General features: G+C 57.4%; 651 protein-coding genes, 7 tRNA genes, 3 rRNA genes and 2 other RNA genes (2 of these 663 cut by a window edge). 386 read left to right on the top strand and 277 right to left on the bottom strand.

The features are described from left to right. A protein-coding gene (locus HUW35_RS09075) for a TolC family protein (RefSeq protein ID WP_181255247.1) crosses the window boundary here: on the bottom strand, positions 1 to 439 show its beginning. The gene continues 1142 nt to the left of window position 1, outside the view; the window shows 439 of its 1581 coding nt (coding positions 1–439); the start codon lies at positions 437 to 439; the stop codon falls past the left edge of the window. A 196-nt stretch (positions 440 to 635) separates the two neighbouring features. On the opposite strand from HUW35_RS09075, the gene HUW35_RS09080 reads away from it, so the two are divergent. The 11 genes from HUW35_RS09080 to HUW35_RS09130 all read left to right on the top strand — a co-directional run bounded on the left by HUW35_RS09080 (position 636) and on the right by HUW35_RS09130 (position 23916). Continuing rightward, entirely contained in the window at positions 636 to 1838 is a 1203-nt protein-coding gene (locus HUW35_RS09080) for an ABC transporter ATP-binding protein (RefSeq protein ID WP_181255249.1), read from the top strand. A 95-nt stretch (positions 1839 to 1933) separates the two neighbouring features. Continuing rightward, positions 1934 to 4150 (top strand): extracellular solute-binding protein, encoded by a 2217-nt coding sequence (locus HUW35_RS09085; RefSeq protein ID WP_181255251.1) that lies wholly within the window; start codon positions 1934 to 1936, stop codon positions 4148 to 4150. Next, positions 4147 to 5103: a sugar ABC transporter permease gene (locus tag HUW35_RS09090; protein ID WP_255463583.1), complete on the top strand. Its 957-nt coding sequence runs from the start codon at positions 4147 to 4149 to the stop codon at positions 5101 to 5103. The genes HUW35_RS09085 and HUW35_RS09090 overlap by 4 nt, the downstream gene beginning before the upstream one ends. 377 nt (positions 5104 to 5480) lie before the next feature. Next, on the top strand, positions 5481 to 8486 hold the full coding sequence (locus HUW35_RS09095) for a TonB-dependent receptor (protein WP_181255252.1): 3006 nt from the start codon (positions 5481 to 5483) through the stop codon (positions 8484 to 8486). 136 nt (positions 8487 to 8622) lie between these two features. After that, a complete protein-coding gene (locus tag HUW35_RS09100; RefSeq protein WP_181255254.1) occupies positions 8623 to 9354 on the top strand; it encodes a SapC family protein in 732 nt (243 codons plus the stop codon). Between the two features lie 8 nt (positions 9355 to 9362). Beyond that, on the top strand, positions 9363 to 10397 hold the full coding sequence (locus tag HUW35_RS09105) for a cupin-like domain-containing protein (RefSeq protein WP_181255255.1): 1035 nt from the start codon (positions 9363 to 9365) through the stop codon (positions 10395 to 10397). Positions 10398 to 10439: 42 nt separating this feature from the next. Next, on the top strand, positions 10440 to 11933 hold the full coding sequence (locus HUW35_RS09110; RefSeq protein WP_255463585.1) for a tryptophan halogenase family protein: 1494 nt from the start codon (positions 10440 to 10442) through the stop codon (positions 11931 to 11933). 297 nt (positions 11934 to 12230) lie between these two features. Then, on the top strand, positions 12231 to 14963 hold the full coding sequence (locus HUW35_RS09115) for a di-heme oxidoredictase family protein (protein ID WP_255463586.1): 2733 nt from the start codon (positions 12231 to 12233) through the stop codon (positions 14961 to 14963). A 141-nt stretch (positions 14964 to 15104) separates the two neighbouring features. Next, entirely contained in the window at positions 15105 to 16643 is a 1539-nt protein-coding gene (locus tag HUW35_RS09120) for a glycoside hydrolase family 16 protein (RefSeq protein ID WP_181255259.1), read from the top strand. 212 nt (positions 16644 to 16855) lie between these two features. Further along, a complete protein-coding gene (locus tag HUW35_RS09125) occupies positions 16856 to 19396 on the top strand; it encodes an exo 1,3/1,4-beta-D-glucan glucohydrolase (RefSeq protein ID WP_181255260.1) in 2541 nt (846 codons plus the stop codon). Between the two features lie 326 nt (positions 19397 to 19722). After that, positions 19723 to 23916 carry a glycosyl hydrolase gene (locus tag HUW35_RS09130; protein WP_181255262.1) on the top strand — a complete coding sequence of 1398 codons (4194 nt, stop codon included), beginning with the start codon at positions 19723 to 19725 and terminating at the stop codon, positions 23914 to 23916. Between the two features lie 78 nt (positions 23917 to 23994). Here the strand turns inward: HUW35_RS09130 and HUW35_RS09135 are convergent, their stop codons facing one another. Beyond that, positions 23995 to 24891, bottom strand: a complete 897-nt coding sequence (locus HUW35_RS09135) for a dienelactone hydrolase family protein (protein WP_181255264.1) — start codon at positions 24889 to 24891, stop codon at positions 23995 to 23997. Between the two features lie 314 nt (positions 24892 to 25205). Here HUW35_RS09135 and HUW35_RS09140 point away from each other — a divergent pair, with 314 nt between their 5' ends. Then, entirely contained in the window at positions 25206 to 26186 is a 981-nt protein-coding gene (locus HUW35_RS09140; RefSeq protein WP_181255265.1) for a lipase secretion chaperone, read from the top strand. A gap of 43 nt (positions 26187 to 26229) precedes the next feature. Here the strand turns inward: HUW35_RS09140 and HUW35_RS09145 are convergent, their stop codons facing one another. Next, positions 26230 to 27384, bottom strand: a complete 1155-nt coding sequence (locus HUW35_RS09145; protein ID WP_181255267.1) for an AraC family transcriptional regulator — start codon at positions 27382 to 27384, stop codon at positions 26230 to 26232. 640 nt (positions 27385 to 28024) lie between these two features. Between HUW35_RS09145 and glk the strand changes: the two genes are divergently transcribed. The 3 genes from glk (at position 28025) to HUW35_RS09160 (ending at position 33616) form a co-directional block, all read left to right on the top strand. Next, entirely contained in the window at positions 28025 to 28987 is a 963-nt protein-coding gene (glk, locus tag HUW35_RS09150) for a glucokinase (RefSeq protein WP_181255269.1), read from the top strand. Between the two features lie 223 nt (positions 28988 to 29210). Then, entirely contained in the window at positions 29211 to 31997 is a 2787-nt protein-coding gene (locus tag HUW35_RS09155) for a TonB-dependent receptor (protein WP_181255271.1), read from the top strand. A gap of 122 nt (positions 31998 to 32119) precedes the next feature. Further along, positions 32120 to 33616, top strand: a complete 1497-nt coding sequence (locus HUW35_RS09160; protein WP_181255272.1) for a tryptophan halogenase family protein — start codon at positions 32120 to 32122, stop codon at positions 33614 to 33616. Between the two features lie 47 nt (positions 33617 to 33663). Here the strand turns inward: HUW35_RS09160 and HUW35_RS09165 are convergent, their stop codons facing one another. Then, entirely contained in the window at positions 33664 to 34500 is an 837-nt protein-coding gene (locus tag HUW35_RS09165; protein WP_181255274.1) for an alpha/beta hydrolase, read from the bottom strand. Between the two features lie 132 nt (positions 34501 to 34632). After that, entirely contained in the window at positions 34633 to 35478 is an 846-nt protein-coding gene (locus HUW35_RS09170; protein WP_181255276.1) for a universal stress protein, read from the bottom strand. A 257-nt stretch (positions 35479 to 35735) separates the two neighbouring features. Between HUW35_RS09170 and HUW35_RS09175 the strand changes: the two genes are divergently transcribed. The 4 genes from HUW35_RS09175 (at position 35736) to HUW35_RS09190 (ending at position 46806) form a co-directional block, all read left to right on the top strand. After that, positions 35736 to 37475 carry an alpha-amylase family glycosyl hydrolase gene (locus HUW35_RS09175; protein WP_181255278.1) on the top strand — a complete coding sequence of 580 codons (1740 nt, stop codon included), beginning with the start codon at positions 35736 to 35738 and terminating at the stop codon, positions 37473 to 37475. Positions 37476 to 37936: 461 nt separating this feature from the next. Beyond that, on the top strand, positions 37937 to 43579 hold the full coding sequence (locus tag HUW35_RS09180) for a PQQ-dependent sugar dehydrogenase (protein WP_181255279.1): 5643 nt from the start codon (positions 37937 to 37939) through the stop codon (positions 43577 to 43579). Between the two features lie 15 nt (positions 43580 to 43594). Then, on the top strand, positions 43595 to 45013 hold the full coding sequence (locus HUW35_RS09185) for a DUF1552 domain-containing protein (protein ID WP_181255281.1): 1419 nt from the start codon (positions 43595 to 43597) through the stop codon (positions 45011 to 45013). A 65-nt stretch (positions 45014 to 45078) separates the two neighbouring features. Further along, complete coding sequence (locus HUW35_RS09190) at positions 45079 to 46806, top strand: alpha-amylase family glycosyl hydrolase (RefSeq protein WP_255463588.1); 1728 nt, start codon at positions 45079 to 45081, stop codon at positions 46804 to 46806. 74 nt (positions 46807 to 46880) lie between these two features. Here HUW35_RS09190 and HUW35_RS09195 read toward each other — a convergent pair whose 3' ends face one another. The 4 genes from HUW35_RS09195 to HUW35_RS09210 all read right to left on the bottom strand — a co-directional run bounded on the left by HUW35_RS09195 (position 46881) and on the right by HUW35_RS09210 (position 54262). After that, positions 46881 to 47720 carry a DUF3014 domain-containing protein gene (locus HUW35_RS09195; protein ID WP_181255282.1) on the bottom strand — a complete coding sequence of 280 codons (840 nt, stop codon included), beginning with the start codon at positions 47718 to 47720 and terminating at the stop codon, positions 46881 to 46883. Positions 47721 to 47920: 200 nt separating this feature from the next. Continuing rightward, the gene (locus tag HUW35_RS09200; RefSeq protein WP_181255284.1) at positions 47921 to 49849 is read right to left on the bottom strand and encodes an alpha-amylase family protein; all 1929 of its coding nucleotides are present in this window, start codon (positions 49847 to 49849) and stop codon (positions 47921 to 47923) included. A 35-nt stretch (positions 49850 to 49884) separates the two neighbouring features. Further along, positions 49885 to 52344 carry a TIM-barrel domain-containing protein gene (locus HUW35_RS09205; protein WP_181255286.1) on the bottom strand — a complete coding sequence of 820 codons (2460 nt, stop codon included), beginning with the start codon at positions 52342 to 52344 and terminating at the stop codon, positions 49885 to 49887. Positions 52345 to 52387: 43 nt separating this feature from the next. Further along, positions 52388 to 54262, bottom strand: coding sequence for a glycoside hydrolase family 13 protein (locus tag HUW35_RS09210; protein WP_181255288.1), 1875 nt, complete (start codon positions 54260 to 54262; stop codon positions 52388 to 52390). A gap of 283 nt (positions 54263 to 54545) precedes the next feature. On the opposite strand from HUW35_RS09210, the gene HUW35_RS09215 reads away from it, so the two are divergent. Next, positions 54546 to 56813, top strand: coding sequence for an alpha-amylase family glycosyl hydrolase (locus HUW35_RS09215; protein ID WP_255463589.1), 2268 nt, complete (start codon positions 54546 to 54548; stop codon positions 56811 to 56813). Between the two features lie 66 nt (positions 56814 to 56879). Here the strand turns inward: HUW35_RS09215 and HUW35_RS09220 are convergent, their stop codons facing one another. Beyond that, positions 56880 to 57893: an AraC family transcriptional regulator gene (locus HUW35_RS09220; RefSeq protein WP_181255291.1), complete on the bottom strand. Its 1014-nt coding sequence runs from the start codon at positions 57891 to 57893 to the stop codon at positions 56880 to 56882. 137 nt (positions 57894 to 58030) lie between these two features. Between HUW35_RS09220 and HUW35_RS09225 the strand changes: the two genes are divergently transcribed. Continuing rightward, on the top strand, positions 58031 to 61849 hold the full coding sequence (locus HUW35_RS09225; RefSeq protein WP_181255293.1) for a molybdopterin-dependent oxidoreductase: 3819 nt from the start codon (positions 58031 to 58033) through the stop codon (positions 61847 to 61849). Between the two features lie 28 nt (positions 61850 to 61877). Further along, on the top strand, positions 61878 to 62972 hold the full coding sequence (locus tag HUW35_RS09230; RefSeq protein ID WP_181255295.1) for a glutathione S-transferase: 1095 nt from the start codon (positions 61878 to 61880) through the stop codon (positions 62970 to 62972). A 74-nt stretch (positions 62973 to 63046) separates the two neighbouring features. On the opposite strand, the gene HUW35_RS09235 is transcribed toward HUW35_RS09230, so the two are convergent. The 4 genes from HUW35_RS09235 to HUW35_RS09250 all read right to left on the bottom strand — a co-directional run bounded on the left by HUW35_RS09235 (position 63047) and on the right by HUW35_RS09250 (position 64487). Continuing rightward, positions 63047 to 63451 carry a hypothetical protein gene (locus HUW35_RS09235; RefSeq protein WP_181255297.1) on the bottom strand — a complete coding sequence of 135 codons (405 nt, stop codon included), beginning with the start codon at positions 63449 to 63451 and terminating at the stop codon, positions 63047 to 63049. Between the two features lie 44 nt (positions 63452 to 63495). Then, positions 63496 to 63774 carry a hypothetical protein gene (locus HUW35_RS09240; protein ID WP_181255299.1) on the bottom strand — a complete coding sequence of 93 codons (279 nt, stop codon included), beginning with the start codon at positions 63772 to 63774 and terminating at the stop codon, positions 63496 to 63498. 39 nt (positions 63775 to 63813) lie between these two features. Beyond that, positions 63814 to 64287, bottom strand: coding sequence for a GNAT family N-acetyltransferase (locus tag HUW35_RS09245; protein WP_181255301.1), 474 nt, complete (start codon positions 64285 to 64287; stop codon positions 63814 to 63816). 62 nt (positions 64288 to 64349) lie between these two features. Then, the gene (locus HUW35_RS09250; protein ID WP_078085050.1) at positions 64350 to 64487 is read right to left on the bottom strand and encodes a DUF2986 domain-containing protein; all 138 of its coding nucleotides are present in this window, start codon (positions 64485 to 64487) and stop codon (positions 64350 to 64352) included. Between the two features lie 156 nt (positions 64488 to 64643). On the opposite strand from HUW35_RS09250, the gene HUW35_RS09255 reads away from it, so the two are divergent. After that, positions 64644 to 65348, top strand: a complete 705-nt coding sequence (locus HUW35_RS09255) for an MnmC family methyltransferase (protein ID WP_181255303.1) — start codon at positions 64644 to 64646, stop codon at positions 65346 to 65348. Between the two features lie 16 nt (positions 65349 to 65364). On the opposite strand, the gene HUW35_RS18950 is transcribed toward HUW35_RS09255, so the two are convergent. The 3 genes from HUW35_RS18950 to HUW35_RS09265 form a co-directional block, all read right to left on the bottom strand. Continuing rightward, complete coding sequence (locus tag HUW35_RS18950) at positions 65365 to 65586, bottom strand: GDCCVxC domain-containing (seleno)protein (protein ID WP_305075978.1); 222 nt, start codon at positions 65584 to 65586, stop codon at positions 65365 to 65367. A 73-nt stretch (positions 65587 to 65659) separates the two neighbouring features. Further along, positions 65660 to 66175 carry a hypothetical protein gene (locus HUW35_RS09260; RefSeq protein WP_181255305.1) on the bottom strand — a complete coding sequence of 172 codons (516 nt, stop codon included), beginning with the start codon at positions 66173 to 66175 and terminating at the stop codon, positions 65660 to 65662. A gap of 143 nt (positions 66176 to 66318) precedes the next feature. Beyond that, positions 66319 to 66702 carry an energy transducer TonB gene (locus tag HUW35_RS09265; RefSeq protein WP_181255306.1) on the bottom strand — a complete coding sequence of 128 codons (384 nt, stop codon included), beginning with the start codon at positions 66700 to 66702 and terminating at the stop codon, positions 66319 to 66321. A gap of 720 nt (positions 66703 to 67422) precedes the next feature. On the opposite strand from HUW35_RS09265, the gene HUW35_RS09270 reads away from it, so the two are divergent. Beyond that, positions 67423 to 68373, top strand: a complete 951-nt coding sequence (locus tag HUW35_RS09270) for an IS110 family transposase (RefSeq protein ID WP_181255308.1) — start codon at positions 67423 to 67425, stop codon at positions 68371 to 68373. 33 nt (positions 68374 to 68406) lie between these two features. Here HUW35_RS09270 and HUW35_RS09275 read toward each other — a convergent pair whose 3' ends face one another. The 6 genes from HUW35_RS09275 to HUW35_RS09300 all read right to left on the bottom strand — a co-directional run bounded on the left by HUW35_RS09275 (position 68407) and on the right by HUW35_RS09300 (position 72339). After that, entirely contained in the window at positions 68407 to 68856 is a 450-nt protein-coding gene (locus HUW35_RS09275) for an acyltransferase (RefSeq protein ID WP_181255310.1), read from the bottom strand. A gap of 48 nt (positions 68857 to 68904) precedes the next feature. Further along, the gene (locus HUW35_RS09280; protein ID WP_181255312.1) at positions 68905 to 69219 is read right to left on the bottom strand and encodes a hypothetical protein; all 315 of its coding nucleotides are present in this window, start codon (positions 69217 to 69219) and stop codon (positions 68905 to 68907) included. Between the two features lie 200 nt (positions 69220 to 69419). Beyond that, on the bottom strand, positions 69420 to 69821 hold the full coding sequence (locus HUW35_RS09285; RefSeq protein WP_181255313.1) for a hypothetical protein: 402 nt from the start codon (positions 69819 to 69821) through the stop codon (positions 69420 to 69422). 94 nt (positions 69822 to 69915) lie between these two features. Then, a complete protein-coding gene (locus tag HUW35_RS09290; RefSeq protein WP_181255315.1) occupies positions 69916 to 70353 on the bottom strand; it encodes a hypothetical protein in 438 nt (145 codons plus the stop codon). A gap of 319 nt (positions 70354 to 70672) precedes the next feature. After that, positions 70673 to 71980, bottom strand: coding sequence for a type II toxin-antitoxin system HipA family toxin (locus HUW35_RS09295; RefSeq protein ID WP_255463590.1), 1308 nt, complete (start codon positions 71978 to 71980; stop codon positions 70673 to 70675). Continuing rightward, the gene (locus tag HUW35_RS09300; protein ID WP_181255319.1) at positions 71980 to 72339 is read right to left on the bottom strand and encodes a helix-turn-helix transcriptional regulator; all 360 of its coding nucleotides are present in this window, start codon (positions 72337 to 72339) and stop codon (positions 71980 to 71982) included. The genes HUW35_RS09295 and HUW35_RS09300 overlap by 1 nt, the downstream gene beginning before the upstream one ends. Positions 72340 to 72678: 339 nt before the next feature. On the opposite strand from HUW35_RS09300, the gene HUW35_RS09305 reads away from it, so the two are divergent. From HUW35_RS09305 to HUW35_RS09345, 9 genes are all read left to right on the top strand, one after another. After that, positions 72679 to 74160, top strand: a complete 1482-nt coding sequence (locus HUW35_RS09305; protein WP_181255321.1) for an MFS transporter — start codon at positions 72679 to 72681, stop codon at positions 74158 to 74160. A gap of 249 nt (positions 74161 to 74409) precedes the next feature. After that, positions 74410 to 75870: a sugar porter family MFS transporter gene (locus tag HUW35_RS09310; protein ID WP_181255323.1), complete on the top strand. Its 1461-nt coding sequence runs from the start codon at positions 74410 to 74412 to the stop codon at positions 75868 to 75870. 114 nt (positions 75871 to 75984) lie between these two features. Beyond that, a complete protein-coding gene (locus HUW35_RS09315) occupies positions 75985 to 76824 on the top strand; it encodes a sugar phosphate isomerase/epimerase (protein ID WP_181255325.1) in 840 nt (279 codons plus the stop codon). A gap of 91 nt (positions 76825 to 76915) precedes the next feature. Then, positions 76916 to 78295 (top strand): sodium:alanine symporter family protein, encoded by a 1380-nt coding sequence (locus HUW35_RS09320; RefSeq protein WP_181255327.1) that lies wholly within the window; start codon positions 76916 to 76918, stop codon positions 78293 to 78295. A gap of 267 nt (positions 78296 to 78562) precedes the next feature. After that, positions 78563 to 79171 carry a polymer-forming cytoskeletal protein gene (locus HUW35_RS09325; protein ID WP_078083998.1) on the top strand — a complete coding sequence of 203 codons (609 nt, stop codon included), beginning with the start codon at positions 78563 to 78565 and terminating at the stop codon, positions 79169 to 79171. Between the two features lie 87 nt (positions 79172 to 79258). Further along, entirely contained in the window at positions 79259 to 80470 is a 1212-nt protein-coding gene (locus HUW35_RS09330; RefSeq protein WP_181255328.1) for a class I SAM-dependent methyltransferase, read from the top strand. Positions 80471 to 80531: 61 nt separating this feature from the next. After that, positions 80532 to 81914: a hypothetical protein gene (locus tag HUW35_RS09335; protein ID WP_181255330.1), complete on the top strand. Its 1383-nt coding sequence runs from the start codon at positions 80532 to 80534 to the stop codon at positions 81912 to 81914. After that, complete coding sequence (locus tag HUW35_RS09340) at positions 81914 to 82657, top strand: OmpA family protein (protein ID WP_181255332.1); 744 nt, start codon at positions 81914 to 81916, stop codon at positions 82655 to 82657. Before HUW35_RS09335 ends, HUW35_RS09340 begins: the two co-directional genes overlap by 1 nt. Further along, positions 82657 to 83778: a hypothetical protein gene (locus HUW35_RS09345; RefSeq protein WP_181255334.1), complete on the top strand. Its 1122-nt coding sequence runs from the start codon at positions 82657 to 82659 to the stop codon at positions 83776 to 83778. The genes HUW35_RS09340 and HUW35_RS09345 overlap by 1 nt, the downstream gene beginning before the upstream one ends. Before the next feature lie 63 nt (positions 83779 to 83841). Here HUW35_RS09345 and HUW35_RS09350 read toward each other — a convergent pair whose 3' ends face one another. The 3 genes from HUW35_RS09350 to malT form a co-directional block, all read right to left on the bottom strand. Next, the gene (locus HUW35_RS09350) at positions 83842 to 84447 is read right to left on the bottom strand and encodes a L,D-transpeptidase family protein (RefSeq protein ID WP_255463591.1); all 606 of its coding nucleotides are present in this window, start codon (positions 84445 to 84447) and stop codon (positions 83842 to 83844) included. A gap of 552 nt (positions 84448 to 84999) precedes the next feature. Then, positions 85000 to 86658, bottom strand: coding sequence for an alpha-amylase family glycosyl hydrolase (locus HUW35_RS09355; protein ID WP_181255336.1), 1659 nt, complete (start codon positions 86656 to 86658; stop codon positions 85000 to 85002). A 163-nt stretch (positions 86659 to 86821) separates the two neighbouring features. Continuing rightward, a complete protein-coding gene (gene malT / locus HUW35_RS09360; RefSeq protein WP_181255338.1) occupies positions 86822 to 89548 on the bottom strand; it encodes an HTH-type transcriptional regulator MalT in 2727 nt (908 codons plus the stop codon). 533 nt (positions 89549 to 90081) lie between these two features. Here malT and HUW35_RS09365 point away from each other — a divergent pair. Further along, on the top strand, positions 90082 to 90651 hold the full coding sequence (locus HUW35_RS09365) for a hypothetical protein (protein ID WP_181255340.1): 570 nt from the start codon (positions 90082 to 90084) through the stop codon (positions 90649 to 90651). Between the two features lie 8 nt (positions 90652 to 90659). On the opposite strand, the gene HUW35_RS09370 is transcribed toward HUW35_RS09365, so the two are convergent. Next, positions 90660 to 92792: a TonB-dependent receptor gene (locus HUW35_RS09370; protein WP_255463593.1), complete on the bottom strand. Its 2133-nt coding sequence runs from the start codon at positions 92790 to 92792 to the stop codon at positions 90660 to 90662. Positions 92793 to 93066: 274 nt separating this feature from the next. Between HUW35_RS09370 and HUW35_RS09375 the strand changes: the two genes are divergently transcribed. The 5 genes from HUW35_RS09375 to HUW35_RS09395 all read left to right on the top strand — a co-directional run bounded on the left by HUW35_RS09375 (position 93067) and on the right by HUW35_RS09395 (position 101668). Then, positions 93067 to 93816 (top strand): hypothetical protein, encoded by a 750-nt coding sequence (locus HUW35_RS09375; protein WP_181255342.1) that lies wholly within the window; start codon positions 93067 to 93069, stop codon positions 93814 to 93816. A 120-nt stretch (positions 93817 to 93936) separates the two neighbouring features. Beyond that, on the top strand, positions 93937 to 96318 hold the full coding sequence (locus HUW35_RS09380) for a PQQ-binding-like beta-propeller repeat protein (RefSeq protein ID WP_181255344.1): 2382 nt from the start codon (positions 93937 to 93939) through the stop codon (positions 96316 to 96318). A 103-nt stretch (positions 96319 to 96421) separates the two neighbouring features. After that, positions 96422 to 97573 (top strand): trans-acting enoyl reductase family protein, encoded by a 1152-nt coding sequence (locus tag HUW35_RS09385; protein WP_181255346.1) that lies wholly within the window; start codon positions 96422 to 96424, stop codon positions 97571 to 97573. Continuing rightward, positions 97570 to 99054 carry an MFS transporter gene (locus HUW35_RS09390; protein ID WP_181255347.1) on the top strand — a complete coding sequence of 495 codons (1485 nt, stop codon included), beginning with the start codon at positions 97570 to 97572 and terminating at the stop codon, positions 99052 to 99054. Before HUW35_RS09385 ends, HUW35_RS09390 begins: the two co-directional genes overlap by 4 nt. Positions 99055 to 99178: 124 nt before the next feature. After that, the gene (locus HUW35_RS09395; RefSeq protein ID WP_181255349.1) at positions 99179 to 101668 is read left to right on the top strand and encodes a TonB-dependent receptor; all 2490 of its coding nucleotides are present in this window, start codon (positions 99179 to 99181) and stop codon (positions 101666 to 101668) included. Positions 101669 to 101817: 149 nt separating this feature from the next. On the opposite strand, the gene HUW35_RS09400 is transcribed toward HUW35_RS09395, so the two are convergent. After that, on the bottom strand, positions 101818 to 103038 hold the full coding sequence (locus tag HUW35_RS09400) for a family 1 glycosylhydrolase (protein WP_181255351.1): 1221 nt from the start codon (positions 103036 to 103038) through the stop codon (positions 101818 to 101820). A gap of 274 nt (positions 103039 to 103312) precedes the next feature. Between HUW35_RS09400 and HUW35_RS09405 the strand changes: the two genes are divergently transcribed. From HUW35_RS09405 to HUW35_RS09415, 3 genes are all read left to right on the top strand, one after another. Beyond that, entirely contained in the window at positions 103313 to 103849 is a 537-nt protein-coding gene (locus HUW35_RS09405) for a 2,4'-dihydroxyacetophenone dioxygenase family protein (RefSeq protein WP_181255352.1), read from the top strand. Between the two features lie 179 nt (positions 103850 to 104028). Continuing rightward, a complete protein-coding gene (locus HUW35_RS09410) occupies positions 104029 to 106704 on the top strand; it encodes a TonB-dependent receptor (protein ID WP_181255354.1) in 2676 nt (891 codons plus the stop codon). Positions 106705 to 106908: 204 nt separating this feature from the next. Further along, positions 106909 to 107598: a TetR/AcrR family transcriptional regulator gene (locus HUW35_RS09415; RefSeq protein ID WP_181252115.1), complete on the top strand. Its 690-nt coding sequence runs from the start codon at positions 106909 to 106911 to the stop codon at positions 107596 to 107598. A gap of 43 nt (positions 107599 to 107641) precedes the next feature. Here the strand turns inward: HUW35_RS09415 and HUW35_RS09420 are convergent, their stop codons facing one another. Both HUW35_RS09420 and HUW35_RS09425 read right to left on the bottom strand, forming a co-directional pair. Then, on the bottom strand, positions 107642 to 109057 hold the full coding sequence (locus tag HUW35_RS09420; RefSeq protein ID WP_181252116.1) for an MFS transporter: 1416 nt from the start codon (positions 109055 to 109057) through the stop codon (positions 107642 to 107644). Positions 109058 to 109155: 98 nt separating this feature from the next. Continuing rightward, on the bottom strand, positions 109156 to 110049 hold the full coding sequence (locus tag HUW35_RS09425; protein ID WP_181252117.1) for a helix-turn-helix domain-containing protein: 894 nt from the start codon (positions 110047 to 110049) through the stop codon (positions 109156 to 109158). Positions 110050 to 110260: 211 nt separating this feature from the next. On the opposite strand from HUW35_RS09425, the gene HUW35_RS09430 reads away from it, so the two are divergent. Next, positions 110261 to 112072, top strand: coding sequence for an acyl-CoA dehydrogenase (locus tag HUW35_RS09430; protein ID WP_181252118.1), 1812 nt, complete (start codon positions 110261 to 110263; stop codon positions 112070 to 112072). A gap of 110 nt (positions 112073 to 112182) precedes the next feature. Here HUW35_RS09430 and HUW35_RS09435 read toward each other — a convergent pair whose 3' ends face one another. Beyond that, positions 112183 to 112860: a TetR/AcrR family transcriptional regulator gene (locus HUW35_RS09435; protein WP_181252119.1), complete on the bottom strand. Its 678-nt coding sequence runs from the start codon at positions 112858 to 112860 to the stop codon at positions 112183 to 112185. Between the two features lie 169 nt (positions 112861 to 113029). On the opposite strand from HUW35_RS09435, the gene HUW35_RS09440 reads away from it, so the two are divergent. Next, entirely contained in the window at positions 113030 to 113854 is an 825-nt protein-coding gene (locus HUW35_RS09440) for an SDR family oxidoreductase (protein ID WP_181252120.1), read from the top strand. Between the two features lie 30 nt (positions 113855 to 113884). Here the strand turns inward: HUW35_RS09440 and HUW35_RS09445 are convergent, their stop codons facing one another. Continuing rightward, complete coding sequence (locus HUW35_RS09445) at positions 113885 to 114709, bottom strand: SDR family oxidoreductase (RefSeq protein WP_181252121.1); 825 nt, start codon at positions 114707 to 114709, stop codon at positions 113885 to 113887. A 219-nt stretch (positions 114710 to 114928) separates the two neighbouring features. Between HUW35_RS09445 and HUW35_RS09450 the strand changes: the two genes are divergently transcribed. Genes HUW35_RS09450 through galK form a run of 5 tightly spaced genes read left to right on the top strand, consistent with a single transcriptional unit; the run spans position 114929 to position 121288 of the window. Beyond that, complete coding sequence (locus tag HUW35_RS09450) at positions 114929 to 116380, top strand: GH1 family beta-glucosidase (protein WP_181252122.1); 1452 nt, start codon at positions 114929 to 114931, stop codon at positions 116378 to 116380. Next, positions 116377 to 117351, top strand: a complete 975-nt coding sequence (locus tag HUW35_RS09455; protein ID WP_181252123.1) for a Coq4 family protein — start codon at positions 116377 to 116379, stop codon at positions 117349 to 117351. The genes HUW35_RS09450 and HUW35_RS09455 overlap by 4 nt, the downstream gene beginning before the upstream one ends. A gap of 41 nt (positions 117352 to 117392) precedes the next feature. Beyond that, positions 117393 to 119126, top strand: a complete 1734-nt coding sequence (locus HUW35_RS09460; protein ID WP_181252124.1) for a class I adenylate-forming enzyme family protein — start codon at positions 117393 to 117395, stop codon at positions 119124 to 119126. Between the two features lie 18 nt (positions 119127 to 119144). After that, positions 119145 to 120014, top strand: coding sequence for a phytanoyl-CoA dioxygenase family protein (locus HUW35_RS09465; protein WP_181252125.1), 870 nt, complete (start codon positions 119145 to 119147; stop codon positions 120012 to 120014). 5 nt (positions 120015 to 120019) lie between these two features. Further along, the gene (gene galK / locus HUW35_RS09470; RefSeq protein WP_181252126.1) at positions 120020 to 121288 is read left to right on the top strand and encodes a galactokinase; all 1269 of its coding nucleotides are present in this window, start codon (positions 120020 to 120022) and stop codon (positions 121286 to 121288) included. An 85-nt stretch (positions 121289 to 121373) separates the two neighbouring features. Here the strand turns inward: galK and HUW35_RS09475 are convergent, their stop codons facing one another. The 8 genes from HUW35_RS09475 to HUW35_RS09510 all read right to left on the bottom strand — a co-directional run bounded on the left by HUW35_RS09475 (position 121374) and on the right by HUW35_RS09510 (position 130251). After that, positions 121374 to 122360, bottom strand: coding sequence for a fatty acid desaturase (locus HUW35_RS09475; protein ID WP_181252127.1), 987 nt, complete (start codon positions 122358 to 122360; stop codon positions 121374 to 121376). 15 nt (positions 122361 to 122375) lie between these two features. Continuing rightward, complete coding sequence (locus HUW35_RS09480; RefSeq protein ID WP_181252128.1) at positions 122376 to 123200, bottom strand: sugar phosphate isomerase/epimerase; 825 nt, start codon at positions 123198 to 123200, stop codon at positions 122376 to 122378. 21 nt (positions 123201 to 123221) lie between these two features. After that, positions 123222 to 124289, bottom strand: a complete 1068-nt coding sequence (locus HUW35_RS09485; RefSeq protein ID WP_181252129.1) for a UDP-glucose--hexose-1-phosphate uridylyltransferase — start codon at positions 124287 to 124289, stop codon at positions 123222 to 123224. Beyond that, positions 124289 to 125470 carry an acetyl-CoA C-acyltransferase gene (locus tag HUW35_RS09490; RefSeq protein ID WP_181252130.1) on the bottom strand — a complete coding sequence of 394 codons (1182 nt, stop codon included), beginning with the start codon at positions 125468 to 125470 and terminating at the stop codon, positions 124289 to 124291. Before HUW35_RS09490 ends, HUW35_RS09485 begins: the two co-directional genes overlap by 1 nt. Positions 125471 to 125514: 44 nt before the next feature. After that, the gene (locus tag HUW35_RS09495) at positions 125515 to 126447 is read right to left on the bottom strand and encodes an SDR family NAD(P)-dependent oxidoreductase (protein WP_181252131.1); all 933 of its coding nucleotides are present in this window, start codon (positions 126445 to 126447) and stop codon (positions 125515 to 125517) included. A gap of 61 nt (positions 126448 to 126508) precedes the next feature. Next, complete coding sequence (locus HUW35_RS09500; protein ID WP_181252132.1) at positions 126509 to 127378, bottom strand: acetoacetate decarboxylase family protein; 870 nt, start codon at positions 127376 to 127378, stop codon at positions 126509 to 126511. A 160-nt stretch (positions 127379 to 127538) separates the two neighbouring features. Next, positions 127539 to 128849, bottom strand: coding sequence for an NAD(P)/FAD-dependent oxidoreductase (locus HUW35_RS09505; protein WP_181252133.1), 1311 nt, complete (start codon positions 128847 to 128849; stop codon positions 127539 to 127541). Between the two features lie 184 nt (positions 128850 to 129033). Beyond that, a complete protein-coding gene (locus HUW35_RS09510; RefSeq protein WP_181252134.1) occupies positions 129034 to 130251 on the bottom strand; it encodes an FAD-dependent oxidoreductase in 1218 nt (405 codons plus the stop codon). Positions 130252 to 130542: 291 nt separating this feature from the next. On the opposite strand from HUW35_RS09510, the gene HUW35_RS09515 reads away from it, so the two are divergent. Further along, positions 130543 to 131157: a hypothetical protein gene (locus HUW35_RS09515; protein WP_181252135.1), complete on the top strand. Its 615-nt coding sequence runs from the start codon at positions 130543 to 130545 to the stop codon at positions 131155 to 131157. A 277-nt stretch (positions 131158 to 131434) separates the two neighbouring features. Here the strand turns inward: HUW35_RS09515 and HUW35_RS09520 are convergent, their stop codons facing one another. From HUW35_RS09520 to HUW35_RS09535, 4 genes are all read right to left on the bottom strand, one after another. Continuing rightward, positions 131435 to 133138 (bottom strand): glycoside hydrolase family 43 protein, encoded by a 1704-nt coding sequence (locus tag HUW35_RS09520; protein WP_181252136.1) that lies wholly within the window; start codon positions 133136 to 133138, stop codon positions 131435 to 131437. 94 nt (positions 133139 to 133232) lie between these two features. Next, positions 133233 to 135080: a glycoside hydrolase family 9 protein gene (locus HUW35_RS09525; RefSeq protein WP_219932517.1), complete on the bottom strand. Its 1848-nt coding sequence runs from the start codon at positions 135078 to 135080 to the stop codon at positions 133233 to 133235. Positions 135081 to 135107: 27 nt separating this feature from the next. Beyond that, on the bottom strand, positions 135108 to 136091 hold the full coding sequence (locus tag HUW35_RS09530; protein ID WP_181252137.1) for an aldo/keto reductase: 984 nt from the start codon (positions 136089 to 136091) through the stop codon (positions 135108 to 135110). A 91-nt stretch (positions 136092 to 136182) separates the two neighbouring features. Further along, complete coding sequence (locus tag HUW35_RS09535) at positions 136183 to 138180, bottom strand: sialate O-acetylesterase (RefSeq protein WP_181252138.1); 1998 nt, start codon at positions 138178 to 138180, stop codon at positions 136183 to 136185. A 196-nt stretch (positions 138181 to 138376) separates the two neighbouring features. On the opposite strand from HUW35_RS09535, the gene HUW35_RS09540 reads away from it, so the two are divergent. Beyond that, a complete protein-coding gene (locus HUW35_RS09540) occupies positions 138377 to 141064 on the top strand; it encodes a glycoside hydrolase family 3 C-terminal domain-containing protein (protein WP_181252139.1) in 2688 nt (895 codons plus the stop codon). A gap of 612 nt (positions 141065 to 141676) precedes the next feature. On the opposite strand, the gene HUW35_RS09545 is transcribed toward HUW35_RS09540, so the two are convergent. Beyond that, on the bottom strand, positions 141677 to 144322 hold the full coding sequence (locus tag HUW35_RS09545; RefSeq protein ID WP_181252140.1) for an endo-1,4-beta-xylanase: 2646 nt from the start codon (positions 144320 to 144322) through the stop codon (positions 141677 to 141679). A gap of 431 nt (positions 144323 to 144753) precedes the next feature. Between HUW35_RS09545 and HUW35_RS09550 the strand changes: the two genes are divergently transcribed. The 3 genes from HUW35_RS09550 (at position 144754) to HUW35_RS18855 (ending at position 150987) form a co-directional block, all read left to right on the top strand. Further along, positions 144754 to 148041 (top strand): TonB-dependent receptor, encoded by a 3288-nt coding sequence (locus HUW35_RS09550; RefSeq protein WP_181252141.1) that lies wholly within the window; start codon positions 144754 to 144756, stop codon positions 148039 to 148041. Between the two features lie 149 nt (positions 148042 to 148190). Continuing rightward, the gene (locus HUW35_RS09555; RefSeq protein WP_181252142.1) at positions 148191 to 149687 is read left to right on the top strand and encodes a tryptophan halogenase family protein; all 1497 of its coding nucleotides are present in this window, start codon (positions 148191 to 148193) and stop codon (positions 149685 to 149687) included. 142 nt (positions 149688 to 149829) lie between these two features. Next, on the top strand, positions 149830 to 150987 hold the full coding sequence (locus HUW35_RS18855; RefSeq protein ID WP_255463211.1) for a lytic polysaccharide monooxygenase: 1158 nt from the start codon (positions 149830 to 149832) through the stop codon (positions 150985 to 150987). A gap of 78 nt (positions 150988 to 151065) precedes the next feature. Here HUW35_RS18855 and manD read toward each other — a convergent pair whose 3' ends face one another. Continuing rightward, positions 151066 to 152277, bottom strand: coding sequence for a D-mannonate dehydratase ManD (manD, locus tag HUW35_RS09565; RefSeq protein ID WP_181252144.1), 1212 nt, complete (start codon positions 152275 to 152277; stop codon positions 151066 to 151068). 178 nt (positions 152278 to 152455) lie between these two features. On the opposite strand from manD, the gene HUW35_RS09570 reads away from it, so the two are divergent. The 12 genes from HUW35_RS09570 to rsgA all read left to right on the top strand — a co-directional run bounded on the left by HUW35_RS09570 (position 152456) and on the right by rsgA (position 167987). After that, positions 152456 to 154657, top strand: a complete 2202-nt coding sequence (locus HUW35_RS09570; protein ID WP_181252145.1) for an alpha-glucuronidase family glycosyl hydrolase — start codon at positions 152456 to 152458, stop codon at positions 154655 to 154657. A 326-nt stretch (positions 154658 to 154983) separates the two neighbouring features. Then, entirely contained in the window at positions 154984 to 157992 is a 3009-nt protein-coding gene (locus tag HUW35_RS09575) for a TonB-dependent receptor (protein WP_181252146.1), read from the top strand. A gap of 187 nt (positions 157993 to 158179) precedes the next feature. After that, the gene (locus HUW35_RS09580) at positions 158180 to 158953 is read left to right on the top strand and encodes a SapC family protein (RefSeq protein ID WP_181252147.1); all 774 of its coding nucleotides are present in this window, start codon (positions 158180 to 158182) and stop codon (positions 158951 to 158953) included. 45 nt (positions 158954 to 158998) lie between these two features. Continuing rightward, complete coding sequence (locus HUW35_RS09585; protein WP_255463212.1) at positions 158999 to 159991, top strand: cupin-like domain-containing protein; 993 nt, start codon at positions 158999 to 159001, stop codon at positions 159989 to 159991. Between the two features lie 22 nt (positions 159992 to 160013). Beyond that, positions 160014 to 161525, top strand: a complete 1512-nt coding sequence (locus tag HUW35_RS09590) for a tryptophan halogenase family protein (RefSeq protein WP_181252149.1) — start codon at positions 160014 to 160016, stop codon at positions 161523 to 161525. Positions 161526 to 161579: 54 nt separating this feature from the next. Next, a complete protein-coding gene (locus tag HUW35_RS09595) occupies positions 161580 to 162629 on the top strand; it encodes a LacI family DNA-binding transcriptional regulator (protein ID WP_181252150.1) in 1050 nt (349 codons plus the stop codon). A gap of 396 nt (positions 162630 to 163025) precedes the next feature. After that, positions 163026 to 163916, top strand: coding sequence for a hypothetical protein (locus HUW35_RS09600; RefSeq protein WP_181252151.1), 891 nt, complete (start codon positions 163026 to 163028; stop codon positions 163914 to 163916). Positions 163917 to 164059: 143 nt separating this feature from the next. Then, complete coding sequence (locus tag HUW35_RS09605) at positions 164060 to 164710, top strand: MBL fold metallo-hydrolase (protein ID WP_181252152.1); 651 nt, start codon at positions 164060 to 164062, stop codon at positions 164708 to 164710. Positions 164711 to 164917: 207 nt separating this feature from the next. Next, positions 164918 to 165499 (top strand): DUF2799 domain-containing protein, encoded by a 582-nt coding sequence (locus HUW35_RS09610; RefSeq protein WP_181252153.1) that lies wholly within the window; start codon positions 164918 to 164920, stop codon positions 165497 to 165499. A gap of 105 nt (positions 165500 to 165604) precedes the next feature. Further along, positions 165605 to 165976 (top strand): hotdog fold thioesterase, encoded by a 372-nt coding sequence (locus HUW35_RS09615; RefSeq protein WP_255463213.1) that lies wholly within the window; start codon positions 165605 to 165607, stop codon positions 165974 to 165976. 29 nt (positions 165977 to 166005) lie between these two features. Further along, on the top strand, positions 166006 to 166710 hold the full coding sequence (locus tag HUW35_RS09620) for a M48 family metallopeptidase (protein WP_181252155.1): 705 nt from the start codon (positions 166006 to 166008) through the stop codon (positions 166708 to 166710). A gap of 146 nt (positions 166711 to 166856) precedes the next feature. Then, complete coding sequence (rsgA, locus tag HUW35_RS09625; protein ID WP_219932519.1) at positions 166857 to 167987, top strand: ribosome small subunit-dependent GTPase A; 1131 nt, start codon at positions 166857 to 166859, stop codon at positions 167985 to 167987. 68 nt (positions 167988 to 168055) lie between these two features. Here rsgA and HUW35_RS09630 read toward each other — a convergent pair whose 3' ends face one another. The 12 genes from HUW35_RS09630 to HUW35_RS09685 all read right to left on the bottom strand — a co-directional run bounded on the left by HUW35_RS09630 (position 168056) and on the right by HUW35_RS09685 (position 180382). After that, on the bottom strand, positions 168056 to 169936 hold the full coding sequence (locus HUW35_RS09630; RefSeq protein ID WP_255463214.1) for a DUF885 family protein: 1881 nt from the start codon (positions 169934 to 169936) through the stop codon (positions 168056 to 168058). Positions 169937 to 170151: 215 nt separating this feature from the next. Next, positions 170152 to 172083 (bottom strand): 1-deoxy-D-xylulose-5-phosphate synthase, encoded by a 1932-nt coding sequence (gene dxs, locus HUW35_RS09635; protein ID WP_181252156.1) that lies wholly within the window; start codon positions 172081 to 172083, stop codon positions 170152 to 170154. A 114-nt stretch (positions 172084 to 172197) separates the two neighbouring features. Continuing rightward, positions 172198 to 173889, bottom strand: coding sequence for a Na(+)/H(+) antiporter subunit D (locus HUW35_RS09640; RefSeq protein ID WP_181252157.1), 1692 nt, complete (start codon positions 173887 to 173889; stop codon positions 172198 to 172200). Beyond that, complete coding sequence (locus HUW35_RS09645) at positions 173882 to 174184, bottom strand: hypothetical protein (protein WP_181252158.1); 303 nt, start codon at positions 174182 to 174184, stop codon at positions 173882 to 173884. The genes HUW35_RS09640 and HUW35_RS09645 overlap by 8 nt, the downstream gene beginning before the upstream one ends. A 1-nt stretch (position 174185) precedes the next feature. Further along, the gene (locus tag HUW35_RS09650; RefSeq protein WP_181252159.1) at positions 174186 to 175673 is read right to left on the bottom strand and encodes a proton-conducting transporter membrane subunit; all 1488 of its coding nucleotides are present in this window, start codon (positions 175671 to 175673) and stop codon (positions 174186 to 174188) included. Next, positions 175670 to 177145, bottom strand: a complete 1476-nt coding sequence (locus HUW35_RS09655) for a monovalent cation/H+ antiporter subunit D family protein (protein WP_181252160.1) — start codon at positions 177143 to 177145, stop codon at positions 175670 to 175672. The genes HUW35_RS09650 and HUW35_RS09655 overlap by 4 nt, the downstream gene beginning before the upstream one ends. A 2-nt stretch (positions 177146 to 177147) precedes the next feature. Further along, a complete protein-coding gene (locus HUW35_RS09660) occupies positions 177148 to 177540 on the bottom strand; it encodes a cation:proton antiporter subunit C (RefSeq protein ID WP_181252161.1) in 393 nt (130 codons plus the stop codon). 1 nt (position 177541) lies between these two features. Then, positions 177542 to 178579 (bottom strand): DUF4040 domain-containing protein, encoded by a 1038-nt coding sequence (locus HUW35_RS09665; protein ID WP_181252162.1) that lies wholly within the window; start codon positions 178577 to 178579, stop codon positions 177542 to 177544. A 64-nt stretch (positions 178580 to 178643) separates the two neighbouring features. Further along, positions 178644 to 179108 carry a monovalent cation/H(+) antiporter subunit G gene (gene mnhG, locus HUW35_RS09670; protein ID WP_255463215.1) on the bottom strand — a complete coding sequence of 155 codons (465 nt, stop codon included), beginning with the start codon at positions 179106 to 179108 and terminating at the stop codon, positions 178644 to 178646. Then, the gene (locus tag HUW35_RS09675) at positions 179038 to 179340 is read right to left on the bottom strand and encodes a monovalent cation/H+ antiporter complex subunit F (RefSeq protein ID WP_181252163.1); all 303 of its coding nucleotides are present in this window, start codon (positions 179338 to 179340) and stop codon (positions 179038 to 179040) included. Before HUW35_RS09675 ends, mnhG begins: the two co-directional genes overlap by 71 nt. After that, positions 179334 to 179867, bottom strand: coding sequence for a Na+/H+ antiporter subunit E (locus HUW35_RS09680; RefSeq protein WP_181252164.1), 534 nt, complete (start codon positions 179865 to 179867; stop codon positions 179334 to 179336). Before HUW35_RS09680 ends, HUW35_RS09675 begins: the two co-directional genes overlap by 7 nt. A 65-nt stretch (positions 179868 to 179932) precedes the next feature. Further along, complete coding sequence (locus tag HUW35_RS09685) at positions 179933 to 180382, bottom strand: Rap1a/Tai family immunity protein (protein WP_181252165.1); 450 nt, start codon at positions 180380 to 180382, stop codon at positions 179933 to 179935. A gap of 282 nt (positions 180383 to 180664) precedes the next feature. Here HUW35_RS09685 and HUW35_RS09690 point away from each other — a divergent pair, with 282 nt between their 5' ends. After that, positions 180665 to 181390 carry a response regulator gene (locus HUW35_RS09690; protein ID WP_181252166.1) on the top strand — a complete coding sequence of 242 codons (726 nt, stop codon included), beginning with the start codon at positions 180665 to 180667 and terminating at the stop codon, positions 181388 to 181390. A gap of 80 nt (positions 181391 to 181470) precedes the next feature. Here the strand turns inward: HUW35_RS09690 and HUW35_RS09695 are convergent, their stop codons facing one another. The 3 genes from HUW35_RS09695 to HUW35_RS09705 form a co-directional block, all read right to left on the bottom strand. Next, positions 181471 to 182382, bottom strand: a complete 912-nt coding sequence (locus HUW35_RS09695) for a polyprenyl synthetase family protein (RefSeq protein WP_181255640.1) — start codon at positions 182380 to 182382, stop codon at positions 181471 to 181473. Positions 182383 to 182406: 24 nt separating this feature from the next. After that, the gene (gene xseB / locus HUW35_RS09700; protein ID WP_078083004.1) at positions 182407 to 182679 is read right to left on the bottom strand and encodes an exodeoxyribonuclease VII small subunit; all 273 of its coding nucleotides are present in this window, start codon (positions 182677 to 182679) and stop codon (positions 182407 to 182409) included. An 83-nt stretch (positions 182680 to 182762) separates the two neighbouring features. Further along, on the bottom strand, positions 182763 to 184319 hold the full coding sequence (locus HUW35_RS09705) for a PQQ-dependent sugar dehydrogenase (RefSeq protein ID WP_255463217.1): 1557 nt from the start codon (positions 184317 to 184319) through the stop codon (positions 182763 to 182765). A gap of 835 nt (positions 184320 to 185154) precedes the next feature. On the opposite strand from HUW35_RS09705, the gene HUW35_RS09710 reads away from it, so the two are divergent. Then, complete coding sequence (locus HUW35_RS09710) at positions 185155 to 185742, top strand: HNH endonuclease (RefSeq protein WP_181252167.1); 588 nt, start codon at positions 185155 to 185157, stop codon at positions 185740 to 185742. 73 nt (positions 185743 to 185815) lie between these two features. Here the strand turns inward: HUW35_RS09710 and HUW35_RS09715 are convergent, their stop codons facing one another. From HUW35_RS09715 to HUW35_RS09735, 5 genes are all read right to left on the bottom strand, one after another. Further along, positions 185816 to 186826, bottom strand: a complete 1011-nt coding sequence (locus HUW35_RS09715; RefSeq protein WP_181252168.1) for a D-alanine--D-alanine ligase — start codon at positions 186824 to 186826, stop codon at positions 185816 to 185818. A gap of 20 nt (positions 186827 to 186846) precedes the next feature. Then, complete coding sequence (gene mepA, locus HUW35_RS09720; RefSeq protein ID WP_181252169.1) at positions 186847 to 187737, bottom strand: penicillin-insensitive murein endopeptidase; 891 nt, start codon at positions 187735 to 187737, stop codon at positions 186847 to 186849. A gap of 249 nt (positions 187738 to 187986) precedes the next feature. After that, complete coding sequence (hisC, locus tag HUW35_RS09725; protein WP_181252170.1) at positions 187987 to 189081, bottom strand: histidinol-phosphate transaminase; 1095 nt, start codon at positions 189079 to 189081, stop codon at positions 187987 to 187989. Between the two features lie 74 nt (positions 189082 to 189155). Continuing rightward, positions 189156 to 190196: an FHA domain-containing protein gene (locus HUW35_RS09730; RefSeq protein WP_181252171.1), complete on the bottom strand. Its 1041-nt coding sequence runs from the start codon at positions 190194 to 190196 to the stop codon at positions 189156 to 189158. Continuing rightward, positions 190187 to 191608, bottom strand: a complete 1422-nt coding sequence (locus tag HUW35_RS09735) for a S1C family serine protease (protein WP_181252172.1) — start codon at positions 191606 to 191608, stop codon at positions 190187 to 190189. Before HUW35_RS09735 ends, HUW35_RS09730 begins: the two co-directional genes overlap by 10 nt. 963 nt (positions 191609 to 192571) lie before the next feature. Between HUW35_RS09735 and HUW35_RS09740 the strand changes: the two genes are divergently transcribed. Next, the gene (locus HUW35_RS09740) at positions 192572 to 193039 is read left to right on the top strand and encodes a hypothetical protein (protein WP_181252173.1); all 468 of its coding nucleotides are present in this window, start codon (positions 192572 to 192574) and stop codon (positions 193037 to 193039) included. Here HUW35_RS09740 and HUW35_RS09745 read toward each other — a convergent pair whose 3' ends face one another. The 4 genes from HUW35_RS09745 to HUW35_RS09760 all read right to left on the bottom strand — a co-directional run bounded on the left by HUW35_RS09745 (position 193040) and on the right by HUW35_RS09760 (position 200503). Further along, entirely contained in the window at positions 193040 to 195640 is a 2601-nt protein-coding gene (locus HUW35_RS09745) for a protein kinase (protein WP_255463218.1), read from the bottom strand. 100 nt (positions 195641 to 195740) lie between these two features. Beyond that, positions 195741 to 198392: a serine/threonine-protein kinase gene (locus HUW35_RS09750; RefSeq protein WP_181252175.1), complete on the bottom strand. Its 2652-nt coding sequence runs from the start codon at positions 198390 to 198392 to the stop codon at positions 195741 to 195743. A 113-nt stretch (positions 198393 to 198505) separates the two neighbouring features. Beyond that, positions 198506 to 199504, bottom strand: coding sequence for an FHA domain-containing protein (locus tag HUW35_RS09755; protein ID WP_181252176.1), 999 nt, complete (start codon positions 199502 to 199504; stop codon positions 198506 to 198508). A gap of 492 nt (positions 199505 to 199996) precedes the next feature. Then, positions 199997 to 200503, bottom strand: coding sequence for a MarR family winged helix-turn-helix transcriptional regulator (locus HUW35_RS09760; protein ID WP_181255642.1), 507 nt, complete (start codon positions 200501 to 200503; stop codon positions 199997 to 199999). Positions 200504 to 200991: 488 nt separating this feature from the next. Between HUW35_RS09760 and ectA the strand changes: the two genes are divergently transcribed. The 6 genes from ectA to HUW35_RS09790 all read left to right on the top strand — a co-directional run bounded on the left by ectA (position 200992) and on the right by HUW35_RS09790 (position 207572). Continuing rightward, positions 200992 to 201597, top strand: a complete 606-nt coding sequence (gene ectA / locus HUW35_RS09765; RefSeq protein WP_255463219.1) for a diaminobutyrate acetyltransferase — start codon at positions 200992 to 200994, stop codon at positions 201595 to 201597. A gap of 84 nt (positions 201598 to 201681) precedes the next feature. Next, the gene (gene ectB / locus HUW35_RS09770; protein ID WP_181252178.1) at positions 201682 to 203010 is read left to right on the top strand and encodes a diaminobutyrate--2-oxoglutarate transaminase; all 1329 of its coding nucleotides are present in this window, start codon (positions 201682 to 201684) and stop codon (positions 203008 to 203010) included. Positions 203011 to 203111: 101 nt separating this feature from the next. Further along, on the top strand, positions 203112 to 203516 hold the full coding sequence (locus HUW35_RS09775; RefSeq protein ID WP_181252179.1) for an ectoine synthase: 405 nt from the start codon (positions 203112 to 203114) through the stop codon (positions 203514 to 203516). 100 nt (positions 203517 to 203616) lie between these two features. Further along, positions 203617 to 205062, top strand: a complete 1446-nt coding sequence (locus tag HUW35_RS09780; RefSeq protein WP_181255643.1) for an aspartate kinase — start codon at positions 203617 to 203619, stop codon at positions 205060 to 205062. Next, complete coding sequence (locus HUW35_RS09785) at positions 205050 to 206075, top strand: tetratricopeptide repeat protein (protein WP_181252180.1); 1026 nt, start codon at positions 205050 to 205052, stop codon at positions 206073 to 206075. Before HUW35_RS09780 ends, HUW35_RS09785 begins: the two co-directional genes overlap by 13 nt. A gap of 78 nt (positions 206076 to 206153) precedes the next feature. Next, positions 206154 to 207572 (top strand): sodium/proline symporter, encoded by a 1419-nt coding sequence (locus HUW35_RS09790; RefSeq protein ID WP_181252181.1) that lies wholly within the window; start codon positions 206154 to 206156, stop codon positions 207570 to 207572. Positions 207573 to 208034: 462 nt separating this feature from the next. Here the strand turns inward: HUW35_RS09790 and HUW35_RS09795 are convergent, their stop codons facing one another. From HUW35_RS09795 to HUW35_RS09815, 5 genes are all read right to left on the bottom strand, one after another. Continuing rightward, the gene (locus tag HUW35_RS09795; protein ID WP_181252182.1) at positions 208035 to 208601 is read right to left on the bottom strand and encodes a YceI family protein; all 567 of its coding nucleotides are present in this window, start codon (positions 208599 to 208601) and stop codon (positions 208035 to 208037) included. Between the two features lie 64 nt (positions 208602 to 208665). Next, positions 208666 to 209220 carry a cytochrome b gene (locus HUW35_RS09800; protein WP_181252183.1) on the bottom strand — a complete coding sequence of 185 codons (555 nt, stop codon included), beginning with the start codon at positions 209218 to 209220 and terminating at the stop codon, positions 208666 to 208668. Between the two features lie 239 nt (positions 209221 to 209459). Continuing rightward, positions 209460 to 210155 carry a hypothetical protein gene (locus tag HUW35_RS09805; RefSeq protein ID WP_181252184.1) on the bottom strand — a complete coding sequence of 232 codons (696 nt, stop codon included), beginning with the start codon at positions 210153 to 210155 and terminating at the stop codon, positions 209460 to 209462. Positions 210156 to 210294: 139 nt separating this feature from the next. Further along, positions 210295 to 211248, bottom strand: coding sequence for a magnesium/cobalt transporter CorA (gene corA, locus HUW35_RS09810; protein WP_181252185.1), 954 nt, complete (start codon positions 211246 to 211248; stop codon positions 210295 to 210297). A gap of 106 nt (positions 211249 to 211354) precedes the next feature. After that, entirely contained in the window at positions 211355 to 211792 is a 438-nt protein-coding gene (locus tag HUW35_RS09815; RefSeq protein ID WP_181252186.1) for a host attachment protein, read from the bottom strand. A gap of 139 nt (positions 211793 to 211931) precedes the next feature. On the opposite strand from HUW35_RS09815, the gene HUW35_RS09820 reads away from it, so the two are divergent. The 6 genes from HUW35_RS09820 to HUW35_RS09845 all read left to right on the top strand — a co-directional run bounded on the left by HUW35_RS09820 (position 211932) and on the right by HUW35_RS09845 (position 219273). After that, entirely contained in the window at positions 211932 to 212348 is a 417-nt protein-coding gene (locus HUW35_RS09820; RefSeq protein ID WP_181252187.1) for a CBS domain-containing protein, read from the top strand. Between the two features lie 207 nt (positions 212349 to 212555). Then, positions 212556 to 213401 carry a hypothetical protein gene (locus HUW35_RS09825; protein ID WP_181252188.1) on the top strand — a complete coding sequence of 282 codons (846 nt, stop codon included), beginning with the start codon at positions 212556 to 212558 and terminating at the stop codon, positions 213399 to 213401. Then, positions 213394 to 214578 carry a hypothetical protein gene (locus tag HUW35_RS09830; RefSeq protein WP_181252189.1) on the top strand — a complete coding sequence of 395 codons (1185 nt, stop codon included), beginning with the start codon at positions 213394 to 213396 and terminating at the stop codon, positions 214576 to 214578. Before HUW35_RS09825 ends, HUW35_RS09830 begins: the two co-directional genes overlap by 8 nt. A gap of 194 nt (positions 214579 to 214772) precedes the next feature. Then, on the top strand, positions 214773 to 217307 hold the full coding sequence (locus HUW35_RS09835; RefSeq protein WP_181252190.1) for a TonB-dependent receptor: 2535 nt from the start codon (positions 214773 to 214775) through the stop codon (positions 217305 to 217307). A 70-nt stretch (positions 217308 to 217377) separates the two neighbouring features. After that, positions 217378 to 218313 (top strand): tyrosine-protein phosphatase, encoded by a 936-nt coding sequence (locus HUW35_RS09840; RefSeq protein ID WP_181252191.1) that lies wholly within the window; start codon positions 217378 to 217380, stop codon positions 218311 to 218313. Positions 218314 to 218547: 234 nt separating this feature from the next. Further along, a complete protein-coding gene (locus tag HUW35_RS09845) occupies positions 218548 to 219273 on the top strand; it encodes a hypothetical protein (protein ID WP_181252192.1) in 726 nt (241 codons plus the stop codon). Between the two features lie 52 nt (positions 219274 to 219325). On the opposite strand, the gene HUW35_RS09850 is transcribed toward HUW35_RS09845, so the two are convergent. Further along, the gene (locus HUW35_RS09850; protein WP_181252193.1) at positions 219326 to 219706 is read right to left on the bottom strand and encodes a hypothetical protein; all 381 of its coding nucleotides are present in this window, start codon (positions 219704 to 219706) and stop codon (positions 219326 to 219328) included. 291 nt (positions 219707 to 219997) lie between these two features. On the opposite strand from HUW35_RS09850, the gene HUW35_RS09855 reads away from it, so the two are divergent. Continuing rightward, entirely contained in the window at positions 219998 to 221125 is a 1128-nt protein-coding gene (locus HUW35_RS09855) for an S-(hydroxymethyl)glutathione dehydrogenase/class III alcohol dehydrogenase (RefSeq protein WP_181252194.1), read from the top strand. 9 nt (positions 221126 to 221134) lie between these two features. Beyond that, positions 221135 to 221977: an S-formylglutathione hydrolase gene (gene fghA / locus HUW35_RS09860; protein ID WP_181252195.1), complete on the top strand. Its 843-nt coding sequence runs from the start codon at positions 221135 to 221137 to the stop codon at positions 221975 to 221977. Positions 221978 to 222001: 24 nt separating this feature from the next. On the opposite strand, the gene HUW35_RS09865 is transcribed toward fghA, so the two are convergent. Together HUW35_RS09865 and HUW35_RS09870 are read right to left on the bottom strand one after the other, a co-directional pair. After that, a complete protein-coding gene (locus HUW35_RS09865; RefSeq protein WP_181252196.1) occupies positions 222002 to 222613 on the bottom strand; it encodes a hypothetical protein in 612 nt (203 codons plus the stop codon). 94 nt (positions 222614 to 222707) lie between these two features. Continuing rightward, the gene (locus tag HUW35_RS09870) at positions 222708 to 223361 is read right to left on the bottom strand and encodes a DsbA family oxidoreductase (RefSeq protein ID WP_181252197.1); all 654 of its coding nucleotides are present in this window, start codon (positions 223359 to 223361) and stop codon (positions 222708 to 222710) included. 760 nt (positions 223362 to 224121) lie between these two features. Here HUW35_RS09870 and HUW35_RS09875 point away from each other — a divergent pair. Then, complete coding sequence (locus HUW35_RS09875; protein ID WP_181252198.1) at positions 224122 to 226335, top strand: S9 family peptidase; 2214 nt, start codon at positions 224122 to 224124, stop codon at positions 226333 to 226335. A gap of 86 nt (positions 226336 to 226421) precedes the next feature. On the opposite strand, the gene HUW35_RS09880 is transcribed toward HUW35_RS09875, so the two are convergent. The 4 genes from HUW35_RS09880 to HUW35_RS09895 all read right to left on the bottom strand — a co-directional run bounded on the left by HUW35_RS09880 (position 226422) and on the right by HUW35_RS09895 (position 231620). Beyond that, positions 226422 to 228902, bottom strand: coding sequence for a DNRLRE domain-containing protein (locus HUW35_RS09880; protein ID WP_255463220.1), 2481 nt, complete (start codon positions 228900 to 228902; stop codon positions 226422 to 226424). An 80-nt stretch (positions 228903 to 228982) separates the two neighbouring features. Then, positions 228983 to 229672: a DUF1566 domain-containing protein gene (locus HUW35_RS09885; protein ID WP_181252199.1), complete on the bottom strand. Its 690-nt coding sequence runs from the start codon at positions 229670 to 229672 to the stop codon at positions 228983 to 228985. Beyond that, the gene (locus HUW35_RS09890; RefSeq protein WP_219932521.1) at positions 229669 to 231216 is read right to left on the bottom strand and encodes an ethylbenzene dehydrogenase-related protein; all 1548 of its coding nucleotides are present in this window, start codon (positions 231214 to 231216) and stop codon (positions 229669 to 229671) included. The genes HUW35_RS09885 and HUW35_RS09890 overlap by 4 nt, the downstream gene beginning before the upstream one ends. A 152-nt stretch (positions 231217 to 231368) precedes the next feature. Next, complete coding sequence (locus HUW35_RS09895; RefSeq protein ID WP_181252200.1) at positions 231369 to 231620, bottom strand: YdcH family protein; 252 nt, start codon at positions 231618 to 231620, stop codon at positions 231369 to 231371. 197 nt (positions 231621 to 231817) lie between these two features. Here HUW35_RS09895 and HUW35_RS09900 point away from each other — a divergent pair, with 197 nt between their 5' ends. From HUW35_RS09900 to pelA, 3 genes are all read left to right on the top strand, one after another. After that, positions 231818 to 233935: a TonB-dependent siderophore receptor gene (locus HUW35_RS09900; RefSeq protein ID WP_181252201.1), complete on the top strand. Its 2118-nt coding sequence runs from the start codon at positions 231818 to 231820 to the stop codon at positions 233933 to 233935. 100 nt (positions 233936 to 234035) lie between these two features. After that, positions 234036 to 235163, top strand: a complete 1128-nt coding sequence (locus tag HUW35_RS09905) for a PepSY domain-containing protein (RefSeq protein ID WP_181252202.1) — start codon at positions 234036 to 234038, stop codon at positions 235161 to 235163. A 164-nt stretch (positions 235164 to 235327) separates the two neighbouring features. Next, on the top strand, positions 235328 to 236521 hold the full coding sequence (gene pelA, locus HUW35_RS09910; RefSeq protein ID WP_181252203.1) for a pectate lyase: 1194 nt from the start codon (positions 235328 to 235330) through the stop codon (positions 236519 to 236521). Positions 236522 to 236610: 89 nt separating this feature from the next. On the opposite strand, the gene HUW35_RS09915 is transcribed toward pelA, so the two are convergent. The 8 genes from HUW35_RS09915 to HUW35_RS09950 form a co-directional block, all read right to left on the bottom strand. Further along, the gene (locus HUW35_RS09915; RefSeq protein WP_181255646.1) at positions 236611 to 237627 is read right to left on the bottom strand and encodes a cytochrome d ubiquinol oxidase subunit II; all 1017 of its coding nucleotides are present in this window, start codon (positions 237625 to 237627) and stop codon (positions 236611 to 236613) included. A 5-nt stretch (positions 237628 to 237632) separates the two neighbouring features. After that, on the bottom strand, positions 237633 to 239012 hold the full coding sequence (locus HUW35_RS09920) for a cytochrome ubiquinol oxidase subunit I (protein ID WP_181252204.1): 1380 nt from the start codon (positions 239010 to 239012) through the stop codon (positions 237633 to 237635). A gap of 86 nt (positions 239013 to 239098) precedes the next feature. Then, positions 239099 to 239653, bottom strand: a complete 555-nt coding sequence (locus HUW35_RS09925) for a GbsR/MarR family transcriptional regulator (protein WP_181252205.1) — start codon at positions 239651 to 239653, stop codon at positions 239099 to 239101. Between the two features lie 79 nt (positions 239654 to 239732). Beyond that, positions 239733 to 240617: a DUF1853 family protein gene (locus tag HUW35_RS09930; RefSeq protein WP_181252206.1), complete on the bottom strand. Its 885-nt coding sequence runs from the start codon at positions 240615 to 240617 to the stop codon at positions 239733 to 239735. 69 nt (positions 240618 to 240686) lie between these two features. Next, the gene (locus tag HUW35_RS09935; protein WP_181252207.1) at positions 240687 to 243020 is read right to left on the bottom strand and encodes an autotransporter outer membrane beta-barrel domain-containing protein; all 2334 of its coding nucleotides are present in this window, start codon (positions 243018 to 243020) and stop codon (positions 240687 to 240689) included. Beyond that, positions 243010 to 243759 (bottom strand): OmpW family protein, encoded by a 750-nt coding sequence (locus HUW35_RS09940; protein WP_181252208.1) that lies wholly within the window; start codon positions 243757 to 243759, stop codon positions 243010 to 243012. The genes HUW35_RS09935 and HUW35_RS09940 overlap by 11 nt, the downstream gene beginning before the upstream one ends. Before the next feature lie 295 nt (positions 243760 to 244054). Further along, a complete protein-coding gene (locus tag HUW35_RS09945) occupies positions 244055 to 245554 on the bottom strand; it encodes a DUF1254 domain-containing protein (RefSeq protein ID WP_219932523.1) in 1500 nt (499 codons plus the stop codon). Positions 245555 to 245796: 242 nt separating this feature from the next. Continuing rightward, complete coding sequence (locus HUW35_RS09950; RefSeq protein ID WP_181252210.1) at positions 245797 to 246564, bottom strand: hypothetical protein; 768 nt, start codon at positions 246562 to 246564, stop codon at positions 245797 to 245799. A gap of 321 nt (positions 246565 to 246885) precedes the next feature. Here HUW35_RS09950 and HUW35_RS09955 point away from each other — a divergent pair, with 321 nt between their 5' ends. From HUW35_RS09955 to HUW35_RS09980, 6 genes are read left to right on the top strand one after another with little or no spacing between them, the layout of a single operon-like run. Continuing rightward, on the top strand, positions 246886 to 248103 hold the full coding sequence (locus HUW35_RS09955; RefSeq protein WP_181252211.1) for a sodium:proton antiporter: 1218 nt from the start codon (positions 246886 to 246888) through the stop codon (positions 248101 to 248103). Between the two features lie 2 nt (positions 248104 to 248105). Continuing rightward, positions 248106 to 250349 carry an FUSC family protein gene (locus tag HUW35_RS09960; RefSeq protein WP_181252212.1) on the top strand — a complete coding sequence of 748 codons (2244 nt, stop codon included), beginning with the start codon at positions 248106 to 248108 and terminating at the stop codon, positions 250347 to 250349. Positions 250350 to 250369: 20 nt separating this feature from the next. Next, positions 250370 to 250579 carry a DUF1656 domain-containing protein gene (locus HUW35_RS18980; RefSeq protein WP_181252213.1) on the top strand — a complete coding sequence of 70 codons (210 nt, stop codon included), beginning with the start codon at positions 250370 to 250372 and terminating at the stop codon, positions 250577 to 250579. A 9-nt stretch (positions 250580 to 250588) separates the two neighbouring features. Then, positions 250589 to 251701 carry an HlyD family secretion protein gene (locus HUW35_RS09970; RefSeq protein ID WP_181252214.1) on the top strand — a complete coding sequence of 371 codons (1113 nt, stop codon included), beginning with the start codon at positions 250589 to 250591 and terminating at the stop codon, positions 251699 to 251701. Positions 251702 to 251717: 16 nt separating this feature from the next. Then, entirely contained in the window at positions 251718 to 253205 is a 1488-nt protein-coding gene (locus HUW35_RS09975; RefSeq protein ID WP_181252215.1) for an efflux transporter outer membrane subunit, read from the top strand. A 36-nt stretch (positions 253206 to 253241) separates the two neighbouring features. Further along, complete coding sequence (locus HUW35_RS09980; protein WP_181252216.1) at positions 253242 to 253673, top strand: potassium channel family protein; 432 nt, start codon at positions 253242 to 253244, stop codon at positions 253671 to 253673. 40 nt (positions 253674 to 253713) lie between these two features. Here the strand turns inward: HUW35_RS09980 and HUW35_RS09985 are convergent, their stop codons facing one another. Next, positions 253714 to 255654 (bottom strand): DUF3604 domain-containing protein, encoded by a 1941-nt coding sequence (locus tag HUW35_RS09985; RefSeq protein ID WP_181252217.1) that lies wholly within the window; start codon positions 255652 to 255654, stop codon positions 253714 to 253716. A 299-nt stretch (positions 255655 to 255953) separates the two neighbouring features. Between HUW35_RS09985 and HUW35_RS09990 the strand changes: the two genes are divergently transcribed. After that, positions 255954 to 256271 carry a multidrug efflux SMR transporter gene (locus HUW35_RS09990; protein WP_078083067.1) on the top strand — a complete coding sequence of 106 codons (318 nt, stop codon included), beginning with the start codon at positions 255954 to 255956 and terminating at the stop codon, positions 256269 to 256271. 86 nt (positions 256272 to 256357) lie between these two features. Continuing rightward, positions 256358 to 257092, top strand: coding sequence for a tRNA-uridine aminocarboxypropyltransferase (locus tag HUW35_RS09995; RefSeq protein ID WP_181252218.1), 735 nt, complete (start codon positions 256358 to 256360; stop codon positions 257090 to 257092). 99 nt (positions 257093 to 257191) lie between these two features. Here the strand turns inward: HUW35_RS09995 and HUW35_RS10000 are convergent, their stop codons facing one another. Next, complete coding sequence (locus HUW35_RS10000; protein ID WP_255463221.1) at positions 257192 to 259708, bottom strand: TonB-dependent receptor; 2517 nt, start codon at positions 259706 to 259708, stop codon at positions 257192 to 257194. A 476-nt stretch (positions 259709 to 260184) separates the two neighbouring features. On the opposite strand from HUW35_RS10000, the gene HUW35_RS10005 reads away from it, so the two are divergent. Beyond that, positions 260185 to 261711 carry a M20 family peptidase gene (locus tag HUW35_RS10005; protein ID WP_181252220.1) on the top strand — a complete coding sequence of 509 codons (1527 nt, stop codon included), beginning with the start codon at positions 260185 to 260187 and terminating at the stop codon, positions 261709 to 261711. 106 nt (positions 261712 to 261817) lie between these two features. On the opposite strand, the gene rnr is transcribed toward HUW35_RS10005, so the two are convergent. Together rnr and HUW35_RS10015 are read right to left on the bottom strand one after the other, a co-directional pair. Further along, positions 261818 to 264091: a ribonuclease R gene (rnr, locus tag HUW35_RS10010; RefSeq protein WP_181252221.1), complete on the bottom strand. Its 2274-nt coding sequence runs from the start codon at positions 264089 to 264091 to the stop codon at positions 261818 to 261820. 265 nt (positions 264092 to 264356) lie between these two features. Next, positions 264357 to 264566 (bottom strand): cold-shock protein, encoded by a 210-nt coding sequence (locus HUW35_RS10015; protein WP_181252222.1) that lies wholly within the window; start codon positions 264564 to 264566, stop codon positions 264357 to 264359. A gap of 388 nt (positions 264567 to 264954) precedes the next feature. Between HUW35_RS10015 and HUW35_RS10020 the strand changes: the two genes are divergently transcribed. The 3 genes from HUW35_RS10020 to HUW35_RS10025 are packed head-to-tail and all read left to right on the top strand — an operon-like array spanning position 264955 to position 266623. Then, entirely contained in the window at positions 264955 to 265539 is a 585-nt protein-coding gene (locus HUW35_RS10020) for a DUF6671 family protein (RefSeq protein ID WP_181252223.1), read from the top strand. Between the two features lie 53 nt (positions 265540 to 265592). Beyond that, on the top strand, positions 265593 to 265841 hold the full coding sequence (locus HUW35_RS18985; RefSeq protein WP_370464583.1) for a DUF6671 family protein: 249 nt from the start codon (positions 265593 to 265595) through the stop codon (positions 265839 to 265841). Continuing rightward, the gene (locus HUW35_RS10025) at positions 265838 to 266623 is read left to right on the top strand and encodes a DUF429 domain-containing protein (RefSeq protein ID WP_181252224.1); all 786 of its coding nucleotides are present in this window, start codon (positions 265838 to 265840) and stop codon (positions 266621 to 266623) included. Before HUW35_RS18985 ends, HUW35_RS10025 begins: the two co-directional genes overlap by 4 nt. 201 nt (positions 266624 to 266824) lie before the next feature. Here HUW35_RS10025 and HUW35_RS10030 read toward each other — a convergent pair whose 3' ends face one another. The 9 genes from HUW35_RS10030 to HUW35_RS10070 form a co-directional block, all read right to left on the bottom strand. Beyond that, the gene (locus HUW35_RS10030; RefSeq protein ID WP_219932527.1) at positions 266825 to 267346 is read right to left on the bottom strand and encodes a hypothetical protein; all 522 of its coding nucleotides are present in this window, start codon (positions 267344 to 267346) and stop codon (positions 266825 to 266827) included. Between the two features lie 69 nt (positions 267347 to 267415). Further along, positions 267416 to 267562 carry a hypothetical protein gene (locus tag HUW35_RS10035; protein ID WP_181252225.1) on the bottom strand — a complete coding sequence of 49 codons (147 nt, stop codon included), beginning with the start codon at positions 267560 to 267562 and terminating at the stop codon, positions 267416 to 267418. A gap of 51 nt (positions 267563 to 267613) precedes the next feature. Beyond that, positions 267614 to 267880, bottom strand: coding sequence for a hypothetical protein (locus tag HUW35_RS10040; protein WP_181252226.1), 267 nt, complete (start codon positions 267878 to 267880; stop codon positions 267614 to 267616). A 62-nt stretch (positions 267881 to 267942) separates the two neighbouring features. Next, on the bottom strand, positions 267943 to 268581 hold the full coding sequence (locus tag HUW35_RS10045; RefSeq protein ID WP_181252227.1) for a hypothetical protein: 639 nt from the start codon (positions 268579 to 268581) through the stop codon (positions 267943 to 267945). A 19-nt stretch (positions 268582 to 268600) separates the two neighbouring features. Continuing rightward, positions 268601 to 268915: a hypothetical protein gene (locus HUW35_RS10050; protein WP_181252228.1), complete on the bottom strand. Its 315-nt coding sequence runs from the start codon at positions 268913 to 268915 to the stop codon at positions 268601 to 268603. A 14-nt stretch (positions 268916 to 268929) separates the two neighbouring features. Then, a complete protein-coding gene (locus HUW35_RS10055) occupies positions 268930 to 269418 on the bottom strand; it encodes a hypothetical protein (RefSeq protein ID WP_181252229.1) in 489 nt (162 codons plus the stop codon). 129 nt (positions 269419 to 269547) lie between these two features. Next, entirely contained in the window at positions 269548 to 271425 is a 1878-nt protein-coding gene (locus tag HUW35_RS10060) for a DUF262 domain-containing protein (RefSeq protein WP_181252230.1), read from the bottom strand. Beyond that, the gene (locus tag HUW35_RS10065; protein WP_181252231.1) at positions 271422 to 272750 is read right to left on the bottom strand and encodes a DUF262 domain-containing protein; all 1329 of its coding nucleotides are present in this window, start codon (positions 272748 to 272750) and stop codon (positions 271422 to 271424) included. Before HUW35_RS10065 ends, HUW35_RS10060 begins: the two co-directional genes overlap by 4 nt. 111 nt (positions 272751 to 272861) lie before the next feature. Beyond that, on the bottom strand, positions 272862 to 273221 hold the full coding sequence (locus HUW35_RS10070; RefSeq protein ID WP_181252232.1) for a hypothetical protein: 360 nt from the start codon (positions 273219 to 273221) through the stop codon (positions 272862 to 272864). 1123 nt (positions 273222 to 274344) lie between these two features. On the opposite strand from HUW35_RS10070, the gene HUW35_RS10075 reads away from it, so the two are divergent. Beyond that, positions 274345 to 276336 (top strand): alkyl/aryl-sulfatase, encoded by a 1992-nt coding sequence (locus HUW35_RS10075; RefSeq protein ID WP_255463222.1) that lies wholly within the window; start codon positions 274345 to 274347, stop codon positions 276334 to 276336. A 1212-nt stretch (positions 276337 to 277548) separates the two neighbouring features. On the opposite strand, the gene HUW35_RS10080 is transcribed toward HUW35_RS10075, so the two are convergent. From HUW35_RS10080 to rlmD, 3 genes are all read right to left on the bottom strand, one after another. Continuing rightward, the gene (locus tag HUW35_RS10080) at positions 277549 to 278838 is read right to left on the bottom strand and encodes an integrase arm-type DNA-binding domain-containing protein (RefSeq protein WP_181252233.1); all 1290 of its coding nucleotides are present in this window, start codon (positions 278836 to 278838) and stop codon (positions 277549 to 277551) included. A gap of 166 nt (positions 278839 to 279004) precedes the next feature. Further along, positions 279005 to 279392, bottom strand: a transfer-messenger RNA (tmRNA) gene (ssrA, locus tag HUW35_RS10085). Between the two features lie 133 nt (positions 279393 to 279525). Continuing rightward, the gene (gene rlmD, locus HUW35_RS10090) at positions 279526 to 280833 is read right to left on the bottom strand and encodes a 23S rRNA (uracil(1939)-C(5))-methyltransferase RlmD (RefSeq protein ID WP_255463223.1); all 1308 of its coding nucleotides are present in this window, start codon (positions 280831 to 280833) and stop codon (positions 279526 to 279528) included. On the opposite strand from rlmD, the gene HUW35_RS18860 reads away from it, so the two are divergent. Further along, the gene (locus HUW35_RS18860; protein ID WP_255463224.1) at positions 280826 to 280966 is read left to right on the top strand and encodes a hypothetical protein; all 141 of its coding nucleotides are present in this window, start codon (positions 280826 to 280828) and stop codon (positions 280964 to 280966) included. The two genes, rlmD and HUW35_RS18860, sit on opposite strands and share 8 nt — an antisense overlap. A gap of 114 nt (positions 280967 to 281080) precedes the next feature. Here the strand turns inward: HUW35_RS18860 and HUW35_RS10095 are convergent, their stop codons facing one another. From HUW35_RS10095 to HUW35_RS10105, 3 genes are all read right to left on the bottom strand, one after another. Then, complete coding sequence (locus tag HUW35_RS10095; protein WP_181252235.1) at positions 281081 to 282427, bottom strand: sodium-dependent transporter; 1347 nt, start codon at positions 282425 to 282427, stop codon at positions 281081 to 281083. Between the two features lie 73 nt (positions 282428 to 282500). After that, positions 282501 to 282980 carry an SsrA-binding protein SmpB gene (gene smpB, locus HUW35_RS10100; protein ID WP_078083882.1) on the bottom strand — a complete coding sequence of 160 codons (480 nt, stop codon included), beginning with the start codon at positions 282978 to 282980 and terminating at the stop codon, positions 282501 to 282503. A 9-nt stretch (positions 282981 to 282989) separates the two neighbouring features. Beyond that, positions 282990 to 284417 carry a sodium-dependent transporter gene (locus tag HUW35_RS10105; protein ID WP_181252236.1) on the bottom strand — a complete coding sequence of 476 codons (1428 nt, stop codon included), beginning with the start codon at positions 284415 to 284417 and terminating at the stop codon, positions 282990 to 282992. A 194-nt stretch (positions 284418 to 284611) separates the two neighbouring features. Here HUW35_RS10105 and HUW35_RS10110 point away from each other — a divergent pair, with 194 nt between their 5' ends. Together HUW35_RS10110 and HUW35_RS10115 are read left to right on the top strand one after the other, a co-directional pair. Then, positions 284612 to 285052 carry a type II toxin-antitoxin system RatA family toxin gene (locus HUW35_RS10110; RefSeq protein ID WP_181252237.1) on the top strand — a complete coding sequence of 147 codons (441 nt, stop codon included), beginning with the start codon at positions 284612 to 284614 and terminating at the stop codon, positions 285050 to 285052. Continuing rightward, positions 285049 to 285378 carry an RnfH family protein gene (locus HUW35_RS10115; RefSeq protein WP_181252238.1) on the top strand — a complete coding sequence of 110 codons (330 nt, stop codon included), beginning with the start codon at positions 285049 to 285051 and terminating at the stop codon, positions 285376 to 285378. Before HUW35_RS10110 ends, HUW35_RS10115 begins: the two co-directional genes overlap by 4 nt. Positions 285379 to 285410: 32 nt before the next feature. On the opposite strand, the gene HUW35_RS10120 is transcribed toward HUW35_RS10115, so the two are convergent. After that, positions 285411 to 285755 carry an outer membrane protein assembly factor BamE gene (locus HUW35_RS10120; RefSeq protein WP_181252239.1) on the bottom strand — a complete coding sequence of 115 codons (345 nt, stop codon included), beginning with the start codon at positions 285753 to 285755 and terminating at the stop codon, positions 285411 to 285413. 353 nt (positions 285756 to 286108) lie between these two features. Here HUW35_RS10120 and fur point away from each other — a divergent pair, with 353 nt between their 5' ends. Then, positions 286109 to 286519 (top strand): ferric iron uptake transcriptional regulator, encoded by a 411-nt coding sequence (fur, locus tag HUW35_RS10125; protein ID WP_181252240.1) that lies wholly within the window; start codon positions 286109 to 286111, stop codon positions 286517 to 286519. 79 nt (positions 286520 to 286598) lie between these two features. On the opposite strand, the gene HUW35_RS10130 is transcribed toward fur, so the two are convergent. Beyond that, entirely contained in the window at positions 286599 to 287192 is a 594-nt protein-coding gene (locus tag HUW35_RS10130; protein WP_181252241.1) for a 1-acyl-sn-glycerol-3-phosphate acyltransferase, read from the bottom strand. A 173-nt stretch (positions 287193 to 287365) separates the two neighbouring features. Beyond that, on the bottom strand, positions 287366 to 289018 hold the full coding sequence (gene recN / locus HUW35_RS10135; RefSeq protein ID WP_181252242.1) for a DNA repair protein RecN: 1653 nt from the start codon (positions 289016 to 289018) through the stop codon (positions 287366 to 287368). A gap of 284 nt (positions 289019 to 289302) precedes the next feature. Between recN and grpE the strand changes: the two genes are divergently transcribed. From grpE to dnaJ, 3 genes are all read left to right on the top strand, one after another. After that, positions 289303 to 289908 (top strand): nucleotide exchange factor GrpE, encoded by a 606-nt coding sequence (gene grpE / locus HUW35_RS10140; RefSeq protein WP_181252243.1) that lies wholly within the window; start codon positions 289303 to 289305, stop codon positions 289906 to 289908. 128 nt (positions 289909 to 290036) lie between these two features. Then, complete coding sequence (gene dnaK / locus HUW35_RS10145) at positions 290037 to 291968, top strand: molecular chaperone DnaK (RefSeq protein ID WP_181252244.1); 1932 nt, start codon at positions 290037 to 290039, stop codon at positions 291966 to 291968. Between the two features lie 173 nt (positions 291969 to 292141). Next, complete coding sequence (dnaJ, locus tag HUW35_RS10150) at positions 292142 to 293266, top strand: molecular chaperone DnaJ (RefSeq protein WP_181252245.1); 1125 nt, start codon at positions 292142 to 292144, stop codon at positions 293264 to 293266. 76 nt (positions 293267 to 293342) lie between these two features. Here the strand turns inward: dnaJ and HUW35_RS10155 are convergent, their stop codons facing one another. Genes HUW35_RS10155 through HUW35_RS10175 form a run of 5 tightly spaced genes read right to left on the bottom strand, consistent with a single transcriptional unit; the run spans position 293343 to position 300489 of the window. Further along, positions 293343 to 294521, bottom strand: a complete 1179-nt coding sequence (locus HUW35_RS10155) for a type III PLP-dependent enzyme (RefSeq protein WP_181252246.1) — start codon at positions 294519 to 294521, stop codon at positions 293343 to 293345. Positions 294522 to 294536: 15 nt separating this feature from the next. After that, entirely contained in the window at positions 294537 to 296405 is a 1869-nt protein-coding gene (locus tag HUW35_RS10160; RefSeq protein ID WP_181252247.1) for an IucA/IucC family siderophore biosynthesis protein, read from the bottom strand. Beyond that, positions 296383 to 297549, bottom strand: a complete 1167-nt coding sequence (locus HUW35_RS10165) for an MFS transporter (protein ID WP_181252248.1) — start codon at positions 297547 to 297549, stop codon at positions 296383 to 296385. Before HUW35_RS10165 ends, HUW35_RS10160 begins: the two co-directional genes overlap by 23 nt. Beyond that, on the bottom strand, positions 297539 to 299293 hold the full coding sequence (locus tag HUW35_RS10170) for an IucA/IucC family protein (RefSeq protein ID WP_181252249.1): 1755 nt from the start codon (positions 299291 to 299293) through the stop codon (positions 297539 to 297541). Before HUW35_RS10170 ends, HUW35_RS10165 begins: the two co-directional genes overlap by 11 nt. Further along, on the bottom strand, positions 299290 to 300489 hold the full coding sequence (locus HUW35_RS10175; protein WP_219932529.1) for an acetyl-CoA carboxylase biotin carboxylase subunit family protein: 1200 nt from the start codon (positions 300487 to 300489) through the stop codon (positions 299290 to 299292). The genes HUW35_RS10170 and HUW35_RS10175 overlap by 4 nt, the downstream gene beginning before the upstream one ends. Before the next feature lie 306 nt (positions 300490 to 300795). On the opposite strand from HUW35_RS10175, the gene HUW35_RS10180 reads away from it, so the two are divergent. Then, complete coding sequence (locus tag HUW35_RS10180) at positions 300796 to 301632, top strand: HpcH/HpaI aldolase/citrate lyase family protein (protein ID WP_219932531.1); 837 nt, start codon at positions 300796 to 300798, stop codon at positions 301630 to 301632. Between the two features lie 61 nt (positions 301633 to 301693). Further along, entirely contained in the window at positions 301694 to 303817 is a 2124-nt protein-coding gene (locus HUW35_RS10185) for a TonB-dependent siderophore receptor (RefSeq protein WP_181252250.1), read from the top strand. A 60-nt stretch (positions 303818 to 303877) separates the two neighbouring features. Here the strand turns inward: HUW35_RS10185 and ispB are convergent, their stop codons facing one another. Next, positions 303878 to 304840 carry an octaprenyl diphosphate synthase gene (ispB, locus tag HUW35_RS10190; protein WP_181252251.1) on the bottom strand — a complete coding sequence of 321 codons (963 nt, stop codon included), beginning with the start codon at positions 304838 to 304840 and terminating at the stop codon, positions 303878 to 303880. Positions 304841 to 305158: 318 nt separating this feature from the next. Here ispB and rplU point away from each other — a divergent pair, with 318 nt between their 5' ends. From rplU to proB, 4 genes are all read left to right on the top strand, one after another. Further along, entirely contained in the window at positions 305159 to 305470 is a 312-nt protein-coding gene (gene rplU / locus HUW35_RS10195) for a 50S ribosomal protein L21 (RefSeq protein WP_078083863.1), read from the top strand. 31 nt (positions 305471 to 305501) lie between these two features. Then, positions 305502 to 305759, top strand: coding sequence for a 50S ribosomal protein L27 (gene rpmA, locus HUW35_RS10200; protein WP_010132157.1), 258 nt, complete (start codon positions 305502 to 305504; stop codon positions 305757 to 305759). A gap of 121 nt (positions 305760 to 305880) precedes the next feature. After that, positions 305881 to 307095, top strand: a complete 1215-nt coding sequence (cgtA, locus tag HUW35_RS10205) for an Obg family GTPase CgtA (protein WP_181252252.1) — start codon at positions 305881 to 305883, stop codon at positions 307093 to 307095. Positions 307096 to 307203: 108 nt separating this feature from the next. Next, a complete protein-coding gene (gene proB, locus HUW35_RS10210; protein ID WP_181252253.1) occupies positions 307204 to 308337 on the top strand; it encodes a glutamate 5-kinase in 1134 nt (377 codons plus the stop codon). A gap of 122 nt (positions 308338 to 308459) precedes the next feature. Here the strand turns inward: proB and rpsT are convergent, their stop codons facing one another. From rpsT to HUW35_RS10235, 5 genes are all read right to left on the bottom strand, one after another. Beyond that, positions 308460 to 308726, bottom strand: a complete 267-nt coding sequence (rpsT, locus tag HUW35_RS10215; protein ID WP_010132154.1) for a 30S ribosomal protein S20 — start codon at positions 308724 to 308726, stop codon at positions 308460 to 308462. A 231-nt stretch (positions 308727 to 308957) separates the two neighbouring features. Then, positions 308958 to 311021, bottom strand: a complete 2064-nt coding sequence (locus tag HUW35_RS10220) for an ATP-binding protein (protein WP_181252254.1) — start codon at positions 311019 to 311021, stop codon at positions 308958 to 308960. Between the two features lie 21 nt (positions 311022 to 311042). Continuing rightward, positions 311043 to 311735, bottom strand: a complete 693-nt coding sequence (pdsR, locus tag HUW35_RS10225; RefSeq protein WP_181252255.1) for a proteobacterial dedicated sortase system response regulator — start codon at positions 311733 to 311735, stop codon at positions 311043 to 311045. Positions 311736 to 312023: 288 nt separating this feature from the next. Beyond that, positions 312024 to 312734: an OmpA family protein gene (locus HUW35_RS10230; protein ID WP_181252256.1), complete on the bottom strand. Its 711-nt coding sequence runs from the start codon at positions 312732 to 312734 to the stop codon at positions 312024 to 312026. A 203-nt stretch (positions 312735 to 312937) separates the two neighbouring features. Further along, a complete protein-coding gene (locus HUW35_RS10235) occupies positions 312938 to 313078 on the bottom strand; it encodes a hypothetical protein (protein ID WP_181252257.1) in 141 nt (46 codons plus the stop codon). A gap of 206 nt (positions 313079 to 313284) precedes the next feature. Between HUW35_RS10235 and murJ the strand changes: the two genes are divergently transcribed. The 6 genes from murJ to ispH all read left to right on the top strand — a co-directional run bounded on the left by murJ (position 313285) and on the right by ispH (position 321132). Continuing rightward, positions 313285 to 314913, top strand: a complete 1629-nt coding sequence (gene murJ, locus HUW35_RS10240) for a murein biosynthesis integral membrane protein MurJ (RefSeq protein ID WP_370464584.1) — start codon at positions 313285 to 313287, stop codon at positions 314911 to 314913. 54 nt (positions 314914 to 314967) lie between these two features. Further along, positions 314968 to 315945 (top strand): bifunctional riboflavin kinase/FAD synthetase, encoded by a 978-nt coding sequence (ribF, locus tag HUW35_RS10245; RefSeq protein WP_181252258.1) that lies wholly within the window; start codon positions 314968 to 314970, stop codon positions 315943 to 315945. Positions 315946 to 316392: 447 nt separating this feature from the next. After that, positions 316393 to 319197 carry an isoleucine--tRNA ligase gene (gene ileS / locus HUW35_RS10250; protein WP_181252259.1) on the top strand — a complete coding sequence of 935 codons (2805 nt, stop codon included), beginning with the start codon at positions 316393 to 316395 and terminating at the stop codon, positions 319195 to 319197. Next, positions 319190 to 319723, top strand: a complete 534-nt coding sequence (lspA, locus tag HUW35_RS10255) for a signal peptidase II (RefSeq protein ID WP_181252260.1) — start codon at positions 319190 to 319192, stop codon at positions 319721 to 319723. The genes ileS and lspA overlap by 8 nt, the downstream gene beginning before the upstream one ends. 17 nt (positions 319724 to 319740) lie before the next feature. Continuing rightward, complete coding sequence (locus tag HUW35_RS10260) at positions 319741 to 320181, top strand: peptidylprolyl isomerase (RefSeq protein ID WP_181252261.1); 441 nt, start codon at positions 319741 to 319743, stop codon at positions 320179 to 320181. Between the two features lie 15 nt (positions 320182 to 320196). Next, a complete protein-coding gene (gene ispH / locus HUW35_RS10265; RefSeq protein ID WP_181252262.1) occupies positions 320197 to 321132 on the top strand; it encodes a 4-hydroxy-3-methylbut-2-enyl diphosphate reductase in 936 nt (311 codons plus the stop codon). A 9-nt stretch (positions 321133 to 321141) separates the two neighbouring features. Here ispH and HUW35_RS10270 read toward each other — a convergent pair whose 3' ends face one another. Beyond that, on the bottom strand, positions 321142 to 321732 hold the full coding sequence (locus HUW35_RS10270; protein WP_181252263.1) for a GspH/FimT family protein: 591 nt from the start codon (positions 321730 to 321732) through the stop codon (positions 321142 to 321144). Positions 321733 to 321994: 262 nt separating this feature from the next. Between HUW35_RS10270 and HUW35_RS10275 the strand changes: the two genes are divergently transcribed. The 6 genes from HUW35_RS10275 to HUW35_RS10300 all read left to right on the top strand — a co-directional run bounded on the left by HUW35_RS10275 (position 321995) and on the right by HUW35_RS10300 (position 328520). Further along, complete coding sequence (locus HUW35_RS10275; protein WP_181252264.1) at positions 321995 to 322531, top strand: GspH/FimT family pseudopilin; 537 nt, start codon at positions 321995 to 321997, stop codon at positions 322529 to 322531. 19 nt (positions 322532 to 322550) lie between these two features. Continuing rightward, positions 322551 to 322976 carry a type IV pilus modification protein PilV gene (gene pilV / locus HUW35_RS10280; protein WP_181252265.1) on the top strand — a complete coding sequence of 142 codons (426 nt, stop codon included), beginning with the start codon at positions 322551 to 322553 and terminating at the stop codon, positions 322974 to 322976. A 7-nt stretch (positions 322977 to 322983) separates the two neighbouring features. After that, positions 322984 to 324042, top strand: a complete 1059-nt coding sequence (locus HUW35_RS10285; RefSeq protein ID WP_181252266.1) for a PilW family protein — start codon at positions 322984 to 322986, stop codon at positions 324040 to 324042. An 86-nt stretch (positions 324043 to 324128) separates the two neighbouring features. Next, positions 324129 to 324620 (top strand): PilX N-terminal domain-containing pilus assembly protein, encoded by a 492-nt coding sequence (locus tag HUW35_RS10290; protein WP_181252267.1) that lies wholly within the window; start codon positions 324129 to 324131, stop codon positions 324618 to 324620. A 21-nt stretch (positions 324621 to 324641) separates the two neighbouring features. After that, the gene (locus tag HUW35_RS10295; protein WP_181252268.1) at positions 324642 to 328088 is read left to right on the top strand and encodes a pilus assembly protein; all 3447 of its coding nucleotides are present in this window, start codon (positions 324642 to 324644) and stop codon (positions 328086 to 328088) included. A gap of 12 nt (positions 328089 to 328100) precedes the next feature. After that, the gene (locus HUW35_RS10300; protein ID WP_181252269.1) at positions 328101 to 328520 is read left to right on the top strand and encodes a type IV pilin protein; all 420 of its coding nucleotides are present in this window, start codon (positions 328101 to 328103) and stop codon (positions 328518 to 328520) included. Positions 328521 to 328571: 51 nt separating this feature from the next. Here the strand turns inward: HUW35_RS10300 and HUW35_RS10305 are convergent, their stop codons facing one another. Next, positions 328572 to 329996 (bottom strand): sigma-54 dependent transcriptional regulator, encoded by a 1425-nt coding sequence (locus tag HUW35_RS10305; protein ID WP_181252270.1) that lies wholly within the window; start codon positions 329994 to 329996, stop codon positions 328572 to 328574. 28 nt (positions 329997 to 330024) lie between these two features. Beyond that, positions 330025 to 331677: a nitrogen regulation protein NR(II) gene (locus HUW35_RS10310; protein ID WP_255463226.1), complete on the bottom strand. Its 1653-nt coding sequence runs from the start codon at positions 331675 to 331677 to the stop codon at positions 330025 to 330027. A gap of 126 nt (positions 331678 to 331803) precedes the next feature. Between HUW35_RS10310 and HUW35_RS10315 the strand changes: the two genes are divergently transcribed. Further along, complete coding sequence (locus HUW35_RS10315) at positions 331804 to 333432, top strand: NAD+ synthase (protein ID WP_181252271.1); 1629 nt, start codon at positions 331804 to 331806, stop codon at positions 333430 to 333432. A 104-nt stretch (positions 333433 to 333536) separates the two neighbouring features. On the opposite strand, the gene HUW35_RS10320 is transcribed toward HUW35_RS10315, so the two are convergent. Next, on the bottom strand, positions 333537 to 334466 hold the full coding sequence (locus HUW35_RS10320; protein ID WP_181252272.1) for an outer membrane protein assembly factor BamD: 930 nt from the start codon (positions 334464 to 334466) through the stop codon (positions 333537 to 333539). Between the two features lie 124 nt (positions 334467 to 334590). On the opposite strand from HUW35_RS10320, the gene rluD reads away from it, so the two are divergent. The 5 genes from rluD to HUW35_RS10345 all read left to right on the top strand — a co-directional run bounded on the left by rluD (position 334591) and on the right by HUW35_RS10345 (position 343722). Further along, complete coding sequence (rluD, locus tag HUW35_RS10325) at positions 334591 to 335556, top strand: 23S rRNA pseudouridine(1911/1915/1917) synthase RluD (RefSeq protein WP_181252273.1); 966 nt, start codon at positions 334591 to 334593, stop codon at positions 335554 to 335556. Positions 335557 to 335588: 32 nt separating this feature from the next. Continuing rightward, entirely contained in the window at positions 335589 to 336350 is a 762-nt protein-coding gene (gene pgeF, locus HUW35_RS10330) for a peptidoglycan editing factor PgeF (protein ID WP_181252274.1), read from the top strand. A 346-nt stretch (positions 336351 to 336696) separates the two neighbouring features. Beyond that, a complete protein-coding gene (clpB, locus tag HUW35_RS10335) occupies positions 336697 to 339303 on the top strand; it encodes an ATP-dependent chaperone ClpB (protein ID WP_181252275.1) in 2607 nt (868 codons plus the stop codon). A gap of 52 nt (positions 339304 to 339355) precedes the next feature. Further along, positions 339356 to 340549, top strand: a complete 1194-nt coding sequence (locus HUW35_RS10340) for an efflux RND transporter periplasmic adaptor subunit (RefSeq protein ID WP_181252276.1) — start codon at positions 339356 to 339358, stop codon at positions 340547 to 340549. Between the two features lie 29 nt (positions 340550 to 340578). After that, entirely contained in the window at positions 340579 to 343722 is a 3144-nt protein-coding gene (locus HUW35_RS10345) for an efflux RND transporter permease subunit (RefSeq protein ID WP_181252277.1), read from the top strand. A 5-nt stretch (positions 343723 to 343727) separates the two neighbouring features. On the opposite strand, the gene HUW35_RS10350 is transcribed toward HUW35_RS10345, so the two are convergent. Further along, a complete protein-coding gene (locus HUW35_RS10350) occupies positions 343728 to 344225 on the bottom strand; it encodes a DUF4124 domain-containing protein (RefSeq protein ID WP_181252278.1) in 498 nt (165 codons plus the stop codon). 528 nt (positions 344226 to 344753) lie between these two features. Between HUW35_RS10350 and HUW35_RS10355 the strand changes: the two genes are divergently transcribed. The 17 genes from HUW35_RS10355 to HUW35_RS10435 all read left to right on the top strand — a co-directional run bounded on the left by HUW35_RS10355 (position 344754) and on the right by HUW35_RS10435 (position 362730). Then, positions 344754 to 346490 carry an acetolactate synthase 3 large subunit gene (locus tag HUW35_RS10355; RefSeq protein ID WP_181252279.1) on the top strand — a complete coding sequence of 579 codons (1737 nt, stop codon included), beginning with the start codon at positions 344754 to 344756 and terminating at the stop codon, positions 346488 to 346490. A gap of 15 nt (positions 346491 to 346505) precedes the next feature. Continuing rightward, positions 346506 to 346997: an acetolactate synthase small subunit gene (ilvN, locus tag HUW35_RS10360; RefSeq protein WP_078084481.1), complete on the top strand. Its 492-nt coding sequence runs from the start codon at positions 346506 to 346508 to the stop codon at positions 346995 to 346997. Between the two features lie 76 nt (positions 346998 to 347073). Next, the gene (ilvC, locus tag HUW35_RS10365) at positions 347074 to 348099 is read left to right on the top strand and encodes a ketol-acid reductoisomerase (RefSeq protein ID WP_181252280.1); all 1026 of its coding nucleotides are present in this window, start codon (positions 347074 to 347076) and stop codon (positions 348097 to 348099) included. Positions 348100 to 348217: 118 nt separating this feature from the next. Beyond that, entirely contained in the window at positions 348218 to 349132 is a 915-nt protein-coding gene (pssA, locus tag HUW35_RS10370; protein ID WP_255463227.1) for a CDP-diacylglycerol--serine O-phosphatidyltransferase, read from the top strand. Positions 349133 to 349427: 295 nt separating this feature from the next. Then, a complete protein-coding gene (locus HUW35_RS10375) occupies positions 349428 to 349661 on the top strand; it encodes a hypothetical protein (RefSeq protein ID WP_181252281.1) in 234 nt (77 codons plus the stop codon). A 192-nt stretch (positions 349662 to 349853) separates the two neighbouring features. After that, positions 349854 to 351389 (top strand): 16S ribosomal RNA (locus HUW35_RS10380). A gap of 124 nt (positions 351390 to 351513) precedes the next feature. After that, positions 351514 to 351589: transfer RNA gene (locus tag HUW35_RS10385), tRNA-OTHER, on the top strand. A 124-nt stretch (positions 351590 to 351713) separates the two neighbouring features. Next, positions 351714 to 351789 (top strand) — tRNA-Ala (locus tag HUW35_RS10390). A gap of 248 nt (positions 351790 to 352037) precedes the next feature. Then, a 23S ribosomal RNA gene (locus tag HUW35_RS10395) occupies positions 352038 to 354920 on the top strand. Between the two features lie 212 nt (positions 354921 to 355132). Beyond that, a 5S ribosomal RNA gene (gene rrf, locus HUW35_RS10400) occupies positions 355133 to 355248 on the top strand. The 16S, 23S and 5S rRNA genes sit together here with 2 tRNA genes alongside, the layout of an rRNA operon. A gap of 479 nt (positions 355249 to 355727) precedes the next feature. Further along, positions 355728 to 356207, top strand: a complete 480-nt coding sequence (locus HUW35_RS10405; protein WP_181252282.1) for a glutathione peroxidase — start codon at positions 355728 to 355730, stop codon at positions 356205 to 356207. After that, positions 356204 to 356698 carry a MarR family winged helix-turn-helix transcriptional regulator gene (locus tag HUW35_RS18870; protein WP_305075923.1) on the top strand — a complete coding sequence of 165 codons (495 nt, stop codon included), beginning with the start codon at positions 356204 to 356206 and terminating at the stop codon, positions 356696 to 356698. The genes HUW35_RS10405 and HUW35_RS18870 overlap by 4 nt, the downstream gene beginning before the upstream one ends. A 491-nt stretch (positions 356699 to 357189) precedes the next feature. Then, positions 357190 to 358725 carry a 2-isopropylmalate synthase gene (locus tag HUW35_RS10415; protein WP_181252283.1) on the top strand — a complete coding sequence of 512 codons (1536 nt, stop codon included), beginning with the start codon at positions 357190 to 357192 and terminating at the stop codon, positions 358723 to 358725. 36 nt (positions 358726 to 358761) lie between these two features. Further along, positions 358762 to 359559: a hypothetical protein gene (locus tag HUW35_RS10420; protein ID WP_181252284.1), complete on the top strand. Its 798-nt coding sequence runs from the start codon at positions 358762 to 358764 to the stop codon at positions 359557 to 359559. Positions 359560 to 359599: 40 nt separating this feature from the next. Continuing rightward, on the top strand, positions 359600 to 360124 hold the full coding sequence (gene rimI, locus HUW35_RS10425; RefSeq protein WP_181252285.1) for a ribosomal protein S18-alanine N-acetyltransferase: 525 nt from the start codon (positions 359600 to 359602) through the stop codon (positions 360122 to 360124). A gap of 81 nt (positions 360125 to 360205) precedes the next feature. Beyond that, positions 360206 to 361579 (top strand): MATE family efflux transporter, encoded by a 1374-nt coding sequence (locus tag HUW35_RS10430; protein ID WP_181252286.1) that lies wholly within the window; start codon positions 360206 to 360208, stop codon positions 361577 to 361579. A 20-nt stretch (positions 361580 to 361599) separates the two neighbouring features. Next, entirely contained in the window at positions 361600 to 362730 is a 1131-nt protein-coding gene (locus HUW35_RS10435; RefSeq protein ID WP_219932533.1) for an alpha/beta fold hydrolase, read from the top strand. A 7-nt stretch (positions 362731 to 362737) separates the two neighbouring features. Here the strand turns inward: HUW35_RS10435 and HUW35_RS10440 are convergent, their stop codons facing one another. Beyond that, positions 362738 to 364507 (bottom strand): aminopeptidase P family protein, encoded by a 1770-nt coding sequence (locus tag HUW35_RS10440; protein WP_181252287.1) that lies wholly within the window; start codon positions 364505 to 364507, stop codon positions 362738 to 362740. Between the two features lie 290 nt (positions 364508 to 364797). On the opposite strand from HUW35_RS10440, the gene prfC reads away from it, so the two are divergent. The 6 genes from prfC (at position 364798) to tpx (ending at position 370352) form a co-directional block, all read left to right on the top strand. Beyond that, on the top strand, positions 364798 to 366381 hold the full coding sequence (prfC, locus tag HUW35_RS10445; RefSeq protein ID WP_181252288.1) for a peptide chain release factor 3: 1584 nt from the start codon (positions 364798 to 364800) through the stop codon (positions 366379 to 366381). Positions 366382 to 366471: 90 nt separating this feature from the next. Then, on the top strand, positions 366472 to 367107 hold the full coding sequence (locus tag HUW35_RS10450; RefSeq protein ID WP_255463228.1) for a 1-acyl-sn-glycerol-3-phosphate acyltransferase: 636 nt from the start codon (positions 366472 to 366474) through the stop codon (positions 367105 to 367107). 17 nt (positions 367108 to 367124) lie between these two features. After that, positions 367125 to 367892 carry a TSUP family transporter gene (locus HUW35_RS10455; protein WP_181252289.1) on the top strand — a complete coding sequence of 256 codons (768 nt, stop codon included), beginning with the start codon at positions 367125 to 367127 and terminating at the stop codon, positions 367890 to 367892. A gap of 3 nt (positions 367893 to 367895) precedes the next feature. Continuing rightward, positions 367896 to 368243, top strand: a complete 348-nt coding sequence (locus HUW35_RS10460; RefSeq protein WP_181252290.1) for a hypothetical protein — start codon at positions 367896 to 367898, stop codon at positions 368241 to 368243. A 51-nt stretch (positions 368244 to 368294) separates the two neighbouring features. Next, a complete protein-coding gene (locus HUW35_RS10465) occupies positions 368295 to 369701 on the top strand; it encodes a M20/M25/M40 family metallo-hydrolase (protein WP_181252291.1) in 1407 nt (468 codons plus the stop codon). 156 nt (positions 369702 to 369857) lie between these two features. Beyond that, on the top strand, positions 369858 to 370352 hold the full coding sequence (gene tpx / locus HUW35_RS10470; RefSeq protein WP_181252292.1) for a thiol peroxidase: 495 nt from the start codon (positions 369858 to 369860) through the stop codon (positions 370350 to 370352). Between the two features lie 91 nt (positions 370353 to 370443). On the opposite strand, the gene HUW35_RS10475 is transcribed toward tpx, so the two are convergent. The 3 genes from HUW35_RS10475 to HUW35_RS10485 form a co-directional block, all read right to left on the bottom strand. Beyond that, positions 370444 to 372330, bottom strand: coding sequence for an MFS transporter (locus HUW35_RS10475; protein WP_181252293.1), 1887 nt, complete (start codon positions 372328 to 372330; stop codon positions 370444 to 370446). Positions 372331 to 372454: 124 nt separating this feature from the next. Further along, a complete protein-coding gene (locus tag HUW35_RS10480) occupies positions 372455 to 374536 on the bottom strand; it encodes a M13 family metallopeptidase (protein ID WP_181252294.1) in 2082 nt (693 codons plus the stop codon). A 184-nt stretch (positions 374537 to 374720) separates the two neighbouring features. Further along, the gene (locus HUW35_RS10485) at positions 374721 to 375923 is read right to left on the bottom strand and encodes a TonB family protein (RefSeq protein ID WP_181252295.1); all 1203 of its coding nucleotides are present in this window, start codon (positions 375921 to 375923) and stop codon (positions 374721 to 374723) included. Positions 375924 to 376388: 465 nt separating this feature from the next. Here HUW35_RS10485 and HUW35_RS10490 point away from each other — a divergent pair, with 465 nt between their 5' ends. The 3 genes from HUW35_RS10490 to HUW35_RS10500 all read left to right on the top strand — a co-directional run bounded on the left by HUW35_RS10490 (position 376389) and on the right by HUW35_RS10500 (position 381718). Next, positions 376389 to 377090 (top strand): cyclic nucleotide-binding domain-containing protein, encoded by a 702-nt coding sequence (locus tag HUW35_RS10490; protein WP_181252296.1) that lies wholly within the window; start codon positions 376389 to 376391, stop codon positions 377088 to 377090. 243 nt (positions 377091 to 377333) lie between these two features. Next, positions 377334 to 378560 (top strand): efflux RND transporter periplasmic adaptor subunit, encoded by a 1227-nt coding sequence (locus HUW35_RS10495; RefSeq protein ID WP_181252297.1) that lies wholly within the window; start codon positions 377334 to 377336, stop codon positions 378558 to 378560. Next, positions 378557 to 381718 (top strand): efflux RND transporter permease subunit, encoded by a 3162-nt coding sequence (locus tag HUW35_RS10500; protein WP_181252298.1) that lies wholly within the window; start codon positions 378557 to 378559, stop codon positions 381716 to 381718. Before HUW35_RS10495 ends, HUW35_RS10500 begins: the two co-directional genes overlap by 4 nt. Before the next feature lie 85 nt (positions 381719 to 381803). Here the strand turns inward: HUW35_RS10500 and HUW35_RS10505 are convergent, their stop codons facing one another. After that, complete coding sequence (locus tag HUW35_RS10505) at positions 381804 to 382661, bottom strand: hypothetical protein (protein ID WP_181252299.1); 858 nt, start codon at positions 382659 to 382661, stop codon at positions 381804 to 381806. 279 nt (positions 382662 to 382940) lie between these two features. On the opposite strand from HUW35_RS10505, the gene HUW35_RS10510 reads away from it, so the two are divergent. Beyond that, a complete protein-coding gene (locus HUW35_RS10510; RefSeq protein ID WP_181252300.1) occupies positions 382941 to 383717 on the top strand; it encodes a hypothetical protein in 777 nt (258 codons plus the stop codon). A 226-nt stretch (positions 383718 to 383943) separates the two neighbouring features. Here the strand turns inward: HUW35_RS10510 and HUW35_RS10515 are convergent, their stop codons facing one another. Continuing rightward, entirely contained in the window at positions 383944 to 384375 is a 432-nt protein-coding gene (locus HUW35_RS10515) for a hypothetical protein (protein WP_181252301.1), read from the bottom strand. Between the two features lie 268 nt (positions 384376 to 384643). Here HUW35_RS10515 and HUW35_RS10520 point away from each other — a divergent pair, with 268 nt between their 5' ends. After that, positions 384644 to 385114 (top strand): methylglyoxal synthase, encoded by a 471-nt coding sequence (locus tag HUW35_RS10520; protein WP_181252302.1) that lies wholly within the window; start codon positions 384644 to 384646, stop codon positions 385112 to 385114. A gap of 167 nt (positions 385115 to 385281) precedes the next feature. After that, complete coding sequence (locus HUW35_RS10525) at positions 385282 to 385710, top strand: biopolymer transporter ExbD (protein ID WP_078085178.1); 429 nt, start codon at positions 385282 to 385284, stop codon at positions 385708 to 385710. 74 nt (positions 385711 to 385784) lie between these two features. On the opposite strand, the gene HUW35_RS10530 is transcribed toward HUW35_RS10525, so the two are convergent. Beyond that, positions 385785 to 386567: a tryptophan 2,3-dioxygenase gene (locus tag HUW35_RS10530; protein ID WP_181252303.1), complete on the bottom strand. Its 783-nt coding sequence runs from the start codon at positions 386565 to 386567 to the stop codon at positions 385785 to 385787. A gap of 331 nt (positions 386568 to 386898) precedes the next feature. Between HUW35_RS10530 and HUW35_RS10535 the strand changes: the two genes are divergently transcribed. Together HUW35_RS10535 and HUW35_RS10540 are read left to right on the top strand one after the other, a co-directional pair. Next, positions 386899 to 387678, top strand: coding sequence for an enoyl-CoA hydratase (locus HUW35_RS10535; RefSeq protein WP_181252304.1), 780 nt, complete (start codon positions 386899 to 386901; stop codon positions 387676 to 387678). A 434-nt stretch (positions 387679 to 388112) separates the two neighbouring features. Beyond that, positions 388113 to 390077, top strand: a complete 1965-nt coding sequence (locus HUW35_RS10540) for a diguanylate cyclase (protein ID WP_181252305.1) — start codon at positions 388113 to 388115, stop codon at positions 390075 to 390077. 22 nt (positions 390078 to 390099) lie between these two features. Here the strand turns inward: HUW35_RS10540 and glpQ are convergent, their stop codons facing one another. From glpQ to HUW35_RS10605, 13 genes are all read right to left on the bottom strand, one after another. Continuing rightward, complete coding sequence (gene glpQ / locus HUW35_RS10545) at positions 390100 to 391212, bottom strand: glycerophosphodiester phosphodiesterase (RefSeq protein ID WP_181252306.1); 1113 nt, start codon at positions 391210 to 391212, stop codon at positions 390100 to 390102. Between the two features lie 209 nt (positions 391213 to 391421). Next, complete coding sequence (locus HUW35_RS10550) at positions 391422 to 392873, bottom strand: M48 family metalloprotease (protein WP_181252307.1); 1452 nt, start codon at positions 392871 to 392873, stop codon at positions 391422 to 391424. 43 nt (positions 392874 to 392916) lie between these two features. After that, positions 392917 to 393591, bottom strand: coding sequence for a hypothetical protein (locus tag HUW35_RS10555; protein WP_255463229.1), 675 nt, complete (start codon positions 393589 to 393591; stop codon positions 392917 to 392919). Between the two features lie 104 nt (positions 393592 to 393695). Beyond that, the gene (locus HUW35_RS10560; RefSeq protein WP_255463230.1) at positions 393696 to 394352 is read right to left on the bottom strand and encodes a hypothetical protein; all 657 of its coding nucleotides are present in this window, start codon (positions 394350 to 394352) and stop codon (positions 393696 to 393698) included. Positions 394353 to 394401: 49 nt separating this feature from the next. After that, complete coding sequence (locus HUW35_RS10565; RefSeq protein ID WP_181252308.1) at positions 394402 to 395403, bottom strand: vWA domain-containing protein; 1002 nt, start codon at positions 395401 to 395403, stop codon at positions 394402 to 394404. Next, positions 395400 to 396482: a vWA domain-containing protein gene (locus tag HUW35_RS10570; protein WP_181252309.1), complete on the bottom strand. Its 1083-nt coding sequence runs from the start codon at positions 396480 to 396482 to the stop codon at positions 395400 to 395402. Before HUW35_RS10570 ends, HUW35_RS10565 begins: the two co-directional genes overlap by 4 nt. After that, entirely contained in the window at positions 396472 to 397776 is a 1305-nt protein-coding gene (locus HUW35_RS10575) for a hypothetical protein (protein ID WP_181252310.1), read from the bottom strand. Before HUW35_RS10575 ends, HUW35_RS10570 begins: the two co-directional genes overlap by 11 nt. A gap of 111 nt (positions 397777 to 397887) precedes the next feature. Then, complete coding sequence (locus HUW35_RS10580; RefSeq protein ID WP_181252311.1) at positions 397888 to 398682, bottom strand: MotA/TolQ/ExbB proton channel family protein; 795 nt, start codon at positions 398680 to 398682, stop codon at positions 397888 to 397890. A gap of 100 nt (positions 398683 to 398782) precedes the next feature. Beyond that, the gene (locus HUW35_RS10585; RefSeq protein ID WP_181252312.1) at positions 398783 to 399115 is read right to left on the bottom strand and encodes a hypothetical protein; all 333 of its coding nucleotides are present in this window, start codon (positions 399113 to 399115) and stop codon (positions 398783 to 398785) included. A gap of 46 nt (positions 399116 to 399161) precedes the next feature. Next, complete coding sequence (locus HUW35_RS10590) at positions 399162 to 401252, bottom strand: PEGA domain-containing protein (protein ID WP_181252313.1); 2091 nt, start codon at positions 401250 to 401252, stop codon at positions 399162 to 399164. Positions 401253 to 401638: 386 nt separating this feature from the next. Next, positions 401639 to 403207 (bottom strand): lipopolysaccharide assembly protein LapB, encoded by a 1569-nt coding sequence (locus HUW35_RS10595; protein ID WP_181252314.1) that lies wholly within the window; start codon positions 403205 to 403207, stop codon positions 401639 to 401641. An 88-nt stretch (positions 403208 to 403295) separates the two neighbouring features. Further along, positions 403296 to 404492 (bottom strand): hypothetical protein, encoded by a 1197-nt coding sequence (locus HUW35_RS10600; RefSeq protein ID WP_181252315.1) that lies wholly within the window; start codon positions 404490 to 404492, stop codon positions 403296 to 403298. 30 nt (positions 404493 to 404522) lie between these two features. Continuing rightward, positions 404523 to 404999, bottom strand: coding sequence for a hypothetical protein (locus HUW35_RS10605; protein WP_181252316.1), 477 nt, complete (start codon positions 404997 to 404999; stop codon positions 404523 to 404525). Positions 405000 to 405153: 154 nt separating this feature from the next. On the opposite strand from HUW35_RS10605, the gene HUW35_RS10610 reads away from it, so the two are divergent. Continuing rightward, positions 405154 to 405573 carry a hypothetical protein gene (locus HUW35_RS10610; RefSeq protein WP_181252317.1) on the top strand — a complete coding sequence of 140 codons (420 nt, stop codon included), beginning with the start codon at positions 405154 to 405156 and terminating at the stop codon, positions 405571 to 405573. Positions 405574 to 406152: 579 nt separating this feature from the next. Here HUW35_RS10610 and HUW35_RS10615 read toward each other — a convergent pair. Next, the gene (locus tag HUW35_RS10615) at positions 406153 to 407448 is read right to left on the bottom strand and encodes a hypothetical protein (protein WP_181252318.1); all 1296 of its coding nucleotides are present in this window, start codon (positions 407446 to 407448) and stop codon (positions 406153 to 406155) included. 825 nt (positions 407449 to 408273) lie between these two features. Here HUW35_RS10615 and HUW35_RS10620 point away from each other — a divergent pair. The 4 genes from HUW35_RS10620 to HUW35_RS10635 all read left to right on the top strand — a co-directional run bounded on the left by HUW35_RS10620 (position 408274) and on the right by HUW35_RS10635 (position 413431). After that, the gene (locus HUW35_RS10620; RefSeq protein WP_181252319.1) at positions 408274 to 409338 is read left to right on the top strand and encodes a branched-chain amino acid aminotransferase; all 1065 of its coding nucleotides are present in this window, start codon (positions 408274 to 408276) and stop codon (positions 409336 to 409338) included. Positions 409339 to 409818: 480 nt separating this feature from the next. Then, positions 409819 to 410421, top strand: coding sequence for a Yip1 family protein (locus tag HUW35_RS10625; RefSeq protein WP_181252320.1), 603 nt, complete (start codon positions 409819 to 409821; stop codon positions 410419 to 410421). 564 nt (positions 410422 to 410985) lie between these two features. Next, on the top strand, positions 410986 to 412305 hold the full coding sequence (locus tag HUW35_RS10630) for a parallel beta-helix domain-containing protein (RefSeq protein WP_181252321.1): 1320 nt from the start codon (positions 410986 to 410988) through the stop codon (positions 412303 to 412305). After that, positions 412298 to 413431: an SO2930 family diheme c-type cytochrome gene (locus HUW35_RS10635; protein WP_181252322.1), complete on the top strand. Its 1134-nt coding sequence runs from the start codon at positions 412298 to 412300 to the stop codon at positions 413429 to 413431. Before HUW35_RS10630 ends, HUW35_RS10635 begins: the two co-directional genes overlap by 8 nt. 55 nt (positions 413432 to 413486) lie before the next feature. Here HUW35_RS10635 and HUW35_RS10640 read toward each other — a convergent pair whose 3' ends face one another. The 9 genes from HUW35_RS10640 to rsxA form a co-directional block, all read right to left on the bottom strand. Continuing rightward, positions 413487 to 415901, bottom strand: a complete 2415-nt coding sequence (locus HUW35_RS10640) for a transporter substrate-binding domain-containing protein (protein ID WP_255463231.1) — start codon at positions 415899 to 415901, stop codon at positions 413487 to 413489. Between the two features lie 64 nt (positions 415902 to 415965). Continuing rightward, the gene (locus HUW35_RS10645) at positions 415966 to 418287 is read right to left on the bottom strand and encodes a transporter substrate-binding domain-containing protein (protein ID WP_181252324.1); all 2322 of its coding nucleotides are present in this window, start codon (positions 418285 to 418287) and stop codon (positions 415966 to 415968) included. A 342-nt stretch (positions 418288 to 418629) separates the two neighbouring features. Beyond that, positions 418630 to 419352, bottom strand: coding sequence for a TetR/AcrR family transcriptional regulator (locus tag HUW35_RS10650; RefSeq protein WP_181252325.1), 723 nt, complete (start codon positions 419350 to 419352; stop codon positions 418630 to 418632). 461 nt (positions 419353 to 419813) lie between these two features. Further along, positions 419814 to 420527 (bottom strand): electron transport complex subunit E, encoded by a 714-nt coding sequence (locus HUW35_RS10655; protein ID WP_181252326.1) that lies wholly within the window; start codon positions 420525 to 420527, stop codon positions 419814 to 419816. Continuing rightward, a complete protein-coding gene (rsxG, locus tag HUW35_RS10660; protein ID WP_181252327.1) occupies positions 420527 to 421207 on the bottom strand; it encodes an electron transport complex subunit RsxG in 681 nt (226 codons plus the stop codon). Before rsxG ends, HUW35_RS10655 begins: the two co-directional genes overlap by 1 nt. Further along, positions 421207 to 422259, bottom strand: a complete 1053-nt coding sequence (rsxD, locus tag HUW35_RS10665) for an electron transport complex subunit RsxD (protein ID WP_181252328.1) — start codon at positions 422257 to 422259, stop codon at positions 421207 to 421209. Before rsxD ends, rsxG begins: the two co-directional genes overlap by 1 nt. Before the next feature lie 38 nt (positions 422260 to 422297). Then, on the bottom strand, positions 422298 to 424508 hold the full coding sequence (gene rsxC / locus HUW35_RS10670; RefSeq protein ID WP_181252329.1) for an electron transport complex subunit RsxC: 2211 nt from the start codon (positions 424506 to 424508) through the stop codon (positions 422298 to 422300). Further along, positions 424505 to 425113, bottom strand: coding sequence for an electron transport complex subunit RsxB (gene rsxB / locus HUW35_RS10675; protein ID WP_181252330.1), 609 nt, complete (start codon positions 425111 to 425113; stop codon positions 424505 to 424507). The genes rsxC and rsxB overlap by 4 nt, the downstream gene beginning before the upstream one ends. Before the next feature lie 12 nt (positions 425114 to 425125). Then, positions 425126 to 425701, bottom strand: coding sequence for an electron transport complex subunit RsxA (gene rsxA / locus HUW35_RS10680; protein WP_010132630.1), 576 nt, complete (start codon positions 425699 to 425701; stop codon positions 425126 to 425128). A 414-nt stretch (positions 425702 to 426115) separates the two neighbouring features. Here rsxA and HUW35_RS10685 point away from each other — a divergent pair, with 414 nt between their 5' ends. Both HUW35_RS10685 and yghU read left to right on the top strand, forming a co-directional pair. Continuing rightward, positions 426116 to 426682, top strand: coding sequence for a transglutaminase family protein (locus HUW35_RS10685; protein WP_181252331.1), 567 nt, complete (start codon positions 426116 to 426118; stop codon positions 426680 to 426682). A gap of 70 nt (positions 426683 to 426752) precedes the next feature. Continuing rightward, positions 426753 to 427628, top strand: coding sequence for a glutathione-dependent disulfide-bond oxidoreductase (gene yghU, locus HUW35_RS10690; protein ID WP_181252332.1), 876 nt, complete (start codon positions 426753 to 426755; stop codon positions 427626 to 427628). A 197-nt stretch (positions 427629 to 427825) separates the two neighbouring features. Here the strand turns inward: yghU and HUW35_RS10695 are convergent, their stop codons facing one another. The 4 genes from HUW35_RS10695 to HUW35_RS10710 form a co-directional block, all read right to left on the bottom strand. Further along, a complete protein-coding gene (locus HUW35_RS10695) occupies positions 427826 to 428713 on the bottom strand; it encodes an NAD-dependent protein deacetylase (RefSeq protein ID WP_181252333.1) in 888 nt (295 codons plus the stop codon). A 130-nt stretch (positions 428714 to 428843) separates the two neighbouring features. After that, positions 428844 to 429293: a cyanase gene (gene cynS, locus HUW35_RS10700; RefSeq protein ID WP_181252334.1), complete on the bottom strand. Its 450-nt coding sequence runs from the start codon at positions 429291 to 429293 to the stop codon at positions 428844 to 428846. Positions 429294 to 429340: 47 nt separating this feature from the next. Further along, positions 429341 to 431080 carry a bifunctional protein-serine/threonine kinase/phosphatase gene (locus HUW35_RS10705; RefSeq protein WP_181252335.1) on the bottom strand — a complete coding sequence of 580 codons (1740 nt, stop codon included), beginning with the start codon at positions 431078 to 431080 and terminating at the stop codon, positions 429341 to 429343. Positions 431081 to 431207: 127 nt separating this feature from the next. Beyond that, positions 431208 to 432056 carry a formate/nitrite transporter family protein gene (locus tag HUW35_RS10710; protein WP_181252336.1) on the bottom strand — a complete coding sequence of 283 codons (849 nt, stop codon included), beginning with the start codon at positions 432054 to 432056 and terminating at the stop codon, positions 431208 to 431210. Positions 432057 to 432555: 499 nt separating this feature from the next. On the opposite strand from HUW35_RS10710, the gene HUW35_RS10715 reads away from it, so the two are divergent. Beyond that, positions 432556 to 433911, top strand: coding sequence for a nitrate- and nitrite sensing domain-containing protein (locus HUW35_RS10715; protein ID WP_181252337.1), 1356 nt, complete (start codon positions 432556 to 432558; stop codon positions 433909 to 433911). Positions 433912 to 433915: 4 nt separating this feature from the next. Here the strand turns inward: HUW35_RS10715 and HUW35_RS10720 are convergent, their stop codons facing one another. The 5 genes from HUW35_RS10720 to metG all read right to left on the bottom strand — a co-directional run bounded on the left by HUW35_RS10720 (position 433916) and on the right by metG (position 438410). Continuing rightward, on the bottom strand, positions 433916 to 434158 hold the full coding sequence (locus tag HUW35_RS10720; RefSeq protein WP_181252338.1) for a hypothetical protein: 243 nt from the start codon (positions 434156 to 434158) through the stop codon (positions 433916 to 433918). Continuing rightward, the gene (locus tag HUW35_RS10725; RefSeq protein ID WP_181252339.1) at positions 434127 to 434702 is read right to left on the bottom strand and encodes a hypothetical protein; all 576 of its coding nucleotides are present in this window, start codon (positions 434700 to 434702) and stop codon (positions 434127 to 434129) included. Before HUW35_RS10725 ends, HUW35_RS10720 begins: the two co-directional genes overlap by 32 nt. Positions 434703 to 434783: 81 nt before the next feature. Beyond that, positions 434784 to 435074, bottom strand: coding sequence for a YqjD family protein (locus HUW35_RS10730; RefSeq protein ID WP_078084456.1), 291 nt, complete (start codon positions 435072 to 435074; stop codon positions 434784 to 434786). A gap of 116 nt (positions 435075 to 435190) precedes the next feature. After that, positions 435191 to 436123: a D-2-hydroxyacid dehydrogenase gene (locus HUW35_RS10735; RefSeq protein WP_181252340.1), complete on the bottom strand. Its 933-nt coding sequence runs from the start codon at positions 436121 to 436123 to the stop codon at positions 435191 to 435193. A 247-nt stretch (positions 436124 to 436370) separates the two neighbouring features. Next, a complete protein-coding gene (gene metG / locus HUW35_RS10740; protein WP_219932535.1) occupies positions 436371 to 438410 on the bottom strand; it encodes a methionine--tRNA ligase in 2040 nt (679 codons plus the stop codon). A 225-nt stretch (positions 438411 to 438635) separates the two neighbouring features. Between metG and apbC the strand changes: the two genes are divergently transcribed. The 3 genes from apbC to HUW35_RS10755 all read left to right on the top strand — a co-directional run bounded on the left by apbC (position 438636) and on the right by HUW35_RS10755 (position 441178). Continuing rightward, positions 438636 to 439805, top strand: a complete 1170-nt coding sequence (apbC, locus tag HUW35_RS10745; RefSeq protein ID WP_305075927.1) for an iron-sulfur cluster carrier protein ApbC — start codon at positions 438636 to 438638, stop codon at positions 439803 to 439805. A gap of 190 nt (positions 439806 to 439995) precedes the next feature. Continuing rightward, a complete protein-coding gene (locus HUW35_RS10750) occupies positions 439996 to 440388 on the top strand; it encodes a hypothetical protein (RefSeq protein WP_181252343.1) in 393 nt (130 codons plus the stop codon). A gap of 406 nt (positions 440389 to 440794) precedes the next feature. Continuing rightward, positions 440795 to 441178 (top strand): hypothetical protein, encoded by a 384-nt coding sequence (locus HUW35_RS10755; RefSeq protein WP_181252344.1) that lies wholly within the window; start codon positions 440795 to 440797, stop codon positions 441176 to 441178. A gap of 53 nt (positions 441179 to 441231) precedes the next feature. Here the strand turns inward: HUW35_RS10755 and HUW35_RS10760 are convergent, their stop codons facing one another. Next, positions 441232 to 442230: a rhodanese-related sulfurtransferase gene (locus tag HUW35_RS10760; RefSeq protein WP_181252345.1), complete on the bottom strand. Its 999-nt coding sequence runs from the start codon at positions 442228 to 442230 to the stop codon at positions 441232 to 441234. 206 nt (positions 442231 to 442436) lie between these two features. Between HUW35_RS10760 and HUW35_RS10765 the strand changes: the two genes are divergently transcribed. Together HUW35_RS10765 and HUW35_RS10770 are read left to right on the top strand one after the other, a co-directional pair. Beyond that, positions 442437 to 442703, top strand: coding sequence for a hypothetical protein (locus tag HUW35_RS10765; RefSeq protein ID WP_181252346.1), 267 nt, complete (start codon positions 442437 to 442439; stop codon positions 442701 to 442703). 303 nt (positions 442704 to 443006) lie between these two features. Beyond that, positions 443007 to 443687 carry a hypothetical protein gene (locus HUW35_RS10770; RefSeq protein ID WP_181252347.1) on the top strand — a complete coding sequence of 227 codons (681 nt, stop codon included), beginning with the start codon at positions 443007 to 443009 and terminating at the stop codon, positions 443685 to 443687. 113 nt (positions 443688 to 443800) lie between these two features. On the opposite strand, the gene HUW35_RS10775 is transcribed toward HUW35_RS10770, so the two are convergent. From HUW35_RS10775 to HUW35_RS10785, 3 genes are all read right to left on the bottom strand, one after another. Next, entirely contained in the window at positions 443801 to 444226 is a 426-nt protein-coding gene (locus tag HUW35_RS10775; RefSeq protein ID WP_181252348.1) for a 3D domain-containing protein, read from the bottom strand. A gap of 646 nt (positions 444227 to 444872) precedes the next feature. Next, positions 444873 to 445592 carry a tetratricopeptide repeat protein gene (locus HUW35_RS10780; protein ID WP_181252349.1) on the bottom strand — a complete coding sequence of 240 codons (720 nt, stop codon included), beginning with the start codon at positions 445590 to 445592 and terminating at the stop codon, positions 444873 to 444875. Positions 445593 to 445645: 53 nt separating this feature from the next. Next, positions 445646 to 448723 (bottom strand): FAD-binding and (Fe-S)-binding domain-containing protein, encoded by a 3078-nt coding sequence (locus HUW35_RS10785; RefSeq protein WP_181252350.1) that lies wholly within the window; start codon positions 448721 to 448723, stop codon positions 445646 to 445648. Positions 448724 to 449211: 488 nt separating this feature from the next. On the opposite strand from HUW35_RS10785, the gene HUW35_RS10790 reads away from it, so the two are divergent. From HUW35_RS10790 to HUW35_RS10815, 6 genes are all read left to right on the top strand, one after another. Continuing rightward, positions 449212 to 450234 carry a DUF523 and DUF1722 domain-containing protein gene (locus HUW35_RS10790; protein ID WP_255463234.1) on the top strand — a complete coding sequence of 341 codons (1023 nt, stop codon included), beginning with the start codon at positions 449212 to 449214 and terminating at the stop codon, positions 450232 to 450234. 11 nt (positions 450235 to 450245) lie between these two features. Then, on the top strand, positions 450246 to 451745 hold the full coding sequence (gene phrB, locus HUW35_RS10795) for a deoxyribodipyrimidine photo-lyase (RefSeq protein ID WP_181252351.1): 1500 nt from the start codon (positions 450246 to 450248) through the stop codon (positions 451743 to 451745). An 84-nt stretch (positions 451746 to 451829) separates the two neighbouring features. Next, positions 451830 to 452345, top strand: coding sequence for a DUF2878 domain-containing protein (locus tag HUW35_RS10800; RefSeq protein ID WP_181252352.1), 516 nt, complete (start codon positions 451830 to 451832; stop codon positions 452343 to 452345). 77 nt (positions 452346 to 452422) lie between these two features. Continuing rightward, positions 452423 to 454612 carry an autotransporter outer membrane beta-barrel domain-containing protein gene (locus tag HUW35_RS10805; protein WP_181252353.1) on the top strand — a complete coding sequence of 730 codons (2190 nt, stop codon included), beginning with the start codon at positions 452423 to 452425 and terminating at the stop codon, positions 454610 to 454612. Positions 454613 to 454766: 154 nt separating this feature from the next. Next, complete coding sequence (locus HUW35_RS10810) at positions 454767 to 455960, top strand: pyridoxal phosphate-dependent aminotransferase (RefSeq protein ID WP_181252354.1); 1194 nt, start codon at positions 454767 to 454769, stop codon at positions 455958 to 455960. Between the two features lie 126 nt (positions 455961 to 456086). Then, a complete protein-coding gene (locus tag HUW35_RS10815; protein WP_078084471.1) occupies positions 456087 to 456563 on the top strand; it encodes an Lrp/AsnC family transcriptional regulator in 477 nt (158 codons plus the stop codon). Positions 456564 to 456604: 41 nt separating this feature from the next. On the opposite strand, the gene HUW35_RS10820 is transcribed toward HUW35_RS10815, so the two are convergent. Then, complete coding sequence (locus HUW35_RS10820) at positions 456605 to 457639, bottom strand: HupE/UreJ family protein (RefSeq protein WP_181252355.1); 1035 nt, start codon at positions 457637 to 457639, stop codon at positions 456605 to 456607. Beyond that, positions 457636 to 458487, bottom strand: a complete 852-nt coding sequence (locus tag HUW35_RS10825) for a peptidyl-prolyl cis-trans isomerase (protein WP_181252356.1) — start codon at positions 458485 to 458487, stop codon at positions 457636 to 457638. Before HUW35_RS10825 ends, HUW35_RS10820 begins: the two co-directional genes overlap by 4 nt. Positions 458488 to 458813: 326 nt before the next feature. On the opposite strand from HUW35_RS10825, the gene HUW35_RS10830 reads away from it, so the two are divergent. Next, positions 458814 to 459131 (top strand): cytochrome c5 family protein, encoded by a 318-nt coding sequence (locus HUW35_RS10830; RefSeq protein ID WP_305075928.1) that lies wholly within the window; start codon positions 458814 to 458816, stop codon positions 459129 to 459131. Positions 459132 to 459464: 333 nt separating this feature from the next. Here HUW35_RS10830 and HUW35_RS10835 read toward each other — a convergent pair whose 3' ends face one another. The 4 genes from HUW35_RS10835 to HUW35_RS10850 all read right to left on the bottom strand — a co-directional run bounded on the left by HUW35_RS10835 (position 459465) and on the right by HUW35_RS10850 (position 463927). After that, a complete protein-coding gene (locus HUW35_RS10835) occupies positions 459465 to 460538 on the bottom strand; it encodes a helix-turn-helix transcriptional regulator (RefSeq protein ID WP_181252357.1) in 1074 nt (357 codons plus the stop codon). Between the two features lie 52 nt (positions 460539 to 460590). Continuing rightward, positions 460591 to 461151 (bottom strand): lytic transglycosylase domain-containing protein, encoded by a 561-nt coding sequence (locus tag HUW35_RS10840; protein WP_181252358.1) that lies wholly within the window; start codon positions 461149 to 461151, stop codon positions 460591 to 460593. A 436-nt stretch (positions 461152 to 461587) separates the two neighbouring features. Continuing rightward, positions 461588 to 463318, bottom strand: coding sequence for a proline--tRNA ligase (locus HUW35_RS10845; RefSeq protein ID WP_181252359.1), 1731 nt, complete (start codon positions 463316 to 463318; stop codon positions 461588 to 461590). Positions 463319 to 463495: 177 nt separating this feature from the next. After that, the gene (locus HUW35_RS10850; RefSeq protein WP_181252360.1) at positions 463496 to 463927 is read right to left on the bottom strand and encodes an HU family DNA-binding protein; all 432 of its coding nucleotides are present in this window, start codon (positions 463925 to 463927) and stop codon (positions 463496 to 463498) included. Positions 463928 to 464237: 310 nt separating this feature from the next. Between HUW35_RS10850 and HUW35_RS10855 the strand changes: the two genes are divergently transcribed. The 18 genes from HUW35_RS10855 (at position 464238) to nadA (ending at position 478108) form a co-directional block, all read left to right on the top strand. Next, positions 464238 to 464495 carry an FmdB family zinc ribbon protein gene (locus tag HUW35_RS10855; RefSeq protein WP_181252361.1) on the top strand — a complete coding sequence of 86 codons (258 nt, stop codon included), beginning with the start codon at positions 464238 to 464240 and terminating at the stop codon, positions 464493 to 464495. 69 nt (positions 464496 to 464564) lie between these two features. After that, a complete protein-coding gene (aspS, locus tag HUW35_RS10860; RefSeq protein ID WP_181252362.1) occupies positions 464565 to 466343 on the top strand; it encodes an aspartate--tRNA ligase in 1779 nt (592 codons plus the stop codon). 75 nt (positions 466344 to 466418) lie between these two features. Next, positions 466419 to 467162 (top strand): YebC/PmpR family DNA-binding transcriptional regulator, encoded by a 744-nt coding sequence (locus HUW35_RS10865; RefSeq protein ID WP_181252363.1) that lies wholly within the window; start codon positions 466419 to 466421, stop codon positions 467160 to 467162. A gap of 162 nt (positions 467163 to 467324) precedes the next feature. Further along, positions 467325 to 467855 carry a crossover junction endodeoxyribonuclease RuvC gene (ruvC, locus tag HUW35_RS10870; RefSeq protein WP_181252364.1) on the top strand — a complete coding sequence of 177 codons (531 nt, stop codon included), beginning with the start codon at positions 467325 to 467327 and terminating at the stop codon, positions 467853 to 467855. Between the two features lie 103 nt (positions 467856 to 467958). After that, positions 467959 to 468570: a Holliday junction branch migration protein RuvA gene (gene ruvA, locus HUW35_RS10875; protein WP_181252365.1), complete on the top strand. Its 612-nt coding sequence runs from the start codon at positions 467959 to 467961 to the stop codon at positions 468568 to 468570. Positions 468571 to 468587: 17 nt separating this feature from the next. Continuing rightward, positions 468588 to 469607 (top strand): Holliday junction branch migration DNA helicase RuvB, encoded by a 1020-nt coding sequence (gene ruvB / locus HUW35_RS10880; protein WP_181252366.1) that lies wholly within the window; start codon positions 468588 to 468590, stop codon positions 469605 to 469607. Between the two features lie 126 nt (positions 469608 to 469733). Next, positions 469734 to 470141, top strand: a complete 408-nt coding sequence (gene ybgC, locus HUW35_RS10885) for a tol-pal system-associated acyl-CoA thioesterase (RefSeq protein ID WP_181252367.1) — start codon at positions 469734 to 469736, stop codon at positions 470139 to 470141. A 1-nt stretch (position 470142) separates the two neighbouring features. Next, positions 470143 to 470835 (top strand): protein TolQ, encoded by a 693-nt coding sequence (gene tolQ, locus HUW35_RS10890; RefSeq protein ID WP_181252368.1) that lies wholly within the window; start codon positions 470143 to 470145, stop codon positions 470833 to 470835. 18 nt (positions 470836 to 470853) lie between these two features. Beyond that, positions 470854 to 471285 carry a protein TolR gene (gene tolR, locus HUW35_RS10895; protein ID WP_181252369.1) on the top strand — a complete coding sequence of 144 codons (432 nt, stop codon included), beginning with the start codon at positions 470854 to 470856 and terminating at the stop codon, positions 471283 to 471285. A 19-nt stretch (positions 471286 to 471304) separates the two neighbouring features. Beyond that, positions 471305 to 472099 carry a cell envelope integrity protein TolA gene (gene tolA, locus HUW35_RS10900; protein ID WP_181252370.1) on the top strand — a complete coding sequence of 265 codons (795 nt, stop codon included), beginning with the start codon at positions 471305 to 471307 and terminating at the stop codon, positions 472097 to 472099. Further along, positions 472099 to 473394 (top strand): Tol-Pal system beta propeller repeat protein TolB, encoded by a 1296-nt coding sequence (gene tolB / locus HUW35_RS10905; protein WP_370464618.1) that lies wholly within the window; start codon positions 472099 to 472101, stop codon positions 473392 to 473394. Before tolA ends, tolB begins: the two co-directional genes overlap by 1 nt. Before the next feature lie 134 nt (positions 473395 to 473528). Continuing rightward, on the top strand, positions 473529 to 474008 hold the full coding sequence (gene pal / locus HUW35_RS10910; RefSeq protein ID WP_078083311.1) for a peptidoglycan-associated lipoprotein Pal: 480 nt from the start codon (positions 473529 to 473531) through the stop codon (positions 474006 to 474008). A 15-nt stretch (positions 474009 to 474023) separates the two neighbouring features. Then, the gene (ybgF, locus tag HUW35_RS10915; protein ID WP_255463236.1) at positions 474024 to 474854 is read left to right on the top strand and encodes a tol-pal system protein YbgF; all 831 of its coding nucleotides are present in this window, start codon (positions 474024 to 474026) and stop codon (positions 474852 to 474854) included. A 183-nt stretch (positions 474855 to 475037) separates the two neighbouring features. After that, positions 475038 to 475724 carry a 7-carboxy-7-deazaguanine synthase QueE gene (queE, locus tag HUW35_RS10920; protein ID WP_181252372.1) on the top strand — a complete coding sequence of 229 codons (687 nt, stop codon included), beginning with the start codon at positions 475038 to 475040 and terminating at the stop codon, positions 475722 to 475724. Positions 475725 to 475781: 57 nt separating this feature from the next. Beyond that, positions 475782 to 476456, top strand: a complete 675-nt coding sequence (gene queC, locus HUW35_RS10925; RefSeq protein ID WP_181252373.1) for a 7-cyano-7-deazaguanine synthase QueC — start codon at positions 475782 to 475784, stop codon at positions 476454 to 476456. A 125-nt stretch (positions 476457 to 476581) separates the two neighbouring features. Beyond that, positions 476582 to 476657, top strand: a tRNA-Lys gene (locus HUW35_RS10930). A 140-nt stretch (positions 476658 to 476797) separates the two neighbouring features. Continuing rightward, positions 476798 to 476873 (top strand) — tRNA-Lys (locus HUW35_RS10935). 158 nt (positions 476874 to 477031) lie between these two features. Continuing rightward, positions 477032 to 478108: a quinolinate synthase NadA gene (nadA, locus tag HUW35_RS10940; RefSeq protein ID WP_181252374.1), complete on the top strand. Its 1077-nt coding sequence runs from the start codon at positions 477032 to 477034 to the stop codon at positions 478106 to 478108. 182 nt (positions 478109 to 478290) lie between these two features. On the opposite strand, the gene HUW35_RS10945 is transcribed toward nadA, so the two are convergent. Beyond that, positions 478291 to 479796, bottom strand: coding sequence for a M48 family metalloprotease (locus tag HUW35_RS10945; RefSeq protein WP_255463237.1), 1506 nt, complete (start codon positions 479794 to 479796; stop codon positions 478291 to 478293). Between the two features lie 166 nt (positions 479797 to 479962). Between HUW35_RS10945 and HUW35_RS10950 the strand changes: the two genes are divergently transcribed. The 3 genes from HUW35_RS10950 (at position 479963) to HUW35_RS10960 (ending at position 482638) form a co-directional block, all read left to right on the top strand. Beyond that, positions 479963 to 480256 (top strand): sulfurtransferase TusA family protein, encoded by a 294-nt coding sequence (locus tag HUW35_RS10950; protein WP_181252375.1) that lies wholly within the window; start codon positions 479963 to 479965, stop codon positions 480254 to 480256. A gap of 63 nt (positions 480257 to 480319) precedes the next feature. After that, positions 480320 to 481429 carry an AI-2E family transporter gene (locus HUW35_RS10955; protein WP_181252376.1) on the top strand — a complete coding sequence of 370 codons (1110 nt, stop codon included), beginning with the start codon at positions 480320 to 480322 and terminating at the stop codon, positions 481427 to 481429. Positions 481430 to 481534: 105 nt separating this feature from the next. Continuing rightward, complete coding sequence (locus HUW35_RS10960; RefSeq protein ID WP_181252377.1) at positions 481535 to 482638, top strand: phosphoribosylaminoimidazolesuccinocarboxamide synthase; 1104 nt, start codon at positions 481535 to 481537, stop codon at positions 482636 to 482638. A 98-nt stretch (positions 482639 to 482736) separates the two neighbouring features. Here the strand turns inward: HUW35_RS10960 and HUW35_RS10965 are convergent, their stop codons facing one another. From HUW35_RS10965 to HUW35_RS10975, 3 genes are all read right to left on the bottom strand, one after another. Then, on the bottom strand, positions 482737 to 484011 hold the full coding sequence (locus tag HUW35_RS10965) for an aminotransferase class I/II-fold pyridoxal phosphate-dependent enzyme (protein WP_181252378.1): 1275 nt from the start codon (positions 484009 to 484011) through the stop codon (positions 482737 to 482739). Positions 484012 to 484183: 172 nt separating this feature from the next. After that, positions 484184 to 485047: a DUF6279 family lipoprotein gene (locus tag HUW35_RS10970; RefSeq protein WP_181252379.1), complete on the bottom strand. Its 864-nt coding sequence runs from the start codon at positions 485045 to 485047 to the stop codon at positions 484184 to 484186. Between the two features lie 44 nt (positions 485048 to 485091). Continuing rightward, positions 485092 to 486402 (bottom strand): substrate-binding domain-containing protein, encoded by a 1311-nt coding sequence (locus HUW35_RS10975; protein ID WP_181252380.1) that lies wholly within the window; start codon positions 486400 to 486402, stop codon positions 485092 to 485094. Positions 486403 to 486893: 491 nt separating this feature from the next. On the opposite strand from HUW35_RS10975, the gene nagK reads away from it, so the two are divergent. The 4 genes from nagK to HUW35_RS10995 all read left to right on the top strand — a co-directional run bounded on the left by nagK (position 486894) and on the right by HUW35_RS10995 (position 491548). After that, positions 486894 to 487844, top strand: coding sequence for an N-acetylglucosamine kinase (nagK, locus tag HUW35_RS10980; protein ID WP_181252381.1), 951 nt, complete (start codon positions 486894 to 486896; stop codon positions 487842 to 487844). A gap of 70 nt (positions 487845 to 487914) precedes the next feature. Continuing rightward, positions 487915 to 488958 carry a glucosamine-6-phosphate deaminase NagB-II gene (nagB-II, locus tag HUW35_RS10985; protein ID WP_255463238.1) on the top strand — a complete coding sequence of 348 codons (1044 nt, stop codon included), beginning with the start codon at positions 487915 to 487917 and terminating at the stop codon, positions 488956 to 488958. Between the two features lie 46 nt (positions 488959 to 489004). Next, on the top strand, positions 489005 to 490129 hold the full coding sequence (gene nagA, locus HUW35_RS10990) for an N-acetylglucosamine-6-phosphate deacetylase (protein WP_181252382.1): 1125 nt from the start codon (positions 489005 to 489007) through the stop codon (positions 490127 to 490129). Positions 490130 to 490213: 84 nt separating this feature from the next. Further along, positions 490214 to 491548, top strand: coding sequence for a sugar MFS transporter (locus HUW35_RS10995; RefSeq protein WP_181252383.1), 1335 nt, complete (start codon positions 490214 to 490216; stop codon positions 491546 to 491548). Positions 491549 to 491719: 171 nt separating this feature from the next. On the opposite strand, the gene HUW35_RS11000 is transcribed toward HUW35_RS10995, so the two are convergent. Next, complete coding sequence (locus tag HUW35_RS11000; RefSeq protein WP_078084513.1) at positions 491720 to 492766, bottom strand: LacI family DNA-binding transcriptional regulator; 1047 nt, start codon at positions 492764 to 492766, stop codon at positions 491720 to 491722. 437 nt (positions 492767 to 493203) lie between these two features. Between HUW35_RS11000 and pgi the strand changes: the two genes are divergently transcribed. The 12 genes from pgi to HUW35_RS11060 all read left to right on the top strand — a co-directional run bounded on the left by pgi (position 493204) and on the right by HUW35_RS11060 (position 509885). After that, a complete protein-coding gene (gene pgi, locus HUW35_RS11005) occupies positions 493204 to 494934 on the top strand; it encodes a glucose-6-phosphate isomerase (protein ID WP_181252384.1) in 1731 nt (576 codons plus the stop codon). Between the two features lie 44 nt (positions 494935 to 494978). Next, complete coding sequence (edd, locus tag HUW35_RS11010; protein ID WP_181252385.1) at positions 494979 to 496811, top strand: phosphogluconate dehydratase; 1833 nt, start codon at positions 494979 to 494981, stop codon at positions 496809 to 496811. Positions 496812 to 496869: 58 nt separating this feature from the next. Beyond that, positions 496870 to 498327: a glucose-6-phosphate dehydrogenase gene (gene zwf, locus HUW35_RS11015; protein ID WP_181252386.1), complete on the top strand. Its 1458-nt coding sequence runs from the start codon at positions 496870 to 496872 to the stop codon at positions 498325 to 498327. 38 nt (positions 498328 to 498365) lie between these two features. Continuing rightward, positions 498366 to 499076, top strand: a complete 711-nt coding sequence (pgl, locus tag HUW35_RS11020; RefSeq protein ID WP_181252387.1) for a 6-phosphogluconolactonase — start codon at positions 498366 to 498368, stop codon at positions 499074 to 499076. A gap of 56 nt (positions 499077 to 499132) precedes the next feature. Beyond that, the gene (locus HUW35_RS11025) at positions 499133 to 499762 is read left to right on the top strand and encodes a bifunctional 4-hydroxy-2-oxoglutarate aldolase/2-dehydro-3-deoxy-phosphogluconate aldolase (protein WP_181252388.1); all 630 of its coding nucleotides are present in this window, start codon (positions 499133 to 499135) and stop codon (positions 499760 to 499762) included. Positions 499763 to 499868: 106 nt separating this feature from the next. After that, positions 499869 to 500882 (top strand): type I glyceraldehyde-3-phosphate dehydrogenase, encoded by a 1014-nt coding sequence (gene gap, locus HUW35_RS11030; RefSeq protein WP_078084519.1) that lies wholly within the window; start codon positions 499869 to 499871, stop codon positions 500880 to 500882. A 164-nt stretch (positions 500883 to 501046) separates the two neighbouring features. Next, positions 501047 to 502483, top strand: coding sequence for a pyruvate kinase (gene pyk / locus HUW35_RS11035; RefSeq protein WP_181252389.1), 1437 nt, complete (start codon positions 501047 to 501049; stop codon positions 502481 to 502483). Between the two features lie 391 nt (positions 502484 to 502874). Next, on the top strand, positions 502875 to 505523 hold the full coding sequence (locus tag HUW35_RS11040) for a TonB-dependent receptor (RefSeq protein WP_181252390.1): 2649 nt from the start codon (positions 502875 to 502877) through the stop codon (positions 505521 to 505523). Between the two features lie 71 nt (positions 505524 to 505594). Then, a complete protein-coding gene (locus HUW35_RS11045; RefSeq protein ID WP_181255663.1) occupies positions 505595 to 507124 on the top strand; it encodes a tryptophan halogenase family protein in 1530 nt (509 codons plus the stop codon). A gap of 77 nt (positions 507125 to 507201) precedes the next feature. Next, positions 507202 to 507882 (top strand): DUF6445 family protein, encoded by a 681-nt coding sequence (locus HUW35_RS11050; RefSeq protein WP_181252391.1) that lies wholly within the window; start codon positions 507202 to 507204, stop codon positions 507880 to 507882. A 157-nt stretch (positions 507883 to 508039) separates the two neighbouring features. Then, positions 508040 to 508756, top strand: coding sequence for a SapC family protein (locus HUW35_RS11055; protein WP_181252392.1), 717 nt, complete (start codon positions 508040 to 508042; stop codon positions 508754 to 508756). An 85-nt stretch (positions 508757 to 508841) separates the two neighbouring features. Next, a complete protein-coding gene (locus HUW35_RS11060) occupies positions 508842 to 509885 on the top strand; it encodes a sulfite exporter TauE/SafE family protein (protein ID WP_181252393.1) in 1044 nt (347 codons plus the stop codon). 113 nt (positions 509886 to 509998) lie between these two features. On the opposite strand, the gene HUW35_RS11065 is transcribed toward HUW35_RS11060, so the two are convergent. From HUW35_RS11065 to HUW35_RS11115, 11 genes are all read right to left on the bottom strand, one after another. Then, a tRNA-Gln gene (locus tag HUW35_RS11065) sits at positions 509999 to 510073 on the bottom strand. 37 nt (positions 510074 to 510110) lie between these two features. Beyond that, positions 510111 to 510187, bottom strand: a tRNA-Met gene (locus HUW35_RS11070). A 116-nt stretch (positions 510188 to 510303) separates the two neighbouring features. Continuing rightward, positions 510304 to 511218: a DMT family transporter gene (locus HUW35_RS11075; protein ID WP_181252394.1), complete on the bottom strand. Its 915-nt coding sequence runs from the start codon at positions 511216 to 511218 to the stop codon at positions 510304 to 510306. A gap of 123 nt (positions 511219 to 511341) precedes the next feature. After that, positions 511342 to 512433, bottom strand: a complete 1092-nt coding sequence (gene ychF / locus HUW35_RS11080) for a redox-regulated ATPase YchF (protein WP_181252395.1) — start codon at positions 512431 to 512433, stop codon at positions 511342 to 511344. Positions 512434 to 512486: 53 nt separating this feature from the next. Continuing rightward, a complete protein-coding gene (gene pth, locus HUW35_RS11085; protein ID WP_181252396.1) occupies positions 512487 to 513086 on the bottom strand; it encodes an aminoacyl-tRNA hydrolase in 600 nt (199 codons plus the stop codon). A 39-nt stretch (positions 513087 to 513125) separates the two neighbouring features. Then, a complete protein-coding gene (locus HUW35_RS11090; RefSeq protein WP_181252397.1) occupies positions 513126 to 513758 on the bottom strand; it encodes a 50S ribosomal protein L25/general stress protein Ctc in 633 nt (210 codons plus the stop codon). A 225-nt stretch (positions 513759 to 513983) separates the two neighbouring features. Further along, positions 513984 to 514916, bottom strand: a complete 933-nt coding sequence (locus HUW35_RS11095; protein ID WP_305075982.1) for a ribose-phosphate pyrophosphokinase — start codon at positions 514914 to 514916, stop codon at positions 513984 to 513986. Positions 514917 to 515221: 305 nt separating this feature from the next. After that, positions 515222 to 515296 (bottom strand) — tRNA-Gln (locus HUW35_RS11100). A 21-nt stretch (positions 515297 to 515317) separates the two neighbouring features. After that, positions 515318 to 516202 carry a 4-(cytidine 5'-diphospho)-2-C-methyl-D-erythritol kinase gene (gene ispE / locus HUW35_RS11105; protein ID WP_181252399.1) on the bottom strand — a complete coding sequence of 295 codons (885 nt, stop codon included), beginning with the start codon at positions 516200 to 516202 and terminating at the stop codon, positions 515318 to 515320. Between the two features lie 64 nt (positions 516203 to 516266). Next, a complete protein-coding gene (lolB, locus tag HUW35_RS11110; RefSeq protein ID WP_255463239.1) occupies positions 516267 to 516920 on the bottom strand; it encodes a lipoprotein insertase outer membrane protein LolB in 654 nt (217 codons plus the stop codon). 10 nt (positions 516921 to 516930) lie between these two features. Continuing rightward, a complete protein-coding gene (locus tag HUW35_RS11115; protein ID WP_255463240.1) occupies positions 516931 to 518922 on the bottom strand; it encodes a tetratricopeptide repeat protein in 1992 nt (663 codons plus the stop codon). 418 nt (positions 518923 to 519340) lie between these two features. Here HUW35_RS11115 and hemA point away from each other — a divergent pair, with 418 nt between their 5' ends. From hemA to HUW35_RS11135, 4 genes are all read left to right on the top strand, one after another. Then, a complete protein-coding gene (gene hemA, locus HUW35_RS11120; protein WP_181252401.1) occupies positions 519341 to 520645 on the top strand; it encodes a glutamyl-tRNA reductase in 1305 nt (434 codons plus the stop codon). Next, positions 520645 to 521730, top strand: a complete 1086-nt coding sequence (prfA, locus tag HUW35_RS11125) for a peptide chain release factor 1 (RefSeq protein WP_181252402.1) — start codon at positions 520645 to 520647, stop codon at positions 521728 to 521730. The genes hemA and prfA overlap by 1 nt, the downstream gene beginning before the upstream one ends. A 5-nt stretch (positions 521731 to 521735) precedes the next feature. Continuing rightward, a complete protein-coding gene (gene prmC, locus HUW35_RS11130) occupies positions 521736 to 522578 on the top strand; it encodes a peptide chain release factor N(5)-glutamine methyltransferase (protein WP_181252403.1) in 843 nt (280 codons plus the stop codon). 89 nt (positions 522579 to 522667) lie between these two features. Continuing rightward, entirely contained in the window at positions 522668 to 523576 is a 909-nt protein-coding gene (locus HUW35_RS11135; RefSeq protein WP_181252404.1) for a cation diffusion facilitator family transporter, read from the top strand. Positions 523577 to 523609: 33 nt separating this feature from the next. Here the strand turns inward: HUW35_RS11135 and HUW35_RS11140 are convergent, their stop codons facing one another. Next, the gene (locus HUW35_RS11140) at positions 523610 to 525172 is read right to left on the bottom strand and encodes a succinylglutamate desuccinylase/aspartoacylase family protein (RefSeq protein ID WP_181252405.1); all 1563 of its coding nucleotides are present in this window, start codon (positions 525170 to 525172) and stop codon (positions 523610 to 523612) included. A gap of 147 nt (positions 525173 to 525319) precedes the next feature. Further along, complete coding sequence (locus HUW35_RS11145) at positions 525320 to 526672, bottom strand: MATE family efflux transporter (RefSeq protein WP_181252406.1); 1353 nt, start codon at positions 526670 to 526672, stop codon at positions 525320 to 525322. 119 nt (positions 526673 to 526791) lie between these two features. Between HUW35_RS11145 and HUW35_RS11150 the strand changes: the two genes are divergently transcribed. After that, positions 526792 to 527418, top strand: coding sequence for a DoxX family protein (locus HUW35_RS11150; RefSeq protein WP_181252407.1), 627 nt, complete (start codon positions 526792 to 526794; stop codon positions 527416 to 527418). A 172-nt stretch (positions 527419 to 527590) separates the two neighbouring features. After that, positions 527591 to 529099, top strand: coding sequence for an ATP-dependent RNA helicase RhlB (gene rhlB, locus HUW35_RS11155; protein WP_181252408.1), 1509 nt, complete (start codon positions 527591 to 527593; stop codon positions 529097 to 529099). A 211-nt stretch (positions 529100 to 529310) separates the two neighbouring features. On the opposite strand, the gene cysZ is transcribed toward rhlB, so the two are convergent. The 6 genes from cysZ to gatC all read right to left on the bottom strand — a co-directional run bounded on the left by cysZ (position 529311) and on the right by gatC (position 535546). Next, a complete protein-coding gene (gene cysZ, locus HUW35_RS11160; RefSeq protein WP_181252409.1) occupies positions 529311 to 530216 on the bottom strand; it encodes a sulfate transporter CysZ in 906 nt (301 codons plus the stop codon). Positions 530217 to 530219: 3 nt separating this feature from the next. Then, the gene (locus HUW35_RS11165) at positions 530220 to 530516 is read right to left on the bottom strand and encodes a PA4642 family protein (RefSeq protein ID WP_181252410.1); all 297 of its coding nucleotides are present in this window, start codon (positions 530514 to 530516) and stop codon (positions 530220 to 530222) included. Positions 530517 to 530531: 15 nt separating this feature from the next. Further along, positions 530532 to 532088 (bottom strand): amidase, encoded by a 1557-nt coding sequence (locus tag HUW35_RS11170; RefSeq protein ID WP_219932537.1) that lies wholly within the window; start codon positions 532086 to 532088, stop codon positions 530532 to 530534. Between the two features lie 180 nt (positions 532089 to 532268). After that, positions 532269 to 533720 (bottom strand): Asp-tRNA(Asn)/Glu-tRNA(Gln) amidotransferase subunit GatB, encoded by a 1452-nt coding sequence (gatB, locus tag HUW35_RS11175; protein ID WP_255463241.1) that lies wholly within the window; start codon positions 533718 to 533720, stop codon positions 532269 to 532271. An 11-nt stretch (positions 533721 to 533731) separates the two neighbouring features. After that, entirely contained in the window at positions 533732 to 535186 is a 1455-nt protein-coding gene (gatA, locus tag HUW35_RS11180) for an Asp-tRNA(Asn)/Glu-tRNA(Gln) amidotransferase subunit GatA (protein ID WP_181252411.1), read from the bottom strand. Positions 535187 to 535258: 72 nt separating this feature from the next. After that, positions 535259 to 535546: an Asp-tRNA(Asn)/Glu-tRNA(Gln) amidotransferase subunit GatC gene (gene gatC / locus HUW35_RS11185; protein ID WP_181252412.1), complete on the bottom strand. Its 288-nt coding sequence runs from the start codon at positions 535544 to 535546 to the stop codon at positions 535259 to 535261. Between the two features lie 372 nt (positions 535547 to 535918). On the opposite strand from gatC, the gene HUW35_RS11190 reads away from it, so the two are divergent. From HUW35_RS11190 to HUW35_RS11220, 7 genes are all read left to right on the top strand, one after another. Beyond that, positions 535919 to 536953: a rod shape-determining protein gene (locus tag HUW35_RS11190; protein WP_043318714.1), complete on the top strand. Its 1035-nt coding sequence runs from the start codon at positions 535919 to 535921 to the stop codon at positions 536951 to 536953. 168 nt (positions 536954 to 537121) lie between these two features. After that, a complete protein-coding gene (mreC, locus tag HUW35_RS11195; protein ID WP_181255667.1) occupies positions 537122 to 537994 on the top strand; it encodes a rod shape-determining protein MreC in 873 nt (290 codons plus the stop codon). A gap of 4 nt (positions 537995 to 537998) precedes the next feature. Further along, entirely contained in the window at positions 537999 to 538478 is a 480-nt protein-coding gene (gene mreD, locus HUW35_RS11200) for a rod shape-determining protein MreD (RefSeq protein WP_181252413.1), read from the top strand. Positions 538479 to 538632: 154 nt separating this feature from the next. Then, a complete protein-coding gene (locus HUW35_RS11205) occupies positions 538633 to 539259 on the top strand; it encodes a nucleoside triphosphate pyrophosphatase (RefSeq protein ID WP_181252414.1) in 627 nt (208 codons plus the stop codon). A 12-nt stretch (positions 539260 to 539271) separates the two neighbouring features. Further along, the gene (gene rng, locus HUW35_RS11210) at positions 539272 to 540759 is read left to right on the top strand and encodes a ribonuclease G (protein WP_181252415.1); all 1488 of its coding nucleotides are present in this window, start codon (positions 539272 to 539274) and stop codon (positions 540757 to 540759) included. Positions 540760 to 540825: 66 nt separating this feature from the next. Continuing rightward, positions 540826 to 545133 carry a YhdP family protein gene (locus HUW35_RS11215; RefSeq protein WP_181252416.1) on the top strand — a complete coding sequence of 1436 codons (4308 nt, stop codon included), beginning with the start codon at positions 540826 to 540828 and terminating at the stop codon, positions 545131 to 545133. A gap of 107 nt (positions 545134 to 545240) precedes the next feature. Further along, positions 545241 to 546080, top strand: a complete 840-nt coding sequence (locus HUW35_RS11220; RefSeq protein WP_181252417.1) for a hypothetical protein — start codon at positions 545241 to 545243, stop codon at positions 546078 to 546080. Positions 546081 to 546312: 232 nt separating this feature from the next. On the opposite strand, the gene HUW35_RS11225 is transcribed toward HUW35_RS11220, so the two are convergent. Continuing rightward, positions 546313 to 546594, bottom strand: a complete 282-nt coding sequence (locus HUW35_RS11225) for a peptidylprolyl isomerase (RefSeq protein ID WP_181252418.1) — start codon at positions 546592 to 546594, stop codon at positions 546313 to 546315. Between the two features lie 162 nt (positions 546595 to 546756). Further along, on the bottom strand, positions 546757 to 547662 hold the full coding sequence (locus HUW35_RS11230) for a neutral zinc metallopeptidase (protein WP_181252419.1): 906 nt from the start codon (positions 547660 to 547662) through the stop codon (positions 546757 to 546759). Positions 547663 to 547844: 182 nt separating this feature from the next. On the opposite strand from HUW35_RS11230, the gene HUW35_RS11235 reads away from it, so the two are divergent. From HUW35_RS11235 to HUW35_RS11325, 19 genes are all read left to right on the top strand, one after another. Continuing rightward, positions 547845 to 548420 carry an LON peptidase substrate-binding domain-containing protein gene (locus HUW35_RS11235; RefSeq protein ID WP_181252420.1) on the top strand — a complete coding sequence of 192 codons (576 nt, stop codon included), beginning with the start codon at positions 547845 to 547847 and terminating at the stop codon, positions 548418 to 548420. 76 nt (positions 548421 to 548496) lie between these two features. Continuing rightward, positions 548497 to 551211 carry a DUF2339 domain-containing protein gene (locus HUW35_RS11240; protein WP_181252421.1) on the top strand — a complete coding sequence of 905 codons (2715 nt, stop codon included), beginning with the start codon at positions 548497 to 548499 and terminating at the stop codon, positions 551209 to 551211. Between the two features lie 97 nt (positions 551212 to 551308). Beyond that, on the top strand, positions 551309 to 552598 hold the full coding sequence (locus tag HUW35_RS11245; protein WP_181252422.1) for a glutamate-5-semialdehyde dehydrogenase: 1290 nt from the start codon (positions 551309 to 551311) through the stop codon (positions 552596 to 552598). Next, entirely contained in the window at positions 552595 to 553239 is a 645-nt protein-coding gene (gene nadD / locus HUW35_RS11250; RefSeq protein ID WP_181252423.1) for a nicotinate-nucleotide adenylyltransferase, read from the top strand. Before HUW35_RS11245 ends, nadD begins: the two co-directional genes overlap by 4 nt. A 26-nt stretch (positions 553240 to 553265) precedes the next feature. After that, entirely contained in the window at positions 553266 to 553628 is a 363-nt protein-coding gene (gene rsfS / locus HUW35_RS11255) for a ribosome silencing factor (RefSeq protein WP_078084347.1), read from the top strand. 41 nt (positions 553629 to 553669) lie between these two features. Next, the gene (gene rlmH / locus HUW35_RS11260; protein ID WP_181252424.1) at positions 553670 to 554146 is read left to right on the top strand and encodes a 23S rRNA (pseudouridine(1915)-N(3))-methyltransferase RlmH; all 477 of its coding nucleotides are present in this window, start codon (positions 553670 to 553672) and stop codon (positions 554144 to 554146) included. A 237-nt stretch (positions 554147 to 554383) separates the two neighbouring features. Beyond that, positions 554384 to 556291, top strand: coding sequence for a penicillin-binding protein 2 (gene mrdA, locus HUW35_RS11265; protein WP_181252425.1), 1908 nt, complete (start codon positions 554384 to 554386; stop codon positions 556289 to 556291). After that, complete coding sequence (gene rodA / locus HUW35_RS11270) at positions 556284 to 557429, top strand: rod shape-determining protein RodA (RefSeq protein WP_255463242.1); 1146 nt, start codon at positions 556284 to 556286, stop codon at positions 557427 to 557429. Before mrdA ends, rodA begins: the two co-directional genes overlap by 8 nt. Positions 557430 to 557590: 161 nt before the next feature. After that, a complete protein-coding gene (gene mltB / locus HUW35_RS11275) occupies positions 557591 to 558580 on the top strand; it encodes a lytic murein transglycosylase B (protein ID WP_255463243.1) in 990 nt (329 codons plus the stop codon). Between the two features lie 133 nt (positions 558581 to 558713). Next, positions 558714 to 559628 carry a septal ring lytic transglycosylase RlpA family protein gene (locus HUW35_RS11280; RefSeq protein WP_181252427.1) on the top strand — a complete coding sequence of 305 codons (915 nt, stop codon included), beginning with the start codon at positions 558714 to 558716 and terminating at the stop codon, positions 559626 to 559628. Positions 559629 to 559706: 78 nt separating this feature from the next. Then, on the top strand, positions 559707 to 560855 hold the full coding sequence (locus HUW35_RS11285) for a D-alanyl-D-alanine carboxypeptidase family protein (RefSeq protein WP_181252428.1): 1149 nt from the start codon (positions 559707 to 559709) through the stop codon (positions 560853 to 560855). A gap of 200 nt (positions 560856 to 561055) precedes the next feature. After that, on the top strand, positions 561056 to 561337 hold the full coding sequence (locus HUW35_RS11290; RefSeq protein ID WP_181252429.1) for a YbeD family protein: 282 nt from the start codon (positions 561056 to 561058) through the stop codon (positions 561335 to 561337). After that, complete coding sequence (lipB, locus tag HUW35_RS11295; protein ID WP_181252430.1) at positions 561337 to 562074, top strand: lipoyl(octanoyl) transferase LipB; 738 nt, start codon at positions 561337 to 561339, stop codon at positions 562072 to 562074. Before HUW35_RS11290 ends, lipB begins: the two co-directional genes overlap by 1 nt. Next, complete coding sequence (gene lipA, locus HUW35_RS11300; RefSeq protein WP_255463244.1) at positions 562067 to 563119, top strand: lipoyl synthase; 1053 nt, start codon at positions 562067 to 562069, stop codon at positions 563117 to 563119. Before lipB ends, lipA begins: the two co-directional genes overlap by 8 nt. A 492-nt stretch (positions 563120 to 563611) precedes the next feature. Continuing rightward, positions 563612 to 564748, top strand: coding sequence for a PD40 domain-containing protein (locus HUW35_RS11305; protein WP_181252431.1), 1137 nt, complete (start codon positions 563612 to 563614; stop codon positions 564746 to 564748). Beyond that, a complete protein-coding gene (locus tag HUW35_RS11310) occupies positions 564745 to 565476 on the top strand; it encodes a hypothetical protein (protein WP_181252432.1) in 732 nt (243 codons plus the stop codon). Before HUW35_RS11305 ends, HUW35_RS11310 begins: the two co-directional genes overlap by 4 nt. Positions 565477 to 565668: 192 nt before the next feature. Continuing rightward, positions 565669 to 567693, top strand: coding sequence for a cellulase family glycosylhydrolase (locus HUW35_RS11315; RefSeq protein ID WP_255463245.1), 2025 nt, complete (start codon positions 565669 to 565671; stop codon positions 567691 to 567693). 91 nt (positions 567694 to 567784) lie between these two features. After that, positions 567785 to 569638 carry a glycoside hydrolase family 6 protein gene (locus HUW35_RS11320; RefSeq protein ID WP_255463246.1) on the top strand — a complete coding sequence of 618 codons (1854 nt, stop codon included), beginning with the start codon at positions 567785 to 567787 and terminating at the stop codon, positions 569636 to 569638. Between the two features lie 360 nt (positions 569639 to 569998). Further along, entirely contained in the window at positions 569999 to 571270 is a 1272-nt protein-coding gene (locus HUW35_RS11325) for a sugar MFS transporter (RefSeq protein WP_181252433.1), read from the top strand. Positions 571271 to 571393: 123 nt separating this feature from the next. On the opposite strand, the gene HUW35_RS11330 is transcribed toward HUW35_RS11325, so the two are convergent. Next, positions 571394 to 571684 carry a DUF1540 domain-containing protein gene (locus HUW35_RS11330; RefSeq protein WP_181252434.1) on the bottom strand — a complete coding sequence of 97 codons (291 nt, stop codon included), beginning with the start codon at positions 571682 to 571684 and terminating at the stop codon, positions 571394 to 571396. A gap of 249 nt (positions 571685 to 571933) precedes the next feature. Here HUW35_RS11330 and HUW35_RS11335 point away from each other — a divergent pair, with 249 nt between their 5' ends. Together HUW35_RS11335 and HUW35_RS11340 are read left to right on the top strand one after the other, a co-directional pair. Further along, entirely contained in the window at positions 571934 to 573376 is a 1443-nt protein-coding gene (locus tag HUW35_RS11335; protein ID WP_181252435.1) for a catalase, read from the top strand. A 190-nt stretch (positions 573377 to 573566) separates the two neighbouring features. Further along, the gene (locus HUW35_RS11340) at positions 573567 to 577112 is read left to right on the top strand and encodes a NahK/ErcS family hybrid sensor histidine kinase/response regulator (protein WP_255463247.1); all 3546 of its coding nucleotides are present in this window, start codon (positions 573567 to 573569) and stop codon (positions 577110 to 577112) included. On the opposite strand, the gene HUW35_RS11345 is transcribed toward HUW35_RS11340, so the two are convergent. Beyond that, positions 577105 to 577827 (bottom strand): response regulator transcription factor, encoded by a 723-nt coding sequence (locus HUW35_RS11345; protein WP_181252436.1) that lies wholly within the window; start codon positions 577825 to 577827, stop codon positions 577105 to 577107. The two genes, HUW35_RS11340 and HUW35_RS11345, sit on opposite strands and share 8 nt — an antisense overlap. A 246-nt stretch (positions 577828 to 578073) precedes the next feature. Continuing rightward, positions 578074 to 580032 carry an acetate--CoA ligase gene (gene acs, locus HUW35_RS11350; protein ID WP_181252437.1) on the bottom strand — a complete coding sequence of 653 codons (1959 nt, stop codon included), beginning with the start codon at positions 580030 to 580032 and terminating at the stop codon, positions 578074 to 578076. Between the two features lie 265 nt (positions 580033 to 580297). Here acs and HUW35_RS11355 point away from each other — a divergent pair, with 265 nt between their 5' ends. From HUW35_RS11355 to HUW35_RS11365, 3 genes are all read left to right on the top strand, one after another. After that, a complete protein-coding gene (locus HUW35_RS11355) occupies positions 580298 to 581620 on the top strand; it encodes a DcaP family trimeric outer membrane transporter (RefSeq protein ID WP_255463248.1) in 1323 nt (440 codons plus the stop codon). A 77-nt stretch (positions 581621 to 581697) separates the two neighbouring features. Then, positions 581698 to 582033 (top strand): DUF4212 domain-containing protein, encoded by a 336-nt coding sequence (locus HUW35_RS11360; RefSeq protein ID WP_181252438.1) that lies wholly within the window; start codon positions 581698 to 581700, stop codon positions 582031 to 582033. A gap of 2 nt (positions 582034 to 582035) precedes the next feature. Beyond that, positions 582036 to 583736, top strand: coding sequence for a sodium:solute symporter family protein (locus HUW35_RS11365; RefSeq protein ID WP_181252439.1), 1701 nt, complete (start codon positions 582036 to 582038; stop codon positions 583734 to 583736). Between the two features lie 132 nt (positions 583737 to 583868). Here the strand turns inward: HUW35_RS11365 and HUW35_RS11370 are convergent, their stop codons facing one another. The 4 genes from HUW35_RS11370 to HUW35_RS11385 form a co-directional block, all read right to left on the bottom strand. Continuing rightward, positions 583869 to 584390, bottom strand: coding sequence for a GNAT family N-acetyltransferase (locus HUW35_RS11370; protein WP_181252440.1), 522 nt, complete (start codon positions 584388 to 584390; stop codon positions 583869 to 583871). A 128-nt stretch (positions 584391 to 584518) separates the two neighbouring features. Next, the gene (locus HUW35_RS11375) at positions 584519 to 586891 is read right to left on the bottom strand and encodes an autotransporter outer membrane beta-barrel domain-containing protein (RefSeq protein WP_181252441.1); all 2373 of its coding nucleotides are present in this window, start codon (positions 586889 to 586891) and stop codon (positions 584519 to 584521) included. Between the two features lie 290 nt (positions 586892 to 587181). Further along, positions 587182 to 589170, bottom strand: a complete 1989-nt coding sequence (locus HUW35_RS11380) for a choline BCCT transporter BetT (protein WP_181252442.1) — start codon at positions 589168 to 589170, stop codon at positions 587182 to 587184. Positions 589171 to 589228: 58 nt separating this feature from the next. Continuing rightward, the gene (locus HUW35_RS11385; RefSeq protein WP_181252443.1) at positions 589229 to 591214 is read right to left on the bottom strand and encodes a choline BCCT transporter BetT; all 1986 of its coding nucleotides are present in this window, start codon (positions 591212 to 591214) and stop codon (positions 589229 to 589231) included. A gap of 145 nt (positions 591215 to 591359) precedes the next feature. On the opposite strand from HUW35_RS11385, the gene arfB reads away from it, so the two are divergent. From arfB to HUW35_RS11410, 5 genes are all read left to right on the top strand, one after another. After that, positions 591360 to 591776 (top strand): alternative ribosome rescue aminoacyl-tRNA hydrolase ArfB, encoded by a 417-nt coding sequence (arfB, locus tag HUW35_RS11390; protein WP_181252444.1) that lies wholly within the window; start codon positions 591360 to 591362, stop codon positions 591774 to 591776. Positions 591777 to 591811: 35 nt separating this feature from the next. After that, positions 591812 to 592864, top strand: a complete 1053-nt coding sequence (locus HUW35_RS11395) for an Ldh family oxidoreductase (RefSeq protein ID WP_181252445.1) — start codon at positions 591812 to 591814, stop codon at positions 592862 to 592864. Between the two features lie 123 nt (positions 592865 to 592987). Beyond that, positions 592988 to 594442, top strand: coding sequence for an amidase (locus tag HUW35_RS11400; RefSeq protein ID WP_219932539.1), 1455 nt, complete (start codon positions 592988 to 592990; stop codon positions 594440 to 594442). Continuing rightward, the gene (locus tag HUW35_RS11405) at positions 594439 to 595638 is read left to right on the top strand and encodes a pyridoxal phosphate-dependent aminotransferase (RefSeq protein ID WP_181252446.1); all 1200 of its coding nucleotides are present in this window, start codon (positions 594439 to 594441) and stop codon (positions 595636 to 595638) included. Before HUW35_RS11400 ends, HUW35_RS11405 begins: the two co-directional genes overlap by 4 nt. Positions 595639 to 595985: 347 nt before the next feature. Beyond that, the gene (locus HUW35_RS11410) at positions 595986 to 598589 is read left to right on the top strand and encodes a TonB-dependent siderophore receptor (protein WP_181252447.1); all 2604 of its coding nucleotides are present in this window, start codon (positions 595986 to 595988) and stop codon (positions 598587 to 598589) included. A 58-nt stretch (positions 598590 to 598647) separates the two neighbouring features. Here the strand turns inward: HUW35_RS11410 and HUW35_RS11415 are convergent, their stop codons facing one another. Genes HUW35_RS11415 through imuA form a run of 3 tightly spaced genes read right to left on the bottom strand, consistent with a single transcriptional unit; the run spans position 598648 to position 604067 of the window. Beyond that, entirely contained in the window at positions 598648 to 601746 is a 3099-nt protein-coding gene (locus HUW35_RS11415) for an error-prone DNA polymerase (RefSeq protein ID WP_181252448.1), read from the bottom strand. A 48-nt stretch (positions 601747 to 601794) separates the two neighbouring features. Further along, positions 601795 to 603315, bottom strand: coding sequence for a DNA polymerase Y family protein (locus HUW35_RS11420; RefSeq protein WP_181252449.1), 1521 nt, complete (start codon positions 603313 to 603315; stop codon positions 601795 to 601797). A 44-nt stretch (positions 603316 to 603359) separates the two neighbouring features. Beyond that, positions 603360 to 604067: a translesion DNA synthesis-associated protein ImuA gene (imuA, locus tag HUW35_RS11425; RefSeq protein WP_181252450.1), complete on the bottom strand. Its 708-nt coding sequence runs from the start codon at positions 604065 to 604067 to the stop codon at positions 603360 to 603362. A 198-nt stretch (positions 604068 to 604265) separates the two neighbouring features. Here imuA and dcd point away from each other — a divergent pair, with 198 nt between their 5' ends. From dcd to HUW35_RS11450, 5 genes are all read left to right on the top strand, one after another. Continuing rightward, positions 604266 to 604835: a dCTP deaminase gene (gene dcd, locus HUW35_RS11430; RefSeq protein ID WP_181252451.1), complete on the top strand. Its 570-nt coding sequence runs from the start codon at positions 604266 to 604268 to the stop codon at positions 604833 to 604835. A gap of 26 nt (positions 604836 to 604861) precedes the next feature. Then, on the top strand, positions 604862 to 606058 hold the full coding sequence (locus HUW35_RS11435) for an NAD(P)/FAD-dependent oxidoreductase (protein WP_181252452.1): 1197 nt from the start codon (positions 604862 to 604864) through the stop codon (positions 606056 to 606058). 389 nt (positions 606059 to 606447) lie between these two features. Further along, positions 606448 to 609228, top strand: coding sequence for a TonB-dependent receptor (locus HUW35_RS11440; protein WP_181252453.1), 2781 nt, complete (start codon positions 606448 to 606450; stop codon positions 609226 to 609228). Positions 609229 to 609326: 98 nt separating this feature from the next. Further along, positions 609327 to 610880 (top strand): tryptophan halogenase family protein, encoded by a 1554-nt coding sequence (locus tag HUW35_RS11445; RefSeq protein WP_181252454.1) that lies wholly within the window; start codon positions 609327 to 609329, stop codon positions 610878 to 610880. A gap of 13 nt (positions 610881 to 610893) precedes the next feature. Beyond that, positions 610894 to 611619 carry a SapC family protein gene (locus HUW35_RS11450; protein WP_181252455.1) on the top strand — a complete coding sequence of 242 codons (726 nt, stop codon included), beginning with the start codon at positions 610894 to 610896 and terminating at the stop codon, positions 611617 to 611619. Between the two features lie 35 nt (positions 611620 to 611654). On the opposite strand, the gene HUW35_RS11455 is transcribed toward HUW35_RS11450, so the two are convergent. Together HUW35_RS11455 and HUW35_RS11460 are read right to left on the bottom strand one after the other, a co-directional pair. Beyond that, positions 611655 to 614051: an alkaline phosphatase D family protein gene (locus HUW35_RS11455; RefSeq protein WP_181252456.1), complete on the bottom strand. Its 2397-nt coding sequence runs from the start codon at positions 614049 to 614051 to the stop codon at positions 611655 to 611657. A gap of 68 nt (positions 614052 to 614119) precedes the next feature. Further along, on the bottom strand, positions 614120 to 615076 hold the full coding sequence (locus tag HUW35_RS11460; protein WP_181252457.1) for a sugar kinase: 957 nt from the start codon (positions 615074 to 615076) through the stop codon (positions 614120 to 614122). Between the two features lie 464 nt (positions 615077 to 615540). Here HUW35_RS11460 and HUW35_RS11465 point away from each other — a divergent pair, with 464 nt between their 5' ends. The 5 genes from HUW35_RS11465 to HUW35_RS11485 all read left to right on the top strand — a co-directional run bounded on the left by HUW35_RS11465 (position 615541) and on the right by HUW35_RS11485 (position 623737). Next, positions 615541 to 619074: a TonB-dependent receptor gene (locus HUW35_RS11465; protein ID WP_181252458.1), complete on the top strand. Its 3534-nt coding sequence runs from the start codon at positions 615541 to 615543 to the stop codon at positions 619072 to 619074. Between the two features lie 67 nt (positions 619075 to 619141). Then, positions 619142 to 620662 carry a tryptophan halogenase family protein gene (locus HUW35_RS11470; RefSeq protein ID WP_181252459.1) on the top strand — a complete coding sequence of 507 codons (1521 nt, stop codon included), beginning with the start codon at positions 619142 to 619144 and terminating at the stop codon, positions 620660 to 620662. 54 nt (positions 620663 to 620716) lie between these two features. Then, positions 620717 to 621238: a gluconate 2-dehydrogenase subunit 3 family protein gene (locus HUW35_RS11475; RefSeq protein WP_181252460.1), complete on the top strand. Its 522-nt coding sequence runs from the start codon at positions 620717 to 620719 to the stop codon at positions 621236 to 621238. Between the two features lie 21 nt (positions 621239 to 621259). Further along, positions 621260 to 622948 (top strand): GMC oxidoreductase, encoded by a 1689-nt coding sequence (locus HUW35_RS11480; protein WP_181252461.1) that lies wholly within the window; start codon positions 621260 to 621262, stop codon positions 622946 to 622948. A gap of 12 nt (positions 622949 to 622960) precedes the next feature. Continuing rightward, a complete protein-coding gene (locus tag HUW35_RS11485) occupies positions 622961 to 623737 on the top strand; it encodes a ThuA domain-containing protein (protein ID WP_255463249.1) in 777 nt (258 codons plus the stop codon). A gap of 117 nt (positions 623738 to 623854) precedes the next feature. On the opposite strand, the gene HUW35_RS11490 is transcribed toward HUW35_RS11485, so the two are convergent. The 4 genes from HUW35_RS11490 to HUW35_RS11505 form a co-directional block, all read right to left on the bottom strand. Beyond that, entirely contained in the window at positions 623855 to 627943 is a 4089-nt protein-coding gene (locus HUW35_RS11490; RefSeq protein WP_181252462.1) for a carbohydrate-binding protein, read from the bottom strand. A 411-nt stretch (positions 627944 to 628354) separates the two neighbouring features. Next, positions 628355 to 630790: an agarase gene (locus tag HUW35_RS11495; RefSeq protein ID WP_181252463.1), complete on the bottom strand. Its 2436-nt coding sequence runs from the start codon at positions 630788 to 630790 to the stop codon at positions 628355 to 628357. 77 nt (positions 630791 to 630867) lie between these two features. Then, positions 630868 to 632286, bottom strand: a complete 1419-nt coding sequence (locus HUW35_RS11500) for a carbohydrate-binding protein (RefSeq protein WP_181252464.1) — start codon at positions 632284 to 632286, stop codon at positions 630868 to 630870. 54 nt (positions 632287 to 632340) lie between these two features. Then, positions 632341 to 634098: a carbohydrate-binding protein gene (locus HUW35_RS11505; protein ID WP_181252465.1), complete on the bottom strand. Its 1758-nt coding sequence runs from the start codon at positions 634096 to 634098 to the stop codon at positions 632341 to 632343. 334 nt (positions 634099 to 634432) lie between these two features. Here HUW35_RS11505 and HUW35_RS11510 point away from each other — a divergent pair, with 334 nt between their 5' ends. Genes HUW35_RS11510 through HUW35_RS11520 form a run of 3 tightly spaced genes read left to right on the top strand, consistent with a single transcriptional unit; the run spans position 634433 to position 639058 of the window. After that, positions 634433 to 635722, top strand: a complete 1290-nt coding sequence (locus HUW35_RS11510; RefSeq protein ID WP_181252466.1) for an MFS transporter — start codon at positions 634433 to 634435, stop codon at positions 635720 to 635722. 44 nt (positions 635723 to 635766) lie between these two features. Continuing rightward, a complete protein-coding gene (locus HUW35_RS11515) occupies positions 635767 to 638067 on the top strand; it encodes a beta-galactosidase (RefSeq protein ID WP_181252467.1) in 2301 nt (766 codons plus the stop codon). Continuing rightward, the gene (locus HUW35_RS11520; RefSeq protein WP_181252468.1) at positions 638057 to 639058 is read left to right on the top strand and encodes an SMP-30/gluconolactonase/LRE family protein; all 1002 of its coding nucleotides are present in this window, start codon (positions 638057 to 638059) and stop codon (positions 639056 to 639058) included. The genes HUW35_RS11515 and HUW35_RS11520 overlap by 11 nt, the downstream gene beginning before the upstream one ends. A 164-nt stretch (positions 639059 to 639222) precedes the next feature. On the opposite strand, the gene HUW35_RS11525 is transcribed toward HUW35_RS11520, so the two are convergent. From HUW35_RS11525 to HUW35_RS11550, 6 genes are all read right to left on the bottom strand, one after another. Continuing rightward, positions 639223 to 639603 (bottom strand): cupin domain-containing protein, encoded by a 381-nt coding sequence (locus HUW35_RS11525; RefSeq protein ID WP_181252469.1) that lies wholly within the window; start codon positions 639601 to 639603, stop codon positions 639223 to 639225. A gap of 67 nt (positions 639604 to 639670) precedes the next feature. Further along, on the bottom strand, positions 639671 to 641116 hold the full coding sequence (locus tag HUW35_RS11530; protein WP_181252470.1) for an aldehyde dehydrogenase family protein: 1446 nt from the start codon (positions 641114 to 641116) through the stop codon (positions 639671 to 639673). Positions 641117 to 641155: 39 nt separating this feature from the next. Next, positions 641156 to 641950, bottom strand: coding sequence for an enoyl-CoA hydratase/isomerase family protein (locus HUW35_RS11535; RefSeq protein ID WP_181252471.1), 795 nt, complete (start codon positions 641948 to 641950; stop codon positions 641156 to 641158). Continuing rightward, positions 641943 to 643103 (bottom strand): CaiB/BaiF CoA-transferase family protein, encoded by a 1161-nt coding sequence (locus HUW35_RS11540; protein WP_181252472.1) that lies wholly within the window; start codon positions 643101 to 643103, stop codon positions 641943 to 641945. Before HUW35_RS11540 ends, HUW35_RS11535 begins: the two co-directional genes overlap by 8 nt. Further along, a complete protein-coding gene (locus HUW35_RS11545) occupies positions 643100 to 644254 on the bottom strand; it encodes a CaiB/BaiF CoA-transferase family protein (RefSeq protein ID WP_181252473.1) in 1155 nt (384 codons plus the stop codon). Before HUW35_RS11545 ends, HUW35_RS11540 begins: the two co-directional genes overlap by 4 nt. Positions 644255 to 644257: 3 nt before the next feature. Beyond that, complete coding sequence (locus tag HUW35_RS11550; protein WP_181252474.1) at positions 644258 to 645439, bottom strand: ABC transporter substrate-binding protein; 1182 nt, start codon at positions 645437 to 645439, stop codon at positions 644258 to 644260. Between the two features lie 249 nt (positions 645440 to 645688). On the opposite strand from HUW35_RS11550, the gene HUW35_RS11555 reads away from it, so the two are divergent. Then, positions 645689 to 646429, top strand: coding sequence for an IclR family transcriptional regulator (locus tag HUW35_RS11555; protein WP_255463250.1), 741 nt, complete (start codon positions 645689 to 645691; stop codon positions 646427 to 646429). A gap of 134 nt (positions 646430 to 646563) precedes the next feature. Here HUW35_RS11555 and HUW35_RS11560 read toward each other — a convergent pair whose 3' ends face one another. Then, positions 646564 to 647217, bottom strand: coding sequence for a 2-dehydro-3-deoxy-6-phosphogalactonate aldolase (locus HUW35_RS11560; protein WP_181252475.1), 654 nt, complete (start codon positions 647215 to 647217; stop codon positions 646564 to 646566). Positions 647218 to 647306: 89 nt separating this feature from the next. On the opposite strand from HUW35_RS11560, the gene HUW35_RS11565 reads away from it, so the two are divergent. The 8 genes from HUW35_RS11565 to aldA all read left to right on the top strand — a co-directional run bounded on the left by HUW35_RS11565 (position 647307) and on the right by aldA (position 658243). Next, positions 647307 to 648971 carry a sugar porter family MFS transporter gene (locus tag HUW35_RS11565; protein ID WP_255463251.1) on the top strand — a complete coding sequence of 555 codons (1665 nt, stop codon included), beginning with the start codon at positions 647307 to 647309 and terminating at the stop codon, positions 648969 to 648971. 30 nt (positions 648972 to 649001) lie between these two features. Next, the gene (locus HUW35_RS11570; protein WP_181252477.1) at positions 649002 to 649775 is read left to right on the top strand and encodes an SDR family oxidoreductase; all 774 of its coding nucleotides are present in this window, start codon (positions 649002 to 649004) and stop codon (positions 649773 to 649775) included. Between the two features lie 12 nt (positions 649776 to 649787). Continuing rightward, entirely contained in the window at positions 649788 to 650942 is a 1155-nt protein-coding gene (locus HUW35_RS11575) for a mandelate racemase/muconate lactonizing enzyme family protein (RefSeq protein ID WP_181252478.1), read from the top strand. 38 nt (positions 650943 to 650980) lie between these two features. After that, complete coding sequence (locus tag HUW35_RS11580; protein WP_181252479.1) at positions 650981 to 653434, top strand: beta-galactosidase; 2454 nt, start codon at positions 650981 to 650983, stop codon at positions 653432 to 653434. A 365-nt stretch (positions 653435 to 653799) separates the two neighbouring features. Beyond that, the gene (locus HUW35_RS11585; RefSeq protein WP_181252480.1) at positions 653800 to 654933 is read left to right on the top strand and encodes a mandelate racemase/muconate lactonizing enzyme family protein; all 1134 of its coding nucleotides are present in this window, start codon (positions 653800 to 653802) and stop codon (positions 654931 to 654933) included. Between the two features lie 12 nt (positions 654934 to 654945). After that, positions 654946 to 655977 (top strand): zinc-binding dehydrogenase, encoded by a 1032-nt coding sequence (locus HUW35_RS11590; protein ID WP_181252481.1) that lies wholly within the window; start codon positions 654946 to 654948, stop codon positions 655975 to 655977. Positions 655978 to 656019: 42 nt separating this feature from the next. Continuing rightward, positions 656020 to 656784, top strand: a complete 765-nt coding sequence (locus tag HUW35_RS11595) for an SDR family NAD(P)-dependent oxidoreductase (RefSeq protein WP_181252482.1) — start codon at positions 656020 to 656022, stop codon at positions 656782 to 656784. A 4-nt stretch (positions 656785 to 656788) separates the two neighbouring features. Then, entirely contained in the window at positions 656789 to 658243 is a 1455-nt protein-coding gene (gene aldA / locus HUW35_RS11600; RefSeq protein WP_219932543.1) for an aldehyde dehydrogenase, read from the top strand. A gap of 151 nt (positions 658244 to 658394) precedes the next feature. Here the strand turns inward: aldA and HUW35_RS11605 are convergent, their stop codons facing one another. Next, entirely contained in the window at positions 658395 to 659003 is a 609-nt protein-coding gene (locus tag HUW35_RS11605) for a GntR family transcriptional regulator (protein ID WP_181252483.1), read from the bottom strand. A gap of 356 nt (positions 659004 to 659359) precedes the next feature. Here HUW35_RS11605 and HUW35_RS11610 point away from each other — a divergent pair, with 356 nt between their 5' ends. Further along, a complete protein-coding gene (locus HUW35_RS11610; RefSeq protein WP_181252484.1) occupies positions 659360 to 660262 on the top strand; it encodes a 2-dehydro-3-deoxygalactonokinase in 903 nt (300 codons plus the stop codon). A 52-nt stretch (positions 660263 to 660314) separates the two neighbouring features. Here the strand turns inward: HUW35_RS11610 and HUW35_RS11615 are convergent, their stop codons facing one another. Continuing rightward, positions 660315 to 661205, bottom strand: coding sequence for an SMP-30/gluconolactonase/LRE family protein (locus HUW35_RS11615; RefSeq protein WP_181252485.1), 891 nt, complete (start codon positions 661203 to 661205; stop codon positions 660315 to 660317). A 157-nt stretch (positions 661206 to 661362) separates the two neighbouring features. On the opposite strand from HUW35_RS11615, the gene HUW35_RS11620 reads away from it, so the two are divergent. Further along, positions 661363 to 662376, top strand: coding sequence for a zinc-binding alcohol dehydrogenase family protein (locus HUW35_RS11620; RefSeq protein WP_181255678.1), 1014 nt, complete (start codon positions 661363 to 661365; stop codon positions 662374 to 662376). Positions 662377 to 662414: 38 nt separating this feature from the next. On the opposite strand, the gene HUW35_RS11625 is transcribed toward HUW35_RS11620, so the two are convergent. Further along, on the bottom strand, positions 662415 to 663404 hold the full coding sequence (locus tag HUW35_RS11625) for a DUF5107 domain-containing protein (protein ID WP_181252486.1): 990 nt from the start codon (positions 663402 to 663404) through the stop codon (positions 662415 to 662417). Between the two features lie 204 nt (positions 663405 to 663608). Then, a complete protein-coding gene (locus tag HUW35_RS11630) occupies positions 663609 to 664058 on the bottom strand; it encodes a MarR family winged helix-turn-helix transcriptional regulator (protein WP_219932545.1) in 450 nt (149 codons plus the stop codon). Between the two features lie 163 nt (positions 664059 to 664221). Here HUW35_RS11630 and HUW35_RS11635 point away from each other — a divergent pair, with 163 nt between their 5' ends. From HUW35_RS11635 to HUW35_RS11645, 3 genes are read left to right on the top strand one after another with little or no spacing between them, the layout of a single operon-like run. Next, positions 664222 to 665289: a catalase family peroxidase gene (locus HUW35_RS11635; protein WP_219932547.1), complete on the top strand. Its 1068-nt coding sequence runs from the start codon at positions 664222 to 664224 to the stop codon at positions 665287 to 665289. Beyond that, positions 665282 to 665839: a cytochrome b gene (locus HUW35_RS11640; protein ID WP_181252489.1), complete on the top strand. Its 558-nt coding sequence runs from the start codon at positions 665282 to 665284 to the stop codon at positions 665837 to 665839. The genes HUW35_RS11635 and HUW35_RS11640 overlap by 8 nt, the downstream gene beginning before the upstream one ends. A 39-nt stretch (positions 665840 to 665878) precedes the next feature. After that, the gene (locus tag HUW35_RS11645; RefSeq protein WP_181252490.1) at positions 665879 to 666064 is read left to right on the top strand and encodes a hypothetical protein; all 186 of its coding nucleotides are present in this window, start codon (positions 665879 to 665881) and stop codon (positions 666062 to 666064) included. Positions 666065 to 666143: 79 nt separating this feature from the next. Here the strand turns inward: HUW35_RS11645 and HUW35_RS11650 are convergent, their stop codons facing one another. The 3 genes from HUW35_RS11650 to HUW35_RS11660 form a co-directional block, all read right to left on the bottom strand. Further along, complete coding sequence (locus HUW35_RS11650; RefSeq protein WP_181252491.1) at positions 666144 to 666341, bottom strand: hypothetical protein; 198 nt, start codon at positions 666339 to 666341, stop codon at positions 666144 to 666146. 269 nt (positions 666342 to 666610) lie between these two features. Then, positions 666611 to 669025 carry a TonB-dependent receptor gene (locus tag HUW35_RS11655; RefSeq protein ID WP_181252492.1) on the bottom strand — a complete coding sequence of 805 codons (2415 nt, stop codon included), beginning with the start codon at positions 669023 to 669025 and terminating at the stop codon, positions 666611 to 666613. 512 nt (positions 669026 to 669537) lie between these two features. Further along, on the bottom strand, positions 669538 to 671802 hold the full coding sequence (locus tag HUW35_RS11660) for a S46 family peptidase (RefSeq protein WP_370464619.1): 2265 nt from the start codon (positions 671800 to 671802) through the stop codon (positions 669538 to 669540). Between the two features lie 228 nt (positions 671803 to 672030). On the opposite strand from HUW35_RS11660, the gene HUW35_RS11665 reads away from it, so the two are divergent. Continuing rightward, positions 672031 to 672345, top strand: a complete 315-nt coding sequence (locus tag HUW35_RS11665) for a DUF3820 family protein (protein ID WP_370464588.1) — start codon at positions 672031 to 672033, stop codon at positions 672343 to 672345. Between the two features lie 51 nt (positions 672346 to 672396). On the opposite strand, the gene HUW35_RS11670 is transcribed toward HUW35_RS11665, so the two are convergent. Then, positions 672397 to 672663 (bottom strand): YMGG-like glycine zipper-containing protein, encoded by a 267-nt coding sequence (locus HUW35_RS11670; RefSeq protein ID WP_181252493.1) that lies wholly within the window; start codon positions 672661 to 672663, stop codon positions 672397 to 672399. 277 nt (positions 672664 to 672940) lie between these two features. Between HUW35_RS11670 and HUW35_RS11675 the strand changes: the two genes are divergently transcribed. Together HUW35_RS11675 and HUW35_RS11680 are read left to right on the top strand one after the other, a co-directional pair. Next, positions 672941 to 673576 carry a TetR/AcrR family transcriptional regulator gene (locus HUW35_RS11675; protein ID WP_181252494.1) on the top strand — a complete coding sequence of 212 codons (636 nt, stop codon included), beginning with the start codon at positions 672941 to 672943 and terminating at the stop codon, positions 673574 to 673576. 238 nt (positions 673577 to 673814) lie between these two features. Then, positions 673815 to 674642, top strand: coding sequence for an alpha/beta fold hydrolase (locus HUW35_RS11680; RefSeq protein ID WP_181252495.1), 828 nt, complete (start codon positions 673815 to 673817; stop codon positions 674640 to 674642). Positions 674643 to 675144: 502 nt separating this feature from the next. On the opposite strand, the gene HUW35_RS11685 is transcribed toward HUW35_RS11680, so the two are convergent. From HUW35_RS11685 to HUW35_RS11695, 3 genes are read right to left on the bottom strand one after another with little or no spacing between them, the layout of a single operon-like run. Continuing rightward, positions 675145 to 675816, bottom strand: coding sequence for an LUD domain-containing protein (locus tag HUW35_RS11685; RefSeq protein ID WP_181252496.1), 672 nt, complete (start codon positions 675814 to 675816; stop codon positions 675145 to 675147). Next, the gene (locus HUW35_RS11690; protein ID WP_181252497.1) at positions 675792 to 677255 is read right to left on the bottom strand and encodes a LutB/LldF family L-lactate oxidation iron-sulfur protein; all 1464 of its coding nucleotides are present in this window, start codon (positions 677253 to 677255) and stop codon (positions 675792 to 675794) included. The genes HUW35_RS11685 and HUW35_RS11690 overlap by 25 nt, the downstream gene beginning before the upstream one ends. Further along, entirely contained in the window at positions 677252 to 678058 is an 807-nt protein-coding gene (locus HUW35_RS11695) for a (Fe-S)-binding protein (protein WP_181252498.1), read from the bottom strand. Before HUW35_RS11695 ends, HUW35_RS11690 begins: the two co-directional genes overlap by 4 nt. 168 nt (positions 678059 to 678226) lie before the next feature. Between HUW35_RS11695 and HUW35_RS11700 the strand changes: the two genes are divergently transcribed. The 6 genes from HUW35_RS11700 (at position 678227) to HUW35_RS11725 (ending at position 688957) form a co-directional block, all read left to right on the top strand. Next, positions 678227 to 679144: a LysR family transcriptional regulator gene (locus HUW35_RS11700; protein WP_181252499.1), complete on the top strand. Its 918-nt coding sequence runs from the start codon at positions 678227 to 678229 to the stop codon at positions 679142 to 679144. 375 nt (positions 679145 to 679519) lie between these two features. Continuing rightward, complete coding sequence (locus HUW35_RS11705; protein ID WP_181255680.1) at positions 679520 to 680827, top strand: sugar MFS transporter; 1308 nt, start codon at positions 679520 to 679522, stop codon at positions 680825 to 680827. A gap of 66 nt (positions 680828 to 680893) precedes the next feature. Continuing rightward, positions 680894 to 681868, top strand: coding sequence for a carbohydrate kinase (locus HUW35_RS11710; protein ID WP_181252500.1), 975 nt, complete (start codon positions 680894 to 680896; stop codon positions 681866 to 681868). A 17-nt stretch (positions 681869 to 681885) separates the two neighbouring features. Beyond that, complete coding sequence (locus tag HUW35_RS11715; protein WP_181252501.1) at positions 681886 to 683082, top strand: AGE family epimerase/isomerase; 1197 nt, start codon at positions 681886 to 681888, stop codon at positions 683080 to 683082. A 58-nt stretch (positions 683083 to 683140) separates the two neighbouring features. Next, on the top strand, positions 683141 to 685429 hold the full coding sequence (locus tag HUW35_RS11720; protein WP_255463253.1) for a GH92 family glycosyl hydrolase: 2289 nt from the start codon (positions 683141 to 683143) through the stop codon (positions 685427 to 685429). A 153-nt stretch (positions 685430 to 685582) separates the two neighbouring features. Continuing rightward, positions 685583 to 688957 (top strand): glycoside hydrolase family 38 C-terminal domain-containing protein, encoded by a 3375-nt coding sequence (locus HUW35_RS11725; protein WP_181252502.1) that lies wholly within the window; start codon positions 685583 to 685585, stop codon positions 688955 to 688957. Between the two features lie 88 nt (positions 688958 to 689045). On the opposite strand, the gene HUW35_RS11730 is transcribed toward HUW35_RS11725, so the two are convergent. After that, positions 689046 to 690023, bottom strand: coding sequence for an aldose epimerase family protein (locus tag HUW35_RS11730; protein WP_181252503.1), 978 nt, complete (start codon positions 690021 to 690023; stop codon positions 689046 to 689048). A gap of 246 nt (positions 690024 to 690269) precedes the next feature. On the opposite strand from HUW35_RS11730, the gene HUW35_RS11735 reads away from it, so the two are divergent. Further along, entirely contained in the window at positions 690270 to 692516 is a 2247-nt protein-coding gene (locus tag HUW35_RS11735; protein WP_181252504.1) for a fatty acid desaturase, read from the top strand. A 195-nt stretch (positions 692517 to 692711) separates the two neighbouring features. On the opposite strand, the gene HUW35_RS11740 is transcribed toward HUW35_RS11735, so the two are convergent. Beyond that, positions 692712 to 693677, bottom strand: a complete 966-nt coding sequence (locus tag HUW35_RS11740) for an alpha/beta hydrolase-fold protein (RefSeq protein WP_255463254.1) — start codon at positions 693675 to 693677, stop codon at positions 692712 to 692714. Between the two features lie 72 nt (positions 693678 to 693749). Then, complete coding sequence (locus HUW35_RS11745) at positions 693750 to 695213, bottom strand: FGGY-family carbohydrate kinase (RefSeq protein WP_181252505.1); 1464 nt, start codon at positions 695211 to 695213, stop codon at positions 693750 to 693752. A 428-nt stretch (positions 695214 to 695641) separates the two neighbouring features. Here HUW35_RS11745 and HUW35_RS11750 point away from each other — a divergent pair, with 428 nt between their 5' ends. The 3 genes from HUW35_RS11750 (at position 695642) to HUW35_RS11760 (ending at position 700119) form a co-directional block, all read left to right on the top strand. After that, positions 695642 to 697744, top strand: coding sequence for a bifunctional rhamnulose-1-phosphate aldolase/short-chain dehydrogenase (locus HUW35_RS11750; protein WP_181252506.1), 2103 nt, complete (start codon positions 695642 to 695644; stop codon positions 697742 to 697744). A gap of 51 nt (positions 697745 to 697795) precedes the next feature. Continuing rightward, positions 697796 to 699088, top strand: a complete 1293-nt coding sequence (rhaI, locus tag HUW35_RS11755; protein WP_181252507.1) for an L-rhamnose catabolism isomerase — start codon at positions 697796 to 697798, stop codon at positions 699086 to 699088. A gap of 230 nt (positions 699089 to 699318) precedes the next feature. Next, a complete protein-coding gene (locus HUW35_RS11760) occupies positions 699319 to 700119 on the top strand; it encodes a DeoR/GlpR family DNA-binding transcription regulator (RefSeq protein ID WP_181252508.1) in 801 nt (266 codons plus the stop codon). A 171-nt stretch (positions 700120 to 700290) separates the two neighbouring features. On the opposite strand, the gene HUW35_RS11765 is transcribed toward HUW35_RS11760, so the two are convergent. Beyond that, positions 700291 to 701193, bottom strand: a complete 903-nt coding sequence (locus tag HUW35_RS11765) for a phytanoyl-CoA dioxygenase family protein (RefSeq protein ID WP_181252509.1) — start codon at positions 701191 to 701193, stop codon at positions 700291 to 700293. A gap of 121 nt (positions 701194 to 701314) precedes the next feature. Between HUW35_RS11765 and HUW35_RS11770 the strand changes: the two genes are divergently transcribed. The 15 genes from HUW35_RS11770 to HUW35_RS11840 all read left to right on the top strand — a co-directional run bounded on the left by HUW35_RS11770 (position 701315) and on the right by HUW35_RS11840 (position 730228). Further along, positions 701315 to 702157 carry an AraC family transcriptional regulator gene (locus HUW35_RS11770; RefSeq protein WP_181252510.1) on the top strand — a complete coding sequence of 281 codons (843 nt, stop codon included), beginning with the start codon at positions 701315 to 701317 and terminating at the stop codon, positions 702155 to 702157. Between the two features lie 204 nt (positions 702158 to 702361). After that, positions 702362 to 706105, top strand: a complete 3744-nt coding sequence (locus tag HUW35_RS11775) for an Ig-like domain-containing protein (RefSeq protein ID WP_181252511.1) — start codon at positions 702362 to 702364, stop codon at positions 706103 to 706105. Between the two features lie 362 nt (positions 706106 to 706467). After that, positions 706468 to 708195 carry a hypothetical protein gene (locus tag HUW35_RS11780; RefSeq protein ID WP_181252512.1) on the top strand — a complete coding sequence of 576 codons (1728 nt, stop codon included), beginning with the start codon at positions 706468 to 706470 and terminating at the stop codon, positions 708193 to 708195. Between the two features lie 63 nt (positions 708196 to 708258). Then, positions 708259 to 709764, top strand: a complete 1506-nt coding sequence (locus HUW35_RS11785; protein ID WP_181252513.1) for an MFS transporter — start codon at positions 708259 to 708261, stop codon at positions 709762 to 709764. Between the two features lie 141 nt (positions 709765 to 709905). After that, complete coding sequence (locus HUW35_RS11790; protein ID WP_181252514.1) at positions 709906 to 711471, top strand: hypothetical protein; 1566 nt, start codon at positions 709906 to 709908, stop codon at positions 711469 to 711471. A 370-nt stretch (positions 711472 to 711841) separates the two neighbouring features. Next, the gene (locus HUW35_RS11795) at positions 711842 to 714910 is read left to right on the top strand and encodes a TonB-dependent receptor (protein WP_181252515.1); all 3069 of its coding nucleotides are present in this window, start codon (positions 711842 to 711844) and stop codon (positions 714908 to 714910) included. 82 nt (positions 714911 to 714992) lie between these two features. Next, the gene (locus HUW35_RS11800) at positions 714993 to 717524 is read left to right on the top strand and encodes a hypothetical protein (protein WP_255463255.1); all 2532 of its coding nucleotides are present in this window, start codon (positions 714993 to 714995) and stop codon (positions 717522 to 717524) included. 38 nt (positions 717525 to 717562) lie between these two features. Then, entirely contained in the window at positions 717563 to 718366 is an 804-nt protein-coding gene (locus HUW35_RS11805; protein WP_255463256.1) for a sugar phosphate isomerase/epimerase, read from the top strand. 319 nt (positions 718367 to 718685) lie between these two features. Continuing rightward, a complete protein-coding gene (locus HUW35_RS11810; RefSeq protein ID WP_181252517.1) occupies positions 718686 to 719453 on the top strand; it encodes a SapC family protein in 768 nt (255 codons plus the stop codon). Further along, positions 719453 to 720493: a cupin-like domain-containing protein gene (locus HUW35_RS11815; protein WP_255463257.1), complete on the top strand. Its 1041-nt coding sequence runs from the start codon at positions 719453 to 719455 to the stop codon at positions 720491 to 720493. The genes HUW35_RS11810 and HUW35_RS11815 overlap by 1 nt, the downstream gene beginning before the upstream one ends. Before the next feature lie 33 nt (positions 720494 to 720526). After that, positions 720527 to 724255 (top strand): FG-GAP-like repeat-containing protein, encoded by a 3729-nt coding sequence (locus HUW35_RS18875; protein ID WP_255463258.1) that lies wholly within the window; start codon positions 720527 to 720529, stop codon positions 724253 to 724255. Next, complete coding sequence (locus HUW35_RS11825; RefSeq protein WP_181252519.1) at positions 724245 to 725984, top strand: CRTAC1 family protein; 1740 nt, start codon at positions 724245 to 724247, stop codon at positions 725982 to 725984. Before HUW35_RS18875 ends, HUW35_RS11825 begins: the two co-directional genes overlap by 11 nt. A gap of 14 nt (positions 725985 to 725998) precedes the next feature. Next, a complete protein-coding gene (locus HUW35_RS11830) occupies positions 725999 to 726952 on the top strand; it encodes a nucleoside hydrolase (RefSeq protein ID WP_181252520.1) in 954 nt (317 codons plus the stop codon). Between the two features lie 75 nt (positions 726953 to 727027). Then, positions 727028 to 728437 (top strand): sulfatase, encoded by a 1410-nt coding sequence (locus HUW35_RS11835; RefSeq protein WP_181252521.1) that lies wholly within the window; start codon positions 727028 to 727030, stop codon positions 728435 to 728437. A gap of 102 nt (positions 728438 to 728539) precedes the next feature. Beyond that, a complete protein-coding gene (locus HUW35_RS11840) occupies positions 728540 to 730228 on the top strand; it encodes a sulfatase (protein ID WP_181252522.1) in 1689 nt (562 codons plus the stop codon). A 108-nt stretch (positions 730229 to 730336) separates the two neighbouring features. On the opposite strand, the gene HUW35_RS11845 is transcribed toward HUW35_RS11840, so the two are convergent. After that, a complete protein-coding gene (locus tag HUW35_RS11845; RefSeq protein WP_181252523.1) occupies positions 730337 to 731509 on the bottom strand; it encodes an AGE family epimerase/isomerase in 1173 nt (390 codons plus the stop codon). A 175-nt stretch (positions 731510 to 731684) separates the two neighbouring features. Here HUW35_RS11845 and HUW35_RS11850 point away from each other — a divergent pair, with 175 nt between their 5' ends. The 3 genes from HUW35_RS11850 to HUW35_RS11860 all read left to right on the top strand — a co-directional run bounded on the left by HUW35_RS11850 (position 731685) and on the right by HUW35_RS11860 (position 735330). Beyond that, positions 731685 to 732764, top strand: coding sequence for an ROK family protein (locus HUW35_RS11850; protein WP_219932549.1), 1080 nt, complete (start codon positions 731685 to 731687; stop codon positions 732762 to 732764). 56 nt (positions 732765 to 732820) lie between these two features. Beyond that, a complete protein-coding gene (locus tag HUW35_RS11855) occupies positions 732821 to 734242 on the top strand; it encodes a sugar MFS transporter (RefSeq protein ID WP_181252524.1) in 1422 nt (473 codons plus the stop codon). Between the two features lie 152 nt (positions 734243 to 734394). Continuing rightward, on the top strand, positions 734395 to 735330 hold the full coding sequence (locus HUW35_RS11860; RefSeq protein ID WP_181252525.1) for an alpha/beta fold hydrolase: 936 nt from the start codon (positions 734395 to 734397) through the stop codon (positions 735328 to 735330). A gap of 47 nt (positions 735331 to 735377) precedes the next feature. Here the strand turns inward: HUW35_RS11860 and HUW35_RS11865 are convergent, their stop codons facing one another. From HUW35_RS11865 to HUW35_RS11880, 4 genes are all read right to left on the bottom strand, one after another. Continuing rightward, positions 735378 to 736361, bottom strand: a complete 984-nt coding sequence (locus HUW35_RS11865; RefSeq protein ID WP_181252526.1) for a glycoside hydrolase family 43 protein — start codon at positions 736359 to 736361, stop codon at positions 735378 to 735380. Positions 736362 to 736364: 3 nt separating this feature from the next. Next, on the bottom strand, positions 736365 to 737789 hold the full coding sequence (locus HUW35_RS11870) for a glycoside hydrolase family 125 protein (RefSeq protein ID WP_255463259.1): 1425 nt from the start codon (positions 737787 to 737789) through the stop codon (positions 736365 to 736367). A 114-nt stretch (positions 737790 to 737903) separates the two neighbouring features. Continuing rightward, positions 737904 to 742832, bottom strand: coding sequence for a fibronectin type III domain-containing protein (locus tag HUW35_RS11875; protein WP_255463260.1), 4929 nt, complete (start codon positions 742830 to 742832; stop codon positions 737904 to 737906). 299 nt (positions 742833 to 743131) lie between these two features. Continuing rightward, entirely contained in the window at positions 743132 to 744403 is a 1272-nt protein-coding gene (locus HUW35_RS11880) for an AraC family transcriptional regulator (protein ID WP_255463261.1), read from the bottom strand. A 680-nt stretch (positions 744404 to 745083) separates the two neighbouring features. On the opposite strand from HUW35_RS11880, the gene HUW35_RS18880 reads away from it, so the two are divergent. The 3 genes from HUW35_RS18880 (at position 745084) to HUW35_RS11895 (ending at position 750565) form a co-directional block, all read left to right on the top strand. Beyond that, entirely contained in the window at positions 745084 to 745218 is a 135-nt protein-coding gene (locus tag HUW35_RS18880) for a hypothetical protein (RefSeq protein ID WP_255463631.1), read from the top strand. A gap of 799 nt (positions 745219 to 746017) precedes the next feature. After that, positions 746018 to 748882 carry a glycosyl hydrolase family 18 protein gene (locus HUW35_RS11890; RefSeq protein WP_181252528.1) on the top strand — a complete coding sequence of 955 codons (2865 nt, stop codon included), beginning with the start codon at positions 746018 to 746020 and terminating at the stop codon, positions 748880 to 748882. Positions 748883 to 748972: 90 nt separating this feature from the next. Beyond that, positions 748973 to 750565, top strand: a complete 1593-nt coding sequence (locus HUW35_RS11895; protein ID WP_181252529.1) for a glycosyl hydrolase family 18 protein — start codon at positions 748973 to 748975, stop codon at positions 750563 to 750565. 104 nt (positions 750566 to 750669) lie between these two features. Here the strand turns inward: HUW35_RS11895 and HUW35_RS11900 are convergent, their stop codons facing one another. From HUW35_RS11900 to gltA, 5 genes are all read right to left on the bottom strand, one after another. Continuing rightward, positions 750670 to 751137: a DUF3365 domain-containing protein gene (locus HUW35_RS11900; RefSeq protein ID WP_255463262.1), complete on the bottom strand. Its 468-nt coding sequence runs from the start codon at positions 751135 to 751137 to the stop codon at positions 750670 to 750672. Positions 751138 to 751238: 101 nt separating this feature from the next. After that, entirely contained in the window at positions 751239 to 752582 is a 1344-nt protein-coding gene (locus tag HUW35_RS11905; protein ID WP_181252531.1) for a cytochrome c3 family protein, read from the bottom strand. Continuing rightward, on the bottom strand, positions 752583 to 754595 hold the full coding sequence (locus HUW35_RS11910; protein WP_181252532.1) for an FAD-dependent oxidoreductase: 2013 nt from the start codon (positions 754593 to 754595) through the stop codon (positions 752583 to 752585). A gap of 184 nt (positions 754596 to 754779) precedes the next feature. Next, the gene (locus tag HUW35_RS11915; RefSeq protein WP_181252533.1) at positions 754780 to 755289 is read right to left on the bottom strand and encodes a hemerythrin domain-containing protein; all 510 of its coding nucleotides are present in this window, start codon (positions 755287 to 755289) and stop codon (positions 754780 to 754782) included. 630 nt (positions 755290 to 755919) lie between these two features. Continuing rightward, entirely contained in the window at positions 755920 to 757209 is a 1290-nt protein-coding gene (gene gltA / locus HUW35_RS11920; RefSeq protein ID WP_078086040.1) for a citrate synthase, read from the bottom strand. Between the two features lie 647 nt (positions 757210 to 757856). Between gltA and sdhC the strand changes: the two genes are divergently transcribed. The 9 genes from sdhC (at position 757857) to sucD (ending at position 769167) form a co-directional block, all read left to right on the top strand. Beyond that, complete coding sequence (gene sdhC, locus HUW35_RS11925) at positions 757857 to 758231, top strand: succinate dehydrogenase, cytochrome b556 subunit (protein WP_181252534.1); 375 nt, start codon at positions 757857 to 757859, stop codon at positions 758229 to 758231. Then, complete coding sequence (gene sdhD / locus HUW35_RS11930) at positions 758225 to 758593, top strand: succinate dehydrogenase, hydrophobic membrane anchor protein (RefSeq protein ID WP_078086038.1); 369 nt, start codon at positions 758225 to 758227, stop codon at positions 758591 to 758593. The genes sdhC and sdhD overlap by 7 nt, the downstream gene beginning before the upstream one ends. A gap of 3 nt (positions 758594 to 758596) precedes the next feature. Next, positions 758597 to 760369, top strand: coding sequence for a succinate dehydrogenase flavoprotein subunit (gene sdhA, locus HUW35_RS11935; RefSeq protein WP_181252535.1), 1773 nt, complete (start codon positions 758597 to 758599; stop codon positions 760367 to 760369). A gap of 18 nt (positions 760370 to 760387) precedes the next feature. Then, positions 760388 to 761092, top strand: coding sequence for a succinate dehydrogenase iron-sulfur subunit (locus HUW35_RS11940; protein ID WP_181252536.1), 705 nt, complete (start codon positions 760388 to 760390; stop codon positions 761090 to 761092). A gap of 190 nt (positions 761093 to 761282) precedes the next feature. Continuing rightward, positions 761283 to 764108 carry a 2-oxoglutarate dehydrogenase E1 component gene (locus HUW35_RS11945; RefSeq protein WP_181252537.1) on the top strand — a complete coding sequence of 942 codons (2826 nt, stop codon included), beginning with the start codon at positions 761283 to 761285 and terminating at the stop codon, positions 764106 to 764108. Between the two features lie 41 nt (positions 764109 to 764149). After that, positions 764150 to 765349 carry a 2-oxoglutarate dehydrogenase complex dihydrolipoyllysine-residue succinyltransferase gene (odhB, locus tag HUW35_RS11950; protein ID WP_181252538.1) on the top strand — a complete coding sequence of 400 codons (1200 nt, stop codon included), beginning with the start codon at positions 764150 to 764152 and terminating at the stop codon, positions 765347 to 765349. Positions 765350 to 765528: 179 nt separating this feature from the next. Continuing rightward, positions 765529 to 766974, top strand: a complete 1446-nt coding sequence (gene lpdA / locus HUW35_RS11955; protein ID WP_181252539.1) for a dihydrolipoyl dehydrogenase — start codon at positions 765529 to 765531, stop codon at positions 766972 to 766974. Between the two features lie 151 nt (positions 766975 to 767125). Next, a complete protein-coding gene (gene sucC, locus HUW35_RS11960) occupies positions 767126 to 768292 on the top strand; it encodes an ADP-forming succinate--CoA ligase subunit beta (RefSeq protein ID WP_078086033.1) in 1167 nt (388 codons plus the stop codon). Between the two features lie 2 nt (positions 768293 to 768294). After that, the gene (sucD, locus tag HUW35_RS11965) at positions 768295 to 769167 is read left to right on the top strand and encodes a succinate--CoA ligase subunit alpha (protein WP_078086032.1); all 873 of its coding nucleotides are present in this window, start codon (positions 768295 to 768297) and stop codon (positions 769165 to 769167) included. 125 nt (positions 769168 to 769292) lie between these two features. On the opposite strand, the gene HUW35_RS11970 is transcribed toward sucD, so the two are convergent. After that, positions 769293 to 770234 (bottom strand): integron integrase, encoded by a 942-nt coding sequence (locus tag HUW35_RS11970; RefSeq protein WP_219932551.1) that lies wholly within the window; start codon positions 770232 to 770234, stop codon positions 769293 to 769295. Between the two features lie 376 nt (positions 770235 to 770610). Between HUW35_RS11970 and HUW35_RS11975 the strand changes: the two genes are divergently transcribed. The 10 genes from HUW35_RS11975 to HUW35_RS12020 all read left to right on the top strand — a co-directional run bounded on the left by HUW35_RS11975 (position 770611) and on the right by HUW35_RS12020 (position 777153). Then, entirely contained in the window at positions 770611 to 771072 is a 462-nt protein-coding gene (locus HUW35_RS11975; RefSeq protein WP_181252541.1) for a hypothetical protein, read from the top strand. 130 nt (positions 771073 to 771202) lie between these two features. After that, positions 771203 to 771514, top strand: a complete 312-nt coding sequence (locus tag HUW35_RS11980) for a YceK/YidQ family lipoprotein (RefSeq protein WP_181252542.1) — start codon at positions 771203 to 771205, stop codon at positions 771512 to 771514. A 171-nt stretch (positions 771515 to 771685) separates the two neighbouring features. Continuing rightward, positions 771686 to 772036 (top strand): hypothetical protein, encoded by a 351-nt coding sequence (locus tag HUW35_RS11985; RefSeq protein WP_181252543.1) that lies wholly within the window; start codon positions 771686 to 771688, stop codon positions 772034 to 772036. A 140-nt stretch (positions 772037 to 772176) separates the two neighbouring features. Beyond that, positions 772177 to 772611 (top strand): hypothetical protein, encoded by a 435-nt coding sequence (locus HUW35_RS11990; protein WP_181252544.1) that lies wholly within the window; start codon positions 772177 to 772179, stop codon positions 772609 to 772611. A gap of 132 nt (positions 772612 to 772743) precedes the next feature. Beyond that, on the top strand, positions 772744 to 773202 hold the full coding sequence (locus HUW35_RS11995; protein WP_181252545.1) for an ABC transporter permease: 459 nt from the start codon (positions 772744 to 772746) through the stop codon (positions 773200 to 773202). Between the two features lie 131 nt (positions 773203 to 773333). Then, positions 773334 to 773759 carry a hypothetical protein gene (locus HUW35_RS12000; protein WP_181252546.1) on the top strand — a complete coding sequence of 142 codons (426 nt, stop codon included), beginning with the start codon at positions 773334 to 773336 and terminating at the stop codon, positions 773757 to 773759. Positions 773760 to 773922: 163 nt separating this feature from the next. Continuing rightward, on the top strand, positions 773923 to 774336 hold the full coding sequence (locus tag HUW35_RS12005) for a hypothetical protein (RefSeq protein ID WP_181252547.1): 414 nt from the start codon (positions 773923 to 773925) through the stop codon (positions 774334 to 774336). Between the two features lie 1183 nt (positions 774337 to 775519). Next, positions 775520 to 775978 carry an ABC transporter permease gene (locus tag HUW35_RS12010; RefSeq protein ID WP_181252548.1) on the top strand — a complete coding sequence of 153 codons (459 nt, stop codon included), beginning with the start codon at positions 775520 to 775522 and terminating at the stop codon, positions 775976 to 775978. A 134-nt stretch (positions 775979 to 776112) separates the two neighbouring features. Then, the gene (locus tag HUW35_RS12015; RefSeq protein ID WP_181252549.1) at positions 776113 to 776526 is read left to right on the top strand and encodes a hypothetical protein; all 414 of its coding nucleotides are present in this window, start codon (positions 776113 to 776115) and stop codon (positions 776524 to 776526) included. Positions 776527 to 776688: 162 nt separating this feature from the next. Further along, positions 776689 to 777153, top strand: a complete 465-nt coding sequence (locus HUW35_RS12020; protein ID WP_181252550.1) for a hypothetical protein — start codon at positions 776689 to 776691, stop codon at positions 777151 to 777153. Positions 777154 to 777191: 38 nt separating this feature from the next. Here the strand turns inward: HUW35_RS12020 and HUW35_RS18885 are convergent, their stop codons facing one another. Then, on the bottom strand, positions 777192 to 777548 hold the full coding sequence (locus HUW35_RS18885; protein ID WP_370464589.1) for a transposase: 357 nt from the start codon (positions 777546 to 777548) through the stop codon (positions 777192 to 777194). Further along, positions 777545 to 778138, bottom strand: a complete 594-nt coding sequence (locus HUW35_RS18890; protein ID WP_255463263.1) for a transposase — start codon at positions 778136 to 778138, stop codon at positions 777545 to 777547. Before HUW35_RS18890 ends, HUW35_RS18885 begins: the two co-directional genes overlap by 4 nt. A gap of 309 nt (positions 778139 to 778447) precedes the next feature. On the opposite strand from HUW35_RS18890, the gene HUW35_RS12030 reads away from it, so the two are divergent. From HUW35_RS12030 to HUW35_RS12065, 8 genes are all read left to right on the top strand, one after another. Beyond that, positions 778448 to 778768: a hypothetical protein gene (locus tag HUW35_RS12030; protein WP_181252551.1), complete on the top strand. Its 321-nt coding sequence runs from the start codon at positions 778448 to 778450 to the stop codon at positions 778766 to 778768. Between the two features lie 159 nt (positions 778769 to 778927). After that, positions 778928 to 779224: a hypothetical protein gene (locus tag HUW35_RS12035; RefSeq protein ID WP_181252552.1), complete on the top strand. Its 297-nt coding sequence runs from the start codon at positions 778928 to 778930 to the stop codon at positions 779222 to 779224. A gap of 126 nt (positions 779225 to 779350) precedes the next feature. Beyond that, positions 779351 to 779815 carry a DUF6714 family protein gene (locus tag HUW35_RS12040; protein ID WP_181252553.1) on the top strand — a complete coding sequence of 155 codons (465 nt, stop codon included), beginning with the start codon at positions 779351 to 779353 and terminating at the stop codon, positions 779813 to 779815. A gap of 154 nt (positions 779816 to 779969) precedes the next feature. Beyond that, the gene (locus HUW35_RS12045; protein ID WP_181252554.1) at positions 779970 to 780287 is read left to right on the top strand and encodes a hypothetical protein; all 318 of its coding nucleotides are present in this window, start codon (positions 779970 to 779972) and stop codon (positions 780285 to 780287) included. A 153-nt stretch (positions 780288 to 780440) separates the two neighbouring features. Next, positions 780441 to 780815: a hypothetical protein gene (locus HUW35_RS12050; RefSeq protein WP_181252555.1), complete on the top strand. Its 375-nt coding sequence runs from the start codon at positions 780441 to 780443 to the stop codon at positions 780813 to 780815. 520 nt (positions 780816 to 781335) lie between these two features. Beyond that, positions 781336 to 781794, top strand: coding sequence for a DUF3592 domain-containing protein (locus HUW35_RS12055; protein WP_181252556.1), 459 nt, complete (start codon positions 781336 to 781338; stop codon positions 781792 to 781794). A gap of 51 nt (positions 781795 to 781845) precedes the next feature. Further along, positions 781846 to 782178 (top strand): hypothetical protein, encoded by a 333-nt coding sequence (locus HUW35_RS12060; protein ID WP_181252557.1) that lies wholly within the window; start codon positions 781846 to 781848, stop codon positions 782176 to 782178. Between the two features lie 12 nt (positions 782179 to 782190). After that, positions 782191 to 782514, top strand: a complete 324-nt coding sequence (locus HUW35_RS12065; RefSeq protein WP_219932553.1) for a hypothetical protein — start codon at positions 782191 to 782193, stop codon at positions 782512 to 782514. 68 nt (positions 782515 to 782582) lie between these two features. Here HUW35_RS12065 and HUW35_RS12070 read toward each other — a convergent pair whose 3' ends face one another. The 3 genes from HUW35_RS12070 to HUW35_RS18740 form a co-directional block, all read right to left on the bottom strand. After that, on the bottom strand, positions 782583 to 782996 hold the full coding sequence (locus tag HUW35_RS12070; protein WP_181252558.1) for a hypothetical protein: 414 nt from the start codon (positions 782994 to 782996) through the stop codon (positions 782583 to 782585). A gap of 116 nt (positions 782997 to 783112) precedes the next feature. Continuing rightward, the gene (locus tag HUW35_RS18735) at positions 783113 to 783502 is read right to left on the bottom strand and encodes a helix-turn-helix transcriptional regulator (RefSeq protein WP_219932555.1); all 390 of its coding nucleotides are present in this window, start codon (positions 783500 to 783502) and stop codon (positions 783113 to 783115) included. A 54-nt stretch (positions 783503 to 783556) separates the two neighbouring features. Then, complete coding sequence (locus HUW35_RS18740; RefSeq protein WP_219932557.1) at positions 783557 to 784129, bottom strand: AraC family transcriptional regulator; 573 nt, start codon at positions 784127 to 784129, stop codon at positions 783557 to 783559. A 189-nt stretch (positions 784130 to 784318) separates the two neighbouring features. On the opposite strand from HUW35_RS18740, the gene HUW35_RS12080 reads away from it, so the two are divergent. Both HUW35_RS12080 and HUW35_RS12085 read left to right on the top strand, forming a co-directional pair. Beyond that, positions 784319 to 785806, top strand: a complete 1488-nt coding sequence (locus tag HUW35_RS12080; RefSeq protein WP_255463611.1) for an NAD(P)/FAD-dependent oxidoreductase — start codon at positions 784319 to 784321, stop codon at positions 785804 to 785806. Between the two features lie 41 nt (positions 785807 to 785847). Next, a complete protein-coding gene (locus HUW35_RS12085; protein WP_181252560.1) occupies positions 785848 to 786642 on the top strand; it encodes an alpha/beta hydrolase in 795 nt (264 codons plus the stop codon). Between the two features lie 40 nt (positions 786643 to 786682). On the opposite strand, the gene phnE is transcribed toward HUW35_RS12085, so the two are convergent. The 6 genes from phnE to selD all read right to left on the bottom strand — a co-directional run bounded on the left by phnE (position 786683) and on the right by selD (position 792328). Further along, a complete protein-coding gene (phnE, locus tag HUW35_RS12090) occupies positions 786683 to 787480 on the bottom strand; it encodes a phosphonate ABC transporter, permease protein PhnE (protein ID WP_181252561.1) in 798 nt (265 codons plus the stop codon). After that, the gene (locus tag HUW35_RS12095; protein WP_181252562.1) at positions 787477 to 788322 is read right to left on the bottom strand and encodes an ABC transporter permease; all 846 of its coding nucleotides are present in this window, start codon (positions 788320 to 788322) and stop codon (positions 787477 to 787479) included. Before HUW35_RS12095 ends, phnE begins: the two co-directional genes overlap by 4 nt. 31 nt (positions 788323 to 788353) lie before the next feature. Then, a complete protein-coding gene (locus HUW35_RS12100) occupies positions 788354 to 789202 on the bottom strand; it encodes a phosphonate ABC transporter ATP-binding protein (RefSeq protein WP_181252563.1) in 849 nt (282 codons plus the stop codon). After that, positions 789199 to 790086, bottom strand: a complete 888-nt coding sequence (locus HUW35_RS12105; protein WP_181252564.1) for a putative selenate ABC transporter substrate-binding protein — start codon at positions 790084 to 790086, stop codon at positions 789199 to 789201. Before HUW35_RS12105 ends, HUW35_RS12100 begins: the two co-directional genes overlap by 4 nt. A 65-nt stretch (positions 790087 to 790151) precedes the next feature. Beyond that, on the bottom strand, positions 790152 to 791264 hold the full coding sequence (gene mnmH / locus HUW35_RS12110; RefSeq protein WP_181252565.1) for a tRNA 2-selenouridine(34) synthase MnmH: 1113 nt from the start codon (positions 791262 to 791264) through the stop codon (positions 790152 to 790154). Continuing rightward, complete coding sequence (selD, locus tag HUW35_RS12115) at positions 791261 to 792328, bottom strand: selenide, water dikinase SelD (RefSeq protein ID WP_181252566.1); 1068 nt, start codon at positions 792326 to 792328, stop codon at positions 791261 to 791263. The genes mnmH and selD overlap by 4 nt, the downstream gene beginning before the upstream one ends. A gap of 193 nt (positions 792329 to 792521) precedes the next feature. Here selD and HUW35_RS12120 point away from each other — a divergent pair, with 193 nt between their 5' ends. From HUW35_RS12120 to HUW35_RS12130, 3 genes are all read left to right on the top strand, one after another. Beyond that, positions 792522 to 794591 carry a protein-disulfide reductase DsbD gene (locus HUW35_RS12120; protein ID WP_255463264.1) on the top strand — a complete coding sequence of 690 codons (2070 nt, stop codon included), beginning with the start codon at positions 792522 to 792524 and terminating at the stop codon, positions 794589 to 794591. Positions 794592 to 794618: 27 nt separating this feature from the next. Beyond that, positions 794619 to 795251 carry a thioredoxin family protein gene (locus tag HUW35_RS12125; RefSeq protein ID WP_255463265.1) on the top strand — a complete coding sequence of 211 codons (633 nt, stop codon included), beginning with the start codon at positions 794619 to 794621 and terminating at the stop codon, positions 795249 to 795251. A 194-nt stretch (positions 795252 to 795445) separates the two neighbouring features. Next, a complete protein-coding gene (locus HUW35_RS12130) occupies positions 795446 to 797143 on the top strand; it encodes a glycoside hydrolase 43 family protein (RefSeq protein WP_181252567.1) in 1698 nt (565 codons plus the stop codon). 71 nt (positions 797144 to 797214) lie between these two features. On the opposite strand, the gene HUW35_RS12135 is transcribed toward HUW35_RS12130, so the two are convergent. The 6 genes from HUW35_RS12135 to HUW35_RS12160 form a co-directional block, all read right to left on the bottom strand. After that, a complete protein-coding gene (locus HUW35_RS12135; protein ID WP_181252568.1) occupies positions 797215 to 799896 on the bottom strand; it encodes a cellulose binding domain-containing protein in 2682 nt (893 codons plus the stop codon). A gap of 254 nt (positions 799897 to 800150) precedes the next feature. Then, complete coding sequence (locus HUW35_RS12140; RefSeq protein WP_181252569.1) at positions 800151 to 802052, bottom strand: cellulase family glycosylhydrolase; 1902 nt, start codon at positions 802050 to 802052, stop codon at positions 800151 to 800153. An 88-nt stretch (positions 802053 to 802140) separates the two neighbouring features. Beyond that, positions 802141 to 804966, bottom strand: a complete 2826-nt coding sequence (locus HUW35_RS12145; RefSeq protein WP_181252570.1) for a glycoside hydrolase family 9 protein — start codon at positions 804964 to 804966, stop codon at positions 802141 to 802143. A gap of 146 nt (positions 804967 to 805112) precedes the next feature. Continuing rightward, complete coding sequence (gene bioA, locus HUW35_RS12150) at positions 805113 to 806384, bottom strand: adenosylmethionine--8-amino-7-oxononanoate transaminase (RefSeq protein WP_181252571.1); 1272 nt, start codon at positions 806382 to 806384, stop codon at positions 805113 to 805115. A gap of 208 nt (positions 806385 to 806592) precedes the next feature. Then, positions 806593 to 809046 (bottom strand): ABC transporter permease, encoded by a 2454-nt coding sequence (locus tag HUW35_RS12155; protein WP_181252572.1) that lies wholly within the window; start codon positions 809044 to 809046, stop codon positions 806593 to 806595. Next, positions 809046 to 809798: an ABC transporter ATP-binding protein gene (locus tag HUW35_RS12160; RefSeq protein WP_181255689.1), complete on the bottom strand. Its 753-nt coding sequence runs from the start codon at positions 809796 to 809798 to the stop codon at positions 809046 to 809048. The genes HUW35_RS12155 and HUW35_RS12160 overlap by 1 nt, the downstream gene beginning before the upstream one ends. 71 nt (positions 809799 to 809869) lie before the next feature. On the opposite strand from HUW35_RS12160, the gene HUW35_RS12165 reads away from it, so the two are divergent. The 8 genes from HUW35_RS12165 (at position 809870) to HUW35_RS12200 (ending at position 821982) form a co-directional block, all read left to right on the top strand. After that, the gene (locus tag HUW35_RS12165) at positions 809870 to 810616 is read left to right on the top strand and encodes an arylesterase (protein ID WP_181252573.1); all 747 of its coding nucleotides are present in this window, start codon (positions 809870 to 809872) and stop codon (positions 810614 to 810616) included. Positions 810617 to 810872: 256 nt separating this feature from the next. Next, positions 810873 to 811805 (top strand): tRNA 2-thiocytidine(32) synthetase TtcA, encoded by a 933-nt coding sequence (ttcA, locus tag HUW35_RS12170; RefSeq protein WP_181252574.1) that lies wholly within the window; start codon positions 810873 to 810875, stop codon positions 811803 to 811805. A gap of 811 nt (positions 811806 to 812616) precedes the next feature. Beyond that, entirely contained in the window at positions 812617 to 814092 is a 1476-nt protein-coding gene (gene putP, locus HUW35_RS12175; RefSeq protein ID WP_181252575.1) for a sodium/proline symporter PutP, read from the top strand. 65 nt (positions 814093 to 814157) lie between these two features. Next, positions 814158 to 814670 carry a macro domain-containing protein gene (locus HUW35_RS12180; RefSeq protein WP_078082961.1) on the top strand — a complete coding sequence of 171 codons (513 nt, stop codon included), beginning with the start codon at positions 814158 to 814160 and terminating at the stop codon, positions 814668 to 814670. Positions 814671 to 814936: 266 nt separating this feature from the next. Beyond that, positions 814937 to 815596 carry a HyaD/HybD family hydrogenase maturation endopeptidase gene (locus HUW35_RS12185; protein ID WP_181252576.1) on the top strand — a complete coding sequence of 220 codons (660 nt, stop codon included), beginning with the start codon at positions 814937 to 814939 and terminating at the stop codon, positions 815594 to 815596. Between the two features lie 277 nt (positions 815597 to 815873). Continuing rightward, positions 815874 to 820670, top strand: coding sequence for an RHS repeat-associated core domain-containing protein (locus HUW35_RS12190; RefSeq protein ID WP_181252577.1), 4797 nt, complete (start codon positions 815874 to 815876; stop codon positions 820668 to 820670). A gap of 2 nt (positions 820671 to 820672) precedes the next feature. Then, complete coding sequence (locus HUW35_RS12195) at positions 820673 to 821068, top strand: hypothetical protein (RefSeq protein WP_181255798.1); 396 nt, start codon at positions 820673 to 820675, stop codon at positions 821066 to 821068. A 449-nt stretch (positions 821069 to 821517) separates the two neighbouring features. Further along, positions 821518 to 821982 carry a DUF962 domain-containing protein gene (locus HUW35_RS12200; RefSeq protein ID WP_181252578.1) on the top strand — a complete coding sequence of 155 codons (465 nt, stop codon included), beginning with the start codon at positions 821518 to 821520 and terminating at the stop codon, positions 821980 to 821982. An 81-nt stretch (positions 821983 to 822063) separates the two neighbouring features. Here the strand turns inward: HUW35_RS12200 and HUW35_RS12205 are convergent, their stop codons facing one another. From HUW35_RS12205 to HUW35_RS12215, 3 genes are all read right to left on the bottom strand, one after another. Next, on the bottom strand, positions 822064 to 825240 hold the full coding sequence (locus HUW35_RS12205; protein ID WP_181252579.1) for an efflux RND transporter permease subunit: 3177 nt from the start codon (positions 825238 to 825240) through the stop codon (positions 822064 to 822066). 16 nt (positions 825241 to 825256) lie between these two features. Further along, entirely contained in the window at positions 825257 to 826570 is a 1314-nt protein-coding gene (locus HUW35_RS12210) for an efflux RND transporter periplasmic adaptor subunit (RefSeq protein WP_181252580.1), read from the bottom strand. A gap of 121 nt (positions 826571 to 826691) precedes the next feature. Beyond that, positions 826692 to 827177, bottom strand: coding sequence for an Lrp/AsnC ligand binding domain-containing protein (locus tag HUW35_RS12215; RefSeq protein WP_181252581.1), 486 nt, complete (start codon positions 827175 to 827177; stop codon positions 826692 to 826694). A 285-nt stretch (positions 827178 to 827462) separates the two neighbouring features. Here HUW35_RS12215 and ald point away from each other — a divergent pair, with 285 nt between their 5' ends. Then, positions 827463 to 828608 (top strand): alanine dehydrogenase, encoded by a 1146-nt coding sequence (ald, locus tag HUW35_RS12220; protein WP_181252582.1) that lies wholly within the window; start codon positions 827463 to 827465, stop codon positions 828606 to 828608. Positions 828609 to 828793: 185 nt separating this feature from the next. Here ald and HUW35_RS12225 read toward each other — a convergent pair whose 3' ends face one another. After that, on the bottom strand, positions 828794 to 829537 hold the full coding sequence (locus HUW35_RS12225) for a 16S rRNA (uracil(1498)-N(3))-methyltransferase (protein ID WP_181252583.1): 744 nt from the start codon (positions 829535 to 829537) through the stop codon (positions 828794 to 828796). Between the two features lie 6 nt (positions 829538 to 829543). Further along, complete coding sequence (locus tag HUW35_RS12230) at positions 829544 to 830386, bottom strand: 6-carboxytetrahydropterin synthase (protein ID WP_181252584.1); 843 nt, start codon at positions 830384 to 830386, stop codon at positions 829544 to 829546. A gap of 292 nt (positions 830387 to 830678) precedes the next feature. On the opposite strand from HUW35_RS12230, the gene ffs reads away from it, so the two are divergent. From ffs to HUW35_RS12255, 5 genes are all read left to right on the top strand, one after another. Then, an RNA gene (gene ffs / locus HUW35_RS12235) (signal recognition particle sRNA small type) lies at positions 830679 to 830775 on the top strand. Between the two features lie 511 nt (positions 830776 to 831286). Further along, entirely contained in the window at positions 831287 to 833047 is a 1761-nt protein-coding gene (locus tag HUW35_RS12240; RefSeq protein ID WP_181255690.1) for a M2 family metallopeptidase, read from the top strand. A gap of 273 nt (positions 833048 to 833320) precedes the next feature. Continuing rightward, complete coding sequence (locus HUW35_RS12245; RefSeq protein WP_078084916.1) at positions 833321 to 833791, top strand: Dps family protein; 471 nt, start codon at positions 833321 to 833323, stop codon at positions 833789 to 833791. Positions 833792 to 834022: 231 nt separating this feature from the next. Further along, complete coding sequence (locus HUW35_RS12250; RefSeq protein ID WP_181252585.1) at positions 834023 to 834361, top strand: PadR family transcriptional regulator; 339 nt, start codon at positions 834023 to 834025, stop codon at positions 834359 to 834361. 56 nt (positions 834362 to 834417) lie between these two features. Next, a complete protein-coding gene (locus HUW35_RS12255; RefSeq protein WP_181252586.1) occupies positions 834418 to 835362 on the top strand; it encodes a hypothetical protein in 945 nt (314 codons plus the stop codon). A 12-nt stretch (positions 835363 to 835374) separates the two neighbouring features. Here HUW35_RS12255 and HUW35_RS12260 read toward each other — a convergent pair whose 3' ends face one another. Then, a complete protein-coding gene (locus HUW35_RS12260) occupies positions 835375 to 836271 on the bottom strand; it encodes a LysR family transcriptional regulator (RefSeq protein ID WP_181252587.1) in 897 nt (298 codons plus the stop codon). Between the two features lie 269 nt (positions 836272 to 836540). Here HUW35_RS12260 and HUW35_RS12265 point away from each other — a divergent pair, with 269 nt between their 5' ends. Next, positions 836541 to 838514 carry an acetoacetate--CoA ligase gene (locus tag HUW35_RS12265; protein WP_181252588.1) on the top strand — a complete coding sequence of 658 codons (1974 nt, stop codon included), beginning with the start codon at positions 836541 to 836543 and terminating at the stop codon, positions 838512 to 838514. A gap of 128 nt (positions 838515 to 838642) precedes the next feature. Here HUW35_RS12265 and HUW35_RS12270 read toward each other — a convergent pair whose 3' ends face one another. Next, the gene (locus tag HUW35_RS12270; protein ID WP_181252589.1) at positions 838643 to 838816 is read right to left on the bottom strand and encodes a DUF3149 domain-containing protein; all 174 of its coding nucleotides are present in this window, start codon (positions 838814 to 838816) and stop codon (positions 838643 to 838645) included. A gap of 318 nt (positions 838817 to 839134) precedes the next feature. Between HUW35_RS12270 and HUW35_RS12275 the strand changes: the two genes are divergently transcribed. From HUW35_RS12275 to HUW35_RS12290, 4 genes are all read left to right on the top strand, one after another. Beyond that, entirely contained in the window at positions 839135 to 839521 is a 387-nt protein-coding gene (locus HUW35_RS12275) for a hypothetical protein (protein ID WP_181252590.1), read from the top strand. A 127-nt stretch (positions 839522 to 839648) separates the two neighbouring features. Then, a complete protein-coding gene (locus HUW35_RS12280) occupies positions 839649 to 841496 on the top strand; it encodes an autotransporter assembly complex family protein (protein ID WP_181252591.1) in 1848 nt (615 codons plus the stop codon). A 3-nt stretch (positions 841497 to 841499) separates the two neighbouring features. Next, a complete protein-coding gene (locus HUW35_RS12285; RefSeq protein ID WP_181252592.1) occupies positions 841500 to 845498 on the top strand; it encodes a translocation/assembly module TamB domain-containing protein in 3999 nt (1332 codons plus the stop codon). A 47-nt stretch (positions 845499 to 845545) separates the two neighbouring features. Next, positions 845546 to 846211: an NTP transferase domain-containing protein gene (locus HUW35_RS12290; RefSeq protein WP_181252593.1), complete on the top strand. Its 666-nt coding sequence runs from the start codon at positions 845546 to 845548 to the stop codon at positions 846209 to 846211. On the opposite strand, the gene HUW35_RS12295 is transcribed toward HUW35_RS12290, so the two are convergent. Beyond that, positions 846102 to 846986, bottom strand: coding sequence for a zinc-dependent peptidase (locus HUW35_RS12295; protein WP_255463266.1), 885 nt, complete (start codon positions 846984 to 846986; stop codon positions 846102 to 846104). The two genes, HUW35_RS12290 and HUW35_RS12295, sit on opposite strands and share 110 nt — an antisense overlap. A gap of 143 nt (positions 846987 to 847129) precedes the next feature. Between HUW35_RS12295 and HUW35_RS12300 the strand changes: the two genes are divergently transcribed. The 13 genes from HUW35_RS12300 to HUW35_RS12360 form a co-directional block, all read left to right on the top strand. Next, positions 847130 to 848746, top strand: a complete 1617-nt coding sequence (locus HUW35_RS12300; protein WP_181252595.1) for a hypothetical protein — start codon at positions 847130 to 847132, stop codon at positions 848744 to 848746. A gap of 28 nt (positions 848747 to 848774) precedes the next feature. Then, positions 848775 to 850145, top strand: coding sequence for an SLC13 family permease (locus tag HUW35_RS12305; protein WP_181252596.1), 1371 nt, complete (start codon positions 848775 to 848777; stop codon positions 850143 to 850145). A 181-nt stretch (positions 850146 to 850326) separates the two neighbouring features. After that, complete coding sequence (locus tag HUW35_RS12310) at positions 850327 to 852498, top strand: prolyl oligopeptidase family protein (protein ID WP_181252597.1); 2172 nt, start codon at positions 850327 to 850329, stop codon at positions 852496 to 852498. A 182-nt stretch (positions 852499 to 852680) separates the two neighbouring features. After that, on the top strand, positions 852681 to 853568 hold the full coding sequence (locus tag HUW35_RS12315) for a MaoC/PaaZ C-terminal domain-containing protein (RefSeq protein ID WP_181252598.1): 888 nt from the start codon (positions 852681 to 852683) through the stop codon (positions 853566 to 853568). A gap of 83 nt (positions 853569 to 853651) precedes the next feature. Continuing rightward, positions 853652 to 854164 carry a CinA family protein gene (locus HUW35_RS12320; protein ID WP_181252599.1) on the top strand — a complete coding sequence of 171 codons (513 nt, stop codon included), beginning with the start codon at positions 853652 to 853654 and terminating at the stop codon, positions 854162 to 854164. A 137-nt stretch (positions 854165 to 854301) separates the two neighbouring features. After that, the gene (gene recA / locus HUW35_RS12325) at positions 854302 to 855333 is read left to right on the top strand and encodes a recombinase RecA (protein WP_181252600.1); all 1032 of its coding nucleotides are present in this window, start codon (positions 854302 to 854304) and stop codon (positions 855331 to 855333) included. 2 nt (positions 855334 to 855335) lie between these two features. After that, entirely contained in the window at positions 855336 to 855899 is a 564-nt protein-coding gene (locus tag HUW35_RS12330) for a regulatory protein RecX (RefSeq protein ID WP_255463267.1), read from the top strand. Positions 855900 to 856013: 114 nt separating this feature from the next. Next, entirely contained in the window at positions 856014 to 857501 is a 1488-nt protein-coding gene (glpK, locus tag HUW35_RS12335) for a glycerol kinase GlpK (RefSeq protein ID WP_181252601.1), read from the top strand. 138 nt (positions 857502 to 857639) lie between these two features. After that, positions 857640 to 858509, top strand: coding sequence for an alpha/beta hydrolase (locus HUW35_RS12340; protein WP_181252602.1), 870 nt, complete (start codon positions 857640 to 857642; stop codon positions 858507 to 858509). Positions 858510 to 858646: 137 nt separating this feature from the next. Then, positions 858647 to 858835, top strand: a complete 189-nt coding sequence (locus HUW35_RS12345) for a Trm112 family protein (RefSeq protein WP_078084933.1) — start codon at positions 858647 to 858649, stop codon at positions 858833 to 858835. A gap of 45 nt (positions 858836 to 858880) precedes the next feature. Further along, entirely contained in the window at positions 858881 to 859243 is a 363-nt protein-coding gene (locus tag HUW35_RS12350; protein WP_181252603.1) for a histidine triad nucleotide-binding protein, read from the top strand. Positions 859244 to 859303: 60 nt separating this feature from the next. Beyond that, complete coding sequence (gene alaS, locus HUW35_RS12355; RefSeq protein WP_181252604.1) at positions 859304 to 861916, top strand: alanine--tRNA ligase; 2613 nt, start codon at positions 859304 to 859306, stop codon at positions 861914 to 861916. Positions 861917 to 862072: 156 nt separating this feature from the next. Next, positions 862073 to 862329: the 5' portion of an aspartate kinase gene (locus HUW35_RS12360; protein ID WP_181252605.1), read on the top strand. Its footprint extends 982 nt past the window's final position; only the first 257 of its 1239 coding nucleotides appear in the window; the start codon lies at positions 862073 to 862075; the stop codon falls past the right edge of the window.

The following is an 862329-nucleotide window of genomic DNA, read 5'->3' on the forward strand; positions in this document are numbered from 1 at the left end:
AGTCGAGCACATTCCAAGAAAGCTCGAGCCCGGCCGTGCTGTAGGTTTTATCCAGGGACGTGGACTGGGCCAGGGATTGGTTACCGTTCACATCCTCGCTGCTGGCGAAGTGCTGCTTGTTGCGGTGGTTGTAGCCGGCGCTGGCGGCGATTTCTGGCAGCATATCCCAGCGTGACAGGCTCAGATTGCGATTGGCAACCACCGCTTCCATCAATTTCAGGCGGTTGTCCATGTTGTAGGCGATGGCGCGGGCAATCGCCTCGTTGAGGTCGATAGGACCCGTCACCGGTTGCTGGTTGCCGAAAGCGGTTTGCCAGTCACTACTGGCGCGTTGATCCACGGTGGCGTCGTCGATCGCCGTGGGTTTGATGGAACAAGCCGACAGAGTCGCCAGAGTCAGGCCGAAGGCCGTCACCGTGGCAAGGGGAGCCAAGCGCATATCTCTTTGTCCTTAGCGTACTTATTGACTTCTGAGTGCACGGTACCGCTGCGCCTTCACAATTTAGTACAGCCTATGAACAACGCCGGTCGATTGGCGTGTGGCTCCCCCTGATATACCGGTTCCCAATTCAACGCGGGTCGTCTATTGTGATTTGACACGCCAGTGGCTTGCTCCGGCATGACAGGGCGCGCCGATGACAAAAGTGGCGCACCGCTGGCGGCGAATATCAGGAAGCGACAATAATAAGCAGGTCACAAAGACCGGTAACCCGACGAAGAGAGAGGCCCGCCCCGTGGCCAATATTGAATTCAAAGGTGTCAGCAAGCGCTATGCAGACGGTCCCGCCACGGTGCCGGGCCTCGATCTGGAAATTCGCGATGGCGAATTTATGGTGGTGGTGGGCCCATCCGGCTGCGGCAAGTCCACCATCCTGCGCATGATTGCGGGGCTCGAGTCCATTTCCGCCGGCGACCTGTTGATCGGTGGCCACCGGGTTAACGACCTGCCACCGAAAGACCGGGACATCGCCATGGTGTTCCAGAACTACGCGCTCTATCCGCATATGACCGTGTTCGACAACATGGCCTTTGGTCTGCGGGTGCGCAACTTCCCCAAGCTGGGGATTGAACGGCGGGTACGCGAGGCGGCGGAAACCCTCGGCCTTGCCGACCTGCTGCAGCGCAAACCGGGCCAGCTGTCCGGCGGCCAGAGCCAGCGGGTGGCACTGGGGCGCGCCATGGTGCGCGATCCCCAGGTGTTTCTGTTCGACGAGCCACTCTCCAACCTGGATGCGGAACTGCGTGTACAGATGCGCAGTGTGATCAGCCGCCTGCATCGCCAGCTGGGTACGACCTCGGTGTATGTCACCCACGACCAGGTGGAAGCCATGACCCTCGGTACCCGCATCGCGATTCTCAACCAGGGAACCCTGATGCAGGTTGGCACGCCGCTGGCGCTGTACAACGATCCAGACAACACCTTTGTGGCGGGCTTTATGGGCTCGCCGCCCATGAATCTGGTGCCGGTGACCAACGACGGTACCCAGCTGACCTGCGATTTGCTGAGTCTGCCCCGCGCGCATTTACAGGGGCAGAAAGCACTGCTGCTGCTCGGGCTGCGCCCGGAAAAACTGGTCTATGCCGCCAGCGCCCCCGCCAACTGGCCGCGGCTCAGGGGGGAAATTGAGCTGGTGGAAAGCCTGGGCGCGGAGATGCTGGTGCACCTGCGCACGGGCAATGCTCAGCTAGTGGCGCGCTTGCCCGGCTTGCGCGAGTTCACCCTTGGCGACACGCTGGAGCTCGCCTTCGATCCCGCGGCGGTGTACCTGTTTGATGCGGAAAGCCGGCAGCGCATTCGCGGCGATGTAGATGTTGCCCGAGCCGGAGTCCGGGCGTGATCCCTGCCTCGACCCGCGGGAACAGGCCTGCTGGCGAAAATGCGGTCGGGCAGACGCTGTGGGGGAAGTGTGCAGGCAGGCTCCTGCAAGTATTTTTGTTGCTGGTTGTGTTTGCCAGCCAGGCCAGCGCCACCGAAACGCTCACGCTTTGGCACGGCTACCGCGGCGCCGAGCGCGCCGCCTTCGAGGAGTTGATCCAGCAGTACAACCGCAGCCAGAGCGCCGTGCTGGTGAAGCCACTGGCGGTGCCTTTTGGCGGCTATGCGGACAAGCTCTCCGCCGCCCTGCCGCGCGGCCAGGGGCCTGACCTGTTTGTGTTCGCGCACGACCGCCTGGGGGGATGGGCCAGTGCCGGACGCACAGTGGCACCCATTGATCGCCACGTCAGTGAACGTTTACTGCGGCGCTTCCCCCCGAACCTGATCGATGCCATGACCTTCGGCGGTGACCTGTACGGGTTGCCGTTTGCCTTCAAGAGCCCGGCGCTGATATTGAATACCGACCTGGTTCGAGCGGCGCCCGCCACCACCGACGAGCTGGTGGTGGAGGCCCTGCGCCACACCGACCGCAGTAGCGGCCGCTTTGGCCTGGCTTACAGCTATACCGAGCCGTTTTTTCACGGTGCGCTGATGAACAGCTTTGGTCGCGGTCCCTTCGATCGCGGCGGCAACCTGGATCTCGACAGCGACGCCAATATCCAGTCGATGGAAATGCTCGCGCGCTGGGTGCGTGACGACCGGATACTCCCGGAAGAGCCCACCAGCACACTGGTTACCAGCCTGTTCAATCAGGGGCGCGCGGCCATGGTGATCAGCGGTCCCTGGATGCTGGGGGAGATTGCCCCGGGGGTGAACTATCGCGTGGTGTCGCTGCCGGTGAACAGCGAGAACGGCCGCCCGCTGGCGCCCTGGGTGGCGGTGGAGGGACTGTTCCTTTCCCCCTGGACCAGCAACCCGGCCGCGGCGGTGGCGGTGATGGAATTTCTCACCCGTCGCGACTCTGCAGAAAAGATGGGTATCGAGGGCGGACAGCTGCCGGCCAATGTCAGCGCCTTCGAGCATCCGCAACTCGCTACCGACGATAGCGCCATGGCATTTCGCCGCCAGCTGGAAGTCGCGGTACCCATTCCCAACCTGCCGGCCATGACCCTGGTGTGGGTGCCGCTGGAAAACACCCTGAAAAAAGTAGTCAAGGGCGCGGCGCAGCCGGAAGCGGAGATGCGCCAGCTGCAGCGACAGTTGAGCATCGATCTGGCGCGGCTGGAGCGTTCCCGGGCGCGGGGGGAATCGCCGGCCGAGATGCCGGTTTGGCTCTGGATGATTCCCCTCGCTCTCGCACTTTTGGCGCTGTGGTCCTGGCGCCGCTACCGTCACCAGCTGGCCGCGGGCTGGCGATCCAACCGCACTGCGTATCTGTTCCTGATGCCCGCCATGCTGGGGATGCTGGTGCTGGTGTTTTTCCCGCTTTTGTACGGATTGCTGCTGTCGTTTACCGATACCACGGTATTCAATGAGCATGCACCTTTATGGTCGCGGTTTATCGGGTTCGACAACTACGCGGCAATTCTCGGTGATTTCCACCTCTGGCGAGGGCGGGGGGGCGAGCGCAGTCTCGACTTCGACAATTTCTACTGGACCCTGCTGATCACCATTTTGTGGACTGCCTGTAACGTCACTGTGGCGGTGGGCTTGGGGCTGGCGCTCGCGCTGGCGCTGTACCGCCCCATCTTTGGCCGCGCCTGGTTCCGCCTGATCCTGATCTTGCCCTGGGCCATTCCCAACTACATTACCGCGCTGGTGTGGAAAGGTATGTTTCACCCGCAGTTCGGTGCCATCAATCAGGGATTGCAGGTGCTGGGACTGGCACCGGTAGCCTGGTTCGATACCATCGGTGCCAGCTTTTTCACCGGCGTGGTGACCAACGTGTGGTTGAGCATCCCGTTTATGATGGTGGTCATCCTCGGCGGCCTGCAGTCGATCCCCCGGGAGCTGTATGAAGTGGCGCGGGTGGAAGGTGCCGGGCGCTGGTTCCAGTTCCGCTCGATCACCCTGCCGCTGCTAAAGCCCGTGCTGATACCTGCGGTGATCCTGTCGGTGGTGTGGACCTTCAATATGTTCAATGTGATCTACCTGGTGAGCGACGGCGCACCGGCGGGGGCCAACGATATCCTGATCACCAAGGCATTCCGTATCGGCTTCGAGAAGTACCAGTACGCCTACGCGGCCGCCTATTCCATGGTGATCCTGTTGCTGCTGTTCTGCTATGCCATGTGGCAGATGCGAATGAGCCGAACGCTGGAGATGGCCCGATGAACACTCCGTCTCCCCGCAGGAGCCTGCCTGCAGGCGAACGAATTTGGCAACGGGTCTGGTTCGCCTGCAGGCAGGCTCCTGCAAGGATTGCCCGGGACGTCTTCAGCTGGCGCTTCGCCTTGCTGATGTTTGCCTCGCTGGTAGTGATCTACCCGCTGTTGTGGGTTGTGAGTCTCGCCTTTTCCGGCCAGCAGTCCCTGACCCTTGTGCGCTTGCCGGAAGATGCCGGTGTCGGGCAGCAATTGCTCGCCCTGCTACCGCTACCGCAGCAGTGGACCCTGGACAACTTCCGCGCGGTGCTCACCGAGCAGCCGTTCCTGCGCTGGCTGGGTAACAGCCTGATCGTCGCTTTCGCCACCACCCTGGTGGGCTTGTCCCTCAGCTGTACTGCGGCTTACGCGTTTTCCCGTTTCCGCTTCGCCGGCCGTGCGCGCGGTATGATGCTGTTCCTGATCTCGCAGATGTTCCCGGCGGTACTGATGCTGATCCCGCTGTATGTGATCGTGGTGCAGTGGCTGGGGCTGGGGAATTCCTGGCTGGGACTGATCCTGGTCTACTCGATCACCGCGCTGCCGTTCTGTGTGTGGATGCTGAAGGGCTACTTCGACACGCTGCCCTACGAAATCGAGGAGTCCGCCCTGCTGGAGGGCGCAAGCCGCTGGACAATCTTCACCCGCATTGTTCTGCCCCTGGCGCGCCCGGCCATCGCCGTGACCGGTCTGTTCGCATTTATGACCGCCTGGAACGAGTTCATCCTCGCCTCCATCTTTATGGATGAGGAATCCCGCTACACCGTGCCGGTGGGGCTGCGTTTCTTTGTCAGTGATTACGCGTCTGAATGGGGCTACTTTGCCGCGGGGTCGATCCTGGTGTCGCTGCCGGTGGTGCTGCTGTTTCTCGCCCTGCAGCGCGCCCTCGTGTCCGGGCTCTCTGCCGGAGCGGTCAAGGGGTAGTCCCGCGCAGGTCACTCGACGATACTGCGACCTCGGAGTCAATCTCTGGCCGTTTGGTCACTCGCACGGTGACGCTCCTGTTTTCCCGTCTCGGAGGCGTGCCGCCCCAACCTGGATCGCCGTCTGCTCGCACTTGGTGCAGATCTGCGCCAAAATTATAACTAATTGATTTTAAAGGATTTTTTTATTCCCGGTTTGCCGGGACCAAGGTGGGATAGTCCATTTCTCGCGTTTTTACCAAGGTGGGACGACTCAAATTGTGGCGTGGCGGGAGTATAGCGTGGCGCCAGATCGGGTTATCCTAGTGCGGTCTTCGAGGTACCCGAATCCGGCGAAACCTATAACGAAAATGACGTGACGATGGGGGAGACAACTCCATGAACAGAATGACCGGATTCAAGAAGAATTCCATTGCGGTAGCCATCGCGACCACCATGGTCGGCATCACCGGCGTAAGTGGCTCCGCCTTTGCCCAAACCGAACAGGACGCAGCACTAGAAGAAGTGGTGGTGCTGGGTATCCGCGGCAGTCTCGAAAAATCCATGGACGTGAAGCGCGATGCGAAGGGCATCGTGGACGCGATTTCCGCAGAAGATATCGGCAAGTTCCCCGATACCAACCTGGCGGAATCCATGCAGCGTATCTCCGGTGTGTCTATCGATCGTGTGAACGGTGAAGGTAGTAAAGTCACCGTGCGCGGCCTGGGCCCGGATTTCAACCTGGTAACCCTGAATGGTCGTCAGGTTGCGCGCACCACCGGCGGTCGCTCCTTTGACTTCCAGAATATCGCCTCGGACATGGTTACCGGCGTAGAGGTCTCCAAGACCAGCAACGCCACTCTCCCCTCCGGCGGTATGGGCGCCACCATCAACCTGCTGACTGCCCGTCCGTTCGACACCCCCGAGCGCACCATGCGCTTTGGCGTCAAGGGCGTGATGGACGAGTCCTCCGATGACGCGAGCATGACGCCGGAGTACAGCGGCTTCTATTCCGACACCTTTGCCGATGGCAAATTCGGCGTGGCCATTTCCGGCTCTGTACAGGAGCGCGAGAGCGGTAGCCAGCAGGCACTGGTACCCGGTGGCTGGATCAGTGTCGAAGGCCAGATGGACAACAACTGGGACGGCGTGAATGATGCCTGGGGCGCAGTGCCGCTGGAAAACCAGGTCAACCGTCCGGGTGAAGGCGATATCTACTCCGTCGCGCAGAACGCCGCCTTCAAATTTGAAGAGCAGCAGCGCAAGCGCACCAATGGCCAGCTGGTTCTGCAGTGGGCGCCGACCGACGACGTTACCGCGACTCTGGATTACAACTACTACCAGAACAAGATCGCCAAGCAGTTCAACGATATCTCCGTATATCACGCCTGGCAGGGTGACCAGCGCGGCGTGTGGAGTGACGGCCCCATCTCCACCCCGATCATCTACTCCGAGTTCTACGGCGCACCCAGCGATGTGGCCATGGGCGGCGGCAGCACCGCGGAAATTCACGAAGGCGATATGCTGGGCGTGAACCTCGAGTGGCAGGTGAGCGACAAGCTGAACCTGTTCTTCGATGGCCAGCACTCCGAAGCCGAGCGCACCCCGGACAGCCCCTGGGGCACCAGCAACGTGCTGACCGTTGCCGCCATGGTGCGCGAAGCCAGCAGTGTGGACTTCACCGGCGATATCCCGGCCATCTATGTGGACTCCGCCAACGGCGTGAACGCCTCCGATATCATCGTTACCGGTTCCGTGTTCACCAACTCCAAGGATTACTCCGAGGTTGACCAGTTCCGCTTTGGCGGTAACTTCGAGATCAACGAATCCAGCGATATCGATTTCGGCATCGCCCGCCAGGAAGTGTCCAACCGTTCACAGTCTGTATTTGTACAGCGCAATAACTGGGGTGGCGCCGGCCCGGCTTCCGACCTGCCGGACGAGCTGTTCACCGCCAAAAGCATTTCCGACAAGTTCGACGAATCCTGGGGAGACTTCTCCGAGGTCGGCGGGCTGGAGCCGCTGGACATCTACTACGCGTGGAACTTCGACGCGGTGCGCGCCGTGGCTGAAAACCTGTATGCAAACAACGCGACAGACCTGGGCACTGCCAACCGTGTAGGTGATTGTGGCACCGCCTTCTGTGCGTCTACCGACTACGCGTCTGACACCGACCGCGCCACCACCGAGACCTCCACCTCGGCGTATGCCCAGTACAACTTCAGTTCTGAAGTGCGCGGCATGCCCTATGAAGTGAATACCGGCCTGCGCTACGAACAGACAGATGTGGATTCCGTGTCCGTGGTTCCGGAATACGACCGAGCGGAGTGGAACTCCAACAACGAAGTCGCCATTCTCGGCACCGGCGAGCAGGTATACCTGAGCGAAGAGGGTAACTACGACTACTGGCTGCCCAGCATCGCGTTCAAAATGGATGTCACCGAAGACGTAGTAACCCGCGCTGCAGTCAGCAAGGCGATCACCCGTCCGGATTACAACTCCATCAAGGGCGGCACCACCATCGGCACTATTGCCAATGGCGGCATCGGCGGCGGTTCTACCGGTAACCCGAGCCTGCTCCCCTACGAATCGATCAACTACGATCTTTCCGTGGAGTGGTACTACGGTGAGACCAGTTACGCCTCTGTGGGCCTGTTCCGCAAGGACGTATCCAACTTCATCAGCAACGCGAAAACTGAAAAGTCACTGTTCAATATCGCCAACCCGGCGGACGGTGCCCTGGTGGATGAAGCGCGGGCAAACGGTGCCAACGATGCAGAATCCATTCGTCAGTACATCGCTGCGAACTATGCCGATAGCGATTATGTTGATGTGACCTACCAGGAAGATGGCGTCACCGTCGACAAGATCTTCATCAAGGGTAACCCTGCCACCGACAACGACATGGTCTTCCTTGTCGATACCCCGGTGAACAGCGATGTGGACAACACCATCGACGGCGTTGAGCTGGCGGTGCAGCACATGTTTGGTGAGACTGGTTTTGGTCTGCAGGCCAACTACACCATCGTGGATTCCGAACTCAGCTACGATCCGTTCATCCTGGTTGACCAGGAAGCCATGGTCGGCCTGAGTGACTCCGCGAACCTGGTGGGCTTCTACGACAAGAACGGATTCCAGGCGCGTATCGCTTACAACTGGCGCGACGAGTTCCTGAGCTCCCGCGGCCAGAATACCGGCGCCAACCCGCAGTATGTTGAAGCTTACAGCCAGATCGACCTGAACGTGAGCTACGAGCTGCCGCAGCTGGAAGGCTTGCAGGTGTTCCTGGAAGGCATCAACGTTACCGACGAAGCACAGCGTGTTCACGGCCGTGACAAGCGTCAGCTACTGGGTTACTACCAGGGTGGTGCTCGCTGGCAGCTGGGTGCCCGCTACGCCTTCTAAACCATTTCACAGGATGGTTTGAATAGGCACGGAAAGCCGCTGGTCGTCAGGTCAGCGGCTTTTTTTATACCGCAATTGAACTCAGCCAAAATAGGCTGCCGTGAAAACAATAACAATGAGTGAAGAGAGAAGTAGGATGACGAATGCAGTACTGCTGAACAATGTAGAGCATCGCGATCTGCGGGTGCAGACAGGGCGCTCGGCGGCGTTTGGTGACGACAACTGGTATGCGCTGACCTTCCCGCTGGAGTTTCGCGCACTGCAGGGCCAGTACCCGATTTTTTTCCAGAAAGATGCCAACACCGGCGCTTTCTTTCCGCTTGCACTACTCGGGCTGGAACCCGGGGAAAACCTTTACCTGCGCGACGATCAATGGGCGGCTTCCTACCTCCCGCTGACCATTCGCCGTGAACCGTTTCTGATCGGGCGCCAGAATTTTGTGGAAGACGGTGTGCAGAAAACCCGTCGCGTGATTCATATTGACCTGGATAGCCCGCGGGTGAATCGCGAGCAGGGTGAAGCCCTGTTTCTTGAGTACGGCGGCAACTCTCCCTTCCTGGATGGCGTGGCGGACATGCTGGAAGCGATCCACCACGGTATCGAGCAGAGCGAAAAATTTATTCGCGCACTGCAGATTCACGGTCTGCTGGAATCCTTCACCATGGATATCACACTGGATAACGGCGAGGCCAACCAGCTGAAGGGTTTCTACACCATCGACGAGGAGCGCCTGCGCGCGCTGAACGCTGAGGATCTGAATGAACTGCACCAGGCGGGATTCCTGGAGGCCATATACATGGTGCTGGCTTCCCAGTCCCAGGTGCGTCGCCTGATCGATGAAAAGAACCGTCGCAACGCCGCTCAGTGAGGTGTGAAATGACACAGCCGTTTATTGAAACCGCAGGCCTGCCGGCCACCCGTGAAGCCCGTGACATTACACCGGACAATGCACTGGACGCGCTTGCGGGTATCACCGAGCCGCTGGTGCTGCGGGGATACTGCGCGGATTATCCCGCGGTCGCCGCCGCAAGGGAATCTCCGCAAAAAATGGCAGAGTACCTGCTGGATCAATACAGCGGTCATCCGGTCAATGGTTGCTACGGCGGGGCGGAAACCGGTGGGCGGGTGTTTTACAACGAAGACCTGAGCGGATTCAATTTCGAAACCCGCCGGGTGGCACTGGGCGAATTGCTGGACGACATTCTTAGCGGTGCCGGTGCACAGCAGGCAGCCATGCGCTATATGCCCTCCAGTGAGGTTTCTTACTGGTTTCCCCGGTTTTCCGCGGCCAACGATGCCGGGGTCGCCAGTGTTTCCCCCATCGGCTCACTGTGGCTCGGCAACAAGGTGCGTATCGCCGCGCACTACGATTTTCCGAATAATCTCGCCTGCAATATTGCCGGTAAACGCCGCTTTACCCTGTTGCCGCCGGAGCAGATTGGCAATCTCTATCCCGGCCCACTGGAGTTCGCGCCGGGCGGGCAGGAGATCAGCCTGGTGGATTTCTACAATCCCGATTTTGAGCGCTTCCCGCGCTTTCGCGAGGCCCTGGCCAGCGCACAGGTGGCGGAGCTGGAAGCGGGTGATGCGCTGTATATTCCCGGCATGTGGTGGCACCACGTAGAGAGCCTGGATACGTTGAACGTGCTGTACACCCACTGGTGGCGGGATTCGGCCCCGTACCTGGGGCGGCCGACCAATGCGTTGCTGCACGCCATGCTCGGATTGCGCGATCTGCCGCAACACCAGCGAAAGGCGTGGCGGGCACTATTTGATTACTATGTATTTGAGGCGGGCGCCGAATCTGCCGAGCACATTGAGCCCGCGGCACGCGGTATTCAGGAACAGCCACTGTCGCTGGAAAAAGCGATGCAACTGCGCGCAAAACTACAAAATGACCTGAAACGGTAACTGCCGGGAAAACGCAGGCAATAACGAGTTGAGAGAACGAGCGTGAACACACAAAACAATATTCGCAAAGTGATCATTGCCGGTGGCGGTACAGCGGGCTGGATGGCAGCGGCTGCGCTGGCGAAACTGCTGGGAAAAAATCTCGATATAACACTGGTTGAATCCGAGGCAATCGGCACCGTCGGTGTCGGCGAGGCAACCATCCCCACCCTGCACCTGTTCCACCAGTTACTCGGTATCGACGAGCGTGAGATGATGGCGGCAACCAACGCGACCTTCAAACTGGGGATCGCGTTCGAAAACTGGAAAGATGTCGGGCAGGACTACATCCACTCGTTTGGTGCCGCGGGCAAAGATTGCTGGGCGTGTAACTTCAGCCATTTCTGGGTGAAGGGACGACAGCTGGGCATCGAGCACGATATCGGCGATTACACCAAAGAACATCTCGGTGCGCGCATGGGGCGCTATGCGGTTTCCCCGCGCAGCGAGCGCACCCATGCCTATCATTTTGATGCCAGCCTCTACGCAAAATATCTGCGCACCCTCGCGGAAAAACACGGTGCGCTGCGGGTCGAAGGAAAAATCGAGAATGTACAGCTCGACCACCACAGCGGTCATATCAAGGCACTGCAACTGGAAAATGGCGAGCTGCTGGAAGGCGACCTGTTTATCGACTGCACCGGCTTCCGTGGCCTGCTGATCGATCAGGCATTGCACACCGGGTTTGACGACTGGGGGCACTGGCTGCCCTGTGATCGCGCGGTGGCGGTGCAGACAGGAAAATCCGCAAATCCAGTACCTTACACCCGTTCCATCGCGCGCGAGTCCGGCTGGCAGTGGCGTATTCCGCTGCAATCCCGCACCGGCAATGGCCTGGTTTTCTGCAGCCATTACATGGATGAAGGCGCGGCCACCAGGCAGCTGCTGGAAAATGTCGAGGGTGAACCACTCAACGATCCGCGGGTGATCCCCTTCCGCACCGGCACCCGCCGCCAGCACTGGAATAAAAACTGTGTGGCGATCGGCTTGTCCAGTGGGTTTATCGAACCGCTGGAGTCCACCAGCATCCACCTGATCCAGCGCAGTATCGTACGGCTGCTGACCCTGTTCCCCTCCACCGGTATCGTGCAGACGGATGTGGATGAATATAACCAGCTGATCCGTGAAGAGACGGAAAATGTTCGCGATTTCGTGATCCTGCACTACAAGCTGACCGATCGTCAGGATTCGGAATTCTGGCGTCACTGCCGCGGTATGGATATTCCGGAATCTCTCGCGCGCCGTATGGAAGTGTTCGAGCAGAGTGGTCGCGTTTACCAGAATGGTACGGAACTGTTTGGCGAGAGTTCGTGGCTACAAGTATTACTCGGCCAGGGATTAATGCCGAAAAGCTACCACCCCATCGTAGATATGATGAGTGACGAAGAGTTGAGCCGTTTCCTCTCGGGTATTCGCAGTCAGGTGCGCGGTGTAGTGGATGGATGGCCGGACCATATGGAGTTCATCAACCATTACTGCAAAGCCCGGATGGAATAAGCTGCACTGAAATTTTTCAGGCCGCGAGTCCATCGAGAGGTTGCCGATAACTGTTGAAGGGTTCACAAAAAATATTTTGCAAATGGTACCTCTGTGCCTGTTTGGCGCAGGGAGCCGCGCCATTTAAATGCGATTTACAAAGTGGGACGATTTTTAGTCCCGGAAAAGTCTAGTTTCACCGACGCAAAACATAAGAGTGCAATGGAAAGTGCATTAGCGCTCGCGAACTCGAATAACCAATAATCAATGCGAGGTTCATTCATGCGTCGAATCCCTGAGCAAACGGGAGCCTTTCGGGTGCCCGTATTTTCCCTTCTTGCCAGTGCGACCCTTTTCTTCGCCAGTGCCGTATCCCATGCGCAACAAGTCAACCTGGCAACCGGCGCGCCGGTTACTGCCAGTACTGCAGATCTCCCCGCGAGCAATGCCGTCGATGGCAACACCGGAACCCGCTGGGCATCTGCTGCGCAGACGGACCCATCCTGGATCGCGGTGGATCTGGGGCAGCCCTACGATCTGGATCAGGTAGAAATTTTCTGGGAGGCAGCGAATCCGGATACCTATGAAATCTGGGGATCAAACAACGGTATCGACTGGACCACGCTGTCGACGCAGACCGGCGGCGTATTCGGGCACCGCACGGACACGGTGACCGTGGACGGTATTTACCAGCAGGTGCGTATCCAGGGGATAAGCCGCAGTGCCGGCAACCAGTGGGGATACTCTATCTGGGAGCTGGGTGTATATGGCACCCTCGCTAACTGCGACAGCGGTTGCCTGGTGGAGCTGGATGCCTCGACCGCGCAGGCGCGTATGAGTGGTGGCGATATTGTGGATGTGCACTATACGGTAAACGGCGGCGGCCAGATGAATGTGCGCATGACACAGAATGGCAGTAACTGGACGCATAATATTCCGAACCTGTCAGTCGGCGACGTGGTGACCTACTACTTCACCAAAATTACCGCCGGGGTTGGTGAAACGACTAGCCCGGCACAGTTTACCTTCGCTGGTCAGGGTGGTTCTTCTTCGTCATCATCATCATCTTCTTCGTCCTCTTCCGGCGGAGGGTCCGGTGGCAGTAGCTCTGGCAGCGGTAGTTCGAGCAGCAGCTCTTCTTCCGGTGGCAATCCGGGGTTGGGAAATATCGTTCCGCTCTTCAACAGCGGCACGCCACTGGAGCCGGCCATCAGCTTCGAAACACCCACCGCACTGGTAACCCGCTTTTCAGATCGCGCGCGCGATCGCCACGCCAAGGAAGATCACTTCCAGGCCTACGATCACTACCTGAGTTTTTACTGGGAAGACCGCACCGCCGCCATTGAAATCATCGACGAGGTGGCCAAGGGCGGGGCTACGGTGCGGATGAATGTACGCACCCAGTTCAGACTGAGTGATACCGAAGCCGAAAACCGCTGGTTTTATCGCGGGGTAGGTACCGTAGCCGAATACTGCGACAACGGTGTGATGAACGTGGTGGATAACTACAACTATTACAAGGAGCGCAGTTTCAACTGCCGTGAAAATCGCGCGATACAGGTCGGCGACAAACTGGAATTTGAAATCAGCCAGTTCCTCGATCCCAGTGTGCCTAATGGCCGTGCAAACTATTACGGTACCACCTTTCTGTATATCGTCGGCGAGGGACTGGTCCCGTGGGATGTGGGCGGAACCACGCCGTTTGGTGGAGTGAAGGATTCCTACAAGATTGCAGAAAAGGCCTGGCTAGGCGGCGACACCACGATTCACGCGCTGACGTCCGGGGAAACCGACAACCACTTTATGCAGATGGCGACAAACATGGGCTACGACAATGCCCAGCCGTTTATGCTGGGGCGTCGCGTGCTGCACAGCTCTGCCATCGATGGCGTCCACGATGAAAAACCCTTGGAAAACCCACCGTTTGCGCCCATGGTGGGGCTCGCCGGGCCGCACTACATCAATACCAGCTGTGGCAGTTGCCACGAGCGTAATGGTCGTGCGGCGCCGGCGGCGGTTGGTGAGCCACTGGAAAAGTGGACCTTCAAAGTCGCGGATGCGAATGGCAATCCGGATCCCTACCTCGGTTCGGTATTGCAGCCGAAGGCGCGTGATGGTGCGGCCAGCGAAGGCTCGGTTTCCATCGCCAGCTGGAGTGAGCAGAACGGCTTGCGCTCACCCAATTACGCATTTACCGGTGTGACACCGCAACGCTTTTCTGCGCGAATCGCACCGAATCTTGTGGGGATGGGATTGCTCGAAGCGGTCAGTGAAGCTGCGATTACCGCCGCGGCTGACCCTGCAGATGCCAACGGCGATGGTATTTCCGGCCGAGCCAACCGCGTTATCGATCCGGAAACCGGCGATACCCGTCTGGGGCGTTTCGGCTGGAAAGCCGGTGCCGCAAGTATTCGCCACCAGCTGGCGCGCGCTTTCAATTCCGACATGGGGGTCATGACATCAGTATTCCCCAGCCCGGATTGTGGCAGCAGCCAGGCGGACTGCGGTGCGGCAGGTGCCGAACTTGCGGACAATCACCTGCAGGATCTCACCAAATATATTGCGCTTCTGGGTGTGCGCCCTCAGCGGAATTACGACGATCCTTCCGTGGTAAACGGCGGCCAGTTGTTCTCCTCTGTGGGCTGTGCGGATTGCCACACGCCGACCCTACAGACCAGCGCATACCATCCGTTTGCCGAACTGCGTAATCAGACGATCCACCCATACACTGATCTGTTATTGCACGACATGGGGCCGGGCCTGGCTGATAACCTCGGAGAGGGAGAGGCCAGTGGTGCGGAGTGGCGCACACCACCCCTGTGGGGACTCGGGCTTTCCGCGTGCGTGACCGGCGGTGTGGAAAACCCGATCGGTGGACAGGGCAACGAAGTGTGTACCCCCGAGCACAGTTACCTGCACGATGGACGCGCGCGCAGTATCGACGAAGCGATTCGCTGGCATGGTGGTGAAGGTGAAGTATCTAAAAACGCCTACCAGGCACTGCCTGCTTCGCAGCGACAGGACCTGCTGAATTTCCTTAACTCCCTGTAACACCGTTAAACCCGCTCGCCCCACCTTGGAATCATCATCAAGGTGGGGCGACCTGTGTGCGTTTTCCGGGTTACAAAAAAAAAGGGCTGACAACCCGAGCACTCCACAAGAAAAAAATAAACTCGCGATGAGGAGACAGCGATGTCCAAATTGTTATTCCGCACGTCCGTTCTGGGCATGGGGCTGGCAGCGGCGGCCTGCGGTGGCGGCAGCGGTTCCGGAAATGAAGAAGATCCCGGCGTGCCCACTGATCCGGTGGCAGAGCGGCCGGAGCAATGTCTGGAGGACCCTCTCAATTCCGGCTACTGCCTGGTATGGGCGGACGAATTCTCCGGCGAATCGATCGATAGCAAAAAATGGTCGCACGAGAAAAACTGCACCGGTGGTGGCAACAACGAGGCCCAGTGTTATACGGATGCAGCGGAAAATTCCTGGGTTGCCGATGACATGTTGCACATCAAGGCAATCCGCGAAGACGCCACCGGGCCCAATCGCGTGGACGATGACCCCGATTACGATCCCGAAGACACCTCCGGCAGCGGCACCTACACCTCCGCGCGACTGCGTACCAAGGGGCTCGGAGACTGGAAATACGGTCGTTTTGAAATGCGCGCGAAACTGCCTTTCGGGCAGGGCTCCTGGCCGGCATTCTGGATGCTGCCCAGCGAATGGGCGTATGGCGGGTGGCCGCTCTCCGGTGAGATCGACATCCTCGAGGCGGTAAACCTGAAAGTCGGCGGCGAAGACCGCGTTCACGGCACCCTGCACTACGGGGATTCCTGGCCGGCCAACAAGTACACCGGCGAGGCCTACCAGATTCCCGGGGGCCTGAACCCCGCCGACGATTTCCACACCTACGCTGTGGAATGGGAAGAGGGCGAGATCCGCTGGTACGTGGACGGCGACCACTACGCCACCCAGACCAGTGATGGCTGGTACACCACCGCGGCCCTGGACAATCCACTGGCGCCGTTTGACCAGACATTCCACCTGATCCTGAACCTTGCGGTGGGCGGCGACTGGCCGTCCAACGTCAACGACACCGGCATCGATGAGAGTGCCTTTCCGCAGGAGTATGTGATCGATTACGTGCGGGTGTATCAATGCTCGGAAGATTTTGAAACCGGCAAAGGTTGCGCCAGCAGCGACGGCGAGTTTGTACTCAACCCCGGGATCACACCGCCGCAAGCGCCGGATGGCGATGGCGAAGAACTGACCATTTTCGATGGTGCCGTGCAGGCGCCCTATCAGTGGCTGACCTGGACTGCCAGCGGCAGCGTTGATCTGGAAGTGGTGGATGCCGGCGGCGAATACGGGGAGGTTGGTCAGTTTTCCTTCAACACGAATCAGGGGATCGGCTATTTCCAGTCGGAAGCCGCCTTCGATCTCAGCGCCTACACCTATGTAAAGTTCGACCTGCGCGTGCTGGCGGAGCCCGCGGATGCGGGGGCCGCTTCGCTCACGTTCCGCGCGGACTGCGGTCACCCCTGTTCCTCCGGTGATATTCCCCTGGATATGCCGCCGGTGAACCAGTGGACCCAATTCCAGGTTCCAGTCATGGATCTGGTGGACGGTGGGCTGAATGCGCAGAGCGTGAATACCCCGTTTGTGATTTCTCCCGGGTGGGACAATCAGATGGGAGCGGTATTGCAGGTGGATAATGTGGTCTGGAGCCGCTGATCCGTGTCCCATTTTCCCGATTTGCACAGGGTGGCAAGGTGGTTTGCACCATTTTGTGACGGAAAGGGGAAGTGGGACGACCCTTTTCGGCGCAGCCCGTACAAAGGAAGCTGGAAAAGCCGGGCGAACTGGAGCGAGCAAGCGAGTAGTCGCCGCAGGCAAGTCACTAGACAAATAAGAACCAATGCATATCCAAGGGGAGTAGCGCGGTGATGAAAAAGCGAATTTTGCTGGGGGTCATCTCCGGACTGATAGCCGGTGGCCTCGCCGGTTGCGGTGAACAGAAAATGGCCGCTGAGCCGCAGGCAACGGATGCCACTGCTGCACAGGTAAATGACGCCTGGCCAGAACTGGCCAGTCCGATTGCCCAGGATCCGGCGATGGAAGCGCGCATCACCGGACTGCTGGACAAGATGTCGATCGAGGAAAAGGTCGGTCAGCTGGTGCAGGTGGAAATTCGCTCCGCGACCCCGGAAGAGGTCAAGCAGTACCACATCGGTTCCATTCTCAATGGTGGCGGTGCCTTCCCAGGCGACGACAAGCACGCGAGTATTGCCGACTGGGTAGCCCTGGCTGACAGCTATTACGAAGCCACCATGGACACCAGCGACGGCGGTGTTGCCATCCCCGTAATCTGGGGTACCGACGCGGTACACGGACACAACAACGTCATCGGCGCGACCCTGTTCCCGCACAATATCGCCCTCGGTGCCACACACAATCCCGAACTGATGCGTCAGGTCGGCGCTGCCACCGCGGCGGAAGTTGCCGCTACCGGTATCGACTGGATCTTCGCCCCCACTCTGGCGGTGGTGCGCGATGACCGCTGGGGCCGTACCTACGAATCCTATTCCGAAGACCCGGCCGTGGTGCGCGACTACGCGGGCAAACTGGTTGCGGGCCTGCAGGGCGCACCGGACAGTGATGAACTGTTCAATGGCAAGCATCTGGTTGCCACTGCCAAGCACTTCCTCGCCGATGGCGGTACCGAAAACGGCATCGACCGCGGCGACGCGATCATGAGCGAAGAAGAGCTGATCGAAATCCACGCCCAGGGTTACTTCACTGCCATCGAGGCCGGGGTACAGACCGTGATGGCCTCTTTCAGCAGCTGGAACGGCAAGAAGATGCACGGTCACAAATACCTGATGACCGATGTACTGAAAGAGCGCCTCGGGTTTGACGGTTTTATTGTCGGCGACTGGGCAGGTCACCAGTTTGTGAGCGGCTGCAGTAACGTGAGCTGTCCGCAGGCGATCAATGCCGGTCTCGACATGTTCATGGCTCCGGACCCGAGCTGGAAAGAACTCTACAAAAACACCCTGGCGCAGGCCAAAAGCGGCGAGATCTCTGCGGAGCGTCTGAACGACGCCGTACGCCGTATCCTGCGCGTCAAGCTGCGCGCGGGCCTGTTTGAAGCCGGTGCGCCTTCCGAGCGCGCGTTTGCCGGTGACGAATCCCTGATCGGCGCCCCGGAGCACCGCGCCATCGCCCGTCAGGCCGTGCGCGAGTCCCTGGTGCTGCTGAAAAACAACGACAACCTGCTGCCGCTGGCGCGCAACCAGCGGATCCTGGTCGCGGGTGATGGTGCCGACAATATCGGCAAACAGTCCGGTGGCTGGAGTATTACCTGGCAGGGTACCGGTAACCAGAACAGCGATTTCCCGGGTGCTACCTCTATTTACGGTGGTATTGCCAAGGCGGTGGAAAGTGCTGGCGGTACCGCGGAACTGTCGGTAGACGGACAGTTTGAGCAGAAGCCGGATGTCGCCATTGTGGTATTCGGTGAAGATCCCTACGCAGAAATGCAGGGTGATGTTTCCAACCTGGATTACCCGGGAGAGAGCGATCTCGAACTATTGAAGCGCCTGCGTGCGCAGGGTATCCCGGTGGTCTCCCTGTTTATCACCGGTCGCCCGCTGTGGGTGAATCCCGAACTGAATGCCTCCGATGCGTTCGTGGCGATCTGGCAGCCGGGCACCGAGGGCGAAGGCGTTGCCGACGTGATCCTGCGCGATGCCGAGGGACAGGTGAATCACGATTTCACCGGCAAGCTGACGTTCTCCTGGCCGAACGACGCGCAGCCTACCGTGCGTAACCCTGGTGAAAATGAAGCGCTGGCGCAATTCAACTACGGCTACGGCCTGAGTTACTCCGACTCGGTACAACTGGCGACGCTGTCTGAGGAGAGCGGCCTGTCCGAGGCGAATACCAAGGAAGCGCTGGCGGTATTCAATGGTCGCGCGCTGGACCCGTGGAGCTTCCAGGTCACGGATGTTGGCAATAACCACTCGGTAATTTCCAGCAGTGTCGCAAAGCTGCAGGGTATCAGCGTGCAGTCCGTGGATCGCAATGTGCAGGAAGACAGCCGTCGCCTGCAGTGGAGCGGTGAGGGCAATGCCATTGCCGGTTTCTTTGCCAACAGCCGTACGGATCTCTCCGGTTACCTGGCCAATCAGGGCGCGCTGGTGTTCGATGTCAAAGTGGACGCAGCGCCCAGCGACGCGGTAAATCTCGGGATTAACTGCGGTATGGAGTGCGGTGCAGAGCAATCCATTACCGACCTGCTCAAGGGCGCTGCGCCCGGTGAGTGGAAAACCGTGGCGGTAGATTTGCAGTGTCTCGCCAAGGGCGGCGCAAAAATGGATATGGTGCTGTCACCTTTCTATGTGCGCACTGCCGGCGCCCTGGATGTCACGATTCACGATATCCACATCGCTGCGAATGCGGAGACTGATATCAGCTGCGGATAATCTATTTCCTCAGATTTAAAGCATTAACCCGGCTGCCACCCTTCCACCTCCCCGGCAGCCGGGTTCCGCGAATCACCCACAAGGTGACGGCCGGACCAGACAACAAAAATAACGCTGTATTAGCCGGGTAACCGGTTTCCAAGAAGTACCCCTGACAATCAAGCAGTACCCCTCCTGAAAAATCACAGGAGTTTTGGGCGCCATTGTTATTCCACGTGTTTCAGGGAAGGACCTGCTGCGCCCCGATAAAGCCCCGGTCGGGTATGAGCCGAAATTTACATCCCAGTCCGGTACTCAACAAATAGCGATGCATGATGGGAAAAATAATGAAAAGCAAAAGAGCGACGGTTAAAAACCGCTTGCTGCTGACGGCCGCGTGTCTGTTGGCACAACCCGCCATTTTTACCGCGGCCGAGGCGCAGACCCAGCCTCTGTGGTCCGATGAGTTTGACGGTGAGCGGATCAACCGCGATATATGGACCTTCACCACCGGTGGCGACGGTAATGGCAACGGTGAGCTGCAGTATTACACCGCGTCGGAAAAGAATGCCTACCTGGAAGATGGCAACCTGGTGATCGAAGCCCGGCGCGAACCCTTCGAGGGCAAGGAGTTTACCTCGGCGCGCCTGCACACTAACGGCCGTATGGGGTTCAAGTACGGCACCCTGGAAGCGCGGATCAAACTGCCCAAACTGGACAACGGCCTGTGGCCGGCGTTCTGGATGCTGGGTAACAACTTTGGTGTGGATGGCTGGCCCAAGTCCGGGGAAATCGACATCCTCGAGGCGGGGTTCAAGGCGGCCATCGACGACGGCACGGTGAACAATGCAGTTTCCGGTGCACTGCACTGGTGGCATGAATCCGGTGACTGGAGTGATTGGCTGCAGGCGGATCACGCCGAGGATGTGGTGCTCGAATCCAACCTGTACGAGCAGTACCACACCTATCGCCTGGACTGGACCCCCACGGACGTGACCATCTCCGTGGACGACACCCAGATTCTGACCATGGATATCACCGATCCCAACCTGTCAGAGTTTCGCGATAACCCCAACCATATCCTGCTGAACCTCGCTGTGGGCGGTTGGAATTTTGTCGAGATCGAAGATCCGGCACTGATTACCGCGGACTTTCCGGCGAAAATGTACGTGGACTACGTACGACTTTATGCCAATGAACACACCGAGCTGGAAGTTGCCAGCGACGATTACTATCGCGGTGACTTTGGCATCATGACCGAAACCCACCCGGTACTGGATGAATTCAACTGGGGTGACAAGTCCAACCTGTACATCTGGAATAACATGACCACTGTCGCCACCGCGCCGGCGGAGGGCAGCGCAGTGCTGTCTTACGAGGTGGCCGCGGGCGACTGGTGGGGCATGGGTTTGCTGCATAAAGACTACAACATGCGCAATTACGCCCACGGTTACCTGCACTTCGATGCCAAGGTCAATTCCAGTGTGAATATCGAAGTGAACATGGCCAGTACGTCCGGCAGCGATGCCAGCGTATTGCTGACCGCGGGCGGCGAGGAATACGGGCTCGAGCGCGATGGCGAGTGGCACCATGTGGCGATTCCCCTGGCAAAATTTGGTGGTCTGGATATGCAGACGATCAAAACGTTTTTCAGTGTTTCCGGTCCCGCAGCGGCGGAAGACTTCCAGATCGCTTTTGACAATATCTACCTGAGTGAAAGTATCGCCCTGGAGGCGCCGGAGTTCGGCAGCTACGGGATTTACACCGAAACGGCTTCCCATATGGACGCCGGTAACTTCGCCTTTGGAGTCAACGGCGACCTGTTTATATGGGATGAAACCCTGCAATTATCCGCAGGGGAAACCCGCGAGGGGAATTCCGCGCTGAACCTCACCTCTACCGGAAAAGGCTGGTTTGGACTGGGGTTGACCGCGCGCGAAGGGTTCAACCTCACCGCGTTTGACAACGACAGCGCAGCGCTGCATTTCTCGATGAAAACCAGTGACCAGACCGAATTCCGCATCGGCCTCAAGGGTGGCAATGTGGACAACATTGGCCAGGCCTGGATTACCTTCAAGCCCGGTGCCGATCCCTATGGGTTTGTTCGCGATGGCCAGTGGCACGACATCGTTATTCCCATGAGCGAACTCGCGGGCGACCTGGATCTCGCGGATATGCGCCAGGTATTCCAGGTGCTGGGTTTTGGCGAAGTGGCCGAGCTGTCCATTGATGATGTCTACCTGTCCGGCGGTGAAGAGGCACGGTTACCCGGCACCGATGGCGAGCCGGTAAACCGCGCGCCCACTGCGGCGATCAAACCGTCGGTAATGGGTGGCCCTGCGGGCACCGCTGTCACCTTTGACGGTAGTCAGTCCAGCGACGTCAATGGCGACGCGCTTACTTACAGTTGGGACTTCGGCGACGGTACCACCGCAAGCGGTGTCAACCCAACGCATACCTATGCGACGGATGGCAGCTACCGCGCCGTATTGACTGTCAGTGACGGCGAAGCGACGGCAACCGCAGTCACCCATATCTTTATCGACGACGCCTATGGCAGTAGTAAGAGTGCCAAGCGCGGTCTCGGTTATGGCCATCACTCCCAGGAAGATTTCGAGGTGATGTCCCGGGGGATCTCCTGGTGGTACAACTGGAGCCACGCGCCGGATGTGCAGATCGCAGATATCTACCAGAACTACGGGGTTGAATTTGTCCCCATGGCCTGGAATGGCGGCTTCGATGAGCAGGGTATGCGCGCCTATATCGCGGCGCACCCGGAAGTGAAGTATATCCTTGCGTTCAACGAGCCCAATTTCCTCGAGCAGGCCAACATGACCCCGTCCCAGGCCGCTGCAGAGTGGCCACGCCTGGAGGCTATTGCCGACGAATTTGGCTTGCAGATCGTGAGCGTGGCGATGAACTTCTGTGGTGTCTGTGTTACCGAAAACGGCACTACCTATTACGATCCCATCGAGTACTTCGATGATTTCTTTGCCGCCTGTCCGGACTGCCGTGTGGATGCCATGTCCATTCACGCCTACATGCCGGAAGTTGGCGCTATCGAGTGGTACGTGGATCTGTTCAAGAAGTACAACCGCCCGATCTGGCTCACGGAGTTTTCCGCCTGGGAAGACACCACCACGGAAGCGGATCAGCAGAAGTTCCTGATCCAGACCGTGGACTACCTGGAAAATGATCCGGACGTTGCCCGCTACGCCTGGTTTACCGGTCGTCGCAATGGACACCCGTATAACGGCCTGTTTGATTACCGCCAGTCCGGTGTGCTCACAGAGCTCGGCAATATCTATGTGAATATGCCAGTGCACGGTGCGGCCAGCCAGCACGCGCTGCCGAAAAAAGTTCAGGCGGAAGCCTACGGCAGCATGAACGCGGTACGGGTGGATAAAACCACCGATAGCAGCGGCTTCCTGGATATTACCGAAACCGCTGCCGATAGCTGGGTGGAGTACAACCTGGTAGGTGCAGCGGGCAGCGCAGAGCTGGCTCTGCGGGTCGCCGCGGAAACGGCCACTACCATTGAGGTATTCGTAGATGGTGTCAGCCAGGGTACGGTCGCAGTACCGGCTACGGCCGGCGGTTGGGATACGGTGACTACGACTGCCAACCTGAAAGACGGCGCACAAAAACTACGTCTGGTTTTTGCCGGCGCGGCGCAGTTGAACTGGCTGGATATCGATGCCGGTGGCAGCAGCAATCCCGACCCGGCACCCACCAGCAACCTGGCCCTGAACAAGACCGTTGAAGTATCCTCGATGGAAAACGGTGACCTGAGTGGCGCCGCGGCAGTGGACGGCGATATGGGCACCCGCTGGTCCAGTGCGTGGAGCGATCCGCAGTGGATTTCGGTAGATCTCTCTGCAGTTTCCACGATTGATCGTGTGGTATTGAAGTGGGAGGCCGCTTACGGCCGCGCCTACGATATCCAGGTTTCCGATGACGGCCAGACCTGGAATACCGTGGCGAGCGTAACCGACAGTGATGGTGGCGAAGATATTATCAATGGCCTCGCTGCCAGCGGCCAGTACCTGCGGGTATTTATCAACGAGCGTGCAACCGGTTGGGGTGCCTCGCTGTGGGAGCTGGAAGTCTACGGCAGCGGTGGTGACAGTAGTGAACCGCCCTGTTGCGATCCGCAACCCGGCGGAGACTTGGCGCTGAACAAGCCGGCTTCCGCTTCCTCCGCAGAGGGCAATTACTGGTTCGCGGAATACGCGGTGGATGGCGATGCCGGCACCCGCTGGGCTTCGGACTTCAGTGATAACCAGTGGCTTCAGGTAGATCTCGGCAGTGTCTACAGCCTGAGCCAGGTCGTACTCAATTGGGAAGGTGCTTATGGCAAGGCTTATGAAATCCAGGTGTCTGATGATGGCGGCAACTGGACTACCGCAGCTACCGTGAGTAATGGCGACGGCGGCGTGGACCAGATTTCAATTAACGCCAGCGGACGCTATGTGCGCATGCAGGGTGTCGAGCGAGGCACCGGCTATGGCTATTCCCTGTGGAGTTTTGAGGTTTACTGAACTCCATAGAAATAAAAAAAGGGCACCTTCACGGTGCCCAAAACGCCTATCAAAAAGTTGGGAAAATCAGTTCATCAATCAGGGGATATTGGCCTTCTCGAATTCGCCTACGAAGTACGGCGGACGATCCAGGAATTGTGCCCAACGGGTATCACCATCGAGGTAAGTCTTCTGGAAAGCCAGGGCCAGCTCGCCCACAAAACGGTTAGCTTCTTCCGGTCCGCCCCATGCAAAGTGTCCGACATTGGATGCCTCATAAAACAACTTGGGCACACCCCACGGAATACTGCGGTAAACCCCATCGCTTTGTCCAAGACCTCCGAGGTAAGTGAGATCCTCGGAGCCGTTGAAAAGAATGGTCGGGATACGGGTATTGCGACCACTGGAATCGGTGTCTATCGCAGTCAGGTTGTGGCCCGCAAACGACATCGCGGTTTTCAGGCCAGCGTATTCCGCGGAGGTAATCCAGGTCGCGCCGCCACCCATTGACCAGCCGGTAGCACCAAAGCGACTGGTATCCAGCTTACCGCGCAGTGGACTGCCATAGCGCGTGTTTTCACCTTTCATCGCATCCAGTACTTCCTGCTGCTGTTCGGCCCGGGAGTCCACGCTGTCGTAGATGGTGCGGCTGTCCATGGTTACCATGACGATACCGTGTGAGGCAAAGAACGGACCCCAGTCGCGATACCAGATTTGGGTTCCGGTGTAAGGCGGGGTGAATACCAGCAGTGAGTAGGGGGGCTGGGCGTTGCGCGGGTAGTACACGGTGGCGCCACCGGGTGTGGAGAAGTACGGCATGGTATAGCTGTCATAGCCATAGGGTCCGTTGCCGCTGTAATTTCCCGGCGTATCTTCATAGCGGCAGATGGCATCGGCAGGACAGCTCTGCGCCTGTACTGCAGCGCTGGTAAAAATGCCTCCCAGAATCAAACCCAGTGTGGGTAGCAGGGTTTTGGTCAGGTTTCTCTTCATCATTATCTTATTAGCCTCGTTATCGGTTAGATTTTATTGTCGGCCGAAAACTGCCTGGCCTCTTGCTCTTGGAAATTTTTATTGTGTGATTTCGAATGCCGCGAGCTGTTGGAAAGGTTAGGCTGAGAGCAAGTTTTGCAGAAAGTACATTAAGCACCAAAAATCCATTTCTATGTCTTCTGCTGTCATTGTGGCGTTTATTTCGTTTACTTGTTTTTATCCTGGTTACACTTTTTTCTTGCAGCCCGGTATTAAATGAGGGAATTTAAAAAGCCTTATAAAAGCTGTGTTTCCGGAATTATCCAAAAGGTCATGCCGTGAAAATTTTCATTACCTGTGCGGTTATTGCATTACTTGTTTCTGCTGTGATTACGAGGTTCTGGTTCAGCGCGGAGCTTCATGGTGAGACTGCAACGTCGCTGACGATTGAGGAACCCGCGGCCTCTCCAGCGCCGGATGTTGTAGGTCTGGATGAACCTGAGAACGGAATCGGCAACACAGAAGAGGACCATCTGAATTCCACTCAAGTGTTGTCGGAAAGTGAATCTCTTGCAGTGGAGGAAGTCGGGCGCGATGCGCTGAACACGGTGGAACTGTACGATACGCTCCTGATCCTGAACTTCGACAGCGAGGGCAATTTACTGTTCGACCGTAATACCCGCGCCGTGCTGCAGCAGCTCCACGGCCGGCTTGAAGAAGATGGCGATCGGCAGGGGTCTCGGGGGCAAAGTCGGCTGGAAAGCTTGCAGACGCTGCTGAGCGATGCCCTGCCAGAGGCTGTGGCCATGCAGCTGCTGGATCTGTTGCAGGATTATTCTGCCTATCACCAGGCGGTGGAGGATGTACAGCGCAACCGGGTGACGGATGCGTCGGCGGTATCAAACCCGCTGGAGCATTACGAGCAGATCAAAGCCCTGCGTCGCAGCTATCTCGGGGAAGAGCAGGCTAGTGGTATGTACGCAGAGGAGGAGGCCCAGCTGCCATATATGGTGGAGTCCATGGCCGTTGCGCGCGACCCGAATCTATCGGAGGAAGAGCGCGCGGAGAGGCTGGCGGCAATGCAGGCAGAGTTCAACGAAACCGCGAGCCGGATGGACTCACCATTGGCGCGCAAGGTGCTGGAGGCAAAGGTGGCTCGGATGCGCGCTGATGGTGCCAGCGACGCCGAGGTGTTTGCAGCGCGCAACGCGATACTCGGCAGTGCGGAGGCCGCGCGACTGGCGGACGAGGATCAAGGTCTAGGGAATCAGGGGCTAGGCGATCAGGGTATACAGGCGGGAAGCGAGGCCGGTCCCTGAGTGAGACCGGCCTCTATAAAATATCGCGATCAACCCGTGAGCATCAGGATGCTGTGTCCGCAGCCAGTGCCCGCTTGCGGAACTCCGTGGGAGACATACCCACAAGCCGGCTGAAAAAGCGATGGAATGCGGACTTGCTGTTAAAACCGGATTCCAGCAGCACATCCAGCACCGTCATGTCCGCCTTTTCCGGATCGGAGAGCAACGCCTTGGCGGCCTCCACCCGGTAGCTGTTCACGAACTCAAAGAAGTTGGTGCCGAAGTGCTTGTTGATTACCGCGGAGACCTCTTTTGCCGGCAAGTCGATGCGCTCGGAAAATTGTTCCAGGTTCAGGTTTTTCTTAAGGTAAATCTTGTCTTCTTCCATCGCATTGCGCACTTTGGCGATGGCAGGCTCGGAGGGCTCTTCCTCGCTGCTGGTCTCGCGGGTTTCCTCTTCCGGCTTGGTGACCAGCAGCTGGTGGGCGTAGGTCAGGCTATAGGCAAAGAACGCATTGATCAGGATAAACGCCAGGTAGTTGTCGGCGATGCCCATGTAGTCCGCCACCACATCACTGGAAAACTTGGCCACCACGTGCACCACCATGGTCCAGGTCCAGGCCACAAATACCCCCCAGGTGAGCGCCGACAGCCAGTGCAGTTCGGTCTCGGAGTAGTGCGAGTATTCATCCTTGAGGGCGTGGCGGTAGCGTCGGATTCTCAACAGTGCCGCAGCGGCGTAGACAAAGGGCACTAGCGAGGCGATATCCCAGATAAACTCGATGGCTGTGGACGGCAGGCCCTGCCCGGAATCGGCGATATGCCGCAGGTCATTGCTGGAAATATCGAAAATGGCGATACAAACCAGTGCCACCAGAGCGGGCAGCAGGTGCAGGCCGTGTTGCCGGGTGAGACTCAGTTTGCGCTGGGTCAGGGAGCAAACGTACAGGTAGATCGCCGGGCCCTTGAGCAGCAGTGAGGCAAATAGAAGGTAGGGCAGCAGTGTCTGCTCGAACCAGGGCGCCACCGAGAACTGGTCGTTCCACAGCAGCAGGGTGCAGCCAGAGGCCACGGCAATAATCAGCAGGAAGGCGGTCAGCAGACGCCCGTCGTGCCGAGCACGTGTGGGCAGGATCGACTGGAAGACGGCCAGCAGCAGGCACTCTGCCGCGGTCATCAACAGCACCACGTCGTGAATATTGAATATGTATTGTTTCATCGGGCCATCGCGGATAGATTTTTGCTTGTTATGGTTTTTATCGCTCTTATAGGGGGGAGTATAAGAGAATTCCCCCCGGGGGAGGAGCGTTGCCCACATCCACAGGCCTCTGCAGCCCATCCCGCTTGCGAAAAACCTGAAAGTGACACCGCCCAGTTTGCGGATTTTTCCAAAGTGGGGCGACGCTAATCCGGCGAAATCGCACACTGGCGACATCGGGTATTGCCTAGGCCGGTACTGGGGAGAGAATTTGGTTGCTTCTCCCCGGTATACCCCGCTGGCAAAGGTAGCCCGACATCATCTCTCTTCTCCTGCTAGTGGGTCTTTCTCGTCGACCTTATCGTGCTAGTTGGGCCGGCAGGTTTTCCCTGCCGGTATTTTTACCTTCCCAGTTCCTGCCCCGCATGTCCCGGGACGGCCTCGCCATGTGCTGAAATTGGCATCACAAGCCCTGGTTCCCTTATATGATGCTCTTGGCGTCTCATCCCCCCATATTTGTGACCCTGAAGGGGGAGAGGGACTGGAGTTTTCGTCGGCAAATCATTACCTTATACCGCCATTTTTTCAGGGCACCTGTCCACTGGGCCCGGGCGGTCGCAGCGGCGGCACCCGCGGTAGTAGAACGTGTAAGGAAAGCGTTATGACAAGAATCGTCGCGGACATCGGCGGCACCAACGCCCGTTTCGCCATCGCCCACCCGCATCAGGGCGGCTACCGACTGGAATCGATCCAGGTGGTGAACTGCGCCAAGTTCGGGGATTTCTATACCGCGCTCGGCCAGTGGCTCCAGGAACTGGACCAGCCACAGCCGACAGAGGCCTGTATTGCTGTGGCCGGGCCGGTGGAAAAGACCCCGCAGGGCGGTCGGGTGACCATGACCAACCTCGGGTGGGATATTCGCGCCGAAGAGCTGTGTGCCCGTTTCTCTCTCGAGCGCGCGCTGGTGGTCAATGACTTCGCCGCCCTGGCCCTGTCTCTCCCCCGGTTGCCGGAAGAGGACAAGTGGGCGCTGCGGGATGTGCCCGCACAGAACCAAGCGCCGATGGTCGTGCTGGGGCCGGGTACCGGTCTCGGGGTAGCAGCGCTGGTCCACGAAGGCGGTAGCTACCGGGTAGTGCCCGGGGAGGGGGGCCACGCCAACCTGTCTGCGGGCAGTGAGCGCGAGCTGGAGCTTCTGAGGATTCTCGCCCGCGAACAGATGCCGGTATACAACGAGTATGTGTTGAGTGGTGGCGGTCTGGTCAATCTGTACCGGGCAGTGTGCGCCCTGCACGGTCGTCCGGCGGAAGCGCTGACGCCGCCGGATGTCAGCAGCCGCGGCCTCGATGGCTCCGACCCCATGTGCCGCGAAACCCTGCTGGACTTCCTCAACTTTCTTGGCAGCGCTGCAGGCGATGCAGCCCTCTACTACGTGGCCCGCGGCGGTGTATTCCTCGGTGGCGGGGTGTTGCCGCGTATCGAATCGCTGCTCCCGGAGAGCGAATTCGAGCAGCGTTTCACCCACAAAGGCCGCCTGGGTGATTGGCTGCAGGGCGTGCGGGTAGAGGTGCTGAAAGCCGGCTACCCGGCCTTGATCGGCGCCGCCGCCTGGCTGGAGAGCTGATCCCACAACGTATTCGGCAATTTCCCACAAAGTCGTTCATCAAACCGCTGAACAAATTTTGTTCAGCGGTTATAATCCCGCCCCATGGTGAACAGGCGCCGGCTCCTCCTCTGTCGGCCGCACATTCTCCCCTCTCCTCCCCCCCTGGGGGTGGAGGATAAGGACTTCGGGTATGCCTAGGATGGCACTACTCACCATAACGATAAGTCCAAGGGAGAAGATGATGAGTCTGACCAACAAACGTTTTCGGCCGGCACTGCTGTCAGCAGCGATTGCCGCGTCTGTAACGTCCATCGGCGCTTTTGCCCAAGAGGAAGGCAGCAGTGCACTGGAAGAAATTACCGTTACCGGCTTTCGTAAGAGTCTGCAGGACTCTATCGATACCAAGCGCGATGCCAAAGGCGTAGTTGAGGCTATCTCTGCCGAAGACATCGGTAAGCTGCCGGATTCCTCTATCGCAGAATCTCTGTCCCGTCTGCCCGGCCTGGCCGCGCAGCGTCTAGACGGTCGTGCCAGTAAGGTTTCCATCCGTGGTTTTGGTGAAAACGAAAGTGCGACCACCTTCAATGGCCGTGAGCAGGTTTCCATCGGCGACAACCGCGGTGTTGAATTCGATCTCTACCCCTCTGAGATCATGAGCGGCGTGACCGTTTACAAAACCCCGCAGGCGAATATCGAAGCTGAAGGCATTGCCGGCGTTATCGATATGCAGACCGTCAAGCCGCTGTCTCGTGGTGAGCGCACCATCCAGGTGAACGCCCAGATGGAGCAGACCAGCTTTGGCAAGCTGAACCCGGACGGCGAAGACCAGGGCCAGCGTGCCACCTTCTCCTATATCGACCAGCTGGCCGACGATACCGTTGGTGTGGCATTTGCCTATAACACCATGAGCTCCCCGAGCCAGGAAGAGCGCTGGAACTCCTGGGGCTACCCGGAATTTGAAGTGGATGGTCAGAATTACTCCATCCTCGGTGGTGCCAAGCCGTTCGTCCGCTCCTCCGAACTGAAGCGCGACAGCGCCATGCTGGTAGTAGAGCTGCAGCCGAACGAAAAGCTGCACACCACTTTCGACGCGCTGTACGTGGACTTCTCTGACGAGAAAATCCTGCGTGGTATCGAGATCCCGTTCGCCTGGGGCCAGGGTAGCCTGTCTGCCGATCTTGCTGATGCAGATCCCGACACCGGCTTCCTGACCAGCGCCTCCACCGACGGTCAGCGCGTAGTAGTGCGCAACGACCTTGAAACCCGTGCTGCTGAAATGACTTCATTTGGTGTTAATACCAAATACGATTTCACCGACACCTTCCAGCTGGAGTTCGACGCCAGCCACTCTTCCGTAGAGCGTGAAATCTGGAGCTTCGAAAGCTATTCCGGCACTGGCCGCGGGGACGCCGAGGGCGTAGCGGACAACCTCGGATACACCTTCAAGCCCGGCAACACTGGTGCCCAGTTCTCCCACGAGCTGGATTACAGCGACTACGACCTGATCCAGCTCGGCGGACCGCTGACCTGGGGCTGGAGCGCGGCGCTGAACGACAAGTACAACCTGGCCGGCACTCCCTACGAGAATGCTGCGCAGGACGGCTTCCTGAATGCTCCGGAAATTGACGACGAGCTGACCCAGCTGAAGCTGGCCGCCACCCAGATTGTGGAAGCGGGTATCGTCAACGAAATCTCCTACGGTATTTCCTACCGTGACCGTGAAAAAGAGAAGCGCTCCCAGGGCTACTACATGACCCTGGCGAACTTTGACGGCACTGCTGAAAACAGCACCATGATCGTGCCGGAAGAGTACCGTCTTGGTAGCGTCTCCCTGGACTTCATCGGCATGGGCGACATGATTGCCTATGACGCCGCTGCAATGCTGCGCAATGGTTTCTACGAGCTGACCGACGAAGCACTGACCGGCATCCAGCACCTGACCAAGTCCTACACTGTTAGCGAAACCGTAACTGCCGCATTCGCTCAGGCGAACTTCGAAACCGAAGTTGCCGGACTGACGTTGACTGGTAACGCGGGTGCCCGTTACGTTTACACCGAACAGCAATCCCAGGGCTTCGGTGGCCAGGTGATTGATGGTCTCGTGGTTGCTGAAGCAACCGACCTTGGCCACGACTACGGCCACTTCCTGCCCAGCCTGAACATGGCGCTGGAGTTGGATGACCAGCAAACCCTGCGTTTCGGGGCGGCGAAAACCATCTCCCGTGCGCGCATGGACCAGATGAACGCCTCCGTGGAAATGTCTTATAACCAGACCCCCGATGCCAATGGCAACAACTGGAGCATCAGTGGTGGTAACCCGCTGCTGGAGCCGAAGGAAGCACTGGGTGTAGACCTCTCCTACGAAAACTACTTTAGCGAAGAAGGTTACTTCTCCGTGGCGCTGTTCTGGAAAGACCTGAAGCAGTGGCACTTCGATGGTAACTACGAAGTAGACCTAACAGGCGTTGCCGATCCTGCCACTGGTGAAGTGCCGGATAACTCATCCGCCACTGCATACGGCAAGATCAATGGCGGCGGCGGTACCCTGAATGGCTACGAGCTGGCGGTAACCCTGCCGTTCAACATGTTCCACGAAAGCCTGGACGGATTCGGTCTCCTTGCGAGCCACACTGGTGTTTCCTCTGATATCGAAGATCCGAACGGCAATGAGTTTGAACTGGCCGGCCTGTCCGACCGCATTCAGACTCTGACCACCTACTACGACAACCACGGCCTGTCCGCTCGCGTAAGCATGCGCAAGCGCTCCGACTTCAAGGGCGACGTCTACGGTCTTGGTTTCGATACCGTACAGGTAGACGTACTGGGTGAAACCATTGTCGATGCACAGATCGGCTATGACTTCTCCGAGTCTGGTATCAGTGGTCTCGAGGGCCTGTCGGTATTCCTGCAGGGCCAGAACCTGACCGATGAGCCTTTCACCACTCTGAGCGGCGACAACGCGCTGCAGGTTCGCGATTACCAGAGCTATGGTAAGACCTACCTGCTGGGCTTCAGCTACGAGCTGTAAGCACCACTGAGTTGTCATCAGGGCCCCTGTGATTCCGGTTGCAGGGGCCTTTTTTGTTTTCAGGAAGTAATTGCAGGGAAAGCGAGAAATTATTTGAGAGAAGCCCTCTGCGGGGAAGATTTGTGAACAATAAAAAAATAAAGAAGTTAGTCATTCTTGGTGGTGGCACGGCGGGTTGGATGGCAGCAGCCCTGATGGCTCGCAGTATGCGCGGGACGCTCGACATTACCCTGGTGGAGTCGGACCAGATTGGCACCGTGGGCGTTGGTGAAGCCACTATCCCGCCAATCCAGAATTTCAATCGCGCCCTGGGCATTGATGAGCTGGATTTTCTCAAGGCGACCCGGGGCACCATCAAGCTCGGAATCCAGTTTGAGAACTGGTCGCGGCCGGGCAGTAGTTACATGCATGCGTTCGGTAATATCGGCAAGAATTTTCCGTTCTGCGATTTCCACCACTACTGGCTGCGTGCCCGCGCGAGTGGCGATAAGTCCAGCCTGTGGGACTACTCACTCAATTATCAGGCTGCAAAAAGTAACCGCTTTGCACCGCTGGCCAATATCCCCAATACCAACCTTCCCGGCATCGCCTATGCCTATCATTTTGATGCTGGGCTGTACGCGCAATACCTGCGGAAGTTCAGTGAGCAGCGCGGTGTACAGCGCATCGAAGGTAAGGTCTGCGATGTGCGCCAAAACGGAAACACCGGGCATGTCGAAAGCCTGTTACTGGAAAACGGTCAGCCGGTAGAGGGAGACCTGTTTGTAGACTGCTCCGGGTTTGTGGGGCTGTTGATCGATAAGGTGGTGGGTAGTGAGTACGAGCACTGGGACAAGTGGCTCCCCTGTGACCGTGCGATGGCGGTCCCCAGCCAATCCGCCGAGCAACTGGTTCCCTATACGCGGTCAATTGCCCACAGCGCCGGCTGGCAGTGGCAGATTCCCCTGCAGCACCGCACCGGTAACGGTATGGTGTATTCGAGTGCGCACTGGAGTGACGAGCAGGCCCGCGACATGCTGTTTGCCAACCTGCCCGGTGAGGCGCTGGCGGAAGCCCGCATCATCCCGTTCAAAACCGGCCATCGCCGCGAGCAGTGGAAACACAATGTGGTCAGCCTGGGGCTGGCAAGCGGATTTCTGGAGCCGCTGGAGAGCACGTCGATCCACCTGGTGCAGTCTGCGGCCACCCGCCTGATCAAGTGCTTTCCCCATCATGGTATTCGCGAGGTGGAAGTGGCGGAGTTCAACCGCCAGTCGCGGGTGGAGATGGAGCGTATTCGCGACTTCATCATTCTCCACTACAAGGCGAACCAGCGTCGCGACAGTGATTTCTGGCGAGCTTGTGAGGACATGGCGGTGCCTGACAGCCTGAATGAAAAAATCGAGCTGTTCCGCGCTACGGGCAAGGTATTCCGTGATTACGAGGACCTGTTTACTGAGGTGGCCTGGCAACAGGTATTGATCGGACAGGGTGTGCTGCCTGAGGATCATCATGTCATCGCCGATGGGCTGAGTGACGCTCAGCTAAACGATCTGATACAGAGCCTGAAAACCCTGATTCAGGGCACCGTTGCCCAATTACCTGCGCACGAGGAGTTTTTTGCGGGGCGCGTACGATAAGAAAAGCGGAGCGTCATATTCCACGATAGGACGCTCCGAACGTTGCATCATACTTCCTTGTTGCATTGTCCCTCGAAAAGCCAGGTTATCGCCTGCGGGAATATGCGATTCCAGAACGCCTCGTTGTGCTCTCCGTCCGGGTCCAGCTGCGCGCGCCACTGATCAGGGCCCGCGTGTTGTTTAAGAATGCCAAACATCTGATTAAACCCCTCGGTCATGGATGCGCCTTCCTTGCCGCCCGTCGACAGGTAAATCCGAGTATTTTTTAATGCCGCGTTGGCTTCGGTTACCGCGAGTATTTGCGGGGCTATCCAGTAAGAGGGTGAAAATATCCCGGCGAGACCGAAGGTATGTGGATGCCGATTGATCGCATGGTTGGAAATGAGCCCTCCCATGGAGCTCCCCATTACGGCGGTATGTTCCCTATCTGACAGCGTGCGGTATTCGCGGTCGATCTTTGGTTTCAGTTCCGTCACCAGAAAATCCACATAGGCATCACCCTCGCCCTTGCCAAACCGCTCGCTGTCATAGGGGTTCAGTTCGGCCATACGCAGCTCGTCGCCGTGATCGACACCCACTACGATCACCTCCAGACCGCAGTTCTTTGCCAGATGATTGAGTATTTCATCCACGCCCCACTCACCGACGTAGGAGGTTGCATCATCGAACAGGTTCTGTCCGTCATGCATGTACAGCACGGGATAGCGTTTGCCGGAGTCTTCGTAACTCTCGGGTAGATAAACCCGGTAGGTACGCTTCCGTTGCAGGGGGGCCATGTCGATGGCGGGCATCACGTGAACATTCGGTTGTGCGGTGGAGGGTGATGCAATGACGGGCTGGGTGGCGAGTAGTAATGCTACGGCCAGGGTGAGCTTCTTGTGCATTGTTATTTCTCTCGGAGCTGGGGGCAGGGTGCCAGTATCCAGCGTCCGGAGGACGGGTGCTTCAGCCCGGGTTGGGGAGGAGAGGGGGAACCGGTGGCCCCGCGTAAGCGGGGCCACCGGTAACGGAGGGAATCAGTGCGAAGTCGTGGTAAACGCGTTACACACCATCACATCGGTATCCACCGAACCGATCACCCGCTCGGCAGTATTGCCGCGCAGCAGTGAGCCGGTTTCCCCGTACTGGTTCAGGGTGCCCATCACCACCACGTCTGCATCGATTTCCTTGGCAATCTCGGCCACTACCTCGTTGGTGTAGCCTTGCTTCACGTGGATGCGGTCGGTGGGGACGCCGGTTTTGTCTGCCAGCTTGGCCAGGGCGCCGCGGTCCGGGTAGCGCATGGAGTCGAGGAAGGCGTTAACCAGGTGCAGCTCGGCGCCGTATACGTTCGCAATGTAGTTGGCGCGCTCAGTGATCTGGCGGTTCAGCTGGCGCTGCTGGTTGGTCTGGGCCTGGTAGTTGACGGTTGCCAGTACCACTTTGCGGCGATCCTTGGCGCCGGGGCGAATCAGTACCACCGGGCATTTGGCCTGCTTCAGCACCTGCCACTTGGACTCGGCAAAGGTAAAGCGGCGGCTGCTGGTTCTGGCGTGTACCGGCAGGTAGATCATTTCCGCGTTGCAGCGCTTGGCTTCCTGGATGATGGCTCCCTGCCAGTCGCTGGACCAGCACACGGAGATCTCGAATTCGACGCCGGCCTCTTCGATCGGGGTGCGGATCTGGTCGCGGAACCAGAACTCGTCGCGGAACAGGTGGTCGTTGACGGCCCGGGTATCCACCGCTTCCCCATCCACGGCAACGAATACGGCAAGCTTGGGCTGGGGGTTGCGCTCGCGGGCGGTGGTCAGTGCGCGTTCGAGGGCTACATGGCGGTCATCATTGGGGTCGACGACAACGAATACGACGGGTTTATCCTGCATGGTCACTCCTTTTTAATTGGGAAACGGTTCCCTGAATTCTCTCTGGTATCACCGCGCGACAGGTTGATCTGGCGCAGTTCCCGCCTCTGTAATTGGTGCCAAAAATGGCTTTGGGGCGGCCCTAAGACTAGGAGGTCAAGCCTATCACCGGCCGCTGCCTTTTTCATCTACGCCCCGGGGCGGGATGATGAAAATGTGGCTGTGGTGCGTACAGTAGGTTGCAGTGATTACCGTTCGATAACGGCGGAGAGAAGATAATGAGAAAAACATCCGGCCTGAGTGCCTTTATCGCAGCTGCCAGCTTGGCCCTGGCCGCCTGTAGCGATGGATCCGCTACGGATCCGGCAGCGCCAGTCACCGCAACTGAGTCCCCGGTCCAGGCCGAGGCTGACGAGAAGGTCGCGGCACCGACCGGGGCAGACCCATTCTGGAACAATGCCACCGTTTATTTCATGCTCCCCGACCGCTTTGCCAACGGTGACCCGGACAACGACCTCGCCTACGGGCGCGAGGCCGATACGGGCCATCTGCGCGGTTTTCACGGCGGCGACCTGCAAGGCGTTATCAACAAGCTGAATGAGGGTTACTTCGACGCGCTGGGTGTTGACGCCCTGTGGATGTCCCCGGTCTACGAGCAGATTCACGGTGCCACGGATGAGGGCACCGGGCGCACTTACGCCTATCACGGCTACTGGCCCAGAGATTGGACCACCGTTGACCACAACTTTGGCAATGAGGCGCTACTGGCGGAACTGATTGATACGGCGCACAGCCGCGGCATCCGCGTACTGCTGGATGTGGTTGCGAACCATACTGGTCCGGTGACCGGCAAGGATCCGCTGTGGCCAGCGGAGTGGAACCGCGACGATTCTGTGTGCGACTGGTCTGGCTTTGCCGGTACCGTCAGCTGCATGCTGGTTGATAACCTGCCGGACATCCGCACCGAAAGCGAAGCGCCGGTTGATCTGCCGCCGCAGCTGGTGAGCAAGTGGGCGGAGGAGGGACGCCTGCAACAGGAGCAGGCCGAGCTGGACGCATTCTTTGAGCGCACCGGTTACCCGCGCGCGCCCAAATATTACATGGTGAAATGGCTGACCGACTGGGTGCGTGAGTACGGTGTTGACGGCTTTCGCGTGGATACGGTCAAGCATGTGGAGCCGGAAGTCTGGGCAGTGCTCAAGAAGGAGGCAAGCCTTGCCCTCGCAGATTGGAAACAACGCAACCCGGATAGAAAGCTCGACAATCGCGACTTCTATATGGTCGGAGAGGTCTATGGCTATGGGATTACCAGCGGACGTGATTTCGATTTCGGCGACCGCCAGGTGGACTTCTTTGACTACGGCTTCGACAGCCTGATCAATTTCGATATCGCTGCGCGCGCCGATCGCGAAGATATGGAGTCGATCTTTTCCCGCTACTCACAAATGTTGAACGGCGGGGCAATGGAGGGTGTGGGTGTGCTCAATTACCTGACCTCTCACGACGATATGAATTCCTTCGACCGCGAGCGCCAGCGTCCCCGCGAAGCGGCATTCAAGTTGATGCTGGCGCCCGGCGCAGCACAGATCTACTACGGCGATGAGCTGGCCCGGCCGCTGACGGCGCCCGGTGCACAGGGCGATGCCCAGCTGCGTAGCCCTATGAACTGGGGGGATCTGGAAAAAAACGAAACCCGCGAGATACTCGCTCTCTGGCAGAAACTGGGTCAGTTTCGACAGTCTCATCTGGCGGTCGGCGCCGGTGTGCACAAGCGTCTCAGTGAAGCGCCCTATGTATTCAGCCGCACCCTGGAAGACGATCGGGTAATGGTGGCACTGGATATGCCAAAAGGGGAGAAGTCCCTGTCTGCTGCCGGCGTCTTCGCCGAGGGCACCCTGGTGAAAGATTATTACTCTGGTATTGAAGCCCGGGTAGAAAATGGCACTCTGAAATTTGATACAGAGTTCGATACTCTGCTTTTGGGTAGCCCCGCCACCCAGGCATTGAGCGCCCGGTAACTGACCGGGCCGCTAATTTTATCATCACTCCGCAGCGGTAAGTTCCAGAGCGTTTGCTACCGGGTCTTGCCTCGTGCAGTGGGATGACTTGAAATTGACGGCTGTATTGACGTCTTTGTTTGTCGGGCCAATTTTGGCCGCGTGTGACCCCATCTCTTTCTCGTCGAAAGATTTACCGGTATCCGCTGACGCGTGATACCGGTTTTTTTTGCCTGTCATTTTTGTGCTGCATTTCACCTTTTACGAAATCCCTTTGGCGTGTTTGCACACTCCTCCCCCGGGGAGGATGAGGCAATCCTTTGCAATCAGAGTAATTTGAATATGCGCCTGACTCGGCGCTGCGCTTATGCGGTTCCTGCGCACAACACAGCTGCGATGTATTCAGTTGAAGAATAAAAAAAGACTGAATGTTGAACTGACATAACAGTCGTCCGGATAAAAATAACGACCGGAGCATAGCGATGATATCTGCCCCCCAAGTGGTCGGAGACAAGGTCTCCGCTACCTACGTATGCCTGCGCGCTTTTCTGCTGCTGTTACTCTGCCTGCCAGTTACGGCAATCGCGCAAAACTGGTCGGAAGCCTGGTTTCGCGGTACCCCAAATGATTGGGGTACAACGGCGATGACCTACGATGCGCAGGCCGGTGTCTGGGTCACTGAACAGACGTTCGACGACGCCAACCCGCGCTTCAAGATCAGCCACTTCCAGGATTGGAATGAAGCCTACCCGGCGAATGACTTCCTGATGCAAAACGGGCGCTACCGGATTGTTTTCGACGATGTCAGCAAAGACATTTCGGTGACGGAAATTGTCGATCCTCCGGCCGAGTCGAGTAACCAGATCTGTTTCGACAATACGCAGAATTATGCCGATCCACATATCTATTTCTGGGGCCCGCAGCCGGCTGCCGGCTTTAACGATCTACCCGGGTGGCCCGGGCGGCCAATGACCCAGAGCGGCGGCTTTCACTGCTACGACTTTACCGGGCATCTTGATGGGGCCATGCCGGATGCGCTGAATGTCATTTTCAATGATAACGGTGCAGCCCAGACCCCCGACCTGTATTTCAGCGGCGACCCCTGCTATCTCGATGGCCAGTGGCAACCTGCTCAGGGTTGCGGGCTCGACGCAAACCCGGATCAGCCTCCCAGCGAGCGCCCGCTGTTGGCCCAGCCTCTGAAATTTCCGGTCTCCGGTAATGTGTCCGGTGGCAATTACCGGTTTGAGATCGCCTACCCCCACCTGCAGGGCCTGTTTATGTCGCCGGTAATGGTGGTGCCGGATGGGCTGAATGACCTGCTGTATGTAGTGGACAAAACCGGTTCTATTTTTACTTTCCCGAATCGGGAAAATGTTGCTCCGGGCGAGGTGCAGACCCTGCTCGACATCAATACCGAAGTCCGGAACTATCATGAGCAGGGCCTGCTCAGCATGGCCTTTGACCCGGGCTTTGCCAGCAATGGCTTTATCTATATTTATTACATTCACGGTACCGATGACAACGAACGCGCACCGGACGGCAGTTACGGTGATGCCATCCTCGAGCGCTGGACCGTGGATGACCCGAACAATCCGGTACAGGTAATTGCCGGCTCCAGAGCGGAGCTGCTGCGCATTCCCCAGCGCGGCCCGGACCACAAGGGCGGCATGATGCAGTTTCACCCGGAAGACAATTACCTGTACCTGAGTATCGGTGACGGTGCCTACGGGCACAGCGCGACCATGCCGTATCCGGAAGATCCGCGCACCAATAATGGCGCGCAGGAACCCGATAACCTGCTGGGGACTTTTATCCGTATCCAGCCACTGGCGCAGCCGGTTGATGGAAAATATTACGCGATCCCCGTAGATAACCCCTTTGTGGGCGTGCCCGGTTTCCGCGAGGAAATCTGGTCCTACGGCCACCGCAACCCCTGGCGCTGGAGCTTCGATAGCGAAGCGCCCTATACCCTGTGGGAAACCGAAGTCGGTCAGGCCGGGTTTGAAGAGGTCAACCTGATCGAAAAGGGAAAAAATTACGGCTGGCCGGTGTGTGAAGGCACCACCAATCGCGGGGATCTGGGGGGAGACCCGGCGAAGAACTGCAGCACGGATTTTGAACCCCCGCGCGATGGTTACGCGCATCCGACTGGTTTCTCGATTATTGGCGGCGTGGTCTATCGGGGCGGTTCGCTTCCGGGACTTACCGGCAACTTCATCTTTGGCGATTACGTCACCAAGCGTATCTGGTCGATTGTGGATGGCGAAGCCAAAACCCTGATCAGTGATACCTTCCCGGAAAACATCGCCTCTTTCGGCACCGATCTCAGTGGAGAAACCCTGCTGGTCTCCACCTACGGCGTGGAGTACGGTGGCCAATCCACAATTTACAAGGTGGTGGATGACGACGCGGAAACCGCGGTAATTCCTGCAAAATTATCTGAAACCGGTCTGTTTGCCGATCTTGAAAACCTGGTGCCGGCCTCGGGCGTGTTGGAATACAGCCTGAATACCAAAGGCTGGTTTGATGGCGCCAGTGTGCGTCACTTCATTTCTCTACCCAACGACAGCCAGATCAATTTTACCGATATTGATAACTGGGATTTGCCAGTGGGGACGGTGCTGGTGAAACACCAGAGCATCGCCACAACGGAAAACCCCCAGCAACCGTTTACCACGTCCGTGCTGTTCCGCCAGGATACCGGCAAGTGGCAAGCGGCGAATTATTACTGGAACAGCGCCGGTACCGACGCTGACCTGGTTAATGAAACACTCACAGTGATGGATGGCGGCATTGAAAGCCGTCAGCGGGCCGTGCAGTCAGCTGCCGACTGCGGATCCTGCCATATAGGAAGTGGCAGTCGCGAGCCCCTGGCGGTACATACGCGACAGCTCAACCGGACTTTCCAGTACGGGGAGTCTCTGGAAAGTGTTGCCAACCAGTTGGACGTATTCAATACGATCGGCCTGTTTAGCGAAGATATTAGCAGTGCGCAAAATCACGCACAGTTTGTCGCGGCGGATGATACTTCCGCTGATTTGAACGAGCGCGCACGCACCTACCTGGATACCAATTGTTCTCACTGTCATGCCAGTGGTTTTATGGACCTGCGCTATGACACACCGCTGGCAGATACGCGCCTGCTCGAAGTGGAGGCCACCGGCAGCACCGCCCGCTTGCGGCCATTCGATCACGCCAGCAGTCTGATTTATATCTATCAGACCACCGATAACAACCGCATGCCCAAGGGGACCCGTTACACCAACCCGGTGGCAGAGGCCCTGTTCAGAAACTGGATTGATGCGACGGCGGCACAGCAAACCGGAATCGCTCTGCTGGCGGGCAGCGATCGCCTTAACAGCGGTGATCTTCTTACTGTCACCGTGCAGGCGGAGTTTGATAACGGCTTCACCGCGGCGGTCGCCGGTACCCCGAGTGTGGCTTCCAGCAATAGTGCGGTGATATCCATCGAGTCCGTTGAAAGCGGTGCGTTTACCCTGCGTGCGGGCGACACCGGCAGCGCCACGGTAACGGTACAGCAAAACGGGTTTAGCAAGTCGCTGACAATTTCGGTGACCACGGTAGATACCGGGATAACAGATATCGCTATTGCGCCGCAGGGATTGCCCCTGGATAGCACCCGTCAGTTAGCGGCCTACGGTGTGCGTGCCGATGGTACGCGCCAGAATCTGTTCGGACGGGTTACCTGGTCCGTGGAGAGCGGTCCGGCCACTGTCGACCAGAGTGGCCTGGTGACGCGCACCGGCGGCGGTGATGTCACTGTGCGCGCGGAAGCCGGCGAGTTTTCTGCAACGGTCGCGCTCACCGAGGCGAGCAGCGGAATATCGGTGCGCTATGACAACCCGGACGATTGGGCTCAGGTATTTGTCCACCTGTGGGTGACCGTCGATGGTCAGGATCAGGCGATTACCCAGTGGCCCGGGCTGCTGATGTCGGGGCCGGATGCCGAAGGTTGGTGGAGTCATACGATTGCGGAGGAAGACCTTCACAACGGTCAGATCAACCTTGTATTCAACAACGGTAACGGCCAGCAGACCGGCGACCAGCGCAATATTGCCGAATCCTCGAGTCTGTCAGGCGGCACGTGGGAACCCTGGGAGTTGCCGGGGCCGGTGGGCGGCGATACTTCGCGCCTGTCGGTGATCGGCGGTACCACCGCCGATGGTGGCCGTGACTACGCGATTGGCAGCATTATTACCGTCACTGCCGATACCCCGCCACTGGGCACCGAGTTCGCCAGCTGGAGCGGCGACGCAGCGCCCTATATCGTCGGCGACCCGTCGCAACCGCAGGTGCAATTGCTGATTCCCCAGCACGACCTGTCCCTGGTTGCCCTGTTCCCCAGTAGTAACAATACCTACGAAGCCGGGCAGAATTTTTACGCAGCGCACTGTGCCAGTTGCCACGGCGACCAGGGGCAGGGCGGTGTGGCGCAGGCGCTTGCAGGGTCCGGTAGCAACTGGCAATTGGCACAGCTCACACAATATATCGAAGACTTTATGCCGATGGATGCGGCGGCCAGCTGCGTCGGCGATCAGCCCGGGGCCTGTGCCTATGAAACGGCGCGCCTGATCGTGGATGAAGCCTGGGATAACGGCTCCTGTGGTGACAGCAGTTGCGACGGCAGCAGCCTGGACCAGCGCAATCTGCGCCTGCTGACACGGGACGAGTATCTCAACAGCGTGCGGGATATTTTTGCCATCGACTTCGATGCCTCGCTGATGGGCCCGGTCCCGGCGGATGGTCGATTCCGCAATTTCGATACGGCCTCTTTCCTCACCGCGGGCAACGATCGCACCCTCGGTTACGAGCTGGTGGCAGAGCAGGTTGCGGACCTCGCCATTGGCCAGACGGGTTTCCTGAATCTCGCCAGTGGCTGTGGCGATGTAAATTGCGTGGTGGACACACTTGGCTTCCGCCTGTTCCGTCGGCCGCTGACCACGACCGAGATTGCCAATTACACACCGCTCTATAGCAGTGAAGATGACGGCCGGTTACTGCTGCAGGCCATGCTGATGTCTCCGCATTTCATGTATCGCTCCGAGCTGGGGCAGCTGGATGCGGAAACCGGGCTTTATCGTCTGGACAACTACGAAGTGGCTACCCTGCTGTCCTACACCTTCTGGGGAACCACACCGGACGATACGCTGCTGCTGGCGGCCACCGAAGAAAACTTCGATGTGGCTGCGCAGGTGGATCGACTGCTGGCGGACCCCAGGTCTGAACGGGGCCTGCGCCGGTTTATCAGCGGATGGCTGATCAACAACCAGTATCCGTTCCCCGCCATCAGCAGTCCCGAGTTGATCGCTGCCTTCAAGGAAGAAACCGTCGGTTTCGTGCTGGAAAATATTCGCAACGATGCAGCCTACAGCACGCTCCTCAGCGGCAATGCCACCTGGGCAGACGAAGTGCTGGCGGCACATTACGGCCTCGATAACAGTGCGGGCAGCGGCTGGATGATGCGCAATTTTCCCGTGGGGGATCCGCGCACCGGTACCGGCCTGCTCGGGCACGGCAGCTTCCTCGCGTCACGCACCAGTACCGTCAACCCGGCGCCGATCAAGCGCGGTGTCTACGTGCGCGAAGTGCTCATGTGCCAGGAGTTTCCGCCCCCCGCGGCAGCCGACTTCAACGTGGTATTTGAAGAGAGCGACAGCAACCGGGAGGCGACCGCACGTCACACCTCCGATCCTGCCTGCGCCGCCTGTCACCAGTTTATCGATGGAGTCGGCTTTGGCTTCGAAGGTTTTGGCAGCGATGCGCTCTACCGGACCATCGAAACCATCGGCACCGGTGAAGAGCAGGCGATTGATGACAGCGGCAGTATCAAGAGCCTGTACACCCCGGCCACGGTACTTGACCCCACCAGCCCCAGTTACGACTTCTACTCGGTGGCGGAACTGGCCAGCCTGATTGCCGGCAGTGATCAGGGGGAGGCCTGCTTCGCCCGCCAGTTCTACCGCTACGTGGTAGGGCGAGAGGAGAGTGCCAGTGATGACCTGATCATTCACACGGTGAGTGAAGACCTGCGCAATGGCGGCGGCATGCAGGCCATGCTGCGCAGCCTGGTGTTGTCCGACGCATTCACCCTGCGTCGCTGAAACAGGAGAATAAAAATGAAACTGTTCAATCAATTCCGTCTCCCCACCGTCAAGGAATCCACCAGCCAGTCGCGCAGGAAATTTCTCCAGCGTATGGCGCAGGCGGGCGTGCTGTTGCCACTGGCCAGCAGCATGTTGGGGCAAAAAGTACTGGCACAGGGCGGCAGTGCTCAGCGGGTACTCTTTCTCTATTACCCCAACGGCGTGGTGCCCTACAACTGGCTGCCGCAACAGGGCGCGGGTGCCATCAGCGGCAGCCAGGAGCTGAGCTTCGGCCTCGGGCCACTCGCGCCCTGGCACAACCGCATGATCGTTCTGCAGAACCTGACCCTGGACATCGGTGCCGGGGCCGGGGCCCACTACAACGATATGCGCGGCATCCTCACCGGCAACAACCAGATCAGCCGCGAGAGCGCCAGTATCGATCATCTGATTGCAGAACAGCTGGGCAGTGAGGGTGTGCTGAGTCTCGGTGTGCGTACCGGCAGCCGCTCGGACATCATGATTTCCAAACCGCGCGGCTACGACAGTGAAACGCGGCCGATTCCCAACAACGACCCCGCGGATGCGGCGCAGAAGCTGGCGGTGGGTATTCAGGGCGGGGGTAGTGACAGTAACGGGGAAAAGCAGGCGTATTACGAAGCCGTACTGAACGACTTCGACAGCCTTGCCAACGCCACCCTGGATGCCGCGCGCAGGGACAAGCTGACCCTGCACGAAAATGCCCTCAAGCGCCTGCGGGACCTCGCCAGCAATCAGGTGGGCCAGTGCACCTTCAATACCAATGTGATGAGCGATCCCTATTACGCATCCAGCAGTCAGCTCACACCCACCGAATGGCAGATGTTCCCGCACCTGGCGCGGGCCCAGGTGGACAATATTGTCGGCGCCTTTTCCTGTGGCCTGCACCGGGTCGCCACCCTGCAACTTTCCAAGGGCGACGAGAACGGCAACCTGGTGAATTACTCCTACGACGAGTGCTGGCAGATGGCCCAGGACGCGATCAACCAGGGTATCCAGAGCACCAGCGAAAGTGGCCCGCTGGGTGCTACCACCCGCTGGTACAACGAGTTTGCCAGCCACAGTGCTTCGCATCGCCCGGGCGATGTGCCGCACACCGCCCAGGTGCGCTGGTATCACTCGTTGCTCGCCTACACCCTGCAGCAACTCGAGAATAAAGGCCTGCTGGATGACACCCTGGTGGTGATGTTCAGTGAGGTCGGGGATGGCTCCAAGCACGGTGGTGCCGCCGGCGCTGTCACCCTCGCCGGTGGCGCCGGCGGCGCGCTGCAGATGGGGCGGATCATCAACTGTGGGGATGGCATCAACAATGGCCAGCGTATTTTTGGTACCCATCAACTGTTCGGTGATGTTGCCCGCTATCTGGGGGTGAACAGCCTGCCGGAAAGCCACTGGAGTGGCGGGGTGGTTTGACCCGGCGAAAGCACAATTCGAGAAAAAATCATCAAGAAATTCACACGGAGAAGAGCGGGGGAAGTATGACGGTAAAGCGGTATGCGTTGACCGGGTTGTTGACGTTGGTGGCTGTTACGGGATGCGGAGGCGGTGGAGGTGGTGCAACGCCTGCACCGACGCCAACACCGCAGCCGACACCACAACCAGCTCCCGAACCAGAACCCCTGCCGGAAATTTCCATTGATCCCTATTGGGCCAATGCGAGTATCTACTTCCTGCTCACGGACCGGTTTAACAACGGCGACAGCAGCAACGACCTGGCCTATGGTCGCCAGGCCGACGGTGCGCCCCTGCGCGGTTTCCTCGGCGGAGACCTGCGCGGGGTCATTGATAAGCTGAACGAAGGTTATTTTTCCGATCTTGGCATCGACGCTATCTGGATGTCACCGATTATGGAAAATGTGCACGGTTATCTGGAAAGCTCCGGTCGCACCTATGCCTATCACGGCTACTGGCCAAAGGACTGGACCGCGGTAGATGCCAACCTGGGCAGTGAGGCTGATTTGAAGGAGTTGATCGATACCGCGCACGCGCAGGGCATCCGGGTATTGCTCGATGTGATCGCCAATCACACCGGCCCGGAAACCGCGCAGGACCCACTGTGGCCGAGCACATGGGTGCGTACTTCACCGGTGTGCGACTGGTCCGGTTTCGCCGGCAATGTCACCTGCACACTCACCGATCACCTGCCGGACATCCGCACGGAAAGTAACGCGTCGGTGGAAATTCCCGAATTCCTGCTGGAAAAATGGCAGTCCGAGGGACGCCAGGCGCAGGAGCTGGCAGAACTGGATGCGTTCTTCGAACGCACCGGCTACCCGCGCGCGCCGCGCTATTTCCTGCTGAAATGGCTCACCGACTGGGTGCGGGAATACGGCGTGGACGGTTTTCGCGTGGACACCGCCAAGCATGTGGAGCCAGAATTCTGGGGGCAGCTGAAGCGGGAAGCCGAAGACGCACTGGCGGACTGGAAAGCGCAAAATCCACTGCAGAAAATCGACGACCAACCCTTCTTCATGCTGGGAGAAGTTTACGGCTTCGGCGTCGATGATTTCTCTAACAGTGATGGTCGCCAGTATGACTTTGGTGATCAGCAGGTGGACTTTTACCAGTATGGTTTCGACAGCCTGATCAATATGGGATTTGTGCACCACGCGGAACAGTCGCCGGCAGAGCTATTTGCACAATATGCACAGGACCTTAATACCGGTGACCTCAAGGGCGCCGGTGTGCTCAGTTACATCAGCTCCCACGACGATATGGACAGCTTTGACCGGGACCGCAGTCGAGCGTTTGAATCTGCCACAAAGTTGTTGCTGGCACCCGGCGCAGTACAGGTATATTACGGTGATGAGCTGGGGCGGCCGCTAACGGACGCGCAGGCGCTGTACGATGCCGAGTTGCGCAGTTTCATGAACTGGCAGGATATGGCGGATACCGATACTCAGCTGCTGCTGACGCACTGGCAAAAACTTTTGAAATTCCGCCAGCGGTTTTTGGCGCTCGGTGCAGGTGAACATCAGGTGATCCAGCAGGCGCCGCTGGTGTTTTCCAGGAGCCTGGAAAATTTTGCCCCGGTGGTGGTCGCATTGGATCAACCTGCCAGCGACAAGAAAATACCGGTCGCTGGGGTATTTGAGGAGGGGCAGTCGTTGCTGGATTTCTACTCCGGGGCCAGTGCCCAGGTGGTCAATGGCGAAGTTGCACTGAGCACACCGCACTCCGTGGTCTTGCTGGGTGTGCCGCAATAAACCCGTTTCCGTATTTAATCTGTCCCAATAAAAAGCCCCGGATCTACCGGGGCTTTTTATTGGTTGGGTGTGGCTTACTGCTCGCTGGGCAGGTTCTGCAATGCGGCTTTAAGTTCGCGCAACTTTTCCTTTACCCGCGCTGCATTATCCGGGCCGATGCGAATCATCAACTTGTGCAGCCCGGGCAGTTTCTCCAGTTTTTCATCCTCAAACTTGTAGTATACCGTGGGGCGGACCAGCTTGATGGGGCCTTCAACTTCCGGGGCGGCCAGTGCCTGATCGATCGCGGCGAGCACCGCCGCGTGGAAGTTCTTGTTCTTCAGCCCCAGTTCGCCGTAAGCCTGTTTCAGGCGCGGGTACCAGAACTGGTAGAGGTTGACCGCGGTATCGGTATCGACCATGGCGAACAGGCGCACGGGTTGCTCGTAGCGCTGGTAGTTCTCCTGAGAGAGCACGTAGATCTTCTGGCCGTCATCGCGGGTTTCCAGATCCTTGACCACCAGACTGTCCTTCAGGTTGTTGAAGGGACGGTTCTTGTGCATCAGGTCGCCTTTGGTCGCGGTGTTCACCGCCGCCACCCATTTGCGCACGACCTCATCCGGCACTATCCAGTTTGCCAGCGCACCGTCGGAGGAGAGGCTGATGATATCCTTGCGCGCCTCGGCATCACTGTCGTTCAGGGCGGGCAGCTGGCGCGGTGGATCTTCCGGCTCGGCGGGTTCCGGAGCGGGGGGGATGACTGGCTCGTCCTCTGGCTTGTCGAGGTCGACGCTCGGTGTTTCCGGCGCGGGCTCGGTGACGGGGGCGGGGGCTTCGGGCGCCGGGGTATCCCGCAACGCGAACCAGTAAATGCCGAAAACTACCGCTGCTACTACCAGCAGCGCGATCAGCCAATCTTTGATACTGCCACCCATCTGCAAATCCTCCCGTTGATTCCCGCGCTCAGCGTCTGGCGCCTTATAAGACAGTGTAAACCACTGACTGTGAAGTCTAAGACAGTATCAGGTCGCGAAGGTTTCGCCTATAGAGGAGGGAAACGGGGGCAGAAAGAGGCGCAGGCAGATGAGAGGCTGAGGGAAGCCAGGGGCGCGGTGCGCCCCTGTGGAGGGTAATGTCAGTGAGCAACCTTCAGGATTTGCCCCGACAGCGGGCCCAGGTTTACTGATACCGTTGTCGTCTGATCTTTGGCGATGATCATCTCCACCGTCGCTGCATTCAGCTGGTCAGTTAGGGTATACACACCTTCCTCCAGCTGCCACGCATCGGTCAGTGCATCCGGCAGCTGCAGGGTAACCTGCTGCGCATTGTCGGCGAAGTTGGCGACAACCAGCAGCTGGTCTTCACCGGCCCAGCGGGCGAAGCTGTACTGTTGCTCGCTGTAGCTTTCGCTGCGGTCGCGGTTGAATTGGTGCAGGTCCATAAACTCGCCGGTGAGCGCGGGGCTCTGGCGAGTGAAGTTGAGCAGTCGCAGGTAGGTTTCGCGCAGGGATTTTTCGCTGTCGCTGAGTTTTTCGCTATTGTACTGGCCGCCGTTATTCCAGCGTCTGATCGTCGGCACCGACCAGTAATCGAAAATGGTGGTGCGGCTGGCCTTGCCAAAGCCCGCATCATTGGCGGCGGGCTCACCCAGCTCCTGGCCGAAGTACACCAGGGTAGGTGCGCCACTGATGGTTGCGGAGACAACCATGGCTGGTATTCCCGCTCGGGCGCTGCCGGCAAATTCCGGGCTGGCGATACGCTGTTCGTCGTGGTTTTCCATAAAGCGCAGCATATTGTCTTCAATACCTTGCAGACTTTCCTGAATGTCCACCAGCGGGTCGGTACCGGCCTTGCCTTCCATCACCGCGCGTATCGCATCGTAGGTGCCGACCTTGTCGTAGAGGTAGTCCATTTTGCCCAGGTGCACATAATCCCGGTACAGGTCGGGTTGGTAGATTTCCGCCAGCAGCAGTGCATCTGGTTTCTGCATCTTGATGCCGGAATTCAGGTAGCTCCAGAACTCCACCGGTACCATGCCCGCCATATCATAGCGGAAGCCGTCGACGCCAAAGTCGAGCCAGTAGTCGGTGATCTGGCGGAATTTTTCCCAGCTGCTGGGGACGTCCTTATCCGCCCAGAAGGCCGCATGCGCGCGGTAATCTTTCTGGGCGTAGTCCTGTGGCAGCTCTGCAAAATCGTGAGAGCCATCCGGACGCACACCGAAGTTGATCTTCACCGTTTCGTACCAGTCGTCCTGTTTTGGCTGCGGCGCGCGGCTGCCGTTGCCGGTCCACTTTGCCGGTACTTCATCGAACTTGCCGTCCACCAATGGATGGGCTTCACCATTCAGGGGCTGGTAACCGCCTTCAGACTCCGGTACCAGGAAAGGTTCGCCGGGCACATAGTAAAAATTGTTGTCGCGGGCGTAGGCCACGCTGGTGTCATCGTCCGCGCCGAAGTCGCGCACGCCCTCTGGCTTGGCCAGCGACTCATAGTTGCGCGCAACATGGTTGGGCACGATGTCGATGATGACCTTGAGGCCGGCCTCATGGGAGCGCTCGATCAGCGCCTTGAATTCCTGCAGGCGATTGTCCGGATCTTCGGCCAGGTCCGGGTTTACCGAGTAGTAATCCTTGACGGCATAGGGAGAACCGGCGCGGCCCTTGATCACATCCGGGTCGTCGTTGGCGATACCAAACTCGGTGTAGTCACGCACTAGCGCATGATGCAATGCGCCGGTATACCAGATGTAGTTGGCACCGAGTTCGCGGATTTCCTGCAGCGCATTCGGCGTGAAGTCGCTGAATTTACCGACCCCGTTTTCCTCGATGGTACCCCAGGGCTTGTTGGTGGTATTGGTATTGCCAAACAGGCGTGGCAGTACCTGGTAGATCACCGGCTTGTCGAAAGTTTCTACCGGGGAGGGAAGTGCGGCTGCGGCCTGGACAACCTCCTGTGGGTTTTCCTGAACCTGGCTGGCTTGTGTATCTTCAGCTTTATCGCAGCCGCTCAGCAGTGCAGCGGCGATGGAAGAAGCCAGTAGCAGTCGGGTAAGTTTTTTCATAACAGCCAATAATTCCGTTCGTTATTTCTATTCTCTTACAGGGATACAGCGAGTTTCAGGTCTTGTTTACCCCAGGCGAAATTCACCTGCAGGGTGTTGCTGCGCTTGTCGTAGTAAGCAGTGTTTGCGGTGAGCTGGTTTTCCTTGCGCACCAGCCGGATAGGTTCACCGCCGAGGGTGATCGACGCGGGCGCCTGCTGCCAGTTGTGCAGCACCAGCTCGATGGCGCGGGTTTCCGGCGCTCCGGTATAGCCATTGCCGCTGCGGCTGAAGGCGAAGTTCAGGGCGTTGCCTCCGCGCGCGCTGGTAAAGGCGAGCTGCTCGTACTGGCCCTTGGCGAAGGCATCGGCAGTCACGCCGTCGTCTTCGTACACAGATCCGCTGGACGTGTGGACTGAGTCATCGGCGTAGTAGTCCAGGCGCAGGTGCTCGCTGGAGTATTCACGGGTGTTGCGCACATCCTTGATGGTCGGGATAAACGCACCGGCGCGCACCAGGACTGGAATGGTGTCGAGTTCCACTTCCACTTCCGCGCTGTCTCCGCGGTAGGCTTCATCGGTCCAGTAATCGAACCAGACGCCGCCGGGGAGCTGAACTTCCACCTCGTCGATGTTTTCCTCGGTCACCGGTGCCACCAGGAAGTCGTTGCCCCACAGATAGGCGTCCTTGTTGTCCATCAGCGCCAGGTCGGATTCGTTTTCAAAAAACAGCGGGCGCATCAGCGGCATGCCGGTCTGGCTGTTTTCGAAGGCGAGGGTGTAGTTGTAGGGCAGCAGGCGGTAACGCAGCTTCACGTATTCGCGCAGAATATTGCGGGTCTTGCGGTCGTGGAATACCGGCTCCGGGGCAATGTGATCCTGCGCGTGTGGGCGGTACACCGGCTGGAACACACCGTATTGCAGCCAGCGGATATACAGCTCGCGGTTAAACTTCTCGCCGCCGGCAAAACCGCCGAGGTCGGAGTGGGTGTAGCCAAAGCCCAGCAGGCTCATCTGCAGTGACAGTTCCACCTGTGGCTTGAGGCCACCCCAGCTGCGATCCACATCGCCGGTCCAGGGGATCATGCCAAAGCGCTGGGAGCCGGGGAAACCGGCGCGCATCATGATGAACGGACGTTCTTCCGGGCTCGCTGCCTTTTCATTGTCGAACAACATTTGTGCCCAGCGGTGGCCGTAGGCATTGTGGATTTCGTCCGCCATGCCAACCGCGTGTACGGTATCGGAGGGGTGGACTTCCGGCTCACCCAGGTCGCCCCACCAGCCGGCTACACCCTGTTCCTTCAGGTCCTTGTAGATATTCCAGAACCAGTCGCGGCCGTCTTCGGAGAACACATCGATGAGACCGGTATTGCCGAAATAGAACTCGAATTGCTTGGGCGCACCAGCAACATTTTTCGCCAGTGCATTGCCTGCCACCGCGCTGTCCCAGCGCTCGGAAGTGGAGAGGACAAAAGGCTCGGTGACGAGGATGGTGTTGATGCCCTGTTCATCCAGGTCCGCCATCATCTCCACCGGCGTGGGGAAGGTGTTCTTGTCCCATGCCAGGTTGCCCATATGTCCTTTGATGTCCGGGCCGAACCAGAACAGATCCAGTACCACCGCGTCCAGTGGGAAATCTTCCTCGCGGAATTTTTCCACCACGTCGCGCACTTCCTGCTCCGAGCGGTAACCGAAGCGGGAGGCGAAATTACCCAGCGCCCAGCGCGGCGGCATGGGCTGGCGGCCGGTCACATTCACATAGTTCTCGATCAGCTTCGGATAGCTTTCCCCCGCCACCACAATGTAACTGGTGCGGCCGGCGACGGCCTCGAACTGCAGGACGTTTTCTTCGCTCGCGCCCAGGTCCATAAAGCCCGAGGCGCTGTTGTCGAACAGCAGCACATATTTATTGCTGCTCATCACCGCCGGCAGGCCGAAATACATCTGCTGGGATTCGGTGGTGTAGCCATAGTGGGCCTTGTTGTACAGCGGCAGGCGGTGGCCGCGACGGTCCATGCCCAGCACACGCTGGCCGCCACCGATCAGCTTCTCGTCATCGTTGAGATTGAAGCGGAAGCCGCGCATGGTCTGGTTGGCGAAGAAACCGTGCTCTTCCGCCAACAGCGGCTCGTCGTTGCGCAGGTACTTGATGGCAAACGGCGACTTGTGGATAACCGCGGTGAGGTCACCGAGTGCATAGCGCAGGGTCTCTTGGGAAACGCTCAGCTGCGCCTGCACATCGGCCTCGAGTTGCGCGCGGGCGAAGGAAGGTAACTGCTTGAGGCCGTCGCGCTGGTAGTGCACTTCCAGGGAAGCCTGGTTCAGTGGCGTCAGGGTAACCTGGCTGTCGCTGGTCTCGATCACCAGCTTGTCGTCGAGCAGCTGGTGGCTTTTATAGCTGCGTGCGGTCTCGGCAAAGGCCGGTTGCAGGGCGGTGGCCAGCAGCGTGGGCAGCAGGGTAGCCAGCCCGAGCTTTTTGAGCAGCCTTGTGGGCTGGTTGGTCTTGGTATCTTTCATCGTCGCTTACTTCTGTTTTTAGAATACTTTTAAAAAGGCTTTTTTAAAAAACTTCGGCAACCAGCACATCGCCGGCAGCGATGACCAGTTCATTGAGCTTTCTGGATTGGCCGCTGGTGATGTCGGTCGCAGAGGATTTGTCACCCAGCATTTCCGCCATATGTGCCAGAGGCAGTTCGCGCGGTCGGTCGCTTTTGTTGATGGCCACCATTACCGTGTCGTTTTCGTCATAGCGGAAATACACATACAGGCCATCGATCGGCGCGAAGTGTTTGAGGTTACCGCTGTGGATAACCTCTTTGTCCTTGCGCCAGTTGAACAGGGTGCGCACAAACTGCTGCGCCTGTTGTTGCTTCTGGCTCAGCCCTTTGCCGGTAAAGGCGTTCACCTGGTCGCCGGCCCAGCCGCCGGGGAAATCGCTGCGCACTACACCGTCGTCCCGTTGCTTGGGGCTTTTCGCCAGGATCTCGTCGCCGTAATAGAACTGCGGGATACCGCGCATGGTAGCGAGGTAGGCAACGGCCATGCGGTATTTGCCCAGGTCTTCATCCAGCTGGCTGTAGAGGCGGCTGGTGTCGTGGTTGCCGCCGAAGATCACCAGGTTGTTCGGGTCCGGGTAGAGGGCATCGTTGGCCAGGGATTCGTACAGGGTGACCAGGCCAGTGCTCCAGCTTTCCGGTTTTTCCAGCCCTTCGCGCAGGCCGTAGTGCAGCGGGAAGTCCATCATGCTTGGCACGTGGGAGACGTAGCCGTTGCGGTTCTTGTTGCCCGCCTGCCAGTAGGCCACCAGCGCCGCCTGCCGGGTCCACTCTTCGCCGACGATGTTGAAGTTGGGGTATTCCTGCATCAGGCGCCCGGACCAGCGGGTAAGGAAGTCCGCATCCGAGTAGGCATAGGTGTCCACGCGAATACCGGAGAGATCAGCATATTCCACCCACCAGATGGCATTCTGGATCAGGTAATTCGCCACGCGCGGGTTGCGCTGGTTGGGGTCCGGCATGGAGTCCACGAACCAGCCGTCGGTGAACAGCTGGTGATCCTTGTGGCTGGCGTAGGGGTCCATGTGCACGGTGCGGGCGTGGTTGGTGTACTCGTACTCGCCTTTTGCTGTCCCCTGGCCATTCAGCCAGTTGTCCGCAGGCAGGTCGTCCAGCCACCAGTGTCCGTCGCCGATATGGTTGGGCACCATGTCCTGGATCACGCCGATGCCTTTTTCTTTCGCTGCGGCCACGAATGCGCGGAAGCTTTCGTTACTGCCGTAGCGCGGGTCGATGCGGTAGTAATCGGTGGCGGAATAGCCGTGGTAGGAGTAGGCCGGCTGGTTGTTCTCCAGCAACGGGTTGGGCCAGATCTGGGTGAAACCCATGTCGGCGATGTAATCCAGATGGTTCTGGATGCCGGCGATATCACCGCCGTGGCGGCCGCCGGCGTTGTCGCGATCCGGGCCCTCCAGCATGTCCGCGCTGCGGTCGTTGGCGGGGTCGCCGTTGGCGAAGCGGTCCGGGGTGATCAGGTAAATGACGTCGCTGCTGTCGAAGCCCTGGCGACGGGCTGAGCCATCACGGCGTTTCTTTAGGTCGTAGCGGAGCACCTGCTGCCAGTCGCCCTTGCGCAGCTGGATCTGTAGTTCGCCGGGCTCGGTGCCCTTGGCGACCGCCAGATTGATAAACAGGTAATTGGGGTTCGCTTCCCGCTCGGTGCCGGTAACGGTCACACCGGGATAATCTAGCTGTACTTCCGCCTCTGCGAGATCCTCCCCGTGCAGCATCAGTTGCAGCCGGGATTCCGCCATGTCGGTCCACCAGAAGGGCGGTTCCACACGCTCGACGCGCGCATCGGCCTTATTGGCGGCCACAGAAAGGGGGAGGAGCAGCGTAAACAGCAAGCTGGCAACCAAGCAGTTTGGGGACTTTGTCATCGCGGGCACCTGTGTTGGCTCAGCCTGTTGGGCGATTGTTGTGCGGCTAGTGTCTGGCTAGACCCGTACTTTTTTTCACCATTGTGCCGTCTTGTTCGCAATCTGTTATCCCCCTCCCGGCAGGGGGAGTTCTCGCCCGGGCCCGCGAAACGGCCTGGCGCAATATTCCTCCACGCCCCGGCCGGGGAGGAGGTCAACCATCCCCGTATTTCCGACCATGCGATCAGAGCCTTCTAGCAGGCTCGCCAACTCACAGAAAAATAATCCACAAGAGATGATGAAAATGTTGAGAGAAACACTAGCCCTCGCGGGCCTGTTGCTCTGTGCGAGCGCGACCGCTCAGGCGGAGTGGTTCCTGCGCGGGACCCACAACAACTGGCAGGCGGACCAGATGCAGAATCTGGGCAGCAACACCATGTTGGCGGACGACGTGGTCTTCACCAGCGCCGGCGAGATCAAGTTTGACCGCTGGGGGGACTGGAGCGAAAACTACGGCGCGAACGGCCAGCAAAACGGCAACAATATTGCCGTCCCCGCCGGTACCTGGGATATCAAGTTCTACACCGATACCAAGGACTACCACATCCTGCCCGCGGAAGACCCGGAAACCCCGGACGCGACCCTGCATCTGCGCGGCACCCACAACGGCTGGGCTGCCGGGGACCTGCTGGCCCGCATTGGCGAGACCGATGAATACGATGCCTGCCGCAACTTCGCCAGCGGCGACGGCAACGGCGGCCCGCGCTTCAAAATCGACCCCAGTGGCAGCTGGGCGGGCAGTCAGTTCCCGGCCCAGGATGTGGCCGCCAGTGGCTGGACCTACATCGTGGCCAATGGCGCCAACAACAGCCTGGTGAGCGTCACTACTGACCTGGGCGAAAACTGTGGCGTCGCGGCCGCGGACAGCGATGGCGACGGCGTGCCGGACAGCCAGGACAACTGCCCCAACACACCGGCCGGTACTGCGGTGGATGCCAACGGTTGCGCAACCACCCAGCCCGGGTTGGCCGACTTCCGCAATCGCAGCATGTACTTCGTGTTTGTGGACCGTTTTGCCAATGGCGATCCCAGCAACGACAACGGCAACAACGCCGCGGCCACCTCCACCAGCAAATCCGCCGGCGGCCTGTCCGAGTGGAAAAAATACTGGGGTGGCGATATCCAGGGCCTGATCGACAAACTCGACTACCTGGAAGCCCTCGGCGTAACCGCCATCTGGGTTACCCCGCTGAACGACAATATCGACAACTCCGGATCAGATGGTGCCTACCACGGTTACTGGGGGCGCGACTTCTACGAAGTGGATGAGCACCTGGGGGACTGGGCGCTGGTGGATCAGCTGGATGCAGAGATGGAAGCGCGCGGCATGAAGCTGGTGCTGGATATCGCCCTGAACCACTCCAACCAGGACGATCAATATGAGTTCGGTTCCCTCTACAAAGAAGGCACCTTCATCACCGACTTCCTGCAGGACAACGGTACCTGGTACCACCGCAACGGCGCCATCGCCGACTGTGGCGACAGTGACCCTAACACCCAGTGTTTCGGCGAGTGGGACGACCCCTGGTCCTTTACCAACAAGACGCTGTTCAACCTGACCGACTTCAACCACGGTATTAACAGCAACAGCGTCGCAGACCAGTACCTGATCGACGCGGCACTGAAGTGGATGAGCCACGGCGTGGACGCCTTCCGCATCGATGCCATCAAGCATATCGAGCCGAACTTTATCAACCGCTTCAGCAGCGCGGTGCGCGCCGTGAACCCGGATGTGTATATTTTCGGTGAATGGTATGGCGCCGGTGCCGGCGAGAGCCTGTCCATGCAGTTCCTGAACGAGGGCCGCGGCTCCGAGCTGCTGGACTTCCAGCTGCGCAACCATATCGAGCAGGCCATCGCCGGCGACATCACCATGACCCAGCTGAACACCCACATCGAATCCCGCCCCGGGGCGATGAACAATCGCGACAGCTGGCAGCCGATCTTCCTGGATAACCACGATGCGACGCGCACCAGCGTATTCCTGCAGACCACCGGTCCGGTGGACAACGGTCGCACCGGCAAAGGCTTCTCCAAGTCTCTCGCCGACGCGCGCCAGAACCTGGGGATGGCGCTGGTCATGACCCTGCCGGGTATTCCCACCATCTACTACGGCAGCGAGCAGAACAGTACCTGGTTTACTGCTAATGGCGATGGCCAGGTAGGGCACGACCCGTACAACCGCGAAGGCATGCCATCTTTCAGTGAAACCACGGAAGCCTTCCAGATGATCAGTGCGCTGGCCGAACTGCGCGCACAGAGCCCGGCACTGGCGTCCGGCAGCTACACCCAGCGCTGGGTCAACGGGGATATTCTGGTGTTCGAGCGCACCGCCGGCAGCGATGTGGTGATGGTAGCGGTCAACCGCGGCGGCAGCACCTCGATCAATGTGAGCAACCTGGACCTGGCCGACGGGCAGTACAACAGCCTGGTGGGCAGTGATTCAGTGAACGTCAGCGGCGGCTCCGCGGTACTGAATCTGGACGCCAATGAAGTGATCGTGCTGCATTGATGTAACTGTTGATAAAACGCAAAAGCCCCGGGTTATCTGCCCGGGGCTTTTTTTATTGCTATGGGTTTATTCCGCCTGAAGGCCTTTCTGCCTGCGATACTCGCCGGGCGTAATCCCCATCCAGTCCCTGAATGCCCGGGTAAATGCACTCTGCTCGGAGTAACCCAGCAACATCGCCACGTCGGCATAAGATAGCTGTGCATCCTGCAGATATTTCTTCGCCAGTCGCTGTCGCAGCCCGGCCACGATGCTGCGGTAACTGTAGCCCTCGGTGGCCAGCAAACGGTAGAAGCTGCGCAGGGAGTATCCCATCTGCCGGGACACGGTTCTGGCGGAAGTGTCGCCGTCCTTCATCGCCATCAGAATCTGTTGCTGTAGCGCCTCGAAGAAATCTTCGAAGTTCTGTGAGCGGTTTTCCCCGTCGGACTTAAGCAGCGCCTGCGCCTGGCGGTCGAAGATCTTGCGCATGTACGGGTCCGAGCTGCTGATGGTCATCCACAGCAGCTTTGCCGGCAGGTCCACCATCAGGCAATCGGTGTTGAATTTTACCGGGCACTGCAGCAGTTGCTCGTACAGTGCGGGGTTTTCCGGCGGCGCAAAGGGCAGTCCCACCTGGACCGGCGGCAGCGGCTTGCCGATCAGGCTCTGGTAGAGGGCGATAAAAATCGACACACCAAATTCACAGGAAATAGGCGTTTCCACATCCTGCAGGTGCCAGCGGTAGCGTATTACATCGTTGCCCACCTCCACCCGGGTGCTCAGGTTGGAAAGCACCAGCGTCTGGTAGTGCCCATAGCGGGTCAGCGCCTGCCCGAGGGTGCTGCACGCGGTGAGCAGATAACCCACAAGACCGAAGTCCCTGGGCTCGACGGTTCTTCCGATCTTTATGCCGAATGCCGGTTCCGGATCCAGCGTATTCAGCTCGTGCAACAGGGCGTCGAATTCCCGGTTTTCCATGGTCTTGCGCGACTGTAGCTGCGCCAGCTTTTGCGCAAACCCGGGCGCCACCATGCCGCGGGATTCGACATGGCGCTGCAACACGGCAAGAAAACTGGTGGGGATGATGGCGGCTTCAGGCATGGGGTGAGTGTTCGATCTTTGGCACAAAATGTCAACGGGTGCCAAATCGTCAATACAAGATCCCAGCCCTTACCTAATATCCCCGGGACAAGTATCAGAATAATCGCACCATCGATGAGAGTGAGGGAGCCCGCCCCATGACCTATGTCGTCACCGAAGCCTGTATCAACCATAAACACACCAATTGTGTGGATGTGTGCCCGGTGGATGCCTTCCGCGAGGGGGAAGCGATGCTGTATATCGACCCCGCAACCTGTATCGATTGCAACGCGTGTTTAACCGAATGCCCGGAGCGCGCCATTCATCCGCAATCCGCGGTGCCCGAAGCACAGCAGCACATGATCGCGCTGAATGCCGAGCAGGCGAGGGTACTGCCGCCCATCCGCGAAAGTGTATTCCAGGCGGCGGCGACCCACGCGCAGTCGGCCCTGAGTGCCCGCTTTGCCGTAGTGGGCGCCGGCCCCTCCGGTTTCTATACCGCCGAGGCGATTCTGAAAAACATGCCCTCAGCGCAGGTGGATATTTTCGAGCGGCTGCCAACGCCCTTTGGCCTGGTGCGTTACGGCGTCGCGCCGGACCACCCGCGGATAAAATCCATCAGCGCCAGCTTTGAGCGGATCGCAGAGCATCCGCAGGTGCGTTTTTTCGGCAATGTGGCCATTGGTCGCGATATCTCCATCGCGGAATTGAATGCGCTGTATCACGGGGTGGTGGTCGCCACCGGCGGATCGCAAAGCCGCAAGCTATCCATTCCCGGCGCGGATGCCGCGAATATCTTCGGCGCTTCCGAATTCGTCAGCTGGTACAACGGCCACCCGGACAACCAGTCCCTGCAACCGGATCTGGCAGGTCGGCGTGCGGCGGTGATCGGTATCGGCAACGTGGCCCTCGATATCGCGCGCATCCTGGTATTGCCCCACGAGACACTGGCCAAAACCGATATCGCCGATCCGGCCCTGCTGGCACTGCGCGACAGCAATATCCAGGAGGTCTGCCTGCTGGCCCGCCGGGGTGTGCTGCAGGCGGCGTTTACCCCCAAAGAACTGGAACAGCTGATCGCCCTCGAGGGGCTGGACCTGATCATTGACCCCCAGGACCTGGTACTGGACGCGGCATCGGAAGCGGAACTGGCGAAGCCTGCAAACGGTGAAGCGCGGCAGAACCTGGCGCTGTTGCGCAAGGTGGCCGAGCGGCCGCCGAGTGGAAAACCCGGTACCAAGCGCATCCGCTTTCTGTTTCTGAGCAGCCCCGAATCCATCGAGGAAGAGGGGGCGAGTAAACGGCTGCATATCCTTCGCAACCGCTTGCAGCGCGATGAGGAGGGGCGAGTGCGCGCTGTTCCTACCGAAGAAACGTCGACGCTGGAAGTGGGGCTGATCATCAACGCCACCGGTTATCAGGGCACTCCCATCGAGGGGCTGCCATTCGATGCGCGCGGCGGTGTTATCCGCAATGACGCGTCCCGCGTTGGGGGTGAGGAAAGCCACACCTACGTGGCGGGCTGGATCAAGCGCGGTGCGAGTGGTGTGATCGGCAGTAACAAACAGTGTGCGACGGAAACCGTTACCCGGTTGCTGGCCAACCTGCCGCAAACACTGGAAACGCCCGCTGGCGATATCGAGCAGGTGTTCGCACAGAAGCAGGTGGAAGCCGTCAGCTTTGCCGACTGGCAGTTGCTGGACCAGCACGAGCAGGCCCAGGGTGCCCGGCAGGGCCGGCCGCGCTGCAAGGAAACTTCCATTGAGGGAATGCTAAAAGTCATCCGCGAGGCCCGCGCCGCCGCGATTGCGGAGTCCGAAGCCCGGGCCAAACTGCCGGTCAAAACCCACTACCGCAGCTGCACCCTGTGTGAGGCCATGTGCGGCGTAGAAATCCAGTATCGCGGCCGCGAGATCATCGCGATTTCCGGCGATAAGAAAGACCCCCATAGTTGGGGTCATATCTGCCCGAAAGGCTATTCGTTGCAGGATTTACACAATGATCCCGACCGCTTGAAAAAGCCCCTGCGCAAAGTGGATGGCCAGTGGCTGGAAGTGGAGTGGGACGAAGCACTGGACTACGCCGCCCGCGGCCTGGCCACCGTGCAGGAGAAGTACGGCGAGGATGCCTTAGCGGCTTACTGGGGCAACCCCACTTCCCACAATCTCGGGCTGCTGCTGGCCACCAACAAACTGAAGAAAGCGCTGAATACCCGCAATATCTTTACCGCAGCCTCCCTCGACCAGATGCCCCATCAGCTCTGTTCCTACCTGATGTTTGGCCACGGTCAGGTGTTCACCATTCCGGATCTCGACCATACCGATTACATGTTGATGCTCGGCGCCAACCCGGCGGCGTCCAACGGCAGTCTGATGTCCGCCGGGGATGTATTGAAGCGGCTCGAAGGGATTCACCAGCGAGGCGGAAAACTGGTGCTGATCGATCCGCGCAAAAATGAAACCGCGCGCTACGCCCAGGAGCACCACTTTATTCGCCCGGCCACCGACGCCATTTTTCTGGTCGGCCTGATCCAGCACGTGATCCGCAAGGAACTGTACAAGCCCGGAAGGTTGCAGGGCATGCTCGATCACTGGGATGCATTACTGGACAACTTCAACCTCTTTTCCATGGCCGAAATCGCCCAACTGTGCGGCATTGAACAGGCAGAAATTGAACGTATCGCCGAGGAGTTTGCCACGGCCGAGCGGGCCATCTGCTACGGCCGTATGGGGGTGTCGGCGCAGGCCTTCGGTGCCCTCAACCACTACCTGATCAATATCCTGAATATACTGACCGGCAACCTCGACCGCAGCGGCGGCATGATGTTTACCAGGCCCGCAGTGGACGCCGCGGTGAAGCCGCGCCAGGCCGGCAGCTTCAATACCTACCAGAGTCGCGTGCGCGGTTTGCCGGAATTCAATCGCGAACTGCCCGCCTCCGCTATGGCCGAGGAGATGACCACCCCCGGGGAAGGGCAGGTGCGCGGCTTTATCTGCATTGCCGGTAACCCGGGGCTCTCTTCGCCAAACAGTCGCCTGCTGGAACAAGGCATGTCCGAACTGGACTTTATGGTTTCGCTGGATTTCTACCTGAACGAAACTTCTCGCCACGCCGACGTCATCCTGCCGCCCACAGGCCCGCTGGAGCATGAACAATACGACCTGGTGTTTAACCTGCTTTCGGTACACAACACCGCAAAATTTGCCGAGCCACTGTTTCCTCACGAAGAAGGCGCAAAGTCCGATTGGGAGATCATGAACGGCCTGATCGAGCGGCTGGAGGCAATCAAGCACGGCAGCAGCAAGCCGCAGACCATGACCCCGAATCAGATACTCGACTTCGCGCTGCAAAATGGCCCCTACGGAAAGTGCTTTGATGAATATCGCGGTAACGAGATCATTCACCACGAGGAGGGTCTCAGCCTGGAAAAATTGAAGGCATTTCCCCATGGTCTCGATCTGGGTCCACTGCAACCCAGCTTCCCCGACTATCTGTTTACCGAAGACCGGAAAATTCACACCATGCCCGGTGAATTCATCAAAGACCTGGAGCGCCTGAAGCAATTCGCCAGTGAACTGCAGCAGCAAAGCCCGCTCAAGCTGATCGGCCGCCGGGATTTGCGCACTAACAATTCCTGGATGCACAACAGCAAGCGTCTGGTCAAAGGCAAGGACCGCTGCGGCCTGTTTATGCACCCGCTGGATGCGGAAAAATACAAGCTACAGCACGGCAGCAGAGCCCGTATCGCATCCCGGGTTGGGCAGCTGAGTGTGGTAATCGAAGTCACTGACACCGTCATGCCCGGCGTCGTTTGCCTGCCCCACGGCTGGGGCCACAATCTGGAAGGCGTGGAACTGCGGGTGGCAAAAACCAATCCGGGAATCAATTCCAACGACCTGACCGATGACCGTATGGTGGACGCGCTATCGGGCAATGCCGTACTGAATGGCATCCCGGTGGAAGTTTCGCCCCTTTGAGCGGGTTTGTAATTAAGACGGGTTAAGCATGGCTTCACATCAGTTGATCGGTGCCGAGGTTTCTCTTTATACAGGGAAACTCCGCTGCTATCTGAAATACAAACACATTCCATTTGAAGAGGTTATCGCCTCACGGGAAGTGTTTCAGGATGTCATTATTCCACGTACCGGTGTGCGCTATATCCCGGTATTGATTACCGCTGAAGGTGAGGCACTGCAGGATACAACGGTAATCATCGACGCCCTGGAAAAGCGTTATCCCGAATCACCGGTGTATCCGGCTACGCCAAAACAGAATCTCATCTCTTTATTACTCGAAACCTACGGTGACGAGTGGCTGGTAATTCCCGCAATGCACTACCGCTGGAATATCGACGAAAACCGGAGTTTCGCCATCGGCGAGTTCGGTCGTACCTCGGCACCGCACGCGAGTAAAGAGGAACAGATGGCAATCGGGCAGCAGACCGCCAAGCCCTTCGCCGGCGCGCTGTCGATGTTGGGGGTAGCAGACGACATCGTACCCGCCATCGAAAAAAGTTACCTGAGCCTGCTGACAGATCTGGATCGCCACTTTGCTCTTTACCCCTATTTGCTGGGCAGCCGCCCCTGTATGGGAGATTTCGGCCTGATTGGCCCCCTGTATGCGCACCTGTATCGCGATCCGTATTCCGGACGGTTGATGGAAGCACAGGCGCCCAATGTGGTTGGCTGGGTCAAGCGTATGATCGAGCCCGCTCCGCGATCCGGCGAGTTTCTGGCATACGACCAAGTGCCGGAAACCCTGTACCCGGTTTTACAGCGCATGCTGGAGGAGCAGGGTCCGGTTATTCGGCAGACAATGGAACAGGTCGGCAACTGGCAGGGAGGTGATCAGATTGAGCGCGCTATCGGCGAGGTCGGGTTTACCATTGAGGGCGTCAGCGGAACGCGCCTGACGTTTCCCTATATGCAATGGATGTGGCAGCGCTGCCATGATTTTTACGCCAGCCTGGAAGGGGAAGATAAGCGCAGGGTGAGCGGTTTGCTGGATGCAATAAACGGACTGGATGAATTGCTCGAGCAGCCTTTGCCGCGACGTGTTCACCGCGTTGAAAATAAAATGCGTGTGGATAAAGCGCAATAGCTCGTGCCCCGGAGTACGGGGCACCGTTTAATTACCGATGCAGCATCAGCGGTTGGTGGCTGCTGCGAATCGGGTCATTCAACCTTTTGCCATACCTCGTATTCAACCCGCTTGCCATTTTCCCAGCGAGTGTTGTACCAGTATTCCCCTTCTACCCTGGCATCAAACGCGAATATCGCGCCCGGTTTCTCGCCAAAGGAATTGAGCTGAAGCTTCTCAACGTACTTCCCGTCCTCGAATTCATAAGACCCTGTGCCAGAAGCCCAGAAAGTGTCGCCCTTCATGGAGGTGAAACTGAAGTGGGTATCGGAAATGATTTTCAGGGACTGCATATTGAGTGACTGATAACTAATCAAATCACCTTCACCATTGATGTACTCGCCGGATTTCAGCTTCCATACCCCCTTAAGGTCCAGCGATGATGCCAGGGCCATGGGAGATACCAGAAACAGGGCAGTGAGAACAGCGGTTAATTTCATCGGATAATCCATTATGTCGTTATTACGGCGTGCTTCAGGTGGAATCAAGCAGGATCCTGCTTTCCAGTCAGTATCCGCTCGGTCCTCTGTCTGAATCCCTCTTCAAATGCCACCAGAGCGGCGAGCAGGGCAGACAGTATAAAGCCCGATATGGGAATACCAATAAACCAGATGAAATAGAGAATAGGGAATCCAATGAACGGGCTGAATATCGTGCCCAGCAGAATCACGATAAAAGCCAGCATCGAGAAGAAACACAGGATTCTGGCAAACGAGAGCACTATGGACAGGTGCTTGCTTTGTATATTTCTGAATGGGTCCATTCAACTCCTCCTTGAGTTTTAGTTTTCTTGACGCTTCTGCTATTCACCTGTTTCCGATAGCGCTAACAGCATAATGTCTACTTGCTGTCCCTTATAGGACTGCCTTCTCAATAATGTCCAGCCAAGCGCCTCGTAATAATCGCGACTGCTGGGTGTGAACAGATAAAGCTGGTCCAGGGAATTGCGGCGAGCGAAGGCGATCAAATGCTGGACCAGCTGTTTGCCAGCGCCCTGCTGCCGGTAATCCGGGTGTACATATAGATTGGCCAGCCACGGAGTCCACGGCTCGTCGATATCCATATCATGCGGTAACAGGCTGATTGAGCCAACCACGTTGCCGTCTACTTGCGCGACAAATGTGGAGGGTACTGTCCCCTGCGCCGTCGACGCCACCAACTCTGTCTGGAAATCTTCCAGAGTCTCCTCGGGGTAAAGGGTGTGCCATTCGTCGAAGTGCCATCGGGCCAGAGTCCCGATGACCTCCGGAGCATGTGCCAGGTTGATAATCTGCATAGGTGTTCGCTGAATTCTTATGGTACTGGTGTCACGACTCTAAAGAGGATCCGTGGCCCTGGTTACTCCCCGGCTTGTTGTTCCTGCTTTGCACGCTCGGCCTTGGATATGTAGCGGGGCTTGCTCTTGGGATTGAGCTTGTCGTTGGCCTTCTTGGCCTTCTTCTTCAGGATCTGGTTGACTTTCTTCCTGCGGTTCATGGGATTCTCGGTGGGGTTGCGGGCATATGTGGATACCATAACTGGTCTGGCGAATGTGTGCATATTAACGTCCCCGGCATGGCGAACCAACGTGTGCTACATTGCGCGCGCAGTCCGCATTCTCCAATTACCCCCAGACGTGAGTGAGCTCTCCCCATGAAGCCCTGGATCCAACTCGGTACCGCCCAGATTCCCAACGACGGCGGGGTGCTCACACTGCGCCAGCGCGACCAGGAATTCTCCATTTCTCTGTCCGGTCCCCGTGGCGAACTCATGAACAGTCGCCGGTTCAACAGCGAGCAGCAGCTCTCGGTGTTGGGTTGTGCTCATCTGAAGAACCGGGAGCATGCCCGCGTACTGGTAGGTGGTATGGGGATGGGCTACACACTGGCGGCGGCCCTTGAGGCAGTGCCATCCAGCGCCGAGGTAATGGTCGCCGACCTGATTCCCGAGGTCGTGGAGTGGAACCGAGGACCACTGGGAAACTGTGCCGGACGGCCTCTGGATGATGCCCGGGTAAGCGTACATATCGGCGACGTGGCAGAGCTACTGACGAAGGGTGACGCTCGCTATGACGCCGTGCTCCTGGATGTGGACAATGGTCCGGAGGGGCTGACACACAGTGACAACAACTGGCTGTACTCTGTAGAGGGGACCAGCAGTATTTTCAGTAGTCTGGCATCGGGCGGTGTTCTGGCGGTGTGGTCGGCGGGGCCCGACTCCATGTACGTCGGCCGTCTAAAGAAGGCAGGCTTTCAGGTAAAGGTAGAGACAGTGCGAGAGCGCCCCGGTAAGGGGGCGCGCCACACTATTTTTGTGGCAAGGAAAATGGCCGCACGGCGTGTGAAAAAATCCCGTTGAGGGCATGCTTGCTGGGTTAGGTGATCTTTCCGCAACAGTGCTGCCCCTGCTGGATCGGCGGACATTTGACTGTGCCAAACGAACAGAAAACACAGCAATCACCAGGCTTTGGCTTTAGCAGGGTTTGGCAGCTCTCGCACTCATAAAAGAAGATACAACAATCTGTCGGCATGATTTCCATCTTCTGGTGATGGCATTCAGGACAAGTGATCGTTGACTCGAGAATCATGTCTGCCATATTCCTGCCACTATTTTCAAATTCATAGATGTGAGGCCCGTTACAAAGAGACGTGGCCCGGAATGATACTTTTTTATTGTGCAAATGCCTGTTCAGAACTCACTGAGCAGGTTTCTGTTGGTTGGGTTTCATTTGAGCGGTTTACAATCCAGCAATCGCCATAAATTGAGCAGTAACAAATTTCGATTTGTATTTTTTTATCTAAAGTCAGGACGTCGCTAATTAGTTCTCCCTTGTACTTTACAGGGTTGATGGTTTGTCCTGATGATAATATGACGTTACTGAAGTGCGATTGAGAAATATTTTTGAACTCCGGTAATTCGGCCCACTTTTTTAAAAAGTGGTTCCCTGAACTTACCTTTGCATACTCTATAATCGCAGGGCCGGTACCTCTATTTGAAACGCCGTAGCTGAAACCGTTATTATTGTAGCTTCTGAAAATTTCCACTCTTGGCCAAACCGAGGCTTTAGCATAGGCGCGGTCAATATAGGCGGAATAAATGGAAATAGCTGCGGTGATCAAGCCAATAAATAGCGCTGTTAGTGCAACGAGCATTTCTGGGTTTTTATACCATTTTTCTTTTTGCATTCACTTACTCCCTTAAAACGAGTGATGCTTAAATTGGCTAGCGCTGCAGTCAGGCCGACTTGCTTTGTGCGCGTTTTGCACGAAATGTGGAGCGCAGCGGCCGATCAAAACGTGCACAAAGCAAGACGCCGGCTGATTTTCTATCAGCCAAATTTAAATTTAATCGTTTGAATGACATACACTGGAGTTCGCTTAGTGTTGTCTTTTGACGGAACATACTTTTGTTTCGTACTTGCAACTAGTGCACTTTGATCCCAGGCTCCCTCTGGATACGACTCTATGATCTCTGGGTTATATACATCACCTTTTGAATCAATAAGAAAACGTACCTTTACAACCCCTTGTGTACCAGGCGCTGGTACTACGCGAGGCGAAATGCTAAATCTAATAGATTTACTTTCATTAACCCAGTAGCGATCCAGTTTATCAATCCCTATCTCTACTGGCTCTGAGGTCAAGTATTGCTCAGATGTTGAAGCGCATGAAGCAATCGCAATTGACATGATGATGATCAATATAATTTTCATAGTATGTCCGTTATTGTTAGATATCGAATACATGGCAGCCCGCTGCAGGAGTGGCTTTCTTTGGACGTGCTTTGCGCAAAAAGGGAAGCGAAGCGACCTGTACAAAATGCACACAAAGTAAGACGTCCCACGGAGGTATGAATTAATATGCCTGCGTCTTTATATGGGAGCTAACTACCCACTTGCTTTGGTGCTAAGAGGGTTAGTACTGCCAAGTAAAGCCAACCACCGACCCAGCTAAAACCTAAAACTAGAGCAACCGCTGAGCAGGCTACGGCTGAACGTCCTTGCTTCTTCGCAACCCAAAATGCCAGTAATGCCGGAATAATGGAAGTGAATATCAGTATGTAGGGGGTGAGCCCAATATTTATATTCATAAAATACTCAAAATCTACTTTTCTTAGAAAACGAATGGATCCATATAGTATCGCGCATAACCGCGGAAAATTTGAGGCTCTTTATACGCAAAAATAGGAGCGCAGCGACCGCAAATAAAGTGCACAAATTTGGCCGTCGGCCTGTACTGTCTTGTATGGTCTACTTCCCCCGAATCCGGTAAGTTGAAGCCCGTAACATCTCTCACCATGTTACCGGCCGCCCAGCCCGATGCTCGCCAGATCTTCAAAGATCGTTAACAAGCCTGGGCGGGTGGCCGACCCGATTTACAAACTCGAACAGTCGAATGGGCTTCAAGCCCGAATTTAGCAAGGACGAGTCATCATGACAAATCGTAAAAGTGCTGAGGCGGGAGTTAACGTGGGCGTGGATATTGGAAAGGATTTCCTGGATTTCTATATTCACGAGAGAGACGTTCATTGGAGGTCCGATAATACCCCTGATGGCATCAAATACTCCCTCAACCGGTTAGCTCGCTATAAGGTTGCCAGGCTGGTGATGGAGGCCACAGGCCGCTACGAATTGCCATTGGCGGAAGCCGGATTTGAGCGCGATATGCCAGTCATTATCGCCAACCCCCGTGCAATTCGTCGCTACGCCGGTGCTGTGGAACAGCTCGCCAAAACGGATAAGCTCGATGCCGCACTGATTGCCGAATTCGCCGCGAGGATCCAGCCAACACCAAGTAGATCACAAGGGAAAAATCTAAGAAAAATCAAAGACCTACTGGCTCGACGTCGCCAACTCATGAATATGAGAACACGCGAGCTAAACAGGCAGTCAATCATGGGGGATGGCGTACTGGCCAGCACTTATCGGAGGCTGATCAAGCAGCTGGATAAGGAAGTTGAATGGGTGGACGAGCAACTGAGTTCAGCGATTGAAAAAGAAGCCGCTTGGGAGGAAAAGAAAGCTCTATTGAAAAGCGTTCCTGGCGTTGGCGATGTTTTGGTACACACGCTACTCGGAGATCTCCCCGAGCTCGGCACACTGAATAACAAGCAAATAGCCGCTCTTACTGGCGTCGCGCCAATGAATCGGGACAGCGGAAAGCTCCGTGGCAAGAGAAGAATCAGAGGTGGCAGATCAACTGTACGCGTGGTTCTGTATATGGCGACAGTAAGTGCCACCCAGTGCAACCCAGTAATCAAAGCGCATTACCGAAAACTGGTCGCTCAGGGCAAGCATAAAAAAGTAGCTTTGACAGCTTGTATGCGGAAAATGGTCACGATCTTGAACGCTATGGTTCGAGATGGAGAGGTTTGGGCTGCATAGCTTTATGAGCGGGGTTGCAACCACAGTCGCTTGTTAGGCATATTTGCCCTCTACGAAGTATGTTGCCAAAAGTGTACTACTGATAAAAAGTATATTTACTGATGCACGAAAAAGCCACGGATATGAGCGATAAGAAATAGAAAAATACTTTGAAAGAATAACTGCAATACCCATAAGGCCAAACCATGGAGTGAAAAATATAATCATTTTCCATTTAACGAGAGATACCGCTAAATCATGGATCGCACCACTAACAAGAAACGTAAAAATGATCGCTAGCCAGTTCGGCAGAAATAAACCGAGCGGCTTCATGATGTTGCGAGACAAATAGTAGCCCCATATCGGGTTCCAATAATGCCAAAAGACCGGGAATGAGCCCGCACCCAGAGAGCGATACAGCATATTTCTCATGGAGCGGTTTGCACCCAGCGCAACACCGTTTCGCTTCCTAACGTACTGCGATAATGAAACCTTATCTTGCATGATATTTGCGAATGTCTAACGCCCTCGGAGGCCCGGAGGGCCGTAGTTTCACTGCTCCTGATTGTTATTATTGGGCTCGTTGTCCGCGTCACCTACATGAGAGATGGTCCCACCAGTTACCGTTCTTCCCTCGGCCTTGGCTCTTAGAAACCTCTTCTTAATTTCCGTAGGTTTTTCGAAACCAATGGTAGTAAATTTGGGAATATTGCTGGTTGATTTCCAAATCATTCGGGGTTCAGCGATATTTGCAACCTCTAAGCGAAGGCGCTCAATCCTCCAATCTGACTCCGACAAGCGCAAAAGCTCGTCATATAGCTCGGGAGAAATTTCGTAATTTCCACAGTTCGAGCATTCGACGAACATTCGGCCTCCACTCCACTCTTGGGGGCGAGTGACGACATTGTTTCTACAAACCGGGCAGCTATCCATGCTCTTGGCTCTCTGACACTGGTCTTACCCACAAAAAGTAGACACTATAACTAAGCGCATTTTGCGCGAAAATTGGGTGCGAAGCGAACTGCGCATAAAGTGCACAAAGTTAGCCGTCGGCCTGCAGCGTGTTGTTAGGCACGCCGAGCGAGCCAATACCAGAATGCGACCGCCAAACCACCAGCGGAACCAATTAAAGACCACTTCAATAGCCCCATTGGCATTACGATAAATATCAATGCGGCTTCGTTCAATGGACCACTCGTAAGTACCCAACTGGCGGTTTTGACTGTCATAAACAGTGCGAAACCAATGCCACCTATAAAAGAACCGTAAAAGATTAATGAACCTTCAACTGCCTTTTTCCGTAACGTAAATGCTGCAAATAATGAAATTACTGGAACCCAGCTACACCAAAAGAGCATGCCAGCCACGCTCCTCAAATACTTCTCCATCCCCACACATGAAATTGCGACGGATACAACAAGCATAAGTAACAAAAATAATGAAAAACCATCTCTTATTCGATTTAGCATTCTAATTGCCTAACGCCGCCATAACCGGCAGCCGGAGCGCAGCGTAGGCTGTCCGGCGCCGAAAGGCGCGAAGTTAATGGCCTTGTTAGGAGCGTTAGGCTCGGTATTTACGGATAAAATCATCTTCAATATCGATATCGCTACGCTCAAGAGGTTCGTTCAAAATTTCGCCATAGACAAATTTACATCCAGGGAAAACACTCACAACATCAGCTTCTGAGCGCGCCCATACCTCTCGATATATATAGCCCATCTGAGACTCGATTTTTATTGGGTAACCAGTTTTTCCTTCTTGCTGCCTTTTGCTTATAAATAGAATGACCTCTAAAAGCCCTGCTGGCTTTGCAAACTCATAAATAGGATCGCTTTTTTTTATTGCGTATTTGTAATATGGATGGCTTTCGACATTTTCAGAAATCACCTTCCATGACTTTCCAAGAGAGCTCTTTAATTCTTCGACATTGTCACAGCGGACTAACATAGCTGCACCGCCATGTTGATAGTCATGAAGAGCTACGACTGTCTTTTTCATCATGGCTCCTAACAGTTTATTCAAAGGCCAGTGGCTTTATATCTCTCTGGCTACTATTTACTTCTCGCGAATTGATCGTTAACTCGAAACATCATTAGAATCAATAGGTTATATTCATGCGCTTAGATTTTAATCGGAAATAACGAGATTTTCCTTCCGAGTGCTGCAATATCAACTGGCTACTATTTATTTTCCACAGCTATAAATATCAATGACTTACGGCGTTTGTTCAAGAAATAGAAGAATTGCTACTATTATTTCCGCTGGCTAGCCACCGGTATGCAGGTCGTATAGCTGCTGTCTGAGCTGAATCGGACAGCTATATATGCAGCCGCAAGTTCCCCTCAATCTCCTCAACTAGTGAGTGCGGCACCTCGTGCTCAAGCGCTAGCCTTCGCCATTGTGATACCTGCTCCACCACGTTATCCACAATGCTGTCGATCTTCCTTCTGCTAAACAGTGGGCTGATTTTTTCCAGGCTGTGGATATCTTCCCGGGTAAAGTTTTCCCGCTTGCCGTTCAGGCTCATCCAGTGGTTGTTGACCCATCGGCTGCCCGGTTTGTAGCTGTAGGCGAGGTCGTAGGCGGGGGCCAGTTGCCAGGTTTTTTCTGTTAACTGGAAGGCGAAGTTCTTGGCGTGGTCGTCGTGGTTGCGGGCGACGATGTTGAACACCATACGCAGCAGTAGCTGTTCGGCTTCCCTCGCGGTGAGTTTCAGTTGTCTCGCGATGCCGAAGAGTTCGGCGTAGGAAAAAGAGCCGGGGGCTTTGTAGTCCACATGGGCCAGACCGTTCAGGGTCTGGATGTGGATCTTGTCGTTGCCGCGGCGGTCGAAGCGCTCGGTGACAAAGTGCCGCCGGTTGCCCTCGTGTAGCAGGTGGCAGGGCATCATGTCGATGCCGCAGTTGGTGGCCATCTCGTGGTAGACGTATTCCATGGCGCCGAAGCCCATGGGGTCGCCGAAGGTTTCCCGGTCTTTGTTGTGCTCGCTCACGCCGTCGAATTTCATCAGGTAGTGGGTAAAGCCTTCGGGGACCTCGGTTTGTCCGGAGCGCACGTGGCTGAAGTCTTTATTGAAAGCCAGTACCGCTTTGGGGCGGGCGCCGCCGGCACTCATGCCTACGGAGAGCAGGGCGACCATGGCTTCCCGGTTTTCTCCATCTTTATCCAGCTCTACGCGGAAGCCGGCGCGGCTGTCGAGTACTTCCTGGGCGATGCTCACCAGTTCGTCGATGGCGATATCCTGGGAGGCGTTGAGCTTCTTGATGCGGGTGGCGGGGGCGTATTCCAGGGCGCCCATTCCGCGTTTACCGGTGTACTGCAGCCTTTGCAGTGGCGTGATGTCTTGCGGGTGTTTGCCCTGGGCGGCCATCCAGGCGTTGAGTACCGCATTGCCGAAGTCGTCGGGGAGGGAGTCGGCAATCAGGCCGGGCAGGCCGCGGAAGGTTTCATAGCGCAGTTCCGGGAAACTGTAGATTCGTCGTGCCAGGGGCATTTTTAGGGGGGAAAGTTCGATGCCGGTGTCGATAAAGGCGGGGTCATATTCAAATGCACCGATACCGGTATCGGTGTCGAAGCTGACGGCACCGGCGGCTTGCCCCTGGTAATCGACGCTGATGACTTCCATTACCATTCCGGTTCCTCCTGTGTGTCTTTGTCTTCTCCTTCCTCATGCCCGTCGCCCTTGCCGCGCTGGCCGGAGGCCCGCTGACGCTGCTTACCCTGGAGTTTGGCCAGCTGGATCGGCGAGGGCGGCTGCGGCGGCAGGAAACTGTCCAGCTGGGCAGTGAGGTCGAGGGCCTGGAGTATGGCGACCAGAACCTCCAGCTGCGCCTTGCCTTTTTCCGCATTGAGCACCGCCTTGCGGCTGACGCCGGCGCGCTCCGCTACCTCTATTTGGGTGAGGTCTCGGTTCAGGCGTGCCTGCTTCAGGCGCTGGCCCAGCGCTTCGGCGATGGCGGCGGGGGATTTCTGGCTTTGGTCCATAAGGTGCTTTATAGGGGATATAAGCTTTGATTCCCTCGATTATGTTCCTTTATGGGGATATTACAATGCCTGTTTTTAATATTCCGTATTTGGAACTTAGTGGGCTCTAATGTTCTTTAGGTGCTAAAAATCGCACTTTATGCGGGTTTGCTGTTTGATTGATCTGTTTTGACCGGAAGTGCAGCGCCGTTCACGGCGCTACCAGCTGTGCTCTCCGCCCCCGCCGGGGAGGATGGCCCGCACTGCCCCTGCTGACACAATGCCGCCATAACCAGAGCCCCGCACCGCACTATTTCCGGTGTATTCGGCCGATTCAACAATAATCAGGCGGTTAATGCGATGAAACAACAGCCCAAGCTTCCCTTCTGGCAGGTGTGGAATGTCAGCCTCGGTTTCCTCGGGGTGCAGTTTGGATTTGCCCTGCAGAATGCCAATGCGAGCCGGATTCTTTCCGATCTGGGTGCAGATCTGCACTCCCTGTCCCTGTTCTGGATTGTTGCGCCCTTGATGGGGCTGATTGTGCAGCCGATCGTGGGGTCTGCCTCTGACCGTACCTGGAGCCGCTTCGGCCGTCGCAACCCTTATATCCTGTTCGGTGCCATCGCCGCGGCACTGGGCATGGCGTTTATGCCCAATGCCGGTATCGCGGTGGCCTTTGTTGCGCCGATCCTGTTCGGGGGCGTGATGCTGGCGCTGATGGATGCGGCGTTCAACGTCACCATGCAGCCGTTCCGTGCGCTGGTCTCGGATATGGTGCCCTCGGAGCAGCGCACAGTGGGTTACGCGGTGCAGTCCCTGCTGATCAATATCGGCGCGGTGATGGGGTCCATGCTGCCGTTTATCCTCACCAATGTGATCGGCCTGGAGAACACCTCGCAGGCGGGTGAAGTGGCGCCGTCGGTAATCTGGGCTTTCTATATCGGTGCTTCGGTACTGCTGGGTTCGGTACTGTGGACAGTGTTCCGCACCAAGGAGTATGCGCCGAAGGAATACAACGCTTACAAGGGGATCGACGAAGAGACCCTGGCGAAGGAGCTGGCGGAGCGCAAATCCCTGCCGCAGCGTTTGGGCGGTTTCTTCAAGCTGCTGGTGAGCATGCCCAAGACCATGCGTCAGCTGGCAGTAGTGCAGTTCTTCTCCTGGTTCTCCCTGTTCATCATGTGGGTGTACACCACTCCGGCCATTACCCAGCACGTGTGGGGTGTGGAGGCCAAGTGGTTTGATTCCCACTACCTGGAATCTGTGGGTGAGATCCCCGCGCATATCGCCGCCGCCAAGGGCGCTGCCGGTGACTGGGTGGGGATTATCTTCGCCGCTTATTCCCTGTTCGCCGCGCTCTTCTCCATCGTGCTGGCCCGCGTAGCCAGCAAGCTTGGCCGCAAGCCCACATACGCATTGTCGCTGCTGTTGGGTGGCCTGGGTTACATGAGCTTTGTGCTGTTCCAGGGCGGTGAAGCCACCCAGGTAAATCTGCTGATTACCGAGGTGACCGTTCCCAGTGGTGCGCTCGGCCTGCTGATTCCGATGATCGGTGTGGGTATTGCCTGGGCCGCGATTCTGGCCATGCCTTACTCAATCCTTTCTGACTCGCTGCCGGCGAGCAAAACCGGCGTGTACATGGGCATCTTCAACTTCACCATCGCCGCACCACAGATCCTGTCTGCACTGGTGGCGGGGCCGATCCTGGCCGGCGTGTTCGACAACCAGGCCATCTATATCCTGATGCTGGCCGGCGTGTTTATGGTGTGTGGCGCCATCTCGGTGTTCTTTGTACAAGAGGAAGCGGCACTTCCCGCAACGTCGGATCCGGTTGCCGCCTGATACGTATCGTTTCTTCCCAAAGCCCCTCACCGCAGGGGCTTTTTTGTGGGCGTGAGGTTGAGCTGCGGTTGCTCCGAGTCCATTTCCCCTGGATTTCTGTAATCGTTTACATAATCGTGTAATTAATTGTATAAATGTGCCATTGGCCACTCGCCCTGATTTCACGTAGCTTGAGGGAAGCGGCGCAAGCTGGCCGATCAAAGAATAAATTGGAGTCGCACAGCGGCCCGTAGTGAGTGAGAGAAAATAATGAATACCACCGTCAGCAGTGGTGCGGCAGTTGATGCTGCGCCTGGAATTGCACCTTCCGCAGGTTCCGCAGAAACCAATCACGGCCTGGTCATCGCCATCAGCGGTGTCGCCACCATCGGCGGCTTCCTGTTCGGGTTCGACAGTGGTGTTATCAACGGGACCGTGGATGGCCTGCAAGCTGCATTCAATTCCGACAGCGCCGGCACTGGTTTCAATGTGGCCTCGATGCTGCTCGGTTGTGCCATCGGCGCATTCTTCGCCGGCACCCTGGCGGACAAGTATGGCCGTAAGGCACTGCTGATTGTCTCCGCTATCATGTTCATCGTTTCTGCCTGGGGCTCCGGTATTGCCACCGGCTCCCTGGAGTTTGTCTTCTACCGCATTCTCGGTGGCCTTGCGGTCGGTGCGGCCAGTGTGATGACCCCCGCTTATATCAGTGAGGTGGCGCCCGCTGCCTACCGCGGGCGGCTGGCCACGGTACAGCAGGTGGCGATCATCAGTGGCCTTACCGCGGCATTCCTCAGTAACTATGCCATCGCCAAATTCGCCGGCGCTTCCACTACCGAGTTCTGGATGGGCTTTGAGGCCTGGCGCTGGATGTTCTGGATAGAACTGCTCCCCGCGGCTATTTTCCTGATCGGCCTGTATTTCATTCCCGAAAGCCCGCGCTTCCTGGTGGCCAGCGGTCGCGGTGATACCGCTCGCTCGGTGCTGACCCGCCTGTTCGGCGAGCGCGCGGCCGGCGACAAGGAGCGGGATATCCGCGCTTCCCTGGCCGACGACCACCGCCCCAGCCTGTCTGATCTCAAGGACGCAAAAACCGGCAAGCTGCGCAGCATTGTGTGGGTTGGTATCGGTCTCGCGGTCTTCCAGCAGTTGGTGGGAATCAATGTGGTGTTCTATTACGGCGCGGTGTTGTGGCAGTCGGTGGGCTTCACCGAGAGCGATGCGCTGTTGATCAATGTGGTATCCGGTGCGGTCAGTATTGCCGCAGTGATTACCGCGCTGATCCTGGTAGACAAAATCGGCCGCAAACCACTGTTGTGGGTGGGTTCCATCGGCATGGCGGTGACCCTGGCGATCATGGCAGTGTCGTTTTCCCGGGCGACGCTCGGTGAAGACGGCGGACTCAGCCTGTCGGATTCTGTCGGCACTATTGCACTGATTGCCGCCAATGCTTACGTGGTCTTCTTCAATGCGTCCTGGGGCCCGGTGATGTGGGTGATGCTCGGCGAGATGTTCCCGAACCAGATCCGCGGTTCCGGTCTCGCCGTAGCCGGCCTCGCCCAGTGGCTGGCCAACTTCGGCATTACCCTGTCGTTCCCGGTACTGCTGGTCAGTATCCAACTCTCAGGCAGCTATGGTATTTATGCACTCTGTGCGTTCATCTCGATCTTCTTCGTCAGCAAATATGTGCGCGAGACCAAGGGGCGCGAGCTGGAGCAGATGCAGGGCTGATTTTCCAGGAAGGTCCGCATTACCAGTGTTGAGTGGGTATTCGCCCCACGCGGGCCGTCGCCCAGAATGATTTCTGGGGTCGTACTTACGAGAGCGCTGACAATGAAAAACAAAATGAACCGTAGAGACTTCCTCAACCTTTCAGTAGCAGCGATTACATCCAGTATGTTGCCCTCAGCGCTGGCGGGGAGCGGAACTGCTAATCGCTCTCTGGTCCCGGTGAGTGGTGTGCAGCTATATACAGTCCGTACATTGATGGAAAAGGATGTTGCTGAAACCCTGAAGGCGCTAGCCGCCATCGGCTACAAACAGGTCGAGTTTGCGGGTTACTATGGCGTCAAACCCGGTGAGATTCGGCGAGTGCTCAATGGGGAGGGGCTTGAGGCTCCATCCGCGCATCTGCAGCTCTCGCAATTGCGGGAAAACTTTGCCGAAAGCCTGGAAACTGTAGCGGAAATCGGTCACCGCTATGCTGTGTTGCCCTGGCTTGCAGAGGAAGAACGCACTCCGGACAATTACCGCCGGCTGGCGGATGAGCTCAACCTCTGGGCAGAGCAATTCCGCACGGTGGGAATTCAGCTTGCCTATCACAATCACGATTTTGAATTCCACGTAACGGACGGCTTCCTCCCGTATCATCATCTGCTGGAAGCCACCGACCCTCAGCTCGTCAGTTTCGAAATGGACCTGTTCTGGGTGCACAAGGCCGGGCGAGATCCCTTGGAGTATTTCAGTAATTATCCCGGTCGCTTCCCTCTTTGGCATATCAAGGATATGGACAGTGCAGGGAATATGGTGAGTGTCGGCGCGGGGCTGATCGATTTCCCCGAGATTTTCAAGGCAGCGAAAGCCGCTGGTTACCAGTTTGGCTATGTTGAGCACGATAACCCGGAGAATCCATTGCAGTCGGTATCCGCCAGCCTGGCGGCAGTGCGGAACTGGAACGGCCTCTGACTCGTCCTTAGTCGCAGAAGGTTTGAGATTTTCCCTCCAGTGCGCGAGCATATCCCGTTTGTCGTACTGAACCCCGCTGGGAAAACCTCTCATGTCATTTATCGAATCCCTGGATTCCGCGCTCAATACCTTCGTCGCCTACGCCTGGGGCACGCCGCTACTGGTGTTGCTGGTGGGTGGCGGCCTGTTTCTGCTGATCAGCTCCCGCGGCCGTCCCTATCGCCACCTGGGCCACAGCATCGACCTGTTGCGGGGCAAGTACGACGATCCCGATGATCCCGGCCAGGTTCCCCACCGCCAGGCACTGTCCACCGCATTATCCGGTACCCTCGGTCTGGGCAATATTGCCGGGGTGGCGATTGCCATCAGTACCGGTGGCCCCGGGGCGATCCTGTGGATGTGGGTGACCGCACTGGTCGGGGTGGCGACCAAGTTCTACACCGCAACCCTGGCGGTGATGTATCGCGGCCGCGACAGCAACGGCGAAATCCAGGGCGGCCCCATGTATGTGATCCGCGAAGGGCTGGGCAAGCGCTGGCAGCCGCTGGCTTATCTGTTCGCCATTGCCGGCCTGTGCGGCCTGCTGCCTTCCTTCCAGTCCAACCAGACGGTGCAGTTGCTGCGGGTTTCATTTGCCGAGCCACTGGGCTGGGTCTCTGCGGATAGTGCGTTTGCGTTCGAACTCGGCCTGGGTGTGGCCCTGGCGCTGGCCGCGCTGGTGGTGATTTCCGGGCGTATTCAGCGTATCGGTCGCTTCGCGGTGCGCATCGTGCCGGCGATGGTGGTGTTCTACCTGTTACTGACCCTGGGCGTGATCGGTTATTTCTGGCAGGAAATTCCCGCGGCATTCGCACTGATTATTTCCGATGCGTTTACCGGTAAAGCGGTGGCTGGCGGCGCGCTGGGCGCGGTGATCACCACCGGTATCAGCCGCGGCGCCTTCTCCAATGAGGCGGGCATCGGCACTGAGTCCCTGGCCCACGGCGCGGCCAAGACGACCGAGCCGGTGCGCGAGGGCGTGGTGGCGATGGTGGGCCCCATTGTGGATACCCTGATCATCTGTACCTGTACCGCGCTGGTGATTCTGCTTACCGGTGTGTGGCAGCACGGCGAGGGCATCGAAGGCGTATCGCTCACTGCAAATGCCTTTAGCAGCGTGTTTGGTGGCTGGGGGCCCGTACTGCTGCTGGTGATGGTGGTACCGCTGGCCTTCAGTACTATTGTCACTTTCTGGTATTACGGCATGAAGTGTTTCGTATTCCTGTTTGGCAACCGCTTTCAGGTGATCTACACCATCCTTTACCTTTTGCTGATCGTATTTGGTGCGGTGGCTTCACTGAATATCGTCAATAACCTGATTATCGGTATGTATGCGGTGATGGCGATTCCCACCATGGTGTCCACCCTGCGCCTGTCTGGTCGGGTAAATCGGGCTGCGCACGATTATTTTGTGAAAACTACGGGTGCGTAAGGTGCGTGTTTTTTCGCTGATTTAATCAGTATTTCATCAGTGCCGAGTTTTATTGCCTGTGTTATTTTTGGGCAGGCTTGAATGGTTTTCAGGCGCCCCACAAAAATAGTTCCGTAAACCGGAGTGATTTTGTGTGAGGGCGCTCACAAACTTGGCGCACGCTTTGATTTTTGTCTCACCAGCTATGGGAACCAGTGGAAAAAAGCGCTAAAAACGCTGCTTACCTAAAAACATAAACTTTCTCTACGGTTACAGTTAGGTGGCACAATGGCGAACCCTCTCGATCCCAAACCAGACGCAAATCTGGATTCCAATTCTTTTCTTTCCGGTATGAACGAAAATGGTGCGAGCGAGCGTCCGTTTGCGGACAAACTCGAATCCACCATGGCGAAGGATCGCTCTGTGATCGGTAAAAACATCAAGTTCCGCGGCGAACTGATCGGCACCGAAGACCTGCACATTGAAGGCACCATCGAAGGTACCGTGATTATGGAAGGCCACGACCTGTCCATCGGTCGCGAAGGTGAAATCAACGCGAACATCCACGCGCAGAATATCGTGATCAACGGTACCCTCACCGGTGATGCACTGGCAGATGAGCTGATCGAGATCCGCAACACCGCGGTAGTCAAAGGCAACCTGATTGCCCCGCGTATCCAGCTGGACGACGGCGGTAAGTTCCGCGGCTCCATGGATATGGTCGATACCGATGACGAGATGAAAGCGCGTCACAGCGAATTCAAAGAGAAGCTGGTTCACCCGAACCTGCCGCCCAAAGATGAAGCACCGGCGCGTGCCGCTGCTGCGAAAAAGTCTTTTGCCCCCAAAGACAGCGCCAAGGATGCGGCCAAGGAAGTCGAGTCAGCGGATAGCTGATTGCAGATGACTCGACAGCGGCGCTGTTCCCTCTGACGGCGCCGCTTTTCAATTCCAGGCTCACGCCCCAAACCTTTGCGATAACCGATGCAACACCGTTCTTTTGGCCTCGCTGCGTTAACGACCGAGATGGTCAAAAGCGGGGACAGAATCCTCGATCTTGGACCGCTCTCATCCGGGACCACCCAGGCTTTTCTCGGCCTAAATTGCCAGTGTCATATCGAAGACCTGGTGGAATACCTGACGGAAAACCAATCCTGCAGTGATCCGCTGGCGGCACTGGAAGCGCACCTTCTGCCCAAGCCCGCCAACCTGAAATTCGATGTCATTCTGTGCTGGGATCTGCTCAACTTCCTCGATCTGGAAGTCATCGAACACCTTATCCAGTTACTCAAGCCGCACCTCAAGCAGGGCACGATTCTGCACACCATGCGCTATACCGGCCGCAACCAGCCGGAAAAGCCGCGACGTTTTCGCTTGCTGGAGGATTTCTGTTTCGAGTACGTGGATGACCCCGAGTACCCGGAAGTCCCGTCCAAGGGGCATTCCACGGTAACCCTGCTCAAGTGCATGGACCGGTTCAGCCTGTTCAATTCACTGATGAAGCGGGAGGGTATGGACCAGAACGTGACCGAGCACTTCCTGGAGTACGACAGCGTCACCTCACGCAATCAGGTACGCAGTGGTGGAGCCTCCGATGTCAGTGCTTACTTCAACACCGTGAAGGACGATGAGCGTCTCGAATTTGCCGGTATTGAAAAAGCACTGGCCGCATTGCCTGCGGCCAGTACCGTGCTCGATTGTGGGCGTAAAAACGGCCGCAATATCGATGCACTGAAAAAGAAAGTGGGCGCTCTGTATGTCGAGGACCTGCACGCATCCCTGGCGTGGCGAAGAAAGACCCACGGTGAGGGCACCGGCTTTAGCGAGTCCATGTTCAGTTTTGACAAGGGTGCGCGGCTGGATGGAGCCTTCCTGTGGGATCTGCTGAATTACTGTTCCCTGGAACAGGTTCAGGCGCTGGGAGACCTGCTGGCGGAGCGTATGAATACCGGCGCGACGCTACATTTCCTGGTGTACAAGTCTGCACAGCAGCCGGAGCGGCCGTCGATGTTCGAAGTGCTGGAGGATGGTCGCGTGGCAGTTACCGGTGTTTCCAGTAAACGTTGTGCGCGCAATCTGGGCAGTACCGCGGACCTGATGCGGCTGTTGCCGAATTACCGCCTGTACAGTCACCACCTTGGCCGCTTGCCGACCGGGGAATCCTTTCAGGAATTTGTGCTGCAACTGAAGGGCTGAATACACGCTGTTTGAGCACGCTTTTTGAGTACCTATTTGAAAAAGTCTCGAGAAAAACAACATGTCTGAATTATTACGTTCTGTATTTCTTGCTCTCAGCCCGGATGCGGTGACCGAGGGATTCCTTTACCTGATGCTGTCACTGTTCGCCCTGGCGGTGGTGTGCCGGTTTGTCCGTCGCGGCGGCGAGTTTGTGGAACAGGCACCGGGACTGCTGACCTCTCTCGGTATTCTCGGCACCTTTACCGGGGTGATTATCGGGCTATTTGAATTCAGCCTGGTGGATATCGATCAGAGTATCGCGACCCTGCTGGATGGTCTGAAGACCGCGTTTATCACCAGCGTGTGCGGTATCGGCCTCTCCATAATCTTGCGCGCGCTGACCCGCTTTATTCCGATTCCCGGTGACAGTGCCGGGCCGGAGACTGACCTGGCGGACATACAGCAGTCGCTGCAACAGATGCAGGCCGCCCTGGTGGAAGGGCAGGAGCGTCAGCTGAAGCAGAGTGAAAACCAGCTGACGGAATTTTCCGAACAGATTTCCCGCGCCCTGGTTTCCGAAATGGAACAGGTGGTGCAGCGCTTCAACGAGCGCGTGGAAGCGCAGTTCGGTGAGAACATGACCCGTTTCGGTGAGAACTTCGCCCAGTTCGATGCCATGGTGGCCACGCTGAGCAAGGAATACAAGGCGCACGAAGAGCGTGTCGAGTACTGGTCCGAACACTGCGACACCGCGGTTATCGGTATGGTGCAGGTGGCGCGGGATCTGCAGCAGGTACATCAGCAGCTGGCGGAAGTGCCGCAATTCTTTGAAGGTATGCAAGGATTTGGCAAGGACGTGCGCGAGCAGATGCAGGCGCTCAATGTACAGCTGGAGCGTTACGGACAGGTCAGTGCTCAGGTTCAGGAAGTCATGCCGCAGCTGGGTGACCGCATCGCCCAGTTTGTGGAAGGTATCGATGTGGTGCAGCAGGTCATGACCAGCGACATGAAGCAGTCCCTGGTCAGCATTGCCCAGCAGAGCGAATTGCTCGGCGCCCAGATCCAGGCGGTTTCCGGGGCATTCGAAAAGATGTCGAGCCTGGATGCGGACTTTATCCAGTCCCTGGTGCAGGAATCGGTGACCACCCATCGCAATGGCATGCAGGAGCTGGCGCTGCAGCAGGCGCGCACCCACAAGGAAATGGTGGATGCCCTCAGCCACGTTATTCGCAAGAGCATTGGCGACTCCGAAAACACCATCGGCAAGCAGTACCAGCTGGTAGAGCGCCGTATGGAAGAGGAAATCGAGGGCGTGATCAGTGCCATGGGGCAGGCCCTGGCCGCGATCAGTGGCCAGTTCACCCGGGATTACCGTCAGCTGATCGGGCAGATGCAGCGTCTTTCGGAATCCGCCGGGCGCGCCCAGCAGCAGGCGCACAGCCCCCGTGAGGAAATGGCCTAATGGCCCAGTGGCCGGGAGCTCAGGGAAGAAGCCGGGTATACGCTAAGGGGACCGGTGGCGAGAGAGGCGAGGGGGATGCCTCTTGGATCAGTGTGTCGGACCTGATGGCCGGCCTGATGATGGTTTTCCTGTGTATCGCGGTGGCGATGATGCGCTCGGTGATGATCGAGCGCGAGAAAATACGCACCATCGCCATGTCGTACAAGGAAAACCAGCTGGCGATTTACGAATCCCTGCAGCGGGAATTTGCCCCGGACCTGCGCCGCTGGGGGGCGACCATCAACCGAGACACCCTGACCATCGCCTTCAATAATTCCGATGCCATGTTTGAGACCGGCGAGGCGCAGCTCAATGCAAGCTACCAGGTGGTGTTCGAGGAGTTCTTCCCGCGCTACATGAACGTACTGGCACCGTTCCGGGCGTCCATCGAAGCGGTGCGCATCGAGGGGCACACCAGCTCCGGCTGGGGGCAGTCCAGCGACCGCCACGCCATGTACTTCAACAACCTGCGACTGTCGCAGGATCGCGCGCGCTCGGTGTTGCGCTTTGTCTACACCCTGGATGCGGTCACGTCCTACAACCGATGGATGATGCAGAATGTGGCGGCGGTCGGATATTCATCGTCGCGGCCCATATACAATGCGGATGGCAGTGAGAATATCGACCAATCCAAGCGGGTGGCCTTTCGCGTGATTACCAATTCTGAAACCAAGATCCACAGTATCCTCGAGGAATCCTTCTGATGGGACGCTGGAGCCGGCATCTGGAAGCGCTCACCCAGGCCATTAGTGGCATGGGGGCTTCTGCGTCTGCCGCGGCGGACGCCGACGGCGATACCGCACTGCAGGAAGTGCCCGAGGCGCAAGCCGTAGAGTCTCCAGAACCTGAGGAGGCGATCGAGCCCCGGGACAGCTCTATCGAGCAGGCCCTGATCAAGGGTATGGAAGTGACCCTGGGTGATCTGGACCAGACCGAGCACGGCTGGATGTATCGCGGACACCCGGTAATGGTTTACGCGGTAGATGTGGCCGCGGTGGAGGATCAACAGGTGCGGCGGGAGTTTTTCCAGCGCGTGCACCTGGCGAGCTGCTGCGGTGCCCTGGAAGATCCCGCGCAGGCGGTGTGGATTGGCACCGCGCGCGAGGCGCTGGCTGCGCCGGGGCTGGATACCACCCACGCCTGCGAATACTGCCTGGCCAAGGTCAACCACCGCGGCTTCCGCAGCCTGGGGCCGCGGGACCGTACGCGCGTTGCCGCCGGCTTCAGCTTCCACTGGCACGTGAGCCAGTATGCGCAGGAATTTTTCCCCGGTGATGAAGCCAACTTCTGGGCGCCGGGTAAAGTGGTGCAGGCACTTTCCGCGATCGAGCCGGGTTCTGCCGACAGCGGTACCTGTGGCTTCTGCGAGTGGCAGGTGCCTGCCGGGCACGACTGGTTTGTACCGGTAGAGCGCGGTACCCAACTGGGCTTGTCCATCGATGCCTGTGTGCTCTGTGCGCAACAGCAGGCGATGGGCGTACTCACATTGCCGGATGCCAGCGCCCTGGAGGCCAGCCGCGTGCGGTTCAGCGCGCAGCGGGAAAATACGGATGTTACCGCTCAGGACGCGGCGCCAGAGAGTGACCGCGACTGGTCCAGGGTGCGCCGACAGTTACCCTTGTCCTGGCATCCTCTGTGTGAGCAGCTGGAGCGTAAACTCTCAGCGCCGGTATTGTTCCATCGTTTTACTGGCTATGAAGGCGTGGCGGTATTGGCATGGCCGGAACATCGCCGGGGCATAGTGGCCGCAGAGGAAGATCGCGCGCTGCTGCCGGAGGGTTGGGATTTCTGGACCCTGCGCAATGTGCTGGGTAGTCTCGGTTAACGCCACAAGGCAGAAAAACAAAAAAGGGCAGCGTTCGCTGCCCTTTCTCGTTTCTGGCTCCGGTTACTGACGAACCGTCACCTTGGTGCCCATGGGTGCGTTCTCATAAAAGATCTTCGCCATATGCCAGGGCAGACGAATACAGCCGTGGGACTCCGGACGCCCGGTTACCTTGCCCGCGTGCATGCCCACTGCGCCGTTAATGCGCATAAAGAAGTCCATGGACGCGCCGCGGAATACAGTACCGGGCGGGCGCTTGTCTTTGCGTACATCCACGCTCGACTTGCGCACATAACCCGCGCGATCCACATAGTGCCCAAACAGATTGGATCTATGGTCTATGTTTTTTTCCGATACCCGGAAGCTGCCCGTGGGCGTGCGATAGCCGGCGATACCTGTGGCTACCGGAGAGATACCAGCCAGGCGGCCACCTTTGTAAAAGTAGGCACGCTGTTCACTGATGTCGATGATGATATGTGGCGTTCCCCCGACCACATCCCGGCGCCACCAGGCGCTGCCATCGGTCATGGATCTGTGCTGCTGGTAGGGATACGGATAATCCCCGGCCTGGGCAACCGGCGCAAATACCGCGGATGCCGCCAGTACCAGACTGCTGCCAAGCATGAATTTCTTGAAGGTGCTTTTCAGAAAAGTGGAAGGGCGTTGCATGCGTACCTCATCTGCTCTTGCGAGCCAATTGCAGGCCGGTTTTTCCGGGACGAACGAGCCCCTGCAGCGAGTGCATAACCTGAGCCTGTGAATTTCCCCAAAGCGGCGCGTCGGTGTATCCCGATTTGGCCGCGGGATGAGCCTGCACCCGGTTCCGGTGGACGGCACCAGGGCAAGTGAGAGGCATGGTAGGGTGCGGATTTGGCGCTTTTTACATTCAATCAGAATGACAGGGGCGCCGCTTATAGAAGTTTCTGCAGGTACGCTTGTGGGACTTTTTTCCTATAAGGCGTCGGCCGGAGAAGTGCGCGAGATAGCGGGCAAAAAAAAGCCGGCTAATTAGCCGGCTTCAAACTTTCCAGAAGGTCTGGAATCGTGCTTTGACGAGAGAGCAACAAATGTTGACGATCTTATTGAGAGGTAACCTTTTGAGCCCGCAGGCGGTCCAAGGTTCGGCGCAGGCAGTTAACCTCGCGCCAATTTCTTACCTATTTCCACAATAAGCGCCGAATTCCTCACGGGCGTTTTGTGTGTTTTTCTTTCCGTTTAAATTTATGACGTTTTACGACGCAAAACCCGAGCGCCGGCAACCGGCAGCTCGATTGCCGAGCCGGCGACACTGCCACCGAACTCTGCCGGGGTAATGTCTTCGCAACCGGCAAACTCTTCCGGCAGCGCCAGGGGTGCGGCTTCGCTGCCGAGGTTCAGGGCGATGAAATAGCATTCGTCCTGAGTACGGCGTTCGAATACCAGCAGATCATTTTCGGTATCAAAAATCTGCTGTTCCGCGGTGGCCACTGCCTGGGGCAGTTCTGCGTGCCATTTCAGCAGCGCGCGGAAGCGGTTCAGCATTGAGTGCTGGTCGTCTTCCTGCAGGGACACCGCCAGGTGGTAGTGTTCCTCCGCGACCGGCAGCCAGGGTTTTACCTTGGAGAAGCCGGCATTGATCTCGCCGCCATTGAACCACGGCATGGGCGTACGGCAACCATCGCGGCCCTTGAATTCTGGCCACAGGTTAATGCCGTAGGGGTCCTGCAGATCCTCGAACGCCACGTCTGCTTCCGGCAGGCCCAGTTCCTCGCCCTGGTACAGGCACACACTGCCGCGCAGCATCAGTTGCATCAGCAGGAACAGGGGAGCGCGGGCCAATGCGGTTTCCGTATCAAACCCTTTGTTCCAGCGGCTGAAGGAGCGCGGCACATCGTGGTTGGAAATGGACCAGCAGGGCCAGCCTTCCTCGGTCACACGGCGGTTCTTCTCCAGGGTCTCGCGCAGGAACTGCGCACTGCAGTCTTCCGACAGCAGGTCGAAGGAGTACGCCATATGTAGGCGTTCTTCGGTGGTGTAATCGGCCATGATCTTGTGGGTGTTGTCGTCACCCACTTCACCCACGGTGGTGGAGCCCGGGTACTGGTCCATCAGCTGGCGCACCCGATGCAGGAACTCGAGGTTCTCCGGCTGGGATTTGTCGTGGATGTGCCACTGGTATTCGTAGCTGTTCACCGGGGGCAGGCCGTTCTTGTCGAGCTTCACCGGACGCGGCGGATTGTCCTGCAGCGAACGGTTGTGGAACGCGTGGTTGATGGCGTCCAGGCGGAAGCCATCGACGCCGCGGTCGAGCCAGAATTTCAGGTCTGCCAGCAGCTGTTCCTGGACTTCCGGGTTGTGCAGGTTCAGGTCCGGCTGTTCCTTGAGGAAGTTGGTCAGGTAGTACTGGCGGCGACGGGTGCACCAGCGCCAGGCGCTGCCACCGAAGTTGGACATCCAGTTGTTCGGAGCGCTGCCATCTTCCTTTGCGTCTGCCCACACGTACCAGTCGGCCTTGGGGTTGTCGCGGTTCTGGCGGCTCTCTTCGAACCAGGGGTGCAGATCCGAGGTGTGGCTCAGGATCTGGTCGATGATGACCTTCAGGCCCAGTGCATGGGCTTTCTCGATCACCTGGTCAAAGTCGCTGAGGGTGCCGAAAATCGGGTCAACGTCCCGGTAGTCGGAAACGTCGTAGCCGAAGTCAACCATCGGGGACTTGAAGAACGGAGAAATCCAGATGGCATCCACACCAATGGATTTCACATAGTCGAGCTTGCGGCAGATCCCCTGAAGGTCGCCGATGCCGTCGCCGTTGGCGTCGCAAAAGCTGCGGGGGTAAATCTGGTAAATAACGCTGTTGCGCCACCATTCCCCGGTGTTGTTGCTGTTGGGATTACCGCTCATGCCTATAGTCCGTTTTGTGATACTTATTAGGTTAGGGTCAGTATGGCGGTGCCGGTGGTCGCTTACCTCCTCCCTTGCAGGGGAGGAGGGGGGAGAGAAACTCACCGGTGAAGGGCACTTTACGGGGTGGACACTCCTCGCATATGGCCACTTTGGAGGCTGCTCAGGGCTTATCCTGTACTGAGCGCAGCAACTGCTCCGCCAGTGCGATCGCCTGTTGGCGATCCTTCACATCCAGCTTCTGGTACAGGCTGCGGATATGGGTCTTGATGGTGCTCGGCGCGACCTTGAAGTGCCGCGCGATGCGCTCGTTGGAGAGCCCCGAGTGAATGGCATTCAGTACCTGCCACTCCCGCGGCGTCAGCGGTGAATGCCTGAGGAAATCGGGCACCGCGTCGCTGGCGAGGATTTCGCGCACGATGGTTTCGTCCAGTTCGATGCGAATGCCGCCGCCAAGCTCCGGTTGCTGCTGGGCGAGCTTGATGAGTTGCTGGGCCTTTTCCGTCTGTGCGTCGCTGAGGGCCAGTTCGCCACTTTCTTCAAGGGCGGCTTTCAGCAGCACGATCATGGGCTTGCCGATTTGCAGGAAGCTCGCGGTCAGGTCACTTTCCAGCATGATGGTCAGTGCGGCACCGAGATGTTGCAGTGCGGCCTCGCGGCGCTCGCGCAGCCAGGACAGGTGGGCGGCGAGTACGCGGTTGCGCAGTTGGTCGGTGATCAGGCCGCACTCTTCCGCGACCTGCTGCAGGCGGCCGAGGAGGCGGTTGGCATCGGACCAGCGGTGCAGGGAGATGAGCGCGCGTACGTGGTTGCGCCCATAGCACTGTTCAAAGTGGTTGCTGGGGCGGTCTGCCACCGGGTCCGCCTGCTCCTGCCAGGTGGCGATGGCATCGGTATTTTCCAGAGCCTGCCACACGCGCATACGCGCGGCATCGGCATTGGCTACCCAGTCCCGGTGATATTGCTCGCCGGTCAGCAGGTGTTCCACCCGCTCCATCCATTCCAGGCACTCGTCCTTGTCGCCCCGCGCCAGTGCCACCTTTAACAGCAGGGTGTATTCCGGCAGCAGCCAGCGCTCGCCGACCTTGCGGTTGATCTGCATTCCGCGTCGGGCGGATTCCGCAGCGCCGTCGAGATCGCCGGCTTCCCACTGCAGCTGGCCTTTCAGGCGATAGATGAATTCGGAGATGGGCAGGCCCACCAGGTGATGCTCTTCCACCAGGCGCTGGGCGCGGGCCTGCAGGGCGGCGGCTTTTTTCAGCAGGCCGTTGGCGAAAGCGATTTCGGTCTGCTGGCACAGTGCCCAGGCGGCGTTAGGGATATCCTGGCGGGCGAGGGTGGCTTTCTCCACCGCTTCCATATGATGCATGGCCTGATCCAGCTCGCCGAGGCAGAAACTGGTTTCGCCGATCACCAGTTGTGCGGCAATGCGCTCGCTGACCTGATCCTCGGGCAGTAGCTCCAGGGCTTCCTGAGCATACTCCTTGGCTTTCAGGATCTGGCCGCGGGAAATGGACACCTGGGCGCGCATGGCGGCAAAGGCGCCCTCGAAATCCTGCCACTGGCCGGGGTCTTCCCGTTGCAGCCAGCTCTCGGCGGCTGCCAACAGTTTGTTGCAGCGCTCGTAGTCAAAGCTGTCGCGGGCGAGGCGGGCGGCCAGCAGGGTAAAAGAGGCGTGGCGTTTGATCTGGTCTTCGCCCAGCCAGTTGAGGCTGTCGTTCAGCACGCGGAACTGTCCCTCGCGCAGGAACTGCTCGCCCTGTTCGGCGATCAGCCGGTGAACCCGTTCTCGGTCTTCTGCCTTGAGGGCGTGGCGCAGCGCTTCCAGGGGCTGCTTGAGCTCCTGCCAGGTGTCGCTGGCGGTCTGATGCAGCTGGGTCAGCTCATTGCTGTCGGACAGTTGCCGCTGCAGGAAGCGGGCAAATACCGGGTGGAAGCGGAACCACTGGCGGCTGGAGTCCTGCGCCTGCAGGAACAGGCCGCGACTGGCCGCGGTCTCCAGTTGCTGCTGACCGCCGCCCTGGCCGCTCAGTCGCTCGGCCAGCAGACCATTGACGCGGGTCAGGATGGAGGTGCGCGCCAGTAGCTGGCGCAGTTCCGGCTCAAGCCGTTCGAGTACTTCTTCGGCCAGATAGTCGAGGATATGTCCATGGCCCTGTTCCAGTTCGCCCAGGTAGCGGTCCACTTCTTCCTGGTCGCGCACGGAGAGGGCGAACATCTGTATTGCCGGCGGCCAGCCCTCGGAAAGCTGGTGTAGCTGCGCCACGCGGTCACTGCCAAGGGCAAAAGGCAGGCGGCGGGCGAGTAGCTGGGTGGTTTCATCGATGGTGAGTGCCAGGTCTTCCGGGCCCAGCTCCAGTAGTCGGCCCTGCAGGCGCAGGGCGCCGAGACCCAGCGGGGGCTGGCTGCGGCTGGTAATCACCACGCCGATACCGGCAGGGGCGTGGCGTAACAGGAAGCGGGTGGCATCGTGCACCACCGGGTTGTCGATCTGGTGGTAGTCGTCAAGGACGATGCGCAGCTCGCTCGGCAACTGGCGCAGCTCTGCCAGCATCTGGCTGATCACCAGGGAGGGGTCGAGATTGTGCTGGGCGGCGAGGATCTTGCTGGTTTCCGGCACGCCGTTGCCGGTGGCGCGGTGCACGCTCTCCACCAGGTAGCGGCAGAACTGACCGGGCTCGTTGTCGCCCCCGTCCAGGGAATACCAGGCCACCGGGTTGTCCTGCTCGCTGGCCCAGGAGGTGACCAGGGTGGTTTTGCCGTAGCCGGCAGGGGCGGTCACCAGCAATAGCTGGTCACTCTGGCTCTGCTCCAGAAGAGACAGCAGCCGGGGGCGCTGTAGCGTGTGTTCCGGGCAGTCGGGGAGGCTGTACTTGGAGGCTAGTAGCATGGCATTGACCGGTCGTCAGGGCTTGGGCGGGGGATGCACACACCAATACCCCCGCAGGCGCAATTGTACAACTTTAGTGTGCCAGCCCCCCGTTTGGACCGCGTCCTCCCCCGAGGGGGTGTAGGCCGGGACACCGGCCATAAAAAAGCCGGCGCAAGGCCGGCTTAAAGCAGAGATACGATGAGAGAGTTCGATCACCAGTCGCTGACACGGCGAACGTGATCAGGGGAACTGTACTGTTTGACGAGGTGCTGGCGCTGGAGTTCCTCGCGGCTCGAAAAAATCTGAAAGTTTTTGTGAAAAATCCCGTCTGCGCGGTTCGCGTGGCGCGAAAAGGCTCTTTTCTGGCGCGTTTCTTCCCATTGTGACCATCCAGTGTTACTTTCCCAAGATTGTGGTATCTGTGTCACGGTTAATTACAGATCTATCCCACAGATTGCACAATTGACCGATGCGCGGGCAAACCCCGGCGTGGTATTCGCATCCAACAATAAAACCAACAACACCAAGAGCACACTTGCGGGGAGCGAACAATGGCCGACCTGGTAATCCTCGCGGCACCGGGCATGGGCGCCGTGAACGAAGATTTTGCCGAACCCCTGTTTCGGGCACTCAAGTCCGCCCTGGGAGACGACTGGTCGCGCATTCACACCGATACCATCCTCTGTCAGGGCCATCTGCAGCCCAACCTGGAGCGTGTATTCGACGCCATGCAGAAGCGGGATATGGATTACCTGCGGGCGCGTAAGTTCATGCTGTACGGCCTCGCCGAAGCCTCCACCCAGCTCGCCGACATCCACCAGCGCGGCGGCAACTACGAAAAGGCCCAGCAGGCTATCTACCAGACCTTCGAGCGGGCCGCCAAGGCCACCAGTGACAATGCCCCGGTCATCCTGTTGAGCCACTCCATCGGCTGCTGCATCCTCTCTAACTATCTTTGGGACGCCCAGCGCCCTACCATCAGCCACGGTATCTGGCGCGATGGCGGCCCCCGCTGCGCGATCAGCTGGCCACTGGAATGGAAGCTGCGTTGGGAGGCCATCTGGAAAGCCCCGGGCATCAATCAGGGCGGACCGGTGGTGGTCCGTCCCGATCGTTTCTGAGGTGGGTGTTAGAAACGGAAACGCAGGTCCGCGTAGACGCTGCGGGGTTCGCCAATAAAATAGCGGTCCCCGCCGCCGAGGCTGCTGTAATCGGCGCGCTCGGCGTAATCCACATCCGCGAGGTTTTCTACCCGCAGCCCAAGCGTGGTGTTGGCGCCGAGTGCCTGCTGTGCCCGCAGGTGAATCAGGTCGTGACCCTCGTACCGGTGTTCATTTTCAATATCGGTGTAGTAGTCACCGATGTACTGCCATTGCAGCGCAACCTGTGTGGACTCGCTCGCCTGCCACGAGAGATTGACGTTGTGCATCGCCCGGGGCGCGGTGTCGATATCGTTGCCGTCACTCATGATCAGGCCGGAGCCGGGCGCGCTGACATTGTTGGTGTACTGGTGCCGGGCAAAGGTACCGGCGGCGCCCAGCTGCCAGTTGTCCGCCAGCATCCACTGCCACTCGTACTCAAGCCCGAAGTGCCGGCTTTCGCCGTCGCTCAGGTTCAGGCGCTCAGACGACTGGAACACCACATCGGATTTCTCCATGTAGAAGGCGGTCAGGCTGTAGCGGAATGATTCCGAAGTCTGGCGCAGGCTCGCCTCCAGGCTGTCGATGGATTCGGAATCCAGTTCCGCCACCGTCTGCCCGTTTTGCAGCCGGTACAGCTCGGTGGCCTGGGGGGCGCGGAAGCCGTGGGCCAGGCGCAGGCTGCCGCTCATGTCATCGGTAAAGGCGTGGATCAGGCTGGCATTGATCGAAAGATTGGCGAAGTCATCGCTGCGGTCATCCGGACGCGAATATCGGCAACCGATGGCACCGGTAAAACCGCTGACACAGATGTCGCCATTGTCTTTGGTGTCGCCACCGATCATATGGTTGTCGTACTCGTACCTCAGGTACTCGCCGCGGGCACCGAGTTTGCCGGTGGTGGCCTGGCTGAACTGCAATTCGGCCTGGGTAAAGGCCGCGACAACGGCGGCATCGACGGAGTAGTCGTAATGCTTGCCCGCCGGGAATACCGAAAAGCCGCCATCCTGGCTTTGCTTGAGCCAGCCCGCGGTATATTCCAGGTCAATCCCGCTGATAAATTGCAGCGACTCGTCGCCGTGGCGCAGCGCCGTCTGCACGCCGACACCTTTCTGTCCATTTTGTTCCAGCGGCGTACCTGGCAGAAAGTGCATCAGGAACTCCATATCCGTGTAGCGAACATAGGGCGTAACTTGCAGCTGGTTGCCATTTTCCAGGGTGCGCGTCAGTTGTATCTGGGCGCGGGCAGATTGGCTATCGCGGAAGGCTTCGGGGTTTGGGTTTTCCCGTTTGCGATCTTTATCTTTGTAGGCGTCTTTTCCGATAACGTAGCCCGCGGTCTCCTGATTCAGGTTGTTCAGGTTCACCAGGGTGCGGACCGACCAATCTGCCCAGCTGCCGTCGAGGCGCATCTGCATTTTTTGCTGGTCAAACCCGGAGTCGTCTTTGTAGCCGCCATCCCGTGCGCCGCTAAAACCAATGCGCATTCCGCCTTCTGAGTCTCCACTGCTGTGGTCCAGCTTGATACGCTGGTAGTCATTCGCCCCGGCCTCAATGACCGCGCTGGATTCCCGTCCATCCACCGGGGCCGCACTCAACACATTGATCACCCCGTGCTGGGCATCGGATCCGTACAGTACCGTGCCGGGTCCGCGTAATACCTCGATGCGTCCGGCCTGCTCGAAGCTGGTATCGAACAGCTGGTTGACGTTGCAGAAGCCGGTGCCGCGCACGGGAATTCCGTCCTGGGTGATGGCAAAGGCACCGCAGCTACCGGCACCGGTGAGTACCGGCGAGCGGAGCGCGATCAGGCTCTCCTGGCCATTGCCGCGATTGATAAACGCCCCCGGCACGGTGGCCAGGGCCTGGCTGGGATGGATGGCGCTGATGGTTTGTAGTGCCTCATACCCGACTACCGAGAGAGATTCCGCTTGCTCGCTACTGGGGCGCAGTTCGCGGGTGCCGGTGACGGTCAGCTGTTCCAATGTGTCCCGCTGGTCTTTACCGGAAAGCGTGTCTGCAGCAGCACTACCGCCTGTGGCGAGCATTAGCCCGCTGGCAATCAGGGTTTTGTGGAAAGAGCTCATCGCGGTCGGATTCCTGTTATCGAAATTATCGGTCATTGTCTTTTCCCGGGCGGAAACGCTCGCACAGGGCTGTCATCATCGCAGAAAAACGATAACGATTTTCACCGCAAAGAGTAAAGGTAGAGGTGCCGTTTGCCGACGAAATGTTATCCCAGTGTGACCGGATGAGCAGTTCCCCGACAAAATGGGGGAACCGGACACAGGATGTCATGGAATCGCGGGGGTAACCTTGTCAGGTTGATTGCGCTCAGAGGCTGATAGGCCGGAGTAGTGAGCCAAACAATAACGCACAATGGCTAGGAATATAGCGATGAACTTGTTAACCATGAAAAAACTGGCAATCCTCGGGATTGTGTTGTTGCTCGGCGCATGTCGTGGCGAAAGTATTATGATCGTGCGGGACATTCCCGCGGAACAGCACGCAGAATATGCAACTTTAATACCGGACCTGCCCGGCATGTCTGTTCCCACCCGTCCCCAAATGAGTGTGGTCGGCTCCATGGCTGGTGGTGATTATTATCTGGAGGGTGTAGTCCAGATCCGTATCAACTATGACGGCAAAGACTACTGGTGGCCCATTTACCAGCCGCTGAACAACCAGATCGGGTATGACACCGGCATTCCTCTCGGTTACCCGAAAGTAGTGCAACCCATGTGTCATACCGACGACGGTAGCTACTACACCTTCAGTTTTGGCTCTTGCGAAGCGCCGGAACTGAAAATCCAGCATTACACCACCAATCGCATCGTAACCACCTACGGCGAAGCGCCCGAAAATGATGACGGTACGCACGGCTTCATGAGCTTGAGCGAAGACGGCTGTCTGCTGAGCAGTGGCCAGACCTATGCCAATCCCACCGATGAGCTGATCCTGCGTGAAGGCTTCGTTTACCTGGAAAATTTCCTGCCGCAGCCTTGGGCTGACCTGATGCCCAGTGGTTTCTACGGCGGTACCCTGGCCGGTGGAACCGTGGTGCCGCTGGAGGAAGGGCAGACCGACCCCAACAGCGATATCGACAATCCGTTCTACCCGATTTACGAGGTCGCTTGCGGCTTTTAAAGTCAGTTGGCGGGTTTATATATTTGTACCTCATCAACTTGCGCGGGGGCGATTGCGCTGCCTGCGCAAGTTGCCTCAAAAAATAATAATGGCAAGCGCTTTGAGCGCTAAGTGAGCGATATGAAAATCAATTCAAAAGTCCGGCTGCTACTGGGCGCAACACTGTTCAGTGCGTTTGTCGCCGGCTGTGGTAGTAATGAGCCCGTAGCGGTCACCGGCCCGGTAAACAGCTGCCCTGGTGGGCTGAATGCAAACTCCGGGATTATGTGGAGTGGCCACGGCGCCGGTCAGAGCGGTCCGCTGTCCGCAAACCATTACCAGCCAAACACCACCATAACCAAAGGCAATGTCAGCAACCTTGAGCTGGCCTGGACCTACAGCCATCCCTGGCTACTCGGCGGGCGCAGCTCTCTGGGTGTCACCGGCGAAGCGGTAATCGTGGGTGATACTGGCGGTAACGTCACGGTGCTTAACAAAGAAACTGGCTGCATCGTTTGGCAGAAAACCGAAGCGGCGGAAGTGGCCAGCGGATTTACCTTCGGCCCTAAAAACATCGACGGTAGCGGCCGCGCGGTGTATTACACCAATGCCAATGCAGAAATCGTCAAACGTGATTATGTCACTGGCAATCTGATCTGGCGCCGCAAGCATGACAACCATCCATTTGTGTCTTCGCGTTCCTCGGTAGCGCTGCATAACGGCACGGTTTATCTCGGGTTGTCCAACAACGAAATCAACGAAGCCTACAACACCAACTATGCCTGCTGTGATTCCCGTGGCATCGTGCTGGCGCTGGATGCCTGGACCGGCGATCTGAAATGGAAGCGCTACACCATTGACCAGGTGCCCGGCTATGAATACGCAGGTGACCCGGCAAAAGGCCCCTCCGGTGCCAACCCCTGGGGTGTGCCCTTCGTGGATGCCGAGCGCAACTCCCTGTATGTGGGCACCGGCCAGCAGTACACCGGGCCACAGACCAATGGCGGTAACGCGGTAATTGCTCTGGATCTGGATACCGGTGCCAAAAAGTGGACCTTCCAGGGGATCCCCAACGATATCCTCAATCTCGGTTGTACCGACTGGGTGTTGTTCGGTGGCCAGCAGCCCCCCAATTGTGACCCGGACCATATTAACATCGACAACGCGCTCGACTTTGACCTTAACGCCACGCCGACGCTTGCCAAGCGCCTGGACGGCAGCGATGTACTGATTGCAGCATCGAAATCTGGCGACGTTTTCGGTATCAATCCCGACAATGGCCAACTGCTGTGGAATACCCGCATCGGTGTCGGCGGTACCTACGGTGGTGTGCACTGGGGCTTTGCCATCGACGATAGCCGCGACCTGGTATACGTACCGGTGAGTGACAAGACCGGGCCCAAGGCGGAGCGGGTATTCGATTTCCTCGCCGGGACCGGTTCTGGTGAATTGCAGAATTCTCAGGGTGCCACGCCGGGTATGTACGCGCTGGATATCAACACCGGCAATATCGTGTGGGAAAACAGCACCGAATTCTGGAGTGCGCGCGATGGCAAAAACTACAAACCAGTAATCTCCGGTAATCCGGTGGTGATCGATGGCGTGGTCTTTGCCGGCACCCTGTCTGGCTACCTGATGGCCTTCGATGCCGACAACGGCAGCGTGCTGTGGCTGCAAGATACGGTGTTCGATCGCATGGGCACCAATGGCGTGCAGGGCAATGGCGGAGCCATCGATGCTAACTGGCCGATCGTGGCCGGCAATATGCTGTTTACCGACAGCGGCTACCGCGCCGGTGCGGGCGGGCAGGGCAACATGCTGCAGGCTTATCGCCTGAGCGGCGCACCTTCCGAACCGGACACCTATACAGTAACGACTGGTACCTCTGGCTCCGGTTCCGTGACCGGTGGTGGCACCTACACCGCAGGCAGCAACATCAACCTGAGCGCTACCGCCGCGAGCGGCTGGAGCTTCTCAAACTGGACCGGCGATATCAGCAGTACCAGCAACCCGTTGCCCATCACGGTCAACAGCAACCTGTCGGTGACTGCCGTATTTGCCCAGGATAGCACCGGAGGTTCTTCCAGTAGCTCCTCCGGCGGCTCTTCCAGTGGTGGCGGTAGCGGCACCAACCTGGCCTTGAATGCGGCCGTTACGGTCAGCTCCCAGGAGCCCTGCTGTGCGCCCTCCAATATTACCGATGGTGATACCGGAACCCGCTGGCTGTCCTGGTTTATCGATAACCAGTGGGCAGTAATCGACCTCGGCAGTGTGCAGACCTTCAGCCAGGTCAATCTGTTGTGGGAAGGTGGCAACGGCAACGGCGGTTACGCGGCCAACTACAACATCCAGGTGTCCAACGACAACAGCAACTGGAATACCGTGGCCAGTGTGCCTAACGGGGACGGTGGCGCGGATGTGGTGAATTTCGCCAGTACGTCGGCCCGGTATATCCGCCTGCAACTGGTGCAGCGTGGCACCATTGTGGGCTTCTCGCTGCTCGAAGCCGAAGTTTACAACTGATTTTTTTGATTGTGCGACGGAAAGTGCCGGTACAGTTATGTGCCGGCATTTTCTGATTTGATCATTGTATTGGAATCCTTACTCGCATCGATCTGGAAGAATAATGAAAAATACAACCGAACCCCGGATTTTGATTTATGGGGCTACTGGTTATACCGGTCGCCTGGTCAGCAAACTCGCCGCTGAACAGTCTTTACAAGTAATAATTTCCGGCCGCAGCGAAGAAAAGCTGTCAGCCCTTGGCAGTGAGTTAGGTCTCCCGTACGAAGTGGTATCACTCGCCGATAGTGCAGCGCTGGACAGGTTGGTGCAGAAGTGCGACGTGATGCTGAACCTGGCGGGACCCTACCGCGAGACCGCGGCGCCCATCCGCGAAGCCTGTATCCGTGGGCGCGTGCATTATGTGGATATCACCGGCGAGCTGGATGTGTATGAGGATCACGCCGGCTTTCACGAGCGGGCGCGCATGGCGGGGATCACTCTGCTGAGCGGTGCCGGGTTCGACGTGGTGCCGTCCGACTGTTTAGCGGCTTATGCTAAAAGCCGGCTGGAGGATACGGAATCACTGGAGATGTTCTTCTCCGGTGGTGCGGGTATGTCCCAGGGGACCATGCGCTCTGGTCTGGGAATGATTGGTGGGGGTGTGCCGCTGCGGGAGAACGGCAAGCTGATCCGCAAGCTGGTGCCGGCGACCCGTACCCGTGACTGCGGTGATGGCGCGCAGTTGTTTGCCAGTGCCGCCTGGGGGGATCTGATCACGGCCTGGTATTCCACCGGTATTCAGAATATTCAGGTGTTTTTCCCCGCTAAGAAAAAGCCCTCCAACAAGCTGTGGTTGTTTATTAAGGCGTTTTTGCTCAATCGCGCACTAGTTCAGTGGTTTTTGAGTGGTGTCATTCGCCTGTTGCCCGATGGACCGGAAGACAGTGCTCGCGATAAGGCCATGCAATACCTGATGGCAGAGGCCCAAAATTTTAGAGGCGAAACTTTTCGCGCACGTCTGACTACACCGGAGGCCTACACGCTCACGGCGCACACCGCGTTGCGCAGCGCGCGCGAGGTCGCCGGCAAGGATATTCCAAGGGGGTACCAGACCCCGGCCACGGCATTTGGCGCCGACTTTATTCTGCAATTTGATGGCGTCCGTCGAGAAGATGTGCCTGTTGAAAATCAGCAGCCGCCGGGAAGAGACGGCGCCGCACAAACAGCAGACGCCATGCGAAAAGCCAGCCCCAAAGAGAGCACTGTCAGTTGAGCGCGGCAGAGATGGGGCAGGGCGAGGCCTCGATTGAATTGGAGCAGCGCCCGGCGGCAGCAAGACTGTCGGTGAGGGTCAAGCTCTTTCAGGCACTGGGCGCACTGCCGGATACATTCAAGACCTTTGCGTTCAATACCTTTCTGTTACTGTTCTATTCTCAGGTCTTAAACCTGCCTGCGTCCCTGGCCAGCGCCGCGCTGATGATCTCGGTGGTGCTGGATGCGATAACCGATCCACTGGTTGGCTCCTTTTCCGACCGGTTGCGTACACCGCTGGGGCGCCGGCATCCACTGATGTATGCGGCAGTGCTGCCGCTCGGCGGCACTCTGATTTTACTGTTTTCACCGCCCGCCGATCTTTCCCAGTGGGCGCTGTTCGGCTGGCTGCTGTTTTTCTCCAGTGCCTCCCGAGTCGCCATGACGTTTTTTCTGGTGCCCTGGAGTGCGCTCTTCGCAGAATTGTCTGACGACTATTATGAACGCAGCTCAATTATTACCTACCGCTACGTGGTGGGTGCGCTGGGTGGCGTGGCGTTTGTGTGGTGTTGCTGGAGTTTTATTTTCCCTGCCAGTGAGCTGTACGAAAAAGGTCAGTTGAACCCGGATGCCTATTCCAGTTTTGCCCTGGTGCTGGCACTGGCGGTGTCTCTTACTGCCTTGATCGCCACCCAGCTTACGGTTTCACAAATCCCGCGCTTGCGCCAATCCACCGCCACCCGACCGTTCAGCTTTCTGGTGGCACTGCAGGATATTCGCCTGGCGATGCAAAACCGGGATTTTCTGGTTTTGTTCGTAGGGCTGTTGCTGGCCTCGGTGCTCACCGGCATTATCGCCGCGTTTGAAATCTATTTTCACACCTACTTCTGGGGCTTTTCCGCGGAGGATCTGCGCTGGCTTGCCATAGGGGGCATCGGTGCCCTGATCGGTGCGGCGCTTGTGGGGCCAATGCAGAAATGGCTGGACAAAAAAGATTTGCTGTTAGGCTCGATGATTTTCTCTCTGGCCGATGGGCTGACCATTATTAGTTTACGCTTGCTGGATATTCTGCCGGCCAACGGTGACCCGCTGCTGTTGCAGATTCTGGTCGCCAATGAAGTCTTCCGTATGGCATCACTGAGCGTGACCATTATTATGTTTGTGTCCATGGTGGCAGACACCCTGGACGCCCAGGAGCTGGAAACCGGATTGCGGCAGGAAGGTGTCTTCTCCTCGGCGATCGCTTTTTCCAGCAAGGCGGTCTCCGGTGTGGGGGTGTTGGTGGTGGGGCTACTACTTGAGCATGTTGTTATGCTGCCCACCGGTGCCGTGCCGGACGCTGTTGCGCCGGATGTCGTTTTCCGTCTCGGCGTTTTCGGGGGGCTGCTGATCCCCGCGCTGTATTTGATCCCTTTTTATCTCGCTACAAAGTACCGCATCACCCGCAAACGGCACGCAGAAATCCAGGCCGCATTGCGCGCCCGTTCACCAATATCGTCCTGAGCCCATTCGTCCTATCGGACATCCCATGTCGTGGGCGCTTATCTTGAAGTCGGGATAGCCTGACACTCGCGCACTCCCGGTGCGTGAGTGATGTATACCGATAAATAAAATAAGCAGGGATACGATGATGGGCATCCACCACAAGCCATTTAATGGACGCGGCAATGGACGCGGCCGCGCAGCCGTAAAGCTGACCACGCTACTGGCCACTTTTGCACTTTCTCCATTGGCTGCCGCGGTAGCCAACAGTGAGGCACAAGCGGCCACACTCGAAGAAGTGACGGTCACCGCGCAAAAACGTGAGCAGCGGATTATCGATGTGCCGGTATCGGTCAACCTGATTGATGACGCGCTTTTGGATGGCGAGCACATCACCACCATGAGTAATCTTGCCAATGTGGCGCCGTCACTCAACTTCAATAACGATAATATCGGCATTCGCGGTATGGGCAGCGTGGGCTTTTCCGTACAGGTGGAGCCCACCGTTGCATTCGCGGTAGACGGTGTAGTGATGACCCGCTCTGCCCAGGCATTTTTCGATCTGGCGGATGTGGAGCGGGTAGAAGTATTGCGAGGTCCCCAGGGTACCCTGTTTGGCAAAAACGCCTCTGCGGGCCTGATCAACCTGGTCACCAAGGCCCCGGAAGATAATTTCGGTGCTTCCTCCGAAGTGCAGTTCACCGAGGGTGGCGACACCTTATCCAAAGCCAGTGTCACCGGCCCCCTGTCAGACAAGGTACAGGCGCGGTTTTCTGTGACCCAGCGCGACAGCGACGGCTTTATCGAGAACGGGATTAGCGGCGAGCGCGTCAATGGCCAGTCCTCCACTTCCGCCCGCGCCAAAATCACCGCACAACTGAGTGACTCGGTCGACCTGAATGTCTCCGCCTATTCGCTGGAGCGCGATGTGGATGGTTTCGAACTGCAGTGGCGCGAAGTGAATGATCCGGGATTGGCCGCTGTGCTCGGCGCTTATGGCGTATCCCCCGGTGAGCGCAACCGCGAATCATCGGCGGGTGGCTTTGATCGGGAGTTGCGCGAAGAGCAGGGCGGCCAGGTAACGCTGAACTGGTCCATGGCATCCGGCCATACGCTGACATCGGTTACTGCCGGCAGCCAGTGGCAACTGGATAAGACCGACGATGTGGACGAGCAGCCCATCGCCCTGCGCGAGCCCCTGTACCTGAGCCCCTTCCCCAGCGCGACGGGTGCACTGGGACCCATGAATTTCCATCAGACCGTGGATCAGCAGATCGATCAGGTTTCCCAGGAAATCCGCCTGACCTCTCCGGCGGGCGACGACCTCAATTACATCGTCGGCCTCTATGCCAGCGAGTATGAGCTGAAGGACCGGGTGCGCCGGGATTTTGACTTCTGTACCTATCCGGCTGTGCTCGGTTTTCCGATTGCGCCAAGCCTTTCTCCGGTGGATTTCGGCAGCCCCTGTTTTGATCCCACCGGCACCATCGTTTCTCTTTCTACCGCCAGTGCTTTGATGGGGATGCCGGATGTGGAGGGTGTACCTGCGCTCACCGTATCCGGGCTGAGTCGAGAAGTGCGCGGAGAAAACTATGCGGTGTTTGGTCAGGGGGAGATCGCCCTGACTGAAACCGTGCAGCTGTTGGCAGGCCTGCGTTATCAGTACGACCGCACCCAGCTCGATTTCGCCGTGGACATTCCCAACCCGCTGCCCGGCCTCGGTTTTGGTGCAGCGCCAGTCGCACCGGATGTGGATGCAGTGAGTGGCAGTGCGCTGTCCGGCAAGCTCAGCCTGCAAAAGCGGCTGGGTGATGACGCCATGGCGTACGTTTCCTATGCCCGCGGTTACAAAGGCCCCACCGGTGAGATCCGCGCGAGTGCGCTCGCCGGCGGCATGGCAACCGGTGACGTGCTGGAAGAAATCGCCGCGGAAACCTCGGACAACTTCGAGCTGGGTATCAAAGGCAGTTTTGCCGAGGGGCTCGGTTTCTGGGCGGCCACCGCTTTCCACAGTGACTATGCGGATTATCAGGCGGAGCAGTTCAGCGGTGCGGACCAGACATTTGTGCTGGCCAACGTGGGCGAGGTTCGCACTCAGGGCCTGGAGCTGGATGCCCAGTGGCAGCCGGATACGCACTGGTCTTTCAACGGTGCGCTGACCTATTTAAACGCGGAAATCCAGGAGTACGAGGGTGCGCGTTGTTTCGCACCGGAAGTGGAAGATCCGGATTGCACGGCGTCCGCCCCGTATAGCAAAAACCTTTCCGGTGGCGACCTGCCGGTAGCGCCGGATCTCAAAGCGTACCTGAACGGTCGCTACCAGCGCGTGCTCACCGGCACCAACCTGATGACCTTTGCCCAGCTGAGCTACAGCTGGCAGGACGATGTGCAGTTCAGCCTCGACCAGAACCCGCGCACGGTGCAGGAAGCGTACGGCCTGTGGAATGCGAGCCTCGGCTTCGGCACCGAAGACGGCCGCTATCTGGTGTCGCTGTTTGCGAAAAACCTGACCGGGGAAAACTACGTGACGTCCATGTTCCAGGACTTCATTACCGGTTCGTCCGCGAACATCGTGCAGTACCGACCCCAGGAAGCAGATCGTTTGCTGGGAGTGTCACTGCGCGCGCAGTTTTAAACCGCGCAGTTTTAAAAAGGATTGGAAATTAACGTTTGAGAAACTCACAGGATCTCATTGCTGATGTAAATGGCCTCCCAGGTATTGGGTACTGGGTATTGGGCGTGGGGAGCCGCATTGCGGCCCCCTTTTTTTGATGTGCTACCCGCTTAATCCACCAGGGCGGCTTCGGCGGATGCGGTAGATGTGGTGGCCGCGACTGGTGTGCCGGCCTTGACCAGTTCGGTAAAGCGCGCACACACCGGGCGTGGCTCGCGCTTGTCGCTATACAGGCCTACTTCGGTGACCTGGCCGCTGGGCTCCTGCATCAGGGTGCCCCAGTCGTACTGGTCGCCACGGCTGTACCAACAGAATCCGTTCAGGGGTAAGCCGTCGGCGCGCATTCTGGCAATCGTCGCGGTGAATTTCTCCAGCCACTCGGATTGGTCGCCCACATCGAGGCCAAAGTTGGAGGTTTCGGAAATCCAGAAGGGCACCTGGTAGCGGTTGTACCAGCGCCGGGCATCCGCCTCGTACAGGGCCAGCCGCTCATCGATGGACAGGGTGTCTTCTGAACCGTCCAGTAACTGGACGCCGTTGGGATAAAAGTCGTGACCGGCAAGCAGGTGGTCTTTGCGCGCGAGCTGGCGAATGCGCGCGATGACTTCGGGCTCCACGCACTGGGACAGCGCTTCGGCAATTTCCGGCGCCGGGTTTATGCCCAGGTGCAGGTCCCAGACCAGCCAGCCATACAGACGGCGGCGTTCGGCCTCGGCCTGCAGTTCCGGGGTGGATCCAACCTGGACATTGAAGGTTTCAGCGCTCACCCACAGGGCCTCTCGGTCCTCGTGAATCAGCGCCAGGGCTTCCAGGTTGGCGAGGGTGAGGTAGGCAAGCTGGCGCAGGAAATCGGGCTCGCTGGCTTGTTGGTCGTTCCACACGCCGAGATAGCCGGAGCCGAGGGCGGTGAAGCAGGGTTCGTTGACCGGTGTGAAGTACTGCGGCTCGGGATAGCGGCGCAGAAACGCAGACACATAGCGTTTGAAGTGGCTGATCCACTCGCGGTTGCCAAAGCCGTCGCAGTAGTCCGGCAGGCCAAAGTGCAGCAGGTCAATGATCGGGGTGAGACCGGCGCGCTCGCAGGCGGCAAAGGCCTGGTCCCACAGGGTCCAGTCGAATACCCCGGGGGAGCGCTCGCTCAGGCGCCAGGGCATGCCGTAGCGCACATAGCGCACGCCGGTGGCGGCGATGGCGGCGAGGTCCTGGTCCTGGTGCTCCAGGTGCTGACTGTAGGTGAACTGGTCCATGCGGTACTGGCTATTGCCCCGGGATACCCAGGGGTCCGAGCCCTCTTCGCCGACAGACCAGAGGAAGTCCGGTAGTGATGGCATGCTTTTATTCTCCATTATCGCTGTGCCCGTACTGCTGGCTAGCGGGTGCTAGGGGCGCTGCCAAGACTATCACTAGTTAAGATCGCTATTAAGTGTTTGCTCAAAAAAAGATGTAAATAGCATTGCTTTTGATGGGTGTATTCATTAAATTCTTTAAGCATATGCTTAAAAGCGTGATGAGGTGTTGCTGTTCAGGGGGCTTTCACAGGTATCCGGGGCGGCAACGGCCATGACCAAGATCAACAATAAAGTCAAAGCAGAAGGAGGACTCAGCATGTCTGAATCCGCAACCACCGAGGCACCGCTGGACGTCGAACAGATCTCTGCGGCCCTGCCGAAAATTCCCGACTGGCACGCAGAGACCCTGCATATCGCTGAAAACGACCTGGATTTCGTCACCATCGCCGAAGGCGTCGAGGTGAAGGTGGTGCAGGTAGATGTGAAGCAGGGCCTATGGGTGGTGTTCAACCGCTTTCAGCCGGGCGCCAAGATTTCTCCCCACTACCATTCCGGCCAGGTTTTTGCGGTGACCCTGCAAGGCCGCTGGTTCTACAAAGAGTCTCCGGAGGCGGTCAACGCACCCGGCAGCTATCTGTTCGAGCCCGCCGGTAGCCGCCACACCCTGATGATTCCAGAAGATCAGGACGGCCCGACCATCGTCTGGTTTGCAATCTATGGCTGTAACGTACAGCTCGATGAGCAGGGCGAGCTGGACATGATTGTGGACGCCCAGACCATGCTGAACGGCTATCGCATGCTGTGCGATATGCAGGGTTCTTCCAGTGCGAAAACGATTGTGATCGGCGAGTGAGTGCCCTGAATTTAATTTCTTATTCAGAAAAATACCGAGCTCGATGTAACGCAGTAAAGAGCTGAATAAACACCATGATTAATGGTTAAATTCGGTGAGGTTTACCGAACTCCGGGGATGCATGACCTCCATACAAGGCATGCGCCCTCCCAATAATAAAGACCAGAGGGAGTTTGATGATGAAGCAGATCAACCAGAACTTTCAGCGCACATTGCTGGCGACCGCGGTGCTGATGGCGGCCTCGCCGGCATTTGCCTCGGAGCTGGAAGAAGTGACCGTAGTGGCGCAGAAAAAAGAAGAGCGGTTGCAGGATGTGCCCATTGCAGCCACCGCCTTTGACGCCGGCGCACTGGAAGCTAAGCAGATTGCCACCGTTGCGGACATGCGCTTTTCCGCGCCCAACGTTTCCTTCACCCAGGACAACTTTGTCGGCAGTAACTTCAAGATTCGCGGTGTGGGCCAGGACGTGACTTCTGCGGCCTCCGATGCCGGTGTCGGTATTCACGTGAACGAAGTGCCGCTGCTGGCACCGCGCATGTATCAGACCGAATACTACGATGTCGAGCAGGTGGCCATTTTGCGCGGCCCGCAGGGCACCCTGTTCGGCCGTAACTCCACCGGCGGTGCGGTGAATATGATCACCCGCCGCGCAAACACCGACGGGGTGGAAGCCAACCTGGAAGGCCAGTACGGCAACTACGACCACAAGAAAGTCAAAGGTGCGGTCAACGTACCACTGTCTGACACTGTTGCCGTGCGACTGGCCGGCATTGCGCTGGAGCGCGACGGCTACACCGAGAACCTGTTCACCGGTAACGACATCGACGGCCGCGATCAGTGGTCCGCGCGTCTGTCCCTGCAGTGGAACCCGGGCGACGACACCAGCCTGAATCTGATGGTGTCCCAGTTCGAAGAAGACAGCACCCGCACTCGTAGCCCCAAACAGCTGTGTAGCGCCGATGCGACCGGTCTGCTGGGCTGCTCCCCGGACAAGCTCGGTTTTGACAATGTGAATCCGCTGGCGCAGATCACCGGTACCCTGCCGTTGTTACTGCAGCAACTTGCTCCGGTGGCGGGCGCTGGCTCCATTGCCGAAAACCCGGCAGACCTGCGCAAGGTGAATGCGGATATTGATCCGGAATTTGAAGTGGACGAGACCCTGGCCATCCTGCGTTTCGACCACGACTTCGGCGACTACTCTCTGGCAATGACCGGCAGCTACCAGGAAACGTCCATGCGCTCGATGCAGGACTTCAATATGAACGCCAGCACCATCGAGTGGATGCCGTCGCCACTCCTGCAGTTGGTCGCGCCTATTGCGTATGAAACCTATTTTGCCGATGGCACCCTGCCGATTTCCGCACCGTCGGAAAACAATACCGGTATTGTTGGTGGCAACATCGCCTATGCCAACAACTCCATGGACGTCTACGACCAGTCCAACAACGATGTGCGCCAGCACACCTTCGAAGCCCACCTGGCGTCCAATTTTGATGGCCCGGTGAACTTCCTTGCCGGTGCCTTCTATATGGATGCGTCCGTGAGCGACGATTACTGGGTGCATGGTACCGGTCTGGATTATTTCTCTGTGGTGTTCCCTGCGACGCTTGGTTTTGATGGTTTCGGTTGGGTCAGCCCCAGCTTCCGCCAGCAGACCAACGAGTACGCACTCACCTCCACCGCCGCCTTCGGTGAGCTCTATTACGATATCAACGACGAGCTGCGTTTGACCGTGGGTGCACGGATCACCAACGATGAGAAGTCCATCGACGACCGCCCCAACCTGTTCAACAACGGCCCCGATGGTAATCCAATTTTCTTGCCTTACGGCACTGATGTGGACTGGAGTGCGGCCAGCCCGGGGCGCGTGGCGGAAGACAGCTGGACCGAAGGCACCGGCCGTATCGTACTGGACTGGGCACCGGACCTGAAAGCCACCGACGAGTCCCTGTTCTATGCCTCCTTCAGTCGTGGTTACAAGGGCGGTGGTTTCAATGCACCTTTCGACCCGGTGGCTTACCCGGACTTCAACACCCTGTACGATCCGGAGTACGTGAACGCCTACGAACTGGGTAGCAAAAACAAGCTGCTGTCCCGCAGCCTGCAGGCCAACTTCAGCCTGTTCTACTACGACTACGAAGATCTGCAGGTATCCAAGATTATCGACCGCACCTCCTTTACGGAAAACACCGCGGCGGAAATCTACGGCTTGGAAACCGAACTGCTGTGGGCGCCCACCGACAATTGGCTGTTGAATGCCAACGTCAACTACCTGCACACCGAGGTGAAGGACTTCGCATCCATCGACCCGCGTGATCCCACCAATGGCGCCGAAGGAGTGTCGCTACTGAAGGATCTTTCAACCGCGTCCAACTGTGTGCTGATGCACAATGGCGCACCGAATCCCGGCGTTGGGCAGGTGCTCAGCTGTGCCTCTGCAGCAGCGGCCGGGTTCCCTGACCCCTACACCATTGTTCCGGGCATCGAGCAGGACCTGGACGGCAACGCCATGGCCAACTCGCCCGAGTTGACCGCAAGCCTGGGTGCCGAGTACACCTGGTACCTGGACGCCGCCGACCTGGCGTTCCGTCTGGACTACTACTGGCAGGACGATATGTACGGTCGCGTCTATAACGACGATATCGACAAGATCGACGCCTGGGATATCTGGAACGCGCAGGCCACCCTGACCGACAAGAGTGGCACCTGGCAGGTACGCGCCTTCGCCCGCAACCTGGCGGACGAGGATCATATCGTCGGCATGTACGTAGCGGACTCCTCTGCGGGTCTGTTTACCAACGTGTTCACGGTAGAGCCGCGTACTTTCGGGCTGGCGCTTAACTACAATTTCTAACTAGAAGTTCTAGCTAGAAGTTCTAAGCGCCATTGGCCGGCCGCCCGGGTGACCTGGCGGTCGGCACAGTCCTTTTTTACCTCTTACATTACCTCTCGATTACCTCGCAATAGAAGATTGCAGTAGAATCTTCCTTCCACCGCAGGCCCGGTAAGGGTCGTGCGGTTTTTTTTCCCATCGTTTTGACTGAGAGCTGGATATCCCGTGGCAGAGAACTCGACCGCAACCAAACCCACACGCGAAGCCGCCAGCAAGGGCAAGGCCCGCGAATTGCGTATGGTGGAGGCAGCGATTGAGGAATTTGCCGAGCGCGGCTTCGAGGGGGCGACCTGGCGCAGCATCGCCGAACGTGCCGGTGTCAGTCAGGGGTTGATCAAGTTCTATTTCAACGACAAGGAAGGGCTGTGGCAGGCGGCGCTGATGCGCGCCCACGATTTGCTGTCAGAGGATCTGCCACCCCCGCCGTTCACCGAGGGCGAAACCCTGTCTCTGGAAAAGACGGCGGACTGGATTCGCGCCTACGTGCATCACGCCGCGCGCCATCCACAGTACATCAAGATGACCATGCGCGAGGCCTCGGCGCCCAACCCGCGCCTGGCGTGGGCGGTGCAGAACCTGATCCGCGAGTCCAACAAGCAGTTTCAGGATGGGATTGAGGAGTTACAAAAGCGCGGCTTTTTCCCCAATCTGAATCCGGTACTGGTGGAATACGCGTTTCTCGGTGCCATCCACCACCCGTTTCTCGCCAGCGAAGAAATCCGCGCGGTCTACGGCATGGATATTCTGAGTAACAAGATGATCGACGCCCACTGTGACACTATTATCGGCCTGTTTCTCGGGAACCCGCTTAATCCAGCTGCTGACGACGGCGCAGAGAAAGGGCGTAAGCGCTGATTTCTGCTTTGCGTCCCTGACCCGTGCCTCTAGCTAGTCTCCGTCAGCGGGTCTCCGCTGCCCCGGAGAAGTCATCTATTGCCGCATTCCGATCCGTGTCTCGCTCCTGTTCAACGCTGCCCTGCCGTTCGGCAATCATGTTCTGCATCGCCTGTACCTGCTGACGGGTCAGTGGGAAGCGCCAGAACAGCGGTACCGCCAGGGCAAAAAACAGCGCACCCAACCAGGCGTAAGTCGCCTTGACCGAAAAGAGCGCGTCGGCGGAATTTTCGCGGTTGGTGGCATCGAAACCAAACAGGCCGGGAATCGCCAGTGCCAGCGATACGCCCACCGTGATCGCCAGTTTGATGGTGATACCCCCAAAAGCCATATAGATCCCGGTGCGCTGCTGGCCGGTTTTCAGCCGGTCCATATCGATCACATCGGCGACGATGGCAAATGGCAGCATCAGGATGCCGCCGAGGGCAAAACTGCGCACCGCACTCGCCGCCATGGTTGCCCAGACGCCGTGCTCGACGATAAACGGAATAAACAGACTTACCCCCGCCGACCAAGCCAAGGCTAGCGCCAGCGCGCGGTGTTTGGATGTGCGCACCGACAGCCAGATCCAGAAGGGCAGGCCGAGGAAGCTGAAGGTGAAGTCCAGCAGAATCGAAGGGGCGTACCACTCACTGCGCTGCAACAGGTGATCAAACAGGAACCAACCGGTGGCGCCCGCGGGGGCAAGCCCGAGATAGATCAGAAAAACACCACCGGCAAACAGGCGAAATACCGGGTTACCCAGCGCCACGCGGATGCCCTGCCAGAAAGAGAGCTGCTCGCCGTTGTCGGACTGAATGACGGAGGCCGGTTCCGCCGGCACCTTGTGCAGTGCTATCGCTACCAGTAGTGGTGCACCCAGGGTAAGCACCCAGGCCATTGCCTCTAATGTGCTGCCCAGGGATACGATGCCGAAGGCCCCCAGTACCAGCGCGGTGACCAGCGCGCCGGCACTGCCCAGGGCGCCGACGCGCTCGCGAATACCGGTGATCCGGGTACGGATGTCGTAATCCTGATACAGCTCCGCGCCCCAGGCGATATACGGCAGTTGCATCATGGTGAGGCCGAGGAACAGCACCGAGATGGCACTGAAGTAATACAGGGCGCTGGCACCTTCCGGTGGCAGAAACAGTATCCAGGCACCGGCGATCAGTATCGGCAGCCCCGCCACCAGCCAAGGCTTGCGGCGGCCGTGGGTGGAGCGCGTGCGGTCGCTGAGGTTGCCAATCAAGGGGTCTGTCACCACATCGAGACCGCGGGAGGCGAGCATCATGGCGCTCACTGTCAGCATGGGCAGGCCTACCTCCGAGGCGTAAAACGCCGGCACGAAGTTGACGATCGCCAGGGTCACATAGGCGATGGCGAACTGTGGCAGGGCATAGAGCCAGAAGCGGCCACTGGCCGTGGGTATGGGCGACATAAACAGCTTCCGTAGATGTGCAGGTATTTATTGTTATTCCCGGTCCGCGCCGCGGTGCGCGCGATTGGCCATGTCAACTGCAACGGCCATGTTAACCGCTAATAGGCGAGCAGTGGATGATCCACCTCGCGCTCGGCGAGGCCTTCGAGATCGAAGTCATCGTTTTCCGGGTACAGAGTGTGAATGGAATAATTGGGCTCGGAGTTGTACTCCGATGGTCCCAGCGCACCAACGGTACTCATAACACTGAAAAAGCGTTCCAGTTTTCCGTCAATGGTGATTTGCAGCCGGAAACTGGTCATGGGCTCCATGGCCGCCGCGCGGCGTTTCCAGTCTCCGGGCAGGTAGGGGTGCTTTTCCAGCCGCCGCATTACCTCCAGATCCTCTTCCTTGTTGGTGAACAGCGCGTGCTGGGTGATCGTCATCAGAATCACCGACAGCGCGTTCTCCCAGTTGCTCACGTGGCCGCCGACGCCGTCGCGATGGAACAGGAATTCGTAGTAGTTGCCCACCTGGTCCAGGCGCGCGCGGGGCACCGCGTTGAGGAAAAAACGCACCCAGCTGTGGTTGACCATCGCCAGGTTGCCGGCGCTGTCGAGCAGCGCGGTGGGGTAGGGTTCCAGGGCGCGCAGGTTCATGGCCATGGCCTTGCGCAACCAGCGGTATTCCGGTGCGTGAAAGTCGAGGAATTCCTCTTCCGGTGCAAATCCCGCAGCCACCATCAGGTGGTTGGAATCCCGCCGCCCAAGTACCAGGGCGCTGCAGATCTGGCGCACCATGGTCTCGCTGGGGCGGCTGCTGCCATTTTCCAGGCGGCTCACATGCCTCGGGGAACAGTCCAACCGCTCCGCCAGGTCCTCCTGGCTGAGATTGAACACGCCACGCCAGAATCGCAAAAAGCGGCCAAACGCCGGGTGGCCTGTCTCTACGGGCTGGGGCGCCGGGGTGATCGGGCGTACTGCACTGCAATTATTATGTTGTAGCTGGTGCATAGTGATTCCTGAATTTTCCGTTGGAAAAGAAATCTTTTCAAAAATAATAACAGGTTTTCATTTGCTTGTGCGAGCACTAAATTGCGCCAAATTTCCGGCGTGGGAATTTGCGTCAGGCGGTGGGTACTTCCCGACACTGGATGTCATGGTTTTGCCGCCAGCGGCGCTGCACACTGCCCTCCATCTGCACACCAGCTAAGGAATTTGAGTGATGTCGGCTGCCATTTTGAAAGAGCGCGAGCTCAGCTTTTTGCTGTACGAAATGTTTGAGACGGAATCCCTGTGCGACCGGGACCGTTATCGTGAACACAGTCGTGAAACCATTGAGGCGGCACTGGATACCGCCCGCGTCGTGGCCGAGCGCCACCTGCTGCCGATTCGCCACACGGTGGATACCACCGATCCCGTGTTTACCGGTCACAGTGTCAGTGTGCAGGATGAGGTCAAACAGGCGGTCGCCGCGATTATTGATTCCGGGCTCGCCAGTGCCTGTGCGGATTTCGAGATGGGCGGCATGCAGTTGCCGGAGCTGGTCAACACCGTGATCTACACCTGGCTGACCGCGGCCGGCAGTGCCGCGTCCGGTTACACCGCGCTCACCAATGGCAACGCCAACCTGCTGCAGCGCTACGGCACCCCGGAGCAGATCGAGCAGTGGGTGCGGCCCATGCGCGAGGGGCGTTTCGCCGGCACCATGGCGCTGACCGAGCCCGGCGCTGGCTCCGGGCTTGCGGATCTGTGCACCAGCGCGGAGAAAGCGGAAGACGGCACCTACCGTATCAGCGGGCAGAAAATTTTTATCTCCGGCGGCGACCACGATCTCAATGAAAACATCGTGCATCTGGTGCTGGCGCGGGTGAAAGGCGCCCCGGCGGGTACGCGCGGTATCTCCCTGTTTATCGTGCCGAAATTCCTGGTGGACCCGAAAACCGGCGAGCTGGGCGCGCGCAATGAGGTGCATCTCTCCGGCCTGTTCCACAAGATGGGTGGGCGCGGGCAGACATCCACTGCGCTCAACTTTGGTGACCAGGGGGGCGCCGTCGGTTATCTGGTGGGCGAGGAGAACCGCGGCCTGGAATATATGTTCCAGATGATGAATGAGGCCCGCATCATGGTGGGTACCGGCGCGGCAGCACTGGCACTAGCCGGCTACGAATACTCCCTGGCCTACGCCAACGAGCGCCCCCAGGGGCGACTGCTGTCCAATCGCGATCCCAGCTCGAAGCCGGTCAATATCATTCACCACCCGGATGTGCGCCGTATGCTGCTGGGGCAGAAAGCACTGTCCGAGGGCGCCATGGCGCTGTGCCTGTTAGGCGCAAGACTGTCTGATGATATCCACACCAGCGACAGCGAAAGTGCTCGTGAAGAGGCCGGCATACTGCTGGATTTCCTGACCCCGATCATCAAGACCTGGTCGTCGGAGGCGGGGCTCGCGGCCAACGATATGGCCATTCAGGTACTTGGTGGCCACGGTTATATCAATGAGCACCCGGTGGAAATGTTTTACCGGGACAACCGTATCAATCCTATTCACGAAGGCACGACCGGTATCCAGTCTCTGGACCTGCTCGCGCGCAAGGTGCCGATGAATCAGATGCAGGGTTTCCGCCTGCTGATTCAGAAGATCGAGGCCACGTTGTTTGAGGCCGGTGAATTCAGTGAATTGACGGAATTTGTCGAGGCGCTGCGCCAGGCAGTGGAAAACTGGGAGTCTACTACCCGGGAAATTTTTGAAAGTATTGGTGAGGCATCGCCGGAATTGGTCTTTGCCAATTCCGTAAGCTACCTGCGTGGCGCGGGGCATATCGTGGCCGCCTGGCTGTGGATCCGTCAGGGGCTGATTGCCTGCCGCCAGCTGGCGGATGAGAAGCTACACCAGCAGGAGAAGGATTTTTATCTCGGCAAGCGCCAGGCCATGGTGTTTTTCTTCCGCCAGGAGCTGGGGAAGATTTACCACTGGTTCGGGCTTGCACGCACACTGGAATCCAGTTTCCACGATATGCAGCCAGAGTGGTTTTAAGCCTTGTTGATGGTTAGACCCTTTTTGAACCCGTCACTGTACGGGGCAAGAACACCCTTGTCGAAATGAGGTGTCGCGATTGGCGGAGCCCCCCAGTGGCTCCGCCCTTTTTATTTTGGGCCGGTGGCGTCGAGGCCCGCGAGGATGATTCGGTACATCTCCTTGACCTCGTCAGCGAGTGACTCGGGGTTGGGGCGCGGTGACTGGCTCAGCCAGTTCAGAATCAGCTCGTTACAGGCGCCGACAATCGCCAGCGGCAGTTTGCCGTTCATGATCTGGCTGGGATCCCGGGACTGGTTGGCAAGCTCCTTGTGGATCAGTGCCGAGAAGCGCTGGTGGGCTTCGTGGCGAAGTTTTTCCAGCGCATCGGACACGCCGATGATCTCGATGTAGGAGAGGCGCGCGTAACGGTGGTCGTTGGTATAGGCGTGTACCCAGGCATCCACCGCGGTGTCGACGCGCGCGCTGCTGCTCAGCCCTTCGGCATTTTCCAGGGCGATGGCGATGCAGGTTTCCACGTGCTCGAACACGCGCACGTACACCCGCGCCAGCAGGGACTCGCGGGTTTTGATCAGTTTGTAAAAATCCCGGGTGGACACATTCGCCTGGGTGCACAGGGCTTCGATGGTGGTGTTCTGGTAGCCGTGCTCGGTAAACAGTTCGAAGGCCGCCAGTGTCATGCGCTCGATGCGCTGCAGGTCGCGCTGCTCTTTGGTGAGCTTCTGGCCGACACCGCGGGAAAGATCGCCCACGGGCAGCAGGTCGGTGAGTGGTGAAGTCTTGTTCATACCGGGATTCCATTGGATTCATCGCCCGAACACGGAAGTTCGGGACGCAGGTCCGCGTTCGGCGCGGGCGCTGCGATTCAGAATTTGCGGTACATTTCCGCAAATCGGGCGGGCAAAGGTCGGGATGGCCCTGTCAGCCGGTTGCTAGTCTACAGGAAGGTCGCAGGCCATGAAAAAAATCCAGAATGTATTGATCACAGGTTGTTCCACCGGTATCGGGCGCGCCCTGGCCCAGGAGCTGGCGCGCCGCGGCTGTCGGGTCTACGCGACGGCGCGCAGGCCGGAAGTGCTCGAGGACATCGCATCGGAAAATCTGATTCCGCTGCGTCTCGATGTGCTCGACCGGCGCAGTGTGGAGGATGCACTGAACACCGTGGTCAGCGAGGCGGGCTCCATCGACATGCTGATCAATAACGCGGGGGTCAGCAGCACCGCACCGGCGGTGGAAGCAGATTTTGAACAGCTGAAAGGTCTGGTGGACACCAACCTGACCGCCTGTATCGGTATTACCCAGGCAGTGTTCCCGCATATGGCCGCTCAGGGCTATGGCCGCATCGTCAATGTGGGCAGCGTGGTGGGCGAATTGCCGGCGCCGTTCACGGCAACCTACTGTGCAACCAAGGCGGCGATCCACATGTTCTCGGATGTGCTGCGCATGGAGTTGTTGCCGTTCAATATCGAGGTGACCACGGTGCAGCCGGCGGCGGTGAGCACGGAAATCGAAACCCGCTCCGCCACCGGGGTGGAAATGTTCGGCAGTGCCGATTCCCGCTACCAGAAATACTACGCGGGTATTCGCAAGCGTTTCGAGGGCGGCGAGAAAGTCGCCATGAGCGCCGAAGACTTTGCCGCGCAGGTCGCACCCAAGCTGCTGTTGTCGCGCGCGCCGCGTATCGTGAGCGGCGGTGGCAATAACCGTTTGTTGCGCACCCTGGCAAAACTGCCGGTATCCCTGCGCGACTGGTTGCTGCGCAAGGAATACCAGCTGTCTTGATGGTTTGCGGAAAGCAGTGATTGCGACGGTCTACTGACCGTCGCTACCGCCACTGCCACCGCTGCCACCAAAGGCGGCGGAATTGAAATTCTTCACACCCTTTTCCCGGGCTTTCTTCGCCACCTTGAGGAACAGCTCGGGGAACGCCGTGCACAGTCGGCCGGTCCAGTGATCGGAGCTTGGCAGGTAGGTTTCCAGCGGTTTCTTCTCCAGCACCTCGCCGATGATCATCTGCGCCACTTCCTGGGGTGTCAGCGCGCGCTTGCCCTCGAAAGAAAGCGCGGCGCGGTGGTCGCCCCGTTGTTGGTCGAGCATCTCGGTCTGCACCGCCGTGGGCGCAACCAGGCTTACGTTTACGCCGTGGGGGCGCAAATCCCCTGCGGCGGCAATGGTGAATCCGCGCACCGCGTGTTTACTCGCCGCGTACACCGCGTTGCCGGGCGTGGCAAACAGGCCTGCGGTGGACCCCACATTGATGATGTGGCCGCTGCCACGGCCGATCATTTTCTCCGCCAGTGCGTTGGTGCCGTAGATCACGCCCAGGGTGTTGACCTTGAATTGCAGGTCGATGTCGCTCGCGCGCATTTCGCCGGTTTCCGCCGGGCGCAGAATGCCCGCCACGTTCACCAGCACATCCACCGGTGCGCTTTGCCAGCGCGCTTCGGCCACCGCGCTCCACTGTTGCGCATCGGTCACATCGAGCCTGGCGATACTGACGTTTTCCGCGTCCTGCCAGCGGGCTTCCAGCGCGTCGCTGTCGATATCACACGCGGTTACCTGGTGGCCCGCAGCCTGTGCGGCCTCACAGATGGCGGCGCCGATCCCGCGCGCGGCGCCTGTCACTAGAAAATGCATCGTTATTCTTCTCCCGAAATTGGCGCACATTGGCGTTTATTTTTCCGTGCCGACCAGCGATGTCCTGTTCCACACAGAGTGAATAAGATATATTGAAAATAAATCTTTTCAACTGCAAATGTTGGTTGTCATTGTCAGCTGCCGGGGATGCTGCGGCGCAACGGGTAAAGGATTGCAACTGGGTCTCATTGAAGAATGATGCCCGCAGGAGAGAATGAGATGCACAACAATAAAAGACCTACCGGATTCGATGCTGCCGCCCGCGCAGACGGCGCAGTGACCCGCCGGCGTTTTCCCGAGGGGTTTCTGTGGGGCAGCGCCACCGCCGCCTTCCAGATCGAGGGCGCCACTGCCGAGGGCGGCCGCGGCCCATCCATCTGGGATACGTTTTGTGCCAAACCCGGGCGGATTGCGGATGGCAGCAATGCGGATGTGGCCTGCGACCACTACCACCGATGGCAGCAGGATATCGCCATGATGGCGGAACTGGGCCTGCAGGCTTACCGGTTCAGCCTGGCCTGGCCGCGTATTTTCCCCGCCGGACGCGGTGCGGCGAACCAGGAGGGTATCGACTTCTATCAGCGCCTGATCGACGGGCTGTTGGCGGCAGATATCGAGCCTATGGTGACCCTGTTTCACTGGGATCTGCCGCAGGCGCTGCAGGACCGCGGCGGTTTTCAGAACCGCGAGATCTGTGACCACTTCGCCGACTACGCCGAAACCGCCGCGCGGACTTTTGGCGACCGGGTGAAAACCTGGTTCACCCACAACGAACCCAATGTCTTTGCCTTTAATGGGCACTTGCACGGAAGCCACGCACCGGGCCTGCAGGACGTGAACGGCTACTTCCGTGTGGCGCACCACCTGAACCTGTCCCACGGCATGGCGGTGGCGCGGGTGCGCGAGAATGCGCCCAATTGCCGCATCGGCCCGGTTATCCACCAGGCCCTGTTCGATTCCACGGACGGCTCCGAAGCGGGCCGCCAGGCGGTGGAACAATCGGATACCAGTTTCAATCGCCTGTTCACCGACGCCATGCTGAAAGGCGAGTACCCGGCGAGCCTTGTTCCCATCCTCGAGGCGCAATCGGGCCTGGTTCAGGACGGCGATCTCGCTGCCATGTCCGCGCCCAGCGATTTTCTCGGTATCAATCACTACACCCGCTACTGGGTAAAACCCGATGGCCAGTCGCCCACCGGCGTCGCCAGTGATGACCACCGGGTGCCCGGCGCCAATTACACCGCGCTCGACTGGGAAGTGTTTCCCCAGGGTATGTATCAGGTGCTCACCGACGCCAATGAGCGCTACGGCCTGCCGGTCATGATTACCGAAAACGGCTGCGCCATGGACGACACCTTGGTGGAGATCGACGGGGTCAAGTCGGTCGCCGATGACAGTCGCATCGAATTTCTTTCTCTGTATCTGGATGCGGTGCACCGCGCGATTGACGACGGCGTAGAGGTGCTGGGTTTTCTGCAGTGGTCGCTGATGGATAACTTCGAGTGGGCAGAGGGCCTGGAGCCGCGCTTCGGACTGGTGTGGGTGGATTACGACACTGGCGAGCGCACGGTAAAAGACAGCGGGCTCTGGTACCGGGATGTGATTGCCCGCAACGGATTGCCGTCTGCCGTCGAATCCCGAAAACAGAGTGCAATGCAGGAGGCTTTATGATTCGTCTCGATCGGCGCTACTACTTACGCGGCTTGTACGCGGCGTTTCGCTGGATGATGAACCCGGTCAGTGAGGGCGGTGCGAAGCAGGTGCCGCGTGCGCGCATTTATTTGACCGGCCCGCAGATTCTCAAGGACGTTGAAGAAATGCGTCGGCATCCGGTGGGTGCGCGTCTACTGCGGGAAAAACCGGATTTTGGCGAGGCCTGCCAGCTGAAGAACCTGGAAAACATGCCCGAGGGTTCTTTCGGTCACGCCTATTACAAGATGATGAGTGCACCGGGTATTGCCCCCGCCTATCTGCTCGCGGGCCTCGCCTACCGGGATGGATTTTTCGATTCCATCGATATGGACGAGGACACCCGCTGGTTGCTGGAGCGCGGTCTGTTTGAGCACGACCCCTCGCATATTCTCTCCGGCTATGGCACGGACCTGAGTGGCGAGATGCTGAATATCCTTTATGCCCAGGGGTTGAGCGGTGTTCCGCGCTGGCTGGCATTTGCCGGTCCTTTTGGCATTCTCAGCAGCATCATTATTCCCAAGGTCGGCTGGAAGGAATGGCGGCGCCTGCTCAAGGAAGCCTATCGCCGCGGCGCCCAGGCGCGCGCGCATTTTCCACCGCAGGCCTACCCCTATGAAGAGTTGTTCCCGCGCCCGCTGAGTGAAGTACGCGAGTATCTCGGCATCGAACCCTTACCCGAGGGGTTCTCCACTGCGGGCTGGCTGAACGGTTCCTTTCTCGGGCGAAAATTTGCCACCGGTTTTGCTCCCAAAAAAAATAAAGCGAAAAACAAATCACAAAAGGAAGCCGAGTCAAAACCGGATATTTCCGCCCTCAGTCAGCTGGTGATCGACCGCGGTGTGCACTGGCGGGACTTTATGCGTGCGGGTAAAGAATGTCAGGAGCGTTTGCGGGAGCTGGCGGCCAGTGGCGCCTCCAGCGAGCGTCTGCAAGCGGAATTATCCAACTAGGTCGGCACTGTAGCCCGACCAGCCATTGATGAGTGGAAGCTATGCAAAATAACAACAAAACTCCGGTGTCCCTGCAGCAGCAGGTTGAAAAATACCAGCAAGCGGTTGCGCACCTGACCCAGAGCGGACAGCCATTCGAAATTGCCGAAACCCGGCGCGACAGCCACTCGGTGCGCTACTACAAATCGGCGCCGGCCAATCTCGCCCAGCTGTACCAGATGATGCTCGCCCACGGCGATAAAGAGTTTCTGGTTTCTGGCGAGCAGCGTTTGTCGTTTCGCGAGGTTTATCAGCAGGCGTGCGCGTTTGCTCTGGGACTGCAACAGCAGCTCGGTGTGAAGAAAGGGGACAAAGTGGCGATCGCCATGCGCAATAACCCCCAGTGGTGCATCGCGTTTCTTGCGATTACCGCCATGGGAGCGGTGGTGGTGCCGCTGAACAGCTGGTGGACCGGGGAAGAACTGATTTACGCCCTCAAGGATGCCGGTGCCGATATTGCGGTGGTGGATGGCGAGCGCGCGCAGCGCATCCTAGGACAGGATCAGGGGCAGAATATTCACCTGATCCATGTGGCTGAACCCGGGGGCGGCGAACCGGGCTCGCATACCTGTGTGGACTACGCATCACTGCTGCAGGAACCCGCGGACAGTTTCCCGTCGACTGACATAGACCCCGAGGATGAGGCATCCATTTTTTATACCTCGGGCAGCACCGGTAACCCCAAGGGCGCGCTCTCCACTCATCGCGGGATTGTCTCCGCGTTGATGAGCTGGGCGTTGATGAGTGTGGCCAACCATGCCGCCGGTCTCGGCGAGGACCTCACCGACCCCAACAAAAAACTTGCCGCGCTGGTCACGGTGCCGTTTTTCCATGTGACCGGATCCCACGCCATTTTTCTGTTGTCCATTGCCAGCGGCCGCAAGCTGGTACTGATGCACAAGTGGGATCCAAAGGTGGCGCTGGAGTTGATCGAGCGCGAGCGCATTACCTATTTCAATGGTGTGCCCACCATGTCTCAGGACCTGCTCAACCATCCGGAATTCGCACAGTTTGATACCAGCTCCCTGGAAGAAGTGTTTGCCGGCGGCGCCGCGCGGCCGGCGGCCCACGCACTACGTATTCACGATGAGTTTGGTCTCAATGCCGGCGGTGCCTACGGCCTTACCGAAACCAATGGGCTGGGTTGCGTCATCTCCGGCGCCATGTATCAGGCGCGCCCCAGTTCCGTGGGCATGGTGACCCCGAATGTGACCGAACTGAAAATTGCCGACGAAAACGGTGCGGAGTTGCCGGCAGGGGAAACCGGAGAGATCTGTTTCCGCGGCCCGGCAAATATTGTCGGCTACTGGAAAAACACCGAGGCCACAGCCAAGTCTTTCGACAACGGCTGGTTTAAAACCGGCGATGTCGGCTACCGCGACGAGCTGGGCTTCCTGTACATCGTCGATCGCATCAAGGACATCATCATTCGCGGCGGCGAGAACATCAGCTGCCTGGAGGTGGAATCCGCCCTGTACCAGTGCCCGGATGTACTGGAAGTGGGCGTGGTGGGGATTGCCGATGAGCGCCTCGGCGAGGCCGTAGGTGCCGTGGTGTACACCGATGACGGCCAGCAGGACGCCGATGCCATTCGCGACTTCCTCAAGGGCCACCTGGCGCAGTTCAAGATTCCCCAGGAAATCCTGTTTAGCGACGAGCCATTGCCGCGTACCGCTTCCGGAAAAATTCACAAGCCCGCTCTGCGCGAAATTTTCGCTCAGGCGATTTCCGCCTAATGTTTTTGGAAAAGTAGTATGGAAACTCCTGTTCAGAAGAAACCCCTTTCCGAATCCTATCCCTGGCAGAGCCAGAGTTACGACCTGCCGGAATCCGCTGCGAAATGTTTCGCCCGCGATGGCCACATCACCCTGCGGGGTGTGGCCAGTGCCAGTGAGGTTGCCGAGCAGCGCCAGGTGGTTGCCGATGCCATTGCCCGCACCGAGCACACCACACTGCCCATGGCGCAGCGGGATACCTACCAGAAAGCGTTTCTCAAGCATATGAACCTGTGGTCCCGGGATCTGGAAGTGCGTAAGTACATCTGCGCCCAGCGCTACGGTGAAATTGCCGCGCGCTTGATGGGGGTTGATGGGGTGCGTATCTATCACGATCAGGCGCTGTACAAAGAGCCCGGCGGCGGCCATACCCCCTGGCACCAGGACCAGCACTACTGGCCGGTGGACACCGACAACACCATCACCATGTGGATGCCAATGGTAGACCTGGACCCGAGCATGGGGATTCTGCAGTTTGCCTCCGGTTCCCACCGCGATGGCTACCTGGGGGATATGCCCATCTCCGATGATTCCGAAGCAGCCTTCTCCAATTACGTGGAAGATCGCGGCTACCGCGTCAGCTGCGACACCGCCTTGAGTGCGGGGGACGCGACCTTTCACGCGGGTTGGACCCTGCACTCAGCAGGCCCCAACTCCAGTGAGCGCATGCGCGAGGTGATGACGGTGATCTGGGTGGCCGACGGCTGCAGGGTTTCCGAGCCGCAGAATTTCAATCAGCACCGCGATCTGCAGCGCTGGATGCCGGGGTTGGTGCCCGGTGACAAGGTAGCGAGTACGCTGAACCCGCTGGTGTATCACCGCGACCGTCGCCTGATGGCAGGGCGGTGAAGGCTATGGCGAACGATCGTAAAGTGGATCCGAAAGAGGGTCGCAAAACGCACAGTTCCAACGAAGGCGCCGCTGATCGCGCGCGCGTCGAAAAAGTCGCCGACGCCTTTCGCAATCGCTACGGGCGCGAGCCCGAGTGCTGGGTGCGCGCCCCCGGGCGCGTGGATGCCATGGGCAGCCACACCGACTACAACGGTGGCTTTGTACTCACGGTGCCCATTGATCGCGATACCTGGCTGGTGGCGGCGCGCCGCGAGGATCACCAGGTGCACTTGTCTTCCCTCAATATCGAAGGCGATGGTCAGTTTGATTGCCGCGATGTGCTTGCGGAGCGACTTTCCGGCTGGCAGATCTATGTGCAGGCGGTGGCGCAATTGCTGGTAGAGGACGGGTATCCGTTGACCGGTTGTGATGTGATGGTGCACGGTACCCTGCCCATTGGCAGCGGCCTCAGTTCCTCGGCATCTCTGGAGGCGGCGGTGACGGTATTGTTTTCGCAACTGGGCGGTTTCCAGCTGGACCCGGTGGACATGGCACTACTTTGCCAGCGCGCGGAAAACAAAATCGTCGGCGTCAATTGCGGGGTACTGGATCAGTACAGCGTGATACTCGGTGAGGCGGACTCCCTGCTGTTGCTCGACTGCCGCGACCTGAAACACTCCTATGCGGCGCTGCCGGCGGACATTCTGCCAGTGATCTGCAATACCTGCACGCCGCGCAGCCTGTCCAATTCTGCGTATGGTGAACGCCGGGAAAGCTGTATGACCGGTGTGCGCCAGATTCAGGCCCAGGGCCGGGACATTGAGACACTGCGGGACCTGTCAGTGGCGGACTTCGCCGAGGTCAGCGCCCAGTTGGACCCGGTGGTTGCGCGGCGCTGCCAGTTTGTGGTCGAAGAAAACCAGCGGGTGTTTGATCTTGCGCAGGCGTTTGAAAATGATGACCGGGCGGCAATTGGCCAGTTGTGCCGCGATTCGTTTATGGGCGCCAGGGATTTGTACGAGATTACCGTGCCCAATATGGAAGCGATGTTTGCGGCTGCGTCGGAATCTCCCGGCGTCATTGGTGTGCGCCAGGCGGGTGCCGGATTTGGCGGCTGCCTGGTGGCATTTGTGGAACGCGACAAAGTGGCGGCGTTCGAGCGTGAATGCGCGCGGCGCTATCAGCAACGTAGTAGCATTGCTCCGGAGATCTACGCAGTGGCTGCAGCACCAGGAGCCGGTCGGTTGGTTGCTGCACGGCAATCTGCAGAGAAGGCCTTTGCTACGGCATAACGGTTGAATCGGCTCATCCGATCCCAACAAAAAAGCGCTGCCAAGGCAGCGCTTTTTTGTTGGGCGTAATTAATTCGACTGCGTTTTACGACTGTTCGGGAAGCTGCACGCGGATAAAATCCTGCGGTGCTTTGCGGACACGTTGTGCGGCAGGAAGAATCTCTTTTAGAGTATTCACAAAACCGTCGGAGGGTTCCGGATAGTCGTGTTTCACCAGTAAATGCAACTTCGGCAAGGCGTGGAAGGGCACCGCCGCGTACATGTGATGCTCGGTGTGGTAATTCATATTCCAGTAGAAGAACTGCAGCAGCGGATTCATGTAGGTGGTGCGGGTGCTGGTGCGGTGGTCAGGATTATTGACCGCCAGCGCGGTGTGCTGCGTGGTCTGCACCAGGGTGGCGAGGAAGCCGCCGTAGTAGGGCGCGAAAATGGTATAGACCAGCGGCAGCCAGGACTGGGCCAGAATCGACCAGCTCACCAGGGCGACGACACCCAGCACGAACAGCCGGGAGGACCAGACGATGTCCTGCCACTGTTTGTCGTTAATGCGTTCGTCGATATATGCGGGCCGTTTGCCGGTGGCGTGAACAAACGGAATGATCAGCTCGCGCGGGTAGTACACCGCCATCGCCAGTGGCAGCAACCAGGGCGACACCGGTGGGCGCGCGGTGAAAAATTCCGGGTCCTGTTCTTCGTACAGGGTGTAGGCGTGGTGCTGCAGGTGACGCCAGCGATCGTAGCGCGCCTCCTTGTGCAGCATAAAGCCGGAAATCCAGTTGACGGTTTCGTTTAGCCACGGGGTTTTGAAGGCGGTGCGATGGTGGGTTTCGTGCATCGCCGCCATGCCCGATAGCACATAAATGCTGCCGTAGATAAAAAAGAACAGGTAACTCCACCAGGTGCCGAGGGTGGCGTAAGCGAGATAGCCGAAGTTGATCAGCAGGGCCAGGGTCACGCCCACTATAAACAGTCCCGGCCCGTCCTTTTTCTCCAGCAGCGCGCGAAATGCCTGCTTGTCCACCGGGGTTTTGTACCAGCGGATGGGCCCCGCTTCGTTGGTTGTTGTGGTCATCACAGTCTCCCGTATTTATTTTCCGCTGAGGGTGCCACTCAGCCGGTCTTGCAACAGTGCTTTCATGTGCAAATTGATATCCCACTGGTTCACCAGCGGCGCGTTGGTCTGCGGGTGCACCGGCATATAGGTGGGCGGGCCGAATTCCGGAGTGATGGCGAATTCGGTGCAATCCACCTGGCTGTCGAGAATTTTTTGCCACCAGCGGATATGCGCCTCGACTTCGGCCTGCCAGTGGGGTGAGCGGGGATCGATGATCTGCGGCCCGTTGGAATGGCCCACGCGGGCATGAATGTAGCCACAGCGCGGAGCTATACGCTCGATCAGTTCCGGGTGGTGCTCCAGCAGGGATTCGCTCACCACACACCAGTGGGAAAAATCGGCGGTAAGGCGCAGCTCCGGCAGGGCTTCGAGGTATTCCTCGATGGTCCAGGGGTTGAAGCTGAAACGGCCGCGGTGGGTCTCGTGCACAATCGGCACGCCGTGGGCGTCGGCAATGGCCTGGGCCGCGCCGATCAGCTCGATATTCTGCTCGCGGGTAAAATAGTCGCGCCCGGTATGGCAGTTGATCATGCGTGGATTCAGTTCCGCCAGGGCGGTCACTTCATCCAGATACTGTGCGCGGTAATTCTCGAAGTTCGGGTCCTTGCACAGCACCACCTGAGCGATCAGTTCGACACCGGTGGCGGACATGAGTGCCGCGATCTGCTCCTGTCGGCTGCGTGCGTCGGGGATCGGGGTTTCGATACCGCGATAGCCGGCCTCCAGTACCTGCTCCACAAATTGTGGCAGCGGGATATGGTGGGAGCCCCAGTAAGTGCAAAAAAAATCCAGGCGCATAACGATCTCGCAAGCTGTCGATTATTCGGAAGAGGTGGAAAAATGTTGTTCGCTGCAGTCCCGCAGCATCTGCGCGGCCAGCTCCGGGGTGAGGTCGCGCTGCCCCTCGGCGAGCATCTCGAAGCCCACCATAAATTTGCGCACACTGTGGGAGCGCAACAACGGCGGGTAAAAATGCCCGTGGAATTGCCAGTGACCGGCGTCGCCCGCGTCTGGCCCGTAGGGCGCACCGTGCCAGCCCATGGTGTAGGGGAAGCGGGTCTGGAATAAATTGTCGTAGCGGGTCAGCAGGCGCTTGAGCAGGTCCGCCAGTTGCAGGCGCTGCTCCGCGGTGGTCTGCTCCAGCCGCTGCAGGGAAAACTTTGGCAGCACCAGGGTTTCAAATGGCCAGGCGGCCCAGTGGGGCACCACGGCGATCCAGCCGGGATTTTCCACCACGGTGCGCGCGCCCTTTTCGCTCTCGAGCTGCGCGTACTCCAGCAGTAGGGAGTGCCCGTGTTTTTGCAGGTATTCCCGCTGGTGGCGATCTTCCTTGGCGGCCTCGGTGGGCAGGGTGTCCAGCGCCCAGATCTGCCCGTGGGGATGGGGGCTGGAGCAGCCCATCATCGCGCCCTTGTTCTCGAAGATTTGCACCCAGGGAAACTGCTGCCCCAGTTCCCGGTACTGGTTTGCCCAGGTATCCACCACGCCGGCGATGTCTTGCACGGGCAGTTCCGCAAGGCTTAGATGGTGCTGAGGTGAATAGCAGATGACGCGGCACTGGCCGCGCACCGGTGTCTGTGCCAGCAGTGGGTGCTCACTGCTGGCCGCAGGAGCATCGGCGGTGTCCAGCAGGGCAGGGAAGTCGTTGTCAAAAACAAAGGTGCCCCGGTAGTCGGGGTTGTACTCGCCACCACTGCGGCCGTTGCCCGGGCACAGGTAGCAGTCTTCCACATAGGCCCGGGTTTCCCCGGGCGGTGGTGCGTCCACCTGCCCCTGCCATGGACGCTGGTTGCGGTGGGGGGAGACCAGAATGTACTCCCCCGTGAGCGGGTTGTAGCGCCGGTGCGGCGCACTGTGGCGATCGCTGTTGTAATAGGAGGGGGTCATCACAGCACTTCAAACAAACCGGCCGCACCCATACCGCCGCCGACACACATGGTGACCACAACGTAGCGCACACCGCGGCGTTTACCCTCGATCAGCGCGTGCATCACCATGCGCGCACCGCTCATGCCGTAGGGGTGACCAATGGAGATGGCACCGCCGTTGACGTTCAGGCGCTCGTCGGGAATACCCAGTTTGTCGCGGCAGTAAATTACCTGTACCGCGAAGGCTTCGTTCAGTTCCCACAGGCCGATGTCGTCCATGGTGAGGCCGTGGTTTTTCAGCAGTTTGGGAATGGCGTACACCGGGCCAATACCCATTTCGTCCGGTTCGCAGCCGGCCACCGCCATGCCCACGTAGGCGCCCAGGGGCTCGAGGCCGCGGCGCTCGGCTTCGGCAGCCTCCATCAGGATCATCGCTGCGGCGCCATCCGAAAGTTGCGAGGCGTTGCCGGCGGTAATACAACCACCGTCGCGCACCGGTTTCAGTCCCTGCAGATTTTCCAGGGCGGTTTCCGGGCGGTTGCACTCATCTTTCTCGAGAGTGACTTTCTGTTCGCTGATCTCGCCGGTGTTGCGGTCCTGTACCAGCTTGGTGGCGCTGACCTTGACCAGCTCGCGGTCGAAGCGGCCGGCGGCCTGGGCGTCGGCGGTGCGCTGCTGGGATTTCAGTGCGTAGGCATCCTGCACCTCGCGGTCGATGCTGTAGCGGTTGGCCACCACTTCGGCGGTATCCAGCATCGGCATGTGGATGTTGGGCACGTTGGCAATGGCCTGGGGGTCGACAACGCGATCCAGGTTCAGTTTGTCGGTCTGCACCAGGGAGATGGACTCGCAGCCCCCGGCGAGCACGATGGGCATATCGTCGTGGATGATCTGTTTGGCAGCGGTGGCCACCGCCATCAGGCCGGAGGCGCACTGGCGATCCAGCGACATGCCCGCAACCGTCACCGGCAGGCCCGCAGACATGGCTACTTGCCGGGCCAGGTTGGCACCCTGGGTGCCCTGTTGCAGGGCCGCGCCCCACACACAGTCTTCGATATCGGCCGGGTCCAGATTTGCGCGGGTAATGGCAGACTGCACCGCAAACGAGGACAGCGAAGGTGCTTCCAGGTTGTTGAAGGCACCGCGGTAGGCTTTGCCAATCGGTGTACGCGCGGCGGATACGATCAATGCTTGTTTCATGTTGTACTCACAAATTGAATTCTGGTAAATGCAGGCCTTAGCAATCAGGCTTCGGCCTTGGCGGCGCCGTGTTGCAGCGCGGTCAGCGCCTTGCGGATAAAGCGCTCGGTCTGGCCTGCGGCGTTGTCGAGATTGTGCTGGGTTGTGGTGTCGGCAATTTGTTGCCACTGCCCGGCCACATGCTCTGCGTTCTGGCTTTCCGGGCGGACGAACACACCCTCGGTTTCAAAAATGGTGGTGCGCGAATAACAGCCGCCGCCCGCACACAGAATTTCCCCGCTGGGTGCTTCCTCGGTACACATGGCCAGGGCGCCCGCGGTTACGGATTCGGTAGAGAGCAGGTTGGCGAAGTCCGGCGGCAGCAGGTCTTCGGTCATACGGGTGGCCGCCGTGGGCGCCAGGGCGTTGACGTGGATATTGTTTTTCGCCCCTTCGAGGCGCAGGGTGTTCATCAGACCGACCACCGCCATTTTCGCGGCACCGTAGTTCGACTGGCCGAAATTACCGTACAGGCCGGAGGCGGAGGTGGTCATCAAAATACGGCCGTAATTCTGTGCGCGCATGGGTTCCCACACCGCTTTACAGCAATTCACCGTGCCCATAAGGTGCACTTCCAGCACCGAGCGGAAATCCGCCAGATCCATTTTTGCGAAGGACTTATCCCGTAGGATGCCCGCGTTATTGATCAGGATGTCCACACGGCCCCAGGCATCCAGCGCCTTCTGCACCATGGCTTCGGCGTCGGCAAAACGGGTGATATCCCCACCATCCACCAGCGCGGTACCGCCGGCGGCCTGGATTTCCTCGACGACCTGTTGCGCGGCGGTGGCGGAGGCACCCTGGCCCGCGCGGTCGCCGCCCAGATCGTTCACTACCACCTTGGCGCCGAGGCGCGCCAGCGCCAGTGCGTGGGATTTTCCGAGTCCATTGCCGGCACCGGTAACGATGGCGACTTTATCTTGAAAGAGTTTGCTCATAACGATGACTTACCTTGAAATCCGTGAGTGATCGGTGCAGTTGCTAGATTTGCAGGATGAATTAATACAGAACCTTGGTGAGATCGCCGCGTAATACATTGCGCGCATCCAGCAGCAGTGCCTTACCGGCGCCTCTCACCGGCAGGGCGGCCAGCTGGCTGATGATGTGTACCTGGGTGGGCAGCTTCCAGGGCTGGGGGGCAAACCACTGCACCTCGGCACGGGCGATGCGCACCGAGCGGCACTCGAATTCCTGCGGAAACAGCGTGGCGTGGGAGAGGTCGGCGCCGCCCTGGTTGCCGAGGCTCGGGATGTGCCGCCAGCCCATCCAGTCCATTTCGGTAAATTCTTCTTTTACCGCGGCTTCGGTTTGCGGATCCGCATCGGCGATATCGGTGAAGTGCAGTTCGCAGAAGGTGTGGCCGCTGAGGTGTGCCCAGGTGCGCATCTCGTTGCCGTCGAAACGGAAATCCTCAATATGGCCGGGAATTTTGGGGATACCTGCGGATTCACGGCCGGGCAGGATGGGGATCGGATTGTTTTCCCAGGTGACCAGGTTGTACCAACCCTCCAGATTGTCCCGCTCGCCTTCGAAGCGTACCGGCACATTGACGGCGAGAATGTTATAGGGCTCGCCGCCCATCCACTCCACGCCGCGATTCATCATCGAGGCCACCATGATCTCGTTGCGCAGCAAGGTGAAATTTTTCGGCAACAGGCGCGCCAGTTGTTCGCCGTCGGTCTCGTACATGGTGGCAGCGGTAAGTGTGTCGCGATACACCAGTGGCGCGAGGCCGCCTTCCACGCCGCCGAAGTGGGCGGGCATCTGGAACACGGTACCGGCATGGTTGTAGCTTCCCGAGTTGGGCACCGTTCTGGGTCTCTGTAGTTCGGTGGCTGATTTTTTCTCGAGGAGTTCTTCGGTTTCCATGCTGCGCCCGCTTTTTGTGTTTGCGAAATTCGTCACACCCTTTTACAGGGTGTTGGTGAATTTTCGGCAGCGGGGAAGAGCCGCGCCATGACACGGGATGTCATGGCGCGGGCGTCAGGCAGGCGGGGCGGTGGTTACGAGGATGGATGCCCTGACGGGCTCAGTGCATTTTCAGGCGCGGTTTCACAAACCGGTTTGCCTGACCGATCACATACAACAGCATCGCCTTGGGCCAGCCGTGCAGCGCCGCCAGGTGCATGCGGTAGAGCGAGCGATAGGCGAGGCCCGCGAGACGTCCCTCGATGGTAAGGCTGCCTTTCACCAGCCCACCCATGAGGTTGCCCACCGCGTCGAACTTGGACAGGGAAACCAGTGAGCCGCGATCCTTGTAGGTAAATGGCTGCAGCTCCGCGTCCGGATCTTCCACCAGGCGAATCAGGTTATCGCTGGCGGTCTTTGCCATCTGCTGGGCAGACTGGGCGCGTGGGGGCACTTTCTGGCCATTGCTGTCTTCGCAGCCGGCGCAGTCACCCAAGGCGAAAATCGCCGGGTCGTCCTTGCTGCGCAGGGTGGCTTCCACTTCAATCTGATTCTGGCGATTGAGGGTGAGCCCATCCATTGATTTCAGAAAATCCGGTGCCTTGACCCCGGCCGCCCACACACGGATCGCCGCGGGGATTTCCTCGCCGTCTTTGGTGACAAATCCGGTGGCGGTGGCCTCGGCCACCTGGGTGCTGGTGAGCACGCGCACACCGATTTTGCTGAGCTCTTTCTGCGAACTGTTGCCGAGCCGCGGGGGCAGCGCCGGTAGCAGATGTGGACCGGCCTCGATCAACGTGACCTTAAGATCGCCGTTCTTGATGCGACCGTAGTGGCCCATCTCGTGTACCGCGTCCACCAGTTCCGCGGCCAGTTCCACACCGGTGGCGCCGCCGCCGACGATGGCGATATGTACGGACTCCGCCACGCGACTTTCCAGCTGCAGGAACTGATCCAGCAGGCGGTTGTGGAATTTCTGCGCCTGTTCCGCACTGTCGAGAAACTGGCAGTTGGCACGCACGCCGGGGGTATTGAAATCGTTACTCTGGCTGCCGAGCGCAAACACCAGATAGTCGTATTCCAGTTTGCGCGCGGGCACCAGGGGCGTGCCGTCTTCACTGCAGACTTCCGCGAGTTCGACAGTCTGGTTTTCACGGTCAAGCCCCTGCAGGCTGCCCAGTTCAAACTGGAAGCCATTGGCGCGGGCGTGTACCTGGTAGTTCAACGCATCGAGACTGGAGTCCAGTGCACCGGTGGCAACCTGGTGCAGCAGGGGTTTCCAGATGTGGGTGCGGTTTTTGTCCACCAGGGTGACTTGGGCGGCAGGGGATTTATTGGCGCGGCCGAAGCGGCGGAATGCGAAGTGGCGCCCGAGACTGGTGGCGAGCTGCAGGCCGCCGGCACCACCGCCAATAATGACGATTTTTTTCATAACAGAGTTTCCTGTAGAGCTTTAAATAGATTTGGCTCTTCGCGGTACTCTGTGAGACGAGTTTGTTCTTGTCCGGGGCCTCCCCGGATTTTATGGCGACAGTATTGCCATCCGCGCTGCGTTTGGCAATCGAAGAATAGTTACACAAGAAAGGGTCGCCGGCGGCCCGAGCGGTTTGCGCAATTCAGTCCACCGCCGAGGGGATTTTTTCACCGTGTTGGTCGGGGGCACTGGCGGTGGCGAATTCGCTCTCCGTCACCCTGGATGTGGGCACCGGCAACTGATGGAACTGGTTGATGTAACGCCGGTCGAGATAATCCTTCAGGCGCCACAGGGCCGGACCCACGGCGGCAATACCGCCCCAGGCTGCGATAGCGTGTGTTCCGCCGCAGGAAAGCAGGCGCTGCCATTGGCGGCGCGGCCGGTAGGGTTGGAGCCTTTGCGTCTGTAAGGTCGCGCACAGATTTTCAAACAGGGTGGCCCCCTGGTTGCGCGATTCCGTGGCGGATTTTGGCCGGTCCCCAGGGGCGCTCGCCACATCGCCCACAGCGAAAATATGCGGGTGGCTGCAGGACCGCAGGTAGTCATCCACTTGCACGAAACCCGCCTCATCCACCGCAAGCCCGGACTGGGAAAGCCAAGGTGGTGCCGAGGACTCGGTGCACAGCAGCGCCCTGTCGAGGGCAAGAAACTGTCCCTCGTCGCTATACACCCCGCGCGCGGTGATTTCTGCCACCCGCCAGTGGGGGTGGTGTTTCACATTGAGGCGGGCCATTTCCCGCGCCGCCAGCCGGCGAGCCAGCAGTGGATAGTCTGCCGGCGTTTTTTTGCCGGACTGCAACAGGTGAATCTCCACCCGCCCACTGTACACCGGTTCTTCCAGCGCCGAGGACAGCGCCATGGCCAACTCGCAGCCACCGGCGCCACCGCCGATGATGCCGAGCTTCAGCGGCTGGTGCTTGCGATAGACCTGTTCCCTGAGCTGTTCCCAGTAACGGTAGAACTGGCCGATGGGCTTGATCGGGATCGCGAGCTCGGAGCCGGGAATCCGGTAACAGGGGGAAGCGCCGACCGCCAGCGACAAATAATCAAACGACAGGTCCGGTTGCCCAAGCAGTGAAACCCGTTTTGCCTGCGGGTCGATGTGGTGGGCGCAGGCCTGCACAAAGCGCGCACCGGCGGCGCGGCACAAACGGGGCAGGTCGATATGGATGTCAGCGTGGGCGTAATGACCGGCAATCATGCCCGGTACCATAGGCGAGTAGCCGCTCTGTGCCTGTGGTGACACCAGGGTCAGGCGCGCGCCGCGCACGGGTTGTCTGGCCCATCGGCGCAGCAGCTCTAGGTGGCCGTGGCCGCCGCCGATCAATACCACATCCTGACTGTGGGTCTGTTTCTGCATGGTCAGCCTTGTGCCAGATTGGTTGAAATATAAACAGTGTAATGGCGACTGGTGGAATAGCACGTTTTGTGCGGCGCGGTACGAGGCTTTAGCTGCCGGAATTTTCGCGTCAGCGCAGTCCGTTGGTTTTCATGCTGACCGTTGGCGAAAGAAAACCCTTCGCGGTAGCAATTGGCGACATCTGACACGGCTGCTCTGGTCTTTACTGTAGAGAGCCCGCAACTCCCCCAAACGGTCACGTGATCACGAGGGAACCAGAGCTGCGTGAAATAATTTGTACGCCGAGTCTCGATGTTCAGCACACCACCAGAGTCACCACCGAATTCTGCCGCACACAAGGCGCAGCGCAGGGGCATGCACCGCGTGCTGTGGTTGCTGGTGGCGTTCTTGCTGGCGATTCTTACCCTGAACCTGTTGCTGACGATTTACCTGCCGGAAAAAGTGCAGCAGTGGCTGCATGAGCGCGGCCTGGAAGCCCAGGTGCGTCATATCGATATTTCCCTGCCACGGCTGCACGCCCATTTACGTGGGGTGGAAGTGCGCAACCAGTCGGATCGCGGCTTCCGTGTCGGCGAGGCGACGTTAGGACTCAGCTGGTGGCACCTGCTGCGCGGCGATATACACGTCAAGCTGGTGGAGCTGAATGACGTCTACATGGATCTCGAATCCGAGCCTGGCAAGCGTGGCAGGGTCTGGGAGATCGGTGGATGGCAGCTTGCAGAAGGGGAGAAGACACCAAAGGACTGGCGGGTGGATCTGTCCGCGGGCACCCTGCGCAACGCGGTGGTGTGTTACCAGCACAAGCCCCAGTGGGACAGCCCCAGCTGCGTGCGTTTTGGCAAACTGCGAGTGGAGGATTTTTATGTCAGCGGGTTTCGCGCTGCCGCCGCGGACAAACTGAAATGAGCAGCAGCGCGGTAAAGAGGGCGGTGATGGTAAGAAATGGTTGTTTCATAACGGGTTCCATCGCAGGTAAACGAGGTGTGACCATAACATTTTTCTGGGTCACACTCCCTTCGGGATTTCAACTTTAGTGTAGATGTTCCCGGAAACAACAGGGCGCATGCGTCAGGCGCCGCTGGCGCCCACAGACACCGGCAAGGGCCACACACATCACAAACCGCGTGATGAGTGCCTATTCCGGTGCGGCCCTGTTGTGCGATTTTCCCCGATGGGTTGTTGCTCAGCGGTCATCGCGGTAGGCGTAGGGGCCGATAAGCGCACCCACAAATCCCCCCGCATGGCGAGTGCTCACTATCTTGCCGTCCGCCGACAGCAGGATGGGCTGCCAGTTTTTTCCACCGTCGAGGCTGTAGTGAAAGTCGTATTCTGCCCCCCGTGCATCCACTCTGAGCTGGATGTCCGCGGGTTTGTCGGCAGGGGTTTCCAGCGCCAGGCGGGTAATGGTTTTTCCGTGGCGTGCGGCGTCGCCATCCCGCCGGCTGACAATCAGATCCGCACCGCCGTCGGCGTTTCCGACGATGCCAAAGAAGTAGAAGTACTCCCGGTTTTGAAAGACCGCGAGCCCCGCCCGGTCGGATTCCCCCTGCGGCTGGAAACGCATTCGGGTGGTAGCGCTGCCTTGTAAATGCTGCTGGCGCCGCCCCAGAAACGCGGGGTTACCGGCATCGCCCAGAGCGGTGGCGGTAGGAGTGAGTTGCAGGCTGCCGGGAGCGCGGGTGAGGCTGAACCACGGTGTGGAGGACGGGTTGCGCAATTGCAGCCAGTGCATGGGCAGTTGCGGAGTGTCGAACTCGTCGCGCTGGGTAAAGTTGCCGGTCAGCGGCAGCGGCCCGGGCTGCTGTGGCGACAGCGCCGGGCGTTTTGCAACGCTGGGAATACGCTGATCGCCGCGAGTAATCACCGGCCAGCCATCTTCCCAGCTCACCGGCATCAGGAAGGTCTCGCGGCCGGTGTTGTAGAAATCGCCCTCATAGGGGCGGATGCCGAGAAACACCGCCCACCAGTTATCTTCCGCATCCTGCACGAAATCGGCGTGGCCGACGGAGGTGACGGGATTGGGGCGATCCGGGTCGAGATGACGCTGGGTGAGGATGGGATTGTTATCCCAGGGGGTAAACGGGCCGAAGGGCGATTCCCCTTTGAGCACTACCTGCGAGTGGTTCACGCTGGTGCCGCCCTCGGCCGCGATCAGGTACAGCTGGCCATTTTTGCGAAACAGATGTGGGCCTTCGATCCACACCGGCTTTTCCGCCAGGTTCACGCCGCCGTTGATGACCAGCTTGCGCGGGCCAACCGTCTCCAGTTTTTTCGCGTCGAACTCCTGTACCCAGAGGGCCCGGTGGCCGTCATACAGCGGTTCGCCGATGGGGGCATCGTTATTGATGATGTAGGCCTTGCCGTCGTCGTCAAAAAACAGGGACGGGTCTATCCCGCCCACTTCCGGCAGCCATACCGGATCCGACCAGGGGCCGGCGGGATCCTCTGCGGTAACCACAAAGTTGCCACCGCAATCCACACAGGTGGTTACCAGATAAAAGGTGCCTTCGTTATAGCTGATGGCGGGAGCAAAAATTCCGCGGGAAATGCCCAGGTCGGCAAAATCCAGTTGGTCGGGGCGATCGATCACATGCCCGAGCTGGGTCCAGTTCACCAGGTCGCGACTGTGGAACACGGGGATGCCGGGATAGTGGGCAAAGCTGGAATTCACCAGGTAGTAGTCGTCTTCCACCTGCACGATGCTGGGGTCGGGGTAGTAGCCGGCAAGGATCGGGTTGCGGTATTCGTCTTTCGCAACGGGCTGCTCGAAGATGCGGTCCTGGCCGCGGTATTCAAACCAGTCGAAGGTCGCGGTGTGTTCGGTGCTCGCACTCGCGGTAAAAGACAGCGCCAGCGCTGCCAGCAAACTCGATTTTATTTTTTTCATAGGGTTAAGACCTTAACTTTGATCCAGGCGCCTGTAGCCGGCGCCTGCAGAGTGGAATCTTTCAGGTTGTTGGTAGCGTTACAGCGTTAGCAACTCAGTCGTGATGGGTGCACCCTTTGCCATGTCGACGTTCGATCGCATGCAGACCGTTAATCAGGTAGGCGAACGGAGCATTCCAGTTGATGGCAATTTCATTGCTCGCGTAGCTGCACACATGGTCGGTGTAGGACTCGTCCGCCACTGTGCTGGTGTAGTCGCAGCCGTCCTGCTGTGACGGGTTGGGGCCGCCCACCAGAAAGCCGGGCAGGGGCGGCATGTCTGGGTTTGCCGCGGCCAGGCGGTGGTGGGGGTGCTGGGGCGTTTTGCGGCCAAAGCCGGTGACGTAGGAAAAACCGGTGGCATTGCGCCCCAGCAAATAATCGCGCGTGGCTTCGGCACTGCGCAGGAAACCGCTGTCGCCGGTGATGCGGAAGGCCTCCAGAAACAGAATGCCCTGATTGGCCGCCACCGCGTTGCTGCCCCACACAAACAGCCCGGGATCGCTCACCATGGGCACGCGGTAAGCACTCTGTTCGCCGTCGCGGCGCAACTGGCGCGCGGCGAGGATGAGTTGCTTTTCGATGGCGCTGCGCCAGGTGCCACTGTCGGGTGGCAGCTTGTCTTTGTGCGCGAGCAGGCTGTAGTAGCCGAGCCAGCGCACATCCGCCCAGTTGGGCAGGCTGTACGCCGGTGTTGCCGCTGCGATCACCGACCAGAAATCCCTGTCACCGGTTGCCAGATAGAGCTCCGCCGCCGCCCACAGGCGTTCGTCATCCAGCTGTTCGTCGCCGTAGGCCCCGGTGGTCACATCGGGATCGAACGTCTCATTGAGTGCGTCCTGCCGGTAAGTCACGGCCGGATGTTGCTCCGCCCACTGCCAGGCGGCCAGGGCGGCCTCGCGGTGTTTATTGCTTTCTTCTTCGGAGTAGGGCGCATACACCCGCGCGGCTTGGGCCATCACGGCAGCAAAGTCCAGCGCGGCGGCGGTGGTCTTCTGCACCATATAGCGCGGCTGTGTGGCCTTGTGTGCGGCCACCATTCCTTCAAAGCCGGCGGTGGTGAGCTTGTGATAGACACCGCCGTCGGCGGGATCCTGCATGGCGGCCAGCCACTCGAGGTTGTAGCGCACCTCGTCGAGAATGTCCGGCAGTGCGTTATCCGATTCCGGAATATTCAGGGATTGCGCCGCAAAGTATTCCGGGAAGCGCTCGTACGCGCTCATCAGGGTGCCCATGGTGATACCACTGTTGACCACGTACTTGTTGTAGTCGCCGGCGTCGTACCAGCCTTTGGGCGCGGACACCACGGTATTTTCCGGGCGCGAATCGCTGGCTGCGGAGGGGTGAATCAGTACCTTGTCGTCCGGGTGGCCGGCGGCGCGGTGCCAGGGACCCGCGTGGACTTCTTTCAGTTCCATGGACGCGCGCTGGTAGTAGAAAGCTTTGAGGCTGGCGGCGGCGAGGTCCTGGTAAATGGTGTCGTCTACCTGGAAGGACGCGGAGCGCAGAGGTTCTGATTCACCATTGCCGGAAATTTCCAGCTGGTAGGTTCCCGGTGTTTTCACGCGGGAGAAGTCCGCCACCAGTGCACTCTGTCCGCCCCAGGTCTTTTCACTGGATGCTTGCAGCTTTCCGCTCAGCACCTCCTCGCCGGTGTCCGCCGCGCGCACCACGAATTCCGGATTTTTTTGTCGGGATTCCTGTGTAATAAGCACAGCAATCTTTTCCGACAGTGGGGAAAAGCCCAGCTGGTTGAGACGAATGTCCTCGCTCACTGGTGACTTGGCCTGCACCTGCTGGAAACCGCTGAACACCACGGCCAGTGTCACCATACAGCCAGCGGCAAACGTACTGTGTTTTGATACCACCTTGTGGTTCTCCTGTTTATGGTGTTCTTGCGGCATGGTTTCCCGCGCAAGCGCGATGCTTGTTCAGATGGCTCCGCGAATATGTGGGCGCACCTGCTGCTGGTAGTACTCTGCCAGTGCCCGGTGGGTTGATACGGGCAGCGGCGCAAGATCAGACGCCGATGCATTGCTGGCTACCTGCTGCGGGCCGGAGGCGCCGGCAATAATGGTGGACACGGCGGGATGATCCAGAATCCAGCGCAGGGCCTGGGTAGCCTGGTTACTGTTGGCACTGTCCGGTAACAGGGTTCTCACCCCTTGTGCCAGTTCCACACCCTTTTCAAACGGAATGCCACCGAAGGTTTCTCCCACGGAAAAGGCAGCGCCGTCGCGGTTGTAGTTGCGGTGGTCACTTTCGGCAAAATGGCTGTCCTGGGTGAACTTGCCGGTGAGCAGGCCGGAGGCGAGAGGCAGGCGCACGATGATGCCGACATTTTTTTCCTGCGCCGCGTCCAGCAGCGCTTCCGCCGCATCCTGGCGGAACAGGTTGAAAATGATCTGCAGCGTGGCGAGGCCCGGGTTTTCAAGACAGGTGAACGCTTCCTCAATGGTTTCGACGCTGGCGCCGTAGTGACGGATCAGCCCCTCGTTTTGCAGCTGCGCCATCCAGTGGAAGATGTCGCCCTGTTGCAATACTTCCGGAGGAACGCAGTGCAGCTGCGCCAGGTCAATGGTGTCCACGCCAAGGCGATGGGCCGACTCCCGCAGGCTGTCGCGCACCGCGGACAGGCTGTAGCCGTCCGGGTACAGACCCTGTCCGCGGCCCACCTTGGTGGCCACCAGCAGGTTCTCCGGTTTTTGCGCGAAAGCGCCGATGCGCCGCTCGCTCTCACCACCGCCGTACACATCGGCGGTATCCCAGAAGTTGATACCGCAATCGGCGGCGGCCTGCAGAATGTCACTGGCGGTGTCGCCGGCAAGGGGGCCGAAATCGCCCCCCAGCTGCCAGCAGCCGAGGCCGATTTCACTCACTCTGTACCCGGTCTTGCCCAGTTGGCGGTAATGCATCATCTGCTCCAGTGTTTACTTCTTTTATGGCTGTTCTTGCTATTTGTATGGCGGGCTTCCAATGGGACGTTTCAGAAGCCGCTTCTTGATCTTATTGGTCGACCTGAAAGGGCGCAGCGGGCAGGCCGGCGCCGTTGTACAGGTTGGCCTCGGCGGGATTGTCCGCCCAGGCGTAGCGCACGGACCGGGGTTGTCGAACCTGCTCGCTCCACACTTCCACCCGCTCGCCGACAATCCGCGCATTGGCCCAGTGGTAGCGGCCATCGCTGCCGGCGATGGCGAACTCGTGCAGCTTTGAATTCCCTTCACTGTGCGTGCACTGGCTCGCGCAGGGGGCGGCGACCAGGCCTTTGTGTGTATGGGTAAATTCCAGCACCGCTTTTTCGTCATCGAATTTGGCCGATGCCAGTTGCGGACCGGAGGCCACCACATCCGCGTGGCCGTAAACCCGGTTTGCTGCTGCCAATGCCAGGCGCTGGCCCACGATCTTCTTGTCCAACGGATGGATGTCATTCCATTCACCGGCGTCGATGGTTACCGCCATTGCAGTGTCATCCAGTGAAAGCGCGCTGGCCTGAGCCGCGCGCAGTTCCGCCCAGGCGCTGTCGCCGGGATCGGCTTTTGGCTCGAGGTAATTGGCCAGCTGAACAAACAGGAAGGGCAGTGCATCCTGGCCAGCGTTCTGCTGCCAGTCGGCGCGCCATTCGCGGATCATTGCCGGGAAGAGTTTGCGGTATTCCTGTGCGCGCCCCACATTGGATTCACCCTGGTACCAGAGTGCACCCTTGATGCGGTAGTTCTGCAGCGGGTGCAGCATGGCGTTGTACAGCCCGGCGGGTTTCCAGCGTACAAAGGTCTGGCTTTCAAGCTCCGGCATCTGTGCGGACTGGCGGAATTGCCACTGGCCTTTCAGGTCGAACTGTTCGCCACCCACCGTCAGCTGGTAGGGCTTGTCTTCGACAAAGCCGCCGCGGGCACCGCCGCTATTGGTCACGCGAATCGCAATAACATTTTCTCCCGCCTGCAGTACGCCTGCCGGAACCTGATAGCGGCGGCGGGGATAGAGGTAGGTGGTGTTGCCGACCTTGTGGCCATTGATCCAGGTTTCGTCCGCATCTACGATGCGTCCCAGTTCCAGCAGCGCGGGCTCGCCTGCCTGCGCCTCGGGAAGCGCAATGGTTTTGCGCAGCCAGAAAACCCCTTTCTCCATGATGCCGGCTTGCTCCGCCCAGTAACCGGGAACGGAAAAGGTCTGCCAGCCTTCAGTGTCCAGTGCGGGTGCGTACCAGGGTGTTTTTCCCGATTGCAGGCCGCGGTCTTTTTGTGCCGCAGTGGCGTACCACTGGTCGCTGCGGGCGCGGTCCTGGCGCTGGATGGATTCGATGAGTTGCGCATCCTCAAATTTTTTCTTTTCCGCAAGGTGTGCGGGGAATTGCTGCAGGGTTTCCTCGCTTACCCAGGCCTCCGCCGGCGACCCGCCCAGACTGCTGTTGATAATGCCGATGGGAACCTGCTCGCGCTGCTGGGTGTTGTCGGCAAAGAAATAGGCCACCGCAGAAAAATTCTGGATATGCTGCTGCGTTGCCGGCAGCCACTCCCCGCCGGACAGATCTGCTTGCGGTACGTTGAAGTCGTAGGTCTGCGGTACCTGGAATTGGCGGATGCGCGGGTTGTTCACTGCCGCAATCTCATCGGCAAAAGCGTGGGCGATGCGATTGATCGGGTATTCCATATTGGATTGCCCGGAGGCCAGCCATACATCCCCCAGCAGGATATTCTGCAGCTGTATTTCGTTTTCCCCGCGCACTCGCATGGTGTGGGGGCCGCCCGCGGGGGTGGGCTTCAGGATGATGGACCAGTCACCGCCGTCGCCGGCCTCGGTCCGGTACTGCTCGCCAAGAAAGTCCACCCGTACGACTTCCCCGGCATCTGCCCAGCCCCAGATTTTTACCGGCGCCTCCCGCTGCAGCACCATGCCATCGCTCACGAGCTTGGGCAGGGTGACATCCGCGGTTGCCGGAGTGGTCAATGAAAGGGGGGTGAGCAGCCCGAAGGTCAGGCACACACGGGGAAACAAGCGAGCTTGCATGGTGGTTTCCTCATCGCAGTGGTGCAGGTGGTTGTTATTCTGGCGCTGTCTTCTTTTGTCAACAGTCGACGATGACCTTGGGTGGTCACGCAAGTGTTCTGCACATCCGGGTAACGCTATCAATTAATGTAAACGTTTACAATATGTGGGGGCGCTGGTTACACTCCTTCGCAGCGAATGCCTGAGGAAAATAACAATGTATAAAATCCTGTCCTTGCCGCTGTGCGCTCTGCTCATCGCGGCCTGCAGCGAGCGATCTGCAGATTCCACGGACCACGCCGGTTCCGTTGTTGCGCCTTTTGAAGCCGGCAGCCTGCCCTATCTCGATACCGCACTTCCCATACCGCAGCGGGTTGATGACCTGGTGGAGCGGATGACGCTGTCGGAAAAAGTTGCCCAGCTGTACAACGATGCGCCGGCGATTGAGCGCTTAGGTGTGCCGAAGTACGACTGGTGGAACGAGGCTCTGCACGGTGTGGCCCGCGCGGGCAAGGCCACGGTTTTTCCGCAGGCGATCGGTCTGGCGGCGACGTTTGATGATCAAATGCTGGGCGAAGTGGCCACCGCAATTTCTGACGAGGCCAGGGCCAAACACCATTACTTCGCCGATAACGGTATGGCGTTCCGCTATACCGGGCTGACATTCTGGTCGCCCAATATCAATATTTTCCGCGATCCACGCTGGGGCCGCGGGCAGGAGACCTACGGTGAAGACCCGTATCTCACCGGGCAGATGGCGGTGTCGTTTATCAGCGGACTCCAGGGGGACCATCCTCGCTACCTGAAAACCGCGGCGATGGCCAAGCATTTTGCGGTGCACAGTGGCCCGGAAAAATCCCGCCATTCGGATGACTATTGGGCGAGCCGGAAAGATCTCGCCGAGACTTATTTCCCGGCGTTCAAGACCGCGGTAGTGGACGCGGACGTAGAGGCGGTCATGTGCGCCTACAACCGGGTCAATGGCGAACCGGCCTGTGGCAGCGATATGCTGCTGAAAGAAACCCTGCGGGACCAGTGGCACTTTGACGGGCACGTGGTCTCCGACTGCGGTGCCATCGCCGATTTTTATGAGCCCGACGCGCACAATCTGGTCCAGGCCCCGGCGGAGGCCGCCGCCTGGGCGCTCAAAGCCGGCACGGATGTGAATTGCGGGACCGGTCGCCTCAGCACTTTCGCCAACCTGGGCTTCGCGCTGCAGCGTGAAATGATCGACGAGCGTGACATCGATACTGCGGTCAAGCGCCTGTTTACCACGCGTTTCAAACTCGGCATGTTTGACCCGGCCGAATCCGTACCTTACACGCAGATTCCCATGTCGGTGGTCGGCTCCGAGGAACATCTTGCGTTGGCGGAAACCGCCGCAGAAAAATCCATGGTGCTGCTGAAAAACGACGGCGTACTCCCACTTGCAGAGGGTACCCGGGTGGCGGTTATCGGCCCCAATGCCACCAACTTTTCCGTACTGGTGGGGAATTATCACGGCTCCCCGATCAAACCGGTCACTCCGCTGGAGGGCATCCGGTCGCGGGCCGGTGCAGACAAGGTGGTGTACGCACCGGGCTCTTCACTGATCGCCGACCAGTATGGCCATTATGAAATCGTCAACGCGGAAAACCTGTTTCACCGCGACGCGAACGGGAAGCTGCAGGCGGGCCTGAATGCGGAGTACTTCCCCGTCGATCTCACCCGCGGGGAAAAGGCGCGCGATTTCCGTTATATCCCTGCAACCACCCTGGCGGAGTCGCCGGCGTTTACCCGCATCGATCCTGAAGTGGATTTCTACTGGGCCCGCTCTCCGGTGGACGACACGGTGAACGGGGATTTCGGTGTTGTGTGGAAAGGCGTGCTGGTACCGCGGGAATCCGGAAACTACCTGTTTAAAACCGGTGGCGATCTGTCGATCAACGGCCAGCCCGTGGAGGGCGCGGTAGCGCTCGAGGCAGGGCAGGAGTACACCCTGAGCCTTTCGGACGTGTTCTTGCGCACAGTAACCGGTGCACCATTGGAGCCGGAAGTGCGGCTGATGTGGGTGAATACTTCCAGGGACTACGCGGCCGAGGCCCTTGAGGTCGCGCGCGGGGCCGAGGTCATCATCTATACCGGTGGCATCTCAGCGGAGCTCGAGGGCGAAGAAATGCCGGTGGTGCTGGCAGGGTTTGATGGTGGAGACCGTACTGATCTCAAATTGCCTGCGGTGCAGCGAGACCTGCTGCGGAAACTGAAAGCGCTGGGTAAACCGATCGTCATGGTGAACTTCAGCGGCAGCGCCATGGCCCTGAACTGGGAAGATAAAAACCTTAATGCCATCGTGCAGGCGTTTTATCCTGGCGAAGCCACCGGCACCGCGCTGGCGCGCCTGCTGTGGGGCGACGCGAATCCCTCGGGCCGGCTGCCGGTGACCTTTTATCGCAGTGTTGATGATCTGCCTGGCTTCAAGGACTACTCGTTTGCCAGCCGCACTTATCGCTACTTCACCGGCGAAGTGCTCTATCCGTTTGGTCACGGCCTGAGCTACACAGAGTTCGCCTATAGTGACCTGAAGGTTCCCGAGGCCATTGCGGTGGGGGAAGACCTTGCGATTGAAGTCACCCTCAGCAACCTTGGTGAGCGCGCCGGAGGAGAAATCAGCCAGGTCTATCTGAGCCTGCCGGACGCGCCGGTAGAGGTCCCGCTCCGGGAACTGAAGGCCTTCACGCACACGCAATTGGACGCCGGCGATTCTGCAGAGCTCTCGTTTGTGATTGACAGTGAGGACCTTGCCTACGTAGACAATGAGGGCATCTTCCAGCCCTATCACGGTAGGTTAAAACTCACGGTCGGATCCGGGCAGGGAGAATATCTGCAGGCGCCGCAAGTTGCGCAAGCGAGCGTCATGATTCAGTAGAAGGGAAGTTACATCGTCGCGATACCCGCCAGATCTCTGGTGGGTATTTTTTTGCGAGCGTGGCCGGAAAGTCTGCGACCCGTGTATCCGTTTTAATAAAGGGTTTTGGGATTTCTTAACCGGCCCATCGGCCTGCCAGTACCACGGCGAAATACCAATCAGCTCACTGACGGCATAAATCCCGTACGCCATCCCGCTCAATACCCGCCTGCAATCTGAATCACCAGCTGGATACCCGTACCGCCTTACTTTTGCACCGATACTGCGCCGACACCTTGCGGTCCATAAGAGGGAAATCTTCGGATGAAGGGAGCTTTGAAATTGCGGTGGGGTGCCTCGTGCGAGGGATTGGGAGGTAAAAAAAACAGCGGGGAGAACAGCGACTGCCCAATTTTAAAAACCATTCTTGGGCGTTTTTATCTCGTTTTATAACGCAGCCACCGATGGCTACAAAGTGGAGCCTCACAAAGCGAAGGCAGATCGCCGGGCGAAGGTTTTCAGGAGCGTCGCAAACAGGACGTTTGCGACGCAGCTTACATGGATGTATTCACAGCGGTCCTGAAAACCTTCGCCCGGCGCTCTGCCGCCACTACATTGCGCTACGAAGCTTTCTTATTGCGGAGTCACCGAAAACTCATCAATATAAAGAGTTTCCACTGCCAGCGGTGTGCCTTCAAAATACAGGCGCAGTTCCGTCACGCTACAGTCCGCCGGCACCGTAAAGCTGCCAGTCAGATCGTGCCACTCACCGGCCGCCAGACTGAGCGGGTTGCCTTCCGCATCCGAACCGGCAACACCTACATACGCATCATCCGCACCGTCACAGGCCAGCTTTTGGGTCAACTGCACCGGTGCCGCGTCCGGCCCGGAATGCCGTACTGAAAGGGCAACATCATAGGTCGTACCCGCTTCCACCTTCGACGTCAGGTCATAAGAAGGATTGGAGTTTTCCGTACGCGTAGACACCTTCAGGCTCTGGCTGCCTGCCTGGGACTGCTCGTCGGAAATCGCCAGAGTGGTGCCGCTGGTGTACCAGGCACTCCAGCTCGAAGACAGCGCCGCACCTTCAAAGCCTCCATCGGTAATCAGGTTATTGCTCGCAGGTTCCTCACCGCCACCAGGCACGACCACCTCCACCGCATCTAGATAGACATCGGTACCCTCGGGGGTATTCTCGAAGTACAGCAGCGCCTCATTGATCTGGCAGTCCGCGGCAATTTCCAGAATGCCGCTCATCTGTACCCAGGTGCCCGAGGGCGCAGCATCCTGATTATTGAGCCAGATATACTGATCGCCCTGGCCCTCACAGGCGAGCTTGGTGACCATAGTGATCTGAACCGGGTCGGCACCGGTGTGCAGTGCCCAGGCAGTGATCGGGTAATTGGTGCCGGGTTCCAGAGACGTCGTCAGGTCGTAGGTCGCATAGGCGCCGCTGCCGAAGCCGGAAGCCAACAGACTGCGGTTGCCGGACTGTGCGTAATCCGTAGAGGTGCTCAGCGCACCGCCAGCCCAGCCTGCGCCCCAGCCGTCTGCGCCCTGCTCGAAATCGCCATTGCTTACCAGGTTGTTCACCGGTGTGGCGCCGGCAACGCCGAAGCGCAGCCAGTCAATATTGCCGACACCCGCCACGTCATTGAACCGCACATACACATCATGGGTACCGGCGATTGGCGACCAGTCTGCGGTGATGGTCTGGAAGTCACCCCAGCCATTGGTAGCGGGCAGTTGCACCGTCGCAGCGTCGTCGGCATCCAGGCTTCCCAGTCGGATCGAAATGCTACCGGCCTCACCCGCGCCTTTGGCGTAGTTGACGCTGAAGCTGTCCCACGCATCCTTGAATTCCACCGCCTGGAAGCGAATCCAGTCACCGAGATCGGTTTGCGCGATGAAATCACCGGCCGCCTGCACCCCGCGGCCCTCGTCGAAGAGTTCCGCCTCCAGGGTGAGGAGTTCATCGCTGCCGCTCCAGCCCGCGGGGATGTATTCCGGAACCAGTACATCGCAGCCTGTATTGTCAGCCAGGTAGCAGTTCAGCCACTGCAGACCGGCGCGCTCGGTGCCGTCACTAGCCAGCAGCCAGGCTTCGCTGCGCCACATATGGCCCTGGCGGTAACCCCAGTGAGTGACGCCGGCCACCGCCGGGTGCTCCCAGAACACGGTAAACAGTTCGCGCAGTTTGTTGGCATGGCGCGCATCATCGGCGAAGTTGATATCCAGCTCGGAGACATAGATGGGTAGTCCTGTGCTGGCCAACGTATCCAGGTTGGCTGCCACATCCACCGCGAGAGACTGTTCGAGGAAGTGCGCCTGTACACCGACGCCATCGATCAGGTCGCGGCTTTTCAGCAGCTCCACCAGTGCCAGGTAATCTTCCGTGGCATCCTCGAGGTTGAGGATGTTGTAGTCATTGAGCAGCAGCTTGGACTCGGGGAAATGCTCGCGTGCCAGCTCGAAAGCGGTAATCAGCCAGTCCCAGCCAGTCTCGCCGTCGCCACCCAGGGCTTCTTTATAAGCGGGGGGCGCGTGCAGCGGCTCGTTGACCACATCGATCATATCCAGATTCGGGTAGCGCGCGGCCACATCGGTGAGCCACTCATCGATCTCTGCGCGCTGCTCTTCCACACTGAGGCCGTCCAGCCAGCCCGGCTGCTGCTGACCCCAGAACAGGGTGTGGAACTTGAACTGCAGGTCGTTGTTGCCGGCAAAGGTGTGGGCGGTATCCAGGTCGGTCCACACCGGCATATCCCGCTCGGATTCCACACTGCCCCACTTGCCCGAGTTGCCGGGGGTGATCTGGTCGAAATAGGTGGTGAGCTGGTTGTAGTCGTCCGGGTGTTCGATGGCGGTACCGAAGAACTTGTCGTACACGGGGAGCACCGTGACTGTCACTGCGTCTGCCGGGCTGGACGCACCGCCGTCATCGCTGACACGTAGCTCAAAGACCAGCTGGGAGGATGCCTCAACCGCTGGAGCGGTAAAAGAGACGGTGCCGGCGTCACCGGCTGTCAGCGTCACGGAAGGACCGGAAACCTGGCTCCAGTTGTAGGTGGCTATGCTGCCATCCATGTCCGAGCCGGAGCCGGAGAGTGTCACGCTGGCACCTTCACTTACGGTGCGGTCCGCCCCTGCATTGGCGGTGGGGGCGATATTGTTATCGGTTACCTGCGCCTGCTCGGGCTGTTCGATGTCTTTATTGGTACAGCCGGCCGAGGCTATGGCAACAGCCAGTACGGCAATTGGAAACAGAGTGCTTTTCATGGTCGATACCCTTCCCGTTGGCCCGGTCTTCCGGGCTTTTTTGTTGTAAATACGGTTTGTCAGGGCGGCTTTTATCGGCCGTCCCAGGCTACTGACGCAGGGAGGCCACACAGAATGCGGGTGTGTCATCGCTGGAGTCATCGCTATTTTTATTCGCAGTCTGATGTCGGGCTCTGCGGCCCAACTTAGCGGTAACGCTACCACCCGATGTAAACGTTTACAACGCGTGACGCGATATTCATCTGTTTGCCGGGGCTGACGGCAGATTATGTCGGGGAAAAGTCCTTGACAGCGGGGGTATCAGTGAATAATTCTAGAAATTGTTAGCGGTAACAAAATAAATCCTACACTCACAATAACAAGCCGCCGCAGCCGCTCCGGAGCGTGATGAACTCCGTTGCGTCGGCAAATAGCGAGATGGGGACGCGCCCATGTTTAATACGAAGAAGATCAATAAAAAGCAGATTCAGGAAAACCGGTTCAAGAAAAATCGTCTATCGGAAGTGATTTTCGCCCTGGCGACTACCACAGTCGTGGCGGGTCCGAGCCTGGCGTTTGCCCAGGACGGTGCAGCGGAGGTCGCGCAGGACAAGCCTGTTCAGCAGCAATCCGCCAGTGACAGTACCGAAGACAGCAGCCCGGCATATGAGGGCACCCTGGAAGAGGTTACGGTCAGTGGTGTGCGTTACAACCTGCAGAACGCGCAGGATATCAAACGCAATGCCGATACCTTTGTCGATTCCATCTCTTCCGAGGACATGGGCTCACTGCCAGACCGCAGTGTGCTGGAAGCGATGCAGCGTATGCCCGGGGTGTCGATCGAGCGTTTTGCTGGCGCTGACGACCCGGACCACTTCGGTGTCGAGGGCTCCGGGGCCGTTATCCGCGGTATGACCGCGACCCGTTCCGAATTCAATGGCCGCGACTCCTTCACCGCCAACTCCGGCCGCGGTCTGTCTTTTCAGGATGTACCGCCGGAGCTGATGGGCGGGGTGGATGTCTACAAGAACCAGTCCGCGGATATGATCGAAGGGGGTATCGGTGGCACTGTGAGCCTGCGCACCCGCAAACCGTTCGACAGCCCGGAGCAAACTTTTTCGGTCTCCGCGGATTATTCCCAAGGCGACCTGGATGAAAATGGTACCCCCAGCCTGTCAGCGCTCTACAGCGACCGCTGGATGACCGAGGCTGGTGAATTCGGTGTGCTATTCAATGTGGCCCACTCCGAACTGCAGGGCACATCCCACGGTATTCAGTCCGATACCTATCTCAACTTCGATGCCGAGGGCATTGCCGGAGCGGAAAACTTCGACTCTGTCTGGTTGCCCAACGCGTCCAACTTTTTCCAGAAAAGAGACGACCGCACCCGCAAGGGCTATGCCGGTGCTTTCCAGTGGGCCAATACTGACGAGACGATCCTCGCTACCGCGCAGTTTATGCGCTCGGATTCACGCCTGTCCTGGACAGAAAATGCGGTGAAATACCAGGGCGACTCCTACGATGCCGCACGCACCGTGGGGCCGCTGGCGGGCACCGAGTTTTCCTTCGACGACGATGGCGTATTCGAGCAGGGCGCCATGGTGACCGAAGCCGGCTGGCGCGGTGGTTATGCTCCCGGTGACGGGCAGTACGGCTCCAAGTTCCAGACCGACACCCGGGTCAAGGATACCCACACCGTGGTGGACGATGTAGCCTTCAATCTTCAGCTCACACCCAACGAAAACTGGGAGTACAGTTTCGACCTGCAGTATATCCAGGCGGAAACCCAGGACGACGACCTGCAGATTGCCATGGGGCAGTGGATGTCTCAGACCTATGACGCCAGTGGTGATACACCCACACTGGTGGTGGGGGATCCCAACCAGCCCTATGACGGCAGCAGCGATCCCAACTGGTTCAGAGATCCGCAGAATTACTGGTGGCGCTCGGCCATGGATCACTTCGAGCGGTCTGAGGGCGAGTCTGTCGCAGGCCGTTTTGACGGTACTTACTACTTCAGCGAAGAGCCGCTGGGCCTGCTGCGCGCAGCCAAATTTGGTGCGCGCTTGGCGCAACGGGATCAGACGGTGCGGATTACCTCCTATAACTGGGGCCCAATCGGCGCCGAGTGGAATACCCCGTATTATCTCAATGACCCGGAAGTGGCCGACCAGCCCTACGAGTACGTCAACTTCAGTGACTTCCACCGCGGCGGCGTTGTCAGTGTGCCCGGCGGCGGCTTCCTGTTCCCGGATGCGGACTATGTGAAAGGGGTGCTGAAGGGTAACCGCGACCTGTTCATTTCTCCCGATGGTGACCCATGGGAACCCTACCGGACCCGTGAAGACATTATCGCCAAGGGCATATTCCAGGCCCCGGAAGTGTTTGACACCACGGAGACCAATCGCGCCGCCTATGTGCGCCTCGACTTTGGTTCCGATGAAACCGCATTGCGCTTCTCCGGTAATGTGGGTTTGCGTTACGTAGAACTGGAGCGTGAGGCGCTGGGCTCGGTGCAATACCCGGACTTCGTCGGCGTACCCTATCCGGACGGTGCCCCGGTGGTGCTGAATGACTACGATGCCGTCGAGGAATGGGCCACCCAGGCGGTGGTAGATGGACGCTTCGCCACCGCCAGGGAAGCCATGGCGTATGCCCGCGACCCCAGTAACTGGCTTACGCCGGAAGAAAAAGCCTTCGGTAACGACGCCTTTAGTGCTGAAGAGGCGTGGAGCAAATACAGCAGCGTACTGCCGAGCTTCAACCTGAAACTGGAGTTGCGCGAAGACCTGCTTGCCCGCTTTGCGGTTTCCAAAGCAATCGCCCTGCCGGACATGTCGGAAGTGAAAAACCAGGCCGTGATCGGTGCGCGCCAGCTGGGCGTGGTGCGTGAAGACGGCCCGGTTGAGCCGCCGGCGGATGGTGAGGAAACGGAAGACAATGGTACCAATATCGTGTCGGTTGCACCGGTGGACTGGACCGGTTCCGGCGGCAACCCCTACCTGTGGCCGATGGAATCCATTCAGTACGATGCTTCTGTGGAATGGTATTTTGCCGATGTAGGTTCCTTCACCACCTCGGCTTTCTACAAAGACCTGAGCGATACCTTTATCAAGGGCGCCTTCCCGCGGGATTTTGCCAACCCGCTTACCGGTCAGGTGCAGACCGTGGACTTTGAATCCACGATTAATGGCGGTGACGGATTCATGCAGGGTGTGGAACTTGCCTACCAGCAGTTCTATGACTTCCTGCCGGCCCCGTTTGACGGGGTGGGCCTGCAGCTGAACTATACCTGGATTGATTCCGGTCTTAGCAACAGCGGTGTTGAGGGTGCTGCGGAGCCTACGACCGGAGAGGAACAGGCCTTTGACCGCTATCCGCTGCCGGATATCTCACTGTTGCCGCTGCGCGGTGTTTCCGAACACACGTTCAATGTGGTGGGCATGTATGAGAAGGGGCCCTGGTCGGCGCGTCTGGCGTACAACTGGCGTTCCAAATACCTGCTCACCACCCGTGACACCATCAGTAAATATCCGATCTTCAATGATGATGCCGGATATATGGATGGTTCCATATTCTATAACTTTGACAATGGTGTAACCGTAGGGCTGCAGGCGTCCAACCTGCTGGATACCCAGACGGAAACCATCATGCAGCTGGACAATCAGGGTACCGAAGCCAGACGTTCCTGGTTTATTCAGGACCGGCGTTATGCGCTGATTGTGCGGGCGAATTTCTAAAAGAAATATATTTATAGACGACTACATTCACAGGATCTTGTTGTGCTTTCTCGTCGGCGCACTGTTCGCAGTGTGCCTTTTTTTTGTTTGATGTTTTTTCCGGCGAACGGTAAGTTTGAGCCGAAGCGCGAAGTTACAACGGACGGCTAATGCAGAATAATAATATTCGTAAAATCGTGATCGTCGGCGGTGGTACCGCTGGCTGGATGGCCGCGGCGGCGCTGTCCAAAGTGCTGAAAGACAGCGCGCAGATAACACTGGTGGAGTCGGAAATGATCGGCACCGTCGGCGTCGGCGAAGCGACGATCCCGCAAATCCAGCTGTTCAACAAGATGCTCGGCCTCGACGAGGACGAGTTCCTGCGCAAGACCTCTGGCACTTTCAAGCTTGGAATTCAGTTTGTGGACTGGGGTAAACAAGGTGACTCCTACATCCATGCGTTTGGCGAAGTGGGCAAGGACATGGAGGGCATTGCGTTTTACCACTACTGGCTGAAGGAGCACCTCGCAGGCGGCAGTAAAGACATCGGCGAATATACTCTCACCGCACTGGCGGCACTGCAGGGGCGCTTTATGCGCTCGATCGACGCCGGTAATTCACCGCTTTCCAATATCACTTATGCTTTTCATTTCGACGCAGGATTGTACGCACAGTTTCTGCGCGACTATGCCGAGCAGCGTGGGGTGATCCGCACCGAAGGGGTGGTGGTACAGGCCGCGCTGCAAAAGGACAGTGGCTTTATCGAGTCCGTAAGGCTGCAAGATGGAAGAACGATTGATGGCGACCTGTTTATCGACTGTTCGGGTTTTCGCGCGCTGCTGATTGGTGAAACCCTTGGGGTGGGCTATGAAGACTGGCGCCACTGGCTGCCTTGCGACCGCGCCTGGGCGGTGCCCTGTGAGGGCGATGATGAGCCGCTGCCCTACACCCGCTCCACCGCTCGTCCGGCGGGCTGGCAATGGCGAATTCCGCTGCAACACCGTATTGGCAACGGTCACGTTTTCAGCAGTCGCTTTATGGACGAGGATGCAGCGCGGGAATCACTGCTGAGCAATCTCGACGGTGAACCACTGGCCGAGCCAAAACTGTTGCGCTTTACCACCGGCAAACGCAATGCCTTCTGGCACAAGAACTGTGTCGCCCTCGGTCTCGCCAGCGGTTTTATGGAGCCGCTGGAGTCCACCAGTATTCATCTGGTGCAGTCGGCCATTGCGCGACTACTCAGCCTCTTTCCCAACCGCAATTTTGATTCCGTCGATATCGACGAGTACAACCGCCAGACCCATTTCGAGATGGACCGCATCCGCGACTTCCTGATTCTTCACTACTGCGCCACCGAGCGGGACGACAGCGAGTTCTGGAACTACTGTCGCACCATGGAGATTCCCGACACCCTGCAACAGAAAATCGATCACTTCCGCAGCAACGGTCGCATCGTGCGTGCCAACAATGAGCTGTTCAATGAATTGAGCTGGATGGAGGTGATGCTGGGGCAGGGCATAATCCCGCGTGGTTACCACCCCTTGGTGGATGCCATGCCCGAGCAGATGTTTACCGGCAGGATGCGCGAAATCAGATCGGTAGTGGAGCGCTCGGCCGCCGCAATGCCCTCGCACCGGGAGTTTATCGCGCAACACTGCGCCTGATTCACCCGGTTAGCTTGATCTTATCCACACAGTTATAACCTGGCACCAATCGGAGGGTGCCAAGTAATCACACGGCCCGTCACTTCCTCAGTAGTAAACCCATAACAGGTAGAAAAAGAGGACAGCGAGGATGAGAAGCAGTGTGAGAAATAAACGGTTGTTGAAACTGGGGCTGGGTGTAGTGGGGCTCACTCTGGCAGCGGGCGTGGCCTTTGGTCACGGCCTGATTGTCGAGCCGCCGGCGCGCAATGCCCACTGTGGCCTGAATGAAAAACCAGACCAGGCCACCACGCCGGCGTGCGTCGAAGCCGCGCAGAAAGATTTCAGCGGCATGTACCAGTTCATGAGTGTGCTAACCCATGCCCAGGGGCACGCACAGGCCGACAGTAACAACGTGTGTGGCTTTGACAGCGAGACCTGGGACGGTGGCCCCACGCCCTGGGACTACCAGCTGGACTGGCCCACCAGCCCGATGAGCGGCGGTACCCAGACGTTCACCTGGAATATCAGCTGGGGACCGCACTGGGACGACACCGAAGAATTCCGCTACTGGATCACCAAGCCGGATTTTGAGTACCAGGTGGGTGGCACCCTGACCTGGGATGACTTCGAAGGGGAAGCTTTTTGCGTCCTGAATTACGACGATACCAATCCCACGGCCAACCCCAACATTGTGGCAGAGAAGGCCAGTGGCCTGTTCCATACCACTTGTGAGGTGCCGGAGCGGGCGGGGCGGCACATCATCTACGGTGAGTGGGGCCGCAATTACTATACCTGGGAGCGTTTCCACGGTTGTGTGGATGTGGCGTTTGACGGTAGCGGTTCCGGCGGAGGTTCTTCCTCTTCGTCCAGCAGTTCTTCCTCATCCAGCAGTTCGTCTTCGAGTAGTTCTTCCTCCGGTGGTTCGTCTTCCAGCAGCAGCTCGTCCAGCTCATCCGGTGGCAGTTCGTCCAGTAGTGGGGGTTCCAGTTCCAGCTCTGGTGGCAGTGCGGGTACCGGTGTCAGCTGTGAATATGTGGTGTCCAACGAGTGGAACAGCGGCTTCACCGCGGAAGTGCGCCTGACCAACACTGGCAGTGAGCCGGTAAGCGGCTGGGAAGTGGAGTGGGGTTACACCGACGATACCTCACTGGTGAACACCTGGAGTGCCGTGGTCAATGGCATGGGGCCGTTCACTGCTACCAGCATGGGCTGGAACGACACCATCGGTGCCGGTCAGACCGTCAGCTTTGGTATGCAGGGCAACAAGGGTGGCAGCAGTGCCGAGGTGCCGGAGGTTACCGGGAATGTGTGTGAGTAACCGTCCGCATTAAGCGAAGGGTAGTCACAGAAAAGCCAGCGGATTTCCGCTGGCTTTTTTATTGGTGGGCATACCAGGTTACCAGTCGTGCATGCTGCCGTCTTGCAGCCGGTTGACCGGCAGGTAGGCCCGCTGGTACGGAAATTCTTTTGCCATGTCCTCATTGAGTTCCACACCCAGTCCCGGCTTGTCTCCGGGGTGCAGATACCCGTCGCTGAAGGTGTATTCATGGGGGAAGACGGCGTTGGTCTCTTCCGTGTGATGCATATATTCCTGGATACCGAAATTCGGAATCGACAGCCCGAAATGCAGCGCCGCAGCCATGGTGACCGGTGACAGGTCCGTGGCGCCATGGCAACCGGTGCGCACATTGTAGAGCGCGGCGAGATTGGCGATGCGGCGCAGGTGGGTGATGCCGCCGGCGTGGACCACGGTTGCACGGATATAGTCGATCAGCTGCTCCTCGATCAGCTGCTTGCAGTCCCAGATACTGTTGAACACTTCACCGACCGCCAGCGGGGTCGTGCTGTGCTGGCGAATCAGGCGAAAGTTCGCCTGGTTTTCCGCCGGTACCGCATCCTCCAGCCAGAACAGGCGATAGGGTTCCAGGTCCTTGGCCAGGCGCGCGGCTTCAATGGGGGTCATGCGGTGGTGGGCATCGTGCAGCAGGTGAATGTCCCAGCCCAGCGCTTCCCGCGCCGCGGCGAAGAGTTCCGGTACCACACGCAGGTATTTCTCGGTAGACCATTCATTTTCCGTGGGCAGGTCCGCATCCGCGGGCTCGTAGCGCTGCTTGTCCTTGCTCACCCCGTAGGTGGAGTTCAGCCCCGGTACGCCGCACTGCAGGCGCACAGCGCGATAGCCCAGGTCGACATACTTTTTCGCCTCGGCGATGGTTTCTTCGATACTTTCGCCGTTGGCGTGGGCATATACCATATTGCCCTTGCGGCAGGCGCCGCCCAGTAACTGATACAGCGGCAGGCCGGCGACCTTGGCCTTGATATCCCACAGCGCCATGTCCACCGCGGCGATTGCCGACATGGTCACGGGACCGCGGCGCCAGTAAGCGCCCTTGTAGAGGTATTGCCAGATGTCCTCAATCTGATGCGCATCGCGCCCGATCAGGCAGGGGATAATGTGGTCTTCCAGGTAACTCGCAACCGCCAGTTCGCGACCGTTGAGGGTGGCATCGCCCAGCCCGCGGGTGCCGTCTTCCGTCTCGATCTGCAGGGTGATGAAGTTGCGCCCCGGACAGGTGGTGATGACCCGGGCGGATTTTATTCTCAACATGCCGTCTTTCCCTATTTAACCGCGATAGAGCAGGGGTGGCTGGAAGTTGTTCCAACCAGCCGCTCAAGGTGAAAAGTTGTGTTATCGTAGTTATGATAGCGCTACCATTCTAGCTCTTTGCCGCTGGTATTAGGAATAGATGGCAGGCGCGAAATAATAAAAAGACCGAGAGAAAACCATGAAAAGCGATGTGATCGGTAAATCACTAACCCCTTTGCCGGCCTTTCTGCTGGCCCTGCTGCTGGTGGTCGCCAGCGTAATGTCACCGCCGGCAAACGCCGACGATGGCTACGATCTTTGGCTCCGCTACCAGCCACTGGCAGCGGACGCCCGCGATCAATACCGGCCGCAACTCCGGCAACTGATCATACCTGGCAGTGAGCGCTCCCCAACGCTGCAGGCGATAGAGCGCGAAATGGTGGATGGTGTCCGTGGCTTGCTGGCGCAAGTACCGGTCGTTGACGATCGCATTCAGGGGGATGGCTTTGTGCTCGTGGTCACCTCGCAGACCGCTCAGGCAGTGCGCGGAGCCGGGCTTTCCGCACGTGATCTGAACGACCTTGGGGGCGAGGGCTACCTGATCCGCGCCATTACTCTGCGCGGCCAAAAGGGCACAGTGATTGCCGCCAACAACGAGCAGGGTCTGCTCTACGGCAGCTTCCACCTGTTGCGCCTGCTGCAGACCGGCACAAAGCTCGCCAATGTGGACATCAGCAGCCGCCCGCGCATCGGCCTGCGCCTGCTCAATCACTGGGACAATCTCGACCGCTCGGTGGAGCGCGGCTACGCGGGCCAGTCCATCTGGGACTGGTGGAACCTGCCGGACGTACTCGACCCCCGCTATATCGATTACGCCCGCGCCAACGCTGCGCTCGGTATCAACGGCACGGTGTTGAACAACGTCAACGCCAGCGCCGATAGCCTCACCGGGCGCTATCTGGCCAAGGCTGCCGCGCTGGCGGATGTGTTCCGCCCCTACGGTATTCGTGTGTATCTGTCCGCGCGCTTCAGCGCGCCGGTGGAAATCGGCGGGCTCGATACCGCGGATCCGAAAGATCCCGCGGTGCAGCGTTGGTGGAACGACAAGGCGGATGAGATCTATCGCCGGATCCCGGATTTTGGCGGCTTCCTGGTGAAGGCAAATTCCGAGGGGCAGCCCGGCCCGCACGATTACGGTCGCTCTCACGCCGAGGGCGCCAACCTGCTGGCGCGGGCGCTGAAGCCCCACGGCGGTGTGGTGATGTGGCGCGCCTTCGTATACCAGCAGGACAATCCGGAGGACCGCGCCAAGCAGGCCTACAGCGATTTTGTGCCCCTGGACGGCCAGTTCGATGACAACGTCATCGTGCAGGTCAAAAACGGCCCGATTGATTTCCAGCCGCGCGAACCTTTCCATCCCATGTTCGGTGCCATGCCGAAAACACCGCTGATGATGGAGTTCCAGGTCACCAAGGAGTACCTGGGGTTCGCCTCGCACCTGGCTTATCTCGGCCCCATGTATGAAGAGGTACTGGAGGCCGATACCCACGCCGCGGGGCCGGGCTCCACCGTGGCCAAGGTCGTCGACGGTAGCCTGCACAATCACAAGCTCACCGGTATCGCCGGCGTGGCCAATATCGGCAGCGCCCGCGACTGGACCGGCTCGATCTTCAATCAGGCCAACTGGTATGTGTTCGGACGCATGGCGTGGAATCCCGACCTGGAGGCGGAGGCCATCGCGCGGGAGTGGCTGAAGGTCACCTTCGGCCAGGACCCGCAGGTCCTCGATACCGGGCTGGACATGATGATGGCCTCGCGCCAGGCGGTGGTGGACTACATGACGCCCCTGGGGCTCGCGCACCTGATGGCCACGGGGCACCACTATGGCCCGGGCCCCTGGGTATCCGATCTGGCGCGGCCCGAGTGGAACCCCGTCTATTACCACCGCGCGGACCATAACGGTATCGGCTTCGACCGTACCAGTGAGGGCAGCGACGCCGTCTCACAGTACGCCCCGGCGATCGCTAAACAATTCGCCAGCCGCAGCGCCGTGGGTGACGACCTGTTGCTGTGGTTTCACCATTTGCCCTGGGACTATCCCATGTCCTCCGGGCGCGATCTCTGGGAAGAACTGGTGCACCGCTACGACCGGGGTGTGGCGGCCGTCGGCAAGATGCGGGCGCAGTGGCAGACTCTCGAGCCGCTGATCGACGCCGAGCGCTTCGACAAGACCGCGCGCCTGCTCCAGGTGCAGGAGCGTGAGGCGCAGTGGTGGCGGGATGCATCCATTGCCTATTTCCAGTCTGTCTCCGGTCGGCAACTGCCCAAAGGGGTTGCACCACCGGCCCGCTCTCTCGAGTACTACAAGGCCGTGGATTACCCCTGGGCGCCGGGACACTGAGCCGGGCTGCGACTGCCTGTTGATAATGATGTGCGCGGCTTCCCGGTTGTTCTCACCTCAGGGCGGCCGGTGTGCACGCTCTGGCACCGGGTTCCAGCGCGATTTTTTGTTTGGCGGGGGGACTATCCCCCCCAGTCAATCGTCTTCCGAATATAGCTAGGAGAAAAACCCCTTGACTCAATAAGTCAGGAGGCGTATCAATATTTTGGTAGCGGTACCATAAAGATTAAAAATTCGACAATAACCAATAAAAGCCGCCAGGGCTTCCCGGAGTGGTGCAGTCGGGCGAGTGTCGACCGCGGCTAAATGCGAAGAGGGAAATACAAATGTTCAAACGCAAAAAGCTATCGGGTGCTGTGGTTGCAGCCATTGCCTCGATGACCTGTGCTTCTTCTGTGCTGGCCCAGGACGCCGCTCTGGAAGAAGTTACGGTTACCGGTATCCGAGCCTCCATGGAGCGGGCCATGGATGTCAAGCGCGACTCCTCCGGGGTCGTTGACGCCATCTCCTCCGAGGATATCGGTAAGTTCCCCGATACCAACCTGGCAGAATCCCTGCAGCGTATCTCCGGTGTGTCTATCAACCGGGTAAACGGCGAGGGTTCTGAAATTACCGTGCGCGGTTTTACCGGCAGTAACAACATGGTGACCCTGAATGGTCGCACCATGCCTGGCGGTATTGCCTTCGGTGGTGGTAGCGGTGCTGGTGTCTCTCCCGGTGGTGGTACCCGTGCATTCGATTTTGCCAACCTGGCTTCCGAGAGTGTTAGCGGTGTGCAGGTATATAAAACCGGTCGAGCGGATGTGAGCAGTGGTGGTATCGGTGCTACGGTCAATATCGACACGGCGAAGCCGCTGCAGAACCCGGGTTTCAGTGCAACCATCGGTGCCAAGACTGTGCATGACACCACGAATCTGGTGGGCGATGATTTCACACCAGAAGTGTCAGGCCTGTTCAGCTGGACGGATGACAGCGAAAAATTCGGCGTTGCGCTGAGTGGCTCTTTTCAGGAGCGGGACTCAGGCGCTGCCAACTCTCAGGTGAACGACTGGAATATCGGTACCTGGGGTGAAGATAATCTGTACTCTTTTACCGATGATGCGCGAATCGAAAATGCGCCCGCGGACGGTCAACTGTACGCGCGCCCCAACGACCTGCGTTATGCCTGGTCCGATCGCCACCGCGAGCGCACCAACGGCCAGCTGACCCTGCAATTCCGTCCGGTAGACAATCTTACCCTCACCGGCGACTACACCTATGCGGAGAACTACCTTCAGGAGCACCGCAGCGAGCAGACCTTCTGGTTCGCAAATGGTGACAGTGCCAATCATGTTGTTTTCGATAGCGGTTCGGTGGCAGCCCCGACCCTTTATTCTGAAGTCTTGAGCAACAAGGATGGTGGTTTCGAGCAGCAGTGGCGGGAGCAGACCAACACGCTGAAATCTGTCGGCTTTAACGCAGACTGGGAAGTGAGAGATGGCTTCTCCCTCGCCCTCGATGTGCACGATTCCACTATGGATTCACTGCCGAGCGGCCCCGGTAACTCCGGCTCTATCGACGTGAGTATCGCGGCGCCGGTTCTGGGGTCCCAGGTAGTACGATTTAACAATGGACTTCCTGTGGCCGATGTCACTATCGACGATGCCGACCGGGGTAACAACAACGGCGTGCTGGATGCCGGAGACTTCGGTACCCAGGTGGCGCGTATCTGGTATGCAGGCCAGACCACTGATATTTCCCAGATCAAACTTGACGGTGAGCTTGAGTTTGATAATGGCCGTTTTGACTTCGGTGTGGAAAGCTCTGCCGTGGATATGCGTCAGCAGAATTCCGACCGGTATATGGGGCTCGGTGACTGGGGTATTGCCAACCCGGGCGAAATACCAGCAGGCCTGTTGGAAGAGTTCAGCCTGAGCGGTCAGTTTGACGACTACAATACCAGCAGCGCATTCTCCTCAGGCTTCCGCGGCGACCCCGTCGACCTGTGTAACTGGGCGATGACTAAGTACGCTACCGCCGACAACGACTACCAGTGTGCCTATAACCCGAACTTCACCACGAACAACCGGGTTGAAGAAGATACCGCTGCGGTTTACTTCCAGGGTTCTCTGGAGGGTGAACTGGCAGGTATGACCACGAACATCCAGGCCGGCCTGCGTTACGAAACTACAGATGTGAAGTCGTCGTCGCTGCAGCGTATTCCGCTGTACCTGCTGTGGATGGACAACAACGATTTCAGCACCAGTTACGCGGCCAGTGATTCCGAGCTGATTAGTGCGGAGACCACCTACGACAATCTGCTGCCGAGTTTCGATTTCTCGCTGAATATCCGCGAGGACCTCACCGGTCGCTTCTCCTACAGCAAGACCATTGCCCGTGCTGGCTACGGTAGTCTGTCCCCGTCGGTTGGCACTTTCGGTACAGTGGGTTCCACCTATAACGGTACGACACCTACCGCCGCGGCAAACAACCCGGGATTGTTGCCACTGGAATCCGATAACCTGGATCTCTCGCTGGAGTGGTATTACAGCGACAGCAGCTATGCGTCGGTTGGCTTCTTCGAGAAGCGTGTGGACAACTTCATCGGTACCGCTCAGGTTGAGGAAAACCACTTCGGCATGCGTGACGTGACCAATGGTCCGCGCGCAGAGGCGGCGGCTCAGGCGCTGGCAGATGGTGGCTTCGCCCTGAACGATACCTCGCTGTTCGTGATGATGGCGGTGCTGGATAACCCTGGTGCCTTCCCCGGCGGTGCCGCGGACTACACCGATGACGCGCAGTTCGCTGTGGATGTTGCCACCGCGTACGACCTGGCGCCGAATGCGAATGATCCTTTGATGATGTTCCGCACATCCAAGCCGGACAACAACAAAGAGGCGAAGATTTACGGTGCAGAATTCGCGGTGCAGCATTTCTTTGGCGATACCGGCTTTGGTCTGCAAGCTAACTACACCATCGTACGTGGTGACGTTGGCTTCGATGTGAACTCGGATCCCGGCGTCTCCCAGTTTGCCCTGGTTGGCCTCAGCGATACCGCCAACCTGGTTGCCATCTATGACAATTACGGGTTCCAGGCGCGTCTCGCCTATAACTGGCGCGATACCTACCTGAACGAAGTCAACAGGGGTAACTCGCGTAACCCGGTATTCGTGGAAGACTATAACCAGATCGATCTGAGTGTCAGCTACGAGGTGAACGACAACCTGGACGTGTTCTTCGAGGGGCTCAACCTCACCGAAGAAAACGTGCGTCAGTACGGTCGCTCTACCAACCAGCTGTGGTATCTGGAAGATCAGGGTGCCCGCTACCAGTTGGGTGCACGCTACGCCTTCTAAGCGATCCTTTCAGGTTTGGAGAAATAACCTGAAAGTTTGTTAACCTATTGGGGCCACTAATTCAGTGGCCCCTTTTCTTTCTGGGTAATGAATCTAATTTTTGGCTTGCGTGAAGCGCCCAATCGCGCAAAACTGAAATCCCCTCAGCGGGTGGTATAACGATAATAAAAAATTGATGAGAGGTTGCATGACTAACCATGTGTTGCTGAATAATATCGATCACGCGAACCTGAAAATTAAAACCGGTCACGCTAGCCTGTACGGCAGTCGTGTCGGTCTCGCGCCAGTTTTTCCCACTGAGTTCAGTGAAGTACAGCGTGAATACCCCATTCTTTTACGCCGCGACAAAGAGCAAAGCGGTTACCAGGCGGTAGCTTTACTGGGGTTTGCTGAGAATGAAAACCTTTTCCTGGATGAGCCTTCACATTCGCCGGACCATGCAGTCTGGCGTGCGGATTATATTCCCTGCATTTTGGAGCGCGGGCCTTTTCTGATCGGTTTCCGTGAACAGGAGTCCGGCGGTGTGCAGCGCCGGGAGCCAGTTATCCATGTGGATATGGATAGCCCGCGAATCGGTGGCGAATCCGGCGAGCCGGTTTTTCTGCCACACGGAGGTAATTCGCCCTACCTCGAAAGAATCGCATCCATCCTGAAAAGTATCCACGAGGGTATGGCGATTAGCGATGAAATGTTCAAACTGTTTTCCGAATTCAACCTGATCGAGCCGGTTAACCTCGATATCGAAATTCATCGCGATGAAAAATTAAAGCTTGCCGGCTATTTCACAGTCAATGAAGAAGCACTGGCCGAGCTCGATGGCGCAGCGCTGAAAAGGCTTAATGACGCAGGCTTTCTCGCCTATGCCTATTTCATAGCCGCTTCCCTTGGGAATATTCGCAGACTGATTCAACGCAAGCGGCTGCGGATTATGAATGCCTCCAAGGCGTCAGCCGAGCAGTAGGGGAGTACAGTGATGTCTTTGCCATCGGTGAGAGTCTTGCGCGGAGTGACGCCTGATTCTATCCCCTTTGCTGAATTGATGGAGGCGGGCGAGCCGGTCTTGCTTAAAGGCGTAGCTCGAGACTGGCCATTGGTGAAAAAGGGATTGCAATCACCCGCCGCAGCGATCGACTATCTCGGCCATTTCCACAATGGGCTGTCGGTGGCGGCGTATTTCGGTGGCAAGGAAATGCGCGGGCGCTATTTTTACAATCCGGACCTGACCGGCCTGAATTTCACCAGCCGCAGATTGCCGCTGGACGAGGTGCTGGCGATGTTGGCGGAGCAGCTCGATGAGCGTGAGCCGTGGCCAATTTATGTTGGTTCCACCACGGTCGATGCCTGCCTGCCGGGATTGCGTGAGAAAAATGATTTCGAGTTTTCGCACCCGATGTTTTCCGGCAATGCGCCGCTGGCAAGTATCTGGATCGGTAACCATTCCATTGCGTCAGCGCATTACGATGCACCGCACAATTTGGCCTGCTGTGCCGTAGGTCGCCGACGCTTCACCCTGTTTCCTCCGGATCAGATTGAGAACCTTTACCCTGGTCCTCTGTCACCCACGCCCGGTGGTCAGGCCGTAAGCATGGTGGACTTCGCTGCACCCGACTTCGACAAATATCCCCGTTTTAAGGAAGCCCTGGCGACTGCTCAGGTTGCAGAGATGGAGCCTGGCGACGCCGTGTTCTATCCCAGCCTCTGGTGGCACCAGGTAGAGGCGCTCGACCGTTTCAATGTGCTGCTGAATTACTGGTGGCAGACGTCGGCCAGGTTTATGGATACGCCGATGAATACCGTGTTGCACGCACTGCTCAGCCTGCGGGATCGCCCTCCAGTCGAGCGCGATGCCTGGAAGGCAATATTCGACTTTTATATTTTTTCTGACCCGGAAAAAGCGCGTGCGCATTTGCCTGAACATGTCTGGGGCGCGCTGGGACCACTGGATGAAGCTGCTGCTCGGAAACTCCGGGCAATGCTGATTAACAAGCTGAATCGCTAGCGAGGTGAGTATGGAAAGTACCATGAACAAGCCGACGCTCGACGAGAAGAAAATATCTCGGGTGGTAATTGCCGGTGGCGGAACTGCGGGCTGGATTGCCGCCGCGGCACTGTCAAAAAAGCTCGGTGAACTACTCGACATCACATTGGTGGAGTCTGCAGAAATCGGCACCATCGGTGTGGGTGAAGCGACTATTCCCCCAATGCGGGTGTTTCATCGCTTGCTCGGCATTGATGAGCGCGAATTCATGCGCGCAACCAGAGCCACATTCAAGCTCGGTATCCAATTTGAAAACTGGGGCCAGCAGGGCGATCGCTACATTCACGCGTTCGGTAAAAACGGTCGTGAGAGCTGGTTGGCGGAATTCCATCATTTCTGGCTCGAGGGACGCGTGCGCGGTATAGATTCAGAGATTGGTGACTACTGTTTAGAACTGCAGGCGGCGAGGCAGGGCAAGTTTGCTACTAGTACACAATCCAGTATCAATTACGCTTACCACCTGGATGCGGGACTTTACGCGCAGTTTTTGCGGAAATTCAGTGAGCAGTATGGCGCGCGTCGTATTGAAGGGAATATCTCGGGCGTCGAGCAGTGTGTAGAGTCCGGCAATATCACCGGCCTGCGGTTGGCGGACGGGCGGCTCGTGGAGGGAGATCTGTTTGTCGACTGCACCGGGTTTCGCGGGTTGCTGATCGAACAGACATTGCACACCGGTTACGAGGACTGGTCCCACTGGCTTCCCTGCGATAGTGCCGTTGCATTGCAGACCGAGGGCGATAACGCGTTTCTACCCTATACACGCTCCATCGCTGGCGAATCTGGCTGGCAATGGCGAATTCCTCTGCAGCACCGCACTGGTAATGGTCATGTGTTCTGCAGTCAGCATTTATCTGACGACGAGGCGTGCAGCCAGTTGCTCGGGGGGCTTGATGGAAAGCCACTGACCGACCCGAGAGTAATCCGCTTCCGAACCGGGCGGCGTCGCAAGGTGTGGAATAAGAACTGTATCGCTCTGGGCCTGGCCAGTGGCTTTGTCGAACCGCTGGAGTCGACCAGTATTCACTTGGTCATTGCCGGTATCACCCGGTTGATGCAATGTTTTCCCTACGACGGTATCTCCCCGTCGACAGCACACCGATTCAATCGTGAATCCCGCGAAGAGTTGGAGAAAATACGCGATTTTATTGTGCTCCATTACCATCTTACCCGTCGTAACGACACCTCTTTCTGGCGTTATTGCGCCAGCATGGAAGTGCCGGAAACATTGCGGGAGCGTATGGAGCTATTCCGAGACTCGGCATATGCCCACCAGGCAGAGGGTGAACTGTTCCGCGTCGATTCCTGGGTTCAGGTGATGGTCGGGCAAGGCCTTGTTCCCCGGGCACATCACCCGCTACCAAAACTGATGTCGACGGACGAGTTGAGTCGTTTCCTGGCAGGATTGAGGGAGAATATTCAGCGGGCGGTTTCGCCACTACCTTCCCATGACGCGTTTGTGCGTGGTTATTGTCAGGCTGAAGGTTGCCTTGATTAGGTCTTTGGTTAGATGATGGGTCTCTTGATGAGACCTATTAGACCGGATATTACATTGAAACCTAAGCAGAGCCGCCGCCAGGGTAGCGGCCCCACTATCGCCGATGTGGCCCGCGAGGCCGGCGTCTCGCCAATGACCGTTTCCCGGGTAATCAACGGTGAGGACAATGTGCGCTCGCGCACCCGGGAAATCGTCAATGCGGCGATCAAGTCCCTTGGGTATACCCCCAACAGTGCAGCGCGCAGCCTGGCCGGGGGGGCGCAGATCAAAATCGGCCTGATGCACAGTAACCTCAGTGCCTCCTATCTCAGCGCCTTTCTGATCGGCGCACTGGAGCAGACCAGCCGCTATAACATCCAGCTGGTCGTGGAGCATTGTGATGTTGAGCTGAACGCGGACTCGGTGGCCGCGCATATGCTGAACGGCGGGGTAGAGGCGATGCTGTTGCCGCCGCCCCTGTCGGACCTCCCCGCGGTACTGGAAGTGCTTGAGAGCAGTGAGACACCCGCGGTACTGATTGCCTCGGAGCTGCCTCGCAACAACATTTCCGTGGTCAAGATCGACGACTATCAGGCCGCTTACGAAATGACGCGGCACATTGCCTCTCTTGGCCATCGGCGCATTGGCTTTATCACTGGTGACCGCGGTCAGCAGGTGAGCCTGCGGCGCCTGGAAGGCTATCGCCAGGCCCTCAAGGACTCGGGGCTGGCACCGTCGGCGGAACTGGAAGTGGAGGGCTTTTTTACCTACCGTTCCGGATTGCTCGGCGCCGAGCAGCTGCTCGACCTGGAGCTCCCGCCCACCGCGATTTTTGCCTGTAACGACGAAATGGCCGCGGCGACCATCTCCGTGGCCCAGCGCCGCGGACTGGATATCCCCAAGGACCTCACTGTGTGCGGCTTCGACGACACAGCCCTCGCCACCACCATCTGGCCGGAACTGACCACCATTCACCAGCCGGTTGTGGATATGTCGCGGGCGGCGGTGGACCTGCTGGTGAAGAAAGTCCGCGCAGTGCGCGCCGGAGAAGCCGAGCAGGGCCAGCAGGTACAGCTGGACTTCACCCTCATCCGCCGCCGCTCGGACGCCCCGCCCAAAATCTGATCGCTTTCTGCAGGCATAAAAAAAGCCGGCACAAGGCCGGCTTTAAGCAGAGATACGATGAGAGTTCGATTACCAAGCGTTCACACGATACGATTTGGGGGAACTGTAACCTTTGACGGGCCCATGGCACTGTAGTTCCCCACCGGCATGAAAAAATCCCGTTTTTTTGCAAAATCCGCCATACCGGGGTGATCTTGTCGCCTAACTCCTCTTTTGTGGCGCCATTCTTCCCATTGCCAACGTGCGGTGGTAGCTTCTAGCGTTTGTGGAGTACTGCTCGTGGTTCGTTTATTGAAGAGCAGCACAAATTCATACATCCAGAGAAAATAACAAGATGCGCGGGAAACCCCCGGCGAGGTAATCGCATCCAATAAAAAAATACTACGGGGAGCGACAATGGCTGATCTGGTCATCCTGGCCGCGCCGGGCATGGGCGCGGTGAACGAAGACTTTGCCGAGCCGCTGTTTCAGGCGCTCAAGAGCGGACTGGGGAAAGACTGGTCCCGCATTCACACCGACACCATCCTCTGTCAGGGCCACCTGCAGCCTAACCTGGAGCGGGTGTTCGAAGCCATGCAGAAGCGCGACATGGACTACCTGCGCGCGCGCAAATTCATGCTCTACGGGCTCGCCGAAGCCTCCGCGCAACAGTCGGATATCCACCAGCGAGGCGGCAACTACGACAAGACCCAGCAGGCCATTTACCAGACCTTCGAGCGGGCCGCCAAAGCCACCGCCGACACCGCCCCGGTGATACTGCTCAGCCACTCCATCGGCTGCAGCATCCTATCCAACTACCTGTGGGACGCCCAGCGCCCCACCATCAGTCACGGCGTATGGCGCGACGGTGGCCCGAAGGGCGTACACAAAGGCTCCGCCAAGGATCTCTTCCTGCGCGGCAAAACCCTGGCCCACTGGTACACCCTCGGTGCCAGCAATCCCCTGTGGACCGCCGGCATGGCACGCGACCAGATCCAGGCGGTCACGTCGGATACCCGCGGCTACAACTTCCGCTGGAAAAACTTCTACCACCCGGACGACCTCTTCGGCTGGCCACTCAAGCCCTTGAGCCCCTCCTATAACCAGGCAGTCTACCGGGACTACGAGACCCGCCCGCTGGCGGACTGGAGCGCTGCCAGCTGGGGCCCCCAGCTGGTTGCCCACGATGGGTACTGGCAGAGCGAGATGGTGCAGAAGAGCCTGATCGAGGATGTGCAGGAGTTGTTGAAAAAGTCCTCGGCACGCCGCCCCAGCCCCATGCAGCGGGCGACGGCAGCGGCGATATAGCACTCAACGTCCTCACGGGCGGAACCGGAATTGAAGGTGGCAACCCGGTAGCACCATCGCCACCGGGGTGCAGGCGGAGCTCCCGTTTAGGTCGCACGCTTAGCGAGGTTATAATCCCGGGCGAAGACTAAACAGGTATTCCCATGGCTCTACAATTTCACTCGGTTCCCGTAACTCCGTTCCAGCAAAACTGCACCCTGTTGTGGTGCGATGACAGCAAGCGGGCTGCGGTTGTGGATCCCGGTGGGGATGTGGACCGTATCCTCGCTGCGGTAAAAGAACGCGATCTCAAGCTGGAAAAAATCCTCCTCACCCACGGCCACCTCGACCACGTCGGCGGCACCGCGCCCCTGTCCCGGGACCTCGGATTGCCCGTGGAAGGCCCGCAGAAGGCGGACCAGTTCTGGATCGAGAAAATCGTGGTGCAGGCGCAGATGTACGGATTCCCACCGGTGGAAACCTTCACCCCGGATCGCTGGCTGGAAGACGGTGACACCGTCACCGTCGGCGACGAAGTGCTCGAAGTCGTGCACTGCCCCGGTCATACCCCCGGCCACGTCATCTTTTTCCATCGCCCCAGCAACCTGGCACTGGTGGGAGACGTCCTGTTCGCCGGCTCCATCGGCCGTACCGACTTCCCTATGAGCAACCACCAGGACCTGCTCGACTCCATCACCAAAAAGCTCTGGCCCCTGGGCGACGAAGTCAAATTCATCCCCGGCCACGGCCCCATGTCCACCTTTGGACAGGAGCGGCAAACCAACCCCTTCGTGGCCGACAAACGCTTTGGTTGATTCAGCATCGATTCACGCTGGGGCAGGCTAAATAGTGGCACTGAACACTGACAGTAGCGGCAAATTGCCGGGTACAGGTTTTCAGGACCGCTGTGAACCCATCCCTGGGCGCTGCGGCGCAAACATCCTGTTTGCGACGCTCCTGAAAACCTGTACCCGGCACTTTGCCTTCACGTCTACCTCGTTACTTCGCATCACAGGCCGGATATGAAACTCTGGAAATTACTCACACTACTCGCCCTCCCCACAGCCCTGGCCCTCTCCAGCGGCTGCGCGGTAATTTCCGAAAACGAATGCCAGGCCGGGCTCTGGTACGAGCGCGGTATAGAAGACGGTGCCCGCGGTCGCAGTCAGGCTACCGTGTACAAGATCGCGCAGAAATGCCAAGAGTACGGTATCCGCACCGATACCGCAGCCTGGATGCAGGGGCATGAACAGGGCGTCGAGCAGTACTGCACCCCGGAAAATGGCTTTGTGGTTGGCCGTCGCGGGAGCAATTACGAAGGTGTCTGCACCGGCCCTACCGCAGACCTGTTTCTGGCCAACTACGAGCGCGGCCTCGCCGTGTACCAGGCCGAGCAGCAGTACGCGGCACTGGCGAAGCAATACGAGCAGGCGGAGCGCGAGGTGTACCGGATAGAGGACGCGCTGGATGAGGCGGAATCCAAGGAGGAGCGGCGCGCCCTGCGCAGCGAGCGCCGCAGCCTGCTGCGGGAAATGCGTCACCTGGAAGCTGAGATGATGCACTTTGGCGGCTTTGGCACTTTCAATCCGCAGCTGTTCTACTGATATTGTCTGGCCGTTTTTGCTGCGAATAGGTAAAGGTGATTTATGGCTGTCTGGCACACTGCTAACCCGACTCTGGATGAGGTAAATCGGAGCATGGGCGATTGCATGCCCAAATACCTGGGGATGCACATTACCGAAATTGGTGATGACTATCTGGTGGGCACCATGCCGGTAGAGGATCGCACCCGTCAGCCATTTGGCATTCTGCATGGCGGTGCCAGTGTGGCGCTGGCGGAGACGCTGGGCTCCATGGCGGCGAATATGGTGGTGGATAACAGCAAGTTCTATTGCGTGGGGCAGGAGGTCAATGCGAATCACCTGCGCCCGGTCCCCGACGGTGCGGTAACCGGCAAAGCGACCGCGGTACATCTCGGTCGCACCAGCCAGGTCTGGGAGATTCGTATTCACGACCAGAACGGCAAGCTGAACTGTATTTCCCGGATCACCATGGCGGTGGTGCCGGTGCCCTCCGAATAATCTCTGTTAATTCCGGTACTGCGTTTGTTGTGAGTGGGGATCTGTTTACCTTCGAGGATGTTGCCTACCGTCTGTCGCGTTCCCCGCGCCGCAAGCGTCTGGGGCTGGTGGTGACGGAGAAGGGCGCGGAGGTGCGGATTCCCCAGCGCTGCGCCGAGCGCCACGGTCATCAGTTCCTGCGCGACAATATCCAGTGGGTGCGCGCGCAGCTGCGCGGGGTGGCGGTGCGCCAGGCCCAGGTGCCGGAGCATCATTTCGCGTTTGGCGCACATTTCCCGTGGCTGGGTACTGCCCTTGAGCTGGATCGCGCGGCCCGCGCCGCGGATGCCGGAATCCGCGATGGATTTATCCAGCTCTACTGCCGCACGCGGGAGCCGGATGAGACGCAAATCCAGTCGGCACTGCACAAGCTGTATCAGCGGGAAGCCCTGGCATTGCTGACGGAGAAGTCGGCCTATTTTGCCAGACAGCTGGGGCTTTCCTTTTCCTCGGTCAAGGTACGGCGGACCCGCAGCAAATGGGGGCATTGCACCACTCGTGGAGAGTTGCAGTACAACTGGCTGGTATGCCTGGCTCCCGAGGCCGTGGTGGATTACCTGGTGATCCACGAGGTGTGTCATTTGCAGCACCACAACCACAGTGCAGCGTTCTGGGCGCTGGTGGAGAGCCTGTGTCCGGACTACCGCAGGCTGCGGCGCTGGTTGAAGGACAACGGCCACCGGCTGAAACTGTAAGCGTTCTCTCCAGGCAGGTTTCTTTTGCCGGATCTCCTCATTTATCCCCTCTAATTCTGATTGCCCGAACTATGCTCAGAGGCATAAAGTGCGTGTGCCCGCCTCTTTTTTGATTCACTGCGGGCGACTTTTGAGGATCTGCAAAATTGAGTAAATCCCTGATTTCCCGCCGCCCGACTTTCCGGCGCGGTGTGTCTGCGGGCGAACAGAAAACCACACCGGCCAACGGCCCCCCCCTGACCCGTCTGGGGTGGAAGCCGTTTTTCCAGCAGCAACTGTCCCTGGATGAGCTGGAAACGTGTGAACCGGTGCGGGTAATGGCGGTGCACCGCAGCCAGATCGAGGTGTCCGGTGAGCGGGGAGACGAGCCCGTACTGGTGAGTGGCCCGCTGTTTGACGATGCTGTGGATAAACCCACGGTGGGCGACTGGCTGCTGCTGGAGCGCGAATCCCGCAAACCGCTGCGGCGCCTTGAGCGCAGCAGCTTATTCCGCCGGATGGCCCCCGGGGCCAAGCAGGCCCAGCTGATCGCGGCGAACATCGATAACGTGTTGATCGTTTCCTCGTGTAACCACGACTTCAACCTGTCCCGGGTGGAGCGCTATCTCGCCCTGGTCAAAGAGGCTGGCTGTCGCGCCTGCCTGGTGTTGACCAAGGCCGATCTCAGTGACGACCACGAGCAATACCGCGAGGCGCTGAAGGGCCACCGGGATCTTCCTGTGGTACTGGTCAATGCCCTCGACAGCACCAGCGTGGAATCCCTGCGCGACTACTGTCGCAGAGGAGAAACCCTGGCGTTACTCGGCTCATCCGGGGTGGGCAAATCCACGTTGTTGAACAGCCTTGCCGGCAGTGAACTGGCGGCGACCTCAGGCATCCGCGAGGATGACAGCAAGGGACGCCACACCACCCGGCACCGGGCGCTCTACGCCATCCCCGATGGCGGGCTGCTGCTGGACAGCCCGGGTATGCGCGAACTCGGGCTGGCCGATGTCAGCGAAGGCCTCGCGGCCACATTTGCCGACATCGGTGAACTTGCCGAACAGTGCCGTTTCGCCGATTGCGCCCATGAATCCGAACCGGGCTGTGCGGTACAGGCGGCGATTGCGTCTGGGGAACTGGACGAACGCCGGTTGCACAACTGGCGCAAACTGGGGCGAGAGATCCAGAGAAATACCCGGACCCTGGCGGAATCCCGGGCGCAGGAGCGCGCGTTCAGTCAGTTTGTGCGCACGGTGCAGGGGCACTCCCGCGCGCGCAAGAGTGGAGAGGAGTAGACAGAAGGGGAGTTGTTAAAAGGCGTCCCGTGGCTGATTGCCACGGGACCTGTGCCAATTCCTGAAGCCTAGTTCAGCGCCGCCTGGCCACCGGCATCACTCACCGGTTGTGCCTTACTGATCTCTCCGCCCTGGGATTCAATCCAGGTGTTCATGCGGCTCTCCAGTACATTCAATGGCAGCGCACCGGCGCCGAGCAGCGCATCGTGGAACGCGCGGATATTGAAGTTATCCCCAAGGGCTTCTTCCGCGCGCGCGCGGATTTCCTTGATCTTCAGCTGCCCTACCTTGTACGCCAGCGCCTGACCTGGCCACACCAGGTAGCGGTCGATCTCCACCACGATATCGTGTTCCGGCTTGGCGCTGTTGTTCTTGAAGTACTCAATCGCCTCGTCCCGGCTCCAGCCCAGCTGGTGCATACCGGTGTCTACCACCAGGCGTACCGCACGCCACATATCGTAAGTCAGCGCACCAAACTCGTTATACGGATCGGTGTACAGGCCCAGGTCGTAACCGAGGCTTTCCGAGTAGAGTCCCCAGCCCTCGACAAAACCGGTGTAGAACTTGTTGCGGCGCAGGGGATGGATGTCGCTCTGCTCCTGGGCCAATGCAATCTGCAGGTGGTGGCCGGGCATGGCCTCGTGCACCGTTAGCGCTTCCATCTCCCAGGTCGGGCGGCTCTTCAGATCGTAAGTGTTGGCAAAGAATACCCCCGCACGGCCGGCTTCATTGGAGCCCGGCTGGTAGTAGGCGGTGGTCTGGGATTTTTCCGAGTAACTCGGAATCGGTTTTACTCCGTAGGGCAGTCGCGGCAGGGTGCCGAACAGCGCGGGCAGTTCGCCGTCGATACGCTTGGCAATATCCCGGTAATTTTTCAGCAGGTCTTCTTTATTGTCGTAGTAGAACTGCGGATCGTTGCGCAGGAAATCGGTAAACGCCTTGAAGTCACCTTCAAAACCGGTCTTCTTGATGATCGCGTCCATTTCGCCGCGAATCCGGCGAACTTCCTCGAGACCAATCCGGTGGATTTCCTCGGGGCTCATTTCCGTGGTGGTTTCTTCGCGTACTTTGTAGGCGTACCAGCGGATGCCGTCATCGTTTTTGGTAAACGCGGTTTCCGTATTGGCGTTGGGGATGTAATCGCGCTCGACATATTCTGCCAGTTGCTGCCACTCTGGAATCAGGGTTTTCTGGTAGATGCTCTGGGCGCGGTTGCGCAGTCGCGTCTGCTGGGCGGCGGGGATGCTCGCTGGCATTTCGTAAAATGCCTTGAGCAGCGGGCTCTGCTTGGGATCGGTGGGAATCAGGGCGCGGATCTGTCCCGGTATGTCGCGCAGGGTGATCTGCGGTGGGGTCAATTTTTGCTTCAGGCCCTTTTCCATCAGGATCTGGGTCTGGTCAATCAGCTGGGGAAGTTTTTCCAGGCGCGCGAGTATATCTTCGTAGTCGGCCGCGGTGCGTTTGGGCATGGCGCTCAGTACGGCTGGCACATTGCGTTGAATGCCGCTCATGTGATTGACGGGCAGCAGGTGTTCGGGAAACTGGAAGCCTTTTACTTGCAGCAGCAGGTCCTGGTAGAGCAGCTGGTAGTCGAGCTGTTCATTTTCGGGGAGCTTGTCTTCGTTGATATGGCGGCTGGCGGCGAGCAGTTTGCGGGTCTGCCCCTTGCGCCGTTCAATGCCTTTGATGGATTGATCGGTCCAGTCTTTTTCCCCTCCGGGGTAGCCGCGGTAGGTGGCGTTTTCCGGGTAGCTTTCCATAATCCAGCGATAGCGGATGTCCTGCAGGGCCTTGAGCTTTTCGCTGGCCCCTTTTTGGGGGATCTCATCCATGGCCTTTTCAAAGGCCTTTTGATCCATCGCCTGCACATTCAGGCTCGCGGCCATAATGGCTGCGGATAAGCTGATCAGCTTAGAGTTCAGGATTTTTCGGAGTGGTGAAAAGGACATAGTACTTCCTGTCTCTGTTTTATATTTAGTGTGTTCGAACTTTTGGCGACAAGGTGAGGATGCCAAAATTTAAGGCGGGACGCTGGGCAAAGCTTTTCGGAAGCGTCGGCGACAGGGACGTCGCCGACGCAGCGTAAATGGACGTATCTACAGCGGTTCCGAAAACCCGTACCCGGGACCCGGCCTTCGATTTTTAGTTATGTACTTTGTCAGCCCTAGATAGCCGTAGCTTGCCCTTTTGACTGGGCCTGGTGCATTTGCGAATGGCGTTCGCGGATTTGTTCTTCTATGCCTTTGGCGTCCAGACCAATCTCTGCCAGTAACTTTGGATGCTTGCCGTGTTCGATAATTTTGTCGGGCAAGCCGAGCTGTAGCAGTGGTACCGGAATCACTCGCTGGTTCAGGTATTCCGAAACCGCACTGCCCGCACCGCCGGCAACCGTGTTTTCTTCCAGGGTCACAAGCAGGTCGTGGCTGTCGGCCATCTGGTCGATCAGGGCCTCGTCCAGGGGTTTTACCCAGCGCATATCCACCAGCGTCGCACCGAGTTTGTCCGCCGCTTCTTTAGCGGATGCAAGCAGGGTGCCGAAGCTCAGGATGGCAATATCCTTGCCCTCCTGGACGACCCTGCCCATGCCGATAGGCAGTGTGTCCAGGGTTTTCTCAATGGTTACACCGGGACCGGTGCCGCGCGGATAGCGCACCGCCGATGGGCCATTGTGCTCGTAGGCTGTGTGCAGCAACTGGCGGCACTCGTTCTCATCGCTGGGGGCCGCGATGATCAGGTTCGGTAGACAGCGCATAAAGGTCAGGTCGAAGCTGCCCGCGTGGGTGGGGCCATCCTCGCCCACGAGGCCGGCGCGGTCGATAGCGAAGGTGACGTCCAGGTTCTGGATCGCCACATCGTGGACCATCTGATCGTAGCCGCGCTGCAGGAAGGTGGAGTAAATGGCCACCACCGGCTTCTGTCCCTCGCAGGCGAGGCCTGCAGCCAGGGTCACAGCGTGCTGCTCGGCGATGGCTACATCGTGGAAGCGCTCCGGGAAGCATTCCGCAAACTCCACCATGCCAGAGCCTTCGCACATGGCCGGGGTAATGCCGATCAGCTTGTCGTCCTGCTCCGCAGCGTCGCACAACCACTGGCCGAAAATATCCTGGTATTTCGGGCCTTTTTTCTTGGCTTCGCCATTTTTATCCACAGCCGGTGCTACCTGAACCTTGGGCTCCGGTTCGAGCTTGTTCAGCGCGTGGTAACCCACCGGATCTTCTTCTGCCGGGCCGAAGCCCTTGCCCTTGGTGGTGACGATATGCAGAAGCTGCGGGCCGCGCTGATTGCGCAGGTTGCGCAGGGTGTGGACCAGATCCTGCATATTGTGGCCGTCCAGCGGGCCCACGTAGTTGAAGCCAAGCTCCTCGAACAGGGTGCCCGGGGTGATCATGCCTTTGACGTGCTCTTCCGCGCGGCGCGCCAGCTGCCAGGCCTTGGGAATGACGGACAGTACCTTGCGGCTGCCTTCGCGCATGTTCAGGTAGGTCTTGCTGGCGAGGATGCGGGCAAAGTAGGTGGCGAGGCCACCCACGTTCTTGGATATCGACATGCGGTTGTCGTTCAACACCACCAGCATGTCTTTACCGGTATGCGCGGCGTGGTTCAGGGCCTCGAAGGCCATACCCGCGGTCATGGCGCCATCGCCAATCACCGCCACCACCTTGCGCTCATCCGGCGAGCCGAGGGCCATGCCGAGTGCGGCGCTGATGGAAGTGCTGGAATGACCGACGCCAAAGGTGTCGTAAGGGCTCTCGGAACGCTTGGGGAATCCGGAGAGGCCACCCTGCTGGCGCATGGTGAGCATCTGCTCCCGGCGACCGGTGAGGATTTTGTGGGGGTAGGTCTGGTGGCCCACATCCCATACCAGACGGTCTTCCGGGGTGTTGTAGATGTAGTGCAGGGCGATGGTGAGGTCGACGACACCGAGGCCGGCACCAAAGTGACCGCCGGTCTGGCCTACGCAGTACAGCAGGTATTCACGCAGCTGGGTTGCCAGCTCGGGCAGTTGTTTTTCCGCCAGCGCGCGCAGCTGGGCCGGTGAGTCGATCTGGTCGAGCAGCGGCGTAGACGGGCGTGTGCGGGGTATCTCGTCGAACATCAAGGGTCCTGATTCGGGCACTAGAGCCGGGCGGTGGCTCACAGTATCAATTGCAACTGATATAAGAAGCGAATTGTATGCCCACGGAGACGATATTGCATCCTGCTCGCGGCGTCACAGGCTACCTAGGATCAGATAGATCGCCAGCAGCAATACCACGCCGGCGACCATACTGCCGGTCAGCCAGTTGCGCGCCAGGATCCCGTCTGCACGGTGGTGGTCAGCCAGGCCGGTAATGAGGCGCTCGACACCCCGTGTGGCCGTGGCCCGCAGGCGTTTGTCGAGGGCAAACAGACCGCCAAACAGCCCTCTGGCGGCATCTGGCAACAGGCGCCGGTAAAGCCATTCGGCGTCCAGGTTGACCGAAGGTAGCTCCGGTGGGTAGAGATGGCGCAAATTTAGCCACACAAAGGCCAGAGCGGAGAAGAACAGAAGCTGCAGCTGTGTCAGGACGTGGGTGAGGTCATACGGGGTGTAGGACATCTCGTGCGGCAGCAAGCTGTACAGGGCCTGTGGGTAAATCCCCACGGTGAGGCACAGGGCTGCGGCGATGCTCATCGCTACCAGCATATTTGCCGGAGGTTCGCGGGCGGGCAGCTTCGCATCGTGGGCGAAGAAGGCAAAGTAGGGGATCTTGATGCCGGCGTGGTGGAAGACCCCGGCGGAGGCGAATAGCAAGATCAGCCAGACGCCCTCGTAACCGTTCTTGATCGCCGCACTCATCACCATCGATTTACTGACAAACCCGCTGAACAGGGGGAAGGCGGAAATCGAGGCCGCGCCAATGATGCACAGCACTGTGGTCTTGGGCATTTTCTTGTACAGGCCGCCGAGTTCGGAGCCGTTGATACGGCCGGTCACGTGCAGCACCGCCCCCATGGACATAAACAGCAGCCCCTTGAAGATCACATCATTGAACGCGTGGGCCACGGCGCCGTTGATTGCCAGCGAGGTGCCGATGCCGATGCCCACCACCATAAAACCCAGCTGGTTGATGAGGCTGTAGGCCAGTACCCGGCGCAGGTCGTTCTCGATCACCGCGTAGAAGATCGGGAAGCAGGCCATGGTCGCGCCGATATACACCAGCAGCTCGGTGCCCGGGTAGGCCCGTGCCAGGCAGTACACCGCCACCTTGGTGGTAAAGGCACTCAGAAACACGGTACCGGTGGGGGTGGATTCCGGGTAGGCATCGGTGAGCCAGTTATGGAAGAAAGGGAAGGCGCACTTGATACCGAACGCGAGGAAGATCAACCAGCTGTAGGCGCTGTCACTCAGGCCGATCTGGCCGAAAGTCAGGGTTTCGTGGGCCTGGCCGTAGAAAACGATACCGCCGAGCAGCAACAATCCGGACAGGATATGCAGAGTGAAATAGCGCAGGCCGGATACGTAGGCGCGGCCGGTGCGGCGGGCCCACACCAGAAACACCGAAGTCAGTGCCAGCAGTTCCCAGAAAATGAACAGGGTGAGCAGATCGCCGGCAAATACCGCGCCCAGCGCACTGCCGGCGTACAGCAGGCTCGCTACCTGTTGCAGGGTATCGCGTACGTGCAGGGCATAAATGACCGCAATCAGTGCGGCGATATGGAACAGGTAGCCGAACAGCAGGCTGAGTTTGTCGGCCCTGAATAGCAGCAGGTCAAAATCGAGAATACCGTAGTGACCAAAGCTGCCGCTGCCGAGCAGCCACAAATTGGCGAGCCCCAGAACCGGTACGGCGAGGGTAATCAGAGCGCGCGCCCGGCCGCGCAATACGCCGGCAAGCAAGGCGGCGACAAAGAACGGAATGAAGGGGGCAACTTCAAACATCGGTGCGGCCTCCTGTTACGGAATCGGCGCTGTCGCTGCCCAGCTCTCGCTTGTCGTAATAGTCTTCAGGCCGCATCAGGAAAGTGCGCATCCATTTTGCGGCAAACACCAGAATCACACAGCCTACAAACCCGTACAGGGGGTAAAACCCGGGCAGGCCTTCCCAGCGGAATTCGATATGGCGGTGTACTACAAAGTCTGCGGCAAACAGCAATGCGCAGATACCGTAGAACACCCGCAACAGTTTGCGGATATTGTCGGGGTTGTCGAAGAACGCCTGTTTATTACCACGCATATCAGATTCCGGCCTTGATCAGCTGATAGAAAGCATCGGGGTAGAGCAGCAAATAAATACAGCCCGCGGCGGTGATGCCGAGGGCAATCAGTGACGGCAGCGGCGCTTCCTGAATCGTGACAATACCGTTGTTCACCGCTACTGTTTCGGCGCCGCCATCGGCCTGTGTGTCCCGGGAAAAAAATGCGTGCAGGGGAATTGGCAGCAGGTAGGCAATGCTCAGCAGTGAGCTGACCATCAACAGCGCCATCAGTATCCACTGCTCGGCTTCAAAGGTGCCCAGCATCAGATACCACTTGCTCCAGGTGCCGCCGGTGGGTGGAATGCCGATAATGCACAGGCTGGCGATCAGGAACGCCGTCATGGTGATGGGCATCTGCCGGCCGAGTCCGCGCATGTCGCCGATCTCTGTCTTGTGCGCGGCTACCAGGATGGCGCCCGCACAGAAGAACAGGGTGATCTTGCCGAACGCGTGCATGACGATATGCAGTGCACTGCCGGTCATGCCCGCAGAGGTCGCCAGCAGGGCACCGAGACTGATATAGCCAAGCTGGCTCACGGTGGAGTAAGCGAGGCGCTTTTTCAGGTTCTGCTGGCGCAGGGCAACGATAGACGCCAGTAAAATCGAGGCGCCCGCCAGATACAGCAGCCACTTGGTGGCGGGAATGCTCTGCAATGTTTCAAACCCGAAAATCAGCAGGCAGATTTTCAACAGGACAAATACCCCGGCCTTGACCACGGCGACTGCGTGCAGCAGGGCACTCACCGGCGTCGGCGCCACCATGGCCGCAGGCAGCCAGCCGTGAAACGGCATGATTGCCGCCTTGCCGACACCGAATACGAACAGCACCAGCAAAACAGACAGTAGCGCCGCAGAGGTATCCGCGGAGAAAATCCCTCCCGGCTTGAAGGTTAACGTGCCTGCCAGTAGCCAGGTGGCGACGATGGCGAGGAGGAAGAAACCCACCGAGGTACCCAGCAGGATGCTCAGGTAAACGCGGCCACCGTGACGGGCCTTGTCAGTCCCTGCATGGGTCACCAGCGGATAGGTGCACAAGGTCAGAATTTCGTAGAACACGAACAGGGTGAACAGGTTTTCTGCAAACGCGATCCCCATCACCGCGCCGATGGAAACCGCAAACAGGCTGAAAAATCGGGTCTGGTTTTTCTCGCCGTGGCCGCGCATGTAGCCGATGGCGTAAAGCGTGGTAACGATCCACAGAAAGCTCGCTACCAGTGCGAACAACAGCCCCAGGGGCTCCACGCGAAAGGCCAGGCTCAACCCGGGCAGTATTTCCAGCCAGTGGGCGCTAATGGCCGTGCCTGCGAGCAGGGGTTGGTAGAGTTCTGTCGTCACTGCGAACAGCGCGCTGGCACTCACCAGGGATACCGCCTCCCGTATATTTTCCCAGCGTGCGGTCAGCTGAATTCCAATCAATGCCAGCAGAGGAATCAACAGGGCCAGCTGCAACAGGTTGGACTCACTCATGGTGCGGCACCTCCGATCAGGAATTGAGCGGCTGCAGCCGTTACCTCAACCGGCAGGCGAGTGTCGATACCGAAATAGATATTCGCGGCGATCAGTAACCAGGCGGGTAACAGTATCCCCAGGGGCGCTTCGGTAACCGCATCTGAATTCGCGGGCTGGAAATAGGCGGCCTCTACCAGGCGCCAGATATAAACCACTGCCAGCAGGGAGCCGAGCACGACCAATACGGCTACCCACCACAGCTGCTGCTCGATGGCCGCGGCAATCAGGTACCACTTGCTGACAAAACCGACGGTGAGCGGCATACCGATCAGGCTGATACCGCCAATGACGATTGCCGCCATGGTCCACGGCATGGCGCGGCCAAGACCGTTGAAGTGTTCGATACGACAGCCGCCGAGGCGATAGACCAGACCGGCCAGGGCCAGAAACAGGCCGCCCTTCATCAATGCATGGTTGAACAGGTGCAGCAGTGTCGCCTGCAGTGCAGTGGCCGTGCCGATTCCAATACCGACCACCATGTAACCCACCTGGGCCACACTGGAAAAGGCCAGCATGCGTTTGATGTTGGCTTGATAAATGGCGACGCCAGATGCGGCAAAAACACCCACCAGCCCCAGGCCAACGAGCAGTGTATCCATCGGCAGGTGGGACAGTGAAAACTGGATGCCGAAGACGGTAAAAGTGAATCGCAGTAACAGGTAGAGCGCCACTTTGGTGGCGGTGGCCGCAAGAAACGCGGTGACGATCGACGGCGCACAGCTGTACGCGTTGGGTAGCCACATATGCAGTGGAAACAGTGCGAGCTTGAGACAGATACCGACGAAGATAAAGGCGAAGGCGGCGAGCACCGTGGTGGATTGATCCATGGCGGGAATCAGGGTTGCCAGGTCCGCCATATTCAGGGTGCCGGTCATCATGTACAGGAAGCCGATCCCGATCAGGAGAAAGGTGGCCCCGATAGTGCCCATGATCAGGTACTGGAACGCAGCCCACAGCGCGCGCCTGTCGCGCCCGAGGGCAATCAATGCGTAGGTCGAGAGTGACGAGATTTCCAGGAATACAAAAACGTTGAACACATCGCCGGTGGCAACGATACCCAGAAGCCCGGCAAAACACAGTAGATAAAGCGCGTAGAAAACGGTCTGGCGGCTGGCCTCCAGCTCCTGCGCAACACTGGTCCGCGCCGCGGCAAGCACCACACTGCTCAGGCCCGAAACGATCAGCAGCACCCACGCATTCAGCAGGTCGATCCGGTACTCGATACCCCAGGGCGCCTCCCACCCGCCGAGGCGGTAGCTGATGGCACCTTCCGCATATACCTGCTGTAGCAACAACACACTGACAACCAGCGCGGCAAAACTCACCAGCAGGGTAAACAGCCAGACCAGTGTGGACTTGCGGATGATCAGGCAGGATGGAGCCGCTACCAGTGGCAGTATCACCTGCAGTATGGGGAGGTGGGCAAACATGGTTATTCCGCTCCCTCGACCGTTGACTGGCGCAATAGCTGTTCCTGTTTTTCTTCTGCGCTCTGTATATCCCGCTCTTCAATGGAGCCGTAAGCGCGTTTGATGCGAATCACCAGTGCCAGCGCCAGTGCGGTGGTGGCTATGCCCACAACAATTGCCGTGAGAATCAGTACATGCGGTAGCGGATTGGAATAAAGCACTTCCCCCTCACTGAGAATGGGGGCGCTGCCGCCTTCAACTTTTCCCACACTGATATAGAAAATAAAAACGGATGTCTGGAAAATATTCAGGCCGATAACTTTTTTCACCAGGTTGCCCTGGGCAATGACCATATACAGCCCGATCATCATCAGCGCGATGACGATCCAGTAGTTGTAGTGCGATGCCAGTAACATTTCAGCTGGCCTCCTGTCCCGGTATTTCCGGCGCAGCGTCGGAGGCGGGGTCTGTCCCGCGCAGGCGCAGTTGCTCCGAAAACAGGTAGAAAATCATGATCATCACCGAGGCCACGGTTATGCCCACGCCGAGCTCGATGGCAATGATGCCGATGTGCTGGCCGCTTACCGGATCCCCGGCGAGTGCGCTGTAATCGAGAAAGCTTTTGCCATTGGCCAGGCTGAGTAACCCGACACTGCCATAAACCAGTACGCCCATGGCAGATAGCAGCTGCACCACATCGTGGCTCGCCACGCGGCGTACCGCGTCCAGACCAAACACCAGCCCGTAGAGAATAAAACCCACCGCGAAAATCACGCCCGCCTGAAAGCCGCCGCCGGGCCCGTATTCGCCGTGGAACTGCACGTAGAGGGCATACAGCATGATCGGCGCGATCAAAACCTTGGCCACCACCTTGAGCACGATATCCTGAGACAGCGGCTGATTGTTTACTTGCGGGGGAAGCTGGAGTTCTACGGTTGAGGTAGCCCGCAATAGAGAAAGTACACCGAGACCCGCGGTAAAAATGACCACGACCTCCCCGAGCGTATCGTAGCCCCGGTAGCTGGCGAGCACCGATGTGACAATATTGGGGATCCCGATCTCGCGCATGGATTCCTGAATATAGTGCGGGGCCACATGTAATTGCGCTGGCGCATCGGCTGCGCCGAATGCCGGCATATCGTGGGTTGCGATGATCAGCAGCGCACCCAGTGGGATAACTAGGGCCAGTGCCAGTCGCGCGCGATTGCGGTCCGCGCGCTGGTGTCTGCCACACAGTGCCAGTGTCAGCAGGATTAGCAGGGGAGAAATTCCGGCGCCCACAGCTGCTTCAGTGAATGCGACATCGACGGCGCCCATGGTCATGAAAAAACCGGCGGACAGCAGGCCGTAAATGCCCGCCAGCATGGTTGCGGCGAACAGGTCCTTGATCCACGCGATCGATACTGCGGTGACCAGCAGCATTGCCAGCAGGGCGATATCCAGCAATAACTCCATTAATCGCGCTCCAGTATTTTGCATTCCCCTGACATCATGGTTTTACTCCCGATATTTTCTATTGCTAGCGGGAAACGCCTGCTGCTTCCACGGCGGTATCCGGCTCACTACCTTTGGTAGAAATTTTTTTCTGCGGCCGCCCATTACTGGCGCTGCCTTCCCACAGCGATTGCAATTTGAGTTCCGAATGCTGGGCGGATCGGGCCAGCGCGTGGCTGGCGGTAGGGCTGGTAAAAAATATGAATAGCAGGATCAGCCCGAGCTTGAACAGCGCCAGCGACCATCCCGCAATCAGCATAAGGCCGGTGATTACCAGGAAGGTCGCCAGCGTGTCGGTAATCCCCGCGGCGTGCATGCGGGTATAAAAATCGGGAAAGCGTAAAATGCCGATGGCGCCGCTCAGCATGAAAAAACAGCCCATTGCCAATAAAAAACCGCTGACTAGCGTTAAAATGGAGTCAATCACCGCGTGTCTCCTCCACAGCGGCAGCGCTTTTAAAAGCGCCGCCCGCACCGCTTCTAAACTCAAAATACCGCAATACTCCAATCACGCTGACAAAGTTGATCAGTGCGTAAACCAGCGCAATATCGAGATATTCCGGCTTTCCCAGGGTGAAACAGATTACCGCGATCAATAAAACGGTTTTGGTGCCGAACAGGTTCACCGCCAGAATGCGATCGTGAATTGTCGGGCCGAGCAGGGCGCGTATCAGTGCCAGTGCCATCACCACCAGCAGTGCGATCAGGGTTGCAGTCAGCATTGGGCCTCCGGCTGTGTAGCAGTGTCGTGATCTGGTGATGCGTCGCCTTCTGCCAGCTTGTGGATGCGTTGTTCCATCTCCCCTCGTTCGAGTTCCTGTAATCCATCCTGGGTCAGCGCGTGTACCAGAATGGAATCATTTCCGACATCGATGGAGACGGTGCCGGGAGTGAGGGTAATGGAATTGGCGTAGAGCACTTTGCCGAGATCAGTGCGCAGCACCGTGGGAATATATTTGCTCACCGGTGCGATGGGTTTGCGGCCCGGTAACAGACTTCCCCAGATACAGCCGACCACTTCGAGATTACTGGTGATGATTTTTCGCAGCAGCCACAGGTAGTAACCGGGGAGGGATGACCAAAGATTCAGAGGCAGGGATTCACCGTCGACTACTTTCATGCGTCGCGCAATCAGGATCACGAACAAGACTGACAACAGCCCGAAAAAGAGTATCAGTGGCGAGTAGAGGCCGGAATTGGCGAGCCAGATAAATGCAAGTACAGCGAAAAGACTAAAGGTGTAACGCATGAATGAATGACTGCTTTATCGTTTTGGTTACCGCGACAACAGAGATCAGGGGATGAGCCCCACACTTATTCCCCGGCCGCGTCGTCACAGCGGAAGTGGGCATTCAGTACCCCTATCAGTAGGGATTCCGCCGTCGCTTCTTCTGCAACAGGTTGCGAAATCCCTGCCACCTTGGCAGCCAGGGTGTCGATAGCGGTAGATCCGGGGAGGCAGTAACGGCTATTCAGGCGCTGTTCCGCGTCTTCCGACAGGCGGCTGGCGCGAGTGCGGATAGCGCGGGCTACGAATGGGGAGGGCTGGTCTTCGCTTGCAACAACGTCAGTGCTGGCAGACAGATACCCCTGGATAAAGGCGCGGCAGCTAGTGGCTTCGGGACTCTGCCGGTTCTCCTCGTGGGCTTTGCAGGCAGTGATCAGGCCCGGCGCGGTGAGGCCTTCAAGCGCGGATACCGACTGGCTGAGCGCGAGCGCCGCCGCGGTTGCCGCTGCGAATCCAGAACATGTAAATCCTTTCATACTCGCCACCTCTCTGTCTTTTTTATTGTTGGTTTTTTTGTTCGTAATTACTTTGGCACTTAAGGTGTGCGGAAGATTGCTAAATTTGTTAAAAAGTGTGCGGGCCTGTGTGAAATTTCTTTTTGGCGCGCTGTTTGGTTATTTGCGTTGAAACTGGCGCTAATTGGGCGTTTTTTAAATCTTTGTTACCGTGTGTGCAGAGGGAGAGCTTTATCGACGGGGGCTATTCAGAGTCCCACACGAATTTGTACATTTGGTCATAAATAACGATAAAGGTGCCAGATGGATGCTACCGGTGCGCCGAAAGCCCGACTTGTGGTGGTCGATGGCGACGAAGAGGCCTGCGGGCTATTGAGCTCCCTGCTCGAAGCGGAGGGGTACAGTGTGGAAATTCTGGGGAGCGGCGAGTTGCTGCTTGCCCATCTGGCCTCCCACACAGCGGATCTGATCCTGCTGGAAACCGTGCTTCCCGGTACCGATGGATTTGAGTTGTGTCGCCTGCTGTGTGGTGACGAGGCGATGCCGCCGGTGATGTTCGTTTCCAGTAAAAACAGTGAAGTGGACCGAGTGGTGGGGCTGGAGATGGGGGCCGACGATTACATTGTCAAACCCTTCAGTGACCGCGAGCTGGTGGCGCGGGTGAAAGCGATTTTACGTCGCGCCAACCGTCGCGCGCCCAGTGGCAAGCTCGGCCTCTACCGTTTTTGTAACTGGACCTTTTTCCCCGCGCAGATGGAACTCAAGGATGGAGACGGCAACACCATCGCCCTCTCCTCCAGTGAGACAGAGCTGCTGCTGGCTTTTGTACAGCATCCCCAGGAACCCCTCTCCAGAGACCGGTTGCTCGACCTCACCAAAGGCCGTGAGAGCTTTCCGTTTGATCGCAGTATCGATTCCCATGTCAGCCGCCTGCGGCGCAAGCTGGGGGATGATGCCAAGCATCCGGATATCATCAAGACCGCCTGGGGCACTGGCTACATATTTACCTACTCGGTAGAGCCAGGTTAAGCCGGGTTGGCCGAGAGACTGGGTGAGGGGGATAGAGAATAAAGTGGGGCGCAGGAACAGGGCAGCCAGGGGCCGCCCGTTCAGTGGGTCCGCTCGACGATATAGTCTGCGAGCAACTGTAGAATCTGGATGCCTGATGCACTGGTCGCATCTGGGCTGGCGGAAAGCGTCGTCAGAGCGCGGCTCGCTTCGCCGTGTAGTTCCGCCGCCTTGCTGCGGGCACCGTCAAGACCCAGCAGGGATACATAGGTGGGCTTGTTGCGCGCGGCATCGGCGCCCTGGGTTTTGCCCAGGGTCTCGGTATCCGCGGTTACGTCCAGGATATCGTCCTGCACCTGGAAGGCCAGGCCGATGGCCTCGGCATAGCGGGTGATGGCAGCCAGCTGATCGTCGCTGGCGCCGCCGATCATCGCCCCCATACGGGCACTCGCGGAGATCAGGGCGCCGGTTTTCAGGCGGTGCATCTCTTCCAGTTGCTCGAGGGCAAGGGCGTGATCCACCGCCGCCAGGTCGATGGCCTGGCCGGCAACCATACCGCGGGCGCCCGAAGCGTGGGCCAGTTCTGCGATCAGGCGGATCTTGAGCTCGGCGGGCAGGGCCGCGGCGGCGAGGAGCTCGAAGGCCTGGGTCTGCAGGGCATCGCCGGCGAGAATCGCGGTGGCTTCGTCGAACTGGATATGACAGGTGGCGCGGCCGCGGCGCAGGGCGTCATCGTCCATGGCCGGGAGGTCATCGTGCACCAGGGAGTAAGCGTGTACACACTCCAGGGCGGCCGCCGCCTCGTGGCTCTGGCCGGCTGCGCTGTTGCCCGCTAGAGCCTGGGCAGCGGCGTACACCAGTGCCGGGCGCAGGCGTTTGCCTGGGCCCAGGGCCGCGTAGTTCATGGCGGCGAACAGGGCTTCAGCGGAAGAGTGGTCTGCGAGTGCAGTGGTGAGGGTCTGTTCGACCTGCTGGCCGGCGGTCTGCAGGAACATCTTCAGTTTGGCAGGCATGGCTGCCGCGGTGCTACTGCTCACTTACTCCGCAGCTCCGGGGCCATTGTCTCCTGCAAAGTCGTCCTCGGTGTCGAAGGGCAGTTCCTGTACCTTGCCGTTCTCCTCCATCAGAACCTTTACCTTCTGCTCGGCACTGGCCAGCTTCTGCTGGCATTCGCGGGTGAGCTTTACCCCGCGCTCGAAGTCGGTCAGCGCTTCGTCCAGGGGCAGGTCGCCGCTTTCCAGGCGTTCCACCAGCTGTTCCAGTTCTTCCAGTGCGCTCTCGAAGGTTGCGGCTTTCTTTTTGGCTGCCATGAAGGGTATCTCTGATAGGGCTGCAGTTGCGGGCAACCTTAGCGGCTCGCAATAGGACGGTCAATTGGCGTGCGCGACTTCCCTCAGGGCAGGAAGTGCTCCAGCTGTGGCCCGCTGCCGTCCGACTGCACCTCCCGCTCCATCAGGAAATGCGCCAGCGCCCGTTTCTGGCTGCTGCTGAAACCGTAATTGGGCATCGGCGGCGTGGGCGTGTCGAAATAGTCTGCCAGTTGCTTGAGCGAGTATTTGCGGCTCAGGTCCCGCAGCGGCGCCTGCTGGTGGCAACGCACACAATTGCGCCGTTCGTAGATCTGGGCCCCCTGGCGGGCGGCGCTGCTGTCGATGGCGAGAGGCTTTTTCGGCGCGCTGATGGGCGGGCGATTTTCGGCGGGAATGGCGCTGCTGGCGGAATCCGCATCTCCGGGCTGTGCCCGGTAAACCGCACCGGCGTAGTCATCGGAGATATAAATATTGCCGCGGGCATCCTCTGCGATATCCACCGGGCGACCGTACACCGTGGTTTTGTCCTCGCCCAGGAAGCCCCACATAAAGTCCTGCGCGCGGATACTGCCGTCCTCCTGCCAGTGCAGAGCCACCACCTTGTAGCCATCCTTTACGTCCCGGTTCCAGGAACCGTGTAGTGCCACCAGTGCCGAGTCGCGGAATGTATCCGGCTGTTCCGGGCTGCGCAGGAAACGGATACCCAGCGGTGCATTGTGCGCGCGGAACTCGAATACCGGGGGAATCGAGGTGCGGATAAGTTGCTGTATTTCACCCGCATTTTCCCCAGCGCCCTCGCCGAAATCCGGGTCCGGTACGCGGTTGCCATTGGCGTAGGGCCAACCGTAGAAGCCCCCCTGCTGCACGCGGTTCAGCTCGCACGGGGGGAAGTCGTTCCCCAGCCAGTCGCGGCCATTATCTGTGGCGTAGAGCGCGGCATCTTTCGGCGACCAGTCAAAGCCCACACTGTTGCGTAGTCCGGTGGCGTAAATCTGGAAATCGCTGCCATCCGGACGAAAACGCATAATGGTTGCCCGGTGCGGGTCTTCCTCTATACATACATTGCAGGTGGAGCCGCTGGAAAGGTACAACCAGCCATCCGGCCCCATGCCGATGGTCTTCGTCCAGTGGTTGCCGGTATCGGCGAGGCCGCTGACAATTTTCTGGTAACGGCCGGCGATGCGACCATCGGAGTGATCGAAGGGCACCCGGCCCACGCCGTTGCTTTCCGCGATATACAGCCAGTCCTCAAACAGCGCCAGCCCGTGCGGCCGCTGCAGGCCGTCGATCAGTACCCGTTGGCCATCGGTCTTGCCGTCTTCGTTGCGGTCACTGAGCAGCAGGCTCACCTGGCCCAGCTTGGGTTGCGAGACCAGCAGATCGCCACTGCGGGTGACTGCCATAAAACGCGCGTTGGGCACCTGTTCACTGAACAGTTGCAGTCGATAACCCGGCGCCAGCATTAATTGACGCTCAACGGTTTTTTCATCGGTACTGGCGCCAATCAGTTGTCCCCAGGGGACATTGATACCAGGCACCCAACCGGCGACGATTGCCGCCACCAGCAGCAAAAAAAGAACAATGGCGCCGAATATTACCCGGCGGGTAAAAGTTAGCGCGTTTTTCGACGGAGCTTTCACGATCGTCTTGATCTCGTAACAAAAGTAACTATAGTAAGCCGCTAAATGTCGCACAGCCGTACCAGTTGCGATACGCGCCAAACCATCCCCCTCCGCTCTCCCGAGTGAAATGTGACGACGGTCACGTGCTTGTAAGACATCTCTTACAACAAGTTCAGCACTTTCCCACTACCTTATTTTTCCCCAGCGACCATAATGTATTTGCAAGGACGGAGAACGGATTGCAACGGCGGCAAGGATAGGTCCCCAAGGAATGGAGACCGCGCTGCCAGCCCGAAAGGATTTGGGCACCATCCTGTGAGACGCACCGCTTGGGCCGGATTGCCCAGGCGGTGTTTTACGTTTGGGGCTGTGAAAAACCTGTCCTGATCTTTTGCCGACATTGTCACGGCTTCCCTTTCCCAATTCAAATCATCCTGTCTATACAAGTCCCGGCGGTTTTCGTTGCCGCGCAACAGGCTTCTGCAAAAAAGTTTTTCTGCGTTTGCCCGGGCTAGATCGTTACGGACATCTCACAAAAGTAAAAAAACAGCAGCAGTTTTGTCCGCCAGTCTGGAAATCGTAACAAACCTCCGCTTTAATCAGGTAAAGCCGGTCCAAATAAAGTGACCGCGGAGGATGACGCATTCAGTAATGTATTGCCGTACCCGTTCGTAACGCAACCACCTTTCCATCATTGGTGGTCAAGCCTTCATCGCCCCCAAATTTCGCGCCATTCCTCCAGCGCCTCCAGATTCCCCAGTTTTCACAACCAATTTCCAGACTTCCAGAGCCCTGCCGGCCATCCCGCGGGGCTCTACTGTTTTCGTGGCTCGCAAAAACGGGAGGTGAACTCGTGCAAGCGCAAATCCTGAGGTTGAATCTCGCGGGGCAACCCCTCGAATGGCTGAGTTGGGAAGAGGCGGCCTGTCTGTACGTGCGGGAGCTGGTGACCTGGACCATGGGCGGGGTGGTGCAGACGGTACACGGCGGTATCAACCGCCTGGGAGAACGCTCCACCCTCGATCTCGCCGCGATCATTGCCTGTGGCGGCGATCGCATGGCGCGTCCGCGCAAACGCCCGCCGCTAAACAACCGCGCACTGTTTGCCCGGGACCAGCACACCTGTCTTTACTGCGGTAGCTGGTTTCCGATCCGCGAGTTAACCCGCGACCATGTGCACCCGGTTTCCAAGGGCGGCCGGGATATCTGGGAAAACGTGGTCACCGCCTGCCGTCGCTGCAACCAGCACAAGGGCAACCGCTTGCTGCAGGATCTTGAAATCGACTTGCTGGCGCTGCCGTTTGTGCCCAATGCGGCGGAATATCTGGCGCTTACCAACAGCGCGCGGATTCGCGGGGATCAGATGGAATTTCTGCGCGGGCAGTTTTCCCGCAAGCGGCAGGAAAGCTGGCTGTCAGAAGTGGTTCAGCAGGCGGGTTGATCTGAAATATGTGGTGCGGAAGCGCTTGCGGTGAAGGCGGCAATATCGGTTGCGCCACCTCCACCAAAGCCGGCTAAACGGCGTCGCGAATCAGCGCACCCAGGTAAGTGCTGAAATCGTGTCCCTGATTCTGCAGCATTTTCGGGAACATGGAGATCGGGGTCATGCCCGGGAAGGTGTTCACCTCATTGAGATAAATTTCCCCGTCGTCGGTGAGGAAGAAATCAATCCGCGACAGGTCCTTCAATTGCAGACCGATAAACGCCCGTTTTGACGCTTCGTGAATCCACCCCAACTGTGCATCGGAAAGCCCCTCTGCCACCACATGGGTCTGCGCGCGGCTCGCCTCCGCGTACTTTTCCTCGTAACTGTAAAACGTATCTTCCGGCGCACACACTTCCCCGGGCGGGGTAATCACCAGCTCACCCTGGTAGGTGTAAGCGGCAACTTCCAGCTCGCGGACCTTCAGGCACTTTTCCACCAGCACATAGGGCGACAGGCTGAATGCTTCGTGCAGGGCCTTCTCCAGTGCGTCTTCATCGCTCACCTTGTAACAGCCCACCGACGAGCCCTGGTTGGACGCCTTTACGAATACCGAACCCCACAGGGTCAGCGCATCCCGCGCGCGGGCGATCTCTTCCGAAGTATTCGCGCACAGGAATTTGTACGGGGTATTGTCGATCCCCAGCGCCGTCAGCCACAGTTTGGTGGTGATCTTGTTGAAACAGATCTTGCTCGCCTCCGAGCCGCAGCCGTAATAGGGCAGGCCGAGGATTTCCAGCTGGGATTGCAGGTCGCCGGTCTCGCCGGGATAGCCGTGAATCGCGGGAATCACGTAATCCACCAGTTGGGCGCTGCCGGTAGCGCTGTACAGCAGCTTGTCCGAGCGCAGCTCCTGCACCTGGCCGTTGGCATCCACAAAGCGACCGTCCGCTTCCATGGTGACTCGGGAGAGCTGGATATCGTTCAGTTTGCCCAGCTCGCGCTGGATGAAGTCCGCAGTGCGCAGGGAGACATCGTGCTCGCTGCTGCCACCGCCGCAGATCAGCAGTACGTGAATGGTCTGTTGGGCCTTGTCGCTCATTGGGCTCTCATCGTTCTTTCTTAATTGGATACCGCCGCGGGGGCGGCAAGCACCTGCGCACACTGCGCGGGCATCTCCGGTCTTTTCGGCGGCTTCTTCGGTACGGGTTTGGTCGGCGCCGGGCGGTTAAGGATGGCGTAAAATTCATCGCTAAACCACCAGTCGAGACCGCCGTTACAGGGTCTGCCGCGCACCTTTTTCTGGGGTTTGCAGTTTTTGTCTCCCGGTGGGCAGTTCAGGCGCACGTGAAAATGATAGTTGTGTCCCCACCAGGGGCGCACTTTGCGCAGCCATTCGTTATCGCTCCCTGCAATATCGCACATTTTCCGCTTGATGGTGGGATGCACGAATATCCGGGCGACACGAGGATCTTCCGAGGCGATACGCAGAATCCCGGGAATGCGTGCATCCCAGTTTTTTTCCAGCAGGATGTGCTTGCGGGTATCGGCCATGGGGATGGCGGAGATGTTGTCCCGCTCCCAGGCGCTCAGCGGGCGCTCGGCGGCGCGCTTGTCCTGGGAGAACCAGATATCTGCATCCAGCCCCATCTGGTGGCTTCTGTGTCCACTGCTGAACGGCCCGCCGCGGGCCATGGACATGTCGCCAATCTGCAGCCGGCCGAGATTGTTTTCTTCGACGGCGTTGGAGAAGTCCTTGAGGAATTCCACCAGGTACGGGTTGCCATAGTGCCGGTCGCGCCCGGTACGCACCAACTGGAATCCTTCTCCACGCAGTGGCATCTGTTCGGCACCACTCAGGCAGCCATTGCTGTAGCCACCGATACTGGCCGGTAGTTGATTCGAGGGCTTTTTAACGGCTTCCCACGGGTTTTGGGCGTGGGCGGGGAGGGCAATACACAACGTCAGTGTGGTGAGCAGGGCAAACAGGGATACGGGCATGTACGTCGACATAATTTACTGCGGTGGTGTCGGTTTAGGTTTTAGTGCCCGAGGAATTATAGAGGTTCCGCTGTGGACTTCTGTGGAATGGTCCGCTTGGGAGTTGTTGATTGGGATCGTGGCGGTACCTTGTAGATATTGCTGGGGCGGTCCAGGTACCGGTAAACCTTAGCTCGTGTCTCGCAAGAGAGCCCCATTTAGCCGAGCCGCCACAAGACGTTCGGGTAGGGGCCACTGAACTATCCGGTACGCAGCCCTGGCTTACAAAATCTCACGACAGGCCTGAACCAAAGCCTCCATCTCCTCATCAGTACCGATACTAATACGCAAGTACTCACTAATCCGCGGCTTGTTGAAATAGCGGACGATGATGTTGCGTTCGCGCAAAGCCACAAATAACGCTTCCGCTGAAATTTTCGGTGGCTTGGCGAAAATGAAATTGGCTTTGGACGGCACGATATCGAATCCCATCTCGGTCAGTGCCGCACAGGTACGCTCGCGAGTAGCGATGACCTTGGCGCAGTTGTCCGCCAGCCACGCGCGATCCGCGATTGCCGCTGTCGCCACCTTCTGCGCAATCCCATCAATCGGGTAAGAATTGAAGGAATTCTTTGCCCGGTTCAAACCCTCGATCAAATGCGCCTGTCCCATTGCATAGCCCAGGCGCAGGCCCGCCAGCGCGTGGGATTTGGACAGGGTGTGGATAACCAGCAGGTTCGGGTAGCGATCAATCAGGGTTGCGGCGCTCTCGCCGCCGAAATCGATATACGCCTCGTCGATCACTACCACCCGCTGCGGGTGCAGTTGCAGCAGTTGCTCGATCTCTGCCAGGGGCAGATAGCGGCCGGTGGGCGCGTTGGGGTTGGGCAGGATCACGCCGCCGGCATTTTCCACCGCGTAATCCTCCACCGCGATGGAAAAGTCGTCCCTCAGCGGCAGCTTGCGCGCCTCGATCTCGAAGAACTGGCAGTACACCGGGTAGAAGCTGTAAGTGATATCCGGGAACAGCAGGGGCTCGGGGCGTTTGAAGAAACTGTAGAACGCGTGCGCCAGCACCTCGTCGGAGCCGTTGCCGACAAATACCTGATCCGGCTGCAGGCCGAATTCCGCGGCAATGGTCGCGCATAGCTCGGTGGATTCCGGGTCCGGGTAAAGGCGCAGATGGGCAGCCAGGCCCTCTTGCGTCAGCACTGCCTGCGCCTTCGGGGAAGGCGGGTAGGGGCTCTCGTTGGTGTTGAGCTTGATCAGGCGGGCGGTGGTCTTGGGTTGCTCGCCGGGCACGTAGGGCTGGAGCTGCGCTACCGCGGGGCTCCAGAACGGGTTGTCTTGGGGCTGATCACTCATTTGATCGCTCATGCTGTCACTCCTTGGCCGGGCAAACAGGCCCGGCGGGCGGAGATTTTACGGGGTCAGCGCGCAGACTTCGACGCCTATTCGCCCTGAATACCCTGATCCTCCCCGGATTTTTTGCGCTTGGACTTGCTGCCGCCTTCGGCCTTGCTCTTTTCGATGGAAATATCAAACAGCGCCGGGGTGCTGGCGAGGAAATCGTCCAGCGGCACCGGGTCGCGCCACAGGAAATCCTTCGACTTAAGCTCCTTGGAGACCTCCGGAGAACCGCTGAACTCATCCATTCTGCCGATCTCCACCGCCGCGGCGAATCCCAGGAACGCCCACGGCAGCAGGATAGAGGCCACCAGTCGCCAGTGCGGGGCAACATTCAGGGCCAGGTAGGCCGCGCACCACAGCATCACCGGAATCAGAATCGCCAGTGCCAGGATATTCAGCAGCGGCATGATCTGGTGCAGGGAGAAATTGAAATTGAGCAGGGTGCCGAACCACTGCCAGGCGGCGTAAACCAGCGCCGCGGTTGCGGCGATGGACAGGTGGGCGAGGAAGTGCGCCTCGTGTTTTACCACCTTGCCGATAAAGGACCAGGCCGCGGCATAGATCAACAGGGCGAGGACCGCGTTGGTCAGTACTTCCACCGCGCCAGTCCACTGGAACTCGCCGGTATTACCCAGATAGGCCATCCACAGGCTGAAAGCCCCCACCAGCGCGCACAGGATCACCGCCACCAGCGGCGTTGCCAGGCGGTCGAAGATGGTCTCTGCAGAGTGCAGGGGGATGGCGGGGGGGACGCTGGTCTCGGTATCGATAAAGCGCAGGCGGCTCTTGCCGAGCTGGATCTCGTCGCCGCTCTGGATCAGGTGCTCGCGGATGTTCTTCGGTCTCACCGACTTGTCGAGAAAGTTGCGCATCAGGCGCACGCCGTTGAGGCTGTCCAGATCCCGCAGCACGTAACAGCCGTCTTCGTCGCGCACCACTTCCGCGTGCACCGGGTCCACGTGGGGGTCTTCCACCATCACCGGGTTTTCATAACAGCGCCCGAGAGTGGCGCGTTCACCTTCCATGCGGTAGCGGGTGCCCACCCGGTGGGCACGATTGATTTCCTCGATAATCAGTGCCATTGGATTTCACTCGCAAACTTCTGGGTAAAGGCCGTGGCAGATTCCTGGGTGAAGCCGGACAGGGTGAAATGGCTTACCAGGGCGCGATTGTTCTGGTCCACGGTGAGGCTGACGTAAAACACATCGTACAGATCCGGGAAGTCCTTGTAGCGGCGCACACAGTAGGAGGTGCGCGCGATCACCGGATCGCGCTTGCCGCTGGCTTTGGGCGGGGTGGCTTGCGCGGGCTCGTCTTCTGCCTGGCCCTGCTGTTGGGCTTCTTTATCGTTCCCCGCCGCTGTGTCCGTCTTATCGCTGGTGTTGGCGCCGATCTTATGTCCATTGCGCGGATGGCTGGTGAACTGCTGCTTGCAGTTGAAATCGGTCACATCGTCCTCGCCGGCACTGTTGCCGGGGAAGAAGCCACTCATGTTCTCTTCATAGGCACTGTAAAAGCGCGAGGAGCGCAGGTCGTCTGCCTCCAGCCAGAAGAACTCGTATTCCACACGCCCGGTATCGAAGTCCTCCGACAGGAACACCACATCCTGCCCGGTACAGCCCTTGGCCACCTGGGTAACGGGCTCGTCCTCATCGTCGGTGGAACTACCCCAGCACTGGATCGACGGCACGATTTCTCCCACCACCATGGCTTCCCCCAGCGGGCGCAGCTGCCAGTCTGCGGCCAGTACCTGGTCGATAATGCGCTGCTGGTTCTTGTGCAACTGGCGGCTGATCACCGGCTGCAGTTCCAGGGCGCCGTTGCCGGCGGTGGCTTCCTTTTTGTAATCCAGCAGCAGCGCAACCAGTTTATCCACAGGCACCAGGAAGCTGATCTGGTTGCCCGCGGTGGCCACATTGATACCCACCACCTGGCCATTGCGATTGATCACCGGGCCGCCGCTCATACCGGGGTTGATGGAACCGGAAAAATGAATGCGATCGTAAAAACTGCCGCCGGCAATCCCGTTGTAGGTGCCGGGGACAATGGTCATGCCCAGGTCGAGGGGATTGCCCATGGAGACAATGGTCTCGCCCTTGCTCGGGGACTTGGATGCCAGGCGCAGGAAATCACTGCCCGGTTCGCCCTTCTGGCGCAGGATGGCCAGGTCGTTGATGACATCCACGTCCAGCAGTTCCAGTTCCCCCTCCTTGCCGTCCACCGAGAGGTACTTGAGCGCGTACTTGTCCGGATCGTGCACCGCCTCGGACACCACATGGTAATTGGTGGCCACCAGGCCATCGGTGGAAATCTGGAACCCGGAGCCCAGCCCGGCTTTGGAATTGGACGACAGCTCGATCAGACGGATCTGGTACAGGCTGCCGCGGTAATCGCTGTACAGCTGCTCGTAGCTCTGCGCCAGTACCCCACCGGCGGCGCACAACAGCAGCAGAGCCAGCAGGGGAGAAAACAGACGCTTGTAAAAGTTGGACATATTGTGTGGTGCTTATGGCTAGCAAAAATTCAGGTGTCGCATGGCGCGCCGCAAATGTGAACGGGTGCGGGCAAAAATAGCGACGCAACAGCCTGGCGAAATTCTGGCCGAAAGGTCGGCCGATATTACGGGATCGGTCACAGCCCAACAAGCGAGCCGGGTAGCCGCTACCCGCGGAGAAATTCCGTCAACGACTGTTGAGTGTAGTGAACGCCGTAGTGATGCGTGTAATTCCGGGCCGGATTAAGTGCAATGTGAGTAATCACTTTGCCTGGCGCCTTTTACTGCCAGTAAATTGCGATTTGTGTAATGGCGTGTAATGGCTTGTGATCGACCTGTAATGGGTCCATCCGTAAAGTGCGTATCAAGGTTGAGGGGCGCGAAGCCCGGTCGTCACAGGAGCCGTGGCGAGGTGGATTGCAGACACCCTGTTAGCAGAGACCGTTACGGAAGACGGACTGTATTACAAGGAGCTGGGGAGAGCGACGGAATTGCTCTCCACTCAGTGAACAGTAACGCGCACTCAGCCATTGCCAAAGGATTGGTAACCGAACGATCCCGCAGGACTCCCAGTAGTTCCTGCAGGAAAGTTTGGTAAGTCAGGAAGAATTCCGGCGCAAGCCGGAAAGTCAGGCCAGCCCGGTAACCACAGAGCCTAGGAAGCCGGGATTCTAGGAAGGGCCTGTCAGAGGCACGGATGCCTCATTTTCGCTCTTGATAGTGTTGTTGTAACCGTAGATGGCTGGGACCATCTGATTCATACCGGCAGTAAGTTTGCTTACTGCCGGTTTTTTTTTGGCAAAATTCTGCCGAACTATGTGTAGAAAAATGCCAAGCGGTTGCAGTAAGCTGTGTGACGCAGTTCTCGTTCTGAGTCTGTGTTTGTTTGCCTAAATGTTTCAAGACCAACGATCACCCTGGGCGGTTTGCAGGGAGGATAGTCATAATTTACAGGATAGAAAGATGACCGAAGCAACCGAAGCGGTAGAAGCCTGCATTGAAGTGCCGGCGGAAGGAAAGACCACCTTTAACTTTACGCTTGAGCCCACTGGTGCAGATCAGGTGTGGACGCTGAAAGATGAAGATGGAGATGTTTGGGAAACCATCTGTGTCAAATTTGAGGGAGTATTGGCAGGGGGGCCAGAGAAGTCAGGCACAGCCACGTTGATCGTTACCATGGTCAATACCGATTTGGTATTCAAGAAGTTGCCCGGCAATATCGATGGTATCGAAACATATGATGAAATCGATGATGGTCTTGGCGCGATCAAGAAGTGCAAAGTTAAAAATCAGCAGCCGCAGGTTTTGGAGATAGACCTGAAAGCGAATAAGCAGACTGCGAATGGTTTTTCATTCAAGTGGGTCGGGCAGGATCAGAGCGGAGAGACTGTTTATTCGGCTGACCCCAAAGCGCGGATCGAGCCGGAATAATCAGTCGCAGATAGCGTTCGCGACCGTTTGCGAGACTTCGGGCTGGGTGCAGAGCTGCTGGAAGGCCGGCAGGTTAAACCACTCTGCGCCCATGCCTTGCTGTAACAAAGCTTCTAAATGGTAATTCGCCGATCGCCATTCTCTGGCTAGTGCATACACTTGGGCTGCGGCATATCTAACGTATGTGTCATCGCTTGCCTCGCGAATCATATTATTAACCAACACAATTGCTCTGGTCGAATTTCCTAGATTGGCTTCGGCGATGGCTTTAAATTGCTGTGCTTCAAGCCCGTTTTCTTCTTTAGACACTTCCAGCAATTTTCTAAAAGCCCGCTGAGCATCTTGCTTTTTTTCGAGCATTAGATACGTTTCAGCTATTTGCCCCAGAGTGGCGGGGTCGTCGGGCACTTCATTAATGACAGATAAGAAAATTTGTAAAGCGTGTTCGTAACTTTTTTGTAGGAAAAGTACGACCCCAAGATTGGACTTGGTACGCCAGCCGCGTAGATTCTCGGGAATGGAGGTAATGGCACTTTCTGCGGCTCTTAGATTGCCGCTTTCCAGCTCTATAACGCCGAGTAGCGCGTATGAAGACCAGTGTTCTGGGAAATGTTTGGTGATTCTGCTCAGGGTGATGCGAGCGTTTTCGTAATCTCCACTGGCCGTCTGGTTTATTGCTATAAGGTAAAGATTGTCGGCGGATGGGTTTAGCTGGGCTGCTTCCTGGGCATAATGTAGCCCCGCCTCGTAATCCCCCTGTACATAAAGGAATCGTCCATATTTCGCAAGTAGCGCTGCGGAAGGGGCTTCCTGCGATTCAAATTTTTTCAAGAGTTTTTCGAAAGAAGCTTTATCGTCGCTATATGTGCGCAGCCATAGTTCCTGCACCAGTAACTGTTGCCGGTCCAGTTTATGGGTGTGCGCTCTTTCAAGCATTGCAAGGCCGCGTTCGATAAATGCCCCTTGATCTGTTTGCACAAACAGTTTTGCGGAAACGCTGGTGTAGGCGTGGTAAAGATTGGTATTTAGTGGGTATTGGTTGATCATTACTTCCAGTACGCTGAGGTCCTCTGGGCTGAGATCTTTTTGATCCAGCCTGCTGAGTATTTCCAGATACTTACGATAGTCCTCGTCGGACATCGAAACTTGCGCTCTAGTCTTATTTGTATGACTGGCTGGAAATAACGCCGTAGCACTGTTGGTAATGCGGTATTCCCCTTCCTGCTGCTTATCTGCGAGAAAGGTAAAGCTTTTTTGTTGTTTGATCTGGCTATTTACAGGCTCTATTCGTTGTATATCAATTTCGCAGCGCACTTGCGCGCACTCTAGCCTTGCAAAAAGCGCATCGGTAACCCCCTTATCCTTCAGCTTTTGCAACTGCGCCTCAAAATCCTGCCCCTCCTTCGGGGTAAAGCTCACCAGCGCACTCGCCTTCAACTGCGAAACCGAATTCATCAACGCCTGCCGCACCATGGTCCTGGTCAGCGCCTTGGCATTCTCCTCGCCGCGAATTTCACCGTTAATTTCCACCGGCATTACCGCAATATATTGCGGCTCCAGCCGGGTGAATTCCTTCCAGCCCCAGTAACCGCTCGCACCCACAACCAGTGCGACGGCTATGCCCGCCACAACCCGCTGCCAGCGGCGGCGGCTTTTGATTTTGTGGTGAGTGAACAGGTCGGTCATGGTTGCGGTGAAATCTTCGCTCTCACTCTCCAACCCCTGTTTGTGTAACAGTGCAAAACCTTGGTACACGACCAAGGCGTTTTGCGGGCGCTGTGCCGGATCTTTGGCCAGCAACTTGTCCAGCAGTATCGCCAGTGGCTCCGGGATATCCGGCCACGCTTCCTGCGGCGGGGTGTGGGCCTCGTTGGTAATGCGGTTGGCCATGGCCAGGGCGCCGGCCTCGTGTTTTTCAAACGGGCGGCTGCCGCACAGCAGTTCAAACGCGATGGTACCGAGGCTGAACAGGTCGCTGCGGGCATCCAGGGGTTTGCCGAGGATCTGCTCTGGCGACATGGCGGTGATGGTGCCGGCCAGCTGGTTTTCTTCCGTGAGGGTTTTCTCATCCAGCTGCTGGGATTTGGCGATGCCGAAGTCGGTGATCTTGGCCACCGGTTCGCCCTTGGCGTTTTCGGTGATGAGGATATTGTCGGACTTCAGGTCGCGGTGAATGATGCCGAGGTTGTGGGCCTCGCTCAGGCCCAGGCAGATCTGCATCAGCAGGCTGAGTTTCTGCTGCAGGTTGGGGCTGCGCTCGCGCATCCAGGGGCGCAGGGTGGTGCCCTCGATATATTCCATCACCAGGGCGATATCCCCCTGGTCTTCCAGCACATCGTGCAGGGCGACGATATTGGGGTGGTTGAGCTGGGCTAACAGGCGCGCTTCCTGCTGGATGCGGTCGCGGGCGTTCTGGCTGGCGGCGTTGTCTTTGAGTTTCTTGATCGCCACCTGGCGGTGCAGTTTGAGATCTTCCGCCAGGTACACAATGCCCATGCCTCCGGCACCGAGAGTGCTCTGGATGCGGTAGCGGTCGCTACCCACAAAGACAGGGGAATCGGTACGCGGCTGTTGTTCAACCTCGGGATCTGCAATATCCATCTGCGTGTGTTCTTTTTGTTAGAGCCTATTGGGTGCCCGTGCCGAAACCCCTGGCGCGGGCCAGTGCGAGCCGTGGGAATCGGTACAGGGTGCTGGCCCGTTACAGATTCACACTGGTCTCGCCGCTGCGGGCGATCTGGGATTCGTCCGCTTGCTGGTGGTGTTCCTTGCCCGCGCAGAGCCCCGGATATTGCTGCCGGAGATCGTCGAACGAGGGCATGTTGCAGATTTTGACAAACCGCGCGGTGCAATACCAGATGGGCGAGATGCCCTGTTCCAGGGTCTTGCGGATATGCGCCTTGGCGGAGAGCAGGTCGCCGGTGCTGATGTACACCTGGGCCCGGGCGTAATTCACGTAGAGGTCGTCCGGGGCAATGCGGCGGATACTGATCAGGTTTTCCACCGCCTTTTCCGCCTCACCCAGCTCGGCGTAGGCGCGGGCCTGCATCAACAGGCCTTCCCAGTCGCGGCGCTCGCGGGTGAGCTCAAAGGCCTGCTGTGCAAGTTCCTCGGCTTTTTCCGGCTGTTGCTGCTCACGGGCAATTTCCGCGCGGTACAGCAGCGGGTCGGCGTCCTTGGGGGCGAGGCTCGAGACCTTGGTAAAGCACTGCTGGGATTGGTTGTACTCTTTCTGAATGTAGTAGGCCAGGCACAGGTTGTAGGTGTCCATGGGGCCGATGCGGTCGAGCCCGGCCTCGGACAGCAGCCGTATGGTTTCATCGGGCTTGCCGGTGTCGAGCATGTTGGCGGCGAGCATGGAGATGGCGGGGATGGCCTTGCCGTTTACCGCGATAGTCTGCTGCAGCACCTCGTTCGCCGCCGGCATGTCTCCCAGCAGGCTCAGGTTCAGAGCCTTCATCACCAGATAGTTGTAACTGGTGCGCAGCTTCAGGGCACTGTTGATCTCCCGCAGGGATAGCTCGTAATCCCCACGGGACTGGTGGTACGCCGCCTTCAGGTGGTGGTAGACGGTCTTGTCCGGGAGGGTCAGCTTGAGCTGCGCCAGCAGGGATTCTGCGGGGCCATCCTGACCGTTGATGATGGCCAGATACAGCTTGGTAATCAGCAGTTCCGGGGTGTCTTCGAGCCTGGCGGGCACCTTCTGCAACAGCTTTCTCAGGCGTTCGACGGAGTCCGCTGCGCGGGAGTTGAACTCGTGGTCGATGGTCATTTCCGCGTACAGCTCGTACAGCGGTGGGAAGCCCGGTTCGCGCGCCTGCAGCTCGTCCAAACGGTCCAGTAACTCTCCCCGGTGAAGGGCGTCGTGGCGGCGCTCGTAGATCTCCAGATAGGTGAGGTAGTCCTCGGCACTGATCTGGGTGAGCGGGGCTGTGGCGCGCGCGGGATACTCCGGCAGCAACTCATCCACCTGGTGCAGGGTGCGGGCCCGGCTTTCCAGGCTCTCATCGATTTCCAGCCGGGTGCTGTTGCTGTGGACCACCGCCAGGGTATCGCTGTCGAGCAGCTCCAGCGAGAGTTCGCAGCTGCGCGTTGCGCAATCCAGCGTGGGGATCAGCAGCAGGTCGGCATTGAGCGACTTTGCCTGTACCGCCAGCGGCTGGTCCTGCAGGTCGCGGGTTTCTGTGTGGGGAACCAGGAAGAGCCCTTCGCGGCCGGCCAGTGCCTGCTTGAGCGCGCTGCGCACGTTGCCGGCCAGCAGCTTGCGGTTCTGCTCACTGGGCGTGTCGTCTTCGCCGCCCGGCATTTCCGCCTGCAGGATGGCAATGTACTGGCCGGAAGTGGGCGCATCGGAAAAGGTGCTTATGCCGAGTGCCGCCAGGGCGCCGAGGGCGCACACCGCGAGTGTGGCGACGATACCGCGCACCGGCCAGCGGCGCCGCTGGTCTGCCTGCTGATAGAAGTTTTCCGCAGTGACCGTGGCGGTAATGCTGTGGGTGCGGGTGAAACTGGTGGAGCCGCCCTGGATCTGGTGGATAACGGCCTCCAACTCTGCGGCCACCTCGGCGGCGTTGAGCGGGCGCTGCTCCGGCTTCTTGGCGAGCAGTTTGTCGAGCAACAGGCACAGGGCTGCGGGCAGTTCCGGGGCCACGCGGGCGGCGGGCGGATGCGGGCTTTTGACGATGCGATCCACGGTCACGTAGGGACTGCTGTTGTCCCCGAACGGGTTCTGTCCGCACAGCAGGCGATAGGCCAGCACACCGAAGGCAAACAGGTCGCTGCGGTTGTCCAGCGGTTGGCCCTGGGCCTGCTCCGGGGACATGGCGCCCCAGCTGCCGGCCACGTGCTGCTCGCGGGTGAGGTCGCTGTCTTCCTGCAGGTCCTTGGCGATACCAAAGTCGGTGATCTTGATGGTGCCTTCGCTGTCCACCAGGATGTTTTCCGCCTTCAGGTCCCGGTGGATGATGCCGGCGCTGTGGGCGCGGGACAGGCCAGCGCAGATCTGCTTGAGAATCTGCAGCTTGCGCGGCAGGTCTGGCGAACGTTCCCGTTGCCAGCGGTGCAGGTTGCTGCCGTCTACATACTCCATCACCAGGGCGATGCCGTTCTCGCTCTCGACCACGTCGTAGAGTTGCACGATGTTGCTGTGGTTGAGCTGGGCGAGCAGCAGGGCCTCGCGGCGAATACGTTCGCCGGCGGTGCCACTGTTGGGATTGCGGAGCAGCTTCTTGATGGCCACACGGCGGTTAAGGCGCTCGTCGGTTGCCAGGTACACCACACCCATACCCCCGGAGCCGAGTCTGGCGGTGGCGCGGTAATGACCGATGTAGAAGGGTAACTGCTCTGTTTGCATGGTGTTGACTGCGGTTGTAACTCTTTGTGTTAGACCGCCGTCCGTGGATGGTCAGAGCCCGCCGTGGGCGGGCGTGTTGTTGTTTTGTCGAGTCCCTGCGTTGGCTTGTTTCTTCAGGCCGGTTCCGGGACCACCGGGTGTTCGCCGGTGGAGGCCTCCACTTCTTCTTTCTGCGATCCCTTGAAAATATCCAGCAGGAAGCAGCCGAGGCGCATCTCGTAGGCCCGGCGTTCTACCAGTCGTCCGGTATCGATGGCGTCTGGCAGGCTGTCTGCAATCTGCTTGCGCGCACGGAATATCTGCGTGTTCAGGTGATTGACGGTGATGCCCAGCTCGCGGGTGGCGAGATCGATGGCGACCCAGCCCTGGTCGGGGCCGTCCACATTGCGCTGGATGTCGCGGATACGGGCGCGCGCCAGGTACAGCAACAGGTAGTTGTGGGTGCGCGCAGCCAGGTCAACACGGGTGTCGTCTTTGGACAGCTGCAGCTGGATGTGTTCTTCGTGGTGGCTGACGATGAACTGCAGGCGGAAATCCGATACGCACAGGCTTTTGAACGAGAGCTCGGTCGTGGTGCTCTGGCTGTTGGCCAGGAACAGCTCCCAGCTGTTGCGGGCGCAGTCGACGCGGCTGCCGTGATTGACCACCTTGGCGTATTCGCTGTGCTCGGGACTTTCGAGCAGCTCGTAAATCCACACCCCGTTGATGGGGTTGAAGTGCAGGCTGGCGATGGGATCGTGTTCGTCCGGCAGCAGGTGGTAGGACTCCAGCACCTGCGCTTCCCCGGATTGGATATCGATCAGCAGGTTCTCCGGCGGATCGAGGTTCTCCACTTTCCAGACCGGATTGTTGGCGCGGCCGAAGGCGAGCCTGTCGCCGAGCTGTAGCTGGTGATTCTTGGCCGGCACCAGCTGCTGGTCGTTGACCCAGGTGCCGTTGCGGCTGAGATCGCGCACCACCCAGTGGCTACCGGTCCACTGAATAGCGGCGTGAATACCGGAAATCTCTGGCAGCGTGATGCGGGTATCCGCGACTCCCTGGCGGCGGCCAATCGTGTGGTGCGCCATCAGGTACACGGGTTGATCCCGATCAGGATGTTGCAAGCAGGCCATGTTCAGTCCCTTCCCCAAAAGACTGCGACGCGCTACCCGAATGGTGTGAAACCGGTGCTCGGCGGCGTGCAGAAGTTATCGAGACAGGGCGGCCGGAATGCTTCTCACCGGGCACCACCGTGTGCCCGACGTCGTGCCGGATGCTACCTGCGGGGCAGGGCATCGCACGGGCCGATTGTTTTTGCCGGGGGCGCTGTCACGAAGCTCGAGTGGTACACCATTTGCCATGCTCGGCAGCGTGATCCACTTCTCATTTTCGCCTCTGCAACTGCGCTTTTCGCCGCTGTCTTGAGTCAGTGGACGCTAACCGACTGGGCGAATGTCCACTTTAGTGTTGCCGGTCCATTTATACCGGACTGCGTCCCGAATGCAACGGCTGGATGCCAATTGTTTCCAAATGAGGGGCTTGTTAGAACGTTGACTCTGGTGTCGCCTAATTCAACGTTCATTGGTTGCGCGATTTGCGGAACTGGAGGTGTGGAAATTCAGGGGCTATTTGTCTTCGTGATTGGGCAGGTTGCGGCTGTCCTTGCGGTCCAGATCGCCCACATCCAGCACCGGTGAAGCGTCGATATGTTCGGCGTCCATCATCAGTGCCACGCGCTGCAGCGCGGAGATGATCATGGACTGTTCCCACTCGCGTAGGTCACGGAACTGTTTGACGAAGTGCTCCTGCAGCGGGGTGGGGGCATCGCGGATGATGTCTGCCCCCTTGTCTGTCAGGTAGGCGTGAACCTTGCGCTTGTCTTCGGAGGAGCGTTCCCGGTACACCAGGCCGCGCTTTTCCAGGCGGTCGAGGATGGTGGTTACGGTGGCCTGGCTGAGACTGATTTCCTTCGCCAGGGCGCCGATGGTCACCTGGCCCTGCTCGCGGATCGCCTGCAGCAGCAACAGCTGCGGCGCGGTCAGCCCCGCCGTTTTGACCAGCTGCTTGGAATGCAGGTCTGTGGCGCGGATCAGACGGCGCAGGGTGATCAAAACTTCTTCAATTTTATCCATCAGCAGCAGGCTCTTGAAATCGGGGTGGCAGGCATGGCGGCTTACATGCCCGCCGCCGATTTTGGATTCTGCGCCGTTTTTGTCAATTGCCTCGTTGCGGTAAATGCTTTCCTGGCCACTTTTTGAACCATTAGTCGGTTTCCGGGTGGTCTTTGGCGACACCTTTTCCTGCCCTTGCCCAGGTGGCTTCGCGCGCCCGTCAATGGTGCGCGAGCCCCGTAGTTGCGCGGGCTCCGCGCCATCTTGGGGCTCTTCGCTGGCGTCGTAATTGGTCGCGTTCTGATCAAATTGCATGAGGCTTGGCCTTGCGCCCTCGATAATGTTTAGAGTACTATGGATTTAAATGTTTAGAGCAGTAAATAACTTTTTGCGAAAAAGGTCAAATTTCAAGCGGAATCCGGTTTTAGCGACAGGGTTCCGTTTTCATTACAGAAGTTTGATATTGCTCTAACAATTTGATGACTAAAGATCGAAAGAAAGGTATTGGTTTGAGCGCGACAAGCGAATTGAAAGAAGACGACTCGATTGACGACAAGGTCAAGCTGGCGCAACAGAAGGAAGCTCGTGAGGCCACCCAGGCCCCATCCAAGAGTACCCAGGTTCTGTTGCGCCGCCCGATCAGTGAAGACGGCGCCAATGTGCACCGCCTGATCGGGAATTGCCCGCCCCTGGATACCAATTCCCTCTACTGCAACCTGCTGCAGGCCAGTCACTTCTCTGCCACCAGCGTGGCCGCGGAGCTGAACGGCGAGCTGGTTGGCTTTATCTCCGGCTACATCATCCCCGAACGCGCCGACACCCTGTTCATCTGGCAGGTAGCGGTTGCCGAGCAGGGCCGTGGAATGGGACTCGCTGGTCGCATGCTGCGGGAAATCCTCGCGCGCCCCGCGTGCACCGAGGTGCAGTTCCTCGAAACCACCATTACTCCGGATAACGACGCCTCCTGGGCGCTGTTCCGCAGCCTTGCGCGCAAGCTTGAGGCGGAGTGCGCGGACTCGGTGATGTTTGACCGCGACCGCCATTTCGACGGCCAGCACGACAGCGAAATGTTGCTGCGGATCGGTCCGTTTACCGCCGCGGGTGATGCCCGTTGAGCGCATGCGCCGCTCTACGAGATTGTTCCGAATTTCCGTTTTCCATTTATGTATTTAATCAACCATTAGAAAAGGGTTGCCACGATGAAAGTATTTGACGAAATTGAATCAGAAGTAATGAGCTACGCCCGCGCTTTCCCGCGGGTTTTCAACAAGGCCCAGGGCGAGTACCTGTACGACGAGGAAGGCAACCAGTACCTGGACTTCCTGGCCGGCGCGGGCACCCTGAACTACGGCCACAACAACCCGATCTTCAAGGAAGCGCTGCTGGAGTACATCCAGCAGGACGGCATCACCCACGGTCTGGACCTGCACACCAAGGCCAAGCGTGAGTTCCTGGAAGCGTTCTACGAGAACATCCTGAAGCCGCGTGACCTGTCTTATGTCATGCAGTTCACCGGCCCCACCGGCACCAACGCTGTGGAAGCCGCGCTGAAAATCGCGCGTAAGTACAAAGGCCGCGAGAACATCATCTCCTTCACCAACGGTTTCCACGGTTGCAGCCTGGGTGCCCTGGCCGCTACCGGTAACTCCCACCACCGCGGTGCCTCCGGTGTGAGCATGAGCAGTGTTGCGCGCATGCCGTACGACGGCTACCTGGGTGACGAGTTCGACACCACCGCGTACCTGGACAAGGTGCTGAGCGATTCTTCCAGCGGTGTCGATCACCCGGCAGCGGTACTGGTGGAAACCGTGCAGGGCGAGGGCGGTATCAATGCGGCAAGCGTTGAATGGCTGCGCAACCTGCAGGACGTTTGTAAAAAGCACGACGTGCTGCTGATTGTCGATGACATTCAGGCGGGCTGTGGCCGTACCGGTAGCTACTTCAGCTTTGAAGAAGCGGGCATCGTGCCGGACATCGTAACCCTGTCCAAATCCCTGAGTGGCTACGGTCTGCCGTTCGCTGTGGTTCTGATGAAGCCGGAGCTGGACCAGTGGAAGCCGGGTGAGCACAACGGCACCTTCCGCGGCAACAACCTTGCCTTCGTTACCGCCACTGCAGCGATCAAACACTTCTGGAGCGACGATAAGTTCGCCAAGGAAGTGCTGCGCAAGGGTGAGTACATCGAGAAACGCCTGCAGACCATCGTCGACAAATACGGCGACGGCAACATGACCACCCGCGGTCGCGGCATGTTCCGTGGTCTGAACTGCGTAAGCGGTGAGCTGGCCGACAAGATCACCACCGAAGCTTTCCGCAACGGCCTGGTGATCGAGACCAGTGGTGCCGACGACCACGTGGTTAAAACCCTGTGTCCGCTGACTATCAGCGACGAGAACCTGACCAAGGCGCTGGATATTGTTGAAGCTGCAGTAGCCAAAGTACTGAAGGGCGAAGACGTGCCGGTAGAGCACGACTTCTTTGCCGATGACAGCGAGCAGGAAGAGAGCACCCTCGCGGGCGCAGCCTGATCCCCGGCAGCCTGGCGGAAATGCGGCCTGTATTTGGCCGCATTTTTTCGCCCCTGATTTGAAGACCGATTTTTAAGACCTGATTTTAGAAAGAGCTAGAAATGATCGTAAGAAAACTGCAAGAAGCCGAAAAAACTGACCGTCGTATTGTTTCCGAGGGCTGGGAGAGTACTCGTCTGCTACTGAAAAACGACAACATGGGCTTCTCTTTTCACATCACCACTATTTATGAAGGTGCCGACCTGCACCTGCACTATCAGAACCACCTGGAGTCTGTGTACTGCATTTCCGGTGAAGGTTCTGTAATGGCTGAAGATGACGGCGTGGTTCACGAAATCACCCCGGGCACCATCTACATCCTGGACAAGAACGACAAACACGTACTGAAAGCCAAGTCCGAAATGAAAATGGCCTGCGTATTCAACCCGCCTCTGCACGGTAAAGAAGTGCACAACGCTGAAGGCGCGTACGAGCTGGATGCCGAAGAGGTAAAGGACGAAAAATAAACCGGTTGTGAACAACATTGCAGCGGAGTTCTGGGGCACCACCCGCAAATACTTTGGTGTCCCCCCGGAAAACCCCGAAATCGGTAAGCGTAAGGATCCCATGAAAACACATACGGTTGAAAAAATTGGCGGAACGTCCATGAGTGACTACTCCGCAGTACGTGACAACATCATTCTGAAGAACGGCAAAGCGAAAACGGAAGGGTTGTACCAGCGTGTTTTCGTGGTTTCTGCTTACGGTGGCATCACCGATATGCTGTTGGAACACAAAAAATCCGGTCGTCCGGGCGTATTTGCCCTGTTCGCCGGTGCGGACGACGAGCGCGAATGGTCCGATGCGGTCGCTGGGCTGCGCACGCGCATGGAAGAAATCAACGCGACCCTGTTCAAAGATGATGTAACCCTGGCCAAGGCCAATGCATTTATTGGTGAGCGACTGGACGATGCCGCCAACTGCCTGGCGGACCTGGAACGCGTCTGCCAGCACGGCCACTTTGCCCTGGAAGGACACCTGGACGTGGTCAGCGAAATGCTCGCCAGCCTGGGTGAAGCCCACAGCGCCTGGAATACCGTGCAGCTGCTGAAGCAGGAAGGGATCAACGCCCGTTTCATCGACCTGACCGGTTGGCGCGACGGCGAACACATGACCCTGGACGAGCGCATCGACCGCGCCTTTGCCGATGTCGACTTCGACAAAGAGCTGCCGATTGCCACCGGTTACGCGCACACCGCCGATGGTCTGATGAAGACCTTCGCCCGCGGTTACAGCGAAATGACCTTCAGCCGCATTGCGGTGAAAACCGGTGCCAAGGAAGCGATCATCCACAAGGAATACCACCTGAGCAGTGCCGACCCGCGTCTCGTAGGCGAGGAACAGGCCGTGCCCATCGGTCGTACCAACTACGACGTGGCAGATCAGCTGGCCAACCTGGGTATGGAAGCCATCCACCCACGCGCTGCCAAGGGTCTGCGTCAGCAGGAGATTCCGCTGCGGGTGATGAACACCTTTGAGCCCGAGCACCGCGGTACTCTGGTCACAGGTGATTATGTAAGTGACACACCGCGTGTGGAAATCATCGCGGGGCGTAAAAGCATCTATGCTGTTGAATGTTTTGATCAGGACATGATGGGCAGCATGACCAGTTACGACCGGGCGATTAACGAGATCATCGCGCGCTTCAAGGGCAGCGTGGTGACCAAGGATATCAACGCCAACACCATTACCAATTACCTGGGTAACAACCTGAAAACCGTCAAGCGGATCAAGAAAGCCATTGGCGAGTTGTTCCCCGATTGTGATATCCAGGTGCGTAAGGTGGCGGTGGTTTCCGCTATTGGTAGTGACATGAAAACCTCGGGCATGCTGTCTCGTGCGGTCAGTGCGCTGGCCAATTCCGCCATCAGCATCCTCGCGGTACACCAGTCCATGCGTCAGGTAGACATGCAGTTTGTGATCGACGAGAGCGATTACGAGAAGTCGGTCAAAAGCCTGCACGCCGCACTGGTCGAAGTTCACGAGCACGGCGACGCGATATGCGCAGCCTGATCGCGGCTCTGACTTCCCGACTGCCGTCAGCTTTGCTGGCGGCAGTGTTCGTTGTGGCCTGTGTATTTTCAACGGTCGTCGCACCGCTGCATGCGCAGGATGCAGAGGCGCCGCCGGTACCCGAGGTAACCGCTGAAGAAAAGGCGGCCAACCAGAAAAAGCTCGAGGAACTGGACCGGGTTTCCGAAGCCGCGAACGACCTCGACAAGCCCCTCTACTCTCCGTTTATCGAGCGCTATGTGCTGGATGAACTGAAGCAGTTGCGGGTGGATATGGCGGCGCAGAAGGTCTCCCTGACCGAGAACATTGTCGATCGCCAGTTGAGTGCTGCCGACAAGGCCATCACCTACGCCACGGATACCATCACCTACTTCTTCTACCTGATAGCCGGTTTCAGTTCCCTGTTGGTGATTATGGGCTGGACTTCCATTCGCGATGTGAAGGAAAAGGTCCACACCCTCGCCAACCAGGAGATTTCCAGCCTGGTGGAGCAGTACGAAGAGCGCCTGCGCAGTATCGAGGAGCAGCTGTCGGAGAAAACCCAGCATATCGAGCACAACCGCGATGAGATCGAGCTGACCCAAGAGGTTCACTCCCTGTGGTTGCGCGCCGGCCGCGAGCAAACCCCCACCGGTAAGATCGCGGTATACGACCAGATCCTGAATCTGCGCAAGGACGACGGCGAAGCGCTCACCTACAAGGCGGACGCGGTACTGGAGCTGGATGAGCCGCAGTGGGCCATCAACCTGTGCCTGCAGGCGCTGCAGATCGATGGCGAAAACGGCAATGCCTACTACCAGCTCGCCTGCGCTTATGCGTATCTGGAGCAGTGGGAAGAGTCCATCAGCTACCTGCAGAAAGCGCTGGATATTTCGCCCGCGTATCGCGACGAGGCGATGGAAGACTCGGCATTCAACGGACTTTATGATTCCGAAGAGTTCGCAACGCTGATGGGTATCCAGCAGGACCACAGTAGCGGCAGTACAACGAAAGGCTCGGATGGGGCGAACTGATTGCGCCCCTGATGCAACGCCAAAAATAACCGCTGTATAAATTTAATAATTATTGAAAACTGTTTTGGGGGAATGGACGTGCTGATCAGTTTCTTGTTTTTTCTTGCATTGTTCGCCGCGGTGGGAATCAGTTCCTACCGCAAGAGTCGCGGTACCAAAAAGGATTACTACCTCGCGAGCCAGGATGTCTCGCCGATGCTGGTCGGTCTCTCCGCGGTGGCGACCAATAACAGCGGCTATATGTTTATCGGTGTCATCGGCTACACCTATGCCACGGGTCTCGCTTCAATCTGGTTGATGCTGGGCTGGATTCTCGGCGACTTTCTCGGCTCCCTGTGGATGCACAAAAACCTGCGCGAAGCGGCAAAGCGCAGTGGTGAATCCAGCTATGCCGGGGTGCTTGCCTGCTGGCAGGGCACCCGCTTCGGCGCCTGGCAGAAGCTTGCCGGTATCCTCTCTCTCCTGTTCCTCCTCGCCTATGCCAGTGCACAGCTGGTGGCCGGCAGTAAGGCGCTGTTTGTGGTACTGGATATGCCAATCTGGAGCGGCGCGGTTATCGGCGGTGTGATCGTTGCCGCCTACTGCCTGGCGGGCGGTATCCGCGCGTCCATCTGGACCGATGCAGCGCAGTCTCTGGTGATGGTATTCGCCATGGGGCTGTTGCTGTATGTGGCAACGCAATCCGTTGGCGGTCTCGGTGCAGCCTGGCAGGAAATGGGCAAGGTAGAGGGCTTCCTCAACTGGTATCCGCAAGACCTGCTGCTGCCGGGTGTGGCCGGTGGTGTGCTGTTTGCACTGAGCTGGCTGTTTGCGGGTATTTCCGTGGTGGGCCAGCCCCATGTAATGGTGCGCTTTATGGCACTGGACGATGCGGGACGCATGGTGCAGGCGCGCTGCTGGTATTACCTGTGGTTTACGATTTTCTACTTTATGGCCACCGGTGTGGGTATGCTGTCGCGGATTCTGCTGAGCGACCCGGGTACGTTTGATGCGGAACTGGCGCTGCCGATGATGGCGATGGAGTTACTGTCACCGGTGTTTGTTGGGCTGATCCTTGCGGGCATCTTCGCCGCGACCATGTCTACTGCGGATTCTCTGGTACTGAGCTGCTCTGCTGCGCTGACCCACGACATCCTGCCGCAGCGCACGGAAAATACCCGTCTGTTGAAGGTGGCTACCCTGGGGATTACTGCGGCGGCAGTTGCCTGGGCGCTGTTGAATAAACAGAGTGTTTTCAGCCTTGTGGTAATGAGCTGGTCGGCCCTGGCTTCTGCCTTTGCACCGCTGTTGATGGTGCTGGCGGCTGGTGCGCGTCCTTCGCAGAAACTGGCGGTGGTGATGAGTGTACTCGGCCTGGCGACGGCGCTGATCTGGCGCTGGCTGGGTTGGCATGCGCATATTTATGAAGGTATGCCGGGGATTCTGATGGGGCTTGTGGTGTTTGTTATCGGACGTTTTTTGGTAAAGGAGCCTGTGGCTAGGCCTGTCAGTGCCTGATCGGGTTGTGGTCCGTTTTATTTGAAGTCTGTGGCGGCGGATCGACAGGGATCTGTTTTTGAAACCGCCATGCATACATCCCTGTAGGCTGCGTCGGAAACGTCCCTGTTTCCGACGCTTCCAAAAACAGATCCCTGCCGCTCCGCCTTCGCCCATAGTTCTTTGCGTCGTTAGCTATTAAGTAGTCCCGATTTCAGTGCTTACGACGTCCGATTGGTTAAATTGAAGGCAAAGTGCCGGGTATTCCTTTTCAGGAGCGTCGGCGACAGGGACGTCGCCGACGCAGCGTACAGGGATGTATTCACAGCGGTCCTGAAAAGGAATACCCGGTGCTTTGCCGCCAGTAAAAGTAAAAACAGAGCTCATGCTCCCACCCCGGTACCACGCAGCCCAAAAACAAGAAACCCGGCACAAAGGCCGGGCTCTCGCGTTTCCATCCTGTGAGATGAAATCAGACGATGATTACTGGCGGATACCTTCCACGTCCAGAATCATTTCAACGGTCTGGGACGCAGGGCCCAGGTCGTAGTCGATGCCGAAGTCCTTCAGCTTGAACTCAGTAGTGCCGGTGAAGCCCTGACGGTAGCCGCCCCAGGGATCCTTACCGCCACCGATCTCTTCAACGTCGATAGTGATCGGCTTGGTGACACCGTGCAGGGTAAGGTCGCCCTTCAGGACAGCTTTGCCGTCGCCCTTCGGTTCAAATGCGGTGCTCTTGAAGGTGGCGGTGGGGTACTTGGCCACATTCAGGAAGTCTTCGCCGCGCAGGTGCTTGTCGCGCTCCGCGTGGTTGCTGTTCAGGCTGGTAGTGTCCACGGTGACTTCCACGGAAGACGCTTCAGGCTTGGCTTCATCGTAAACAAAGTTACCGTCGAACTTGTCGAAGCGGCCGTACAGCCAGCTGTAGCCCAGGTGCTTGATGCGGAACTGGACAAACGCGTGCGCGCCCTTGGTGTCGAACTTGTATTCGGCCGCCTGGGCAGAGGCGCCGATGAGGGTAGCAAACAGCAGAACTGCAAGTTTCTTCATGGGTCAGTTTCCTGTTGGTTATTAAACAGAGTGTGAAAATCGTGAAACAGGTTTGAAGCGATCGTTATCTGCGCGGCGCTACGCCCAGCATTTTCTTCAGGGTGCCATCTTTATTGACGAAGTGATGCTTGAATGCCGCAAGGCCATGTAACAGCACCAACCCCATCAGTCCCCAGGCCAGCCACTCGTGGATAACCCCCGCGATATCCTCCTGGTTCTCCAGCCCCTGCAGGGTCGCCGGTACGCTGAACCAGTTGAATACCTCGATGGCGCGGCCGTCCGCAGTACTGATCAGGTAGCCGGAAACGAAAATGGCCAGCAGCAGCCCATAAATCAGCCAGTGCGCGGCACCAGCGGCAAACTGTTGCCAGCGGGGGGCGGGCTCCGGGCTTGGGGTTTCATTGGCCCAGCGCCACGCCAGTCGTGCAACCAGCAGAATCAACAGCAGTATGCCCACCGACTTGTGGATATCCGGCCCCTGGCGGTACCAGGGGTCGTAATAGGACAGATCCACCATCCACCAGCCGAGGGCGAACATGCCGATGATGGCCGGTGCCATCAGCCAGTGGAATAGTACGGCTACCCAGCCGTAGTGGGTTGTGCTGTTGCGGGTCTGCACAAAGGACTCCGTCAGTGAATTCAGGTTGCGCGCATTATAAAAATTCTGTGGCGCGGGAATAGCGCAAAAAGCCGGAAGTATTTTTCGAAAAAATCGCAAAGGATCAAACGCTGGGCCCGCAGCCTGCGTTCGACGGATGGTTTGGGGCGGTCAGCTGAGGGTGTGAGGCGGGGGATGAAATAAGGAGTACGCAGCCGCGCCTTGAATTGGTGCGCGACCCGGGAGAGCCCGGAGGCAGGTCAGTAGTGGGTGGCGTGCTGGCGCTCGGCGGCATTCAGGACCTTGCCCAGCAGGTTCGGGTCCAGTTTGGTGCGATCGCTGAGCTCATGGGTGAGCCATTCCAGGTCGTGTGGTTGCTCGGTTTGGTCCTGGCCGTTTGCCATGGCCAACTGTTCCAGCTGCCAGATCACATCCAGCAACAAATCGGGCGCCAGCGCCTGGTCGTCGTCCTCGCTGAACAGGTGGCTTTCCAGCCGATCCAGGTCCCGGCGTTTTACCACCAGCTCGCCGTAGTTGGGATACCAGCGGCCGCTGAAGGGTTCCGGGCGGCGGCTGAAGTCGAAGGTGATCTGCAGACGATTACCCTTGTCATCCTGCATGGTCGGGGTGTCATTTTCTTCTGCGGGCAGGGCGGGGCGATGGCGCAGAACGCCGACGATGGCGCGCCAATCGCTGCTGTGCTCGGGGCACAGGCGCAGGGGCTCGGTGAGTTCGGTTCTGGGTTTGCCGGGGCGGTCGATATAGCTGAGCTGCTGGCCCGGGCGATACCAGTAGAGGTCGAGGGTGTGGTTTTCCGCCAGGCGCGCGAGGTCATCGCTGGTGAGGGGGTCTTCCGAGAGGGCGCTAAGATGATCGACGGCCTGCTGAACGCTGAGCCAGCGCCGCATATGGAAAGGTTTGCTGGATTTGGAACCCTGACTACCCGCCGTCGCCATTATTGCCCTGCTTCCCTGAAGTGTTTTCGAACCATTTAAGGTTAGCAGCTGGGGGGTGGATTTGCGGGTTCGTAGCGACTAGGGGGTGGGCGAAGAAGCCCCCGGTGCCACCTTCGCCACTGAAAAAGAACGTGGTGTGCTACAACCACCCCTTCTTCTTGAAGTACAGATAAGGCGCCATGCCCGCCAGCAGCATCAACAGCAACGCCCAAGGATACCCCAACAGCCACTCCAGCTCCGGCATGTGCTCAAAGTTCATGCCGTAGATACTGGCGACCATGGTGGGGGGCAGGAAAACCACCGCAGCAATGGAGAAGATCTTGATGATCTTGTTCTGTTCGATGCTGATAAATCCCTGGGTGGAATCCATCAGGAAGTTGATCTTTTCGAACAGGAAGGTGGTGTGTGACATCAGGGTATCGATGTCGCGCAGAATCGCCCAGCAGCTCTCGCGCAGTTCCGGGTCGTCCTTCAGGTGACGCTGCAGGAAGGCGATGGAGCGCTGGGTATCCATCAGGCACAGACGGATCTTGCCGTTGGAGTCTTCCAGCTTGGCCAGGTGATCAATGGCTTCTTCCAGATCGGCATCTTCGTCCTCCAGCACCAGGTGGCTGACTTCGCCGAGCTTCAGGTAGTTGTCCTCCAGGGCATCGGCGAGGTTTTCCACTTTCTGGTCGAACAGCTGGATCAGCAGCTCCTGGGCATTGTGGGCTTCCACCTGGTTGCGGCGCGCGCGCATGCGCAGCAGGCGAAAGTCAGCCAGCTCGGTATCGCGCACGGTAATCAGGCGCTGGGGCTGCAGGATGAAGGCCGCGGTGGCAGTTTCGTGGCGCCCTTCGCTCTGGGTTAGGTACAGGGAGTGGACGTGAATGCCAGCGGAATCGACGAAGTAGCGCGCGGAGGATTCGATCTCCTCTACGTCTTCGGATTCCGGAAGCTCGGTGCGCAGCAGCTGCTCGAGCAGGTCCCGCTCGTTTTCCTCCGGGTCCTGCAGGTCGATCCAGGCCGCGTCAGACAGGGGCTGACTGTGGTAGTCGCTGCCCGCATAGGTTTCTTTGATCTTGCCGCGCTGGATTTGAAACAGTCTCAGCATTAACGCTTCCTTGGTCGATAGAGGTGCTTGCGGGAATGGTGTCAGGCTGTCGGCAACAAATCAAATGCCGCCACCGGGGGCAGTGGCGGCTTTGGGGATACCTGGACTAGAGCCACATGGGCAGCTGTGCGCGGATCTGCTCGCTGTCGCAGGTGGTGAGGTTTTTACGGGATTCGCCGGCGATGGTGGCGAGGCAGGGGGAACTCATCGACATCCGCAGGCTGCCCGCCATGGATGGCTCGGCAACAATATAAAGGCGGTCGAAGCGGCCTTCCTGGCGCCCCTTTTCCAGGGTGTGGGCGATATCGCGGGCGAACTTCTGCGCGCCCTGCTTGCGCAGGCTGGTGGGTTCCGCCATCGCGTGGCGGCCCTGACCGTAGCTGTCAAACGAGCGCCCGGGGGCATCGGCGAGCAGTTCCTGTCCTTTCATCCGCCCCTCCGGGTAAACCAGAGATTCTATTTCGTTGAGCTTGCCCGCACGTTTTTCCGCCTCAAACACGCGAGCGTGAGTATGGTTGGCTACCAGAACCCAGGCTTTAGACATGACAGTGCACCTCTGTTTTTGCTGTGCTTTGTTACTGAATGGTAGCTCGCAGCCGGTCGGGTTCGTAGTCGTTACTGGCGGCGGGGTCGCTATCATTGAGGCAAATGCTGAATCGATGATGATGTGCGGGAGGTATAAAGTGAAAGTCGAACAAGCCATGCACCGGGGTGTGACCTGGTGCTCCCCGGATACGCCGCTGACGGAGGTTGCGCAGCTCCTGCGGGACCACGATGTAGGCGCTATCCCGGTGGGAGAAAATGACCGTCTGATCGGTATGGTGACAGATCGCGATATTGTCAGCCGCGGCCTCGCCGAGGGCTGGGATCTGCGCGATCGCTGCGCGCGGGATGTGATGACCGAAAACATCGAGTACTGCTACGCGGATGAAAATATGGAAGAAGCCATCGATCATATGGAGCGTATGCAGATTCGCCGCCTGGCGGTGATCGATGGTGCGCGACGTATGGTCGGCATGCTGAGCATGGGAGATATTACCCACGGCATGGACGACCACAGTAGCCACCGCTATACCGCGGCGGTTTCTGCGCACCATTGATCTTAGTGGCTTGTCGCAATGAGTGATCTGAATGGTTGATAGGTAGTTTTGCGTGCCTCGGTTTTATACGAGCGGAAGTGTCATCACCGGACGAGATCTACTGGACCATCCGGGCTCTCGAAGGAGACGCGCCAGTTCATAGGTTTGTCATAAAAAGTACATAGACTGCGGGCTAAATTTACCGAACTGTACTTTCTAAACTTTCCTATGCTTCCGCTGTTTCTGACCAGCCACAAGGCCTACTTCGGCGTGCTGGCGGCATTATTCGCCGCGGGTTTTTCGCTGTGCCTGTGGTTCTCGAAACAGCAGGCGTCACTGCCATTGCTCGGGGATTATCACGTCTACCACTGCGACACCGGCGGCAGCGGCAAGGGAAGCTTTAACCTGCTTACCGTCTCTTCCATTTTTGCCCGGGAAATTGCCGATAACCTGTGCCGCGCACCGCTCATGGCGGGACACTACAAATCGGTAAGCATCTCGTGGAAACCTCGCCAGCAACTCACTGCGGAAGAGGTCCTGAATGAAGATTATGATCTGATCTGGAGTCGCGAACACAGTTTGCGCGGGCTGGTGCCGGAATATTCCAGCTACTACGAATCCCTGCTGCGCTACGACCAGTACAAGGTGTTCTGGTTCAGCCGCAACGACCAGCCGCAGCTCACCCGGGAATATTTTCGGGACAAAAAAATCGGTCTGTTGAACGACAGGCTCAGCCATACCTTTCATCTTCTGCCACTGGCTTCGCTGAAGCAGCTGGGGGTGGATATCTCCCTCCAGTCCCTGATTTATTTCGACGATGCCAGCAGTCTTTACCGGGCGTTTGCCCAGGGTGACTTGGATCTCGTCAGTGGGGGCCTGTTTCTGGAGCAGGATCTGGATATACCGCTGCAGCGCATGTTGATCGCGGACAACGTCGTCGCTGCCACATTGTTTGTACGCAAGGCGCGCCCGGCGGAAATCGACTGCGCGATTGCCACGGCCTTTGATGATGCCACTGCAGGCTATTTCAGTGCACACCGGGATTTCCCGGGGGCGGCGCACTGTGGTGGTTAGCACCAGACGCTGGCTGCCGCTGGCCTGGTGCGTGTTGACCGCGCTTTTGTCCGGCTCGGCCTACTGGTATGCGCGGGCCTCGTTTGCCGAGGATCTTTCCCGGCAACTCCAGCAACAGTTGCCGCAGCGTCTGGCACTTGCGTTACAAAACCGCTTGGCGAATAACGGGCCCCAGCCATGGGTGATCGAACAGCTGGAGCGGGACCTGGCATCACTCCCTGCAGCGGGCCATTTGCCGCTGCTGCAGCATTGTCGCGCACGGGTAGAGCAGCTGATCAGTGAGTCGGCGGTGCCGCCTTCATCCCGTGGCGAGGATCTTGTCGTGGACTGGCATATCGGTGATGGCGACCTGCAGGAGCGCACGCGGTTTTCCCTGGATTGCAATACCAACTGGCCGCTTTTGTTGGTAAGCCAGGGCGCACTTGCGTTGCTGTTGATCGGCTGTGTCTGGCTGTGGCCCGCGCCCCTGTCATCTGCGCGCAGGTTACAGATACGTGCGCTGTTAGGGGAGGGGGTTGAACCAAGGCTGGCGCGGCGACTGTCCGCCAGACTCGAGCAGTTCAATGCATTGCAACGGGAGCTGTTCGCCAAGCTGCGCGGGCTACCTGGCCTGACACTGGAACCGCTGTTTGACTGGCTGGCAAAACCCGAAGTGGCGACGATGGATCCGCAGCAGATGCCGTGGCTCTACCTGGCTCTGCGTAATGGAATCGAAGGACCGCAGGATCTGGATCGGGCGCTGGCGATTGCACTGGCTCCCGCCCACCTGCAGTTCGACTGCAGGCAGCTGCAGGTGATCGTGCACGGCGTCCCGATCGCCCTGGCCAAAACTCCTTTCTTTTATTTTCTCTGGTATGCGCGCCGGCGCCTCGCTGGTGATGGCTGGTATCTCAATCCGCCCACCAGCCGCCCGGACCGGGATGGCGCCGGCCCCCTGATTGCATCGATGGAGGAACTGGGTGGGCACAACAAGTCCATCAACGATCTTCGTGCGCACGGCCTGCGCGCAAAAACCCTCGATCAGAACCGCAACAAAATTCGCGATGAGCTGGTGTCCGCTCTGGGTGAGGCACTGGCGGAACCCTACCTGTTCGAATCTCGCCGGGATATGAAAAGTGGTCGCTACAGCTATCGCATCGCTCTGGATGCGGGTCGGGTACAGGTTTTCTCACCATAGCTTGCTCGCGATAACCCGCTGATAATCAAAGATTTTTATTTTTAGAGATATCTCATTTCACGCCCGGGTTGTCTTTTTAACCTGGCTGTCACACCCCCTGCCGAATATGCCTCCCAGGCGGCCAGCTGGCCCGCTTTCAAGACCAAGCAAGACCAAATTCTATTCATTCGAAGAAACAGCTTCGGAGACTAACGATGAACAATTTTTCTCGCAGCAGACTATATCTGCTGATTGCACTGGCTGCGGCAGGTGTTACCCAGGGGGCAATGGCACAGCAGGCTGTGGATGCTGCAAAGATTGACGGCGCAGCGGTAGAAGAGATCGTGGTGATGGCTTCGCCCATTCGCGATAGCCAGAAGGCGGCCATCGACGCCAAGCGCGATGCGGACAACAATGTCGACATTATATCCGCCGATACCATCGGCCGGTTCCCGGACCAGAACTTGGCGGACTCCCTCGGCCGTGTGCCGGGCCTCGCCATCGAGCGCGACCAGGGCCAGGCCCGCTATATCAATTTCCGCGGTGCACCGTTCCGCTACACGGCTTTGGCCATCGATGGCCTGAGTATCCCCGGTGCCGAGAACGGCCGTGTGCCGCGCTTTGACAGTTTCCCGTCTGTGATCACCAGCCGCATCGACGCCAACAAGGCGATCATGCCGAATATGCCCGGTGAGGCGGTGTCCGGCTACATCAATATCTCCACCTTCGACCCGTTTGCGAAGGAAGGCTGGGCCTTCTCCGGTGACGTGGGTATGGGCAACCAGCAGCTCGGGGACGGCGATATCGAAAAGCTGGGCCTGCGCACCTCCTGGTCCAATGACATTTTCGGCTTCTCCCTGTTTACCTCCGAGAACAGCCGCGAACAGACCACCGACAACCGCGAGTACGATATCGAGCGCGAGACTAGCGGTGAGCTGCTGGTCAATGAGCTGGATTTCCGCAGCTACAAGGTGACCCGCGAAGACCGCGCCTACGGCGGCCGCTTTGAGTTCCGCGGTGACGGCGCGCTGGAGCGCGTCTTTGTCAGCACCCTGTACAACGAATTCCAGGATTTCGAAGAGCGCAACCAGTTTGTATTCGATTTTGCCGGTGGTGCCGAAGCGGTGGGTGCGCCACAGGCAACCGGTGCCGTGGGGGAAAATCAGTTCGCCCTGGTAGGGCGCGCGCTGGAGTACGGACTCTACGAAAACTCGACCTTTACCAACACCCTGGGCGCGGACCTGGCTCTCGGCGAGTGGCGTCTGGAATCCCGCGTCAATTTCACCGAAACCGAAAACAATATGTTCCTGCCGATGCCGCGCAGCATGGGCGGGTTCGTGATGGCGAGTTTCGACGTGAGCGACCTGTACGACCCTGCGGTAGACAACCTGATCGATCCTCGCGCCCAGGCGCCGATCGGCATGAACGATATCAACTACGCGGTGGACCTGGGCATGCTGATCGGTACCAAGATGGATATTGATGCCACCAAGTTCAAGCTGGACGCCGAGCGCGACCTGATGCTGTTTGGCCAGCAGTCCGTGCTGAAAACCGGTGTGGAGCTGGACGCCCGCGAAGCGGAAGGGTACGGCACCGTGTTCGCCATGGGCGGCATCCCGGCGGATGTGGATATTTCTTCCTTCGCTACCAGTGAAACCTGGGAAAGCCAGTTCAGTAACGGCATTGGCGCGACCTATTACGACAACAAGGCGCTGCGCAAAGCCTGGGATACGGCCGCCGGAGGCCTGACGCTGACCCCGAACGCGTCACAGGCGATTCGTATCGAAGAGGACGTCACCGCGGGCTACGCCATGGTGAATACTGACTACAGCTGGGGCAACCTGGTACTGGGTGCGCGGGTGGAAAATACCGATTACCTGAGCGAAGGCCCCTCGGGCAATTTCGAAGACAGCTTCACCAACGTGCTGCCCAGTGCCCACCTGAATATGGATCTCACCGACGAGGTGAAACTGCGCCTGTCGACCTCCACCGGAGTCAGCCGTCCGACCTATTCCGAATGGCGCGGTGCCGACATGGTGGACATGCTGCAGGGCAGTGTAATGGCGGGCAACCCGCAGCTCGAAGCCGAGGAATCCTGGGGGGTGGATGCGGCGATCGAATGGTATGCGGGCAGCGCCAGCCTGCTGAGTGCCGGGCTCTTCTCGCGCAGTATCGACAATGTGATCTACGCGGAAAGCGGCGTGATTGCCGGTGATGAATACCTGCCGGAAGTCGGCCGCGACAGCTGGACCTACACCCAGTATGTCAACGGCAGTAATGGCGAAATGCGCGGTGCTGAGTTCAATGCCATTGCACAGGCGGCGGACTTCCTGCCGGTTCTGGACGGCTTCGGTATCAGCGCCAACCTGACCCTGCTGGACAGCGAATTCGAAACCCTTGATGGCCGCCGTCACAGCCTGCCGGGCACCTCCGAGACTATCGTAAACGCCTCGGTGTTCTACGAAATGGAAGGCATCTCCGTTCGCCTTAACCACCAGTTCCGTGACGACTGGCTCTCCACCACCGAAAACGTCGGCATGAATGATTACTGGGCGGCGCAGAAGCGCGTCGACCTCGCCATCAGCTATGACTTGCCGACACCGGTATTCGGCGCCGATGTCACCGTCTACGCCAACGCCAACAACCTCACCGATGAGCAGGATGTGCGTTACACCGGCGACGAGCGCACCCCGAACCAGGTGGAAAGCTACGGCCGCCGCTATCTGGCCGGCTTCCGCGTCAATTTTTAACACATCCCCGATTAATGACATCGCCGGGGTGTGATCCCCGGTATCGAATTCAAAAATATTGAGGCAGACAATGAAAAACAGATTTGCTTACGGCGTTATCGCCGCTGCTATGACCCTGGCACTGGGCGGCTGTGCGGCCACCGATACCCTGAACAGCAATGCACTCACCGCCGCCAGTGCACAGCAAGGCACACCGGCCAATATCGCATCAACGGTCGAGCGCACCCGCGTATTGCCCTTGGAAGGTGGGCGCAACTTCCGAGATCTCGGCGGTTACCAGACCAAAGATGGCAAAACGGTTAAGTGGGGCAAGCTATACCGCTCCGGTGTGCTGACTCACCTGACGTCTGACGACTATGACTACCTGCGCGACCGAGAGATCTCCACGATTGTCGATTTCCGTTCCACCGATGAACGCACCAATGAGCCCACCAACTGGCAGGCGGGCAGTGTCATGGAACTGACCTGGGATTACGACATGGGCAACTGGGAACAGGAGTTCGCCAAGGTCATGTCCAAGCCAGATTTTGCCAAGGAAGACCTGGTTGGGCTGATGGACCAGGGCTACGTTGGCCTGGTGAAACAGCAGACTCCCCACTACCGCGCCATGTTCCAGAAACTGATCGAGAGCGATGAGCCCCTGTTGTTCCATTGCTCCGCGGGCAAAGACCGCACCGGTATCGGTGCAGCGCTGATTCTCACGGCCCTGGGGGTCGATCGCGAGACGGTGAAACAGGACTATATGCTGTCCAACCAGACCCTCAAGGGCGAGAAATTGATGCAGTTACCGGAAGACGCCAGCGAAAAGGAAAAGCGTATGTTCGCGTTCTTTTCCCAGTTGCCGCCAGAAGTCCGCGGGGTACTCGCCGGGGTAGAAGTCTCCTGGCTGGAAACCGCATTTGCTGAAATGGAGCGCGAGAGCGGCTCTGTGGAGGCGTATATCGAACAGGAGCTGGACGTAGATTCGGCCGAACTGGCCCTGTTGCGCGCGCGCCTGCTGCACTAAGGTTCTCCTGCAGAACTTGCCCGGTTAGGGTTGCTTACGCGATCACCGGGCAAAAACCTGCAAAAAACACGCGAAAATGTATGAAAAGAGCATTGTAATAGCTTCCTTCCCGGTTTTTCCTTATATCTGGCCCGTTGGTTGCAAGGGCTAAGGGAATAAATGGTTAGTGCGCCAACTGGTCCGCGTCACCGCGCGGTCATTCTGGCCATACCAGAAACCAAGGGAGCTAAAACTATGTTCCGAAACAGTCAGAACCTTTCCTCTTTTCGCAATTCGGCCCGTCGTCTGACATTTTCCGTCCTGTATGCGTTGCTGATGTTCTCACCCGTAGCGGCCGCCAAAGCCCCCGAGGGCTGGATGGGCATGGGCAGCGAGGATCCGGTGATCCGTCTGGCGGTAACTCCGGTCGAGATCAAGATCGAGGCGCCTACCCCGCTCACCGGCAACAACCTGCAGTTACTGCTCGCGCTATCCGGTAGCAACGGTGGCCTCGGCGAGATTCGTAAAAAGGCCAGTCAGGAGTTCAGCCAGTATCTGGACCAGCAGGTACAAATGCAGTTTGGTGAATTTTTCGAGGATGAACGGGTGCACCTGGTGGACAACCGCGCACCACTGACCCTGCATACGGATTTCAATGTCGTCATTCGCCAGAAAATCCTGGATATCTTCAGCAGCAAGGATTACGACCTGGAAAAGGGCAGTATGACCGCCTATGGCGAGTTCCACTATCGCCTGCAGGGTGCCATCGGCGCGCATGTGTTGCGGGAGGGGACTGTGAATATCTCCAAGCTGAAACTGGAAGCCCGCTACCGCACCAAAGCGCCGAAAGATGGCGGTGTGGTGGAAGATACTACCCGTGAGGCCACCGAGCGGCTGCTGGCTGAGATCGCGGAGGAGGTGCTGGATCAGGTGGAAGATGACCTGGAGGCGGATGCCCTGCTGAGGCTGGCCCGACGCTAGCTGGTTGCAAAACAGCCCGCCCGGACTGTAAGGGAAAGCCCCCAAAGCCGGTTCAGTTTAGAACCGGCTGGCCGCGATACATTTTACGTGGCTGGCTGGATACGCCACGGCCATCGTGCAGCGCCAGCTCATCCCCGTAAATCATTTCGTAAATATCCTTTTTATCCTGTTCCTTCAGCACTCGCTGGCCGCGGTAGAGGCGCTCGGGCGGCTCATTGCCTGTCAGGAAGGGACTGCCCTTCAGGGATTCCAGTTGCGCGATCAGCTTCAGGGATTCGTCGTCGTGGCTGCGGTGCTTGAGTTCCGCCAGCTGTGGTTCAAAGTCGAAATCGGAAAAGCGCAGACTGATATCGAATTCAGCCTGAATGCGTTTGCGTAGTTTGCGCAGAATATTGAGGGCCTGGGAGGTCATCAGCCACTGGTGGTCCGTCATCGTTGTGAGCCTCTGTAGTGTTTTACTGTTAGTGGAGCAAGGATCGGGCCAATTTCCCTGGTACGGTTTTTATCTTCCTTTCCCTTTCTTGATTGAGCCTGCCTGTTGCGCTGCGCCCGCGCTACGTCGGGTGCAGCAAATGTCGCCACGGAATCCGCGGGGCACCAGTGGAGTGCAATCTTGCGTCACCTGCCCCCGGAGTGTGCGATTGGGCGGCGTTGCGCGCGGCGGATCTGTTAAGCTTTGGCTCAGGTTCGGCGCTCGCCGATGAGTATCAGGAGAGGAGTGTTTATGTCTGCAGAGACCATCAAATGTAAAGCGGCGGTTGCCTGGAAGGCGGGTGCGCCTCTGTCTATCGAGGACGTGGAGGTCGCGCCACCCAAGGCCGGCGAAGTGCGTATCAAATTGATGGCTACCGGCGTCTGTCACACGGATGCCTTTACCCTTTCCGGCGATGATCCGGAGGGAGTTTTTCCGGCCATCCTTGGCCACGAAGGTGGCGGCATCGTGGAATCCGTGGGTGAGGGCGTAACCAGCGTTGCGGTGGGCGACCATGTGATCCCGCTGTATACCCCTGAATGCGGTGAGTGCAAGTTCTGTAAATCCGGCAAGACCAACCTGTGCCAGAAGATCCGCACCACCCAGGGCCAGGGCCTGATGCCCGATGGCACCACGCGCTTTTCCGTCAACGGCGAGCCCATCTATCACTACATGGGCACTTCCACCTTTTCCGAGTACACGGTACTGCCCGAAATTTCCGTGGCCAAGGTAAACAAGGATGCACCACTGGAAGAGATCTGCCTGCTGGGGTGCGGCGTCACCACCGGCATGGGTGCGGTGGCAAATACCGCCAGGGTCGAAGAGGGTGCCACGGTGGCGGTGTTCGGTCTCGGTGGCATCGGTCTCGCGACGATCATCGGGGCACGCCTTGCCAAGGCCTCGCGGATCATTGCCATTGATATCAACGAAGGGAAATTCGAGCTGGCGAAAAAGCTCGGCGCCACCGACTGCATCAATCCGAAGAAATACGACAAGCCCATCCAGGAAGTGATCGTTGAACTCACCGATGGTGGTGTGGATTATTCCTTCGAGTGTATCGGCAACGTCAACGTGATGCGCTCGGCGCTGGAGTGCTGTCACAAAGGCTGGGGGGAATCGGTGATTATCGGCGTGGCCGGTGCCGGACAGGAAATTTCCACACGTCCATTCCAGCTGGTTACGGGAAGGGTCTGGCGCGGCACCGCCTTTGGCGGCGTCAAGGGGCGCTCCCAGTTACCGGATTACGTGGAGCGTTACATGGCCGGTGAATTCCAGTTGGATGACTTTATCACCCACACCATGCCGCTGGAAAAAATCAATGAAGCCTTCGATCTGATGCACGAGGGTAAAAGTATTCGCAGTGTGATTCACTACAAGTAAGGCAGGCCGATGACCGTAGAACTTGTCAGCAAAACCCATAGCTTCGATGGCACCCAGTGCCAGTACACCCATCGCTCCGAAGTGCTCGACTGCGATATGCGCTTTTCCATTTTCCTGCCTTCCCAGGCAGAAAAGGATGAGCGTTTTCCGGTGCTCTACTGGCTCTCGGGATTGACCTGTACCGACGAGAACTTTTCCCAGAAGGCCGGCGCCCAGCGCATGGCCGCAGAGCTGGGTATCGCGCTGGTGATTCCGGATACCAGCCCGCGCGGTGATGAAGTGGCGGACAGTGAAAGTTACGACCTGGGCAAGGGTGCGGGCTTTTATGTCAACGCTACCCAGTCACCCTGGAAGCCGCATTACCAGATGTACGATTACGTGGTGGAAGAACTGCCCCAACTGGTCGAAGCCAATTTCCCGGTGAGCCAGCGGCGGGCGATTTCCGGGCATTCCATGGGCGGGCACGGGGCCCTCACTATCGCCCTGAAAAACCCGGGCCGCTATGCCTCGGTATCGGCGTTCAGCCCCATCTGTAACCCGATCGCATGTCCCTGGGGCGAAAAGGCCTTTTCTGCGTACCTGGGAGCCGACACAACCCTGTGGGAGGAGCACGACGCGACCTCTCTGCTCAGCCGGGCCCAGGAGCGGCTGCCCATGTTGATCTCCCAGGGAGAGGACGACCAATTCCTGGAGGAGCAGCTAAAGCCCAATGCGCTCAAGGCGGCGGCCGACGCGGCAGGTTACCCGTTAAAGCTGGAATTCCACGCCGGCTACGACCACAGCTACTACTTCATCGCCACGTTTATCGAGCAGCACCTGCGTTTCCACGCGGACTACCTGCTGGCACATTGATGAGTGTCATCGCCACCCCGGGGCTCAGTGGCCCCAGGGTGCTGGTGGCGTCTCGACGGGCTTGGTCAGATCGAACTGGACGCGGAATTCACGCCCATTTGGTCTGGTCAGCTCGTAAATGAATGCCTTGCCCGGGTGAATCTCCATCGCCCAGGTGTTTTCCAGTGAGGCATTCAATCCCTCGCGTTTGAAGGTCTCGATAGATTCCTGGTCCACCGGAAATTCCTGCCGGTTTTCCGTTCCCTCACTACTGGTATCCCCTCCGTACATGGTGACGGCATCCTCACTGCCGTCTTCGTGACGGTGGTCGTGCTTTAGGCGGATTCCATCCTCAGTGCGTGTCAGTATCCAGGTGCGGGAGCGGTCTTCTCCCACGTGGAAGGGAATACGAATTTCCTGTTCGGGGGCATCGCAGCCGCGCACATGCATTATCAGTGTCTTCCCTTCGAATGCATCGGGTTCGTTGGTGCGTGGTTCATTGGCGACAATCTCTCCCGCGAAGGCCTGTCCGCAGTAGTTGGCTATGTTCTCGAGGAATTGATCCTGTGGCTGGCGCGCGGCTTTATCAGCATCGCAACCGCCAATCAGTAAAAGCCCTGAGATAAGTCCGGCAATGGTGCTGGTCCGACTTTTCATAGATATTTCCGTGGTGTTTTCTTTCCTGAAGGGGGCCCATAGTGAAAAAGACCCGCAGTGGCGGCCTACTGGATGAACCTTTACGAGCGCGGGATCAGCTAGCGGATTCTGTCAGTTGTTGTAATAGCGCCTCGAATGCACTGACTTCCTGGGCTCCATTGATCGCATGCTCGTGATTGAACATAAACAGCGGCACGCCGCGGATACCCTGTAACAGCAATTGCTCTTCACGGGCCAGGGTCTGTCGGGTGATCGCTTTATCCTGAAGCGCTTGCGATGCTTCTGTCCGGTTCAGGCCGACGGCCTCTACGGCATCCAACAGTACTTCCTCGTGGTTGAGGTTTTTGCCGTGGGTAAAGTAGTCCTCGAACAGGCGTATCTGCAGATCAGTCTGGTGCCCGGTGGGCTCGGCCCAGTGGAGCAGGCGATGAGCCTGATTGGTATTGTAGATACGCATCTCGTCGGTAAAATTGAATGTGAAGCCGAGCTCCCGACCGATCTCCGTAAGCCGTTCTCTGTTTTCTGCACTTTCCTGGTCGGAGATGCGGTACTTGTCGGTGATATGTTCGCGCAGGTTTTCGCCGGAGTGCGGCATTTGCGGGTTCAGTTCAAATGGGTGCCAGACGATATTGAGGTCAAACTGTCCGGGGAATTTGGCGAGGGCCTGTTGCAGACGTTTGAAGCCGATGACACACCAGGGGCAGACGACATCTGAGACGATATCAATTCTAAGGTAGTGCTTTTCCATCGCGGCCTGCCTTTTTTCTTCGTTGTATTTCTGTATCCCTACATAATGGCCGGGGATTCTTGGCGTGTAAATATCCTTTGGCGCCGCGTTCTCACTGATATGTCCCGGCACACGCACCGAAATGCAGGGTATGTAAGCACTTGCAAATGACCCGAATGAGTACGGTTGCGGCCCTTACAGTGTGTGTCAATCCACAGGAAATGCTGGGATTGACTGAGCTTTAAGGGAGAAAATGTGCGTTAGTAGGCACTTTTTTGTGGGAACCTGCTGTGTCTGGCAGTTCCAGTGCTGCTGACAACACGGTATCCGTCCAGACTTTCTCCCCCCCCCACCACCCGATTTTCCCGCTCGCCTGAAAGTATCTAACGTTAAATTAACTTCTTATCGAAAATGATTCCCACGGTAATGGCCGGACTTTGTGCCTGTGAACTACTGGGGCAGATCTGGTCGCGGTTTAATTGGCGGGGGAGGGCTCGCATCGTTACTCGTCGGATGATCGATAACCTCAATCACGGTAATGGTCACATACAATGATTTTTGGGGTAACCCGGTTATTTCGTCGGTGTCGGTGGTGTTTCTGGTCGGTGGTTAGTGTGCTCTCGCCGCGGGCGAGGGTGAAGCCCGTACCAGTGCCGGCGCTTGACGCCAAATAACCTCGAATCACCGCAAATTCTGGCGCTTAAATGGCGGGCCGCCTATTATCTCCGGTTCTATCAAGCCCCAATAAATAGCCCAGAAAACCCAGATCGCGAGTGGTTGTATGAAACGGAAACTCTTTTTCCTGCTTGGCTGCGCTTTTGCCAGTTATTCCTCTGCCGAGCAGCTGACTATCGACAGAATATTCTCGGATCCCGCCCTGAGCGGTACCAGCCCGCGTGCCTTGCAGTATTCGCCTGATGGCAGCCGGGTCACTTTTCTGAAAGGGCGCGAGGAAGATTACAACCGCTACGACCTGTGGGAGTACCGCTTGCGCGATGGCGAGACTCGCATGCTGGTGAACTCCGACAAGCTCCACCAAGGTGAGGAAAAGCTTTCGGACGAAGAGAAGGCCCGCCGTGAGCGCCAGCGCATCTTTGGCAGCGGCATCATGGAGTACAGCTGGTCGAAGGATGGCAAGTCCCTGCTGTTTCCTCTCGCCGGTGATGTCTTCTATTACGCGCTGGAAGACGGCAAGTCCAAGCGCCTGACCGAAACAGAAGCTTTCGAAACCGATGTGCGCGTTTCCCCGCATGGGCGCTTTGTCTCGTTTATCCGCGACCAGAATATTTTTGTAGTGGATCTGGAAACCGGCAAGGAGCGTCAGCTCACCAGCGATGGTAAAGGCCCGATCAAAAATGGTATGGCGGAATTTGTGGCCCAGGAAGAAATGGACCGCATGACCGGTTACTGGTGGTCACCGGATGAAAAACGTATCGCCTACCTGCAGGTAGACGAAAGCCCGGTGGACGAAGTTACCCGCAGCGAAATCTACGCAGACCGGATCGACATGATCCAACAGCGCTACCCGGCGGCGGGTCGTCCCAATGTAAAAATCAAACTGGGCGTACTGGATCTGGCCAGTGGCAAAACCCAGTGGCTGGACCTGGGCAGCAACGAAGACATCTATATTCCGCGGGTAAAATGGGCCCGTGACAACCTGCTTTCCTATCAGTGGCAAAACCGCAGCCAGAACCGACTGGAACTGCGCTTTGTGGATATCCCCAGCGGCAAGACCCGCACCGCCCTGACGGAAACCAGTGATACCTGGGTGAACCTGTTCCATGGCCTGCGCTTCCTGAAAGACAGTGAGCGGTTTATCTGGGCGTCTGAAGAAGACGGCTACAAGCATCTCTACCTGTACGATTTTTCCGGCAAGCAACTGGCACAGCTGACCAGCGGTGAGTGGGCGATTGATGCGCTGGAAGCGCTGGATGAAAAGAATGGCAAGGTGTATTTCTCCGGGCGTAAAGATACCCCGTTGGAGCGCCACCTGTACGTGACCGATCTCGTTGGCAACGGCAAGATTGAAAAAATCTCGTCCCGCGAGGGCATGCACAGTATCGAGTTTGCCGACGATGCTTCCGGGTATATCGATACTTACTCCAATCCGTCCACTCCCGCCCAGGTCAGCCTGCACGGTGTCGATGGCAAGCGGATTACCTGGCTGCAGGAAAACAAGGTGGAAAAAGGCCACCCGCTGTACCCGTACATGAGTGACTGGATCGAGCCCGAGTTCGGCACCATCAAGGCACCGGAAGGCCACACCCTGTATTACCGCATGTACAAACCGGCGGGCTTTGATCCGAAGAAAACCTATCCGACGATGGTATTCCTGTACGGCGGCCCGCACGCACAGCTGGTGACCAACAGCTGGGACAGACCGTTTAACCAGTACATGGCGCAGCAGGGTTATGTGGTATTTACCCTGGACAACCGCGGCTCCGCCCATCGCGGCAAGAAATTTGAAGATCCGATCTTCAAAAAAATGGGCAGCGTGGAAGTGGATGATCAGGTTACCGGGGTGAAATTCCTGCGCTCTCTGCCATTCGTGGATCACGCGCGCATCGGTGTTTACGGCCACAGCTACGGCGGCTATATGGCGCTGATGACCATGTTCAAGGCCGGCGATTATTTCAAAGCGGGGATTTCCGGTGCGCCGGTAACCGACTGGGGGCTGTACGACACCCATTACACCGAGCGCTATATGGGTAACCCCAATGAAGTCCCGGAGGCTTACGAGGCGTCCTCTGTATTCCCGTACGCCAAGGACCTGAAAGGCTCGCTGCTGATTTACCACGGCATGGCAGACGACAATGTCCTGTTTACCAATACCACCAAGCTGATCAAGCAGCTGCAGGATAACGGGCAGCAGTTTGAACTGATGACCTACCCGGGTAAAAAGCACAGCCTGCGCGGCAAGGAAACCCGCAAGCACTGGTATACGATGATGAAAGACTTTTTTGACCGTCACCTGAAAGGCGCCGAAGAAAAGTAATCACTATTCGACAACCGGAAAACCAAAAGGGCTTTGCACTGCAAAGCCCTTTTTTGTGAGCCGCGTTTGTGAAGCGGCCTGCTAAATCAGTTGCTCGGACACAGCCCCTGCAGTCGCAACAGCGGACCCTGTCCAGTTTCCTTGGAAGTCATGTCGACCCCATTACTCCCTGACTGGGAGGCGATGACCAGTCCGGTGTTGTTGCCGAGCCAGGTTTCCACAATGCCGGAAGCGAGCAGGTCAATCTGGTGACTGCCAGTGGAGGAGGGCACGAAGCTGGCCAGTTGTGATCCGAGAATCACACTGCCACCGACGCTGTTCCAGGTTGCGGACTCTTCCTGCCAGCCTGCGGTGGCTCGGTAAATACCGTAGGTATTTCCGGAGCGATCGGTTACGTTCAGTTCCAGTTGGGCCTGGGTAAAGCTGGAGCAGTTCTCTATGCCTGTCAGATCAAATTTGACCAGGGTGTAGAGCTCCCCGTACTGGCGATCACTGCCATCGGCCAGTAGTCCATCGCTGCTGCCATCAAAGTTGCTCGCGCCCTGTGCCGAGCCGACGAATACGTCGTCCGATGCAGCCTGCACAAATTGCTGGCTGGTGCCGGAACCGGAAGAGCTGCCCGAGGAGCTACTGGAGGAGCTACTCGACGAACTGCCGCCGCAATCGGCGTCGACGGTCAGTACCGGCGCGGTACCGGTTTCCTTGGAGGTCATATCCACACCGTCACTACCACCCAGTGAGGCGATTACCAGTCCGTGGTTGCCACCGCCCAGCCAGCTCTCAATGACATTGCCCGCGAGCGCAACCTGACGCAGTCCGGTGGTGGATGGGGTAAAGCTGGCGACCTGGCTGCCGAGCATGCCGCTGCCACCAATATTGCCCCAGGTTGCGGACTCTTCCTGCCAGTCACTGGCCGCCAGGTAAACGCCGAAGCTGCTGTTGGAGTAGTTGGTGATATTCAATTCCAGGGTGACATTGCTGAAGCTGCTACAGCTCGCGATATCGTCCAGGTCAAATTTCACCAGGGTCATCATCTGGCCATAGGCGGAATCGCTGGCATCGGCCAGCAGGCCTTCATTGCTGCCGTCGTAGTTGGTCGATGTGAAGTTGGCGGTGACAAATACATCGTCGCTGGCGGTCAGTGCTGTGGCTTGCCCACCGGAGCCGCTACCGGAAGAACCGCCGGATGAACTGCTCGAGCTACTGCCTGGGTTGGTCCCGATCACGCTGCGGTTACTGGCGTTGCGAGTCAGGCTCATCGCTTCGCCCACGTGGTTTGCACTCCACCAGTTGATGTTGCCGGGCAGTACCAGCGAATCGGCAGCGCGCTCGGCGCGGCTCAGGGTGCTGGCGGAGGTGTTGAACTGCGCGGTGCGCACAACTACTTCTTCACCGCTCACCTGAATCACCTTGAACTGCTGGATGCTGGCGAGATCAATGGTCCAGGATTTGGGATCGTTGGCGGAGCGCGCCGGCGCTCCCCAGCTACCTTCGCCCACGTACACGGTGCCGCCGTTGCCGGTCGCTGCAAAGCCGTTGCCATCCGGGATCAATGCTTCGGTGAGTTTGGTCATGTGGGTGTCCGACTCCACCACCAGATTGATCGCGTTGTCGTAAAAGTCCTGCGCCCACCAGCTGTGCAGAATGGTGTTTTCCGATTTACCGGAATAGTGCGGGAACATGGGCTTGTGATATTGGGCAAAACGCCACTGGGCGCTGCTGCCATAGGCCGCGAGGTCGCTCTGCAGCCAGCTGTTCATGGCGCTGGCATAGGAAGACCAGCCGCTGTTTTTGAACTGGCTGTTGAGGGTGTAAACACGCAGCAGCGGGGACACCTGCACGGCACCGTAGGTGTCATCCGGATTGCAGTTGCCGTCGCCGTCGAAATCCACACCGAACACCTGACACAGGGTGAAGTAGTTGTTGTCTTCGTGATTGCCGTGGGTGGGAATCAGCGGGTAAATACGCTGGTAGTTGTAGCCGTCGATCTGGTCGCTGGAGTAGGTCAGCTCCCAGTCATCGAGGAATGCGCGCATCTGCGATGCGCTATTGGCATCGGTAAAGTCACCACCATGCATCACCGCCAGCGGGCGGATTTTTGCCAGCAACTGGTTGCCCTGGCGGCGGGTGGTGTGGCCGGTGCGGGTATCCCCGCCGGCGACGACCACAAACGGGTCGTTGTTTTGCGGCGCGGTGCGAAACCAGAAGCGATCGCCACAGCCATCCTGGTCACACACGCGATAGAAAATTTCCGCGTCCGCTGTGAGATTTTGCAGACGCACGAAATGGCTGACCACACTGCTGTCAAAAGTACGGGTGGCATCGACACCGGCTGTGGACCAGCCGCTCTCATCAGTGGTGTAGCCGTAACTTACGTAAGGATTGTTACTGCTGCCGTCCGGAGAAAAGCCGATGACGGCGCTGTCGCGACCATCGCTATCCCATACCAGCCGGTGATGTTTGGTGGCCGCATTGGCGTCTGTGAAAGTTAGACCTGCGAACATCGCAGCACAGATGGTACTGCGTGCGATTCCGGCCCATAGATTACTACCCAGAAAGTTGTTCATGGGGAAACTGTCCTGATTAAGGATTATTGTGGGGCGAATTGGTTTGGAAAAAGGTACTGCGAGGAAGAGTGTGCGAGCGCTTAGTGACAGCTTTTTGAATTTCTAGCCACCAGGCGCACAAATGCCGCATTGCGGTGTGGAAGTGTGACCTGTTGCCCTTCCACAAAACTGACCGCTTCGGCGCCGCTTCCCAGATGCTGGTAAATGCCCTGCAGTGGTTTTCCGGAATCCGCGGTCCAGTAATCCCCGCGCTTGGTCTTCGGGAAGAACGCGGTATTGATGGCCGGCTGGCCCGCTTTGCTGTCGGCATATACCAGGGTGCGCAGTTCGGTTGCGCTTGGCAGTCGCCAGTTATTTTCTGCACATAGCTGTTGCTCGCGGGTGCGACGGATCAGGTCCGCGGTATCGCAGCGGTCCGGTTCAAAGTAGCAGTCGCCAAGGTTCTGGGAGCCTGCCGCCGGTAGCGGCATTGCGTCCTGTATTGCGGCAGCGGTCGTGAATCCTGTTTCCGCTTTCCGGTACCAGGAGTAGGTCCAGAGACCATCGTGAATACTTTCATCGTCGGTTTTGACTTCCCACAACAGGCCGGTGTTTGTGTCACAAACACAGGACCAGGGGCCGGACCAGGGAGCAAGCGCGTCGCCGCGGTTATTTATTTTTACCAGGTGATACGGCTGGGGTTCCGGGTTGGCCGGTTGCTTGAGGAATGCAGCCAGGCATAAAACCAGCGGCAGGCCAGTAACGACGAAGGTGCGTTGCCAGCGGTTCATTGGGCGAACGCCAGGCGAATGGCACGGGTGTGCCGGGTGTGGGCAATCTGCGCGCGGTCAAAGGCGGAAACCCACAGGCAGATACCGTCGCCGATAGGGACATCCAGCGATGAGCCGGTTACCAGACTGCGCGCCATTTCCAGTGTCCAGTATCCCTCATGCCAGCGCGCCCGCGCGCGCACGTCGGCGCGGTCGCCTTCGAACCGGTTGGAGTTGTACAGCACCGAGGGCATCACGCTGCCCGTGGGAATCCCGGCATCGGCCGCTTCGGTATACGGGTGATAATCGAACCAGGGAATAACCCGCAGGTTGTGCCCGGCATTGGACAGCGCAGCCAACTGCTCCGGGCTCTGCGGCAGCCGCTTGGGGGTAATACTGTCGCGCCGGTACCACTGCCAGTTCATCACATAGGCGCCGGACTCCTTGCCATCCTGCTGGTAACCAGCGGTATAGCGGCGCTCGCCGGCGCGGGGGCGGTCTGCCGGGCCGATAAAATTGTCGTCGGCCAGATACATATCGTTGGAGCGCACGGCTTTCCAGTGCCACAGGTCGTGCAGCTGGCCATCGCTGCTGTAGTGGTAGCCCTTGCCGTGCCAGTTGGCCGGTTTATCCGGCAATGGCTTGCGGCCCAGATGTGCGGTGCCCGCGGCGCCAAACGCGCAGTTGGGAGAGAGCAGTACCGCGAACTTGTCCTCGTAATGGCGCACTTCATTGAACTCATGGAATCCATCCTGCTGCACCTGCCAGCCGGTATCGGTTTTTAGCAGGGGCAGGTGCGCCAGGCTTTTATCCCTGTCGCGCCAGCGGGCCAGCAGGAAAAACTCCGTACCATTGCTCAGTGCACGCAGGGTCACGTTGGTAGCGCCGTTATCGAAGTTGGCACCGCCATCGGTGTTCACCGTAATAGAGCGGGCGGCTTGCCAATGGGGCTCATCGGCATTGCCGTCGATATGGATATGATCACTCAGGGCGATACTCTTTACTTCGAGCGGGTAATGACTTTGCTGGCTGGTCAGCTGCCACATGATTGCGAACAACGGGAGCGCAGCAAGTGCGCTGATGCCCAGGCGCACCCGCGCGGGAAGCACAATGTGGAAAAGCGCCGAACGCCCCCAGCGAATCAGGTAGAGTCCCCCGTGTCCCAACAGGTACAGGCCCATACCGAGGGCGCAGAAAAAGTGGATATCGCGGGTGGTGCTGCCAGCGGTAAAAAACATCAGCCAGCCGCTGGCAAGCGAGCCTGCCAATACCGGGTAACCGGCACGAATAATGGCTCTGTGCCATCCGCACCAGAGTGGACGCTTCTTTTGACTGGTATTTTTGATGCGGAAAATCAGATACAGCAGGGCGCAGAGAGAAATGGTGAGGGCGCTAAAAAAATGCAGCTGGTGTACTGCGCCCTGTGGCAGCAGTTCTTCGAACTCGGCGACCAGCGGACGCTGCAGGGTGGCGATACGCAGTCCAGTGAACAGGCTGCACAGCACTGCGAACATCGCAGCGCTGTGCAGCAGTATCCAGTTCAGGCTCTTGCGCTCGGGAGTCACTTTGCCGCCTCAAATAAGGAACAGCTTAGACGTATCCCGTGGCAGATTTATGAATTGCGCGCCCGCTAGAACCTTGCGCGTAGAACCTTGCGCGAGGTTACCCAGTACGCGTTAGGGATCGACGCGCATTGTCCTGGGCGCAGTCGGCTTGTTCAGGCCGAGCCGTTCTCGCGGACGATCTGTTGGTACAGGCGGTCTTTCATGTGCGCCCGGCGTATCTTCAGCTGGTTGAAGTGATTGTCATCGGTGGCTACCCCTCGTTCTTCGAGTCCTCGTATTTCCTTATCCAGCTTGTGGTAACTGTCGCTGGTGGAACGGAACTCGAGGTCGTCCTCGCGCAGGTGCCGAATGGTCTGGGCGTATTTGGGGAAATCGGCTTCCAGTGCGTGGGAGGGTATTGCCATTGATGTATCTCCAGTAGGTTGGTGAAAATTTAATCGTTACAGATAAAAGTCTAGCTGTTGATTCCGATGTCAGCCCCGCTGACGGCAGGCTCATGAACGCTCAACTAAAGCTAAATGATAATAAGTTGCATTTGCGAAAGTGCTTCTCTAGAATCCCGTTCCAAATTCATGGGGTCATCTTCTGGGGATATACAAAGATGCAATCAGAACAGCACATTTTTGCGCGTACTCTGCTGGCAACTGCTCTTATCGCGGCGGGCAGCGCTAACGCCGACGACAAATCTAATGTAGTGGAAAATGTAGAAGTCGTGGGGGAACAGGCGGAGTCCTACCTGATTGACGGGGCAGACACCGCCACCGGCCTGGGCCTGTCGATCATGGATACGCCACAGTCCGTGTCCGCCATCGGCAGCACCCAGCTGGATGACTTCAATATGTACAACCTGAACGACGCGCTGCTGGCAGTGCCGGGCATTCAGGTTGAGAGCGTCGAAACCGACCGTACCTACTATTCCTCGCGCGGCTTCGATGTCACCAACTTCCAGGTTGACGGTGTGGGCCTGCCGGCTACCTACGGCAACCGCAACGGCCAGACCGATACTTCCATCTACGAGAGCATCCAGGTAGTGCGCGGGGCCAATGGCCTGATGAGTGGCGCCGGTAACCCGTCTGCCACCGTGAATATGGTGCGCAAGCGTCCCACCGACGATCTGCAGATGTCGTTCAGTGCCATTGCCGGCTCCTGGGGCAGCCTGCGTCTGGAGAGCGATGTATCCGGCACCCTGACCGACGGCCTGCGCGGCCGTCTGGTAATGACCAAGGAAGACGCTGATTCCTACCTGGACTACTACGCCACCGACAAATCTGTAGCCTACGGCGCGCTGGAAAAAGACCTGGGTGAGTCCACCCTGCTGACACTCGGCGCCAGCTACCAGAGCAGCCTCGCCGACAGTCCCATGTGGGGCGCGTTGCCGCTGGTGTACTCCGACGGTACTGCCACCGACTACGATGTGTCCGCGAGCACCTCGGCCAAGTGGGCCTATTGGGACAACATCGAGAAAGAAATTTTCGCCGAGCTCAAGCACGAACTAGCTAACGGCTGGGAAGTGAAGGGTTACTACAGCACCGCGGATATCGAAGGCGACAGCGACCTGCTGTACATGTACAGCCTGCCGGATCGCGAAACCAATGAAGGCCTGATCGGCTACGCCAGCAAGTACACCCTGGACGAGGATCGGCAAGTATTCGACCTGCGCACTTCCGGTACCTACAGCCTGCTCGGCCGCGATCACGACCTGCTGTTCGGCTACAACTGGTCGGAAGGTTCCACTACCGAAGTTTCCCTGTACGACTACACCAACGGTTTCCCGTGGATCGGTGACTTCACCGAGTGGAACGGCGAGACCCCGGTGCGCCCGGTGTATACCGACGGCCTCACCGGTAGCGACTTCGACTACGAGCAGAGCGCCATATTTGCCGCGACCCGCTTCCGCGTTACCGACAACCTGAGTCTGGTGGGGGGCGCACGCGTGGTGAACTGGGAAGCCGAGGGCGTGGGTTACGGCACCAGCAAGCTGACCGAGGTGGATGGCAAAGTGCTGCCCTACGCCGGCGTGGTGTACCGGATTGACGACAGCTACTCCCTGTACGCGAGCCACACCGAGACGTTCCGCGCCCAGGACGATATCGCGGAAGACCTGACCTTTATCGATCCCACCGAAGGTGTGAACGACGAAGTGGGTGTGAAGGGACAGTTCCTGGATGGCAAGGTGATTGCGACCCTGGCCTATTACCAGACCCAGCAAAACAATGTGGCGGAATACGCCGGACAGATCCCGGATCCGGTCAACGATCAGGTCATGATCGACTTTTACGAAGGGCGTGATTACGACAGCGACGGTTTCGACCTGACCTTGAGCGGTGAGCTGATTGACGGTCTGAACATGGAGTTCAGCTACGCCAAAGTGAACATCGACAACAAGGCGGGCAACGGCCTGAACCGCGACTTTATCCCGGCCCAGACCGTGCGCCTGTACGCCAGCTACCGTCCGCCGATGCTGGATCGGCTGAAAGTCGGTGGTGGTATCAACTGGCAGGACGATATTTCCCGGATACACGCTGCCGGCCACACCATCAAGCAGGATGCCTACGCCACCCTGCAACTGTTCGCCAACTACAAAGTGACCGAGCAGCTGAGCTTCTCCCTCAATGGGGAAAACCTCACCGACGAAAAGTACATCAGCAGCCTCTACTGGGATCAGGGCTTCTATGCCGCGCCGCGTAATTTCAGTGCGTCGGTCAACTGGCGTTACTGATTCGGTAACGTATTGATGTGATTCCCTGGGGCGGCGGGCCTGAAGACCGTCGCCCCGTTTGTGTATTTAGAAATTGTGTTTTTACAGACCGCCAAAAATCATGAATAAGACCCTGTTCAAACTGCACAGCTGGATGGCCCTGATCGCCTTTGTACCGCTGCTTCTCATCTGCGTGACTGGCAGCATTCTGGTGTTCAAGCACGAAATCGATTCCCTGCTCCTGGCGGACAAGGTGCGGGTAGAGTCCGGCGGGCGCGAGCGTCTCAGCCTGGATACCCTGGAGGCATCCCTGCAGAGTCATTTTCCGGACTACGAAGTGGTGGGCTGGGCGCTGTTCCAGGACAAGGAGCGCGCGGACCTGGTGTATACCATGCAGCGCGGCACCGACGAGTGGACCTATGCCCTGATCGACCAGTACAGCGGCGAGCCCCTGCGCGCGCCCATGGGGCTGACCCATCACCTCACCGACTGGCTGCTGGACTTCCACTACACCCTGTTGATGGGGGACTGGGGCATGTTGGTAACCAGCGTGTTTTCGATTCTGTTGTGCCTGCTTGGCATCACCGGTTTTATTCTATACCGCAAATTCTGGAAGAACTTTTTCACCCTGCGCTGGAACGCGCGCATGATCGTGTACTTCTCCGATCTGCATAAAATGACCGGCATCATCGGTGCGCCGGTGCTGCTGATTCTCGGGTTTACCGGCGCCTGGTGGAACATCACCCACTTCGCCCATGAAATGGAAGAGCACGCCGAAGGCCACGAGCACTACACAATGGAACGGCGGCTGTACAGCGATGACCTCTCCCTGCAGGCGCTGATGGATGACACCGGCAACCAGCTGCAGAATTTTGAGACCACCTATATCTCCTTCCCGTGGGAGCCCGGCAGAAACCTCACTTTCTGGGGCGATGTGCATACCGGCAACCCGCTGCTCAGTCAGTACGCCAGTAACATTACCTACAACGCGCAGAGTGGCGAGCACATGCTCAGCTACGATATCCGCGACGCCTCACTGGGTGCCAAGATCCTCGACAGCTACCGCCGCCTGCACTTTGGCAACTTTGCCGGCCTGGTGAGCAAGATCCTGTGGTGTGTAATTGGTCTGTCACCGCTGCTGCTGTCCTTCACCGGTATCTATATCTGGAACCAGCGCCGCGGCAAACGCAGGGCGGCGCGCGAGAAGCGCCGGGTCAAGGCCGCGCAACTGGCCGGGGCCTCTGCCTGAGGGTAGGCTCACGGGCCCGAATGCATCCTTCCAGCCGGGCTTGTCCCGGCTTTTTTGTGTCCGGTTTCTTGGACAGTTTCATCACAACACGGCTTTTGCTACCATCGTTTGGCCTTACCAAATAATTAAATTCTGCCTGACAGAATCCCGTAGCGAGCCCTAGTATGAAATTTGCCCAACTGTCGGTCCGCTCCCTGCTGCTCTCGGCCCTGGTGTTCAGCGTTTCCGGTTGCAACGCAGAGGCCGACCCGCTGGATCAATTACAGCCTGCCAAGACCATGGCCGAATACCGGGCCATGTCGGAACAGCTCTACAAGCTGGACCAGGCCGCAGTTAAGGCGGAAGCCAAGGCCGCGGGCCTGGACAAGCCTCCCAAGCCGAAAAAAGCCAAGCGCTTTGGTTTTGATGCGCAAAAGGCGGCCACCGATAGCGACTTTTTCACCACGCCGGAAGGGCGCCAGATCGCTGAAAACCTGCTGACTTTCCAGACGCCATCCGGCGGCTGGTCCAAGCGCACGGATATGGGGGTGCCGCGGCCGCAGGGCTACCAGTACGGCACCGAGAAAAGCTACGTGCCCACCTTCGACAATCTCGCCACCAGTACCCAGTTCTGGGTCATGGCCAATGCGTGTAACAGCCTCGGGGAAGCGCGCTACTGCGACTCCGCAACCCGCGCGCTCAAGTACATCCTGATTGCCCAGTACCCCAACGGCGGCTGGCCGCAGACCTTCCCCCTGCGGGGCAAGTATCACGACTACATCACCTACAACGACACCGCGATCACCAGCCTGCTGGCCATTGTCGCCGCCGCGGCCAATGACGATGCGCGCCTGAAGTTCGTGCCGCAGGCACTGCGCGAACAGGCGCAAGACAGCCTGCAGCGGGCACTGGAAATGGTGGCCGCCACCCAGGTTGAGGTGCAAGGCAAACCCGCTATCTGGGGCGCCCAGCACGATGCGGAAACCTTTGCCCCCAGTGCAGCGCGCGCTTTCGAACCGGTGGCACTGGCGACCAGTGAAAGTGCCGACCTGGTGCTGTTCCTGATGTCACTGGAGCAACCGCCGGCACATATCCAGAAGTCTATCGACGATGCCAAAGACTGGTTTGAGAAGCACCGCATCGACGGCCTGCGTTACCGTCGCGACGGCAAGCTGCCGTCACTGGTGCCGGAGGAAGATGCCGACCCGCTGTGGGCGCGCTTTTACGATATCGATAGCGATCGCCCGATTTTTGGCGACCGCGATGGCAAGGTGTATTTCGATGTGGATGAGGTATCGGAAGAGCGTCGCCGCGGTTACGCCTGGTACACGGAGCAGCCGTACAAGGTGATCAAGCAATACCGCAAGTGGCAGGAGTAAGCCGTTTATTTCCAACGGCGCCCTTGCATAAAAAAAGCCCCCGGTTAGTCCCGGGGGCTTTTTATTTACGGGCCAATTAATGAAAGTGATTAGTGATAGTGCAGGTCGGTGGCCTTGCCCCGGAACACCCGGTAGGAGAACGCCGTGTACATCAGGATCATGGGCACCACCACCACGGCGCCGACCAGAATAAACTGTAGCGATTCCCGCGCACTGGCGGCCTCCCAGATGGACAGTTGACCGGGCACGATATCCGGGAAAAAGCTGAAGCCGAGCCCGCTGAAGCACAGGGTGAAAATTCCGACCACGATGGCGAATGGCACACCGCAGTGACGATCCGCTTCCTTGGGCAAACGTCGCAGCAGAATGTCGTTGGCCACAAAGCCGAGAAAACACAGGGTAGGAATCAGCAGCACGAACATCACCAGCGGGAAGGTAAACCAGCGGTCGAATACTCCCGGGTTGACCAGCGGGTTGATCAGGCATACCGCCACCACGCCGACCAGGGAAGCGCGTCCGGCTGTTTTGGTCCAGCCCACCGCCCGCGCCTGCAGCGAGGATTCGGTTTTCAGCACCAGCCAGGCGGCACCGATATAGCTGTAGGCCGCGGTGACCCCGAGGGCGCTGATGCCACAGAACAGCAGGGCAGGCAGACTCTGGTCAAACCCCATCACGTACTGGCCGAGTATATAGCCCTGGGTGAGGGTGGTTACCAGCGAGCCGACCTTGAAGGTGCGGTCCCACGCGAGCTTGTGATCCACCGCCGCCTTGGCGCGAAAGTCGAACGCGACCCCGCGCATGATCAGACCAATCAACATGATCGCCACTGGAATATACAGGTGCATCAGGATCAGGCTGTGCGCCGCGGGAAAGGCAATCAGTAACAGTCCGACTGCCAGTACCAGCCAGGTTTCATTGGCATCCCAGAAGGGGCCGATGGACGCGATCATGGTATCGCGCTGCCACTCATCCTGCTCGCCCATGGGCAACAGGATGCCCACACCCAGGTCGTAGCCATCGAGAATCGCGTAGGCGAGTACCGCCAGCCCCATCAGCCCGATAAACACCACCGGCAGCCAGTCGCCACTAGTGGAAATTGCGCTCATGCTGTTCATCGGGTACCTCCGGCGATTTTGGATTCGGGCAGATTGGTGAGGCTGCCATCTGGCGCGGGCTCGTTGGTTTCAAACTCCTCCACATACACCGATTTGAGTGCCATGCGTTTCAGGGTGTGGATATACGCCCACATCAGGATTACGTAGACAATCAGGTAGAGGGTGAGGGAAAGCCCCACATTGGCCGGCGCAACCGGAGTAACCGCATCCGCGGTAGTGAGAATCCCGGTTACCAGCCACGGTTGGCGGCCGACCTCAGTTACGTACCAGCCCGCCAGGGTGGCCACCCAGCCGGAAAAAGTCATTGCCACAAGGATCTTGAGAAAAGTGCGCGGAATCTGCGGCCTGCGCAGCAGATAGCAGCCGGCCCAGGCAACCGCCAGCATCAGCAAGCCCATACCCACCATAATGCGGAAGCCGAAAAACAGCGGCTTGACCGGCGGGTGGTCGCCCTCGAATGTATTCAGGCCGCGAATCTCGCCATCGCTGTGGTGAGTGAGGATCAGGCTCGCCAGCTTGGGAATGCCCACGGCCAGATGATTACTGCGGGTTTCCTCATCGGGAATGGCAAACAGCAGCAGCGGCGCGCCCCGTTCGGTTTCCCATACCCCTTCCATGGCGGCGATTTTTTGCGGCTGGTGCTCGAAGGTATTGAGCCCGTGCAGATCCCCCACAAATGCCTGCAGGGGTGCCAGTACCGCGGCCAGAATTAGTCCGGTTTTCAGCGCCAGTCGCGGCGCCTGTTTTTCATCCCCTTTCAAAATCCGGTATGCGGAGAGGCCGGCAACAAAAAACGCAGCCGTCAGCCCGGATGCCAGGAGCATATGCACCAGGCGATAGGGGAAGGAGGGATTGAAAATGACCTGCAGCCAGTCCGTTGCGTGCACCACACCATCGCGGATCTCATAGCCCGCCGGAGTCTGCATCCATGAGTTGAGCGCGAGAATCCAGAACGCGGAGAGGGTTGTGCCGATGGCTACTACCAGTGCGGAGAAAGTGTGTACCTTGCTCGGCACGCGCTTGATACCAAACAGCATAATACCGAGGAAAGTCGCCTCCAGGAAAAACGCCGTGAGTACTTCGTAACCCAGCAGAGGCCCGGCAATATTGCCCACCTTTTCCATATAGCCCGGCCAGTTGGTGCCGAACTGGAAAGACATGGTGATACCGCTCACCACGCCCAGCGCGAACGTCAATGCAAAAATCTTTACCCAGAACCGGTAAGCGCGCATCCACACCGGGTTACCGGTGAGGTCGAAGCGCAGTTTGAAAAAAAACAGGATCCAGCAGAGGGCAATGGTGATGGTGGGGAACAGAATATGAAAGCTGATATTGGTGGCGAACTGTATTCGCGACAGCATCAGAGTATCCAGCATAGGTACCTCGGTGGCAGGCGGCCGTGGGCCGCGGGTGGGTTACAGCGGGTGCCGGGAACTTTTAAGTGGTGCGCTTCTCCGTTGATTTAGCTATTGGATTTTTTCGACTTGGCGCCGGCCTTGAGGTCCAGCAGCTTGTTCAGTCCTGAGCCCAGTTTCATAAGCCGAATCAGGTCCTTGTGCTCCAGCTTGCTCAGGGTATTGGCGAACTGGTCGAGCATTTCCAGCAGGCTGTAGACCTCCTGGATACGCTCCTGCGCCTGGGCTTCCTGTGGGTCCCTGGGATCGGTCAACAGCAGCTGGCGCAGCAGGGTGAGGGTCGGATCCAGCTCGCGCTTGCGGCGTTCTTCAAACACCGTGCGGGCGAGATCCCAGATGGAGCCGGCCGCGGTGAAATAGTCTTTCCTGTCTCCGGGCTGGTGATGTAATTCGATCAGGCGCCAGGCCTGCAATTCCTTGAGCCCCATACTCACATTGCCGCGACTGATCTTCAGCGCCTCCGCCAGCTGGTCGGCATTCACCGGTTCGGAGTGGATCGTCAACAGGGCAAACATTTGCCCGACGGTGCGATTGAAGCCCCAGCGGCTACCCATTTCACCAAAATGCAGTACAAAGGCCTGCGCCTGACTGGAGAGTTTCATTATCTTCTTAACTTTCAGAAATTTCTGAAAATTGTAAACAAGGATTGACCGGTGTCAAGTTCGGCGGTCATTTCTTTTGTTAGGGAGTGGCGAGCTGCGCCCGGGAAGCCCAGTCATTCGGCACGATAAATCCGCGGGTGACTTCGCGGTATTTATCCACAGCGGCGATACACAGGGGCCCTCGGGCATTTAGCTTTTCGGTGATTGCGCCGGTGGCATCGGTCAATGTGAGCGGCGGGGTATCGTGGATGGGGGCGCAGGGAGCGAGCCAGCATTGCTTGGGCAGTTGCAGCCAGTGCCAGGGTTTGTCGGCAAAGGTGCGCAGGAAGCCAGGCCAGTCTGCCCACCAGTAATCCTCACCGGTTGCGGCATTGCCTAGCGGGTGGAAGCGGCGCCCTGGCATCAGTGTCCACTGTCGTTGTATCTCAATGCTCTGGCCGCGCAGGAGTGGCTTGACTTCCGGCTGGTGAATTATCGGAAGCTGGTGATCGCGGGTGCGTGCGAGTTTGATATCCAGCCGGTCCTTCAGGCCGGGGCCGACCCAGGCCTCTGCAATCTGCAAGTAGAATTTGACCGCCACTTCCCAGTGTTCGGTGACATCGTGGGGAAGATACCGCACCACGAAATCCAGCTCACCGAGCGTCTTACCGGCAACCCGGAGCGGGAGATTGCGCGCGATCAGCTGGTACTGGGGGTGATACCTGAAGGCAAATGTCCAGAGGTTTTCGAAATAGACTCCCAGGCGCCGGCTGCTGGTCGACTCTACAAACGTGCGTAAAATATTTTCCAGGGAAGCCCGCATCGCCGGCGCGGCAAAAAAATCCCCTAATTCTGCGCGCCGTTCGCTCGGCAGCCAGGGCAGGGAAGATGTCTCACTGATATCGTCAGTGGTGAGCGCCCACAACAGGTTGTCCCAATGGTCGGGATAGGTTGAAGGGAGAGTTGGGGTGTCCGGATCAGTCATGCGCCGATTATAAGTAAAAGCGTGGCGCGGGCTGAACTCTGCCTGTCTGCGGGCGGTCGGTAATTCCGGTTACCACTTGAAGCGGAACCCGAATGTAAGGCTCGTCTCATAGCTGTCCCCGAAGTTGTCCATGCTGGTCGCGTAGTCCACTTCGCCGTAGACCGAGCAGCGGTCGCCGCACTGATCGTAGGTAAAGCCCAGGCCGAGCTGTCCCCACCAATCATCGCGCGCCTGGTACAGTGCGCTGCCGGAAACATCCACTTCCGTCTTGTCGTCAAAGTAATAGAACGCATTGGCGATGGCGTAGAGGCCAATACGCTCCAGCAGCAGATTGCCGTACATATTGCGATTGACCCGCTGGCTGACGCGCTGCTCGAACGCCACGCCCAGTCGCGCGAACGCGCCCCGGTTATCCGTGTCGGCCAGGTAAGCGCCGTAGGGATCGAAATTGTCATCGATATCTTCGGCGGTATAGGCCAGCTGGAGCTGGGGTGTGATGGAATAGAAGTCACACAACCTGAAGCTGTGCCCGCCCTCTACGGAAAAATTAAACCCGATGGCATCATTGCCGGTGCCGAGATACCAGAGTTCGTGGGAATAGAGGTCGGAATCGAACCAGTTGAATTGCGCCTGGATATCCGCGTAACTCCCCTGGCTGCCATACCAGGTGAAGGTGCTGCCGATGCCCCAGTTATCGGTACGGATGTCGCCGTGGCCAAAGTAACTATCGAGCTCGGTACTGCCGTAGCCGTACTGGGCAAAAACGCCGAGTACCAGGCGCCCCCGGTAAACCGCTGGATCAAAGGAAAAATCTGCACCCAGCTGAATTTGGCCAAAATCCTGTTGCCACTGTGAATAAGATGTCGACCGTTCGGGATCATTTTCGCTATAGGCGGAATTCCCCCTAATCCACAAGCCGCCGCCATCGATTGCACGTTCAATGGCATTGCCGTAACAGCAGACGCCGCGATCGCGGTGGCTGGTGCCGGCCCAGAATCGGTTACCCACACGCTTGCGCAGTGTGGTTGGCGCGTTCATGCGACGGATCGCCTGGGCATAGGTTTCATACAGTACAGCGCCGGGTTGCCAGCGTGGAATCAGCTGGCCGCTATCGGTAAAGGGGTCAACGATGGTAGATCGCAGGTACCAGGTGCCATTGTCGGGATTGTTGATAGCGCCGCGGTGCAGGCTATAACCATAAGCGCCGCCGACGGTAGCCGGGCGCCTGTCGTAGCCCCGGTAATCGCCATCGAGGATAAATGCCCTGGGCGGGTTATTTCCTCCTACCCGGATAATGGGAATGCCATTACCAGTAGTGATTGCGCCGTCGCCACCTGCATTGTAGATACGCACAAAGGTGCGGCCGCTTGCGTTGCCCTCAATACTCAGGAAGTCCGTCGGGGCGTCGTCCCCGGCGAGTGTGGTATCCATCCACAGGCGCGCGTCGCGCCCGCGCCCGTCGTAGTTACCGAAGCGTCCATTTGCGTGGCTACTGATGTCGAGGCGGTTGAATTCGCCATTTGCGAGTAACAGCGTGCCCGCGTTGTTCACATCGCCAAAAATAGTGAACTGGGATTCAGTGGGTTCAACAATGGCACCAAAACGGATATCCAGTCCCAGAGGCTGCTCACCATCGCGGCCACCGCCAACAGATAGATCATTGAACAGTCGCAAACGCGTACTGCCGTTGACGATAATCCGTTCCCAGTTGAGCAGGTCGCCACCGTCGAGCAGGTGGTCTAGTTTGAAACGCAGGGTATCGATGTAGCCGTCATCTGCGTAGAGATCATCGCCGCCATCGAGAATGGCATCTCCTTCGTAGGCGTAGGCATCAATCTCTATGTAGTCGGATCCATTTCCACCATCAACGTGATAGACCAGGCCCTCATCCAGATAGAGAGTGTCGTCCCCGTCCCCCAGCGACAGCTTCTCATAGATAAAACCACCATCCAGTAAAACGTAATCGTCACCGGCGCCCATCTCTGCAACAAAAATAAGGCCATCGTAGAGTTCCAGCCGATCATTTCCCGCGCCGGTATTCAGGCCACCGCCGAAATAGTTACCGATTTCCGAATCGCGAACGTCGATGATGACGGTATCGTTGCCATTTCCGGTAAGCAGGTCGGTTTCAATCACCGCGCCGTTCAGGTTGACGAGGTCATCACCATCGCCGGCATCCACATTGCCGATAGTGCCGCCGTTCAGATCCAGAGTATCGTTTCCCCCGAAACTGTTTACATCGGCTCCTTCTGCATCGTTATCTTCGTCACACAATATCTGGTCGGGCCCGGCAGTACCGGTATTGCCCGGGCTGCAGTCGGCTATGGCACCCAGTGGAAACGCAGTAAGACCCAGAGCGAGCCAAATGCCCGCGTGCCAACGTGATGCTGAATCAGAACTCATAGGTGATACCCAGATTCAGGGTCCAGGGGTTGGTTTCAAATTCTGAATACAGGCGCTCGTAGCCGAGTGTGGTGGGGTAAGTAACTTCGGTATCGAGATTCGAGTCGGTGTAGATCACGGCTGCATTGATCAGCCAGGAGCGCATAAATCCGCGGCCCAGGCGCCAGTCTATGCCGAGTTGTGCACTGGCGCCCCAGGAGTGGGTCATACCGAAATGCCCGGGTCCCGTCGCCATGCCACTGGCCTGAAGGTAGTTCTGGAATTCCGGGTAAAGGTCGTCGTCGTAATAGTCGGAATAATTCAGTCCAACGCCAATGTATGGTTGACCGAGACATTCCAGATCCGTCATATACCAGTTGACGAACAGGTTGGCCGAGGAGGCACTGAATCGCCCGAAATGAATATTGTCGCGCCCGGGACGTGCGCGGAAATTTTGCAGCAACAGCGAGTGATCCGAGTCGCCAATATACAACATCTCGATACCGAGATAGGGCAGCGGTCGCCATACACCGGAAACATTCCAGGTGGTGTCGTCCTCGATTTCCCAGCGGGTCCTGTAGAGCTCCCAGTCCTGCAGCAGGTAGTATTTGAGTGAGGTGTTGTTGTCATCGGGATAGACAAAGCTGGCCCCTACACGTACGTAGAACCGGGTAAGGTCTACATCGGAAACAGGGATCTGCGCTTGCGCAATAAAAGGGAACAGGAATGCCAGGCAAACGGCCAGCTTGAGTTTTTTCATTGTTAACTCCGTTTAACACCGGTTGACGCTGACGACCTGATTATCATTGGCTGGTCGCGCATCGTATCTTGAGTTACTGGCGCCCCATTTATGATTGGATGGCGCTGCAGATGCCGAATAAATTATCGGAAAATCTCAGAGGCACCTGTAAAAGTAGCATGAGGTAGCGAGGTTGCAGGAGAAAGGGTGACCATTGAGTGACGGCTGGTAATTCAGCATGGGGCCCGCGTGAGAACGGCGGGCCCGCGCTGCCAAATCTTCAATTTTTCGGATGGGTTTCAATGCTTGAATTCAATCACTTCACCAGCTCCACTTCACTTGGGCGCCACTGCTTCATGAAAAAGGGTTCCAGTGGGCTATAGAGCCGCAGAACCGGGAAGAAGCTTTTGCCCGGAATGGTCTGGATCCAGTTGCCCCGGGCCACGCCGTCCGGTTGTTCCGGAGAGAAATATACGGTGATGGATCCATCACTTGCGGCTTCGGCGGCGGGTGATGGGTAGCTCTGACTGCCGGCCCGTGGATAGCGCTGTGGCGTATCGAGCATCGATCGGGTCATGGTGTCGTATAACGTCCAGGACCAGAACTTCTCCGCTGGCACATTCTTTGGCAGCGTAACCTTGTAGGTTTTGGCTCCATCGAAGTAGTTGTTGTCTGAATCCACCATGGTCCACAGGTAGGTGGAGCCGATCCCGGGCAGGCGCATGGCCATGGCCGGGGTGATACCGGTAACGCCGTAAAAGAACGCCTGGCGCGCATCCAGCTGGCGGTAGCCGGTGGTCGGGAAAGGTTTGACGCCCTGTTTGGTGATCAGCGGGATGGGCGTCTCGAACTCGTAACCGGTGACAAACAGCATGTTCTGCCAGTTAGAATCGTCGTAATAGAACCAGCTGCGATCCCGCGAATTCATTAACAAGGTGCGCGACGTGGCATTGCCGATCTTCAGCGCTTCCTCAAGAATTCTTTTCATGCGCGCGTCCGGCGCAAACGGCTTGCCCTTGACGATGCCGATGGCGGCGACTGGCCCCATCAGTTCCGGGTCGAGCGAAGTCGCCGGTTCTTCCTGTACCACCTGGTTCAGCATCTCGTAATACGACATGTCGTTTGGCGGAATGGTATTCATCACCTTGCCGCTGCCCTCATGAAATACTGTTTCGGCGGGCTTGGAGGGTTTGCCGAGCTTGGCTTTACCAGCGAGGAATTCAGCGACGGAGGTGCCGACGCCGCCGGGGTTGTACGGGTAGACCTTGGTGAACTTGCGGATGCGCTCGGCCACCGGTTTCGGATCGTTATTGTTTTCCAGGAAGGCGCGGGCAAACCATACACCGTGGATGGTTTTGGAGTGCGCAATGTAGAAGCCACCCTCGGGCAGGGGGCCATCATAGCCCGGAGGCACAATCAGGTATTTGCCGCCTTCACCGCGATCCGGCCCCGGCATGCCGATATCGATCACCCAGCGAAACCAGGCATCCTGAATCGTGCCGAGTACCTGCGGCGGTACTTCCAGCACCAGGGGGCCTTTGCTGAGATCGAAGCCGCCCATCAGATACACAGTGTCCGCGTTGGCGGTGAGGAACAGCGACTTGGCATCCATCAACTCGGAAAAAACGATGACCTCGTTATCCTTCACGCCAATGTCGCTCAGGCCCTTGCGCAGCGCGTAGATACTCACCCCGCGCATGGTGTCGGAAAAGGCGCGTACCGCGTGGGCCAGATCCAGTTGCTCATAAACCTTCTTGCTGGTCTCCTCGCTTGGCATGCCGTCGTCAAATTCGAGTGTGCCTATGCGCGATTCCACCTTGTCCGGCGTTGTAATGGAGGTCGGGACGGAAGCATTTGATTGTGCAGAAGTGGATTGTGCGGCGCTAAATAGAATAGAGGCTGCAGCTAGGCCTATGAGCTTGAGTAGACTGGGCATTGGGGGAACCAAGATAGAGTGGGGTTTTCTGAAAAAAATTCTAGCACCGCGAAAGAAAGGGCCCGGAAAATGGCAGTACATTTCATCGTATATCACGGAAATGTCATAAAGTAATCGCGCCGCTAAAACGAAAATTTGATACCGGCGAACAGGCCACTCAGATCCAGATCGTCAAAATAACGCGAATTATCGAAATTCCATTTCAGGTAGCGATAGCCACCGACAATATCGTAGCGGTAGCAGCGATAATTGATGGCACCGAACCCTTGCCAGGTCGAATCGCTTTCCCCGCCGCCGACATCCGCGTAATAGGTGAGATACCAGCGATCATCGAGATCGGTCTTGCCGCGCAGGCCAATCACGCCATCCCATACACTGCCGGAGTCCGAAACTCTGAAGCGACGGAATCGGTCGATGCCTCCGGTGACATCCACATCGAGCCCCAAATAACGCGCGCCGAATGTCACGTTGAGTCGCGTGATATCGGACTGATAGAAACGATAGGCGCCGCCCAGAGTGGAAACAAATCCCTCAAGGTCAATATCGGCACCGACGCGGAACAGGTCGCCGCGAAAGCGAACGGTCTGCCGGATATCGTCGGATACATCCAGATAGATCATGTCGGCAAATAGCGTCCATTCGTTCCGGCTGGCGGCGAGGGTGCCCATGAAGCCCATTTCAAGATCTTTGATCAGTTCATCGAAGCCGATATCAATATTGTCGCCACTTCTGTTTTCGCCACCGATACTGGCGCCCCACAGGTAGAGTTCGGCCCCCAGCATCCAGCGATCCGGAGGGCCTCCACCGAACGTCTCGGCCCGACCGTAACTTTGTGCCTGCGCCAGACAAAAGGGAAAGCTCAAAAGAAATAGTATCAGGATGCGTTTCATTGCGAGTCGTCCTGTGGTCCTGTCATTATTCATATGCCTCTGGGCCGGGTGCTACTCCGGGCAAACTAAGCCGTGAGCGTCCAGCTGCGCGCCGTCCTTTTCCCCACGATTTATTGAAAGCACGGTTTTTGAATCTCTAGATCTTGGATTAGATTGACGGCGCCAAGGTGGCTTTAACTGACGATTTGTCGCGATGGCCATAAAAAGGAGATCTATCGGCGCCACTTTAACAATCGGACTAAGCTCCAGACTGTCCATGACTGTCGTCGATACGCATTCCTTGTTTCCCCGGCAGTGGATAAAGAGGACAAGGAGAGTCCTATGGATTACGCCGATCTCACCATTCTGGCGCTGTTTGTTTTTGCTTACTGCGCTATCAGCGGCCGTGCGGATCGCACGCCCATCAATGGCGCGCTGGTGTATACGCTGTTTGGATTGGCGTTTGGCGCCTGGGGACTTGGGCTGTTGAGTTTTGAAATGGACTCGGAGAGCCTGCGCACCATCGCGGAATTGACCTTGGCGCTGGTACTCTTTTCTGATGCAGCGAATTCCAACCTGCACGTCTTGCGCAAAACGATTGTCGTGCCCCAGCGCCTTCTCTTGATCGGTCTGCCGTTGACCATCGGGCTGGGTATTCTGGCCGGGCTGTTCCTGTTTCCCGAGCTGCCAGTATTCGAAGTGGCCGTGCTCGCCACCATGCTGGCGCCAACCGATGCAGCGCTCGGCAAGGCTGTGGTCTCTAACCCGGCGGTCCCCGGCTTTATTCGCCAGGGGCTGAATGCGGAAAGCGGCCTTAACGATGGTATCTGTGTTCCCATTCTGTTTGTGTTTCTCGCGCTCGCCACCGGGGAGGTATCGGCTGGAGCGCCGGGCGGGTTGGCGCTGAAACTGGTGATGGAAGAGCTGGGTATCGGCTTGTTGGTGGGCCTCGGACTGACAGCGATACTCACCCTACTATTGCGCAGCGCCAGCCGGCGCGGCTGGATCATGGACACCTGGCAACAATTGCCTGTTATCACCATGGCGCTCGGATGTTTTGGTGCGGCCCAGTGGTTGGGTGGCAGTGGTTTTATTGCGGCGTTCAGTGGCGGACTGCTGTTCGGCTGGCTGGCGCATGCGGAAAAACGCGAATTATTGAAGGCGGCGGAAGGTGCCGGGGATGTGCTCGCGCTGCTGACCTGGGTGGCATTCGGGGCCGGCGTGGTGGCCAAGGCGCTCGCACATATGACCTGGGAAGTCGTACTGTATGCGGTGCTTAGCCTGACCGTGGTGCGCATGCTGCCGGTGTATCTGTGCCTGATCGGGACCGGGCCCGATTTGCGCGAGAAACTGTTTATGGGGTGGTTCGGGCCACGGGGCCTCGCGAGCATTGTGTTTGCTGTTATCGTGCTCGATCACCAGCTTCCCGGGAACGACACACTTCTCCTGACAGTCTCCATCACCATTTTACTCAGTGTTATCGCCCACGGCTTAACCGCCAACGCCTTCGCGGCGCGTATTGGGCGCGACGAAGCCGGGCCGGGTGGAGCATCAAGCTAGCCATGGACAGCACAGTGATATCCACAGCGCTGCGCTCCAGAGCGACACGGGAGGCGATCAAGACGGCACTGGCGCTGGTGCTGACTTACTGGATCGCGCTGCAGGCAAACTGGGACAAGCCCATGTGGGCCGGTCTGGCCGTGGCGCTGGTGAGCCTGGATTCGCTCGGCTTATCCCTGAACAAAGGGATGATGCGGATGCTGGGCACACTGGTGGCGGCGATGGTTGCGCTGATACTGGTAGGTTTTTTTGCCCAGGACCGCTGGTTGTTCATGATCGCGCTTTCGCTGTGGGTAGGCGGCTGTACCTATATGGTGCTGGGTTCGCAGCGCGCCTACTTCTGGCAGGTTTGCGGATTTGTCAGTGTGATTATCTGTGTCGGTGCCGCAACCTCCCAGGGGGGCGCGTTTGAAACCGCGGTATTGCGTACCCAACAGACCGGGCTGGGGGTACTGGTTTACAGCCTGGTTGCCATGCTGCTTTGGCCCAGCCACAGCGGTGACAGGTTCCTCGATGCCCTCGCAGATCTGCATCAGAAACAACGCGCGCTGTATCAGGCGGTAATTACTGCCGGACATGGCTCCGTGGATATCCAGCAGGCAACCAAGCAGTTGGGGGAACTGGCGACGGCACACCGCACTCTGGCGAGTCTGCTCGACGCCGCGATTGCAGACAGCTACGACATCTGGGAGGCGCGCAGTGACTGGCAGCGGTATGTGGACCGCTGTAAAGCGCTCACCGAATGCCTGGAGCAACTGGCAATGTTCGCGCCGAGTGATGCTCTGCAGCAGCTTGGCACACTGATCCCTTCGCTCGACACATTCGACGCTGCCATACAGCAGCGTTTCCTGTGGCTCACTGCCCCGGCGGACGGGCTTGTGGATAAATCGCAGAAAGCCGCGCACGTATTGGACGTTGAGAAGAGCCGGCTGACATCTTTGTCACTGTACGATGCGGGAAACCTCTCCGTGGTTCGGCGCCAGCTCCGCAATCTCGACACCATGACCAGGGAGCTGGTGTCATTCAGGGCGCGTATCGAGGGTGGCGCCGTTGCGGCGCAGGCCGCGGGGCAAGTCAGCGAGCCTCTGGTTATTGGCGACACTCAGGCCGAGCCCCGCAGAAACACCGCACACGTCGCCAACGTTAGCCGCACACTGGACCGGGATCGCCTGATCGCGACCTTGCGCGTCATGTTGACTCTTTGGGCCGCATACCTCATTTACATTTACGTTGAGGCAGTGCCGGGTGGGCCTGCGCTGGTGACGCTGACCGGGTCGCTGGCCATGGCGTTGGCGGTAGTGCCACAGGTCTCTCCACTGCGGCTGGTAATCCCTGTGTTGCTGGTTACGTCGCTCGCGGCGGCGATCTATCTTCTGGTCATGCCCCGGCTGTACACCTTCTGGCAGCTGGGGCTGCTGCTGTTTTGTTTGAGCCTGCTGATTTGTCGGCTTTTCGCTGCCCCTGCCATGCAGGCGGTCAAGGCGATGACATTTTCCCTATTCATCTCTATCTCCAATATCCAGAGCACACAGTCCTACAGTTTTATCGCCGTTGCCGATATCGCCATGGCATTTGTTATCGTGCTGGCCTTGCTGTCACTGGCGTCCTACATTCCCGCGTCGCCGCGACCAGAGCAGGTTTTTCGGCGGCTTCTCAAGCGCTTCTTCTTGTGTGCCGGTCGGCTATTTCTGAAAGGCGGTGGTATGCAGGAGAGGGGAAGTGCCAGGGGGTTGCGGAAAAACGGGCGTAGCAGTTCGCTGATTGCGACGCTGGCTACACTTCCCGGGAAGATTTCAAACAGCGCGGCCCGCGTCCCTGTCCGGCTTTTGCCCGATGCGTCGCGCGATGCCCTCGACTCTCTGGTGACGCGAGTGGGTGCGCTAGCCTTCTATAGTCAAACTCTGGCGCAGCATCGCCCCGACAATTGGGAAGAGCCGGCCGCATTGCGGCAATGGCGTGAATCGGTGGCAGGCGCACTGTTCGCCATGGCTGAAGGCCTGGGTGCAAAGGGTAATGAGACCATCGACTACCGCGCGCTTGCGGCACGCCTGCAGCTATTACTTAGCGAAATCGAATCCGATGTGCGATCACACGTCGCGCAGCTGGAGACCGCAGACGCGAGTGAAGTCGAGCAGTGGCTGTGCCGCGCCGGGCTGCTCCGCGGTATCGGCCAGTCGCTGGTGGATGTGTGCCGTAGCGTGGATGAATTCAACTGGAGACAGTGGGATGACCAGCGTTTCTTTTGACAAACAAGCGACACGCGCAAATGCCTGTACCCCATGAACTCTCGATTGCGGGAATTTATCTCTCCCCCATGTTGGCCGCAGCGTTTATCGGTGTGCTGATTGCGCTTGGCGTGGCGCGATTACTGGACAGGTTTCGCTTGTCGCGATACTTCGCTCATCCCGCACTCGTGCTGACCAGTATGAGTGTGATCTTTACCTTGCTGGTAGGAACGTTAATGATCGGAATCTGAAACTTGCGCGTGTCCAAAAAAATTGTATTTACCTCTCTGGTGGTGCTGTGCGCGGTACTTTTTGTACTGCTCAAGAACTGGTACGACCTGCGTAATCCCTGGACGCGGGACGGGCATGTGCGCGCGGCGGTCATACAGGTCACGCCGAACGTGTCCGGCCAGGTGGTAGAGATGGGCGTGCGGGACAATGAGTTTGTCGAGCAGGGCGTGTTGCTATTTCAGATAGACCCGCGCCCGTTTGACGCGCAACTGGCGCAGGCCCGTGCCGAGTACGACCGCACCGGCGACAATTATCTGGCGCAGGAACAAAATGTCGCCTCGGTGGCGGCGCAACTCGAAGTGGCGCGTGCAGCGGTAGTGCAGGCGGAGAGTGCGATTCGTGAGATCGATGCGGTGATTGAGAAAAACGCCGCGGAACTGCAGCGCCAGCAGCGGCTGTTGCCCCAGCGGGCAACATCGCAGAAGCAGGTGGAGAGCGCCATGGCGCAGCACGCGGTATCACTGGAGCGGCGCAAGGGAACCGAAGCGGCGCTGGTTCAAGCGCGCGCCAGATATAACAGCGCAGCCGCCCAGCTGGATGAGGCCCGTGCGACCCTCGGTGAACTGGGCGATGCCAACCCTAATATCCGCGCAGCGCGCGCGGCCCTGCAGGAAGCGCAACTGAATGTGGAGTTTGCCCGTGTGACCGCGCCGGTTGCCGGTTACGTCACCAATTTGAATCTGCGGGTCGGCAGCCATGCGGTCGCCAATCAACCGTCGCTGGCATTGATCGATGCCGATAGCTTCTGGATCGAGGGATTCTTCCGCGAAACAACGGTAGCGAGAATCCGGCCCGGCGACCGCGCGCTGGTGACATTGATGAGTTATCCCGACCGCCCGATTGAAGGGCAGGTGGAAAGTATCGGTTGGGGCATCGCCCAGCAGGACGGGGCTACCGGGCGCGACCTGTTGCCGCAAGTACGCCCCACCTTCGAGTGGATACGACTGGCACAGCGGATACCCGTGAAAATTGCCCTGGGCGAATTGCCAGAGGGCGTATTGCTGCGGGTGGGCACCAGCTGTTCGGTAAAGGTGCTCGGTGGAACCGCGATACCGGATGAAGAAGCGCGTGGGTATAAGTAGCACGCAAAGCAGGTCATTGAAGACCGCGAGGAAGGCGCCGTTCGCGACCATCCTCGCCGCCAGTGTGAGCATCACCAGCTGTACCCTGGGCCCGGTTTACCATCCCCCCGCAGTACCCGTGGCCGACCACTGGATCGAGCGCGGTGAGTCGGAGATCAGTAGCAGTGCACCGGTGGCTCCGTTGTGGTGGGAGCAGGCATTTTCCGATCCACGGCTGGATGAGCTGGTTGCCATCGCCCTGGAGCAAAATCTCAGTCTGCGTTCGGCAACCTTGCGCGTGATGCAGTCACAGCAACAGCTGGCCATTGCGGTGGGCAATCAGTTTCCACAGCTTCAGCAGCTCACCGGTTCTGCCGCGCGCTTCAAACAGAGCAACCTGATCCTCGAAGAGTATGACGTTGGCTTCAATCTCTCGTGGGAACTGGATATGTGGGGGCGCTTTCGCGGCCAGGTGCGCTCCGCCGCCGCATCGATGGAAGCCAGTGTGGCGGCTTACGACGGTGTGCTGGTGTCGGTGGTGGCCCAGGTCGCGCAGATTTATATCCAGATCCGTACCACCCAGAGTCGCTTGGAAGTAGCGCGCCGGAATATCGTACTGCAATCACAGAGCCTGCATATTGCGCGCGCCAAGGCCGATGCCGGCGAAGTGAGCGACCTGGATGCCGAGCAGGCCGAGTCGCTGTTGTACAACACCAAAGCCATTGTGCCGGGGTTGGAAAGTACCCTGCAGCAACTCAAGAACTCCCTTGCGGTATTGCTGGGGCGCACCCCGGGGACGCTGGGTGATCTGCTGGGCAGTCCCGGCAGCATTCCTGTTGTGCCCCCGCAGATCGCGGTGGGCATGCCGCAGGACTTATTACGTCAGCGTCCGGATATTCGCGGCGCAGAGCGCTCGCTGGCGGCACAGGGTGCGCAGATTGGTGTGGCGCGCGCAGATTTGTATCCGGCGTTTTCCATCGCCGGTGCGATTGGCTCGCAGGCCATGGACATCGGCCAGCTGTTTGAAGGGGAAACGGAAACCTGGAGCATCGGCGGCGGCTTCGCCTGGAACCTGTTCAACTACGGCCGGCTGCGCAGCAATGTGCGCCTGCAGGATGCGCGTTTCCAGCAGCTGCTGGAGGACTACAGGCAGACCGTACTCGAGGCCCAGGCCGATGCCGAGAATGCCATCGTCGCCTATCTGAAATCACACCAGCAGCTGGCGATGATCGAGCGCGCCGCGGCCGCTTCCCAGCGTTCGGTGGCGCTGTCCACCGCGCAGTACACCAATGGTCTGGTGGGCTTTAACACCGTGATCAGCACGCTCACCGCAGACGCGAACCAGCAGGATCAGCTAGCGCAGGCACGCGGTGCAGTAGCGGCCAGCCTGGTGCAGGTATACCGCGCGCTGGGCGGCGGTTGGCAGGTGCGCGGCGACCTCTCACCGGTTGAACTGGTACCGCCGGAAACCCGCGAGGAAATGGAACAGCGCACCGGTAGCTGGCGCAAGGTGTTCATGGAATGAAACGTGTTCAGGGAATGAATGGGCCCAGGTGAGATAATGCTGCTCAAAGTCCTGCTGATTGCATCAGCATTGCTGGTGGTCAACACAATGATTCACGCGGTGGCGATGACCCTCGCTCTCCGCTGGAGCCGGCACATTGCGGGATTGCACCCGGCACATCCATTCCTGCCTACCGGCAGGCCGGTGGTGGTATCCGCGGTGGTATTACTGATGTTCTTTGCCTCGGTGGCTGAGGTAATGACCTGGGCGCTGGTCTACCGCTGGCTGGGTGCGTTCAGTGATGCAGAGCCTGCGCTCTACTTCTCCATGGTGACTTACACCACACTGGGGTACGGGGATATCGTGCTCGAAGGCAGCCTGCGTTTGTTGTCTTCGTTTCAGGCGGCCATCGGTATCATCATGTTTGGCTGGACCACCGCCGTGGTGTTGGCGGTGGTTCAGCGGCTGTACCAAAAACCGCAGCACTAGTCTCTCAATCCACTCGAAAGACCAGTGCGCTGCCCGCCGTTTACTGTTGGGGTGTGTACCAGATCGGCGATGTCCACGCGCGTTCCTGAATACTCACCGGCAGGTCCTGCGGCCGTTTGAGGCCCGTGCGCGCGGCATCGTAGGTAGACCAGCGTGGGGTAGGAATCTGTAATACACGGGCGTAGTAGAAGGCGTACTGCGCGGGATCAAAATCGGGATCTGTCCAGGTGGCCATTAACTGGTTGTCGCCGATGGTGTTTTTATAGGTCGCGTCCTTTTCGTTTACGGTATTACCCACCGGAGGAATCTTGCCGTCGGGGCCGGGCTTGCGGTCACCGGACAGGGCGATGTCATAAATCTTGGACTGCTGTTCCCCGGATTCATCCACCCAGCCTTTCACGATCTGGATACGGTCGAGATTGGCCCCGTCCGCTTCCTTGAGTGCCTGCACGATAAAGGTCGGCGCCGTGTCGCTTGCTGCGGGTAAATCGCCGCCCATGGGCACACCCTTCGCATAGGCCTGCTTTACGCCATCCTCGCTGCCAAGGGAAACACCTGCCATGTCGAAGCCGCCAAAGAAACGTACCTTGAGGCGCGGCCCGGAGGTGGCGAAGGTTTCCTTGCGTTGGATCGCTTCAAAAATACCGTCACGAGTGTTGGCTTCCGCCCACACCGCCGCCACACCACCAGAGCTGAAACTCCGCACCTGTTTCGCGCCAGCCGCATCTACCCCGGGCGGGCCTTCCAGTCTGTGCTTGGGATCGATTTCAAAACCGAACTTGCCGGTGTAGTTGTCTTCTTCGATCGCTGACGCCCCATTGTGGGTGTCCGAGTCGCCGATAAACCCGAATTTGAACGGGTTGCCGTTGCCCTCGCTTTCAAGCTTGAGCCCGCGGATCAGGGCTTCCCGCGCGTAGCCGCCTTTCTTGTGCTCGGGCGGGGTTGCGGTGGGTGCCAGCGTGTAGTCCCAGAGCTCGAAACTGCCGAATTCATCATTGGGAAACAGTGCCGGGTGGGTCTCAGAGGTGCCCTTGATCTGGGTGATTTCATACACTGGCTCGTTGCGCATACGCGCCTCGGCGTATTCCTTATTCAACGTGCTGCCGCCGTACGACTTATCCACGGGGAACATGAGTCCGTCGCTGGCATTGCCGTTGTGTGCAATGGCGAGAAGGTCGTTACCGGCTTTGCGCTGCCCGTCCATCCAGCGCCAAAGGTCCTCGGGCGTGCTGGAGTCGAGGGCGGAGAAAGGGGCATCCGGCACTTTGGCGCTGTCGCGGAAAAAGACGACTCGATGCAGGTTTCTCCAGTCGGGGTTTGAAGTCCACTCATATCCCGGCATGGTGGTGAATTTCCCTGGCTCATAATGTGCGTCGGCAATTTTTACCACCTCCGACCAGAGTGACCTTGACTGTTTTTTGTCGCCGAGAGTCGGATCCACCTTCATATTGGAGATGCCATCGAGGATCTGGCCGTAGGCATCGAAGGATTTTTTCGGGTCGTCGCCGGTGATATCGGCAGCCAGTGGATGCTTGCTGATCGGGCTGTCCGGGTCTTCCATCAGCGGTAGCACGCCCAGGTACTCCGCGTGGTCAGAGACGATATACCAGTCCAGGGGGACGCCTATTTTCAGGGGCTTGCCGGTCTCACCCGGGGGAATCTTCTCGCCCTTGGCCCAACGGTAGGCCGCATCGGGATCCACCCAGGCCTCATTGATATAAGCGTCGAAAGACCAGCGAGTGTGTACGTGCAGATTACCGAAGTAGACATCGCGGTTCGGGTTGCGCGGTATTTCGGTGACCGTGGTATTAGTGTCAGCCGTTTGTGCCTCTGTTGTGTCTGCCGTCTCTGCCGCGCTGCTGCTCTCAGGCATGGTTGAATCCGGCCTGTCGGTGGTATCTGGCGACGCCTTGTTATCGGTCTCACTGCTACAGGCAGGAAGCAGGGCCGCAAGTAACAGAACAGAGTAGGGGAATCGCATGGGACACTCACTATTCAATAAAATCAAAATGGAAATCCGGGTAGCTTAGTAATAGTTGAGTGGGGGAGCGCCGGGGAGAGTTGAGTGCCAAATACAAGCGACAGGTGGCTTAAGGCGTGTAGCCCTGTCCCTACGCTTTTGCGAATAGCGGAGACTTGTTGGTCGGTCACCCTGGGGGGGATCAGTTGCCCAAAATTCATCCCTGGGGTATTGTCCGACCTGTTGTAGGAGGACGACCTCCCCCAATATGGGAACATGATGCCGAGGACGACCTGGCCCTGTTGTAAAAGGAGCAGTCCATGTCCTGGATCTACCTTCTCGTTGCCGGTGCCCTTGAAGTTGTTTGGGCCTTCTCCATGAAGCAATCCCAAGGCTTCACCCGGCTTACGCCTTCCCTGATTACGCTAGTCACCATGGTCGGCAGCTTCTGGCTGTTGGCCGTCGCCCTGAGGACCATCCCGCTCGGCACGGCATATACCATCTGGACAGGTATCGGTGCTATCGGCGCTTTTCTGGTGGGCATTATGTTTTTGGCGGAGCCGGTGAATACGATGCGAATTGTTGCGGCGATTCTGATTGTGTCGGGGTTGGTGCTGATGAAACTTTCCGCGAGCTGATAGCCCTCGTCTTTGTATTAAATACCCGGGAGGAACCGTGCGCTTTCGAATGCGCGGGCCCTCCTAATAGCTTTCAAACTATTACCATGTATTCCACCACATTCACCCGACTTCGCGAGCAGGAGCTCGCCAAGTCCACCAAGCCCTTTCAGGCCAAAGGTAAAAGTGTAAAACGCTGCCCCGACTGCCAGATGGGGGACTTTGCGTGTATGTGCGCGTGGCGGCCGCAAAGCGAGAGTCCGGTAGATTTCGCGCTGCTGGTACACCGCAAGGAACTGTTCAAGCCAACCAATACCGGCCGCCTGATCGTCGACGTCTTTCCCCGGACGAATGTATTCCTGTGGAACCGGCTTGAAGCGCCGGAGGGGCTGGAGCGCCTGCTGAATGATCCGCAGCGGCAGTGCTTTGTGGTATTCCCGGCAGACGGTACCGAAAACTGTTCGCGGGAGGTGACCCGTACGTTGCCGCCTGCGAGTGGCAAAAAAACAACACTGATCCTGCTCGACGGCACCTGGAAACAGTGCAGTCGTATGATCGGCCTCAGCCGCTGGCTGGATCGCGTGCCCTGCCTGAGCCTGCCCGAGACCCTGGTGCGATCCTATTCCGTGCGGGATTCCGGCAGGAGTCACCGTTTCTCAACCGCGGAAGCGGCCATCAGCTGTCTGTTGCTGGCTGGCGAAGAGGATTCGGCCGGGGTTCTTCAGCACTACTTTTCGTTGTTTAACCAGCATTATCTGGCGACCCGGGGCTGTTACTTGCCCGAGCGGGGAGAGAGTCATGCGGTGCTGGAAGCGTATACCAGCCAATTAAAGGCGGGATAAGAACCGGGATGAAAACCGAGGGAGTATCTGGGGTCTCCCCCGGCTTCCAGTGCTTGTGATCCGGCACTGATGACCAGTGCCGGTTTTCAGTAGGTCAGATTAAAAGTTATAGGTCACCTTGCCGTAGATAAAGCGACCGCGCGGATCGTGCTGGCTGGAAACATAGCCGTAAAGGTCCGAGTCGCCATCACCAATGGCAAACGGCGGTTCTTCGTCGAACGCGTTGTCTGCCCCCAGGCTCAGAATCATATTCTCGAAACCGGTATAGCGAGCCTGCAGGTTCACGGTCATGAATGAATCCACAATGCGGGATTTATTCGTGTCGTAATCCAGGGTGCCATTGAAATCGATATCGGGGGTGTCTTCAAACTCGCCGATATAGTTCAGGCCAACGGTGAGGGCAAAGCTGTCCCGCGTCCAGTCGGCGGATGTCGCCCAGCGGTGTTCGGGGTACTCATATTCTCCGGCGAGATCACGGCTCAGGAAAGCATCTCCCGCAGAGTTCAGCTCGACCCGCTCAAACTCCGACAGGTAGGAGTAATCCAGGCGCAGGCCGAGATCACCACCGGCTACCGTCAGCGCGGAGTACACCACACTCAGGTCGATACCGGAGACGGTCTGCTCACCGATATTGATAAAGCCACTGTTAATCGATTGCAGGGAGCCGAGGGACTCACCGGGCAGGGGCGCCGAGCGCACACACACGGTGCTGTTCTGGTCGTTACAGAACTGGCTGTACAGATAGCCGAATGGGACCTCGTCAATTTTGCCTTCCTGGGTGATACGCCAGAAATCCAGTGACAGCTGCATGCCATCGACCGGTTTCACCACTGCACCCAGGTTAACCGACTCGGACTCCTCCGCTTCCAGATCCGGGTTGCCGGAGAACACGATGTTGTAGTCGGTGCTGGCACAGTAGGCATCATTGATGGCACAGCCATAGGAATCGATAAAGAACTGCGATTCCTGCGAGGGGCCGAGGCCGATCTGCGCCAGCGACGGTGCGCGGAACCCGGTACCCCAGGAGGCGCGCAGAGACAGCTGCTCGCTCGCGGTCCACAGCAGGTTGGCCATGGGGTTGGTGGTGCTGCCGAAATCGCTGTAATCGTCATAGCGGCCGGCCAGGGTCAGGTCCAGGTTGGCGGGCAGCGGAATGGCGACTTCCACAAACGCCGAATTGATATCCCGGCTGGCAGCGGCAGAGACGGACTCGGTACCAAAGATCAGGCCGCGCTGGAACTGGTCGTCGGGAATATCCGAAGCGCTTTCCTCGCGGCGCTCGAGACCGGCGGCCAGTGCAATGGCGCCATTGCTGGTATCCAACAGCTCACCACTGATGGTGAAATCCATGCTGCGCAACTCGGATTTACCCTGGCGCACCAGGCTGGTGGTAAAGGCATCGATAACGGACTGGGGGTTCTGCACACCGCCGAACGGATTGTAGCGACCCGCGTCAATTTCCTGCTGCAGGAGATCGGTGCGTACCCAGCCCTGGGTGCGGTCGCCGGTCTGGGTGGACTCACTGCGTGAGCGCTGTACCGAGGCCTCCCAGTCCCAGTCGGAGATGGTGCCGCGCAGCCCGAATACCCCACGCAGGTTATCGGTCTCAATATCCCACTGCCGCGCGCCGGCATCCACGGTACGGTAACGGCCGACATCGACACTGCTGGCGCCGGCAAACGGATTGTTGGGGTGATCCAGGGGTACGGTAAGACCGGCATCCTCGTCCAGCGGTGTCGGCGCACCCTGGGCGATGGAGGTATTGTGCTGCACCGCGATCTCGCTGAAGAATTCGATGCTGTCCGTCAGCTGTGCGTGGCCGAGCATAAGTACACCGGTGCGTTCCGCCTCCGGGGTCAGCAGGGTCCAGGGGCCGTAGTCGTAGACACAGGTCTGGCCGAATGCGTCGCCTTCCGGGCAATTCGGGTCGATGGTGGTCTCACCGTCAACAATGAAGCGTCCCGGATACCCGCGCGATGAACGGAAATCCATACCGCCGCGGAAGGACTGGTCCGCGGTGTCCAGCCCCTTGCGCTCGACGCTGGCCAGGGTCGAATTCGTCCGGTGATCAAAGATCAGCGTGAGGTTTGAATCTTCGCCGTTAACCCCCCACACCGCCGAGACCGACTGCTCGTCATAGCCATCGGCACCACCGTAATCCACGGATACCTCAGCGCCTTCGAAATCTTTGCGCAGCACAAGGTTCACCACACCGGCAACCGCGTCGGAACCGTAAATGGCCGAGGCCCCATCCTTGAGTACTTCCACGCGCTCAACCGCGGCGATGGGAATGCTATTGATATCGACAAAGTTGGTGGTAATGCTCTCGGCAAAAGCGCTGATGGCCACGCGCTTGCCATTGACCAGCACAAGTGTTGCGTCGGCACCCATACCGCGCAGACTCACCGCGGCTGCACCATTGGCGGTGGAGTCCTGGTTATTACCCCGTGTTGAGAAGGTGCCGTTACCCGCAGCCGGGTTTTTCTCGAACATTTGCTGAAGGTTGGTGAAGCCGGATTTTTCGATGGCTTCCCGGTCCATTACCTGAATCGGCGTTGCCGTTTCGAATTCCGCATTGCGTTGGATGCGGGAACCGACAACGGCAACTTCTTCCATCGCACTTTCTTCGGCCGCGTAGAGAACTTGCGATGCGGATGCGGCTGCCGCAGACAGGATGGCGCAGGTTAAAACATTTTGGCGTGGTAAATATTTTTTCATTGAGTGTGCTCGTCCATTTGTCGTAGTTATTATTGAATGACCGAAACAGCATGGCCGTTCAGTTACCCGGAAACACTATCAACGGCGTAGAGACGAGGCAATTAATATGAGGCGAACGGTTGAGAAGTAGAGATTTGTTGAATGCTTTTATCAAAATTAGTGTGAAATTGTTTTCACGAGCGGGATGAATTTATCTACGTTATTTTTTAACTGGTACGAAAACTCCAGTTTGAAGTGGGTTACCTGGAACGGTTGTTCCTGTTTGGCGATGAGTTCCCATTGTTAACCCTGTAGTAAATTTCGGCATCAACATGCACTGCGATCAAGGTATTTCCACTAGATTCAATGGGTCTAGAAAGTAAGGAATGGAAACAATGAAAGCCCTGCCAGGGATCGTATCGCAATATCTCTCCGTCGCATTTTTTATTCTCGCCCTTTCAGCTACAAGCTATGCAGATCAGGGGCTCACCTCCATGCAGATGCAAGGTGTTGAACCCGTTGAGGTAGAGGTTGATGTGGAGGCGGCTGCCAAACGGTTATCCAAGGCGGTCCAGTTTCCCACGATTTCAAACCAGGACCGGGCTGACTTTGATGTAAAGGCGTTTGAGGGATACCACAAATTTCTTGAGGAAGCCTATCCAAACGTCCACAAGACCCTGAAGCGGGAAAAGCTCGGCAAGCCCCGTCCCTACAGTCTGCTGTATACCTGGGAAGGCAAGGATCCATCGCTGCCACCAGCGGTATTTATGGCGCACCAGGATGTGGTCCCGATTGCCGAGGAGTCGCGAGACCAGTGGAAACAGGAGCCATTTTCCGGCGCCATCGCAGATGGTTATATCTGGGGACGCGGTGTGCTGGACGACAAAAACCAGATTCATGCGATCCTGGAAGCGGCGGAAATGAAGATCAAGGAGGGCTTTCAGCCTGCTCGCACCATCTACTTCGTCTTTGGCCATGATGAGGAGGTTGGCGGCCCGGAAGGCGCCAAGCATGTGGTCGATGTACTGGAAGAGCGCGGGTTGAAGGAAATTGCCTTTGTCATAGACGAGTCCGCACCTCTGATACCGGGAGTGTTCCCTGGTATCGAGGAGAACTCGGCATTGATTGGTATCGCCCAGAAGGGCTACATGAGCCTGGAGCTGACGGTGAATGGTGAGGGCGGCCATTCTTCCCAGCCTCCAAGGCACTCGAATATCGGTATTCTCGCCGAGGCCATCACCAAGCTGGAAAAGGCCCAGTTCCCTTACAAGATCAATAAAGCGGTGCGCTACCAGTATCGCTTTATGGGGCCTGAACTGGCGAAAGAAAAACAGCCCATGTACGAAGCTGTCGCATTCGGTGATGACGCCAAGACGACGGCACTGGAGCAGAAGTTTATCGAGGAAATGGCTGAAGACCAGGTCACACGCGCCATGCTGCATACCACTATCGCGGTCACCATGTTCAATGCCGGAATCAAGGACAACGTATTGCCCCCTTCGGCAAGCGCCGTGGTCAATTTCAGGATCGCCCCGGAAGACAGCAAGGAAAGTGTCATCGCCCATGTCAAAAAAGCGATTGACGATGATCGTATTGAAATTAAGGATATATCAGCATCCACCCCGCCCACCAATATCGCGGACCCGCATGGCGCGGGCTATAAAATGCTGGAGAAAACCATCCGCCAGACCTGGGGCAATGACCTGATTGTCTCCCCGTTCTTTGTGATTGGTGGCTCGGATTCAAAGCATTTTCAGGCGCGGCCGTTTGCACCGAATGTTTATACCATCACCGGCATTCAGCTGGAGTCGACAAAGGAGTTCGCAGGATTCCATGGTGTGAATGAACGGATTCTGGTAGATGAATATGGCAAGTCCATCGCCTTCTTTTACCAGTTGATGGATAACCTGGACGACCTCTGACTGTCACGCGCACTTTTAAAATGTCCAAACGAAGAAGCCCGCTATCTTTCGATAGCGGGCTTTCTGGGTTTTTCAGAACAAGGAAGAGTAATGTCTTTCTCTGATCTCAGCTGGCGAGCGCAAACTCTATTTTTCGACGCTCCATATCCACAGCGACAACACGGGCTTTGATCGTGTCGCCGATGGCAAAGCTTTTGCGGCGTTGTTCGCCGATCAGGCACTGCCGGTCGGCATCAAAGTGATAGTAGTCGTTTTTCAGTGCCGATATATGGATCAGTCCCTCGACCTGAATACCGTCAATCTCGATAAACAGACCGAAGTGGGTAACGCTAGCCACCACACCCTGGAATACATCGCCGACGAAATCCTGCATATATTCGCATTTCAGCCAGGCCTCCACGTCCCAGCTGGCCTTGTCGGCGCGGCGTGAGGCGTTGGAGCAGTGCATGGCCAGAGACTGCATGGCGGTTTTGCCATAGGGGTAGCTTTTGCCCGGGGCGAGGAGAGGCGCGCTGTCGAAGCGTTGTACCGAATCTTTGCCCTTGCCGATGATGAACTTCAGCGCCCGGCCAAGTGTAGAGCGCTGCTTGGACTGGCGAATCACCGAACGGATTGCCCGGTGCACCATGAGATCCGGATAGCGGCGAATGGGCGAAGTGAAATGTGCATAGGCGGAATAGGCGAGACCAAAGTGGCCGCGGTTGTCCATGCTGTACTCCGCCTGGCTGAGGGACCTCAGCAGCATGGTGCGAATGGTCTGCGCATCGCTGCGTTCACCAATCTGGCTCATGAGCTGGTCATAGTGCTCCGGGCGTGGCTTATTGCCGCCGGCGAGCTTGAGCCCCTTGGTGGTCAGGAATGCGCGCAGGGCGGTCAGCTTTTTGTCTTGTGGACCGTCGTGTACACGGTACAGTGCGGGCATCTTCTGGCGCTTGAGAAAGTCTGCGGTCGCCACGTTGGCGCTCAGCATGAACTCCTCAATCATCTTGTGCGCGTCGTTGCGGATTACCGGAATGATCCGATCGATCTTGCGGTCTTCGGTAAACACGAATTGCACTTCGGACTTTTCAAAATCCAGCGCGCCGCGTTGGGTGCGCGCCTGCTTCAGTACCGAATACAGATCGTGCAGCGCGTGAATGTGCGGTGCGGTTCCCTTGAGCTTGCGAGCAGTCTGCCGGCCCAGGCCGGAGTCGGGTGCAGTGATGAAAGCATTCACCTGGTTGTAGGTCAGCCGCGCATGGGAATGGATCACACCCTCAGAAAAGGTGTAGTCGGTCATTTTCCCGGTTTTGCTGATGGTCATTTCACACACCATCACCAACCGATCGACATGGGGGTTGAGCGAGCACAATCCGTTAGACAGGGATTCCGGAAGCATCGGGACCACACGGCCCGGGAAGTAAACGGAAGTTGCGCGTTTCTGCGCTTCCAGGTCGAGCGCGCTCTCGGGCGCCACATAGTGGGACACATCCGCAATCGCGACGAACAGGCGCCAGCCACCGGATGGTGTTTGTTCGCAGTACACGGCGTCGTCGAAGTCCTTGGCGTCCTCACCATCAATGGTCACAAACGGCAGCTCGCGCAAATCGGCGCGATGCTGTTTGTCCGCCTCGGGTACGCTGTCGCCCAGTTTTTTTGCCGCGCGCAGGGCATCCTGCGGCCACTGGTGTGGAATATCGTGGCTGCGGATGGCAACGTCGATTTCCATACCCGGGCCCATGGCATCACCGAGCAGCTCGGTCACACGGCCGAAGGCATTGTAGCGGCGGTTGGGAAAGTCGATGATCTCGACGGAAATATACTGTCCGGGCTTAGCGCCCATCAGCTGGTCGCGATCGAGGTCGATCTCGTGGGATAGTCGGCTGTTCTCGGGCTTGAGGAAGTAGTCGCCTTCCTCGAACTGCAAGCGGCCCACCAGGTGGGTGGTCTTGCGTTCCAGCACATTGACGATCACACCGGTTTTACGCCCGCGCCGATCCACGCCACTAACGCGCGCCTCGACGATGTCTCCGTCGAACACAGTCAGCATTTCGTTATCCGACAGGAACAGGTCTTCAGCAGACTCATCGCTGTTCAGGAATCCGAAACCATCCGGATGACCGATGACACGTCCAGTGATCAGGTCTTCAGGTTTGATGAGGCTGTAGCCTGCATCGCGATCGAATGCGATTTGGCCGTCGCGCTCCATGGCACGTAACCGGCGACGCAAAGCTTCTTTCTGCTCTTCGCTGGAAAGATCCAGCACTTTTGCCAGCTTTTTGCGGTCGAGTACTTCTTTGTTGTCTTCGAGCAAGCTCATAATGAACTCGCGCGCGGGAATAGGGTTGCTGTATTTTTTGGCGTCCAGCGGATTAAACGCAGCTATTGGGGATTCGCTCATAGTTTCCTCTCGGAAAGACCGCCAATAAGATTGCGCTTGGTAAAAACTTGAGTGATGTGTAAGGACAGATCAGGTGTTACTCGGCAAGGTATGCAGGCGGAGATTGCTCAACAGAGTTGAGTGGGGGTATTGCAGTCGGTGATTCAAACTGATTCCAGCCTGAATCGCCGAATTCTTGGTTGAGCTACCTTGCAGTAGCTCAACCGAAGAGGCCTAAACAGCCTCTTAGAGCAGACCGCTACACGGCCTGCTTTAGCTCAATGGCTCAGATACAAACAATATTTTCAGCTTGCGGGCCTTTAGGGCCCTGAGTCACAGAGAACTCAACGGTCTGGCCTTCGGCCAGGGTCTTGAAGCCCGAGCTTGCAATCGCGCTGAAGTGCGCAAATACGTCAGGGCCAGCCTGTTGCTCAATAAAGCCAAAGCCTTTGGATTCGTTAAACCACTTAACAGTGCCGGTTGTTGTCTTGGACATGATAATTTCCTGTAAACAAGTAGGGATACGCCTTCACGAGGCATGAATAGCAAAGAAAAGACTGGAATTTAGATGCTACAGGACGAAGAAAACGACGAAACTGAGGATTTAAACAAGAGACTTACTTTTAACTAGAGTCACTGTAGGCCTCCCTGTGAGCTAAGTCAAAGCTTTTCTCAACCCGCCATCCTGCGGGGGCTGGAGCAGAGGGGATACCGGTAAGTCGCCAGATACGTGGAGTTCTGGAGCGTCATGACTCCCCTGAACCTGTCAGTCAGTGTTCGCCTGGTCACCGGGTCGAAACCCCCGAGAACGCAGCAATACGTGAATCGAGTAAATTTAAACGGCTATGGAAACCCTTGAAGTTCAATCCTGGAGTGCATAAAGGATGACACCTTCCAGTCACAAAACTCGTTACCAGAACCGCTCCGTGGCGCTGTTGACGAAGCACGATAAAGCTACCGTGATCAGCCCGGCAATGGCAGAGCTCGGTCTCCACGTCGTGACCACCGATGCATTCGATACTGACAGGCTGGGCACCTTTAGCGGAGAAATACCGCGGGAACTGTCGCCGCGGGAATGTGCCGCGCACAAGGCGCGGCTGGCGTGCGAGCTGACCGGGTTGGATCTCGGGCTCGGCAGCGAGGGCAGTTTTGGCGGCGGCCCTATGCCCGGGCTGGTGAACTGGGATGATGAGATTCTGGTGTTCTATGACGCAAAGCAGGACCTTGAGATCACCGCCTACGCCTCGGGTTCACTGCAGGCGTTACGCGACTGGGTGGACCGTTTTCCGCCTGAGCAGGCATGGATACTGCGGCTGCCCGAGCGGCTGTACAAAGGTCTTACCGGCAAGGAATCACTGCGGGAAATACTTGCCGGGAAGGGCTTGCTGTCCAACGGGGAGATTGCCGGGGAAGTGCGCCTGGAACCGGATCTGCGCGCTATGCACTGCCCGAAACGGCGTTCTATATAGGGCAGGCGGCAGAGCAACTCTGCCAGCGATTGCAGTCGCTGTGCCCGACCTGTGTGGAGCCCGACTATTGGCAAACCGCCGTAGAGCGCGGACTGCCCTGCGCCTGGTGCAGTGAGCCAACGGAGCTGGTAAAAATACTGATAAAGAAGTGCCGGCAATGCGGCTTTACCGAGCGGCAGCCGGTGCACAAGCCCATGCAGACCCGGGCCAGTGCCAGCGGTGTAATCCGTAGCACGGTCACCGCTGCTGCGATTGGAGCGGGTGCGTACCACAAATATTTGCAGAGACTGAACTTTTTATGAGTGTCGACACGCTCTTTGTGGGCTGGGATGTGGGGGGCTGGAACTGCGACAGCAATGCCAATAGTCGCGATGCGTTAGTAGTACTGGACCAGGCGCGGAACCTGCTTGGCCGGCCCTGGCGGGGCAACCTGCGTGTGGCAATCAATGAGGCCGGCAACACGCGGGAGTGGGTGCAGACGCTGTTGCGTTACTGCGAGGTCGATCTTCACGACGATTGCCCACCCGTCGTCATGGCCATTGATACCCCCCTTGCTTTCTCACAGCCATTCCTTGAACTCATTAGCGGCCGCGGCGCTGCGGGTGATATTGGCAACTCCGCGGCTAATCCTTACCTGTTCCGCTACACCGAACACTTTCTGTTTCGGCATGGCCTGAAACCCCTGTCTGCAGTCAAAGACATGATCGGCAGTCAGGCCACCAAGGGGATGCACGTACTTGCGCGCTTCGCCCCGGAAGTCGCTGCTACCGGTGTCTGGTGCAACGGTTCCGCGCTTACCGCCTTTGAAGCCTATCCCTCCGCCTGCAAGTCATCGACAAGGGTGCGTGAGCTGTTGCAAAAATATCGCACGGAATCGGCACTCACTCAGGGCGAGGCGTGGGACATTGCGGGATTTGGTTTTGGTATTGATCACGAGGACAAGCGCGATGCGCTGCTGTGTGCGCTGGTTGCGTGGTCGTTTCACTCTCAACCGGATGGGCTTTGTTTTCCCGGTTCAGGGGTGCCAAGGGGGGAGGGATGGATATTTGTGCCGGAGGATGCGCTGGGGGGGCGCGGGGAGTAAATCGTTTGGTGTTTGGTTTGGTGATGGCCGGAGTCAATTACCGAGCATAACTTATTGATATATCAGAACTCTATCAACCGAAAGATATCCTGGTGTTCCTTTTATTCAACTCCACTACAATAGCTTAAGGAGTTGCACAAAAAAGCGACACACAGCTAACGCCCGTTGAACGGACGTTAGCTGCTTTACCTACATGTGTCTTTATTTACAGGCCCCCTTCACGCGACAAGCACATTCAGATTGTACATGGCAAGCATGCGTATCTGAGTCACAGCGGGCGGGGTGAGCTGCGCCGGCTGGGTAAGGACCAAAATGACGCTCGTACAGTTCGATCGTCTGATCAAAACTGTCCTGCAGAGCCTGCTGGTCATCCTCACCGTAAATCCCAAAATAAGGGTAGTGGTCGATAAAGCGACCAAACACGGTATTGCAGTCCTGACGGTACGCGCGGGTATCGAGGATGTGGGCATGCCATACCTGGTCAACCAGCTTGCTGGGCACTAGGGACACGCCAGGGTACATCTGCTTCAGGGTGAGGAAGCGGCGGTACTCTTCCTCTCCCTTATCCCAGGCCTCCTCGGTCATTTCGGCTTCTGCTGTTTGCGTAACTTTATGCTTCAAACGGGCGAAGTCCAGAGACGCTACGGCTGGGCTCAGTAAAGCCACTGTATTCAGAAGGGCAGGGTGAAACTGTTTGGTTTCAGAGTTGCTGGCAAGATTCATAATTTTATTCCTTTAACGAATGACTAAGTTCAGTTGAGTGGCGCGGGCTTAACGCCCGCGCTCGTGTTCTTATTGCTTTGGTTTTTTATGATGTGCGGCTGCGCGCTCAGCGCGAGCGGCAAAACTTTTGGAGGGCACGCTGCCCCCGCTCTGCTTTGCGGTAGCGCTGGTGATGCGTGAAGCTGCTTTCTGAGTCATTGGTGTTTTCTTGGACATGCTTGCGTTCCTTTTTGAACATTAAGTGAGTATGTGGATGCGGTATGTGCATCACCTTCGCTTAATGGTTGTGTCGAAACACTGGCGCGCAATCAGGCAGTAAGGGACCAGATGCGGACCGTGCTCGCGGTAGAGGAGGCGCCAGCCACGGCCGATCTTGAAGCGGATGATGTGGGGGCTTTGCTTGATACGCTTGCCGCCGAGGCGGTTGAATGAGGCACCTTCAGTGAGCTGCTGGTGCAACTCCATTGCCCGTTGGATATGGCAATCAGGGACCTGGTGTGGGCATTTAGACAGGACTTGTTGTAGAGAGATCATTGTTTGGCTCCGTTTTTCGAGTTCGGAGCCAGTGTGTTCTCGTGCAATGCACTAAAAAGCGTTTATTGCAGAAAATCTAATAAATCGTCAAATTCCTTGGCTGCACGGTATTCCCGCTCTATCAAGTCACGGTATTGGAGCAGTCTTGGGTCAGTTGTGCTCATTTGTTGAGCGGAATCCCAGGCGGCTTCAAGATTACCCTCAAGATAATGCACCATCATGGCATCTCCGCTAGAGAGGCTGCTGTTCTGGGCCAATATCGCCTGCAGCAAGTCCAGCGGGCCGTCCAACACCAGCTGTGGGAGCGTCTCGAAAGGGTTGGCGAGCCTCTCTTCACGCAAATTTGTGGTGCCGGAGAGAACCCCAAGAAACCTCGCGACCTCAGGTTTAAGCAGGGAGATATCGACAATCGAACGCCGCCCAAGCAGGAGCGCGCTAAACAGCTTCGCCATATTCTGCCGGAACGCCTGATCCTCAAAGACCTTCTTCACCTTCTTGGGGTCAGGTAACAGCGCCTGAATAATGACCGCATTGTGCAGTGTCGTCAGTTGATCTCGAGGAATTGCTCTTGAATTGCGCTCGACAATCAGTTGGTCGTTATAAACGATCAGGCCATTGCGCATGAAAGAGCCGACCTTGTTCCTGAGGCCTTCGCGCTTTGATAGCTTTATGCCAAAGAGTTGTTCAATGGCCAGTGCCACCGACATCCCCTGGTTCGAACTAGCCGTCACAGGCTTCATCCAGTAACTGCTCTCTGCTGTGCAGATATTGTTCCGGGTCTTGCTTGGCAATATACAAAGCTTGCTGATACCACGGACTATCACAGCTATAGCCCTTATGCTTGACGTGCTCTTCCAGGATGCCACGGCAAATACCAGCGCGCATCGCTTCAGCGGGGGAGGTTGAAACGCTTGCCATCAAGTTTTTTTCGCCCCGGCGATCATAGATGGCCACATACTCCTGACAGCTGAGGATCAGTGTTTCGCCGTCGATATCTGCGGCGGAGCTATTCATGGCCATAAAGGCGGTAAACACAAGGAGGTATCTAATCACTGCGCGAGCCCCTCTGTGCTTGAACTCTCAGTTACTGTTTGTTTGGCTGGGAGCTTGGGTGCTGCCCAATAAAAGCAGAGCTGAAGCACAATCAGATCCAGCCACTGCATTCGATTACTATTCTTAGCCATGAATTGATTGAGCTCATCAATCTCTGCGCCTTTCAGAAGGAAAAAGATAGCCAGGCATAAGAGTGCCAGATTTACCCAGCCAATATTCCTTAACGGGCGATAGATAACACTGGTCCACTTCAATTGCGCTGCCTTGGACGCCGTGAGATGACGGCTAATGAGTGAAAGCAGCAGCAGACTAAACACGATCTCCAGAAGCGACAGCTCAGAGAAAGTAAAGTTGCCTTCGAAAAAATCCACAAAGGTATAAACCAGGGAGGCTAGGCCTATGCACAGCAGCAGGCTTTGGCCGAGAAAGAGTAGGGTGGCTTTCGCCCAATGTTTAACGCCCTTGGGCTGATTGCTCTCTGTCACTTACGTACTTCCAAATCATTGAGTCAAAAGAATTAGTCAACAGGCCAGTAGATCCGCACGAGCGGTATCAGCGCCCGGCCTTCAAGGTCGAAACTCTCATAGTGGCTGCCGATTAAATCCGCCTGCTTCTTACCTTAAAACCTCAATCATCATGCGCTCATGCGCGGCGATAACTTCAGGCTGCTCCGGCCCCCAATGTTTGTAGCTCATCATAAACACCTGCTTGAGGCTTTCTACCGCGGTGGCCTTGTCGTAGTGCTCTTTCTTAGCTGTGGGGAGATAGTTGCTCAGCTTGGAGTTATTGCTGTGGCTTATTAAGCAAAGGTTGCCAAAACTGTCGACTCCGTTGGGGAGAGTTTCTGATGCTTTTAGCACGCTACCACCTAGTGGGTTCTGCGGATAATAGTGCTCGACCGAGGTGCGGAAGCTAAAGCGAAAGGTCTGATGGCGCCCTCTTACGTAGGACATATCCACGCCGGGAAACGATGTGCCGTCCCTCAGTTGTAGCCAAAGCCGGTAATCGAGGCGGTTAAAGATGAAATTTTGTACACCTGTGCCCTGGTCGAGATAGGATCGGTCGAACTCGCGGGGCAGGTTGGGCTCGCTATAAGTGAGGTGAAAATAGTCCAGGGGCTCACCTTTGCCGAAGCGGCCATAGAAAAACTTGTCACTCAGTGACTCTAGGAATATCAAATAAGAAGAGCCATCGATCGTTAGGTCGTGGTGCGTATTCTTGTAGAGGAAGTGCAGCGCGGCGTTGAGCCAATGCTTATACACAAGGGTAGGAAAGGAGACGTGGAACATCGACAACAGCATGATCAGGCGCAGGTTTTGCTCCGGACTCTCAAAGCTGTTCACATAGCCCATGGAGTTGGCTTGGTTTTTCCGGTCGTACAGCCTTAAGCCCTTTAGGCTCCAGTCCTCTTCATTCTCCCGTTTGATGATGTACTTGTCGAATAACATCCGGCACTTGAGTAGATCCATAATGAACTGACGTGGATCGGGGTGGTGCTCGGCAAAAGTGTCCAGCAACCGCTTGTCATCCAGGGGCAAATCTTCTTTGCTTGTGACCCGCAGTACGTGCAGGAGAAAGTTGGAGAAGTTGATGACCGCGCCAAAGGCGCCATCGTTATCTGATGTGCTGTCAGGGTTAACTGCAGCGAATTTTGGGTTTTCAATGATGTCCGCTAGGGTGCGTGTGTCGCTCGCTGAACCCTCTTTTTGCTGTTGGCAGAGCTCAGTAAAGTCCGTCGGGCAGGTATTCCAGTCGGCGCCAAAGATGCCAGCCCGAACGTCTGAGTCAATACCCATCTGTACATAGCGGTTCATATCTGAACAGGCATCCCAAACGCGAGCAAAGCTGCTGCGCTCAAGATCGTCACCCAGCTGACTCATCAAGCTGGCTTTCAACACCTCGTGCTTCTCCAGCTGCTCCCCGCGGTTATTCATAACCTCAAAATAATGATTGAGGTCTGTATCGTCAGGCACGACCACCCTCAGGATGGTTACTTGGTGGAGCAGATACTCGACGAATCTATCTAGATTGGCCTTGTCTCGAGTGAAATAGCGCTTGGCGATGTCATAGGCGCCGCAGATGCCAGACTCTAACGGCTGGCCGTCATGTTGGCTGCTGCCCGCAAATAGCCTGCGTAGGGTGGTCTGGGATTTCGGGCGGCTATCAAAGCTGAGGTTAATGCGCTCAACACCTTCCAACGCCTGTCCAAATTCGTTTTTCAATACAGCGAGAACAATGCTCAGGGTGGTGTGCCGCTGCTGACCATCGATAGTTTCAAAGTGACCATCCGGGCGGCGGTAGGCGACCAGGCTGCCAAGATAATATGCGCCGTTAGACTCGTCGCGTAGCGCCATGTCCATCACGTCTTGTAGCAGCTGTTCTACTTCAGGCTCGCCCCAGGCGTAGTTACGCTGGTAGATAGGGATAACATACTGGCCGTCTCTGAATAGCTGCGCAACCGACAGCTCATTGATATCTTGGTCAGTATTCATTGCAGGTATCCCTTTCTTTTAAATTCTTCGATCAATCCATTCACGTTGGTGCCTTTCACCTCCCGCTCGGCTAGCGGCTCGACGCTGAAGGCCAGTACTTCATGCGGGTGGAGCGCGCGCTTTATCGCAATTAGTAGCCCCTGGTTGCTCATGGCGGGGTTGTCGATCGATTTCACTTCAACCCGGTTTTGAGCCAGGCGAATACGATAGCTCCAGAAAAAACACAGCTCTGCGGCTTTTTTGAGCTCTGCATCGCCAAACTTGTCGTAGTAGTAGAGGACCGAACAGTAGAACAGATTGCGCACGTAGTGATCACCGGTGCGGTTGCGGCCCTTGTAGTTATTGATAACGCTCAGTAACGCAGACAATTCCGGTTTGGGCTGTACAAACAGTTGCTCAAAATTGCGGATATAGTGCCGTATGTATTCGAAGAAGCGCTTACCGTTGGGCATTAGCTGGTCGACTTGGAACGGATAGACCATCTGCTGTCTGTCCCAGTAACGCGTTTTATCGGCATTATAGTGGTCGACCATATAATCCAGAGCGCGCAAAGAATCGGTATATCGATAAGGGCTTTCCCGGAGGCTGGCACCCTTAAAAACGTCAATTTCATTGCGTGTGAAGCGCACGCCAGACTGGCCTGAAGTCCAGCGGCGCAGGCGAAAGAGATAATCTCCCATAATGGTGTGCAAGCTAGGCGTATTGCCATCAGGGCTTACCTCGTCTTCCCAGGTGGCTACACAGGCGAGGCGTTCCTGCTCCGTGTTATCAGCCATCTCGCGCAGGTGGAACGCCTTGAGCAGATCGTGAGGTGCCAGCTCCTTGCCGCGGGCGTTTTGCGAGTCAAAGAACTGAAAGGCCTCGCTGAGATTATCCAGTACCACACAGATAAGCTGGCACTTGTGCAGGAGGAAATCGGTTAACTCTTCCCTGTCGGTTTCACTCAGCTGGTTCACCCGGCTTCCCAGTATGGCCATGTTGTGCTGCAAGTTGCGGATGGTCACGGGAGCGCTAAATCCCTGCTCGAGTAGACATGGGCTGCATTGGCGCCGGCCTTCGTCCAGTATGGAGCACAAGAGCGTCAGGGTTAGAAGTCGTTGCTGGCCATCTACGATGGCTTGTTCGGGGGTGTCGCTATCCGGGTCGCGGTGAAGGACCACGGTTCCCAGACGATAGCTACTTTTGTGACGGTGGCGTAGCAGGTCGTCAAACAACTGGTTGACGTGAGTGGGTTGCCATTTGTAGGGCCGTTGGTAATCCGGAATTGTCAGCGGTTTTTCGAGCAGTGTCTTAACTGCCTCAACCGTCTTGCTAATGATACTCATGAGAACAACTCCGTATTCGGCCGTTGGCCGCTTTCCCTTGGTTGATGCGATGTAGCACCTAGGTGCGCTAGGTTCGATGCCGTTGGCAAAGATGTCGCACGGCCGATGACATTAATCAGCACCTGCTGCGGTCGTGCTTCCGGCTTTGTCAGCCCAGTCGCGCTTGAGCAGCCGCTCATAGGTGACGCTGATATCCAGGGCGAGATGTCTTCCCGGGACCTCTTCTTTGTATCTTCCTGCGTGAATCTTATTGCGGGCATGGCGGACCTCGTGAATTTGCTCCGCCTCATGCTCATCGATTAGCTCGTTTTTTAAGGCACGCTTGACAAGCCATTCGAAACTATCCAGCTTGTATTCATTCCACAGCAGACCCTCCAGTACCCCACCTACCATCAGAACATAGGAGAGCCAGGATTGGCTGGCAAAGGCGTTGTCGGCTTCCTCCGCGAACTGGCCGAGACGCTGCTGCAAAGCCTCGTTGTCGATATGGGGAACAGCAGGCGATGATCTTTAATACCATTGTGGTAAACGGTCAGCCAGCCGCTGGGATCTCCAAGCATGGGTACACACCTGGATGACAGCACGAGTGTATCGGTTGTGAGGTGATACATCGACTGCTCTAGGGCAGCTTCTGAAGTCAGATTGTTGTCGAGTGCCAGCTGGCTATGGTGCATGGCGTAGGCGGGCAGTTGGGGTAGGCGAAATACGGCACTCGACTGCTGGAATACCGGATCGCCTACGGGGACATAGTCTGGGTCCTGGAGCCTGAATGTACTGACCTGCACGTTAGTTCAATGCCTCATTCACTAACGAATCAGTTAGCTGTAGTTGAGTATTTTGGGCTTCAATTGGGTGAACTTTTAGCTGGTCGCAGAGCAAAAAGTCTTCAGTGCTCACTTGAGTGATGATGTCCATTTCTGTGAGTTACTTTTTACCATTGGCGGCCGGGCCTACATTCGGGGCATCTGAGCCCTTAGTTATTGGTCTTGATGAATGTGTGATGGCGTTCAAATTTACCACATGATGGGAGTTGTGGGTATGTTGGGCGCGGGTTCGACTCCCGCCATCTCCACCAAATTAAAAAGGCCCACTACCTTGCGGTAGAGTTTGGGAATGCGGTTGTGGTGGAGCGGCTGCTGGCGCTTCGTCAGAAGGTATTGTTGGGCGCTGAGGGCCCTGATGGCGGGAGTGATTCGTCGCTGCGCTCCTCACCCCTACGGGGCAGCCTGCGGCTGTCTTAACGCGCTTTGCGCGTTGATCGAACCCTCGCTTTGCGTTCCACTCGCGTCAGCTCGCCAAATTAAAAAGGCCCGTTACCTTGCGGTAACGGGCCTTTTTAATTTGGTGGAGATGGCGGGAGTCGAACCCGCATCCGCAGGCCTTATTTCATGGGGCTTTCAGCGCCTTTGGCTTGGCTGGTGTTACATCTGGTGTTACATAAACTTGGCCTTGGCCAAGGTACTAGCGGCGCTCCATTAGTCTGATTCTTAACGGGTCCATCACTTATCTGCACGTGCCCCATCGTCCGTAAGATCGACTGAATGCCGGTAAGCTACACTTTTCGCACCTTGAGCAGACATGGAAGGGTTTGGACGTGCATAAAGGATTAGTTAGATCACTGGCGCTGGCTGCCGCTATGGCGCTCAGTGCCGCACTGGCAGGGGGAGTTCTGGCGCAGGAGTCAAAGCCCGCCACTGCTGCAACCAAGAAGGCGAACGCAGCGGTTAAAGGCGAACTGCCATTTAATGACCGGAAAGACTTTGAGGATGTGAAGCGGGGATTTATTGCACCATTGCCTGACAATGGCGTCATCAAGGATGACAAGGGTAATCCTGTATGGGATCTCAGCGCCTATGCCTTTGCGAAAGGCAAGGAGGCGCCGGACACTGTAAACCCTAGTCTATGGCGGCAGCTACAGCTTCTGTCTGAGGGAGGGCTGTACGAGGTTACGCCGGAAATCTATCAGGTGCGTGGCGCAGACCTTTCGAACATTACCTTTATCGAGGGCGATAGAGGGGTTCTGGTGATGGACCCGTTGATTTCGAAGGAAACTGCCGCCGCCGCTCTGGAGCTTTATCGCAAGCATCGTGGCAACAAACCTGTCCTCGGGGTCATTTACACCCACAGCCACATCGACCACTACGGGGGCGTGCGTGGCGTGGTGGATGAGGCCGATGTCAAATCGGGAAAGGTCAAAATCATCGCCCCAGAGGGCTTTGTCGAGGAGGCCGTAAGCGAGAACGTCTTCGCGGGCAACCACATGGGGCGCCGTGCGAGTTTCATGTACGGAAACCTGATTCCCAAGAACGCGGCAGGTGGCCTTGGAACTGGGCTGGGACTGGGCACCTCAACGGGCGAGGCTACGCTGATTGAGCCCACCGACACCATCACCAAGAACGGTCAGACGGTCGAGGTCGATGGGCTCACTTACGAGTTTATGTTGGCCCCCGGATCGGAAGCCCCAGCTGAAATGCATTTTTACATCCCGCAGCTCAAGGCTGTTTCAGCGGCAGAGAACGCCAACCATACCTTGCACAACCTATATACGCTACGTGGCGCCAAAGTCAGGAATGCACGCGCATGGTCCAGCTATCTGAATGACACAGTAAGCCGCTGGGGGGGGAAGGCAGAGACCTTGTTTGGGCCTCATCACTGGCCGACCTGGGGTAAAGACAATGTCGTCGATCACCTGAAAAAACAGCGTGATCTGTACAAGTACTTGAATGACCAAACTCTCCGCATGGCCAATCAGGGCTACAACATGGTTGAAGCGGCCGAGATGATGGAGTTGCCTCCAGAGCTAGCGAACTACTGGGGTAACCGCGGTTACTACGGCAGTGTCAATCACAACACTCGGGCAGTATGGAATTACTATCTCGGCTTCTTCGATGGCAATCCCGCCAGACTGTACCCGCTGCCTCCCACTGAAGCAGGCAAAAAATTTGTCGAGTATATGGGCGGGTCAGACAGAGTACTGGAACGCGCGAGAAAGGACTTTGACGCTGGGAATTACCGCTGGGTGGCACAGGTTCTTGATCAATTAGTTTCTGCTGAGCCGAATAACAAGGCGGCCCGCGATTTACTTGCCGATGCGCTCGAACAAATGGGATATCAGGCAGAGAGCGGACCTTGGCGCAACTTCTTTCTCAGTGGCGCAAAGGAATTACGCACGGGCGTTCAGGAGCTGCCGGTTCCAGTTACCGCCAGTCCTGACACCATTCGTAGTATGCCCATCGAGGATTTCTTCGACTACCTGGCCATTCGGCTGAATGGCCCCAAGGCCGCGGGTAAGAATCTCGCTATTAACGTCTCTCTGCCCGATGTAAAGGGCAACTACTCGCTTGTGCTGGAGAACGGTGTGTTGAACTACGGGCCCCCAGTGGATAAGCCAAGGTCGACAGTGACAATCAACCGCGCTGACCTGAACGATATTATTCTTGGCAAGGCTAAGATGACCGACAAGATGAAAGAGGGATCAGCGAAGATTACAGGCGATCAAGCGGAGTTTGAAACGCTCCTTTCCCTGCTCGACAGTTTTGAATTCTGGTGGAATCTAGTTACCCCGAATCCGCCGCCAAAAAAATAAACTTTTTAGCGCATGGGTGGGCGTCGAACCCCGCCCTACGCTATCACGCTGCTGGTTATTTTTGACCCCCTAGTCATAATTTGCGGGTGAGCACATCCGGCTACCGACGCGGTGTACTTAAAAAGCCGTAGAGATCTCCCTCCCCCTCCCCAAAGGCTTATAGCGCTGGCGTCACAGCCTCGTCAAAAGGCATTGGCTTCGCATTTTCGAGGTTCGTTTTCCTCGCGGCTAGAAACTGCCGGAGCATAACCAGCGCCAGCTAAACCTCAAGGCAGGTAGTGATGTAGCAAAAACTCGCTATCGATATGGAGGGGTTTGTATTCATATTGCAGCGGCGCAGGCCCAATAGCGTGCAGTTGCCAGCAACGGATTAACACTGCACGGTCACAGAAAAATTAGACACGAGTAGAGGCGTAAGTTAGGCTCAGGCTTTCGCTTGCCGCGCCCCGTCAGGGGCCGGGGCGGCAGATAGCGAAGCATCCCAGAGCCTACTTCCTCTACTCCTTTCTTTCTGCGCATACCTCTTCTAGCTTTATTTAAATTTAAAAGCTCATGGTGATTCTTTTGTCTCCGCTTCATGCAGGACTTCGGGCAAAAAAAAGGCCCTTGGTAAGGGCCTTTGCGGTAAAAGTGTAAGGGGCGTTCCAGATGAGTCTTTAACGCGCCTCCATGTGCAGGCTCTCCTGCAGTTCTCGCACATAGCCAGCCTTCCATACAGAAGTTCTTGGGCCTATCTTTTTCGGGCGTTCGACCCTGCCCTTTTGAACCCATGCCCACCACGTGCTCAGGCCGATACTTAGAAAATTGGCACATTCTGCCGCTCTCACAAATGCATCTGGATCGACAGGAAAAGTATGGTTCGTCTGTTTCGTCATTAGTAAAAACCTCAGTTTTGTTAAGGCCGGCATGGGCCTGAGCAGCAACAATAAGAACGAAATAGGGCAGGGGAAAGTGGTCGGTGACAGGTGCTTCCTAGCGAGACACTGCGATATGGGTGTACAAGCTGCTATGCGCTGCGATGGAGAGATATCTCGTGGAAAATAAATATTGAAAGAAAAGTATTTTATTCTGCTTTGAGGTTTAAAAACGGGTGGAACTTTTAGGAAATAGTTGCCGTTTTAAGAAGCAAAAGCCCTGCGATCCGAGATTTTTTGTGCAGGGTCTTTAGGGGCACTGAAGACGAAATAGCTAAATCGGGGTGTGAATGGGCTATCAAGTGCCTCCAAATTTTCCGGAGATCACGTTTTCTGGTGTGGGCGGTGCTAGGTCAGCAGCAGTAAGAGTGCCATTGAAAGCCCGTTCAAGTAGCTCGCTCCACCAAGCCATAACTTCGCGGCGTTGTTCTAGATAGTCTCCTCGGTCGTATGCGCGAACTACTTTGTTTTTCTCCGTGTGGGCAAGTGCGCGCTCCAGAGCCTCAAAAGTAAATATCCCTTTCTCCCCTGCTCCTGTCCTAAAAATTTTTCGAAAGCCTGATGCTACTAACTTCCCCTTAAAGCCGTGGCGCTTAAGAGCGGTGTTGACGCTTTGCCGGTTGGCGTTGATCTGGGGGTTTCTGTCGCCTGGGAAAATAAACTCTCGGCTCCCGCTAATTGGGCGCATGGCTGCCAACACTGCAAGTGTTGAAGGGGTTAGAGGTACCCGGTGCCGCTCCCTCATTTTCATGGTCTTGGAGGGGACCAGCCATGTATTGTTTACCTCGTCTATCTCGCTCCAACGCGCTTGCGCCGCTTCTCCGGGTCTCACTACAGTATGCAACTGCCACAGAGCCAGCTGCCGCGTGGTGTGCTTAATCGACGCGCTGGCTAGGGTTTGCATCAGTTGCGGTAGCTGTTCTGGTCGAATAGAGGGTAAATGCCGGACGTCGGGGGCCGCAAACGCATCTGTGATCCCTGCTAGAGGGTTTGCGGTGACCAGTCCAACATTAGTGGCCCAGCGCATAACCTCGTTGATGCGCTGGCAGAGGCGCTTTACTGTCTCTTTGCTCCCTTTCTCATAAACCGGGCGCAATACGGCAATAGTGCCCTGTGCGGTTAGCTTATGTAGAGGCGTTGCCCCCAGCTTGGGGAATATGTGAAGCTCAAAAGAACGCTTTATGTCCTGCACGGTTTTGCTGGATAATTTCCGTCCTCCCTTTATTTGCTCGCTTTTAACGAGCAGCCACTTTCCCGTCACGACTTGAAGAGTCGCCTCGTGCCGCTCCGCTTCCATATGCTCCAGCTCGTTCCTGTGCTCCTTGGGGTCTATTCCCTGCTCGACGAGCTCACGGGCTTCTCTACCTCTATTTCGGGCAGCCACGAGCGAAACCTCAGGGAATGAGCCCAAGCCGAGGGTGCTGCGCTTCTTCGTGTGGGGGTGTTGATAGGTAAAAATCCAGAACCTGGCCCCGCTGGGTTTTATCCGGCACTGAAGCCCATTGCCGTCGGAGAGGTTGTACTCCCTCTCCCGAGGTTTTGCGTTAACAAGCTGCGTGTGGCTCAGCGGGGTGACTTTCTTGGGCATCTATGTAACACCGATGTTGGCTTTAATGGGGAGTGTTACAACGAGTGTTACAAAGGTTGCTGGTCGAGGCAAGATTTCGGAAGGGTGGTGAAGGGCAACAAAAAAGCCGCAACCCCTTGCGTGGTGCGGCTTTCAAGTCTTTCTGGGGTTGTCCCAGACAAGTGTTTGGTGGAGATGGCGGGAGTCGAACCCGCGTCCGTCAGCACTCTGCCAAGAGCTCTACATGCTTAGATCCGCCTATTGATTTAGCTCTCTACAGCCCAGCGGGCAGGACGTAAAGAGCGAGCCTGAATAAGTTTTAGTCCATCCGCGTCAGGCACGCTTCAGGACGATCCAGTTCTGTATGACAGCCAGCAGCGCGGTACTGGAACCTTGCTGAGGGCCGCTAAGGGCGAACCCTTAGTAGTGCTTTACGGGCTGCTTACGCAGCCAGTTGGGCACCGTAGTTGTCGTCGTTGGCAACTAATAAAATGCAGCTTTGGATTTACGTGATTCGCTACCCTCACGGCATGCACCCATGGTTTCGCAACCAACGTCGAATCCAAGTCATCCCCGGAATCTACGCAGTGAACAGGCTTTGTTCGCCGGTCAGTACGAAACGCATTTGCGTAACGCACAGTATACCTGAAGGTCACTTTCCACCATAGGGCGGGGATAGAATTTTGTGACTATCCGGTACCTTTTCGGTTACTTGCGTTCAAACAGGGCAATGGACTCCACATGGGTAGTGTGGGGGAACATGTCCATTACGCCCGCCTGACTTAGACGGTAGCCCCGTTGCAGAAGTTCCGCGGTATCCCGTGCCAGGGTGGCGGGGTTGCAGGAGACGTAGACGATGCGTTTGGCCCCGAAATGCGCGATGTTGCGCACCACTTCCAGTGCGCCGGTGCGCGGTGGGTCCAGCAGGATTTTGTCGAAACCGCCTCTTGCCCAGGGGCTTGTGGAAAAGTCCTCGGTGAGGTCGGCGGCCTGGAATTGCACATTGTCTAGCTGGTTGCGCTCGGCATTTTCACGGCCGCGGCGGGTGAGGTCGAGGGCGCCTTCAACGCCCACCACTTCCGCGGCGCGTTTGGCCAGCGGCAGGGTGAAGTTACCCAGGCCACAGAACAGGTCGAGTACGCGCTCGTCTGGTTGTGGATCCAGCAGTTCGACCGCGCGGTGCACCATCTGGCGGTTGATGGCGAAGTTCACCTGCACAAAGTCCTGGGGATGGAAGTGCATCGTCAGGTCGAATTCGGGCAGGGCGTAGCTCAGCCTTTCTTCGCCGTCTTCGGGCCAGATTTTGTGGGGTGTGTCCTCGGCCTGCAGGTACAGGTGCCAGTCCTGCTGCTGCTGCACGAAGTCGAGCCAGAGCTGCACATCGGTTTCCGGTAATGGTTTGAGGTGGCGGACTACCAGCGCGGTGGCGTCTTCGCCGGCGGCGACTTCAATATGGGAGATGTGTCGGCCTTCCCGGCACTGGTCGACCAGCGCGCGCAGTTGCGGCAGCTGGCTGGAAAAGGAGTCCGGCATCACCAGGCATTCGCGAATATCGGTGAGGTTGTTGGAGCGCTTCTCGCGGAACCCTAGCACCAGCTGTGGTTTGCCGCTCGCTCCTTTCTTGTGTGCTTCTTTCACATAGCGAACCCCCAGACGCGCCTTGCGGCGGTAGCCGGCGATGTCGGCAGTGAGTGGCGGCAATACCTGGTCGGGGCTGATGCGGGCAAAGCGTTGCAGCTGGTCGAGCAGGATTTTCTGCTTGGCGGCGATCTGCGCATCGGGCTGCATGTGCTGTAGCGCGCAGCCACCGCACTGGGCAAAGTGGGGGCAGGGCGGGTCCTGTCGCTCCGGCGCAGCTTCGAGTACTTCAGTCGCGACGGCTTCGTCGAACTTGGCCCGGTTGGCCAGGTAGCGCACCTTGACGGTTTCCCCGGGCAGGGCGTTATCCACAAACAGGGTTTTGCCTTCCAGCCGCGCGATACCGCGCACTTCGTGGCTGAGTGCCTCTATGGTCACCGTCGGTGTGGCGTTCGAGGGTTTTGTGCTGGACGGTTTGCTGCTGCGCTTGGGGGGCGCGGCTTTGCGCGACCTGTTTGTCGGAAAGGGAGGGCGTCTGGAGGGCATCGTGGTTGCTGCTTCTGGTCGGTGATGTCGAGAAAGCGGCAATGATAATGCGCTGCAAGCAGAATTGCGCGCTTGGCTGAGAGGGAGATTGGCGGGCGGGGAGGGGAGCCGGCCGCGGGGATCCGCGGCCGGTCAAAAGTTAGATGATGGTCTGTACAAACGCGGCCAGGATCAGCAGCGGGCAGACGATGCGCACATACCAGGGCCAGACTTTCCAGAACAGGGTGTTCTCAATGCCCTCGTGGCCTTCCTGCAGCTCTTTCAGCAACTGGTCGCGCCGCCAGATCCAGCCGGCAAAAATACACAGCGCCACGCCCAGCAGCGGCTGCCCGTATTCGGTACTGGCGGAGATCACCAGGCCGAACAGGGTATCGAAATTAAAGATAATCAGGGTGCTGATACCGAAAATGACGGCGCCGGTAAGCAGCGTGGCGGGCTTGCGATTCAGCCCCAGGCTTTCGATGCAGAAGGCCACCGGCACTTCCAGCATGGAGATGGAGGAGGTCAGGGAGGCGATCACCATCAGCGCAAAAAAGGCGATGGCCACAAACAGGCCGCTGGTGCCCATGGTGTCGAACAGGGCCGGCAATACCTGCAGGATCAAGCCGGGCCCGGCGATCAGCTCGCCAGCTTCCGAGTAGATCTGGGTGCCGGCTTCCTGGGCCACATACATGGCGGGCAGGATCAGCAGGCCGGCGGTGAAGGCAATGCCCACATCGATCAGGGTCACCAAGGCGCCGAGGCGCGGCAGGCTCTCCTGTTTGCTGAGATAAGAACCATAGATCAGCATGGTGCCGACCCCCAGAGACAGGGAGAAGAACGCCTGGCCCATGGCGGAGAGCAGCAATTGCGGGGACAGCTTGCCGAAGTCCGGGATCAGGTAAGCTTCCAGACCGTTCATGGCTCCGGGCTGGGTGAGCACGTAGACGATCAGCATCAACAGCAGGATGATCAACGCGGGCATCAGCAGGGTGGACCAGCGCTCGATACCCTTCTCTACACCGCTGGCAATGATCAGCATGGTGAGGCCGCTGAAAATGGCGGTAAAAGTGAAGTTACGCGTGGTGCTGTCGCCGGTGAGCCAGGTAGCGGTTTCCGATGCGCCGGCCAGGGTGGCGAAGGGATCGGCGAGGTGCGCGACCATCCAGCCGGCAACAATCGCGTAGAAGCTGAGGATCAGCGAGGCGACCAGAATACCGCCGAAGCCTGCAAGCGTGCCCACGCCGCGGGATACCGGGCCGGTGGAGATACCGCGCAGCGCCTGCACCATATTGCGACGGGCGTAACGGCCGATTGAGAGCTCGGCCATCAATACCGGGTAGGCGAGCAGGAAGGCAAGTATCAGGTAGACCACGACAAAGGCGGCACCGCCGTTGGCGGCCACATTGGTGGGAAAGCCCCAGATATTGCCAAGGCCGACGGCGGAGCCGGCGGCCGCCATCAGAAAGCCGAAGTTGGAGCTGAACTGTCCTCGCGGTGCACTCATGGTAAATCCTGTAATTATTGTTTTGCCGAGTTGAGTTTCTTATTCGGTGTATCGCTGCCCCGGGGGTCGCCTGTCAGCGGTTGTCGGTCCGCATGATGCGCTGCTTCTGGCGGTTCCAGTCGCGCTCTTTCAGGGTCTCGCGCTTGTCGTGCGACGCCTTGCCCTTGGCCAGTGCGATTTCACATTTGATCAGGTGCTTTTTCCAGTAGATCGCGGTGCACACGCATGCGTAGCCCTTCTGGTTGACCGCGGCCACCAGTTTGGCGATCTCGCGCTTGTTCAGCAGCAGGCGGCGGGTGCGGTCCGGTTCGGTCACGAAGTGGGTCGAGGCGCTGGGCAGAGGCTGGATGCGCGCACCCAGCAGCCAGGCCTGGCCGTCTTTGAACAGCACGTAGCTGTCGGTGAGCTGGGCCTTGCCTTCGCGGCAGGACTTGACTTCCCAGCCCTGCAATTCCATCCCCGCCTCGAACTTCTCTTCGATGAAGTAATCGTGTTTTGCCTTCTTGTTGAGGGCAATGGTGTTCGAGGAAGGGGCCTTTTTCTTCTTTGCCATGAATACAACTTAAATGAGATTGAACAGGCTCGTATTGAAGAACTTCAGCAGTACTGTGTTGATGAATACGAGCAACAGGATCGCGGGAATAAAGGTACCAAGGGAGAAGTTGACGTACTTCTGTGACAGGGAGCCAGCAAAACTGCTGTCGCCTTCCTGCAGTTCCTTGTCCAGGTTGGCCCGCTTCCACTTGTAGATCACGAAGATACACACCAGCAGGCCGTTCAGGGGCAATATGGTGTCGTAAAACAGGATTTCTACCAAGTCGAAAAACGATTTGTCGCTGCCGGCCAGGGTGACGAACTGGGTCAGCCAGTCCGCCATGCCAAATGACATGGCGCAGCAGACGGCGAGTATGAACTGTACCGCCGCTACCGTATAGATTGCCTTCTTGCGGGTCATGCCGCGCTCATCGCGCAGGGTGGCGATGGGGACTTCAATGATGGAGACCAGCGAAGTGAGTGCAGCCACAAATACCAGGAAAAAGAAGGCTGCGGCGAACACGCTCGCGCCAAAATAGCCGATGCTGTCCTGCAGCGAGAGGAAGATCTTCGGCAGGAACAGGAAGATCATACCGGCGGAGGAGTCGCTCAGCGAGGCGGTATCGATCTGCGGATTGAAGTGGAAAATGCTCGGCAGGATCAGCAGGCCCGCGGTAAAGGCCACCATGGTGTCGGTCAGGGCGACCGCCTTGGCAGAGCCGGGCACGGAGTCCCGCTTCTTCATATATGAGCCGTAGGTGATCATGATGCCCATACCCAGCGACAGGGAGAAGAACGCCTGGGCCATGGCCTTGCTCACGACTTCCGCGCTGATCTTGGAGAAGTCGGGGATCAGGTAGTACTGCACACCAATCATGGCGTTTTCCCGGGTCAGCACAAACATGACCAGGATCAGCAGCATGACAAACAGCATCGGCATCAGGGTCTTGGCCGCGCGCTCGATACCGTCTTTAACGCCCATGGATAGTACCCCGTTGATGATCAGCATCAGAGCAATGAGGTACAGGAATACGGTCTTGGAATTGATAAACTCGCCGAAATACGCCTCGGTGGTGAGTGAAGTCAGGTTGCCCTTGAAGATTTCCACCAGGTAGCCGAGCACCCAGACCGTTACCACCATATAGAAGACGGCGATCATGAATGGTGTGATCAGTGCCAGCCAGCCGGGAATGCGCCACAGGTGCGAGCCGCCGGAGAGCTGGCGGTAGGCGCCCACGGGGTCCTTGTCGGTTTTTCGGCCCAGTGCCAGCTCGGCCATCATCACCGGCAGGCAGATGAGAAATACGAACAGTGCATACACCAAGAGGAACGCGCCACCGCCACTTTTGGTTGCCGCTACGGGAAAAGAAACCAGGTTGCCAATACCAACGGCGGAGCCGGCGGCGGCCAGGATGAACCCGAGTCGGGAGCCAAAATGTTCTCTTGTTGCGGACATAATCTTCTCGCTTGCCTGTTATTCTTGTCGCCAGAACGATTGTTACGGCCGTGGCACCAGAATGGTTGCTCGCGGCCGTTAAAGGTGCCGATTGTTGCAGGAAATACCCGCCTTGAGTAGCGCCAGTGGCCAAAATCGCCCGGCTACCCACAAGATAGGCAAGATAACCGCGGTTGGCGGGCAAGGTTTGAACAATGACAAAAATTGAACGCAGTGCGCTGGTGATGTACAGCGCAGGGCAGATGTTTGACCTGGTCAATGACGTGGCCAGTTATCCACAGTTCCTGCCCGGTTGCCGCGGGGCAGAGATCCTGCACCGGGATGAAGATACCCTGGAGGCGCGCCTGGACCTGTCCCGGGCGGGGATCAGCCAGAGTTTCGTTACCCGCAACCGCCTGCATCGCCCGGACAAAATGGAGCTGGTGCTGGTGGATGGCCCGTTTAGCGAATTCAACGGGTGCTGGACCTTTACCCCACTGGCGGAGAACGCGTGCAAGGTGATGTTTACCCTCGAGTTCCGCGCCAAGAATCGCCTGCTGGGGGCGGCCGCGGGCAAATTGTTCAGTGGCATCGCCAACCAGATGGTGGATGCCATGTGTGAGCGTGCCGGCCAGATTTATGGAGAAAACGGATGAGCAGTAAGAAAACCATCGCGGTGGAAGTGGTGTATGCGCTGCCCCACGAGCAGCGCCTGATGAGCATGCTGGTGGAGCCGGGCACCACCGCGCTGCAGGCGCTGGAGCAGTCGGGGATACCGAAGGAGTACCCTGAAGTGGATCCGGCGACGGCGAAACTGGGTATTTTCGGTCAGGCCCTTGGAACCAAGGGATTGGCGGTTGCCGCGGAGTATGTATTGCAGCCCGGAGACCGGGTGGAAGTGTACCGGCCGTTGATTGCCGATCCGAAGGAGGCGCGCAAGCAGCGCGCGGAAAAGGCCAAGCGGCAAGCGCAGGGCGGATGAGCCCTGCCTCTTAATCCTCTGGCGGGCTGAAATCAGGGCCAGCCGGCCGGCTGCCAGTCGCCGCTGGTGGCGATCAGCAGGTCGCCGTTGAAGTACACGGAGAAACGCTTCTGGGTTTCTTCACCCTGGGGGCTGCGCACACGGTTGATGTAGTCCCAGCGGTTGGGATTGAAGGTGTCTTCCAGCAGCGGGGTCCCCAGGACGAAGCGCACCTGGCGGCGGGTCAGGCCGGGCTTGAGCTGGTCCACCATCTCCTGGGTAATGATATTGCCCTGCTGGACCTGAATGCGGTGTACGCCGGGAAATTTGAACAGGCTGCAGGCGGTTGCCAGGCTGCAAAGGCCGACGATCAGTAGAATTCGTACAACTGATGGCATTGAATGCTCCATCTGAATTTTTATTGGGTTCCCTAATTTGGGTGCTATTGCCGTGCAAGTGGGCGCAGCAGGTCGCTCGACGCGGGTAGGTTCGCCGCTGTTGACAGCATAGCGGACCTGGCGGCCGTCTACTAAGTTGCCGGCGCCCCAGTCTGTGGGTGAGTGGTTACTCGCCCCTGGCGCAGCAGTGACGTGCCGGTTGCCCGGTTTGAGACCCGATTCCCCGCTTGGGGTTCCGCTGCCTTCACTGGGCGTGGATAATACCCGAACTGTACGCCTGCCGACAGGCGCACAACATTTATTGAGAATGACGCTAAAGCGATCACGAGCACACATCCGGAACTTTAATACTCATGTCGAACGAAAATCAGGAACTGCGCAAGGCGGGTCTCAAGGTCACTCTGCCGCGAGTGAAAATTCTGCAACTGCTGGAGAATGCCAGCGAACAGCATCTGAGCGCCGAGGATGTGTACAAAATGCTGCTGGAAGCCGGGGAAGACGTGGGCCTGGCCACCGTCTACCGCGTGCTGACCCAATTCGAGTCCGCCGGACTGGTGATTCGCCACAACTTCGACGGCGGCCACTCCGTGTTCGAGCTGGACCGCGGTGACCACCATGACCATATGGTATGCACCGATACCGGCCAGGTGATCGAATTTCACAATGAGCAGATTGAAGAGCTGCAGCACCAGATCGCAGAGGAGCACGGCTACGAGCTTACCGGCCACAGCCTGGTGTTGTATGTGAAGAAGCGGGAAGGCTGATAACGCGCCTTCACACGCAAAAAGGGGAGCTTCTGCTCCCCTTTTTTATTGGCGCCAGTTCAGGTGACGGGCGCGGTGCTCACACGGGAGCGGTGTAGTCGTCGGGATATTTGCCGACCTTGCTCGCGTAGAAATTGCCAAATCTGGCCAGTTCCTTGGCCAGGTTTTCACCCATTTCCATCACCGGTCCGAGTCCGGCCTCCTTTTTCGCAAAGTCGATGAAGCCGCAAACCACCGGTACAGCCGCGCCGCGTGCGATGTGGTAAAAGCCGGTTTTCCAGCGCTCAGCCTTGCCGCGTGTGCCCTCTGGCGGCACCGCAATGACCAGTTCTTCGCGCTCGTTGTACTGGTTTACCGTGGCTTCCACCAGGTTATTGGCCTTGCTGCGGTTTACGGCGATGCCGCCAAACCAGCGCATGGTGCTGCCGAGGGGGAACTGGAACAGCTTGTCCTTGCCCATCCACTGCGGATTTACCTTCAGCTTGAGCGCCGCCAGGATGAAGAAGTAGCCATCCCAGTTGGAGGTGTGGGGGGCGGCGAGCAGCACGTATTTTTTCAGCTTCAAGGCGCGCTCGTCGGCCACGACTTTCCAGCCGTGCAACTTGAGCAGCAGGCGAGCCAGCAGGCGCAGGCAGGGAGTGAGAATGGGAGTGTTGAATATGGTTGTCTGCATGGTATGACCGAGTTCTTTGCCCGTCAGTGTAGTCGGATCCCCTGTTCAGGGCATGAGTGAGGGCGCGGGAGTATAAAGTGAATCTCTTTTCACTTTCGGTCAATTTGGGCCCCGGCACCGGGAATATTTGAGACCGGCCGGTTCAATTTCTGGTGTGCCTGCGCGGCCGGGCATCAGGCCCGGCTCAGCATCTCCTGTGCGTGGGCGATGGACTGGGTGGTGGCCTCGCCGCCCAGCATCCGCGCGATCTCACTGCTGCGTTCCGCATCTTTCAGCTCGCGCAGCGCCACAAATGCGGCTTCGCCATCGCTGTGCTTTTCCACCAGGTACTGGCGGTGGGCGCGGGCGGCAACCTGGGCCAGGTGGGTAACGCAGATAACCTGGCCGCGCTCCCCCAGCTGGCGCAGCAGCTTGCCCACGACATCGCCGGTGGCGCCGCCGATACCCACATCCACTTCGTCGAACACCAGGGTGGGGGTGCGGGAGGTCTGCGCGGTAATTACCTGGATGGCCAGGCTGACCCGCGACAGTTCACCGCCGGAAGCGATCTTGCCCAGAGGCCTGGGCGGCTGGCCCGGGTTGGTGGAAATCAGGATCTCTACCTCTTCGAGGCCGGTAGCACAGGGCTTGTCCAGCTCGGTAAGCGCCAGCTCCACACGGGCGTGGGGCATGGCCAGATCGGCCAGCTGCCCGTTGACGGCCTCGGCGAGTTTTTTCGCCGCGGCTGCCCGCAGCTTGCTGAGTTTCGCTGCGCTTTTGCGGAATGCCTGTTCCAGCTTTTCGCACTCCTCGGCCAGCTTGTCGAGGGTGTCCGGGGTGCCAATTTCTTCCAGTTCCTGTTGCCACTGCTGTTGCAGGTCGGCCAGCTGGTCCGGCTGCACCCGGTGCTTGCGGGCGATCGAGTAGATCGCGGAGAGGCGCTCCTCCACTTCCGCCAGACGTTCCGGGTCCATCTCGAAGCGATCGATGTGACGCGACAGGGTGCTGGCAGCCTCGTCGATCTGGATACGGGCGCTTTCGAGCATCTGCGCCACTTCTGCCAGCGCCGGGCTCTGTTCCGGCATGGCGCCGACCAGTTGCAGTCCGCGGTGCAACTGCTCGGCGATATCTCCTTCGCCGCCGTTCAGCAGGGCCGCCAGCTGGTAGCTGCCACTCAGGATATCGCCAGCGTTGGCCAGCTGGCGCTGCTCGCTCTCCAGTTCTTCCAGTTCACCGGGCTTGAGGTCGAGCTGTTCGAGCTCTTGCAGCTGGTATTCCAGCAGGTCGCGACGGGCCTGGGTCTCGCCGGCGCTGTCTGCCAGCTTGCGGTAGCGCCGGTGCTGGTCCTGCCAGGTCTTGAAGTGAATACGCACTTCGGCGCTGTGGCTTTCCGCGTGGGCGTACTCGTCCAGCAGGCGACGGTGGGTGTCTTTCTTCAGCAGTGACTGGTGTTCGTGCTGGCTGTGGATGTCGATCAGTTGCTCGCCGAGGGTGCGCAACTGCATCAGGGTCACCGGCTGGCCATTGATGTAGGCCCGCGAGCGGCCGTCGGCGCTGATGGTGCGGCGCAGGATCACTTCGCGTCCGGCGTCCATTTCCTGCGCTTCCAGCCATTCCTGGGCCTCAGCGTGGTTGCTGATATCAAATGTCGCATGGATATCCGCGCGTTTCGCGCCGGCGCGCACCAGTTCACCGTTGCCGCGGTCGCCGAGGGCGAGGCCGAGGGCGTCCAGGGTGATGGACTTGCCCGCACCGGTCTCGCCGGTGAGGGTGCTGGTGCCGGGGCCGAACTCCAGCTCCAGCTGGTCGACCAGGGTGAACTGACTGATAGACAGGTGCAGCAACATGGGGATCGATTTCACGCTGATTAAAGTAGTGGTTGTTTATACAGTATTTGGCGGCGGGGTTTCAATCACCCCGGGGCCTGAATGTGCTGCATTCCCTTTTCGTGGCTGGCCTGCCGCGACGCTAACCTAGGCCGGGCTGTCCGATTCCCGCGCCCCGCGGCATTCCTCAAGAGCTCCCTCCCTTGAAGTGGGGCGGGCAGGCCCCATATAGCTCTGCATTGCCGGCTTCAGCCGGCGTTACGACCTAACTGGCAGTATGCCGACGGACACATACGGAGACAGCAGTGGCCAAAGAGCGCAGCGAAGAAGAACAGACCGAGACCGGCGAGCAGGCGGCAGAGCAGGCCGCAGAAGTGGAAACCCCCAGCGCGGAAGAGCAGCGTGCGGCGGAGGAAGCCCTCGCTGAAGAGCTGGCTGGAGAAAGTGCGCAGGACATCGAGATCGCTGCGCTGCAGCAGCAGCTGGCGGAACACAAAGACATGGTGCTGCGCGCCCAGGCAGACGTGCAGAACGCCCGTCGCCGCGCCCAGCAGGATGTAGAAAAAGCGCACAAGTTCGGGGCGGAAAAGCTGCTCAAGGACCTGCTGCCGGTTGTGGATAACCTGGAGCGTGCCATCGCCACTGTCGACAGTGAGCACGAGGCGCACAAGGCCGTGGTGGAAGGGATCGAGCTGACTCACAAGTCTTTCATCGACACCCTGACCAAAAACGGTGTTGAGGTGATCAATCCGGCAGGTGAGCCCTTCGATCCCGAGTTGCACCAGGCCATGACCCAGGTGCCGAACGGCGATGTGGAGCCGAATACGGTACTGGACGTGTTCCAGAAAGGCTTCCGCCTGAACGGCCGCCTGGTGCGCCCGGCCATGGTGGTTGTCAGCAAGGCACCGTAACGCAATTGTAAAACCCTGCTCCGCCGCCCTTGAAAACGAAACGGCGGCACCAATATAAGCAGCAACCGAATACAAACGTGTGCAGCCAGGACCGAATCCGGCGCGCAGTAAAGTGAGGAATCAGACCAATGGGAAAAATCATCGGTATCGACCTGGGTACTACCAACAGCTGTGTGGCAGTACTGGACGGCGACAAGGCTCGTGTCATCGAGAACGCTGAAGGCGATCGCACTACGCCTTCCATCGTTGCCTTCACCGACGACAACGAAGTACTGGTAGGCCAGTCCGCCAAGCGTCAGGCAGTGACCAACCCCACCAATACCCTGTTTGCGGTTAAGCGCCTGATCGGTCGCAAGTTCAAAGACGACGTTGTGCAGAAAGACATCAAAATGGTGCCTTACTCCATCGTTGAAGCCGAAAACGGCGATGCCTGGGTAGAAGTAAAGGGCGACAAGAAAGCACCGCCGCAGATCTCTGCCGAAGTCCTGAAAAAGATGAAGAAGACCGCGGAAGATTTCCTCGGTGAGAAGGTAGACGCTGCGGTAATCACCGTACCAGCCTACTTCAACGACTCCCAGCGCCAGGCGACCAAAGACGCCGGCCGTATCGCCGGTCTGGACGTGAAGCGCATCATCAACGAGCCGACTGCTGCGGCCCTGGCCTACGGCATGGACAAGGCCGGTGGTGACCGCACCATCGCGGTATACGACCTGGGTGGTGGTACCTTCGATATCTCCATCATCGAGATTGCCGATGTTGACGGTGAGAAGCAGTTTGAAGTGCTGTCCACCAACGGTGACACCTTCCTCGGCGGTGAAGACTTCGACCTGCGCCTGATCGACTACCTGGCCGAGCAGTTCAAGAAAGAACAGGGCATCGACCTGAAAGGCGATCCCCTGGCCATGCAGCGCCTGAAAGAAGCCGGCGAGAAAGCCAAGATCGAGCTGTCCTCCAGCCAGCAGACCGAAGTGAACCTGCCGTACATCACTGCAGACGCTACCGGTCCGAAGCACCTGGTGGTCAAACTGACCCGCGCCAAGCTGGAAAGCCTGGTGGAAGAACTGGTAACCCGCTCCCTGGAGCCGGTTAAGACTGCGCTGGCCGACGCCGACATGTCTGCGTCCAGCATCGACGAAGTGATCCTGGTGGGCGGTCAGACCCGTATGCCGCTGGTGCAGCAGAAGGTAACCGAGTTCTTCGGCAAAGAGCCGCGCAAAGACGTAAACCCGGATGAAGCGGTAGCCGTGGGCGCTGCCATCCAGGGCGCGGTTCTGGGCGGTGACGTGAAAGACGTACTGCTGCTGGACGTAACCCCGCTGACCCTGGGCATCGAGACCATGGGTGGCGTGGCCACTCCGCTGATCGAGAAGAACACCACCATCCCGACCAAGAAGTCCCAGGTGTTCTCCACCGCAGACGATAACCAGACCGCGGTAACCATTCACGTAGTTCAGGGTGAGCGCAAGCAGGCGGCACAGAACAAGTCCCTGGGTCGTTTCGACCTGGCCGATATCCCGCCGGCGCCGCGCGGCATGCCGCAGATCGAAGTGACCTTCGATATCGATGCCAACGGCATCCTGCATGTGCACGCCAAAGACAAGGCGACTGGTAAAGAACAGTCCATCGTGATCAAGGCCTCTTCCGGTCTGTCCGATGACGAGATCGAAAAAATGGTACAGGACGCCGAGGCCAACGCCGAAGCGGACAAGCAGTTCGAGGAGCTGGTGACTACCCGCAACACGCTCGACGGCCTGATCTCTGCCACCAAGAAGACTCTGGAAGAAGCCGGTGACAAGGCAACTGCGGACGAGAAAGCGGCTATCGACGCGGCGCTCTCCGAAGCGGAAGAAGCGGTGAAAGGCAACGACAAAGCTGCCATGGAAGCCGCAACCACCAAGCTGACCGAAGCCTCTGGCCCGGTGGCCCAGAAGATGTACGCGGAGCAGGCGCAAGCCGGTGAAGCGGCTGCCGAGCAGGCCGAACAGGCCCAATCCGGTGGTGACGACGCAGTGGACGCTGAGTTCGAAGAAGTCAAAGAAGACAAAAAAGAAGACAAGTAAGTAACTACTTGCCTATGCCCTGACTTGTAGGAGCCAGCCTTGCTGGCGAAACGCCGCTGGCGGGATTCAATCCATTCGCCTGCAAGGCAGGCTCCTACAGGGCAATACAAAAAGGCGCGGAGGCTCTGTAGAGCTTTCGCGCCTTATGCAGTTTAAGAAGAACACACAGAGCTATGTCCAAACGCGATTATTACGAAGTCCTCGGTGTCAGCAAAGGCGCGGACGAAAAGGAACTGAAAAAGGCTTACCGTCGGGTAGCCATGAAGTTCCACCCCGACCGCAACCCCGATGACAAAGAGGCGGAGAACAAATTCAAGGAGGCCAATGAGGCCTACGAAGTCCTGTCTGATCCGCAGAAAAAAGCGGCCTATGACCAGTTCGGCCACGCCGGTGTGGACGGTCAGGCTGGCGGCGCGGGTGCCGGTGGCTTCGGTGGATTCTCCGATATTTTCGGCGACGTGTTCGGCGATATCTTTGGCGGCGGCGCCGGTGGCGGCCGTCGCGGACCGCAGCGCGGCTCCGACCTGCGCTACGACCTGGACCTGGACCTGGAAGACGCGGTGCGCGGCACCACCGTCAAGATCAAGGTGCCGACCCTGGCCAACTGTGGCACCTGTCACGGCTCTGGTGCTAAGGCCGGTTCCCAGCCCCAGACCTGTGGCACCTGTGGTGGCGCCGGTCAGGTACGCATGCAGCAGGGCTTTTTCTCTGTTCAGCAGACCTGCCCCAACTGTCGCGGTCGCGGAACCGTAATCACCGACCCCTGTGGCAGCTGCCACGGCCGCGGTCGCGTGGAAGAAACCAAAACCCTGTCGGTCAAGGTACCGCCGGGTGTGGATACCGGTGACCGTATCCGTCTTGCGGGTGAAGGCGAGGCCGGACCCGACGGCGGACCGGCCGGCGACCTGTACGTACAGGTTATGGTGCGCGAGCACGAGCTGTTCCAGCGCGATGGCAAAAACCTCTACTGCGAAGTGCCGATCAGCTTCGCCACCGCCGCACTGGGTGGTGAGATGGAAGTGCCGACCCTGGACGGCAAGGTCAAGCTGAAGATCCCCGCAGAGAGCCAGACCGGCAAACTGTTCCGCCTGCGCGGCAAGGGTGTAACGCCAGTCCGCGGCGGTGCACCGGGCGATCTGTTGTGCCGCGTGGTGGTGGAAACACCGGTAAATCTCACCGCCAAGCAGAAAGAGCTGCTGGAAGAGTTCGCCGACACGCTCAGCGAAAAGAAGAACTCCCCGCGTCAGACCGGCTGGTTTGAAGGGGTGAAGAACTTCTTTGGTGACATGAAGCTGTAACTCAGCAGCGCAGGAAAAACCCGGCAAATTAGCCGGGTTTTTTTATGGGGCAAGAGTTGGCTGCAACACATCTCCGCTAGTCCAGGTAGCATACCTGTGGCGGCGCGTGCATCAGGAAATTCTGATGTGAAATATTCCACGCATATGCGCCGGCCAGAGGAAATACCAGATAGTCCCCGATAGCCAGTTCGTTGACCGGTTGCCGTGCTGCCAGCACGTCCTTCGGTGTACAAAGCTGCCCGACGAGTGTAACGGACTCGCGGCTAATGGCCTTGCCCCGTTTGCGGCCTTCCAGCACAAAAAATGGATGGTTATGGGATTGCGCCGCCGGCGTACGAAAATGGTGAGTACCACCGTGCCCGATTGCGAAGTACTCGCCGTGGTTGCGTTTGATATCTAATACTTCCATCACGTAATAACCACAGGTTGCGGTGATGAAGCGGCCGCACTCAAAGCGTACCTTGGTATCCCACAGGTTTGTCTGTTCCATCAATACTGCCAGCCCCCGGCAGAATCTCTCCCAGTCGAAATGATTTGCCTGTTCGCCATAGTCTATTCCCATGCCGCCGCCGACATTCAGAATTGGCAAGTGCAGGCCATATCCTTCACACCACCGTCGGAACGTGGAGAAGTAAAGCTCAATCAACTGGAGATGGGTATCTGCACACAATTGATGTGACATCATGTGGAAGTGAAACCCATGCAATGACAGTCCCGGATTATCGCGGATCAGGGCGAGTGCGCTGTCCAGATCCAGCGGATCGAGTCCGAAAGGACTGGGCTTGCCGCCCATGGCGAGCTTGGTAAGGGCGATCCCTTCCAGTGAAATGTTCATTCGTAACAGAATGGGGACCTGCTGGTCTCTTTGCGTGATGAGCTGAGCGAGCCGGTACAACTCGGTGAGGCTTTCAACATGAAAGTATTCGACTTGCTTGTCCAGAGCACTGGCAAGTTCGCTTTCCAGTTTCCCCGGCCCCCCGAAAATCAGTGACATCTCCGGGTGGGTTTCATAAAGCCAATCGAGCTCGCCGCCGGACGCCGCTTCAAAACCTTCCACCCAGGGGGCAAGCGCTGCGAGGATTCTGCTGTCTGGGTTGGCTTTTGCGGCATAGTACAGCTGCGTATTTTCCGGCATTGCTGAACGCATGGCTGCAACGTGCCGCTGGAGTTCTGCCAGGTCGTATATATATGCGCAGACAGGCTGCGATGCAGAAGAGGCCAAGGATTCAATGGCCTGTTTTAATCGGTGTTTCACATTAATTACCTGTTTCTATCTGGTGCGCAATGTGTGTTCTGAGCTTTGATGGTTCTGGCTTACGGGCGATAGCACCAGCGGGTTTTTCAGGTTGGTGTAGCCCGCCTGGAAATCCGCTTGCTTTAACAACCGTGTCGTAAAGTTGTTTTTGGATGGTATCGTCTCCCCGAGCAGTAATTGGCCCAGCTCAGGCTGAGCACCATTTTCATACTGCCACTGCTCAACGGCCGTTCTCAGAAGTTGCCAAAGCTCGCACTCTAGCCTTATGTTTTCCTGGCAGTTATCTTCCTCATGCCCCGCCGCAAGGTGGAAGATGGCCTCACTGAAATTATTTACCAGCAGGCAGTAAGCGATGCGCTTCCATCCCTTTTCCCGCTCGTAATAGACCGACCGCCGCGCCCGCGCTTGTAATTCGGAGAGCCGTGTAGCAGGCCAGAACTCGGGTAACAGCTTGGTGCCCTCGAGATCGCGAATCCAGATTTTATGGGGAAGACCATTGTGAAACCCGATTACCGTGTTCTGCAGGTGAGGCTCAAATACGACCCCCTGCTTGAAAAAGTAATAAAAAATACCGCGCAGGCTTATTTCTATGTATCGCTGGAACCAGTCCAGTGCCATTTCTCGATAGCTAATACCTGACTGGCGGCAGTGGTACGCTAGTTGAATTGCGATGATGCTGTTTCCGCGAGCGTCACAAGTGAACTGGCTGGCGGCCAGTTGCGGTCGCAGGTTTTTATTATTGCGGGCGCTCAGGTTTTCCCGGAAAAGGATACCGAATGATTCCATGCAATCTCTTGCAGAAGGTTCATTCATGCCGAGCTCCCTGGCCAGGGCACCCAGGTCTAGTGTGCTTGCCAGTGGTTCGTACATCACCTGAAAGTCCGGACAGTATTCACGGGCTTCAGTAGCAAGCGGTCGTAGTAAGCCTGTCAGCGATACCGCGCTGTGCAGCTCATACCAGGCATTTTTTCGAATGCAGTTGGTCAGTCTGACATGAATGGAAAATTTCATCTGCAGATCAAGGTCTTCCCGATAAACCGTTCGCACCGATGACGTTGGCTGTACGGGATTGCCCAGCTCGCCTCGAGGCTTGAGTAGTCCCTGTTTGATTGCCGCCAGTATCAGTGGCTGCTTCAACAGGTATTCCGCCTCCCAGGGATGACAGGGATAGAGATATCCATTTTGGCCGTGTAAATTTCGCAATACATTCTCTGCCTTTTCGGTCTGATTTCCCAAAATTCGGATTAGTTCCGGTGAGACTTCAAACCAGAAAAGCGGAAAGCTTGCAGAGATTTCAGGCGAACACTGCAGGAGGGTTTCGAGAGGCACACCGTGCCGGCTTTTCGGGCTGGGGTGCAGTGCATGCCCCCAAAGCAGGCTTTGCTCGGCACGGATAAAGCTATTTCCAGTTTGATCTGGATTGACTTTGCTGCTGCCGAGAAATGCCTGGGTAATGTCTCGGCTATTTTGTACCTGCTCGAGCAACTCTTCATTGAACTCTGCGGGCAATATCAATGAAAGGTGGTTCAGAAGGAAGGTGCATAGCTCCAGGGTTTCCATTGCGAGCCAGGGAGAGCCTTCCTTTTTCACGAAGGGCTTTCCCAGGAAACGACAGCGGCCGATGTTACTGACCTGTTCTGCAACGGCGAGCAAACGGGCGCCGGACTGTGGAAAATTGAGCAAGACCCATTGGCCATTGGATTGCGCTTTGAGTGATCGCAGCGAAAGTGGGCAATCGGCAAGTTCGTGATGAAACGACACTTCATTGGCGTTCATTGCGCACTCGCGGATATAGCAGTTCAGCAGGCAGGTGGTGGCATTTTTGTCAGAGAGCTCTGCATTGATCTGGGTCTGAATTGATTCAATAAACTTCCGTATTTCCATGGATTTTCATACTCCCGGTTTTGAATGCAAGCAGGGTAATAGCTATCCCGCAACTTACTGCGGATAGGAGGAAAGGCGTGGCACTGTGCTGGATTGAAGTCGTGGTGGCGGCACCAAGCCCTGCCAAGACGCCGCCCCACTTGCCGGCAGAATCGATAAAGCCAAAAGTGCGTCCGGCCTGAGCTTTGTCGACTTGAGTGCTCAACAGGCGATTGAGTCCGGTATACGCAAACACTACGCCGATACCGAACAGGAGCCTCAGCGGCCACAGCTGTTCGAGTGATACCGCCAGGTATTGCCCTGAACAGGACAATCCCAGGCACAACAAGCCAAGTAACGCCTGGCCCTGCGCAGGCAGCCGTATTTTTCCAGCGGGTACAATCAGTAGGATGTACACGACGTGTGGCAGGCTATATAGGAGGCCAACCAGTCCCTCTGTTGTCACACCCAGCGTACCGGCATAGGGCAAAAAGTAGGGGTAGGTAGCGACCATAGCGAAGCAGAATAGGAACTGGAGAATGAAAAGCAGGTGTAGTGCCCGGGGCAGAGGAATGGCCCCCGCTCTCCTGTTGGAGCTGATATGTGGCGTGTCCGCCGGTAGGTTCAGCGTAATGAGTACTGCGATAAATGGCAGCAGAGCGAGATAGCGATAGACCTCTAAAGGCGCTATCCATTGCAACGTGACCCCGAGCAGTATCGGCGCAATTATGAGAGCCATTCGTGCGGAAACCTGTGTGAGGTTCAGACTCTTTGCGAGCGTCTCGCCTTTCTGTTGGGTAGATAAAAATGCATTGGACGCGGCTATGGTCCCGCCACATGCGCCCTGCACAAGAAGCCCGATGGCGAACGTGGAGATGGATTCTGCAAAACCGCACAAGAGGAAGCCAATGATCAGCCCCAGTTGCGCGCGAAGCAGCGACGTACGCTTGCCAAAGCGATCCGCAAAGCGGCCCCAGAGGGGCGCGCTCAGGGCGGTACACACACTTGGCAGGGTAAACAGCAGGCCAACCCAGTAGCCCGGAAGGTTGGCATCCAGGTTTTGCAATATTCGCGGAATAAACAGCGTGATTCCCAGCACGCTGAAGGCTGAGAGGAAGTGACATAACAGGACGCTGCCCACGAAGGCATTCAAGTTACTGCGCATTGGTCATCCTCAGGAAATTTGGTGCAGATTGACCGTAATGCTTGTTGATGTCAGCGGCGCCTGAACGACTTTTACTGAGCAGGCTTCCGGCGCTGAGCAGGTACTTTATGGGGAGGTATTCCTGTTGCAGCAAGGATTGAGTCGCGAAAGTGGTATCCACTCCGTCACCTTGCAAGGAATCGAGCTCTACCTGTAAAAATTTTCTTAATTTTTCATACAGGGGGCGCCGTCTGGCCAGACCGCGCTGGCAAAGCGCCTCGATAATGACCGCAATATTCAACTGTAACGTGATGGTGCAAAACATTTGTGCCAGTGACAGTTCTTCGTCAACCCGAATGCGTGCATCACGCAGATCTTCGATGGCTGATTGCAACTCGGGTGCCGCGGAAATACAGCGAGCAGGCAAGATGCGGGCCGAGTCATTGTCTTTCATGATCAGGCCGAGGGGCCTGCCCTCACAAAAGTTCAGTACAGCGTTTTGCTGGTTGGCCTCAAGCGCGATGCCGTAAACAAGCCACAGGCGCAAGTGCACCTTGAGCATCAGGGATAGATATGCATCGAGCCAGGCGTGCAGGTCTCCTCGGTAAAATTGGTCGACCAGATGTTCGAGATACAGCCTCCCATCAGGCATCGAGCTCGCCAGCGCTGCTACCGGTACCAGCGTCGATTCCTGCAGTTGCTCAGCGGGGTAGCGGCGCAGGATGAATGCAAGCTCGCGAGATTCTCCGCAATGTCCGCCGGCCTGTTCGTCGCAGTGCAGATAGCTGCCGCGCAATACCGGGTCGCGCTTTGCTATCTCCGTCAGTAGGCGGGAAAAAGCATGGCCGTCATACAGGGTTGAGGGCTTGATCGAACGGATATTTTTGGCCCCCAGCGTACTCATGCTGAGGGGTATTTTGATATGCAGATCCGGCTGGTCTACAAACATGACCGTTCGAACCGAGAGGGTAGGCAGGACTTCCCGTGCGCTATTGGGGGCCCGGATGATCCCTGCGTGTGGAAGCGTCAGATGCTCCCAGGTCAACGGGTGTACCGGTAACAGATAGTGGCTGTGTGAAAAGTCTTCCGGTAAACCGACCTCGCTAAATGATGGCCAAACGGATGGCAGCGGCGCGGTCAGGGTAAGTAGGGGTTTTTCTACCGCCAGCCACCGCAGTGCAAAGCTCGACATAAATTCCGGGGCGTAGCGGCGCAGGTCCTCGTCGTCCAGGCCATGCTTGGCCCTGGCAGTCGGGTAAAAGGGGTGGTCGAGGTACGAGGCCACCTGCTCGCTGTATAGCAGTCGCTGCCACCAGTGTGGTCGTGCGGATAGAGGCAGGCTTAACACCGCCTCTTGGTTTCGGTACGCCTCGAGACATAAATCGCGATGACGTACCGCGGTCTCCGATTCTTGGCAGTACGCGGAAAAAAGTGCCTGGGTTTCCTCATCCTGTGCATATGCAAGTAGGGACAACCAGTGACGATAGCCTCGCTGCTGCAGCCATTGGTTCTTGCTTTTCACCAGCCACTGGTCGCCAGTAGCGCGCCAGCTTTGCATAAATTCATGTTGTTCAACGGGCAGATAAACCGTGCCCTTGCCGGTGGTAAATATCAGCCAGTAGTCGCTGTGTAGCGCTACTGTAGATCGCACTGCCGATGTTGGACATTCGCGCGTGACGGTGGCGTGGGCAAGGTCACCAATTTGTTCGCGAACGCAGGCGTTGATGATACGTTGCGTAATGTAGCTTTCGGCCGATTCGCTCATGCTTGGATTCTCCACTCGAGAGTGCTGCAGAATTCCTCGACGGCGCTGTGGAGGTCGATAGAGGCGCTGGCGATAGCGGTTACCACGCCAATGTAGTCTTTGTTGGAGCGCGATAAGCGGATGGTTTCCCCTTGTTTACGGAGTGGCTGGTAGCTGAATTTCACACCGTTTTCCTGCCGTTGAATTTCTCCTGTCTGCTCGACCACTTCACCTTCTTGCTCTGCTATCAGGTAGTGAATGATTGCCTGGTCCTTTGGCGCGCTAAATGCGGGGAGCGGTTCACCTTGGTGGAGTTGCAGGATGGGTATGAACCATCCTCCCGGCAGCAGTTCATCGAGTAGAAATTCACGGCCATCGCCGATGCTCCGGTAATTGATTTCTACCAGTTTCGGCCCGGATTCGGTCGCGATGAATTCGCTGTGGCAGACGCCGAAGTGCATACCGAATTCCCGCAGTTGTGCCAGTGCCTGCTCGCGGTACCGCATACTGTTTTTTCCATTCCATACCGCGCTGTGCTCAATGAAATCCGGTGGCTCGGAAAGTGTCACATCAAAACCACCAACCGCAATCAAGTCATGCCCGTCACCCAGGGTTTCCAGTGTGAACAGGTCTCCCTGCATATATTCCTCCAGCAGAACGGGAGTGATCGGATTGGCGCGACGGAATACTTTCAGGTATTCGGTGAGCTCTTCCGCGTTCTGACACATGCGCACATGCATGCTTGCCACGCCCTCGCGGGGTTTTGCGACGACCGGATAGCTGAGTTGTGTGGGAAGACTCTGGGTTGGCAGCAGTAATTCAGAGCGGGGTGTCGGGAGTCCGAGCTTTTCCAGGCGATTGCGCATAGACGCCTTGTTTTTCGCGGAATAGCAGCGGCGCCAGTTTTTTCCCGGTAAAGAGAAATACTCGGCCACCAGGGCGGTGACCGTCTGCAAGTGGTCACTATTGCTGAACACCATATCCGGTGAGAGGTCGTGACTGCTCAGGAGGTCAATCACGGCAAGGGGGTTGAATACATCACATTCGAGAATGGTGGTGGGTAGCTCTACTGACTGTTCGACAAAGTGCTGTTTGTGCGCCAGGCCGCAATCGGTCACAAGTGTGACTTCATAGCCCAGTTCCAGGCTCGCGGGGAGGAAGCCGCGCACGATAGCGGGATGGAGGATGTGCGTAATCAATACCATTTGACGGGGCATTGCGATCTCCTTTGCTGATTGTGGAAACCGGGGAGCAAATTGCCCCCCCAAAGCTCGGCAGCCGCACCGTCGGATTACGCCGTCATCAGATGAATTTAATTCCCCATTTTTTCAGGGGTTTTCAAACTGATGACAAAATTATTTCCTCTGCGCCAATCCGTCGGTACAGGTAACGGTGACGGAGCATACATAGGGAACCCCTTCTTGTATATCTAAATGAAAATGTTTATCATTTGAATTAACTGGTTCGGGACGTGTGTCCCAATTGCTGTTGTCGGGCGGCTTGCTGGATCAAACCTCAGGCAGGTGGCGGCAGGTTATTTGCGAAATGTAATACGGGAAAAGGAAGTCGAAGCCGTGCTTCAAAAAAATTCGGCCAAGGAAAAAATGCTTCGCCGGCAAGAAGTGTTTGGCATTCTGAATTCTGTGCCCTCGCCGCTAGTTTGCGAAATGATCGGCGCTGCAGGCTATGACTTTATTATTCTCGATACCGAGCATCTGCTGGTGAATCCTGCGGAGCTGCAGCACTGTATTCGTGCTGCGGAGTCTTTCAATATAACGCCCCTGGTGCGTGTGCCGAGTAGTGACAACGCCCTTATTGCACGCGCATTGGATGCTGGTGCCCAGGGCATAGTGATTCCGCGTGTTAGCAGTGTGGCTCAGGCGCGTACAGCAATTGATGTGGTGCGATTTCCTCCCCGTGGGCGACGCGGAATTACCGGAGGGCGTAATACGGGCTTTGGAGCCCTGAATCTCGATGAGTATATGGCGCGGGCCGACCGCGAAGTTTTACTGGTGTTGATGATCGAGGATCCTGAAGGCGTTAGCGCGCTGCCAGAGATTCTCACGCTCGATGGCATCGACATGATTCTCGAAGGGGCGCTGGATCTCAGTATTGCAATGGGCCATGGCAGCCAGGTACAGCATGCATCCGTACAAGCGGCACTCCAGGCCATGGCGGGCGCTTGCTTTGAAGCCGGCATTCCATTCTGTGCCATTCCCCGGCAGCCAGCCCAGCTCGATGCGTGGCGGGAAAAGGGTGTGCATACCTTCGTTACCGGCGAGGATCGTGGAATTCTGTTTCGCCAGTTGAAGGCACACCTCAATGATTTCAAATTACCAGGCTCCGCGCGGTCCCCTTAATCCCTGCTAATCCCAACTAATCCCAATGTTTGATTTCCTGATATAGGCCAAGGACATTCCTATGCAAAATACGTCGAAATTCTTTCCGCGCTCAATGCTGAGCTGCGCTATCTTGGCTTCCGCTATCGGCGCTGTCGGAGCGCAAGCTGCAGATCGTGAGACTGAGCCCGCAAAAGCCAAGCTGGAAGAGGTTCAGGTTACCGGCAATGTGTTGGGCAACTCGCTGCCGGAAGAAGTGCTCACTTATCCCGGTAATCGCAGTCTGTTGACCGCCGAGCAACTGCAGAAAATGGCCACTCTGTCCATTGATGATGGCCTGCAGCGGGTGCCGGGCGTCAAGATTCAGGATGAAAGCGGCACCGGTGTTTTACCCAATGTCGCCGTGCGCGGCCTCAACGCCAGTCGCTCGGGTTATACCCAATTTCTGGTTGATGGGATTCCACTGACACTGGCCCCCTATGGCCACACCGGTCAATCACTGTTTCCCGCTGCCCTGAAAAGCCTCGATCGTATTGATATTGTGCGCGGTGGTGCGGCGGTGCAATACGGTCCCAATAACGTCGGTGGTGTAATCAACCTGGTTACCAAGCCGATTCCGCAGCGGTGGGAAACCAGCTTGCAGGAGAAGCTCACCAGTTTCTCTGGTGGCAATATGCTCACCGATACCTACGCCCGTACCGGTGGAGCACTAAACGACCAGTTTTCCATTCAGCTCGAAGGTAACCTGATTAGCGGTGATTCCTTTCGGGATCATTCGGATACCAGTGTCAAAAACTGGCTGGTAAAAAGTCGCTGGAATATCGATGCTGGCAAGCAATTGGATCTGACGCTGCAGCGCTACGATGCCGATACCGAAATGCCGGGTGCATTGACTGCGGACGCTTATGCCAAAAATCGGGAACAGTCGCTGCGGCCCAATGATGAATTCCAGGGGGATACCACCCGTTTCAGTGCGCACTACAAGCAGCAGCTGGGTGAGCTGGGCTTCGCTGATGCGGGCACCTTTGAGTGGATGACGTTTGCGCACAGCTCAACGCGTAATTTTCAGTGGGACTTCAGTACTGATCCCAGTGCCAATCACTGGGCGGACCCGGCTGCGCCGGCCACGCTGCTGCGCAGTTCACCGCGTGAGTTTGATGTTTGGGGGACCGAGCCGCGGGTGAGCCTGCAGTTCGCAGGCGATGTTTCGCATACCCTGACTTTTGGTTCGCGTCTGGTAAAGGAAGCAGTGGATTACAAGCTGGTTCAGACGGTGATCGATACCGGGGCTACCGCGACTCCGCGGGACTGGTTGCTGGAAACCAGTGCGATTGCCGCCTTTGTCAGTGACGAGATTCGCCTGCTGGATAAACGCCTGAGCGTTACACCGGGGCTGCGCTACGAAAGCGTCGACATGGATTTCACGGACGTGGGTAATGACTCTGCTGCGGATAATCGCATCACGGAGCTGCTGCCGGGTATCAGTGTGGGCTTTGAGGCCAGCGACAAGCTCTTCCTCTACGCCAATACCCAGCGCTCTTTGCGCGCGCCACAAATCGCCGTCATCCGCGGCACTGGCGACGAGGGGGCGGAGCTGGCGTGGAATTATGAGGCGGGGATACGATTCGAGCCGGCGGAAAGTGCGAGTGTGAGTGCCTCACTCTACCGTATCGATTTTACCGATCAGCTGCTTTACAACAGCAGCGAGCAGAGCTTCGACAATGTGGGCGAGACCCGTCACCAGGGCTTGGAGCTTGAAGGTGTGATCTCCCCCAGCAGCCTGCCGGCACTGCAGTTGCACATGGCCTACAACTATCTCGATAGTGAGCAGCGCGAGGGCGCCAATATCGGCAAGGAATTGCCCTACGCTTCCGAGCACCAGTTGAGCTGGGATGCGAGTTATGCACTGGCGGATGTCGATATCACACTGTCCGGCTTCTATTTCAGCAGTGCGTACAGTGATCAGGCCAACACGGAAGAAGAGCTGGCATCCGGTACCACCGGGAAGCTGCCGGCCTACACTGTGTGGAATCTGCAGGTGAGCAAGGTGTTTACCCGGGCGAATGGCTCAGAGTTGTACACCGGTCTCTCGGCGAACAACCTGCTGAACGACGAGTATTACTTCCGCGGCATCGATGTGAGCCCTTCCGGCCGCTATCCGGCACCGCCGCGTTCGATCAGCGCGGAACTGAAGTACACCTTTTAAGTAAGGGGGAGGGGGAGGTTCAGTGGAAACGAGCCGGGCGGCCGCCCGGCTCGTTTCAGATCAGGTGGTTCTTTCAATTGCAAAACTGGCCAGCTGCTTGAGCGCGGTTTTGTGTTCGCCTTCTTCCAGGAACTCCAGTTTTTCCATCGCCAGGTCTACTTCGGCGCGGGCGCGCTCCAGGGTGTAGTCCAGGGCGCCGCAGGCCTCGATGGCGGCGACAATCGGCTCGAGCTGATCCGCACTCTTCTGTCCGATGGCCTGTCTCACCAGGGCCGCCTGCTCGGCGGTACCGTTCGCCATGGTGTAGATCAGTGGCAGGGTGGGTTTGCCCTCTGCCAGGTCGTCACCCACATTCTTGCCCAGCTCTTCCGAGTTACCCCGGTAGTCCAGCGCGTCGTCTACCAGCTGGAACGCGGAGCCCAGGTGGCGGCCATACAGCTTGAGGGATTCGCGCTCTTCCGCGCTGCAACCGGCGAGTACCGCGGCGGTCTCGCAGGCGGCCTCAAACAGGGCGCCGGTCTTCTTGTGGATAACATTGAGATAGTTGGCTTCAGTGACCGCTGGATCCCCAGCGTTCACCAGCTGCTGCACCTCGCCCTCGGCGATGGTGTTGGTGGTGTCGGAGAGGATGGACATGATGTCCATATCCTTCAGTGCCACCATCATCTGGAAGGCGCGGGAGTAAAGGAAATCGCCCACCAGCACCGCCGGCGCATTGCCCCACTGGGCGTTGGCGGTCAGGCGGCCGCGGCGCATGTCGGACGTGTCCACCACGTCGTCGTGCAGCAGGGTGGCGGTATGAATGAATTCGATAATGGTGGCGAGGCCGATGTGGGCATTGCCCTTGTAGCCCGCAGCGCGGCTGCACAGCAGCACCAGGAGAGGGCGCAGGCGCTTGCCGCCGGCTTCCACCAGATAGTGGCCGATGTTTTCCACGAGGGGGACGTCTGAGTGCAGCTGGTCGAGAATATGCTGGTTGACGGCGGCAAAGTCGTCCGCGGCTACCTGATGAAAGGGCAACATGCAGGGTTCCTTATACTTCTGTGATATCTGGCTTCGGGATTCTGGTGTGTGGTCTGCTTACGGCGGCACAAGCCTAGCGGTTTTGGCCCCGGGCGGAAAGGCGACCTGATGGAAAAGTGCGCTATTGTATCAATCGGGCGAATTGATTAGAATCTGCGCCCCGCTCGAACTGGGCCTTTCCTCTGTGGATAGCCGTTAGGCGGAAAATGTAGTTTTAAACAACAACGGCGCAAGCTCCCAAAATGCTGGCTGGTTGGTCACCACCTTATTCTGTGACCCCGTCGCTGCTTCGTGTCGTCCATTTTGGAGCATAGAAATATGTACGCTGTTATCGAAAGCGGTGGCAAACAACACCGTGTTGAAGAAGGCGAAGTTCTGCGCCTGGAAAAAATTGAAGTGGCTACCGGCGAATCTGTCGATTTCGACAAGGTTCTGATGGTAGTTGACGGCGATGCCATCAACATTGGTGCGCCGGTAGTGGAAGGTGCCAAGGTGACTGCAGAAGTGCTGAGCCACGGCCGCGGCGAGAAAGTGAAAATCATCAAGTTCCGTCGTCGTAAGCACTCCATGAAGCGTCAGGGCCACCGTCAGTGGTACACCGAAGTTAAAATCACTGGCATCAAAGGCTAATCACCGGGTAATAGAAGAGGAGTAACTACTCATGGCACATAAGAAAGCTGGCGGTAGTACGCGCAATGGTCGCGATTCCGAAAGTAAACGCCTGGGCGTAAAGCGCTTTGGCGGTCAGGCTGTCTCTGCAGGCAGCATCATCGTTCGTCAGCGCGGCACCAAGTTCCACGCTGGTGTTAACGTTGGTATGGGCAAAGACCACACTCTGTTCGCTACCGCTGATGGCGTAGTGAAGTTTGAGGTCAAAGGCGCCAACAACCGCAAGTTTGTTTCCATCGAAACAGCCTAAGCGGTCGTAACGCCCGATAAAAAGCCCCGCAATCGCGGGGCTTTTTTGTATCTATAGCCCGTTTTTTGTTATTTCTGTGGGCAAATTACACTGAAGACCGGGTAATCCGGTAAGTAGAGTCATGAAATTTGTAGATGAGGCGCCGATTTCGGTGCAGGCCGGCAACGGCGGTAAAGGGTGTCTGAGCTTTCGGCGCGAGAAATTCGTCGCCAAGGGTGGTCCCGACGGCGGTGACGGCGGCGACGGCGGCTCGGTGTATTTGCTGGCTGATGAGTCACTGAACACCCTGGTGGACTACCGCTACCAGCCCAACTACCAGGCCCAGAACGGCGAGGCCGGGCGCGGTCGCAACTGTACCGGCGCCAAAGGTGAAGATCTGGTGCTCAAGGTGCCGGTGGGCACTACCGCCATCGATGTGGATACCGGGGAGACTCTGGGAGACCTGCTCGAGCCTGGCGAGAAGCTGATGGTGGCGCAGGGTGGCTGGCACGGCCTGGGCAATACCCGGTTCAAGTCCAGTACCAACCGCGCGCCGCGCCAGACGACTCCCGGCAGTGAGGGCGAGCGTCGCAACCTCAAGCTGGAGCTGAAGGTGCTGGCAGATGTCGGCATGCTGGGGCTGCCGAATGCGGGCAAGTCGACCTTTATCCGCGCGGTGTCTGCGGCCAAGCCGAAGGTGGCGAACTACCCGTTCACCACGCTGGTGCCCAACCTGGGTGTGGTGAAGGTGCAGAAGTATCGCAGTTTCGTGATTGCGGATATTCCCGGCCTGATCGAGGGGGCTGCAGAGGGCGCCGGCCTGGGCGTGCGTTTCCTGAAGCACCTGACCCGTTGCCGCGTGCTGCTGCACCTGGTGGATCTGGCGCCGTTCGACGGCTCCGATCCGGCGCAGAATGCGCTGGCGATCGAGCATGAGCTGGAGAGCTTCAGTCCTACCCTGGCCGGCCGCGAGCGCTGGCTGGTGCTGAACAAGACCGACCTGGTGCCGGCGGATGAGCTGGAAGAGCGCTGTCAGTCTGTGGTCAATGCCCTGGGTTGGCAGGGGCCGGTATTCCGTGTGGCGGCCATTCGTGGTGAGGGTACCGATGTGCTGAGCGGGCAGCTGATGGATTACCTCGAAGAGCGCAAGGAGATGGAAGAGCTGGACGGCAACCTGTTCGAGGCCGAGCAGGAAGCGCAGCGCCAGATGCAGCGCGAGGCGCGCGAGCGTATTGAAGAGCTGCGCGAAACCCAGCGAGCCAAGCGCAAAGCGGCAAAAGAGTCCGGTGAAGTTGACGAAGATGATGAAGATTGGGACGACGATGACTACGACGTCGATGTAGAATATCGTCCCTGAGAAAATCGCCCCTTCAGAGCTTTATCCTGATCCTGGCCGGCACTGGCCGAGGTTCATCTGAAGCCCGCCTGAGTGACCTGAAGGGGCGCGTCCTGATATGAGGAAGAAATGGACTCCATCTCGTCGCGCCAACAGCTTTCTACCAGCAAGCGCTGGGTCATCAAAATAGGCAGTGCGCTGCTGACCGACAATGGTCGCGGCGTAAATCGTGCGGCCATCCATAACTGGGCTGGCCAGATAAGCGCTCTGCGTCGACAGGGAATCGAGGTGCTGCTGGTCTCTTCCGGTGCGGTAGCGGCTGGCATGGACCGCCTGGGCTGGCGCAAGCGCCCGGAGTCCATCCATCAGTTGCAGGCCGCCGCCGCGGTGGGTCAAAGCCACCTGGTGCAGGTGTACGAGCATGCATTCGGCCAGTACGACTGTCGCACCGCGCAAATCCTGCTGGACCACGACGACCTCTCCAATCGCACCCGCTACCTCAATGCGCGCAGTACCCTGAAGACCCTGCTGTCTCTCGGTGCCGTGCCGATCATCAATGAAAACGACACCGTCGTTACCGATGAAATCCGCTTTGGCGACAACGATACCCTGGGGGCGCTGGTGGCGAACCTGGTGGAGGCGGATGTGCTGCTGATTCTCACCGATGCCGAGGGGTTGTTCACCGAAGATCCTCGGGATAACCCGCACGCTGAGCTGGTGCGTGAGGCCACGGCATCGGATCCGCGTCTGGTCGCTATGGCGGGAGATTCGCGCAGTGGGCTTGGGCGCGGTGGAATGGCCACCAAGGTGCGCGCGGCCCAGCTGGCAGCGCGCTCCGGCGCGCGCACGGTGATTGTCGGCGGTGCCAACGATTCGGTGATTGAGCGAGTGGTGGCGGGAGAAGACCTGGGAACCCTGCTGTTGCCTGAGGCAGATCCTCTGACCGCGCGCAAGCGCTGGCTGGCGGGGCAGCTGCAGGTGCGGGGTCGTCTGCTGCTGGACGGCGGTGCCGGGCGCGCGCTGCGCAGCCAGGGGAAGAGCCTGCTGCCTGTTGGGGTGACCGCTATCGAGGGGCGTTTTCACCGCGGAGACCTGGTCAGCTGTATCAGTGAGGCGGGGGAGGAGATTGCCCGCGGGCTGGTGAACTACGATAGTGCCGAGGCCCAGAAGATCTGTGGCCAGCCTTCAGACCGGATTATCGATCTGCTGGGATACCGCGACGATGACGAGCTGATCCACCGGGATAATCTGATCCTGCTGTAGGTCAACCCTGCCGCTGGCTCGGTTGTAGTGGTCTTAAACGGGATCGCTACTTTATTCCAGGCAATAAAAAACCCCGCAATAGCGGGGTTTTTTGTGCTCAGAAGAGCGGGCTTCCTGATAGATCAGGCAGCCAGCTTTTTGATCTGGGCATTCAGGCGGCTCTTATGACGAGCAGCCTTGTTCTTGTGGATGATGCCCTTGTCGGCCATGCGGTCGATAACCGGCACGGCTTCCGCGTACGCGGTCTTGGCTTTTTCCGCATCACCTGCATCGATGGCTGCAACTACCTTTTTGATGTAGGTGCGCACCATGGAGCGCAGGCTGGCGTTGTGATTGCGGCGCTTTTCGTTTTGGCGCGCGCGTTTCTTCGCTTGAGGTGAGTTGGCCACCGGTTGCTCCTGTCTGGAATCTGTAAAACTCGAACTTCGGGCCGGGGGCCCGTTTGGGACGCGACATTATCCCCAGCGCCGGTCGTTTGTCAACCACCGCCAGGGGCTGTTTGTGACCGGCCGTGCCTGCACAGGATCGGTAACGGATCACCGGGGGATGCAAGGGGCGCCGGGACGGTAGAAGGCGCCCAAAATGGCTGTGTCTACATCCTCTCCAGAGGGATAAATCCACTAGCGGGGCAGGCTCAGGGTAAAGATCACCCCGCGGTTGTCATCGCGGTTGGCGGCGCTCAGTTCCCCCTGGTGGAAGTCGGCAATCAGGCGCGCGATATGCAGCCCCAGTCCCAGGTGACCGGCCTTGCCGCCGTCGTCGCGCACCGAAACCAGGGAGTCGAACAGTTTCTGGCCAAAGCCTGCCGGCAGCGGCGGGCCGTCATTGCTGACACTCAGCCGGTACTGCTGGCGCTCTGCTTCCAGTGTCAGGCGGATTTCGCTGCCCACGGGGGCGAAGCTCACTGCATTGTCCACCAGCTTGTCGAGCAGCTGTGCCAGTAGCTCTGGCGCGCCGTGATAGGACTGGGGGCCATCTGGACAATCCAGCGCAAAGCGGTGTTCCGGGCGCGCATCTGCGTAACTCTGGGTCAGGAGCTGCAGCAGGTCGGCGAGATCAAAGGTCTCTTTGTCCGCCTGGCTGATACTGGCCTCCAGGTGGTTGGCGGCGGACAGTGCATTGAGAATCGACGACAGGCGCGCGCCGCCATCGGCAGCGCGCTCGGCATAGCGGCGACTGTCGGCGTCCAGATCGCCTGCCGCGAGGTTGTCCAGGGAAGAGCGCACAACCGCCAGCGGGGTGCGCAGTTCGTGGGAGAGTTTGCTCGCCAGACTGCGCAGGTACTGGTGGTAGTGGTCCAGCTCTGCGAGCAGGCTGGCAAAGGCGCGATTGAGCGCGCCGAGCTCGTCATTTAGATACGGGCGTGGAAAGTCGCCGCGCAGCCGGCCGCTGGCATCCACCGCATTGCGCGCTGCGCGGTGCAGGCGCCGAATGCGCCATGAGAGCCAGCTCGCATAGCCCAGCAACAGCAGCAAAACCAGACCGGCTGCGGCGGCGGTGGTGAGCCACAGTCGGCGCGCAGCAGATTCGGTCAGCGATTGCAGGGCACCCGCGGACTGGGCGGCGATCACCCGTCCCAGGAGCGGGCGTTCGATAATGTCGTCGGCGCGGGTGACCACAGGCACGCTGACCGCGCCGATACGCTCATCGCCCGGTGCGCTGAGGGCGTCCTCGGGGGCGCCGAACCACTGCGACGCGGTTTCGCGGTTTTCGGTCAGGGCCGCGGGGTATTCCCCCTGTGGCAGAGGCGGCAACTGGTCGGTTTCCAGCAGCTGGCGGTAAAACCAGTCGCGCAACCAGCGGCGCTCGTGAGAAGCGCGATTGGCTGCGCGATCCCCATTGGTGGGAGTGCCCCCGGATTGCGCCAGCACAAATCCTTCCTGATCCACTACGGTCAATTGCAGCTCCGGCCGCGCAAAATGCTCCAGCTCCTGCTGCAATGCGGGCAGGGGTTCTATCAGGTTGCCCGGGCGCCCGTCGGCGGGCAGGGTGCTGGCGAGCCGCGCCGGATCTTTGCCGTCGCTGTGGGAGCGATCGAGCACGCGGAAGGCCAGTTCACCGCCAGTGAGCGCAAACGGCAGCGCTAGCTCGAGCTGGTAGCCCTGGGGTGAAGCAGTCCAGCGACCGCGCAGGCGCAGTTCGCGCTCGTAGCTGCCGCGCCGGGGATTGTAGTGCAGGGCGCGCACCGGTCCCTGGCTGGCCACCGGCAGGGTGTATTGCTGTCGCGCGGTGTAAATTTCTACGGTGTCGCCACTGGAGATACCGGTACTGCGGGGGTCGTGGTAGCTGGGGGTGCGATCTTTTACCGTCAGTAACAGGTACACCTGGCTACCGTACTTGCCCAGGGTAACCCGGGCCAATGGCTGGCCAGTCTGGTCGCGCAGTTTGCGCGGGCGCAAGTTGAGGGCGCGCCACTCTTCACCGTAGCCGTCGAGTACCGGCGCCTGCGCCAGTGGATTGAGATACAGCTGGGCGCCGGGCGGCCGTCCGGTGCGCCTGGGGTCGGGGGCGATCAGCTCCGGGGCACTGGCAAGGCGTGCGGCGATGGCATTACCGGTGGCCTCTAGGGTCTGGATCTGTCCCTGGCTCAGCGCCTTGTCCACCTGGCGCAGGTACTGGCAGCCGGCCCAGGGCAGGGCCAGGGTGCAGAGGCTGAGCAGGACCAGTTGACGGCGAAGATTCAAGGCGGCACCCATAAGTCGATGTCAGACCTGCCAGCGGTAACCCATACCGTAGGCAGTGCTGATGGCGTCGAAGCTGCTGTCGATCGTCTGGAACTTGCGCCGGATACGCTTCACGTGGGAGGTGATGGTGTTGTCGTCCAGCACCACCCTGGCGGCCTCCATCAGCTGGCTGCGGGATTTCACGTGTCCGGGGCGCTTGGCCAGGGCGTGCACAATCCAGAATTCTGTGACGGTGAGGTCAACCGGCTCGCCTTTCCAGTGGCAGTGCAGGCGGGACACGTCCAGGGTCAGGTCTCCCTGGGTGAGGATTTCGCTGTCGTCGCTCTGGGACTGCATCACGCTAACCCGGCGCAACAGGGCGCTGATGCGCGCCTGCATGTGGGGGAGGGAGATGTCTTTGGTGAGGTAGTCGTCGGCGCCGAGGCGCAATCCGGAGATGATATCGAGCTCGGAGTCCCGCGCGGTGAGGAACAGGATCGGCAGGGTGGGGGCCATGGCCCGCAGTTCCCGGCACAGGTCGAAGCCGCCTTCGATTTCCGCGCCCAGGCCCACGTCAATCACTGCCAGGTCCGGCAGTCGCTGTTGAAATGCGGCGAGGGCCTCCGGGCGCGTGTGATAAAGGTTCACCTGATAACCGGTGCGGCGCAGGGCATCGCGGTAGTTCTCGGCAATGGCGATTTCGTCTTCGACGATGGCAATGGTTGGGCTGCTCATGATGGATTCCGGCACCGGCTCACTTATTTGGGGGTCGGGTATAGCGTGGTTATCAGCGTCTTTATTCGTATTGGAACACTGTGTCTGGCGGAAAATCATGCCCGAACAGGGGGGCAGCTGGCAAAACTTACTGGAAGTGCGGGTGGCACGCGTAAAAAAGCGCGCAGCGTTGCGGGCCGCGCGCAAGGTTACCGCTTACAGGGTTGAGGAGAGTCACATGTCTGTGAGGTTGGCAGCCTGCCGGTCGCCGCTTGTGTGGAGCGGTAACCGGCGGGCCCGGTACAGCAATCAGAAGGTGCCGGCCATGGACTCCGGCATGCCGAAGTGGATGTCTACGCGGCGCTCAAAAGCGTAGGCGTCTACATCGCCCTTGGTTGCCTTGGACTGGCTGGCGCCCAGCGCGCGGCGTTCGATGCGCTCCGGAGCGACACCGTAGGCTTCGAGGGCGCGCTGGACACTGAGGGCTCGCTGGTCGGACAGGACATTGTTGTAGCCGTCGCTGCCGCGGGGGTCGGAGTGCCCCTCAAGGTAAACCTGCAGCTGCGGGTGGCGGTTGAGGAAGTCAGCCATGGCGGCGACCTGGCGCTCCTGCGCATCCTGCAGCTGGTCGTCACCGGTGGTGAACAGCATCTGGAACTCCAGGCTGTCCATCGCCAGCTCGCGGGCGTCGTTGGCGGACAGTCGCGCCGCATCCAGTTGTTGTGCGAGGTTGCCCAGTTCGGAGCGGCTTTCGGTCAGTTGAGTTGCGAGCATGTCTGCCTCTTCTGCTTGCTTGATCTGTTCGCCCAGCCAGGCTCCACCGAGGGCGCCTGCGATAAAGCCGACCGGGCCACCTACGGCGGCGCCCGCAACTGCGGCGCCGGTGAATACTGTGGCCTGTTTGGCCGGCGTCAGGGCGTTGCCCTGTACTGCGTTCTCGGTGTCAGTGGCGGCCTCAGCGGTTGCAACATTGTTCAGGGCCAGGGTGCTCAGGGTTACTGCCATCAACATCTTTTTCATGATCGTGTTCCTTGCGATATAGGATTGAAATGACTGCTCTTGGTTCCGACCGGGTTACTGTTCCCGCTTCGGTTGAGTGTCATTTAACCCTCGCAAGGAGGCACTGACGTGGCGCCAGTGGGGCAAATTCCGCAGCAATTATGGCGAAATGTGGCAGCCCGGCCTGTGACTCAGTTCAGCCTCCAGCAAAGCTGATGCAGAACTTAGCTGCTGTGGCGCCGGTAGCGGCGATCCCGAGGCTGCTCTATCCGCACGCGAACCCGCTGGGGGCGGGGCCCCAAGGCGACGGCGGCATACAGCAGAACCGCCAGGATCAGGGCAATAATCAGCGCATTGATGGTCATTCCGTCTCTCCTCTGTTGCCGCCACTCCCTGCGGCTCGCCAACTGCTTAAACTGAGTATAGTTCCCCCTCGCGCCAACCGTAGGATGACGTGGGGGCGTAATGCTATCGAGCGAGCAGAAAGCGTCCGCCGGCGGGTGGCCGCGCAAGTGGATTGCGGTAGACTTGCCGGCCATCACTCAGGCATCGCTAACCAGGAATCAGGGACGTGGCAGTATCTCCGCCCGAACAGGAATCAACCGAGCACCCCCCGCAGGTAAGCAAAGATAGTCCGCAAAGAGGACTGCTGCGCGGAACCTCCGTGGTAGGTGGTGCCACTTTGTTATCGCGGATCATGGGGTTGGCGCGCGACGTGGTGTTCGCCCGACTCACCGGTGCCAGCGACGCGGCCGATGCCTTCTTTGTGGCGTTCAAGATTCCCAATTTTTTCCGGCGGCTGTTCGCCGAGGGCGCGTTTTCCCAGGCGTTTGTGCCGGTACTGGCCGAGTATCGCCAGAACGGTGGTCTGGCGGCCGTCAGGGAGCTAAATGACCGGGTGGCCGGGGCCCTCGGCGGAACCCTGTTGCTGGTTTCCCTGTTCGGCGTGCTGTGCGCGCCGCTGGTTACCGGGCTTTTTGCCTTTGGCTGGTGGTGGGGCGGCAACGAGCCGCAGAAGTTCGCCATGGCCACGGAGATGCTGCGCATCACCTTCCCGTACCTGGCGTTGATCTCTCTTACCGGATTTGCCGGGGCCATACTCAACAGCTTTGACCGGTTCGCCATTCCCGCCCTGACCCCGGTTTTGCTCAATCTGGTGTTGATTGCTGCCGCTACTGTGGCCGCTGGCTGGTTTGAGCCCCAGGTAATGGCGCTCGCCTGGGGCGTACTGGCCGCCGGCGTGGTGCAGCTGTTGTTCCAGCTGCCTTTCCTGGTGCGCGAGGGATTGTTACCGCGACCCAAATGGGACTGGCAGTATCCTGGGGTGCGCAAGATCCTGCGCCTGATGGCGCCCGCCATCTTTGGAGTGTCCGTCACCCAGATCAGCCTGGTGCTGGATACGGTACTGGCGTCCTTCCTGCCCACCGGGTCTGTGACCTGGCTGTATTTCTCCGACCGACTCACCGAGCTGCCCCTGGGGGTGTTCGGTATCGCCGTGGCCACGGTCATCCTGCCGAACCTGTCCCGCCAACATGCCGGCGGCGATCCAAAGCGCTTCCGTCACACCATCGACTGGGCCCTGCGCTGCGTCACGCTTATCGCGCTGCCGGCTGCGGTGGCGCTGTTCGTGCTGGCCGAGCCGCTGCTCACGGTGCTGTTCCAGTACGGCAATATGACCCCGCGGGATATGACCATGGCCGCCTGGTCGCTGCGCGCCTATACCTTCGGCCTGCTGTCGTTCATGCTGATTAAGGTGCTGGCACCCGGCTATTTTGCCCGCCAGGATACTGCGACACCGGTGAAATTTGGCTTGATCGCCATTGCCTCGAAAATGGTCCTCAGCCTGCTGTTTGTGGTTCCCCTGCACCTCTATTTCCAGCTGGGACACATGGGGCTGGCCATGGCCACCGCGGGCCAGGCGGCAATCAATGCCTGGTTGCTGTACCGCGGGCTGCGCCAGGGTGGTGTCTACGCGCCGGAGGCGGGCTGGAAGGCTTTCCTGCTGCGCTTGCTGCTGGCCAATCTGGCGATGGCGGCGGTATTGCTGGTAGTTCTCCATTACTGGTCCGGCTGGCACGATTGGGCCTGGTGGCAGCGCGCCTGGCGCATGGGCGCCCTGGTGGGGGCCGGTGGCGGCACCTATGGCCTGGTTCTCCTGGCCAGCGGGCTGCGCCCGCGACATTTCCGGGCCACATCGTGAGGGTAAAATCCGTTATACTGCGCCGCTTGATTTTGCAAGGGTGAGTGAAGCACTGTGACCGAGCAACGGGAGCTGATTCGCGGGTTGCACAACCTGCGGCCGCGCCACCGGGAGTGTGTGGCGACCATCGGTTCATTCGATGGCGTACATCTGGGGCACCAGGCCATTATCACCCAGCTGCGCGCGCGGGCGGCGGAGCGACAGCTGCCGTCGGTGGCGATCATCTTCGAGCCCCAGCCCCACGAGTACTTCTCTGGTGAAAAAGCACCAGCACGGCTGATGCGTTTCAAGGAGAAGGTGTTGGCCCTGTTTGCCGCCGGGGTGGATCGGGTACTGTGCCTGCAGTTCAACGAGCGTCTGCGCAACCTGAGTGCGCAGGCATTTATCCAGCAGGTACTGGTGGACGGTCTCGGCGTGCGCCACCTGGTGGTGGGAGACGATTTTCGTTTCGGCTGCGATCGCAGTGGTGACTACGCTCTGTTACAGGAGGCGGGCACGCAGGCGGGCTTTACCGTCGAAGACACCGCAACCCTGGAGATCGCCGGTGAGCGGGTAAGCAGCACCCGTATCCGTGAAGCGCTGCAGAGCGCCGACTTTGCGCTGGCAGAGCAGCTGCTGGGCAAGCCGTATCGCATCACCGGACTGGTGGCCCGCGGACGCGCTTTGGGGCGCCAGTTGGGCGCGCCCACGGCGAATGTGCGCTTGCACCGCTACCGTTCGCCTCTGGTGGGTGTGTATACGGTCACTGCGAAGCGCACCGATGGCAGCCCGATGGCTGGCAGCTGTATGGAAGTAGCTGGCGTGGCCAATGTGGGTTTCCGCCCGACGGTGGAAGGTGAAGGTGCAAAGCCGTTGCTGGAAGTGCACCTGTTTGATTTCAGCGGCGATCTGTACGGTCGTGAAATTGCAGTGACCTTCTACCACAAGCTGCGTGACGAAGAAAAGTTTGAGTCGCTGGATATCCTCAAGCAGAAGATCGCCGAAGACATTGAAAATGCAAAAGCCTGGTTTGTAAGCTGCAAACCGAATTGAAATAAACGAATTTACCCCTTCGCATCTGACAGAGTGCAATTCACAGATGCGAAGGCAGAGCACCGGATGCGGACTTTCAGGAGCGTCGGCGACAGGACGTCGCCGCCGCAGCGCCCAGGGATGGGTTCACAGCGGTCCTGCAAGTCCGCATCCGGTGCTCTGCCGTCACTAAACATGATTTAGTGGTGCCCCGGAGCCTGAACAAGGCGTTCTGATTTGGTCCGGGGGGCGCGGAAGCAATGGGGATCAGGTTTCAAAATCGCTGCGAGTACATCCATGTACGCTCCGTCGGTGACATCCCTGTCACCGACGGTTTTGAAACCTGACCCCCATCGCTTCCGCTTCAATTTACAGCCTTGTACTTCGTAAGCGTGAGAGCGCAGCTGGAAGTTTGAGGTTGCACTGAAAGATGAATAGTTTTCTTGCTACAACCGAAGTAGATAGCCAATGACCGATTACAAAGCGACCCTGAATCTGCCCCAGACCGACTTTCCCATGCGCGGCAACCTGCCCAATCGGGAGCCGGAGATTCTGAAGAAATGGCAAGAAGGCAAGCTCTACGAAAAAATTCGTGAAGCCCGCGCTGGTCGGGAGCAGTTTATCCTGCACGATGGGCCTCCCTACGCCAATGGCGATATTCATATCGGTCACTCGGTCAACAAGATCCTCAAGGACATCATCGTCAAGTCGAAAACCCTCAGTGGCTTCGACGCCCCCTACGTGCCCGGCTGGGACTGTCACGGCCTGCCTATCGAACACAAGGTAGAGCAGAAAGTCGGCAAGGCCGGCGTCAAAGTGGATCATAAAACCTTCCGCCAGAAATGCCGCGAATACGCCGCAAAACAGGTGGAAGGCCAGAAGAGAGATTTTATCCGCCTGGGCGTCTTCGGTGAGTGGGACAATCCCTACCGCACCATGGACTTCCAGTTCGAGGCCGACATCATTCGCGCCCTCGGCGGCGTTGTGAAAAATGGCCACCTGTCCCGCGGCTTCAAACCGGTCTACTGGAGCGTCGTCGGCGGTTCCGCGCTGGCGGAAGCGGAAGTGGAGTACCAGGATAAAACCTCCTTCTCCATCGATGTCTGCTACCCGGTCACCGAAGAAACCGCGCTCGCCATCGCCGATGCGGCGGGCGGCCACGCCGGTGATGGCCAGCTCTCCGTAGTGATCTGGACCACCACCCCCTGGACCCTGCCGTCCTCCCAGGCGGTATCCGTCAATGGCGAGCTGGAATACGTGGTTGTCCAGGTTGGCGACAAGCGCTTGTTAGTGGCGGAAGAGCTGAAAGACGCGGTACTTGCGCGCGCAGGGCTCGAGGGCGATGTGGTTGGCCACATTCGTGGCGCAGCGCTTGAGCACCTGAAAATCAAGCACCCGTTCTACGACAAAGAACTGCCGATCATCCTCGGCGACCACGTCACCACCGACGCCGGTACCGGCTGCGTACACACCGCGCCCGATCACGGCCCGGACGACTTCAACGTTGGCAAGCGCTACGGCATCGATACCCTGAATTACGTCGATGACAATGGACTGTTCCGCGACAGCGTGCCGCTGTTTGCCGGCGAGCATGTGTACAAAGTGGACGGCAAGATTGTCGAGCTGCTGGAAGAAAAGGGCGTGCTGCTGCACCAGGACAAACTGGTACACAGCTACCCGCACTGCTGGCGCACCAAAACCCCGCTGATCTACCGCGCCACGCCGCAGTGGTTTATCAGCATGCAGCAGAATGACCTGTTGGATCACGCGCAGAAGGCGGCAGATGAGGTGCAGTGGATCCCCGGTTGGGGCAAGGCGCGCATCGATTCCATGCTGGATGCCAGCCCGGACTGGTGTATCTCCCGTCAGCGTACCTGGGGTGTGCCCATCGCGCTGTTTGTGCACAAGGAAACCCACGAAATTCATCCCGACACCCCGGCGCTGATGGAAAAAGTGGCGCAGAAGGTTGAGCAGGGTGGTATGGACGTCTGGTTTGACCTGGACGCCAGTGAGCTTCTCGGTGACGACGCGGACGACTACCAGAAAGTCACCGATACCCTGGACGTATGGTTCGACTCCGGTGTGACCCATCACGCGGTACTGAAGCGTCGCGATGCCCTGCGTTTCCCGGCGGACCTGTACCTGGAAGGCTCTGACCAGCATCGCGGTTGGTTCCAGTCGTCCCTCAAAACCTCTATCGCGATCAACGACTGCGCGCCCTATAAGCAGGTGCTCACCCACGGCTTCACCGTGGATGCCCAGGGCCGCAAGATGTCCAAGTCCATTGGTAACACCGTTGCCCCGCAGGACGTGATCAACAAAATGGGCGCGGACGTGCTGCGCCTGTGGGTATCCGCCACCGATTTCAGTGGCGAGATGGCGGTTTCCGATGAAATCCTCAAACGCACCGCGGATTCCTATCGCCGTCTGCGCAATACCGCCCGCTTCTTCCTGTCCAATCTGGCGGGTTTCGATCCGCAAAAAGATCTGCTGCCGGTAGAGGAGCTGCTGGCGCTGGATCGCTGGGCGCTGGAGCAGGCTGCGAAACTGCAGGAAGAAATTATCGCAGCCTACGATCGTTACCAGTTCCACCAGATCTACCAGAAGCTGCACAACTTCTGTGTAGTGGAAATGGGTGGCTTCTATCTGGATATCATCAAGGACCGTCAGTACACCACTCAGGCAGACAGCGTCGCGCGCCGCTCTGCGCAGACGGCCCTGTATCACATCATGCAGGCGTTCGTGCGCTGGGTTGCGCCGATCCTGAGCTTCACCGCGGAAGAGCTGTGGCAGTTTGTGCCCGGCAACACTGAAGACAGTGTGATGCTGGCGGAGTGGCACCAGTTCCCCGAACTGCCCAAGGATGCGCAGATGGATGCGGAATTCTGGGAGGCGATCGCAGATGTGAAGACCGCGGTAAACAAGGTGCTCGAGGAGCAGCGCGGCGCCGGCAATATCGGCGGCTCGCTGCAGGCATCCGTTACCCTGTACGCCGACCCGGCTCTGCAGCAGAAGCTGGACGCGCTGAAAAACGAACTGCGCTTTGTGCTGATCTGCTCCTCAACGTCCGTACAGCCTCTCTCCGACGCCGCGGGCGCGGAAGAGACCGAGTTGGCCGGATTGCGCGTGACCGTACACAAAGTGGATGCGCCCAAGTGTGGCCGCTGCTGGCACTACCGCGAAGACGTAGGCAGTAACAGCGAGCACCCGGAACTCTGCGGTCGCTGCGTTGAAAACGTCAGCGGTGCCGGTGAGGAACGTCACTATGCCTAACCTTGCTGGGGCTCGACTTTCCGGCAGCCCGCTGCGCTGGTACCTGCTGGCGCTGGTAGTGATCCTGCTCGATATCGCCACCAAGGTGTGGGCCGTGGAGCAGTTTATGTACGGGCCCGCACTGCAGATTATTCCGGGCCTGCTGCAGTTCACCTATGCGGAGAACTACGGTGCTGCATTCAGTTTCCTCGCCGATGCCGGTGGCTGGCAGCGCTGGTTCTTCGGTGCCGTTGCGCTGATTTTCAGTGCGGTGGTGATTGTCTGGCTGAAGCGGTTGCCGGCGGCCAAGCGCTGGGAACCCATCGCGCTGGCGCTGATTCTTGGTGGTGCCCTGGGCAATCTGTGGGACCGCGTGGTGCTGGGCTATGTGCGGGATTTTATCTCCGTGTACTACGGCAGCTGGCATTTCCCGGTATTCAATGTCGCTGATATGGCCATCTCAGTGGGGGCCGCCATGCTGGTAATCGAGCTGCTTTTTTTCAAAGACAACAGTGAGCAGTCCGACAAGAACAGCGCAGAAGTGTAAATATTCAGAGCAGTTTTATGAGCAATAACGTCATTGGTGAACACAGCCGCGTTACCCTGCATTTCAGCCTGAAGCTGGATGATGGTTCCGAGGTGGACTCCAACTTCGAAAGTGACCCCGCCACGTTTATCGTCGGCGACGGCAATCTGTTGCCGGGCTTCGAGCAGGCGCTGTTCGGCCTCAAGGCAGGTGACGAGGCGGAGATCGAAATTCCCCCCGAGGCGGGTTTTGGCCAGCGCAATCCGGCCAACATCCAGAAAGTGCGCCGGGATCACTTTTCTCCGGACATGGAGCTGGAGGAAGGTCTCGTGGTTTCATTTGATAACGGCACGGGAGAACTGCCCGGTGTTATTCGCGAAATCACTGATGATGAAGTGGAAGTCGACTTCAATCACCCGCTTTCCGGGCAGACCGTATTCTTTCACGTGAAAATTCTCGAAGTGGCCTCGGTCAACTAGGTCAAGGACAGAAAAATGCAGATTCGCCTCGCCAATCCCCGCGGTTTCTGTGCCGGTGTCGATCGTGCAATTGATATCGTCAATCGCGCGCTGGACGTGTTCGGTGCACCCATTTACGTGCGTCACGAAGTCGTGCACAACAAGTTTGTGGTGGATACCCTGCGCGAACGCGGTGCAGTCTTTGTGGATGAGCTGGATGAAGTTCCGGACGATGTGATTGTCATCTTCAGTGCCCACGGCGTGTCCAAGGCGGTCCAGCAGGAAGCTGCCAATCGCGGACTGAAGGTCTTCGATGCCACCTGTCCACTGGTGACCAAGGTGCATATGGAGGTGAGTAAGTTCAGCAGCGATGGCAGTGAGTGCATCCTGATCGGCCATGAGGGCCATCCCGAAGTAGAAGGCACCATGGGACAGTACGACACCGGTAACGGTGGCTCCATCTATCTGGTGGAGGATGAGCAGGATGTGAGCGGGCTCGAAGTTCGCGACCCGGATAACCTGACTTTCGTCACCCAGACTACGCTGTCGGTGGATGACACTTCCAAAGTGATCGACGCACTGCGGGCCAAGTTCCCGAATATCCGCGGTCCGCGCAAAGATGATATCTGCTATGCCACCCAGAACCGCCAGGATGCGGTCAAGCAGCTGGCTCTGGAATGTGATCTGGTACTGGTTGTGGGAAGCCCCAACAGCTCCAACTCCAATCGTTTGCGTGAGCTGGCCGAGCGCTGCGGTGCCGAGGCGTACCTGATTGATGGCTCCGAGTGTATCGATGCCGGCTGGCTGGAAGGCAGGAAGACCGTCGGTATTACCGCTGGCGCTTCCGCGCCTGAAGTGCTGGTGGAGCGCGTGATCCAGAAGTTGCGCGAACTGGGTGCGGAAGCACCGGATGAAGTTGCCGGCATTCCGGAAAATATCAGCTTTAGCTTGCCTAAAGAATTGCGGTCTTGAAGTATTTGCTCAGGTGCCAGCTGCTTGCTGGCAATCCTGCGCAGTCGCCCGGTTCTGTCGTACTCTACCGCTGCGGGCCAGCACCAGCTGAAAACCTTCCCCGCCGTTTGCCGGACATATGGTAAACGTGCCTGCCTGAAAGCCGCCACCGGATGCTGTTCCGGCAAACCGGCTCTCTCCCGTGCCAATATACGAGACATAATTGGTGAGGGGGAGGTTAGCGTAAATGGTGGCGCCGCTCAGTGCACCGTTTGTAAACAGTAGTTCCTCGCCTGCGTCCCGTACTCCGTCAAAATCCCGATCAAAAAATACTTCCCAGCCGGTATTCCAGTTACCGAGGTGCCGCATCGTTGCGCGCTGATTTAAGGTGACGGCTTTTGTCCGGGTCAGTTGTATCGCCTGGTACAGTAGATCTGCGGCGGTGCGGGTCCGGTTGGATTCAATTTGGGCGGTAAAACTGGGTATACCGATTGCGGCGAGAATCGCCAGTATGCTGAGCGTAATCAAAAGCTCGAGCAGCGTAAGGCCTCGAGAACTCACGTTTCTTCCCTGAATGATGTGTATGTATTTTGAGCGATGGCCCTCCTGGCAACCGTTCACTCCGCTGATTATGCCGTTAGTCGACTATTGGTCTTGGTCGAACGGAAGGCATGCTAGAGTCCGAAAAAATTATCATCAGGCCAGCTGTGTATCCAGCGGGTTCGTGGGGTAAGACGGACTAAAGAGGAAGGTCGTGCCAGTATTTGGTGTCCTTTCGTACCAAATTGTGTGCAAAGTGGGCGCCTGGAAAGTGGTACTTTTGCGCAGCATTTTCTCGTGAAAAATATAAGAATTGTCTGCTTTAGTGACAGGGGAATTTTCAATGGGGTTCAAACAGCGGGGGCTCACCCTGATCGAGTTGATGGTTACGCTAGCCGTACTGGCGATTATCGTATCCATCGCAATACCTGGCTTTAATACCATGATTGCCAATAACCGCACCTTGTCTCTGGGTGAGGACATGGCGACAGCGCTCAATTTCGCCCGTACTGAGGCCGTCAAACGCGGGGCCCGTGTATCTCTCTGTGGCAGTACAGACGGAGCGGCCTGCGATGGCTCTTTCGCAGATAGCTGGCTGGTTGTTGTAGACAGTGCGGCATCCGATGATGCTGCCGCAGTTACGGTGGATACAGTATTGCGCCAGTGGCAGGCACCGGGTAACAACGCAACCGTCGCTGCCACTCAGGGTGGGAATGCAGTTACCTTCATCCGTTTTACCCGCAAGGGCATGTTGGGGCGCTCCACCAATGGAGCCGTAGCGATTAATGCAAATGCCAGCGGGTGTTCGACTGCCAGGGATGTCACGGTGGGGGTTTCGGGCCTGTTGAATCTGGCCAAAAGCACCACAGGCTGCGAGTAAAGAGTGAGGGAATAGAAGAGTGAACAAACAACAGGGTGCAGGATTGATTGAGGTGCTGGTTACCGTACTGATTCTCGGGACCTCGTTACTGGCGCTGGCGGCGCTGCAGAGCAAATCCCTGCAGTATAACCACAGTGCTTATTTGCGATCTCAAGCCAATATTCTTGCCTACGACATCCTCGATCGAGTGCGTATCAATCGCGCCAATATGTCTGCCTATTCTCTGGCGATGGCTGCGGACAAGCCGAGCGGTGGAACCACAGCGCAGACCGATATGTCGGAATGGCTGACAAATATTGAAACGATGCTTCCTGGTGCTGACGGTTCGGTGACATGTGTGGAGGCCAGTGGTTTGTGCACCGTGACCGTACAGTGGTCTGAGCAGAACAGTTCCGGCGAAGCGAGTGAAGATCAGGGCTCCTTCGTTTACACCACCCGAATTTGAGGTCGCGATGAGTATGCGTAACCAACGAGGTATTTCTCTGGTCGAATTGATGATATCCATCACAATCGGCCTGATTCTGATGACGGGTGTGGTGCAGTTGTTTTTATCCAGCCGTGCCACCTTTACTACCCAGCAGGCTCTTTCTCGCGTTCAGGAAACCGGGCGTTTGGGAATGGAGTTTCTTGCCGATGATATCCGTATGGCAGGCTATATGGGGTGTATGAGCCGGAACCTGAATTTTCACAATACGCTGAATAACGCCAACAGCCTGCAATACGATTTCGGCATCGCGATTGAGGGGCTGGATGATGTTGGCGCCACCCCAGACCCTGAATACCCCGCAGATATTTTAGAGGGCACCGATGCGCTTGTGGTCCGCAGTGCGGGTGGTAATAGTGTGGGGGTGACCAAAAATAATGACAGCGCGCAGCTGTTTGCGGAGAACACCGGTGTAACTGCGACCTGTGATACAGGAGAAGACAGTTATAGTGGATTGTGTGAAAACGATATTCTGGTGGTTTCCGACTGTTCAAAAGCACGAGTGTTCCAGGTGACCAACCTGCAGACTACGGGCGGGTCGGTTGAGGTGAACGTTGTGCATTCGGGCGCGGATGCAGAGCCGGGTAATGCCGAAACCTCTTGGGGAGGGAATAGTAATCCGGAAGAAACGTTTAGTGATGATTCTGAAATCATCAAAATGAATACTTCGATTTACTATGTCGCGAACGGAACTTCCAACATGCCCAGCCTGTGGCAGAAAATCAATGGCGGCACACCGCAAGAATTGCTGGAAGGCGTGCAGGATATGCAGCTGCTATATGGCCGTGATACTTCTGGGGACAATGTGCCGGATACCTATCAGGAGGCGGATGTGATCACCGCTGCAAACGCCTGGGGGAATGTGTCCGCTGTAAGGGTTCAGCTACTGGTACAGAGCACTGATGACAACGTGCTGGAGGATGCGCAGCCTTATACCTTTAACGGCACTACCAACAACGCGCCTGGCGATCGCCGGTTACGACAGGTGTTTATTAACACTGTCGGTATCCGCAGCCGGTTGCCCTGATAATTACGAAAAGATCGCTGGAAAGAACAATGAGAGCCAATTCGAATTTCAAATCAATTAACCGATCGCTCGGACAGCAAAGGGGGATGACCCTGATTGTCGGACTGATTATGGTGCTCCTGATGACCCTGGTCGGTATGGCGGCGATCCGTGGCAGCAGCATGCAAGAATTGATGGCCGGTAATATGCGCGATCGTAACCTCGCGTTTCAGGCGGCTGAGGCCGGACTCCGGCAGGGTGAAAATCAATTGACCAATGCCACTCTTCCTGTATTTGATGGCTCTACTGTGGGTTTGTACGAAGCCATTGATGGCTCCAGTAGTACCGGCTTTTGGGACACCTATGGATGGGCCGCCGCCTCCGCCATGACCAACATGGGCCTGGAGTATGTGATAACGCAGCCGCGCTATGTAATTGAGGAGGTTACCAGCTCCTCAACCCTGAGTATGGATGGTGGTGCGATCGATTTTGCCAGCACATTGAAAACCGAAGATACGACTTTTTACCGCGTAACCAGCCGCGGAGAGGGGGGCACCGATGGTGCCGTCGTTATTCTGCAGTCCACATACAAACGCTGAGTTGGGCAGAGGAAAGAATTCATGGCCAAGAATGTGATAATCAAAAAAATCAGCAGTGCGTTAGTGGCGACCCTTTTGTGCTTGGGGATCTCTCACAGTGCTGTCTCCCTGGATTTAGCTCAGAGCCCTTTGTTCCTAAGTAATGGCGCGCCGCCAAACGTGATGTTTGTCATCGATGATTCGGGCTCCATGCATTTTGAAATTACACCGGAAGAGTACCGACGTGATACTGCTTATATATTCCCGCGTGCGGATGGTGTGTATGGGAATAACGGATACAACCAGACCGAAAACGGCGATTATCAGGTTCCCACTGTAGATAGTAATAATGCTTACAATGCGCTGACCCGCTCCCCTCAGTACAACAAAAGTTATTACGATCCGTCGGTCACCTATACTCCCTGGGTAAAGTACGACGGAAGCCTTTACCCGAATGCCACACCTAGCTGCGCATTGCATAATCCGGAGAATACCGGGGATTGTCCCAGCGGTACTGCCTCGGTCAATGAGATTGCCCGGGATCTCACGGTTACCAACGGAAACTATAACAGCAACGGTTGGCGCAGTTGCAGCCAGGGTTTTTGGGGGAACATAACTTGCAGCTCTACTGATGAAGAGAAGACTTACTGGCCCGCTACGTATTTTTGGCATAATGGAACTGGTAGTGCGTGGGACTGGAATAGCTATTCAAAGGTTGAAATCAAGTCTGATACGGCAACTTACACCGGTCATGACCGTACAGCGCGTACGGATTGTATTGCCGGGGTTTGTACCTATGAACAGGAAATTCAGAATTTTGCCAACTGGTATACCTACTATCGCTCGCGCACCCTAGCGGCGCGAGCGGGAATCGGACGCGCGTTTTCAGAGCAAGGCGAAGACATGCGCGTTGGTTTTGGGGCTATCAATAAGGGCAATGGTGATGTCGATGGTGTGAATACGGGTACCATTGTCAATGGCGTGCGAACCTTTTCCGGTACCAATCGGCAGAACTTTTTCGAAGAGCTGTATACCCGCGATGTGCCTACTTCTGGTACACCATTGCGGCAGGCCCTGGATGATGCCGGGCAGTACTTTTCGCGTACGGATAACAAAGGGCCTTGGGGAGCAGATCCTGGTGTGGATGACAGTACCGCGCACCTAGCGTGTCGGGCCAGCTATACAATCTTGATGACTGATGGCTACTGGAATGGTAACCAGGCTGGTACCGTGGATGCTCGGGCAAATATCGATGGTACTGCGGGTAGCGAAATAACGGGCCCAGATGGTCAATCCTATACATATAGTGCTGTATCCCCTTTCTCAGATAGCAACAGTAATACGCTTGCGGATGTTGCTATGTACTACTGGAATCGGGATCTGCGCACTGACTTGAGCAACGACGTGCCGGTAAAGGATAGTAGTGTTGATCCTGCATTCTGGCAGCACATGGTAACTTTTGGAGTTGGCTTGGGGGTGGAAGGCTCCATCAATAGCGACGACGCCTTCGCGGCGATAGATTCGGGTGACACTATCACCTGGCCTGACCCCAGCTCGGGTAATTCCGACAAGATTGACGACTTGTTGCATGCCTCGTTAAATGGTCGCGGTGGCTTCTTTAGTGCGGCAGACCCGCAAGCGTTTGCAAGTGACCTGTCCGAGGTTTTGGAAAATATCGTGGGTCGAACTGACGGCTCTGCGTCGTCGGTAGCGACCAACTCCACCCGCCTTGGTACCGACACCGTGATTTATCAGGCGCTGTTTAACAGCACCAACTGGAGCGGTGAACTGAGGGCCTTGAATCTTAATAGTGACGGTACCGTGGGTTCCACCAAGTGGAAGACGGACGATTCCAAATTCACCAGCTATGCCATGCGCAACATCGTCACTTACAACGGTGGCGGTGTGGACTTTGCCTGGGCCAACCTATCTACTGCACAGCAGGACGCATTGAAAGACGGTGGTACCGATGCTGAGGGGCAGGCACGGCTGAACTGGGTGCGTGGGCTGGGCGTGACCGGGTTGCGGGATCGCGAATCAATTCTTGGTGATATCGTCAATTCAAGTCCAGTATTTGCCGGCGACAAAAAATACAACTTCCATCTGCTTTCCGAGGAGCTCGGAGGGTTGGCCTATGAGACGTATTACACTGGGCAGAAGGCGAATCGCCGCGAGGTGATTTACGTGGGCGCAAATGACGGTATGTTGCACGCCTTCGATGCGTCGACGGGGTCCGAATTGTTTGCCTATATCCCTTCCGGCGTGTACGAACAGTTGGCAGACATGAGTGCAGCGGATTACGGAACTAGCACCAACCCGCATGCGTACAGTATGGACGGCAAACTGTTTGTGGGTGATGCGTATGTCAATGGCGCCTGGAAAAATATTCTGGTCGGTTCTCTGGGTGCAGGCGGTCGGGGTATCTTTGCTCTCGACGTCACCAATCCGGATGGGTTTGACGAAAGTGATGTTTTGTTCGAGTTCACCGAAGCAGATTTTCCCGGCATCGGTAACATCACCGGTGAGCCGATCATTGCCCCCACCAATGACGGCTGGAAGCTAATCTTTGGCAATGGCTATAACTCGGAAAACACTCGAGCCCGTCTTTTCGCGATCGATTTGAATGATCCGCTCAACGAGACCCAAGTGATAGAGGTAAGTGATACCGGTAATAATGGCTTGGCTGGTCCGGCCCTCTTGAGCAATGGTGATGGCGAAGTGGTGGCAGCATACGCTGGCGATTTGTTAGGAAATATGTGGAAGTTTGATCTGAGCGCGAACAATGCCAGTAACTGGGATGTTGCGTTTGGTAATGGTGGAGCTAAAGATCCATTTTTTACTGCTGTCGATCCAAATGGCAAAGTACAGCCGATAACCGCTACCCCGACGCTTGGCCTGAATAATCAGATGGATGGTGCCATCATGGTGTACTTCGGCACTGGCAGTTATATTTCCAGTACGGATAATGCGGTAGGCGACGTGATCAACAGCTTCTATGCTTTGGCGGACCAAGATGCCGAAATTAGTGGTCGCTCGGCATTGATGGAGAAAAGTATTGCTACACAAGAAAATGGAAAACGGGTTGTACAGGATAACGAAGCCACTTCATGGTGGGGCAACAAGAAAGGTTGGTACCTGGACCTGAGTTTTGGTGGTAGTGTCACCGGCGAGCGGATCACCAGTAAGCCGTTGCTAATTTATGATCGGCTGCTTTTCCCAACACTGATCACCTCGTCGGATCCCTGTTCATTTGGCGGCAGCGGCTGGTTGATGGAGCTGGTGGCTGTCGGTGATCGCTATGATGGTCACAGCATTTTCGGTGAGGACGGGGTAGAAGTAGATTACGCGGTAATCAGTTACTCTGACATTATCCGTGGAGGCGAGAAAGCATATTTGCCGACCAGTAACATCAAAGGTGAATTGGATGTGGAAGAAGGTGACTTCCCGATTGATGCTGTGGGTCGTATGTCTTGGCGACAGCTGCGATAAAGAGAGAGAAAGATGAGTAGATTAGAACGTGGGTTTACCCTGATCGAATTAATGATTGTCGTGGCGATCATTGGCATTATTTCCGCGATCGCATATCCATCCTATATGGAGTCGGTGCGAAAGAGTAATCGTGCGGATGCGAAGGCTGCTCTGAATGATGTGTCGCATCGTCTGCAGCGCTGCTTTACCGCATATAGTGACTACACCCATGCAAGCTGTGCCGTAGGTCAGACGCTGGATGATGGTCGCTCAGTCAGTTCTGGTGAAGGAATGTACACAGTCACCGGAAACTTGACCGCGACGACGTTCGCTCTGACAGCAGCCCCGGTTGCGGGTACTACTCAGGCTGGTGACTCAAAGTGTGGCAGCTTTACGTTGACTCAGGCTGGTGTCAAGGGGGCCTCGGGCTCGCTAGGTACTGACTGCTGGTAAAACTTCGCGAATATAATACGTGTTTTTTAAATGACCCGGCCTTGCGCCGGGTCATTCGTTTTCCAACCCCAGCTTTTTCAAACGGTAGCGCAGGGAACGGAAACTGATCCCCAGTTTTTCTGCTGCTGCCGTCCTGTTCCAGTCGGTTTCATTGAGGGTCGTTTCGATAGCTTCCCGCTCGATGGTTTGCAGAAAGTCATCCAGGCTTGAGTAATCTGAAGTTGCGAACTGGCCGGGGTAGGTGGATTGCTTTGACTCCGGAAGTGACGTCATCACTGGCTGTTCGAGTTCGTTGTTATTTGAATAAGCTGACGGCTCTCCAGTTTCGGGAGGCCTGGTCGGCTGCATAGCTGGAATCAGCAGGTCTGCGGCATGCAGTGTGTTGCGCTCACTCAAGGTCACGGCGCGCTCGAGTATGTTCTCAAGCTCGCGCAGGTTTCCAGGGAGGGGGTAGGCCTGTAGGGCGCTGATGGCATCTGGTGCGGCCTTCGGAGCAGCGCCTTTTTTTGCGGTGGAAATCCTGCGTAGCATATCGCGAACCAGAAGCGGAATATCCTCAAGCCTTTTTCGAAGGGGTGGAGCGTGTAGTTCAATAACGTTGATACAGTAGTAAAGATCGCTGCGAAATCGTCCCTCTCGCACTGCTTTAGCCAGGGGCTGTTTGCTGGCGCTGAGGATGCGAATATCCAGGTCGGTGCGTGCTGCATCTATTTCTGAAAAATAACGTTTCTCCTGAATGGCTCGAAGGAGTTTGACCTGAATATCCGGGGGAAGGCTGGCAACTTCATCGAGAAACAGAGTGCCGCCATGTGCACGCTGGATTAAACCCGGTTCCGATTCGCTGCCAAATAGCGTCTCTTCGAGCCGCTCTGCGGCCAGGCTGGCACAGTAAACGGGTACAAATGGTTGCTGCGCGCGCGGGCCGTGTTGGTGGATACAGCGTGCAGTCAGTTCTTTACCACTGCCCGCCTCGCCGAAGATAAGCGCCGGAGCATCGCTGCGCGCAACTTTTTCAATTTGCTTGCGCAGTTCCTGTATTGCTGGAGATTGCCCCTGTAGCAGTGTCGGGAATTCCTGCTGCTCCACGTAGCGGGCTTCGTTCAAGCGCAACGCCAGCTGCACCAGGTTGCGCAGACGCTCTAGATTCACCGGCTTGCTGACAAAATCAAATGCACCGAGTTTAAGCGCGGCAATGGCGGTATCCATATTGCCGTGCGCGGTTATGACGGCAACCGGAAGTAAACGGTCTGCCGGTAGATCCTGAATATGTTCAACAACCTGCAGCCCAGTACCATCCGGTAACTTCATGTCGGTCAGGCAGAAGTCGTAGCGCTTTTTTTCCAATTGTCGACGGGCTTCGGCGACTGACATGGCGATATCTGAGCGCACGTTCATGCGGTGTAGGGTCATGGATATCAAGTTACAGATATCCGGTTCGTCGTCGATTATTAGTGCTATGGGTTGACGATCGGCCATTTAATTAAAAATTATTGTGTTAATGGGGTCAAAAAATCTGGTCAGCGTTGGCAAATTCTACTCTGAAGCAGCTGCGTCTGTCTCGGCTTCGGCAGTAATAGAGGTTGGCTCTGTTCGATTCACACAGTTCGCGGGCGATATATAAACCGAGTCCCGCCCCGGCGGACTCGGTAGTAAAAAATGGTTCAAAGATTTTGTCTGTATTTTCCTCGGCAACCCCGTATCCATCGTCGAGTATATCAAGCTGCGCGCACTGACGTTGGGGCAGGTAACTGATTACGAGTTCCGCAGTCGGTACGCCGGTGGCGGCTCGTGAGTGTCGCACCGCGTTATTGCATAAATTTGTGAGAACCTGAGCCATCTGGTTCGGGTCGAAACGTGCGTACACCGGCACTGCCGGGTAACTGCAACGGATCTCTATGTCCCGGGGCATTTCCATGCGGTAATCCCTGAGGAAGTCGCCTATCCACTGACACAGGTCGAATAGTTGCGTCATTGGAGGCTGGCGACGGGACAGCTGCATCACATTCTCGACAATCTGGTTTACCCGCTGGCTGTGGCGTCCGATGATTTCCGTGAGTTCGCGATTTTCTGCGGTCAGCGAGCTGGACTCCGCGAGAAGTTCCGCGGCATGACTGATTGCGCTCAGCGGATTGCGCACTTCGTGGGCGATAGAGCCGGTGAGGCGGCCCAGTGAGGCGAGTTTCAATTGTTGTGCCTGTTGCGCGAGCTTGCGATTGTCTTCGAGAAATATCAGCGAGCTGCCCCGAGCATCGTGGGGCAGTGTGGTGATACTCGCACGCAACTCGGAGTGTCCCGCTCCCTGGATGATCCGGCTACGGGTCTCACCGCGGCGAAGGTCATCCAGTGTCTGACGAAAATCCGCGCTCAGCTTGCCGTCTTTGATACGTTGGATACCGAGTAACTGTTGTGCGGCGCGATTGACCAGTGCCGGCCGGTCTTCTCCGTCGACCACCAGCACCCCGGTACGCATCTGCGCGACGATCTGCTGGGTGAGCCTCTGCAGGTGCGCGGTATGCCTGCGTTCCTGTTCTACTTTCTGATTGGCGATATGGATATGTGCAGAGAGGTATTGCAGGACGCTGACGCAGGTAAACATCAGGATGCCGAGACTGCCGGCGGAGACGATGTCCTGGGTGTCGGCCTGCCCGGTGAGCAGGCCAAACAGTTGCTGTGCAATCACCGCGATACTGGCTATCGCTGCGAGAAACGCGCCCATGCGGCGATCCAGAATCAGGGAGCCCACCGCACAGGTAGTCAGCATCAGGTAGCCGACCCCGGAGTTCAGCCCGCCACTGGCCTGGATCAACAGTAGAAATGCGAGGATATCGCACCCGAGAAGGGAGCCGATACGCAGAGGGGTGGTCTGAAAACTACTGGGATATAGGTAGAGCAGCCAGGCAATGTTGAGGACTGCATAGGTGATCGCCGTATCCAGGTAGAGCACTGGGTGCAGTGTACCCACAGTATTGCTACTGATTCCGGACGCGAACAGTCCCAACAGTATCAGTGCAATGATGACCCGGTACCACGCATAGAGCTTGAGTAGCTCCCGCTGTCGCAAGCGCAGTCGATATGGCTGGACACCGGTTGAACGGGAGCCCTTGCGATTTACGGATTCCGGTGAAGTTGCGGGGTCGTTGGCCGTCTGGCTGCTCACATTTTGTTCTCGTTTTATTCACATTGTTATGGCGAGTGGCAAACTGTCGGGAGATGGCCCGGGGCAGATGTTGTACACCCGGTCGGCGTGGCTACAATAGCCGCCTCAGATTAACGGGGTATAACGATGTCTACTTTGCAGCTAGTGCTGGCGCAAATCAATCTGCTGGTGGGGGATATTCACGGCAATACTGACCAGGTAGTCGAGGTCGCGCGACGGGCCCACCGGGAGCACGGTGCCGATCTGGTGCTGTTCCCGGAATTGACCCTGTGCGGGTATCCGCCGGAAGACCTGTTGCTGCGTCCCAGTATGCAGAAGCGGATTGACGCGGCCCTGAGCAAGCTCAAGCAGGCTGAACTTCCCTGTGCGGTGCTTATCGGCTATCCACGGGTGATCGCGGGTACCGTACTGAACATGGCCGGGCTGATCCAGGATGGGGAGCTGGTTGCGGAATACGCCAAACAGAAGCTGCCCAATTATCAGGTGTTTGACGAGTTGCGCTACTTTGTGCCCGGCGAGCAGCCCTGTGTGGTGGATATCAAGGGTATCCCTACCGCCATTACCATCTGTGAGGATATCTGGCACCCGGAGCCGGTGGTACAGGCGGAGCGTGCCGGTGCCAAGTTGATGCTGAACATCAATGCGTCTCCGTTCCATCGTGGCAAGGCGGAAGAGCGCCTCGCGCTGTTGGGGCGCCAGGCGCAGGCGGGCAAGATGCCTATCGTTTATGTGAACTCGGTGGGTGGCCAGGACGAGCTGGTGTTCGATGGCGGGTCATTTGCTGTGGACAGCAATGGCGAGTTGCGTGGGCGCGCGCCGGAATTTGTCGAGAGCCTGTTGCCGGTGACGGTGCAGGCGGACGGGGATCAGGTGTCTCTGGCTCAGGGCAGCGATGCCAAACCGTTGGATGGCCTGGCCTCCGTGTACCAGGCGCTGGTACTCGGGGTGCGGGACTATGTAAACAAGAACGGCTTCAAGGGCGTGGTGCTTGGCCTGTCCGGGGGCATCGACTCCGCACTGACCCTGGCGGTGGCGGTAGATGCCCTGGGGCCGGAGCGGGTAGAGGCGGTAATGATGCCGTTCCGCTATACCTCGGACCTGTCCAAAAATGACGCCGCGGATCAGGCGGAGCGCCTGGGAATCAATTACCGGGTGATCGGTATCGAAGGCATTTTCGATGCCGCGATGAAGGCACTCAAGGGTGAGTTCGCCGGTAGCGAGCGTGATACCACCGAGGAGAACCTGCAGGCCCGTGCCCGCGGTATGCTGCTGATGGCTATCTCCAACAAAAAAGGCTTTATGGTGCTGACTACCGGCAACAAGAGCGAGATGGCAGTTGGCTACGCCACTCTCTATGGGGATATGGTGGGTGGTTACAATGCGCTCAAGGATGTGCCCAAGATTCTGGTGTACGAGCTTTCCCGCTACCGCAATAGCGTGTCTGAAGTCATCCCGGAAACCGTGATTACCCGCGAGCCCAGCGCAGAACTGGCGCCGGATCAGGTGGATTCGGACAGTTTGCCGCCCTATGAGGTACTGGACGAAATCCTGCGGCTGTATATCGATCTGGATCACAGTGCTGCGGACATCATTTCCCGCGGATTTGATGAGGCGACCGTCATGCGCGTGGTGCGACTGGTGGATCGCAACGAGTACAAGCGCCGCCAGGCTGCAGTCGGGGTGCGGATCTCTGAGCGCGGTTTCGGGCGCGACCGCCGTTACCCGATCACTAATGGCTGGAAGGCTGGGGAGTAAGCGCTCGCTCCGCTGGGTGGGCTGGCAATCACATCAGCCGCCGTCTACAAAAAAGGCCCCGCTGGCGACAGCGGGGCCTTTTTTGTTTGCGCTAGATGTCGTCCTTAGAGTTCGGGCGGCAGCGGCGCGTCCTCGGTGCGGTATTCGGCGTTGTACAGCTCGCGACTGTCGAAGCCGCGCGGATCCGACTTCTCGAACAGGCCAAGGGTAATGCGGTGGATAAAGCTGCGGCCACTGGCGCCAGCGTAGTATTTGTAGTTGAAAGTGCCGTCATCACGGAATGCAGGGTGGTGCGGGTAGTTGGTCTGCAACACCGCCAGCGAAGTTGACTCCAGCTGCGGCATTTCAAGCAGGTGGTAGGACTGCACCATCACCGCCAGAGCATCGGGCACCGCCGGGGTCTGCTGGAAGTTCTCTACCACATAGCGACCGCGGTTGGCTGCTGCCAGATACGCGTTGCGCTTAAAGTAGTAGTTGGCCACGTGAATCTCGTAGCGCGCCAGCAGGTTGCGCAGGTGGATCATGCGCTTCTGCGCATCCGGGGCGTAGCGGCTGTCCGGATAGCGCGCCATCAACTGGGCGAAATATGCGAAAGACTCGCGCGCGGATCCCGGATCCCGGCGGGTCATATCGGTGGGCAAAAAGCGCTCAAACAGGCCGCTACCTTCGGTAAATGACGCCAGGCCCTTCATGTAATAGGCATAATCCACGTTGCGATGCTGCGGATGCAGACGGATAAAACGATCTGCCGCAGAGATGGCGGCATCGTTCTGGTAGTCGCGGTAATAGGCGTAGATCAGCTCAAGTTGCGCCTGTTCGGCGTAGTTACCGAAAGGAAAGTTGTCTTCCAGCGCGCGCAGGTTCTTGATCGCCAGCTCCCACTGGCTGGATTTCAGCTGCCTCTGGGCAGCTTCGTAGAAGGCCTGCTCGGTGCGGTTACCGGAGGGCAGTCCCTCTTCTTCTTCGTCCGTGCTGGCGCACGAGGCCACCAAAACGGCCAGCAGTGCCAGCCACAGCGTTTTCCAGGCCTGCATAGCCCCTCGCTCTATCATTATTTGTCTCAACCTTATTAAACTAGCCGCCCAAAATTCACCGGGGGCAGAAGGGCAGCTATTTAACCACAGCGCCCCGCCAGCCCAAAGTATTAGACCCACTCGGATGAGCAATCAAATACATATCGATATTGAAGTGCCGGCGGAGTACGCCGGCCAGAGGTTTGACCAGATCGCAGCGGATTTGATCCCCGATTATTCCCGCGCGCGACTGCAAGCCTGGATAAAAGGCGGCCAACTCACCATTGACGGCCGGTCTGGCAAGCCCAAGGCCAAGCTGTTTGGCGGTGAAATGCTGCAATTGCGCGCAGAGCTGGAGCCCCAGGGCGAGTGGCAGCCGCAGCCGATGGACCTGGATATCGTCTACGAAGACGACAGTCTGCTGGTGGTCAACAAGCCCGCGGGCCTGGTAGTGCACCCGGCGGCGGGCAATCCGGATGGCACCCTGCTGAACGGGCTGCTGGCACATTGCGCCGGGCAGAGAAATATCCCTCGCGCCGGCATTGTGCACCGCCTGGACAAGGACACCAGCGGCTTGATGGTGGTGGCGAAGACCCTGCAGGCGCAGGCCGACCTGGTCGATCAGCTCAAGGCGCGCACCGTCAGCCGGCAGTACGATGCCATCGTGCTGGGCGTGCTCAGCGGCGGCGGTACCGTCGATGCCCCCATGGGGCGGCATCGACAGCATCGCCTCAAGATGGCGGTACTCGGTAAATCCGGCGATGGCGGCGGCAAGGAAGCGATCACCCACTATCGCTTGCAGGAGCGCTTTCGCGGCCACACCCTGGTGCGCTGCCAGCTGGAAACCGGCCGCACCCACCAGATTCGTGTGCACATGGCGCATATCCGTCACCCGCTGGTGGGCGACCCGCTATACGGCGGGCGCAATAAACTGCCTACTGGCGCAGATCCCGATCTGGTTGCCGCCCTGCAGCAGTTTCCCCGTCAGGCGCTGCACGCCGCGGAGCTGGCGCTGATCCATCCACAGACCGGAGAGCCAATGCACTGGTCGGCCCCCATGCCGGAGGATATGCTGCAACTGCTCGCGCTACTGCGGGCGGATAACCACTAACGCGCGTGAAACAGGAATTACCAGGAATCAACATGGCAGCTGATCACTATCTGACCCCGGGCTGGCCCGCCCCGGCCAATGTACGGGCCTGTTTTACACTGCGCCGCGACGGCCACAGTGAGGGACCCTACAGCGCGTTTAATCTCGCCGATCATGTGGGCGATAACCCCGAGGCGGTTGCCGCTAACCGCGCGCAATTGCAGCGGGAGCAGAACCTGCCCCGCGGTCCGCAGTGGCTGGAGCAGATTCATAGCGACAGGGCGGTGCAAGCGCAAAGCGATGACAAGGTGCGCACGGCGGATGCCAGTTATACCCGCGAGAAGGGCGTGGTGTGTGCGGTGCTGACCGCGGACTGTCTGCCGCTGCTGGTAACCAATCGCGATGGCACCGAAGTCGCTGCGATTCACGCGGGGTGGAGAGGGCTGACCGGGGGCGTTATCCGCGAGACCATTCGCGCACTGACGAGTGCACCGGAGGAGCTTATGGTCTGGCTCGGCCCGGCCATTGGTCCGCAGGCATTTGAATGCGGTGTGGATGTGCTCGAAGCGGCGTTTGAATCGGCCATGAGCGAATCCCACGCCGAGGCCATTTCCAACAGCTTTGTTCCCCATGCGGACAAGCCGCTGCATTTTCTGGCGGATATCTACGCCCTGGGACGTGCAGAGCTGGCGGAACTGGGAATCTCTCAGGTATTTGGCGGCGACCGCTGCACCGTTACGGAAGAATCTGAATTCTTTTCCTATCGCCGGGATGGGGATACCGGTCGAATGGCGACTTTGATTTGGTTTGAATAAATATTTGAGTTGTGAGGTTTCCGCACTGAAGCTAGTCCTGTGGCGGCCAATCACCGGAGATGGGGCTTCAGGACCGCTGTGAATACATCCCTGTACGCTTCGTCGGCAACATCCCTGTTGCCGACGATCCTGAATCCCCATCTCCGGCGCTCGGCCTTCTCCCCGGCCTTACAGTGCTCCGCTGCTTACCGCATTTAAATAAGCATTCCCCAGCTGCGCAGAGCTTGAAAACCCGCCACCAGCCCGCAAATTACTGATCAGCACTAGACTGTATTCGTCATTGCGTTTCCATGCGCCGCCTTATCCTTTGTCCGGCGCGTCAATGATCAGGAGAGGGAAAAGCACAATGCGCATCGACAGAATGACCAACCCGTTGCAGGCCGCCATTGCTGACGCACAATCCATCGCGGTTGGCCGCGACCACAATCAGATTTATCCCGAACACCTGTTGCAGGCGCTGCTGGATCAATCCAATGGCAGCGTTACCGCATTCCTCAATCAGGCCGGATTCAATATCAACGGCCTGCGCAATGATCTCGCCAAGCGCCTCGACAGCCTGCCCACCGTGGGTTCCCCCACCGGTGACGTCGGTATGTCGCAGGAATTGATGCGCCTGTTCAATCTGGCGGATAAAAAAGCGCAGAAAAATGGCGACAGTTTTATTGCCAGTGAAACGGTTTTACTGGCGGCGTTTGATTCTGCCGCGGGTGAAGTTTCCAAGATCTTGAATGCGCATGGTGACCTCAAACATCTGCAGGATGCCATCACCAAGGTGCGCGGCGATGAAAAGGTCAACGACCCGCAGGCGGAAGAAGCCCGACAGGCGCTGGACAAGTACACCATGGATCTGACCGCCCGCGCGGAAGCCGGCAAACTGGATCCGGTGATCGGTCGCGACGATGAAATTCGTCGCACCATCCAGGTACTGCAGCGCCGTACCAAGAACAACCCGGTGCTTATTGGTGAGCCCGGTGTGGGTAAAACCGCAATTGTCGAAGGTCTCGCCCAGCGCATCGTCAATGGTGAAGTGCCCGAGGGCCTGAAAGACAAGCGCCTTTTGTCACTGGATCTTGGCTCTCTGCTCGCCGGGGCGAAATTCCGTGGCGAATTCGAGGAGCGCCTGAAGGCGGTCCTGAACGAATTATCCAAACAGGAAGGCCGTGTCATTCTGTTTATCGACGAGTTGCACACCATGGTCGGTGCTGGCAAGGCGGAAGGCGCCATGGATGCCGGCAATATGCTGAAGCCGGCACTGGCCCGCGGTGAGCTGCATTGTGTCGGTGCCACTACCCTCAACGAGTATCGCCAGTACATCGAAAAAGATGCGGCGTTGGAACGCCGCTTCCAGAAAGTACTGGTGGATGAGCCCAGTGAGGAAGACACCATCGCAATCCTGCGCGGGCTCAAAGAACGCTATGAAGTACACCACGGGGTAGATATCACCGACTCCGCGATTATCGCCGCCACCAAACTTTCCCAGCGCTACATCACCGATCGCCAGCTGCCGGATAAGGCGATCGACCTGATCGACGAAGCGGCAAGCCGCATTCGCATGGAGATCGATTCCAAGCCGGAGGAAATGGACAAACTGGAGCGCCGCCTGATCCAGCTCAAGATCGAGCGCGAGGCGGTGAAAAAAGACAAGGACGATGAAGCAGCGAAAAAACGCCTGCAGAAGCTCGAGGAAGATATCCACAGTATCGAGAAAGAATACGCCGATCTCGAAGAAATCTGGAAGGCGGAGAAAGCCAAGCTCGCCGGCAGCGCGGACATCAAGAACAAGCTGGAGCAGGCCAAGCTGGATATGGATGCCGCACGTCGCGCGGGTGATCTCACGCGCATGTCTGAAATCCAGTACGGCGTGATTCCGCAACTGGAGCAGCAGCTGAAACTGGCGTCTGATGCCAGCGATACCAGCGACAATCAACTGCTGCGCAATCGCGTCACCGATGAAGAAGTGGCGGAAGTGGTTTCCCGCTGGACCGGCATCCCCGTGTCCAAAATGCTTGAGGGCGAGCGCGAGAAGCTGCTGAAAATGGAAGGCGCACTGCACGATCGTGTTATTGGCCAGGACGAGGCGGTGGAAGCGGTATCCAATGCCGTGCGGCGCTCGCGCGCCGGGCTTGCAGACCCCAACCGCCCCAACGGCTCTTTCCTGTTTCTCGGCCCCACCGGTGTGGGCAAGACCGAACTGTGTAAAGCGTTGGCGGAATTCCTGTTCGACACCGAAGACGCCATGGTGCGTATCGACATGTCGGAGTTTATGGAGAAGCACTCGGTTGCGCGCCTGATCGGTGCACCCCCCGGGTACGTGGGATATGAGGAGGGCGGCTATCTCACCGAGGCCGTGCGCCGCAAGCCTTATTCTGTGCTATTGCTGGATGAGGTGGAAAAAGCGCACCCGGATGTCTTCAACATCCTGCTGCAGGTGTTGGAGGATGGTCGTCTGACCGATGGCCAGGGGCGCACCGTCGATTTCCGCAACACGGTGGTGGTTATGACGTCTAACCTGGGTTCTGACCTGATTCAGAAATACGCCAGCGCCAAAAATGACGACGAGGTGGACAGCGAAATCCACTACCGGCAAATGAAGGCGGCGGTCATGGAGGTTGTAGGAACCCATTTCCGTCCGGAGTTTATCAATCGCATCGACGAGGTCGTGGTATTCCATCCCCTGGATCGCGCCGAGGTGCGCTCCATTGCCGAAATCCAGTTGCAGAACCTACGCAATCGACTGGCGGAACGGGATCTCAAAATGGAGATTTCCGAAGAGCTTCTCAACAAGCTTGCGGATGTGGGCTTCGATCCGGTTTACGGCGCGCGTCCCCTGAAGCGCGCGATCCAGATGTGGCTGGAAAATCCACTGGCCCAGGATGTGCTCTCCGGAAAATTTGCTCCTGGAGATACCATTCACGCAGCGCTGGAAGGAGACAAGGCGGTATTCACCAAGTAACGCCCTGACTAACCGACGCCCAGGGACGGGCAGTATTCAATGGACCTGATGTATGTCGTTGGCAAAGCAGCTGTTTAACCGGCGCATGTTCTGGATGTTGCTGGGGTGCCTGTTGGTGTTCGGCGGTATTTTCGGTTTCAAGTTGTTTGGCAAGTACATGATGAACCAGTTTATGGACAACATGTCGTTGCCGCCTGCCACCGTCAGCACCGCCAGGGTGGCCCAGCAGCGCTGGCAGACGACTCTCGCCGCAGTGGGCAGTGTGCGTGCCATCAACGGTGTCGACGTCACCACCCAGGCCCAGGGTGAAGTCAAAGCCATTTATTTCGAGTCCGGCCAGCAGGTGGAAAAAGGGACCCTGCTGGCGGAGCTCACTGCCAACCCGGAGACCGCACAGATAGACGTGCTGGAGGCTGAGCGCCGGCTCGCGGACCGGGACTACAAACGGATATCCGAACTCTACAAAAAGGGCGTGGCCACACTGCGTGAGCTGGATCAGGCCAAAGCCGCCCGCGATCAGGTGCTTGCGAATCTTTCAGTGCAGCGTGCCACCATAGCTGAGCGCACGATCACCGCCCCGTTCTCCGGGCAACTGGGAATTCGCCAGGTCGACCTCGGCCAGAATGTTGCGCCCGGCGATGCGGTAGTTTCCCTGCAGCAATTGCAGCCCATCTATGTTGATTTTTCCCTCGCTGAGCAGGACTTCAGTCGTGTCGAACTGGGTCAACAGATCACCCTCAATGCCGCTGCAGTGCCCGATGAGGAATTTAATGGGCGTATTACTGCGATCGATCCCGCCATAGACCCGCGCAATCGAACCTTTCTGCTCCAGGCCACTCTGGAAAATAATCAGCGCCGGCTGCGACCGGGTATGTTCGCGGATGTTTCGGTAGAAGTGGAAAAGTTTCGCACCGTGCTGGTGGTACCGCGCACCGCCATTAGTTATGCACCCTACGGCAACGCAGTATTCGTGATCCGCAAACCGCAGAAAAAACCGGCGGATTCTGCGGCGCAGGGGCGCGCGCCCAAGAAGGATACTGCGCAACAGCCGCAGTGGGTCGCAGTAAAGCGGTTCGTGAAAACCGGGGAAGAGCGGGGGGACCTGATTGAAATTACCCAGGGGCTGGAAGCCGGTGAGCAGGTCGCTACCAGCGGGTTGCTGAAGCTGCGCAATGAGGGCAGCGTGATCATCAATAACGAAAACCCGCCCCCGGACCAGTTATCACCGCAACCGGATAACAGTTAGCTGTCGCCGCCAGCAGGCAAGGATGCCGTGTGAATTTTACTGATATCTTTATTCGCAAGCCGGTGCTCGCCTGCGTGGTGAGCCTGTTTATCTTCCTGCTCGGCCTGCGCTCCGCTTCCGAGCTGAATGTGCGCCAGTATCCGGAGCTGGAAAACGCGGTGATAACCGTCAGTACCGTGTATGTCGGTGCGGATGCCGATCTGGTTCAGGGATTTATTACCACGCCTCTGGAGCAGGAAATCGCCAGTGCCGACGGCCTCGATTACATCGTTTCCACCAGTATCCAGGGTATTTCCGTCATTCAGGCGTACGTGCGCCTGGACTACGATCCCAACGAAGTCCTTACTCAGGTGGTCGCCAAGGTAAACAAGCTGCGCAATGAACTGCCGGAGGAATCCGAGGATTCCACCGTAGATCTGGCGGTGGGGGAAACCATCGCCGCCATGTACCTGTCGTTCTCTTCAGAAATTCTCAACAACAACCAGATCACCGATTACATCACCCGAGTCGTACAGCCGAAGCTCTCCACCGTGGCCGGGGTCCAGCGCGCGGCATTACTGGGCAACCGCACCTTCGCCATGCGTATCTGGCTGAAACCGGCGGAGATGGCAGCCCAGGGCGTTACCCCCGGGGATATCAGCAGCGCGCTGCGTCAGAACAATGTGCTGGCAGCGGTGGGTAGCACCAAGGGCACACGGGTGGCGATGGACATCCGCGCGGCGACGGATATCGCTACTGAAGCCGAGTTTCGCAAGCTGGTGGTGCGCGCGGATGGCGATCGCCTGGTACGGCTGGAAGATGTGGCGGAGGTGGAGCTGGGGTCCGAATCTTACGATACCTCGGTGACCTTCAATGGCCGTTCCGCTACCTTCGTCGCGGTGGAGGTAGCGCCGGATGCCAATGCGCTGGATGTCATCGCGGATGTGCGCGACAAACTGAACAATGAAATTTTTCCCCAACTGCCGGAGGGTATGCTCGGGGAAATTCCCTACGACAGCACCGAATACATTCAGGACTCGATCAATGAAGTGGTGAAGACCATTGCCGAGGCGGTGCTGATAGTAATTCTGGTGATCTACCTGTTCCTCGGCTCCCTGCGTAGCGTGATCATTCCCGCGGTGGCAGTTCCCTTATCTATGGTTGGGGCGCTGTTTTTGATGTTGCTGATGGGCTTTTCCATCAATCTGCTGACCCTGCTGGCAATGGTGCTGGCCATCGGCATCGTGGTGGACGACGCAATTATCGTGTTGGAAAACGTGCACCGGCATATCGAGGAGGGGCTCTCGCCGGAAAAGGCGGCTATCAAGGGGGCACGCGAACTGGCCTGGCCCATTGTGGCGATGACCACGACATTGATCGCGGTGTATCTGCCTATCGGCTTTCTTGGCGGGCTGACCGGCACCCTGTTTATTGAGTTTGCGTTTTCCCTGGCCGGGGCGGTACTGCTGTCGGGGGTGGTTGCGCTGACCCTGTCGCCGATGATGGCCGCCAGGGTGCTGCGCCCGGAAAGTGGTGAACGCAGCAATCGTCTGGAAGCCTGGCTGGAGCGCCGACTCGGTGGGCTGGAGTCCGGGTACCGGCGGCGCTTGCACGGTGCACTGGACAGTCGCGCGGTCATCCTGGTGTTCGGCCTGATCGTGCTGTGCAGTTGCTACTTCCTGTTTGTTACATCACCCAGTGAGCTGGAGCCGAAAGAAGATCGGGGTTTTGTACTGGGGATTGCCCGTGGGGACTCTTTCGCCACGCTGGATTATATGGAGCAGTACACCAGCCAGATTAATGGCGTGAAGGAGCGACACCCGGAAGTGGAAAACCTGTTTCTGCTCAACGGTGTCGGCGGCGCCGGAAACAGTACCAATAGCGCGATCGCAGGGTTCGTGCTCTCCTCCTGGAACAAGCGGGATAAGAACACCCAGGAAATGCAGGAACTGATCAACGGCGAAGTTTCCCAGATTGCCGGGCTGAAAGTTGCCACTTTTGTTCCCCCCAGCCTGCCCACTGCCGGTGGCACCCTGCCGGTAGAGTTTGTGATTGGCACCACCGAGCCCATCGCCAGTCTCGCCAGCTTTGCCGACGACATCATGGGGCGCGCGTTGGCGAGCAAGAAATTTATCTTTCTCGATGCGGACCTCAAGCTGGACAAACCCCGGCTTTCGGTCGTCATCGATCGTGACAAGGCGGCGTCCATCGGGGTCAACATGGCCGACCTGGCGCGGGAGCTGGGGGCGATGATGTCTGGTGCCTACACCAACCGCTTTTCCCTGGAGAACCGCAGTTACAAGGTTATCCCGCAGGTGGTGCGCAGCGACCGTCTTACCGGTGAGCAGTTGCAGCAGTATTACATTCGCGCCGGCGATGACACCCTGGTCCCGCTGTCCACCTTGGTAAGAATCGAAGAAAGCGTCGAGCCCCAGCAACTGAAACGCTTTCAGCAATTGAATGCGGTCACCATTTCCGGTGTGCCCCGGCCAGGGGTTCCACTGGGTGAGGCGCTGGGCATTCTCGAGTCCGCGGCTGCGGAGGTGTTGCCGCGGGAGTACTCCACCGATTACTCCGGGCAGTCCCGCCAGTTTAAAAACGAGGGCTCGGATCTGTTGCTCACCTTTTTCTTCGCGCTGATCGTGATTTACCTGGTGCTGGCTGCGCAGTTTGAATCCTGGCGGGACCCTCTGATCATGCTGGTCACGGTGCCCATGAGCGTGTGCGGTGCAATGATCTTCGTCAGCCTGGGGCTGACCACGCTCAACATCTATACCCAGGTGGGGCTGGTGACCCTGATCGGGGTCATCTCCAAGCACGGCATCTTGATCGTGGAGTTTGCCAATCAATTACAGCTGCAGGGGCGAAGCAAGCGCGAGGCGATCGAGGAGGCTTCCAGCATCCGCTTGCGTCCGATCCTGATGACCACGGCCTCTCTGGTACTGGCAATGGTGCCGCTGCTGATTGCTGCCGGTCCCGGTGGGGGAGCGCGTTTTGCCATGGGGCTGGTCGTGGCTTCCGGGATGACCATCGGCACCCTGTTCACCCTGTTTGTGGTGCCGGCGATGTATATGTACCTGGGGCGCGATTACGGAGCGGGGCAAAAGGAGGAAAGGCAGAGCGGGGATGGACCAGGTGGCGAATTGCCGGATAGAGCGCATCCGGCGGACGGTGAGATGCCCGCCGGACACTGAGAGACTCAGCAATTATTTTGCAGGATCTGGCGGGTCTGCTGGATCCGCTGCTGCCGCTCTTCTTCCGGCAGCACCCGGTAGCCGCCACTGGCATCCACTTCGCGCACGCGCGCGTGGCTCTCCAGTTCCTGCAGGCGCTGTTGTGCGCTGCGGCAGCGCTGGGCGCGGGCCGCCATCTCGGCTTTTTCGGTAGCCACATTCTCGGCTTTTTTCTCGGCATCATCACGGCTGGACTGCTGTGGTGCGACGGAGGAGGCTTCTTCGTTGGGCTTGCCGGCGGTGCTCATCTTGCGCTGTGCGACTAGGGCCTGTTGTTCCTCCTGCCATTTCTTGTAGCGCTCAGAGCGGGGTGCCTTGACCACTTCTACCTGTTTCTTCTGCGGCGGCTGGGATGTGAAGTGCACCACGCCGTCTTCATCCACCCACTTGTAGATGCCATCGGCCTGAGCTGTCGCGGCCATCAGGCCCAGCGACAGGAAGAGGGTTGCAATAACAGTGCGCATGGGGAAACCGCCTCGGTGTATGAGTATTGTTGTTGTGCCGGCCTGTTCGGGAGTCCGTCAGATGCCTGCCCCGATGCCCGCATTGTACCGGGGAGGTGCGGGTATCTCGCAACCCAGTTAACAGTTTGTGCTAGGGAAAGTGGCCGCATGGTCTATTGGCTGGCCTCATCTGTTGACACTGGGGGCGCAAACTGCACAATTTGGCCTTCGCTCGGCGAAGTAGATGTCACCACAACACCCCGTGGACCGCACTCTTTCCGGTGAGTTAAGCGCTCACCCCCTCCTGCCGAGGAGGCCCTCCCCATCTGGAGGCCTTGGTGTTCGCGACCCGGTTCCGCTACCGGCCGGATACCGCGCAATTTAGCGTTTCCGTTAAGCTATCCTAAAAAATGGGCTAAATCTGCGTTTAAGGCTGATATTTATCACGCTTTTCCTTTAGAATCGCCGTCTGGCTTTCGCGCCGTCCGGTTTTTCTGTGGTTATTGGATGATGCGGATCCTAATTTAGCGAAATATTGAGGGGGCTCAAGTGGAATTACTCTCCGGCGGCGATATGTTGGTTCGCGCGCTGCAGGATGAAGGGGTAGACCTGATTTTCGGTTACCCCGGCGGTTCGGCGCTTCATATATACGATGCCATCTTCCGTCAGAAGGGCATCAAGCATCTACTGGTGCGTCACGAGCAGGGGGCAACCCACTCTGCCGATGGTTATGCCCGCGCGACGGGCAAGACTGGCGTCGTCCTGGTCACATCTGGTCCCGGTGCTACCAATGCCATTACCGGTATTGCGACCGCCTACATGGACTCGATTCCGATGGTGGTGATTTCCGGGCAGGTGCCTTCCGACAAGATCGGTGAAGACGCCTTCCAGGAAACCGATATGGTGGGCTGCTCGCGCCCGATCGTGAAGCACAGCTTCCTGGTCAAGAAGGCGGAAGATATTCCCGAGGTAGTCAAGAAGGCGTTTTATATTGCTTCCACTGGCCGTCCAGGCCCGGTGGTGATCGATATCCCCAAAGACGTCACCAATCCGGTGGATCGCTATCCCTACAAGTTCCCGGAAAAGCTGCGTATGCGCTCCTATACCCCCGCGGGTAAGGGACACACCGGCCAGATCCGCAAAGCGGTGGCGTTGTTGTTGTCCGCCAAGCGCCCGGTCATCTACGCCGGTGGTGGTGTGGTTCAGGGGGACGGCTCCGAATTGCTCACCGAGCTGGCCCAGCACCTCAACTACCCGGTGACCAATACCCTGATGGGGCTGGGTGCATACCCGGGCACCGACAAGCGCTTCCTCGGCATGCTCGGCATGCACGGTACCTTCGAGGCCAACACGGCCATGCACCACGCGGATGTGATTCTCGCGGTGGGTGCGCGCTTTGATGATCGGGTAACCAATACGCCGAATAAATTCTGTCCCGGTGCCAAGGTTATCCACATCGATGTGGATCCCGCGTCCATTTCCAAGACCATTACTGCGGATGTGCCCATCGTGGGTACGGTGCAGTCGGTGCTGAAGGAAATGCTCGAGATGCTCAAGGCCTCCACGGACATGCCGGACCAGTCTGCGATCGTCGACTGGTGGCGTCAGATTGACGACTGGCGCGAGCGCCACGGTCTTTACACTGCGCCACGTTATCGCACCAATGGCGACATGATCATGCCGCAAGAGGTGATCAGTGCAGTGCATGAGATCACCAGGGGCGATGCCTACGTGACTTCGGATGTCGGCCAGCACCAGATGTTTGCAGCCCAGTACTACCGCTTCGACAAACCTCGGCGCTGGATCAACTCCGGTGGCCTCGGCACCATGGGCTTCGGCCTGCCGGCTGCCCTGGGGGTGAAAGCCGCTTTCCCGGATGCGGAAGTCGTTTGTGTAACCGGTGAAGGCAGCATCCAGATGTGTATCCAGGAGCTGTCCACAGCGACCCAGTACAAGCTGCCGGTAAAAATCCTGTGTCTGAATAACCAGGCCCTGGGCATGGTGAAGCAGTGGCAGGAAATGCAGTACGAAGGGCGCCTGTCCAACAGTGTTTATGAGGAGTCCCTGCCGGACTTCATCAAGCTGGCGGAAGCCTACGGGCACCTGGGCATGAAGATCGAGCACCGCGATGAGCTGCACGGCAAACTCGCGGAGGCGTTTGCGATCAAGGATCGCACCGTGTTTATCGATGTTTACGTCGATCCGACTGAGCACGTTTATCCCATGCAGGTGATGCCGAACGGCTCCATGCGGGATATGTGGCTCAGCAAAACGGAACGGACGTAAAGGGAGGTAAACACAATGCGCAGAATCATTTCAGTTCTGATGGAGAACGAACCCGGTGCGCTGTCGCGGGTGGTTGGCCTGTTTTCCCAGCGAGGTTACAACATCGAGAGCCTCACGGTGGCCCCTACCGAAGACGCGACCCTGTCGCGGCTGACGCTGACTACCATCGGGGACGACCACAAGATCGAACAGATCACCAAGAATCTGAACAAGCTGATCGATGTGGTAAAACTGGTGGACCTGACTGAAGGTTCACATATCGAGCGCGAACTGCTGCTGGTGAAAGTGCGTGCGACCGGGGCACAGCGGGACGAAGTCAAACGCAGTGTGGACATCTTCCGCGGCCAGATCGTCGACGTCACCAGCAATATGTACACGGTACAGGTATCGGGTACCAGTGAAAAACTGGACGCTTTCTTACAGGCACTGGGCGAGCACACCATTATGGAAGTGGTCCGCTCCGGTGTTTCGGGGATCGCCCGCGGCGAAAAAATCCTCAGTGTTTGAGCGCTGTCTGAATGAATCAATGCTGAGTAATCAGCGGGTAAATGACTTTTAAAGTACGAAAAGCAGGAAGTAAGTTATGCAAGTTTATTACGATAAAGATTGTGACCTCTCTCTGATCAAGTCCAAGACTGTTGCAATCATAGGTTACGGCTCCCAGGGCCACGCGCACGCCAACAACCTGAAAGACTCCGGTGTGAGCAATGTTGTTGTCGGTCTGCGCAAGGGTTCTGCTTCCTGGGCAAAAGCCGAGAAAGCCGGTCTGCGTGTAGCGGAAGTCGCCGACGCGGTTAAAGATGCCGACGTTGTCATGATCCTGACTCCGGACGAGTACCAGGCAGCGGTGTACCGCGAGCAGGTAGCGCCGAACCTGAAATCCGGTGCCGCGCTGGCATTTGCCCACGGCTTCAATGTCCACTTCGAGCTGATCGAGCCGCCGAAAGATGTCGACGTCATCATGATCGCGCCGAAAGGCCCGGGCCACACTGTGCGCTCTACCTACCTGGAAGGGGGCGGTGTTCCGACCTTGATCGCGATCTACCAGAACGCATCCGGCACCGCGAAAGAGCTGGCGCTGTCCTACGCATCCGCCAACGGTGGCGGCCGCTCAGGAATCATCGAAACCAACTTCCGCGAAGAAACCGAGACCGATCTGTTCGGTGAGCAGGCCGTTCTGTGTGGCGGTGTATCCGCACTGGTACAGGCTGGCTTCGAAACTCTGACCGAAGCGGGTTATGCGCCGGAAATGGCCTACTTCGAATGTCTGCACGAGCTGAAGCTGATCGTTGACCTGATGTATCAGGGCGGCATCGCGGACATGCGCTACTCTATCTCCAACACTGCAGAGTACGGCGACTACGTTACCGGTCCGCGCATCGTCACCGAAGAGACCAAAGCGGAAATGAAGCGGGTTCTGAAAGATATTCAGACCGGCAAATTCGCCAAGGACTTCATGCTGGAATCCCTGGCCGGTCAGCCGCGCCTGAAAGCCGAGCGTCGTATCGGCGGTGAGCACCAGATCGAAGAGGTCGGTGCCAAACTGCGTTCGATGATGCCCTGGATCAAGGCCAACAAGATCATCGACAAGACCGAAGGCAACAGCTAAATAGCGGCTTTCGATCAAAAAGCGGCGGGACTTGGCGGTCCCGCCGCTTTTTTTTTGCCTGTTCGCCACTGTACACTCCACGTTGTGTCACCAAGTCGTGGTTTTTAAGGAAGCTTGTATGAGCGAGAAACAGGACGATCGGGCAGAGAGCCTGCGGTCCGAAGAGGAAATCCGCTTACCAGTGGATGAACATGTGGAAGAAGAGGTTTCCGCGAGCGGTAAAAAGGTGCGGGCAAAAGGGGTATACCTGCTGCCAAACCTGATTACCACGGGCGCTCTGTTCAGTGGCTTCTACGCCATCATTGCGGGTATGGGGGGCAACTTCGAGGCTGCTGCCATCGCAATCTTTGCCGCCATGATCCTCGATGGCCTGGATGGTCGGGTCGCGAGACTGACCGATACCCAGAGCGCATTCGGGGTCCAGTACGACTCACTCTCCGATATGGTGTCGTTTGGTCTGGCGCCGGCGCTGGTGGTGTTCAGCTGGGGGCTCGGGCCGCTCGGCAAACTGGGATGGGCGGCCGCATTCCTCTATGTGGCCTGTGCCGCGTTGCGACTGGCCCGCTTCAATACCCAGGTTGATACCGTCGATAAGGGGGTGTTTATCGGTCTCGCCAGTCCGACTGCAGCCGCTATCGTGGCCAGCATGGTCTGGGCCGGTCACGACGCCGATGTGGGGAGCGGTCTCGCCTTTGTCGCCGCACTGGTGACCGCTGCAGCGGGTCTGCTGATGGTGTCTAACTTCCATTACAGCAGCTTCAAAAAGCTCGATTTCAAGGGGCGAGTCCCGTTTGTCATGATGCTGGCGATCATCCTGGTGTTCAGCCTTGTCACTATCGACCCGCCCCGTGTGCTGTTGGTGATTGCTGTGATCTACACTTTTTCAGGGCCGGCGGCCTGGGTGTGGAAGATGCTGCGCGACCGCCGTGCAGCTTCTGTAGCAGCTGGTGAGGGCACTGCCGAAGTTGAGGGTAAAGAGGGACGTGGTAGTGAGACTGAGGAGTCTGCTGGCAAGTCCTCGAACAAGCAGTAACTGCTGCTGTATCCCATCTTTTGATGTCGGCCGGTCCCTGTCGTGGATTGGCCGACAATTCTACCCGCCATTTTTGGCATTCCCCTCCCGTGACACTATTCTGAAAAGATCCCCCGAGAGAAACCGAAGGGCTACGCCTGTGGCTCCGGGTCTTCGTCGGTCGGATTTCCTCCCCCGGGAGGGTTTTTAAACTTTTTCGAAAAAGTGCTTGCGAAGGCCATTATGGGCTCGTATAGTTCGCGCCCTCGCTGCTTGAGCGGCAACGCAAAACGCGGCGAGACGGCAAGATAAGCCTTTGAAATTTAGCGAGTTTCACTCCAAAAAAGAATTTCAAAAAGCCCTTGCCAAACGAGATCGGCGCCATATAATGCGCGTCCTTCTCGGGGTCACCGAAGCGGTGATCGAGGTGGTTGGAAGCGTTGATTTATCGCGGTTTCAGCGCTTCAAAGAAGTCTGCAAAAAGCGCTTGCTTAAGCAGATCGGATGTGTAGAATACGCGTCCCACAGTGAGGGCCTGGCGCCACGCTGAGTTGTTTAAAAATTCGATCAAGCAATATGTGTGGGTGCTTGCGGAGCGACGGATCGACATCTGGTCTCGACCAGAAATAGATTTATCGGAAGCAAGTAACTCATGTCAATGAATTACGTTTTAATTCCGAGCAAGACTTAAGTCCTGACTGGCCATTGAAGTTTAATGGCGTGAGCAGTCGGGCGACTCTTTAAACTGAAGAGTTTGATCATGGCTCAGATTGAACGCTGGCGGCAGGCCTAACACATGCAAGTCGAGCGCGAACGGTCCTTCGGGACTTATTAGAGCGGCGGACGGGTGAGTAATGCATAGGGATCTGCCCAGTAGTGGGGGATAGCCCGGGGAAACCCGGATTAATACCGCATACGTCCTACGGGAGAAAGCAGGGGATCTTCGGACCTTGCGCTATTGGATGAACCTATGTCGGATTAGCTAGTTGGTGAGGTAAGGGCTCACCAAGGCGACGATCCCTAGCTGGTCTGAGAGGATGATCAGCCACACTGGAACTGAGACACGGTCCAGACTCCTACGGGAGGCAGCAGTGGGGAATATTGCACAATGGGCGCAAGCCTGATGCAGCCATGCCGCGTGTGTGAAGAAGGCCTTCGGGTTGTAAAGCACTTTCAGTCGTGAGGAAGGTTTATGCGTTAATAGCGTATAGATTTGACGTTAGCGACAGAAGAAGCACCGGCTAACTCCGTGCCAGCAGCCGCGGTAATACGGAGGGTGCGAGCGTTAATCGGAATTACTGGGCGTAAAGCGCATGCAGGTGGTTTGTTAAGTCAGATGTGAAAGCCCGGGGCTCAACCTCGGAATAGCATTTGAAACTGGCAGACTAGAGTACTGTAGAGGGGGGTAGAATTTCAGGTGTAGCGGTGAAATGCGTAGAGATCTGAAGGAATACCGGTGGCGAAGGCGGCCCCCTGGACAGATACTGACACTCAGATGCGAAAGCGTGGGGAGCAAACAGGATTAGATACCCTGGTAGTCCACGCCGTAAACGATGTCTACTTGGAGGTTGTGGCCTTGAGCCGTGGCTTTCGGAGCTAACGCGTTAAGTAGACCGCCTGGGGAGTACGGTCGCAAGATTAAAACTCAAATGAATTGACGGGGGCCCGCACAAGCGGTGGAGCATGTGGTTTAATTCGATGCAACGCGAAGAACCTTACCTACTCTTGACATCCAGAGAACTTTCCAGAGATGGATTGGTGCCTTCGGGAACTCTGAGACAGGTGCTGCATGGCTGTCGTCAGCTCGTGTTGTGAAATGTTGGGTTAAGTCCCGCAACGAGCGCAACCCTTATCCTTGTTTGCCAGCGAGTAATGTCGGGAACTCCAGGGAGACTGCCGGTGATAAACCGGAGGAAGGTGGGGACGACGTCAAGTCATCATGGCCCTTACGAGTAGGGCTACACACGTGCTACAATGGTTGGTACAGACGGTCGCTAAGCCGCGAGGTGGAGCTAATCCGAAAAAACCAATCGTAGTCCGGATTGGAGTCTGCAACTCGACTCCATGAAGTCGGAATCGCTAGTAATCGTGGATCAGAATGCCACGGTGAATACGTTCCCGGGCCTTGTACACACCGCCCGTCACACCATGGGAGTGGGCTGCAAAAGAAGTAGGTAGTTTAACCTTCGGGGGGACGCTTACCACTTTGTGGTTCATGACTGGGGTGAAGTCGTAACAAGGTAGCGCTAGGGGAACCTGGCGCTGGATCACCTCCTTAATCGAAGTCGACCTAACTTCGTAAGTGCTCACACATATTGCTTGATCGGAACTGATGATGTTGTGTCAGTGATGCCCGTTGGGCGGGTCTAGTGCCCTGTGGTTTACCCAGGGTACAAAGTTTTAGGCCTGTAGCTCAGCTGGTTAGAGCGCACCCTGATAAGGGTGAGGTCGGCAGTTCAAGTCTGCCCAGGCCTACCAAAATTCCACGACTCGGCGCTTTCAGAATTCTTGCATAGCAGGCTATGCGGCGAATTCAGAAAACACCAATTCGTGAAATTTACATTCTTCAAAGTGAAAGGTTTTGAAGGGTGCTTATTGAGATGGGGCTATAGCTCAGCTGGGAGAGCGCCTGCCTTGCACGCAGGAGGTCAGCAGTTCGATCCTGCTTAGCTCCACCATTTTCCGACACAACATTAGAACTCAGAAATCTGATTTTTTATCGAAAGATAAGAGTTCAGCTTTCTGATTTTTACATCAGATGCTCTTTAACAAGGTGAAACATTTTGTAGTAATACACTGCAAGGCGAGGTTGAGTACTAACAATACTCAACTCAATAGAAATGTGTGTCTCTCAAGCACACAATCCGGTGTTCAAACGTTTATCGGCGTTTGGATACAAAGTCGTTAGTAGTCGTTTGTGTTGTATGGTCAAGCGACTAAGCGTATACGGTGGATGCCTTGGCAGCTGGAGGCGATGAAGGACGTAGGAGCCTGCGAAAAGTCTAGGGGAGCTGGCACACAAGCTTTGATCCTGGAATGTCCGAATGGGGAAACCCACCTGTTTTACAGGTATCCCTAACTGAATACATAGGTTAGGGAGGCGAACCCGGGGAACTGAAACATCTAAGTACCCGGAGGAAAAGAAATCAACCGAGATTCCCTGAGTAGCGGCGAGCGAAAGGGGATTAGCCCTTAAGCTATTTATGTCTTAGTGGAAGGATCTGGAAAGTTCCGCGATACAGGGTGATAGCCCCGTACACGAAAAGGCACATTTAGTGAAATCGAGTAGGTCGGGACACGTGTTATCTTGACTGAACATGGGGGGACCATCCTCCAAGGCTAAATACTCCCAGCTGACCGATAGTGAACCAGTACCGTGAGGGAAAGGCGAAAAGAACCCCGGAGAGGGGAGTGAAATAGAACCTGAAACCGTATACGTACAAGCAGTAGGAGCCCTTCGGGGTGACTGCGTACCTTTTGTATAATGGGTCAGCGACTTATTGTCTGTAGCAAGGTTAACCGCATAGGGGAGCCGTAGAGAAATCGAGTCTTAATAGGGCGTTTAGTTGCAGGCAATAGACCCGAAACCCGGCGATCTATCCATGGGCAGGTTGAAGATTGAGTAACATCAATTGGAGGACCGAACCCACTAATGTTGAAAAATTAGGGGATGACCTGTGGATCGGAGTGAAAGGCTAATCAAGCCGGGAGATAGCTGGTTCTCCTCGAAAGCTATTTAGGTAGCGCCTCGCGTCTCACCCACGGGGGTAGAGCACTGTTTGGGCTAGGGGGTCATCCCGACTTACCAACCCCATGCAAACTCCGAATACCGTGGAGTGCAATCGCGGGAGACACACGGCGGGTGCTAACGTCCGTCGTGAAAAGGGAAACAACCCAGACCGCCAGCTAAGGTCCCAAATATCAGTTAAGTGGGAAACGATGTGGGAAGGCCCAGACAGCTAGGAAGTTGGCTTAGAAGCAGCCATCTTTTAAAGAAAGCGTAATAGCTCACTAGTCGAGTCGGCCCGCGCGGAAGATATACCGGGGCTCAAACTGATAACCGAAGCTGCGGATGCTCTTATGAGCATGGTAGAGGAGCGTTGTGTAAGCCGCTGAAGGTGAACTGTGAGGTTTGCTGGAGGTATCACAAGTGCGAATGCTGACATGAGTAACGACAAGGGGGGTGAAAAACCTCCCCGCCGGAAGACCAAGGGTTCCTGTCCAACGCTAATCGGGACAGGGTTAGTCGGCCCCTAAGGCGAGGGCGAAAGCCGTAGTCGATGGGAAACAGGTTAATATTCCTGTACTTGCAATTGCTGCGATGGAGTGACGGAGAAGGCTAGGCCAGCACGGCGATTGGTTGTCCGTGTTTAAGGTAGTAGGCTGGGGACTTAGGCAAATCCGGGTCCCTAAGGCCGAGAGCTGATGACGAAGCTTACTTCGGTAAGTGAAGTGGTTGATGCCATGCTTCCAGGAAAAACTTCTAAGCTTCAGGCAATTGCGAACCGTACTCTAAACCGACACAGGTGGTCAGGTAGAGAATACCAAGGCGCTTGAGAGAACTCTGGTGAAGGAACTAGGCAAAATGGTACCGTAACTTCGGGAGAAGGTACGCCGGTTTTGGTGATGGGACTTGCTCCCTAAGCTGAGGCCGGTCGAAGTGACCAGGTGGCTGCGACTGTTTATTAAAAACATAGCACTCTGCAAACACGTAAGTGGACGTATAGGGTGTGACGCCTGCCCGGTGCCGGAAGGTTAATTGATGGGGTTAGCTTCGGCGAAGCTCTTGATCGAAGCCCCGGTAAACGGCGGCCGTAACTATAACGGTCCTAAGGTAGCGAAATTCCTTGTCGGGTAAGTTCCGACCTGCACGAATGGCGTAACGATGGCCACGCTGTCTCCACCAGAGACTCAGTGAAATTGAAATCGCTGTTAAGATGCAGTGTACCCGCGGCTAGACGGAAAGACCCCGTGAACCTTTACTACAGCTTTGCACTGAACTTTGAGCCTACTTGTGTAGGATAGGTGGGAGGCTTTGAAGCAGTGACGCTAGTCATTGTGGAGCCATCCTTGAAATACCACCCTGGTATGTTTGAGGTTCTAACTCTGGTCCGTTATCCGGATCGAGGACAGTGTATGGTGGGTAGTTTGACTGGGGCGGTCTCCTCCCAAAGAGTAACGGAGGAGTACGAAGGTGCACTCAGCATGGTCGGAAATCATGCAATGAGCATAATGGTATAAGTGCGCTTGACTGCGAGTCAGACATGACGAGCAGGTACGAAAGTAGGTCATAGTGATCCGGTGGTTCTGTATGGAAGGGCCATCGCTCAACGGATAAAAGGTACTCCGGGGATAACAGGCTGATACCGCCCAAGAGTTCACATCGACGGCGGTGTTTGGCACCTCGATGTCGGCTCATCACATCCTGGGGCTGAAGCCGGTCCCAAGGGTATGGCTGTTCGCCATTTAAAGTGGTACGCGAGCTGGGTTTAGAACGTCGTGAGACAGTTCGGTCCCTATCTGCCGTGGGCGTTGGAAATTTGAGAAGAGTTGCTCCTAGTACGAGAGGACCGGAGTGAACGAACCTCTGGTGTTCGGGTTGTCACGCCAGTGGCATTGCCCGGTAGCTATGTTCGGACGGGATAACCGCTGAAAGCATCTAAGCGGGAAGCCTCCTTCAAGATTAGATTTCCCTGACTCCTTGAGAGTCCTAAAGGGCCGTGGAAGACTACCACGTTGATAGGCTGGGTGTGGAAGCGTTGTGAGGCGTTGAGCTAACCAGTACTAATTGCCCGTGCGGCTTGACCATACAACAGAGATGGTTACTAACGATTACTGATCAGATGATCGATCAGTGGATTGTGCGCGAGACGAGACATACAGTTCTTGCGGTGTATTACTACAGAATGTTTTACCGACTTATTTGGGTTGACTGTTAACTGCGAGAGCAGTGGCAAACGGACAGTCAAGTGGCAGCGCAGAGCACAAGCTCATAAGACCAAGCCAACCCAAGCCAGTTTGCCTGACGACCATAGAACTGTGGAACCACCTGATCCCTTGCCGAACTCAGAAGTGAAACGCAGTATCGCCGATGGTAGTGTGGTGTTTCGCCATGTGAGAGTAGGTCATCGTCAGGCTTCTAAATAAAAGAAAGGGCCACCCATTTGGGTGGCCCTTTTTTTATTTTGGATACGGTGAATTACTGTCACTACCACGCAGCACCCCACACCACCAGACCGAACATAAAAAAGGCCCCGATCGCTAACGCGACCAGGGCCTTTTTTTATATCCACACACCCCTACAAAACCAAACCCGCCCAAAAAAGCACCGTCGCTTTTTTAAACGTTTTCCGCAACCCAACAACCACGCCACTCACATCCAATATCCCACACTTACCCACAGCTCTGTCCAGAGTTTCTGTGAGTAACGCGTCTGTGCATAACTGAAAAAACGTTATTAAATTCAATCCACAAGCTTGTAAGAAAAATCTGGTTACAAAGTCCTGCTCTGGACGGGCACCAAACTATCTCCAGGCTTTGCAATATGAATTTAGATTGTGCACAATCTAATTGTGTAGGAGATTATTGAAATCACGAACAAATCAGGGGAGCGCCCATGTCCGATATCTATTCCATTCCGGTTCAGTCCAGTGATGGTAAGCCCACCACTCTGGAAGAGTACAAAGGCAAAGTACTGTTGATTGTGAATACCGCGAGCAAGTGCGGATTCACACCCCAGTACAAGGGATTGGAAGAGCTGTACCGCAAGTACAAAGACAAGGGACTGGTAATACTCGGATTTCCATGCAATCAATTTGGCCAGCAGGAGCCCGGCAGCGATAGCGAAATCCAGGAGTTCTGTACCCTGAACTATGGGGTGAGCTTTCCGGTGTACGCAAAGCTAGATGTGAATGGGAGCAATGCGCATCCGTTGTTTTCCACGCTGAAGAAAAGTGCTCCGGGCATCCTGGGTACCGAGGGGATCAAGTGGAATTTCACCAAGTTCCTGGTAAACCGGGACGGGGAGGTGGTGAACCGTTATGCGCCCAAAGACAAGCCTGCAGACCTGGCCGCGGACATTGAGAGCCTGCTTTGAGTCGAACTGAACCCAAACCTGATCGCGAGGGAACGGATTCCCTGCGCCTGGATCGTCAGTTGTGCTTTGCCCTTTATGCCAGCTCTAGGGCGATGACCCGTGCCTACCAGCCAATGCTGCGCGAGTTCGGAATTACTTATCCACAATACCTGGTGCTACTGGTTCTGTGGCAGTGGGATGAGGAGCGGCGCGCTGCGGACCTTTGGACAGTCAGCGCTTTGGGGAGCGAGCTTATGCTCGATTCCGGTACCCTGACGCCACTGTTGAAGCGGATGGAGGGCCTGGCGCTGTTGCGCCGCCGGCGTAGTGCTCAGGATGAGCGGGTTACGCTGATCGAAATCACGGATACGGCGCGGGCGCTGAGGCGCGAGGTGAAGGCCTGGCGTGACAGTGCGCTGGGCGAACTGGCTGTGCCCAAGAGCAGGCTGGAAGCGCTGCACCGGGAGCTCTGGAAGTTATTAAATGCGCTGCAGGCTGACAGTTCAAAATAGGATGAATACTTCAATTTTTGTTGATTAGGTGTTTTCTCTTTGCATTGATTCTGGTTTTTTCTGTAAAAATTAGGATGACTGTTGATGTGCAGGGGATCGAGACTTATAGTTCATTCCTGAGCTGCCCGGACATTCGTCTCGGCGGAGCCGGTCGGGATGGTTCGATGTCCGTCCCGAGAATCTATATTCCCAGAAAGTTGAAGCAGCCATGTATCCCGCAGCCCCTGTCGACCAACCTGTGTCGGTCGTGAGGCCACAGGCCTCCAGATCTTTTTTCGTGCGCGTGTTGCGCCGAGACTCCGTATCGGCGAATGCCATTACCCAGATCCCTGCTGCCCTCCTACGACTAGCAAGCCTGCTACGACTGCCGCGCCGCGGCATATAATTTTATCCCCATACCTCTCTACAGAATTCCGTACTTAATTTGAGCAGTGCATAGACAGCGGCGTCACCGCTGTTTAGCCTCGGGCAAGACTAGGAGACGAGCCCTGATGAACACTAATAAAGATAAATTAGTCATTTTTGATACAACCCTGCGCGACGGTGAGCAGAGCCCCGGCGCGTCCATGACCAAAGACGAAAAAGTCCGCATCGCCAGTATGCTCGAGCGTATGCGTGTGGATGTGATTGAAGCCGGCTTTGCCATCGCCAGTCAGGGCGATTTCGAAGCCGTGCAGGCCGTGGCAGAAACCGTAAAAGACTCTACTGTGTGCAGTCTGGCCCGGTCGGTAAAAGGCGATATCATTCGCGCCGCCGAATCCCTGAAAAAGGCCAACTCTTCCCGAATCCATACGTTTATCGCGACATCCCCCATCCATATGAAGTACAAGCTCCAGATGGACCCCGAGGATGTGCTGCGTCAGGCTGTGGAGGCGGTCAAGCTTGCCCGCAATTACACCAACGATGTGGAATTCTCCCTGGAAGATGGCAGCCGTTCCGAGCCGGAGTTCATGTACCGGATCATTGAAGAGGTGATCAAGGCCGGCGCCGGGACCATCAATATTCCCGATACGGTGGGATATGGCGAACCCGGGGAATACGGCGCGATGTTCAAGCGCGTTATTGAAAATGTACCGAACTCTGACAAGGCGATATTTTCCACCCACTGTCACAATGACCTTGGCCTTGCTGTCGCCAACTCCCTGTCGGCGGTGATGAACGGTGTCCGCCAGGTGGAGTGCACCATCAATGGTCTGGGTGAGCGCGCCGGTAACGCATCTCTCGAAGAGATCGTGATGGCAGTACGGACCCGTCAGGATCTTTACCCCGTAGAAACGGGTATCGACACGACCCATATTGTGCCGACGTCGCGCCTTGTCTCGTCGATTACTGGTTTCCCGGTTCAGCCCAACAAAGCGATTGTTGGCGCCAATGCCTTTGCCCATGAATCCGGTATCCACCAGGACGGCGTGCTCAAGCACCGCGAAACGTATGAAATCATGCGTGCCGAAGACGTGGGCTGGGGCCAGAACCGTCTGGTTCTCGGTAAGCACTCCGGCCGTGCCGCGGTCAAAGCGCGCTACGAGGAGCTCGGCATCACTTTCGCTGACCCGGCAGAGTTCAATGTGCTGTTCCAGCGCTTCAAGGATCTCGCCGACAAGAAGCACGAAATCTTCGACGAGGATCTGCAGTCACTGATTTCCGGTGCCGCAGATCCGGTGGAGCACTATCAGCTCGCAGATCTCGAGGTTCGCAGCAAAAGCGGCAGCAACCCGCAGGCGCATCTGCAGGTGGTCATTGATGGCGAAAGCCACTCCTGCAGTGCCGAAGGCAGCGGGCCGGTTGATGCTACGTTCAAGGCAATCGAATCGGTGGTGGGCAGCAATGCAGACCTGAAACTGTATTCGGTCAATGCCGTTACCCAGGGCACCGACTCCCAGGGCAGCGTCACCGTTCGTCTCGAGCGTGATGGTAAACTGGTCAATGGTGTGGGTGCGGATACCGATATTCTGGTGGCATCCGCAAAAGCGTATCTGGATGCATTAAACTTGCTGGCCAGTAAAAGTAACAAGCCGCAGGGCGTTTGATCGCCTGGGCGGTGTGGCCGGTAAACGGGGACTGATGTGAACGAATTACAGCGGACGGAATATCTGACGGCACTGGGAGTTACCAGTTATATGCCGCGCTTCCGCTTGCCGTTGGCCGCGGAGCCGATCCAGGCGCCGCTGCCTCCGCCCGCTGAAGAGGCTCCTGAGGCCCCGCCCCGCGCCGCCCTGATGGCTGAAGTAGCTGCGCCTGAACAGCCCGCTGGTGACAGTGCGGATGAAGTGCGCAGCGAGCTCGCCGCACGAACTGGCTCCGTCGATCCGGCTCCGGAGCTGGGGCGGGTAATCGGCAGTATTACCAGCGAAACGCGGGTTACCGCGACAGCCAAGGCGGCGCCCGTGGCACCGCCACAGCAACAGGTGGCCCCATTTGTGCTGAGTTGCTGGTGGTTGGGCGAAGAAGTGCTCGCAGTCGACAGTCGCGAGCCCGGAACCGCACTGCCGGTGGAGTCTCTGTTTGGCAATATTGCCCGGGCTCTGGGCTGGCACCAGCTGCCGACCGGGCGCGACAAGTTGCGCTGGCCGCTGACGGAAAACCCGTTCGCTGCAGCCGCCGGGGCCGATGATGCCCGGGATACCTGTTCGAGCTGGCTGGAAGCGGCGTGCGCGCGCAAGCCGGTCAAGTCCATCTGGTTGATGGGCGAGCAGGCTCAAAGTTACTGCGCACCAGTGACTTTGGATGGTCCCGTAAACGACTGGCAGGGCGTATCGTTAGTGTCCATGCCCAGCCTGACCGAGCTGCTGACACAGCCGGCCCGCAAGCGCGAAGTGTGGAATCTACTGCGCAAGCTATACCCCGAACAGACTCGCCGCTAAACTGCCGTACCCGGCAACGGCCGACCATGGAAGTCGCCTTTTGAAATCTCACTCCCGTGATGCTCGCCCCGCGCCCGACGTCGATGCGGTGACCACCTTGATCCTGCAACAAGCGCAGCTGTCAGATGCCGACGCCCTGGCAACCCTGGCACGCAGTGCCCACAGCCACCCGTGGAGCGCAAAACAATATCGCGATAGCCTCGAGTCGGGCCATATCTGCTGGGTATTCCACGCGCCGGCTAATGCGACGCCGGGCGCAATCGATGAGCGGGAGATTGCCGCCTGCTGTGTCGTCAGCCGCGTGTTTGATGAAATAGAAATTCTCGACGTGGCAGTGGCTCCGCGCTGGCGACGCTTGGGTGTCGCGGAGCGGTTACTGCAGGACATTTTTTCCTGTCTGCCCGAGGACGTGGCGCGGGTCCTGCTTGAAGTGCGGGTATCCAATCGCGCGGCGCGTGGGCTCTACCACAAGCTCGGTTTTACCGAAGACGGTCGCAGGAAAAACTACTATCCGAAGTCCGATGGCAGCCGCGAAGACGCATTGCTGATGAGTCTGGTATTGTAGGCGCCTGCTAGCGGGCAGCCGCTCCGGCCGCGCCAATATTCCTCGCCGCGTTTACCGGGACTGCCATTGACCGGAATACACATGCCATCGAATCGTAATCAACCGTCCCTGCTTGAAGGCCCGGTCGCGGGCCACCTGCGTCGCCTCGCCTTGCCGATGGTGTGGGGCATCCTCGCCACCATGTCGTTCAATGTGGTGGATACCTATTTTGTTGCGCAACTGGGCAGCGCACCGCTCGCCGCCATGAGCTTCACTTTTCCTGTGGTGATGGTCATCAACGCCCTTGCCATCGGGCTGGGTGCGGGGACTTCCTCCGCCGTTGCACGCGCCTACGGCGCAGGCGACATGCAGCGGGTGCGGCAACTGGTCAGCGACGCCACCTTCCTGGCTCTGCTTATCGCGCTGGTGGTCAGCGCCGCAGGCCTGCTCACCATTGAGCCATTGTTCCGCCTGCTCGGTGCACAGGAGCGACTGTTACCGCTGATCGCCGACTATATGGTGCCCTGGTATTTCGGTGCGGTTTTCGCCGTGGTGCCGATGGTATCGCTGTCGGCATTGCGGGCTATCGGTAATAGCGCGATTACCGGGCGAATTCTGATGGCGGTGGCTTTCTTCAACCTGATACTGGATCCGCTGCTGATTTTTGGACTGTTCGGGTTTCCGCGCCTGGAATTGCAGGGAGCGGCGTTGGCGACGGTGATTGCACGCGGTCTGAGCTTTGCCATCGCGCTTTATGTGCTGGTACGGCGAGAACATATTCTGGGGACACCCAGCTGGCAGTGGCCTGCGCTGCGGGAGTCGTGGCGCACCCTGTTGGCAGTGGGGCTGCCAGCGATCGCTACCAATGTGATCATCCCCATGTCCGGTGGCGTGGTAGTTGCGCTGGTTGCCAAGCATGGCGCCGATGCGGTGGCGGGCCTCGGTGTTGCCCTGCGTATCGAGCCGGTGGCATTAATCGTGTTTTACGCTCTGTCTTCGGTGGTGGGGCCATTTATGGGACAGAACGCGGGTGCCGGAAGGTACGATCGGCTACTGCAAACGGTTGCGGTGCTGGCGAGGTTCTGTATCGCTTTTGGGCTGGGGCTGGCCGTAACCCTGTGGCTTGTGGGGGAAACGCTGGTTTCCCTGTTTAGTGAATCCCCGGAGGTTATCGCAGTCGCTATCGCTTACCTCAGCCTGGTGCCATTCAGTTATGCCGGTTACGGTTTTGTGATGTCTGCTAATGCCGCTTTTAACGGCCTCGGCCACCCGCTACCGGGCACGCTGATTTCCTTCCTGCGGGTGCTGGGTTTGTACCTGCCGCTGGCCTGGTTGGGCAATCACTACTGGGGAATCACCGGGCTGTTCGTGGCGACGTTGATTTCCAACCTGGTATTGGGCGGCGCTGCCTGGTGGTGGTTGCGCCGCTATCTGGGTGGACATCAGTCCGAGCTCAGCAGTGTGGCGGTTAAGTAAAATAAACAGGAATGTGTCGGATGATCTGTGCTGAACGTTTTTCTGCAATAGCGCTACACAAGGGATTTTCCTGTGTCTTATTGCTGCTGTTTGCCGTGCTTTCAGCGAGTCCTGTCTCTGCCAAAGAGAGCCCGTTTGATCGTTACCCGATTCACTTTACTACTGTGAATGACACCGCCATTGCCTATCAGGATATGGGGCCAAATGACGGCGAACCGGTTCTGCTGATCATGGGCCTCGGGGCTCAGATGCTGCACTGGGGGGATACGCTGGTACAGGGACTGCTGGATCGCGGCTACCGCGTTGTGTTGTTGGATAACCGCGATGCGGGACTGTCGCAGAAATTCTACGGTTTATCCGCGCCGCCAGTTTGGTGGACGGTGGTGCGCACCAAGGTCGGGTTCTATCCCACCCCCGCCTATACCCTCGAGGACATGGCGGCCGATGCGGTGGGTGTACTGGACGCGCTGGAAATATCGCGCGCACATGTGGTGGGCGCCTCCATGGGAGGAATGATTTCCCAGGTTTTGACTGCCAACTATCCACAGCGGGTTGCCAGTCTCACTTCCATCATGTCCAGCTCCGGCGCACCGGACCTGCCGGAGTCCAGCCGCGAAGCCATTATGGCGTTAGCAGAAGGGGCCAAGTCAGGGCTTGCCCGGGACGAGGAGCTGGAGAATAGGGTGATGATCGCACGCGCGATTGGATCGCCAGAGTTTTTCGATGAGGAATACGCGCGGCAGCTGGCAACCCGGGTATTGAATCGCGGCAGTTATCCACCGGGAACCATTCGACAGCTCCAGGCCATTCTCGCCAGCGGTGATCGCTCTCCCATGCTGGCAACCATCGATGTGCCGACCCTGGTGATTCACGGCGACCGAGACCCGCTACTGCCACCGGACCACGGGCGGGATACTGCGGAAAAGATCCCCGGCGCCCAGCTGGTGATGATAGCGGGGATGGGACATTCACTGGAGCCAGAGGTCAGTGAGCGTGTACTCAATGTGCTGCCCCCGTTTTGGGAGTCGGAGCATAGCGGGGATATCAAGAAGTCCGCTGACCGGCCCGAAAAATCGGTCGAGCCGGAAACTGTTGTCCTGAGTATTGAAGAACCCGAGGCACCCGCCAAGCCTTCGGGTGCTGCTCACTGAGTGCTATTTAATAGATGGGCTGAGTAACCGCATCCAGCCACACTTGAGTTTTTTCATCCACCAGTGGCATCAGGGTTTCGCGTACTTTCCGGTGATAGTCATTTAGCCACTGCAATTCCTTTTCCGTCATCAGGGTCGGCTCGATCAGCTGGCGTTCGATTGGTGCAAGCGTCAGTTCCTCGAATTCCAGAAAGCCTGCATGCTCAGGGCTCTCCCTGACGAAGATCAGGTTTTCGATGCGGATACCGTATTCGTCCGTCAGGTAAAAACCCGGTTCGTTGGAAACGATCATGCCCGCTTCCAAAGGTATATTGGTATTCGCCTTGCCGATACGCTGCGGACCCTCGTGCACGCTCAGAAAACTGCCGACGCCGTGTCCGGTCCCGTGGGCGTAATCCAGTCCGGCATCCCACAGGGATTTGCGGGCGAAGGCATCGATCTGCTCGCCACAGGTGCCGACGGGGAAGCGCAGGCTCGCGATGGCGATATGCCCCTTGAGCACCCGGGTGAAATGATCTTTTGCCTGCGCGGGGAATTTGCCCAACGCGACGGTGCGGGTGACGTCGGTGGTGCCATCCGGGTACTGGCCGCCGGAGTCGATCAAATAAATGCCCTGGGCTTCCATCCGCAGGCTGGATTCCGGGGTTACGCGGTAGTGCACAATTGCGCCGTTACCCCGATAGCCGGAGATGGAATCAAAGCTGTCGTCGGTGAATCCCTCCCGCTGTTCGCGTTTTTCCCGCAGCAGTTTTACCGCTTCCAGTTCACCAAAATTTTCTCCCTTTACCGCGTCGGGCAGCTCTGCGAGAAACTCGCACAGGGCGGCGCCGTCGCGGATATGGGCCGCGCGGCTGCCTTCCAGTTCCACAGAGTTCTTGATGGCCTTGGCGCCGGTGATTGGGTCTCGCTCGAGCAGTACCTGTATTTCGCGGTTTCTGAGTTCGTGCAGGGTCCAGCAGTTGGTGAGTGCGGGGTCTGCCCACACCCGCTGCACATGCTGGCGCTCGGCGGCGGCAAACAGTGCAGATTTTTCGGTCACCAGTTCGACCTGATGGCCGAGGTGCTGGCGCAGGGCGTCGCCGATGGCGTTTTCCGCCAGGTACAGGGTGGCGCTGCCGTCCCTGTACAGGAAGCCCATAGAGAGGGCGACGGGCAAATGTGGGATATCACTACCGCGGATGTTGAACAGCCAGGCACACACTTCGGGGTTGGCGAGCCACAGGGCTTCCTGGTTTTTGTCGGCGAGCAACTGGGCGATACGCTGGCGCTTGCTGTCGGAATCTTCGCCGGTAAAGGTCTGGGGATGGGGGCGCGCGGGGCCGGAGGGCGCCGCAGGACGGTCCTGCCAGATACTGTCGATGGGGTTGGTGTCCAGGGCGCGCAGCTGGATACCGCACTCGTCCAGACGTTTCTTGAGGGGGGCGAGGCCGGGTTCGGTGTGTAGCCGCGGATCGTAGCCGAGGACGTCGCCTTCACGGAGGGCGCTGCACAGCCAGTTGGCGATGTCTGCGGGGGCGAGGTTGTGCTGCTCGATGGGCTGGGTGCCGATCTGCTGTTTGGCCTGGATGGTGTAGCGGCCATCGACGAACAGGGCGGCGCGCTCGGTGGTGACGGCGGCGAGACCGGCGGAGCCGTCAAAGGTGGTAAGCCAGGCGAGACGCTCGTCAGCAGCGGGAACATATTCGTTCTGGTACTCGTCGCACCGGGGCACCAGGAAGCCCTGTACCTGCTGTGTGGATAGCGCCTGCTGTAGTGCCTCCAATCGTTCCTGACTCATTATTCACCTCTGTCTATTGAGTGCCGTGGCGGATCCAATAACCGGGGACAACTTGCGGGACACGCCGTGAACCCATCCCTGGGGGCTCGGCTGCGGCCATCCAGGCCGCAGACGGTCCCGCAAGTTGCCCCCGGTCATTGGATCCTTCATATCGCATATTGTTGTCACTGGAAGCAGAGCCAGCCAAATTTAGCCGCAGTCTAGGTTCCTCGAATCGCCATTTCCAGCGATTCCCGCGCGCCAGACGTGTATAATGCGCGCCTGTTTTTTATCCAGTCTCAAGTTGCATTATGGGTCAGTCTTCAAACTTGGCGGGCATCAATGGCCGCCGTACCTTTGCCATCATCTCCCACCCGGACGCCGGTAAAACCACGGTGACCGAGAAGCTGCTGTTGTTCGGAAATGCGATCCAGCTGGCGGGGTCGGTCAAGGGCAAGAAGGGCCCCCACGCGCGTTCTGACTGGATGACCATGGAGCAGGAGCGGGGTATTTCCGTGACCTCCTCCGTGATGCAGTTCCCCTATAAGGAGCGGGTGGTGAACCTGCTGGATACCCCGGGGCACGAGGACTTCTCCGAGGATACCTACCGGGTACTGACCGCGGTGGACTCCGCATTGATGGTGATCGATGGCGCCAAGGGTGTCGAGGATCGCACCATCAAGCTGATGAACGTGTGCCGCCTGCGTACCACGCCGATTCTGTCGTTTATCAACAAGCTGGACCGGGATATCCGCGATCCCATCGAGGTGATGGACGAGATCGAGGAGGTCCTGAATATCCAGGCGGCGCCGATCAACTGGCCGCTGGGCTCCGGTAAGCTGTTCAAGGGTGTGTACAACCTCTATACCGACACCATCCACGTGTTCAAGCAGGGGCAGGGGCACACGATTCCCGAGGATATCCAGATCAAGGGACTGGATTCCGATGAGGCGACAGCGTTGCTGGGCGAAGACGCGGAGGAAATTCGCGAGGAAATCGATCTGGTGCGCGGCGCGACCCACGAGTTTGACCTGGAAGCTTACCGTGCGGGCGAGCTGACGCCGGTGTTCTTTGGTACGGCGCTGGGCAACTTTGGTGTGCGCGAGATGCTCGACGGTTTTGTGGAGTGGGCGCCAGGTCCTCAGTCCCGCGCTACCAATGATCGCGTAGTACAGCCCAGTGAGGACAAGTTTTCCGGCTTTGTTTTCAAGATCCAGGCAAATATGGATCCCAAACACCGCGACCGGATTGCCTTTATGCGTGTGTGCTCCGGCACCTATAACCGCGGTATGAAAATGAAGCATGTACGTATCGGCAAGGATGTAAAAATTGCCGATGCAGTGACCTTCATGGCCGGCGACCGCACCCATGTGGAAGAGGCTATTGCGGGCGATATTATCGGCTTGCACAACCATGGCACCATTCAGATTGGCGATACCTTTACCGAGGGCGAGAACCTGAAATTTACCGGTATCCCCAACTTTGCGCCGGAGCTCTTCCGTCGTATTCGTCTGAAAGACCCGCTGAAACTGAAACAGTTGCAGAAAGGGCTACAGCAGCTGTCCGAAGAAGGATCTACCCAGGTTTTCTTCCCGCTGGATAACAATGACATCATTGTCGGTGCGGTGGGGGTGCTGCAGTTTGAGGTGGTCGCCTATCGTCTGAAGGACGAATACAAGGTGGAAGCCATTTACGAAAATGTAAATGTGAACACCGCACGCTGGGTCGACAGTGAAAGTGCCAAAGAGCTGGAAAACTTCAAGCGCAAGGCCAGCACTAACCTGGCTCTGGATGGATCGGGACACCTGACCTATCTGGCACCTACGCGGGTGAACCTGCAGCTGGCGGAAGAGCGTTATCCAGATGTGCGTTTCTACGCGACGCGGGAACACTGATTCCCGGTATTATTGGCTGCCCTGGATTTTTGATTCCTCGGCATGATTGTGTGTCTATAGCAGTACTTACGCAGTAACCATTGAGAAGAGATGATGACCGTGACTGTTGCCAAGAAAACCACCATCCCCGCGCATTTGCCTGAAGAAATGCCACGTAACGGCAACTGGTTTACCCGTGGCACCGGTCTGTTGATCGTGAAAGCACTGGGCTGGCGTATCCATGGCGAGTTTCCGCAAGAAAAGAAGGTGATGGTGGCGTTGGCCCCGCACACTTCCAACTGGGACTTTGTGGTGGCGATGCCATTTATCCTTGCGCTGGGCCTCAAGGCGTCCTGGCTGATGAAGAAGGAAGCGTTTTTCTTCCCGTTTAAAAACTTGTTCAAATGGCTCGGCGGAATCCCCACCGATCGCTCTGCTGCGGGTGGAATGGCCAAGCAGGTAGCGAGTCAGTTTCGAAAGAATGAAAAAATGTGGGTCGCCATTACCCCGGAAGGTACCCGCAAGAAGACCGCTAAATGGAAGAACGGGTTTCTGCGTATTGCCTATGCGGCGGATGTGCCAGTGGTTCTGATAGCGTGGGATTTTCCCAGCAAGCAGATCTGTGTGGACTCTGTTTACCGGCCCACCGGTAATCTGGAAAACGATATGCGTGAAATCCAGAGACGTTTCCATAAATACCAAGGTCGCAACCCGGAATACCAGACGGATTTTGACGAAGCGGCCTGAACCAGACCGGAGAATGAGTGATTCAACTTGCCGGTGACCTGACACCCGCTGTCTATCTGATTCTTACCATAGTCGCCTTTGCCGCTGGCTTTATCAGCTCTATTGCCGGCGCCGGCGGCATGATCACCTTGCCGGCACTGCTGTGGGCCGGCATACCACCGCTGGATGCGCTGGGAACCAATAAATTCCAGAGCGTTTTCGGCACCCTGTCTTCGACCCTGAATTTCTTCCAGAAAGGGCACCTGGATTTTCGTCCCCTGTGGCCGGGCTTGCTGGCGGCCATTGGTGGTTCCTGTCTGGGCACCTGGTCGGTAACCCGGCTCGGGGGAGAGCAGCTGCAGACCCTGCTGCCGATACTGTTGATCGTCATTTCCCTGTACTTTGCATTTTCCCCGCGCATTGCCGATATCGATGCAAAGCCGCGAATGGGCAACGGCTGGTTCAACCTGTTGATCGGTGGGGGGATCGGCTTTTACGGTGGATTTTTCGGGCCCGGTATGGGTTCCTTCTACGCGCTCGCATTTGCCGCGCTGCTGGGGTACAACATGCGCAAGGCTACGGCACATACCAAACCGCTGGTACTGGCTACCAATACCACATCCATGTGTATATTCATGGCCGCCGGGCACCTGTTGTGGTCCCTGGCCCTGTGCATGTCTGCGGCCCAGTTTGTCGGCGCCAGGCTGGGGTCGAATCTGGTGATCGCGCGTGGCGCGGCACTGGTGAAGCCCGTAATCATCGTGGCCACCCTTGTCCTGGCGGTCAAACTTTTACTGGAGGCGTGATCCGTGACAATCGTCATAACCCTGTGCCTCTCTTTTGCGATTTTTGCCCTGATTATCTGGGGCTTGATGCATATGCGGACGCCGCGTTTCCGGATGGAGAGGGCAGACTTCCAGCGCGGCCTGGAAGATGTGATTGCCGGGCAGGCAGATGAAAATGAATGGCGGATCCTGACGGGCTACCCCATGCGCCATGACCCGGCCCTGGAAAAATTGCGGCTCGAGTGCCTGCAAATTGAAGAAGACGAATACACCGGTAAACTGCCTTATCTGTTTACCGAAGCGGGCCTGCGCAAGCTGCGCGACCTGCGGGAGCGCTTGCTGGCACTGCCATTGCAGGAAGAATCCGAATAACGCCTGATATCGAAACCCTATAAAAACCCCAATGCTGTAACTGGAGAAATCATGTTGAACCCCCTGAAGAGTATTGCCGGCGGATTGGCCGCCGCACTGGTGGCGGTGGCTGCCCAGGCTACGCCCCTGAAGCAGGAAGACCTGTCTGTAGCAGAAGTGCTGCGCGATCGCGCGCTGGAATCCTCTGATGCCTACAGTATCGTCGAGTCCCTGACCGTTGAAGTGGGTCCGCGTCGTGCCGGTACCAAGGGGGATGAACGCGCAGTGGCCTGGGCGCAGGAAAAGATGAAAGCGCTGGGGTTTGACCGGGTCTACACCGAACAGATCGATGTGAAGCGCTGGGCCCGTGGCCATGCGCACGCGGAAGTAACGGCACCTTTCCCGCAGCCGCTGGTAGTGACCTCCCTGGGCTACGGGGCCTCCACCCCGGAAGGCGGGCTGACCGCTGAAATCGTGGAATTTGCCGATGTGGAAGCGTTGATGAAAGCACCGGCGCGCAAGGTAAAAGGCAAGATCGCATTCATCAACAAGCGCATGGAGCGCGCCCGTACCGGTGAAGGCTATGGTCCCGCGGTACAGGGACGCAGCAAGGGGATGCGTGCCGCAGCCGAGAAAGGCGCCGCAGCGATGCTGCTGCGCTCCGTGGGTACCGACTCCGATCGTTTCCCCCACACCGGCATGATGTCTATCGATGGTGTCGAGAACCCGGTTCCCGCGCTGGCCCTGTCCGCACCGGATGCCAACCTGCTGGAGGCCATGCTGGAGCGCGGCAAGCCGGTGGAGGTGAAGCTGAACGTGCACAATGAAGCGCTGGCGGACGGCCCTTCTTTCAATGTGATTGGCGAAGTGGTTGGTCGCGAGAAGCCGGAAGAAGTGGTTCTGATCGGTGCACACCTGGACAGCTGGGACGAAGGTACGGGCGCTCTGGATGACGGTGCTGGCGTTGCCGTGGTGATGGAGACCGCGCGCCTGATCGCAGAATTGCCACAACGCCCCCGTCGCACCCTGCGCGTAGTGCTGTTCGGCGCCGAGGAAATTGGCCTCGTCGGTGCCAAGCAGTACGTGGAAGCCCATCAGAACGACCTGGAAAAAATCATTATGGTGTCCGAGTCGGATTTCGGCGCCGGCAAGATCTGGCGCTTTGACACCCGTATTCCCGAGAGCAAGTTCGCCATCGCCGACCAGATGATGCAGCTGCTGGCGCCGCTGGGCATTGAGCGCGGCAATAACAAGTCCTCCGGCGGTCCGGACAGCAGTGTGTTTGTAGCTCAGGGCGTGCCGGCTATGGGACTGTATCAGGACGGTACCGACTACTTCGATTACCACCACACGCCCAACGATACGCTGGACAAAGTGGATCCGGATAACCTCAAGCAGAATGTGGCTGCGTGGGTGGTGATGTCTTTCCTGGCGAGCGAAATGGAAGGGGACTTTGGTCGGGTGCCGACCGAACACTGATCAGCCTGTCGCTTGTTTTTACGCCAAAAGCCCCGCAATTTGTGGGGCTTTTTCGTTTCCAGCCATTGCCTGTGTATTACCCGCCAGTTGATTGACAAGGCCATATCCCCTCGGCATGCTGCCTCCACTTTCATCAGTCAAGTCAAGGAATACGCAATGGCCAATATCACCCTGAAAGGAAACCCGGTTACCACTGTTGGTGAACTGCCTGCCGTGGGCAGCCAGGCGCCGGCCTTTACCCTCGTGCAAGGGGACCTTTCCGAGATTACCCTGGAGGACTTCGCGGGCAAGCGTGTGGTGCTGAATATTTTCCCGTCTGTGGATACCCCGACCTGTGCCACCTCGGTGCGCACTTTCAATGAAAAGGTCTCTTCCCTGGATAATACTGTCGTGGTGTGTGTGTCCGCGGACCTGCCGTTTGCCATGAGCCGCTTCTGTGGTGCCGAGGGGATCGAGAATGTGAAGCTGGGTTCGGCGTTCCGCGCGAGCTTCGGTGACGATTACGGCGTGGCGTTTGAGACCGGTCCATTGAAAGGGCTGCTGTCCCGCTCGGTGGTTGTGATCGATGAAAACGGCAAAGTGGTTTACACCGAACAGGTGGCAGAAACCGCGGATGAGCCGAGCTACGAGGGTGCCATCAGCGCACTCTGATCTCCGGCCAAGACCGCCTCTAAACAAAAACGCCGCGACTACTGTCGCGGCGTTTTTGTTTAAGCGGAGTTAAAGGTAATGTCCTTTCTCGTTAGCGATGCTGTCCGCGCAAATCCAGCACGGTTTCCTGCAGCGCTTCCGCCTTGACTTCCGTCGCTGCCAGCGGGTTTCCCGCTACCACACAGACGCGTGACCAGAAACGGCGGGGCAGGGTACTGAACGCCGAGCCGTCCTTGTGGCTGAAAAAACTGCCCCACAGGCCGCGCAACGCCATGGGGATTACCGGCACCGGGGTCCGCTGCAGAATCTTCTCAATCCCGGCCTTGAAAGGTTGTAGTTCGCCATCTTTGGTCAGCTGGCCTTCGGGGAAAATACACAGCAGATCGCCGTCTTTCAGCCCCTGTTCAATCTCCGCAAATGCCTGTGCATAACCTTCCGGGTCCTGTTGCTTGGAGCAGATGGGTATGGCGCGGCTGGTTTTGAAAATAAAATGCAAAACCGGGATTTCGTAGATGGGCTTGTACATGATAAAGCGGATAGGGCGGCGCACCGCCCCTGCCAGCAGCAGCGCATCCACGTAGCTCACATGGTTGCAGGCAATGATCGCCGCACCTTCCGCAGGGATCTTGTCCAGGCCGTGGTGTTTTACCCGGTACATGGTGTGCGACAGCAGCCAGATCAGCAGGCGCATGGCGAATTCCGGCACCCGGTTGAATACGAAAATCGCAACCGCTGCATTCATCAGCGCGATGATCAGGAAAAACTGCGGGATGGTCGCTGCGAGCACGTTGAGGAACACAATTCCCAGCACCGCGGCGACCACCATAAACAGCGCATTCAGAACATTGTTTACCGCAATAATGCGTGCGCGAATGGTTGGATCTGAGCGTTCCTGCATCATGGAGTACAGCGGCACGATAAAGAAACCGCCGAAGATCCCGATCAGGGTCAGGTTGATCAGAATACCCAGTGCGCCATCGTTGGCCCAGAAAGCGGCGACGGTGGACTCCACCGGGGGTTGGTAGTTGCCTGTGGTGGAGGCCAGCAGAATCCCGACGACGGTCAGCCCTGCCGCACCGATGGGCACCAGCCCCAGCTCAACGCGCCCGCCGGAAAGCCGTCCGCACAACAGCGAGCCAACTGCCACGCCGATGGTAAAGCAGCACAGCAGCAGGGTAACCAGGGATTCACTGCCGCCCAGGACATTGCGCGTAAGGCTGGGGATCTGGGTAAGGTAGGCCGCGCCCAGCAGCCAGAACCAGGAAATACCGATAATCGCGTAAAACACCGAGGGTGTTTTCGCTGCCTCTTTCAGAATCCGGCCGGTCTGGGTGACGGGGTTGTAATTGATTTTCAGGTCCGGCGCCGGTGCCTCGGCCCGCGGGATATTGCGCGCGGCGAGATAGCCCAGGGACGCGGTGATCATGATGATGGCAGATATCCACCACAGCCCGGATTCTCCCTCGCCGGTGCGGCCCGCCAGCAGGCCACCGACAATGGTGCCGAGCAGAATGGAAACGAAGGTGCCCATTTCCACCAGTGCATTGCCGCTTACCAGCTCGGTCTTTCTCAGGTGCTGGGGGAGGATGGCGTATTTTACCGGACCGAAAAAAGCCGATTGCACACCGAGCAGAAACAGGACGGTGAGGCACAGATAGTTATTACCACTGAACAGCGCCCCGACACCGAACGCTCCGATGCCAATTTCCGCGAGCTTGATCCGCCGGATCAGCACACTCTTGTCGGTCTTGTCCGCCACCTGGCCGGCCGTGGCGGAGAACAGGAAAAACGGCAGGATAAACAGGCCCGCGGCGAGGTTGATCAGAAAGTTGGCTTCAGTGGCGGCGAGGCGGAAGGCGATCATCACGATCAATGCGTTCTTGAACACATTGTCGTTGAAGGCACCGAGAAACTGGGTACAGAAGAAGGGTAAGAAGCGTCGGCTGCCAAGCAGCTGAAACTGGTTATCGTGGGCCATATTGGTCTCCCCAAAGTCCTTTACAAACTATGGTAAGCGATTCCGGAGAGCGGGGCACAAGCATCTTAAATAAAAAAGCCCCGCAGAGCGGGGCTTTTGGTTACCGAAATAAGAGCTGGGTGGGTTACCAGATAACCACACGCTCCTCTTCTGGCAGGTACATACCGTCGCCTTCCTTCACGTCAAACGCCGAGTAGAAAGCCTCGATATTCGGCAGCACGCCCTGTACCCGGTATTCCGCCGGGGAGTGCGGATCGGTCTTCAGGCGCTCGCTCAGGGCCTCGTCGCGCATCTTGCTGCGCCAAACCTGCGCCCAGCCGAGGAATACGCGCTGATCGCCATTGAAGCCGTCGATGACCGGTGCCTCTTTACCGTCCAGAGACATCTTGTAAGCCTTGTAAGCGATACCCAGGCCAGACAGGTCACCGATATTTTCACCCAGAGTCAGTTCACCGTTAACATACTCTCCCTCCAGCGGCTCGAAGGCGCTGTACTGGGAAACCAGCTTGCCGGTCAGGTGCTCGAAGTTTTCCAGGTCGGAGTCGGTCCACCAGTTGTTCAGGTAGCCCTTACCATCGAACTTGCTGCCCTTGTCGTCGAAGCCGTGGCCGATTTCGTGGCCAATCACACCACCAATACCGCCGTAATTCACCGCATCGTCCGCATTCATGTTGAAAAACGGCGGCTGCAGGATGGCTGCCGGGAACACGATTTCGTTACGCGCCGGGCTGTAGTAGGCATTCACAGTCTGCGGAGACATGCCCCACTCGGTGCGATCCAGCGGCTTGCCCAGCTTGCTGCGGTCGTGTGCAGAATCGAACAGGTTGGATGCCAGTACGTTGCCGGTGAGGTCGTCGGCGCTGACTTCCAGCGCACTGTAATCACGCCACTTGTCCGGATAACCGATCTTGGTGGTGAAGTTGGCCAGCTTGGTCAGGGCTTCCTGCTTGGTGGTATCGCTCATCCAGGTGAGTTCCTCGATGGAGCTCTTGTAGGCGGCCTTGAGGTTGTCGACCAGCTCCACCATGCGCGCCTTGGCTTCCGGCGGGAAGTACTTTTCTACATAGCGCTTGCCCACCAGTTCGCCAACGGAACCGTTTACGAACTGCACACCGCGTTTCCAGCGGGGTTCCATTTCTTTGGTGCCGCGCAGGGTGGTGCCGTAAAAATCAAAGCGGGTCTGCGCCAGTTCGCCGTGCATGTAGGGTGCCATGGCCGTCAGAACCTTGATTTTCAGGTAGCGCTTCCAGGTTGCGATGTCGGTATCGGCGATAATCTGGTTGGCGGCTTCCAGGTATTCCGGCTGGCCCACGGAGAAGTGGCTCTCCCCGTCCAGCATGGCATCTGCCAGGTAGATTCCCCAGTTGATTGCAGGCATCAGTTTGGCCATGTCGCTGGCCGCGGTCTTGTTGTAGTACTTGTCAGGATCGCGGTTCTCTACACGGGTGCGGTGGTGTTCCGCGAGGCTCTTCTCCAGCTGGTAAAGGGCTTCCGCGCTGGCTTCGGCGTTATCCAGGCCGGCGATATCCTGTACTTTTACCAGGTATTCTTTGTAGGCCTGCTGCAGCTTCTGGCCCTTCTCCGAATCGTCGAAGTAATAGTCGCGGTCGGGCAGACCGAGGCCCGCCTGCCAGAAGAAGACCATGTAGGATTCGACGTTTTTCAGGTCCTGGTAAACAGTGGCTCCGAACGGCACGTCATAGCCTGCCATATCGGCGTAGGCGAAGAACCGGGTCAGGTCGTCCATTGATTGGATTGCATCGATCTTGTCCAGCTCACCGGAAACGGCAGACAGACCTTTCTTCTCGATCAGTTCCTCGTTCATGAAGCTGTTGTAAAGATCGCCGATCTGCTTGGCATCGGCGCTTTCGGCGTGCTCGCCGGCTTCCATAATCAGGCCTTTGACTTCTTCGGTGGCTTTATCCCGCAGGATGCTGAAACCACCCCATCGGGACTTGTCCGCAGGAATCTCGGTGTTCTTCATCCAGTTACCATTGACGTAGCTGTAGAAGTCGTCCTGAGGGCGGACACTGGTGTCCATGGCACTGAGATCGATCCCGGAGCCCAGGGGTGCGACCTGGGAGGCGCTGGCCTCGGAGGTATTCTGGGTGTTATCCACAGACGGGCTTTCGGACTTTGAGCAGCCGGTAAGGGTGGTGCCGGCAATAGCGCTGGCAATTGCCAGGGGAAGAAGCAGTTTTTTCATAGTTGGCCTTTTGGGCTTGTTATATATGGTCGTTGATTGGACCGGGTGAAGATCGGGTCAATCCCATAGTATGCATTGGGATTGCCGTCGGGCAAGCGGACATGCGGCCAATTGCAGGGGATGAGCGATGGATTTCGGGCAATAAAAAACCCCGCGGAGCGGGGTTTTCGGGGCCGGTCCGGGATCAGTCCGGAAGGCGGAAGGTGATGGGGACGGTGAAGTTATACTCATCGATCTTCAGCTGTGCAGGCGTCGCCGGGTAGGGGCCTGCACGCTCAACAGCTTCCACCGCTTCGCGGTTGAGGCTGGAATAGCGGGATTCCTGCAGCGTGCTGACTGTTTTCACATTGCCTTTGTTGTCGATGGTCACATTCAGGCGCACGCTGCCTTCCTGGCCGCGCTCCTGGGCGCGCTTCGGATAATTGATGTGCTTGAAGGTGTGACGCAGCAGCATGGAATGGTAAATCTGGCGAGCCAGGATCATATCCGCTGTCAGAGGCGCTTCCTCTTCTTCCTCATCCAGCTCCTCATCCATCGGGGTGGCCGGGCGCGTGGTGGTGGGCTTCAGAGGTTTAGGCTGAGAAACCGGTGCGCTAGCTGCAGGCTTGGCAGGGGCTGAAGCCGGCTTCTCGATAGCCGGTGCACCGATGGCGGCGAGTGAGGGCGGCGGGATATCGGCGGAGAGGTCCGGCTTCGGCTTGGGTGCGGCAACCACCTGGGCGGGCTTGGGCTCCGCCTTCTGCGGAGCCGGCTCGGCAGCGGCCTCCTCTTTGGCTTCCTGCGCGTCGACCATGGCGGTAATCTGGGCGACGCGGTCCGCACCTGGCTGCAGGGCTTCATACTTTTCCAGCAAGCCGGAATTTACCTGGCCAGAGCCCATCAGGTCGTCACGGAAATCCGTGGAGGGCGGCACCGGGCCAATCCAAGCGCGCAGCAGGGTGTTGAAAAACTCGCGGTCCTCGATCATGCCGAGCATGATGTCATTGAGGGATACAGAGGTGGTGCCGGTGTCCGCAGCATAGTCGATACGCAGCTGGTCTCCGGCCATCAGGCGACCTTTGAACATGTTGGCGAAGGTCACCATGTTCTCGGCTTGGCCGGTAAGCACGTTACCGGGGTTATTGATCGCGATGCCCTCCATCCACTGGTTGCGGAAGCGGCGAGCTGACAGACGATCAGCGATAATACGCACCTGCAGGCTGCGAGGCTGATTGTTGTCGAGTAGTGCGTTTGCATCGCCAGAGAGACGCTCGGAATAAACGGCGGCAATATAGCGATCTTTATTGAATTGTTGTTCCAGAGCCAGACCGTTCAGCAGCGGAGCCGCATTTGCAGTCAGGGCCGTAGCGAACAACAGCAGGGCAATGACGAAGTTGGTCGATTTCATTTTTGCTTTGGTATCTATTTAAAGCCGGATGGGCAGAAACCGGCAGATAAAGTGCTGAAATATCAATCAAAATACCCCAGAGAAATTTTCAGCGACTTCATATAGCACCCTCCCCCCGAAAGGTGCGGGCTTCAGCTAAACGCCGCACCTAACCGGTGGTTAAAAAATCTCCGGTAATTGGCAGGGTATAATCGAAGCTCTGCTCAACTCTACTGTAACTGCAATGGAGTTCAACCCTGAAGTGGGTAAAATGTCTCGTTTTTTCAAATCCGGGAATGGACAGGGCAGACAGCCGTCACTTTCCGCCTAGAATGTGGCATCGGATGGTGCAGGGGTCGACAGACAGGGCTTTTCAGTGCACCGTTCGGGCATTGGCAGAGCCTAGCTGCCGAATTGTCCTCCCGGCCAGTGTGAAAACTGGCCGCGCCATCACAAAAAGCACGAATCGATTAAGCCAAGAGTTTCATGAATTACAAGCCGCTTAGTGACTACCCACGAGATGCAGTGGATCGTCTCCTGAATGTCATTCATTTATTTCGTGATATTCGCGCCACCAGCGATTGGCAATACGACGTTTTGCTGAAACGTTCCCGCCTGTCTACATTGGCGCCGGGAGAGGCGTTGCTGCACGCGGGAGACGTGGATCAGTGGGTGTATTTTCTGCTGCGCGGAGAACTGCACGTGCATGTAGACGATGCCGCGGCGGCAGCGGAAGAGCGGCCACTGGCGGTGATTCGTCCGGGGGAGGTATTCGGGGATCTCTCCATGCTGCTGGCAGAGCCGCGCAGCGCCACCATTGTCGCGGCCCCGTCAGGGCAGGAAAATCAGGTGCTGGCGGTCGACTGCACCCTGTTTGGTGACCTGGAGGATTTCTCCCTGTTGCACCTGCCCACCAAGCTGGTGTTTTACCGCAATATGGTGCACTCCCTGCGCTGGAAACTGGAGGTGTACCGCTCCAAGTACCCGACGCACGATCTCGCCAACAGCCATCGCCGGCTCAAGCTGTACACCGGGCCCAAAAACAGCAAGGAAGAACTGGCAGCCCTGGCGGGACAGGCGCGCGACCTGGCGCGGATCCTGCTGGACTGGAACGCGGAATTCGGCAGTGGCCAGCTCGCTGCAGAAGAGTCCGATATGACGGACTTCCTCGAGTCTATCCTTTCCTGACTAGACCCCTGCCTGTAAAAAGCGTGGCCAGCTGGTCACGCTTCCTGTTCTCTGCCTCGAGTATCTCCTGAACCGACCTCACCACCAAACCTCGCTTTTATTCGCGCCGTTTGCGGGCTTATCTGCTGTGAATTTCGTAATTCGGCAGCATTAGCCCCTATGCAGTCATCGCTTTGCACATAAAATACGTATCCTTCCGATTGTTCGGATACATAACTTCAGATACTCGCGGGACTTACCGGTATGAATTTTCTGTTAAACCTCTGGCGGCAGCGCAACTACCGTTTTGCAGCCATCGTCGCCTTGTTGTCTGTGCTGTGGCTGCTGAGTGGCCTTGTGACAGGTGATGGGGATTCAGAAATGGCCGCCAGGGAGAGCGGGGAGAAAAGCACGCGGCCTGCCGAGGCCATGCGCGTCAAGGCGCGGCAGCTACAGGCGCAACCCTATATGACGCGGGTGGTAGTCAACAGTCGCACCGAGGCCAATCGCAGTGTGCGCCTGCGGGCGGAACTCGACGGAGTCATCGCAGGCTTGCCAGTGGCAGAGGGACAGCGGGTAACCCGGGGCGACGTAATCTGTGAAATTGCTGCGGAGGATCGACCTGAGCAATTGGCGCGCGCGCGCGCGACCCTGCGCAAGGCGGAACTCGACTTTGCCGGTGCCAAAAAACTACAGGGCCGCGGGCTGCAGTCGGAGGCCGCCATGGCCCAGCAGGAGGTGGCATTGGCCAATGCACGGGCGGAGCTGAAACGCGCTCAGGTAGATGTGCAAAATCTTAAAATCCGTGCGCCATTTGACGGTCTGGTAAACAGTCGTGCGGTGGAGCTGGGGGATTTCATCCGTCGCGGAGAAGAGTGCGCGACCATTCTCGACCTGAACCCGATGCTGGTAGTCGGCGAGGTCTCCGAGTCGCAGGTCGCAAGCTTGAAGCCGGGATCCGAGGCCAGTGCCCAGTTGCAAATGGGTCAGGTCGTTAAGGGGAGATTGCGCTATGTGAGCCAGGAGGCGCACCCGGTTACCCGCGCTTACCGGGTAGAGGTCGCCGTTGCCAATCCCGATGGTGCGCTGCGCAGTGGCATCAGTGCGCGAATGGCCCTGCCTACTGGCGAGGTACAGGCACACAGAATCAACGCCTCATTATTGACCCTCGATGATCAGGGGGATCTGGGGGTGCGGACCCTGGATGAGGAGCAGCGTGTGCGATTCGCGAATGTGCACCTGATCAGCGATGAAAACGAGGGCGTGTGGATCGCCGGGCTGCCATCCAATGCCACCCTGATTACCGTGGGGCAGGAATATGTGAGCGAAGGTGAGAAGGTCGAGGTGGAGCTGGAAGAGTCCGCCGGTGACCTGCCCGCACCGATTGCCGGTGCAAAGGAGGCAACGGATGTGGACGATGCCTCAGTAGAGCCCGTAATTGAATCTGCGACGGATATGGCCGCAGAGCGTGTCCAGGAGCCCCGTCCATGAAGTTGCTGGAAAATGCGGTTGATCGATTCCGCAGTACCATCAGCCTGATGCTGTTGGTCGTGATCGTGGGGATCGTTGCCCGCGGCGCGATGACGGTGGAATCGAGCCCGGAAGTGAACCCCCCGATTGTGATTGTGCAGGTGATGCATGAGGGAATTTCACCAGAGGACGGGGTTCGCCTGCTGATTCGCCCGATGGAGCAGGAAATCCGGGCGATCGAGGGGGTTGAGGAAGTCATGGCCACTGCCCGCGAAGGGCTGGTGTACCTGGTGATCGAATTTGATTCAGCCCTGGATGTCGACCTGGCGGTAGATGAAGTGCGTAACGCTGTCGACCGTGCCAAGGCGGAATTACCGCGGGATGCGGAAGAGCCGATCGTCGAGGAGGCATCTGCGCAGCCTTTCCCGACGATCGTCGTGACCCTGGCAGGGGACGGCATCAGCGAACGCGAATTGCTGCGCAGTGCGCAGTTGCTCAAGCGCAAGATCGAAAATATCAGTGAAGTGCTGAGTGCGGATATCACCGGAAACCGGGAAGAAGTGGTGGAGGCCATCATCGACCCGGTGCGTCTGGAGCACTACCAGGTGACCAGCGGCGAACTGATCAACGCTGTGTTGGGTAATAACCTGCTGATTCCCGCAGGTGAAATGGATGTGAGCAAGGGGCGGTTTTCGGTCAAGGTACCGGGACTGATCGAATCTGCGGACGACGTGTACCAGATTCCGCTTAAACAGTCCGAGCACGGTGTGGTCACCTTGGGGCAGGTGACGGATATCCGTCGCACCTTCAAAGACGCCACTACCTTTACCAGCGTGAACGGTCGCCCCGGAATCGCCATCAATGTGGAAAAGCGTACCGGGGCGAGCTCCGTAGACCTTGCGGATACCGTGCGCGCGGTCGTGAATGCTGAGCGCGACTATCTGCCACGTGGGGCCAAGGTCGACTTTGTCTTTGATCAGTCGCAAGTCGCCCGGGATATGGTCAGTGAGATGGAGGGCAATATTCTCACCGCCATGTTGCTGGTGATGATCATCGTGGTTGCCGCACTCGGTTTCCGTTCCGGCCTGCTGGTGGGCTTTGGCATTCCCTTTTCACTGCTGTTCGGCTCGATCATCACCTGGTATCTGGGGTACTCGTTCAATTTTATGGTGATGTTCGGCATGCTGCTGGCGCTGGGCATGTTGATTGACGGCTGTATCGTGATTACCGAGTTCGCGGACCGCAAGATGGCCGAGGGGCTGTCTGCGCGGGTCGCCTACGCCATAGCGGTGCGGCGGATGTTCTGGCCGGTGGTGGCCTCTACTGGCACGACGCTGGCTGCATTCCTGCCGATTATTTTCTGGCCCGGGGTGGTCGGCGAGTTTATGCGCTATCTGCCGGTTACCGTATTTTCGGTACTGGCGGGATCCCTGATCTACGCGCTCTTCTTCGCGCCGGTGCTGGGGTCCGTGTTCGGCAAAAGCACTATGGACATCAACATCCAGCAAGAGCTCAAGCAGCTGGAAAACGGCAACCCCACTGAAATGCGTGGAATTACCGGGCTCTATGCGCGCATGCTTGATCCGGTGGTGCGTCATCCATTTGCTTCTTTCGGTGCAACCGTCCTGGTACTGATCGGTATCTTTATTGCTTTCCGTACATTCAACCCCGGTGTGGAGTTCTTTACAGAGACCGAAGAGCAGTATGGCAATGTCGAGGTGCGGGCCCAGGGGAACCTCTCGCTGGAGGAAAAGAAAGTACTGGTGGCGCAGGTCGAATCTGCGGTAATGCAGGTGCCGGAGGTGCGTGTGGTGTATTCGTCCATCGGCTCCGGGGGAATTTCCGGGAATACCGAAAAATCCCCGGACCAGATCGCCAATCTGCTCGTGGAGCTGCAGCCGTCGATGGAGCGGGAGCGCAAAAGCCGGGAAATTTTTGCTGATATCCGTCAGCGCACTGCGAACTTTGCCGGGATCAAAACCAGTGCCAACCCGTTTGAAGGTGGGCCGCCGGTGGGCAAGGATATCGTGCTCGAATTGCGCAGCCGTGACTACGACCGCTTGCTGGCTGAAACCTGGCGTTTGCATCGGGCGATGGCTTCCGAGTTCGGTGGCCTCAGGGATATCGTCAACACCGCCCCCCTGCCGGGAATCGAGTGGGAGGTCCGCGTGGACCGGGCCAAGGCCGCTTTGTACGGTGCGGACCTGACGGGTGTTGGCCGGGCGGTGCAGCTGGTAACCAACGGCGTATTGATGGCGGAGTACCGCCCGGATGATTCCGATGAAGAAGTGGATATCCGTATCCGCTACCCGGATTACGCGCGGGGCATCACCGCGCTGGATGAACTCAAGGTAAATACCCCCGGCGGTGCGGTTCCGGTCAGTAGCTTTGTGCGTACCGAGGCCGGGCCCAAGGTGGACAAGATCGAGCGTATCGACGGTATCACCCGCATGCAGCTCAAAGCAGACGTGGAAGATGGTGTACTGGCGGACGACAAGGTGCGGGAAATCCGCGAGTGGCTCACGCAACACCCGGTTGATGACCAGGTCGAACTGCTGTTCCGTGGTGCAGATGAAGATCAGAACGAGTCGCTGGTGTTTCTGCTGGGCGCCTTCCTGCTCTCTCTATTCCTGATGTTTATTCTGCTGGTGACCCAGTTCAACAGCTTTTATCAGTCCGCATTGATTCTGTCATCGGTAATCATGTCGACTGCTGGCGTGATGCTGGGGCTGACCCTGACCCAGAGTACTTTCAGTGTGATCATGACCGGTGTGGGGATAGTTGCGCTGGCGGGAATCGTGGTCAACAACAACATCGTGCTGATCGATACCTACAACTATGTGCGAAAGGCTGAGCCGGAACTGGGGCATGGCGCCGCGGCGGTGAAGGCGGCTGCACAGCGACTGCGGCCAGTATTTCTCACCACGGCAACGACCATTCTCGGCCTGCTTCCCCTGGCGCTGGGGGTGAGCGTGGATATGGTAGGGCGCACGGTGGTGGTCAACGGGGTGATTGCGTCATTCTGGGTAAAGCTCGCCAGTGCGATTGTTTACGGGCTGTCTTTCTCTACCTTGCTGACTCTCATTGTTACTCCGGTGATGTTGGCACTGCCGCCGGCACTGGCTGATATAGTTCGAAAGGTCCTATCCTTGCGGTTACGCGAGAAGTCTCAGGCCTGAGGAAGACATTGAATCTACTGGGATTCACAATGAAAAAACCCCGGCGAGCCGGGGTTTTTTCGTTCTATCTGCCAGTAATGACAGTTTAGGCTTTGGCTTTCGGCGGACGACCGCGACGAGCCGGTGCTTTCTTGGCAGCGGCAGACTTGGGCGGACGACCCGGCTTTTTCTTCGCTGCAGCGGACTTGGCCGGACGACCAGGCTTCTTAGCGGCAGTTTTGGTAGCGGCTTTCTTGGCCGGACGACCTGGCTTTTTCTTAGCTGCAGTCTTGGCTTTAGCCTTGGTCTTGGCAGCGGCCTTCTTGGCTTTTTCAGCTGCCTTCTTTTTGGCAGCGGCAGCTTTTTGCTTCTCAGCAGCAGCCTTCTTCTTGGCGGCGGCAGCAGCCTTCTTCTTGGCAGCGGCGGCTTTCTTCTTAGCAGCGGCGGCTGCTTTCTTGGCGGCAGCAGCGGCTTTCTTCTTGTCTGCAGCGGCCTTCTTCTTGGCAGCAGCAGCAGCTTTCTTGGCGGCGGCGGCGGCTTTCTTCTTCTCAGCTGCGGCCAGCTTCTTGGAGATGGCGGCCTCTTCCTTAGCTACAGCCTTGGCAATTTTGGTGGCCAGCTTGTTGTCAGCGCTGATGGTGGCCAGCTTGGACTTGGCTTCGGTAGCGGCGGACTTGGCTGCGGTGGCGGCTTTTTTAGCAGCAGAAGCGGCAGTCTGGGCGGCTTTCAATTGCTTTTGCTGAGCGGCGGATTTCTTCTTCGCGCGCGCTGCTTTTACCTTGGCGGCAGCTGCGAGTGCTTTCTTTGCTGCTGTCTCAGCTTCTTTGGAGGCCTTATCAGCTTCTTTTTTAGCGGCGGCTTCTTGTGTGCTGCGCGCCTTTTCCAGCTGAGCTTTCAAAGAGGCGAGTTCCGCTTCCAACTTCGCAACGGCATTCACTTTCTTGGCAGATTTACGTGCGGCCATAAAATATCCCTGTATCTAAATTTAGTATTTAGGTGTTATTTTGGATGAGTGGAATTCATCGCGCTAATTGCAGCTTATTTATATGCTTGAATGCAAGTGTTTTAAGGGCGTTTTTACTCTCTAATGAATAAATTTAAGGTTTTTTTTACATTTATCGCGTTTTTCTGCTTGCTGCTCTGTGGAATCGGGGCCATTTATGCGATTGCCAAGGGGGACACTAGTGCTTCTCTATCGGCGTGGTTCGGGCTGCTAATTAATGCCTGGGCTCTGCCATTATGGATGGCACTGCGTTATCTGAAAGCGGAAACATTTGCGGGCGATTTGCGTGAACCGGGTGCTTTTTCCGGTGTGCTATTCGGCCTGGCAATTGTTTTATTGACGGATACCGACCGCGGATTGCCGATTTATCTGTCCCTGTGCAATCTATTTATACTGCTGGTTTATCTGTATCACCTGAGTGCGGTGGGCCATCCGCGAACACCGGCGGTAGATACGCAGTTCCCAGCCATTGCGCTTGTGGGTGACAAAAAATGGCAGGCTGAGAACTTTTGTCGCGAGCGACAGTTACGTGGGGTGCTGGCGGTGTTCTTGCGCGGTAGTTATTGCGCGGGGAGTCGAGACCAACTGCACCAGATGCGGGCGCTGCTGCCGGACCTGGCACAACGAGATATCGGTTTGATCCTGTTTGGCACGCAACCGGAACATAAATGGCCAGCCCAGTTGATTGCAGCTATTTACCCGGGCAGCGGGCAGGATACTGGGGCGGATAGCAATGTCGAGAGTGGAGTGGGAGGCGGCGTTCGGAGCGACGTCGGGCGCAGTAAGAAACTGGTTGCGCTGCAGCAGCTGGACGTTAATGGCGAAAATACATCAGCATTTGTGGCCCGCTCCGCGGCCCCGCTTATTCTGCGCCCGTGGGTGCGGGATGCTGCACGTCCCAGTGCCTGGCTGATTGATAATGAAGGTTTTGTCCTCTGGCGGGAACTATCGGCGAATTACCGGGTTCCGGCGAGCGCGGGGACGCTGCGCGCTCAGCTGTTTCGCATCGATGATTGAGAGAGGCGATTGAGAGAGGCGATTGAGAGAGGCGATTGAGAGAGATCGTTGCGAACGAATTCCATCTGAATCTGCTTCTTCCGAGAGACCGCAGCAGCGAATAAAAAAGGCGTAGTGGATATTCCACTACGCCTTTTTTATTAAGCAGTATCAATTGCGGTGATATCGCAACCTTCCCAAACAATAGCTCGTAAGAGCCAGTGCACGTTGCGCAGGTTGGTGTGAACTACAGTGGTCCGTAAGGCAGGTAGCGATTGTCGGAATGCTGGCGAATCCACAGTAACTGCTCCCGCTGCAGCGGTGCTTTGCGCTGGCGGAGGGATTTGGCCAGGGGAATGACCGGTGACTCGGCTCCGCCCTGCCAGTCCTGTAGCTGCATTTCTGCCAATGTGAAGAAGCGGATCAGTGCCCACACCTGGGCGCTGTCCCAGTGGGATGCCTCTTCCAACCACTGGGTGGCGGGCAGGCCTGCGAGCCAGTTTGCAGACAGCAGCTCCTGCCCGAAAGACTTGAGCTCCGGTGCGGGGTTCCCGTCCGTGTTCGCGCCATCTGCTTCATTGATTGCATCGATGATGCGTTTTATCAGCGCGCGGTCGATCTCTGTGCGCGGCTGATCGTTGGAAGCTTGGTTGTCTGGTTCCCAGGCACCGACACTCATAATCACTCCTTTATAGGTAGGCATGGCCAGAACGGGCTATGCATTCACAATGGGGCGGATTATACGCACCACGACGGGATGCTCTACCCGGCATTGCCCGGTATCGAGTCGTGATATCCCCGCACCCTGAAATGCCGCACTCGGCCAGGTGGATAGAGACATTGGGTGCTCGCGATGGATGCTGGGCGCGGAATTTAGCATAATCATCCGGTGCTCCCGGCATATCGCGAGTGCATAACCGAATAGAGCAGATTCCATTGGGGGCTATGTGGATTATATTGATCAGCCGATTGCCGCGCAGAAGCGCATTGCACTGGTAGCGCATGACAATCGCAAGGCCGCATTGATCGAGTGGTGTCGTCAGCATCGCGGCATACTCGAGCAGCACCACCTGCTGGGTACCGGGACCACTGGCAGCAAGATCGAGGCCGCCACCGGTATGCCGGTGGAGCAGTTGTTCAGCGGCCCTATGGGGGGCGACCAGCAGCTCGGAGCCAGAATTTGCCAGGGCGAGGTGGATATCCTGGTATTTTTCTGGGATCCCTTCGAGCCGATGCCCCATGACCCGGACGTCAAGGCGTTGCTGCGGATTGCCGCGGTATGGAATATTCCGGTGGCCTGTAATGCCAGCAGTGCCGATATGATGATCCATTCCGAGCTGATGACCCGGAGTTTCCCCCGGCAAGTACCTGACTATCAGGGCTATCTGGCGGCGCGAAAGGACGAATTGGCTGTGTGATTTTTGAGCTTTTTGTCGATTAGTGTGATATAACTCATTGATTTTAAAGGGGTATAACCAAGACGCACAGGTTGCACTTGCATTGATGGCCATTTCCCGGCAATCTTCCCCACCTGATTAGACCGGTGTAACCGGCGAATTCGAATTAAAAAACAGTACGGTGTTTTATGAGTAGACGACGCGGTAAGGCCGTAGAAGAAGAAAAGGCCGATATTGACCTGACGCCCATGCTGGACGTTGTGTTTATCATGCTGATCTTCTTTATCGTGACGGCATCCTTCGTAAAAGAGAAGGCGCTGGACGTGAACGTGCCGGATCCTGATCAGACTGAACAGACTCCGCCCGATCCCGATAAGCAGAATATCCTGATTACAGTGAACTCTGCCGACGAGATCTGGATGGGCCAGAACCGCATTGACAGCCGTGCTGTACGTGCCCGTATCGCACAGATGTTTGCGGAAAACCCGCAGGCCATCGTGATTGTACGTGCGCACAACAAATCCAGCGCGGACACTTATGTGACCATCGCCGATGCGGCGAAAGAGGTGAACCCGAACATTCAGGTTTCACTGGTACCGTTCGACGACAAGAGATAATTCTCTGACGGTATCGCCCTCACAGGATGAAAAAGCCAGCAAATGCTGGCTTTTTTTGTGTCTGCGGTTTGCCCTCAGAATTCGGAGCGGATGGCCCACAGGTCCGGGAATACGGGCTTGAACAGGGTGCTCTGCAGGTAGCCCACGCCACTGGAGCCGCCGGTGCCCATTTTGCTGCCGATGGTGCGCTCCACCATCTTTACGTGCCGGTAACGCCACTGTTGCAGGGATGTGTCGATATCCACCAGTGCCTCGCAGATGTCGCTTACCAGCGGGTCATTCCGGTACACGTCAATCAGTACCTTCTGTACGGCGCTGGACGTTGCTGCGACCTGGCTGAAGTCACGCTCCAGTACCGCTGTCGGTATTTCGTGCCCCTCGTGTGCGAGGAAGCGCAGGAAAGCGTCCCACAGGGTCGGTGCCTGCAAGCGTTTCTGCAAGCGCTGGTAGTGCTCTGAGCCCGGCTCGTAATTCTCCAGCTTCTTCGCATCTTTCGCGCCGTACAGGAACTCCAGCTCGCGGAACTGGTAGGACTGGAAGCCACTGGCGGTGGAGAGGCGGTCGCGAAATGACATGAACTCCAGCGGAGTCAGTGTCTCGAGGATATCCACCTGCTGGATCAGTGTGCGGTAGATGGCATCTACCCGTTTCAGTGTGTGCAGGGCGCGATTGCGCTCTCCGGCATTGAAAAGACGCACCAGGAAGTCCAGCTCGTGTAACAGCTGTTTGAACCAGAGCTCATAGCTCTGGTGAATCACGATAAACAGCAGTTCGTCGTGCTCCGGGCCTTCAGACAGGGGCTGCTGGCATTTGAGTAGGTCGTCTACCTTGAGGTAGGAGCTGTAAGTCACGGTCATTTTGAGAGCTTCCCTCATCTTCTCCTGCTTTCGAAATGGTTATACCGGTTTCTGCAGGCTTGTGAATCTGAAATTGCGTAAATCGCGCAAAGTTTGGTCGCATTATAAGGTCTATGCGGGTCAGATTGGAAAAGTCTGATTGTCGAGTTTGTTTCAGAATCCGTAACCCAAACTGGTCGAATTGGACCTCGTGTGAGAAGGGGGAGTGGCTAAACTAGTGTCTTTCCGGTTGTGACCATAATCTGTATTTGAGGTCATGCCGCCTGCCAGCTGGCGCCTGCCAGTCGGCGCTATATAACCTGTGATAAACAGCAAGATTGCGGAGTCCGCTATGCAGAGTACATGTGCAGAAATTCAGGCCCAGGTATCCGACCGGGTACTGGAAATCACCATAAACCGGCCAGAGCGCAAAAATGCGCTGACCATGGCCATGTACTCAGCCATGGCGGAGCTGCTTAATAGTGCCGCCAATGACCCCGGTATCCGGGTTGTTATCCTGACCGGTACTGGCGGAGCTTTCACCAGCGGTAACGACCTGGCGGATTTCCTTGGCGGTTCTGCGACCGGAGAGGAGTCACCGGTATTCCAGTTCATGATGGCCCTGTACAACTTCCCCAAACCGGTTGTGGCTTCGGTCAGTGGCCCGGCAGTGGGTATCGGCACTACCATGCTGTTGCACTGCGACCTGTCCATCGCCGATGACGACGCGGTGTTCCAGATGCCGTTCGTAAACCTGGGGCTGTGTCCGGAGTACTGCTCCAGCTTCCTGCTGCCGCGGATCATGGGGCAGGCGAAGGCCTCTGAGCTGTTGTTGCTGGGCAAGAAGTTCGACGCGCATACGGCAGCGGATGTAAATATCCTCAATGAAGTTGTGTACTCCGGCGAAGCGCTCAGCCGCGCGCGGGAATACGCTCGCGAGCTCGCGCAAAAAGCACCGGAAGCGGTGCGCCTGAGTAAAAAGCTGCTGAGGCAGGGAACCATGGAGAACGGGCTTGCGGTTATTCGGGAAGAGGCCGGGCATTTCCAGAAGCGATTGCAGTCGGATGAGTTCCGCGAAGCAGCCACAGCGTTTATGGAAAAGCGTCCCGCAGACTTCTCAAAATTTGACTGATTTTTCTATTTTTAATTTAACTTTTAGCGCTCGGTGTTTAAGGGTTAAATATTGAGAGAAAAAAATTCTAAAGGCTGCTCTTTTGCAGCCTTTTTGTTGGCGATTTCCGTGTCGAAAGTGTGATGTATTTCTCTTTGTGCTCGCCTGAATAGCCCTTTGGGGCTAATCGTGAGGGCTTTTTTATGCTCCTGCGCGCACTGGTGCGAGGTACTTTTTCGAAAAAATGTGAATCTCCTTAAGCCCCCGGTTCTGCAGGGGAAAAGGGGCATGATAAAAATTTTACGAATCGGTACACTCCCCTCATATTTTCCCGGTCGGGTAGGCCCCGCTTGTAGCCCCGGTAATGAGGGCTTCAAGGATAACAGTCAATAACGAGCCGGGATTCTTCATGCGCGCAGTCGTATTGCTGTGGCAACCTGGCTTTCAGGATAATGATGACGACATCTCTAATTTCCCCGGCTGTTTCTGCGGTATTGCGGGTCACTATCCTGTTGATTTCCCTGCTGCTGCCTGTAGCCGCCCATACTGAAGCGTCTGCGGTAACCCCGGTGTCGCCCATTGCGATCGGTACGGTTGAGAGCGGTGATCAACGGACTGGGCAGCAGGCCATCTGGCACGACGTCAGCGGTACGGCGGATCTGGCTGATGCACGGCAGGCACTGGCAGAGGGGGGCTTTCAACCACTGCCGGGTGCGGGTTCGACAGGTCTGCAGAAGGGCAGTTACTGGTCTTACTTCGCGCTGGTAAATCCCACAGAAAAATCTGTGCCCCTGAACCTGGAATATGTGGACCATCAGGTGATCCGCTTGCAGGCGTTTGCGCGTCGCCCGGCCTCAGGTCCAGGGGGCGAGGCCGGCTTTGAACCCATCGTCGAGCTGGTAATGGGGGAAGCATTTTCCAAACGCCCGGTATTCCACAATCGTTTTGTGGTACCGGTAACTCTGGCGCCAGGGGAAACCGTGGAATTCCTGGTGCGCTTTGACTCGGAAGAGGCTGGTTTCGTCTTTCCTTCCATGCGTATCTGGAGCCCGCAGAAGCTGAGCCAGTCCCACACCGGGGAAACGGCGATAGTGGCATTTCTGTTTGGAGGAATCGCCCTGATCTCCCTCTTTTCACTGATCGTGGGCATGACTACGGGAGAGTCGAGCTTCTTTGCGTACTTCGTCTATGGCCTGTCAAAGATCGTGGCATGGGGAACCATCCTGGGTTTCACCCACCAGTATCTGTTGCGCGACAGTTTTCACTGGAGCTATATGTCCGCCACTGGTGCGGTGAGCATTCTGTGCGGAGTCATATTTGACCGGCTTTTCCTGCAAACCCGCAAGTACACGCCCAGGCTGGATTACATTCTCATCCTGATGATGGTCAACGCCACCGTGTTGTTGGTCAGTGCTCTGCTGCAGGTGAAGGCCGTAGCGCTGATCAGTATCACCCTGGCGCTTCTGCTGTATCCCGCTTCCACGGTCATCGCACTGGTGCGCTGGCGGCAGGGGTCCAGTGAAGCGGCGGTATTTGCGGTTGGCTGGACACTGCTGTTGATGGGCCTGTTTTACCAGGCGCTGCGTGACCTCGGGTTGGTCGAGCACAACCTGGTCAATTACTACCTGCCGCCGCTGAGTTCATTTATCGAGATGGTCACGATCATGGCGGCGATGGGCCTGAAGTTACGGCGGGTGCGTTTGCAGGGGCTGGAATCGGAGCGTCAGTACCGCCGCCATCTGGAAGAGTCCAAGGTCAAACTCGAAGGCCAGGTACGCGCGCGTACCGAGGAACTGGAAAAAGCCAAGCTTCAGGCGGAAATGGAAGCGCGTACCGATCCGCTTACCGGGGTTCGCAATCGCCGCAGCTTTCTCGCCGAGGCCGAGTTATGTATCAAGCGGGCGGAGCGCAAAGGGGAACCCATCAGCCTGCTGATGTTCGATATCGATCATTTCAAGTCTATCAATGACAATCACGGGCACGGTGTCGGCGACGAGGCGTTGCGCCTGTTCAGCCAGACGATCCAGACAAAAATTCGCGAAACCGATGTGTTTGGTCGCCTTGGCGGTGAAGAGTTTGCCCTTTTGCTGACTGAGACCAAGCCCGATTCCCTGTATACCGCCGAGCGGCTTCGGGACAATATCGCAAGCGTGCGCCTGTCGTGCCTGGATGGTTTTATCCAGTTTACTTCCAGCATCGGTGTTGCCCACGGTGTGCCCGGTGACCCGGTAGAAAAGCTTCTGCGTCAGGCCGACCGCGCCCTTTACTGTGCCAAGGAGCGAGGACGCAACATCGTGGTTGAATATCATCCGGAACAGGAGCCACATGGCGCGGCCATGTCAGCGCAGCCGCGCATGGAGATAGCGGATGAACCTGAAACGGAATCCAACCTGACAGCGCCCAGTCCCGAGCCAGCGTGAGTGGAAGCCTTCCCGGCGCGGTCTACGGTGTTGCCGCTGGCGCGTCGAGCCCATCAACAAACCTGCGCACCTTGTCCGGATGATCGGTAAATACCCCGTCTACACCGACATCGTTTAGATACAGCGACAGCAGATCGTCGAAGCTCTCCAGGTTGTCGGGCAGCTGCTGCGGGTCAGCGCGAAATGTATAGGGATGAACCTTGAGACCGTGCTTGTGGGCGGTTGAGGCCAGACCGTTAGGTACGTAGGGTTCGTCGCCATCCGCTTCAACCACCAGCATGGGAAGCCAGGGACCAATCCCATCGGCGTAGCCCGCTATCGTTTTCAGCCCCTCTGGGGTGCGCATCCAGTCGTAGTCGTAATTGACCCACGTTCCATCCCGCTGTACACGCTTTTCTTCCCATTCCGTCTCTGCGATCAGCTGTATCAATGGGAGGTCCATCTCCAGCTCCGGCATCAGTGTGTTGTGGATATGCTGTAACTCTTCTGCATCGAAGCTCTGCAGGAATACTTTCTGTTTGCGGCTGGTATAGCCGTAACGTTTAAGGGTCTCCAGTACCGCGCGGGAAATATCCCGTCCCTCTGCGCGATGGAAGTAGGGCTTTTTGATTTCCGGATAGATGCCGGTGTCGTATTGCAGCGAGACATTCAGCCCCTGGATCAACTCCAGCTCCTGCTCAAAGGTCACCAGTTCAAAGTGCGACTTCCACAGGGGGAAGCGCCCTGCATATTGCGGGAAGTTGCGGCTTACTGCGGATACAAAAGGGCCGGAAACCTGCAGGCGCTTCAGTTCCGCGAGTGTGAAGTCGATTGTGTAGAAGTGTCCGTCTGCACGGGCGCGCCCGGGGAATTTCTCCGCGACATCCGTCACGTTATCCAGGTAGATGTCGTGCATGACGATCAGGTGATTGTCTTTGCTCAGCACCAGGTCCTGCTCGATGTAGTCTGCGCGCATGGCATAGGCCAGTGTCTTTGCCGCCAGTGTGTGCTCGGGCAGATATCCTGAAGCGCCTCGATGAGCGATCACTATGGGAGTATTATCCGGCTGACTCGATGCATCCAGTGGCAGAAAACTGGTAAGGAATACTGCAATAAGGCAGTAACCGAGCGTAGACCTGATTGGTTTGAAGGGCATGGGCAGTCCAGCAATTTATCTGTATTGCGCAAACATACCGTTACTCGGGAAGGGATAAAACCTCGGGCCGGTGAATCGGGAGATTTGTCATGGAATTGAAATATTGATGCGCTGTAAAGCGCTGCGTCAGAATAGTTACGGGCAGGTCAGCGGGAATGCGCTCTTCTCGCTGCGGGCCCGGGAATTGCCTGGGCCCGCGAGAAATGAGATTACTGCACAATCTTGATCCATTCGCCGGGCTTGGGTTCGCCCCGCGGATAATAACCGTTTAACAGCCGCAGTTGCTCCTCCGCATATTCGCCAATTTCCATATGTCGGGCGAGGGAGGAGAATGTGGTTTTATCATTGGCCTGCACGTACTTCACCCGCTTGATATCGGGTTTCACCACATCGGTTTTGCGCAGCGGGCGGAAGCTGCGGATACTGGTCAGGAACAGGTTGTCGTATTCGCTGCTCTCTTCGCTATCCTGCTTTTTGTTATTGATGCGGCCCTCCAGGATGTATTGGCGACTGCCATAAAACAGCACTGCGACCCGGTCCGGTATATTCTCGCCGGCCACGGGCAGTTTGCCAGTGTGTCCCTCCAAGCGGTACTGGTTCAGTGCCTCGTCCTGCTCCAGGCTGCGCACATCGTATACACCGCGCAAAGCCATATCTGCGGGCTGGTTGCCATCCCGTTTGTCTACCCTGATCGTCAGGGTCGCAGACTTGTCCGGTGCTGTACCCACGATGGCGGTACGCTGGTTTTCCACCGTCCAGCCCTCCGGGAACAATAGCGAAAAGCCCAGGCTCTTGTGGTTGAAGCGGTTTTTCTCGCTCTCCTGGGCGTTCTGCCCGTACACAATGCCCTCGGTCTTTTCCCGGTAATACTCGACCTTGGTTATTTTTTTGTCTTCAGGCAGCGCGCCGGCTGCTTCTACTACCTCGCGCAGGCGAACGTCATTGCGGGGGTGTGATGAGAAGACACCGTGATACGTCTGCTGCTTCTTACCCTCCACACGGGCGCGTCGGCGGGCGAAGGTCTCCTGGTCTTTGAGCAGGGCAATCACATTGATCATTGACTGTGGGTCGTAGCCGGCGTTGTACATGTACTGTGCGCCGAATTTGTCCGCCTCCAGTTCCATGTCACGACCATAGCCTTTTACCGCAGCAGTGCTCCACAAGTTGGTCACGTCGCCGACAACGCCGCTGCCGGTGACGAGAACCGAGAGCACCGAAGCCACTCCGGCACCTGTGGCGGCGGTTTTCTGACGCACCGCGTGACGGGCGGTGATATGGCCCACCTCATGGGCGAGTACAGCGGCCATCTCGGCTTCCGACTGCAGATAGGTGAGCAGGCCGCGGTTGATATACACATAGCCGCCGGGCAGGGCGAAGGCGTTGATATCCTGGCTGTCGATCACGGTAAAGTGGTAGGTGAGATCGGGGCGGTCACTGGCCTTGGCGACCTTTTGCCCCACGTGCTCAACGTAGGCGTTGAGAATCGGGTCATTGTAGATGGGCGTGCTGGCAATCAGCTTTTCATGCATTTCCCGCCCGATCTTGATTTCCTTTTCTTCCGACATCAGCACCAGGTCCGGCCGGTTGGTGGCCGGATTGAAGGCACAGCCGGTTGCAGTGGCCAGCAGGATTGCTGCCAGTAGTTTGTTGATCGTGTGCATCTGGGTCTCCTGTCGTTATTGTTTCCAGTCGAGTGTTACCCGCTCAGCGGCTGGCGGACTGCGGCGGCAGCAGGAATTCCTGCAGCTGTGCAGCCATGCCTTTGCAGGCGTTGTTCTGAACGCGAGCGATCAGAGGGATCGGTACCACAATGGCCGGCATGTAGGATGTACCCTGGGCATCTGCGCTGATCTTCCCAGACAGCTCCTGATCGCGGAAATCCCACACGGCGGCTTCGTAATCGGATTCTTTGTCCCAGGTGCCGAAGCCGAAGCAGCCGGCACCGGCAGTGCCGATGGAACAGCCGATGGAACCCGCACTGGAGGTGGTTTCGGTGGAGCCATCAATCCACACGATGTATTTCACCCCGTACTTTTCCATACGATCCCGCACATCGGGAATATCCATCAGCCTACCGAGGGACTTTATATGCATGGGCGCGGTACGCGGTTCGAACCAGGGATAGAGCGCATCCACAAACTGGCGCTCGGGAATCACATTCACCCCGGCTTTGGGGTTGTGCAGCGTCTTGCCTACACAGTCGATCAGATCCGGTTCGGTTTCGTAGTCGCTGGAGTGGCGTCGCCCTAGGATCACTACCGAGTCACCCAGGGCCAGCTCGCCGGTACTGCGGCGATACTCATCGATCACCACGGTAGTACAGCCACTGGAAAGTAATGCCAGCACAGAAACCGAAAAAAATGCGCTCAGGAATTTCACCGGTACATCCTCCTTGTGATTCTCGCGAGGGTTTCAGCTGTGAAATACCCGCGAATGGAATCTCCTGATTCCTGGTTACCTGGTTTCCTCGCATGCGAAGGAAACTATTCGTTGTCACCCGTCTGCTTCATGCTCAGGGCGCGCCGCTTGTTGTCAATGAACGCTTGCAGTTCCGGCACGCGTTCAAAACCGGTATACAGAGTTGCGCCCGCATCGCGCAGCGCCACGTTGATGGCCTGGGCGAGCGCGGCTTCCTGTGACTTCAGGAATGCGGTAGGGGTTTTGCCATAGGCGGTAATGACCCACTCGGCCACAGCATCTCCCTGCTGGTTATAGGCGTGCATGTCGTACTTGATCCACACCTCGAAGATATTCACCCGGGTTTCCCGCGGCATGGTGAACTGGAGTTCACGTACCTCCGGCACAATTACCAGATCGAGCCCCTGGGGCAGATTGGTCGGGTACTGTGCCAGGTTGATCGTCTCCTTGAACATGGAGCCGAGTACTGTCTCAAACAGGTTTTTCTGTGCGCGCCCGGTGTTGATGTTCCACTCATCGCGGTCGTCGCGATTCTCGCTATAAGTAAAATCACTGAAGTCCTCGCTCAGGTAGACACCTACCGTCAGGGGGTGCGGATTTCCCACCGGCGCCGGGAACTCTCCATCCACCGAGACGGTGTGGGCGCAGGCCGTCAACAGGCCGACCACGGCGAACAGCGACAATTTCCTGAGCGCGCTGATTCCATTAAACATCCGATTCATGTGCTGCTCCCGGGTTTTTCTCAACCCTCTGCATATCCCTTACTGTGTGTCAGCGGAAATCGTTCAGGCCGACAAAAGTACCGCCATTTCTGTAAGTGAGTTCGCGCATCAGTGCCGCAAAGCGCAGGCCGGTGGTCTGCAGGTGCAGCGGACGAGAGAACTGGATCGGGAAACCGATGGCATGGATCCGCACCATGCGCTGGTCTTCTCCACGCTGGGCATTTACCCGGTCTACCGCCATCATCACGTTGCGAATGGACTTGCCGGTAAATTCATCCCCGAGTACATAGATACTGATTTTCTTGTTCGGGTCGTAAAAAGTGCGTACCGCTTTCTGGATACCCTCTACCGGGCTCGAGTTACTGAACGGGTTCCACGAGCGCAGGCGATCGAGCACTGCCTTGCGACGTCCCGGGGTGTCCGGAATCCAGCGGTTGCGATAATTGGAGAACATGTAGTCCCCCATATCGTTCATCACCTGTATCCCTTTCACATTGGGATACAGGTTCAGGGTGTTGACCATCTCGTCGATCATCCGATCCCAGCCGTAATTGAACATACTGCCGGAGGTGTCGATGATGAACAGGATGTATTCGCTGTCTACGGGAATACCGCCAATGACGTTATTCTTGCGCTGGTAGTTTTCTCCCAGCAGTCGCTTCATCTCATCGGTCATACTTTGCAGGGCAATGGTCAGTTCGCCCTTGAGCTTGCCTTCCTCGGACTCGCCTTCGGTTTTCCTCGCGTACTGGGCGTGTAGTGTTTCCAGCTCACCCTTGAGCTTGGCAATACGCTTGGTTTCGATATCCAGCTGCTCTTTCTTGGCATTGAGGTCGCGATTCAATACCGAGGTCTCGCCGCGGATTTCCGCCAGCTGCTCCTGTAGCTCCTGCACTTGTCCGTCCAGATCCAGTTCGGCTTCTTCGAGGACAATCGGTTCTACGGTCTTGGCGATCATTAGCAACAGCACGATGGCGCCAAAGCCGCAACAGATCACGTCGAGAAACGAGATGCTGAACTCTTCCTGTTGTCGTTTGTTACGTCTGCTCATGGCCAGTCCTTGGAGGGTGCGAGGAAAGACCCCTGGGTTTCCATGGCCAGCTTCCAGAATTCACTGGCGGCGAAGGGATCGCCTTCCATGGGGGCCAGGACCACATTGACCGGGATGCTCTTGGGCAGGGCATCCACTGCCTTGCGGAACAGCTTCAGGCGTTCCTTGCCGGAAATGGTGTTACCCCGCGGCGACTTCATCCCCTGGGTGGGTAGACCGTCGGTGATCAGGATAATGTTGTCCGGCAGAGGCGACATGTTGTTTACCGCGTTGAAAATACGCTCCAGGCTGGTGCCGTTTTGCGGCACTATGGCATCCAGCTCCTTCATCGCGTTGTCCATCTGGTCCCGGTCATCTACATTCAGCCAGCGGTCTTCAGTGCCCACAATGGCAGCGCGGAAGCCGGTGTTGAAAGTGTAGATCTGGTACTGGCTGTCCTGGGGGAATTGCGACACCAACCAGGACACCGTCTGTTTAGCGCGGCGCCATTTTTCCGTGTCGCGTTTGACCGAGTCGGACATATTGCGGGTACGGATCACCTTGATCAGTTCGTCGCCCAGCATACTCGCGGAAGAGTCCAGCAGAATGAGGATGCGATCACCGCCAAGGCGCAGCCCGGTGAGATATTGCCGATCGCCGTCGCCGACAAACTTGCGCACGTTGTTGCCCAGTTTCTTGTTTTCTTCTTCCAGTTGCTTCTTGGCCTGCTCGAGTTTCTTTAGTTTTTCCTGCAGGCGGGCGATATCCATTTCATCGGTACTGCTGTCGACCTCCGCAATGTTGCCCTTTACCTCCTCAATCTGATCCATGATGCGTCGGGCGAGCCCCTGGGCCTTGGCCAACTCATCACTGGTGGTGTCCAGGGTGTTGCGCGCCAGCACCAGGTGCTCGCGCCCGAACTGGACCTCTTCCTGCAGCAGGTTCACTTCCGCTGACAGGTCCTCGTTTTCAGCCTGAATGTCGTTGTCGGAGCCGTGTTTTATGATCAGGAAGATCAATGCGACGGCCCCAAAACCGCAGGACATGATGTCCAGAAACGACAGGCTGAACGCTGTAAACCGCCGTTTTTTACGCGCCATAATGCTCCACGCTGATCGCAGTGATTACATCATCAAAGTTGGCCGCACCGATCCGGTCGCCGGCAGTGAGGTTGACCGGCGCGGAGATTTCCTCGCCGTTCAACATCAGTTGCGCACCTGCATCCACACGCAGGGCCAGGCGACCGGCGTGGTTGGTGATGGTGGCTGCCGGATGGCTGGGCGGGGTGGGTGTGACATTGAGCTTGCCTTCCTGCCAGCTGACAAACAGCGGATGCTGTGCAGCCAGCGCGCGATGTCCATAGAGCAGGTGGGTGGCGCCTGCCTCCGCGGCAGCGTTGACCTGTACCGCCACCTCGGTGGTCGGCGCTGCGCTCATACTGGTAATCAGGCGCAGGTTGCCGCTGTCGCTGTGAATTTCCTGCCAGCGCTTCTCTGCCGATTGCGCCACGGCGTTGTGCGGCAGTAGATGAATGCGCTCAGCGAGCTGGGCGCCGCCGGGAATCTCAGCCCAGCGGTGGGAAACGAATACAACACTGTTGGGTTCACCGAGGTTTTCGATCATCGCACGCACCCGTGACAGGATCGGGGTACTGGCATCCTGCAGCTGTCGCAGGCTGACTTTGGCAGTGCGGTCATCCAGCTCTGCCATCACCTCACCCTGGCGCATGGCCTTGGCGATCCACTGGGGGAGCATGTCGTAGAGTTGTTGCTCTGCTTCAGCGGAATGCAGTGGGTCGAACCGACACTGCATGATGAAAGCATCGGTAAAAATACGTGCCCACGCTTCCTGGAAGTGCTGCAGTCCTGCGTCGGTGACGGTTTCCGCAATGTCCAGTTCCGCCTGTTCGTGTACTACCACGCGGCTCACCAGGGTCTGATGGCGGTGCAGGTCAATATGCAGGTGTACACCGCGCGGTGCGCAGCTGCTGATACAGGCAGCGGCAGAATCGATCAGTGCCACGGCGTTGAAAGGACTTTCCTTGATGACTCCCAGCAACAGCGCGAGCTGTTCGCGGGTGAAATTTCCCGGGACGGCCAGCGCGACTTCGTCCGGGAGGTCACACAGCTCTGCAATATGCTGAAGGTGACAGAATGCGAGGTCCGCATGGTGGCGACATCCGGGATTGTCAGACTTTACCGACTCGAGGCTGAGCCGACGCCAGAACTGCTGGTTGACTTGGGTAGGGTGGCTGCGCGCACGCATCAGCGCGCCGGTACCGGTGAGGATCTCGCGCGTATTGATGATAGCGACACCGGGGCTTTCCAGTACCTCGTTATTGCCATCGAAAACGCGCAGGCCACAGTCGTTGATTTCCAGTACACCTTTGCTCATGGGAGCTCCTGTTTTCCCTTATCGGATAGTCGTTTCCCTGGCTACCCGCTGTTTATTCCGTTTGCTGTTGTCTTTAGATGGCGGTTCCGGCTGGTCGTGAGCCAGGTGGGCTCAGCTGACTTTCAGGAAGCGCAATAATTTGTTGTCACAATAATTCTGTGTATCCAGTACCAATCGCTCCTGCATCAGCTGCAGCTGGTGGGTGAAGAACATGATTACGATACTGATGACCAGCGCGATAAAAGTGGAGTTGAAGGCCACACCCAGGCTTACCGTAACCCCGGCAATATCACCTTCCACAGCGCGGTGTGCCTGGGCCAGGGCTTCACCGATGCCGCGTACCGTGCCGATAAACCCGATCGAGGGAATCGCCCAGGTGATGTAGCGCACCATGGCCAGTTCAGAGTCCAGTCGATCGCCCTCGGTGTCACACACCTCCTTTACCGAGTTGGATACGGCCGCCACGTTGCGGGTGGAGCCGAAGCGTTGTAGTGCGGTGAGCAGGGCGCGGGGCAGAAGGAAGTTGCGCTCTTCCTCTGGTAGCGCCTGTATCGGTCGCGATAAATCCCGCGCATCCTCCGGCAGGATTGGGGTGCCCTCGCTTACGTTGAGCAGCGCCTGGTCCAGCAGTTTGCGCTCGCGCATGCTGCGTCGCGCCTTCAGGCCCATAATGGCCATTGCCCACAACATCAGCACGAAGCAGGCCTCCTGCTCGTAGTCGCGCATCACGATGTAAATGGATCGCTGCTGGATATAGGTTTCGCCGGCTTCTTCGCGAGCCATCTGTTCTTCGATCAGGGCGTCGGCATTGGGCCGGATGATGGCCACGTAAATTGCGTGGACCAGGATGATTGCCCCGAGTAGGGCAAACAACTGGAATACAAAATCTGAAGACTTGAATTTCATGGGTTTTCCCGCTTTTTGTGGGGCCATTCCTTTGGCAAAAGGCCCGGGTATTGCTCTGATTATGTCCGTTCAATCCGGTATTGCGTGTTGCGGTGGTCCGTTAGATATCCACCGGGTAGGAGACCGAAAGGTCCTCTGAAATTTCTTCCGTTGCCTCGTAGTTATCTGCGCTTTGTGCGCTCTGCGCCTTTATCTTTGTCGGCTTGGCCGGTGCCGTTTTTTCACTGACCGAGGCGTTACTTTTTTCTGCTGCCTGCGGTTCAGCCTGTTGCGACTTCGCCGTTTCTCCAGTGGTTTCCGTTTCTGTGGTTTGCGTGGTCTGGGCAAAACCGGGTATGGCGATAGTCGTGAGCACGACGAACGCAATTACTCCTGCACGGCTTCTCGGTGTGATCGGGTTTGTCACCATGTCACAGTTATTTTTGGGTTTCATAACACTGCCTCGCTTGTTATTGCACTAGCCATTTGTTCGCAGCAATTCAGTTCACCCAGCGCGCCACACGAAAGCCAATATCGTCACGGGCTTCAGCACCATAGTCGCGGTAGGAGAGACGCAGTTCGGTAAGCCCTGCATGTTTCCAGCTGGAACCGCGAACCACGTGGTAATCCCCTTCCTGGGGACCCACGGGGTTCTCTTCCCGCTTCAGGGAGAGGCCAGTGCCAATGGTGTAGAGGTCGTGAATCCACTCAGATACATTGCCGCCCATGTCAAACACACCCATATGATTGGCGCCGAAGCTACCGACGGGTGCAGTGGCGGCATAGCGGTCGTTGTAGGTGCGCAGTACTGCGGGGACAATCTGGCCGGCACTGCTGTCGGCGTAGTTGCCGGAATTTTTGCCCACGGGCAGGGAGTCGCCCCAGGGGAATTTGCGCATTGCGCCGCGTTCGTAACGGGCGGTCCAGGCCCACTCCGCTTCGGTGGGCATGCGATAGCCATTGGCGCTTGCGTCGAACCCGACCACCCGGCCGCGCTCGCTGCGATAGACCTCCTTGAGGCCGTCGCGTGCACTGAGCCAGTTGCAGAAAAGTGCCGCGTCATTCCAGCTGACATTCACTACCGGCAGACTGTCGTTATCGAGACTGATACCGTTGGCGTGGCTGGAGCTATGCATGCGTTTGTAGCGGCGATATTCGCGGTTGGTCACCTCGGTGGCACCGATATAAAACGGGCGGGTGAGGGCTATTTTTCGCAGCACCTCGTTGGCGCGCCGGCCCTGTTCTCGACGGGAGGAACCCATGGTGAACTGCGTATTCGGACGCATCAGCAGCATCTTGCCACCGGCGCCGTGGGTAATCTCTGCGGCAACATTGCTCCAGCGTGCCTGCTCACCGGTCAGTAATACTGCACGCACCGACTGCTTGAGTTTGCTGGAGGGCACGATGGTGGTCTGGTAGTCCTCGTAGCCGGACTTGCGAACGGTAATGGTGTGGCTGCGGGTCGGTAGGGTGAAGGTCTGCCCGGCTCTACCCGCGAGCTTGCCATCGATAAATACCTGGGCATCCTCGGGGCTGCTGGAGATGGAGACCTTGCCGAATACGGCAGTGAGCTGCACGTTCATATCCTGCAGGTCGCCCGCGCGTACATCCACGCTGCGTTCCACGGTACTGTAACCATCGAGGAAAAAACGCAATTCGTGGCGACTGTTGGATGCGAGATCGAGATCCATGGGGGTCTGGCCGCGATACTCACCATTGACGGTAACACTGGCCCCTGGTGGGTTGGTCACAACGCGCAGAGTGCCATCGGCGGCATTGAGGTCGACGGTCTCCAGTGTCTGGTCGACCCCCGCAGTGACCGGCACCGGGACCTGTACGGTCTTGTATTGGGGCAGCGAAATATCTACCAGCCGATCTCCCTGTACAAGTTCTGCAGTGAGCGGTGTGGTACCGAGGATTTTTCCTTCGACACTCACGGTTGCTCCGGCCGGGTTGCTGGTGATGTGTACGTTGGCCCAGGCGGGGCGCAATTTGGCTGTGAGTGTCTGGGTGTTATCCAGACCTTCGATTTCGATTTCCTTGCTGAATGGCAAGTAGCGATCGGTGAGGATCGTGATGCGCTTGCGGCCTGCGGGAATGGACTCGGCTAGACCATCGCTGCTGGTAACTTCGGTGCCATTCACTAGCACCCGTACCGGTACCTGAGGATCAGTCACAACCTGCAAGTGTCCCGGCAGGCGTTCCAGATTGACCGCATGGCGGCTGTTACTGTCGCTGCTGACTTCCACTTCGCCACTCTGCGGGATATAGCCTGTCGCACTGATGGTGTAGCTGTAATGTCCGGGCAGCACCAGGTGGCCGTCGCCCAGGGGCAGGGCCAGGCCGCTGACGGATACATCCGCATCCGCGGGTTGCGTTTCGAAAATCAGGGAGCGCGCCACCAGTAGATAAACCAGCATCAATGCGCCCAGTAACAGGCAGCCGGCGACAGTGATGGCCTTGGGTGACAGCAGCAGTTTTTTGCCGCCGGAGGAAACCGGGGCCGGGGTGAATCCGATCGGTTGGATGACCGAAAGATCTTCATTTTCCGGTTCGTTATCACGAACGGGTACCGCTTCCTTGGCTGTCATTTATGATTTCCTGTTACTGCGTAGTTATTGATTTTAACGACGCTGCTTTATTGCCTTCCGGATCACGGGTTTGGCGCCGATCTCCTGTCGGCCCCGGGCTTGCTACCAGAGACAAAGCCGCGCATTTCAGCTTAGTCCGCTCTGAGGGTTGCAGGCTGTGGACCGGTGTTTTTGGCGTGGGATTTTCTGTTTTACCGACACCGGGACGACAATTTCGTCCACACCTGCAGCACTCGCTTGAGGCGGCTTTTGGGCGTCGTAGGTGGTTTCAGAAAATGGGCGGGCAGTCAGAAAATCTGAGGGGGCCCGCGGGCAGTTACGTCAAAACCTGGGTGACTTCAATGTCATACAGCTTTGATCTGCCCGCGGAAAAAGGGTTTCAGGTTTCAGGATTTATTGGCGCTGTTAATTTTCTCTGCACACTCGATGGTGACTACCGGTGATTCGGAAGATGGGTCGACCACAAATTCCTGGCGCACATCGCGGTACCCGTGACGGGTACCCACGGCGGTGTAGCGGCCGGGCTTGAGGGCAATCTCACGCTCGGAAAAATTTCCCAGCTTGCCAACGTGATAAATGGTGACATTTGTGCTGGCATCTGACTGTAACAATACGGTGATCGGAATCAGGGATTTGGTCAGTGCAGTTTCCAGCTGTTCGATCTGGCCCTGTAACCGCGGGGTGCTGACGTCTAATGCGCGCGCTTCCGCGAGCACCTTGCGGGCATACTGATTGCGCTTGCTTTGTCCGAGGAGTAACGGATCACCGAGTAACTCCTGCAGCTGATCATCCAGTTTGGCTCGGGCTTGCGAGCGCGCCTTGCCGGTGATGGCCTCTACCAGGCTGCTGTCTTCAGCGATCAGCTTTCCGTACTTTTCTGCGGCCTTGTGCCACTGCTCCTGCTGCTCGCTAGCCGCGGCGCTGTCAAAAAGACGATCGATACGAGCCTGGGCGATTCCGTTATTTGCCTGTGCAATACCCACACCGGGATCGGAGGCGTTGGGTTTCAGCTTTCGCGCTTTTAAGAAAAACGACTTGGCCTTGTCATAGTCACTTTTGGCGATGGCTGCGTACCCCGCGGACATCGCCTCGCTGTAGTCCCGTTCCAGGATTGCCGCATTCACCTCAGGCAGCAGCGCCTTGGCGGGTGCTGTGTCGCCATCCAGTTCGAGGGCCTTTTCCAGTTCCGCCTTCGCCGTATCCAGGGTGTTTTCCGCGAAGGCTTCCTTACCGGCGGTAAAGTGTGGCCACACCTCGGGTAAGAGCTCGGCGCGCTCCTTTCCCTTTACGCCGCGGGGGTGCTTTTCGGATATGGTGAGCACCAGGTCAAAAGCCTTGCTGGCCGCTTCGGCGTCTCCGCTGTCGAGTGCGCTGTTTCCTTCCGCCAGATGTTGTTCAATACGCTGGGGAATACTGTCTCGCAGCTGCTGCATGCCGGCAAGGGCCTGGCGGTACTGTTCCAGTGCCTGCATAAATTTACGCTGGCGATAGATGCCGTCCGCTTCTTCGGCCAGGGTACGTGCGGCAAAGTATTCTTCCGCAGCCCAGGTTTCCACCTTTCGCTCCAGGAGTTCCTCCTGCAATTGCAGTATCTCCTGCAGGACCTGCTGTACCTCTCTGCGCTGTGCGGTAATTTCCGCGTCGGTATACGGGGATTCCTTGATTTTTTTAACCGGAGTGGCTGGTGCGCTGCCATCTTGAACCGGGCTGGCAACCCTGGTTACAGTCGGCTTTTCAACCACCTGCGGCAATACCCAGAATACGCCCACCAGAGCAGCGAGCATACCGCTGCCCAGCAGGACCGGGACTAGTTTTCCGCTGCCGGACTTTTTGTCTGCGGTACCCGGCTGTGGGCCGGGTTTGACGTCTTCGCCGGTCGAGGAATCGCCACCGAATGAAAAGTCGGCGGGCTGAATGAAAGGCTGATCTTCCGATGATGGATCGCGGTGTTGCATGGTATTCCCGCTATGTTCGCTGTTATTTTCGCTCGCCGGCCCGCGGTGCGCAGGGCCGGTCGGACTCGGTTACTGGCTGGCCGGCGACTCAGATGTCACTCATACCACCGGTTTCTACCTCATAGATTTCCTTGAGCAGCTCGCGCCACTGGCGGTACTGGTTTTCCACAGAGCCGGACAGGGTCACGGTACGGTCTTCCAGTTCCACGATTCGGGGCTCAACTTCCGCCTCCATGGAATCTCCCAGTTCCTGCAGTGCCTCGATATGCATCTTGGCTTCAGAGCGGCGATCAAAACCGCTTTTCACCAGATAGCCGCCGCCGGCCACTGCCACGTTACCCGCCTGACGGGCGGCACCACCGCCAGCGCCAGCCGCGGCAATGCCGCCGACAATGGCAGCGACGCCCATGATGGTGTTGTTGCGCGCTTTGCGTTTCAGTTCGCGCATCTGCTTCACTTCTTCATAGCTCATGGCACGCCACTCCTGATAGGGCGTCTCCATGGTTTTGACGAAGGTGTCGTAGTAGCCCTGTAGGGTATCTACGAACAGGTAATCGCGTTCGCGAATCTGGCGTACCCGCATCAGCATCGGGTCATTGTCGGCGGGCAGGGCGGTGAGCTGGTAAAGTCCCTGATCGTCCTGCACCAGGTAACGATCGAAGGCACCGGGAGAAAAGCTGCGGGCAAATTTAATTTCGGAAATGGTGCGCAGCTCGGCAATATATTCACTCGACAGTCCCTGGCGATAGGTGAGCAAGTCGTTGGAAATACGGTTGTAGATTCCCTGGAAGGCATCCCCTTCGGTGGGGTGTTTACGGTCGTAGGCGTAGTGGGAGGCCTGCTCGGTGTACTCCCTGGTAAACCATACCTGGCCGCGAGAATCGGTGGCGGTGACCTCTACGGTCAGGGTTTCGCCATCGGACTGAACGATGGTTCCGGTGACGGTTACATCGATATTGGTGCGCTCACTGGGAATTACCCGCACGGCGCCCCAGCCCTGACTGGATTGCAACGCGTCCGCGAGAGTTACCGCGATATAGCGGGATTCGGCGCGGCGTAATTCCGGAAATACCAGCTCGTCCTCTTCCGGTTCCTCTTCCTGCTCCAGGCCCGCATTGAATTGCACAATGCCCACATCCAGCAGGCGATTTTCGGCGATTGCCGCATCCTCTACCGTCAGCGGGGTGTAGGCGGTGGTGCGGACCTCGGTTGTGGTGCAGCCGGCAAGCACCAGTAAACTCAGTGCCAGGCTGCACAGGGTTGTGCGTGTGTGCGAGAAAAACATATCACTACTCTCCCTGATGAATACTCATCTTCATTTCTGTGATTTTTTATATTTCCGGTACTCTTCCCAGAGTCGCTCTTGTAATTCAGGATCGGATTCGCGCATGGCAGCTTCGCGAATCTGACGGGCGACCACATCGTCATCATCACCGCTGGGTATATCCGCGGGTACCACGGCGGTTGATCCGGTGTGGTTATACTCGCCCTGGCGCCCTTTGGTGGGCAGCCCGGGTCCGGTGGCCTGGCCGCTGGAGTTGTTCTGCTCTGGACCACCGCCCTCTTCACCGCTAGCGGCGGGTGGCGCGCCACCGAATTCCTCTTCGGCGGTTTTGATCAGATCTTCCAGAGATTCACCCGGGGGAACTTCGTCTTCAGCCGCAGCTTCTTCTTCCGGCGAGGCAGGACGGTTGCGGACGTAATCCCGCTCGCGCAGGATCATGCCGTCGTAACTGGCCATGGTGGATTCGAACTGACCTTCCAACTCCGCAACCCGTTCGGCAGAGCTCACTGGCGCCTCGTTGGGTGCCTGGTTGCTTCCGCCAGGCTGGCCACCACCGGCAGCGCTGGCTTGCGCGGTACTTTGCTGACCACCGCTCTGGCCTCCGCCACTCTGCCCCCCACCACTCTGCCCCCCACCACTCTGCGCTCCTGCGGGGGAGCTGTTGGATGGCGAACTGCTGGATGCGCTGCTTGGTGCACTGCTCGAAGCGCTGGCTGAAGCGCTACTTGTAGAACTGGCGCTGCTGCTGGAGGAGGAACTACTGGACGACGAGCTGCTGGACGACGAACTGCTGGACGAAGAGGCACTCGCGGTTTTTTCCTCCTCGGAAAAATCGATTTCATCCGGCGGCTCGCCCTGGCTGTTGGATGACGGATCCGGCGGCATACGGGAATCTTCCGGGCGCTGGTCGGAATCGCTGTACACCGGTGTCGACGGGTTGCCGCTGGCGCTTGGGTCCTGTGCGCTGCTGCTGGACGAGCGCGAGCGCCGCTCGGATTCCGAACCGCTGTTGGACGCGGTGGAAGCCTGTTGGCTGGAGCGGTCGCCAGACTCGATACTCGGCATGGAGGTGTTCGGCTGAGCAGGACTGCTCGATGTCGATATGCTCGGACTACTCCGGCTGCTGCTGGGCGAGCTGGGTGACGGCATGCTGCTAGCCGTAGAGGGGCTCGATTTGGATTGGCTCGACGATGAGCTGGATGACTGCGACTGAGACTGGGATTGCGACGAGCTGGAAGGGCTCGACGGAGATTTCTGTTGTGGTTGTGCTGGCGGCTGCTGTTGCGTCTGCTGGTTTTTACAGCCGCTGATCACGGCTGCCAACACCACCACAGAGGCGAGGGCTTGCCAGCGCAGGCCTGAAAAGTCAGATGCCGGTTTATGCGCCGAGCTGCGATTAAAATAGTGTGCAATCTTCCGTAATGCCATGAGCTTTCTCCTGATGCGTTCACGGGTCGCAGCGAAATCGCGGCGACCCGTTTTGCTCCTTGTCTGTTCGACAGTTTTTGTCCCTTGGGGTTTGCAGGCCTGAATATTTCTGGTGCCAGTTTTTACGCTGCGTAACATGGCTACCTGAATCTTTACCTGTGTCCCGGCGGACGCAAACCAAACCTCGCTACATCAGTCGAACACGATGATTCCTCTTTTCTTCACATTCTCTTCAGTCGAATACAAATCTCTGCACGATACCGGTAGTTTCCACCGGTTCTCCATTCTCAAATCGCGGCCGGAACTTCGCTTTTTTGAGAACGTTGCGCACCCGTGAACGAATACTTACCTTGCTTTCCGGTTTCGCGCTGAGGATCTGGATATTGCGCGCCTTGCCGAATGCGGTGACGTCATAGGAAACGGTCACATAGCTGTTTGCCAGTGCTTCACGATCTTCGTCCAGCAGCGGCAGGGTGGGCAGCGCCGCAGGACGACCGAAAATCTCGTCGATCTCCTGATTGGTAGCACCGTTGTCCCATAGGGCCTGGTAGGCCTCACCGTAGGTTTCGCGCGCGGAGTGCCACTTGTTGAACATCATGTACCAGTCACCCAGTTCCACTTTCGCTTTCGCAGAAGCGGCCGGTGGTGAGCTCGGGTTTTTCTGGTAAACATCCATGATTTTGGTGATCGCGGTTTTACCTGAACTGAAACTGTTGATGCGGTAGTGGTCGAGTTGCGCGCGGCGCTGCTGGTCCATATTGCCGCCGCCGAAACTGGTGTTTACCACAATGGCTTCCTGGGGCTCGCCGGAATAGGTGGCGAGGTAGTAATTGGTAGCCTTGAGGCCGCGCAGAGCTTCCACCAATCGCAGGTCGTTGGCACCGAAGTTCTGAGAAATGATATCTACCGCCAGCGCATAGAGGTTGGTGGCATTGATCAGGTGCTCGAAAAGGGTGGCTCCTTTTTCGTCGATATAGGCCTGCAGGTGCCAGTTGCTCAATTGATTGATGATCGGCAGCATGCGCGGATCTTTTTCTCCGTAATTTTTTGCGTGCAGCCAGAAAAGGTATTCGTGGTTGTCGTTGGCCTCTTCCCACTGGTTGAGCGCTATCTGGCTTTCAATCATGCGCTCGATCATCGGTACCTGGTTGAGGGAGTAAAGCCCCTCGTTTACGCGATTGATCAGCATCGCGCGACGGAATTCTGAAATCGCCAGCTCATGTGCTCCGCTGCGTTGCAGTGCGGAGCCGAGCCCCATCAACTGCTCATCCAGCCCGGCGCCGTAGGCTCCGTACTCTGCTTCCATTTCCTCGATGCGCTGGCGGTATTCATCTGCGGCTTTTGATGGGCGAAGTTGTCGTTTGGGTTTTTCCAGTGGTTTTGAGGCCGCTTCTATATAAGCCGCTGGAGGAGCCTTGGCATTGTCGAGTGCGGAGATTTCCTCCGCCGCAACAGAGCCACACAGCAGAGCTGAGGCTGTAAACATCAAGCCGATAGCAATAGTGTTGCTGGTATCTGTCTGTGTCACGGTAGAACCACTTCCATTCCATGTTGTGCCTGACTCACCGACGCCTGTTGAGGAGGCGCCGCCGAGCTCGAAACCCGCGATCAAACGGTGGTGATTGGCAGACGCATTTGCGGCCACCGCAACCCCGATTACACGGGACTTCTCTCCCTGACGTGTGGTTCGTCTACTTTCCTGCCGGTTGCCCGGTGTGCTGTCGGTATCGACGCTGGACTCTGGTGATGAGGGAACTTCTCAAGCCGAAAAAAGGCATTGGTTTCCCTTGCATTTGGTGTTCACCGTCCATGTATTTTGAGTATAGCTAACGAATTTTCGTCCTTTGCTTCCCCGGGTGGGGTGGCGCGCCAGCGGCGATTTGTACTGTCTTTTCGGCGCTGTTTGCTGATACGTCAAAAGATTTTCACCGGTGACGACGTTATGTACCCAGTGGAGTAGATAGGCACAGAGACGACCTGTTCAGGGGTTTGTTGAGTCTGGCAGCAGGGGCTGAGGTGGGGGGCGATTTTCACAAAAGCGGATGCCAAAAATTTCGCCGCGAGAAAAATTCTGTCGGCTGCTGGCTCCTGTGCCGCTGGCGGAAGGCTAGCTTGTCGGTTGAGGCTTCCTTTTCTTCCGTCGTCGGTACGGATTCCTTCTGGTGGGGTGCCCGGGCCGGTTTCACGGGTCAAAAAAAACGGTAGAGAGATTTTTGTCCTAAGAGTAGTGGTAGATCGGCTTATTTATTGCGCAATCTTCCGGCATATTGGTTTCGACATTTGGAAAGTTCGGCGGATAGAGCCATAATCCGCTGGATTGACCGTAACTGTGCAATTTCAGTGGGAGCGCTTTGTGAGCATAACAATACAACCTGAAGCCATCGCCAGCCTGCGGGGATTTGAAATGCCGGAGCGCCTCGGCTTTGGCACCGTCATGGCCCCGGTGATGTTCCGAGCCCGCTATCAGGATGGGCGCTGGAGCGACGGCGAGCTGGTCCCCTATGGTCCTCTGGCTCTGGACCCCGCGGCCAAGGTGCTGCACTACGCCCAGTCCTGCTTCGAGGGGCTCAAGGCGTACCGCTGTGGCAGTGGTGTCGGTCTGTTTCGCCCGGAGCGCAACGCCCAGCGCATGGCGCACTCTGCGCGTCGTCTGTGCATGCCTCCGGTCCCTGAAGCGCTGTTTATGGACGCGGTTCGTACTGTGGCGGCGCACTGCGCAACCCTGATTCCGGGCAATAGCGGTGAGTCCCTTTATATCCGTCCCTTCCTGATGGGAACCCAGCCGGACCTCTCGGTTACCGCCAGCAGGGATTACGACTTCTACGTGATTGCCAGCCCCTCCGAGGCCTACCACGCGGGCAGTATGCGCCTGTGGGTAGAGCGTGAAGACAGCCGCGCTGCCGTGGGCGGCACCGGCGATGCCAAAGTGGGTGGTAACTATGCCGCGTCATTGCTCAGTATTGCCCGTCTCAAGGAGCGGGGATACGACCAGTCCCTGTGGCTCAATCCCGGAAACCGTCACTCCATTGATGAGCTATCCGGGATGAATTTCTTTGCGGTGATGGATGGCAGCCTGCATACCCCGGCGTTGAATGGCTCTATCCTCGAAGGGGTTACCCGGGACTCCATGCTGACCCTGGCGCGGGACATGGGGCTTGAGGTGCATGAGCGGGAAATGGACATCGATGACCTGTTGGCTCTTGTGGCATCCGGAACCTGCAGCGAGGCTTTCGCCTGTGGTACTGCGGCCATTGTCAGCCCGATTAGCGAGCTGGGGGACGGCGAGCAGCGTTACCGCCTGAGCAAGTCCCCGGGGCCGGTCGCAGAGCAGCTGCGCCGTGCGCTACTGGATATTCAGGAGGGCAGGGCAGAAGATCGCTTTGGCTGGATGCAAATGGTGCAGGTGGCGGCTTACTGACGCGAGCTTCTTCCGGAGGGAAAAAAGCCCGGCGGGATATCTTTTGTCACAGAGTCTGGATGCGTCAATTCAAGACGTTCGAGTGCATAAGTAGCACTCATATAAATGCGGCTGTTTCCTGTGGAAACGGCCGCATTTTTTTTGCGTAAATTACTACGGTTGCGTTGACTTGAATGACGGTGGTGTTACAACGTAATCGTGCCCTGAAAAACCTGCTAGCGCTGCGATGCATGCGGCACAGTAGTTTTCTCGGCTGGAGTTCGCGCCCTGCGCGAGCAATGCGCTGGCGGTTTGTTACCGGCAGTGTCAACAATAAGAAACTGGAACTTTTGGGAAAAGCCTTTGGCGGTATCCCTCACTTTGACAAGTAGTATCCAGATCAATTTGAGACACAGGAGTCGGGTTACGTCTGTGACTCCTTAAAAGGCTCTCCCTCACGGCCACAAGCCGTGCGGTTCCTCGCGAGTGAGGAGAATGGGAATGCTGAATCATCTCTACGGCCTGATGGTACAACCGCGCAGGCAGTGGCATGAAATTGCCGGTTTGTCTGAAAAAGGATTTAACCGTCAGATCCCTTACGTCGTTGTCCTGGCTCTGGTGCCGGCGCTCTGCTGGTACTTCGGGACGACAGAAATCGGCTGGAATATTGGCAGCGGTGGCCAGGTGCGCACCCTGACCAGTAACAGCGCCCTTTCACTGGTAGCCGTGTTTTACGTCACCATGATTCTGGCGGTGGTTGCCGTCGGCTACTTTATTCACTGGATGGCAAAAACCTACGGCGCCAAGACGCACCCGATGAAGGGGATTGTGATTGCGAGCTTTACCGCCACGCCGATTTTTGTCGCCGGTGCTGCCGGTCTTTATCCGATTCTCTGGCTGGATATTCTGCTTGCCACTCTGGCAGTCGCCTACGCGGTGTATCTGCTGTATGTCGGGATTCCCATAGTGCTGGATGTGAATGAAGAGCGCGGCTTCCTGTTTGCCAGTGCTGTGGTTACCGTTTGCCTGGTGATGGCCGTGGTGGTGATGGTGGCAACGGTACTTTTCTGGAGCTACGTAGCCGCCCCGGTATTCCAGCATTGATCAACGGCGCGGCTGAATAACGACTAGTCAGCGCCTGTGGATTCCTCGCCTGTTGCCCGCTGTGGATAAAGTCCGCCGGGTGACAGGCAGGGCTCCGATACCACTCTGCCTCGCAAATTTTTCGCCCCTTTTCCTGTCGGCAAGCCCTCACCGCGCTTCGCGCAATCATCCCCTTTTTGTCCTTGTGCTTCTCATTGCGTATTCACTACGGCGAACCGCGGCAAGTCAGAGGGACCCTGAACCCCGGTCCAGAATCAGACTGTCAGGTCACTCATTAACTGGTTAATACGAGACACAATACCGTTTTTTCCGTTGTTCCCTCGCGGGGCTTTGGATACTATCCAGCCAAAGCCAGTCGACGTAATCTGCGCTTTCTAGTTGGTACAAGCGTACCAATTAAAAACGGTTTTGGATTCTTGGTCACTTTTCCTCTGATTCCAATACCGTTCTTCGGCCCCGATCTGACAGTGCTGGCCGTGGCACGGGTTGCTGCGATACGGGATTGGGCCGAGGTTGAATAACTAAAAACAGCGATAAAAACGACTAAGGAAATCGGGAGATTCCATGAAAACACCAGCCAAACTGGGTGTATTTTTACTTGCAGCGATGGCAGCCGCCTGTTCCCAGGACAATGCCTCAAACAATAGCAACGCCAGTGCCAGCGCGGAAACCGCAGCGGCTACCGCAGATTTTCAAAAGCAACTCCTAAAACAGCTGATTCAGGCGCAGTCCGGTGATGTCATTGAAATTCCGGAAGGGCGCTACGAGCTGAATCGCAGCCTTTCCCTGAATGTCGACGGGGTTACTATCCGCGGCGCGGGTATGGACAAGACCATCCTGTCTTTCAAAAACCAGATTCAGGGCGCAGAAGGCCTGCTGGTCAATGCCAGTGATTTCACTATTGAAGGTCTCGCTATTGAAGACACCATCGGCGACGCGCTGAAGGTCAACGAAGGCAAGAACATTATCATCCGCGACATTCGTGTGGAGTGGACCAATGGTCCCGCCACAGAAAACGGCGCCTACGGAATTTATCCGGTACAGACGGAAAATACTCTGGTGGAAGGTACCGTTGCCATCGGCGCATCTGACGCCGGCATCTATGTCGGGCAATCTCGCAATGTGATCGTGCGCAACAACCGTGCTGAATTTAACGTGGCGGGCATTGAGATTGAAAACACCATCGGTGCCGACGTCTACGACAACGTGGCGACCAACAATACCGGCGGTATCCTGGTATTCAACATGCCGAACCTGCCGCAACCGGGTCACAGCACCCGTGTGTATAACAACAAGGTGTACCAGAACAACACCGAGAACTTTGGTCACGAAGGCACTCCGGTGGCAGCGGTACCTGCGGGCTCCGGTGTGGTCATCAACTCCAATGATTTCGTGGAGATTTTCAACAACGAAATCTCAGACAACGATACTGCCAATGTGATCGTCAGCAGCTATTTTGCAGCCGGTTATTACAGCGACAAGTCCACCCAGGAAAACTTCGACCCCTATCCGGAAGGCATTTACATCTACGATAACACCTTCACTGGTGGCGGCTCCTCACCGGATCATCTGGAGCTGAAAGCGCTGAAAGTGGCCAAGTTCGGATTGACCGGCAGCTTGCCTGATGTTCTGTGGGACGGTGCTGTGGACAGCAAGAAAATGGTGGATGGCGCATTACCTGAAGCGCTCAAGCTGTGTATCGAGAACGAAGGGGTTGGCATCATCAACATCGATGTCCAGAACGACTTCAAGAATATCTCGACGGATATTGCTGCACACAATTGCAGCCTGAAAAAACTGCCGCAGATCGTACTGGATTTCGACGGCGAACAGGAAAAACCTCAGGAAGAGCAACACGCAATCAATGAGGTAGTCGATGCGTAAGCTGTTGTTGTCCAAGTGGTTGGGGGCCGCTGCGGTGGCCCTGACCCTTGCGGGCTGTGGTACATCCCGCGAACCGGTTACCCTGCACGAAAGAAATTCGGTACCGGATAGCCTGAGTCAGTGGCATGTGGTCGAGGCCCTAAACGGCGAGCTCTCGCTGAATGAAGGTGTTGTCCCCTATGACCTGAATACCGCGCTGTTTACGGATTACGCCCATAAGCTGCGTACCGTTTGGATGCCGGAAGGCACCAGTGCAGATTACGGCGATGAAGACTTCAATTACCCAGTGGGTACTGTAATCAGCAAGACGTTTTACTATCCGCTCGGCGAAGATGGCTCGGTACTGCGCACAGATGACTACTCTCAGGACTTTGCCGGCAGCGGCCTAAACCTGAGCAAGGTAAAGCTGATCGAGACACGCTTGCTGGTCAAGCGCGCGGACGGTTGGCAGGCGCTGCCTTATGTCTGGAACGACGCTCAGACCGATGCAGTACTGGAAATCGCGGGTGAGGCAAAACGCCTGCAGCTGGTCAGCGATGATGGCTCTGGCGAAGCATTCACCTACGTGGTGCCGGATTCAAACCAGTGTGCCGGTTGCCATGCGGACAACCACACACAAAAGGCGGTACGCCCCATTGGCCCGCGGGCCCGTCACCTGAACAAGTCTTACGCTTATGAAAGTGGCAGTGAGAACCAGCTGGCCTACTGGCAGCAGGTCGGCTACCTGAGTGGTCTGCCGGAGTTGGCCGAAGTGCCGCGCAATGTCAGCTATAGCGATGCCAGCGCGTCGCTGGAAGATCGCGCGCGCTCCTATCTGGATATCAATTGCGGCCATTGCCACAATCCCAGCGGCGCAGCCGATACCTCGGGGCTGATGTTGCACGGCAGTGAGCGTGACTTGCGCAGGCTCGGAGTGTGTAAACCGCCGGTGGCCGCAGGTACTGGCTCAGGTGATCGCCTGTTTGCCATTGTGCCGGGAAGCCCGGAAGAGTCGATTTTGAATTTCCGGGTCGAGTCGACGGATCCCGGTGCCATGATGCCGGAACTCGGACGCAGCCTCACCCATGAGGAAGGTACCGAGCTGCTGAAAGCCTGGATTGCTTCCATGCCGGGTAATTGCAGCTGATCGATAAGCGGATGGTGGTTCTGGCCACCATCCGCTGTCTGACTCATGCCTCTGTTCAGGTGTTGCCCGGAAACGGTATATCCGTAGCCCGGTGTGCGGCTTTCAGGAATTCCGGGTAAAGGTAATCCAGCAGGTATCCGGTTTCGATGTCGCTCCTGCGCTTGTAGTCTTCCAGTAGCGCGACATAGGTGCGGTAGCGCGCTTGAATCTTGCGCACATAATCGTAGGGCTCCTGACCCCGAGCGTAACCGTAGCGGGCCTTCTCGTAATATTTCTTTTCCGACAGCAATAGCATCGCTTTCTCGACGTTGTCGAACCAGACCCTGCGATCCCAGCCTTTCTCTTCCGCCAGATCCTGTGCATCGTATACATGTCCCAGTCCGGCATTGTAGGAGGCGAGGGTAAACCACATCATGTTCTCCGGGCTGATGTCCTTGTCCTCGAACTTGCGATGCAGCCACTCCAGGTACTTGAGTCCGGCGCGCACGCTGGTCTCCGGGTCGAACAGGTTTTTCTCACCCACCTGCTTCCCTGTGTCTGGCATCACCTGCATAAGGCCCCGAGCGCCGACCCAGGATTTGGCTTTGGGATTGAAGGTGCTCTCCTGGAACATCTGTGCGACCACCAGCCGCCAGTCAAAATCGTATTCGTCCGCGTATTTCTTCACGAACTTGTCGAAAGGAGAGATGGTGCCATCTGCGTTCAGTTCATTGATCTCGGGGCGGGTTCTTTTGGGTGCATCAAAGTACTTGGTGTAGAGTACTGCCATTTTTTTCTGAGTGCTCTTTTTGTCGAAGAACTTGTTCACGGCCTTGAGCAACTCCGGGTTGTTCTCCCGCACCATCCACCCGTAGACATTGTCGTCCACGTGCAGGTCAATCAATTCATCTATGTTTTTTCGCCAGCTATGCTCGAGTTTTACCGAGACATCATCTGCGATGGCCAGGTCGTATTCCTTGTCTGCTACCTTGTCCAGAACCTGCTGGATATTTAGCTCCTCTGGCGCCAGTTCTATCTTGACATCGGGTACCTTTTTTTTGAGCTCCATCGCGATATCGTAGTGATTGGCGGACTTGCGTACATAGATAGTTCGTCCGGCCAATTCCTCCAGGCTGTCGATCTTGTCGTCATCGCGACCGACGACCACTACCTTCTCCCTCATGTAGGCGCGGCCGAAGTCCATGCCACTGTTGTCCCTGCGTTCAGTGGCGGAAAGCAGACTCGCTGCGATATCAGCTTTGCCATCTCGAATCATGGTGAGCAGGTCCTGATGGGTCGGTGCAACAATGATTTCCAGTCGCAGTTTCTGCTCTTTGGCAAACGCCTGGGCAAGCTCGTATTCATAACCCATGATTCGGCCTTTCCACATATAGTAGGTGCCGGGGTGATTGCGCGTCAGTACCCGTATGTAACCGCGTTCGCGGATCTCTTCCAGGTCTCCCACCGAGCGATCGATAGTGCGGGTCAGCTTGCTGTGACGAACGAAGTCGTTTACCGCTTCCAGAAGCTCGGGTGAGTTTTTACGTATCGCCCAGGCCATCTGGCGCTCATCGGGAAATATATGATTCTGGATGAGATTGTCCTTGAACTGGGACACCAAGTTATACACCTGATTTTCGACAATAGTGAAATCAAGATGCCCCTCGGAGACATTGATTACCAGTTCAACATAATTTGTTTCGGACACCTTGAGCTTGAGGCCGGGATGTTTTTTGACAAACTCCCGTGCTAATGCTTCGTACGCGGTACCTTTGGTTACCTCTAGAGTTTTGCCTTTATAGTCTGTCGATTCGGTCACCGGCTTGACGTTGTTGCGGGAAACCAGCACCAGTTCGGTGTTCGCAGTGGGGATGGAAAAGTCAACTTCCTGCTTACGCGCATCGGTGACCACCATATTGTTGGCGATGATGTCTCCCTTGCCCGCCTCAAGCAGGGGAACCAGTTGATCAAAGTTGTGCGCATATAGTACGACCGGTTCCAGCCCGATGTGTTCGGCCATGCGTTTGGCTTCACTTAACTCTATGTCCTGCTGGGTTGCCTCGCGATGGAGAGAGTCGGTATTGGAGATGTCCACGAGGATTCTCAGCTTTCCGTGTTTTCTAATCTGCGAGAGGTCGCCACTTTCCGTGTAGTTGCGGTAGGCATTTATGGGGTATTCGCCACTGGTTTCCGGCGGCCAGTTAGCTTCCGGGCGAAGATCGCCCTTGGTCGCCGGGCGCATAGCGGGCTCTTCTTCGCTGGTGTCGATGGCCTGATCCGCTGCCTCTATGTCAGCCTTGCTGTCAGACTGACGTGATTCACCTTCTGAGACGGGTTGCCTGCCTGTGCTGTCTTGATTGGCTGCTTTTTCGGTGTCTGCAGGTGTCGGCGAACCGCTAGCGGCATCCCGCTGGCAGCCGGAGACTGAGATCACCAGGAGCACCAGCAGAATCAGGCAGCAGTGAAGGCGGCGTGTAGAGACCAAATCCATGGTACTTCTGTAAAACATCCAATGTATTCATAGGAAGTCTAGTCTTGCGGCTTCAGGGGCGCTGTCAATCGCCGGGTTTCCGGGAAAGTAGGCGCAAAATTTTCCTGCGCGCCGCATTTTCCTGAAAGCGCCAGGGTCGGGCCGGAGGCGTCAGCGGGCGCGGAATGATACCGATGAACAGCAAGGTGAGTACGGATGCCAGTGTGACATCGTTGCCCTGTTTCCGCTGATGGGCATCAAGCAGGGCGACATAGGTACGATAGCGTGACTCGATCTTGCGCACGTAATCATAGGGCTCCTTGCCCCGCGCATAGCCATAGCGCGCCTTGCGATAGTACTTTTTCTCTGATAGCAGCAGCATGGCATTTTCGACATTGCCGAACCAAACATTTCGGTCCCAGCCTTTATCTTCCGCTAGATCCTGCGCATCGTAAACGTGGCCCAGTCCCGCGTTGTAGGATGCCAGGGTAAACCACATCATGTTTTCCGGACTGATACCTTTGTCCTCGAACTTGCGGTATAGCCACTCAAGATATTTGATCCCCGCGCGCACGCTGTTTTCCGGATTGAACAGGTTTTTCTCTCCCACCTGTTTTCCAGTATCGGGCATCACCTGCATCAACCCTCTGGCGCCCACCCAGGATTTTGCTTTCGGGTTGAAGCTACTCTCCTGGAACATCTGAGCGACGATAAGCCGCCAGTCGAACGCATACTCTTGGGAATATTTCTGTACCAGGCCATCAAAAGGAGATATCTCGCCCTTTGCTGTCAGTTTTGTAATTTCCGGTCGCGTGGGTTTGGGGGAATTGAAATATCTTGTGTAGAGCTGCTTGCGCCGTTTTACGGTTTTGCTGCTGGCCATAAATGTATTGATCGCTTTGAGCAGTTCCGGGTTATCTTTTCGGACCATCCACGAGTGATCGTGATCATCGTCCAGGTCAAGGTCAAAGCGAATGTCATCGCGCCACCCGCGTTCCATATTTACGGTGATATCATCTGAGAATGTGTGATTGTAATTCTTCTCTGCAATTTGATCGAAGATCTCCTGGATATCCATGGTTTCCGGGGCCTGTTCCAGTTTAACGCCGGGAACACGTTTCTGAATTCTCTGGAACAGATCAAAATGGCTGCTCCCTTTGCGCAGGTGTATGGTGCGCCCAGAAAGGTCCTGCAGGTTCTTGATGTCGTCTTCTTTACGGGATACCACACCGACCTTGACCGAATGCGTCGCGTCACTGAAAGCCATCCCCTGGTCTTTGCGTCTCTGGGTAGGTGCGAGCAGGTTTGCCGCGATATCTGCCTTGCCGTCCTGCAACATCTGGATAAAGGATGCATGGTCGGGCGTAACGATAACTTCAAGGCGAAGCTTTTGTGACTTGGCAAAGTCTTCGAGAAGTTCGAATTCGTAACCGAGAACCCGGCCTTTCCACATGAAGTAACTGCCGGGGTTATTGCGTGTCACCGCACGCAGGATACCGCGTTTCTTTATCTCCTCTAGATCGCCTGTCGAGCGCTGGGTGGTTCGGGTGAGTTTTATGTGACGTATCTTTTCGTTGATGGCCTGCATGAACAGGGGAGAGTTCTTACGTATTGCCCACGCAATCTGACGCTCCTCGGGGAAAATAACGTTCTTCTTCAGATCACTGAGAAATTGCATGACCTGGCTGAGAGGCGCATCGTCAAGGATGGTGAAGTCGAAATCTTTTTGCGAGACCTCTACCGCCAGGTCCACGTAGTTAGTGTCCACAACCTTGACCTCAAGGCCCGGGTGCTGTTTGGCAAAACTGTGCGCGCGGGCCTCGTAAACAGTGCCGCGGGTTACCGCAAGCACCTTGCCTTTCAGATCGGTATTTTTATCGATGTCTGGTGCGTCCTTATGGGAAACCAGAACCAGATGTGTATTTGCCACCGGAATCGAGAAGTCGATTATCTTTTTGCGCTCGTCAGTGATTACCAGGTCATTGGCAATGATGTCTCCCTTGCCTTCATTCAGGTAATCGATCAGCTGAGCAAAGTTATTAACGTAGAGGACCACCGGCTCGAGACCGAGACGTTCTGCCAGTCTCCTCGCCTGGTCAATTTCAAGATCCTGACGGGTCGCGGCGCGGTGCAACGAGGCGATGGTGCCGATATCTACCAGAATACGCAGTTTGCCGTGTCTCTGAATTGCATCCAGGTCGCCAGTTTCCGTGTAGTTCTCGATTTTATCGATAGGGAATTCACCAGCCAGCTCCGGGGTCAGGGAAGAACTGCCCGGATCTGTCAGCAGTGTTATGTTGATGTCCTGCGTTTCGAAATCCCGATTCTGTGCGTCGCCTGTTTCTTTGGGCGGGTTATCTGCCTGGCCTTTTTTGGGGTTGGTCTGACCAGATGCTGGTTGCTGCACAGTTTGCTGTCTAGCCTGTTCCGGGTCATCGGTATTCCGGCTCTGGTGTCTATCGCAGCTGCTGATCAGCAGGAGTAATGCGGTGAACAGTATTCTGATTACTCCGAATACGAAATCTGTTCTGCGAGCATAGGGTTGCATGTTGTCTGCGAGTCCGTTGAGGTCGGATTAAATTGCAATTGTGGCTATGCGGTTAAGTCTAGCTATTACTGGGTGATAGGCGACGTTTCGGGTAATGAAGCGGAATAGATCGGAAGGTAAGCGGGCGGCTGGTAAGGGTAAAGAAATGATCAATCCGGCGCAGATGCGGGGTGCACGCTGCGCCGAAAATACCTGAGGTGATCAGGTGTCCTGTGGCTGGAGCAGAGGGCTCGTGGCGGGTGCGTCTGCAGTGGCGGGAATCAGTCCCTTGACCATCAGGGTGACCGCACGCTCCAGTAAAGGAGAGTCGATGGCGACGGCGCCGCTCAGCACCTGGAATTCCAGGTTGAGAATGGTGCCGTGACAGATCTGTGCCGCTGCGACCGGGTCTGTGAGTTTCAGTAGCTCAAAGAATTCCACGATCATGTTTTCCGTGGCCTGGTTGGCCATACGAACGGCGCGGGTGAGTTGCTCGTTGCGCAGCGCTTCGTTCTTGAATGCAAGCTCGATCACCCGGTGGTCACGGTTGCTGGCCTGGGAGCGGATATGCATCAACACGAAACGAGTGAGCTGTTGAATCAGCTGGCGGCGACCGGCGGGGGCGGCGAGTTGCTCTGGTGTCAGCTGGCGGGCGACCTCGAAGCTCTCTTCCCGAAGTGCTCGAGTCTCATCGATGTTTTGTTCTATGAAATAGGTAAAGGCGTCGCTGATCAGGTCGTTCAGATCTTTGAAGTAATAAGTGGTTGCTGCCAGTGGTACGGCGGCTTCTTTTGCCACGGCACGGTGACGGATACCACGGATACCTTCTTTGACGATCAGACGCAGGGTCGCTTCGAGAATGGCTTTGCGGCGTTGACGGCTGTCGGCGCGCTGGGCTTTACGCCCATGGTAGACCAGTTCAGACTTTCCATTGTCTAAAGTCATTTTGACGAGAATTCCTGTGCGGTAGTAAGCGAAAGCTATCGAGAATCAGGTACTACAAAATCCGGATGAAAATAGCGTGATAATTGGAACGCGGACTTCATTGTCCACGCCTGGTTTCAGTTCTCGGAAGGTCCCGTTTTTTATCGTTGTGCAATTAGTTTAACGAATGTCACAGACTTATTGCTACGAATAGTTTTGACCGGTCGGCCATTCCGGAACGACGGCGCTATTTTAGCGATGTGGTGTGCCTTGGCCACGTAAGAATTGAGGTTTGTGAAGTAAATCCCATTACACTTGCTTACACGGGATTTTATTTGAAGGATGCTTCGGGAAAGGGAGCTGCTTTATTTTGCGAGCGACAATAAATTGGTCGAAAAGCATCGATTGGTCGCAAAAGACTTGAGGGAAATGTTGCGGCTATGCGGAAAGCCCTGTTCGCTTCCCGCATGACTTTATAAACCTTACTGGATTTTCCCGGTGGTACGCACCCGTTTGCTTCCCTTGACGATATTGACTTCGGCCTGACGGCGACGTTCGATGCCTGCATCGATAGCATTTTTTGCTGCGATCAACAGGCCGGCGACCAGGAAGGCACCGGGAGGAAGTACCGCGACCAGAAAACCGGAGTAATCCTGTCCCAGCACCGGTAGGGTCCAGTTTGCGGCGATGGGCCCGAGCAGCAGATCCATATCGCTGAATAAGGTGCCGCGGCCGATAATTTCCCGCACAGCACCAATGACAATCAGTACCGCGCTGAAACCGGCCCCCATCATCAGGCCATCCAGCAGGGATGGCAGTACCGGGTTTTTACTGGCGAAGGCATCGGCCCGGCCGAGGATCGCACAGTTGGTTACGATCAACGGAATAAAAATACCCAAGACCAGATACAACTCGTAGGTAAATGCCTTCATCAGCAATTCGGCACAGGTAACGAAAGTGGCGATGATCATCACCGATGCGGGCAGGCGTACGGTTTCCGGCATCTGATGGCGCACCAGTGATACAGCTAGGTTGGAGCAGGCGAGTACCGCGGTCGTGGCGAGGCCGAGGCCGATGGCATTCACCACCGAGCCGGTGACCGCCAGCAGCGGGCAGAGCCCCAGCAGCTGCACGAGTGCCGGATTGTTTTTCCACAGGCCGTTGTGGGTGATTTCACTGTAGCTCGGGGTTGCCATCAGTCGTTCTCCTGCTCGGACTGCGCCGGGTCAATTTCAACCGCGCGCTTCGACACCGGTGCGCTGAAAATCTCCTGTTGATGCTCGGCGACGAAATCCAGCACCTTGCGCACTTGGTTGACCACAGCCCGCGGGGTGATGGTGGCACCGGTGAACTGGTCAAAAGCGCCGCCGTCTTTTTCTACTTTCCACATAGCGCGGCCGGGATCTTCCAGGGACTTGCCGTTGAAGGACAGAATCCAGTCGCTCTTTTTAACTTCTACTTTGTCACCGAGACCGGGTGTCTCCGCGTGGTTGGTGACCCGGACACCGGCGATGGTGCCGTCTCGGTTGACCCCTACCAGCATACGGATGGGGCCGGAGTAACCGTCCGGAGCCACGGTGGGGATGATTACCGCATCGATGGTGTCATTGCCCTCGCGCGCCAGATTGATATTCCCGCCCTGTTTCAGTCCCAGTAGGGCCCAGTACTGCTTTGGAATCGGGTAGGTGTCCACCAGCAGGTCGTTGCTATGGCGTTCGATGGGAATGATCTCCAGTAGCGCCTTGGCAGCCGCTTCGCGGATAGCGCGTTCGATGGGCTCGCGGGTGGTGATCTGGGTGACAGCGAGGGTGCCGGCGGTAACCAGTGCAAACAGCGCCAGAATGGCCGCGTTGCTACCGATGGAGCGTTTCAGCATTACTGTTCCTCCAGGTCGGTCGCCTTGCGCGCAGCCTTGTGACCGTAAGTGCGCGGCAGGGTGTAATTATCGATAAAGGGGGCGGCAAAGTTCATCAGCAGCACCGCAAAAGCCACGGCGTCGGGGTAGGCACCCCAGGCGCGGATAACGAATACCAGCAGGCCTACACCGGCACCGAACACCAGTCGTCCCCGGTTGCTGGTGCAGCCGCTCACCGGGTCGGTGACGATAAAGAAAGCGCCCAGCATGGTGGCGCCGGAGAACAGGTGCAGCAGGGGTGAGCCTTCACTCAGGGAGCTGCCGCCGTCGTAGAACACTACCGACAGCAACGCCAGTGTGGCGAGCATCGCCACCGGAGCATGCCAGGTAATCAGGCGACGGAACAGCAGGAACAGGCCACCGAGCAGGAAGCCGAAGTTGGCCATCTCCCAGCCCGCCCCGGCAATTTCCCCGTTGCTGAACATGGGCTCCATTTCATACAACTGGGCGAGGATGGTGGACTGGTTGTGACGCACGATTTCCAGCGGTGTGGCGCGGGTAAAGCCATCCACGCTCATGTTGCCGAAAATCAGGGAAAAGGTTTCACCAAGTCCCGGTGTGCCGTTGATCAGTTCCGCGGGTGCGACCCAGCGGGTCATTTCCACGGGAAAACTGATCAGCAGTACCACATAGCCCACCATTGCCGGGTTGAACGGGTTGTACCCCATGCCGCCGTAAAGCTGCTTGGCCAGCAGAATCGCGCTGATACTGCCGATCACGGGAATCCACCAGGGACAGTAGGGGGGCAGGGCGATGCCCAGCAGCAGTGCGGTGACCAGTGCACTGTAATCCTTCAGGTAAAAGCCTACCGGGCGCCCGCGCAGTTTCATCACCGCCGCTTCGGTGAGCAGTGCCGTGGCGGTACACAGGGCGATATTGAACAGCACGCCGGGACCGAAGAAGACCACCAGCGCCAGCACGCCGGGAATCGTCGCCGCCGCCACCTGCAGCATTACCTTGGCAGTGCTCTGGCCGGAGTGGGCGTGAGGGGATGTAACTCGCATCAGGGACATGGGGTTTCTCTATTCGCTCCCGGGGTACTTTTCCGAGGTTATTTACCTGAGCCCTGCTGGGCGGCCAGTTTTTCCTGCAGCTTGCCCTGCATTTTCTCCAGTGCGGTTTCGAAGGCGTCGGTATTCGGATCGTCTTCACTGCGCGCCTTGGCGAGGCGGGCTTCGGCTTTCTCCACCCGTTTTTTCAGCGCCTCGATCTCGTTCGCCAGTTTTTCTTCCGGCGTCATGCTGGCGCGGGCGGCGGCCGCGGCCTTGGCCTTTTCGATGGCCGCACCGGCTGCGCTGGAGGAGGCGCCGGCTACGGTGAGCTTGTCCGCGGTGACCGAAGGCTGTGCGGGACTCTCTTGCGCGCTTTCCGGGTTCTCCTTGCCGGCTTGCGTGGGTGCCTCCGCGACCTGCTTTTCCGCTTCGGCCAGCTTGTCGCGGGCCTCCTTCAGCTTCAGTTCGGCCGTTTTCAGCTGGGCTTCCAGGGGGGCCTTCTGCGCCTCTTCGGCCTCTGCCAGCTTCTTCTGCATGCGTTCCACACGGTGCTCGGCACTGGTGAGGGAGCGCTGGGCGCGCGCCAGCACCTGCTCGGGGGCTGCCTGTTTGGCTTTTACCCGTGCTAGCGCTGCAGCCACCACATCCGACTCCTGTTTGGCGGCTGTGGCTTCCGGGCTGTTGGCTTCCTGCTCGCGTTTTTTGCGCGCCTCTTCCGCGGCCTTCTTGCGCGCCAGTCGCTTGGCCTCTTTTTCCTGTTCCGCTTTTTCCAGACGCAGCTTGCGGTACTCGAAGCGCTCGCGGGCGCGATCCGCCTTCTCCTTCTCGGCGCGGGCCTCGCGGATATCGCCCTTGGCTGCGCGGTAGTACTGCACCAGGGGAATGCTCGACGGACACACGTAGGAGCAGGCACCGCATTCGATACAGTCGAACAGGTTGTACGCCTGCAACTTTTCGCGGTCTTCCGCCCGTGCATACCAGTAGAGCTGCTGTGGCAGCAGGCTGGCCGGACAGACCTCCGCACACAGACCGCAGCGGATACAGGCCTGGGCCGGTGGTGGCGCTGGCAGCTCCTGTTTACTGGGGGCGAGGATACAGTTGGTGGTTTTGACTACCGGCGCGCTGTCGTCCTCGATGGTGTAACCCATCATCGGGCCGCCGATCACGATACGCTGGAGCTGCTTGCGGTTCAGGCCGTGCTGCTCGAGCACATGGCGGATGGGGGTGCCCAGCGGAACTTCGATGTTGCGCTGACGATCGAGGGATTCACCCACCACAGTGGTGACCCGGCTGATCAGCGGTTCACCCAGAGCAATCGCACGGAATACCGCGCGCGCGGTGCCGACGTTCTGGCACACGACGCCCACATGGGCAGGCAGCCCCTCGTTGGGCACCTCGCGCCCGGTGAGAATCTGGATCAGCTGCTTCTCGCCCCCGGACGGATACTTGGTGGGAAAGACCACCACATGGAAGCGGGTACCGGCGGCAGCCTGCTTCATTGCCGCGATGGCTTCCGGCTTGTTGTCCTCAATGCCGATCAGCACCCGTTCCGGCTGGTCCAGCAGGTGAGCGAGTATTTCCACACCGCCGATGATCTCGCTGGCGCGCTCGCGCATCAGCATATCGTCGGCAGTGATATAGGGCTCGCACTCGGTGCCATTGATGATCAGGGTATCGATGGTGGCGCCGCCGCGGGGGTTCAGTTTGACCGCAGTGGGAAAGCCTGCGCCGCCCATGCCGGCGATACCGCAGTCGCGGATTTTTTCCAGCACGTCATCGATATCCCGACTGGCGTAGTCTTCCATCGGAGTAAGCGCACACCATTCGTCGCGGCCATCGGTGTGGATCTGGATACAGTCCGCCACCATACCGGATGGGTGGGGCACCGCCATGGGTTCGATGGCCACCACTTTGCCCGACGAGGGCGCGTGTACCGGGCAGCTCACCAGGCCGTCGGCCTCGGCGATCTTCTGTCCCTTCAGCACCAGGTCACCGAGCTTCACCAGGGGAATGGCGGTCCCGCCAATATGCTGGTTAAGCGGGACTACAAGATCTTCCGCCAGGGGAATACTGCCGATGGGCTCGCCGGTGGACTGGTGTTTGTTTTCCGGCGGATGGATGCCGCCGTGGAAATCATTGACCTTGAGTTCACGGGACAGGTCGCGCGCCTTTTCGCTGGCAATCAGGTGGGCCTCGCGGGCGGCGCGGCGCTCATCGGCAGAAAGGTGGCTGCTGGGTTCGCGCTGGTTGCGGTCGTTTAACTGGCTCATGCTGCACTCCGGTCATCGGTGTGCAGGTCGGGGCGGTCGCTGGCGATCAAGTCGATTCCGTCACTGGGTTTATTCGGGTGCCACTCCTGCAGGGAGGTTTCCACCGGCACCATGTCGATACAGTCCACCGGGCAGGGTTCCACGCACAGGTCGCAGCCGGTGCACTCGTCCACGATGACCGTGTGCATCTGCTTGGCCGCGCCGACAATGGCGTCTACCGGGCAGGCCTGGATGCACTTGGTACAGCCGATGCACTCCGCCTCGCGGATAAACGCCACTTTCTTGACGTCTTCCTCGCCGTGCTCTGCATCCAGCGGCACCGCTTCTACGTCCAGCAGATTGGCCAGTTCGTTGATGGTGGCCTGGCCACCGGGTGGACATTTGTTGATCGCCTCGCCATTGGCAATGGCCTCGGCGTAGGGCCGGCAGCCGGGGTGGCCGCACTGGCCGCACTGGGTCTGTGGCAGGATGGCGTCGATCTGGTCGACGATCGGGTCTCCTTCGACCCGGAAACGCACCGCGGCAAAGCCCAGCAGCGCACCAAATACCAGTGCCATGCCGCCGAGAATAAGCAGAGGCGTGGATACTTCAGACAACCAATCCATCGTCGCTCCTCCTTATACCAGTCCGCTGAAGCCCATAAAGGCCAGCGACATTAGTCCCGCGGTCATCATGCCGATGGCCGCCCCCTTGAATGGCTTGGGCACGTCCGCCACCGCGAGGCGTTCGCGCATCGCGGAAAACAGGATCAGAACCAGGGAAAAGCCCACCGCGGCACCGAACCCGTACAGGGTGGACTGTACGAAATTGTTGGCTTTCAGGGTGTTCTGCAGCGCCACACCCAGTACCGCGCAGTTGGTGGTGATCAGGGGAAGAAAGACCCCCAGCACCCGGTGCAGCAGCGGGCTGGTCTTTTCGATGAACATGCGCGCGAACTGCACCACCACAGCGATGACCAGAATGAAGGAGATGGTGCGCAGGTACTCCATGCCGAAAGGTTCGAGCAGGTAGGTGTTCACCAGATAGGAGCAGATCGCGGCCAGGGTGAGCACGAAGGTCGTCGCACCGGCCATGCCGATGGCCGTTTCCAGCTTGTTGGAGACCCCCATAAACGGGCACAGTCCCAGAAACTGTACCAGCACATAGTTGTTCACCAGGATGGTGGAGAGCAGAATGACGGTAAATTCGGTCATAGAGATTCCATTCGGCCCGCAGTACCCCGCCCGCAGGGCTTGATCGCGCAGCATAATCGCGGCAATAGTTGGCGGGCGGTACCGCGTCTGTACAAAATTTGGACATCAGGCCGGCAGCCGAGCGGCGAAGTGCGGCTCAATTTACCGCCTTGCGCGCATTTCCGCTGCGGTGGCGCGAAGATTGCAAATTTGCAAACTGTTGTTGCCAGAGTAGGGGGCGGTATTATGGGCGAGAGGAAATAGGCGTTCAACTTGCCATACCCCATGTCTGTGGATGGATCCCGGCTCCGATGGGCTGTGCCAATCGAATTTCGCAACTTTTGCCGATCCTATGTGAAGACCTCAATCGTCTGTTCATGACACTTTTGCTGTAGGCGACTCTTGCTTTTTAAGACCGACCATTAAAGACCGACCATGAAAGAATTCCTGGAATCCTCCGCCATCATCGACTGGGAGCACCCAGACATACTGGATATCGCCAGCGAGCTCACCTGTCTGTCTGGCGCCCGCTTCGGTACCGCCAGAAACTGCTTCAATTTCGTGCGTGATGAAATCCGCCACAGCGGGGACTTCGAGCTGAACCCGGTAACCTGCCGCGCCTCTGACGTATTGCGTGAGGGCACTGGCTTCTGTTTTGCCAAAAGCCATCTGCTGGCGGCGTTACTGCGCGCCAACGGCATTCCCGCCGGGCTCTGCTACCAGCGGCTTCTGCTGGATGAAGCACAGGGAAAGTATGGCCTGCACGGGCTGAACGCGATCTATCTCGAAGCTTACGGCTGGTTCCGGGTGGATGCGCGCGGCAACAAGCGCGGCGTGACCGCAGAATTCATCCCGCCCCAGGAGAGTCTCGCCTATACCCCATCCGCCGAGGGTGAGCGCGATCTGCTGGACATCTACAGCGAGCCCCTGCCCCAGGTGCTGGCAGTGTTACAGGAGCAGCAGACTTATTGCGGGGTGATCGAGCACCTGCCGGACGTTTGATATCCCGGCCCGGGGCGTTACTCTTGTCGACCAAATTGTCGATCCAATTTTCATTGAGACAGGAGTCAGTATGTCGGACGTGTATACCCCGCCCAAAGTGTGGCAATGGGATTCCGAAAGCGGCGGGCAATTCGCAAACATCAACCGCCCCATCGCCGGTGCCACCCACGACAAGGCCTTGCCCGTGGGCAAGCACCCGATGCAGCTCTACTCCCTGGCCACGCCCAACGGCGTCAAAGCCGCCATCATGCTTGAAGAGCTACTGGCGCTGGGACACGAAGGAGCCGAGTACGACGCTCACCTGATTCGTATCACCGAAGGCGACCAGTTCAGCAGTGGATTTGTCGACATCAATCCCAACTCCAAAATCCCCGCCCTGGTCGATCACAGCACCACACCACCGATCCGGGTATTTGAATCCGGTTCCATCCTGCTGTACCTGGCAGAAAAATTCGGCGCCTTCCTGCCCCACACACCAGAGCAGCGCACGGAAACCCTCAACTGGCTGTTCTGGCAGATGGGTGCCGCGCCATTTCTCGGCGGCGGCTTCGGCCATTTTTACGCCTATGCCCCGGAAAAATACGAATACCCGATCAACCGTTACACCATGGAAGTGAAGCGACAGCTGGATGTACTTGACCGCCAGCTGGCGGAGCATCCGTTTATCGCAGGCAAGGAATATACCATCGCGGATATGGCCATCTGGCCCTGGTACGGAGCAGTAATCAACAACGAAGCCTACGACGCCGCGGAGTTTCTCCAGGCGCACACCTACAAAAACGTCAACCGCTGGGTAAAAGAAATCGGCGAACGGCCCGCCGTGCAGCGCGGAAAAATGGTCAATCGCACCTGGGGTGAGCCATCTGAGCAATTGCATGAGCGGCACAATGCCAGTGATTTTGAAAATCGTACGCAGGATAAACTCGAAGATTCAGGTGAGAAATAATCCGAGTGCAGTGAAGGCTACATTGGTCTGAACTGAAGAAAAAGCTGTGGGTGAAAGGTTTCAAAACTGTCGGAAACAGGGATGTTTCCGACAGAGCGTACAGGGACGTATTTACAGCGGTTTTGAAACCTTTCACCCGCGGCTTTTTCGCTCCGCGGCTAGCTGCGAAGTGAAGGTGGAAAAGCCGATGACTCTGACTACAGGTGATCCAAAGTCGCGGCTAAAGTTTTTCCAATCCCCGCACTCAATTTCAAATCGAGTAAATCATCCGCCCGGGTGCGTCCCAGGTTCAGAGCTGCGATAGGCTTGCCCCATTCCTTCGCGTAGCGACAGAAACGAAAGCCGGAATACACCATCAGGGAAGAGCCCACTACCAGCAACGCATCACTGTTCTGTAGGGCATCCAGTGCCTGCTGCACCCGCAGCTTCGGTACATTGTCCCCGAAAAAAACCACATCCGGCTTGAGAATGCCGCGACAGTCCGGGCAGTCTGCCACCTGAAAACTGCTGAAGTCCACCTCCAGATCCGCGTCTCCATCCGGGGCGGAGTCCGCCGTATAGTGCCTGAATGCCGGGTTCAGATCGTAGCTGCGCTCGTGCACCGCCTGCCGGTTCTCGCGAAATGTACAATCCATACAGCGGATTTCATCCGCGCGGCCATGCAGGTCCACCACATTGCGACTGCCCGCCCGCTGGTGCAGACGATCCACATTCTGCGTTACCAGTAACTCGATATGCCCGCGTCGCTCCAGCTCTGCCAGGTGGTAGTGCGCCGGATTCGGCTGTGAATTGCGGATCAACGGCCAGCCGATCAGCGCGCGTCCCCAGTAGCGCTGGCGGGTGGCCTCACAGGCCATAAAATCCCGGTGATCCACCGGCGGCTTGCGCTTCCATTCCCCTTTACTATCGCGGTAATCCGGAATACCGGAATCGGTACTCACGCCCGCACCGGTGAGCACCATCAGTCGCGGGTAGCGCTGGATAAACGCCGCCAGTTGCGCGGCTGCAGCGTCAACAGAACTAGCTTCACCGACATCTTGACGGAGCGCATCGTTGATAGGGGAAGAAAGGGGACGCAAACTCATATACACGGGCCTCAGGTCTGGACCACTATTGTAATCGAGTCTGACACAAACAGGTTGCAGGGGCGTGACGCTGACGCGCGGGGCGCCAGCGTCTGTTTGTCGCCGCCGGGGTGAAGGAAGAGCGTGCGAGTCAGTAGGTCTTGTACGGCAGGAACTTGCCCGACATCACCATATTCACCCGGTCTCCCTTGGGGTCTTCCTCACGCTGGATATCCATGGAGAAATCGATGGCGCTCATGATCCCATCACCGAATTCTTCGTGAATCAGCTCCTTGATGGTAGTGCCATATACGTTGACCAGCTCGTACAGGCGGTAAATCAGCGGATCCGTGGGAACCGCTGTGGGCAGCGAGCCCTTGTAAGGGGCAATCTGCAACCAGGCGATGGCCTCATCACTGAGGTCAAACAGTTCGCCCACAATGGCAGCCTGCTGTTTGGTGAGCGTCATCTGCCCGAGGCAGGCGGCCGTGGTCCACTCTTTGGACTGTCCCACGGCGTCTGCCACCTGTCCCCATTTCAGGTCCTTGCGCACCTTGGCGGAGAGAATCATGGCGGTAACTTGCTCGCGATTGCTGATCATGGAATGGCTCCTGTGTGTTTTCGAGGTTGTCGGTGAAATTTACTGGCTCAGGTAGTGCTGGAAATCAGGCTCAGCAAGTAAAAAATTATCAGTAGCAGAACACCGCTTACCGACTGCCAGAAGCGCACCGGATAGCGCTCGATCAACGGCGGGCGGGTAGTGTTCAGATATTCCGGGTTGGGGTGGCGGAGTTCGTAGGCAAATTCCGACAGCGCCTCGTGCCGGCGCAACGGGTTCGGCTGCAGTGCTTTTCTCAGCGTGGCATCGATCCATGTGGGAATCTCACGGGTTTCACTCAGCACGCTGCGATAGCGCAGGCGGTGCTGTGCAGCCACCGTGGTGCACCGGGCCACCTGCGTTCCGTAGGGAAATTCCGCGGAGAGCAGGTGATAGGTGAGTACCGCCAGGGAAAAAAGATCCGAGCGCGGGCTGCCCATATCGCCGAGAAAATATTCCGGGGCACTGTACAGCGCGGTACCGAGAATCAACTGGCCATTTTCGGCGGCGCCGTCTGCATAGCTTTCCGCAATCCCCGCTACCCTGGCAGAGCCCAGGTCGATCAGCGTGACGGTACCCGCACTGCTGATCATGATGTTTTCCGGGCGCAGGTCCTGGTGCAGGATTTCCGCCCGGTGCAGGGCCTGCAGTCCGCGCGCGATCTGCTCGACAATATTGCGTACCGTTTCCAGATTCGGGCTGGGGTTGTCTGTCATCCACTGTCGCAGGGTCTGGCCCTGCACCAGTTCCATTGCGGTGTAAACGAAGTTGCGCTGGCGGCGGTTACTTGCGGCGCGCACCACATGGGCACTGTTGACCCGCCGCGCGATCCACTCCTCCATCAACAGCCGTTGCAGGTAGGCCGGATCATCGGAAAGATCGATGGACGGGGTCTTCAGGATCACCGGTGTGCCGCTGTTCTGGTCGCTGGCCAGGTAGACATGACTGCGACTGCTGGCGTGGATCTCGCGCTCGATGATGTAGCCGTCAAACTGGTCGCCGGCTTTCAGTAGCGGAGGCAGTGGCAGCGCGCCCGCCTGATCCATCAGCTCCGGCCTTGGTTCCGGGAGTGTGTCCACGCGCACCAGCTGCACGGTGAGATTATCGTCACTGCCATTCGCCAGTGCGGCAGCCACCAGGGTTTTCGCGGCGCTGTCGAGGCAGCTGTCCTGTTGTTCCAGATATTCGATCAGGTCCTTGTGGGAGAGCGCTTCGTGCACGCCATCGGTGGTGAACAGGAACAGGTCACCGGTTTCCAGTGGCAGGCGCCGGTAGTCCACATCCACCTGCTGCTCCGCACCCAGGGCGCGGCTCAGGTAACTGGTTTGTTCGCCAACCCACTGGCGATGGTCGTGGGTAAGCTGTTCGAGAGAACCCCGGCGAAAGCGGTAGATCCGCGAGTCGCCAAGGTGGAAAAGATGCGCTTCAGCGCCTTTGAAGATGGCAGCACTGAAGGTGCACACGTAGCCCTTGTCCCTGTCGTAGCGGAAAGGACTCTGGCGGGTTTGTTGGTACAACCACGCATTGGTGGCCATGAGTACCTGTTGCGCGGCGATCTGCACGCTCCAGCCGTCGGAAGTACAGTAGTAGTCGTCGAGAAAGCTCTTGACCGCGGTCTCGCTGGCAACGCCACTGACGCTGCTGCTACTGATTCCATCGGCGATGGCGAATGCCGCACCCTTGAGGCCCAGGTGTGGCTCCGATGGTAGTCGCGCACCACAGCGGTCCTGGTTTTCGGCTTTTACGCCGGCACTGGAGTGTTGACCGACCGCAAGGGAAATTGTGTTCATAGATTTATTCGAGATCCGCAGTGATCGCTACCTGGAAGGACTAGTGCTGAGTACGCTTCCGGGAGTCGGTCCCCTCGCGCACCACGCGGGGTTTTCGCGCGAGGGGGCAGCGATACGGAAGCCGATATCAGGCCATGGCTTCTTTGCCAGGCTTTGCGGTTGCGGTGGTCAGCTGACGCTTGGGCGCAGTTTTGTAGTGGGTGCTGTAAAGGGTCAGGCCAGTGAACGCGAGGCCACCCACCAGGTTGCCCAGCGCGGTGGGGATCTCGTTCCAGATAAAGTAATCCAGTACGGAAAAATCACCGCCCATCAACATCGCGGTGGGGAACAGGAACATGTTCACCACGGAATGCTCGAAGGCCATAAAGAAGAACAGCATGATGGGCATCCACATGGCCAGAACTTTACCGCTCACGTGGGTGGAAATCATGGCTCCCACTACGCCCATGGATACCATCCAGTTACACAGCATGCCGCGCAGGAAAATGGTGAACCAGCCAGCGGCACCGTATTCCGCGTAACCCAGGGTACGCGCTTCACCAATGGAGGAAAGCTTGGCGCCAACGGCCCCCGGCTCGGTGTTGAAGCCCATGGTAAACACAAACGCCATGATGACAGCCACGGTCAACGCGCCGGCAAAGTTGCCCAGGAAAACCAGGCCCCAGTTGCGCAGAATCCCCTGAATGGTCACCCCCGGACGCCGGTCGAGCCAGGCGAGTGGTGTAAGAACAAACACACCCGTAAGCAGGTCAAAGCCCATCAGGTAAAGCATGCAGAAACCGACAGGGAACAGTATTGCCCCGATTAAGAAGACACCGGTTTGCACGGCGACGGTAACTGCGAACACTGCCGCCAGGGCGAGAATGGCACCGGCCATGTAAGCGCGCACCAGGGTGTCGCGGGTGGACATGTAGATTTTGGATTCCCCCGCATCGACCATTTTGGTCACAAATTCATTGGGAACGAGATAAGCCATAGTTATCACCTTGTTGAAGTTTGAGGACCGGTTGTCCATCTGTGCTGAACGTAGGTGCGTGTACAGGGTGAATGTGTTCGCACCGAAAATTCTGGGCACAAAAAAAAAGGCGCCCACACAGACCTGCCGAAGCCGGAAAGTGATGGACGCCTTTATCCAGTGTGTTCTGTTTGTCGCGGGCGCGATGCCCAGCGGGATCGTGCTTACCCCCTGCACAAGATCCCCGCACCAGAGATAAAAGCAATCTCGGTGCCAACTTTTTCCTGCCCTATGAATTCGCGGGAAATTGCGGATATGGCACTAATTCCTAATTTATTGGCGCAAGAAAATGCTTGTCTAGCGCGTCTTTGCCCATTTTTGGTGCGCGATTCCCGTCGGTGGGCACAGTGAGTATTGGGGCTCGGGAATTGGAATGAAATTTTTCGGAGCATGCCCCCGGCACTGGAATATTTATTGCTGCACTAGTGATATCCATCATTCTTCGCCGGAATATGCCGTCATGCCCAATCACAGTGAAGATGCAGAGAAATTCCTGCTGGCCGCCAAGCGTTCAGAGATTCAGGCGCTGGAGCGGCTGACGGGCAGTTGCGAACTGGTGACTACGGTTTCCGACCTGGTACACCAGCTGCAGCGCGAGCGGGGTATCAGCAATATCTACCTGGTTTCCGCGGGCTTTCGTTTCTCTTCCCTGCGTGCTGAGCAGATGCAAGCCTGCAGCGCCAGTGCCGACACCTTTCGGCAGTTGCTGCACGACCAGTACCTGCAGGAAGGCAAATGCAATAATCCCCGGGATATGCGTCTGCTGAACAGCATCGCCTATTCCCTGCATGGGCTTGACGAGCTGGCGGAGCTGCGCAGGCATATTGATGCGTTTGAGGTCAGTGCGCTGGAATCCACTGATGCATTTTGCCGGTTGATTGCCGGGTTATTGTCGGTGGTATTTGAGGCGGCGGACGTGGCGGATGACCCGGAAGTAACGCGTCTGTTAGTGGCGCTGTTCAACTTTATGCAGGCCAAGGAATTTTCTGGTCAGGAGCGCGCCTGGGGTGCCATCGGTTTTGCCAGTAGCCACTTCGATGAACGTTTGCACGAGCGTTTGGTGCACTTGCAGGACTGCCAGCGGCGCAGCCTGGAAATCTTTCTGGAATTTGCCGGCGACACCGAACGGGCCCGCTGGCAGGCCATTGAAGACAGTGACGAGACCCGCGACCTGAACCGGTTGCGCAGGGTGATTGCTGGCTTGAAAAATGGTGAGCCGATTGCCTCGGAGGTGAGCGAAGTCTGGTACCAGCTCGCCACCGCGCGGATTGATTCCATGCACCGGCTGGAAGATACCATGGCCGCGCGCCTGTTGAAGGTCAGTCGAAAACGGGTGGCGGACGCGCAATCGGAGCTGGGACACCACTATGCCCAGCTGCAAAAATTGAAATCCACCGACTGGAGCCGGCTGCCGGCTCTCGCGGTATTGTTTGATCCCGAAGTTCCGGGGCTCTATGGGCGGGCGTCTACCGCTGGAGTGCCGCCCCTGCATGGCCAGCACCTGGCCCACTCCCTTTACGACCTGATTCGGTCCCAAGTCGCGCATATCCATCGGGTCAGCGAGGAGCTTGAAGAAACCCGCCGCGCACTCACCGAGCGCAAGCTGGTTGAACGCGCCAAAGGCGTCTTGATGCGCAGTCTGCGACTCAACGAAGACGAAGCCTATCGCACCATGCAGCAACGGGCGATGGAAATGAATCTGAAGCTCGCAGAGGTTGCGGCGAAGATCATCGAGATTGGTAACCGGCGCGGGTCACTGGACTACAGGGGAAAAAATCCGCGGCCTGAAGGAGCCACACGCGGTGGCCCCGGCTAACACATCAAAATGCCCGCAGGGTGAGATACCAGTTGAAGAGGGTGTGGGGTGCAGGCGTATTGAAGAAGCGCTGCAGGATGAATCCGCTGGCGAAGGCTACGCCCATTGCCACCGGCAGGGGAATTCGTCTTGTCTGTACCAGCGCCTGGGCCCGCTGCTGTTGCAGCAGGCTGAGCGCACTGCGTCGCTGCAATGCCATATCCTGGCGACAGGTTTCAATCTGCCTGTTTAAAGAGCGCAGTGACATCGTCGAGTGCCTCCTTTGCCTGTTTCTTGCTTTCTTCAAATCCGAGCAATTTGCGCAAGCTGTTGATCGACAGTAGCAGCCCGGCAACAATCAGAATTTGCGACAGCACAAAAACCCCAAAGCCGATATAGACCGACTCGAAGAGATAGTAACCGAGTAATCCCAGTCCCGCGCACAGGCTTACGAGCAGGGCAATGGCGAGGAAAAACAGCACCAGTAGAAACAGCACAATACGCTTGCCGGCACTGAGTGTGCGCTGAAATTCAAGCTGTACCAGGCGGGTAAAATTTTCCGACCAGGCTGCGGCTACCGTCATGGTGGCTTCGGCGCGCTGTATCAACTGGTCGATCTCCGAGCCGCTGTGGGCGGTGGAGGGTTCATCGTTAGGTAAATGATCCCGGCTGCGAGATTCCGCAGCCGGTGGGGATTCTTCCTGGAATTGGTTTTCTGTATCGTCACTATTCGCGTGACTATCCAAGTCACTGTTCAGGTCACTGTTCTCGTGACCATGCGCGCGCTTTCCGGGTTTGTCAGAACCGGCCATTCAGTAATCCCCTCGGGTCGAAAATAATTATCCACAATCCGCGGTACTTGTTCGCGGATTTACAGACGCTTACCGGAAAGGTCACTTGAGTATTTTGGCAATCAGCCAGCCCGCGGCAAATGCACAGCCCACACTGACCAGAGGATGTGCCTTGATGGAGCTCTCCGCCCGCTCTGCCACATCGTGTGCGCGCTGCTTGCCTTTCTCTACGGATTCCTGGGTACGTGCCTTCACGTTGTCCGCGGTCGCCCGCGCTCTGGCTTTGACATGATCTGCGGTGTCGTGCGCCGCTTCGCCGGCCAGGTGGTAGGCCTGATTCAGCTTCTCGCGCGTGGAATGGGTCCCGCTGTTTGGGGATTTTGCAGTTGCCATGACGCTCTCCTCCGATAGTAAAGGTGAGCGCCAAGGTTAGGATCGGGCGGGGTGCAGTCGCAGGGGAATTTCGCGAAAAGTTATTATTGGTCTGAGCGGCGTTTTCTTTATAGCTTTCAGGTATTGCGCCACTCGCGGATATTATTGACCACACCGTCTAACAAGCGCTGTCGGCTCTCGCGGCTGATCCACGCATTGTGCGGGGTGATGATCAGGTTGGGAATGTCATCCGCCAGCAGCGGGTGATCGGCGGGAGGCGGTTCCACACTCAGCACATCCAGCGCTGCGCCCCCGATATCGCCATTTTTCAGCGCTGCCACCAGTGCATCTTCATCCACCAGGCCGCCGCGCGCAGTATTGACCAGGAAAGCGGAATTTTTCATCGCCCCGAGAAACTGCTCGTCGACCAGAGTATCGGTTTCATCGGTGAGCGGGCAGTGCAGGCTGATTACGTCGGCCTCACTCAGCAGCCGCTCTAAAGGTACCCGCCCGGCTTTTTTCTCACCGGTAAAAGAGTCCGCGATCAGGATATGCATTCCCAGCGCCTCGCCCAAGCGGGCCACCTTCTGCCCGAGGTCTCCGTAACCGATAATGCCCAGGTTTTTGCCCGCCAGTTCCATCACGGGATAATCCAGCCGGCAGAAAATGGGCGACTGTGTCCAGCGTCCTTTGCCCACATCGTCGCTGTACTGGTGCCAGCGGGTGGCCAGGGCAAGTATCAATGCGACGGTGTGTTGCGCGAGGGAACTGCCCGTATATCCGGCCACATTCATGACCGGAATGTTTTTCTGCGATGCGGCATCCAGATCAATATTGTTGGTGCCGGTGGCGCAGACACAGATCAGTTTCAGGTTGGGGGCACCGTCGATCAGTGCGCGGTCGAGAACGACTTTATTGGTGATAACCACATCCGCATCCTTGATGCGTTCCGCCGTTTCTTCGGGTGCTGTGGTTTCAAAATAATCCCAATGATCCAGAATACCTTCCAACGCCGAAGTATCCAGCTCTTCAAGCTTCATGGTCAGCGTATCGAGAAAAACACCACGCATCAGATTAACCCTTTCTTACCGCAAGCAAACTCTCCGCTAAGGCACACAGGGGCGGTACCCTGCGGAATATTTAGCGGTGAAATTGTGGAGTATCAAGCTCTCCGCTAAGGCCCTCAGGGGCTGTTTTCTGCGGAATATTTGCCGATGAGGTTGTGGAGCAGAAAACTGCCTCTGAGGGCCGCCCCACCGTTACTAAACAACGCAAAAGCGGGCTCAAAAGCCCGCTTCCATCCCGTCACAATTCGGATCACATTACCCGCATGCCAGGCTGCGCACCCGCGTGCGGTTCCAGGATCCACAGATCCTTGCCGCCCGGCCCCGCCGCCAGCACCATGCCCTCACTCACGCCAAAGCGCATCTTGCGCGGCGCCAGGTTGGCCACCATCACCGTGTGCTTGCCGATCAGGTCTTCCGGGCTGTAAGCGCTCTTGATACCGGCAAATACATTGCGTGTCTCACCGCCCAGATCCAGGGTCAATCGCAGCAGCTTGCCTGCGCCTTCCACATGTTCGGCATTGGCAATCAGGGCAATACGCAGATCCACCTTGGCGAAATCGTCGAACTGGATCTGATCCGCAATGGGATCGTCCGCCAGTGGTCCGGTGGCCGCTTTGGCCTCAGCCTGCAGCTGCGCCAGGGACTCCTTCGCCGCCTCCTGCATGGCTTCTACCTGCGTCTTTTCAATACGCTGCATCAGCGGCTTGAACTTGTTGATGGTGTGGCCGGCCAGCGGTGTGGTAGCAGTATGCCAGTCCAGTGCGGTACCCAGGAATGCCTCCGCCTTTTGGGCGGTCTCTGGCAGTACCGGCGCCAACCAGGTCATCAGCGCGCGGAACATGTTCACGCCCTGAGAGCAGATCGCCAGCACCTCGTCTTCCTTGCCTTCCTCCTTGGCCAGTGACCAGGGGGCCTTATCCGCAATCCACGCATTGGCCGCATCCGCCAGCGCCATAATCTCGCGGGTAGCGCGGCTGTATTCGCGGGCCTCGAAGAACTCGGTAATGCGCGGATGGGCTTCCACAAACTGGTTCCACAGCGCCTCGTCTGCCAATTGATCGGCCAGAGCGCCGCCCGATTTGCTGACGAACTTGGCAGTGCGCGAGGCGATATTCACCACCTTGCCCACCAGGTCCGAGTTCACCTTGGCGATAAAGTCTTCCAGGTTGAGGTCGAGATCATCCACACCGGCGGTGAGCTTGGCGGCAAAGTAATAGCGCAGGTATTCCGGGTCCAGGTGATCCAGGTAATTGCGCGCATTAATGAAAGTGCCGCGGGACTTGGACATTTTCTTGCCATTGACGGTCAGGAAACCGTGTACACACACCTTGTTGGGGGTGCGGAAATCGGCCGAGTCCAGCATCGCCGGCCAGAACAGCGCGTGGAAGTTGACGATGTCCTTGCCGATAAAGTGGTACACCTCGGCGGCGCTGTCTTTTTTCCAGTACTCCTGCCAGTCCAGGCCTTTGCCATCGCAGTAGTTTTTCAGGCTCGCCATATAGCCGATCGGTGCGTCCAGCCAGACGTAAAAGTACTTGCCCGGGGCATCGGGGATTTCAAAACCGAAATAGGGCGCATCGCGGGAGATGTCCCATTCCTGCAGCCCCTCGTCCAGCCACTCGGACAGCTTGTTGGCGACTTCATCCTGCAGGGTGCCGGAACGGGTCCACTGCTTGAGGAAATCGGTGAATGCCGGCAGGGTGAAGAAGAAGTGTTCGGACTCCTTTTCCACTGGAGTGGCACCGGAGACGGCCGATACCGGATTGATCAACTCGGTGGGGCTGTAGGTGGCGCCGCAGGCTTCACAGTTATCGCCGTACTGATCTTCGGTCTTGCACTTGGGACAGGTGCCCTTGATGTAGCGATCCGCCAGAAACAGTTCTTTTTCCGGATCGAAGGCCTGGGTAATGGTGCGCGAGGCAATATGGCCATTTTCCCGCAGGCGCTTGTAAATCATCGCAGACAGTTCGCGGTTTTCCTCGGAATGGGTGGAGTGGTAGTTGTCCACACCGATGAGGAAGTCGTTGAAGTCACGCTGGTGCTCCGCCTGCATGTTGGCGATGTGCTGCTCCGGGGTCAGACCCAGTTGCTCGGCCTTCAACATGATCGCGGTGCCGTGGGCGTCGTCCGCGCACATGTACAGGCACTGGTTGCCCTGGGCGCGCTGGAAGCGGGCCCAGATATCGGTCTGGATGTACTCGAGAATATGACCCAGGTGCAGGGAGCCGTTTGCATACGGCAGTGCACTGGTGACGAGAATGTTTCTGGGTTGATTGTCGGTCTGAGACATCATGGCTTCCAAAGGCTGCGAGACTTGACGGTTTCAATTGAGTTTGCGGCGGCCCGGGGCCCGGCAAGGCGCTCGGTGCGGCCGGAAAAGAGCGCGGAATATAGCAGAAATGGGGCCTGCAAGGCACCCGCTGCCGTTTGTGCTGTGGGGCAACCTACCCTTGTGCTGGCGGCAGGGGTTCCGCCAAAATGCCGCCACTCATCGCCAGTCAGTAAGGAAAACACTGTGACCGATCACAATCACGACCACGATCATGACCACGAAGACATTCCCGCCGATGTCCAGGCCCAGCTGGAGCGGGTCGCAGAGGTGATCGGCGCGCTGGAAGACCCGGCGACGGGCCAGCCGCTGGACCAGCTGGAGGCGGATATCGAAGTCGGGTTTGACGAGGGCACCGTTTACACCGGCGTGACGCTCGGCTACCCCTGCGCCAGCCAGCAGGAGGCGTGGGCACAGCGGGTGCGCACCGCCTGTGCGCCACTGCTCGCGGAGGGCCCCCTCGCCGGGGCCGAAATCCAGAGTGATCTGTATTTCCATATCGCACGTACAGACAGTGGTGAGGTGCCGGAATCTCTGCGCGCAGTGAAAAACATCATTGCCGTGGCCTCGGGCAAGGGCGGTGTCGGCAAGTCCACCACCGCGGTGAACCTGGCCCTGGCACTGGCCGCTGAGGGTGCCAGCGTTGGGCTGCTGGATGCCGATATCTACGGCCCCAGCTTGCCCACCATGCTGGGGACCGAGGGGCTGCGACCGGAGGTGAAGGGTGGCAAGTTCTTTGTGCCCATCCCGGCACAGGGAATCCAGACAATGTCTCTGGGCTACCTGCTCACCGAAGACACCCCGGCGGTGTGGCGCGGCCCCATGGCCAGTGGCGCCCTGAACCAGATGCTGACCCAGACCCTGTGGGGCGAGGGGACAGAGGATGGCGAGCTGGATTACCTGGTGGTCGATATGCCACCGGGCACGGGCGACATTCAGCTGACCTTGTCGCAGAAGGCCGCACTGGCCGGCGCGGTAATCGTGACCACTCCCCAGGATCTGGCGCTGGTGGATGCGATCAAGGGGGTGGAAATGTTCCACAAGGTGTCGGTACCGGTGCTGGGTATTGTCGAGAATATGGCGCTGCACACCTGCTCGAATTGCGGTCATCAGGAGCCGATATTCGGCAGTGGCGGCGGCGATCGCATAGCCGAGGAATACGATACCCGCTTGCTGGGCCAGTTGCCGCTGGCGATGGCGATCCGCGAGCAGACCGATAGTGGCAAGCCGACGGTGGCCGCACAGCCAGATGGCGAAGTGGCTGCGCTGTATCGGGAGATCGCACGCAAGGCCGCCGCACAGGTGTGGCTGGATGCGGATAGTGAAGGTGGGCTGCCAGAGATTGATCAGGGCTAACGGTATTTGTGTTCAGAATGCCGCCTAGTACGATCGTGCAAATTGCGGTTCTTTAGGCGGGTCATTTACGTCGGTGAGTTGGACCTGTATCCCCATCTATGTGGTGTGACTGGGCCGACTGTATGTGCCGTTACAAATTTTCTGGGCATACGGTTACTTAGTAGTAGGAAGTCCTGAGGAGGAGAAGAAATTGGGCTTTCAGATTCGATTCAATTCTGCAGTGCGCACTGTCAGCGCGATCTTTTTCGATCGTGTGGAATTGGCAGACAAAATCGCTTCCGCCCGTCAGGTGGCGGAGAAATACGGTCATTTGAATCCGCTATCCATTCTGGTGGATGTGCGCAATGCGGATATTGACATGACCATTGAAGAGCGCCGACAGTTCGGCGCTTTCGCGGCGCACCTGCCCGGACTCAGCCATGCGCGGATTGCCGTGCTGCACGCGGCTGATCGCAACGCCAATGTGGTGATCAACAGTACGGCGCAGTCTGAAGGGATGCATATTGTGGAGTTTGTTTCCGAGCAGGCTGCGTTGAACTGGCTGAGATCCGCCGACACGAGCGATGTGCCAGCAGGGCACTAGATGGGTGCGGCTGGTACCAGTTGAAGTACGTTCCAGGAGCTGTATTTGCTCCACTCCTGCTCTCTTGTCATCTGTCTTCTTTCCCTGTTTCCCGCCCCCTCCTTGGGCAAAGGAGCGGGGCGATATTGGTACGCTTTAACCAGAATTGGCGTGATAAATGCTTGGTTCTTTCGCCTGACCAGTAGCGCTTCCGGGTAGGCCGCGAATATAAAATTAAGCTTTCTGATGTTTTTTGGTCTGAATGGATTTCTTTCGCATCTTTTTTGCGGCCTTATTTCTAATTTTTGTGGTTTTTGTGGGCTTGTACGCCATAGGCATGATTCCGGTTGGTATATTTTGCCACACCCTGGCTGCCTCCCGAGGCGCTGAGCTGTTTAGGGAAGTACGGATTGGAGTAGTTGCAGTAATGAGTTTTCAGATCCGGTATGACAGTCAGAACCGCGTTGTCAGGATGCTGTTGTATGGAGAGGCCACTTACGCAAACCGAGTGGAAGCGGTACGCCAGCTGGTAGCGAAATACGGTCACCTGCAGCCGTTGCGGGTCTTTGCCGATGTGCGCAGGGTTTCCAAAATGTCCATGACGCTGGAGGAGCAGCAGCGCTACGGCGTCTATCTGGGGCAAATTCCCGCGCTGTATGGCGCCCGCGTGGCGATTCTCAATCGGGCAGAACTCAACACGACCGCAGTGATGCGCAATAAAGCGCGCGACGGCGGGCTGGTGTTGCATTCATTTCTTACGGAAAGGGCGGCCATGAAGTGGCTGACCAGCGCCGCCGAGGTGCCCAGTTGAGTGGGCACACCAGCGGCGCGGAGAAGATTGGATTAGTACAGGAAGACTGAAAATCAGGAACGCTGCGCCTGTTCCGCCTGCTGGCGGCGCAGTTCCTGTTTCTGTTTGCGGCGGGCGAGGGTGGTGGCTTTCGCGTCCTGTCCCAGGTGGTCCTCGCCGCGCGCTTTGGCCAGCTGAATCTGCTTTTCGCGCTCGCGGAAACGCGCCTTGTCCGCCTCCGGCACCGAGTCGTAGCAGTGCGGGCAGCTGACTCCCTGCTCAAACTGCTCTGACTGCATTTCTTCATCGGTTACTGGCATACGGCAGGCATTGCACTGCTCGTAGCTGCCGCGCTCCAGGTCGTGATTGACGGTTACCCGGTCGTCAAACACAAAGCACTCGCCTTTCCAAAGCGTTTCTTCCTTGGGGACATCTTCCAGATATTTCAGGATGCCACCCTGCAGGTGATACACCTCGTCAAAGCCCTGTTCTTTCAGGTAGGCGGTAGATTTTTCACAGCGGATGCCGCCGGTGCAGAACATTGCCACTTTCTTGTGTTTCTGCGGATCCAGGTGTTCTTTGACGTACTGGGGGAACTCGCGGAAGGTGGTGGTGTTTGGGTTGACCGCGTGTTCGAAGGTGCCCACCTGAAATTCGTAGTCGTTGCGGGTATCGATCAGCAGGACTTCGGGATCGGAAATCAGGGCATTCCAGTCCTGGGGTTTGACATAGGTGCCGACGGTACGGCGCGGGTCTATCCCCTCCACACCCATGGTGACGATTTCCCGCTTGAGTTTGACTTTGCTGCGCAGGAACGGCATCTCGGCGGTGTAGGATTCCTTGTAATCCAGGGTCGCCAGACGCGGGTCAGACTTGAGGAAGGCGAGCAGGGCGTCGATGCCGGCACGGCTGCCAGCCACGGTGCCGTTGATGCCCTCGCGAGCCAGCAGCAGGGTGCCGCGCACTTCATTGTCGAGCAGGGTTTTGAGCAGGGGTTCACGCAGGGATTCGAAGTTGTCGAGGCTGACAAACTTGTACAGCGCACACACCACAACATTGGTGGAACTGGTCATAGGAATGTCCTTTTGCAGGCCGGATCGCAAATCCGGGGCATTGGGTAAAAATCGCCGCGCATTTTAACGGAAAAATCCGGCAGGTGTCGTACACTTTTTCGACAGCGGATGTCTGTGCCTGACCGGCTGTTCATCTATAGTCGGAGAGTGCGCGTTCCGCCGCCGTCCATCCAGCTCCAGCCCTGAATGCCAGCGAGGTTTTCCCCATGGCCGATGACATTACTCCCCAGGAATCTCCCCTGTGCCGCGCTTACAGCGATGGCAACCACACCGTCAATATCGATATCTACAGCGATGGCGAGGGTGGCTGGTTGCTGGAGATTGTTGATGAGAACAACAACACCACGGTGTGGGAAGACGCCTTTGACACCGATGAGGAAGCGTTGCAGGAAGCGCTGGACGCACTGAAGGAAGAAGGTGTGGGGGCATTTATCGGGCCCGCCGAGGCGAGCGGCAGCTGGGAGGCCCCCTAGCTGGGAGGCATCCCAGGTGGGAGGCACCCTAGATGGGAGGCACCCTAGTGGTTGCGGCCCAGTGATGGGCCTAGTGTCCGTGACCAGAATCCACCAGAGCGATTGCAAATAAAGCGCGCCACACAAAGCAGGTCTGTTCTGGCCTGCTATGGTTATACATAGAAGGGAATCGCGACAGTGTAACAGCACTACCCAATCGCGGCGCCGCCAACGGGCAGCAAGGAATGTTGCCCTGGCGGTGCCAACTGCTCGCGGTCACCGGGCCGCCACTGTTTGCAGATGTATTAAATGTGGTTGCTCTGCATGAAAAATTTCCTTCCCCTTCTCGCTATTCCCCTGTTGTGTTTTTCCGCCGCGATGCCGGCGCAGTCGGGTATTGAGCTCAGGCTCTCCGATGACCGAATGATCGAAGTGGATCTCGCGGAAGCCAAGCTGATTTCCGAGCTGAAAGGCTACGCGATTATCGCCGGGCGCACCTGTATCGACTGCGATGAAAATACAGCAATCTTCCTGGAAAAAATTGATGACCGTGACGGGGAGCCCGTGCGTGTGCCGCCGGACTCGGATGAGCCTCCGGAGCCGGAGGAGTTTGCCCGTCTCGAGAGTAATGATGCCGGTGAAACCGAAGCGGCAAAACGCGATCGGGCCCAGGCGGAAATGGATGGCGATGTGGACGGCGTGACGGACATTGACCTGTCTGGCGAACGCTTTACCTATCCGGGAAAATATCGCGATTATCTCAGCAAGAAACTGGTGGAAAAGACGCGCATGTTTTACGGCAAATGCCACGAGGATTCACCGGCGCTGTTGTGGCTGAGCGAGTACCGCACGGAAAAAGGCTGGGCTAAAGAGGAATACCTGCTGGTGTTTCGCGACGAGGGTATCGAGCACCGCTATAACCAGGCACGCCAGCCGAGTATCTATTACATCGAGAATGATGACTGCCGTGAATTACCAGGGGTGGATACCACCACGGAGCCCTGATTCGAACGATGTTTTTATCGCGCAGCAAAACAGCAAAACCCCGCAGATGCGGGGTTTTGTGTGAAAGCTGTGGTGGCTAAGCCCTGTAAACTTTCATAGGCCGTCTTGGCGAATTATTTTTTGTCGTTGTGGTGCCAGATGATCTTGAGCTTCTTCTTGCCCCACTTGCGCGCTTTCTTGATGTCCTTTTCCATCCACACGTCGATACGGTTGGTGTAGCGCTTGTTCATGCGGTCGCGCACGGTGTAAGTGCCGGGCAGACCTTCAATTTTCACCTTGGCGCCGTTGGTCAGGCCGTGTTTCTCCAGGTCGCGGGAAACAGCAATGATCTTGTCGCCGGGGCGCAGGCGGTTATTCCAGGCCGCGGTCCAGGGATCGTCGTCGGTCTGGCCTTTAACGGAGTTGTAGGCCGTCGCGGTGACGGTCATCGACTTCTTTTCCTTGTCGGTCCCCTTGATTGCGGCAAAGGCGTCTCCACCGGCCAGTGCCGAGAGTGATGCTGCAAGTACAATCACATACTTTTTAAGACTCTGTCGCATAAAGTTCAGTACCTCCGAAAGCCCTTCAGTCACAGACTTGAATTGTCTGCTCGGCCTCCAAGTTGATTTCGTCATAAGTGATCAATCTTTGATCAGGACGGGCCATATTAAAGATCCGCGGACCGGAATCAATCTTTCCGGTGATACCGGCGAATTCCCCAACAGAGTATTCGTTTAGATTTCAGCCTGAGTCTCATATGGCCGATAAGGGCTCGGTATTGGAACTGAATACCTGTGTATGACGGGAATATGACAGCGTGAGGTGGGTCAAATCGATTTCTATTGGTACCCGGTTGCCAGTCGGGTTTTCCCTATGACAGCGATGCCATCTTGAGTTGGTGGAAATTTATACGATTTCAGGGTGTCGACTTCGCGTTCGCTGGAACAAAATTTTTTTCAGTTTATTTGTGACTAGCTGTTCAAATCGGGGTGGAGCGTATCGATGACAGCGTTGTAACCGGGATCAGTTTCATGAATGTTCGCTATTTGCGAAAGGGTTTAACTATTGGGGCGATAGGAATCGCCCTGGAAGAGGGGGGTTATCCCGGTTCGGGAGTATGTACAGATTAAGAAATTATCCCGCTGAGGAGCGTGGTCAGCGGGGGCAGGGGAATTTTAGTCCTGATTCGTGGCGTGCAGTGGCGACTCAGATGGCGGTATTGCCCACCGGACGCTCGGGATTGACCAGGTCCCGCAGTGCGGTCAGATAAGCCAGGTCTTCCTCCAGATCCGGGAAACCGTGGCGTTTATCCAGCGCCACGGCCTGCTCAAGCCACTGGATGGCCTCTTCCAGGTTGCCCTGCCATTCGCACACCTGGCCGATATTAAACGAAGTGATGGCCAGGTTTTGCCAGTCCTCTTCCCGCCGCAGTTCATCCATGGCACTGGTGTAGAGCTGATAGGCGTTGCGCAGCATTGCGGCGCGCTTGTTGGGGTTGGTTTGCAGGGCCGAGTGCTGGTGGTAGGTGTGGGCGATGGCGGAGCGCACCCGTGCGGCGGAATGTTCAAAGGGCAGACCCGGGGAGGACTCGATATAGGCCAGTACCGCTTCGAACTGGCCGCGGGCCAGCGGATACAGGTCCGGGCGCTGCCCGCCGAGGGCATTGAGGATGATGCCGTAGCGGTAGCGCAGCTGGTTCTGGCGGTGGGGTTCCGCTGACAGGCCGGCGATGGCCCGTTCATACAGGGGCAGTGCGGCGTCGTAGTTACCTTCCAGTGCGTACTCTTCCGCCTCCATGATCAGCGGCGCCACGTCACCGGCGGACGCGGGCTCTGCCTGGGCCATGGCGGCGAAAGCGAGCAGTGCGGAAAGTGTCACCGCGGTGGCGGAAATCCAGGAAAACGGCGGTTTGCGCGGGGCCAGCATAGTCAGTCCATCTCGGAACTCCACCGGCACCCATGAAGGGGCCGGTGGACAAGTTAGTGATTACTGACAGTAAACCCCGAATCTTCGATTTGTGCCAGTAGCGCTTGCAGCGGATGGCGCAATTCTGTTTGTGCAAATCGTTTGCTCTGACACCGGCAGGAGTAACCAGTGGCGAGAATGGCACGGGTATCGCCGTTCAGCTTGGGCGCCCAGGATTGCTGGAAGATGACCCGCGAGGTCTCCTTGTTGGCCATTTCGTGGCCGTAGGTTCCGGCCATGCCGCAACAGCCTGCAGCCTGGGTTTCCAGCTCCATTCCCAGCGCCGCGAACACCTGCTGCCACTGGCGCGTGGAGCCGGCGGCGTTGGATTGCTCGGTGCAGTGGGGGAGCAGGGTAAAGCGCGCGTCCTTGAGACGGTTGCGATTTCCCGCCAGGTGATCCGTGTGCTGCGCCAACCACTCCTGTAGCAACAGTACCTGGGGGGCTTTATCTCCCAGTAGTTTCTGGTATTCGGAGCGGTAGGTCATGGTCATGGAGGGGTCGATGCCCACCAGCGGCACACCGCTCTCGGCCAGGCTGTTCAGCATGGCACTGTTGCTGGCGGCGGCCTGTGCAAACTGGCGCAGGAAACCGTGTACATGCAGGGGCTTGCCGTTGGCGCGATAGGGGGCAACCAGCGGATTGAAATCCAGCAGTTTGAGCAGGCGCAGGGTGTCTGCCACCACATCGGCATCGAAGTAGCTGGTGAAAGCATCCTGCACGATCACTACTGATTTGGCGCGCTGGGCAGGGCCCATTGCGCGCAGGCTTTCGCGGCTGGCGTAGGGCACGCCCAGTTCGCGCATGACTTTGTCGAGACGTGTTGCCGACAGCGAGGGGGAATCCGTCAGTCCCAGTCCGCGCTCCATCAGCCAGCGTACCGGCTTCAGCCTGAGCGGCCAGTTATACAGCTGCGGCACCTGTGCCAGATGTGGCATGACAAATTCCAGTCCACCGACAAAGTAGTCCTTCAGCGGGCGCAGATAGCGGCTGTAATAGAGTTCGAGAAACTTGGCGCGGAAGGTGGGTACATCCACCTTGATCGGACACTGGCCAGCGCAGGACTTGCACGCCAGGCAGGCCTGCATCGACTCGTTTACCTCGTGGCTGAAGTCGTATTCGCCGCGCGCCCTGGCGAGGGAGTTCTTGATGCGACCGGGCAGGCCGATCAGGAAGGATTGCTCGCGGCTTTTGCGCGCCACGGCTTCCGGGTCCACGGAGCGGTCCGCCAACAGGCGCAGCCATTCGCGGATCAGCGAGGCGCGGCCCTTGGGTGAGTGGATACGGTTGCGGGTACCTTTATAGGACGGACACATGGCGTCGTCCGGGTTCCAGTTAAAGCAGGCGCCGTTACCGTTGCAGTAAACCCCCTCGGAATAGCCCTCCCACACCTGTGCCGGGATCGTCCGGTCGCGCTCGCCGCGAGTGGGTACCTCGTCAATTTTTAGCAGGCTTGAGGCGACGCTGGGGGTGGCGATTTTACCCGGGTTGAGCTGGTTGCGAGGATCGAAGGCGGCCTTGATCTTCTGCAGCTCCGGATACAGCTCACCGAAGAATGCCGGCGCAAATTCCGAACGCACTCCCTTGCCGTGTTCACCCCACAGCAGGCCATTGTATTTCTGCGCCAGCTCTACCACCTGTTCGGTGATGAGGCGGACCTGTTTGGCCTGCTCCGGGTCTTTCATATCGATGGCCGGGCGCACGTGCAGTACGCCGGCATCGACGTGGCCAAACATGCCGTAGGCAAAGCCCGCCTGATCCAGTGCTGCGCGGAACTCGGCGATAAAGTCGGCGAGATTCTCCGGCGGTACCGCGCAGTCCTCGACAAACGGGATGGGGCGCTGCTCACCCTTGGCGTTACCCAGCAGGCCCACCGCACGCTTGCGCATGGCCCAGATTTTGTTCACCTGAGTGTGACCGCGGGCGATGGTATAGGCAAAACTCTTGCCCGGCTGGCCGATCGCGCTGTCCACATGGGCGGTAAACTTCGCCAGCGCTTCATTCAGTGCCTCTTCAGATTCCGCGGTGTATTCCACCAGGTTGATGCCGTTCACCGGGCGTTCGTCCTGGGGGAAGAATTCGCTCACGCTGTCCCACACCATATCCCCCATGGCCAGCTGCAGTACTTTGCTGTCCACGGTCTCGATAGAGGTAGGGCCGGCCTTCATCAGGTCGGTCGCGTCTTTCAGCGCATCCTGGAAGTGGTCGTAATTCAGGTTGACCAGCGCCGCGCACTTGGGAATCTTGAGCACGTTGAGCTTGGCCTCGGCGATAAAGCCCAGGGTGCCCTCGGATCCGCACAGGATATTGTTGAGGTTGAAGCGGCCGTCTTTGCCGTTATCCCGGTCCCGGATGTGTGCCAGATCGTAGCCGGTCAGGCAGCGGTTCAACTTGGGGAACTTGGCGTCGATCAGCGCGCGTTTGTCCTGCTCGATCGCATCCACCAGCTGGTGGATTCTACCGGAGCGGCTGTCGTTGCTGGCAATCTCTGCCAGTCGCTCGTCTTCCAGCGCGTGGGAGTGCCAGAGTTCACCGCCCATCAGCACGGTTTTCAGCTCCAGCACGTGGTCGCGGGTCTTGCCGTACAGGCAGGAACCCTGCCCGGAGGCATCGGTATTGATCATGCCGCCGATGGTGGCGCGGTTACTGGTGGAAAGCTCCGGGGCAAAAAACAGCCCATGGGCCTTGAGTGCGGCGTTCAACTGGTCCTTCACAACCCCGGTCTGAACCCGTACCCATCCTTCCTCCGCATTAATCTCGAGGATGCGGTTCATATGCCGGGAAATATCCACCACGATACCGTCGGTCAGTGACTGGCCATTGGTTCCGGTGCCGCCACCGCGAGGGGAGAGCACGACTTTGTGGAATTCCTCGCGGTCCGCCAGCGTCATCAGTAACTGCAGGTCGTGGGTATCCCGCGGGTAAACCACCGCCTGGGGCAGTACCTGATAGATGGAGTTGTCGGTGGACAGCACGGTGCGGCTGGCATAGCTCGGGCTGCTGTCGCCGTGGAAGCCGCCCTGCTTGAGAGCGTTGAGGAACTGCAGGTAGAGCGCCTGTACTTCATTGATTTCGCGCAGTGCTGGAATCATTCCGGGCCCCGGGTCTGGTTAATCGGTACATGTTATACAAGGGAATGGCATTTTAGCGACGGTGGCGGCCCGCGCAACAATTACCGGGAATTCCCCGGCCTGGATGGCCTACCTTTCGGGAAATACGCAGGATATGCGTGGAAATTGCGCTCCAGCCGAACACTGGGGAGAATAATGAGTCAGTTTCACTGGCTATCTGCCTGTGGGGTGCAATTATGCCCCGCAGGCTGATCCGAACCCCGCTACCCGGTTAATACCCTGTCATCTGTTTAGTGTTTGGTGTCGTAGATATAGGAAGGTTAAGTGCCCGCGAAACCTTTAACGCGGATCATCGCGAGGCACGCTTTAGAGGTATGCCACCGAAGGCAATTGAACTTACGGATTTGTGCCGCTACTTTTTAAGAAAATGAAGCACCTTCGCGCGTTTTTGACCGTCTTTGTTCCGCCGGCCAGATCCAGACCTGAAGGGCTTCAATTGCATGAGGCTAATGCCAGCAAATATGAACTTTACCCGGAAAATTCCAATCGGGATCAGCCAGTGCGCCATGGGTGACCCGGTGCGCTACAACGGCGGGCACAAGCACAGTAAGGTATGTACCCAGCTGCTGAGCCAGTGTTTTGAATATGTCCCTCTGTGTCCGGAAGTCGCGATCGGTATGGGCGTGCCGCGCAAACCGATCCATTTGCTGGTGGACAAGGCCGGCGCCCCGTTAGATGCGGTGCGGGTAGTCGGGGTGGACAATGCCGAAGTGGATGTGACCGCGCCGCTGCGCGAATACGCCGACTCGGTGGTTCCCGAATTGGCGGGGGTGCGCGGCTATATCTTTATGCAGAACTCCCCGAGCTGTGGCTTGCGCGGCGTGCGCCGCTATCTGGCCAATGGTCACGGCATCGACAGTGAGGGCATCGGTGTGTTTGCACGACGCCTGCAGCAGCAGTTTCCCCATCTGCCCATGGAGGAAGTGGGTCGGTTGAACAACAGTGAGCTGCGGGAGAACTTCCTGACCCGTGTGTTTGCCTACGATGCGTGGTTCCGCTTTGTCGAGGCGGAGGCCGAAGCCGAGTCGCCGGAGCCCGGGGAGAAGTCGCAATCGCGCATCTCGCGGGTCATCGAGTTTTATACCGCGTACAAATATCTGCTGTTGGCACATCATCAGGAAAAGACCCGCGCCCTGGGTCGCTTTCTGGCAGACTCCAAAGCCCTGCCCATTGACGAGCTGGCCTTTCAGGTGCGCGGGCGCATTATGGAAATCCTGTCGTTGCCCGCCTCCCGCAAAGACAGAACCAATGCGCTGATGCACAGTGCCGGTCACCTGAGCGAGTACCTCGATAAACGCGAGAAGGCAGAGCTCAAGGATCTGATAGAAGAATACCGGCTAGGGCATAAGCCTCTTTCCGCGGTGCTCACCCTGCTTCGCCACTATTTACCACGCAGTCCCCACAGCTTTATCCACAACCAGGTCTTGCTGGCGGCAGAGCCGGCGGAATTGGGATTGTGTGATTTCCATTGAATAAATGATGTATGCCTGAAAAAGCCTATCAAAGAGGGCTGGTGTGGTTGCGCAATGACTTGCGACTGGCCGATAACACTGCCCTGTATCGCGCCGCCAGAGGCTGTCAGGCGCTGGCGGCCATTTACATTGCGACACCGCAGACCTGGAGCAGTCATGGTGATGGCGACAATGTCGTAGCCATGCGTCTGCGCAGTCTGGCAGTACTGCAGCGCGCGCTGGCAGAAAAGCAGATTCCACTGTATTTCCTCGAACTGAACACGTTTGCGGAGGTGCCACAAGCGCTGGTGCAAATTGCTGACAAGCTGAAAGTGGATGCGCTGTTCGCCAATGCGGAGTACCCGCTCAACGAACTGCGCAGGGACACTGCGGTGAGGGCAGCGTTAAAAGAGGTGGGGGTGCCGGTCGAGTACTGTACCGATCGCACACTGATCCCCCCGGGCAGCCTGACAACCAACAGCGGTGATGGCTTCAAGGTATTCACGCCATTCAAGCGCGCATTTATCTCCCGCCATGGAAATAGTGGCGAAGGATTTGCCCCCCTGCCTGCCCCGCGCGCGCTGGGTGCGGAACACGAGTCCGAGTGGCCCGAGTGGATCGCGCTGACGGGAGAGAACAACCTGGTGCGGACTATTCCCGAAACTGTGGGCAAATACGGCGTGGCTGCAGGGGGCAGCGACAAGGTACTGGAATGGGATGTGGGCGAAAAAGCCGCACTCAAGCGCCTGAAGGCATTCGCCAATATCGTGGCCGATTACGAAGAATGGCGGGATTTTCCCGCAAGAGAAAATACCTCGCGACTATCGCCCTACCTGAATTGCGGTGCCATTTCTGTTCGCCAGTGCGCGAAGATGGCACTGGATGCCAATGCAGGGCAGTGGATGGGTGGTAAAGGCAGCCTGAGCGAAGGCGCCAGTAGCTGGCTGAATGAACTGCTGTGGCGGGAGTTTTATCAGCACCTGGTGGTGAACTTCCCACGGGTGTGCCGCAATTTGCCATTCAAGCCGGAAACCGAGGGCGTGCCGTGGTCCCAGCGGAGCGAAGACTTCGCGCGCTGGTGTGAGGGACAGACTGGAGTGCCGATCGTCGATGCCGCCATGCGCCAGCTTAATGAAACCGGCTGGATGCACAATCGCCTGCGCATGGTTGTGGCATCATTCCTTACCAAGAATTTGCTCACCGACTGGCGCAAAGGGGAAGGTTACTTTATGCAGCAGCTGGTGGATGCGGATTTTGCCGCTAATAATGGCGGCTGGCAGTGGGCGGCATCCACCGGTACCGATTCGGCGCCTTACTTCCGAGTGTTCAATCCCTACAGCCAGTCCAGGCGATTTGATCCGGATGGGACCTTTATTCGCCGCTTTGTGCCAGAGCTGGCATCGCTTTCCGACAAGGATATTCACTGTCCGAAGCAGGATTTGTTCGGGCAGGATGGCTATCCCCAGCCTATCTGCGATGTGACGGAATCGCGCAAAAAAGCGATAGAGGCGTTCGCAAACTTGAAGTCTTAGGAAACCTCTGATTTATTCAATATCCCGGGATTGTCCGGTGTGACGCGCTCGCGGTACAGATGCCTTCTGATAAATGAGTCGCCAATGAATTATAAAAAGCTGGCCAACTTCATCCTGTTTATCGCCGGTTGGTGGATGGCTCTGTTGTATGGCAATGCGATGGCACTGATTGCATTGTTTGTTGTGTTGATGCTGCACTTTATCCTCTGGCGGGATGTGCGGGATATCTTCGTGATTCTCGGTTTTATTTTCTGTGGCTTTGCTGTGGAGTGGGCCTTTATGGCCAGTGGTGTGCAGGACTATCGCTCCAACCTGCCGCCCGCCTGGGCCATCTGTATCTGGGCCATGCTGGCGACCACCATGCGCTACTCCCTGTCATGGCTGATCAACAAGCCGCTGTGGGCCGCACTGGTAGGATTGCTGGTGGCGCCCGCGTTCTACATCAACAGCGTACAGTTCGGCCCCGCGGGCTGGGGGCGCCCCATGTGGGAGTGCCTGCTGGCCATCGCCCTGGTATGGAGCCTGCTGGCCGCATTCCTCAGCGGTGTGTTGGTGCCGCTGGTTGAGCAGATGGAGCCCGCGGACGGCGGTGTTTCCTGAGCCGCAGTATCCCCCCGCTGAAGCGTCACTGCTGACCTATACTTGCCACGAATTTCCGCCGTGGCAAGGAGGCCGCAGTGTTCTTTTTTGGAACTCCCAATAAACAAGTCTCATATCTTCCCGGCGCACTATCCCTCGCCATCTGTACGGCCCTGGGGGTATCCCCGGTTTACGCCGAGGAACCGCTCTACCGATCGTTGATCGTGTTCGGGGACAGCCTCTCCGATAATGGCAATGCGGGTATTTTTACCAGTGACGACCCGCTGGGTATCTACCCGCGCCAGCCGGCCCCGTCGTTTCTCGCAGATCGTCTCGGGCTTGCCAAGGAAAACTCCTGCTATGGTCTGGGTCCGCGTTTTGGCGGTGCAATTCCCTGTGCCCCGGCACCCGGTGGCCTGGATCAGCAGTTGCAGCAGATTAGTAATTCCGTCCTCACCAATGGTCCCAACTGGGGCGTGGGCGGCAACCGCACCGCCGATGTGTTACTCGATGTGGTGGGCCCGCAGCGCTTCCGTCAGCTATTCCCGGATACCACTGTCGCCGACCACAATACACTGACCACCATATTGCCGGATTCGAGCCGTTGCGGAGAAGATGGCATTTGCGATCCGCTTGCCGGGGAGAGTCCCTACCTGAGTCCGGCAGAGGTACTGGCCGCTACCGCCGCGTTCAATGACCCAATGGCCCTGCAGGCCCTGGTGGACGACCCGAACAACAATATCACCCTGACCGGGGTGCCCTTTGCCACCGGCCAGGGGTATCTGCCCCAGAATACGCCGGTCAGCAGTGATCTCTATTTTCTCAATGCCGGGGGGAACAATATCCTCGACGGCGTGCGCAATGGCACCTTGAGCCTTATGTCGATGGAGCGGGCTGCGACCTTTCTGTCCACCGCCGGTAGTGAGCTCAAGGCGGCGGGGGCCAAATATGTTGTGATGACCAATGCCCCGGCCATTGGTAATACCCCTGCGGTGTACTCCCAAGGTGCGGCGGCGATCAATTACGCCAACAGTGGCACCGAAATGTTTAACGACAGGCTGCGTCGGCAGGTTAACGACGTGGGTAATATTCTGCTGCTGGACCTGGAGGGTGTGCTCGAACTGGTGCTGGATAACCCGGCGGCATTCGGCTTTGCGGATATCAACCAGAGCGATACCTGTTACGTCAATTGCGCCAACCCCCATCCGGTCTACGGCGCCAACGGTACCGATCCCAACGCTGATATGCTGGTGTTTTACGACGCTATTCACCCGACGCTGGCGGGGCAGCGATTGCTCGGTGACTACTACTACGAAACCCTTACTGCCGCGGTGGGGTTTGGATTACTGCCGGATCTCGGTTACCAGAACTCGCGTCAGCATCGGGTCAATATTGATCACCACCTGATCTCACAACGCTATCGGGATCCATTTACCACAGTATTTTTTGGCGCAAGCCTGGGCCATGCGGAGCTGGGTGCGGGACCGGCCCTCAACGACGATTACCCGGCCTGGGATGGATTCTTTGGCATGAGCTTCGCCGGGTTCGAGAACCTCGAATGGGGCGTCGGGATGTCCTACGGTCGCAGCGTATACGAGCCCCGGAACCTGCGGTTGAAATCGCGAAATTTTAACTACAGTGCGTTTGCGCGCTGGGACAATGATTTCTGGTTTGTCGACGGCGCCGTTGGCTTCTCGGATATCAAGTACCGCGATATCAATCGCACTATTTATCTGGGAGACACATTCCGTCACCGCTTTAACGCCAGTACCAAGGGTGACGGCTACAGTGCCTCCCTGCGCGCCGGCTATGATGCCAGCCGCAATCTCGACAGTCATATGGGGCCCTTTGTGTCTGCAGAGTGGAACCGTATAGACGTCAATGGATTCAATGAAAAGACATCCATCAATCTCACTTACGCCGGTGCCTACGGTGAGCGCAGGGATCCCCTGGGGCTGTGGGTGCGCGGCCAGGACCGGGATTTTCGCCGCTGCAAAGCCGGCTTCTTCTACAACAGTCCCAAGTCCGCAGAGCACCAGTGGTTTGGTGAGTTCTGGCTGGAACATACCGCCGGTGACGATTATGCCGACCTGGGAATCGGGGTGAATTCCATCTTCAATAACTGGGCGCGCCTGCCTTCCTACCGCAGTAAAAACACGGGATTTTTCCAGAATGGTGTGGGCGCCATGGTGGGGGTGAGCGTCAATGACAAGTTCCGCGTTGCCGCGGACCTGCTGGTGCGGCCGGAGGACACCGTGGGCGGATTGAGCATTAACTATCGATTCTGAGGGCTGGCCGTGGTACCGCTGCCGAATTTTCTGCGGTAAACCCGGAAAAATAACCGGGCTGCTGCGAAAACCTGCGCCGTGAAGCGATATCGATTACCTCGCTGGTTGCTACCTTAGAGTGATCGATAACAACGCCAGAAGATGGAATAGCACGATGTACACTCCCCGGTTCAGCAAACAGAGTCAGGCCCTCCACTCCGCCGATGCCGATGTCTGGGCAGTCAGCGACCGCGCCCACGCGCTGGCGGACAAGGGAGAGGATGTCATCTTCCTGTGTGTGGGAGATCCCAACTTCGATACGCCCGAGCCAATCCTCGACTTCGCCCGCGCCCGTCTCGGCGTGGGTCGCACCCATTACTCGCCGGCGGCCGGCGAGGCCATGCTGCGGCGTGCCATTGCCGATATCGAAAGCAAGGTCAGCCCGCATCCCTGTGATCCCGATGATGTGGTGGTTTTCCCCGGCGGCACCAACGCCATTTATGCGGTGCTGTCCTGTTTGCTGAATCCCGGGGAACAGATTGTTATTCCCGAGCCCATGTATATCGGCTACGTGCCGATCACTGATGCGCTGCAGCTGGATGTGCGCAAGGTTGCCTGTCCTCCGGATCAGGGCTTCGCGTTCGATATTGAAACCATCAAGCAGGCGATCAGTGAAGAAACCCGCGCGGTGATGATCAACACCCCGGTCAACCCCACCGGTGCCATGGCCACGCCGGAGCAACTGCGTGAACTCGCATCATACTGCCGCGAGCGCAATATCTGGCTCATCTCCGATGAGATGTACTCCATGATCACCTTCGCCCGCCGTCACACTTCCCTGCGCACGGCTGCCGATCACCTGGACAACGTGGTGGTGATCGACGGCCTGTCCAAGTCCCACGCCATGAGCGGCTGGAGACTGGGTTGGGCGGTGGCGCAGGGTGAACTGGTGGAGCGCCTGATCGAATACGCCGGGGCCACCATATTCGGCGTACCCCAGTTTATTCAGGAAGCCGCGGCGTTCGCGCTGGAGTTTGATACTTACTTCGTCAAGCAGATGCGAGATGCCTACGAGAAGCGCCGCGACCTGATTGTCGAGCGTATCGGCAAGATTCCGGGGCTCAGCTGCTATTCACCGGAAGCCGGTATGTTTGTCATGGTGGATGTCTCTGCGGTAGCCGAAGACGGCGAGGCTTTTGCCGGGGCACTGCTGGATGCAGAACTGGTATCAGTATTGCCTGGAAAACCGTTCGGACCGAGTGCGGTAAACCATGTGCGTTTGACACTGGCTGCCGATGAGGGCGAATTGATGCGCGCACTGGATCGTATTGAACGCTTTGTCGTGGGCGGTTGTCTCAAGGCGGGCTGAGAAACATCCCGGGGCGTTTGGGGGAATACTTCCTGTGGAGTATTCCCCCCGCAGAATTACCGTTATCCTTGAGCAGTTGGCCCCGGACACCTGGGCCTTGCTGAAAATTACATAAAGAAAATTACCGTGAAAGTAGATCGTCACAATCTCAAGATTCTCGAAGTCCTGCAGACCAATGCGCGTATCAGCAACCTCAATCTGGCAGACCAGATCGGGCTTTCGGAGAGCGCCTGTCTCGCGCGGGTGAAGAAGCTGACTACTGAAAAATTTATCCGCGAGTTTCAGGCGGAGGTCAACCTGGACAAGGTGCGACATGCGGAGTTTTACGTGAATGTGGCGTTGAAGCGGCAGGATGCCCGCACCAGCGAAAGTTTCCGTCGCGCCATCAACAAGATCGAGCAGATTGTATCCTGCGTAAAAATGTCTGGTGAATTCGATTACATGCTGCGCTTTGTATGTCCGGACGCGGGGGACTTCAACCGTGTTTCCGAACAGTTACTGGCAGATGAAGATGCGGCGATCACCCGGATGACCTCCCACCTGGTTATCGAAAAAACCAAGCCGTTTACCGGGTACCCGCTGGAGTTGCTGTTTCAGGATTGAATGCAGTTCTGAGAGTGTTGTAGTGGCAAAGGTGTTGCGGATCACACCACCAGCGAAATGGTGCGATCAATCAACCACCAGGCGGAAAGCCCTCCCACAATATAAGCGACCGGCAGGGCCGATGCTGTGGTAGCGCTGGTGCCGGTCCTGATCTCCCACAACTGCACCGGTTTTACCCGGCGCAGTAAAAACATCAGGCCACAAACGCCGGCGATAAACGCCAGCTGACCGGCCTCGACCCCGACGTTGAACAGCCCCAGAGACAGGGGGATCGCGTGTTCCGGCACCCCGATCTCGGAAAGCGCCCCCGCAAATCCCAGCCCGTGCAATAAACCAAAGGCGAATGCCACTACCCAGGGCATGCGAATGGCCAGTGTCTTGCGTCCCTCGAGCTTGTGCAGGATTTCCGTGGCGAGGAACACGATACTCAGGGCAATGACGGCCTCCACAGGTGCCTGGGGGACGGAAACCACACCCAGTACCGCCAGCGCCAGGGTAATGCTGTGGGCCACGGTGAAGGCGGTGATGGTGGCTATCAGCTGGCGTCCGCCGCTGACCAGCACCACCAGCGCCAGCACAAACAACAGGTGATCTATCCCCAGCAGAATGTGCTCGACGCCGAGTACAAAGTAGGTGCCTGCAATTTCTGCCATGCCCGCTCTTTCTTCCACTTGCAGCCTGGTTCGATCCGGTAGCAGGCGGCCGACCTGTTCCCGTCCGTCCAGCCAGCTGATACGTACCAGCGCATCGGTCATGGTGTTCGCCAGGCCATCAATGGCGATGGTACTGCCGATCAGTTGGTCCGGATGGGAGATTTGCCAGCGCTCCACATAATAGCCGCCTGCCATCTGTGCAGTGGGCAGGCTGCGCTCTTGGGTCTGCTCATCGAACTGGACATACAGGGAAAGCCGCATATCACCTCGCGCGGGCACCCGCCAGGTCACGTCAAACTGCTCTGGCGCTGTCTGATTTACGCTCAGTGAAGCCGGGCGAAGTTCGTGTGCAAGAGAAGCGGACGAGAGCAGTAGTGTTGCCACCAGGGTTAAGAGTGATACCAGAAGCGTGAGCAGTCTCATTGTTTTATCGCCTCCCCGTTGGCCATCGGCTCGGCGATGCTGATCCGGTAGTTTTCACGCAGGGTTTGATACTGGATCTGCAGGATGTTCTGTTGCTCTTCTACCTGCCAGTCCCTCAGCACATCCGCTTTCACCGCGGAAAACTCCGCTTGTTGCTGTGGGGTGGCGTCGGAAATCCGTACCAGGTGCTCACCATAGGAAGATGTCAGGGGGCCAATCCACTGGCCGGTTTCGAGGTCCGGGAACTGTAGTGAGAAGTCGCTGCCGAACAGGCGATCAATCCGTTCCGCACTCACATTCTCGAAGCGGTACTGCAGCATATTGGGATCGCCGAGCTTGCGCGGATCACTGCCCGCGGTCAGCTTGGTCAGCAGGATTCTGGCGTCTTCGGATACCTCTTTGCGTTTGTCGCTGTTGAGGAAAACCTGTTCAAAGGTATAGCGGGCGGGGAGGGTGTATTTGTCGATATTGTCGTTGTAGTAGCGCTGCAGGACCTCCTCGCTGGGTTCGATGGCGTCTACCAGGTCCTTGGCCAGAAACTCCATTTTCATCCGCAATCTGCGGCGGATCACGGTATCGTTTTCATCCAGCCCCATTTTGACCGCTTCGCGATACAGCACTTCCTCGCGCACAAAGTCATCAATCAGCCCGCGCAGTTCGTCTGGTCCCGGAGGGCGTTGCCAGCCGCGTTCGAAAATGGCGGATAAATGTTCAATTCGGTTCTGGGTGATGACTATTTCCTGTTCATCCCCGGGATCACTACCCTGGAAAAAGCCATTGGCGGCAAACAGCAGGGCGCCGATTGCGGCAAACTGAATACTGGGATCCTTGATCCAGATCAGATTCATTCACGAACTCCGACTTATGCTTTTATGGCGATGGCTCGCTGGGAAAGAATTTCTCTGCCAATCAGGATAGTTCAAGAATGAAAATTTACTGTCCCAATTTGCCGAAAGCACAGTGATTGGCTGGGCGATAAGCTGATGGTATTGCGGGGTCAAATTCAGCCGGCGGGCTTGGATAGCATCGCAACCCTGTATACAGTTGTACGATGCGCGGGGAGGTTTTGCCGCCGAGTGGCGCAGTTTTCCTTGTGGTTGATGGTTACTGGTTGAAATCAATTGTCTGTGTAGCGTCATGACGCTGCGCAGTCGCTGAATGGATGGATTCGCGGATGAAATTATCGATACGTACCACGGTTTGTTCCGTAGCAATGGCCTTGGCCGCCGGTTTTTCCGCTATCGCGGTGTCTGAAACCGTTGAGGAAAAATACCAGAGAGCGTGCATGGTGTGTCATGCCGCTGGGGTGGCCAACGCACCGAAGATTCACGATACGGAAGCCTGGAAGCCGCGTCTGGACAAAGGGATGGATGCCCTGGTGAGTTCGATAAAGAATGGATTGAACGCCATGCCCCCCGGTGGCATGTGCTCCGATTGCAGCGACGATGACTACAAGGCGCTGATCAAATACATGTCCTCCCCGAAAGAATAACCCTTCTTATTTGCCGCGGGGCGTTCAGGCCTCGTGGCACCCTCCATACCCATCGGATTCATGCATGCGGTGTCTTTCTCTGCTGCTGCAGAGGGGGATGGGTGAGCCAGTGGATAGATGGGAAAGCGCGATGAGGGAGCTTGCAGGAACCTGTCCGCAGACGAGGTGGTGACTGGGCTAGTGCCTGCAGAGCAGGTCCTGCAAGATTTAGTGTGGCTCAGGGGGCGGGTTTTAGCTTGCGGAAAACGAAAAAAATCTGACGGATTTTTTAACTCACCCTATCGCTTACCAATTTGATTTCCACCCGTTTTTTTCCTAGGTAGACAACCGGTATCAGCCGGGCAATCGCGCACGCCTGAATTCTGTCGGTGTCTGTTCATGTCGCCGCTTGAACGCTGCATTGAATGGGCTGAGTGAGCGGTAGCCGATATCCAGCGCGATGGTAAGCACCGGCAAATGAGCCTCATCCGGGTCGGCAAGGCGACGGCTGGCCTCGTCGATACGAAACTGATTCAGGTACTCGTTGAAATTGCGGAAACCCAGGTGCTTGTTGATCAGGGCACGCAGAATATGTTCGCGGCTCCCCAGCTGCTCCGCCAGCTCGCGGATGGTAAGCCCGGTATGGCGGTAGCCACCGTTTTGCATATGGCGCTGCAGGTTATCGAGCAGCTGACGCTGGCTCTGATCGAGTGCCGGGAGTTTTGCTGTGCTATCAGAAGCCTGGTGTGTCTTGACCGTATGTGACCCTTCCACATGTCCGGGGGATGGCTCTGGCAGTGACGACAGGGATTCCTCCAGCGCCCTTGGCGACAGCGCCAGCAGCCACAGGCAGGCGGCGAAGGCGAGGGCGCTGGCCATGACGGCGTGCAATGTGGGAATACCGGCGGGTATCGGGAAGTAGGAAAACAGAAACTCCGCGCACACCACGATCACCATATAGCTGCCGATGGCGATCAGCAGGGCGATGCGTAACTGCCGGCGCTCTGCAACGAGATCCGATTGCAGCTGTTGCAGCAGGGTCACCAGGCCGGCACCGATCAATCCCAGCTTGAAGGGCTGCGCCAGCGGATAGAAATAGGAATGGAGATGGAGCTGGCTGGCCAGGTCGATGGTCAGTTCGAGAAGGATCAATGCCCAGCCCCAGCGCGGAAACGGATCTTTTTCCCTGCAAAGTTGGTGGGTGAATATCCAGAATGCGCCGGGGATCAACAGGGTGGGAAGGTCGATCAGCAGGTTGATGAGGGAGTCCTGATCATTCAGCAGGGGGCGCAACAGATACACAAATGCACCAAAAATCAGTATCAGCAGCCAGGGATTCCGGGTGCGCTGCTGGTGACCAATCCCGATTCTTGCCGCGGCCAGTAGAAGCAGACTACAGGCGGCGCCGGTAAAAAAGCTGTAACTCATCGGGTACCTCGGGTTTATCGTTTTTATACCGGATTGCGTTGCCCTTTATGTGCTATCTCCAGCGATCAGCCCAGGCATCCAGCACTTTGCGGCTGTAGGTATGGCGGCCGTAACTGCCGTTGTAGTAGGCCAGCGCATTGGGCATGTTGCCTTTGGCCTTCTTTATGTAGTGCTTGAGGATGGTGCAGCCGTAGCGCAGGTTGGTTTCCATATTGATCAGGTTGTCTTCCGGACGACCGATCTCATTTTTCCAGAACGGCATTACCTGCATCATGCCCTGGGCTCCGACCCGGGATACGGCGTAGGGATCGAAGGCGCTTTCAATCTGGATGACGGCGAGGACGATTTCCGGTTGCAGCTCCGCGCGGGTGGCTTCGCGGTGGATGGCCTTCAGCACCCGCATGCGTTCCTCTGGGTCCTTGATATAGCGGGCGAGGGGCTGGGATTTGGCCATCAGCCAGACTTCCGCATCAAAGCGGTCGGCGAAGCTGTCGGCTTCGGTGACGGCGCTTTTCAGGGCCAGCAGGAGCTTGGGGTCTACCTCTTTTACCTGGGCAGACACCGTGGTGCTCAGCAGGCACAGCAGCAGTGTGGAGAAGGCTTTTCTTATCATGGGGTGGGATTTTACGGGAAGCGTTGAGCTTTCGGTACCGGGAAAGGGATCTGTGCAAGGGTCTTCGGGAGCATCGTTTTAGGCATTGCAGCGGCCCTGCTAGCGGGTACCCCTTTGCGAGACACGCCGTAAACCCATCCATGGGGGCTCGGATGCGGCCATCCAGGCCGCATACGGTCCCGCAAAGGGGTACCCGCTAGCAGGGCCTTCACATCCAAGTTCAGTAATTCCGGCGAATTGGGCAGAGCTCAATGTGTAATGCGAAGGTCAAGTGCTGGGTGGAGGGTTTCAGGATCGTCGCAAACAGGGACGTTTGCGACGAAGCTTACAGGGATGTATTCACAGCGGTCCTGAAACCCTCCACCCAGTGCTTGGCCGCCACCGAGCTAACTTACGAAGCACGACAAAGGGCTTCGTAAGTGGATGGGGGAGAGGTTTAGTGCGGGATCATTTCCAGCAAGGTGTCGATGATCTGATCTGCGGAGAACTCCTGGTTCTCACTGTCGCGGCGGCCCTTGTATTCGATATTGCCTTTTTCCAGACCGCGGTCACCCACCACAATACGGCGGGGAATACCCATCAGTTCCGTATCCGCGAGCATCCCGCCCAGGCGGGCCTTGGGCTCGTCCATCAGCAGCACATCGATACCCTTGGCGGTCAGCGCCTCGTAAATGTGCTCACATTTCTGCTGCACCGCCTCACTCTTGTGCATATTGATCGGCACAATCGCCAGCTGGAACGGCGCAATGGCCTCCGGCCAGATGATGCCCGCATCGTCGTGGTTCTGCTCGATCGCCGCAGCCACCACCCGTGAAACACCGATGCCATAGCAACCCATGGTCATCACCTGTTCCTTGCCGTTCTCATCCAGTACCGACGCGTTCATTGCCTCACTGTACTTGGTGCCCAACTGGAAAATATGGCCGACTTCGATACCGCGCTTGATTTCCAGAGTGCCCTGGCCATCCGGGCTGGCATCGCCGGGAACCACATTGCGCAGGTCTTCAACCCGCTTCAGCGCCACATCGCGCTCCCAGTTAACACCGGTCAGGTGGTAGTCATCTTTATTCGCGCCGCACACGAAATCTGCCAGGTGCGCCGCAGCGCGATCCACCAGTACTTCAATCTCGAGACCAACAGGACCGAGGGAGCCAATACCGCAGCCCAGTTCTTTGGCGATGCGCTCTTCCGGCGCAAACGTCAGCGGGCTGGCAACGCCGGGCAGCTTCTCGGCTTTCAGCTCGTTCAGGTCGTGATCTCCGCGCAGTACCAGCGCGACCAGCGGCGCGATTGCGTCCTCTTCCTCGGTTTCTCCGAGCACGATCAGGGTTTTGACCGATGTATTTGCCGGGATGCCGAAGGCCTCTTCCAGAGCCGCGATGGTCTTTTGTCCCGGGGTGTGTAACTCCTCCATGGCCTTGCTCGCCGCCGGGCGCTCGCCGGCCGGCGCCACGGCTTCCGCCAGCTCCACGTTGGCTGCGTAGCGGCTTTCGGAAGAGAAGGCGATATCGTCCTCACCACTCTGGGCCAGGACGTGGAACTCATGGGAGTGGGAGCCGCCGATGGAGCCGGTATCCGCGAGCACCGGACGGTAATCCAGGCCGATGCGGTCGAAGATGCGGCAGTAGGCATCGTGCATTACATCGTAGGTTTCCTGCAGGGAGTCCGCGTTCAGGTGGAAGGAGTAGGCATCCTTCATGGTGAACTCGCGCGCGCGCATCACGCCGAAACGCGGGCGGATCTCGTCGCGGAACTTGGTCTGTATCTGGTAGAAGTTTGCCGGTAGCTGCTTGTAGCTGTTTACCTCGGTGCGGATCAGGTCCGTGATCACTTCTTCGTGGGTTGGGCCCAGGCAGAAGGAGTTGTCGTGACGATCCTGGATGCGCAGCAGTTCCGGGCCGTACTGTTGCCAGCGACCGGATTCTTCCCACAGCTCCGAGGGCTGAACCACAGGCATCAGTACTTCCAGTGCGCCCGCATTGTTCATTTCCTCACGCACGATTTTTTCCACCTTGCGCAACACCCGCAGGCCGGTGGGCAACCAGGTGTAAAGGCCAGAGGACAGGCGGCGGATCATGCCGGCGCGCAGCATCAGCTGGTGGCTGATGACCACGGCGTCATTAGGGGTTTCTTTCTGGGTGGCGATCAGATAGCGGGATGCGCGCATAGTGCTTTCTTTTAGTGTCGATGAAATTTAAAGGGCGGCCATTTTACGCCGGTGGGCGGGGGTTTTGGTAGGGGCGGACGCGCCTCGCGATTATCCGCGGCGTGGCTTATCCCCCCGGGGCCCCAAAAGCAGAAAACCCCGCAGAAGCGGGGTTTTCCTGACTGAAAGCGGCGAGACTCAGGACTCGGCCATCTCTTTCAGCTTCTTCAGCGGGCGAATCTTGACCTGGATGCTCGCAGGCTTGGCCTTGAATACGGTCTCTTCGCCAGTGAAGGGGTTGATACCCTTGCGTGCCTTCTTGGCAGGCTTCTTCACAGTGGTGATTTTCATCAGGCCCGGCAGAGCGAATTCGCCTACTGCGCGCTTCTTGACATGACCTTCGATCAGATCGGTCAGCTCGTCCAGAACAGACTGAACCTGCTTGCGGGACAGCTCGGTGTTCTCGGCAATCTGGTTCAGAATCTGGGTTTTGGTGTACTTCTCTTTGATTGCAGTCACTTTCTTGGCCTTGGGTGCGGCCTTGGCTGCTGCTTTCTTGGCTGGAGCCTTCTTGGCTGCAGTCTTCTTGGCGGGTGCTTTCTTAGCTGCTGCTTTCTTCTTCGCGGCCATAGTTAGCTTCCTTCTATATAGGTGTTTTTTCCAGTGAAAGTGTATGTACATCAAGGTTCGCCAGGCTGTTAAGCAAGGGCTTACCCAAGTACTGAGCTGAAGTATATCCAGTTTTTGTCCGCACGCACGGGGTAAAAACAGAAAAAAAGTGCTTTTTTACAGGGGTTTGCTCGAAAAATGGCCCTTAAATACCGCTGCTGACCGTCTCTGGAAGCACAGCGTGTCTGTGGAGAACTGCCTTCTTCTTCCCTTGCGGGTGCTCATGTATAATCTGCGCCCCTTTATATTCAGTGAGATCTGGGTACAAGCGATGCCTATCTACGAATACCAGTGCCAGGCCTGTGGCCATCAGATGGAAGCCCTGCAGCGTATGAGCGATGCTCCGCTGACAGACTGCCCTGCATGCAACAAACCGGAGCTGAGCAAACAGATCAGCGCCGCCGGGTTCCGCCTCAAGGGGGGCGGCTGGTACGAGACCGACTTTAAGACCGGCAGCAAGAAAAACCTTGCCGGTGATGCCGCCAAGCCCGCCGGTAGTGGCGGCGGCACAGAATCCAAGGCCAGCTGAGCGACCCGGAGCCCACGGCTGGGACAGACAACAAGCAGAATTGAAACATTACTAAGGGAATAAGACTCCATGCGCACCGACTACTGTGGCGCCCTGCGATCCGCCGATATTGACCGCGAAGTAACCCTGTGTGGCTGGGTAGACCGCCGCCGCGATCACGGCGGGGTTATCTTTATCGATCTGCGCGACCGCGAAGGTATCGCGCAGGTGGTGTTTGACCCGGATGCCGCAGAGCACTTCGAACTTGCCGACCGCGTGCGCAGCGAGTACGTGCTGAAGGTGACCGGTCGTGTGCGCGCGCGCGCGCCGGAAGCGGTAAACCCGAACATGGCCACTGGCGAAATCGAGGTTTACGGTCTGCAGCTGGAGATTCTCAACAGCGCAGAAACGCCGCCCTTCCAGCTGGATGAGCACACTGCGGTGGGTGAGGATGTGCGGTTGAAGTACCGTTACCTCGACCTGCGTCGCACCGAAATGCAGCGCAACCTGCGTTTCCGCTCCCAGATCACCAACGCCATCCGCAACTACCTGGACGGCGAGGGTTTCCTGGATATCGAGACCCCGATCCTCACCCGCGCCACCCCGGAAGGTGCCCGTGACTATCTGGTGCCAAGCCGTACCCACGGTGGCAAATTCTTCGCCCTGCCGCAGTCCCCGCAGCTGTTCAAGCAGCTGCTGATGGTTTCCGGTTTCGACCGCTACTACCAGATTGCCAAGTGTTTCCGCGACGAAGACCTGCGCGCAGATCGCCAGCCGGAATTTACCCAAATCGATATCGAGACCGCGTTTCTCGATGAAAACGCGATTATGTCCATCACTGAGGGCATGATCCGCAAGCTGTTCAAAGAGCTGAAAGGCGTAGAGCTGGGCGAATTCCCGCGTATGCCGTTCTCCGAGGCGATGGAAAAATTCGGCTCCGACAAGCCGGACCTGCGTATCCCGCTGGAGCTGGTGGACATCAAGGATCTGATGACCGAAGTGGAATTCAAGGTGTTCTCCGGCCCGGCCAACGACCCCAAAGGCCGCGTTACCGCACTGAAAGTTCCCGGTGGCAACGACAAGTTGACCCGCAAGCAGATCGACGACTACACCAAGTATGTCTCCATCTACGGTGCCAAGGGTTTGGCCTATATTAAGGTCAACGACAAGTCCGACCTGGAAAACGGCCTGCAGTCGCCGATCGTCAAGTTCCTGCCGAACGAAGTGCGCGGGGCAATTCTGGACCGCGTACAGGCGGAAAATGGCGATCTGATCTTCTTCGGTTCCGACAAGGGCAAGGTGGTTTCCGAGGCCCTGGGCGCCCTGCGTTGCAAGCTGGGTGAGGACCTGAACCTGTACGTGTCCGAGTGGGCACCGCTGTGGGTTGTGGACTTCCCGATGTTTGAAGAGAACGACGATGGCAGTGTTACCGCGCTGCACCACCCGTTCACTGCGCCGTCCTGCTCCGCGGAAGAGTTGGAGAAGAACCCGCTGGAAGCGCTGTCCCGTGCTTACGACATGGTGCTGAACGGCACCGAGCTGGGTGGCGGTTCCATCCGTATCCACAATCAGGATATGCAGCAGGTGGTGTTCCGTGCGCTGGGGATCAGTGCCGAGGAGCAGCGTGAGAAGTTCGGCTTCCTGCTGGACGCGCTCAAATACGGTGCGCCTCCCCACGGCGGCCTCGCCTTTGGTCTCGACCGCCTGGTGATGCTGATGACCGACAGCGACTCTATCCGCGACGTCATCGCCTTCCCGAAAACTCAGAGTGCGGCCTGTGTGATGACCGACGCCCCGGGAGCGGTGGACGCCAAGCAGCTGCGCGAACTCAGCATTCGCCTGCGCGCCAAAGAAGAGCAGGTGGGTTAAGCGAAACTGCGAAAGCGCCTGTGCGGCAGGCGCATCCATAAAAGTCACAAACGGAGCAATACCGGAGAGATTTAGATGGCGGGACACAGTAAATGGGCCAACATCAAGCACCGCAAAGCAGCCCAGGACGCCAAACGGGGCAAAATTTTCACCAAGATCATTCGCGAGCTGACCGTTGCCGCGAAGTCTGGCCCTAACCCGGAAGACAACCCGACCCTGCGCGCCACCATCGACAAGGCCCTTGGGGCCAACATGAAGCGCGACACCATCGACAAGGCCATCGCCCGCGGCGCAGGCAATGCGGACGGTGACAACTACGAAGCGGTTACCTATGAAGGGTACGGTGTTGGCGGTGTGGCGGTGCTGGTGGAGTGCCTGACCGACAATCGCAATCGCACCGTGGCAGAAGTGCGCCACGCCTTTACCAAGCGCGGCGGCAACCTGGGTACCGACGGCTCCGTCGCCTACCTCTTCTCCCGCAAGGGCCAGATGTACTACGAGCCGGGTGCGGATGAAGATGCGCTGATGGAAGTAGTGCTGGAGGCTGGTGCCGAGGATGTCGAAACCAACGATGATGGCAGCATTGAGGTCACCACCGAATTTACCGACTACATGTCGGTAAAGGATGCGCTGACCGAGGCGGGCTTCAAGCCAGACAATGCTGAAATCGCGATGATTCCGTCGACCACGATTCCGCTGGATAAAGATGGCGCCGAGAAGGTGCTGGCGCTGGTGGATATGCTGGAAGATCTCGATGATGTGCAGAATGTGTACACCAACGCGGATATCCCGGAAGAGGTGATGGCCGAGCTCGGCTGACGGTTTTCACCCTCGATCTGAAAATGCCCCGCTTGTCGGGGCATTTTTGTTTCTGCCCGCGGCTCACTTTCGCTGCGTAACTTGCGGTCACCCTTGACGCCCCGTCGCGGCCTTGGGACACTTCCCGCAACAATTGTATAAATGTACAGGGGGCTGGCTGCCGTGACCCGAATTCTGGGGATTGATCCCGGCTCGCGCAAGACTGGTTACGGCGTGATTGATATCGAGCGCTCCAGTGCGCGTTACGTGGCCAGCGGGGTAATCAAGTTGCCCGATGGCCCTTTGCCGGAGCGCCTGAAGCTGATTTTCGATGCGGTGAGCCAGATCGCCCAGCAGTACCAGCCACACCAGATGGCCATCGAAAATGTGTTCATGGCGAAGAGTGCAGGCTCCGCGCTCAAGCTCGGGCAGGCGCGTGGCGCGGCGATTGTTGCTGGCACCCACGCGGACTTGCCGGTAGCGGAGTACGAGGCGCGCAAGGTCAAGCAGGCGGTGGTGGGTAACGGCGCTGCGGACAAGCTGCAGGTGCAGCATATGGTCAAAACCCTGCTGAAATTGCCCGCTTCACCCCAGGAAGATGCTGCGGATGCGCTGGCTGTGGCCCTTTGCCATATGCACACCATGCAGACCCTGATTCAGTCCTCGGCAGGAAGCCGCGCCCGATTCCGGCGTGGGCGCTTGAGTGTGACCTGATCATTTCCGGGCGCAAGTGCAGTGACCGTATCGCTACGGTAATTGAATGGCAGTAACACAGGGCTTTGGATAAAGCCCTAAATAAACAACAACTGGAACAAGAATGATAGGAAGACTGACAGGCACCCTGGCTGCTATCCAGCCGCCGCAGTTGCTGGTGGACGTGCAGGGTGTGGGCTACGAAGTCCTGGCCCCCATGACCACTATCTTTGAGCTGCCCCAGTTGGGTGGCAGCGTGCAGCTGCATACCCATTTGGCGGTATCGGAAACCTCCCAGCAGCTGTTTGGCTTTATCCGGGAATCCGACCGTCAGCTGTTTCGGACCCTGATCAAGGTGAACGGCGTTGGCCCGAAAATGGCGCTGGCGATCCTGTCCGGCCTCGATGGCGCCGCGCTGGCTCGTTGTGTTGCCGATGACAACGTGGGCGCACTGGTGAAAGTGCCCGGCGTTGGCAAGAAAACCGCCGAGCGCCTGATCATTGAATTGCGCGGCAAGCTCACCCCGCAAACCGGTGATCTTGGCGACATCCCGCTGATGTCCACCAATGCCGAGCCGGTAATCGACCACGCCGGTGAGGCGGAAAGCGCGCTTGCCGCGCTGGGTTACAAGCCCACGGATGCCACCAAAATGGTCGCACGGGCTGCCAAAGAGCAGCCGGAAGCCGACAGCGCCACCCTGATTCGCCTCGCCCTCAAAAGCATGGCGCCCGCATAAAGAATTGAGATTCTCCAGTGATTGAAGCTGACCGCCTAATCGCCCCCGAACCCATCGGCCCCTCCGGGCAGGAAGAGCAGTACGACCGCGCCGTGCGCCCGAAAACCCTGTCCGACTATGTCGGCCAGCCGGTGGTGCGGGAGCAGATGGAAATCTTTATCCAGGCGGCGAAGCTGCGCAAAGAAGCGCTGGACCACACCCTGGTGTTCGGCCCGCCGGGCCTGGGCAAGACCACGCTGGCCAATATTATTGCCGCGGAAATGGGCGTGGCGATCAAGACCACCTCCGGCCCGGTGCTGGAAAAAGCCGGCGATCTCGCCGCCATCATGACCAATCTTGAGCCCGGGGATGTGCTATTTATCGACGAAATCCACCGCCTTAGCCCCCATGTGGAAGAGGTGCTGTACCCGGCGATGGAGGATTACCAGCTCGATATCATGATCGGTGAAGGGCCGGCAGCGCGCTCCATCAAGCTCGATCTGCCGCCGTTCACCCTGGTGGGTGCGACCACGCGCGCCGGTCTTCTCACTTCGCCCCTGCGCGATCGCTTCGGCATTGTGCAGCGTCTGGAGTTTTACAATGTCGAGGACCTGACCAGCATTGTCGCCCGCTCCGCCCGGTTGATGGGCGTGGAAATGGACCAGGGCGGGGCCCACGAGGTCGCACGCCGCGCCCGCGGTACACCGCGTATTGCCAACCGCCTGCTGCGCCGGGTGCGGGACTATGCGGAAGTGAAGGGCAATGGTCACGTCTGTACGCAGACCGCCGACAGTGCGCTCAACATGCTGAATGTGGATGCCAGCGGCTTCGACCAGCTCGATCGCCGTGTGCTGCTGACCATGATCGAGAAATTCGATGGCGGTCCGGTCGGCGTCGACAGCCTGGCCGCCGCGGTAAGTGAGGAGCGGGATACCATTGAGGACGTGCTGGAGCCCTACCTGATCCAGCAGGGCTATCTTGCACGCACTCCGCGCGGGCGGGTAGTGACCGCGCTGGCCTACGCGCATTTCGGTATTCCCAAGCCGGACCGCACCTGACGAAGCGTTCACGATCCTGTAGCATATCCCGTCGTCGCCGGTCCGCGGTCTCGAAATCGCGCCGGCGCGCCCCAAACCGCTTTTACAACAAAAACGCGTTCGCGGTCGGCAATTTAAGGACGGTGTGTGTCAGAACCTTTCTCCATTCCCATTCGCGTCTATATCGAGGATACGGACGCTGGCGGAATCGTCTATTACGTCAATTATTTAAAGTATATGGAGCGGGCGCGCACAGAATTGGTCCGTTCTCTCGGCTATGATAAGCCCGCCATACCGCAGCAGGGGTTGTTGCTGGTGGTGCATTCAGCTGAGGTTCAGTATCGGCGGTCTGCAATACTGGACGATCAGCTGCAAGCTTCCGCCGCCATTGGCAAGCTTGGGCGAGCCGCGGTTACTTTCGAGCAGAAAATCTGGCGCGGCAATGAAATTATTTGTGAGGGTGTGGTCAAAGTCGCCTGCGTGGACGATGCCAGCCGCAAACCCTGCGCATTACCTGAAACCATTTATCAAGCATTGAAGGCAGTGAGTCGATAACATGAATGCCGGTGAACAACTTTCCCTGTGGGGCCTGATTTCCAGCGCCAGTCTGTTGGTGCAGTTGGTGATGCTGATGCTCCTGCTGGCCTCGGTGATTTCCTGGGTAATGATCATCCAGCGCGGCACCTACCTGTCGCGGGCGCGCAGGTCCCTGATCAACTTCGAGCGCAAATTCTGGTCTGGCGCAGACCTGAACCAGCTGTTCCGCGACGGCAACGCCGCAGCAGAGAAGGGCAAGATCGACGGGGTGGAATCCCTGTTCCGCGCCGGCTTTACCGAATTCACCCGTCTTCGCCAGCAGGGCAAAAGCAGCCCGGCGGCGGTGATGGAGGGCACTGAGCGCGCCATGCGTGTGGCCATGTCCCGGGAGCAGGAGAAGGTAGAGATGAATCTGCCGTTTCTCGCCACCGTCGGCTCCGTGAGCCCCTATATCGGGCTGTTTGGTACCGTGTGGGGGATCATGAACTCCTTCCGCGGCCTCGCAACCATGCATCAGGCGACCATTGCTACTGTAGCCCCGGGCATCTCCGAGGCCCTGGTGGCCACGGCCATGGGCCTGTTTGCCGCCATCCCCGCGGTAATGGCTTACAACCGCTATTCCGCCAGGGCCGAGTGGCTGCTGTCCAGCTACGAGACCTTCGCCGAGGAGTTCTCCTCCATTCTCCACCGCAAAGTGCACGCCGCCAGCTAAGGCGCCGAGAGCGAAGCCATGAGTAACTTTCGCAAAGCGACCAAGCGCAAACTGGTCTCCGAGATCAACGTGGTGCCCTACATCGACGTGATGCTGGTGCTGCTGATTGTATTTATGGTGACCGCGCCGCTGTTGATGCAAGGGGTGAAGGTGGATCTGCCCGATGCGCCTTCGGCTCCCATTGACGATACCGACGATGAACCGCTGATCATCTCCGTGCGCGCGGATGGCACCTATTACCTGAACCTTGGTGACGATGAAAAGGCTGCCAAGCCCCTCAAGGAAATCAAGGAAACCGTGGCCAAGGTGCTGCGCCAGAAGCCGAAAACGCCGGTGCTGGTGTGGGGGGATACCGATGCCAAGTACGGCCTGATCGTCGGCGCCATGACCCACCTGCAGCAGGCCGGTGCGCCCAGTGTTGGGCTGGTCACCGAGCCGCCGTCAGAGTGATCCGGGGCAAGAGGCAACTATGAAAGGCTCCTACGGCCCGGCTATCGTTATCAGTGTGGCATTACACGCGGCTTTGATCGCGGTGCTGACCTTTGGCTGGGAGGCCGAACACAAGCGTGAGCTCAAGCCCATGCCGAAGTTTGTACAGGCCAAACTGGTGCAGTTGGAGTCCAAATCCGACAAGCCCAAAGCACCGCCCAAGGTAGATCTGCGAGAGAAGCGCCGCCAGCAGGAGCTGGAGCGCCAGCGCCGCGAGGCCGCAGAGGCGAAGAAGCGCAAGGCTGCGGCCGAGCGCAAAAAGAAAGAAGACGCCGCCAAGAAGCGCAAGGCCGAAGAGGCCAGGAAGAAGCGCGAGGCGGAAGAAAAAGCCCGCAAGGAAAAAGAGCGCAAGGAGAAAGAGCGCAAGGAGAAAGAGCGCAAGGAGCAGCTTGAGCAGGAGCGCCAGAGTGCTTTCGAGGAGGCGCTGGAAGATGAAGAGGAGCTGCAGGAAGCCAGCGACGATTCCGCCGCGGTCATGTCTGTTGCTCAGGCGATTCGCCAGCGCATAGTGCAGGTCTGGAGCCGGCCGCCAAGCGCGCGCAATGGCATGGTGGTGGAGGTGCAGATCAATTTCGTGCCCACTGGCCGTGTTGTGGCCTCCACTATCACCAAGGGTAGTGGCAACGCTGCTGTGGATCGATCCGTGTTAACCGCGGTCAAGAAGGTAGAGGTATTCCCCGAAGTGGCCGATGTTGCCCGTGAGGAGCCATCCCTGTTCGAACGCCAGATTAGAACCACCAAACTGATATTCAGAGTCGAAGGCCTGCGCCAATGATGAAAAAAACAGTCTCACTTCTCTTTGCCACACTGCTTGGCTGTGTGCTGGCGGTTTCCGCTCAGGCACAGTTAGTAGTTGAAATTGACGACGGTACCGACAACCCTACGCCGGTAGCGGTAGTGCCATTTGACTGGTCCGGCAGCGGAGTGCTCCCGGAAGATGTGGCCGAAATTGTATCTGCCGATCTGCGTCGCAGCGGCCTGATCGCGCCGATCCCCCGTGCTGACATGCTCTCGTTCCCTAAAACCCCGGAAGAGGTGAGCTTTCGGGATTGGCGGATACTGGGTGCCGAATATGTGGTGACCGGTCGGATGCAGCCGCAGGCGAGTGGTTATCTGCTGAGCTTTGACCTGGTGAACATCTTCGGTCAGCGCAAGGTGTTTACCAAGCAGGTCACCGGGGGCGCGCAGCAGCTGCGGGATATCGCACACCGGGCGGCAGATGAAATTTTTGAGGCCATCACCGGTATCCGCGGCGCTTTCGGCACCCAGATGGTGTACGTACAGGAAACCCAGCGCGGCGGTCAGCCCAGCTATGCGCTGATGCTGTCGGATATCGACGGCGCTCGCGCCCGCCAGATCCGTCGTTTCAGTGCGCCGGTGATGTCCCCGAGCTGGTCGCCGAATGGTCAGGAAGTGGCCTATGTGTCATTTGAGACAGGTCGTCCGGCGATCTTTCGCGAGAACCTGCGCACCGGTGCGCGCCAGCAGCTGACCAACTTCAAGGGGCTGAACAGCTCGCCTACCTGGTCTCCGGATGGTTCCAAGCTCGCCATGGTGCTGTCTAAAGATGGCAATCCTGAGATCTATGTCCTTGACTTGGCTACCGGCAGGTTCACCCGGATGACCCGCCACTTCTCCATCGATACCGAGCCGAACTGGATGCCGGATGGCAAATCACTGGTTTTCACTTCCGATAGGGGAGGTAAGCCACAAATTTACCAATTGACTCTTGCCACGGGTCAAGTCGACCGCTTAACCTTCGATGGCGACTACAACGCGCGTCCGCGGGTTTCCCCCGATGGCAAAACGCTGGTAATGGTGCATCGTAGCAGGGGGGTGTTTACCATCGCTACGATGGATATCGTTTCCGGCAGAATGCGTGTTCTTACGGAGACGCGCCTGGACGAATCCCCAAGCATTGCGCCCAACGGCGCGATGCTGATGTACGCCACCAAGCGGGGGAGCAAGGGTATTCTAGCTGCGGTGTCGCTGGATGCCGGGGTGAAATACAGCCTGCCTTCTCAGCAGGGAGATGTCCGCGAGCCGGCGTGGTCGCCTTACTTTGATTGATGCAGTACCTCGCGCAATCACATTTAATTGCGCGATGTGTGAGATCAAACAAATAAGAAAAAGTCGAACCCTGATTTAATACTGGGTTTGGAAGTCTTACAGGATTTTTCGATAACACTAAAGCGGAGTTGTTTATGTTCAAATCAGTAAAAACCGGCCTTGGCCTGGCTTGCGTACTGGCAGTAATGGCTGGTTGTTCCAGCACCGATACCGAAGACACTGGCAATGCCATGGTCGACACCACTCCTCCCCCGGTAGTTGAAGAAACTCCGGTACAGGAAGTTGCAGTTCCTCTGGACAACGTCGTTTACTTCGACTTCGACCAGAGCCTGCTGAAGCCTTCTACCCGTGAGCTGCTGATCAAGCACGCGGATCGTATGCGCGCCGCTACCACCGGCACCGTACGTCTGGAAGGTCACGCTGACGAACTGGGCACCCGTGAATACAACCTGGCTCTGGGTGAGCGTCGTGCCAACGCCGTTCGCGATTTCCTGGTACTGCAAGGCGTGAACGCTGCAAACCTGGAAGTGATCAGCTACGGTGAAGAGCGTCCTGCTCAGGAAGGCTCCAGCGAGAGCGCCCGTGCAATGAACCGTCGCGTGGTAATCAACTAATCTGGAAGTAGACAATTGTCTTTTTTGATTAGAAGTATCGCGGTAGCCGCAGCCTTTATGGCTGCGGCTTCGCCCGTTTTAGCGCAGGCCCCGGTTGTCGACCTGTCCGGTAGTGGCAGTGTTAACCAGGGGAGTGCAACCCCGCCCCCGCCCAGTTATCCACAGTTGGCCAGCCGGACCGAAGCCTCGGCCGGGCGCCTGCAGGCGAATCCGCAGGCCGAAGCCTACTACCAGATGCAGGTATTGCAGCAGGAAGTACAGGAACTGCGTGGAGCGGTGGAAGAGTTGAAGCACGAGGTCAAGCGGTTGCGGCAGCAGCGCACCGAAGATTACATGGACCTCGATCGCCGTATTTCCAAGCTGACTGGCGACACCCCAGCGAGCGACGCACCAGACAGCGGTGATGCCGGTAGTATTGCTCCGGGTACCCGGCAGCCGGCTGCCAATGGCAGCGACAGCGCGCCGGTCGCCAGTGAGAGCGAGCGGGATCGCTATCAGGCGAGCTTCGGTCTCGCCCGCAGCGGTGATTACGCCGGAGCCAGCAAGGCGTTCAAGAGCCTGCTGGACGATTACCCCAATGGCCAGTACGCCCCCAATGCCAACTACTGGCTTGGTGAGATTGCGCTGGTTCAGGGTAATGTGGAAGAAGCCCGCACCTGGTTTGTGGCATTGCTGGATGGTTACCCCAACTCCAGCAAGGTCTGGGATGGTCGCTACAAGCTCGGTACCGTTTATCATCAGCTGGGTGACGATGCCAAGGCCAAAGAGTTGCTAGAGCAGGTCGCTGCAAGCGATGCGCGCGCCTCCGGACTGGCAAAACAGTACCTGCAGGAGAACTTCCAGTAAGGAATTGGCTGGGTTTCTCTGCGCGTGCAGCCTGAGGGCTGCGTTGCCGGGGTGCTGGTTTTGTGACCAAAAAAACTCTATGATCCCGCGCCCGGGTGGCATTGGCCTCCCGGGCGTTTTTATTTGTGGCGCGGGGCTCTGGCACTGCGCCGTAGCGGCCGAGAGCATCAGCAACAGCGAATTATGGGCGAGATACACACACAGCCACCGGCAGTCGACTTGACTGAAGAGTCCCTCCGGATCAGTGAACTTTTCTATTCCCTGCAGGGAGAGGCGCGGGATTCCGGGCTGCCTACGGTGTTTGTGCGCCTGACGGGCTGCCCGCTGCGCTGTACCTATTGCGATTCAGAGTACGCTTTTTATGGTGGCGAGCGCATGACGCTGGCGGAGATTTTGCAGAAGGTGCAGAGTTATCCGGCGCGCCATGTGTGTGTGACCGGTGGCGAGCCGCTTGCGCAGCCCAATTGCCTGCCGCTGTTGCAGGCGCTGTGTGACGCCGGTTACCGGGTATCTCTGGAAACCAGTGGCGCCATGCCGGTAGACGCGGTGGATACGCGGGTATCGCGGGTCGTCGACCTGAAGACCCCGGCCTCTGGTGAACAGGCGCGCAACCGTATGGAGAATATTCCGTTGCTGGGCGCCAACGACCAGATCAAGTTTGTTATCTGTGACCGTGCGGATTACGAGTGGGCCAGGTTTACCCTGGACCAGTACCAGCTTGTCGATCGGGTGGGCGAAGTGCTTTTCTCTCCCAGTTACGAACAGCTGCCGGCGCGGCAGCTGGCGGAGTGGATTCTGGAAGACGGCCTGCCGGTGCGTATGCAGATGCAGCTGCACAAACTGCTGTGGGGGGACATTCCCGGCGTTTGATGGATACCGGTCAGTCCATGTGCGGCAAGCGAATTCGAATTGAGAGCGGGGTGAAAAATGGTTGATAAAAAAGCGGTAGTTTTACTGTCCGGTGGTCTCGATTCGGCCACCGTTCTGGCGATGGCGCGCAATGAGGGCTACCAGTGCTATGCCCTCGGGTTCGACTACGGTCAGCGCAGCAGTGCAGAGCTGATGGCTGCGCAGCGGGTGGCAGCCGATCTGGACGCCCGCGAGCACAAGGTGGTCAAACTGGACCTGCGGGTCATCGGTGGCTCGGCGCTGACCGATGACAGTATCGATGTGCCGGAAGAGGAGACTTCCGGCATTCCGGTCACTTATGTGCCAGCGCGCAACACTGTTTTCCTGTCCATCGCCCTGGGTTGGGCCGAAGTACTCGGCGCGCAGGATATTTTTGTGGGTGTGAATGCGGTTGACTACTCTGGTTACCCGGATTGTCGCCCGGAATATATCGAGGCATTCGAGAAGATGGCCAACCTGGCCACCCGCGCCGGGGTCGAGGGCAACAAGCTCTCCATCCACGCACCGCTGATGAAAATGAGCAAGGCCGATATCGTAAAGCGCGGTACCGAGCTGGGTGTGGATTACAGCCTGACGGTCAGCTGCTACCAAGCCCAGACCAATGGCGCCGCATGCGGCCGTTGCGACAGCTGCCGCCTGCGCGCAGCCGGCTTTGCCGAGGCGGGACTGGCGGATCCGACCGTGTACGCCTGAGGTTTTTCAAGGTCTCAGGTGGGGGCTCCTAACCCCTTATATTTGTTGGAAATTTTTTTGTAATCGGGTCTTGTGTTTTCGGATTAGATCCGTAAGATACGCAGCTCCTCAGGTTGAGGGGTCAAGGGTCGTTAGCTCAGTTGGTAGAGCAGTTGGCTTTTAACCAATTGGTCGCTGGTTCGAATCCAGCACGACCCACCATCTTCCCTCCTGTTGCCGGCTTTCCGATTGTTCCAATCGAGCCGGGAACCACTAAAAAAACTCGCCGCAAGTCGGGTTATACAAGTAGTTAGCCAGGACCAAATGATGTTTGATCGTCATAAAGTCCCAGGCAATCTTAAGGGTCGTTAGCTCAGTTGGTAGAGCAGTTGGCTTTTAACCAATTGGTCGCTGGTTCGAATCCAGCACGACCCACCATTTCCTCAAGATTCCCCTAGAACTATTTCTTCCGGCTTTTCGGCCCGGGCGCTTTGCGACGTTAATATTCCTTTTGTGACCCACCCATGGGCCTGAAAATCGGCGAATTTGTCCCGAATCGGTATAATGCCGCCTTTTTCCGGCAGTATCAGAGACTCATGACAGACAGCAGCGAAAAAATTGCCACCAGCCCGGCGCCCAACGCCATCGATGCGCGCGACTTTATCCAGGATCATCTGGCGCATCCCGCTATGCACCAGTACAGCGAAGAGGAGCTGAACCTCTGGCGCGAGCGCATCAAGCGCCTGTTGAAAGAGCAGAATGCGGTGCTGGTAGCCCATTACTACACCGACCCGCTGATTCAGCAGCTGGCGGAAGAAACCGGTGGTTGCGTGTCCGATTCCCTGGAAATGGCCCGCTTCGGCGCCCAGCATCAGGCGGATACCCTGATTGTCGCCGGTGTGAAGTTCATGGGGGAAACCGCCAAGATCCTCACGCCCAACAAGCGTGTGCTGATGCCGACGCTCGAGGCGACCTGCTCCCTGGATCTGGGCTGTCCCATCGAAGAATTTTCTGCGTTCTGTGACCAGCACTCCGATCGCACGGTGGTGGTGTATGCCAATACCTCGGCGGCGGTAAAAGCCCGTGCGGACTGGGTGGTGACTTCCAGTATCGCGCTGGATGTGGTGGATTACCTGGATTCCCAGGGAGAGAAAATCCTGTGGGCGCCGGACAAGCACCTGGGCAGCTACGTACAGAAGCAGACCGGGGCGGATGTACTGCTTTGGGACGGTGCCTGTATCGTGCACGAGGAGTTCAAGGCCAAAGGTGTGGCGGATCTGAAGGCGCTGTATCCGGACGCGCTGGTGCTGGTACACCCTGAATCGCCGGCGGCGGTTGTGGAGCTGGCGGATGTGGTGGGTTCCACCTCCCAGATCATCAATGCGGCCAAAACCCGCCCCAACAAGCAGTTTATCGTGGCAACAGACCAGGGCATCTTCTACAAGATGCAGCAGCAGTGCCCGGACAAAGAGCTGATCGTTGCTCCGACCGCCGGTTCCGGCGCTACCTGTCGCAGCTGCGCCAACTGTCCGTGGATGGCGATGAACTCGCTGGAGAACCTGTGCGGGGTCCTGGAGCGGGGCGACAATGAGATCTTGGTAGATCCGGAGCTCGGCAAGCGCGCCATGATGCCCCTGCAGCGGATGCTGGATTTCCGCAAGCCGTTGGATTGATGGCTTTCGCAGTAAGTGCGATGAATTGAAGGTGAAGTGACGGGAATTCGTTTTCGAAAGCGTCGGCGACAGGGACGTCGCCGACGCAGCGTACAGGGATGTATCTACAGCGGTTTCGAAAACAAATTCCCGGCGGTTTACCGCCACCGGGCAGGATTAAAACCACTTTCTGAATAGCTTGCTTAAAGCTCCTTCGCTTTCTCCTGCATCTTGATCACATCCTTCATGCGCTGCTCCAGAATGGCGTGGGTCTGGTAGTCATTCTTGGCCAGACGCACCCCGTGGCGCAGGTGCTGGAGTGCCTTGTCAAATACTCCGTTCAGGATGTAGTACTCCGCGCGCGCCTCGTGCACACCGACAATGTCCCCGGCCAGGCCGTGGGTTTCCGCGAGCAGGTACCACACTGCAGGATCCTTGCGGCGTACCCGGCTGTGCTTCTTCAGGATGCGCTCGGCGGCCAGGTAATTGCCCGCCTTGAAGTGCGCATTGGCCAGACCCATGATCAGCGCGTGGTTTTTCGGGCTCTTGTCCACCGCCCGTTGCAGCCGCTTGGTCGCGCTGTTGTAATCCTGGCGCACCAGATCGATATCCGCGCGCGCGAGGATAAATGCATCCTTGTCCGGGTCCTTGTCCAGAAGCGGCTGCAGGGTATCCAGCGCCGTGTCCGGTTTGCCGGCGGAGGTCTGGGCCAGGGCCAGGCCGTAGCGCGCCGCATCCTCGTTGTCATTGATGCCGCGCAGCTCCGCCTGGAAACGCTTCACCGCCTGTTGTGGCGTGGCCTCCGCATTTACCCGGATACGCGCGCGCATCAGGTGGTATTCGCGGCTGTCGCGCAGGGGGATCTTCTCCATGCGATTGGCGCGCAGCTTGGCATCCGCTATCCGCTTTTCGGTCACCGGGTGGGTAAGCAGGAACTCCGGTGGGCGGCGGTAGTAGCGGGTGGCCTTGAGCATCTGCTCAAACATCTCACCGGCGGCCTGTGGGTTCATGCCGGCCTTGGCCAGGGTCTCGATGCCCACCCGGTCTGCTTCCTGCTCATTCTGGCGGGAGAAGCGCAGCTGGTTGTCGAGGGCGGCGGCCTGGGTGGCAGTCATCGCTGCAATACCCGCATCGCCACCGGCGGTGGCGGCGAGTACCAGCGCGCCGAGCATGCCGGCCAGGGTCGGGATGGTGCTGTTGCGCTGGGCTTCCAGGGAGCGGGCGTAGTGACGCTGGCTCAAGTGGGCGAGTTCGTGGGCGAGGACCGAGGAAAATTGATCCTCGTTCTCGGCAAACAGGAACAGGCCCGTGTGCACACCGACCACGCCGCCGGGCACCGCAAAGGCGTTCATGGTGTCATTGTTGACCACCACAACATCGAGGTTCTTGTCTTCCAGGGGGCTGTATTCGGCGAGGGACTTGAGGGAGTTTTCCACATACTGCTGCAGCAGTGCATCGCTGGAAGTGCGCACCTGACTGCGGAACATGCGCAGCCACATTTCGCCCAGCTCATTTTCCCGCGCGCGGGATACCAGCCCGCTGCTGGTGTCCCCCAGCTGCGGCAGCTGGATATGATGGTCGTCCTGGGCCGTGGCCGCGATAGGACTGGCGCCAAGCAGCAGTCCGGCGGCTACGCCGGTGGCACCCCGGCAAAGTCGCTGCCAGCAGCGGTTCCAGGGTCGGCTGAATGTTGTAAGGATCTCGGTCATATTCTCTACTGCGCCTGCCGGTTTGCCTACCGCTAACACTATACGTGTCCCTGTGAGACTGTCGAGGTTTTGATCAGCTTCGCGGGAAAAGGTTCTATTGATATGACCCATTGACCGGAGTGCGCCGTTATAATTCGCGGCATTAACGGTTCTTTACCGCAGTTTTATGACCGATACGCCAAACAAAGCCACAGATTCCCCCGAATTAGATTGGGAGGCTGCCTATAGGGTAGATGCCCGGGGCCTGCCCTGCCCACAGCCCCTGCTGGCAATGCGTCGAGCCCTGAAGCAGCTGGCGCCAGGTGCACTGCTCCATCTGGTGGCCACCGATCCGTCATCCCAGCGGGATGTTCGCAGCTTTTGTACGCTCAGTGGTGTACCTTTGCTGCGGGCAGAGACCCGGGAAGGGGAGTTCCACTACTGGCTGCAATGTGTAGCCGGTGGGATAAGAAAACCATAAACACACCGTCAAGACGACCGGCAGAGCCGTCGGCAAAGCAAAAGTCTCGAGAGATCAGTATTTATGCTTGCGATTATTAGGGGTTGGATAAATCGCTATTTCAGCCAGGAAGAAGTGGTACTGCTGGTACTGCTATTGCTGGCCGCCATGATTGTGCTGGCGACACTGGGAGGCGTACTCGCCCCCGTGCTGGCGGCGCTGGTGATCGCCTTCCTGATGCAGGGGATGGTGCAGAGGTTGCAGTCGTGGAAAGTGCCGCACTGGCTGGCGGTATCCATTGCCTGCCTGGTGCTGGTGGGAACCATTGTCGGCTTGCTGTTCGTGGTGATGCCGGTCATTTCGCGCCAGACCGTGCGTCTGTTCTCCGAGCTGCCGAACATGATCGACCGTGGCCAGGATCTGTTGCTGTTGCTGCCGGAGCAGTACCCGCGGCTGGTGACCGCCCAGCAGATCGACGAAATCTTTACTACCCTCGGCAGCGAGCTGGGAACACTGGGGCAGACGGTGCTCACGTTTTCCCTGGCCAACTTGCCGGTGCTCGCCGCGGTACTGATCTATCTGGTGGTGGTACCCATTCTGGTGTTCTTTTTCCTCAAAGACTCCAACAAGCTGCTGGCCTGGTGCGCGTCGTTTCTCCCCAATCAGCGCCCCATGCTGCGCCAGATCTGGTACGAGATGAATGACCAGGTAGCCAACTACGTGCGCGGCAAGGTGATCGAGATCGCTATCGTGGCTTTGGTCAGCTACGTTGCATTCCTGCTGCTTGGGGTCAACTACGCACTGCTGTTGGCCGTTGCGGTGGGGCTGTCGGTGCTGATTCCCTATATCGGGGCCGCAGTGGTAACCATTCCGGTGGCCGCCATTGGTCTTTTCCAGTGGGGCTGGAGCGGCGAGTTTTTCTGGCTGATGTTTGCCTACGGCATGATCCAGTTGCTGGATGGCAATGTGCTGGTGCCGGTTCTGTTTTCGGAGGCGGTCAACCTGCACCCGGTGGCGATTATTATGGCGGTGCTGGTGTTTGGCGGCATCTGGGGGTTCTGGGGGGTGTTTTTCGCGATCCCGCTGGCAACCCTGGCCAAGGCAATTCTGAACGCCTGGCCCACCAGTGAGCACCAGGCCGAGTGGCAGGCCAGGCAGGCCGCGGAACAGCTGCCTTCGGAGCCCAGCGAGTAGCCCTTTTGCCGGCGATTGCGGGCTCTGTCTCGCAGCGCCGGTATTTGCTAGAGTTCGCCGCCTGATCCCGGGGGCCGCCCCTTGGTTAACCAATTAGGAAAGTCCATGAGCCTTGCCGATAAAGTATTGGCCGTTAACAACGACCTGCCGATCCGCACAGACAAGCCTGTGCACAGTGGAAAAGTCCGCTCCGTCTACTGGCTGACCGAAGCCGACAGCCGTCGCCTTATCGAAGAGAAGGGTTACCCGGTTGCCGCCGATGCGCCACTGGCGGTAATGGTGATCTCCGACCGCATCTCCGCGTTCGACTGTATCTGGAAAGGTGAAGGCAATTTGCGCGGCGTTCCCGGCAAGGGCGCGGCACTCAATGCCATTGCCAACCACTGGTTCCGCCTGTTCAAGGAGCAGGGGCTGGCAGACAGCCATATCCTGGATATCCCGCACCCCGCCGTTTGGATTGTACAGAAGGCGCGTCCGGTAATGATCGAGGCCATCGCCCGTCAGTACATCACCGGCTCCATGTGGCGCGCCTACAGCAAGGGCGAGCGCGAGTTTTGCGGAATCCAGATTCCCGATGGTCTGAACAAGGATCAGAAACTGCCGGAGTTGCTGATTACCCCGTCTACCAAGGGGATTCTCAAAGGCATTCCCGGTGTGCCGGAAGCGGATGACGTGAATATCACCCGCAAGAATATCGAGGAAAACTTCGCGGTATTCAATTTCCGCAGTGCCGACGACATCGCCCGCTATGAGCAATTGCTGAAAGAGGGCTTCGACGTTATTTCCGCAGAGCTGGAAAAACTGGATCAGGTGTTTGTCGATACCAAGTTCGAATTCGGTTATGTCACCGATGCGCAAGGTGTGGACAAACTGATCTACATGGACGAAGTGGGCACCCCGGATTCCTCCCGTATCTGGGATGGTGAGCAGTACCGCAATGGCAAAGTGGTGGAAAACTCCAAAGAGGGATTCCGCCAGGCGTTGCTGAACCATTTCCCGGATCCGGATATCCTGCTGAACAAGGACCGTATGGACGAGCGCGAAGCACTGGCTCGCGACAACGAACTGCCGGAATCCATGTTGATGGATGTGTCTGCCACCTACGTGGGAATTGCAGAAAAGATCATCGGTGAGAAACTGGAAATCCCGGACAACCCGAAAGCGGAAATCATTCAGGTACTGCGCGACGGATATGGTCTGATCGACTGAGGTACCCGTCTCGGTTTCCGCTCAGGTGGAAAGCGCAAACTGCACACACAAAAAAACCCGGCAATCTGCCGGGCTTTTTGTGTCTCGAAAAAGACCAATCAGGCTGCCTGCAGTGCCTTGCGCACGCTCGCCAGCTTCACACACAGCACAAATACCGACATCGCAGTATCCAGCTCTTCCAGCGGAGGGAAGCTGGGGGCGATGCGGATATTGGTGTTTTCCGGATCCTTGCCGTAAGGGAAGGTGGCACCGGCAGGGGTCAGCTTGACACCGGCCTCTGCCGACAGTCTAACCACTTCAGAGGCGACGTCCGGACGGGTGTTGAAGGAAACGAAATACCCCCCCTTGGGGGTTTCCCATTCACCCAGGTCGCTGTCGGCAAAATTCTTGTCCAGGTGTTCCAGTACACAGGCGAATTTGGGACGCAGGATTTCCGCGTGCTTTTGCATATGTTCCTTCAGCTGGGTCAGTTCCGGGAACAGGCGCACATGACGCAGCTGATTCACCTTGTCCGGGCCGATGGTCATGGCGGACATCTGCTGTTTCAGGGAAGCCAGGTTGGCGGGGCTGGCGCTGACGAACGCCACACCGGCGCCGGCGTGGGTCACCTTGGAAGTGGAGGCAAACTGCAGCACGGAGTCCGCGGTGTCGTTGCCCAGCGCAGCTTCGCGAATGTTCGGCAGTTTTACCTGGTGGTCCAGGTCGTGGATGGCATAGGCGTTATCCCAGAAAATACGGAAGCCCGGGTTGGCGATTTTGCCCAGCTGCGCCAGGCGATCCACGGTGTCTTCATCGTAGGTCACGCCGGTGGGGTTGGAGAACTTGGGTACGCACCACAGGCCGATGATCTGATCGTCTTCGCGAATTTTCTGTTCCAGCACGTCCATGTCCGGACCGGTGGCGGTCATCGGCACGGTTTCCATGGCAATGCCAAGTTGCTCGCAGATGGAGAAGTGACGGTCGTAGCCGGGGACCGGGCACAGGAACTTGGGCGCACGCATTTCTTTCCACGGCTGGTTGCCGGCAAAGCCGAACAGGTAGCCAGTGAGTACCGCGTGATACATCATCGTCAGGGAGCTGTTGCCCCCGGCGAGCACTTCTTCAAATGGCACCTGCAGGATATCGGCGCCCAGTTCGCGAGCGGCGGCGATACCTTCGAGGCCGCCGTAGTTGCGCGTATCGGTACCATCGGGTGCGCGGTAGTCACCATTGAGAATGCCGTCGAGTCCGTCGGACAGGCTCAGCTGATCGGCCGCCGGTTTACCGCGGGTAATATCCAGGCTCAGGTTGTGCTGGCAAATGCGCTGGTACTGTTGCTCCAGCTCTTGTTCCCACTGTTGCAGCTGTTCGCGTTGGGCGGTATCGATACGCACGGAAAATCCTCATTATGGCGGTTGAACTTGCGGTGTGGAGCTTATCAGTCACGGGCGGATTACGTCATGTTTTCTGACGCTTTTTTAACGCAATTCCCGGTAAAAATAGTGGTTGCCGGCAGATAATTTGTTTCGCATGAAACCGACTGGCGTTTTTACGCGACGACTTAAGTCAGTGCTCTTGCGCGGCGAGAATACGGAAGTCCGAGGCGTACTCGAGGAGGGTAGTTTTTAGGTGGGCTCGCTGTTGCGGTGTGGCGCTTTTCAGTATTTCGGCGCCGAGATTCCGGGCCTGGGCGCGCAGTTGTTCCTGCATCTGACGGTATTCTTCCGACCACAGTGACTGCGGGTCGATAAGCATTTCCCTGAGTTGTTTCTCGTAACCCTGGGGTTTACTGCGCAACGTGCTGATAAACGCGTTGGCCCATTTCTCGCGCTGGGCGTCGCGGCGTTTCGGGTCGAAGCGGGTGGTGTCCAGCTGGTGGTCGATCATGGCGTCCTGCTCGCTGGTCAGGTCGCCGAGCCAGCGCTTCGCTTCCTTGCGGAACTGCTTTTCCCGTTTGTGCTTGGATTTTTCCCACTTTTTCAGGGACTCCTCCCGTTCTTCGCGAACGTTTTCCGCCAGCTGGTCGATTTGCTTGTCATTCATCTGTATCACCAGTGGCAATAGCAGATCACTCAGCATCACTACCGAACTGTGCCAGAAGGTATCTACCTGCTTTTCGATTTCGATCAGCTTTGCGGGTGTGGTGGCGGCCGGATCATCGACATTGCCGGCGAGCGTTTCCAGATAGTCCGCGTAGCGCGGCAGCTGTGTCTGGCGGTGCCAGCGGTGAAACTCGTCCACACGCTGGGAGAGAAGGTCTTCCTGGGTGCCATCGAGATCCAGGTACTTGTTGATGTTGCGGTCCATCCACCAGTCCAGGTGCCCGTAGACCAGACGCACGCTGGAGCAGCCGCCAACCAGCAATAAGGCGACAAGCAGCAGGGCGCTGATGGTGCGGGTGAGGGCGGTGTGGCGATGGTGGAGATTCATGGCGATAAATATAGCCGCTGGCCGTGAACCTCGCTGTCTGCCGGTCAGTTAATCCAGACTTCCACCCGGCTGTTTTTCACGGGGGCCTGCTCGCTGTTGGGCGTCAGCGGTGCAAAGGCACCCACGGCCATGATCTGGCTGTCTCCCATCTCATGGTCTCTCAGCAGCGCTCCCTGTACCTTGAGTGCGCGAAAGCGGGAGATCAGATCGGATATGTTGCTGTTGGATTTGCGATCGGAGAAGCCCACCAGAGTTAGCGAGAGTGCCCGGTTCTGCTCTTCTGCCATAAAATCCTGCAGGCGGTGCAGATCGCGCAGGGCGCGGTTATCCAGTTCGGTACTGCCATCTGCGAAGCGGAAAGAGATGCTCAGGCGTGAGCCCTTTTCCATCAGCGCACGATAGTTCTGCGGGGCATTGGCGTAGGGTGCCATCTTCAGTGCCACCGGTGTGAGGTTGATAAAGCCGATCCGGGCGACGATCTGCTGTCCGGCGCGAGACTCCACGTGATGGATGAATCCCTCCACATGTGGATTGAAACGCGCGGGGTTGCGGTAGAGATACAGGCGTCGGGTGAGTGGAAAATCCTCCGTGGCAATGATGCCCCGGTCGGGAACCACTGCGGCCAGATCGCCGGACTTGATCGCCACCTTGTGCAGGCCATCCGCATCGGCGTAGGGCAAATAGCCGATAGCGCCGCGATCCCGCTGCACCAGTGCGCGGGTTTCGTGGTTGCCGGCAACTTCATGGATAAAGGAGGGGGTGGCACGGCTACCGCCAAATACTTCGCCGTCAAAGGTGGCGCGGGTGCCGGACTCCATGTCCCGGTGCAGGGGGCGGATCGGCAGGTCGGGGCCGCCGAGTTGAGCCCAGTTGCGAATTTCGCCGCGGTAGATCTTTGCCAGCTGCGTCATGTCCAGCTGACTGATCGGGTTGTCCCGGTGAATGGTGACAACCAGCGCATCCAGGCCGATGACATGCTCTGCCTGGGGACTGGTGAGATTGCCGAAACGGGACAGCATGGCGACTTCCTCGGGTTTGATCTTGCGCGAGGCCATAGCAATATCCGCGGTGCCTTCATCCAGAGCCTTGAAGCCGGTGCTGGAGCCGAGGGCAATAATTGGCACCACCACTGGCTGGCCATTGAGGTTTGCGTGAATCCAGTGTTTTTCCCCCGCGCTGCGCTGGGTGATGTCAGTGGCACCCTGGGATTGCAGGTAACTTTTTACCTGTGCCGGTGCCAGGTCTGCGCCAATGGTGTTCGAGCCCGTCAGCCTGAACAGCACTTTCGCCCCGTGATCATTGGCTACGGCGGTGTTAGATGTCAGCAGCCACAGCGCCACACTCCCTATTGTCATTAATATACGCTTGACGGTTTGGCAGCGTCCCATCGCTTCCCCCTATACTTCCTGATACTGGCCGGTTTGCGGTTGCTTGCTCCGCTGTTGTGTATTTCCGTTTGCGCGGGCGCGCGCTTTATCGCAGAAAAGTGTGACGAAGGTATTGCAATCAGTTTGAACTGGGTCGGTGGGTGATTGGTGTCGGCGGCCGGGACAGACAGCTATCCGGGCTGTTTGTTTTTTGTTCCCGGTTACCGTAGGCTGCGGGCTGCAGCGCACCAGTTGGCGAATTTTTCGCCGTTGAGCGCAAAGTCGACGGGCAAACCGCCGGATATTGGGGATTTTTTTTGAAAAAGGGCATGACAACGCTGTCATTTGTCTTGTAGTATTTCTCCTATATTGCACAGGCGCCATTCGAGGCGCCGGGCCGGACCTCCCTGGGGCGCAGAAATGCGGTGGGGATTCCGGTAAGGACACATAACAATAGAAAATCTTAGGGGCCGGATCAGATGGTTGCTTTGAGAGACAGCAGGGACATTCTCTATGTTGGCGTTGATGGCGGTGGCAGTAAGTGCCGCGCGTCGATTTTCGATGCCGACAATCGCCTGCTGGGTACCGGAGTCTCCGGGCCCGCAAACCCCCTTCATGGATATGCTCAGACCATAGACTCCATTGTGCGCTCTGCCGCGCTGGCAGTGTCCGATGCAGGTATGCCCGCAGAAACACTGGGCGAGCTGGTGGCCGGTGTCGGCCTGGCTGGCGTCAATATGCCCCGTCTCTATAACGAGATGAACGCCTGGGCACACCCCTTCAAGCAGATGTTCCTCACGACCGACCAGCACTCCGCCTGTCTCGGCGCACACCGCGGTGGCGACGGCGCGGTTATTATCGCTGGCACCGGTTCCGTGGGGTATTCCTGGGTCAACGGTCACAGCGAGATTGTCGGTGGTCACGGCTTCCCTCACGGCGATAAGGGCAGTGGTGCCTGGCTGGGTATGGAAGCGGTGAAGTACGTATTGATGGCCATGGAAGGGCTTGCCGCTGAATCCATGCTGCAGCGCGAGGTGCAGAAAGCCCTGGGTACGGAAGATCCCTACGATGTGATCGAGCTGATGGCGGGTAAACCGTCCAGTCAGTACGCCAGGCTGGCGGTACCGGTGGTGGAATGTGCCGAGGCAGATTGCCCGGTTGCGGTGTCCATCATGCGCGATGGCGCCGCATACATCAGTGATCTTGCCGAGAAGCTGATGGAGAGCAAGCCGCCGCGTCTGGCCATGATTGGTGGCCTGGCGCCGCGTCTCAAGCCCTGGCTGAAGCCGCAGGTGGCGGAGCGGGTTTCCGATCCGCTGGATCCGCCGGAACTGGGCTGTGTCTATTTCGCCCAGCACTCCCTGGCGGCACTGGGTGACAGCGAAGTGCGGGCAGCAGAAGAAGCGGATGCGAAAGCGCTCTTTGGATAAGCGCGCGCATTAGCTAGAACACACAGGTTGATAGACCACAAAAGTCATACGGATTTTACGGACAGATTTTATGAGCGCAGTGACTCCCGCTGAGGCCAACAAGGTGGATGCTTCTATGGCGATGACAGTAATGGAAACCGAGGCCCGTGAGGCCCCGAGCCGGATTGCCGAGCAATTGAAGAACAATGCCCCGATCATGGAAGCGCTGGGCGAACGCCTGCGCAACAAGCCGCCGCGCTTTGTGATGATCGTCGGCCGCGGCTCATCGGATCACGCCGGTGTATTTGCCAAGTACCTGATTGAAATTGAAACCGGTACGCCCACTTTTGCGGCCGCGCCGTCCGTATCCAGTGTGTACGGCAAGAAATTGAAACTCGAGGACGCGCTGGTCATCGTGATTTCCCAGTCCGGCCGCAGCCCGGACATCCTCGCCCAGGCGCAGATGGCAAAAGATGCCGGTGCCTACACCGTGGCGCTGGTGAACGATGAAACCGCGCCAATCAAAGATATTGCCGACCAGGTTGTGCCCCTGAAGGCGGGGCCGGAACTGGCTGTTGCAGCCACCAAAAGCTACCTGTGCACGCTGTCCGCAGTATTGCAGCTGGTCGCCAACTGGACCCAGGACGCAGAGCTGAAGGCCGGTGTCGAGATGCTGCCCCAGACTCTGACCGACGCCATTGAGTCCGACGTGCAGCTGCGCCCGGAAGACCTGGCGGCGGTGAAAAACCTGGTGGTACTGGGGCGTGGCCCCGGCTACGGCATTACCCGCGAGCTGGCGCTGAAGCTGAAAGAAGTTTGCAGCGTACACGCAGAATCCTTCTCCAGTGCGGAATTCCTGCACGGCCCGGTAACCCTGGTGGAGCAGAAACTGACCGTGGTCAATGTGCCCATCGAGGATGAGTCTTATAAGGCGCACAGTGAGCAGATCGCCGACATCATCCGTCGCGGCGGCACCCTGATCAATCTGCATGTGCCGAGCAAAGGGGTGCACCCGCGCGTTGCGCCGCTGGCGCTGTTGCAGCGTTTCTACCTCGATGTGGCCCACGTTGCGGTTAGCCGGGGCATCAACCCCGATGAGCCGGCCGGCCTGAAAAAAGTCACCCAGACCGTTTGAGTCTGGTTGATTGAATTCAGTGGCAAACGGCGGGAGCAGCGGGCAAGTGACACAGGCATTCATCGCACAACAGTTATTCGACGGCGAGCAACTGCGCAGTGACGTTGCGCTGACCATTGAGGGCGGCAAGGTCGTTGCACTCGGTGGCGAAGCGGCAGCGGACGCAGTTTATCTCAAGGGACTGCTCGCGCCGGGGCTGATCGATGTGCAGGTCAATGGTGGCGGTGGAGCGCTGTTCAACAACGACACCACCGTCAATGCACTGGGCAAGATGTCCGCGGCTCACGCGCGTTTTGGAACCACTGGATTCATGCCCACCCTGATCACCGATCAGGTGGATGTAATGCAGCGTGCTGCGGATGCAGTGAGTGCCGCATTGAAAGAGGGCGTGCCCGGCGTGCTGGGGGTGCATTTTGAAGGTCCGCACCTGAGTACCCCGAAAAAAGGCACCCACGAAGAAAAGTTTATTCGTCCGCTCAGCGACGAGGAGCTGGCGATATACGCCCGCGAGGACCTCGGCCTGAAAATGGTCACCCTGGCGCCGGAAAATGTATCGCCAGCGGATATCCAGAAACTGGTCGATCTCGGTGTGAAGGTATGCCTGGGGCACTCCAACGCCGATGGCAAGACCGCGGCAGCGGCAGTTGCCGCCGGGGCAACCGGGTTTACCCACCTGTACAACGCCATGTCGCCGCTGCATTCGCGGGATCCGGGTATGGTGGGCACCGCACTGATCAGCGATGGTTGCTGGTGCGGACTGATTGCGGATGGACACCATGTTAGCGCCGAGGCCATGACCCTCGCGCTCAAGGCCAAGCCCCGCGGCAAGATTATGCTGGTGACCGATGCCATGTCCCTGGTGGGCAGCGATGAAATGAGCTTCCCGCTCTTTGATCGTATCGTCACCCGCGATGGTGACAAGCTGACCTCCACCACCGGTGAGCTGGCAGGGTCCCATCTGGATATGATCGGTGCGGTGCGCAATATCCGCGACTGGTGCGGTGTCGAGCTGACCGAAGCCCTGCGTATGGCGGGGCTCTATCCCGCGCAATTTCTGGGGAGCGCAGGCGGGCGTATTCAGCAGGGTGCGCCAGCGGACTTGATTTTGATCGATGACGAACTTCAGGTTCAAAAGACCTGGATTAACGGACAGGAAGTTTTCACGGCTTAACTCCGTGCAAGGGCCTGCTCGAATTGATAACCGGGGAAGCACCCCGCAAGCCAGTAAGGCAAAACCATAATAAAAGGTGAGTCTATGAATACCGCAGTGATTAGTCAGAGTGAAACGCGCAGTAGCGTTTTACCCATGGTCATTATCGGCCTGCTGTTTTTTATCTTCGGTTTTGTTACCTGGCTGAACGGTGCCCTGATTCCTTTTCTGCAAACCATCTGTGACCTGACCGGTTTCCAGGCCATGCTGGTGGCTTCTGCGTTCTATATCGCTTATACCGTGATGGCGTTGCCTATGGCCGCGATCATTGAGCGTACCGGCTACAAAACCGGTATGGCGCTGGGCCTGGCATTGGTCGCAGTGGGCGCCCTGATATTCATTCCTGCTGCCTATAGCCGGATGTTCGGTATTTTCTTGCTGGCGCAGTTTGTGGTGGGCTCGGGCCTGACCATCCTGCAAACCGCTTCCAACCCCTACGTGGTGAAAGTCGGCTCCCCGGAAACTGCCGCGGTGCGGATCTGCATCATGGGCCTTTTGAACAAGGGCGCAGGCATTGTTGCTCCGCTGGTATTCGCGGCGCTGGTCATGTCCGGCATCAGCGGTATTTCCGAAGCCGAGCTGTCCGCGCTGACTGCAGCAGCGAAAGACGCCAAGCTGGATGAGCTCGCAGGCCAGCTGGTGTCACCGTATATCGGTATGGCGGTACTCGGCTTTGTGTTGGCGGTGGCCATGATGTTTGCCCCGCTGCCAGATATCGAAGACGAAGTGATCGAGGGGCAGGAAGATGCCGCGATTACCCTTACCGGACTGAAGAAATTCCCGCAGCTGATCCTCGGTTCCATTGCCCTGTTTTTCTATGTCGGTGTGGAAGTCATCGCCGGCGACGCCATCGGTCTGCTGGGTAAGCAGGCGGGCCTGGATACCTCCGTGGCCTCCGTGCTGACGTCTTACACCATGGTGTTCATGGTGCTGGGTTATCTCTGGGGCACCTTCGCTATTCCGCGCTTTATCAGTCAGCAAAACGCGCTGCTGATCTCTGCGGTGCTGGGTATCGCATTCACGTTTGCCGTCATGAGCGGTTCGCTCGACAGCACCGCCATGTCCTCAGCAACCCTGGCCCACTTTGGCCTGCCGGAAATTCCCAACGCGGTTTATTTTGTCGCACTGCTGGGCTTTGCCAATGCCATGTGCTGGCCGGCAATCTGGCCGCTGGCGCTGGAAGGTCTGGGTAAATTTACCTCCAAGGGTGCGGCGCTGCTGATTATGGGTATTTCCGGTGGCGCGGTGCTGCCGCCCCTGTACGGCCACTTTGCCGATACCGGAGACGGTCAGGCCGCCTACATCATTGCGATCCCGGCGTACCTGTTCATCCTGTTTTACGCTTTGAAAGGGCACAAGATGCGCAGCTGGACCAAATAACCTGGGTTTTCAGGTCGGTCCGCCGTCGCATCTCAATCAGTCAGTTTTTTCGAAAGTGTTTTAGGAAGAGGTATTAAAAGGATTTTGTTTTTTTGAACTTCTCTTAGAAGTTTCTCTCTTTGGTTCTCGTCATCTTTGCCCTCCATGTGAGGGCTTTTTTTTGCCTGTTTTTCAGCGGGGAGAATCGCCGCTGGAATCTCGCACCAGCAGTTCCGGAACGAACTTTTTCACGATGCCCGCGTCCTTGTTCGCGGCTGCACTTTCCGAGGCGCTTTTGCTGCGCGCCTTGTTCAGTACCAGTGCTGCGGCGCACTTGGCGATCTCGTTGTTCGGCTGGTGTGCGGTCGTCAGTTTGGGCCAGGTCTGGCGGGAGAAGGGACTGTCCTCAAACCCGACAATCGACAGTTGCTCGGGGATCTCGATATGCATCAGTCGCGCGGCGAACAGCGCGCCGGCAGCCATCTCATCGTTGCTGGCAAAAATGGCGGTGGGCGGGTTGTCGGTATTCAGCAGTAATTTTGCCCCTTCGACACCGGAGTCAAACGCGTATTCGCCGGGGATGATCAGGCTCGGATCGATTGCGATACCGGCCTGTTGCAGGGCCTGCTTGTATCCTTCCAGGCGTCCGTGGGTTGAGATGTGTTCCTCGCCACCGCACAGGAACCCGATGCGCTTGTGGCCGTGTTCGATCAGGTGCTTGGTGATGTCGTAAGCCGCGGCGGTGTCATCCACCTGAACGCAGTTGTCCTCGTCGCCTTCCGCAGCGCCGCTGGACACGATACGTACGTAGTCCAGGCCGAGCCGTTTTACTTCATCAATAACCGACTGGGTTTCCGAGAATGGCGGGGTAAGCACTACGCCGGCCACCTTCGAGTGTTCCACCAGCGCGCGCAGTTCATCGTGCACGGTTTCCGATTTGGAGTTGCTCGGGTGAATCAGCAGCTCGTAGCCCCGCGCCTTGCAGGCCTCCAGGATACCGTTCTGCATATCGATCACGTAATAGGCATTGGGGTTATCGTAGATCAGCGCAATGGTATAGCTGCGGGTACCGGCCAGGTTGCGCGCGGCCAGGTTCGGCTGATAGTGGAGTTCTTCCACCGCATCCATCACCTTCTTGCGCGTGGCAGGTCTCACCGACGGTTCATTGTTGATAACCCGCGATACGGTCTTGATCGACACCCCGGCCCTTGCGGCCACATCGTTGATGGTGCTCTTCATGATCGGCTGTTTTCCCTTATCGGAATTGGTCCTTGTACATACCCAGCCGGGCAGTTTACCCGGTTAGCGCGTGCACGACGATGGATTTATAGTCATTTCTGCGCGAAGGCCTGGTTTTGCAACCGAAAGCTGATTTTCCCCGCGGTTTCCCGCCAAGTTTAGGAGTTTTCCTCCGTGCTTGCTGTATCTGTGTCGCACAGGGCTGGTCCTCTCTTGAGTTGGTCCGCTATTGCTCTGACACCGCCGAATCCGTGAAAGAAAACTACAAACCCGATTGACAGGGCGGGGGCGCTGTGTGAATCTTTCGCCAAATTGACAGCGTTGTCATTTTGTTTTGACGCCCTTGGGGTTTTGGGGCGGAAGCGCTGTCTTTCGGGTAAACAAAAATAACCGGTGCCCGCCACCTCCCGGTGGGGGCCACTTTCAGGGGGCATACCATGCAAGATGCACACTCTCACTCCGCCATTTCCCAATCCGTCATCTGGCAGGCGCTACAGGCGCAGGCTGTGCAGATGAAGCAGCGCAAGCTGGCGGATCTGTTCAGTGAAGACCCACAGCGTGCCGCGGAGTTCACCGTCGAGCTGCCGCAGTTTCTGCTGGATTTCTCTAAAAACCACCTCGACCAGTCAGTATTTGTAAATTTGCTACGGCTGGCGGAAGAGGCCGGATTGGCGCAGTGGCGGAGCGACTTCTTCGCCGGAAAACCGATCAATGCCACCGAGGGGCGGCCGGTTCTACATCCCGCGCTGCGCGGGGGGCTGGGCGCTGAAGTGGAGGTCGGCGGGGCATCCGTCGCGGGATTGGCGGAGGCTGAGCTGCAGCGCTTGAAAGAGTTTGTAGTTTTACTACATAATGGCGACCTGACGGGCTGCAGCGGTAAACGGATCACCGATGTGGTCAATCTCGGCGTCGGCGGCTCCCATCTGGGGCCCCAGACCGTCATAGAGTCACTGCGTGCCTACCGGAAGGGCGATGTCGCGGTGCACTTTGTATCCAATGTGGATGGAGCCCAGCTCACGGATGTGCTGGCCGGCCTGGATGCCGAATCAACGCTTTTTATCGTCTCGTCCAAGACGTTCACTACCAGCGAGACGATGACCAATGCGCGCAGCGCCCTCAAGTGGCTGCAGTGCGCAGCGCCCGATGTATCTGTGGAAGGGCTGTTGCAGCGCCACTTTGTCGGCGTGACCTCTAGCCCGGACAAGGCACAGCAGTTCGGGATCCTGCCAGAGCGGACCTATCGCTTCTGGGATTGGGTCGGCGGACGCTATTCGCTGTGGTCGGCGATCGGACTGCCAATCGCCATTGCCTGCGGTTACGAAAACTTCCGCGCTCTGCTGAATGGTGCCGCGGAAATGGATCGCCACTTCCGCGAGGCGCCGTTTGAAAAGAACGCGCCGGTGATCATGGGGCTGCTGAGTGTCTGGTACTGCACCTTTATGGGGTACCCGGCGCACGCAGTGTTGCCCTACGAACAGGCGCTGCACATGTTGCCAGCCTATTTGCAGCAGGCGGATATGGAGAGCAACGGCAAATCTACCACCCGTGCAGGGGTGGAGGTGGACTACGCCACCGGCCCCCTAATATGGGGGCAGACGGGTATTAACGGGCAGCATGCTTTTTACCAGTATCTGCACCAGAGCCCGGAAGTGGTGCCGGCGGATTTCATCGGCAGTGTGACCCCGGGGCACGATCTCGAAGGCCACCACGAAATACTGCTGGCGAATATGTTCGCACAGAGCCAGGCGCTGATGAACGGTGTGGATGCCGAGTCGGTCGCCCGCGAGCTGGCAGCCAAGGGGCTGTCGCAGGAAGAGATAAAAAGGCTGACCCCGTTCAAGGTGCACAGGGGTGGAAAGCCCAGCACCACAATACTCTTGAATGAGTTGACCCCCCGCGCGCTGGGAGGGTTGATTGCACTCTACGAACACAAGATTTTTGTTCAGGGTGTGATCCTGGAAATATATTCCTTTGATCAGTGGGGTGTGGAACTTGGTAAGGGTCTTGCCAGCAAGCTGGAGCCAAAACTGGCTGCAGGTGATCTGGCTGGAGAAGACGGTTCTACAGCGCAACTGATCCAATACTACCGCCGGATAAAAAACGGCGCGGTTACGACCACGGAGCTGCCTGAAGTCGAGGTGGCAGAGCCTGCAGGAGAACAGGCTTAGTAGCAAACTGTGGCGAGCTGATAAAAAACGAAGAGTTAAGCAAAATGGCAAACACTACAGTGGTAAACAGTCGGATACAGGCGGTGACCGACAGGATCATCCGCCGCAGCGAAGAGACCCGTGCCAGCTATCTGGCGCAGGTAGAGCGCGCTCAAGGCAAAGGTCGTGCGCGCCACAAGCTGTCCTGCGGAAACCTGGCGCACGCCATGGCGGCGTCCAGTGATCAGGATAAAAACCTGATCGCTTCCGGGCAGGGTCCCAACCTGGCAATCATCAATGCCTACAACGATATGTTGTCGGCCCACCAGCCCTACGGCACCTATCCCGAAATGCTGAAGGCCGAAGCGCTGCGCAACGGCGCTACCGCACAGGTTGCCGGTGGCGTCCCCGCAATGTGTGACGGCGTCACCCAGGGGCAGCCGGGTATGGAACTGTCACTGTTTTCCCGCGATGTTATTGCCATGGCCACTGCCATTTCCCTGTCGCACGACATGTTCGATGGCGGTATGTACCTGGGCATCTGCGACAAAATCGTACCCGGTCTGGTGATCGGCGCGCTGTCATTTGGCCACCTGCCGGCGGTGTTCATCCCGGCAGGGCCGATGCCTACCGGTCTCGCAAACGCGGAAAAAGTACGTGTTCGCCAGTTGTATGCCGAAGGCAAAGTCGGCCGCAAAGAATTGCTTGAAGCGGAAAGTGCGTCCTACCACAGTGCAGGTACCTGCACATTCTACGGTACTGCCAACAGCAACCAGATGCTGGTGGAGATCATGGGGCTGCAGCTGCCCGGTAGCTCTTTTGTGAATCCGGGCACCGAGCTGCGCGATGCACTGAACCATGAAGCGGTAAAACAGCTGGTACAGATTACCGAGCCCAGCAATTACACGCCGATCGCGAAAATCCTCAGCGAAAAATCTTTTGTAAATGGCATTGTTGGTCTGCATGCCACCGGTGGCTCGACGAACCACACCATGCACCTGATTGCCATGGCGCGCGCCGCCGGTATCCAGATTACCTGGCAGGACATGGCCGAGCTTTCCGAGATAGTGCCGCTGTTGTGTCACGTGTATCCGAATGGCACCGCAGATATCAACCACTTCGCCGCTGCCGGCGGTATGCAGTTCCTGATTCGCGAATTGCTGGGTGCAGGCCTGCTGCACAACGATGTCAGCACCGTGCTGGGTGATTCCGGTATGGAGCCCTACACCTACGATCCGTTCCTGAATGAAGACCGGGACGGCCTGGTATGGCGCCCCACTGCGGAAGAGTCCGGCAACCCGGACATTATCCGCCCCGCGAGTGATCCTTTCTCCGGCCACGGTGGCCTGCAGCTGCTGCAGGGCAACCTCGGCAACAGTGTGATCAAGGTGTCCGCCCTGAAAACACCGCAACTGAAAGTGAAAGCGCCGGCGGTGGTATTCGACAGTCAGGACGCATTGCTGGATGCCTTCAAGGCTGGCGAACTCGAGAAGGATTTTGTTGCGGTGGTGCGCTTCCAGGGGCCCCAGGCCAACGGCATGCCGGAGCTGCACAAACTGACACCTTCGCTCGGTGTATTGCAGGACCGCGGTTACAAGGTGGCGCTGGTCACCGACGGCCGTATGTCCGGCGCGTCCGGCAAGGTGCCGGCGGCCATCCACCTTTCTCCGGAAGCGCTGGAAGGTGGCGTTGTGGCGAAAATCCAGGATGGTGATGTTATTGAGCTGGATGCGGAAGCCGGCGTTCTCAAAGTACATGTAAGTGATGAAGAGCTGGCTGCACGCGCGCCAGCGGAGTGCGATCTGTCCGCCAATGCCACCGGTATGGGGCGCGACCTGTTCACCAATATGCGCAAGCTCGCTAGCGGCGCAGAAACCGGTGGAAGCATTCTTTTTTAACTGAATTCAGCGCGCTTACCGGCAGCGGTGAGCGCGCAACTGCTTGAGAGCAAAGACAATGGCTAACGCATTCGACATGGTACTTTTTGGTGGTGGCGGAGATCTGTCACTGCGCAAACTGATTCCGGCCCTGTACCGGGCCTATATTGAAGGCGGTCTGAACAAGGATTCCCGTATCCTGCCGGTATGCCGTCGTCAGGAAGACGCTGACGTCTACCTGAAAACCGCGCAGCAGGCGCTGAAAACCCACCTGCGCGATGGCGAATACAGCGATAAAAACTGGAAAGGATTCAGCGCGCAGCTGCGCGCCGTCGCATTGGATATCTCCAAGCCCGACGAGCAGTGGGATGGCCTGGTGGACATCCTCGGCAAGGACACCGAGCGCACGCGCCTGTTCTACCTCGCGATTCCGCCGGCGGTATTCGGACCCTGTTGTGAAAACCTGTCGGTCAAGGGGCTGATTCACGAAAATTCTCGTGTCGTGGTGGAAAAGCCGCTCGGCTACAACGCCAAGACTTCCGACCAGATCAACAGCAAGATTGCCGAGTACTTCCCCGAAGAAAGTATTTTCCGCATCGACCACTACCTGGGTAAGGAAACGGTACAGAACCTGCTGGCGTTGCGCTTTAGCAACGTACTGTTCGAGCATCTCTGGGATGCAAAAACCATCGACCATATCCAGATCAGCATTTCCGAAACTGTGGGTCTTGAAGGTCGCGCGGGTTTCTACGATGACACCGGCGCGATGCGCGATATGGTGCAGAACCATTTATTGCAGTTGCTGTGCCTGATCGCCATGGAATCGCCCAACAGCATGTCGGCGCGCAATATCCGCTCGGAAAAAATCAAAGTGCTCGAGGCACTGCGCCCGCTGACTGACCAGGACGTGGACCAGAATATCGTGCGCGGCCAGTACGTCGCCGGTGGCCTGGGCAAAGAGCTGGTACCGGGCTATCTGGAAGAGCTCAAGGCGCCTAACAGCACCACCGAAACCTTTGTTGCGATTCGCGCGCATATCGACAACTGGCGCTGGACCGGTGTGCCTTTCTACCTGCGCACTGGCAAGCGTATGGAAAAGCGCTGTGCGGAAATCGTGATTCAGTACAAGAACGTGTCCCACAGTGTGTACCAGCCCGAAGCCGGCAAGGTATTGCCGAACCGCCTGGTAATCCGCCTGCAGCCGGAAGAGAGCATCAAGCTGGTTCTGATGGCGAAGAAAATGGACAGTCTCACCATGGAGCTGCAGCCGGTGGAGCTGAACCTCACACTGTCCGATACCTACGACAGTTTTAAAAGTGACGCCTACAAGCGCCTGATGCTGGATGCAGCAGCCAACAACTCCGCGCTGTTTATTCATCGCGAAGAGGTTGCTGCCGCCTGGGCCTGGGTCGACCCGATCATCGACCACTGGCGTGAGACTGCCAACCAGCCACAGCTTTACCGCGCAGGCACCTGGGGCCCCCAGGCCTCCAATCAGCTGTTGGCCGAGAATGGCCACCACTGGTTCAACCCCTGAGAAATCGGGCGGAAAAACGAAAACAGGGTCTTAGAGACATGGTTGAAGAAAAGTTTTTTGCAGACCGGGAACGCCTGACACTGGCGCTGGCCAACGAATGTGCCGCCGCGCTGCATGCTGGTATCAAGGCGCATGGGCAGGCCACCTTTCTGGTCAGCGGCGGCAGCTCTCCGGAGCCGGTATACCGCGAGCTTTCCCGACGCCCGTTGCCTTGGCAAAACGTGAATGTTGCGCTGGTCGACGAGCGCTGGGTGGAGAAAGACGAGGCTGGTAGCAATCTGGCATTCATCTCCAACAGCCTGCTGCAGAACGAAGCCAGCAAGGCGCCGTGTCTGGGAATGAAAAATGCCGCAGCCACGCCCGCAGAAGGCGAGGGCGATTGCGAGCGCGCTTATCAGGAATTGCCGCGTCCGTTTGACGTGTGTGTGCTTGGGATGGGCAACGACGGGCATACCGCTTCGTTCTTTCCCCATGCGGAAGGTCTGGCAGATGCGCTTGACCCCAAATCGGACAAGCTGTGCAAAGCCATCACCGCCAAGCAAAGCGCGGTGACAGGTGTTCACACCGAGCGTATGACGCTGACTCTGGCGGCCATTCTGCAGGCAAAAGAAATCAAGTTGCTGATTACCGGCGAGGAAAAGCTCAAGGTCTACCGGCAGGCGCTGCTGGGTGATGATGAGCTGGAAATGCCGGTGCGCAGTATTCTCAAGCAGGGGCTGAAACCGGTCACTGTGTATTGGGCACCGTGAGCCCGATCGGGTTCGTGTTTAAAAAGAAAAGAATTGAGACCTATAGGAAGTAGATGATGCAAGAGTCACTTGTACCCGTACTGGAGCAGGCCGGTGTCGTTCCGGTTCTGGTTATCGATAACGTCAGCGAAGCCCTGCCGCTGGCTCAGGCACTGGTTGAAGGCGGCCTGAACGTACTGGAGGTGACTCTGCGCACCGAAGCGGCCCTGGCCGCGGTAGAGGAAATTGCCAAACACCTGCCGGACGCACACGTCGGTACTGGCACCGTGTTGAATGCGGCGGACGTGCGCCGCTCCGTGGATGCCGGTGCAACCTTCATGGTAAGCCCGGGTGCTACCGAAGCGCTGCTGGATGCGGCGGACGATGTTTCTGTTCCCATGCTGCCCGGCGCGGCGAACCCTTCTGAAGTCATGCGCCTGCTGGAGCGTGGCTACCGCTACCAGAAATTTTTCCCTGCGGAAGCCGCGGGCGGTGTACCGATGCTGAAATCCATTGGTGGCCCGCTGGCGCAAGTAAAGTTCTGCCCCACCGGCGGTGTGGGCCCGAAGAATGCCAAAGACTATCTGGGCCTGGCCAACGTGGTCTGCGTTGGTGGCTCCTGGATGGCGGCACCGAAGCTGGTAGCCGAGAAAAACTGGGCGGAAATCACTCGCTTGGCTAAAGAGGCCACTCTGCTGAAGGGCTAATTTCCCGGCAGAATCGTTTTCACAGAGTAAGCACGTGCTGGGGGGGACACGCCCGGCACCCCGTATAAAAATTCATAAATTTTCAAGACACAGAGGGTGTAGCGATATGAAACTCAGAATTGCTATCAATGGCTATGGCCGCATCGGCCGCAATGTAACGCGCGCGATCTATGAATCCGGTTACAACGATCGCATTCAGCTGGTTGCCATCAACGATCTGGCACCGGTAGAAGCCAACGCTCACCTGACCCGGTTCGATACCGTACACGGCCGCTTCAATACCGATGTTGCTGTAGAAGGTGAGAACCTGGTTATCGGCGGTGACACCGTCAAGGTATGCCAGGAACGCAACCCCGCCGCGCTGCCCTGGGGCGAGCTGGAAGTGGATCTGGTGCTGGAATGTACCGGCCTGTTTACCGGCAAAGAAGCGGCCTCCCAGCACATGCAGGCTGGCGCCAAAGCGGTGCTGATTTCTGCGCCGTCCGGCGACGCGGACCTGACCGTGGTTTACGGTGTTAACGACGACAAGCTCACCGCAGAGCACAAGGTGGTTTCCAACGCTTCCTGTACCACCAACTGCCTGGCCCCTGTAGCCAAGGTTCTGAACGAAGCGATCGGTATCGAGCGCGGCTTCATGACCACCGTGCACGCCTACACCAATGACCAGAACACCCAGGATGCTGTGCACAAGGACATCTACCGTGCCCGTGCCGCAGCTGACAACATGATCCCGACCAAAACCGGCGCTGCCGCGGCGGTGGGCCTGGTTCTGCCTGAGCTGAAAGGCAAGCTGGATGGCATGGCCGTACGTGTACCGGTGAACAACGTTTCCCTGGTGGATTGCCAGTTTATCGCCAGCCGCGAAACCACCGTTGATGAAATCAACGCGATCATGCGCGATGCCGCAGGCACCATAAAAGGTGGTGTGCTGTCTTTCTGCGAGCAGCCGCTGGTTTCCGTAGACTTCAACCACACCTCCGCTTCCAGCCACTTCGATGCCAACCACACCCGTGTAAATGGCAATCTGGTGAAAGTCATGGCGTGGTATGACAACGAGTGGGGCTTCTCTCACCGTATGCTGGATACCAGTCTGGCGATGGCCAAAGCGCTCGAGCTGTAAAGCCAGCGTTTAAAATAAGGCTGTAATAGCAGCCTGATAACGTGAATGTTATCGCACCGGTGCGGGTGCAATACCCGCTCCGGCTTTGCTTTTCTGCAGTCAGCGCCGACTGTCATAAAAACAATATTCGCCTCTCATCTAATCGAAAAACGAATACCACCAATATGATTCGCCATACCAAAATTGTTGCAACACTCGGTCCGGGTACTGACAAGCCGCGTGTTATTGACGAGATTATCCGCGCAGGCGTCAACGTTGTACGCCTCAACTTTTCTCACGGTAGTGCCGATGACCACCGCAAGCGTGTGGAAGAAGTGCGTCGTGCCGCGGCCGAGCAGAACAAGCTGGTGGCTGTACTTGGCGACCTTCAGGGCCCGAAAATCCGTATTGCCCGTTTCGCCGAAGGCAGCATTTTTCTCGAAAACAACGCCGAGTTCACCCTCGATGCGGATTGCCCGAAAGAGGGCGGTAACCAGCAGCGTGTAGGTGTGGACTACCCGTCCCTGATTGCTGACTGCAAGCCCGGTAATATCCTGCTGCTGGACGATGGCAAGATCCGCCTCGAAGTCACGGGCGGTACCAGTAGCAAGTTGTTCTGCCGTGTGTTGCAGGGCGGCAAGCTGTCCAATAACAAGGGGATCAACCTGTTGGGCGGTGGTCTTTCCGCTCCGGCACTGACGGAGAAAGATTACGAAGACATCAAGCTCGCCGCCGAGCTGGATGTGGATTTCCTCGCGGTGAGCTTCCCGCGCAGTGGCGAAGATTTGGAAATCGCACGCAAGGCCATGCGCGAAGCGGGTAGCAACGCTGCCATCGTCGCCAAGGTGGAGCGCGCGGAAGCAGTAAATGATGACGAGCAGATGGACGGTATTATTCTCGCCTCTGATGTCATCATGGTTGCCCGCGGCGACCTGGGTGTAGAGATCGGTGATGCCGCACTGGTGGGTGTTCAGAAAAAGCTGATCAACCGCGCCAATGCCCTGAATCGCGGTGTGATCACCGCGACCCAGATGATGGAATCCATGATTACCAACCCGACACCGACACGCGCCGAAGTAATGGATGTCGCGAATGCGGTGCTCGACGGCACCGATGCGGTGATGCTGTCTGCGGAAACCGCTGCTGGTGATTTCCCGGTTGCCGCGGTGGAGTCTATGGCGGAAGTCGTCGTGGGGGCTGAGCAGTACCTCGGTACCACCACCCGTCCTGCAGCAGACAGGTCGTCATCCGAAACCATTGATACCGTCATTGCCCAGGCGGCGATCGAGGCTGCAGTCCGGGTTGAAAACCTGAGTGCGGTAGCGGCGCTCACCGAATCCGGTCGCACCCCTCGCATCATGTCCCGCGCGACGTCGCAGCTGCCGATCTACGCGCTGACTCGCCACCCGCGTGTTGCACGCCAGCTGGTATTGCTGCGCGGTGTCGAGCCCATCGAGTTTGATCCGGCCTCTGTTCCCCTGGGGCACCTCACCGATGCCATCATCGAGGTGCTGGGCTCCCGGGTAACCCTGGAGAAGGGCGAACGCATCCTGATCACCCAGGGCGAGCGCCTGAATATGGGCGGCGGCACCAGTTCGATGCGTATCAAGGAAATCGAATAACCGCGGGGCTTTCCGTTAGCGGTTCAATTCTTTAGATAGTGAAACTCCCGGCTCCGTCGGGAGTTTTGCTTCCGGCCCGCAGCTTTCTCTTCTGACATATGGGGCCTATCCAGTCATTTGTCCTGTGCATTTTTGTCCTGGTTTGCACCCGGGCTTCGAGCAGCCCTATGCCAATTGTCATAACTGACAGGTTGCTGTTGCAAAATGCGACAAAAAAGCCGGATATTTCCCTTCTCGGCAGGTAGCTTTTTTATTTCATTCTGTGTATTGTCAATCGTGAGAATGACAGCGCTATCATAAAAATGAATGACAGCGCTATCATTTCGAGGTACAAGGTGAATAAAAGTTTCTAACCAAACCTTTATATCTATAAAAAAGGAAGGGGAAATCGATGCTTAAGCGCAACAAACTCGCTCTCTCGATCAGCGCAGCTGTACTGAGTGGTGGCCTGATGGCTCCGCTGGCAGTTGCCCAGGATGCTCTGGAAGAAATTACCGTTACCGGTATTCGCGGAGCTTTGCAAGATGCCGTAAACATTAAGCGTGACTCGACCGATCTGGTCGACGCTGTGTCTGCGGAAGATGTTGGTAAGTTCCCGGACTCCGACGTAGGTGAAGCACTGGGTCGTATCCCGGGTATCACTGTTGGTCGCGCATTTGGTCAGGGTGCCTCTGTGTCCATTCGTGGTGCAGCTCCCTCCATGACTCTGACCCAGCTGAATGGTCAGAACGTTGCCTCCACAGGCTGGTTTGACCAGGTCCCTGTAGACCGCAGCTTCAACTACTCCCTGCTCCCTGCCGAGCTGATCGGTGGCATCGAAGTATATAAATCCTCCCGTGCAGACCTGAACGAAGGTGGTATCGGCGGTACCGTGATCGTCAACACCCGCAAGCCGCTGGATATGGAAGCCAACACCGCATGGGTTGGTACCACCGCTCGTGTCGGAACCATCAGCGATGAACTCTCTCCGGAAGTTTCCGGCTTGTACAGCTGGAAGAACGATTCCGAGACTTTCGGTGTCCTGGTTGCTGCAGCTAAAGAAGACCGCGAATACGTTCGTCGCGGAACCGAGTCTGACTACCGTTGGTCTGGCGACGTTGCGCCGACCACCTTCCTGCAGGATCAAGAGCGCACTGCGCTGGACGTAACCCTGCAGTACGCGCCGACTGAAGAGCTGGCTTTCACTCTGCACGCCATGTCCCTGGATATGGAAGCAAACAACACCAACACCAGCCTCTACCTGTTCACTCTGGCGGGTGACAATGTGACCTGTCACACCACCAACGCTGCAGGCCTGTGTACTTCCAGCACCACCACCAACTCTCAGTTTGGTGATCTGGAGCCGGGTTGGGCTGCCGGTGCGCCGGGTAACGAAACTTTCAACCAGACCTGGGGACGCCTGTCCTCCATGAGCTCTGACACTTTCGATTTCGGTACTGAATACGAAGGTGACGGTTTCCGCGTAAGCGGTAACATTGGTTCCACCAAGGCAGAAGGCGGCACCGACTTCACCACCAACTTCTCCCACTTCCCGAGCGTACGTGCTGGTGACACCATGTCTCTGTGGGAAGGCTCTATCGATGCGACTGGCAAAGAGATTGTCATCAATCCGACCATGGATCCGAGTCTGACACTGGATGACTACGGTTCTACCCTGTCTCCGGAAGGTTGGGCAGTAGGCAGCGGTCCTGCGAAAGATGAGGAGTCCTACGCGCAGGTGGACGTTGAGTTTGATCTGAATGTTGGCATCCTGACTTCATTTAAAACCGGTGCGCGCTGGACCGACCATGATGTCAATCGTCGCTCCTTTGCTGGTCAGCTCACTCCGGTAGAAGTCGCTGCGAGCGAGATCTACAACGGTACTTTCCAGGTGGGTCAGCAGGGCTTTACCGCTCCCAAGCCGAACCTGGGCGCAATGGTCGCCGCGACTCGCGACAGCCTGGACAGCTGGGTTGAGGAGCGTGCGGGTTATTCTGACCTGAATGAAGAAAACACCGCTCTTTACGGTATGTTCACTTTTGAGACTGGTGCTCTGACCGGTAACTTCGGTCTGCGTTACATCTCTAGCGACGTGAGCCGCACTCAGTACGACCTCGACGGTTCTGCGCTTCAGGAAGGCGATATTGCCGGCAACAACGGTTACAGCTACTCCCTGTCCACTTACGGCGCTGACTACAGCGACGTTCTGCCCAGCGCGACCGTACGTTACGAGCTTTCTGAAGACGTAGTGCTGCGCGCGTCTGCTGCCCAGACTATTTCTCGTCCGACCTACGACGACATGCTGGTCAGCTACAACGGCTATGACGATAGCAATGCCCTCAACCAGTCTGTGACTCAGGGTAGCGAAGGTCTTCTGCCGATGAAGGCGACCAGTGCAGATATCGCTCTGGAATACTACTACGGCGATGGCAACCTGGTTTCTGCCACTTACTTCGTCAAGTCCATTGACGACTTCGTAACCTCCAGTGTCGTTCTGGATCAGTCTATCGGCCTCGTAGATCCGGATGGTGGCGATAGCTGGAATATCGAGACACTCCAAAACTCCGGTGGTGCCGATATCCAGGGTCTGGAGCTGCAGATCCAGCACGCGTTTGACAACGGTTTCGGTGTAGCAGCTAACTACACCTATACCGATGGTGAAGTGCCGACTGATGCGTATATGGATCAGCTGGCGCTGTTCACTGAAGCTTCAGAGCACGCGTACAACCTGGTAGGTTACTGGGAGAACGACAACTTCTCTGCGCGTGCAGCATACAATTTCCGCTCCGAATACCTGATCCGTGAGGGTGGTTTCTGGTACGGTAACCGTATGCACGATGACTTCGGTTCTCTGGACCTGAGCTTCTACTGGTATGCTACCGACAATCTGGATGTGACCTTCGAAGCGATCAATGTCCTCGAAGAAGACGACATCCAGTACGGTGCTGCCGATGCGTCCAGTACCGAGACCGGTATGAAGGGCCCACTTCTGGAAGGCTTCCCGGCCTGGTCTTTTGAAGGCGAAGCCGTGTACCAGTTGGGTGCAAGCTACAAGTTCTAAGAGCTTGATCGTTAGCTAGTAAAAAGGCCCGGCTTTTAGCTGGGCCTTTTTTTTGTCTGAAAGTGATTGGTATGAAGATAAAAAAGATTGCGATTGTTGGCGGCGGCACTGCTGGTTGGATGGCAGCCAACCACCTGGGTGTTGAGCTATCTGGTGACTCGCAAATTGAGATCACCCTGATCGAATCTCCGGATGTGCCGGTGATAGGTGTGGGCGAGGGCACCGTGCCCAGAATACGCGAGACGCTGCACAAATTCGGTATTTCCGAGCTGGATTTGTTGGTGAGCTGCGACACCACGTTCAAAACGGGGATCAAGTTTTCCAACTGGATGACAAAGTCTCCAGAGCCCGGTGGCAACTATTACTACCATCCTTTCAGTTCGCCTTACCCCGAAGGCTACGATATTACGGACTACTGGCTGGAGGGTAAGGGGAAAGAGGGATTTTCCCGTCTCGCCGATGCGTATTTTATCGCGGAACAGAATCGCTCCCCCAAACTCATGTCTTCGCCGCCGTATAGCGGTGTGGTTGATTATGCCTATCACTTTAACGCCGGAAAATTTTCCGAACTGATCGCCAGTAATGCTCAAAAACGCTTTGGTGTTAAATATAAATCTGAGACGGTCAGGGGTGCCCGGACCGGAGAGGATGGAAACCTGCGCTCGTTGATCTATGCCAGTGGAGAGGAAGAGCAGTTTGACTTCTATATAGATTGTAGCGGTTTTGCATCCATTCTCATGGGGCAAGAGTTGCAGGTGCCGTTTGTGGATAAGTCCGCTCAAATCCTTACCGATACTGCGCTGGTTCTTCAGGAGCCCACGGCAGAAAATGATCCCATTCAGCCCTATACCTCCGCTACTGCTCACAAGGCGGGTTGGATCTGGGATATTCCTCTAACCAACCGCAGGGGATTGGGGTGCGTGTATTCCAGTGCCCACCTGACCGAGTCTGATGCGCTAGGTGAGTTTTCCAGCTATGTGGGGAGAGCTTTGGATATCGCCGATGTGCGAAAAATACCGATGAAGATCGGCTATCGCGGAGAGTTTTGGAAGAAAAACTGTGTAGCCCTGGGGCTGGCTCAGGGGTTCGTGGAGCCGCTGGAAGCTACCTCCATTCTGGTGACTGATCTGTCTGCCAACCTGCTAGCAAAAAGTTTCCCCCGTTCGCTGGAAGATATTCCGTCACTATCGGGTTACTACAACAAGGCGGTGAAATACGCTTGGGAAAGAGTAATCGATTTTGTACAGATGCATTACTGCATTTCCGATCGGAGAGATACTGAATTCTGGGTCGACTGTACGGAAAATTCCAAAAACTCTGACGAGCTGGCGGAGCGGTTGTCGCGATGGTTGGTGTCTACACCGAAGCGCTCTGACTTTTTCAGTACTTTTGATCTTTTTGGGGTGGAAAACTATCTGTTCGTACTTTATGGAATGGAATATCCGACGAAAGCCATCACTCTGGGGGAAAAAGAGCGTCGTGGCGCCGCGGATATCTATCGCGAGGCCTTGTTGCGTTTCGAGTCCCTCGCTGGTGATTTAATGTCGCACCGGGACTGGCTGACAGAGTTGCAGTGCCATCTGAATAGAAGTCGCACTTGATTCTGTTTTGAGGTTGAGCTGGTTGCAGTTTAGATTCAGAAATATTCGCATTGTGAGTGATCGTTGGTTTGTTTGATATGCAATTGATTGAAGTTGGGGAAGAGAAGAATACCGTCATAGTGATTGATGATTTTCTCGAAAACCCTGAAGAGCTGGTGGATTTCGCCAAGCGCGCCAGCTTTGCGCCGTGGCCGATGGCTGCTGAGGGGAAAGGCTATCCCGGTGTCCGTGCGGCGGCCCCCGAAAGTCATGCGTCACGGTTGATGGAGCGACTGGATGCGGTTGTGCGTGAGAAATTTAACATAGCAGCGGGAGCCGAGTTGAAGATTCAGCAAGAGACGCTGAATCTCATTACGGTTGCGGAGGATGAGCTGGGGCCTCTACAGCGCGCTCCTCATTTCGATACCAGTGACCCCAGGCTTTACGCGATTTTGCTGTATCTGTGTGACGAGACCCATGGGGGAACCGGGTTTTACCGGCATAAAAGCACTGGCTATGAAGCCATACGCCCCGACCGGGTCGAGCACTACCTGGATTGTTGCTACGTTGAGTTCAACAAGTTTCGCCGTCCGCGGAAGTACTGTGGAGACTCTGACGATCTTTTCACCAGGGTAGGATTTGTGCCGGCAAAATATAACCGGGCGGTGATCTACAAGGGAAATCTGCTGCACAGTGCGAATATACTGAGTGACAAAAGCATCAGCTTCTGTCCCGAGAAGGGGCGTTTGACCGCCAACCTGTTTGTCAGCTACGAATAGATGGGACTGAGCGGGAGTGGATATGGGAGGTGTAATCAATGCAGGAAGGGCTGGTAACTTCCTCCCCGCTGGTGTAACTTTTTGCTTCCCTTTTTGAGTATAAAAAATATACTGTCTGGGTTTTATAGAATAACTTCAAATTTCATTAAGGTGTTGTATGGCCACTGTAGAAGCCCCAAAAATCGTTCCTCTGCGCAGTGACGCTCACGGTAAGCTGAAAGTTCGTGAGTTGGGGACCTTCGAGCACGTTGCAAAAGCACACATGGTGCCGGTAACTGCTCATGAATTCGCCCGTCTCGGTGCTGAATACCCTATCGTTTTCGTCAAGAACTCCGATACCGACCAGTTCCAGTCTGTTGCACTGCTGAGCCTGAAAGTAGGCGAGAACTTGTTCGTCGACGGTGATAAGTGGAAAGGCGTTTTCGTTCCGGGCGCAGTCCGCAACCATCCTTTCGTTCTGGCCCCGGCTGGTGAGAACAAAGAACAGCTCATGGTAGGCCTGATTGAAAACAGCCCGGTTGTCGGTGAGGAAGAGGGCAATGCCCTGTTCACCGAGTCTGGTGAAGAAAGCGAATACCTGAAGGCCAAGAAAGAGTCTCTGGTGGGCTACCTCGAGAGCGACCAGATGACCAAGGCGTTCATTACCATTCTGGCCGAGAAAGACCTGCTGACCACTCAGAACGTTGCAGTCAACGCTGGTGGTGAGAAGATCAACCTGACCGGTATCTACATGGTTGATGAGAAGAAGCTGGGCGAGCTTAGCGAAGAAGACTTCGCTGATTTCCGCAAGCGTGGTTTCCTGCCGCCGCTGTTCGCGCAGCTTGGCTCCATGCATCAGTTCTCCCGTTTGGCGAAGATGCAGGCAGAAGCCTGATATCTGCTTTCAGGGGGCGCTCTGCTCCCTGATTTTCCGGTCTCGAGTAGTCGAGGCCGGGACATATTCCCCGGTTAATCCCGCCATGCTCGTATCCCGCTATTCCGCCTGGTTTTTATTCCTGTCAGCTTTTTACTGTCTCTGGGCACTGTTTGTATCCAGCCAGAACCTCTGGGGCGTGGTCACTGAACACTGGCCCATGGCGCTTTCCATGGCGATCGGTTCCTACGCGGCGGGTTCTACCCCCATGGGCGGCGGCACAGTCGGGTTTCCCGTGCTGGTGTTGCTGTTCGATATGCCGGCCAGTCTCGGTCGGGATTTCAGTTTTGCGGTGCAGTCCATTGGTATGGTCAGTGCCAGTATCTTTATTTTCTGTCGACGCCAGTTGCTGGCCTGGTCTATGTTGCGCGGCGCGTTGCTGGGCAGCCTGTTGGCGACGCCGCTGGGTATTCTCTATTTTGCGCCCCTTGTTCCCGAGCTGTGGGTAAAGCTGTCGTTTGCGGTGATCTGGGGCAGCTTCGGGATTTTGCACCTGTATCGCCTGCGGGAGATTACCGGTCACGATCACGCCGGGGACCCGCGCTGTCCCAAGGACTTTCGTGTGGGGCTGATGCTGGGGGCTGTATCCGGCTTTGCCGCGGTGTCGGTTACCGGGGTCGGTATCGATATGGTGATATACGCGGCGCTGGTATTGCTCAGCCGCGTGGATCTCAAGGTGGCCATTCCGACATCCGTGGTGATCATGGCGTTCTCATCCGTGGTGGGCGTTGTGGTTAAGAGTGTTGCCGGCGACTGGCAGCCGGGGGTGCTGGGTAACTGGCTAGCGGCGGCGCCGGTGGTGGCTCTGGGAGCGCCTCTTGGGGTATTCGTGGTCGGTTTGATTGGTCGCAAGCCCACGCTTCTCGCAGTGGCACTATTGTGTATTGTGCAGCTTGTATGGACCTGTATTTCTGAAAGGGCGACCCTGGGGCTTGTCGGAACGGCGATCGCGCTGGTTGCGGTAGTGGTGTGCCTCGCGGGCTTTGAGGCGCTGCGCCTGCTGGGGTTGCGTCGCGAGCGCAATCGCACGGGATTGGCTGACGCCGTTGATGCGGATATTTCGTTGAGCCAGCTGGCGCCCGGATCCTAGATGTTTTCAGCTATCCAATAGCTATGCAGTAGCTCCGGTCTTCGCACTTGTGTGTTTGCGTCCGGGGCGGATAATAAAAAGGCGATCTCTTGCGAGATCGCCTTTTTTAAATATGGCTGGGGTGGAAGGATTCGAACCTTCGCATGACGGGATCAAAACCCGCTGCCTTACCGCTTGGCTACACCCCAGTAAAGGTGCTGTGAGGCTGGTACTCACAGAGAAAAATGGTAGCAAGGGGGAGACTTGAACTCCCGACCTCAGCATTATGAGTGCTGCGCTCTAACCAGCTGAGCTACCTTGCCACAACCAATCTCGTCTAACCGAGGGCGCGCATTATCGGGCTACCTTGGGGGTCTGTCAACACTTTTTTAGTAAATTAATCAGTAGCTTAGCGTGTAATCCGCTTTTCGCCCGGGGTTCAGCGTCCGCGGCCGATGGCGGCGAGCAGGGATCCCAGTACAACGGTTATTGCGCCAACCCAGCTGATCCAGTTCAGCGGCTCCACTTCGATGTATTGTGGCCACAGGCTGCCGATGATGGCGCTGAGCCCCAGGGTCATCAGCGGCACCAGGGCGAGGGTGGCGCTGACCCGGGATGCTTCCCAGGCGCCCATGGCCTTGGCGAAGGCGCCGTAGGCGATCAGTGTGTTGGCGGTCAGGAAAATCAGCAGGCCCCAGCCGAGTGCGTCCAGCTGGAGGGCGCTGGATGGCTGTGAGACCGGCAGGAAGCACAGGGTGCCGGAAATATAGATCAGTATCAGCAGGTTCTGTGGGCGCGACTGGGCGACGATCTTCTTCTGGAACAGGCCGTAGATGGCCCATGTCACTGCCGCGATCACCACCAGGCCGACACCGACCAGATACTCGCGATCTTCCCCTTCCACCAGCTCCTGAATACGAAGGTTGAAGAACAGCGGCAACCCGATACATACGAGGCCCACGCCCATCCACTGGCTTGCAGAGAAGCGCTCGCCGAGGAAGATCACACTGAAAATAAGGAGCAGCAGCGGTGCCAGCTGGATCAGCACCTGCAGGGCGCCGGGAGTGATGTAGTTGAGGCCGGTGGCGTAGGAAATATAGTTGCCCAGCAGTCCGCCAACGGCAAGCACGGTGTACGGCAGCAGTTTGCCGCGCAGCAGGGCGCCGAGCTGAAGGTCGCGGCGGGACGCATACCACGCACCGGCAAACAGGGCTGCGCCAAAGAAGCGAAACCAGGTCACGGTAGTGGAATCCATGTCGCTGATCAGGCCTTTCATGGCGATGGGCAGCAGGGCCCACAGGAAAGCGGTGGTCAGGGCCAGCGGCAGGCCGACTCTCCAGTTGGATTGGTACATGGCAACCTACGGTGATGGTGCGAGGTCAGGTGCGGGGTTGCACCCGAGAGGTGTACTGCGGAGCCTTTGTGGGGCCCCGCAGTCCGGGACTGCTTCAGTCGCTATCGGGAAGGGGCGGGTGTTTTAGACGTTAAAGCGGAAGTGGATAACATCGCCGTCTGCGACAACGTAATCCTTGCCTTCCAGGCGCCATTTACCCGCTTCCTTGGCGCCGGCTTCACCCTTGTTATCCACAAAGTCGGTATAGCCCACCACTTCAGCGCGGATAAAGCCTTTCTCGAAATCGGTGTGGATCTTGCCCGCAGCCTGCGGCGCAGTCGCTTGCAGGGGGATGGTCCAGGCGCGTACTTCTTTCACGCCGGCAGTGAAGTAGGTGTGCAGGTTCAGCAGGTTGTAGCCTGCGCGGATCACGCGGTTCAGGCCCGGTTCTTCCATGCCCAGCTCTTCCAGGAACTCCTGCTTTTCATCGTCATCGAGTTCGGCAATTTCCGCTTCCAGCTTGTTGCAGATGGGAACCAGAACGGCATTCTCTTCTGCGGCGATGGCAGAGACTGCATCCAGGTGCGGGTTGTTTTCGAAGCCGTCTTCATCGACGTTGGCGATGTACATGGTGGGCTTGACGGTGAGCAGGCTCAGTTCGCGCAGGTCCGCGAGCTCGTCATCATTCAGGCCGAATGAGCGCAGCGGCTTGGCTTCGTCCAGGTGCGGCTGGATCTTTTCCAGCAGCGCCTTCATCTTGATGGCGTGCTTGTCCTGACCCTTGGCGGCGCGGGTGTAGCGCTGCAATGCTTTTTCTACGGTATCCAGGTCGGCAAGCGCCAGTTCGGTGTTGATGACCTCGATGTCGGCGACCGGGTGCACCTTATTCGCCACGTGAATCACGTTGTCGTCTTCGAAGCAGCGAACCACATGGGCGATGGCATCGGTCTCGCGGATATTGGCGAGGAACTTGTTGCCCAGGCCTTCACCCTTGGAGGCGCCGGCGACCAGGCCCGCGATATCGGTGAACTCCATGGTGGTGGGGATCACTTTCTGCGGCTTGACGATTTCCGCCAGCTTGTCGAGGCGGGGATCCGGTACGGGCACCACGCCGGCGTTGGGCTCAATGGTGCAGAAAGGGAAGTTCTCCGCGTCGATGCCCGCCTTGGTGAGGGCATTGAACAGAGTAGATTTGCCCACGTTGGGCAGGCCGACGATGCCGCAAGTAAAACCCATGGTCTGAATCCTGTAGGTGTTCGGTGAATAGAGCGCGCGCAGGCGGCTCTTACCTATTTTGCTTTGGTGTGCAGTGTTTTCATGGCCCCGCTCCAGTCGCCCGAGGCGGCGGTGGGGAGTACATCCACGGCGCGGTCGATAGCTTCCGCCAGCTGGTCCTGCTCGACCCGCGGGGCGCGCTGCAGAACGTAGTTGACGACATCGCGGGCATTACCCGGGTGGCCAACGCCGAGGCGAAGACGCATAAAATCGCGATTGTTTCCCAGTGCCGAGATGATGTCGCGCAGACCGTTGTGACCTCCGTGACCGCCACCGCCTTTCAGGCGTGCGGTGCCGCTGGGCAGGTCCAGCTCATCGTGGGCGACCAGAATGGCCTCGACGGGAATCTTGAAGAAGTTCGCCAGTGGGCCTACTGCCTGGCCACTGCGATTCATATAGGTGGTGGGAATCAGCAGGCGGATATCCTGCCCGCCGATCCGCACACGGCCGGTGAGGCCGTGATATTTGCTGTCTGGCGCGAGCTGGGCGCCGTGGATACGGGCCAGCTCGGAGACAAAGTCGGCTCCCGCGTTGTGACGCGTCCGGTCGTACTCGGGGCCTGGGTTACCCAGGCCGACGATCAACTGAATGGGCGTGTCGGGAGCCTTGCTCAAGGTGCTTTACCTTATCGGGAGACCTGAACGTCTGCCGGCTTATGCTTCGCCGGACTCTTCGCCTTCACCTTCTTCGGCGTCAGCTTCGATGGCGCCACGCGGCTTGTGCACGGAGGCAACAACCAGGTCGTGGTCTTCACCGTGGGCCAGGTCCACAGACTCAACGCCTTCCGGCAGTTTGATGTCGGAGATGTGAACGGTGGCGTCCAGTTCCAGGTCAGCCAGGTCTACTTCGATGAACTCAGGCAGCTTGGAAGCCGGTGCGTTGATGTCCAGCTCGGTCAGGGTGTGAGACACGATACCGCCAGCTTTAACGCCTTTGCAGGACTCTTCGTTCAGGAAGTGCAGGGGTACTTTAACGTGTACTTTGGTGTTCGCAGATACGCGCTGGAAGTCAGCGTGCAGCAGGATCGCCTTGGCCGGGTGACGCTGCAGGTCGCGCAGGATCACGGTCTCTTCCTTGCCGTCGACGTTCAGGGTCAGAACGGAGGAGTAAACGGCTTCGCTTTCCAGAGCCTTGAACATATCTTTCTGCAGCAGGGCAATGGATTGCGGCTCGGCTTCGCCACCGTAGATGATGGCTGGAACTTTCGCTTCCAGGCGACGCAGGCGGCGGCTCGCACCTTTCCCTTCGTCGCTACGGACGCTGGCATTCAGTTTGAAATCAGACATGGGGTAAACCTCAGGTTGTCTGTCCAGAAGGACCTGCGACCGGAACCTTCTGGCGTTGCTATAAAATGGGCGAAATCTATTGAAACACCCAATAGTAAACGCCCGGCGGTACCGGGCGGGCGCGTATTCTAAGGGCAAGCGCAGGGGATTGCCAGTGTAATCGTGGTTTGCTTACGACTACCTGGCGGGTGCTTTTCCGTTGCTGGATAGGGCTGTGAAGCGGCCTTATGAACGGAACATTGCCGAAAGTGATTCTTCGTTGCTGATGCGGCGCATGGACTCGGCCAGCATCGCAGACAGGGTGAGCTGACGGATTTTCGATGACTGCGCCATCTTGTCGCCCAGCGGGATGGAGTCGGTGACTACCAGTTCATCCAGAACCGAATTGTTCAGGTTCTCGATCGCCTTGCCGGAGAGTACCGGGTGGGTACAGTAGGCAACGACTTTCTTGGCGCCATGTTCTTTCAGGGCGTTGGCCGCGTTGCACAGGGTGCCCGCGGTATCCACCATATCGTCTACCAGCAGGCAGGTGCGGCCGTTGATCTCACCGATGATGTTCATCACTTCGGCAACATTGGCTGCGGGGCGGCGTTTGTCGATGATGGCCAGGTCGCAGTCGAGGCTCTTGGCAACGGCGCGGGCGCGCACAACGCCGCCGATATCCGGGGACACGACAACCAGGTCTTCATATTTCTGACGTTCGATATCGTCCAGCAGCACGGAAGAACCGTAAACGTTGTCTACCGGCACGTCGAAGAAGCCCTGGATCTGCTCGGCGTGCAGGTCTACGGTCAGTACGCGGTCGATGCCCACGCTCACCATCATGTCTGCCACGACCTTGGCGGAAATCGGCACCCGCTGTGAACGCACCCGGCGATCCTGACGCGCATAGCCGAAGTAGGGGACTACCGCGGTAATGCGGCCGGCTGATGCGCGACGCAGGGCGTCAACCAGCAGGATCAGCTCCATGATGTTGCGGTTGGTGGGCTGGCAGGTGGACTGCACCACAAATACATCGCGGCCGCGCACGTTGTCGGTGATCTCAACCGCGATCTCCCCATCGGAGAAGCGCTTGACCACCGCCTCTCCCAGCGGTATCGCCATATGCTCAACAACCTTTTGTGCCAGTTCCGGGTTTGCGTTGCCGGTGAAGACCATTAAGTCAGCCACTGCGAGTACCTTTTTCGTTGGGAGTAGATGATAGTAGTGAAATTCAGGGGGTTTTCGGAGCGCGAACTGCTTGCAGGTTAGTGTGATGCCGTGTCATTGGGCGACCATTGGTGCAAGTGTAGAGGGTGGCCCTGATTGGCCGCTTGTCGGGGTTGGGCCCGAAGCTCCAAAGCGAGCCATGGATGGCTCGCCCGCAAACCAGTTCAACTGGTTTGGCGGGAGCTAAGTGCGGACATGCGCCGCGCTTAGCGTTTTTCAGGAATTCATGGATGAATTCCTGAAAACTAAGAAAGTGGCTGGGGTGGAAGGATTCGAACCTTCGCATGACGGGATCAAAACCCGCTGCCTTACCGCTTGGCTACACCCCAGCAATGTTGCAGCTAATCAATTTAGACCGTTGCTGCAAGTTTCGCGAGCTGCCTGTGGGTCGGAGAATCATCGACGCCTTTGGCAACAAAACCCTGCCACCTTTCAGGCCGTTCAGCGAACACTTTTTGCGCCGCTTGTTCTGACGCGAATCCGGCAAAAACACATGCGCCGGTTCCTGTCAGGTAGGCCTGTCCGTAGTGCGCAAGCCATGATCGGGCTGCATGCACCTCGGGGTAGAGGCTCTCAACCAGCGGCTGGAAATCGTTACCGGCATATTGGTTCAGCCAGTGTGTGTTCAGCCGCCTGTCGCGAAGGGCCGCTAATGTAATTGCGGCAGAATCTCTTGTCAAACGCGGATCGGAAAAAAGCGCTGCAGTGCTGACATGGCAGGCAGGTGTCAGCACCAGGTACCACTGGGGAGCAATGGATACCGGGGTCAGGCGTTCGCCCACTCCTTCGGCAAATGCGGAATGACCGCGTACAAATACCGGCACATCGGCGCCGAGTTGAGCGCCCAGTTCCGCGAGCTTGTCCAGATCCAGGCCGCACTGCCACAGATGATTCAGGCCCAGTAGCGCGGTGGCGGCATCGCTGCTGCCGCCACCAATTCCGCCTCCGGCGGGAAGAATCTTGTCCACCTTAATCCTTGCGCCCTGTTCTCTGTCGCCACAGTGTTGCCGGAGCAATTGGGCCGCGCGATAAATCAGGTTCTGTTGTGGCGGCACGTCAACACCGGGGCACTGCAGCTGGATATGTCCGTCGGTGGTGGCTTCAAAAGTCAGGGTGTCGCCAAAATCCAGTAGCTGAAAAACCGTCTGCAGTTCATGGTAGCCATCCGCTCGGCGACCGAGAATCCGCAGCATGAGGTTCAGTTTGGCAGGGGCTGGGAGGGAAAATGCATTCATGGAATGGGGTGGTTACAAAGTCTGGCGGCCAGTTTAGCAGTCGCCAGACTTTTGCTGTAGCAGCTTATTTGGGCTGCCAGTCCTTGATCACCACAGTGACACTCACTGGCCCGGCCGCCTGGTTGGTGGCCGCTTTGATGCGGGTGGGGAGCTGGTAGGGGCCGACATTCTGGTACCCCCCAAAACTCAATTGCCAGCCAGCTTGCTGCAGGCTTTGCAGCAGGCCCTGGGAGTTTTTCTGCTGAGCGGCAACCGCACCCGGTGCAGGCAGTCCGCGCACCCAGTAAAACATCTCCGACACAGGCAGGGGCCAGCCCATGATCTGCTCGGTAAGCTGTGCGGGACTGGAGGCAAACACGGCGGGTTCGCTGCCGCTCTGTAAGCTGACGCCGGCAGGAGAGCCACTGATCACTGTAGCGCCAGCGCCCAACGGGCCGCTGAGATGGATGCGGTAGTTACCGCTGGCCTGTTGCCAGGTAAGGTTGGCGCTGCCGTTTTCCTTGGGGGATCGTACCCCCAGTTTTCCGGTGGCTTCCCAGCGTTGCAGTGCGGCGGCAGATTGCGGTTGTGCAGTTTGCGCTGGTGGCTGGGACGGTTGTGGTTTCTGCGAGCTGCACGCGGCGACTGCGACAAGTAGCACCGCGGTAATCAGCTGCCGGGTGCGGGCAGCGAGGCGCCCGCACAGGTTTTTATCGATCGGGAGTGAAAGTCGGGACACAGAGAGAACTTCAGCTTTCCGTAACATGCTGTTCCAGTCTTTGTTGATCCTGTAGCCGCTGCATGGCCTCGGGGATAAGTTTACTTTCCGGGTTGTTCTGCAATCCCTGCTCCCAAACCTGCATGGCCTGTTGGCGCTGTCCCAGTGCCCACAGCGCCTCACCCAGATGCGCGGCAATTTCGTGATCCTTGAGCAGCTCGTGGGCCTTTTGCAGGTATTTCACTGCCTCGGCGTGATTACCCAAGCGGTGATGTGCCCATCCCATGCTGTCGATAATGGCGGGGTCATCCGGGCTCAGCTCCAGAGCCTTGCTGATCAGCACCAGTGCCTCGTTGAGGCGGTCGTCATAGGAAAGCAGTTTGTAACCCAATGTGTTCAGCAGGTTCGCATTATCCGGATCGCGGGACAACAATTTGCGCAAACTCAGTTCAAAGTTTTCCATATCACCCAGCTGTTCACTGGTCATGGCATAGGCATAAATCAGGCGTTTGCTGTCATTGTTGGCCTTTAGTGCGCCGGAAAGAAGCGTCTGCGCTTCTTTGAGATGCCCGTACTTGGTGAGGAGTTCCGTTTGCAGTAAATAGAACTGTTCTTCCTGTCCCGGGTGCCGCGCGCGCAATTCTTCAAACCAATCCTGCGCTTCGCTGGTGTTGCCGTTGGCAGCGAGCAGGTTAGTGCCGCGGGTAATCGCCTGAACGTAGTCACTGCCCGGGCGCACCATGCGATAGTGGGTAACGGCTTCCTTTACCCTGTCTTCTTTCTCGGCAATCCCGGCGAGATAGAAGTGTGCCGCGGATTCGTGTTCCTCGAGTTGCAGCAGTTTTTCCAGTAGTGGCTTGGCGTTTTCGAGCTGCCCGGTTTCGTACTGGATCAGTGCCAGGGAAAGGATCAGGTTGGCATCGTTGGGGCGCTGTTTTACCAGCTCCACAAACTGATGTTGCGCCAGTTCAATATCTTCACGGATCAGCAGCCGCGCGTACTGCAGGCGCAGGCGGCTCTCTTTGGGGTAGAGGGATACCAGGTTTTCCAGCAGCTGGCGCGCCTCTTTATTGCGTCCCATATCAATCAGGATGTGGGATTGCAGCAGCGGTGCATCGAGTAGCGCCGGGTCTCGCTCCTGCACCTGGAGGGTCAGGTTCAGGGCTTCCTGGGGATTGTTGTTGGCTCGCAGCAGCATGGCGAGCGCCAGGGCGGCCTCGTTGTTAGTTGGGTATTTCTGCGACAGTCTACGGAATTCCGGAAGTATCTTCTTCGCCAGCTCTTCATTGTCTACTGCGGTGGCGGCCACGGATTGCAGTGGCGCATCGCCGCCCAGGCTGAGTGCCAGTTCTGCGTGATGCATGGCGGCGTCCAGTTCTCCGGCGAGCGTCAGCTCGGCGGTCGCAGCCAGCTGCGCCTCGGGGCTTTCCGGCTCCAGTTCAACCCACAGCTGGGCAGAGCGCAGTGCCGCACGGCGCGCGTTCAGATACCGTGCGATCCGGGTAGCGCGGGCAGCGATTCCGGCATCTTTGGTGCGCTCGGCCTGAAAGTAATAGTTCGCCAGTGCCAGGTCGTACTGCTGGCGATTGCCCGCAACTTCCGCCACGAGCAGTGTGTAAAAGGTTTCAATGGGAAAGGGTTTGGTTTTGTCGCTTTTTTCCTTTTTGTTCGCCGGTATCCCTCGTTTCGCCAGCGTCGCGTCGTCGTTCTCGGCCACTTTTTCTGCGCCCTCTGCGCCCTCTGCGCCGCCGGCAATGGGTTGCGCGGCCGTGGATACCTCAGGAGCCGCAGTGGCAGTAGCTGCCATCGGTGCATTGGCGGGGTTGGTCTGATGGGCTTGTTGGCTGCAGGCGCACAGGATCGCCACCGATATCGCGGTTGCGAGTACACGTGTCGGATGTCGTCGGGTGCCACCCTGCGGCGCGCGACCATCGGGCACCTGTACGGAGGAGGCGATGGCCTTCCGGCTCAACAGGGGCGGGGCGAAAAAGGTGGCAAGGATCGGGGATGAAAAAAGCTGCATAAAAACGTGTCCGTACGTTCGCGCCGGTCACCGGCCAGCCGTGGTCCTGGGCTGAGCCGTGGCACCTCCTATGCATTTGCGTGCAGTGAGGTGGGGCCGATCTGTGTGGTGGGGCGTCTGTTGGCGTATTTTTCCGGGTTATCGCCGTATAATTCTAGTTCTGAATTCCACGTGCTGTGGTCGCGGTCGGGGTTTCGGCGCGAAGTCAGCATCTATTTAAACCGGGGTATGCAAGCCGCGGCCGGCGGCCATACTGCTTGTGACTGGTTGGACACATACTGCACACTATCACACAGATAGCCTGATAGCGCTTGCACGGTGCGCGGCGGCCCCGGACAATGTGCGGCCTTTTTACCGACCCTAGTACCATTATTCGGGACGGGCACACTGAGGTGCCCGAACGAGACGACGAGAACCTATGCCGATCCTTGCCCTGGGAATCAACCACGATAGTGCGCCCGTTGCTGTACGCGAGCGAGTGGCATTCGCCCCCGAGGTAATGCCCAGTGCGCTGGCAGAGGCCCGCGCGGCCCTGGATTGTCGGGAGCTGGCGATTCTTTCCACCTGCAATCGCACCGAAATCTACGGCGAGGTAGCGCCGGAGGCGGTCCTGGCGTGGATCTCCAAGTACCACAGTGTTCCCCTGGAACAGCTGACTGGCTGTCACTACCAGTTCACCGATGAAACTGCGGTGCGCCATATGATGCGCGTGGCCTGCGGGCTGGATTCGCTGGTGCTTGGGGAGCCGCAGATCCTTGGCCAGATGAAATCCGCTTATGCGGTGGCGCGGGAGTCCGGCAGCGTGGGTTCTACGCTGCACAATGTGTTCCAGCAGGTGTTTTCGGTTGCCAAGCGCGTGCGCACCGAAACCGCCATTGGCGAAAATCCGGTCTCTGTGGCCTTTGCCGCAGTGTCTCTGGGATCGCGTATCTTCACCGATCTCGCTGAGCAGACCGCGTTGTTGATCGGCGCGGGGGAAACCATCGAGCTGGTGGCCCGGCATTTGCTGGACAAAGGGGTGAAGAAGCTGATCGTTGCCAACCGCACGCTGCACCGGGCGCAATTGCTGGCACAGGATTTCGGCGCCGAGGCGATCCTGCTGGCAGATATCCCCGAGCACTTGCCGCGCGCCGACATCGTGATCAGTTCCACCGCCAGCCAGCTGCCGATTCTGGGCAAGGGCGCGGTTGAGACCGCGCTCAAGCAGCGCCGTCATCGCCCGATGTTTATGGTGGATATCGCGGTGCCGCGGGATATTGAGCCGCAAGTAGGCAATCTGGATGACGTCTATCTGTATACCGTGGACGACCTGCGCGGGGTGATTGATGAGGGCAAACGGTTGCGCGAGAAGGCGGCTGAGGCCGCCGACCTGATTGTCGATTCCGCGGCCCAGGACTTTATGCGCGAGCACCGCAGCCTGCGCGCGGTGGACTCCATCCGCAGTTACCGCCAGCAGGCCCAGGGAATCAGCAAGGATGAACTGGAAAAGACACTGGTCCAGTTGCGTACCGGCGCAGACCCGGAGCAGTTGCTGGAGCAGCTGGCCCGCTCGCTCACCAATAAACTGATCCATGCGCCCACGGTTGCACTGCGCAAGGCGACCGCCGACGGTGATATGGAACGGCTGCGCATTGCGCGGGAAATAATAGGCCTGGCACCGGAAGACTGCGACCAGGAATCAGATGTATCGGCCACTGCGCCTGAGAAAAAGAAACTCAAGTAATGAAAGCTTCTGTACAACAGAAACTCGACAACCTGGTGGAGCGCCACGAGGAAGTGTCCGCGCTGCTGGGTGACGCAGAAATCATCAGCGACCAGGACAAGTTCCGCGACCTCTCGCGAGAGTTTTCCGAACTGGAAGACGTGGTCAAATGCTACAGCCGCTACAAGACCCTGCAGGACGATATGGCCACCGCGCGCGAAATGCTCGATGAGAGCGACGATGAAATGCGGGAAATGGCCCAGGAAGAGCTGCGCGAAGCGGAAGCCGAGCTCGAGCCGCTGGAAAAAGAACTGCAGACCCTGCTGTTGCCGCGCGACCCCAACGACCGCAAAAACGTTTACCTCGAGATCCGTGCCGGAACCGGCGGGGACGAGGCTGCGATCTTCTCCGGTGACCTGTTCCGCATGTACTCCCGCTACGCTGAAAAGCAGGGCTGGCGCATCGAAGTGATCAGCGAAAATCCGGGTGAGCACGGTGGCTACAAAGAGATCATCACCCGTGTTGCCGGTGAAGATGTCTATGCGCGGCTGAAGTTCGAGTCGGGCGCACACCGGGTGCAGCGGGTGCCGGAGACCGAGTCCCAGGGGCGTATCCATACCTCCGCCTGTACCGTGGCGGTGATGCCGGAGCCGGACGAGCGCGATGCCATCGAGATCAACAAGGCGGACCTGCGCGTCGATACCTACCGCGCTTCCGGCGCCGGTGGTCAGCACGTCAACAAAACCGATTCCGCGGTGCGCCTCACCCATATTCCCACGGGAATTGTGGTGGAGTGTCAGGACGAACGTTCCCAGCACAAGAACCGCGCCAAGGCGATGGCGTTGTTGCAGGCCAAACTGAACAGCGCGCAGGAATCTGCTGCCGCCCAGGAAATTTCCGACGCGCGCAGAAACCTTGTCGGCAGTGGCGATCGCTCCGAGCGGATCCGCACCTATAACTTTCCACAGGGGCGGGTTACCGATCACCGTATCGGACTGACCCTGTACAAGCTGGACGAGGTCATGCAGGGCGCAGTGGACGAGGTTATCGGCCCGTTGCGCACCGAATACCAAGCGGATCAACTCGCCGCCCTGGGACAGCACTGATCCCCATGGCCACGGTGAAGGAAAACCTGCAGCGCGCGGTAGAACTCAAGCACAGTGACAGCCCGCGGCTGGACCTGGAGGTGCTGCTCTGCCACCTGCTGGGGAGGTCCCGCGCCTGGCTTTACACCTGGCCCGAACACCCGCTGGACGATGAGCAGCAGTTACAGTTCGAGCGGCTGCTGGAGCGCCGTATTGCCGGCGAGCCGGTGGCGCACCTCACTGGTAGCCGGGAATTCTGGTCCCTTCCCCTAAAGGTCAACCGCACCACCCTGATCCCGCGTCCGGATACCGAAGTACTGGTGGAAACGGTGCTAGAGCTGTGCCCGCAAGAGCGGCTCTCGGTTCTGGACCTGGGTACCGGCACCGGTGCGATCGCCCTGGCGCTGGCGAGTGAGCGCCCCCGCTGGCAGGTGACGGCTGTGGACAGAATGCCGGCGGCGGTCGCGCTGGCGGAAGAAAACCGACAGCGACTGGGCTTCGACAACGTTGCGGTACTGCAGAGCGACTGGTTTGCCGCGGTGCCGCAACAGCGCTTTGATCTGATTGTCAGCAATCCGCCCTATATTGATACCCAGGACCCGCACCTGCGCGAAGGCGATGTGCGCTTCGAGCCGCTATCGGCGCTGGTGGCGGAAGAGCATGGGCTGGCGGATATCCGCCGCATTGGTGAGGACGCGCTGGATTTCCTTAGCGATGGCGCATTGCTTGCGGTCGAGCACGGCTGGGAGCAGGGCAAGGCGGTACGCAGGATTTTTACCGAAGCGGGTTACGCCGAGGTGGAAACCCGGCTTGACTATGCCGGGCGGGAACGTATCACGCTGGGTCGCAACAAAAGCACTCCCCCGTAGGGGCCTCCTGCGCAGGCGAACAGACCACACCTGGGACAACTCGCCGCGAGCCAGGCTCCTGCAAAAACGCAACCGGCAGGAAGGAGTCTATGCACGAGCACGCCCATCACCACAGTCACGGCAACCATCTGAAACCCCTGGTCTGGGGGCTGATCATCACGCTCGCGTTTGCCGTGGTGGAAGCCATCGGCGGCTGGGTTTCCGGCTCCCTCGCACTGCTCGGCGACGCCGGGCACATGATCACCGATTCCTTTTCCCTGGCACTTGGCGCGGTAGCGGCAATGCTCGCGCGCAAGCCGGCGAGCCGCGAGATGTCGTTTGGCTGGGGGCGCGCGGAAGTGCTGGCGGCCATCGTCAATGCCGTACTGATGTTGTTGATTGTGGTGGGTATCACCATCGCCGCGTTTGATCGCCTGCGCGCGCCACAGCCGGTGCAGGGCGGTATGGTGATGTTGATTGCGAGTATCGGACTGCTGGTGAATATTGCGGTGGCGTGGGTGCTGCACCGGGGTGAGCAGACACTCAATATTCGCGGTGCGCTGCTACATGTGATCGGGGATCTGCTCGGCTCGGTGGCGGCACTGGTGGCGGGCGCGGTGATTTATTTCACCGGCTGGACACCGATCGACCCGTTGCTGTCGGTTCTGATCTGCGTGCTGATCCTGTTTTCCAGCCTGAAGTTGCTGCGCGATGCGGTGGATGTGCTGATGGAGCGGGTGCCGAGAGAGTTGAGCCTGCCGCTGGTGGGGGAAACCATGGCTGCGGTGGAGGGCGTGCGCTCGGTACATGACCTGCATATCTGGCGACTGGACAGCAGCATGATTTCCCTGTCCGCGCATATCGTGGTGGACGATCTGGCCTCCTGGCCGAAAGTGCTGGCGATACTGCGCGAGACACTGATCGAGCGCTTTGCCATCAGTCATATCACGCTGCAGCCGGAGCCGCTGCATGTGGATAAAACCCCGATCATTGATCGGGTGAGCGGGCCGCAACCTTAAAAAGGTTATTGGCCCGTCTGTCTGGTTACGCGCTCAATCTTCCTCACTCTGCTCATCGTGATCCACGGTGGGCGCGTCTTCGTCCGGGGTGTCTGAAGCCGGCTCCGGTGATGTCACCGGTGTTTCTTCCTGTTGCCCGGCGGACTCCGTTTGCGTGCTCTGCTCGGTGGCGGCGGGCGCTTCTTCGGCTGTTACGTCTTCCGGTGCCGGGATCTGTTCTTCCGGCGCCTGAATACCAATGTGGTAGGCAGCAAAGCCCGGTTGTACCACCTGATTCATGGCCATTCCGAGGATGCGACCGTTGTGCTGCGAGCGGATCTCCTTGCGCACATTGGTGATCGGGTTGGTCACGGTGCCCAGCAGGTCGCCCTTGCTGACAAACTCGCCCAGCTGAACCTTGCTGAAAATGATCCCGCCGGTGGTGGCGCGCTGCCAGGTGGAGTTGTAGTAGACCGGTTCGGGGTCTCCCCACAGGCGGAATTTGTTCACCATGCCGAGCTGGTTGAGCAGGGTGCGGATACCTTTCACGCTGTGGCTCACCGAGGTTTCGTCCAGCACCATGGGGGCGCCGGCTTCCAGGGTGACCGTTGGGATGCCTGCCTCCACGGCGGCGCGGCGCAGGGTGCCCTTGGCGCCGTCACTGTGCAGCACCACGGTGGAGCCGAAGCCCTTGGTGAGTTTCACCACCTTGGGGTTTTTCAGGTCGCCGCGCAGCTGGGGCAGGTTGGTGCGATAAAAAGATCCGGTGTGCAGGTCAACAATGGCGTTGCAGTGCGCCACCACCTCGTCAAAAAACGAGCGCGCAATACGCGAGGCGGAGGAGCCATTTTTGTCGCCGGGGAAATGGCGGTTGAGGTCGCGCCGGTCGGTCAGGTAGCGGGATCCGCGATGGAATCCCTGCAGGTTGACGATGGGCACACCGATCACCGCGCCTTTCAGGGTTTGCGGGTTCAGGTTGTACATCACCCGGCGCACGGTTTCGATGCCGTTCAGCTCGTCGCCGTGCAGGGCGGCGGTCAGACACAGGGTGGGGCCGGTCTCCGCGCCGTTGACCACCAGTACCGGGGTGGCGCTGTAGACGCCTTCAAAGTGCTGGCTGGGGGACCAGGCCAGGCGGGTGGACGTGGCCGGTGGGACTTCTGAACCCAGCAGCTGCAGTGGCTTGCCGACAGGGGCTTCCGGCTCGGCCTGCGGCGCGGGGGCTGCGGGCTCCGCCGCCGCGTCGGCTGCCTGCTGCTCGGAAGCTTCCGCCTGTGGCGGGGCTACCAGCTCCTTTTCGCTTACCGGTTTATCGAGTTCGATACTCTTTGCCTTCGGCATCGGCTTTTCGGGCTGGTCAGATGCATCGGCATTGCTGCCGGTAGCGGCGCGCTCGTTGCTCTGAGGCTCCTGTGGGGGTTGTTCCGTTGCCTCGCCGGCAGAGGATTCTGCGGCTGGGGATTCCGGGTCCTGTTGCTCTGCCGCGTCCGTTTGCGTGTTCACGACAGAGGTAGTTTCTACCGGTTCGCCATTTTCATCGGACTCCTCCGCTGGCAGGTAGGCGGCGTAGCAGACGAGGGCAATGATGACGGGAAGGCTCAAACGGCGGCGGGGCATGAAAAACTCCATTACGGAAACTGCGCAGGGAAATACAAAGTTGAAAACAGACAATTGAAAACGGGGAATCGGGTGTCAGCTTGCTGAGAGCGCGAGTATAGCCAATCGGTTCCCGACAATTTGCGCGGTAATTGGCGAATCCGGCGATCAGTGTGCGATCAGCGCCTTGCCGCTGGTATGTCGCAACCGCACAAGCAGCAGGACGGCGGCGGTGCCAAGGCCGACACAGATACCCACCCAGTAGCCGTAAACGCCCCAGTAGTGTTCGCCGAGCCAGTAGGCTGCCGCCAGCCCCACCAGCCAGTAGGAAAACAGCTGCATGTACATGGGAACCCGGGTGTCCTTGTAGCCGCGCAGGGCGCCCCAGGCCATGGCCTGGGCAACATCCACCAGCTGAAAGGCCGCCGCGAGCAGCAGCAGATTGCTGGCAATGGCAATGATGTCGGGATTGCCGGTGTAAGCGAGCACCAGCACATTGCGCAAACCGATCAGCACCACACCGGTCAGCAGCGCATACACCAGCCCGCTACCGACCCCCACGATGCTGATAAAGCGTGCCCGTTTGGGGCGCCCCTGTCCCAGCACCTGCGCGGTGCGGATGCTGACTGCCTGGGCCAGTGCCAGCGCCACCAGGTAGAAGGTGGAACCGATACTGAGACCGATCTGGTGGGCGGCAACAATGGTGGCACCGTAGGATGCGAGCAGCAGTGTCAGGCTGGCAAAAAATGTCACTTCACTGGCTGCGCCGATACAGATCGGCATGCCCACTGCCAGCAGGTGCTTCAGGGTGGGCCAGTGGGGGCGCGGCGGCAGGAGTTTCAGGCGCAGCGCGCGATACGCGGGATCCTGCCCCGCGTGCCAGTACAGGGCAATGGCGATACTCCAGCACACCAGGCTGGTGGCCCAGCCACAGCCGGCGCCGCCCATGGCGGGAATCGGGCCCCAGCCGAACACGAACAGGATATCCAGGGGGATATTCAGTGCCGCGGCGGCGAGGTAGATACGCATAACCGGGCGAACCTGTGCCATGCCCTCGCAGTAGCCGCGCAGGGCACTGCCAAACGCGAATGGCAGGGTGCCGGTGGCCAGGGCCAGCAGGTACAGCACCATGACCTTGCGCACCGGTTCCTCTGTCTGGATCCACTGGCTCCACAGGGGCGAAGCCAGCAGCGCCAGCGCCACCAGCAGGCCGCCCACCAGCGCGATCCACACCGATTGGCTCATCTGTCGCGCGCAGCCCTCTTCGTCGCGTCCACCGCGCAGGCTGGCGACCACCGGTGATACCGCAGCCAGCATGCCCATCAGCACAACCGCACACACGGCCCAGATACTGGAGCCCAGCGCCAGTCCGGCGAGATTCACTTCACCGGACTGGCCGGCAACGATGGTATCGGTAACCCCCATGCTGACGACCGCCAGGTTGCTGACAACCAGCGGGCCGCCAAGGTTGGCGAGATTGCGCAGCTCGGTGGCGGTGGCGCGTTTGTAGAGTCTTGGCATGGAGTGGGTACAGGATGGCTAAACTGTTCGGAGCCCGGGCAGGTGCGGGCGCAGTGTAAGAATCTTGCGCCCCGTCCGACCAGTTCAATATGGCATTCACGGTAAATCGGGAGCGAATTATGGATGGCGCCAGCAACGGGTTCAATCGGATTTACGCCTGTTTCCTGAACATACTGCGGCCCCTGGATGGATTGGGGCCGCTGCTGCTGCGCCTGTTCCTCGGGCCCATCTTTATCCTGGCGGGCTGGAACAAGCTCACCGGAATCGATGATGTCGCCGCCTGGTTTGGCAATCCGGACTGGGGCCTGGGCCTGCCTGCGCCGGTGCTGATGGCCTGGCTGGCTGCACTGACCGAGTTTTGCGGGGGCATAGCCCTGGTACTGGGGGTGGGGGTGCGCATCGCAGTAATTCCGCTGATGTTCACCATGGCGGTGGCGGCAGTGACCGCTCACTGGCAATACGGCTGGCATGCGCTGCCGGAGCAAACACTCACCATGCCCTGGGAGTGGCGCGAGGACCTCATCGAGGAGGCGGTGGTGCGCAAGGAAAAGGCGGTAGCGCTGCTGAAGGCTCACGGTAACTACAGCTGGCTGACCGAGGCGGGCAGTTTCACCGTGCTCAAGAACGGTATCGAGTTCGCTGCGACCTATTTTGTGATGCTGCTGGCGCTTCTGTTTAGTGGGGGTGGACGGTATGTGAGTATTGACTACTGGATCGCGCGTTACCGCGGTTTCCCGGTGCCCTGAGGCGCCCCCGGACGTGTGTCCGGGCAGTAACTCGCGCGCGCGGGATAAATGATATACTCGCCGATTATTTAACCCATCGCCGCCTGTGGCGGGCCCTCTGTCAGCAGTGGGGCGTCCGCGGCGCGCAGGCACCGGTCCTGGCCGGCCTGTGAACAATTGAGCGAGCAATCCTTTGATAGGTAAGTTTTTCCGTCGGTCGTCAGACAAGTCCCAGAGTGCCCCCGAAGGGCAGAAAGCTTCCGGATCCCAGCCAGAAAAGAGCGCTTCTTCCGCGCCGCAATCGGAGCGCAAGTCCGAGGGTGGCCGCCAGCGCAACCGGCGTCGCGGTGGTGGCGGTGGCAAGGGCGGTGACAAGGCTCGCAAGCAACCACCGCAGAAGCCTTGGAGCCTGGACGAGTTCCCGGTGCCGGAAGCAGAGGGCAAGGTGCGCTTCCACGATCTGGACCTGCCGCTGCCGCTGATGCACGCCATCGCCGACCTGGGCTTCCAGTACGCCTCTCCTATCCAGGGGCAATCCCTGCCGCATACCCTGAACGGACACGACCTGGTGGGCAAGGCCCAGACCGGTACCGGCAAGACCGCGGCCTTCCTGATCACCGTGATCGACGACCTGCTCAAGAACCCCTTTGAAGGCCAGCGCTACGCTGGTGAGGCGCGCGCGCTGATCATAGCGCCGACCCGCGAACTGGTGATGCAGATTGCCGACGACGCCAAGGGTCTGTGCAAGTACACCGACCTGGAAATCCACACCCTGGTGGGCGGCATGGATTACCAGAAGCAGCAGAAGGCGCTGAACGAGCGTTTGGTAGATATTCTGGTAGCCACCCCGGGTCGCCTGCTGGACTTCGTCAGCAAACGGGATTGCTTTCTCGACCAGACGGAAATCCTGGTGATCGATGAAGCGGACCGTATGCTGGATATGGGTTTTATCCCGGATGTGCGTCGCATTGTCCGTCAGACCCCGCGCAAGACCCACCGCCAGACCATGTTCTTCTCCGCCACCTTCACGCCGGAAGTGGACGATCTGGTAGAGCAGTGGACTTCTGAGCCGGTAATTGTCGAAATCCAGCCCGAGCGTGTGGCGACCGACACGGTTACCCAGCACGTGTACCTGGTTTCCGGAGATGAAAAGTATCCGCTGCTGTTCAATATCGTGCAGCAGGACGATGTGGAAAGCCTGATCGTGTTTGCCAACCGTCGCGACCAGTGCCGCCGCCTGCACGAGAACCTGCTGGCTCACGGCATCAATGCGGGTCTACTGTCCGGTGAAGTGGCGCAGAACAAGCGCGTGCGCACGCTGGAAGATTTCAAGACCGGTAAATCCAAGGTGCTGGTGGCTACCGATGTTGCCGGCCGTGGTATCCACATCGACGGTATCAGCCATGTGGTGAATTACACCCTGCCGGAAGAGCCGGAGGACTACGTTCACCGCATCGGCCGTACCGGGCGCGCGGGCAAGAGCGGCACTTCCATCAGCTTTGCCTGTGAAGATGACGCGATGCGTCTGGAGCCGATTGAGGCGCTGCTGGGCAGCAAGCTCAAGTGTGAAGTACCGCCGGAAGAGCTGCTGGTTGCGCCGCCCAAGGTACACGTGAAGCGCAGCAGTGGTGGCGACCGCAATGATCGCGGTGGCAATCGCGGTGGTGGACGTCGCGGTGGCGGTGGCCGTCCACGCCGTTAACTCTGGAGGTCTCGGAGGGACTCCCGTGGCGGCCAAGCACCGGGTGTCGACTTTCAGAACCGCTGTGAATACTTCCCTGTACGCTGCGTCGGCGACGTCCTTGTCGCCGACGCTTCTGAAAACCGACACCCGGCTCTTGGCCTTCACAGCCAGTTTTGCACTTCGTTAGACATAAAAAACGCGGGCCGATGCCCGCGTTTTTTATGTCTGTCTATTTCTTGCCTTTCGGGCCTTCAATGCCCTTTGGCCACGTTTTACTTTTCGTAATCGGTGGCTGTTCAACAGGGAACCCCTTGCCGTTTGGGCCTTTTCCCGGATCGCCTTCCGTCCAGATTCTTTCCACCCACAATGCGGTGCCGCCGGCGACTGCTGCGGGCATCACGAAGATATTCAGAATCGGTACCATCTTCGCCAGCATCACCGAACCGCCAAATCCGAGGGTGGTGAATTTCTTGCGCATCAGTACGCTTTTCAGCTCGCTGAAGGAGCGCTGGTGGTTATCCAGCGGATAGTCCACATACTGAATCGCCATGCACCAGGCGCCCCACAGGGCGGTGAGAATGGCGGGGATGAAGACGGTCCAGCTGGTGAGCAAAGCGATAATAAAAATCACGATACCCCAGCCGATAAAGTACATGAGCTTGCGCAGTTCGCGACCGAGGGTGCGGAAAATCATGCTGCTGATGGACTCCGGGGGCGGCGGATGGCCGGTGAGGAGCTCTTCGACTTTTTCTGCCAGCAGGCCGTTAAAGGGGGCGGCAATGATGTTGGTGATGATCCCGAACAGGTAGCCGTATACGAGAAAGAACAGCAGTACCACGGCGATGGCAATCAGCCAGGCTAGCCACTGGAAGACACTCGCGGCCCAGTCTGCGCCCTTGGCGAGAATTGCTCGCCACCAGGACATGTTGGAGGTGTCTACCGGGGTGTCGGACAGCAGGCTGCCGATATAGCGGCCGAGGTCGTCGAACTGGCTGACCATCATTGCACCCAGCGCGATGAACAGCACCAGGTTGATGAGCAGGGGAATGATGATAAACGGGCGCAACTCTTTACGGGTAAGCAGTTGCGCCCCCCGGATCAGTGCGTTGACGCCATGTGCCGGGTTGGAGGTCATGACTTATTTTGCTCCGGCTGCACGCAGGATTTCTGCGTAATCGTCACCCTGAGCGTGTTCGCTGATACGTGCCAGCAGCGTCTGGCCCTCGGGGCTCTGGCTGTCCAGATCCAGCCCCTGTTCCTTGAACATGCGCACGAAAGTTTCAAAGTTCTCCGCTTTCATGCCGCGGTAGGCACGCTCCAGCAGGTAGAAATCCCGATTGAATCCTTCCGGGGCTTCGCCCACCAGAAAGCCGGCGATGCGCTCATCATCGAATACTTCGCCGAGGATTTTTTGCTTGTCTTTTTTCAGGCTCATTGTTACTTCCTTCTGTCAATTGGTGCCGGAAATGTAAGGGGCGGGGTCGCCATTCAGAAACCGCGGGGCGCGACGTTGCTTGCTGGCCTGCTCGTAATTGTAAGCGGCGGCGATCAGCCTGTCTTCCTGATTGGCGCTGGCAAAAAACGAAAGTCCCACGGGCAGGTGTTGTACAAACCCCATGGGTACGGTGATGTGTGGATAACCGGCGACGGCTGCCGGGGTGGTGGCAGAACCGGTAAAGTGGTCACCGTTAATATGGTCGATTTTCCACGCCGGGCTGACCGTGGGAGCAATCAGTATATCGACGTTGTGCTTTGCCATGGTGGCATCAATGCCCTGTGCGCGGGCGAGCTGGCGGAGCTCTTCGATTTTGTGTGCAAAGCTCTCTTCTTTACGCCCCCGGGAGCCCTGCGCCATCTCAAAGATTTCCTGGCCAAAGAACGGCATTTCCGTTTCCCGCGCATTTTGGTTCGCGGCGATCAGGGCTTCGAGAGATTTGTACTGGGAAGGTGAGTTTGCGAGGTATTCATTCAGGGCGTCCTTGAACTCCCACGCCAGCAGTTCGAATTCCAGGCCGTGGATTTTCTCAAGGGTTTCGATGTTTGCGTTGTCGACGATTGTCGCGCCCTGTTCCTGCAATACGGTCAGTGCCAGCTCAAAGACAGCGTCGGTCTGCGGGCTGTATCCCATCAGGTTGCGCACGACACCGATACGTTTTCCTTTTAATCCCTCCGGATTTAGGGCATCGGCGTATTGTCCGCTCGGTGCCAGGCTGTCGCTGTCCCCGGAGTCCTGCCCAACCATCGCGTCCAGCATCAGGGTGGCGCCGGTGACCGTGGCGGCCATGGGGCCGGCAGTGTCCTGGTAGGCGGAAATGGGAATGATACCCGAGCGGCTGATCAGACCCAGTGTTGGCTTGATGCCCACAATGCCACTGACCGCAGCGGGGCAGGTAATGGAACCGTCGGTCTCTGTGCCCACCGCCAGAGGGATCATGCCGGCGGAAACCGCAATGGCGGAGCCGGCGCTGGAACCGCAGGGACTGCGGGAGAGGTCGAAAGGGTTGCGCGCCTGGCCGCCGGTACCACTCCAGCCGCTGGAGGAATTGGTAGAGCGAAAGTTGGCCCATTCACTGAGATTGGCCTTGCCGAGTATGATGGCGCCGCGCTTTTTCAGCTGTTGAACCAGAAAGGCATCGTCTGCGGGAATGTTGTCACTGAGCAGTATCGAGCCAGCGGTATTTGCCAGGCCGTCGCCCGTATCAATATTGTCCTTTACCAGCACCGGGATACCGTGCAACGGGCCCAGAATCTGGCCCTCTCTTCTCAATCTGTCGAGGCGTCGCGCCTCTTCCATAGCCAAGGGGCTTAGCTGTGTGACGGCATGCAGTTTGTCGTTGAGCTGGTTGATCTGTTTGAGATAACGACTGACGAGGAGTTCTGAAGTGATGGTGCCACTATCCAGGGCGGCGCGGATTTCTGAGGTGGTGGCGAAGTTACCCTGAGCCTGCGCAATACAGGCCACGGTGAAAATGACGAGTCCGCACAGCAGTTTGTTTATTATTTTCATTGCCTGTTCACTCCCGATTGATTTCTGGACGTTACCTTATGATGCGTGATTTCCCCTGCGCTTGTCCGCTTCCCGGAAGGGTATCCTGCCGGGGATGCGTGGGAGAAATTGACGCAGGGAGCCTGCAAGGGCTGGGCCAACACCCCTGTCCCTTGCAGGCACGTCCTGAAGGACTGCGGGTTACAGCAACGCGTCCAGCTTGTCTTTCAGAATTTTGTTGATCATCTGCGGGTTCGCCTGCCCCTTGGACGCTTTCATAATCTGGCCAACAAAGTAGCCCATCATTTTCGGGCGTTTGTCCGGGTCGGCGTTGCGGTAGTTTTCCACCTGGGCGCCACTTGCGGCGATTACATCGTCCACCATTTTTTCGATGGCGCCGGTGTCGGACACCTGCTTCAGGCCCTTGGCCTCAATCACCGCGTCCGCATCCCCGTCACCATTGGCCATCGCTTCGAATACCTGCTTGGCGATTTTTGAAGAAATGGTGTTGTCCTTGATTCGCGCGATCAGCCCGGCGAGGTGCTCGGCGGATACCGGGGAATCGGCGATGGATTTTTCCTCGCGATTCAACAGTGCGGCCAGTTCACCCATTACCCAGTTCGCTGCCAGTTTCGGTTCACCGGACTTGGCTGCAACCTGTTCAAAGTAATCCGCAGTTGCGCGTTCCTGGGTCAGCTGATCCGCGTCGTAAGCGGAAAGACCATAGTCTTTCTCAAAACGCGCGCACTTCGCATCCGGCAGTTCCGGCAGTTCACCGCGGATAATCTCCACGTATTCGTCGGTCAGCACTACCGGCAACAGGTCCGGGCAGGGGAAGTAGCGGTAATCGTTGGCCACTTCCTTGCTGCGCATGGAGCGGGTTTCGTTCTTGTCGGAATCGTACAGGCGGGTTTCCTGCACCACCTTGCCGCCGTCCTCGATCAGGTCGATCTGGCGCTGTGCTTCCACTTTGATCGCTTTCTCGATAAAACGGAAAGAGTTCAGGTTCTTGATTTCCGCACGGGTGCCCAGCTCTTCCTCGCCTTTGAGACGCACGGAAACGTTCGCGTCACAGCGCAGGGAACCCTGGGACATGTCGCCGTCGGAAATGCCCAGATAGGTCACAATGCTGTGAATTTTCTTCAGGTAGGCCACGGCCTCGGCGGCACTGCGCATATCCGGCTCGGATACGATTTCGATCAGTGGAGTGCCGGCGCGGTTGAGGTCGATCCCGGACATACCGTGGAAATCTTCATGTAACGATTTACCCGCGTCCTCTTCCAGGTGCGCATGGTGCAGGCGCACGGTCTTGCTGCTGCCGTCTTCCAGGTGAATTTCGACCTGACCCGCGCCCACGATCGGCTTTTCCAGCTGGGTAGTCTGGTAGCCCTTGGGCAGGTCGGGATAGAAATAGTTCTTACGTTCGAACACAGAGCGCTTGCCGATTTCCGCGTTCATCGCCAGGCCAAACATCACCGCGTAGCGGAAGGCCTCTTCATTGGGTACCGGTAAAGTGCCCGGCATGGCCAGGTCAATCGCGCAGGCCTGGGTGTTCGGCTCGGCACCAAATGCGGTGCTGGCGCCAGAGAAAATTTTTGATTGGGTGGAGAGTTGAACGTGTACTTCCAACCCGATGACGACTTCCCATTCCACGTCGCGTCTCCTTATTCTGCTACTGGGGCGGCTTTGGTGTGCCAGTCACTGGCCTGCTGGAACTGGTGCGCCACATTGAGCATGCGCGCTTCGTCCAGATAATTGCCGGTGATCTGCAGCCCTACGGGCAGGTTGTGGGCAAATCCGCAGGGAAGGGACATGCCCGGCAGGCCAGCCAGGTTGGTGGCGATGGTGTAGATGTCTTCCAGGTACATGGCCACCGGATCGGCGTTTTTCTCGCCGAGCTTGAATGCGGGGTTCGGTGCGGTGGGGCCCATGATGACATCCACTTTCTGGAAAGCGTCGACAAAGTCCTGCTTGATCAGGCGGCGCACCTGCTGTGCCTTGTTGTAGTAAGCGTCGTAGTAGCCAGCGGAGAGGGCGTAGCTGCCTACCAGAATCCGGCGTTTCACTTCCTCACCGAAGCCTTCGCCGCGGGAGCGCATGTACAGGTCGCGCAGGTCCGCGGGGTTTTCGCAGCGGTAGCCGTAGCGCACGCCGTCGAAGCGGGACAGGTTGGCAGAAGCCTCTGCCGGGGCGATCACGTAGTAGGCGGGCACCGCAAGCTCGCTGTGGGGCAGGCTGATTTCTACCAGCTCCGCACCGAGTTTCTCATAAGCTTGCAGGGCTTCCTGGATACGCGCGCCGATTTCGCTGTCGAGGCCCTCGCCGAAATACTCCTTGGGGACACCGATTTTCAGTCCCTGAATACTGTCGTTCAGGTTGGCGGTGTAATCCTGCGGCGGGCGATCCAGGCAGGTGGAGTCTTTTTTGTCTGAGCTCGCCATCACCGACAGCATCAGCGCGGCATCTTCGGCGGTGCGCGCAATGGGCCCGCCCTGGTCGAGGCTGGAAGCGAACGCAATCATGCCCCAGCGGGAAACGCGCCCGTAGGTGGGCTTGAGGCCGGTGGTACCGGTGAGTGCTGCCGGCTGGCGGATGGAGCCACCGGTGTCGCTGGCGGTAGTCCCCGGTACCAGTTGCGCCGCCACTGCTGCGGCGGAGCCGCCGGAGGAACCGCCCGGTACGCGCTCCAGGTCCCAGGGGTTTTTCACCGCGCCGTAGAAGCTGGACTCGTTGGACGAACCCATGGCGAATTCGTCCATATTGGTTTTACCCAGGCTCACGGCGCCAGCCTGCAGGAAGTTATCCACAACCGTGGCATCGTAGGGGGGCACGAAGTTGTCGAGCATTTTTGAGCCGCAACTGGTGCGTACGCCGTTGGTGCAGAAGATGTCCTTGTGTGCGATGGGGACACCACAGAGTGCCGGGGCATTGCCTTCTGCCAGGCGGGCGTCGGCGGCGGCGGCTTCGCACAGGGCCTGCTCGCCGGTGACGGTGATAAAACTGTTGTACTGGCCATCCAGCTGCTGGATGCGTTCCAGCAGGTGACTGGTGATCTCGACACTGGAGAACTGCTTCTCCCGCAGGCCGCGGATGATCTCGGCGATGGTCAACTGATGCATGGGAAATCCGGTTTCTTGTCTATTCTCTGTCTGTTAAGCAGGTGCGCTCGGCTGGTCAGTCGATGAGCAGGTTTAATCGATGACTTTGGGCACCAGGTAGAGGCCCGCTTCGGTCTGGGGGGCCAGGGCGAGGAACTCTTCGCGGCGGTTTGGCTCGGTGACCTCGTCCTTGCGCAGCACCTGCACTGCGTCCAGGGGGTGCGCCATGGGCTCTACGCCGTCGGTATTGACGGCCTGCAGCTGGTCCACCAGTTGCAGAACGTCGCCCAGGCGGTTGCTGACTTCGTCTATGGTTTCTTCGGAAATGGCGATTCGGGCCAATTCGGCCAGTTTTTCAACAGTTTGCGCGTCGACGGCCATGGGGATAGAGACTCCAGCTTCTCATTGGCTAAATTGCGGCCAGGCCCGGTTTGCGGGGGCCGGCGGGAACAGAAGGAGCGCAAATTTACCATAAGTGTGGGGGAATCTCTTTATGGTTATTATTCAGCCTTGCCCTCAACCCCCGCCGTTGTTAGAGTTTGCCGATTCTGGCCAGGGCGCCCAAGCTACTGGCTTATTTGACGAAGACCGGGTGAAAACGCCGCCCGGAACACAGAATTATTTGCGCGGACTAACTACTCTGTAACGCTTTCCCCGCCGGGGGGCGCTATCGGGTCTGTGATCGGCGCTCTGCGGCACCTGGCCTGATTCTGCCTTCAGGTGTTGTATTTCAGATTAAGGTAACCGAATTCCATGTTTAAACGTTTGCGGGGCATGTTCTCCAGTGATCTCTCCATCGACCTGGGTACTGCCAACACGCTGATCTACGTGCGCGATCGCGGCGTAGTCCTCGATGAACCCTCAGTTGTCGCCATCCGTCATTACAACGGTACCAAGATCGTGGAAGCGGTAGGCGTAGAGGCCAAGCGCATGCTGGGTCGCACTCCCGGCAACATCACGGCCATCCGCCCGCTGAAAGACGGCGTCATTGCCGACTTCCAGGTAACCGAGAAAATGCTGCAGCACTTTATAAAGAAAGTGCACGAGAACAGCTGGATGCGCCCGAGCCCGCGGGTGCTGGTATGTGTGCCCTGTCAGTCCACCGAGGTGGAGCGTCGCGCGATTCGTGAATCCGCCCTCGGCGCCGGTGCCCGTGAGGTGTGGCTGATCGAGGAACCCATGGCTGCGGCCATTGGTGCCGGCCTGAAGGTGGAAGAAGCGAGCGGTTCCATGGTGGTGGACATCGGTGGTGGTACCACCGAGATCGCGATCATCTCCCTGAACGGCGTGGTTTACTCGGATTCCGTGCGCATCGGTGGCGACCGTTTCGATGAAGCCATCGTCAACTATGTGCGTCGCAACTACGGCAGTGTGATTGGCGATGCCACTGCGGAGCGCATCAAGGAAGAGATCGGCTGCGCCTACGCGGGCAGCGAAGTGCGCGAAATCGACGTGCGCGGTCGCAACCTGGCAGAAGGGGTGCCGCGCAGCTTTACCCTGAACAGCGACGAGATCCTGGAGGCGCTGCAGGAACCGCTGACCGGTATCGTGCAGGCGGTAAAGAGTGCGCTGGAGCAGTCTCCTCCCGAACTGGCTTCCGATATCGCCGAGCGCGGTATGGTACTCACCGGTGGTGGCGCCCTGCTGCGTGACCTGGATCGCCTGTTGATGGAAGAGTCCGGCCTGCCGGTCATCGTTGCCGACGATCCGCTGACCTGTGTTGCCCGCGGTGGCGGCCAGGCACTGGATATGATGGACAAGAGCCGCCTGTATCTGGTTTCCAACTGAGCGGATTCCCGCTCAGTCAGTGGCGGTACTCAGGGACTGTTCTGTTCGATCTGTGAATAGATTAAGCAGATTAAACAGATTTAAAGAGTACCGCCGATTCACCTGCGTATGGATGCGCACCGAAGCCAATAACAACATCATTGCCGAACTGGTCAATGGGGGCCGCCCATTAAACCGCTATTTACCCGAGGCCCGTCGCCAGAATCCCGCATTGTCGTGCTGGGGCTGGTGGCAACTGCGCTGATCCTGATCAATCTCTACACCGATTGGCTGGACCCCGCGCGCGAGCGCCTCTCCAGCCTCGCCGCACCTTTCTACTGGATTACCGACACTCCCTCGCGCGTGGGCGGTTGGGCCGGCGAGCAGCTGCGCACCCGCGAAGAGCTGCTGGAAGAAAACAGCCGACTGCAGCATCAGGTGATGCTGCTGGAGCAACAGGCCCAGCTGCTCGCTGCGGTACGCGCGGAAAATACCCAGCTCAAGGAATTGATGAACTCCGCCGAGAGCGTGGACCAGCGCGTGCTGGTCGCTCAGGTCATCGGGGTATCTCCGGATCCGCTCGAACACGTGTTGATTATCGATAAGGGCCGTAGCGATGGGGTGCAACAGGGCGCGGCGATCATGGACGCCAGCGGCCTGCTGGGACAGGTGATCGAAGCGGGTGACATCTCCAGCCGCGTAGTGCTGATTACAGACGCCAACCACGCGCTGCCGGTACAGGTTCTGCGCAACAGTGTGCGCGCGGTGGCGGAAGGCACCGGCGACCTGTACCGACTCAAACTGCGCCACCTGGCCAACACCAGTGATATTCGCGAGGGTGACCTGCTGCTGAGCTCCGGCCTCGGTGGCCGATTCCCGGCGGGCTATCCGGTGGGCGAGGTCACCTCGGTCAGCCGCGATCCCGGTCGCGCCTTTGCCGATGTGGAGGTACAGCCGCGCGGACGCATGAATCGCAGCCGTTTTGTGCTGGCGGTGATCGACGTGGAGCCGCCGGTGGAGAATGGCCTCGAGGGCAGTGCCGATCCCGCGGCTCAGGATTGAGGCCATGGAAACGCACAACCGCTGGTTTATCCTGTTTACGATATTTATCGCCCTGTTGCTGGCGGTCATGCCCCTGCCTACACACTGGCTGTGGTTCCGTCCCGCGTTCTGCGCGCTGCTGGTGATCTTCTGGACAACCCGTATGCCACAGGAACTGGGCGTCGGCTTCGCCTGGATGGTGGGGTTGGTGGAGGACCTGGTGACCGGTTCAACCCTCGGTGCTCACGCACTGGCGCTGGCGGTACTGGCATACTTCAGCTTGCTGACGTACCGACGCACCCGGGCATTCAACCCGGGGCAGCAACTGATGTGGGTGTTCGTGCTGGTGGGTATCAATCAGTTGCTGGGCAACTGGGTACACAGCCTGGCGGGCAAGCCGGTACCCGGATTGACCTTCTTGTGGCCGGCGTTAACCACCGCACTGCTGTGGCCACTGGTGACGCCCTGGCTGCACCGTATGGCCTCCCGCCTGCAGATTCGCTAGGCGGCAGGTTCCTTGTGGCGGCGGCATCCCGCGGCCGGGCAACGCAAATTAGTGTTAAGTCACGCGCAGATTGCGGTTATTTTTCGAGCGCTGGCGCTATAATCAGGCGTTCAGTCGATCACCTGACCACCAAAGATATAACGATAACTGAACCGTGCCACACTCCACTCCAGAACAGCGTTTGATTCTCGCCTCCGCCTCCCCGCGCAGGGCGGAACTGCTGATGCAGATCGGCGTGCAGTTTTCCTCTGCGGCGACATCCGTCGAAGAGCGCCGCCACCCCGAAGAGTCGCCGCACGCGTATGTGCTGCGACTGGCCGAGGAAAAGTCCCGCGCCGGTCTGGCGTTGCAGGACAGGGACAACGTCTGGTCCCTCGGCGCTGACACGCTTGGCGTGATCGACGGTGAGATTCTCGAAAAACCCCGCGATTTCACCGATTTTGCCCGCATGATGCGGCTGATGTCCGGCCGCGAGCACTCGGTGCTCACCGCTATCTGCCTCTCCGGCAGCGAGTCGGCATTCAGTGAGGTTGTGGAAACCAGGGTGCGCTTCCGCGCCCTGGACCGTCGCCTGATCGAGGGTTACTGGAACACCGGAGAGCCTGCTGACAAAGCGGGTGGCTACGGTATTCAGGGAATGGGCGCGCTGCTGGTGGAGTCCATCCATGGCAGTTACAGCAATGTCGTGGGGCTGCCCCTGGAGACCCTGGGAGGGTTTCTGGAACAGGCGGGTATTCCCTACTGGCAGTTCGACAAGCGCGCCGGCGCAGGGATGATCTAGGAGTTACGTCCAGTGAGCGAAGAGTTACTCATCAATGTGGCACCAATGGAAACCCGCGTAGCGCTGGTGGAAAACGGTGTGCTGCAGGAAGTCTATCTGGAGCGCAGTGCCAGTCGCGGCATTGTCGGCAATATCTACAAGGGCAAGGTGGTGCGCGTGCTGCCGGGCATGCAGGCGGCGTTTGTGGATATCGGCCTGGAGCGGGCGGGGTTTATCCACGCCTCGGATATTGCGCCACTGGATGAAGACGGGATGGAGTCCCGCGAGGGTGAGGTGGCGGATATCCGCGCACTGGTGCGGGAGGGGCAGTCCCTGGTGGTGCAGGTGGTGAAAGACCCCATCTCCAGCAAGGGCGCGCGCCTGACTACCCATCTGTCGGTGTCTGCCCGCTACCTGGTGTATATGCCGCAGACCCGTCATATCGGCATCTCCAACCGTATCGAGGACGAATCCGAGCGCGACCGCCTGCGCGATCTGGTGGATCTGGCATCCGCCAAGCTGGCCGAGGAAGGTCACAGTGGTGACGGCGGCTTTATTCTGCGCACCGTGGCCGAAGGGGTGAGCGAAGAGGAGCTGCTGCGGGATATCCCGTTCCTGTACAAGTTGTGGATCGAGCTGGAGCAGCGCATCAAGACTGCGAAAGAGCCGGCGATCATCTACGAAGACTTGCCGTTGTTCATGCGCGCACTGCGCGACCTGGCGCGCCCCCATACCGAGAAAATCCGGATCGACTCCCGCGAGGCCCACGGCCGCGCCGCCAAGTTCACCAGCAAGTACGCCCCGGAAATCGCGCCCCGGATAGAGCACTATCCGGGCGAAAGACCGCTGTTCGACCTGTACGGCGTCGAGGAGGAGATCCGCAAGGCGCTGCAGAACAAGGTAACGCTGAAATCCGGTGGCTACCTAATAGTCGAGCAGACCGAGGCCATGAGCACCATCGATGTGAACACCGGTGCGTTTGTCGGCCATCGCAACCTCGAGGAAACCATCTTCAAGACCAACCTGGAGGCGGCCACTGCGATTGCGCGCCAGCTGCGCCTGCGCAACCTGGGTGGCATCATCATCATCGATTTTATCGATATGCAGGACACGGAACACCAGCGTCAGGTGTTGCGTACCCTGGAGAAGGCGCTGGAGCGGGATCACGCCAAGAGCAGTATCACTGGGGTGTCCGAGCTGGGGCTTGTGGAAATGACGCGCAAGCGTACCCGCGAATCCCTCGGCCAGATGCTGTGCGAGCCCTGTTCGGTATGCGCCGGTCGCGGCACCCTGAAAACCGCAGAGACGGTGTGCTATGAAATCTTCAGGGAGATTATCCGCGAGGCCCGCGCCTACGACAGCGAGAAGATCATGGTACTGGCCAGCCAGGTGGTGATCGACCTGCTGTTGGACGAGGAGTCCGCCAATGTGGCGGACCTCGAAGAATTTATCGCGCGCCCGATCCAGTTCCAGGTCGAGCCCATCTACAACCAGGAGCAGTACGACATTGTACTGGTGTGAGTTCACCACAGTTGCCGCGAGCGGCGACCATAGCCTGTGCTGTCACGGCCCCGGGAGGTTCTCCTGATGCTGTGGTTGCGCTGGTTTGCCCGCAAGTTCTGGCTGCTGGTTGTGGTGCTGGTGATCTCTCTGGCCATCGTGGTCCAGACCGGACGTATCCTGTCTCCCCAGGTGGGCAAATACAGCCCGGAAATCGGCGCCTGGCTCTCCGAGCGCCTGGGCGCACCGGTGCGTCTGGAACATATCTCTTTGCGCTGGCAGGCGCTGGAAGTGGCACTGCAGATCGACGGCCTGAAAATCGGCGGCGAAGGGCAGGTACGCCTGCAGCGTGGCCTGTTTCACCTGGATCTGCTGTCGAGTATCTGGAATCGCGAGCTGATCTGGAAAAACCTGGAAGTCGACGGTTTTTCCGCGCAACTGGAGCAGCGCGCAGAGGGGGGCTGGCAGGTACAGGGCTTCCCGCTGGTGTCCGGGGCGGTGGAGAAACACCCGCAGACCGGTGAGGTGGGGCCGCGCCTGGGCGATCCCGCCCGCATTTTCCAACTGGGTCCGAAGGTGCTGGTGCGTGATGCCAGTATCGGCCTGACCCTGACCGACGGGCAGTCTGCCAACGTCGACCTGCGCGAGATCCAGCTGGAGAACAGCGGTGACTTCCATCGCCTGGTTGCCCGCGCCTTTGTCACCGGTGCCATGGAGAGCCTGCACAGCGGTGAGGAGAGCCTGCACCTGGTGCTTGAGGGCCGCGGCAACCCTCGCGACAGTGAAGAATTCACCCTCAAGGGCTACGTGCAGCTGAACGAGCTGCTGGTCGATGCGGACCTCGTTGGCCTGTTGTACCAGTTGTCGCCGCTGCCGGAAAAACTCTACTGGCCGGGGCGCAAGCTTGCCGGTGGGCGACTGTGGCTGAGCTCGGATGCGCAGACCGGCTACAGCCTGCGCGGCGACCTGAGTCTTGCGCAGATGACGGCGACCGAGCTGGAGCAGGAGCCGCAGGCGCCGAAAAAAGGTGCCCTGGAAACCCTCAATGCCCTGTCCAGCAATATTTCCGGGCGCTGGCGCCCCGGGGACTCCTGGGAGCTGGTGCTGCAGGAGTTGGGGCTCAACTGGCAGCAACTCGAGGTGCCCGATGTCAATCTGCAGGCCAGTGGCGACCAGCACGGCGACCTGCAGCTCGCGGTAGACCAGATAGAACTGCAGGCCTGGCACCGCGTGCTGCGGGTGCTGGAGCTGATGCCGGATAAAGCCGACGAGTGGCTCAGGGCGCTGGAGCCAACCGGTGAGTTGCAGAACGTGCGCCTGGCGCGTATCGATGGCGAGGTGTCCGTTGCCGCCAACCTGCACAATGTGGATGCAGGTGCACACCGCGGTGCGCCGGCAGTTACCGGGGTGAATGGCTACCTGTCGCTGAATGGTCGCGGCGGACGAGTTGAGCTCGCCAGCGATGCCGGTTTCAGCGCGCATTTCCCGCTGCTCTACGATGCACCGTTTTCCTTCGGTGCCGCGCGCGGCACCGTCGCCTGGGATATTGATCGCGATCACAACACGGTTTCCATCTATTCGGGGCCGCTGCTACTGGACGCAGTAGCGGAATCCGCAAGCAAAGCCATTCCCGCGGCCGGCGACTTCCGCGGCCAGTTCCTGTTACAGATTCCGCTCTCACCACACACGCGTGCAGCAGATTTCACGCTCGCGCTGGGATTGCGCAATGTGGCAGTGGAGGAGCAGCGCAATCTGGTGCCGACGGTGGTGGGCGACGACCTGCGCGACTGGTTGAACCAGAGTGTCGGCAAGCGCAATAACGGCAAGATTCCCACCGCTGGCTTTATTTACCGCGGATACAGCTATCGCGAGGGTGATGACGCGGCCCTGTTGGCGCTGGGGCAGCACGACAACCGCCAAACGGTGCAGTTACAGGCGGATATCCGCGATGGCAGCCTCAAATACGCACCGGACTGGCCGGCGGCCGAGCATGTCGATGGGCACCTCAGTGTCAACGATCGCGATGTGCTGGTGATGGCCCCCAAGGCAAGGCTGTGGAATGTGGATGGGGCAAATGTGTCGGTGCACCTATCTCCCGAGACTACCGGTTCCCGCCTGGATGTGCGCGCCCAGCTCGCGGGCCCGGCAGCGGATGGCCTGAAAATCCTGCGTGAATCCCCGCTGCGCGACCGCCTCGGCAATGCCTTTGACAGCTGGGCATTGGACGGAGCCATGCAGGGCAAGCTGCAACTGAGTCAGCCCCTGGGCGGCGCGGATTTTGAACCCAGCCAGCAGATCGACCTGGCCCTCTCTGGTGCCAGCCTGTCGCTGCAGAACCTAAAACTGGATATCGAACAGCTCAATGGCAATGTGCGCTACCACAGTCGCGATGGCCTCAAAGGCTCCAGATTCCGTGGACAGCTGTGGGGCAAACCCTTACGGGCGTCCATCCAGCATCTGGGTGAAGGAGATGCGCGGGATACCCAGGTAGTGATTCACGGCGAGGCGGTGACCGAGAGTATCGGCGAGTGGAGTGGACGCCCGGAATTGCAGTGGCTGGACGGCAGTCTGGACTACACCGCCCGGGTCACCATTCCCGCACCATCCAAGGAAAAGCCCTATGCGGCGGTGCTGGAGTTGTCTTCGGACCTGCAGCAGGTGGCCGTAAACCTGCCGGCGCCACTGGCGAAGCCCGCGGGCGAGAAATCCCGTTTCGTGTTGCGGGTCCCTATCGGCGAACAGGGCAATCTGTACCACCTCAGCTACGGGGAGCATCTGCAGGGCCAATTATGGCAGGTCGATGGCCAGCTGGAACGCGCCTCGATTGCCCTGAATGCCGGGGCCAGACTGCCGGATGCACCGGGAATCTCCGTGATCGGCGACCTGTCTCGGGTGGAACTGCAGCCGTGGAAAGATGCGCTGGCAATCTATACCGGGGACACCTCCGCACAGGGGCAGGTGGCGCAGGATGTTGTCGACAGCGCGCGGGAAGAGGCATCGCCGCTGCCGATTACCCTGGATCTCAGTACCGATCTGTTACAGGTATCCGAAGCCACCAGCATCGAGAATATTCACGTGCGCGGACGCGGCCTGGGGGCCGACTGGCAGCTGGATTTCGACAGCGAGACCGCGGCGGGCGAACTCGCCGGCACGCTCAACGCGGCGACACCGCTGCAGCTGAAACTTGCCCACCTGCGCCTGCCTGCGCTGAAGGGGAAAGACCAGGGGGGACAGGAAGAAGCTGCCGGTGAAGAGGCTGGTGAGGGTGCGGATACACTGACCGCCGAACTTCAGGATCGCTGGAAGGGATTTGATTTTGCCAGCTTGCCGAGTGTGGATTTCAGCACCGAAGCGCTGTGGCTGGGGGAAGAGCGCATGGGGCCCTGGTCCTTCCAGTTGCGCCCCTCGGAGCAGCGCCTGGTAGTGAGTGAAATCAAGGGAACACTGCGCGGAATCCAGATCGATAGCCGCGGGGAAGGGGAGAATCGTCTCGGCGCACAATTGATGTGGATGCGCGACAGCGACGGTCGGGAGTCCTCCCAGTTTATCGGTCGCCTGCGCGGCGATAACCTCGGCAAGGTGCTGCAGGCCTGGGGGCAGGAAGCCGCCATCGAAAGCAGCAGTGCGGTGTTTGATACTGCTCTGCGCTGGCAGGGGTCTCCCGCCATGGTCAGCCCCAACAGCCTCAACGGCGAGATTCGCATCGATATCCGTAACGGCCGCTTTATGCGTGCCAGCGACAACGCGGGCACCTCCCTGCTGCGTTTGCTGTCCCTGTTCAACTTCGACACCTGGGCACGCCGTCTGCGTCTGGATTTCTCCGATCTGGTGCAAAGTGGCCTGACCTTCGACCGGGTGCACGGGGAAGTGTATTTCGAGGGGGATGGGGAGTTGCTGATTGCCGTGCCGATTCAGGTGGAAGGCCCAACCAGTGAGCTGCAGATGGCCGGCCGGGTGAATCTCCAGCGCGAAGACCTCAATCTCACCCTGGTGGCTACCTTGCCTGTGGGCAACAACCTGGCATTTGTAGCGGCTCTGGCCGGTGGCCTGCCCGCTGCTGCCGGGGTGTACCTGATCAGTAAGGTGTTCAAGAAGCAGGTGGATCGGGTGGCGAGCGTCAGTTATCGCATCGATGGCGAGTGGACGGATCCGAAAGTGCGCTTCGACAAGCTGTTTGACGACGGCGCTGCCGGTCGCGAGGGGCAGAGTGCGGTGGCGCAGAGAGAGCAGGAAAAGGCGGCAGAGGCGGTACGTCAGGCGGCGCAGGCAGGAGAACTGTCGGAATCCAACGGCGCTGAGATGCCGCCAGAGGGGGATTCCCAGCTTTCCGACGAGCTTCCCGCGGCACAATCCCGTTCCACCACGCCGGTTCCCCTGCCGCTGGGTACCGGCTGATTCGTGTTCAAGGTTGCAAAAACCGAATAATTATTCGATATTGGCGTATCTCACGTTTGATAATAGCAGCAACCGAAAAATAATCACGCTAACTGGGGGCGTCGCCAATGTCTGAGGTGGTTTCTTTGGCCGGAATACCGTTTAACCGATATACGCTGTTCAAGATCTTCAAGTACACCGTCTACTGCCTGCTCACATACAACGTCTACGCGTTTTTCATGGAAAACCAGGCGGCGGCGGGCACGGTGTTCGCCGATGGCGTCAGCTTCGGCAAAATCATCGAAGCCTACAACGACTCCATCGATACCCTGGCCTGGGTGCTGTTACTGCTGGTGTTCGAGCTGGAAACCTGGGTGCTGTCCGATGAAAAGATCAAGGGCAGTACCAAATGGGTGCTGAACGCGGTATCCGCTTTCTGTTACGTCTTTATCGTCTACTCGTTTTACGGCTACGTCTCGGAGATGGTCTCTCTGACCCATCTGTTGCCGGTAGCCGGTTCTGCCTGTGACCTCGCCAACAGCGGTGGCTGGTCGATGGTGCTGGAGCAGGACGACTATGTGGCACTGACCGCGGCGAACTGCGGCTCACTGGCGGATACCCATTTGCTGCGCCTGGCCGATGCCCAGGTACTCGGTGATGCGGCGGTGTGGCGTGAAATTCAGTGGCTGGCGTGGGTGGATGTGATCAATGCTGGTGCCTGGCTGCTGGTGGTCGCGATCCTGGCATTCGATGTATGGCTGCAGCTGCGCCATCAGCTGTCCGATTCCATCATGCGTTATTCCCAGGTCATCAAGGGCCTGCTGTACTTCACCCTGCTACTGTGCGCCGTTTACTGGGGTATCAATGGCAGCTTCCTGGATTTCTGGGACGCTTTCCTGTGGCTCGTTGCCTTCTTCTTTATCGAGCTGAACCTGTTCGAGTGGCAGGCTGAGACCAGCGCAGAGTGAACTAAAGTAGTGGCTCCCTGATCCAGGTCTGGGAGCCCTGTCTGGGAGCCCTGTAAGGTACCTCGGTGGCGCCAAGGTGCTGGTGCAAGTATTTCGAATCGTTGTGCATACATCCCTGTACGCTCCGGCGCCGCCATCCATGGCGACGACGGTTCGAAATACTTGCCCTAGCACCTTGTATTAGCTTCTACCTACCTCACCTTATTCGACGGGAATTTGTGGGGCAGCTTCATCAATCCTTCCGGCTGGTCACTTCCAGCAGGTGATAACCAAACTGGGTTTTTACCGGGCCGTGTACCTTGTTCAACTCATCGTTGAATACCACTTTATCGAATTCCGGCACCATCTGACCCTGGCTGAACTCACCCAGATCGCCGCCGTTGCGGCCGGAGGGGCACTTGGAATATTGCTGGGCAATCTTTCCGAAATCTGCGCCGTCTTCAATCTGCTTTTTCAGATCCTGACACTGGGCTTCGCTTTCTACGAGAATGTGGCGGGCTGTTGCTTTTGGCACGGGAGTCTCCCTGAACTTTTGTTGAGTAAGTTTGTGAGCGGCAAGCTTAGTGGGTTCTGATCCGGCGAGCCAGTTCACGATGGTGTTTAAGTCACATTGCCTAATGCGAAGACCCCGGTAGCGGTGTCGCCACGGTAACTGTTTCAGAGCAATCACTAGAGGCTATTGTCCGGACAGTGCTGCAAACGTATTGCACTTGTTGACATCGCCGCTGGTGAAACCTTGCTTGAACCAGTAGGCGCGCTGTTCGGCGCTGCCGTGGGTGAAAGCATCCGGGGATACTGCGCGGCCGGCGCGGCGTTGCAGATGGTCGTCGCCGACCGCTGCGGCAGCGCGCAGCCCTTCCTCGATATCACCGGGCTCCAGCATGTTGCGGTCGCGGTGCGCGTAAAAAGCCCACACGCCCGCGTAACAGTCCGCCTGTAATTCCAGCATCACCGAGAGCCGGTTTGACGTCACCTTGTCCGCGCGCATCCGCGCCTGCTGCACTTTTTCCGATGTTCCCATCAGGTTCTGCACATGGTGCCCGACCTCATGGGCGATCACATAGGCAAATGCAAAGTCGCCGGGCGCGCCGAGCTTTTTCAGCTCATTCATAAAGCTCAGGTCCAGATACACCTTCTGGTCTCCGGGACAGTAGAAGGGGCCTACCGCCGCCGAGCTCAGGCCACAGGCCGAGCGCACCGCATCGGTATACAGCACCAGCTTCGGTGTCAGGTACTGGGAGCCAGCCTGTTGGAAAAGGTTTCCCCAGGTGTCCTCCGTATCTGCCAGAACCACGGAAACGAATTGCGCCACCTCATCGTCCGGGGCTACCCCTGGCGCCGTCTGGGCATCCGGGCCCAGGCTGGGGGACTCGGTGCTCTGCATACCGCTGAACAGGTTGCCGCCAAAATAGTAAAGCGCCCCCAGTGCCAGCAGAATCAGCCAGCCTTTTTTGCTGCGCAACAGCAGGGGAGCCAGGGCCAGCAGATTGCCCAATCCCCCCATACCGCCGCCGCCGCCGGGAGATCTTTCCCCACGACGATCTTCCACATTCGAACTTCTGCGACCCTGACGCCAGCGCATGGGAGTACCTCTCGATTCGCATTCGCGTATTGCTTTGAGCATAGAACAGCTGGCGCAATTTTTTGTTTTATGTGCGGGAGATTATCCTTGTGGCAGGAATACCAGTGGTATCTTTGTTTCCTTCCGCTGGGTGGCGCCCCGCGCCGCCCAGAATCCTCTAGAGCAGCAAGCGAGCCAAAATTTTGTCGTTGATTCCCCTGTTCCCGCTCAATATGGCCCTGTTTCCCGGGGTGACGTTGCCGCTGCGTATCTTCGAGCAGCGCTACCTGCGGCTGGTGACCGAATCCCTGAAGACCGATACCGGTTTCGGCGTCGTGTTGATCCGCAACGGCCGCGAGGTGGGTCCGGCGGAAGTGTGGCCGCTGGGGTTGTATGTGCGCATTGTCGACTGGAGCCAGGGGGAAGAGGGGCTGCTGCATATCGATGTGGCCGGGGAGTCGCGCTTCCGGGTACTGGAGACCTTTGCCGAGGAGGACGGACTGCTGATGGCCGATGTGGAGTGGCTGCCGGACGAGGAGTCCCACCCGGTGCCGGAAAGCTGTGACGGCCTGCTGGCGGTGCTGAACGAATTGAAACAGCACGCCGCCACCCTGGCGCTCAAATTCGCACCGGTGGAAAGCGCCGAGGCGTTGTCCTGGCAGCTGGCGCAGCTGTTGCCGCTGGACGATGCCGCGCGGGTGGAGCTGCTGGCCAGCCACGATCCGCTGGAACGGCTGGCCAGTATTGCCGCCAACCTGGATCGCTGGGCAAAACAATAACCGGGCGGCGCGGAATAGGCGTCCCCTGGTAAACAAGAATAAACAGCAAAAACAATAAATCGCTTTCTGGAGAGTTATGGATAACTTTGTGTTGCTCGGTGTGCTGTTGATCCTCACCGTGGTGGTCGGCGCATTCATGGGGATATTTGCATTCGCCGAGGTCAAAAGCCTGCGCGGGGAAGTGCGTCGTCTGCGCGCGATGTTGGAAGAATTGCGCGATGCGCCTCGCACCACCATTGCGCGAGAGCCTGCCAGCAAGACGCCTCCTGCCGGCATCCCCGATGTGCCCGCTTCACCCACCGATAACGCCAGTGACGTTCCGGGGCCGGGTTCCTCTGCAGACAGCCAGGCTGCGGAACAGCGCACTCCCCCGGTAGCCGCCAGGTACGCGTCCCGTCCCGTGCAGCAGGCTCGCGTCGCGCATTCGCCAACGCCGAGCCCCCGGGGTGGCAGCCCGGAAGTGGCCGCGGCGCGGGCACAGTTGTGGAGCCGCATACAGCAAAACTGGATGGTGTGGCTGGGCGGAACCTGTGTCGCCCTGTCGGGTATTTTTCTCGCCCGCTACGGGATCGAGCAGGGGTTGCTCGGGCCGCGGGTGCGCGTGGCCATGGGACTGATTACCGCCGGCGCACTGTACATTGCTTCCGAAGTGCTGCGGCGCAGGACCGGTGGCAGTCACCCGGTGTTCGCTGCACTTGCCGGAGGCGGCGCCATTACCGCATTCGCCGCGGTACTGTCCGCTCTGCACCTCTACCACTTTATGGAGCCGGGGCTGGCATTTGGGCTACTCGCGGTGGTGGCGATGATCACCATGTGGCTGGCCCGTCTGCACGGGCCGGTGCTGGCGGCGATCGGCATGCTCGGCGCCTACTCGGTGCCAGCGCTGGTATCCACTGGCGGTGGCAATGTTCTGGGCGCCATGATTTACGCCCTGATTATTTCGGTGTCGGTACTGTTCCTGCTCCGCTATGTGTTCCGCAGCTGGCTGTGGCTGGGCATGCTGGCCGGCGCCCTGGCCTGGTGGCTGCTTTCCCTGCTCGGACATCAGGCCGACCACTGGCGCGGTGTCTATCTGGCGTTGCTGGCCTACGCGCTGCTGGCGGTGGTCCCCGGAAACTGGTTGCTGTGGAAAACCCCGGCAGAGACAGAGCAGGAGACTGGAGAGAAGGCTGGAGAGAAGCCCGTGGCAAGAATCTCTGCCCTGATCCTGCCCAGCCTGCTGGTGCTGGCCGCCGCCCAGTGTCTGTCGATCCTGCGTGAAGGATTCCACCCCGGGGCGATCTGGGCGTGGAGTCCGCTGGCACTGGTGGTACTGGTTGCCGCCCGCCAGCGCGCCAGTCTCGCGCTGGTGCCCTGGGCTCTGATGCTCGGGCAACTGGTGGCCTGGCTGGGCGCGCGACTTGACCAGTGGGGTGGGTCACCCGTTGCCCTGTCGCCACTGCCGGCGGAGCAGCAGGGCGGCTTCCTGCTCTACTTGCTGGCGACGGCGGCGCTGTTCGGCGGTCTTGCGCTATATAACTATCGCCAGGGACTGGCCCGCTACTGGTGGGCGTCGCTGTCAGTGATGGCGCCGCTGCTGTCCCTGCTTACCGGCTATGTGCTCGCCGGTGATTATCTGCCGGTGTACTGGTGGTGCCTGTACGCGGCAGTGTTTGGTGCCGCGTTCATGTATCTGGGGAGCCGCGGGGCCCTGCATCAGTGGCACAGGGGGATGGTGGTGTGGCTGTTTATCGCCGCGCACTTTGCCTACAGCCTCGCCGTGTGCCTGTGGCTGGAGCAGGCGAGCCTTACCCTGGCGCTGGCGCTGCAGGCCGTCTCCCTGGCGTGGGTGATCCGGCGCTTTGAGGTGCCGGCGCTCGGCTGGTTGTTGAAAGCGGTGTTGCTGCTGGTGGTTGCGCGTCTCACCCTGAATCCCTGGCTGCTCACCTATGGCGACGATACCCACTGGTCCCTGTGGACCTATGGCGGCTCCGCCCTGTGTGCTTGGCTGGCCACACTGATCCTGAGGCGGAACCAGCAGTCCCTCGCCGCCTGGGCGGAGGCCGCAGCGCTGCACCTGCTGGTACTCGCGCTCTGGGCCGAGTGCCGCTACTGGCTCTACGGCGGTAATGCGTTTGCCGCGGAATTCAGCTTTACCGAGGCGGTGGTCAATATGTGGCTGTTTACCGGGCTGGGCCTGATCTACTACCGCAAGGCACGGGTGGCGGGCAGCTTCGCGCGCTGGTACGACGGTTATGGGCGCCTGCTGGTGCTGGCGGGTCTGGTCAACTACCTGGCAATCCTGTTTTCCGTGGCCACGAGCGAGCCCTGGGTATGGCACGCCATCGGCGGGCGGCCGCTGTGGAATATGCTGCTGCCTGCTTTCGCCGGCGCCGCGCTGCTCGCCCTGCTGGTGGGTCGGTTCTATCTGCCGGGTGTGCGTCGCCTTGCGACCCTGGTGGCCGCGGTGGCCGGATTTGTGTGGGTGTCACTGGAAGTGCGTCATCTGTGGCAGGGCACCATCCGCCTGGATGTACCAACGCCTACCGGAGAGTTGTACACCTACTCTGCGGTGTGGCTGTTGCTGGCGGTAGCCGGGATCCTGTTTGGCAGCTGGCGCGGATCGCGCAGCTGCTATCAGGGCGGAATGGCCGTGCTGGCGCTGGTGATCGTGAAGCTGTTCCTGGTGGATATGTCCGGGCTTGAAGGGCTGCTGCGTGTGGCGTCGTTTATGGGCATGGGTCTGGCGCTGCTGGGAATCGCCTATCTTCATCAGAAGCTGGGTGGGAAACAGGGGGTTGCCAGGGAATAACCGGTACTGTCGGCTTTTCCGGGCCCGGTTGCGGTATACTGCGCGGCCATTTTGAGGGGGTGCCCCGGATTTTGCGTGAAATGCATGGAGGATTGCAGTGAATAGTGTCAGTGCCACCGAGGTCGAACAGGACTCTACCGAAGCGAAAATGCAGGCCATGGGCCGCGCCGCGCGCGCTGCTGCCCGCCTGATGGCGCGAGCAGACACCGGCACCAAAAACGACGCTCTCAAGGCCATTGCCGCCGAGCTGGACGCCCAGCGACCGCAGCTGGCGGCGGCCAACGCAATCGACATGCAGAACGGCCGTGACAACGGTCTCGACGCCGCGCTACTGGACCGCCTGGAGCTGACCGAAGCGCGTATCGACGGCATGATCGAGGGCCTGAACCAGATTGCAGAATTGCCGGACCCGGTGGGTGAAATCTCGGACCTCAAGTACCGCCCGAGTGGAATCCAGGTGGGCAAAATGCGCGTGCCCCTGGGCGTGGTGGGGATCATTTACGAATCCCGCCCCAATGTGACCATCGACGCCGCCAGCCTGTGCCTGAAATCCGGCAACGCCACCATTCTGCGCGGCGGCAGTGAAGCGCTGCACTCCAACGGCGCCATTGCCGCCTGCATTTCCGCGGGCCTGAAAAAGGCAGGTCTGCCGGAAACGGCGGTGCAGGTGGTGGGTACCACCGACCGCGCGGCGGTAGGTGCACTGATCTCCATGCCGGAATATGTGGACGTGATCGTGCCCCGCGGCGGCAAGGGGCTGATCGAACGCATCAGCCGCGAAGCGCGGGTGCCGGTGATCAAGCATCTGGACGGTATCTGCCATGTTTACCTGGACGACCGCGCAGATCCTGAAAAGGCATTCAATATTGCGCTCAACGCGAAAACCCACCGCTACGGTGTGTGCAACGCCATGGAAACCCTGCTGGTGGCGGAAGCCGTGGCTGCGGAATTCCTGCCCCGGCTGGCAGAAGCCTATGCTGAGAAGGGCGTAGAACTGCGCGGTTGCGACAGGACCTGCGAGATTCTGCCTGCGGCTCTGCCCGCCACAGACGAAGACTGGGCTACCGAATACCTGGCGCCGGTGCTGGCGATTCGCGTGGTCGCGGATATGGATGCGGCCATGGATCACATTGCCCGCTACAGCTCGGGGCATACCGAGTCCATCGTCACCGAGAATTACACCCGCGCGCGGCGCTTTATGGCCGAAGTGGATTCCAGCTCGGTAATGGTCAATGCCTCCACCCGTTTTGCAGACGGATTCGAGTACGGTCTGGGCGCGGAAATCGGTATCAGCACCGACAAAATCCACGCGCGCGGCCCGGTAGGGCTCGAGGGATTGACCTCGCAGAAGTGGATTGTGTTCGGGGACGGACATATTCGCGGATGAAAACCATCGCCCTGTTCGGCGGCACCTTTAACCCGGTGCATTTTGGCCACCTGCGCATGGCGCTGGAGCTGAAGGAAGTACTGGGCTTTGAGGAAATGCGCCTGCTGCCGTCGCATCAGCCGGTGCACCGGGCGGCGCCCGGAGTTACCGCAGAAGCCCGGCGCGACATGCTGGCGCTCGCGTTGGCAGATTGCCCGGCATTGCAGCTCGACCAGCGCGAACTGTTGCGCGCCGGGCCCACCTATACCGTGGATACCCTCGAAGAGCTCCGTGCGGAGCTGGGCGAGGGGGTTTCCATCAGCTTTTGCATGGGACTGGATTCCCTGCTGGGGCTTCCCGGCTGGCACCGTTGGGAGCGCCTGATTGAACTGGCGCACCTTGTGGTGGTTGCCCGCCCGGGCTGGCAGTTTCCCGCGCAGGGGGAGGTGGCTGAGCTGCTGGCGAACCATCGTGGCGATATCGGTGACCTGCAACAACGGGCCGCCGGTCGCATACTGGTAAGGGAACAGACTCTGCTGCCGATATCCGCTACGGGTATTCGCAGCCTGATCGAAAGTGGCCGTTCGCCGCAGTATTTACTGCCGCAGCGGGTGCTGGAATATATTCAAACTCATCAGCTCTACAAGAGCGGAAATCAATAGGAGCCAAGGCTCCAGATACAGGTGTTATGACTGATATCAAATCAATTGCCGTAAACGCACTGGAAGACCTCAAGGGTAAGGACATCGTCTCGCTGGATGTGTCAGAACTCAGCGACGTGATGGATACCCTGATCATCTGCACGGGTACCTCCAGCCGCCAGGTTAAATCTCTTGCCGAAAATGTGGTGGATGACGGTAAAAAAGCCGGTATTCGCCCCATCGGCGTCGAAGGTACGGAGCAGGGCGAGTGGGTGCTGGTGGACTATGGCGATGTCGTGGTGCACGTGATGCAGGCGGAGACCCGCGGTTTCTATGACCTCGAAAAGCTCTGGTCGATGACCCCCAACACCCGCGACAACGCCGACGGCAGTGATCCCCACGAAAGCTGAGGGCGAACTGTGCGTAGGCTCCGGTTAGTGACGTCCCGTTCATGAAGATCCGAATCATCGCCGCAGGCGGAAAGATGCCCGCGTGGGTACAGGACGGCTACAACGAGTATGCCAAGCGCCTGCCGCGGGAACTGACGCTGGAAATGGTCGAGGTGCCCCTGGGTAATCGCGGCCAGAAGAATTCCGCGGCTCTGGTGGAAAAGGCCCGTCAGAAAGAGGGCGAGGCGATGCTCGCTGCCATCAATCCGCGGGAACACGTGGTTGCACTGGAGGTGAAGGGCAAGTCCTGGAGTACCGAGCAGCTGTCGCGGGAACTGGCGGACTGGCAGATGTCTGGCGACAACGTCTGCCTGCTGATCGGCGGTCCCGATGGCCTGTCCCCGGATTGCGTGGCGCGGGCCAACCAGAAATGGTCCCTGTCGGCGCTGACCCTGCCGCACCCGCTCGTGCGGGTTTTGTTGGCTGAGCAGCTGTACCGGGCGTGGACCCTGTTGGCGGGACACCCATACCACAAATAGCGCCGGGTCATCCGGGGCGGCCTCCCAACGGGGGTATTGATCACCTGCCATCCCGACTGAACTTGCCCGCCAATTCCCTGTCTGAGGGGGATTGGCGTTCAATTCTTTTTGATTGCAGCCGGCCTGTTGTTCGGCGGGCCCGGGTGCTATCCGGGTATCGAAAGCTCCGCAGGGGCGGCAAACTTGTGTACACTTCGTGGTCATTTTCGCGCCACCGAATAATCCGTTTCGACCACCATGTCTGAAAACCTGCGTTTCAAAGACCACCACACCGAACAGCGGCTGTTTCGCAACCGTATGCTGGTGGCGATCTGTGGCGTTGTGGTTCTGCTGGGGGTGCTGGTGGCGCGCTTCTACAACCTGCAGGTGGTCAACTTTGAGGACTACCGCACCCAGTCTGACCAGAACCGGATCCAGGTCCGCCCCGTCCCCCCTACCCGCGGATTGATCTACGATCGCAACGGCGAAATGCTGGCGGACAACCGTCCCAGTTATACCCTTTCTATCGTGCGTGAGCGGGTCAAGGATCTGGATGCCACCCTGGAGCTGCTCGGCCACCTGGTGGAACTGGACGATAGCGACGTTGAGAAATTCAATCGCCGCCTGCAGCGCCGCCGACCGTTTGAGCCTGTCCCCCTGCGTTACCGCCTGAGCGAGGATGAAATCGCCCGTATCAGCGTCAATGAATTCCACCTGCCGGGGGTATCCGTGGAGGCGGAACTGGTCCGCTATTACCCGCAGAGCAAGCTGTTTGCCCACAGCGTCGGTTACGTGGGGCGGATCAACGACCGCGAGCTTTCCGGCTTTACCGAGGAAGATGTGCGCCGTTACCGGGGTACCCAGAGTATCGGCAAGGTGGGGCTGGAGCGTTCCTACGAAGATTTGCTGCTGGGTGAGGTCGGATATGAAAACGTGGAGACCAATGCCCGCGGCCGTGTGTTACGGGTGCTGGAGCGCCATGACCCCAAGCCCGGTTCCGAGTTGACCCTGCATCTGGACACCCGCCTGCAACAGGTGGCTACCGAAGCACTGGGTGACAACCGCGGCGCGGTGGTGGCCATCGATGTCAAAACCGGCGGGGTACTGGCGTTTGTCAGCCAGCCTTCGTTTGATCCGAACCTGTTTGTTACCGGCATCAGCTTCAAGGATTACAGTGCGCTGCGGGACTCCCTGGATGTGCCACTGTTCAACCGTGTGGTGCAGGGGCAGTACCCGCCAGGATCGACCCTGAAGCCGATGATGGGCCTCGGTGGCCTCGCCGCGGGCATCATTACTGCTGAAACCGAAGTGGCAGATCCCGGCTACTACAAGCTGCCCAATGACAAGCGCATCTACCGCGACTGGAAGCGCTGGGGGCACGGCAAGCATGTCGACCTGATCCAGGGGCTCGCCCAGAGCTGTGACGTTTACTTCTGGGATATGGCTGCGCGCTGGGACATCGACAGCATGCACGATGTTGCCACGCGTTTTGGACTGGGCGAGAAAACCGGTATCGACCTGCCGCGGGAGTACCCGGGGCTGTTCCCTTCGCGCGCCTGGAAACGCGGCGCCCGCGGTGTGCCCTGGTTCCCCGGTGACAGCCTGAATGCGGTGCTAGGGCAGGGTTTTGTACTGGCGACACCGCTGCAGCTGGCGGTGATGACTGCAACCATCGCCAATCGCGGTACCCATTATCGCCCGCAGATGGTGATGGCCGTCGACGGCGTGGAGCAGCCGCCGGAGATACTGCATCACGTGGATGCGCGGCCGGAGCACTGGGATCTGGTATTCGAAGGTATGGAAGCTGTGGTTTACAGCCTCCACGGTACCGGTAAAAGAGCCGGCGCCGGGTTGGATTTCAAGGTCGCGGGTAAATCCGGCACCGCACAGGTGGTGGGGATCGCCCAGGGCGAAAGGTACGATTCCGAGGCGCTCAAGGAGCGACACCGGGACCACGCTCTGTTTGTGGCATTTGCGCCGGTGGACGATCCGCAGATTGCGGTGTCGGTGCTGGTAGAAAACGGTGAGGGCGGTGGACTCGTGGCGGCGCCGGTAGCGCGGGAAGTGTTCTTCGACTGGATGTCCCGCCCGCTGGAGGACACGGCCAGTCTGCAGTCCTGGCGCCCGCCGATGATGATTACTCAGGAGGCGCACATCCGTGGCTAGTCGCGATTATATGCACCGCCTGCCGGATGCCGGCAGCAGCCTGCGGCGGCCGGAAAGCTTCTCCCGCCGTTGGCATATTGATGTTCCCCTGTTGCTGTTGCTGATGGTGCTGGCTGGCGTTGGCCTGGTGGTGCTGTACAGCGCGTCCGGGGAAGAGATCCATTACGTCAAGCGACAGGCGGTTTTCATGGGGCTCGCGTTTGTGGGCATGGCGATCGCCGCGCAGATCCCGCTGGAATTCTACCGGCGCTGGTCCCCCTGGTTTTATCTTGCCGGCTGTTGCCTGTTGGTGGCGGTGCTGTTTTTCGGTGTGGGCGCAAAAGGGGCCCAGCGCTGGTTGCAGATTGGCGGGTTTCGCTTCCAGCCCTCGGAAGCGTTGAAGCTCGCGGTACCTATTGCGGTAGCGGCCTACTTGCACAAGCGCAGCTTGCCGCCTTCGTTCCTCACGGTCGCCGGGACCCTCATTATCATCGGTATTCCGGCGGCGCTGATCGTGCGGCAGCCGGATCTGGGAACCTCGATCCTGATCGCAGCATCGGGCATTTTTGCGCTCTACCTGGCTGGCTTGAGCTGGAGAATGATCGGCGGTGCCGCGGTCATGGGCGCGATGGCCGCCTGGCCCATGTGGATGTGGGGCCTGCGGGAATACCAGAAACAGCGCATTCTGACCCTGTTCAACCCGGATGCGGACCGCCTGGGTGCCGGCTGGAACATCTTCCAGTCGAAGGCCGCCATTGGTTCCGGTGGATGGGCTGGCAAGGGGTACATGCAGGGCACCCAGTCGCAGCTGGATTTCCTGCCGGAAAGCCACACGGATTTCATTATCGCGGTACTGGCCGAGGAGTGGGGAATGCGCGGAGCGCTTATCCTGCTCACCCTGTATCTGTTGATCATTGCCCGGGGCATCTATATTAGTTTTATGGCCCAGCATGTATTCGGACGTCTGTTGGCGGGTAGTATCACGCTGACATTTTTCGTTTATGTGTTTGTGAACATCGGTATGGTGACGGGCCTGTTGCCGGTGGTGGGGGTGCCCCTGCCGCTGGTAAGTCACGGCGGCACCTCGGTGATTACCCTGATGGCCGGTTTCGGCATTCTGATGGCGATCAGTACGGAAAGACGCAGAGTACTTTTTTAATGGCTTGATACTTGGTGGCTCAATGTGAGCCCGTTCAGCCAAACTTCACTTTTTCCCGTGTATCGTGCCACTTTTTGGCGCGTTTGCAGTCACAACAGCGTATCGATGTTAATAACTGAAAAAGTAGTTGGAAGTACTCTATGAACACAGGAGCGGTTGTTTTGAAGTGGACCACAGGATTGTTGGCGGGTTTGGGACTGGTTCTCAGCGCCTGTGCGCAAGAGCAGGGGCACGAGGAAAATGCCCAGGCCCAGGCCTTTGTGGATTACATGGTGGCCGAGCACAACTTCAACCGCGATGAACTGCAGCTGCTGATGAAAGATGCCAAGCGCAAGGACTCGATCCTCAAGGCGATCAAGCGTCCGGCGGAAAAAGCCAAGCCCTGGCACGAGTACCGCAAAATCTTCATCACCAATACGCGTATTGCCGGCGGAGTGGAATTCTGGGACAAGAATGCGGATGCGCTGAAGGCTGCGGAGGAAAAGTACGGTGTGCCGCCGGAAATGATCGTGGCGATCATCGGCGTGGAAACCCGTTACGGTGGCAATATGGGCAGCTACCGGGTCCTGGATGCGCTCTCCACCCTGGCGTTCAACTATCCCCGCCGTTCCAAGTTCTTTACCAAGGAACTGGAAAACTACCTGCTGCTCACCCGCGATGAAAAAATCGATCCGACCACGTTGAAAGGTTCCTACGCCGGCGCCATGGGCTTCGGTCAATTTATGCCCTCGAGCTACCGTCACTACGCGGTGGATTTCAACGGCGATGGCCGCGTGGATATCTGGACCGATACCGAAGATGCCATCGGCAGCGTGGCCAACTATTTTGTCGAGCACGGTTGGAAAGCCGGTGAACCGATCACCGTCATTACCCAGCCGCTGCCTAATGCGGATATGACCATCGTCAATGACGACCTGAAGCCCAAATGGACAGTGGGTGAACTTGAAGCCAAGGGTTTCCCCACCACGGCGCAGGTTACCAAGGATATGCCTGCCAACGTATTCTCCCTGGATGCGGAAAATGGGGAACAGTTCTGGATTGGTCTGAACAATTTCTACACCATCACCCGCTATAACCACAGCCGTTTGTACGCCATGGCGGTATACGAGCTTGGCCAGGAAATTATCAAAGCGCGGGGTGGTCGCTCCTGAGGTTTCGGGGGTCGCTAAACCAATAAGCAGATTTTCTGTGCCGGATATCAGCGGTATATCCGGCCTTTTTACGCATAGCAATTACGATAAATCGCGGTAGCGGGCGCTGTTTGACCTGCTCCGGGGGGAAGGCATGAAAATCAGAAAAATTGCGGCTAAAGCCGCGGGCTTTGCCCGTTTCGGGGCTGGTCTCACGCTGGCGTTACTCGGCGCCTGCAGCACTGTACCTCTACAGGATTCGGGTAAGGCCAAAGTGGAACCGAAAGATGTGCCCTTCGATCAGGTCCGCGATAGCGGCCCGGATGTCCCGGTCGATATGCTCGCCACACCGGAAGTTACCCCGGTGCGGGAACCAATCGGAGTTGCCGGCAACAAATCTCCCTATGTGGTTAATGGCGTTAAATACCGGGTATTGAAAGGTGTAAAGGGCTATAGCGAGCGCGGGCATGCCTCCTGGTACGGCACCAAATTCCACGGGCGTAAAACGGCCAATGGCGAGGTCTACAATATGTACGCCCTGTCCGCGGCACACAAAACGTTGCCACTGCCCAGTTACGCTAAAGTCACCAACCTGGACAACGGTCGCAGTATCATCGTCCGCGTCAACGATCGCGGCCCCTTTGTGCCGGGGCGCATTATTGATCTCAGCTATACCGCGGCGCAGAAACTCGGGTATATCGACAAAGGCGTTGCGCGGGTAGAAGTGGTGGCTCTGGACCCCGAATCCCTGCCCAGTGCGACAGAAAGCCTGGCAGTGGAAAAAGACGCCGCAGCGCGTAAAGGTCTGCCGCAAGACGCCAGTTTCAAACTGCCGGAAAATACGTTTTTGCAGGTGGGCGCTTACAGTTCATCGTCCCAGGCAGAAGAGATTCGTGGACAACTGGCCGCTGCATTCGGCTATCCTGTATCCGTCAGCCCGATAAACCGTGACGGAAAAATGCTTTACCGGGTGCGTATCGGACCCATTGCCCAGCAGCGGGCACTGGCCGCATTGCGGGAATCTGTAGAGCAGGAGAATTTCGGCCAACCCCAGGTGGTGGTTGACTGATTGGCTGCCCGGCAGCGTATTCCCCGGCCGGCGCCGGGTTTTTGACACTTTTCGAACGCAAGGAATAAAGAGATACCCATGTTCAAACGCTTATTTGCCTGTCTGCTCCTGTTAGTCAGCACCAGTGTGGCCCAGGCCGATAAACCGCTGATACCAGCGCCGCCGCAGCTTGCAGCCTCCGCCTATTTACTGATTGACGCCCATACCGGCCAGGTACTGGTTGAGCACGATGCGGACAAGCAGATTCCGCCGGCCAGCCTGACCAAGATGATGACCAGCTACATCGTCTCCGAAGAGCTGGATAAAGGCGCCATCAAAGAGCAGGACATGGTGAATATTTCGGAGAAGGCCTGGCGCAAGGGCGGCTCCAAGATGTTCGTTAAGGTCGGCGACAAGGTGCCGGTGATCGACCTGCTGCGTGGCGTTATCGTGCAGTCCGGCAACGATGCCAGTATTGCCCTGGCAGAGTATGTTTCCGGCAGTGAAGAAGTCTTTGCCGAGGTAATGAACCAGCAGGCACAACTGCTGGGTATGCAGGATACCCATTTCGTCAACGCCACTGGCTGGCCGGCGGAAGGGCATGTCACCACCGCGCGCGATCTGGGTAAGCTGGCGCGCGCACTGATCCAGGATCACCCGGATCACTATGCCCTGTATTCAGAGAAGTACTTTCGCTTTAATGGCATCAATCAGCCCAACCGCAACCGCCTGCTGTGGCGCGACCCGGCGGTAGATGGCATCAAGACAGGTCACACCGAAGAGGCGGGTTACTGCCTGGTGGCTTCCGCAGTGAAGCGCGGCATGCGCCTGATTTCCGTGGTGGTCGGTACCGACAGCGATGAAAAACGTGCGGCGGAAACCCAAAAGCTCCTGGCCTACGGTTTCCGCTACTACCAGACTCACAAAGTGTACGGCAGCAACGATGTGCTGCAGACCGAGCGAGTGTGGGCGGGCAAAACGGATACCGTGGGTATCGCGGTGAAAAACGACGTATTTGTCACTATCCCCCGCGGCGGCGAAGAGAGCATCAAGGCCGACCTGATTATCGACGGAGAGCTCAAGGCACCCCTGGCCAAGGGGCAACAGGTGGGCAAGGTTGTTGTGACCCTGGATGGAGAAACCGTCGCTGACGTGCCTGCGGTGGTGGCGGAAGACGTGGAGGAAGCCGGCTTCTTCAAGCGTATCTGGGACGCGGTCAAGCGCTTTGTCATGGGCTTTTTCGAGTAATTCGAGCCGAAAATACCCCAATCAGCCCGGTGGCGTGGTCCACCGGGCTATGATTCTCTCTCCCTAAAGCAGTTTCTTCTGCAATCTTTCCTCGCTGTCCACTCCACTGTCGGCACTGTATAATCGCCGCCCGGCCGCAACTCCCGCTGGGATTGGTCCCTGCGCCTCCATTATCTGTCCTGCGGCCCAGTGAGTGTGGTATGACCCAGGATACAGAGCAGCAGCCTCCAAAAATTGAGTTTCCCTGTGAAGACTACATGGTCAAAGTGGTGCGAGACACCGATGATCAGGTCCACGAATTCGTCATGGAGGTGATGCGCCGCCATGCACCGGAGTTGGATGAAGAGCGCTTGCGGCACAAGCCGAGCCGCAATGGCAAGTTCACCTCGGTGACCTTCTTCATTCTGGCCACCGGCGAGCCCCAGTTGAAGGCACTGTTCGAAGAACTCAAAGCCCATCCGGGCGTGTACATGGTGCTGTGATGGCCGCCCCAAAACCGGTCATCTATAACCTTGGCCGGCGCGACTACGAAACCGTATGGCGTGCCATGGCCCACTACACTGACAACCGCGGCAACGACGCCGGGGATCAGATCTGGTGTGTTGAACATCCCCCCGTATTTACCCAGGGCCAGGCCGGCAAGGCGGAACATCTGCTCAATACCGGGGATATCCCCGTGGTACAGGTGGATCGCGGCGGCCAGGTGACCTATCACGGTCCCGGTCAGCTGGTGGTCTATCCACTGCTGGACCTGCGCCGCAGCAAAATCGGCGTGCGCGATCTGGTTACTGCGCTGGAAGAGGCCACCGTTGCCATGCTGGCGGAATTCGGAATCCCCGCCGCGCCGCGTCCCGATGCACCCGGGGTATATCTGACTGAAGGGCCGCGTGCCGGCAACAAGATCGCTTCCATTGGCCTGCGGGTGCGTCGAGGCTGTAGCTTTCACGGTATTGCCATCAATATCGATATGGATCTCGGTCCTTTCCTGCGTATCAACCCCTGTGGCTACGCGGGCATGCAGATGGTGCAGATGGCGGAGATTGTCCAGCCCACCCCCGCGTGGGAAGCAGTGGCAAAAAGCTTTGTCGCGGCCCTGCAGCAAAAGCTGCAATTGCCGGAGGCCAGTTGGCAGCCGGTGGACGAACAGTTATTTGACGAAAAGTTATTTGCGGTACCCGGCACAGCGCAGGGTACCGAACCAGGAACGAGCAATGTCTGAACGATTTGACGCCGACCAGTCCGAAATCAAAGCGACCACCGTCGAGCCGGGTGAGGCTGCCAAGCCGGAAATCACCCCGGTAAAGCGCACTCGTCGTCTGCAACAGGGCGAAAAACTGCGCGATGGCGACAAGGTAGAGCGTATCCCGGTGAAGGTGATCGCGAGTGACCAGACGCTGCGCAAGCCGGACTGGATTCGGGTGAAAGTACCGTCGGTGAAGGCATCCAAGGAAGTGGAGCGGATCAAGAGCATCCTGCGTTCGCAGAAGCTCGCTACCGTGTGTGAAGAAGCCAGTTGCCCGAACCTGGGGGAATGCTTCAGTGGTGGTACCGCCACCTTCATGATCATGGGTGAGATCTGTACCCGTCGCTGCCCCTTCTGCGATGTGGGCCACGGCAAGCCCAATCCGCTGGATCCGAATGAGCCTCAGCAACTGGCCGAAGCCATTGCGGCAATGAGTCTGCGCTACGTGGTCATCACCTCTGTGGACCGCGATGACCTGCGTGACGGCGGTGCCCAGCACTTCGCCGAGTGCATCAAGCAATCTCGTGAACTGTCGCCCAATCTGCAGGTGGAAATCCTGACCCCGGACTTCCGCGGCCGTATGGACATCGCTCTGGATATTCTCGAGGCCGAAGCCCCGGATGTGTTCAACCACAACCTGGAAACCGTGCCGCGTCTGTACCGCGAATCCCGTCCTGGTGCCAACTACAAGTGGTCCCTGAAACTGCTGCAGGAATACAAAAAACGCCGTCCGGATGTGCTGACGAAGTCCGGCCTGATGGTGGGCCTCGGTGAGACCAAGGAAGAAATTTTCGAGGTGCTGGACGATATGCGTGCGCACGATATCGACATGCTCACCATCGGTCAGTACCTGCAGCCGAGCAAGGAGCACCTGCCGGTGCAGCGCTATGTACACCCGGATGAGTTTGAAGAGTACCGCCGCTACGCCGAGCAGATCGGCTTTACCCACGCGGCCTGTGGGCCGATGGTGCGCTCGTCTTACCACGCCGACAAGCAGGCGCACGGCGAAAAGGTCAGCTGATAATCTGGTTTGACTTTGCGGCTCGGTAAACTTCGGCCGGGCCGCTTTCTCCCTCCCCGCTTTACGTCCCCTATCATTTACTTCCCGATTGGCCCTATTCCCGGGTATCAGTGCCCTTGGTGTGATTCCTCACCGACTTTCCTCTGGCTGTTTTCTTCAATTCTGCAGCCGTATAACAGCAAAACTCCCTTTGCAGTGTGCATATTTCTCATGTGACGAGTGCGTCTCATTTTTTGCATCTGAATTCACATCTTTTTTTCTTTCTGCATTTCCAACGCCGCAATTTTGAAAATTTGGCTCGAAAGTCATCTTTTTGTGGGTCTGTTTTGAATTTCAGGCACGTTGCAACTACACCGGTGTCGCGCGTGGCGCTACCCAAAGTCATCATATTTTCTGATTGTCATGGAGATGGGGTTGGAATATTTCATCAGTTTTCATCGTCAGTGCCGGTATTATTTTTACCGAATGATTGTGTGCGCTGTATTTTTTTCTATGACTCTTTCCGCGTTCGCACAGGAAGTTGTATTCAGTGCGAAGGTGATGGGGCCGGTATCGAATATTTATTCATATTCTGCCGATGCGATTGGTGGTAGTGGCGCAAATATAAAACTGAAAAAAATTACCGAGAATATTCGTTGGCGGGATATCGATGCCGATATTTCGTCGCAGGGCTTGGTGGTATTTTCCTCCAATCGTGATGGTGATGAAAATATCGATATTTCCAAAAACGATGAAGCGTTTGACCTCTATTTATATAGGGGGAACCAGGGTTCTTTGACGCCGCTCACCAGAACACCTGAAAACGAAATCTCCCCCAAATTTAGTCCGGACGGACATCGCGTGGCATTTATACGCGCGCGCAAAAATCTGGTGGTGCTGGCACTTGGGTCGGGGGAAACGCGTGTGCAGCTAGAAGTTGAGGAGATTCTGGATTTTGACTGGTCTCCGGATGGGAAGAGTCTCGCCATCGCAGCGCGCGATTCCAGCGGCGGAAAGATTCTGCTTGCGGAATGTGCCCTAGATTGTGTGCAACAGACTGCATCCATCAGTGAGTTGGCAAGTTTTCTGCGGCAGTCGAGTGCGCACGACGCATCTAATGGGCACCGTCGTTGTAAAGCCTGCGGTAGCGTGGTGGCGCTGGCATGGTCGCCCACGGGTGATCGCTTGGCCTTTGTGTTTCATCCGGATACGCCGGCAGCCCGCAGTCTCTGGGTAATGGAAATGACGGAAGAACCGGCATTGGGTAGCGCAACGGATCCGTTGCAATTATCTGCGCAAGCACATCAGGTACAGGGTGCGCCCAGCTGGTCCCGGGATGGACAATCCTTGTTGTATTCGGCACTGATGGATTACCGGTTTCACTACGACGAATCCCGGCATCGCAAAGTCTACGAAGGCAACCTGCAGATATTTATGGCGCGTCTCGATGGGCAGCGCACGGAATTGACCGATAAGCAGGTAGCCGCGCACGCACCGGTTTTTCTGGATGGCGACCGCTTTGCTTACCTGCAGGCGGAAAACTTGAGTGCGCGCGAATATGCCCTGGTAGTGCGTGACCTTGCGGGTGCTGGCGAACAGCGGGTATTCGATGGCGTTGCCCGTAATTCGGGATTGGCGGTGCGTCCGTGAAAATTCAGAGTTTTCCCCCCGATCATTTTTTCCGGCGTATTGCTGCAGTGGACTGGGTCACATTCGTGTCTCTGCTGGTTCTCTGCGGCGCGATGGTGATTCTGGTGGATGCGTGGACGTTCGGTGATTCGTCTGACAGCACGCTTTCCTCACAATTTTCCAGTGAACCGGATAACGCCATGGTTTCTGCGCGGCAAGCTACGCCGGCCGTAGCCGCGGACAGTATTACGCAGCGGGAAACTGCGGATCATCGACGAGAGGTTGCCGATACAGATACGTACGCGATCACAGCGGTGGACTTGCTCGGTGTCTCCGTCCAGTTGCGCGAACTGCGTGAAGGGGACGATCAAGCCGGAGAGGGAAGTCTTCGCAATATCGAATTCTTTATCCGCGATGGCATTGTTCCGCGCAGATTGTTTTCCGATGGGGCGCAGGTCATTACCCGTTACTGGCCGCTCTATCACAACAACGTGGGATACGGAGCGACCACTGTAAGAATACTTTTTCAATATGTTGCGAGTGACAGTAATGTCGATGGAAAGTTGGATCGCGAGGACCGCCAGAGTCTCGCCATGAGTCTTCCGGATGGCAGTCACTTCCGTGTGCTCGATCGCGATGCCGGAGAGATTGTGGATATGACCTATTTCTCTGATCGCAGCGAACTGCAGGTGCATTTTTTTACGCAAGGAACCGAGGAGCAGCGGATGTACTCGCTGGCTACGGATTAGAGTCAGTTACTCACACAGGATGGAATTTGTGGTGCAGCAGTGCGGTCAGGCGGTGTCCGTTGCACAGGAATGAGGTAGGGCAGGAAGCCGGGTAAGAGCCGGGCCCGTATTGCGCCGTCACTGCTTTGCAGTAACGGTCCGGATTCTTACCAGACAAAAACCGAAATACTCGATAGCGATTGGAGAGAAGAGATGGAAGTAAAAAAAATACAAAGGCGGGCCATGTACAAGGCTTTCGCCAAAGCCGGCCTGGTGATGTGGCTGGGGACCTCGTCCGCTGCACTGCTGGCGGCACAGGCGGAAATGAACATCGTCAACGATTGGGGCGACGGCTTTCAGGGGGAAATCGTAGTCATCAATGATGGCAGCGAGCCGCTAACCGACTGGTCCGTATCTTTCAATATGGATGTGGATATTAACAACCTGTGGAACGGGATCATCGAGTCCCAAAGCGCCAGCCAGTATGTGGTGGCTGCTGCGGATTACAATGGCACCATTGCCCCGGGCGCGCAGGTGAGCGTCGGATTTGTCGCCTATCCTGGCGGGCTGGCGCCGGCGGCAGTCACTGTGATCGGTGACGACGGTGGTTCCTCTTCCGGCGGCGGTTCATCCAGTTCTTCTAGCTCCTCCAGTTCTTCCAGCTCGTCTAGCTCCTCGAGCTCGTCCAGTTCTTCCGGCGGTAGTTCGTCGAGCTCTTCCAGCTCATCCGGCGGTTCCTCAAGTTCTTCCAGTTCATCCGGCGGTTCCTCAAGCTCTTCCAGTTCCTCTGGTAGTTCTTCCGGTTCTTCCGGCGGCAGCTCTTCCGGTTCTGGCCGATTCCGTGTAGACGATTCGGGCAATATCACCAAAAACGGTGAAGTCATCCCGATGAACTGCGGTTCCTGGTTTGGTCTCGAGGGGCGTCATGAGCCCTCCAGCGATGCGACCAACCCGAGTGGTGCGCCGATGGAGCTCTATGTGGGCAATACCTTCTGGGCGAATGGCGGTTCCGGTACCGGCCGTACCCTCCAGCAGACCATGAGCGAGATTACTGCCATGGGCGTGAATGTCGTGCGTTTCCCGATAGCACCGCAAACGCTGGATCCGAATGATCCGCAGGGTAGCGGCAGCGTGTTGAAAAACCACGAGTCGGTACTGGTACCCAGCGCCCGCCAGGCAATGGAAGAGTTCATCATTGCTGCGGATGCCAACAACATCGAAGTGATGCTGGATGTCCACTCCTGTTCCAACTATGTCGGCTGGCGTGCCGGCCGTCTGGATGCGCGCCCGCCCTATGTGGATCGCGATCGCGAGATGTATGACTACCCGCGCGAGGACACTTCCTGTGCGGCGACCGGCAACCCGGATTCTGTTACCCGCGTGCAGGAATACAACCGCGATATCTGGCTCGACAACCTGCGCGAGCTGGCCGGGCTGGAGGAAGCGCTGGGTGTGGACAATATCATCGGTATCGATATCTACAATGAGCCCTGGGACTACACCTGGGAGGAGTGGAAGAGCCTCACCGAGGATGCGTTCGCCGCAATTGATGAAGTGAACCCGAATACCCTGCTGTTCGTGCAGGGCATTTCATCCACTGCCGGTAATCAGGACGGTACCCCGGACACTATTACCCAGGTGCCCCACGGCGATGAGCAGACAAACCCGAACTGGGGTGAAAACCTGTTCGAAGCCGGTAGCAACCCGCCGAATATTCCCAAAGACCGCCTGGTATGGTCTCCACACACTTACGGTCCTTCCGTGTTTGTACAGAAAGGGTTTATGGATGTGGAATCGCAGCCGGAGTGTGAAGGCCTGGAAGGTGATGCTGCGGGCGATGCCGATTGTAATATCGTGATCGATCCGGTGTCCCTGCGTCAGGGCTGGGACGAGCACTTTGGTTACCTGCGAGAAATGGGCTATGCGGTAGTTGTTGGTGAGTTCGGCGGCAATATGGATTGGCCTGCCAAAGCTACGCTGCGCGACCAGGCCCGCTGGGATCATATCCAGCCGGGTGTCGTGGATATCCAGTGGCAGGAGGAATTTGTCGATTATATGGTCGAGAAAAATATCCAGGGCTGCTACTGGTCTATCAACCCGGAATCCGGGGATACCGGTGGCTGGTACGGTCATGCCTACGACCCGCAGAGCAATACCGCGGGCTGGGGTGAATGGCTCGAATTCGACCAGCGCAAGACCAACCTGCTAAATCGCCTGTGGAGCAACTCACCCGAGTAACCTGGCGGACTTAAAAAGCCGGTGCCGCGATGGCACCGGCTTTTCTTCCCACCACAAACCTTTAATGGCAAAAAATAATTGGATAGCGATCATGAAACAGATACCGAACAGGTTGCTGTTGGTGTGCTCCTGTGCGCTCGCATTAATGCTGAGTGCTGTGCAGGCGTTCGCGGCGCAGGCAACCATGAAAATAACCAACGACTGGGGTGATGGTTTCCAGGGGGAAATCACTGTAGTCAATGACGGCACTACGCCCCTGACAAACTGGACGCTCAGTTTTGATATGCCAGTGGAGATTGGCAATATCTGGAACGGCGTCGTCGCTTCCCGGGAGGGCGCCAGCTATGTTGTTGCCTCCGCGGGATATAACGACAGTATTCCCGCTGGAGGCCAGGTGAGCCTGGGCTTTATTGCCTTCCCCGGCGGTCTCGCGCCGGTGGCGGTAACGGTGGATGGTGACGGCGGCGGCAGTGGCTCCTCCGGTGGCAGCTCATCCAGCAGCTCCAGCTCTTCCTCCAGTTCCTCGTCAAGTTCCTCTTCGAGTTCATCGTCCAGCTCCTCTTCCTCGTCCTCTTCGTCGAGCTCTTCTTCCAGTTCGTCCTCGTCGAGTTCGTCATCCAGTGGTAGCTCCAGCAGTTCCGGTTCCTCCGGTGGCAGTACTTCCAGCAGCTCTGGCAGTTCTGGTAGCAGCAGTGGTTCCGGTGTGCGTCACGACAATCCGTTCGCCGCTTCCAGCAACTGGTATGTGAACCCGGATTGGGCGGAAAATGCTCTTAATGAGCCCGGCGGTGCCGCCATTGCCGATTTCAGCTCTGCGGTATGGATGGATCGCATCGGCGCGCTCACTGAGGGCCGCGGCCTCAAAGGCCATCTGGACGCAGCGCTGGCCCAGGGCGCTGACCTGTTTATGGTGGTGGTGTATAACCTGCCGAACCGGGACTGCGCGGCTCTCGCCTCCAATGGTGAGCTGCTGATCGCCGAAAACGGTTTCGAGCGCTACCAGACCGAGTACATCGACCCATTGGTGGCGATCCTGGCAGACCCGGCCTATGCGGACCTGAACATCGTCACCATCATCGAGGTGGATTCCCTGCCGAACCTGATCTCCAATCTCAGCGTGCCGGACTGCCAGGAAGCCAATGGCCCCGGCGGTTACCGCGACGGTATCCGCTACGCCCTGAACAAACTGGCGCAGCTGGACAATGTCTACTCCTACGTGGATATCGCCCACTCCGGGTGGCTGGGCTGGAGCAGCAACTTCGGCCCCGCAGTGACCCTGATCGGTGAGGTGGTGGAAAGTACCGACGCGGGCTGGGGCAGTATCGCCGGATTCGTCACCAACACCTCCAACTACACCCCGGTGGAGGAGCCCTACCTGCCGGATCCCACCCTGACCGTGGGTGGGCAGCCGGTGCGCTCTGCGGACTTCTACGAGTGGAATGACTACCTGGAAGAGCTCTCTTTTGCCCAGGACTGGCGCGATGCCATGATCAGCCGCGGCGCGCCGCAGACCCTCGGTATGCTGATCGATACCGGTCGCAATGGCTGGGGCGGTCCGGACAGGCCCAGCGGGCCGTCCACCAGTACGGACCTCAACACCTATGTGAATGAGAGCCGTATCGACCGCCGGGAAAACCGCGGCAACTGGTGTAACCAGCCCGGTGGTGTGGGCTTCCGTCCACAGGCGACTCCGGCGCCGGGTATCGACGCCTATGTCTGGGTGAAACCCCAGGGGGAGTCCGATGGTGTGAGTGACCCCAATTTCACCCCGGACCCCAATGACCCGGCCAAGCAGCACGACCCCATGTGTGACCCCAATGCCCCGAACCGTTACGACAGTTCCGTCGGTACCGGTGCCATGGACAACGCGCCGCACGCGGGCCGCTGGTTCCCGGAAGCCTTCCAGGTTCTGGTAGAAAACGCCTATCCGCCCCTGGAAGAGTGATTACACGCTAACCCTGCCGCCGCTATTTCCGGCGGCGGATCGAACGGCTGCCGGGATCACTGGTGGCCGTTTTTTGTTCGTGCCCTCCCACTTCCCACCGCCTGTAAAAGTGGGACTCGCCTGCACAAAGTGGCAACAGTCGGGGCCCTGGCGCCGTGATACTGTTTGCCGCTGTGCTGAAAATTCCCAAGGCCCAAGCAGCGGCGTGAGTCGTGTAAGGCGGGGAGTGGTTAATGCTGTCTGGCGCGTCTTAGTAACTGGAACATGGGACATGCCCCGAATGGTGCGTCCGGGTGCTCCGGTGACCAGGCATTCAGACAATGGTGATGCAGGGACAATAACTATCATAAGAGGTGAACTATGGCCGGGATCCAGGCTCCAGTGACCAATATAAATACCGATGCGGGTTCTTCCGATAACGCTGTCGGTGGCAATTTCCGCTTTGCGCTGACCGCACTGACCGTGCTGTTTTTCATGTGGGGCTTTCTTACCTGCCTCAACGATATTCTGATTCCCCATCTGAAAGCGGTTTTCAACCTGAGCTATACCCAGGCCATGTTGATCCAGTTCTGCTTTTTTGGCGCCTACGCCACGGTGTCATTACCGGCGGGTGCGCTGGTAAAACGCATCGGCTACCAGAAGGGCATAGTGGGTGGCCTGTCTGTAGCGGCGCTGGGGTGCGTGCTGTTCTATCCGGCGGCAGAAAGCCACTCCTACCCCTTATTCCTGGGGGCGCTTTTTGTACTGGCCTCTGGGATTACGCTGCTACAGGTCTCTGCCAATCCTTACGTGACGGCCCTGGGTGATCCGGCCACGGCATCCAGCCGCCTGACCCTTACCCAGGCATTCAATTCCCTCGGCACTACCATTGCGCCTTTCTTTGGTGGTGTCCTGATCCTTTCTGCGGCCACGGTGGGCGCGGATGCCCTGAGCGCCGACGCAGAGGCGGATGCAGTGAAGGTTCCCTACCTGATGCTGGCCGGTGTACTGGCGGCACTGGCTGTGGTGTTCAGCCGCTTGAAACTGCCACAGATCGAAATGCATGAGCACAGTGCGGTGGCCGCTGAGGGAGAGTCCGTATGGTCTCACCGCCACCTGGTACTGGGCGCGGTCGGTATCTTTGTATATGTGGGCGCAGAGGTGTCCATCGGCAGCTTCCTGGTGAACTTCCTCGGCCTCGACAGTGTGGCGGCGATGGAAGAGGCCAAGGCGGCGCACTACATCGCTTATTACTGGGGCGGTGCCATGGTGGGGCGGTTTATCGGTGCTGCGGTCATGCGCACAATTTCTCCGGGGCTGGTACTGGCCTTCAATGCCGTGGCAGCCATTCTGCTGGTGTTTGCGGCGATTCTCGGTGCCGGTGCCCTGGCCATGTGGGCCATTCTGCTGGTGGGATTGTTCAACTCGATCATGTTCCCGACCATCTTCAGCCTCGCGCTGCAGGGACTGGGTAAGCAGGCGGGGCAGGCATCCGGAGTGCTGTGTCTGGCCATTGTCGGCGGCGCCATTGTGCCGTTGATTCAGGGCGTTGTCGCGGATACTGCGGGCCTGCAGATCTCTTTCCTGGTGCCGGTGGTATGTTATGTGTACATCGCCTACTACGGTCTCAAGGGATCAAAAGTGGCCGACTGAGCACAGCGTGCAGTTAAAAGCTGAAGTGAGACGCTGAAGCTAGAAAGTGAAGCTAGTAGAAATGCAAAAAGGGAGGGAAGCTTCGGCTTCCCTCCCTTTTTTTATTTGCGAACGCAGTCTGGTTTAGTGGGCGTAGGTCAGGCAGTTGACCGAGTCGCCACTGTAGCCAAGCTCGATCTGGTCGGCGCTGCATTCGAAATCCTGATTGTGATTACAGCCGGTGACCTTGCAGGCCCCGACCCCGGCAACACGCTCACGTTTGGTGTGCTCGTGGTTGCTGAAAAAGGTATCGCAATCCGGATCCTCGCCATCGCCAATGGTGATCGCGCGGGCGTGACAGGCGGAATCGGTATTGTAGGCGCACTCGGTGGCGGCACAGCGGCTCACTTCTGGCATGTCAGTAGCTATGATCATGGCGCAATTCTCTTTTGATTATCATCGAAGGATCAAACTCCCGCATTGAGCCTAGTAGAGGGGCCTGTTGTGTCAAATAAGTGGCGTCTAGATAGTCATATGTCAATGAAGCCGGTTTGGCGGAATAATCATCACTCTTGATCTGGATCAATCGTCACTTTCTGCGGGGGAGAAGAATCGCGGCTCGCTCTGACTCGCTGCCAAGTTTTGTTACTGATACTGGCGGGTCTATGGAAAGAGGTATCCGCCATGAGCAGCACCAAACTGACCACTTCCGCCGGCGCGCCGATTGCCGACGACAACAACAGTATTTCTGCTGGTGAGAGGGGGCCGCTGACATTCGATAATTTCCGGATGTTTGAGAAACTGGCGCACTTCAACCGCGAGCGGATTCCCGAACGTGTGGTGCACGCGCGTGGTACCGGTGCCTACGGCACCTTCCGCCTGAGTAAAGACCTCAGCAACTGGACCATTGCCGACTTCCTGCAGCAAGCGGGGACGGACACCGAAGTTTTCGTGCGCTTTTCTACGGTGGGTGGTGGTCAGGACTCCAGCGACTATGCGCGGGATCCCCGCGGCTTCGCCATCAAGTTCTATACCAGGGAGGGTAACTTCGATCTGGTGGGCAATAACACACCCGTGTTCTTCCTGAATGATCCATCCAAGTTCCCGGATTTTATTCACTCGCAGAAGAAGAACCCGCGCACCAATGTGCCGGACCCGGTGGCGAGCTTTGAATACTGGGCGAATCATCCGCAATCACTGCACCAGATGACCATCCTGATGTCCGACCGCGGGATTCCCCTCAGTTATCGGCATATGCATGGGTTTGGTTCGCACACATTCAGTTTCTGGAACAAAGAGGGTGAGCGCTTCTGGGTGAAGTGGCACCTGAAAACCCAGCAGGGGATCAAAAATGTGCGCAGCGAGGATGCGGTACATTACCCGGCCTTCGGTGCCCAGCAGGATCTGGTGGAATCCATCGATGCTGGTGATTATCCAAAATGGAAAGTGCAACTGCAGTTACTCTCCGAGGAGCAGGCAAGAAACCTGTCGGTAAACCCGTTCGACCTCACCAAGGTGTGGCCGCACGATGAAGCGCCGCTGGTGGATATCGGGATGCTGGAGTTGAGCCGCAATGTGGAAAACTATTTTGCCGAGACGGAGCAGGCCGCGTTTGCCCCCAGCAATCTGGTGCCGGGTATCGGCGGATCTCCGGATAAGATGCTGCAGGCGAGACTGTTTGCCTATCAGGATGCACACCGCTATCGCGTGGGTGCCAACGTGAACAGTATTCTGGTAAACGCGCCCAAGTGTCCGGTGAACCACTACCAGCGCGACGGTGCCTTTGCCGTCAATCAGGGCAGTGAGGTGCCCTTTTTCCCCAACGACCGTGTCAATCAGGGCGCACCGGTACCCGTGCCGTCCGTAGCCGAGCCACCCATGCCCCTTGAACGGGATGCCTGGGTGAAACCTCACAGCCAGGACAAACAGGATTATTACTCCCAGGCCGGAGCCCTGTTCCGTCTGATGCGTGACGACCAGAAGCAACAGCTTGTGGATAACATTGCCGTCGGTTTGTGTCAGGCCAGCGCGTCGATCCAGCAACGCATGCTGGTGCAGTTTGGCAAGGCGGATGCCCGGTACGCGGAGATGGTAAAAGCGGCTCTGGATTCTGCACTGGAATCTTGAGCCTGGGGACAACCTTGCATTGCCTGATTGATTTCTGGCTCTCAGCGAGAGCGGCAAGGTAACCCGTCGCTCATTTTCGTTTCTGCATCCATTCACCAACAATCGCTCGACTATTCGCTAATTGCCCTACGGCTTCTCCTTCAGGTATACAGGGAATTGAATTGTCCCGTCCTGCTGCTGCGAGAAGACCATGATCGGCAAGCCACTGTTGCTATTTTTTGCCCTGTTATACGTGGCACTGCTGTTTGTGGTGGCGTGGCGGGCAGACCAGCGTAAGCAGTGGATCCAACGTTTCCGCCCGATCATTTATGGGCTCACCCTGGCCGTATATTGCAGCTCGTGGACATTCTTTGGTGCCGTTGGGCAGGCGGTCAGTGACACCTGGAGTTACCTGCCTATATACCTTGGCCCCATCCTGTTATTCGTGTTTGCGGGCGGTTTCCTGCGCAAGCTGATGCAGGTCGGGGAGCGTCAGAAAGTTACCTCTATCGCTGACTTTATCGGGTCGCGCTATGGCAAGAGCCGCGGGCTGTCGGCGCTGGTGACACTGCTGGCTATTGTCGGCAGCCTGCCCTATATCGCCCTGCAGTTGCGTGCGGTGACCATGGGCTGGCAGGCCATCGGCGGCAGCGGCGAGGGCGATACCTTCGTCAACCTGGATACCGCGCTGGCCACCGCGCTGCTGATGGGGCTGTTTGCGATCCTGTTTGGCACGCGACACCTGGAAGGGCGCGAGCGCAACCTGGGGGTAGTGGTGGCGATTGCGATGGAATCCCTGGTGAAACTACTGGCGTTCGCCGCGGTGGCGGTGTTCGCGCTTTGGCTGCTGGTATCCGGTGGCAGCGGTATGGAGTTACCCCGTAGCGAGTGGACCCTGGATTTCCAGGGACTGGTTCCGGACGTCAATTTTGTCACCCAGACCCTGCTGGCGATGGCGGCGATCATCTGCCTGCCGCGGCAATTCCATATGGCCGTGGTGGAATACCGCAACCCGGACGACCTGCATACCGCGCGCTGGCTGTTACCCGCTTACCTCATACTGTTCTCTGTCCTGATTCTGCCGATTGCACTGGTCGGGCAACCGCTGGTGGCGGCCGGGCTCAGTGATCCCGACACCCTGGTATTGACCCTGCCGCTGCAGGGCGGCGAGAACGCACTGACCATGCTGGCTTATATCGGTGGTTTTTCCGCCGCGACCGGGATGGTGATCGTCGCCGCGGTAACCCTGGCGGTGATGGTTTCCAATGAGCTGGTGGCACCGGTATGGCTCTACCTGAGCCGGTATACCCGGTTGACCGCAGTCTCGCTGGGCAGGCACCTGCGGCTGATCCGCCGCGTGAGTATCCTGCTGTTGATGCTGTTGAGCTGGGGGATGCACCGGGCCATAACCGGGATGGAGGCACTTGCGTCCATTGGCCTGTTGTCGTTTGCTGCGGCGGCGCAACTGGCGCCGGCTTTAATTGCTGCGCTCTACTGGCCCAGGGCCCACAGGCGCGGTATCTGGGCGGGGCTGATTGCGGGGTACGGGCTGTGGTTGTACAGCCTGGTGTTACCGGCAACTTTCCCCGATGCACTTTTGTTGCAGCAGGGAGCCTTCGGGCTGGACTGGTTGCGACCGCAGCAGCTGTTCGGGCTTTCCGGCCTGGACTCCCTCAGCCACGGGGTTTTCTGGAGCCTGCTGTTCAATGTGGTTTTGCTGATCGGGGTATCGTTTTTCTGCCGCCAGAGCGCGGGGGATATTCGCCAGGCCATAGCTTTCGTCATCCCGGAGCACAGTGACGAACCGGTGCCGGATATGGTGCCCACCAGTATCCGTATGGGACAGCTGCACAGCCTGCTGCAGCCGTTTGTGGGGCGCGACCGGCTGGAGGAAATCTGGAACGGGTTCGAGCAGCGCAGCCAGCAGCGCCTGTTGCCCGACGACGCTGCACCGCGTTTTGTGATTGGCGAGGCGGAACGCACCCTGGCGGGGATCGTCGGTTCCGCGGCGGCGCACCAGGTGATGGGACTGCTGCACAGTAACCGGCCGCTGAAGCTTGAGGATATTGCGCGGTTGGTGGACAGCACCTCGGAGCGCTTGCGTTTCAGTCAGGAACTGCTGCAGACCACCGTGGAAACCATCAGCCAGGGTATCAGCGTGGTGGATGCCGAGCTGCGCCTGGTGGCCTGGAACCGCCAGTACCTGGAGCTGTTCAATTATCCCGAGCGACTGCTGTACATCGGTTGTCCGGTGGCGAATCTCTACCGGCACAATGCCGAGCGCGGCCTGTACGGAGACAGTGACGATCCGCAGGTTCTGGAAGCGCACGTGCAGCGGCGACTGGATCTGTTGCGCCACGGCAGCGCGCACCGGTTCGAGCGACGGCTACCCTCCGGCGCGATCGTTGAGGTGCGCGGTACACCCATGCCCGGCGGTGGCTTTGTCACCACGTTTACCGATATCAGCGAGTACCGCGCGGCGGTGGACGCACTGGAGGAAAACCGGCGCAGCCTGGAAGACCGTGTGCAGCAGCGCACTGCGGAATTATCAGATAGCAACCGGGCGCTTCAGCAGGAAAACCGTCGTCGCGCCGAGGCGGAAGTGAAAATCCGCGAACTGCACGCGGCCAAGACCCGGTTTCTCGCCCACACCAGCCACGATCTGCTGCAACCAATTAATGCCGCGCGCTTGTTTATCGCCTCCCTGCAGCAAAAAGCCGCGGCCGGCAGCTGGCGCGAGATGGGGGACGACATTCACTATATCGACAGTGCGCTCACTTCCGCCGAACAATTAATTGGCGCTCTGCGGGAAATCAGTCGACTGGACGCGGGCAGCCTGACCCCCAAACGCGCCAGCTTTCCTTTGCGTGAGTTGCTGGACGGACTCAACGCGGAATTCTCAGCGCTGGCCAGCGAGCGCGGACTCTCCCTGCGCTATGTACCCACCGATGCCTGGGTCTATTCAGACCGCCACCTGTTGCGGCGGATTTTGCAAAACTTTCTCAGCAATGCGCTGCACTACACCGCCCGTGGACGGGTGTTGCTGGGAGTGCGTCGGCGCACTGACACCACGATTGAAGGGGAAGCCTGCAAGGTGCTGGAAATCCAGGTATGGGACACCGGGCCGGGCATCGCTGCTGACGCTCGCGAGCAGATTTTCGATGAGTTTGTGCGTCTCGGCAGCAGTGAGCGCAGTGCCGATAAAGGATTGGGGCTCGGTCTGGCGATTGCGCGTCGCAGCGCGGACCTGCTGGGGCACCGTCTGGGCCTGGAATCTATCCCCGGGCGCGGTTCCATGTTCAGTATCCGTGTGCCCGTGGGTGAGGTACAGGCTGCGCGAATTGAGAAACCCAGTGCTGGCGGTACCGCGAGCCTGGCGTCGGCGGCGGTGTTGTGTATCGACAACGAGCGACAGATTCTGCGCGGTATGGAAAGCCTGCTGACGGGCTGGGGGTGTCGTGTGGTCACCGCGGTGTCGCTGGATGAGGCGCTGGCGCGCTGGCAGTTTTCCACACCGCCGGAAGTTGTGATTGTTGACTATCACCTGGACCACAAGGCGACCGGGATCGATGCGCTGGAGGCGCTGTGTGCGCACTGGCAGTTGGCACTGCCGGGCATACTGATCAGCGCGGATACCTCGGAAGCGGTGCGCAACAGTGCTTCAGAGCGGGGCTATTTTTACCTGGCCAAACCGGTGAAACCGGCAGCGCTGCGCAACCTGATACGGCGACTGGTGCGCAGCGGACAGGTCAATTGACCGGTTTGGATTCCGGCCGCTGCGGCGGCGCAAACTGTCCTGGAGGCTCCACATCCAGACTGCCGAGGGCCAACACTGCCTGGGTGCGGGAATTGACGTTCAGCTTGCGAAACAGGGCGGTGAGGTGCGCCTTGACGGTCGCCTCGGTGACCTGCATTTCGTAGGCGATCTGTTTGTTCAGCAAGCCTTCCGCGAGCATGGTAGCCACGCGGAACTGCTGTGGGGTGAGGGTGGCGATAACATCTACCACTTCCGCATCATCGCCGCTGGTATGGCCGGCCTCATAGCGCTCTGCCACTGTCGGTGGCAGCCAGATTTCGCCCTCGAGACTCTGCTGCAGTGCATCGGCGATCTGTTCTACCGGGGCCGATTTGGGCAGGAAACCACAGGCGCCGTAGTCGATAGCACGGCACATGATTTCCGGCTTTTCATTGGCGGATACCACCATCACCGGCAGCTGTGGATACTGGCCATTGAGGAAAATCAGCCCGCTGAAACCGTGGGCACCGGGCATGTGCAGGTCGAGCAATAACAGGTCGCAGTCCGGGTGTTCGGCCACACACTGCTGCAGGCTCTGCATGTCGCAGGCCTCGAAGATGGTGGCGCCGGGAAAGTGCTGCTGGATGGACTGCCGCAGGGCGCCGCGGAACAGCGGATGATCGTCGGCAATGATGAACTGCCGTGCAGCCTGTCCGCTACTGGTGTGAGAATTCATCGCTATACATCCCTTCTTTCGTGGGACCTTTCCCGGTTACCTGGATCCAGTCTAATCGAATCAGTTTACTGGGAAAGTCGCCGCGCTTCCTGTCGAGATTTTTTATTGATACCGGGGTACATCCTGTTTCGCCGGTTGGGATTATTATTTTTATGGGTTGCTCTGTGCTGGATGCGCTGGAAAAGACGTGCTGAAAGGTTCTGCGGGTCGGGAACGTTTGCACGTTGCCCAACCCGCGCTTGGCTATCAGGCCAGTGTCGCCGCCGCGCGATTGGCTACCAGGTCTTCCACCACACCCGGGTCGGCCAGGGTGGAAGTGTCTCCCAGCTGGTCACACTCATCGGCGGCCACCTTGCGCAGGATTCGACGCATGATCTTGCCGGAGCGGGTCTTCGGCAGGCCCGGCGCCCACTGGATGACATCCGGTGTGGCGATGGGGCCAATCTCGCTGCGCAGCCAGTTGCGCAGTGTGGTATGCATGGCTTCGCTGGGCTCGATACCGCTGTTGAGGGTGACGTAGACGTAGATTCCCTGGCCCTTGATGTCGTGTGGATAACCCACCACCGCGGCTTCGGCGACGGCCTCGTGGGCCACCAGCGCGCTCTCCAGCTCAGCGGTGCCCATGCGGTGACCGGATACGTTGAGTACATCGTCAACCCGCCCGGTGATCCAGTAGTAGCCGTCTTCGTCGCGACGTGCACCGTCGCCGGTGAAGTACATGTTGTCGAAGGTGCTGAAGTAGGTGTCGACAAAGCGCTGGTGATCGCCGAACACGGTGCGCATCTGTCCCGGCCAGCTGCCCAGTAACACCAGGTTGCCCTCGGTGGCGCCTTCGAGAATATTGCCCTCATTGTCCACCAGCGCCGGTTGAACGCCGAAGAAGGGGCGGGTGGCGGAGCCGGGTTTCAGTGCCGTGGCACCGGGCAGCGGCGTGAGCATGGCGGCCCCGGTTTCCGTTTGCCACCAGGTATCCACAATCGGGCACTGGCCGCGCCCGAAGGTACGGTGATACCACTTCCACGCCTCGGGGTTGATCGGCTCCCCCACGGTGCCCAGCAGACGCAGGCTTTTCAGGTCGGCACCTGCCACCGGCTTGTCGCCCTCGGCCATCAATGCGCGGATCGCAGTCGGGGCGATATACAGAATATTGATCTGGTGATCGTCGATGATCTGCGATACCCGGGTGACGTCGGGGTAGTGGGGCACGCCCTCGTACATCACGGTGGTAGCGCCGTTGGCCAGTGGGCCGTAAATGATATAGCTGTGGCCGGTGATCCAGCCAATGTCCGCTGCACACCAGTAACGTTCGCCGCGGCGATAATCGAATACGTACTCGTGGGTGATGGAGGCATAGGTGATATAGCCACCGTTGGTGTGCAGGACGCCCTTGGGCTTACCGGTAGAGCCGGAGGTATAGAGGATAAACAGCGGATCTTCCGCATCCATCACTTCTGCGGGGCAGTCGTCACTCTGTGCCTCCACCAGTTCGGCGTAGTCGCGATCAACCGCAGGGTTCCAGTCGGACGCATCGTCGGTGTAATTGACCACCACCACGTTTTCCACAGTGGTTTCTTCACACAGGGCCACTGCCCGGTCCACATTCTGTTTCAGCGGTACCGAGCGGCCGCCGCGACGGCCCGCGTTGGCGGTAATCAGGGTGCGGGATTTACCGTCGTCCATACGCCCGGCCAGGGCCTCCGGAGAAAACCCGGCGAATACCACCGAGTGCACGGCGCCGATCCGTGCGCAGGCGAGCATCGCCACCGCGGCCTCGGGGATCATCGGCATGTAGATGGTCACCACATCGCCTTTCTGTACCCCGAGCCTTTTCAGGCCGTTGGCAAAACGGCATACATCCCGGTGCAGTTCGCGGTAGCTGATCTCGCGGGAAGTGCCAGGTTCATCTCCCACCCACAGGATGGCGGTAGTGTCGCCGTGCTCCGCCAGATGGCGGTCGAGACAGTTGGCGGCCACGTTCAGTTTGCCATTGGCAAACCAGCGGATGTGCAGGTCGTCTTTGGCGAAAGACACATCTTTTACCTGACTGAAAGGCTTGATCCAGTCGATGCGCTGTGCCTGCTCGCGCCAGAAACCGTCGTTATCTTCAATGGAGCGATTGTAAAGCTCGAAATAGCGCGTTTCGTCCAACAGGGTATTGGCGGCGTAGGCGTTGGGTACGGGGTAGGTTTCACTTGTACTGGTCACGGACCGGCCCTCTTCATCGATGCTGTATTTATTGGTGTTTCGATTGTTGGGGGTATTTTGTCACCGCGCTTACAACAGCACGTATTAGACAAAAGTCGAAAGGCAGTGGCTGTGCGCGCCGGGTAATATTCCCGGGCATAGACATTGGTCTAAATAAACCCCGAATTTAGACCAATGGTTAATACCCCGAATATCCATGACGTTGTTTGCTAGGACCTGTGTTATCCCCAAATGGCAAACAACGGCAAGGACAATAGTGATGACGGTGAAAATAATAAAAAACCGCAAACTGGCCGGTGCGGTGGCACTGGCAGCGATGGTGAATACCCTGCCCACCCTGGCAGCGGAAACCGAAGCAGTGACCGCAGCCCAGTTGCAGCAGCGGATCGCAGAATTGCAGGCACAGGTGGATGCGCTCGCCGCGCGCCCGGTTGAAATTGAAAACCCGGAACCGGGCAAGTCCCCCACATTCGGCAACACCAATATCCAGATAGGCGGCTACGTCAAACTGGACAGTATCTTCAGTGATTATTCCGATGGCAGTGGTGCCACTGCGGCCATTGGTGAAGACTTTCTGGTGCCGTCCACCATCCCTGTTGGTGGTCTGGAAAGGGGCGAGAGCGGTGATGTGCACTACAACGCTCATGCGAAATCCACCCGGCTGTTTTTCAAGTCGTCCACCGAAATGGGCGCGGGCAGGGTGACTACCCATATCGAGATCGATGCCATGGCCGGTGCCCAGGGCGATGAGCGTATCAGTAACTCCTACGCCCAACGGCTGCGCCACGCCTATGTAGACTGGAAAATCGATGGCGACCGTTCACTACTTGCCGGGCAGTCGTGGTCGACATTTTTCAATGTGGGCGCCCTGCCAGAGGGATTGGACTTTGTTGGCCCGGTAGGTACCATTTTTGAACGCCAGCCACAGATTCGCTATACCCAGGGCATTGGCAGTGGCAGCTTGCAGTTCGCTGCAGAGAATCCGGCTACCACCCTGTACAACGGGGCGGAAAACCCCTATGACGACAACAGCCGCCCGGACCTGATCCTGCGTTACAACAACAGTATCGGCGACCTCAATTACTCCGTTGCCTCCATGAGTCGCGAGCTGGCCTATGAGGGTGCAGATGTCTCTGAATCGGAACAGGGTTACGCTATCAGCCTCTCCGGAAAATGGCAGCTGGGGCGCGACGACCTGCGTTTTATGTACAGTTACGGTAATGCCCTCGGCCGCTACCTGGGGCTGAACAGTTACCGCGCCGGTATCATCGATCCCGTCGACGGGGACATCGAGCTGATCGATCAGCACGGTGGTTTTGTCGCTCTGCGTCACTTCTGGAGCGAACAGTGGCGCAGCAACCTGGTGCTCTCCGCCACCGAGGCGGATAACCCGGGGCTGGTTTCCGACACTACGCCGTCTTCCTATCAGAGCCTGCAATTGAATTTGATGTATTCACCGGTACCCAAGATGACCCTGGGTGGTGAGTATATTTTTGCCAGAAAGGAGGTTGAGAACGCCAGCGGGCTGCTGGTTGACGACGAGGGGGACATGCAGCGCATGCAACTGTCCGTGAAATATGTATTCTGAACTGGGATGTACTCCAGCGGTGCACCACAGATTCAACGTCAATCCGATAATTCCAGAATAATTGAGGAGAGAAAACGATGAGTTTCAAGAATAAGCAGCTCGCCAGTGATTACTGGCGAGAAAACCTGAAGTTGATGTTCACCCTGCTGGTGATCTGGTTTGTGGTGTCTTTCGGCTGCGGGATCTTGTTTGTCGAGGAGTTGAACCAGATCCGCATGGGCGGTTTCAAACTCGGCTTCTGGTTTGCCCAGCAGGGCGCCATTTATGTGTTCCTGGCCCTGATTTTTGTCTACGTCTACAAAATGAATCAGCTGGATCACAAGTATGACGTTTACGAAGACGATGACGTGGCCGAGACTGCGGGTAAATCCGACGTTGCCGGCGAAGCGCAGCAGCTGCAGGGAGGTCACTGATCATGGATGTGCAAACACTTACTTTTCTGATCGTCGGTGCGACTTTTCTGCTGTATATCGGCATCGCCATCTGGGCACGCGCCGGTTCCACCAATGACTTCTACGTGGCCGGTGGCGGTGTACACCCGGTGGCCAATGGTATGGCCACTGCGGCCGACTGGATGTCCGCAGCCTCGTTTATTTCCATGGCCGGCCTGATTTCCTTTATGGGTTACGACGGTACCGTGTATCTGCTGGGCTGGACTGGCGGTTATGTGCTGCTGGCCCTGTGCCTCGCGCCTTACCTGCGCAAGTTTGGCAAGTTCACCGTGCCGGACTTTATCGGTGACCGCTACTATTCCCAGGCGGCGCGTACCGTTGCAGTGATCTGTGCGATCTTCGTGTGCTTCACCTATGTGGCAGGGCAGATGCGCGGTGTGGGTGTGGTGTTCTCCCGCTTCCTGGAAGTGGATATCGTCACCGGCGTGGTCATCGGTATGGGCGTGGTGTTTTTCTACGCGGTGCTCGGTGGTATGAAAGGCATTACTTATACCCAGGTGGCTCAGTACTGCGTGCTGATTTTTGCCTACATGGTACCGGCGATATTTATCTCCATCATGATGACCGGCCATGTGCTGCCGCAAACCGGTTTTGGTGGCATGCTGTCTGATGGTACCTACCTGCTGGATAAACTCGATGGGCTGTCGACCGAACTCGGGTTTGCGGAATATACCTCGGGCACAAAAAGTACCATCGATGTATTTTTTATTACCGCTGCGCTGATGGTGGGTACCGCGGGTCTGCCGCATGTGATCGTGCGCTTCTTCACCGTACCGAAAGTGCGCGACGCGCGTAAATCTGCGGGTTGGGCGCTGCTGTTTATTGCGCTGCTGTACACCACCGCACCGGCCATCGCCACTTTTGCGCGGGTGAACATGATCGACACCATCAACGGCCCGGATGGCCAGGGTACCGCCCATGCGGAAGCCCCCAGCTGGATCAGCAACTGGGAAGAAACCGGCCTGATTTCCTGGGAAGACAAAAATGCCGACGGCAAGATGTTCTACTCCGGTGACGAGCGCAATGAAATGTCCGTGGACCGCGACATCATGGTGCTGGCCAACCCGGAAATTGCCAACCTGCCTGCGTGGGTAATTGCGCTGGTGGCTGCCGGCGGTGTGGCTGCGGCACTGTCCACTTCGGCGGGCCTGCTGCTGGTGATTTCCACCTCGATATCCCACGATCTGTTGAAGCGCAACCTGATGCCACGTATTACCGAGAAGCAGGAGCTGTTGTATGCGCGATCTGCAGCGGCCGTGGCGATCTGTATTGCCGGTTATCTCGGGATCAATCCACCGGGCTTTGTGGCGCAGGTGGTCGCCTTTGCCTTCGGGCTCGCGGCGTCGTCCTTCTTCCCGGCGATCATCATGGGGATCTTCTCCAAGCGCATGAACAAGGAAGGGGCGATTGCAGGGATGCTGTCGGGTATCCTGTTTACCGCGGCTTATATCGTGTACTTCAAGTTCATCAACCCGGCGGCCAATACCGCGGATAACTGGTTGTTTGGTATTTCGCCGGAAGGTATCGGTACCCTGGGTATGATCATCAACTTCGCAGTCGCCATCGCCGTGGCGAAAGTCACTCGCGAAGCGCCCAGTGAAGTGCAGGAAATGGTGGAGAGCATCCGCTTCCCGCAGGGCGCCGGCCAGGCCAGCGCACACTGAAGGGACCTGTGTAAATAAAAAAGGCCGCAGCCGGGTGACCGGTTGCGGCCTTTTTTATGTCCAGCAACTTTCTTACTCGGTAGCTGTTGTTAACAGCAACATGGCTTTTAACGGCAGCGGTTGCTTTAGAGATCAATCCTCTTGCGCTTGCCAGCCCATCAGTAAAATAGGTTTATCATCGCCGGGTAGCGTGATGTCTCTCTCGTAGCGCAGGCCAAGCTTTTCCAGCAGGCGAATGGAGTCCTGGTTTTCCGGCGATACGATGGCGACGATACGTTCCAGACAGAGGATTTGTTTTCCCCAGTCCATCACCGCCGAAGCGGCCTCGAACGCGTAGCCGCAGCCGCGATAGGTGGGCAGGAAAGCGAAACCGATATCCACGTCGTCCAGCCCATCGCGCCGGATCAATCCACACTGTCCTACCGGCGTACCGTCCTGCAGTTCTACCCGGTACATACCGAAGCCGTGGGTGCGGTACATGGCCCGGGGCCCTTGCTCGATATAGCTGCGGGCATTTTCCAGCGTGCGCACACCGCGGTCGCCGATGAACTGGTGAAAGCTCGGGTCGTTTACCAGTGCAAGGGTAAACGCTGCATCAGAGTCACTATCGGTCAGTTCGCGCAGTCTCAGGCGCGGTGTCTGGATCAGGTACATGAATTGCGTATTGGTTGAAACGAATGTGCCGAGTGTACACCGTCAGCAGCGTCTCGGTGGCTGGAAACAAAAACGCCCACCGAAGTGGGCGTGCAGTAGGGGTTGTCGCTAGCAGATTGCGGTGGCAATCAGAAGCGATAGGTCACGTTGAGTGAGCCGTGTTCGGAGCTCGGTCGTGAGGTGAGGTTGGCGCTTACCGCAATGGCATTCGCCGCCTGCCAGCGCAGACCCACCAGCGCACCGGCGCCGTCTTCGAACAGGCCCATGTCCTTGCTGGCGTAGCTCGGCATGGCGTTCATGTTACCGGTCATGGATTTGACGCCCACTTCCAGGGAATCGTTTTCGGTTCCGGTAGTATCTTCATACCACAACTGTGCGTAGGCACTCACATTACCCCAGGCTTTGTCGGCAAAGGCACCGAGTCGCATGGTGGTGTAGCGGCGCTCCTGGCTGCCAAAGTTCATCCCGAACGGGTCCATCTGGCTGCCGTCGGCGCCGGTATAAGTAAATCCGTCCAATGCATCTTCGCTGTAGCCATCCACGTCCGCAGTGACCCTGGTCACGCCCGCAAAGGGCCCGTAGCGGGATTCGCCACCGGAGATATTGATACCTCCCGTCAGGTCCAGGGTGGTGTTTTCACCGCTGGTCTGGCCTTCCAGGGTATCGCTGAACTGGTCTCCGAGCTGTAACTGTCGGCCAATACGATCGTATTCCACGTCGGTCACCGTCGCACTGGCGTCGACAAAGAACTCGTTGTAGTGGAAGCGGGTATAGATGCTGTAGTTGGTGGAGGTGGAATCCACATTGCTCTGGCTATTGTCGAGGGAAAGGTCTGATCGGCTTACCGCGAAACCCAGCTGCCAGTTATCGCGCAGTGCATATCCAGCACCGAGAAGGCTTCCAGTTGCATCGCCACTCGCTGCCTGGGCAAAACTGTTGTCGTAATCGCTGTTGCCGAAGACACCGCTGACAAATACCCCGGTTTCCGCGGTGCGGTAGCGAGTGCCGACAAATCCTTCCTCCAGGGCGGTTACATGGCTGCGGGATGCCTGCACGCCCATATCGGGGAGCTGGCCGGCAATCTGCGCGGCACTAACCACCGCCGTATAGTAATCGCCCAGCAACCGCTGTGCGGCCTGGGTGGGGTGTACCGCATCATTGAAAATCAACTGGTCGGCATCGGGCGCGGTGCCATTTTTTCCGTATACCGGGTGCTCGATACAGCTGCCGCCTTCGTAACACAGGGTGCTCTGGTCAAACTCGCTGGAAAAGCCCAGCGCCGCGGCATTGTCGAGGGAGACCTTGAGAATGCCTTGCATATCCACCATCAGCACTCCGTCGATGTTTCCGGCATCGGACAGCAGGGTGTTGTTGAACAGGGTTACGGCACCGCTGGCCTGAGCGAGGGTGGTGTCTATCGCGGCTGCCAGCTGGGCGTCGGCCTCGTCCTGGGTCATGAGACCGGCGGCCACGGCGTTGGCGAGCTGCGCGGCTTCCGGGCTCGCGGCAACGGCCTGGCTGACGGCGGCGAACATGCCCGGGGTTTGACTGATATCCGGCACGTTGGCGACCAGGATGTAGTTGGCGCCGGCATCGGACAGCGCCTGCGCGCCATCGGCGAGCATATTGGCGGCGAGACCGGACTGGGCGGCAAACTCTTGCGCAGTGATACCGCCGCTCAGGGTTGCGGTAAACCCGGCGAGCAGATCATTGCCGCCGCCGTTCACCCAGTAAAGCGCCTTGCCGTCAGCGCGGCCGCTGCTGGCTTCCAGGTAGCCGAGCCCCAGCGGATGGGGATTGCCGGTGATTCCGGAGTCGGCAACGATCATTGCGGGAGCGGCATCAATTTGTGCCTGCAGACCATCGGCCTGCGCATTGAGCTGTGCTGCGGTGGTGGGGTCACCGGCAGCTTCCGCCTGCGCGGCGGCGGCACGGAGTTCAGCCACTGCGGCGGGCCCTTGCAGTAACAGGCCCAGCAGGTTCAGATCGGCGTAAAGCCCGGTACTGGTGGTGCGGGTGGGGTCTGGTAACAGGGCGCTGGCAAAGTTGTGCGCGTTGGTGTCCAGGGTGAGCCCCTGTTCGTTCAGGTAATTCATATAGCCGCGGGTGCCGAGAATATTCAGCAGGACGTCCGCAGCGCGGTGGCCACCTACCGCCCAGCCTCCGCCCACGTTGGGAAGTGCCGCGCGCACTTGTGCCTGTGCCGAGGCGAGCATCTGGTCTTCCGGGAGTGAGGGATCGACATCTGGCAGGCACAGGTACATGCCCGCGCAGGAAGGGGCTACCTGGCCGAGGCCCAGGTTCTGTGACATCAGGCTGATGGCCGCCTGCTTGTCTTCACCGCTGGTGAATACGCCGGCATTGCCCACGTCGGTGAGGCTGTCGCCGAAGGCGATCACTTGAGAAAAAGGGGAGTCTTCCGCTGCCGCGGTGGCGTTTAGTCCGCATGTCAGGGAGGCGAGGGCAATGGCTGCCGCCAGGCTGCGCTTGGCGTTGGGCATGTTTTTCTCCTTTCATCGCTGCGCACTGTGCTTTTGGCGGCCGTTAGCCACTTGTTATCGATGCTTATCTGGTGCGCGCGTCGTTATTGTTATGTCGCTAAAAGTCCCGGAATAACCGGGATCTGTCCGATATTAACTGACGCAAATTGGAGAGTGAACGGAAAGTCGAAACTAATTGTGCCTAGCTGGTCACATTTTTTTAGGCGGGTATTTTTGAAACATTTACCCGGGAAATGGCGTCAATCTCCTCCAGAAAAGAAGGAGATTGTGCGGTGGTTGCGCCACTTGGCTTAGCGCAGGGAGTGCAGGAACTGCAGGTGCCGTTCGTACTGGGAGAGTATGTCAGTAAGCAGCTGATCGCTGGTCCAACCCATGACATCGTAATCCTGTCCGCCCTCACTGAGGTGCACTTCTGCACGGAAGTAGATGTCGGGGGAGCCGTCATCGCAGGTATCGTCCAGGACCGTATCCGGGTTGGATGCATTGGGCTTCAGATGGGCCTTGGGGTAGATGCTGTACAGGAAGTCCACCTCCTCACCCTGGTAGACGGTGAGGTGGACCACCGCATTTTCCTCTCCGCTGACTTTCGCCACAAAACCGTTTTTCTGCATCTGCTCCGCAAACTTGCCCATGGCGGGCTCTGCGGTTTCGCGAATATATTCGTGCACTTCCTGTAGTGAGGGCAGTTGGACCAGGTTGCGCAGACGACGCTCCCATGACACCGGGTTGCGCGCGCTGATCGGCGCAACCGGGGCGGACTGCGCATCGCGTTTGGCGGAGTCCATGCGCAGGGCCTTGATCAATCCGTAAATGGCCACCAGCAGAATGATGGAAAAGGGCAGGGCACTGGCGATGGCGGCGGTTTGCAGTGAAGCGAGACCGCCCGCCAGCAGCAGGGCAATCGCCACCACGCCGATAATGGCCGACCAGAAAATGCGTTGCCATATCGGGGTATCGTCGCGACCGTGGGACGATAGCATGTTCATTACCATCGCGCCGGAATCCGCAGATGTGATAAAGAATATCACCACCAATATGATGGCGAGCCCGGAAAGTACCTGGGAAAACGGGAATTGCTCGAGAAACTGGAACAGGGCCAGGGACTGGTCTTTCTGAATGATATCCGCGAGGGATTGCAGGCCTTCATCCCTGATGAACCTGATCGCGGAGTTGCCGAATACGGTCAGCCAGACGATGGTAATCAGCGTGGGCATCAGCAGAGTGCCCACCGCAAACTCCCGAATCGTGCGCCCGCGGGAAATCCGCGCGATAAACAGCCCCACAAAAGGCGACCAGCTGAGACACCAGCCCCAGTAGAAAATCGTCCAGCCGCCGATCCAGTCGGTGGGCGCGTAGGCGTACAGGTTGAAGGTGCGATTGACCAGTACCGAGAGATAGCTTCCCACGTTTTGTACAAACGCCTGAAACAGAAATACGGTACTGCCCAGCACCAGAATAGTCAGGCAGAGTAGGGCCGCCAGGCCCATATTCAGTTGCGACAGCCGCTTGATGCCCGCATCCAACCCGACCACAACTGAAATGGTGGCCAGAGAGGTGGTCACCACAATCAGGATAACCTGGGTGATCTCCCCCACCGGGATGCCGAACAGGTGATTCAAACCGGCGTTCATTTGCAGCACGCCGAACCCGAGCGTGGTGGCAACACCGCACACGGTACTGACGATCGCAAATACATCCACCGCATGGCCGATAGGACCGTGTATACGCTCACCGATCATGGGATAAAGCGCGGAGCGCAGCGTCAGTGGCAGGTTATGCCGATAACTGAAATAGCCGAGGATAAGCGCCACGCCGGCAAAAATGGCCCACACGTGGAAACCCCAGTGAAATATACTCAGGATCATTGCCTCGCGCGCGGCTTCCACTGTGCCCGGATCGGCGTCCGGCGGGTTCAGGTAGTGCATCACCGGTTCTGCAACGCCGAAAAACAGCAGGCCGATACCGATGCCGGCAGAGAACAGCATTGCCAGCCAGGACCAGAAACCGTATTCGGGCTTTTCGTGCTCAGGTCCGAGCTTGATGTCGCCCAGCCGCGACATGCTGATCAGCACCACCGTAACCAGCAGGATGGCCACAATCAGTACGTAGTACCAGCCCATATAGGTGACGATGGTGTTCTGCATACTCTGGAAACGCGCGGTGGCATCTTCCGGAAACAGAACCGCGTAGGCCACCAGCAGCAGTAATACGCCGGTAGAGGTGTAGAACACCGGCGGATCAAATCTCGCTTTGCCGTCGTTGGTTGTGCGCAGTTTCATTGGGCTGGCCAGATCTGTGAATTTGGGTTTTTGTTGCTACGCCGTAAACATCTCAACCCTAGCGCAAGGTGTGCAGGAACTGCAGGTGTCGTTCATACTGCGACACCATGTCGGTCAGCAACTGCTCTGCAGTCCAGCCCATGACATCGTAATCCTGGCCACCTTCGAAGAGGTGCACATCGGCGCGGAAGTATTTATCGGGTGAACCGTCATCGAAGGTATCGTCCAGTTCCTGCTCCGGATTGCTGGCATCGGGTTTGATGGTGGCCTTCGGGTGGAGACCGTAGACAAAGCTGACCTCATCGCCCTGGAATACTTCAATCTGCACGAACTGGTTTTCGTGCTCCGTCACCTTGGCCTCATAACCATTCTTGCGCATTTCTGCGGCAAACTCTTCCAGTGCGGGTTTGCCGGTATTGCTAATGTACTCGCGCACCTCCTCTAGTGAGGGCAGTTGCAGGGCGTTTTTCAGGCGTCGTTGCCACACCACCGGGTTGCGCGCGCTGATCGGGGCAACGATGGCCGACTGGGTAATCCGCTTGACCGTTTCCGTGCGCAAAGCGGCTATCAGCCCGTACATGGCAACGAGCAGAATCGCAGAGAACGGCAGTGCACTGGTGATCACTGCGGTTTGCAGGGAGCCGAGGCCGCCGGCCAGCAGCAGGGCGATTGCGACCACACCGATCAGGAAACACCAGAAAATCCTCTGCCACAGGGGGGTGTCATCGCGCCCGTGGGAAGACAGCATATTGACCACCAGTGCGCCGGAATCTGCAGAGGTGACAAAAAACACCACAACCATGATCACCGCGACAAAAGAGAATAGCGCGGAGAACGGAAACTGCTCGAGGAACTGGAACAGGGCCACCGACTGATCCTGGGCGACTATCTCTCCCAGCTGCGTGAGTCCTTCATTCAGGATCATATGAATGGCAGAGTTGCCGAAGAAAGTCATCCACAGCATGGTGACCAGTGCCGGTACCATCATGGCACCGACCACGAATTCGCGGATGGTGCGCCCGCGGGAAATCCGCGCGATAAACAGCCCAACGAACGGTGACCATGACATCCACCAGCCCCAGTACAGGATGGTCCAGCCACCCAGCCAGTCGGTGGGCTTGTAGGCAAACAGGTTGAAGGTCTTGTTCACGATTTCTGACATGTAACTGCCAAAATTCTGCACGAATGCCTGCAGCAGATAAACGGTACTGCCGAGCAGCAGCACCATGATCAGCAGGATCGCTGCGAGCGTCATGTTGATTTGCGAAAGTCGTTTGATCCCCGCGTCCAGGCCGAGTACTACCGAGATGGTGGCCAGAATGGTGGTGACAATAATGAGTACGACCTGAACACCCGGCCCTACGGGTAGACCGAACAGGTGATTCAGGCCGGAGTTGATTTGCAACACACCATATCCCAGGGTGGTTGCGACACCGCAGACGGTACCGACGATCGCAAATACGTCGACGGCGTGACCGATAGGGCCGTAGATGCGCTCGCCGATCATCGGATAGAGCGCCGAGCGCAGGGTCAACGGCAGTTTGTGGCGGTAACTGAAATAGGCAAGAATCAGGGCTACGATGGCGTAAATCGCCCAGGCGTGGAAACCCCAGTGGAAAAAAGTGAGCACCATGGCTTCACGGGCCGCCTCGACGGTGCCAGTTTCCCCCACCGGCGGTTGCAGATAGTGCATGACCGGTTCCGCGACACCGAAAAACAGCAGGCCGATACCCATGCCCGCAGAAAACAGCATTGCGAACCACGACAGGTAATCGTAATCGGGCTCCGCGTGCTCCGGTCCCATCTTGATTTCGCCGAACTTGGAAAAGGCGATCATGATTGTGCCGATCAGGATGATCGCTACTACAAGAACGTAATACCAGCTCATGTGCACCACAACCCAGGATTGCAGCGCCTTGAAGGTGCTGGTTGCGTGGTCCGGCGCCAGCACCGCGTAGGCAACCATCAGCAACAGGGCGGCAGTCGCGGCGTAAAATACCGGTGGATTGAAGTGGGCCTGGTCTAGATTTTTGGATTTTTCCATCCGCAGAGTTTCCCGGAGTTGCTAATCGTTCAGTCTATTTGCACAGTGTTCAGGCAAGGTGCGTCTGGGCGAATTTCACGCCGGACAATTTGAGCATAGCCGATGGATCGGGTTAGGCTTTGTACGAATAACCAGAGAGCTTTTCATGTTGATTATTTCTAACCAGATCCAGTTGCCAGAGTCTGAGATTGAGCTCAGTGCCGTGCGTGCGCAGGGTGCGGGTGGCCAGAACGTCAATAAAGTATCCAGTGCGATCCACCTGCGCTTTGATATTGCGGCTTCCAGTCTGCCGCAAGAAATAAAGCAGCGTGTGCTAGCTTTGCGGGACCAGCGTATCACCGCTGACGGCGTTGTGGTGATCAAGGCCCAGCGCTTCCGCACCCAGGAAAAAAACCGGGACGATGCGCTGGCGCGGCTGCAGGCGTTGATCTCCAGTGTGCTTAAAACCCCGAAAAAACGTGTACCTACAAAACCCACACGCGGCTCCAAAGAGCGCCGGCTGAAGCATAAGACCCGTCGCGGGCAGATCAAATCCATGCGGGGCAAGGTTTCCGACCACTGAGCCCGCGAACCGAAAATTAAGATAGGGGAATTTCCATGTCCACCCGATACCCGGCACAAGCGCTGAAACAGTTTGCCAGTGATATCTTCGTCAACGCCGGCCTCGCCCGCGAACGTGCAGACGTGATGGCGGAAACCTTTCTGCAAGCCGACCTGATGGGCTTTACCACCCATGGCCTCAACCGTGTAGCCAGCAATCTCAGCTGGTTGCGAAATGGCGCCTCGAGAATAAGTGGAGAGCCGCACCTACTTGCAGATCGCGGAAACATTTTTAATTGGGATGCAGAATTTCTTCCCGGTCCCTGGGTAATTAGTAGAGCAATTGACGAGGCGCTGTCACGTGTTGAAGAACACGGCGTGGTTACCGCAACCGTCAGGCGAAGCCAGCACATCGCCTGTCTTGCAGCCTATCTGCCAAAAATCATCGAAAAAAATTGTGTGGCAATCCTTACCTGTTCCACACCTGCGGAACACACTGTGTCGCCGCAGGGTAGCAAGACGCCGCTATTCTCTGCCAATCCCATAGCGTTCTGCGCTCCGGCGACGGACTATCCGCTGCTGTTTGATATCAGTATGTCGGTTACCGCCGGTGGCTACGTAGCGCGCGCGGCGCGTGAAGGAAAAAAACTTTCGCAACCGTATTTGAAAGACTCCGATGGACATTTATCCGATGATCCTGCGGCATTTGCACAGGGTGGCAGTATTCTGCCGGTGGGTGGTGCCGATCATGGCTACAAGGGCGCAGCATTGTCGGCAATGTTTGAAATTCTATCTATGGGACTATCTGGATACGGTCGTGCAGATGAAGTTGACGAGGACGATGAAGCCAACTCGGTTTTTCTGCAGGTTATCGATCCGAGAGCATTTGGCGCGGAAAATGCATTTTTAAGGCAGACAGCAGCGTTACTGCAGTTGTGGGAGTCCTGCGAAAGCGACGGCAATGAGCCGGTGCGTGTTCCTGGCAAGCGCGCTTGGGGATTGCGGCAGTCACAACTGGCGGAGGGCGTACAGCTGTACCCCTCCATTGTAGAGGACCTGCACAAGCTCGCCGATGAGACCGGTATCGCCATGCCAGAGCCGATTGCCTGATGTCTTGATAATCGGGGCGTACTGTTCAACCCGTATTTTATGGGAAAAGCGCGATAAGGCGCGAAATAGGTCTAGGATAGGGGGAAAGCACAGCTATCTAAAAAAATAGGGAGAAAAGCGATCGTGAATGACTTCGTTCGTATGACTGCGCTAGAGCTTTTACAAGGTTATCGGGACAAGGAGTTTTCTCCTGTCGAAGCGACGCAGAGTATGCTGGAGCAGATTCAACGCTGTAACCCGGCTGTCAACGCGTATAACCTGGTCGACGAAGAAACCACGCTCGCATATGCGCGGGAATCCGAGCAACGTTACCAGTCTGGAGAAATCCGCGGGGCGCTGGACGGAGTTCCCGTTGCCATCAAGGATGTATTCCTCACTCCCCAGTGGCCCACCATCAAAGGGTCAAGGACCATCGATCCTAAAACCACCCTCGGCAAGGAAGCGCCGAGCGTGGCGGCGCTCAATCGCAACGGCGCAGTGCCCCTGGGTAAAACCACGACACCGGAGTTTGGCTGGAAGGGGGTTACCGACAACCCTGTCGATGGTGTTACCCGCAATCCCTGGGATCCCTCCAAAACCGCCGGTGGCTCCAGTGGTGGCAGCGCCGCCGCAGTGCCTCTCGGGATGGGGCCGCTCGCGCTCGGTACCGATGCCGGTGGCTCAATCCGTATTCCCGCCGGGTTCAGCGGACTGGTGGGCCTGAAGCCCAGTTTTGGCGAAGTGCCACACTGGCCCGCGAGCCCATTCGGTACCCTGGCCCATGCCGGCCCAATGACCTGGACCGTGGCCGACTGTGCATTGCTGATGAATGTACTCACAGAGCCGGATTGCCGCGATACCAATGCCATTCCACGCCGCAATATCGATTACCTCGCAGAAATCCAGGGCGAGCCGGAGCAGTTGCTCAAGGGCGTAAAGATCGCTTTCAGCGCAACTCTGGGCTATGTGCAGGTAGATCGCGAAGTGGAAGAAACCGTGCGCAAGGCGGCACAGCTGATGCAGTCCCTCGGCGCCGAGGTGACGGAGGTTGCACCGGGCTTCGACGACCCGCTCGCTGCATTTGGCCATCTTTTCTATGGTGGCGCCGCCAATGCCTTGCGCAATATCGGCAAAAAGCAGCGCATGCTGATGGACTCCCAACTGGTGGCGGTGTCGGAGAAGGCCGCGCGTCTTTCCATGCTGGATTATCTGGAGGCAGTCAACGAGCGTATGGCCCTGTGTGAGCGGATGGCCATGTTCCATAAAAAATATGATCTGCTACTGACGCCCACCTTGCCGATTACTGCGTTCGAGGCCGGGCGCGAGGTACCCCAGGACTGGCCGAGTACCCGCTGGCCTTCCTGGACGCCGTACACTTATCCGTTCAACCTTACCGGTCAGCCGGGTATTTCTGTTCCCTGTGGTTTTTCTTCCGGGGGCTTGCCCATTGGCCTGCAACTGGTCGCGGCGCGCTACAACGATGTGGCGGTGCTGCGTGCAGCCCAGGCCTACCAGCTCGCTGCCCCCCTGACCGACAAACGCCCGCAGCTGTTCTATGCGAATTCGCCAGAGAATGCCGCGGAGGACAGCGAAGCATGAGCAGACTGGATTTTGACTTTTACGAATCGGAAGATCCGGTCTGGAATCCGGCGCTGTTGACCATTCCGGTGCCGGGGATTCGCAAGATGGTGAACCTCGCGGCGACCATGAACGATGTGATTCATCTTTCCATTGGCCAGCCCGACGCGCCGACACCGCCACACGTGGTGAATGCGGCGGTGGATGCCCTGCACGCGGGGCAGACCGGCTACACCATGGATGCGGGGCTGCCGGAATTACTCGATGCGCTGGCGGAGTATTACAGTGAGCGCTCCAGCCGCTATATCTCACCGGAAAATATCCTGATTACCACCGGGGCCACCGAGGCTATTTATCTGGCACTTACCGCAGTGTCCGCCCCCGGGCGGGAATTTATCGTGCCGGATCCCTCGTTCATGTTGTACGCACCGCTGATCCGCATGAATGGCGGTGAGGTGAAATATATCCCCACCCGGGCGGAGAACAATCACCAGCTGGATCCCCAGGAGGTGATCGACGCGATCGATAGCAATACCCACGCGATCATTCTCAATTCTCCCAGTAATCCCACCGGTACGGTGTATCCGCGGGAAACGGTGGAGACGATCGTCCAGGAGGCCGCGTACCGGGGTATCTATGTGATCAGCGACGAGGTGTACGATCACCTGATTTACGATGACCGGGACTACGCCAGTGTGTTGTCGTGTTGCTCCGATCTCGACCATGTAATGGTGATGAGCAGTTTCTCGAAAACCTTCAGTATGGCGGGTATGCGTATTGGCTGGTTGATTGCCAGTCAGGGCGCCATTCGCAAACTGCGGCGCTACCACATGTTCACCACCACCGTGGCCAACACTCCCTGCCAGTGGGCGGGCGTTGCCGCGTTAAAGGGCGATCGCAGCTTTGTTACCGACGTGGTCGCTACCTACAAGAAGCGACGCAACCGTTTGGTAGAGCTGGTAGACCAGACACCATTTCTGGAAGGGTATGTGCCCGACGGGGCCTTCTACATGTTTCCCGCCCTGCCAGAGGGCGTCAACGGCAATAACGTGGCCCTGCGCCTGTTGCGGGAAACCGGTGTCTGTACCATCGCCGGGGATACCTTCGGTGAAAGCAGTCGCAACGCATTGCGCTTCAGCTATGCCACGTCCATTGAGAACATCGAACGCGCCTTTGAGCGGATTATTCCCTGGATGGAAAAGCAGGACTTCGGCTGAGGAGACTGCGCTCAGGCGTTGAAGTTTCACATCGGTTATTCGCCAAACCCCTGAGCCGGTGGGCGTGACCTCGCCCCACCGCTCTATCTTGGGATGGTTGTCTAGAATCCCCCCATTTCCCCAAATGCTTATCCCCTGATTAGAGGGTAGGTAAGGCGTGTTTTTGTTTTCTTTTGGCGCTCAATTCATTCTGTGCACCATTTATTGATGCGTACCATAATTTGCCCTACTCTGGTGCGGCTTAGAGTATGAAAACAATAATGAAAATTGGGTCACGATAGTTTGCGTGACGCGACCAAAATCGATCTATCGGTCCCGATTTCATAAAAATAATAGGACGGATAACTATGCGAGAATTCAGAATCAAGGCGCTGACCCTGGCGGTAGCGGCAGCTACCGCATTGCCGGCATCACTGGCGTTTTCCCAGCAGCAAGCCGAACCGGCACCTGCGGCGGATCAGGGCGTGATGGAAGAAGTCATCACCACCGGTACCCGTAAGGAGGGCGTCGCGCCTACCGAGACCCTGTCGCCGGTGGATGTGCTCGGCGGCGACAAGTTTTCCGATCAGGGCAGTTTTGATCTCACTGAATCCCTGGCCAAGGTAGCGCCCTCGTTTAATACCCAGCGTTTCCCCATCGCTGACGGCACCGCATTTATCCGTCCCGTGACCCTGCGCAACCTGTCGCCGGACCAGACCCTGGTACTCGTCAATGGCACCCGTCGCCACCGCTCCGCTCTGGTCAACCTGCAGCTGGCGCCTTTGGGCACTACTAACCAGGGCGCCCAGGCGGTAGATTTTGCCGCGCTGCCGTCCATGGCCATCGAGCGGGTTGAAGTGCTGCGCGACGGAGCCTCGGCCCAGTATGGCTCTGATGCCATTGCCGGTGTGGTTAACGTGATCCTGAAAGATGATGCGGAAGGCTTCGCCCTGTCTGCGCAGACCGGTGAGTACTTCGATGGCGACGGCGCCCGCACATCACTGGCTGCCAACGGCGGTTTTGCACTGGGCGATCAGGGTTTCCTGAATGCCACCATTGAACACTCGTCAGCGGATAAAACCTGGCGCGGTGGTGCGCGCCCGGACGCAGAGTTTGTCGGTAGTATTGTGGGTGAAGACAAGGTGCCACTGGATGGACTTGGCCAGCGCTGGGGCGACCCGGAAGTGGAGGCGCTCAAGCTCTTCGTGAACACCGGGTATGAACTGAACGACACCACCGAGCTGTACGGCAACCTGGGTTACTCCAAGAACGAAACCATTTCCGATTTCTTCTATCGCGGTCCGGTGCTGAATCCCTCTGAGAAGTTTACTGCCCGTGACACCCTGCAGGCAGATGCGGATGGAGACTTTATTCCGGACGACGCGCCCCAGTCCCTGGTGGACGATATTATCGCCCAGGGGCTGAACCCCGCCGATTATCTGGTAGCAGATAGTGGCAGCGACAGTGGCTTCGTACTGCGAAACCCGATCTATACGCAATTCCCCGGTGGTTATAACCCGGCGTTCGGTGCGGACATCACCGATTTCTCGGCGGTGGTCGGCGCTCGCGGTGAGTGGGCCAATGGCATTAGCTGGGACCTGCGCGCGCGCAGTGCCGAGAACGAAGTTTCCTACGTGCTGGAAAACTCCATCAACCCGAGCCTGGGGATCAACTCACCGCTGACGTTCAAGCCGGGCACGCTTACCCAGTCCGAAACCAGTGTCAATGCGGATTTTGTTAAGCCGATCGATGTTGCGGCTTTCGCTACACCGCTCAACCTGGCGTTCGGTATGGAATGGCGGGATGAAACCTACAAAATCGGTGCCGGTGATGAAGCCTCCATCGCTGTGGGACCGACCGCTTCTGAATTCGGCGTCGGTTCCGATGGTTTCCAGGGGTTCCCGGTGGAAGCGGCTGGTGAGTACAGCAGTGTAAGCTCGGCAGCCTACGTAGACCTGGAGGCAGACGTTACCGACAAGCTGCTGCTGGGCGCGGCATTGCGCTTTGAAAACTTCGAAGAGTTTGGTTCCACTTTCGACTGGAAGCTTTCCGCGCGCTACGACTTCACCGAGAACTTTGCCCTGCGCGGTACCGCCAATACCGGCTTCCGTGCGCCGACACCGGGGCAGGTGAATACCCTCAACGTAACTACCACTTCGGACTCCGATGGCAACCTGATTCCCAACGGGACCTATCCGGTAAATCATCCGGTGGCCTTGGCACTGGGTGCCAAGGAACTGACCCCGGAAGAGTCCACCAGCTTTACCCTGGGTGCGGTGTGGAGTCCGCTGGATAACACCAGCGTGACCATCGATTACTACAACATCGAAATCGAGGACCGTCTTGCACTGCGCAACAACACCATCGGTGCTGCGCAAGTTGCATTACTGGAAAATGCCGGAGTGACCAATGCCGCATTGCTGGAAAACAGCAACGCCAACTACTTCGTCAACGCGTTTGATTCCGATGTGTCGGGTATCGATCTGGCGGTGACCAGCGACTTTGATCTCGCCGGTGGCTTGCTGGTGGTTGACCTGCGCCACAATCACAACAAGCAGGATGTGACCAAAGTTGCGCCTGATACCATCAACGCATCGCGTGTATTTGACCTGGAAAACCAGGTGCCCAGTGATCGCACGACCCTGACTTTCGACTACGACTCCGGTGACCTGTTCAACGGCTACCTGCGTTTCAACCGCTACAGCGGCTGGGAAAGCACCTTCGGCCTGTTTGGCCCGGGCGATGCTTCCGACGCATCCTCTTATGGCGGTGATATTCTGGTCGACATCGAAACCACGATCACTCTCAAGGAGAACTACAAGCTCTCCCTCGGTGGTGAAAATATTTTCGATGTTCGTCCGGATGACGAAGCAGACCCGACGTTGCAGTTCCTCGGTGTGCGCCAGTCTCTGACGTCACCGTTTGGTTTCAATGGTGGCTTCTGGTACCTGAGAGCCAGCGCCGAATTCTGATTCGCGCTGTTTGCAAAAAAGGCCCCCTCTGTGGGGCCTTTTTTATTGCCCGCTTGCCTCAGTGGAAACTTCGCACATGCTGAATTTCCTTGTTGGTGAGACTGTCGAGTTTTTTCCCAATCAGATGGATAACCGCATATTTCTGTTGCTGCGCGTCCCGGCTGATCTGCAGGTTGCCCTCGATCAATAGAATTTTCCCACGCAGAATCTCTGCGCGATAGCGCTCCTGAACCTGTTTCCACAGCACCACATTGATCACCCCGGTTTCATCCTCCAGTGTCAAAAACAATACACCGGCGGCACTGCCTGGACGCTGGCGACAGGTAACCAGGCCGAGCACCTTGATTCTGTCGCCATCTCTCAGTCCTTCAAGGTCGCAGGCGCGGGTGAGGTTGGTAAAGCGACGCTGCTTGCGCAGCAGCATGATCGGGTGCTCCCGCAGGGTCAGACCGGTACTTTGATAGTCGCTGTAAATATTGTCTTCCTGGCTGGTTTCTGGCTGATGCTGTGCCGGTGTGGCGTGTTCCAGCTGACTGTTCAATGCCTGCCAGGTGCTTTGAAAACGGTTTTCCACAATGCTGTAAAAACAATTGGCGTGGGCCAGGATCGCACTCTGCTGGGAGGGAATATCAACCCGCTGGGCGAACTCCTCCAGGGATTGAAAGTTGCCCTGTACCCTTTCCGTTTCTATCGCGTCCACGGATTCCTCGGCGAGTCCTTTTATCAGACGCATTCCCAGGCGGATCGCGGGGCTAGCCGCAGGATGGGATTGCCCGTTGCCATCTTTATTCGCTGCTAGAGCCAGGCTGTGGTGCCAGCCGCTGTGGTTCACATCCAGTGGCAATATTTTCACGTTATGGCGCTGGGCGTCGTACACCAGCTGCGCCGGTGCATAAAACCCCATGGGCTGGCTGTTCAGCAGACCGCAGTAAAAAGCGGCCGGATGGTGGTACTTGATCCAGGCAGAAAAATACGCGAGCAGGGCAAAGCTGGCAGAGTGGGACTCCGGAAAACCGTAGGAGCCGAAACCCTTCATCTGTTCGAACAGCTGCTCTGCCAGATTGTGCGGGTAACCGTTTTGCAGCATGCCGTTAACCAGTTTTTCCTTAAACTGCAGCAGGTTGCCGTTTTTTCCCCAACTGGCCATGGCGCGGCGCAGGGCGTCGGCCTGGCCGCCGCTGAATCCTGCCGCCACCATGGAGAGTTTGATCACCTGTTCCTGGAATATGGGCACGCCCAGTGTGCGCTCCAGTACCGGACGCAGGTTTTCATGGGGGTAGCTCACCGGTTCCTGTTTCTGCTTTCTGCGCAGGTAGGGGTGCACCATGCCTCCCTGGATCGGACCGGGGCGGACGATGGCGATTTCGATCACCAGTTCATAAAAGGTGCTCGGCTGCAGTCGCGGCAGCATGCTCATCTGCGCCCGGGACTCGATCTGGAAGACACCAACGGTGTCTGCCTTGCACATCATTCCATAGACGCGCGGGTCCTCCGTGGGGATGTCGCGCAATTGCATCCGCTGTCCGTACAGGGCCATGTAGGTCAGGGATTTACGCAGCGCGGTGAGCATGCCGAGGGCGAGAATGTCGACCTTCATCAGTTTCAGGTCTTCGATATCTTCCTTGTCCCACTGCACGATGGTGCGCTCATCCATCGCCGCATTCTCGATGGGCACCAGTTGGCTCAGGGGTTGCTCGGTAATCACGAAGCCGCCTACATGCTGTGACAGGTGCCGTGGGAAGCCGTAGATCTGTTCGAGCAGGGTGGGAAGCATTCTGCCCGCGGTGCCATCCGCAGGAATACCGGCCCTTTGCATCTGCTGCGGGAAGTCCTCCAGGGTATCCCACCAGGCGCGCCCGCCCTGGAGGCGTTCGATGGTTGCCGCCCCCAGGCCAAGCGCCTTGCCGATATCCCGCAAGGCACTCTTGAACCGGTAGGTGATTTTTGTTGCCGCGAGCCCGGCCCGTTCCCGGCCGTATTTCCGGTAAATGTATTGAATGATTTCCTCGCGTCGCTCGTGTTCAAAATCGACATCGATATCCGGCGGCTCGTTGCGTTCGCGGGAGATAAACCGCTCGAACAGCAGGCCGATTTTGTGCGGGTCGATCTCGGTAATAAACAGGCAATAACACACCACGGAGTTGGCCGCCGAGCCGCGTCCCTGATAGAGGATATGCTGGTCGCGAGCGTGCTGCACGATATCGTAAATCGTCAGGAAATAGTGCTCGTATTTGAGTTCGGCAATCAACGCCAGTTCGGTTTCGATCTGCTGGCGGATGTGTGCCTGCGGCCCTTCGGGCCAGCGTTTTGCGCTGCCGGTTTCGACCAGCTCGCGTAGATATTCACTGGCGCCCTTGCCCGCGGCGAGGACCTCTGAGGGATACTGGTATTGCAGTTCCCTGAGACTGAAAGTGCATTCGCTACTGATCTTCAGTGTGTTTTGTATGGCCTCCTGTGGATAGAGCGCGGCAATTTCTGGCAGGGTGCGCAGATAGCGCTCCGCATTCTGTTGCAGGCGATAGCCGAGCTGTTCCAGCGTGCAGTTATGGAAGTTGGCATTGAGCACATCCTGGAGCGGTTTGCGGCTCCGGTTGTGCATCAGCACCGCATTGGTGGCCACGATGGGTAATTGCTGGGACTCGGCAAATGCGAGCAAGCGCTGTAGTTGCCGGTTTTCCCCGGGTAACAGCTGGTGGTTGAGGGCGATGTACAGGCGCTTGCCGAAATGCTGTTTCAGCGCGGCGGGTATTTCCAGCGTGGCATCTCCCGGAAGCCACAGGCAGAGAGCGTGCCTGCAGAAGCGGACAATATCCTGAAGGAAGGTCTGGTACTGGCCTTTTTCGGCGCGCAGGCGCGAGGTGGAAATCAGCTGGCAGATTTCACTGTAGGCCGTTTTGTCGGGGGCGAGTAAAACCAGCTCCTGTCGATCCTGCGGCAGGCGGAACAAACTGCCGCAGATCAGCTGCAGGCGGCTGCCCGTGGCCCTGAGTTTTTCCAGCTCTGCATAGGCGCGCACCACGCCGGCCATGGAGCACTCGTCGGTGATGGCGATGGCACTGTAGCCGAGTTGATCAGCGGTACTGACCAGTTCCTGCGGGTGGGAAGCGCCCTGGAGAAACGAGAAATTACTCTGGCAGAAAAGTTCTGCGTACTGCATGCAAAGTGTTGTGGCTGTGGGGTATTGGTACGGTATTTATCGGGGCGATCAGGAGTACACGCCGTGCAGGAACCAGTCCTCCGAAGTCAGGTCCTGATAGACCCAGTACAGGCTGCCCTGATCGCTGCGGGCGATGTAGTAGTCGCGGGCGTGACGGCGGTGTTGCCACCAGTAACCGTCGATGCGTTCGGGCCCCTGTAGCAATTGCAGCTCGCCGTCGTAAAACAGTTTGTGATTGCGCTGTTGCACCCTGTCTGGCCGGGGGAGCAGCCAGCTGGGGCGGGGGGCATTGATCGGGTTCAGCTGATGGCCTCGGGGTCTGCTCTGCAGGCTGAGGCTGTCCGCGCTGCTCCAGGCCTGCTCCGGCAGGTAGCTTTCCTGCAGGGTCACCCCGGACAGCGCCTGGTGCCCGAGCCGGGCCTTGAGCTTGTCGATCAGTTGATAGCTGTCGTGTGGGTTGCTGCCTTCGTCAAAGAAATCTTCGCGCAGGCTCTGGGCCTCCAGTGAGCGCAGCTGCTGGCATTTGAGTGCCAGGGCCTGAACCGGCTCCCGCAGCTCCACGCGCTCCAGTTGCAGCTTGGTGAGGGCGATCAGCCGCTGTGGATCGAGTTGCGGGCGTGAGATTTCCACATTGACCTCCTGGCTGCCCCGGCTGCCGTAATCGAGAACCCAGCGCAGTTGCTGGCTGTAGAGCTGGCGGCGCTGGAGTTGCCGGCAGAGTTCCCGTACCAGGCGCCCGGCGGGGAACAGCAGTTGCTCGCTGTTATCCAGCGGGCTGGAAAAAAAGAGTTCGCTGTGAAATTCCGGCGGTGGCTGGTAGCTGGGTACCGGGTCCGGACGGGTGCCATTGAGTCGGGCGAGGTAATCGATAAAGCCACGGCCGAAGCGATTGCCCACCTCCGACAGCGGGATAGCGAGCAGCTGACTGACGCGCTTGATGCCACTGGCATAGAGCTTGGCAATGGCCTTGTTGTTGCAATCGAGCAGTTTGCTGGGGGCAAAACTTATCCACTGACGCCATTGCTGCGGTGTGGCGGCGGCCCGGGCCTCTGCCAGCCACTGGCGGTGTTCCGGCAGCTGGCTGAGCAGGTGCGCGGCGCTGGGGCTGTGGCCCAGTCCCATGACATGCTGGATCCGCATCTTGTGCAGTTCCTTGCGCAATTGTTGCAACAGGGGCGCCAGGCCTCCGCTGGCCTTGAGGCTGCCACTCAACTCCAGAAACAGGCAGGCGGTATCGTCGCCCGGTGTTGCCTGCGCATGGCCGTTTTTGTCGGAAACACCGCCGCGGGGGGAAACCACCGGGGTAAAGCTGTAGCCCCACTGGGCCAGCTGCTGCAACAGCTGGGATTCCCGCTCCCGGTCGCGCTCCAGTAACTCCAGGGCCGGGCAGTAGGCGCAGGCGGTGGGAATGGTGAGGCCCGCGCAGACATTGTGGGTGCGGGCGGCAGCATTGGCAGCCTGGATCAGGTTGCCCTGGGAAACGGCAACCGGGGTCTGGTCTCCGGCCCGGTGGGCACGGGTTAGCGCTTCCAGGGGGAGCTGTGGGAACTGGATGCAGAGCCAGAGCATGGGAAAACCTCCTCTCCGTTACAGAAACCGGATGGGTGTCTGAATCAGTGCAGTGGCTGGTCGCGGCGGACCAGATCCGGGCTGCGGGCCAGGTGCAGCCGCTGGCCGGATTTACCGTTGAGCTGCTTCAGCAGGTGCAGCACCAGCTGTTCCCCGTCGCTCTGCAGTTTCAGCCTGAGAGTGGCGGGTGAGGGGGTGTCGGCACTGGAGCCGGGGCGGAAGTGGAAGTGCAGGCAGTCGCCATCGCGGGCGGCAACCTGCAGGCGGCGCAGGTCCTTGTCTGCCGGGGATTCCTTGCCCTGCCAGTTCACCAGGACACCGCAGGCACCAGATTGCAGCGACTGTTCCGCCGCCCACAATTGATCGCGCTGACCTCTGGGGTGGAGGATAAGCAGTTTCTCCAGCTGGATACCGGCCTGCACCAGTGCCGGTGCGTAGGGAACATGCGGCGGGTTGATCAATATCACCATCCGCCCCTGCTGGGTCAGTTGTGCGAGAGTGGGGAGTATCAGCGACATCTCACCGATACCGGCTTTATCCACCAGCAGCTCGGTGGTGGCGGCACGGGGCCAGCCGTGGTTGGCGAGCAGGGCATCCAGGCCGCGGTAGCCACTGGCAATACCCGTACGGGGCTGTCGCTGGCGATTGGCCAGCTGCCATATATCCGGGCGTGTCAGCAGCTGTCGCAGGGGCTGATTGTCGGCCTGGTCACTTAACTGCTTGTTTTGCATGAAGTTTTCGGCGCTGTTCACGATTGGCTTGCTCCACTCGGGCTGTCTGGCTGTGTTTGACTGGTTATCTATACAGTATCTACTGGCAATTTATACAGTAGTTGTTTGGGGGCAGCAAGAGGGACAGCAGTGTTACTGGCACTTTTTTGAACAGGGCAAACCGGCTATGATTCGGCCTCTTTTTTATGACCAGTCATTTACAGCAATCGAGGGGGCAGGGTGAGCATCAAATCCGATAAGTGGATTCGCCGTATGGCAGAGAACGAGGGCATGATCGAGCCCTTCGAGCCGGGCCAGGTCCGTCACGGTACCTCCGGTGATCGCCTGATCTCCTACGGTACTTCCAGCTACGGTTACGACGTGCGCTGTGCCAACGAATTCAAGATCTTCACCAATGTGCACTCCGCCACCGTGGACCCCAAGGCGTTTGACGAAGACAGCTTTGTGGATGTGCAGGGCGACTACTGCGTAATCCCGCCCAACTCTTTTGCCCTGGCGCGCACTGTTGAGTACTTCCGCATCCCGCGTTCGGTACTGACCATCTGTCTGGGCAAGTCCACCTATGCCCGCTGTGGCATCATCGTCAACGTGACGCCGCTGGAGCCGGAATGGGAAGGCCACGTAACCCTGGAATTCTCCAATACCACCAACCTGCCAGCCAAGATCTACGCTAATGAAGGTGTGGCGCAGATGCTGTTCTTCGAGTCTGATGAGATCTGCGACGTGTCCTACAAGGATCGCGGCGGCAAATACCAGGGCCAGCGCGGCGTGACACTGCCCAAGACCTGATCGTTCTATTCTGAAATTTTTTTGCCATGACTGATTTTCCCGCCCAGACCGATGTGCTGATCATCGGTGCCGGTGCCGCCGGCCTGATGTGTGCGGCGGTGGCGGGCAAGCGTGGCCGCAGCGTGCTGGTGCTGGACCACGCCAACAAGGTCGGCAAAAAAATCCTGATGTCCGGCGGCGGCCGCTGCAATTTCACCAACCTGTACACGGCGCCGGACAACTTCTACGGCGAAAACCCGCACTTCTGTAAGTCCGCCCTGGCCCGCTACACCCAGTGGGACTTCATTGCGTTGGTGGAAAAGCACGGAATTCCCTACCACGAGAAAACCCTCGGCCAGCTGTTCTGCGATAACAAGTCCCGCGACATTGTCGACCTGCTGCTGGCAGAGTGTCGCGAAGCCAGAGCGCAGATTCGTACCCGCTGTGAAATCCAGCGTATCGAACCGCTCGAGCCAAAAGGTTTTGAGGTACATACCTCGCTTGGAAAAGTGATGTGTGAATCCCTGGTGATCGCGACCGGCGGCCTGTCGATTCCCACCATGGGGGCGACCGGGTTTGGCTATGAGGTTGCCCGTCAGTTTGGTCACAACATCATTCCCACCCGCGCGGCGCTGGTTCCCTTTACCCTGAACAAGCGCGCACTGGCGCGCCAGCAGGAGTTGCCGGGGACCTCTCTGGCCGTCAATGTCAGCTGCGATCAGGGACATTTTCACGAGCACATGCTGTTTACCCACAAGGGACTGAGTGGCCCTGCGGTATTGCAGATTTCCAGCCACTGGCGCGAGGGGAAAGCGGTAGAGTTCGATCTGGCCCCGGGACTGGATCTGGCCCAATGGCTGGGGGAGCAGCGCGGTAAAAAACCGGAAAGCTATCTGCACACGGTACTGGCAGAGCTCTGGAGTAAAAAACTGGTGCAGTTTTTCCTGCAGCAGAATGATATCCCGAGCAAGCCATTCAAGCAGTATAGCGAGAGTGAAATTAGCGCGCTCGGCGAGCAGCTGCAGGCATGGCGACTGATTCCAGAGGGCACTGAAGGTTACCGCACCGCGGAGGTGACCCTGGGTGGAGTGGATACCAACGAGGTTTCCTCCCGCACTATGGAGAGCCAGAAACAGGCAGGACTGTACTTTATTGGTGAAGTACTGGATGTGACCGGCTGGCTCGGCGGCTTCAACTTTCAGTGGGCCTGGGCATCAGCTCATGCTGCTGGTGGTGAGGCTTAACGTCCCCCCCCTCCCAAGAAATATCTTCCTCATACCCTCCGCCAAGTGCTTTTTCTCGGACGCAAATTCCCTCGGTACGCTTTGTATAAAAAATGCCCGCCTGTAAATCGACGTTCGCAGACCATGCCAATGCATAAAAGCCTGTACTACTAAATGTGCCTGGTGCGCCCACTAGCCGATCGGCATTATTGTTAACAATTTACTGTTGACACTGAAGGCGCGGAGTTGCAGGATGGCTCCAGTAGCCATGTGACTGTGCCTATAGCATTTACATGACTGCGTGGACGGTTCAAGTCAATAACGAATAAAGGCTCGGAACTCGGTCGCCTATCATCGATGGGTAGGCGTGTGGTTCGAGCGTCGAGCCTCCAGATGGAGAGAGAGCATCCATGCCTATTAATAGCAAGCGCTTTACCCTGAGCGCCTTGTCCGCCGCTGTGATTTCCGCAGCTTCTGTTGGCGTTTATGCCCAGGAAGCAGGTAGCAGCACGCTGGAAGAAATCACGGTGACCGGCATCCGCCAGTCGCTGACAAATGCAATGGACATCAAGCGCGATTCCGCCGGTGTTGTGGACGCGATTTCTGCCGAAGATATCGGCAAGTTTCCCGATACCAATTTGGCGGAATCCCTGCAGCGCATTACCGGTGTATCCATTGACCGCAGCAATAACGAAGGTAATAAGGTTACCGTGCGCGGCTTTGGCCCCAACTTTAACCTGGTGACCTTGAATGGTCGCCAGATGCCAAACTCCTCCGCGCTGCAGTCCGAGGGTATTACCCGTAGCTTCAAGTTCGCTGAAATTTCCGCGGAAAGTGTAAGCGGTGTTGAGGTGTACAAAACCGGTAAAGCCGATGTGTATTCCGGGGGTATTGGTTCCACCATCAACATCAAGACTGCACGTCCATTCGATCACGACGGCTTTGTTGCCAGCGCGAGTGTGAAGGGCGTGATGGATACCAGCGTTGAGAAGGGCGATACCGTAACCCCAGAAATCGCCAGTATGGTGAGCAGCACTTTCTTCGATGGTAAATTCGGTGTACTGGTCGCGGTGTCTCACGCAGAGCGTGACAGCCGCAGCGAGTCAGTAAACACCCAAGCCTGGGTTCCGAACTACGGTGTAGCGGATACCTCAGCCATCGATCGCTCAAAAAACCCGGAAGGTACCTACTGGGCGCCTTGGACTTTTGACGTGGACGCTTCTGACCATCAGCGCGAGCGCCAGAATGGACAGCTGGTATTGCAATTCGCGCCTGTGGATAACGTGACTGCAACGCTGGACTATACCGCTTCCCGCTATGATGAGCAGGTCTCCATGAACCGCACCAGCGTGTGGTTTGACACCTCTGCTGGTGTTACTGACAGCAACGGTACTGTCATCAATCCCAGCGTACAAAATGATGAGCTGAATTTTTGGGCCTGGAATTACCAGTTTGTTACTGAAAACGATTCCGTGGGCCTGAATGTAGAGTGGGCTGCAACCGACTCTCTGAGCTTCGGCTTGGATGTACACGACTCGACTTCCCACTCTCAGCCAGGTGGTATTCCCGCAGAAACCATTGCCAATACCAGGAACCCGGGCAAGTTGGTGAATGTTGAAGCGGACTTTTCTAGCGGCAGTGGCCTGCCCGGAATCAGCTTTGACGATTCCGCTCTCGCAGGTGGTGCTTTTGCTCCGGAAAATATTGTTTCCGATCTATTCCAGGAGCGTGGTCTCGAAATCGAGAACAGCATCCAGCAAATTCAGCTTGATGGAACCTGGGAAAACCTGGATGACGGTGCACTTAAAACCATCAAGTTCGGTATCGCCAGTACCGATTATCGGGTAGATGCCTATGACAGTCAGTCTTTCGCATTCGTAGATCTGGGCGATCTGGCATCTTTGGGAATCGACTTCGAACAGCGAGGCGATTTCGGCGATCAGATGGGAAGTAACAGTGGCTTGTTCCCGCTACTGGCTGATTACGAAGCGTCCGACTTTATCGATGCAGTGAAGGCGAGTGGTCAGTACTTCCAGGCTACCCCGACCTTTGACAAGGTTACTGAAGAGACGCTGGCTGCCTTCGTCACTGCGGACTTTGAAACCGAGTTCAATGGCTATCCAGTTCGGCTGAACGCGGGCGTGCGTTTTGAGGATACCGAAGTGACCGGTACTTCCATTCAAAACGGCATCCTCGGATTGAGCTTCTGGCACGACGAGGAGCTGCGTGAAATCAATGACGATACGCCCAGTGCCGATACACTTGACGGGGATTACACGCGCTTCCTACCGAACCTGGATGCGAGCATCAGTCTGACCGAAGAACTGGTGGCGCGTGCATCTTTCAGTCGTACCCTGAGTCGCGCCGATATCTCTGCGATGTTCCCGTCTACTTCTCTGGATGTGTCCCGTCCGGGTGGTCCGTTCAACGCCTCCCAGGGTAATCCGGGTTTGTTGCCGATTACCTCTGATAACTTTGACCTGTCGGTGGAGTACTACTACGCAGAGGGCAGCTACGCATCTGTAGGTTACTTCAAGAAATACGTTGAGAACTTCATCGGTGCGACCACCGAAGAGCGTGTGATCTACGACGTAAATGGCAACCCGATCACCGACCCGAGTATCAACCCGCGTCCGGGATGCCCGGATTCTACCGGTAGTAACCCGGCGTGTTTCGGTAATGCCAATGACCCGGTTATAACCTGGAATGTGGGTACTCCCGGTAACCAGGAGAATGCGGAAGTCTACGGTTGGGAATTTGCCGTTCAGCACATGTTTGGGGAGACCGGGTTTGGTGCAATCTTCAATGCGACGTTGGTAGATGGCGACGTAGAATACGATGTCTACAGCAGTGACAATGTCTTTGCGCTGACGGGTATGAGTGACTCTGCGAACCTGATTGGCTTCTATGAGAAAGATGCCTTCCAAGCTCGCCTCGCCTACAACTGGCGTGATGACTTTCTGCTGGCAACCCGCCAATCGCAGATTGGTGGACAGCCGGTGTTCAATGAGGCCTATGGTCAGTGGGACTTGAACGCGAGTTATGATGTGACCGAGGATGTGTCAGTATTTGTTGAAGGCCTTAACCTCACCGAAGAAACCATCCGTCGCCACGGGCGCTTCTCCAACCAGTTGGTAAGCGCACAGCAGTACGGTGCACGTTATAACATTGGTGTTCGCGCTCGCTTCTAATGCGGGGCAGAGTTGCCTAGTAGTGCCAGGGAAGGCTGCCACATTTGTGGCAGCCTTCTTTGTTTGCGTAACCTTAAAAATATAAGAGAAGGTCCGATATGTCTGATCCAATAAGATCTGTCGTGATTCTTGGTGGCGGCACTGCGGGGTGGATTACCGCCGGTACCCTGGCTGCACGCTTCAAAAAAGACCACGCGCAACCGGTCTCTGTGACACTGGTCGAATCTCCCAGTGTCCCCACCATCGGCGTTGGTGAAGGCACTTGGCCTACCATGCGGAGTACCCTGAAGAAGATGGGAGTCAGGGAAACTGACTTTATCCGGGAGTGTAATGTCGGCTTTAAACAGGGTGCCAAGTTTGCGCGCTGGACCACGGGTGCTGAAGACGATTTTTACTACCATCCACTGGTGCTGCCAGAGGGGTTCCAGTCTCATAATCTCGCCCCATATTGGCTTGCTGGTGGCAGGCAGAGCTCCTTTTCCAGCGCCGTATGTCCTCAGGAATCTTTGTGCGAGCATAACCTTGCTCCCAAGCTGATAGGTACGCCGGAATATTCTGCGGTAGCCAACTATGCCTACCATCTGGATGCAGGTAAGTTTTCCGGTTTCCTGCAAAGGCACTGTACCGAATACCTGGGAGTGCACCATATTCTCGCGGATGTTACCGGTATCGTTGAGTCAGAAAATGGAGATATCGCCAAGCTGCAAACCGATACCGCGGGCGATATCACTGGCGACCTGTTTATCGATTGCAGTGGCTTCCGATCGCGTATCTTGGGCGATCATTATCAGATACCTTTCCGATCCTGTAAGGACGTCCTTTTTATAGACTCAGCACTGGCAGTACAGGTGCCATATGCCAGTGAAGATAGCCCCATTGCCACACATACCATATCTACCGCACAGACGGCTGGTTGGGTGTGGGATATTGGCTTGCAGAACCGTCGTGGGGTAGGGCACGTATTTTCTTCTGCGCACACCGATGAAAGTGGCGCTTTCCGTGAACTTGCTGCTTACCTGAAGCTGAGCGAGTCCGAACTCGATAAGCTCGGGGTACGCAAGATCCCTATTGAGCCAGGACATCGAGAAAAGTTCTGGCACCGTAACTGCGTGGCTATTGGCTTGTCCGCAGGTTTTCTTGAACCACTAGAAGCCTCTGCGCTGGTACTCGTGGAAATCTCCGCGAACATGATTGCGGAGCAGTTTCCCGCAAGTCGTGCGGCGATGGATGTGATAGCGCGTCGTTTCAACGAGACTTTTCGCTACCGTTGGGATCGAATTATCGACTTCCTCAAGCTGCATTATGTTCTGACCAAACGTACCGATAGCGAGTTCTGGATCGATAACTGTGACCCCGCTACCGTTCCCGAAAGTCTTAAGGAACTACTGACATTGTGGCGATACCAGCCTCCATGGCACGAGGACTTTGATCGAGCGGTGGAAGTTTTCCCTGCGGCAAGTTATCAATATGTCCTGTACGGTATGGGGTTTGATACAAGCGCAAGTGCATTCGGTTTGTCCTCGTCGCATCATGAACAGGCTCAGCAGCTGTTGCGGCAAAAGCAGAATGCCACACAACAGATGCTGGCGGGCCTCGAGAAACACCGGAATTTGATCAACAAGATTTGCCAGTACGGTCTACAGAGAGTTTGAGTGAGAGAAATGTATGAGTAACACCGTCGCTTTGAATAACGAAAGTCACCGCAATTTAAAAGTCATTACCCGGCGCGGTGCGGAATATGGTGAAGGCACTCACCTCGTGCCCGTGGTGGCCAATGAGCTGCGCAACCTGATGCTCGAATATCCTGTATGTATTACCAAAGATCCGAACACAGGACAGTTTTCCTTGTGTGCCTTGCTGGGGTTCGAGCCCGGAGAGAACCTTTATCTACAAGGTGACAGCTGGGATGCCCAGTATATTCCCATGCATATTCGCCGACAGCCCTTCATGGTCGGATACCGCAACCCGGAGGCTGCTGTCGGCGAAGAACGGGGCGCGGTCATCACTCTGGATCTGGATAGCAAGCGTGTGACTGAAGAGGGTGCTGACGGTGAGCGCCTGTTCGACGATCAGGGCAACAATACACCGTTTATGCAGCAAGTCAGTGATCTGCTGGGCCAGTTAATGGTTGGTATGGAGTCCACTACCGCATTCCTCTCCGCTCTGGCGGATAACGACCTGATTGAGCCCGCACATATCAACGTACAGTTTGCCAGTGGTGAGCATAAACGTTATGAAGGGCTGTATACCGTGAATGAGGATAAACTGCAGAAGCTCGATGCGGACAAGCTGGTGTATATGCATCAACATGGGTATTTGCAGGCTGCCTACTGGCTGGGGGCATCCATGGGGCAGATACGAAAGCTGATTCAGAAGAAAAATCAGAAGTAATAAAAAGCGCGGCTATGGCCGCGCTTTTTATTGGATCAACTTTGTTGCAGTGATTCGATGGGGTGCACCTGAGGCCAGCCCGTAAATTGCCGATCGCGCTGCGGGTCGGCGTCCCAGGGCCAGCATTCTAAACGGTAGTGCCCCGCTGCGTGATCCACTACAGCGATTCCGTATCCCTCGCTTTTAAGTTCGCGGTCGGAGACAAACTTGCCCCAGCTGGTATTGTCATCACTGAAGTCTGCATGGGTGATTTTGGGGTTGGCCGTGGCCAGAACCCGCATATTGTTGCCAAAGGGGTCGGTGAAATTGCCGGTATTGGGGTCGTCCCCATATTGGTTTTCCAGCTTCCCAAAACCCTCAAACCAACGTTGCCAGAAGGCGGCAGAGGCCGGTCCCGAGAAAAACAGTGCTCCGCTGGCTTGCTCCTGATCCACCGGGAAGTCACCGCTGTACTGGCGCGCCACAAGGCCCAGGTGCTGGTCGCCTGCGAGTACCAGTGCTTTGGCATCCTCTACCAATTTCACTGCTCGGGTACGACCGTCAGGCGGATAACAATTGGCGTCGTAGTCGATCAGGCCATTACCTTCCTCGTCGGTTTGCGGCGAGCCCCAGATGGAGGCGGTAAGGCAAATCTTCGGTAACCCCGGGTCCATCTCTGCCCAGTCCCGCAGGAACTGCTCCTGCCGGCGCCCCAGCAGTTCTCCTTTCACCGTCAACCGGTTTGCCTCGTAATCTGGTGCTGACTTGAATTTGCGGTCCTCTACCATCGCAAAGCTGGTGCCGCCGTATACGAAATGCGCATAGGTGACGGGTATACCGTGTTGGATGGGCGTGGGGTCGTATGCATCGGGGGTATGGCTACTCTGGATGCGGTACACCATTTTCACCAGGTCGATGTCGTGCTTGAATCCTCCGTCTTCTTCGCGGGGACCTCCGGTTGCATCACCTTTATTCCCCCAAAGGTTGCCCTGGAGAACATCGTGGTCATCCACGAGCACGATGGCTGGACGGTTGCGTACAGAGTCACGAAAAGTCCAGTACCACAGGTACCAGCGATACAGGGTATCCAGCTTGGCTTGTGGGGTATCCCGCCCATAACGTGTAGGAAAGGTTTCGTAGTACTGGTCGCCGGCAAATACGTACAGATCCGGCTGATGGCTGTCACAGTGCGTGACCAGTTTCGTGTGCGGGAAGAAAATATTGTCTTCGGTATAGCGGCCGAGAACGCGCTCTTCCGGGATGTGATTTTTGAACTCCGTTTCATCCAGGCTTTTCGCGGTGGGAATGATGCAGGAGTAGAGGGCGATCTTTAGTGGCGACTGATTGCCCGGGTCTCGGTGGATAGTCCCTTCATATAGCGATTGCCCGGTTCCCGGGTCTACGATCCGGTACTGGTGATCCCTCTGCGCATCCCAGCCGACGATGCGAAACGCCGCTACATAACCATCTCCAATGGGAGCATCTGCACCGGTTACCCAGGTTTTGTTGTTTTCATTGCGATACTCCAGGCGTGCGGCAGGAAGCGCTGTGGTGTCGATCGGCATAAACTGGGCCGATAGCTTCAGGACGGGCTCTTCGGGTGCGCAGTTCAGGCTGTGCATGCAGCCCATCACCTGTCCCAGTCCGTGTTCCGGATGAATGTCGATTTTCTCCCCGCCACTTTCCACCGCAGAGAACCACCAGCGCGCGCCATCTTCATCGCTATTTGGTGACGAAACCAGCGAGATACCACCTCGCAGTATCTCGGCCGGTACGTCGTTATAGACCGCAAAGCCAAACTCCTTTCCGCTGTTTATGTCACTGGCGATCAGGCGTACATCAAAGCGCCCTTTGTCGATCGGGTCGATATGGCAGTCCAGTTGTATTTCTCTGTCACCAATCTGGTCAATACCTACGCTGCCTTCACGCTCGATCTTGGTGAAAGCGAGTGTATTCTCTGGGCTGGAAAAGTCCCTGAAGCTCAGCTCGCCCTCGGTGTTCAGTAGTGCCATAAACCCGCCATTTTGGCCACTGGAGCGCTGTGCGAGTGCGGCGCCGCGGTACTCGAGCTTTCCTGCGCCGACACCCAGCAGGAATCCACAGAAACCTGTGCTACCGGGAGTGAGGAGCCCCACGCGTGCCCGGATACGCGCTGGTTTATGCGCGTTATTGAGTGTCCGTGTGAGCAGCGCTGCGGTACGCACTTCAAAACTCTTACCACCCTGTAAGCACTCAAGACGTCCTTGGTTGCTCTGCCAGTCCTGGAGCCGGTTACCCCAGAAGGCGGGACCCAGCCAGTGCTGTGGCTTGCCCTTAGAAATTGCCTCAACCGGTGCGGTATCCACGAGCTTGGGGCGAGCGGCGGCCATCGCCGATGCGAGGGAGGGGCTGAGTGCCCCACCCAGTAGTCCTGCTGCGCCCGTACCGGCTTTCAGAAAGTTGCGTCTTTTCATTATTTTTACCTGCTGTATTGCAAATTCATCATCGACTGTATTGGGAGCCCGACATTGGCGAGGCAGTATTACTCCTCCAGTAGGGCGGCAAATCGCCCTCTCTCTACCAGAGCCCCCCGGTGTTGGATGACCACGCCCGCCACTTTCGCGGCTCTGGCGATTGCCTCGCGGGGCCGTAGGCCCCGGCTGCGGAATGCGAGATAGCTACCATTGAACGAATCACCGGCGGCAGTCGTGTCGACTACCCGCTCGATTGGTGAGACGGGCTCGAGAAATCGTTCCTCTGGGCCGCGGTAATAGACGCCGTTGGGACCATCTTTGATGACAAGCTCTTCAATATTGAACTGCGCCAGTAGGTCGCAGGCCGCGGTAAAGTCCTTGACGCCGTAAAGTGCTGTCAGGTCCTCAATGCCAGGTAGAGCCAGGTCTGCACTCGTAAACGCTCGCGCATATTCGGCGCGGGTGTGGTCTGGGGTGGGCCATAGTTTGGGACGATAGTTGGGGTCAAATATTATCCGTGTGCCTTGGTCGCGCAGGTTGGAGACAAGCTCCCAGAATGCCGGTCGCGTTTCCGGCGCCAGCACGGCCAGTGAAATGCCACTAAAAAAAAACATATCCGGGCGAGGGGCCAGGCCACAGGGCGAATAGGCTCCATCGCAGGCCGATTGCGTGCCCTCTCGAAACAGCAGCATGACTTCCCGGGCGGCGGACTCGGATCGCCAGTAACTGAAGCTGCGCTCGCCGTTCTTGTCAGTTGTTACCGAATACAGACCCAGTTGCCGGGAGGGATGACGAAACACAAGGGATGTATCGATCCGCTCCTCTTCGAGAGCCTTTATAAGCCCCTCGCTGGCGCTATCGTGCCCCACCGCTGTCATCAGCCTGACTCTGTCAGCTTGACTGGCTAGTCTCTTGAAGTACACGGCCACACTGTGGACGTCTCCTGCGAATGACTGGCGAAACAGTCCCGGTTCCTGCTGGCTCAGCTCAACCATGCTTTCGCCGAGAATCACCAGATCTGTCATGTCGGTCACCTTTCCATATTGCCCATTGTGGGGGATATGCGAGAATGCTGTCACAAAAATCAGCTAAGACAGTTAGTGCTGCTTTGTCTTAGGTGCTCCACGGGAAGATAAAGTCCCGCCTTTACTACCCGTTGGTGACCTTGTAAATTGTCAACAACCGGTCGTGAGACATTCTGCGGCCCACGTAGAAATTCATTAAAAAACAATAGATTGCGAGATCGCGGCTAAGACATCTACTGGTCGTGCGGCCGCTGCCCCATTCAGGTTCATTAAACAACGGATTCATTTTGTTAACAATAAACAGTTGACATAATTTCCCGGGTTGAAGGATCATTGGCCTATCGATGGAAGAACCCCCAATAAATCAACAATCGGGATTCCTTCGAGTCTAGGGGCGGCGCCACTAGCGGTATCAGTGAATGCCGAATTGATAATAAAAATGCGATCCGATGGAGAGAGTGAGCATGTCTACGTCCACTGTACGTAATCGCTTCCGTATGTCTGCACTGTCAGTTGCCGTGCTGTCCGTTTGTAGCGGCCACGCAATGGCACAGGAAGAAGAAAAACCAGACGAGAGCCAATACCAGGCGCTTGAAGAAATTCAGGTAACCGGTATTCGCGCCAGTATTGAAAAGTCCATTGATGACAAACGCTACGGCGGCAACATCAAGGACACCATCAATGCCGAAGACATCGGCAAGACCACTGACCAGAACATCGCTGAGGCCCTGTCCCGCGTGACCGGTGTTTCCATGCAAACTGCTGATGGTGAAGGCTCCACCATCACCGTGCGTGGCGCCAACGCACAGCAGAACAACATCAGCCTGAATGGTGTGCAGCTGGGTTCTACCGGATTCAGCCAGGCGGTAGATTTGTCTGCTTACTCGGCAGATATTCTTTCCAAGATCGAGGTAGTGAAAACCCCAAGTGCGGATCACGATGAGGGTTCGCTGGGTGCGAACATCAATCTGGTATCTGCCAAGCCGTTAGAAGTCACCGAAGGACTGAATATCAATGGGCAAGGGCGCTACAACGACCTCTCTGACAAAGAAGATTACAAGGCTTCTGCAACCTATACCGGTAAATTCTTCGACGATACTTTCGGTGTCATCGTTACCGCATTTGATGAGACCAACTCTGTTCGTAAAGATCAGTTCTCTCAGGATCAATGGGTGTCGCGCACATCTTCGCGGGCTACAGATCAAAACGGTAACGTTGTTAATGATGTTTCCGGTCTGGTTCCGTATAACACTCGTATGCAACTGCATGAGAATGATCGCGATCGCCGGGGCGTCAACTTGGGCCTTCAGTGGCAAGCTACGGACGATACAGAAGTCAATGCAAACCTGAGCTGGAACAAACAGGATGTTGACTCCACTATGCACGAAGCTAAGGCACGTGCGGGCGACCTGTATACCTACCAAAATATGGTCGAGGGTGAAGACTATCTCTGGCTCGGGCAGCCGGCAACGTGGACCGACCCACAGGAAGAGTGGCATACCTACAATTCAGATACCCGTACGTTTACCAAGTATCTGAACCGTAACTCCGGCGGCGACCTTACTCAGCAGACCAACAAGTTCTCGAATGAAAACAAGATTGCATCTTTGGATGTGAGCCACGCATTTACCGATACGGTGACCGTCAATGCCGGGCTGAATTACTCTAAAGCCGAACAGATTCCAGAACAGTCACTTTATGTGAACCTGCAGAACTATCGCCGCGTGAATGCTTGGCTTGTTCGACAGGCTACACCGGAAGAGATCGAGCCCGTAGGCTACGATTGCAGCTCCGGCAAATGTAATATCGTAGCGGGTACAGGTCTGGTTGACTACGGCACGATACTGCATCCGGAACAGGGTGCGCTGTGGGATAACCTGGGTACCACCATGTTTAACCCGGATGACCTGAGTGCCCAGCACCTCGCCTTCTTGGCCCGTACTGTTCGCGCAGTCGAAGACACTCAGCAGGCCGCATACTTTGATGTGGATTGGGATGTGGATTTTGCCGGTGTGCATACCCTCGAATTTGGTGCCAAAGCCACGCGTCGTGAAAAGTATGTGGATAATCAGTCCGGAACCTTCAATTCCATTGGAGAAGGGGTGACGGTTGTTGATCCGGAAACCGGGCAGCCGTTTACCATTGTTGAAGGGATTACCGATATTGATGGATCCTTTATCGCGGACGGCAGTTTCCCTGTCGATGATTTCATGCAATCACTCGGCTATGCCGACAGTAATGTGACCGATGGCTGGACTACTGTCTCCGCAGAAAAGGCATTCGAAGTCGCACTGAATAATCCAAATGCCGAATTCGTTCCGGACGATACTGAAACGCGTTCCGCTGATTTGGACACCCAGGCGATCTACGTCAAGGCAGATTTTTCGTTCTTGGATGAGAAACTGTCCGGTGATGTAGGTTTACGCTACGTAAACACCACCGTTGATACCACAGGCTATTCCGGTGTGAATTTCCACAGCAGCACCGGTAACCTGGGCAAGGTACTGGATGTGTTTACGCTGCAAGAGCTGCGCAATTCCTCCAACCCTGCATGTGCCCCGATCCTGGATTACGATCCACTGTTGGTTCCAGATGATCCCGCAACTCCCGACTTCAATGAAAGTAACTACGGCGACCCAGACAGCCAAAATGAGCTGCGTTGGTCTCGTGTGGACGGTTTGGGCTGGGATACCAAGGGCACGCTGGATAAGTCGGACGACACCCCGATTGCCAGCCAGGGCGCTTGCTACGATATGGCGGCAACGCAAGGAAACATGAATGAGTGGCTCCTGTGGCGCTATGCCGACGTGTCGACCGAATCCAACTATATCTACGGCGAGCGAGATGCAAATGGCAACCCTGTAACAGTCGAAGACCGCAGTCGCCGTTCGTTTGCTGTAGAAGGCGATCATGAATACAACGTTCTGCTCCCGAGTCTGAACCTTAACTACCTGTTCAATGATGAAATGATCGGTCGACTGGCGGTTTCCAAGACCATGTCCCGTCCGCAGATCGATTCACTGCGTCCGGGCTTCAAAGTGCGTGAGACGGTATGGACTGACGAAAACGGCACTGGTAACGCGATCACCTTGTTCAACACCAAACTGGATCCTTTGGAGTCCAAAAACCTGGATCTCGCATTTGAGTGGTATTTCTCTGCAAACGCCATGGTTGCAGCAGGTTTGTTCTACAAGGACATGACCAACTTCGAAGAGTCTCAGACCATTGTTACCTATATGGATGACCTTCGCGGGTTGGGGCTGGACGAGGGCGAGGGGCCCTACAACACTGAGGATCTGATTAAACGTGCAGATAGCCTGGAAGGCTGTATGCCACGACGCATCGAAGGTACCCAGGAGTACACAGAAGAGTGGCTGTTTTCTGACGACCTGGCAGACCTGTGTGCCAAGTTTCAGACCACCACCATTACCAACGGTAAGGGTGCAAGTATCAAGGGTGCCGAATTCCAGTACACCCAGTCCTATGACATGCTACCCGGTGTCTTTGCCGGCCTGGGCACATCGTTGAACTACACCTACCAGGATAGTGCTTATGATCAGGAAGTTTCCGCGGTTGATCCAAGCGTTGTATTACCTGAGCTGCCAGTTGCCTTTACGCCGGAGCATAGCTACAACGCAACGGTATTCTGGGAAATGAATGGCCATCAATTGCGTTTGGCGTATCAGGGTACTTCTGATCAGCTGGCGCGACGCGTGTGGGATAACGGTTCATTGTGGCAGGAAGGGCGCGGTACACTGGACTTCTCCGCGGCTTACCAGCTGACAGACAATATATCTTTGTCCTTTAATGCGGTGAACCTGACCGATGAGAAGGTGCGTAACTACTACACTAGCCGATTCATTCAGTTACCGGATGCAAATGGCAACCTCGTTGCCTTTGATGAAGGTAATCCGCTGGATGGTGGCTACAAAGGACGTACAGCTTCAGAATACAAAACGGGTACCTTCTACCGCTTTGGTATTCAGGCGCGCTTCTAATCTCTCTCGACGTTGTTAATTTGTCATCATGATTTGCCGCGCCTGGAAACAGGCGCGGCTTTTTTCTATGAAAAAAAAGAAACTTATTATCGTAGGCGGTGGTACCGCAGGGTGGATGGCCGCACTCATGCTGCAAAAATCTGTCGCCGATTTCTGGGATATTGAACTGATCGAATCCAGCAAGCGTGGAATTATTGGAGTAGGGGAAGGTTCCACACCGGCTCTGAAGAACTTCTTTGATGAAGTTGACATCCCGGAAGAGTCGTGGATGCCGAGCTGTCGTGCCACGTATAAGACGGGTATCACGTTTGATCAGTGGTCGGCAAAGGCCGGATTCGAAAGTTACTTTCACCCCTTCTACACGTATTTTGATCGGGATCATGCCAAAGCATTAGTGCATCACTCACTTTTACGTCGTGCGGGAAAGGATGCACATGCGCATCCGGATATGTTTTCATATAACCACTATCTCGCCAGGAAAAGACTGTCCCCGGTCCCTCCCTACCATTTCCCTTTTGATATTCAGTATGGCTATCACTTTGATGCAGGTCTGCTGGCGCAGTTTTTGAAGAAAACTGCCGTAGAGCGTGGCGTGAACCACACCGATACACTGATTACCGATGTTCAGCTGGGCGCCGATGGTCAAATCGCAGCGGTGATCGATGAACGTGGGGAGCGCTACTGCGCGGACTGGTTTATAGACTGCTCCGGGTTTGCGGCGCTCTTGATTGATGATGCGCTGGGTATTCCCTTTAAAAGCTATGCAGATTCCTTGTGGAACGATAGTGCAGTAACACTTGCTATGCCCGCCGAGGATGAACCTGCCTGTGAGACTGTTTCGACAGCACTAAAGCACGGCTGGGCGTGGCGTATCCCCCTGCAAAGTCGGGTGGGATATGGCTATGTATATAGCAGTCGGTATACCTCAAAGGAAGATGCAGAGGCCGAACTGCGAGAACATGCGGCTGCTGGTGCCGATGCTGAGGTCCGCCACCTTTCGATGAATGTTGGTCGACGTGAGTCTCACTGGGTGAAAAACTGTGTGGCAGTTGGCCTCTCTCAGGGCTTTATAGAGCCGTTGGAAGCTACATCGCTGGCGTTGACACAGCAGACCATAAGCCGATTTATCCATGCGTTCAAAGACGGCAATACGGGTCAGGGTTTTGTGGATATTTTCAATCGTGCGGTAAACAGGAGCTATGACGACGTCCGAGATTACATTTCCGTACATTTTCTAACGAATAGTCGCACCGATTCGACCTACTGGATTGATAATCGTGAGAACCCCGGGCCGGTGAGCAAAGAGTTGAGGGCGGTCTTCAATTGCTGGTTCGACAGTGGTGATCTTCCGGGGTTACTAAAGCACCTGAAAATTGACGGTGCGTATAGTAATCACTCCTGGCATTACATTCTCTGTGGTATGGGTGTATTTCCTGATGCAGTGGGCCTCAATCCTCTGGTAGAAGAAGATAGAGGAAATGTTGACCTTGAGCGAATATCTGATTTCTTCAATCGATGTGCCATCAATCATGAAAGCCATAAGGAAGCACTGGAAAAGCTAGCGATTGGATCTGCTGTCAGTAATTAGTCGTTTGCCTTTCTGTATTTCGAACTGACGAGAATGCAAATAGTGGAGGGGTTTGTGGATAGAAGAAAATTTCTTTCTGAAATGGCTGTCTTTATGGGTTGTAGTGTTCTGTCACTGGATCTGAAGGCGGTTGATGCTGCGCTGTCTTTTAGTGGTCCGGCTAGCTCCGAGTCGGGGTTTCATATGGGGCTGGTGTCTCGGGTAGCGGATATTATTATTCCTGAGACAGACACCCCATCTGCCAGTCAGGCGGGAGTTCCGGGCTATATCAACTTCTACTTGAGTGATTTTCTATCCAAGCATAAAGCGAGCGAATTCATTAGCGGGTTGTCGGCGACTTTCGCACAGGGTGAATTTCTGTCATTTGAAGCGGCGCAACAAGTGAGGGTCGTTCAGGCACTCGATGATGCACTAAATACGGAAGCTGAAAACCCGACATATAAGAAACTCAAAGAGCTCATCGTTATCGGCTACTACACTTCCCGAGTAGGGGCGACACAGGCTCTGCGCTATGACCCAATTCCAGGCCCCTACAAAGAAATGAAACTTGCGGAAGTCGGTCGCACCTGGCTGTAAGAAATTGGATGCGGAATCAACATGAATAATAACGAATTTGATGTGATTATTGTGGGCTCCGGTATGAGTGGCGGCTATGCCGCGAAGGAGTTCTGTGAGAAGGGCTATAACACGCTGGTGCTGGATAGGGGGGAGATGGTCAGGCACGGTCAATACAAGACCGAGGGCAAGGCTCCGTGGCAGATGCCGTTCCGGGGCGATGTGCCTGAAGAATTCAAAGCCGAACAACATATTCAGAAAGAGGTGTATATCTATAACGATTACACTCGGCACCACCTTATTAACGATAAAGATCATCCCTACGAGCAGAAGAAGCCCTTTATCTGGTATCGCAGTGCCACCGTCGGTGGCAAATCGCTGATCTGGGGTAGGCAAAGCTATCGCTGGAGTAAGCTGGATTTTCAGTCCAACAAGCTGGATGGTAACGGAATCGACTGGCCGGTGCGGTATGAGGATATCGCCCCCTGGTACGACCGGGTGGAGCCGTTTGTCGGCATTTCCGGCAGTTATGAAGGGCTGGATGTACTTCCGGATGGCAAGTTTCTTCCAGCTCTGCCACTCAATGTGGTAGAGCGGGATATGAAAAAGAAAATCGAGCAGACCTTTCCTGATCGTCACTTTATACCCGCGCGGGTAGCGCATCTTACGCAGCCACAAAAACAACATCTGGAGTTGGGGAGAGTACAGTGCCAGGCGCGCAGTGAGTGCCCACGGGGCTGTTCGTTCGGTGCCTACTATTCATCCAACTCCGCTGCACTGCCGGCGGCAGAGCGCACCGGCAATCTGACGCTGGTGGCAGATGGCCAGGTGCAGGAGGTGCTCTACGACAAGGCCAGCGGCCGGGCCACCGGGGTAGCCTATGTGGATATGCGCAGTGGCGAACGAAAACAAGTCTTTGCAAGAACAGTTTTCATGTGCGCTTCTACACTCGCCTCGGTACAGATTCTGCTTAACTCTAAGTCAGAAACCTTTCCAGAAGGTATCGGTAACCGTTTTGATGTACTCGGTCGCTATATCATGGATCACTGCGGTGGTGGTGGTGCTTCCGGGATGGTGCCGGGGTATCTTGAGGATTACTACAAGGGGCGTCGTCCAGGTGGAGTGTATATTCCTCGGTTCCGTAATATCGGTAAAAAACACGGTAAGTTTGAGCGCGGCTATGGCTTCCAGTGTGGCGCAAGCCGTGCGGGATGGCACTGGGCCAAGTCGGGGAAGGGCATTGGCAAAGCGTTCAAGGAGAAGGTGAGCCAGCCGGGCAACTGGTACTTCACCATGTGGGGTTTCGGCGAGAGCCTTCCCAGGTACGAAAATCGTGTGTACCTGCACCCGACAAAGAAAGACAAATGGGGCATGCCATTGCTGGTGACCGATGTTACCTATGGCGAAAATGAAAGTGCAATGGTCAAGGATATGAGTGAGACCGCTGCAGAAATGTTACAAGCGGCAGGGCTCAAGAACATCCGTCCGTTTGAGGGCGAAGCGCCACCTGGAGGGGCGATTCATGAAATGGGCGGAGCTTGTATGGGACTTGAGGTAGAGACTTCGTACCTGAACAAGTGGAATCAGTGTCACGATGTGAAGAACCTGTTTGTCACGGATGGTGCGGCTTTTGCTTCCGTATCCTGCGTGAACCCATCGATCACTTTTATGGCGTTTACGGCACGCGCTGTCGACTATGCGGACCAGCAGATGAAGCGGGGGCTTATCTAAGGAGACTGCAAGATGCGTAAATTGGGTATCATGAAATCGACGTTCTCACTGCTCGCGTTAATGACCCTGGCTGGGCCGATATCCGCCAGTCAGTTTAAGGCGCTTGTCTTTACCAAAACTGAGGGCTGGCAGCACGACAGTATTCCGGCGGGCGTGTCGGCCGTAAACGCGCTGTCTAAACTACATAACTTTGAGGTGGTGCATTCGAATACGGCAGATGTCTTCGAAGAGTCCAACCTGAGCCAATTCGATGTGGTCGTTTTTCTGTTGACCACCGGTGATGTGCTGAATGAACAGCAGCAGGATGCGTTCCAGAAATTCATCCGGCAAGGTAAAGGCTATGTGGGGGTTCACTCTGCTGCCGATACTGAACACGATTGGTCTTGGTATCGCGGGCTGGTTGGCAGGACGTTTTTAATCCATCCCGAGATTCAGTCTGCGAAGGTGGATTTGCTCGAGAAAGGGTTCCCCGGCACCGAAACTATGCCGTCACGATTTTTATGGACGGAAGAGTATTACGGATACAGCGCTGAGCACTGTGATCGCCTGAACTATATCCTATCGGTGGATGAAACAACCTATAACGCGGAAGCGGATTGGGGCGAAGTAAAGTCTAGTGGCATGGGGGAATTTCATCCGCTGGCCTGGTATCAGCATTACGATGGTGGGCGAGCCTTTTATACGGGGCTTGGCCATATTGCGGCCTCTTATAGTGATGATATGTTTAAGTCACATCTATACGGAGGTATATACTGGGCCGCTACCGGTAAGGGCGTGGATACCGAGTAACCTATACTGGAATGCTCGGCTCACTGGGCTAGTCCTCTGAAATATTCTCTCATTGAAAAACCCCACCCTGTTCTCAGGGCGGGGTTTTTCTTTTGGTGATTTAAAAGGCCAGGCTACTTAATTGCGTACCGGTGTGCTGCTGTAGTCCTTGATCACCAGATTGGCGACGGTCAACTCGCCATTGTGGCGGAAATCGACAGATATGGTGTTGTTGGTTTGTAGCTTGTCCACTGGTACTGGAATCTCCAGCGTAGTGAATACTCGCTCTGCACTGTTCTTCCTACGCCCCCGCCAGTCAATCGGCGTTGGTACCGCTTCGCCATTGACGGTAAGACTGTCTATGGAAAGGTTTCCTGCTGGTACATCGTCCTCTCCCGGGAATAGAGAGACCGTAAGGCGCAACTGCGCTTCCGCGTAACCAGCCGGTACATTCACATTATTGATATGCAAAGTTCTTGGCCCCCCGGTAATCGAGACCCGGTGCGGCAGGCTACCGCCACTGACACTTTCCCCAAAGAACTTGCGTTCGTTCATCAATTGGTTGACCGCAATATTGTTGGTCATTGAGTACCGCAACACCACCGTGGCATTCGCCTCCAGGGTAAGGGAACTGGGCATAACCTTCTTATGCTGCCGGTCTAGCTCAACTTCTGTGTCGTGCGGATAGTGCAACTTCCGCATTTCCACATTCTGTAGCTGGGCATTGTTCATACCTGCCACATTCAGGTTAATGGTTGTATCGATGGTCTCCAGATTATTGATCACCACGAACAGGTCGGTGCCATCTACGTAGGATTGAACCTGTACATCAGGGTCGCTGGATACGGTATCTACGCGAGTGCCATCCACATCCGCCCACAGCTCGAAGAATCGGATATAGGAAGACCACTGCCAGTTACCCTGATTGAGCTGAGGCTCAATCAGCATTGCGTAGTGGTAGCGGGTGGTACAGTCGCGGACCTCTTTATAGCCACAGCCACCTGGCAGATAACCCCACAGTGGCTTCGCGGGAGTAAACGGCATTGACTTGATGACGTAGTCTGGTCTGTCCAGTATCTGGAGCAACAGGCCATTAAACGACTTCAGGTTTTCGATATCGTAACGTTCCTGATGTGGCTGGTTGGTCCAGGCGCCCTGAACAGAGCCATACTCCGATAACACGATGGGTTTGCGATTGGCAAAGCCATTCTTGTGGACGTCATACCACTCCATCATGTCGAGCATCGCCGGCAGGTGTCCATTGCGGCGCAACGTAGCTTTGGTGTCGTCGGTCGCTCCCGGCCAGTCATAGGCGTGGACGGCATAGAAGTCCATGTTGTGGCCTGCTGCGTCCATGAAACCGCGCCACATTACATCCCATTGGTACCAGTTTTCATTGCGTGTATCGTCGACGGTTGTGGTCAGTGCATTCTGGAAGAAGGCTTCCGCTTCCGCCTCGACAACTGGGTCTTCGGAGCTGATCCACTGGTCGTAGTGATTGTCAGAAACTCGCGATAGTCCGTCGCGTTTGTAGAAGTCATGCAGACCCCAGGTCATGCCGCCAATCATCGGGGCTTCGTTGCCGAGTTTTGAGCGGATCTCCTGTGCCACCAGATTATGGTATTCCCAGAGTGTTTCTTGGTTGGTAACCATAAAGGCCCCGGTTTTCATCAACATGTCTGGCTCGTTGATCACTTCCCAGTACTTCGGCATTGGCTCGCCCACGTGTCCATTGCTGGTGTTGGCAAAGTAGTGCTGCATGTACTGGCCAACCCAGGTTGCCGATGTCTGAATATCCATGGGCTGCCAGTTGTGCCAGGTCTGCCCGTTAGGGTTCCAGCTTAGCGTTGGATAGGTCGGGTGAGGGTTGGTACCCGCAATCATTTCCATTTTGTCTGCAGGGAAACGTTGGTAGAAAGCATTGCTCTCGTGTGCCTCGCGGAGTTCCTGCCCGCGTGTCACCATGTAGTCCAGGTCTGGCCAGTTGGCCTTATTGGGGTCTTCCTTGGTGTCCTGGAACTTCCAGGTAGCGCTGCCATTGTCTCGGCCGCCAATCACATCCAGTGTATTCACGAGATAATTCAGTTTGTCGGCATGGCCGTTCCAGTCGTTCTCGTAAATGGTGGTGTGCGCGGTCATATGCCGTTTGCGGCCAAAGTCAGACACGCCGTTGACACTGTGTTTTATATTGGCGTTTACAGTGACGCTCGCGCTATGGGTGTTACCCACCTGTGACGCGGAACAGCCGGCTTCGTTTGCGAACTCGCTGGCAGGTGTGGAAGGACAGTTATCTGCACTGTTTGCAACACCATCGCTGTCGCTATCGGCGAAGCCTGTGCAGCCTGACGGGTCAACATTTTGTCCGAACGGTGTGTTTGCGCACTGGTCGACGCTGTTCAGCACTCCGTCAAAGTCATCGTCGTCGCCACCAGGGCTGGCACAGCCCACTGCATTCACGAATTCTCCGGGATTGGTCGCTGCGCACTGATCCAGGTTGTCGGTGATCCCGTCGTTATCGCTGTCCAGTTGGGATGGAGCACAACCGACGCTGTTCGCTGTTTCTGCTGGGTCGGTACTGGGGCACTGATCGTTGACATCCGGAACGCCATCGCCGTCGCCATCCAGGCTCAGGTCCGCATCGCCAATGCGCTCGAAGGTCGCGTAGTCGATATTGAACTGGAAGTCCTGCGTGCCGGCCCCGTAGATGCGGATGGTGAGATCACCGGCGAACAGGTTGATATCGCTCGAAGCGTTGAGCAGATAGAAGGTATCCCAGTCCCCCTGACTCTGTACGTCGGTGGTGTTCTTGATGACTAGCTCATCTTCGTGGTCAGTGGCCATCAGGCCCACCTGAACGCCGGAGGGATTGCCGGTGCCGACGAAGAACTTCGGCCGGTACAGACCGGACGTATCCAGTGAGAGGTTGTACTCCAGATAGTCGCCACTATTGAAATAATTGACCGCAGTACTGCCATTGACAACGTAGGTGTCGATCTCGCCACCGATGGTGTGCGCGCTCTCTGCCTGCAGGGTGAACGTGCCCGATACCGGGGCACCATTTCCGGGTGAGCTACCACCGGAGCTTGAGCTGCCCGAACTTGATGACGAACCACTACTGGAGCTGGAGGAGCTGGAGCTTGACGAGCCCCCCGAGCTGGAGGAGCTGCTTGAGCTGGAAGATGAGCTAGAGGAGGAGCTAGAGGAGGAGCTGGAACTCGAAGAACTGGATGAAGTTCCTCCCGAGCTCGAAGAGGCGCCCGTGTAACTAAACTCCATGCGATCCAGGTTCCACTGCCAGTCGTTGGTGCCGCCGCCGTAGACGCGGATCTGTTGCGTCCCCGAGGGCAGGTAAACACTGCCGCCGGCCAGCGGCTGAAAGTTGTCCCAACCAATATTCGGTACACTGGTTTGCGTCAACGTCTGCCAGCTACCGCCAATGTTGTGCTGAAAGTCGATGCGGCCACCGTTGATGGCAGTACCCGCAAAATAGGTCAGATCGTAATTACCCGCCTGCGGTACAGAAACACTGTACTGCGCGTAGTCTCCCTTGTTGACGTAGTTAATCGCCGTGGCGCCGTTGACAGTGTACACACTGATTTTCTGCGGCTGTCCGTCAGCATAGGTGCCGCCCACCTGGGTAAAGCTCTCTGCTTCTACTGTGAACTCGGTACTGCCACCGCCGCTCGAACTGCTACCGCCACTACTTGAGCTACTACCGCCGCTAGTGATCTTGGTGAGCTCCAGCGCGTCGAGGTTCCACTGCCAGTCATTGCTACCGGAACCGACTACGCGAAGGTTGATGGTCCCCGCGGGAAGCGATACATCGCCGGCATTGAGGGGCTGGAAATTGTCCCAGTGCCCCATCGGAACACTTTTCTTGACCAGCGACGTCCAGCTGGAACCACTGCCGATCTGGAAGTCGATTTCCGCACCCGAAGTCATACTGGTGCCGATCAGATATTGCAGGTTATAGGTACCTGCTTCGGCAACCTGCAGGGTGTACTCAGCGTAGTCGCCACGGTTCACGTAGTTAATTGCAGTAACGCCATTGACGTTATACACACTGATTTTTTGAGGCTGACCATCGGCGTAGGTACCGCCGACGGTGGTGAAGTTTTCAGCTTCAATTCGATAGTCCGCAGCGGTTGCTGCAGTACTGAAGGCGATACCAGCGGCCAGCACAGACTGTGCCAGCACCAGTGGGCGCCTGGGGTAGGGGAGTTTCATCGCTTGCTCCGAGATTGAGACACGGTACAGCTGGTGTCGTTATTATTTTTTGAACCGCTCTGGCATTTCGCTGATACGTCTGATTGGCGAAGGTTCTTGGGCGGCCCCAGATCGACGGCAGTGGCCGCTGGGTGCAGCATGGTTGTGCTGATTTGGGTGTGCGGCACTATTAGCGTTATGTCTGCCGTCAATCAGATTTAATAACATATTGTTAACAGTTGACAATGGTGCTTCGGTGCGTTGGCGCGTTTTTGTTCAGAACATTTTCTGCGATGAGAACTGGCGCCACTTATTTATGGGGAACGCAAGAGGAGAGAAGTGGGAAATGCGCCGGCGGAAAATTCCGCCGGCATTGTGAAGATAATCCAGTGAATTTATATCGCGTGGTTCGTAACCAGCGCGACAGTCAAGCTACTCGCGCGCACCGCGTGACAGTGGCGCCGTGGTGTTGAATACCTGCATGGTTGCAGTGCTCAGGAAACCGCCATCATCATCAAATACGATCTCGATCGCATTGTCCTGGCGCAGGTAGGCGATATCCACTGGAATCTCAATGACACCAAAGTATTGGGGGCGCCCCTTACCGTTATAGTACTGGTCGTAGCCCTGATAGTCCTCTGGTGCGCTGACGGCATTTCCATTGATGGTCACCGTCGGTGTCAGGGATTTACCATGGTCGCGGCCTATCCCCAGGCGCAGCACTGCTTCACCGTTTTCGCCGACAGTCACATCGTTGATTGCAAACTGCAGCTTTGAGCCGGCGGTGATGGGCTGCATGTACTTATCCGCGTAGTACTTGGTTTCCATACTGTCGCTGGCGATCGCAATACTGTCCGCGAATGTCAGCTTCAATACCGCGGTAGCTTGCGACTTCAGGGCAAACTCCTGTGGCATTTCGGCGGACTCGGTTTCATCCAGTACCGGTTTGCCGTCATTGCCGTAGTGCAACTCCTTGATATTCACGCTCTGCAGAGTGTTGCCCGCTACCCCTAGGACAGAGAGATCCAGCGTGGACGCCTCTTCCTCCAAATTGTTCAGGATCAGGTATGCGGTATTGCCGTCTACATACGCATTGGTTTGCACGTCGAGGTCGCTGGCCCAGCTGTCTACGCGGGTGCCTTTGACTTCAGACCAGAGCTGGTAGAACTTTACGAACTCGGTATACACCCACTCGTCTCCAGTCTCGCCACTGGCCTCCTTCTTCTGGCGCATCAGTCGGTTAGAGTAGGGTACAGTTTCCGATTGGCGGCCCCACTCGGCCTTGATGGTCACAAACGGAATGGATTTGAGGATCTGATCCGGCCGCTCCAGCATGTTCATGGTCAGACCGTTGAGCGCGCGCAGTTTGTAGCCGTCGCGCTCGGGAGACCAGGGATCATTCATCATGCTGTGCACGGTGGCTCCGATCTCGGAGACCAGAAAAGGCATGCGCGCGCCGGTGGCCATGAGGCTGTACTGCTCAAGCATATCGAATGTGGCCTCCACATTGCTGCCGCGACGCAACTGTCGTGTTCCGCTAATTGCGGGAAAGTCGTAAAAATGTATCGACAGGAAATCCATATTTTCGCCGGCGATGTCGATAAACAGTTTGTCGCGCTCTTGCCAGCGATTGAAATTGTCCTTGTCAAAGTCCGGGAAGGCCACGGTGTAACCGCCGATCAATACATCGTCGTGGGAAGGCTGATCCCAGGCGTCGCGATAGGCTCTTACCTCATTGGCTACGGCATTGTGAAATTTGAAGACATCTTCCGGCGTGGTACCTTCGTCTTTCGTTTTCGGGTAGTCCACCAGATCATAGAGTGGTTCGTTCATTACCTCGAGAAATAAGGGTTTCGGCTGACCGTAGGCATCGCCTTCACCCCGATTGAAATACTCGTAGAGGAAGTTCGCCATATAATGGCCAACTGCTGTGCCGAAGGGCTCTTCCTCGGTATCGGTGGTCGAGAAGGACCAGCCCATGCCGGTATCGTCGCCGTTGGGCCAGTAGGGGTGCTGCTGACCGCCGACAATCATATCCGTCGCCCGGTGTTCGTGCTGTCGCGCAAGCTGTGCACTATCGGAAGTACCTTCGGTGTAATTCCAGCGCATACCACCACCTTGACTGGCCGCGGCTGCTTCGTCGATAAAGCCAGGGCGCGCGCCGTCCTCGGGTAGCTGGCTCAGTTGCCATTTCATGCCACCGGTATCCCGTCCCAAATAGACATCATAGCCATCCAGGAAGTTGGTCATCAGGTCGGGATCTTCATTGGGTGCCCCGGCACTCTGCGCATTACCGCCGATCCAGTCATTCTCCGTATTCGACGCGTGCACGGTTATGAACTTGCGACGGTCGAACTCGCATTCCCCGCCCACGGTATGGCGCATATTCAGGTTGAAATCGACCCTAACAGAATCGCTTGTCGGCGGCTCTGGCTCCGGTAGGAGCTCTGCTTTGGTTGTTACGGTGAAGTCGGCGCTTATCCCACCAATGGTAAGAGACGCAGTAACCGCTGTGCCGTATTGGGATCCGGTGCTAATGCGGACCACCACACTATCTCCATCTTCAACCGTTGCCGTACTATCGCTAAAGGCGCCGTTATTTACCGAGTACTCACCACCGCTGATGCTGATATTGGCCGCGGCATTGATCCCGGAAACGGTAATGGCGGAAGAAGTGTACTCGGTGTTCAATTCTGCATCGTTCACCGCGGTAAAGGAGAATGTATCCGGGCGAGTATCTTCTTGAATAGATCCATTGTCTGGTGGTTGGTTCTCGTTGTCACTACCGCTACCTCCTCCGCCGCAGGCACTTAGGGTGCCAGCCAGAATCAGTATCGCGAGCCGCTCAGAAAAAATCAGGCGCGTCATAAAAAATATTCTCCAAACTACATTTCGTTATCTATTTTTTTGGGGTTTCCAGCCTTTTCTCTTTGAGCGTAGATTTTTTAGTCCGGCCGTTGGCAACGATCTACATCACCATTTCTCGGCTTTTCACTTTCGGTATTGCGATGTAGAGACTGCCCTTTGTTGCGGGAGAACCGAACCTCATCACCATTCCACTGCCAAGCCGCGCCGCCGGAGCTTTGTACCCGCAGTGTGTGAGTGCCGGTATTGGCAATATAGATCGGGTTTTCCAGCTCAAAATCCCGATACTTCTCCCATCCGCCGGTGTTAGTAACGGTGATAGTGCCCTCATAGGTGCCATCCAGCTGTACGTCTGCGGCAGTCCCCGATGGGGTAGGCGTGGCGGCGGCCAGTGTTACCCAGTAGTAGCCTGCGCGCGGAAATTCCACCTGATATTCCGCCCAGTCTCCCAGGGTGTTGTAGTTAATATTTTCGCCATTCGCGTTGAATCCGTGTACCGCGTCCCAGGCAACCGGTGCGCCATCCTTGCCCGTTGAGGTGAATTCGGACATTTCGATCGTAACTTCAATACCGCTATTTCCGGGAGCAGTATCATCGGGCCCGCAGTTGCTGGCTTCGGGAACCGGTTTGTAAAAGCGTACCCATTCAACCTGGAATTTATTGCGCGCAGGATCAGCCAACTCTTCGTCAGACGGCGGTAGTGTTCCCTGCGTATCACGCCAGCCCTGGTGTTCTGCATCAAAAATGGCCTGCATCGGCTTGTTTAGGCCAGTGCCATTGGTAAATCCGTAAGGGTCGATTACATCAGCACCAGAGGAGACACGTACCAGTTCACCGTTAACGTAATACTCCAGCGTCCACGGGTCTTTCCAGTAGGTACCTACGCGCACATAGTCTTCTCGCCAGCTGCCGCCGTCGGGTTTCGCATACCAGGTACTAGGATCCTTCGGCTGATAGTCCTGGAAAGGATCGCGGATAAAGACGTGGTGGCTCAGATGGATACGCTGGTCGAACCAGACTTCCGATGGACGGTCACTGCCGTAGGTTTCGAGGATATCGATTTCCTGGGTGGAGTCGGCGCTCAAAAGCCAGAAGGCATTGGCCAGAGTGAGGTTGGTGATTTTCACGCTGGCTTCCATGTACAGCGGATAAATCAGGCTCTCTTTTGAGTGAATCGCGCCAGTATGGATTTTTTCCGTGCCCGGCTTGCGGCTCGCCTTGATAATCAGATTGCCATTTTCGACCGACGAGTTTGGTCCGTAAAATTCGGTCAGGTCGGGGCCCAGCCACGGGTTGATAAAGCCTTCACTCCAGCGTTCAAAGAAAGCTTCACTCTTACCAAAAGCGGCTGCGTCGTAGTTGAAATCATCCGACAGTGATTGGAGTTCCCAGGTATTACCTTCTCCGGGGTCGGCGGGTACAGGGATTCCGTCCCAATCTGCGGCAAGTACAGTTGATGACAGGGCGATGGCGGTCATTGCGATAGCAGTGGTTTTCATGGCGTTGTTCCTTTTGCCCCCATGCCGGGGGCGACGGTTATTTTTGTGGGCTCATTAATTGGCTGTGAGGACTAATCTGTCCAGATTCCATTGCCAATCGTTTGTGCCTCCGCCGTACAGGCGTAGCTGATGGGTACCCGCGCTCAGGTAAACCGAACCGCCCGCGAGAGGCTGAAAGTTGTCCCAGCCCACATTTGGAACGGCCTTTTGTGTTTTGTTGACCCAGCTTCCACCCTCGAATAACAGGAAATCGACTTGGCCACCGGCTACGCCGGTGCCGATGTAATAGGTAATGTCGTAAGTGCCCGCTTGGGCAACGGAGATGGAATAGTCTGCGAAGTCGCCTTTGTTGACGTAGTTGATCGCCGTAGCGCCATTTATGCTGTAGACACTGATAGCTTGTGGCTGGCCATCGGCGAAGGTACCGCCCACGGCGTCGAAGCTTTCCGCTTCTACGGTGATACTCGATCCAGAGCCTGGAGGCGGTGAGCCGCCATCCTCAACCTTGGTAAAACGGATTTCGTCACCGTTCCACTGCCAGGCACTACCTCCTGAGCTTTGGACCCGGATGGTGTGATCACCTGGCGTGGCGATGTAGATGGGGTTAGCGAGAGAAAAGCTGCTGTATTGCTCCCAGCCGCCAGTACTGCTGATCGAAACGGTGCCTACATAGCTGCTGTCGACGCTAATGTCAGCGCCAAGCCCACTGGACTCCGGTGATGCTGCGACCAATTCAACCTGGTAGTTTCCAGATTCGGGAAAGTTGACAGTGTAATCACCCCAATCCCCGAGGGTGTTGTAATTGATGTTGTCTCCGTTTGGATTGAAGCCGATTACGCTATCGCCGCCGACTGCAGTACCGTCTTTACCGGTTGTGGAAAAACTGGCCATCTCTTTGACAATGGCATTACCCGAACCATTGCCCGTATCCGGAACAGGTTTGTAAAAGCGCACCCAGTCGACCAGGAATTTGTTGCGCGTCGGATCTGCCAGTTCAGCATCTGTCGGTGGCTCTGTGCCCTGCGTATCGCGCCAGCCTTGATGTTCCGCATCAAAAATAGCCTGCATGGGTTTGTTAAGGCCGGCACCTCCGGTGTAGCCGTTGGGGTCGATCATCGCGACGCCGGAAGTTACTCGGGCGAGTTTTCCATTGACGTAGTATTCCAGTGTCCAGGGATCTTTCCAGTAGGTGCCTACACGAACAAAGTCATCGCGCCAGCTGCTGCCATCTTCTGTGGCATACCAGGTGCCAGCATCTTTGGGCTGGTAATCCTGAAACGGATCGCGGATGAATACGTGGTGGCTGAGGTGGATGCGCTGGTCAAACCAGGCCTCGCTGGGACGGTCGCTGCCGTATGTCTCAAGCGTGTCGATTTCCTGTGTGGAATCAGCACTCAGCAACCAGAAAGCATTGGCAAGCGTCAGGTTAGTAATTTTTACCCGTGCTTCCATGTATAGCGGGTAGGTCAGGCTCTCTTTGGAGTGGATCGCACCGGTATAGATTTTGTTGGTGCCCGGCTTGCGGCTCGCCTTGATCACCAGGTTGCCGCCTTCGACGGACGAGTTTGGTGCGTAAAACTCGGTCAGGTCCGGTCCAAGCCAGGGATTGATGAACCCCTCGCTCCAACGTTCAAAAAAAGTACTGCTCTTGCCCACCGCCGGGGCGCTGTAATTGAAGTCGTCAGAAAGCGACTGTAATTCCCAGGTGTTGCCCGCTCCGGGGTCGGCGGGTACCGGAATCCCGTCCCAGTCGGCGGCGTGAAGGTTTGAGGCACAGACAAGCGCTGCTAACGCACAGAAGGAAAGTTTCATCACTAGGCTCCATTGCCTCCGGCTTGCGGAGGGTATTATTTTTATTTGGCTGTCGGAGCCTAATGTTAATTGTTGACAATGGCAACCGAGGAGCGGGCGAAGATACGTTTTTGTGATGAATATGCCTCTGACACCATGCTTGATTCTTTGTTTTGGCGCCAATTCCCACTGGTTGTAGACCAGAGTTCAGGCTTCACGGTATGTGTTTGAGGCTGGTTACTTCGGAATCGAATAGTGGTTGCAGGATCATTGTCGATTGTTAACAATGTAGGTACTTATTTAGTGCGATCTTGGAATCGAGATGTAAATTTGGGGCACGCGAGAGAATAATCCTATGCCGACCAACGGGCGTTTCAGTGTATTGGCGCTGATCTTTATCAGTGTGGTGATCAATTATATGGACCGCACCAATATTTCGGTCGCGGCCAATGCAATTTCACAGGACTTGAGCCTTACCCCGGTACAGATGGGAATTATCTTTTCCGCGTTCGCCTGGACCTATTCCATCATGCAGATTCCAGGTGGAATGATCGTGGATGTGGTGAAGGTGCGGATTCTCTATCCGTTTATCCTAGTCGCCTGGTCGCTGGCGACAATCCTGCAGGGGCTTGTCAGTTCCCTGGCGGCGTTGGTCGGTTGCCGAATGGCCATAGGCCTGTTTGAAGCGCCGTCCTATCCTGCGAACAACAAGATTGTTACCCAATGGTTCAATGCGCAGGATCGGGCGGGGGCTATTGCTGTTTATACGTCCGGACAATTTATTGGGCTGGCTTTTCTAATGCCAGTCCTCGCGGTTATTCAGGAGTGGTTAGGCTGGCGCGGTTTGTTTGTGGTTTCCGGGGTAATTGGCATTGTTTGGGCGGCCGTCTGGTATTGTCTGTATCGTGAGCCTTCGAACGAGGTGAGGGCGGTTGCTCCAGTTGAGGATAGTGAATCCTCGACAAACGGGGGTTCTACGACCTCAGTGACCTGGCAAAATATTCGCTTGGCCTTTTGCAGCCGTAAACTGTGGGGCATCTATATCGGCCAATTTTGCCTCGGTAGCACACTAATCTTCTTTCTTACCTGGTTTCCAACCTATTTGGCCGAGTATCGCGGACTGGGCGAGCTAAAAACCGGCTTCATTGCCTCGATACCTTTTCTGGCAGCATTCTGCGGTGTATTACTTTCAGGCTTTCTGTCCGACTGGATGGTGAGACGCGGCTTATCCAACGAAGTTGCCAGAAAGGTACCCGTTATAGCCGGACTATTGTTGTCCGGCTCTGTAATAGGCGCCAACTTTGTTGACCACCCCGCCTGGGTAACCTTTTTCCTTTCACTATCGTTTTTTGGCAACGGTTTGGCATCGATTAGCTGGGTGTTCGTATCCCTGCTTGCACCTAAGCGCATGGTCGGTCTTGTCGGAGGTTGCTTTAACTTCATAGGTGGTCTTTCTGCGGTTGTAATACCGGTAGCGATAGGTTTTCTGGTGCAGGAAGGAGACTTTCGGCCCGCGCTATTTTTGATCGGCGTAATCGCATTGATCGGCATGAGTTCGTATCTGTTTCTTGTTGGCAAGATTGAACAGGTTGAATTACCGATCAACGATGTAGCCAATACCAAAAATCCAGTCATGAATTACTGATTGCTGAACATTAACGGAGTATTTGAATAGTGATAAATAAAAATATGCTAGCGTCCTTATCTCTGGCATCAGTTACGGTATTGCTGGGTGCTTGTGGAAACCAGGGCGATGCACAGAAAGAAAGCGAAACCCTTCTGTGGAACTTTGAAAGCGGCCAGATACCTGCAGCGTTTCAGCTTGAGAATGCCAAGGCTGAATTGGTGAACTTGGGCGACGGATCGGCGCTAAAGTTCATCCTGAATTCAAAGACACACAAAGATGCCGGATTTACGATTGCCCCGGAGACTCCCTGGAACTGGAGTGAGCTAGGTAACTTTGCATTCGCGCTGGACATTGCAAACCCGCAATCATCATCCGTCCATCTGTATGTCACTGCCACGGACGCGTCTGGCAAGACACACAACCGGAATGTCCAGATTGCCGAACACTCTACCGGTACCTATTTCATGGAACTCAAGGGTCCTGACCTGACGGTAGAGACCGGCATGCGGGGAAATCCTCCCAGTTGGAATACGGAGTATCAGGACATCATCTGGCGCTGGGGCGATAAACAGCTGGATCTCAGTGCGGTGGAAAGCGTCAAGTTTTCCGTTGCTGGCGTGCTGGAGGACAAGACGCTGGTGATCGATAACGTTCGCCTAATCCAGCCCAAATCTCTGGACGAGAACTACCTGAAAGGCCTTGTGGATAAATATGGCCAGAACGCGAAGCGAGACTTCGTCAATAAAGTCGGTAGTGTCGATCAGCTACGTGAAATCGCATCCGAAGAGCAGTCGCAGCTACGGGATACTCCATTGCCCGGACGTTCGCAATTTGGCGGTTGGGCGGATGGTCCTCAACTGGAGGGGACTGGATACTTCCGCACAGAAAAAGTCGGTGGGAAATGGGCCCTGGTGGATCCGGAAGGGTATCTGTTCTTTTCCTCCGGTATTGCCAATGTCCGATTGGCCAATACTTCCACCATTACCGGCTACGATGTTGACGCGAATGTGGTTCCACAACGTAAAGAACATGACCTGACCCCGGAAGATTCAGCTGGCTTGAACCGGGTACCACTGTCTGCCGTTGCCACGCGGTATGTGAGCTCTCCCTTGCGTGCGGAGATGTTTAACTGGCTGCCGTCCTACGAAGGACCGCTGGGAGACAACTTCGGCTATCGCCGTGAAGTCCATACCGGGGCTGTCGAGCGTGGAGAAACATTCAGTTTTTATCGCGCCAACCTACAGCGTAAGTACGGCCTTGATGACAACACGGAACTGATGGCCGCATGGCGCGAGACGACTGTGGACCGCATGCTTACCTGGGGCTTCACCTCATTTGGTAACTGGGTTGATCCCGGTTACTACCATATGGATCGCATTCCCTATTTCGCCAATGGCTGGATCATTGGTGACTTTAAAACCGTCAGTAGTGGGAATGACTACTGGAGTCCGCTGCCCGATCCGTTTGATCCGGAGTTTGTAAAGCGGGCGGATATTACCGCGCAGCAAATCGCCGATGAGGTACAGGGTAATCCTTGGTGCGCCGGTGTATTTGTCGATAACGAAAAGAGCTGGGGGCAAGAAGGCTCCATTGCGTCCCAATATGGAGTCGTGATCAATACATTGACCCGACCCGCCGAGGAAAGCCCCAGCAAAGCCCAGTTTGTAGATTTGATGCGGAAGAAGTATGGCGAAATCGCTAAACTCAATCTCAGCTGGGGAACTGAAATCGCCTCGTGGGATGCGCTCGCAGAAGGTGTGGAACTGACAGAATTTAGCGATGCGATGGTGGCTGATTTCTCTATAATGCTCGAACACTATGTCGATCGCTACTTTAAGGTCGTGCGCGATGCCGTTAAGCACTATATGCCCAATCATCTCTACATGGGGGCGCGTTTCGCGAGCTGGGGGATGACACCGGAAGTACGTCGCGCTGCCGCAAAGTATGCGGATGTGGTGAGTTACAACTACTACAAGGAAGGCGTGAGCGAAAAGTCCTGGCAGTTCCTCGCGGAGCTCGATCGCCCCAGTATCATTGGCGAGTTCCATAACGGCGCGCTGGACTCCGGGTTAGTGAATCCCGGCTTGATTCTTGCCAGCTCCCAGGCGGATCGCGGCAAGAAATACGCGGAGTATATGAACAGTGTTATCGACAACCCCTACCTCGTGGGTGCGCACTGGTTCCAATATATTGATTCGCCTCTAACCGGACGTGCCTACGATGGGGAGAACTACAATATTGGTTTTGTCAGTGTGACGGATATCCCGTACCAGCCTCTGGTAGATGCCGCTGCTGAAGTAAATAGCAAACTCTACCAGCGTCGTTTTGGCGAGATGCTGGAGGCCTCGGCGGATGCTCAGTAATCGAGCTTATTCCATGCAGGGCGTAATTTTCGCCCTGCTGGGAATATCGATGAATGCCTTGTCGGCAAATACTCATCAAGTGGAAATCTTCGACACGCGGGCACTGGATGTACTTGCCCAGAATGCCGAAGTCGAATTACTCGCGGAGGGTTTCGAATGGACAGAAGGGCCGGTGTGGGTGGAAGCCAACCCGGCAGCAGGGGGATTTGATAAGGGAAGCTTGCTGTTTTCGGATATTCCCACCCATCGTGTTCTGCGTTATGTGCCGGGGGAGGGGGTTTCGGTCTATCTCGAGGACAGCGGCTTCTCCAACGGTCTTGTTCTGTCGCAGGGAAAGCAACTGCTATTGATGCAATCCCGCTCGCGACAGGTGGCACGAATGGATGCGCCCTTGGCTCTGCCGCAGCGACAGTTCAAGGTACTTGCCAGCAAGTACGAGCATGGACGCTTGAATAGTCCGAATGACGGTGTGCTGCATAACAGCGGTATTCTCTTTTTTACTGACCCGCCCTACGGCCTGCCAAAGCAATTGGAAGATCCGGAGAAAGATCTGGACTTCCAGGGAATCTATGCGCTTCACCCCGATGGGCACTTGCTGCTTATCGATCGGGAGGTTCGCTACCCAAATGGCATTGCGCTTTCACCAGAACAGCATACCTTGTATGTGGCCGCATCGGATCCGGAAGCCCCCGCCTGGTATGCCTATGATGTAGATGAAGAGGGAAGGGTTGGACAGCGCCGTGTCTTTTATAGAATCGATGTGGATCGTAAATTAGAGCACGGACTCCCGGATGGCTTAAAGGCGCACAGTTCAGGCATGCTTTTTGCGACTGGCCCTGGTGGTGTCTGGCTGTTTGATCCATCCGGCAAGGTACTTGCGAAAGTCCACACGCCCAGTATTGCCGCCAATCTTGCATTCAATAGTGACGAATCTGCTGTATATTTCACCGCGCATAAGACACTGCTTCGCCTGAATCTACGCAAGCAGTAGGTTGGGCTTAGAGAATGATAAGCACGATTTACCCTTTTGAGGGAACTGGCGGGGTAATGCGAGACGGCGGCAGTTGCACAATTTTCCCACCGAGATGTATAGCCCAGCGAGACGCGAGCATTTGAAGTGAAGCCGCGCCGCACAGAGTGCGGCGCCAAAAATGGTTACACTGAGTGCGATACTTTTGCTAACAGGATTAAGCTTTTATCGTCACCGTTCACCCATCCGTGCGGGGTATTGGGCTTGAACGTGATGAAGTCTCCGGCCCCGTAAGTAATACCTTCGGTCCGGTTTTCTCCCGCATCGCCCGCATACAGGGTGCCATGACCACTGACCACATAGGCCAACCACGCCTCGTCAGAGGTGTGAATCGGATACTCCACCGCGCCAGGATCAATTTCAAACTGGAACATGAAGATCCCCGCGTCTTCGACCGCGCGAGCCTTCCAGCCCGACATGTTTTCGTGACTTGTGAAATCTGGTGCATCAACGGTTTCGATGGTGCTGGCGCTTTCATGCTCGAACATGATGTGATGTTTAGACATTGCATTCCCTCTTGTTATTGTTTTTAAAAGAAGAAACGGAGGCATTTGCCTCCGTTTTTTACGTTGCTTAATTGCAGTTCAGGTACACCGCACGTTTTTGCAGATAACCTTCGATACCATAGATGCCATCTTCGCCACCGATGCCGCTGCGCTTGTGGCCTGAATGGTAACCCTGGATGTAACCCACAATCTGTTTGTTCACAAACACGGTGCCAACTTCCAAACGTGCAATGGCATCCATAATGGTGCGGTAGTTATTGGTCCACAGGTAGCAGCTCAGGCCGTCATTGCGGCGATTGGTGATCTCCACTGCTTCCTCGTAGGAGGAAATAGTGACGATTGGCAGTACCGGGCCGAAAATTTCTTCCTGTGCCGCTGGCATATCGGCGCTCACACCAGACAATACGGTAGGCTGGTACCAGTTGCCCTTGGCAAATTCTTCACCTTCCGGGCGCTGTCCGCCACACTCCAGTGTTGCGCCGGCGTTGATAGTTTCCTGCACGATGGAGTCCACCCGGTCCAATCCCTGAGCAGTCACAGATGGCCCCATGTTGGGGTTTTCCATCGGGTTGCCCACGGTCAGCTGTTTGACCTTCTCCACCACCTTGCGGGTGAATTCTTCCGCCAGACTTTCATGGACCAGAACCAGCTCGGCACAAATACAGACCTGTCCGCAGTTCGCATAGCGGGAAATAACGACAGCATCCACGGCCTTATCGATGTCTGCATCATCCAATACGATGAAGGAAGCTTTGCCGCCGAGTTCCAGGGAGACGGCAGTGACGTTTTCCGCCACAGAGCGGCAGATGGCCTGGCCTGCGCGGATACTGCCGGTGAGGCTCACCAGCTGCGTGATGGGGCTTTTCACCAGATGTTCGCCCACGGTAATACCTGATCCGCTAATGACGTTGATGACCCCCTTTGGAATACCGGCTTCTTCTACGACCTTGGCAAATTCCATCGCGGTGACTGGGGTGGCCTCGTGGGGCTTGATAATCATGGTGTTGCCGGTAACCAGTGCAGGACCCACCTTGCGGCCGATAAGGGCCAGCGGGTAGTTGAACGCACACAGACCGATGGTTACACCGAACGGCACTTTCTGGATCCACAGCTGTTCATTCGGGCTGTCAGACGGAAAGATGTTGCCTTCGAGGCGGCGTGCTGCCTCGGCAGAGTAGGTGAGGTAGTTCAGTGTGTCGTCGAATTCGCCGTAGGCCTCATTCAGGGTTTTACCCTGTTCCTGCACCAGTAGGCGGGCGAAGTGCTCGCGCTTTGGTTTGAGTGCTTCAACCAGACGGAGAAGGTGGCGGCCGCGCTCAATGGCCGGCAGCAACTTCCAGCTCTGCAGGGCCTGCTGTGAGGACGCCAGGGCCGCATCTGCCTGCTCCAGGGTACAGTCGGGGACGCTGGCGAATACCGCACCCGTTGCAGGGTTTTCTACAGAAAGTTTTGTGGCGCTATCTATCCATTCGCCATCGATATAGCACTGATAATGTTGTTGGGTCTCGCTCATCATCTACTCCCTTGGGCGTTATCTTTTCTTGTGTATTACTTACTGGTTGAACTTTGGTACGCGCTTCTCAAGGAATGCGCTTAGGCCTTCTTTCGCGTCTTCTGTGCGGTAGAGCGAATCCGCGAGCTCGGCCTCCAGGCGCAGGGCATTATCCAGTGGCATGGAGCTTCCCTCGCGCACCGCACGTTTGGTGGCGGCAATGGCGAAGCCAGGGCCGCTGGCTAACTCTCTCGCAAAGTTGAGAGTGCCTACTTCGAGTGCTTCATCTGTGTAGAGACCATCCAGCAACCCAAGTTCCTGAGCGTGTGGTACGCCGAAGGTGTCGCCGGTTAGCAGGATTTCCATGGCCGCGCGTCGGCCGATTCGGCGCACCAGTCGTTGGGTTCCGCCATTACCGGGGATCAGTCCTAACTTGATCTCTGGCAATCCAAACCGGTAATTGCCTTCTGCGGCAAAGATAAAATCGCAGGCCATAGCAATTTCCAGGCCACCGCCAAGGCAGTGGCCGGAAACTTGCGCGATATAAATTGCGCTGCTGTTTTCAATGGCATTTGCATTGGCGCGAGCCTGCTCCACCAATGCGAGGTTTTGCTCCACCGTATTGTTGGCAAAAACCTTGATGTCGGCGCCGGCGCAGAAGAACCGCGCCAGGTGACTATCGATGATGACAACACGGATGGACGGGTTCTGCTCTGCCACTTTAATTGCAGCACCTATATCGCTCAGAAAGGACTCGTGGTATGCGTTTGCCGGTGCAAGGTTCAGGCTGATACGCGCGATACCGTCCTCCTCTACATTGAGAATGACATTGTCGGACTGATGCTCTTCACTCATTACCGCCTCCGTTATTTTTTATTTCTTGCAGGATGGCACTCCGGTGTTGCCCCAGCTTTGGTGCCGGTTTGCTGCCCCACAAAATAGCGTCGTCAATACGGATGGGGCAGCGGCTGGTGGTCAATGTACCGCCGCCATCCAGTGGAATTTGTTGCAGCATGTCCACACTGTTGAAGCCGTCATGGTTCATCAGTTGGTCCCAATCGAGCACCTCGGCGCACCAGATATCCGCAGGCTCCAGCAGGGAGAGCCAGTGGGCGGTGGTTTGTGTCGGCATGTGGTCGGCGAGGATTTGCTTGATCGAGTCGCGTTCGCTGAAGGCGCAGGCCGGATCGCTGTATGGCAACAATGCAGCGCAATCCAGCAGTTGTGCCAGGTCGGCGACACGTCCCATGGACAGCGCGATATATCCGTCGGCGGTGCGGTAAAACCCGTAGGCACCCGCGACCAGGGTATGTGCGCCGTTGACACTTGCGCGTTCGATTTTTTGCACCGGGTCATGCAGGAGAATGGTCAGCGGCTCGAACTGAAAGTCGATCATGGCCTCGAGCATACTGATTTCCACATGGGCACCTTCTCCGCTCACAGCCCGCCCGTACACGGCGGCGAGAATACCCTGCACCAGTTGTGCGCCGGTAAAAATGTCGGCGACGGGTACACCCATGGCGACGGGACCATCTTTGCTGCTGCCGGAAAGCCAGGTGAGTCCAGACAGGGCCTGTAGCAACAGGTCCTGGCCCGGACGACTCTTCCACGGCCCCTCACTGCCATAGCCGGTGATTTCACCGTAGATCAGCTGTGGGTTGATGGCCTTTACGGATGGGTAGTCGAGCCCCAGCCGCGCCATAACACCGGGGCGGAAATTGGCGATAAGGATGTCCGCTTGGCGAATCAGAGCATCAATTTCCGCGCGGTGCTCGGGGTTCTTGAGGTCCGCACTGAAGCTTTCCTTGTCGCGATTGATGGCGTGGAACAATGTCGATTCGTCTTCCAGTACACAGTCGGAAAGATAGAGGTTGCGGCAGTCATCGCCACCTTGCGGACGCTCGATTTTAATCACGCGGGCCCCCAGGTCTGCCAGACGCAATGCGGCAGAAGGGCCCGAGAGAAACTGAGAGAAGTCCAAAACCAGTAAACCGTCCAGCGGTTTCATCGCAGAGCCTCCAGGATTCTGGCAGTGTCGGCGCCCAGGGATGGGGCCGCTTTGTTGCTGGTTGCCGCTTGGCCATTGATACGTATCGGACAGCGGGTGGTTGTCACCTTTACCGGGCCGCCATTTCCGTTATTGGCCTTACGGGTAACCTGTAAGGACATGGAAACCGCGTTAAACGCCGGGTGTGAGAGCAACTGGTCATAATCGAGCAGCTCTGAGGCCCACAGGTCGTGCGCTTGCATCCGTGCCAACCAGTATTCAGTGGTGTTGGTTTGCAACTGTTCGGCCAGCGCTTCCTTTAACGCATCGCGTTGTTTAAAGGCTTCGCTATTCGGTACATCGAGAGCTGGGCATTCCAGTGCCTGAGCCAGCTGGGGCAGCGAACCCATCGAGATGGCAATCCAGTCGTTCTGTGTTTGGTATATACCGTAGGGTGCACCGAGGAACGCGTGGGCGTTCGCAATCTCACTGCGGGTTGGCATCTGGCGGCCGTTATTCAAATAGGTGGTAAGGCCCTCGAACTGGAAGTCGATCATTGATTCCAGCAGGCTAGCCTGTACCTTGGCACCGGTAGCCTGTTTCTGGCGGCGTACCAATACCGCAAGAATGCCCTGAGCAAGGTGAGTGCCGCAGAGCATGTCGGCAATTGCCAGCCCCAGTGGAATCGGGTCCTGATCTTTGTTGCCGCTCAGCCAGCCAAGTCCCGATACTGCCTGGGCCAGCAAGTCCTGCCCGGGCTTATGTGCCCAAGGGCCGGTGTTTCCGTAACCACTGACTTCGCCATAAATCATCTGAGGATTAATGGCCTGTACTTGTTCGTAATCCAGGCCAATCTTTTCCATTACCCCGGGCCGGAAGTTGTGGGTCATCACATCGGCGGCGGCGATGAGCTTCTTCACGGTGGCGAGATCGTCCGGGTTTTTAAGATCCGCGCAGAAGGACTCTTTATTCCGGTTAATCGTGTGAAACAGCAGGCTGTCACCATCGACCGTGAGGTCTTTGGTGGCCAGCTGCCGACAGGCGTCACCGCTGCCGGGGCGTTCAATCTTGATCACCCGCGCGCCGAGATCTGCCAGACGCAGGCCCGCGTAGGGGCCTGCCAGGTACTGGCTGAACTCAAGGACGGTGACACCTTTCAGGGGTTGCAACATAAATCAATCCTGACGGGATTTAACGTAGAGTTGGTTGAGGTGCGCGAGTAATGCCTCAGCATCACCGCCGTTCATCAGATATTCACGGATGGGTGCACCGGAGTTGTCCTGGAAGAACATATGTCCGTGGTAGCGAGGGCGCAGGAACGCGCGGTCAAGCGTGGGTAGGGTGTTGACGAAGTAGTTGTTCGTCAGATTGTTGGCCGCGGTACTGGTCCACGCATTACGATGTCCAGGTTGACCACCATATTGTATGTAGAAGGAGGCTTGCAGCGCAGGGTCTCCTGCGAACTGGACGAATTGCGCGGCGATTTCGGGGTGTTTGCTGCGGCTGGAAATTGCCAGGCCGGTGCCACCGAGGGTGGTTTTAAGGTGTTCGCCTTTGGGGCCGGCGGTCACGGTATCGCGGAATTCCAGCAGTTTGCGTGCATAACCCGGTTGTGCGTAATTTGCATAGCCGTAAGCAAATGGGCAGTAAGCGAAATCATCGCTCAGGGTCATTGCCTCGTACACCTTGATGGGGTTCCAGTCGAAGCAGCGGCGATCGAGATTGTCAGAGAGGGCCTTCAACATACCCAGCGCTTCGATCCCGACCTCTTTGCTGACGACCTCGTCGTCGCGAACACACGGATCTTCGCCCATTGCGGAGCAGAGCATGTAGAAGTTCATCAGGGTGTCTTGCGGGATGCTGGGGACCGCTACCAGGCCTTTGCGGGCCAGCTCCATCAAGTCTTCCCAGGCCTGGGGTTCTTCCAGTCCTCTCTCGCGCAACAAATCCGGGCGGATTGACGCAACCGGGGTCGCCGCGTCCAGCGCCAGTGCCCACTGTTGGCCATCGTAATGATAGGAGTTGTGTGATTCACCTACCGCGTGGTCAGCCTGATCTTTCAGAAATTCGGCAGGAAGCCATTCATCCAGTGGCAGGATCACCTTTTCCCGCGCGGCGAACCCGGTCCAGGGGTGATCGATGACCAGCAGGTCGTAGCGGCTTGCCAGGTCGTCAATGGGGTGGTCGGCAAAGGCCTGCAGGGAGCGCTTGTCCCATTCGATGGTGACATGCGGATTCAGTTCTTCGAAACGCTGGGCGGCGGCCACCATGGGAGTGAAACCACGGGTGTGGTTCCAGGTCATGCCGCGCAGGGTAATAGGTTCCGGTTTAGCCACCGGAGCGTGGGAGCTGCTCATGGTTTTCTCTCTAGTGCAATTGCTGCCCCGTGGACGGAGGCATGCGGTTGGTGGCTCATCAGGATGTTTTTTATATATGAAATTATTGTTCAAGTATAAAAACTGGTTTTGAAGAGTGTCAACCTGTGCTTAAATCTCTGCGCAACCTGAGAAGTTGCAGAAACAACAAAGATTGGCTGGTCATGAGGCGAGCCGAGGATGAATTTGGGGTGCCGGGGGGGAACGATGGCAGTAGCGGTGGCAGAAAGAGTGAGTAAGTACGCGGTGCCCGCGCTGGATAAGGCGCTGGAAATACTGGAATTTTTGGCGGCGGAATCCCTTCCGCTGTCGCAGTCGGATATAGCGCTGGGGATCGGTCGCACCAATAGTGAGATTTATCGCGTTTTGGTCGGCCTGGAGTCGCGGGGTTACATACTGCGCGATGAAGTGTCCGGCAAATACCGGATGTCGCTCAAGCTACTGGAGCTGACTCGTACGCTCTCACCGGTGTCGCAGCTGCGATTTGCTGCTCAGCCGGAGATGGAGGCGCTGGCTGCCCGGCTGGGGCAGTCCTGTCACTTGAGTGTGATTCACCAGGGGCAGTTGATGGTGGTTTTGCAGGTGGCGAGCCCGGGGCCGGTTTCCCTGTCTTTCAATGAAGGTACCTTGTTCCCGCTGCTGCAGACCGTATCCGGGCGCTTGCTGCTGGCGAACTGTGAGAGTGGCCGCCGGCAGCGCGTGCTCGATGATTTGGCAGAGGCCACTGACAGGCCCGCGTTGGAGCAAAACTTGAACCGTATCCGTGAAATCGGTTTTGAGGTTCGCCCCAGCGAATTGACCGATGGGGTGACCGATTGTGCGGCACTGGTCGGCAAGCCGGATGGTGCAACAATTGCCGCACTCGCGGTCTCCAGTTTGACTTCGGTCGTGGGTAAAAAACTGGAGCAAAGTGAGCTGGTAAGCGAAGTGCGTACGTCCGCAGCCAAAATTAGCGCGGCCCTGGGACTTTGATTCGCCGCAGCATTGCTGTTTGTGAATAAAAAAACGCCCCGGTGAACGGGGCGTTGAAGCGTGAGAGAAGATGCCCGAATGGCAATACGGGCAAATGGTCACGAAGAGTCAATCGAAACTTGTATGGCGTCCAGTCAGCCTAATGTGCGGGCGTGGTTCGCCGCGGCCACCATTACTCTGGCCTTGTCGGCAATCTGGCTGGCGTTGTCGCCGGCCGAGTAAATATTGGATCCCAGACCAAAACCGCGAGCGCCAGCTCTCCAGTAGGTTTCCATGTTGTCGGCGGTGATGCCGCCCACGGCCAGGGTAAGTATCTCTTTCGGGATCACCGCGCCGAGCGACTTCAGGTATTGAGCCGGGAAGTCGGCCACAGGGAACATCTTCAGTGCCCGGGCGCCGGCTTTCAGTGCGCTGAACGCTTCCGTAGGGGTAAGGCATCCGGGCGCGGAAACCAGGTCTTTCTCCAGCGTTGCAGAGATCACTTCGGGATCACAGTTTGGTGAAATAATGATCTTTCCGCCGGCATTTTGTACACTGTCGACTTGCTCCACAGTGAGTACCGTGCCCGCGCCACAGATGGTGGTTTCACCATAGTCATCCATGATGCGGGCGAGCCGCTCGATGCTCTTGAGTGGCTCTACCGGAGAGTTCAGCGGAACCTCAATGGCTCTAACGCCGGCCTCCAGCAGAGTGTGGGCAACCATATCGATTTCGTCCGGGGTTACGCCGCGGACGATGGCAATCAGGGGGCAGGTTTCCAGTGCGGCGTGGAACTGCTGGCTGGACATGGCTCAATTCCGTGGGTCAGGTGTGTTTTTAGTGTCGGGCCAGTATACGGGGCTGGCGAAGTATTTGTACATAGTTAATTGTTAACAAAATGGATGTGGGGTTGTATGATGCACGGACATTAAGTGGTGTCCGCTCGTGCAATCAAGCCGTGGTCGGAGCGCCAATAACAATAAAGAGAGGTGATCCGATGAGAGGATTCCAGCTGACCGCATTCAAGTTCGCCGCAATCGTGGCGTTTGGCGGTTTCATTTTTGGACTGGATGCCGCACTGATTTCTGGCACGGTCCGTTTCATTACTGCCGAGTTCACGCTGTCGGACCTGCAGGTGGGCACCGTGGTGAGTGCCCCCGGTTTCGGGGTGATTTTTGCTCTGATGGTGACAGGGCGTATCTGTGATGCCTATGGCCGCAAGGCGGCCCTCGTGATAATCGCTTTTCTTTATCTGCTTTCCGCGATTGGGTCCGTGTTGGCGCCTAACTTTGAATGGTTGGTTGCCGCTCGATTCCTGGGTGGCCTTGCGTTTACTTCGCTTTCACTGGCTTCCATGTATATCGGTGAAATTGCACCGCCGGATATGCGCGGCAAGCTGGTATCCATGAACCAGATCACGACAGTGGTCGGTTTGTCTGCCGCGTACTTTGCCAACTACCTGATTCTGCGGGCATCCAGCGCGGATGCCGCCTGGGTTGTGGCACTGGGTATTGATCAGTACACCTGGCGCTGGATGCTGGGGGTGGAAGTCATACCCGCGCTCGTCTGGCTGATGATGCTGCTGTTAATTCCGGAAAGTCCGCGCTGGCTGGTGATGAAGGGCCGGTTGGACGATGCTCGTAAGGTCATGAGTCGTTTGCTGCCACAGGCGCAAATCGAGCCGCAAATTCAAGAGATCCAGGAGAGTGCTGCCGCATCTCCCACCGGCAGTTTCCGCCAGCAGGTGGCCGAAATCTTCAAGCCGCGCCTGCGCACCGCGTTTTGGGTTGGATTGGTGATCGCCATCGCGCAGCCGATTACCGGCATCAACGCCATCATGTTCTATGCACCTACGGTGTTTGAGCAGGTGGGCATTGGTACCGATGCCGCGTTCCTGCAGGCCGTGGTTGTGGGCGTGGTGAGTGTAATGTTTACCATTCTGGCGCTGCTGTTGATCGATCGCCTTGGTCGCCGGCCGCTGGTGCTGTTTGGCCTTGCGTGGGGTGGCCTGAGTCTGTTTCTGTGCAGCTGGGCGTTTTCCCATGCGGTGTATGAATTGACCCCGGCATCCCTGCAAGCCCTGGCCAATGTGAACCTCGATGTAGCCAACCTTCAGGCGCTGGTGGGAACCGCTTTCGCTGATGATGTTGCCTTTAAGCAGGCGATGTATCAGGCGCTGGGTGAAGCAACGGCCCGCGCGAATGAGGCCGTACTGATTCAGGAGGCGATACAGATCGATGCGACTCTGGTACTGCTCGGTATCATGTGTTTTATCGCCTCATTCAATCTCTCCATTGGCCCCGTCATGTGGGTGCTGTTTTCGGAGATTTTCCCCACCCACGTGCGCGGTATTGCGATTCCCTTCTTTGCACTGATTGTGAGTACGGTCAGCTACTTCGTGCAGCAGTTTTTTCCGTGGCAGCTCAACAATATGGGCGCGACGGAAATCTTCCTGTTCTATGCCGCATGTATTAGTGGCTGTCTGGTGCTGCTGTACTTTTTACTGCCGGAGACCAAGAACAAATCCATTGAGGAAATTGAAGCCGCGCTGGTGCGCGCCTGAAAAGACCGTTCAATTAAGTGAGAAGTTTTCATGTCTAAAACCTTGCTGGAACAGAAGGTGGTTGTTGTCACCGGTGCCGCTGCGGGAATTGGTTGGGGCATCGCCCAGGTGTGTGCCGAGGCGGGTGCAACGGTGGTGCTGGCAGATATCAATGATGCGAGCAATCGCGTAGAGACCCTCAAGGATCGTGGTTTTGATAGCGCGTACATGCCACTAAACGTGGGCGACGCGGCTGCCATCGAGCCGTTTATAGCGGCCGTGGTCACACGCTTCGGCCGTATCGACGGTCTGGTAAATAACGCTGGGGTCACGATTGAAGGCGATTTTCTCGATTTTGAACTGGACAAAATCGAGTGTCTGTGGGAAGTCAATCAGCGCTCGGTATTTCTGCTGTGCCAGGCGGCGGCGAGACGCATGCAGGCGGGGGCCGCTATTGTGAATATCGCCTCTAACCACGCCGGTGCCAGTGTTGCGGGTTACGAGATGTATGCTGCCACCAAGGGAGCCATCGTTGCGATGACCCGCGCCATGGCTTGGAGTCTGGGCCGAAAAGGTATTCGCGTGAACAGCCTTTGTCCCGGGCTGACTAAAACGGAAGCGGTTGCCAAGGTGGAGGAAGATAACCCTTCTCTGGCGATGTCATTTGGCAAAATGCATGCGGATGGTCAATACAACACCGTGGATGAAATCGGGCACATAGCCGCATTTCTTCTCTCACCTCATGCCGGCGCGTTGACGGGCTCCAACCTCACCGCTGATCACGGCATGAGCGCGGCGCTGTGTCCCACTGACGATCTCAAGTAAAAGGTCTATTTGATGAAAATTACCGATATCAAGGTATACCCGGCCTGGGTGGGGCACCGCAATCTGTGTCTGGTGAAAGTGGAGACCGATGAGGGAATCTACGGTTGGGGTGAGTCCGGCTTGTCTAGTCGGGAACTGGCGGTAGCCGGTGCCGTGAAGCACTTCCGTGAATTTCTGATTGGACGTGATGCGCGTAATATCGGCGCGCTCTGGCAGGAAATGTATCGCAGCCAGTATTTTGAAGGCGGCCGAGTACTGACTGCAGCCATTTCTGCTATCGATATCGCATTGTGGGATATTGCCGGTAAAGCCCTCAATGTGCCGACTTATCAGTTGCTGGGTGGCAAGCAGCGTAACGAAATTCCGCTGTTTGTAACTTCGACCAAGCCGATGGGGCAGGCGCTGATGGACGACTTCCGTGCGCTGCGGGAGCAAGGCTGGGAAGTAATTCGTGCGACCACTGGCGAGCAGGGCTCGCCGATCGAGCCCACAACCTTTGATGTACGCAAATCGATTGCGGCTGCAGCGGGCAGCCTTAAGGAAATTCGCCAGGAGCTGGGTGAGGAATTGGTCCTGGGTATCGATTATCACCACCGCCTGTCGGTCGCGGAAGCCGCCAGTTTCTGTCAGAAGCTGGGTGAGGGTGTGCTCGATTTTCTTGAAGAACCGATTCGCGATCAGTCGCTCGGTGCTTATCACGGGCTGCGCAAAATGACGAATATCCCCTTTGCCATTGGTGAGGAGTTCGCCTGCAAATGGGATTTTATGCCGTATATCGAACAGGACCTTACCAATTTTGCGCGCATTGATGTGTGTAATGTCGGCGGCCTAACCGAGGCCATGAAAGTTGCGGCAATGGCGGAGAGCCACTATATCGACATTATGCCGCACGATCCGCTCGGCCCCGTTTGTACCGCGGCTACGATCCAGATGTGTGCAGCCGTGCCAAATCTCTCCTGGTGTGAGATCGCGCCCTACGACAGTAATAAATCCGACCACGATAAATACTTCATCAACCGCCCAATAGAGAGCAATCGCGTCTACCCGGTGGGTGATGCGCCTGGTCTGGGAATCGATGTGCATGAGGAAATGCTGGCGGAGCAGTCTTTCAAGTTTTGGGAAGCGCCCCGGTTGTACAAACCGGACGGTAGTTACACCAACTGGTAACCACAGATACAAATTGAAAAATAAGATCGGGAACAATAATGAATTCAGAGCGATTGGAGTTTAATACAGGCAAGCGTATTGCTCGCTCCCTGCTGGGCTTGACGATTGCGGCAGCGGCTACCGGTGGGCTGGTTGCCTGCGGCGGTTCCGAGCTAGCAACTGAAAGCAAGCAAGCTTCCGCGGAGCAATCGGCTGGAAGCCAGTCGCGTTCAAGTTTGCTCGCGGAAGAGCTTGTTCTGGAGGGGTTTGATGGTGGAGGGATTCCGAACTCTGTACAGGTGTATAACGGAAGCGCAGCGCTGGTAGGCGGTGAGGACGGTAATCAGGCGCTTCAGGTCAAGCTCAAGCTTCGTGACAATAACAGTGCCGGTTTGGTAATAGAGCCCTCAGTCCCCTGGGACTGGAGTGAGTTTTCTGACTTCAACTTTGCTTTTGATGCTGTTAATCACGGAACAGAGTCGTTGCAGATTGATGTCACCATGACCGATAAAAATGGTGACAGCTACACTCGAGGGATGGTGGTCGCAGCGGATGGAAAATCGAGCACCTTCTATGCAAAGCTGGACGGGCATGATCAACAGGACCCTGACAGTGCGGCAAAAAATGAATTCAATTTTTCATCAGGGCTGCGCTCCAATCCGGTCACCTGGCATTCGGATGACCAGCAGTTACATTCTTTTTGGGGCAAAAAGCAGCTCGACCTTAGTGGTATCACCAAGATTGTATTTGGCTCCGACGGTAGTTTGAGTGACAGGCAATACACAATTGATAACCTGCGTCTGCGCGCAAACCCCGCAATGGACAAGAATTTTCTGAGCGGACTACTGGATAAATACGGCCAGAATGCCAAGGTGGACTACGAAGGCAAGATTCATTCCGACGAGGAGCTGGCTGGCGTTGTTGAGAAAGAGCTGTCTGGCTTGTCCGGAAAGCCGAACTCTGACCGTTCCAGATTCAGCGGCTGGAAGAATGGTCCAAAATTCGAGGCAACCGGTTTTTTCCGCACGCAGAAAGTAGGTGGTAAATGGTCGCTGATCGATCCGGAGGGATACCTGTATTTTTCAACCGGTATCGATATCATTCGCCTCTCCAATTCTTCGACGATTACAGGATACGACTACGATCACGCTCTGATTCCCAAGCGTGACGCCGATGAGCTGGTGGCGGAAGATGATCAGCCGCTCAACCGGGTTGACCGCAAGGCCTGGGAAACCCGCACTCTGGTTTCCGACACGCGCGCCAACATGTTCAATTGGCTACCGGATTACGATGATGACCTCGGCAATCACTATGGCTATCGCCGCGAGACCCAGTCTGGTCCCGTGAAGCAGGGCGAAACGTTCAGTTTCTACAGTGCAAATCTTGAGCGCCGATACGGTGAGACTTATCCAGAGTCGTATCTGGACACGTGGCAGAAGGTTACTGTGGACCGGATGCTGGACTGGGGTTTCACTTCCTTGGGGAACTGGGCTGCCGAGCCCTATTACAAGCAGAAGCAGATTCCGTTTGTTGCCTTTGCCGATATCATCGGGGAGTTCAGTACGCTTTCCAGTGGTTTCGATTTCTGGCACCCAGTACCGGATCCCTATGATCCGCGCTTCTATCAGCGGTCATTGGTCGCTGCCCAATCTGTTTCCGAGCAGATTGAAAACAGCCCATGGTGTATGGGGGTTTTCTTTGATAACGAGCAGAGTTTTGGTCGTCTGGAAAGCGACGAACTGCACTACGGTATCGTGATCAATGCACTGTCGCGGAGCGGCGAGGACACGCCAGCAAAAGTTGCCTTTACCAAAATCCTGAAGGAAAAGTATCAAACCATCGACGCCCTGAACAAGGCATGGGGAAAGCAGGTCGCGTCCTGGGAAGCCTTTGAAAAGGGCATGGACTCCAGTATTACCAGCGATTCGCAACGGCAGGATTACGCATCCTTGCTTCTCGACTACGGAAATCAGTACTTTGGTACGATAAACCGGGCCATGAAGTCGGTAATGCCCAACCACCTGTATCTGGGGTCTCGACTTCCCAGCTGGGGGATGCCGGAAGAGATCGTGAAGGCTGCCGCGAATCATGTGGATATCATTTCCTACAACCTGTACGAAGAGGGACTGGTGCCTTCAAAGTGGGAGTTCCTATCCGAAATTGACAAGCCGAGCCTTATTGGTGAATTCAGTTTTGGTGCTGATGATCAGGGGCACTTTCACCCAGGCATCGTGATTGCTGCCGACCAAAAGGATCGGGGGCTAAAGTTCAAGAACTATGTAAATTCCGTGGTCGATAACCCCTATTTTGTCGGCGTGCATATGTTCCAGTATATGGATTCCCCTATTACCGGGCGCGCATTCGATGGGGAAAATTATGCGAATGGGTTTGTCTCCGTCGCAGATGTTCCCTACGTAGAAATGGTGAAAGCCGCCAAGGATGTACATAAATCACTTTACGAGCGCCGTTACGGTGATCTCACAGGTGCTGTAGCGAGCAAAAATAGTTACTAAATAGCCTGAACAAACCATAGGAGCTGCCCCGACAGCTCGGCGATAAAGCGCAATGTCATAGTCTGGCATTGCGCTTTTTTTGTGCGGGAAGTTCACAGCACAGCAATACGATGAACTGAAACGTTTACATCGTCATTGAATAAATGTAGATTGTTAACAAAGCGGGGCTGGGAAATCGTTGCCCGGGTATCTTTCCCGGCCTGATTCCACATTAGAACAGTAACTCTGTACTGAATGTAAGCCCTTGAATGACCCAATGCCGTTAGGTTGCGGTAGGGCAAAAAACTCATTGAAAAAAATTGTTAACAATCCACAATGAGCCAAAACGATAACGAGCGAACAGATATTGGGGTTCCTCCATGTTGATGGAAGTGCAAGATCAGATGTCGCGCCAGCTGGCGCCCGCGACTATCTCGACAACCAAGGTTGAGTATTACCAGGTTCCTCTGGCCGAGGTTCTGTCGGACGCCAAGCATGGGGACCATACCCACTTCGAATTGCTGGTATTCCGGGTACGCTGTGTCGACGGCCTGGAAGGTGTTGGTTACACCTACACCGGAGGGCGCGGCGGGCGGGCGATCTATTCCCTGTTGCAGGACGATATCCAGCCGTTGCTGGAGGGGCGTGACGCCTCTGAGATATTTGCCATCTGGGAAGAGATTCAGAGCCACCTGCATTACGTGGGGCGCGGCGGCCTGTTGAGCTTTGCCGTATCTGCGGTCGATATTGCGCTGTGGGATCTTCGCTGCAAGCGACTGAGTTTGCCTCTTTGGAAAGTGGCCGGCGGTGCTTCCAATACCACCAAGTGTTATGCCGGCGGTATCGACCTGAACTTTTCAGAAAGCAAGTTGCTGGACAACATTTCCGGGTATCTGGCGCGTGGTTTTAGCGCGGTGAAGATCAAGGTCGGTAAAGAAGACTGCCGCGAAGATGTTGCCCGTGTTGAGGCAGTGCGTAACCTTATAGGTGCTGATGCCACCTTTATGGTGGATGCCAATTACTCGATGACCGTTGAAAAAGCAGTGCGTTTTGGCCGCGCGATTGATCACTGCGATATCACCTGGTTCGAAGAACCCACCATTCCCGATGATTACCTCGGCTACGGCCGTATTGCCGATGCGATCAATATTCCATTGGCGATGGGGGAGAACCTGCATACGGTGCATGAGTTCACCTACGCCATTGATTTGGCCAAGCTCGGTTTTCTGCAGCCCGATGCCTCGAATATAGGCGGTATTACCGGCTGGCTGAAAGTGGCTGAACTGGCATATGCCCACAACCTCCCGGTTTGCAGTCATGGTATGCACGAGCTGCATGTGGGGCTGATGGCGAGTCAGCCACATGCGGGCTACCTGGAAGTCCACTCGTTCCCCATTGACGAATACACAACCCGGCCCATCGTGCTGGAAAACGGTCGCGCCGTCGCCTCAGACGAAGCGGGCACCGGTGTGACCTTTGATGAAACTCTGCTGAAGCCGCATCTGGTCAAGCATTCTTAATAGGTATTTTCCATGCAAGTTCAAGCAGCCCAGTACGTTGGTAACAAATCTTTCGAAGTGGTCGAGGGTCGCTGTGAGGCGCCGGCTGCTGATGAGGTGCGCCTTAAAGTTGGTTATGTTGGAATCTGCGGAACCGACATGCACATCTACCATGGTGTGATGGATCAGCGTGTAAATCCGCCGCAAGTGGTGGGGCATGAGATGTCTGGTGTCATCGATGCAGTGGGCGCGAATGTAAAAGGCTATGACATTGGTGACCGGGTTGTTGTGCGCCCGCTGGACTACTGTGGCAGCTGCCCCGCTTGTGATGAGGGCCACAGCCATATTTGTCACAACCTGAAGTTTATGGGCATTGACTCCATTGGTGCCTTCCAGAGCTACTGGAATGTCAAAGCCCGCACCCTGCACAGGCTGCCGGAAAACGTGTCCCTGAAGCAGGGCGCTTTAATCGAACCGCTCGCTGTGGCTTGCCACGATATTTCCCGGGCCCGCCTGAAAGCCGGGGAAAAAGCGGTAATTCTTGGCGGTGGTCCTATTGGTCAGCTGGTAGCCCAAGTTGCTCTTGGGATTGGCGCCGAAGTAATGATTTCCGAGCCGAGCCCCGAGCGACGCGCTTTTGCGGAAAAAACCGGTGCGCTGGCAGTAAATCCGATTGAGCAGGACCTGAAAGCGGCGGTGGAAGACTGGACTCGCGGAAAAGGCGCGGATGTGGTCTTCGAGGTTTCTGGCGTGCAGCCCGCGGTAGATGCCATGACCGAGATTGCCGCCGTGCGCGGTCGAATCTGCATGGTTGCCATTCACTCGCAGAAACCGCAGCTGGATCTGTTCAAGTTCTTCTGGCGAGAACTGGAACTGGTGGGTGCGCGCGTATACGAAGCTCAGGATTTTGAGCAGGCGATCGAAATGGTCGCCAAGGGCAAGATCGACCTGGTGCCATTCATCAGCAAAATCGCGTACTTGAATGATATCGGCAGCGCATTCGCCTCTATGGACGGCAACCCGTCTGGTATGAAAGCCCTAGTGGCATGTGGAGCAGAGGACTGAGTTGTCCATTGCGTACCGAAAAAGAACTTAGAGAGTAATACGATGTTGCAAAAATTCAGTCTCGCCGGAAAAAAAGCCCTGGTAACCGGATGTAACCGCGGTATCGGCAAAGCCATGGCCGTTGCCCTGGCGGAAGCGGGTGCGGATGTGATCGGCGTTTCCGCCAATCTCGATCTGAATGATTCCGAGGTGGGTCGTGAAGTGGCCGCCGCAGGCCAGCAGTTCTTTCCTTACCAGTGCGACTTTTCCGACCGCAGTTCACTTTACGGATTTATCGACAAGGTAAAAAGCGAACACGCCCAGATCGATATCTTGGTTAACAATGCCGGCACCATTCTGCGCGCGCCAGCCGCAGAGCACGGGGATGATCTGTGGGACAAGGTGATCGAAGTTAACCTGAATGCCCAGTTTATCCTCAGCCGCGAAATCGGTAAGGAAATGGTTGCCCAGGGTTCTGGCAAGATCATCTTCACCGCATCGCTGCTGACCTTCCAGGGCGGTATTACCGTACCCGGCTACGCGGCCAGTAAAGGAGCCATCGGCCAGATTACCATGGCGCTGTCTAATGAGTGGGCTTCCAAAGGTGTGAACGTCAATGCCATTGCCCCGGGTTATATCGCGACCGATAACACCCAGGCGTTGCGCGAAGACAGTGAGCGCGCGGCAAGTATTCTTGCTCGTATCCCCCAGGGTCGCTGGGGTGAGCCGGAAGACTTTAAGGGCCCTGTGGTATTTCTCGCCTCTGAAGCCTCCAATTACATGAATGGCAGCGTCCTCCTGGTGGACGGTGGCTGGATGGGAAGGTAAACCCATGGCGATCGAAATCAAGAACAACGTGAATTTTGTCAATGGCGCATATGTTGCTTCCGCGGCAGGCGACGTTATTGAGGTGCTGAACCCGAGCACGGGTGAGTTACTGGGTACTATTCCCAAAGGTTGCGCAGAAGATGCAGAAGCGGCACTGGTCAATGCCAAGCAGGCCCAGAAAGCCTGGGCAAAGCGTACTGCGCGTGATCGTGCAACCTTGTTGCGCAAATTCGCCGCGGCCATTCGCGCAGAGACCGAAGGCCTGGCGGAGCTGTTGGTAAAAGAGCAGGGCAAGCTGATCAGTGTAGCCCGCGATGAAGTCAACGCCACCGCGACCTTTATAGAATACGCCTGTGACAACGCGCTGACTCTGGAAGGCGATATTCTGCCTTCCGATAACGAAGGCGAAAAAATTTATATCCACAAAGTGCCGCGCGGCGTTGTGGTAGCAATTACTGCCTGGAACTTCCCGCTGGCACTTGCCGGCCGCAAGGTTGGTCCGGCACTGATCACCGGCAACAGTATTGTGATCAAGCCAACCCAGGAAACACCACTGGCGACCATGGAGTTGGGGCGCATCGCCAACCAGGCGGGTATCCCCGCAGGCGTTCTGAATATTGTGAATGGTGAGGGTTCAATCGTCGGTCAAGCGCTGTGCGAAAGCCCGCTCACCGCGATGATCACCATGACTGGCAGTACCCGTGCCGGCCAGATCATTCACCAGGCCAGCGGCAAGCACATGATTCCAGTGATGCTGGAGCTGGGCGGCAAGGCGCCGTTTATCGTGATGGAAGATGCGGATCTGGATAAAGCCGCGGAAGCCGCACTGTGGACCCGTTTTGCCAACTGCGGACAGGTGTGTACCTGTGCCGAGCGCTTGTATGTGCACGAAAGCGTATACGATGCCTTTATGGACAAGTTTCTACCCAAGGTGAAGTCGCTGAAAGTGGGCAACCCCCTGGATGCATCTTCGCAGATGGGGCCGAAGGTGAGTGCCCGTGAGATTGAGCATATCCACGAGTTGGTGCAAAAAAGTATCGCCCAGGGCGCCGAGCTGGTTACCGGCGGTAAGCCCGCAGAGGTTGCAGGCTTCGAAGGCGGCAATTGGTACGAGCCTACCGTGCTCGCCAACGTGCAGCAGGATAATATCTTGGTGCACGAAGAAACGTTTGGTCCGATTTTACCGGTCGTGAAGATCTCCAGTATTGATCAGGCGATCCAGTACACCAACGACAGCGAATACGGCCTCTCAGCCTATCTGTTTACCGAGAACATGCGTTACATCCATCGGTCCATTGCGGAAATGGAGGTAGGTGAGGTTTATGTCAATCGCGGTATCGGTGAGCAGCATCAGGGCTTCCACAACGGCTGGAAACTATCTGGTATCGGCGGTGAAGACGGTCGCTACGGACTTGAGCAGTACGTGGACAAGAAAACAGTTTATCTTTCCGAAGCCTGATCGGCTTGGGGCTCTTCCTTTCATCTCATCAGGATGATCACTTGACGCGGGGTTTATCCCCGCTTTTTTTTGTCTGTCTGAAAAGTTGCTTATATAAAAAAGCCCGACGCGATGGCCGGGCTATTCTACGTGAGCTTGATAGGAGGTTGGCCTATTTAATGTTGGCCTTCAGTGCAGTGACCGCAACATTAATCTTGTTGGCCTTTAGAGCCTCCAGAATTGCCTTGTGCTCATCTACACAATCCTTCGGCTGGGAAATACGTTTGTAGTTCATGCGCATGCGGAGGACGATTGGATGCCAGAGATTTACCAGCTCATCACCTCCAGCGGCATTTACCAGATAACGATGGAAGTCGATGTCTGCTTTGGTGACTTCATTAAACTCTTTCGCATCGAATGCATCCTGCAGTCGCTCGAGAATGTCTTCCAGCTCGGCAAAGTCCATTTCTGTCAGCTTGCCTTTCAGGCCCTGGATTGCGAAGACTTCAATTTTGCGACGGATATCAACCATCAGTTCCTGCATGCTCGGATCCAGCACGCTATTGACGGAAACCCCGCAGTTGTTTTTTGCGACTAATAAGCCTTCTTTGGTCAGTTGCAGTAAAACGTCACGTACCGGGCCACGAGAAACTCCGAACCGACTGGCGAGCTGCTGTTCGTTGAGCTTGGTGGTCGGAGCAAGCTCTCCGGAGATGATGTCAGAGCGCAATTGTTCCGCGATCTGCTCGCGCACGGGAATAATTTTTGTAGCTTCACGCATATTTGATTTCGCAACCAGTTTATTGTTCCTTCAGGGGAGGTTGCCTCGCTCAACACGGCTGACACCTTCTCCCCTGTATACCCTAGGACTTGTAAAAGACTGACCTGACGAGTAAGAGCCTATTGCTACGGACCGCCAAGTGGGTTCAGTCCAGTATTCCATAGCTAATTTACTGTAAATAGTACCTCAGACCATAGGGGTTAGCCTATCTAAAATGTTAACAATCGACAATTGAATCGATTAAGATTGGTTAATTGTAAGCAGAACAGTCTTGCGCATCACGCGATGCAGGCAGGCTACGTGTTCTGGTTAACAATCAACCAATAACAGAGTTTGTGGCCGTAGGAGTCAATGTGGTGGGTGATATTTTGGCGTGTGACTGGGGTACTTCCAGCTTCCGGCTGATGCGACTGGATAAGCAGGGGAATATTCTTACCGCAAAGGAAACAAAAGGCGGGATAAAGTCCCTAAAGCATGTGGAAATTGAGCGGTATCTTGTCGATCACTGCTGTGAAATCGCAGGCAGAGAGGCTTTGCCTGTGGTTATGTGTGGCATGGTCGGTTCTGGTATCGGCTGGCATGAGGTGCCTTACGTGGATTGTCCGGCCTCTGAGGCGACGTTAGCTGCGGGCATGCGGCAAGTTCCCTGTGACGTTCTCGACGCCTATTGCGTGCCGGGAGTGAAGTTGCAGTCGTTGGTGGGGGCTGCGGATGTTATGCGAGGCGAAGAGACGCAGGTGGTGGGTTGGTTGTCCCAAGCGAGTGAGGGGGAGCGCGCCCACAGTATTTTGTGTATGCCCGGGACCCACAGCAAGTGGGTCACTATTACCGATGGCGGCATTAGCGCCTTTTCAACCGCGTTTACCGGCGAGCTCTATGCCCTACTGACAGATCACAGTGTATTGGTGCAGGGGGAGCAGCGAGATAGCGCCGAGGCGTTTTCCGCGGGGCTGCGGGACAGCTCAGACAGTGCCAGTCTAATTCATCAATTGTTCAACGCCCGCAGTCGGGCTGTGCTCGGCTTGCAGGAGCCTGCCCATAGCGCAGCCTACCTCTCCGGGTTGCTGTTGGGCAGTGAAGTGGGTGCTATGGCTGGTGCAATTGGTAGTGATCCGGTACACCTGATATGTGGAGATTACTTGGCGGGGCCATACCGTCAGGCGTTCGAGCACTATGGTGTGGACTGCAAACACTACTCCGGGGGTACCTTCTCGGCCAAAGGCCTGTGGACCATTGCTCGGGTTGCGAAGCTGGTGTGAATCTCCACGGCGCCGGCCGCTGTGACCGGCGAGGGCATCTCCGGAGCCGGGATCAGCCCGCGTAACCAGTCTCTGGAATGCCGTGGGTATCAGTTTGGTAAACAAACAGGTGCCCGGCCTTGGGTTGTTCTCTCAGTGCCGCGGCGTCCAGGCCAAACTTGGCGGTGTTTACAAACAGCAAATCGAGATTTTCACCGCCGAAGGCGACGCAGGTTGCCTGTTTGACGGGAAGCTGGATTTCGCCGGCAGCGCTACCATCCGGAGCATAGCGCACAACTTTGCCGTTGCCCCACTGCGCATTCCAGATAAAACCCTCGCAGTCGACAGTGGACCCGTCCGGGTGAATACCCTGCTCGGTAGTCGCGATTACCCTGCGGTTACTTAGTATCCCCGCTTCTGGTTCGTAGTCGAATGCGTAAATCTCATAGCGGGGTGAATCGGCGAAATACATGGTGCGGTTGTCTGGGGACCAGCCCAGGCCGTTACTGATGCGGATATCTTCTAAGTGTTCCGAGATGTTTCCCTCCCGGTCCAGGCGATAGAGTTTGCCGCGCTGGGTCGGGTCTTCGGTCCACAACTCTGCATTATCAATGAGCGAGCCGACCCAAAAACGCCCCTGGCGATCCATGCGTCCATCATTAAGGCGGACCTTGAGATCCTTGGGGAGGCGGAAAATCCAATCCAGTTGTTGTGTTTCAGGTTGAAAACGCGCGATACCGCTCTGGAATGCGCATAGTAGCCAATCACTGTTTTCGATGAACGCAAATGAACAGAGGTTTTCTGCGGTGGGAAATACCTCAGTTCTGCGCTCCTCTGGAAAATAGCGCCACAGCTGGTTATTGGGCATGTCCGTCCAGTAAATCGCACGGTGCTCAGAATGCCACAGTGTACTCTCGCCCAGGCCGCATGCCGTGGGGATCACGTCGATCAGCGTTGTATTCACGGGAACCTCAGTCTTGTTTTGTAGATAGTCTACAATTGTGGGACCTCTGGCGGTAGTAGCTGAGAGCTGGGAAGTTTGCTGGCCACCGCATGAAGCTATCGTTAGTGAGGGTTCAAGCTAACCGCTGAAGGTGTGAAATTGGAGTGTTCAAATAATGATGAAAGCAATTGGTTATAGGGCTCCTGGTCCTATTGGCCGGGAAGACGCATTGATAGACTTCGAAAAAGAGAAGCCCCTGCCGGAGGGAATGGACTTACTTGTGAACGTCGAGGCGGTCTCGGTAAACCCTGTCGACTACAAAATCCGACAGGGAGTTGCTCCGGAGGGAAATGAGCCAAAAATTTTGGGCTGGGATGCCGTTGGAATCGTTGCTGAAGTCGGCGACAAAGTAACAGGCTTCAAGTCTGGTGACAAAGTTTGGTATGCCGGGGCGGTTAATCGCGACGGCACCAACGCCGAATATCATCTGGTGGATGAGCGCATCGTTGCACTTGCACCAACTTCTGTACCATCCGACGCGGCAGCGGCACTGCCGTTAACCGCGCTTACGGCTTATGAAATGTTATTTGATCGTTTAAAGGTGAGTGATCCCGTGCCCGGAGCGGCGAATACCATCCTCATCATTGGCGGTGCCGGAGGTGTGGGCTCCATCGCGATTCAGCTACTCCGGGCTCTCACAGATATCACTGTCATTGCGACCGCGTCACGGTCGGAAACTGAAGCCTGGGTGAAGGAACTTGGCGCGCACTACGTAGTTGACCATCGTAAACCGTTGCCTCCGCAAATAGAGGCGCTGGGGGTCGGTGCGCCGGCATTTGTTTTTTCTACCAATCATTCCGACGCTTATATCCCGCAAGTTGCAGAACTGATAGCACCTCAAGGGCATTTTGGATTGATCGACGATCCAGAAGTGGTCGATGTAGTGCCTCTGAAAACTAAGGCCGTATCGACACACTGGGAGTTGATGTTCACGCGCTCTCTTTTTGCGACCGAGGATATGGCGCGGCAAGGCGAGATCTTACAGCATGTGGCAAAGCTACTGGATGAAGGAAAGCTCAAATCCACCGCCTCAGTGACGCTGGGTCTAATTAATGCAGCCAATCTAAAGCGGGCACATGCGATACTGGAAAGTGGAAAAGCGAAAGGGAAGTTGGTACTGGAGGGCTTTTGAGCGTTCGGAAGTGCAGCGTAATGTTGCACCCCGCCGGTTCATTGCACATCTAGCTGCAGTGACCAGGATCTAGTGCTATTGGGCGGGACCTTGGGCGCAGTTTTCCTGGAGAGTAACGCCGAAAGACTGTCGGCGTTACCAATCGCGGGCTCCATTACCAGATTGAAATAGGGAGTAATGCCATCCGGCGCCCATCCACCACAATTAAGCCATAGCGCGATATGCGGTATTTCTTCAGGTAAGAAGGAAAATAACAGTCGCTCTGCTGTCGCCGGGTTTTCAATTCCGATCATCGCTGGCTCACTTGCGTCACGTATATCATTTAAGTTGGTGGAGCTCAGCAGCTTAGCGGCGAAACCGGCACCGGGGGCCGTTTCGGGAATGCTGGTAAGGTTTATTCCACTGGTAGCTATCGGCCAGTTAAAAGTTTCTCCAGTGTATACGGGTGCTCCTGGAGTGGCATAAGAACAGTGAACCTGATGTCCATCGGGTACCAGGATGCGCATCCCGGGCGTCACCTGCAGGGCCGGGTGCATGCACCAGCTGAATGGAACTGGCATCACCCCATTGTTCACTAATCGGTAGTTTATCGTAAGCGGCGCATCTCCTTGTGGCAGAATCAATGTGCGCTCAAAGGTTACAGGTATTGTTTGGCAGTCGTGCTGAAGTTTCAGTATAGCGCGGCCATCTTCTTCTACTGTTGCGACAGAACGACTCCAAGGGCGGCCAAATAACTCACCGTGATCTGGCAGGCTGATTCCTGCAAAGTAGCCTGCTGATTCTGGGAGCACACACGCATCTACACTGGGGAAGCATTCGTCGATACCTCCTGTATCATGTAATTCCGTATAGCTTTGAGACTCTAGTGCGGTTCGGTACTCAAGGTTCAGGTTACGCCACAGCCATTCTTTGCCACTCGCTGCGGACGTTAGGCTGATTATTTTTCCACCTAGGTTGGGAATGATGTCCAGAGAAAGGCGATCGTTCTTAAGTCGAATTGCGGGGTATCCATTAAACTGGCGGGTCATTGAGGCTCGTTTTTGCTTCTTCTCATGTCCATCAAAGATACTAGCTTCCCACCTGTTGGGGCTAGGTACATGGTAAAAACCTTGTGGGGGCGCACACTGTCATTGATTGCCTACTGATCAACTGGAAGGGGTTAGTGTGCAATCTTTATTGTTCCAAATTGGTTAGTGTGCGAACTTTATTGTTCGGAGACAAACCCCATGGCCTCAGTGGCCGGACGAAGTGCGGGCCAGGAAACCGCGCAGTAGTCTGATCAGCTGCGCTTTCTCCCGTTCGTTCAATACGCTTAACAAGCTGTCCTGAGTGGCCACGTGGTGTGCCATCACCTTCTCGATAACCGCGCGCCCTTTTCGTGTCAGGGCGACCTGTCGGCCCCGCCTATCGTCCTCACTCACCTCACGCCGGATGAGCCCTTGTTTCTCCAGGGAGTTCAGGCGGCTGGTCATGGATCCGGATGTCACCAGCATTTGCTCGAGTAACTGTGTCGGGGTCAGTGTATGTGGCGGTCCGCTGCGCAGCAGTGTGGCCAGTACATCGAACCCTGCGTCGGTCAGGCCGTGACGGCGAAAGGTCTGCGACATCGCCTGGGTCATATGCTTGTGCACCAGCTGCAGCCGGCCGATCAGTGCCATTGAGCGGGTGTCCAGTTCAGGCATCTGCTTGGCCCAGAGAGATTGTATGTGATCCAGGTTGTCCATATCTGCGTACAGGTGAGAAATCTTGAGTTCAAGATACCAATGAATTATCTTGAATTAAAGATAGTTTCTGGGTGAAGAGCCGGGATAAAGAGGTTAGTGCAATGAGGTCAATGCAATGAGGGTGGATGATCTAGTCTACTTTACCAAGCGCTACTTACCGCTGGTGGCAGTGGTCGGCGGTCTGGCCGGGGCCTTTGTTTACGCGGCGGGCGGATTTGGCAGCGGGCGTGTCACTGCGCAGCAATTTGTCGATTTGCAGCAGGGCAACAAGGTCCACGAGGGATTTCGCCGCGCCCATGCCAAAGGATTCTGTGTTGCGGGCGAGTTTGTTTCCGACGGTACATTGCAGCCATATACTACGGCGCTTGTGTTTTCCAAACGCACAACGCCGTTCACTGGGCGTTTCTCCATTGCCGGTAATGACCCGACAGCCCCAGATCTGAAAGCGCCGGTACGCAGCCTGGCGCTGAGTATCGCCGTTGATCCTCAGAATGTCTGGCGCACCGCCATGAACACGCCGCCCGTAATGGCGGTGCGTAATCCCGAGGATTTTTACCAGCAACTGACCGCACTGGCGCCAGATAAAGAGACCGGCAAGCGGGATCCGAAAAAAATACAGCAGTTCTTTGCCGCGCATCCGGAAAGCAGGGCGTTTACCCGCTGGGCATCTGAGTACCGGGCAAGCGACAGCCTGGCAACCGAAACCTATCACAGCATCAATGCGTTCTACCTGGAGGATAGTGCGGGCCACCGGCGTGCAGTGCGCTGGGAAGCGCGGCCGGGTAAAACCGAGGAGGAAGACCATGGCGTGACTACCGGGGAGGGGAGCAACGCACTACAAGATGAGTTTTTCCGCCGTCTTGCATTCGGTCCGGTAACCTTTGACCTGGTGTTTACCCTGGCGGAAGAAGAGGACGATGAGAGCGACCCCACACAGCCCTGGCCCGCTGCGCGGCAGCAGCTGGTTGCCGGCAAAGTCGTCATTACGGATGCGACTCCACAGGTAAACGGCAGTTGTAACGCGATCAATTTCGACCCCCTCGTCCTGCCCCCGGGAGTGGCTGCCACAGATGATCGCATCCTGCGGGCACGTTCTGCAGCCTATGCGGAGTCGTATCGCCGTCGCGCCTTCGAGCACTGGAAAATGGAAACACTTAACTCCAATGGCGAGGAGAGCGCTGATGAGTAACTCTGGGAACCGCGTCATCCGATACAGTCTGAGCGTCCGAATCCTGCACTGGGGAATGGCGGCATTAGTATTTTCCATGCTGTTTGCCGGCTTGCTGATGGTACGCAGCCTTGAACCCTGGCAGCCGACCCTTCTCTCGATGCACAAGTCGTTCGGGATCATTGCCTTTGTCGCGGTAGTTTTCAGGGTTGTGGTGCGCCTGATGAGTGCCGCGCCGTCCCTCCCGGCTGGCCTGTCAGGTTTACAACGCCTCATTGCAAGGGGCAGCCATCTGCTGCTGTATGTGGCAATGATTGTGCTACCTGTCAGCGGTTATCTGATGCAGAATGCCGCCGGTAGACCTCTTACATTTTTCGGGCAATTTGCCATGCCACCGGTTTTACCGACTAGCCTCGATACCTACGGCTTGCTGCGGGAAGTGCACGGACTGATGGCACTCGGGTTGATGGGACTGGTGCTGTTGCATATTGCCGGGGCGCTTTATCATGGTTGGGTCAGAAAGGATGGCGTGCTGCAAACGATGTTGTCTTACCGCAGGGATCAGCATTGACGTTAGCCTAACCGCCGAGCAAACAGACTGGAGACCCTTATGGGGGACGTACTGCCATTCAAGCGAAAAACCGCGTGGGAAAAACACAAAGGCAGTAGCCTGTGTCGCGATGGATTCCACAAGTGGAAAGTAGTGACCGAGCGGAAATTTGATGTGAAAAGAGGGAAGCTGGTTACCGAATCCCGCTGCCAGCGGTGCGGCAAAGTAAAAACGGAATTGCTGTAATCTTATCGAATTCTCATATCAGGCCAGCTGGCCCGGGCTCGAGTAAAACGAGTCCGAGCCAGCTCCGCCCACTTGCTGGTTAGCAGTCCTGGTCCTCTGCGCCGGCTTTTTCTTTCACATCTTCACAGGCGTCTTCCACGGCATTGCCCATGTCAGTCACCGTCTCATCGATGGTTTCGCCTACTTCCTCCGCGCCGGACTCCTTTTCACAGGCAGTGATACCCGTTACCAGTAGCGCGGCAAATCCGATGACGCTCAATTTTTTCAAAATATCCATAAGGTTGCTCCTTTCAGCTCGGGTGGATTCTGTGCTGCGTGCAATAGCATGCAGTATGCGCTGCTGTGTATGACATGCGTGCGCACATTTTGATTTCAAGGGATGAAAGCGCGGCGAGCTCGACGAAAGGTGTGGAACGTTAAACGAATCACAAAAGTAGGGGCTAGCAGTCGTGGTGATCTCCGTTTTTGTGGGTGGGCATAAAAAAAGCGGCCCCGGAGGGCCGCTAATCCCAATAGAACACCGTGGTGGTGTTCGGCCGCAAGGAATCAGAAGTTGTATGACACGGTGGCGCCAAAGGTGCGCGGTGCACTCCAATTGGAGTAATTGCTGAAAACACCGTCGTCGTTGGTGCTGGTGCGATAGTGACGATCGGTCAGGTTCCTGCCCCAGAGTGCCAGGTTCCAGTCACCGGCTTCCTGGAACAACTCGGCGCGGGCATTGACCAGTGTGCCTCCTTCTTCTTTGGAGTAGGGTTCGTTGGTGATACTCAGGTAGTAGTCATCGGTCCAGTTAACACCCAGCTGCAGCGCCGCGCCGAGCTCGTCGGTCACGCCAAACTCGTAGCGTGCCAGGGAGCTCACGCTCAGGCCGGGGGCGTTGTTGAGCTGGTTGCCCACTACATCCACTTCCTGACCGAGGATATCGTAGATACGGCCGGTACCACTCGGGCCCTTCACGATTTCAGTATCCATGTAACCCAGGCCCATGCGCAGGTCCAGCCCAACGATTGGCAACCAGCGCAGGTCCAATTCGGCTCCGCGGGTTTCGACGTCACCCATGTTGGTCAGGCCCGCGAAGGTGGCTGTCTCGGTCTGGATTTCCAGCGGCGACTGGAAACCCTTGTAGTCGTAATGGAAGATGGCGCCGTTCAGCTGCACTGTGTTGTCAACCAGGGTGGACTTGAAGCCCAGCTCTACCGCTGTGTTGGTTTCCGGCTTGTAGGATTCCACCGCCTCGGCATTGAAGAAGAAGCCACCGAAGAAGCCGCCAGACTTGAAAGTGTGTCCCACGCTTGAGTACAGCAGGGTGTTGTCGGTGGGTTTCCAGTCCAGGGTTACTTTCCAGGACGGATCTTTTTCGTCGTAGGTTGCCGGGGTTCCGGAAGACAGTTGAATCGGTTGGTCTTCATAGCCCTCAAGGCAGGTCTGATAATCTGCAAAGCCCCAGGCGTAACAGGCCCAGGCACCGTCGTTGACCAGTACGCCGCCGACATAGTCCTTCTGCTCGCGGGTGTAGCGCAGGTCGGTAGTCAGGGTAAAAGCTTCGTTGAAGTCGTATACCAGCTGGCCGTATGCGGAACTGACCCGGGTTTCCTGCTCATAGGTCATGGTGCCGCAGCCGGGGAAGGCGAACCAGTCGGCGAACAGGTTGGCGCCGAAGGAGCAGGTCCGGTTTTCGTCAAGCTGGTCCTGCGCGTAGCTGACGCCCGCCATCCAGTTAAGAGCCCCGTCGTTGTTCGACAGCAGGCGCAGCTCCTGGGACAGTGAGCTGATATCCGAGTTGTAGTTGGTGACGTAGTTACTGTCGAAGTTGATATCGCGACCGACCAGCTCGGCATAGGCCTCCCACTCGGCCTGATTGGCCGCACCGGTGCCGACCCCTCCAGGGCTGTTGGTGTGGAAGAAATCCAGGGTGGTGAAGTTGCTTACTGACACCAGGGTCACAGCGTCCATTTCCCACTCAACGTTGAGCGAGGTGGAATGGAAGGTATCGTCAAAGTGGCGCACGACTGAATCTTCACCGCGATAGATACCGTCGGGAGTCTTGCCATCCATGGTTACGCAGCTGGAATCGGGGATACCTTTATTGATGACTGAGTCACAGTAGTCACCGGGAATGGGGCCCTGAATGTCGGGGGTGGCATTACCCAGGCCGTCTTCCAGTCCGGTGGGGCCGAAGCTGTTGTTGGGGTTCAGGTAACCTTCGGGTTCGGGAATGCCCACTTCGGACTTGTCGCGGCCGAAGGTCTGGCGCAGGTCCAGGCGCAGGGTGTCGGTGGGTTCGTAGGACAGGGTGACCCGTGCCTGGGTCTTGTCTCGGCCACCCTGTTTGCGGTTAAGGTAAGTGTTTTCGTACCAACCTTCGCTCAGCTCGTTTTGCAGGGCCACGCGCGCCGCCAGTTTGTCGGTGAGAGACAGGTCGGCACCCGCGCGCACGTTGAAGGTGCCATAGTTACCGACGTCCACGGCGGCGTTGGCCTGGTTCTGGCCCAATTCCGGGCGGCGTGAAACGATATTTATGGCGCCGCCGGTGGAGTTGCGTCCGTACAGACCGCCCTGGGGTCCTTTCAGTATCTCCATACGCTCGGTGTCGAACATGGCGAATGCGCCATAGACCCCGAAGGGTTGATAGACATCGTCCACGACCATTGCCGTGGTCGGGGTGTTATTGGGGTTAAAGTCCTGCAGTCCTACCCCGCGAATCACGAAAATGGGGATGCCTGAGTCGGGCGACATGCCCAGCTCCATGTTGGGCACAAATTCGGTGATTTGCGAGGCCTCCATTACGCCGAGGTTTTCCAGCTCTTCGCTGCCCATGGCGGCGATGCTGATGGCCACATCCTGCGCACTCTGAGCACGCTTTTGCGCTGTAACCGTTACCTCTTCCAGGGTCTGGGCAAAGGCTTGTGGAACCATCGTCACACTGGTGGCGATTGCTAGGTAAAGTAAGTTGCGTCTCATCACGTCTGTCCTCTGGGTTTTATTGTTTAGCGAGGTCACTCCGTCGGGGGATCTCCCTCCACAACTGCGTGAGCGCTAACTGAATAGCGTCCTGAGAGGGGGCTGCTGCCGTGTCGCCATCCCGCCGGGTGGCGGCGGGGAGGTGGCATCGACAACAATTTGCATCCGAGCCTGTGTAAGCGGCTGGCAGTTGCTCCATTGAGTAGCCTTATAAGTTACAGCTACTGTAAGTTCCCAAGTAAGAAATTACAGCTGCTGTAATTATGCGTCAAGGGGCGGAACTGCATGCCGTCATCTGGTCGTTTTTTGACCTCGAGGAACTCTTTGGCTGCCCCGTTGGTGGCGGGAATGGAAGGTGACGCTGGGCCGGTTGAGAGGAGCTAGTGATCGGACCCGATAGCCGTGACATCCAGATGCGGATCCCGTCACGGGAGGTTTGGGGCTGGGAGGGAGGGGCGCAGAAACAAAAAAACCGGCGCAAGCGCCGGTTTTTTCTTCGTGCGGCAGGGCCGTCAGTCCGCAGGTTGCGCTTCGACTGATCCGGCTGCCACGCCCATCTCCTCCAGCAGGTTATGGGCGCCGTCCACCTTTTCCATTACCCACAGCATGTATTCCACATCGACGTGGATAGCGCGGGTGTTGTCGTTGAAGTCCCAGTCGGCGTTGATGCTGTCATAGGTACCGTCAAAAACCAGACCGATCAGCTCACCCTTGGCGTTCATGGTGGCGGAGCCGGAGTTGCCGCCGGTGATATCCACCGTTGTCAGGAAGTTGACCGGAACGGAATCCAGCTTCTCATCGTAGAAGCGACCGTAGTCCTTGTTTTTGATCGCATCCAGCAGTGCCTGGGGGGCATCGAACGGATCTTCACCGGTGTACTTGGCTTCAATGCCGCGCAGGGTGGTGAAGGGCACAAAGCTGTCTTCTCCGTCGTTACCATCGGCCGGACCCGTGATGGTACCCGCAGGTGGTGTGTAGCCTTTTACCAGGCCGTAGGTCAGGCGCAGGGAGCTGTTGGCATCCGGGTATACCGGTTTGCCCTGTTCGTTGTAGTAGGCGATCAGCAGGTCCATATACTGCGGACGGAGCTCGGCAAATTTGCCCGACATCATTTTGTCGTGTTGCTCCAGTGCGTAGCGGTCATCATAGGTGGCTACCGCCAGCTGGATGAACGGATCTTCGCTATTGCGGAAATCTTCCGGGGATTTATCCATCCACTCGAGTCGGGTTTCGGTGTCGGTGAGGCCGGTTGCCTCGTACATGGCTCCGAGCTTCTGCTGCAGCGCGTCGCCACTCAGTTCCCCGTCAAAGAATTTGTCGAAGCTCTCCAGATGCTGGTTTTTCGGCAGCGCGTTGTAGCGCTCGATAAAGTAGGTCCAGATAGCCTGGTCTACCGAAGGCTCGAAGTTGCGTTCGATACGCTTCATGCTTTCGGTAAAGCGGGTCATATCGCGTTCCTGGTAGCCCGGCTCGCGTTCCATATTCGGTTTCTGCTTTTCCAAACTCAGGCGGTACAGGCGCTGTGCGGAACTCAGCATGGATGAGCGGCTCATGTAGCCCAGCAGCATGTCGCGTTCCTGGGTGGACTGTTGTTCCGCAATCAGTTTTTGCAGGTCTTTGATCACCGAGGCGTATTTTTTCTTGGACTCCGGGTTGGCTTCGATCCACGCCTGCAGGTCCTTTTCCAGACGCTGTTTGCGCTGCAGCAGGTCGCTGCGGTTGTAGCCTTCCATCATGCCGGTGAAGTTTTTCGAATAGTTGTTCAGGCCGGCAACCAGGCTTGCGTATTTGAGCGCCGCGTCCTTGTTGTCTGCGGTGGTTTTGCCGATGACTTCAGACCACTCTGCCAGCACCTTCTGCATGGTGGGGTAATACCAGTTGAAGTTGTTGTTTACTTCAACCGCGGTGCGGTAACGGTTGGTGCGTCCGGGGTAACCGGCAACCATTACGAAATCGCCTTCCTGCGGTCCTTCGGTAGAAACCTTCAGGTGATGCTTGGGCTTGTAGGGTACGTTGTCTTTGGAGAAGTCCGCGGGCTTGCCGTCCGGGCCAACGTAGGCGCGCAGGAAGGAGTAATCACCGGTATGGCGCGGCCACATCCAGTTGTCGATATCGCCACCGAACTTGCCGATGGAAGATGCGGGGGCGTGCACCAGGCGCACATCGCGAATGGCCAGCTGTTTGATCAGGTAGTAGCTGGCACCGCCGTAGTAGCTGTAGACCTCACAGCGGTGGCCCGGATCGGATTCACAATCCGCGACCAGCGCTTTTTCCGCGTCTTCAATGGCCTTGAAGCGGGTGGCACCATCCATGTCGTCGCTGAGTTTACTTTTCACCTTGTCGGTGACTTCCTGCATGTCCACGGTGACATAGATGCGCGAGCCCGGGGCTGCGGGCACTTCCTCATCGAGAGTTTTGGCGAGGAAGCCGTTGGCCAGCAGGTCGTTGTCTTCGGTGGAGTTATAGGAGATGGAGCCGTAGGCGCAGTGGTGGTTGGTGGCCACCAGGCCCTCGGGGGAGACGAAAGACGCGGAGCAGCCGCCGAGGCTGACCACCGCGTTCATCGGGAACTGGGTCAGGTCGGTCATGGTTTTGGGGTCCAGCTGCAACCCGAGGTCTTTCAGTTTTTCGCCAATTTCCGGCAGCTGGCGGGGCATCCACATGCCTTCGGTGGATACGGCATCGGAAGCGCCTGCGGCTGCCGTGCTGTTGTTCGCGCCGGGCGCTGCGGTCTCGGTTGCCGCGTCTTGCGCGGGCTTGCTACAGGCGGAGAGCAGGGCAATAGCGAGGGAGAGCCCGAGAGGCAGACCCAGGCGCTGGGGAAGCTTTTTATCGTTCACTTTAATTCCTTATGCATGCGCGTCGGAGTATGTGCGACGGTTGAAAAATGAACGGCCGCAAAGGCGGCCATGTAACCAGATGCTGCCACAGAACCGCTGGCGTCAGAATTACTTCTGCGGCCAGTGGTGCTTTCGCTGGGATAAGTTACTCACAGTGTAGAATGTGTGCCGGTAACCGATGAGATGTCGATGCGGGTGCTGCAGTACCCCAAGGTTCAGGGGATAAATCACTGGCGGATCCGCAAACGTAGTACAGGAATCATGATGTTGGAAAAGCAGGACCTGATAGATATTGCCCGTACCGAGATGCCTTTCGGCAAGTATGCGGGGCGGCCTTTGATCGACTTGCCGGAGGAGTACCTGCTCTGGTTTGCCAAAAAGGAGTTTCCCAAAGGGCGCTTGGGTCACCTGATGGCGATTACGCTGGAGATAAAAATCGAAGGCCTGGAAGGACTGGTCAAACCCCTGAAAAAACAATGAGCCCCGGCGGGGGCTCAAATGGTTGTACTTAAACGGTGCAATAAGCTGTGTTCAGCGATAGACCCGGCGACCGTAGCGGTCGTAGTAGTAGCGCCGTTTTTTCTCGCGGTCATACAGGTAGCCACCAGCACCGCCCAGGACTGCGCCAACCGCAGCGCCGCCAGGTCTGCCCGTAACCAACGCGCCGGTTACCGCGCCAATACCAATACCGGTACCCACACGGCGATCGGTATCACTCATGTTGGCACAACCCTGGCCCGCAAGGCCTGCAACCATTACTGCGGCCAGCCCCAAACTTTTCATCGACTTAATCTGCATAGGTACACCTTTCTCCACTCGTTCGAGTACAGCGAGATCGAATAACCAGTTGAATCAGCTCCCGTGTCACTAGTGAAACTCGGGAAACAGTCGGAGGGAGTGTATGGTCGCGTCTTCCTGACCACAAAAAATCTGCGGTGGACCGGATTGCGTGTATGTCCTCAGACGGCGATGGGGTAAGCTTTCGCCTGCGAGTTCGAGCTGTCATCAGCATGACGCAATGACGCAATGACGCAAGGTAACAGTCGAGAAGCAGCCAGGGACTGATGGAATAACAATGTCGCAACCCGATCTCACATTGGTTCAGGTGCCGGAGCCAAGCCAGATCCGCAGCCGCCAGGCCCTTGAGCGCCTGCTGGCGGCTGGGGAGGAACTGCTGGCCAACAATCAGTTTGAGGAAGCGAGCGTGGCCGATATTGCCAGCCAGGCTGATTCTTCCGTAGGGACTTTTTATCGACTGTTGGGGGATAAAGAGACCCTGTCTCTCCTCTTGTTGCAGCGCTTTATGCAGCGCCTGGTCGAAGCGACAGCCTCCCTGCGGGATGCCGGTGCAGGCTGCCAGAACCTCGCGGAGGGGGTGCGCCTGCTCACGGATACCTACATCGATGTGTATACCGGCAGACGAGGTGTGCTCCGGGCCGTCATTCTCAGGGCTTCCCGCAGTACGGCTTTCCGGGATCGGGTACACCAGCTGAATACCCATATCTCCGAGACCGCCTGTGACTGCCTGGCGCCCTATATGGACCAGGTGCTGCACGACAACCCCCGCCAGGCGGTAGCATCCGGAGTGCAAATGGTGCTCGGTGCGCTTAACCAGCACACGGTAACCGGCACTCTCGGTGGCTTGCCAGCGAACGCCCTGCGAAACGAGATTGCCCGCTTATTGTTGGGGTACCTGCGCGGTCCCCGATAAGCGATTCCTCCTGTCGTCATCGCCGATTTCACACCACTTCCACGGTTCCCCGTGGCCTGCCCGGCCATTTGCTGGCGCCTAAATTTATTTCTGCCGAATTAACGCCTTGCGGAGAGCTGGCGGGAGGAGTAATCTTCAGTTATCGGAATCCGTATTCCGATTCCATTTCTGGCGGTAGTCCTGTAGGAAGTGGGTTAACCCACGCAGAAAAATAACAATAGCGAAATGAGAAGATTCCATGCCGTACCTGAGCCGCAATGGCCACAATCTCTACTTCACTGACAGCGCCGGACATGGCGAGCCCCTGTTATTGCTCCATGGGCTCGGGTCCCAGGGCGCGGACTGGCAGCCTCAGGTTGACAGTCTGGCGGACGAGTTCCGCGTGCTCACACTCGACTTTCCCGGCCACGGCCGCAGCGACGCCCCCGGGGGGACCATATCCATGCATTCCCTGGCCGAAGATGCCGTGGCACTGCTGGATCATCTGGCGATAGACCGTGCGCATATCGCCGGCCTCTCCCTGGGTGGGATGGTGACCTTTCAGCTGCTCGCCAGCAACCCAGAGCGGTTGCGTTCGGTCACGGTCATCAATTCCGGGCCGGGGATGCTGGCTGGACGCTGGCGTCTGAACATGGTGGTCGCGCTGCGCAGTTTGATGGTGCGAAGCTTCGGTCTGCCGGCCCTGGCAAAACGCATTGCTCCCAAGCTCTTTCCCCGTGCCGATCAGCAATTGCTGCGCGAGCAGTTCCTGCACAGCATTGCCGCGGTGGATAAGGAAACCTACTTGAAAATCCTGCGTACAATTGGCCGTTTCAATGTCTGGCCCGAAATTGCGGGCAGTCCCGTGCCGGCACTGATCATGACGGCAGACAGGGATTACACCCCGGTTACCTACAAAGCGGAGTACGCCGCAACCATGGGAAATGCCGAGCTTTTTGTTATTGAGAACTCCGGCCACGCTTCACCCATGGAGGTGCCGGAAGTTTGTAACGCGAGAATCCGCGCGTTTCTGCGCACACATTCCAAGAACACGACGCGGTTGCCGAGTGCGGAAATCGCCGACTGAAATGAACAGAAAAATGATTTCACAATAAAACGAAAGCGAGAGAGGAATTGAATATGCCTAAACCGACGGGATCTCAAGGTGGCGGTTAGTACGCCGTTTGCGCAAAACCTGTATGCCAGTCGGGCCCAGAGGTCCTTTGAGCGCGATGGCTTTGGGGAAAACAGCCTCACCGGCGCTGAAGTTTCCAAAAAGCAGCTCTACGCCGGGCGCGCGGCGCTCGAGTGGAGGCCGAGCGATCAGTTGTCTCTCAATCTCTCACACGATGCAGTCTATGATCGATCTGCGGTACCTGGTGCCCAGCGTATGGTGGTGAACGGCATTGAATCCTTGGTAACTATCCAAACAGAGATAGTTATCTATTATTAGCGGCTCGTGTCAGAGTAACTTGTAGTTTATTGGTCAAAAAGAGTTGACCACACACTAGCGTATTTCGAGTCCGCCTCGATCGGAGCCCGATTTTTGAGCAGAAGCAAAGAGTCCTCATTCAGACCTTTCCGCTCTATTACAAAACAAGAAAAACAACTAGTCGAGACGGCCCATGTGCCCCAAACGCGAGCGTCTGTTGAATGTCCGCGGTTTTTGATGGCCCTGACACCAGCACGATGTTGGTGGGCATGGATGATCCCCAGGGGCTGAGCGCCATATAACTCTCGAGATCTGGATGCAGGTCTTTCTCGCGGATGATTACCAGATGCGTTGGGGGAATCAGTGAGAGTGAGCGGGGCTCTGTGGCACTCGGGATCAGGACCAGGCTACCGGTCTCCGCGATGCCCGCAGCTGCGGTGGTAATTGCGACCGGTGTCAGGGAAAACAAAGTTTCTTTTTTCTCTGCGTCATTGCACTCCGTTGGCCACTGTTGCCATTGGAGGGACATCTCCCCTAGCTCGCCAAGCAGGGACCGCACCTCTTCACCGCCCATTAAACGAGTGATACCTAGGTCTCGCATACAGGTAATAACCAATTCGGCGAGCCCCAAGTCATTGGTCTCCATTACCTGGGCATGGTTTGCGCGGAGTAGTTCAATAAACTGCTGGCGCATCTGATCGGTTGTTATGGCTTTGTTGCCTGCATGCGATACCAGGTCGCCAGCACCGTGCGCCGCATTGCGATGCACTACCGGATGCGGTGCGGAACCATTGCGCAAACGGCTTAGTATATTTTCTCTTGCGGGCATGGGCTCGCGCTCCTGCGTTGTCTGTTTTTCAAAGCGGTGTGCAAGGTAATTTTCGCCGGCTGTGGCATGGTACGTTGTGTTTTCCAGCGGCTGGGTAGGAATTTGAATAGCTTGCGACCGTGGGCGGCCAGCGAGGCACCCCGGTGGTAAATCGCGGGGTGTCGACAGGCCCAGGACCAAATTCTCCACACCAGAGCCTCTAGTGGTTTGCGCCCGCTGCCCGCACCTTTCACTTTTTCCTCTGCTGTACCCGCGTGACTGCTCTCGACTCGCAGCCGTTGCAACAATTTGGGAATGGGAATGCGCACCGGGCAGACTTCCTCGCAGGCGCCGCACAGGGAGGATGCCGTGGGCAGGTCCTTGGTGGCATCCAGCCCCAGCAGATGCGGACTCACGATTTTGCCGATCGGTCCCGGGTAGGTGGTGCCATAGGCATGGCCACCGATACGGGTATACACCGGGCAGTGATTCATGCAGGCGCCGCAGCGAATACACTGCAGGGTTTTACGCAGTTCTTCATCGGCAAACGCCTGGCTGCGGCCATTGTCCAGCAGCACAAGATGCACTTCTTCTGGCCCATCTTGCTCGCCTGGCTTGCGTGGGCTGGAGATCATATTGAAGTAGGTGGTGATCTTCTGACCGGTGGCGGAGCGGGTGAGCAGTGAAAGCAGCGGCGGAACATCGCTCAGCTGTGCGACCACTTTTTCAATCCCGGTTACCGCGATATGCAGCGGTGGAATCGTGGTGCACATGCGCCCGTTGCCTTCATTTTCCACCAAGCAGAGGGTGCCGGTCTCGGCAACGGCGAAGTTGACCCCGGTGATCCCCACATCGGCATGTTGAAACCGCTCACGCAGCTGTTGTCGGCCGATCCCAATCAGCCGGTCGACATCCTCGGTATAAGGCGTATCTTCAAGGGTTTTTTCGAACAAACTGGCGATCTGCCCGGCGTCCTTGTGGATGGCGGGCATGATGATGTGGGAGGGTGTTTCTCCCGCCAGTTGCACGATGAATTCGCCCATATCCGACTCGATGCATCTCACTCCGCGATCATCCAGGTAATCATTGAGGCCAATTTCCTCGGTGACCATGGATTTGCCTTTGACGGCGTGCTTGCCGCTGCGAGCGCGGATCAGGGATTCGATAATCTGGTTGGCTTGCGCCGGGGTTTCTGCCCAGTGCACCTGGATACCGTTACGGGTGCAATTTTGCTCCAGCTGTTCGAGAAGCGCCGGCAGTTGCTGCAGGCAGCGCTGTTTGATGGCCTCGCCGCGTCGGGACAGCGCGTCGAAGTCACCGCCCTCAGCATCATCAACGGCAAACGCCGTACGGCGCTTGCTGCGCAGGAAATCCATGGCCCCACGAAAGTTACTGCGTAGCACTGGGTCGGCGAGAGCCGCGGTGCTGTTAGGATGAAATGCTTCCGGCTGCTGTTTCATCCTGCAGCCTCCGCCAGTACCTGTGTTGCACCCGGCTGTCGGTCCGCTTCCGAGACGCCGATTCGCTCTGCTAGAAAGCTGATCAGGTGGCGTCCGCGCAGGGGCTGCTGAGCATATTCCAGCGTGGTATTCAGGTTCAGCATGCAGCCCCAGTCGGTGCTGACGAACTCATCAACGCCGGCGCCCAGCAAGTTACGTGTTTTGTCTTCCGCCATGGCGGCGGAAATATTGGCATGCTTGACCGAGAAGGTGCCGCCGAAGCCGCAACATTCTTCCTGATAATCGTGAGGGACCAGATGCACCTGCTGAAGCTGGCCAAGGAGCGCCAGGCCGTGCTCATGGATGCCGAGTTCGCGCCGGCCCGCACAGGAGGTGTGTAGTGTGACCCTGGTCGGGTCACCCTGATCGGTGAGTGTGGGCTGAACCACGTGGCGCAGGAACTCGGTGAATTCAAACACCCGCTCGGTAAAGGCCACCACTTCCGATGCTTGATCAAACAGCGCGGGATAGTGCTTGCGCATCATGCCGCCACAGGAGCCAGATAGAATCACGATGGGCCAGGGTTCGGGAAACAAGTCCATCTGGCTGCGCGCCACGGCGCGTGCCTCGCGGTCGTACCCGGAATTGTACGCGGGCTGGCCACAGCAGGTTTGTGCGTGTGGGAAGGCAGCTTCAATACCGAGATACTTCAGCAGTGCGATGGCATCGAGTCCGGTCTGCGGTGAAAAGCTGTCGACCAGACAGGTACCAAACAGGTACACCCTGTCCGGCTTCGGCGGGTAGATGCGGATGGCCTCGGCCATAAGCTGCTTCCTTTATAGCTTTTGTTTGTTTATTGGAAGACAAGGCTAAAGCATTGAGATTGCTGAAACTATCGTTAACGAGTAAATTGATTATTTCCAATTGTTAACGAATATTCTGATCGATTACGTGCAATCCCGCTTTCGAATCAGGCACCCGAGGTTCACTCATTGATTGAAGCATCAGATCTCGCACTGTTCGCGCTGCTGGCGGAAGCGGGAAGCTTTCGCAAGGCGGCGGAGCAGGCCCGAATGTCCACGCCGGGGCTGAGTAAGCGGATCAGTCGCCTGGAAAGTGCTCTCGCTACCCAGTTGGTGTTTCGCAATACCCGCAACATGACACTGACGGAGGCTGGTCGGCGCCTGCTTACCCACGCGAGTGCGGTTAAACAGCATCAGGAAGCCGCGCTGGCCGAGGTTTCCAATCTGAGCAACACTCTGCGCGGCCAGCTGGTGGTCAGTGCGCCCACCATCTCCGGTGACATCCTGCTGTCGGATCTGGTGGCGGACTTCTGCGCGCGCTACCCGGAAGTACGAGTCGATTTGCGTCTAGACAATCGCTATGTGGACCTGGTGCGCGATGGGGTCGATATTGCCGTGCGCACCGGTACCTTGCGGGACTCGTCTCTGCGCGCGCGCTGGTTGATCGACTCAGACTGGGTCGTATGCGCAACGCCCAATTACTTGAACCAGCATGGATCCATAGAAGAACCCGAGCAGCTACAACAGCACAACTGTCTGATCTATGCGCTACAAGATGGTGGGCCGCGTAACTGGCTGTTTGGTGGGGAAGAGAGGACTTACACCGTGACCGTGGATGGCAGCCTAGAAGCAAACAACGCGCTGGTGCTGAAAAAAGCAGCGCTCCGGGGCCTCGGCGTAATCTACGTTCCCCGCTGCCTGGTGCATCGGGAGCTGGATGGAGGCGAGTTACTGCCACTGTTAACCCCGCACACCGCGAAGTCGCAAGGCGTCTACGCGATCACGCCCTTCGCTCGCCACGCGACACCTGCGGTGCGCTGCCTGATCGACGAAATAGCCAGCGCCTATCGGGCGCGTGAGCACTGGTTTTGCGCCACGCAGAAATAATCATGCGTCCTGGCCGCACGTTTGTTAGTCGAAAACAGGGGCGAGGACGTTGCTCTGAGTGGCTATTTTCTTTGGAAATCTCATCGCAATCTCCCTTTTGAGTGGTTTTTAAGCATCTTCTTCCGGGAAGTGATCAAGCAATGATTGATTTCTAACTGTCTGTTTTATAAGGTTTTTTTTATTGGTATTTGAGAATCCGAAGTTTTTTTTGAGCTAATTTGAAAAATATTTACTTCTGATTTCTGAATGCGAAGTGGCAAGTGCAAGCCCGTGGGTATAGTGAGTCGTTAAGGTGTCTGGGCGGGAGGAAACTCGACCCGGCGCCTGAACGATAACGACAAACAATAACCACAAAAGTACTTTGCCATGCCAGCGATGATGAATGACTCCGGGCGCGCCGCATCCCGAGGCACCGACGGCGCCAAGACGGCCTACCTGTTTCCCCTGTTGGTAATGACCAGCCTGTTTTTTATCTGGGGCTTTATTACCGCTCTGAACGATATCCTGATTCCGCACCTCAAGAGTGCCTTCTCTCTAAGTTACGTACAGGCGATGCTGATTCAGTTCGCTTTCTTTGGAGCCTACTTCCTGGTCTCGATTCCCGCCGGCGCCATGATCAAGCGCTTGGGTTACCAAAACGGTGTTTCGGTGGGGCTGCTGGTGGCGGCAGCCGGGTGTCTGCTGTTCTACCCGGCTGCGGAAGTGCGGGTGTATGGACTCTTCCTGGCCGGGCTGTTCGTGCTGGCAAGCGGTATAACCATTCTCCAGGTCTCAGCCAACCCGTACGTCGCCGTACTGGGCTCACCGGAGACCTCGTCAAGCCGGCTGAATTTCTCCCAAGCCATCAATTCCGTGGGGCACACCGTGGCACCGCTGTTCGGGGCGTTGCTGATTATGGGCGCCGTGCACTCCGGCGGCGAGAGTGGAGAGGGTATGGCCGATCCCCGCGCGGTGCAGGTGCCTTATCTGATCATTGCCGGATTCCTGATTGTTGCGGCGATTGTATTCAAGCTGCTGAAACTGCCAGCGATTGAAGGGGAAGCCGAGGCGGCCAACCTAGCGGGCCCTAGCTCCAGTATTTGGGCGCATAAACACTTGGTGCTGGGTGCCGTGGCGATCTTTCTCTACGTGGGCGCGGAAGTGGCGATTGGCAGTGTGCTGATTAATTACATCGCGCTGCCGGAAATTGCCGGCTTTAGCGAGCAAACTGCCGCCCAGTACCTCACCTTCTATTGGGGCGGTGCCATGGTCGGGCGATTTATCGGCTCGGCGATCCTACAATTTGTGGCACCCACCCGTGTGCTCGCCTTTAACGCCGTGGCCTGTATTGCTCTGCTGGCAGTGGTGTTGACCGGTAGTGGGCATGTGGCCATGTGGGCGGCGTTGGGTGTTGGCCTGTTCAATTCCATTATGTTCCCAACCATTTTCTCCCTGGGTATCCGCAAGCTCGGACCCATGACTTCTCAGGGCTCCGGCATTCTGTGCCTTGCTATTGTGGGTGGCGCGGTGGTGCCCATGGCACAGGGGCTGGTCGCCGACCTGAGCGGCCTGACTATGAGCTTCCTGGTGCCGCTGCTGTGTTACGTCTTTATCGGCTGGTACGCGCTGAAAGGGGCTAATGCCGGCATGCTGAAATCCGCAACTGCTGATTCCCAGAGGGAGGCAACCCAGCCGGCTGGCTAACGGCCTTGTCTGGTTCCGTTGACCTTTAAAGCCTCAGTGCATCTGGAGAATGTGGAGAGTAGTAGGATGGCCAATCGAAAACTGGTGTGTTTTGGCGAAGCGCTGATCGACTTGCTGAACACGGGCAGCGATCACAGCGGCGACACAGCGCTCAACCAATTTACCCAATACCCCGGTGGTGCGCCGGCCAATGTGGCCGTCGCAGCCGCCAAGCTTGGTGTGCCGACGCGATTTCTGGGGCAGGTCGGAAACGACACCTTTGGGGACTTTTTACTGCGCTGTCTCAAGCAGTACGGCGTAGACACTTCCCTGACTCTGCGGCACCCGACGGCCAAGACCTCGCTGGCATTCGTATTTCTGGACGATACCGGCGACCGCTCGTTCGAGTTTTACCGCGATGACACCGCAGACACCTTGATGCAGGCAGATCAGCTTGAGAGCGCCCACTTCGATGACTGTGGCCTACTGCATTTTTGTAGCAATACCCTCACCTCCAAGTCACTTCAGCTGACCACTGCGGCAGCGATCGAACTCGCACGCGCACAACAGGCGCTGGTGAGCTTTGATGTGAATCTTCGTCACAACCTGTGGCGCGCAGGTGCGGCGGATGGCGATGTGGTGAACGCGTTCGTACGCAGTGCTGACATCCTAAAATTTTCCCGCGACGAGCTGGAATTCCTGTGTAAGGACAGTCCCTTTGTTGGGGACGTCGATGGCTATGTCCAGGCGATACTCGCGGGAACTCCGCAATTGATCCTTGTCACTGATGGTGGCGAAGCGGTTCAGTGCTACACCCGCGACACCCGCTTTGCCGTTGCAATTCCACCCATAAAAGTGGTGGACACCACCGCCGGCGGTGACGGGTTTACCGGTGGCTTGTTGCGTAAAGTGCTCGAACATGGACTGGTGGATCTGCTGGGGGATAAATGGCTACTCGAAGACAGTGTCCGCTTCGCGACCCTGAGTGGCGCCATCGCCGTTTCGCGCCCCGGCGCCTTTCCTGCCCTGCCGACATTGGCCGATATCGAAAATTTTAAGTGAGCCTGCGAGACATCACTATGAATACATCTTTAACGCCCGATTTCCGCAGTGCGGATTTTCTTACCGGGCATATCCAGTCGATTCTCGATTTCTACTCCCCTAATTTCCTCGATGAAAGTGGTGGTTTTTTCCATAACTATCGCGACGACGGTAGCCTGTTCAATCCGGGCCTGCGTCACCTGGTCAGCTCGACGCGTATGGTGTTCAACTACTGCACCGCTTTCCGCCTGTTCGAAAAGCCCGAGTACCGTGATGCCGCTGTGCACGGCCTCGCCTATGTAGACGAAGCGCACTGGGACCCAGAGCGCGAGGGCTATCACTGGTTACTGCAAGACCATGAGCCGGTGGATCAGACTAATCATTGTTACGGTCTGGCCTTTGTAATGCTTGCTTATTCAAGTGCCGTAGGTATCGGTATTGAGCGTGCCCGAGACGGTATCTACCGAGTGTGGTCACTGCTGGAAAAACACTTCTGGCTGCCGGAGAGGGGAATCTATGCGGATGAAGCCACTGCTGATTGGAGTCATATCTCCAGCTACCGGGGGCAAAACGCTAACATGCACTGCTGCGAGGCGTTGATCGCTGCCTTTGAGGCGACGGGCGATGATCAGTTTTTCCAGCGCGCCCGCGACCTGGCGGAAACCGTTGCGGTCAAGCTGGCGGAAAAAGGCGGGGGCTTGGTGTGGGAGCACTATACCGAAAACCTGGACGTAGACTGGGATTACAACCGCGACGATCCCAAAAATCTGTACCGCCCCTGGGGATTCCAGCCCGGGCACCAGACCGAGTGGAGCAAACTGCTCCTGACGATGCATCGACACAAGCCCGAAGAATGGATGCTGCATCGCGCCCGTGCGCTGTTTGATGAATCCTTTGACCGTTGCTGGGACAGCGAACGCGGTGGCATTTTTTACGGCCACAGTCCCGAAGGCGACATCTGCGATGACGATAAATATTTCTGGGTGCAGGCGGAATCCTTTGCGGCCGCGGCGATGCTGGCGGAAGCGACCGGAGATGAACACTACTGGAAGATTTACCAGAAAATCTGGGACTACTGCTGGGCCCACATGGTGGACCACAAGCACGGTGCATGGTACCGCCTGTTGAATGCGGATAACCAGCGCTACAGTGACGAGAAAAGTGCTGCCGGTGCTAAATGTGATTACCACACCATCGGTGCCTGTGCGCAGACACTGCAGTTAATTATCGAATGAACGTAAAAAGATGGTGGAGAACAAAATAATGAGAGTGAAACAATCAATCGGGTGCTCTATGCGTACCCTCAGTCTGGGGGTGGGCATGCTCGCTTCCAGCTTCGTGCTGTTAGGCTGTAACGCCGAGCAGAAGGCCGCCAGCGATGCGCCCGCGGCGGTCGCTGAGGCCAAAGCCACTTCGGTCACCCAGTGGGTAGATCCGTTTATAGGGACCGCCAATGAGGGCAATACCTATCCCGGCGCAGTTCTGCCCTGGGGTATGGCCTCCGTGGTGCCGCAGAGTATTGATTTCAGCAAAAACAAAAATTCTGCCGCTTATCACTTTGGCGCCGAGCATATTTACGGTTTCGGCCACATGCAGCTGTCTGGTGTGGGCTGTCCAAGCAGCGGCGCCTTCCCGGTAAAAGTGATCACCGGCGAGCTGGCACTGACCCCGGAAGAAACTCGCAGCCGCTATTCCAAGGAACAGGCAGAGCCGGGTTACTACAAGGTATTCCTGGATACCTTCAACGTCTGGGCCGAGATGACCGCGACCACCCGTTCCGGTATCTCCAAGTACCAGTTCCCCGCAGGAAAAGCCCACTTGGTTTTCGACCTGGCGGTGAACCAGGGCGAAATGCGCGGTGGACGCTTCACCGAGCTGAGCGCCAACCGCATAGAAGGTTACCAGGTCGAAGGTAATTTCTGTGATGCGGGTCAGGAGCGCAAGATTTATTTCTCCGCAGAACTCAGCCAGCCCGCCGCAGTACATGGCCAGTTCGATTCCCCGGCGTTTTTGGCTACCCAGAAAAAATCCCCCAATGCCGACTACGTAGGTGCAAGCTTCAGCTATGAATTTTCTGAACCCGCCGAGCTGGAACTGCGAGTCGGTATTTCTTTTGTTTCCGTGGAAAACGCCCGGAAAAACCTGACGGTAGAGCAGGGCGGGAAATCCTTTGCTGAACTGCGTAAAGCCGCCAGTGCAGCCTGGGAAAAAGAGCTTTCGGTAGTGGAAGTCACCGGTGGCGACGCGGAAGATAAAACCAAGTTTTACACCGCCCTGTATCACTCGCTGATAATGCCGCACGTCAGCAGCGACGTGAATGGTGAGTATCTGAGTGTTGACGGTGAAACTGTGAAAAAAGCGGAGGGGTTCACCCGTTACTCCACGTTCAGCCTTTGGGATACCTACCGCACCGTACACCCGCTGATTACGCTGACGCATCCTGAGCAGCAGCTGGACATGGTGAGATCCATGGTCGATACCGCCGAAGACAGCGGCTGGCTGCCCAAGTGGGAGCTGATAGGCATGGAAGCGGCCACCATGGTCGGCGACCCCGCCGTGCCGGTGATTGTCGATACCTACCGCAAAGGCCTGAAAGATTTCGACGTGGAAACGGCCTATCAGGCAATGGTAAAAGCGGGTACCCAGTACGAAACGTTTAACCTGCTGCGCCCGGGCATCAAACACTACCTGGACCTCGGATATATCCCCATGGACGACCGTGGCGGCGACCCGATGGAATTTGGCTGGTTCAACGGCATTGTGTGGGGGCCAGTATCCACCACCCTTGAATACAACCTGGCAGACTGGAATATCAGCAAGCTGGCAGGAGAGCTGGGTTATGAAGAAGATGCCAAGCGTTTTTACGAGCAGGCCCAGAGCTACCGCAAACTCTATGACGAGGAAACCGGATTCCTGCGCCCGCGTAATAAAGACGGCTCTTGGATGACCCCGTTTGATCCGCTGGATCGGCACTGGGATATTCGCTGGAAAATGAGCGGCGGCCAGGGTTATGTGGAAGGTACCGCATGGCAATACCTGTTCTTCGTACCCCACGACATTCCGGGCCTGATTGACCTGATGGGTGAAGAGCAGTTTGTTGATCGCCTGAGCAACAGTTTTGAAAACTATTACTTCGATATGACCAACGAACCGGACATCCAGTATCCGTTCCTGTTTAATTATGTCGAAGGGCAGGAACACCGCACTCAAGATATCGTTACCTTCGCAGTGGATAAGTATTTCAATACCACCCCTTGGGGCATTCCAGGCAATGATGATGCCGGCACCCTTTCTGCGTGGCTGGTATTTGCCATGATGGGCTTCTACCCGGACCTGGTCGGCGAGCCTCAGTATCAGCTGGCAACGCCGTCATTCGAGTCGATCACTATTAAGCTCGACAAGGACTTCTATCCGGGGGAGGAATTCCGCATCGAAGTGGAGAACTTCGCCGAAGAAAACCGCTACATCGCAAGCAAGTCCCTGAACGGCAAGCCGTTTAATCCATTCCAGCTCCAGCATGAGGATATGGTGAAAGGTGGTGTACTGAAGGTGACCGCCAGTGAGCGTGCCGCACTGAATTAATTCCGTGCGCACTCATAACAATAAATAAGAGAACGGCCGGTGCTACACGGCACCGGTCGCTTTTCCCCAACCCTTCTTTTCAATGTCTGCGTGTGATTCGCGGGATCGTTTGTGCCACTCCCATGGAAACCAGCGCAGCACTGGGAGTAACGCATGCAAACTTCAAAGTGCAACCTCTTGCGACAATCGATTATCACGTTAGGCAGCGGCATCGGCGCACTGTTGATTTCACACACCGCTACCGGTGATCCCGTTCTGGAATCCACAAAATACAAGCCGGTACCCGCATCAACCCTCGATTACATCAAACGTGCGGCTGATGGCGACCACCTTGCCTTGGAGGGCGGGCACCTGGCGCTGGACGGGCACGTTATGCCGTATCCTTATTTCCAGGCCCATGAAATCCTGTTTTTGGAGCGCCTCGGCAAATTGCGTCACACGATGCTGTGGAAGGTCGATCGGGTAAAGCGTGTTGACGACTGGGACCCGTCGTATCCTGAACAGGATGTGACCGAATCTGAGATTCAGCAGAACCCCAGCAGCCTTGTAGGTGGACGGCACAGCAAACATACCTACTGGTTCGACATCCCTCCACTGCCGTCCTCCGATAGTGGTGCCGAGCGCTTTTTCACTGTCAAGCCCATGGATATGTCCGTTCCCGGTTGGCCGGAAACTACCATCTTTGTCAACGGCGAACCCAAGGCCGCATTACAGCGCAAGCACTTCTACTGGTCCACTGATTCGATGATGGATCTGTCTCAACCCAATCGCATTACCCTGAAAAGTTTTGGTGTATTCGATCAGCCCCGGGGGTATAGGGAAATTGGCATCGTGGAGCGTAATCCGAATGCCGATGAAGTCTACTGGCGTATGCGGGTATTGATCGAAGCGGCTTCCATCCTCGCCGAGGATTCTTCGGAATACCGCGCGGTTCGTGAACTCGCTGACAAGGTACTCACTTCGGTTAACCTGGAAGTCGCGGGTTCCGAATTACTGGATCTACAGCTGGCGGCGGCAGTTGAAGTATTGGAGCAGGGGTATGAAGACCTTGCACAAATGGCCACGCCCAGCGAGACCCTCATGGTCCTGATGCACGGTCACCTCGACAGTGCCTGGCGTTGGACTTTTGATCACACCGACGACAAGATCCAGCGGCTGGCGTTGAACAATCTCTATCTGATGGATCGGTTCCCCGAGTATCAGTATGTGTTCACCACGCCCTACCATTACGAGCGCATGCAGGCTCTGTATCCGGATCTGTTTGGCCGCGTGAGGGCCAAAATCGCCGATGGGCAGTGGATCGCCAATGGTTCCACTTATGTCGAAAACGACATGAACCTGCCCGGTGGTGAGAGTGTGGTCCGACAGTTCCTGTATGGACTCGATTACTACGAGAAGCAACTGGGTGTAACGGACAACACGCTGTTTCTGCCCGACACCTTTGGGCATCCACCGTTTATTCCGCAGGTGGCACGGAGCTTTGGGCTGGATCACTTGATCGGAATGCGCACCAACACCCCGGAAATCGACAGTAGTATCTACCGCTGGCGAGGGCTGGACGGCTCGGAAATCCTGGTGAATTCGCTCACCACTCCAGCCTGGGAATATCCGTTCAACGATCCCATCCACGATTACCGTTTTGAGGATGGCAGCCTGATTACCACCTACAACGCCCCGGATGCCGCTCCGCGGCGACTGGCAGGTACCTGGAACCAGTTTAAAAACAAAGACGCCACAGATAACCAGCTGTTACTGGTGGGTTGGGGGGACGGTGGAGCCGGCGGCTCCGAGGATCAGATCGAGGTGATTCAACGGGTTAAAGCGTTGCCTGGCTTCCCGGCGGTGGAGTGGACCACGTTGCACGATTATGTCCAAGGGCAGCAGGTAAACTGGGATAAATTTCCGCTCTACAATGGCCGCATATTGCCTGAGGCCTGGATGGAGCGGACGTTCATGATGGCTAACGGAATCAAGGCGGCAAACCGCGCGGTGGAACAGCGCTTGGCTGAGGCCGAAGCCGTGTCTGCGCTGGCGTCGCTGGAAGGGCTCGACTACCCGGCAGAAGACTTGAAGAAAATCTGGAAAGCCTTGTTGGTAAACCACTTCCACGATGTGATTACCGGGATGGCCGTACCCGAGGTACTGGAAGCGGCCAATATGCATTTGCGCAGCCTGGAGCAACAGGCCACAGAATTGCGCGACCGTGCGATGCTTCATCTGCAGGAAAAGATGGCGCTGCAGGGCGAAGGACTTCTGTTGTTCAACGGTGCACCGGTAACCCAGCAGGGGCTGATCAGTCTCGGCGTTCGTGAAGCGAAAGCCAGCACACTGGTTACTGCAGACGGACTAACGGTGCCGGTAGTGCGCAAGGATAGTGGGGAATTATTTGCCGAACTGCCCCCATTGCCGGCAGGACAGTTTCAGGCACTTTACTGGGACGATGCATCGAGCCTCGATGTCTCTTCCATGATTGCCGAGAAACGTGTGCTGGAAAATTCGGTAGTCAAGGTCACCTTTAACAAGCACGGACAGATTACATCCTTTTGGGACAAAGAGGAGCAGCGTGAACTGGTACCGGAGGGCAAATTGTGGAACGCCATGATGAAGGTGTCACACGAAGACCAGTCCGTAACACCGATTTCCGCAAGCGCGCGCTTCAGTGACTATTTCACCAACGCCCTGCAAGCGGGTGTCACCATTCGCTATCAGATTGGCGATTCGGATTTCACCCAGCAGGTTTGGTTGGGTAAAGGTGAAAAACAGCTCAATTTCGACAATCACATCCGCTGGGTCGATTCCGATCGGCTTGAAGTAGATTTCCCCCTGAACGTGAACAGCCACGAGGCCCATCACGGAATTCAGTTCGGTTATATCGATATGGAGCGGGGCAATTATGGAAAGTACGATCATCTGGTGTCACCGACTGCGGCGTTCGAGTGGGCGGATGTATCGGAGAGTGGTTATGGTGTGGCGCTGTTTGACCGCACCCGGTACGGCTATGACCTGAAGTCAGGCGGTATCCGGCTCAATCTCAGTTACGGCCAGCGCAAGCATTCCTACCCGGAGCTGGCCCAAGTGGGTTGGGGGTTGGCGGAGTCTGGTGATGCGGGTGGAGAGCGCTTTGGCTATGCCATCTATCCTCATCAGGGTGCCTTGCATCAGGCCAAGGTCATTCAGCGGGCGAAGGCGTTTAATCACCCGCTGGTGGTTACCGAAGTGTCTGCCAATGCAGAAGGCGAATTACCTGTACAAATGGGCTTGCTGCGCTCCACCTTGCCAGACAACGTCCTGATTAGTTCGGTGAAGCTGGCTGAGGATGGCAGCGGTTATATCGTGCGCCTGTACGACACAGAAAATAAGCGCAGCGTATTTGAGCTGGCTTTTGATCCACGTGTGTCGTCTGTTTGGCAGCTCAATATGAAAGAAGAGCAGGCTGGTGCCCAGGCATTAACTCTGGAGGCGGGGAGGACGGCTTTGGCACTGGCCCCCTTCGAAATCAAGACCCTGAAGCTTGCTGTTCGAAATTGATTCGGACCTTTGGAGTTATTCCCTGAATCAAACGGCACCACTGTGGTGCCGTTTTCGTGAGCAGGGTTAGGAGAAAATTAAGTGGACGTTATGAGAGGCTATGGAAAACCAATCGCATACTCCGCTCGTAGGTTTCCCCGGGGTGAAGTACCGGAGAGGGAAAGCCTGGCTGGTTGATTGCGTTGGGGAAATTATGCGGCTCCAGGCAGACACCTGCATAGGGACGAAAGGTACCTCCGAGGCCAAAACCGTCATACAGCTGCACACCGGGCTGGTCGGTGAACAGCTGCATTTGTACGCCACTATTGGGAGCCCATAGGCTCGCCTGGGGCATTAAGGGTGTGCGGTGGAAGGGAAAGTAGTGATCGAAGCCTGCATGCTGTTTTAGATCGGCCTTAGTCCAGCGCTCCTCGTGCTCCGCCAGTGAGCGTCGCTGGTCGAGCGTCGTCTCCGGACGCAGCTCGACGATCTCCCCACTCGGCACATTTGCGCGGGTTTTTGGCAAAAAGTGTCGGCTGCTAATGCTCAGTTCCAGCTCGCGGGTATCCGTTTCTCCCAGCGTGAAATAACCGTGGCTAGTGAGGTCGACGGGGGTAGGCGCATCGGTTTCGGCACTGAAGTGGATATCCAGAACGCCGTCTTCGTGCAGCTGGTAATGCACTTCGGTATGTAAATTTCCCGGGAAACCCTGATCGCCGTCTTCAGAGTGGAGTTGCAACCGCACACTTTCCCCGTCGGCGGCGACCTTCCGCCAGTGCTGGTTGGCAAAATTGCGCTGGCCACCGTGCAGGCAGTGGGGGGGATCATTGACTGAGAGCTTATATTCGCGGCCATCAAGGCTGAATTGCGCGTTCTCGATGCGGTTGGCGACGCGGCCACATACGGCACCGCAAGCAAACGGATCTTTGGCGAGGTCCTCGACGCGCGGATAAGTCAGGAGCATTTCGCGGCCGCGGAAACGGATAGAGGCGAGTCGCGCGCCGTACTCAACAATGGTTACTTCGAGGTCGCTGCCCTGTCCCAGCACACTCACGGCACCGACCTCTTCGGAAAGGTTCTTTTGCATAGTTGGCCTAATCTCTTCTACCCCGGCTAAACGGGTGTTTTAAAGCCGCAAAACAACGGAAAAAGTGGTTGATTTGGGCTCGCTCGCTATTTAATATGATCGCTAATGACTAAAAATGATCGCTACTGATGGTTTGATTGTCGGGCCGAGCGCCGGATAAATCAAGCACAAACGAGCCTCTGATTAAGGCTGCTCGTCACGAGATCGTTCGATAACAATAAGAATTGGCCCTGGAGGGCTTTTGCGGTGAGAGACTACCGGTTAACCGGCGCTGGTGCGCGCGCTGCGCAGGCCAATGGGCTTGCCGATGCGCAGTGGTATCAGAGCCCGGTTCCCAAAGCGCAGATGCGTGACTTGCTACAGCGCAAGAACGGCCCCGCTGTGCGCGATACGCTGCTCTGGTTCTCCCTGCTAGCGCTCTCCGCCTATGCCATGGTGCTGGCGTGGGGTACAGGTTGGTTCTTTCTTCCATTTATGATCTATGCGGTACTCTACGCATCTGTTTCCGATTCCCGTTGGCATGAGTCCAGTCATGGAACTGCCTTCCGTTCCGACTGGATGAACACCGCGCTCTACGAGATCGCCTCCTTTTTGGTGTTCCGCGAATCCACCACCTGGCGCTGGAGCCACGTCCGTCACCATACGGATACGATTATCGTCGGTCGTGACCCGGAGATTGCCAGCCCGCGGCCGGTCAATCGATTTCAGACGTTGCTCGGCATTCTGAAGCTCAACATGATGTGGGCGGAAGGACGTCGCATGGTGTTGCATGCGCTGGGCAAGCGAACCGAGGATGCGAACGCGTTTGTACCCGAGCAGGAGTGGCCAAAAATCCATTGGAAGGCGCGTTTATATGTGGCGATCTATCTTGCCGTTATCGCGGCCGCTGTTGTGTTTCAGTCTTGGTTGCCACTGTTTTTTATCGGGCTGCCAACCGTATTTGGCTCTTGGCTGATCGCAATTTACGGTTACACGCAGCATGCGGGGCTTGCGGAAAACGTTCTGGACCACCGCCTGAATAGCCGCACGGTTTATATGAACTGGGTGAACCGCTATCTCTACTGGAACATGAATTATCATGTAGAGCACCACATGTTTCCGCTGGTGCCCTACCATGCATTGCCACGCCTGCATGCATTGATCAAAGACGATTGCCCTCCCGCATATTCGGGATTGTGGGCGGCGTGGAAGGAAATTATCCCTGCCCTTTGGAGGCAATCCAGGGATCCGGATTATTTCGTCGAGCGAGAGTTACCTGCTGGCAGTGTAAGTACTTGCGAGGACGCTGTGATTCGGCCTGACGGTGATGTCGATGCTGAAGGGTGGGTAAGGGTCGGCACCGCGGATGTGTTGAGGGTGGAAGACGTTGTTCGCGTGGATTTTTGCGGCCATACCTACGCGCTGTACCGGACTGCCGAAGGGCGGCTCTTCGCGACCGAGGGAATCTGCACACACGGAAATACGCATCTGGCGGAAGGCTTTGTGAAGGGCACAATTGTCGAGTGTCCAAAACACAATGGACGCTTTGACATTCGTAATGGCGCCGCGGTGCGAGGGCCTGCATGCAGTGCACTTGAGACGTTCGCGGTGAGAGAGCGTGACGGCCACTTGGAGTTGTGTACCCGCCCTAAAGTTGATGAAAAAAATCAGGATCCGACGCGCCGACGCTGGCAATTCCGAGTTGTTGGGAAGCGCAATATCGCGAGTTTCATCTGTGAGCTGGAGCTCGAACCACTGGCGATAGCACCCGCATTCCGCTATCAGCCCGGCGACTATATTCAGCTTTTAATACCGGCATACGAGCGTCGCCACCTGCAGTTTGAGCAGGTTGATACACCATTCCAGGATGTCTGGCAGAGCCTTGGAATTTTTGATATTCCGGTAGAAAACGGGCTTGCCTGTAAGCGGAACTATTCCATCGCGACGAATCCCGCGCGGGATAAAACGATTAAGTTGAATGTGCGCCTGGCTCTGGGGCAAGTGGCTGGAAAGCCTGCGCTGGGTGTTGGCTCCAGTTATGTTTTCGGATTAACACCGGGCGATGTGATTGAGGCGCAGGGACCTGCTGGGGATTTCCGTATCAATCCCTCGGATGCAGAGATGGTTTATCTCGGAGGAGGGGCTGGTATGGCCCCACTGCGATCACACATTTCCCACTTGCTGGAAACGGAAAGCAGTGAGCGCAAAATCAGCTTCTGGTATGGGGCGCGCAGCGAGCAGGAGTTGATCTACGCCGACTATTTCAAGGCACTAATGGATCGCCATGAAAACTTCAGCTTCCATGTGGCCTTATCGGAGTCGGCAGATGACACCGGCGAGTTACCCAATGGCTTTATTCACGAGTACCTCTATGAGAACTATCTGCAGTCTCACGAGGCGCCGCAGAAAGTGGAATTCTACCTGTGTGGTCCGCCCCCGATGATGGCGGCTACTCGGCAGATGCTGGGGGAGCTAAAGGTTCCCGAGTCCCAGATCGCATTCGATGAATTTTGATCGGGTAGTACTAGTCTGTATTTCGGTTGGTGTGTTGAAGGCCAGTTTAAGCCGGCGCTCAACACACGCTTGTCTCTTCGGGCACTACATGACTCAGTCATGGCATTGTTTGGAGCTCTTCGTCAGGAGACCTTCGCAAGAAGATCAAGTCTCCCTTCTCGTCGCCCCCGCAAGGGGGCTTTTTTTGCTTGAGTTTCAGATTTGGGGGGACTCGAGTTCATGGGAGAGTAACCACTGGTAAAGGTCCTCACCGGCGTACACCCGTCGCCATACATCGTGGCCCATATCTTCATGGACCGTAAATTGTACGGTGGGGTGGCCAAGGCGTTTGAGGTGGTTCAGGCCCGGGTAGAAGTACTCGGCTGGAATCACCGTATCCAAGCCCCCGGCGAAAGCCCAAATTGGGGTGCGGCTTTCCGCCAGCGGGGTGACTAAATCAGGGTGGCCCCAGCCGGCGATAGGGGCGATGGCGGCGAATTTTTTCGGGTGCTTACTGGCCAGGTACCAGGTGCCAAAGCCGCCATAACTGAGCCCGCTAAGATACGTTTTCCTGCGGTCGGTACGGAACTTACTTTCAACACTGGTGAGCATCGCAAGCAAATCCTGTTCGATACGATCCCACCCTTCCGGAAGCACGCTACTTTTTTCGGCGATATCTCTTGCCGGCGGAACACCCTGCATAGATTCTGCGGGCAGGCTTGCCGGTAGTCTGGGCGGGACGCCGTCCGCAATTCGTCTTGGAATGCTTTCCGCTTTGCGTTCCTGTAAGTATGCCGGTCCATGCTCGCGAAACGAGAACATCGGAAGTTGCGGGGCAATAATAATAAAAGGCAAGTCACGCTTGTAAACCCAAGCCTCCATGAGCGGGCCGTGCATCATGACAAAATCCAGCTCTTCACGACCATCCCCCCGTTCACCATTGCCGTGCAGGAACATCAGCACTGGCCAATCGCGTTCCGTATCACTGTGGTATGCGCTGGGAAGGTAGAGAAAATAGTTCCGTTCACGGCCATCGACTTCGCTGATGAAGGGCACCTGCAATAATTCAGGTGGCGAAATCGGTGAATCGCTGGTGCATCCTCCGAGGGTGAGGGTCAAGCTTGCGGCGAAGACTGACTTAATGAATTTCCGGCGAGACTGCCTGGAGCTGAATTTGTACATGGTGTTTAAAGATTGAGGAGGTTTGCGGCGACGCCACGGATTTCGCTGGCGTCGCAAGCTGCAGGGGTGGAATTATGCTTCCGACATGGTCGGTACCGGGGGGCGTGCTTGTTCGTGCTCTCGTATCGCAAGGCGCCATTCGTCACGATAATCGAAAAGGCCATTAAGCGAGGTCGGAGTGCAAGTGCGCAGAGTGGAACTCGCGTCGGCTTCGGAACCCAGCGTCAGCATCGCGCAGCCGGTAACCGTGCCGGTATCATCCTCGGACAAGTAAATCTGCTGTGGCGCACGTAACTGAGCGAGTAGGCCGCAAATAATGGGGTTCTTCAGAAAGGCACCCTCAATAATGATGTGGCCGCGACTGCCGATGGCAGAGAGTTGGAAATCCAGCATTAACGCGCAATAAAGTGATGCGATAAGTGCGCCGGTGCCGGTGATTACTTCACCGCGAATCGTTCCCTGCAGGTCGGCGAAAGGTCCCCCACCGCGGCTAAATGTCGGCAGCGCCATAACCTGTTGGTGGATATAAGCCTGTAATTGCTCCAGAGGTTCATCCCCGGCTGCTGCTTGGTCGAGGGGCGAGTCCGTCATGCTGCACAGCGCTTCGTACTCGCGTCCACCCATAAAACGTGCGCAGGCAATTGGGTCGCCGGCGGCGTCCACGTTGGCGAGCATATCGCGGGATTCCTGCAGGCTGGATAGCTCTGCGCCGTTGGCCATGACGATCGACCATGTCCCGGTGGAGATAACCGTAAATGGCCTCCCATCACTTGTTGCCCGGTGCCGCCAGTAGCTCGCGTTGCTGTCGTGCACACCGGCATAGATAGCGCAATTTTCTGCCAGGCCCGTCGCTTTGCAGACCTCAGGAAGGGGAGACGCTATCTTTTGGGTGGCGCTGACTAAAGTGGGGAACAGTGCTCGCCAACCCAGGGTATCCACCAGTGAGGAATAATCTTTCTGTCCGGGCGCCCACAGGTCTGTGTGGCAGCCGAGTGATGTGACCTCGTTGCACCGTTCCCCGGTGAGTCGCCACAGCCAGTACTGCGGGTACATGACGATGGCGCCCACACGGGAAAAGGCATCGGGAAACTGCCGGGATTGCCAATGTAGCTGGCGTCCCAGGTTCAGGCCGGCGGGCAGGGCAGGTGAGTAGCTCTCACAAAATTCGGGACGTACGGACGCGTAGTGGGCCGCGGTGTCCTGGCACTCGCGGAAATCCTCATATTCGTAATCCAGCACGGGTAACGCGAGGCCGTCGCTCTCAAGGTCGGAAGCGTCGGCGTCGTCTCGCAAGCAGGCTGCAGTGGCGCCGTGAGTGGTAATGTTGAGCCGTGTAATCTCAAATTGTTCGGTAAGCGTGCGAACGTTGTTGCTAAACCACTGCCAGATATAGTCGACATCTGCCTGCGGATAGTAAATGGAAGACATCAGCACACGATTTTTGGCTTCTCGGGTGGCCACACTTTTCAGGTGCACATCGAGCACCGAAAGCTTTATATGGGTTTTGCCGATATCAAAAATAAGCGTGTATTGCATGGGGTATTTCTCACCGCTTCGTGCAAGACACGAGCGAGGCAGAGCGCCTCGTTATGGGTGTCTTTTCATTGTTCTTAGCGGCCCTGGGCGCCGCAATTTCTACGGTTAAAGTAACACCAAGTGACCCTCTTAACAATCATTTGCAATCAATACCGTGCGCCCGTGACGAATTCTTGGTTCTGAGTCGTCTAGTGGGGTGTCAGCGTGCGCTTTACGTCAAAAGATTGGCAATATTAGATGTCTTGTAGGTCGTGCCAGTCGTGCTAGGTGATGCCCGCATGACGTTAAAAAAGCCGGTTTCCGATCAAAAATGATCTGCTCGATCACAATAAATCATTTGCGATCATAATCCTTCAGTGCCATAATTCGCCCAATCACAAGATGTGAGCGATACAAAAACCAATAAATAAGATTTTCAGGGTCGAGCTATGATGAGTAAGCCTCTCCAGAGCCTGTGGGACGATTCCCTGGCGAATTCCATGTCTGAGCCCGAGTTGCTCAAATACCGGTCCAATCTGCTGGGCTCCGACCTGCGCATTACCAATTACGGTGGCGGTAACACTTCAGCCAAAGTCCAGATGAGCGATCCGCTTACCGGCGATGATGTCACCGTGCTGTGGGTAAAGGGCTCCGGTGGTGACCTCGGGTCCATCGAGCTGGGTGGTTTCTCAACCCTGTATATGGATCGCCTGGAGCAGCTAAAGCAGAAATATCGTGGCCTGGAGTACGAAGATGAGATGGTCGCACTGCTGTCTCACTGCACTTTCAACCTGAATCCCCGCGCGGCCAGTATTGATACGCCGTTGCACGCCTACATTCCCCACACCCATGTAGATCACATGCACCCGGATGCGGCGATTGCCATTGCCTGCACCAAAGACAGTCGTGCACTGACCGAAACGATTTTCGAAGGTGAAATGGGCTGGTTGCCCTGGCAGCGTCCTGGTTACGACCTGGGTTTGAAGCTTGAGGCCATGGCCAAGTCGGAACCGCACTTAAAAGGTATCGTGCTGGAAGGGCACGGCATCTTCACCTGGGGTGACACGTCGAAAGACTGCTACCTGAATACTCTGACCATTATTCAGCGCGCAGCGGACTGGCTGGCCAAGAACAACACTTCCGCACCTTTCGGGGGCGAGAAGCTCGCACAAACGCTGTCTGCAGACGAGCGCCGCTCCGTGGCGGCACGATTGATGCCACTGGTGCGCGGCAAGGTCTCCAGCGGTGAGCGCAAGATCGGCCATTTTGACGATTCCGCAGAGGTACTCCAATTCGTAAACTCCGAGCAATTGGGTCCACTGGCCGCACTCGGGACCTCTTGCCCCGACCACTTCCTCAGGACCAAGATTCGCCCTCTGGTCATCGATTTCGATCCGCTGGCTGCCGATCTGGAATCTGAGCTTGCCCGCTGTGAATCCCAGTTGGATGGGCAACTGGCGAGCTATCGTGAGGGTTACGCGGCGTATTACGAGCGCTGCAAGCGCGATACCAGCCCAGCAATGCGCGATGGCAACGCGGTGATCTACCTGATCCCCGGCGTTGGCATGCTGAGTTTTGCCAAAGATAAAGCCACGGCGCGTATCGCCAGTGAGTTTTATATCAACGCCATCAATGTGATGCGCGAAGCGAGCGGCGTTAGCGAGTATGTAGGCCTGGACGAGCAGGAAGCATTCGACATCGAGTATTGGCTGCTCGAAGAGGCCAAACTGCAGCGCATGCCCAAGCCGAAGAGCCTGGCTGGCAAGGTGGCGTTTATCACCGGCGGCGCCGGCGGTATCGGCTTTGCTACCGCCAGTCGTCTGCTTCAGGAGGGCGCCTGTGTGGTACTGGCGGATATCGACGAAGCGTCACTGGCTGAGCGAGGTGCGCAACTTTCCGAGCAGTTCAGTGCGGATGTGGTGCGCACCGTGCGCTGCGACGTGACGGATGAGGTGTCTGTCGGCCAAGCCCTCGCCGTGGCGGCGGTGGAGTTCGGCGGCGTCGATATCCTGGTGTCTAACGCAGGTATCGCGAGTGCTGCACCCATCGAGGAAACCAGCATCGAACTGTGGGATCGCAACCTCGACATTCTCGCCAAGGGTTACTTCCTGGTCAGCCGCGAAGGTTTCAAGGTAATGAAGCGTCAAAGTCTAGGCGGCTCGGTGATTTTCATTGCCAGTAAAAATGGCTTGGTTGCTTCCCAGAATGCGTCGGCCTACTGTACCGCCAAAGCGGCGGAGGTCCAGCTGGCACGCTGCGTCGCTCTGGAAGGGGCGCCCATCGGTGTGCGCTGTAATGTGGTGAACCCGGATGCGGTGCTGCGTGGCTCGCGGATCTGGAGCGGCAAGTGGAAGAAAGAGCGCGCTGACGCCTACAACATGAGCGAAGAGCAGCTTGAAGAGCATTACCGCCAGCGCAGTCTGCTGAAGTTGAACGTGTTCCCGGAAGATATCGCTGAAGCAGCTTATTTCCTCGCTTCAGACGTGTCATCGAAATCAACCGGTAATATCATCAACGTTGATGCGGGCCACGCGCCTTCCTTCACTCGTTAATCCCGGGTGAAGAACAACACTGAAAACACAATAAAAACAGGATTTCAGGCGATGAACGAACGAATTTCCTCCGCGCTCGTCGACAAGTGCAACGACGAGCAGCATCAGGCACTGCAACAGGATTACGACGCCCTCGGCAATCAACTGGCCCGTCGCGATATTGATATTGAAGCGGTCACCGCTCAGGCAGCGTCTTTTGAAGTGGCCGTTCCGTCCTGGGGCACCGGTACCGGCGGTACCCGTTTTGCCCGATTCCCGGGACTGGCAGAGCCGCGTAATATCTTCGAGAAGCTGGAGGATTGTGCGGTGATCAACCAGCTGACCCGGTGCACCTCGGAGGTTTCCCCACACTTTCCCTGGGACAAGGTGGATGACTTCAATGAGCTGCGCGAGTTTGCCGACCAGTACGGCCTCGGCTTTACCTGCGTCAACTCCAATACCTTCCAGGACCAGCCTGACCAGAAGCACACCTATAAATACGGCTCTTTGACCAGCACCAGCGCGGAAACTCGTGCACAGGCCGTGGCGCACAATATCGAATGTATCGAGTGGGGCAAGGCACTTGGCGCGAAAGAGCTGACCGTATGGATTGGCGACGGTTCTAACCATCCGGGTCAGCAGCACTTCCAGCGTGGACTCGAGCGCTATCTGGACAGCATGCGCGAGATTTACGCGGCCTTACCGGACGACTGGCAGGTCTTTATCGAACACAAGATGTTCGAGCCCGCGTTCTATTCCACTGTCATTCAGGACTGGGGTACCAACGTTCTGTGCGCAATGGAGCTGGGTGAGAAGGCTAAGTCTCTGGTAGACCTCGGCCACCATGCGCCCAACGTGAATATCGAAATGATCGTTTCGCGTCTGATCCAGTTCAAGAAGCTGGCAGGTTTCCACTTTAATGACAGTAAGTACGGTGACGACGACCTGGATAGCGGCTCTCTGCACCCTTATCAGCAGTTCCTGATTTTCAACGAGCTGGTGGACGCCGAGTACCGCAAGCAGGAAGGGTTCGCGCCCTGCTATATGCTGGACCAGTCCCACAATGTGACCGATCCCATCGAGAGCCTGATGAATTCGGCGGAAGAAGTGCAGCGCTCTTATGTAAAAGCACTGCTTGTAGATCGACCGGCACTGGAAGGCTTCCAGCAGGATAACGATGCGCTGATGGCTTCCAACACCCTGAAGCAAGCCTTCAATACCGATGTGAGCCCGATACTCGCCATGGCGCGATTCCGCCATGGTGGGGCCATCGCGCCACTGGCGACATACCGCGCTGCGCAGTATAAGCAGAACCTGGTTGCCGACCGCCCGGCCACGGGTGGTAGCGGTTCCGGGATTGTATAACCGCTGTTCTGTTCGGCGCACGGGTATGCTGCAGTTTCAATCACGCATGATTGAAAGGATTGAAAGTGCGCCTGGATTGAATGATAATGAGTAATTCTGAGTGAATTGACGCGCCAGATGAGTGGGCTGCGGACAAGCGTGAAAGCCTGTACGCAGCATCCTCTGGACCGAAAGGAAGCGGCGTCACCACTTGGAGTCACACGCTCAAGATCAGACACGGAATCGCCACTATGTTAGAAAAGCAGCGCCACCAACTGTTGCTGGAAATTCTTGAAGAGCAGCAGTTTGCCAGCGTCGCAGACCTGACTGCGCAGCTGAACTCCTCTGAGGCGACGATTCGTCGCGACCTGATCAAGCTCAGTAAAGAGGGCCGCCTGGAAAAAATCCGCGGCGGTGCCCAGCGAATTGGCAACCGTCCAGCCGGTGCGCCCAAGACTCATCTCGCGGGTTCGGCCTTCCTCGTCAATAAAGACAAAATGACTACGGCCAAGCAGGCGATTGCTGCGAAAGCCGTTTCCCTGTGTGAAGAGGGCGAGTTGGTGATCGTCAATGGCGGCTCCTCAACTTTCATGATGGGCGAGTACCTGACCCAACGGGATGTGAGTGTCCTAACCAACTCTTATTATCTTGCGCAGTACCTGTGTGAGAACGGCCAGAACCAGGTTACGGTCCCCAGTGGCGAAATTTACCGCAAGCAGGGCATCATTCTGAGTCCGTTTGAAAACGACTCCATCCAGAATTACCGCTGCCGCTTGATGTTTACCGGTACCGCCGGTATCGGCGAGTTTGGGGTAATGGAAACTGACTCTCTGATTGTGCGCGCTGAGCAGAAGTTGCGCCGCCAGTCGGAAAAGCTGGTGGTGCTGGCAGATGGTTCAAAGTTGGGGCAGAAGAGTAACTTCGTCATTTACCCGCTCACTGAAGTAGATATTCTGATTACCGACGATACCGCAGACCCTCGTGTCATCGAGCAAATTGAGGCAGCCGGTGTTGAGGTGATTACTGTGGAGCTCGAAGCCCTCGCCGCTTGAGTGTGTACGGTTGACCAGCTGATAAAAAGGAGGCTATTTCAGCCTCCTTTTTTTACGTCGATTTTTCTCATACCGTGCTTTTTGCTTCCCTTTAATGGGTGTGTGGATTCCACGATAGCGTACTTCGGGTATTCGTTTTGCCGCAATCGCGGTAACTGCAGACAGAAAAATTTAGTGTTCCGTGGGCCGATACAGCAGTGGAAAAAACTGTCCATCCATCGTCTCGCCAGTCGGCACCACGGGAACTCCCTTCAACAGGGCATCGGATGTACCGGACCGTGTGCCATCGGCAAACACATTTAACACAAACGCGCGCCGAGCTCGGTCCGAGTTATTTGCGTAAGAGCCGTGCACCATCAGTGGATGGTGAAAGCTGCCGTAGCCCCGCGGCATCTTCACCGCCACAGGGTTCTCCAATTGGCGACGCTGCTCCGGGTTAAGAAAGGCTTCTATTCCCTGCATGTCACCGGCCAGTTCGGGCTTTTCCAGCAGCCCCCAGTGGTGGCTCCCGGGAATGTAATGCAGGCAGCCATTATCGGTATTGGCATCATCCAGCCCTACCCAGCAGGTCAGGTGTTGCATGGGGACTGTGCGGGTCCAGTAGCTGTAATCCTGGTGCCAGGCGACCACGCCCCCGTGCTGCGCGGGTTTGCAAAATAGCTGGTCGTGCCAGAAGCGCACCGCACGGTTGCCCAAGAGCTGAGAGGCTGGTACCAGAAAGCGCGGGTTCCACAGCAAATCGTGAAAGTGCGGCGCGATGCGCCAGTGCCCCAGGGAGTGAAACAGCACCTGGTTAGCGTTGCTGGATTCATTGCTGTGAAACTCGTGGAAGAGGGCGTTCTGAGGGTGCGCGGGATCCACGATCTCATCCAGCTCTGCGCGCAATGCGCCGATGTAATCATCGTCCAGCACGGGGATGCCGCTGACGAAACCGAATTCCTGAAAGTGCGTGAGCTGGTCTGTGTCGAGTTTGTAAGCATCCCAGTCACAGGCCTGCCAGTGCCGACGCATGCGCTCGGTCAGTGGTTCATGTACCAGTGACAGGTCTGCCGGCTGGGTACTGCTTGTTGCCATCCTGTCGCCCTCAAATAAATAGCCGTTGGTTGCTGTATTTCTAGCGCTGGCAGGTTTGTATGTATACTATTTTTCAGTTGCTCATCGGAAATTTATTTAAATTATAAAAAATAGGTAAATTTTGCGCGCACACCTGGAACGTATCACGCCGCAAGTGGGCAGTTCTGTTCATGGCCTCTGTGTCTCGGAGCCACAGTTTCCAGCGCCCTGGCATTTTCACGCGCAGTTCGAGCTGACGTATATCCGACGCGGCTCCGGCGTCCGCCATGTGGGCAGCAGTATGGAGCCTTTTGCGCCGGGAGACCTGGTGCTGATCGGGCCGAACCTGCCACACCGCTGGGAAAGCAGTGGCGGCGAAGCGTCCGTGGTCGCCGATGCGGCACAAGCACTGGTGCTGCAGTGGCCGCAGGAATTGATACCGCCTGGGCCGGAGCTGGTTGCCATCCATGAGTTATTGCAGCAGGCCGCGCACGGGGTTGTGTTTGAAAATGGCCGTAACAGGAATTTTGCGAACGCGCTGCATTCCGTCATCGAGGGCAGCGGGCTCGACCGGTTGCTGCGGCTATTGCGGTTGCTGGAAGAGCTTTCGCAGAGTCGTTTGCGGGTGTTGTCGGCGGATGATTTTCAATACGACCGCCAGGAAAACAGCGATAGCCGCCTGAACAGCGTGCTGGATTTTGTGCGGCATAATTACCAGCGCAAAGTTACCCTGGCGGAGGCAGCGGCAACCTGTGACTTGAGTAGCCAGGCATTCGCGCGTTTTTTTCAGCGGGTAATGAACCGCACCTTCTTCGAATATCTTACCGAGTACCGGATCCACCTGGCCTGCCAGCAGTTGCGGCAGGGCAGCGACCCGGTGGCGGTCATTGCTGACCGCTGTGGTATTCCTTCACTTCCCCTGTTCCACCGCCAGTTCAAAAAGTACCGCGGAACCACTCCGCTGGGTTATCGCAAATCCGGCTGAGTTGAGTCTGGCGGGGCTGTCGGCCAGGTTATGCGTGCGCAGACCGGGTTCGCAGTTCCGGTTACTCGCCGCTGAAACGCTTGACTTTCTGTATTCTAATGGTTCATTTTCGTTCGTTATCGATCATACTCGGTCATTTGTGGTCGTAAATAGTGCGAATTCACGCAGTTTTGCATAAAAAATAATCAATAAGAAGCCAAAGCGATGAACATACTCAAACTCAGAAAACGGGTGACGCTGATTCTGGCGTCATTTTTGACACTGCTGTTAACGGCGTTGCCACTGGGAGCAAGTGCCCAGTGGACGTCCATAAACCCGGGTGCCGGTGGTCAGGTGCAGGATGTGGTGGCCGACCCGAATATCAATCAGCGGCTGATCCTGGCCTCTGATATGGAAGGTATTTACGAATCACTCGACAACGGTGAGTCCTGGCATGCCAAGGGCGAACTGCATCAGAACCGGGTGTACGCGGTGGCCATTCCCGAGCAGTCGGGTAACCAGAAAATGTACGTGGGTACCTTGTTCGGACTGGAAGTGTCCAACGATGGCGGTGACAGTTTCACCCTCGTAGAAAACACCAAGAAGAAATCCATCGGAGCCATTACCATCCACCCGACCAACAAAAATATCGTATTGGCCGCGGTGGGTTGGAAAGACGACTACGACGATGCCGGCGGCGGCAACCGCTTTTATAGCCTGTTTGGTATGTCAAAAGGTGGCAAGGTCATCGTCTTCAAGTCAATCGATGGCGGTGCCTCCTGGAGTCAGAAATCCACCGCCAACAGTTTTGGTGACCGCAACGTTTTCGCGATGACGTTCAATCCGGCCAATGGCAACGAGGTTTTTCTGGCCTCGGATGCCGGGGTGTTCAGATCGAGCAATGCTGGTGATTCCTGGAACCAGGTGAGTGCGCCTGCCGGCACCAACGGCCAGGCGAAAGGGCTGGATGTAAGCCCGGACGGCAAAGTGGTTTACGCGGTGTATCAAACCAATGCGGCGGCCAACAGCGGGCTCGACCAGGGCGAAAACCTGGAGACTGCCATTTTTGCTTCACGCACATCCAGTATCGCCTGGCAGAATGTCACCGGAAGCCTGCCGAACTACAGCTTTTGGCAGCCTGAAGTCGACCCTCGCTCTACTGGCAGCGCCCATAAAATGATTGTGTCCATGGACCAGGAGCGCAAGGGCGTCTACGAGGCAAGTATTAACTGGAACAGCAGCTACAGCAGTGCTTCCCCCAGCAGTGTTTCCTGGAACCAGGTCTGGACCGAAAGCGATGTGCTGGACGGTTGGGACGTTGGCAAGCCCAATGCGCGTTTCGCCCATTACACACCCAACTCCGCCAGCTGGGCGCGGGCCATCTGGTCGACGCAAAACCAGACGATATACCGCGGAGACTGGAACGGTTCCAGCTACAACTGGGTCAATCGCTACAGTTACACCACCAATCAGTATTTTGCCGATTACTACGGAATCCCCATTGCAACTTACGGTAGCCGCGGCACCGAAAGTACCTACACCTGGGATATCGATGCACACGGTAACTACGTCATCCAGGGGATGGGTGATAACGGACCTGTAGAGAGCTGGGATGGTGGCGCCACCTGGAGCAATGTCTGGATGCGCCAGAACGGTTTTCTGTCGGATGTGCAGGCGGTGGAAATTGCCGATGCCTGGGGTAAAAAAGTGGTACTTGCGCAAATGGCCGCCGGTTTCGGCGGGCATGCCGGCACGGGCAATCTGTATATCAAGCATCTCGACCAGTTTTCGCCGGCGGACGAGTGGGAATTCTACGTCGGTGGCAGTGAGTGGCGTGGTGGCGTGCCCAACGGCCTCATCAGTGATATTGCCGAGTCACCGGCTAAACCCGGGAAGGTATTTATTTTCTCCCGTGGCTATGGCCTCTACATGCAAAGTGATGTGGGTTGGGGCTACAACGAGCATGAGCAGGGCAACCAGCCGTGGTTCAGTAAAATCTCCAACGGTGTAGCCGACCAGATTGCATCGGTCAAAAAAATTGCCCCGCACCCAACCAATGAAAACATTGTCTACCTGAGCTCGGTGAGTGGTGATACCGGCGTTTTTAAAGGTGAGTTCGTCAACGACAGCTGGTCCTGGTCGAAGATATACAACGGCGGCGGCTGGGATGCAGAAGTCTATGCATGGGAAAACAATGGGCAGGTGATTCTGTTCTATTCGGGCAAGAGCTATCAGGACGGAGACGGTGATCACTTTGTCGGCGTCATCTCTCTGGATGAGGGCGCCACCTGGAAAACCGTGCTGAAGAGTGCGGATACCCGCGCGCTGACCAGCCACAGCTGGTACAACACCGTGACCGGCGGCAGTAACAGCTACAGCTTCAAGTTCAGCAACAAAGGCGGGCTGACCGGCTACGACAACAAGGTGGTCATGGCGCATTACGACCATACCCTGCAGAAAACCTATGCCGTGATGGAGGGGACCATTACCGGCACCTCCACCCAGAATGCGAGTGTTTCCTGGGCAGATATTACCGGTGACCTTCACTTTGGCGGCCTGACAACGGCACGGGTGGTTGAGAACGGCGGTGATCGTTTCCTGTATGTCTCCACCGCAGGTGCCGGTGCCTGGCGCAAGCAGCTGGGCGGGTCGTCCGAGGTGATTCCCACCGGCGTGACCATTAGCGGCTGTCCCGGTGCGGATCTCTCCGTGGATCAGACAGTCTCCCTGTCTTCAGACGTATCGCCCTCGAACGCAACCAACAAGTCGGTCACCTGGAGTTCATCCAATCCGGCGGTTGCCACCGTGAATTCCAGCGGATTGGTTTCGGCTGAGGCCGCGGGCTCCGCCACCATTACAGTGACGACGGTGAGTGGTAACCGCAGTGCTACCTGTCCGGTGTCGGTCGCGGCTGACAGCAGCGATACGCTGGTGACGGTACGCGCACGGATGGCCCTGGGCAGTAGCGATACGCTGCAGTTGCGGGTGGATGATGTCACGGTACATTCCTGGACTATTTCCGGCAGCAGTTATGCGGATTACTCCGTGGTCAAGCCGGTCGATGGCAACGTCAAACTGTACTTCCCGGATAACGGCACCGATATTGAGGTGGATTATCTGCGGATTGATGGCACCACCTATCAGGCGGAAGATCAGGCCATCAACACCTCCGCGTGGATGAATGGTTCCTGTGGTGGCGGTGGCTACGCCCAGATCATGCACTGCCCTGGATACATCGACTTCGGCAACATCAGCGCGGGTGGGGCTGGCCCTGGTGGTATCCCGGTGACCGGGGTCGCGGTGAACAACTGCTCCAACCCTGCACTCAGTGTTGGCGAAACCTTTGACTTCAATGCCACGGTTTCGCCGGCTGATGCCACGGATTCATCGGTTACCTGGAGCTCCAGTAATACCGGTGTCGCCAGTGTGGATGGCGCAGGTGTTGTTACCGCGTTGTCGGCGGGCAGTGCCAGCATTACCATCACCACCAACGATGGCGGCTTCGCCAGTGGCTGCTCAGTGAGCGTGACCAGCGGAGGCGGGCAGCCCACCGCGTACCGTTACCTGATGCTCTACGGCTACGGAACCGTGCAGCTGGATGTGACGATGCAGCAGATCCACTGGATGGTGGGTGGCCAGTCTTACCCGGATCCGAAACTGACCTGGAGCACCAAGTCCCAGGTAACTTCCAGCACCAATGGCAGCAACGACTATGCCGCATTCGACAACACCAATGTGGGTTGGAATATCGGGAATAATTTCCCGGCGTGGATCAAGATCGACCTGGGTGCAGGCAACGAGATTGCGCCCGATGCCATCAAGCTGAAACCCAATGCCGATAATCGGGGTTTCTCGTCCTTTGAGGTCTTTGGCTCCAATAACAACAGTGACTGGACCTCGATCTACTATAAAAGTGGGCTGACAAGCTCGGACTATTCCGGCCTGACAACCTTCTCATTTTCCAACTGATCGCTGGATTGTCAGCGAGTTAAATGAAACGGGGGAGCCTTTGCAGGCTCCCCTTTTTTGTTCGCTAAGCTGGCTTGGCAGTAGTAGGGTCGCATGAACGAAAGGGTGAGGGAGGGAGGATGCGAAGGCGCCTGACTAGGAGTATTCTGGCGCCATGGTTGAAGGCGTTGTCGCTGCTTGAGCGCATACCAATCGTTGACACCGCGATCCCTGCGTGATCAAATTCAATCGAAATAAATCATAATAAATCATTGCGATCGCTGCATCTCATCCCGTCCGTTCACAGCGGTAAATCCGAGGGATACCTGAGTTAGCGATGGCTACGCATCTGTCGCAGTACAGAGCAGATAGTGGAGATGAGTATGCGTATCGAGACCCGCCAGGTGCTGTTCAACCCGCAGAGAATTCTGGGTGACGAGCAGCTCGCCAGTAGCTTTCATTTGCGTGGAGAATGGGGGGATCGTTGCGGCCTCTCCATATTCCGTACCGTGGCGCAGCCACCGTATTCGGAGGACTACCTGCTCGGCCAGATCGTCAACGACGACGGCCGCTGGACCAATTTTCCCTGTTGCCATGGCGATGTGGCCGGACGCTGGATCTGGGCCCACGCTCTGGCGACCTCCAATGAACCCGGCAATCCGCCGGAGTACCTGAAATCACTCGTCGACAACGCCATTGCTTTACAGCAGGCGGATGGGCATTACGGCAATGCGACCATCAAGCCGGGTGTCGAGACAATGCTGGGGGCCTACGGCAATGGCTGGATGCTTCAGGGGATTGCGAGTTATGCACGAGTGCATGGTGGCGAGGCAGTGCTTGCGGCTTTGCGCGCGCATGTTGATTGGTACATTGAGCAGTACGAGTACTGGGAAGATGTATCGCGCAAAATCTCCGAACGCGGTACAGAGTTTTACGCAGTAACCCCAAGCGGATATTTTCATGGGCTCAACGGATTGATTGAAGCCCACAAAGTTCTGCAGGATGAGCAGCTCCTTGAGCTCGCCAAAAAGATTATTGATCTGGCGCCTCCGTTGGAGGAGGCGGACCACTCCCACTCTTACCTGACCATTCGTCGCGGCTGTCTGGCGTATGCTGAGCAAGTAGGGGATGAGGCGTTACTCAAGCGAGTGATGGGGGAGCTGGAGCAGGTCTGGCAGGAATTTGTATTGGAAGCGGGCGGTATTCCCGAGCGCTTTCGACATTTCGAGGATGACGCCCACATTGATGACGAGGGTTGCTCCCACTCCGACTGGATTCTGCTTTGCCTCAAGTTGCACAAGCTGACAGCGGAAAAGCGCTGGCTGGACCGCGCCATCCTGTGCATCGAAAACCAGTTCTTCTACAACCAGACCATTAATGGTGGGTTTGGCGCGCGCCTGATTCTGAAAAACAGTTATCTGCAGATGGGTAAAGAAGGTTACTGGTGCTGCTCACTGTACGGGCCGGCGGCCATGTTGGAAGCGGCCAGCTACCTGACGCGCATCGAAGGGAACACTCTCAACCTTTTGTATCCACTGGAAGGTGAGCTGTCACTCGGGGACAACCGGGTGCGCCTCAAATGGAGAGACGATCTGCAAGAGTACTCGGTCGATCTGTCCGACGCACCGGATATTGATAATGTGCGGTTGTATCAGCCCCACTGGATGCGGGCCAGCCAGACTGCTGAAGCGGGATGCCACCGTTTTCAGGTTCAATGGCAATTCTGGAACGGCCTCCCCGAGCGTGCACCCGAGCCGGTATCTCCCGAAGAGGGTGGGCGTTACACACAATTTCTCGGCCCGTGGATGATGGTGTCCCGCCCCAATAAAGCCAGCGCATACCCACAAGTTCCCATGGCACAGCTGCGCGAGACTGGCCAAGCCCCAGGGCTGGAAGTGCGCTCAATGCGCAAGCTGCCACAGTCGGACAAAAGCCTCAGCGTGGTCATGGCTTCCGATGTGGAAGTCAGCATGTATGACGTATTTTCCTGGGCCTCTGACAAGCCAGATACGCTGCGGCTATATCCCCTGAAAGATAAGGAAAGCCCGGATAGCGCACGATCCTGGTTCTCGGCAGCTCCATACGGTGACAAGTGCTGCGACAAAGAATAAAGCGGTGATTGATTAAAATTAATCGGTTACTAGACTGCAGTCGGTAAAAACGGAATAACCATAATGAATACTACTACCGCAACCGATACCAATACCAATACACACCCCGGAGCTGGCCAAGCGTCCGGTGGTGACCTGGCCACGGGGCCTGCGCGCTCGCGCAAACGCGATGTCTGGTTTTATGCCCTTGGCGATGGCGGCTCGGCGATCCCGCTTCTGACCATCGGGAACTTCGCCATGATTTTTTATACCCAGGCGCTGGGGCTTCCGGCGGCACTGGCGGCGCTGGCTCTGGGTATTACCACCCTGTGGGACGCGGTGACGGATCCGGTGATGGGGTTTGTCAGTGATAACACCCGCAGTCGCTATGGGCGGCGCCACCTCTATATGCTGGTTGGCGGATTGGCGACCAGTGTCTCTTTATATTCGTTATGGTCCGTACCCGAATTCTTTATGGCCAGCAACGCGCTGCTGTTTACCTACCTGCTCGTTGCAAACCTCATTTTGCGCACAGCGGTCACCGTATTCGTGGTGCCGTTTACTGCGCTCGGGTTCGAAATCTGCAAGACCTACGAATCCCGTGCCAGCCTGCAGTCGGTGCGCATGGTGGTGAATATGGCGATCAACTTCACCTTTGGTGCCATGGCCTGGAGTCTGTTTTTCCAGGATGGTACCAATGCCGATGGCTCCCGCCTGGATGGCACCAAGATTCTTGAAAATTACGAGACCATGGGGCTGGTCATCAGCCTGGGCACGGCCGCGCTGGTGTTGCTCTGTTGTTACCTGACAAGGAAATTTATTGTTGATTCCCGCAACATGGAAATGCACGGGAATGGCCTGAAGGATTTCTTCGCGACCGTATGGGGCATCCTCAAAGACCCACATGCCAACAAGATTTTTATGTTCTACGCGGTCGCCCAGGTCGGCGTCGGGTTAACGGCCCAGATGCAGATCTACACCTATATCGACTACATGGGGCTGAATGCTTTCCAGAAATCGTTTGTGCACGGCTCCACCATGGTAGGTTTTACTCTCGGCTCATTGGCGATTATCCCGCTGGTCAAGCGCATCGAGAAGCGTACCCTGTGCAAGCTCGCGGTATTGATCAGCGCGGTGTCTGGCGTAGCCATGTACTTCCTGTTCGGCCAAACCGGATCTCTCGAAGCCATCGCCAAAGGTGGTGAGTGGGCAGTGTCCATTAGCTTTGGTGTGTTCCAGGGGCTCTATTGGCTGGGCTGCGGCATCATCATTCCGCTGGCGGTATCCATGATCGCCGACGTGTCGGAAATGAACTTCCGCAAAACCGGGGTGCTGCGGGACGGTTCCTACTCCGCCATGTTCAGCTTCATCCTGAAAGCTGCGACCTCCGTTGGCCTGTTGGTGAGTGGTTTTGCACTTACCTTGATGGGGTATGTGGAAGGGGTGACCAAGCAGGAGCTGGAGGTGGCGCAGTCCATTGCGAACTTTACCTTTCTGGGAGGGCCGGCAATTATGGCGCTGTCCCTGCTGTTCCTTGCGCGCTATCGCGTTGACCGCAGTGAAGTGACAAACCTTCAGGAAGCGAATTAAAGACTCTCTCGAGATTAACTTGTAACTGACGTTCATTTGAAAACGCCACGCTCTGCCGTGGCGTTTTTGTTACGGCGCTACTGAACGGTTTCGTACCGGATGTTCCGGCTATCAGCCGTGCGCGAGTATTGGAGGAAAATAATGAAATTCTGGGGTCTTTCCCTATCTGCGATCACTCTGAGTCTCTCCTTATCCACTCAGGCGGCGACTGTAACCGCCGAGCTGGGCGAAGGTGTTCCGGTTAATCCACGGCTGTTCGGCGTGAACGGGGTACATGAAACCAGTGAAGACCTGGCAGGAGACCCGGCCTACCGTGCGATGCTGCGCGCACTCAATGCGCAGGGGATTCGCTATCCGTCTGGTAGTCCCGCCTCTTTCTGGGACTGGGAGCGTGGCCATTTCATTCCCGAAGAAGAAATTACCAAGATCTGGCATCCTGGTGCGTTCAACTGGATGCTGGAGCTGGTGGAAGATACCCGTGACATGCCGGACGGTGCCCTCGGACCGGAGCGTTTTTATGAATTCGGCCAATCCGTCGATACGGAAATTCAGTGGATGCTGAATCTTACTACCCGTGAGAATGATCAAATCGCGGCTTTGAAAAGGCTGAAAGCGCTTGGCGCGGATATCCAGTATGTCGAGATGGATAATGAGACTTATTTTTGGGGTAACGAGTTTGGCGATGCCGAGCGAGGCCTCAACTATGCACAAAGGGTCGCAAAGCTAAGCCCGCAGATCCGCAAGCTCTATCCCAACGCGCGTATCGGTATGGTGACCCGTGAAGACGATCTGTTCGAGTCGCATCATCAGGATGATTCTGCGGCGATGGTCAACTGGAACCAGCAGATCATGCAACCGGAGTTTCGCCCCCATTTCGATGCGCTGATCCTGCATCACTATGTAATGAAGCGACAGAAGCTCGACCCCTATACCAACGATACCGACCGAGCCAAGGCCTTTCTTGCATACCCAACGGCGACCCTCGACCGTGCAGCACGCCTGATCAAGAAGCGCTTCGGTGACTATCCCATGTGGATTACCGAGTACAACGTGATCGCCTATTACAAGCAATTCCATGGCACCGGAGAATCCGCAGAGTGGATGTTATCCACCCGGGATACTGGCTGGAACTCACTGTACCAGGCAAGCTTTATTCTCAATGGTATGAACAACCCCAATGCGATCGAAATCTTGAACCACCACAGCATCGGCAATCTGGACCATGGCTGGGGGTTGGGTCATCCCATTGATGAGCAGTCGGGGACCATCACCAAGATGGGGCAGTTGTATGCGCACCTAACGAGCCTGGCTCAGCAATATGAGGAGATGCACCCGCTTCAATTTACAAATAACCCGCTCCTGGGAGTGGAGATAGAAGGGGATGCTGGGCAGTTGGCCCTGTATGGCGCGGCACTCTCCGGCGCTAAAGGGCAATCACTGTGGATCATCAATCGGAGCGATCAGTCGATCAATTTAGAATTGGCAAAGCAGGGGGCTCCTATCGAGCAATGGGTCTACCCCGCCATCGAGCAAGCGCCCGCTACCGTGACAGCACGGTATCAAGGGGAGGTCCCATTGTGGCAACAAGGGCCGGTCGAGCTTGACGCACGAGGGTACCGAGCAGAGGGCCTAGTGGAGATTCCTCCCTATAGCCTGTCAATTTTTGAGCTTCCGGTCAGCAAAGTAGTCGCTCAGAAATCCCCCTGAGCCTGATTATGAGGACTGTAAAAAAATCATTGATGATTGGTTTTGATTTTATTCTAAAGGGTTGAGCAGATGGGTTGGCGCTCAAAACTTCAATTTGTTAAAAAAGAGGTTTGATGTTTGGGTGCCGCTGGCAGAGGGATCGGCCCGCATTCAGTGCGCTTGCGGTGCTAAACCTGCCTGTCTAACTGGGCACAACAGACTTTACTGAGCGATAAATGCTCCATGCTCGGAAAAAAACAAAAATGATTGCAAATGACTCCAAATGATTCATAATCGTCTCATGTTGCTTTTTGCGTGATTGGTTTTGATGATGATGTTCTAAGTGCAAAGGCAGCTGCACACTTTCAATACAATAAAAATGGTGAGAGATATGCTGAAGAACAACGCGTTCAATCGCACCCTCCTATCTACTGCCGTCGCGGCAGCAATGACTGGCATGACGAGCTATGCGTTCGCGCAAGAAGCTGGCGTTGGTGATGCAACCCTGGAAGAAGTAGAAGTTGTTGGTATCCGCAGCAGCTTGATGAAATCCGCCGATGTGAAGCGTGATTCCATGGGCGTGACCGATGCGATTACTGCAGAAGACATGGGTAAATTCCCTGACTCAAACCTCGCAGAATCCCTGCAGCGGATCGCGGGCGTTTCCATCGAACGTGAAAACGGCGAAGGTAAAGGTGTAACGGTTCGTGGCCTTGGGCCGCGTTTCAACCTGGTGCAGATTAATGGTCGCCAGACCGCAGCGGCAAGTGGTAGCCGTAGTTTTGACTTTTCCACCATTTCCCCCGATATGATTCGCGCAGTAGAGGTGTATAAAACCTCTGCAGCGGATCGAGAAACCGGTGGTATGGGTGCGACAATCAACGTGGAAACCATGCGTCCCCTCAACGAGCCGGGTGAGCGCTTCATTTTTAGTGGTAAAGGTATTTACGATGAGTCCGCGCGCGACGCAGAAGTAAAGCCGGAGCTCTCGGGTATCTACTCCAACACTTTTGATGACAACAAATTCGGTGTTGCACTGGCAGTCAACTATCAGGAACGTGTGAATGGCCGGGATGAGGCGCGAGATCTCGCTATCCTGACCAACGAGTGGGGGCAGCCTTCGCGCGACTGGCAAAACAGCCAGGGTGCGGTAGATAACGAAAATCAGGTGAATAAGCCGGTAGACGGCGACCTGTTTGCTCTATCTCGCATGAATTTCTATGAGATCGTTAATCAGGAGCATGAGCGCGCGAATGCACAGGCAGTATTCCAATGGCGCCCCACAGAAAGTATCACCGCAACTGCGGACTATAACTTCTTCCGCAAAGATATTGATACCGTCACTAATAAGGCCTCCCTCTGGTATGAGTGGGATCAGGCCTCATCTACCGCAGTATGGAGTGATGATCCGATTAAGGCCCCGTTGGTGTATGCGGAGGTTACAAGAGGTGCGAATCCGGGCGAGACTACATTTGCTGTTGAAGAGCAGCATGTTCGCAACGAATTGCAATCTTATGGCATCAATGTTGAGTGGGATGTTTCCGACACACTGTCTCTCGAGTTTGATGCAAACGGCTCGTCCAATTCGGTAACCCCGAACGGTGGTCGTCTGGGCTCAAAGGCTGATGTTGAAATGGCGTCACTGACGCGACGTGCCTTGGCGGCAGACTTTACCGGTGATATCCCCTCTCTTTTCGTTAATAACCCCAATGTCGTACCTGCAGATGTGGTGCCCCTCACGCACCGTATTACTAGTCAGTTTGATGAGGCAGAGGTTGATCAGTTCAAGTTCTCGGGCCATTGGGATTTTACGGAAGAGCAATCCCTGGACTTCGGTGTGCAGGCTACCAATGTATTCTGGTCCACAGGTAATGTCCGTGTAGAGCGGGGTCGTGGATACTACGAGCAATACAAGGGTGATTTCGTCAATTTCGAAGGCTTTGACTCATTTAACTTTATGAGTGGCTTCGATGCCAGTTATGGCGATTTCGAGACGATTGCCGCGCAGCTGCCAAATGGCACTTTCCTGATGCACCCTTGGACTGGTGAAAACTATACCTTTACAGCGGATAATCTGTATCAGGAAACGCTGACCTTTGATCTTAATGAGATGATGGACTATCTCGAGCAGAACTATGGTGCCTATGATCAGAAAGATTCACCGCTGACCACTTTGGGTAACTGTGGGTCTGTATTCTGCGCCTCCAATAAATACGAATTTGCTGATTACCAAGAAGTGGGTGAGGATACCCGCGTCGCGTTCATGCAGTACAATCTGAATTCCGAACTTGCAGGTATGCCTTTCGACGTCCATGTCGGGTATCGTTACGAGGAAACCGAAGTTACTGCGAGTTCAGCACTGAACGACTATCAGGGTGTTGTCTGGGTTAAAGATAACCAGTTTAGTTTCCGCCCTGAGGTTGATGAGAATGGCAACCAAGTGCAAACTCTGGCAAGCCGTGAAGCTTCTTACGACTACCACTTGCCGAGCCTTAATCTCAACGTCAACGTTACCGACGATATTGTAGCTCGTGTCGCGTACGGTAAGTCACTGGCTCGTGCCAATCTGCCTGCGCTTCGCGGTGGTAGGGTTCTTCAAACGGAGACCACAAACATTGTTAATCCGCCGGTGAGAACCGGTAACCCCGCGCTGAAGCCGCTAGAGTCAGAGAATTTCGATCTGTCCGTGGAGTGGTATTACGATGAAGGTAGCTACGTCTCTGCCGCGTGGTTTAAAAAGAATATTGATGGTTTCCCGAAAACCGTCAACACTCTGATCAATATCGACGGCCTGTATAGCCCGGCCTTCGGACAGTTCGCGCAGGAAGCTCAAGCGGCTGGCGCACAAAGCATCAAGGATGTGTTTGAGTGGATTCTTGCAAATAAAGCTGATGAGCCTGGTGTTACTTCCAATGGTTCGGGTACTGGCCAAATCGAGGGCGATGCGAGTCGCGATCCTCTGGTTGATTTCCAGATTGGATTTACAGAGAACGGTGAAGACAAAAACGGTGTAGATGGTATCGAACTCTCCGTGCAGCATATGTTCGGTGAGAGTGGGTTTGGCGTCATGGCAAACTACACCAAGGTTAACTCCGACGTTGGCTACAGCCCATATACTCTCGAAGGGTCAACAGCGCTGCTAGGGGTTAGTGATTCCGCAAACGTGGTAGGCTTCTACGATAAAAATGGTTTGCAGGCTCGTGTCGCGTATAACTGGCGTGACAAGTACCTCAAGGCTCATACGCAGGAGCTGAGCCTGATTGAACCGATTTTCGTAAATGACTTCCAGACTGTGGATCTCAACGTGAGCTACGCCTTGACCGATAACGCAGAAATTTTTCTGCAGGGTATCAACGTTCTTGATGAGAACAACAGTGAGCATGGTCGCGGTGAAAACCTGATGATCAGTCACGAAGAAACTGGCGCGCGCTGGATGTTGGGCGGACGCTATACCTTCTAAGTGATGTTGGATGTTTGAAGACCAGGTAACCCCCGCTTGCGGGGGTTATTTGTTTCTGGCGTATGCAGAGTGAGATAGGCAAATGAAGTCAATATTCTGGCTAATGTCGGCAGTAGTATCGGTGCTTGTATTGGGCTGTGCGGAGCGTGACCAAATCAAAGCGCCCGCGCTGAAATGGGAATACTGGGCCCCGGGTGGTGGCGGCGAAATTCAGAGTATTTATCTGGAGCCCAATGTCAAAGATCGCCTCTATGTCATGAGTGATATGGAGGGCTTGTATCGTTCAGATGATGGGGGGGAGTCCTACCGACTACTCGCAGCGGAGCTGCCACAGCTCAACGTATTTGGGCTTGCCAGCGATCCGCAGAATCCCGATAAGCTATTTCTTGGCACCCACCGTATGGCACTGGTGAGTGAGGATGCCGGTGAGTCCTGGCAGGCGCTAGAAGATACTCTGACGTATCCGATACAGCTCATCCAGGTCAACCCGCAAGATAGCAACCATGTGGTAATGGCACTGAGTTCCCCGGACATCGTAGACCTGAACGATATGCCGAAGCGTGTACCTGAGTACGCGCATGGGGACACGCATCCCGGGCTGGTGTTCGTATCTCGCGACGGTGGGCAAAGCTTTACCCAGTACTTTTACGACCCTGAGCATGAGAAGGCTCAAAATGCGTGGCAACTGGAGTTTGATAGCGAAAATCAACGGGTATACATCGCCACCGAGCGTGGTCTGTTTACTTCCCGCGATGGAGGCGAAAGCTGGGCACCGGTAACTGCCCCAAGTGGTTTCGTCGCAGCTCTGGGTTTTGAAGTGTCACCAGACGGAAAAACGGCGTTTGCAATCTTTGCTAAGGACAAACAAGTGTCCTCAGTGTTTGCCGCTGATGCAAAAGCACTGGCCACAGGCGCGCCTCAGTGGAGCAGGGTCGATCATTTTTATCCCGGCCCGCAAGGTGATGTGGAGCTCGCGGAGCAACGTTTGGCGCAACCCGGCGAAACGCGTACAGAATATGACGGTGAGACTTACACAAACCCGGGGCAACGCTATGCGCGACTGAAGATTGACCCTCGCAGCGGAAAGGTGGAGTTTGGCCTGGAAGGCAGGGTTCGCTTGCTGATGGGTAAAACCATGAAGCACCACAATAGCTCACTATTTTATTCGGAATTTGATGTGGCTGACGGTGTGCCACAGCGCGGAAACTGGCAGCGGATCTATTACGAAGGCGGCCATAAGGGTTGGGAAACTTCGCAAGGTTCCGACAACTATATTCAGGTAGATAGCTTTGATTTCGTGCCTGTCAGTTGGGGGCGCGACAATTCCATCATTCTGGAAAACGGTCATGGGGTCAGTCTGCTGGATATGCAGGCCGAGGGCTTCCCAAAAACCGGTGGTGAAACGGTGTTGTATCAGACGGCCGTGCGTGAAGGGAACGGTGCCCAGGGGCACGTTACCTGGCGCAATCGCGGCTTTGTGAACACCTACAATGGTGACTTCGCTACCAGCGAGAACTACTTTGTCGCGGCGTTGAGTGATCAGGGACTGCACGAGAGTTGGGATTATGGCCGCAGCTGGATTCGCGATTTGCGGCCTTCGCCCAAGATAACCGCATCAAAGTCGGTGGAGATCCTGAAAACAGAGCCTCCGGTGGTGGTGCTAGGCACCGGTTATGGCTACGGAGCTGGTGACATTCCCATGGGTTTATGGGCGAAATCGCTTGCGCATCATTCTCCCGAGGATAAGTGGCAACACCTCGCTGGCGGGATTGCCGAGTGGACTGGACCTGATTCAGAAAATGCGAATGGGCTGCCATCGGTTCCTAATCATGCGCGCGTGCCTATGAATGAAGAAGCCTGGGATTATCGTATCTGGGCGATGGCCGCCGACAGCCAGGTTCCCGAGCGCTTGTTCGTCGGATTTAAAGGGCAGGGCATCTACGTGAGTGATGACGTTCCCGCAATGCTCGATGGAGAAGGGGATGGCTTCCGCAGACTTGATCTTGGGCCAGTTGAATTGCCAAAAACCAGCCTCGTCGCCCACCCGCAGAAAGCAAACGCAATCTACTATCCAACAGGAAGCAGCCTGTTTCTCTACAGTGACGGCGAGAAGCGAGAGGTTAAGCGATTCCCGGGGTTGGTAGAGGACGTGTATGCCTGGCTCGATGGTGAGTCGCTGCGCCTGGCGGTAGCTGCAGTCAACCCGGATGATGCCAGCCACAATGTATATGTAAGCTCGGATGGTGGTGAGCGCTGGCATACCGTGTTGGATCGCAGGCGTTTACGGGAGGCTGGTGTTCCGAGCTTCTTCGAAACCCCGGCATACCCGCGGGAGGACCCGTTGATGCCGTTTATGGGCGGTCTTGCGGGCTTCAATGAATGGCTTATCGTCCCCGTGGGTTCCATACGGAATAACCTGGGTATCTTCGCCATCCACTTGGGGGAGGGGGCTGATCGCCCTGCGGTGTTTAATATTACCGGAGAGGGAGCCGATCGACACGGATATACGCGCGTGAACGAGGGCGAAGTCCGTTGGGTGAAAGGCGAACCCTGGCTGGTGCACAGTACTCGGGGTGCGGGCGTTGTAGCGGCCAGCCTGGTAGTGCTGCAATGAGGGTCGCTTACCTTTGCCCTTTATGGGGGTCGGAAGATATGCCCTTCGAGGCCTTTCTTGCAAAGGTCCGTTCGGCAGGCTTTGACGGCGTCGAGGTGGCGTTTCCGGAAGATCGGGGACGCTGCCGCGAGATGGTGTCCGCATTGGAGGAGAGTGGTTTGGTGTATGTAGCCCAACACTGGGATACCTTTACCACGGATTTTGCGGCACACCAGAAACAGTATTACAGACGCCTTGAACAGCTAGCGGACACCCGTCCGCTGTGTATTAACTCCCACAGCGGCCGAGATCATTTCTCACTGGAAGAAAACCTGATCCTTCTGGAAGGGGCGGATCGCCTCTCTGAAGAACTGGGGTTGCCCATCTATCACGAGACGCACCGCGGCCGCTTCAATTTCGCCTGCCATATCACCGCCGCCTATATCGATGCAAAGCCAGACCTGAAGCTCACCGCGGATTTCAGTCATTGGTGCTGTGTCGCAGAGTCTCTGCTGCAGGATCAGGAGGTTGGCCTCAAAAAGGCCATTCAGCGCAGCTTTCACGTGCACTGCCGTGTCGGGCATATACAGGGCTCGCAGGTGATTGACCCATCCTTGCCGGAGTACGCACAGACGCTTGAGCGACACCTGCAGTGGTGGGGTGATATTGCCGAGGCTGCGCGGGCACGTGGGCAGGAATTGCTGACCTTTACCGCTGAGTTTGGGCCGGCCCCCTATATGTTGCCCCACCCCGAGCGAGCGGGGCCCATCGCCAATCAGTGGGAACAGAATGTCTGGATAGTGGATCAGTTGCGCCGGAAGCTTGCGCAAACCGAAACCAATCACTCTCTCCCCACCGTATAACGGCACCACTCTGCTCACGGCAAAACCGATGGTTTGCAGCTTGATTCCATCGGTTTTGCCGCTCAAGATGAGCCGCATGGCGCCAAATTCCTTTCTGGCAGACTGCGTCAATCATTTCCATTCAGTTGTTGACTGCTTGTGATTGGAAATGCTAATTTTTGCTACACAATAACGATGAATATAGCGATGACCCAGCCCTCGATGGCTCCTCGGATTCTTTGATTTTTGTAACCGGATTGACCGCAGTTGTTGAACATATGTGCGGGTAAATTCCTTACTGGATCGTTGTCGGGTCTCGCGCTTACAAGCGGTGAGAATAATGACGAACACGGTACTCCTGAATAACGTCGACCATGCCAAGCTGAAAGTAGTTGAGCAGTACGGGGAGGCTTTTGGTCACAAAGTCGGACGCACGGTTGTATTTCCCTCCGAGCTTGAGCAGCTCCAGTGTGAGTACCCTTTGCTGATAGCGCGAGGGGGGGAACCTGGCCAGTACCAATGTGTTGCTCTGTTCGGCCTCTCCGCAGATGAAAACCTTTTTCTCGATGCAGACGCGCCAAGTGGTTGGGATGCCAGTGTGCTTCCTCTGGTGTTCGCCAAAGGGCCTTTCCTGATTGGTCGTCAGGAAGAATTCACACCATCGGGCCCCGTGCAAAAAGCGGTGGTGCACGTTGACCTGGATGACCCCCGGGTAAACACCACCGGTGGTCATCCGCTGTTTATGGACTTTGGTGGCAGCTCCCCTTATCTCGAAAAGGTGCAGAAGCGACTACAGGCGCTGGATGAGGGCATCGGTATGACCAATGCTTTTACGCAAGTACTGTCGGAACTGGAGCTACTTGAGGCGGTGGCGCTAGATATTGGTCTTTGCGATGGTAGCAACTATAAGCTCGAAGGCTATTTCACCGTAGGCCGTGAGCGCCTTATGGCGCTGCCGGATGAGACCCTGGGTCAGCTGCACCGCGGCGGTTACCTCTCAGCCATTTATGCATTGCTCGCCTCCCTCGGGAATGTGCAAAAACTGGTGCGGCGCAAAGAAGCGCAGTTGGCCGCGTCTATACGCGAAATAGAGGTCGCAAGCGCGTGATGGGTAGTGCCGCTGCTGCGAGGCAGTGCTCCGCGCTACCGGTCGAGGAAATCGACTGTCGTGACGCCAGGGGTCAAGTCAGTGCAGCGATTACTGCTGGCAGTGAGCCCGTTGTGCTGCGTAATTTGGTGTCGCACTGGAAACTCGTAGCGTGCGGGGCCGAGGGGAAGCAAGCATTTGCCGATTACCTCCTGTCCGCCTACAACGATCGTTCGGTGATGACCTACAGTGCTCCAGCGCAAGAGCGCGGCCGCTATTTTTATCGGGACGATTTCCAGAGTTTTAATTTCACCAAGCGGGGGGATACGCTCGCTGGCTTTTTCTCGCGCTTGCATGCTGCAACCAGCAGTCCCGAGGCGGACTCCATTTTCATTCCGTCGATGCACCTGCCGAGCTTTGTGCCGGCGGTTATGTCGGAAAATGTATTGCAGATCGACGGTGTGGAAAACCCTTTGGTGCAAGCCTGGCTGGGCAGCCCCTCACTGATTGCGTGCCATTTTGATGCGATGCACAACATCGCCTGCTGCGTTGCGGGTAAGCGTCGTTTCACGTTGTTTCCCCCCGACCAGGCTGAAAATCTGTATATCGGTCCACTGGATAACACCCCCGCAGGACAGCCTGTCAGTGTTGTCGACATCGACAATCCCGACTTTGAGCGCTTTCCGCGCTTCGCGGTTGCGCAGGCGCACAAGCGGGTAATTGAGCTTAAGCCGGGCGATGCACTGTTTCTTCCGAGCATGTGGTGGCATCAGGTTGAGGGGCTCGCGCCGTTCAACGGCATGGTCAACTACTGGTGGCGCAGCGCCCCGGCGTATTGCGGTGAGCCGATGGATGCACTGACTCACGCGATGCTGAGTATCCGCCAACTGCCGGAGGCAGAGCGGGCCGCGTGGAGATCGCTGTTTGAGCATTATGTTTTCACCTCGCAGGACGGTCGTTATGACCATATTCCCGAGCCGGCCTTAGGTCGGCTCGGGCCTTTTTCCGAGCGAGAAGCAAGACGCCTTCGGGCAATCCTACAAAATCAATTAAGCGCCTGACCCGCGAAGAAGTACCACTTTAGGGGCAAAAAAATGAGAAGAGATCCCACAGTGAAAATTAAAAGAAAAAAAATCAACGGAAAGAACGAGCTTGGAGCATCTGTAATCGCTGTCGCACTGCTCAGTAGTGTTTTAGCCGGGTGTGGTGGAGGCTCGGGCAATGCTGGAGAGCAGGAAGCAACAGTAACTCCCCCTCCTGTAACGAGTCCCCCGGATGATGCGCCAGCTGCTTGGTCTTTCCAGAACATAAGCGCCTCTGCGGGACTGCGCCACCGTTGGGGGATCAATGGCCAGGAAGGTAGAGGCACTGAAGCGGAGTTCTTTGCTGGCGGTGTCGCAGTGGGGGATTTCGACAATGATGGACTTATTGATATTTTCGTTGATTCAGGGAATTTAGAACCGAGCAAACTTTACAGAAACCTGGGTAACAATCGTTTCGAAGATGTTGCGGGAGCTGCGGGTGTAAAGCTCGAGAACCACCGCGGGAGTGGGCCTACTTTTGCTGACGTCAATGGCGATGGTTGGTTAGATCTTTTCGTTGGCGGGATAGAGGGTGATGGAAACAAACTCTTTATCAATAATGGTGACGGGACGTTTGTAGATGCAACGCGTGAATCCGGGCTCATTATGGAAGCTCCGAACACTGTGTCTGCAAGTTTTGGCGACATCAATGGTGACGGATTCCTTGACCTGGCGGTGTCACACTGGGGAAATGATGTAAAGCCGAATACCGAGACTATTTGGCTTGGAAACGGAGATGGTTACTTCGTTGACGCGAGTGAAACCAGTGGTATCGCAAGCCAGTTGCATTCGCCCGGTGCAGGTGGAATTGCGGGAGTCAAAGATTATTCCTTCACCCCGACGTTTGCTGACTTTGATAATGATGGCTGGCCTGATCTCGCCATGGTTGGGGATTACGGAACCAGTAAATATTTTTTGAATGATGGGTCTGGTCGATTTATCGACGCGACAGGTTCGCAACTCGGTGACGAATTCGGGATGGGGAGCGCCATCGCCGACTACGACAACGACGGATACCTGGATTGGTTTATTACTTCAATCTACGAAACGAATGCATTTGGCACCGTTAAGCAAGGTAATCGTTTAAATCGAAACGGTGGCGGCTACTTCGATGATGTAACGTACTCGGCGCGTGTCGAAGATGGTGGCTGGGGTTGGGCTGCTTGCTTTGCGGACTTCAATAACGATGGCCACCTGGACCTGTTCCACACAAATGGTTGGGATGAAGACTCTTTGTATGCGAGTGAAACAGTAGATTATAAAAACGATGTCAATAGGCTGTTCATCAATAATGGTGCTGGAGTTTTCTCAGACGAAGCGACAGAGCGTGCTGTGGATGATTCCAGGCAGGGGCGGGGTGTGTCGTGCTTTGACGCGGATAACGACGGTGATATCGATATTTTGGTGGTGGAAAATAATATCGATGGAAATGCGCTTGTTCTGTATGAAAATGTCGGAGGTAACGAAGCCGGCAATCAGCTGAGCGTCTCCCTGCAAGCCTTGGGCGGTAATACCGCAGCCGTAGGATCCCGGGTGTTTGTTACCGCTGGGGGCGTAACGCAAATGCGTGAACTCCAAATTGGCAGTAACTTTACGAGTCAGAACCCGCAAATACTCTATTTCGGCCTCGGCGACTCCGAAACAGTTGACATACTGCGTGTCCGCTGGCCTGACGGCACAGAAGAACAAATCGGCAACTTCCCGGCCAATCAGTGCCTGCGCATTTCGCCAGCCGGAGACGAGGTGCCGTTGGCAGGTGATCACTGCATGGTGCCTGCAGAGGAATGGCAGCCCGTGGAAGGGGAAGACCCCTCGCCTGACGATTCTCCCGCAGAGCCGCCGCTGGCAACGCCGGGTGTCGGCGTTGATGCAAAAGACGTGGCGCCATCAGTGGCCCGTCAGTGGAGCGAGGTTCTGCTGGAGGGCGTGCGCAACGACTTCGCCCGCCCCACCGTGCATGCGCGCAACCTGTTCCACATTTCTGCGGCCATGTACGATGCATGGGCAGAACTCAGTGACGCCGGCGCGCAGCACTATCTTCTCGGCCAAACCCTTAACCAGTTTAGCTGTGCGCTTGATGCCCACAATATTCCTCGCTCCTTGCCTGCGCAGCAAACCGCTGTGTCCTATGCTGCGTACCGGATAATTGAGCATCGCTTCTTCCGTTCACCGGGTAAAGCGCACACCATGGCGCTGGCGGATGAGCTGATGGAGTCATTGGGATTGGACCCGCAGTTTGTTGCCAAAGACTACCGCACCTACGGTGCCGCGGCGCTTGGTAATCATGTGGCCGACTGTTACATACAGTACGGTCTCCAGGATGGCGCAAACGAGCAGGGCAGCTATGCCAACCTGTTTTATGATCACATCAACGGCATTATCGAGCCGGAAAAACCCGGTAACCCCAATGCCATTGCCAACAGCGACTGGAACAGTTGGCAGCCCATCTCCCTGAGTGAATCGATCGACCAGTCTGGCAACCTGGTGAGCGATACACCGCCTTTCTTGAGCCCGGAGTGGGGCAATGTATTGCCGTTCTCGCTGACGGATGGTGATGCGTCCATTCAGACCCGTGCCGGTGATACCTATAAAGTGTATTTCGATCCGGGCAAGCCGCCGCTGCTGGGCACCTCGACATCCGATTTCTACCAGTGGAACTTCGCCCTGGTTGCGGCCTGGTCAGCGCATCTGGATCCCGCCGATGATGTATTGATTGATATTTCCCCTCGCAGTATCGGTAATAACCCGGCGTTCCCGGCTGCGGCAACGGTTGCGGAATACGAGCAGTTCTATCAGTTCGAAAATGGCGGTGATGCCAGCCGGGGTTACGATGTGAACCCCGTTACCGGCGAGCCCTACGCACCTCAAATGGTGAAACGCGCGGATTACGCGCGGGTACTTGCGGAATTCTGGGCAGACGGTCCGGACTCCGAGACGCCGCCGGGGCACTGGTTTGTGCTGATGAATGACATCTTCGATCACCCGGAATTTGAGCGCCGTTTCCAGGGAGAGGGCGAGCTGATCGGCCCGCTGGAGTGGGATGTGAAGGCCTACTTCGCGCTGGGCGGCACAATGCACGACGCTGCCATTTCCGCGTGGAGTATTAAAGGTTACTACGACTATCTGCGACCGGTGTCGGCGATCCGGATTATGGCGGACCTGGGGCAGAGCAGTGACGACACTCTGAGTAACTACCATCCCGATGGTATCCCGCTGCGCCCCGGTTTCTCCGAAATCGTTGAGGCGGGCGACCCGCTGGCCGGGACCAGTGGTGAGCACCTGGGCAAAATAAAACTCAAGGCCTGGCGCGGCCCGGACTATATCTCGGATCCCGCAACCGACATGGCGGGAGTGGACTGGATTCTGGCGGAGAACTGGTGGCCCTATCAGCGCCCGACCTTCGTAAGTCCCCCATTTGCCGGTTACATCTCCGGTCATTCCACCTACTCCCGCGCGGCGGCGGAGATGCTGACCCTGTTGACCGGCAGCCCGTATTTCCCCGGCGGAATGAGCGACTACCGCGCACCGGCGAACGAATTCCTCGTGTTCGAGGAAGGGCCGGAAAGCGACGTTGTACTGCAGTGGGCCACATACCGTGATGCCTCGGATCAGTGCAGTCTGTCCCGAATCTGGGGGGGTATCCATCCGCCGGTGGATGATATTCCCGGGCGTATCATCGGTGAGCAAATCGGTAAGCGCGCATTCGAAAAAGCCGCAGGCTATTTCGGCAATGTCCAGTAAGCAGAGTAACAAAATGCTGCCGAGTGCCGCCGCGTTCTGCGCACTCGGCATTGCGCTACTTCTGAACACCGGGTGTGGCGGCGGCAGTTCCAATGAAGAGGCGCGGGAACCAAACGTAGCCCCAGCGCCTCCGGCCCCGCCACCGGATCCAGATCCGGAACCCGAGGACGATGACGAAGATGGGGGCTGGAAGTTCGTGCGCCTGGGCTCGGAGACCGGGCTGGTACATCAATGGGGAATAGCCGGTGCAATCGACAATACGGGCGTGACTCAGGCGGAATTCTTCGGTGGAGGAATTGCCGTCGGTGACTTCGATGGCGACGGTTGGATTGACCTCTATATCGACTCCGGAAATCAAGAGGCCTCCAAGCTGTTTCGCAACATTGGGAACAATCGCTTTGAAGAGGTCGCCGCCGAGGCTGGTGTGCAACTGCGCGACCACCGCGGCAGTGGCCCTACGTTTGCGGATGTGAACGGGGATGGTCGGCTGGATTTGTTTGTGGGCGGTCTCGAAGGGGACGAAAACTACCTGTTCATTAACCGTGGCGATGGCACTTTTTCAGATCAATCGGCAGTCTCCGGCCTGCGCACAAAGGCACTGAATACGGTATCCGCCGCATTCGGCGATTACAACCGCGATGGCCATCTGGATGTCGCGCTGAGTCACTGGGGCAATCCTTTCTCCAGCCAGACAGAAACGCTGTTTCGCGGTCATGGCGACGGCACCTTCACCGATGTCAGCCGGGAAAGTGGAATTGCGGATCAAATACTCACTGAAGGCGTCTCCGGTATAGAAGGCGAGCGGGACTATAGCTTCACGCCTACTTTTGCTGATTTAAATAATGACGGGTGGCCGGATCTTTCCATGGTTGGTGACTTTGGTACCTCAAAGTATTTCCTGAATGATGGCGAAGGCCGCTTCAGTGATGCCACCAACGGCCAATTGACCGATGAATTCGGTATGGGCAGTGCAATCGGTGACCTGGATAACGACGGTGATCTCGATTGGTTTGTCACCAGCGTATATGAGTTTAACGATTATGCGGTCACCAATATCGGTAACCGTCTGTACCTGAATGACAACGGTAATTTCAGTGACGGCACCTTCTATGCTCGCGTGGAAAACGGCGGCTGGGGCTGGGGCGCCTGTGCTGCGGACCTGAACAATGATGGATTTCTGGATATCTTCCACACCAGTGGCTGGTACGAAGACAGCGGACAGCAGGATCCCACGGAGGAAGTGCCGGTTGACGAGACCTCATCCGCGAATCGCGCATTTATTGCAACCGGTGATGGACGCTATTCAGAGCGCGCAGTAGAGCTCGGCTTGACGGGCGTGCAGCAAGGGCGGGCCGTGGTGTGTTTTGACGCGGACAGGGACGGGGATACGGATTTGCTAGTGGTCAGCAATATCATGGAATCGCGCGCAATCACGCTCTACAGAAACGATGGCGCCGCCGCAGAGGGAAATTATCTGCAGGTGGAGCTACAGGGCGGCAACGGTAATTCGCAAGCCGCCGGTGCGAGGGTGTATGTGACAGCCAGCGGAGTGACACAAATGCGTGAGCTGCACATAGGTTCCAGCTTTACCAGCCAGAATCCATCGGTTTTGCATTTTGGCCTCGATAGCGCTACCGCAATTACCGCGCTGACCGTGCGCTGGCCGAACGGAAGCGAGCAGTCCATTGATGTCCACGAAGTCAATCAGCGGCTGGTTATTCGAGAATAAAGAGGCTTGATATCGTGCATATTGTAAAGGAATTTCGGCGCAAGGCGATTCACTGTATTGCGTCCTTATTGGCAGCCTGGGTATTACTGCCAATCACCGCCAGTGCTGCACCATCGCGCGTGATTGTGGATGCGGACACCGCCAATGAAGTAGATGATTTATTCGCCGTCACACGAGCAGCGGTGGCTGAGGAATGGGAATTGCTCGCCGTAACCGCTGCCCAGTGGCAGGCAAGCCACTGGACGATTCCAGAGTCCATGGAGGAGAGTCATCGGTTGAATCAGATGATCCTTGCGCACTTGCAGTCTGATATTCCGACATTTCGCGGTGGAAAAAATCGGTTGTATGACTGGGGAGATCAGGCCCAGCATTCTGCGGCGGCCTATCAGATTATCCGTCAGGCCAATGCCCTGCCCACAGGTGAGAAGCTAAAGGTGTTGGCTCTGGGGTCTTTGACTAATGTCGCCTCAGCTTTGTTGATCGAGCCCGCCGTCGCGGACCGTATTGCCGTCTACTGGCTTGGCTCGCAGTTCGATGCGACGATTGGCAAGCACCGAATTGACGATTTCAATTGCATGATGGATATCCAGGCGGTCTTCAAGGTGTTCGAGAGTCCGGTTGAGCTGCATGTGATGCCGCTGAATGTGGCGTCGGCCCTGACAATGGAATTTGCGTCTGTGGAAGCAGCAATGACAGGCCGTCATCCCTTGGCAGACTTCCTGGTTGATCGTTGGCAAACGCATATTGATCCATTGAAGGAGCGCAGAGTTATCTGGGATCTTGCCCTGGTGACGGCGGTATTGAAACCGGATCTGGCGCGCGCGCAGAAAGTCGTGACTCCCCAACTACTGGGTGAGCGCGAGGTGTGGTTTTACAGCGAGATTAATGCGGCAGCAATGAGGGCTGACTTCTTTGGCATGGTGGCGAAGTTGTGGCCCTTGGATGATGCGGCGCTTACACAGAATTGACCGAACGATTGGTGTATGAAAGCACCTAATTAGGTTCGGTAACAGATAGCGGAATTAACGGAAGGTAAAGCAAAAATGAAAGCATTCGCGAAATTTGCTGTTTTAGTGGGGCTGCTGGGCGGTACAGTGGGATCGCTTGCCACCGAGGTAACGGAGTCTGGCAGTGAGGCAGCCCAGGCCGACAAGCCAAATATTATCTTTATCCTGACCGACGACCAGCGTTGGGACGCGGTGGGCTACGCCGGCAACGATATCATTCAAACCCCCAATATTGACGCGCTCGCTGAGCAGGGCACGCGTTTTAGTAATGCCTTCGTCACGACGTCTATTTGTGCTGCGAGCCGTGCATCGATTATGACCGGTCTCTACGAACGCAAGCACGGCTTCACTTTTAATGAGCCACCGCTGGCGAAGGAGTTTGTCAATAACAGCTATCCAAAATTGCTTAAAGATGCAGGCTATCGCATCGGTTTTGTGGGTAAGTTTGGCATGCAGTTTGAGGGAGACCTCGACAAATCATTGTTCGACTTCTACCAGCGCCCCGGAGAAGAGACCGAGGCCGGCCGTTACTACGAGCTCAACCTGAAAACTCATCGCCATGAACACACCACTGCCCGTATTGGGGACTTGAGTGCGCAGTTTGTTCGGGAAAGCGCGAAATCCGGCCAGCCGTTTAACCTTTCTGTGAGTTTCCACGCGCCACATGCGGACGATCACGATCCGAATCAATTTGTCTATCCGCGAGATTTGGCCTTCCTCTACGAGGACGTCACCATTCCCGAGCCCCCGCTGGCAGACGATCGTTATTTCGATGCACAGCCCGAGTGGGTCAGAAACAGCATTAGTAAGGATCGCTGGTACTGGCGCTTTGATACACCACAAAAATATCAGGAAATGGTGAAGGGCTACTACCGCATGATCAGCGGCCTGGATCGAGAAGTGGGCAAGATTGTGCGCGAACTGGAGAAAGCCGGTGTCGCCGACAACACCATCATTATGTTCATGGGCGACAACGGCTACTTCCTCGGTGAGCGTCAGCTGGCCGGTAAATGGTTGCTGTACGAAAACAGTATTCGCGTGCCGTTCTTTGTTTACGACCCACGCCGCGATGGTGTGGAAGTCGACAAGATGGTGCTGAATATCGATGTGGCGCCGACCATTCTCGAATTGGCCGGTATCGATGTTCCTGAATTGATGCAGGGAGAGAGCGTGCGCCCACTGATGGACGGCAAGCTGTCCGGGTGGCGTACCGAGTTCCTAGGCGAGCACCTTATGAACACCGACTGGATACCGAAGACCGAAGGGGTGCGCACCGAGCAATACAAGTACCTTCGCTATCCGCAACACCCGGGTTATCAAGAACTTTACGACCTAAAAGCGGATCCCCTGGAGGCCAACAACCTGGCGAACCAGGCCCAGCACCGTGAAACCCTGACCATGTTGAGTGCGCTCACGGATCAATTGATCGAGCAGGCTGCGAACTAAGCGCCTGTTGGTAGATAAAAATTTAATTGGCTTCTCTCGTTGGGCCACTCAACGCATGGTGTTGAGTCGGCCTTTTTTTAGGAGCGGGAAGGATTGCTTGCAATGCTTGATTTCAAAAAAATGTTGGGGACTTCGCTCAACGTAGTTGGCGTAGTGCTGTTGGGTTGGAATACGGCTATTGCCGCCGCCGTTGATGATCATGGGAGTGAAAAGCCCAATATCATTTTCATCATGTCAGACGACCACGCCTATCAGGCGGTGAGCGCGTACGGCTCTGAACTGATCGAAACACCGCATATTGATCGCCTGGCGAAGGAGGGCGTGCGTTTCGATAATGCCAGCGTCACCAATTCCATCTGCGCACCCTCAAGAGCAACAATTCTTACGGGAAAACATAGCCATCTCAACGGAAAAATCGACAACAGTGCGCCCTTCGATGACGCCCAGACGACTTTTCCGCAGCTATTGAAAAAGGCTGGTTACGCCACCGCCATGTTCGGCAAATTGCATTTCGGCAATGATCCGAAGGGCGTCGATGAATTTATGATCCTGCCAGGGCAGGGCGATTACATCAATCCGGATTTTATTACCCAGAACGGGACGGTGCGCAAGCACGGGTATGTTACCGATATCATTACCGATGAAACTCTGAAGTGGCTGGATAAGCGGGATCAGGACAAGCCGTTCTTTCTCGCGTACCTGCACAAGGCGCCGCACCGACCCTGGTGGCCCCGGGCCGACAAGTTTGCGGAATTTTATCAGAAAGAATTTCCCTACCCGGAAACATTGCTGAGCGATAACAGTGGGCGTGGCACGGCAGCACAGACGGCGGAGATGTCACTGTTGCGCGATATGCGTTACTCCCACGACTCCAAGATATTTCCCGAAACCTACGCAGCCATGGAATCGGTAGAGCCTCCGATCCCTCCATCGAGCTGGGGCTTTGAGGAGCCCTTCAATCGGCGCGTCACCCCCGAACAGCGTGCCGCCTACATGCCAACGCTCAGAAAGATCAATGCCGACTTCCGCCAAAATTGGCCGACGATGACCGATGAGCAGAAGATTCGCTGGAAGTACCAGCGGTACATACAGGACTACCTGGGCACCATCTCCTCGTTGGATGATAATGTGGGGCGCCTGTTGGATTACCTGGATGAGTCCGGTCTCAGCGACAACACCCTGGTAATTTACACCTCGGACAATGGCTTCTACCTTGGCGAAAACGGCTGGTTCGACAAGCGATTTGCCTACCGGGAATCCTTTCATGTGCCCCTGCTTGTACGCTGGCCCGCAAAAGTACCCTCAGGGCAAGTGTCTGATGAGCTAGTACAAAATCTGGACTTTGCACCCACCATCCTGAATGCGGCCGGTGCCGAAGTGCCCCGCGATATGCAGGGGCTGAGCCTGCTGGAGATTCTACAGAACCCCGAGTCTAAACTAGGGCGCGATGCAGTCTACTACCACTACTACGAATATCCCGCGGTACATATGGTCAAACGCCACTACGCGATGGCCACCAAAGACTACAAGCTGATTCATTTCTATCACGATGTGGATGAGTGGGAGCTTTACGACCTGCAGAAGGACCCGGCGGAACAGCAAAACGTCATTGAAAGATCGGAATATGCGGGGGTGCTGAAAAAACTACGCGACCGGCTTGAAAGTCTCAGGGAAGAAGTGGGGGACTCTACAGAGCTGGACCAACATTTTATCAACTTGACCGGCGACGCGGATGCGCCGGATTGGTTCCGCAAGGTTGATGATAGTGTCGAGTCAAAAAGGAAGCGCTGAATACGACGGCTTAGAGATCAGATCTGTAGTTCGAACCTATGTCGTTCAAACGTACTTCATTCAATCTCCACTCATGAGCGTAAACAGCCACCGTTCAATTTCGGTTAGTTAGTTGGCACTAGTCGAGACCTGAAGGTGCCGATGTAGCTCGATCGCCGCCATCACAATATGATACAGCGTGGTGGCGGGTGCCATAGGGTTATGGATGCTATTGTCTGCATCCCTGTGCTCGATATGCGCGCCTGGGGTTGGGGCACAAAGGTAGTAGTCAAATAGATTGTCTACTGCCTGTACTGCAATGCTCTCAGCCTCCGGGTGCCCATAACGCGCCCGAATGACACTCGCCTTGATTAGCTCCGTAACCACCCAGCAGCGTTTTTTGCCATCCAGCACTGCTCCCTCCGAGGAGACGGCGTCGAACAACAGCCCATTCGCATCCCGACCTAGTGCCAACCCTTGAGCGTAGAGCGGCGCAGTCCACTGGTGCATCGTTCGGCCTGTGCGCTGCCCGTACCAGTCGAGCAGCCATACCCATTCCATCATATGTCCGGGCTCGACGATCATTCCCAAATCGTCATTGCGCGATGCCCAGTCGTGTTGAAAGTACTCAAAGAGCACGTTTTTTTCGGCGTCGTAGAAACGCGCCTGGAATAATGCTACCAGCTCGCCGGCCCGCGCCAGCCACGGTGCGCCCGCACCGGCATCGTAGAGTGCAAGGCAGGCTTCCAGCATATGCATATGTGGGTTCTGTCGGCGGTAATCGGTCTCGTAGTCCCCCTCAATCCAGCCTCCGTGCACCGATCCGAAGCGGCGATCCAAGTATTGAGAGAGTGCTTCCGCGCGTTCCAGTGCGGCGCTATCCCGGGAGACACGGAAGTACCAGGCGTTTGCTAGCAGGATAAACGCGTGATCGTAGAGGTCCTGGGAGGCATCCACGACGCGAAAGTGGCGGTCGAACTTGCGCACATACCCACCGCCAGCGGCTTTATTCAGGCCCTCGGCTTCCAGAAACGCCAAAATACCTCTCGCGACCGCCTCTCCCTCCGGGTACCAGCCAAGCTTGGCCGCAGCGGCGAACACAAAAGCCTGGCGTGCCTGCACCCGCACGCGAATATCGCTGGCGAGGTCGACGGTCCCGTCCGGCAGGAGGCGTTCATAGTGTGCACCGTTGCCAGGATTGATACCGCGGGAGGCCCAGAGGGGTAGGGCGCAGTCGGTGAGCCACGCGGTGAGGCGTTCAGTTTGTGAGTGCAGGGTGGTGCGGGTGGTAACGGCGTTCACAGGGGCCTTCTAATGATTGATTATAGGTGTTCAAAGTTGAGCGCTTACAATCATAATAGATCAAGGGTAAGCTTAAGTAATCATTTGATGTGGACTGGTGTTGCGGGCTGGCACTCGAAGCAATACACGGGCGCGAGTTGCTTACGGAGCGGTACTGGAGTGATGGGGGCGATGATTGAGCACTGACAAGGCACAGGGGCGGGTGGCACAGGCGACGCAGACCTTCTACCTCGGGGTAGATATCGGGGGGACCAAGTGTGCCCTGGTGCTGGGAGACGCCGAGCTCAATGTGCTCGACCGCATCGCTTTCCCGACCGAGGTCCGCCGCGGTCCTGGCGAAATTGTGCAAACGCTCCTGGATGCCGCAGAGGCGCTTTTGCAAAAGCACGGGCTGCGGCCAAGCCATACGGACGGGATTCAGGCCATCGGTATCAGTTGCGGTGGCCCGCTTGATAGTACTCGAGGCCTGATTCAGTCCCCACCCAATCTGCCCGGCTGGGATGAGGTGCCTATTACCCGTTATTTCGCGGAGCGCTTCGGTGTAACTACGGCTTTGCAGAATGACGCCAATGCCGGTGCCCTTGCGGAGTGGATGTTGGGCGCAGGGCAGGGGGTGCGCAATTTGGTGTTTCTAACGTTTGGCACCGGATTGGGAGCCGGCCTGATATTGGATGGCCGCCTGTACGCGGGAACCAATGATCTCGCCGGCGAATTGGGGCACTGGCGACTTGCCGAGGACGGTCCTGAGGCATTCGGTAAGCGCGGCTCCTTCGAAGGCTTTTGCAGCGGTGCCGGTATCGCACAGTTAGCGCGGTGGCAGGCGCGTGAGGTGTTACTAAGGGGCGGCGAAGTAAGCTTTGCCAAAGATGTGGACTCACTCGATACCCTCACCACCAAAGACGTGGCCATTGCCGCGCACAATGGCGACCCGCTGGCCCGGGAAGTCTTCGCGGAGTCTGGCCGCAAGCTTGGGGCGGGATTGTCGCTGTTGATCGATCTGCTCAATCCGCAAAAGGTCGTGATCGGTAGCGTGTTTGCCCGTTGCCAGGATTTGCTCTATCCCCATGCGCTAAAAGTGATGGAGGCGGAGGCACTCGCGCCGGCATTGCAGCGCTGCCAGGTGGTCCCGGCTGCGCTGGGAGAGGCGATTGGCGATGTGGCGAGTTTATGCGTCGCGCACTATGCGGCAACGAATGGTGTGCGTAAGCAGAAAGCACAAGCTCCGTTGCCAGAGGACCTTGACACAGTGACTTAGGCACGCGGTTACGCACCGTTTGATAACAATCACGATAACAATAAACAGGAAAGAAAATGGCGATTTCGACTTCTCAAGATGCGGCGATGGTGTCTTCCGATAGTAGTACCAACTATCTGGTGCCACTGGCATTTCTTACCATCCTCTTTTTCATGTGGGGCTTCATCACGGCGTTAAACGATGTACTGATTCCCCATCTGCAGAATGTCTTCAATTTAACCAACCTGCAGGCACTGCTGGTGCAGTTTGCGTTCTTCATTGCTTACTTTATCGTCTCATTTGTCTACTTTGTCTATGCACTGAAGGCCGGAGATTTACTGGTTCGGTTTGGATACCAGAACGGTTTGAGTGTGGGGCTTGCCATTATGTCGGTAGGCTGCGCCCTGTTCTGGCCTGCGGCGGTGTTGAAGAGCTATGGATTCTTCCTCGTCGCCCTGTTTGTGCTGGCGGGTGGTATGGCGGTATTGCAAATTGCGGCCAATCCCTATGTCTCTATCCTTGGTAAGCCCGAGGGCGCGCCGGCCCGCCTGAATCTCTCGCAAGCGCTTAACTCACTCGGTACTACCCTGGCACCGGTGATCGGCGCTGCGCTGATTTTCAGTCATGTATCCGCAGACGCGGATGTGAATACGGTGGTACCACCTTATCTGTTTATGGCCGCAACCCTGCTCGCAATGGCCGTGTTTTTCAAGGTCGTAAAGCTGCCGAACCTACATACGGAAGTCGCCCCTACGGAAAATCGCTATGGCGTCTTCCAGCATACACATTTGTTGCTTGGTGCCCTGAGTATCTTTATGTACGTTGGCGCAGAAGTGGCGTTGGGTAGCGTGCTTATCAAGTATCTCGGTTTACCAGAGATTGCCGGGCTAAACGAAATGCAGGCGAGCGTGTATCTGGCGCTCTACTGGGCGGGCCTGATGGTGGGCAGATTCCTAGGGGCTGCGGCATTCTCCGCCTGGGCGGAGCGGCGCAGTATCTATGCTTATTTTGCGGCAGTGACGGTCATTGCATTCGCCTGTGTTGGCCTACTGGTCAGCTGGCAGGCCGCGCAAATATGGTGCTTGCTGATTGTCGTCAATATCGCACTGATGGTGGTGTGCCGGTTCAAGCCCAATCGCACCCTGGCAGGCTTCGCCGTGGCCTGCGTCGCACTGTTGCTGATTGCACTGTATCAGAAAGGGTACTGGGCGCTCTGGTGCGTCGTGGCGGTTGGCTTGTTCAATTCCATTATGTGGTCAAACATTTTCACCCTCGCCATCCGCGACCTTGGTAGCTACACGAGCCAGGGTTCCTCATTGTTGATTATGGCGATCCTCGGCGCGGCGCTGGTACCGCCGCTGATGGGATGGGTGGCCGATGCTTACGACCTCAATATCTCCTTGCTGGTGCCAGCGGTGTGTTATTTGTACATCGTATTTTATGGTGTGAAAGGCTATCGTGCAGAGCGGAACTCCTGGTTTACTAAGCGGGATACTTAAAGCGCACATTGTCTGTGCTTGCTATTTCCCTGCTACCGTAATTTGACCGCTCTCGCGCTTAGCGGGGGCGGAGCCTGCGAGGACACCCTGTGCGCTGTCTCATAATCTCATTTATTCTGCTAAGCCTGTCGTCTCATGGCCTCAGAGCTGAAGTGCCAGAACTGGAACTGGCGACGCTGCCCACTTTCACGCTTGAAAATGGTGAAGTCTTGCGAAATGCCAAAATAGGCTACCGCGTGGCCGGATCGCTGAATGCGCAGCGTTCCAACGCAATTTTGTATCCAACTTGGTTCATGGGTACATCTGAGGATCTGTTCAATTACGGTGCGACTGATCCGATCGATACCGAGAAATACTTCGTAATTGTGATGGATGCGTTGGGTAATGGCGTTTCCTCATCGCCATCGAACTATCCAGAATTTCCGAGCATTACGATTGGCGATATGGTGACAGCGCAGCACAAGCTACTGATGGAGATATTGAAGGTTGAGCACCTTCATGCCGTCATTGGTACCTCAATGGGGGGTATGCAGACTTACGAATGGCTGACACGTTTCCCAAACTTTATGGATCGTGCCATTCCACTTGTGGGATCGCCACAGCTTGGATCTTACGATAGGTTGTTGTGGAAAACCCAGTTGGAGGCCATCGCTCTAGCGCGACAGGGTGGTAACGGGGCAGATGCAAAACCGCTGGTGGGGATGATTGATGCACTGGCACTGCATACGCCAGAGTACCACGCTCGCAGAACACCTCGCAGTCAAGCTGCTGCTTTCATTACTGCCGCCCAAGCCAGCGGAGCCAACGACATAAATAACAAAGCCGCGCAGCTGAATGCAATGCTTGCCCATGATGTCAGCCGAAATTTCGACGGCTCCATGGAGCATGCCGCTGCCGCAGTAAAAGCACGAGTGTTAAGTATCGTTGATCTGCAAGATCATATGGTTACGCCCGATCCGGCAATTCGTTTTGCAGCCCTGATCGGTGCTGAGTCAATTGAGTTGGATACATACTGCGGTCATATGACGACCTTCTGCGAAAAGAAAATCATTGAAGAGGCTGTTGTTGAGTTTTTGGAGCAGCCATAGAACCGGGGCGACGAGACCCCGATTGCGTATTTCCAATAGGGGCTAATTCAGGGGCGAATTTCATACCGCTGAGTAGTGAACGAAGGTCCATTCACATAAACTCTTTCCTTCCCGATCACGATCGGATCAATCCGCGGATACCGCGCGGTGTAGTCCGTATCCCAGCCGTGGTAGGCAATCCAGTCGTTGCCGCCTTCATCCTTGAACAGAAAGTGGTGCCCGGGGCCTTTGACCACCTCGTTCGACTGCAGCACTATATTTTCTCCCTCTTTGTATGGACCCAGAGGCGAAGGGGCAGTGGCGTAGCGCACTTTGTAGGTGTCGTCGGTCCACGCTCCCTCACTGAAGGTCATCACGTAGGTGCCATCGATGTTCTGGACGATGGGCCCTTCCTGCCAGCCGTACTGATCAAATATTTTTACCGGATTGCCGTCGACGCTGGTGGGCGAGGTCATCTTTTCCATGTAGATGTTGCCGGCGGTAAGTCCTTTGCCGTTGTACTGCTCGATGGTGTAGTACATATACATCTGCCCATCGCGGTCGCGGAAAGGGTGTCCGTCGATGGAGCCATGGGGGATCACGACACCTAGGTCTGTATAAGGGCCTTCGATATCGTTGGCAACGGCGACTCCCACGCGGTTGCCGCGGTTGTTGGGTGAATCTTCTGGAGATGCGGTGTAGTAGAGATAAAACTTGTCGTCGATCTCGATCACTTCCGGCGCCCAGAAGTGTTTCCAGTTCCAGTTTTTTGGTCCGCCCGGTTTTACCGCCCCGCGAACGAAGGTCCACTCCTGCAGGTCAGGGGATTTGTAGATCTGTATTCCTCGCCCATCGGGTGCTTTTCCGGTGGCCATCATGTAATAGAAGCCGTTGTGGAAGTACACGCAGGGGTCGGCGAGATACTTGTCGATGATGGGGTTTTTCCAGGTGAGGGTGCGCGTGTCTGCGTGCAGGTCTCCCGCCCAGAAGACTAGCGCGCAGGTGGTGAGGCAGAGGGCCAGCAGCGAGTTAAACCGTGTGAGTTTCCGCATAGGTTAAATATTTCCCATCGCCAATATTTTGGGTTTCTCGCGGTGCAAATTCACCAGCAATTCGCCGAACAGTGTATTCGCCCATGCAAACCAGGCGCGGTTGAAATCGCTCGGATCGTCCTTGTGGAAGGCCTCATGCATAAACCCGGTGCCTGCATGGGTGTTTTTTAGCATCCTGAGACAGTGGGCAATTTCCTTTTCATCGCGGGCGGTCATGGCGCGCAGGATTATCCCCATGGGCCAGATCTTTTCCTTGCCGGTGTGCGGGCTGCCCTGGCCCTCGGCGGCGGTACCGCGCAGGAAGTAGGGGTTGCTGTCGGAGAGCAGGAAATGACGGGTATTCTGGTAGATGGGGTCGTCGGCAAATGTGGGATCCAGGTAGGCCAGGGACATGAGTGATGGCACGTTGGCGTCGTCCATAAACAGCTTGTTGCCGAAACCGTCGACTTCATACGCATAAATTTTACCGAAGCCCTGATGCTCCGCGATACAGTGGGTCTGAATGGCTTCATCCAGTTCGTCGGCAAAGTCCAGGCAGGTCTGAGCCTCTTGTGGCTGATCGAGAATGTCTGAATAAATACTCGCTAGCTGGCGCAGAGACAGCATGGCGAAGATATTGGACGGTACCAGAAACGGGAATACGGTGGCGTCATCGGAGGGGCGGAAGGCGGAGGCGATCAGGCCTACGGGATTGACCGGGCGGCCGGTGCCTTCGAATACCGGAGCGTCGATCATGCGCCCGGATACCCGCACAAAGCGGTAGGGGCTTTCTCCCTGCTTGCGCTGTTCGGTGCGGAATACCTTTAGCACTTCGCGCATCGCTTGCTGCCAGTTCGTATCAAAGATGCTGCTGTCGCCGGTGGCTTTGTAGTAGCCATCGGACAGGCGAATCACGTAGCACAGGGAGTCGATTTCCCACTTGCGTTCGTGGACGCCATCGATGGGAGTGGGCTCATCGCTGGCCCACTGGGATTTTTTGCTGAGGTCTTTATAGAAGGCGTTGGCATGGGGATCGCGCAAAATGCACTTTACCTGGCGGTTGACTAGCCCGGCGATCAGGTTGCGGATCTTTTCATCTTGTTTGATCAGGCTCATGTAGGGCCAGACCTGGGCGGTGCTGTCGCGCAGCCACATGGCGTCGATGTCGCCAGTGATGATGAAGGTGTCGGGCTTGCCGTCGATCCACTCGAAATCCACCGTGGTATCGAGGGTGTTGGGATAGCAGTTTTCAAATAGCCAGCGTAGCTCCGGGTCTGTGATGGCGTTGCTGACCTGTTCGATGGTGCTTTCGACCGCGCTGCTGGTAAATGTTCTTTCACCCGCGGCAGGGCGGTTTGAAATTAGCGCGGCATCTTTATCGGTGGCCGGTTTTTGCTGCATGGCATTTGCACCAACGGCACTTGCCAGGGGTGCGAGGGAGAGGCCCATCAGGCCCGCTCCGGTTTTTAACAGTGTACGTCTAGGGAAATGGGTTGGCACTTTCATGGTAATGCAGAATGCTCTTTGTTTTCGGTTAAGGGCGCTTTGGAAGAAGGGCCGTTATTACTGGAGTACCACGCTGCCCTGGTTCCATTCGGGCTGGTCGCCATTGCCGCGTTTCCACTGGCAGGTCACCACGGGTTTCTGGCCGTAAATGCCGTCGACTTGATGGGTGGTCATGCCATGGTTGCAGCTGACGATACGCACACCGTTGTCCAGCACACTGTTGTCGAGCTTGTGGCCGGCGTATTCGGCTTTCAGCCAGGCTTTGTGGCTGCTGCCGTTGCGGTAGGAAAGCTGGTCGAGCGTCAGGCTGAGCGCAAAGTTCTCACCGGTAGGCGCGCCGGTGCTGTCCACTGGGGCAATAGCGCCGCGCAGGGTTTTGCCGTCTTCATTGATCCCCTTGAAGTAAGGGGAGGCATCGCCACCGGATGCGGTCAGGGCCAGGGTAAAGGGCACGATTTCCGCATTGTCGCCGGGTGCGGATTTCCACTGGCATTGCACACCGTTGATTGCGTCAGCGCCGTCAAAACCTTTCAGGCCCGGGCCGTCGATACCGGGACAGGTGACCTTGCCACTGGCAAGCTGCGGTGTGATCTGCAGTTTGTAGTCTTCGGGCTTGATGTAGGCCTTGTGGCCGCTACCGGCACCGTAGCTCGCCTGGTCGAGGCTCACCGAAAGATTGTGCAGTGTGCCGCCCAGGGAAATGCCTTCCACAAGGAAGGCATGTGAAGAGAAGGTGAGGGAAACAGCAGCCCTTGCGGGCTGCTCTCCTTCGTTGTTGGTGGTGGGCTGCTCGGTGACCTGGGCCTGGCCGCCATCCACCACAATGGTGGTGGAGGTGGTCCAGGAGGTCGCGGAGCCACTGGCGTTGCGGGACTTGACGCGGAAGGTGTAGGTTTCTCCAGCGGTCAGTCCGTCCAGTACCACACTGGTGCCGGTGATGTCGTACTCACCTTTGCGCCAGATGTCGCCTTGCAGTTGTTTCTGCGCGTCGTAAGTGACGGCATCCACCACCGGGTTCCAGCTGAGTCGCACGGAAGTACTGGAAAGCACTTCCACCACCAGACCGGTGGGTGGCCCGAACTCACCACTAGCTTCCGCCTGGGTGGTTGCGGAGGCGACCGCAGACCAGTCCGACTGTACGCTGCCGTTAATGGCGCGCACCTGATACTCGTAGGTGGTTTCTGCTGAGAGACCGGAGTCGGTTGCCGCTGTACCGGCCGGGGTCGCGATGGTTGCCCAGCTGCCACCTGCGGTACGACGTTGCACCTCGTAGCTTTCCCCATTGATCACGGCCTCCCAAACCAGCGCGATCGAACTGGAAGATTGCGCGGAGGCACTCAGGTTTTGTGGTGCTTCCAGCGTGATGGCGTCACTCAGGGTGTACTGTCCGGAGGTGGTCCAGGTGGTTGCCTGGCCCGCTGCGTTGCGGGATTTCACGCGGAAGCTGTAAGTACCGCCTTCTTCCAGACCGCTCAATACAACAGAGGTATCGGCAACATCGTACTCGGCTTTGCGCCATACGGTATCGCCAGCGATCTGCTGCTGTACATCATACGTCACGGCGTCGGTAACGGCGCTCCAACTGATGCGTGCAGAGGTCGCGGAGAGCACGTCGACGGTAACGGTTGCGGGCGGGCCCCAGCTACCGCTGCCACCACCACTACTGCTGGAGGTACTGCCGCCGCTGCTGCTCGAGCTGCTGGATGAGCCACCGCCACTGCTGCTTGAACTACTGGAGCTGCTGCTCGAACTACTGCTGGAACTGGAACTGGAACTGGAGCTGCTGCTGGAACTGCCGCCGCTGCTGCTGCCGCTTCCGGGTTCATCGCAGTACTGTTGCAGGCTGACCTCGTCGACCCATACATCCGCGTTGTCACCACCGAGGAATATACCCAAGTTGAGGTTGCCGAAGTCCACATCCGGCTCGTAGAACAGGGTAAAGGTTTGCGGACTGGTGGTGAGCTGCAAAACGTCTGCATTTTTGATGTTCCACCAGGGGCTGCTGGCCTGGTGGATTTTCACCTCAATGCTGCGCGCAGCGGCCGATTTGGCGGTGAACATCAGCGCGTACTTCTTGCCCGGCTCCAGTTTTCCGAAGCCGCGTTGCAGCTGCACATCGTTGGTGTTGCTGGCCTGACTGATCGTCACGTGCAGTGAATCGCCTTCGCCAAACCCGGATTCCACGCCCGTTGCGCCAGAGGCTACCGCACCGGCACCGGTGTTGACGTACAGGTTCCAGCCGCCCATGCCGCCGCTAAAGTGGCCGTCCGGAGTCAGGTTCACCGGCTCACAGGGTACCGGCGGAATAACCGGTTCACCGGAGGTGGTGGTGCTGCTGTTGGAATAGCCGGACTCGCCCGCATCGTTGAATGCATACACCCGGTAGGTGTAATCCGTATAACCGGCGAGGTCGAAGTCGGTATAGGAGGTAGTGTTGGGGCCTACCTGGCCAACGGTCACAAAGCTGCCACCGCTGGTACTGCGCTCGATACGGAAGCCCTGTTCGTTGTTGGCGGAGTCGCTCCAGCTCAGGTTAATGGTGTTGGTTGGTGCATCGAGACTACCTCCCAGTGCGGACGGTGCGGAAGGAGCACTGAACGGCTTCGCCGGCAGCGGTAGCGTGGGCATGTCGGTGCGCCACAGACCGGCACCGGGCGTCGCGGAATAGATCCGCATCATGCCGTCGGTTTCGGTAAAGCGCGAACCGGTCATGCCGGAGAAGTGCATATCGCCGGTGATGTCTTCCCAGGTTACCGAGCCATTGCTCTGTATGGTGCCGAGGAACACCCCGTAACCGACCTGGAGCGAGTGGTCGTAGTAACTCACCAGCATCTTGTCGGCATAGGCCGCGGAGCCGCCTTTACCACCGAAGCCGAAGCGATCACCGACCGCGTCCCACCACACCAGATTAGAGGTGGGGCGAATGTTCATGGCATCGGCCGGGGTAAATGCTTTGCTCCAGGATTCACCCTCGTCGGTGGACAGCAGCACTTGCCAGTTGTTGCCATCGGTCAGGCCGGGGCCACCACCTTTGGCAAAGTTCATCAGGTAAACGGTACCGTTGTGCTCCCAGGCGTGTACTTCGTGATCCCAGCCGGAAGTCTCAACTTTTTGTTCAAACGCCCAGGTTCCATCGACCTGTTTTTCACCGCGCCACACGCCTTGGGTACCACCGGTGGAGCTGAAGAACACGACGTCTTCATTGGTGGGGTGGGGGGCAATGGTGCGGGCGCTGCGCGCGTCGGCGTTGCTCAGGCCTTCATAAATCAGTGTGACCGGGAGCTCTTCACCGCGGGCGTGATAGTCCAGCGCGCGGCCAATGTCGTCCACCATATACAGGCCGTAGTTGGAGGAGAACATAAACACCTTGGCCGGGTTCACCGGGGAAACCGCAACATCCCGCAATACACCCTTGGGCAGACCGGCTTTTTCAGATGGGCCACCGGCAAGTTCCACCCACTGATCCGTGGGGTCGTGATTGACGAGCTTTTTCGCCCACAAGCGACCGTTCTGCGCGCCGCCGCCGTAACCGGAGGTGGCTTGGGCAACCACCGTGGGGGTGCCCCACGCATCGGCAATATCGACCGCCTGCACATCGGATAGGTTCAGTCCTCCGGGGCGACGGTGCTGCATATTGCTCCAGGAGATACCGCCATCCCAGCTCTCTACCAGCCCGTTGTCTGCCTGACCCTGAATCACGTAGTGATCGTGCACGGCCACGTCGTAGGTATAAGTACTTTCGGTACCCTTGCCGGCATAGGTCGGCCAGGCGGTGTCGTACCACCACACCTGAATATTGTTATTCGGGGTGGAGTACTTGTTGAACCAGGTGTAGCTGTTGTCACCCGCATTATGACTGGCATAGAACATGGTCTGGTTGGTGGTGGACCAGACGCCCCGTTCCCAGCCGCCGGTGGCCGGCGTGTAGTGGGCAAAGCGGGCATTGGGCGGGTTGGCGTAGTCCCAGCCCATGTCGTAGCTGCCGTCGTAGTTATTCCAGATTTTTTCCCAGTAGAAGCTGTCCAGGTTGCCGGACGCGCCCCAGTTGAAGGTACCTTCGTACAGGCCAAAGCGGTCTTTTACCGCGCCGAGCAGTACCTTGTGGCTGTTGCCCGTAGAGCGCGGGTCCACTTCCGGGTACCAGTAACGGCGGTTGCCTTCGAGCCCACCGGTAACCTGTTGCCAACTGACGCTATCAGTGCGTGTGGCATATAGCAGCCAGTTGCTGTTGTAGCGCAGGTCCGCCACATCGGTGGAGTAGCTCGCGTACAGCACCTTGCCGTCGGGGCTCACCGCAACACCGCGGTTGCGCGGGCGGTCGCTGGCCGGGTCCGGCAGGCGGGTCCAGTTGAAGCCCGCATCGATACTCTTGAACACGCCCTTGTTGGAACCGAGGTAAACGATCTGCGGGTTGCTGTGATCGAAACTGACGGTGTAGATATTGCGGTCACGGGCCGTGTCACTGCTGAAAGTGATCTCCTGCCAGCTGGCCCCGCCGTTTTGCGACAGGAAGATGGTGCCGGGGCCGGTATTGGATTCACCGAACTTGCCGATGAACTCGTCATCGTCGCGCCAGCCAGGTGCGGCGATGACGTGGTTGGGGTTGTCCGGCTTGAACGATACGGCGCCGATGGAGTGGTTTTCGGTTTCCGGCACCAGTCGGTAGCTGCTGCCAGCGTCGCTGGAGGTGTGCAGACCATACAGGGTGCCCACGAAGACCTCGTTGGAATTACCCGGTTTTACGGTTACCGAAAACACCCGGTTGTTCACCAGGTGGCCGGTGATGTGCCAGTGGTCGCCGTTGTCGGTGCTTTTGTATACACCTTCCATGTCCGAGGCCATGTACACCACATTGGCCTGGTTCGGGTCGGCTACAACGTCCTGGACTTGACCGCCCGCACCGGGATTCAACGGCTCCCAGTGCTGTTGGGCGAAACTCGGCTGCAGGCATAGCATGGCTATGCTGCCCAATAGAAGTTTTCTCATGATCGCCTACTTATTATTTTTGTGAGTGTGCGGGCCGGCGTTCGGCCCCCGAGTGGTCATCCACTTCTGGCACGAGCTACCGAAACGGCAGGCAGCTGGCGGTGGCGGAGTGACCGATACCGCGGCAATCAGTATATTTCAAAAGCAATCACAATCAACTCATATTGAGTCAATAGCGCGCATTGAGAGTGTCAATGTGCGCCATTTGGCAATTCGGGTGGCCGGTGAGCCGAAAGAGAGGATTGGCAGAGGCGGGGGCACTGTGTTCAGTAGCAACGGCTTACGGCCCCTTTCCGTTGTCAGCCTTTTGACGGGGTGTGCTGCAGCTTGTAGGCGCGGGGTGTGCAACCAGTGAATTTCTTGAAATTGGTATAGAACACCGACTCCGACTTGAAACCGGAGTCCAGGGAAATCGCGAACATGGTGCGGTTGGCGGTGTCTTTTGAGGTAAGCAGCCGCTGCGCCTCGGCCACCCGGCGTTCGTTAATGTACTCGTTGAAGCGCTTGCCCAGGTGCTGGTTAAGGACTTTCGACAGATAGTAAGAGGGTACCCCAAGCGCTTCTGCGAGATCTTTCTCCGACAGTTCCGCATTCAGGAACATGCGCTTTTCATCCAGCAGCCGGTTGAGCTTATCGATACAGGCTTGTGCCTGTGCATCGGGAATTTGGGTGCGGGGTGCGGTGGCTGCTTCCGCCGTTGGTGCTGACTGGGGGAGGTATTGCGGGGTGGCGTCAGAGCCAGTCTGTTTCTTTTCTGCTTGCGCGGTCCCTGGTGCCGGCTGCGATTCCGCGGCATCGCCGTCAGGCTTGTCGCTCGGCTCCGCCGTTGATTCGCTGTGCTCAAACCAGTCCCGGTTGAGTACCTCTGGATAGCGCACAAAGAAAATTTGCGCTCCAGTGATAATCACCAGGTTAGTGCCGATAAATACCGTGTCCTTGGCGGTGCGGACCATATCCATGATCTCGGTGCCCAAAATGGAGTGAAATCCGAATACAAAGACGTTGAATACGCTCTTCAGCAGCAGTGCGCCAATCAGGAAATCCAGCAGTGTAATCAGGCGAAACTCATGGTTGCCCCTTCCGCTCTTGCGCCGGCGAATCGAGAACAGGCACAGCGACAGGTAGATCAGATTCGAGAGCATGATGGTGCAGAGTACGGCCACATGTTGCGGCTGATCGATGTAGTTCTCGTACTGGAAGGGACCGGCGACCCCTAACTCGTATAGGAAAAAGTAGGCCAGGAATAGGGCTGCTGGAACAAAATGCAGCAAGTCACGTGAGCAGAAATCTTCGCGCAGTAAATAGCGATAGTAGAGGTAAAGCACCGGGCCGTAACAAAGACCAATTACATCCGAGACGAACACATATTCCGGATGTGTCAGCCGAAAGTCAGTAAAAACCAGCAGAAATTGAAACGCCGCGTTGATGCCGGTGAGTAGGAAAAACATCGCCAGGAAGACATTCGCCGCACAGCGATTCACCACCAGAATCAGCTGGCTCATGATCACGGACTGGACGCTGGCCCAAAGGTAGAGTGGGGTGAACAGTAAAAACAAGGTCGGATCAATCATGCCTGTTTTGGATAATTTTTATGCTGAGTGTCGGTGCCCTAGTAGAGGTTCCAGAGGCTAACAAGCGTGGAAAATGCAAAGGGCAGTACGTTGTGGGCTTATTGCGGCCTAAGTTCCGCCACAATGTTAGTGGATTTATACGTTAAGGGCGATGCTATAGTGATCGGCGGAAAAAGGGGGATCCAACCCCATGTGCGTGTTGTGTTGCGTGTTGTGTATAGGGGTAGCAACTTGCATCCCATAGCCGTAGCAGCTCTAAGATTCCGTAACGTACAGTAGAACTGCCGTAGGAAACGTAGAATTTTCGTAGATTTTCAAGAGTTATGTAGGGGAAAGGAGAGTTCCAAAAACACGCCAAGAACACACTTTCCCGCAAAAAAGCGTTGAGAAATAGGGGGGGGATTGCGGTATGCAGGGTTCGATACCGGCGATGTCGCCACGATTGACCCTCTGGGCCACCTCGAAATCACCGACCGTACCTAGGATGTTATCAAGTCCGGTGAAGAGTGGATTTCTTCCATCGAGCTTGAAAATATCGCGGTGGCGATGGAGGGCCTACAGGAGGCTGCGGTGATTGGCGTCGCCCATGAAAAGTGGGATGAGCGGCCCTTGCTTGTGGTTGTCGCCACGTCCGGCGGCAACCCCAACCGCAACAGCTGCTGGACGGTTTTCAAGGGAAAGTGGCCAGCTGGTGGATTCCGGATGATTGCTTGCTGGTGGACGAAATCCCGCACACCGCGACTGGAAAAATCAGCAAGAAAGACTTGCGTGTAAAACTCAGGGACTACCAGTGGCCACAGCTGGATCCGGTGTAGTATCCCGGCGGGGCAACATATTGTCTTGGCGAGGGGTTCCATTTTCTGCCCATTTTCTGCGGCACTCGGGGTTCTCACGGTCGGCGGCTTGAGATGCGCGGTATCCCTGCCGCAAAAAATGAGAAAAAAGTTTGGGGTAGGGCAGCGCGATCCTAAACTGGTAACAGTCCCGGGAAGACTCCCCCATCGCGAGACGAGGTGGAGTGCCAACAACAAGCGGTCCGTAACCGAGACTGGACATGACCGTAAATAGGCCCACAGCGGGTGACCACTGATCTGGAATTGATTGATTTCAGCGAGTGAAAGAGCGGGAAGTTTCAGTCAGCTTGATTGGGTAAAGTGGGGCGGAGCGGTCGATGAATGTCGGCCGCTTTTCATTTTGTGGGCCGGGAAATGTGTTCTTCCGCATCTTTCCGCATCTCTCCGGTGTTTCCAGCGGGTCCTCTCCACCTCATGGAGCGGGATTTCGGCGCCAGAATCTTAATCTTCATGTGACTCACCTCTCAAGACTGTCTCAAAGGGGCTGGCCAAATCATGAGAGAGCAGGGTATTGTGAAAAAGTAATGACACCGCTGTCATAAATTAATTAAAAATGACAGCGGTGTCATTGTCCCAGCCTCGGCTGGGGAGATTTGAGGTACCTGTTCGCAGTAACAGATTAGATGTACCGGCATAGAGATGTTTTTGAATGCCGTTCAATCGGGGGCAGCGCTGCCCGTCGAGGTTTGACGGATACATCACACCGCTGCCCTCATTGATAGATCCTGATCAATAAAAGATAACGACAAGGTGAACATCAATGAAAGGGCTCACTCCAAGCCATTGGCGTCGCGCGCTGTTAGCGCTCGGTCTCGCCAGTTCCTCCGCCGCCATTGCGGCTCCCGGCGCACCCACCATCGACTGGATGGAAACCAGCTTTGCCATCATTGAAGTAGACGAAGCGGCCACTGCCTACGAGCAGCTGGTGACCATCAACGATTACGCGGAAGTTCCGGTAGCCTGGTCCAAGTGGTCCGGCGACCCGGCCACCACCGCACAGTACCTGCTCAATGGCGAAGTCGTACTGGAACAGACCATCAGTGGCGGCGATACCCAATCCGGTACCGCGACTCTGCAGGTTGCCGAGGGCGGCCAGTACGCTCTGCAAGTGGCGCTGTGTAACGACGACGGTTGCGCAACTTCTGCAGCGAAAGACATCGTGGTTGCCGATACCGACGGCAGCCACCTGGACCCGATCACCGTTACCGCCGGTGAAAACAACCAGCCATACCAGAACACCAGCAATTCCGTGGTGGGCACTTACTTTGTGGAGTGGGGCGTTTACGGCCGTAAATTCTCCGTGGACATGATGCCTTCCTATAACCTGACCCACCTGATCTACGGGTTTATTCCCATCTGTGGTGGCGATGGCATCAACGACAGCCTGAAGTCTATCGAAGGCTCCTTCCAGGCCCTGCAGCGCTCCTGTTCCGGCCGTGAAGATTTCAAGGTTTCCCTGCACGATCCATTCGCGGCCCTGCAGAAAGCCCAGGCCGACCAGACTTTCTCCGATCCCTACAAAGGTAACTTCGGTCAGCTGATGGCCCTGAAGCAGGCCTATCCGGATCTGAAAATCTTGCCCTCAATCGGTGGCTGGACCCTGTCCGACCCATTCTATTTCTTCGATGATGCGGCCAAGCGTAAAACCTTCGTCGACTCCGTTGAAGAATTCATGCGCACCTGGAAATTCTTCGATGGTGTGGATATCGACTGGGAATACCCGGGCGGCCAGGGTGCCAACCCGAACCTGGGCGATGCATCCATCGACGGCGAAACCTATCGTCTGCTGATGCGCGACCTGCGTGCCATGCTCGACGGCCTCGAGCAGGAAACCGGCCGTCAGTACGAGCTCACTTCCGCGATTGGTGCGGGCTCCGACAAGATCGAAGATGTGGACTACACCGACGTACAGCAGTACATGGATTACTTCTTCGTGATGACCTACGACTTCTACGGCGGTTGGAGCAACGAAGTACTGGGTCACCAGACTGCGCTGTACGCGCCGAGCTGGCGTCCGGACACCGACTACACCACCGACAATGGTATCCAGAATCTGCTCGGCCTCGGGGTTGATCCCGGCAAGCTGGTAGTTGGTGCTGCCATGTACGGCCGCGGTTGGACCGGTGTTTCCGGCTGGACCGGCAATGATCACATGACCGGTACCGCTACTGGCATGGTTTCCGGTACCTGGGAAGACGGTGTGGTGGATTACCGCGATATCGTGGGTCGACTCGCTACCGGTGAGTGGGAAGAGTATTACGACGAAACGGCAGAAGCGCCTTACATCTTCAAACCGAGCACTGGCGACTTGATCACCTACGACAACCATCGTTCCGTAATGGCCAAGGGTGCCTATGTACAGGCCAACAACCTGGCCGGTCTGTTCTCTTGGGAAATCGATGCGGACAATGGCGACATCATGAACGCCATGCACGAGAGCCTCGGTCACGGCGATGGTCTGGGTAATCGTACCCCGACTGCTCGCGCCGGTGGTGATCTTTCTGTGGACAGTGGTGCAAGCGTAACCCTGGACGGTAGTAATTCCAGCGACCTGGATAACGACCCGCTGACCTACAGCTGGACGCAGGTTTCCGGAACCAGCGTGAGCCTGCAGAACGCTACCAGCGCTTCCGCAAACTTTACTGCCCCCACCGTTAGCGCCGACGAAACCCTGGTGTTTGCACTGACCGTTGCCGATGACAGCAACGCCAGCGATACCGATCAGGTTTCCGTGACAGTACTGGCCGAACAGCCTAACCGCGCTCCCAGCGCCGATGCCGGTGCCGACCAGATGGTGGTCACGCCTGCAACTGTTGCTCTCAGCGGCAGTGCTTCCAGTGATCCGGACGGCGATGCACTTACCTACAGCTGGAGCCAGCTCTCAGGCACCGTAGTAACGCTGAGCGATGACAGTACAGCAAGCCCGACGTTCTCCGCTGCACAGGTGAGTGCCGAAGAGGAACTGGTGTTCGCATTGACCGTCAGCGACGGTTCACTGTCCGATACCGATCAGGTGAGTGTATTCCTGCTGGCAGAGAACAATCCGCCGCAAGTCAGCCTGCCCGGCCCGATCACTGTTGACGAAGGTGAAAGCTTCACCGTGACCGCGAACGGTAGCGATGCCGATGGCGATGCACTGAGTTATACCTGGAGCGGTATGGAAAGCGGTTCTGGTGAGAGCATCACTATCACTGCACCGCAGGTGGGTGCCGATACCGACTTCACCCTCACCGTGACCGTCAGTGATGGCATCGACAGCGCCAGCGCAAGTGTCACCGTTAGCGTAATCAACGTTGAAGGCGGCGGTGGTTGCGAGATGATTGATCCGAATGCTGGTAACTACGCTGCCTGGCAATCCGGTAGTACCTATCTCGGTGGCGACCAGGTGAGCTTTGACCAGCTGGTTTGGGAGGCCAAGTACTGGACCCAGCAGCAGCCGGGCTTCAGCTCTGCGGACTGGAAACTCATCAGCGATGTGGAAGTGCCGTGGAATGCCAGTACGGCCTACAACGGTGGTGATGAAGTAAACCACAATGGCCTGCGTTATCGCGCCAAGTGGTGGACTCAGAGCGAGCCGGGCGTTTCTTCCGACTGGGAAGAAATCGGCGAAGCGACCTGCAATTAAGCAGTAAGCAGTACACAGGGGGCGCTACGGCGCCCTCTGTTCTTTTCGAAATTCTTTTCTACAAACTTCCAAATAAATCGGGAAATAAATATGAAAAGGCAATTACTTGGTCTGCTTGCGCTCGGGCTAATCTCGTTCGAGGCCGCCGCGGTGGACTGCTCCGCGCGACCGGACTGGGAAGCCAGCGCCATCTATGTGGGTGGTAACTCGGTCAAGCACCTGGGCAATGCGTATACCGCAAATTACTGGACGCAGAACAATGATCCGGTAACCCACTCCGGTACCTGGGCGCACTGGAAATACGAGGGTGCCTGTGACGGTGGTTCATCGTCAGGTTCGTCTTCTAGTTCTTCCAGTTCCTCAAGTTCTTCCAGCTCGTCTTCAAGTTCTTCCTCCAGTTCCTCGTCTTCCTCGAGCTCAAGCGGTGGCTCCGGCGGCGGCTCCTGTACTTCTGTGCAGTATGTCGCGGGTACCAGCTACACGGCGGGCCAGCTGGTGCAGAATGTGGGGCTGGAGTTCCAGTGCAATATCGCCGGCTGGTGTTCTTCCGAGGCTGCCTGGGCTTATGAACCTGGTGTCGGTGCACACTGGGGAGATGCCTGGAGCCAGGTCGGGGACTGTGGCAGTTCCTCTTCCAGCAGCTCATCCAGTGGCGGTTCCAGTTCGTCCTCCGGTAGCTCGGGCTCGTCGAGCTCTTCATCGGGCGGCTCTTCATCGGGCGGCAATAGCGGCCTTTTGCCGAAGCATGCGCTGGTGGGTTACTGGCACAACTTCGACAACGGTTCCGGTCTGTACCGTATCAGTGAAGTATCCGATGTATGGGACGTGATTGTGGTGGCCTTCGTGGATGATGCGGGCAATGGCAACATCGCGTTCAATCTGGATCCGGGCCTCGACAAGCAGCAGTTCATTGATGACATTGCAGCCAAGCGCGCTGCGGGCAAAATCGTGATCGCGTCCTACGGCGGCGAAAAGGGTACCGTGACCCTGAACACTCAGGAGAACGTTACCAACTTCGTCAACAGTACCGCGGCGATGATCGACGAGTACGGATTTGACGGTATCGACATCGACCTCGAGTCTGGCGCGGGCGTGATGCACGGTGCACCGGTCATCCAGAATATGGTGGATGCCGTAAAACAACTGAAGCAGCGGTATCCCGGTATGTACCTGTCCATGGCCCCGGAGCATCCCTATGTACAGGGTGGCTATGTGTCCTATACCGGTATCTGGGGCGCCTATCTGCCGATGATCGATCAGCTGCGGGACGAGCTCGACCTGTTGCATGTACAGCTGTACAACAACGGCGGCCTTGCCACTCCCTATCGCGGACCAGCTTACCCGGCAGGTTCTGTGGATATGATGGTGTCTTCGGCGCTGATGCTGATTGAAGGCTTCCCCCTCGGCTATGGTGATGCGGGCTTCTTTGAGGGACTGCGCCCGGATCAGGTGGGACTGGCATTGCCTTCAGGGCCAAGTTCAGCGGGCAGTGGCTTTGCTACTACCGCGGATATCAATCGCGCGCTGGATTGCCTTACCCAGCAGCTGAATTGTGACACGCTGACACCATCACAGGCCTACCCGACATTCAACGGCGTGATGACCTGGTCTATCAACTGGGATATGCACGACGGTGGAATTTTCTCAGGCCCGGTGGGTAGTCATGTCCACAATCTCCCGTAAGGGTTAAACATCCCGGATGTATTAGTCGGGCAGTAACTGAAAAAGGGGCGCTGAAAAGCGCCCCTTTTTTATTGGCGGAAATTCCGCGAAAGCTTATCCACAACTTACAGTGGGAAGCGGATTACCACACCCCCCATGGTCTGCCCCAGCTCGAAGTCCTTGCGCGGGCTGTCCACATGGTCATTGTGACAGCTGACGCAGGCGGGAGACACGGCCACGTCTGGATAAACTGCGGTGAAATACTTGGTGTCGCCGAGCTTCTCGGTTCCGTAGAAGTTCTGCCCGGGATTCTCGACAATAAATTCCAGACCCTGGCGCTCTAACTCTGTGCGCGGCTTGTTCTGTTTGTTGATGGCCCACTGGGACAGCAGCGCATAATTGAAACCGGATTCCTGTTCCGCCACGCGCTCGGCCCCCATGCGCATCATCTGCGCGGGCAGCGGCAGTGCCTGATTGTCTTGCCAGTGCTCATCCGCCTTGATGACTTTTTCTTCATTCTGCAGTCGGTTGACCACATTGGTGGTATAGCTTGCGCGGTCTGCCTCGATGACCGCGAAAATCGCATCGGCCATTCTCTGGGGTTCGATTCCTGATTTTTCCCCACAACCTGAAAGCGCTGCCACTGCAGCCAAGATGAACGCTCTAGTTCGCATGGTTTCCCCTCCTGATGGGATTACTTGCTGGATTGAATCTTGGCGATCCGTTCACGAATCAGCTGGAACGTCTCGTGTTGGTTTTTTACCGGACCATTGAAGTTGTTCTTAAGTAACTGCTTGTCTGCCAGCGCGGCAACGGAAAACTCGATACCGTGGCAGCTGAGGCATACCGGCAGCATCTTTTCATTGGGACGCAGGTTGTGGTTCTGGTTGTGATTGACCGCGACCTGATCACCGCGGACCTCGCGTGGCATATGGCAGTTGGCGCAGCTGACACCACTCGAGGTATCCGACTGCCAAAGTTTGAAGTGTGCAGATGCGCGGTAGGCCAGGCTGTGTTCATCATTGTGGCAACTGAGGCAGGCGTCTACGGCGGCGTAGCGCGTATCCGTCTCGTGTGCGCCGTGGCAACTGATGCAGCTGAGCTCGCCCTGTGCGCTGTTTTTCATGGGGATCAGTGCTTCCACCGGCGTCATAGCGCTGGATTTATTTCGGAACGCCTCGGGCAGATCCGATGAAAGGCGCAGGCCGTGTTTCCCGCCGGTAAACTCATCCCGCTGTTGCCTGTGGCAGTCGCCGCAGGTGTCGACTATCTCTGCGCTACTGAATTGCCACTGACCATCACTGTGGCAACTGCTGCAGTTGGTTTCGGTCTGTGCATGGGTACTGGATAGCCAGTTGCCAAGGATGTTAGAGGTGGCGTCACCCGTATCCGATGGCCGTGCCATGTCCGGCGTTGCCACTTGGTCAGTCTGGTTGTGGGGGTGTGTATCTCTCCAGCTTGCCACCAGTGTGCGTAGGGGAAGCTGTCCGTCCTCCAGTAGATCAGGCTTGCCTATGTGTGCGGTCAGGAATCCCTCGTATAGATAGCGGTTGTCGTGGTAGTTGTGACAACCCGCACTGGCACAGGTATCGAAGCCAAAGCCGGCGTGATTGGGGCGGTTTTCCGCGATATCACTGTGGCAGTGCACACAGAAATCCCCCGCAAGGGTGACTCCCATCTCGTGGGTGATTTCCGGCTTGTGCTCCGTGTGGCAGGACACGCACTGGCGAGCGTCCAGCTGGTTTAACAGGTTGGCATTTCTCGGGTCGAGAAATTTCTTGCGCGGGTGGCTATCGTTTGCCAGCCCCAGTTCTTCACTGTGACAGCCGGTACAGGCCTGCTGGATCACCTCCTGACCCGCGAAGCCATCACCGTGGCAGGTAGTGCAGGCGAGTTCGACCTGATGGTGACCGTGGGTAGCCTCACCGCTGAGAAAATACGATTTATCCGAGGCCTCCAGGTTGTACGTGATCAGTGCGGCAACGCACAAAGTCAGTACCAGGCCGTAGTGCCAGAACTTGAATTTATAGTTTTTCATTTAAAAGTAATACACGGCGAGGACATGGAAAAAGATTAATACGGGCAGTGCCCACAGCAGCGCGTAGTGGACCCGGGACCACCACTTGCGATGTTCGCGCAACTTCAGATCGGTCCAGTGGTGATTGCGGGCCATAAATACTCCCACCAGGGAGCCCGTACAGGTGGCCGCGAGGAATACCAGCATCAGCGCAAGGTTTAGGTTCTCACCCAGGCGGAACCCGGTGTGTACGATAAGTACCAGCAGTGCCGCACAGCCAACGATACTGTGAAAGTAGCGCCAGTGATCCAGGTGGCCGAGATTGCGCTTTTTCAAACGCTTGCGCAGGCTCAGGCTGGCGGTCAGCAGACACAGCCCGAGCAGGGTGTAGCCGCTCACCTGCTTCCAGAAATTGTCGTACCAGAGGTTTTTCAGGTACCAGTTGACCTGCACACTGTTGCTGACGTCGGGCGCAGGCAGAAACACCGCGATTGCAATCAACAACAGGGAGAGGAGGGATACCAATAAGATACTCGTCGCGTGTCGCATGACGAGATTGGGAACAGGGGTGTCGAGCAGCTCTGCCATGATCGGTCGACAACTGCCGCACACCGATCCGGCCTGAGTCTCCATTTCCAGGTCGTGTAGCGAGCGTTTGCCATTGGCGATGGCCGTGCAGAGCTCCCCCTTACTGACACCATTACACTGGCAGACCAGATAGCTGTCTGGTTGCTGTTTTATCCCCTGCTTTTCCTGTTTTGTCCACAGGTAGCCATCCCGCTCAAATCGGCGCAGGGAAGCCGTTGAAATCGCCTCGCCACTGTTGATGGCCGCACTCACACGGGATCGTTCGGGCCAGGCACCGATCAGGCTGGCACCTACGAGCTTTCCGTCGCTCAGGTAGATTTCCCGGCACTGCCCTCGGAAGCGGTTTTCGTAGCGATACACGCTCGATTCACCAGCGGGCGCGGTCTTGCCGAGCAGTGCACAGGGGATATGGGCAATCTTGAGTTCGATATCTGTGCGGCTGCCGGAATAGGGTGCCGGAATGTCTTTTTCTTTTGTGGCGCAGATATGCCGGGCGCAAATATCGGCCTGCTCGAATCCGGGGCGCACCAGTTGATACACCAGCTCTGCAAATTCGGCACATTCACCTATCGCGTAAATATCCGGGTCGCTGGTTTGCATAAAGGAGGAAACCTGGATGCCACGTGCTGTGTTGAGACCAGATTCCTCACCCAGAGTGGTTTCAGGAGTGATGCCGGTACACAAAACTACGGTGTCCACCTGAAGGCTTTCCCCGCTTGAGAGCTGCACGCCGGTAACAGCCTTGCTGCCGTTGAATGCCTGGATCTCGACCCCAGACATCAGCTCCACCTGGAGTACGGTGAGGGCAGCCTTGAGATAGTTTTCTGATGCCGTACTCAGCTTCCCACCGAGTAAGCCCTGACGGGCCAGAAGTACAACCCGGTTCTTTTGTGTCTTAAGCGCGGCAGCGGCTTCCAATCCCAGTGCGCCCGCGCCTGCTACCAGAATGGTCTGACTCCTGTCGCGCAGATGGGTAAGTGCCTTGGCATCCCGCAGCTCGCGGAAAGGAATGATGTTTTCCAGGTTTGCGCCGGGTATATCCGGGATTCGCGGTCGGGATCCGGTGGCGAGGATTAGCTTGGTATAGGGTTGGGGGGTGCCTTCCTCATCAAAGACGATACGCTCTTGTCGATCGATACGGGTAATTCGGCGGTTGTGATATTCGGCGAGTCGGCCCGCGGATTGTTTCCGTACCGGGTTTTCCAGTTCTTGCAGGGAGAGTTCCTGGGATAGGTACTGGGACAACCTGACCCTGTTATACGGGGCTTCGTCCTCTGCGCCGATCAGTACGACCTGGGCATCGTCGCTGTTCTCCAGCAAGCGCTCTGCACATCGAACACCCACCGGGCCAGCACCGATGACTACATAGATGGGGTAGTCTGTAGTTTGCTGACGGGCTTCGTGCTGCGGTATCGAAAGCCGCTTCTCCACGGAAACTTCGGTCACAAGTTTCCCCCGAAGTACTTCCCTGTACCCGTCTTGCGGGTCTTCCCTCGAGTCATCATCAAGCCTGCTTTTGTTATTGTTGTCGTTTTTAAGAGATGTATTCTTATTTTCCGCAATGGAACCTTTCAGGATTTCAGCTGAGGATAAAATTTATCGGACTAGTGTTTTACCGGCGAAAATCCTGTTACGAGTATCGATACAGTGTATAAAGTTCCCGCTCTTCCAGAGAGACCCTTCGGGTCAGCGCTTCGCCGATTTTTTCATAGTCCTGTTTGAAGTCCATCAGCATCTTTCCGGTAAAAACCTCGCGGGAGTAGCGCTTGCAAAACTGCACTACGGCGTTGGCAATATCATTCATATCGGAACGAAAATCTTTGACGATCTGCAGCGTATGGTTGTCATCGCTGAGAGATTGTTCCAGATACACATAAAAGCTGACGTTTTCTTTGATCAGGTGGGCCTGGAAAGTTGACTTGAATGCTTTCAATAGCTCAGAAATTTTTTGGAAATCCTGCCTTTCATAACCCTCTGACCAGATGCGTTGATAGATCTGGATCAGTTCTTTGTGATCACCTTTAAGATCGTGGATCAGATTCGGGTCGAAGCTGATCGAGCGGCCCTGTCCGGGGCCGTGGGGATCACGATTCCCTGAAGATGTATTGTTGCGGGACTTCCCGGAAAAAATGCGGAACATAGTCTGAGCCTTTTATCGGACTTATCTGGGTATTGTTTTGGCTTTATCGCAGATAAAGAGGAGTAGGAATTTTGCCGCGCCCGGGCGTGATTGAAAGTGTTTTTTTAGATTTATATTCCAGCTGCATGGTCAGCTTGAGAATTTTGTCACAATTTTAATCGAGGGAGAATAGCGCCAGCGAAAAACAGAAGGGATTTACCTGGAAAAATGAATATAAATTTTATTTTTGGTGTGATCTGACTGAGACGAAAAAAGCAGTATTTATTGGTACTCTCGTACCCATTGTTTCGGCTTTTTATTCTGTCTGAGGTGAGGTCCGCACCGGTTTCGGTACGGACGTTCCTAATGGGCGCAGTATAAAAAATTAGTTTCTGTTTGATTTAATGTTTGCTCTGGATTTCTATTGTTCGCTTCCGTCAATTAGTTTTGCAGATAACAGTGCGCCTTATCTCCGAATACACCGCAGTTGCGGTGTCCTACATCTACTTCAGCCTGAAAATGCACGCCTGATCATTGGTAGCTCACGTAAAGCAGGGCTGGCAGGCTGTGGGGAAATCACCGGCAAGTGATTTTTTACAGGCATAAAAAAACCCGGCGTGTGCCGGGTTTTTTCGAGGAGGAAGACCGGGATTAACGGTCTTCTGCAGCCACGTAGTCGCGAGCGGTGTAGCCGGTGTACAGCTGACGCGGACGACCGATCTTGTACGGATTGGAGATCATCTCGTTCCAGTGTGCGATCCAGCCTGCAGTACGGCCGGTAGCGAAGATCACGGTGAACATATCGGTAGGAATACCGATCGCCTTCATAATGATGCCGGAGTAGAAGTCCACGTTCGGGTAGAGTTTCTTCTCGACGAAGTACTCGTCTTCCAGGGCGATCTTTTCCAGTTTCTTGGCGATACGCAGCAGCGGATCGTTCTCGGCACCCATGGCACCCAGAACTTCGTCGCAGATGCCCTGCATTACGCGGGAGCGCGGGTCGAAGTTCTTGTATACGCGGTGGCCGAAGCCCATCAGGCGGAACGGGTCGTTCTTGTCTTTGGCCTTGGCAACATACTCGTCGATACGGCTCTCGTCGCCGATCTCCTGCAGCATGTTCAGTACCGCTTCGTTGGCGCCGCCATGTGCCGGGCCCCACAGGGTCGCGATACCGGAGGAGATACAGGCGAAGGGGTTGGCACCGGAGGAGCCGGCCAGACGCACGGTAGAAGTGGAAGCGTTCTGCTCGTGGTCGGCATGCAGCAGGAAGATCACATCCATGGCCTTGGCCACAACCGGGTCGATCTTGCTCGGCTCACAAGGGTTACCGAACATCATGTGCAGGAAGTTCTCGGAGTAGCTGAGGCTGTTATCCGGATACATGAACGGCTGGCCCTTGCTGTGCTTGTAGCACATGGCGGCCAGGGTCGGCATCTTGGCAATCAGACGGTCAGCGGAGATCTTGCGGTGTTCGGGATCGGTAATATCGAGGGAGTCGTGGTAGAAGGAGGCGAGGGCGCCTACTACACCGCACATCATGGCCATCGGGTGGGCGTCGTAGCGGAAGCCCTTGAAGAAGTTGACCAGGGATTCATGCACCATGGTGTGGTTCATGATGCTGTTGACGTATTCCTTCTTCTGTTCGACTGACGGCAGCTCGCCGTTCATCAGCAGGTAGCAGGTTTCCAGGTAGTCGGATTTCTGCGCCAGCTGTTCGATGGGGTAGCCGCGGTGCAGCAGCACGCCCTTGGCGCCATCGATATAGGTGATCTGGGATTCACAGGAGGCAGTGGACATGAAGCCCGGGTCGTAGGTAAACAGGCCTTTGCTCGCCAGGCTGCTGACGTCGACAACGTCGGGGCCGGCGGTGCCAGAGTAAACCGGCAGGTCGTAAGGGGCGTCGATACCGTCGACCGTGAGTTGAGCTTTCTTGTCGGACATTGTGGACTCCTAAAAACTATTCGTTTGCCAGCTTTTTTATTTCCACACAAATCACTGAATCGCTTCAGTAATCAGACGGCCCGAATAGGGGCGCGTTCCGCGCTCACCTGTGATCACCTTTTTATGGGAAGGGTTGTCTCAGGTGCTTTCTTTGCACGTACAAAACCCGGAAAGTGCCGGATTCTGCGGGCTCGGAGGGCCTTCTTTGGCTGCATCCGACGCGGATTGGGGGCTAGCGGGCTTTTGAGCGCGGCCAAACTTAAGTGCCGCGCTCCAAATTGTCAAACCAAATTGATGTGGCCGGCGGGTTCTATCGCCGCAGGATCTATCGCGTTGGGCGTGGGTGGCAGGGATTTTGCCTGTTCCGGAAGGAATTCTGGCGCGGAAATTCGGGTTTGTTGAAATGAGCGCCTCATACCATGGTCGGGTGCTTGGCGCCGTTTGCAACTGGTACAAAGCCGTCATCTGCGGCCCCAGGTTCGTTGTGTTTTGAAATTTGAATGCCTATAATCCGCGCGGCTTGCGCCTTGGTAAGGCCACTTTGTACAAGACCTCCCCAGGTTGGGTGGAAAGTGATCAGCAAGCTCGCTCGGTAAATAGAAAATTAGCGGGCGCCCCGTCTTTCAGGGCAACAAGGTGTTATTCCTGTGAACAAGAACAGACCTGTCAATTTAGACATTTCTACTATCAAGCTCCCTGCACCAGCGTTGGTTTCCATCCTGCACCGTATTTCCGGTGTGGTGCTCTTCGCTGTGGTTGCACTTTTGCTGTGCATGCTGGACTCCAGTCTGGAATCCGAGCAGGGTTTCCAAAAAGTAGCCGACTTTTTCACCAGTGTCCCGGCCAAGTTGCTCTTGTGGGCATCCCTGGCAGCGCTGATTTACCACCTGATCGCGGGTGTGCGCCATCTGCTGATGGATATCGGCCTGGGTGAGAGCCTCGAAGGTGGTCGTCGCGGCGCCGTCATCGTACTGGTGCTTTCTGTAGTGCTCATTCTGCTGGCGGGGGTTCTGGTATGGTAAAGGCAGTTACTGGCTTCGGCCGCAGTGGTCTGTACGACTGGTTCATTCAGCGCATCAGTGCTGTAGTGCTGGTGGCTTACACGCTCTTTATAGTGGGCTTCATTTTCCTTTCCAAGGATTTTGGCTACGCCAGCTGGTCCGCGCTGTTCGAGCAGCGCTGGGTGCGCGTATTCACCCTGGTGGCCCTGCTCTCCACACTCGCTCACGCCTGGATCGGCCTCTGGTCCGTTGTCACCGACTACCTCACCAATCGCATGATGGGCGGTAAAGCTACCGTTCTGCGCATCCTGGTAGAGGTTCTGTTGGGTGCCGTCGCCGTGTTCTACGCGGTGTGGGGCTTCGAAATTCTGTGGGGTATGTAAGTCATGTCGAATATGCGAACAATAACCTTTGACGGTATCGTAATTGGCGGCGGCGGCGCGGGTATGCGCGCGGCCCTGCAGATGGCCCAGTCTGGTTTCAAGACTGCGGTAATCACCAAAGTATTCCCGACCCGTTCGCACACGGTTTCTGCCCAGGGCGGCATTACCTGTGCAATTGCCAGCGACGACCCCAACGACGATTGGCGCTGGCACATGTACGACACCGTCAAGGGCTCCGACTATATCGGTGACCAGGACGCGATCGAGTACATGTGTTCCGTAGGCCCGGAAGCGGTGTTCGAGCTGGAGCACATGGGTCTGCCTTTTTCCCGCACCGAAGAAGGACGTATCTATCAGCGCCCGTTCGGCGGCCAGTCCAAGGACTTCGGCCGCGGTGGCCAGGCGGCGCGTACCTGCGCTGCGGCGGACCGTACCGGTCACGCGCTGCTGCACACCCTTTACCAGAACAACGTCAAGCACAACACCGTCTTCCTGAACGAGTGGTTCGCGGTTGACCTGGTGAAAAACCAGGACGGCGCTGTGGTCGGCGTTATCGCGATCTGCATTGAAGATGGTGAAGTCGTCTTCATCAAGTCGAAAGCCACCGTACTGGCAACCGGCGGTGCTGGCCGGATTTATGCCTCTACCACGAACGCACACATCAATACTGGTGACGGTGTTGGTATGGCGTTGCGGGCTGGCGTGCCGGTGCAGGATATCGAAATGTGGCAGTTCCACCCCACCGGTATTTACGGTGCGGGCACCCTGGTGACCGAAGGTTGTCGCGGTGAGGGCGGTTATCTGATCAACAAGGACGGCGAGCGCTTTATGGAGCGTTACGCGCCGAATGCCAAGGACCTTGCCGGGCGCGATGTGGTTGCCCGCTCCATGGTTCTCGAAATTCTGGATGGCCGCGGTGCCGGTCCGAACGGCGACCACGTGTTCCTGAAGCTGGACCACCTGGGTGAAGAGCTGCTGCACAGTCGCCTGCCGGGTATCTGTGAACTGTCGAAGACCTTCGCCCACGTCGACCCGGTAAAAGAGCCGATTCCGGTTGTGCCGACCTGTCACTATATGATGGGCGGTATTCCCACCAATATTCACGGCCAGGCCCTGACCCAGGACGCCTCGGGCAATGATCAGGTGATCGACGGTTTGTACGCCTGTGGCGAAGTAGCCTGCGTATCGGTGCACGGCGCCAACCGCCTGGGCGGCAATTCGCTGCTGGACCTGGTGGTCTTCGGCCGCGCCTCCGGCCTGTTCATCGAGAAAGCCCTGCGCGAAGGTATCGAAAGTCGCGAAGCTTCTGACTCTGATATCGAAGCGGCTATGTCTCGCCTGAACCGTCTCGAAACCACCAACAATGGTGAGAAGTCAGCGGATCTGCGCGCCGAACTGCAAGGCGTGATGCAGAACCACTTCGGTGTATTCCGTCGCGGTGACTACATGGCCGAGGGTGTTAGCAAGCTGGAAGATCTGCGTGAGCGTATTGCCAACGTCCGTCTGGACGACAAGTCGCGCGCCTTCAATACCGCGCGGATTGAAGCGCTTGAACTGCAGAACCTGCTGGAAGTGGCAGAAGCCACCGCGATCGCGGCAGAAGTACGCACCGAGAGTCGCGGTGCCCACGCCCGTGAAGATTATCAGGAACGCGACGACGAAAACTGGCTGTGCCACTCCATGTATTATGCGAGCGAGAAGCGTGTGGGCAAGCGCGCGGTCAATTTTGCGCCCAACACCGTAGACGCTTTCGAGCCGAAAGCGCGTACCTACTAATTCGGGAGCGGAAAGAACATGTTGAAAGTAAGCATTTACCGTTACAACCCGGAAACCGATTCTGCGCCCTACATGCAGGATTACGAGCTGGATACCCAGGGCAAGGACCTGATGGTGCTGGATGTGCTGGAGCTGCTGAAAGCGCAGGACCCGACCCTGTCATATCGCCGTTCCTGTCGTGAAGGTGTCTGTGGCTCCGACGGTATGAACATTTCCGGCAAGAACGGTCTTGCCTGTATCATGCCGATCTCCGAGGCCGCGCCGAAGGGCAAGCTGGTACTGCGCCCGCTGCCTGGCCTGCCGGTCATTCGTGACCTGGTTGTGGATATGGAACAGTTCTACACCCAGTACAAGAAGATCGAGCCGTACCTGCAGAACAGCTCCCCGGCTCCGGCCATCGAGCGTCTGCAGTCCCCGGAAGAGCGCGCGAAACTGGATGGCCTGTACGAGTGTATTCTCTGTGCCTGCTGTTCTACCTCGTGTCCGTCGTTCTGGTGGAACCCCGACAAGTTCATCGGCCCGGCCGGCTTGTTGCAGGCGTACCGCTTCCTCGCGGACAGCCGCGATGACGCAACCGATGAGCGCCTCGGCAAACTGGACGACCCGTTCAGCGTGTTCCGCTGCCACGGTATCCAGAACTGTGTGAACGTATGCCCCAAGGGTTTGAACCCCACCCGGGCAATCGGCCACATCCGTAATATGCTGATAACCCGCGCCGTGTAGGGAATTCATTCCCAAGCGGGAACGCGGGTTCCCACCAAAAATAATCACAATTAAGCCGACAGCAAAGCAGGTGTCAGGCTTATACGAAAAAGGGGAGGTGTCTTTTTAGCGCCTCCCCTTTTGTGAGTGAACGACAGGAAAGAGCGGCGTGAAATTCAAGGGTGCGCGCCGTCAACTGAGGTAGGCATTAATGCACGAAAGCACTATGGAGGAACTCTGGCGTACTTCGCATATTTCTGGCGGCAACGCCGGATACGTGGAGGAGCTGTACGAGACCTATCTGCACGATTCCAGTGGCGTACCGGAAGAATGGCGTAATTATTTTGACAGCCTGCCGCGCGTCAATGGCGGTGATGTCTCACATGCTGCCATTCGCCAGCACTTCGAGCTGTTGGCGAAAAACCGTACCCGCCCCCTCGCCGCTCCCGGCGCCGGCTCGGTCAACATCGAGCACGAACGCAAACAGATTAAAGTTCTGCAGCTGATCAATTCCTACCGTCACCGCGGTCACAAGAGAGCCACCCTGGATCCCCTGGGACTCATGGCCCGTGAGCAGGTGCCGGATCTGCAGCTGAACTACCACGGCCTCACCGAAGGCGATTTCGACACCACCTTCCAGACCGGCGACCTGTTCTTCGGTAACGGCGAGGCGACCCTGCGCGAGATCGTGGAAGGCCTGGAAAATACCTACTGCGGCAACCTGGGTGCAGAGATCATGCACCTGTCCAATCTGGACGAGCAGCAGTGGTTCCAGCAGCGCCTCGAGCGCAGCCAGTCCAAGCCGAACTTCGGCAACGACGTCCGCACTGAAATCCTGCAGCGCCTGTCTGCCGCCGAAGGTCTGGAGCGCCACCTTGACTCCAAGTACCCTGGCACCAAGCGTTTCGGTGTTGAGGGTGGCGAGAGCCTGATCCCGCTGATGGACGCCCTGATCCGTCGCTCCGGTACCTACGCGGTCAAAGAAATCGTGATCGGTATGGCCCACCGCGGTCGCCTGAACACGCTGGTCAATATCCTGGGTAAAAACCCGGCGGACCTGTTCGAAGAGTTCGAAGGCAAGAAAACCCTCGATACCTCCGGCGACGTGAAGTATCACCAGGGCTTCTCCTCCAACGTGATGACCCCTGGTGGCGAAGTGCACCTGGCGCTGGCCTTCAACCCCTCGCACCTGGAAATCTGTGCGCCGGTAGTGGTGGGCTCCGTGCGTGCCCGTCAGGATCGCCGTGGCGACGCCACTGGCGAGAAGGTGATGCCGATCAACATTCACGGTGATGCGGCCTTCGCCGGTCAGGGCGTGGTGCAGGAAACCCTGCAGATGTCCCAGACCCGCGGTTACTACACCGGCGGCAGCATCCATCTGGTACTGAACAACCAGGTGGGCTTCACCACCAGCAAGCGCGAAGATGCCCGTTCCACCGAGTACTGTACCGATGTAGCGAAGATGATCGACGCTCCGGTACTGCACGTGAACGGCGACGATCCCGAAGCGGTGGTACTGGCCGGCCTGCTGGCAGTGGATTACCGCTACGAGTTCAAGAAAGACATCGTTATCGATCTGGTGTGTTACCGCCGTCGCGGTCACAACGAGACCGATGATCCGTCTGGCACCCAGCCGCTGATGTACCAGACCATCCGCAAGCACAAAACCACCCGCACCCTGTACGCTGAAAAGCTGATCGCAGAAGGCGTGGTGAGCAAGGCGGAAGCGGACAAGCTGGCCAACGAGTACCGCGACAAACTGGATCGCGGTGAAGACGTGGCAACCGGCCTGGTGAACAAGCCGGATGAGTCCATGTTTGTGGACTGGCGTCCGTACCTGAACCACGAGTGGACCGTAGAAGGCGATACCAGCTACGAGCTGTCCAAGCTGAAAGACGTGGCCAATCGCATGACCACCGTTCCCGACGGTATCGTGATGCAGCGCCAGGTTTCCAAGATCTACGAAGACCGCCGCAAAATGGCCGGTGGCGCACTGCCGCTGAACTGGGGCATGGCGGAAACCCTGGCTTACGGTACGCTGCTGGAGCAGGGCTATATGGTCCGCTTCACCGGTGAAGACGTGGGTCGCGGTACCTTCTCCCACCGTCACGCGGTTATCCACAGCCAGAAAGACGGCCAGAGCTATGTGCCTCTGCAGCACATGTCCGAAGACCAGCCGCGTTTCGATATCTACGACTCGCTGCTGTCCGAAGAAGCGGTACTGGCATTCGAATACGGTTACGCCACCACCACCCCGAAATCCCTGGTGGTTTGGGAAGCGCAGTTCGGCGACTTCGCCAACGGTGCCCAGGTGGTAATCGACCAGTTCATCACTTCCGGTGAGCACAAGTGGGGCCGTATGTGCGGCCTGGTGATGCTGCTTCCGCACGGCTACGAAGGCCAGGGCCCGGAGCACTCCTCCGCGCGACTCGAGCGCTTCATGCAGCTGTGTGCCGAGCACAACATCCAGGTATGTAATGCCACCACCCCGGCACAGATCTTCCACCTGTTGCGTCGCCAGGCAGTTCGCCCGATGCGTCGCCCGCTGGTGATCATGAGCCCGAAGTGGATCCTGCGTCACAAGCTGGCCACTTCCAGCCTGGAAGAGCTGGCCAACGGCCAGTTCCACAACGTGATTCAGGACGAGGGCGTAGATCCTGCCAAGGTGAAGCGTCTGATTATCTGCTCCGGCAAGGTCTACTACCATCTGCTGGAAGCGCGCATGGAGCGCGAGCAGGAAGATGTGGCTTTTGTTCGTATCGAACAGCTGTACCCCTTCCCGGACGACGAGTTCCTGGCAGCGGTTTCCGCATTCAAGAACATCGAGAGCGTCGCCTGGTGTCAGGAAGAGCCGATGAACCAGGGTGCCTGGTACTCCAGCCAGCATCACCTGCGTCGTCTGCTGAACGAAGCACATCCGAAGCTGGAGCTGGAATATGTCGGCCGCGCAGCTTCTGCTGCACCGGCGGCGGGCTATATGTCCACCCACCTGGAAGAACAGAATACGTTCATCAATGAGGCGCTGACTGTCAAATAAGGCAGCAGTACAACGAAGAGCAATCTCAGGAAACAGGAACAATGACCATCGAGATTAAAGCGCCAACTTTCCCGGAATCCGTTCAGGATGGCACCGTTGCCACCTGGCACAAACAACCGGGTGAAGCCGTGTCCCGCGATGAACTGATCGTGGATATTGAAACCGACAAAGTCGTGCTGGAAGTTGTTGCTCCGGCAGACGGCGCCCTCAGCGAAATTATCAAGGGTGAGGGCGATACCGTTCTCTCCAACGAAGTAATTGCCAAGTTTGAAGAAGGTGCCGGCGGCAGCGCCGGTGAATCCTCTGAAGCGGCGCCGGCTCCTGCTGAAGAAGCACCGGCTCCGGCCGCTGGCGGCGAGAAAATTGCTATGCCTTCTGCCAAGAAAATGGCGGCAGAAAAAGGCGTGGACCTGGGTGGTGTAGAAGGCACCGGCAAAGGCGGTCGTGTCCTTAAAGAAGACGTGATGAAAGCGGGCTCCACTCCGGCTGCTGCAGCGGCTCCGGCTGCTGCAGCGCAGGTAGAGGTTGCGCCGGGTGAGCGTGTCGAGAAGCGCGTACCCATGACCCGTATGCGCAAGCGCATCGCCGAGCGACTGCTGGATGCTTCTCAGTCCACCGCCATGCTCACGACCTTCAACGAAGTGAACATGAAGCCGATCATGGATCTGCGTAAGAACTACAAAGACCTGTTCGAGAAGACCCACAACGGCACTCGTCTGGGCTTTATGGGCTTCTTCGTAAAAGCAGCGGTTGAAGCACTCAAGCGTTACTCCGCGGTGAACGCGTCCATCGATGGTAACGACATTGTTTACCACGGCTACCAGGACATCGGTGTTGCCGTTTCCTCTCCGAAAGGTCTGGTCGTTCCGATTCTGCGTAACGCAGAAAACATGGGCCTGGCGGACATGGAAAACAATATCCGTGATCTGGGCCTGCGTGCGCGCGACGGCAAGCTGTCTATCGAAGAGATGACCGGCGGCACCTTCACCATCACCAACGGTGGTGTGTTTGGTTCCCTGCTGTCCACTCCGATCCTGAATCCGCCGCAGACCGCTATTCTCGGTATGCACAAGATTCAGGAGCGTCCGATGGCAGTAGACGGCAAGGTAGAAATCCTGCCGATGATGTACCTGGCCCTGTCTTACGACCACCGCCTGATCGACGGCAAGGAAGCAGTTGGCTTCCTGGTAGCGATCAAGGAAATGATCGAAGACCCGGCGCGTATCCTGCTCGAAGTCTAAGTCGTTCGATTTTTGGAGAAAGGGCGGTTTCCGGTGTATTCGGTAACCGCCCGAAGCATATGAGCCTGTGAATAACTTCAGGCATCAGCGGCACCAAGACCGCCTCAGGAAAGCCGGGCAGATCCCCGGCGATGCGGAAACACCGCATTCGTTGAATCCACTCAAATTTGGAACAGACCATGTCAGAAAAATTTGACGTAATAGTAATCGGCTCCGGCCCCGGTGGTTATGTGGCCGCAATCCGCGCAGCGCAGCTGGGTCTGAAAACTGCCTGTGTTGAAAAATGGGTAAACAAAGACGGCAAGACCGTTAATGGCGGTACTTGCCTGAATGTGGGCTGTATCCCTTCCAAGGCGCTGCTGGACAGCTCCTGGAAATACCACGAAGCCAAAGATTCTCTCGACGTACACGGCATCGATACCGGCAAGGTAAAGATCGACGTCAAGAAAATGATCGAGCGCAAAGACGGCGTTGTTAAGCAGATGTCTGGCGGTATCTCCGGACTGTTCATGGCGAACAAGGTAACTTCCATCGAAGGTACCGGTAAGCTGCTGGCTGGCAAGAAAGTGGAAGTGACCGACAAAGACGGCAAGTCCACCACTTACGAAGCGGACAATGTGATCCTCGCTTCCGGCTCTGTGCCGGTAAACATTCCGCCGGCGCCGGTGGACAACAAGATCATCGTCGATTCTACCGGTGCGCTGGAATTCACCTCTGTACCGAAGCGACTGGGTGTGATTGGCGCGGGCGTTATCGGCCTGGAGCTGGGCTCTGTATGGGGCCGCCTGGGTGCCGATGTTGTAGTTCTGGAAGCACTGGACAATTTCCTGTCCATTATGGATCAGCAGATTGCCAAAGAGTCCCAGAAAATCTTCAAAAAGCAGGGCCTGGATATTCGCCTGTCTTGCCGGGTAACCGGCACTGAAGTCAAAGGTAAAGAAGTCGTTGTCACTTATCAGGACAAAGACGGCAAAGAGCAGAAGGAAACCTTCGACAAGCTGATCGTCTGTGTGGGCCGCCGCCCGTACACCGAAGGCCTGCTGTCTGAAGATGCCGGCGTAAAAATGGACGAGCGCGGTTTTATCTACGTCAACGACCTGTGCATGACTTCCGCTCCGGGCGTCTGGGCGGTAGGCGATGTGGTGCGTGGTCCCATGCTGGCGCACAAGGCGTCGGAAGAAGGTGTGGTGGTTGCCGAGCGCATCGCCGGCCAGAAGCCGATGATGAACTACGATGTGATCCCGAACGTGATCTATACCCACCCGGAAATCGCTGCGGTTGGCCGCACCGAAGAGCAGGTGAAAGCGGATGGCGAACCCTATAACGTAGGGGTATTCCCGTTTGTTGCATCTGGTCGCGCCGTTGCGGCGAATGACACCAGCGGTATGGTGAAGATTATCGCCCACGCGGAAACTGACCGCGTGCTCGGCGCCCATATTGTAGGTCCTTCTGCTGCTGATCTGGTGCAGCAGGTGGCAATCGCAATGGAATTCGGTTCCAGCGCTGAAGACATCGGCATGACCGTATTCGGTCACCCGACCCTGTCCGAGACCGTTAAGGAAGCGGCGCTTGCGGTAAACGGTCACGCGATTCACATCGCCAACCGTAAAAAGCGCAAGAAGTAATCGACGTAATATTTCGGGGCGGTAAGTTAGTTGCCGCCCCGGTTTCATTTCAGGATTCTGGTTTTGTAAAAAGCACCACCAGAGGACTGTCTAAAGGTGCAGAGCAATCTGCAATTGGTAAACACATTTCAAATGTGAATTGGTATTGACTATGAACTTGCATGAGTATCAGGGCAAACAACTGTTTGCAGCATACGGATTGCCGGTTTCCAAAGGCATCGCAGCGGAAACCCCGGCAGCAGCAGCAGCGGCAGCAGACGAAATCGGCGGAGACAAGTGGGTTGTTAAAGCCCAGGTGCACGCTGGTGGCCGCGGTAAAGCGGGCGGCGTTAAGCTGGTAGATTCCAAAGCGGAAATTGAAGAATTTGCGAAGAAGTGGCTGGGTAACAACCTGGTAACTTATCAGACAGACGAAAACGGCCAGCCGGTTTCCCGCATCCTCGTGGAAAGCTGCACCGACATCGACCAGGAACTGTACCTGGGCGCAGTGATGGACCGTGCTACCCGTCGCATCGTATTCATGGCCTCCACCGAAGGCGGTGTTGAGATCGAGAAAGTTGCGGAAGAGACCCCGGAAAAAATCCTGAAAGCCACCATCGACCCGCTGGTAGGCGCTCAGCCTTATCAGGGCCGCGAGCTGGCATTCCAGCTGGGCCTGGAAGGCGATCAGATCAAGCAGTTCACCAAGATCTTCCTGGGCCTCGCCAAGATGTTCGAAGAGAAAGATCTGGCCCTGCTGGAAATCAACCCGCTGGTAATCACCCCAGAGAAAAACCTGCACTGCCTCGATGCGAAAATCGTCATCGATAGCAACGCACTGTACCGTCACCCGGACCTGCGTGAAATGCACGACCCGTCTCAGGAAGACGAGCGCGAAGCACACGCAGCCAAGTGGGACCTGAACTACGTAGCGCTGGATGGCAACATCGGCTGCATGGTAAACGGTGCTGGCCTGGCCATGGGTACCATGGACATCGTGAACCTGCACGGCGGCAAGCCTGCGAACTTCCTGGACGTAGGCGGCGGCGCGACCAAAGAACGCGTGGTTGAAGCGTTCAAGATCATTCTGTCCGACGAGAACGTGAAAGCCGTTCTGATCAACATCTTCGGCGGCATCGTACGCTGCGACATGATCGCAGAAGGCGTAATCGGCGCTGTGAAAGAAGTTGGCGTTAAGATCCCGGTTGTTGTTCGCCTCGAAGGTAACAACGCAGACCTGGGTGCCAAGGTTCTGAGCGACAGCGGCCTGAACATCATCGCTGCCACCAGCCTGACCGACGCGGCAGAGCAAGTGGTTAAAGCTGCGGAGGGTAAATAATCATGTCAGTACTGATTAACAAAGACACCAAAGTAATCTGTCAGGGCTTCACCGGCTCCCAGGGTACTTTCCACTCCGAGCAGGCTATCGAGTACGGTACAAAAATGGTCGGCGGTGTAACCCCGGGCAAAGGCGGCCAGACTCACCTGGGCCTGCCGGTATTCAACACCGTAAAAGAAGCCGTAGAAGCTACCGGTGCAGAAGCATCCGTTATCTACGTACCGGCGCCGTTCTGTAAGGATTCCATCCTGGAAGCGGCCAACGGCGGCATCAAGCTGATCGTGTGCATCACCGAAGGCATTCCTACCATGGACATGCTGGATGCCAAGGTTAAGTGCGACGAGCTGGGCGTACGCCTGATCGGCCCGAACTGCCCGGGCGTGATCACTCCGGGTGAGTGCAAAATCGGCATCATGCCGGGCCACATCCACAAGCCGGGCAAAGTGGGCATCGTGTCTCGCTCCGGTACTCTGACTTACGAAGCCGTAAAGCAGACTACCGACCACGGCTTCGGCCAGTCCACCTGTGTGGGCATCGGCGGCGACCCCATCCCGGGCTCCAACTTCATCGACATTCTGGAAATGTTCCAGAACGACCCGCAGACCGAAGCGATCGTTATGATCGGCGAGATCGGCGGTTCCGCTGAAGAAGAAGCAGCTGCTTACATCAAGGAAAACGTCACCAAGCCGGTCGTTTCCTACATCGCTGGTGTAACCGCTCCTCCCGGAAAGCGCATGGGCCACGCCGGTGCGATCATCTCCGGTGGTAAAGGTACTGCAGACGAGAAATTTGCGGCTCTGGAAGACGCTGGTGTTAAAACCGTCCGCTCCCTGGCGGAAATCGGTAATGCACTGAAGGAAGTAACTGGCTGGTAATCGGCTAATTGCTTCCCAAAAAACGGGCCCTAGTGGGCCCGTTTTTTTTGCCTCGATAAAATTGGCCAGAGGCTTTTGTAATGCAATCTGTGCTTTCTGCCCTGATTTTGTCCACACAACCCTTGTCACTGGATATGGTTATCCAGTGGGCTGTGAGTTTCCTCTGTATGTGTGCCGATAACATGGGTATAGATCATTGTTGTCTTTACGTTACTGTGTCCTAGCAGCTCCTGTATCTTTCGAATATCTGTCCCTGCTGCGAGTAGCTGGGTGGCAAATGAATGACGAAAGGTATGGCAGCTTGCAGCCTTTTTTACATCGGCCTTAATAATTGCGCGTGCCACAGCGCGACGTACCTGTTGTTCACGGATATGATGACGGCGAGTCACTTGCAACTGCGGACAAAAGGCAGGCCTATCCGCGGGGAATAGATACAGTAATCCCGGGCTACTGTGCGTCGAATTAGAAGACTTTACACCCGGCATGTAGATAGACCCGAAACCCTTTATCCGATCCTGGCGGTTTAAAGCCAAGACCATATCAATCTGGTTTTGCAAGGGGTTAACGAGTGACCGGGGTAACAGTACTCGACGTGCCTTACTGCCTTTGGCTTCATTGACAGTCAAGGAAGATTCGCCAAAGTCCAAATCACCTATACGCAGGCGCACGGCCTCCATTATCCGCAATCCCGCACCATACATCAGCGACGCTGCCAGCCAACTTTGGCCCGTAAGGAGGGACAGTACACGCATTGCTTCGTCGTGACTAAATACGACGGGCAACTTTCGCCCCTTATTGGCGCGGGTAAAACTCAATTGACCGATTTCACGGCGCAAGAACTGTCTGTACAGGAACACCACGGCATTGAGGGCGGTTTTCTGGGTGTTGATGGATACAGAACGGTTGCAGGCGAGGTGGCAAAGCCAGTTGTCAATCTGCTCAGCCCCGAGGTCCTCCGGTCTCTCCATATTGTGAAAGCGGATATAGTCACGAATCCACCGGCAATAGGTTTCCTCCGTCCTGTATGCCAGTCGTCTAGCTCGCATAAAGGCACGCAGGCGATCCATGAATCTAATTGGGTGGGGCGGTAGTGGGTGAGGTACATCTTCCATGTGGGCACCATCATCAAGGAACTTATACTGATTTTATATACAGTATTTTGGGTGATTGCTAGTCATATCCGATTACAAGCAATTACAGTGCCCACTATCTCCAGCCGAAAGAGCTATACCTTGGAAATATAAATATAATCAATGACTTAGACGGGGTGAGCCAGGACGTGATAGTGGGCAAAGTGACTCATTATGCTGTGGGGTGTATGGTTGACGGATTACCGGAAAGCTTGACGTCATGGGGCCTGGCGCGCATTCTTGACGCAAAATACCGCGGCGGATAGTGGGCAGATAAAATAGCGCACTTCGCCCACGATATAACTGTTAACACATGAAATACATCGTAACTTTGTGGTTTATTGTTTTTAGCACTCCGGCTCTCGCTACAACGTGCTGGACGCAATCTAAAAATGAGATGATAGCTAGCAGCACTGGTAGAGATGCGTTTGAGTTAGCCGTTGAAAGAGCGCAAGTTATTTTCGTAGGTAAAACAGAGAGCGTTCAGACAACGATCTATGAGCAAGAGGGTGCAGAACCTGTTGTTCTCAGAGTGGAAGTACAATTCGAAGTTCACGAGACGATAAAGGGTAATGTATCTAGGGATGTAGTTACGGCAAGTAATGATATTTGCGCGTGCAAGTATCAATTTGAGACTGGAATTACGTATTTAGTTGTAGCCAATACGTATAAAGGTGCACTGCAAGTCTTTAGTTGTGAGTACATTAAGCCCGTAGAGCAATCAAGAGTTGCAGACGCCCGCAGGATTGTAGGTGTTAACAAAGCCAGGCAGTAAAGCTCCGGGCCGGCGGCCCTCCGCGGGACAGCTTACCTTGTGCACGTTTTGCGCAGGTCGCTACGCTCCCATTATTGCGCAAATCGCGCACAAGGTAAGCTGCCCCTGCTGGCGGCGTTATGCATCAACTATGAAAAAATTGGCAATAATTATCACCATCTTGGCGGTGTCTGGTTGTGGAACGACTCTACGCTATACGCACAATATAGAACACAAGAAGTGCCATCCTAACAACAACTATATTTACGGTGGTGTAACTGCCGATTTGGCGCTCATGTGTTCGGCTGTACAACAAGAAAATCCATTGAAAATGCTATTTATTCCGGTGATCGCATTGGATCTACCTTTGAGCGCAGTAGCTGACACAGTATTGCTACCGGTTAGTATTCCAAAGCAGAAAAAAATTGAGAAAGAGTGTGAGTGTGCTGGAACTCCAATCTAGCACCAGGGCTCTGCAGTACCCCATGCATAACAAACGCAAGCAGAATGCTCCGGCCCTTCGGGCCTCCGCGGGACGCCCAACGCTATGCACGTTTTTTGCGGGTCGCTGCGCTCCCATTTTCGCACAAAACGTGCATAGCATTGGTCGCCCCTGTTGCGGGCGTTATGGCCCATGAATAAATTAGTGCAGTTATTGGCAATAATCTTTTATACATTCTCTGCTCTTGCTTTAGCGCAAGTTGATGAGTTCTTGGAGGCCAACCCGACTATTAATGGTGTGGCCGCACAAGATTTAGAGGGCTGGTATTGGAAAGAGCTTGGTCTAAGTGATGAAGGAGAGCCTCAGATAGTCGGTTGCGTCGGCAATAGCACTAGTGAAGCCGAAAACCGTTGTACATGCTCAGTCTTTGCAAAGAAAGATGGTATTTGGGTGCTTCACAATGGGTTTGCATTTAAGAGTTCAGAGGCAGGGGTGGCGGCGGCCGCGGAGTATGGGTGCGGCACCGTGCCAAGTCAGCCATAACAAACAGCGGCAGAGCGACAGCCAACGCTGCGCACCTTTTGTGTTACTCGCTGTCGCTCAAACATTAACACAAAATGCGCTCCGCGCTGGCTGCGCCTGCGCTCCGCGCTGGCTGCGCCTGCGCTGGGCGTTATGCAATCATGAAAAAAATCATAGCGACAATCATATTTTCACTTATTTCATCTCTCTCATTTGGATTTCAGTGTGGGCCTGACAAGAGCGAGGAAGAAAAGTTTAAAGAAGCCAAATCTGTATTACTGTTCCAGGTAGTGGCTACAGAGTTAAAAACCACAGAATTTGATGGGCAAGAAATCGGATACAGTCAGGCTACATATCGCTTAATTGAGTCCTTTAAAGGGTCAGAAGAGAAAGAGGGTAAAGTTGTAGAGGTCTTGGGGTATGGTACTGGTTTGGTTGGTTTGATCCCGGGCATCTATTACTTGGCATTTGTCGGTGAGAGGAACGAGTACGTCAAATACCCTTGGCTCACTATTTGTGACGTCGAGCTTTCAACTTTTAATATTGAAGGGGCAGAGTTCGAGGAAAAGCTCGAGAAAATCAGGTCCCTCAAGTAAATGCATAACAAAGCGCTGCAACGGGACGGCTTACTTTGTGCACTTTATGTGCAGTCGCTTCGCTCCATATTTGCACATAAACTACACAAAGTAAGCCGCCCCTGAGCGCGGCGTTAGCATTCAGAGTTACCCATGAAGAAAATTTGGAACTGGTTCTTGTATCTTTTTCTCTTGGCGGGATTCCCCTTATTGATTTGGGCTGGACTTTATTCTGCCAAAGATACATACATATTTTGGAAGTACGGCATAGAAAAAAATTCTGAAATTATTGCGCTTGATCATACAAGTCGAAGTGGTAGAAGTGGTACAACCTATTACTATGAGCTTCAAATAGATGAGAATAGATTAATTGAGGGGTTTAGTTATAGTCTTCCCGTAGGTAAGTCTGTGCCAGTCTTAACTCTACCTGAAAATCCAGAAAAAATTAGCCTAGGCAAGCAAGATAGCTCACTTTTTGAAATATTTTCCTACTCAATTGGCGGCCAATTTAGGGCTCTACTGGTTTTGGGAACATATTTATTTATGGCTATTTATGGGCCATCTACGCTTGTTACGATCTTGAGGGACCGAAACAAGTTCATCAACCAATAAAATGCTAACAAACAGCGGCAGAGCGACAGCCAACGCTACGCACCTTTCGTGTTACTCGCTGGCGCTCAAACATTAACACAAAAGGCGCTCCGCGCTGGCTGCGCCTGCGCTGGGCGTTATGGATCGTTGGAATGTGTGACGAAGTCTCAATAAAGTACAGGTTTCAGAGCTTAGAGGAAATTTACGGTCAAGGCGCGGATGAGTCTTGTATTTCAGGTATTCCTCCAGGATATTTTGTCGACGCAAATGTAGAGGTACTTGCTGCAGGACGTCCGGCCCATAAAGAAATAGCGTTCTCATTGTATCAATTTGCTTCTGATGTTGAAGCGTGGATTGATAGCAATGAGCAAGAACTATTGTGGTCGGATTTTGACGGGTGGGATGGGAAAATATTTCTCTATAGAGTTGACCGCGGTATATTTGTAAATGTTTATTTGGAAGACCAGGTACTTAATTTTACCGTTAAAGAGAAAGAGTTAAGATCATTCACTAGCGGCGTTCTAGAAAGCGCTGATATTTTCTGGAAAAGACCACTAAAGAATTGGCGAAAGAGGTAAATCCATAACAATCACAGGCAGTATGCTACGGCCCTTCGGGCCTCCGCGGGACGTCTTACTTTGCGCACGTTTTGCGCGGTCGCTTCGCTCCCATATTCGCGCAAAACGCGCACAAAGTAAGCCGCCCCTGCTGTGGGCGTTAGCTGTGTAGTAAGGAAAAGCAATGAAAATAAAGTTCTTGCAAGAAGTAGAGTTTTTTAATTGGGATGGTGACAACCCTGTTCCTGTCAAAAATCCTAAAGCTCTGGAAGCTCTTCATGGAGTTGCCTATGATGAAGAGTCCTGTTCTGATTACTTGCTAGATGGCGAAGAAGAGAAAAATAAACTTGGCCACCTAAATATTTCGGGTGGGTTAATTCGCTTTGAGTATTCAAAAGATACAAAATCGGTGGTTATTTCAACTGAGTACACTTCCAGTAGTCCGTTAACGCAAGACGAAATAGAGTGCTTAAAAGTGTATACCGGCAGTCAATGGACCGATGGTATCGGTTCAGGTTTAACTGACTCCTTAGAGTTTCCAGGAGATCCGTCAATTGGTGGTAATTACGGCGAGATCGAGTGCCAGATCCACAGCTAACAAAGCGCAGCAACGGGACGTCTTACTTTATGCACGTCTTGCGCTGGTCGCTGCGCTCCCATTTTCGCGCAAAACGCGCATAAAGTAAGCCGCCCCTGTGCGCGGCGTTAGCAGTCCGGATTTCTTATGAGAGTCACTAGCTACCTAGCATCATTAATATGGATAACTTTTGGTCCAGTGATTCGCGTAGCGCGTAATCCGCATGGTTGGAACTACGGTGCTCCACAGGGCGTGGTTGCATTGATAGTAATACTGTATTTCGTTTTATTGCTAAAAGTGGATAGAGATCTCAGCTCAGTCAATAGTTTTTTTACCTTGGCAAGAAATTTTTTCGGGAAGAGTGACGCACTAGTACTCTCTGTATTTCTGATTCCAGCGCTTATATTATTTTCAGCACATTTATACCTGCTGAGTGAAAACCCTAGGAATGCTTTTGAAAAGTTTTCAGAACATAATAGAAGTCTACGCAACATCATGGAGGTATCTACATCTAACAGTTATTGTGCTGTTTGGTATATCCTGATGGTCCTTCTATTATTTTCTATGACGGCCACCTTATAAGAGGTCCACTGACGAGCTTCACTGCTAACAAAGCCAGGCAGTGAAGCTCCGGGCCTGCGGCCCTCCGCGGGACAGCTTACCTTGTGCACCTTTTGCGCAGGTCGCTGCGCTCCCATTATTGCGCAAATGGCGCACAAGGTAAGCTGCCCCTGCTGGCGGCGTTAAATGTCTATGAAGCAAGAATACATACTAATCATCGCACTAATCTTGTTAGCCTGTTTTAACCTGTACGCTTCATATAGGTGTATGCGTTCTGACTATTCCCACAGAAGCCAAAAGATAATTCAATGTTTCTTGGTTTGGTTGTTTCCTGTAGTGGGAGGAGTAACTGTAATTCATTTTTCTCAACCAGCAGATACCAGTCCGAATTATAAAACGCCAGATGCGGCATCCGCGCAAGACGCGCACCCTGGAAATGATGGAGCTAGTGGTGGCGGAGGTAGTGATTAATCCTGCGCTGCCAACATTTAACAAACGCAAGCAGGAGTGCTCCGGCCCTTCGGGCCTGCGCGGGACGCCCAACGCTGTGCACCTTTTGCGCGGTCGCTACGCTCCCATTATTGCGCAAAAGGCGCACAACATTGGTCGCCCCTGTTGCGGGCGTTAGCATTCAGAGTTACCCATGAAGAAAATTTGGAACTGGTTCTTGTATCTTTTTCTCTTGGCGGGATTCCCCTTATTGATTTGGGCTGGACTTTATTCTGCCAAAGATACATACATATTTTGGAAGTACGGCATAGAAAAAAATGCTGAAATTATTGCGCTTGATCATACAAGTCGAAGTGGTAGAAGTGGTACAACCTATTACTATGAGCTTCAAATAGATGAGAATAGATTAATTGAGGGGTTTAGTTATAGTCTTCCCGTAGGTAAGTCTGTACCAGTCTTAACTCTACCTGAAAATCCAGAAAAAATTAGCTTAGGAAAGCAAGATAGCTCACTTTTTGAAATATTTTCCTACTCAATTGGCGGCCAATTTATGGCTCTACTGGTTTTGGGAACATATTTATTTATGGCTATTTATGGGCCATCTACGCTTGTTACGATCTTGAGGGACCGAAACAAGTTCATCAACCAATAAAATGCTAACAAACAGCGGCAGAGCGACAGCCAACGCTACGCACCTTTCATGTTACTCGCTGGCGCTCAAACATTAACACAAAATGCGCTCCGCGCTGGCTGCGCCTGCGCTGGGCGTTATAGGTCAAAAGTAGTATGAGCTTTACTTTAGATTTAATACTCACAGATGTACCAGAAGAAAATGATGCAGCTTGGAAATATATTGAAGAACTCAGAGAAGAGTACTATGAGGATAAGTCTGGAGCGCATGAGAAAATCATAGCATTGCATAAAGTTCTGACAGATAAATATCCATGCTTGTGTAGCTATGAAGACGATGATCCTGAAATGGAAAATAGTCCGTGGGCCGATGGACCAATGCTAAGCAATTTCGCAAGTAAGATGGGGATGCTGGCAATTATATATTCAAGAGCTGATGAGCTTTTTCCATTTATCTTAGAGAAAGCATTACTTTTGGATATTACGGTAGCAGATGGGCAAAGTGAAAAAATTTATCGCCCTAGTGAGCCAGCTGTGTCTAAAGTCAGACCTTGGTGGAAACTTTGGTAAAAACCTATAACAAGCCGAGGCATTTCGTTCCGGCCCTGCGGGCCTCCACCGGACAGCTTACTTTGTGCACTTTATGCGCAGGTCGCTTCGCTCCCATTTTGGCGCATAAAGCGCCCAAAGCAAGCTGCCGCTGCTCGCGGCGTTAGCCTCCAAGGAGTAAGAGTGGAATTAAAGCCAGTTATCGTAAATGGATTGGTTGGAGGAGCGGCAGCATGGGTTATGGCCACATTTGTTTCTTGGCTCCATAAGCGCTACACGAAAGACATTCCAGAAGAAAAGAAAGAGCTCACATATGAAGTGGAGCAATATAGAGAATTCCATGTTCACGCAGACTTTGAAAAAACTCTCTCTACTTGTCTCTCAGCATTAAAACTGATCAAGAAATCAAAGTTAAAAAATGTTGATAGAATCAATCGGGTAGTGACCGCCAGCGTAGGAATTAGCTTTAGATCTTTTGGTGAAAAATTAAACTTTTGCATAAAGGAAGTTTCTCCAGAATTGATGAAACTTTCTATTGAAAGTAAGCCCTGGTTTTGGGGTACCTCAGCAGATTATGGGAAAAACTATGAGAATATTGAGGTCGTCAGTAGCCATATCAGGGCAGAGTTGCCAACTGAAGATCTCTAGGCTAACAAGCGACTGTGGTTGCAACCCCGCTCATAAAGCTATGCAGCCCAAACCTCTCCATCTCGAACCATAGCGTTCAAGATCGTGACCATTTTCCGCATACAAGCTGTCAAAGCTACTTTTTTATGCTTGCCCTGAGCGACCAGTTTTCGGTAATGCGCTTTGATTACTGGGTTGCACTGGGTGGCACTTACTGTCGCCATATACAGAACCACGCGTACAGTTGATCTGCCACCTCTGATTCTTCTCTTGCCACGGAGCTTTCCGCTGTCCCGATTCATTGGCGCGACGCCAGTAAGAGCGGCTATTTGCTTGTTATTCAGTGTGCCGAGCTCGGGGAGATCTCCGAGTAGCGTGTGTACCAAAACATCGCCAACGCCAGGAACGCTTTTCAATAGAGCTTTCTTTTCCTCCCAAGCGGCTTCTTTTCAATCGCTGAACTCAGTTGCTCGTCCACCCATTCAACTTCCTTATCCAGCTGCTTGATCAGCCTCCGATAAGTGCTGGCCAGTACGCCATCCCCCATGATTGACTGCCTGTTTAGCTCGCGTGTTCTCATATTCATGAGTTGGCGACGTCGAGCCAGTAGGTCTTTGATTTTTCTTAGATTTTTCCCTTGTGATCTACTTGGTGTTGGCTGGATCCTCGCGGCGAATTCGGCAATCAGTGCGGCATCGAGCTTATCCGTTTTGGCGAGCTGTTCCACAGCACCGGCGTAGCGACGAATTGCACGGGGGTTGGCGATAATGACTGGCATATCGCGCTCAAATCCGGCTTCCGCCAATGGCAATTCGTAGCGGCCTGTGGCCTCCATCACCAGCCTGGCAACCTTATAGCGAGCTAACCGGTTGAGGGTATTTGATGCCATCAGGGTATTATCGGACCTCCAATGAACGTCTCTCTCGTGAATATAGAAATCCAGGAAATCCTTTCCAATATCCACGCCCACGTTAACTCCCGCCTCAGCACTTTTACGATTTGTCATGATGACTCGTCCTTGCTAAATTCGGGCTTGAAGCCCATTCGACTGTTCGAGTTTGTAAATCGGGTCGGCCACCCGCCCAGGCTTGTTAACGATCTTTGAAGATCTGGCGAGCATCGGGCTGGGCGGCCGGTAACATGGTGAGAGATGTTACGGGCTTCAACTTACCGGATTCGGGGGAAGTAGACCATACAAGGTGCTGCAGGGGACGTCTTACTCTGTGCACCTTTTGCGCAGTCGCTGCGCTCCTATATTCGCGCAAAATGCGCACAAAGTAAGCCGTCCCTGAGCACGGCGTTAAGCATAGAAACGATGAACCTAATAAAGCGCTGGTGGAACAAAAGGAGAAAGCTTCGCAAGATTCGCACCGTGTTTGTCTTTAAATTGAAAGGTGAATATGGAAAGAGCAGAAACTTGAAATTCAATCAAGTAAAAAGTGCTCTTGCAGCCGCGGGGCTAGAAGGCGAGCATGAGGAGTATGCGTACGCCCTCGCATTATCTCCCGCGCAGTACAAGTATTATCAAAAATTAAGTTCTATCGAATTTTCGCAAGAGGCACTAAGAATTGATCTAGGGGTAAGTAGTGCTCTTTTAGGTATGGGCTCCCAAGGCGCTGGCCCATGGTCCGAGTGAAAAGCTTAACAATCACGGGCAGTGAAGCTCCGGCCCTTTGGGCCTCCGCGGGACGGCTTACCTTATGCACGTTTTGCGCGGTCGCTTCGCTCCCATTTTCGCGCAAAACGCGCATAAGGGAATCCGCCCCTGCCGTGGGCGTTATGTGTCAGTGAGATAGTGAGTACGATTAACATGGAATATCTAATAAAAGAAGGAAGGGAGTTACTTCAGAACCTTGAAGATCTCGCAAGCTCTTACCATGTGAAGTCGGATATGCATGAAAAATTAAGCTGGGAGACTGTCGGGATCGGCGGAATGCTAAGCCAATTAGTTTCAGGCAGTGAATTAACTTACTCTTTGATTTCAAGTAACTTGGAGAAAGAATGGGGGCAAGAGCTTGTAGATTCTCATCCTGATCTGTTCAAGAGAGTTTATAGGTTCCGTGATGCATACTACCGCGCGAAAAACACATAACAATCAGCGGCAGAGCGACAGCCAACGCTACGCACTTTTTGTGTTACTCGCTGGCGCTCAAACATTAACACAAAAAGTGCTCCGCGCTGGCTTCACCTGCGCTGGGCGTTATGTTTCAACTTAGTCATGAATGATACTCTGGAAATTATAGAAAGAATTAAAAAGGCCTTTGATGGCGTTTCTCGGATTGGAGGAATGACCCTCTCGCAGTCGACAGCGCTCGATGATGGCTTCAGTGAGGAGGAGGTACTGGCTATTCCTCCCACTGAGCAGGATGAAAAATGGACAGAAGTTCCTGATAAAGAACTTGAAGAAAATGATTTTGGCTTGGCAAATATCGATGAAATTGGTTTTCGGTATTATCTACCTGCGTTCATGATCTACAGCCTTAAGTATGGAGAGGAGAGCCCTAGCAATGTATGCAATCATACTGGTCATATGTTGTGTAGCCCTTGGGACCATACTGATACATTTTCATCTGAACAAAAGAAAGCAATAAAAAAATACTTAAAATACATGCGGGACAACCGCAACGATTGGTGGGCGTATCGAGCCTTAGATGTTTGGTGTAAGGATGAGGTGTCCGACTAAACATAACAATCACAGGCAGGTTGCTCCGGCCCTTCGGGCCTCCGCGGGACGCCCAACGCTATGCACATTTTGTGCGGGTCGCTGCGCTCCCAATTTCGTACAAAATGTGCATAGCATTGGTCGCCCCTGCTGTGGGCGTTAAGTGTCAGTACCGATGAAATCACTTGGAATAGTAATAAACGTAGCTCTACTTATTTTTTCAGTCACTACGGTTGCTCAAGCGAATTGTATATCTGAAGCTACTGCGCACCGTTCATTTATGGTGAAAATTGAAAGTAGCGGTTCGTGCACAAAATTGAATTGCATCAATGTAAAAGCAAGAAATATCCAGGCAGCATTAGCCATCTGCCACCAAACAGAAAAAGACTTCAATTTTTGTGGTTGGCATGAAAAACGCAGGATTAAGCACGTAGAAATGTTGCAGCCTAAAGATGGTGTGTATGAGGTGAGCATTGAGAAATGCCACACTTAACAATCACGGGCAGTGAAGCTCTGGCCCTTCGGGCCTTCGCGGGGCGGCTTACCTTATGCACGTTTTGCGCGGTCGCTTCGCTCCCATTTTTGCGCAAGTCGCGCATAAGATAAGCCGCCCCTGCCGTGGGCGTTATGCATCAATAGGAAAGAAATGAAACTAAATAACCTATTTTCTTTATTGCTGATTTTCCCTTTAAGTTGTATTGGGTCAGATGAAATTTCTCATCTTAAAGCTCTAGATGCTAAGGCTTCTGAATATAGAAAGATGTCTATAGAGTGCGTTACAGATGCAAAGCTTTCGAAAAAGCCATTAGCCGAAGTTGGTACTTGTAAATTATTGTATCAATTCACTATAGATGAATATCCGGGCTTAAAAGAAAGCATAGTAGAAGCTGAAAAAGATGCGAAACTGGAGGGGGTGGCTAAAGGGCTTGAGAGCCCAGCACTCAGAGAAAAATTGGTTCTAATTATGTCCGCGAAATCTCATGTGAGTATCGCGGGCTCTATTTTGAACAAAGTGCGCTGAAAAATGCATAACAAAGCGCCAAAAATTGTCCGGCTCTGAGCGCGGCGTTATGATCCTTATCTAGTTAAAAGGAGAAAACCTATCAAATACGTAGTTAAATATTTTGGAGTATTCCTGTTTTCGGTCATGCTATCGGGGTGCCTATCAGAAGCAAATAATCCCAATAAGTGGGAGTGTAAAAGAGTGGTTATAGATCCTCTTAATCGAAAGAGTCCGGTTCACCAGTTAGATATTTCGAATGTCGAGACTGACGAACTTATTAGCTTGTATCATAAAAAAATAAATGAACTCGGGGAGCAAGGCTGGGAGCTAGTCTATGTCGCTGAAGACGAGGTGCATTTTTTTAAGCGGCCTCTTAAGTAGTTCCAGATAATAACAAAGCCGGGCAGTTTGCTCTGGGACTTCGCCTCTCCGCGAGACAGCTTATCTTGTGCGCGTTCTTGGCAGGTCGCTGCGCTGCCAGTTTTGCGAAATGTGTGTACAGCATTGGTCCTCCCTGTTGCGGGCGTTAAGAGCTAGCATGAATAAAATGCTGAAGTTGGCCGCAGGGTGTTTCTTATTAATATTTTGGGAAAGTCGTTATGACGCTTTTAGTAAAATTCATGACTACTATTCTTCCAATGTCTCAGCGTCAGTTAGCGGGATAATATTAAAATCAGAGAAAAATCGCAGTAGCAAGTCGTCGGCTCATAACGTTGAGTATCAATACGTTGTAGATGGATATACTTTCGTTTCAAATACGGTGAGCTATAGAGCATCAGGATCAAGTTATTCACGTCGAACGGTAAGGAGGTACCCCGTTGGGGAAAAGGTTACCGTTTATTATGATCCCCGTAATCCAAGATATTCAGTTTTTGAGTTGGGTGGATTGGAGTCGAGGGTGTTTTTTCAAGCATTGTTTGGAGTATTCCTGGCTTTAAGCGTGGCGCTTTGGCCTGCTGCTAGGTCTCGCTCGCAACAAGGTGCTCGCTTAACATAGTGCTGCTTGGATTAGCGGAAAATTCTGGTTTGTTTGCGCCTTGGATATGGGATGAAAAAGATGGAAAAGAATGGAAAAATGGCGACGGGTTTTCTGGCTGTAGTCATATCACTTGCGGCTTATTATTTTGGTGCGGCAGCATTTACACCAGCGGTACTTTTATCTCTAGTGTCGGCTCCACTAGCTATAATTTCACTCTTCGTTAAAGCCTGGCGGCTTGGTCTATTAGCTTTATATTTCTCTCTTTTTGCGTTGTTAACGTCACCTACTTTTGGTGTTCCTCCGTTTGCATCTGACACTGGATTTATCGTGGTTGCTTTGGTGGGCCTAATTCTGGCTGTGGTTCTAGCCATCCGCTGGTGGTGCACTTCTCGAAATGCCTAGTAAGGGCAGGCGATGGGGGCCTACTTCGAGGAGCAGGTGAAAATCCTGATTGATCTGCCCATCGTCGGTGACGTGCTTGGTCACAAGTACATGATGTGTATCGAGAACGTGGCCGACAAGCAGACCAAGGAACTGATCGATTCTGCCGCCAAGGTAGGTAACCGCATCGCCGATCACTGTCAGGCTCGTGGACTGATTGTGCTCCCACTAGCACACATGAACATGCTGTCTCCGCCGTCGACCCTGAACAAGGAAAATATCGACTTTCTGGTGGTGACCCTGAGCGAGAGCATTGAGGCCACCATGGCCGACCTTAAGGCGGAGGGATATCTCTAAGCCTTCAGTGTGTGCAGCCCCCCAATCCAAACCGGGGGGCTTGCGCCGACCGGGCAATTACCCGCGCATTACTTCCAGAACTGCCACCACTTTTTGCTGTTTTCCGCGCGCGCAGCCTGACCCTGTTCGGATCCCTTATCCATTTCCTTGCGCACTTGCTCCGCTTTTTTGGCCTGTTGTTTTTCCAGACCCTTGGCTTCTTCTTTCCCTGCGGTGGATTGCTCTTCCGCTTCCATTGCCTTGTCAGCCTTGCGGGCTTCTTTTTTCTCCATAGCGGCGGCACGCTTTTCTTCGGCCATCATGCGCTTCTCTTCTTTCTTGAGCTGCTTTTCGGCGGCCATTTCACGCTTGCCTTCCGCCATCTCGCGATGCTCTACGACGCGTTCTTTCGCTTTGTCTACCTGGCTGGCATCCGGTTGTTGCGCGAAGGCGGATGCAGAAACCAGAAGGGTGGTGGCAATCAACGCTGAGGTTTTCTTCATTGTGTCGATCCTGTTAGGTTGGGGATGAAAGTGTGGTTTAGATTTACCGAACGGCGGGTGAATGTACAGCGATTGGTAGACATTATCGAAAGCTGCCCACTGTGGCTCTGTCTCGATCAGCGCTGATTCAGTAACTGGGCGCGATAGGTGCGGGGTGTGGCACCAAACCAGTCCCGGCAAGCGCGGTTGAATGCGGACTGTTCTGAATACCCGAGCAGGCCGCCGATCTGGCTGAGTTTGAGGTTGGGTTCCATCAGGTAATTCCGGGCCATTACCTGCCTTTCCGCGGTCAGCAGCTTTTCATAGGTGGTGCCCTCGCTTGCCAGCCTCCGCTGCAGCGTGCGTTTGTGCATCGACAGATGTGAGGCAATCGTCTCGCTGCTGCACTGGCCCGTGGGCAGTAGGCTCCTGATCAGCCTGGTAACATCCTCGGAGACCGAGCTTGTATAGGGGGGCTGTTGCGCATCCAGGTAAAGCTCCGCCAGTTGCCGGGTCTGGTGGTCCACACTCGACAGCGGAATGGACAGCGTGGCGTCTGGCAGCAGGAAGCCGCACCAGCTCTAGTTGAAATGCACCCTGCTGCCAAATACCTTGCGGTAGGTCTTTTCGCTGCCCAGTCGGGCGTGGGTGAAACAGGTACTGAGCGGGTTGAATGCCTCTCCGCACAACAGCTTCATGACTTGCATGGCATTGGCGAGCCCCAGCTCGTAGGCTTGCACCGAATAGGCACTGCCGTCATCGATCCAGTATTCGAGTTTGATCTGCCGGGACTGCCCCTGCATCTCGAAAGTGCTGCGTATACCGAGCGCCGGGCAATGCAGGTGTAAATACCGCGCAATGCTATCCAGGGCTTCCCCCACGGTGGCAGAGCTGCGCGCGATCACGGAAATTGGCCCGAGAATATCCATGCCCTGATATTCGGCGAGTTTCAGGCCGAACTCCGGGTAATCGAGCGCTCTGGCGGTGTCCTCGAACAGCGCGGCCATATCGCGGTAGATCAGGAACGAATTGTCTTCGCGATTTTCGGCCAGGGGAATCCGGTGTCTGGAGAGCAGTGCGCGCGGGTCTCCCCCCAGGTTTCTGACCAGCTCGTCGTATCCCCACAGATTGGTCGCTCTGATCAGGTTGGGCACGGGCGCTCCGATTTTTTTACCGGCTTGTTTTGCGGATTCGCAACGGGGGTGGCGGTGCAGACATGGTTCGCCCTGTCGCGATTTGTCAAAAAATAGTCGTCATCCGTCAATATTGTCAAGGGGAATTTCTGAAATATTGTTCAGGTCTGGTCATCAATACATATAAAAAAGGAGACCATTGTGACAGCGATGCATTACGACACCATCATCATCGGCGCCGGGCTTTCTGGCATCGGCACCGCCTGCCATATTGCCTCAGAACACCCGCAAAAAAGCCTGGCCATTCTCGAGCGCAGGGAAGGAATGGGGGGCACCTGGGATCTGTTCCGTTACCCCGGTATTCGCTCCGACTCTGATATGGCGAGCTTCGGGTTCAACTTTAAACCGTGGTATTCCGACAAGGTGCTGGCCGAAGGCGACAATATCCGCAATTACGTCAAGGAAACCGCAACCGAGTTCGGGCTGGAAAAAAAGGTGCAGTATGGCCTGGCCATCACCTGTGCGGACTGGTCCGAGGCGCGACAGCGCTGGACCGTCACCGCAGTGCACGAGCCGTCCGGTGAAGAGAAAACATTTACCTGTGCGTTCTTGATCAATTGCGCCGGTTACTACAATTTTGATCAGGGTTATCGCCCTCACTTTGAAGGTGAGGAGTCATTCAAGGGGGACATCGTTCACCCGCAATTCTGGCCGGAAAATTTCGATTACGCCGGCAAGAAAGTCGTGGTTATCGGCAGTGGTGCAACCGCCATTACCCTGGTACCGAGCATGGCGGATAAGGCGGCCGGTGTGACCATGTTGCAGCGCTCGCCAAGCTATGTGATGTCGGTGCCGGGTACCGACAAGCTGTCCATGCTGCTGAATAAAGTCCTGCCGAAGAAGTGGGTGTTCAATCTGGCCAGAAAACGCAACATCCTGATGCAGCGCGGCCTGTATCTGGCCTGTAGGAAGTGGCCAAACGCCATGCGCAAATTGTTGCTGTCCCATGTCCGCAAGCAGGTCGGCCCCGACTTCGATATGCGCCACTTCTCGCCAAGCTATAACCCCTGGGAGCAACGCCTGTGCGCAGCGCCGGACGGTGATTTCTTCACTTCCCTGCGTTCTGGCAAGGCGGATATCGTTACCGATCATATCGATCACTTTACCGAGAGCGGCATCATGCTGAAGTCCGGCCAGCACCTGGATGCGGATGTGATCGTTACCGCTACCGGCCTGGATGTACAGCTGATGGGTGGTATGGAATTCCGCCTGGATGGCAACCCGGTAAACGTGCCGGGAAAAATGATTTACAAGGGCATCATGGTGCAGGATCTTCCCAACTACGGGTGGATCTTTGGCTATACCAATGCGCCCTGGACGCTTAAGGCCGATATCGGCGGACGCTATTTGTGTAACCTGTTCAAGCATATGGAAAAGCACGGGCTTTCCGTGGCGCGGCCGGTTGATCTCGAGAACAATGCCAGTGGTGTCGGTATGCTGGATGGGTTTGCTCCCGGTTATATGGATCGGGCCAAAGACCGGATGCCCCGTCAGGGCAGGGGAGCCCCATGGGTGGTAACCATGCACTATGGCAAGGACAAGAAGGCACTGACCGAAGATCCGATTGCAGACGGTGTATTGCAGTTTGAGCGGGCGGCGTCTCCCGTTGTGACTCAGGACCTTGAGGCCACAGCATGACCGCTGGGCCTTTGGGGTACTGAGTGTTAGGGGAATTGAGTATGAGTGCTGTGGATAACTCCAAACCGCCAGTCGTGCTGATCCACGGTATGTGGAGTACCGCGGAAACCTTGTCGGAACTCCGGCGGGCTTTTGAGGGGCAGGGGTATGTGGTGCACGCGCCCACCCTGCCATACCACAAGGAAAAGTCGGCGTACGATACGGATGACCGGGCCCGGCTGGCCCGGGCCAGTCTGCAGGAATATGTGGATTTTATTGTTGCCAAAGTAAACGCGCTTGAGACGGCGCCGATTCTGGTTGGGCACTCTATGGGCGGGTTACTGGCACAGCTGGTGGCCGCAAGGGTCCAGGTTGATAAGCTGGTGCTGCTGTCCTCGGCGGCCCCCGGCGGCATTAACAGCTGGAGCTGGTCAATGGTGCGCACCTTTGGCCGCAACCTGTTTCGGTTTCCATTGTGGCGGCGCGTGACCGAGGTGAGGGAGAGCCATATCCGCTATGGCATTGCGAATACTCAAACTCCGGTTGTTCAGCGGCAGATATTTGACATGTCCACCTATGAATCCGGTATGGCCACGTTCCAGATCGGTGTCGGCGGCTTTTTGCCCCATGGCTTTTCCCGGGTTGATGCCCAGGCTGTACAGTGCCAGGTACTGGTGATCGGCGGAACAGTCGACCGCATTACCCCGATCAAAATACAGCGTGCTATCGCCAACAAATATGGTGCGCGGGCACAATTGTTGGAGCTGCCCGGCGTCTGTCACTGGACGGTAGGGGGCAGTAACTTTCCCCGGGTTTGCTCGGCCATGTTCCACTGGCTGGAAAATAAGGCGGCATAAGCACATCTGGTGATTGGCTTATCCAATAATTGTGCGCAGTTTATTTGGCCAGGTATTTCTGCCTTAACCACCGGCTGAACCCGTCCACCGCAAACACCAGTATCAGGATGGCGAGAATGACCGTCGCTGCCTGAAACTGCTGAAACAGGCTCAGGTGAATATACAACATCTGCCCGAGTCCTCCGGCCCCCACAAAGCCGAGCACGCTGGAAATGCGGATATTATTTTCCCAGCGGTACAGGGTATACGCGGACCATTGGGGCCACAGTATCGGCAGGGTGCCGTAAAGGAACGCGGTGGTGCGGGAGCCCCCGCAATTGCGTACCGCATCGGCAGCTGTGGTAGGGGTGTTCTCAAGGGCCTCGGCAAACAGGCGGCCCAGTACACCGGTGGTGTGCAGGGCGAGTGCCAGGGTGCCGGCATTGGGGCCCAGTCCTGCGGCCAGCACCATCAGCGCCGCCCACACCAGCTCCGGAACGGAACGCAGCGCATTGAGCACAGCGCGCGCACACGCCTGCATTAACCCGCCCAAATATTCCGCTGCCGGTAACGCGAGGCAGGCGCCCAGCAGCGCCGCCAGTAAAGTACCCATGGCGGACATGGCGATGGTCTCCAGTGCGGCCTGGCCCACTGCCCGTAAAAAGGCGGGGGACAGATCCGGCTGCAGGAACTCGGCAAAATACGCGGCCATTGCATGCAGGGTTGCGGGCTCTGCAAGCGCAGAAAAATCGATGGCAAGGAAGCAAAAGGCAGTGACAATCGCGCCGAGGATAGCCAACAGCAGGAACAGGTTACCCCAGCGGAAAGGGTATTTTCTGGAGGTGGTTTCCGGTTTCACAGTAGCCGACTCCGCAGCAGGCGACTGATCTGGTCGGCAATCAAAACCAGCAGCAGAAATACCAGCAGGATCGTGACGACCTCATTGCCGGCAAACATCCGCAGAGAGAGCTCCAGCTGCTGCCCCAGGCCGCCGGCACCGACAAACCCCATCACCACCGAGGCGCGCAGGGCGCATTCCCAGCGGTAGACCGTATAGGAAAGCATCTCGCCGGCGGCATTGGGTAATACGCCAAACAGGAATGCGCTAAACCGCGAAGCGCCGGCGCCGATCAGTGCCTCCGCCGGCCGCCGGTCCACCGACTCAAAAATTTCTCCGTAGACTTTGCCCAGCATCCCCACATAGGTAATGGCGATTGCCAGCACGCCGGCGCTTGGGCCTAGCCCCACCGCGCGCACGAACAGCAGTGCCCATACGATTTCCGGCACGCTGCGCAGCAAAACCAGCAGTGCGCGCACCGGCAGGCGCAGGCTGCGCCCCAGCAGCGAGGGCTGTCCGCGCCGGTGTAATGCCGAGCGAGACAGGGCGCGGGTAACCAGAAGGGCGGCGGCGAAGGCGGGTGGCAGTGCCAGTGCGATGCCGGCCACGGCAATGGCGAGGGTTTCCAGGGTCGATCGCCACAGGAGTTCGAGAAACTCGCGGTTATGTGCCGGCGGCCAGGCGCCATTGAGCAATGTGCCCATGGCCTGGGTGTTATCCCTATCGAATAGCACGCCCGGATTCAGTTCACTGAAATGGAGGCCCGGCCACAGTAGCAGTAGCGCCACGGCGCCCAGCAGCAAGCGGGGCAGGAGCGCCGGATCGCGCTGTTGCCATCCCGATGGATCGGCGGCTGTGTGCATGCTGGGTTGCGTCATCGCTGAAGGTCAGTCATCAGGGTTGGCAGCGCGGTGGTGTCAGTGGCTGCCATTGCGTTTGCTCCTGGCCGGCATGGTTAACTGCAGGTTGCAGCTGTTCGTTGGCGTAGAGCCGGTCCAGCTCGCCGGCGGTGATCTTTTCCACCGGTTTGTCGAACAGTATGGTGCCGTCGCGCAGGCCGATGACCCGGGGAAACAGTCCCATCGCCAGTTCCAGATTGTGAAGACTCACCACCAGGGTTGCGCTGTGTTGTTCCGCTTCCTGCTTCAACAAATTCAGCGTGTGTTCCGCCAGTACCGGGTCCATCGCGGACACCGGCTCATCGGCCAGAATCAGTGCCGGCTGCTGGTACAGGGCGCGGGCGATGGCGACACGCTGCAATTGACCTCCGGAGAGTTGATCGCAGCGCTCGAATAGTTTGTCCGCCAGATCCAGTTTCTCCAGGGTTGCGCGCACACCTGGAATATCCATCGGATAAAAAAAGTTGAGCAGGCCCTTAAATCGCGACCACTGACCCGCGCGACCGGCGGCGACGGCGGTCACCACCCGTTGCCGCGGTGGCAGCGGAGGCGACTGTTGAATCAGGCCGATTCGCGCGCGCAATTTCTGGCGCGCGCCACTACTGATCGACCAGGGGGAGGTATTGAGAATGCCGATGTTGCCGGTGTCGGGCCGCTGCGCGGTCGCCAGCAGGCGCAGCAGTGTGCTTTTACCGGCACCGGAAGGCCCGATAATCGCTACCTGCTCACCTTCTTTGATGGCGAGTGCAATATTCTCCAGCGCCGGATTTATCTGGGGCTGATGCTGGAGCGCGGTTGTGGCGCGCGTGAAGGTCACGCCGACACCGCGCAACGCGATATTCATTTCAGCAGGCCCACCGAGCGCGCGGCATCTTCAATGGACTGGTAGTTTTCCGGAGCCGTTTCGATAAAACGCTCTGCGGCCTGTAGATCGAGAATGGCCTTGTGCTCGGGATTGGCCGGGTCCAGTGCCAGAAAAGCGGCCTTGATTTTTTTCGTCAGGGCAGGGGAGAGATCACCGCGTACGGTCCAGTTGTAATCGAAGTAGGGCGGCGTCGTGGCCAGCACCCGCACCTTGTCGGTATCCACCTTGCCGCTGGCTACCAGCTTGTCCCACACCGAGGCATTCAGCACACCGGCATCCGCCTTGCCGGCCTGAACCCAGGCCGCAGTGGCATCGTGGGCGCCGGAGTAGGCCACTCGCCCGAAGAATGTTTCCGGCTCGATACCGTCTTTTGCCATAAAGTAGCGCGGCATCAGGCTGCCGGAGGTGGATGAGATGGAGCCGAAGACAAAGCTTTTGCCCTTCAGATCCTGCAATTTTTCCACACCGGGGTCGGCGGTAATGAACTTGCTGGTGAACCGGCGATCCTGTTCCCGCTGTACCAGAGGGATGGCATTGCCGGTTTTCAGGCGCGCCTGCACAAAGGTGAATCCACCAAGCCAGGCCAGGTCGACGCGGTCGGCCGCCAGGCTTTCCACCACCGCCGCATAGTCGGTCACCGGAATAAATTTCACCGGCATTCCCAGCTGCTGTTCCAGATAACTACCCAGCGGCTTGAACTTGCGCAGCAGTTCTGTGGGCGCTTCATCGGGAATTGCGGAGACGCGCAGTACCTTAGGGCTGGATTCATCGGCGCTGGCGGTAGCGCCGAAAAGCAGGGTAAGGGGGAGCAGGCAAAGGGCAACAAGCACCTTTGCCCATTGCTGAGGGGCACGATTTAACATGCGAGTTCTCCAGTTCAATAGTGGAAAAAACGATTAACGGATTGTCGGAAAAAATTCGGCTTACTTTATTGCACTTGTGCGCGCAGATACTCCACCACTTCGCGCTGGTTGCCGCGGAATACGATACGTGCGGCTTTCTTTTCCGCCTGGTAGACGTACATGGGGTCGTAGTAGTCCCGCAGCAGCGCGGTGATCCAGTCCCGGTGGCGGTCCACATTGCCATCGGCGGTCTGTTGTTGCAGCGCCTCCTGCATAATGGTGTCCAGTTCCTGGTAGCGCTGGCCACCGAGCCGTTTGGTGATGTTGGCCAGGTTCTGGCGCAGTGCCTGGGTAAAGGCCACCGGCCCTTCTTCGGCGCCGTGCAGTTTCACAAACTCCGCGCACAGGTCGACCACGTAATCCTTCAGGATCCGCTCCACGCGGCCTTCCAGTGTGTCGTCCAGCCATACCAGCGGGTAGTTGCCCATTCCCTGATGCAGCGACAGTGGCACAGAACAGCGGCCAATCAGGCGACTTTCGTCTTCCAGCACAAAGTGCGTCTGGCCCGCAGTGCGGCGCTTGAGAAAATCCACCGCCAGTGCATTTTCAAATGCGATCTGTGGCGGTTGCGCGGTGGCCCGTTTGCCAAAGCTGGAGCCGCGGTGGTTAGCGTGGCCCTCGAGGTCCACGGCGTTGTCCAGCTGCATCAGTACTTCAGTTTTACCGGTACCGGTCATACCACCCACCAGGGTAAAGCGGCATTCGCGTACGGCGCTTTCGATTTCCTCGATCAGGAAGGTGCGCATTGCCTTGTAGCCGCCGGTAATTCTCGGATACGGGACACCGGCCTCATACAGCCACTGCTGGCTGATCTGGGAGCGCAGGCCACCGCGGAAGCAGAACAGGTAGCCCTCGGGATGGTTGCGGGCAAATTCGCTCCAGGCGGCCACGCGCGCTTCCTTGACCGCGCCGCTGACCAGCTCGTGACCGAGCGCGATTGCCGCCTGCTGGCCTTTCTGTTTGTAGCAGGTGCCCACCTTCTGGCGTTCGATATCGGTCATCAGCGGCAGGTTAACCGCGTTGGGAAAAGATCCCTTGTTGAACTCCACCGGTGCGCGGGTATCGATCATGGGCACATCGTGGAGGAAGATCTCGCGGAAGTCGGCGGTATCCGGCCGTGGGCCTTTCACCGCGCTCATCGCAGGGTCACCGCGAAATCGTGGCCGGCGTCTTCCCGAGCCACCAGTTCGCCGATGGGGGCTAGGTGCAAATCCAGTGCCTGAGCGGCAGCGAGAAACTCTGCCTCACCTTCTGGAGTAACGGCCACCAGTAATCCGCCGCTGGTCTGCGGGTCGCACAGCAGTTGGTGCTGGCTTTCCTCATTCAGGCGCACCCGGTGTCCGTAGCTTTCAAAGTTGCGCCCGGTACCGCCGGGAATACAGCCCTGCTCGAGATAGTGGGGCACGCTGGCAATTCGGGGTACGGCGTCGAAGTCCAGTTCGGCACACAGGCCGCTGCCATCCGCCAGTTCCACCAGGTGACCGAGCAGGCCGAAACCGGTGACGTCGGTCATCGCCGTGACGCCGGACAGCCGCGCAAAGTGGCTGCCAGGGCGATTGAGGGTGCACATCAGGTCACGTGCCACACCGATATCTTCCTCGCGCAGCTTGCCCTGTTTTTCGGCGGTGGTGAGCACGCCGATGCCGATGGGCTTGGTCAGATACAGTTTGCAGCCGGCGGTGGCGGTGTCATTGCGTTTCAGCCGGCGTTTTTCCACCACACCGGTGACGGCCAGGCCGAAGATGGGTTCCGGGGCATCGATGGAGTGGCCGCCCGCCAGCGGGATGCCTGCGGCTTCACACACGGCACGGCCGCCGCGAATCACTTCCCGCGCCACTTCCGGCGCCAGCACATTTACCGGCCAGCCGAGAATGGCGATGGCCATCAGCGGATCGGCCCCCATGGCATAGATATCACTGATGGCGTTGGTGGCGGCGATGCGGCCAAAGTCGTAGGGATCATCCACGATCGGCATAAAGAAGTCGGTGGTCGACACCACCCCGCGCTCCTCGTCCAGCGCGTACACGGCGGCATCGTCGCGGGAGCTATTGCCCACCCACAGGTTGGCATCGGCGAGCTGGGTACCGCTGTCTGCGAGAATCTTGTCGAGAACTGCGGGCGCAATTTTGCAGCCGCAGCCGGCGCCGTGGCTGTACTGGGTCAGGCGAACGGGCCCTGAGGAGGCAGGAGCGTGATTGGACATGGAAGCCTTGTGCGTTGACGGGACGAATGCCGGGATGAAAGACGGGTATTTTATCAGTGGTTGGCGGGTGTTTTCATCCGCGCCGTTCGACCCGCTTGCAGCAACCGTGGTAATCCATTTGAATGACCGGTGAGTACAAAAAGAATACGGTTGGCTAAGTAAATCCATTGATGGCTGCAAAGTGGGGTGTGTGTTGGCTTTGAAATCTCTGGCTGGATTTCTGTTTTCCTTTTTTCTCTGGGGCCTCGCGTGTCACAGCCTCGGGGATACGACGCAGGAAACCGCCTCCGGTGACCATGTAAAAGTACGCTGGCTGGCGCCGGATACGTTTGCCGGTGGAACCGAAACCATCGGCTTCTATTTCGAAGTTGACCCCGGTTGGCATGTTTACTGGCGCAATGCCGGGGATTCTGGCGCTGCTCCGCGCTTTGATTTTGTCGGCGCCAGTGGCGATGTGGGCGATATTCAATGGCCGTTTCCAGTACGCCTACCCATCGAGCATCTGACCAATCTCGGCTACGAGGGCGATGTGGCCTACCTGTTTTCGGTAAAGCCCGATGCGTCGCGCATGGAGCTGGTGGTGAATCTCGAGTGGCTGGTGTGCAAGGTCGATTGCATTCCCGGCTACGGCACAATGATCCTGTCGCAGCCTGTGGCGGATGCCGCACAGTGGTCCCCTGAGGACAAGGCGCTGCGGGACCGGTTCGCCGCACGGGTGCCCGAATCCGCCGACACCGGAAACTTTCCCTGGACGGTAGCCAATGTGTCCGCCGCGACGGAAGGGGATTCCCTGCAGCTTATCCTGGAGGCGGGCGAGAGCGCGACCGAGCGGCCCGCCCCGGATGTATTCCCTCTCGATGGCGGCTTGCTTACCGCCAAGGCGCCTCAGGTTGAGCAATCGGAAAATACCATCCGCTACACCTTCCAGCGGGTGGCCGGTGCCCCGGTGACACCGGCCACCGGATTTGTTGTCAGTGACGGCGAACGCGCCTGGCAGCTGGACGATGTAGAAATCCAGGCCGCGCCCACCAGTGCACCGGGTGCGCAACCCGCGCCCGTCGACGGCGGTCAGCCGTTGTGGCTGCTGGTGCTCGCCGCCATTGCCGGCGGTGCCATTCTCAATCTGATGCCCTGTGTATTCCCGGTACTGTCCATCAAGCTGTTTGGCCTGGTTGGCCCGGAAGCAGAGGCCTCCGGCCGCCTCAAGGAAGGCCTGCGCTATGCCGCGGGTGTGCTGGTGACCTTTGCCGCGCTGGGTGCGCTGTTACTGATCCTGCGTGCCGGCGGTGCCGCCATTGGCTGGGGGTTCCAGCTGCAATCGGCGCCGGTGGTACTGGGGCTGATTCTGCTGTTCTGGGTAATGGCGCTGTCGTTTAGCGGCCTGTATGAATTCGGCCACCACCTGATGAACCTGGCGGGCAACAGCCGCGGTGGCGCCTTTGTGACCGGTGTGCTGGCGGTATTTGTGGCCGCGCCCTGTACCGGCCCGTTTATGGGCGCCGCACTCGGGGCAGCGACACTGCTGCCGGCCTACGGCGCCATGGCTATTTTCCTTGGCCTGGGTATCGGCCTGGCGCTGCCGTTTGTGTTGCTGTGCGCCTTTCCCGCGCTGCTCAACCGCCTGCCGGCACCGGGTCCCTGGATGGAAACCCTGCGTCAGTTTCTCGCGTTTCCCCTGTATGCCACGGTGATCTGGCTGATGTGGGTACTGGGCAGGCTGATTGGTGAAAGCGGCTGGCTGATCAGCGCCCTGCTGATGCTGGCGGTGGTGTTTGCCTTCTGGCTGGGCCGCCACCAGTTCCGGGGCAGTCGCTGGATCGCCTGGTTACTGGTCCTCGCCGCGCTGGTGATGAGTTTTGGCGCGGTCAGCAAATTACAGCAAAGCGGCAGTGGCGTGAAAGGCGCCCAAGTCGAGTTGGAAGCCGGCTGGCAGCCCTACGACCGCAATGCGATCAATCAGGCACTGGCACGCAACCAGGCCGTGTTTATCGACTACACCGCGGCCTGGTGTATTACCTGTCAGGTGAATAAAAAACTGGTGTTGGAGTCCGAGGAGGTCGAGGCGCTGTTCCGGGACAATGACGTATTTCTGGTGCGCGCGGACTGGACCGATCAGGACCCGGGAATTACCCGCGCACTGGGGGAGCTGGGAAGGAACTCGGTGCCGGTTTATGCCTGGTATGCCCCCGGGGAGCGCACACCAGTTTTACTGCCGCAGATACTGAAACCAGAGATGATCGAAGCACTGTTCAATCAGGAATGATTTTATCAACCAAGAGGATGCGTGATCGTGAATACACAAGGTATGAGTGGTAAACGTTTTTTCCGTAATGTGCTGAGTGGTGCCGCGCTGTTTGCGCTCCCCGCACTGGCCCTGGCTGTGGCAGTGCCCGGAGAAAAAGCGCCGGACTTCACGGAAGTGGACGCGGCAGGAGAAACCCGCAGCCTGGAGGATTACAAAGGCGAGTGGCTGGTGCTGGAGTGGTTCAACAAGGATTGCCCCTATGTGAAGAAGCACTACGGCAGCGGCAATATGCAGGCGCTGCAGAAGAAATACACCGACCAGGATATCAACTGGCTGACGGTCATCTCCTCCGCCAAGGGCAAGCAGGGTTACCTGGAACCGGCGCAGGCACTGGAAGTGGCGGAAAGTCACAAGCTGGCTGCCAGCGCACCATTCCTGCTGGATAGCGATGGCAGTATGGGCCGCGCCTACGGGGCCAAAACTACACCGCATATGTTCATCATCAACCCGGATGGTGAAGTGGTATACGCCGGTGCCATTGATGATAACGATTCTGCCAACCCCGCGGTCATACCGAAATCCGCCAACTATGTGGCCGCTGCGCTGGATGCTTCGCTAAATGGTAGTGAAGTATCTGTGGCGTCTTCGCGCGCTTATGGGTGTAGCGTGAAGTACTGATCTGCGATTGGCCTTTTGCACGTTTTATCGCCACTTCGCAGAGAAGTGGCGAAGCTCCTTTAACTTTCCTTTTCCTTCCCTCTGTCACATTGATTGAAATTTTGGCCTGACCAAAGATAAAATGGTCAGCCAAATTTTCACGTCCCCTCTGAAATAGTACCCCTCAGAAAAAAACCGATAACCGCGGGAAAATTATGAAGCACGATGTAAACGTTTTCAGGCTGATTTTGCCATTAATCCTAACTGCTCTTTTGGTCAACGGTTGCGACCACGCAGAAGTAGCGGAAATCAAGCCAGGCCACTTTTCGACTGCGCCAGTTGCCCTGTGGCAGGCAGACCTGGGCGACGGCCACTACCAGAACCCCATCCTGTACGCAGACTATTCAGACCCGGACGTGGTTGCGGTAGGCGATGACTTTTACATGACCGCCTCCAGCTTCAACGCATCCCCAGGCCTGCCGTTATTGCACTCCACGGATCTGGTGAACTGGGAACTGATTGACTATGTGGTGGACAAGAATGTCCCAGCGGAGACCTTTGCTGTGCCCCAGCACGGTAACGGCATCTGGGCACCGAATATCCGCTACCACGATGACAAGCTGTGGATCTTCTTTCCCGATCCGGATCACGGCATCTACATGACCAATACCGCCGATCCCAAGCAGGGTTGGAGCGAGCCGAAGCTGATTCTGCCGGGCAAGGGCATTATCGACCCCACCCCGCTGTGGGATGACGATGGCCAAGCCTACCTGTTGCACGGTTGGGCAAAGAGCCGTTCCGGCAAGAACAATATCCTCACGCTGCATAAAATGTCCGCCGATGGCTCCGAGGTGGAAGCGGAAGGCGAGGTTGTGATCAATGGTCATGAGCTGGAAGGTTACCGCACGCTTGAGGGGCCGAAGTTTTACAAACGCGGAGAGTTCTACTACGTATTTGCGCCCGCCGGCGGGGTACCGGTGGGTTGGCAGTCGGTATTCCGTTCCAAAAATATTTACGGTCCCTATGAAGACCGTATCGTGATGGAGCAGGGCAATAGCATCACCAACGGCCCGCACCAGGGTTCCTGGATTCACACCCCGGCGGGGGAAGACTGGTTTATCCACTTCCAGGCGCGCGGTCCCTATGGCCGCATCGTGCACTTGCAGCCAATGGCATGGAAAGACGGCTGGCCGGTAATCGGTGTGGATGAAGACGACGATGGTGTGGGCAACCCGGTGACCAGTTATCGTAAACCGGAAGTCAGCAAACCGAGTCCGGTAAAAAACCTGCCGTTTGCGGACGACTTTGCCGATGACGAGCTGGCTCTGCAGTGGCAGTGGAATGCCAATTACAGTGAAGACTGGTACAGCCTGGACGCGCGCGAAGGTTACCTGCGTCTGTTCGCACAGCAGAACGTGGACCCGGAAGGCGACAACCTGTGGATGCAGCCATCGCTGCTGCTGCAGAAACTGCCGGCGCCGGAATTTATCGTACAGACCACCCTGGAGATTCCCGACACACTCGGCGAAGTGGAAGGTGGCCTACTGATGTTTGGCGAAGACTACGCCTGGATCGGGTTCCGCAACCTGCCCGGCAACGGCGAAGTGGAAATCGGTGAAGTGAGCTGTCGCGATGCGCGCAAGAAATGCACCGAGCACTTTGAACCGCACACCCGTGTGAAAGCCGGCGAGTTGACACTACGGATGACGGTAAGTCAGGGCGGGCAGACGGTACTCAGCTACCAGAAAGAAAATGGCCGCTTCCGCGCACTGGGTGAACTCTTCCAGGCCCGCCGCGGACGCTGGGTGGGTGCCAAGATCGGTTTGTTTATCCGCACCGATGACGCTGAGCTGGTGAATGCGGAAAACTATATTGATGTAAAAGAATTCCGCTTTATCCAGCCGAAGCGCTAAAATGCCGCGAAACCGAAAAGGGCTCCATTACGGAGCCCTTTTGCGTTGCAATATCGGACTTCCCAGTCGCTTCAGGGCGTATAGATATCCGGCCACGGATACGTCAGTACCTCACTGCCGATATAAAAACTCGGGTGCGGCGGCTGGTTGTAACCGCTGTTCTGCCAGGCGATGGCCGCGCGGTATTGTGGATCGTGCATCAAGGTAGGTATGCGCAGATCCGTACCGTAGGGGGTAGCATAGATCCGCAGCGCGGAGCTATCACTGGTCGCCCACACCACTTCCTCTCGCCAGTCACCGAACAGATCGGCGGAAAGGGATGGCGTCGCCTTGGTGCCATTGTTGGAGACAACATTGGAACCGGTCAGCAAGCGCACTGCAGGGTCGTAGTTGTCGATGCGGGTACCATCCAGTAATTCCCGTTCTCCGTCACCATCCCACCAGATCAGGAAATTGGTGGGACCGGGTTTGGCGGCGACCGCACTACCGCTGGCATTGAGTAGACCGCTGACCCGCGAGGACCAGAATTCGCCCCCCGGATTGCCTGCCCATATATTACCGGCCACGGCCCGGCCATTGTCGCCATTTGCCGGGGTCTGGAAAATCACCGAGCCGTTCCGGCCGTCGATCAACCGCGACGAGGGCTGGTTGCTGTGCTCCGCGGGCATAAAGATTTCCTGGCCGGGACGGCCGGGTACGAAATCGCTCACGTGCAGTGCGTCACCGTGATACATGCGGGTGTTCCACAGCGGCTGGCCGTTGGCACCGATCGCCATGGCACCGAAGACAATATCCTGGCGTCCGTCACCGTTCAGATCCGCGATGGATAGGCTGTGAGCGCCTTGTCCCTCGTATTCTCTGCCCGCTTGATTGGAATCGAATATCCAGCGGGTGGAGAGGTTCTGCCCATCGAAGTCCACTGCCCAGATCACGGTGCGGGTGTAATAACCGCGGGAGAAAATCAGGCTGGGGGTGGCGCCATCGAGCCAGGCGGTACCGGCCAGGAAACGATCCACGCGGTTGCCGTAGTTATCTCCCCAGCTGCTCACGTTACCGCGCGGGGGCTGGTAATCGACGGTGTCGATGGCGGCGCCGGTGCGGCCGTCAAAGATGGTGAGAAACTCCGGGCCGGAGAGAATATAACCGGCGGAGTTGCGGTAGTCGGCACTGGCATTGCCAATCACATTACCTGTGCCATCCACGGTACCGTCAGCGGTTTTCATCGCCACTTCCGCGCGGCCGTCGCCATCGTAGTCGTAGGCCTGGAACTGGGTGTAGTGGGCGCCCGCGCGAATGTTGCGCCCCAGATTGATACGCCACAGGCGTTCGCCATTGAGACGATAGGCATCCATGTAGACGTTGCCGGTAAAACCACTCTGGGAATTATCGCGTGAGTTACTGGGGTCCCATTTTACAATCAGTTCATACTGGCCATCACCGGTAAGGTCGGCTGCGCTGGCATCGTTGGCGGAATAGGTGTAGCCGGGCCCGCCCGCCGGGCGCTGGATCGGTACGTCAAAAAAGCCGTTCCCGTCGAACACGAGTTCTGCGGGTGCCGGCGCACCCTCGCTGCCATTGGTCACTGCACGTACTGAATAGGCGGCACCGGCAGACCCGTTCCGGTCCAGATAGTTGCTCGCGCCTGTAATCAGTTGGCTATTGATTTTTTGACCATCGCGGTAAAGGTTGAAGGCGACATCCGGGTCGTCGGTGCCAAGAATGCGCCAGCTCACCAGGTTTCCATTGCCGGTGGGCACGACGGTCAAGCCGCGTGTCAAATGTTCCATCTGATAGTTGCCACCACCGGTGGAAGTACAGGCACCGGCAGATGGTCCGTCGCCAGTTGCCGTGAGGGCGTCGATATTTGCCAGGCCGTCGCTGCCCGAGGCAACCAGTTCTATGGTGTTTTCCCCAGCGGTCAGCGCGACCACGACGCTAGCCTGGCTCCAGCTGGTCCAGCCGCCGGTGGAGGGAAAATCCACGCTGGCCAGGTCGGCACCGTTGACGCGCACACTGGCGGGCCGGTTTGCACTGCCGCCGTTGGCAAAGCGCCAGTCCAGCAGGTAATCGCTGGCAGATGCCGCATTCAGGCTCCAGCGAATGCGCGTTCCGCTCAGGTTGTGGGTATTGGCGAAGCCACCGCCGGTGAATCCGGCATTATTGCTATCGATACTACCGTCGACACCACAGAATCCGGTAGCGTTTTCCTGCAGGGTAATCGCGTTTCCACCACCGGACGAACCGCCGCTGCCCGAAGAGCCGGAACCACCACTGGAGGAAGAGCTTGAAGACGAACTTGAAGAGCCACCGCCGGACGAGCTGCTCGACGAACCGCCACCGTTACACACTGTGCCATTAAGGGTGAAAACGGCTGGGATCTGCGCCGGGGGCACGGCGTCGGTCAGCTGGATACCAAAGTTGTGGGTGGCGCCGGGGGCGATGGTGCCATTCCAATGGCTGGCGGCATTGGAGGCACGGATACGGGTGCCACTTTGCACAATATTCGCATTCCAGCCGCCGCTGTGGCTTTCACCACTGCCGACATCCCACTCCAGGGTCCAGCCGGCAATGGGCGCATTGCCGGTATTGGTGATGCCCACGTCGGCCTGATAAGCGCCGTTCCAGTCGCTGATGGGATAGTCCACGTCACAGGAAATGGATTCCTGTGACTGCGCCAGCGAAGGCAAAAGCCCAATACTGGCTGCGGCCGCGACCCAGAGCCGGGCGGGGAACAAAAGGGGTTTTTTGTTCATCGTCATTGTCTCTCTTGTTGCGTAAGTTTTTATTTTTATCGGGGTACTTGGCGCTTGTTATTAGTGAGTAGTTTAATTTTCCGGAATGTGCGCCTGATCCGGAGCCATTTGAGTTCCTCCTTTGGCCAGCAAATGAACGCAGCCGGCGTTTTTACAGCCGCGGGCTGAATCACCGGTTGATCAAAAATGAGATCACAGGAAAATTTAAAAACTATTCACTGTGACCCCGGTTTATGTCGGATGGGTTGTTTATTTCAGTCGCCGCTGCAGGTGGGCAGACTGAAGTTGCCGTTGTGCACGCCCTGGAAACCGAACGTCGCTGATACTCCCGGTTGCAGGCTGCCATTCCACTCCAGATTACTCACGGTGATCGTCTGTTCGTCGTCACTGGCCTGGAAAACGCCGCCCCAGCCGCTGTCAAACTGGGTGCCCGGTGCAAAGCGGAGCGCTGCCGACCAGCCGCTCAACGGCGTATTGCCACCATTGGTTACGGTGACTGTGTTAATGACAAACCCGTCTGCCCACACATCGGCGGTACCCAGTTCACAGATGACGTCCGTTTCGGGCTCTGGTTCCGGTTCGGGGGTGGTTTCACTGACGACTTCAATGTACAGGCTGTCACTGGCGGGCAGTTCGATACCACCATTGTCTATCGCAACCAGCTGCAGCTGGTATGTGCCGATTTCTGCGGGCGCTGTGACCGTGGTAGGGCTGCTATTGGCGGTAGCGACCAGGCCACCATCCAGGTAAATGTTGGCGCCGCTGCTCTTGCGCAGGTTGAATGCAATGGATACGGGTTCTTCAGGCAGGAACTGGCTGCCATCAGTCGGCGAGACGACATTCAGCTTCGGTGTTTCTGTGCCGTAATATTCGCTGACGCTAATACCGGTGGCGCTACTGCCCAGTGCTACTTCGTGATCCAGCCCTACGAACTTGCCGTCGGTGTTTTTCCACAGCGCACTTTCCAGTAGCGCGTATTTTTCTTCGTCCCAGGTCTTCCAATCGTATCCCCACAGGCCCCCGGTATCGCCGGAGTTGGGATTCAGGCACCAGAAGGTGTGATGCAGCTTGTGCTCGACAATCAAATCGCGGGCATACCCCATCCATTTTTCGTTCTGGCCGCCATCCATATGGCCACCCCACTCACCGAACAGCAGCGGTGAAATACCCTGTTCGTACAGGTAGAACCAGTTGTCCCGCCAGGCGTCATTGATCAGGGATTCATAGGTGAAGTCCGGCTCGAACCAGGGCTGCTGGTAGACGGAAGGGCCGTAAATATGTGGTGAGTAAACCAGCTGGTCCTGATTGGGCCCGAGATCGATGGGGTGATCGACCACACCGCGCAGATTGCCGCCCCACCAGTAGTTGTGGAAGTCCTTGCTGGAATTGCTGTTCCAGGTCACGCCGTCTTTGGGATAGGACTCGATGCCCTCGCACAGCACCAGCAGATTGGGATTGATGGCCAGTACCCGTTTTGACGCCGTTTCACAGGCGTGTTTCCAGTTGGTCTCGTCGGTGGAGCTGTCCCATTTGGCGAATGGCGAATCCGCCCAGGGTTTGCCGTGGGGTTCGTTCTCGATATCGAAGGCGAGTATGGTGTCGTCGTTTTTGTAGCGTTCCGCCATCCATTCCCAGGTCTGGTAAAAAATCTTGGTAGTAAATACGTCGTCGTACCACATGGGGGCAAAGTGACCGGAGTTGTCCGCCTTTGCACTGTGTACATCAATCAGGATTTTGACCCCGTACTTTTTCGCCTGGACGACCACCGCATCAAAGATTTCCAGAGACGTTTTGCCTTCCAGCTCCGGGTTTACATAATCGTTGATACTGGGTACCGCGGCGAGGCCGCTCTGCCACTCGTAAATCAGTTCGGTAGAGATGGGGATCCGCAGAATATTGATTCCGCGGCCGGCCAGGTCCGCCATGGCTTCTTCGAGATTTACCGCCCACAGGCCGTGAAATACCCGCTCGCTGGTATTGAAGCCAAACCAGTTGGCACCGGTGAGCCACACCGGGTTGCCCTGTTGATCCACAATCTGATTGCCTTGCACATGCAACCAGTCGTCATCGGGTTGTGCCTGGACTTGGGCATGCGTATTCATGTTTATGGCAAGCGTCAGTGCGCTGGTAAGCGCAAGCAGGTTTAGTTTATTCATGGGTTCCTCATTATTCTTATCCGGTTTTTTACTGCTTGAAGAGAAGTCCCCGGCGGAAGCCGGGGACTTGTTCAGGAGGGAGGTATGATCAATCAGCACTGCAGGTCGGCAGGCTGAAGTTGCCGTTGTGGCCGCCCTGGAATCCAAGCACGGTGGAGCCACCGGGCTGCAGACTGCCATTCCAGGCCGCGTTGGAAACGGTTACCACCCGGCCGTCTGCCGAGAGGCTGAACTCACCGCTCCAGCCGTTTACCAGGGTGATGGGCTCGGCAAAGGTGAGCTGGATTTCCCACGCCTGGATTGCCTCGCTGCCGTCGTTGGTTACGGTGATATTGTTCAGCACGAAGCCGTTGTTCCAGGTGTCTGCACTCAGCGCTTCACAGCTGACGCCGTCACCGCCGCCAGTAGACTCCGCTTCCACGGTAATCGTCACACTGTCGCTGGCAGTGAGTTCTTCCCCGTCGTCAACGGCGCGCACTTCGATCTGATGGTCACCGAGGCTCGGCGCCGGGATGACCAGATCGGTTGCGCCGCTGGCGCTGGATGTCAGCACGCCGTCGAAGTAGAGGTTCACACCGTCTGCGTACTGCAGTGTGTACTGCACGGTGATGTCTTCCCCTTCATCAAAGGTGCTGCCGCCGGCGGGGGCGGTGATGCTGACAGCGGGTATTGGCGGGGATTCCACATCGATGGTGACGGTGGCTGCCGGGGATACCGCACCGGCGTTGTCGGTGACGGTGTAGGTAAAACTGTCGGCGCCGAAGAAGCCTGCATCGGGGGTATACAGCAGCTCCGCACCGCTACCGCTCAGGCTGCCGTTGGCGGGACCGGTTGCCACGGTGTAGGCCGTGATACTGCCATCGCTGTCGCTGCCGGACAGGGTCACCATTACCTGGGATTCGAACCCGGTCTGTACGTTCACGTCGCTCGCGCTGGGCGCACAGTTGATACCGGAGTCGCCGCCGCAGCCCTCACCGGGTTCCTGGCCCCAGATCAGTTCGCCGTCGTCGTACAGTGCGATCAGCGGTGCCTCTTCGCGGCTGCTGCCGTAATTATCCCAGGAGGGGTCGTTGCTTGGATCCCAGGGCAGACCTTCCGGTACCGCAATTCGGAACTGGGTTTCCTTCTTGCTCGCGGACTGGCCGCCGGGATAGATATCCACACCGGCAAATGACACTTCCACATAGAAAATGTTGTCCGCGGGATCGCCCCAGGGATGGGGGCCGGTGAAGCCGCTGGCCTGACTGTAGGCACTGGCGAGTTGCAGGTCGCTGGCGGAGTAGCCCGCGTCGACCAGTTCGGAAATGTCGATCCAGTAGCGCAGGCTCAGGTTGTCGGTGAGACGTGCCGGCCAGGCGCTGCGGTTGTGTGGGCGCGCGCTGATTTCTGTGTGGCGGGGGCCAGTGGAATTCAGTTTGGCATCCACGAAGAATTCCGTATCGCGGGTTTCCGGTGCCGGGAAACTGTCCTCTGGAATCGGGTTGCCACCGAAGTCCAGCCACAGGCGCGCCAGGGCACCGGTAAAGCCGGCGTTGTAGTCCGTGGCCACTTCGTTCAGTACGTAATCACCGCGGTCATTCTCGAAGCCATCACTGGGATCCGGGCCGCCCACGAGGGCGCCGACCAGGGTGTGGCGGTTGTCGATCGGATCCGCCAGGCTGTCGTTCCAGGAACCGTGCGCGGTGCGGTGATGGGGCGAGGTGGGATACACAGAGCCGTAACCGATCTGGTAGCTCATGTTCATCGGGTTGTCGCCGAGCAGATATTCCATCTGGCCCGCGGCAAAATCGTAATACGTCTGCGCCTTCGGGTTACCCGGGTCTACCTGATTGAGGTAGTCCGCATACACCAGCGCGATAAACGAGGTATTGGAGGTGTAGCGCGCTGCCCCCCACTGATCCAGATGCGCGAGGCCACCGGGGGTGTAGCGCACACGATTGCCCTCGTAGCCGGTGGTCCAGAAGTCCAGCCAGCGTTCGGCATCGGCCCGGTACTGGGGGTTGTCGGTAAGCTGCGACATCAGCACGTAACTGCCGTAGCTCTTGTCATCCCAGGCGTGGGTCCATTTGTAGGAGCGGGTTGTGGATTGCGGTTCGGTGGACAGGTTGGCGTAATAGCTGTTGGCCTTGTCCAGGTAGGACTGTTCGCCGGTGGCGCGATACAGCCAGGCCGCCCCCCAGACCAGCTCGTCGTTATAGCCACTCCAGGAGTTGTAGAAGCTGGTGGCGTCGGTAATACACTCGCTGTAGGCGCCGCGATAATTGTCCGCAAAACTGTACAGTTGCTCTGCGTGCTGCAGCAGGTTGGCCGCATAGCCGGCGTCGGTGGACTCGAACACCATGGAGATCGCGGCCAGTGCCGCGGCAGTCTCCCCGGCCAGGTCCGAGCCCGGGCAGCTGGCATCCACCTTGTAGGAGGGGCGGGCCATCGGCATTACTTCTGCAGAACCCCACCAGGCGTGGTCTGCACTGCCGTTGCCTACCTGGCCCCACAGTTCATCGGGCGCGGTGTGGGCTTTGACAAAGTAGTCTGCGACAAAGCGCAGGTTATTCAGCATGTGTGGCAGCTGACCGGTCTGCGCGTAGGCCTCGCGATTCTCCACGACGCCCCAGGCCAGCACGGTGGCGCTGGCGGCCATGGGGAAGCCGAATTTCACGTGGTCACCGGCGTCGTACCAGCCACCGGTCAGGTCTACATTCTGGTCAGCGCCATCCTGCATTCCGGAGTCACCGCGCCATTCATTGCGGTTCCAGCTGGGAATCGGGCCTGACTGCTGGGCCTCGTAGAAATAAATGGATTTCTGTAGCGCCTCGCCGTAGTTGGCGGCGAGGGCACCGGAAGAAAACAGTGCGGAACCGGCCAGGGTCGCGGCGATGGCGGCACTGAGCGGTTTGCTGGCTCTGATCAATCGCATGGTAAAAAATCCTTCTTGTAAATTATTGTTTTCGGGCAGGTGGATTGCCCGGCGAGCCTTTGCACTCGCACAAGAAGGACGTATTGCGATTTACTTCGGGAAAGCTTTCTCCGCCAGCTTTTACATTTTGTGATGGATTACGAGTTTCAGAGTGCGGAGAGCGTTTCGTTCATGGCACTTGTCAGCTGTGTCAGATCTGATGCAGAAATCATATACGGCGGCATGGTGTACACCAGTTTGCCGAAGGGGCGCAGCCACACACCGCGTTCGATCAGGCTTTCCTGAAGCGTGCGGTTATCCACAGGCTGTTTCATCTCCACGACACCAATGGCGCCCAGCACCCGCACATCGGCAACCCCGTTGGCGTTCTTGAGGGGCGCCAGTTCTTCCTGCAGTTGCGCTTCAATACCTTGCACCTGCTGTTGCCAGTCGCGTTTCAGCAGCAGGTCGATACTGGCATTGGCAACGGCGCAGGCCATGGGGTTACCCATAAAGGTCGGGCCGTGCATGAATACGCCGGCTTCGCCATTGCAGATTCCATTGGCGACTTTGTCAGTACACAAGGTGGCCGCCATGGTCATGGTGCCGCCGGTGAGTGCTTTGCCGAGGGTGAGGATGTCCGGGCTGATGCCTGCGTGCTCACAGGCAAACATTTTGCCGCTGCGACCGAAGCCGGTGGCGATTTCGTCGGCGATCAGCAGCAGGTCGAATTCGTCACACAGTGCACGCACCTTGCGCAAGTATTCCGGGGAGTAGAAACGCATACCGCCGGCACCCTGGACGATGGGTTCCAGAATGACCGCCGCCAGTTGCTGGTGATTCTGCTCAACCATTTTCTGCAGTTCGGCGATGTCTTCGTCAGTGCAGGGTTCGTCGAACCTGGGTTGCGGGGCGGGCGCGAACAGGTGCTGGGTGAGCTGGCTGGCAAACAGGTGGTGCATGCCGTTGACGGGGTCGCAGGTGGCCATGGCACCGAAGGTGTCGCCGTGGTAGCCGTTGCGCAGCGCGAGCAGTCGGTTTTTTTCCGGTTTTCCCTGGGACTGCCAGTATTGCAGGGCCATTTTGATGGCGACTTCGACGGAGACGGAGCCGGAGTCGGCGAGGAAGACTTTCTGCAGCGGTTCCGGGGTCAGGGCGACGAGCTTTTTGCTGAGTTCGATGGCGGGCTCGTGGGTAAGTCCGCCGAACATGACGTGGCTCATTTTTTCCATCTGTGCCTGCATGGCGGCATTCAGTTCGGGGACGTTGTAGCCGTGCAGGGTGCTCCACCAGGAGCTCATGCCGTCGATCAACCCGCGGCCGTCTTCCAGATAAATTCTTACCCCTTCGGCGCGTGCGATGGGGTAGACCGGAGGGGGATTGATCAGGGAGGAGTAGGGGTGCCAGATGTGGTTTTTATCGAACTCTAGATCCATCATGGTTTGGTGGAATTCTTCTTTAGCAGGTGGGTGGCGGGGAAGCACCGGGGAGCTGTTTTCGGAACCGCTGTGAATACATCCATGTACGCTGCGTCGGCGACGTCCCTGTCGCCGACGCTTCCGAAAACAGCTCCCCGGTACTTCCCCTTCAATTCAAGTAGTTGTACTTCGTTAGCCTTGTGTTATTCCAGCAATATCACTTCGGGAATTAAGCCAACTCTCTTAAAACTTTCAACGGCGGCTGGCTCACCGCACTGCGGCAGGCGAGAGTGCCGGCGGTACCGACAAGCAACGCGCCCACCAGCGGGCCGAGTATCCACAGGCCCGGGTGGAAATTGAATGGCAGTTCAAACACCCGCTGCGAAAGCACTGCCAGTGTTGCCTCGGTGCCAAACGCCGCAAGCAAACCGGCCGCAATCCCCAACAACCCGAACTCGATCATCAGGCTGCGAATAAGCAGCTGCCGGCGGCCGCCCAGTGTGCGGATGACGGCGGCTTCCTGCAAGCGCTCGGCGATGCTGGCGCGGACGCCGGCGATCAGTACCAGGACGCCGGCGATCAGCATCAGGGCGAGGACGGATTCGATGGCGATGGCGACCTGGCCGATGGTTTCGCGGATATTGGCGATGATTTTGTCCAGCTCGATGATGCTGACACTGGGGAAGTTTTTCACCAGTTCGTTGATAAACAGTTTTTCTTCCGGTGGCAGGTAAAAGCTCTGGATGTAGGTGGCCGGGAAGTCGTCGAGGCTACCGGGGGCGAACAGCATGAAGAAGTTGGGACGCATGCTGTTCCAGTCGAGGGTGCGCAGGCTGGTGATGGGGGCTTCGGTTTCGAGGCCGCCGATGGAGAAGCGCAATACGTCACCCATTTCGAGTCCCAGCCGCGCGGCGACTTCGACTTCTACGGAGACACCTTCGGTGGTGTTTTCGTCCCACCATTCGCCGGCGACGATCTTGTTGTCGGCGGGGACGGTGTCGGTCCAGCTCAGGTTGAGTTCGCGGCGGATGGCGCCGTCTTTCTGTTCGCGCTCATCAACTGGGGTGCCGTTCACTGCGATCAGGCGGCCACGCACCATGGGGTAGAACTCGGTACCCTCGAGGTTTTTGCCTTCGATTTTCTGTTTGACGCCGTCCAGTTCGTAGGGGGCGATGTTGACCAGGAAGTGATTGGGGGCCTTTTCCGGCAGCTGCATCTGCCACTCATCGATCAGCGCGGTGCGGGCGTAGAACATGGCGAGCATGGCGAGCAGGCCGGTGCCGAAGGCCGCGATCAGCAGGGTGTTGAAGCCGGCGCGGCGTTGCAGGCTGCCGAGGGCGATGCGCCAGCTGCCGCCGAGGGCGGCGAGTTTGCCGCGTACCAGCAGGCGGTTGATTCCGGCGCTGCCAGCCACCAGCAGGCCCAGGCCGGCGAGTAGTGCCGCAGTAGTGGCGAGGCTGCCGGAAAGCCACCAGATCAGCAGCAGCATGGAAAGCGGGCCGGGGATCAGCCCGAGCCATTCGCGTTTGTCCGGGTTGCTCCAGTCCTGACGCAGGGTCTGCATGGGGTCGGTCTGTGCCAGGCGGAACAGTGGCGGCAGGGCGAAGCCGATCACACAGGCAAGACCGGTGGCGATGCCGACAATCAGCGGTTGCCAGCTGCTGGGCGGTGGTGTGACCGGGAAGAAGCCTTGCAACAGGTTTACCGCCTGGGATTGCACGAAGGAGCCGATGGCGAGGCCGACCGCGGTGGCGATCAGGGTGAGCGCGGTCATCTGGCCGATGTAGATGGCGAGAATTTTCTGTTTGCCCGCACCGAGGCTTTTCATTACTGCGACATAGTTGGCGTGACGCAGGCCGTAGCGGCGTGCGGCGAGGCCGACGGCCACGCTGGCCAGCAGAACCGCGAGGCTGCCGGCGAGGTACAGGAAGCTTTCCGCGCGATCCAGTGCCTTGGCAACCCGCGGCTGGCCTTCCTGCAGGTCGATCACCCGCTGGTGCTCGGTCAGGTGCGGCTTCAGCCACTTGAAATACTGTTTGAGGGCGGCGTCGTCACCGGCGAACAGGTAGCGGTAGGTGACGCGGCTGCCGGGCTGGAGAATATTGGTGGCAGCGAGGTCGTCGGCATGCATCATCAGGCGCGCGCCCATGGAGAACAAGTTGGCGCCGCGATCCGGTTCCTGGTCGATCAACCCGCTGACGGTAAACGTGCTGTCGCCCAGTTGCAGGTCGCTGCCGATTTCCAGGTTCATCAGCGGCAGCAGGCGCGGTTCCAGCCACACATTGCCCGGCGCGGGGCCCTGTTGCGTAGTGATTGGCGTCGCGGTGGTGGTGGTGCGCATCTCCAGTTTGCCCACCAGTGGGTAACCGTCGCTCACGGCTTTTACCGAGGCAAACTGGAATTCGTCTCCGGCAGAGAGCATGGACGCGAAGCCGACCGTCTGCGCCTGTTGCAGGCCCAGCTCACTGGCCTTGTCCAGCCACGCCTCCGGTACCGGCTTGCTGCTCTGCACCACCCGCTCGGCGGCGAGGAAGCTCTGGGACTGGATATACATGGCACGGGTCAGGCGATCGCCAAAGTGGGCGATGGCGGTGACGCAACTGACCGCCAGCACCAGCGCAGTGGCGATCAGTGCCAGTTCGCCGCCGCGCCAATCGCGGCTCAATAGTCGAAGCGGTAGCATCAGGCGGATACCTCCGCCTGATCACCGAAATAGCCGTCGGGAATGTCGGCAGTAGTAATTTCCCCTGCAGCCATACGCAGGTGGGCACCGCAACGCTCGGCCAGGCGCTGTTCGTGGGTCACCAGTACCAGGGTGGTGCCGGTTTCGGCGTTGAGATTGAACAGCAGGTCGATCACCTTGTCGCCGTTGTGCGCGTCGAGGCTACCGGTGGGTTCGTCGGCGAACAGAATGCCATTGTTTGTGTCTGAGTTTGAGCCTGAACCCTGATTGGCAATGCTGCAGAATGCGCGGGCGATAGCTACCCGCTGCTGTTCTCCACCGGAGAGTTGCCGGGGATAGTGGTGCAGGCGGTGACCGAGGCCGACGCGCTCGAGGAATTCTTCTGCGCGCTTGCCGGCGTTGCGCTCGCCGCGCAGCTCGCTCGGCAGCATGACATTCTCCCGCGCGGTGAGGCCGGGCAACAGCTGAAAAGTCTGGAACACGAAGCCGACACAGCGGGCGCGCAGTGCGGCGCGTTCCTCTTCGTCCATGGCGGTAATATCTTCGCCGGCGAGCCAGATTTTGCCCTCAGTGGGGCGGTCGAGGCCGGCGAGCAGGCCCAGTAGGGTGGATTTGCCCGAGCCGGAGGCGCCGGTGATGGCGAGGCTTTGGCCAGCTGGAAGTTGCAGGGAGATGTCGGTGAGCAGGGTCAGCGGGCCTTCGCTGGTGCTGACACGGTGGTGAAGATGTTCGGCTTTTAGCATCATCGACATGGCAAGTCCCTGTAATTCCTGCAAAATGTGGTTCACGTTTGTAGCGACCAGTTTGAATTGGAGAGTATGACATGGCGGCAGTTTTTTTCCGGGGATTCGGGGCGGATTTTGTCCCGCGAGGCCTGCTTTTCGTCGCGCTGGTCACGGGGTTATACGCCGGTTTTGCCCGGGCGGATGCTATTTCCGGGGCAGACTCGGCCGCGCGGGAAGAGGTGAGTTCGGCGGAGGAGCAGAAGACTTTACTGGTGCTGGGGGACAGTATCAGTGCGGCTTACGGGCTGGATGAACGCCAGGGCTGGGTACAGTTGCTGCGCGAGCGGCTGGCGGAGCGCGGTCTGTCGGTTGAGGTGGTGAACGCCAGTGTGAGTGGGGAGACGTCTTCCGGCGGGGTGGCGCGTTTGCCGCGCTTGCTGACTGAGCATTCACCGGAGTGGCTGGTGGTGGAGCTGGGCGGCAATGATGGTCTGCGGGGCTATCCGCCGCGGGCGTTGCAGCAGAATCTGCAGCGGATGGTGAAGATGGCCCGGGCCGGCGGTGCTGAGGTGCTGTTGCTGGGGATGCAGATGCCGCCCAATTACGGTAAGGCGTATACGAAGGCGTTTGCGGCGGTGTATCCGAAGGTGGCGGCGGAGGAGCAGGTGCCGCTGATTCCGTTTTTCCTGGAGCCGGTGGCGCTGGAGGAGGGGGCGATGCAGACGGATGGTATTCATCCGACGGCGAAGGCCCAGCCCGCGCTGCTGGAGCATGTATGGCCGTGTCTGGAGAGTCTGCTGAAAGGCGATGTGGATACCCGGTCCGATAGCCTGTGCACTTCTTGATCGGAAAGCGTACAATCGCGGGCTGATTTTTGCTGGCCCCAGTGACTTCGTTGCTGGGGCTGGTGGCGGCGCTGCCGCCGGGTAAGCCTTTGCGGCACACGCTACGAGTTCATCCATGAACGCTCGGCTGTGGCCATCCATGGCCACAGACGGTCCCGCAAAGGCTTACCCGGCGTCAGCGCCTTCGCATCCAACTGAAATACTTCGTAGCCGGCGGCAGCAAGTTGTTGTCGTTCGGGAGTTTGAGATTTACCCAATGTCTGATCTGGAAAACCGCCGCGAGCGGCTGGAATTCAACAAGCTGCAAAAGCGCCTGCGCCGCAATGTGGGCAAGGCGATCGCCGACTTCAATATGATTGAAGAGGGCGACAAGGTGATGGTGTGCCTGTCTGGTGGTAAGGATTCCTACGCGATGCTGGAAATCCTGATGAACCTGCAGAAGACGGCACCGGTGCACTTTGAGTTGGTGGCGGTGAATATGGATCAGAAGCAGCCGGGTTTCCCGGAGCATATCCTGCCGGAGTATCTGCAGTCTGTGGGGGTGCCTTATCACATTGTGAATAAGGACACTTACAGTGTGGTGAAGGAGGTGGTGCCGGAAGGGAAGACGACCTGTGGGCTCTGTTCCCGTCTGCGTCGCGGTACGCTATATGGCTTTGCGGAGGAGATTGGTGCGACCAAGGTTGCGCTGGGACACCACAAGGACGATATCGTCGAGACGCTGTTCCTGAATATGTTTTACGGTGGCCGCCTGAAGGCGATGCCGCCGAAGTTACGTGCGGACGATGGGCGTAATATTGTGATTCGTCCGCTGGCGTATTGCCGTGAGTCGGATCTGGTGGCATTTGCGGAGCACAAGAATTTCCCGATTATTCCGTGCAACCTGTGCGGTAGTCAGGAGAACCTGCAGCGTCAGGCGATCAAGGGCATGCTGAACGATTGGGACAAGAAGTTTCCGGGGCGCAGCGATAATATTTTTGCCGCGCTCACGCGGGTGTCTCCATCACAGCTGGCGGATCGGGATCTGTATGATTTCGAGAGTCTGGAACTGGATCGTTCTACACCCGCGCCTGAGGTGGACGGGCGTTCGATCGAGCAGTCGGTGGATTCTTGGATTCCCGAAGATGCCCGCGAGGAGGAGCCGGCTCAGGCTGCTCAGCCAATGTATATCGAGGCGCGGAATCTGTAGGTTCGTCTTCGATCAGTAACGTATCGTTTTTCTTAACAGCCGTGGCATTTGCCGCGGCTGTTTTGTTTTTGGGGGGCGGCTTTCCGCCGGTCGGCGGCCCGGAAGGGAGATTTTTTTCGGGATTGATCAGCGCACTGTAGCTTTCGACAAAGTCCCGCAACCTGGCGCTGGGGCCGTGGTGGAAATGTTTTTTCCACAGCCGCGCCATTTTCGGCAGATTTTCACTTTCCACAGTTTCCACTCCCGCTGCGCGGTAGACCAGCCAGGCGATGGCGGTGGCGTAACGCAGGTTGGTGGCGAGTTCGGCGTGGGGGTGTTGCAGGAAGTCCCGCTGGCTGGCGAGTCCGCGCACCTTGGAGGCGAGTGCAGGGAAGTTGATCAGGTACTTGTCCCAGATCTGTCGATGGGTGCTCGGGAGTATCTGGAATATGCCCATACCGTGGCGGTGTCCGGTTTTGAGGTGGAACCCCAGCTCGGACTCCTGTGCGGCGGTTCCCAGTAACAGGGCTTCCATCCCCGGGGACCAGGCGCGCAACTGCTTTAACGTGGGACGAACCACCAGGAGGCGCAGCTCGTCGAGACAAATACCCATAGTGTTTTGATATTCCCTTACTGCTCAGTCTGAAAATACCGCTCCCTGGCATTTTCAAATGTATGCTTTAGCGCAACTTACACCCTTGGTTTAGTTTGCCGATTGAGCTATCGCCAGCAAATGGGTAGATTTACGCGCAATAAAGACCAATAACGACGGATTCAGCCTATTCTTTCGCCAAAGGAGGCTTTGTCTGCCAATTCTGACGGGGAACCCCACATGTCCGGACAATGGCTTGTCGCCCTCACGTTCATCGCTTATCTCGCGTTGATTCTTGCCATTGGCGTTTACGCCTACCAGCGCACCAAAGATGCCAGTGATTATTTTCTCGGTGGCCGCTCGCTGCCTCCGGCGGTGGCTGCACTCAGTGCCGGTGCCTCGGATATGAGCGGCTGGCTGTTGCTCGGTCTGCCCGGTGCTGCCTATGCCTCCGGCTTGTCGTCCGCCTGGATTGCCATCGGGCTGTTCAGTGGCATCGTACTGAGCTGGACGACCATGGCGCGCCGCCTGCGGATCTATACCTACGCATTGGACGATGCCCTCACGGTACCGGCTTACTTGCACCGGCGATTTAACCTTGAGCACCCCTACCTGCGCACGGTTTGCGCGATATTCATTCTGCTGTTTTTCCTGTTCTATGTGGCCTCGGGCCTGATCGCCGGCGGGAAGCTGTTTGAAACGGTATTCGGCTGGGACTACCAGTGGGCGGTGGTGATTGGCGCCATTGCGGTGATTTCCTACACCCTGTTTGGTGGGTTCCTCGCGGTGAGCTGGACGGATGTATTCCAGGGGCTGTTGATGAGCCTGGCACTGGTGATCGTGCCGATCATGGTGATTTCGGACGAGGGCGGCTTCGGCAATGCGGTGCACCTGATGCGCGAGCAGCATCCGGAGCTGATGCACTGGATGACCGACAACACCGGTGCGGCTCTGGGCGTTGCCGCTATTTTGAGTTCACTGGCCTGGGGGCTCGGGTACTTCGGTCAGCCGCATATCCTTGCCCGCTTCAAGGCACTGCGCCACCCGGATGATATGCCTGTGGCCGCCACGGTGGCTGCGGTATGGTCACTGGCGGGTTTTCTCGGCGCGATGTGTGTCGGCCTGTTTGGGCATCTGGAGCTGGCACAGACGCTGCCGGATGGTGAGCGCATATTCATGGCGCTGGTGGAGTCCCTGTTCCACCCGCTGGTTGCGGGTATTCTGCTCGCGGCCATTTTGTCTGCAATTATGAGTACCGCCGATTCACAGTTACTGGTTTCGTCTGCTGCACTGGCGGAGGATCTCTACCACGTCTGGTTTGGTAAAAAAGTCACTTCCGAAAGCCTGGTGAGTGTCGGGCGCTGGGCAGTGGTGGCGCTGTCGCTGATTGCCGTTGGTGTGGCGATGGATCCGGATTCCAAGGTGCTGGATGTGGTGGCCTATGCCTGGGCGGGCCTGGGCGCGGCATTTGGCCCTACGATACTGATTAGCCTCTACTGGTCGCGTATGACCGGCACCGGCGCCATCGCGGGCGTGCTGGTAGGGGGTATAACCGTTGTGATCTGGAAACAGCTGTCTGGTGGCATCTTTGATATATACGAGCTGTTACCGGGCTTTGTGCTCTCCGCAGCTGCTATTGTTTTAGTAAGTGCTTTGACGCATTGCCCTGAGGAAATATCAACGCGCCACCGTCAGTTACTGGGGCAAAAGCAGTAATCGATCAAAGCACTCGTACAGGAATGTGCATCTGACCGGTGGTGCCTGTGGTTGGAGTATAGAGAGTGATCGAAGTACACCTCGGTGATATCACTCGGTTGCACGTAGATGTAATCGTCAATGCAGCCAACCAGAGGCTCCAGGGTGGTGGCGGAGTCGACGGCGCTATCCATCGCGCCGCAGGCCCGGAATTACTCGAGGCCTGTCGTCGCATTGGTGGCTGCCCGGTAGGGGATGTGCGATCCACTCCGGGCTACCGACTGCCGGTCAAGCGTATATACCATACGGTCGGTCCGGTTTGGCGCGGCGGAAACCTGGGCGAGCCAGAGCTGCTCGCCGGATGCTACCGTCAATGCCTGGCGCTGGCGCGCCGCGATAATTTCCACTCCATTGCCTTCCCCGCCATCAGCTGTGGCGTTTACGACTACCCTCCGGAGCTTGCTGTAGAAATTGCTGTAGATCAGGTGCAAAACCATCTCGATCGAGACGATGGCCCGCGCCATGTAATTTTCTGTTGTATCGACGATGATATGGCCGAGCTGTACAGGATGCAGCTGGATGCCTGCGTACGACGATAGCCGGTAAACCATCCAGAATGGCGCGGGCTGACTCCGATCGGTCCGCGCCACTTGTTGCACTTTGCACTCTCCTATTTCCGCTCCTTTCTCTCTTCTTTCTCCTCATACCACTAATCCGATGCCGATATTTCGAGGGCTGAGGACTAAAGACGCCAGTGTTTTCCTGATTGCCGGGCAACCCCTGTACGAGTTGCTATCCTCTCGTAACTGAAACCGTACGGTTACACGGTAAAAATAGGTAAGAATAAAGACAACCGGGAGCTCCCATGCGAAAGCCTTCGCACACTGCAACATCCAAAAAGCGCGTATTGATTCTGGGTATCGGCAACCTGCTGTGGGCCGATGAAGGCTTTGGCGTGCGTTGCGTCGAACACATGCATGCCGTCTGCGACTTTTCTCGCTGCGATGCAGAGGTCACGCTGATGGATGGCGGCACACAGTGCATATATCTCATGCACCATATCCAGCAGGCCGATGCGCTTATTGTATTTGATGCAGTGGACTACGGCCTCGCGCCCGGCACCATAAAGCTGGTACGAGATGACGAGGTACCGCAATTTCTTGGGGCCAAGCAGATGAGCCTGCACCAGACTGGATTTCAGGACGTGCTGGCCATTGCCCAGCTCACCGGTCATTACCCGCGAGAAATTCTGCTGATCGGTGCGCAGCCACAACAGTTGGAAGAGTTCGGCGGCGGCCTAACCCCGATTGTGAAAAACTGCATAGAGCCAGCGGTTGAAGCGGCGCTCGCGTTTCTTGTTTTACGCGGGATCAAGCCAGTGCTGCGTCGCGATGCGCTGGATTGCCTTGTCGCGCTACCTTGCTCCCAGGATACGACTGACGACGAGAAGCGCTCGGCAGAACAGTTCTCGTACCGGAACGGGGATACCCGATTTTTTTCCTCGCGGCGTTTTCAGCGGGGTTGAAAGTCCCCCTGGTGTTCCGCACCTATCCTGAGATGAAATTTCACGGTTTTGCTTTCTCTCCGCTAAACCTTGCCTGAATTGAAAAATTACCCATCCTGAGAAGGTACTTCCGTACCAGTCATGAGGAGCTTCCCGGGTATTTTTCAATTTTTTCCCATTATTTGGAATTATTCCCCCTGTCCGGCTTTGCGGGTATCTTCTCTTCTTTTAGAATTCTTCCCTTATGGATTTACGCAGATATTTCATCCTCTGATCTGCGTGTGGAAAGGGATATTTCATGCATATTTACGTTGAAAATCAACGCGGCGAGCGCTTTCTGGTCAGTGAGGGCTGGTCCTCGTCACCGACTGTTTTTGACAATGACTTTTCCGCGGAACTGCTCGCGACCTTCCCCCCCGCAGTACTTGACCAGATTTTTGATCGTTTCCTCGCCCACGGCGCCCTCGTCAGTTCGTTCGGCCACGCCGAACTAACACAGGATCTGTTGCATACCCAGCAGTTCCCGGGCTTGCCGACACACTTTTCCCGCGACCATATTGAGGTCTACACTGCGGTACGCCAGCGCAGAATACTGGTCGAAGAGGCCCCCCTGGGTGAGCCAGTGCTGGACGAGCGGCAGACCAGCCTGCGCAGCCGTATCCGAATGGCCCTGCAGAAGATTATTGCCGAGGAACGTGCGGAAGCTGCGCGTATTGACGCCGTACACCAGAAGCGCAACGAGCTTGAAAAACTGGGCGCCCAGGTGAGCCAGGTGGCCAAAGGCCTGGGGCAGGCCGGGTGGGATCTGGTGGTGTGGACCAAAGACATCGCAGAAGTGGCATTGCTGGTCAACCCGATCCGCATGCAAACCCAGCTTGCGAGCGCTACCTACGATTACTACGCACACGACAAAAGCTTTGAAGCCTCATCCCGTGAATACATGGGAAAAGTTAAAAAAGAAATTGTCGATGTACTCGGCTTTGATCCGAGCACCATTACGGTAGAGCAACTGGAACAGGCGTTCGAAGTCGCACACCTGGTCTATGACGACGATGGCCTGCGCAGTGACATTTCCCGGTTTGCCAAGGATTACGTAAAAGCCCAGCACAGCCTGGAGATTTCAGAGTTTGCCGGTGGCGGTGTATTCGAAATTATTCTCACCATCGTACTTGCCGCCTTTACCGGCGGCGTCGGCGGTGCCGCAGCCATGGCCAAAAATGCGCGCCTGATGTTCCGCTTCAAGGATGTAGGCGATCTGATCCTGGATTTTGCCAAGTATCAGAAGCAGCGCAAGCGACTGAGCAAAACCCGCGGTGCAAAATCTGAAGGTACCTCATTCAACACCCTGAAATCCGAAGAAGTATCGGTATCCCAGTCTCCTGCGTCAGACGCCCCCGCATCGAAACCTGCGGGGGCCAAAAAAGCCAAGGGAAATGACAAGGGCGCTAAAGATAAGGAGGCCGAAAAGAAGGCTAAACCGACTAACGCGAAAGACCGCTCGAATGAAGAAACCGGTGTAAACGGTGACGGTAAGACAACCCAGTGCAACGGCAAAGCCTGTGAAAGTGGTGAGCCGATTAACCTGAAAACCGGTGAAGAACGCCTGACGCTGGTGGATGCGGTTCTGGACGGCCCTCTGCCGCTCACCGTCGCCCGTACATACCGCAGTAGTAATCATGCGGATTCCGGTATGGGAGTTGGCTGGTCCCATACCCTCGGTGAAAAACTCCTGGTGCACAAGGGTAAAGGTATCGTCGAGTTACACGATGCCGAAGGCCGGCGGATATCATTGCCACTGCCGGGAGAGAGCGATCGCAGCCATAACGTGGTCGAGCAGCTGAGTGTTACCCGCCACGGGGAAGATCACTGGGTAATTTCGCCCTACGGTGCCCCAGAGGGTATGCAAAAACACTTCCGCCCTCAGGGACAAGGGCAGAGTGCACTGCTGCTTTCTGAAATTCGTGATGGTTACAACAACTTTCATCGCTTCCACTATGTAAATGGTCAGCTGATCTGTGTGGAAAGCAGCCTCGGTGAAGCGCTGCATATTACCCCTTCGGACGGGCGTATCGGGGAACTCAAAAAGGAGACTCGGGACGGTCGCTTGTCCAGCCTTGCCAGTTACGCATACAGCGAGCAGGGTGACCTGGTACGAGCCACCGACGCCGATGGCCACAGCGAGGAGTACGCCTACCAGGGGCACCTGATCAGCCAGCGCAAACTCAAGTCTGGCTACCGCTTTCATTTCCAGTGGGACGACACCGGTCCTGGGGCGCGCTGCCTTCGTCAGTGGGGAGATCCCATTGATGGTCAGGCGACCTATGATTATTCCTTCGTCTGGGATGATGATGGCCACGGTGTTGCGGTTACCGATACCCGCGGCGGTACCGAGCGTTATCGGTTCAATGACCGCGGGCTACCGATTTATTACCGTGATGCCGAAGGGGGGGAAACCCTTTATACCTACAACGAATACGGTCAACCGCTATCCGTCCAGTTGCCCGCCGAAACCGGCATCACCCGGCAAGAGCGCTACGAGTACGATAGCCGCGGTCGCCTGATCCGGAAAACGGACGCAGCCGGTGGCGAACAGCGTATCGAGTATTCCGCAGCGGGGCTTCCGGCCAAAATCATCGATGGTGCAGGTCGCAGTTGGCAGCGTGAGTACAACGCCAGCGGGCAGGTTGTCGCCACCATCGATCCACTGGGCAATACCACTCGCTACAGCTACAACCCGATCGGACTGGTGGGAAGTGTTACCGACCCGCTCGACAATACCACCCGTTACCTGTGGAATCCGCAGGGCAAGCTATCTGCGGTACAGGACCCGGAAGGTCGTGCCACCCACTACAAGTACGATATCCAGCAACGTTTGGTGGAAGTGCAGCATGGAGCCGATCTGCGTACCGGTTATGAATACGACGCTCAGGATCGTATCAGCGCAATCATCAATCCGGACGGTACGCGCACCGAATACCGCTATAACCCCCAGGGACTGGTTGCAGAAATCATCGACCCCGAGGGGCGCAGCACTCGCTACAGCTATGACGGCCTGAGCCAGGTTAAATCCCGCACCAATCCCGATGGCAGCGAGCTGCAATATCTCTACGACGGCGAGCGCAACCTGGTCGGCCTGATCAATGAAAAGGGCGAGCGCTATCAGCTGAAGTACGACCTCAACGAGCGCCTCACCGAAGAAGTGGGCTTCGACGGCCGTATCACCCGCTACGCCTATAACAAAGCTGGCCACCTTGTCGCCAGCCGGGCGGTCACCGATCCGGCATCTGGCCAGGGTATCGATACCCTGTACGAGCGTGACCCGTTTGGTCGCCTGTTGCAGGAGACTACCCCGGACAGTATCACCAGCTTCCGCTACAACAAAGCTGGGCAGATGGTCGAGGCTGACAACGGGCACCGCAAGCTCCGCTGGGAGTACGACCTCGCAGGGCGCATGGTGGCGGACTGGCAGGATAAGGCGAAAATCACCCATCGCTACGATGCCGCCGGCAACCGCATCGCCACGGTACTTCCGGATGGAGAGGAGCTGCGGATAGGGCACAACGCCGCCGGCCAATTTGAAAGCCTGCATCGTCTGCCCGTAGGTGCAGATACCGAGCAACTACTTACCCGGATCAGTCGCAACGAACTCGGCCGCGAGATCCGCCGCCAGCACGGTAACGGTCTTGCGACAGAGAGCGATTACGACCCACAGGGGCGCTTGCACAAGCTGCGTGTAGCCAAGGCCGACGATCCCCTCGAAAGTCCGACACCGGACCGTCCTTTACTGGAGCGCACCTACGGCTACAACCGCAGCGGCCAGCTCACCCGCATCGAAGACAGTCTTCGCGGCACCCGCAATTATCATTACGATGCCCTTGATCGACTCACCCAGGTAGAAGGCCCAAATCCCGAGCACTTTATCCACGATCCCGCCTCCAACATCCTCGCCGCTGCAGGCAGCGCCGAGGAAGCAAAGGAGCAGGCGGGCTCAGCTCAGATCAGCGGCAACCGGCTCAAGTTCCGTGGCGATACTCACTACGAGTACGATGTTCACGGTAACCGTGTTGCTGCATTGCGTGGCAAAGGTCAGAAGCTACAGACTCGTTACCGCTACAACAGCAAGCACCAGTTAACAGCGGTTTCCCAGTACAAGCTGGATGATGCGGGTGAAGCGCAACTTCAGAAAGAAACCCAGTATCAATATGACCCACTGGGGCGCCGTATTCGCAAGCAGGGGCAGGAGGCCTCGACAGAATTCCTCTGGAATGGCGATGTACTACTGAGGGAGATAATACAGGGCTCAGTAACGGACCGGAGCTTGAAATCTCGAACATATTATTTAGAACCGGAGTCCTTCAAGCCTGTTGCTTTGAGTGAAGGGGAAAAGCTCTATCACTACCACCTGGATCACCTCGGTACTCCGGACACGCTGACAAATTCTGAAGGTGATGTAGTCTGGAGTGTTTGCTACGAAGCTTATGGCAATCTAGCCATTGCCCACCGGGAAGTCATTACCCAGCCGATTCGCTTTCAGGGGCAGTATTTTGATGAAGAGAGCGGGTTGCACTACAACCGGTACAGATATTTTGACCCATTGCTAGGTCAATTCATCACGCAGGACCCCGTTGGTCTCTTGGGAGGAGTGAATAATTATAGGTATGCTCCAAACCCGGTACGTTGGATTGATCCGTTCGGGTTAACGTGTAAAGAGCTTTCGATCGTGACATATCGTGGTGACGGTCGATCTCCCGAAACAATTTTTTTGGAAGGTTTCCTTCCAAAAGGCACTAGCTCAAATCTTCAGAGCTATGCCGCCACTAACGAGCCAAGTATTTTTGTCAGCACCTCAAAAGATCCTGAGGTGGCTATAGAATTTGCAACAAACTACGGCACTAAAGATGGGGTGGTGTATTCTGTCCGCCCCTCTAGTGGTGTTGACGTGAATGAATCGTTGGGTTCAAAATCTCCTTTCCCTGATGAGCAGGAGATTGCTGTTCCTGGTGGTATCAAGGCGAACCAAGTTTTAGGTGCTACTCCAGTAAATTCTGATGGTTCTTACGTTGGGTATACAATTTTAAATCCAAATGTGTATTGAGTATGGAAACTAAACGAGTGTCTGCACGATATCGAGGTGGCTTGATACCTGCAGAGTTTAAATTTACATTGGAGCCACCATTTACCTTAGAGGTTGATGTTCCCGATATTTTTAATTGCCTTGTTACTGCAGGCGACCTTTTTGAAGCATTTAAAAAGGTTAGGGTAAAGGCGAGGGAGTTAAACTTAGAGTTTGAATGTAACGGAGCTAAGCGAAATGTTTTTCCGTCTAGAATGTCAAGAAGTATGGCTGGAGGGAAACTTGCTTATGAGTTGACAATGGGGAAGCAGGCTAGGAAAACTGACATGGTTGATATTTTTGATTTTTCTGGTGGGGAAATTTCAAGTCCAGAGGATCAAGAAAAGTTCTATAGCGATTGGTTGCAATCGTTAGGTTAGACTAAGTGGTTGGGAATTCTTTGCGCTTGGAGTGCTAGCATGGGGGATAGCAATTCCTTAGATCTCATTGATCTCAAATGTCGCGCAGCTGATGTATTGATATCAATATCTTTTTTTGAAGAATTGCATGGACGGAGTCCGGCTGTAGATTCAATTCGTGCGCAAATGAACTTTATTTTCAATGAAGCTGAGGGGGGGGAGAAACCCGCTGGAAAGTATTAGTTCAGATATTCCGTTTACGTTTGGCATTCTTTCATCAAGGGAATTTTCCAGCCCAGATGAACTAAAGCTTAAAGCTAAGTTGGATCGTGTGGCACAACTGCTTTTCTAGAATGTTCCATAGTACTGGTTCTTGTCGAAGCAGCATTCAATGTGACCATTTGGTCTGTTTCAGTTCTCCTGTACCATCCCAAAAGCCAATCCAATAACAACCAAGGCGAGGGCAAACCATGCGCACAGCAGACCAATGGTTCAGCGAATACGGCGAGAGCCACCAGAATTCCACCAATAAAGCCATTCACTGGGTGGCGGTGCCCCTGATTTATCTGACGGTTGTCGGTCTCTTCTGGTCCATTCCTCAGCCCCAGTGGATGGCGGAGCTGGTCTGGCTGAACTGGGCGGTGGTGGCCCTGATACCCACGATGCTGTTTTACCTGTTGATGTCATTTCCCCTGGCACTGGGAATGATCGCGCTTTCCCTGCTTTGCCTGGGTGCTTGCAGTGCGCTGGAGCGGAGCGGGCAGAGTGTGTTGTGGTGGTCCGTGGGGCTGTTTGTGGTGATGTGGGTGTTCCAGTTTGTGGGGCACCATATCGAGGGTAAGAAGCCTTCTTTCTTCAAGGACCTGCAGTTCCTGCTGATCGGCCCGGCCTGGGTGATTGGCTTCCTGTATCGCAAGCTCGGTATCAACTACTGAGAACCGCTTCCGGGTGCCGGCCAGCAGTCGGTACCCGTATCTCCCTGGAGCAACCAGCTTGCTGCCCATGTGGCGGCTCACTTAGTGCTGGGTTGTCTGCTCCGGATTTTCTTCCGGACGATTCCGTCCTCCCGTTTCTCCCCGATGTACCTTTTCGCGCAGCCCCTGAACAATCTTGAAGAAAATGGGTACCAGTAGTGTACCGGCGATACACGCCATGATGGTGCCGCCCATCACCGCGGTGCCGAGCGATATCCGGCTGGCGGCGCCGGCGCCGGATGCAATCACCAGGGGAATGGTGCCCACCACAAACGACAAGGTCGTCATGATGACGGGGCGGAAGCGCAATTTTGCGGCGGTGACCGTGGAATCGTGCAGAGACAGCCTTTCCACTTCGCGCTGGGTTTTGCCGAATTCCACGATCAGGATCGCGGTTTTCGCGGCCAGGGCGACCAGCAGTACCAGCCCGATCTGGCCGTACAGGCTGAGGGGCTCACCTGCGATGATCAGCGCTGCAAAGGCACCGACGATGGCGATGGGGACCGAGAGGATAATCGCGAGAGGCGTCAGGAAGGATTCGTAGAGGGCTGCCAGGAACAGAAAGGTGAATATCAGCGAGAGCACCAGGGCAATGGTGGACGCGTTGCCGGCTTTGCGCTCCTCATAACTGGAATCGGACCAGTCGTATTTGAAGCCGGCGGGCAGTGTCTCTATCGCGACGCGCTCGAGCGCGTCCATGGCATCCCCGGAGCTGAAGCCGCCGGCAACATTGGGGCCGCCGCTGATTTTTGCTGAATCGTAGGTATTGTATCGCTTGAGTGTCACTGCGCCGAGAATGGGCTCGGTGCTCAGGATGGCCGGCAGGGGGATGGGTTCGCCCTTGTTGTTGGTGACGTAGATTTTTTCGAGGTCTCTCTCCTGCTGGCGGAACCGGGACTCGGCCTGCACCATGACCTTGAAGGTCTTGTTGTACAGGTTGAAGTCATTAACGTAGATCGCCCCGAGCTGGGTCTGCAAGGTCATGAAAATATCGCTGATCTTTACACCCAGCGTTTTGGCTTTTACGCGATCAATATCCAGGCGGATCTGGGGTGAGCCGGCCTTGAAAATGGAGAAAGCGCGGGCTATTTCTGGCTGCTCGGTAGCGGCGGCGGAAAAGTCCTGTACCACCTTAAACAGTTCCTGGGCGCCGACCCCCTGTGTGTCTTCGAGCATAAACGAGAAGCCGGCCATGGCGCCCAGGCCGGGAATTGCCGGAGCGCCAAAGACCAGTACCTGGGCTTCGGGCAGCTGGGCAAACTGCGCCTGGTATTTTGCCTGAAGTGCCTGTTGTGATACCTCGGGGGATTTGCGTTCATCCCAGGGTTTCAGCTTGGCGATCACCATGCCCGCGTTTGATTGCAGCATCACGTTGAGCAGGCTGAACCCGTTAACGGAAAGCACCTTGTCGATGGCCGGGTCTTCCATCAGTACTTCATTGATCTGGTCGATGACTTTCGCTGTGCGATCCAGCGCTGCGGCTTCCGGCAGCTGGACATCGACCATGAAGAAGCCCTTGTCCTCATCGGGGATAAAGCTCCTCGGAACCGTCTGGAACATAAGAACCAGGCAGACGAAGAGGCCAGCGATGATGACCAGGCTCAGCAGTATATGGCGGGCGAGCCAGTCCACGATTTTGAGGTATCCGGCGGAGACCTTTTCAAAGCCCCAGTTGAAGCCGCGAATGACCGGGTTGGGCTTGTGATGGCCTTCCTTTAGTACCGTTGAACACAGTGCCGGGCTCAGTGTCAGTGCATTGATCATGGAGATCAGCACCGCGATTGTAATGGTGGTACCAAATTGCCCGAACATACGGCCGGTCATGCCCGGCAGTAACATTGTTGGCCCGAATACCGCGAGCAGCACCATCGAGGTAGCGACAATAGGGCCCGACACTTCCTTCATGGCCTTGGCAGTGGCGGTGCGCTTGTCGAGGCCTTCTTCGTGCATGATACGTTCGACGTCTTCCACTACGATGATCGCATCGTCCACGACTACACCGATGGCGAGGATCAAACCGAATAGCGTGACCGTATTGATGGTCATACCCATGGCGTAGAGGACGCCGAGAGTGCCGATAATGGATACCGGTACTGCCAGGGTTGGTACCAGTGCGGCACGCACATTACCGAGGAACAGGTAGGTCACGATGATGACCAGGATAACGGTCATGATCAGGGTCATCACCGTCTCCTCCAGGGAGACAGCAATAAATTCGGTGGTATCGTGTCCAATGACCGCTTCGACGCCCTCGGGGAAATACTGTGAAAGCTCCTCTACCTTGGCTTTCACATTCTCCGCAACCTCCAGTGCGTTTGCGTCCGACAGTTTATAAATTGCCAGCAGGACACCGGGGCCATTGTTGTACTCGCCGTAGCCTTTGTAGATCTGGGCACCGAGCTCCACACGTGCGATATCCTTGACCCTGACGACGCCGCCATTTTCATCGGCGCGCAGCACAATCTCTCCGAACTCTTCTTCCGAATTCAGCCGGCCTTTGGTGGTAAGCACGTATTGGAACTGGGTGGACTCGGGCGAGGGCGGTGAACCGAGTTGCCCGACGGCCGCCTGGATGTTCTGTTCCCGAATCGCGCCCAGTACCTCTGGAACGGAAATTTCCAGGTTCGCCATTTTCACCGGATCGAGCCAGATACGCATGCCGTAATCCAGCGGGCCAATGATTTTTGCCTCCCCCACACCGGGTACGCGGGCCAGTTCGTTCAGCAGGTTGAGCGAAGCGAAGTTGGACAGGAAGACGCCGTCAAACCGTTCATCCGGGGAAAACAGGTTTACGACCATCAGCATGTCGGATGAGCGTTTGCGAACCTTGATCCCCCGTTTCAATACCTCCGGTGGCAGGGACGGCTCTGCCAGTGCGACCCGGTTCTGCACATCCACCTGGGCCATGTCGTCGTCGGTATCCATGTCGAACGTCATGAATAGCGTGTAGGTACCGTCGCTGCCGGAATTAGAGGTCATGTAAACCATGCCCTCGGCGCCGTTCACCTGTTCCTCGATGGGGATCGCAACTGCGTTTTTTACCGTCTCGGCATCGGCGCCGGGATAAGTGGCGACCACCGAAATTTTGGGCGCCGCGATATCCGGGTATTGATCTACCGGCATCACCATGGCTGCGAGCAGGCCCATGAATGTGATCAATATGGCGATCACAAAGGCGAAGCGCGGACGATTAATAAAGAGGTGGCCGTTACTGCTCACGAATTAGGTTCCCGGGTTACTTGCCGGTGTCATAGGGCGTATAGACATCGCCCGGCTCGTTGCGCTGCCGCATTTCCATGGTCGCTCTCTGATATTCCCGGAATGCTTCCCGCTCCGCGCGTAGCTGCTCGCGCAGTGAATGGGGTGGGGGACGGAGATTGGATGGGGCAGGGTCTTCGAGCTGTTTGATGTCTACTGGAGTGACTTCCACGGCATCGCCGGCGCTGACTTTTTGTAGGCCCTCGACGAGCACCCGGTCGCCTACATTGAGCCCTTTGCGCACCGCCCAGTTGGGGCCGATGCGCATACCGACTTCGATATTCGCCCGCTTCACTTTACTTTCTTTGTCCAGCAGGTAGACGTAATGACCCTGCTGATCCTGGGAGACTGCTTTCTGGGGAATGACGATGCGTTGCACTTCCTCCAGTAGCTTGCCGTGCAGCGTGACATTTTCTTTGGGCAGAAGCAGGCCGTCGGGGTTGTGGAACAGGACGCGCGCGGCGATGGTTCCCCGGGTTGAGGCGGCCGTGGCATCCCAGGAGAAAAACTCCCCCTTGAACGGGTACACGGTGTCACCGGGTAACACGATGTAGAGCTCCATATTGGGAATGGCACGTCCTTGTTGCTTCAGCTTCTCCACCGCACTGTAAAACTCGTTGTACGCCTTCTGGCCGATATGGGCGAGCACATACACCGGGTCTATTTTGACGAGCTGGGTAATGGGTACCGAGTTCGGAAGTATGAAGAAGTCGCCTACCGCATAGTTTGGATGTCCGACACGACCGGAAAATGGCGCAACGATAGAGGTATGAGACAGATCCTGTCTCGCCTGGCTGAGCGCGGTTTGCGCCGTGTTGAGCTTTGCTTCCGCTGCCTGCATTTCGGATTTTGCGGTGTCGAAGTCTTTCGCAGAGATATACCCCTGCGGGCGCAGGTTGCGTGCGCGACTGAAGTTGGACCTGGCTTCCTCGTAATTGGCCATCGCTTCGGCGACGCTCGACTCCGCCGTCGCAACCGCGGTCTCGAACGGGTAAGGGTCAAGCCTTACCAGTTCCTCCCCCCGCTTGAAATACTTACCCGGCTCGATGTTTTGATAGAGGATTCTCGAAGCGACCAGGGGAAAAATCTGTGCGGTTTCCACTGCTTCTACCACCGCGGGCACTTCAAAGCTGGGCCTGAAGCTCATGCGCTTGGCTTCAACCACCTCTACTTTTTTCGGCGGTGGTGTTGGTTTGGCCGCCTCCTTGTCCCCGCAGCCGACGGGCAGCAGACAGGCCAGGAAAACAAGATTCCGCCAATGGAGCTGGTTACGTAGAGGTTGGTACATCATTACCCGCAACGTGAGTTAAAAAACCTATCCCCACTAATCGTAGAGGCTGGCACGTTGGACGGTGGTCGTTTGTCCAATAGTTGGCGCGTTTTTGATGTTTGTTGACGTGATAGGTGCTTGTTTAGCGGTTGTAATGTACCGGAACCTCCAGGGTCTCCTTTACCTGTTCCATCACCACATAGCTGGTGCATTCCTGCACCTCCGGCAGGGTGAGCAGGGTCTCTCCGTAAAATTTGCGGTAGGCGCTCATGTCCGCCACCCGGGCCTTGATCAGGTAATCGAAATTCCCCGAGACCAGATAGCACTCCTGGACCTCGGGCAGGGCAGATACCGCGGTGCGGAAATCCTCGAACGCATCCTGGGCGGAGCGGTTCAGGCGGATCTGCACAAACACCACCAGCGCCGCATCCAGATACTCGGGGTTGATCAGTGCGGTGTAGCCCTGGATCACTCCGTCGGATTCCATTTTCTTTACCCGCTCCACACAGGGGGTGGCGGTAAGGCCCACCTGGCGGGCGAGCTCTGCATAACTGGTGCGACCGTTTTTCTGCAATACGCGCAGGATGTTGCGGTCGATGGTGCTGAGTTCACTGGCACGCCTTTTCATTTCACTCTCTGTCTCCGACGTTTTGACTTATTGGTCATTCTGGTTACTGGCTGCCCTCCACGACGCAGGGAAAGGCGGCTAAATAGCCGACTTGACTTGTCTGTGGCGCAAATTTTGGTCTTGTTTGGCTAAAAAACGTTCTTTACGCCAGTTGGCTAGTGGATTCCACTAATGATATTTAAAAATGTCCAGAAATCCACTCAAAAGAGAGCCCTATACTGCGGAAATCCAACAAAAGAAGGGGCGCACGAGACTGCGCTCACAGAGTAATTGAGGAGATTCGTTATGTTGATCGGTGTCCCAAAAGAAATTAAGAACCACGAGTACCGGATCGGCCTGACCCCGGCGAGCGTACGCGAGCTGATCGGCCATGGTCACGACGTAATCGTGCAGAAAGACGGTGGTTCAGCCATTGGCTTTACCGATGAAATGTATGAGCAGGCTGGAGCCAAGATCATCGACAGCGCGGAAGAAATCTTCGCCACTGCCGACATGATCGTGAAGGTAAAAGAGCCCCAGCCCCACGAATGTGAAATGCTGCGTCCCGGCCAGCTGCTGTACACCTACCTCCACCTCGCGCCCGATCCCAAGCAGACCGAACTGCTGGTGAAATCCGGTGCGACCTGTATTGCTTATGAAACCGTAACCGATCGCTTCGGTGGCCTGCCGCTGCTGGCGCCCATGTCTGAAGTTGCCGGCCGTATGTCCGTACAGTGCGGCGCCCACCACCTGGAAAAAGCCCAGGGCGGCCTCGGCGTACTGCTGGGCGGCGTGCCTGGCGTAGCGCCGGCCAAAGTGCTGATCATCGGCGGTGGTGTAGTAGGTACCCAGGCTGCCAAGATGGCGCTGGGTATGGGTGCTGACGTGACCATTCTGGATCGCTCCCTGCCGCGCCTGCGCCAGCTGGACGATATCTTCGGTGGCGCTGTGCGCACCGAGTACTCCACCAACGATGCCATTGAAAAGCACGCACTGGAAGCTGACCTGGTTGTCGGTGCGGTACTGATCCCGGGCGCTGCGGCTCCGAAGCTGCTGACCCGCGACCATATCAGCCGCATGAAGAAAGGTGCGGTGGTTGTGGACGTTGCGATCGACCAGGGCGGTTGTTTCGAAACTTCCAAAGCCACTACCCACCAGGAGCCTACTTACGTGGTAGACGGCGTGGTCCACTACTGTGTTGCCAACATGCCCGGCGGTGTTGCCCGTACCTCCACCATGGCCCTGAACAACGCGACCCTGCCGTTCGCTGTTTCTCTGGCCAACAAAGGTGCCAAGCAGGCGCTGCTGGATGACGCCAACCTGCTGGAAGGCCTGAACGTGCACGCCGGTATGGTGACCTACAAGGCGGTGGCAGATGTGCTGGGTTATGAGTACGTCGATCCGAAACTGGCTTTGCAGAAATCTGCAGTAGATTCTGAAGTAGCGGCTTAAGTCGCTACCCGGAACTGAACAGGCAATCATCAGTTCTCTTGGGGTGTCCCCACACCCCGCTCTGTGAGACCCGGCAGTGTCTTGACTGCCATTCCAGCCGCGCTTTTTAGCGCGGCTTTTTTATTGCAGCGGGTTTATTGCGGCTGATTTTTGCGGAGAGGTTTGGGGGAGTTTTGGTAGAGGGGCTATCGGCCGGGAAACAGTCGGGCCAGCAATACCGGCAGGGCGGTTTCAACTCGCAGAATCCTGGGTCCCAGGTGCACGGATTCAAAGCCCGCTTCCTGCAATTTTTCCACCTCGTAGGGGATAAAGCCGCCCTCCGGGCCTACCGCCAGGGTGGTCTGGTCCGGGATATCTACCGGGCACGGGTTGTCGGTTACCGGATGCGCTACCAGTTTGCGGGAGCCGGCGGCAATATCGGGCAGCTCATCTTCCACAAACGGTTTGAAGCGTTTGCGTAATTCGATCTTCGGCATTGCGGTATCCACCGCCTGCTCCAGCCCAAGCACACACTGTTCGCGAAGTTTTTCCTCGCTCAGCCAGGGACTCTGCCAGTAGGATTTCTCCACCCGGTAGGCATTGATCAGGTAAAGCTGTTTTACCCCGAGCGCGGTGGCGTGCTGAATGGTGCGCTTCAGCATTTTGGGGCGGGGCAGGGCGAGGATCAGGGTGAGCGGCAGGGGCGGCGGCGGTGCGCGGTGCAGGGATACCCGCAGGGTGATCTGGCCCTCGCTGTGCTCGATCACTTCCCCTTCGCCAATTTGTCCATCGAGCAGCCCGACCTTGAGGGTGTCCCCCACGGCGGCCCGGTGTACCTCGACGATATGCTGGAAACGGCGGCCGCGAAGTGTGGCAATTACCGGCGAGCCTGGCTCGCCCGCCAGGCCGGAATCGAGAAAATCACCGGGCTCTAAAAGGATCAGGTTCACGGCGGGTTAGCGCTTCGCCGAGGCGATAGCACCCTTGCCGATACCTTCGTAGGCGCGCACCTGGATCTCGTGACCCGGGTGCGCGGTGGCCAGCTGATCGGCCATGTACTGGGCCAGCTGTTCCACCGTGGTATCGCATTCGAGAATTTCACAGCGGTTTGCCGGGATACTGAGAGTGAAGGCCCCCTGGCGCGCACTGTAGGCGAAGTGCAAAGTCTGCTCGGACTCGGAATGCAGGTCTTCGCGGGTGCCCAGGTAAATATCTGCCCAGCGCTCTGCCCATTCGCTTTCCAGTTGCGGACTGCGGTGTCCGTCGACATCGATGCGGATGCGCGAGCGGTGTCCGTGGGCAATCCGCTGGCAGTTTCCGTCGTGTTTCTTCAGCCCGTGACTGTAGTGATAAAACGGCGTATCGATCGCTTCGCTGGTGAAACCCAGGTGCAGCTTATCCACGCTGGTGGGGAAGATGCCATCCAGCTCGCCCACGCACCAGGTCGCCACCGACTCGGGCGTGATCGACTCGGCAGCCACCAGGGCAAAGGCCTGAGCCGGCCCGCCGACGGAAATGGTCTCACCGCTGTCGAGCTTCCACTCCAGCTGGATGCCGTCCTCGCGCTGTTCAAGGGACAGCTGTGGGGACTGGGTGGGTACCAGCAGGCGGTGGTCCAGCTCTGTATCCAGCCAGTTGCGCAGGGTTTTCTTCACGATGCCGAAATCGCACACCATGCCCTGCTCATCCAGAGCACCGTCGAGGGCGGCGTTGGCCAGCCAGGTTTCGCCAACGATGCCGCGGCTGCGGTGGAGATAACTGAAATCCACGTTGGTGAGGCTGTCGACAAACAGGTGCATAAGGTTTCCGGTCAGAAGGTGGCTGAGAAGTGGACGAAGGGCCCGGGTTCGGGCGCCGCACAGTATAGCTTTTTGCCATGGCAATTTGGCGCTTTGGTGGGAGGTTTTTCCCTGCCCGGCATTAACTATTTTGTCGTGACCCAAATTGGGGCTGGATACTGGCGCCACGAGTCTCTATAATCGCGCCCTCTTCGAGCGCAGGTCGTTATATGGCGACTGGCTCCAGGGTGGTAACTGGCAGCGACAGCTGTCGATTAGTGCTAGCCTGAGTGCTCGAGCGTTGTGGCGGCCCTTCCGGTCTCCTCGCAATGATCAGCTGTGAACCCCGCCAGGCCCGGAAGGGAGCAACGGTAGCAGTGACATCATGTGCCGGGGGTGTGCTGGTTGGGCTGCCTCCAATTTCCTCTGGGCTTCCTGCCCACCCCGATAGTCCCTTCCTCTTGTTTATCCGTCTCTGATCGCGGTTGTCTTTGCGCGCTGCTGTGCACTTTCTATCCATTTGCCTCGTCAGCGAATTTCTCGCCCGTCCGTGTTTGCGAAATAATCCTCCAAATCGCTGCGGTTAGAGGGAATTTTGTGCCGATGTGCTCCGTTGATCCGCGGCCTCATCCCGCCAGAGGAGAACCGTGTGCTATAAATCGCGACAGTAAAAGATTTTCTCTTCGCCCTTATCCGGGACGGTCCCAGCCAATAATTCAATAAATACACCAGAGGATACCGATGAAAAAACTAGCCTTGGTCATCGCCGTTGCCGCTGCTGCGGCCGCAGCAGGTTGCGATAGTGGAAACGACAAATCTGGAGCCCACGCGCCAGTACCGTCTTCCGCTTCAGAAGTTTCCTACGGGGCTGACAATACCAGTGCAGGCACAGTGGCCCAGGGCGATGGTGCCAGTGATGCAATGGACGCGAAAGACGCCAAGGCTTTTCTGGAAAGTGCCCAGGAGCGGCTGGAGACCGTGGCAGAAGAAGTCAGTCATGCGAGCTGGCTGGCATCCACCTACATCAATGTCGATTCCCAGTTCACCGAAGCGCTGGCAGTAGAGCGATACACCGCACTGGCAGTGGAGCTGGCCCAGGAGGCTGCTAAATTCGACGATGTGGACCTGGATCCGGAAACCCGCCGCATGCTCACCATGCTGAAGCAGGGGCTGGTATTCCCGGCACCGAACGACCCCAAGCTGACCGCTGAGCTGGCCCAGATCGGTTCAAAAATGCAGGGTATGTACGGCGCAGGTAAATATTGCCCCGAACAAAAGACGGGTGATGGCAGTGCCGAGGGTGATGAAAAAGGCAAATGCTACACCCTGACAGAAATGGGCCAGATGATGGCCAACAGCCGGGACCCCAAGTTGCTCAAGGACCTGTGGGTAGGCTGGCGTAAAGTTTCTCCGCCGATGAAGCCGCTGTACGAGCGCCAGGTGGAAATCGGCAATGCCGGCGCCAAGGAGCTCGGTTACGACAACCTGAGTGTCATGTGGCGCTCGAAATACGATATGCCCGCGGACGAATTCGCCGCGGATATGGACAATCAGTGGGGCAAAGTAAAGCCGCTGTATGAGGCGCTCCACTGTCATGTGCGTGCGAAGTTGAACGAGCACTACGGTGACGACGTTGCGCCTGCCAGTGGAAAAATCCCGGCGCACCTGCTGGGCAATATGTGGGCGCAGCAGTGGGGTAATGTGTACGAGATCGTCAAAGACGACGACATGGAGGCGCCCTACGATCTTACCCAGCTGGTTGTGGATTCCGGCATGAGTGAGAAGGATATGGTGAAGGCGGGAGAGACCTTCTTTACCTCCCTTGGCTTCAAGCCGCTGCCAAAAACTTTCTGGGAGCGTTCCCAGTTCGTGCAGCCGCGCGATCGCGATGTAGTGTGTCACGCGAGTGCCTGGAACCTGGATGGTCAGGATGATATCCGCATCAAAATGTGCATCAATAAAACCGGTGAAGATCTGGTAACCATCCACCATGAACTGGGGCACAACTTCTATCAGCGTATCTACAACAAGCAGCCTTACCTTTACAAAGAAGGGGCCAATGACGGTTTCCACGAGGCAGTCGGGGATACCATCGCGCTCTCCATTACGCCCAAGTACCTGAAGCAAATCGGTCTACTGGAGGAAATTCCCGGCGCGGACAAAGATATCGGTTACCTGATGCAGCAGGCGCTGGACAAGATTGCTTTCCTGCCGTTTGGTTTGCTGGTAGACAAGTGGCGTTGGCAGGTATTCAACGGTGAGGTGAAGCCGGGGGATTACAACAAGGCCTGGTGGAAGCTGCGTGAGGAGTACCAGGGTATCGAGGCTCCGGTGCAGCGCAGTGAAGCGAATTTCGATCCGGGTGCGAAGTATCACATCCCGGGCAATACCCCGTATTCCCGTTACTTCCTCGCGCACATCCAGCAGTACCAGTTCCATCGCGCACTGTGTGAGGCCGCGGGAGAAACGGGCCCACTGCATCGCTGTTCCATTTTCAAAAATGATGCCGCCGGCAAAAAGCTGCGCAATATGCTCGCCATGGGTGCGAGCAAGCCGTGGCCCGATGCCATGGAGGCGCTTACTGGCCAGCGAGAGCTGGATGCATCCGCCATTGTGGATTATTTCCAGCCACTGATGGCTTACCTGCAGGAGCAGAACAAGGATCGTCAGTGCGGTTGGTGATCGCGGGCGAGCGGTGAACTTGGTGATAAAGTAAAGGTTGCTTATTGCTAGAGGCTATTGGCCGTATATTCACAGTCAATGGCCTCGGGGGTTTGAAAAAAAATCTGTGACCATAGTATTGGTAATGTCTTGATATGAATCAGGTGGAAACTCTATTGGAGATTCATCATCTGAATGAAATATCCGGGGGCTGCCAACCGGCTCAACACTGGCCAAGCGTGCACTGTGCCCTGATTAATGGATTAAACCCGAGCCAACAAAAAGAGGCTGCTAATGAGCAATATTGATATCGGTATTGGTGAAAAAGATCGCGAACAGGTTGCTGAAGGACTGAAGCGTCTCCTCGCAGACTCCTATACCCTGTATCTGCAGACCCACAACTTCCACTGGAATGTTACCGGGCGCCTGTTCCGCGAGCTGCACCTGATGTTTGAAGAGCATTACACCGAGTTGGCGACCGCGGTGGATGATATCGCCGAGCGTATCCGCACGCTGGATGTAATCGCGCCGGGCACCTACAAGGCCTTTGCCGAACTCAGCTCCATCAAGGAAGTGGAAGACGTTCCTGCGGCGGAAGAGATGGTGCGCATCCTTACCCAGGGGCACGAGCAGGTTGTAAAAACCTGTCGCGACGTATTGAAGGCCGCACAGGACGCCGATGATGAATCCACCGCAGCGCTGGTGGGAGATCGGATGCGCGTCCACGAGAAAACCGCCTGGATGCTGCGGGCGACCGCGCAGTAATTCGCTCGTTTTGTTCGCGATAAAGACCGGCCCTTGGCCGGTTTTTTTATGCCTGCAGACATCCTTCCTTTTCCCTCTCAACAGGTTCCTCGCGCCACTCGCGAACGGTAGATCGTATATCTCCGTTAATTTTCGCGCCTATCTTGCAGTCCCCTGACCATTCCCTAGTTGCATCTCAATACTGTGTGGTGCACAGTAAATACTGTGTAGTGCACAGTATTGGGGTAGTGAATGGGACAGGCGCCGGAAAAGCAGGACAGACTGGTGATGGAAGTGCGACGAGGGGCGCTTACCCTGGCGGTGCTGCTGGCACTGCGTGAGCCGCACTACGGTTACTCATTGCGCAAAAGCCTGGGTGCAAAAGGTCTGGAAATCGACGAGGGCACTTTGTACCCGTTGTTGCGCCGCCTGGACGACCAGGGCCTGCTGCGCAGCCACTGGCTGCAGGAAGAGGGCCGCAAGCGGCGCTTTTACCAGATCGACGCTGGCGGCGAGATTGCTCTGACGCAGATGCGCGCGGAGTGGCTCCGTCTGAATAGAGTGATTGATCAACTTGGCATTCAGGGATAGCGCGCGGACACGTTGGGCTGAGTGACGGAATGAAAAACTTATTCGAGGGAAATTGGATGAGCTGGGTACAGCGATACATCGACAATGTACGGACTTACCTGCCGGCGCAATTGCGCGAAGATGTCGGCAATGAACTTTATTCGGACCTGCAGGACCAGTGTGATGAGCTGAGTGGCTCGCTGGGGCGTCCCCTGACCGATGAGGAAGTGCTCACTTTGATCGCGGAAAAAGGCCACCCGATGGTAGTTGCGGCGGGCTACCAGTCGCGTCGTTCGCTGGTCAGTGAGCCCCTGTTTCCGTTGTATCTGCAGGTACTGAAGTTGGTGATTGCTGTGATTGCCGTGGTCTCTGCGATTGACGTGATTGCAGCATTGTATTTTGAAGTGAAGGTGAATTTTGTCCGCGCTGCTGTGAGCTGGTTTGCCGGTGTATATGAAGGCGCTATTCACGCTTTTGCCTGGGTAACCCTGGTGTTTTTCCTTGCCGGCGGAAAACTTGGCTACGGTAAGGTTCTCGAAAACTGGAATCCGCGCGCTCTGCCGAAAGTTGCGCATGGTGGACGCCGTATACAGCGCTTCGATTCCGCGGTGGAATTCGCGGTGACGCTGCTCGCTATGGCCTGGGTGAACGATATCTGGAGACTGCCGATGGCGGAGGGCGGGCTGAGATTTTCTCCCGCGTTTGAGGCAGCTCTGCCGTGGTTGAATATTGCCCTCGGGCTCAGCGTGGTGATGTCACTGATCAAATTGGTGTCGCCCTACTGGACGCAACCGCGACTGTATGCAGACATTGCCCTGAACATTTGTTGGTTGGGGTTACTGGTGGTCTTGATGTCAATATACCCGCCTTTTTCACTGGAGTGGCAAGGCGGGGAAGTTTGGCAGCCGAGCGCCGGTGGCTGGCGTGCTGGTGTGGGTATTGTGATCGCAATTACAGGCTGGGATTTGCTGCAGAACCTGCGTGTGCTGCTGCGGCAGCGGGCGGAAGCCGCTGCACGGTAGCCAGCCCGCGCGTTAATCGCTTGCCGCGGTGGCAATGCGCTTAAAGGCAGCGGCGGCGGCAGAAAGCCCGCCACTGCTGCGGGTCAGAATACCTACCTGATGCACCACCTCCGGTTCCGCCAGTGGTTTGCACACCAGCCCGTAGCCGCGCATCTGCTCCTCACACAGACTGGGCACGGCACTGACGCCGAGCCCGGATTGCACGAGCCTGCCAATGGTGCTGAGCTGGTTTGCTTCACACAGCAAACGGGCGGTCTGCGCGCCGGGCTGACATTCGGCGAAGGCGCTATCCGTCCAGCGCCGTACCGCGGATCCTCGATTCATGGCAATAAATGCCACCTGTGCGAGGTCGCGCCAGCGCAGGTTTTTCTTTTTCCCGAGTCGGTGTCCCGCGGGTAGTACCGCAATAAAGCGATCATCGGCGATGGGGGTGAAGCTGAGGTTGCCAAGGTCATCCGGGCGGAAACTGATGCCCAGTTCCGCGCGTCCGTCCTGTACCGCGCTGACCACCCGTTCCATCACGATATCCTCCAGTACGATATTGATATCCGGGTGCCGCCGGTGAAACTTCTCCAGCAGGGCGGGCAATTGGTTGAGGGCATAGGCGGGAATCGCAGCAATGGAGAGCTGCCCGTGTTGCAGCTGGAAGCGCTGTTGCACCGCATCCAGTGTGTTATCCCAGTTGTGCAGCAGTTGCTGGGCGCGCTCCACAAACTGGGTACCCTCGGGGGTGAGCACCAGTTGCCGACCGTCCCGGCTGAATAGTTCACCGCCCAGGGATTCCTCCAGGCTGCGAATGGCGATGGATATGGCCGGCTGCGATACGTGCAGCTGCGCACTCGCCTCCGCCAGACTGTGGGTGCGGGCCACGGCCACGAAGGCCCGCAGTTGCTTGATGGTGGCGCTCAAGTCGGATTTCCCTGCTGTGCCGGTGGTCTGGATGAGATATCAGTTAAGTAAATATTAACAAATATAAAAAAGTTTAAATTAGTTTTAACTGTTAGACCAAGGCATGATTGTCTCCTTGGCGAGACCGAGAATAATGATCAGCGGTCACAGCGCGGTGACGCAGGCGGAGACCGCCCGCGGCCCCACACAAACCAATAACAAGCGCCATACTTGCGGGAAGCTGTTTCCCCCGCAGGTTTCCGCAGCAAAATCGAGAGAGTTTGGTCGAAATGAGCAATCCCGTAGCGCCCCTTTGGCAACCCACCCCCGAAGCCGTAGCCCGTACCCAGATGGACCAGTTTCGTCGCCGGGTGAATGAGCAGCACCGGCTGTCACTGCAGGATTACAGCGCCCTGTACCAGTGGTCTGTGGATAACCGGGCCTCTTTCTGGGGGGAGCTGTGGGGTTTTGGCGAGGTTGTCGCCAGTGAGCGCGGCGAGCGGGTATTGGGGAAAGACACCATGCCCGGCGCCGAGTGGTTTCCGGATGCGCGCCTGAACTTCGCCGAAAACCTGCTGAAGTTCCGCGATGATCGGGTCGCCCTGATCGAGCGTCTCGAGAATGGTCGTCGCCGCCAGCTAACCTATGCCGAACTCTTTGACAGGGTCGAGCAGCTGGCATCGGCACTGGTCAGCGCCGGTGTTGGCAAGGGCGACCGGGTAGCGGGTTTTATGCCCAACATCATCGATACCGCAGTGGCGATGCTCGCCACCACCAGCCTGGGGGCCATCTGGACCTCCTGTTCCCCGGATTTCGGAATCAACGGGGTATTGGACCGCTTCGGCCAGGTTGAGCCCAAGGTGCTGTTCGCCTGTGAGGGCTACTTCTATAACGGCAAGACTATTGATTCCCTGCCGCGCCTGGCGCAGATCGTCGAGAAGATTGAATCCATCCAGCAGCTGGTAGTGGTGCCCGTGGCGCGCGATGCCGCGCAGACCGCGGATGCCATCGGTGACCTCGATCGGGCCATCACCCTGGACGCGTTTATCGGCACAGCACCCACGCGCGCACTGAGCTTTGAGCAGACCGAGTTCAACCACCCGCTGTATATCATGTACTCCTCCGGTACGACCGGCGTGCCCAAATGTATCGTGCACGGTGTGGGCGGTACCCTGCTGCAGCATATTAAAGAACACCGTCTGCACACCGATGTTTCCCGCGACGACACCCTGTTTTACTTCACCACCTGTGGCTGGATGATGTGGAACTGGTTGGTGAGCGGGCTGGCCTGTGGCGCCACCCTGGTGTTGTACGATGGTTCGCCGTTCTACCCGGCAGCCCAGTGCCTGTGGGATATGGCGGACGAGGAAAACATCAGTGTGTTCGGCACCAGTGCCAAATACATTGCCGCGCTGGAAAAAGCCGGCTGCAAACCCCGTGAGAGCCACAAACTGGAGCGTTTGCGCGCGGTACTTTCCACCGGCTCCCCACTGGCCCATGAGGGATTCCGCTACGTGTACCGGGATATCAAGTCGGATGTCTGCCTGTCTTCCATTTCCGGCGGTACCGACATTGTCTCGTGTTTTGCCCTGGGCAATCCGGTGTTGCCGGTGTATCCCGGCGAGTTGCAGTGTCGCGGACTCGGTATGGCGGTAGAGGTCTGGAACGACGACGGCAAGGCGGTACTGGAAGACAAGGGAGAGCTGGTTTGCGCCAAGTCTTTCCCGTGTATGCCCATCGGTTTCTGGAATGACCCCGACGGCAGCAAATACCACGATGCCTACTTCGACAGCTGGCCCGGTGTCTGGGCCCATGGGGACTATGCGGAAATCACCGAACACGGCGGCGTGATCATCTATGGTCGTTCCGATGCGGTGCTCAACCCCGGTGGTGTGCGTATCGGCACCGCAGAAATCTACCGCCAGGTGGAAAAGGTTGAGGAGGTGCTGGACAGCATCTGCATCGGCCAGGAGTGGCGCGACGATGTACGAGTGGTGCTGTTTGTGGTGTTGCGTGAAGGCCTGACCCTGGACGACGACCTGATCCAGAAGATTCGAACCACGATTCGCGCCAATACCACACCCCGCCATGTGCCGGCCAAAGTGATCCAGGTTGCGGATATCCCGCGTACCATCAGCGGCAAGATTGTGGAGCTGGCAGTGCGCAACGTGGTGCACGGCAAGCCGGTCAAGAATCAGGAGGCGCTGGCCAATCCGGAAGCGCTGAAGCTGTATGAAAAACTGCCTGAGCTCGCAGGTGAATAACTGCCGCCAGGCGAACCGCGGTAACCAGCAAAAAAGCCGGATTCAGCAGACTGATCCGGCACAAGGCTAGGCATTTTCTCAGCAAGCTGTGGCCCGGGAACTAAGGTTCCCGGGCTTCTGCGTTTGGGTTATGCCGTTTTCATTCGGTGACCGGTGTCCGCCTTCTCCAATCGCGCCTGCTCTTCATTCATCTTGCGCAGCGCCATCCGGGTAATATACCCGCCCATCACACATACAAAGGCGATGATGCCCAGGCTCAGTAGGCCGGAAAAACTGGTGAACAGGTCGATCATTGCATCCATGATTGCCTCCGCGATTGATTCGGCGGGGATTGTTCGTTTTCCCCAGCCACTTGCCTTTAACTGACTCCAGTGTAAAGTGGCGCCGATTGCGCCCCTTGATCCAGGTCAAGGGACCTGTAGTTTGCCGCCTATTTCAGCGGATTCCGGGCTTTGATTACGCATTGTTCGGAGGGTTGGCGGCCGGTGATACATCGCCAGCTGTGCTACCCGGAATGAACGATTCTGCGCTAGGCTTGCGTTACGCTGTAGAAAACGGATTCCGGTATCTGTTCACAAGAACTCAGCCTCTATAAATCAATAATTTCACGGAAGATAAATATGATTACCTATCTATACTGGGCCGCTGTTATTTCGCTGGTCGTACTGTCCCTGTTTGCAGGCAGTCGGTTTGGTAGCCTGGGTAAAGGTGCCATTGTCGGTGCCGTCATCTTTCTCGCCGGCTGGCTTGCCTATTACTTCCATTTCGAACAGGTGTTCGTGAAACGCTTCGGTGGGGTGATGCGTATCACTGTGCCGGAGGGGCAGCGCCATCTGGGCGCCACCTGGAAAGATGACAACCTCTGGGTGGAAAACTACGACCCCGAAAGCAACGAGTGCATCTTCAGCGAATATTCCAAGGGCAACCTGCTGGAAGGGCGGGTCATCGTCCGCAACTGTAACCCGTTGATGGAGCGCACCGGCTCAGCGACGGCGCCCGGACGCTGAATTGTCTCAAGGGGCTGGCCAGATCATCGACGTAACCCCTCGACTGGCATACCGGCCGGTGGTGTAAAGTCCGGTAAAGTTGCGCCGACTGCGGCAACTTTCACGGGCGCTCGGCGTCGCAGTGTTGATGATTGGCAAACGGATATTTGTCTTGCGCGTATTTTTCTTCGCTTCCAGGGTTTCCCGCTTTCAGATCGCGGCGTGCGCGCTGTTGGCGCTATCGTTGTTGCTGTTGCCACAGGCGGGTAATGCCCTGCCATTTTTCGACAACCTGCCCAAATTCAAAATCCGTGTATCCGAAGACCGCGAGCTTCAGGACTGGCTGAAAGACCAGGTCAAGGAGCAGCGCAAATCCAGCAGTGTGCTCAAGGCCTACGAGGATCCACTGGATGTGGCCCGCTACGAGCGCGGTACGCTGGAAAAGCTGCTGCGTTCGCGCGGTTATTACGATGGCCGGGTTCGGCAATCGGTGACTGATGGCGAGATCCTGTACCGGGTCGTTCCCGGGCCGCTGTACCGCATTAAATCTCTCGAAGTGAATATGCCTCCGCACCTCAAGTCGGGTTTCCCGGGTGTGGGATTACGGGAGGGTGAACCCTTGGAGGCGGAAAAGGTCACCGAGGGCGTTAAACGTATTGAAAATTACCTGGCGGAAAATGCCTGCCTGCTGAATGTGGATGTGGATTACCAGGCGACGGTCATTCACAGCGAACATGCGGCGAGACTGGAATACCGTGTGGCGCAGAGCCCCGAGGTAAATATTGGACAGGTGTATGTGGAAGGGGTGACCACGGTCGATGAGGACTTTCTGCGCAAGCGCCTGAAGCTGGAACCCGGGGATTGTTTCTCTCGCGGAAAAATGGATGCGGCCAAGCTGCGCCTGCTGCGCACCAACCTGATTGCCGGGGTGAACGCGGAGGTTTCCGAGCCCAGCGCAGGGATTGTGGATATCACTTTTCTGGTGATCGAGCGCAAGCACCGCACGATTCGTCTGGGGGTGGGGTACACGTCCGATGAGGGGGCTGGAGTCTCGGCGGGCTGGGAACACCGCAATATCCTCGGTCGCGGTGAAAAGATTGAGGTGGAAACCCGGGTCAACGAGGTAAAGCAGTCCCTCAAGACGGAGCTCCTGGTACCGCGCTTCTTTCGCGATGATCAGGATTTTTCCGCCAAGGCCGAAGCATCCAATGAAGAACGGGATTCTTACGAGGCGCGGTCCGTCACCATCGGCGGCATTATTTCCCGCCGTCATACCAAACACCGCACCTTCAGTGTGGGTAGCGAGCTGAAGTTCAGTAAGGTGCAGGAAGAGGGCGAGCAGAGCGAAAACTACAACCTGCTGTCGTTTCCCCTCGGGCTCAAAATTGATACCACCGACAACCTGCTTGATGCCCACAAGGGGGCGACCGTGGCCCTGGAGGTCAAACCGTATTTCGATCTGCGGGGCTCGGGCACCCGGTTTGTAAAAAATACCCTGGTTGCCACCGGTTACCTCACTGCGGAAGAGACCCGCTTTGATCCCACCCTGGCGGTGCGCATCAAGGCCGGTGTCATCAGTGGTATCGACAACCTGGATATTCCAGCGGACGAACGTTTCTATGCCGGCGGTGGTGGCTCGGTGCGTGGCTACGCCTACCAGGCCCTGGGGCCGCGGCGCCTGATCCCCTCTACGGTGCCCGGCGAGCCGCCGACCCTGTCTGATCCCATCGGTGGACGCGCACTCAGCGAAGTCTCTTTCGAGGGCCGTTTCCGGTTTACCGAAACCTGGGGCGGTGTCCTGTTCCTCGATGGCGGTAATGCCTACGCCGATCCGCAGCCGAGTTTTGATGACCTCTACTGGGGTGTCGGCCTGGGGGTACGTTATATGACGTCCTTCGCGCCACTGCGGTTTGATATCGCCTTCCCGCTGGACCGTCGTGATGATCTGGACGACAGCAGTTACCAGATTTACGTCAGTCTCGGACAGGCGTTCTGAACCATGGCTGATTCAAACGTCCCCAACCCCGTCCCGCCCGCAGGCGCTTCCAAACACAGGTCGCGCAAACGCTGGCCGCGCGCGCCGCGCCTGACGCTGATTGCCGCCAGCCTGCTGTTGCCTCTGTTGATGGCGATTTTCCTGGTGGGTTCCGAAAGTGGTCGCGAGGCGATTACCCGCGGTGGTCTGGCTATCGCCCGTCACTATTTGCCGGACCTGGAAATCAATGCGGAAGGGTTGCGCAGCCAGGCGCTGGGCCTCTGGTATTTCGAGCGTCTGCAGGTGCGCTACAAAGAGCGCCCCATGATCGAGGCACATCAGTTGACCCTGCATGTGGATATCCAGCGCCTGTTGCGCAATCAGATTCATATCCCGGAGCTGAGTGCCCACACCTTCCTGTTCGATAACACGCTGCTGGGGGAATACCTGCAGGCCCACGTGAGTGAAGAGGAGGTGGAAGACGCAGCCGAGGAGGTGGACGACCCCACTATGCCGGCGATCTGGCTGGAGCGGCTCGCGGTGGAGCAGCTTACCGTCATCGACGCTGCGCTGAAGGATTTTCCGGTGGTGGCGGTCAACGGTCACGGCAGTTACCGCTGGCCCGGTCGCGAGTCCGCCCTGGCGCTGGAGATCGATGAAATCCAGGGCAGCGCAATGCATGTGCAACTGGATGGCCGCATGCAGAGCGATACCATCTATGCATTGACCCTGTCTGCGAGTGAGCAAAGCGGTGGTTTTCTCGGTCGCACCTTGCAACTGCCTGCCGGTGAAGTGCTCGATGCCGATGGCCGCTTTCTGCTGGAGCTGGCCGGTGACAATCAGCTCAATGTGACCGTGGAGCAGTTTTCCCTGCCGCTGGTGCATCACCGCTTCGGCCTCGCGGGAAGTGCGGAGGTGGTGCTCGCGCCCTGGTCGGTATCTACCGACGAGTTGTCGCTCACCGTGGATGAATCCCGTCACGCCCTGCGCGGTCAGATCAATGGCGAGTCCATGGACCTGAAGCTGCAGTTAAACCGTTTGCCGATAGCCATTTCGCAGCCCTGGCAGGATTACCTGCAGGGCGGCTGGCTGTCGGCAGATCTGGCCGTAAAGGGGCCGCTCGCACTGCCCAGTGCGGACGGTACCCTGGAGCTCAGGTCCAGCTATCAGGAGCAGCCGCTACATGTGACCGGCGAAGTGGAGACCGTAAAAGAAGTTATCCACATTCGCACCGCGCGTGTGGAGCTGGCCGATGCGGCGCTGGACGCAAGCGGCAGTGTGGATATCGGCGCTGAATCCATTGACCTGAAAGCGGTGATCGAGCAGTTGGCGGTGGCCGAGATACGCAAGATCCTGGCAGCGTTAAAAGAAACCCGTGATGTGGAGATTCCCCCGGAACTTGATGGATTCATCGAGCGCCTGCAGGTGACCGCAGCCGGTCCGTGGAAGAATCCCCAGCTCACGGTGCAACTCGATAGCGCGGCGCAGTACCGGGAGCTGGATGCCACCCTGCAAGGGCACGGCATCGGCAATCTGGACACCTTCGCGATCAGCGATCTGGTACTCGAGGGGAATGGGCTGCGCGTCAGTGGTAGCGGTGAGGTCGATATACAGGGCAAGGCGCTGCAGTTTCAGCTGGATGTGGCGGCGCGCGGGCTGTTGCCAGCGGAACAGTTCGGAGTGCCAGTGGACCCGGGAACCAAGGTCGACCTGGATGCGGTAGTGTCTGTGGTCGGGCCTTTCAGCAACCCCAAAATGTCCGCGCGGCTGTCGTCCGATGGCCACTATCGGGAATACCGCTATCGCCTGCGCGGCGGCGCGGCCGGTAACGCGGAAGAGCTTACCTTTGACCGTCTGCGCCTGGATCTCTATACCGATGGCGCCGCGCAGCCCGCGGAGTCCAGCGCCCAGTCGCTGGTGGCTGGCGAAGTGGAAGAGCCGGGCCAGGACTACCCGCTGCAGCAATCCCGTGAGCGGGTGCGGGGGGCGGCAGCCCTGGCCGCCGACTCCGAGGCCGCTCGCCAGCGGGGTAATGCCTGGCTGGAGCTGAACGGTGTGGTGGAGCCGAAGGCGCAGCGTGCTACCGGTAGTGTGGCCGGGCGCAATATTCCGCTCGGGCTGGCCAAACTGGCCGGCGTGCAATTACCCCCCTCGCTGACCGGTGAACTCAGTATCGACGGCCAGTTCTCCGGGCCCTTTGCTTCCCCGGAAGCCACCGCAAATATCCTCGGTCTGGGTGAGTTTCGCGGGGAACCCTGGCACGTACAGGGCGATGTGAGTTACGGCAAGGCGCAGATCATGCTGTCCGAGGTCAAGCTGCTGTGGGCGGGACGCAACCAGCTCACCGCCGATGGCAGCCTGAGCGAGCAGGCGCTGGATCTGGAGGTGCGCGCCCAGGCGGTGCTGGCGGATTTCGAAGAGTGGATCAGCGCGGATATCAGTGACAGTGGCGAGCTGTCACTGTGGGCCACCGCGCGGGGTACCCCACAAAACCCGGATCTCGAGGGAGAGCTCAAAATCAGCGGGAGCGCGCCCGCACTGCGGGACGATGCGCTGGTACAGTCGCCACTCACGCTGTTGCTGAATTGGCAAACCCGCGCCGGTAACCTGGATATCAATCTGGACGCCGGGCATGGCAGTCGCACAGCCGCCGATGCACAGGCCACGCTGGCAATCGCGCCGATTCTGGAGCAGTTGTTCCGGGAGAAGCCCGCAGGTGAGTCGCCGCCACTGCCGGTAGATTTCCGTGCCAGCGGCAATGCAGACCTGGCAGCCCTGGGCGCGTTTTTTGACCCGGAAATTCACTCCATGCGCGGCAAGCTCGACTTCAACCTGTCCGCAAATGGCACGACGCAGTCGCCCAATGCGCGGGGCAAGATCAACCTGCGCGACGGCTACTACGAGCACCGTCCCAGCAATACCCGCCTGCGCAGTATCGTGTTTGTGGCGGATCTGACACCGGACGCCTGGCGTGTTGTCGAAGCCAGTGCGCGCGACAGCGATCGCGGTCGGGTGGAACTGCAGGGCGCTGTCACGTTCAAAGAGACCCTAGCTCCCGAACTCAACTTCTCACTTACCGCGCGCAAAGCGCATCTGCTGAATATGCCGGGCGCCAAAGGCGCATTCAGCGGAGAACTGACGCTGACCGGTACCACCGAGGACGCATTGTTCGCGGGTACCCTCAATCTGCGGCCGCTGGCGGTGCAGGTGGAGCATTTTATCGGCAGCAGTGTGCCCGAGATCGATGTGATCGAGGTGGAAGTCTACGGTGGTGAGAGCGAGCAGGGATCGAGCCTGCTGAAGAACATCGAGCTGGCCCTGGAAGTGGTGCTCGACCAGCAGTCCTATGTGCGCGGCCTGGGGCTGGACTCGGAATTGAAGGGCAAGGTGGAGATCGCCGGTACTGCCGCTGATCCACAGGCCTCCGGGACCCTGACCATTGTACGTGGCAAATTCGACCTGCTGGGCAAGAAGTTTGAGTTGCAGGAAGGGCAGGTCCAGTTCGAGAACAATGTGGCCGCGATCTATGTGAAGGGCGTGCACACCTATCCGGAAGGTGAAATTACCGCGGAAATCTCCGGTACCACGGATGACCCGAAGATTGAATTCAGTTCCAACCCCGCCGCAGCCCAGGACGAGATTTTTGCCCAGCTGCTGTTTGGCAAGTCCCTGACCGATATCTCGCCCCTGCAGGCGGTGCGTCTGGTCGGCGTGGTGCGGACCCTACAGACAGGCGGCACCGGGTTCGACCCTCTCGCCAGCACGCGGGATCTGGTGGGCCTGGATACACTGGATTTCGAATCCGAAGCTACGGACGAGGGCGACCAATACTCTCTCAGCCTGGGCAAATACATCACCAGCCGTATCTATCTTGAGCTTCAGCGCAGTACCGACCCGCTGAACCCGTGGCAGGCGGAGATGCAGATCGAACTGCGCAAAAATCTGCGCCTGGATATCAAATCGTCGGATAACAATGAAAGTGGTGCCGGAAGTGTCGAGCTCCAGTGGAAGAAGGATTACTGACCGACTATAAAAATTGAACCTAATTAAAAACGATGGGAGAAAACTAAATGGAATATTCAATCGTCGTATTGGCCGCCGGATACTCCCATCGCTTTGGTAGTGACAAACGTCTCGCCAGTATTCAGGGCGAGCCGATGTTACTGCGCACTTTGCAGACAGCCCTGGATGCGGCATCTGCGCTGGAGGATACCTCCGTTCAGGTGGTTCTTCGCGCCCGTGATGCAGTGATTGCCAATGGCCTGAAAAAACTGCCGGTTCAGGTATTGCACGCGCCAGTATGGCCGGTGGGCATCGGGGCCAGCCTGGCCTTTGCGGTAGAAAACCTGCAGCGCACCGGTGCCAATCCCAGGGCAATTCTGGTGTGTATGGGGGATATGCCGTTTGTGGAAGCGGATACCCTCGTGAACATACTCGACTCCGCCAGGGAAGATCGCATCTGTGTGCCGGTATGTGCCGGAACCCGCGGTTACCCCATTGCTATCGGCCGCAAGTACCTGTCAGCCCTGTCACGCCTGCGCAATACCGGTATGGAAAAGGTACTGCGCATTTTCGCCGATGCGGTGGTTGATGTGGAAGTGAGCGACCCGGCGATCAATTGTGATATCAATCGTCCGGATGATTTCCACGCAGCAGTGCGGCAGGATCTGTTCGGTAAAATTTTTGCATCTCCCGGTACAGAGTCGGGTGAGCTGCTTCCATTGACGTTGGAATGATGAAAAAGGCCTCCGTGGCCACGGCAAAAAATTCCGCGGGGGATTGCGCGCCATAGGTATCCAGTACGGATGCCTTCTCGGTAAAAGTATCCCTGCCTGCCTCCCGTTCTATCTCTGCTTCTGTGTGTACCGAGTGAATCCGCTGTCGCAGCTCAGCGAATGCCTCACGCATCACCGGTGCCCAGTTCTTTCCTTCCTCAGGGGACTCGAAGGGCGGCCTGCCGTCCACATAGCCGTCCTCTTCATCCAGCTTGTGGGCAAACTCGTGAATGGCCACATTGTGGCCCTGCTGCGGGTTGGCCAGCCCCTGTTGCAAATCATCCCAGGAGAGCACCACGGGGCCGCGGTAGTGGGCCTCTCCGGCGCGGGCACTCAGGTGCGTGGATCTCACATGACCGTGGTGCCGCGTTTCCTCTGCCACATAGGCGTCCGGATATACCAGGATGGTGCGCAGATCCGGGTAGCAGTTGTTGTCGCGCTCCAGTAACAGCAGGCACGCATGTGCAGCGATTACCACACACATATCCTCGGTAATCTCCAGTCCATTACATCCGACGAACTCTTTATCGCGCAGGAACAGGCTGATGTTCTGTTGCAGTTCCTGTTGCCTCGCCTCCGGCAGGTACGGGTACAGGGCGAGTCGGCTGCGCAGGATTGCCTCCTGTTGCGGGCTCAGTGGGCGTGAGCGCAGGTAACGTCGTCGCATACGCTGCCAGGCCAGCGGTACTACCCAGATCAGTACCGCAAATACAATGACTGCAAAGAAAGTTATCAAGCCGGCCTCCCTGTCCCTATTTCTGGCGCCGTCAGTGTATCCCATGGCGCGGCGCGATTGACCTCTAGTAAGATTCTGCGACCATAAGGCGCGCGCGCAAACGTGCGCCAGGAAAAGAATGAAAAAGGCAGGATTGTCAGGGTATGGATACAGCGGATGCCGGGCTGCGTTGTTCGGAAAGCAGTGGCAACGCGGAGGCGTTGGTTTCGGGCAGCTACATGCTGGTACCACACGGGTTTGCGGCGGGTAATCAAATACAGATCTGGGTGGGGGTGCACGATGCACTGTCCACAGGGCGACTGTGGCTGCGCAGCGAGCCTCTGGTGCCGCAGAGTGCGGAGATCCCCTCCTGTGTATCCAGCTGCCGTGATGCCCCTCTGCAACTGGAGCGGCAGGCGCAGGGGCTTCGCTATACCCTGGTGACAATGCCCGCAGCTCCCGGTTGCTATTACCGGCTGTCCCTCTGGCAGTGGCAAAACGGGGAACAGAGCAAACTCGCCGAAGCAGATTGTCGCGGCCGGCCGGACTCGCTGGCCAGTGGTTTCAACGTTTGGTACGGCACTTGCTTCTACCGCAATGCGGATCACGGTGCTCTGGCAGAGGCATTTTCCGCACTGCCTGTGGCCGCCCGCCCGGACGTGTCTTTCCTTGGCGGGGACCAGGTGTATCTGGATACCGCTTTCTCAAATACCGGATTTACCTTTATCCCGGGATTCAGCACACGCAATTTTTCTCCGCTCGCGCTGCGCTCCGACGGTTCCATCCGTCGGCTGCTCAACAAGATATTTGCGCGGGAATATCGGGAGACCTGGAGGGGAGGGCTGCGCAAGTTGCTGCGCTCGGGGAGCCACTATTTCCTCGCCGGGGACCATGAGTTCTGGAACGATTACCCCAACCCCCCGGGATTTCTGCCGGTGCTGTGGTCGTCCAGGGTGCGGCGGATTTGGGATGACTGCGCGCGCCAGCTATTCAATGCCTACCAGCTGCCGCACGGGCGCGGGGCGAGCCAGTTTGATGTGGGTAAAGAGCTGAGCTTTTTCGTTCTCGATACCCGCTTGCAGCGCGGTCGCGGTCGCGATCGCAACGTTACCGACCCGGCTACTCTGCAGCAGTTGGAAGACTGGCTGCAGGGACTGGAATCCCCGGGGGTACTGGTACTTCCCGCACCTCTGCTCACTCGCTGGCAGTTTCGCGCGGGGGGAATCGGGCGTGCGCTGCAAGTGGCATTAGGGTTTGGTGATCACTCCCTTGCGGATACCGGTCAGTACCAGGCGCTGGTACGTGCACTGAACGCTTGTCGTCAGGATGTGCTGATTCTCGCAGGGGATGTGCACTTCAGTCGCCTTGCGGAATTTGAATTGAATGGCAAACAAGTGGTGGAAGTGGTCTCTTCCCCGTTGTCCTGTCTGCCGAGCGCCGCCGCTGTGCCGGAACAGAAGCCGGGATTTTTTCCCGATCGGCCCACCGACGATATCCGTGTAAAGGTGAATTATCTGAAGGCCGGCAGTACTCGCTCCGTGCTGCGCGCGACGTCAGGCAACGAACTGGGTAAAAGCATCAGCAACAATAACTTTGTCACCCTGGGTTTTACCCGCGGGGATAAGGGAATCTGCGTGAATATCCAGTGCTGGAATGTGAACGCCAGAAATGAATGTGGCACGCCCGCTGTGGATTGGGAGAGTCGCCAGATACTCTTACATCGCCGCCAGCCTGAAATCCGGCGCGATACAGACGCGACTGAAGCGCAAGCGTCGGAATAAGAAAAAGTAGAATAGCGAAATATTCATCATGACCAGACAACTGTTTATTCCCCTCGGCCCGGTTATTGCGGTCGTTTTCTATTTTGTGATGAAGTCGCTGGGGATGCCGTATTTACCCGCGGTGACTGCGGCGATTACCGTGCTGACAGTGATCTGGTGGATCACCGAGGCACTGCCGATTCCGGCAACCTCCATTGTGCCGTTTGTACTGTTGCCACTGTTCGGCGTGGCAGATCACAAGCTGGTGGCATCGTCGCTGGGTAGCCATGTGATCCTGTTGCTGATGGGTGCCTTCATGCTGTCCAAGGCGCTGGAAAAGAGCGGCGCCCACGAACGGCTCGCCCTGTACATGCTCAAGGTGGTGGGGATCTCCAGTGGTCGACGGCTGGTATTGGGATTCATGCTGGCATCGGGGCTGCTGAGTATGTGGATATCCAACACGGCGACCACCCTGATGATGCTCCCCATCGCACTGGCGATCCTCTCCCGCGCCGATAACCATCGACTGACCGTCGCGCTGATTCTGGGAATTGCCTATGCGGCCAGTCTCGGCGGTGTGGGCAGCCCGCTGGGTACACCGCCCAATGTTATTTTCATGGGCATTTATGAAGAGATTACCGGGCAGGAATTCAGTTTCGCGCGCTGGATGAAAATCGGTTTGCCGGTGGTATTGATCACTTTGCCGATTATGGCCCTGTGGCTGACGCGGGGGATTCGCCTGCACAAGTCGCTGGAGCGGCCCACGGTCGGTGCCTGGCGGGCAGAAGAGGTGCGCACCCTGGCGGTATTCGGGATTGCGATATTGTTCTGGGTAACCCGCAACGAACCCTTTGGCGGCTGGAGCGACCTGCTTGGTGTGCCCGATGCCGGGGACAGCACCGTGGCGCTGGCCGCAGTGGTGCTGATGTTCCTGGTACCCAATGGTAAGGGCGGAAGGCTGCTGGACTGGAAAACCGCCGAAAGTATTCCGTGGGGAATGTTGCTGCTGTTTGCCGGGGGGATCGCCATTGCCAAGGGCTTTGCCGCGTCCGGACTCAGCGACATGATGGGGCAGGGGCTCAATTTCCTCACCGCCATGCCGCTGTGGCTGATGCTGGTATTGCTGTGTCTGTCGGTCACCTTCCTTACGGAAATCACCAGTAATACTGCGACGGCGACATTGCTGATGCCGATTCTCGCAGTTGTCGCCACCAGCGCCGGGTTTGATCCCATGGTACTGATGATTCCTGCCGCCATGTGTGCCAGCTGTGCGTTTATGCTACCGGTCGCCACTGCACCCAACGCGATTGCCTATGGCACCGGTAAGCTGCGGATTCAGGAGATGGTCAGGGAAGGCGCGGTACTGAGTGTACTGGCGTCTCTCATTATTGCCGGGGTGTGTTGGGTAATGCTGGTGTAGCCGAAAAAACGCCTGGTGTTTTATTCTGCTGTGTGCGCCCGCGGCGCTCAATTAGTCTGTCTATTTGCCTGCCGACGAATGATTGTTTGGCACGATCTGTGTAAATGCCAAGTCCTTGATCTGTAACGATGAATTGGGTTTCCTAGGTGGTTTCGTAGCAACCCCGTAGGGACACTCAATAATGAAAAAACTATCCATACTGGCGGTGGCAGGCGTGCTGGCCGCCTGCTCGGGCGAATCTCCGGAGGTCTCCCAGTCCATGAGCGAAGTGCAGGCGGAAAGCCCCAGCGCATCCGCCGCGCTGGCTTATCCACAAACCCGCAAAGACGATGTTGTCGACAACTATTTCGGTAACGAAGTAGCAGATCCCTATCGCTGGCTGGAAGACGACCGCAGTGAGGAAACCGAAGCCTGGGTTGAAGCCCAGAACAAGGTGACCTTCAGTTATCTGGATCAGATCCCCTACCGGGAAAACCTGAAGCAGCGCCTGGAAACCCTGTGGAACTACGAAAAAGTGGGCTCCCCATTCAAGGAGGGCGATTACACCTATTTCTATCGCAATGATGGATTGCAGAACCAGTACGTGGTCTGGCGCAAGAAAGGGGACGGCGAAGCGGAAATCTTCCTCGACCCCAACACTTTCAGTGAAGACGGCACCACGTCACTGTCTACCCTGAAGTTTTCCAAAGACGGCTCCATTGCGGCCTATTCGGTGTCTGAAGGCGGTAGCGACTGGCGCAAAATCTATGTGATTGATGCGGAAACCAAAGAGATTCTTGAGGAACCTCTGGTCGATGTGAAGTTCTCCGGTATCTCCTGGAAGGGCAACGAAGGCTTCTACTACTCGAGCTACGATAAGCCTGAAGGCAGTGAACTCTCCGCCAAGACCGACCAGCACAAGCTGTATTACCACAAGCTTGGACAGGCGCAGTCCAAGGATGTACTGGTATTCGGCGGATCCGAAGCGCAGAAGCGTCGCTATGTTTCCGGCTATGTGACAGAAGATGATCGCTACCTGGTGATCTCCGGGGCGACCTCCACTTCCGGTAACGATCTGTTTATCCGCGACCTCACCGTGGCGGATGCGCCGCTGGTACCGGTGCTGACCGATTTCGATTCCGACACCTATGTGATCGATAACCTGGACAGCAAACTGTTCCTGGTAACCAACCGCGATGCCCCGAACAAGAAAGTGGTTACCGTCGATGCCGCCAGCCCCGCTCCGGAAAACTGGCAGGACTTTATCCCGGAAACCGACAACGTACTGACCGCATCCACCGGTGGTGGTTACTTCTTCGCGGAATACATGGTGGATGCCCTGTCGCGGGTGTACCAGTACGATTACAACGGCAAGCGCGTCCGGGAAATCTCCCTGCCGGGGCCGGGCAGCGTTTCCTCTCCCAGCGGCAAGCGCGAAGACAAAACCCTGTACTACTCGTTCACCAACTACAAAACGCCATCCACCATTTTTGCGTTTGATGTAGAGAAGGGCGAATCCGATGTGTACCGCGAATCCGGAGCGCAGTTTGATCCGGCCGCGTACGAGTCCGAGCAGGTGTTCTTCACCTCCAAGGATGGCACCAAGGTGCCGATGATGATCACCTATAAAAAAGGCCTGGAGCTGAATGGCAAGAACCCGACCATCCTGTATGGCTATGGCGGCTTCAATGTCAGCCTGACCCCGTCGTTCAGTATTGCCAACGCGGTATGGCTGGAGCTGGGTGGTGTGTACGCGGTTCCCAACCTGCGCGGTGGAGGTGAGTACGGCAAGCGCTGGCACGATGCGGGCACCAAGCTGCAGAAGCAGAATGTGTTCGACGACTTTATCGCCGCAGGTGAGTACCTGATTGAAAAGGGCTACACGTCCAGCGATTACCTGGCGATTCGCGGCGGTTCCAACGGCGGCCTGCTGGTGGGTGCAGTAATGACCCAGCGCCCGGATCTGGTAAAAGTGGCACTGCCTGCCGTGGGCGTGATGGATATGCTGCGCTACCACACCTTCACCGCCGGTGCGGGTTGGGCCTACGACTACGGCACCGCGGAGCAGAGCGAGGAGATGTTCGAGTATCTGAAAGGTTACTCCCCGGTACACAACGTGAGTGCGGGCGTGTCCTACCCGGCCACCCTGGTGACTACAGCGGATCACGATGATCGCGTGGTACCGGCGCACTCCTTCAAGTTCGCCGCGGAACTGCAGTCCAAGCAGCAAGGTGCCGCCCCCACCCTGATCCGTATCGAGACCAATGCGGGCCATGGCGCGGGCACACCGGTCTCCAAGACCATCGAGCAGTACGCGGATATCTTCGGCTTCACCCTGTTTAATATGGGCGTTTCCGAACTGCCCGGCAGCTGATCCCCGGTTTATTGCTATCCTTAACAAAGCCCGGCACCTGCCGGGCTTTGTCATTTTTCAGGCATCAACGGTAGGCAAAATGGTCGGCGGGGTACCGCTGTGGCCCGGATTCGACTTATGATGCAGAACTGACCAGTCTTATGCCCAGATTTTCCACTGCAGCCGAAGTAGCAAGCAGGCCTATGCCCTTACAGATTCAACTCAATGCCCGTCCGGCAGTGCTGCCGCTCTATTTCCGTGCGCTCACCGCGCGCAAGCGGCGCCAGGTATCCGGCGGGGACGAAGCGGTGCTCGCTACCGTGCGACTGCGGCAACAGGCGATCGACAGTGCGCAACTGCGTGAGTATCGCGAGGTCTGTGGTTTTGGCAGCGGGCCCTCGGTTCCCGCCACATACCCCTTCGTACTCGCTATGCCGCTGCATCTGAAATTGCTGGTTTCCGATGCCTTCCCTTTTCCTGTGCTGGGGGTGGTGCATGTGCGCAACCAGATCAGCCAGTACCGGCGTTTGCAGGAAAGTGACCGACTGGATATCCGCTGCGATCTGGGCGCCCCGAGTGCCGTGAAGCGGGGGTATGAGTTCGATCTCCGCACCCGGGTCTACGTGGCCGGCGAGTTGGTGTGGGAATGTGCAAGCACCCTGTTGGCGAGGGCTGCGCACAGCGGCGCTGTTCGGCCAACCCGCGCGTCTTTCGCCGAGCGCGGGGACATTGACCCCGACGGAACAGTCGAGTGGCCGGTGCCGGCGGATATTGGCCGGCGTTATGCCAGGGTCTCCGGTGACAGGAATCCGATTCACCTGTTTGCCTCCACGGCCAAACTATTCGGTTTTCCCCGTGCCATCGCCCACGGTATGTGGCTGAAGGCGCGCTGTCTCGCGGCGCTGGAGAAGACCGCCCCAGCCGATCCACTGTTTGACCGGTTTCGCTTCGGTGTCGAGTTTAAAAAGCCGGTGCTGCTGCCTTCGCAGGTCTCCCTGCTGCACACCCGGGATGACGATCTGCTGAGGTTCAGTCTCACCGGTGAGGAGAGCCGGCGCGCGCATCTCTGTGGGCGTATTGAGGCCATCTAGCCTGTTATTTACTGTTTGCGTAAACTCGGGCCCACGCTGATAGGTCGGAGTGATGACCTGTTGATTGTGGCTAAGGAGTGAGTGTGGATTCTGAAATCCGGCAATTGGCAGCCAGCCTGGGGCGCGCGCTTCAGAGCCTCGGTTGGAAAGTGACTGCGGCCGAGTCGTGTACCGGTGGTGCCGTCGCCGCGGCCATCACCTCCGTTGCAGGGGCTTCCGCCTGGTTTGAGGGCTCGGTGGTGTCCTATGCAGATCGTATCAAACGGGAATTTCTCAGTGTCGACCAGAAAGATCTGGAGGAGCTCGGTGCGGTCAGCGAGTCGGTAGTACGGCAGATGGCCGTGGGCGTGTTCAACCGCCTGGATGCAAATCTGGCGGTGGCGGTGAGCGGTATCGCCGGGCCCGATGGCGGCAGCGAGGAAAAACCAGTTGGCACCGTCTGGATCGCCTGGGCCCATGGCGAGGGCCAGGAGCCAGTCAAGGTGGACGCTCGGTGTATGCATTTCACCGGCAGTCGCGCGGATATCCAGGCGCAGACTGTAGTCGCGGCGCTGCAGGGCATGCTGGATATTGCGGAGTCTCACCGCACCAGCTGATTCCTGCTATCTCTGAATTCAGGCACCGGGAACGAGTTCCCGGCGCCGACCATCAATTCCGGATTACTGGTTGCTTATACAGTAATTTTTCTCTAAGCTCCCTCCCATAACCAATCTTCAAGTACACGGGAAGGGTCATGGATTCCAACAAAGACAAGGCTTTACAGGCGGCGCTGTCACAGATCGAGCGTCAGTTCGGCAAGGGCACCGTCATGCGCATGGGGGATAAAGAGCGCGTGCGTATCCCCGCGATCTCCACCGGTTCCCTCGGCCTGGACGTGGCACTCGGCATTGGCGGCCTGCCTCGCGGTCGTATTGTTGAGATCTACGGACCTGAATCCTCTGGTAAAACCACTCTGACCCTGCAGGTCATTGCGGAAGCCCAGCGCAAGGGCGGCACCTGTGCCTTTGTAGATGCGGAGCACGCTCTCGACCCGATTTACGCGGAGAAGCTTGGTGTCAACGTTGACGAGCTGATCGTATCCCAGCCGGATACCGGTGAGCAGGCCCTGGAAGTGGCCGATATGCTGGTGCGCTCCGGTGCTGTCGATGTACTGGTTGTGGACTCCGTTGCCGCGCTGACCCCGCGCGCTGAGATCGAAGGTGAAATGGGCGATTCCCACGTCGGCCTGCAGGCGCGACTGATGTCCCAGGCACTGCGCAAGCTCACCGGTAACATCAAGAATACCAACACCCTGTGTGTATTCATCAACCAGATTCGTATGAAGATCGGCGTGATGTTCGGTTCTCCGGAAACCACCACCGGCGGTAACGCACTGAAGTTTTACTCCTCTGTACGTCTGGATATCCGTCGTATCGGCTCGGTAAAAGAGGGCGACGAAGTCGTCGGTAACGAGACGCGGGTGAAGGTGGTCAAGAACAAGGTGGCCCCGCCATTCAAGCAGACCGAATTCCAGATCATGTACGGCGAGGGGATCAACCTGCTGGGCGAGATCGTCGATTACGGTGTGAAGATGGGCCTGGTGGACAAGGCCGGTGCCTGGTATAGCTACAAGGGCGACAAGATCGGCCAGGGCAAGGCCAATGCGGTCAAGTTCCTCAAGGAAAATGTTGATATCCGCAACGATATCGAATCCCAGCTGCGCGCCCAGCTTCTGGGTGACGTAGTCGCCGCACCGGCGGAAGAAGTGGAAGCCGCGGAAGACTGATTTTGTCTTTTCCCCAAGATACTGTCGGCGGCGGGGCAAGCTTGCCGTCGACAGATTCCCCCGAAGATACCCCATCCCCCGTCGAAGCCTTCCAGGCACTATTCAGCAGTGCACTGGAATTGCTGTCCCGTCGTGAACATTCCTGTCAGGAATTGCGCCAGAAACTTGCTGCCAAGCATCCGCACGCGGATTTTGATGCAGTACTGCAGCGCCTGCAGGAGCTCAATTATCAGTCAGATCAGCGTTTTACCGAGGTGTTCTGCCGCTCGCGAGTACAGCGAGGGCAGGGACCACTGCGTATCCGCCAGGAATTACAACTCCGCGGTATATGCTCGAGCATGATTCAGTCGGCAGTGGATCAACTGCAGGAAGAGGTGGACTGGTTTGAGCTGGCACTGGAGCAGCTTCAGCGCAAGTTCCGGCGGCCAATGGATCCGGCGGCTCCCCGCGAGCAGCAGATGAAAGAGCGCGCCCGGCGGCAGCGATACCTCGCCTATCGAGGCTTTTTTGGCGATGCCATCCAGTATGCCATTGCCGAGCTCGACGCTGGTGGGGTTGAAACATGAGGTGTTGCGACTTGAGGCATGGCGCCGGGAAACCTGTATAGCGTATATACTGCCTGAGGACTAAACGGTCGACATGCTCGAGAAAGAATAGCCAATAAAGAATAGTGAGCCGCGATGATCCTCTCCATCGACCAGGGTACTACTGGTACCACTGCCTTTGTCTTCGATACCGAAGGCCGCCTGTGCGGCCGCAGCTACTCGGAATTTCCCCAGTACTATCCACATCCCGGCTGGGTGGAGCACGACGTCGATGAAATCTGGCAGGTGACACTCCGGGTGTGCGCCGCGGCATTGCAGCGCGCGGGGATAGAGGCCAGCGCCCTGCGCGCGCTGGGCATTACCAATCAGCGAGAAACCACCGTGCTGTGGGACCGCAGTACCGGCGAGCCGGTGCATCGCGCGATCGTCTGGCAGTGCCGTCGCTCCTCTGAAATCTGTAACCAGCTGCGCGAGGCCGGTGCCGAGTCTCTGGTGCGGGCCAAAACCGGATTGCTACTGGACGCGTATTTTTCCGCCAGCAAATTGCGCTGGATCTTTCAGGATTCGCCAGCGCTTTACCGCCGAGCGCAGGCAGGGGAGCTCTGCTTTGGTACCGTCGACAGCTGGTTGATCTGGCGACTCACCGGCGGCAAATCCCACCTTACCGACCACACCAACGCCAGCAGGACCCTGCTTTACGATCTGGACCGGCGTCAATGGGATGATGAGCTGCTGAAGCTGTTTGATTGTCCTTCGTCCATTCTTCCCGAAATCCGTCCCTCTTCAGGGGTGTTTGCCAACACCGATCCCGACGCTTTTTTCGGGGCCGAGGTTCCAATTGCCGGAGTGGCCGGCGACCAGCAGGCCGCGCTGTTCGGGCAAGGGTGTATCGAGCCGGGGAGCCTCAAGAATACATACGGTACCGGGTGTTTCATGCTCGCCTATGCCGGTGAGCGCCGGCCGCTGGTACCGGAGGGGCTGCTCACCACGATTGCCTGCGATGGCGCCGGCCAGCCCGCATTTGCTATCGAGGGGTCCGTGTTCAATGGTGGCGCTGCGGTGCAGTGGTTGCGGGATGACCTCGGTGTCATCCAGCAGGCGGCGGATACAGAGCAGATTGCTCATTCGATTCCGGATACCCGCGGTGTCTATCTGGTTCCCGCATTCAGCGGGTTGGGCGCCCCCCACTGGGATGCGGGGGCCCGCGGTGCCATATTCGGTCTTACCCGCGGCGGCGGGCGCGCAGAGGTAATCCGCGCCACACTCGAGTCCATTGCCTATCAGAGTCACGAGCTGGCGAGCCTGATGGCGCAGGCGCTCGGGGTCGAGCTGCAGTGCCTGCGGGTGGATGGCGGTGCCAGTGCCAACAATTTCCTGATGCAGTTCCAGGCGGATATTTCCCGCCTGCGGGTGGAGCGGCCCCGTCAAATCGAATCGACGGCGGTGGGCGCTGCACTGCTGGCGGGTATCGGAGCGGGTATCTGGCAGCACGATCAACTCCCGGAATCGCTGCAGGATATAGAGCAGGACTTTCTGCCGCAGATGGGTGAGCTACAGCGGCGGGCGCTACTGGATGGTTGGCGCCACGCGGTGGCAGCGTGCCGGACCTACAGGTCGGAGTAGCGGTGTGAAAAAGGTGGCTGGAAGCGGTGGCGGGCGGCGCTGATTCATTGTAAAAATGGAATCAGTAACCGGCCCGAAATACTTCGATCATATCGAAGTGGCAACATCCTCAAATAACGATAAGAGCAGGAGCGTGCCATGTATTTTGAATCCCGCGGTATCCGGCTGCACTACCGCCGATGGTGGGTAGAGAATGCCCTTGGTGTGGTGGTGATATCCCATGGTTTGGGTGAGCACAGTGGTCGCTACCGCCTGCATGCCCGCTACCTCAATGCCCACGGCTACAGTGTCTACGCTCTCGATCATGTTGGACACGGCCTGTCCCCGGGTCGCCGTGGCGATATCGAAGATTTTGACCACTACTCCGCAGACCTTTGTCGCCTGATACATCTCGTTCGCCACGAAAATGCGGGGGTGCCGGTGCACCTGTTGGGGCACAGTATGGGTGGGGTGATTGCCTGCGCCAGTGCAATCAACCCGGTGGGTGATAGTTCGATCGCCAGCCTGGTACTGTCTGCCCCGGCTTTTGTCGGTTGCAGTGAGCCCGGGGTTGTAGAGGGGGCCCTGGTGCGCCTGCTGGCGAAAGTTTATCCCTCGTTATCCCTGTCCAACCGGCTGGATGCCCAGTGGATAAGCCGCGACCCCGAGGTCGTGGACGCCTATATAAATGACGAACTGGTGCATGATCGGGTGACGCCGCGCTGGTTTGATGGCTATCAGCGTGCGCGCGACTGTCTGCTGGCCCGGCCCGAGGACATCAAAGTACCCAGCCTGCTACTGTTGCCCGGGAGTGACAGGCTGGTCGATTCCTCCGCTAGCCGCGAGTGGTTTGACCGGTTGCCGGGCAATGTTCACCAGCTGCACGCCTTTCCCGACGCCTATCACGAGCTGCTCAACGAGCCGCAAGCGGCGGAAGAGGCCATGGCGCTGCTGGTAGCGCATCTCAATCGCTTTTCCGAGTCCTCTTCACGTGGTATCCCGGCGCAGCGCGCTGCGGCCGGTTCCTGAGCGGACTCCCCTCTCGCCATTTCCGGCCGCCGGAAATCTGCCTTCGGCCGTGAAAACCCCCTGAAAGCGTTGTACCATACGCGGTCATTTTTGACCCGCAGCCCCGCAATTCCGGGCTGTGGGCTTATGTAGAGTGAATCATGGACAAGAAATTACTGAGCCTGCTGGTCTGTCCGGTCAGCAAGGCCCCGCTCGAGTATCGCGAAGAGTCCCAGGAACTGGTGTGCAAGGCCAGCGGGCTGGCCTATCCGGTACGTGATGGTATCCCGGTGATGCTGGAGTCCGAGGCACGGCAACTGACCGCGGACGAAAAACTGGAAAAGTAGTCCGGCAGTTTTTCGCGGCGGGCCCCGGTGGAAACAGGAGGGATCATGGCAGAAGACAGTGTTTTCAGTCGCATCATTGCGGGAGAGGTGCCGGCGCAGCGTATTTACGAAGACGATCTGTGCATTGTGATCGAGGATCGCGCCCCGCAGGCGCCCACACATCTGTTGATCATCCCCCGCAAGCCTCTGGTTAGCCTGGCAGAGGCTGAGCCCGATGACGCGCCGCTGCTGGGCCATCTGATGTGGGTGGCTTCGAGCGTGGCGCGGCAATTGGGGCTCGAAAAGGGGTTCCGCCTGATCGTAAACAACGGCCGCGAGGCGGGGCAGACCGTATTCCATCTGCATATTCATTTACTGGCCCAGCGCAAAATGCCTGAGGCCGGCCTTGCTGACGACCTGCAGGGCTGAACAGGGTGGCGCAGCCAATGCGCCGGTATAAATTTTACTGACGATGTGGAAGTTGGCTGAATGAAGAGCGCACAGATTCGCGAAGCATTTCTTAAGTATTTTGAAGAGCAGGGGCATACCCGGGTTGCCTCCAGTTCGCTGGTGCCGGGAAATGACCCGACGCTGTTGTTCACCAACGCCGGCATGGTGCAGTTCAAGGACACATTCCTTGGTCAGGATTCCCGCCCGTATGTGCGCGCCACCAGCTCCCAGCGCTGTGTACGTGCCGGCGGCAAGCACAACGACCTGGAGAACGTTGGTTATACCGCACGCCACCATACCTTTTTCGAGATGCTGGGCAACTTCAGCTTCGGTGACTACTTCAAGCGTGAGGCCATCCGGTTTGCCTGGCAGTTCCTGACCGAAGTACTGCAGCTGCCGGCAGAGCGCCTGTGGGTGACGGTGCATATCAGCGATGACGAAGCCGCAGATATCTGGCTCAAGGAAGTCGGCGTCAGCGCGGACCGCTTCTCTCGTCTGGACGAAGACAACTTCTGGCAGATGGGTGATACCGGTCCCTGTGGCCCCAGCTCCGAGATTTTTTATGACCACGGCGAAGACGTTCCCGGCGGTCCTCCCGGTTCCGAAAATGATGACCTCGACCGCTATATCGAGATCTGGAACCTGGTGTTCATGCAGTTCGAGCGCTCTGCGGATGGCGAGTTGCACCCGCTGCCCAAGCCTTCTGTAGATACCGGCATGGGGCTCGAGCGTATTGCAGCGGTAATGCAGGGAGTGCACTCCAACTACGAGATCGATCTGTTCCAGGCGCTGCTCAAGGCGGCCGGCGAAGTGGTTGGTTGCACCGACACCGAAGAGAAATCCCTGCGTGTTATCGCCGACCACATCCGTTCCTGTTCCTTCCTGATCGCCGACGGTGTCATGCCGTCCAACGAAGGGCGCGGCTTCGTATTGCGTCGAATTATCCGCCGTGCTGTGCGCCATGGCCACAAGCTGGGCCACCAGGAAATCTTTTTCCACAAGCTGGTCGCTGCCCTGGTCGAGCAGATGGGCGAGGCCTATCCCGAGCTCCGCGAAAAACAGTCCATCATCGAAGGTGCGCTGCGTAAAGAAGAAGAGCAGTTTGCCAAGACCCTGGATAAGGGGCTTGCACTGCTTGACGATGCACTGGAGTCGCTCGAAGGAACCGAAGTACCGGGCGAGCTGGTGTTCACCCTGCACGATACCTACGGTTTCCCCACCGACCTGACCCAGGATATCGCTCGCGAGCGCGGTCTGACCCTGGATATGGCGGGTTACGAAGAGGCCATGAACGCGCAGCGTGAGCGCGCGCGCGCCGCCGGCAAGTTCAAACAGGATTACAGCGGCAACATCGAACTCGAGGGCACTACCGAGTTCCTCGGCTATGACAACACCGATGCTGCAGGCAAGGTGCTGGCCATTATCAAAGATGGTGAGCAGGTTGATCGGCTCGAAGAAGGCGAGAGTGGCGCCATCGTGCTGGACCGCACCCCGTTCTATGCAGAATCCGGTGGCCAGGTCGGCGACAGTGGCTATCTGCAGGCGGGGGATACGCGATTCGAAGTGTCTGACTGCACCAAGCTGGGAGGGCATCACCTGCACCAGGGCAAGTTGCTGGCGGGCAGTATCGCGTTAGGTGATCAGGTTGTGGCAGAGGTGGCGGGAGATGTGCGGCAGTCCACCGCCCTCAACCATTCCGCGACCCACCTGTTGCACGCTGCGCTGCGCAAGGTGCTTGGTGAGCATGTTACCCAGAAGGGCTCCCTGGTGGATTCCGAGCGTCTGCGCTTTGATTTCTCCCACCCGGAAGCGGTCACCGCCAAGCAGTTGCGCGCTATTGAGGCTCTGGTTAACAACCAGATTCGCGCGAATACTGCGGTGGAAACTGAAGAGACGGATATTGAAACTGCCAAGGCCAAAGGCGCCATGGCACTGTTTGGTGAGAAGTACGGGGATACCGTGCGCGTGCTCTCCATGGGTGAGCGCAGCGATGCCGGTACTTTCTCGGTAGAGCTCTGTGGTGGTACCCATGTGGCGCGCACCGGAGATATCGGCCTGCTGCGAATTGTTGGAGAAAGCGGTATCGCCTCCGGCCAACGCCGTATTGAGGCGGTCACCGGTGCCCATGCGTTGGCGATGTTTGATCAGGCGCAGCAGCGCCTCGATCACGCCTCCGCGTTGCTGAAGGCGCGTCCGGAAAATCTGGGCGACAAAGTCGAGCAACTGCTCGCCAGTAATCGCAAACTGGAAAAAGAGCTCGCACAGCTGAAGACCCGCCTCGCCAGTGGTGCTGGCGGGGACCTGACTTCCCAGGCTGTAGAGGTAGACGGGGTCAAGGTGCTGGCGGCTTCTATTGATGGGGCTGATCCGAAATCCTTGCGCGACCTGGCAGACCAGATGAAAAACAAGCTGGGCAGCGGCATTGTTCTGCTGGCGGCACCGGGTGAGGAAAAGGTTGCGCTAATTGCCGCGGTTACCAAAGATCTCACTGGCAGGCTGGCGGCGGGCGACCTGATGCGCTTTGCCGCGGGAGAACTGGGTGGCAAGGGCGGCGGTCGCCCGGATATGGCCCAGGGCGGTGGCACCGACCTGCAGGCACTGCCCGGTGTGTTGAAATCCGTGCCGGAATGGGTGAAAAGCAATATCAAGTAAGTCAAATGATCAGTTGCGCCAGTAAATCGTGAATTTATGGCATTAGATCAGTAAGAATTGCGCAATTTCAGTTGATTTGCCCTGGGTTTGGTGATTTAGTGCGCGGCACGCGCGAGTCAGGTACCGCGCACCCAGGTAGTAAGGAACACTAGAGCGATGAGTTTGTTCGTGCAGAAATATGGCGGCACCTCGGTAGGCTCCATTGAGCGTATCGAGGCTGTGGCCGATAAGGTGGCTGGATTCAAGGCGCAGGGCCACGGCATGGTGGTGGTGCTCTCGGCGATGAGTGGAGAGACCAACCGTCTGATCGATCTTGCGCGTCAGATCCAGGAGCACCCGGATCCCCGTGAAATGGATGTGCTGGTCTCCACAGGAGAGCAGGTCACCATTGCGTTGTTGAGTATGGCGCTGAA

It is taken from the genome of Microbulbifer sp. YPW1, from assembly GCF_013367775.1.
GTDB lineage: Bacteria > Pseudomonadota > Gammaproteobacteria > Pseudomonadales > Cellvibrionaceae > Microbulbifer.

Bases quoted from the DNA above. Each gene is read 5' to 3' on its own strand.
- HUW35_RS09080 (WP_181255249.1), top strand. From the start codon at position 636: ATGACAAAAGTGGCGCACCGCTGGCGGCGAATATCAGGAAGCGACAAT.
- HUW35_RS09090 (WP_255463583.1), top strand. From the start codon at position 4,147: ATGAACACTCCGTCTCCCCGCAGGAGCCTGCCTGCAGGCGAACGAATT.
- HUW35_RS09095 (WP_181255252.1), top strand. From the start codon at position 5,481: ATGAACAGAATGACCGGATTCAAGAAGAATTCCATTGCGGTAGCCATC.
- HUW35_RS09100 (WP_181255254.1), top strand. From the start codon at position 8,623: ATGACGAATGCAGTACTGCTGAACAATGTAGAGCATCGCGATCTGCGG.
- HUW35_RS09105 (WP_181255255.1), top strand. From the start codon at position 9,363: ATGACACAGCCGTTTATTGAAACCGCAGGCCTGCCGGCCACCCGTGAA.
- HUW35_RS09120 (WP_181255259.1), top strand. From the start codon at position 15,105: ATGTCCAAATTGTTATTCCGCACGTCCGTTCTGGGCATGGGGCTGGCA.
- HUW35_RS09125 (WP_181255260.1), top strand. From the start codon at position 16,856: ATGAAAAAGCGAATTTTGCTGGGGGTCATCTCCGGACTGATAGCCGGT.
- HUW35_RS09130 (WP_181255262.1), top strand. From the start codon at position 19,723: ATGAAAAGCAAAAGAGCGACGGTTAAAAACCGCTTGCTGCTGACGGCC.
- HUW35_RS09135 (WP_181255264.1), bottom strand. From the start codon at position 24,891: ATGATGAAGAGAAACCTGACCAAAACCCTGCTACCCACACTGGGTTTG.
- HUW35_RS09145 (WP_181255267.1), bottom strand. From the start codon at position 27,384: ATGAAACAATACATATTCAATATTCACGACGTGGTGCTGTTGATGACC.
- glk (WP_181255269.1), top strand. From the start codon at position 28,025: ATGACAAGAATCGTCGCGGACATCGGCGGCACCAACGCCCGTTTCGCC.
- HUW35_RS09155 (WP_181255271.1), top strand. From the start codon at position 29,211: ATGAGTCTGACCAACAAACGTTTTCGGCCGGCACTGCTGTCAGCAGCG.
- HUW35_RS09165 (WP_181255274.1), bottom strand. From the start codon at position 34,500: ATGCACAAGAAGCTCACCCTGGCCGTAGCATTACTACTCGCCACCCAG.
- HUW35_RS09170 (WP_181255276.1), bottom strand. From the start codon at position 35,478: ATGCAGGATAAACCCGTCGTATTCGTTGTCGTCGACCCCAATGATGAC.
- HUW35_RS09175 (WP_181255278.1), top strand. From the start codon at position 35,736: ATGAGAAAAACATCCGGCCTGAGTGCCTTTATCGCAGCTGCCAGCTTG.
- HUW35_RS09180 (WP_181255279.1), top strand. From the start codon at position 37,937: ATGATATCTGCCCCCCAAGTGGTCGGAGACAAGGTCTCCGCTACCTAC.
- HUW35_RS09185 (WP_181255281.1), top strand. From the start codon at position 43,595: ATGAAACTGTTCAATCAATTCCGTCTCCCCACCGTCAAGGAATCCACC.
- HUW35_RS09190 (WP_255463588.1), top strand. From the start codon at position 45,079: ATGACGGTAAAGCGGTATGCGTTGACCGGGTTGTTGACGTTGGTGGCT.
- HUW35_RS09195 (WP_181255282.1), bottom strand. From the start codon at position 47,720: ATGGGTGGCAGTATCAAAGATTGGCTGATCGCGCTGCTGGTAGTAGCA.
- HUW35_RS09200 (WP_181255284.1), bottom strand. From the start codon at position 49,849: ATGAAAAAACTTACCCGACTGCTACTGGCTTCTTCCATCGCCGCTGCA.
- HUW35_RS09205 (WP_181255286.1), bottom strand. From the start codon at position 52,344: ATGAAAGATACCAAGACCAACCAGCCCACAAGGCTGCTCAAAAAGCTC.
- HUW35_RS09210 (WP_181255288.1), bottom strand. From the start codon at position 54,262: ATGACAAAGTCCCCAAACTGCTTGGTTGCCAGCTTGCTGTTTACGCTG.
- HUW35_RS09215 (WP_255463589.1), top strand. From the start codon at position 54,546: ATGTTGAGAGAAACACTAGCCCTCGCGGGCCTGTTGCTCTGTGCGAGC.
- HUW35_RS09220 (WP_181255291.1), bottom strand. From the start codon at position 57,893: ATGCCTGAAGCCGCCATCATCCCCACCAGTTTTCTTGCCGTGTTGCAG.
- HUW35_RS09225 (WP_181255293.1), top strand. From the start codon at position 58,031: ATGACCTATGTCGTCACCGAAGCCTGTATCAACCATAAACACACCAAT.
- HUW35_RS09230 (WP_181255295.1), top strand. From the start codon at position 61,878: ATGGCTTCACATCAGTTGATCGGTGCCGAGGTTTCTCTTTATACAGGG.
- HUW35_RS09235 (WP_181255297.1), bottom strand. From the start codon at position 63,451: ATGAAATTAACCGCTGTTCTCACTGCCCTGTTTCTGGTATCTCCCATG.
- HUW35_RS09240 (WP_181255299.1), bottom strand. From the start codon at position 63,774: ATGGACCCATTCAGAAATATACAAAGCAAGCACCTGTCCATAGTGCTC.
- HUW35_RS09245 (WP_181255301.1), bottom strand. From the start codon at position 64,287: ATGCAGATTATCAACCTGGCACATGCTCCGGAGGTCATCGGGACTCTG.
- HUW35_RS09250 (WP_078085050.1), bottom strand. From the start codon at position 64,487: ATGAACCGCAGGAAGAAAGTCAACCAGATCCTGAAGAAGAAGGCCAAG.
- HUW35_RS09255 (WP_181255303.1), top strand. From the start codon at position 64,644: ATGAAGCCCTGGATCCAACTCGGTACCGCCCAGATTCCCAACGACGGC.
- HUW35_RS18950 (WP_305075978.1), bottom strand. From the start codon at position 65,586: ATGGCAGACATGATTCTCGAGTCAACGATCACTTGTCCTGAATGCCAT.
- HUW35_RS09260 (WP_181255305.1), bottom strand. From the start codon at position 66,175: ATGCAAAAAGAAAAATGGTATAAAAACCCAGAAATGCTCGTTGCACTA.
- HUW35_RS09265 (WP_181255306.1), bottom strand. From the start codon at position 66,702: ATGAAAATTATATTGATCATCATCATGTCAATTGCGATTGCTTCATGC.
- HUW35_RS09270 (WP_181255308.1), top strand. From the start codon at position 67,423: ATGACAAATCGTAAAAGTGCTGAGGCGGGAGTTAACGTGGGCGTGGAT.
- HUW35_RS09275 (WP_181255310.1), bottom strand. From the start codon at position 68,856: ATGCAAGATAAGGTTTCATTATCGCAGTACGTTAGGAAGCGAAACGGT.
- HUW35_RS09280 (WP_181255312.1), bottom strand. From the start codon at position 69,219: ATGTTCGTCGAATGCTCGAACTGTGGAAATTACGAAATTTCTCCCGAG.
- HUW35_RS09285 (WP_181255313.1), bottom strand. From the start codon at position 69,821: ATGCTAAATCGAATAAGAGATGGTTTTTCATTATTTTTGTTACTTATG.
- HUW35_RS09290 (WP_181255315.1), bottom strand. From the start codon at position 70,353: ATGAAAAAGACAGTCGTAGCTCTTCATGACTATCAACATGGCGGTGCA.
- HUW35_RS09295 (WP_255463590.1), bottom strand. From the start codon at position 71,980: ATGGAAGTCATCAGCGTCGATTACCAGGGGCAAGCCGCCGGTGCCGTC.
- HUW35_RS09300 (WP_181255319.1), bottom strand. From the start codon at position 72,339: ATGGACCAAAGCCAGAAATCCCCCGCCGCCATCGCCGAAGCGCTGGGC.
- HUW35_RS09305 (WP_181255321.1), top strand. From the start codon at position 72,679: ATGAAACAACAGCCCAAGCTTCCCTTCTGGCAGGTGTGGAATGTCAGC.
- HUW35_RS09310 (WP_181255323.1), top strand. From the start codon at position 74,410: ATGAATACCACCGTCAGCAGTGGTGCGGCAGTTGATGCTGCGCCTGGA.
- HUW35_RS09315 (WP_181255325.1), top strand. From the start codon at position 75,985: ATGAACCGTAGAGACTTCCTCAACCTTTCAGTAGCAGCGATTACATCC.
- HUW35_RS09320 (WP_181255327.1), top strand. From the start codon at position 76,916: ATGTCATTTATCGAATCCCTGGATTCCGCGCTCAATACCTTCGTCGCC.
- HUW35_RS09325 (WP_078083998.1), top strand. From the start codon at position 78,563: ATGGCGAACCCTCTCGATCCCAAACCAGACGCAAATCTGGATTCCAAT.
- HUW35_RS09330 (WP_181255328.1), top strand. From the start codon at position 79,259: ATGCAACACCGTTCTTTTGGCCTCGCTGCGTTAACGACCGAGATGGTC.
- HUW35_RS09335 (WP_181255330.1), top strand. From the start codon at position 80,532: ATGTCTGAATTATTACGTTCTGTATTTCTTGCTCTCAGCCCGGATGCG.
- HUW35_RS09340 (WP_181255332.1), top strand. From the start codon at position 81,914: ATGGCCCAGTGGCCGGGAGCTCAGGGAAGAAGCCGGGTATACGCTAAG.
- HUW35_RS09345 (WP_181255334.1), top strand. From the start codon at position 82,657: ATGGGACGCTGGAGCCGGCATCTGGAAGCGCTCACCCAGGCCATTAGT.
- HUW35_RS09350 (WP_255463591.1), bottom strand. From the start codon at position 84,447: ATGCAACGCCCTTCCACTTTTCTGAAAAGCACCTTCAAGAAATTCATG.
- HUW35_RS09355 (WP_181255336.1), bottom strand. From the start codon at position 86,658: ATGAGCGGTAATCCCAACAGCAACAACACCGGGGAATGGTGGCGCAAC.
- malT (WP_181255338.1), bottom strand. From the start codon at position 89,548: ATGCTACTAGCCTCCAAGTACAGCCTCCCCGACTGCCCGGAACACACG.
- HUW35_RS09365 (WP_181255340.1), top strand. From the start codon at position 90,082: ATGGCCGACCTGGTAATCCTCGCGGCACCGGGCATGGGCGCCGTGAAC.
- HUW35_RS09370 (WP_255463593.1), bottom strand. From the start codon at position 92,792: ATGACCGATAATTTCGATAACAGGAATCCGACCGCGATGAGCTCTTTC.
- HUW35_RS09375 (WP_181255342.1), top strand. From the start codon at position 93,067: ATGAACTTGTTAACCATGAAAAAACTGGCAATCCTCGGGATTGTGTTG.
- HUW35_RS09380 (WP_181255344.1), top strand. From the start codon at position 93,937: ATGAAAATCAATTCAAAAGTCCGGCTGCTACTGGGCGCAACACTGTTC.
- HUW35_RS09385 (WP_181255346.1), top strand. From the start codon at position 96,422: ATGAAAAATACAACCGAACCCCGGATTTTGATTTATGGGGCTACTGGT.
- HUW35_RS09395 (WP_181255349.1), top strand. From the start codon at position 99,179: ATGATGGGCATCCACCACAAGCCATTTAATGGACGCGGCAATGGACGC.
- HUW35_RS09400 (WP_181255351.1), bottom strand. From the start codon at position 103,038: ATGCCATCACTACCGGACTTCCTCTGGTCTGTCGGCGAAGAGGGCTCG.
- HUW35_RS09405 (WP_181255352.1), top strand. From the start codon at position 103,313: ATGTCTGAATCCGCAACCACCGAGGCACCGCTGGACGTCGAACAGATC.
- HUW35_RS09410 (WP_181255354.1), top strand. From the start codon at position 104,029: ATGAAGCAGATCAACCAGAACTTTCAGCGCACATTGCTGGCGACCGCG.
- HUW35_RS09420 (WP_181252116.1), bottom strand. From the start codon at position 109,057: ATGTCGCCCATACCCACGGCCAGTGGCCGCTTCTGGCTCTATGCCCTG.
- HUW35_RS09425 (WP_181252117.1), bottom strand. From the start codon at position 110,049: ATGCACCAGCTACAACATAATAATTGCAGTGCAGTACGCCCGATCACC.
- HUW35_RS09430 (WP_181252118.1), top strand. From the start codon at position 110,261: ATGTCGGCTGCCATTTTGAAAGAGCGCGAGCTCAGCTTTTTGCTGTAC.
- HUW35_RS09435 (WP_181252119.1), bottom strand. From the start codon at position 112,860: ATGAACAAGACTTCACCACTCACCGACCTGCTGCCCGTGGGCGATCTT.
- HUW35_RS09440 (WP_181252120.1), top strand. From the start codon at position 113,030: ATGAAAAAAATCCAGAATGTATTGATCACAGGTTGTTCCACCGGTATC.
- HUW35_RS09445 (WP_181252121.1), bottom strand. From the start codon at position 114,709: ATGCATTTTCTAGTGACAGGCGCCGCGCGCGGGATCGGCGCCGCCATC.
- HUW35_RS09450 (WP_181252122.1), top strand. From the start codon at position 114,929: ATGCACAACAATAAAAGACCTACCGGATTCGATGCTGCCGCCCGCGCA.
- HUW35_RS09455 (WP_181252123.1), top strand. From the start codon at position 116,377: ATGATTCGTCTCGATCGGCGCTACTACTTACGCGGCTTGTACGCGGCG.
- HUW35_RS09460 (WP_181252124.1), top strand. From the start codon at position 117,393: ATGCAAAATAACAACAAAACTCCGGTGTCCCTGCAGCAGCAGGTTGAA.
- HUW35_RS09465 (WP_181252125.1), top strand. From the start codon at position 119,145: ATGGAAACTCCTGTTCAGAAGAAACCCCTTTCCGAATCCTATCCCTGG.
- galK (WP_181252126.1), top strand. From the start codon at position 120,020: ATGGCGAACGATCGTAAAGTGGATCCGAAAGAGGGTCGCAAAACGCAC.
- HUW35_RS09475 (WP_181252127.1), bottom strand. From the start codon at position 122,360: ATGACCACAACAACCAACGAAGCGGGGCCCATCCGCTGGTACAAAACC.
- HUW35_RS09480 (WP_181252128.1), bottom strand. From the start codon at position 123,200: ATGCGCCTGGATTTTTTTTGCACTTACTGGGGCTCCCACCATATCCCG.
- HUW35_RS09485 (WP_181252129.1), bottom strand. From the start codon at position 124,289: ATGACCCCCTCCTATTACAACAGCGATCGCCACAGTGCGCCGCACCGG.
- HUW35_RS09490 (WP_181252130.1), bottom strand. From the start codon at position 125,470: ATGAAACAAGCATTGATCGTATCCGCCGCGCGTACACCGATTGGCAAA.
- HUW35_RS09495 (WP_181252131.1), bottom strand. From the start codon at position 126,447: ATGAGCAAACTCTTTCAAGATAAAGTCGCCATCGTTACCGGTGCCGGC.
- HUW35_RS09500 (WP_181252132.1), bottom strand. From the start codon at position 127,378: ATGGAAACCGAAGAACTCCTCGAGAAAAAATCAGCCACCGAACTACAG.
- HUW35_RS09505 (WP_181252133.1), bottom strand. From the start codon at position 128,849: ATGAAAAAAATCGTCATTATTGGCGGTGGTGCCGGCGGCCTGCAGCTC.
- HUW35_RS09510 (WP_181252134.1), bottom strand. From the start codon at position 130,251: ATGCAGAAACAGACCCACAGTCAGGATGTGGTATTGATCGGCGGCGGC.
- HUW35_RS09515 (WP_181252135.1), top strand. From the start codon at position 130,543: ATGTTCAGCACACCACCAGAGTCACCACCGAATTCTGCCGCACACAAG.
- HUW35_RS09520 (WP_181252136.1), bottom strand. From the start codon at position 133,138: ATGAAAAAAATAAAATCGAGTTTGCTGGCAGCGCTGGCGCTGTCTTTT.
- HUW35_RS09525 (WP_219932517.1), bottom strand. From the start codon at position 135,080: ATGCCGCAAGAACACCATAAACAGGAGAACCACAAGGTGGTATCAAAA.
- HUW35_RS09530 (WP_181252137.1), bottom strand. From the start codon at position 136,091: ATGCATTACCGCCAACTGGGCAAGACCGGGTACAGAGTGAGTGAAATC.
- HUW35_RS09535 (WP_181252138.1), bottom strand. From the start codon at position 138,180: ATGCAAGCTCGCTTGTTTCCCCGTGTGTGCCTGACCTTCGGGCTGCTC.
- HUW35_RS09540 (WP_181252139.1), top strand. From the start codon at position 138,377: ATGTATAAAATCCTGTCCTTGCCGCTGTGCGCTCTGCTCATCGCGGCC.
- HUW35_RS09545 (WP_181252140.1), bottom strand. From the start codon at position 144,322: ATGAAAAGCACTCTGTTTCCAATTGCCGTACTGGCTGTTGCCATAGCC.
- HUW35_RS09550 (WP_181252141.1), top strand. From the start codon at position 144,754: ATGTTTAATACGAAGAAGATCAATAAAAAGCAGATTCAGGAAAACCGG.
- HUW35_RS09555 (WP_181252142.1), top strand. From the start codon at position 148,191: ATGCAGAATAATAATATTCGTAAAATCGTGATCGTCGGCGGTGGTACC.
- manD (WP_181252144.1), bottom strand. From the start codon at position 152,277: ATGTTGAGAATAAAATCCGCCCGGGTCATCACCACCTGTCCGGGGCGC.
- HUW35_RS09570 (WP_181252145.1), top strand. From the start codon at position 152,456: ATGAAAAGCGATGTGATCGGTAAATCACTAACCCCTTTGCCGGCCTTT.
- HUW35_RS09575 (WP_181252146.1), top strand. From the start codon at position 154,984: ATGTTCAAACGCAAAAAGCTATCGGGTGCTGTGGTTGCAGCCATTGCC.
- HUW35_RS09580 (WP_181252147.1), top strand. From the start codon at position 158,180: ATGACTAACCATGTGTTGCTGAATAATATCGATCACGCGAACCTGAAA.
- HUW35_RS09590 (WP_181252149.1), top strand. From the start codon at position 160,014: ATGAACAAGCCGACGCTCGACGAGAAGAAAATATCTCGGGTGGTAATT.
- HUW35_RS09600 (WP_181252151.1), top strand. From the start codon at position 163,026: ATGGCTGATCTGGTCATCCTGGCCGCGCCGGGCATGGGCGCGGTGAAC.
- HUW35_RS09605 (WP_181252152.1), top strand. From the start codon at position 164,060: ATGGCTCTACAATTTCACTCGGTTCCCGTAACTCCGTTCCAGCAAAAC.
- HUW35_RS09610 (WP_181252153.1), top strand. From the start codon at position 164,918: ATGAAACTCTGGAAATTACTCACACTACTCGCCCTCCCCACAGCCCTG.
- HUW35_RS09615 (WP_255463213.1), top strand. From the start codon at position 165,605: ATGCCCAAATACCTGGGGATGCACATTACCGAAATTGGTGATGACTAT.
- HUW35_RS09630 (WP_255463214.1), bottom strand. From the start codon at position 169,936: ATGTCCTTTTCACCACTCCGAAAAATCCTGAACTCTAAGCTGATCAGC.
- dxs (WP_181252156.1), bottom strand. From the start codon at position 172,083: ATGTTCGACGAGATACCCCGCACACGCCCGTCTACGCCGCTGCTCGAC.
- HUW35_RS09640 (WP_181252157.1), bottom strand. From the start codon at position 173,889: ATGTTTGAAGTTGCCCCCTTCATTCCGTTCTTTGTCGCCGCCTTGCTT.
- HUW35_RS09645 (WP_181252158.1), bottom strand. From the start codon at position 174,184: ATGCGTGGTAATAAACAGGCGTTCTTCGACAACCCCGACAATATCCGC.
- HUW35_RS09650 (WP_181252159.1), bottom strand. From the start codon at position 175,673: ATGAGTGAGTCCAACCTGTTGCAGCTGGCCCTGTTGATTCCTCTGCTG.
- HUW35_RS09655 (WP_181252160.1), bottom strand. From the start codon at position 177,145: ATGTTTGCCCACCTCCCCATACTGCAGGTGATACTGCCACTGGTAGCG.
- HUW35_RS09660 (WP_181252161.1), bottom strand. From the start codon at position 177,540: ATGTTACTGGCATCGCACTACAACTACTGGATCGTCATCGCGCTGATG.
- HUW35_RS09665 (WP_181252162.1), bottom strand. From the start codon at position 178,579: ATGGAGTTATTGCTGGATATCGCCCTGCTGGCAATGCTGCTGGTCACC.
- HUW35_RS09675 (WP_181252163.1), bottom strand. From the start codon at position 179,340: ATGCTGACTGCAACCCTGATCGCACTGCTGGTGGTGATGGCACTGGCA.
- HUW35_RS09680 (WP_181252164.1), bottom strand. From the start codon at position 179,867: ATGCGTTACACCTTTAGTCTTTTCGCTGTACTTGCATTTATCTGGCTC.
- HUW35_RS09685 (WP_181252165.1), bottom strand. From the start codon at position 180,382: ATGAAAGGATTTACATGTTCTGGATTCGCAGCGGCAACCGCGGCGGCG.
- HUW35_RS09690 (WP_181252166.1), top strand. From the start codon at position 180,665: ATGGATGCTACCGGTGCGCCGAAAGCCCGACTTGTGGTGGTCGATGGC.
- HUW35_RS09695 (WP_181255640.1), bottom strand. From the start codon at position 182,382: ATGCCTGCCAAACTGAAGATGTTCCTGCAGACCGCCGGCCAGCAGGTC.
- xseB (WP_078083004.1), bottom strand. From the start codon at position 182,679: ATGGCAGCCAAAAAGAAAGCCGCAACCTTCGAGAGCGCACTGGAAGAA.
- HUW35_RS09715 (WP_181252168.1), bottom strand. From the start codon at position 186,826: ATGAGCGACAAGGCCCAACAGACCATTCACGTACTGCTGATCTGCGGC.
- mepA (WP_181252169.1), bottom strand. From the start codon at position 187,737: ATGTCGACGTACATGCCCGTATCCCTGTTTGCCCTGCTCACCACACTG.
- hisC (WP_181252170.1), bottom strand. From the start codon at position 189,081: ATGAGCGATCAAATGAGTGATCAGCCCCAAGACAACCCGTTCTGGAGC.
- HUW35_RS09730 (WP_181252171.1), bottom strand. From the start codon at position 190,196: ATGGCACTGATTATCGAGGAAATCAATCGTGCCCACCGGGTGGGCACC.
- HUW35_RS09735 (WP_181252172.1), bottom strand. From the start codon at position 191,608: ATGTCCAACTTTTACAAGCGTCTGTTTTCTCCCCTGCTGGCTCTGCTG.
- HUW35_RS09740 (WP_181252173.1), top strand. From the start codon at position 192,572: ATGACCGAAGCAACCGAAGCGGTAGAAGCCTGCATTGAAGTGCCGGCG.
- HUW35_RS09745 (WP_255463218.1), bottom strand. From the start codon at position 195,640: ATGGATATTGCAGATCCCGAGGTTGAACAACAGCCGCGTACCGATTCC.
- HUW35_RS09750 (WP_181252175.1), bottom strand. From the start codon at position 198,392: ATGCAAACAGAGCAGTTACCCTTCTACATCGGTCATTACCGCGCCACC.
- HUW35_RS09755 (WP_181252176.1), bottom strand. From the start codon at position 199,504: ATGGCCTGCTTGCAACATCCTGATCGGGATCAACCCGTGTACCTGATG.
- HUW35_RS09760 (WP_181255642.1), bottom strand. From the start codon at position 200,503: ATGGATAAAATTGAAGAAGTTTTGATCACCCTGCGCCGTCTGATCCGC.
- ectB (WP_181252178.1), top strand. From the start codon at position 201,682: ATGAAAGTATTTGACGAAATTGAATCAGAAGTAATGAGCTACGCCCGC.
- HUW35_RS09775 (WP_181252179.1), top strand. From the start codon at position 203,112: ATGATCGTAAGAAAACTGCAAGAAGCCGAAAAAACTGACCGTCGTATT.
- HUW35_RS09780 (WP_181255643.1), top strand. From the start codon at position 203,617: ATGAAAACACATACGGTTGAAAAAATTGGCGGAACGTCCATGAGTGAC.
- HUW35_RS09785 (WP_181252180.1), top strand. From the start codon at position 205,050: ATGCGCAGCCTGATCGCGGCTCTGACTTCCCGACTGCCGTCAGCTTTG.
- HUW35_RS09795 (WP_181252182.1), bottom strand. From the start codon at position 208,601: ATGAAGAAACTTGCAGTTCTGCTGTTTGCTACCCTCATCGGCGCCTCT.
- HUW35_RS09805 (WP_181252184.1), bottom strand. From the start codon at position 210,155: ATGGCGACGGCGGGTAGTCAGGGTTCCAAATCCAGCAAACCTTTCCAT.
- corA (WP_181252185.1), bottom strand. From the start codon at position 211,248: ATGCTGAGACTGTTTCAAATCCAGCGCGGCAAGATCAAAGAAACCTAT.
- HUW35_RS09815 (WP_181252186.1), bottom strand. From the start codon at position 211,792: ATGTCTAAAGCCTGGGTTCTGGTAGCCAACCATACTCACGCTCGCGTG.
- HUW35_RS09825 (WP_181252188.1), top strand. From the start codon at position 212,556: ATGCTTCCGCTGTTTCTGACCAGCCACAAGGCCTACTTCGGCGTGCTG.
- HUW35_RS09835 (WP_181252190.1), top strand. From the start codon at position 214,773: ATGAACAATTTTTCTCGCAGCAGACTATATCTGCTGATTGCACTGGCT.
- HUW35_RS09840 (WP_181252191.1), top strand. From the start codon at position 217,378: ATGAAAAACAGATTTGCTTACGGCGTTATCGCCGCTGCTATGACCCTG.
- HUW35_RS09845 (WP_181252192.1), top strand. From the start codon at position 218,548: ATGTTCCGAAACAGTCAGAACCTTTCCTCTTTTCGCAATTCGGCCCGT.
- HUW35_RS09850 (WP_181252193.1), bottom strand. From the start codon at position 219,706: ATGACGGACCACCAGTGGCTGATGACCTCCCAGGCCCTCAATATTCTG.
- HUW35_RS09855 (WP_181252194.1), top strand. From the start codon at position 219,998: ATGTCTGCAGAGACCATCAAATGTAAAGCGGCGGTTGCCTGGAAGGCG.
- fghA (WP_181252195.1), top strand. From the start codon at position 221,135: ATGACCGTAGAACTTGTCAGCAAAACCCATAGCTTCGATGGCACCCAG.
- HUW35_RS09865 (WP_181252196.1), bottom strand. From the start codon at position 222,613: ATGAAAAGTCGGACCAGCACCATTGCCGGACTTATCTCAGGGCTTTTA.
- HUW35_RS09870 (WP_181252197.1), bottom strand. From the start codon at position 223,361: ATGGAAAAGCACTACCTTAGAATTGATATCGTCTCAGATGTCGTCTGC.
- HUW35_RS09875 (WP_181252198.1), top strand. From the start codon at position 224,122: ATGAAACGGAAACTCTTTTTCCTGCTTGGCTGCGCTTTTGCCAGTTAT.
- HUW35_RS09880 (WP_255463220.1), bottom strand. From the start codon at position 228,902: ATGAACAACTTTCTGGGTAGTAATCTATGGGCCGGAATCGCACGCAGT.
- HUW35_RS09885 (WP_181252199.1), bottom strand. From the start codon at position 229,672: ATGAACCGCTGGCAACGCACCTTCGTCGTTACTGGCCTGCCGCTGGTT.
- HUW35_RS09895 (WP_181252200.1), bottom strand. From the start codon at position 231,620: ATGGCAATACCCTCCCACGCACTGGAAGCCGATTTCCCCAAATACGCC.
- HUW35_RS09900 (WP_181252201.1), top strand. From the start codon at position 231,818: ATGCAATCAGAACAGCACATTTTTGCGCGTACTCTGCTGGCAACTGCT.
- HUW35_RS09905 (WP_181252202.1), top strand. From the start codon at position 234,036: ATGAATAAGACCCTGTTCAAACTGCACAGCTGGATGGCCCTGATCGCC.
- pelA (WP_181252203.1), top strand. From the start codon at position 235,328: ATGAAATTTGCCCAACTGTCGGTCCGCTCCCTGCTGCTCTCGGCCCTG.
- HUW35_RS09915 (WP_181255646.1), bottom strand. From the start codon at position 237,627: ATGAGCGCAATTTCCACTAGTGGCGACTGGCTGCCGGTGGTGTTTATC.
- HUW35_RS09920 (WP_181252204.1), bottom strand. From the start codon at position 239,012: ATGCTGGATACTCTGATGCTGTCGCGAATACAGTTCGCCACCAATATC.
- HUW35_RS09925 (WP_181252205.1), bottom strand. From the start codon at position 239,653: ATGAAACTCTCCAGTCAGGCGCAGGCCTTTGTACTGCATTTTGGTGAA.
- HUW35_RS09930 (WP_181252206.1), bottom strand. From the start codon at position 240,617: ATGACTGATCCGGACACCCCAACTCTCCCTTCAACCTATCCCGACCAT.
- HUW35_RS09935 (WP_181252207.1), bottom strand. From the start codon at position 243,020: ATGAGTTCTGATTCAGCATCACGTTGGCACGCGGGCATTTGGCTCGCT.
- HUW35_RS09940 (WP_181252208.1), bottom strand. From the start codon at position 243,759: ATGAAAAAACTCAAGCTGGCCGTTTGCCTGGCATTCCTGTTCCCTTTT.
- HUW35_RS09950 (WP_181252210.1), bottom strand. From the start codon at position 246,564: ATGAAACGCATCCTGATACTATTTCTTTTGAGCTTTCCCTTTTGTCTG.
- HUW35_RS09955 (WP_181252211.1), top strand. From the start codon at position 246,886: ATGGATTACGCCGATCTCACCATTCTGGCGCTGTTTGTTTTTGCTTAC.
- HUW35_RS09960 (WP_181252212.1), top strand. From the start codon at position 248,106: ATGGACAGCACAGTGATATCCACAGCGCTGCGCTCCAGAGCGACACGG.
- HUW35_RS18980 (WP_181252213.1), top strand. From the start codon at position 250,370: ATGCCTGTACCCCATGAACTCTCGATTGCGGGAATTTATCTCTCCCCC.
- HUW35_RS09980 (WP_181252216.1), top strand. From the start codon at position 253,242: ATGCTGCTCAAAGTCCTGCTGATTGCATCAGCATTGCTGGTGGTCAAC.
- HUW35_RS09985 (WP_181252217.1), bottom strand. From the start codon at position 255,654: ATGCGATTCCCCTACTCTGTTCTGTTACTTGCGGCCCTGCTTCCTGCC.
- HUW35_RS09990 (WP_078083067.1), top strand. From the start codon at position 255,954: ATGTCCTGGATCTACCTTCTCGTTGCCGGTGCCCTTGAAGTTGTTTGG.
- HUW35_RS09995 (WP_181252218.1), top strand. From the start codon at position 256,358: ATGTATTCCACCACATTCACCCGACTTCGCGAGCAGGAGCTCGCCAAG.
- HUW35_RS10000 (WP_255463221.1), bottom strand. From the start codon at position 259,708: ATGGAAGAAGTTGCCGTTGTCGGTTCCCGCATCCAACGCAATGCGGAA.
- HUW35_RS10005 (WP_181252220.1), top strand. From the start codon at position 260,185: ATGAAAGCCCTGCCAGGGATCGTATCGCAATATCTCTCCGTCGCATTT.
- rnr (WP_181252221.1), bottom strand. From the start codon at position 264,091: ATGAGCGAATCCCCAATAGCTGCGTTTAATCCGCTGGACGCCAAAAAA.
- HUW35_RS10015 (WP_181252222.1), bottom strand. From the start codon at position 264,566: ATGTCCAAGACAACAACCGGCACTGTTAAGTGGTTTAACGAATCCAAA.
- HUW35_RS10020 (WP_181252223.1), top strand. From the start codon at position 264,955: ATGACACCTTCCAGTCACAAAACTCGTTACCAGAACCGCTCCGTGGCG.
- HUW35_RS10025 (WP_181252224.1), top strand. From the start codon at position 265,838: ATGAGTGTCGACACGCTCTTTGTGGGCTGGGATGTGGGGGGCTGGAAC.
- HUW35_RS10030 (WP_219932527.1), bottom strand. From the start codon at position 267,346: ATGAATCTTGCCAGCAACTCTGAAACCAAACAGTTTCACCCTGCCCTT.
- HUW35_RS10035 (WP_181252225.1), bottom strand. From the start codon at position 267,562: ATGTCCAAGAAAACACCAATGACTCAGAAAGCAGCTTCACGCATCACC.
- HUW35_RS10040 (WP_181252226.1), bottom strand. From the start codon at position 267,880: ATGATCTCTCTACAACAAGTCCTGTCTAAATGCCCACACCAGGTCCCT.
- HUW35_RS10060 (WP_181252230.1), bottom strand. From the start codon at position 271,425: ATGAATACTGACCAAGATATCAATGAGCTGTCGGTTGCGCAGCTATTC.
- HUW35_RS10065 (WP_181252231.1), bottom strand. From the start codon at position 272,750: ATGAGTATCATTAGCAAGACGGTTGAGGCAGTTAAGACACTGCTCGAA.
- HUW35_RS10080 (WP_181252233.1), bottom strand. From the start codon at position 278,838: ATGCCCAAGAAAGTCACCCCGCTGAGCCACACGCAGCTTGTTAACGCA.
- HUW35_RS18860 (WP_255463224.1), top strand. From the start codon at position 280,826: ATGGTCACCGTCGGTGTGGCGTTCGAGGGTTTTGTGCTGGACGGTTTG.
- HUW35_RS10095 (WP_181252235.1), bottom strand. From the start codon at position 282,427: ATGAGTGCACCGCGAGGACAGTTCAGCTCCAACTTCGGCTTTCTGATG.
- smpB (WP_078083882.1), bottom strand. From the start codon at position 282,980: ATGGCAAAGAAGAAAAAGGCCCCTTCCTCGAACACCATTGCCCTCAAC.
- HUW35_RS10105 (WP_181252236.1), bottom strand. From the start codon at position 284,417: ATGTCCGCAACAAGAGAACATTTTGGCTCCCGACTCGGGTTCATCCTG.
- HUW35_RS10110 (WP_181252237.1), top strand. From the start codon at position 284,612: ATGACAAAAATTGAACGCAGTGCGCTGGTGATGTACAGCGCAGGGCAG.
- HUW35_RS10115 (WP_181252238.1), top strand. From the start codon at position 285,049: ATGAGCAGTAAGAAAACCATCGCGGTGGAAGTGGTGTATGCGCTGCCC.
- HUW35_RS10120 (WP_181252239.1), bottom strand. From the start codon at position 285,755: ATGCCATCAGTTGTACGAATTCTACTGATCGTCGGCCTTTGCAGCCTG.
- fur (WP_181252240.1), top strand. From the start codon at position 286,109: ATGTCGAACGAAAATCAGGAACTGCGCAAGGCGGGTCTCAAGGTCACT.
- HUW35_RS10130 (WP_181252241.1), bottom strand. From the start codon at position 287,192: ATGCAGACAACCATATTCAACACTCCCATTCTCACTCCCTGCCTGCGC.
- recN (WP_181252242.1), bottom strand. From the start codon at position 289,018: ATGTTGCTGCACCTGTCTATCAGTCAGTTCACCCTGGTCGACCAGCTG.
- dnaK (WP_181252244.1), top strand. From the start codon at position 290,037: ATGGGAAAAATCATCGGTATCGACCTGGGTACTACCAACAGCTGTGTG.
- dnaJ (WP_181252245.1), top strand. From the start codon at position 292,142: ATGTCCAAACGCGATTATTACGAAGTCCTCGGTGTCAGCAAAGGCGCG.
- HUW35_RS10160 (WP_181252247.1), bottom strand. From the start codon at position 296,405: ATGGAAATACGGAAGTTTATTGAATCAATTCAGACCCAGATCAATGCA.
- HUW35_RS10165 (WP_181252248.1), bottom strand. From the start codon at position 297,549: ATGCGCAGTAACTTGAATGCCTTCGTGGGCAGCGTCCTGTTATGTCAC.
- HUW35_RS10170 (WP_181252249.1), bottom strand. From the start codon at position 299,293: ATGAGCGAATCGGCCGAAAGCTACATTACGCAACGTATCATCAACGCC.
- HUW35_RS10175 (WP_219932529.1), bottom strand. From the start codon at position 300,489: ATGCCCCGTCAAATGGTATTGATTACGCACATCCTCCATCCCGCTATC.
- HUW35_RS10185 (WP_181252250.1), top strand. From the start codon at position 301,694: ATGCAAAATACGTCGAAATTCTTTCCGCGCTCAATGCTGAGCTGCGCT.
- ispB (WP_181252251.1), bottom strand. From the start codon at position 304,840: ATGTTGCCCTTTCATCAGGTAGCCGCGGACGACTTTGCCGCCGTCAAC.
- rplU (WP_078083863.1), top strand. From the start codon at position 305,159: ATGTACGCTGTTATCGAAAGCGGTGGCAAACAACACCGTGTTGAAGAA.
- rpmA (WP_010132157.1), top strand. From the start codon at position 305,502: ATGGCACATAAGAAAGCTGGCGGTAGTACGCGCAATGGTCGCGATTCC.
- cgtA (WP_181252252.1), top strand. From the start codon at position 305,881: ATGAAATTTGTAGATGAGGCGCCGATTTCGGTGCAGGCCGGCAACGGC.
- proB (WP_181252253.1), top strand. From the start codon at position 307,204: ATGGACTCCATCTCGTCGCGCCAACAGCTTTCTACCAGCAAGCGCTGG.
- pdsR (WP_181252255.1), bottom strand. From the start codon at position 311,735: ATGAGCAGCCCAACCATTGCCATCGTCGAAGACGAAATCGCCATTGCC.
- HUW35_RS10230 (WP_181252256.1), bottom strand. From the start codon at position 312,734: ATGAAAAAGATGTTGATGGCAGTAACCCTGAGCACCCTGGCCCTGAAC.
- HUW35_RS10235 (WP_181252257.1), bottom strand. From the start codon at position 313,078: ATGACCATCAATGCGCTGATTATTGCCCTGATCCTGGCGGTTCTGCTG.
- ileS (WP_181252259.1), top strand. From the start codon at position 316,393: ATGACCGATTACAAAGCGACCCTGAATCTGCCCCAGACCGACTTTCCC.
- lspA (WP_181252260.1), top strand. From the start codon at position 319,190: ATGCCTAACCTTGCTGGGGCTCGACTTTCCGGCAGCCCGCTGCGCTGG.
- HUW35_RS10260 (WP_181252261.1), top strand. From the start codon at position 319,741: ATGAGCAATAACGTCATTGGTGAACACAGCCGCGTTACCCTGCATTTC.
- ispH (WP_181252262.1), top strand. From the start codon at position 320,197: ATGCAGATTCGCCTCGCCAATCCCCGCGGTTTCTGTGCCGGTGTCGAT.
- HUW35_RS10275 (WP_181252264.1), top strand. From the start codon at position 321,995: ATGGGGTTCAAACAGCGGGGGCTCACCCTGATCGAGTTGATGGTTACG.
- HUW35_RS10285 (WP_181252266.1), top strand. From the start codon at position 322,984: ATGAGTATGCGTAACCAACGAGGTATTTCTCTGGTCGAATTGATGATA.
- HUW35_RS10290 (WP_181252267.1), top strand. From the start codon at position 324,129: ATGACCCTGATTGTCGGACTGATTATGGTGCTCCTGATGACCCTGGTC.
- HUW35_RS10295 (WP_181252268.1), top strand. From the start codon at position 324,642: ATGGCCAAGAATGTGATAATCAAAAAAATCAGCAGTGCGTTAGTGGCG.
- HUW35_RS10300 (WP_181252269.1), top strand. From the start codon at position 328,101: ATGAGTAGATTAGAACGTGGGTTTACCCTGATCGAATTAATGATTGTC.
- HUW35_RS10305 (WP_181252270.1), bottom strand. From the start codon at position 329,996: ATGGCCGATCGTCAACCCATAGCACTAATAATCGACGACGAACCGGAT.
- HUW35_RS10315 (WP_181252271.1), top strand. From the start codon at position 331,804: ATGTCTACTTTGCAGCTAGTGCTGGCGCAAATCAATCTGCTGGTGGGG.
- HUW35_RS10320 (WP_181252272.1), bottom strand. From the start codon at position 334,466: ATGCAGGCCTGGAAAACGCTGTGGCTGGCACTGCTGGCCGTTTTGGTG.
- rluD (WP_181252273.1), top strand. From the start codon at position 334,591: ATGAGCAATCAAATACATATCGATATTGAAGTGCCGGCGGAGTACGCC.
- pgeF (WP_181252274.1), top strand. From the start codon at position 335,589: ATGGCAGCTGATCACTATCTGACCCCGGGCTGGCCCGCCCCGGCCAAT.
- clpB (WP_181252275.1), top strand. From the start codon at position 336,697: ATGCGCATCGACAGAATGACCAACCCGTTGCAGGCCGCCATTGCTGAC.
- HUW35_RS10340 (WP_181252276.1), top strand. From the start codon at position 339,356: ATGTCGTTGGCAAAGCAGCTGTTTAACCGGCGCATGTTCTGGATGTTG.
- HUW35_RS10350 (WP_181252278.1), bottom strand. From the start codon at position 344,225: ATGCGCACTGTTATTGCAACCCTCTTCCTGTCGCTGGGCCTGATGGCC.
- ilvN (WP_078084481.1), top strand. From the start codon at position 346,506: ATGCGCAGAATCATTTCAGTTCTGATGGAGAACGAACCCGGTGCGCTG.
- ilvC (WP_181252280.1), top strand. From the start codon at position 347,074: ATGCAAGTTTATTACGATAAAGATTGTGACCTCTCTCTGATCAAGTCC.
- pssA (WP_255463227.1), top strand. From the start codon at position 348,218: ATGAGCGAGAAACAGGACGATCGGGCAGAGAGCCTGCGGTCCGAAGAG.
- HUW35_RS10405 (WP_181252282.1), top strand. From the start codon at position 355,728: ATGTCCGATATCTATTCCATTCCGGTTCAGTCCAGTGATGGTAAGCCC.
- HUW35_RS10415 (WP_181252283.1), top strand. From the start codon at position 357,190: ATGAACACTAATAAAGATAAATTAGTCATTTTTGATACAACCCTGCGC.
- HUW35_RS10430 (WP_181252286.1), top strand. From the start codon at position 360,206: ATGCCATCGAATCGTAATCAACCGTCCCTGCTTGAAGGCCCGGTCGCG.
- HUW35_RS10435 (WP_219932533.1), top strand. From the start codon at position 361,600: ATGATCTGTGCTGAACGTTTTTCTGCAATAGCGCTACACAAGGGATTT.
- HUW35_RS10440 (WP_181252287.1), bottom strand. From the start codon at position 364,507: ATGAGTCAGGAACGATTGGAGGCACTACAGCAGGCGCTATCCACACAG.
- prfC (WP_181252288.1), top strand. From the start codon at position 364,798: ATGGGTCAGTCTTCAAACTTGGCGGGCATCAATGGCCGCCGTACCTTT.
- HUW35_RS10450 (WP_255463228.1), top strand. From the start codon at position 366,472: ATGATGACCGTGACTGTTGCCAAGAAAACCACCATCCCCGCGCATTTG.
- HUW35_RS10465 (WP_181252291.1), top strand. From the start codon at position 368,295: ATGTTGAACCCCCTGAAGAGTATTGCCGGCGGATTGGCCGCCGCACTG.
- tpx (WP_181252292.1), top strand. From the start codon at position 369,858: ATGGCCAATATCACCCTGAAAGGAAACCCGGTTACCACTGTTGGTGAA.
- HUW35_RS10475 (WP_181252293.1), bottom strand. From the start codon at position 372,330: ATGGCCCACGATAACCAGTTTCAGCTGCTTGGCAGCCGACGCTTCTTA.
- HUW35_RS10480 (WP_181252294.1), bottom strand. From the start codon at position 374,536: ATGAAAAAACTGCTTCTTCCCCTGGCAATTGCCAGCGCTATTGCCGGC.
- HUW35_RS10485 (WP_181252295.1), bottom strand. From the start codon at position 375,923: ATGAAATCGACCAACTTCGTCATTGCCCTGCTGTTGTTCGCTACGGCC.
- HUW35_RS10490 (WP_181252296.1), top strand. From the start codon at position 376,389: ATGAATTACAAGCCGCTTAGTGACTACCCACGAGATGCAGTGGATCGT.
- HUW35_RS10495 (WP_181252297.1), top strand. From the start codon at position 377,334: ATGAATTTTCTGTTAAACCTCTGGCGGCAGCGCAACTACCGTTTTGCA.
- HUW35_RS10500 (WP_181252298.1), top strand. From the start codon at position 378,557: ATGAAGTTGCTGGAAAATGCGGTTGATCGATTCCGCAGTACCATCAGC.
- HUW35_RS10505 (WP_181252299.1), bottom strand. From the start codon at position 382,661: ATGGCCGCACGTAAATCTGCCAAGAAAGTGAATGCCGTTGCGAAGTTG.
- HUW35_RS10510 (WP_181252300.1), top strand. From the start codon at position 382,941: ATGGCACTGCGTTATCTGAAAGCGGAAACATTTGCGGGCGATTTGCGT.
- HUW35_RS10515 (WP_181252301.1), bottom strand. From the start codon at position 384,375: ATGAGTGTCGGTGCCTGGGAACCAGACAACCAAGCTTCCAACGATCAG.
- HUW35_RS10525 (WP_078085178.1), top strand. From the start codon at position 385,282: ATGAGTAGACGACGCGGTAAGGCCGTAGAAGAAGAAAAGGCCGATATT.
- HUW35_RS10530 (WP_181252303.1), bottom strand. From the start codon at position 386,567: ATGACCGTGACTTACAGCTCCTACCTCAAGGTAGACGACCTACTCAAA.
- HUW35_RS10535 (WP_181252304.1), top strand. From the start codon at position 386,899: ATGCAGAGTACATGTGCAGAAATTCAGGCCCAGGTATCCGACCGGGTA.
- HUW35_RS10540 (WP_181252305.1), top strand. From the start codon at position 388,113: ATGACGACATCTCTAATTTCCCCGGCTGTTTCTGCGGTATTGCGGGTC.
- glpQ (WP_181252306.1), bottom strand. From the start codon at position 391,212: ATGCCCTTCAAACCAATCAGGTCTACGCTCGGTTACTGCCTTATTGCA.
- HUW35_RS10550 (WP_181252307.1), bottom strand. From the start codon at position 392,873: ATGCACACGATCAACAAACTACTGGCAGCAATCCTGCTGGCCACTGCA.
- HUW35_RS10560 (WP_255463230.1), bottom strand. From the start codon at position 394,352: ATGAATCGGATGTTTAATGGAATCAGCGCGCTCAGGAAATTGTCGCTG.
- HUW35_RS10565 (WP_181252308.1), bottom strand. From the start codon at position 395,403: ATGAGCAGACGTAACAAACGACAACAGGAAGAGTTCAGCATCTCGTTT.
- HUW35_RS10570 (WP_181252309.1), bottom strand. From the start codon at position 396,482: ATGGCGCGTAAAAAACGGCGGTTTACAGCGTTCAGCCTGTCGTTTCTG.
- HUW35_RS10575 (WP_181252310.1), bottom strand. From the start codon at position 397,776: ATGAGCAAAGGTGTACTGGAAATCAACGACTGTGGCCTGCGCGTTTTC.
- HUW35_RS10580 (WP_181252311.1), bottom strand. From the start codon at position 398,682: ATGAAATTCAAGTCTTCAGATTTTGTATTCCAGTTGTTTGCCCTACTC.
- HUW35_RS10585 (WP_181252312.1), bottom strand. From the start codon at position 399,115: ATGAAACCCAAAAATAACTGTGACATGGTGACAAACCCGATCACACCG.
- HUW35_RS10590 (WP_181252313.1), bottom strand. From the start codon at position 401,252: ATGACAGCCAAGGAAGCGGTACCCGTTCGTGATAACGAACCGGAAAAT.
- HUW35_RS10595 (WP_181252314.1), bottom strand. From the start codon at position 403,207: ATGCAACACCGCGATCCATCATCGGAAGATCAGCCTTTCATTCAGCCC.
- HUW35_RS10600 (WP_181252315.1), bottom strand. From the start codon at position 404,492: ATGTTTTTCTCGCACACACGCACAACCCTGTGCAGCCTGGCACTGAGT.
- HUW35_RS10625 (WP_181252320.1), top strand. From the start codon at position 409,819: ATGCTGAATCATCTCTACGGCCTGATGGTACAACCGCGCAGGCAGTGG.
- HUW35_RS10630 (WP_181252321.1), top strand. From the start codon at position 410,986: ATGAAAACACCAGCCAAACTGGGTGTATTTTTACTTGCAGCGATGGCA.
- HUW35_RS10635 (WP_181252322.1), top strand. From the start codon at position 412,298: ATGCGTAAGCTGTTGTTGTCCAAGTGGTTGGGGGCCGCTGCGGTGGCC.
- HUW35_RS10640 (WP_255463231.1), bottom strand. From the start codon at position 415,901: ATGGATTTGGTCTCTACACGCCGCCTTCACTGCTGCCTGATTCTGCTG.
- HUW35_RS10650 (WP_181252325.1), bottom strand. From the start codon at position 419,352: ATGACTTTAGACAATGGAAAGTCTGAACTGGTCTACCATGGGCGTAAA.
- HUW35_RS10655 (WP_181252326.1), bottom strand. From the start codon at position 420,527: ATGGCAACCCCGAGCTACAGTGAAATCACCCACAACGGCCTGTGGAAA.
- rsxG (WP_181252327.1), bottom strand. From the start codon at position 421,207: ATGCTGAAACGCTCCATCGGTAGCAACGCGGCCATTCTGGCGCTGTTT.
- rsxD (WP_181252328.1), bottom strand. From the start codon at position 422,259: ATGTCCCTGATGCGAGTTACATCCCCTCACGCCCACTCCGGCCAGAGC.
- rsxC (WP_181252329.1), bottom strand. From the start codon at position 424,508: ATGAGCCAGTTAAACGACCGCAACCAGCGCGAACCCAGCAGCCACCTT.
- rsxB (WP_181252330.1), bottom strand. From the start codon at position 425,113: ATGGATTGGTTGTCTGAAGTATCCACGCCTCTGCTTATTCTCGGCGGC.
- rsxA (WP_010132630.1), bottom strand. From the start codon at position 425,701: ATGACCGAATTTACCGTCATTCTGCTCTCCACCATCCTGGTGAACAAC.
- HUW35_RS10685 (WP_181252331.1), top strand. From the start codon at position 426,116: ATGAAAGAATTCCTGGAATCCTCCGCCATCATCGACTGGGAGCACCCA.
- yghU (WP_181252332.1), top strand. From the start codon at position 426,753: ATGTCGGACGTGTATACCCCGCCCAAAGTGTGGCAATGGGATTCCGAA.
- HUW35_RS10695 (WP_181252333.1), bottom strand. From the start codon at position 428,713: ATGAGTTTGCGTCCCCTTTCTTCCCCTATCAACGATGCGCTCCGTCAA.
- cynS (WP_181252334.1), bottom strand. From the start codon at position 429,293: ATGATCAGCAATCGCGAGCAAGTTACCGCCATGATTCTCTCCGCCAAG.
- HUW35_RS10705 (WP_181252335.1), bottom strand. From the start codon at position 431,080: ATGAACACAATTTCCCTTGCGGTCGGTCAACACTCCAGTGCCGGCGTA.
- HUW35_RS10710 (WP_181252336.1), bottom strand. From the start codon at position 432,056: ATGGCTTATCTCGTTCCCAATGAATTTGTGACCAAAATGGTCGATGCG.
- HUW35_RS10715 (WP_181252337.1), top strand. From the start codon at position 432,556: ATGCCCAATCACAGTGAAGATGCAGAGAAATTCCTGCTGGCCGCCAAG.
- HUW35_RS10720 (WP_181252338.1), bottom strand. From the start codon at position 434,158: ATGTCACTGCGCTCTTTAAACAGGCAGATTGAAACCTGTCGCCAGGAT.
- HUW35_RS10725 (WP_181252339.1), bottom strand. From the start codon at position 434,702: ATGGCCGGTTCTGACAAACCCGGAAAGCGCGCGCATGGTCACGAGAAC.
- HUW35_RS10730 (WP_078084456.1), bottom strand. From the start codon at position 435,074: ATGGCAACTGCAAAATCCCCAAACAGCGGGACCCATTCCACGCGCGAG.
- HUW35_RS10735 (WP_181252340.1), bottom strand. From the start codon at position 436,123: ATGCGTGGTGTTTTTCTCGATACGCTGACCATGAAGCTTGAAGAGCTG.
- metG (WP_219932535.1), bottom strand. From the start codon at position 438,410: ATGTCTCAGACCGACAATCAACCCAGAAACATTCTCGTCACCAGTGCA.
- HUW35_RS10755 (WP_181252344.1), top strand. From the start codon at position 440,795: ATGAGTTTTCAGATCCGGTATGACAGTCAGAACCGCGTTGTCAGGATG.
- HUW35_RS10760 (WP_181252345.1), bottom strand. From the start codon at position 442,230: ATGACCAGTTCCACCAATGTTGTGGTGTGTGCGCTGTACAAGTTTGTC.
- HUW35_RS10765 (WP_181252346.1), top strand. From the start codon at position 442,437: ATGGCCGATGACATTACTCCCCAGGAATCTCCCCTGTGCCGCGCTTAC.
- HUW35_RS10770 (WP_181252347.1), top strand. From the start codon at position 443,007: ATGAAAAATTTCCTTCCCCTTCTCGCTATTCCCCTGTTGTGTTTTTCC.
- HUW35_RS10775 (WP_181252348.1), bottom strand. From the start codon at position 444,226: ATGCGACAGAGTCTTAAAAAGTATGTGATTGTACTTGCAGCATCACTC.
- HUW35_RS10780 (WP_181252349.1), bottom strand. From the start codon at position 445,592: ATGCTGGCCCCGCGCAAACCGCCGTTTTCCTGGATTTCCGCCACCGCG.
- HUW35_RS10785 (WP_181252350.1), bottom strand. From the start codon at position 448,723: ATGATTCCAGCACTGCGCGAAATCAATGAAGTACAGGCGCTCTACCTG.
- HUW35_RS10790 (WP_255463234.1), top strand. From the start codon at position 449,212: ATGCCAGCAAATATGAACTTTACCCGGAAAATTCCAATCGGGATCAGC.
- phrB (WP_181252351.1), top strand. From the start codon at position 450,246: ATGCCTGAAAAAGCCTATCAAAGAGGGCTGGTGTGGTTGCGCAATGAC.
- HUW35_RS10800 (WP_181252352.1), top strand. From the start codon at position 451,830: ATGAATTATAAAAAGCTGGCCAACTTCATCCTGTTTATCGCCGGTTGG.
- HUW35_RS10810 (WP_181252354.1), top strand. From the start codon at position 454,767: ATGTACACTCCCCGGTTCAGCAAACAGAGTCAGGCCCTCCACTCCGCC.
- HUW35_RS10820 (WP_181252355.1), bottom strand. From the start codon at position 457,639: ATGAGACTGCTCACGCTTCTGGTATCACTCTTAACCCTGGTGGCAACA.
- HUW35_RS10825 (WP_181252356.1), bottom strand. From the start codon at position 458,487: ATGAATCTGATCTGGATCAAGGATCCCAGTATTCAGTTTGCCGCAATC.
- HUW35_RS10830 (WP_305075928.1), top strand. From the start codon at position 458,814: ATGAAATTATCGATACGTACCACGGTTTGTTCCGTAGCAATGGCCTTG.
- HUW35_RS10835 (WP_181252357.1), bottom strand. From the start codon at position 460,538: ATGAGTTACAGCTTTTTTACCGGCGCCGCCTGTAGTCTGCTTCTACTG.
- HUW35_RS10840 (WP_181252358.1), bottom strand. From the start codon at position 461,151: ATGATAAGAAAAGCCTTCTCCACACTGCTGCTGTGCCTGCTGAGCACC.
- HUW35_RS10845 (WP_181252359.1), bottom strand. From the start codon at position 463,318: ATGCGCGCATCCCGCTATCTGATCGCCACCCAGAAAGAAACCCCTAAT.
- HUW35_RS10850 (WP_181252360.1), bottom strand. From the start codon at position 463,927: ATGGCCGCGAAGAAGAAAGCAGCAGCTAAGAAAGCACCCGCCAAGAAG.
- HUW35_RS10855 (WP_181252361.1), top strand. From the start codon at position 464,238: ATGCCTATCTACGAATACCAGTGCCAGGCCTGTGGCCATCAGATGGAA.
- aspS (WP_181252362.1), top strand. From the start codon at position 464,565: ATGCGCACCGACTACTGTGGCGCCCTGCGATCCGCCGATATTGACCGC.
- HUW35_RS10865 (WP_181252363.1), top strand. From the start codon at position 466,419: ATGGCGGGACACAGTAAATGGGCCAACATCAAGCACCGCAAAGCAGCC.
- ruvA (WP_181252365.1), top strand. From the start codon at position 467,959: ATGATAGGAAGACTGACAGGCACCCTGGCTGCTATCCAGCCGCCGCAG.
- tolQ (WP_181252368.1), top strand. From the start codon at position 470,143: ATGAATGCCGGTGAACAACTTTCCCTGTGGGGCCTGATTTCCAGCGCC.
- tolR (WP_181252369.1), top strand. From the start codon at position 470,854: ATGAGTAACTTTCGCAAAGCGACCAAGCGCAAACTGGTCTCCGAGATC.
- tolA (WP_181252370.1), top strand. From the start codon at position 471,305: ATGAAAGGCTCCTACGGCCCGGCTATCGTTATCAGTGTGGCATTACAC.
- tolB (WP_370464618.1), top strand. From the start codon at position 472,099: ATGAAAAAAACAGTCTCACTTCTCTTTGCCACACTGCTTGGCTGTGTG.
- pal (WP_078083311.1), top strand. From the start codon at position 473,529: ATGTTCAAATCAGTAAAAACCGGCCTTGGCCTGGCTTGCGTACTGGCA.
- queE (WP_181252372.1), top strand. From the start codon at position 475,038: ATGGGCGAGATACACACACAGCCACCGGCAGTCGACTTGACTGAAGAG.
- queC (WP_181252373.1), top strand. From the start codon at position 475,782: ATGGTTGATAAAAAAGCGGTAGTTTTACTGTCCGGTGGTCTCGATTCG.
- nadA (WP_181252374.1), top strand. From the start codon at position 477,032: ATGACAGACAGCAGCGAAAAAATTGCCACCAGCCCGGCGCCCAACGCC.
- HUW35_RS10945 (WP_255463237.1), bottom strand. From the start codon at position 479,796: ATGACCGAGATCCTTACAACATTCAGCCGACCCTGGAACCGCTGCTGG.
- HUW35_RS10950 (WP_181252375.1), top strand. From the start codon at position 479,963: ATGACCGATACGCCAAACAAAGCCACAGATTCCCCCGAATTAGATTGG.
- HUW35_RS10955 (WP_181252376.1), top strand. From the start codon at position 480,320: ATGCTTGCGATTATTAGGGGTTGGATAAATCGCTATTTCAGCCAGGAA.
- HUW35_RS10960 (WP_181252377.1), top strand. From the start codon at position 481,535: ATGAGCCTTGCCGATAAAGTATTGGCCGTTAACAACGACCTGCCGATC.
- HUW35_RS10970 (WP_181252379.1), bottom strand. From the start codon at position 485,047: ATGAATCTCCACCATCGCCACACCGCCCTCACCCGCACCATCAGCGCC.
- HUW35_RS10975 (WP_181252380.1), bottom strand. From the start codon at position 486,402: ATGACAATAGGGAGTGTGGCGCTGTGGCTGCTGACATCTAACACCGCC.
- nagK (WP_181252381.1), top strand. From the start codon at position 486,894: ATGGTTGCTTTGAGAGACAGCAGGGACATTCTCTATGTTGGCGTTGAT.
- nagB-II (WP_255463238.1), top strand. From the start codon at position 487,915: ATGAGCGCAGTGACTCCCGCTGAGGCCAACAAGGTGGATGCTTCTATG.
- HUW35_RS10995 (WP_181252383.1), top strand. From the start codon at position 490,214: ATGAATACCGCAGTGATTAGTCAGAGTGAAACGCGCAGTAGCGTTTTA.
- HUW35_RS11000 (WP_078084513.1), bottom strand. From the start codon at position 492,766: ATGAAGAGCACCATCAACGATGTGGCCGCAAGGGCCGGGGTGTCGATC.
- pgi (WP_181252384.1), top strand. From the start codon at position 493,204: ATGCAAGATGCACACTCTCACTCCGCCATTTCCCAATCCGTCATCTGG.
- edd (WP_181252385.1), top strand. From the start codon at position 494,979: ATGGCAAACACTACAGTGGTAAACAGTCGGATACAGGCGGTGACCGAC.
- zwf (WP_181252386.1), top strand. From the start codon at position 496,870: ATGGCTAACGCATTCGACATGGTACTTTTTGGTGGTGGCGGAGATCTG.
- pgl (WP_181252387.1), top strand. From the start codon at position 498,366: ATGGTTGAAGAAAAGTTTTTTGCAGACCGGGAACGCCTGACACTGGCG.
- HUW35_RS11025 (WP_181252388.1), top strand. From the start codon at position 499,133: ATGCAAGAGTCACTTGTACCCGTACTGGAGCAGGCCGGTGTCGTTCCG.
- gap (WP_078084519.1), top strand. From the start codon at position 499,869: ATGAAACTCAGAATTGCTATCAATGGCTATGGCCGCATCGGCCGCAAT.
- pyk (WP_181252389.1), top strand. From the start codon at position 501,047: ATGATTCGCCATACCAAAATTGTTGCAACACTCGGTCCGGGTACTGAC.
- HUW35_RS11040 (WP_181252390.1), top strand. From the start codon at position 502,875: ATGCTTAAGCGCAACAAACTCGCTCTCTCGATCAGCGCAGCTGTACTG.
- HUW35_RS11045 (WP_181255663.1), top strand. From the start codon at position 505,595: ATGAAGATAAAAAAGATTGCGATTGTTGGCGGCGGCACTGCTGGTTGG.
- HUW35_RS11050 (WP_181252391.1), top strand. From the start codon at position 507,202: ATGCAATTGATTGAAGTTGGGGAAGAGAAGAATACCGTCATAGTGATT.
- HUW35_RS11055 (WP_181252392.1), top strand. From the start codon at position 508,040: ATGGCCACTGTAGAAGCCCCAAAAATCGTTCCTCTGCGCAGTGACGCT.
- HUW35_RS11060 (WP_181252393.1), top strand. From the start codon at position 508,842: ATGCTCGTATCCCGCTATTCCGCCTGGTTTTTATTCCTGTCAGCTTTT.
- HUW35_RS11075 (WP_181252394.1), bottom strand. From the start codon at position 511,218: ATGTACCAATCCAACTGGAGAGTCGGCCTGCCGCTGGCCCTGACCACC.
- ychF (WP_181252395.1), bottom strand. From the start codon at position 512,433: ATGGGTTTTACTTGCGGCATCGTCGGCCTGCCCAACGTGGGCAAATCT.
- HUW35_RS11090 (WP_181252397.1), bottom strand. From the start codon at position 513,758: ATGTCTGATTTCAAACTGAATGCCAGCGTCCGTAGCGACGAAGGGAAA.
- HUW35_RS11095 (WP_305075982.1), bottom strand. From the start codon at position 514,916: ATGGTCTTCACCGGCAACGCAAACCCGGAACTGGCACAAAAGGTTGTT.
- ispE (WP_181252399.1), bottom strand. From the start codon at position 516,202: ATGAATGCATTTTCCCTCCCAGCCCCTGCCAAACTGAACCTCATGCTG.
- HUW35_RS11115 (WP_255463240.1), bottom strand. From the start codon at position 518,922: ATGCAGCTTTTTTCATCCCCGATCCTTGCCACCTTTTTCGCCCCGCCC.
- hemA (WP_181252401.1), top strand. From the start codon at position 519,341: ATGCCGATCCTTGCCCTGGGAATCAACCACGATAGTGCGCCCGTTGCT.
- prfA (WP_181252402.1), top strand. From the start codon at position 520,645: ATGAAAGCTTCTGTACAACAGAAACTCGACAACCTGGTGGAGCGCCAC.
- prmC (WP_181252403.1), top strand. From the start codon at position 521,736: ATGGCCACGGTGAAGGAAAACCTGCAGCGCGCGGTAGAACTCAAGCAC.
- HUW35_RS11135 (WP_181252404.1), top strand. From the start codon at position 522,668: ATGCACGAGCACGCCCATCACCACAGTCACGGCAACCATCTGAAACCC.
- HUW35_RS11140 (WP_181252405.1), bottom strand. From the start codon at position 525,172: ATGCCCCGCCGCCGTTTGAGCCTTCCCGTCATCATTGCCCTCGTCTGC.
- HUW35_RS11145 (WP_181252406.1), bottom strand. From the start codon at position 526,672: ATGCCAAGACTCTACAAACGCGCCACCGCCACCGAGCTGCGCAATCTC.
- HUW35_RS11150 (WP_181252407.1), top strand. From the start codon at position 526,792: ATGGATGGCGCCAGCAACGGGTTCAATCGGATTTACGCCTGTTTCCTG.
- cysZ (WP_181252409.1), bottom strand. From the start codon at position 530,216: ATGACCTCCAACCCGGCACATGGCGTCAACGCACTGATCCGGGGGGCG.
- HUW35_RS11165 (WP_181252410.1), bottom strand. From the start codon at position 530,516: ATGAGCCTGAAAAAAGACAAGCAAAAAATCCTCGGCGAAGTATTCGAT.
- HUW35_RS11170 (WP_219932537.1), bottom strand. From the start codon at position 532,088: ATGAAAATAATAAACAAACTGCTGTGCGGACTCGTCATTTTCACCGTG.
- gatA (WP_181252411.1), bottom strand. From the start codon at position 535,186: ATGCATCAGTTGACCATCGCCGAGATCATCCGCGGCCTGCGGGAGAAG.
- gatC (WP_181252412.1), bottom strand. From the start codon at position 535,546: ATGGCCGTCGACGCGCAAACTGTTGAAAAACTGGCCGAATTGGCCCGA.
- HUW35_RS11190 (WP_043318714.1), top strand. From the start codon at position 535,919: ATGTTTAAACGTTTGCGGGGCATGTTCTCCAGTGATCTCTCCATCGAC.
- mreD (WP_181252413.1), top strand. From the start codon at position 537,999: ATGGAAACGCACAACCGCTGGTTTATCCTGTTTACGATATTTATCGCC.
- HUW35_RS11215 (WP_181252416.1), top strand. From the start codon at position 540,826: ATGCTGTGGTTGCGCTGGTTTGCCCGCAAGTTCTGGCTGCTGGTTGTG.
- HUW35_RS11220 (WP_181252417.1), top strand. From the start codon at position 545,241: ATGTCTGAGGTGGTTTCTTTGGCCGGAATACCGTTTAACCGATATACG.
- HUW35_RS11230 (WP_181252419.1), bottom strand. From the start codon at position 547,662: ATGCGCTGGCGTCAGGGTCGCAGAAGTTCGAATGTGGAAGATCGTCGT.
- HUW35_RS11240 (WP_181252421.1), top strand. From the start codon at position 548,497: ATGGATAACTTTGTGTTGCTCGGTGTGCTGTTGATCCTCACCGTGGTG.
- nadD (WP_181252423.1), top strand. From the start codon at position 552,595: ATGAAAACCATCGCCCTGTTCGGCGGCACCTTTAACCCGGTGCATTTT.
- rsfS (WP_078084347.1), top strand. From the start codon at position 553,266: ATGACTGATATCAAATCAATTGCCGTAAACGCACTGGAAGACCTCAAG.
- rlmH (WP_181252424.1), top strand. From the start codon at position 553,670: ATGAAGATCCGAATCATCGCCGCAGGCGGAAAGATGCCCGCGTGGGTA.
- mrdA (WP_181252425.1), top strand. From the start codon at position 554,384: ATGTCTGAAAACCTGCGTTTCAAAGACCACCACACCGAACAGCGGCTG.
- HUW35_RS11280 (WP_181252427.1), top strand. From the start codon at position 558,714: ATGAAAATCAGAAAAATTGCGGCTAAAGCCGCGGGCTTTGCCCGTTTC.
- HUW35_RS11285 (WP_181252428.1), top strand. From the start codon at position 559,707: ATGTTCAAACGCTTATTTGCCTGTCTGCTCCTGTTAGTCAGCACCAGT.
- HUW35_RS11290 (WP_181252429.1), top strand. From the start codon at position 561,056: ATGACCCAGGATACAGAGCAGCAGCCTCCAAAAATTGAGTTTCCCTGT.
- lipB (WP_181252430.1), top strand. From the start codon at position 561,337: ATGGCCGCCCCAAAACCGGTCATCTATAACCTTGGCCGGCGCGACTAC.
- lipA (WP_255463244.1), top strand. From the start codon at position 562,067: ATGTCTGAACGATTTGACGCCGACCAGTCCGAAATCAAAGCGACCACC.
- HUW35_RS11305 (WP_181252431.1), top strand. From the start codon at position 563,612: ATGACTCTTTCCGCGTTCGCACAGGAAGTTGTATTCAGTGCGAAGGTG.
- HUW35_RS11315 (WP_255463245.1), top strand. From the start codon at position 565,669: ATGGAAGTAAAAAAAATACAAAGGCGGGCCATGTACAAGGCTTTCGCC.
- HUW35_RS11320 (WP_255463246.1), top strand. From the start codon at position 567,785: ATGAAACAGATACCGAACAGGTTGCTGTTGGTGTGCTCCTGTGCGCTC.
- HUW35_RS11325 (WP_181252433.1), top strand. From the start codon at position 569,999: ATGGCCGGGATCCAGGCTCCAGTGACCAATATAAATACCGATGCGGGT.
- HUW35_RS11330 (WP_181252434.1), bottom strand. From the start codon at position 571,684: ATGATCATAGCTACTGACATGCCAGAAGTGAGCCGCTGTGCCGCCACC.
- HUW35_RS11335 (WP_181252435.1), top strand. From the start codon at position 571,934: ATGAGCAGCACCAAACTGACCACTTCCGCCGGCGCGCCGATTGCCGAC.
- HUW35_RS11340 (WP_255463247.1), top strand. From the start codon at position 573,567: ATGATCGGCAAGCCACTGTTGCTATTTTTTGCCCTGTTATACGTGGCA.
- HUW35_RS11345 (WP_181252436.1), bottom strand. From the start codon at position 577,827: ATGAATTCTCACACCAGTAGCGGACAGGCTGCACGGCAGTTCATCATT.
- HUW35_RS11360 (WP_181252438.1), top strand. From the start codon at position 581,698: ATGAGTTTCAAGAATAAGCAGCTCGCCAGTGATTACTGGCGAGAAAAC.
- HUW35_RS11365 (WP_181252439.1), top strand. From the start codon at position 582,036: ATGGATGTGCAAACACTTACTTTTCTGATCGTCGGTGCGACTTTTCTG.
- HUW35_RS11370 (WP_181252440.1), bottom strand. From the start codon at position 584,390: ATGTACCTGATCCAGACACCGCGCCTGAGACTGCGCGAACTGACCGAT.
- HUW35_RS11375 (WP_181252441.1), bottom strand. From the start codon at position 586,891: ATGCCCAACGCCAAGCGCAGCCTGGCGGCAGCCATTGCCCTCGCCTCC.
- HUW35_RS11380 (WP_181252442.1), bottom strand. From the start codon at position 589,170: ATGAAACTGCGCACAACCAACGACGGCAAAGCGAGATTTGATCCGCCG.
- HUW35_RS11385 (WP_181252443.1), bottom strand. From the start codon at position 591,214: ATGGAAAAATCCAAAAATCTAGACCAGGCCCACTTCAATCCACCGGTA.
- arfB (WP_181252444.1), top strand. From the start codon at position 591,360: ATGTTGATTATTTCTAACCAGATCCAGTTGCCAGAGTCTGAGATTGAG.
- HUW35_RS11395 (WP_181252445.1), top strand. From the start codon at position 591,812: ATGTCCACCCGATACCCGGCACAAGCGCTGAAACAGTTTGCCAGTGAT.
- HUW35_RS11405 (WP_181252446.1), top strand. From the start codon at position 594,439: ATGAGCAGACTGGATTTTGACTTTTACGAATCGGAAGATCCGGTCTGG.
- HUW35_RS11410 (WP_181252447.1), top strand. From the start codon at position 595,986: ATGCGAGAATTCAGAATCAAGGCGCTGACCCTGGCGGTAGCGGCAGCT.
- HUW35_RS11415 (WP_181252448.1), bottom strand. From the start codon at position 601,746: ATGCAGTACGCAGAACTTTTCTGCCAGAGTAATTTCTCGTTTCTCCAG.
- HUW35_RS11420 (WP_181252449.1), bottom strand. From the start codon at position 603,315: ATGCTCTGGCTCTGCATCCAGTTCCCACAGCTCCCCCTGGAAGCGCTA.
- HUW35_RS11435 (WP_181252452.1), top strand. From the start codon at position 604,862: ATGACTGATTTTCCCGCCCAGACCGATGTGCTGATCATCGGTGCCGGT.
- HUW35_RS11440 (WP_181252453.1), top strand. From the start codon at position 606,448: ATGCCTATTAATAGCAAGCGCTTTACCCTGAGCGCCTTGTCCGCCGCT.
- HUW35_RS11445 (WP_181252454.1), top strand. From the start codon at position 609,327: ATGTCTGATCCAATAAGATCTGTCGTGATTCTTGGTGGCGGCACTGCG.
- HUW35_RS11450 (WP_181252455.1), top strand. From the start codon at position 610,894: ATGAGTAACACCGTCGCTTTGAATAACGAAAGTCACCGCAATTTAAAA.
- HUW35_RS11455 (WP_181252456.1), bottom strand. From the start codon at position 614,051: ATGAAAAGACGCAACTTTCTGAAAGCCGGTACGGGCGCAGCAGGACTA.
- HUW35_RS11460 (WP_181252457.1), bottom strand. From the start codon at position 615,076: ATGACAGATCTGGTGATTCTCGGCGAAAGCATGGTTGAGCTGAGCCAG.
- HUW35_RS11465 (WP_181252458.1), top strand. From the start codon at position 615,541: ATGTCTACGTCCACTGTACGTAATCGCTTCCGTATGTCTGCACTGTCA.
- HUW35_RS11470 (WP_181252459.1), top strand. From the start codon at position 619,142: ATGAAAAAAAAGAAACTTATTATCGTAGGCGGTGGTACCGCAGGGTGG.
- HUW35_RS11480 (WP_181252461.1), top strand. From the start codon at position 621,260: ATGAATAATAACGAATTTGATGTGATTATTGTGGGCTCCGGTATGAGT.
- HUW35_RS11485 (WP_255463249.1), top strand. From the start codon at position 622,961: ATGCGTAAATTGGGTATCATGAAATCGACGTTCTCACTGCTCGCGTTA.
- HUW35_RS11490 (WP_181252462.1), bottom strand. From the start codon at position 627,943: ATGAAACTCCCCTACCCCAGGCGCCCACTGGTGCTGGCACAGTCTGTG.
- HUW35_RS11495 (WP_181252463.1), bottom strand. From the start codon at position 630,790: ATGACGCGCCTGATTTTTTCTGAGCGGCTCGCGATACTGATTCTGGCT.
- HUW35_RS11500 (WP_181252464.1), bottom strand. From the start codon at position 632,286: ATGAAAACCACTGCTATCGCAATGACCGCCATCGCCCTGTCATCAACT.
- HUW35_RS11505 (WP_181252465.1), bottom strand. From the start codon at position 634,098: ATGAAACTTTCCTTCTGTGCGTTAGCAGCGCTTGTCTGTGCCTCAAAC.
- HUW35_RS11510 (WP_181252466.1), top strand. From the start codon at position 634,433: ATGCCGACCAACGGGCGTTTCAGTGTATTGGCGCTGATCTTTATCAGT.
- HUW35_RS11515 (WP_181252467.1), top strand. From the start codon at position 635,767: ATGCTAGCGTCCTTATCTCTGGCATCAGTTACGGTATTGCTGGGTGCT.
- HUW35_RS11520 (WP_181252468.1), top strand. From the start codon at position 638,057: ATGCTCAGTAATCGAGCTTATTCCATGCAGGGCGTAATTTTCGCCCTG.
- HUW35_RS11525 (WP_181252469.1), bottom strand. From the start codon at position 639,603: ATGTCTAAACATCACATCATGTTCGAGCATGAAAGCGCCAGCACCATC.
- HUW35_RS11530 (WP_181252470.1), bottom strand. From the start codon at position 641,116: ATGAGCGAGACCCAACAACATTATCAGTGCTATATCGATGGCGAATGG.
- HUW35_RS11535 (WP_181252471.1), bottom strand. From the start codon at position 641,950: ATGAGTGAAGAGCATCAGTCCGACAATGTCATTCTCAATGTAGAGGAG.
- HUW35_RS11540 (WP_181252472.1), bottom strand. From the start codon at position 643,103: ATGAAACCGCTGGACGGTTTACTGGTTTTGGACTTCTCTCAGTTTCTC.
- HUW35_RS11545 (WP_181252473.1), bottom strand. From the start codon at position 644,254: ATGTTGCAACCCCTGAAAGGTGTCACCGTCCTTGAGTTCAGCCAGTAC.
- HUW35_RS11550 (WP_181252474.1), bottom strand. From the start codon at position 645,439: ATGAGCAGCTCCCACGCTCCGGTGGCTAAACCGGAACCTATTACCCTG.
- HUW35_RS11560 (WP_181252475.1), bottom strand. From the start codon at position 647,217: ATGTCCAGCCAGCAGTTCCACGCCGCACTGGAAACCTGCCCCCTGATT.
- HUW35_RS11565 (WP_255463251.1), top strand. From the start codon at position 647,307: ATGGATGTGGGGTTGTATGATGCACGGACATTAAGTGGTGTCCGCTCG.
- HUW35_RS11570 (WP_181252477.1), top strand. From the start codon at position 649,002: ATGTCTAAAACCTTGCTGGAACAGAAGGTGGTTGTTGTCACCGGTGCC.
- HUW35_RS11575 (WP_181252478.1), top strand. From the start codon at position 649,788: ATGAAAATTACCGATATCAAGGTATACCCGGCCTGGGTGGGGCACCGC.
- HUW35_RS11580 (WP_181252479.1), top strand. From the start codon at position 650,981: ATGAATTCAGAGCGATTGGAGTTTAATACAGGCAAGCGTATTGCTCGC.
- HUW35_RS11585 (WP_181252480.1), top strand. From the start codon at position 653,800: ATGGAAGTGCAAGATCAGATGTCGCGCCAGCTGGCGCCCGCGACTATC.
- HUW35_RS11590 (WP_181252481.1), top strand. From the start codon at position 654,946: ATGCAAGTTCAAGCAGCCCAGTACGTTGGTAACAAATCTTTCGAAGTG.
- HUW35_RS11595 (WP_181252482.1), top strand. From the start codon at position 656,020: ATGTTGCAAAAATTCAGTCTCGCCGGAAAAAAAGCCCTGGTAACCGGA.
- aldA (WP_219932543.1), top strand. From the start codon at position 656,789: ATGGCGATCGAAATCAAGAACAACGTGAATTTTGTCAATGGCGCATAT.
- HUW35_RS11605 (WP_181252483.1), bottom strand. From the start codon at position 659,003: ATGCGTGAAGCTACAAAAATTATTCCCGTGCGCGAGCAGATCGCGGAA.
- HUW35_RS11620 (WP_181255678.1), top strand. From the start codon at position 661,363: ATGAAAGCAATTGGTTATAGGGCTCCTGGTCCTATTGGCCGGGAAGAC.
- HUW35_RS11625 (WP_181252486.1), bottom strand. From the start codon at position 663,404: ATGACCCGCCAGTTTAATGGATACCCCGCAATTCGACTTAAGAACGAT.
- HUW35_RS11630 (WP_219932545.1), bottom strand. From the start codon at position 664,058: ATGCCTGAACTGGACACCCGCTCAATGGCACTGATCGGCCGGCTGCAG.
- HUW35_RS11640 (WP_181252489.1), top strand. From the start codon at position 665,282: ATGAGTAACTCTGGGAACCGCGTCATCCGATACAGTCTGAGCGTCCGA.
- HUW35_RS11645 (WP_181252490.1), top strand. From the start codon at position 665,879: ATGGGGGACGTACTGCCATTCAAGCGAAAAACCGCGTGGGAAAAACAC.
- HUW35_RS11650 (WP_181252491.1), bottom strand. From the start codon at position 666,341: ATGGATATTTTGAAAAAATTGAGCGTCATCGGATTTGCCGCGCTACTG.
- HUW35_RS11655 (WP_181252492.1), bottom strand. From the start codon at position 669,025: ATGAGACGCAACTTACTTTACCTAGCAATCGCCACCAGTGTGACGATG.
- HUW35_RS11670 (WP_181252493.1), bottom strand. From the start codon at position 672,663: ATGCAGATTAAGTCGATGAAAAGTTTGGGGCTGGCCGCAGTAATGGTT.
- HUW35_RS11675 (WP_181252494.1), top strand. From the start codon at position 672,941: ATGTCGCAACCCGATCTCACATTGGTTCAGGTGCCGGAGCCAAGCCAG.
- HUW35_RS11680 (WP_181252495.1), top strand. From the start codon at position 673,815: ATGCCGTACCTGAGCCGCAATGGCCACAATCTCTACTTCACTGACAGC.
- HUW35_RS11685 (WP_181252496.1), bottom strand. From the start codon at position 675,816: ATGCCCGCAAGAGAAAATATACTAAGCCGTTTGCGCAATGGTTCCGCA.
- HUW35_RS11690 (WP_181252497.1), bottom strand. From the start codon at position 677,255: ATGAAACAGCAGCCGGAAGCATTTCATCCTAACAGCACCGCGGCTCTC.
- HUW35_RS11695 (WP_181252498.1), bottom strand. From the start codon at position 678,058: ATGGCCGAGGCCATCCGCATCTACCCGCCGAAGCCGGACAGGGTGTAC.
- HUW35_RS11705 (WP_181255680.1), top strand. From the start codon at position 679,520: ATGATGAATGACTCCGGGCGCGCCGCATCCCGAGGCACCGACGGCGCC.
- HUW35_RS11710 (WP_181252500.1), top strand. From the start codon at position 680,894: ATGGCCAATCGAAAACTGGTGTGTTTTGGCGAAGCGCTGATCGACTTG.
- HUW35_RS11715 (WP_181252501.1), top strand. From the start codon at position 681,886: ATGAATACATCTTTAACGCCCGATTTCCGCAGTGCGGATTTTCTTACC.
- HUW35_RS11720 (WP_255463253.1), top strand. From the start codon at position 683,141: ATGCGTACCCTCAGTCTGGGGGTGGGCATGCTCGCTTCCAGCTTCGTG.
- HUW35_RS11725 (WP_181252502.1), top strand. From the start codon at position 685,583: ATGCAAACTTCAAAGTGCAACCTCTTGCGACAATCGATTATCACGTTA.
- HUW35_RS11730 (WP_181252503.1), bottom strand. From the start codon at position 690,023: ATGCAAAAGAACCTTTCCGAAGAGGTCGGTGCCGTGAGTGTGCTGGGA.
- HUW35_RS11740 (WP_255463254.1), bottom strand. From the start codon at position 693,677: ATGTACAAATTCAGCTCCAGGCAGTCTCGCCGGAAATTCATTAAGTCA.
- HUW35_RS11745 (WP_181252505.1), bottom strand. From the start codon at position 695,213: ATGCAATACACGCTTATTTTTGATATCGGCAAAACCCATATAAAGCTT.
- HUW35_RS11750 (WP_181252506.1), top strand. From the start codon at position 695,642: ATGATGAGTAAGCCTCTCCAGAGCCTGTGGGACGATTCCCTGGCGAAT.
- rhaI (WP_181252507.1), top strand. From the start codon at position 697,796: ATGAACGAACGAATTTCCTCCGCGCTCGTCGACAAGTGCAACGACGAG.
- HUW35_RS11760 (WP_181252508.1), top strand. From the start codon at position 699,319: ATGTTAGAAAAGCAGCGCCACCAACTGTTGCTGGAAATTCTTGAAGAG.
- HUW35_RS11765 (WP_181252509.1), bottom strand. From the start codon at position 701,193: ATGGCAACAAGCAGTACCCAGCCGGCAGACCTGTCACTGGTACATGAA.
- HUW35_RS11775 (WP_181252511.1), top strand. From the start codon at position 702,362: ATGAACATACTCAAACTCAGAAAACGGGTGACGCTGATTCTGGCGTCA.
- HUW35_RS11780 (WP_181252512.1), top strand. From the start codon at position 706,468: ATGCGTATCGAGACCCGCCAGGTGCTGTTCAACCCGCAGAGAATTCTG.
- HUW35_RS11785 (WP_181252513.1), top strand. From the start codon at position 708,259: ATGAATACTACTACCGCAACCGATACCAATACCAATACACACCCCGGA.
- HUW35_RS11790 (WP_181252514.1), top strand. From the start codon at position 709,906: ATGAAATTCTGGGGTCTTTCCCTATCTGCGATCACTCTGAGTCTCTCC.
- HUW35_RS11795 (WP_181252515.1), top strand. From the start codon at position 711,842: ATGCTGAAGAACAACGCGTTCAATCGCACCCTCCTATCTACTGCCGTC.
- HUW35_RS11800 (WP_255463255.1), top strand. From the start codon at position 714,993: ATGAAGTCAATATTCTGGCTAATGTCGGCAGTAGTATCGGTGCTTGTA.
- HUW35_RS11805 (WP_255463256.1), top strand. From the start codon at position 717,563: ATGCCCTTCGAGGCCTTTCTTGCAAAGGTCCGTTCGGCAGGCTTTGAC.
- HUW35_RS11810 (WP_181252517.1), top strand. From the start codon at position 718,686: ATGACGAACACGGTACTCCTGAATAACGTCGACCATGCCAAGCTGAAA.
- HUW35_RS11815 (WP_255463257.1), top strand. From the start codon at position 719,453: ATGGGTAGTGCCGCTGCTGCGAGGCAGTGCTCCGCGCTACCGGTCGAG.
- HUW35_RS18875 (WP_255463258.1), top strand. From the start codon at position 720,527: ATGAGAAGAGATCCCACAGTGAAAATTAAAAGAAAAAAAATCAACGGA.
- HUW35_RS11825 (WP_181252519.1), top strand. From the start codon at position 724,245: ATGTCCAGTAAGCAGAGTAACAAAATGCTGCCGAGTGCCGCCGCGTTC.
- HUW35_RS11835 (WP_181252521.1), top strand. From the start codon at position 727,028: ATGAAAGCATTCGCGAAATTTGCTGTTTTAGTGGGGCTGCTGGGCGGT.
- HUW35_RS11840 (WP_181252522.1), top strand. From the start codon at position 728,540: ATGCTTGATTTCAAAAAAATGTTGGGGACTTCGCTCAACGTAGTTGGC.
- HUW35_RS11855 (WP_181252524.1), top strand. From the start codon at position 732,821: ATGGCGATTTCGACTTCTCAAGATGCGGCGATGGTGTCTTCCGATAGT.
- HUW35_RS11865 (WP_181252526.1), bottom strand. From the start codon at position 736,361: ATGCGGAAACTCACACGGTTTAACTCGCTGCTGGCCCTCTGCCTCACC.
- HUW35_RS11870 (WP_255463259.1), bottom strand. From the start codon at position 737,789: ATGGGCCTCTCCCTCGCACCCCTGGCAAGTGCCGTTGGTGCAAATGCC.
- HUW35_RS11875 (WP_255463260.1), bottom strand. From the start codon at position 742,832: ATGAGAAAACTTCTATTGGGCAGCATAGCCATGCTATGCCTGCAGCCG.
- HUW35_RS11880 (WP_255463261.1), bottom strand. From the start codon at position 744,403: ATGATTGATCCGACCTTGTTTTTACTGTTCACCCCACTCTACCTTTGG.
- HUW35_RS11890 (WP_181252528.1), top strand. From the start codon at position 746,018: ATGAAAGGGCTCACTCCAAGCCATTGGCGTCGCGCGCTGTTAGCGCTC.
- HUW35_RS11895 (WP_181252529.1), top strand. From the start codon at position 748,973: ATGAAAAGGCAATTACTTGGTCTGCTTGCGCTCGGGCTAATCTCGTTC.
- HUW35_RS11900 (WP_255463262.1), bottom strand. From the start codon at position 751,137: ATGGCCGATGCGATTTTCGCGGTCATCGAGGCAGACCGCGCAAGCTAT.
- HUW35_RS11905 (WP_181252531.1), bottom strand. From the start codon at position 752,582: ATGAAAAACTATAAATTCAAGTTCTGGCACTACGGCCTGGTACTGACT.
- HUW35_RS11915 (WP_181252533.1), bottom strand. From the start codon at position 755,289: ATGTTCCGCATTTTTTCCGGGAAGTCCCGCAACAATACATCTTCAGGG.
- gltA (WP_078086040.1), bottom strand. From the start codon at position 757,209: ATGTCCGACAAGAAAGCTCAACTCACGGTCGACGGTATCGACGCCCCT.
- sdhD (WP_078086038.1), top strand. From the start codon at position 758,225: ATGGTAAAGGCAGTTACTGGCTTCGGCCGCAGTGGTCTGTACGACTGG.
- sdhA (WP_181252535.1), top strand. From the start codon at position 758,597: ATGTCGAATATGCGAACAATAACCTTTGACGGTATCGTAATTGGCGGC.
- HUW35_RS11940 (WP_181252536.1), top strand. From the start codon at position 760,388: ATGTTGAAAGTAAGCATTTACCGTTACAACCCGGAAACCGATTCTGCG.
- HUW35_RS11945 (WP_181252537.1), top strand. From the start codon at position 761,283: ATGCACGAAAGCACTATGGAGGAACTCTGGCGTACTTCGCATATTTCT.
- odhB (WP_181252538.1), top strand. From the start codon at position 764,150: ATGACCATCGAGATTAAAGCGCCAACTTTCCCGGAATCCGTTCAGGAT.
- lpdA (WP_181252539.1), top strand. From the start codon at position 765,529: ATGTCAGAAAAATTTGACGTAATAGTAATCGGCTCCGGCCCCGGTGGT.
- sucC (WP_078086033.1), top strand. From the start codon at position 767,126: ATGAACTTGCATGAGTATCAGGGCAAACAACTGTTTGCAGCATACGGA.
- sucD (WP_078086032.1), top strand. From the start codon at position 768,295: ATGTCAGTACTGATTAACAAAGACACCAAAGTAATCTGTCAGGGCTTC.
- HUW35_RS11970 (WP_219932551.1), bottom strand. From the start codon at position 770,234: ATGGATCGCCTGCGTGCCTTTATGCGAGCTAGACGACTGGCATACAGG.
- HUW35_RS11975 (WP_181252541.1), top strand. From the start codon at position 770,611: ATGAAATACATCGTAACTTTGTGGTTTATTGTTTTTAGCACTCCGGCT.
- HUW35_RS11980 (WP_181252542.1), top strand. From the start codon at position 771,203: ATGAAAAAATTGGCAATAATTATCACCATCTTGGCGGTGTCTGGTTGT.
- HUW35_RS11985 (WP_181252543.1), top strand. From the start codon at position 771,686: ATGAATAAATTAGTGCAGTTATTGGCAATAATCTTTTATACATTCTCT.
- HUW35_RS11990 (WP_181252544.1), top strand. From the start codon at position 772,177: ATGAAAAAAATCATAGCGACAATCATATTTTCACTTATTTCATCTCTC.
- HUW35_RS11995 (WP_181252545.1), top strand. From the start codon at position 772,744: ATGAAGAAAATTTGGAACTGGTTCTTGTATCTTTTTCTCTTGGCGGGA.
- HUW35_RS12000 (WP_181252546.1), top strand. From the start codon at position 773,334: ATGTGTGACGAAGTCTCAATAAAGTACAGGTTTCAGAGCTTAGAGGAA.
- HUW35_RS12005 (WP_181252547.1), top strand. From the start codon at position 773,923: ATGAAAATAAAGTTCTTGCAAGAAGTAGAGTTTTTTAATTGGGATGGT.
- HUW35_RS12010 (WP_181252548.1), top strand. From the start codon at position 775,520: ATGAAGAAAATTTGGAACTGGTTCTTGTATCTTTTTCTCTTGGCGGGA.
- HUW35_RS12015 (WP_181252549.1), top strand. From the start codon at position 776,113: ATGAGCTTTACTTTAGATTTAATACTCACAGATGTACCAGAAGAAAAT.
- HUW35_RS18890 (WP_255463263.1), bottom strand. From the start codon at position 778,138: ATGACAAATCGTAAAAGTGCTGAGGCGGGAGTTAACGTGGGCGTGGAT.
- HUW35_RS12030 (WP_181252551.1), top strand. From the start codon at position 778,448: ATGAACCTAATAAAGCGCTGGTGGAACAAAAGGAGAAAGCTTCGCAAG.
- HUW35_RS12040 (WP_181252553.1), top strand. From the start codon at position 779,351: ATGAATGATACTCTGGAAATTATAGAAAGAATTAAAAAGGCCTTTGAT.
- HUW35_RS12045 (WP_181252554.1), top strand. From the start codon at position 779,970: ATGAAATCACTTGGAATAGTAATAAACGTAGCTCTACTTATTTTTTCA.
- HUW35_RS12050 (WP_181252555.1), top strand. From the start codon at position 780,441: ATGAAACTAAATAACCTATTTTCTTTATTGCTGATTTTCCCTTTAAGT.
- HUW35_RS12055 (WP_181252556.1), top strand. From the start codon at position 781,336: ATGAATAAAATGCTGAAGTTGGCCGCAGGGTGTTTCTTATTAATATTT.
- HUW35_RS12060 (WP_181252557.1), top strand. From the start codon at position 781,846: ATGAAAAAGATGGAAAAGAATGGAAAAATGGCGACGGGTTTTCTGGCT.
- HUW35_RS12065 (WP_219932553.1), top strand. From the start codon at position 782,191: ATGGGGGCCTACTTCGAGGAGCAGGTGAAAATCCTGATTGATCTGCCC.
- HUW35_RS12070 (WP_181252558.1), bottom strand. From the start codon at position 782,996: ATGAAGAAAACCTCAGCGTTGATTGCCACCACCCTTCTGGTTTCTGCA.
- HUW35_RS12080 (WP_255463611.1), top strand. From the start codon at position 784,319: ATGCATTACGACACCATCATCATCGGCGCCGGGCTTTCTGGCATCGGC.
- HUW35_RS12085 (WP_181252560.1), top strand. From the start codon at position 785,848: ATGAGTGCTGTGGATAACTCCAAACCGCCAGTCGTGCTGATCCACGGT.
- HUW35_RS12095 (WP_181252562.1), bottom strand. From the start codon at position 788,322: ATGCACACAGCCGCCGATCCATCGGGATGGCAACAGCGCGATCCGGCG.
- HUW35_RS12100 (WP_181252563.1), bottom strand. From the start codon at position 789,202: ATGAATATCGCGTTGCGCGGTGTCGGCGTGACCTTCACGCGCGCCACA.
- HUW35_RS12105 (WP_181252564.1), bottom strand. From the start codon at position 790,086: ATGTTAAATCGTGCCCCTCAGCAATGGGCAAAGGTGCTTGTTGCCCTT.
- mnmH (WP_181252565.1), bottom strand. From the start codon at position 791,264: ATGAGCGCGGTGAAAGGCCCACGGCCGGATACCGCCGACTTCCGCGAG.
- selD (WP_181252566.1), bottom strand. From the start codon at position 792,328: ATGTCCAATCACGCTCCTGCCTCCTCAGGGCCCGTTCGCCTGACCCAG.
- HUW35_RS12130 (WP_181252567.1), top strand. From the start codon at position 795,446: ATGAAGCACGATGTAAACGTTTTCAGGCTGATTTTGCCATTAATCCTA.
- HUW35_RS12135 (WP_181252568.1), bottom strand. From the start codon at position 799,896: ATGAACAAAAAACCCCTTTTGTTCCCCGCCCGGCTCTGGGTCGCGGCC.
- HUW35_RS12140 (WP_181252569.1), bottom strand. From the start codon at position 802,052: ATGAATAAACTAAACCTGCTTGCGCTTACCAGCGCACTGACGCTTGCC.
- HUW35_RS12145 (WP_181252570.1), bottom strand. From the start codon at position 804,966: ATGCGATTGATCAGAGCCAGCAAACCGCTCAGTGCCGCCATCGCCGCG.
- bioA (WP_181252571.1), bottom strand. From the start codon at position 806,384: ATGATGGATCTAGAGTTCGATAAAAACCACATCTGGCACCCCTACTCC.
- HUW35_RS12155 (WP_181252572.1), bottom strand. From the start codon at position 809,046: ATGCTACCGCTTCGACTATTGAGCCGCGATTGGCGCGGCGGCGAACTG.
- HUW35_RS12160 (WP_181255689.1), bottom strand. From the start codon at position 809,798: ATGTCGATGATGCTAAAAGCCGAACATCTTCACCACCGTGTCAGCACC.
- HUW35_RS12165 (WP_181252573.1), top strand. From the start codon at position 809,870: ATGGCGGCAGTTTTTTTCCGGGGATTCGGGGCGGATTTTGTCCCGCGA.
- ttcA (WP_181252574.1), top strand. From the start codon at position 810,873: ATGTCTGATCTGGAAAACCGCCGCGAGCGGCTGGAATTCAACAAGCTG.
- putP (WP_181252575.1), top strand. From the start codon at position 812,617: ATGTCCGGACAATGGCTTGTCGCCCTCACGTTCATCGCTTATCTCGCG.
- HUW35_RS12185 (WP_181252576.1), top strand. From the start codon at position 814,937: ATGCGAAAGCCTTCGCACACTGCAACATCCAAAAAGCGCGTATTGATT.
- HUW35_RS12190 (WP_181252577.1), top strand. From the start codon at position 815,874: ATGCATATTTACGTTGAAAATCAACGCGGCGAGCGCTTTCTGGTCAGT.
- HUW35_RS12195 (WP_181255798.1), top strand. From the start codon at position 820,673: ATGGAAACTAAACGAGTGTCTGCACGATATCGAGGTGGCTTGATACCT.
- HUW35_RS12200 (WP_181252578.1), top strand. From the start codon at position 821,518: ATGCGCACAGCAGACCAATGGTTCAGCGAATACGGCGAGAGCCACCAG.
- HUW35_RS12210 (WP_181252580.1), bottom strand. From the start codon at position 826,570: ATGATGTACCAACCTCTACGTAACCAGCTCCATTGGCGGAATCTTGTT.
- HUW35_RS12215 (WP_181252581.1), bottom strand. From the start codon at position 827,177: ATGAAAAGGCGTGCCAGTGAACTCAGCACCATCGACCGCAACATCCTG.
- ald (WP_181252582.1), top strand. From the start codon at position 827,463: ATGTTGATCGGTGTCCCAAAAGAAATTAAGAACCACGAGTACCGGATC.
- HUW35_RS12230 (WP_181252584.1), bottom strand. From the start codon at position 830,386: ATGCACCTGTTTGTCGACAGCCTCACCAACGTGGATTTCAGTTATCTC.
- HUW35_RS12240 (WP_181255690.1), top strand. From the start codon at position 831,287: ATGGACGCGAAAGACGCCAAGGCTTTTCTGGAAAGTGCCCAGGAGCGG.
- HUW35_RS12245 (WP_078084916.1), top strand. From the start codon at position 833,321: ATGAGCAATATTGATATCGGTATTGGTGAAAAAGATCGCGAACAGGTT.
- HUW35_RS12250 (WP_181252585.1), top strand. From the start codon at position 834,023: ATGGGACAGGCGCCGGAAAAGCAGGACAGACTGGTGATGGAAGTGCGA.
- HUW35_RS12255 (WP_181252586.1), top strand. From the start codon at position 834,418: ATGAGCTGGGTACAGCGATACATCGACAATGTACGGACTTACCTGCCG.
- HUW35_RS12265 (WP_181252588.1), top strand. From the start codon at position 836,541: ATGAGCAATCCCGTAGCGCCCCTTTGGCAACCCACCCCCGAAGCCGTA.
- HUW35_RS12270 (WP_181252589.1), bottom strand. From the start codon at position 838,816: ATGGATGCAATGATCGACCTGTTCACCAGTTTTTCCGGCCTACTGAGC.
- HUW35_RS12275 (WP_181252590.1), top strand. From the start codon at position 839,135: ATGATTACCTATCTATACTGGGCCGCTGTTATTTCGCTGGTCGTACTG.
- HUW35_RS12280 (WP_181252591.1), top strand. From the start codon at position 839,649: ATGATTGGCAAACGGATATTTGTCTTGCGCGTATTTTTCTTCGCTTCC.
- HUW35_RS12285 (WP_181252592.1), top strand. From the start codon at position 841,500: ATGGCTGATTCAAACGTCCCCAACCCCGTCCCGCCCGCAGGCGCTTCC.
- HUW35_RS12290 (WP_181252593.1), top strand. From the start codon at position 845,546: ATGGAATATTCAATCGTCGTATTGGCCGCCGGATACTCCCATCGCTTT.
- HUW35_RS12300 (WP_181252595.1), top strand. From the start codon at position 847,130: ATGGATACAGCGGATGCCGGGCTGCGTTGTTCGGAAAGCAGTGGCAAC.
- HUW35_RS12305 (WP_181252596.1), top strand. From the start codon at position 848,775: ATGACCAGACAACTGTTTATTCCCCTCGGCCCGGTTATTGCGGTCGTT.
- HUW35_RS12310 (WP_181252597.1), top strand. From the start codon at position 850,327: ATGAAAAAACTATCCATACTGGCGGTGGCAGGCGTGCTGGCCGCCTGC.
- HUW35_RS12315 (WP_181252598.1), top strand. From the start codon at position 852,681: ATGCCCTTACAGATTCAACTCAATGCCCGTCCGGCAGTGCTGCCGCTC.
- recA (WP_181252600.1), top strand. From the start codon at position 854,302: ATGGATTCCAACAAAGACAAGGCTTTACAGGCGGCGCTGTCACAGATC.
- glpK (WP_181252601.1), top strand. From the start codon at position 856,014: ATGATCCTCTCCATCGACCAGGGTACTACTGGTACCACTGCCTTTGTC.
- HUW35_RS12340 (WP_181252602.1), top strand. From the start codon at position 857,640: ATGTATTTTGAATCCCGCGGTATCCGGCTGCACTACCGCCGATGGTGG.
- HUW35_RS12350 (WP_181252603.1), top strand. From the start codon at position 858,881: ATGGCAGAAGACAGTGTTTTCAGTCGCATCATTGCGGGAGAGGTGCCG.
- alaS (WP_181252604.1), top strand. From the start codon at position 859,304: ATGAAGAGCGCACAGATTCGCGAAGCATTTCTTAAGTATTTTGAAGAG.